A 922,746-nucleotide genomic window follows, 5' to 3' on the forward strand; every position below is an offset into this window, starting at 1 on the left:
CTTGCAGACTTCGTCAGTGCCGGCCTGACCGGCCCGGTCCCTCCACAGCAGACTCGGCCTGAGCAGGTTCGGGGAAAACGCGCAGCGCAGGGGATCCGCGGCTGAGATGATCGCGCACACTGGTTGGGGCCATTTTGTGGACACCTGAGCTCCAAAATGATTGCAGTTGGGAATCACTCTGGGCTAGGGTTCAAGCGTTTCCAGAATTCAACGACCCAGGGAGTTGCCATGGCCCGGACGCGGGTACACAGCCTGTTCGTTTCGTCGGATGGGTATGCGGCTGGTGATGACGTAACGCTCGAAAAGCCGATCGGTGAAGCAGGGGCGCTCTTCGGCAAGTTCGACGGACGCGTCATCCATGGCATTCAAGGCATGAACGACCCGGTGACCGTGGATCGGGCCATGTTCAGCATGTGGGGCCAGGGTATCGGGGCGGAGATTATGGGCCGCCGTAAGTTCGGTCCGCAGTCGGGAGATTGGCCCGACGACGGCTGGGAAGGATGGTGGGGAGACGCGCCGCCCTTCCTCACTCCGGTGTTCATCCTGACTCACTATCCTCGTGAGACACTCGAATTCGCCAACGGCACCAGCTTCCACTTCGTAGATGCGTCGCCGGAGAAAGCGCTTCGTCTGGCGCAGGAAGCGGCCGGTGGGATGGACGTTCGGATCGGCGGCGGGCCGTCGACAGTGAGCGAATTCCTGCAGGCTGATCTCATCGACTTTCTGCATGTGGTGATCGTTCCGATCGTGCTCGGCACCGGTGTCCGGATCTGGGATCATCTTATTGGCTTGGAAGACCGATTCAGCGTCGAATCCATCAGCACGGCCAGCGGACTGACGCATCAGCTGTGGAACAGGAAAGACCGCGCCTGAAGTGGTCACGTCGTCGAGAGGTTGCTGTTCATGACGGCCAGTTGAAAGTACTGCCTTCGCCGTAGGAATCCCGGCGGGCGGTGTACGCCAGGGCAGCATGGTCACGTGCGTCGTCGCCGATCAGCACCCGAAGCGGGCGGCCAGGGTCTGACAGGTGGGCGACCAGCAGCTCCGCCGCCAGCGACGGATCGGCATCTGTCGACGGCGCATCGGGATCGACCGCGGGCCATGGGATCTCCGCGGTGCCAAACACGGCTGTACGAAGTTCGTCATACGCCGATTTCGGGGCTGCGAACTGCATGCTCGAACCGGCCCAATCGGTCGCGAATCCGCCGAGCTGGGCGATAGTCACGTGGATCCCGAACTGGGCGACCTCGGTGGAAAGGGCCTCGCTGAATCCTTCGAGTGCCCATTTGCCCGCGTTGTACAGGCCGAACGTTGGCATCGAGCCGATGGCGCCGACTGTCGAAATCTGCACGATATCGCCACCATCACGGGCCCGCAGGTGTGGGATTGCGGCCTGACAGACCCACATTGCGCCGAACAGATTCAGGTCTAGATGATCACGGGCCTGCTGCTCACTGACCTCTTCGATGGCTCCGACGAAACCGGAGCCCGCGTTATTGACGACAACGTCGAGGCCGCCGAAGAAACTCGCCGCATGATCCACGGCGGCGGCGACTGCGGCTGCATCACGGACGTCGAGGAGGACTTCCCTTGCCGAGTCCGGGTGGTCGGCCAGCAGATTCGACATGGCTCCGGCATAACGGACAGTTCCTATGACGCGGTCTCCTTGTTCCAGGGCGGCCTGCGCAAACGCCCGGCCGAGACCGCGGCCCGCACCGGTGATGAGCCAGGTGCGAGAAGTGCGTGATGAGTCAGTCATGGAATGGTTCCCTCCAACGAAACGGTCCGTCTCGTCAGGCTAGCAAGGGCATAAGTGGGGTTTCAAGACGTATCGGCTCCTCTCGGGCGGACTCGTTGTCGCGTGGGCGGGACTCACCGAGTTGGAGCAGGCCATCAATGCACAGGCTGCACACCATCTCCACGGCGCAAGTCGGCAGATCAGCGCAGCTGGAGCTCGATGAGCGGGTGATCCGCGAAGATCTCGAGTATGAGCTCGAAGTACGTCGTCCCGAGTCCGTTCCGCAGCTCGTCGAGATCCGACTGGATGCGTTGCTGGTTGAAGGAATTCGGCTGTGACAATTTGGTGTGCAGCCACCGCTGGGTCTCATCGAATCCGAGCGCGTCACGGCTGTGGGCATGGTCGATCCAGACGAACGTAGCAGGATCACCCTCGCGGATCTCACCGTCAACCCGGTAGAGGATGTCGTTGAACCCGTCCAGGCTCTGCCCGAGGCGCCAGTCTTCGTCGGCCATCAGCTCTCGATTGAACTGCTCGTACAGGTCTGAGATGCCGTGCACCTCGGCACCGTCGATTCGGTACTGCTTCATTGCTTGGCGTCCTTCCACTTGTCTGTTCATGACAATAAACCACGATGCGTAATTGCCGCTTTTGCCTCATGTGAATCCAGCCACCGCATTGCAGGGCGCTGTATCCTGAGCAAAATGCTCGCGTGCGCGGCCGAGAGGAACCCCCTTGTCCATACGTGTTCCCGAATCCCTGATTCCGGTGTTCCTTAAAGTGGCCCGCGCCAACCGGCCTTTTGTCAGCGAGGCGGGCGCACACCAGCGTATTCGCGAGCGCACCTTGCGCCCCGAACCCTTTGGTCCGCCGACGCGACTGTATGGTGTGCGGGTTGACCGCCGGTTGCCGGATCCACTTGGATGGCCCGTGTATGACGTGGAGCCGGCGGACAAAGCCCAGCCCGAAGAGGGGCAGGCATCCGTGGTCGTGTATGTCCATGGCGGCGGATGGGTCAATGAGATCCGGCTCCAGCACTGGCAGCTGACCGCTCGCGTGGCGCGGGAATCACGGCAACGCGTCGTGGTGCCCATCTATCCGCTCGTGCCCTTTGGGACGGCGCGCGAGGCGAGGGACGGCGTCGTCGAACTTGTCAGGGCAGAACTCGACGCCGGCAACGAGGTGCGGCTGGCAGGTGACTCGGCCGGTGGCCAGATTGCGCTCTCGGTGGCCCTGGAGCTTCGCGACCAAGGGATTGTGCTTCCCTCCACCACGCTGCTTTCGCCTGCCTTGGACCTCAGCTGGAAGAACCCGCGGATCGACGTCGTGCAGCCCAGCGACCCGTGGCTGGGGCGCCCCGGAGGGAGTGTGCTGGCGGAGGCTTGGCGCGGTGCCGACCCCATCGGAGACCCCGTGGTCAGCCCGTTGTTCGGGGACATGTCCGGGCTTGGGCCGCTGACAGTCCTCACCGGAACGCGCGACATCCTCAACCCCGACGCGCACCTCTTGCGGGCCAAGGTGCAAGCGGCCGGAGGCCAGATGGCGTGGCACGAGGCCGAAGGGCAATTGCATGTGTATGCGCTCCTTCCCACCGGGGCCGGGGAACAGGGCATGCGAACCATCGTGGAAAGCATGCAGCCCACGGACGGCATGTTCGGCGCCTGCATATGAGGCATCACCCTCAAGGATGATGCCCTAGCGCGCCGGAGCCCAACCTAGGGCAGGGCCCAGCTTGGTAGCAATATCGGTGAGGATCTGGACATAGTCTTCATGGTCAAAGCTGAAGGGCAGCGCGAAAGCAACCTCATCGACCTCCTGGAAGCCTGCGTGTGCATATAGCTGCTCGGCAATCTGAGCGCTGGAGCCAATGAGATCCGCGGCGAACAACATCCGCCGTGGCCCTTGGGGTGTGAGCGTTCGGGGCGTGCGTTCTTCGACGTACCGCTGGTATTTAGCCTGCTGGGTAGGTGTCGCCGAATCGGTAGGGATCACCACCAAGCCTTGGGAAACCCGGGCGCCGCTAATGGCCTGAGTTGAGTGTGCTGCGGCTTCACGGAAAGCACGGATCTGAGATTGTTGGATGCTGGCGAACTCCGGAACCTGATTGGCTCCAGGGAAGATCACGCTGCTGGAGAGCAGATTGAACCCATTGGTCCCGGCCCAGATGGCCGATTTTGCGCTGGCCGCCCCGTACCAAAGTCGCTGCCGCAGGCCGGCCGAGTGCGGCTCCACGCGGTTGGAAAACTCCTCAACGACGCCCTGCCTACCCGAAAATTCCCGAACAGGTTCTCCCGCAATCAAACGGGCCAAGCGGTCCACTCGTGCGTAGCTGAAGTCTTCCTGCCCGGCAGAATCAGGGTACAACTGATGCTTCACGGTGTCGAAGTTCATTGGTTCACCAACACTCAGGCCCGGGTTGATTCGCCCACCAGCCAGCAGATCCACTGTGGCCAGATCCTCGGCCAAGCGCAACGGGTTTTCCCAGCCCACGGGGGTCACCGCGGTGCCCAGCTCGATCCGGGAGGTGCGCTGGCTCGCCGCAGCCATGATCGCAATGGGGGAGGAGATACCGAACTGCAGATGCCGGTGGCGCAGCCAGGCGCTGTCGAAGCCAAGCTGCTCGCCCAGTTCGATGACCCGCAAAGTTGACTCGTGCCCCGCTGCGGGATCTGCCGGGTCAAACAGGCCAATGGTGAGGAATCCGAGCTTGCGCAAAGGCTGCGAGGAGAGTGGCATGAACTACTTTCATGGAGAGGGACGGCATTTGTTTCTCATAATATGTGCGTCGTCCCACGGGGCGGCCGGAAAGGAGCGGGAAGTTACTTTTCAAGTCCTCGACGGACCGAAACCAGGCCTCAGGCGTAGCGGTGAGTCCAGCAGAAATGCGCTCAGGCTTCGGTGGCACAGTCTAGGATGTTTTTGCGCGGCTTTTCGCTGGGGTGTCCGAGAATCAGGGCATAGCCGGTCTGAGGCGCCTCAACCACACCGACCGCAAGACCCAAGGAGCGCACCATGTCTGTTGGCTTGCTCGCCATCGTTGATGACATTCTGACCGCCGCATTGAAGGCGTCGGCCAAATCGGCAGGCGTGGTAATTGATGATGCCGCCGTCACCCCGCAATACGTTGCAGGCCTGACTCCCGCCCGCGAACTCCCGGTGGTGGCCAAGATCGCCCGCGGTTCGCTCATCAACAAATTCGCCATCATCATTCCCCTGGCCCTGCTGCTGACAGCATTTGCGCCGTGGGTGCTGCCGTACCTGCTGATTGTCGGCGGCATCTACCTGTGCTTCGAGGGTGCCGAGAAGGTGACCGAATGGTTTGGCCACGTTCACGCCAGCAAGGACGACGGGGCACGCGATGAGAAGGCGCTCGTTGCTGGTGCCGTACGAACAGACCTGATTCTTTCCACCGAGATCATGCTCATCTCACTGTCCAATCTTGACCCGGAGATGGGCTTCTGGATGCGGCTCGGTGCCCTCGTGATCATCGCCCTGGTGATGACGGCGCTGGTCTACGGTGCGGTTGCGCTGCTGGTGAAGCTCGACGACGTCGGCATCAAGATGGAGGGCAGCGACAAAAGCGGCACGCGCAGGATCGGCACGGGGATTGTCCGTTCCATGCCGACCGTATTCCGCGTCATCAGCATCATCGGCACAATAGCCATGCTCTGGGTCGGCGGCCACCTGGCCATCCTCAACCTGGGCGAGGTGGGCTGGCACTGGCCCGCAGACCTGCTCCACACTGTTGGACACGCTCTGGAGCCCCTGGGCGCCGTCATCACCTGGTTCGGTGACACCCTGGTATCTGCGATCGGCGGACTGTTGATCGGCCTGGCCGCCGTCGGCGTCATGCTCATCGTCCAGAAGGTACGGCCAGGCCACGAGCACGCGGAAGCGTAAGACCACCCAGGTCATTTGAACCAAGCTCGACGGCGGCACCCGGCCAGGCGCGACGCCGCTCCTCGAGCAATGGCGTCCAAGCCGCGGCCTTCCCGGCGGAAAGCCCGGGGTTCAGCCGACAGGCGTGGCCGGACCGCCTTCCGCGGTAGCCCGGTTCCGGAGGACGCAGAATTCGTTGCCCTCGGGGTCTGCCATCACCACCCACGTCACGTCTGCGCCCTGCCCGATATCAATCCGGGTGGCACCCAGGGCCTCCAAACGCGCAACCTCGGCCGCCTGGTCATCCGGCCGCAGGTCCAGGTGCAGCCGGTTTTTCACCGCCTTCTCCTCGGGCACCCGCAAAAACAAGATGTCCGGGACGACCCCGGCTTCGGCGCTGCCGGGCAGTGGCTCCAGCGCCACCTCATCGTCATCGTCCTCCTCGATGACCCGCCAGCCCAGCGCCTCCGCCCAGAACTGCGCCATTTCGGCAGGCATGATGGAGTCAATGGAGAGGTTTTCGATGCGCAAGACCATCCAGCCATTCTTCCCCCAACTGTGCCGATTTGAACAGGGCCCGGCCGGAATAGCCGTTCGAAATCAAGCCACAGCCGGGCAAGGTGTGGAACTGTTGAGCCCATGAACCCTGCCGAACAACGCACGCCCGAACTTGCCGACAACCGCACGGGTCCGCCGTTCATGGCGGGGGAGCGGGAGTCACTTGAAGCGTGGTTGGAGTTTTACCGCGAAACCCTGCCCCTGAAGGTCGGCGGACTGACGGCGGGGCAGCTGTGCCATGCCGCCGTGCCGCCCTCCACCATGACGATCGCGGGGATCGTCCGGCACCTGACCGACGTCGAACGCTATTGGTTTTCCAATGTTGTGGCGGGGACCGGTGAAGCTGCCCGGTACCGCTCGGAGCACCCCGATGCTGACTTCACCGACTACGACGAGACCACGGCCCTTGCCGACGTTGCTGCCTATGCCCATGAACTCGAACGCGTCCGCACGCACGCGGCCGGTGTGGGCGACCTCGACGCGCCGCTGCCGGGTCTCCGGCACGGCCGGCAGTTGAACCTGCGCTGGGTTTACACGCACATGCTGGAAGAGTACGCGCGGCATCTGGGGCATGCGGACCTGCTGCGCGAATGCATCGACGGCAGCACCGGCTATTAGGTGCCCGACCGGCCGTGAGGGAAAGCTCACGTTCCCGGTGCAGGCATGGCACCGGTACGGGGCCCGTCCGGATGGCTGCGGTACTGTAGCAGGCAGAGCCATTCCCGGGACTGTGCGACGCCATTGACGTCCCGGATGACATGTTGAAGCGACAAACCTGGAGGTGGAATGCGGCCCGGACGCATTTCCAAAGTACTGGCTGCGGCCGCAGCACTGGCACTGGCCCTGACGGCCTGCACCGACACGACACCGTCCCCCGACGTGTCGGCGACATCCACCGCTGCTGCAGCCGGCGGCAACGTCACTGTCCTCGAGGGTGCGCCGTTTACCTCGTTCAACGCGATGAGCGTCACCGGCGACACGCAGACAAACGCGCGGATCGAATCCGCCACGCACTCAGGCTTCAACACCGTTGGCAGTGACTTGAAGATCGTGAAGAACGAGAAATTTGGCAAGTACGAAAAGGTCAAAGACAAGCCGCTGACAATCAAATACACCATCAACAGCGGTGTGCAATGGTCCGATGGTGCGCCGGTGACTGCGGATGACCTGTTCCTGGAATGGGCCGCGACGTCGGGCTATTTCAACGATTCAACGCTGGACAAGGACTTCGCCGTCACCACTGGGACGGCATATTTTCATGCGGCAGGGGACCACACCGGCCTGGCCCAGACTGAACTTCCTGTCATCAGTGACGACAGGACCTCCCTGACTCTGACCTACACAACCCCGTTTTCCGACTGGGAGACCGCGCTTGGATCCACCGTCGGCATTCCTGCCCACATCGTGGCGGTGCGATCGGGACTTGCGGACGCCGCTGCGTTGACGTCGATGTTGCAGGACGTGCCAAAGGGGGACCCTGAAAAGCCCGTGCCCGCCGACCCAACGCTGCGCAAGGTGTCGAATTTTTGGAACACCGGCTTTGACACCACGCGCATGCCCGACCCGTCCCTGGCCTTGTCCAACGGGCCCTACCTGGTCAAGGGAGTCACTGCTGAAAAGGAGCTGGTCCTGACCCGCAACGCGGATTATGCGTGGGGGCCGGTTCCCAAGCTTGACACCCTGACAGTGCATTATGAGAAGGATCCGGACAAGCAGGTGGCTGCCCTTGAGGCGGGAACGGCCGACGTCATCTCGCCGGCCGTGACGCCTGAACGGCGCAGCACCCTGGCGGGTCTGGAGCCCGAGGGTGTCCAGATCCAGCAGGGCCAGGGGCTGGGTTTCGACCAGGTGGTCTTGAACTTCAAGGGTGTCCTGTCGCCCTTGGATTTCCGTGAGGCATTTCTGCACACAGTTCCCCGGCAGGCCGTCGTTGATCAGGTGGCCAAGCCCCTTGACCCGGATGCGGAGCTGCTGAACTCGTTCATGTTCCGTCCGGCGCAGGTTCCGTACAAGGAATCTGCTGGCAGCAACGGCATCACCGAATTTTCCGCAGCGACGCCGGAGACGCCCGCAACGGAGAATCCCGGCATGGAAAAAGCCAAGGAACTGCTCGACGGCGCCCGGCCCACCGTGCGGATCCTGTACAACAAGGATGATCCAGACCGGGTGCTGGAGTATTCCTTGATTGCGGACTCGGCCACCGCCGCCGGCTTCACAGTCTCCGATGCAGGCCGGACAGCAGACGAATGGCTTGCCGCGTTGAAGGACGGCGCCTACGACGTGGCCCTGTATGGCTGGACGGGCAACCCCACGGGGTCGGTCCAGGTGCCGCAGGTCTTTAAGACCGGGGCGGCCTCCAACCTCAACAACTTCTCCAACACAGTCGTGGACCAGCTCACCGAACAACTGGCGGTGGAGCCGGACGACGCCAAGCAAAATGCCTTGAAGATGCAGATCGACAAGCTTGTCATTGAGGCCGGTTACGGGCTGCCGCTGTTCCAGCGCACAGCCCTCAGCGCCACCGGCAAGCACGCCGCAGGGGTGGAATATTCTCCGCTGGACATTGGCCCGTGGCACAGCGTTGCCCAGTGGTCGCACGTCAAATAGCCGCCCTGTCCCGGCGCGCACGAACAATCAACGTGAGGAATCCGAGAACCGTGAGCCCCGAAGCAATCCCCGAAAGCGCACTGCGCATCACCAGCCATGAAATCCTGGCGCTGCTCTCCTTCAACCCCGGCCCGGGCGCGGAGCTGAGCCGCAGCGTGCTGGCACTGTCCGATTTGCCGCAGGACAGCGACCTCGTGCGCGCAGGGGTGACCACACTGCACATTCGGGACATGGCTGAGGCGGACGGCGAGAGCATCAACCTGCTTGACGGTGCGCTCGTGCTGTCAGTCATCGTCTCGACGGCCACCCAGTGGCTTGAAGTCACCCGGTTTGGTGCCAGTTCCTCCCAGCCCGTCTATGTGGTTGATTCCCCGCACGGAAAGGCAGCCATCTTTGCGCGGCCGCTGAGCCAGTATTTGTGCGTGCCGCTGCGTCCTGACATTGACGTCCTTGATTTCATGGCGCAATCAGTCAACAGCGCGGTCGAGGACGCCGAAGGCATGGCCGGCGGGCTGGTCATTGTCCGCCAGCACCGCCCGGGTGCCGAGATCACAGCAGTGAACGTCAAGGTCAACGCCGACGGCACTCGGGAATTGGCGGCTCCGCCCGTGCAAAAGGACGGCCAGCTCACGGTCACCGAGATCCCGGCCGGCGAACAGCCCGGACGCCTGGTCAGGGGACAATTCGCAGTTTCCGGGTAGGCCGGACAGCCGCGAAAAGCGCGCAAAGCACGACGGCGGCAGGTGAGTTTCGTCACGAAACTCAACTTCCGCCGTCGTACTTTAAGCGCGAAAAACCGCCGGTGCAGGCACCAGTGCAGCAAAGTGGGGGCCCCGGATGGCAAAAAATGTGCCAATCATGGGATAAAGTGACTAGGCCGTATTTGTCGATACGACTAGAATGGTGTTATCTGCCGATTCTTCACGGCCAAACATCAATGTGACTTTCTGCTTTGCCCTTCCGGGCCTGCAGCCGGGCCCAACTGAAACGAGTCTTCACGCATGAGCGATCTTTCTCTCAACACTGCCTCGCGCAATGACCTGCGCAACGTCGCCATCGTGGCGCACGTTGACCATGGCAAGACCACCCTGGTCGACGCCATGCTCAAGCAAACGCACTCATTTGCCTCACACGGCGACGTTGCTGAGCGCGTCATGGACTCCGGCGACCTGGAGCGCGAAAAGGGCATCACCATTTTGGCCAAGAACACCACGGTGGCTTACGACGGCCCCTCCGCCAACGGCACCGTCATGACGATCAACGTCATCGACACCCCCGGCCACGCCGACTTCGGCGGCGAAGTTGAGCGCGGACTTTCCATGGTCGACGGCGTCGTGCTCCTCGTTGATGCTTCCGAGGGCCCGCTGCCGCAGACCCGTTTCGTGCTGCGCAAGGCGCTTGCCGCAAAGCTCCCCGTAATCCTGTTGGTCAACAAGACCGACCGCCCCGATGCCCGCATCGAAGAAGTCGTGGCCGAGTCCATGGACCTGCTCCTGGGCCTCGCCTCCGACATGGCCGATGAAGTTCCGGACCTGGACCTCGACGCCGTTTTGAACGTTCCGGTTGTTTACGCTTCCGGCAAGTTGGGCCGCGCCTCCCTGACGCAGCCCGGCAACGGTGAAGCACCGGACAACGAGGACCTTGAGCCGTTGTTCCAGACCATCCTCGAGCACATCCCGGCCCCCACCTACAACCCTGAAGGTGTCCTGCAGGCGCACGTCACCAACCTTGACGCGTCCCCGTTCCTGGGCCGCCTTGCCCTGCTGCGCATCTTCAACGGCACCCTGCACAAGGGCCAGACCGTTGCCTGGTGCCGCCAGGACGGCACCGTCAAGCCCGTCAAGATCACCGAACTGCTGGCCACCAAGGCACTGACCCGCGTGCCGGCTGATTCGGCAGGCCCCGGCGAAATCGTTGCTGTTGCCGGCATCGAGGACATCACCATTGGTGAAACCCTCACCGACATTGACAACCCGCAGCCGTTGCCGCTGATCACGGTTGACCCGCCGGCCATCTCCATGACCATCGGTATCAACACCTCGCCGATCGCCGGCCGTGTCAAGGGCCACAAGGTCACTGCGCGCCAGGTCAAGGACCGCCTCGACAAGGAGCTCGTCGGTAACGTTTCCTTGAACGTTCTTCCCACCGAGCGTCCCGACGCCTGGGAAGTTCAGGGCCGTGGCGAATTGGCACTGTCGATCCTCGTGGAGCAGATGCGCCGTGAAGGCTTCGAACTGACAGTGGGCAAGCCCCAGGTTGTCACCAAGCAGGTCGACGGCAAGACGCACGAGCCGATGGAGCACATGACCATCGACGTACCCGAGGAATACCTCGGTGGCGTCACCCAGCTGCTGGCAGCCCGCAAGGGCCGCATGACCAACATGGCCAACCACGGCACCGGCTGGTGCCGCATGGAATTCATCGTTCCGGCCCGTGGCTTGATCGGTTTCCGCACGCGTTTCATGACCGACACCCGCGGTGCCGGCATCGCTGCCTCGCTGGCCGAAGGCTACGAGCCGTGGGCCGGCCCCATCGAATACCGCACCAACGGTTCGATCGTGGCTGACCGCTCTGGCGTCGTCACCCCGTTTGCGATGATCAAGCTCCAGGAGCGCATGAACTTCTTCGTGCAGCCCACCTCCGAGGTGTACGAGGGCATGATCGTTGGCGAGAACTCCCGTGCCGACGACATGGACGTGAACATCACGAAGGAAAAGCAACTCACCAACATGCGTGCAGCTTCCTCGGACACCTTCGAGAACATGACCCCGCCGCGCAACCTGACCTTGGAGGAATCCTTGGAATTCGCTCGTGAAGACGAGTGCGTCGAGGTCACCCCGGAGGCAATCCGAATCCGCAAGCTGATCCTGAACGCAGGCGACCGCGCCAAGGCTTTCCGCAGCCGCGCCAAGGCCTAGTCCCCACGCGTGGGCCCATCCGCGCACTTAGTTTCATAGCTTGTCCACAGCAGCCCGTCCCGGTTTTCACCGGGGCGGGCTGCTGTGTCTAAAGTCTCATCTCGGTAAAGATCTGCCCAGAAGGGCGCTTGTTTACTTCCTAGTAACATTTGGTGGCTAGGATTGTGGGGTATGAGTTGGAACACCTTCGGATTCAAAGATGAACCCGAATACCTTGCAACATTGGTGATTTCGCTCCAAACCAATAAAACATCAAGGAGGCGGAATGCGTTTCACACGCACTTCCAAGGCACTGGGAATCATGGCCGTGCTGGCCATGTCCCTCACCGCATGTGGTGGCGGCTCGGGTGACGGCGGCAACGCTGCCGGCGACACCACCAAGGTCATCACGGCCAACGGCACCGAACCCGAGAACGGCTTGCTGCCTGCCGACACGAATGAGGTTGGTGGCGGTCGCGTCATGGACCTGCTGTTCACCGGCCTGGTGAGCTATGACGTCAAGGGCGCCCTCGTAAACGAGCTGGCCGAGTCCATCGAGACCACGGATTCCCAGAACTACAACATCAAGCTGAAGGCAGGCCAGTCGTTCAGCGACGGCACGCCCATCACTGCGAAGAGCTTCGTGGACGCATGGAACTTCGGTGCCGCGGCGAAGAACAAGCAGAAGAACAGCTACTTCTTCGAGTCCATCAAGGGCTATGACGTGGTTTCCGCCGAAGGCGCCACCGAGGACAAGATGGAGGGCCTGAAGGTTGTTGACGACACCACCTTCACAGTCGAACTGGCCCAGCCCGAGTCCGACTTCCAGCTGCGCCTGGGCTACACGGCGTTCTACCCGTTGCCCGAGTCTGCTTTCGCAGACCCGAAGGCCTACGGACAGAACCCCGTTGGCAACGGTCCGTACAAGTTGGTCGATGGTGGCTGGAAGCATGACGTGTCCATCGAGCTCGTGCCCAACGACAAGTACAAAGGGCCGCGCGCAGCTAAAAATGGCGGCGTGACCTTCAAGATTTTCAACAACTTCGACGCCGCCTACACGGACGTCAAGTCGGACAACCTGGACATCTTGGACCAGGTCCCGCCGAGCGGTCTGCAGAACTATGAGGCTGACTTCGAAGGCCGCTTTGTCAACCAGGCTTATGCCGGCAACGCGACCATGACAATCCCTTCATACATGCCGGAATTCCAGGGCGAGGCCGGCCAGCTGCGCCGCCAGGCCATCTCCATGGCAATCGACCGCCAGCAGATCATCGACAAGATCTTCTACGGCACCAAGAAGGCCGCCACCGAATTCACCTCACCCGTGATCGATGGTTATTCCGCAGACCTGCCCGGCAGTGAAGTGCTGAAGTTCGATGCAGCCAAGGCCAAGGACCTTTGGGCCAAGGCCGACGCAATCGAACCGTGGCCGGCAGACAAGGTCTTCACCATCTCCTCCAACATCGATGGTGCCGGCAACAAGGAATACATCACTGCCATGGCTAACCAGATTTCCACCAATCTGGGCATCAAGGCCGAGCTGAGCCCGATCGCAACATTCAAGGAAATGCGCGCCCTGGTCAACTCCAAGAAGCTCACCGGCGCGTCGCGTGCCGGTTGGCAGGCCGACTACCCGTCGCTGTACAACTTCCTCGGTCCGCTGTATGGCACCGGTGCAGGTTCCAACGATGGCGACTACTCCAACCCTGCCTTCGATGACAAGCTGAAGGAAGGCTTGGCAGCCACCGACGTTGAAGCCGGCAACAAGCTCTTCAACGAAGCCCAGGAAATCCTGTTGAAGGACCTGCCGGTTGTGCCCCTGTGGTACCAGGCAGTCCAGGGCGTGTGGAGCAACAACGTCGACACTGTTCAATTTGGCTGGAACGGCGTGCCGCTGTACTACGCAGTCACCGCCAAGTAGAAGTTTTCACTGCCGTGGCATGAAAAGGGGAACCCGGCCTCACCGCCGGGTTCCCTTTTTGTGTCACCTTGCACCCAGTCTGGCTTCGCAGTTGTGCCCATTTATGTGCAAGCTGGCCGACCAGACCCGGTGCCCTGTACCAACAACTATTGAACAGGTAATTTCATGAACGATTTGTGCCTACGGGCCCTGGGCGTGGTGACACTGTTATGGTGATGTTCACGTTCCGCCGCTTTCTGCAGCTGATTCCCGTTTTCTTTGGGGCGACGCTGCTTGTCTATTTCCTCGTCTTTGCCACACCAGGCGATCCCATCGCAGCGCTTTCCGGCGGCAAGCCCATGGCTCCCGCCGTCGAGGCAGCCCTGCGGGCCCAGTACAACTTGGACCAGCCCTTCTGGGTCCAGTACGGGCTTTACCTGAAAAACCTTGTGACCTTGAATTTGGGTCAAACCTTCTCCGGGCAGGAAGTTGCAGCCGTCATCGGCCGCGCCTACCCGGTGACTGCGCGCCTGGCCGTCATGGCGCTGGCGTTTGAAGCAGTCTTCGGCGTCTTTTTCGGCGTTATCGCAGGTCTGCGCAAGGGCAAGCTGTTTGACAGCACCGTCCTGGTTGCATCCCTGGTCGTTATTGCCGTTCCCACCTTCGTTCTGGGCTTCGTGCTTCAGCTCGTGGTCGGTGTGCAGCTCGGCTGGGCAAAGCCCACCGTCAGCGGCAGTGCCCCGTGGAACGAACTGGTGCTTCCCGCCATGGTCCTGGGGCTCGTGTCCCTCGCCTATGTCATCCGGCTTACCCGGGCGTCCATCAGCGAGAACATGAGCGCCGACTATGTTCGCACGGCAACGGCCAAGGGCCTGAGTCGACGGCGGGTCGTTATTGTCCATATCCTGCGCAACTCGCTGATCCCCGTGGTGACGTTTTTGGGTGCGGACTTGGGCGCCCTTATGGGCGGCGCCATCGTCACCGAGGGCATCTTCAACGTCCCCGGCGTGGGCAACCTGCTCTACCAAGCCATTCTGAAGGGCGAGAGCGCCACGGTTGTTGCCGTGGTGGGCATCCTGGTCATTGTGTTTGTGGTGGCCAACCTCGTTGTGGACCTTTTGTACGCACTGCTCGATCCGAGGATTCGCTATGTCTGAAAATTTGACGCCTGAAACTGAACCGAGGAAATCAGGGACTTCGGCCCCGCGCCTCGGCAAGACCTCCACCCGCGTGATTGCACATTACGTTGCGCCGTTGGAGGAAACGCCCCTGGCGGCCGTTGACAAGGTTGAAGAAGGCGGAGCGCCGCTGAGCCTGTGGGCAGAGGCCTGGCGCAACCTGCGCAAGCAGCCGCTGTTCATCATCTCGGCATTGCTGATCCTGCTGGTGGTGGTGGTGGCCATCTTCCCGCAGTGGTTTGCCACCGTGGACCCCACGAGCTGCACCTTGGAGGACTCCGCAGAGGGCGCCCGTTCCGGCCACCCTCTGGGATTCACCCTCCAGGGCTGCGATGTGTACTCACGCATGATTCACGGCACCCGGGCATCACTGACGGTTGGCATCTTCACCACCATTGGCGTGCTCATCATTGGTGGCATCATGGGCGCACTCGCCGGCTACTACGGCGGCTGGCTCGACGCCATCCTTGCCCGTCTTGGTGATATTTTCTTCGCCCTGCCGTTGATCCTTGGTGCCATCATCATCAACCAGCTGCCCGCCTTCCGCGACAACAAGAGCGTGTGGACGGTCGTTGTTGCGCTGGTGATCTTTGGCTGGCCGCAAATTGCGCGCATCACCCGTGGCGCGGTCCTGGAAAACCGCAATGCTGACTTTGTCACGGCGTCCAAGGCGCTGGGGCTTTCCCACTTCAGCGCATTGGTGAGGCACGTGTTGCCGAACTCGCTGGCGCCCATCATCGTGGTGGCGAGCATTTCCTTGGGCACGTTCATCGTGGCCGAGGCGACACTGTCATTCCTGGGCTTGGGGCTTCCCCAGTCCGTCATGTCGTGGGGCAACGACATCTCGGATGCCCAACCGCAGGTGCGCAACAACCCGGGCGTGCTTCTTTGGCCCGCTGCTGCACTGTCAATCACCGTTCTGAGTTTTATCATGCTCGGGGACGCACTGCGCGACGCCCTCGATCCCAAAGCAAGGAAGAGGTGATTCCTGATGTCAACCATTGAATTCGGGAAGTCTGACGCTCGGAAACCAGCCAGCGCGGACGATGCACCGCTGTTGGAAATCAAGGACCTGGCCATCACCTTTGACACGCAGAGCGGCCCGGTCAACGCGGTGCGCAATGCGCACCTGACCATCATGCCCGGTGAAACCGTTGCCATTGTGGGGGAGTCCGGTTCGGGCAAGTCCACCACGGCGCTGGCCGCCATTGGCCTGTTGCCCAGCAACGGCCGCGTCAGCGGCGGGCAGATCATCTTTGACGGCGAGGACATCACCAAAGCCAGCTCAAAGCGGATCGTCGAACTCCGCGGGAACTCCATCGGCATGGTTCCGCAGGACCCCATGTCGAACCTGAACCCGGTATGGAAGATTGGTTTCCAGGTCAAGGAAACGCTCAAGGCCAACGGCCTGGCCGGGACGGATTCCAAGGCACGCGTGGCGGAGGTGCTGGCGGAAGCCGGCCTGCCCGATGCCGAGGCGAGGGCCAAGCAGTACCCGCACGAGTTCTCCGGCGGCATGCGCCAGCGTGCGCTGATCGCCATCGGACTGGCCTGCCGCCCCCGCCTGCTCATTGCCGACGAACCGACGTCGGCCCTGGATGTTACTGTGCAGGGCCAGATCCTTGACCACCTAGACCGGATGACAACGGAGCTGGGCACCGCCGTGCTGTTGATCACCCACGACCTCGGCCTTGCAGCCGAACGTGCGGAGAAACTTGTGGTCATGTACAAGGGGCAGGTGGTTGAATCGGGTCCCGCACTGGAGATCCTGCGCAACCCGCAGCACCCGTACACGCAGCGCCTGGTGAACTCCGCCCCCTCGCTGGCGTCCAAGCGGTTGCAGTCGGACAAGGCAAAGGAAGCCCTGGCGGCCGCAGCTGCGGCCGCCACGGTGGAAATCATGGAACCAGCAGACGTCCGCAAGGCAGCCCTGGCTGCCGAAACGGCCGGCGGCATCCACCTGCACAAGCCGGCCGGCCGTGGCGACACGATCCTGGAGATCAAGAACCTCACCAAGGTCTTCAAGCTCCGTGGCTCCTTGGGCAAGTCCAGCGACTTCAAGGCGGTGGATGATGTCTCGTTCAGCGTGAAACGTGGATCCACCATGGCGATCGTTGGCGAATCCGGATCCGGCAAGTCAACTGTGGCCCAGATGACGTTGAGCCTGCTGCCGCCCACCGAGGGCAACATCGAGTTTGACGGCGTGGAAGTGAACACGCTCAAGGGCAAGGCGCTTTTTAACTTCCGCCGCCGTGTGCAGCCGATCTTCCAGGACCCCTACGGTTCGCTGGACCCGATGTTCAACATCTATCGGACCATCGAGGAACCGTTGAAGATCCACAAGATTGGCAACGCCAAATCGCGGGAGAAGAAGGTGCGCGAATTGTTGGACCAGGTTTCCATGCCTGCCTCAACCATGCAGCGATTCCCCAACGAACTCTCCGGCGGCCAGCGCCAGCGCATCGCCATCGCACGGGCCCTTGCCTTGAACCCGGACGTCATCATCTGCGACGAGGCTGTCTCGGCGCTGGATGTTCTGGTGCAGGCGCAGGTGCTGAATTTGCTCAACGAGCTGCAGGAAGACCTGGGGCTGACCTATTTGTTCATCACCCACGACCTCGCTGTGGTCCGCCAGATCGCCGACGACGTGTGCGTCATGCAAAAGGGCCGTCTCGTGGAGCAGGCAACCACCGACGAGGTATTCAGCAACCCGCAGCAGCGTTACACGCAGGACCTGCTCAACGCCATCCCGGGAGCCTCGCTTCTGGTTTAGCGCAACCTGTCCAAAACGCAGTTATGGCACGGCGAAGGCCGGCACACCACGGAAACCCTTCCGGTCGTGCCGGCCTTTGCCGTGCATCCTTGACCCGCGCCGTTGAGCTGCCGTGCGGAACAGCCCATTGCGGAGGCGCGTGCGGGGGCGGGTAGATTGGACACCATGGACACACCTTCTTTGCTGCCTGGGACCGGGCCGGACACCACACTCCTGTTTGTGCACGCGCACCCTGATGACGAGACAATTGTCACCGGCGCAACCATGTCCGCAGCCGCGGCCGCCGGAGCCAGGGTCGTTTTGCTCACCTGCACTCGTGGTGAGCTTGGCGAGGTCATTCCGCCCGAGCTGGCCCACCTGGAGGTCAAGCAGGACGAGCTTGCCGCCGGAGAGCCGGCTGCGGAAGATGCGGGCGCAGGGCTGGCGTTGGTACGGGAGCACGAGTTGGCCGCAGCGCTGGCTGCGCTGGGCGTGCACGAGCACATGTGGCTGGGCCAGGGACTTACAGCCCCCGCCAGCGGCGCAGTGGTCTTCCGGGACTCGGGCATGCGGTGGGATTCCCACGGTCGCGCGACAGCCGCCGCCACGGTCCTGCCAGGATCGTTTTCGCTGGCCCCCCTGATGGCGACGGCGGAACTGCTCGCGGCAGCCATCCGGGAGCTGCGCCCGGACTCGGTGATCACTTATGCCGCTGACGGCGGCTACGGGCACCCTGACCACGTGCGGGCGCATGAGCTCACCATGGCCGCGTTGCGTCTCGCCGCAGCAGCGGGACCGGCAGGCCCTGCGGGCGCCGCGGCGGTGGTGACCGGCTGGAAAGTCCCGGCCGTCTATGCGATAGTCAGTGACCGTCCCGAGCGCCCCCATGAGCCCGGCGTGACGCGGCTTTCCGTCGAGGGCGACCTTGCCGCCAAGACCGCAGCCATGAAGGCCCACCGCACCCAAATTACTGTTGCGGGGCAGCGTTATGCGCTCTCCGACGACGTCTGGAAGGACATCTCCGCCGTGGAGGAATTCACCGTCCTTGATCCGGCACGGATTTACACTACTCCGGCCGATGGGGTCGCGACCCCATGACTGAACCGGCCCAGCCGCCGGTGGCGCACAAGCCCCGTTTCTCGTTCCCGACGCCCCGGCGCTGGGCAGTTCTTGCTGCCGCGGTCGGTGCCGGCGTGGGTGCCGGGCTGTTGGGGACGTCGCTGCATGGCCATGCCTGGTTCCTCAACGGAGCAGAAGGCATTGTTCCCTATGGCGCGGTGCTGGCCCTGGTCCTGCTGGCGGCCTTGGGCATGTTCGTGGGGCTGTGGAGCAGGAACTCCTGGATAGTCGTCTGGTGCGGTGCCGCCGCTTATGCCACGGCGGGGCTGCTGTCCATGCAGCTGGGCACCTTCGGCATGATCTTCGACAACATGCAGGGGAGGGTCTGGCTGTACGGGATCGCCCTCGTGACCCCGCTGACTGCCTGGCTGACCTGGGCCATCCTGCGCTCCCAGCGTAAATAACCCCAGGGCAAATACCCCCGCCGCAACTGAAACTGGCTAGGCGGGGCTTCGCCGGTTGCGCCGTGGCGGAGGCGGGGGCACAGCCTTGGCGAGCTGGACGTCGTCGTACTTTATGGTCACCGCGCCGGTCCGGGTGCTGATGGTGCAGCCATGGTCATCGCGGGCGGTGAGGTCGCCGAGCGCGTCGCTGAGGCCGCCGTCAATCCTGTGGCGGACCACCATGCGGGTGCCCAAGGGAAGTTGCGCGAGTCGGTCCAGTGCAGTGTTCACCACTTCATACTAAGTCTCGTCGATGTGCGGGTGCGGCGGCCGTGGGGGATAATGGTTGTACCGGCCCGATCTGTGCCGGAAGAATTTGTGAGGAAGGTTGGGGTTCGTGACGTACGTAATTGCGCAGCCATGCGTGGATGTCAAGGACAAGGCATGTGTTGAGGAGTGCCCTGTTGACTGTATCTACGAGGGTGAACGCTCGCTCTACATCCACCCCGACGAGTGTGTTGACTGTGGTGCCTGCGAACCGGTGTGCCCGGTGGAGGCCATCTACTACGAGGACGACACTCCGGATGAGTGGGCCGAATACTACAAGGCAAATGTTGAGTTCTTTGACGTGCTGGGGTCCCCGGGCGGTGCTGCCAAGGTCGGCAACACGCACACCGACCACCCCATCATTGCCGCGCTGCCGCCACAGACCCAGGACTGATCCGCACCCCATGACACCGGCTCCGCAGCACGCCTCCGGCAGGCCCTTCGGCCTGCAGCTTCCCGACTACCCGTGGGATGCGCTGGCACCCTATCTGGCCACCGCCGCCAAGCACCCGGACGGGCTGGTGAACCTGTCCATCGGCACGCCCGTGGATCCCACGCCGGCACTGGTCCAGGACGCCCTGAAGGCTGCTGCGGATGCGCCGGGATACCCCACAACCCACGGCACCTTGGCCCTGCGCCAGGCAGTTGTCGACTGGTTTGCACGGCGCCGCAACGTCCCGGACCTGTCGCCCGTTGACGTGATGCCGACCGTGGGCTCCAAGGAGCTCGTGGCCTGGTTGCCGCTGCTGCTGGGGCTGGGCGCCGGTGACGTGGTGGTGCGCCCTTCCGTTGCCTACCCCACCTACGACATGGGCGCCGTGTTTGCCGGTGCCACCTCCGTTGCCGCGGATTCCTTGGCCGAGGTCGACGCCGAGACGCTCGCCAGGGTGCGCCTGGTGTGGGTCAACTCGCCGGGCAACCCGACGGGGATTGTGCGCGGTGTTTCCGAACTCCGGGAGCTGGTGCGGGCGGCGCGGGAGATCGGCGCCGTCGTGGCATCGGACGAATGCTATGGCGAGCTTGGCTGGGGCCAGTGGGACCCCGAAAATGGGGGCGAAGCCGTACCCAGCGTGCTTGACCCCCGTGTCAACGACGGCTCAAACGAGGGCCTGCTGGCCATTTACTCCTTGAGCAAGCAATCAAACCTGGCCGGCTACCGGGCCGCCTTTGTCGCCGGCGACTCGGCCATCGTGGCGAACCTCGTCAACAGCCGCAAGCACGCAGGCATGATCGTGCCACTCCCCGTCCAGGAAGCCATGCGGGTGGCACTGGGCGACGACGCCCATGTCAGCGTCCAAAAGGGCCTGTACCGGGCGCGCAGGGAGCAGTTGGTCGGTGCGCTGGAGGCATTTGGGCTCACCATCCACCATTCAGAGGCCGGCCTGTACCTGTGGTGCACCGCCGGCGAGGACACGTGGACCACCATTGGCCGGTTGGCTGAACTGGGCATTGTGGCGGGTCCGGGCACTTTTTACGGTGCGGCCGGCAACGGTTACATCCGTGTCGCATTGACCGGCAGTGACGAGCGCATTGCCGCCGCGGCCAGCCGGCTCAACGCAAAATAGCAGCATTTTGGCGGAATCTGCGCTTTATGCGGGTTCAGGATTAGTGTTGAAGGGCTACTAAGCGGTAGTTTCGTAGGTAGCCGTCTAGGCCACCGGACGCTTAATGTGCTGAGTTTTTCTCGGGTATCACCTCAACGTGAGCGGGTGCCCGCGGACGGAAACCAGCACTGAACTAACGAAAGCCTTTCGCAGGCTACCTCATGAAGGGGACTCCATGACTGATTCCACGAGCGCATCGCTGCGCTACGACGGCGGAGAACTTGAACTCCCGCGGCTTGAAGCCGTGGAAGGCAACGCCGGCTATGACGTGTCCAAGTTGTTGAAGACGACCGGTGCCGTCACGTACGACCCCGGCTTCGTCAACACGGCTGCCACGTCGTCCGCCATCACCTACATCGACGGTGACGAGGGCATCCTGCGCTACCGCGGGTACCCCATCGAGGAACTGGCGGAGCACTCCAGCTTCCTGGAAGTTTCCTACCTGCTGATCTACGGGAACCTGCCCACCGCGGCCGAGCTGGACAAGTTTGACCAGCGCATCCGCCGCCACACCATGCTGCACGAAGACCTCAAGGGCTTCTTTGGCGGCTTCCCGCGCGACGCGCACCCCATGCCGGTGCTGTCCTCCGCTGTTTCGGCGCTGTCCACGTTCTACCAGGACTCACTGGATCCGTTCGACGACGAGCAGGTCGAGATGGCCACCATCCGCCTGATGGCCAAGCTGCCCGTGCTGGCCGCCTACGCCCACAAGAAGTCCATCGGCCAGCCCATGCTGTACCCGGACAACTCCATGGGCCTGGTCGAGAACTTCCTGCGCCTGAGCTTTGGTCTGCCGGCCGAGCCCTACGAGATGGACCCGGTAGTGGTCAAGGCCCTGGACCTGCTGCTGATCCTGCACGCGGACCACGAGCAGAACTGCTCCACCTCCACCGTCCGCCTGGTGGGTTCGGCCAACGCCAACATGTTCGCCTCGGTCTCTGCCGGCATCAACGCACTCTTCGGCCCGCTCCACGGCGGCGCCAACGAGGCCGTGCTGAACATGCTCCGCCAGATTCAGGCCAGCGGCGAGCCCGTTGAGAAGTTCGTTGAGCGCGTCAAGAACAAGGAAGACGGCGTGAAGCTCATGGGCTTCGGGCACCGCGTCTACAAGAACTACGACCCGCGCGCCAAGATCGTCAAGGCCACGGCCCACGAGATCCTGGAGAAGCTCGGCGGCAACGACGAACTCCTCGACATCGCCATGCGCCTGGAAGAAGTGGCGCTGACGGATGAGTACTTCATCTCCCGCAAGCTCTACCCAAACGTGGACTTCTACACGGGCCTGATCTACAAGGCCATGGGTTTCCCCGAAAAGATGTTCACCGTCTTGTTCGCCATCGGCCGCCTGCCGGGCTGGATTGCCCAGTGGCGCGAAATGATGAAGGACCCGGAGACCAAGATCGGCCGTCCCCGCCAGCTGTACATCGGCGAGCCGGAGCGCATGTACCCTTCGCGGTAGAAGCTTTTTAGGCACGACGGCGGCGGGAGGCTTTCCCTTGGGGGAGCCGCCCGCCGCTTTTCTATTGCAAAACCCGGGACGAAAGTAAAAATATGAAAATGTCGACATTGCTGCTGCACACCTTTTCCATGGCCTTCCCCATTGTGGTGGTGGTGCTGGGCATCCTGCTGCTGGTCGGCAAAACAGTGTTCCTGCCGTTCTTCATCGGCTCGCTGGTGATCATGTTCGTGCTGCTGGTGCTGCTGTACCTGGACAAAAAGAAGAATGCTGCAGGCGGCAACTAGCGTTGCCTGCCGCTCCCGGCCTGCGGGGCTGTCGTGGCGCCGCCGGTCCGGGCGAGTCTCCGGGCAAGGGGGCTGTTGCGGTCATTCGCCCCCGGCCGGCCGTGAGCGAATGACCGCAACAGCCCCCGCAGCACTCAAAACGGTCCGCAGCGGCAGCGGATGACCACAGTCGTGGCGCGGCCGGGCCGGTGTGCCAGCAATTGAGCATTTGTGAAACATCTGTGCTAAAAAAGATGTGTGCCCAAAATTGTAGATGTCGACGATCGCCGTGAGCTCGTCGCAGACGCCGTATTTGAAGTCATTGCAGAACGCAGCCTGACACAGGCGTCGCTGCGCAACGTGGCTCAGGCGGCAGGCCTGGCACTCGGATCTGTGCGGCACTATTTCGACAACCAGGCCGAGCTGATGGTTTTTGCCTTCCGGGTGAACTCCGAACGGATCCATGTGCGCGCACTGGACACATTGGAAACGCTGGAGGACGACCCGCTTCCCACGGACGCCAACGGGCTGATTGAAAAATGTGCCCAGGTCCTGGAACAACTGCTTCCCCTTGACGAGGCCCGCCGCGCCGATGCCGTGGTCCACATGGAATTCATGCTCGACGCCCGGACCAACACAGGCCTCTCGGAGGCGGCACAGGACGACTACAGGGCAACAGGGGCGGTTGTCGGCCGTGTGGTGCTGCAGCTGATGGGAAGCCCCCTGGCCGCTGAATCACTGGTTCCCGTGGATGAGGCCGAGCGGCTGATCGGGCTGCTGGACGGATTGAGCCTGCGCATGGTGCTGCAGCCGGACTGGTCTGCACCCGAACAAGGCAGGGCAACGCTGCGCCGCCACCTGCATTCCCTTCTGGCACCTTAGCCACTCTCCTTAACCCAGCCCGTCACACCAACGCTCCTGCAGCTATGGCTGCTTTTTCACCAACGCTCCTGCAGCAATGGACGGGGTGTTGGGATTTCCCGTGCTCAGTTCCCCGCTTCAGAGTAATCTTGGAAGTGGATTGCCGTACCAATTCTGCGGCGGCTGGAGGCGAAAGCAATGCATCACACCGGTGGCCCAGGGTGGCGAATCACCATGGATACGTGCGGGCCCATGCTTATGGCGCTTTATCTTCGTGACGTGTCGGGTCTTGTGGGGGCGGGCAGCCCCGCACTGTCACATGTGGCGCCCGCTGTTACGGCGGCGGACCACACAATGTTGACTTCAGAGGTGGGCGGCACCGGAGCGCTGCGGGACCAGTGGGAGGTTTGGTGGGCCAGGCTGCTGCGCGTGTTTCCCGAGAACCAGGAAAACCTCAGCCCTCCCGATTTTCCTGAGCTGGCCGGCATGCCTGCCCTGCAGCGGGTTGCCCACGCCCATTACGGGGCGGCCCTGACCTGGTCCAGGGAACAGTCGCAGCTGTATGCAATGATGGCCGCGCAGCGGGAAACCTTGGGCGGGCACAAGATTCTGGCCGATTTGGTGCAAAATCGGGAAATGGAATTGGGCCGCAGTGCCAGGGACTTCACCTTGACCATTGTGGAGGTTCCCTTGGCTGAGCAACGGGCGTGGTTCATTGAACCCAACCGCTTGATCATGAGTTCGCATTTGCTCGATGACCAGGAGATTTTTTGCAGTTATGTGCAGCCGGTGGTGGACCTGCTGGTCTAGGAGACGGCGGTGTTCGTCATTCGCCCGCAGGGGCAGCCGCCAACACGATTGCTATCTGTCCCCCAACTGTGGAGTCGACTGGCTGCCAGCCCACGTTGTGGCCGTCGGCATTGGCGTTCCGGTCCCATTTATGGCCTGCGTAGCTGACCTCAACGATGCCGTGCTGGTTGGCGTGGGCCAGGGCCCAATGGGCCAGCATCCAGCCATTGGCGTCGGAGACGTCAATGTGAAGGCTGGTGCCGGCTTCCCCTGCGGTGGTCGTGACGTCCAACTGGGCCAGCGGGCCCATCGCCGCTTGGGCGGCTGCGCCGACCACATCGGCCGGGCTGCTGGCCGTGGCTTCTGGCAGGGTGCAGTTCAAACCTTGCGGTGTCTGTCCGGTCAGAGCGGAAGCGAACGCGCGCGACAGCGGCTCATGCTGGGCGTAGGCATGCGGAAATCCCGAGCGCTGGACAATTTGCGCCGCGTCATTGATGGGCAGGTCCGCATAGTTGGGCACGGCTGCGAGGGCGTCGTAAAAGGCGTTCGCCGAGTACACCGGATCCATGATTTGCTCCACACTGCCCCAGTCCTGTGACGGTCGCTGCTGGAACAAGCCCACCGAGTCCAGGTCGCCGTAGCTGATGTTGCGCAGCTTGGACTCCTGCAGCGCTGTGGCGAGTGCAATGGAAGCGGCACGGGCAGGCATGCCCCGTTGCATGGCAAGGGTGGAGATCAGGGCAGCATTTTCCGTTTGGTCCAGCGCCAGGCTGTAGCTGTTCTCGCCAACGGTGGCGCTGCAGCCCAGCGAAAGGCCGGGCGCAAAAACGTCTTTGAAGGTGTTGGACAGCCACACCCCGCCGCCGATGAGGATTCCGGCGGTGACTGCCACAACTGTGATCCAGCCGATCGTTGCCCGGCTCCTCACGGTGTGCCGCCAAGTGGTTCCGCGCCCTGGTGCAGCACCTGCGCCGTGGAGCCCCGGGACACCGGACTAGTTGGCATGCAGGCTGTCATTGAGTTCGACGGTGGTGCCCTTGCGCGGCAGCACCTCGACGCCGCCCGAGGTGGAGTTGCGGCGGAACAGCAGGTTTGGCACGCCGGAGAGCTCGCTGGCCTTCACGATCTCCGCGGTGTCCTCACCGTCGGCGTTCTTGGGGCCCAAGACGCGCACCCGGGTGCCGGCCGTGACATAAAGGCCTGCCTCAACCACCGAGTCGTCGCCGATGCTGATGCCCACGCCGGAGTTTGCGCCCAGCAGCACCCGTTCCCCCAGTGCGATGCGGGTCGTGCCGCCACCGGAGAGGGTGCCCATGATGGACGCGCCGCCGCCAACGTCAGTGCCGTTGCCCACCACAACGCCGGCGGAGATGCGGCCCTCAACCATTGAGGTGCCCAGTGTGCCTGCGTTGAAGTTCACGAACCCTTCATGCATGACGGTGGTCCCCTCGGCCAGATGGGCGCCGAGCCGGACCCTGTCGGCGTCGGCAACGCGCACGCCGGCGGGCACCACGTAGTCGACCATGCGCGGGAACTTGTCCACTGAATAGACAGTCACCGGCCCGCGAAGGCGCAGTTTGGCCCGGGTCAGTTCAAAGCCGTCAACCGAAGCCGGGCCAAAGTTTGTCCACACCACATTGCTGAGCTTCCCAAAGATCCCCTCGAGGTTGATGCTGTTGGGGGTCACCAGCCGGTGTGAGAGCAGGTGCAGTCGGAGGTAGGCGTCGACGGCGTCGGCCGGTTCGGCGTCGAGGTTGATTTGGGCAAACACCACGCTTTGGTGCACGTCGCGGTCGGTGTCCGTGCCGGCCTCGGCCAGTGCGGTGAGTTCGGCGCTGGCGTCCGGGGCGCTGCCCAGTGCAGTAGCGGCGATACCCAGTTCGGGGGCGGGGAACCACACGTCCAACACATCGCCGGAGCCGGCGATGGTGGCAAGGCCGAAGCCGTGGGCGGAACGGTTGCTCGGGGCTGCTGTGTCAGTCATGGATCCAGTTTATCGGCAAGGCCGGCCGGAGTTGTGCCAAGCAACCGTGCCCGGCCGCCGTGCCCGGGCGCCGTGCCCGGCCACCGTGCCAAAAAAACTGTGCCGAGCCGCGTGCCGGTCCGCTAAGCCACGGTGAAGGTGATGGAATGCCAGCCGGAGGAGCCGTCGGGGGCTGGCGGGGCCTCGTTTTCGGTTTGCATCCTGCCCGCCGCGTCATAGGCGCGCACCCGCACCCGGTGGTTTCCCGAAGTTGCCCCGTCCCAGTGGAACGACCACTGGCGCCAGGTGTCCACAGACGCTTCCGCAGCCAGCTCGGCAAGCTGCCAGCCGCCGTCGTCCAGCTGGACCTCCACCTTGGAAATGCCCTTCGTTTGGGCCCAGGCGCTGCCGCCGATGGCCACCGTCCCGGCCGGCACCCGGGCCAGGGCCCGCGGCACCTCAACCCTTGAGGCCGTCTTGACCGGCCCGTGCGAGGACCACCCGCGGGACGTCCAGTACCCGGCTTTCTCGGCAAAGGTCGTCACTTCCAGGTCAACGACCCATTTGGTGGCCGAGACGTATCCGTACAGCCCGGGCACCACCATGCGGACCGGGAAACCATGTTCCAGCGGCAGCGGCTCGCCGTTCATGCCCACGGCCAGGATGGCGTCGCGGGCGTCCTGCAGGATGGGCAGGGGGGTGGACGCGCTGAAGCCGTCACTGCTGGTGGACAGGACCATGTCGGCACCCGCCGTGGGCTTGGCCCGGGCCAGGACCTCGCGCAGCGGGTAGCCGAGCCATTTGGCATTGCCGACCAGGTCTCCGCCCACAACATTGGAAACGCAGGTCAACGTCACATATGACTCAATGAGATCTTTCGCCAGCAGCTCGTCAAAGCCAAGCGTGAACTCCTCCTCGACCATGCCGTGCACGCGCAGCTGCCACGTCGACGGGTCAATCACGGGCACGTGCAGGGCCGTGTCGATCCGGTAGAAATCGGTGTTGGGGGTGACAAAGGGCGTGACACCTTCCACCGGGGCCTGCACGCCGGCGGGGAGCGGGGCGGCCTTGGTCCTGGCGGGCGGGAGCTTCAGCGCCTGGCGGACGGCAATCGCGGTGTTGCGTGCCGTGGAGAGCATCGTCCCGCCAAAGCCAAGCACGACGGCGACCCCAGCCACAGCTGCCGACCTCACCAAAAACGTGCGGCGGCTGGACACGTCGGCTGCCGTCGCCGTCGGACTTCCAGCTGTTTCCGGCGTAGGCCGCATTGCCGCTGCCGCCAGACTGGTGTCCGGGCTGAGGAAATGCAGGGCCCACAAACCGGCTGCGGTGCCTAGAAGAAGGGGGATCAGGTCAGGTACTCCGGCGCCCGCGCGGGTGATGATGCACACCCCCATGACCAAGGAGTAGCCCAGAACCATGGCGGCGCCGGCCCTGAAATTTCTTCGGGCAACAACGCCCGCAACGGCCGCCAACACCGCTGCGGCAACGACCAAGGAGATGAGCAGCACCAATTTGTCGTTGGTGCCGAAGGTGGCGATGGCGAAATCCTTGAGCCAGGCCGGGGTGAAGTCGATGAACGTGGAACCCACCGATGTCAGCGGGGACGCCGCGGGACCAAAGAAAGCCGAGGCAAGTTCCGCCACCGCAAAGAGGGCGCCTGCCGAGACGATGCCCGCGAGTGCGCCCCGCCCGGGGGACGGCCGGTTGAGGTGTTGTTTAGCCGTTCTTCGCATGTCCATGTCAGGCTCCTTGCAACGCTTGCTTGGCCTCCGCAGGTGGGTGCCGGGGGAAGTGCTTTGTTGTACTTCCGAGCCAAGCGCCCACCGGATTGCCCCGGCGGGAAGATTGTTTGCTGCGGGCAGCTTCTTTCCAAAGACTAGACCGGTTGGGGCCCCCGCACCACTGATCGCGTTAGAGCGCCTGCACCACGATCGGGGTGGAGGTGGGGGCGGCCGAACCGCCGGCGGGCTCCACCGTGATGCCCACATGCGTTGCCCCGCCCATCGGGCCCTTGAGCATCTGCAGGCCGGGCGTGGCAGGGTCGGAATCGCCCATGAGCCCTGCGGACACGGCGCCAGCCGGTGAAATGAACCACAGCTCGTACGTCTTGCCGGATGGCAGGGCAGGCAGCCCGTGAGTCATCACTGCGGCACTGTCGGCCTTGCCGGATGAGGCTACTGTTACGGACCCCCCGTCGGAAAGTTCCGTTGTGGCAATCTTGGCATCGGGGGCGCCCACAATGCCCAGCATGGCTGCTTGTTGCTCTTGTGCCGCCCGTTGCGAGGCCTGCATGGCAACAATGGTTTGCTCCATGTCCTGCCGCGTTGAGTTTTGTCCGATCGCCCATCCGCCGACCCCGACCCCGGTAAAGATCGCCAGGGCGGCCGCGGCGCTCAGGACCGGAACCCAGCGGCCTCCCCGCCTCCCCGGCTGGTGGGGCTTTGCCGTGGAAATGTCGCGCACAACTGCGGAGGCCGGAAGCTGCCGGGTGTTGCGAATGGCGGCCATGACGTTGGCCTTCAGCTCGGCCGGAGGTGTCTCGGCAGGTGTGCTGTAGGCAAGCAGCGCGGCTGTCTCGCTGAGGCTGCGCACCTCTTCCAAAGTCTGGGGGTCGGTGAGGGCGTGGCGTTCAAAGTCGTTGCGTTCCTGGTTGCCCAGGGCATTCAAGGCATAGGAGCCGGTGAGCAAATGCAATTGTTGTTCCATCATGCAACTCCCAACTTGTCCCTCAGCCTGATCATGCCGTCACGAATCCTGGTCTTAACAGTACCGACTGGAATTTTGAGCAGCTCGGCCACTTCCTGGTGTGTGTACCCTCCGTAGTATGCGAGGCGGATGGCCTCCTGTTGCGCTTGTGTCAGCGACTCGAGGGCCTTGTGTACGCGTTCAGCCTCCAGCTGCGTTTCAACGGTGTCCGCGACGTCGTCGTAACTGTCCCGGTATTCCTTGATTCCTTGGCGCAGGTCCCTGTTGGTGCTGGCCTGGCTGGCGCGCACCTTGTCGACAGCCTTTCGGTGCGCAATGACTAAAATCCAGGACATTGCCTTGCCCCTGTCGGCGTCAAAGCGGGACGCCTGTGCCCAAATGTCGATGAAAACTTCCTGGGTCACCTCCTGGCTTTGCGCCGGGTCTCGAACAACGCGGCGCACCAGGCCAAAAACCCGGGGTGCAACTGCGTCGTACAGTGCCTCGAAGGCCGCCTCGTCGCCGAGGGCGACGAGGCGGATGAGATCCTCATGGGTGGGTGGGGTTGCGGGCTCCACCGCCCGCAACCAAGGCAGACGCATGGTACTCAGTTTGGCACCCTCAGTGCCCATGGACCCGATCCCTTCGCAGTGTGTTGTACTCACGGCTCCGCCAAATGGTGGTGCCGCTTGTTTATTGCTGGTTGTTGCCTTCTGAGCTGTGCCTCGGCCGGTCTATTTCTTGCCCGGCCTATTTCTTGGCTGGAGGCATCAGGACGGTGTCGATCAGGTACACCGTGGCGTTGGCCGTCTTGACGCCGCCGCAGATGACCTTGGCTCCATTGACCATCAGGTCATCGCCGCTTCCGGTGACTTCCAGCTTGCTGCCCTCGGCAGTTGCGTGCTCCCCGGCGATCTTGCTGGGAGCAAGCTGGCCTGGGACCACGTGGTACGTCAAGATGGAGGTCAACGTGGCGGAGTCCGTCTTCAGCCCGTCAATGGTGTCTGCCGGGATCTTGGCAAAGGCGTCGTCGACCGGGGCGAAAACGGTGAATTCACCGGAGTTCAGCGTGTCGACGAGGTTCACGTCCTTGTTCAACTGGCCTGAAACTGCGGCCGTCAAGGTCTTCAGTAGCGGGTTGTTGGACGCTGCCGTGGCAACAGGATCCGCTGCCATGCCGGCAACCGAGCCTGCGCCGGAAGGAACGGCGGCTGCGTAGGCGGCGCAACCGGAGCCGACCAGGCCTCCGGACATTGTCTCGGCGCTGGGACCGGCACTGGCGGAAGTGGCCATCGGGGATTCGGCCGTGGCGGATGGAGTGTCGCTGGTGGTGCCGGAGCTGCAGGAGGTCATGGCCAGGGCGGCAATAGCCAGGAGACCCAGACCCATGCTGAGGCTCTTGCGGTTGGCAAACTTCAAGGTGCTGTTCATGATGATTCTCCATGGTGTGAAGCGGAAAAATTCCGTTGTCCCCCCTTGCCTAAACCTGACTGCAGGGCTTCGGTGCGGGCTGTCAATGAGTACTTCGGAGCCGGGTCGGGGCCGGATTGGAAGCGAACAGGAAATATTTCCGGGTGGCCCGGCGCCGGTAAACTAAGGAAATGACGAACCTTCCCGGCCACGCCGCCGTCCCTTCCCCCGCACACACCTCCGCCTTGGAGGTTCCGCCCACGGCCGGGTCGACCGTGCCCGAGATGGTTGCGGCGCCCGCACCGGGCACCCAAGGGGAGGAAACCGCCGTCGTGCTTGATGTGAAAGCCGACGTTGCCGCGCTGACGGCCTCACTGATGGACATTGAAAGCGTGTCGGGCAATGAAACCGCGCTAGCCGACGCCGTGGAGCTGGCCCTTGCCGGGATGCCGCACCTGCAGGTGACGCGCAACGGCGATGCGATTGTGGCCAGGACGTCGCTGGGCCGGGCCGAACGGGTGATTTTGGCGGGCCATTTGGACACCGTTCCGCTGCCCACCACGCCGGGGTCGCGCGGCACTGTGCCCAGTTCCTGGGACGGTGAGGTGCTGTACGGCAGGGGCGCCACGGACATGAAGGGCGGCGTGGCCGTGCAACTGGCGCTCGCGGCCACGCTGCTTGAACCCACCCGGGACCTGACATTTGTTTTTTACGACCACGAGGAAGTGGCCGCAGCGAAGAGCGGGCTGGGTCGTTTGGTGCGGGAGAACCGGGAGCTGCTGGATGCTGACTTTGGCATCCTGCTTGAACCCACGAACGGGACGGTGGAGGGCGGCTGCAACGGCACGATTCGTTTCGAGGCCACCACGCGCGGGCTTGCCGCCCACTCGGCCAGGGCGTGGATGGGGGAGAACGCAATCCACGCTGCCGCCCCGATTTTGGCCCGCCTTGCCGAACATGCGCCGGCCACCGTCTCAGTTGAGGGGCTGGACTACAGGGAGTCGTTGAACGCTGTGCGGATTCACGGCGGCACCGCCGGCAACGTGATCCCCGACCAGTGCGTGGTCGAGATCAACTACAGGTTCGCACCCGACAAGTCCCCGGCCCAGGCTGAAGCGTACGTTCGGGAATTGCTGGCTGGCTTTGACCTGGTGTGCACGGATTCCTCAGCTGGTGCCAGGCCGGGACTGAACGCGCCGGCGGCGGCCACGTTCGTGGCGGCCGTGGGCCGTGCGCCGCTGCCGAAATACGGGTGGACGGACGTTGCCAGGCTCAGTGAAATGGGGATTCCTGCGGTCAACTTCGGCCCGGGCGACGCCTTGCTGGCCCACAGCGACAACGAACACGTCCGCGCGGAAGACATTCGCGAATGCCTGGCGGCGCTGACCCGCTGGCTGGCGTAGCCCACGAGCATAGAATGTGGTGAAAATTTGATGGACGCTGAGACTGAACTAATCATAGCCACGGGGAGTGTCACGAGGTCTTCGTCAAAGGGCCGGCGACCTTACTCTGGAATTTTTCGAGTCGTTGATTTTTGGGCAGCGGAAGGTGGCTGACGACGCGTTGCTGTCCATTCGTGGCTATTAGGGCTAGGTGCCATTCGTTGTCGGCGCATCGTAGAACGTCCCGTCGCGGAGCATGGAGAAGACAACATCGCAGCGTCTGCGTGCGGGGGCTATCAGGGCCTGGTTGTGGCGTTTTCCCTCGGCTCGTTTCTTGTCGTAGCAAGCACGTGAAAGCGGGTCCTTCAGTGCCGCGAACGCGGAGAGGAAGAACGCTCGCTTGAGGGACTTGTTGCCCTTTTTGGAGGGGTGGTCGCCGCGGATCGAGGTCCCGGAGCGCCAGGTCACCGGGGCCAGCCAGGCGTAGGAGGCGAGGTGGCCTGCGCTGTGGAATTCTTTGCCGATGACTTCGGTGATGATGCGGGGTTCGGTCCTGACCCCGACCGCTGGTATAGAGGTCCAGGGCGGCTGCAAAGTATTTCTTGAGGGCTCGGTTTCATAAGCTTTTGGACGAACTAGGCAGTCGTTTATAGTAGACCGATAACTTGCATCAAAATCCTGTCCATTTGGATAGTTCGCTATTTCAAAATCCTGTCCAAATGGATAACATTCGAGGTTTTGGATTCGATTTGCATGTCCGTCTGCTTTAGGTCAAGGATGATACCATCCCGTGGCCCGGAACTTGGCAGCTTTTCAGGCAAATAAATGATTTTGCAGACGCCCTGGTTGTCGGATATGGTCTAGTGGAGATGCTCAATGTATATTTTACCTTTGGCGTTTATGCTCCATCGTATTATTGTGGTCTTCCTCTATGTTTGAATGGAATAGTAATGTTGAAAAAAATAATTGGAACTTTATCAGTTGCGATTTTAATGTCTACGCTCTCTATTAGTTCAGCATCTGCTGGACAGGATCAACTAACGGGCAATACGCAGGATTTGATTGCCCAAATTAGCTCGTCTGACGATCCCTTTGCGACACTGGACGATTTCCCCCAGAACGCACAGGAATTGGTCCTTCCAGAGTTGGATAAAATGACCGACAACGAGGCCAAAGAGTTGTTCAAATATGAAGACTCCGCTCCACCCGCTACAGCTAGAGCTGCTGCCTACTATACGGATATTGCTTGGTCGACACTGGAAAAGGCTGCATGTGTTGTTCACGTGGATCTTTGGTCATGTAATCAGGCCGCATCGGACTCCACCCTTGCATCAAGTTCTGCAGCGAACATGTTTGCGGCGGCAACGCTTCACAATGGGCAGGGGGACGCCTTCAGGCATTGCTTCTGGAATGCGCTCATGACCAAGAGTATTGGTGCCAACGGTGCTATGAAGATTGCGTCCAACCATGAGAACATCAGGAACGGTCCAGCAAATGAAAAATCAATGGATCTGGCCAACAACTTGTCTGGACGAAATGTGGGCTTGAGTAGTGGGGGGCAATCTCAATCACATTCTATTTGCAACACAAAGGCAAAGACCGGACAACTGGTAACTCTCTTCTAAGGAGGCCTAATGTGAAGTATTCTTCAAGAATAATATCCCTGCTCGCCGTTAGTTCAATATTCGCCGCCGCCCTTACTGGCTGTTCAAATAAGACTGAATACCAAACCTCTCTCATAGAATCAATCGAAGGTGGCAACGCCAGTTTCATGCTTCCGAGAGGGGAAGGGGCGGGGGCTCCTATGTCATCATGGGATCATGTCCTCATTGTTTGCCCCTACAGTGATACGAGCAATGTTCCTGAACCTTTTATAAAAAAGGTCTCGGAAATTGACACAAATTCAACGGATTCAATTCAATGGCTGTTCTTCGCCAGTGAAGACAATGTTGAACGAGTTTCCATCGACAGGAACTTGGTCGATTTCTGTGGTTCCCTCGGTAGCGTGCCTGATTATAAATCAGACCACATGTGGTCCGCAAGTAGGTTAGGCGATACATGGATTCTAAAGCCTTCGCAAGGTTAGAAAAAGGTGCTGACACCAAGAATTTGTCAGAGTCTCCCCGAGCGTTTTGGTGTCTTCTGACTCACTGATCCTGCAATCGCGGGCTACCGTGTGCTACTCCGGAAGTTCTGTGTTTGCCACGACTAAGATCAGCGAAGCGCTCAGGTCGATTCTCTTTATTGAAGTTGTCAACCGGTCTCCAATTCGGGTGGCCACTTCTCCATTTATGAGGGCTCTCCGTGGTTCGTGGTGAATTCTGGTTTCGTGTCCTTGACCAAAGGTGGCTCGTAGTCCTGTTGTGATGGATGTTCTGACGTATTCATCGATGACAGGACTACGAGCCCAGAGCGAGATTACTTTGGTGCACCCTGATGTTGCCACCACCATCTTCAATCTTCACGATTACCGCGTCCTGGGAGCCGAGACATGGAGTTTCGGACAGAGAAGAATTCATATTGAAAGCACCATTGAATCCGGGTGCCCTGGCTGCGGTGTCATCGGCACCCGTCGCCACTCTGGCCGTCAGCAACGAGTCAAGGACATACCCGTGGCTGGTTCTGCGGAAGTTGTGTGGTCTAAGCGGCGATTGTTCTGCGACGAGTCATCATGTCCCCGCAAGACCTTCTTTGAAACCACGCTCGAGGTCCCAGCTAAGGCACGAACAACGACCCGGCTCCGTGGTGCAGTGGTGCGGGCTGTCATTGAATCTGGCCGCGCTGCAACGGAAACCGCCACCACGCACGGGGTGTCTTGATGGTTGGTGCAAAAAGCCCTGACCGCGGCTGCAACGAAACTGCCCAACGTTGATCTCCTGCGGCCGCGGATGCTCGGGATCGATGAACACAGCTTCCGCTCCGTCCGCTTCTTCAAAAACACCCAGACCAATGCTTGGCAACGGGACGCTCCGAGGTTCGTGGTGAATTTTGGTTTCGTGTCTTTGAACAAAGTTGGCTCGTAGCCTTGTTTCGATGGATGTTCTGACGCATTCAACTCTGACAGGACTACGAGCCTTGAACATGCTTACTTTGGTGCACCCAGATGACGCCACAACGATCTTCAATCCTGACGATGACCGGGAGTTAGCAACCCACACATTGAGTTTCGGGCCACGCAGAACTCATATTGAGAGTGGGCTTGTCAAGATTACTGTGTGGGTAGTTCCGGGTTATATTAGTTCGGGTGGTGGTCGGCGAACCGGTCAGGGTAGGTCATGGCTAGCGGGTTCAGAGCGGTTTTCCGCCCAAGGTCGGCTGTACCTTCAATGAGGTGGTTACCGGTGGAGGCGCGGTCAGTCTTGTGTTCCTTGGTGCGGTTCCGGGCACGTTTGTTCTCGATATCGTGGACGGCTAGCCAGAGCGGTACACGACGACATAGTTAGGGAGATGCCCGTGATTCCTGATGATCTTGGGCAGCCGGCAGTTCAGCGATTTGACCGCGTTCGTCGTGTAAATGAATCGCCGTATCGGTTGAATCAGGCAGGCCTGTACCGATGCCTGCGGCCACGTCGAGGCCGAAGAAGAAATTTTCCGTGACCGCTGACAATTCTCCGCGGCGTTGTTTATCCAGCACGGGACAGGGAGGCCGCAGCGTCCGCTTGCATCGCCGTACGCGAGCAGATTGCCTCGTCCGTCAAGCGATACCTGAGCCTTCCTGTGAAACTTACCTGGGACAGCATCTGAACGGTGGATCCGACGAATGGCAGGAGCTCACAGGGCAATTCTTTGCCTTACCGCCGGTGCTCTCGACACAGCATTTTGGAGTCCATAGGCATCTGGGATATCGCTGATCAGTTGGAGGCTTCCTTCTGTCCGGGGTGATGAAAATACAGCACTCAGCTGGGGCGCGTGGCGGTTCCAAGGTCCTAACAATGATTCGGCGGCGGCCATCGGGCTTCACGGTCATTGAGATGACGTGCTGTTCGGACCGACTACAGAAGTGGGGCAGCGTTGACAGCGACAACGCCGGTTTCGTGATCCTATTAGGGTTGAATGCTTAGACAGTTCTCATCCCAACAGGGCCGCTAGCCTCTTACAGCCAAATCAACCGCCCAGGAAAATCGTCAATCAAGAAATGCCTGGCGGCGCTGACCCGCTGGCTCAGCTGATTGAACCGCCATTAAGCAACTGGCCCGCAGTTGTGGTCGTAAAATCGCGTTTTGAGGCGATTTAACGACCACAACTGCGGGCCAGTTTGTGTGGGTATTTGGTTGGGTGGTGCGCGGGTGGGTGGTGCGGACTAGCCGAGCTGGCCCACCTTGGTCTTCACGACCTTCACGCGGGAGGACATCTTGGACTCCACCAGCTTGGCGATGCCTGACAGGATCAAGCAGAGGCCCACGTAGATGACAGCCGTCACCATGAGCGCAGGGACCACCGGGGAACCGTACAGGCCCTGGCCACCGAGGAAGTTGGCGTAGTACAGGACCTCGTTGTAGGTGATGAGGAAGCCAAGCGCGGTATCCTTCAAGATCACCACGAGCTGGGAAATGATCACCGGCAGCATGGAGCGAACGGCCTGTGGCAACAGGATGATGCGCAGCACCTGGCCCTTGGACATGCCGATCGCATACCCGGCTTCGCGCTGCCCCTTGGGCAGCGATTCGATGCCGGCGCGGAAAATTTCAGCCAGCACCGAGCCGTTGTACAGAATCAAGCCCACCACGACGGCGACGAAGGGCGTGATTCCCTTGAAGCCGGCCGACGGCAGCCCGTAGTACATGATCATCATCAAGATCAGCAGCGGTATGGCACGGAACAGCTCGGTGAACCAATAGCACGGAATCCGGAGCCACTTGGCATCCGAGAGGCGTCCAAAGGCGAGCACGATGCCCAGGACAAGACTGCCGACGGCGGCCACGCCGAAGGCGCTCAGGGTTGCCCCAATGGCCGCGACGAACTTTTCCTGGACCAGCGGGAAGGTAAAGATCTCCCACTTTTTCGCAGTGAACTGGCCGGATTCGTAAAATCTGAACAAGATGAAGGCAATGATGCCGACAACCACAATGGCTGTGACGATGTTCAGATAAACGTTGCGTGTGCGGGCCTTGGGGCCGGGCACGTCAAAAAGGACTGAGCTCATCGCGCCACCCTCCACTTCTTCTCAAGGTAGCGTTGCAGCGGTGTCAAGATGCCCAACACCATCACCACAAAGATCAAGGCGACCCACAGCAAACCGGGCAACAGCGGCTCGCCGCGTTCGCTGAGGTAGGCGCGGATGGCGCCGGACTCAAATACGGAGAAGCCGGCAGCGACAGTGGTGTTCTTTAACAGGGCGATGAACACGCTGAACAGGGGCGGCACTACCGAACGGAAAGCCTGCGGCAGCACGACCAACGTCAAAGTCTGCAGGAAAGGCAAGCCGATGGCACGGGCAGCCTCGGACTGACCGACGGAAACGGTGTTGATGCCGGAGCGGATGGCCTCGGAAACATACGTTGCCGTGTAAAGCGAGAGACCGATGATGGCCGCATTCATGAAATTAATCGGCGCCAGTCCCAGTTGGGGGTAACCCAAAGCGAAGAACGCCAAAATCAATGTCAGCGGGGTGTTGCGCACGGCATTGACGTAAAAGGTGCCGGCCGCGCGCATTGCCGGGGCCGGGGAGACACGCATGCCGGCAACGATGGTGCCCAGGATCAAGGCGAAGAACGCGGAAATGACAAACAAGATTCCGGTGTTCTTGAACCCCGTGAGGAACAGATCGCTGTTGTCAATAAGTACATTCACAGTGCTGTGTCGCTTTCAGTGAATTCGAGAGGACGACGCGGTGGTGTTGTCCCGGCCAGGACCTGGACAACACCACAGCTGAAAGGACTGTTAGTACTGGTCAACCTTAGGCTGTTCGACCTTGGTGCCGGACTTGCCCAAGGTGGAGTCGTAAATCTTGGTCCACGTTGCGCCGCCATCGGTGAGCGTCGTGTTCAGGAAGGTGCGCAGTGCGGTGTCGCCCTTGGGCAGGCCGATTCCGTACTTCTCAACGGTGAACGGCTCGCCAACAACCTTGAGGCCTTCCTGTGAAGAAGCAAAGCCCAGCAGGATGGCCTGGTCGGTGGTCACAACATCCACGGTGCCATTCTTGAGGCCCTCTACGCACTTGGAATAGAGGTCGAACTCAATGGGATTGGCTTCCGGGAAGTTCTCCCGAATGTTCTGGATGGGCGTTGAGCCGGTGGCGGAGCAAACGTTCTTGCCAGCCAGGTCCTTCTCGGTCTTGATGTCCGTGTTGTCCTTGGCCACCAGCAGGCCCTGGCCCGTGATGAAGTACGGTCCGGCAAAGTCAACGATTGCCTTGCGCTTGTCCGTGATGGAGTAGGTGCCCACGTAGAGGTCAACGTCACCGTTGGCGAGTGCCGTCTCACGGTTGGCCGACGGGATGGCCTTGAACTCGATCTTGTCCTTGGCCACGCCGAGCGATGCAGCCATCCAAGTGGCAATCTCAATGTCGAAGCCGCTGCGCTCGCCCGTGGCGGCGTCAAGGAAGCCCAGGCCGGGCTGGTCTTCCTTCACACCGATGCGGATGGCACCGGAGGACTTGATCTTGTCAAAGGTGGGGCTGCCGGTCAGAGCCACATCCTTTGCCACTTCAAAGGCCGGGGCGTCGCCGGCTGCGGATTCGCCGCCGGCAGTGTCGCCGCCGCCACAGCCTGTCATGGCGAGGGCAGCTGCTGTGAGGACAGCCGCTACTCCGAGGCTTTTCCTGCTAAAGAACTTTTTCAAGGGGGATTCCTTTCATAAACGGCCATGTTGGCCGGTGCAATGATGGCCGGTGCAGCCGGAAGATTTGGAAGTGGTTTGTTATCCGTTGGTGAGGATCTTGGACAGGAAGTCCTTGGCCCGCGGTGTCTGCGGATTGGTGAAGAATTCATCGGGTGTGGCTTCTTCAACAATCTGTCCGTCAGCCATGAAGATGACCCTGTCCGCAGCCTTGCGGGCAAAGCCCATCTCGTGGGTGACAACCACCATGGTCATGCCGTCCTTGGCCAGTTCAACCATGACGTCCAGGACCTCATTGATCATTTCCGGGTCAAGGGCGCTGGTGGGCTCATCGAAAAGCATGACCTTTGGCTTCATTGCCAAGGCCCGTGCAATCGCGACGCGCTGCTGCTGTCCGCCGGAAAGCTGGGCCGGCAGCTTGGCCGCCTGATGCCCCACCCCAACACGTTCCAACAAGCTCAAGGCGAGCTTGTCGGCGTCGGACTTGGACATGCCCTTGACCTTGATGGGGCCCAGGGTGACGTTTTCCAGAATGGTTTTGTGTGCAAACAAATTAAAGGACTGGAACACCATGCCCACGTCGGCACGCAGATTTGCCAGCTGCTTGCCTTCCTTGGGCAGTTCCTTGCCGTCAATGGTGATGGACCCGGTGTCGATGGTTTCCAGCCTGTTGATGGTGCGGCACAGGGTTGATTTGCCCGAGCCCGAAGGACCGATGACCACCAGCACCTCGCCCTTGGCCACTTGCAGATTGATTTCCTGCAGTACATGGAGTGGGCCGTAGTGTTTATTGACGGCCTTAAGCTCCACGAGCGCAGGGGCGTGTGCGGAATTTGTCATGCACTGAATCTACCGACTTTTCCACGGGACGGTAAAGGTTTGGGCCATGTCGTCCGGGATCGTAACGCGAACGAGATAATGTGAGTCAGGCCACCGGGGCTTTCACGTAGCCTTAGGGACATGAGTGCACCTACAGGATCCAGCCGACCAATTCGCCCGCAACTTCGACGGTTCGGCATCTGGCGAAAAAACGGTGCAGGCAACGACACCGCCGATGCCAATCTTTTGGCAACCCCGCCCAGCAGCGACTTCACCCACACGGATCCGTGGCGGGTGATGCGGATTCAAAGTGAATTCGTGCAGGGCTTTGACGCGCTGGCAGAAATCGGCCCGGCCATCAGCGTGTTTGGTTCGGCCCGGACCAAGCGGGATTCCCCCTACTACGCCGCCGGCATCGACGTGGGCAGGCTTCTGGTGGAAGCCGGCGTCGCGGTCATCACCGGCGGCGGACCCGGTTCCATGGAGGCGGCAAATCGCGGCGCCGCCGAAGCCGGAGGGCTGTCAATCGGCCTGGGCATTGAACTGCCCTTTGAGCAGGGCATGAACGAATGGGTTGGCCTCGGCGTCGACTTCCGCTACTTCTTTGCCCGCAAGACGATGTTTGTGAAATACGCCCAGGGCTTTGTGGTGCTGCCCGGCGGGCTCGGCACCCTGGACGAACTCTTTGAGGCCATGGTCCTGGTGCAGACAAGCAAGGTCAGCCAGTTCCCGATCGTGCTGGTCGACAGCACCTTCTGGGGCCCGCTGCTCGACTGGATCAAGGACGTCATGGTGGTCCAGGGCCTCGTCTCGCCCGGCGACCTGGACATCATCTCGCTTGTGGACACGGCGGAAGAGGCCGTCGCGCTGGTCATGGCAGGCAAGGCCGGTGCCAGGGTTGCCGCCGGTGAGGGCTGAACCGGCAACGGCTGAGGTCATCCGGGGCCATTTCCGCCGCGCATCTGGCACGATGGTCTAGTGACTTATTTCCTGATCTTCCTTGCGGTCGTGGTGGCTGCCGCGGCGGCCCTGTACGTCGTGGGGCTGAACAAGCCCCAGACGGATGCGCCCGTGTATGAGGACGCCCTGGCACGGCCCGTGGCGAACCTGCCGCCGGTGCTGCTGCCTGACACCCCGGCACCGGCCGACGTCGACAGACTGCGGTTCTCCCTTGGCCTGCGCGGCTACCGCATGGACCAGGTCGACGAGGTCCTAGACCGCCTGCGTGACGAGCTGGCCGCCAAGGACCTGCGCATTGCCGGGCTGGAGGCCGGCATCGGGAAGCACGACGCCGGGCACCAGCCTGGCGCTGCCCCGCAGGCTGCCGCTGCGGAGACCGGGGCCGTGGGGACCGGCACTGTCGCGACCATGGCGGCGGACACGGAGCCCCGTGGGCAGTGACGGCAAAACCCGCTGCGACTGGCCCGGGATTGAACGCGATGAACAGTACCAGCGCTACCACGACACCGAATGGGGCCGACCCGTTGCGGGGGAAAGCGAACTGTTCGAGCGGCTGAGCCTTGAGGCCTTCCAGTCAGGCCTGAGCTGGATCACCATCCTGCGAAAGCGTGAGTCATTCAGGGAAGCGTTCAGCAATTTTGACCCGGCAATCGTGGCCACGTTTGGCGACAGTGACTTTGACCGGCTGATGGGCGACGCCTCCATAGTGCGCAACCGGCTCAAGATCAATGCCACCATTGGCAATGCCCGGGCCCTGCTGGCCCTGCCGTCCGGCACCACTCTCGCCTCGTTGCTTGCTGACCATGCGCCGTCCGTCGCCCGCCTGCCCGGGGAAGCTGTGCCCGCCAAGACAGCGGAATCCCAGCAACTCGCGAAGACCCTGAAGAAGCACGGCTTTTCCTTTGTCGGACCCACCACGGCCTACGCCATGATGCAGGCCGTCGGCATCGTCAACGACCACCAGCCGGGCTGCTGGCTGGCCGCAGGCACGGACCCGGCCGGGCCGGAATAGTTCCGCCATGAAAGATTGGGCCACAAAGGCTCCGGCCAGGCAAGACACGACAACCATCAACGACGCCATCTACGCCGGGGTGCGCCGATTCCTGGCGCCTTTGCGGCGCGCCCCCTGGTGGCTGAAAGTCACCCTGCTTTATGTGGCCGCCCGGCTGGTTTCCACGGCGATCCTGCTGGGGGCGGCCTGGCATGCAGAGGAGTCCCCGTGGGGCGGACGCCAGCCCGACTACCTGACGTTCATCGACAGGTGGGATGCGGGCTGGTACGAAAGGATTTTTGACGGCGGCTACCCCACAACAATTCCGCGCAATGAAGACGGCACCGCCCAACCCAACCAATGGGCCTTTTATCCGTTGTTCCCGTTGCTGGCGCGCGGGCTCAACGCGGTGACGGGGCTTGGCTGGCAGGCCGCCGGCGCCACCGTGGCCACGGCCGCGGGGCTCGCGGCGGCATTGATGATCTACAAACTGTTCAGGAACTTTGCCACACCCGGGACGGCCCTCTGGGGTGTGGCCTTCTTCGCCATGTTCCCCGTGTCGGCCGTCCTGCAGGTGCCGTATGCGGAATCGGTGGGGATCTTCCTGCTCGCCGCGGCCCTGCACCTGCTGATCAAGGGCAACTACTGGGCCGCGTCGCCGACGGTGCTGCTGCTGTGCCTCTCGCGTCCGGCAGGGGTGCCGTTCGCCGCCGTCGTACTTGTTCATCTACTGCTGCGCTGGAAGCACCGCAAACGCGAACCCTTCCCGGCACGCGAGCTGGCCGGCGGCGCCGTGCTGCTGCTTGTCAGCGTGGTGTCGGCGTTCGCCTGGATGCTCATTGCCTGGTGGCTGACGGGGGAGCGAACCGCCTATACGGACACCGAAACAGCGTGGCGGGGCACCGCCCTGACGTTGTTCAAGCCCTGGTTTGACGCGGGGGTGGGGCTGGCCGGTCCGTTGTGGGGCCCCGTCCTGCCGGTGCTGTTTGTGGCGCTGGCGGCGCTGTACCTCAACTCCAGGGCGGTGCGCCGGCTCGGGCCTGAACTGCGGATCTGGTGCGCCATGTATCTGCTGTACCTGATGGCGGTGCTGCATCCGCAGTCGAGCACGTTCAGGATGCTGCTGCCGCTGTTTCCCCTGGCGCTGGCGGCCGCCTTCATATCGGCCTCCCGCGCCTACCGCTGGAGCGTGCTGGTGATGTTCACCCTGCTGCAGATTGTGTGGGTCGTGTGGCTGTGGCAGTTCGCCGCGATCAGCACGGGACTGGCGTGGCCGCCGTAATGAACCGCGCGGCAGTTGTCAATGGGCGGTGCGCCGATTAGCACCCGGGCGCTGAAATACGGAATAATGGTTTGTGAGCAATACAACATCAACCGCCTTGCTGGGGAAATCCCCAGGCGGGGCGGGTATGCACTACGAAAAGGGGAACTCCTGATGGCGGCCATGAAACCTAGAACCGGTGACGGTCCAATGGAAGTGACTAAAGAAGGTCGGAGCTTGATTCTGCGGCTGCCGCTGGAAGGTGGCGGACGGCTCGTCGTGGAGATGAACGCCGATGAGGCAGTCAGCCTCAAGGAATGCCTCGTAGGCGCGACCGAATAAGGCCAAAAGTTTCACAAGGGACCGGGCCATGGCTGGCTGGTTCACAAAGAATTGGCGGGGCAGCACATGCTGCCCCGCCAATTCATTTATTTTCAGCCTTCAGTGTTTCGGGTGTTTACACTCGTGGTGCCGTCAGCGCTTGACTGCCAGCAGGAGGCCGTCGCCAGTGGACAGCATGGCGCTGACAAGGGAGTCGTGTTCGCGGACCAGCTTGCCAACCCGGCGCAACACCACCGTGCTGCTTTCGCGGATGGCGGGGTCTGAGACCCGGTCCTTGTCCAGGGCGTCATTGATGATCAGGAGCCCACCAATCTTCAGCAGCCTGATTGCCTGGTCCACGTATTCCGGGAAGCTGGGCTTGTCGGCGTCAATGAACACGAGGTCGTACGCGGCGTCGGTCAGGCGCGGCAGGACGTCCTGGCCACGCCCGGAGATGGTGCGGGTGCGGTTGGCGGGGGAGCCCGACTCGGTGAACGCCTCCCGGGCTGCCTTCAAGTGGTCAACGTCGGGATCGATAGTTGTCAGCACGGCGCGCGGGCCCAGGCCGCGCAGCAATGCCACACCGGAGACGCCGGCGCCGGTGCCGACTTCCACGGCAGTTTGCGCCTTGGAGGTTGCGGCCAGGACTGTCAGCGTTGCCGCGACTGCCGGGCTCACGGGGAACAAGCCCAGCTCGTGCGAGCGTTCGCGGGCGCGTCGCAGGACAAGATCTTCCACGGGGAGGCCCTCTGCATAGGACCAGCTGGTGGATTTATCGGCGCTCATGGGTCGTTTTTCCTAAACTGTTGCGGTGACTAGCTCTAGCCTACTGCCTGCACCGGAGCCCACTGCCTGCCCGCCGGGTCAAGTGGCCGCTGCCGTTCAGCAAAATGTCAGCTTCGTTTGGCACACTGTTGCTCTAAAGGGAACGATTACCCCGGTCGGATTCCCCACGTTTTCCCCTTCGTTGGGGAGAGAAGAAACCACTGAAGCGAGGTGCAGCTATGAAGCCAGCCGTCACCCCTGCGATTCGTACTGCAGGAGCAGCCCCAGACCAAGCCCCGGTTTCCGCCGAGTGGGTGACGCCGTCGTGGGAAGAAGTTGTCACGAACCATTCAGCCAAGGTTTTTCGGCTTGCCTACCGCCTGACAGGGAACAAGTACGACGCCGAGGACCTCACCCAGGAGGTTTTTGTGCGCGTGTTCAAGTCGCTGGCGAACTTCAAGCCCGGCACCCTTGACGGCTGGCTGCACCGCATCACCACCAACCTGTTCCTCGACCAGGCCCGGCGCAGGCAGCGGATCCGCTTCGACGCACTGTCGGAGGATGCTGCCGCCCGCCTGCCCGGCAACGACCCGGGCCCCGAGCGCACCTTTGAATTCAACAACCTTGACAAGGACGTGGCCGCCGCCCTGGAGGCCCTGCCGCCCGACTTTCGGGCCGCCGTCGTGCTGTGTGATCTGGAAGGCCTCTCCTACGACGAGGTGGCCCACGCACTGAACGTCAAGCTCGGGACCGTGCGCTCGCGCATCCACCGGGGCCGGGCCATGCTGCGTGAATCCCTGGCCGACAGGGCGCCGGGCCGCGGCCGCGAGGTGCGCCCTGCGCGGAAACCGCTGCTGTCACTGCCGCGGATTGCAGGGGCACGCTAGACTCTGTGCTGGCTTGGCGAAGCTGCGACGCAGGTCACATGCTGTATTTTTCGTACGTTACCGCCAGGAATCGTTGCTTTGTGAGTTGAGAGGGTAATCTACCTAACGTGTTTGGTATCAATACCCCCGAGCTGGTCCTGATTGTCATTGTGGCGGTCTTGGTGATTGGCCCTTCCCGGCTTCCCGGTTACGTGGAGAAGCTGAAGAACCTCATCCGTGAGGTGCGCAAGATGGCTTCCGGCGCGCGCGAAACCATCAAGGAAGAAGCCGGCGTTGATATCGACGACATTGACTGGAAGAAACTCGATCCCCGCCAGTACGATCCCCGCCGCATAATCCGTGAAGCCTTGCTCGACGACGAGGACATGGACAACCTCAACTCGCTGAAGACGGCCCCGGGCGCTGCGATTGCTTCCATGATGGGCAAGGACAGCGACAAGAGTTCGGTGCAGACGGCCGTCGACAGCGTTCCGGCCGGACCCGAGATTGAGCGCCTGGCAGAAGGACAGCTCGCCCCCTTCGACGTCGAAGCCACCTAACAACTCCTCCCGCACCACCGCCCTCCCGACCCGGTATCAGTTGTGGCCGGTTTTTCGCGGACGCGCCCTCACTTTTGGTTGGTGCCGACCTCGTGTGTAGTGGCGCCTTCCCGCTGCCCTGGCCTGGGTGAGCGCCCGCCGTCGTACTCCAGGGCAGACGCCCACGGCAAAGTCCCATTTCACCGCGAAACTGAACTCCCTTGCCGCGAATCAGCGTCTGACCCGTGAGCCAGCTGTTGGCCAACAGCTGGCTCACGGGTCAGACGCTGATTGGTGGTGCCGCCCGGGCAGAAGTAGGGCCAGGGAGCGGGGAAGGCGCTGATTTGTGGTGCCGCGACTCTCAGCGGGGCGAGACGCCCAGCTTCAGCCCGGCCAGGCCGCGCGGACGCACCGCAAGCCTTTCCGCAATGGCCAGCAGTGCCGAAGCAGCCGGTGATTCGGGGTGCGAGAGCACGATGGGCAGCCCGGCGTCGCCGCCCTCGCGCAGCGCCACGTCAATCGGTATCTGGCCCAGCAGCTCCACCGGTGCGTTGACAGTCTGGCTCAGCCGCTTCGAGAGAATTTCCCCGCCGCCGGCCCCGAACAGCTCCATGGTGCTGCCATCCGGCAGGGTCAAAAATGACATGTTTTCGATGACGCCGGCAACCTTCTGGCCCGTCTGCACCGCAATGGCACCGGCCCGCTCGGCTACGTCCGCCGCTGCTGCCTGCGGCGTCGTTACGACCAGGATCTCCGCCTTGGGCAGCAGCTGCGCCACCGAAATTGCCACGTCACCGGTGCCTGGTGGCAGATCCAGCAGCAAAATGTCGAGGTCGCCAAAGTACACGTCGCCCAGGAACTGTTCGAGCGCCCGGTGCAGCATGGGCCCGCGCCACGCAACCGGCTGGTTGCCTGCCACAAACATGCCAATGGAAATGACCTTCACATCATGGGCAACGGGAGGCAGGATCATCTCGTCCACCCGGGTCGGGGTCTGGGTGATCCCCATCAGGCCCGGCACCGAGAAGCCGTAAATGTCGGCGTCCACAATGCCGACGCGCAACCCCCTGGCTGCCAGGGCGCAGGCAAGGTTGACGGTGATGGAGGACTTGCCGACACCGCCCTTGCCGCTGGCCACGGCATAGACACGTGTCAGTGAATTCTCGTCGTTGAAGGGGATGCCCCGCTCGGCGGTGCTGCCCTTGAGCCGGTCCTTGAGTTCTGCCCGCTGCTCCGGCGTCATGACGGTGAGGTCCACGCCCACGTCGGTGACGCCGTCGAGCTTCACCAAGGCATTGGTGACGTCCCTGGTGATGGTTTCGCGCAGGGGGCAGCCGGCGATGGTGAGCCGGATGACGGCGTGGACCCGGCCGCCGTCGAACGCCTCGACCGATTCAACCATGCCCAGTTCCGTGATGGGGCGGCGCAACTCCGGGTCGATGACCGTGGCGAGGGCGGCAAGCAGGGCGGGGTGGGACGGGGCGTTCATGGGGTGGGGCCTTAGGGGTTGATGGGGTGTCCGGGGTTGGCCGACTTCGCGGAGTTGGATTTCGGGCCGGATGTTCTTTGGGCGACGGTCTTGATGCTGCTGGTGGCCGGGTTGCGCCTGGCAGTGCGTGGTTCCTTCAGGGTATCGCCATCGTCTGGGAGAGTGCCGTCAGGTCCGGCCGCATCCTGGATCTCAATGAGGTCCTCCAGAAGGCTGCGCAGCTCGGAGCGGATGAAGTCGCGCGTGGCCACTTCACGCAGCGAGATGCGCAGGGCGGCAACTTCACGGGTCAGGTACTCGGTGTCGGCCAAGTTGCGTTCATTGCGTGAACGGTCCTGCTCGATTTGGACCCTGTCCCGGTCGTCCTGGCGGTTCTGGGCCAGGAGGATCAAGGGTGCCGCGTAGGAGGCCTGGGTGGAGAAAAACAGGTTGAGCAGGATGAACGGGTACGGGTCCCAGCGCAGGGTGAACAGGCCAACGACGTTGATGGCGATCCACACAATGACAAAAACCGTCATGTAGAGCAGGAAGTTGGCAGTGCCCATGTAGCGGGCAAAACGTTCGGCGAAGCGGCCAAAGAGGTCGGGATCGCTGGTCAGGCTGGGCAGGAGCCGGGATTTGAGCTCCATGGGCGTGTCAAGGCCGCCGCCCTTTGCATGGTGCCGCTCAGCCAATGCGTCCTCCTAATTTCCTGAACGGGGCGCCGTCCTCATGGGTGCGCCAGTCATCAGGCAGCAGGTGGTCCAACAAGTCATCAACCGTGACGGCGCCAACCAGGCGGCCCTCCTTGTTGACAACCGGGAGTGAATTCAAGTTATAGGAGGCCATGATGTGGCTGACGGTGCTGATGTCGTCCTGGTCCGAGGCGGGTTCCAGCTTCTTGTCCACCAGGGTGCCCAATTGCTCGGGAGGTGCGCTGCGGAGCAATTGTTGGATGTGGACCACACCAAGGAAGCGCCCGGTGGGGGTTTCCAGCGGCGGCCTGCAGATGAAGATTGCCGACGCCAGGGCCGGGGAGAGGTCCTCGCTGCGGACATGCGCCAGGGCCTCGGCCACTGTGGCCTCGGGAGGCAGAATCACTGGCACGGGGGTCATGAGCGCTCCCGCCGTTCCTTCCTCATACTGCAGCAGCCGGCGCACGTCCTTCGCCTCATCCGGTTCCATGAGCAGCAGCAGCTCCTCCGCCTTGGCCTGGGGGAGGTCGGCGAGGAGGTCCGCGGCGTCGTCGGGGTCCATTTCCTCAAGCACGTCGGCCGCACGTTCGTTGTCCAGGGCCGAGAGGAGGGTCACCTGGTCGTCTTCGGGCATCTCGGACATGATGTCGGCGAGGCGCTCATCCTGAAGCTCCCCGGCCACTTCAATCCGGCGCTTGGCGCTCATGTCCTGCAGCGCGTCGGCAAAGTCGGCCGCCTTGAGGCCCTCATGGGTTGCGACAAAGAAGGTGGCGCTTTGAGGTGCCGCGGCGTCGTCGGCGCGGGCTTCGGCCCAGTCGATGAGCATCGTGTGACCGCGGCGGATTCCCCGCAGGCGTGAGGTGGAGGAGCCCCTGCGGACAAAGAATTTGGTGATGAGCCAGTCGCCGTTGCGCTGCTGGTCCATGGCGATGTCCTCGATCACGGCAAAGCCGGTGCCGTCAACCAGTGTCACCTTGCGGTCAAAGATGCCGCCGACCACCAGCTGCTCGGCACCGCGCTGTTCAAAGCGCCGCAAGTTGACCAGACCAGTGCAGATGATTTGCGACTGGTCCATCGAGGTCAGGCGGGTCATGGGCACGAAGACGCGTTTCTTGCCCGGAACTTCCACGACGATGCCGACGGCGTGCGGGGCGGTGTTGGGGCCGCGGCCAAGCACGACGACGTCCCGCAGCTTCCCGAGCCTGTCACCCAGCGGGTCAAAGACGTCGAGGCCCAGAAGCCGGGCGACAAAAATGCGTGTAGGTTGTGTGCTCACAGATACAGGCTACTTCCCCCATCCTGCAATGACCCAAACATCCCGGTGTCGGTGCGTGGGGCGCCGCGGCCGCTCCGGTTGCAGGCCCGGCATCGGGGCTGTCATGAACTTTTCGTTTCACTGCCAGCGATACTCCAGCCAACGCGCAGGAACATGGTGAACAATGGGGGTATGGCAAACCTCTTTGGACGCACCAGACCCTTGGACGAGGCCCGTATTGTCCCTACGGGGGAAACAATCGGTTCCTACATTTCCTATTTGGATGCGCAGAAGGCGGTAGATTACCTGGCGGATGAAAAATTCCCCGTCAGGCATGTTTCCATCGTGGGCAACGACCTGAAGATTGTTGAACGTGTCACGGGCAAGCTCAGCTACCCCCGAGTGGCTCTCTCCGGTGCCATGACGGGCGCATGGTTTGGTTTGTTCATTGGTGTGATGCTCTCCTTCTTTGATTCCGCCAGCAACGCCGGTGCGCCGTACCTGAACGTGTTCACGGCCGTGCTCCTGGGTGCTGCCCTGTGGATGTTGTTTGCGATCATCGGCTACGCCGCTCAGCGCGGCAAGCGCGACTTCACCTCGACCAACCAGGTTTTGGCCTCCAGCTACGACGTCATTGTCACAGCTGATGTGGCAGGGGACGCCCGCCGGCTGCTGGCACAGCTGCCCATGAACTCCAACGCACCGCGTCCCGTCCAGAACCAGGGCCAGGGCCAGGGATACCGCCCGCCGGTGCAGCCTCCCGCTGCTTCGGGCACCGGGCCTGCCCGCCCCGAAGGCTGGCACGACCCCTATGCCCCGACGGACCCGGCAGCCGCTGATGCCGCCGGCACCTCTGCCGGCGCTCCCGCAGGTGAGAGCGGAGGCAGCCACGACCGGCCCGGCCAGGCGCCCCTCGACGGCCCGAGCCGCGGCCAGTTCCCCGACCTGCCGGATGGCCGCCCGCAGTATGGCATCCGCGTTGACACCCCGCGCCAGCCCGAGCCTGCGGACCCCAACGTCCCTGCGGATCCACATGCTGCGGAGAACCCGGAAAAGTAGCCCCAGCTTTTTGAGCCGATGAAGCACGACGGCGGACGCCTTGCCCTGCTGGAATCCAGGGCCCTGGCAGGTCCGCAATAAATGCCGCCGCTCCCGCATAATGCCGCCGCAGTACTGGCAGCAATTTGCGGGAGCGGCGGCATTTTTCGTTGTTGCTTCGTGTCAGGGGTCCGGCCACGAATCAGCCCGGGGAACAGGCAAGGCGGCTTGCGAGGAGCACGTCGCGGCACTCAAGGCGCTCATCGCAGGCGGGTAATCACCCAAGGCAAGTGCCGCCGTCGGATATTAAAGCGCTCCACCAAAAAAACGAGTTTGCACTTGTTGGACGAAAAGCCGCGAAAATACGGCGAATCGGCCCAGCAAGTGCAAACTCGATCTGGAGAGAGTGCAGGCCGGCGGGTCAGGCGGAGAGGCCGGCCATCCAGGCTTCGACGTCCTCCGGCTTGCGGGGGAGTGCGGCGCTGAGGTTGACGGGGCCGTTGGCGGTGATGAGGATGTCGTCCTCGATGCGCACGCCGTTGCCGCGGTACTCGGCCGGGATGGCCAGATCCTCGTCCTTGAAGTACAGGCCGGGCTCGATGGTAAACACCATGCCCTCGGTGATGATGCCGTCGAGGTAGAGCTCGGCGCGGGCCTGGGCGCAGTCGTGCACGTCCAAGCCGAGGTGGTGGCTGGTGCCGTGCGGCATCCAGCGGCGGTGCTGCTGGCCCTCGGGGGACAGTGCAACCTCGGCTGTCACCGGCAGCAGGCCCCACGCGGCCAGGCGGTCGACGAGCACCTCCATGGCGGCCGTGTGCACCTCGCGGAACTTGCGCCCCGGAACGGCGACGGCGAACGCTGCGTCGGCGGCGTCCAGCACTGCCTGGTAGATCTTGCGCTGGATGTCCGAGTACGTGCCATTGACCGGCAGCGTGCGGGTGATGTCGGCGGTGTAGAGGGAATCAGCCTCGACGCCGGCGTCAACCAGGAGCATTTGGCCCTCGTTGACGGTGCCGCTGTTGCGGTTCCAGTGCAGCACCGTGGCGTTGTTTCCGCCGGCGGCGATGGTGTCGTAGCCGAGTTCGTTGCCGTCCTCCCTGGCGCGGGCAAAGAATGCGCCTTCAACGACGCGTTCGCCGCGCTGGTGGGACACCGCACGCGGCAGGGCCTTCACGATGTCCTCAAAGCCGCTGATGGTTGCGGCGACGGCAACCTTCATCTGCTTGACTTCCCAGTCGTCCTTGAGCAGGCGCAGCTCGGAGGCCGCCTCGGCCAGCTTGCCGTCAAGGTCGTCCAGGGCGCCAAAGTCAATGGCGTCGGGGTTCTTGGCCGTGTTGTAGCGGGCCGTGTCCACGAGCGCGTCGATGTTCTCGTCAACCTTGCGCAGCAAACGGATGGAAACACCGCCCACGGAGGTCTCGCCAACGTTCTTGGTGATGGCGACCTCAAGGTCGGTGACGTCGGCGGTGGGCAGGCCCAGCTGGGCCTGGAATTCGGCCAGCGTGGGGCGGCGGCCGATCCAAAATTCGCCGCTGCGGGCATCAGCGTAAAACGCCTTCGTGTCCCGGCCCGCCATGGGACGGAAGTAAAGGGTGGCGCGGTGATGGCCGCCGTCGTCCCCTTCACCCTCGGCCACCGGATCCAGCACCAGCACGGCGTCGGGCTCGTGGTCAACGCCCAGGCCCGTCAGGTGGGCGAAGGCCGAATGCGGGCGGAAGCGGTAGTCGCAGTCATTGGAACGGACCTTTAGCGGGCCTGCCGGGATCACCAGGCGCTCGGTCTTGAACTGCTCGGAAATCGCACGACGGCGGCGGGCGGCATGGTCTGCCACCTCGGCCCGGGCGGGAAGTTCAGCGGACGACGGCTCCCAATTGGCTGCCATGAAGGTCCGGAAAGCGTCAGAGTCGGGGCGTTGGGAACGGTTGTTCACACGCTCCTCGAGGGGCTGCTCACTTGAAGGGTCGGGGTGCACGGAGGATTGCTCAGTCTGGTTCACCCCTCAAGTCTCCCACCGCTCGCGCCAAGGGACAAAGGGCGGGCGGAGAACCCGGTCCCCGCGCTGCGTGCGGCGCAGCGGCCATTGGGCTGGAAGCGACGTAGGCTGGGAGCGTGAGGATTGATTTGCACGCGCATTCAAATGTTTCCGACGGCACCCAGGCACCTGCCGTGCTTGTGGCGGCCGCCGCGCAGGCCCGCCTTGATGTCGTGGCGCTGACCGACCACGACTCCACCGACGGCTGGGCCGAGGCGCTGGCCGCCGCCCGGGAGCTCGGTGTGGGGCTCATTCCGGGCATGGAAATCTCCTGCAAAACTTCCCAGGGCGTCAGCGTGCACCTGCTGTGCTACCTCCACGACCCCGGCAACGCGAAGCTGCTCGAGGAGATCACCAAGGCCAAGGATGCCCGCCTGACCCGCGCCGAACGCATGGTTGAACGCCTCGCCGAAGACTACCCGCTGAACTGGGGCGACGTCAGCGCCCACGTGGCCCCCGGCGCCACGATTGGCCGCCCGCACATTGCCGACGCCATGGTTGCCGCGGGCATCGTGGCCGACAGGAGCGAGGCCTTCGCCAACATCCTCACCTCGCATTCACGCTATTTCGTCAGCCACTATGCACCCGACCCGGTGCTCGCCGTGGAACTCGTCCGAGCCGCCGGCGGTGTGCCTGTCTTTGCGCACCCGATGGCCTCGGGCAGGGGCAGGGTGGCACCGCCGGATGTCTTTCATGACATGATCGACGCCGGCCTCCTGGGTGTGGAGGTCGACCACCGGGACAATCCCTCCGAAGGGCGGGAGTGGTTGCGCAAGCTGGCCCGGGACCGCGGCCTGCTCATGACCGGCTCCTCCGACTACCACGGGACCGGGAAACCCAATCTGCTCGGTGAGAATCTCACCGAACCCGCAGCCTTGGAACGCATCGTGGAGCAGGCGTCCGGAACCACCGCGTACCTGCCGTAGGGGCTGGCGACGGGCGCTCGCCATGCACGGTGCCGTGGTGATCATCATTCCGGTGGTGTTCTTTGCCGCCGGCGGCCCCGACATGTTTGTCACGGGCGCAGCCAAGCTGACCCCGCAACAGTCCAACTTCTTCTCCTCCGACGCAGTCCTGAACCAGGGTGCCCCGTACATTGCTGCGGCTCTGGCCTGCGCCATTGGCAACCAGGCCATCGCACAGCGGCTGTTTGCCGTGCGCGAGGACCTGGTCAAGAAGACGTTCGTCACCGCCACGGTTGGTTACGGCGCCACGATCATTGGCATCGGCATGTTGGGTGTCATGGCGCTGTACGCGGGTGTGGCCCCGATGGACGACGACACCAACAACTTGATCCCGCAGATGGCAGCAACTTATTTGAGCCCCGTGCTGCTGGGCATCTTCCTGATCATGATTGTGGGCGCACTGTCCTCCACCGCGGACTCGGCCCCCTCCGCCATGTCCTCCATCATGATGGCCGGCGCCTATGGCCGGAACATTGCCAAAGGAGGGCAAGGCAAACCCGAAGACAATGCTGTTCATTGGCCGCATCGCCATGGTTGTGGCCACCGGCGCAGGGCTGTACTTTGCCAGCGGCAAGTTGAACATCCTTGAGCTGCTGGTCTTTGTCGGCGCCCTCTGGGGTGCCCTCGTGTTCCCCGTCATCGCGAGCTTCTACTGGCAAAAGGCCACCAACAAGGCCTTCACCGGCATTGTGGTCGACGCTGTTTCCGTGATTGGCATTGGCATTGTGCTGGGCCTGATGGCATTTGGTTTCTTCGGCCTGAAGACTGCCAAGATCGTTGCCGCCGCGGTCAGCACCCTCGTGTGCTGCTCATGTGCTTTCGCAACAACGCAACCGTTGATTTCGACACCATCAAGGAGCGCATCGGCGACTTCGACAACCGGGAGGAGGCCAATCACGGCGCTCCCGAAGCACTCCTCGGGAAGAAGGCATAGGCAGGATTCATAAGCGTATTTTTGCTAGCCCTTTATGTTCTGGTCTTGCCGGCCTTTAACCCAGCTGACCCGCAGAAGTGGCTGCTAAATCAACGTAAATTAGTTGTTTCAGCGACCACTTCTGCGGGCCAGTTGTTTAAGGCGGTGGGTTACGAGTCGCTCGCGGGGTTGGCAACCACTTCACCGTTGCGGCGGCGGGTGCGGGTGCGGCGCGGTGACTTGGCCTCGGTGGCCCCGGAGTCAACCGGTGCGGCGCTGTCGGATGAGGTCCGACGGCGGTTCCGGCCGCCGTCCTGCTTCTCACCGGCGCTGGTCTCACCCGTGCTGCTTCGGCCCGCGTTGCTGTCATTGCGGCTTTCGTTGCGGCGCTTTTCACCGTGGTGGGCGCCCGAACGGCTGCCGCCCCGGTTTCCGCCCCTGTCACTGTCGCGACCGCCGTCACGGCCGCCGGACTTGGGGGCGTTGCGCTTGCCCGTCTCGCCCAAATCCTCCAAGACTTCGGCGTCGATGCCTTCGTGGGTGCGCTTGTTGCGCGGCAGGCGGCCCTTGGTGCCCTCGGGGATGTCAAGGTCGGTGTACAGGTGCGGGGAGGACGAGTACGTCTCGACGGGCTCGGGAACGCTCAGCCCCAGGGCCTTGTTGATCAGCGCCCAGCGCGGCATGTCGTCCCAGTCGACGAACGTGACGGCCGTGCCCTTGTTGCCGGCGCGGCCGGTGCGGCCAACGCGGTGCAGGTAGATCTTTTCGTCTTCAACGCACTGGTAGTTGACCACGTGGGTGACGTCGTCGACGTCGATGCCGCGGGCTGCCACATCGGTGGCGACGAGGACGTCCACCTTGTTGTTGCGGAAGGCACGCAGTGCCTGCTCGCGGGCGCCCTGGCCCAGGTCGCCGTGGATCGCGGCTGCGGCAAATCCGCGGTCAACGAGTTCCTCCGCCACCTTGGCTGCGGTGCGCTTGGTCTTGGTGAAGATGATGGAGCGGCCGCGGCCCCTGGCCTGCAGGATCCGTGCGAGCACCTCAATCTTGTCGAGGTTGTGGGCGCGGTAGATCAGCTGGCGGATGTCGCGCTTGGTCAGGCCCTCGTCATCGGGGTCGGCGGCGCGGATGTGCGTCGGCTGGGTCATGTAGCGGCGTGCCATGGCGACAACCGGGCCGGGCATGGTGGCCGAGAACAGCATTGTCTGGCGCACGGCCGGAGTGCCTGAAATCAAGGTTTCAACGTCGGGCAGGAAGCCCAGGTCAAGCATTTCGTCGGCCTCGTCAAGGATCACGATGCGCACGTGCTTGACGTTCAGGTGGCGCTGCTTGAGCAGGTCAATCAAACGGCCGGGGGTGCCGACGATCAGTTCCACACCCTTTTGCAGGGCGTCGATCTGGGGTTCGTAGGCGCGGCCGCCGTAAATGGTGGCGACGCGGATGCCGCGGTGTTTGGACGCTGTGGTGAGGTCCCCGGCAACCTGGACTGCCAGTTCGCGTGTGGGCACGATGATCATGGCCTGCGGGGCGCCCGGGGCTGCCAGCTTCTCAAAGCCGGCGTCCTTCGGGGCCACGATGCGGTTCAGGGCGGGGATGCCGAAGCCGAGCGTCTTGCCCGTTCCGGTCTTGGCCTGGCCGATGATGTCGTGGCCTGTCAGGGCGATCGGCAGCGTCATGGCCTGGATGGGGAAGGGGTGCAGGATGCCGGCTTCCGTCAGCGAGGAAACGATCTCGTGGTGCACGCCAAAGCTGGCGAACGTTTCCTTTTCTTCCTGGCGGGGCGGCTCATTGCTGCTCAGGGTGCCGTCAATTTCAACGTTTTCGTTGCTGTCTTCTGCCTGCAGGAGGGAGTCTGTTTCGATGCTCAAATGCTTACCGTTCAATTCGTCTATACAAGGTGTCGTCTGCCGGGCTCAACGCGGGCACTGCCAAGAGGCCTCACGGAACCGCAGGACGGCGGCACAATCTTAGGGAAGCCGATCGCGGGCTAACAAAAACGTGCCCTCCCGCCGTCAGAACGACGGCTGCGGGAGGAACTGATAAGACGCGCGCAGGGGCGGGTTTGTTGAATTAAAAACTATCAATCAACGACCGGGCATCCATGTCTACATCATTAGTCTAGCTGCACGCCCCCACAATCCTGCTGCGCGGGGGCATTTTCCGGTGGAGTGGTGCGGTGTTGGCCGTCAACGGCGTCATCCAACGGTGTCATCAAGGGCCGCTGGTGCGGGTGAACCGGCGGCTGCGGGGGAGATGGGCACAAACGTCACGGTGCGTTTGGCGATGTCGGCAGCCGTCAGCTTCACACGCACCACGGTGCCCGGTTCAAGGTCGCCGTCGCAATACGCCGTCACCGCAGGAACCATGATTTGAATGAAGCTGCGGGCGGCGGCGGCCTTGGAATTGTGTCCGTTCTTCTTCGGTCCGGCAAGCACGACGGCGTCAAACTCGCCTCCCAGCTGATGGCTCAACAGCGCGGCCTCGACAGTGTCGATGGCTGCCCTGTCCACCTTGTTGGCCAGCTGGTTGGAGGCCGCCATGATGTCGGGCAGCTCCTCCAGCGCCGCAATGGCCCAGGCGGGAACTTCCTCCTTGGCGCACAGGGCCGCACAGATGGCAAGGACGAACCTGTCAACCAGCCGGCGCAGGGGAGCCGTCGTATGGGCATAAGGTGCCGCCACGGCGGCCTGGGTCACCTGTTCGGGGACAAAGCCGTTGAACGGGGTGTAGCCGGCGCCCCTGAACAAGGTGGTGGCCGCGTGCATCAAGGCCAAGTGTTTCGGGTCGGCCGTGTCAAGGGTGCGCAGGTACTCGCCGTAGGCCATGTCGGTGGTCCACGGCCGGCCCAGCGCGACGGTCTGCAGGCGGTAGGCGGCCACCGCTTCCTCATCGGGCGCCGGCATGGTGCGCAAAATGCCGACCTTGCCGTCGAGCATGAGCTGGGCGGCGGCCATCCCCGTGAGCAGCGAGATTTGGGCATTCCATTCCTCGATGGGCAGGTTCGGCCGGAAATCCAGCACGTAGCGGCCGTCCACGAATTCGACTTCCTGTGCCGGCACGTTCAGGCTGGCGCCGCCGCGGGCGCGTTCCAGCTCGATGCGCTTCGTCCCAATCTCAGCCAACAGCGCCAAGGTGCCGGCAAAGGCGGCGGGCGCGTTCCCGGCGTCGTACATCCCCTGGGCCTCTTCATAGCCAAGCTTGGCGATGCTTTGCACAGTGGCGCGGCGGACGGTGCAGCTGACCTGGGAACCGTCGGCGGCCAGGTGGATTTCCCAGACGTAGGCGGAACGGGGGTCGTCGGCGAAGAGGCTCGCGGCGCCCTCGCTCAGCGGCACCGGGTGCAGGGGGATGCGCTGGCCGGGGGTGTAGATCGTCTGGCCGCGGCGGCGCGTCTCGGCATCAAGGGGACCGCCGGCCGGGACAAAGGATGGCACATCGGCGATGGCGTAATGGACCACATAGCCGTCGCCATTGCGCTCGAGGTGCATCGCCTGGTCAAGGTCCTGCGAGGTGGGCGGGTCGATGGTGATGAACGGCAGCGCTGTCAGGTCCGGGGCGGGAAGCTCGTGGCTGGCAATGACGGCATCAACCTCTGCCAGGACGTCGGGGGCGAAATCGTCGGGCAGCTTGAACTCATCGCTCAGGGCGGCCAGGGCTTGGGCAAGGGACTGTTGGGCGGCGCTTCGTCTGACGCCAATGTGAGAGTAGGGCACGGTTTCAGCGTAAACGATTCCCCGGCGGGAACAAGGGCGGCGCGGCACACACTACGCTGGTGCGTATGAGTATTTCAGCTTCCGGCGCCGATGATTCCGTTTCCGCAGGAGAACTAAGCGCCCGCTACGACAACTTTGTCGTGGACCTGCTGGGGAGCATCGCCTACGGGGAACTCTCCGCGTTCGAGCGCCTGGCCAGCGACGCACGGCACTCACCCTCGCTTGGTGACAGGGCGGTGCTGGGGAAGATGGCCGTGGCGGAGTTTGGCCATTACGAGGCAATGTGCGCCCGGCTCAATGCCATGGGCATGGACCCGGAACTGGCGATGGCGCCGTACCAGCGCATGGTCGACGCCTTCCACGAACGCACCCGGCCGGCCGACTGGCACGAGTCGTTGATGAAGGCGTACGTGGTGGAGGCGATCACTGAGGAGTTTTACGCCGCCATTGCCGAACGCCTGGACGGGCCCACCCGTGAGGCGATTGCCCGGGTGCGCACAAGCGATGAGCAGACCGCCACGCTGGTGGCGCTGCTGAAGACCATGCTGGCGGAGGATCCGCGGCTCTCCTCGAGGCTCGCCCTGTGGGGGCGGCGGATGGTGGGTGAGGCGCTGACCCAGGTGCAGCGCATTGGCGCCCGGCACAGCTTCCTGGTCGGATTGCGGCCGGACGCCACTCAGGAGCAAGCCGCTGCCGAGGTTTCGGCCATTCTCAGCGCGCTGACACGCAACCATTCCAAGCGGATGAGCAAGCTGGGGCTGACGGCCTAGCCGGATCCCGGGCCGCCGGCGGGCACAGGAGGCTTGAGGAGCGGGCTGGGACGTCGAGATGGGGCCATATCGACGTCCCAAGCCTCCCCCAATTGCCGAGAATGGGTCCACCCCGCGAAAACGGTGCATCTTTGACGGCGTTTGGCGAGTTGGACCCATATTCGTGAAAACACGCTCCCCAGATTGCGGCTTGGACCTACTTTCGCTGGAAATAAACCGTGTGGTGGGCGTACGGCAGCCGGCCCAATCAACGCCAGCGCACATCCCTGACAATGCGCGCGACTGTCGCCTCGACGTCCTCGGATGCCGTGATCCGCTGCTCCTCGATTCCGTGCAGCGGATCCCAGCCGTGGTACCAGCCGCGCATCTGTTTTTCGCCGAAGTCTCCCTGCTTTTGGGTGCGGGTTCCGTGGCGGCGCAGGGTCTCTTCCAGGGTTAGGTCATAGGCGTAAAAGTGGCTGGCACCGGCATGTCCGGCCCGCAGCCGCTGGAACGATTCGCTGTAGCTGCCGGCATTGAACATGCCGTCCGCAATGACTGTCCTGCCGTGCAGCAGGGCCAGGGCTGCCGATTGTTCAATCAGTTCAATCGTCAGCTGCGAATAATTTCCGGTCTCACCCAGAACTGTCCGGCGGAAGTAGTCCTGCTCGATCCACACCCCGGCGAATTCCTGTTGCAGGGCGCGCGCCACGGTGCTCTTGCCGGAGCCGGAATTGCCGCGCACCACGATGAGCCGGGACATGTTTCCATCCAAGCACGTTGCGAGGCGCTTGCCACCTGCCCCGATGCGGGTGTGGGGCACGGACGCCGGTTGGCCGCCGACCAGCCGCCGCTCGCCGCCGGTTACACGAGCGGTAAGACGCGCGAATTTCGGATGTGTTCGTACACGACAGATGTTCGCACGTCGGCCACCTCGGGGCGCTGGGTGAGCTTGTCAATGACGAAGGCGTAGAGGCTGTTGTTGTCGGGGACAGCAACGTGGATGATGAAATCTTCGTTGCCGGTGGTGACAAACACCCCGAGGGTTTCCGGCAGGGATGTTGCCCAATCCCGAAATGCCTCGGTGACTTTTCGGGACAGCACACGTTCGTGGCCGACATGCCAGCGACGGCCCAGCAGACCCCCGTCCATGACGAATACCGTGCGTCGGTGGCGCTGTCCCGCGCAACCGGGTGGACAGGATGATTGGGCAGCTCCCCCTGCTGTCCTGAACGAGGTCTCCTGATCCGGGGTCCGGTGCCGCAGTGGTTTCAGTGATTGGACGCACTGTGTCACACAGTGCCGACGTGGCTGCCGCCTGCCGGCCTCCCAAGCCTCGCTTCGCCCGCGCCGGCCCCCTCGGCCGTTAGGCTTGGGCGGTGAGAAGCAGAAGTACGACGACGACCCGCAGCAGTTCCTTCAGCCGCACCTTGGCGCTTTTGGTCGCCGGGACGTATTTCATGGAGATCCTGGACGGCACCATCATTGCCACGGCCGCGCCTGCCATTGCCGCCGATCTGCACGTCCGCCCGGTGGACATCAACCTTGCCATGACCTCGTACCTGATCACGCTGGCCGTTGGCATCCCCATCAGCGGCTGGCTGGCTGAACGCTATGGTGCCCGACGGGTCTTTACTATGGCCATTGCGGTCTTCACCATCGCCTCGTTGTTGTGCGCGCTCAGTCCCAACCTGGCCGTCCTGTGTGGCGCCCGCATGCTGCAGGGGCTCGGCGGGGCCATGATGGTCCCCGTTGGCAGGCTGGTGGTCCTGCGTGATGCGGATCGGAAAGAGTTCCTGGAAGCCATTGCATACCTGACGTGGCCGGCCTTGATTGCCCCAGTTCTCGCCCCCGTCGTGGGCGGGCTGTTGGTTACCTACGCCAGCTGGCACTGGATCTTCCTGATCAATGTCCCATTGGGCATCATCGCCTTTGTGGTGGCGCTCAAGGTTGTCCCTGACATCCGCGCCCGCAGGGTGCCACCGCCGGATTGGGTGGGTTTCATCCTGTGCGGCGTGGCCCTGGCCGCTCTGGTGATTGGCATGGAAACTGTCGGCTCGGCGCCCACGCCGTGGGCCGTCGTCGTACTGTGGCTGCTGCTTGCCGCGGCGAGCACGGCCGGGGCGTTGTGGTGGTTCAAACGTTCACGGCACCCCTTGCTGGACCTGCGCGCCCTGCGCATCCAAACCTTCCGGGTGGGCAACGCCGGTGGCGGCATGTACCGGCTGATCATCAACGCCGTGCCGTTCCTGCTGCCCTTGATGTTCATGGTGGGATTTGGTTGGAGCGCGTTTCAGGCAGGGTTGATGACCATGGCGGTTTTTGCCGGCAACGTGCTCATCAAACCGGCCACCTCACCGCTCATCCGGAGCATGGGATTCAGGAACGTGCTGCTGTTGAGCAACATCGGCGGTGCCGTGGTGCTGGGGGCTTGCGCCTTCCTCAGCCCGCAGACGCCGTTGGTGGTGATCGCCGTAGTGCTCTTCGTCAGCGGCGTGCTGCGTTCCATCGGATTCAGCGCCTACAACACGTTGCAGTTTGCGGACGTGCCGAAGGCCCGGATGGCCGGTGCCAACACCCTGTCATCGACGATCGCCCAGATTGCCACCGGGTTGGGTGTTGCCGTCGGGGCGTTGATTTTGCGGGCCGCTCAGGGGTTGCTGGAAGGAGCGGCGGTAACGGACCCCGTGGCCAGTTACCAGTGGACGTTTGCCGTGCTGGGAGTCATCATGCTCCATCCCGTCGTTGAGGCGCTGCTGATGCACCGAAGCGGCGGGGATCAGGTGCGAACCCGCTAGCCTGCCGCTCAATGGCCTTGCGCCCCGGAAGCAGGGCCACGGCCGCAACTGCCGCAAGAACTGCCAACACCGTCAGCACCCCGGCCATGGCCGTCCAGCCAAATTGTTGGAACACCAGGCCCGAGCCCCAACCAACCACGCTGGAGCCGGCGTAGTAGCTGAGGTTGTACAGCGAGGAAGCCTGGGCCCGCCCCGTGGTGGCCAGGGCGCCCGTCCATCCGGACGCGATGCTGTGCGCTCCGAAGAACCCCGCAGTGAACAGCACCAGGCCCACCAGGATCAACGCCACGGCGCTGCCCAGCGTCATGGCCAATCCGGCCACCATGGTTCCCGTGGATGCCAACAGGACCGCCCGGCGGCCCCAGCGACCGGCAAGGCCGGCCACAGCCTTTGAGGAAACCGTGCCCGCCAGGTAGGCCAGGAACAGCAGTGCCACGGCCGACGCCGGGAAAAGGTACGGTGGGGCCTCCAGCCTGAAGCCGAGGTAGTTGTAGACGCTGACGAACGCTCCCATCAACAGAAAGGCCTGCGCATACAAGGCGAGCAGGGAACCGTTGCGCAGCTGGGGGAGCAGCTTGCCCAGGACCGCGCCAAAGCCTTCCGTTCGCGCCGGCACAAAGCCCCGTGGCCGGGGCGCCAGGAGGAGGAAGCCTGCTGCCGCGGCGGCAGCGCACAGGGACACGGCAAGCGTGCCCACGCGCCAGCCGGCCACGTCCGCCACGGGGCCGGCCAGCAGCCGGCCGAAGAGCCCGCCCAGTGTGGTGCCGGCGACGTACGCGCCGGCTGCGGCGGCCGCGTTGCGGGCGCTGACCTCCTCGGTCAGATAGGCAATGGCAAGGGCAGGGATTCCACCCAGGGCGGCACCCTCCAAGACCCGCAAAACGAGCAGGGCCTCAAACGTGGGAGACAGCGGAACGAGGAGCCCGAAGATTGTTGCCAGGATGACGGCCAGCCCCATGGTCCGCACGCGGCCCCAGCGGTCGGCGACAAATGACCAGGGCAGGACAGCGACGGCAAGTCCCACAGTGGCTGCCGAAATGCTGAGGGAGGCTTGCGCGGCCGTCACATTGAGGTCTCGGGAGATCAGGGGCAGGATGCCCTGGAGTGAATACAGCTGCGCAAACGTTGCCACCCCGGCACAGGCCAGTGCGGCCAGCACCCTGCGGTAACCGGGGCTGCCGTGGAGATGCCCGGCCCACGGCTTGCCCGGGCTTGGCGGTGGTACGGCGGTGCGATACATCTTAAACTTTGCCCACTTCGATCTCAGATTGACGTCACGAGCGGATTGGCTCGATCACATGTTCAACCGTAGAACTCATGGATCAATGCGTCTAATGCATTGAAAATGACTTTTTTATCCATATTTGGATGATTTACTGGCCGTTCCCGTGGTTCCATGAAGCATGGACAATGACAACCGTGACTTGGCAAAGCTGTTGCCGGCCCTGCCCATGCTCGTGGAGCTCGGGGCCAGCCGCCACGTAACCGCCACGGCCGAAGCCCTGGGGATTCCGCAGTCAACCGTGAGCCGGGCGCTGGCCAGGGCTGCGGAGGTGGTGGGCACACCGCTGGTGCTGCGCAAGGGCAGGGGCGTGGAGCTGACGCCGGCAGCGCTCGCCCTGATCCCGAGGGCTGCCGGGGCCATGGAGCAGATTCGCGAGGGCGTGGCCCTGGCACGGCAGGAATCAGGGAGACAATTTGGCCGCATCCAAGTGGCTTTCCAGCATACTTTTGGCGAGGTGGCACTGCCGATTCTCATTAGGGCATTCATGCAGGAGCATCCGGGGGTCACCTTTGACCTGCAGCAGGGGAGCCGCGCCTTTTGCCTGGACCTGCTGACCACCGGATCTGCCGATCTCGCCCTGGTGGCCCCGCCTCCCGCGCCGAGCAGAACCATCGGGGCGGAGGTGCTGTATTCGGAGCCGTTGAAGTTGGTGGTGCCCGCCGGCCACGCGCTGGCCGGCTCGGGCGGGATCAAGCTCGACGCCGTCCGGGACGAGCCATTTGTCATGCTCGAACCCGGATACGGCATGCATTCCATTGTGCAAGCACTGTGCAAGCGCGCCGGGTTCCGCCCCCGGGTGGCGTTTCAGGGCCAGGACCTGCACACCGTCCGGGGACTGGTCTCAGCGGGACTGGGCCTTGCCGTCGCGCCTCCGGAGAGATTTGAAACCCAAACGTTGGGCACGGGCGGCCTGGGCTGGTGTGAGGTGGACATTGTTTGGCCCAGTGCCCGGCGGGACGTGGGCCTGGTCTGGCGGAACCGTTCGGATGGTTCCGCCCAGGCCGTCCGGTTCAGGGACATGGTGCTGGCCGAGGGGCGGGATCTGTTGGCGGCAGCACAGCCATGATGCCCCGGGCTGTGCCCCCAATCCAACGCTGGATAGGGGCACGGCACGGCTGGCGCAGGAGTAGCTAGCGCAGGACCACAGTCCGGTTCCCGGACAGGATGATTCTGCCTTCGGCATGCCAACGCACGGCATTGGTGAGTGCCTTGCATTCGGCATCCCGACCCGCCGCGACGAGGGCCTCCGGGCTGTAGCTGTGGTCGACCTCGATGACCTGCTGGGCGATGATGGGCCCCTCGTCAAGCTCGGAATTGACGTAGTGGGCCGTGGCTCCCACCGTCTTGACCCCGCGTTCGTACGCCTGGTGGTACGGTTTGGCTCCCTTGAAGCTGGGCAGGAACGAGTGGTGGATGTTGATGGCCCGGCCGGAGAGCACTGATGTGAGACTGTCGCTGAGAACCTGCATGTAGCGTGCCAGAACAACCAGCTCCACCTTGTACCCATCGACCAGCGTCAGCAACTCGGCTTCGGCGGCCGGCTTCGTTTCAGGCGTCACGGGGATGTGGTGGAACGGGATTCCGTACCAGTCAACAAGGTCCCTGTGGGTCTCGTGGTTTGATGCGACGGCGACAATGTCCACCGGCAGTTCACCGTTGCGGGCGCGAAAGAGCAGGTCGTTCAGGCAATGGCCGAACTTGGAGACCATGACCAAAATGCGTTCCTTTCGGGCGCGGGGTTCCAGCCGCCAGCTCATGCCCCATTGCGCGGCCACCGGTGCGAAGTCGGCCCGGAGCTCTTCGCCGCCTGGCCCGCCGCTGCCGGCAATGAAGTGCACGCGCATGAAGAAGTGCTTGACCATTTGGTCGCCGAATTGCTTAATGTCCACGATGTAGCAGCCGTGTTTGAGCAGAAATTCCGCGACGGCGTGCACCAGCCCGGGGGATTCGGCGCAGTCCAGGGTCAGAATGAATCCCTCGCCGTCGGTCTCCCCGGAGTTTTTGAGCGAGATGTTCGACGGCGGCAGCTGGGCCGCGCTCATTGGCCGGCCTCTGCTTCGTTGTCGAGGCGGGGCCGCGGGGTGGCCTGTTCCGCGGCGAGGTCTTCCTTGAACTTCGCGTAGCGGGCCCGATGGCTGGGGGTCTTGCCAACGAGGTACCAGACCACACCAAGGACAATGAACCACACGGGGGTCACCAGCAGGGCAATCAGTGTATCGACCTGGGTGGTCAGGGCCCACAGGACAAAGGCGAAGAAGCCGAAGACAACATAGACCATCGGAATGCCGCCAGGCATCTTGAACTTCGAGGCTTTATGAAGTTCAGGGCGGCGCCGGCGGAAGGCGAGGTAGCTGGCCAGAATGATGGACCAGACAAAGACGAAGCAGACAGCGGCCACGGTGGTGACCATTTCAAAGGCCTTGCTGATGTCATCGCCGACGTACAGCAACACGATGCTGGAAAGGAGCAAAACGCAGGAGAGGAACAACGCGTTGTTGGGGACCTTGCGCTTGGACAGCTTGGCAAACCTGTAAGGGGCGTCGCCCTCCTGCGCCAGGCCATAAACCATGCGCGAGGTGGAGTAGATGCCGGAGTTGGCTGAGGACATCGCGGACGTGAGCACCACGAGATTGATGATGGTGGCGGCCGCTCCGAGCCCGGCCAGGGAGAACATGGCGATAAAGGGGCTTTCGCCTGCTGCGAACTGCGTCCAGGGGATGACCGACATCAGGATGACCAGGGCGCCTACGTAGAACAGCAGGATTCGGATCGGGATGGAGTTGATCGCCTTGGGCAGGTTCTTTTCCGGATCCTTGGCCTCGGCGGCGGTGGTGCCCACAAGTTCAATGCCCACGAAGGCAAAGACGGCGATCTGGAATCCGGCGACAAAGCCCATGAATTCATGGGGGAACAGTCCCCCATGGCTCCACAGGTTTGTGAAGCTTGCCGTTCCGGAATCGGATTCGAAACGGCTGAAGATCATGTACAGGCCCACAACGATCAAGGCGACAATGGCGACGATCTTGATGAGGGAGAACCAGAATTCCGTTTCGCCAAAGGCCCTCACGGTGGTCAAGTTCAGCACCAGCAGAATTCCGATGGTGACGACCCCGGGGATCCACAGGTCGATCCCCGGCAGGAGCACCTCCGAGTAGGCCGCGATGGCGATGACGTCGGCAATGCCCGTGATGACCCAGCAGAACCAGTACGTCCAGCCGGTGAAGAAGCCGGCCCAGGGGCCCAGCAGGTCTGCGGCGAAGTCGCTGAATGATTTGTAATGGAGGTTGCTCAGCAGCAGTTCCCCCATGGCCCGCATGACAAAGAACAGCATGAAGCCGATGATCATGTATACGAAGATGACGGACGGTCCGGCGGCGGAGATGGTCTTGCCGGAGCCCATGAACAGGCCGGTTCCGATTGCCCCGCCGATGGCGATGAGCTGAATGTGGCGGTTGCTCAGTTGTCGTTCAAGCTGGGGTGGAGCGTCGGAGTCTGGGGTGGATTGGAGTTTCGTCAAGGGAGGTCCTTCGTTCAGGTGGCGGAGTGCACCACGAAGATTTCTTCCTCCCCGCTCTGTCTGGGACCTGAGAGTTTCCGCGTGACTTGAAACAAGTCAACGCTTGCACCGTCGGTGAGTCCGGTGGCCCGGACTGCTTTCCAGAGTTGCCTCGCCACGGCGGTACATTTGCCTGAGAGATTCCCGGGGAGGGTTTGCTCCTTCGGCGCCTGCTGCATGTACCGGCAGGACTCTCCCGCCGCGGATCATAGGCACTTCAAATTACTGGTGACGCGAATCACAGGTTAGCGCGTGGATTGCGTGAGTGCAACATGGGGTGGTGCCAGACCCGGCGTGGCGCGGCATGCGCCACCCGCCTTCCCGGTCACCCAGGGTTTGGCGTGGCGCCAACTGTCGTGTAGTGTGTGCTGCGAATCACCCACATTTTAATATGCCTTCTGAACCGTGGCGGGAGAGTCCTCCCAGCAATGTGGCGGCGCCGTAGGAGCAAATCCTCCCCAGGAATCTCTCAGGCCCCCGTACCGCCATGGCGAGGCAACTCTGGAAAGCAGTCCGGGCAACCGGGCTCACCGACGGTGCAAAGCGGATGAACCATCCGCGGAATCTCTCAGGTCCAAGACAGAGCGGGGAGGAACCCACCCCATGCCGAGTCCCCGGACCGGCCGTAGCTTGGAGTTCCCCATGACGATTCAATCCATTCCGACAGTGTTTGCCGACCGGCACATTGGTGCCCGCCAGCAGTCCCACATCGAGACCATGCTCAAGGCCGTCGGCTACGACAGTGTCGATTCCCTCGTGGACACGGCCGTTCCCGATTCCATCCGCCAGGCCAAGCCCCTGGCGCTCCGTGCGGCACTGAGCGAGGTCGAGGTGCTTGCTGAACTCCGCGCCCTCGCCGCGAAAAACACCATGGCAGTGCAGATGATCGGCCAGGGCTACTACGACACCGTGACCCCTCCGGTGATCATGCGCAACATCCTTGAAGCCCCCGCCTGGTACACCGCGTACACGCCCTACCAGCCCGAAATCTCCCAGGGCCGCCTCGAAGCACTGCTGAATTTCCAGACCATGGTCAGCGACCTGACAGGCCTGCCCATCGCCAACGCGTCGCTGCTTGATGAAGCAACCGCCGTGGCCGAGGCCGTGCTGCTCATGCGCCGCGCCAACAAGACCAAGCCGGCCGCCAACGGCAAGACAGTCCTCGACGCAGACCTGCTCCCGCAGACCATCGCCATCGTCAAGGGCCGCGCTGAAGCACTGGGCTTCGATGTGGAAGTTGCCGATCTGGCCCAGGGCCTGCCCGACGGCGACATCAACGGCGTCGTCCTCCAGCAGCCCGGCGTCTCCGGACGCGTGTTCAACCACGCCCCCGTGATTGCCGCAGCCAAGGAACGCGGTGCGCTTGTCACAGTGGCGGCCGACCTGCTGGCCCTGACCCTGATCACCCCTCCCGGTGAGCAGGGTGCCGACATCGCCGTCGGCACCGCCCAGCGCTTCGGCGTCCCGCTGTTCTTCGGCGGACCGCACGCTGCCTACATGGCTGTGCGCGCGGGGCTGGAACGCTCACTGCCCGGCCGCATCGTGGGTGTCTCCACGGACAACACCGGGCTGCCTGCCTACCGCCTGGCCCTGCAAACCCGCGAGCAGCACATCCGCCGCGAGAAGGCCACCTCCAACATCTGCACGGCCCAGGCCCTGCTGGCCATCGTCGCCTCAATGTACGCCGTCTATCACGGCCCGTCCGGGCTGAAGGCCATCGCCGAAACCGTCCACGGCCACGCCCGCACCCTGGCCTCGGCCCTGCAGGCATCCGGGGTCGAACTGGCACACACTTCCTTCTTCGACACCCTGACAGTGCGTGTTCCCGGCCGGGCCGGCGCCATCATCGCGCTGGCGGAGCGGGACGGAATCAACCTGCGTCCCATCGATGCCGACCACGTGGGCATCTCCGTTGATGAAACCACGACGGCGGACCTTGTGGCCCGCGTCGCCGTCGTGTTTAGTGCCGCACCGGCAGGAGACGGCGCTGACATTGGGGGCAGCGCCGACTTCGCCCTTTCGGCCGACACCGTGCGCAGCTCGGACTTCCTGACCCACCCCGTGTTCAACACGCACCGCTCCGAAACGCAGATGCTGCGCTACATCCGCCGCCTCAGCGACCGCGACCTGGCGCTTGACCGCACCATGATCCCCTTGGGCTCATGCACCATGAAGCTCAACGCCACGGCCGAAATGGAAGCCATGTCCTGGCCCGGATTCGCCTCCATCCACCCGTTCGCACCTGACTCCCAGACACAGGGCTGGCGCGAGCTGATCGGCGGCCTGGAAGCTGACCTGTGCGAAATCACCGGCTACGACCAGGTGTCCATCCAGCCCAACGCCGGATCCCAGGGCGAGCTCGCCGGCCTGCTGGCCATCCGCGGCTACCACCTCTCCCGCGGCGACGAGCAGCGCACCGTCTGCCTCATCCCGCAATCAGCCCACGGCACCAACGCCGCCTCGGCCGTGCTGGCCGGCATGAAGGTTGTTGTGGTTGCCACGGCAACGGACGGCACCATCGACCATGCCGACCTGACGGCCAAGATTGAAACCCACAAGGACCAGCTCTCGGCCATCATGGTCACCTACCCGTCCACGCACGGGGTGTTCGACGCCGATGTGCGCGAGGTTTGCGACGCGGTCCACGCGGCCGGCGGCCAGGTGTACGTTGACGGTGCCAACCTGAATGCCCTGGTCGGCCTGGCGCAGCCCGGCAAGTTCGGCGGCGATGTCAGCCACCTGAACCTGCACAAGACCTTCTGCATCCCGCACGGCGGTGGCGGCCCCGGCGTGGGCCCCGTTGCCGCGAAGGCCCACCTGGCACCCTTCATGCCCGGCGATGCCAACGCTGTGTCGCAGGGCAGTGCCGGCGTCCCGATCTCGGCCACCCGCTTCGGATCGGCCGGCGTGCTGCCCATCTCCTACGCCTACGTGAAGCTCATGGGCGGCAAGGGACTCACCGACGCCACGAAGTCCGCGCTGCTGGCGGCGAACTACATCGCTTCCCAGCTCAACGAGCACTTCCCGGTGCTGTACACGGGTGCCGGGGACCTCGTGGCCCACGAATGCATCCTTGACCTGCGCGAACTGACAGCCAAGACCGGGGTCACCGCCGAGGACGTGGCCAAGCGTTTGATCGACTACGGCTTCCACGCCCCCACCCTTTCCTTCCCGGTGGCCGGCACACTCATGGTGGAGCCGACCGAATCCGAGGATTTGGGCGAAATCAACCGCTTCATCACCGCCATGATCAGCATCCGCGCCGAAATCGACCAGGTTGCCGATGGCACCTTCACGTTGCTGGACAGCCCGTTGCGCAACGCTCCGCACACGGCCGCCGCTGTTGTCGACTCGGCCTGGGACCGCGGCTACTCGCGCGAACAAGCGGTGTTCCCCTTGGACAGGCTGCGCCAGGACAAGTACTTCCCGCCCGTGGGTCGCATTGACGGTGCCGCCGGAGACCGCAACCTGGTCTGCTCCTGCCCGCCAATCGAAGCCTTCGAGGACAGCGCCGAAGATTTCGAAGACAACTAACAGCCCCCACCGCAAAGGAATTCCCATGACTGAGAACCACACAGCCCTTTACGGCGAGCACGAGAAGGCCGGTGCGTCATTCACCGACTTTGGTGGCTGGCAGATGCCGTTGAAGTATTCCTCCGAGCTGGCCGAGCACCACGCCGTCCGCAAGGCCGCAGGCCTCTTTGACCTCTCCCACATGGGCGAAGTCTGGGTGAGCGGTCCGGACGCGGCAGCGTTCCTTGACTACGCGCTGGCCGGCAAGTTGTCAGCCGTTGCCTTGGGCAGGGCCAAGTATTCGCTGATCTGCAATGCCGACGGCGGGATCATCGACGACCTCATCTCCTACCGCCTCGGGGATGAGAAGTTCCTCGTGGTCCCCAACGCCGGCAACGCCACCACCGTGGCGGCGCTCCTTGCCGAACGGGCGGCAGCTTTCGACGTCGTCGTCGAGGATGTCTCCGGCGAGACCTCGCTGATCGCCGTGCAGGGACCCAACGCCGAAGCAATCCTGCTGGGCCTTGTGCCCGAGGAGCAACACCCGCTCGTCACCGGCATGAAATACTACGCCGCCGCCGAGGTGCCCATCGCGGTCAACGGCACCGCCCGGGAGCTGTTGCTGGCACGCACCGGCTACACCGGCGAGGACGGCTTTGAAATTTACCTTCCGAATGCTGACGCCGCAGCCCTGTGGCAGGTGCTGCTGGCCAACGGCCAGGACCAGGGGCTCATCCCGGCCGGACTGGCTTCCCGTGACTCCCTGCGCCTGGAGGCAGGCATGCCGTTGTACGGCAACGAGCTCTCCGTCTCGGGCCACGCCTACTCGGCAGGCCTGGGCCCCGTGGTGTCGCTGGCCAAGGAAAGCGACTTCGTCGGCAAGGCTGCGCTGGCGGCCATCAAGGAATCGGGCGACGGCGTCACCTCCGGCCGCAAGCTTGTCGGCTTGAAGGGTCTGGGACGCCGGGCGGCCCGCGGCCACTACCCGGTCCTGAAGGACGGTGCCACCATTGGCGAGGTAACCTCCGGCCAGCCCAGCCCCAGCCTGGGCTACCCGGTCGCCCTGGCCTACATCGACGTCGAACATGCCGAGGTGGGCACCCTGCTGGACGTGGACCTCCGCGGCAAGGCCGAGCCCTTTGAAGTTGTTGCACTGCCGTTTTACAAGCGCCAGAAGTAATCCCCACCCGCTCCCAAAGCCCGCAAGTCCCCAACAGCTCCCACAGCTCGCAAGCTCGCTGCGGGGCCCCCGCAGTTGTGGCCCCCCGCTTTGGGGCCCTCGCGGGCGTGGGCCCAATCCCCGGCCCACCCTCTACTTACATTTCTTAGACAAGGATCAAAATGAGCAAGGTAGCAGCAGAACTGCAGTATTCCGTCGAACATGAGTGGATCGCCCGCGACGGCGCGGGCCCGGTCACCATCGGCGTCTCCGCCGTCGCCGCCGACGCACTTGGCGACATTGTGTACGTGGACCTGCCCGAGGTCGGGGCCGCCATCACCGCCGGCGAGCCGTGTGGGGAGATTGAGTCAACGAAGTCGGTTTCCGACCTGTTTTCCCCTGTCACCGGCGAGGTCACCGAAGTGAACACGGCCGTCGTCGATGACCCGGCCCTCGTCAACTCGGACCCGTACGGTGCCGGCTGGCTGTTCAAGGTGGCCGTGGACTCCGAAGGTCCCCTCCTCAGCGCCGAAGAGTACGCGGCAGCCAACGGCGGCGAACTGTGAGCGCCGTCGGCGTGGACTACGTCCAGGTTGTCTCCGCCAGCCTGGATGCGCCGCTGTCTGAGCTGGACCCGGACATTGCCGTTGCGATCGACGCCGAGCTGGCCCGCCAGCGCGGCGGGCTGGAAATGATCGCCTCCGAAAACCACACCGCGGCGGCCGTCATGGCCGCCCAGGGCTCCGTGCTGACGAACAAGTACGCCGAAGGCTACCCGGGACGCCGCTACTACGGCGGCTGCGAGCACGTGGACGTCATTGAGCAGCTGGCCATCGACAGGGTCAAGGACTTGTTCGGGGCAGGCTTCGCCAACGTCCAGCCGCACTCCGGCGCCCAGGCCAACGCCTCCGTCATGCACGCGCTGATCAAGCCCGGCGACACCATCATGGGGTTGAACCTGGCCCACGGCGGGCACCTGACGCACGGCATGAAGATCAACTTTTCCGGCCGCCTGTACAACGTCGTCCCCTACCAGGTCCGTGAAGACACGCACCAGGTGGACATGGCCGAGGTTGAGCGCCTGGCCCTCGAACACAAACCGGCGTTGATTGTTGCCGGCTGGTCGGCATATGCCCGCCAGCTCGACTTCGCCGAATTCCGCCGCATCGCCGACCTGGTGGGCGCCTACCTCATGGTCGACATGGCGCATTTTGCCGGCCTGGTGGCCGCGGGCCTGCACCCCTCACCGGTGCCGCACGCCCACGTCACCACATCCACCACGCACAAGACCCTGGCCGGACCGCGCGGCGGCATCATCTTGAGCAACGACGCCGACATCGCCAAGAAGATCAACTCGGCCGTGTTCCCGGGCCAGCAGGGCGGCCCGTTGGAGCACGTCATTGCGGGCAAGGCCGTGGCGTTCAAGATCGCCGCCTCCGAGGAATTCAAGGAGCGCCAGGAGCGGGTGTTGGCCGGTGCCCGGATTCTGGCCGAGCGCCTGGTCCAGCCCGACGTCACAGCCAAGGGCATCTCCGTAATTTCCGGTGGCACGGATGTGCATCTGGTGCTGGTGGACCTGCGCAACTGCGGGCTCAACGGCCAGGAAGCCGAAGACCGGCTGGCCGCGATTGACATCACCGTCAACCGCAACGCCGTGCCGTTTGACCCGCGTCCGCCAATGGTCACCTCCGGCCTGCGCATTGGCACGCCGGCCCTGGCAACCCGCGGATTCGGCAAGGAGGCCTTTGCCGAGGTCGCCGACATCATTGCCGAGGCGCTCATTGCCGACGCAGATGCCGACCTTTCCGGACTGCACGGCCGCGTCGCAGCATTGGCCGCGGCGCACCCGCTGTACCCGTCGGTGGCAGACTTGTCATAACGGAAAGTTGAACCCTTGCGGCGGCGTCCTCGGACGGTCGCCGCCGCAAGGGGGACCGGTTGGGCCTGCACCGCCACGGTGCGCCCAATCCTCCGGCGGGATGCACGCCGGAGCGATACACAGCCTGAGTGAGGTAATCACATGTCTGTTGGTGTTTTTGATTTATTCTCCGTCGGCATTGGTCCGTCCAGTTCCCATACGGTTGGCCCCATGCGGGCCGCCGCCGCGTTCGCACGGGAACTGGCCGGCCAACACGTCCTGGACCGCACGGCCACCGTGCGCGTGGACCTGTACGGCTCCCTGGCAGCCACCGGACGCGGCCACGGCACCATGACGGCCGTGCTGCTGGGGTTGGAAGGCCGCGAACCGGAACTGATCCTGCCGGCCGAAGTGGAATCCAGGCTGGCCGCCTTCGACGCCGGGGAGCCGCTGCTGCTGGCAGGCACCGTTGAATTGGCCTACGGCGCCGGGGACATCATCCTGCATCCGTTGACGATCCTGCCCCGGCACACCAACGGTGTGAAGTTCAGTGTCGCCGATGCGGCCGGGACCGTGCTGCACGAGGCCACCTACTTCTCCGTGGGCGGCGGCTTCATCATTCGCGAAGGCGCCGTGGAAGAGGCCGTGGCCGAGCTGGAATCATCCAAGGCCCGGCTGCCCTACCCCTTCCGCACCGCGGCGGAACTGCTGGAACATTGTGCCACCGCCGGCGGCAACTTCAGCGACGTCATGCTCGCCAACGAACTCGTGCAGCGCAGCGAGGACGAGGTCCGCAGCGGCCTGCTGCACATCCGCGACGTCATGGAACAGTGCAAGGACGCCTCCCTGGACCGTGAAGGCCTGCTGCCCGGCGGGCTGAAGGTCCGCCGCAGGGCGCCCGCCTGGCACCGGCGCCTGCGGGCTGAGGACCCGGACCGGGACCCGAAATTCTGGCAGGAATGGGTGAACCTGGTGGCACTGGCAGTCAACGAGGAAAACGCCTCCGGCGGCCGCGTGGTCACAGCCCCCACCAACGGCGCCGCCGGCATCATCCCGGCCGTCATGTTTTACGCCACCCACTACACCGAAGGCATGCGGAACGCACCGAAAGCGGCGATTGACGCCGTCGTCGTTAAATTCCTGCTCGCCGCCGGTGCCGTTGGCGTGCTGTACAAGGAGCAGGCCTCCATCTCCGGCGCCGAGGTGGGCTGCCAGGGCGAGGTGGGTTCGGCGTCGTCCATGGCAGCTGCCGGACTGGCCGAGGTCATGGGAGGCACTCCCGAGCAGGTTGAAAATGCCGCCGAGATCGCCATGGAACACAACCTCGGGCTGACCTGCGACCCCATCGGCGGGCTCGTGCAAATTCCCTGCATCGAACGCAACGCCATCGCCGCTGCCAAGGCCATCAACGCCGCGAAAATGGCGCTCTGGGGCGACGGGCAGCACCGTGTCTCCCTGGACGAGGTCATCGTCACCATGCGTGAAACAGGACGCGACATGTCCTCCAAATACAAGGAAACTGCGATGGGCGGACTGGCCGTCAACGTGGTCGAATGCTAAGGCAAACATCAACCGCCGGTGCCGTGGAAACGGGCCGGTCAGAAGGAGCATTGCTGTGACGTTGGCACCTGAAGGACGCAAGTTGTTGCGGATCGAGCAGCGCAATGCGGCTGTTCCGGTTGAGCGCAAGCCGGAGTGGATGAAGGCCAAGGTCGAGATGGGCCCGGAGTTCATTGCGATGAAGAACCTGGTCAAGAGCGAGGGCCTGCACACGGTGTGTGAAGAGGCCGGCTGCCCGAATATTTTTGAGTGCTGGGAAGACCGTGAGGCGACGTTCCTCATTGGCGGGTCCGAGTGCACCCGCCGTTGTGACTTCTGCCAGATTGACACGGGCAAGCCGTCCCCGATCGACATGTTCGAGCCCACGAAGGTGGCCCGTTCGGTGGTGAAGATGAACCTGCGCTATGCCACTGTCACCGGGGTGGCCCGTGACGACCTCGCCGATGAGGGTGTCTGGCTGTATGCCGAGACGGTCCGCAAAATCCATGAGTTGAACCCGAACACCGGTGTTGAGTTGTTGATCCCGGATTTCTCCGGCCGGCCCGAGCACATCACGGCGATCTGTGAGTCCAGGCCGGAGGTGTTCGCGCACAATGTGGAGACGGTGCCGCGGATCTTCAAGCGCATCCGCCCGGCGTTCCGTTATGAACGGTCCCTGGATGTGCTGACCCAGGGCCGGGACCAGGGCATGGTCACGAAGTCGAACCTGATCCTGGGCATGGGCGAGACCCGTGAGGAAATCTCGGTCGCGCTGCAGGATTTGCATGACGCCGGGACCGACCTGATCACGATCACCCAGTACCTGCGCCCCTCCGAACGCCACCTGCCCGTGGACCGCTGGGTCAAGCCGCAGGAATTCCTTGAACTCAACCAGGAAGCCGAGGAAATCGGTTTCCTGGGTGTCATGTCCGGGCCGTTGGTGCGTTCCTCCTACCGGGCCGGGCGGCTCTGGGCCACTGCCATGCGCAAAAAGGGCCGCGACATCCCCGCACACCTCGCCCACATCGCCGACGGCATCGAGGATTCCGGCCACACCCGCCAGGAAGCGGCCTCCCTCATCGCCGCCCACTAAAGCAACACAGCGGTAGGACCCGCCCGTCGGCGGCGTGGCTGCTGACACGGGCGCGCCCGCAGATACCGGCGCGCCCGTGCTGCTTGGATCCCGCAGCGTGTGAAGTGTGCAGGCCAGCCGGCCCACACGCTCCACAGTTGCCAACCGGAAGCTACGGCAGCATCCAGCCCAGGATGGGGGTGGACTGGAGGTAGGAGAGCGTGCAAAGCACCAGCAGCAGGGCCACGCTCCACCCAACCACCTTGCGCAGGATGACCGATTCCTTGCCTTCCAAGCCCACCGCCGTGGCGGCGATGGCGAGGTTTTGCGGGCTGATCAGCTTCCCGACGACGCCGCCGGAGGTGTTTGCTGCCACGAGAAGGTTCGGGTCGATCCCGGCCTGCAGGCCGGCGGTCTGCTGCAATTTGGCGAACAGCGCGTTGGCGGATGTGTCGGATCCGGTGACGGCGGTGCCGATCCAGCCGAGGACCGGTGAAAGGAACGCAAAGAACGTCCCGGTGCCGGCCAGCCAGGTGCCGATTGAGATTGTCTGCCCGGAAAAGTTCATGACATACGCCAGCGCGAGGACGGTAATGATGGTTGTTCCGGCCCAACGCATCCGGTAGATGGTGCGCCCGATTTCCAGCACAGTGTTGCTGACGGTGATTTGGTAGCGGCCGCCCTCGGTGTACTTCGAGTACACGAAGGCGACGATCAAGCCCGTGATCAGCAGCAGTGTGCCTGGTGTGGAGAGCCACTGGAAGGAGTAGATGGTCGAGGACAGCGGCTGGCCTGCTGCATCCACCAGTGAATCGTGCAGGACCGGCCAGGGAATTTTGATGTCGGTGGAGGCAAGGAATGCGGGCACGTCCACGCCCAGTTTCCACAGCTTCGCGATGCCGAAGACGACGATCACGAGGAAGTAGGGGAACAGGGCGAACCAGGTGCGCGCCGGGGTCAAGCGGTCCGCTGCCGCATCGGCGGTGACAACCACGGTTGTCGTGTTGGAGCCGCCGCCTGCGGAGGTTGTCTTCTCCGCAACTGCGCCGGCGGCCACGCTGAGCCGTTCGCGTGCGGCGACACTGCCCTTGGGTGTCCAGAACCGGAAAAAGACCACGGCCGCACCAAGTCCGGCGAGTGAGGCAACGATGTCGGTGAGCTCGTAGGAGAAGTAGTTGGAGCACAGGAACTGTGTGATTGCGAAGGCAAAGCCGATGACGAGCGCGGCCGGCCAGCAGTCCTTGAGGCCCTTGCGGCCATCGAGGATGAACAGCAGAATCAGCGGCACGAAGGTGGCCAGCAGCGGAGCTTGGCGCCCAACGATTGAGGCAATGTCCGTTGCCTGCAGCCCGGTGAGGCCGGCGGCGGTGGTGATCGGGATGGCCATGGCGCCGAAGGCGACCGGAGCAGTATTGGCAACCAGCACGGCGGCCGCGGCACGCAGCGGGGGCAGTCCGAGTGCGAGGAGCATGGTTGCGGTGATCGCCACTGGCGCCCCGAACCCTGCGAGGGCTTCCAGCAGTCCGCCGAAGCAGAAGGCGACCAGAACCGCTTGCAGACGCACGTCGCCCTTGCCAATCACGTCGAAGACGCGGCGAAGGTCCTCAAAGCGTCCGCTGAGGACTGTGACCTGGTAAAGCCAGACTGCCATGATGACGATCCACAGCACGGGGAAGGCGCCAAAGACCCCGCCCTGGGTTGCGGACAGCAGGGCCAGGCCGGCGGGCATTTTAAAGGCGACGATGCCGACGACGAGAGCCACCAGCAGTGCAAAGCCGCCGGCAACGTGGGCCCGGGTTTTGACGACCGCGAGCAGTATGAAAAAGGTCAGCAACGGCAGCAGGGCGACAATGGCCGACCAGGCGACGCTGTTGAGCACCGGATCGGTGCTGGGGGTGAATAGATCCACGGAGTTCCTCCACGGTGAGGGGTGACTGAGATTTGTGGTCAGACCTCTATGGTCGGACCACCAAAGTGTAGCGCATATTCTCCAGGGAATGTGAGCCCCTTCACGTCGAAGCCCTGCTTGCCGGTGGCGCGGCAGGTTGAGTTGCTGCGACTGGCGCAGGCCGAGGCGGGCGAAGGCACTTGACGCCTCTGTTCGGGTAGGCTTCGAGCCATGTTCCGTCAGTTGATTGAAATGGGCGGAGGGGCATGATCTAATATGGTCAGACCACACGGTCGGGTTCAACGGAAGACTGCCATGACAATTGTTTTGTTCCCCGCCTGCCCGACCAGGAGCGACGTGTTGGAGAATGCCTTATGAGCCATGACGAACTTCGACCGGTCTATTTCCTGTCGGACAGCACCGGCATCACCGCGGAAACCCTGGGCAATACGTTGCTGACACAGTTTCCGTCGCACAATTTTGACCGTCACACGATTCCATTCATCACCACAGTGGAGCAGGCGCAGTCTGTCGTGAACATCATCGACGGACGCGCTGCAAGCGGTGTGCAGCCGCTCGTCTTTTCGACGGCGGTCAGCAGCGATGTCCGCCAAACACTGGCAATGTGCCGGGGGATCGTCGTGGACCTGATCGGCGCGCATGTCGGGCAGTTGGAGCAGGCCCTCGGCACGCACGCGAGCGGGGAGCCCGGGCAGGCGCACGGTTTGGGCAACGCCGCCCGGTACCAGTCCCGGATGACCGCCGTCGAATATGCCATGGAGCACGACGACGGTGCGAGCCTGCGCGCACTTGAAAAGGCCCAGGTCATCCTGGTGGCCCCGTCCCGTTGCGGTAAAACACCCACCACCATGTATTTGGCACTGCAGCACGGCATCTTTGCGGCCAACTTTCCGTTGGTGGATGAAGACTTCGAACGCGAGGGACTCCCCAAGTCGCTGCAGCCCTTTGTGTCCAAGTGTTTCGGCCTGACCACCAATGCGCTGCGCCTGAGCCAGATCCGCACGGAACGCCGCCGCGGTTCGCCGTACGCGTCGCTGCGGCAGTGCGGCTTCGAGCTGCGCAGCGCGGAGCGGCTGTACGAGTCGTACAGGATTCCCTACATCAATTCGGCTGCCGTTTCCGTCGAGGAAATGGCGGCGACCATATTGCAAAAAATGGACCTCAAACGTTAGAGGGAAAGTTTCACAAACCCGTTCGGTGCATGCCATGTGCACCGAAATTTGCGGGCCCGCCACTGAATGCGGGGCTGCACCGATCAATCGACTTTAGCCGCTTGCGGGGCGTTGCCCCGCAAGCCACCCACTACAAAGGAGTAGTAGAAATGACGACAGACATCCTGTGGTTCGCAGAAATTGAACTCAAGGACCTGGACCAGGTGGGAGGAAAGAACGCCTCCCTCGGGGAGATGGTGCAAAAGCTGACTTCTGCCGGCGTCCAGGTGCCGGACGGCTTCGCCACCACGGCGGACGCGTACCGGAAATTTTTGGCCGCTTCGGGCCTGGACCGGCGGATCGTCGACAGGCTGACAGACCTGGACACCGATGACGTCACGGCACTGGCTGCCGCAGGCCAGGAGATTCGGCGCCTGATCCGCGAAACGCCGTTCCTGCCGGACTTTGAAGATCAGGTCCGGGATTTCTTCCGGCAGCTGGTGGAAAAGCACACAGGCTCAGAGGAACTTTCCTGGGCCGTGCGGTCCAGCGCGACCGCGGAAGACCTCCCGGACGCCTCATTCGCCGGACAGCAGGAAACGTTCCTGAACGTCCGCGGGATCGAGAACATCCTGATTGCCATCAAGGACGTGTTTGCGTCCCTCTATAACGACCGTGCCATCGCCTACCGGGTCCACCACAATTTTGAGCACGCCGAGGTGGCGCTCTCGGCCGGCATCCAGCGCATGGTCCGCTCCGACGTCGGTGCCTCCGGTGTCATGTTCACCATGGATACCGAGTCGGGCTTCCAGGACGCCGTGTTCGTCACCTCCTCCTACGGCCTCGGCGAGGCCGTAGTCCAGGGCGCCGTCAACCCGGACGAGTTCTACGTCTACAAACCCGCACTCGAGGCAGGCCGCCCCGCCATCCTCAAACGCGGACTGGGCGAGAAAGCCCTCCAAATGACCTACACTGCCAGCCGTGAAATCGGCCGGACCATCGACTTCGTCCCGGTGGAACAGTCATTGCGTGACCGCTTCAGTCTCAGCGACAACGACGTCGAGCAACTCGCCCGGCACGCCGTCGCCATTGAGAAGCACTACGGCCGGCCCATGGATATCGAATGGGGCAAGGACGGGACCGACGGCGGCTTGTACATCCTGCAGGCCCGCCCGGAAACTGTCCAGTCCCGCCGGGCCCCCGGCACGCAGACCCGTTTCCGACTCAAAGGGTCGGGGCCGGTGCTGGCCGAAGGACGAGCCATCGGCCAGCGCATCGGGGCCGGAAGTGTCCGCATCCTCACCGCCATCGACCAGATGGCCGTCTTTCAAACCGGTGATGTCCTTGTCGCTGACATGACTGATCCGGACTGGGAGCCAATCATGAAGCGCGCCTCAGCCATCGTCACCAACCGGGGTGGACGGACCTGCCATGCGGCGATCATCGCGCGGGAACTGGGGATCCCCGCCGTCGTTGGCACGGGTGATGCCACCGTGACCCTGTCCGACGGCGTCGACGTCACGGTCTCCTGCGCCGAGGGCGAGACCGGCGTCATCTACGCGGGATTGCTGGACTTCCACGTCAAGGAAACCTCGATCGACGAGCTGCCCGAGGCTCCGGTTCGAATCATGATGAATGTCGGCACCCCGGAACAGGCGTTTACCTTCGCCCAGCTGCCGAACCACGGCGTGGGCCTTGCCAGGCTGGAGTTCATCATCAACCGCCAGATCGGCATCCACCCCAAGGCCCTGTTGAACCTGGACAGCCAGCCAGCGGATGTGGCTGCGGAAATCCAGAAGCGCATTGCCGCCTACGACAGCCCCCGGGACTACTACATAAAGCGCCTGGCCGAGGGTGTGTCCACGCTTGCCGCCGCATTCGCGCCGGAGCCGGTGATTGTGCGCATGTCCGACTTCAAGTCCAACGAGTACGCCAACTTGATCGGCGGCCCAGCCTACGAACCGCATGAAGAGAACCCGATGCTCGGCTTCCGCGGCGCCTCACGCTACCTGGAACCAACGTTCCGCGACTGTTTCGACCTCGAATGCGAGGCCTTGTCCTTTGTTCGGAACGAGATGGGCTTGAGCAACGTCAAGCTCATGATTCCGTTTGTCCGGACCCTGGACGAGGCTCGTGGCGTCATAGAGCTGCTGGCGGAAAACGGCCTGCGCCGGGGCGAGAACGGCCTCGAGGTCATCATGATGTGCGAGATCCCCTCCAACGCGCTGCTTGCCAACGAATTCCTTGACTACTTCGATGGATTCTCCATCGGTTCCAACGACATGACCCAGCTGGCCCTGGGCCTGGACCGGGACTCTGCCATTGTCGCGGGCGGTTTCGATGAGCGTGACGATGCCGTCAAGAAGCTCCTGAGCATGGCGATCAAGGCCTGCAAGGAACGCGGAAAATACGTTGGAATCTGCGGCCAGGGGCCCAGCGACCACCCCGACTTCGCGGAGTGGCTGGTCCGGGAAGGCATAGATTCCCTGTCCCTGAACCCCGACACCGTGGTGGACACCTGGCTCCGGCTGGCCGGCACCACTGCGGGCTAAACCCGTACCGGGCCAAGCAGCATGGGACCGCGTGTTCGATTCACAGAGTGGACGACGGGGGCTTCCAACGCTTTCCGCGGCCGATGCCTCCCACGGCCGTCCGTGGGAGGCATCGGGCTTGGTGGGGGCAGTCAGCTGCCCGTTTCGGCGAAGAACCATTCGATGTGCTGTCGCAGCAGCCGCCCGGCCAGCTCGCCGTCTCGGGCCGTGACAGCGTCGAGGATGTCGTGGTGCTGTGCCCGCAGTGTTTTCACAACGGGACGCCACTGCTCGTCCGTGGTGACGGAGTTGCGCACGTAGTCCATGATGGAGAGCCGCAGCGACTCCATCATGGCGGATACGACGGCATTGCCGCCCATGGTGCTGAGCAGGACATGAAACTGCGAGTCAAGGTCGTGGAACGACTCGCGGTCAAGGGCAGGGTCGTCCATCAGGGACAGCAGCTCCTTGGCCCGAGCCAGGGATGTTTCGTCGATCGGCAACTCGGTCGCGGCCTTGGACGCGGCCCAGGTCTCCATGAGGATGCGGGCCTCCACAATGTCGACGACGGGCAGGTGGCGGCTCGCCACGTGCAGGCGCAACGTCGAGGACAGCCCTGCCGCCGGGTTGGAGATCAGCACCGCCCCGGAGGTAGGCCCCGATCCGGTCGCTGTGCGCACGAGTCCCATGACCTCCAGGACACGGATGGCGTCCCGCACCGAGGCTCGTGAAATTCCATGTTGCTCGGAGAGCATACGTTCCCCAGGGAGGCGGTCACCGATGTTCAGCCGCCCGGACCGCAGTTCGGTCTCGATGCTCGCCAAGACCGCCTCATAGGCGCGCGGGCCCGCAGCCTTTCTCGTTTTATCAATCACGGTCCCATCCTGCCATGGGCCCACGTCCTTCTTGGCATCACGCCCAGGTGCCGATGACCACGACCTGACCGAACCCGATGTGGCCGGAGGGGTTCATGGCGCGGGTCGGCGTGAGCAGGATGGTCGCCCCTGTCCATCGAATGCTCCAGACGGTGTGGACCATGGGGACGGCGGCTTGTGAGGAGAAACGGAAGCCTGCCCACCATGATCCGAGAAGGGAGGTTTATCCTGAATTTCAAAATTTGCGTGGCCCATCTCACTGTTTGTGAACTTTTTACTGGACTTTGAATCTGGGGACGGGTATGGTCAGACCACATCGTTGAGTTTATTGTCGAAGGATAGTCCCATGAAAATTGCGCTTTTCGCCACTTGCATTGTTGATGCCATGTATCCGCGGACGGCGCGTGCGACTGTGGCGCTTTTGGAGCGGTTGGGGCACGAGGTTGTGTTCCCGCCTGGTCAGGCGTGCTGTGGCCAGATGCATGTGAATTCGGGTTATTTCAAGGAGGCCCGCACGGTGGTGGCGAACCATGTGGAGGCTTTCGACACTGATGATTACGATGTCGCGGTGGCGCCGTCCGGGTCCTGTGTTGCCAGCGTGAAGCACCAGCATGAGTTGGTGGCCCGCCGGTGTGGGGATGCGGTGCTGGAGGCCCGGGCCGCGGTGGTTGGTGCAAAGACGTATGAGCTGTCGCAGCTGCTGACGGACGTCCTTGGCGTCACAGACGCTGGCGAGCAGCTTGGTTCGTATTTCCCGCACAAGGTCACGTATCACCCGAGCTGTCATGGCATGCGGCTGCTGCGCCTGGAGGACCGGCAGCTGAACCTGCTTAAAAGTGTGGGTGGCATCGAGGTGGTGGAGCTGCCGGAAGCGGACCAGTGCTGCGGTTTCGGCGGCACGTTTTCGATGAAGAACGCTGATGTCTCCAGCGCCATGAACGCGGACAAGGCGGCCAACATTTGCGGCACCGGCGCCGAGCTGTGTTCCGGTGGTGATGCGAGCTGCCTCCTGCACATTGGCGGCGGGCTGTCCCGGCAGGGCAGCGATGTGGGCACCCTCCACTTCGCCGAGATCCTGGCCAGCACGCTGGAAAACCCCGTCACCGTCACCGGCGGGATCACCTTGGCGGGGAGCAGGCGATGAGCAGCAACACTTTCCTGGGCATGCCTTCGCTGCCTGTCTTTGGCCACGGCAACCTCAATGCCACAGAGCCGTTCCCGCAGGCCGCGCACCGCGAGCTCGGCAATGCGCAGCTGCGCGCCAACCTCGGCCACGCCACCCACACGATCCGGGACAAGCGGCTGAAGGTTGTGGCGGAGTTGCCGGATTGGGAAGACATGCGCGACGCCGGGGCTGCGATCAAGAACGCCACCATGGCGAAGCTGCCCGCCCTGCTGGAAACGTTCGAGGCGAACTTTACCGCCCGCGGCGGCATCATCCACTGGGCCCGCGACGCCCAGGAAGCCAATGAGATTGTCACGGCGCTGATCCGGGAAACCGGGGAGACCGAGGTCGTCAAGGTCAAGTCCATGGCCACCCAGGAGATCGGCCTCAACGAGTATCTGGAAGAGCAGGGCATCGCCGCCTTTGAGACTGACCTGGCCGAGCTGATCGTCCAGCTGGACCATGACAAGCCCAGCCACATCCTGGTCCCGGCCATCCATAAGAACCGCAGCCAGGTCCGCGAGATCTTCCTGCGCGAAATGCCCGTCGTGGACCCGAACCTCACGGACGAGCCAGCCCGCCTGGCCGAGGCCGCCCGCACGCACCTGCGCAAGAAATTCCTGACCGCCAAGGTTGCCGTCTCCGGCGCCAACTTCGGCCTGGCCGACACCGGCACGCTCACAGTGGTGGAATCCGAGGGTAACGGGCGCATGTGCCTGACCCTGCCGGAAACCCTCATCACCGTCATGGGCATCGAAAAGCTGCTGCCCAGCTGGAGCGACCTGGAAGTGTTCATGCAGCTGCTGCCGCGTTCCTCCACGGGGGAGCGGATGAACCCGTACACCTCGCTGTGGACCGGGGTCACCCCCGGAGACGGCCCGCAGAACGTGCACCTGGTCATGCTGGACAACGGCCGCACCGCCGCCCTCGCGGATGAGATGGGCCGCACGGCGCTGAACTGCATCCGCTGCTCGGCGTGCATGAACGTGTGCCCCGTCTACGAACGCACCGGCGGACACGCCTACGGTTCCACCTACCCGGGCCCCATCGGCGCCATCCTCTCCCCGCTCATGACAGGTATCAAGAGCGAGGAAAACAACTCCCTGCCCTACGCCTCCTCACTGTGCGGCGCGTGCTTTGACGCCTGTCCGGTGAAGATCAACATTCCCGAGATCCTGGTGCACTTGCGCGGGGAGGACGTTGATTCCAAACGCGCCAAGGTCAAGGTCCCCTCGCAGATGGACCTGATGATGAAGGGCGCCGAGTGGGCGTTCGCCAGCGGTGCGCACCTGAGCCTGCTGGAAAAGGGACTGCCCCTGGGCAAGCTGGCCGCCGGGCGCGAGAAGGTCATCAAAAAGCTTCCGGGCATCGCCGGCGGCTGGACCCAAAGCAGGGACATCCCCGCACCGCCCACGCAGTCGTTCCGCCACTGGTGGGCCAAGGAACACCAGCCAGGTGCCGCCGTCGTGCCCGGCAGTGCGGAAAACCGCAGCACCGGAAACAGCAGCGAAGGGGAACAGGCATGAGCGCGCGCGAGGACATCATGAACCGGATCAAGGCGGCCCTGCGGGATGCGCCGGAGGCCCCCGTGGTGCCCCGCGAGTACCGCCGCAGCTCGGACATGAGCGAGGAACAGCGGCTCGAGCAGCTCGTGGACCGGCTCGTGGACTACAAGGCGAACGTGTTCGTCACGCCCGCCGACGAGGCCCCCGCCAAGCTGGCCGAACTGCTGGCCGGTGCCGCCTCGATTGTGGTCCCGCACGGCCTGCCGGAGTCCTGGCTTTCCGCCCTTCCGTCCGCCGGGAAGGACGACGCCGGGACTGGCGCAGGAGCGAACAACGCCGGGGTGCTGGCTGTGCATGTTGACGGGCCCGGGCACCGTCTCAGTATCGCCGAACTCGACGCGGTTGACGCCGTTGTGACGGCTGCCGCGGTGGCTGTCTCGGAAACCGGGACGATCATGCTCGATGGCAGCGACGACCAGGGCCGGCGCATCATTTCTCTCGTCCCCGACAGGCACATCTGCTTCCTGAGCACCGACCAAATTGTGGAGCTGCTGCCCGAAGCCATCGCCCGGCTGGAGGCAACCAGGCCCCAAACCTGGATCAGCGGCCCCAGCGCCACAAGCGACATCGAACTCGAACGTGTCGAGGGCGTCCACGGCCCACGCACCCTCGACGTCATCATCCTGACGTAACGGCCGGCGGGGGTTCCCAAACCTGCGGTTGCGGAAAACTGCATCGCATCGCCTCGTTCGGCGCCCCTCCGTCCTGCGCCGGCAGGGCTCGACTGGGTAGCGCCTGAGCAGGCGGCGCCGGGCGGTGCGCCGTTCCGCAGTGCTATGCTGGGTGTTCGAATCTTTGTACTAGGCGGTGGTGACGTGTTTGGTGTGGATCCGGCAGCCCGCAAGCAGCCCAACGAGCCGACCGGGTTCGCCTCGCCCGCACGCGACTACTTCGACGGTGGGATCGACCTCAACCGCCACCTGATCCGCGACCGCACCAGTACCTTCGTCATGCGCGTGTCCGGCGATTCCATGGCCGGTGCGGGCATTGCCGACGGCGACGAAATCATCGTCGACCGGGCGCTTGCTCCGCGTGACGGCTCCGTGGTGGTCGCCGTCGTCGAAGGTGAACTGCTGATCCGCCGCCTCTTGAAGATCGACGGCGTGAGCTCACTCACAACCCAACCAGCCAATGCCCCGTCCCCGGTTTCGGCCGAGGTGGTTGCCTTGAGCGGTGAGGTCTCGGTGTGGGGCGTCGTCACCCGCTGCCTGCACCACGTTTAACTGCATTGTCCCTGCGCCCAAGGGTCTCGTTGCGGGGGTTCACAGCGCCGGGCGTGCATCTAGACTTGCCCAATGCCCTCCACCACAGAATCATTCAGGCCTCGGTCGATGGTTGAAAAACGCTTCGACGCAACCGCCCGGGGGTGTCTGCTGTTGTCTGGCGTGGCCGCCGTGGGTGGAATGTTCGGCTTCTTGTTGGTGTGGGGAGGGATGGTTGCGCCGGGCTGGGTTGTCAGCTCCATTTTTCTCTCAGCCGCGCTGGTGATTGCTGTCATCCGGGCATCCGTGCGCCGGCGGCTGGATCGTGCCGCGGGGGCGAGCCCGCCTCGGAAGCGTTCGGGCTGGTGGGGCGCGCTTGTCGTGGTGACTGTTGTTTGTACGGGTTTTCTTGGATTGGGCGATATAGCCTTTGAGGCACGCTACACAGTTTTGCAGCCCTCCGGGCCAGGCTTCTGCGAAGCTGTCGTGCGGGAAGATTCATTCCTTTTTGCCGGCGGCGGTGAATTGTATGCAGTCGGGTTTGGCGGTATCGGACGCTCAGTCAGTTCTTGGACGGCCGATGACGGCTACCGTCCGATTGACTCCGGTACATATGAATTCAAGTGGACTGCCGAGGGTGCGCTCCTGATGGTGCGCGGCAACGGTCACGACCCTGTCTGGCCTGTATTCCATGACTTTGACTGCCGTTAGATGAGGCTCTGGGCAGACGACTGAATCGGCGTAGCTAAGGTTTGTGGAAGGTATAAGTAACTGTAGAGGAACGCCTGTGACGAACTCTTTCACCGCCATCCGTTACGTCGTCTTCCGCCGTGGTGGCTCGGTGTTGTTGCCGATGCGTCCGCAGCTGCCGTCAACATGAGCTCAGCAGTGTCTGCAGAAGTGATTCCGGCTTTGCCGGCCCGGGCCTGTCTGGTGGTTAAACAGCCATGCTCGTTCGGCGCCTGACTGCCGCACGGCCGCGCGAGGCCCCGTCAGTAGAATGTCAACATGATTCTGCCGAAGGTCCGTGACCCGCGCTTTGTGACGATCCGGCGGGGTGGCAGCCTGACCGATGAGGATCACCAGCTTCTGGCGCTGTGGGCGGCATCGTGCGCGGAGCACGTTCTCACCTTATTTGAGGTGGCTCAACCGAAAGACCCCCGGCCCCGTCAGGCGATCGAGCATGCCCGTGCTTGGGTGCGTGGTGAGGTCAAGATGATGGAGGCTCGCGCGGCGGGCGGACATGCAATGGGCGCGGCCAGGGACCTGCGGGGAGCTGCCCGGTTTGCCGCCTACGCTGCGGGCCAGGCCGGGGCCGTCGCGCACGTCGCAGCCCACGAACTGGGTGCTGCCGCCTATGCAATCAAAGCCGTGCGAGCAGCAGCCCCTGATGCCCGGGCTGACGACGCAGGACGAGCCGAGTGCGAGTGGCAGCGTGACCAGCTTTCGCAAGCGATTCGTGAGCTCGTAATTGACGACCAGCGGTTGCGCAACGACATTTGCTGGTCGGTATTTGACAACTGAACGCAGGCCGAGCGCCAACGCACCTTGCCTGGAGCCTACGCTGCGGGCAGGCGGCGGATTCCACCGGAAGGGGACTACGCGATGGGAGTCTAGGCGAATATTTCCTGTTCAATCCTTGCAAGTGCAGCGGGTTCAGCAGCGATTTCAACGGTTCCGCCAGGCAAAATGAACGTCTGGATCAGCAGGCTGGACGGCAGTGGGTTGGACTTGTCGTTAGTGGCTTGCCGGGGATCCTCGGTTGCAGCGACGACGTCGAATTTTGTGGGGTTGCCCAGCGCGACATCGGTCCCGGACATGGCTTCTTGGAAGACGAGCTGTCCTATGTGACAGCTTGCAGTCCCGCCGGCCCACAAGTCACCCAATGTCCCCGGCCGCGAGCCAGGGTGGCGGATGTACGCGAAGATGCCCTGTTTCTCCAGGGACATCCTTTGCTTTCGGTCGTTTCTCACCACGAGGTACAGGAGGCCGGCACCAAACAAGGCGTTGACGAGCGTTCGGGCCGTTGCGTCGGGCCAAGAGGTTCCGATGGCCAGGAGAACCCAAAATTGGGCCACTGCCAAAAGGGCAAGGCCAGACAGAAACACTCCCACCCGGTGCTGCCGGAGCCAGTCCTTCATTCCAGGGCCTTCCTTGTCTTACGAGGTCGCCAACGGTTTCGCCGGGCCGTTCACCCATTAGGGTCTGGACCAAAATCAAGGACCGTTCCATTCAGCCCACTTCAAGCCCACCCGACGGGTGCGTCCCGTGGCACCTTCCTGACCGCGCCCCCGTCGCCGGAGAAGGGAGGCGCAGCAATACTTGTCATTTGTCATGACCAGAGCGAATCAATGCGCCAGTCATTCCCTTCGCGGAGGTAGCGGAGGGGTTGGTGGTTGCGGCCTGCGTCGCCCTGCCAGAATTCAATCGCCACGGGCACCACTGTCCATACAGACCAGTGTGGCGACACGAGGTGTGCATTGGATTCCAGGGCGGCGACAGCCTCTGCAAGCAGTGCCGCATGGGCGGCTTCGCTCTCGAGAATGGAGCTTTGCCGGCCAGCGGACCCCAATAAAAAGTGAGGGCGCACTGTGGATTGCCGCGCAGTTGGTTTCCCTTGGCTGACTCGTCGCCGGTGGCGATCAAGAAACCACATTCGTCGGTCACGTCCTTGACGATCAGCACCCGTGCATCCGGCATCCCGCCGGCATCGACGGTTGAAAGCGTGGCTGCGTGGGGTTCTGGCACCTGAGCGTCAATTGCGTACCGCAGCCAGTCCAGAAACAGCCCGCGCGGATTCGCCGGAGCCGATTGCACGTCGAAGTCCGGGGCCCGCCCGACAATCGAGGGAAGTGAACGAAGCTCGTCCCGCAGGGCCAGGCCGTCCCCGTTTCGAGCACAAGAACCGGGGGAAACGGTGGCGGGGCCCGGAAGGCCCTCATCAGGGACCGCCATGTTCATCCAACCGCCTGCCGGGCGGCAAGGAGATCCACGTAGGCTCCGTCGACCAGGGCAGGAGTTCCGACGCCCAACTCGGTCATCAGCCTGTTCGCTTCCAGGACCGCGTCTTCTTTCGTCAGGCCGTCACCGATCGGGAGCTCCAACTCCAGGAAATCGCCGAGGCCGTCAACACGGTCAAGATGGATGCGTGCATGACCCAGGCGGAGGACGGTGCGATGTTTGCGCACCCGACCGGTTTCACCATAGGCCAGTGCCAAGACAGACCTAAGTGTGTCCGGGGACGGCGTGCTTGAATACTCGTAGTGTGAAGGCTTGGGGCCCAGTTCATCCGCCCTGCGGTAGTGGATCAATACACCGCGGCCGCCGTCCACGACCCGAAGCTTCAGCCGTCCGTTGTCGCAGGCAAAGAACGTGTCGTCCTGCAGCTCGATATCGGGGCCCTCGTCCGCCAACCTTGCAATGACCGGCAGCAGTGCCTCGAGATTGTCCAAACGCGCCTTGATCTCCATGTTTTCTGGCATGACACAACTCAACCATGGAACGATTCCGAGTGCGCAGCTTTCTTCGGTCCTGAAATCGCATTGGTGCCGTAAAAGTGGCAGGGTTGGGTTCCTGCCAAAATGTCGAACAAATGTTCGGATCGTGAAAGAATGAAGCCATGAGCAACAACCGCATTGCCCTGGTGGACGTGAACAATTTTTATGTCTCCTGCGAGCGGGTCTTTGACCCCAAGCTGGAAGGCCGACCCGTCGTCGTGCTTTCCAATAATGACGGCTGTGTGGTGGCGCGTTCGGCGGAGGCGAAGGAACTTGGCATCGCCACCGGGACGCCATGGTTCCAGCTCCAATCGCAGGCCAGGGACTGGGGGCTGGTGGCGCGCTCCAGCAACTATGAACTGTACGGGGACTTGAGTGCCCGGGTCATGGAAGTGGTGGGCCGCTTTGGTACGTGGCAGGAGGTGTACTCCATCGATGAATCGTTCGTGGGGCTCGTGGGGGACCCCGCACAGCTGCAGGCAGCCGCGCGCGACATCCGGGCTGCCGTAATGCGCCACGTGGGCGTGCCCGTCTGCGTTGGTGTGGCCGCGACGAAGACGCAGGCCAAATTTGCCAACAGGATCGCCAAGCAGAACCCGGCGCTGGGCGGGGTGTGTGCGCTGGACGCCATGCCGGCAGGGCATGTTGCGGGAATCCAGTCACGCGTTCCGGCCTCCGGCCTGTGGGGAGTGGGCGGCAAGACGGCTGCCCGGTTGAAGCTGATGGGCATTGAAACCATCGCCGACCTCAAGGCCGCGGACCCGGCGGTGATTCGCAAGAAATTCTCGGTCGTGCTGCAGCGCACCGTGATGGAGCTTAATGGGACCGAGTGCATTCCGCACGCGGAAGAGCACGTGGACAAACAGCAGATCATGTTCTCCCGCAGCTTTTCCGAGCCCGTCACTACGGTGGCCGGCATGGAGGAGGTCATGGCCGTGTATGCCCAGCGCGGCGCCGCCAGGCTCAATGCGGAAGGGCTGCGGGCTGCAATCATGACGGTCACGGCCGGAACCAGCCGCTTCGCCGCCGGGGAAGGCAGCTTCCCCGCAGCCACCATCCGCTTTGCGACGCCAACCCAGGATCCCATTGTGCTGGTCCGGGCCGCCGTGGCCGCCATCAGGCAAAGCGCCGTTGCCGGGGCCTCCTACCTGCGGGCCGGGGTCATGTTCAACGGACTTGAGCCGGCGTCGGGAGCAGGCATGCTTGACGTGTTCGGCGCCGACTCGCAGCCGCCGGACGTAGGCGGAGTGCTGGGGGAAGTCCGCAGCAGGTTCGGCGCAATGGCCATCGGCATCGGCATTGGCGGGCTGGCCGAGGCGCCGCAGTGGTCGATGAAGCGCGAACACTCCTCGCCGCGGTACACCACGGAATGGCGCGAACTGCCGGTGGTGCGGGCTTGAGCGAGTTCCGTCCCGTCCGCCACTTGCAGCCGGACGCTATGTGTGACGAGAGCTGATGGCGATGAACCGCCATTAGACTCAAGCCCATGAATCAAGTGAAAACCGCCAAACCCCGGCGCTTCTGGCTGTTCCTCGCAGCCGGAGATGCGGTCATCCTCGGCCTGGTGCTCCATTTCTTCGTGCCCGGGGGCTTCGCCAACCTCATCACCGACGCGCTCTACACCGTGCTGGTTTACCTGGTGCTCGCATTCATCATGCCTGCGGCCAGGCGGCACTGGCTGGCGCTCGCAGCCTTCGCGCTCAGCTCCCTCGTTGAACTCGCACAACTGACTGGCATCCCCGAACAGCTCGCGATGAGTTTTCCGCCTTCGCGCCTGGTCTTTGGCACCACATTCTCCGCACTGGATCTCGTGGCGTACGCCGTGGGGGCCGCGGCCGTCTGCTTCGCCGACATGGCCATTTCCCGGCGCGGCAGCCAGTGGGGTGCACCACAGCCGGAATAGTGCCGCCAGCCGGCCGGTTCCCCACTATAGGAGGCACAATGCTGGACGTAGTGGTTATTGGTGCAGGTCAGGCCGGACTGTCGGCTGCGTATTACCTGGCGCGTCAGGGGCTCCGGCCGGAGCTCGACTTCGTGGTGCTGGACGCCAACCCCGGACCCGGCGGCGCCTGGCTGCACCGCTGGCCATCGCTGACCCTGGGCGGCGCGCACGGCATCCACGACCTGCCCGGCATGAAACTTCCGCCGGCCAATCCCGTCGAGCCGGCGTCCGCGGTGGTCTCTCGGTACTATGGCAGCTACGAGAAAACCTTTGAGTTGCCGGTGCACAGGCCCGTGAAGGTGCTTGCCGTGCGCCCGCTCATTGCGGATTCAGCCATGCTCTTTCTTGAGGACGACGCCGGTGTCCCCGCCGACATTGCCGGCCCGCCACTGGTGGTGGAAACGGACCGGGGAGCCTTCGAAACCCGCCTTGTCATCAACGCCACGGGGACCTGGGACAAGCCGTACTGGCCGCACTACCCCGGCGTGGAGAGCTTTGCCGGCCGCCAGCTGCACACCCACGGTTTCCGCTCCGTACAGGAGTTTGCGGGCCAGCGCGTGCTGGTGGTTGGCGGCGGCACCTCGGCCGTGCAGTTCCTGCTGCAGCTTGCCGAGGCCGGCGTGCAGACCGCGTGGTCCACACGGCGCCCGCCAGAGTTCACGAGCCGCGAATTCAACCCCGACTGGGGGCGTGATGTTGAGCGCCGCGTCAATGAGCGCACGGCCGCAGGCCTCCCGCCACTGAGTGTCGTGGGCGTCACCGGGCTGCCACTTACGGAGCAGTACCAAAACGGCATTGCCGCCGGAACCCTCGTGTCGCGAGGACCGCTGCAGCGGCTGACCCCGGAGGGTGGACTCTTTGTTGACGGCAGCACCTTTGCGGCGGACGCCATCTTGTGGGCCACTGGCTTCCGTGCGTCCATGGACCACCTGGCGCCGCTGAAACTGCGTGAACCCGGCGGCGGCATCGTCATGGACGGCGTGAAGGTCGCCCGCGAGCCGCGGTTGTTGCTGGTGGGCTACGGGGCCTCGGCCTCAACACTGGGCGCCAACCGGGCGGGCCGGGCAGCAGCGGCGGCCGCCCTTGACCGGCTCAGCGTTCCGGCCTAATCCGGGAGTGCCTGTCCGGTCCCGGGGCCGGGGCCTGTGGCACGGGAGCGGCCCCAGGCTCTGGTGCGGGTTCGCCGTCCGGACCCACGCCGGAGGCTCGGAGGACCACCTTCGTGGGGACGCCGTCGTCGTCCATTTCAAAAATGACGCCGTTGGGAAGGTCGCCGGGGGAGGGGATGGGCGCGCGCTGTCGGGACTGCTCTTCACGCTCCAGCCTGGCTGTGGCGGCGTGCGGATTGAAGACCTCGTCCAGGCCACCCAAGGCGCCGCTGAACGCGCCCAAGTTTTCGCGTGCTCCGGGCCTGGCCATGCCGCGCTGGAACCAGGAGATGACAGCAATGGCGGCCGCAACCATGCCCAGCATGACAAGAACCGTCCAGAACCATTCCATGTGACGAGTCTAAAGCGCCCGGTTGGAAATATCCCGGGGGACCTTGGGGTTGGCCCAAGGGAGACCACTTTGAAAGGCAGCACCCATGACACTTCCCATTTCGATCCTTGACCTCGCCCATGTCGGCGACGACGGCATTGCCGAGAGCTTCCGCTCATCGGTGGAGCTGGCCCAGAAGGCTGAAGGGTGGGGGTACAAGCGGATTTGGTTTGCCGAGCACCACAACATGCCCTCGATCGCGTCGTCTGCCACGAGCATCTTGATTGCGCACGTGGCCGCCCACACGAAGTCGATCCGCCTCGGTGCCGGCGGCATCATGCTGCCCAACCATTCGCCGCTGCAGATCGCCGAGCAGTTCGGCACACTGGAGACGCTGCACCCGGGACGCATCGACCTGGGTCTGGGCCGCGCGCCGGGCAGTGACCAAAACACCATGCGTGCGCTGCGCCGTGACCCCTCCGCGGCTGACACCTTCCCCTCCGACGTGCAGGAACTGCAGGCCTACTTTGACGGCCAGACACGCATCTCCGGTGTCAACGCCTACCCGGGCAAGGACACCAACGTGCCGTTGTACATCCTGGGCTCGTCGCTGTTCGGTGCGCACCTGGCTGCGGCACTGGGACTGCCGTACTCCTTTGCCTCGCACTTTGCCCCGCAGGCGCTGGAAGACGCCGTGCGCATTTACCGCCGCGAGTTCAAGCCCTCCGCTGCGCTGGCCGAGCCGTACGTGATTGCCGGCGTCAACGCCATCGTGGCCGACACCCAGGAAGAGGCGGACCGGCTGGCCCTGGACGCGAGGCGCCGCCGGGTGGTTTCCCTCGTGGGCCGCGGACAGACGTTCACCGAGGCCGAAATGGACCTGCTGCTCGACTCCCCGGCGGGCCAGCAGGTCAACACCATGTTCCGTTATGCAGCCATCGGAACGCCGTCGGTGGCCCGCGCCTACCTGGAAGAATTCGCCACAACGGCCGACGCCGACGAACTCATCGTGGCCACACAGGTCACTGACCGCCCCGCCTGGATCCGCAGCTTTGAACTGCTGGCGGGGGTTATGGAATTGGCGCCGTCGGTGTAGCGTTCAGGCATGGCAATTGCACGGTACCCGGGAGTGGTCATCGACTGCCCCGACGCAGCCCTGTTGGCATCGTTCTATGCTGCACTGCTGGGTTGGGAAACCACGGCAGAGGACGGCTGGGTGGAGATTCGGCCCGCGGACCGCAGCAACTCCATTTCCTTCCAGCAGGTCGACAACTATCAGGCACCCGTGTGGCCGGGCCGGGAACACCCCCAGCAAATGCATCTGGACGTGGTGGTGGACGACCTTGATGCGGGCGAGGCGGAGGTCTTGCGCACCGGGGCGCTCAAGGCTGAATTTCAGCCCGGCACCACGTTCCGCGTATTCCTGGACCCGGCCGGGCATCCGTTCTGCCTCTGCCAGTCCTGACCCTTAGGAATCTTTTGGCAGGTGGTGGCGGTCTGCCCTGGAAATGCTCAGGGCGGCCACGAGGGTGCCGATCACCACGCCAATAAGCGTGTCCGCCACGCGGCTGAACGCGGCTTCCGGACCCAGATGTGAGCCGAGGCCGGTCATGATCAAAGCCATGGGCGTGACGGCGATCGTGGTCAAGGTGTAGTTCTTGAGCACCAGCAGTTCCGCCAGGATCTGGAACGCCACCACGAAGGCCACCGACGGCCAAAACCCCAGCGACATCGACAGCAGCACCACGGCCACGGCCGCGCCCACCACATTGCCCACCAGGCGCTGAATGCTGCGCTGGACGGTGACGGCATAATTCATCCCCTGCAATGCGGCGACGGCGCCCATGGTTGCCCAGAGCGGATGGTCAAAACCCAGCCCGACGGCGGCCCAGCCAGCGAGCACCGCGGCCGCGGCCATGCGCAGGGCCTGGTGGATGCTGGCCCTCGAGCGCAGCTCCGCGCGGGCGCCCGCCAGGAACCCCAGGGGTGCCGCCAACGTGCCTGGTGCTGCCGCTTTGGATCCTGTCGGGTCGGTTGCTGCCAGATCCGGCCGGGCACCGGCAGGAATGCCGCGCATCTTGCGCAGCTCCGATTCATGCTGAGCCAGGCGGGCCAGTGCCGCCGCGTGTGATTGACCTGGGGGTGCATCGAAGCGGGCCAGCACGGCCTCGGCCTCGTCCAGCAGCAGCTGCAGCCGGTCTGCATCCCGGTGCAGGCGCAGCGAGCGTGGGCTGTGGCCGCGCAGGGTGCCGGCGCTCAGGGTCACCGAGTCCCGGGCCGAGCGCAAGGCCGCCGTGGCAGCGGCTCGGTGCGTGCCGGCGTCGTCCGTGTCCAAGCGAATGACGGCGGCGATGGCGCGGGCAACGGCGAGGCGGGAGGGGGCCATTGGGACCAGCAACACCGGGGACATGGCGGCCAGCCAGCCGACCACCACACCGATGGCCATGGCGATCAAGGGCGCGGGCAGGGTCGCGAGGTCGTGGGTGTAGCTGGCACCCGCTCCGGCCGCGAAGACCAGAATGACGGCACCCGGACCGGAAATGCGGAAGGCGGAGAAAATGTGGGCAGCCACACCCGCAAGGGCTGAGAGGATGACGATTTGGAGCACCATCGGCATGCCTGCGGCGCCAAGGAGCGTGCCGATGGCCGTGGCGACGAGCATCCCCAGACCCACGACGACCATCATGCGGGCCAGCCGCCAGTACGGCTGGTAACGACCAAAAGCGCTGGTCAGTGCGCCTAGTGCGGCGATCCCGGCCAACTGCTGCTGCCCCAGCAGGCCGCCGGCCACCAGCACCAGCGACGCTGCGACTCCCACCTTGATGGCCGTGGTGAAAATGGCATCCGCCGGGCGCACGGCAAAAGCGCTCCGCCAGGTGGCGGGCGACAGTGTATGGGTCAGGGCGGCGCCTGTGTGGCGCAAACGGGTGGGAGTGCTCATGTTTCCAGTCTACTAAGTATTTTACTAGTAAAATAGATGCTGGGTATGTGAGTGTTGTCTCTAGACTGGTTCCATGAAAGCAGAGGCAGTGGACTTCGTTGACAGGGCGCGCCAGGGCTGGGCGCGGTCGCGGCCGGAGCTGGACGTGGCCAGCATTGAGATCATGGGGCGGATCGGGCGGATTGGCGCCCTGGCGTCCCAGCGGGCGGGCCGGGAGCTGCTGCCTGCGGAGGTGACGCGGGCTGAATTCGACGTCCTGTGCACCCTGGCCCGCGGTGACGGCCCCATGCGCGCCAGCGAAGTCACCGCCGCCACGATGCTCAGCGGCGCCTCCACCACCAAGAACGCCGAACGCCTGGTCAAGCGCGGACTCGTGGAACGCCTGCCCTGGGAACGGGACGGCCGGGTGGTCCTCATGCAGCTGACAGCAGCGGGCGAAGCCCTGGTCGACAGCGAGTTTCCGCGCCTGCTGGAGAGCGACCGGGACATGTTGTCCGGGCTGACTGCCAAGGAGCGGGTGCAGCTGGCCGCCCTGCTGCGGAAGGTTGCGCTCGCGGTGGAGGCGGGCCACTAGGCCTGCTTCCGCCACCATTCCACGGTTTCCCCTGCGGCCCTTTCCCAAGACGTGGGGGAGCGGCCCAGCAGGTCCTGGCTGGCCGAGGAATCCATGATGAACGGTTCTTCAAACTGGTACAGCATCTCCGCCATCTCACGCATATTGGCGGAGAGCAGCCCCGCCACCCTCAGGACCCGGCCCGGTATTGCACTGACCTTGGGCGCCGCCACCCCCGCCGCGGCAGCAAAGGCCCCGGCCAGTGCCCGCTGCGGCAGGGCCTCGTTGCTTGGCGCGTGCAGCACCGAATTCCAGAGTGCCGGCCGGGCGGCCGCCTGGATCATGGCAGCCGCAAGATCCGGGACATAGGTGAATGAGTGGAGCTTTTCCGTGCTGCCCACAACCTGCACGCGCCTGCCCGCCAGGATCAGCGGCACCATGCGGTCGCCGGCGTGGGCGTTGCGCACGTGCGGGCCAAAGAAGTCGGATGCCACCACGCTGACTGTCGGGGTGTCCGATGCGGCCCGGGCGGCCAGCAGTCCGGTGCGGATGCCGCGCTTCCCGCCGCTTGCCAGGCGCGGGCTGTCTTCCGTCATGACCTGTTCCGGGACGCTGTAGGAATAGAGGCTTTCCGGGAAAATCACGACGGCGCCCGCCCCGCCTGCCGCGGCCAGCACGGCACGTTCCGCGCGGGGAAGTTCCCTTTGCCAGGCATCCGCGCTGTATTTTGAGCCGTGGATGCAGTGGAAGACGGCGTCCGCACCCGTCATCGCGGCCTGCAGCTGCGCCGGCTCGGCCACGTCAACGCGGCGCCGTTCGATCAGCGGGTGCACCGGACCGGAACCCGAACGGGTCAAAACGCGCACGCGGTGTCCGGCGTTTGCCAGTTGGTTGGCGACTGTCCAGCCGACGGGGCCCGCGCCCGTGACAATTTTGATGGCATCCATGGCGTGCTCAATTCATGTAGATGGTGGAAGTGCATTAACTCGAGAGCAGTGCTCTCTCATTAATTGTCGACCGCTTGCCGTGGAGAAGTCAAGAGCACTGCTCACTTAAGTTGACGGTGGTCTCGATTACGCCAAAACTGGAGCCATGACACAAACACCGCGGGAACGGGCACGGCAGCAAACCATGGCCGACATCGTCAGCATTGGACGCCGCCACCTGGAGGTGCACGGCGCAGCAGGGCTGTCATTGCGCGCTGTGGCCCGCGATCTGGGCGTGGTCTCGTCGGCCGTCTACAGGTACGTCAAGAACCGGGACGAACTGCTGACACTGCTTGTGGTGGACGGCTACAACGCCCTCGGCGATGCCGTGGACCAGGCGCTGGCCAAGGTCCCTGCAGGCGATCATGCGGCCCAGTTCCGGGCCTTGGGCCGAGCGGTCAGGAACTGGGCGCTGTTGGAACCGGCACGATACGGACTGCTGTTTGGCTCGCCTGTGCCGGGCTACGAGGCCCCTGCCGAGCAGACAACCGGTCCCGGCACGCGGGTTGTCGTCCAGCTGGTGCGCATTTTGGATAGCGCGCACCAGGCTGGGTGCCTGGCCGGGGAGGCACAGCGGCGGCTGCCGGACCCGCGGCTCGTTGCAGACTTCGCGGCGATCCGCGCGGCGATGGGCCTGACCGTTCCCGACCACGTTCTGGCTTCGGGCGTCCTGGCCTGGGCCGCCCTCTTTGGCACAGTCAACTTTGAGGTTTTTGGCCAGTACGGCAAGGCAACGTTTGCTGACCCGGCAGCACTTTTTGAGGCCCATCTGGACCTGCTTCAGGGCATTGTGGGCCTGTCGCAGTCGTAAGGCAATGGATGGCGCGCCGCGCCGTGATGGGGCAGAGTGGGCAGCATGAGTGAAAAAGCCGTGCTCCTTGGATACCTGCGCGTCCGGCGGGCAGACCTGCTCGCGAAACTTGACGGCCTCAGCGACTACGACGTCCGCCGTCCCATGACCCCCACGGGCACGAACCTGCTTGGCCTGGTCAAGCACGTGGCCAGTGTCCAGGTGGGGTACTTCGGCGAGGTCTTCGACCGTCCTGCGAGCAGGGAACTGCCATGGTTCGCTGACGACGCACCCCTGGATGCCGACCTGTGGGCCGGGCCGGGCGAGAGCCGGGCGGACATCCTCGAACTGCACGACTATTCCGCCCGGCACAGCGACGAAACCATTGAATTGCTGCCTCTGGACACCGTGGGCACGGTGTCCTGGTGGGCACCGGAACGCCGCCAGGTGACTCTCCACCAGATCCTCGTGCACATGTGTGTCGAAACGGCCAGGCACGCCGGCCATGCCGACATTATTCGCGAGCTGATAGACGGCGCCACAGGCAATGGACCGAACGACCTGAACGTCTCGCACCGCACGCCGGAGGAATGGGCCGGGTACGTGGCAGGGCTTGAAGCGGTGGCCCGCCAGCAGTAGGCTCCCGCCGGCAGCCGCTGGCAAGTAGCGGACTGCATGCCGGCAGGGGCCCGAGTCCCTGCCGGCGGGGCTCAGGCCTTGGCGAGAGCTTCCTGCAGGGCACCAAGGACCAGCACCACGGAGGCGGGGTTTGCGTTGGGGCCCATCATGCCAATCCGCCACACCGTGGACGCGAACGCTCCGGCGCCGCCGCCGATCTCCAGGCTGAAGTTGTTGAGCAGGTAGCTGCGCACGGAGGCGGAGTCCACGCCCTCGGGAACGCGCACGGTGGTGAGGCTCGGCAGGCGGGAACCTTCGGCCGCGAACAGTTCCAGGCCCATTTCCTGCAGACCGTTTTGGAGCGCCAGGCCTGCTGCCGTGTGACGTGCCTGCACGGCGTCGAGCCCTTCAGCCAGGACCCGGTCCAATCCGGCCGCCAGGCTGGCGATCATGGCCACCGGCGCGGTGTGGTGGTAGGTGCGGGTGCTTCCGCTGGCTGCGCCGGCGTACCCGCCCAACAGTCCCAGGTCCAGGTACCACGACTGCGGGTCCTTGATGCGGCGCTCAAAAGCGGCATCCGAGATGGTGAAGGGGGACAGGCCCGGGGCCACGCCCAGGCACTTTTGCGTCCCGGCGTAGCCAACGTCGATGCCCCAGTCGTCCGCGAGCAGTTCCAGGCCGCCGATGGAGGTGACGGCGTCGGTCACCAGCAGCGCGTCACCCTTGAGCCTGCCGAGCGCGGCAATGTCGGAGAGCACTCCCGTGGACGTTTCGGCATGCACTGCGGCAATGACCTTGGGGTGCGGATGGGCAGAGGCCACCCGTTCCGGGTCAATGGGCCGGCCCCACTCATGGTCGACCCGGACCACCTCGGCACCTGTGCGGCGGGCCACCTCACACATGCGCTCGCCGAACAAGCCGTTGACTGCCACGACAGCCACGTCGCCGGCCCCGACGGTGTTGACAAAGGCCGCCTCCATGCCCGCCGAACCCGTCCCGCTCAACGGCAGTGTCCTGGCATTGGTGGTGCCCCATGCCTGCCGCAAGCTGTCGCAGGTGTTGTCCATGATGTCGATGAACAAGGGATCAAGGTGGCCAAGAATTGGATGCCCCAAAGCCGCGATGGCTTCCGGATAACAATTGCTGGGGCCGGGGCCAAAAAGATGGCGGTGGGTAAGTGTGGTGGTCACGTTTGCTCCTTGTTCCTGAGGACGGTTCCCTCCCAGCATAAGCACGGGGCTCATGAAGCCCGGGCACGGCGCGCATGAAGGATTCCGCCACCAACCTTGGTACGTTGAACAGGCAAGTCCCACTTTTGGCGCGTACTCACTGCGAAGTTGCGCACTCCCTGCGGGTGCCGGCGATGATCCGATGAAGTGTCACAGAACGCTAAGGAATACTAAATCTCAGACCATATTTTTCAATTGCTCGCCATCGGCGTCTACCTGGCGGGCATGCTCGCCATCGGCTACTTCGCCTTCAAGAAAACGGACGATCTGGACGACTACATGTTGGCCGGGCGCGATCTCAAGCCAGGCGTTGCCGCACTCTCGGCCGGCGCTTCAGACATGTCGGGCTGGCTCATCATGGGCCTCCCCGGGGCCATCTACCTGTCGGGGCTGGTCGAAGCCTGGATTGCCATTGGGCTGACCATTGGGGCCTGGCTGAATTGGAAGTTCGTGGCGCCAAGGCTGCGTTCCTACACGATGATTTCGCAAAATGCGATCACCGTCCCCAGCTTTTTTGAAAAGCGGCTCAAGGACAATTCGCACCTGCTCCGCATCACCGCCTCCGCCGTCATCCTGGTGTTCTTTACGTTCTACGTGTCCTCGGGCATGGTGGCCGCCGGCAAGTTCTTTGAGGGTTCCTTCGGCTGGTCATACTTGTTGGGCATGGGTGTCGTCACCGTTGTCACCTTGGCCTACACGCTCTTTGGCGGATTCATTGGGGCAACACTGACCGACGTGGCCCAGGGGCTGCTCATGTTTGCCGCCCTCATCGTGGTCCCGGTGATTGCCGTCATTCAAACCGGCGGCGTCGGGGCAACCGTGACCCGGCTGCAAAGCATCGACCCCGATACGTTGAACCTGTTCAAGGGCTTTGGCGAGGGGAACAGCCTGGTGTGGATGATCGGAATCTTTTCCACTGCCGCATGGGGTTTGGGCTACTTTGGCCAGCCGCACATCATTGTCCGCTTCATGGCGCTGCGTTCACCGCAGGACGCCAAGGCCGGCCGGCGCATCGGCATTGGCTGGATGATCCTGACCGCGGCCGGGGCCGTTGCCACGGCGTTGATCGGCATCGGCTACTTTGCCGACAACCCCAACATGACGTTGGGCGACCCGGAAACGGTGTTCCTGAAATTGAGCCAGGTGTTCTTCCACCCGTTCGTGGCAGGCCTGGTCCTGGCAGCCGTGCTGGCCGCCATCATGTCCACCATTTCCTCCCAGCTCATTGTGTGCTCCTCGGCGCTCGTCGAAGACCTGTACAACATGACGGGACGGCAGTCCACGGCCAGGAAGCAGGTGATTCTTGGCCGCCTGGGCGTGTTGGTGATCGCCGTCATTGCGGCCATCATCGCCCTGGACAAGAACGCAAGCATCCTGGAACTGGTGTCATTTGCCTGGGCCGGCTTCGGTGCCGCGTTCGGCCCGATCGTGCTGCTGAGCCTCTACTGGCGCAAACTCACGGCCAAGGGCGCCCTCATCGGCATGATTGCGGCGACGGTGACGGTGTTTGTGTGGGGCAAGACGCCGGTGCTGCACGACGCGATGTATGAAATCGTGCCCGCATTCATCGTGAACCTCATCATCGCCGTGGTCGTTTCCAAGCTCACGCACAAGGAAAACGCCGTGATCGAGTCGGAGTTCACGGCCATGCTGGAAGATTCGGACGCCAAGAAGGTGCCCGTCGCGGCTGTGAACTAGGCCGGCGCCTGTGAACCAGCCCGGCTGCGAACCGGGCGACGGCGGCGCTGCCACCGCCGTCGCCAGGCAGCCGGTCGCCAGGCTACCCCAGCGCAGGCAGGCGGGAGAGCAGTTCCTGTGCGGCCGACGTCGGATCTTCAGCGTTGGTTACGGCCCTGACCACCACAATGCGTGACGCCCCTGCCGCCACGACCTGGTCCACATTGGAGAGGTCCACTCCGCCGATGGCAAACCATGGCTTGGTGGTGTGCAGGGAGGTCGCATGCTCAACCAGGGAAAGTCCGACGGCGGCCCGGCCCGGCTTGGTCGGAGTGGCCCACAGCGGCCCCACACAGAAATAGTCGGCGTCCGGGCTGGCCGCGGCGGCCGAGACCTGCACGGCGTCGTGGCTGGAGAGGCCCAGGGAAACGGACGGCCCCACCAGTGCACGTGCCGCAGGCAGTGGGAGGTCCTTTTGGCCCACATGGAACACCGGGGCGCCGCTGAGGGTGGCGATGTCGGCCCTGTCATTCACGGCCCACAACTTGCCGAATTCCTCCGCCACGGAACGTAACACGGCCAGCAGTTCAAGCTCCTCGGCAGCTTCAATTGACTTGTCGCGCAGCTGGATGATGTCCACCCCGCCCGCATAGGCGGCGCGCAGGAACTGCTCGAAATCACCTTGTTTTGTCCGCGCGTCGGTGCACAAATACAGTCGGGCGCGCTCAAGGGTAGGCGTGGAAATCGGGGTGGCGGCGTCATGGATGGTCGAAGTTGAGCTCATGTCTCATAGACTAGTGCAGTACCGCGGGAGCCAGTGAAGCTGGCTGAGAGGGCGCCGACATGCGCCGACCGACATGCGCCCCACGCGGGCGTGGAACCTGATCCGGATCATGCCGGCGTAGGGAAGGAGAACGTCGTGGCACCATTTTCGCCCGAGACACTGACCACCGGGGTTGCTGTCATTGGCGGCGGCATCGTCGGCCTTGGCATTGCCTGGGAAGCCCAGCGCGCCGGGCACACCGTCACAGTCATCGACCCGGCGCCGGCCACAGGGGCAACCTTTGCCGCCGCCGGCATGCTGGCACCCGTGAGCGAGCTGCACTACCAGGAGGAGGAACTCCTGGCGCTGACGCTCGCCTCGGCGGCCCGCTGGCCGGGATTTGTGGCGTCCCTGCCTGCGGGGTCCGCGACCGGATTCAAGACCACCCCGACCCTCGTTCTTGGAGCGGATCCGGCGGACCGCTTGGCCCTGGCTGACCTGCGGGAGGTCCAAACCCGCCATGGCCTGGACGTCGCACAGCTGACGATTCGTGCGGCGCGCGCCCTTGAACCCATGGTCGGCCCGCACATTTCCTGTGCCTGGGTGGTGGGGCAGGACCACCAGGTCGACCCCCGCGAGCTGGCCGAAACGCTGCGGACGGAGCTGTCGCAGGTGGCGGCAGGACGTGCCGCCGGCGGGCAGTCGGATGGAGGGCCCTCACGCAGCGGACCATCACTCAACGGGCCGGCATTCATCGACCGGCAGGCCGTGGGGCTGCTGCACCAGGACCCGCATGACAGCCGCTCCGCCGTGACGGGCGTGCTGCTGGCCGACGGCAGCGAAGTCCATGCCGGTGAGGTCGTGGTGGCCAATGCCCAGGGCGCCCCAAAACTCCGGGGCCTGCCCGAGGGCCTCAAGCTGCCCATCCGCCCGGTGTACGGGGACATCCTGCGCCTGCGGGTTCCCGAACACCTGCGCCCCCTGGCGACAGCCACCATCCGCGGCATGGTGCGGGGACTGCCCGTGTACATTGTGCCGCGCTCGGACGGCACAGTGGTGATTGGTGCCAGCAGCCGTGAAGACGGCAATGCCGGTGTCAGCGCCGGGGGAGTCCACCAGCTTCTGCGCGACGCCCAGGTGCTGGTCCCCGCTGTGGCGGAACTGGAACTGATTGAGTCCACGGCCCGGGCCCGCCCGGGGACACCCGACAATGCACCGCTGCTGGGCAGGGTTGCCGGCGCCGAGGGGAGAGACATCCCGGGACTGATCATCGCGACCGGGTTCTTCCGCCATGGCGTCCTGTTGACACCGATCGCAGCGCACATCACCCGGCAACTGCTGGGCAACATCACGGACCTGGCCTGGGAACGCTTCCGGCCGGACCGCTTTTCGCCAACACTTCAGCCCGCCGGAAAAACCGGCCCAACAGCTAGGGAGACAGCATGAGCACCATTCAACTCAACGGCAGTGCGCAGCCATTCACGGCCGGCACCACGGTTTCAGACCTCGTCACGGCCACGACCGGCCGGGAGCTGTTGCCCTCCGGGCAGGCGGCCGACGGCGGACGGCTGGGTGTCGCGGTTGCCCGCAACTCGGCTGTGGTGCCGCGCAGCCAGTGGGCCGCGACCTCGCTGGAACACCAAGATGACCTTGAAATTGTCACTGCTGTACAGGGCGGCTGAGGTGCCCTCCTTGTCTGCTTTTCCCTCCCCCGCCTCCCATGTCCCGCCCCGCCCCGAAGACCGAAAGTGAATGCCATGACCGAAACCCTGACCCGCAACGACGCCCTGGTGATCGACGGGGTGGCGCTGAACTCCCGACTCATCATGGGCACCGGTGGTGCCCCGAGCCTGTCCGGCCTGGGTGCCGCGCTGATCGCCTCCGGCACCGAACTGACCACCGTGGCCATGCGCCGTTATTCGGTGGATGAGGCGGCCGGCGGCGGAACGAACCTGTTCAAGCTGCTGCTGGAAAACAACATCCGCATCCTGCCCAACACGGCCGGCTGCTTCACCGCCCGCGAGGCTGTCATGACGGCGGAGCTGGCCCGTGAAGCGCTCGAAACGGACTGGGTGAAACTGGAAGTCATCGCCGACGAACACACGCTGCTGCCTGACGGACTCGAGCTGGCGGAGGCCACGGAGCAGCTCGTCAACAGCGGTTTCAAGGTGTTCGCGTACACCAATGACGATCCGGTCCTGGCGTTGCGGCTGGAGGAGCTGGGCGCGGCCGCCGTCATGCCATTGGGCGCCCCGATCGGAACCGGGCTGGGCATCCTGAACCCGCACAACATTGAGCTGATCGTCTCCCGCGCCGCCGTTCCCGTGGTGCTGGATGCCGGAATTGGCACCGCATCGGACGCCGCCCTGGCCATGGAACTGGGCTGCGACGCCGTGCTGCTGGCCACCGCCGTCACCCGGGCACAAAACCCGCTGGTCATGGCTGAGGCCTTCAAACACGCCGTGATCGGTGGCAGACTGGCAGCACAGGGCGGCCGGATCCCGAAGCGTGCCCACGCCTTGGCATCCTCGGCAATGGACGGCCGCCCCGACCTGTAAAGACAAGACCGCAAGGGAGCCCGCCATGGCCGCGAACGATGTTTTGACCCGTGCCCAGATCGACGCCGAACTGGCCACGCTGCCGGACTGGAGATTGCGCTTGGGCGGGCTGGCAACGGTACTGAAATGTCCGACGTCGGCCCTGGCCCTGGACTTGTTCGCCGCCATCGGGGCGCTCGCCCAGGAGGCCAACCACCACCCCGATGTGGACTGGCGCTATGACACTTTGTTCGTGGTGCTGACCTCGCACGACGCCGGTTCCAAGGTCACGGCGCGGGATGCCGCCCTGGCACAGGCCATTTCTGCTGCCGCCGCCGACACTGGTGCCGAGGCGAGGCCAGAACTGCTGCGGGCTGTTGAGATTGCCATGGACTCGGACGATTTCACGGCGGTTGCTCCCGTATGGGCTGCCGCACTGGGATTCAAGGCAGGGGAGCCGGACGAGCTGCGAGACCCGGCCGGCAGGCTGCCGACGATGTGGTTTCAGCAAACCCAGACACCCAACGCGAACCGCTTCCACCTTGACATCCATGTGCCCGCCAGCGAGGCGCAGCGCGTGCTGGCGGAGGTGGAGGCAGCAGGTGCCACCTTGAACCGCTCCAATGCCCCGCAGTTCGTCATCGCCACCGACGCGCAGGGGAACCGGTTGTGCATCTGCACCGAAGAGGGCCGTGACGCCTGAAACGGGGCAGCTGGCACGGAAAAGCGACACCCCCAAAATACTTCAGCCGCCATGCCCGGGTGGGGATGGCGGCTGAGGCAACGCAAGTCAATGCAACGCAAGGCAGTGCACAGGCGGGGCGGACGTGGTGGTGGCGTCCCGCCGTCGTGCGTTTAGTGCATCTGCAAAATCGCGTTGGTTTTTTCCACCTGGCTGTGATGGCGCGTGCGGCCCACAAAACCGGCCGTTGCCCACGCCACGGCAGCGCCAACCGCCATGGACAGGATCCACGGGATCCAGGCGGTGGCGGGATCGCCGTCCAGGCCGACGGCCATGGTGATGATCCAAACGAGCAGAGCGGCGGTCACGGCGGCTCCTGCGGGGAGTACCGCCCCGAAGGTGTGGCGGTACTTGTCAACGGCCCAGGCAATGGCGCCGAATGCGCCCGCAGTCAGCGCAATAATGACCAATGCAACCATGGAGTTTGTTCCGTCTCTATTCGTTTGGCTCAGTTACTTGCAGGGATTTACAGGGCGCCGAATCCCACGCTGCGGGCCTTTTCGCCGCCCAGTTCAACGTATGCCAGGGCGTTGCCGGGAACGATGATAAGGCGTCCCTTTTCATCTGTGAGACGCAGCTCGGTGCTCTTGGCCAGGGCTTCGGAGACCAGGGCGGCGACGTCGTCGGCTGTTTGGTCTGATTCCAGGACGATTTCGCGGCTGACGTTTTGGATGCCGATCTTGATTTCCACAGGTGTCTCCTCAGTGCAAACTGCTAATAGAAGTATGTATCAACCACTCTAGGGGGCAGGCGGTCAGGATTCCTTGGGGAAGCGGCTGATTCCGCGCCAAGCTAAACGGTAGACCAGGTCGCTGGCCACCTCGATGTCCAGGTCGCCGTTGGCTTCGAGCCAGTAGCGGGCGCTGACCTGGGCCATTCCGGCCAGGGCCCGGCCCAAAAGTGTCGCCTCGACGGGGGCAAGTTTGGTGTCCTCGGCGATCACCTTGCCGATGGCGTCGGCGTAGCCGGCGTTGAACTTTTCCAGCCTGGCGGCCACTTCGACGTCGTTGACAAGGTCCGATTCAAAGACCAGCCGGTGCGCCTGGTCGTCGTTGGCCATGAAGTGGAAATACGCCTTCATGGTGGCCTGGACCCGCAATTTGTTGTCAGTGGTGGAATTCAACGCCGCCACCAGCATTTTCGTCAACGCCTCCAAATGGCTGTCAAGCAGCGCCAAATACAGCTCGCGCTTGCTCGGGAAGTGCTGGTAGAGCACTGGCTTGCTGACCTTGGCTGTCTCGGCAATCTCATCCATGGCGGCGCCGTGGTAGCCGTGGTTGACGAACACCTCAAGGGCTGAGGCCAGCAGTTGGGCGCGACGTTCGTCGCGGGGGAGGCGGGCCGGGTGCGTACGTGGTGCGGGGCGTCCCTTGGCTGAGGAATCCAAACTCATTGCGGCAGCCTTTCTCTCCGTTGACCCATGCAAAATGCAGAATCGGTTTGTGTCATTGTACCCGTCGGTAATGCGGCAAGTTGCCCGAACCGGACTAGATTATTAGGTATGGTTTCCTTGATTCAGCCCCTGACAGCAGCCATGGCGCAGCCGCCGGCATCCCTGCCAGCCCTGGTCGAGCCCGGTCCGCCGCTGGCACCGGAGGAGCTGGAACGTTATTCCCGCCACGCGTTGATCCCCGAGATCGGCCTGGACGGGCAGCGGCGGCTGCGCAATGCCAGGGTCTTGGTCATCGGCGCCGGCGGCCTGGGCTCCCCGGCACTGCTGTACCTGGCCGCAGCCGGTGTAGGCACGCTGGGCATCATCGACGACGACTCGGTTGAGTTGAGTAATCTGCAACGCCAGGTGATTCACGGCGTATCCGACATTGGCCGCACGAAGTTGGAGTCCGCCCGCGATTCCGTGCTGGAGCTCAACCCCGGCACCAACGTGGTCCTGCACCCCGTCCGGCTGGACTCGACCAACGCCCTGGACATCTTTGCCGGCTACGACATCATCCTGGACGGCGCCGATAATTTCGCCACCCGCTACCTTGTCAACGACGCCGCAGCACTCCTGGGCAAGCCCTATGTGTGGGGTTCCATACTCCGCTTCGACGGCCAGGTCAGCGTATTTTGGGACAAATTCGGCCCCAACTACCGCGACCTCTACCCCGAACCGCCGGCCCCCGGCACCGTGCCCTCCTGCGCCGAAGGCGGCGTCTTTGGCATGCTGTGCGCCTCCATTGGCGCCATGATGGTCACCGAGGCCGTCAAGCTCATCACCGGCATCGGCCAAACACTGCTGGGCCGGCTCCTGATTTTCGACGCACTCACCTCCCGCTGGCGTGAAATCCGGATCGCCAAGGACCCCGCCGCACCGCCCATCACCGAACTTGTCGACTACGAGGTGTTCTGCGGGCTGTTCCCGCCTTCTTCCGAGAACGACGACGAGCTCATCTCCGCGGACGAGCTCGCCACCCGCCTGGCCCGCCGTTCGCAGGGCGCCGAGGACTTTGTGCTGGTGGACGTGCGTGAGCCGGTGGAATTCGAGATCTCCCGGATCCCCGGATCGGTGCTGGTTCCGCTGGGCGGCATCCGCGACGGATCCGCGCTGGAAGGCCTGCCGCACGGGGTTCCGCTGATACTGCATTGCAAGGCGGGCACCCGCTCGGCCCAAGCCCTGGCGAGCCTGCGCGCGGCCGGTTTTGACGACGTCGTGCATCTTGAGGGGGGCATTGACGCCTGGGCCACTCGAGACAAACGGGGTGCGCAGGAGTAGATTGCGCTCAAGGCATCCCTTGCGACGATGAGGGACCGGCACTCAAAGAAGAGGCGCATCATGAGTCGAGTGGACATTCAGCCAACCCCGCAAGAGCCCATTGCTTCCGGGTTTAGCCACGACAGTACTGCCGCGGCGGTGCTTGAAGGCATGGACCTTTCCGCGTGTGCGGCCATCGTCACCGGCGGCTATTCGGGGCTGGGGCTGGAGACCGTGCGCGCCCTGGCCGGAGCCGGCGTCAGCGTCATGGTGCCGGCGCGGCGGGCAGACCATGCGCGCGGGGTGCTGGCGGCGGCAGACCTCGGCGGGGTGGCCGTGCTTGAAATGGATTTGGGCGACCAGGGGAGCGTGAAAAAGTTCGCCGCGGGCTACCTCGATTCGGGGCGGCGGCTGGACATCCTGATCAACAATGCCGCCATCATGGCCTGCCCGGAGACACGGGTGGGGCCCGGCTGGGAGGCACAGTTCGCCACAAACCACCTGGGCCATTTCACCCTCACCAACGAACTGTGGCCGTTGCTGTCCGGCGGCGGGGCACGCGTGGTTTCGCTCTCATCCACGGGTCACAAACGCTCCGGCATCCAATTTGACGACCCCCAGTTTCTGGTCGGGTACGACAAATGGGATGCGTACGGGCAGGCGAAAACCGCCAACAGCCTCTTTGCCGTGGAGCTGGACAAACGCGGGGCCGAGCACGGTGTGCGTGCCTTCGCCGTGAACCCGGGTGGCATCATGACCGGGCTGCAGCGCCATCTCACGCAGGCAGAAATGACGGCAGCGGGGTGGATGGACAAGAAAGGCAGGTTGCGCGACGGTTTCAAGAGCACGGAGCAGGGCGCGGCAACATCTGTGTGGGCCGCCACCTCGCCGCGTCTTGACGGCAGGGGCGGCGTGTACTGCGAGGACTGCGACATTGCCCGGCCCACGGATCCGAAATCTGAGCTGGCCCGCTATGCCGGAGTCGACGCCCATGCCATCGACCCGGAAGACGCCGCCCGGCTGTGGGAGCTCTCGGCGGAGCTGACGGGCGTCAACGCGTTTCGCTGAGGCCCGCCGGACCAGTTTCCGGCAGGGGTTGAAGCGTTCGGCGCAGAGTTCGGGGCCAACTTGGCGCCCGGTGTCATTCGGCGCCAAGTTGGCCCCGAACTCTGCGCCGGCTGTTTACGCGGCTGTCAGCCTGCGGTTTCGCCCTCGACCCGGCCGGCCAGGGCCGAGCCAATGACGTCGGGGGAGACCTTCAACCCATACAGGACGTCCAGGGCGGCCAGGTAGCTTTCGGCGTCGCCGGCCGCTGCGATCTCCTTGGCGCGGACGGTTGGCACATGCAGCAGCTGCTTGACCATGCGGCGCATGGCCAATTCAACCTCTGCCGTGGCGGCGGAGCAGCCGTGCTGCTTGCGAACCTTGGCGAGCTCGTCGTCAAGGACGCCCATGGTGTGCCGGCGCAGTGCGACGATGGCGTGGTCCAGCGAGCGGGAGTTTTGGGACTGCTCGAAGCTGCGGGTGGCGTCGGCAACCATGGCCGAGGCGTCCGCCAGTGTAGCCGCTTGTTCGGCAGGGGCCGCCTGGCGCACGGTTTCAAGTGTCAGCAGGTCCACACCGGGAAGTTCTGCAATGTCGGGGGCGAAGTCGTGGGTCAGGGCCAGGTCGATGGCGGTGAGCTGCTGCAGACTTTGGTGGCGCATCCGTGCCAAATCGTCCCGGGAGAGCTGGTGGTCCGAGCCGCTGCAGCCAACAAGCAGCGATGCCTGCGCCACGGCGAGTGGCAGGGAACCGTCGTTGAGTGCCGTGCCGCCGCGGGAGGCGACAAATGTTTCGGCCCGGCCGGAGGCGGAATAAACCGAAATGTCCGTGCAGCCGCGCTGGCGCAACTGGGCCATGGCTGCGCCGGCATAGGCGCCGGTGCCAAACAGCACCGCTGACATCCCCGCCAGGGGCCCGGCTGCGGAAGAGCCGTTGGATCCTGATGCTGTCTTCAGCGCCGAATCCGCCGTCAGGTCCTGGAGTTCGACTGCCAGGTCCAGGGCCACGGAGACAATCGACATGCCCCTGCGTCCCAGTGCGGTTTGGGCGCCCACGTCCTTGGCCGTCTTGGCGGCGGCCTGAAAAAGCCGGACCAGCGGTGCGGTGGTGACGCCCTGGTCCTGGGCGGTGCTCAAGGCACGGCGCACCTGGCCGGCAATCTCACGCTCGCCCACCACTGCTGATTCCAGACCGGTGCTGACGGCAAAAAGATGTCGGGGAACGGCGTCGGACTGCAGGGTGGACAGCGCCTGCGACACCTGGGCTTCAGCCAGGCCGGAGTGCCTGCTGACGGATTCAATGACCGACCTGCGAGCCGACTCAACCTCGCCGGCGCTGCGGGCATGGACGTACAGCTCGTAGCGGTTGCAAGTTGCCAGGGTCACCAGTCCGGCGACGGGGTTGTCCTCCTCCACCACCTCAGCACTGACAGCCGCGGCCCCGGCGCTAAGGCGGGCAACGGTTTCCAAGTCAATGGCGGTGTGCGAGGCAACGAGAGAAAAGAGAACCACAATTTCAACATGGTAGTCCCCCAAGCTGAAGGTTTATGCACAGGCAACCCTAATCCGTCACCAAGAAACTGTGATTCTGCTTACCGCGCCGGCAAGGCGGTGCCCTACTACGGTGACAGTTTGTGCACAAGACGGTCCCAGATTCGCTCTGTAGGGTGGTGCCATGACACTGAGCCCAAGCCACCCCCTGATGGATGGCCGCACCGCCAATTCCCCCCTGATCACGGCTTACAAAGGCGGCACACCCAGCCGCCGCCCCATCTGGTTCATGCGCCAGGCCGGCCGATCACTGCCTGAGTACCGTGAACTGCGGGTGGGCACCACCATGCTGGAGTCCTGCCTGAAGCCGGCCATGGCCGCCGAAATCACGCTCCAGCCGGTCCGCCGCCATGACGTGGACGCCGCCATCTTCTTTTCCGACATTGTCATTCCGCTGAAGCTTGCCGGCGTCGGCGTGGACATTGTTCCCGGCGTGGGCCCCGTCCTGGACAAGCCCATCCGTACGGCCGAGGACATCGCGAACCTGCCCGAACTGACGGACGAATCCCTGGACCCGATCCGCGAGGCAGTGGCCCTGACGGTGGCCGAACTGGGCAGCACCCCGCTCATCGGCTTCGCCGGTGCACCCTTCACGGTGGCCGCCTACATGGTCGAAGGCAAGCCCTCCCGCGACCACCTCGGCCCGCGCACCATGATGCATGCCCGGCCCGAACTTTGGGCAGAACTGATGAACTGGGCCGCCGACGCCTCCGGGAAATTCCTGCGCGCCCAGATTGAAGCCGGCGCCAGTGCCGGCCAGCTGTTCGACTCCTGGGCCGGGTCGCTGGGACTTGCCGACTACACCCAACACGTGGCCCCGGCGTCGTCCCGGGCCCTGGACCATGTCCGCGGCCTGGGTGTTCCCCTGGTCCACTTCGGCACCGGGACAAGTGAACTTCTGGGTGCCATGCACGACGTCGGCGTGGATGTCATGGGAGTCGACTACCGCCTGCCGCTGGACGAAGCCAACCGCCGGCTGGGCGGCAACGTGCCGTTGCAGGGCAATATTGACCCGGCGCTGCTCAGCGCACCGTGGGAGGTGCTTGAGGCGCACGTCCGCGAGGTCGTGGCGGCCGGCTCCGCGGCGCCGTCACATGTGGTGAACTTGGGCCATGGCGTGCCGCCGGACACCGACCCGGCCGTCCTGACCCGCCTGGTGGAGCTCGTTCACTCCATCTAGCGCCATTCCGCACCAGCCGCACCAGCCGTAAGGGGACACCATGGAAAACCGCAAACTTGCCGCCAAGGCCCACAAGCCGCAGAGCCACCCTGCGCCGCACCAGGCGGTTGTGGTTGGTGGTGGCATCTCCGGACTGCTGGCCGCCAGGGACCTGCAGGTGGCGGGCTTCCAGGTCAGCGTTTACGACGCCGCTGCCTCCTGGGGCGGGTGCGTGGCCCACCACGAGGTGGCCGGGGTGGTGTTGGATGCGGGTGCGGAATCGTTCGCCACCCGCAATACCGCCGTGGCCGACCTTGCCGCCGAGCTCGGCCTCGCGGACAAGATCACCACGCCCAATCCAGCCGGTGCGTGGGTGTGGCTGCCCGACGGGCCCGTGCCCCTGCCGCGCACAGGCGTGCTGGGCATCCCCGCGGACCTCACCGCCCCCGAGGTCCGCACAGCCCTCGGCGCCTCGGGCGTGCTGCGGGCCGCCCTGGACGCCAAAATGCCGGCGACCATCGGCACCACCGAGGCCGTCTCCAGCGTCGCCGAACTGGTCCGGACCCGCATGGGCAAACGCGTGCTTGAACGCCTTGTCGCCCCCGTGGTGGCCGGCGTGCATTCGGCCGATCCCGAGCTGCTCGACGTCGACATGGTGGCACCGGGACTGCGTGCGGGCATCCGCGAGCACGGTTCCCTGGCGGCTGCCGTCGCGGCGCAGCGGACCGGCGGCAGCAAGCCCGGATCCGCTGTTGGCGGGCTGGTCGGCGGCATGCACACGCTCGTGACGGCGCTGGTGGAGGAGCTCCGCGGAAACGGCGCGGCCCTGCACGCCGGGCACCGGATCAAGGCGGTCTACCGCGGCGACACCGACACCGAAACCCCGGAGGCTCCCGCAGGGACGGCTGCAGCGGGCGCTGTGCCCGCCAGAACTGCGCCTGCCAAGACTGCGCGCACCGCCACGTACGACGGCGGAGGCCCCTCGCGCTGGATTGTTGACTGGGAGCATGGCACTGAGCGCGGTTTTGAGGCTGCGGAGCTGCTGGTCGTTGCCACTGACGGCCCGACAGCCGTGAAACTTCTCGGCGCAGAGCTGCCGCAATTGCTGCCCTTTGCCCCGGCTCCCGGACCCGACATCCGCCTTGTCACGCTCGTGGTCGACGTGCCCGAACTTGATTCGATGCCGCGCGGCACGGGTGTGCTTGTGGCCCCCGGCGTGGCAGGGATCCAGGCCAAGGCGCTCACCCATGCGACCGCCAAATGGGGGTGGCTGGCCGATTCCACCGGTCCGGGCACCCACGTCCTGCGGCTCTCCTACGGCCGGGCCGGGGTCAAGGCGGCAGACGCCGTGCGCCTGACGCCCGGCACAGCCAGGGAAGAGGATTTGATTCCCACGGCGCTGGCCGACGCCTCCACCCTGCTGGGCGTCGAGCTGACCGAGTCCGACGTCCTGGGTGCCGACATTGTGCGGTGGAAGGGCGCCCTGCCGTTTGCCGCCGTCGGGCATCAGGCGAAGATGGCCCAGGTCCATGCGCTGGCCAATGAAGTGCCCGGCCTGGTGCTGACCGGCGGATGGATGAGCGGCAATGGCCTGGCCGCCGTGGTCAGCAGCACCCGCCGGCAAATCCGGGCTGTCGTTGACAGCTCGGGCAGGGTGTAATCTTCCTCACTTTCTACGCAATGTAGAGAACTCGGTTTTTGCTTTGGCCGACATTGGGTGCATGCTTGAACACATGAGCCACACAAGCGCACAATCTGTCACTAAAACTCCTGCCGAGACACCGTTCACACTGTGGACCGTGTTCAAGCGGACCGGATCCTTCGCCGGCGGGGCAGGGGAGGTGGCCGAATTTGAGGCGCTGACCGCGACCCTGGCCGCAGAAAGCATCACGGTGCGCGGCAGCTACGACGTTTCCGCCATGCGCAACGACGCGGACATCATGGTCTGGCTTGTCGGCGCCGACGCCGAGGGCCTCCAGCGTGCCGTACGCAGCATCCGCCGCCTGGGCTTGTTTGCGGCCACCGAAATTACCTGGTCGGCCATGGGCGTGCACCGCGAGGCCGAGTTCGCCAAGTCCCACGCCCCGTCCTACATGGGCCCGAAGGAACCAAAGGGCTGGGTGTGCGTCTACCCGTTTGTGCGCTCCTACGACTGGTACATCCTGCCCGCCGAGGACCGCGGGCGCATGCTGCGCGACCACGGCATCCTGGGCCGGGAATTCCCCGGCGTCCTGGCCAACACCGTCTCGGCCTTTGCACTGGGCGACTGGGAATGGCTGCTCGGCCTGGAGGCCGACGAGCTCACCGACCTTGTGGACATGATGCGCCACCTGCGCGGCACCGACGCCCGCCTGCACGTGCGCGAGGAAATCCCCTTCTACACGGGCCGCCGCATTGACGCCGCCGAGGTCGCCGAGGTCCTTCGATGAGCACCGGGCCCAACGCCGGCCTGCTGCAGGCCGCCCCCGCCGACTATGACGCCATCCTGCTGGCCTCCTTTGGCGGGCCCGAAGGCCAGGACGACGTCATTCCGTTCCTGCGCAACGTGACCCGCGGCCGCGGCATCCCCGACGAACGCCTCGAAGAGGTCAGCCACCACTACCGCGCCAACGGCGGCATCAGCCCCATCAACGCCCAGAACCGTGCGCTGAAGGCGGCACTTGAGGCCGAACTGGCCAGCCGGAACATCGCACTGCCAGTGCTCTGGGGCAACCGCAACTGGGATCCGTACATTCCGGAGGTTTTGCAGGAAGCGTACGACGGCGGCCACCGCCGGCTCCTGATGGTCACCACGAGCGCCTACTCCTCATACTCGAGCTGCCGCCAGTACCGTGAGGACATTGGCATCGCCCTCACCGCGCTGGAACTTGACGGGAAGCTGGCCGTGGACAAGGTGCGCCAGTACTTTGACCACCCGGGTTTTGTGGAACCCTTCATCGAGGGGACAGCCGCGTCCCTGGCCAAGGTCCGCGCCCAGCTGGCCGCTGCCGGAACACCAGCAGCACCCGTCCACGTCATGTTCGCCACCCACTCCATCCCCACCAGGGATGCAGAAGCCTCGGGGAGCTCCGAGCTGGAACTGCGCGAATTTACCCAAAATTCGGCCTACGTGGCGCAGCACCTTGCGGCAGCGGAGGCCATCATGGCCGCCGTCGATCCCGGACAGGAATGGTCGCTGGTGTACCAGTCCCGCTCGGGTGCACCGCACGTGCCATGGCTGGAGCCCGACATCAACGACGCACTGGCGGAGCAGGCCGCGGCCGGCACCAGGGGTGTTGTTGTGGTGCCGTTGGGCTTTGTCAGCGACCACATGGAAGTGCGCTGGGACCTTGACACCGAAGCGGCCGAAACGTGCGCCGAACTGGGTCTTGCCTTTGACCGTTCGCCGACTCCGGGAACGCACCAAAAGTTTGTCAGCGGCCTCGTCGACCTGATCTGCGAACGCACCATCGAGAACCACCTTGAAGAACGCCCGGCCATGACGAAGTTGGGCCCTTGGTTCGATGTTTGCAACCCGGGCTGCTGCGCCAATTTCCGTGGCGAAAAGCCCGTCGTCGCCGAGGTCGGCAGCACCGTCGGGCTCCTGGCTGAACCTGCACAAGGTGGCTCTTAACCTCCATGGCTGAAACAATGGCAAATGTGAAAATCGGAACCCGCGGAAGCAAACTGGCGCTGAACCAGACCCAACAAATTACCGACCGGCTGAGCGCCGTCGGCGGCTTTGACAGCGAAATCATCGCCATCAAGACCGACGGCGACATCCTCACCGGGCCGCTGTCCCAAATGGGCGGCACCGGCGTGTTTGCCGCGGCACTGCGCGCCGCCGTCCTGGACGGACGCGTTGACGTTGCCGTGCACTCGCTCAAGGACCTGCCCACGGCGGCGGTCCCCGGACTGACACTTGCGGCTGTGCCGCTGCGGGCCGATTCCCGGGATGCGCTGTGCTCCCGCGACGGACTGAAACTGGCGGAGCTGCCGCAGGGGGCAACTGTCGGCACCGGCTCCCCGCGCCGGGCAGCCCAGCTGTTGGCCACCCGCAACGACCTCACCATCGTCGACATCCGCGGCAACGTTGACACCCGGCTGGCACGGGTGCCCGGCCTGCCCGGAAATCCAGACGTCGAAACCGTACCGGGCAAGGTGGGCGACCTCGACGCCGTCGTCCTTGCCGCTGCCGGCCTAGGCAGGATTGGCCGGCTGGACACAGTCACCGAATTCCTTGACACCGACGTGATGCTGCCGGCACCCGGCCAGGGGGCCCTGGCCCTTGAATGCCGTTCGGCCGACGCCGGCCTGGACGGCATTTTGGGCCAGTCGCTGGCAGCGGTTGATGACCACGACACACGCCTGGCCGTCACCGCCGAGCGGGCCCTGCTGGCGCGCCTGGAGGCCGGCTGCAGCGCCCCCGTCGGCGCCCTCGCGCACCGCAAGGGCTCCATGCTGTACCTGGAAACCGTTGTGGTTTCGCTCGACGGGACCCGCTCGCTGCGTCTGAAGAAGGCCACCGACGGGCTCACATCCGTCGGGGCCACCCTTCTGGGCATCGAACTTGCCGAAGAGCTGCTTGCCGGCGGTGCCGCGTACCTGGCAGACCTGGCCGGCCCCGCGCAGTGACGCCAAGCCAGGGGCCGCTTGCCGGGCTGCGCGTTGCCGTGACCCGCAGTGCCGACCGCGCCGGGGCGTTGGTTGACGCCCTGGCGGCGGCCGGTGCCGAGCCGGTCCTGGTGCCCGTCATCGACTTCGAGGTGTCGGATCCTGGCGCCTTGGGTGCGGCGCTCCGGCGGCTGGCCGCGGGGGAATACCCGTGGCTGGTGATCAGCTCCATTACCACTGTGCGTGCACTGAAGCAGTGGTGTGAGGGGGCTGGGACTTCGCTGACCGAACTCATTCCGTCCGCAACGTCCGTGGCCACGATCGGTCCCACCTCGGTTGCCGTCCTGGCAGCCGAGGGAGTCGGCGCCGTGCTCGCACCGGTGGACGTCCAGTCCGCCGCGGGCCTGGTGAAACTGTGGCCGGCTTTTGATTCGGCCGACGGCGCCCCCGGCAACAAGGTCCTGCTCCCGCAGTCAAACCTGGCCGAACCCACCCTGGTGGAAGGCCTGCGCGCCAAGGGCTGGGCACCGGAAATCGTCACCGCCTACAAGACTGTTGATTACCCGGCGCGCGATGGACTGCGCCTGACTTCTACGCTGGCGTCCCGGTCCCCGGAGCCGGAGGCAAAGGTTCCGGAGCGGGGATGGATTTCAAAGGTCGCCCAGCGACCGCAGAAATCTTACTGCCCGCGAGGAGCCGTTGGCTCCGGCTCCGAGCGGCCCGTCCTTACCCCGGCCCAAGCGGCAGGGGAGATCCAGGCGGGGGCGATGGGCGCCGTCGTGCTTGCCTCGGGAAGCGCGGCCCGCCGGGTTGCCGCAACCATGGCGCCGCTGCCCGGAGGCTGCCTTGTCGTCGCGATTGGCCAGCCAACGCGGGACGAGGCGCAGCGGCTGGGGATGCGGGTGGCAGCCACCGCCGAGCACCCCACTCCCGAGGGCATCGTGGCCGCACTTGTCAGTGCCCGCACAAATTTTCACAACCAGTAATTTACGGAGTCCCATGAGTTTTCCCCAGCACCGTCCCCGCCGCCTGCGCTCAACCACGGCAATGCGCCGGCTTGTCAGCGAATACTCGGTGGCGCCGTCGGACTTGATTTTGCCGGTGTTCATCCGTGAAGACCTCGCCGAGCCCAAGCCGATCACGTCCATGCCAGGGGTGGTCCAGCACACGGAGGCGTCGCTGGTCGCGGCCGCGCGCGAGGCCGTGGCGCTGGGGTTGGGCGGCATCATGCTGTTCGGGATTCCGGCTGTGCGCGACGCTGTCGGATCGGCCGGCCTGGATCCGTTCGGGGTGCTGAACAAGGCCATCCGGGATGTGCGCGCGGCTGTGGGCGACGACCTCGTCATCATGAGCGACCTGTGCCTGGACGAGTTCACCGACCACGGGCACTGCGGCGTGCTCGATGCCGCCGGGGGTGTCGACAACGACGCCACCTTGGAAATTTACGCCAAGATGGCCGTCGCCCAGGCCACCGCAGGGGCGCACGTGGTGGCTCCGTCGGGCATGATGGACGGCCAGGTTGCCGTGATCCGCGAAGCCCTGGACGCGGCAGGGTATGAGACAGTGTCCGTGCTGGCCTACGCGGCAAAGTACGCCTCCGCGTTTTACGGCCCGTTCCGCGAGGCGGTGGATTCCCAGCTCGACGGCGACCGCCGCACCTACCAAATGGACCCGGGCAACCGCCGCGAGGCACTTGTTGAGGTGGACCTTGACCTGGCCGAAGGCGCCGACATCATCATGGTCAAGCCCGCCATGAGCTACCTGGACATCCTTGCCGACGTGGCAGCCATGAGCCCCGTTCCCGTTGCCGCCTACCAAATATCGGGTGAGTACGCCATGATAGAGGCCGCCGCTGCCAACGGCTGGATCAACCGACGCGCCGCCATCGAGGAATCGGTGCTGAGCATCAAGCGGGCCGGCGCCAACATGATTTTGACGTACTGGGCGGCCGAACTCGCCGGCTGGCTCCGCGACAACTGACACCCTCCGCATCCCTTCAGACCCCGGACTTCACTCAAGGATTCTTCATGACAAGCTCGCAGGAACTTTTTGACCGCGCCAAGACCCTCATGCCCGGCGGGGTGAACTCGCCCGTGCGCGCCTTCGGCTCGGTGGGCGGCACCCCGCGCTTCATGGTCAACGCCAAGGGCGCCTACCTGACCGACGCCGATGGCCGCGACTACGTTGACCTCGTCTGCTCCTGGGGCCCGGCACTGCTGGGCCACGCGCACCCCGACGTGCTCGCCGCCGTGCACACGGCAGTTGACCACGGCCTGAGCTTCGGTGCCTCAACCCCGGCCGAAAGCGAACTGGCAGCCCTCGTGCAGGGGCGGGTGTCAGGCGTCGAACGCCTGCGCATGGTTTCCACCGGCACCGAGGCAACCATGACGGCCGTGCGCCTGGCCCGCGGCTACACCGGCCGGGACCTGATCATCAAGTTTGCCGGCTGCTACCACGGCCACCTCGACTCGCTGCTGGCCGCGGCCGGATCCGGCCTGGCCACCCTGGCGCTTCCCGGTTCCGCCGGCGTCACTGCCGCAACGGCCGCCGAAACCCTGGTGCTGCCGTACAACGACCTTGCAGCTGTCGAGGCCGCCTTCGCCGCCCACGGTGAGCGGATCGCGGCCGTCATCACCGAGGCGGCACCCGCCAACATGGGTGTTGTCACCCCCGGCGACGGCTTCAACGCGGGACTTTCCCGCATCACCTCCGCCCACGGCGCACTGCTGATCATGGACGAAGTCCTGACCGGATTCCGGGTTGGGGCGGCCGGTTACTGGGGCCTCACGGGCGCTGCTGAGGGCTGGACGCCCGATCTGTTCACCTTCGGCAAGGTCATTGGCGGGGGACTTCCGACGGCGGCACTTGGCGGCCGCGCGGACGTCATGGACCATCTCGCCCCCCTGGGCCCCGTCTACCAGGCCGGCACGCTGTCGGGGAACCCGGTGGCCATGGCCGCCGGTGTCGCCACGCTGACGGCAGCCACGGCGTCAGTCTATGCAACCGTGGACGCCCGGTCGCTGGAACTGTCGGCTGCGCTGTCGTCCGCCCTGTCTGCCGAGGGCGTTGACCACTCCATCCAGCGTGCCGGGAGCTTGTTCTCCGTGGCCTTCGGCACCTCGGCTGCCGGCGTGCACAACTACGCCGACGCCCAAGCCCAGGAAGTGTTCCGCTACGCACCGTTCTTCCACTCCATGCTCGATTCCGGTGTCTACCTGCCGCCGAGCGTGTTTGAGGCGTGGTTCCTCTCCGCGGCGCACGACGATGCCGCCATGAACCGCATCTTTGCGGCACTGCCGGCCGCAGCGAAGGCAGCAGCCGCAGCGACCGCCTGAGCGTTTCACCCGGCGCAGAGTTGGGGCTGAACTTGGCGCCGGGTGACATTCGGCGCCAAGTTCACCACGAACTCTGCGAATATCCGCAGCGCGCCGCGGATGTATAAACTGTCCCTGTGAACCCAAATGCGCAGGTCTCCGCCGTCCACCTCGATACCGGGCACAGTTTCAGCAAGCGCAGCGTCTCCGACATTGAGCTGTTGGAGGGACTTGGCGTGGCCGGGGACGCGCACCTTGGCGTCACCGTCCAGCACCGCTCCCGGGTTCGGGTGGACCCCAGCCAGCCCAACCTGCGCCAAGTCCACCTGATGCACCAGGAACTCTTCGACTGGCTCGCAGGGCGCGGTTTCACGGTGCTGCCCGGAGACCTGGGCGAGAATGTGACCACTTCCGGAGTGGACCTGCTGGGCCTCCCGCTCGGCGCCTTGCTGCATCTTGGCGACGATGCGGTGGTTGAGGTGACGGGCCTGCGCAACCCGTGCTCCCAGATCGACAACTTTCAGCCGGGACTGCTCAAGGAGCTGGTCGGATATGACGACGGCGGAAAACTGGTCCGCCGGGCCGGCATCATGGGCGTCGTCCGCCGGGGCGGGACGGTGAAAGCGGGGGAGCGCATCGCAGTGGTTCTCCCCGACGGGCCGCATACGGCCTTGGAACGCGTCTGAACCCACGGCAACCACCGCCGGTGCCCATCGACGGCAGGCGCCTTGGATTGCTACGCCGGCACCGTCACCCTCGTGATGAAGGATTCCAGACGCCGGTAGACCTCCTGGGATTCGGGGTAGCGGAAGTTCTGCTGCCAGGTGTGCTCGGTGTTGGCGCTGTCCCAGCCATAAATCAGGGAATCGACTGTGACGCCGTGCTCGCCAAGCAACCTGATGAAGTTCATGTTGGAGTGATAGAAAAAATCCCGTTCGGACGTGCTGACGAAAACCGGCGGGCAGCGGGAATCCAGCCATTCAATCGGCGACATGAAATGGGCGGCCTCGCGCAGCCTGTGGTGCCGGTCCCGGCCGGCGGCGTGTTTCCCCGGCCGGCTGCCGGTGGTCCCGTCCCCACGCGGGAGCAGCATGCGGATGAAGTTCAGGCTCATGACAAATCCCTTGTCAAAGAACACGGAGAAATCCACGATGCTGCAATGCTGCACCAGGCCGCGCAGCTGACCTTCCTGCAGGGCAGGTTCCAACGCGTAGTGCCGGGCCAGTTCGGGGCGGATCGTGGCAGCGGCCATGAGTGCGGAGATCTGCCCGCCGGCTGAATCGCCGCCCAGAACAATGCGCCGGCTGTCACCGCTGAATTCACCGATGTGCACCGCAACCCAGCCCAGCGCCGCGTTCGCGTCCTCCAGAACGTGCCCCAGATGGAAATGCGGGGCCATCCGGTAATTGACGTTGACCACGACCACGCCGCCGGCCGCCTGCCCGGCACAATATTTCGTCAGTGACGCCTTGTCTCCGGACGTCCAGCCGCCGCCGTGGAAATACACATACACGGGCAGGGGCTTTCGGGCCGCAGCCCCGCTGTTGCCGGCCGGAGCCATGACGTCCAGGCGGTGCGAGTGGACGTGGTCGCCCACAAAATCAATGTCGTGCCAATACCTGACACCTGTGATGGGTTCGGCGTTCAGCTGCCGCAATTCGCCCTTGCTGATGGCATGCATGAACAGCCGCCACACCCACACCGGCACACGGGCCAAGGCGCCCCTGACACGGAGGGTGGGGAGAAGGGCTCCCCGGTTCGGATCCTGATGAACCATGCTTCCAGAATACTCCGGGGGCACCTGAACGGTACCGTGAATTTTTCACGCTTGCATCGAAAAATGGTCCCGGCGGGCGACGTTGCCGCCCCTCGCCGGAATTCTTCGGCGCACGGTTGAGCCGGAACTTGGCGCCGGGTGTCACCAGGCGCCAAGTTCACCGTGAACCCTGCGCGGGGTTTTTCGTTGACCAACGACGACGGCACCTTTCCTGGCGCTTGAAGCGAAAGGAAAGGTGCCGCCGTCGTACATGAACGAGGTGACTGCGTTACAGCACGTCGGAGAGGAAGCCCTTCAGCCGGTCAGTCTTCGGTTCGGTGAAGAGCTGGTCCGGTGAGCCGGTTTCCACCACGACGCCGCCGTCCATGAACGTCACGGTGTCGGAAACATTGCGGGAGAAGCCCATCTCGTGCGTGACAACAACCATTGTCATGCCGCCCTTGGACAGGTCGGTCATGAGCGCCAAAACACCCTTGACCAGCTCCGGATCCAGCGCCGAGGTTGCCTCGTCAAAGAACATGACCTCCGGCTCCATCGCCAGCGCGCGGGCAATCGCCACACGCTGCTGCTGGCCGCCGGACAAATTGCCGGGGCGTGAATCGGCCTTGTGCTTCAGGCCCACCAGCTCCAGCTGCTCCAGGGCGCGGGCGCGGGCCTGGTCCTTGGGCATCTTGCGCAGCTTGATCAGTGCAAGGGAAACATTCTCCAGCACCGTCTTGTGCGGGAACAGGTTGAACTGCTGGAACACCATGCCAATGCGGCGGCGGAGTCCGTCCGGGTTGTCCCGCAGAACAGACTTGCCGTCCAGGAGGATGTCGCCCTGGTCCGGCTCGATCAGCCGGTTCATGACGCGCAGCAGCGTTGACTTGCCGGAACCTGAAGGGCCGATCACGGATGCCGTGGTGCCCTCGGGGACGTGCAGGTCAATGCCGCGCAAGACCTTGTTGGTGCCGAACGCCAAATGGATGTTTGTTGCTGTCAGGGAACCTGACTTGAATTCACTCATGCGCTAGACGCCCTTTCCAATGACTGCTGCAGCCTCGTCGGGTTCGACCTTCTGGGGCTTGCCCTCGCGCATCCGCTTGTCCATGAAATTCACCAGGTGGGTGAGGGGAACTGTCAGGCACAGGTACAACAGGCCGGCCGCCACCAGCGGGGACAGGTTGCCGGTGTTGGCAGCGGAATCGTTGCCGATCCGGAAGATCTCGCGCTGGCTGGCCAGCAAACCCAGCATGTAGATCAAGGACGAGTCCTTGATCAGCGAGATCAGCTGGTTGACCAATGCGGGCAGGACCCGGCGGATGCCCTGGGGAATCACAATAAGGATCATTGCTGATCCGTAGCTGAACCCCAGGGCACGGGATGCCTCGAGCTGACCCTTTTCAACGCTTTGGATGCCGGACCGGAAGATCTCGCCGATGTAGGCCGCAGCCATCAACGTCAGCGCAGCAATGCCCAGTGGGAAAGGATTGGTGCTGCCGCTGATGATGCGCACGACCGGACCGAAGCCCAGCCCAATCAGCAGAATGGTCAAGATGGCGGGCAGGCCGCGGAAAATATCCGTGTAGACCCTGGCGATCCAGCGGGGGATCGGGTTCCGTGAAATGCCCATCATCGCCAGAAGCATGCCGAGGAGGCAACCCAGGACCCCGGAGGAAACCGCCAGGATCAAGGTGTTGGGCAAACCGACCATGAGCATTTCGGGGACGACTGCCCCCATCGCTTCCCAATCGAAAAACGTCTTTGCAAGCTGCTCGAGAACATCCATAGATTAGGCCTTCGGAACCGTTACAGCCTTGGAGCCCGGGGTCCAGTCTTCGGGCATGGGGCGCTCGGGATACCACTGCTTGGTCAGCTTGGACCAGGTGCCGTCGGCGATGACCGCATCGAGGGCTGAGTTCAAGGCGTCAGTCAGCGCCTTGTTCTCGGAGTTCACGGCGTAGGCGGTGAAGTTCTGCGTGTTCACAACTTCTTCGGCGATGACTGTGCCGTCGCCGTCCTTGACCTGGCCCTTAGCCTGCTGGGACGGAGCGACCCAGGCGTCAACCTGGCCGTTCTTCAGGTTGGCATAGGCCGTGTTGTAGTCGGCGAAGCGCACGGGCTCGTACTTGAGCGTGTTGGTGACGTAGTCGTCCTGGACGGTGCCGGTGATGACGGCGATGCGGGTCTTGTCCGTCAGGTTGGCAAAGCCCTTGATGTCCGAATCGGTCTTGGCAACGACTGCCATGTAGCCAAAGTCGTAGCCGTTGGTGAAGCCGACGTTCTTGCGGCGGGCGTCCGTGGTGGAGATGGAGGAGGAACCGGCGTCGAACTGCTTGTTCTCAACCTGGGCCAGCAGGGCGGAGAAATCGGTGGACTTGAATTCAACCTTCAGGCCCAACTTCTCGGCCATGGCGCGCAGCAGCTCGTTGTCGTAGCCGGTGAACACGCCGTCCTTGAGGAAGATGTTCGGCGGGGCGTCCGAGAGGGTGCCTACGGAGAGGATGCCGGGGGTGACCAGGCCGAGCTCGTCCTTCTTCACGCTGTCCAACGGTGTGACGTCAGCGGTGGTGTATTTGTCCAGCGACGTCTGGTCGCTGCCGGCCAGGGCATCCGTGGGTCCGGCCGAGCCGGTGTCGGTGCCAGTGCCGCCGCAAGCAGCCAAGGTGAAGGCCAAGGCAACAGCAATCGGGGCGGTTGTGAGCCACTTCAGGGCTGATTTCTTCATGAATCGTTCACTTTCATCGCAGGTGCCCTTCCCGAAGGGACAGCTCGGGTGGGGAAGTTGACGCTGTGTCGGAGCGGAGAGGGAACCGTCAGCAGTTCCTTAGCAGAGCACAACCAGCAAAACTAAATTATGTCACCCGGGACAAAATTGTGGCGGATATGAACTTATGCGAAACAAACCACGTCATGAGCAAGGGAAAATGCGAACAATGGCACGGCGGGGCTAGTCGCGGACCGTGATGACCGCCCAGCCCCGCACGACTGACGTGCCCGAAAATGCGCACAGGCGAAGAAATGAACCTGTGATTTAGATCATGTGAATCAGGGTGTTTTAGCTCAGGCGTTCCCGCTGGCTCAGGGTAGGACCGGCCAGTCGCCCTCGATGACGGCGGCAGGGTCCTTCACGCGGCGCAGGTAGCCCTGGAAATCGGCGGCCTGTTCCCGGGCCCACACGACCTGTGCCTGGTGCAGTTCCATGACGTCAACGCGCAGGGCGCTGTACTTGGCGGCCAGCGCATCCGCCAGCCGCAGCGTGGCTTCCGCGTCCGCGGCCGAGGTGTGGGCGTCGTCGAGCTTAATGCCGTACTCCTCGCACAAGGCCACGAGGGTGCGGCTGCCCTTGCGGAACTTGTCCACGTTCTTGTTGCAGATGAACGGGTCGATGACAGGTGCTGCCGTGATTTGGGCCAGGCCGTGCCGGCGTGCCTCGTTGGCCAGGACGGTGAAGTCGTAGCTGGCGTTGAACGCGATCACGGGGATGTTGTTGGCAAAGAGGGTGGTCAGCACGGCACCCACTTCCGCCGCCACCACGTCCGACGCGCGTCCGTGCTCCCGGGCGTGCGCGGTGCTGATGCCGTGGATGGCGGCCGCTTCCTCGGGAATTTCCACGCCGGGATCTGCCAGCCACTCGTGGGTGTCGGCCACGGCGCCGGATTCATCAACCACCACAATGGACGCTGTCACGATCCTGGCGGTGCGGGGGTCCTTGCCCGTGGTTTCCAGGTCAAACGCGGCACGGGGGTGCATGCTCCAGCTAGTCATGCCACTTACGCTACCCGCTGCCATGGACATTGACGCATCTGGAGCCTGTGGCGAACTACGCTTGGTGCATGCGTGAGCAGTATGTTGAAGCGGTTTTGGCGGTGGCGGAGCTGATTCCGGCCGCCCGGGTCCTCTCCTATGGGGACATTGCGGCCCTGCTGGAGAGCGGCGGGCCGCGGCAGGTGGGTGCCGTCATGTCCGCCCATGGCAGTGCCGTGCCCTGGTGGCGGGTCATCCGGGCCAACGGCTCGGCGCCTGTGTGCCATGAGCACCGGGCGCTGTCGCACTACCTGGAGGAAACGACAGCGCTGCGCGGGTACACCGCCCCCGAGTCGCAGGCCGCCAGGCAGGCTGCGGGGCACGGTGCGGGCCGGGCGCCGTCGTGGCACGTTGACATGAAGGCCGCCCGGTGGAGTCCCGCCGAGCCGGAATTCGACCGCATTGACGCCATTGCCGCCCGGCTGCGTGACGCGGACGGCGTCGGCATGCCAGGCAGCGATGCAAGCGGCAGCGCCGGCGGTGGCCGGGCCTCGGACGACGACGCTGCCGCAGCAGGAATGTCAGTGCCCCGTGATGGACTGGAGGCATGAGTACGCAAGCGCAGCAGCCGCAGGACACCCAGCAGGAAAAGCACGCACGGCAGAGGCAGCCCGGCCAGTTTGAGCTGCCCAAACTGACGCTCGTGGCGCCCGCCGAAAGTGTCAGGACCACCCCCCGGCCCAGCGCCGACCAGCAGGCAGTCATCGACCTCAGGCCCGGCTCAGGTCCCGTGCTGCTGTGGGGTGCGCCCGGCACCGGCAAGTCCACGGTGCTCATTGAAGCCTCGGTCAAGCGCATGGAGCACGACGGCGTCGACCCGGCAGGTGCCCTGCTGTTGGCCCCGTCCCGGTTGGCTGCCGCCCGGCTGCGCGACGGCTTCAGTGCCCGGCTCACCAGGAGCCTGAGCACGTCCCCGGCCAGAACCTGGTCCTCCTACGCCTTTGACCTGTTGCGCAGGGCCAAGGTTGAGGGGCGCATGCCTCACCTTGAAGGCCCGCCGCGGCTCATGAGCGGTCCCGAGCAGGACCTGATCATCCGGGACCTGCTGGCCGGGCACAAGCTGGGGCTCGGCACGGCTCCGGACTGGCCGGCGGAGCTTGCCGAAGCCCAGGAAACCCGCGGCTTCCGGCAGGAGATCCGGCAACTTTTCGACAGGGTCATTGAATATGGGCTGGTTCCCGAGGAACTTGCGGAGCTGGGGGCGGCCAACCATCGTCGGGACTGGGTGGCTGCGGCGGCGTTGTACCGGGAATACCGGGACGTGGTGGATTGGGGCAAGTCGGGGTCCTTTGACCCGGCAGGCATCATTACTGCGGCCACCACGCTTTTGCGGATCGACCCCGATTTCCTGGCCCAGGAACGCAACCGGCTGGAGCTGATTGTCGTTGACGACATTCAGGAGGCCAACAAGGCCGTGCACGAACTGCTGCATCTGGTGGGCCGTGGCAAGGACGTCCTCGTGGCAGCCTCGCCGGACACGGTGGTGCAGGGATTCCGCGGCGCCCGGCCCGACCTTGTCGCCGCCCTGGCCGAGTCGTTGTCGACGCCGGCGCATCCGTTGCAGCAGTTTGCCCTGTCCACATCGCACCGCATGACCAGGCCGCTGGCAGCAGCCTGGTCCGGGGTCGCCGACCGCATCTTCCAGATCCGCGGCGGCCACAAGGCCCGCGAACTGGCCTGGCCTGCGACGGAAGCCGGGCCTGCAGCGGGTGCCGGAGCCCCGGCGTCGGAGTCCAGCGAAGAGTCCTATGTGAGCGCCCATGTTGTGGCGTCCGAGGTGCACGAGCTGCGCCTGGTGGCCGAACGGATCCTGCACCTGCAGCACCTGGGCGGGCACAGCCTGAGCGAGATGGCGGTGATTGTGCGGACAGGTTCGGCCCTCGCTGCGCTGCAGAGGTACCTGAGCGCGCAGGGCATTGCCGTGAAGGTGCCCGTGGCCGAAAATCCTGTCCGCGATGAGCCGGCTGTGCGCCCCCTGCTTGAGGCGTTTGGGATGGCGCTGGCCCCGGAAACAGTCGACGCCGAAGCCTGCGTTGCGCTGCTGACCTCGCGGTTGGGGCGTTCAACTGCGCTGCACCTGCGCCGGCTCAGGCAGGCGCTGCGGCAGCAGGAACTGCACGACGGCGGCGGCCGGGCCAGCGATGAGCTGCTGGTTGAGGCATTGCTGAACCCTGTGAAACTGGCCCCCTTGGGCTGGGAGGCGGCCAACGCCCGCAGGATCGCGGCCATGCTCGCGGCGGGTCGGGAGGCCGTGGCGGAGCCCGGCGCCAACGCCGAAACAGTGTTGTGGGCGCTATGGGACGCCTGCGACAGCTCAGGGACGTGGGAAACGCAGGCGCTGCGCGGCGGCCCCACCGGCATCCGCGCCGACAGGGACCTCGACGCCGTCATGGCCTTGTTCCAAACGGCCGAACGCTACGTTGACCAGCTGCCAGGTTCCAGCCCCCAGCAGTTCCTGGACTACCTGATGAGCCAGGAACTGCCCATGGACACCCTTGCGGCGCGTGCCCAGCGCACCGACGCCGTCGAGATCGTCACCCCTGCAAGCGCCGCCGGGAGGGAATGGCCCATTGTCATTGTGGCCGGGCTTCAGGAGGGGGTGTGGCCCAACACCCGTCTGCGCGGCGAGCTGCTGGGCAGCCAGCTGCTGGTTGACGTGCTTGAAAACGGCGCCCAGGCGGCACGGCAGATCGAACCTGCGGCCAGGCTTCGCGACATCCGGTACGACGAACTGCGCAGCTTTGCCGCGGCGATTTCACGTGCCGGCCGGATTCTCATCCTGACCGCGGCTGCGGGGCATGACCTGCAGCCGTCCCAGTTCCTGGACCTGGCCGCGCCGTACATCCCGGTCACGGATTCCGGCGGCGAATCCCAATATCCTGTGCGGCCCGTTGAACAGGTGCCGCGGCCCATGACCCTGCGGTCGCTGGTGGCCGAGCTGCGGCAGGAATCCGAGATGCATGCAGACCCGGAAGCCGCCAGGATGCTCGCCGTGCTGGCCGAACAAAATGTGCCCGGTGCTGCACCGGAGCAGTGGTGGGGGCTGCTGCCGCTGAGCTCCGACGCGCCCATCGTGGCCCCGGGCGAGCCCGTCAACGTCTCGCCCTCAAAGGTCGAGGAAGTGCTGAAGTCCCCGCTGAACTGGTTCATCCGGGCGGCCGGGGGTGAAGCCACCACCGATTTTGCCCGCAGTCTTGGCACACTTATCCACGGCATCGCCCAGGACATCCCTAACGGCGCCGGTCACGAATACCTCGAGGAACTGGACAAACGCTGGCCTTCCCTGGGGCTGCCCGAATCGTGGGAAACGGACACCGACTACAAACGCGCCCAGGAGATGTTGGGCAAACTGGCCCAATACGTCATCGCCGCCCGCCAACAGGGGCGCACGCTCCTGGGCGTGGAGGAAAACTTCACTGTTGAGGTGGGCGAGCTGCCTGGCTCCGAGCTGCCGGCCACCGAACTGCCCGGCTCCGGCCTCACCGACGGCGAACTCCCTGACGGTGGGCAGCCCGGCCGGATGGTGCGCCTGCGCGGCCAGGTCGACAGGCTTGAAGCCGATGCGAACGGCAACCTCATCATTGTCGACATCAAGACGGGCCGTACGAAGCCCACCAAGGACCAGGTCGCCGAGCATCCACAACTTGGCGCCTACCAGGTGGCAGTGTCGGCAGGAGGTTTCGCCGCACAGGCCGAAGCTGCAGGGCTGACCGGCGCCGTCTCAGGTGGCGCCGCGCTGTTGCCGCTGGGCGACGGGACCAAGAACGTGAAAACGCAGGACCAGGCGGCCATGGTGGCAGGCAGCGAGAACGATCCAACCAGCAAGGTCATGGAGGCGGCACTCCTGATGGCACAGGCCGCCTTCCCCGCCCGCCACGGGGCCGACTGGACCGAACGCAACGGCTGCCCCCTGCCCACCATTTGTCCGCTGTGCCCGGAAGGGAAACAAATCACCGAATGAGCGAGCCAATCAACACCGCATCAGCCGTGCCCTCCACGAGTGCCCCGGACACCAGCGCCCCGGACATCGGTGCCTTGGAGTTGCAGGAGCCCGCCGCGCCCACGGCCGCGCCCACGGCCGCGCCCACGGCAGAGCCTACGCCTACGGCCGCCACGGCTGCCCCCGCCGCACCTGCCCCCGACGCACCTGAGCGTCCCCGGCTAAGCCCCTACGAACTGGCGGAGCTCCTGGAGCAGCGACCGCCCACGCAGGAGCAGGCCGCCATCATCTCTTCGCCCCTTGAGCCGCTGCTTGTCATTGCCGGGGCGGGGTCTGGAAAGACGACCACCATGGCCGACCGTGTCGTGTGGCTGGTTGCCAATGGTTTGGTCCTGCCCGAGGAAATCCTCGGCGTCACGTTCACCCGCAAGGCAGCCGGGGAACTGGCGTCGCGCATTCGCGGGCAGCTGGCCAAATTGGGCACGCTGGCCCGCTCCGGTGAGCTGGAACTGGCTCCCGCGGCGGCTGCCAGGGATGCGCTGGAACCCAAAGTTTCCACCTACCACTCCTACGCCAGCGGCATCGTCACCGACTACGGTCTGCGTCTGGGCATTGAGCGTGACGCCGTCGTGCTGGGCGCCGCGGAGGCATGGCAGTTGGCCAGTGACGTTGTCGAGGCACACGACGGCGCCCATGAGCACTTCACGGCCGCCAAGTCCACGCTGATCCAGTCGGTCATGGACCTGGCCGGCGAATGTGCCGAGCACCTGCAGGACCCCGACCAGGTCGTGGCAACCATCGACACCTACCTGGCCGGTTTTGAGGCGCTGCCCTACATCGCCGAGAGCGCCAAGCCCCGCACCGCCGCAGTGAACAAGCAGCTCGACGTCCTGCGGACCCGTGCGTCGGTGGCTGCGCTGGTGCAAAAGTATGCCGAGGCCAAGCGTCGCCGCAACGTCCTTGACTACGGCGACCTTGTGGCCCTGGCCGCCCGGATTGCCCACGAGGTTCCGCATGCCGGCGTCATGGAGCGCCAGCGTTACAAGGTGGTGCTGCTGGACGAATTCCAGGACACCTCGCACGCCCAACTGCAGCTCTTCGCCGAGCTCTATGGCGGCGGCCACCCGGTCACGGCCGTCGGCGACCCGCACCAGTCAATCTATGGTTTCCGCGGCGCCTCGGCCGGCCAGCTCTTCCGGTTCCCGGAGATTTTCCTCAAGCACGACGGCGGGTACGCACCAACAGCGGAACTCACCATTGCGTGGCGCAACTCTTCGCACATTTTGGCGGCCGCCAATGTGATGTCGGCCGAGCTGACACAGGCGCAAACCCGCAAGGCCAACGCCAGGCTGGCTGCCGGACTAACGGATCAGGAGCGTGCCGCGGCCGGGCCAAGGGTGGTTGTCTCGCCGCTGCGGGAAAAGCCGCAGGCTCCCGACGGCGAGGTGCTGTTGGCCCGCTACGACACCGAGCTTGCCGAGGCCGAGGCCGTCGCCGAACAAATTCTGGACCGCAAGGGGGATTTCACCCACCGCAGCGGCGCCCAAGGTGCCATGACAGTGGCGGTGCTGTGTCGCCGTCGTGCGCAATTTTCCCGCTTGCAGTCGGTGTTTGAGGCCCGCGGCATCCCCTACGAAATTGTGGGGTTGAGCGGGTTGCTGGGCACCCCGGAAATTGTGGACCTTGTGGCGACGCTGCGGGTCATTGCCGACCCGGGCCGCTCGGATGCGCTCATGCGGCTGCTGACGGGGGCGCGGTGGCGGATCGGGCCCGCCGACTTGGTGGCCTTTGCCGACTGGGCACGGTACTTGGCGCGGCGCAGGGAATGGGCTGCGAAGCACCGGGTGGATTTTGACGCGGCCGCGCTGCGCGAAGACGGCGGACAGGAAAGTGCTTCCGGGGTGCCGGAACCAGCTGAACAGGCAGTGGTTACCGCCGATCTGGTGGATGCCTCATCGCTGGTCGAGGCGCTGGATTATTTGAGCCCAGACTACTGGCCTGAAGCTGCCCGGCCGCTGAGCGAGGTGGCCCGGACCCGGTTGTTGGCATTGCGGGACGAGCTGCGGGTGCTGCGCACCTTTGTGGGCGAAGACTTGGGCAACCTGCTTGGCGTGGTCGAGAAGACGATGCTCCTTGACATTGAGCTGGCCGCCAAGCCCGGCTCCAGCATCCACCACGCCCGCCGCCACCTGGACGCCTTTGCGGACGCTGCTGCGCAGTTCATGCAGGCGGCGCAACGGGTTGACCTGGACGCCTTCCTCGGGTGGTTGGAAACAGCCGAATCCGAGGAGGGCGGGCTGGAAATGACGCCGGTGGAGAGCAACCCCGACGCCGTCGCCCTGCTGACGGTGCATGCCTCGAAGGGACTGGAATGGGATGTGGTGTTTGTGCCGGGCATGAACGCCGGCGCGTTCCCCAGTTCCCGCGCGGACCGCTGGAGCACGGGGGCCAAATCGCTGCCGTGGCCGCTGCGCGGAGACAGGGACGACCTTCCTGAATGGGACACCAACGTACCGGACCTGAAAACGCTGATGGAGAACGAGAAGCTCTTTGCCGACGACGTCATGCTCCACGCCGAAGAGGAGGAACGGCGCCTGGCCTACGTGGCTTTCACCCGGGCCCGGGACTTCCTGATGTGTTCAACCACCGTGTGGGGCAGCGGGAAGAAGCCGCTGTCGCCGTCGCCCTTCCTTGCAGAATTGCTGCCACTGTCCGAAGGTGCCAAACAAAGCGCAGCCCTCGGCCAGTGGGCTGAAGACCCTGACGAGGACGCCGCCAACCCGGTCAGCGCTGGTGCCGAAAGCGCCCAATGGCCCTACGATCCGCTCAACGGGCCCGTCATCATGGGCAGGGCTGGGGTGGCTGCACGAGTGGGACGCCGGGACAACGTCGAGCGTTCGGCCGCCGCCGTCGCGACGGAACGCGTCAGTATTGGCGACAATAAAGCCTCCACCGGACCGGGAACGGAGGAGTTCCTGGCCAGGAATCCCCACTGGGGCAGGGAAGCAAGCGTGCTGCTGGCACAGGAACATCTGGAGTCGGACCAGTTGCGCGTGGAACTGCCCCCGCACATTTCAGCCTCGCGCCTCGTGGCCTTGGGGGAGGACCCGGAGAAAGTCACCCGTGCCATGCGCCGTCCCGTGCCGACCAAACCGGGCATGGCGGCGCGCAAGGGCACAGCCTTCCACACCTGGATTGAGGACTTCTTCGCCACCACCGGTCAGTTTGACTTTGACGAGGAACCGGGCGCCGACGCCTACGTGGATGAGGCGTACGGCCTTGCCGACATGCAGGAGACGTTCAAGAATTCAGAATGGGCCAACAGGATCCCTGCAGACCTTGAGGTGCCGATTGAAACGCGGGTGGCTGACGTGGTTGTGCGTGGCCGCATCGATGCTGTCTTCCGCGACACCGACGGAAAGTGGGACCTGATCGACTGGAAGACAGGAAAGGTGCCCTCCAAGGCACAGCTGGCGGTGCGCGGGGTGCAACTGGCCGTTTACAGGCTTGCCTGGTCACGACTGAAGGAAGTGCCGCTGGAACAAGTCAAGGCGGCGTTTTACTACGTGGGACAGGACAAGCTCATTCGTCCCGTCGATCTTGCAGGACAGGATGAGCTCGAGGCCATCGTGCTCAACGCCTACTCAGCCTGAGCCCGAGTGACCGGTGTACAACGGATTCGTCGAGCCAGCCAAGGTCAAGGATAGGACTGGCTTTTCAGGCTGGACTATCCGGGATCCACCGAAAAAGTTTTAGAAGATTCTTTCGGGGTTCTATTGCGTGGTGGTAACGGTGGTTGTATTCTTGGGGTATGAGTATTCCGGTGATTGTCCCCGGGGACCGGGGTGGTGAGGCCACACAGGATGTGGTTTCACTTCTTGCCGCGGTTGGTGCTCTTCCTTTTATTGAACCCTTTGGGTCTGACAATCCTGTTTTGGTGGGGTTGCCGTTGTTGGCGGGTTTTCCGGTGCCGGATCCGGAGCCGGTGTCCCAGCACGGTGTTGCTTGTGGTGTGCATGATGGTGCTGTTGCGGCGTTGGCGGTCGTGAAGCTGTTGGAGGATGCGACGGCGGCGTGCAAGGCGTCGTTGTTGGGGCAGTTGATGGGGGCTGTGGGGGTTGAGCGGGTTGCTGTGGATTTGGATCCGTGGCAGGCGAAGCTGGCTGAGTCCAGTGCCGTGGTTGAGGCGGCCCAGTCGTTGGGTATTGCTGAACGGACGGCGGTGGCGTTGACGCATCATGCGTTGGAGGTGTTGGCGCATCCGGGGACGTTTGCGGCGTTGGGGGCGGGGGTGTTGTCCTGGCGTCATGCGTGCACGATTGTTCAAGAGATCGCCACGTTGGAGGACACCGGCTCTGTCACGGCCACTGATGTGGGGGTGTTTGAGGGGCGGTTGTTGGTGTTGGCGCCGGGGACCACTGCTGTCAGGTTTGCGGGGAAGGCGCGGCGGGAGCGGGAGAAGATGTTCCCTGAGTCGATGGAGACGCGCACGAAGGAGGCGTTCAAGAATCGGCGGTTGAGCAATGATCCGGGCAGGGATGGGATGTCGTGGGTGACGTTGCATATTCCGACGTTGGCGGCGAACGCGATCATGGTTCATTGCCATCGGCTCGCGGAGGCGATCAAGAATGATGCCACGGCACGCCAGCGTGCTGCTGACGCGGTGGGTGCGGGGGAGGATTGCCGTGAGTGCCGGACGCGTGAGCAGATCCGTGCTGATGTTGCCGCGATTCTGCTCATGGGCCAGGAACTCCCGGCCAACAGCTACACCAACCCCACCACCACCAACCCAAACACCACCAGCCCGCACAGCAGAGGCGCCAACCGTACAGGCAGCGGCGGCCAAGGGGCCGGCAGCCGCAGCAGCAACAGCGCCGGTGGCTATGACAGCCAGGGTGCTGGCAGCGGATTCACCGGTCGTGGCGGCCAGGATGCCGACACAGGCCGGAACGGTTCTTCTTTCGGCAATACACCCACTCATGGCAGCAGGAGTGGTGGTTTCACCGGCCAGGGTGCCGGCAGCGGCAGCGGCAGTGGTAGTGGTAGTGGCGGTGTTGGTGGTTGTGGCGGTGGCATGGGTTTTGGTGGGGATGGTGGTGGTGTTGTTTTTGGGGAGAAGTCGGCGTTTGGGGTGAGTTTGGTTGAGGCGCCGGGGTGGGAGTGCGAAGAGGCGAATCCGCCCCGCACCCCGGGCCCTGCCCCGGGTCCTGGCATCATTACCGAGGACTTCGTCGCCGACGGCTCCGGGACCGCCAATACCTGGAATCCGGTGATTGGTTCCGGGGCGGGGACAGCTCTGCCTGACGAGGGTCAACCTCTCAGGGGCACCGTCGTGCCTGGTGGGGCGGGGCCGGAACCTCCTCTCAGTGGCACCAGCATGCCGAAAGGCCAGGATAACCCGGGGCCGGGGCCGGGGTTGGTGGATGTGGCGGGGGATGTGCCGGTGTCGGGGTCGTTGGTTGGTGATGGTTCTGGTTATGTGGATGGGTTGGTTGACGGGATTGTCGAGGACCGTCAGCAGGAGTATTTGGATCAGTTGGAGGCTATGCGTCAGGGGAAGGTGATGGTGGATCCGCCGTTGCCGAGGGCGCAGATTTTGCTCAAGGTCCCGTTTTTGGGGTTGGTGGGTGTCACTGATGAACCGGCTGAGTTGGTCGGTGAGGGGGCTGGGCCGGTGCCGTTGGGGATTGCCAGGAAGCTCATGGCGGGTGCGAAGACGTTCTTGCGGGTGTTGACTGATCCGGTGACGGGTGAGGCGTTGCCGTTGAGTCCGGAGCGGTACACGCTGCGGGATGCGGAGAAAGCGGTGTTGCAGGCCCTGGCCGGGGGCTGTTATTTCCAGAATTGCATGAATCCGGTGGTGCTCACGGAGATGGATCATCTGAGGTCGTGGGAGCACGGGGGCAAGTCCACGCTCGAGAACGTTCGCCCGGCGTGTGCTGTTCATCATCGCTTGCGGCATTTTAAGGATGATAAGGATCGTCATGGCATGTATCGGCGGTATCGGGATTCGTATCGGCATCAGATTCGTTTGCGGGGCTGGACACCGCAGCTCACTGCTGATGGCCGGGTGGGGTGGATTACCCCGGGTGGGAAGTATCGGGCGCCCTTGTATGAAACACCTCAATGCACGCAGTACCCGAAGTGGTTGAAGCGACGCCTCGCCAAGGCCCTCAACCCACCACCGACCACAGCCGCCAACACAGCCGCCAGCAACGCAGGCAGCAGCGGCATGGACAGCAACCCCGGGACAGGCCCAACAACCCCCAGGCCATGAACAACACCCGGAGCAAGAAGCGCCCCTGACGGAGTGAACAACCCCGAGGGCCAGTCCGGCTCTAGAGCAGGAAGCGCCCCGGCGCAGCGAACAGCTCAGCCGGAGCCAGCGTACCGGCCGCCAACCATCAGACACGCAGCCCGCTACTTCTTCAGCGGAATGACCTTCATGGTGGTCGTGTCGACGTCTTCAGCTGGTGTTTGGTCGGAGTCTGCGGCAGGTCCATCCGATGTATCCGGTATCGCGGTGACAGCAGACGCCCCGGCTGGAACTGTGTCTGAATCCTTGGGGGACTCTGGCACAGGAGTGGCAGTCACCGCATTGCTGCTCGTCGCGGCGTTGACCGGGACCGCTTTGTGGGAAGCAGTGTCCGAATCCTTGGAGGCGTCGGGGAACGACGGCTCCGTCGCGTCACCACCAACGGCCGTGACGGGAATGTCGTCACCAGTTTTCGTTGGCGCAGGCTCGGCGGCTACAACTTTCTCCGGCAGCTCCGTTGGTGAAGCAGCTTTGGCAGGCGATGCCTCGGCGGAGTTGTCAACCGGCACAACAGTGGCAACCGCCGGCTCGACGCTGATTGGCTGACCGCCGTGCAGGGCAATGTCGGCTTCCAGAGTCTTCAACATCGACTCCGCGTCTTCCACCATGCGTGCGCTATCAGCCCCATAGCCCTTCACGAGCCACTGGGCCAACGCAAATTCGGCGCTGAGTGCCGCACGGCGCAGCAAATGCGGGTCGGGTGTTTCGTTGCGGGCGGCTGCATAGGCCTGCATGACGGTGTCAACAAATTCGGGGTCGTTCACTGCCACGAGCCAGGCGAAGTCATCGGCCGGGTCACCGATCCTGAGATCGGTCCAGCCGATGACTGCCGTGACCTGGTCGCCGTCGAGGAGGATGTTGTCTTCGTGCAGGTCGCCATGGACAACGCAGGCATTGAAGCGCCACAGCGCCACGTCCTCCATGGCATGCTCCCAGCGGCGAAGAAGCGATGGTGGGATCTTGCCGGTGGTTGCCGACTGGTCAAGTTCGTTGAGTTTGCGCTGGCGGAACTCGTTTGCCGTGTAGCTGGGCAGGTCAAAGGTGGTGACGAGCTCCTGCGGCAGATCGTGGATGGCGGCAATGGCGGCGCCGATTTCCAGGGCCAGGGCAGCGCTTCCGGTGGCAAGGTGCTCCACCGATTCGGACTTGCCGGGGATGTGTGAGTACACAAAAGTGATCAGTTCCCCCTGCCTCACTGTCCCGGCCACGGTGGGGAGCAGGAAGGGCAGCTCCGCGCGGATGGCGGGGGAGAAGGCGCGCAAAACCTGGCGCTCGGTTTCCAGACGCGTGCTGGCCTCCGGGTGCCGCGGGGAGCGCACGCGCCAACGCCGTTTTTCCGAGTCAACCAACAGGGCTGAACAGAAATCGGCTGTATCGTCGGGCTCCGGGCCAAACGCTGTGACGTTGAGTCCGGGCACGGCGGCGCTGGCGATCGCGGCCAATTCGATTGCTGTCATTCTTCTCACCCCTCCACCGTAGAACGCCAAGGCCCCAACCCGGTGCCGTTGGGGCGGCGAGTCGCAAGAACTCCTTGCCGAGCGCACCATCAAGCCTCGTCCTGGTGGGCCGGGCCACAGGCCTTCTTGTCCACAGATGCCCTGGGCGGAATACAAAAATCTGCACCGGATGCGTACGGTGGAAACATGATCATTCCCAACCCATCCCCTGAAACTGCGCTCGATCGGCAATGTGAGCAACGCAGCGAACCTGGGTACCTGGCCACGGTGCTGGGAAAGGCATCCCACCGGGTGGTAATTTTCCACCGCGGCAAGGCCCTGATGGACGGCGCGGCACTGGGCTACTTCGACCCTGCCACTCTCCCTAAAACGCCGCCCGCAGGCACCAACCAGGTCTATTTGGGCAAGGTTCTCGCCGGGCAGGACCACCAGCTGTCTGAGGGCACCGACATTGTGCTCCAGGTTCTCCCGTACGACGCCGATGAGCTCACCTGGAGGCCGCAGGAGGCCGCGTTTTCCGTGTATCGGGACGTCGCCATGGGCCTGCATGCCCTTGATTCGGAAGTTTTTGTGCAGGCCCAGGCCGTTGCCAACTGGCATGGCACCCATACACACTGCCCGCGGTGCGGGGCCCCCACGGAATCCATGTGGTCAGGGTGGATGCGCCGTTGCGGACAAGACGGGTCGGAACATTTTCCGCGCACCGACCCCGCCGTCATCGTGGCCATTGTGGGCGCCGACGACAGGATCCTGCTGGCCAACAACTTCCAATGGGAAGAAAACCGGTATTCCACCGTGGCCGGTTTTGTTGAGGCAGGGGAGAGCGCCGAGCAAGCGGCCGTGCGTGAGATCTCCGAAGAAGTCGGTGTCCAGCTGCACTCAATGAGCTATGTTTCGTCCCAATCCTGGCCGTTCCCGAGATCATTGATGTTGGGCTTCATGGGCTACACGAACGACACCGTGCCAACACCGGACAATGTTGAAGTCAGGGCTGCCCGCTGGTTCAGCAGGGAAGAACTGCAGGCGGCCGTGTTCAGTGGTGAAGCAGTGGTGTCGCACAGGCTCTCCATCGCCCGTGACCTAATAGAGCAGTGGTATGGCGGCCGCGTCCTGGAACCTGGTGAAGAGTCATGAGTTTTGACCCGCAGCAATCCGGGCTGCCCGTGATGGATGAACGGACAGCCGAGGAACGCATTCTTGCCGGGCTGGACGACGAGCAGCGCACGGTTGCCACCACCCTGAGCGGGCCACTGTGTGTCCTGGCCGGCGCGGGCACCGGAAAGACCCGGGCCATCACCCACCGCATCGCCTATGGCGTGCACACAGGTGTTTACAATCCGAACAGGCTGCTGGCCGTGACCTTCACTGCCAGGGCGGCAGCTGAGATGCGCACCCGGCTGCGCGACCTGGACGTGGGAACCGTCCAGGCCCGCACCTTCCACGCCGCAGCGTTGCGACAGCTGCAGTATTTCTGGCCGCACGCCGTCGGAGGCCAACTGCCGGGCCTGCTGGAACACAAGGCACAGATCATCGCCGAGGCGGCACGGCGCCTGCGCCTGCCCACCGACAGGGCGGCCATCCGTGACCTGGCCGCTGAAATTGAGTGGGCCAAGGTCTCGATGCTGACGCCCGAAACGTACCTGCTCAAGGCCGAGGACCGCGGTGAGCCCGGCGGTCTCGACAAGGTCGCCGTGGGGCGCCTCTTCCAGGCCTATGAGGATGTGAAGGCGGACCGGAACCTCATTGACTTTGAGGACGTCCTGTTGATCACCGTCGGCATTTTGCAGGAGGACCCGCGCGTGGCCGCGACAGTGCGCGACCAGTACAGGCATTTTGTTGTTGATGAATACCAGGATGTGTCCCCGCTCCAGCAGCGCATGCTTGATTTGTGGCTGGGCGGGCGCGAGGAACTGTGCGTCGTCGGCGATGCCAGCCAGACCATTTACTCCTTTACCGGGGCAACCCCACGGCACCTCCTTGACTTTCCCAAGCGTTTTCCCGCCTCGAACGTGGTGAAACTTGTGCGCGACTACAGGTCAACCCCGCAAGTGGTCGGACTGGCCAACACCTTGCTCAGCAGCCGCCGCAGCGGCGGTCTCAGCGCCGATGCCCTGTGGTCCAAACCCTTGGAGCTGGTGGCCCAGCGGCCAGGCGGACCGGCACCTGAGTTTCTTGAATGCAGCGACGATGAAGCCGAGTCGGCAGCGGTTGCCGCCAGGATCAAGGCTTTGATTGCCAACGGCACCCAGGCCAGTGAAATCGCCGTGCTGTTCAGGACCAACGGACAATCTGAAGCTTATGAGCAGGCACTGACGGCCGTCGGCGTCGGCTATCAGCTGCGCGGCGGTGAGCGCTTCTTTGCCCGCAAGGAAGTCCGCGACGCCATGCTGCAATTGCGGGCGGGCTCCCGGGCCGCCGAGGACGAAAAATTGGGCCAGCTGGTGCGTGACATCCTCGGCAACCTGGGCTGGCAGCCTGAAGCACCCAAGACCGGCGGCGCCGTACGGGAACGCTGGGAGTCATTGTCGGCCATTGTTGCCCTGGCCGACGAGCTGGCAGTGTCGCGCAGCACCCCGGAGCACACGTTCACGTTAATTGACTTTGTGGCAGAACTGCAGGACCGGGCCTCTGCCCAGCACGCACCCACCGTGCAGGGCGTTACCCTCGCCTCGCTGCACTCGGCGAAGGGCCTCGAATGGGACGCCGTATTCCTGGTTGGGCTCAGCGAGGGGCTCATGCCGATTTCCTTTGCCGACACCCCTGAAACAGTCGATGAAGAGCGCAGGCTGTTGTACGTGGGGATCACCAGGGCCCGGGAATTCCTGAATTTCTCGTGGTCGACGGCGCGCACGCCCGGAGGCCGGGCCAACCGCAAACCCTCCAGGTTCCTTGACGGGCTCCGGCCCAGCTCAGTGGGTGGGGCGCCGACAGGCCCGCGCCAGGCGACGGCCCGCAAGTCCCGGAAGGTGGCAGGGCCCTCGGTGTGCAGGGTGTGCGGGAAGATCCTCAACACCGGTGCTGAACGCAAGGTCGGTCGCTGCCCCGACTGCCCGCCGGGCTACGACGAGGCCGTCTTCGACCAACTGCGGGAATGGCGGCTTGCCGAATCCACGACCGCTGCCGTGCCCGCCTTTGTCGTCTTCACGGATGCCACATTGATGGCCATCGCAGAGGCATCACCACAGGACTTGGACGCGCTTGCGGCCCTGCCCGGTGTGGGGCCCGCCAAACTGGAGCGTTACGGCGAGGCAGTGTTGGAGATTGTGGCCAAGGACTGATTCTGCCATTGGCAGCCGCAGTCGGGATGGGTGGCGAATTGCTGCTGTGTCCACCTGCCGTTGTCAGGATGAAACGTCAGTACCGATGACCATGAGCTTGGTTGGTTGACGGCGTCCAGAAACAGCAGGACGTGCGTGCCGGCGGTGCCGGCCAGTGTTGCAGCCAGGGCCGTACCCTCCATCAGTTCGGCCCGGGGCCGCCGGTCCTGCGAAGGCGCCGCACCGGCGGCCAGCTGGCTGCACACATCAAGCCATTGCGGGTCGTTGAGGCTGCGGTGCCGTTCAACGCACTCGGCGCAGGCCGTTTCCCCTGGCAGGACCAAGGGCCCCACCGTGCCGTCCTGTTCCCGCACCAGCACAAACAGGTGTGGCCGTTCCGCGGCAAGAAACCGTGCGGCAGTGTGGGCGGGTACGACGTCGTGGCCCACCACAACGGCAAGGTCAAGGTACCGCAGGTTGAGACCTCCGGCCCCGCCGTCGTGCACGACGTGCGCGTTGCAGCTGGGGTCGATCCGGAGCAGGTGCCGGCGGACGGCCACCGAACGCGCCAGCCCAATGTCGCTGAGCCTGAACGAGCCGGGGCTGACGTCGGTTGCGGCCACCGGGCAGTCATCTTCCAGCAGGAGCGTGCCCACCCCGGCGCCCACCAGGATGGCGGCCAGCGCTGCGCCGGTGCGTCCCAAACCAACAAGGTGCACGACGGCGTGTTCGCGCCTGGCCATGAAATCTCGGCATGGCTGTTGGTACAAACCCAGAAGCGCCGATTGTTCAGGCAACAGCCGCTCTGCCCGGTACCCCTGCGTATGGAGGTCCTCATCGCTGAAGAGCAGGCCCGCCAATTTGACGCAGATCTCCTGTGCCCGAAGGGCATCCACGCCGAGGGAAACGGCCTGTTCAAGCACCAGTTCATCGGCGATGCCGCGATGGAGCGCCTCAACAAACGTCAGCTCGGCATCCTGCAGGCCGGCCAGGATCAACCCGCCGGCACCCAGGCCGATCTGCACGCTGTGGGCCCCGCGACGCACGAGGCGGAGCCCCGGGTTGATGGTGGTCATGGCGGCCTCCCGCAGCATTTCCGGTAGTTCAGTGGACGTGATTGCACTTTTGATCATTGCACTTTGGCGGTGGGCGCGTGCGAAGTTTTCCACAGGCCGGCGTTATCCACATTCCGTGACATAACTTTTAGATTGGCGGCAGTTTCGTTGTAGCGTCGAAGCATGCCCGCACCATCAGCACAGCGTCCAATGCCCCGCCGCAAGCCCGGGGCCGTACCCGGACGCCAACCCATCGGCACCGGAACACCAGGCCCGTTGGGAGACTCGTATTCGGCCCACAAACGCAGCAACGGTGACCCCGTGGTCGTCCGGCGGACCGCCAGGCGCAAAACCGGACTTGCCGCTTTCTGGGAGGCCGGGCAGGCGGTGATTGCCGTGCCTGCACGGTTGAGCCTTGAGGATGAAAAGTACTGGGTGCCCCGCATGGTTGCCCGGCTGGAGCAGGGCACGCAGGCGCAGGCGGGACGGCGCGGGGTGCCCGCCAGCGATGAAGCCCTCCTGCAACGCAGCATGATGCTGTCAAGGAAGTATCTGGGCTCTGGTGCCGTGCCGGTGTCCGTGCGGTGGGTGACGAACCAAAATGACCGCTGGGGTTCTGCAACGCCGGCCCGCAAGACCATCAGGATTTCGCACCACGTGCAGGGCATGCCCGAATGGGTGCTCGACTATGTGTTGCTGCACGAGCTTGCGCACCTGATTCACGCCAACCACAGCCCCGCATTTTGGGCTGAACTTGCCGGCTATCCGCAACTTGAGACGGCGAAGGCGTTTCTGGCAGGGGCGTCATTTTCCGCAGCACGAAATATCAGCGGCATGGAAAATGGCCTTGATGACGGGGACGACATCGCAGGCGGCAGCGGCGACGCGGATTGATTCGGCGTCGGGGGCGGTGCAGCGGAGCATGGGGCAGTGCGAATTGAAAAGGCTCCGGGGCTGCAGCCGTCATTCGCGGTGGTGGACCACCATCGGATGACTCTTGCAGCCCCGGAGCCTGACAAGCGGCTGCTACTTGTCCGTTTCGGTGCCCTGCGGGCCCTTGCCGTCGCCGGACCCTGAATCGGGTCCTGTCTCTGAATCGGTGGCCGTTCCTGAATCGGAGTTGGTGCCCGAGTCGGTGGACGGTTCGGAGCGGTTGGGCTCGGTGGCCGTTCCCGAGTCGGAGTCGGTGCCAATGCTTTCGAAGCCGCCGTCCAAGAGCTTGGCCAGTGCGGCGTCGACGTCGGATTCGGAGGCGTCGGCGGCGCTGCGACGGGCGCTGAAACCGGCGGCGTCGTCCAGGTCTGCGGAGGTGGGCAGCAGGTCGGGGTGCGCCCAGATGGCGTCACGGCCGACGATGCCGCGCTGTTCCTTCAACGATGCCCACAAGGCGGCGGCTTCCCTGAGCCTGCGCGGACGCAGTTCCAAGCCAACCAGTGAGCCAAACGCGTGCTCGGCCGGGCCGCCGGTTGCACGGCGGCGGCGGATCGTTTCCCGGATGGCAGCAGCGGACGGCAGATTGGCGGCCGCCTCAAAAGTCAGCTCGTCCACCCAGCCTTCAACGAGGGCAAGCGCCGTCTCCAATTTCTCCAGGGCGGCGTCCTGCTCCGGCGTGCGGGCGGGCATGAAGACGCCCTCGGACAGTGCGGCCTGCATGGCCTCGGGGTTGGCCGGATCAAGGTTGTGGGCCAGGTCCTCAATCCTCGACATGTCGATGTGGATGCCGCGGGCGTACGATTCGATGGCTCCGAGCAGGTGCCCGCGCAACCACGGAACCTGCACGAACAGGCGGGCGTGGGCGGCCTCGCGGAGGGCGAGGAACAAACGGACCTCCTGTTCGGGCACTTCAAGGCCTTCACCAAACGCCTTGACGTTGGCCGGCAGGAGGGCCATTTGCAGGTCCGCCAGCGGGATGCCGATGTCGGTGGAGCCCACCACTTCCTTGGCCAGTGCGCCAACAGCCTGGCCAAGTTGCAGGCCGAACAAGGCACCGCCCATGTTTTGCATCATGGAAGCGGCGTCTCCCATCATCGACTTCATTTCTTCGGGAAGCTGTTCATTCATGGCCGTGGAGATGGCAAAGGCGATGCTGTTGGCCACCGGCTCCGTCAGCCGCTGCCACGTGCCCAGCGTTTCCTCAACCCATTCTGCACGCGACCACGCACGGCCAATGATGGCTGTGGCGGCAAGATCGGTGAACGGGTCGAGCCACATCTCGGCCAGGCGCAGGGCCTCATCCACCTCATGCTGCTGCGCGGGCGTGACGGAAGGATCGTCCCCGGCCGCCGCTTTCCTTGCTGCATCGCGGGCAAGGTCCCAGTTGACGGGCGTGTCTGAGGATCCGCTCATCATGTTCTGAACCTGGGTGAACATCTGCGCCAGCACGTTGGGGTCGGATGGCAATCCGGCGGCCTTGGCCAGCTCTGCAGGATCAAAGCCTTCCATGCCCTGTTCGCCCAAAAGCTTGGCGAGCATTTCCTGAAGCGGATCCTTCGGGGTTTCGTCGTCGTTGTTGGCTGGTGTGGAAGACATGATGGCCCGTTCGTTGGCGTGGACGCTGAATATCTTCACGTTACCGCCGTCGTCGTGTGTTGTCGCCCCATGGTGGGCTGCTGTTCGCTCTAGGCAAAGGGCTCCGCACCTGTCCAGCTGAAGTGCACACATTCACTGTCCAGTCCCAGCACGCTCACAAGCACAACACAACTGAACACAGTAGGCTGGGTGGTCGGCACCCGTTTTGGTGGGGATGTCGGTGAGACCCAGGAGAAGTTGGAAAGGTCACAGGTTTGAGCCAGGAGATTTTAGAAGCGGCGAAGCCGGCAAGCCCCATCCGCGACCGCAGATTCTCGCTGATGGTGGTTTCAGGTGTCCTGTCGGTCGTGCTCGCCGTGGCCGCCATGACAATCCCCGTCCCGTACGTGATTGAGTCCCCGGGCCCGGCCATCAACACCATCGGTGAGATCAACGGCCATCCCGTCATCACCGTCACCGGACATGAAAGCTTCCCCGCAAGCAGCGGCAGCCTCGACCTCACCACCGTGCAAATGGCCGGCGGGCTTCCCGACAGCCACATCAACTTCTTCGACGCGCTGCGTTCCTGGCTCACGCCGTCGCACACCATCTACCCGGCCGAGCTCATCTACGCACCCGGCATCAGCCAGGAAGCCGTCAACAGCGAGAACTCTGCAGCCATGACCGGCTCGCAGGAAAACGCCACGGCAGCGGCACTGAGCACGCTGGGCATCGACTTTGAGTCAAACCTAGCCGTTGCCTCCATCCCCGAGGGCGGTGCCTCGTCCGGAATTCTGAAGCCCGACGACGTCGTGCTCACCATTGGCGGTCAGAAGGCAACCGACCTGAAGGTCATCCAGACCGTCCTGGCCGAGGGGAAAGGGGCCCCCGTGGACATCGGAGTCCGCCGCGACGGTGTGGAAAAGACGCTTGCCGTAACACCCAAATTGGGCGACGAGGGAAAGTACCTGCTTGGGATTGCCCTGCAGAACACCTTCAAGTTCCCGTTCGATGTGAAGATCTCGCTGGAGAACATTGGCGGTCCGAGCGCAGGCATGATCTTCGCACTGGGGATCATGGACAACCTGACTCCCGGGGAGCTCACCGGCGGCAAACCATTTGCCGGCACCGGAACTATTGACCCGCAGGGCAATGTCGGAGCCATTGGCGGCATCGCACAGAAGATGGTCGGTGCCCGCAACAGCGGCGCCGATTTCTTCCTGGCCCCGGGAGCGAACTGTGCAGACGTCGTGGGCCACGTCCCCAAGGGGCTGCAGGTCATCAAGGTCACTACACTCAAAGAAGCCTACGACGCAGTTTCGCTCATCGGCTCCGGCAAGGACGGTTCAACACTGCCCACCTGCAGCTAGCCCACCCGGCGCCATGGTGGGAGTCTTTCAAGTAACGATTGCGCATCACACGGAACTTAGGCCACGGACCATTCGTGGCAGAACTATAGAAGCAACCGGCATTAAATTCATGTACATCAGTTGAGTAAGAGGTAGAGAGTGACATCCCGACCATCCCCGTCGCCAAGCAGGACAGGCAGGCCCAAACGCCGCAGCGCTCTGATGCCCACCATTATCGTGGTGGCCGTATTGGTGGTTGCCGTGCTGATTTTCTCCGGGGCCTATACCGACCTGCTGTGGTTCAACCAGATCGGCTTCTCCGAAGTGTTCTGGACAGAACGCATCGCAAAACTGCTGATTTTCCTTGCAGGGTTCCTGATCATGGCCGTTGGTGTGTACTTCTCCATCCGTGCCGCGTACAAGGCCCGCCCCGTGTATGCCCCCGACAATGCCCGTGAGGACAACCTGGGGCGCTACCAGGCGCAGTTGGAACCAATCCGTCGCGTTGTCATGATTGGTGTCCCGGTGGTCTTTGGACTGTTCGCAGGAACTGCAGCCATGGCCCAGTGGGAAAAGGTGATGTTGTTCCTTTACCGCGTCCCCTTCGGTTCCAAGGACCCCGAATTTGGCTTGGACATCAGTTTCTACACCAACACACTGCCCTTCCTTGGCTTCCTTGCCGGAATGCTGATCAGCGTCACAGTGATTGCGTTCATCGCCGGATTGCTCACACACTACCTTTACGGCGCCATCCGCCTGACGGAACGCGGGATCTTCACCTCCCGTGCGGCCCAAATCCACATTGCCATTCTGGCCGGCGTCTTCCTGCTCCTGCTCGCCGCCAACTTCTGGCTTGGCCGCTACGGGACACTTCAGGACAACGGCGGCTACCGTTCCGGCGCCTTGTTCACTGATGTCAACGCGGTAATTCCCACCAAGGCCATTCTCGCCGCAGCGGCCGTCATTGTCGCCATCTTGTTCATCGTTGCCGCGTTCATGGGCAAGTGGAAGCTGCCCTTGATCGGAACCGGCATGCTGGTCGTCACGGCGATCGTCGCCGGCGGCATTTACCCGTGGGCTGTCCAGGAATGGCAGGTGAAGCCCTCACAGGGATCCAAGGAAGCGCCGTTCATTGACCGCAACATTGAGATGACCCGCGACGCCTACGGGCTGACGGGCATGGAAGTCACCCCGTACAACGCCAAGGTTGACGCGGAAGCCGGTGCGCTGCGCCAGGATGCCGACACCGCGGCCAACATCCGACTCCTGGACCCCAACCTGCTCTCGGCCACGTTCCGGGAACTGGAGCAGTACCGCCCGTACTACGAGTTCCCCAAGACGCTCAACGTTGACAGGTACACCATCGACGGAAAGGTCCAGGACGCAGTCCTGGCCGTGCGTGAACTCAACCCCCAGGGCCTGAACCCCGCGCAGCAGAACTGGTACAACCAGCACCTGGTGTACACCCACGGCTACGGCATGGTTGCGGCCTACGGAAACACCGTGACGGCGGACGGCAAACCGGAATTCATGCAGAAGGGTGTGCCGTCCGAGGGCAAGCTGGGCACCGACAGCAGCTACCAGCCGCGCATCTACTTCGGCCAGTCCATGACCGATTATTCCCTCGTGGGCGCGCCGGAAGGCACCACCCCCATTGAGCTGGACCGCCCGCAGGGCACCACCACCGGCGACGGCGCGGACAGCAAGGACACCGGCTCCGAGTCGCTGACCACCTTCACCGGCAACGGCGGCCCGAATGTGGGCAACTGGTTCAACCGCATCATGTACGCACTGAAGTTCCAGTCGACTGACCTGCTGCTGACAAACGGGGTCAACGACAGTTCGCAGATCCTCTACGACCGCACCCCGGCCGAGCGTGTGGCCAAGGTGGCCCCATACCTGACCCTGGACGGCAACCCCTACCCGGCGATAGTTGACGGCAAGGTCAAATGGATTGTTGACGGCTACACCACCAGCTCCAACTACCCGTACTCCCAGCAGCAGCAGCTGCAGGAAGCCACCACGGATTCCCTGACAGCAGCCGGCGGCCCGGCGGCACTTCCAAACGCATCCGTGAACTACATCCGCAACTCGGTCAAGGCCACCGTGGATGCCTACGACGGCTCCGTGGACCTGTTTGCCTGGGACACCAAGGATCCCATCCTGCAGGCGTGGCAGAAGGTGTTCCCCACCAGCGTCAAGCCATTGACAGAAATGTCGGCCGACGTCATGTCGCACGTGCGCTACCCGGAGGACCTGTTCAAGGTTCAGCGTGAACTGTTGGGCCAGTACCACGTCACGGATCCAGACAAGTTCTTCGCAAACACCGAAGCCTGGTCCGTCCCGGACGATCCCACGACGAAGGCCGTTGACAAACAGCCGCCGTATTACCTGTCGCTGAAGATGCCGGGCGCTGACAAGACCGCATTCTCGCTGACAACCTCATTCATTCCGCAGGAGGTTGCCGGGACGGACTCGCGCAACGTGTTGTACGGCTTCATGGCCGCCAACGGCGACGCCGGACACGTCAAGGGAGTCAAGAGCCCCGACTACGGGAAGCTGCAGCTGCTGGAGCTGCCTGTGGACACGCAGGTGCCCGGACCGGGGCAGGTGCAAAACACGTTCCAGACCGACCCCACGGTCTCGAACGAGCTGAACGTGCTGACCCTGGGCCAGTCCGAGGTCAAGAACGGCAACCTGCTCACCCTGCCTGTGGGTGGCGGCCTGTTGTACGTCCAGCCTGTCTACCTGCAGTCCACAGGTTCGACGTCGTACCCCACACTGCAGCGTGTGCTTGTGGCGTTCGGCAACCAAATAGGTTTCGCGGCCACCTTGGATGAGGCACTGGACCAGCTGTTCAAGGGTGACTCCGGTGCTGCCGCCGGGGATGCCGGTGTTGCCAAGGTTCCAGATGCTGCCGGCGGCGATTCGGGAGGATCGACACCGCCGGCAGCCGGTGACAATGCGGCACTTAGCAAGGCACTCACCGATGCCAATGCGGCCATCAAGGACGGCCAGGCGGCCCTGGCCAAGGGTGACTTCACCACCTACGGCGAGGCCCAGAAGCGCCTTGAAACCGCCATCACTGCGGCCATTGCAGCTGAAGGTGCGGCGGCGGCGACGCCTGCCGCACCCTAGCTCCACCGTCGTGCAATGACGGCAAAGGGTCCGGCAGCCTCACGGCGGCCGGGCCCTTTGCCGTCCTGGAGTGCAGTGGCCGGTCCCGGCGGACCGGTCCGGGAGTGCTGGCGGACGGGCCCCGCGGACGGGCCCGAAAGGCAGGGAGATGAACGTCACGTGCCCACAGTTTTGCCTGTGGGTGAATGGACGGTAAAGTAATAAACACATCGCGGGGTGGAGCAGTTCGGTAGCTCGCCGGGCTCATAACCCGGAGGTCACAGGTTCAAATCCTGTCCCCGCAACTCCACATGGAAAGTCCCCAGTCTTCGGATTGGGGACTTTCCTGTTTCCCGGACCCTCAGCGCCAACTCCACGGCCCGCTCCGGTTGAGCGAATTCTTCAAGACTTGTGCCACTCCGCAGCTGTTCCCCGGACCGGGCAACGATAGGATCAGTGAATGCAGCAGTTCCCCAGCGGGGCCGCCGCTCCGTGAACACTGGACAGAGAGCGGACACAAGACCTTGGTGATTCACCCGGAAGTCGTGGCCTGGCTGCTCCTGGCAGTGCATGTGATCCTCGGTGCCATCGCCGTCGCCTACATTTCCGCCCGGCGCCGCCCCGCCACGGCGATCGCCTGGATGCTGACCATCATTTTTATCCCCTATGTGGGACTTGTCGCGTTCATGCTGGTGGGCTTTTCGCGCCTTCCCAAGTCCCGGCGGGACAAGCAAAAGTTTGTCAACGAGCTCATCCTGGAACGCACGGAAGGACTCGACCAGCTCAGCCACAGGGAAGACTGGCCCCAGGGCCTTGGCGGGCTCGTCACCCTCAACAGCAACCTGGGCGCCCTGCCCATGGTGGGAGGCAACGACGTCGACCTTCTCCCTGACTACCACGGCTCCATTGCGGCGATGGCGGCGGAGATTGACCGGGCCGGGAGCTACGTGCACGTGGAGTTTTACATCCTGGTGCACGACGACGCCACGCGGCCCTTCTTCGATGCGCTGGCCCGGGCGGTGGCCAGGGGAGTGACGGTGCGGGTGCTCTCGGACCACCTGGCCTCGCTGATGAATCCGGGGCGCAAGGAAACCCTGGCCCGGCTGGCGGAGATGGGCGCGGAATACCATGCCATGCTGCCGCTGCGTCCGTGGCGGGGGCACTGGCAGCGCATCGACCTGCGCAACCACCGCAAGCTGCTGGTGGTCGACGGGCAGGTGGGCTTCACGGGCTCGCAAAACCTGGTGCACGAAAGCTACAACAAGAAGAAGAACATTGCCCGCGGGCTGCGGTGGCACGAACTGATGCTGCGCGTCCACGGGCCGGCCGTCAGGGAGCTCGACGCCGTTTTCGCCACCGACTGGTTCAGCGAGACCGACGAACTGCTGGTGCTTGACACCTCGCCCGTGGTCCTGGATCCGGCCCAGCATCTGGTCGATGCGCAGGTGGTGCCCAGCGGCCCCAGCTTTGAAAATGACAACAACCTCAAGCTCTTCGTCGCCATGATCCACCAGGCGACGGAGCGGGTCAGCATCACCAGCCCGTACTTTGTGCCCGAGGATTCCATCCTGCTGGCCATCATCACTGCGGCCGGGCGCGGGCTGTCGGTCGAGCTGTTTGTGTCGGAGATTGGCGACCAGGCCATGGTCTACCACGCCCAGCGCTCCTATTACCAGGCCCTGCTGCGGGCCGGCGTGAAGATCTACCTGTACAAGGCACCCGAGGTGCTGCACTCCAAGCACTTCAGCATTGATTCCGACGTTGCCGTGATCGGCTCCTCCAACATGGACGTGCGGTCGTTCTCGCTGAACATGGAGATCTCGGTGCTGATCCACAGCGAATCGTTCGTGCAGGATCTGCGGGGGATCGAAGACGGTTACCGGGCCAACAGCCGCGAGCTGGAACTGGCCGACTGGGTCAAGCGGCCCGTCATGGAGAAGTTCTGGGACAGCGCGGCCAGGCTGACCTCCAACCTCCAATAGCCGCCCCGCCCCCACACCCAACGCTCCTGCAGATATGGGGGTGTTTTGGCGGACGCTCCTTCAGATATGGGGCCTTTTCAGGCAACCCCCGCTCCCTGCAAGGGGCACCGCCGTTGGCAGGCACCGCCGTTGGCGGCCGCCCGCGGCGGGACTCACAGGCCGGGGCTCCCAGGGCCGCCCGCGTAGGGTGCCGTCCCGCCGTCGTGCCTGGAATTGCTGTGCCTGGCGAAACCGGCGCCGGTGTCAGGCCTTCGACCGCTTGGCGGCCTTGGCTTGTGCCCGCTGGGCCGCCAGCATCGCCTTGGATTCGCCGACGTCGCCAATGAACGGACGCAGCCAGGCCGATTGCGGGTGGGAGTCCACGAGCAGGGCACGGGCAAAGAGCGAAAGCGGCACGGCCATCAGCGCACCCAACGGACCCAACAGCGCCGACCAGAAGATTACCGAGAGGAACGTCAGGGTCATGTTCAGGTTGACCGAGCCGGAGACAAATTTGGGCTGGATGACGGACTGGATCAAGGAGTTGATGACGCCGTAGAAGGCCACAACGGCGATGAACGACGGCAGGCCGCCGGCCAGCAGGGCCATGATGGCGGCCGGAACAAGGCTGATCCAAAAGCCGATGAACGGGATAAAACCGCAGACAAACGCCAACAGCGCCCACAGCCCGGCGCCGGGAACACCCAGCGCCAGCAGCAGGATCAGGTTGAGCACAGCAACGATGGCCCCGAAGATTGTGGTCATGACCATGAATGAACGCGACAGCCGGGCGAAGTTCGAGAGTGCGGCGACCACCGGCGCACGCTTTTCCTGCACCACGGCAAGGATGGTGGGGTAGTAGGTGGCGTCGATGCCCATGAACATGACAAGCAGCAGCAAAAAGATGGTGCCCGAGCCGACATTCATGGCGCTGCCCAGCAGGTTGTAGGCCGTGTCAAACAAGACCCTGAGGTCAATGGAATTGACGATCGAGCGCACCTGGTCGTCCCCGATGCCCAGGGTGTCGTGGAGGAATGCCCGCAGGCTGTCGCGGAGCTCGGTGATTTGGGGCCCGAATTGCGGCAGCAGCTGGGTGAGCTGCACGGCCGAGATCCACAGTGAGGCAATCAAGGCCCCGATCATGGCGTAGACGGCCAATATGGTGGCAATGCCGGCCAGCACGGCCGGGACGCCGCGGGCGATGAGCCGCTGCTTGAGCGGATACACGCAAATGGTCAGGATGAGCGCCAGAAACACCGGGCCCACGATCGAGGAAATCCGGCTCAGGCCAAAGAGCACAATGACCGCCGCCGCCAAGCTGATCAAAACCTTGGTGCCGGAGGAGCCTTCGCCGGGCCCGGGTCCCGTGGTGCCGTTTGCTGCGCTCATGTGCCGTCCATTCAATGCTGCCGCCCCCAATGCCCCACTGGCATTGACACGATCCTATCGGGCGCCGGCGCGCAGGTGCTGACTCCGCGGCGGCATTAGATGGCGGGGACGGCTTTTTCCACGATGACAGTCAGGGTGCTGGCCAGCAGCGCATGCACCTGCGGACGGGTCAGCGTCTTGCGCAGCAGCCATTCGCGCGCACCGCTGCGGACCAGTTGCGCGTAGACGCGGAACATCGCCTTGATCTGTTCCCTGTCAGCGGTTCGTCCGGACAGCCCGCACGCCTCAATGAGCAGCTCAATGGAGTCGTTCTCGGCCGCAATCAAGATCTTTTCGAGGTCCGGATCGCGACCCATGCCCCCGCCGCCAAAGCTCAGCCAGGAGCTGCCGGACTGCTCCAGGGTGTCCAAAAACCAGGCCACCGCCAGGTCGATCCGCTCCTCGGCCGATCCGTCCGGCAGCGCAGCAACCGCCACCTCGGACATTGTGGAACTGACCTTGATGACCTCCAGGTACAGCTCGCGCTTGTTGCCAAAATAGTGGTTGATGAGGCCGCGCGCCACACCGGCGGACGCTGCAATGTCGGTGGCTGAAACCTCCTCATAGGCCCGCTCGTTGAATAACTTCTGCGCGCACACAAAAATCTGCTGGCGCCGCTCGTCCGGGTTCAGCCGCCTTCTGCGCGGCTCGGTTGACGGGGCACCTGCTGCGGCGGAAAGTTCGACGCCGGGCACCTCCTCCGGCGCGGACCCGGCGGACGGCAGCGGGGTTGGGTTGGGTCCGGTCATGGTGTAGCCCCGGGTTCCAGCCAAGGCAGCCAGGGCGGCAGGCCGCCCGGCACGCTCAAGGGGAAGTGCGGTGGCCGCTTTTCCAGGAATGAACTCACGCCTTCCGTGGCGTCGCTGTGTGAGTCAAGCCCGGCAATCAGCCGCGAGTCCAGGGCATGGACGGGAACGGGGGAGTCAAGGCCGCTGAGCCTGTTCAGCATCTGCTTGATCACGGCTGTGGAGACCTCGGAGGTGTTGACAATGATGTCCCGGGCCAGGGCGTAGGCGGCGTCCAGCACTTCTTCGGGGTCATGCAGGGAGGTGACGAGTCCGGCGTCGAGCGCCTCCTCGGCGCCAAAGAGCCTGCCCGTCAGCATCCAGTCGGTGGCCTTGGAGACACCGACCAAGCGGGGCAGGTACCAGGTGGAGCCGCCCTCCGGGAAGATGCCGCGGCGGCTGAAGGGGAACGAGAAGCGGGAATCGTGCGAGGCCAGGCGGAAGTCGCAGGAGAGTGTGATGGTCACGCCGCCGCCCACTGAAACCCCGCGAAGGGCCGCAATGACGGGCTTGTTCATGCCAAAGATGGTTTTTGAACAACGCCCGGCCGGTTCCTGCCAATCACTGCCGGCGTCGGCGGTGGTGACGTCAAAGCCGCCGCCGCTCAAGTCTGCGCCAACTGAGAAGTCCTTGCCGACGCAGGTGAAGACCACGACCTGGACGTCGGGATCAGCGTCGGCAGCCATGAAGGCATGCTCCAGCTCGTGCGCCATCGTGAGCGTGTAGCCGTTGCGGGCCTCCGGGCGGTTCAGGGCGACCGTCGCGATGCGGTCCGCAACGCCGTACGTGATGGCCGAGTAGGGACCGGAAATCTCAGCTGTCATTGCCATCGCTTTCAAGGCGGAAAGTAGACACGTGCATCAACTATTGACACGGTGTCAATAGTCCTGCACTATTGGCGGTATGTCAACAACTTCGTTTTCGTCCGCGTGGATCGATGAAGATCTGCGCGATGTCTCGTCCCTGCTCAAGGACTTCTTCACCAGGGAGGTTGCCCCGCTCGAGGAGAAATTCCGTGACCAGGGATTCCCTGACAAGGACTTGTGCGCGCGGGCCGGGGAGCTGGGATTGTGCGGCATGTCCATCCCCGAGGAATATGGCGGAGGCGGAGGCACGTTCGCCAACTTGGCCCTGCTTTTGCCGTCAGCGAGGGGATCGTGGCCCACTATCTGCTCGCCTACGCGAGCGAGGAACAAAAACGGGCCTGGCTGCCGAAGCTGTGCAGCGGTGGCTGGGTCGGGTCCATCGCCATGACTGAACCCGGCGCGGGTTCAGACCTGCAGGCCATCACCACCCGTGCCGTGCGCGACGGCGACGACTACCTGGTCACAGGATCAAAAATCTTTATTTCCAACGGCCAGCTTTGCGACCTGGCAGTCATTGCCGTCAAGACCGACACCGCACAGGGCGCCAAGGGCATCTCATTGCTGGTGGCCGAGCTTGGCCCGGACACTGCCGGCTTCACCCGCGGCCGAAACCTGGACAAGATCGGGCTCAAGGGCCAGGACACCTCGGAACTGTTCTTTGACAACATGCGCGTCCCGGCCGCCAACCTCCTGGGCGCGAACGAGGGCCAGGGCTTCTACCAGCTCATGAACCAGCTGCCGCAGGAACGGCTCATCACAGCCATCATGGCCCAGGCCATGAGCGAGGCAGCGGTCGAAGCGGCCCTGGATTACACGAAGACCCGCGAAGCCTTCGGCAAACCCCTGTTTGACCTGCAGAACACCCGCTTTGAACTGGCCGAATGCGCCACCATCGCCCGGGTCAACCGCGTCTTCCTCGATGACTGCATCACCCGACACGTCGGCGGCGAACTCGATGCGGCCACCGCGTCCATGGCCAAATACTGGATCACCGACAGGACTGCCGACGTTATCGACAGGTGCCAGCAGCTCTTTGGCGGCTACGGCTACTGCCTGGAATACCCCATTGCCGGCATGTATGCGGACAATCGGGTCTTGCGGGTGCTGGCCGGTGCCAACGAGGTCATGAAGGAACTCATCGCCCGCTCGCTGTAGCCGGCAAGCAAGCAACCACCAGTTCTGCCAACCGTCCCGCCCGCACCTGCGCGGCAGGGATGACAATGGAAGGAAAGCTCACGTGAGCGAACAAGCTGTACCGCAAGCATTTGTCTACGACGCCATCCGCACCCCGCGCGGCCGCGGCAAAAAGGGATCCCTGCACGGCACCAAGCCCATCGACCTGGTGGTGGGGCTTATCAACGCGTTGCGCGAACGGAACCCGGGCCTCGATGAAACGCTCATCGACGACCTGATTCTCGGCGTCGTTTCACCTGTGGGTGACCAGGGTGCCGTCATCGCCCGCACGGCCGTCATCGCTGCGGGCCTGCCGGACACGGTGGGCGGCGTGCAGCTTAACCGATTTTGCGCATCGGGCCTTGAAGCCGTCAACACGGCAGCCCAAAAGGTGCGCTCGGGCTGGGACCATTTGATCATCGCCGGCGGCGTGGAGTCCATGTCCCGCGTCCCCATTGGATCGGACGGTGGCGCCTGGGCCATGGACCCGGCCACCAACTACGACTCCTACTTTGTCCCGCAGGGCATTGGAGCCGACCTGATCGCCACAATGGAGGGCTTCAGCCGGGTCGACGTCGACGCCTACGCCGTGCGCTCGCAGCAGCTTGCCGCCAAGGCCTGGAAGGAGGGGCGCTTCGCCAAGTCCGTCATCCCCGTCAAGGACCAGAACGGCCTGGTGGTCCTGGACCATGACGAACACATGCGCCCCCAATCAACGCCCGAATCGCAGGCCGGCTTGCGCCCCGCCTTCGCCGTCATGGGCGAGGCAGGCGGTTTTGACGCCGTCGCACTGCAGAAGTTCCACGCCGTGGAAAAGATTGACCACGTCCACACCGCCGCCAACTCCTCGGGAATTGTCGACGGCGCCGCCCTGGTTTTGGTGGGCAGCGCCGAGGTCGGTGCGCGGATGGGCCTGAAACCGCGGGCCAGGATAGTGGCCACCGCCACCTCGGGTGCCGACCCGACCATCATGCTGACGGGGCCCACCCCGGCCACCGAAAAACTGCTGAAAACCGCGGGTCTGGGCGTTGACGACATTGACCTGTTTGAAATCAATGAGGCCTTCGCCTCCGTGGTGTTGAAGTACCAAAAGGACCTGGGCATTCCGGACGAAAAGCTCAACGTCAACGGCGGGGCCATCGCCATGGGCCACCCCTTGGGGGCCACCGGCGCCATGATCCTGGGCACCGTGCTGGACGAACTGGAACGCACCGGCAAACACAGGGCTGTCATCACCTTGTGCATCGGCGGCGGCATGGGCGTGGCAACTTTGATTGAGAGGGTCTAGTAATGATGAGTGAGGCAACAGTGCAGGCAAGCAACAACACCATCCGCTGGGAACAGGACGCTGACGGCGTCGTCATCCTGACCATGGACGACCCCAACCAGTCGGCCAACACCATGAACGGCGACTACATTGTCTCCATGCAATCCGCCGTGGACCGTCTCACGGCGGACAAGGAGACCATCACCGGCGTCATCCTGACCTCAGCCAAGAAGACGTTCTTTGCCGGCGGCGACCTGAAGGACCTCATCACCTCCACCCCGGCCGATGCAGAAAAGATCTTTGCGCTGGGCCAGCAGATCAAGGCCCAGCTGCGCACGCTGGAAACCCTCGGCAAGCCGGTGGTCGCGGCCATCAATGGCGCCGCCCTGGGCGGCGGGCTGGAAATCGCCCTTGCCGCCCACCGCAGGATCGCCGCGGACACCCGCGGCTCGGTCGTCGGCCTGCCCGAGGTCACGCTGGGCCTGCTGCCCGGCGGCGGCGGAATTGTCCGCACCGTGCGCCTGATGGGCATCGCCGACGCCACCATGAAGGTGCTGTTGCAGGGGCAAAAGTACAAGCCCCGCAAAGCCCTTGAAATAGGCCTTGTACACGAGGTCGTGGACACCGTGGAGGAACTCATTCCCGCGGCCAAGGCCTGGATCGCGGCGAACCCTGAGGCGGTGCAGCCCTGGGATGTGCCCAAGTACCGGATCCCCGGCGGCACCCCCACGACCCCCGCTTTTGCCGCCAACCTGCCGGCGTTCCCCGCCAATCTGCGCAAGCAGCTCAAGGGCGCCAACTACCCGGCACCGCGCGCCATCCTGGCCGCCGCCGTCGAAAGCACCCAGGTGGATTTTGACACGGCGCTGGAGCTGGAATCACGCTACTTCGTTGAAGTGGTGACCGGGCAGGTGTCAACGAACATGATCAAGGCGTTCTTCTTCGACATGGGCCACATCAGCGCCGGCGGCAGCCGACCGGCCGGTTTCGAGAAGTACACCGCCAAGAAGGTGGCCGTACTCGGCGCCGGCATGATGGGTGCGGGCATCGCCTATGTCTGTGTCCGCGGCGGCATGGACGTTGTCCTCAAGGACGTCTCCCTCGAGGCCGCCGAACGCGGCAAGGACTACTCCAAGACACTCACCGACAAGGCGGTGGCGCGCGGGCAGCAAACCCAGGAACAAGCCGACGCCCTGCTGGCCAAGATCACGCCCACCGCCGAGGCTGCGGATGTGGCCGGCGCCGACCTGGTCATCGAGGCCGTCTTTGAAAACGTGGAGGTGAAGCACAAGGCGTTCGCCGAAATCCAACACATCGTGGGCGCGCAGGCCGTGCTCGGTTCCAACACCTCAACACTGCCCATCACCGCGCTCGCAGAAGGCGTGGAGAGCCAAGAGAACTTCATCGGCCTGCACTTCTTCTCCCCGGTGGACAAGATGCCGCTGCTGGAAATCATCGCCGGCAAGAACACCTCCGACGCCACCCTGGCCAAGGCCTTCGACATCGCCCAGCAGATCCGCAAGACCCCGATTGTGGTGAACGATTCCCGCGGCTTCTTCACCTCCCGCGTCATCGGCACGTTCATGAACGAGGCCATCGCCATGCTCGGCGAGGGCATCGCCGCCCCGTCCATCGAACAGGCCGGGCTGCAGGCCGGCTACCCCGCGGCCCCGCTGCAGCTGTCCGACGAGCTGAGCCTGACCCTGATGTCCAAGATCCAGAAGGAGACGAAGGCAGGCCTCGAAGCCGAGAATGGCGTGCAAAAGTACCAGCACCACGCCGCCTACGCCATCATCGAGCGGATGATCGGGGAGTTCTCCCGCCAGGGCAAACTCGCAGGCGCCGGCTTCTACAACTACGCCGACGGCCACCGCACCGGACTGTGGGAGGGCCTGGCGGAAAATTACGACGGCACCACCACCATCCCCTTTGCCGACATGAAGGAGCGCATGCTCTTTGCCGAGTCGCTCGAGACCGTCAAGTGCCTGGATGAGGGCGTGCTGCGCAGCGTGGAGGATGCCAACATCGGCTCCATCCTGGGCATCGGCTTCCCGGCCTGGACCGGCGGTGTGCTCCAGTACATGAACGGGTACGACGGCGGCCTGGCAGGTTTCGTGGCCCGGGCCCGTGAGCTTGCGGCCAAGTACGGCGAGCACTTCCTGCCGCCGGCCTCGCTGGTGGCCAAGGCCGGGAAGCGGGAGACGTACTGATGGCGGACCACGCCACCCAGCCGAACGCCGCCCCCGCACCCGCAGCCGGAGCGGGAACCGCCTTCACCCACCTCTGGACAGCCTTCACGGTGACGCAGACGCCCACGCCGGGGGTCGCCGTCGTGCATCTGGTTGGCCCGGGGCGCGGGAACATGATGGGGACGGCCTTCTGGGCCGAACTGCCCCGGATTTTTGCCGCCCTGGATGCCGATCCGGATGTCCGGGCCGTGGTGCTCGCCGGTGCCGGCAGCCATTTCAGCACCGGCCTGGATGTGCAGGAGGTGTTGGGGTCCTGGCTGAAACGGCTGGGTCCCGGCGCCCCCGCGCAGGCGGCCCAGCGCACCGAACTGCTGGGGATCATCCGCAGCCTGCAGGACGCCATCAGTGCCGTGGCGGCGTGCCGGAAACCCGTCATTGCCGCCGTCCACGGCTGGTGCATCGGCGGCGGCGTGGACCTGATCAGCGCCGCCGATGTCCGCCTGGCATCGGCAGACGCGCAGTTCAGCATCCGGGAGGCCCGGCTGGCGATCGTGGCCGACGTCGGAAGTTTGCAGCGGCTGCGCGGCATCATCGGGGAAGGGCACCTGCGCGAGCTGGCGTTGACGGCCAAGGATGTGCCGGCGGCGCGGGCGGAGCGGATCGGCCTCGTCAACGACGTCTACGCGGACCAGGATTCACTCATGGCCGCGGCTCTTGGGATGGCGGCGGAGATTGCCGCCAATTCGACGCTGGCTGTGGCCGGGACGAAGGCCGTACTGAACGAGGACCGCGAGGAAACCATTGCGCGCGGGCTCCGGCACGTGGCGCTGTGGAACACCTCGTTCCTGCACAGCGAGGATTTGTTGGAAGCCGTCGCGGCCATGGGGGAGCGGCGCCCGGCCGTGTTTACGGGCAAGTAGGGGCAAAAACGAGAGAAACAGGAGTCAAGCATGGGCGGCCCTTTGCAGGGAATCAAGGTGGTGGAATTGTCCGCCATGGGACCGGCCCCGCATGCGGCCATGATGCTGGCCGACATGGGGGCGCAGGTGGTGCGGGTGGTTGGCCCGGCGCCCCCGGTCGGCGGGTACGACGTCGACACCCACCTGCAGCGCGGCCGCTCCACTGTGCGGGCAAACCTGAAGGACCCCAAGGACTTGGCGGGGGTGCTTGAGCTGGTGGCCTCGGCCGATGTTTTCCTTGAGGGCTTCCGCCCGGGGACCACGGAACGGCTGGGCCTGGGGCCCGGGGAGTGCCTGGCGCTGAACCCCCGGCTGGTGTACGGGCGCATGACCGGCTGGGGGCAGCAGGGCCCGATGGCCCGGCAGGCCGGCCACGACATCAACTACATCGCCCTGACCGGCGTCCTGCACGCCATGGGCCCGGCGGCCCAGCCAATGCCCCCGCTGAACCTTGTGGGCGATTTTGGCGGCGGCTCCATGTTTGTGCTCACAGGCATCCTTGCGGCCCTGCTTGAACGGGGAAGTTCGGGGCGGGGCCAGGTGGTGGATGCGGCAATGGTTGACGGTGTCAGCGTGCTGTCGCAGATCATCCTGGAACTGCGCTCGGTGGGCATGTGGGCCGACACCCGCCACAGCAACCTCCTGGACGGGGCGGCACCGTTTTACCGCTGCTACGCCTGTGCCGGCGGCGGGCACATGGCCGTGGGCGCCGTCGAACCTCAGTTTTATGCCCGGCTGCTTGACGGTCTCGGGCTGGCTGCCGCCGACATCCCGGACAGGGACGATCCCGCCCGGTGGCCGGCACTCGGGGAAGCACTCGGTGCGGCTTTTGCCACCCGGACCAGGGACGAGTGGGCGGAGGTGTTCGACGACGTCGACGCCTGCGTGACGCCCGTGCTCAGCTATGCGGAGGCTGCACAAAATACGCACCTTGGCGCCCGCGGCACCTTCTCGGGCAGCGGCAGGAACATTGCCGCGGCCCCGGCCCCGAGATTCTCCCGCACCCCGTCCGAGGCGAAAGCGCCGCTGGGCGAAACAGATGTCGCAACCATTTTCAGCTCGTGGAGGGCACCTTGATCAGCATTTCAGGACAGCGGCAGTTCCAGGCCTGGCAGGACAAGGAGCTTCCGCCCGTGGAAGAGGTCCGCCCCGGGGTGTGGTCAATTCCCGTCCCGTTCATCAACAACCCGATGCGATACACGCTGTGTTACCTGCTGGTGGGTGACGGGGAGACAGCGCTGGTGGACCCAGGCTGGGATTCGGACGAGGGCTGGGAAGTCCTCAAGGCCGGGCTGGCTGTGGCAGGGCTGGGGCCGGCGGATGTCACGGGGATCGTGGTCACCCACCTGCACCCCGACCACCTGGGCATGGCCGCGCGGATGCGGGCGGCATCCGGGGCGTGGGTGGCGTTGGGTGCGGACGAGCCGCTGCCGGCCCACTGGCGCAGCGAGCCGGATCGTTTTCTGGCCGAGGACAGGACGCAATTCGCGCAATGGGGCGTGCCGCAGGAGTTTCTCGACGAGGTCACCTTTCACAGCGACGCGTGGCAGCAGATGACAAGCCTTGCCGTGCCCGAGCTCCGCTTGGCAGCTGGTGCCTTGCTGCCCGTCGCAGGGCTTGCGGTGCGGGTGCTGGCCACGCCCGGGCACACGCCCGGGCACATCTGCCTGGTGGACGAAGCCAATGGCCTGATCCTCACGGGCGACCATGTGCTGCCGCGCATCACGCCCCACGTCTCGCTTGAGGCGCAAACCCAGGCAGACCCCTTGGCCGATTACCTGAACTCCCTGGAGATCATGGGGGCGGGGGCGGACATGGAGGTGCTGCCGGCGCACGAATACCGTTTCCGCGGCCTGCCGGACCGCGTGGCCGAGCTGAGGGAGCACACCCTTGACCGCTCCCGCGAAGTCACTGAAGTGTTGGACGCCGGGACCGCGGGAACCGTGTGGGATGTGTCAAAGGAGCTGACATGGTCGCGCGGCTTTGACTCCCTGCGCGGTTTTACGCTGCGCCTGGCGCTCGCAGAAACGGCCAGCCACCTCGTGTACCTGGCCGGTCAGGGCCGGGCGGTGGACATCGAAGTGTCAAGAGGAACTCCCGCCGCCCCCTAACCTCCCGGACGCTGTCGCAGCAATGGCGGGTTTTGCCCAGACGCTGTCGCAGCAATGGCGGGTTTTGCCCGGACGCTGTCGCAGTCGAAGGGCAGTGCCCGGGCGAGTCCGGTTGTCGCTGAGATAGCGATGAGATATTTGCAGCCATTGCTGCGAGAGGGTTGCCAAAAAACCGGCCATTGCTGCGAGAGGGTTTAGAGGGGGGCGGGGTAGTCCACCGGATCTGTGAAGTCTCCGGATTCCTGGCGGAAGCGGGCCAGGATCGCCGTCATCGTCCGCAGGTCCCCGGCCGGAATGCCGGGTTTGGAGAACACGTCCGCATTCAACACTGCGGTGGCCTCCTCCACCAGCTTCCTGCCGGCGCCGGTCAGCACCACGAGCGTGGCGCGCCCGTCGGTGGGATGCGCCTCGCGCCGCACCAGGCCATCCTTTTCCAGCCGGTCAACAACGCTGGTGACGGAAGTGGGATGCACCTGCAGGCGGGCGCTGGCACTTGCCATCGGCAGGGCGCCGTCGCGCGTGAAGGAGAGCAGCCGCAGCAATTCCAGGCGGGCGTAGGACAGCCCCAGCGGTTTCAAGACGGCGTCGACCCTGCTGTACATGAGCTGGTGGGTGCGCATGACGGAGGAATAGGCGGCCATGGCATCGGCGGCGTCGGCCCAACCGTGGGCGATCCACTGGCGCCTGGCCTCGGCAATCGGGTCCATGGGCAGCGGGGCGGGGGATGCCATGGGGTGTCCTTTCGTGCGATTTTCGGGGGTGCGCGGGTACTTGTACAACAATTTACTTGGGATCCCTAGTAAATACTAGTGGTACCTAGTATTCTGCAGTGAGACGGACATGACAGAGGCTGAAAGGGCAATCAATGAAGATCGCAGTTTTGATAAAACAGGTGCCTGACACGGCGGAGGAGCGCACGCTCGTTGCGGCGACCGGCTGGCTGGACCGTGATGGCGCGGACAACCTCGTCGACGAGATCAACGAGCGGGCCCTCGAGGTGGCGCTGCGGGTGAAGGATGCCGACAAGTCCACAGAAATCGTGGTGCTCTCCATGGGCCCCGACGAAGTCACCAAGGGCATTCGCAAGGCCCTGTCCATGGGCGCCGATTCCGGTATTCACGTGCTCGACGGCGGCTTGGCCGGCTCCGATGCGGCCCGCACCGCCGCGGTGCTCGCCGCGGCGCTGCGCAGCACCAATGCCGATGTGATTGTGGCAGGCAATGAATCAACGGATGGCCGCGGCGGAGTGGTTCCGGCCATGATTGCCGAACACCTGGGCCTGCCGCTGCTAGGCGGGCTCAACGCCGTCGAACTGGGCAACGGCACTGTCAGCGGCGAGCGCTCGGGGGACAGTGGATCGCTGCAGGTCACTGCCGCGCTGCCCGCCGTGGTCACCGTGACCGAACGGACAGCCGAGGCCCGCTTTCCCAACTTCAAGGGCATCCTGACGGCGAAGCGCAAGCCCGTCACCACCCTCACCCTCGCGGATCTTGACGTGGCAGCGACACCGGCCCGCGCCGTCGTGCTCTCCCATAATGAGCGCCCTGCCCGCGAGGCCGGCCGCAAGATGGAAGACGACGGCACAGCCGGTGCGCAGCTGGCCAGTTACCTCATCGAAAACCGCTTGGTATAGGAAGGCACAACACCATGGCCAATATTCTGACTCTCATTGAATTGACCCACGCCGGTGCGGTCGCCGCCTCCGCCAAAGGCCTGCTGGCCGCCGCGGCCTCCCTCGGGACGCCCGTGGCCGTCGTCGCCAGCGACAAGGAGCTGAGCCCCGAAACGACAGTGCAGCTGGGCCAGTCCGGAGCCGCCGTAATCCACCTCGGGCTGGGTGCACAGGCCGCATCGGTGCTGACCGGCCCGGCAGTGGAGGCCTTGGAGGCCGCAGTTGCCGCCTACGAACCGGCCGCCGTCCTGGTTGCCAACTCGGTGGACGGGCGCGAAGTTGCCGCCCGGCTTTCCGTCCGCGTGGGCGGTGCCATGCTCAACGACGTCGTCTCCGTGCGGTTGGGCGGCGGGCGCATCGTGGCCGGGCACTCCATTTTTGGTGGCGCCTATGACGTGGAATCCTCAGTGGAGGGCGGCCTGCCCATCATCACTGTCCGCCAGGGAGCCATCGACGGTGCACCCGTCGAAGGCGGCGGCGCCGTTGAAGTCGTCACATCCGCACTGCCCGGCACGGTTCCCGGCGCACAGGTCACGGCCGTCAACGATGCTCCGGCCACCCACAGCCGCCCGGAACTGCGCACCGCCAAGACAGTGGTTTCCGGCGGAAGGGGGCTGGGTTCCAAGGAGAACTTCGTCCTGGTGGAGCAGCTGGCGGACGCACTTGGCGCAGCCGTCGGGGCCTCCCGTGCCGCAGTCGATGCCGGTTACGTTGACCAGCACGCGCAGGTGGGCCAAACAGGTGTCAGCGTCTCCCCGCAGCTGTACATTGCACTGGGCATCTCCGGGGCCATCCAGCACCGGGCAGGCATGCAGACAGCTAAAACCATCGTGGCCATCAACAAGGACGGTGATTCGCCCATCTTTGAGGTGGCGGACTTTGGCATTGTGGGCGACGTGTTCACGGTGGTGCCGCAGCTCATCGAAGCCCTCGCCGCCCGCGCCGAATAACCCGTCAGGGAGCCGCCTGGTGCAGGAGTGCCGCGGCGGCGACCCGCACGGCGCCCGGTGCGTGGCCCCTCCATGACGGACAATGGATGGAAACGCATCCAAGGCTGCTACAAATAGAGACTGTTGAAAGCGGTGCCATGCCGCCAGGCTGCATCCGCGAGGAAGCACGTGAAAGAGGTTTTAGACCATGTCAACCCCCAAGACCAAGCAGGCCGCCGGCATCGCCGAGCGCTGGAACGGCCTCGGCCTGTGGACCAAAATCGGCGTGTCCGCGGCCGGACTGGTCGTGCTCCTGGCCGTTGCGGTCCTTGCCGCCCGCTGGCTGACGGGCCTTGACGGCGTCAAGGACTTCCTGACCACCTATCCCGGCGATTCCGAACTGCCCGACGGCGCGCCGGTGGGGCTGCCCGCCTGGCTGGGCTGGCAGCACTTCTTGAACATGTTCTTCATTTTGCTGATTATCCGCTCGGGCTGGCAGGTGCGCACCACCAAACGCCCCGCAGCCCACTGGATCCGCAACAACAAGGGCCTGGTCAAGACGAAGGGCAGCCCGACCAAGATCAGCCTTGACCTCTGGTTCCACCTGACCCTCGACGCGCTCTGGGTCCTCAACGGCGCCATCTTCATAGTCGTTTTGTTCGCCACCGGCCAATGGATGCGCATTGTGCCCACCAGCTGGGACGTGTTCCCCAACGCCATCTCCGCAGGGCTGCAGTACCTCTCGCTCGATTGGCCCACCGACAACGGCTGGGTCAACTACAACGGACTGCAGCTGTTGACGTACTTCATCACGGTCTTCATCGCCGCCCCGCTCGCCATCGCCACCGGCCTGCGCATGTCCGGGGCATGGCCCAAAAACGCCACCACGCTGAACAAGATCTACCCGATCACGGCCGCCCGCGCCATCCACTTCCCCGTCATGATCTACTTCGTGGCCTTCATCGTCGTGCACGTCACCCTGGTCCTGGCCACCGGCGCGCTGCGCAACCTGAACCACATGTACACCTCCTCCGACGCCGTGAACTGGTGGGGCTTCGGCATCTTCGCCGGTTCCCTCGTGGTCATGGCTGCCGCCTGGTTCCTGGCCCAGCCCTTGTTCCTGCGCCCCATCGCATCCCTGATGGGCAAGGTCACCAAATAGCACGACGGCGGACCCGTCACCTTGGCGGGTCCGCCACCCCGGGCGGCCCACAACGCCGCCACACACCTACGCCGCAACGATGCGGCACCAGGAGGCTACCCGTGAATGACCTGACAGCCGATCAGCAGGCAGTGGTGGAGATGGTGCGCGATTTTGCCACCAACGCACTGGCCCCGCACACCGCCCAGTGGGATGAGGACAAGCACTTCCCCGTGGACGTCCTGGCGGAGGCCGGAAGCCTCGGCATGGGCGGGATCTACGTGGGGGAGGAGCATGGCGGATCGGGCCTGAACCGCACCGACGCGGTCCTGATCTTTGAAGAGCTCGCTGCCGTTGACCCCAGCATCGCGGCCTACATCTCCATCCACAACATGGTGGCCTGGATGATCGATGCCTTTGGCAGCGAGGAGCAGCGCGCGGCCTGGCTGCCGGGCATCACCGCCATGACCGAGCTGACAAGCTACTGCCTCTCCGAACCCGGCGTCGGCTCGGACGCCGCAGCCATCACCACCAGGGCGGTGCTCGACGGCGACGATTACGTCATCAACGGAACCAAGCAGTTCATCTCCGGGGCGGGAACGTCGACCTGGTATCTGGTGATGGTCCGCACAGCCGAGCTGGGCGCGAAGGGGATCACCGCCGTCGTTGTTCCGGCCGATGCGAAGGGGCTGAGCTTCGGCGCCAACGAAAAGAAGATGGGCTGGCGGGCGCAACCCACACGCCAGGTGGTCTTTGACAACGTGCGCATCCCCGCCGCGAACCGGCTCGGCGAAGAGGGCGACGGTTTCGGCATCGCCATGAAGGGCCTCAACGGCGGTCGGGTCAACATTGGTGCCTGCTCGCTCGGCGGCGGCCGGGCGGCGCTGGAAAAGTCAATAGCCTATTTGAAGGAGCGGCAGGCGTTTGGCGGCCCGCTGATTGAAAAGCAGCACCTGCTCTTTGAAATCGCGCGGATGGACACCGACCTTGAAATTTCCCGGACCATGCTCAGGCGTGCGGCCAACGCCCTGGACAACGGCGCGCCGGACACCGTGAAACTGTGCGCCATGGCCAAGCTCGTGGCCACTGACGCCGGCTTCCAGGTCGCCAACCAGGCGCTGCAGCTGCACGGCGGGTACGGCTACCTGAGCGAGTACGGGTTGGAAAAGCTGGTCCGCGACCTGCGGGTGCACCAGATCCTTGAAGGCAGCAACGAAATCATGCGCTTGATCATTGGCCGTCTGGCCGTGGAGCGCTAACAAGTGGAGGATGGACACATGGAGCACAACGACGTACTCGTGGAGCGCACGGGCCTGCTGGGACATTTGGTCCTGAACCGGCCCAAGGCCATGAATGCGCTCAACCACGCCATGGTCAAGGCCGTGGCACAGGCGCTGGATGACTGGGAAATGGACGACGGCGTGGCGACAGTGCTCATCTCCGGCGCCGGTGAGCGGGGGTTGTGTGCCGGCGGGGACATCGTCTCCATCTACAATGACGCCCGCACCGGTGGGGAATCCAGCGAGCAGTTCTGGCGCGACGAGTACCACCTCAACGCCCGCATCAAGCGTTACCCGAAACCCATTGTGGCGCTCATGGACGGCGTCGTCCTGGGCGGCGGGGTGGGGATTTCCGCACACGCCTCGCACCGGATTGTCACCGAGCGTTCCCGGATTGGGATGCCGGAGACCGGGATCGGCTTTGTCCCGGATGTCGGCGGCACCTACCTGCTCTCCCGCGCCCCGGGCGAATTGGGCACCCACGCCGCACTCACCGGGGCCATGGTCAGCGGCGCCGACGCGATTTTCCTGGGCCTGGCCAGCCATTACGTCGATTCCGCCCAGCTGCCCACGCTGGTGGCCGAGCTGGCCGAGCGCAACGCCAGCTCCGTCGTCGGCCGATATGGGCAGGCCGCCCCGGAATCCGCACTGGCCAAGGCGCGCTCGTGGATTGATGAGGCGTATGCCCCGGACGACGCCGGGACCATCCTTGCGCGGTTGGCCCGCGTGGGGGACCCCGCGGCCACGGCAGCGGCGGAGACCATCGCGGCAAAGTCGCCAACGTCGGTGACGGTGACCCTCGCTGCGCTGCGGCGGGCGCGGGCGCTGGGTTCGCTGGAAGCGGTGTTGAACCAGGAATTGCGGGTGTCGCTGCGTGCGCTGCGCTGGCCCGATTTTGCGGAGGGCATCCGGGCGCAGCTTGTGGACAAGGACAGGAACCCGCAGTGGTCGCCGGACTCGTTGGCGCAGGTGCCCCCGGACGTGGTGGAGGCGGTGTTTGCGGATTTGGGTGCCCGGGAGCTTGGACTGGCCGCACCAGTTGAGGAAACGGTTTAAAAGCAGTTTTTGTTCGATGTGAAGGGAAGATGGCCATGAGCAACGAAACGTCTGAACGCACCGAAGAGAAGGCGGCCAAAACAGTGCCTGCCGATTCAGCGCCCGCCGAAACAAAAGTGGCCTTCATCGGGCTCGGACACATGGGCGGGCCGATGGCGGCGAACCTGGTCGCCGCGGGGTATCCCGTCACGGGTTTCGACGTGGTGCCGGCGGCACTGGAGGCGGCTGCTGCGGCCGGCGTGGTGGTGGCGGAATCGTCAGCTGCCGCGGCCACCGGGGCCGATGTCATCATCACCATGCTGCCGGCCGGAAGGCACGTCTTTGCCGCCTTTGAAGGTGAAGGGTCAGGCGGGGGACTGTTGGCGGCAGCCAAGCCGGGCGCGTTGTTCCTTGAGTGCTCCACGATCGCAGTGGAGGACGCCCGCACAGCCCACGAAATGGTCGTGGCCAGCGGGCACAGGGGGCTCGACGCGCCTGTTTCCGGCGGAGTCATGGGTGCCGAGGCCGGAACCCTGACGTTCATGGTGGGCGGTTCCGAGGACGACTTTGCCGCAGCCGGCCCCCTCTTCGAGGTCATGGGCAGGCGCATTGTTTTGTGTGGCGGGCCGGGCGCGGGGCAGGCTGCCAAGGTGTGCAACAACATGATCCTGGGTGTGTCCATGATCGCCGTCAGTGAGGCGTTTGTGCTCGGTGAAAAGCTCGGCCTGACCCACCAGGCGCTCTACGACGTGGCGGCCAACGCCTCCGGGCAATGCTGGGCCCTGACCACCAACTGTCCCGTGCCGGGACCGGTCCCCACCAGCCCCGCGAACCGCGACTACCAGCCAGGATTTGCCGGGGCGCTCATGGCCAAGGACCTCGGTCTGGCCGTCGAGGCACTGAACGCCACCGGAGTCGACGCCGTGCTGGGCCGCTCCGCTGAAGAAATCTACCGCGAATTTGCTCTGGACGGCGGGGCCGGGACCGACTTTTCAGGCATCATCAACTCCATCCGGACGGCCTCGGACCGTGCCGGGGCGGACTGACCCCGGCTGTCATTCGATCCGCCGGCCGCTCGCTTCCGGCTCGAGCCAACCTTTCCTGACCACCTTGAACTGAACGGAACTTTTCCATGACCCAGCATTCCCTGATCCTGACCGAACAACGCGGCAGGGTAGGCCTGATCACGCTCAACCGTCCCGAAGCCCTGAACGCCCTGAGCGATGCCATGGGCCGTGAGATCCTTGCCGCCGCACAGGCCTTTGACGCCGATCTGGGCATCGGGGCCATCGTCATCACCGGCTCCTCCCGGGCGTTTGCCGCGGGGGCCGACATCAAGGAGATGGCGGACAAGTCGTCGGTGGACGTGTACCTCTCGAACTGGTTCTCGGCCTGGGACGAACTGGCACGGGTTCGCACACCCATGATCGCTGCGGTGGCAGGCCACGCCCTGGGTGGCGGCTGCGAACTGGCCATGATCGCCGACTTCATCATCGCTGCAGACAATGCCAAGTTCGGGCAGCCGGAAATCAAGCTTGGCGTCATACCCGGCATGGGCGGATCCCAGCGCCTGACCCGCGCCATCGGCAAGGCGAAGGCCATGGAAATGGTGCTGACCGGACGGGTCATGGGTGCCGCGGAGGCGGAACAGGCAGGGCTGGTCGCCCGCGTGGTGCCCGTAGATTCGCTGCTCGACGATGCCCTGGCCACGGCCGAGACCATTGCCTCCATGTCGAAGCCCGTGGCCATGATCGCCAAGGAAGCGGTCAATGCCGCCTTCGAGACCACCTTGGCCGAGGGCGTCCGCATGGAACGCCGTTCTATCTTTGCGTGCTTCGCCACCGAGGACCAAAAGGAAGGCATGGCCGCCTTCAGCGACAAGCGCCCGGCGGAATTCAAACACCGCTAAAACAGCTGCCCCGCCCCAGCACCTCACCCCCATGCCCCCTCCGAGTTGGTGATTCGGACAATCGCATGTACTGTTGAGGACGCAACGCGGGGTGGAGCAGTTCGGTAGCTCGCCGGGCTCATAACCCGGAGGTCACAGGTTCAAATCCTGTCCCCGCAACCAGATGAGGAAAACCCTCGGCCACACAGGCCGGGGGTTTTTCGTTTCCCGACCCGAATTCGGGGGTCAGGCTGGGTAGAGCACCACCTCCGCGGCCTTGACCACGAAGCACATCTCAGCGCCCGGGACCACGCCCAAGTCAGCCACCGCGGCTGGGGACACGTCGGCTGCCAGGGCGCCGGCCCGGATCCTGATGTGGCCGCCCTGCGGTTCCAGCTCGTCCACCCGCACCATGAAACAGTTTCGCGGGCTTCCCGCAGGCGGCGCCAAGAACACGGACACGGCCGACGGCGGGAATGCAGCGATACCTTCCGGACCAGCCGCGGGGCCGTCCACCTCAGCAACAGGGCCGGAGGCGCCAATGGGGCTGCCGGCGACGTGGACGCCGTCGGGCATTATGAGGGTGGAGCCGGACAGGATCCCGGAGAGGACGTTTAACCCGGCCAGGGACGCGGCGAAGGAACTGCGGGGGCGGGCCAGCACGGCGGCCGTGGGGCCGGATTCCACCAATTGCCCGCCCTCCATGACCAGGATCCTGTCGGCGAGCATGAGGGCGTCCAAAACACTGTGGGTGACGATGATGGCGCGGCGGCCGGCCAGCACGCGCTTGAGCAGGCTGCGCAGGAACGGGGCGCTGTTGACGTCCAGGGCGGCCATGGGCTCATCGAGCAGCAGGAGCTCCGGGGCTGTGGCGAGGGCACGGGCCAGGGCTGCGCGCTGGGCCTGCCCGCCGGAAAGTTGCGCCGGGAGCCGCCCAGCCAACCCGACGGCGTCGACCTCGCGCAGCCAGTGCCGGGCGGCGTCGCGGCTGGCCGCCTTTCCCAGTCCCTGGCTGCGCGGGCCAAAGGCCACGTTGTCCAGCACACTCAAATGCGGAAACAGCAGGGGTTCCTGGGCCAGGACCCCGACGCCGCGCTGATGCGGAGGGAGCCATGTTGTACCGGGGGAGAGGCTGAACAACGTCCGTCCGCCCAAGGTGGCCTCGCCGGCATCGGGCTTGAGCAGGCCCGCCAGCATTTGGATGACTGATGACTTTCCCGCACCGTTGGGCCCCATGATGGCGATGGTTTCCCCGGGCCGCACCGTCAGGGCGATGTCGACATTGCGGGCGGCCAATGACGCGCTCAGTTGCAGTGTCACGGGGCATCTACCGTCCCGGCCGGGGCGGTCCCGCGGTGGACGGGCGCCTGCAGGCGGGCCCTGGGTGCGCGGTACGTCACGGCCACAACGATGACTGCCACGGCGAGGAGCAGGAAGGACAGGGCAACGGCGGCCTCGGGGTCAGTCTCACGCTGCAGGTAAATCTCCAACGGCAGCGTGCGGGTGACGCCCTGCAGGCTGCCGGCAAACGTCAGGGTTGCCCCAAATTCACCCAGGCTGCGGGCAAACGACAGGACGGCGCCGGAGACGAGGCCCGGCAGCACGAGCGGCAGGGTGATGCGCCGCAGCACCGTCGACGGCCGGGCACCGAGGGTGGCAGCCACGGCCTCGAACTTTTGCCCGGCCGTGCGCAGCGTCCCTTCCAGGCTGAGCACCAGGAACGGCAGGGCCACAAACGTCTGAGCCATGATGACAGCGGTGGTGGAAAAGGCAATCTCGATGCCCAGGACCTGCAGGGGCTTCCCCAGCAGGCCCGCACGGCCAAAGGTGTACAGCAGCGCCAGCCCGCCCACCACCGGTGGCACCACCAGCGGAAGCAGGATCAAGGCGCGCAAAATCCGCTGGCCAAAGAACTGTGCCCGCGCCAGCAACATGGCCAGCGGCACCCCAAAAACAATGCACAGGACGGTGCTGGCGGTCGCTGTTTTCAGGCTCAACAGAAGTGCGGCCACTGACGATTCCGAGCTGATCAGGGCCGGAAACTGCCCCCAATTGACCTGTGCCACCATGCCCGTCAGCGGCAGCAGAATAAATACTGCACCCACGGCTGCCAGCACATAAATCCAGCGCGGGACGGCCGTGTATTCCCAGGCAGCTGCGGCGCGGGGGGATGCCTTAGGGTGTGCCAAAGCCCGCGTCCCTCAGTACTTTTTGCCCCTCAGCACCCGTTGCCAGTGAGATGAAGGCCTGTGCCAGTTCAGCATTCTTGGCAGATTCGACGGCGGCAATCGGATAGTGGTTGACGGTGGGCTTGGGCAAGTCCAAGGGGATGTCCAAAACCTTGTCGCCGGCTGTCTTGGCGTCGGTGGCGTAGACCAGTCCTGCATCGGCCTCGCCGGAGGTGACCTTGCCCAGGACGCTTGTCACGGAGAGTTCCTCGCTGACAGGATGCAGGGCCAGCCCGGCGCTGGCGGCGTCGGACTGGCTTGCCGCGCCGCAGGGGACCTGGGGTGCGCAAATGACAAGTTTCACACCATCCTTGGCAGCATCGGCAAAGCTGGTGATGTTGGCCGGGTTGCCAGGCGGCACGACCAGCGTGATCACATTGGAGGCGAAATCAACGGGGGAACCCGCAGTCAGGCCGGCGTCGCTGAGCTTGGTCATGTTGGCGGAGTCTGCCGAGGCGAAGACGTCGGCCGGTGCGCCCTGGATGATCTGCGTGACCAAGGTGGATGAGCCGTCAAAGCTCAGGGAGATCTTGGCTTCGGGATGCGCCGCCTCGAACTGAGACGCCAACTCCGTAAACGTCGTCTTCAACGACGCCGCCGCAAAAACGCTGAGCGTTCCGGACAGTTCCGCCGGCGCCTTTGCCGACGCGGCAGCGTCCGTGCCGGGGGCAGTGTCCGCAGCGGGCGCGCAACCCGCCAGGCCCAGGGCCAGCACGGTGGCAAGCGTTGCAACGGCACCCCAATGGAGGCGGCGCGAGCGGGCACAGGTTTTGGCGAACAATGTCATGAGAGACTCCCCGCGGCAGGCACTTCAATGATGACTGTCGTTGACTTCACCACGGCGGTGGCGATGGCGCCGGGCTCAAGCTTTAGTTCCCTGACGGCTTCGCTGCTCATCAGCGAGACCACGCGGAACGGCCCGCATTGCAGCTCCACCTGGGCCATGACCTTGTCCATGGCAACGTTTGTCACGAGCCCCACAAAGCGGTTCCGTGCCGAACTGCCCACACCGGTGGGGTCGTCGGGCAGCTGTGACTGCTTCTTGGCGAGCGCCGCAAGCTGCACGCCGTCGACAACCATGCGGCCCTGTTTGTCCTTGCTGCCCTGCAGCGTGCCGTTGTCCAGCCAGCGGCGCACGGTGTCGTCACTGACGCCCAGGAAGCGGGCTGCTTCGGAAACGCGAATAAGTGCCATACCCCGAGACTATATCCTCAAATGCGTGGAATACAGGGTTTAATCAACGCAAATGCTGAAGCAATCCTGGCCATGGCCGGGCAGGACTTCAGCTGTGCAGGCCCGGCGCACCGAAACCCCGCCAGCGGTCCTGTCACCAGGCATAATCCTCCGGCGCAGTTTTGGGTCCGGGGAAGATTTCATCGAGTCTGGCCAGGGCGGCCGCGTCGAGGGACACGTCCAGGGCGCGCAGCCCGGCCTCCAGTTGCGAAGAGTTGCGTGGTCCGATGATCGGTGCCGTGACGGCCGATTGGTGCAGAAGCCAGGCCAGCGCCACGTCGCCGGGGGCATGGCCCAGCTCCGCGGCGAATGCCTCAAAGGCGGCAATGGCGTCATGGTGCCGGGACAGCGCGTCGGCGGCGCGGCCCTCGAGCCGGCGTACGCCGTCGTTCTGCTTCTGCAGCACCCCGCCGAGCAGGCCGCCGTGCAGCGGGGACCAGGGAAGCAGCCCGAGCCCGTAGTATTCGGCAGCCGGAATTACTTCCCGCTCCACGCTGCGCTGCATCAGGCTGTAGATGGACTGCTCACTGACCAGGCCGGTGACTGGTCGACGAGCAGCAGCCTCCTGGGCGGCGGCGATGTGCCAACCCGCAAAATTGGAGCTGCCTGCGTACAGGATTTTGCCCTGTTGGATGGCCACGTCCACGGCCTGCCAAATCTCATCCCACGGCGTATCCCTGTCCACATGGTGGAATTGGTACAGGTCGATGTGGTCGGTTTGCAGCCGCTTCAGGCTCGCATCAAGGGAGCGGCGGATGTTCAGCGCAGACAGCTTTGAATCGTTGGGCCAGTCGGTCATGTTGGCGTAGACCTTGGTGGCCAGCACCGTCCGCCCGCGCCGGCCGCCGCCCTGGGCAATCCAGCGGCCAATGATCTCCTCGGTCCAGCCGCGGCGGTCAGTGCCGCCGTAGCCGTTGGCCGTGTCAAAGAAGTTCAGCCCGGCCTCGTGGGCCTGGTCCATGATCTTGTGTGCGTCCGCCTCGTCGGTGTGCGGCCCAAAGTTCATGGTGCCCAGGCACAGCTTGGAAACGGACAGGCCGCTGCGGCCCAATTGTGTGTACAACATTGTCAGTTGATTCCTTTGGATGAGGGGACGACATGATGATTGTCCGGTGCGGGGCTGCCGGCCCACGATGACAGCAGCTTCAAGGCGTCCTGCGACGGCGAACCATTCTTGGCCGTGTAAATGCGCAGGCTTTGTTCGGGGTCGTCAGGGAGGATGAGATGTTCAAAGTCCACTTCCACCTCGCCCACCACGCTGTGGTGCAGGGACAAGGTGCCGGAGGACCGCCGGGCCACTGTGTGCCGTGCCCACCACTGCCGGAATTCCTCGCTGTTGACTGCCAGCTCGCCCACCAGGGCCGTGGCCGCAGGGTCGCCGGGATGCCGGCCGATGTCGGCGCGCAGGGCAGCCACAGCATCGGCCGCGGCGCCGTGCCAGTCCCGGAACAGCACGCGTGCGGCCGGATCGAGCATGATCCAGCGTGTGTAGTTGCGCTGCTCGCGCGCCATGGCCGGGAAATCGGCCAGCAGCAGGCGGGCCATGCGATTGCTGGCCAGGACGTCAGTCCTTCTGCCAAGCACGACGGCCGGCACGTCACCCACGGCGTCCAGCAGCTGCCGCATGGACGCGCGCACGCGCTGTGCCGTCGGCGGATTGGTGGCTTGCCCGCCACAGTTTTCCAGCAGGTCGAGCATGTGGGCGGACTCGGCGTCGTTCAGTTGCAGGGCGCGCGCCACTGACGCCAGCACGGAGCGGGAGGGGTGGATGTTGCGGCCCTGCTCGAGCCGTGTGTAGTAGTCGGTGGAAACGTCCGCCAGCCGGGCCACTTCCTCGCGGCGCAGCCCCGGCACGCGCCGGGTGGTCAGTGTGGTGCCCGGATCCGGCTGCAGCCGTGAGCGCATGGCTGAAAGAAACCGGCCGAATTCAATACTTTGTCCCATGTTCCCATTCTGCCCCGGAGCAGGGGCGTCACCTAGTGCCAGGGTGGGTCTGTTAAACCTAGGATCTTTTTGCCCACGTTCAGCGTCGTTTCGCGGGGACTCTCAGCCTAGGCTGGTGGGAAGCGCCTTAACGGCGGAGGCAAGGAGAGGAATGAGTTTTCATGACTGAGTCGAAAACCGCTGCAGCGGCTGTTCCGGAACTGACATTGAACAATGGGGTCGCCATCCCGCAACTGGGCTTCGGTGTCTTCCAGATCCCGCCGGAGGAAACCCGGGTGGCCGTCACGGAAGCCCTGGCTGCCGGCTACCGCCACATCGACACGGCTGCCGCATACCGCAACGAGTCCGGCGTCGGGACGGCAATCGCGGAATCGGGGCTGGCCCGCGAGGACATTTTTGTCACCACCAAGCTGCGCAACGGGGAGCATGACAGCCCCCGCGCCGCCTTCGAGGCCAGCCGCAAGGCGCTGGGGGTGGACTGGGTCGACCTGTACCTGATTCACTGGCCGGTGCCTTCGCAGGGGCTGTACACGCAGGCGTGGAAGGAGCTCGAATCCCTTTATGCAGAGGGTCTGATCCGTGCGATAGGCGTTTCCAACTTCCTGCCTGCCCACCTGGATGAGCTGCTGGCCAATTCCACGGTGGTTCCTGCGGTGAACCAGATAGAGGCGCACCCAAGCTTCCACCAGGGCCAGCTGGCGGACAAGAGCCGAAGCCACGGCATTGCCGTGGAGGCGTACAGTCCGCTGGGCCAGGGCAGGGACCTGGACAACGAGGTGGTTGCCGAACTGGCGGCCCAATACGGTGCCACCCCGGCACAGGTGGTGCTTGCCTGGCATCTGGGACTGGGCAACATCGTCATTCCGAAGACGGTGACGCCCGATCGCATGCGCGAAAACCTGGCAGCAGCCCGGATCAAGCTCAGCACGGATGACTTGAACCGCATCTCGGCACTGGAATCGGGTGGACGCATCGGCGCCGATCCCGCAGTGGCGGCGTTTACCCAGATGTAAAGGGATTGGTGCCGCGCCAACCACGCCGCGCCAAACAAAAGGAACGGGTGCACCACCGCGCAAGCGGAGGGGCACCCGTTCCTTTGCCTGTTCGGCTGGTTACAGGTTGTCGAACTCGGCTTCGTCCACCGAGGCCGGAGCCTTGATCGCTGCCGGGGCCGGGGCGCCGCCGGCCTTCAGGGCCGCCAGCCGGGCCTCAACCTCTGTCTGCTCGCCCAGGTCCTCAAGGGAGTTGAACTGTGCATCCAGGCTCGAGGCGGCGAGTTCGTTCTGCCCACGGACCTTGGCCTCTTCGCGGCGGATTTTCTCCTCGAAGCGGCTCACCTCGCTGGTGGGGTCCATGATGTCGATGCTCTTGAGCGCGTCGTGGACCTGCGTCTGCGCGGCGGCTGTCTTGGAACGGGCGATCAGCTCGTTGCGCTTGTTGCCCAGCTCGGTCAGCTTGCCGTTCATCTGCTGCAGACCGGTCTTGAGCTTTTCAACAACGTCGTTCTGCGCGGCGATGTTCGGTTCTGCGGACCGCGCCTCGCCCTCGGCGGTGATCTGGCGCTGCAGCGCGACCTTGGCGAGGTTGTCGAACTTCTGCGCATCGGCGGCATTGCCGGCAGTGCGGAATTCATCGGCCTTGCGGCTGGCAGCGAGTGCCTTCGAACCCCAGTCCTGCGACGCCTTCACATCCTCGTTGTAGTCATCCTCGAGCATGCGCAGGTTGCCGATCGTCTGGGCGACGGCCGATTCAGCCTCGGTGATGTTCGCCTTGTAATCGCGCACCATTTGGTCAAGCATCTTCTGCGGGTCCTCGGCCTGGTCCAACAGCGCATTGATATTGGCCTTGGCCAGCTGCGCGATCCGGCCGAAAATTGACTGCTTTGCCATTCTGTACCCCTTATTATTTGCTGGTTGCATCAAATGAAATCTCAATAACTGCTGCCCGAGGCGTCCGATAGTGGTTTGAGTCTAAAGGAACTCCCCAATTCTTGCCGCAGGAGCCCAGGTAGTGCAATGCCCCGGTGCCGCAATACAGCACTGCTTCAGGCACGACGCCGGGCCCCGCCCAGGTGCCGGCCACCGCGTGGCGCTGTGGCCGGGCGGGCGACGGGCTAGAAGTTGCCGCCGCTGCCACCGAAGCCGCCACCCCCGCCGCCGCCTCCACCGCCGAAGCCTCCTCCGCCACCTCCGCCGAATCCTCCGCCCCCGCCTCCTGAGAGCAGTCCGCCGATGATGCCGCCCAGGATGGCCCCGCCCATGCCGCCACCCATGGAACCGCCGCCGCCACCGTAGCCGCCGCGTCCTCCGCCGCCAAAGCTGTCGACGTCATTCTGGGCGTATTGAATGGCCTGCTGGGCCAACTGCTGCGCCTGCTGCGCGTACGCCAGGGCATTGGTGGGGTCGGACTCGGCAATGGAAACTGCGTAGTCAAAATTGCGCTCTGCTTCAGAGATTCGAGTGCGGGCCTCGGAGCCCACGCCGCCGCGGCGGGCTGCGATGAAGTCCTTGGCCGTGGCGATGGTTGCCTGTGCACCGGCAAGGGCCTGCTGCAGTGCTGCCTGGGACCGCAGCGCCTGCTGTTGCTGGTCGCGGATGCCTGTCAACAGTTCGTCAAGCTGCCCGTGGGCTTGTTGCACCGCCGACAGTTGGGCCACGGGATCGGGCTTGCCTGCGGCAGCATTCTTGCGCACGTCGTTGAGCTGCGCTTCCGCTGCCTGGACCGTCGGGGTGTAGCGGGAGAACTGCGCGGAGGCCACCATCGACTTTGCCTGTTCCAGGTCGGCGAACGCCGAGGGGAGCGCCGTTGCCAAGGTGGCTGCGGCGTCGTGAATGGCCGTCTCCGTCTTGCCGATCGCGTCGAGCAGCACGGTGCACTGCAGCAGGCTTTCCTCGGCGGCCTTGACCGAAACGGCTGCGCCGGCCGTGTCCGAGGCCGCCAGTTTGGTGTCGGCATCGGCAGCCGCGGTGTCCACAAAATCAAGGCGCTCCTTTGCCTGGGCCACATTGTCACGCACGGGCGCCAACGCCGCATCCGAGTATTGGGACGTCAGCTCGGCCAGCTTTTGCTCCGTGTCGGCCACAGACGTGCGTGCCCCGGCAGCCTGCGTGCGAATCGTGCCCAGCACCTGCGGGGCCGTGCGTTCCAGTTCGCGCAACTCGTCGAAGGCAGCTTTTTCGGCCTCCAGCGCCGCGTTGGCGTCCTCGCTGCGCTTGATGATTTCCCCAAGCCAGGTCCGTTGCTCCTCGATGGTGTCGGGAATTTCGTCGTCCAGCTGTTGTTGGAGCTTGAAGGACTCCGAGAGGTGCGTTTTAGCGCTTTCGAGGGCCGCCTGGAACGGCTTGATGGCCTCGAGGCCGTACGACGCCTGCGCAAAACCAATCTCATGCCCGCTCGTGTTGATGGCGTCGTCAGCAGCGATCAACAGCGAACCTGCCTTGGCGCGCAGCTCCGGGATGGTCATGCCGGCGTTGGGGTCGAGGGCCTTGCCGTCCGGACCGTAACCCTTGGCCGTGGCGTCCGCCGCCGACTTTTTGCGCTTGTTCCGCAGGTAGAGGGCCGTGCCTGCGCCACCTACGACGACGACGCCGCCGACTCCCAGCGCCACGAACCCGCCCGTGGGGTTGGGCACGTTGCCCTTCCCGCCGCCTGCCGCATCGCCCAGGGCCGCGGCTGCATCAATGGCCGCCTGGGCCCAGTTGTCGGCGGACAGCTGCGGCTTGATGACGTTGGTCTGGATGTTTTGGTTCTTTTCTTCGGGGACCATGGCCGTGTCGGCAAACAGCGCATACTTGCCGTCGTTGACGGCGACGACCAAGAGGGCGTCACCGGTGCCGAGCTGTTTCTTGTCGGCCACCTGCTGCCCCCACTGCGTTCCCGTTTCGCCGTCGAAGGAGTCGACATAGACCACAAAGAACGTCATCCCGTGGTCCTGGCTGAGCTTGTCAATGGCTGCCTGCACTTCGGTTTCCTGGCCGCCCAGGACATTGGCATTGTCAACGATGTGCGTGCCGCCGGGAATGGTCACCGGTGGTTCGGCCTGCGCAAGGCCGGCCGGACCCAGCATGAGGGCGAGCAGGCCCAGGACTGCCAGAAATGGGGAAAATACCTTCAACCGTGCAAACATTGCTCACCTTTTGATATGCGACCATGGCGAAATTCGGTCTTAATACTCCAAACGATACTATGGTGCCGTTTTGATTGGTGGCAGGAAGTTTCGCTCAGCGGATAACCCCGCGGCCGGGGGCAGACTGCGACATAATGGAACGTGATGAACCTTCACAGCTGCCTTCCAGCGAACGTACGTCATGGCTCCAGCCGCGGACGACATGATGAATTTCAAGCAAGGATTCATCACATGAGATTTCAATGAAGGGAAAGCTGATGTCAGAGCACAACGGGGAACACACAACCCACAACGACGAACAGCCCGAAACTGCACCCAAAGCCCCTGACACGGCGGCAACGACAGAGGCTCCCCAGGCATCCAGCCCCCAGGCAATCACACCTGCACAAGGTGCACAGGCGCAAGGCACCGGCATGCACAACATGTCGGCCCCCAGTGCACCGCCGCAGCCGCCGGCCGAGGACCAGCCCGCAGGCGCGCCGGCACCAGGCTACGGCGCTCCGCCGTATGGAGCCCACGCATATGGTGCCCCAAACCCCAACCCCAACCCGAACGCGTCAGCCGGCGCCAGCAACCCCACCGGCCAGAACCCCACCGAGCCCATCCCGAACAACTTTGCCGGGCAGGGCCGGCAGCACAACGGCCAGCCGGGAGCGGTGACAGGGCACGCCGGACCGGGGTATCCGGCGTCGAACGCCTACCCGCACACACTGGCCCCGGCCGTCACGGCCAAGCCCAGGGAACGCAAGAAGGTGGGCATGGGCATGTTTGCCGGCGGTGTCTTGGCAGCAGCCCTTGTTGGCGGGCTCGTCGGTGGCGGATCACTGTTCCTCCTGGACCAGCAGCAGGGCGGCAACACCGCGGCCGGGTCGAGCCAGCAAAGCGCGCCGTTGGTGGTCAACAACCCCAAATCGGTCAATGAAGTGTCCGCAGCGGCGGCCAAGGCGATGCCGTCCGTGGTGACGATTTCGGCCACGAGCGGGAGTTCAGGCGGCACGGGCTCGGGCATCATCCTGGACAAGGAAGGCCACATCCTGACCAACACGCACGTTGTGACGCTCGACGGCGCCGCCGCCCATGCCACCATCGAGGTTCAGACCAGCGACAACAAGGTGTATCAGGCCACCATTGTGGGCACCGATCCGCAGTCCGACCTCGCCGTGGTGAAGATCGACGCCCCTGACCTGGTGCCGGCCGCCCTGGGCGAGTCAAGCAAAATCAACGTCGGCGACACTGTGATCGCCATCGGCTCCCCGCTGGGCCTGAACGGCACCGTCACCGACGGCATCGTCTCCACACTCAACCGCACCATCCAGGTGGCCTCCTCGGCCGTCCCGGAAACGCCAAGCGACAGCTCCCAGGACCCGTCCGACGGCGGCAACGGCTTCCGCTTCTCGCCCCCCGGCGGTTCCGAGGAGCCCACGGCGGCCCAGGGCACGGTCAACCTCAACGTGATCCAGACGGACGCCGCCATCAACCCCGGCAACTCCGGTGGCGCGTTGGTCAACGCACAGGGTGAAATCATCGGCGTCAACGTTGCCATCGCCTCAACCGGCGGCACCTCAGGCTCCAGCAGCCAGAGCGGAAACATCGGAGTGGGCTTCTCCATCCCGATCGACCACGCAAAGCGCGTGGCGCAGGACATCATCAAGACGGGCAAGGCCAGCCACGGCCAGTTGGGCGTCTCCGTCAGCGGGACATCCGCCAACAGCTCCGGCAGCGCCTTCTCCACCGGCGCCACGGTTGCCGACGTAACTGCGGACAGTGCAGCGGCAAAGGCCGGACTGAAGAAGGGCGACGTGATCACGCAGCTGGGCAACCGGACCATCAGCGACCCGGCGGAGCTGACCGCAGCCGTTCGCGAGCAGGCCGGAGGAGCCACCGTGAAGTTGGACTTCACCCGGTCGGGCAAGTCCCAGTCGGTCGACGTCACACTTGACACCATGCCCGTCAGCTAACGAATGCACGAAGCCATGCGCACCACTCGATTCGGGTGGTGCGCATGGTCGTTTCCATGGAAAAGAGCCCTGCTATGCGTCCCTGAGGACCTTGTTCAGCACGGGAGCGGAGGCGGCCAGCCCCACCCACACCAGGCCGATGCCTGCGGCCAGCACTCCTGCGATGATCAGCAGGGACAGCGGGGCAAAGATGGCGGCCAGCCCGGTCAGGGGGAACAAGAGCACCGCGGCCAGCACCGCCGAACCAACCGTCACAATCCGGACCGGGGAGAGCACCGCCCGTTTGCGGGCCGCATCCATGACGGTGCGCGGCATGCCGAGACGGTCAAGGCTCACGTAGAGTTCACGCCTGTCCAGGATGGCAGCAGCCTGGTTCACCCCGGCACTGCAGGCCACTAGCAGGAACGACGCCACCACCGTAATTAACACACCTGTACGCATGTCGTTGGTGAGGTGCATCTCGGCGGTGTTGCCGCCCTCGCCGGCGGAGTCCATGAGCGCCAGGCCCGTCCCGGCCACCACGGCGATGAAGCTTGTCATCGACAGGGAACTCACCTGCCGCCAAGCGGCCTTGGGCGATTCCAGAATCGTCCGGGCGGCCAGCAGCTTCGCAGGGGTGTCGGCCCGGCGCAGCCCGCCGCCGGCCAGCCACTTGAGCACAATCGGACCCATCAGGTTCAACAGCGCCAGTCCACCGGCGAAACTGCCGCAGATGATCACTATCACGACGGCTGCCGAACCGCTCGCCGTGATATTTGCCATTGCTGCATAAAGCACGACGGCGGCTCCCGCACCGAGCGCGAACCTGACCCAGTGCACTGTGGGCGCCTTCTGCCGGGTGCGCACCCCCAGGGGAGAAAGCACCACCTGGCGCAGGCCGACAGCGGCACTGATGGCTGCCAGCACCACGAGGGCCGCCGCCGTGGCCAGCACCAGCAGGGGATTGAGCCACAGCTGTGCCAAACCCAAGGCTTTTCCCTGGAAGGGGATGAGGGCAACGGCCGGCAGGGCCGCGGCGTGGAGGACGATGCCGGCGCCGATGCCCACGGCGGCAATGGCAGTGGATTCCACGATGGCCATGGCACCCACGAGTGCGGGGGTGCCGCCCAGCAGCCGCAGTGTCGACAGCCGTTCATCGCGGCGGCGGGCCGACAGGCGTGCCGCCGCGCCGCCCAGGGTCAGCAACGGCAGGACCAACAGCGCCAGGGCCACCATGGCCAGCATCTGGTAGGTTCCGGCCAGATCGGGGTTTTCATTGATGACAGGACTGGTGAAAAAGCTCATGGCCCCGGCCAGCACGATCAGCGACAACGCCGTGACAAGGGCGAAGGCCACTGCGGGCAGCGCCACCACAGCCTTGTTGCCGGGGACAGGGCGGGACATCATCCACAGGATGGAGAACGTTGAATTCAGGCTCTTCACGGCTGGCCCACCCAGGTCTGCCCGGCCGGCGCGTGGGACGACGGCGCAAGGGACAGGACGCCGTCGTGCATAAACAAGGTGCGGCTGCAGCGTGCGGCAACCGTGGCATCGTGGGTGACGAGGACCAGGGTGTGTCCGCGGCCGGCCGTGGCGCCCAGGAGCGCTGACATGACGTCGGCCGAGGTGTGGGAATCGAGGGCGCCGGTGGGCTCGTCCGCGAAGACGATGCGGGCGCCGGTGACCTGGGCCCGGGCGATGGCGACGCGCTGGGCCTGGCCGCCCGAGAGCTCGCCGATGCGCCGCCCCTCCATGCCCGCCAGGCCGAGATGGGCCAGCCAGCCGGCCGACTGCGCCTCGGCATCGCGGCGCGGGACGCCGTTGAGCATGAGTGCCAGGGCCACATTTTCAATGGCCGTCAGCTCCGGGATGAGCAGCCCGGACTGGAACACAAAGCCAAACGACTCGCGGCGCAGCTTGGAACGCTGGGTTTCATTCAGGGCCGTGACGTCGGTGCCCGCGTAGTTGACGGTGCCGGCGTCGGGGGAGGTGATGCCGGCCAGGGTGTGCAGCAGCGTCGTCTTGCCGGAGCCGGAGGCACCCATGATGGCCACGGATTCGCCGGCACGGATGTCGAGGTCGACATTGTTCAAGGCGATGCCGGCGCCATACCTCTTGGACAGCGAGCGTGCGCTCAGGATTGTTGTATTCATGCTTCAATCCTGCTCCGGGGCGCGGCGGCAGGCATCGGGCCACAGGGGGAACCTTTTGCAGCCGCGTCCACCCGGGGGCGGAGAAGTGCCGGCACGCGGGCAGACGCCCCGCCCGTGGACGGCCGCGGTGTTCGCTTGAAGTAAAGAACCGAACCGGCGAATTCCGGCTGCGGGCCGGTTCGAACTAAGCTGTTGGGGTAGGCCAAGGGCGAACCCGCTGCTTCCGCCCCAGCATGGGGAAGGGTGCAGCGACACCATTCGCCCATGACACAAAGGACAGCAGTGGAAAATTCAGCACTGAACATTGTCGTACTGGTCAAATATGTGCCAGACGCACAATTCGACCGGCATCTCACAGGTGATGCCCACGGCATCGACCGTGGTGAAAGCATTCTTTCGGAAATAGACGAATACGCACTTGAAGCGGCGTTGGCCTTGACCGACGCCCGCGGCGGCGCCAAGGGCGGCAACACCGTCACGGCACTGACGCTGGGTCCGGCCTCCGCCGCGGTGGCCGTGAAAAAGTCGTTGCAGATCGGCGCCACGCAGGGCCTGCACGTCACCGACGACGCCCTCGAGGGCTCCGACGCCTCGGCCACCTCGCTGGTCCTCGCCGCAGCCATCAACTCGCTGGGGCCGGTGGACCTCGTTATTACGGGCATGGCTTCCACCGACGGCGAAACATCGATTGTTCCGGCGCAGCTGGCTGCGCGCCTGGGCCTGGCCCAGATCACCTTCGCCTCGGCACTGGACGTTGACGGCACCACCGTCACGGCCCGCCGCGACGGCGATGACTTCTCCGAGGAAATCCAGGCCACGCTGCCTGCCCTCGTCTCGGTGACGGACCAGGCCAATGAGCCGCGCTACCCGAACTTCAAGGGCATCATTGCCGCGAAGAAAAAGAAGGTGACAACTGTGTCCCTGGCGGACCTCGGGTTGTCGCCGGACGCCGTCGGGCATGCCGGGTCGCTGACCAAGGTCACCGCGGCAGCCGAGCGCCCCGCCCGCACAGCCGGCACCGTCATCACCGATTCAGGCGATGCCGGCATCCAATTGGTTGACTTCCTGGCCGCGCAGAAACTGATCTGAGGAACCCTTCATGACTGCAATTGTTGTTTACATTGATCAGCTCGACGCCCCCGGCACGCTTTCGGCGACTGTGCAGCAGCTGCTGACGCTGGCCCGCAGCGCCGGCGAACCGGTGGCCGTTGTGGCCGGTCCCGTCAGCGCCGAGGTGCTGGCCGAACTGGGCGCATACGGCGTGCAGCGGGTGCTGCACTCCGAACAAGACGAACTGGGCCAGTTCCTGGTGGCGCCCCAGGCCGACCTCGTCGCCCAGGCCGCCGCCGCCGTTTCCGCCAGCGCCGTGCTGGTTGACAACAGCGCCGCCGGGAAGGAAATCGCGGCCCGTGCAGGCGTGACCCTGAACGCCGGCGTGATCACCGACGCTGTTTCCGTCACGCACGACGGCGGGAGCCTCGTTGCGCACAAATCGGTCCTTGCGGGGTCCTGGACTGTGGAGGCGCGGGCCACGTCGGCTGTCGCCGTCATCAGTGTCAAGGCCCACGCAGTGGACGCGAGCCCGGCCGTTGAGGCCACAGCGCCCGCCGTCGAGGTTGTGGATGTTGCGTTTGCCCCGGCAAGCCTGGCCGCCCGCGTCACGTCCCGGACGCCGCGTGCGGCTTCCGGACGTCCGGATCTTGAGGACGCCCGCATTGTTGTGGCCGGCGGCCGCGGCGTTGACGGCGACTTCACTCCGGTTGAAGAGCTGGCGGATGTCCTTGGAGCAGCGGTGGGCGCCTCCCGCGCAGCCACCGACGCCGGCTGGATCTCGCACGCATCCCAGGTGGGCCAGACGGGCAAGAAGGTCTCCCCGCAGCTGTACATTTCCGTGGGCATTTCCGGCGCCATTCAGCAAAAAGCCGGCATGCAGACGTCCAAGCTCATCGTCGCTGTGAACAAGGACGCGGACTCGCCCATCTTTGAGATTGCCGACTTTGGCATTGTTGGCGACCTGTTCCAGGTACTGCCGCAGGCTGTCGAAGAAATCAAGAAACGCCGGGGCTGACGCCCCCGTTTGTGACTAATGCCGCCGCTTGGCGGTGCTGCCATGGTTTGATCCATGGCAGCACCGCCAAGCGGCGGCATTTTTGGTCAACTGTAGGATTCCAAGCTGCCTGTCACCAACGAAATTCCCTGACCTGCTGTGATACTCAGTCCCAGATCACCGGAATTCCCAGTTTCATGTCACTTTCCCAGGATGCGCACGCTGCCTCAAACGATATGTGGCCCGCCACGTGTTCCGAGGCCTGGCGGCCGCAGTTTCGAGCAAAACTACTGAGAATGCGGCTTGACAGACATAGAAGAGTCAGTTTGTCCATGGCTATGTGGGACACCCCTTGCGGGATTACTCGCTGGTTCCTACGACTAAACGTTTACACCCTGAGGAGTCCGGTCGGGTCTGATTCTGCTCCAAGCCCGGGAGCGTCTGGGCGCGGACCGGCTACCTCGGTATCGGTCTCAGCGAGCTGGCCAAATGGCCATCGCAAAGGTTCCGGCGCCCATCAGCGCTTCCCTGGTGATGTTGGCCGAGCCCATGGCAGCGGCAGGGTCGCTATGGGGCACTGGCGCGCTCAGCCTCATCGCCCTGCGGAACCGCCGGGCCCCCCACGTGGCCTTCTTCTCCAGAGTTGATGGGTGGAATTCTTGTCCTCATGGCTACGCTCCTCACTGGTGACGGGCCATAGAGAGATTCCGCAAGACCCACTCACCAGGTAGACGGCACAGACCAAGATTGTGTGAGGTCCTATCCCGCCCCGACGATTTGTCGCGGCAAATTTGCGGTGCTTGCTCTAGGCAGTCGCGGGGTGGTGGGGATGCGCAGCAGCGGGACTTCGCGTTCGGCCCTCCCCAACCAGACGCCCTGGTGTCAGAATGAGGTCATGGACATAGAGAACTGGTGGCCCCTTCTGGACTCATCGACCCAGCAATGGTTGATCAACAACAACGGAGACGTTGTGCCGTCATCCATCCTTGGTCAGATCACGGCTCTGGCAGGCCACCCTACGGCAGCTACATCTTGGGTTGGATCCAACGTTCCAGAGGAATTTTACCTCTCGGATGAAGCAACCGACTGGATAGAAGAAATAGCGAACGACGAGCACTCTGAGAAGGAGTAGCCGATCCAAATTCGGGTTGCCAGTCGCCTGACATCAACGAGGCACGCAGTCCCGAAGTGCGTTCCGTTTACGGTCGCACCAAGGTTGTGTGGACGAGTATTGAAAATGACTGTGTTTCATTGGCGGGGAAGTCCCACCAGAGGAGCGTCCCAGTTCTCTGGCGTGGGCCACCTGGAATAGGCGACCGTCTCTCAGTTGGAAGTTGAACCGGGTCTGATGATCTTACCGGTATCGTCACGGACGATCGAGGCCCACGGTTTCTTTGGTTGTGGATTTATCGCGCCGGGAGGAAGAGACGAGGACGAGAATAATCTCTGCGAGGCCCGCAACGCTCCATAGCAAACAACATCGGCAAGAATCCATCCCCTATTAATATTGAAGGGTCAGGTTCCTCGGCAGCCATTGACGAGCGGAAAAGGTGATTGCCATGACGGGGAGGCCCGCCAGCAGTAGCCAAGCGGTGTACTTTGCCATCTTGTGGCCGAGAAGGCGCAAGCAGGCATGCAGCAACCAGAAAATGCCGACACAAAGGGGCAGCAGGTAAATAGGGTTCAAACTGCCAGCCTTTCAGTTGGTGAAGGATAGAGCGCCTTGCCCAGGGATGATTCGGCAGGGGAATGTTCCGTTTCCTTGGAACTTGGAACTTGGAACCCGTGCCCGACTTCGTACCCTCATCGGGGACCCCTATGTAACGGACAAACGTTAAGTAAACTGAGGCCAACGCTTCCGGTTTCGAGAGTCTGAGTGTCACAACATGGGATCGTTACGTCGCCGTAGGTGGCTACGCACACCAGCTTGTCAGCATCGGTTGTCATTGCTGTTCGGCAAAGGTTCCCACTAGCTCCGGATCTCACATCAACTGGTGGCAGAACCCGACAAAAACCGGGCAGCACGCGCAGCGGCAGCTGGACTGCTCAGTTGCTGCCTGCGCGGGGCAGCGACGCCGTGGCGATCATGGCGTCGGAGTTCATTTCAATGCGCGGACCCACTGATTGGATGAAGTCGCGGCGGACCCTGGCGATGGCCTCGGGATCACGGGGAAGGAAGGTGCGCCACCCGCTGCCCATGACCAGGTTCCAGGCCATGGCGTCGTCGACCGTCAGGGTCAGCGGATGCGTCGAGACGGAAACCTGCTCAAATCCCCGCTCGCGGAGCCAGCTGGTCAGCGATGCAACGGAGGCGACGCGTGCCATGTTTTTGTTTGCCAGGGGAACGACGTCTGCCAGTCGCGGGCGTTCCTTGATGGCGGCCTCAAAGATTCGCGCGGCAAAGGGTTCCAGTGCGCCTTCAAGCCAGGTGCTCGTGACCAGCCGGCCGCCTGGCCGGAGCATGGATGCCAGGTGCTCGACACCTGCCTCCATGTCGGCAAAGAAAAACATGCTGTAGGAACACAGCACGGCGTCGAAGGTGCGGTGTCCGCGCCATTCCGTGACGTCTGCCTCTGTCAGGGTGGTGTTGAGGATTCCTTGTTCGGCCAGGTTTGCGGCGGCAATGCGCAGCAGTCCTGTGGAAAGGTCCACGCCGTCGACAGTGCCGCCGGGACCTACTGCCAGTGCGGCGGGAATGGTGGCGGCGCCAGTTCCGCAGCAGGCGTCAAGCACCTTTTCGCCGGGCTGCAGCATGGCTTCAGCAACCACGTCGCGGCCCATCGGATCCCAGAGTTTCTCCGACCACGCCTCAAATTGCAGCGCTCCGTCGGTGAACGCCAGGCCAGGATCGCGAGCGGACATGCATGCCTCCAGTTGATGAAATGGGTCTTGGCTGAACCTGTGTGCAGGCCGGCCTGTGAGTTTTAAGCCTGGATTTGTGCCCCGGCAAAATTGTTTTGGCGCCACGCTTCAAACACGGCAATTGAGGCGGCGTTGGCCAGGTTCAGGGAACGCAGCGCCGGGAGCATGGGCAGGCGCACCCTGGCGGTGAGGTGCGGGTCCTTCTTGACGTCTTCGGGCAGGCCTTCGGACTCGCGGCCGAACATCAGCACGTCCCCGGGCTGGTAGGCAATGTCTGTGTAGCTCGTTTCGCCGTCCGAGGTGAAGGCAAAGACGCGGTCAGGAGCCAGGGCCTCCCACGCTGCTTCGAGGTTCTTGTGGACTGTCACCACTGCAAGGTCGTGGTAATCCAGCCCGGCCCGGCGCAATTTGGCGTCCGAGAAGTCGAAACCGAGGGGTTCGACAAGGTGCAGCTCGGCGCCGGTGATGGCGGCCAGGCGGATGGCGTTGCCGGTGTTGCCGGGGATCTCTGGGGTCAGGAATAGGATGCGAAACACTGTTTTATCCTACCGTCAGGCGCGGGCGGGGTTGGACCAGGGCAGGCGTTGGTCCCTGGCAGGCGGTTGTCCCGGGAGACGGGGCAGGCAGCCGTGGGTGCCTGGTGGGCCGGGCCTCCCGGCCCACCACGGGGGCCAAACTAGTACATGCCGCCGAGGAGCCTGTCCAAGACGTGCAGGTCAACCACGTTGGGGGACGGGCCCGACGCCAGGAACTGCTTGACCTCGCGCACGAATCGGGCGGCGTTGGCCACGGTGACGGTGTTGGAACCGTCGGGCTCGGTGCCCCTGGCGTAGTCGATGACCGGTTCGAAAAGGTTGCCTGTGCTGCTGTGCACGCAGACCCAGGCAGTGACATTGCATTCGGGGAAAAGTTCCTGCAATGCGCGGGCGGCAGGGATCAGCTGCGGCGGTGCTGCAACTTTGCTGCCGTGCACCAGCATGCTGCCGTCCCAGCGAAAGGTGCCGTTGGGCACCAGCATGGAACCGACGACGGCGATCCGGTACCCGGAAACAATGACGTGGTCCAAATAGCCGTTGCTCAGTGGGGCTGTGAGGCCGTTGATGAGCCGGGCGGCTGGAATGCCCGGCAACACCTGCTGCATGATCAACTGGGCAGTTCGGGCCTCACGGGCCAGCCGCGAGGCTGCGCCAAAGACACCACGCTTCCGCGGCGCCCCGTGGACGGGTTGCGCCGCCGCCGGGCGGGGCAGCAGGGGAGCTTCCCCGGGGGCCAGGTCTTCGTAGGCAGGGACATATCTGGCAGGGTCGCCTGCCGTGCTTCTGTCTGCGGGGGCACGGCGGGTATTAAAACGGCCAAAGCCGGCCCCGGCGTCGCCACGGCCCGGAGCACCGGCGGAACCGTAAGAGCCGCCGCGTGCGTTGGAACCCGACGCCGGCGACGCACCTGGGGCGCGCCGCGCCGAACCGTATGACCTGTCATAGGCCTGTCGGCGCGCCGGCTCGGAGAGCACCTCGTACGCCTCGGTGATTTGGCGAAACACTGCAGGGTCCCCGCCCCTGTCGGGGTGGGCGATCCTGGCGGCTTTGCGGTAGGCGATCTTGACGTCGCGTTCGGTGGCCGTGCGGGCAAGCCCCAGGACTTGGTAATGCGTAAGAAACTTCTCGCCCACTGGTGGCCTTTCGCTAGCCCGGCTGTGCCAAGAGTTCAGTCTATCGGCCGAACCAGGGCGTCACATCTTAATCTGCAGCGTCCACGCTGGCATACTTGCCTTTGCCATGAACACATTCCATTACACCGAGACTTGCCGCGACAGCGGTGCTTGCCGCAGTACGGCCGTGCCGGCATGAACGGGCCGGCGGATCCTGCAGTGCTCCGGATAGCGGTGGCCATCAACCCGCGCGCTGCCTTCGGCGGGAAACGGAAGCGCCCGGCCGGGCACACCGGTGACTTGGTGGTGCGGGCCCTGAGGGCAGCCGGACACCGCGTCACGGTTCTGCGCCGCCGAGACTATGCAGCCCTTCGTGCAGCCGTCGAAGCAGCACTCGACGCGGGTGCGCAGGCCCTGGTTGTTGTGGGCGGGGACGGCATGGTCCACCTTGGCGTCAATGCGCTGGCCGGCACGTCCATCCCGCTGGGCATCATCCCGACGGGGACAGGCAACGATGCCGCCCGCGGACTGGGCCTTGACCCCGGGGACCCCGGCGCCGCAGTCGAACATTTCCTGAAATGCTGCCAGGGCGAGCCGCGCAGCATTGACCTGGGCCGCCTCGAACGCGCAGGAGAAGCGCCCGTCTGGTTCATGTGCGCGCTCTCAGCCGGTTTTGACGCCCTTGTCAACGAACGCGCCAACGGCTGGCGGTGGCCGCGCGGACCCCTGCGCTACCAGCTGGCAATACTGCGCGAACTGGCCGCGCTGAAATCGCTGCAATACTCTCTGGTGGTTGACGGGCAGGTGCGCAGGCAGCGCGGGGTGCTGATTTCCATCTCCAACGGCGTCTGCGTCGGCGGCGGCATGAAGATCACCCCGGATGCCAGATACGACGACGGCAGGCTGGACTTGTTTTTCCTCTCGCCGGTGACTCGGCTGGGGTTCCTGCGCATTTACCCACTGGTTTTTTCCGGCCGGCACACGGGGCGCCCCGAGGTGCGGATTGAGCAGGTGGAGGAGGTTTTCATCGACTCGCCCGGGGTGGTTGCGTATGCAGACGGGGAGCGGATTGGGCCGTTGCCGGTGACTGTGAAGGTTGATCCGGCGGCCCTGAAGCTGTGGGCGTAGCTCCGGGCAGCTCCGGAGAAGGCCGCGGGATCTGTACAGTGGAGCGTGTGAATCTACGACGTGGCGGAATGAAGCAGGCGATTGCCGCTGCGGGAGTGACGGTTGTGGCGCTCGCAGCCTTGAGCGGATGCAGTATTTCCATTCCCGCACCGGCCCAGCCCACAGCCGGCCAGTCAGTTGCCCCGCCCACCTACGCCCCGCCAACCATAGTCGCCGGGCACGACGACGCCGCGGTGGCGGCAGCGCCCATGACGTTTGAAGCCGGCAGCACGCTTTTGCCAGGCGTGCCGCTTGCTTTCAGTGACATCCTTGGCCAGCCGCCGCAGGACTATTCCCAAACGCCTGGCCCGCCGGAGTGGAAACTGGTCAAGAAGAACGTGGCCGGCCAGACACAGTACAGCAATGTTGCCGGCTGCCAACTGGCCTATTGGGTGACCGCCAACCAAGGGCCGTTGGCCACCGGGGGCGACGACAAGGCATCGACGCTGGCTCTCATGAAGTACTTGATCCCTTCGGCCATGGATGGATCGCTGGCCGAGGCAAAGCTGCCGTGGGTTGCCGAAGCCGGCACAGCTGGACAGCAGATTTCCTTCCTCAGCTTCAACACCAAGGCTGCCAAGGACGTCATGGCAAGCACAGTGTGGGGACGCATGCTGGGAACCGCCGACACCGGCCTCGTAGTGAGCCTGGCCTGTCCCACGGATGAATTGCTTGCCGCCACCACACCGAAGATGATGGAGAAATTGTCTGTCGCTCCGCCGTCGAGCTAAGAAGTTCAGCAGCGTCCAGCACCGGCGCGATGTGGTGTCAGGTGGCGGGGCGGACGTAGCGCAGGAACAGCATTGAATCGGCCTTGAGGATTCTGGTCAGCGTCATGCCCGAGGGCACTGCCGCGGGGGATCCGGCGCCGTGGGCGATGCGTCCGGCTGAACCGCCCACCAACAAGGGGGACACGGTCAAGGAGAGCTCATCGACCTTGCCGGCCGCGGCGAAAGTGCCCAGCAGCGTTGGTCCGCCCTCGGAATGGATCTTGTTCAATCCGCGTGCTGCAAGTTCGGCGATGACCAGCCCCACGTCAAGTGATTCCCCGCCCACCATGACAACGTCGGCCACGCGCGACAGGGCGTCCTTGCGTTCCTGCGGGGCGGATTCAAGTGTCAGGACCAGCGGCCGGACGGGTGCTTGCGTAAACACCTCAAGTTCGGGGTCCAGATTCAGCGACCCGGAGACAATGGCAAGCGGCGGGTGCCCTGACAGCCAGTTGTCCGCACGCCACTTTTGTGCGGCCTTGCTCAGCAGTTCCCCGCCGTAGCCCTCGGCCCTGACGGTTTGTGCGCCCACCAGGATGACGTCGGCGGTTTGGCGCATGAGTGAAAAAACGCGCAGGTCCCACGCGTTGCCAAGTTTTCCCGACAGTCCGTCCACTGTGGCGGCGCCATCAATGCTGGAGATGAAGTTGAAGCTCACCCACGCCCTGCCGGTGCGGCCGGCTTCCGGCGGCGGCGCCAGCAGCTCGTGCTCCAATGCAGCTCCGGAGAGCAGCGACGCGTCCGGAAAGATCCGCTCGATCATGGTTGGCTCCTCGTTAAGCTGGCGGCGGCAGGGGTGACGCCCGTGCGCAAGAGCCTACACATCTGCCGGCTGCGCGGGGTGGGCGGGCGCGTTGATCCGGCCCATGTTGTGTCGCAGGTACGCAGGCTCCCGCCAACCCAGGACAGCCTCGGTCATGCGGATGGCCGAGCTGGCCGCCTCCACATTGTGCATGCGCAACACCCGGGCCCCGCCCAGAATGCAGATCACCCCGGAGGCAATGGAACCTTCCAGGCGCTCATCCTTGGACTGGTCCAGGGTTTCACCGATGAAGTCCTTGTTCGACACCGCGGCAAGGGCGGGAAAGCCCAAGGCGGCAATCTCGTTGAAGCGGCGCGTAATCTCCAAGGTGTGCAGCGTGTTCTTGTTCAGGTCATGGCCGGGGTCGATGATGATCTTGTCGGCCGGGACGCCCAATGACATCGCCAGCTCAACCCGGGAGGACAGGAAGGCAGCCACCTCGGTGACGACGTCGTCGTACTGCGGCCGGGGGTATGCGGTGCGGGGCGCGGCCAACGAGTGGGTGATGACCAGGTGCGCACCGGCTTCCGCCACGACCGAGGCAATGTCCGGATTGGACAGCCCGGTGGTGTCGTTGATGACGTTGGCGCCGGCGGCAATGCTGCGGGCGGCCACCTCCGGCAAAAAAGTGTCAACCGAAATGATCACGTCGCTGGCCGCGGCCACGGCGGAGATGACAGGCACCACCCGCTCGCTTTCCTCGTCCGCGCTCAGGGCCGGCCCCGGTGCAAAGGGGACACCGCCAATGTCCACCCAGTCGGCGCCGTCGTTCACGGCAGCCAGTGAAGCGGCCACCGCAGCATCCAGCGCAAAGGTGGCTCCGCCGTCGTAAAAGGAATCGGGGGTGCGGTTGATGATGGCCATGAGGGCCACCTGCCGGCTGAAGTCGATGGTGCGCGGGCCAAAGTGGTGAACCGGGTGGAGCAGCGTCGGCGTGTAGAACGGGGCTGCAGAAGCGGGGGTGGTCATACCCTCCATCAAATCCCCTCGAGCGGGGTTTGCGGGTCAGCCAGCTTCACCGTGTCGACAATGCGGCGGGAGGAGATGAGCGCCTTGATGGCGTCCTGGACGTCCCAAATGTTCACGTTCATGCCTGCCACGACGCGGCCCTCCAGCACCCAGAACGCAATGAATTCGCGCTTGGCGAGGTCGCCGCGGACCACGAGTTCGGCATCCTTCGCCAGTGCGCCGAAGCCGGAGTACTCCATGCCGAGGTCGAATTGGTCGGTGTAGAAGTAGGGGATGTCATCGAGTGCGGCATCCTGGCCCAGCATGGATTTCGCCGCCACCTTGCCGCTGGCGATCGCGTTGGCCCAGTGCTCGGAGCGTGCAAACGCCCCGGTCACCGGATGCATGGCGTTGGCCACGTCGCCGGCCGCGTACACGTCCCCGGCGGAGGTTTGCAGTGCCGCCGAGACCTCGATGCCGTTGTTGATGGTGAGCCCGGCGTCCTTGGCAAGGCCAATGTTGGGCACTACGCCGACGGCCACAATGACAATGTCGGCCGGCAGTGTGACGCCGGTGGTGGTCAGCACGGACGTGACAACACCGTCGGTGCCCCGGATTTCCGCGGCACTGGCCGGCAGCTCAAAATGCACGCCGGCTTCCTTGTGTCGGTTGGTGAAAACCGTGCCCAGCTCCGCTCCGATCGCGGCGGACAGCGGCACGTCCTCCAGCCCCATGAGCGCCACCTTGTTGCCCAGCTCGGTGGCCGTGGCCGCAATTTCCATGCCGATCCAGCCCGAGCCGATCAGCACCACGTTCTTGCCGCCACCTTCCAAAAGCGCCTTCAGGGCAACGCTGTCGGCCTTGGTCCGGAAGGTGTAAACGCCCTGAAGTTCGACGCCGGGGAAAGGGATCCGGCGCGGGGCGGCACCTGTCGCCAACAGCACCTTGGCATACGGGAGCGCTGTCCCGTCAGCCAGCGTGACGGTGTGGGCACCAGGGTCAAGGGCCGTGGCCGCCGTGCCTGTCAGGACGGTGACGTTGTTCTCGGGATACCAGGTCGCGGGCAGGGGGAGGAGGTCGTCTTCGCCTTCCTTGCCGGCCAGGAACCCCTTGGACAGGGGCGGGCGCTGGTAGGGGATTTCCGGTTCGTCGGCCACGATGGTGACGGAGCCCTCATACCCTTCCTTGCGCAGTGTTTCAGCGGCAGTGGCAGCAGTGAGGCCGCCGCCGATGATCACCATGCCGGGTGCTTCGCCGGATGGGGTGTTGGCATCTGCCGTGTCGGGGGCGGGGGTGGTGGGTGACTGGCTCATGATCGAAACTCTTTCCGCTGGAAAATGGCTGTTTCTGGTATGAAGCTTTGTTCGCCTGGGCGCCTCTCAGGCGGGGGAGGGTGTCAGTGCGGGAACTGCTCGCGGAGGGGTCCGGCGTCGGACAATAAACCGGTGAAGACCGAGGTCCGGGTCAGGGTGCCGGTGGTCTGGACGCCGCGCAGGGACATGCACATGTGTTCGGCCTCCATGACAATGCCAACACCGCGGGGCGCCAGGGTGTCCTCCAGCCAGTCGGCGATCTGCTGGGTGAGGCGTTCCTGGACCTGCAGGTCGCGGGAGAACAGCTCCACGCCGCGGGCCAGCTTGGACAGGCCGAAGAGGCGGTCGCCGGGCAGGTAGCCGACATGGGCCACGCCGCGGAACGGCAGCAGGTGGTGCTGGCACAGTGAATGGAAGGGGATGTCCTTGACCAGCACGAGGCCCTGATAGCCGTCTTCATTGGGGAACGTTGTCCATGACGTCTCGCGCGGGGTCAGCATTTCGGCATAAGCGGCGGCCACTCGGCGGGGCGTGTCCAACAGGTGCGGGTCGGTTTCGTCGCGGCCCAGGGCGCGCAGGAACTCGGCAATGGCCGCCTGGGCGCGGGGCAGGTCGATTTCCGGCGCCGCCAGGGTTTCGGGATCGTCAAAAGCAAGGAGGTCCGGCAGGGACGCGCTGGTGATGGACATATCCAACCCTTTCTAAAGCTTGTATTATTGACTTTAGAAGCGCAGACTCAAAGCGTCAAGTAGGCGCGAAATAAACCGCAAACTGCCCAACAGCGGCAAGAGAGCACAAGGCCCGTGGTCATGATTCAACCGGTGCAGCACCCGTCCACACCCCCGTCAACGAAGGAATCCGCAACAATTACCATCAGGGAGCAGACTGCCATGGCAACGGTGCTGCCCGCCGGGCTGAATTCCGGGCTGAATTCCAGTCTCGACGACAGCCAGCGCCTCAGCGCCGTGGCGGCCCTGGGCGATCCGGTGCGCAAGGACCTCTTTGACCTGGTGCGCGGCGCCGGGCAGGCACTCAGCCGGGACGAATGTGCGCAGGCGCTGGGGCTGCCCAAGAGCACCGTGCGGGTCCACTTGGACAAGCTGGTGGAGGAACAACTGCTGCAGGTGGAGTACCGCAAGCTGGGTGCGAAGACCGGGCCCGGGTCCGGCCGGCCCAGCAAGCTGTACGCCGTGGCCCAGGCCGAGATCAGCGTCTCTGTTCCGCCGCGCCACTACGACCTTGCCGCCGCACTGCTGGCCGCCGCCGTGCAACGTTCCATCGACATCGGAGAAAACGTGGAGCAGTCCCTGGCAACGGTCGCCCATGGCGAAGGCCTCCGCCTGGGCGCCGAGGCCGGGAGCATCCACCAACTGCTGCGCACCACCGGCTACAGCCCCGAGCCGGACGGCGAGGGCGGGACCATCATGGCCAACTGCCCGTTCCACCGCCTCTCCCAGGACCACACGGGCGTGGTCTGCTCGCTCAACGGCTCGCTGCTGGGTGGCGCCCTTGAGGGGTGTGCGGATTCGGTCCACGACCTGGCACCCGACGCCGAAATCTCCCACTGCTGTGCCCGCCTCGTGCCGAAGGAACCTTAAACTATTCCGGCGGCCACCGGGCAAGGTGGCCGCCGGAACTGTGCAAGCTGAATTTTTAGCTGACAGCCTGCAGGGCGTCGACAATGCCTTCGCCGTAGTAGCTGTTGTTGCCCAGGCCGCCGATGCACTCGGAGCCGGTCGGTGTTGCCGAAGGCGTGCACTCATGGTCCTCGGCCTGCTTGCGCAGCTGGGAAATCATCTGCTTGGGCTTCAATCCCGGGTGCTCGGACTTCATCAGGGCCAGCACGCCGGCAACCTGCGGTGAGGCCATCGACGTGCCGCTGAGCAGGCCGTATTTGTTGTCCGGCAACGTGGACAGGATGCGCGAGCCGGGTGCCGCCACGTCAATGACGTTCAGGCCACGGTTGGAGAAGGACGAGAGCTTGGCGGCCTGATCCGTGGAGGCCACTGTCACCACGCCCTCCAGCTCGGTGGGGATGTCCTTGCAGCTGTTGTTGATTTCACGCTCAATCCCGGCGACGTCGTTCGGGCTGACGTCGTCGGTGGTCTTGTTGGCCAGGTCGTAGGAGGCATTTCCCGCAGCCGCGGCATGGACCACGCCTTGTTTCGTTGACCATTTCACGGCGCGCTCAACGGCATCGAGCACGGCCTTCTGGTCGGGCTGGTCGCCACACCAGAACTGCACGGGGTCCACGTAGTAGCTGTTGTTCGTGACATCCATGCCCTTCATGCCAGCCCACATGAAACCGCAGATGGCGTATTCCGGGTAGATCGAACCGGCGTCGTTGACGACCTTGACAGAGGCCATGCGCACGTTCGGTGCCACGCCGACGATGCCAACGCCGTTGCGGGCTGCGCCGATGATGCCGGCCACGTGGGTGCCATGGGATGACGTCGTGGGGAACCAGCCTGTGGGCGAGGTGTCCGGACGCCCGGCATTGGTGCAGTTGACCGAGTTGGCCACATCGATGTTGGCCGCGAGGTCCGGGTGCTGTGGATCGATGCCACTGTCCAAAACCCCGACCAACACATCACGGGAACCATCGGTGACCTGGTGGGCCTGGTCCGCCTTGACCTGAGCCTGGCTCCACTGTTCGCCTTCGCGCGGATCTGCTGCAACGCCGTCGAACGCGGCATCACCGTACAGCACATCGGTGTTGGCCATCTGTTTGCTGCGCTGCGCAGGCGCCTCCTGCCATGGGGTGGAAATACCCTCCGGGGTGCCCTCGGCAACCGTGATGGTGCGGGTTGCGCCCACCGATTCCACGGCTGATTTTCCGAGTCTGAGAACCTCGGTGCGGAAGTTGGCTCGATCGGACTGGACAATGACCACGCCGATCTCGGGCCACTGCTGGACCGCGACACCGCCGGCTGCCTCAATGGCCTGGACAGCAGTTTCTGTCTTGTTGGCGTTGGCAGCCTTGGCGTTGACCACGTAGCTCATGAGTTGGCCGTCGACTGCGGGAAAATCAATGGGTGTGGACTGGGCTGCTGGCGGCGCAGCGGTGGCGCTGCCGCCAATCATTGTGGTGGCAGCCATGGCGACTGCGCACAAGGCGGCAGCCGTCGTTCGGCGGAAGAATGCTTTCTGCATGGATTTAATCCCCCCGGGATCATTGTGTGATGTGGGACACCCCGATCCTGCCATTGGGGGGAAGTTGTTGACAAATTCATGGCCGTGGAATTGGCCGCGCATCCGGATCACGCGGCGACCAGGCCAATTTCGGCCCCGCCCCTCGCGGCGTGTTCCCAGCCGCTGGTTGCCCGGCTGGCGCGTTGGTCCCCACCCTGCGCGTTTCTTGCCCTGGGGAATGGGATGAATTTCCGGTGTTATTGACAGGAAATGCGTTGTGGGCAAAAACGGTTGGGAACCCTCTAAAGTAGCTGGACTATTGCACTACCTTTGATAAAGTGCGAAAATAGCTACATTAGAGGAGGTGGCATGCTGGAAGCCAGACGGCTCGGAGCCAACCTGAAAGCCCGTCGAATCATTCTGGGACTGTCTCAGGAGCTTGTTGCCGAAAGGGCCAACATCTCCAGGGCCACATTGATGCGTCTTGAATCGGGGGACGGAGGGAAGGTGGAGAATCTGTTGATCGTTGCGGCCGTGCTGGGAGTCGCTGAAGATCTCATCGATGCCGTCGACCCCCTGAACAGTGATCTGGGCCGGGCCCGTGCACATCTCTTGAACCGCCAGCGCGCCCCGAGGAGGGCCTGATGGCCCCCAGGAACACGCGAACTGTTGAGGTTTTGGTCAACGAGACCTTGGCAGGGCACCTGGGGATCGAGGCAGACGTATTTTCCTCAATGGAGCATGTGTCGTTTTCATACGCAGACACCTGGCTCTCTGACGCCCAGGCCTTTGAACTCTCTCCCGAGTTGCCGCTGGTGCGCGGACCTCAACACCCCACCCTGGGCAGGCAGCTGTTCGGGTCATTTCAGGATGCCGCACCCGACGCTTGGGGACGGAAGCTGCTCTTTGAGGAGGTCCGTCAACAGGCAAGGTCCAAAGGTGTGCGGATACCGGACGCGGGTGAGGCAGGCTACTTGCTGCTGGTCAATGACGAGACACGGCAGGGAGCATTGCGATTCCGGGAACACGGTGAAATCTTGTCGTCGTGGGGGAAGCGAGCTGGTGTGCGGGATCTCCGGGCTCTCGCCGAAGAAGCGCGCGTCTTTGCTGAGACCGGATATGTCGATGAAGAGAACTCCATGCTCATCGGTGCAGGCTCGTCTCCCGGAGGCGCCCAGCCGAAGGCGTGGGTGCGTGACAATGACGGCTCGATGCTGTTGGCCAAGTTCCCAAAAACCTCCGACAGCGGCAATCCCCAAGCCTGGGAGATGGTGGCCATCATGCTGCAGCAAAGGGCAGGAATCCGGGTTCAGGAGTCCAGGCTCTTGCCGCTGACCGAATACTCACACATTTTCCTGACGCGCCGGTTCGACCGCAACGGCACTGCACGCATCCCTTATATGAGTGTTCGGTCAGCGCTGCAGCTGGATAGCTACGTGCATCCTGATTATGTGAAGATCACTGCCGAAATCGCACGCATCTCAGGCGCACCAGTCCAGGATGCCAATGAAATGTTCAGCCGCGCCGCCTTCATCGCCATGGTCAACAACATCGACGACCACATGCGCAACCATGGACTGCTGCGCAGCGCCAGTGGATGGAGGCTGTCGCCGTCGTTCGATGTGAACCCCGTGCCATCCGGTGCGTCGGACACCCCACTTGTTCCCGGCGGGAGCCTGTACGACAGGGACGTTCGCGACCTGCTCGAGTACGCCGACGTGTTCAGGCTGACAAGGGACCAGGCCATCAGGCGGCTGCAGCTCGTTGCCGAGGCAGTTTCCCACTGGCGGGACGACGCGCTCAGCCTCGGACTCGAACCCGAACTGCTGGCGCACATGGGCCGTGCCTTTGAGGGAGGGAACGCGCAACGGGTGAAGTCACTGCCGCCGGCACCTCTCATGATTGACCTGGCCGGCACTGCGGCGGCAATGGCCCCAGTGCCAGCCCCGGCCGGGGAAATCTGGATCCCTGAACATTTGCGCGGCGGCAAGACCGTGCGCGGACACTATCGGGCCCACCGCGAATAGCGCCCCGCCCGTATTGCACTGCCGGGTCGAAATTCGATGCGGTAGGTTTCGGACATGGACGATGCAAGCGGTGCCGAAGGCCAGTGGATTGCAGGCGCGCTGGAACGCTACCTGAACAAGGAGCGCTGGGACCAGTGGATAGGCACGGTGGCCGCCACCGTCCCAGACTCCTACGAGGCCCATGTCCGCATCTTCCACAGAATGGATCGTGGCAACGAGCCGGAACGGCGCTGGGCAGACGTCGCCAAGTCCAAGGGAACCCGCATGCACCCGGAAGCCCAGTTCCACCGGCTGGCGAATACCGGGCTCTACCAGGACGCGCACATGGATGGCACCAATGGCGTCGAGTATTGGCGGCCTTCCACGGGCAAACTCGACGAAGGGCAGCTGGTTGCGCTCGCCGGACTTCTTGACGCCCACACGGCCGAACCGCAGGAGATCTTCCAAGCCGTCTGGGTTGGGTGGGGCGGCTTTGATCCCGGCACCGGCAGCATTCCAACAGGTCCCGGAGAGCCCCTAAGCGTGGCCGGGGGCCTGCGCGAATACCGGGTTTTTCGCGGCACCATCGCAGAGCTCGCCCGCCCGCCGTGGTTCGACGACGGACTCGGCCACAACACCCAAAGCCCCAACCTGGCCTGGCCCGCGGACCGCAGCTGGTGCCTGGCCACCGAGATCGACTTTGACTCCACCCTGGTGGGCGGAAGCGCGGAACTGATTGCCGCCGTCGTGCATTCACGGGATCTGGAGGCGCTTGAGGTGACCCCGGCCACCAACCTCAGCTCCGAAGGTGACAAGCTCAACGGCCCGGCGCGCTGATCAGATCCGCCCCGGGCCGATCCGTGCCGTAGAATTGGGTGGTGCCCGTGTATCTAGATCACGCGGCGACCACGCCAATTTCGGCCCCGGCCCTCGCCGCACTCACCTCCGTTATCGCCCGTAGCGGCAATCCGTCCTCCCTCCACGGATCGGGCCGCCGCGCCCGCGCCACTGTCGAGCAGGCCCGCGAAACCCTTGCCAGGGCCGCCAGCGCCCACCCCACCGAGGTCATTTTCACCTCCGGCGGCACCGAGGCCGACAACCTCGCCGTCAAGGGCCTCTACTGGGCCCGCAACGGCGCAGAGCCCGGGCGCACCCGCATTCTCGTTTCAAGCGTTGAGCACGCTGCGGTGCAGGACACCGTAGAATGGCTCGAGAAGCACGAGGGCGCCCAAGCTGTCTGGCTGCCCGTCGATGCTGCCGGTGTCCTGGACCTGGCCGCCCTTGAAAAGGAACTGGCCGACGGCGGAGCCTCCTCCGTGGCGCTGCTCAGCTGCATGTGGGCCAACAACGAGGTCGGCACGGTTCAGCCGATCGCCGAGCTTGTGGCGCTCGCAGACAAATACGGCATCCCTGTCCACTCCGACGCCGTCCAGGCCTTCGGCTCCGTTTCCGTGAATTTCCGGGACTCCGGCCTGGCCGCCATGTCCATCAGCGCCCACAAGATCGGCGGGACCGTGGGCGTCGGCGCGCTGCTGCTGGGCCGCGCCGTCACGCTGACCCCCGTGCTGCACGGTGGGGGACAGGAACGATCGGTGCGCTCCGGCACGCTCGACACCGCCGGCATCGCAGCCTTCGCCGCGGCCGCCGCGGACGTTACCGAAAACCTTGCCGGGGAAAGCGCCCGGATCGCCGCGCTCCGGGACGAAATCATCTCCGCCGTCCGACAGGCGGTCCCGGAGGCCGTGCTGCGCGGTGTCGACCCGGCGGAAAATCCGTCCGGCCGCCTGCCCGGCAACGCGCACTTCACGTTCCCCGGCTGCGAGGGCGACTCCCTGCTGTTCCTGCTGGACATGGCGGGAATCGAATCCTCCACCGGCTCCGCCTGCACCGCCGGGGTGCCCCGGCCCTCACATGTGTTGCTGGCCATGGGGCTGGACGAGGACACCGCACGTGGTGCACAACGCTTCAGCCTCGGGCATACATCCGGCCAGGATGACGTTGACACCTTTGTGGCCGCGCTGCCGCAGGCACACGCACGCGCAAAACAGGCCGGCATGGCGGGGCACCAGTCGTCCATCCAAACCGCAAGCACCCGGGCCGCCGGGTGAGCGTGGTGAAACCGGGCACACAAAACTTAAGCAATGAATTGAAAGGCAAGTAATGCGAGTATTGGCCGCCATGAGCGGCGGAGTTGACTCCGCCGTAGCCGCAGCACGGGCAGTGGATGCCGGGCACGACGTCGTCGGCGTCCACCTGGCACTCTCCCGCATGCCCGGAACCCTGCGCACCGGCAGCCGCGGCTGTTGCACCGTGGAGGACTCCAACGACGCGTGGCGTGCCTGCGACCTGCTGGGCATCCCGTACTACGTCTGGGACTTCTCCGAACGGTTCAAGGAGGACGTGGTCCAGGACTTCATCGACGAATACGCCGCCGGCCGCACACCCAACCCGTGCATGCGCTGCAACGAGCGGATCAAGTTCGCCGCGCTGCTGGAGAAGGCCATCGCGCTGGGCTTCGATGCCGTCTGCACAGGCCACTACGCCAAGGTCATCACCGACGCCAACGGCAACCCCGAACTGCACCGCGCCGCCGACTGGGCCAAGGACCAGAGCTACGTGCTCGGCGTACTGACCCACGAGCAGCTCAAGCACTCCATGTTCCCCCTCGCCGACACCCCGTCCAAGGCCGAGGTTCGCGCCGAGGCCGAGGCCCGCGGCCTGTCCGTGGCCAAGAAACCCGACAGCCACGACATCTGCTTCATCCCCGACGGTGACACCGCCGGCTGGCTGGCCGAGAAGATCGAGATGACTGACGGTGACATCATTGACGAAACCGGCGCAACGGTTGGCGGCCACACCGGCTCCAACCAGTTCACCGTCGGCCAGCGCCGCGGACTGAAGCTCGGCACCCCCGCCGCCGACGGCAAGCCCCGCTTTGTCCTGGAAATCCGGCCCAAGGAAAACAAGGTCATCGTCGGCCCGCACGCGCTGCTGGCCATCGACTCCATCCAAGGCATCAAGGTTTCCTGGGCCGGGCTGCCCATTGCAGAGATCGCCACCGGCGAAGAGTTTGACTGCTACGCCCAGGTTCGCGCCCACGGGGACCCCGTCCCGGCCCGCGCCTTCGTCACGGAAGAGACTGACGACGACGGCACCCGCCAACAGCTCAATGTCACCCTGGTCGAGCCGTTGCGCGGCGTGGCACCGGGGCAGACAGTGGTTTTGTATCAGGGCAGCCGCGTGCTGGGGCAGGCGACCATCGACACGGCGCGCTCCCTGGCCCGCCCCGACCTCCCGTAGCCCCTGGCCCCACAGCCCCCAGCCCCCAGCCCCACAAACGCTCCATCAGCCATGGTCGGAAATGGGGCAACGCTCCTGCACCCGGTTCAGTGCGGGAGCGTTGGCTAAAATGCCGCCATGGCTGCAGGAGGGTTTGGGGCGGGCCCGGCCACAGGGTTTGGAGCGGGCCCGGCCACCCCTTGCGCTGCTGGCGTAAACTTTCCAATAAGGTGACTTGACTCACGGAAGGTTTACACAATGCCCCCGCATGCAATTCCCAACCCACTGCAATTTCTGGACGGCGCACTGAACCAGTGCGCGGAAGTCATTGGCTCCATCTCCTCCAATCAGGCGGAATGGCCCACCCCATGCACGGACTGGAATGTCCAGGAACTCCTGCACCACCTGGTGGTGCAGGACCTGCACAAATACACCATCATGGCCCGCGGGAACAATGTTGACCCGCTCGCGTCGGTTGCGACAGTCGGCGCCGACTGGTCGACGCGGTTCAGTGACGGTGCCGCACTTCTGATGCGGGCATGGTCAACCGCGGACCTCAGTGCCCAGGTCGCCCTGCCCGGCGGCGGCGAAGCCCCCCTGCGCAGCCGCATCGGCCTGCAAATCACCGAATTCACCGTCCACGGCTGGGACCTGGCGAAAGCCACAGGCGTCCCTGTCATCCTTGACCCGGCCCTCGCCGACCAGTCCCTGGCGTGGGCCCAGCGGATGCTGAAGCCGGAGTATCGGGGCATTGAGAGGGGCATCGGGCCCGAAGTCCGGGTGCCCATAGCCTCGGATTCCTATACGAAACTGGCCGGCTGGTTCGGCCGCAGCCCGTATTTCGTTGCCGGGCCCCGGGCGGAGTCCCTTAGGTAACCTTCTGGTTGCAACTTTGGCTTTGGTGCAGTGTGGTGCGGCAAAGTCTGGTAAATGTTGACTATCAATCAAGTGGGTCAGGTCACACAATGTCGTGTGGCCTGTTCCATGTCAGCCACAAGAGAAAGTTTGCTGATGGCAAAAAGTAGGATTGCCTTAAAGTCGGTTATAGCCCTTGCGGGAGTTTCCGTCCTGACCATGACGGCCTGCACCGGCCCCGCGGGCGGCGGCAGCACCGAAGAAGGCGGGGCCGCGGGCGGCCCGGTTGTTGTTGGCACGACCGACAAGGTCACGTTCCTGGACCCGGCAGGGTCCTATGACAACGGTTCGTTTGTCGTGATGAACCAAATCTATCCGTTTGTGTTGAACTCCGAGCCCGGAAGTGCCGAGCCGAAGCCGGACGTGGCCGAATCGGCGTCGTTCACCACCCCGACCGAATACACGGTGAAGCTCAAATCCGGGATGAAATGGGCCAACGGCACCGAGCTGGACTCCAAGGATGTGAAGTTCTCCTTCGACCGCCAGCTGAAGATCAACGATGCCAAGGGCCCTGCCTCGCTGCTGGGCAACCTGGAAAGCGTTACGGCCCCCGACGCCACCACTGTGGTGTTCAAGCTCAAGGTCGGCAACGACCAGACGTTCCCGCAGGTGCTGACAAGCCCCGCCGGCCCGATCGTCGATGACAGCGTCTTTAGTCCGGACGCCGTCACCACCGATGAAGACATCATTGCCGGGAAGTCCTTCGCCGGACAGTTCACCATCGAAACGTACAAGAAGAACGAGCTCATCGCCTTCAAGAAGTACGCCGGCTACAAGGGCCTGCTGGGCCCGGCCAAGTCGGACTCGGTGACCATGAAGTACTTCGCCGACTCCAACAACATGAAGCTGGAGGTCCAGAAGGGCAGCATTGATGTTGCCTGGCGCGTCCTCACTGCCACCGACATCGACAGCCTGAAGTCGGACAAGAACGTCAAGGTCGACATTGGGCCCGGTGGCGAAATCCGCTACATCGTGTTCAACATCGATACGATGCCGTTCGGTGTCAAGACGGCGACGCCGGACGCCGCCAAGTCGCTGGCTGTCCGCCAGGCCATGGCCGACTCGATTGACCGCCAGGCCATCGCCGACGAGGTTTACAAGGGCACATTCCTCCCGCTGTACTCACCCGTGCCTGCCGGCTTCACCGGCGCCATTGAGCCGCTCAAGGCCATGTATGGCGACGGCAACGGGGCACCTGACGTTGACAAGGCCAAAAAGGCGCTGTCCGACGCAGGGGTGGAAACGCCCGTGACGCTCGACCTGCAGTACAACCCCGACCACTACGGCAAGTCCTCGGGCGATGAATATGCCGCCATCAAGGCCCAGCTGGAAAAGACAGAGCTGTTCAAGGTGAACCTGCAGTCAACCGAGTGGGTCTCTTATTCCGACCAGCGCGTCAAGGACGCCTACCCGATGTACCAGCTGGGTTGGTTCCCCGACTACTCGGATGCGGACAACTACCTGACACCGTTCTTCAGCAAGAACAACTTCCTGAGCAACCATTACGACAACCCTGAAGTTCAGAAGATGATCACCGAACAGGTCACCACCAACGACCAGGCCAAGCGCACCAAGCTGATCGAGGATATCCAGACGGCGGAGGCCAAGGACCTGTCCACGCTGCCGCTGCTGCAGGGTGCCCAGGTTGCTGTGTCCAACGTCAAGGTCAACGGCACCAAGGACACCTTGGACGCATCGTTCAAGTTCCGTTTGGGCGTTTTGTCCAAGTAATGCCTGTCCGGCAACCACTGAAGTGACGAGCAACTGGCAAAAGGCGGGGCTTTCTGCAAAGGATGTCCCGCCTTTTGCACGGGTTGTTCGTGTTTTTGCACGGCCCGATCGGGCGCGATGCAGAACCGCACGAACGCCCAGGGCACAGGCCCGCGAATCCCTGACCCCAAACAAACTTGAAGCAAAAGAAATAGGCGCACATGACCGCAATGATTGACCTGCCGGTGGAAGAACCCGCCGCGCAGGTGCCCAAGAGCAAGGGGAAGTCGGGTGGCAGCCTGGGTAAATACCTGGCCATCCGATTTGTCTTGATTTTCCCCACCATTTTCATCCTCGTCACCATGGTGTTCTTCCTGATGCGCCTGACCGGCGATCCCATCTCGGCGGCCCTTGGCGACAGGCTGCCTCCCGAGCAGCTGGCCATCCGCGTCCACGAGGCCGGCTACGACAGGCCCCTGTTCATCCAGTACTTCGAGTACCTGGGGCAAATTGCCACAGGAAACTTCGGCCGCACCATCTCGGACAACCTGCTGATCTCCGACATGCTGGCAACCTACGGCGCAGCCACCCTTGAACTGGCCTTCAACTCCTTGATTGTGGCCCTTGCCATCGGCATTCCCTTTGGCATGCTGGCCGCCTACCACCGCGACAAGTGGCAGGACGCCATCTCACGCGTGCTGGCCATCGCCTTCTACGCAACCCCGGTCTTCTTCGCCGGTCTCCTGTTGAAGCTGGTGTTTGCCGTCTGGCTGGACTGGCTGCCTGTGGCCGGCCGCGGCACCACAACCACCGAAATTTCCATGGCCCAGTTGGAGGCGCCGACTGGCATTTACTGGCTCGACGCGCTCCGCAGCGGCAACATGACGGCGTTTTGGGACGTCACCCAGCACGCAATACTGCCCGCCATTGCGCTGGGCCTGCTCACGGCAGGGATCTTCCTGCGACTGGTGCGCACCAACGTGATCGGCACCTTGAGCAAGGACTATGTCGAGGCCGGCCGCTCCCGCGGCGTCAGCGAATTCCGGCTGCTCACCAAGCACGCCTACAAGCCGGCGCTGATCCCCATCATCACCGTGATGGGGCTGCAGATCGCACTCCTGCTTGGCGGTGCGGTCCTGACCGAAACCACCTTTGAGTGGAAGGGGCTCGGCTTCCAGCTGGCCCACTACCTCACAGCGCGCGACTTCGTCGCTGTCCAGGGAATTGTGGCCCTGCTGGCAGTGATCGTGGCTGTCACGAACTTCATTGTCGACGTCATCGCCGCGCTGATCGACCCGAGGGTGAGGTACTAGGCCATGGAGACCAAAAAATCGCTCTTGAGCCGCCTGCCCATCATTGCGCAACTGAAAAAAAGTGTGGGACTCCAGCGGGGCATGCTCATTGCTGGCATCGTCATGACGCTCATCTTCCTGCTGACCGCGGCACTGGCGCCGTTGCTTGCCCCGTACAGCGCCAGCGAACGCTTCAACGAAACCCAGGCGCCGCCGTCGTCCGTGCATCTTTGGGGCACGACGGCGGGAGGTTACGATGTCCTTTCCCGCACCATCTGGGGGGCCCAGACGGCATTCCTGGTGATTGTGGTGGCGGTTGCGCTGTCAATCTTCCTTGGCGTGATCCTGGGTTTGCTGTCCGGATACATTGGCGGCTGGCTTGACCGGATCCTCGTGGTTGTCGCCGACGCCATTTACGCCTTTCCCACGCTGCTGCTGGCCATGGTCATGTCCATTGCCATCAGCCAGGGCCGCTCCGACATGTGGTCGGGCATCTTCTCCGCAGCCATTTCCATCACCGTGGTGTTCATCCCGCAGTACTTCCGGGTCATCCGCGCCGAAACGATCCGCCTGAAGGCCGAACCGTTTGTGGAGTCGGCCATTGTGGTGGGGGCCTCCAGCGTGCGCATCATGGCCCGGCACATTTACAAAAACGCCACCCGGACACTGCCGCTGATCTTCACCCTCAATGCCTCGGAGGCCATCCTGACCCTGGCCGGACTGGGCTTTTTGGGCTTCGGCATTGAGCCGTCGGCCGCGGCGGAATGGGGCTACGACCTGAACCACGCACAGTCGGATGCCACCTCCGGCATCTGGTGGACGGGAGTGTTCCCGGGTGCCGCCATCGTGCTGACCGTGCTGGGGCTGACCCTGCTGGGTGAGTCCATGAACGACCTCAACGACCCGCGCCTGCGCGGGCGCAAGCGGGCAGCGAAGAAGTCCCGCGGCAACAAAAAACAAGAGGAGTTGGTGGAGGCATGAGCCGCTCCACAGATAAAGCCGCAGCCGGCAGTTCGCCCGGCAAGTCAGCCGGCAGTTCGCCCGGCAAGTCGGCCGGGAGTTCCGGCCGGCGCGGTCCGGCGCCCGCCGGCGAAGCCGCACCGCGCCAGGTGCTGGACATTGCGGACTTGAAGGTCACTTTTGCCACCGACCAGGGCGATGTGAAAGCCGTCAAGGACGTCTCGTTCAGCGTCGCCCCGGGGGAGATCGTGGCGATTGTGGGCGAGTCGGGCTCCGGCAAGACCGTCACGGCCAAGGCCATCCTGGGCCTGCTCCCCGAGACCGCCCAGAGCAGCGGGGCCGTGGTCATCAGCGGCAACGACATCATCACCGTCAGCGCCCACCAGCTGCGCCAGATCCGTGGACGCGATGTGGCCATGGTGTTTCAGGAACCCTCCACGGCACTGAACCCCGTGTACACGGTGGGGTGGCAGATCGCCGAAGGCCTGCGCGCACACCGGCCGGAGGGCAAACGGGTCGGCAGGAAGGAAGCGCGCAAGCTGGCCATCGAAGCACTGGGCAAGGTCGGCATCCCCGAACCCGACAAACGTGTCGATTACTACCCGCACCAGTTCTCCGGCGGGCAGAAGCAGCGGGTTGTCATTGCCGCGGCACTTGCGCTGAACCCCGGCCTGATAGTGGCGGATGAACCCACCACCGCCCTCGACGTGACTGTCCAGGCCGAAATTCTTGAACTGCTGCGGGACCTGCGCGATCGGTACGGCACCTCGATTGTGCTGATCACCCACAACATGGGCGTCGTCGCTGACCTGGCCGACCGCGTGGTTGTCATGTTCCAGGGCGACGTCGTGGAAGAAGCCTCCGCGGAGGAGTTGTTTGCGGCGCCGAAGGAGGCCTACACGCAGAAGCTGCTGGCCGCCGTGCCGCACCTGGGCCGCAACTCCGCCTCGGCGGGCTTCACCGAGCGGGCGTTCCAGGACAAGGAGGTGCTCGTCCGTGCCACCGATCTGGAGATTGAATACCCGGGACGGCTGGGCAGTCCGGCCTTCAGGGCGGTGGACAAGGTCTCGTTCACCATCAGTGCCGGGGAAGTCTTTGGCCTGGTGGGGGAGTCCGGTTCGGGCAAGACCACCATCGGCCGGGCCATCGCCGGGCTGAACCGCACCACCGGCGGCTCGCTGAACGTGCTCGGCTACGAGATGCTCAACTACAAGGAGCGCACCTTCCGGCCCCTCCGGAAGGACATTGGCTTTGTGTTCCAGGATCCCGCGGCATCGTTCAACCCACACCTGACAATTGGCGAGTGTGTGGCCGAGCCGCTGATCATCCACACCGAGCTGTCGGGGCCGGCCGTCACCAAAAAGGTCCAGGAGCTGCTCGACTCGGTGCAGCTGCCCGGCGCCTACGCCAAACGGTATCCGCACGAGCTCTCCGGCGGCCAGCGCCAACGGGCCTCGCTTGCCCGCGGGCTGGCGCTCAAGCCCAGACTGCTCATCGCCGACGAACCCACCTCGGCACTGGACGTTTCGGTGCAGGCCAAGGTGCTTGAACTGTTTCGGGAGATCCAAACGGAGCTGGGCTTCGCTGCATTGTTCATCAGCCACGATCTGGCCGTGGTCGACATCCTGGCCGAGTGGGTCGGGGTGCTTTACAAGGGCAAGCTGGTGGAACAGGGGATCGGCAACCAGATCATGGGCAACCCGCAGGACGCCTACACCAAGCGCCTGATCGCCTCGCTGCCGGTGCCCAACCCGGCCGAGCAGGCGCAGCGCCGGGCAGCCCACCAGGCATTGCTGGCGGCAACGTAGCGTTCCGCGCGACATTTTCTGCGCGGCAGCAACGGTGCCGGCAGGAACGCCGGCACTTGCGGACTATTTGGGCGGTGCCCGGCGTGGACAGGAGTTTTGTCCGCCCGGTGCACCGCCTAAACTGTCCCTATGACCGAACCGAGCCACACGCAGCACCTGTCCGTGGAAGATTTTGATCCGGCCGCCAGTTCCCTGACAGGCGCCGTGGACCCTGCCGTCATGGCCGAGCTGCTGTCCATCCGCTCCAGCATTGACAACTTTGACGCAACCCTGGTGTATTTGCTGGCCGAGCGGTTCAAGGCGACCCAGCGCGTGGGCATCCTCAAGGCCAGGCACCAGCTGCCCCCGGCCGACCCCAACCGCGAGAAGGCTCAGATCCAACGGCTGCGCGCCCTGGCCGAGTCCGCGAACCTCGACCCCGCCTTTGCCGAAAAGTTCCTGAACTTCATCATCAGCGAGGTCATTCACCACCACCAGGCCATTTCTGAGAGCCACTCGGCCGTCGCAGCAACCGGCGTCGTTCCCGTGGTGAGTCTTGACGGCCAGGGCTTTGTGGCCGATCCCGCCGCCACGTCCGCCGCAGATGCCGCCACGGCAACCACGGACGACGGCGGCACGCAGCTTCCGTGAGCCCCGCACCGAGCCAGTCCCCGGGTCCCGCGCACGACAACGCTTTGCCCGGGGCCACCGTCTTCCCCGAGGTTGCCACGGCCACCTCGCTGGGCCAGTGGCCGGGCACCGACCCGGTCGAGGCCGCCAAGGTCTCATTGGGCCTGTTCACCGCCCCGCACCTGCCGTCACTTGTTGACCTGCCGGCCCGGGGTGTCGGCTCCGACGCCGTCGGCCGCACGGCGGCACTGCTGGTGGAGCTTCCCGTTGACGTGCAGCCGTATGGCTGGCGCTTTGTTGACAGGCCCGGCCACGACCACCGCCGGGCAGTGTCGGCGCTGTCCACCGACGTCAACGTGCTGGCCGACGTTGCCGGTGCAGGCGGGACAATGCCGCCGGAACTCAAAGTGCACGTGACAGGTCCGGTGTCACTGGCCGCCGCCATCCACCTGCACTACGGTGAGCGGGCCCTGCGCGATTACGGCGCCAGACGGGACATCGCCCAGTCGCTGGCCGCGGGGCTGGCGCTGCACGCGCAGAAGGTGCGAGCCGCGGTACCGGGCACAGCGCTGACCCTGCAGATTGACGAACCGGAAGTGGCGCCCGCCCTGGCCGGGGCCATCCCCACTGCCTCGGGCTACAGGACGCTGCGCGCAATCCCTGTGTCCGAGCTGCGCCAGCTCTGGAGTTCCCTGGTTGGCGAAGCCCGCAAGGCAGGCTTCGCCAAAGTTGCCATCAACCTGGCACCAGGGCAGGTCGTGCCGGGCGGGGCCACCAAGACCGAAACCGGCTCCTGGCGCACTGCACTCGAAGCGGCGCTGGAATGCGGCACCGACGCCGTGGCCGTTCCCCTGTCGGTCCTCGACACCGGGCACTGGGAGCAGCTGGCCGGCGCCATCGAATCAGGCATGGGGGTGTGGGCTGGGACCGTCCCTGCCGCGGCAGGCCAGGCCCCGCCGTCGTACGCTGTCCTGGTGGAACGGATCATGCGGCCCTGGCGCGGGCTGGGGCTGGCGGAATCGTCGTTGAACCAGCTGCGCATCACCCCGGAAACCGGGCTGGCGGCCCTGACGCCGCAGGAAGCCAGGTCCGTGTTGAACCGGGCGCTGGAAGTCGCTGAGGAATTGAGCGGAATTCGTTACCAATAGGACCCTAAAAGTTAATTTCCATTGACTAGGATTGCCTTTCTACAGCACTGTTTGGAAGGTTCGGTTCATGGTTAACGGCAGCTTGGCACGCGCCTCGGCAGTCCTTGTGACGCTCGTTCTGGCCGTCGCCCTGGTTGGACCCAGCTCGGTCCTCCAGGGCGTGTCCGGCTGGGAAGTGGCGGCCGCGAACGCTGGCGGGGCGGAGGCGGGGCCGCCGCCGCAGGGAACACAGGCACCCACCCCCGGCCCGGTGCAGCCCGGGCACAATCCCGTCCCCGACGGCGGCCGGGCCACCGCACCCGAGCCCAAGGACGAGGCGGTGACGGTGTGGGACCTGCCTGCCGGTGCGCGCGTCGTGAATCCGGTCTCGGGCCGCACCGAAGTCATTGATCCCGCCGTTGCCCGGTCGGCGGTGCTTTTCGGGGATTCCCAGTCGGCCGGCGCCAAGGGTGTCAGCGCTGCCGACACGTGGGTGGTCAGCGGGCTCGCGGCCCGCGGCTACCAGGTCTGCTTCGTGGGGGCCCCGGGGATTGGTTTTGCAGCCAGGACGTCGTTGTCTGCCAATTATGTTGATTCCCTGGAGAGCGGAGCGGTGGTGCTTCCCTATGGGAATCCGGCCCTCGTGGTGGTTCAGGGTGGCGGCAACGATGCTGCGCAAGGGGTTTCCGATGCCGAGATTTTGGCACAGGCGGCCCGCCTGCTGGACGACTTGAAAGCCAGCTATCCGACGTCCAAATACTTGTTCGTCGGCACCTTGGCCAGAGGCACTCCGGGAGAGCGGCGTACACAGGTTGATGCCCTGCTGGCAGGCTTTGCCAAACGCAACGGTGCGATGTTTGTCAGTGCCGCTGACTGGCTGACCCGTTACGGGGTGACCAACCAGATGGCCGACAACGTGCACCTGACAGCAGGCGGGCACCAGGTGCTGGCCAAGGTCCTTGCCGGCAAGCTCGCGGCGCTGCAGCTCGAGGCCCCCAGCACGAAGTAAGCGTCGTCCCACGTCCCGAGGCCCTGCGCAGCGGGGCCCGCCACCGAAATATGTGCTTGGCCGCTGTTGGGAGGGCCGAGGGACGACAGATTTCAACGCGCGACAGTTCGACTGTTGAGAGCGGGGGTCTTCGTGGTCATAGGCGGCCGGTAAGGACAAATCGACGAGCCCGGGGGGCTGTTGTGGTGATTCGCCCGTGGCCGGCCGGCAGCGAATGACCGCAGCTGCCCCCGGGTTGAAAAGGGTGGCCGGCAGGGACGGAAGCTCGACTTTCATCCGCTGACCCTGCGGCAACGGTGCGCACCGCTGCACCGGCAACGCGGGAGACAGGTCCTACAGGCGCCCGGCGGCCTTGAGCCTGATGTACATGTCCGCCAGCTGCGGCGGGAGTTCCTGGGGAGGGGCGTCAACAACTTCCACACCGGACTGCTTCAGGACGGCAGTGATCGCGGCGCGACGGTTCAGCGCATGTTCGGCGGCAGCGGCACGATAGGTCGAGGTGGTTGTGGAACGGTCCAGCCGGGCCTCATCCACCGCAGGATCGCGGACGGCGGCAACCACAACAACGTGCTTTTGTGCGAGTGTTGACGCCAGCGGGATGAGCCCCTCCTCCGCAGCGCCCGCATCCAGCGAGGTCACCAGCACGACAAGGGCCCGGTGCGCCGTCACGTCGCGGACCTGCCCGGCAATGGCCGAGGCGTTCAACTCAATCAGCTCAGGCTCAAGCGGCGCAAGACCCTGCACCATGGCATTGAGCATGTTGCCCTTGCCCGTGGAGGAAACCTTGGCCCGCACCCGGCGGTCGTACGCGACCAGGCTGACCCTGTCCCCGCCGCGCTCGGCCAAAACGGCCAGCAGCAGGGATGCTTCGATGCCCGTGTCCAGAGCAGTCTCGTCGTCAATCCTGGCCGCCGAGGTGCGGGAAGTGTCCAAAACAATGACGACACGGCGGTCCCGCTCGGGCCGCCACGTGCGGACCACCACGTCCTGTCGCCTGGCCGTTGCCCGCCAGTCGATGGAGCGCACATCATCCCCGCGGACATAATCTCTTAGTGAATCGAACTCCGTGCCGGCGCCGCGGATCTGCACTGCCGCCCTGCCGTCCAGTTCGCGCAGCTTGCGCAACTTCGAGGGCAGATGACGCTTGGAATGAAACGGCGGCAGGACCCGCAGCAGGCCGGGAGCGGGAATGCTCCGTTGCCGTGCGGCCATGCCCAACGGGCCAAAGGACCGGATGGTGACATGGTGGGTGAGCAGGTCCCCACGCCGGGACGGCTGCAGGGCCACGCTCAGTGCGGCCCGTTCGCCCGGCCGAACCGTGACCCTCTGCAGGGCGTTGGTGGCCCCCGCCGACGGCTGCCAGCCGTCCTTGACCTGGGCTCGCAAGGTCCTGGCAGATTCGTTGGCGAGCCGCAAAACCGCAGTGCTTTGCTCGCCCAAACGCACACCGGAAGGCAGCGTGCGACGCACGGCAACCTGGCGTGGCGAAGCGGCGAGAATGACGTCAAGCAGCAGGATGAGTGCCAGCACCGCCAGTGCCAGCAGCCAGGTGATTGCTCCCGGCAGGGCAATGATGGGCACCAGGGCGGCCAGTGCCAAGTAGAAGAACCTGCCAGAAATGGCCATCAGATTCTCGTGCCGCCGTCAGCGCGGCACTGGCACGGTGGCCAGAATTGAGAGCAGGATGTCGTCCACGGCGACGCCGTCCATCTCGGCTTCGGGACGCAGTGCGACCCTGTGCCGCAGGGTGGGAAGCGCCAATGCCTTGATGTCATCGGGGGTGACGAAGCCCCGCCCGGAAAGCCAGGCGTAGGCGCGGGCCGACTTGAGGATCGCCGTTGCACCACGCGGGGAGACACCCAGCTGGAAGGACGGGGCCGTGCGGGTGGCCCTGACCAGGTCAACCACATAAGCCAGAATTTCCCCGGCAACACCGACCTGCGCCACCTCGTTGCGGGCCTGGGCCAGCTCGGCCGCCCCTGCAACTGCACGCACGCCGGCGCCAGGCAGGTCCTGCGGGTTAAAGCCCATGCTGTGCCTGCGGATCACTTCAATTTCATCGTCGCGCCCGGGCAACTCCATGGTGAGCTTGAGCAGGAAGCGGTCCAACTGGGCCTCGGGCAGCGGATAGGTGCCCTCATATTCAACCGGGTTCTGGGTGGCAGCCACCATGAACGGCGACGGCAGCTTGCGCGAAACGCCGTCGACCGAGACCTGGTGCTCCTCCATGGCTTCCAGGAGCGAGGCCTGGGTTTTGGGCGGTGTCCGGTTGATCTCGTCGGCGAGCAGAATGTTGGTGAACACGGGCCCCTCACGGAAGGTGAAGTCCGAGGTGCTGGCATCGTAAATCAATGACCCGGTCACATCGCCGGGCATTAGGTCAGGGGTGAACTGGACCCGTTTGGTGTCAAGGCTCAACGCCGCGGACAAGGCCCGGACCAGCAATGTCTTGGCCACGCCCGGGACACCCTCCAGCAACACGTGCCCGTCGGCCAGCAGCGCAATCAGCAGCCCCGTCACGGTGGCATCCTGGCCGACGACGGCCTTGGCCACTTCTCTGCGGACAGCCAGCAGGGACTGCGCCGACGGGCTCAGGGCGGGCGGACGCTGCGGCGCCTGCCGCTGGGGAGCTTGTGACGGTGGTGATTGCACGTATTGATCCTGCACGTATTGATCCTGCGGTTGGGTGTGGGCCTGGGCCGGCGGTGTCTGCGCAGGGCCCTGCGGCTCGTGCCCGGGCGGCATGTTTTGTGCGCCCGGATCATGCTGTTGCGGCCACCCTTGGGCAGGCGGCATGGGGGCGGGAGGCGCTGATTCCGGGTGGGGCAGGCTCATTGCTTGGCCACTTCTTCCTCTAGGGCCGTCAGCTCAACGGCCATGGACAACATGTCTTTTTCGGTTTCTGGTGCTGCACCCAGCAGCAGGGCACGCACTTCGTGGTGCTTGCGCCCGCTAATGGCGGTCACGGCTTCCACCACCGCGGCAGGATCGGCTGAAATTCCCAGCCGCAACTTCCGCGCCAAGCGGGTCAGGGTGGCGTGCTGCAGGCTGCGTGCGGCAGTGTCGACGGCCCTGGCATCCTGGTACAGGCGTGCCCGGCCGGAAAGTGTTTCCGACGCTTTCACGATGACAGGCAGCGGCTCTGTCACGAGCGGACCGTTCCGGCGCCCGCGCCAGAACATGCCCAGCAGGGCAACAATCAGCAGCCAGGCCGACGCGGGGAAGACCCATTCCGGCGTGAAATCGGACAGCGGCGGCTGCTGCGCGGCCACCGGAATATCCTTCACCGACACCGTGTACCAAAGCAGGTTTGGGGTGCTGCCCAACAGGCCGAAGGTCAGGGCGGCATTGCCGCGGTTGGCCAGGTTTTCATTGCTGACGACGCCGGGATTGCCCACCACCGCAATGTCGCCTGAGCTGTTGCCGGCCAGATAGCCTCCGGCCGTTGCCTTTCCGGACGGGGAGAAACAAGTTTCCGCACCTTTGTACAGGCGCAGGGGAACAGTGGCGGCCGGGGCGCCAAGGGCGGGGACGCCGCCGTCGATGGTCTCGGCAGCCAGCGCTGCGGGAATGTTGCAGCGGGCGCCGGCTGAGGCTGTGCCGGCGGTTGTGCCCGTGCTGGCGAGCTCTGCACTGAATTTCTTGACCGTCAGCGGGCCGGGGGTCATGGCAACGAGTTTCCCGCCCGAGTCCTGCACAGCTGCCGATAGCGCCGCAGCATTGTCCGGGGTGAGGAGGTTGTTGGGATCGTAAAAGAGCACTGTGGAGTTGCCGGGTCCATTGGCAGTCAGGGCACGTGTGGTGTCGGCGAGGGAATCCGTCGCCGTGACGATCACGCCCTCGTTGCGCAGCACCGAAGCTGCCGCTTGGGCTCCTGCCGGGGCCGGGTTGGTAATTGACAGTGTGCCCGAGGATCGTTCCCCTCCGCTGCCCAGAATGATGCCAAGCAGGGAAATGAGAACGAATATGGCGGCGCAGACAAGCCAGAACTTATGCTTCCGCCACCACCGCCCGGCCCGCTGGGGCGGGCTGAGGTTCTCCGCACGAAAGACTGTTGTGTCGTTGCCGGACTGCCCGGTGCCCGCGGGCACGGTGTGCCCGGATTCGGCGGGGGTTCCCGCCAGTGGCGCTTGTTCGGTGGCCGTCACGGCTGCGCCTCCTGGAACTGTCCGGCGTAGACAGGCGTTGTTTCGGACATGGCCAGGTCCGTCGCTGCCAGGTCTTCGTACATGCCCGCTGTGGGCGGTAAATGCCCGTAGCGCACGGCATTGAACAGTTCTGCGCCATGGTGCAGGGCAGCGCTGTGGGAGGGGAACGCCAGTTCCAGCTCCGCCGCGATTTCCAGGGCCGTGCGGCCGGGCGCCGGAACACTGACATCGCGTTCTTCCGCGCCGCGGACAATAGCCCGAAACTGCTCGCTGACCGCGGTGTGGAAGTCCCCGGCCTGGGCCGCAGTGCGGGCCAGCTTGCGGTGCTGGTCGGCAGTCAGCAGCTGTACGCCTGCAAACACATCCTGGCCGGAAGCCTTCCGGCGGTTGAGCCGCGGCCTGACAATGAAAATGATGGCAATGACGGCCACCAGTGCAAGGCCGGCAACAATGGCCAGGCCTGCGTGGCCGTTGGCAACACCGACGTTGTTCAGGAGTTCCTCCAAGGCACGTCTGATCAGCGCCGCGAGCTGCTCCGCCCACCCGGGCTTGGCATCCTGGTACACCTTTTGGGCAAGCTCTTCCTGCGCCCACCGCCGGGCCTCGTCGGCCCCGGGGGCAACAGGAACTTCGGTCAGGCGCAGGACTGGACCAATCAATGGCAAAGGCATGTGGGCGGCTGTCTACTGTCCGTAATGTCCGGGCTGCTGCGGGCCCGGGTTGTAGGGCTCCTGGTCGTGGGCGTTCGTTGCCTGGCCGCCGGGCACCAGTTCCCCGGGAACGGGGGAACCCGGGATCCCGCCGTCGTCCTTGCCTAGTTCGGATTCCTTCAGCAAGGCAATGTCAAAGCCGTCGCGGCGCATTCGCAGGTCCACGTAGATCAACGCCATGACGCCGGTTTGGAAGGCCAGGGTCACCGCGCCAACGATCGCACCAACAACGCTGGCGATCGCCTGGGCGACAAGCATTGCGGTGACGGATTGGTCGGCCGTGGGCTCACCGCCCATCATCACGGGTACCAGGAAACTGACCAGCAGGCTCACCGGGGTGGTGATGACGCTGCCAATGACGGCGGCAATGATGGCCGCCAGGATCGAGGTGCCAAAGGTCCGCCACCAATTTCTCCGGGTCAGCTGCCAGGACCGTTTGATGCCGGCGATGGCGCCCACATTCTCAACGACAATGGCTGCCGGGGCCAGCAGAACCTTCGTGCCAAGCCACACTGCGGCCGCCACGAAGGGCAGGCTCAACAGGAGCGAAAGGCCGATCACGCCAAGGACTGCCGTGGACGAATTCGATGCGTCCATGGCGAAAATCAAGCCGATGACGATCGCCGTGAACAACACAATCGCGAGCAGGGAGGCGGCGGCGTACAGCACGGCCAGGAGGATCAAGCTGCCCACGCGCGGTTTGGTCAGGCGCCACATCTGCCCAAACGTGGTTTTTCGGTTCAGCACGGCGCGCAGGACGGGCACCACCAAGGCGCCCTGGAGGACCATTTGGATGAGCACGGCAAAGAACGCCGTCAACAGCATGGACAGCGAAAATGTGACCATCCCGCCGCCGAAGGCTTCCATTGCCGCTGCGTCGTTGCTGTCAAGTCCGTCCACGCTGAAAAGGTCTGTCATGAACTGGCCAAAGATGAGGAACATGACAGCCAGGGTCACGGCAGTCGTGGCGAGCTGGAAAATCAGGGCTGAACCGAACATGGCCTTGCCATTGCGGCGTGCAGCCTGGAACGCGCCGTCCAGGATCTCGCCCAGGCCCAGGGGGCGCAAGGGGATGACGCCGGGTTTGGGCGGGGCGACGTAATTGTTGAATCCGGGCTGCATTCCGGGCTGGCCCGGGTACTGGGGCTGGCCAGGCTGGCTGTATTGGCCCCACTGGGGTTGCTGGGGCTGGCCCGGCTGGCTGTATTGGCCCCACTGGGGTTGCTGGGGCTGGCCCGGCTGGCTGTATTGGCCCCACTGCGGTTGCTGCGGTTGCTGGGGTTGGCCCGGCTGGCCGTATTGGCCCCACTGCGGTTGCTGCGGTTGCTGGGGCTGGCCCGGCTGGCTGTATTGGCCCCACTGCGGTTGTTGTGGCTGACCCGGTTGGGGTTGCTGCGGCTGGGCCTGCGATGGCAGTGGAGGTGGCGGCTGCGGTTGGCCTTGTTGGGATTGACCCCATTGCGGCTGCTGTGATTGTCCGGGTTGGCCCTCGGGCTCAATCGGTGGTTGTCCTGGTTCCTGCGTCATCGTGTTCCCCTTAAAGAATCCCCCGGCAAAACATTGGCGGCTCGAACAACTGCGGGTCGCGTGCGTCTGTCCATGCAGCCGCCGACCCGGGACCTGTTGCCCGGTTCCATCCACCATCAAACCCTATCCGGAAGATCCGAATATATTCTGTGAATGCCTGGACATTGCGGAAAGATTTGCCGTTTGTGGCCACAAACGGCCTGACACAGAGGGATGCCGGCACTTTCAACATTGGAACCCGCCCTTGCACGGTCCAAAAATGCCCGCTCCAGAAATCGTCAAGGCAACTCTTATGGCTGTCATGTGGATGTGGCGGAGGCTCCGACGCCGCGCGTGGGCTCCCCGTGGGCTCCCGGCGACTCCAGAAATCGACCATTTCCGGCGGGTAGCGACGGCAAAACTCGACAAATGGCACACCAGTTGTCGGTCGTGTGGAGCGTCGATGGGGACAATGTGGTGGTAATAGGCAAATATAGAGGTATGAAGGCACGCATTTTAGTTGTTGACGATGACGAGGCACTGTCCGAGATGATCGGCATAGTGCTCCGCAATGACGGTTTTGATCCCGTATTTTGCGCTGACGGAGCCAAGGCACTTGAGGTTTTCCTGGCCAGCAAGCCGGACCTGGTCCTGCTCGATTTGATGCTGCCCGGAATGGACGGCATTGAAGTTTGTCGGCTCATCCGTGCCGAATCCGACGTCCCGATCGTGATGCTGACGGCCAAATCCGACACCTCCGATGTTGTCCGCGGACTTGAGTCGGGTGCCGACGACTACGTCGCCAAGCCGTTCAAGCCCGCCGAGCTCGTTGCGCGTGTCCGGGCACGGCTGCGTCCCGGCGACGTCAAGCCTCCGGAAACGCTCGTCATCGGCGAGATCACCATCGACGTGGCAGGTCATTCAATCCGTCGCGCAGGTGAAAAGATTTCCCTCACGCCGCTCGAATTTGACCTTCTGGTTGCCCTGGCCCGCAAGCCCTGGCAGGTGTTCTCCCGCGAGCTCCTCCTGGAGCAGGTTTGGGGTTACCGCCACGCAGCAGACACCCGGCTCGTCAACGTCCATGTGCAGCGCCTGCGCTCCAAGATCGAGCGTGATCCGGAAGCCCCCGAGGTTGTCCTCACCGTCCGTGGTGTCGGCTACAAGGCCGGGAACTAAGCGCTGATTGCCATGCGGCTGCGGTGAATAAGCCATGAGCCAGGACCAGGCCAAGAACGACGCCGTCACGCACCGCGCCGATCAACGCCCACCCTCCATCGGGGCTGGGCAGGAGACGGCCGGCAGCGCGGCGCCCAAAACCATGCCCGCCGAACCTGCCGACAGCGAACACGTGCCCACAGATCCTGCCGACAGGAATAGCTCCGAAATCCCCGCCGAAGGGCACGATCGAACATCGGCCGTCACTGCGGTCCGGACCGTGCTGGTCAAAACCGGCCACGGGCTGCGCACCGCAGGTGCAACTATTTGGCGCCTGGCCGTGGGGTTTCGGCGGGCGTGGTCCACGCGATGGCGGACATCGCTGCAGTTCCGCACCGTTCTCACGACCCTGTTGATTGCCTCGGTGGCCGTGGTCGGAGTTGGCGGCTACCTGGCCGGGCAGATTTCCAATGGACTGTTCAAGGAACGGCTGATCCAAGCGCAGCAGGAATCGGCGCGGGGTGCCATCCAGATCCAGGAAAATTTTTCCAATGCGAGCCTGAGCGATCAGCCGGGCGTGTCGAAATATGTGAAAGACACCCTGAAACTGCTCGAAGTGGGTGGCGCGGACGACAATCGTAAATATCTCATGGTCAAGATCCCGGGCCAAAACAGCAAACTTGCCGTGAGTTCCGCGGATTCCGGCGGCTTGACGACCACCATCATCCCCGACGAGTTGCGCAAGTCGGTCCAAGGGGATCCCAAGGGCCAGTTTTGGCAGTCAATCGCGCTGCCGACGGGCAGCTCCGGCGTGCATGCGGCAGTGGTTGTGGGCAGCCAGGTCGAGCTGCTGAAGACCAACTACGAGCTGTACATGATCTATGACCTGAACAGCGCACAAATGACGCTGGACTACATCCAGTCAGTGCTGTGGCTTGCCGGCGGCATCCTCCTGGTGCTTATCGGCGTGATCATTTGGTACGTGACCCGGACGGTGGTGAACCCTGTCAGCCAGGCAGCGGCCGTCTCCGAGAAGCTTGCCGCCGGCGAATTGGAGGAACGGCTGGTGGTGAAGGGCGAGGACGAAATGGCCAGACTGGCGACGTCGTTCAACAAGATGGCCACGTCCCTGCAAGACCAGATCACCGCCCTGGGCACGCTTTCGGAGATGCAGCAGCGCTTTGTCTCGGATGTTTCCCACGAACTGCGCACCCCGTTGACAACCGTGCGCATGGCCGCGGAGGTCCTCTTCGACGCCCGCGAAGAATTTGACCCGATCTACAAGCGTTCCTCAGAACTACTTTTCCACCAGGTCGAGCGCTTTGAGCTGCTCCTTGCCGACCTGCTGGAAATATCCCGCTTCGACGCCGGCGTGGCCGATCTGGACGTCGAGTCGCTGGACATTTTCTCGGTGGTGCATTCCGTGATCGACGGCGCGGCCCCGGTTGCCGAGGCCAACTCAACTGAGCTTTCGGTCGTGACCCGCCTGCGCAGCCACAAGTGCATTGTTGAAATGGACTCCCGCCGCATCGACAGAATTTTGCGCAACCTGGTGCTTAACGCCGTCGAACACAGTGAAGGCAAGCCGGTGAAGATCTTTGTATCGGCGGATGACGCCGCCGTTGCGATTGCCGTGCGGGACTACGGCATCGGCATGTCTCCGTCCTCGCTTGAGCATGTCTTTTTCAGGTTCTGGCGTGCCGACGCCGCCCGTGCCCGCACCACAGGCGGCAGCGGACTGGGCCTTTCGATCGCCATGGAGGACGCCAAGCTGCATGACGGCTGGCTCGACGCGTGGGGCATCCCCGGCGAGGGCTCCTGCTTCCGGCTGACACTTCCCCGGCGCCGCGGTGAGGTCCTTGACCATTCCCCGGTCCCGCTGCCTCCCGACGGCGGACAGGCGGGCTATTCCACGTCATTGACCACCGGGCCGCTGCTGACAAACACCGGTGCGATGCGTGTGGTGGGGGCCTTGGGAAGCCTGGAGGGCTCCACAGGGCATGCGTCCGCCAGCAGCTCGGAGAAGCAGCACGCCGAGAAGAGCAGCACCGATAGGAAGAGCCCCGGGAGCAGCAACCCGGGGACGGAGGAACAGCGATGATCCCCACGACGAAAACCACTGCGCGGCCTCCCCGGCGGAATGCGCGCCGTTCCCGGGCCGGCGCAGGGCGGCACTGGGCGTCCACAATTTGGGTGATGGCCGTCGTCGTACTTCTGGCTGTGGCAGGCTGCGCGACAATCCCAACCAACGGCCCCGTGGGCAAGAGCGATCCCCTGGCGCCGCGCAGCAATACCGTCAACATCAACTTTGAGCAGTTTGCTCCTGTGGAGGATGCCTCGCAGGAGAGCATCGTGCGTGGATTCATTGAGTCGGGCACAGGCCTCAGCGACGACTTTCAGGTGGCGCGGGAGTACTTGTCGTCGGGACTTGCGCAGTCCTGGGTGCCGGACAAGCAAACGCTCGTGTACAAGGACACCTTCTCGGTGGCTCCGGGGAAGGAAAAAGACTCCTTTGTACTGAAATTTGATGTGGTTTCCACTGTGGACTCCACAGGAGTGCTGACCCCGGCCAAGGACGGTGCCACCGAGAGCCTGAACATGAAGCTGGTCCAGGTGGACGGCCAATGGCGCATCTCCGAGGCGCCCAACGGCGTGATGCTGACCGAGGCAACCTTTGAAACACTCTTCAGCCCCTTGTCCCTGTATTTCTACGACCCCACGTTCACCTACGGCATCCCGGACGTCCGCTGGCTTGTCAGCCGCTCCTCAAGGACAACAACCGCCATTGTCAAGGCGATGCTGAACGGTCCGGCACCGTATCTGCAGGGCGCTGTCGTCAGCGCCTTCCCCAACGGAATCACGCTCGAGCGTGATTCCGTGCCCGTCAGCGACAACGGCGTGGCGAAGGTCGGGTTGACGGCACCGCAGCTGCTGGACACCAGCGTCAAGACGCGCCAGCAAATGCACGACCAGCTGCTGGTGACACTGCAAAAGAGCCTCAATACGGTCACCGAGGTGCAATTCCTGGCCGACGACAGGCAAATCGACATGGGTGGGGCAGCCGACGACAGCACAAACATGATCATTGACAACTCTGTGATCACAACCCAGGTTGCGCTGTCGAAAAATGAGCTTGTCACCTTCGACGGGACCAAGGTCGCACCCATTCCCGCCATGGCATCGGTGGCGGCTTTGGAGCCGTCGGTGCCGGCAATTTCATACTCGGGCAAGGAGTTTGCCTTCCGCTCGGGTGCCGGCAACCAGGTCTATTCGGTACGGCCCGGGCAGCAACCCCAGCTTGCCATTGCCGGGATCGCACTGACGGCGCCATCGTTCGCCCCCAACGGCTGGCTGTGGGCTGCCTCCGGGGACGGCTCCGGGGATGTCGTTGCCATCAACCCGAACGACGGCGGCAAAATGGGCGCCCCTGTCGTCCTGAAGGTTCCATGGCTGGTGGGGCAGGAGGTGACAACCCTGCGAGTTTCGCGCGATGGAACCAGGGCCCTGGTCATTTCCGAGGCCAACGGCGTGAGCAGGGTCAGTGTCACGGGCATCTTCAAATCCGGGGATGTGCCCAAGGAGCTCACGGCGCCGCTCAGCCTTCTCCACAAAGGCACGCCAACTCTGGGTGTGTGGGTGGGGGAGTCCAGCGTTGCCGTCATGGCGCCGTCGGTCGCCGACCCCGTCACTATCGAGATTCTGGACCTGGCACGCGGCCCGCAGGAGATGGACAAGCTGCCGGGCATTGAATGGCTCAGTGCCGGCTCGGGGGTGCGCAACGTCCATGCGCAGACCGCCACCGAGTACTTCGCGAATGTTGGCAGCAGCTGGGAAGTGGTGGCGAAGGAGCTGCGGCAGGCTTCATTCGCTGGATAGCTGGATAGCTGCAGGACCGCCCCGCCCCGGCTGAGGCTGCCCATGGGCACCATCCGGGGTTGGTCAACGTCCCAGGAGACCGTGGGCGTTCATTCCTCCACAGCCGGGCTGCCCGCCGAGCAGTCCACAATGTCGGGGGATGTGGTCCTTCCCGGGCGGTAACGGGCACATGCTGGACTCATGGACAGTGACAGTGACCGCAGTGGAGGAGAAACGCCGGGCTGTGCGCCGCTGCCGGTGACGCACAGGGGGCGTGCCAACTCGCCCTGGCTGCGCTTTTGGCTGTGGTGCCAGGGTGCATGGCACGATTTTGTTTATCTGGTCCTGCCGGCCGAGTGCGTCGTCTGCGGTCGTGAAGACCAGTCCTTGTGCCCGGCATGTTCTGCCGTGTTGCGACGACAGACGGGGGCTCCGTTCAGGGCAGAAGGTGCAGCCGATGCGCTCGTGGGTGTGTTGGGTGATTCCCATCTTCCGGTGGTTGCTGCCGGAGAATACCGGGACGCCTTGGCAGCGACCATCCTGGCCTTTAAAAACCACGGCCGCACGGAGCTTTGCGCCCCCCTGGGCCGCTGCCTCGCCCACGGACTTTCCCACGCTTTGGAACAGCTGTCCCAGCTTCAGACACGAGATGCGGCGGCTGGTCCGCAGCACCCTCCGCACCAGATCTGGCTGGTTCCGATCCCCAGCACCGGCAGGGGCTGGCGCCGTCGCGGTTATGACCCGGTCGCCATGATTCTGCATTCGATGGTGAGGGAGGGGCGGCTGCCACCGGGAGTGGTCATCGCCCCGGTTTTGCGGATCAAGGCGGGGCTTCCATGGCGCCGCCACCACCAGAAAGGCCTGGGCCGGGCGGCACGGCGCAGCAACGTTCACAACACCATGAAAATAGCCCGCTGGCGGCGCCGCAACTTTTGGTTCGCAGGGAAGCCGAACAACCAAAGGGCCGTCATCATCGACGATGTGCTGACCACGGGCTCAACCATGCGGGAAGCCGCTAAAACACTGGGCCAGGCAGGTCTGGAAGTGAGCGCTGCAGTGGTGCTGGCAGCGGCGCGGACACCGGATCGGAGCCCCGAAATATCTGCCGTAAAGGGACTCGCCGAAAATTCTTTCACGCAAAAGATGAATAATCCGATCCGGTGAACTAACGTGGGTAAACGGGTACCTCTAGCAAGGGGAAACCGCCCGTCGGCGGTCAGTATTGCAGCGTCAAGTGCTAGCCGGCCGCCGTGTCACCGAAGATATTTGGAGGGCACCATGGAGTTCATGATCACCGGTCGCAACTTGAGTGTTTCGGACCGATTCCGCGAATATGCTGGCGAGAAGCTCACGAAGATCGAACAGCTGGCCAACAAGGTCCAGCGCGTCGATGTGAAGGTTTCCAAGGAGAGCAAGGCCCGCACCGCAGAGACTCCACTCACTGTTGAGCTGACCGTTTTGGGTCGGGGTCCGGTCATCCGCGCGGAAGCTGCCGCCTCGGACAAGTTCGCTGCTTTTGATCTGGCCTACGGAAAGTTGCTGGAGCGACTCCGCAGGGCCAAGGACAAGAAGAAAGTCCACCACGGCAGGCACGCACCCGTGGCCGTCAACGCGGCCACCGGCTCACTGGCCCCCGTCAGCAGTTCCGAGCCAATCTACGCTCAGACTCCTGCCGAAGAAGCCGCAGTCACATCGCCTTACGACATCGAGAACGACATTCCCGCCGGTGACTCACCCGTGCTGATCCGGCGCAAGGTCTTCCCGGCCACCGCATTGTCCCTTGACGACGCCGTGGACAACATGGAGATGGTCGGACACGACTTCTACTTGTTCGTCGATTCCGCAACGGGCATCCCCTCCGTGGTCTACCGCCGCAAGGGCTGGACCTACGGTGTCATTTCCCTCGATGACAATGCAGAGGTTCCCGAAGAAATCTCCGCCTACCGTTCAGCGGATGAGCCGGCCAAGGTCTGATCCCGGGCTCGGACACACGCAACAATGCCAGCAACGTCCATAGCCAAGGGACATAAGGGATGAACGCACGGCTGAGCCTGTCACAGGCCCGCCGCGTTGCACTCCATTCCCAGGGACTGGCAAGAGTCAGGCCCACGGAACCCGCCACACCACGGGCCGTGGGCCGGACTTTTGCCCAACTCCAGCTGGTGCAGATCGACTCGGTGAACATCATTTCGCGCAGCCACTTTCTGCCGTTCTTCTCAAGGCTGGGAAATTATGACCGCACCATCCTCGGCTCGATGGCGGGGAAGTCACCGCGAAAGATGATGGAGTATTGGGCCCACGAGGCCAGCTTTATCCGGCCGGTCCACTTCCACGACCTGCGTGTCTGGCAAAACCGCCGCTGGGTGGGATCGGACAGCCTCGAACCAGCACTGCGGGAGACCCTGGAAGCCCAAATCCTGGAACTGCTGGCAGGAAGCCGGGCGCTGACAGCCCGCGAAGTCACGGCCCGCATCGGCCACGAGGAACAAAACAACAAAGACGAATGGGGCTGGAACTGGAGCGCCGTCAAAAGGACCCTCGAGGGCCTCTTTGAACGGGGAGTCGTTGGTGCAGCGTCCCGCAACGAGCAGTTTGAACGCAAATACTCGCTGGTGAAAAAGGTCCTGCCGGCAGCAATTCAGGCCGCAGGAAATGACAACCCGGACAGATACGAGGCAATGGAACGGCTCATTGCCGCAGCGGCCCAGGCCCACGGCATTGGCACGGTCCGTTGTTTTGCCGACTATTTTCGCCTGCCCGTGAGAGACAGTGCAGAAGCCGTGGCCGGGCTCGTGCGCAAGGGGGAACTGAAGCCGGTCGCGGTGCAGGGGTGGAATGCCGAGCTGTTTGCCCACACCAAGGCAAGCGTCCCACGCACTGCGGAGGCGCGAGCGCTCCTCAGCCCCTTTGACTCCCTCGTGTTTGAACGCCGCCGTCTCGAGCAGCTGTTTGGCTTCCATTACCGCCTGGAGATTTACACCCCGGCCGGGCAGCGCAGATACGGATACTACGTGCTGCCATTTCTGCTGGGCGAGAACATTGTGGCGCGCGTGGACCTCAAGGCCGACCGGCAGCAGGGCAGGCTCATGGTTCGCGGCGTGTTCGGGGAGCCGGACGCGCCGGCACACACCGCCGTCGAACTTGCCGGGGAACTGGTGCTGATGGCAGAGTGGCTGGGACTTGGCGACGTCGTCGTACTTCCCCACGGTGACTTGGCACCGGCGCTGGCTGCAGCACTTGGATGATTCGCAGGTGCCTGCTGATGCACGTCTCCAGGATTTGGCCAGAAACTGGCGGGAAACTGGACTTCTTCTCACGTAGACTGAACACGCCACTTTTAGGCAGCAATAGATTGGGAGCAATTTCGTGCCATCACTTCTTGAGCGGGTCCTTCGCACAGGCGATCGCAAGACACTAAAACGACTCAACGTCCTTGCCGACGCCATTGATTCGCTGGAGGACTCTTTTCAGACCTTCACCGACGCTGAACTGCGCGAGGAAACGGACAAGCTCAAGGCCCGCCACACAGATGGCGAGTCGTTGGATGACCTGCTCCCGGAGGCGTTCGCTGCCGTGCGCGAAGCATCGTCCCGCACGTTGGGCCTGCGCCACTTCCGCGTCCAGCTCATGGGTGGTGCCGCCCTGCACCTTGGCAACATTGCCGAAATGAAGACGGGTGAAGGCAAGACCCTGGTCGCGACAGCCCCGGCGTATCTCAACGCGCTCACCGGCAACGGCGTCCACGTGGTCACGGTCAACGACTACCTGGCCCAGTACCAGTCGGACCTGATGGGGCGTGTGTTCAGGTTCCTTGGCCAGAGCACCGGCTGCATTGTGTCAAACCAGGACCCGGCACACCGCCGCGCCCAGTACGCTGCCGACATCACCTACGGCACCAACAACGAATTTGGTTTCGATTACCTGCGCGACAACATGGCCTGGAGCCAGGACGAACTGGTCCAGCGCGGCCACAACTTTGCGATTGTCGATGAAGTTGACTCGATCCTCATCGACGAGGCCCGCACGCCGCTGATCATTTCCGGCCCGGCCTCCGGAGACGCCAACCGCTGGTACGGCGAATTTGCCAAGGTTGTGCTGCGCCTGAACATCGACGAGGACTACGAAGTCGATGAGAAGAAGCGCACCGTGGGTGTGCTGGAGGACGGCATTGAAAAAGTCGAGGACTACCTCGGCATCACCAACCTGTACGAATCAGCAAACACCCCGCTGATCGGTTTCCTGAACAACGCCATCAAGGCCAAGGAACTGTTCAAGCGCGACAAGGACTACGTCATCATGGACGGCGAAGTCCTGATCGTTGACGAGCACACCGGCCGCATCCTGGCCGGGCGCCGCTACAACGAGGGCATGCACCAGGCCATCGAAGCCAAGGAAGGCGTGGAGATCAAGGCTGAGAACCAGACCTTGGCCACCGTGACCTTGCAGAACTACTTCCGCCTGTACGGCAAGCTCTCCGGCATGACGGGCACCGCCGAGACTGAGGCGTCCGAATTCATGGGCACCTATTCGCTGGGTGTTGTCCCCATCCCCACGAACAAGCCCATGCAGCGCGCGGACCAGTCGGATCTTGTCTACAAGAACGAAGTCGTGAAGTTCGACGCCGTTGTGGCTGACATTGCCGAACGCCACGAAACCGGGCAGCCGGTCCTGGTGGGCACAACCAGCGTTGAGAAGAGCGAATACCTCTCCAAGAAGCTGGCTGAGGCAGGCGTCAAGCATGAGGTCCTCAACGCCAAGAACCACGCACGTGAGGCTGCCATCGTGGCCCAGGCGGGCCGCCGCGGCGCCGTCACGGTTGCCACCAACATGGCCGGCCGAGGCACCGACATCATGCTCGGCGGCAATGCTGAGTTCAACGCCGTCGCCGAGCTCGCCGCCCGCGGACTGGACCCGGAGGAAAACGCGGAAGAGTACGAGGCGGCCTGGGACGAGGCGTTCGAGGAAGCCAAGCTGGCGGTCAAGGACGAGCACGAAGCCGTTGTTGAAGCCGGCGGACTCTATGTGCTGGGCACCGAGCGGCACGAATCCCGCCGCATCGACAACCAGCTCCGCGGCCGCTCCGGACGTCAAGGCGACCCGGGCGAGTCCCGGTTCTACCTCTCACTGACCGACGACCTGATGCGCCTGTTCAACTCCGGTGCTGCCGAGCGACTCATGTCCCGCTCCTCCATGCCCGATGATGTGGCCCTTGAATCCAAGCTTGTCTCCAAGGCCATCGCCTCGGCTCAGGGCCAGGTTGAGGGTCGCAACGCCGAACAACGCAAGAACGTTCTCAAGTACGACGACGTCCTGAACCGCCAGCGCGAAGCCATCTACGGCGACCGTCGCCGCATCCTCGAAGGCGGAGACCTGCACGAAAAGGTCCAGCACTTCCTGGAAGACACCGTCAACGAGATCATTGACGCCTCGCTGAGCTCAGGACACGCAGGCGAATACGATTTCACCACCCTGTGGGGCAACCTGCGCACCATCTACCCTGTGACAGTGACAGTGGAAGAAATCGCGGAAGAGGCGGGCGGCGAAGGCCGGATCACCGCCGAACAGCTCAAGACGGAGCTGCTCTCGGACGCCAAGGTGGCCTACCAGGAACGCGAAGCGGCCCTGGGCTCGTCCACCATGCGCGAACTGGAACGCCGTGTTGTGCTGTCAGTGGTGGGACGCAAGTGGCAGGAACACCTGTACGAGATGGATTACCTCAAGGAAGGCATCGGGCTGCGGGCCATGGCCCAGCGTGATCCGCTCGTTGAGTACCAGCGCGAAGGCTACGAGATGTTCCTGTCCATGATGGCCGGCATCCGGGAAGAGAGCGTCGGCTTCCTGTTCAACCTGGAAGTACAGGTTGAAAACTCGCCTGACGCCGGCGTAGGTGTCGTTGCAGACGCGCCGTCGGCCCTGATGGGCCGTGTGGACGGGGCCGCCGGGGACCATGATCATGACCATGATGCCCCCCACATCTCCGCTCCGGGGCTTGAGCCACCGGCCAAGCCGGCACAGCTTCAGTTCAGCGCCCCGGATGCCCAGGGTGAAGCCGAAACGCATGTTGAGCGCCGCAGCGGCGGGCTGCCGCCGTCGGCCAAGCGCCCGGCAAACAAGAACAACAAGAAGAAGAAAAAGCGCTAACACCGGGTTCTCGCACTTCTGCAGGAAATGCCGCCGGTTGACGGAAATGCCATGGAACTACCGTGGCGCTTCGGTCAAGCGGCGGCATTCTTCATGTCCGGGGCCGGCCCGGAAAGCCCGCGAAGCAGGAACTACCCAATTTGCAGGGCAGTGACTTTCCAAAGACCGCCGTCGAGTTCAAAGCGCATGGCGATGGCGCGAAAACGGGTTCTGTCGGCAATCACCACCGCGGACTCAAAGATCCCTGGTGCGACAGCGCTGCAATGAACTGAATGGACCTGGGGCTGATGGTGCAGGGTGCGCACATTTTCGGCGCCGGGATCGTGGCTGCGACGGCGGAATTCGGCCTTGTAGGCCTCGGCATGCAGACGCGCGCGTGTGGACAGGGCGCTCAGGCACATGGTGTCCAGCCATCTGGCCAGCTGCTGCACCGAGCGCGCCCCGTTGAGCACTTCAAGGACGGCCTGGGCCACCTTGCACGACATCGACCTCACCACCGCCCGCTCAGCAGCCTCCGGATCCAGTACGCGTACCGCGCCGGAGGTGGCATTGCTGCGGCCCGGCCGCTGGCGCCTCAAGCGTTCTTCCCGGCTGGGCAGCCGCACAACGTCCCCACCCGCGGAGGCTTCAGATCCGGGGACGGCGGCTTGGACGGGCTTGACCACCAACAGGGCGGGGGTGCCTGCTCCGGAAATGGCTGGGGTGCTCATGGGGTGCTCCTTTGTGATCGTAAAATGTTCGTGCCGGTAGGAAAGCAGGATCGCTCCTTCTCCCCGGCCCGGAACCATTCAGCTATGGGCCCGCCGGTGGGTGGAGGATCTGGCCTGGAAGAATGACGTTGGGATTTGCGCCGATCGTGTCCCGATTCGCTTCGTACCAGCCCGGCCAGGCCAGCGCGACCTCGACATCGCTCGAGTACGGGCCCAAGGCAGCGGCCACAATGCTCCACAAGCTGTCACCGTTTTTCACAACCACCTCCATGGTGCCGCTGCCGTCGGGTGAAGATTCCCCGGGGAGGTCCGACGCCGAATCACCACTGCCGCCGCCGGCTGCGGTTGGGGACGGACCGGGCCGTGTGGAAGGCCGGACCACAAGGTCGGGATTGGTTTCAGGGGCGTGCGGAATCCACTGCGGTTCCACCGGTACGGACGGGGCGGCCGGAAGGACGTCCTGAACGGTGCCGCCGGTGCCGGTCGGCAGGCTCGGGGTGCCGCCTGATTCGTTGGGTGCAACCGCCGCCGGGGCCGTGGCCACGGTTTCGGCGTGCCACCGGGGGTCAACGCCGGGACCTTCAGCTGCGCCGGCCAACGGAGCAGCCAGCAGATTCAGCCCCATCACGGCCGTGACCAGCCGCCGCATGAAAGCCGGCGACCAGGCCTCGGTGAATGCGGCAAGCCTGACGGCGCCCAAGGATTGGGCTGCGCCCGAGATGCAGGCGCAGACCAAGGCCAGCAACCACCAGATGAGCAGTCCGATGCCCGCACCAGCAGCAGCCACACCCAGCAATTCAGGCAGATTGAGCGCCGTCGATGCACCGGCGCCGCTCCAACGCAGGCGCAGTACGGAAGAGCCGCTGAAGACCAAGGAAGCGCCAAGGAAAAGGATCGCAGCCGTCATGGCCACGTCTGCACGAGTTTGCCGTTTCATCTGCATCACCTTTGAGCAATTTAGAGACCGTTTGACATCGTTTGAATCTATATAACCTATTTTGAACCCGTTTCCTCGATCCTGTCCATAGGGACGAGAAAGATTGTGGATAGCTCATGGCAATGGCCCCATGCACACGGCGCTTGACTGGGCGGCCGGCCGCGCCTACCGTGACGCCATGCGATGGGAACTGCTCTTTGGCGACTTGGAAGCCCAGATGGACGCCGCCACGCAGCAGGATCTGGAACGGCAGATCAACGAGCTGGCCAGGGTCGAAGCCTCTCAGCTGACCCTGGCCCAGGCATTGCGTGGCGCTGTGGGTGGGCAGCTTTCAGTTGTCATGTGCAATGGCACGGCGTTTCATGGCGAGGTTCGCAGGGTGGAACCGCAGTGGGCGCTGGTGCATGAAAGCAACCGTTCTGTCCTGCTGCCCCTGGCCAGGATCCTGCGCGTGCAGGGATTGGGCGCCCAACGGGCCACGGCTGTGTCGAAAGTCCCCTACACGCTCGCGGCAGCACTGCGAATTCTCGCCCGCAACAGGTCGATGGTTGTCCTCGATTTGGACAGCACACGCCCCGCCACCTTGCGCGGAGTGCTTGATCAGGTGGGTGCCGATTATGTTCAGCTGATGCAATTGGCCGACGGCGTCAGCCGGGACCGCGGGAACCGGCAGGGCAGCGTCGTGGTTCCCATGGCACAGCTGGTATCAGTGGCATCGTCGACGGACAACGAGTTCTGAGCGCGGCTGGAACAACGCCAGCCCGGAAACAAACCCACGCCGGCACCAATGCGCAGGGCACGATGGATTACCTGTTTGGAGTCGGGCTTTCGGCCGCCAACATTGCCCTGGCTGCTGCGTGGCGGTCGTCAATAAACTGCTCAAACTTTGCTTCATCCACGCGCCACTGGCCGCGGCCGCCGATTTGGAAGGCGGGCAGCTCACCGCTGTGCACGAGGGCGTAGCATGCTGCGGCCGAAATTTGCAGCTGTTCGGCAACGTCGGCCAATGTCAGGAATCGGGGCATGCAACCATTATCTCCCTTTTGAACTCATTTGACGAGGTTTGTCGTGGATATCCACAGGCTGCCGGACCGGGGCCGGTGCTCCCGCTTTGCAAGGGCACGACGTGGGGAGTTGAAACGGTGGGCATCTTCACCTCCCTGTCGGCAGAAACCACCACGCCGCAGAGCTGAACGCCATGGTCCGCGAGCATTTGACCATTGGAAATCGGCTTCACTGCGACGCGACGGTCACCGAGGACAAGTCCATGGCCAGGCCCCGCAACGCATCGGCCCTGGCCATGTGGCTGTCCCAGCCGGCGAATGGTTATCGGGGAAGGCGGGTGGCAGGTGTTTGCAGAGCTTACTGCACCTGCTCTCGAACGCTGGCGCATGCATGTCCATCCGAAAGGTCAGGGCTTTTCCCGCGAAGAGCACGGAGCTGCATGCTAGACATGAAGTTAGTGTCCATGAACGTACTTTGAAGTGCAGATAGGCCGTACACATGGGAATGGCTTCGCATTATGGAAATGGGTATTGCATGTTTCGAAAGATCACAACAGTTGGAACGGTTTTGTCGCTCGGGCTTGGCGCCTTTTTGCTGGCCGCGCCGGCAGCCGGCGCGATGGAATCATTGGCTGGACCAGAGGTGGTTTCGCCGTTGGTGTGCGACAGCCCGGGAACGGTTCAGGGCATTGTCAGCAAGACACCGGTTTTCATCCCCGGAACAGGTGAACCTACGCACACCCTGGAGCCCGGGTCCTCCGTCTCGTACACAACTGAGACCAGCGGAACGATTACGGCAACACTGACGGCGGGAGCGTCACTCGAAGTTGGCACTGTCGTAGCCAAGGCAAAGGCCGAAGTCAGTGGGAGCCTTGCTCAAAGCGTGACATGGAACAAGGGACTCACCCTGACGGCGACCAACACTACGTCATCAGCCAAGACCGTTGCCCTGGGCGCATACGGGTACCAGGTGACGATGAGGACTTCCTCTTACATCTCGCCGTGCACGCTGGTCTCCCATGACACAACAGTGAACATTCCGGCCAATGATTTCTCGTGGGGCCATGTCTAAGATCAACTTGCACCGAAACCTAGCCTTAACCGTTGGTTTGCTGGCGGCCCTTCTGGCAACAAGCTGCACGGGAGCAGGGGCACCGGCCGAAACCAGCCGGACCCCAACCCAAAATGAATCCGGAATGGCGAGCCTCAAAGAAGCTGTGCAGACGGTTCTGGATTCACCAACAAACCAAGGGCTTGCAGCGGTTGGAAACAACCGCAAGGACGGGTTTTCCAACACCCCCTTGCTCAGTGGGGCCCCTGACGAAGTACGGCTCGTGGTTGCCTGCAGCGGCGGGGGAGAATCAGAAGTCCAGATCGGTTTAGGGAACGTGTCGATTGATTGTGACTCCGCTGCCCACATCATCGAAAAAGTGCAGTCGAAGTCCCTGACCATCTCCGCTCCAGAAGCTCCATCAACCCCAGGGAGCATTTACGTCCTCGTAGCCAAGCCGTAAGTCCTGCTGGCTCGAGTCCACCCAGGTTCACACTGCACTGCTGCTGTCATCATGAACTGACGAACACCGGCCCGCGGCCGTACGTGTCAGGCCGCGAGTCTCGCCCGCGGCCTGACGCAGGCGCAGCTGGCTGCAACGCCGTATTTGTCCACAGATTCGGCTCATTTCGGTCCAAGGCCTTTCAACCCGGGCCGATCAGCGGTAGAACTGGAAGACCGCAGCCACGGCAAGTGGCTGCCCACACTGAATGCGGGAATGGCCGCCTCGAACGATGCCGCCCGGCACCACGTGGCGGCGGGGTTCCCAAAGTGGAGGAACTATGGCTATGGATGCGCAGGGGCCCGCCCCACGATTGAGCAAGCCGACGTGGAAGGACCCGCGCCTCTTGATCGGCATCCTGCTTGTCCTTGCCGCCGTCGCGGGGGTGGTGGCGTTGGTGGGAAGCGCAGGGAAGACCATGCCCGCATATGTGGCCAAGGATGCCTTGGTTGTCGGCCAAAAGATCACCGCCGACTCGTTGACTGTGATCCAAGTCCAGCTGGGGGACGTGGATGGCAAATATCTCGACCCCAACGACCCCCTTGACAACACGGCCGTGGCCATCCGCATGGTGCCCAAGGGGGAGCTTGTAGCACGCTCCAGCGTAGGAAAAGCCGACGCCCTCGACCGCAAACCCGCATCGGTCAGCATCGACGAACCCCTGCCCAAGGAAGTTGTTGTTGGTTCCCATGTCGACGTGTGGGTCGCCCTGCCGGACGAGCGAAACGGCTATCAGGTTCCGATCCTCATGCTGCCCGGCGCGGAGGTTGCCGCGCTCAACGTTGCCGCCTCTTCGCTGGGATCGGGCCAGAACATGCAGCTGATGGTGCTGGTCACCGACACGCAAATGCCCAAATTTATTGGTGCCGTCGCCAACAAGGCCAAAGTCTCGGTGGTGTGGAACCCCGGAGCTGCACCGTGAACCAAATAACAGTTGTTTCGGTGGGGGACACGGCAACTGGCGTCATTGCTGGGCTCGTGCAGCAGCAGGGAGAGTTGCGGATCGTGCGGCGGTGCCCGGCACTGGCGGACCTCCTTGCCGCCTGTCAAAGCGGGCTTGCGCAAGTTGCTGTCGTGGCCGACTGCGCCGGGGACCTGACGGCAACACTTGTCGACAGGCTTACAGCTGTAGGCGTCAGCGTTGTGGCCGTCGCGGATTCCCCTGCGGAGACGCAGAGGCTGCGCGGCATCGGGGCCTCCACCGTCACCGGGTCCGTCACGGCTGAGGCGCTGGGCGTGGCGGTCCGCGCTGCAGTCGAAGGGCGCCGGCACCCGCGGCAGGCCGGTTTTTCCGTCCCGTCCCCGGGGGCCGGCTCCGGGCAACAGGATCCCTTCCTGATGTTCGACGCCGGACCCGGGAGTCCAGCGGCAACGGTTGCGGACCCCTCGAAGCAGGTGTCCTTGAAACGCGTACCAAGGAACGGGAAGGCCGAGCCTGCAACGGGGTCTGCTGCTGCCCTTGTTGCCGGGAACACTGCTGCCGGGCCATTTGATGCGGGCGGCCGGGGCGTGGAGAACGACGTTGCGGCTGGGGATGCGGCTGCCTCCGGCCAGGACCGGGACACCCCAGGCGAGGGAAGCCCGCATCGAAGGCTGCGCCACCGTCCGGGCGCCACGGGTGGGACAGCGGCAGCATCACCCGAGCAGCAGCTGCTTCCGGGGATGCCGGTGGGACTTCGGGCCAGGATCGCAAGCAGCCTGCATCCGCGGCGCGGGACAGCCGCTGCACGCGGCCGTGTCAATCGGCCCCCATCCAAGAACGCCGCCACTGCCAATGGGCGCCAGATGACCGACGGAGACATCCCCGGGGAACGTGGCGGGCCCGGCACCCTTGTGGCTGTGTGGGGGCCCATCGGCTCACCAGGACGGACCACTTTGGCCATCAACCTTGCGGCGGAACAGGCGGCCGCGGGTCGAAGGGTCATGCTGATTGACGCGGACAGCTACGGCGCGAGCGTTGCGGCGGCCCTGGGCCTGCTTGACGAAGCTGCGTCATTCGCCCAAGCCTGCCGGGCAGCCGACCAAGGAGCCCTCACCGGTGCACATTTGGCGCAGACGGCAACGCAAGTGGTGTTTGACGGGGGTACCTTCTCCCTTTTGACAGGATTGACAAGGGCGGACAGATGGCCGGAATTGCGGGCCGCCGCCGTCGAGCGAGTCCTTGGCCTGGCCCGGGAGCTGGCTGGACTGGTCATTGTGGATTGCGGCTTCGCCCTGGAAAACGACGAAGAGCTCAGCTACGACACGGTGGCGCCGCGGCGCAACGCGGCCACGCTGACGGTCCTGGCGCAGGCAGACATCGTGTATGCGGTGGGCAACAGCGATCCCATCGGAATCCCGCGGCTGATCCGCGGGCTGGGCGAACTGCAGCAGGCAGTTCCGGCGGCCTCGGTCCGCGTGGTTGTCAACAAGGTGCGGCGCAAGGCTGTGGGCGGAGCTCCCGAGAAGTCGCTGGCGCAGGCGTGGGAGCGCTTTGGGCCGGCCCGGGGCATCAGCCATTTTCTGCCCTGGGACCCGGATCTCACCGACAAGGCCTTGCTGGAGGGACGGCTTTTGCTGGAGATTGCCGCCGATGCCCCGCTGCGCCGCGCCATCCGCGACATGGATTGTGCAAGTGACCAACGAACTCAAAAACCGCTGTAGCAAACGCCACAGCAAGGGTTGAGCTTCAAGGCTAGGCTCAATTGAAGGATCGCAAAGAGGCGGTCGGAAGTCTTTCACGGAGGCGTTAATTCATGTCCTTGCACTCACCCAGCCACCAGCCTGTCCGGGATCAGACCCGGTATGGCGGCCAGTCGTTCCTGAATGACTACTTTGTGCAACTGTCCGAGGAGGACGCCGCCCGCTACGATCCGGAGCTGTTGAACGCCCGGGCGTATGCGCACCAGGAGTTGGCGGGCAACCGCACCCCCGGCCAGGCCAATGTGGAAGTTCGCGACGAGCGCGACGCCAGCGTGGTCTTCATCATCACCGACGACATGCCATTTTTGGTTGACTCCGTCAGTGCCGAGCTGGTGCGGCAGAAGCTTCCCATCCACCTGGTCACGCACCCCGTTTTCGTGGTCTCCCGCGACAAGGAAAGCAACGACCTGACCTCCGTGACAAAGGTCCCCTCCCATGCCGGCGTCGCCAGCGGTGACACCTCCGCGATGCCAAACATTGCCCACCTCCTCGGCGACGGTGACAACAGCTCCTTCCTGGAGTCCTGGATCGCCATTGAAATCCCGAAGACCGGCGAGGATGCCAAGGAAAAGCTGCTGGCCGGATTGGCCAAGGTCCTGGCAAACGTCCGGGCCGCCGTTGAAGACTGGCCGGCCATGCGGGAAAAAGCCCTGAGCCGGGCAGAAATCTTGGCAACAGTTCTGGCAGGGGAGTCCCTGGTTGACCTCCGCGAAGCCGAAGATCTCCTGCACTGGATGGAAGCAGACAACTTCACGTTCCTTGGCTACCGTGAATACGACCTGCACAAGCGCGACGGCGAAGACGTCCTGGTCAACCGCGAAGGCAGCGGCCTGGGCCTGCTGCGCGACGGCTCGAGCCACCCCACTGTGCAGCACCTGACAACGACGGGCCGCCGCAAGGCTCGCGAGAAGCGCGTCCTCGTCATCACCAAGGCCAACTCCCGCTCCACAGTGCACCGCGGCGCCTACCTTGACTACATTGGCATCAAGTCCTTTGATTCCCAGGGCAATGTCAATGGTGAGCAGCGCTTTATCGGTTTGTTCTCCTCGGGTGTTTACACCGGCTCGGTCCGCAACATCCCCGTGGTGCGTGAAAAGGTTGACGCCGTCCTGCGCCATTTCGGCTACCCGCCCAACTCCCACTCGGGCAAGGACCTGTTCGCAGTCCTTGAGACCTACCCCCGCGACGAGTTGTTCCAGATCGAGGTCGCCGACCTGATCGAGATTGCCAATGGCATCCTGCGCTTGGCCGAACGCCGTCGTACGAGGTTGTTCCTGCGCCCCGACATATACGGCAGGTTCATGTCGGCGCTGATCTACATCCCCCGCGACCGGTACACCACGGCCGTGCGCCACCGCATTGAGGAAGAGCTCACCCGCACCTTCAACGCCAGCTCCATCGACTTTGAAGCCCGCATGAGCGAATCGGCACTGGCGCGCTTGTTCTTCCGCATCCGCCTGTCCAAGGACTTCAAGGTACCCGCCGACCTGCAGGTGGCCGAACTGGAACAGCGGCTGGTTCGTGCAGCACGCTCATGGCCCGAGGGCATTGCCCAGGTGCTGCGCGACTCCCACCCGCTGGACACGGCCGACCGCCTGGTGGCCAAATGGTCCGACGCCTTCCCGCCAAGCTACCGGGTTGATTTTGAGGTGGAGGACGCACTGGCCGACATCACCCGCTTTGAGGACTTTGACGCCCAGTACAAAACCGCGATTGCGTCGGGGCTGACACCGGACAGGTGCGCTCCCGGCATGCAGGTCTACCTGCCGGCCGGCACGGAGCTGGATGAAGATGCGCGCGTGAAGCTGTACATGGCCCACCCGCAGAGCCTCAGCAAGATCCTGCCGTTCTTCCACAACCTCGGCATTGAAGTTCTCGATGAGCGCCCCTTTGAGGTTGAAACCGCCGACAAGCGTGATTTCTTCCTTTATGACCTGGGCCTGAAGTACCCGGCAGGTGTTGACCCGATGGCCACCGCAGGATTGCTCACCGACGCCTTTTCCGCAGCCATCACGGGGCTGAGCGAATCGGACAACTTTGACCGCCTGGTGCTGACGGAAGGCATGCAGTGGCGCCAGATCGTGATTCTCCGCGCCTACGCCAAATACCTGCGCCAAATGGGCAACACCAATTCCTTCGGGTTCATCGCGGACACGCTCCTGCACAACGTGGCAGTGACCCGCGGTCTCGTCGAGCTGTTTGAGGCCCGTTTCAACCCGGCTGTTGACGACGGCGACCGTGCAGCGCTGCAGGATGAGGTTCATGCCCGGCTCAACGAAGCGCTCGAAGGTGTGCCCACCCTTGACGCCGACAGGGTGCTGCGCACCTTTGCCAACCTTGTCGATTCGACGCTGCGGACCAACCATTACCGCGGCCGCGAGTACCTGAGCCTCAAGCTGGACCCGTCAACCATCGACGGGCTGCCGGAACCGAAGCCCATGTTTGAGATTTGGGTGTATTCCCCCCGCGTTGAAGGCACACACCTGCGCTTTGGCAAGGTGGCACGCGGCGGGTTGCGCTGGTCTGACCGCCGTGAAGATTTCCGCACCGAGGTGCTGGGCCTGGTCAAGGCACAAACCGTCAAAAACGCCGTCATCGTTCCCACCGGCGCCAAGGGCGGATTCTTTGCCAAGCAGCTGCCCAACCCGGCCGTTGACCGCGGCGCCTGGATCGAGGAAGGCCGCGAGAGCTACAAAACGTTCATCCGCGGCCTGCTCGACCTCACCGACAACCTCGTTGCCTCCGCGGACGGTGAAGTGGTTGTGCCGCCGGAAAACGTGGTGCGCCATGACTCTGAGGACACCTACCTGGTGGTGGCTGCGGACAAGGGCACGGCCTCGTTCTCGGACACGGCCAATGCCATCTCCGCTGACTACAACTTCTGGCTCGGCGACGCGTTCGCGTCCGGCGGCTCTGTCGGCTACGACCACAAGTCCATGGGCATCACCGCCCGGGGTGCATGGGAGTCGGTGAAGCGCCACTTCAGCGAGTTCGACGTCGACACCCAGACCCAGGAGTTCACGGCAGTTGGTGTGGGGGACATGTCAGGCGACGTGTTTGGCAACGGCCTGCTCCGGACCCGCCACGTGCGCCTGGTTGCGGCCTTTGACCACAGGGACATTTTTCTTGATCCCACACCCGAAGCAGGCGCTGCCTTTGACGAGCGCCAGCGCCTGTACGACCTGCCCCGTTCGTCCTGGCAGGACTACAACAAGGAGCTCATCAGCGCAGGCGGCGGCGTGTATTCGCGGGCGTTGAAATCAATCCCGATTTCAGCACAGGTGCGCACGGCCCTTGGCCTGCCCGAGGGAACGGTGAAACTCAGTCCGCCGGAACTGCTCCGTGCAGTGCTGCTGGCACCCACCGACCTGCTGTACAACGGTGGCATCGGCACCTACATCAAGGCCAGCACCGAAAGCAATGCCTCGGTCGGGGACAAAACCAATGACTCCATCCGTGTTGACGGCGCCGATCTGCGCGTGAAGATCATCGGTGAGGGCGGAAACCTTGGCATGACCCAGCGGGGCCGCGTGGAGGCTGCACTGCACGGGGTCATCCTGAACACCGACGCCATCGACAACTCGGCCGGCGTCGACTGCTCCGACCATGAAGTGAACATCAAGATCTTCGTTGACCGCATGGTTGCGGCAGGCAAGCTTGACCCGGAGGAACGCACGGCATTCCTGATGTCGATGACGGATGAAATCGGGCAGCTGGTGCTGGAAGACAACATTGAGCAGAACATCATGCTGCTCAACGACCGCCAGCGGGTAGTCGAGTGGAGCCCCAGCTACGAGCGCTTCATGGACTGGCTCGAAGAGCGTGCGGGCCTGAACCGCGAGCTTGAGGCCCTGCCCAGCAATGCCGAGCTGCGTGAGCGCCTGGCCGCCGGCCAGGGACTCACCTCGCCCGAGCTGGCCGTCCTGCTCGCCTACGCCAAGATGGAACTGGCCACGTCGCTGAGCAACAGTGACCTGGCCACGGACCCCTGGTTCAAGACAACGCTGCGCCGCTACTTCCCGGCGCAGGTTGCCGAACGATTTGATGCAGAGTTGGACACCCACCCGCTGCGCAAGGAGATCATTGCGACGGTGGTGGCCAACGACATGGTCAACCTGGGCGGCATCACCTTTGCCTTCCGCGCCATGGAGGAATCCTCAGCCGGCGAGGTCGTGGTCGCCAAGGCCTTCGTCGCCCTGCATGAGATCTTTGACTTTGCCTCCATGACTGCGGCACTGCGGGAGCTGCCGCCGTCGTTCCCGACAGAGCAGTGGTGCACCGTCCACCTGGACATCCGCCGCCTCTTGGACCGTGCGGTGCGGTGGCTGGTCAATGAAGGCATTGGGCAGCAGCGCATTGAAGAGCTCGTCAACCGGTTCAAGCCGGTTGTTGGCGGGCTGGGCACGCACATGGGCGACTTCTTCCAGGGCGTCGACGTGGCACGCGTGGAGACGTGGTCCAGCCGGGCCGCATCCTTTGACATGCCGCCGTCGTTGGGCAGCCGTTGGGCTGAACTCTTCGAGACGTTCCCGCTCCTTGACGTGGCCAAGGTCAGCGAGTCGCTGGACGAACCGCAGGAGGCAGTCGCCAGCGTCTACTACGCGCTGTACAACCGCTACGGTGTGGATGGCTTGCTCGAGCGCATTACGGCGCTGCCGCGCAATGACAGGTGGCAGGCGCTCGCCCGCGCGGCGCTGCGTGACGATCTCTATGCGACAACGTCTGACATGACACGCAACGTCATGGACAGCACCGCTGACGGCACCCCCACGATGGAGCGGATTCAGGCGTGGGAGACTGCGAACGAGGAACAGCTGGCCCGTGCCGTGCGCATGTTTGCCGAGGTCAACGAGCTTGAGGAAGACGACATGGCGTCGTTGTCTGTAGCATTGAGGCTCTTGCGTTCAATCGTGCGGCGCTAAATTCGCCGCCGTTTTCTGCGGTTGCAGCTGCACGGTTGCAACAGTTAGTGCGGTGCCCGTTGGCTTCAACGGGCACCGCCACCCACTTTTAAGGAGCCCGCATGGCAGTCTTTGCCGACATGATCAGGGAAAGTTCGGGTCTTGGCCCGGGCGACGCCGAATGGCTGCACTTGCTGGTCGGTGACTGGCAGATGATCGCCGATTTGTCCTTCGCGGACCTGGTGCTGTGGTTCCCGTCCAATGACGAGGAAAGCCATGTGGCACTGGCCCATGTGCGGCCGTCAACGTCCCACACCATGTTCCATACAGATTTTGTGGGGGAGCGGATCCAGCCGCTCCTTGAACCGTTGGTGCAGACGGCATGGAAGAGCCAGAACATTGAGCGCTCGCATGAAACGAAGGTGTGGAATTCGGATCTGGCAATGCGGGTTGAGGCCATCCCCATGGTCCGCAACGGCCGCACCCTGGCCGTCATCACCACACACATGGATCTCTCCAGTTCGCGCATGCCGTCCAGGCTCGAGCTGACCTACCGCCAATGTGCCTACGACCTGTTGAAGATGGGCACCTTGGGCCTGTGGCCCGACTTTGCCTCACCGACAGGTTCCCGGCGCGGCGCCCCCAGGGTGGGGGACGGGCTGCTGCGCCTGGACGTGGACGGCATTGTCCAATACGCCAGCCCCAACGGGGTCTCGGCGTTCCGCCGGCTTGGCGACGGCGAATCCCTTGAGGGGCGCTCCCTGGCCGAGGTCACCACTGGGCTGCTCAAGGACAGGCGCATGGTGGACGAGACGCTGCCGCTGGTTGTCACAGGCCGGATGCCGTGGCGGACCGAAATTGAATCCCGCGGGGTGAGCTTGTCCCTGCGCGCCATTCCCCTGCGTGATGCCACCGAGCGCTTTGGTGCCTTGGTGCTGTGCCGCGACGTGTCCGAATTGCGCCGCAGGGAACAGGAACTGGTGACGAAGGACGCCACCATCCGAGAAATTCACCACAGGGTGAAAAACAACCTTCAAACGGTGGCGGCCCTGCTCCGCATGCAGTCCCGCCGCATGCACAGTGAGGAAGGCAAGCAGGGGCTCGAACAGGCCATGCGCCGGGTGGCAACCATTGCCCTCGTGCATGAGACCCTGTCCCAGGGCCTGGCCCAAAACGTTGACTTTGACGAGCTCATCGACAGGCAGTTCAGGATGTCGGCCGAGGTGGCGTCACCGTCACAGCGGGTGCACACCGAGCGTGAGGGTGCCTTTGAGGAACTGCCCAGCGACTTTGCCACCCCGCTGGCACTGGTGATCAACGAGCTGGTGGCCAACGCCGTCGAGCACGGATTGCAGGACCGCGAAGGGACCGTGTGGCTCACGGCGCACAGGTACAAAAACGAGTCGGACGATGATGCACTGACGGTGACGATAGCGGACGACGGCGTGGGGTTGCCGGAAGGGAACATCACCGAGGGGCTGGGGCTGCAGATTGTGCGGACACTTGTCACCAGCGAATTGGGCGGCACCATCGAATGGTCCCCGCGAGAGGGCGGTGGCACGGTGGTCGAGTTGCAGATGGCACTGATCAGCCGGCACTAAACCCCGCAGCCTCCGCTGCCCCCAGGCTCGCAGCGGGGCCCGCGGGCATGTGGGTCCGGTCGGGGATGGTTGCTTTAAAAAGAAGCGGCCCTGCAACAATCATTGATTGTTGCAGGGCCGCTGAAGAGTTGCAGTTAGCTGGCGCGACGGGCGCGAGCTGCGCGACGCTTCATGGCGCGGCGCTCGTCTTCGCTCAAGCCACCCCAAACTCCCGCGTCTTGTCCGGATTCAATGGCCCACTTCAAGCAGGTGTCGATTACGGGACAGCGACGGCATACGCTCTTTGCTTCCTCGATTTGCAGCAAGGCCGGTCCCGTGTTTCCCACCGGGAAAAACAATTCCGGGTCCTTGTCGAGGCAGGCTGCGCGACTACGCCAGTCCATGCTGATCACTCACTCCTTATTAAAAACTGTAGGCATCTTGCAGGCTTCTTGTGAAAAAATTCACTTTAGGCCACATAAGAAAAGGCCCGTCATGGGCCCCTTTAGGTCATTGAGTTAAGCGTGTCATGTTAACTCTGCGTAAACAAGGGGTAAGGATGGAAATATTAGCGTATAACCGTGAGCGATACATCACAACGTCGAATTGTTTCTTGTTTGCCACCGGACAAAATTCACGGCTGCCTCCCGGCAATCTCCGATAGGGTGCTGTTGTGCCAAACGATCCCCACACTCCCGCCGAAATGCCTCCCTCCGAAGACGCCGACGCGCTGGAAACGAACCTCCCCGCCGGAGATTTGCCCCGCCCGGCAGGTGTTTATGTCGTGGCTGGGGTTGTCGGCCTTGAAGCCCTGGCCATGGGTGCCATTGGGGTGTGGTCGATCTTCTCCGCTTTTCTCCAGCCGCCGCACTCCATCGCCAGCGTCGTGTTCCTGACGGTGTTGCTGTTGGCACTGGCAGCGGGTCTGGGCGCTGTCGCTGTCAATGCATTCAGGGGATTCAGGTGGACCCGATCGGCGGCATTCGTATGGCAGCTGTTGATGGTCGCCATCGCCGTGCCAGCCCTGATGGAAGGCCGTGTAGCAGTCGGGCTGTTGTTGTTGCTGCCGCCGCTGGCTGCGGCGTTTTTCCTGTTCACGCCAAGAGTCGTGGCCTTCTCGTTGCGCTCCGGGGGCGAAAACAAGGTCTTGTAATGCCGTTCCCCGGCCAAGCTTGGTGATTTCCCGTGGGGCCAGGTCAGGAGTGCTGCAGGCCCAGGCTCGGGGTTGGCTGCGCAGGCGGCCGGCATGCCGGGACGACTGACGCGCCGAAGTGTCAGAGCCGGTCTCAATGCCTCCTCGCTTTCACGCTCGCATCCTGTCCCGACTGCTGTGCAGCCGGCTCTGTCACATCCGGAAACTGGAACCAGGAAAGCCGGCCGCGGTCAATCAGCACCCCGCGCCCTTGCGGCTCGGCACCCGCTGTATCCAACCGGACACCGAACAGGTCGGCGTCGCTTGGCCGCTGCGGCCTGAGCACTACGCCCTGCTGGGGTGACCGGAGTCCCCACTCCAGCGGCAGCATCGACAGCGCCGGACCGGGGTAGGGGAATGCCGCAACAATTGCCGCCCCGGATGCCAGCCTCCGGGTTGCTTGCTGCAACGCCTCGGGTTTCATGGAGGCCGCGTCATCCAGCCACAGGATCTTGCCTGCAACGGCCCCTTCCTCCGAGTCCGGCGGGAATTCGCCAACGAAACCGCCGTTGAGAAGCACCATGGCACGGATAAAGCTTGATTTTCCTGTCCCCGGTCCGCCGACCACCGGCAGCACAGTTCCCGGTGCCAGACTGGTCTCCAGCACCTGCAGGCCGTCCCCGCCCACGCCCACAATCACTGTTCGCCTTGCTGCTCCCGTGGCACCACCAGGGGATTGACGGCCGGCAACCACATGGCACATCTGCGCCATGGAGAGCGTCCGCGGCAGGGGAGCGACGTGCAACGTGCCAGCCGCACGGCCTCGGACAGCCGTGGCCGCGAAAACATCGTTCGGTGCGGGATCAGTCGGTGCGGGATCGTTCGGTGTGGGGCTGCCGAGCTGGGCAATGTGCATCGTTTCGGCATCCCATTGCGCGGCTTGGGCATTGATGGGCCCGGCAATGGCGGCCCGGCCGGGCGTTGGCATGAATCTGGGCAGCCTCGGCCACAGCATGGTGGCTTCCGTGCTGCTTCCGCAGGTGAGAAAGATCCTGTTGGGAATGGCGGCCTGGAACGTGGCGGTCAGGAGCTCGCGGCCGCCGCCAACTGCCACCACCAGGTTCGGCGGGCTGAAGCGGATCAGCTCGGAAATGATGTCCTCGGCGTCGTGCCATGGGCTGGACCGGAACGCTGTCACCCAGCGGCCCCAGTCGGTAATGCAGAGAATCAACGTTTCGGTGCTGCTTCGCGCCGTCTCGGCCAGCCGGTGCATCAGGTGCGCGGCAGTCCGCAGGTGTTCCGGCGTCAGGCAACTGCCCACCCACGGGCTGCCGGCGAACGAATCGAGCGAGCCGTCGCCGTCGAGCAGGTACAGCAGGCGCGGGGTGGACCTTGGTGAGCCAAACTCATTTGCATTGGCCGCCAAGAGCTGGCGCACGATCAGGGCGATGGCAACCGCCGTCTCCGCTGCTGTGCCAAAGCAGGCCAGGTGGGAGTGCAGCTCCGGATGCCATTGCAACGGTTCAAGGGACTGGTTTTGGGGCACGTCGGCGAGTCCCAGCAGGACGGCGCCTCCGGCAGTGCCCACGTGGCTGAGGGCCACGTCGGCAGGCAGTTCGGGGGCCACGACTGCCGGGGCGGCGCAAGGCATCGCGCCGGAGGCAATGGCCTGGTGCCAGGCCGCGGCCATGAGGTCGGCAACGGCGCCTCCATCGCTTGCGGAAATCCGCGGGTCTCCTGGCGGGACGGAACCGGCGGCGAGTCGTTCTGCGGCAAGTTCCACGTGCGGCAAACCGCCGCCCACCACCACGGGGAGGCGGAGGGTGGCGCTTTGGAACTCTTCCGGAGGTGATGCTGCCCGGCTGATGTAGGCGCGGCCGGGTGTGGCCACGCTGATGGTGGCGGCCACGCCGGTGCCAATGACATCCGTGGAGTCGAAGGCTGATTGGACGCGCAGACAGATCGAGCTGGTGACGTTGGCCCGGATGTCGGCGTTCAAGGCGCCTTGGGGGCGTTGTGTCGCCATCACCAGGTGAATGCCGAGCGACCTTCCGACGGCGGCAAGGCGCATCAACTCGGCCAAGGCATCAGGGAATTGGTCAACCAGAACCCTGAACTCATCAACGACGACCACAAGGTGGGCCATTGCATGCCCGCCAGGGACGGCCCCGCCTTGACGGGCACGGAAGCGGTAGGCGTCGCTGTCGGAGGCCTCCATGGCTGCCAGCGCGGCTTCACGGCTGTGCAGCTCCGTGCGCAGGGACGCCAGTGTCCTGTCCATTCCGTGGCCGCCCAAATCGGTAATGAGTGAGCTGGTGTGGGGGAGTTTTCCCAAGACACCCAAACCGGCGCCACCCTTGAAATCGATGAAGACAAACTGCAGGTCGGCCGGGGAATGGCAAGTCGCCAGGCTGCCAACCAGGGTCCGCAGAAACTCTGACTTTCCAGACCCCGTTGTCCCGCCCACCAGCAGGTGCGGGCCGTCGTGGCGGAAGTCAAACAAGGTGGGGCCGGATCCCGACTGGCCCAAGGGGATGGGGCGCAGTGGACCCCCGGCAGAGAGCCTCCACTGGTGCATCAAGGCGTCGGCCGTGCCCTGCTCCGGCAGGGGCAGTGAGTTGGCTGCCAGGGAAGCCGGCCCGGATGGTCCGGGGGCCGCATCCGTGCCGGCTCGTCGTCGGGCGTAGCTGTCGAAGACCGCGGCGGGCACGCCGTCAGGGACAAAGGTCCGGCCGTCAAATGTTCCCTCCACCCGATTTCCTGCAGCCCGGATCATGACCCGGGAGGGCAGGCCATTCCCTGTGGCCGGCGACGCTGCGGGGGCTGAAACAGCGCTCGCAGGCAGGGAAAAGCGGGTTTGGGAGCCTGCTGCCGGCCCGGCAGAGCCTGGCGTCGGGACCTGGGCATCCAGGGCGGTTGGGGGCAACTCCGGACTGAGCATGGCAAAGTGCAGGATGCTCAGTCCGGGCGCTGAGAAGACGAGTGGGTCGGTGGGTTCATTGAGGATGACCAGGACACCCGGCGGGCTGCCGGCGTCCGCGGCTGTGCCCAGACGCAGCGCGGCGAGTTCCCGGGCTGCGCCGTGAGCAGTGGCCGCAAGCACCGTTCGGGGCAGGAATCTCGCAGCCAGCGGGAGGATGTCGCCGGGCCCAAGGAGCACCACCTGCAGACCGGCTGCGTCCAACTGCATCAAGGCGTAGCGGACAAGTCCCAGCACAGACGAGGGTGGTCCGCTGACGGTGACAGGCATGGAACCCAACGGCACGCTGAAGGGAACGCCAGGCAGCAGTGGTGTCGAAAAGGCCGGATTGTCGGGTGCCAGGACAACGGCGGCCGGCTGGGGCGCCGTGCCGATGCGCAGCTCGGCCGACATTTGGGCCGGTCGTGACCGGGGGTGCGCCATGCCGGTACGTGCGGCCATTGCCAACGTTCCTGCGTCTGGAAATGTGTGGGAGCGTCGGTCGGCATCCTGGCGGGCTGCACAGTGCACGGCGGCCAAAAGGCCCTTGCGGCGTTTGGAACCACCAAAGAGCGGGACCAAGACTGTCATCGCACCCATGGCAGAAAATGCAAGGAACATCCACGAACCCGTCAGCAGTGCCAACACCACACCCAACACCAGGGGCAGGCAGCCGGCAATCACCATGGATCCCCGGTTTCGGGCCGCACCCATGGGGTTGGGCACAACAAGCGGCTCAAGTGCGGCCGGGTTCAAGGGCCACATGACGGATCCGGCGTGAACCGGGCCAACCGCACCGACTCCGGCTGCCGCACCGACGCCGCCAACTCCAGCTTCCGTGCCGACAACAGTGGCGCCGCCAACCCCAGCTGCCCCGCCAGTGCGGCCTGCTCCACCGAAACCCGTGGAGGCGGCAGGGGTTGGAAGGTCCGGTCCCGGGGGAGAGACCGTGGCGGCCGGGCCCGACATCGGCGTGCAGCGGGAAGGAGCGGGACCTGAAGCGGCCTCCGGGAAGCCCGGATCGCGGAATCTGAGCTCCAGGGTGCTGCTGCCGCAGGCAATCGACTGGCCTGCCTCAAGAACAACTGTCCTCTTGACTGGTACAGCGCTCGCGGTCGGGGAACCGGAAAGACTGCGAAGCGTAAAGCCGCTTGAACCGCGCGCGGCAGCAAGCGTGATGCTGTGGGCGCCCACAACCAGCGTGCCATGATGCCTTGACAGCCCCGGGTCGGCTATTGAGATGCGGCATTGCCCGCGGCCCACCGTGTAGGAGCCGCGGTGCAAGGCAAAGACAGCCCCGGCGCCTGGTCCGGAGCACACTGCCAGAACAGCGCCAGTTCCTTCCTCAACCGCCGGCACGGACCCCGGAACCGCCCCGCCACCAGCACCTGCCGGAACGACACCAGACACGGCCGCGCCTGCCCGGCCGCCGCCGGCAGACTGTTCCGCCCAGGCCACCACGACGGCACCGTTCACCAACGGGGCCGTGCCGGCGAGCAGCGTCTCAAGCGGCACGCTGCCGACGGTGAAGGAACAGCCCGGCCAGTGTTTCGCCAAGGCACGTTGGAGGGACAACCCTGAACAGTCTGCTCGCTGCACGGCCGCAGGCCACGAGATGCTCAGCTCAGTGGGCTGAAATGTCTCTCCGGCCGCGGGCACCCCGGCCACCACCGTGACCTCAAGCAACATCGCACACTCCTTCCCGCAGCCCGGTCTCCAGGCCACAGTCCCAGCCCGTTCGCTCGACCCGGCAGCCCAGCCCAAGCCGGCCCCGTCAGCCCTCTGTTTTCGAGCCTAGGCGCGATGAAAGTGTTGGCGGTGTCCGGCGTCGTGCATTGTCAACAAGCTGGCGGCCAGCATGCCCTGTGGAGGAATCAACCAGCGGGTCCGTGATCCCGTAGTTGTGAGGAGGGCCACCCGGGCGAAAGCAATGGATAACGTTCGGGTAACCTAGGAAGATAGTCCGTGGCATCGCTGTGCCCGGAAATCGCAACCAAGCAACACGGGAGAGTTTGTGAACGCTGACCTGGTCGTCGTCGGTTCTGGCTTCTTTGGCCTGACCATCGCGGAACGAGCCGCCACCGAGTTGGGGTTGAAAGTGGCTGTCCTTGACCGCCGCCACCACATCGGCGGCAATGCCTACAGCGAGAACGAGGCCCAGACGGGCATCGAGGTGCACCGCTACGGGGCACACCTTTTCCACACCTCAAATGAACGCGTGTGGGAGTACGTGAACCGCTTTACGGCGTTCACCAATTACCAGCACAAGGTGTACACCTCCCACAACGGCGAGGTGTACCAGATGCCCATCAACCTGGGCACCATCAACCAATTCTTCCGTTCGTCCATGGGTCCGGGGGAGGCGCGTGCGCTGATCCAGGAGCAGGCCGGCGAGCTGGCGGGCACTGATCCCACGAACCTGAACGACAAGGGCATCCAGCTGATTGGCCGCCCGCTGTATGAGGCGTTCATCAAGCACTACACGGGCAAGCAGTGGCAGACGGACCCCAAGGATCTGCCGGCCGAGATTATTTCCCGCCTGCCCGTGCGCTACAACTACGACAACCGCTACTTCTCCGACACCCACGAGGGCCTGCCGGTAGACGGTTACACCGCGTGGATCGAGCGCATGGCGGACCACCCGAACATTGAGGTCGTGCTGAACACCGACTTCTTTGACGACGGCGAGTACTCCCGCAAGGCTGTCACCGGCCAGGTCCCCGTCATCTACACCGGCCCGGTTGACCGCTACTTTGACTACGCGGAGGGCGACCTCTCCTGGCGCACCATCGACCTGGAGCAGGAAGTGCTGCCCATCGAGGACTTTCAGGGCTGCGCCGTCATGAACTACCCGGATGAAGCGCAGAAGTACACGCGGATCCACGAGTTCCGCCACTTCCACCCGGAACGCAGCTACACGAAAGACGCCACTGTCATCATGCGTGAGTTCAGCCGTTTCGCCGAGAAGGGCGACGAGCCGTACTACCCGGTGAACACCAGCGATGACCGCAGCAAGCTGCTGGCCTACCGCGACCTTGCCCGCGGCGAGCAGGACGTGCTGTTCGGTGGCCGCCTGGGCACCTACAAATATTTGGACATGCACATGGCCATCGGTTCGGCCCTGAACATGTTCGACAACAAGATCAAGCCGCACTTCACCGGCGGTTCGAAGCTGCAAAGCGGAGGAGTTGACGCGTGAGCGTAGTCGAAGCGGAAAACAAACTGGCAGTGCTTCAAAGAGTTATCCTGCCCACCGAGTCCCAGGTGGACACGCTGCCGCTGTATGTTGATGCCGGCTCCGCCAGCGGCATCCGGTTGCGTGAAGACGATGAACTGGCCCGCACCCCGAAACTGCCCGAAGACAAACTGCAGCTCTTCAGCTCCGGCGGGCCCGGGGTTCACTTTGACGACATCCTCTCGCGGCGGTCCATGAATGTGCGCCCCGGCGAACTGGTCTCCTTTGGCACCTATTTCAACGCCTTTCCGGCAAGCTACTGGCGGCGCTGGACAGACGTTCGCACCGTCAGGCTCGAAGTTTCCACCCAAGGCGGCGGAACAGTCACTGTCAGCAAGTCCAACGCCCGGGGATCGATCCAGCATGTGGAAAGTGTCAGCGTAACCGGCGCTGAGACCTCAATTTTTGATCTGACCCTGATGCCTTTTGGCGACGGCGGCTGGTACTGGTTTGACCTGGCCGCCGGCCATGACGGACTGACACTTGAAGGCGCGCAGTGGACCTTGTTGGAGGCCCCGCGGGAAAATGGCCAGGTGACCCTGGAAATCACCACCATGAACAAGCCGGATTACTGCTTGAACAACGCCCGGCTCCTGGCGGCCAACCCGGACGCGCTGGAAAACGTCAAGGAAATTTTGATCGTCGACCAGGGCACCAAGAAGGTGCGCGACGAACCAGGCTTTGCCGAGGTCAGCGCCGCATTGGGCGGCAAGCTGCGCATCATCGACCAGGGCAACCTGGGCGGATCAGGCGGATTTGCCCGCGGCATGTACGAAGCCGTGGAGAACGGCAGCGACTATGCGCTGCTGTTGGATGACGACGTCGTCGTGGAACCCGAGAGCATCTTGCGGATGCTGGCGTTCTCCGACCGCTGCAAAAAGCCCACCATCGTGGGTGGACACATGTTTGACCTCCACAACCGCAGCGTGCTGCACACCTTTGGTGAGGTCGTGGACCCGCACCGCATTGTGCCGGCCATCCCGCACGCCGACATGGACATGCGCCATGACTTCAGCGTCGCCAACCTGCGCCAAACGTCATGGCTGCACCGCCGGGTCGACGTGGACTACAACGGCTGGTGGATGTGCATGATCCCCACCGCTGTCATCCGTGAAATCGGTCTCTCCCTTCCGCTGTTCATTAAATGGGACGACGCCGAGTACGGCCTGCGTGCGCGTGCGGCCGGCTTCGCCACTGTGTCACTGCCGGGGGCGGCAGTGTGGCATGTTTCCTGGCTGGACAAGGACGACATGGTGGGCTGGCAGTCCTACTTCCACGAACGCAACCGCCTGATCACCACCTTGATCTACAGCCCCTACCCCAAGGGCGGCCGCTTTCTGCGCGAATCGGTGCAGGCCGATGTCAAGCACCTGGTGTCAATGCAGTACTTCACCGAGCACGGCCGGTTGGAGGCGCTCAAGGACATTTTCAAGGGTCCTGAGCAGCTGCACGCCGTGTTGGCAACGAAGCTGCCCGAGATCAATGCCCTGCGCACGCAGTACGCCGACGCCCAATTGCAGGAAAACGTTGACGACTTCCCCTCGCCACGGCTGGGCCGGGGACCGATGGGCGGCGCGCCGATTGGCCTGCCCAACAAGAAAGACCTTGTTTCCTGGGGCATCAAGACGGTTGCCAGGCAGCTCGTGAAGAGCCCCGCCCCCGAATCGGCTGTGCGACCGCAGGGCGTGCTCGCACACAGGGACAGCCGCTGGTTCCGTCTGGCCCACTACGACTCCGTTGTGGTGACAAACGCTGAAGGCACCGGCATGTCCTGGTACAGGCGCGATCCCAAACTGCTGCGCTCCATGCTGGCCGAGTCTGCCCGCCTCCACGTCCGCCTCGTGAAGGAATGGGACGAGTTGGCCGGGCGCTACCGCGACGCGGTGGCAGAAATAACGTCCATGGCCGCCTGGAAGAAGACCTTTGACGAGCATTCAGTGGATGGCCGGTAGATGGCTGAAGTTGCCAATGAGCTGACCACGCCCGGAAGCGGGCGCGGCCTGCTTGGCGTCTACCCAAACAGGTTTTTGCTGAAACTGCTGGTCCGCAAGGAAATCAAGGTCCGCTACCGCGGATCGGTGCTTGGACTGCTGTGGTCATATGTGAAGCCGTTGATGCAGTTTTTGATCTACTTCGTGGCCCTGGGCATTTTTCTCAACCTGCAAAAAGCCACACCCAATTACGCCGTCTACCTGTTTTCCGGGATTGTGCTGGTCAACTTCTTCACCGAGACACTGGGCAATGCCACCCGCTCGATCGTGGACAACCGGGACCTGATCCGCAAGATTTACCTGCCCCGGGAACTCTTCCCGGTTGCAACGGTTTGGGTCTCGGCGGCACACTTCCTGCCCCAGGTCGTGATCTTGGTGGGCGCCGCGCTGCTGGTGGGCTGGACGCCGTCGTTCTTCCAACTCCTGGCAGCGGTCGCGGCCTTCATCGTGGTGGCCATCCTGGCCATGGGGCTGGGCCTGCTCTTTGGTGCAGTCAACGTGTATTTCCGCGACTCGGAAAACATTGTGGACATGATCCTCATGGTCGTCACCTGGGCCTCGCCGGTCCTGTACCTGTGGACCATGGCCAGAGACGCGCTGGGACAGTGGTTCTTCCTGTACCAGCTGAACCCCATGACTGTCGCCGTGGAAATCTTCCACTGGGCCTTCTGGCATCCCACGCTCAGCGCCGAACAGACAACCATGGTGGAATTGCCGCCGGACCTGCTCACCCTGTGGCTGCCGGTCTCGCTGCTGATCTCCCTGGTGGTGTTGTTCTTTGGCCAGCTCGTGTTCCGCAGGCTTGCCGTCCACTTTGCCCAGGAGCTCTAAGATGACCGTTGAGACCGTCGCCGACAACATTGCCATCACCTGCCGCAACCTTCGCAAGGTGTTTGTGCTGCGCAACACCCGCTCGATGAAGGAATCCATTGTCTGGCTCGTGAAGGGGCGCAAGGGCGACCTGTCCAAGCGTTTTGACGCCTTGCAGGACATCTCCCTGGATGTTGCGCAAGGGGAAACCGTCGCGCTGCTGGGGTTGAACGGTTCGGGCAAGTCGACGCTGTTGAAGCTGATCTCAGGGGTATTGCAGCCCGACGGCGGAACGGTCCAGACCCGCGGGCGGGTGGCAGGGCTCATCGAGGTGGGTGCCGGATTCCACCACGACCTGAGCGGACGGGACAACGTCTACCTCAACGGGGCCATTCTGGGCATGACCGAGCAACAGATCGACACGATGTTCGACTCGATCGTGGAGTTCTCCGAAATTGGGGAGTTCATTGATACGGAAGTGAAGTTCTATTCCTCCGGCATGTACCTGAAACTCGCGTTCTCCATTGCTGTCCACACCGACCCCGAAGTTTTCTTGATCGATGAAATCCTGGCTGTGGGCGATGAACCATTCCAGCGCAAGTGCATCAAGAAGATCAAGGAGTTGGCCGCTGCGGGCAAGACGCTCTTTGTGGTGAGCCACGACCTTGACCTGGTGTCCACCGTTTGCGAACGCGGCGTGCTGTTGGAGCACGGCAGGGTTGTCATGGATGACGAGGTCGGCGTCGTCGTGAAGGAACTGCGCCGGCGGTCGGAGGCGGCGCAGCCGCCCGGACCCGCGTTGACATGACCTGTGTTGACTTGGCTTTGTGTTGAATTGAATTAGTAAGCCGTCCGGACATGCAGTCCGGCAGGATTTAGATTTGTTAGGAAGCGGTGCTGGAGTGACTTGGTGGGAAGCTGTACCTTTGGTTTTGTTGGCGGGTGCAATCCTTGTTGTGCCCGGCCTGGTATTCTCCCTTGCCGTCCGGATCCGCGGGTTGGCCAGCCTGCTGCTCGCCCCTGTCTTCAGTGTCGCCATGGCCAGCGTCCTTTCCCTGGTGCTTCCGATCCTTCACGTTGCATGGAATCCCGCGAGCTTTGGCGTCGGCGCGCTGGCGCTCTCCGCGATCGCGTTCGGCGTCAAGGCAGCCCTGTCACGCAAGTGGCCGGATCCGGTCTGGCAGCCCGACCGCAGGCCGGTTTTGATCGCCTCTGCGGTTGGCCTGGTGGTTGCGGCCGCGCTGATCGCCCTGCAAATGGGTACAGCGTTCCAAACGCCGGAGAACATCTCACAAACCTTTGACAACGTATTCCACCTCAACGCCGTGCGGTGGGCCATCGATTCCGGCAATGCTTCACCCCTGAATCTTGGGGCCTTCACCGGTATCAGTGCCTACCCGTCAGCGTGGCACGCGATGACAAGCCTTGTTGCCATCGCCTCGGGTGCAAGCATCCCGGTGGCCGTGAACGTCACAAACATTGCCATCGGGGCCATCGTATGGCCGCTCGGCTGCCTGTATCTGGTGCAACGCATTGCGGGGCAACGGGTGGTTTCCACTGTCATGGCACTGATCTTCGTCCCAGCCTTCACAGGATTCCCCCTGCTGATGGTTGACTGGGGCGTTCTGTACCCCAACCTGTTGTCCATCGCGCTGCTGCCCGCAGCCATGGGACTTGTGTTCAGCGCCTTGGGCGTTGCCAAGGGACACCGCCCCAGCACGCCCATTGCCTGGCTGTTGGTCCTCGTGTCGGTGCCGGCCGTGGCCGTTTCACACCCCAGCACGTTGATGGCGCTGGTCGTCTTCGTTTTGCCGGCGGTGTTGTTCCTTGGCTACGGCAGGGTCGTCCAATTGCTGCCCGCCAACACGCCGCAACGACGCCGGAGCCTGTGGACCCTTGTGGTGCTTGCTGTCGCGGCTGCCGTGGTGCTTGCGATCGTGTGGCGCAAATTCAGGCCCCCTGCAGGAGCAGCTTCCTGGGGTGCCGTGGAGAGCGCCCCGCAGGCCATCGGGGAAATCCTGCTCGGCGGGGCCATGGGACGACCTGCAGCCGCAATCATCGCTCTCTGCATGATCGTCGGAATCTACAGGCTGCTGGCAACTCGCAAGCAACTCTGGGTTCTGGGCACATTCATTATTGCGGGCGTACTCTTCTTCTATGCCGCAGGGCTGGACTTCAGTCCGCGGTGGTTCCTGACAGGTGTCTGGTACTACGACAGCTACCGCCTGGCGGCGCTGCTGCCCGTGGCGATGATTGGGCCTGCCGTCATTGGTGCGAGCTACCTGTGGGACGCGGCCCACAGGCGGATCGCTGCCTTGCGTGTGAAGGCTTCGGGACAGGTGCCGGCTGCGGCCCGGCCCGGACGGCGGGTGGCAGCCTACACTGCAGGAATTCTGGTCCTCGTCCTGGCAACTCAAATGGGCGTCATGACCTGGGCCGTGGAGCGGGCGCATTGGGCCTATGCCACCACTCCCACGTCAGGGCTCCTCACACCCGACGAAACAGCGTTGCTAAACCGGTTGGCGGATCATGCGGAGCCCGGGGCCGTCATTGCGGGCCTGCCCAGCAGCGGCGCCGCCTTGGCGTACGCATACTCCGGCCGGGAAGCCCTCCAGCCTCATATTCTCACGACACACGGTGCCGATATCGACATCGTCAATGCCGGGTTGAAGAGTGCCAAGGAATTCCCCTGGGTGTGTGACTCGGTGCGCAAGCTCAACGTCAAGTACCTGCTGGATTTCGGCACCCAGACCGTAACAGGAACCATGCCGGGATACGGCGGGCTGCTGGACGTGTCATCATCCCCGGCACTTGAACTCATTGACCATGAGGGTGACGCCGCCAAACTCTACAAGGTGACCGCCTGCTGGTAGCAGTGCCCGCCCGCCCGCTCGCCTGCGGGCCCTCGGTGGCTCCCAGCCGCCAAACACAAAAACCCCGGTCCATGGACCGGGGTTTTTGTGCATCTGGAAGTGTTGGCGTCAGGCTTCCAACAGCGACAACAGATAGGCGCCATAGCCGCTCTTCAGGAGCGGCTCGGCCCTGCGACGCAGGTCGTCATCCGTCAGGAACCCCTGCCGCCACGCGATCTCCTCAGGTGCGCCGATTTTCAGCCCCTGCCTGCTCTCAACTGTCCGGACAAAGTTTGAGGCGTTGTTGAGGTCCTCGAAGGTGCCCGTGTCCAACCATGCGGTGCCACGCGGGAGAATCTCCACATGCAGTTTGCCCCGTTCCAGGTAGGTCCGGTTGACGTCGGTGATTTCCAGTTCGCCACGGGGAGACGGTTTGAGCGCCTTGGAGATCTCCACGACGTCGTTGTCATAAAAGTACAGTCCAGGAACGGCGTAGTGGCTCTTGGGAACCTCTGGCTTTTCCTCCAGGGAGATGGCGGTGCCTTCGTCGTCAAATTCCACGACGCCATAGGACTTTGCATCCTTCACCCAATAGCCAAAAACAGCACCGCCGTCGATGTCGGCATGCCTGCGAAGCTGCGTCCCCATGCCGGGGCCATAGAAGATATTGTCACCGAGCACCAGTGCCACAGTGTCATTGCCGATGTGGTCCTCGCCGAGAATGAAGGCCTGGGCGAGTCCGTCGGGTGATTCCTGCTTGACGTAGCTAATTGAAACTCCAAATTGTGATCCGTCGCCCAGCAACCGCCTGAACTGCTCGGCATCGTGTGGTGTTGTGACCACCAAAATATCCCTGATACCGGCGAGAATCAGCGTCGACAGGGGGTAATAGATCATGGGTTTGTCATAGACCGGCACCAGTTGCTTGCTGATACCATGAGTAATTGGATGCAATCTCGAGCCAGTTCCGCCCGCAAGGATAATTCCGCGCATACGGTAATCATCGCCGTATAAGTCGGCAGATGGCAAACGGAGGCCCCCAGTTGCACGAGACAGAGACGCGAGCGGAATAACGTCAACGACGATAGTTCTCCTGCAGGTCATGAGTTGAAAGTTTAGATATTAATTGAGCAGTAGAAACCTGCAAGGCAACGAAGCGCGCACGACGTGGTTTGGAACGTTGCTTGACCCCCGCAATAACAGCTTGAACCTCATCAGGTTGGTTCTGGCTTTTGCCGTCCTTGTCCACCACTGCTGGCCATTGGCCGGAAGGCACGGTGAACCGGTGTTCGCCGGGGACTCCCTGGGCGGTTGGGCGGTGGCCGGATTCTTCGGGATTAGCGGCTATTTAATTACTTCCAGCCGCTGGTCCAATGCGCTCGGACCCTACCTGGTAAACCGCATCGCCAGAATAATGCCGGCCTTCTGGGTCTGCCTGCTGATGATGGTATTGGTTTTTGCCCCCATCGGGTACGTGGCGAACAAGGGGACTCTCGAGGGTTACTTCACCACTTCACATTCGCCGCTAAACTTCCTCGTCTCCAACTTTTTCTTGCAAATGCCATTTCATGACATCGCAGGTACCCCGTTGAATGTTCCCTACGAGGGCGCTTGGAACGGGTCCCTGTGGAGCCTGTACTACGAGTTCCTGTGCTACTTGATCATCGCCGCGCTGGGAACCTTCGCCTTCATCAGGCGCTCACCTTGGCCCCTCAGCCTGGCGTTTGTCCTGTCGGTTGTTGCACAGGCCAACGTGGAATCAATCAGCCGAATCACAAACGATAATTTTGATGTTGTCCTGATGCTCGGACTCCTTCCGTTCTTTTTCGGTGGGTCTGTTGTGTTCATGTGGAAGGACAAGATTGGCTTCCACTGGATCCCGGGCGTGCTTTCACTGGTGTTGGCCTACATTATTGCCTCGACGGTGCCCGGCTGGGGTGTGCAGGCATCTGCCTTGTTTGTCACCTATGGGATCATCTGGCTCTCGACTGTCATCAAGCAGCCGAAGCTGATCGCCAAAAACGATATTTCCTACGGCATCTACATTTATGCCTTTGCTGTCCAGCAGCTTCTTGCAGTATTCGGTGTGCATGAATGGGGCCTGCTGTGGTTTGGCCTCGCCGCAGCCGTCCTGACAGTCCCGCTTGCAGCGGGAAGCTGGCTCTTCGTGGAACGTCCCATCATGCGCCGGGTTCGCGGGGCCAGGGTGAAACGAAACACGGCCGTGCCGGCCCTCGACGCTGTCGGCACCGTGGGGCCGGGCAGCCCGCCGCATCCGGGGCAGACCCGGGATGTACGTTGATTCAAGGCAGCCAGGGCGGTCAATGCAGCTTTGGCCGGCCGCGGCGGGCCCGCCGCATCCGGTGTGAGATTCAACCCAATAGGTGAACGTTTGGTAACGGATTGATAAACTCCGTTGGGGGATCCGTGCCGCAGCTGCGGCAACGACATCATCTAGAGGTAAAAATCCATGACGCAAGGCACCACCACGAGACTGCGGCCAACCGGGCGCAGAGCAGCTGTGAAGCAGCCTGCAGCTTCACAAGTTGCGGTACGCAAATTCCTGCCTGAGGTACAGGGCCTGAGAGCCCTGGCTGTCCTCATGGTGGTCGCCTACCATGTCTGGTTTGGCAGAATTTCCGGTGGCGTGGACATCTTCCTGCTCATCTCAGCGTTTCTGCTGACCGGCCAGTTCACCCGAAAGCTGGAGTCCGGGCGGCCTCTTGAACTGCTGAAGTACTGGGTCCATTTGTTCAAGCGGCTGTTGCCGCTCATTGCAGTCACCCTTTTGGCCATCTTGGGGGCAACCCGGCTTTTCCTGCCCGAGGAGCGGTGGGCCGGCATTTTCGGCGAAACCTGGGCGTCCTTGTTTTACTTCCAGAACTGGTTCCTGGCGTCTGAATCCGTGGACTACTATGCGGCTGAGCACAGTGTCGCCAGCCCGCTGCAGCATTTCTGGTCGTTGTCCATCCAAGGGCAGATATTCATCCTCTGGCCACTGATCTTTGCGTTGGCGGCCGTTGTGGCCCGGCGGTGGCGGCTGCGCATCAGGCCACTGTTGATTTTGATGTTTGGCACCGTCTTCGCCGTTTCCCTGGTCTTCTCAATCATCACCACTGCCAACAACCAGGCCTTCGCCTACTTTGACACGCGTACGCGGCTGTGGGAATTCGCGCTTGGTTCACTGCTGGCCTTGTTCCTGCCCTATCTTAAGTTCCGCCGTCCAACCCGCATCGTCCTCGGCTGGCTGGGCATCGTCGCCATGCTTTCCTGCGGCATCATTTTGCAGGTTGGCCAGCAGTTCCCGGGCTACATGGCCTTGTGGCCGACCCTGGCAGCTGCTTGCGTGATTGTGGCCGGTGCCACCGACAGCAACGTCGGTGCTGACCGTTTCCTCAGCTGGAAGCCGCTGGTGAAGCTGGGTGACAGCTCCTATGCGCTGTATTTGTTCCACTGGCCCCTGCTGGTGACGTATCTGGTCGTGTCGGGGCATTCCCACGCCGGCCCCATTGCGGGTCTTGGAATAATCCTGACATCCATTGCAGCCGCGTCGTTGGCGACGAAGTTCATCGACACGCCGCTGCGGCGCAACAAGTTGATTGCACAAAAACGGCGCAGGGCGCTGGCCGTCATTCTCGTATGCGTGACACTGGTGGGTGTTCCCTTGGCCGGCTGGCAACTGCAAGGCCACCTCCAGAACCAGGCCCTGCTGGCCCAGGCCGCAAAAAACAATCCCGGGGCAGCATCCCTGTCTCCCGACTTTGTGGACCGCGCCGACCCCGGGGCGCAATTGCTGCCCACCAAAACGGCAATGCCCGACGATTGGCCCAAATTCGAAGGCGGGAGCTGCAAGGCAAATGGAAAAGAGCTGTTGAACCTGTGCAACAACGGCATTGACGACGGCAAGAAATCCATCGTGGTGATGGGCAGTTCGCACGCGCATGTCCTCAATACCCCGCTGCTGGAAATGGCCAAGAAGAATGACTGGAGCATCACCTCGCTGACCAAGGGATATTGCCCCCTGGGTGAGGACACCTCGACAGGAATCACCGACAGCTGCGTTGAATTCAACAAGGACACGATGGCCAAGGTGCTGGCAATGAAACCGGATCTCGTGGTCACGACCAGCACCCGCACCAACGTGCTCTGGGGAGTTCCGGAAGAGCTCGACAATTCCTGGGTCGACGCAGTGAAGACACTGAATACTGCAGGCATCGAGGTGGTGGCCGTGCGGGATACGCCGCGAATTCCCCAAAACGTGCCCGAGTGCCTTGAGGAATCGCCCGCTGACGACGTCGGATGTGGCGCCAAAAAGGTGGACGTCTTCAACGATGTTTCGCCCACGGAGGCCGTCGCCGCAAGCCTGCCGGACACCAAGTTCCTGGACTTCACCGACTATCTGTGCAACGACACGAACTGCCCTGCCATCATTGGCAATGTGATTGTTTACAAGGACGACAACCACATCACCCGGACGTACATGGAAACCCTCACGCCCGTCTTTAAACGTGAGTTCGAGGCCGCCACGGGCTGGAACGTGAAATAGCCGCCGCAGACGGCTGGTACAAACGTTGAAGGCCCCGACCCCGGACAGGGGGCGGGGCCTTCAACGGCACAGGGGGTGAATTATGCGGGCTTCACATCCGGCTGGACATCGATCCAGTCGGCCAGCCGTGCGATGCCCTGCTGCAAGTTGTAACGCGGTTCCCAGCCCAGGACGCGCTTGGCATCGGTGATGTCGGCCCAGGCGTGCCGGACGTCGCCCTGGCGGTACTGGCCGGTCACGTGGGGGGCCGGGGCGCCGTAGCGTGTGGCAATCGTCGCGGCGGCCGTGCCAATGGTCTGGAATTCCCCGGAGCCGATGTCCAAGGGTGTGGGGTGGGTCTGTGCGGAGGTGGCGCCGGCCACCACTGCCGAGGCGATGTCATCAATCAAGATGAAGTCGCGACGGACCTCGCCGTCCTCGTACAAGGGGATGGAGCGCGAGCCCATGGCCATGCGGCAGAAGAGGCTCATGATGCCCGTGTAGGGGTTGATCAGGGACTGTCCGGGCCCGTACACGTTCTGGAGGCGCAGGATGGCCGTCTCCACGCCATAGGACTTGGCCCAGGCTTGCAGGATGTTTTCCTGTGCCAGCTTCGTGCCGCCGTACACGCTCACGGGTGCAGGGAAGACCTCGGCGGCCTTCATGGCTGTGGGCTCGGCACCCGGGAAATCCCACTCGGATTTGTCCAGGGTCTCGCTGGTCCGCTGCCCGGGGTAGAACAGAGCCCCGTCAGCCTTGCGCCAGGCGCCCTCGCCGTACACGGCGCGGCTGGAAGTCAACACGATGCGGCGGGGGAGCGCCTTGTTCCGGAGCAGGCCGTCCAGGAGCTGTGAGGTGCCGACAACGTTGACGAGGGTGTGGCGGGTCGACTCTTCAAGCGACTGCGCGGTCCCGGTCTCAGCCGCCAGGTGGATGACGACATCAGGTTTAACGTCGGGCAGGACCCGGTCCCACATTGCTGCGTCGGTAATGTCCCCGACGATCAATTCAACTCCGTCGGCCAGTTCGTCCGGGCGTTTGCCGGATTCGTGGATTTGGGGGTGCAGGTTGTCCACCACGACCACCCGGTTGAAGGCCTGGAGCAGGGATGCGGAAATGGCGCATCCAATGAATCCCGCGCCACCGGTGACGAGGACGGTTTCCGTCCGTTGTTCAGGGGAATTGTTCATTGTAGGTTTCTTTCTCGAAATGATGATGGAGCCCTAAAGCAGTGAAGTCTGTTTACGAGCCGAAGGCGTGGCGTGCCAATGTCCCGGCGGCCTTGGTGTCCCGGGCCAGCAGGGCTTTGGGGACGAGGGCAAGGGCGTGCGCCCTGGAGGTCAGGCGCAACTTGGCGGCCCGCTCGGCCTTTGTCCATCCGATGTCGCCTGCCTGGCCGGCGGCAACGGCAAAATAGTCCCGTTCACCGACAAACCGTGAGCCGTCGATCAATTTCGACGACGAGGCGCTGTTTGAGTGGCGCCGGTAGGAGAAGCACACGGTGGGTTCGATCAGCAGCTGGTCACCGGCATAAATCATGTCCATGATCAAGGCAAGGTCTTGAATGATGGGGAAGCCGTCGCGGAAATCAACGGCACGCATCCTGTCGGTGCGGAAAGCCAGGGACGGCCAGTAAAGCCAGTCGCCGTGCATCAAGTTGGCGGCGATGGATTCGCCCGAGACAAGCTGCGGACCATTGCCATGCGGACGGACAAGCCGCTGCTTGATCGTGTCAACGATGGTTTTGACCACCACGCTGTTTTCGTCGATGACCTGCACGCCGGGCTGGATGATCGCGGCGTTGGGGAATCTCTCATGCGCTGCTGAGATTGTTTCCACATAGTTCGGGAGCAGGACATCATCACAGCCAAGAATGACCATGACCTCTTCCGTGGCAAGCTCCACACAGGTGCGGTAGTTCGCCGTGATGCCGCCGTTTTGCTCCTTGCGGATGTACTTGATGCGGTCATCCTTGAGGCCTGTGACGAATTCCTGAATTTCAAGATTCGGATAGGCGTCATCCACCACCGTCAACAGCCAGTTGTCACTGGTCTGGGCCAGGACGCTGTTGACTGTTTCTTTCATGTAACCGGGATCTCCCCAGTACGGAATGAAGATGTCCAAAGGCATTGTGGGTACGTCTCTTTCTCCCCGGAAACAGGGGCAAAGCCTGGTGGGCTTATTCTTCGTGTTGCGGCGAAACGTCAGGCATCGACGAATTCCCCTGGCTGGGCGGGCTGGTCTGGCTGGTCAAGACATTAATTCTTTGCTCGAGTTTGTCCAGTTGGGCCCGCAGAATTGCAGCTTCCTCGGCCAAGACCCGGGTTTCATCTTCAACCACCGAGATTTCCCAGGAAAGATGGAGGCAGACGCCAAGGGCCAACACGATGCTCATTGCAAAGAGCAGGTTCGACGGGACCTGCACGTTGAGAATGTCAGCAACGAACTCGAGCAGCCGGGGAAACGCTGCGAGGACAAGCATGGACAGGCCCACGACAAGCCACAGGGCAGCGTACTTTTCCCGGATTTTCTTTCGTCGCAGCATGTCAAAAACAAGCAGGACGATGAGCAGCGAAAGTATAAAAGCGGCGATAACCGACATTGCCTAATTCACCTTGACTTCAGCTTCGGCATGGACAATGGTGGAGGGTTTCCTCGTCAGCGCAAACAGGAAGGCAAAAATGCTCCGGCCCAGGTACATGGCCGCCTTGGCAGGGTTGTGACTGGGGGTGCCAGCCTGGCGTGCCCGCATTTCAACAGGAACCTGGGTGACTTTGCAGCCTGATCGAATCGCCACCACCAGGGAGTCAATGGTGTCTCCCAGATACTCTGCCGGGTAGTGGTCCAAATATTGGGCGATGCCCCGGGCGTTGGCGGCACGAAAACCTGAGGTGACATCCGTCAGCCGGGTGCCGGCGAGGGCGGAGATGGTCCGGGCAAGAAAAATCATGGCCCACTTTCGCGGACCGGTGACTGTATAAGTTCCCTTGTCAGCGAATCGGGCGCCGATGGAGATGTCTGCGTTGTCGAGCCCCTGGAGCACAACGGCAATGTCCTTCGGGTCATGCTGGCCGTCTGCATCGACCTGGATGACGACGTCGTAATGGTTTCGGCTGGCATATTTAAAGCCTGCGCGCATGGCACCGCCGACGCCGAGGTTGAAGGGCAGGTGGAGCACAGTGGCTCCGGCCGCGGCCGCAACCTGGGAGGTGTTATCCGTCGAACCGTCGTCGACGACGAGGATGTCGTATTTTTCCGGGCGTGCCAACACTTCGCGGACGGTGTCGCCGACAGCCAGACCCTCGTTCCAAGCCGGCATGATGACGAGGACTCGTTGTAGGAATGGTTGGGTCATGGTTTCCAATCTATACCAATCGTGTGCAGGGGAATGGGTTCAGGGGCCCGGTCCGGCCCGTGCTGGCTTGCCGTGGCTAGTCCAAACCGTAGCTGTTCGCCGAATGCCGCAGATAGATCTTCGCGAATGTGTTTGGGGCCACTTTCAACAGGAGGGCTGCGGCGGCAAATTGGGGCTTGACGGTTGCCGCTGAAATGATCCATGACACCGGGAGTGTGCGTCGGCAGTCGTCGATGGTCGCGCGGGCCTCGGGCTGGTGGGCAAGTTTCATGATGGCGCTTTGGGCGATGATCATGGTGATGAGCAGCCTCATGGTTGCATACGGTTTGGCGAAACGCCCCTTGCGCAATTCCTCGGGAAGGTGGGCGTGGAGGTCGGCCAGGGCCAGGTCCGAGTCGCTTCTGGCCGGAATTTTGCCCCAGGTCAAGGACTCGGAGGAGATGTAGTAGCGGTTCAACGGCACCGCGGCACTGGTGACTGTGCGCGCCCGGGAGTCGAGCAGGATGTTGATCGTCATGTCTTCGAACCTGGTCGAGCCTTCAGGGAAGCGGACGTCGTCGAAAAGTGTACGCCGGTAGACCTTGTCCCAGGCGAACGGAAGGATGTTGTCCAGCATGGCGGCGCGCATGGCCTCCAGCCCGGTGCCTTGTCCAAGGAACTGGCTGTGTCGCGGTGTTTCGCTTCCGTCGGGCCGGACCACGAAATGGCCCGCAATGGAAATGTCCACCCCTTCGCCCAACGCTGCCACGTGGTGCTCAAGAAACGCGGGGAGGAATTCGTCGTCGGAATCCAGGAAGGCCACGAAGGTTCCGGAGGCGGCACGCAAGGCTTCGTTGCGCACACCCGATGGCCCGATGTTCTGTTGCATGTCGATCAGGCGCACGCGGGATTCGGCGGTGGCGGAAATCACCGCCTTGACGACATCAACCGTATTGTCGGTGGAGGCGTCGTTGACGACTATCAGCTCAAAGTCGGTGAAGGTTTGGCCCAGGACACTGCTGATGGCCCGTTCCACTGTGGCGGCGGCGTTGAAGCACGGCATGATGATTGAGACTCGGGGGCTGTTAGCCATCGATGGAATCCTTGGGGATTGACGGGACCAGGGGCGTCGTGGTCCCGGTGCGGAGCACGCCGGCGGCGTGGACCAGGGCACCGAGAATGGGGCCGGCGAAAAGGCTGGCCACAACTGTTTGTTCCAGCGGAGCAGGCACGAAGAGTATCGCCACCGACACAACCGTTGCGAGGACCCAGCCGGCAAGGTAGAGGCGGTGCCGGCCCAAGGCCATTGCTGCAGTGCCGGTGAGTGTGAGGATTGCCATGAATGCGGCGGCGAATGTCAATGCCCCCAGCAGCCACCCGTCAACGGAGTAGTCGGGACCGAAGATGAGCATGATGTAGGGGCCGACGATGGCTGCCAGCACACCGCCGACCAGGCCCAGGGCGAGGATGGCGGCAAACGGTTTGGCCAGCACGTGGTGGGCCGGGCGCTGCGAATGGATCAAGGCGGTCATGACGACGCCCTGAAATGACTGCAGCGGGATCATGATGGGCGCCCGGGTCAGGGAGATGGCGAGCAGGAGGGGGGCTGCCAGGGCGAAATCGGCTGGGTCGGCGGCAATTTTAATCACTGCAGGCAGTCCGGTGACAAGGATGGCGGTGGCGGCTGCGGTGGCCATCGCAAGTCCGCAGCGAACAACGTAGGGGAGCACCCCCACATCGGCTCGTGCGCGCAGGCCGGCGCGGCCGCCTTTGCTCATGAGGGCGAAGTAGAGCCAAACAAGGGTGCCGCTCAAGGCACCAAATTCAAGTCCGGCCAGGCTTCCGCCGAGGAAGGCGGCCAGGGCCATGACCAGCAGCCTGAAGACGGCTTCGGTGGCTGCCAGTGAAGAGTAGGTTCCCCAACGCTCAAAACCGGCTGTTGCACCTGCCAGCCCAATGTGGCCGGCGTACAGCAGGACGGCAAGTGCGATGCCCAGCCATAGCAGGGGCGGGGCATTCGGGATCAAGGCAGGCATCCACCAGGGGCTGCACAGGGCGACGAGGAGGGCTGCGGCGGCGCCGATCATGAGTGAAACAGGCAGGACGGGGGCGCCGGGTGTGTTGTCGTTGTGCTGGCGCATGGAGCGGGACTTCACCGCCCGGGTGGCTTCCGCCATCAACCCGGTGAGCACCCCGAACATGCCCAGCAGCACACCCCAGAATGCGAGGAAGTTGGCGTTTTCAGCGGGGGTCAGGCTGCGTGAGGCGACGATGAGCACCAGGTAGCCGCTGGCCGCGGCGACAAGGGATGACAGCCCCACTGAGGACAGGCTTTTGCCCTTGCCGGCTGCCGACGGCGACACGTCTAGCCAAGTCCAATGAGAGGTGTCAGGCTGTCCCAGACTTTGGCGTTGCACAGATTGTCCCGCAAATACGAAACACGAACGTGCTTGCCCTGTGATTCACCAAAGACATCAGCCACCACCTGGTTTCCCGTGCCGGTGCATTTCTTGTCGTCTGTCGGCTTGGGCTCAACGTCAAACAGGTCCGCAGAGGTTTCCACCACCGTACACGCAGCGTCGGCGTCGGGAAGGTTTGTGGGGCTGACGGCTGTTGAGCCGGCGCAAAACAGCTGATGGGTGTTGATGCCCAAGCCGTTGCCGTCCAGGACTGTCACCACAAGCCGGGTGTCCACGTCCGCGGTGGCTTCGGGATAGACCGGGGCTGCCGGTTCGGTGGTGGCGCTGTCCACGGCGAGGGGAACGGGAGCTTCCTTGTCCACGATCGTGCAGCCGGAAACCGCTGCGACCAAGGCTGTTGCCAGGGCGATGCTCGCCCAGAATTTCTTCAAAATGCTCCTCCGTATGTTGCGTAGTCAGCTTACCCCACGGCGCCACGCCGACAGCCCTGCGCAATTGGCATGAAATGCCTGTCCGCCATGGGGTGCGCCGCAGCCCGCAGCACGTCCGTTTGTGCCTGGTCCCGCTGTTTCCCGCCCACCCGCCAAGCCGCGGGGGACTGCGGGAGATGAGCGCCGTCGTCGTTCCCGGGTGATTGTGTCCACCAACATCCAGGCAGCCGGTGCTGCCCGGACCATGGCACGGTGATCCGTTGGGCTGCACGCTGCAGCCCGCCTAAAGCCTATCCGCTCCGGCTGGGACGGGGTGCGTTCCCGTATGCTGGATCCATGCGAAAACTCCTTGTGACCGGTGGTGCCGGGTTCATTGGCTCCAACTTTGTCCATTACGTCCTTGAAAATACCGGCATGCATGTGACGGTGTTGGACAAGCTGACCTATGCCGGTAATTTGGTCTCCCTGGAGGGCCTGGCTGCTGATCGTTTTGCGTTTGTGCAGGGTGATATTTGTGATGCGGAACTCGTTGACGGGTTGGTCGCTGCTGCCGACGCGGTGGTGCATTATGCGGCGGAGTCGCACAATGACAATTCGCTGCATGATCCGCGCCCGTTCCTGGACACGAACATCATTGGCACGTACACGCTCATTGAGGCGGCCCGCAAGCACGGCACGCGTTTCCATCACATCTCCACCGATGAGGTGTATGGCGATCTGGCCCTGGATGAGCCGCAGCGGTTCACGGAGGAGACGGCGTATGCCCCCTCGAGCCCGTATTCGTCCACGAAGGCCGGCTCGGACCTGCTGGTGCGTGCCTGGGTGCGTTCCTTCGGCCTGGCGGCCACGATCAGCAACTGCTCCAACAACTACGGCCCGTTCCAGCACGTGGAGAAGTTCATCCCGCGCCAAATCACCAATGTCATCGACGGGATCCGTCCCAAGCTCTATGGCAAGGGCGAGAATGTGCGGGACTGGATCCATGCCGACGATCATTCCTCGGCTGTGCTGGCGATCCTGGAAAAGGGCCGCATTGGCGAGACGTACCTGATTGGTGCCGATGGTGAGAAGAACAACAAGGACGTCATTGAACTGATCCTGACCCACATGGGCCTGGCGGCCGACGCCTATGACCATGTGGTCGATCGGCCCGGCCATGACCTGCGCTACGCCATCGAGTCCGGCAAGCTGCGCACCGAGCTGGGCTGGGCGCCGTCGTTTGCGAACTTTGATGCCGGGATCGAGGACACCATCAAGTGGTACCGGGACAACGAGGCCTGGTGGCGTCCGCAGAAGGCTGCGACCGAGGCGAAGTACAAGGAACAGGGGCAGTAGCGATGACGTTGGAATTCGCCAAGAAACTCACGGCCACCGAAACCCCGATTCCCGGTGTCGTCCTGTATGACCTGCCGGTGCATGGTGACAACAGGGGCTGGTTCAAGGAAAACTGGCAGCGGGCGAAGATGATGGCGTTGGGGCTGCCGGACTTCACCCCGGTGCAAAACAATATTTCCTTCAATGAAAAGGCCGGCACCACCCGCGGCATCCATGCCGAGCCGTGGGACAAGTTCATTTCCGTGGCGACAGGGAAGATCTTCGGTGCCTGGGTGGACCTGCGTGCGGGCGAGTCCTTTGGTGCCGTGTTCACGACCGAAATGGACCCCTCCCAGGCCATCTTCATCCCGCGCGGTGTCGGCAACGCCTTCCAAACCCTGGAAGACAACACGGCCTACACCTACCTGGTCAACGACCACTGGTCAGCGGACGCCCAGGGCCGGTACACCTTCTTGAACCTGGCGGACGAGAGTGCCGCGATCCCCTGGCCGATCCCGCTGGCAACGGCCGAGCTCTCGGAGAAGGACAAGGGGCACCCGCGCCTGGCCGAGGTCGCCCCGATGGCGGGCAGGAAGACCCTGGTGCTCGGTGCCGACGGGCAGCTTGGCAAGGCGTTGCGGGCCGCGTACGACGGCGATGCCAGCGTTGAGTTTGCCGCCCGTGCCGACTTTGACCTCACCGCGGATGCCTCCTACACCGGTAGGAACTGGAAGAACTACGCCACCATCATCAACGCCGCCGCGTACACCGCCGTGGACACTGCCGAGACGCCCGAGGGGCGCCGGGCCGCGTGGGCCATCAATGCCACGGCCGTGGCGAAGCTGGCCGCGACTGCGACAGCCCACGGGATCACCCTGGTCCATGTCTCCAGCGACTACGTTTTTGACGGCACCGCCGAAAGCCATGGCGAAGACGAGGCCTTCACCCCGCTGGGCGTGTACGGGCAGTCCAAGGCCGCCGGTGACGCTGTTGCGGCGACCGTTCCCCGCCACTACATTGTGCGCACCAGCTGGGTCATCGGCGAGGGCGGCAACTTTGTGCGGACCATGGCGTCACTGGCCGGGCGGGGCATCGCACCGAGCGTGGTCAACGACCAGATCGGCCGGCTCAGCTTCACCGGGGACATCGCCGCAGGCATCCTGCACCTGCTCGGCTCCGGAGCGGAGTACGGTGTGTACAACCTCAGCAACGACGGCGACCCCCAGTCCTGGGCCGACGTCGCCGCCGACGTCTACGAACTCACCGGCCACAACCGCGACGCCGTCACGGGTGTCAGCACCGAAGAGTACTTCAAGGGCAAGGAAGCAGCACCCAGGCCGCTAAACAGCGTCCTTGACCTGGCCCGCATCAAATCCACAGGCTTCACACCGGCATCCGCGCAAGCGCGCCTGGCCGAATACCTGGAGAAATAGAAATGGAATCCATGAAAGTTTTGGTCACAGGTGGTGCCGGCTACATCGGTTCGCACATGGTTCTGAGCCTGCTCGAAGCCGGGCACGACGTCGTCGTCCTTGACAACCTGGCGAACTCCTCGGCGGAGTCCCTGCGGCGGGTTGGGGAACTGACGGGGCGGCACCCGGAGTTTGCCGAGCTGGACCTGCTCGACGCCGCAGGAGTGGATGCGCTGTTTGCCTCCGCAGGCTTTGACTCGGTGATCCACTTCGCCGGCCTGAAGGCTGTGGGGGAGTCGGTGGCCGAGCCGCTGCGCTACTACCAAAACAACATTGTGGGGACCCTGAACCTGCTGGCCTCCATGGACAGGCACGGCGTCCGCTCGCTCGTGTTCAGCTCCTCCGCGACGGTGTACGGTGCCAGCGAGGAAGTGCCGCTCATCGAGAAGATGCCGTTGGATGCGACGAACCCCTACGGGCGCACCAAGGAACAGGTCGAGGACATTCTCACCGATCTGGGCGCCGCGGATCCCACCTGGCGGGTGGCCCTGCTGCGCTACTTTAACCCGGTGGGCGCCCACGAGTCCGGCCGCATTGGCGAAGACCCCACAGGCATTCCCAACAACCTGCTGCCGTTCGTCGCCCAGGTTGCCGTCGGCCGCCGCGAAAAGGTCATGGTGTTCGGCAACGACTACCCGACCCCTGACGGCACCGGCGTGCGGGACTACATCCACGTCATGGACCTCGCCGCCGGCCACCTGGCCGCACTGGACTACCTGACCAGCCACGAAGGCGTGTTCACCTGGAACCTTGGCACCGGAAACGGCTCCTCGGTGCTGGAAGTCATCCAGGCCTTCGGCGACGCCGCAGGCAAGCCCATTCCCTTTGAATTTGCCGCCCGCCGCCCCGGCGACGCCGCCGTCAGCTATGCCGACCCGTCGGCTGCACTGGCCGACCTGGGCTGGTCGGCACACCGCAACCTGGCCCAAATGTGCGCCGACCACTGGCGCTGGCAGGCGGAGAACCCGAATGGCTACGCACAGCAGCCATAGCCCCGGCGGCCTGCGGAATACGGTACATTCATGAGCTGGTTTGAGACGGTGCCGACCATTGTGGTCGCCGCATTGGTCATCTTCGTGCCCGGCGCCATCCTGGGCCGGGCGATGGGTGCCCGCGGCCTGGCCTGGCTGGCCGCCGCGGCGCCCCTGACAGTCAGCCTCGTGGCTGTCGGAACCATTGCCGCCGGCGCCGTCGGCCTGCCGTGGAACCCGGTGGTGCTGGCCGTGCTGGCCCTTGGCACAGCAGCCGCCGCCTGGGGTGTGCGCAGGCTCGTCGCCGCCCGCCTCGCCGTCGTTCGCGGGCAGGTGGGGGGCAGAAGGACACGCACGACGCCGGCCGCCGGCTCCCAGCCCCGCACCACTCCCGCCGTGGTCCTGGCCGGGATTGGCGGGCTCGCCTTTGGTGTGGCCGCGATCTGGGCCAATCTGACCCGGACGTTCATCGCGCCGGAGAACATCTCGCAAACGTACGACAACGTCCACCACCTCAGCGCCATCCGCGCGATCGTGGAATCCGGGAACGGCTCCGCATTGTCGGTGGGCGCCATGATCCACAACGGGCCCTCCGGCGTGTACCCCTTCGCCTGGCACAACCTCGTGGCGCTGACGCTGGAAGTCATGAACGTGCCGCTGCCCGTGGCCGTGAACAGCGTCAACATTGTCATCGGCGCACTGGTGTGGACCCTTGCCTGCATGTTCCTGGCCACCCGCGTGGCGGGCAACCGGCCGGCTGTGCTGCTCGTCGCCGGTGCCATGGCAGGCAGCTTCGGAGCGTTCCCGTTCCTCGCCCTTGGCTGGGGTGTGCTGTATCCAAACTTCCTGGCGATCGCGCTTCTCCCGGTGTTCATCGCCCTGGTGGCCGATGTCCTCAAACTCTCCGTAAAACCCAGGACCGGCCCGCTTCCCGGCACGGCCCTGCTCGTCGTGGGCGCCCCCGGGCTGGCTTTGGCACATCCGAACATCGTCATGGCGCTGGCCGCCTTCACGATCCCGCTGCTGCTTTTTTGGCTGGTCCGGCTCTTTGGTGCCCGCAGGTTCCCGGTGGCTGCCCTGGCCACCGCAACGGTGGCCGTGGTGCTGTACCTGATCGTGTTTGCGGTGGCCTGGGACCGGGTTCGGCCCAGCGCGGCAGGTTCCCACTGGCCGCCAACGCTCACCCTCCCGGTGGCCGTGGGTGAAGCGCTGGCCACCTCGCCGCTGCAGGTTCTCTTTTCCTGGCCGGTGTTCCTGCTGACGCTGCTGGGAATTGTGGCGGCCTGCGTCCAGCGGCGCAGCCTCTGGGTGCTGGGCCCCTTCCTCGTGGCGCTCATGTTCTTCGTGGTGGTGTCCAGCTTCCCCGCCGAGGCGCTGCGGCACGCCATCACGGGCGTTTTCTTCAACGACAGCAACAGACTGGCGGCGCTGCTGCCCGTCACGGCGCTGCCGGTCATGGTCGTGGGCGCCGTCCGGGCCTTCGACCTGGCAGTGGAACGGATCCCCACCGGCCCGCTGGCAGCCACGCCCCGGGCCGCAGCATTTGCCGCCGTGGGGGTTGTGGCAGCCCTGCTCCTGGGCCTGTCGGCACAAAACAACGCGGTGGAAACCACTGTGGCGGAAACCAGCGACTACTACGCCTCAACGCCCGATTCGTGGCTGCTGTCAAATGACGAAGCGGCCCTGATCAAGCGGGCGCCCGAGCACATTGCGGCAGGCGCCACCGTCATCGGGCATCCGGCCAACGGAGGCTCGCTCATTTACGCCCTTGACGGCTACCCGACGATCATGCCGTCCCTTGCCTCGGTGAAAAGTCCGGAGATCAAAACCATCTTTGCCCACCTGCCGGATCTCAATGAGAACCCGGCCGTCTGTGCGGCCATCCAACACTTGGATGCCCGCTACGTCCTGGACTTTGGCAGCGGCCGCCAGGTCAGCGACATGCGCATGGCCATCCCCAGTTCCGAGGACCTGGCACACACGCCGGGACTGACCCTCCTGGACGAGCAGGGCGCGGCACGGCTCTACCGAATCGACGCGTGCCAGTAGGTCAAAACTGTGGCTTGGCTCTCAGCTGACACCGCAGGGACGCAAAGCTCTATATTCTAATAGTCAAGGCAACGGCTTGGCCTGGTTCGCCGGCGGTCAAGAAATTTCGAGAGATTAGGTTACAAACAACGTGAAGATTGCAGTTATTGCACTCGGCAAGATCGGCCTTCCGCTGGCTGTCCAGTTCGCCTCCAAGGGCCACGAGGTTGTTGGCGTGGACGTCAACCAGGCCGTCGTCGACCTGGTGAATGACGCCAAGGAGCCGTTCCCCGGTGAAGCCCAGCTGCAGGAGAAGCTCTCCGAACTGGTCCCCGCCGGAAAACTGCGGGCGACGACGAACTATGCCGAGGCTGTCCCGGGAGCCGACGCCGTGGTCCTGGTTGTGCCGTTGTTTGTTGACTCCGAGGCCAACCCCGACTTTGGCTGGATGGACGCCGCCACCGCCGAACTGGGCAAGCACCTGACCCCGGGCACGCTGGTCTCCTATGAGACGACGCTGCCCGTCGGCACCACCCGCACCCGCTGGAAGCCTGCCCTGGAGGCCGCATCAGGCCTGGCCGAGGGCACCGACTTCCATCTGGTGTTTTCCCCCGAGCGTGTCCTGACGGGGCGTGTCTTCGCCGACCTGCGCAAATACCCCAAGCTGGTGGGAGGCCTGTCCGACGCCGGCGCCGCCAAGGCCATTGAATTCTACGAGGCCGTGCTTGACTTCAACGAGCGCCCCGACCTTGACCGCGCCAACGGCGTGTGGGACCTTGGCTCCGCCGAGGCGTCCGAACTGGCCAAACTGGCCGAGACAACCTACCGGGACGTCAACATCGGCCTGGCCAACCAGTTTGCCCGCTTCGCCGCCAAGACCGGCATCGACATCTACCAGGTCATCGCCGCCTCAAACTCACAACCGTTCAGCCACATCCACCAGCCCGGCATCGCCGTTGGCGGACACTGCATCCCTGTCTACCCCCGCCTGTACCTGTGGAACGACCCCGAAGCAACGGTCGTCCGGGCAGCACGGGCCGCCAACGCGGCCATGCCTGACTACACCATCGGCCTTCTGGAAGGTGCCTACGGGGACCTGACAGGTGCACGCGTCGTCGTGCTGGGGGCTGCCTACCGTGGCGGCGTGAAGGAAACCGCGTTCTCCGGCGTGTTTGACGCGGTGGAGGCCATCGCCCGGCGCGGCGGCACCGCCCTGGTCCACGACCCCATGTACACGGATGCGGAGCTGGCCAAGATCGGCTTCGCCGCCTACCACCTGGGCGAGCCCGTGGACGCCGCCGTGGTGCAGGCTGACCACGCCGAATACAAGGAGCTGTCCCCGGCGGACCTCCCCGGCGTGAAAGCATTCATTGACGGGCGCCGGGTAAGCTCGGCTGAGAAGTGGCCCGGCATCACTTACCGCGTCATTGGCAAGGCATAAGGGGTTTTCCCGGCCGCATCCGATCTCGATCAGGAGGATCAGCATGACTTACATTGCCCCCAGCGCCGACGTTGCTGACGAGGCTGTCCTTGGCGAAGGCACGAAAATCTGGCATCTGGCCCAGGTGCGCGAGGACGCCGTCCTTGGCGAGAACTGCATTGTGGGCCGCGGGGCCTACGTTGGCAACGGCGTGCACATCGGCGCCAACTCCAAGATCCAGAACTACGCCCTGGTGTATGAGCCGGCGGTGCTGGGCCATGGGGTCTTCATCGGCCCCGCCGTCGTGCTGACCAACGACACCTACCCGCGCGCCGTGAGCCCCGACGGCTCCCTTAAGAGCGCGCACGACTGGACGCCCGTCGGCGTCACGATTGAGGACGGCGCCTCCATTGGTGCCCGTGCCGTGTGCATTGCGCCACTGAGAATTGGCCGTTGGGCCACCATCGCGGCAGGGTCCGTGGTGACGAAGGACGTGCCCCCGTTTGCCCTCATGGCAGGGGTTCCCGCCCGCCGCCTGGGCTGGGTCGGCAAGGCCGGCTTCCCCCTCGCCGAGGACGGCGGTTTCTGGGTGTGCCCGGAGACCGGGGCACAATACATTGAAGATGGAGACCTCCTGAAGGAGTACTCCCCGAATGCCGTAGAGGACAACGCATGAGCCACGACTTCATTCCCGCAGCAAAACCAATTATCGGTGCCGAAGAACGGGCAGCTGTCGACGCCGTCATGGCGACAGGCATGTTGGCGCAGGGCAGGGAGGTGGCCGCCTTTGAGACGGAATTCTCCGACGTCCTGCTCGACGGCCGGGCCGGCGTCGCCGTGAACTCCGGCACCTCGGGACTGCACCTGGGCCTGCTGGCCTCCGGCGTCGTCCCGGGCGATGAGGTCATCGTCCCGTCCTTCACTTTTGCGGCAACCGGCAACTCGGTGGCCCTGACGGGTGCAACGCCCGTCTTTGCCGACATTGAGCTTGACTACTACGCCCTTGACGTGGCCCACGTGGAATCCCTCATCACCGAGAACACCAAGGGCATCATGCCCGTGCACCTGTACGGGCACCCCTTTGCGGCAGAGGCCTTTGCCGCCCTTGCCGACAAGCACGGCATCGACCTGTACGAGGACGCCGCCCAGGCCCACGGTGCTGCGCTCAACGGGAAGAAGGTGGGCACCTTTGGCAAGTTCGGCATGTTCAGCCTGTACCCCACCAAGAACATGACCTCCGGCGAGGGCGGCATGGTCTCCACCTCGGACGCCACTGTCGAGCGAAACCTGCGTTTGCTGCGCAACCAGGGCATGGAAACCCAGTATGAAAACGAACTCGTGGGCTTCAACAACCGCATGACCGACCTGCACGCGGCCATTGGCCGGGTCCAGCTGACGAAGATCACGGGCTGGACGAAGCAGCGCCAGGACAACGCGGCCTTCCTCACGGCAAACCTCGAGGGCGTGGGAACACCCAAGGTGGCCTACGGCGCCGAGCACGTGTACCACCAGTACACGATCCGCGTGCCCGAGGGACGCGATGAACTGCACGAGCGCCTGCGCTCCGAGTTCAACATCGGCTCCGGCGTGTACTACCCGGTGCCAAACCACCGGCTGCCGTCCTTCAACCGTGTTGAGGACCTGCCAAACACGGAGATTGCGGCCAAGGAGGTCCTGTCGCTGCCGGTCCATCCGTCGCTGACCCAGGATGACCTGGAACGCATCGTCACGGCTGTCAACACCATCGTGAAGGCTGGTGCCTGAGCATGGCGAACCTTCGCGTAGGACTCATCGGCCTCGGCATGATGGGCCGCCACCATGCCCGGGTCATCCGGGAAGTTGAGGGTGTTGAGCTGGTCGCCGTTGCCGATGCCTACGGCGACCCGCATGGCGTGGCCAAGGAACTGCCTGTCCTGAACAGTGTTGAGGAACTGATTGCCGCCGGCATCGACATGGCCGTTGCAGCCGTGCCCACGGGCATGCACGAGGAGGTCGGGCTCGCCCTGGCCGAGGCCGGGGTCCACACCCTGGTGGAAAAGCCCATCGCGGCCAGCACCGCCGCGGGCAGGCGCCTCCTGGACGCCTTCACCGCCAAGGGGCTCGTCGGCGCCGTCGGGCATATTGAGCGGTTCAACCCGGCCCTGCAGTCACTGCGCAAGCGCATTGCCGATGGTGAGCTTGGTGCGGTTTACCAGATCGCCACCCGCCGGCAGGGGCCGTTCCCGTCCAGGATTGCCGACGTCGGCGTGGTCAAGGACCTGGGCACGCACGACATCGACCTGACGGCGTGGCTGGCCCAGAGCCACTACGAGTCAATCTTTGCCCAGACCACCACGCGCAGCGGCCGCCCGCACGAGGACATGGTCTCGGCCACCGGCAAGCTGGAAAACGGCATCATCACCAACCACCTCGTGAATTGGCTCTCCCCGATGAAGGAGCGCCTGACGATCGTCACCGGCGAAAAGGGCGCCTTCGTGGCCGACACCGTCACGGCGGACCTGACGTTTTACGAAAACGGCACCGTGGCCACCGAGTGGGACTCCATCGGCGCCTTCCGGGGCGTGTCCGAGGGCAACGTCACCCGGCTGGCGATCGCCAAACCGGAACCCCTGCGCACCGAGCACGAGGCGTTCCGGGATGCCGTCCTGGGGCTGCGCAGCGACGTAGTCAGCATGGCAGAGGGCCTTGAAACGTTGGTAGTTGCAGAAGCCGTGCTGGAATCCTGCCGGACCGGCCAAAGCGTGAGGATCACGATTTAGTGGCTGTGCAAGAACCCTTGAAAGTCGTCGTTGCCACCAGGCTCTATGCGCCTGAAGTGGGGGCGGCGGCTTTCCGCTTGAAAGCCCTGGTTGACGGGCTTGTGGAGCAGGGCGCCGAGGTGGCGGTGCTGACCACCAAGCTGCCCTCCGGCAGCGCCGTGTTCAAGCCAAGCTACAAGCTCAAGCGCTGGCCCGTGCTGCGCGACGCCGGCGGGTACGTGCGCGGCTACGTGCAATACCTCAGTTTCGACATCCCCGCATTCTTCCGGCTGCTGGCGACGCCGGCCGATGTGGTGGTGTCCGAGCCGCCGCCCACAACAGGCGTCGTTGTGGCACTCTCCTCACTGATCCGCCGTCGTCCGTATGTTTACTACGCTGCCGACATCTGGAGCGAGGCACTCTCGGCCATGGACGTCTCACCCGTCGTGAAAAAGGTGCTGGGTGCGGTTGAAGGGTTTGTGCTGCGCCGTGCTGCCAAAGTCATCGCTGTGTCCGAACCGGTGGCAGAGCAAGTCGCCAGGTTCAAGGTCCCGGCCGAGCGCATTGTGGTGGTGGGCAATGGTGTGGACACCAGCATTTTCACGCCCCACGGCACAGCAGCCTCCACCGACCGCCCTTATTTCATTTATACGGGGACGATGAGTGAATGGCAGGGCGCCGACATTTTTGTCCGGGCACTGCCGCTGGTCCGTGAACAGTTTCCGGATGCCGAGATCCGCTTCTTTGGCCAGGGCACGGATGAACCGCACCTGCAGGAAATCGCCGGGCAGCTCGTTCCCGGCGGCGTCCACTTTGGCGGCGTGGTGCCGCCGGCCGAGGTGGCGCAATGGATCCGCGGCGCTGCCGGGGCGCTGGTCAGCATCAAGCCCGGCCAGGGCTATGACTTTGCCAAGCCCACGAAGATTTACGCCGCAGCAGGATGCGGTGCCCCTGTCATCTTTGCCGGGCAGGGAGACGGGGCAGCGATAGTCGAGGAGGGCCGGCTGGGCGTCGCCGCCCCGTATGACGCGCACAGCGTTGCCGCCGCCATGGTTGCGGTCCTGGCCGAGGCGGCTGGGGGAACACCTTCCGCCGGGGCTTCCGCCACTGGCTCCTCCTCCGCAGATGCGGCATCCGAACAGCTTCGCGCAGCACGGGTCGGCTGGGTGGTGGAGAACGCCTCCCTGGCCGCCTCCGGCAAGATCGCGGCACAGGCCGTCATGGGGCGCTTGTAAGTCTCAGCCGGGGTAAGCCTCAGTCGGGCCCGGCAGGCAGCGGTTCGCCGTGACCTGACGGGCGGGCAGGGGCGGCCAATGCGGGTTCCGGATGATCGTCCGGAACCCGCCGTCGCCATTTTCGGCTACGTGGCGAAGGTGTCCAGCAGCGCATCCACCGTGCGCACCGCTGCATGTCCGTCGCCGTACGGCGCAGCATCCGTTGCCGCAGGGGCCGGACGCTCAACGGCACCCGCAAGCTGGCCCAGATCGTCATTGACAAGTACGTTCCAGCCCAGCTGCACGGTTTCCACCCATTCAGTTTCCGGGCGGATGGTCGTGCAGGGCACGCGCAGCAGGAACGCTTCCTTCTGCAGCCCGCCGGAGTCGGTCACGACGCCGGCACTGTTGGCCACGGCATTGACCAGCTGCGGATAGGCCAGCGGCTCGCTGAGCACCAGCGATCCTGCCGCCAGGTCGATCCCGTGGCTGTCCGCCAGGGCCTTCAACCGCGGATGTGCCAGCAGCAGCACCGGCTTGCTGAGCGCGGCGAGCGAGTCCACAATGGCCTTCAGCCTGGCGGGGTCGTCCGTGTTGTCCGGGCGGTGGACGGTGCACACGTAGTATTCGCCGGCGTCGAGGCCGGCAGGGATTGGCTCATTGCCGGCCGACAGCTGTTCGCGGACACGGAACAGGACATCTGTCATGACGTCGCCCACCATGACCGCGCGTTCCGCCAGGCCCTCATTGGCCAGATGGTCCATGCCCACCTGTGTGGGGGAGAGCAGCAGGTCCGCGGCATGGTCGGTCAGGACCCGGTTGTGTTCTTCCGGCATGCGCCGGTTGAAGGAGCGCAGCCCGGCTTCCAGGTGCGCCACCGGAATGTGCATTTTCACGGCAGCCAGGGCCGCGGCCAGAGTCGAGTTCGTGTCGCCATAGACGAGCACAACATCGGGCTTGGCCTCCTCGAAGACCTTTTCCAGACCGGCCATCATGGCTCCGGTCTGCTCGCCGTGCCTGCCGGAGCCCACACCCAGGTTGTAGTCGGGCGCGGGAATGCCAAGGTCCTGAAAGAACACGTCCGACATCAGTTCGTCGTAGTGCTGGCCCGTGTGCACAATGAGGTGCTCGGCCCGCCCCTCCATGGCCCGGGCTATCGGGGCAAGCTTTACAAACTGGGGGCGTGCGCCCACAACACTCAAAATCCGCATGCTTCAAGCCTAACGGAGGGAGAAGACCCCAGTTTTCGCCCGCAGCGCCTCGTTCACATAGTGGCGCAGCACCGAATCACGGGTCAAGAGTGCCAGGGGATTGTCGGTGACGAGTTCGCCTGTCCGCCCGGCCTGTGAATGACGCACGACGGCGGCCCGCAGCTCCGCCTCGCTGCCCGCCTTTGCCGCCTCCCGGGACAGCTGCGCATCCTTGCGGCTCAGGGCGGGAAGGTCCCCGCCGGCCATGTCCTGCAGCTTGCGGCTGATGGTCGCCCAGGAGGCCTGTTCCGCAGGGGACCACACGGCACTTGCGCCGGTGCCCGGCAGCCGGCCGCGGCGCAGCAGCGCCCCGATGCCGTGGATCCGCATGAGCTTCAGCGCAATGGTGCGCCGTTCCCGCAGCGGCGCCTGGCGCAGCCACTGGGCCTGGACCATCGCGTCCAGCCACTGGAACTCCTCGGCGAGCGGGCGCAGCGTGCTGGTCACCCGCGCCGGACCCGAATCGTCCGTTTGGCAGTAGGCCGGCGCCCCATACGGGTACACGATGCTGCCGCCCCTGAACCACAACTTCACAGTGGTCTCAAGGTCCTCACCGATCGGGACGCCCTCGGCGTAGCCAAATCCGCACTCCAGCAGGGCCGCACGCCGCAGCAGGCCAAAGGGCAGGCTGCGGTAGGCCAGCCCGTCACGCACAGGATCCAGCACGGCGGGCTTGCCGGGGCGGATCCGCGGGGTGCGCAGGATCGTGCCGTCCGGTGTTCGCAACGGTGCAATGACGGCGGCGGCCTGATGTTCCTGGGCTGCCAACCACCAGGCACCCAGCGAACCGGCTTCCAGGTAATCGTCGGAGTCCAGGAAGCACAGGAACGTTGCGGCACTGGCCGCAAGCGCTGCGTTGCGCGGGCCGGCCGGAGACTTGCTGCCGTCATGGCAGGGAAGCCAGGTGACGGCGTCGTCCGCTGCTTGTTCGGGGGAGACGGAAGCCTTGATCTCCCCGACGGAGATGTTGTGGCACACCACTGTGACGCGAAGTTCGACGCCGAGCCTGGCAAGTTCCGGCTGCTGCCCCAGCACCGAGTCCAGGGAGCGGGTCAGGGGGCGGGCGGGGTCGTGCACGGGGATGGCGACTTCGATGCTCTGGCGCATGGCGGCTCCTGCCTGGGGCGGTTCCGGGGTATCGGGGTGGTTCCGGGGTTCCGCGATAACCTTACTGGGTGGAGAACGTAAATATGGATTCAGTGCTTGTGGATGTGGTCATTGCGGTGCACACGCCCGACCGGCCCATCGAGCGCACGGTGGCGTCCCTCATGGCGTCGGGCCTGCCCACCGAGGCAGCCTTGGCGGGCCGGCTGCGGGTCACGGTGGTGTGCCACAACACTGCGGCCGGGCCCATCCGCGACCGGGTGGCGCCGGAGCACCGGGAGCGGGTTCGCTTTGTGGAGTACGCCGACGGCATCAAGAGCCCCGCCGGTCCGTTCAACCAGGGTATTTCCCTGGCCACGGGCACCTGGGTGTCGATCATGGGCAGCGACGATTCGCTGGAACCCGGCGCCCTGGCACAGTGGGTGCAGCGGGCCGAAGGTGATTCTGCCGATGTGCTGATCGCACCCATGGCCCACGCGGGCGGTGGGGCGATCCGCACACCCGTGGTGCGCCGTAACCGGTCAGCCGGCCTGGATCCGGTGGCCGACAGGCTCACGTACCGCACGGCCCCGCTGGGCATCATGCGGCTGTCACTGGTCCGCGCCCTTGACCTTGTTTTGCCCACCCGGTATGCCACGGGGGAGGACCAGTCGTTCTCCGCCGCGCTGTGGTTCTCCGGCGCCCGGATCAGCTACGGACGTGGCCTGCCGCGGTATTTGGTGCACGACGACGCCGTCGTCCGGGTGACGGCGACGTCCCGCTCCGTGACCGAAGACCTGGCATTTGCTGCCGACCTCGTGGACAGCGACTGGTTTGCCGGCCTTGCCGTCCGGGACAGGACGGCGATTGTCACGAAGCTGCTGCGCGTGCACGTTTTTGGGCACGTCATGCTGCGGGCCGAGGCCGGCAGCTGGTGTGCGCAGGACGCCGCGGAGATGGCCGTGGTGGCGCGGCGGCTGCTGTTTGCCGCGCCGCGGGCTGCCCGGCCGCTGTCGCTGGCCGACCGTATGCTGCTTGACGCGGTGGCCCGCCAGGAGCCGGATCCTTCGGTCATGAAGTCGCTGGCCACGCTGCGGCGGACGTTCAGCAATCCGCGGACGTGGCTGCCACGGGATGTGTCCGCCCTGCTGCATCCCGAGGCGCCGCTGCGTTTCATGAGCGCCTCGGCGCTGCTGTCCTAGCCTGTCCGTGTTTTCCCCCATCTACCCAGACGCCGTCAAGGAACCCATGAAGATTTTGGTCATCGCCACCTGGTACCCCCACGAGGAGCGCCCTGCTGAGGCGCCGTTCAATGCCGAACATGTGGAGGCCATCCGGGGCCAGGGGCACGAGGTGCGTGTGGTGCACGTCCGTCTCGGAACGTCGCTGGCCCTGCCGGCCGACACCAACGGCAGATGGGAAGGTGTCCCCGTCCGCCGCGTCGCCGCAGACCCCAAACACCCCCTGACCCTGCTGGCCTGCCAGCGGCTGCTTGTGCGGGAACTGGCCTGGGCCGACGTGGTGCACACAATGGCGTTCTCCTCGATCCTGTTGGCACTGCCGGCCTGGGCTTCGCGGACGGCCGTCGGCCGGGGCAAGCCATGGGTGCACACTGAACACTGGAACGGCGTGGTGAACCCCGCCAGCGTCTCGCCGCTGTGGGAAAAGCTCTCGGGCCTGCGCCGCGTGCTGCGGTTCCCGCATGTGGTCACGGGTGTGACCGGCCAGCTGGCCGCAGAGATGCAGCGCTTTGCCCGGCCCAACGCGGCCAGGGTGGTGCCCTGCGTTGTGAAGGGCCGCGGTCCCGTCCTGCCCAGCCGATTCGGCAACCCGCTGCAACTTGTTGCCGTGGGCGGGCTGATCCCGCGGAAACGTCCGCTGACAACCATCAAGACTGTTGCCTGGCTGCGGGAGCAGGGCATTGCCGCGCACCTGACGTGGGTGGGGGACGGACCCCAGCGCGCCGAGTGCGAGGCACTGGTGGACGAGTTGGGCCTGGCCGGTTCCGTCACCCTGGCCGGGTCAGTCCGGCCCGCCGAAGTTGCTTCCTACCTGTCTGCCGCGGACCTCTTTTTCCTTCCGACGGAACAGGAGAACTTCTTCACTTCCGCGGCAGAGGCGCTGGCTGCCGGGCGTGCCGTGGTGGCCACCCGGGTGGGCGGCTTCAGCGACTATGCCGACGACTCCAACAGCAGGCTCGTTGATGACCCGCGCCCCGAGGTGCTGGGGGCCGCCGTCGTCGATGCTGTGGACGCCTTCAAGTCGGTTTCCGCCGAATCCATTGCCGCACCAATCAGGGAACGCTTTTCACCCGAGACTGTCGGTGCACTTTTTGATGAAGCGTACCTGGCCGCGGTTGCCCGGTCCTGACCCCTTCGACAATTTCCAAGGAAGCCTCGTGGCCGTTCGCCGACTAGTCCTGCTTGCCAACCAATACCCTTTTCCCAGCGGGGACCACGTGTTCGTGGGTGCCGAGATGCCTGCCCTGGCGGCACACTTCGATGAAGTGGTGGTGTTCAACCATGCCCCGGGCACGCCCGATGCCATGGCGCAGATGCCGGGCAATGTCCGCTTCGGCGGAAGCCTGTACGGGACACCCCGGGCTCAAAAGGTCAAGGCCCTGCTCTCGCCGCGAAGCCTCGGCACATTCGTCAAGGTGACGTTGGCCGAGCTGAGGACGGGCCGGCTGCCAGGTCATGTGGGCACCTATTTGCTGGGTGCCATGGCCGGCATGGGGCTGGCGAACGACCCCCGGTTAAAGGCAGCGATGTATGAGGACGGTGTCGAGACCACCGTCTACAGCTTCTGGGGCATGGGCATCGGTGTGCTGGTGCCGTGGATCCGGGCCCGGGTGGCTTCCGTGAACCTGCGCCTGCACCGCTACGACCTGTATGAGGAAGAGTCCGGCTACCTGCCGTTCCGGCCGTCGATGTTTCGGCGCAGCGACCGGATCCTGGCCATTTCGGGGCAGGCGCGCAGCTACCTGATGGAGACGTATCCGCAGGAAAGGCTGGACGGAAAAATCATTGTGCGCCGATTGGGCAGCGCCGCACCGCTGCAGGCGGATGTGCCGTTGCTGGCGGTTGTGCCGCCGGTTCCCGGGGCAGGCGTGAAGGAAACCGGCCAAACCATTGTCAGCTGTTCCAACGTCATTCCCGTGAAACGGGTGGCCCGAATTCTTGATGCCCTGGAACGGCTGCCGCTGGCGGCCCCCCTGACCTGGATCCATTTCGGCGGCGGAGCCTTGGAGGAGGAACTGCGGAACAAGGCAGCCAAGCTGGAACGTGCCGGCCTGTACATCGAGATCCGCGGGGCAACACCGCACCAGGACATTATGGAGTTCTACCGGAGCCGCCGGATTGCTGCGCTCGTCAATGTCAGCGCCTCGGAAGGTGTGCCTGTCAGCATCATGGAAGCCATTTCCCACGACATCCCCGTCATCGCAACGGATGTGGGCGGCACCGCGGAAATCGTTGGCAAGGAACTCAAGACAGGTGAACTCATCCCGGCAGATTTCAGCGACGAGGACCTGGTCGCAGCCCTGCAACAGGTGCTGAACGTGGAACCGGGCGTATACTCGCCGAAGGAATTGTGGGCGGAGCGCTACAACGCAGCAGTGAATGCCGAGGCCACGGCCGGGCTTATCGCCACCCGGCCGTAGCCACCTGCCCTGAGCGCCTGCCCTGGCCGCCGGCCGTAGACACCTGCCGTAGACACCTGCCGGGGGCGCTTGCCGTGGGCGTGCAGCCCGCGACTGCCTTAGGAGAGCTGCCCGGGAACCGACTCTTGTTGCGTCAGCCCGGCCAGGGCAGCCTGCTGGGCAAAGGCCGGGTTGGCTGCCACGACCTCGTCAAAGGTTCCCCGCGTCTCGATGGTTCCTTCGCTCATGAAGAAAACCTGGTCACAGTTGCGGATCGTGGAGAGACGGTGGGCCACCGAAATCACCGTGACATCGCCCTGGAGCTCGCTGATCGCCGTCGCAACGGCGGCCTCCGTGGCCGTGTCCAGGGCGCTGGTTGCTTCATCCATCACCAGCACCAGGGGATCCATGTAGAGGGCGCGGGCAATGCCCAGACGTTGGCGCTGGCCGCCCGAGAGTGACCCGCCGCGTTCGCCCACACGCCCGTGGATGCCCTCAGGCCGGGCATCGACAGTCTCCAGCAACTGGGCACGGGCCAGTGAGGTGCGCACTCGCTCCTCGTCCACTTCGCTGCCCCAGGACAAGGCAACGTTTTGGGCGACGGTGCCGTCAAAGATGGCGACTTCCTGTGGGACGTAGCCCACCCGCTTGCGCCAGTCGGCCAGCACGTCTTCCAGCGGCACGCCGTCGAGCGTCATGGAACCGCTGGAAGGCACCAGCAGGCCGAGGAAGATGTCGATCAAGGTGGACTTGCCGGCGCCGGACTGTCCCACCACCCCGACAGAAGAGCCCAGCGGAAGGGAGAGGTCGATATTGGTGATGGCGGGCGTGTCCACCCCGGGGTAGGTGAATTCGACGTCGTGCAGTTCGAGCAGTTTAGGGTCGCCGGTGATGGGTGTCTTGCCCAGCTTTTCGGCGTTGTCACGGAAGTCTGCGGCCTCACGGATGTCCGCCATGACAAGTTCGGTGTAGGGCAGGGTGGACTGGACCAGCGTGACCTGCCCCTGGATGGTGGTCAGTGCTGGCACCATCTTGAACCCGGCAAGGGCGAAGATGGCCACCGAGGACATCGCCGTGCCGATGCCGCCGGTGAAGAAACCAACTGTGCCAATGAGCACGAATCCGCCAATGAGGGCCATGTCGATCACAAATTTTGGCACCGTGGCCAGGAAGCGGATGTTGGACCGGGACCGGGCGGCCTTTTCCCGGCTGATGTAGACGACGTCGCCGACTTCGTTGGCCTTGTCGCGGAGCGTGATCTCCTTCAGGGCAGCCAGCATTTCTGCAACGAGTGTTGACATGCGCATCGCGGCATCCCGGTTGACCCGGCCCGCCTCGTAGGACTTCCTGGACAGGTAAAGGTAAAGGAACGCCGCAATGATGCCAAGGTAGACCACAGTGATGAGCGCTGTCTGCCAGGACGCGGCCACGAGGATGACAAACACCGACACGAAGGTCAGGGCCTGTGCCGGGAGCACAACGGCCGGGAAAAGCACGCCCGAGATCGTGTTGGCGATGCCCACATCGATCATGCGCACCAACTCGCTCGTGGACCTGTTTTGGCGTGATATCCAGGGTGCCCGGATGTAGCTTTGAAAAAGTACTGTGCCAATTTCAAGTTCGTAGTCGGCAAACTTTCGGGTGGAGATCCACTGCAGCCAGATGTTCAGGAATGATTTCAGGATCATGACCCCGGCAGAGGCAATCAAGATGACCAGTCCTGTGTTTTGCGAGATTTCACCCAGGAGGGGCAATTTCATGGTCCCGCCCGCCGACTGGCTCTGCATGATCTGGTTCAACACCAGGGCAAACACGCCAAGTGCGGCAGCGTCAAGGATGACAAGGACGGAGGACAGGGAAGCGAAGAGGAGCAGGAACTTTCTCGCGTTGGAGGGAAGCAACGGCAACAGCTGGCCAAGCGTTCGGCGCAGATTTTTCAAGTTTTACTCCAGTACTGCAGTGGAAGAATTCATTTCATTCTACGGGCTGGCCCACCCCAGGCAGCCAAAAGCCGGGACTCTGCCTGTGGGTGTGGACACAAGCCTTCGGGATGGCCCGGGTGCTGTGCGGGAAGTTTTCCCCGTGATGCGACAATGGATGGCATGAGCAAGGAACTACGGGTTACGCAACTCTTTGACTGTGCCGACGTCGGCAAAAACTTTTTCCGAGAAGCCCGGCGGCAGGGGCTGCCGTGGAAGATGGTCGAGGGACCCTGGACCCGTGGCGGATCAAAAATCGCCTACTACCGCTTCCTCATGGACATGGCCGCCGCCTATCCCCGTACCCAGGTGTGGCACGTCAACATGGGCGGAAGGGCGAAATGGGCCCGCGGGCGTTTTGCCCGCCCCTATGCACTGACGTTGCACGGAACAGACATCCGGGAGAACTACTGGCAAGAGCAGCACCATGCCGCGATAAAGACCGACGTGGATGGTGCAGGACAGGTCTGGTACGCCACGCCGGACAACCGTGAGAAGGCCGAGCATGCCCGGGCCGATGCAGAGTACATGCCAATCCCCGTTGACATTTCCGAGCTGCCGCAATGGGCTCCCGCAGCCAAGCCGAGAGTGTTCTTCCCGTCCCGCTGGGATGCTTCAAAGGGCGGTGACGCGTGGGTGCAGACCGCGGCCGACGTCGTCGCGGCCTTGAAGGGAATGGACGTGGACATTGTCGGGCTGGACTGGGGGGACCGGGCACCCGAGGTTGCCGCGATGGGTGTGCAACTGCTCCCGCACATGTCCAAGCCCGAGTACCTGCGTGAGATGTCGCGTGCCCACGTCGCCGTGGGCCAGATTGCGGGCATTCTGGCAACCAGCGAACTGGAGGCCATGGGCATGGGCATTCCCACCATCTTTGCGGACCAGGATCCGGGCTATCCGGCGGACGTCGCCACCGTTTCCGTGGCGCGGGCGGCTGTAGGGGACGCCGTGCGCGAGTCGCTGGCAGATCCTGTCGCGCTGTCGGGAAAACTGGGCGGTGTCGACTACATCCGCCGGACACACTCCCCGGAGGTCCTGCTTCCACGCCTGGTCTCAGGGTACGAAAAGGTCTTGGGGGCCCACGCGTGACCCGGCCCCACCTGCTGTACATTGCCTTCGCATTTCCACCCAGCTCGGCATCATCCGTCTATCGCTGCACAGCCGTGGCAAATAGTTTTGTTGAAGCCGGCTGGGATGTCACGGTGCTGACAGTGGAAGCGGAGATTTGGGCCGAGCTCACTGGAATGGACAACCAGCTGCTGGAGGCCGTCGATCCCCGCATCAACGTGGTGCACGTTTCCGATGGCGGTTCCGAGGAGCCGGGCCGTCGTGACATTCGCCGCTATTCCCGGTTCCGCATCCATGCCCCCTATGTATGGAAGGAAATGTTCCGACGCCGAAGCCGCAAGGGATTCCCTGAAGACTTCCATGCCTTGTGGCACAAGCCTGCCAGCCAAGCCGCACAGGACATTCACCGCAGCAAGCCTGTGGACCTGGTCATGGCATCAGCCAGCCCCTATGTTTCCTTCAAGGTTGCCGGCGAATTGCCAAACGTTCCGTATGTGCTGGATTACCGGGATGCCTGGGCCTTCAACACCTTCACGGGTGCCGAGGTTTTCAGTGTCTCATCCGAGCGTGGACGGCTGGAACATGGATACCTGCAGGGCGCACTGCAAAGCTGGTTTGTCAATGATCCAATTCATGACGAATATGCCCGCCGCTATCCCGACGTCAGTGCCGACATGCGGGTTGTGCCCAATGGTTTTGATCCTCAGCCTGGCCATGGCAGACCGGCTGCGAGGGCAACCACTGAACCCCGCTTCGGATATTTGGGAACCCTGCAGTACACGGCCGTTCCACTGGCCGAATTCCTCGCCGGCTGGGACAACGCATTTGGCCATGAAGCCGCACCGCAGGCCCACGCCGTCTTCAAGGGAAAACTGAGCCCCACCGGCCTCGTACCGGGCAATGTCCTGGAGATATTCAATTCAGGGCGGCACCGGGGGCTGGCCTATGAGGGCCCGATCTCCAAGCGTGAAGTCGCCAGCTTCTATCAAAGCGTCGACGCGTTGCTGCTCATCCTTCCGCCCGGAAAATATGTCACCGGCGGCAAGACCGCCGAGTATTTGGCCACCGGGCTGCCCATCGTTTCCATCCACGCAGCCGACAGTGCAGCCTCAACAATACTGAAGGATTACCCACTGTGGTTTGAGGCCAAGGACCTGTCCCAGGAAAGCATTGCGGACGCGCTGAAGGCCTGTGCTGCAGAATTGGCGTCCCCGGATCCACAACGCTGGGCTGCGGCGTGGGAGTACGGGCAGGGCTTTGAACGTTCTGCCACGCTCCGCCCGGCCATTGCTGAACTGCGCACGTTGATTGATGGCGAGCCCTCAACCGATCCGCAGACTGCCGATAGGAACAACTCGTGAGCAAGGCAATCCATCTGGCAATCTTGGTGGCCGGCATGGACCGTGCGGACCTGGCCATCGAGGATTTTTGGCGGACCGCGCAAGCAGCTGTCCCTGCACATGTCCAACTGAGCTGCACGGCAGTGCAGGCAACACTCTCCGGAGGTGGCACAGTGGCGGGCAAGCCTGCGCTTGACGTCATGCCGTTGGAAGTGTCGGAGCCCGGCCCGGCATCCCGTGCCATGGCTTCGCTGGCAAGGAAGCAAGGACCGCTCGGCGTCCTAGGCCGTTTGGGCGACCACAACATTTCCTCACACCGCATCGCCCGGGCGCTGGCCAGGAACGACGCACTCACGCAGGCACTGTGCACCGCAGACATCGTCGTTTCCGCGGATCCCCAGGCCGACTGGGCTGTCTGGAAGCTGCGCAACAAGACTGGCGCACCGCTCATTCACGGCCCCTTTGCCATGGCCAACGCCTTATCGCAGATGGCCCGGGAATGAGCAGCCTGCGTGTGATGGCTGACCCGGCTCGAACCTGCTTGTGTGGGATACTGTCTTAGTGAGTCGAACTTGGATAGTTATCCCAATGTATAACGAGGCGTCGGTTGTTGGCACCGTTATTTCGGGGCTGCGAGAGGTATTTCCCTTCGTGGTGTGCGTCGACGACGGCAGCACCGACGGCTCCCAACAAGCAGCACGTGAAGCCGGAGCCGTCGTCATTCAACACCCAGTCAATCTGGGACAGGGCGCCTCACTCCAGACAGGCTTTGAATACGCCTTGAGCGATCCCGAGCTGGACTGCATAGTCACCTTTGACGCGGACGGACAGCACCGGGTCGTTGACGCGCTGGCAATGGCCGAGCGCATCAAGTCCGGTGAAGCGGAAGTTGTGCTTGGATCACGTTTCCTGGACAAACGCACAAAGCTCTCCTGGGCCAAGCGGGTTGTTCTGCGGACTGCCGCCGTGCAATCACGAATGGCCACCGGCATGGCACTGACGGACGCCCACAATGGACTTCGTGCCTTCAGCCCCCAGGTGGCCCGCAGGATTCACCTGACCCAGAACAGGATGGCACATGCCTCCGAGCTGGTCCACCAACTGGCTGACATGAAGCCGGTATGGGTTGAACAACCTGTTGAGATCATCTACACCGATTATTCCAAGGCCAAAGGTCAGTCCCTGCTGAACTCAGTCAACATCCTCGCAGACCTCTTGTTTAGGTGACATAGTGCAAATAGTCGTCCAAATCGCCCTTGTCCTTGCCGTCATTGTGGTTTCCCTTGCCTTGATGCGGGGAGGATCCAACGCCAGGCACTTGGCCATTCGCCGGATCCTCCTCATCCTCTTTGCCTGCATCGCCGCACTGTCAATCTTCTTCCCCGGCCTATTGAGCCATGTTGCCCGCTTCTTTGGCATCGGACGCGGAACAGACCTTGTGCTCTACGGATTGATCGTGAGTTTCCTCGTGTTCATGGCCACGACGTATCAGCGCTTCCGCACCATGGAGACAACCCTGACGAAGCTCTCCCGCCGCATCGCCATAGACGAGGTCAGCAGGACACAGTCACCGGCAGCCGTGGCACGTGCCTACGCCCACCGGGCCGGCGATGCCCAGCCGGCGGAAACTGCGTTGGACGGCCCCAACCCCGAATGAGCAAGGTTCCTGCGAACACCGGGACCTTGACGAGGGGACCGCAGAAGGTGCGCAATCACGGCCTTGACCTGTTGCGCATTGCCAGCATTTGCGGTGTCGTTGCCATTCATGTTTTCGGATTGCGGGTGGGGGCAGCTCCAAAATCGGGGACATCCTGGTGGATCGCGACAACCATTGACATCGGGTTCATCTGGGTCGTTCCCGTTTTCATCATGATCTCCGGCGCCTTGCTGCTCGGCTCACCCCAACTGCACGAAGCACCGGCAAAGTTCTACAAGAAACGTGCCCTCAGAATTCTGCCCGCGCTTGTCGCCTGGAACCTGATATATCTTGTGGGCGTAAGAATCTGGATGCGCGATGAAGTGTTGTCGGCCGGCAGGATTATTCAGCTGCTGTATGACAGTTCCGTGTTCACCCAGCTGTACTTCCTGTGGATTGTTGTTGGGCTCTACGCAGTTGCACCCCTCATTGCTTCGCACTTGCGGTTGGGAGGGCCCAAACGCGCTGTGGTTACAGCGGCTGTGCTCGTTTCGGCGTCGACAGCCGCATACATGCTGCCCGGCATCTTGGCACACTTTAATGTTTCACGCCCGATAAGCCTGAATTTCCTGACAATGTGGATTCCCTATGTCGGTTACTTTGTGGCCGGATATGCACTTCGCAATGTCCGGTTGAAGGGTGCCGGACTGGTCGGGGCGGGGACACTTGTTGCAGGAATGCTGGCTTTTACTGTGTGGCACTACGGCAACAGTGGAGTCCTGCCGTGGGCGGACTTGTTCATCAATGAATCGTATTTTGGCCTGCTCGTTGCCACGATCTCCCTGGGAATTTTTGTTGTGGCCCTCTCAGCGTCGCAGGGGCTGAAGCTGCCACCCCGCTTGGGAACCGCGGTCACGGCGCTGTCCAACGCCTCCTTTGGGGTTTTCCTTGTTCACTTTGTGATCTTCGAAGCCATCCGGCTCAATGTGACTGCTGTATCGACCCAACACTCACTATGGGCACTGTCCGTGACGTACCTCGTTACTCTCACCTGCAGTTTTGTTGTTTCACTCATCGCGCTTCGCATCCCCGTGATCCGCCGTATTTTCTGACATTCGCCGCGTCGAGGATAATGGAGTCCATGTCTTCCCTTCCCTCACTGCTCATCCTTACGTTTTCGCCGATCCGTTCAGACCCCAGGGTGCTCAAACAGGTTGAGTTGTTCAAGGGCAAGTACAAAATCAGTACCTGCGCCTACGGTGATGCCCCTGATGGCGTCGAGAAGCATTACCCGCTGCCGGCCGATGCCCGGGGATGGTCGTCGGACAAGCTTGGACTCATCGCCCGGCAATACGAGCGGGTGTACGGCGGAATGACGGCGGTTCAGGAAGCCCGGAGAATTCTTCCGCGCGGCCAGTTCGACATCATCTTGGCCAATGACTTGAACACGCTGCCACTTGCCCTGGAGCTGCAGCCACGGTTGGGAGTCCATGCCGACCTGCACGAGTACGCGCCCAGTGAAAAGGAATCAGACCCGAAGTGGCGTGTCTTCGTGGCGCCGTTCATGCGGTGGATGTGCCGGAAGTACCTGCCGTTGGCAGCTTCCGTGACAACCGTTTCCCAGGGCATCGCCGACGAGTACCGCGACAGGTTCGGTGTGCAGGTTGGTGTTGTGACAAACGCCGCCCCATTCCTTGATGCGGAGCCCACGCAGACCGCGGGGCCGCTGAAAGTCATCTACAGCGGTGCAGGGCAGCGGTACCGAAAAATTGAATTGATCATTGACGCCATGAAGGGTGTCGGCGAAAACGTCCAACTCGACTTGGTTGTCATGCCAAATGAGCCCGACTACGTCGATGAATTGAAGCGATCGGCAGTGGATCTGCCCAACGTCCGCTTCATTGACCCGGTACCGTATGAAGAACTGGTCTCGCTCATTCGCAACTATGACGTGGCAATGTGTTTCCTGCCGAACTCAACTTTCAACCTCCAGAATGCACTGCCGAATAAATTTTTTGAGGCGGTGCAGGCCCGCATCGGTGTGATCACCGGCCCATCACCGGCGATGGTCTCATTGGTCAATCAATTCGGGCTTGGCGCCATCACGGAGGATTTCTCTGCCGAAGCGCTGCGCGCGGCACTGAATGGCCTGACTGAAAATGAAACTGCACAATGGAAATCGGCGGCGAACGATGCCGCATGGACGCTGTCCGCCGAGTCCCAGGTGGTGCTGTGGGATTCAGCGGTTGCAGCAATAGCCACGGCCCGTTGAGCCTTCGATCAAAATCGTCACTGGCGGACCAGGCGTTCCCGGCCAGTCACCGGCCGGCGTGCCAATGATCTGGGCTGCGCCGCGCCCCTTCTGATCCAGGACCAGTGTGGCGGGTACAGCTGCAGGCGGCACAACCATGGCCATCACCAACCGACCACCGGCGTTATCCGCGACACCGGGACAGACGACGTTGAAGGCAGACCCGGCATGGCGGCGGCCGTTTCACCTGGACTTATTGCGCGTAGACCTGCAGCTCACGCAGTACTGCGTTACTGACGGTTCCGGTGCCGCCAAGGATGACGATGCGTTGCGGTTTGATGCGCTTGAGTTCTGCACGGATGGAGTTCGGCAGGACATTGGGGGCAGTCAGCAGGACCGGGCTGCCCCTGCGGGCCGCCGCTGCGGAGCCTGAAAGCGCATCGGTGTACACCGCCCCGCTGGCGATGTAGACGGTCTGTGTGCCCACCCAGTAGCCACCCCTTGATACGGAGGCCGAGACCTCGTACCTGTCGGCGCCGCTAATCCGGCTGACAGACGGGCTGTACCGCTTCAACAGATTCATGACACTGTCGCTGACACTGCCGGAGCCGCCAAGAACCACAATCCGTTGGGGCTTCAGCCGGGTCAGCTCTGTGCGGATGGCATCGGGAAGGATGTTCTTTGCGGTCAGCAGCACGGGGCCGCCCTGATGCCCAGCCAAGGCCGACCCCGTGAGCGCATCCGTATAAATGGCTCCGCTGGCAATATAGGCAATGCTTGTCCCTGCCTTGAACGTCGATCTTGAAACACCCGCCGAGACGACATAGCGGTCCTTTCCGCTGATGCGGCTCACGGACGGGCTGAACCTTTTCAACAGCGTCATGACGCTGTTGCTGACGGTTCCGGTGCCGCCAAGGATGACGATGCGTTGGGGCTTGAGCCGGGTGAGCTCAGCCCGGATGACATCGGGCAGCACGCCCGTGCCTGTCAGCAATACCGGGCTGTCGGTGTGCCCTGCCGCCGCCGAACCTGAAAGTGCGTCGGTGTAGACCGCGCCGCTGGCGATGTACGCGGTTTTGGTGCCGACAGGGAACGTGGACTTGGACACAGCCGCCGAGACTTCATAGCGGTTCTTGCCACTGATTCTTGACACGGTGGTTCCCGCGGCAAACCTTTTCAGGCTGGTGGTCGTTCCATTCCAAACATTGGAGTCACCGGCAAAGGGACCGGAGGAACTGAACTGCCACATGCTGTAAACGCCCCAACCAGCCGGCATCAAGGGTTCTGAGCCACCGGTGTACGCGGCGATGTGCAGAGGCTGATTCGTGAATGCCTTGGAATTGCCGGTGCACGATGTCCACCAACCCAGATTCGTGTAGATCATGGGCAGCCGCTGGGTCGTCGCCAGCACCCTGTTGGAGAAGGCCTTGATCCAGCTGACCATGGCGCTTTGGCTCAGGCCATAGCAATTCGCGCCATAGGGATTGTTTTCAATGTCTAGCAGGGGTGGAAGTGTTTTTCCGTCAGCCTTCCATGTGCCGCCATTCTTGACGAAATAGTCTGCCTGCGAAATGGCCGAGGACTGGTTGGGCCGTGCAAAGTGGTAAGCACCGTGGAGCATGCCCACGTTGGTGGCGCCTGCGAGGTGTGAGGTCCGGGAGGCGTCCGTGAAGTTGTTGCCCTCGGTGGCCTTGGTGTACACAAAGCGGGCGCCCTGGGACCATTCGCCGGCCCAGTTGACTGTGCTTCGTGTATGGCCTGAATCGGCCTGCCAACCGCTGACATCCATGCCGAGAACTCCGCCGGAAGGTGCCCACAAGGGCGCGGCCGCCGGCTTCGCTGCCAACTTGGCGGTGAGGGCCTTCGCGGAGATGGGGGCGTCGGGAGCGATGCCCACCTCTTCCTTCGCGAGTCCCTGGCCCATGAAAGCGCCGGGATCCGGCAGGTTTTCGTCGGCTTCGGCCGTCGGCGACGTTTTGGCCGTCGGCGAGGCTACTGCGGTCGGTGACGCGTCGGCAGTGGCAGAAGGGGTGGGGGCCGGCGGCGTGGTCGCTTCCGGAGATGCCTCCGGTCCGGGGGTGGGCTCGGGCGCCTCCGCGGGCGGTACGGCAGGGTCAGCCGTCTCCGTTGGGCTTGCGGTCTCCGCAGGTTCCGCCGACGCCGAGGGCTCTGCGGCAGGCTCGGGTGCGGGCGGGGTCTCAGGTGATTCCGCCGTCATGCCTGGTGTTGCTTCGTCCAGGGACGCCGACGGTGCGACGGGTTCCGCGGATTCCGCCTGTGCGGGCAGTGTTGCCGCGTGGGCCGGGACAGTTCCCAGCGAGAACAGCAGGGAAAATGTGAGCAACCCCGCAGCCGTGAATGTACCGGTTCGGCGAACCGAAGCCTTGCTCGGGGTGGTCAACAATCTGGAGAGTGTGGAAGACAATTGAAAGCTCCGGAACATTGCAGGGGATCATGGCCTTTCACTGCAGGGGCTGCAATGGGCGGCTTCAAGACGTGAGGTCAATGCTGCCAGCCTACTATCGAGTTGCAGGCATTCGCAGATTTGGCAGTTTATCGTCCGTGGAATATTGCTGTTGTTGGGGAGGGCGCTTAATACCTCGACACCCAGGTTCGTCCGTTCGACCAGTAGATGATGCCGTCTTCAAAGCGTTGGGCCCGCGTCGTGGCATTGGCGGCGTATTCGTCGGTGACAGGGCGGCCCATGTAGAAGTAGCCGCCGTTGTATTCGTACTCCGCGCGGATGGCGCCCTGCAGGAGCCGAGTGCCGTATTGGGGCGTGAAGTAGAAGGTGCCGCCTTGGAACGTCTGGACGGCGCCGCCGGGATACCAGGAGTTTTCGTCAGTCACCGGGTAGCCTGCCACACCTGTCTGGCCGCCCTTGTTCCACCAGGCCTGTCGAATGCCGGCACCGATGTAGTGCAATCCGATGCGGGGCGTGTAATACATGGTTCCGTTGGTGAAGTGCTGCGCGACGGCGCCGCCACCGAGCGGTTCCTCGTCGCGGATGGGCCAGCCGGCGTCATGGCCGGGGTACCACTTTGCGTTGATGGCGCCCCACAGGGGGTGTGCCCCGCCCACCCGCGACCAGAAAATGATGCCGTATTGAAAGTCCTGTTGGGCGCCTCCCGGCATGTTGTATTCCTCCCACAGGGGGCTTCCGAGCTGTGACGACGGGCCGCCCATGGAATTGTATTTCGCCCCAATTGCGCCCTTCAACGCGGGTGTGTAGGCCGAGGCGGCCAACCCGGCGCCTGACAACAGCAACGATCCGGCAACAGTAAACGCAATGAGGCCGGCACGCAATTTTTTCATGGTTCCCCCGCAATGTCTGTTGTCCGCGTTTGCTTGGCGGCCGTGTGCAACGCCGATGCTTCAGTATGGGCTGCCCGGGATCCGTTGGGAACATATCCACAGAACATATTTTCGCTCTGGCGCGCCTCCCTCACCGGGTCTAAGCTCCTGAACAGACAGTGGACAAGCACCGCAAAGGGGCGGACGTGGTCTGATTGGATGCATTTGCATTGCTGGAGGATGAAGTCAGGGAACTCATCCGCAGAAAGGGACTAGATCCGCTCAGGCAGGGTCCGGAAGTGCTTGCCCTGATTGATGCAGCGTTCAACGACTACGGCGAAAGGGCGCTTCTCGGTGCAGTCCCGGCCCTGGGCCAAGGGGACGACGTCAAGCGGCACGTGTTCAACGCCGTCGCCGGTTTCGGTGCCTTGCAGCCGTTCCTTGACGACCCCGAGATCGAGGAAATCTGGCTCAACGCACCTGACAGGGTGTTTGTGGCCAGGCAGGGCGAGTCGGAGCTGACGGGCCTGATCTTCACGGCCCAGCAGGTGCGCGACCTCGTGGAACGGATGCTGAAGAGCTCCGGCAGGCGCCTGGATCTCAGCTCGCCATTTGTGGACGCCGCGCTCCCGGACGGCAGCCGCCTGCATGTGGTGATTCCGGACATCACCCAAAACCATTGGGCCGTGAACATCCGCAAATTCACCGCCCGGGCCAGCCGGCTTGACCACCTTGTGGAACTGGGGTCACTGACCCCGCAGGCGGCCCGTTTCCTGGGTGCCGCCGTCAGCAGCGGCCTGAACATCCTGGTGTCGGGAGCCACCCAGGCAGGGAAAACCACGCTGCTCAACTGCCTTGCTGCCGGCATCGGCTCACGCGAGCGGGTCGTGACGGTGGAGGAGATCTTTGAACTGAAGGTGCCGCTGCGTGATGTTGTGGGCCTGCAATGCCGCCAGCCCAACCTTGAAGGCGCAGGGGAAATTCCGCTGCGGCGCCTGGTCAAGGAGGCCCTGCGCATGCGGCCCGACAGGCTCATCGTCGGTGAAGTCCGCGAGGCCGAGAGCCTAGACATGCTCATTGCCCTGAATTCGGGCCTTCCCGGGATGGCATCGGTCCATGCGAATTCGGCCCACGATGCAGTCGTCAAAATTTGCACGCTGCCGCTTTTGGCCGGCGAAAATATCACCGCAGCCTTCGTTGTACCCACTGTGGCGGCCTGCATCGACCTGGTGGTGCACTGCGTCAGGGCGCCCAGCGGCAAACGCAGCGTCGGCCAAATCCTTGCCCTGGGACGACGCGTTGAGAACGGCATCATCGAGTCCGGCCTGGTGTTCAGCACTGTCAACGGCATCCTGACGGCCTCCGAAACAGCCATGCCGCCGGCTGAAAAGTTTGCCGCGGCCGGCTACAACGTGGCCACGCTCATGGGGGACTCCTGATGTCGGCCGTCGTCGGGTTGCTCGCAGGCATGGGGCTCTTCCTGATATGGAACGCCTGCTGGAGCGAGCCGGCCCGCCAACCGAAGCCTGGGCGGCGCAACAGGCTGGAACAACTGCTGCAACAGGCTGGCGTCCCGCAGGTGACTCCGATCTCCCTGGTGGTCAGCGCCGCCGGGCTGGCAACGGTGATGGCGCTGCTGGTTTTTGTGCTCAGCGGAGTCCCCGCCATAGCCCTGTATTTTGGCCTGTTCAGCGGCTATGTTCCGTTTGCGCTCCTGAATATGAGGGCACGACGTCGGGCCGCCGTCATGCGTGACCTGTGGCCCGACGTCGTGGACCACTTGCGCTCGGCCATCCGGGCGGGGCTGTCCCTGCCGGAGGCGCTGGTCCAGCTGGGCAGCAAGGGCCCGGTCCAGCTGCGCGCGGAGTTCAAGGCATTTGGAGCGGACTACAGGGCGGGCGGCCACTTTGAAGGGGCCCTGGAAAAGCTCAAGTCCACGCTGGCCGATCCGGTCTCGGACCGAATCATTGAGGCGCTGCGGCTGACCCGGGATGTTGGCGGCTCGGACCTGGGCAAGCTGCTGGGGACACTCTCTGAATTCCTGCGCGACCACGCCCGCACCCGCAGCGAACTTGAGGCCCGGCAGTCCTGGACCGTCAACGCCGCCCGCCTGGCAGTGGCCGCGCCCTGGATTGTTTTGATGTTGATGGCCACCAGGCCTGAAGCAGTGGGAGCGTACAACTCCCCGGCCGGCTGGGCCGTCCTCGGTGGCGGGCTGCTGGTATCGGTGATCTGCTACCGGCTGATGCTGCGCATTGGCGCGTTGCCTGAAGAGCAGCGGGTGCTGCAATGAACACGCATGCGGTGCTGGTGCTCGGCGTCGGGGTTGTCCTGGGCGTGGGGTTGTGGCTGAGTTTCACCCGGCTCCCTGCCATGCGCAAACCAAGTTTTGCCCAACGCGTGGAACCCCAACTGCGCTCAGTGGCCATCCGTTCCAAACTCCTGGACGGCGACGAATCCGCGACGCTGTTTGGGCCCCTTGAACGAATCTTTCGGCTGGTCCTTTCGGACACGGTGCAGCGGCTGGGAAAATTCAATGTCAGTGTCCACGGACTCAGCGGACGGCTGGAACAGGCAGGACGCAGCGAGACGGCCCTGGAATTCAGGGCCGTGCAGTTGCTGTGCGCCGGTGCGGGGCTGATGGCCGGGGCGCTGGTCTCGCTGTTTCTGCTGTGGCAGGGAAGCATCAACCTCATGGGGGCTGTGGCGTTGACCCTGGCACCCATGCTGGGCGGGTACCTGCTCTACGACTACCTGCTGGGCGCGCAGATCAAACGCAGGCAGGCACTCATGCTCGTCGAGTTCCCTGCGCTCGCAGAACTCATGGCCCTGGCGGTCGGTGCGGGAGAGAGCGCGGCAAGCGCCCTCGACAGGGTGGCGCGGTCGTCCAACGGCGTCCTGTCAGCTGAATTTGGGAAGGTCCTTGCGCAGACCCGCACCGGCATGCCGCTGGTGGAGGCCTTGAACGAGTTTTCCGCCCGGGTGGACGTTGCCGCCCTGTCCCGTTTTGTTGACGGCATCAGCGTTGCCGTCAACAGGGGCACACCCCTTGCGGAGGTGCTCCGGGCCCAGGCCCAGGACGTGCGGGATGTGGCAAAACGGGAGTTGATGGAATCAGCGGGCCGAAAAGAAATTGCCATGATGGTTCCGCTCATCTTCGGGGTCCTTCCACTCACCGTCGTCTTCGCCGTGTTCCCCGGCCTTGCCCTGCTGCAGTTTGGCTTTTAAATGGCGGCGGCACATGGCATCAGAAGGCATTCATCAGAAGTAACCACGCGTCACCACTTGGAAGGAAAAGACCATGCAGGAAAAGAACAAGATCATCGGGATGGGGATGACTTTGCTGATCGCCGCGGAGCAATGGCTGGGGCGGGTCAGGGGAGGCCTGGCCACGCTTTTTCCGGCGCTGGCGCTGCGCCCGGACACGGAAAGGTCGCGTGGGGATGTGCCGGGTTGGGTTTTGATCACCTTGATGAGCGCCGTCCTGGTGGCGGGATTGCTGGCCATTGCCGGACCCGCCCTGGAACGGTTGTTCAACCAGGCGATGGAACAAGTCCAGCCATAGTGGCCGGGGACGGCCGGAATCACGGGCGCCCCGGCGGGCGCCGGCCCAGGGGAACCGCCAGCATGCGGGAGGCGGGAGCCGCCGTGGTGGACTTCGTCCTGGTCGGCGCGTTGGTGACAGTGATCTTTGTGGCCTTGATCCAATTGGCCCTGGTGCTGCACGTGCGCAACACTGTCGCGGATGCGGCATCGTCGGCCGCCCGCTACGGGGCCCTTGGTGACAGAACTGCAGCGGACGCCCAGGCGCGGGCAACGCTGCTTGTGGGCACCGCGCTGGGATCCGACTATGTCCAGGACGTCTCCGTTTCGGTGCAGGCGGGCGATGGGATGGACATTCTCGTTGTCACCATCACTGCACCCCTGCCGGTGGTGGGCTTGTTTGGGCCGTCGCGCACCTTGGAGATGACAGGCCATGCAGTCATTATCAGGTAGGCCGCACCGTACTGGCCCAGTCCGGCCCCCGCACACGGAAGCAGGGTCCGCCATTGTGGAGTTCATCTTCCTTGCCGTTCTGCTCATGGTGCCCGTGGCGTATCTGATCCTCACTGTGGGCCAGGTCCAGGGCGGTGCCTACGCGGTCGTGGGGGCGGCCGACCAGGCAGCAAAGGTTTTTGTTTTGTACAAGGACCTGCCCGCAGCCCACCTCGCCGCGGAGCAGGCAGTCCAACTGGCCATTGCGGACATGGGCTTTGACCCGGCAAATGCCGAACTGACCATCAGCTGCGACGGCGGCTGCCTCACAGCTGGATCAACCATCAGCGCCCACGTGCAGCTGCGCGTTGAACTGCCGGTGGTTGGCTCACTGCCGGGTGTCAACGCCACAGCCGCCACGGTTGACTCAACCGCCACCCAGAAAGTGGGCCGGTTCAGGTGACCCGGACCGGCCGGCAAAAGTGCGCGACCGCCAGCAGCGTGGTGGGCAGCAGCGGCGGTCTGGCCAGCAGCGGCGTGACCACGGCCGGCTTGGCAAGTAGCACCGGCGTGGCTCGGCCAGGGTCGAACGAAGGCGCCGACACGGGGCATGTCATGGTACTGCTGATCGGCTACGTGCTCCTGGCCCTGCTGCTTATTACTGTCGTCGCCGCAGCGGGCAGCCTCTACCTCGGCCACAAGAAGCTGCTGTCCATGGCCGACGGTGCCGCGCTCGCAGCCGCCGACACCTTCGAACTCAGCGGTGGCAACGCCGACAGCGTCCCCGGCACCCTGCTCACCGACCAGGGAGTCCTTGCCGCGGCCCAGAGCTACCTGTCCGGCGTCGAAACTCCTGCGGGACTGGGCGGCATTGCCCTTGGCCCGTCCACCGGATCCGGGGACGGGCGGACAGCGCAAGTGGGCATGACCGCCGTCGTCCATCCCTTGTTCATCAACTTTCTGGTGCCGGAGGGCATCACCATCAGTGTGACGAGCACGGCCCGCGCGAACCTGGTGCTGTAGCCCCGGCGCGGCACTCCGCCCCAACCACCGCCGTGCATGCCGTAGGCTTGAATATCATGGCAGAGATCGACTTTCCCGCAGAACTCCGGGCGCTACGCGCCACCTACACTTCGATTGAGCAAGTCTCCGAGGTGGAGAAGCTCATGGAAGACATCGAGGATTTGTCCGACCAGGCCGGCTCTCCCAACCTGTGGGACGACCCCGCCGCCGCGCAAAAGGTCACCTCCAAGCTCAGCCACGCACAGTCGAAGCTGGAAAAGCTGCGCAAACTCCAGGCCCGGATCGATGACCTGGAAGTTCTGGTCGAGCTGGCACAGGAAGAGGGCGACGCCGATTCGCTCGCCGAAGCTGCCAAGGACCTCCCGGCGTTGCAGAAGTCGCTGCAGGACCTGGAAATCGTGACACTTTTGGCCGGTGAATACGATGAGCGCGAAGCCGTCATCACCATCCGCTCGGGCGCCGGCGGGGTGGATGCTGCCGACTTCGCCGAGATGCTGCTGCGCATGTACCTGCGCTGGGCCGAACGCCATGGCTACCCGACCGCCGTGTTGGACACCTCATATGCGGAAGAAGCCGGGCTGAAGTCGGCCACCTTCGAGGTCAAGGCACCATACGCCTTTGGCACCCTGAGCGTTGAGGCCGGCACACACCGCCTGGTGCGCATCAGCCCCTTCGACAACCAGGGCCGGCGCCAGACGTCTTTCGCCGCCGTCGAGGTCATCCCGCTCATCGAGTCCACCGACAGCATCGAGATCCCGGAAAACGAAATCCGCGTTGACGTGTTCCGTTCCTCGGGCCCCGGCGGCCAGTCCGTGAACACCACCGACTCTGCCGTGCGCATGACCCACATTCCCACCGGCACAGTGGTGTCAATGCAGAATGAGAAGTCGCAGATCCAGAACCGTGCGGCGGCCCTGCGCGTGCTCCAGTCACGCCTGTTGCTGCTGAAAAAGGCCGAGGAAAACGCCACGAAGAAGGCCATGGCCGGCGACGTGAAAGCATCCTGGGGGGACCAGATGCGCTCCTACGTGCTGAACCCTTACCAAATGGTCAAGGACCTGCGTACCGAACATGAAGTGGGCAATGCCGCATCCGTGTTGGACGGCGAGATCGACGACTTCATCGACGCCGGCATCCGCTGGCGCGCCGACAACCGGAACGCGGACAAGGACTAAACGCCTTCGGCGCGACGTAGTGTCGGCACGCCAGGAGCGACTGCACCGTGGCTGGAGGAGGGAGGCTGGTTGCCGCGAAACCGACCGCAGACCAGACCCTCCAAAGCCGCAAACCCCGCGGATTCACAGGAATGATCGAGTCTCGACACACCGGCACGGAACCAGCAATCGCAGTGTCCGGCGCCTATAGTCATTATGCTGGCGGTTTCTTCCCCCAATCCACTGCCCGGCCGTCAGCATGCCAGCAATTATCGCTGGACGGGCAATGAAAAAGTCATGATTCGTTTTGAAAATGTGAGCATTGCTTACGATCGCAAGTCCAAGCCTGCGCTCGATGACGTTTCCCTGGATGTGCAGCGCGGCGAGTTCGTGTTCCTGGTGGGTTCGTCAGGTTCCGGCAAGTCCACGCTGCTGCGTCTGGTGCTGCGTGAACACAAGACCCCGCACGGGCAGATCTACGTTGCCGGCCAGAATGTGGCCAACGTGCCCAGCTGGCGCGTGCCCAAGTTCCGCCGCGGCATCGGTGTGGTGTTCCAGGACTTCCGCCTCATCCAAACCAAGACTGTTTTTGCCAACGTCGCCTACGCCATGCAGGTGCTGGGCAAGTCCCGCGCCGCCATCCGCTCCGAGGTCCCGCGCGTGCTCGAGCTCGTTGGCCTGGAAGACAAGGGCCACCGCAAGCCCACTGAACTTTCCGGCGGTGAGCAGCAGCGTGTGGCCATTGCCCGCGCCATCGTGAACCAGCCCGGCATTCTTCTGGCCGATGAGCCCACGGGAAACCTTGACCCCACCACCAGCGCCGGCATCATGGAGATTCTGGACAAGATCAACCAGAACGGCACCACAGTGGTCATGGCCACGCACGACGACGACATTGTCAACTCAATGCGCAAGCGAGTCATCGAACTCCGCGGCGGCAAGGTTGTTCGCGATGAAGCCAAGGCCCAGTACACGTCCATGATTCCGATCGTGCCGGCGGCTGGTGGGGGATCCGCCGTCGGGCCGTCAGTGAAGGACGACGCCGAACCCCAGACCCGCCGCCAGCGTGCAGTAAGTGCCGCGGCCGAAAGCAACAGCCCGGTCGCCGAATCCATGCCGCCGCGGCTTGAACGCCGGCGCGGACTCCCGCTGGACGACGAACCGAAACCAGCTGGCGAAAAAGCCCGCGGCGGACAGGCCGGCACCAAGAATTCAATGAATGAGGACCAACTGTGAGACTTGCTTTCATTATGAGCGAGTTGGGGAGCGGCCTGCGCCGCAACCTGACGATGGTCATTTCCGTCATCCTGGTGACGTTTGTGTCCCTGACCTTTGTGGGCGCGGCCGGGCTGCTGCAGATGCAGATTGGCCAGCTGAAGGGCTTTTGGTACGACAAGGTCCAGGTCACCATTTACCTGTGCACCGATGTGCCGGCGAACAGCAACTGTGTGGCCGGACCCGTCAACGATGAGCAGAAGACGACCATTGAAGGCCTGCTGGAATCCGAGGCCGTCAAGCCCTACATCGAGAACTGGACGTTTGAAACCCAGGACGAGGCGCTGTCGCACTTCCAGGAGCAATTCGCGAACTCTCCCATGGTTGATTCGGTTGAGGCGGCAAACCTGCCCTCTTCCTTCCGCATCAAGCTGACGGATCCGGAAAAGTACCAGATCATCAATGAAACGTTCTCGGCGACCCCTGGCGTGGATTCGGTGGTCGACCAGCGCAAGGTGCTCGAGAAGTTGTTCTCGTGGATGAACATCGCCACCTATGTCGCCATTGGTGTGGCGGGCTTGATGACTGTCTGCGCGGCCCTGCTGATCGCCACAACCATCAGGCTTTCCGCGCAATCGCGCACCCGGGAGATTGAAATCATGCGTCTGGTGGGCGCATCCAGAACGGTGATCCAACTGCCATTTGTGCTCGAGGGGGTCATTGCGGCAACCATCGGGGCGGTGCTGGCGTCGGGGGCGGTGTGGTCCATTGTGCACTTCTTCATGGGTGGCTATCTGGCCGCATCCAACTCCGGGACGCCATTTATTTCAACCGCCGACGCGTTTGCGATCTACCCTGTCCTGATCCTGTTGGGCGTGGTGCTGGCAGGGGTTTCTTCGGCAGTTTCCTTGCGAAAAAACCTAAAAGTGTAAGGTTAGTGGGGGCGCTGTTACTCACGGTGCTCATGTGACTGGTGTTATCAGGCTGTTTCGGCAGCGATTCTCGAAGGAGCCACAAGGCATGAATTTGAAATCAAGCGAGGGAATTGGATCCGTGAAATCCCCCCGGCTTGGGCGCAACATGCCCAGTTCCCGCCATTCCCGCCCTGTGGCGCGCCGCCTTGGTGCAGCGGTCACGGCGCTTCTTGCGATCGCGCTGCTCGGACTGATCCCGCCGGCGCAGGCCGACGATGCTAGCGACAAGGCGGCCGCGCTTGAACAGCAGGCCGCACTGGAACAGCAGGCCCACGACGTGCAGTCGTCACTGGAGTTTGTGGATGCCGGCATTGCCAAGTCCGCTGCCGACCTCGTCACCTACCAGGGCCAGCTGCCCGGTGCGCAGGCAGCACTGTCCGAGGCACAGACCCGCGTCAGCGCCGCTACGGGTGCTGTCAACTCGCTTGCGGCCCGGATCGACCTGGCACAGCAAAGCAAAGACAAGATCACCGCACAGATTGCCGCCGACGCCGAGAAGGCCACCGAAACAAAAGCCATGATTGGGCAGATTGCCGCGCAGTCGTACAAGGCTGGCGGACTGCCTGCCAACCTGACCCTGATCCTGGGCGCCGGCTCCAACACCGACCTGGCCAACTCCATTGACCTGGCCGAACAAGCACTGCGAAGCCAAACCGCCGCCCTTGAACAGTTGACGGCGCAAAAGGCCACGAACAAGAACGCCCAGGTGCGCCTCGTCGCCGTCGAAGAGGAAATCAAGGACCTGAAGCTGCAGGCTGAAGCGGCACTGGCCGCCGAGCAGACAGCCAGGGACCAGGCTGCTGCGCAGAAGGCCACCGTGGACAAGCTGATCAGTGATTCAGCTGCGTTGAACTCCAAGCTTGAAGCCGAGAAGCCTCGCATCCAGTCCAAGCTGAAGAAGGTTCAGGTAGAAAAGGACGCAGTTGGCGCCCAGATCGCGGAGATTCAGCGCAAGGAGCGTGAGGCAGCCGAGGCTGCCGCCAGGGCCGAGGCCGAACGAATTGCCCGGGAACAAGCCGAGGCCGCAGCTGCAGCAGCCGCGGCAGCCGCAGCTGACGCCGGCAACAATAACTACGTCCCGCCTGTCTTCGTTCCCCCGCCCTACGTCCCGCCGGCACCCGGCAACGTCTCGGCATTCGGCCTGCAGCACCCCTTCGCAGGAAACATCCCGATCACCTCCCCGTTTGTGCGCAACCGCCCGGTTCCCGCCGGAACGGCCGACTTCAACGGAACCGGCTACTACGACCACACGGGCATCGACTTTGGTGCCCAGTGCGGCACCCCCGTTTATGCTCCCGCCGACGGCGTGGTGCAAATTGCCGGCCAGACCAATGTGGTTTATGGCGGCGGCAACGTGCTGTACATCAGCCACGGCGTCGTTCAGGGCAACGCCTTGATGACGGTTTTCTACCACAACTCCTCGGTCGTCGTCTCGGCCGGACAGTCCGTCACGCAAGGCCAGCTGGTGGCGTACTCGGGAAGCACCGGAAACTCCACAGGCTGCCACGCGCACTTTGAGACCTGGGTCAACGGAACACCTGTCGACCCGATGGGCCTGCTGTAGGCGTTCGCCCCGCCAGGCTTGCTAAACTAAGGGTTCGCGCCGCGATGCTTTGCTGCATCCCGGCGCGGACCCGCCGTTTTTTCAAATCCGCATCATTTCAAATTTGTACCAATCCAAACAAAAGGGAGTCAGCTGTGCCTAAGGAAAGTGGCCTGAAGGTGGTGGCCACCAATCGCAAGGCCCGGCATGATTACCTCATCATGGACACCTTTGAGGCCGGACTGGTCTTGATGGGGACCGAAGTGAAGTCCCTGCGTGAGGGCCGGGCCTCCCTCGTTGACGGCTTCGCCACGTTCTACAACGACGAGCTGTGGCTTGAGGGCGTCTACATCCCTGAATACCTCAACGGCAGTTGGACCAACCACACGGCCCGCCGCCGCCGCAAGCTGTTGCTGCACCGTGAAGAGCTGGAGAAGATCGAGCGCAAGACCCGCGAATCCGGTTTCACCATTGTGCCGCTGCAGCTGTACTTCAAGGACAGCCGGGCCAAGGTTGAAATCGCCATCGGCCGCGGCAAGAAGGACTACGACAAGCGCCACGCCCTGCGTGAGCAGCAGGACAACCGCGAGGCTCAGCGGGCCATGCGTGCGAAGAACCGCGGCGGCAGCGGCGAGTAGCTGTCCCCGCAGCCGGTCCGCATCGTGCGCCCACCGGCCGATTGACCTACGCTGGCAGGGAGGCAGATATTACTGAAAGGCCGATAGTGGTTGCGCTTGGAAACAAACGCTGGTGGATCATCGGCGCGTCCATTGTGGGCGTGGCCCTGGTGGTCACATTGCTGGTGCTGTTTTTCAACGACAGGCCCTCGGCGCCCGTGTCTTCCGCCAGTGGCAGTTCCGCCACGTCCCCGGTGCCCACCACGGCGGCACCTTCGCCAACCAGCGCAAGCCAGGGTCCGACGTCGGACACTCCAGCCGGGGGAGTGGCGGCGGCCAAGCTTGCTGCCATGAGCCTGGAGCAAAAGGTGGGGCAGGTGCTCATGGTGTCCTCGCCCGTCAGCGGGGCCGACGCCAACTCACTGTATGCGGTGGACACCTTGTATGTGGGCAACGTGTTCATGAAGGGGCGCAGCGAAACCGGGCAGGCAGGGATCGGTGCCGAGGTGTCGGCCATTGCCGGGCAGATTTCGGGTGCACGGACAGAAGGAGTGAAGCCTTTTGTGGCCACCGACCAAGAAGGCGGGTTTGTGCAGATCATGCGGGGGCCCGGCTTTGCCGAGATGCCGCAGGCCGTTGAACAGGGGCAGCTGCCGGCGCCGGAACTGCTCGCCGACGCCACGGCGTGGGGGCAGCAACTGGCCGGGGTGGGCGTGAATGTGAACCTTGCGCCGGTGCTGGACACCGTGCCGGGTGCGGCATTTGCCCCGCAGAACGCCCCAATTGGCGCGTTTGGACGCGAGTTTGGCTACACGCCTGCCGCGGTGTCCAGTGCGGGCCTGGCCTTTGCGCAGGGCATGATGGCGGCCGGCGTTGACCCGACAGTCAAGCATTTCCCCGGGCTGGGGCGCGTCACGCTCAACACGGATGTTTCAGCCGGCGTGGTGGACGACGTCACCGTTCGCCACGACCCCTATGTCGAGCCCTTTCGGGACGCGGTGGACGCAGGGGTGCCGTGGTTGATGATCTCCAACGCGTCCTACCCGAAGATTGACCCGAATGACATGGCCCCGTTCTCGCCGGTGATTGTGCACGACATGGTGCGCGGCGACCTTGGATTCGACGGAATAATTGTCAGTGACGACATTTGCGACGCCGTGCAGGTCGCGGCGGTACCAGTCGCCGAGCGCGGCGTCCTGTTCCTGAAGGCCGGAGGAACCATGGCGCTGTGCACCAACCAGGCACTGCTGCCGCAGATGTACCAGGGCATGGTGGACGCCGCGCAGGGCGATCCCGCTCTCGCGGCCCAGGTTGATGCCGCCGCGCTGCTGGTACTGGAGGCCAAGGCTGACAAGGGACTGATCGATTAGCGGTGCCCGCACCCTGCCGGCGGCCCGGGGCGTGTCTGACGGGAATAAATTCCCGGCAGGATGCGCTAGCATGGATAGTCCACGAACAGTTCCCTCCAAGGCGCTGGGCGTGGGTTTGAAAAAACAATAGGGGATGATCGGTTTCGACGGTGTTAGTCGAGACAGGTGAAGCGGGTCGAGGATACAGGGTTATCTCGTTAACGATCTCTGTAAAACACAAGTGCTGACTCAAATCGCACTGACTTCGCTCTTGCTGCCTAAGCAGTAAGACAGTCCGTCAGCCCGGGAATGCTCTCGTCCCGGATACTGGCGTCATCTAGAGGGCCACTGCTCTAAGTTCTTGTTGTAGGCGCTTAGGGGACTCTTATACAACTGGGCCTGGCAGCTACTTGTTTGCGAGATAGCTGGGGCCGAGAAAAACCGCTGCAAACTGCGCCCGGAGAAGCCCTGACAAAGCAACATCGGACGGGAGTTCAATTCTCCCCATCTCCACATCCCTATTGGGACCTGTTCCCCGCCATTGTGGCGGGGGACGGGTCCTTTTTCTTTGCCCGGCCGCTCCCGGCGCTTCCGGCCCGGCGGCAACCGGGGGTGAAATGCGGGGTCAAATAGGGCGGAATTTGCCGATTTGCCCTGGCTCCCCTGCCAAAATCTGATTGAACAACCTTGTGCTTCGCGGAAACGGCCCAACGATCCGGGCCCGCGCACCACGGTTTAAATCACGCCATTTTGATCAGCAAGTCGATACAGAGGAACACAATGCACGAAAGACTACCAGAGGCAGTGACGCATTCTCCTGGGGGGATTGGCGCCACCAAGCTTGCCAGGGGGTGGCTGGCTGCACTGGCAGGTGCAATTGCTGTGGCCATGGCATTTGCAGCCCTCATTGGTGTTGGCAACGGCGTGGCCGCCGCGGCAACACCCGGCATCACCACGACTGTCACGGTCGGGGGTGAAACGTACGATGGCACTCCCGTGGTCAGCGAGGGCCAGGTGATCACCATGAACATGCAATACGGTCAGGATGTAGAGCCTGGTTCCACGGTGACCATCAACCTCGGGGCCAACGTCACCCTGGGCGAGGTGCCGGCCGGGAATGCACAGATCGAGTCGATCGAGAAGGACCCCGACGATCCAAACAAGGTTCTGGTGAAATTCAGGGATCCGCTGCCCGGCACCGTGCAGGGCCTGGTCTCCTTCAACTTCACCGTGAATGAGGTTGAGGGGAGCTCCAAGGAGCCGATCAAATGGACCGTCGACGGCGAAGAGAGCTCGCTAGACGTCATCATCAAGAACGGCGGCGATGAGTTCGCCAACGTCAATGACGGACAGTCGAAAGGGGTTGCCAACAACGGCAACCTGGGCAAATTCGTCAGCTACGACGCCGACACCGGCAAGGTTACGCTCGCTGCCGGTGTGATTGGTGCTCCGATCAAATACACCTTGAATGTGGACACCAAGGCTGCCCGGGCCGGGTACACCATTGCCGATGTGCTTCCTGCCGGCATGACGTATGAGGCGGGATCGTTCTCGGCGGCCCAAACCACGTGGGATGGGAACGGTCTGAACAAGGCCACCGGTGTCGTTGCGTTCGCACCGACAATTGCGGACAACACCTTCTCCGGTTCCCTGGACCTGCCGGCTTCGTCGAAGACGACCATCAACTACACGGCCCACGTTGCCGATGAGGCAGCACGCGCGGCTCTCGAGGCACAGCTGCAGGCCGCCGCTGACAAGGTGACAGGACCCACCGGCGGCAACTACAGCGTCAACCTGAAAAACACGGCCACTTTTGGGGATGCAGGCACGAGGGAAGCGACAGTTTCCATCGGCGGCAAGGTTCCCGGCATGGAAGGTCCAGGTCTAGGCCAGGCCTTTGCGAAGACTGCCGACTGGTCGAATAAGAACGTCGGTCCCCAGGAAGACGGCTCCCTGGTTCCTCCCGTGGACATCACCTATACGCTGAAAACAGATCTGACCCCATGGGACGGCAGCAACGTCCTGAAAACACTGACATCCAATGTTGTCATTTCCGACAAGCTGCCGGAACAGGCCAGATGGAATACCGGGGACCCTGCGTTCCTCACCGCCACGGGCATCGACCTGGTCGGGATCGATCCCATGGATGCGGCCTCGTTTGCCGGCGCCGAGTACGTTGGAAAGTATTTCGTGGACGGTCAGTCGCTGTACATCAACGTGGGCATGGACAACACACTGATCTCTGCCATCGCGGTGAAGGCCCACATCATTTCACTGGCCGGGCTGCAGAACGAATGGACCAATGTTCCGGGTGAAACGAAGCAAAAACTCACCAATAGGGCCGAGTGGAGCTACACGGATCACCAAAAGCAGAAGACAGGGTTCAACCGGAACATCACTCTCACCTCGCAGGAGGAGAACGAAAACGGATTCAACGCTCCCGACTACTTCAAGAAGGAAGCAGTCACCAAGGAGGTGGCCGTCAAGCCAGGCGAATCCACCAAGGTTGACTACAAGTTCACGGTGGGAGCCGGCAAGAATATTGACCTGACGAAGAGCTCCATTGTTGATTACGTTGATACGAACGTCTTTGACATTTCAGATCTCGACAGCGTCAAGGCAGGCATTGCCGCCAAGTATGACTGGTACATCGAGATGGGTCCGGAGTCTTTCGACGTGCTGCTCAACGATGACGGAAACCTTGTCATCTTGCTCAGCACTGCGGGCCTGAAGCTCGTCAACAAGCAGGGCATCGACAAGCAGTTTGAACTGACGCTGACGCTGGACAGCAAGCCGATCGTGGGCAAGCAGACTCTGCAGATCAAGAACAGGGCGACGCTCTTCGGCGAAGACGACAAGGCCCTGTACTGGTCCGAGGTGCAGACGGATGCCACCACCTACGGTGATGAAGCCGAAATTCGCAAGACCGTGCGCGACACTCCCAATGCGGAGTGGACGCAGAACCTGCGCGCCGAAGTGGATGCCCAAGGCAACTTGATCAGTGACCTGTTTGTTTACAATGTGGCCCTGGTGCCACATGGCAAGTACACAGGTGTCCCGATCTTTGATGTTGTGGATGTGCTCCCCGAAGGTCTCGAGTTCGTGGGCTTCGTTGCCGCCGAGCACGTTGATGATGGTGCCAACCCGGTCCGCAACGTGCAGGATCTGGTCGGCAACGTCCAGGCCCGGTTCGAGGACCCCACCGGTGACGCTCCCTCAGGAAAGGTAGTGCTTTTCCAAAAGGAAGGCACCACCTTGGACGCCAGCCAGGGCGTTCCCGCAGCGAACATTTTGGTCCGCATCAAGGACTTTTCCATTGACGAAGCGATCGTCAACAGCATTGGTTCAACCCAGGCAACGATCACGCCGTCGGACGGCTACCCGCTGTCAATCTCCAAGATTGATGCCGAGGATGCTGAAGCGGTCATCAGCGATGCTGATGCGATCTTCCAGATCCTGGATGCCGACCTCAATGTTGTTGTTGACAACGTCTTCGTTGAAGATGGCGCCCTGCGTGTCACCGATAATGAGGGAAATACCAAGAACGTGAAGGTGGCTGAACCCGGCACCTACACGGTCAAGGAGGTCAAGGCACCGGTTGGTTACGAACTCGCGGACGAGACCATTCAGGTTGTCGTGGGCGGCGACGGAGCCTCTGACGCCGTGACATTCCTCAATACGCCGACCGATGACCCGACGACGCCTGCGCCGACCGATGACCCGACGACGCCTGCGCCGACGGTTGATCCGACGACGCCTGCTCCGACGGTTGATCCGACGACGCCTGCTCCGAATGTTGAGCCGACTGTTGAGCCGACGACGCCTGCGCCGGCAGCTGAGCCGACGACGCCTGCGCCGGCAGCTGAGCCGACGACGCCTGCGCCGGCCCTTGACCCGACGGACGCACAGACGGCGGGACCTGCCGATGGAGATTTGGCCAATACCGGTTTCAGCAGCGTTGCGCTGATGGGCTTTGGTCTGCTCTTGGCACTGTTGGGAGCTGGCGCCGTGGCGCTGACCGCCCGACGCCGCCGAGACTCAGCACGTCACTAGTCTGAGAACCAGCTAAAAGAGCTGCGGCCCTGTTCCAAAAGGAACAGGGCCGCAGCTCTTTTGCGCTGAACGGCACGCAGACGAAGAGAAAGGCGAACACGCTCCGCTGCTGCCGTGTTTCAGTCTGTGAGGAGGTGCTCCCGGTGTGCCACCACGAGGGCGTCCTCGCGGGTGCCAACACCCAGTTTCTTGTAGAGAGTGCGCAGTTGGGACTTGATGGTGTTCAAGCTGACAAAATGGATGCGTGCCATCTCGGCCCTGTCCGGGGTGGTCGCCAGGGTGGCCAGAATGGAAGCCTCACGCGGCGTCAGGGAAATCTTGGACAGTGACGCCGGTATGCGGGCATCGGAGGGGGTCGGGGCCGCAGGGGCAGGCACGCCGAGCGCCCGCCATGCCGACGTGAGAAGCCCCATTTCCGCTTCCGGAAGCAGGGCCAGGGGCCATTGGTTTCCGAGCGCAGTGACGGCTCCGGAGATCTTCTCAATGTCGGCCCGCAGTGTTTCTGCGTCCTGCAAATGGAGGCGGGCCACCGTCAGCAGGACCAAGGCGTCCAGTGCCTGCACTGCCGTCACATGGCGGGGCATGACGCTGAGAAGCTCCACAACTTCGGCAGGGCGGCCCAGGGAGAGGCTCAGTCGTGCCAGTGCGATTCTGGCTGGTGCGTTCTTCGGCGCCGACCTGCCAAGAATGGCAGCGGCGCCAGCCGCGTTGCCGCGGGCCAGCAGCAGGGCCGACTGGATCACAGGCAAGGCTGCCGCGTCCACGGGGTTCAGTGCCGGCAGTTCCTTTTTTTGGGCCAGGGCGACATCCAAGCGGCCGGTGGCCATGCCGGAGTGGCCGCAGAGCAGGTCGATCTGCGCCTCGATGATCCGCAAGCGGCCCCAGAATTCGCTCGTGGCGGCCTCGGAAATGACCTTGTCCAGATGCGCTGAAGCAGCGTGCGGCCGCAACCTGCCCAGCTCGACCATGGCCAGCGTCATGAAGAAGGGTGTCTGCTCATACAGCCCAAGGGCAGGCGCATCCGGCATGCGCTCCAGCGCGGACTCGGCGAGGTCCGCGGCGGCGACCAGGTCGCCGTCGAGCGCATAGCGGTATGCCAACAGGGAAGTGGCGAAAAAGATCGTCTGGGGTTCTTCCGCAACATGAGCTGTGGACACGGCCGAGTGCAGGGCCGCGGTGGCGGTGGTGAAGTCGCCGGTGAAAATGAGCGAAAGCCCCCACTGTGCCAGGGCAACGGACTCGAAGGCGGCGATCTGATCGCGGTCGGCCAAGGGGAGCTCGCTGCGATCCCTGAGGCTGGTGCGCGAAGACGAAGCTGCCAGCTTGAATTGGCCGGTCATTCGCAGGACAACCGCCTGGGCCATGTTCATGGCCAGCCGTTCCTCAGGCGGCAGGGCTCGACCGAGGAGCTTCGATGACGTCAGAGAGAGGGCCAGGTACTCAGCACCCTTCAACCGGGTGTGCTTGTCGGCGTTGTAGACCAAGCCAAGTGCCAGTGACAAGAGCGGGTATTTGACGATTTCGGTGTGGGGGACGGTTTTCAGCGCGGCGGCAAACCCGGCGGGGGCCTCGAACAGCAATTTTAGCCCTGATCGGAGCAGCATGCTGGAGCTGCGCTGGTAATCACCATTTGCCACGGCGTAGGCGAAAGCCGGCAAATACTCTCCGCGGGCAAATTCCGCCGCGGCTGCGCTGTCCAGCGTGAAGTCGCGGCGTTCAGCAATCTCCTCGGCCAGGAGAGCCTTGAGTGCGTTCGCCACGATCCCCGGGTAGCTGTAGCTGAGTGTTCCGTTGATCGTGGTTGCCCACAGCGTGCCGGCTTCGACCAGCTCCCGGAGCAGGGACTCTGGATCAGGGCATCCCGGGGCCACTGCGCGCGCCAAGTCCAGATCGAAGTGCACCAACGGCAGTGTCGCCGCCATGAAGCTCGCCAGGGGGCCGCCGCTTGGGATCTCTTGACTGGCCGCCAGCTGTCGGTGCAGGGACGTGGTGACCTTGTCGACAATGTCGTCGATGAGCTCAATGGTCCTGCGCCGAGGTTGAAGCGCTGCGTAACGAGCGGACTTGTGCAACACCGGGGAGCCGTACAGCCGTTCATTGAGCCTGCCGCTGACGGGTTCCAAGTCCGTCCGTGCGTGAAATTCCCTGGCCTCAGCTTCGTTGAATCGCAGGCTCTCGGGGCCAATGACGTGAAAGTCCGTGGTGATGGCGGCGTAGCTGACTTCAATGTCGAGGGCGAAGCGGGTTGCCACAATGATGTTGAGTTCCGGGGCGTGCGCCAGGAGGTCCAGGAGACCATCCTGCACAGTGGAATCCTGGATCCGGTGGAAGTCTTCCACCACCAAGGTGAACGGGCTGGTCCCGCCCAGTCGCGCCGCGAGTTGACGTGCCGCGTGGCCGGCCCACGTTGTCCCTCGGGACGTCTCAGGCTGGCCGGTTCCCGGCTCGCCGAACGAGCCTGACGGCGACTTTGCCCTCGGGAGCAACTTGGGGCCCAGCGCCGCATGGAGCTGCTGCCAAAACAGCGTGGGAGCGCCGGAGGCTTCCGTCAAGTGGAGCCAGACCACCTCGCGCCGGGTGCCGGCTGCCCATTGGCCCAGCGCCACTGATTTGCCCAAGTCGCGTGGTCCGCGCAGAATGCACAATGCTGCGGCAGCTCCGGCATCGATCAGGGCCGTGACGCGGGGGCGGGGAATCGTTGAGAGGGGGTTCGGCTGCCTTGGCGGGCGGCTGACCAGTGCGGCCACGTCGCCGTCTTCAGCAAAATACATGGGACTTGGGGTACCTTCCCGGGACACCACGAGAACACAACAGATTCGATTCTACTGCAGCTGGTGCCCTGCCTGCCTGTACGTCTACGGCTGCCTTGGCGGGTGGCTTAAACAATTGAGTGGTGGACCGGTTGAACACCAGGCCACCACTCACCCCCAAAGGTTCGTGTGCCGCATTGACCCGCGCCGTTCACACATTCATTATTATGCCAGTACTAATGGAAAAGTGCACATTTTGTTTTCTGCACCCCGAAACTGCTTCCTTTAGCGGGCGGCCTTGCTGCGCAGGGGGCTGCGAATAAAGGAGAACCACACCAAGGCCATACCCGCTGCCACGAACAAAATCGCGCTGAATGACATGGCGCCAAGGACGGCGTAGTTGGTGTTCGGGAGAAGCTGCATCGGCACTGTGGCCACGACCAGGATGAAACCGACGCACAGGAGCAGGGCGGACACTCGATACAGGACGGGGCGCCGAGAAAAGGCTGCCCTGGCGGTTGGGGCCACGAGACAGGCGGCCGCATAGGCCATATAAGCCATGCCAAACCACATGTATGCGGTCAGCGCCGGCTCGTTCGCCAGCTCTGACATGCCAGTGCTTGACGGGGCCTTGTCAGAGAGGATGAAGCTTATCGCGATGCCCACGGAACAAGCCAGCACAACCACTATGCCCACGGGGCCGCGGACCAGCTGCCTGGCGAGCGGTGAGTTGTAAGCGGCGGCGACCTTCGCGGCCAACAGGAAAAACACCGCGAACAGGCTCAGCCGCAACGCCACGTTGGCCACGTTAATGCCACCCAACAGTGCGTCAACGGGCAGGTAGATTGCCGGGATGCTCAGCCCGACGGCGAGAGTGGCCATCGCAAATATCCAAAACAAGCCGCGGTTTCGGCGCTGGAGCATGGCCGGAATGCGCCAGACGGTGCACGCCAGGCAGGCTGCAAGTGCCGCCCATTGCAGAATCGATGTCATCCCAGGTTCTCCCATATGCTCCGCGCTGCGGCGGTGTCGTCTTCAGAACGGCGCAATGACCGGCCCAATACCTCAAGCCGGTGTGATGCCAGGAGGGCCAGCGCACTGTCGGAGGCTCCCCGCAGGGCGAGTTCCCTGGCGTCGGCCGTCCAGCCGGCTTCAGCCGGAGAGAGGAAACCAGTGGCAACAAGTCCGTTGGTCAAACCAACTCCGGCTATCCGGGCGCTCTCAATGGCCAGCTCCGCGGTCAGCCGGTTGGCTGTAATTTGTGCTGAAAGGTTTTGTGGCGCAATCGAAGCCTGCCGTGCAACTCTCTGCCGCAGTTCCGTCGTGTCCACGGCGTCAAGCCAGGCACGCACGGAAGAACTGTGATGGGGAGGTGCCAGCGTCACCGGAAGCGGCACCGACAAGGATTCCGCTGCAGTGCGGCGGTTCAGGATTTCCCGGAGCAGATCGGCATCGGCGATTTGGCTCAACGCCTCCGCCTGGGTTGGTGCACGCATGCCCGTGGCGAGATCATTAAACGGGGCGAACTCCGCCAGGGAGGCAACAACAGGCAGTCCGAGTGAACGGCTCACGGCGGCAACCGTGGCCACCGATACCCGACCGCGCACCAGCTGTTGGGCCAGCGTTGAACGCTTGATGCCGGCGGCGCGGCACACGGCCGCATGGCTGGTGGAACCAGCCACCGAAGTTAGCCAGTGCTGGAAATATTTTGCCGAAACTGTCACGGCGTGAATCCTACTCGACATGCCGCAGGCAGCATAAAACCGCCCGGGCGCGCAGCACCCAGCCTAGGCATCCTGGGAGTCGACGATACCGCGGAAGCGGCTGCCGACGCCGTCGTACTCGCTGCGCCGCCAGCCGGCGCTGGGGGCGGGAAGCTCGTCGTTGTCGTGGAAGTCGCAAATCACGTAGGTGAATTCCGGCCACCACTTCTTGGGCCGGGCCACCTCAAGGAAATCGCAGAGGTAGCAGCGCAAATCGACCCAGACAGGGCGCTTGCCGGTGGAATTCGTGCGTGACTGTGCCAGCCAGGCCGGTGGATTGGCGTCGATGGCAGCCACTTCAGCGGCACTCATGCGCGAGGGGATGCCGTTTCGGGCGGCCATTTCCGGCGGAATGTTCAGGGCCTGGGCCACTTGCCGGCGATTGAGCGAAGAGCGGGGGGAGTCGTTGTTTGCCATGTTCCTTCAAGGATAGGGCGAAGCGTGGCCGGTGGCGATTCAGGGTGGCCGGATCCATCCCAGCAAACCGCTCAATGGCGTCGATGGGTGGGTGATAATGGCCACATTCGCTGCCGTCGGAAAGCAATATTTGCAAAAATTCGGCGAGAATACACCGAATATTCAGACCATCCCCTATGCTGTGGGAAAACAACAGAGAATTAAGGGCGCATTTCCAGCTTTCAGGGGCTAGTATGAGGCGCTGAAACACCCAGCCAATACCACGAGCACCTCAGGAGTTTGAAAACCGCATGGCAACGGATTACGACGCACCCCGCAACAAAGACGAAGACCACGAGACAGAGTCGCTTCAGGCACTCCAGGTACAGCGTGGCGGTGCTCAGACGGCGCACATCGACGTCGAAGATTCAGACACGGCCGAAGGCACGGACCTGCCCGGTGCAGACCTCTCCAACGAGGAACTGATCATCCAGGTCATCCCGGCACAGGACGACGAGTTCACTTGTTCCTCCTGCTTCCTGGTCCGCCACCGCAGTCAGGTGGCGCGCGAGAAGAACGGCCTGTTCTTCTGCAAGGACTGCGAAGGCTAAACTGCGTTTAATCACGCAGCGTGCCTTGTGCACCGCCGCGTCTTAGGGCAGCCAACAAGGCAGGGGAGCGGATCATGACTGTACGTGTGCAGGAGCTGTTGGACACCTTCGCGGCGCCCGGGGCCAATGCGGCCGAGCTTTTGTGCGACAGGCATCCCGCAGGCGACACCGCTTTCACCGTCATCACCGCCGACCTGGGCTCCGTCGACATCAGCTACGGCGAACTGCGCGAGAAATCCACGCAGTTCGCCGCTGCTTTAACGTCTCTGGGAGTCAAACGCGGCCATCACGTTGCGACGCTCATGGCCAAGTCAGCCGAACTCGTCATTGCTCTCCTGGGCATCTGGCGCCTTGGCGCGGTGGATGTCCCACTCTTTACCGCCTTCGCCCATGACGCCATCGACTTCCGGCTTCAGGCCAGCGGTGCCCGACTGGTGATTTGCGACGCCGACCAGCGCAAGAAGCTGCTCCCGGCCGGGGAAGTCCCCACCGACGCCTCACTGCCGGTGATTGTGGCCCGCGGCGAGGCTTTCGGCTACGACCACGCGTTTGCTGAGATGGTGGCCGGCACGGGCGCCTTCACGACGGGGTCGGGCAAGCCCGGCGATGTCAGGCCCGGGGCTGGCGAGCAGGCGGATGACAGGCACGACGGCGGCTCCGTTGCGGTTGGCGGTGACGGCCCGCTTGTGCAGCTGTTCACCTCGGGCACCACCGGGTCGCCCAAGGGAGTTTCGATCCCGCTGAATGCGGTGGCCTCCTTCGTGGGGTATCACCGCTTTGGCCTGGATGTCCGCGACGACGACGTTTTTTGGAACATGGCAGACCCCGGTTGGGCCTACGGGTTGTACTTTGCGCTCTTGGCGCCCATGGCGGCGGGCAACCGCTCCCTGCTCCTCTCGGCCGGTTTCAGCCCGGAACTGACATGGGCCGTCATGGAAAAATTCGATGTGACAAACTTTGCCGCAGCCCCCACCGTCTACCGCTCGCTGCGGGCAGGCTCCGCCCCCGGGCAGGGCCACGTTCTGCGCAGGGCCTCGAGTGCCGGCGAACCTCTGACACCTGACGTCATCGACTGGGGCCGCGACGCCTTTGGGCTGGAGGTCAGGGACCACTACGGCCAAACGGAACTCGGCATGGTTGCAGGCAATGCGTGGGCAGATGGCCTGCAGGAGGCGCTGCGTCCGGGGTCAATGGGTGAGCCGCTGCCAGGGTGGAGCGTTGACGTGCTTGCCGATGACAGTGACGAACCTGCCGCCGATGGTGAATCGGGGCGGATCGCCCTCAACGTCAGGAACAGTCCGTTCATGTGGTTCACCGGCTATGTGGACGCACCCGGGAAAACCGCCGAGCGGTACAGCCCCGACGGCACGTGGTACATCACCGGCGACGCCGGACGCAGGGACAAAGACGGCTACATCTACTTTTCCGCACGTGACGACGACGTTGTCATCATGGCCGGCTACCGCATCGGACCTTTTGATGTCGAGTCGGTGCTGGTGACCCATCCAGCCGTTTCGGAGGCAGCCGTCATCGGCACGCCGGATGAAATTCGGGGCGAGGTGCTGGAAGCTTTTGTGGTGCTGCGCGAGCCCGAAGCTGCATCGGCCGCACTTGTCACTGAGCTGCAGCAACTGGTCAAGACCCGTTTTGCCGCCCATGCCTACCCGCGGCGGATCCACTTTGTTGCCGAACTTCCGAAGACACCCAGCGGCAAGGTCCAGCGCTTTGTCTTGCGCCGGGAGCGTGCCGCAATGACAGATATCGACTAGGGACGATGGGGAAATAGTGGGACGTCGCAGAGTTGCGGACGTAAAAGCCGCGCGCATTGACCTGGCAACACTCACCCCTGTGGTGGACGTTGCCAGCAAGGTTCTGGGTTTTGCCCTTGAAGTTGCCATGGTGGCGGCGTTCTTGTTTTGGGGCTTTAAACAGGACAGCCCGTGGAACTTGATTCTGGGGCTGGGGATTCCGGCCGTTGTGGTGGTGTTCTGGGGCGTCTACCTGGCTCCCCGCAGTGAGCGCCGTTTGAATGCAAACCTTGTCAGCTGGCTGTCATTGGGGTTGTTCCTGGCCGCCGCCGCGGCACTGCTGGGCGTCGGCTCATATGCGCTCGGCACCATCATGGCTGTTCTGGCCGTGGCGCAATTCGCCGCGACACGGTTCCTGGAACGGCCGGTCCGCCGCCGCTCTTAGCGGGGTGCAGTGTGGCGGCTCATCAGCGAGCCGCCTGTCAGTTCCTGCACGGCACAGTCGGCGTGGGTTCCCACCGAAGTCAGCCACAGCGAGGCCGCCACCTCGTCCCCCAAAGTCAAGGGTCCGGCGTCGTGCGCGGCATCAAGGCGCACCCGAAAGCCGGCGACAAAGGGGAGCCGGCCCAGGACGGCGAGTTGCGTGTCGAGGCCGATGCCGAGTTTTTCCAGGTGGCGCAAAAGGTCGGGGTCGTGGTCGCTGATGCGGCTGACCCGGCCGGTGTGACCGGCGTCGAGCTCGTCGAGGCGGTGCGAGGGGGCCATGGTGATGCGGCCCTGTGCGTCGGGGATGGGGTCGCCGTGGGGGTCGCGGACGGGATGGCCAAGCTTGGTGCTCATGCGTTCGATGAAGTGCTCGGAAACGGCGTGCTCGAGCATTTCAGCCTCGTCATGGACCTCGTCCCAGGTGTAGCCCAGCTCGCGGACCAGATAGGTTTCCAGCAGCCTGTGGCGGCGCACCATCGACAATGCCAGCGACAGGCCCTGCCCGGTCAGATGGATGGGGCTGTAGGGCTGGTGGTCGACGAGGCCCTGGTCCTTGAGTTTGCGCACCATCTCCGACACCGATGAATTCGCGACGCCGAGGCGGGTGGCCAGGGCGGAGGAGGTGATGGGCTTGTCCTGCCATTCCGTGTAGGCATAGATGACCTTGACATAGTCTTCGATGCTGGAGGAGGTGGCGGTTTGTTTCACCCTCCAAGCCTACCCGTTAGCCCTGCCCGGTGAAGGTCAGCCACAGCAGCACGGCATTCAAGGCGACGATGAGCGCCACGCTGACGAGGGCAGCCAGCCGCAGTGCCAGGCCGTCGCGGTGCTCACCCATGAGCTTCCTGCTTGCCGTCAGGCGCAAAAGCGGGATGAGGGCGAACGGGATGCCGAAGCTGAGCACGATTTGGCTCACGATCAACGCCCAGGTCGGGTCAATGCCCACTGACAGCAGGATGATTGCCGGTATGAGGCTGACCAGGCGCCGGGCCTGCAGCGGGATCCGCACCTTGAGCAGGCCGTTCATGATGGTGGCCCCGGCATAGGCACCCACCGAGGTGGAAGCGAGCCCCGAGGCCAGCAAGCCAATGGCGAAGACGACGCCGATCACCGGCCCCAGGCTGTTGACGATGGCCGTGTGGGCGCCCTCGATGCTGTCGGTTCCTGAGATCCCGCCCAGGGTTGAGGCGGCCAGCAGGAGCATGCCAATGTTGACGGCGCCGGCCAGGATGAGGGCCAGCACCACGTCAACGCGGGTGGCCTTGATGATCCTGCGCAGCCCTGCCGGGGTGCTGCGGGCGTCGGGGTGCCTGTCCTTGGCCAGTTGGGAGTGCAGGTAGATGGCGTGTGGCATCACTGTTGCGCCCAGCATCCCGGCCGCGAGCATGACACTGCCTGAGCCGTCGAAACGGGGGATGAGCCCGGAGGCCACGCCCGCGGGGTCGGGCGGGCTGAGCACCAGCCCGGCAAGGAAACCGATCGTGATGATGACGAGCAGGAAGACGATGATGCGCTCGAAGTGCCGTTGGCCGTGACGGTTTTGGACTGTGAGCAGGGCCATGGAGACCAGGCCCACGATCAGGCCGCCCACCGGAAGCGGCAGCTGAAACAGCAAATGGAGCGCGATGGCCCCGCCGACCACCTCGGCCAGGTCCGTCGCCATGGCGACGAGTTCCGCCTGTACCCAGTAGAGGCGCCGGCTGCGTGTCTTGAATCGTTCGCCCAAAATTTCAGGGAGCGACTTGCCCGTCACCACGCCCAGCTTGGCTGACTGGTACTGAACGAGCATGGCCATGACGTTGGCCGCCACCAGGACCCACACCAGAAGGTAGCCGTAGCTGGCGCCCGAGGTGAGGTTGGCTGCAACATTGCCGGGGTCGACATAGGCAATGGCGGCCACGAAGGCTGGGCCCAGCAGAAACAGCAGGCCGCCGCGCGGTTGGCGCAGCGGCTTTTTCCCGGTCGTGGCAGTCTCGAGCACAATGCAACCCTTCGATGTACCTAAATGAAATATTTAGGTATGCCGAAATCATAAGCTGTTTGGGGTGTGGTTGTCGAGGAGCGGGTTCTCGAGGTGCCGTTGTCCAGGTGCCGGGCGCCTAGGTGCCGGGCGGCCTCCGTCGGGGCGCCCTACAGCTTCCGGGTGCGCCAGGTCTGGGTCACATAGGGAAGTTGAAGTTCCGTGCCGGGGACGTGGCCCAAATGCTCGAACAGGTACCACCGCAGATTGGCCATGACCTTGGCGCGGACCTGCTCCGAGGCCTTGAGGTAGTAGCTGCGTGACTTGGCGAGCTCCATGACCTCCTCGGGCGTCAGCGTTTGGTCCCATCGGGTGTTGTGGGGCTCGGCGGGGGCGAATTCCGGGCCGAGGGTGGGGCGGAAGTCCGGCTTGTGGACATCTCCGGCGTGCATGATCCGGGCCAGCCTGTGCACCCAGGGGAGTCCGACGTCGAGCTGGTTCCAGACCAGCCCGAGCGTGCCTTCGGGGCGGAGCACGCGCGCAATCTCGGTGCTGGCCGTGAGGGGATCGCACCAGTGCCAGGCCTGGGCCACGACGGCAAGGTCCATGCAGGAATCGGCCAGTTCGAGGTTTTCGGCCGTGCCCACCACCGGGGTGGCATGCGGGACGGCGTGGGCAAGCTGTCCCAGCATGTCGGCTGAGGGGTCGACGGCGGTGATGGTCCAGCCGCGCCCGGCCAGCAATTGGGTGTACTTGCCCGTTCCGGCGCCCACGTCGAGGACGTCATGGAGGGGGTGCGCGGCGGTTTCGGTCAGCCAGTCAAGGGATTCACGCGGGTAGCCGGGGCGGACCTTGTGGTAGTGGCCGCCGCCCTCCAGGAAGGCTGCGGCCATGTGTTGGCGCCGTTCCGCGTCGAAGACCGGTCCGCCGGTGCCAGCCATGTTCGCTCCTGAGGTGTTGTCCGGTGGTGCCGTCCAACTTTACCCTCTACCGACGCTCGCGCAGATATGGTCAACTTTCCAAGGACCCTCGCGCAGATACGGGGGCATATTTCCCAACGCTCGCTCGGTGCCTGGCCTCAGCGGGCTGATCAGAGAGCGAGCGTTTACTGAAACCGCCCCAGATGTGAGCGAGCGTCTACCGGTCTGTGGTGCAGGGGGCTGCACCGGCAGTGCCCGGGGTGTTTGGTGCCCAGTCGGGGTAGGCGCGGTTGTCGTCGGCGGGGACCCAGCGGCCGGCGTCGACCACGTAGTCCCAGCCCAGCCCGTTCCGGAGCAGTGTGCTGATGCCCTCAAGCAGGCGCTGGGCGTCCTCGAGGCGGGAACCGACCCCAAAGCTGGCACGCAGCGAACCCGCCGGCAGCCCCAAGCGGTTCAGCAGCGGATGGGCGCAGAACTTGCCGTCGCGGACGCCCACGCCGTGTTCGGCCGACAGGTATGCGGCGACAAGTCCGGCGTCGTACCCGGTGACGGAGAAGTTCACGACGCCGATGCTCCCGCAGCCAGGGTGGCTGTCGGCGTCGCTGAACAGCGTGTGGACGGTTGCGCCGTCGAGCTCGGACAGCCCGGCAACCAGGTGCCGGCGCAGGAGTTGTTCGTGGGTGTGCCAGTCGTTGGCGTCGAGGGCGGCCAAGGCTGTGGCGGCCTTGGCCAGTGTGGCCGCGCCGAGCACGTTGGGGGAGCCTGCCTCGTGGCGGGCCGGGCCCTCGGCCCAGCGGGTCGACTCGAGCCTGACGTCCTTGACGGCGCCGCCGCCGGCCAAGTGGGGCGTGCCGGCGTCGAGCCAGTCGGGGCGGCCCACGAGGACCCCTGCGCCGAAGGGGGCGTAGAGCTTGTGGCCCGAAAAGGCCAGGTAGTCGATGCCGCTGGCGGAGAGGTCGATCCGGCGGTGCGGTGCCAGCTGGGCCGCATCCACGACGATGCGCGCGCCGTAGCGGTGTGCCAGGGCGGCCAGCTCGTGCACGGGAAGCACCTCGCCCGTGACATTTGAGGCGCCCGTGACGGCCAGGAGCAGCACATTGCCGGCGCGCAGCTGGGTTTCGACCCGTGCCAGGGTGGCCGCGATGGAGTCGGCTGCGACCACCGATCGGTGCGGCAGGGCCTGCCACGGCAGCAGGTTCGCGTGGTGCTCGATGTCCAGGTAGAGCACCTCGCCGTGGACGTTGGCGCGGCCCTCAACATAGCCCTGCTGCTTCAGGATGCTCCCCACGCACCCGGCCAAGAGGTTGAGTGAATCTGTCGTGTTGCGGGTGAAAATGACAGTGTCGTCGGGGCGGGCGCCTACAAACTCCGCCACAATCCGCCGCGCGTTTTCATACACCGACGTGCTGACCTGGGAGGCGAAGCCGGCGCCGCGGTGCACGCTGGCGTAGTACGGCAGCACCTCGTTCAGGTGTGCCGCCACTTCTTCAATGGCGGGGGCCGACGCTGCATAGTCAAGATTGGCGTACCTCACGTGCCCACCCTGGATCAGCGGGGCGGGCAGGTCCTGGCCCACAACCGGAAGCAAGGGGCGGCTGGCGAGGGAGTTTTCCTCCAGCTGTGTGGTCTCAAGCAGGGCGTTGCTCATGAGTGTTTCCTTCGACGGAAGGACGCTTGGGGGTGCCAAGGAGTCCGCGCTTGCCATGACCGTTCCGGCCTGGCCAGGTCGTCACCCGGGGCACCCCGCCGCGAAAGGAGGGTTGCCGGCCAGCAAACCGGGGTTTAGCACTGGCACTCGTGACCTATGCCCAAAAGAGTAGCCCAAGAATACCGGCGGCGCATTTGTTACGTTGCATAACGGGCGTCCGTGTTCCGCCCGAAGCAGTCCCGCGCCAGGCGGGCAAAAAGAACGACGGCGGGAGGCCGCCGTCGTTCTTAACTCACCTGTACTTCTTGGTTGGGGTCAGCCCAGCAGGTCATCCCAGTTGGGGTTCAGGCGGTGCAGCACCTCTGTGTGCAGGATGGAGTTGGTGGCCAGGGCGTTGCCGCCGAAGGGGCCGTCGGCGCCCTCGAGCGAGGTGAAGCGGCCGCCGGCCTCGGTGACGATCGGGACGAGCGCTGCCATGTCGTACAGGTTCAGTTCGGGCTCGCAGGCAATGTCAACGCTGCCCTCGGCGACCATGCAGTAGGACCAGAAGTCCCCGTAGGCCCGGGTGCGCCAGACGTCGTCGGTGAGGGCGATGAACTCGTCCCGGTTGCCCCGATCGGCCCAGCCGCTCAGCGATGAATAGGACATGGAGGCGTCCTTGAGTTCGGCGACGTTTGAGACGCGGATGCGGGTGGCTGCCGCGAGCGACTTGCCCATGTAGGCGCCGGTTCCCTGGGCAGCCCACCAGCGCTTGCCCAGTGCCGGCGCGCTGACCAGGCCCACGACAGGGACGCCTTCATCGACGAGGGCGATCAGTGTGGCCCAGACGGGGACGCCGCGGACAAAGTTTTTGGTGCCGTCGATCGGGTCGATGATCCAGCGGCGTGAACCGTGTCCGCTGCTGCCGAACTCCTCACCCAGCACGGCGTCGCGCGGGCGGACCCGGGCCAGCTGGCTGCGGATGGACTCCTCGGCGGACTTGTCGGCGTCCGTCACGGGGGTCAGGTCGGGCTTGGTTTCAACTCCCAGGTCAAGGGCTTTGAAGCGGGACATGGTCAGTGAGTCGACACTGTCGGCCAGGACATGGGCCAGGCGGAGATCATCGTTGTACGTCTGGGGTTCGATCGTCATACGCTTCACGCTATCGCGATTTAGTGCAAACACCTGTCAGCGCCACTTTCGTGGACTCATACGCACAACTCGGGCGCAGTGGCGTGTATGCGTTCACGCGCCAAAACCTATACGCACAACTCGCCGTGAGCCGTGCGTATAAGCGCTTATGCGCACAACTCGCCGTGAACCGTGCGTATAAGTTCACGGTGCCGCGGGCAGGCGGCCAATTGTCCCAATCTGCGCAAAACTCATGGCTCGCGTGCCGCATAACACTGTTGTGCGGCACGCTGGAGGGCTGGCTTTGCGCAGATTGGGACAGCTGCGGGCAGATGGGTGTGCGGGTGGGTGGGCGAGCGCGGTGGATGGGCCCACGCCGGCAGGGTTCCCTGGCCGAGGAACGAGGTGAGGGGGCCGGTGGGGACTACTCGATGATGCCCAGTTCCTTCGCTTCGGCGCGGCCTTCGGTTCTGTCGCTGGTGCCCAGCAGGCGGCGCAGCGACGCAAGGCGGGCCGGTCCGGCGTCGCCCGCATGCCCGGCCGCCACATAGGGGTCCAGCCCACAATTCACGGCCACGCTGTCGTGCTTGCAGCCGCGTTCGCAGTCGTCGGTTCCCGGCTGCAGGTCGGGGAAGGCCTGGAGTATCCTGTCGGCGTTCACATGGGCCAGGCCAAACGACCGGATGCCGGGGGTGTCAATGATCCACGACCCGGGCAGGCCGTCCTGCAACTGCAGGGCCAGTGCGGACGAAGAGGTGTGGCGCCCGCGGCCCGTCACGGCGTTGACGCCGCCCGTGGCTCGCTGTGAACCCGTCAGGGCATTGACCATGGTCGACTTGCCCACACCCGAATGCCCCACCATGACACTGACCTTGCCATCAAGGTAGCCGTGCAGCTGCTCCACCGCACCTCCGGCCAGCAGGGCGGAGTCGCCGTCGTCACTGCGGGCGTCGATGCCGGAAGCGCCGTCAGTGGCCGTGCGGCTGATGATGACTGTCATGTCGAGGTGCTCATAGTTGGCAAGGAGTTCGGCTGGATCCTTGATGTCGGTCTTGGTGATCAGCAGCAGGGGAGCGATGCCGGAGTCGTAGGCGGCGACCAGTGCCCTGTCGATGAACCCGGTGCGGGGTTCGGGGTTGGCTGCTGCGACGACGATGACCAATTGATCGGCGTTGGCCACCACCACCCGTTCCACGGGGTCGGTGTCATCGGCGCTGCGGCGCAGCAGCGTGCGGCGCTCTTCAACCCGGACCAGGCGGGCCAAGGTGTCGGGCTTGCCCGTCACATCGCCCACGAGTGCCACAAAGTCGCCGGCCACCACGGGATTGCGCCGCAATTCCCTGGCACGGGCGGCAATCAAGGTGCGTTCGGTGGGCAGGTTCTCGTCCACGATGGCCGTGTACCGGCCGCGGTCCACCGTGATGATCCTGCCGATGACGGCGTCCTCATAGGCGGGCCGGTCCTTGGTGCGCGGCCGGCTGCCCTTCTTGTTGGCCCTGACGCGGACGTCTGATTCGTCCCAGTTGCTGTAGTCCCGTGCCATCCCCTAAGCCTCGGCTTCAACCGCCGCTGTGGCAGCGGCCGCTGTGCCAACAGCGGTCTGCGACACCATGGCCGCCCACATGGCTGGGAAGTCGGGCATGGTCTTGGCGGTGGTGGCGATGTTTTCAACCTCGACGCCGGGCACCGCAAGCCCGATGATGGCTCCGGCCGTGGCCATGCGGTGGTCATGGTAACTGTGGAAAACGCCTCCATGCAGGGGGGCGGGGTTGATGATCAGCCCGTCCTCGGTTTCCTCGGCGTTGCCGCCAAGGGCATTGATTTCAGCAACCAGGGCGGCCAGCCGGTCGGTCTCATGGCCGCGCAGGTGCGAGATGCCGCGCAGGCGTGACGGGGTTGAGGCCAGGGCGCAGATGGCCGCCGTTGACGGGGCCAGCTCGCTGGTGTCGGAGATGTCGACGCCGAGGATCTCGGGGCCGCCGGTGACGGTCAGGACACCGTCGGCAAGCACCACTGTGGCACCAAACTGCGGCAGGATCTCCCGCCATTTGTCGCCCACCTGTGTGGTGTTTGACGGCCAATTCGGGATCCGCACGGTGCCGCCGGTGGCAAGGGCGGCGGCCAGGAAGGGGCCCGCGTTTGAGAGGTCCTGCTCGAGCGAGACGTCAAAGCCGGGGATGGGTCCGGGCTGCACAATCCAGTGCTTGGGGGTGGAGGAGTCAACGACAACCCCCATGGACCGCAGGATCTCCACAGTCATTGAAATGTGGTCAACGCTGGGCACCGAATCGCCGATGTGTTCAAGGTGCAGGCCATTGCTGAAGCGCGGCGCAACCAGCAAAATGGCTGAAATGAACTGGGAGGAACCTCCGGCGTCAACCTGCACGTGGCCGCCATCTACAGTGCCCGTGCCGTGGACGGTGAACGGCAGGAAGCCGTCCTCCCCGTCCTCAACCCGCACGCCGAGCCCTTCCAACGCAGCCACAATCGGGGCCATCGGGCGCACCAAAGCCGCCGGGTCGCCGTCGAACTTCACAGGACCGGCAACGAGCGCGGCAAGCGGCGGGACGAAGCGCATCACGGTCCCGGCAAGGCCGCAGTCGACGTCGATGGTGCCGTGGGTTGTGGCGCCGGCCGGGATGGGCGTGACCACGAGGTCGGGGACGCGGCTGCTGCCGGGAACTTCGGTGATGACAGCGCCCAGGGCCCGCAATGCGCCGATCATGAGGTCGGAGTCGCGGGACTGGAGCGGTGCGCGCAGGCGGGATTCACCGTCGGCGATGGCTGCGAGCACGAGATACCTGTTGGTCAGCGATTTGGAGGCCGGAATGGTGACTGTGGCATCCAGGGGTGTTGCGGAAAAAGGTGCGGGCCAATGGGCGCTGGTCATCGGGAATTACTGTCCTGTCACGTCGTGGGCTAGCGCGCGGACTGACTTGTCCGCCTTCTTGAACTTGGTTTGGGCGTTCTTTTTGCCGCTCTCAAGGAGCTTCTCGGTGCGCCAGGCCAGCCCGGGGCGGCCGGCGGTGTCGACGCTTGCCAGCAGTGCGCCGCCGATCAGGCCAATGTTCTTGGTCAGCTGGTTGCGGCGGTGGGTGCGGTTTTCCTTGGTGGTGGTGTCCGCGGTGCGGTATTCAACCACTGCGCCCAGTCCGGCAGTCAGGGCCAGCACGACGGCGGCGGGGCGGGAGAATTTCCCGATGGCCAGCAAAAAGCCTGCCCCAACCTGGGTGCCGGCAAGGGCGAGGGCCAGGGTTTTCTCGCTGGCGTCCACCGGCAGGGCAGCGCTCAGCGGGCGCAGCACGGGAGCCAATTGGGCCGCCGTCTGGTCTGCGTGGCGCAGCCGGTCAAGGCCGGAAAGGATGAAAGATGACGCCAACATGGGGCGGGCGAGTACGCGAACAATGGACAAGGAGGCCTCCTTAGTGATTCGGTCAGCCTCCCAAAACACGGCCGGGGCCGCCTCGCGGGAGGCTCATGCTGTGTCTAAGTCTCCCACGACTCTTTCGCTGTTGCTGTGTTTGCGGAATATCCGACGGCGTTGGCAGGTTTACATCATTAGCGGCGGCTTGGGCAGGGAACTGGCCGGGCAACACGAACTGCGACACCCAAAGCGACGGAAAGGCGGCAATGCAGACACTGGTCCAAGCGGCACCCCTGAAACTGAGTCTGAGCATAGACTCAGTAGTGATGAACACTTCCGAGCCTGAGCAAACCACCAACTCCGAGCCCGCACCCGCCAGCCGCAGCGCTGTGGTGAACACGGACGTGGCAGAAGTTGATGTTGCCAACGAGACAGCCGATGCCAGACGTGCGCGTTTTGAACGCGATGCCATGGTCTATGTGGACCAATTGTATTCGGCGGCCATGCGCATGGCCCGAAACCCCAGCGACGCCGAGGACCTGGTCCAGGAGGCCTACACCAAGGCGTTTTCCGCCTTCCACCAGTACAAGCCGGGCACGAACCTGAAGGCGTGGCTGTACCGGATCCTGACCAACACCTACATCAACCTGTACCGCAAGCGGCAGCGTGAGCCGCTGCAGTCCAACGCCGACACCATCGAGGACTGGCAGCTGGCCAGGGCGGAATCGCACACCTCGCGCGGGCTGCGTTCGGCCGAGGCTGACGCCCTTGACCACCTGCCCGACTCAGACGTCAAGAAGGCCCTGCAAGCCATCCCGGAGGAATTCCGGCTGGCAGTTTACTTTGCCGACGTCGAAGGATTTGCCTACAAGGAAATCTCGGAAATCATGAACACCCCCATCGGGACAGTAATGTCGCGGCTGCACCGGGGACGAAAACTTTTGCGTGAAATGTTGGCCGACTACGCCGTTGAACGCGGCTACGTCAAAGAGACCAACCTAATGACTGAAACGGAGAAATGACCATGGGCGACTGCCAAAGCCTGGGCGATTGCAGCGATGAACGCATCGTGCGGATATATGAATACCTTGACGGGGCGCTGTCCCGCGACGACCTGGGAGAGATCAAGGAGCACCTCGACGGCTGCTCCGACTGCTCCCAGGAGTACGACCTTGAGTGTGTCATCCGCTCGGTCGTGAAGCGATCCTGCAAGGAAGCTGCCCCGGAAACCCTCAAGGCAGCCATCCTTGCCCGCCTGCACGAGGGCAAGCCGGCCGCGGTTTAAGGTTCCGGCGCGTCAGATATCTGAACGTCAGGGGCCTGCGGCTTTTCCGGCTGCGGCCCCGCTGCCTGCGGCGGACGCGTTGAGATGGTGCTGTATTGGCTGGCCGGCCTGCCCGTCACCCGCCGATGCAGCGAACCACCAATCAGGTGGGCCTGGACCTTGGCCAGCTCGGCTTTTTCGCCGGCAAAAAGATCATCCACGGTGTTGGTCCACAACTGCAGCCACCGGTTGAAGTGTTCAAGTGTCAGTGGTTCCTTGGCATGAATGTCAAAGTGGATGGCCAGCGCATTCCGGTTGTACAGGCCGGCCTTGAACAGCACCGTCTGCCAGAAGTCGGCCATGATGGGCATGTGCCGGGCAAGATCCATGTGCACCACGTCAGTGAAAATGTGCCCGATCAGCCCGTCCGTGAAGGCCCGCGTGTAAAAGGTCTCCACCAGGTTCAAGACGTCGGCCCGGTCGGCGATGTCCCCGCGGGGTCCGCCGTCCCCGCCCGGTTCTTGCGGTTGGGCCGCCGTCGGTTCATAGGCTTTAAGGTTCGACGTCGTTCTGCCGGAGTTCAGTGGAGGGGTCGCCATGGTTGCCTACGCCGCCACAGCCACGACAATGAGGACGCCGGCCACCGGCAGGGCAACAGCCTTCACCAGTTCCGAGCCAATGTAGGCCACGTGCGTGAGCGTGCCAACCTTGGCTTTTACGGCAGTGGTTCCACTGTGGGCCAGCGCAGTCTCGGCCAGTGCCTTGGTGCGGTTGGCCATGGCCGGGCGCAGCACCAGGGTTTGCAAAGCCAGTGCCAGCATTGGCACGGACAAGAAGATGCCGATGGGCAAAGTCACCAGGTCCTGGCGCTGTGTCCACGCAGCCAGCAGAACAACCGCCATCGCCGCCTCAGCCAGGTTCAACACCTTGAACAGGAGCCTGCCAATGCCCACACCCAATGCGTGGGTCATGCCCGGTGCACGAAACTTCAAGGGGGTTTCGATGAAGGAAATGGCTGCGATCATGCCAAACCAGACAAACGGCAGCATGGTGAGTAGGACGAGGGCGTACATTATCGGCTTTCTTCAACTCGGGACGCAGGCAACAATTCCACTTTAGCTTTAAGACAGTATTTTCCGTGTTTAATGCAATGGCTGTTTCGTCACATCACGAACAACTTTGCCTCCAAGGTCCGCAATTGCTGGCCGCGGGGCCCGTGCGGGCAAGCAAAAGCCCGCCCTGCCAGGTGGCGGGGCGGGCTCTTGAATTTGTTGCGTCAAGAATTAAGCGTTGGGGCGCTTACCGTGGTTTGCCCCGCTGCCCTTACGATCCCGACGCTTACGTGAACGCTTCGACATAGCTGCCTCCAATCATCTAGAAGATCTTCAAAACCGATCCTCATCTATTTTCGCATGGCTGGCACATCCCCGCCTAACCGGCGGCCCGGACAGTGGCGCCAGCGCAAGTGGTGCGGCCCCTGCCAGGGGTTCGTGGCTCCCTGTGATGGGGCTGGCCGTGCTATTTCCTCAGCGTTGCCTTGATTGCCGTCGCCGCCTGTTCCAGAACCGTCCTGGTCGTCGCCAGCGTCAGCTCGTCCAGGCCATTCGTGGTGGCGTGGAGGCGCAGGTCGATGCGCAGGTCGTCGTGGAACCGCTGGAGCAGGAACTCGGCCTCCTTGAGCTGTTTGCCCGCACCGGCAGGCTCGCTCCGCGGTGCCTTGGGCACCTGTCGGGCCTTCGTTCTGGCGGATTCAGCGCTGGCTGCCAACTCTGCCCGGAGGCTGCGCATGTTCTCCTGGACGTCGACTCGAATATCGTCGGCAAGGCGGCGCACTGAGGCGGCAATATTGGCCTGAACTTCGGTAAGTTCGTGGCGCCGGTCGTCAAGCTCGGCCCGGCCTGCCGGTGTCAGGGCGTAGACGGTGCGCCTTCCGTCCAATGTCGTTTCCAGCAGCCCCTCTTCCTGAAGTTTCGCCAGCCGGGGATAGACCGTGCCGGCGCTGGGGGAGTAGGTGCCGCCAAAGCGGCTGGTCAATGCGCGAATGATTTCATAGCCGTGTTGGGGCCCCTCTTCGAGTGCGGCGAGGAGGTACAGCCGCAGGGCCCCATGGGCAAAGACGGGAGGCATTAGGAATCCTCCTTGGCAAGGGAGGGGTTTGCTGCCTGTTCGGCCGGGGCGTACACGATCGAGACTGTGCCGGAGACCGTTGAGGTGTGGCTGGTCATGCGGGGTGATTCCGGCCCGGCTGATGCCTGGGTGTTTTGGCCGAGGTTGCTGAATCGTTCGGTATCCAGCAACAGCGTGCCCGAGGCGCTGGTCGCGGTGGCGTTGACGCCCATGTTGCGGGGCAGGCGGACCATGATGTCCCCGGACACCGACTTGACGTTCAAGGTGTTGGGCCTGCCGTGGAGGTCAAAGCTGACGTTGCCTGAGACGGTGCTTGCCCTCACATCCGCAAGTTCCCCGGAGGCCATCACGTCGCCTGAAACGCTCTTGGCAACCAAGGGGCCGCGGTGGTCACGGGCAATTATTTCACCGCTGACGGTGTCCAGGGTGAGCAGGCCCTCGGTGGCATCCGCCATGAGCGATCCCGTCACTGTGCGCAGCGTGGTTTTGGCGCTGCCGCTGACCATGCCGTCGGCGTTGACGGTGCTTGCCGTGACGAAGGCCCCGGCAGGGGCGGCGATGCTGATGACAGCGCTTGCCGCCTGTTGGAAGTTGATCAGGCGCTGCAACCAATTGGAAGAGTTGAAATGCTCAACTTTCAAGGTCCCGTTGCTGAACCGGACCTCCAGTGGCAGCCCCTCAACCTCGGAGATCTCCAAGGTGGTCTCACTCCCTTCGGTGACGACAATGTCGAAGCGGCCCTTGACCAGCGCCAACTTGATCTCCGACACCCCGCTGAGTTCGATCGTTTGTGGTTCGGTGACGGACCACGATTCCTCGTTCATTGCAGCTCCTCTGTTTGCGTTATATCGCGTCTGTGTAAACACGATATAGCGCGTTGGGCTGCAAATCAAGATATATCTCGAAATTGATTCGGGTCTGCGCCCTTAACCACAAGATCCATGCGCCAGCAGCTGGACCGAAGCCGCGAAATCGGGGCTGTCGGTCCAACGTCTGCGACATGGATCTTCAGTGGGGGCTGATGCCCGGGTTAATTCGGTTAGCCGGCCTCGGGGAGGTCGAGCCACTGGTACCAGCCGCGGTGCAGCACGAGCCACGCCATGAGCCCGTACCCGGCCTGGCCGGGGGAGCCCGCATTCGCTGCCACGTCATTGCGCCACTGTTCGTGGTTTTGCAGCGGGGCGAACGTGTCAACGTAGTGGTGCTTGCGGCGGGTGGTGACATCGGCGAATGCCGTGTTCAGTTCGGCCAGCTTGCGGTTCAGCGCAGGATCGAGCGACGGCGGGGGGCCCACCACAAACACGGGGATGTTCAGCTGGGTGGCACCGTCAAGGATGTTGGCCAGGTTCAGCCGGCTCCTTGCCGTGGACAGGCCGTACTCAATGTCGCGGCCGGACAGGCCAACCACGAGACGGTTTTCATGGAAGTCGTCAAAGCGGCGGCCAGCCTCATGCAGCCAGCGGCCCGCCAGGGCCTCGGTTCCCTCGCGGGGGGCTGCCAGCACGAATGACTCAATCGCGACAGAGTCGCCGGGGGTCCTGGCCAGCACGCGTCCCAGCCAGCCGAGGGCGCGCGGATCGCCAACACCGGCAACCAGTTCATCCCCTACAGCTACTATTCGCAGTTCCCGCTTGTCCACGGCGCCCCTCTTCTTGGTGCATAAAATTGAAGTTCAAATAAAAGATGCCCGGCCTGATAATGCAGACCGGGCATCAGTGGTGCTTTAGCTGCGCTCGAACGCCTGCTTGACCAGCAAGGTCTGCTCGACAGCGTGGTTCTTGGCCGAACCCGTTGCCGTGGCAGCCGACGCCGGGCGTGAAACACGGCTCAGCTTCTGGTCCAGCTCGGGAGCCAGGTTCAAGCCCATGAACGGCCACGGGCCCTGGTTCGCTGGTTCGTCCTGTGCCCACACGATTTCGGCGTTGGGGTACTTGGCAAGCTCAGCCTTGATCTCCGCCAGCGGCAGCGGGTACAGCTGCTCCACACGGAGGATGGCAACCTTGCTGTCCCCGGCCTTGTCGCGTGCGGCGAGCAGGTCGTAGTACAGCCGGCCGGAGACCAAAATGACGCGGTCGACGGCGTTGTTGTCCAACGCTGCATGCTCACCAATCACGGGGCGGAAGCCGCCCTGTGTGAAGTCCTCAACCGATGAGGCTGCAGCCTTCAGGCGCAACAGCTGCTTCGGAGTGAAGATGATCAGCGGCTTGCGCGGGCGGCGGTAGGCCTGGCGGCGCAGCAGGTGGAAGTGCGACGCCGGCGTGGTCGGGTTGGCAACGATCATGTTGTCCTCGGCACACATCTGCATGAAGCGCTCGATGCGGGCTGAGGAGTGGTCCGGTCCCTGGCCTTCGTAGCCGTGCGGGAGCATCAGCACCAGGGAAGAACGCTGGCCCCACTTCTGTTCTGCCGAGGAAACGAATTCGTCAATGACTGTTTGCGCGCCGTTGACGAAGTCACCGAACTGCGCTTCCCAAACCACGAGGGCGTCGGGACGCTCGACGGAGTAGCCGTACTCGAACGCCATGGCAGCGTATTCGCTGAGCAGGGAGTCGTAGATCCACAGTTTTGCCTGGTCCTCGCTGAGGTCCCGCAGCGGGGTCCAGACGTTGCCGTTGGCGCGGTCGTGGAACACTGCGTGGCGGGACACGAAGGTGCCGCGGCGGGAGTCCTGGCCGGCCATGCGGACGGGCACGCCCTCCATGAGGAGCGAACCGAACGCGGCCAGTTCGCCAAAGCCCCAGTCGATGCTGCCGTTGCGGGACATGGCCTCGCGCTTTTCCAACAGCTGCTTGAGCTTGTTGTGGATCTCGAAGCCTTCTGGAACGGCCAGGTGGACTGCACCGATGCGGCCCAGGGTGTCGGCGCTGATGGCGGTGACCTGGGGATCGTTCACGCCGGAATCCGCCTGCTGCGCCATGGGGCGCTCGAGGTCGGAAATGGCCTGCGAATCCTTGGTGATGATCGGGATCGGCGAGGTTTGTGCGGCATGCGTTTCGGCGAAGACGCGTTCGAGGCGTTCCTGGTAGTCGCGCAGCAGCTGCGTGGCTTCCTCTTCGGTGATGTCGCCGCGGCCGATCAGGGCCTCGGTGTACAGCCGGCGGACAGAGCGCTTGGCCTCGATGAGGTTGTACATCAGCGGCTGCGTCATCGAGGGATCGTCACCCTCGTTGTGGCCGCGGCGGCGGTAGCAGACCAGATCAATGACAACGTCCTTGCGGAAGCGCTGCTGGAACTGGTACGCCAGCTGGGATGCGCGCACAACGGCTTCGGGATCGTCGCCGTTGACGTGGAACACGGGAGCCTGGATCATCTTGGCCACGTCGGTGGAGTACACCGAGGAACGCGATGATGACGGTGCCGTGGTGAAGCCAACCTGGTTGTTGACCACAACGTGGATGGTGCCACCGGTGCGGTAGCCGCGCAGCTGGGAAAGGTTGAGCGTCTCGGCAACAACGCCCTGGCCTGCGAAGGCGGCGTCGCCGTGGACCATGATGGGCAGGACGGGGAAGTTCTCGCCCTGGTCCAGACGGTCCTGCTTGGCACGGACGATGCCCTCCAGGACGCCGTCAACGGCTTCCAGGTGCGAGGGGTTGGCGGCGAGGTAAACCTTGGTCTCATTGCCGGCGTCGGAGGTGAAGGTGCCTTCCGTGCCCAAGTGGTACTTGACGTCGCCGGAGCCCTGGACGCTGCGTGAATCCTGGGTGCCCTCAAACTCGCGGAAGACCTGTGCATAGGTTTTGCCGGCGATGTTGGTGAGCACGTTCAGGCGGCCGCGGTGGGCCATGCCAATGGCGACCTCGTCCAGTCCGTCGTCGGCCGCATCGGAAATGATGGAGTCAAGCAGCGGAATCAGGGACTCTCCGCCCTCGAGGGAGAATCGCTTCTGACCAACAAACTTGGTCTGCAGGAACGTCTCAAACGCCTCTGCCGAGTTCAGCTTGGACACGATGCGCAGCTGCTCTTCGCGGCTCGGCTTGGAGTAAGGGTGCTCCAGCTCGTTCTGGAACCATTCGCGCTGCTCGGGTTCCTGGATGTGCATGTATTCGACGCCGGTGGTGCGGCAGTAAGCGTCGCGGAGCACGCCGAGGATGTCGCGCAGCAACAGCTTCTGTGCACCGCCAAAGCCGCCGGTGGGCCATTCGCGGTCCAGGTCCCACAGGGTCAGGCCGTAGGTGAGCACGTCCAGGTCGGGGTGCTTGCGCTGGACGAATTCCAACGGGTCGGTGTCAGCCATCAGATGGCCGCGCACACGGTAGGAGTGGATCATCTGCTGGATGCGGGCGACCTTGTTGATCTCGTCCGCGGGATCAACCTGCAGGTCAACGCTCCACCGGACAGGCTCGTACGGGATGCGCAGCGATTCGAAGATTTCGTCATAGAAGTTTTCGGCACCGAGCAGGAGCTGGTGCACCTTCTTCAGGAACTCGCCGGAGCCGGCACCCTGGATGACGCGGTGGTCATAGGTGGAGGTCAGGGTCAGGATCTTGGAGACGGCGTTCTGGGCGATGATCTTGGCGCTGGCACCCTGGTACTCGGCCGGGTAGTCAAGGGAGCCGACGCCGATGATGGCGGCCTGGCCCTTGGACAGGCGCGGCACCGAGTGGACGGTGCCAATGCCGCCGGGGTTTGTCAGCGAAAAAGTGGTGCCTGAGTGGTCGTCGGCTGTCAGCTTGCCTGCGCGGGCCCGCTTGATCAGGTCCTCGTACGTGTGCCAGAAACCGGCAAAGCTGAGTGTCTCGGCCTTCTTGATGTTCGGCACAATGAGCAGGCGCGAGCCATCAGGCTTGGGCATGTCAATGGCAATGCCGAAGTTCACGTGTGGCGGCTGGATGGCCACCGGCTTGCCGTCGATCTCGTCGTAGTGGACGTTCATGGACGGGAACTGGCCCAGGGCCTTGATGATGGCATAGCCGATCAAGTGGGTGAAGGAGACCTTGCCGCCGCGGGCGCGGGCCAGGTTTGAGTTGATGACAAGGCGGTTGTCGATCAGCAGCTTCGCCGGAATGGCACGCACACTGGTGGCCGTGGGCACTTCCAGGCTGCTGACCATGTTGGCCGCGATGGCCTTGGCCGGGCCGCGCAGAACAGTCTTCACTGACTCTTCCGGAACGGACTTGTCCTTGGCAGTCTTGGGCAGCTGCGCCGGGATGGGCGTGCTTCCGGTCCGTGCGGCGTCCTTGGCGGGTGCCGGCGGGCGCGGGGCAGCCGGCGCCTTGGTGGCCGCAGCGGGAGCTGCCGGAACAGCTGTGGCGGGTGCCGACGTCGTGCCTGCAGCAGCCGGGGCGGCGGAAGCCGGAGCGGCCGGGGGCGCGGGGACCACGGGGATCTGGGCTGTTATGGGTGCGGAATTGTTCGCGGTGTGGCGGCCGTTGCCATCTGCGTCATCCGCGGCGAAACCTTCAAACAGTGGCCACCACTTCGTGTCCACTGAATTCTTGTCGCCCTTGTAGCGCTCATACAGTTCGTCGACGAGCCACTCGTTGCCGCCAAATTCTTCGGGTAGACGGTGGATGGATTGCTCTGGCACGTGTATTACGCCTCTTCCATGAGTTCTTGTTGCCCGCTGTACAAGGTTACGCAAGGAGTCGGCACCTGAATCGGGCGGGTGCTGCCGGCGCAAACCTGCGTAGCCTATTCGAAATGTGGAAGAGGTCCAACTAACCCCTTCCCCCAACAAGTCTAGTAAGACTGGTGGCCTGTAGGCCAATCTACGCCGCGGCGCGCCCCGCCTTTGGGAAAAAGATGCATTTTTTTGCGGTGAATGGCGTCACATTGTGGCTAGACTCTTACCCGGGCGGCGCTGTGGCGCCCCCATCCGGCCGCTGACGGCCCACTGCAGCGGCCCTTTTCCATCAAGGAGTGCAATGCGTTTTCTCAACCAACCGGCCACCGACCTGACGTATTCCGACGTGTTCCTGATCCCGTCGCGTTCCACCGTCACCTCGCGTTTGGATGTTGATCTTTCCAGCGGGGACGGCACCGGCACCACCATTCCGCTGGTGGTGGCCAACATGACGGCGGTCTCGGGCAAGCGGATGGCCGAAACTGTGGCCCGGCGCGGCGGCATGGCCGTCCTGCCCCAGGACATTCCCCTGGACGTGCTCAAATCCGTCAGCGACTGGGTTAAACAACGCGATTCGCTCTATGAGACGCCGCTGCTGATGACTGCGGGGGACATCGTCATTGACGCCGTGCACCTGATGAGCAAGCGCTCCCACAATGCCGTGGTGGTGGTTGACGGCAGCGATTTTGTCGGTGTGGTGCGCGGCGTCGACTGCGAGGGCGTGGACAGGTTCTCCTCCCTTGCCTCGGTGATGCGCTCCAACGTGCTGACCCTGGATGCCGTGCCGTTTGACGAAATCCGTGCGCAGGCGGATGCCGGCGCCCTGGACTTCACCCAGGCCAAGGCGCTCACCGACGAGGCGCTCCGGGAGGCATTTGCAGTACTGGATGCCGCCGGAACCGATTACGCCCCGGTGCTGCGTGCCGGTGAAGTCGTTGGCGTACTGACCAGGACCGGCGCCCTGCGCTCCACCATCTACCAGCCTGCCCTTGACAGTTCGGGCCGGCTGCGGCTCGGCGTGGCCGTGGGGATCAACGGCGACGTTGCTGCCAAGTCCGCCGCGCTGCTTGAGTACGGCGTCGATGCGCTGGTTGTGGACACCGCCCACGGGCACCAGGAAAAGATGATGGAGGCCGTGCGCGCCGTGCGGTCGCTCTCCCCGGCTGTTCCCGTGGCTGCCGGCAACGTGGTCAGCGAAGCAGGGGTGCGGGACCTGGTCGAGGCCGGGGCCGACATCATCAAGGTCGGCGTCGGACCCGGTGCCATGTGCACCACGCGCATGATGACGGCGGTTGGCCGGCCACAGTTTTCGGCCGTTTTGGAATGTTCGACGGCGGCTGCCGAGTTGGGTGCCCACGTGTGGGCCGATGGCGGGGTGCGGTACCCGCGGGACGTGGCGCTGGCCTTGGCGGCCGGGGCCAGCCAGGTGATGATCGGGTCCTGGTTTGCCGGCACCTATGAGAGCCCGGGCGACCTGCAGGTGGATGCCGGCGGCCGCCAGTACAAGGAAAGCTTTGGCATGGCGTCCGCGCGGGCCGTGCAAAACCGCACCTCCCGTGAGGGTGCGTTTGAGCGGGCCCGCAAGGGTTTGTTTGAGGAGGGCATCTCAACGTCGAAGATGTATCTGGACCCTGCCCGGCCCGGCGTCGAGGACCTGCTGGACATGATCACCGCGGGCCTGCGCAGCTCCTTCACTTATGCGGGCGCCGCGTCGTTGGCTGAATTCCGGGAACGCGCGATCGTTGGCGTGCAGTCTGCCGCTGGTTATGAGGAAGGCCGGCCGCTGCCGCAGAGCTGGTAACAGACCCAGACAAGGGGGCCAAGCAAAAGAATGGTTTGGCTGTGCGAAGTGCTGCACGGCCAAACCATTCCTTTTTGAATCTGTCCGGGGTAGTCCGGTCCGGCCTACTTCACGCTTCCGGCAGTGAGGCCGCCTACGAGGTAGCGCTGGAAAACCAGGTACAGCAGCACCACTGGAACAGCACAGACCAAGGCGGCGGCCATCATTTGGCTGTAGACTGGGATGGCCCCGCCTTCCTGGCCGGCGCTGAAAGTCTGCAAAACGATGGCTGCAGTTGCCGTGTCGGGTTTGGTAAAAATGGACGCAAACAGCACGTCATTCCAACCGAGCAGGAACGCAAAGATTCCTGAAACAACGATCCCGGGCCAACTCAAGGGAACGATGATTCTGAACAAAATTCCCAGGTTTGAAGCACCATCAATTCTGGCGGCTTCTTCTAGTTCGCGGGGAAGGCCTCGGAGATAAGTCACCATGACCCAGGTTGAGAAGGGCAATGCGAATGTCAGGTAGGCGATGAACAGCCCCCAAAGAGTGCCAATAATCGTGATGCCGATCCAGGAACCGATCGAGGCGAAGAGAACGAATACGGGCAGCAACATCAGCGTTCCCGGGATGCTCTGGAGTCCCAAGAGTCCCCGAAGCATCGTCAACCTGCCAAAGAAGGAGAACCTGACCAGCACATACGCTGTGCCAATGGCGATCACAGCCGAAACCACGGCCACAGACCCGGAGACCACAAGGCTGTTGACCAGTCCCTTGCCCAATCCAACGCTGCTCCAGATCTTGGTGTAGCTTTCCAAGGAAAATTGGCTTGGCCAAAACTCACCGGTGGCGACGCCGGTGTCGGTATTCAGCGATGCCAGGAAAATATAGCTGATTGGCAGCAGCACGAAAATGCACAGGACTGCTGTCAATATGGCAATCAGCCAGGTCGGCATCAGCCGGGTGACCTCGGAGCTTCTGGACTTGCTGCGCGGTTTACTTTGCGGGCGCATACGAGCTTGGGTGCTCATTTCTTGGCTCCGTCCTCAGACACGTCAAGTCTGACCGCGCGCAGGTAGATGAACAGTGGAATGGCAATGAGAACCAGTGAAACGACCGCCATGGCGGCGCTAAGGCCGAAGCGGAAGCTCTGGAAACTTGTCACGTACACCAGGATCGGCAATACATTTACGTCCGCCGGGGCGGGTGCCCCAAACAGGACGTATGGCAGCGTGAAGTTGTTGATGTGGTTCAAGATGCCAAGCAGAAAAGCCAGCGCAACGGGGCCCTTGAGATAGGGGAAGATGACTTCCCGCAACTTGCGCCACCATAGGGCGCCGTCGATCGCGGCCGCCTCATGCACTTCATGGTCCACGGACTGCAGACCGGCCAATGCCAGCAGATATATGAACGGCCAGGCAGCCCAAATCTCCACGAAAACCAAAGTCCAGTATGACATCGGGCCGTTGAGCCAAAGCGCCGGGTCGATGCCGACGTTGCTCGCCACGCTGTTGACGATGCCGTCCGGCTGGAGCATGGTGCGCCACACGGTGGCGACCACGAATGAAGGCAGAATATAGGGGATGAGGAAGACTGCACGCACGACCGCCCGGCCACGGTAGGCATTTTGGGTCACCACCGCGGCGGCCACACCCAAAGGCACCGTCACAACGGTGGAGATGACGGCGAACGAGACGCTAATCCAGATGGAGCGCAGCAGGTCCGATTTTGTCAGGGCTTCAACATAGTTCTCGATGCCAACAAATGGTGTCGACAACCATTTTCGCAGCGTGTACTGATCGAGGTCGATGACAGAGATGTAAAGGGCCAAGACGAGCGGGATAAGAATAATGACAGTGATCAGAAAGCCGCCCGGGGCCAGCAACCACAGCGGGCGGTCACGCTCGGTGACCCCCTTTCGTTTCTTGTTCTTAATGGCGGCGGCCCTGCGTGCGGAACGAGTTTCCCCGTCCCGCACGCTGTCCTCATCGGTGTGAGTAGACATGTGAATGTTCTTTCGGTGGCGTGCTACTTGGCCCGGTCCAGGGCGGCTTGCGCAGTGGACTGTGCTTCCTTGATCCTGGATGTCAAATCCGCCTCGCTGACGGAACCGGCGTTCAGGTCGGGGATGGTCTGGACTGCAACATTGGTCAGTGCCAGCTGCACGTCGCCCCATGCCCCGCTAAATGGTGTGGCCACGGATTTAGATGCCGCATCGAGTGCGGGGGCGACCAGCGGATCCGACTCAAGTGCCTTGGCTGCTTCGACATTTGTGGGGATCTCGCCAAACGTCTTGAAATAGTGGGCCTGGGCGTCTGCGCCAGTGATCATGTTGATGAATGCAAAAGCAAGATCCTTTTCTTTTGAATAATCGGCAACGACCAGGTTGTCTCCCGAAAGAATACTGGCGGCTTCGATGCCTCCGCTCGGACGGCTGGTGGCGCCCGGAGGAATCATGGGCAACAACGCGTATTCATATTTGCCCTTCACGACCGAAGCGTCGAGAGTGGGAATGCTCAGCGGGGAGGTCATGGGAAAGTAGCCTGCCTTGCCGCCGGCAAATGCTGCCAGAGCCTGGGCGTTGGCCCAACCCACTGACGCAGGATCGACGGCTTTGTCCTTTGTCAGCCAGCCAAAGTACGTTTCGTAGGCTTTCACGACGGTTGGGTCGTCGAGGCGGACCTTGTCCCCGTCTATGAGCGGGTTGCCCCCCTGGATGGACATGCCCCAGATGAACTTCCAGGGATCAAAATTGTCCTTGTAGGCAATGGCAATGCCATATTCATCCCCGGACGTCATCTTCCGGGCATGCTCAGAAAATTCATCCCAGGTGGTGGCTGGCTTTTCAATGCCTGCTTTTTTGAGCAGTTCGGTGTTGTAAGCCATGACAAATGGACGGCTGACGAAGGGAATGCCAATCTGATTGCCATCGTCCGGGCCGGAAATGCCCAACGTTGCCGGGATGAACCTGTCCTTGCCTCCGATCTTTGACCACTCATCGTCTCCCAGCTTGACGAATGCGCCGGTGGAATAGGCGGTGGGTGTGAACGTTGTTCCCAGTCCGTAGACATCAGGACCGATTCCTGCAACGACAGAGGTTTGAATACGGGTCATTTCATCGTTGGCAGTGGCGAAGGTTTCCCATTGGATGGTGGCACCGGTCAGGGTCTTGAAGTCAGTGGCCGTCTTGGCAAACCACTCCTTTTGCTCGTTCGGGTATTGGGGCTTGGTATTGAAAAGAACTGTCAGGGTCTTTCCGGCACCGTCAACCTTTCCCCCGGTCGCCGGATTAGACGTCTCAGGTTTCCCGCCACATGCCGCCAATGCCAGTGATAGTGCACCGAGTCCTCCGACACCTACGAGAAAATTCTTGCGTGAAATTTCCATCTTGTTCCTCCTTGAACAATAGAAAACCGCTGTGAGGTAAGTCATAGCACAATCGCTAGTGACACAGACTCTATCCACACTGGTAATGATTGCGCAATCAGTTGCCAGATAGTTGCCATAACTAATTCTGGATTGACTAAATGTCCATGATGTGGACACCTGTTTTTCGTTTGAGCCGATGGGTGCGGAGCTCACTCGACTCGGGTTGACTGGCCAGTGTGGCTCGACGGTGAAGCGACGGGCTGCATCCCTGCGGAATGGGGAACGCCGACCCATGGGAGTGTGCCTGGGGTGCAGCGGCATCTAACAGGTACTGCTCGGCTCGTTGGTGACGAGGGGCTCCATAATCTGAAGTTGTGCAGGACCGGTCGGGAATACATGTTTCACACGATGCCATCGGATTCTGGTGCGGCGGGACCGGCTTATGTTGGAGCGGAATCAGAGGCGGCGCGCCTCGATGCCATTCACGTCGTCATGGGCAATCAGGCCGATCTGAGCGGGGCCGCCCATCCCACTCGGTCCAGGTGCGCCACGTGTGCATGGGAGCCTGCTGCATCCGCGAAGCAGAGGCCAGTACCGGAGGCAACGCGGTCGGGTGGGTGGAGCCCATGCACGGGTTGTGGCAGGACATGACCCTGGCCGTCAGTCAAATTGAAGGCGCACGCAACGTGAAGTCATGATGGTTGGCAGTCGGTTGTCATCAACGCTGACTGCCACTATGTTTCGAACATGGACTCCAACGATTTATGACGGGGCGGCAGCATCAGACGTGGGGGCCTGGGCTGTGTAGCGCGCATTCTCACGACGGTAGGGGCAGTTCCGAGACGGCGGCCCGCATTCATCGCCTTGTTGACGAGCTGGACAGCCGGTGGACAGGAGTCCCGCGGTCTGGCCGGCAAGAGGCGGCAAGTGTCATGGCACTTCGTGCCGCAGGCGTAACAAGCTCGTTTTCGGTGAAATTGTGATCGGCGAATAGTCAGCAGCTGCGCGGCACGGGCAGCTGCTCCCTATCCTCTATACGCAAGAGTCTGCTGATGTGGGACGGGCCGCGCACGAACGGTTGCCTCCGCTCGTCGACGGGGTGGTCTTGGCGATTTCGAGAAGGTCAGTGGAATGCGCGCTGCCATGCGTCATTTGGCTGAGTTGGGTCCTGCAAGTGTCAGCCACGCAGCCGGGCCTGAGCGGTCGCGGGCCGACGACGTCAAATGGGCGGCCGCACGCCGGGCGGCGGACGAGAACGACGTCAAGGTCCGGCTTATTGGACCTTTTGCCGACGTTGGCAGGCGGTCGCAGCTGCTGAAGCCTTGCATCGACGGCTGGGCAGCGCCATTGTTCGGTACCAGGACCTCATTTCCCTGCGCATGCCCAAGGGCCTCAACCAGCGGGGTCTCAGCGTTCCACGTGATGTTGGCGTGATCGGCTTGACAACATTCTGGAAGCCGCCGATTCGGCGCCTGGCCTGACGACAGTTGCCGCTCCGCTGGAGATGCTGGCGCGCACGGATGTTGAACTGGTGCTCTCACGGAAACTCAAAAAGTGGCCCCGTCAGGGTTCGGCCGCAGTTGCACGCCCCGCCACGATTCCTGCCCGCTTGATCGTTCGCGGGCCTGCGCAGTTCCTTCACCTATGCGGGCGCCGCGTCATTGGCTGAACTCAGGGAACGCGCCATCGTGGCGTGCAGTCGGCCGCGGGCTATTCTGCCGCTGGTTATGAGGAAGGCCGGCCGCTGCCGCAGAGCTGGTAACAAGCTCGGAGCCAGCCGGCGCATGGTTGAGCCTGAACATGGCGCGGGGTGACACCCCGCGCCCCGTTCAGGTCCAACCTTGCGCATAAACTCAGCCCGGCATCAGGGCCTCCGTGCCCGAACCGGTGCGGGCCCGGTGGAGCTGCGGATGGTCAGGTGCGTGGGCAGGATGCTTTGGTTTCGCGGCGGCGCACCCACAGCTGAGTTGATCTTGCCCAACAACATGGTCACCGCCACGCGCCCGGCCTGCTCCACAGGTGCCGTGACAGTGGTTAATGGCGGGCTGCAAAAGTCAGCCCCAAAGATGTCGTCGCAGCCCACAATGCTCATGTCCTCCGGCACCCTGACGCCGCGTTCCCGGAGCCGTTGCAGCATGCCGATGGCGATCAGGTCGTTGAAGGCGATCCCGGCCGTCGCTCCCGAGTGCACCAGTGCGTCGGCGGCGGCCGCCCCCGAGTACGTGCGCGGTGCAAACGGTCCCAGGCGCACGACTGTTACCTGGCGCTCCTCGGCCGCGGCGGACAACGCCGCCCACCGGCGGTGGTTTGAACTGGAGCTCTCGGGGCCGGCCAGGTAGGCAATGTGTGTGTGCCCCAGCGAGATCAGGTGGTCAAGAGCCTGGTTGGTGGCTGTGGGGGTGTCCAGGATGACCGAACCGACACCGGGAACACTGCGGTTGATCGCCACCGTGGGAAGTTTTGCCGCCATCTGTGTCAACGATTCATCGCTGAGCCGGGACGCGGTAAGAATGATCCCGTCGGCAGTGTTGCGCAGCTGCTCGATGGTGCTGGACTCAACCTCGTCCGACTCTTCCGTGTCAACCAGAAGCTGGGTGTAGCCGGCGGCCTTGAGCTGCAGCTGGGTTCCCCTGATGATGTCAAAGAAGAAGGGGTTCGTAATGTCGGCAACCAGTACGGCAACGGCCTTGCTCTGGCCGGAGCTCAGCGCCTTGGCCTGGGCATTGGGCACATAGTTCAACTGGGCAGCAGCCGCTTCAATGCGCGCCCGGGTGCGGAAGTTGACGCGATCCGGGTTGGACAGGGCCCTGGACACCGTTGAAGCGGCCACGCCGGAAAGAGCTGCAACATCATGGATCGTGGCAGGTTTCCCGGGGGTGAGGCCGGGGGTTGCAGTCATTTTCGGAACACATCCTTGTGTATTTGCAAGCGCAGGATTCTTGAATCCTGCGCTTGGACGGGCGGCCGGATGCAAGATCGGGCCATCCTGTGACATGTGACACTTTAATATTCTCAGAGTACGTCTTGAGGCAAGAAATGGCAATCGGTTGTCAATCTCGGTCTTCGGCGCTAGGCTTTTACTCATAACAGCTCGTGTGAAGTGAGTCACCGCCAGCCGCCTGCCCGTGAGGGCTGCCGCCCGGCGGCCGGCCGAGACCCCCTCGAAATTGGAGACTTTTATGAACCCCGCCACGAACCCCACATGGACCCTTTCCGGCTTTGGCGACGAAGTTGATCCCGACCCCAAGGTGCAGGCCGCGGTTCTTCTGGCCCTTGGTGCATCCCACATCGAGGTGCGCAGCGCGTGGGGCACCAATGTTGTGGAACTCTCCGATCAGCAGGTTGCCGAGCTCAAGGCAATCCTGGATGAATCGGGACTGAAGGTCTCCGCCGTCGCAAGCCCCATTGGCAAGGTGGACATCTCCCTCCCCGCCGAACATGAGGCCGGGCGCCTGCGCCGCATCATCGAGGTCGCCAAGGCGCTCGACACCAAGTACATCCGCATGTTCTCCTTCTTCCGCGCCGAGGACCAGAGTCCCGAAGACATCCGCGAAGCGGTCATGGAACGCATGGCGGTGCTGGCGCGCGTGGCCGAAGAGTCCGACGTCGTGCTCATTCATGAAAACGAGAAGGACATCTACGGCGACACCCCGGAGCGTGTCCTGGACCTCATGGAAACCGTGAATTCCCCGGCCCTGCGCGCCGCCTGGGACAACGCCAACTTTGTCCAGGTCGGCGTGAAGCCCTACACCGACGCCTACGCCATGCTGCGCCCCCACCTTGAATACCTGCAGGTCAAGGACGCCATTGCCGGCACCGGCGAAGTTGTGCCCACCGGCAAGGGCGACGGCCAGCTCGTGGAGACACTGACCGCGCTGAGCCGGGACGGCTACACCGGTTTCGCCTCACTCGAACCGCACCTGGCAGCACAGCACGAATTGGGCGGATTCTCCGGCCCCGCAGCATTCGGCGAGGCAGCCCGCGCCTTCCGATCGGCAACCGACGCCATCGGCGTCACCCTCGCCTGAGACGCGACAGCACCCGCCTGCACCGGGGCAACCGCACCACCTGATCTTCCCCACCAGACAAAGGAGTCACCATGCCCAGAGTTGCCATCATTGGTTGCGGGGACGTCGCCACCGTCCACTTCGAAGCCGTTGCGGCCATTGAGGGGGCGGAGCTGGTCGCTGTCTGCGACACGGATCCTGTCCGCCTGGCGGCTGCTTCCGAGGCCCGCGGCGTGCCCGGCTACAGCGAAATCGGGGCACTCCTCGACGAGGTGCGCCCCGACGTCGTGCATGTCTGCACTCCCCACAACCAGCACGCCGACCCCGCCATCGCGGCGCTGGAGCGCGGCATCAATGTCATCAGCGAGAAGCCGCTTGCCAGCACCATGGCCGACGGCGAACGGCTGGCTGCCGCTGCGTCCGCCAGTTCGGCGCGGATCGGCATTTGCTTCCAAAACCGCTACAACGTGGCGGTCAAGGCCATGGCGGAGCGGCTCGCCTCGGGCGAGTTTGGGGCGGTTCTTGGCGGCTCGGGCACTGTCATGTGGAGCCGGACCGCTGAGTACTACGAAAACCGGCCGTGGCGCGGCTCCTGGGCAGGCGGCGGCGGGGGCTTGCTGATGAACCAGGCCATCCACACCCTGGACCTGCTGCAGTGGATGATGGGGGAGGTCACCTCGGTCGCGGGCCATGCGGCAACGCACGCCCTGGGCGGCACGATCGACGTGGAGGACACGGCCGAGCTGGTCCTGACCCATGCCAACGGTGTCCGCAGCGTCTTCTATGCCACGCTTGCCAACTCCGTCAATGCGCCGGTGACAGTGGACGTGGTGGCAGAAAAGGCAACCCTGCACCTGCGGGGGGACTTGACCATTACGCACGCCGACGGCCGGGTCGAAGTCGTGGAGGAACGCCGGGCGGCTTCGGGCGGGCGCGACTACTGGGGCGTGTCGCATCAGTTGTACATCGCCGACTTCTATGCGCAGCTGGACCAGGACGGTCCGTTCTGGATCAACCCCGACGAGGCGCTCAAGACGCTGCGCGTCATCAAGGACGTGTACGCCCAGAGCTATCCGGACAGGTTGGTGGAAGTTTCCTAGCCAACGGGCTGAATGTTTGCCATAGCAATGCCCGGTCGGGTTCCGGCCGGGCATTGTCATGTGATGAATTCGGGCAGGTGCAACAGCCGGTTGTCACGATTATTGCCTCGTGTGTGGATTGAATTTCCGGGGAATCTTGGGGCTTATATAACGGTTTACGGCATCTTTTGACAATCGGTTGCCAAAGTTGCGCAACCCAAGTAATGTGTTTTATGCAACAGCGAATGTGGCGCAAGCCACACTCGCCCAAGCCTTTCAGCCCGTTAGTTTTTCATTCCGTTAATGCGACCCCTTAGAACAAGGAGCCAACAATGAAGTTTGGTCCAAAATCCACAGTCGTGGCAGTGCTTACTGCCGCGGCGCTTGCCCTGACCGCCTGTGGCGGCGGTGCCAATTCAGGCGGGGGCGGCGCCGCCGCCACGACCCTCAGCCTCGGCAGCGTGAACGACATGAAGACCTTTGATCCCACCGATGCGCACATCGGGCACACGATGCCGTTTTACCAGGCAGTCTATGATTCCTTGATTCGACGGGCACCGGGTGGCGAACTTGAGCCGATGCTGGCCACCGAGTGGACGTACAACGGAGACCACACAGTACTGACGCTCAAGCTGCGCACCGATGTCACCTTCGAAGACGGCACCAAATTTGACGCGGTGGCGGCCAAGGCAAACCTGGACCGCTTCAAGGAAGCCAAGGGCCAGGACGCCTACCAGGCAGCCGCGCTCAAGAGCGTTGACGTAGTGGATGCTGCCACGATCGCCATCACACTCAACGCACCGGATCCGGCGTTCACTTACTACCTGACACAGGCGCTGGGCTTCGTCGCAAGCCCGAAGGCCGTCGGCACTGAGGGCATCAAGACCGATCCGCAGGGTTCCGGGCCGTACGTCTATGACGCAAAAAGTTCCGTCAAGGGATCCCAGTATGTTTTTACCAAGCGTGAGGGCTATTGGGACAAGGACCTGCAGAAGTTTGACAAGATCACCATCAAGTACCTGGTGGACCTGACGGCCCGCACCAATGCCCTGGTTTCCGGCCAGGTTGATGCGGCCCTGCTGGACCCCAAGGCCGGCAAGCAGGCTGAAGGTGCCGGCATGGTCGCCCACAAGAGCCAGGTGGACTGGCACGGGATCCTGTTGTTTGACCGCGACGGTGCGATCACCCCGGCCCTGGGCGATGTCAAGGTTCGCCAGGCCATCAATTACGCCTTTGACCGCAAGACGATCCTGGAGCAGCAGTTCCTCAACGAAGGCACAGTCACCGACCAGGTGTTTGGCCCCGAAAGCGGCGCCTACGTCCCGGAGCTGGACAACAGCTACCCGTACGACCCTGCCAAGGCCAAAGCGCTGCTGGCCGAGGCCGGCTACCCCGACGGATTTACACTGAAGATCCCGACAGTTGCAGCCTTCGACGGAGTCAACGCCGTCTACAAACAGCAGCTGGCAGACGTAGGCATCAAGCTCGAAACGGAGACCATCCCGCCGGCCAACCTCGTCTCCGATATGGCCGCAGGCAAGTACTCGGCAGCCACTTTCCAGCTCTACCAGGGCGAACCGTGGGTTGCCATCAACCAGATGGCGTCCAACACCGCGTTGTACAACCCGTTCAAGAATGAGACGCCGGAACTGACAGCCTTGATTCAAGCCGTTCAGAACGGTGGGGACAAGAGTGCTGATGAAGCGAAAAAGGTCAATGAGTACCTCACGAAGAATGCCTGGTTCCTGCCGCTGTTCCGCCTGAACCAGATGTACTTCAGCAATAAGAAGATCGACGTTCAGCCACAGTTGCAGCAGGCCGTCCCGTCCATCTACAACTACGCGCCGGCAAAGTAGCAGCGCACTGCCGGGGGCGGTTACCGCCCCCGGCACCTCTTCCCATCCTTGATCCCTCCACTTGGAGCACCCATGGTTTCCTTTATTCTTAAAAGAATCGTTTCCGGCATCTCGGTGCTCGTTGCGATCTCGTTCTTTACTTACTGCCTCCTGTACTTCTCCAGTGCAAATATTGCCCGCAACATCCTCGGTGAGTTCGCCAGCCAGGAACAAGTTGCGGCCAAGGAAGTTGAACTTGGTCTTGACCGGCCACTGCTGGTCCGATTCTTTGAGTGGGCAGGGCAGGCCGTCCAAGGTAATTTCGGCTCGTCCTGGTTCAACTCCGAGCCCGTGATCGGCGCCATCACCACCCGCCTGCCCATCACACTGACCCTCGTGATCATTTCGATGATCTGCATCACCATCGTGGCCACGCTCCTTGGCATGGCCGCCGCCGTCAAGCGCGGCTGGATCGACAAACTAGTCCAGGGCGCTGCCGTCCTCGGAGATGCCATTCCTGACTTTGTCCTGGGCATCATCCTGGTTGCTGTCTTCGCCATCAACCTCCAGCTCTTCCCGGCCACCAGCAGCATCTCCCCGGATGCGGGCTCCGCGGCCTGGGTGGCCTCGATGACCCTCCCCGTCATCGCCTTGCTCATCAACGGTGTTGCCAGTGTCGCCCAGCAAGTCCGCAGCGCCGTCATCAAGCAGCTGGAAAAGGATTACGTGCGCACGCTCCGCAGCCGTGGCATCCCCGAGTGGGAGATCCTGTTCAAGCACGTCCTGCGCAGCGCCGCGCCGGCCGGAATGACAGTCTTGAGTCTCAAATTCGTGGGCATGCTCGGTGGCGTTGTCATTATTGAGCAGATCTTCGCGCTGCCCGGCATGGGCGCGCTGGCAGTACAGTCCACGAGCATGGGTGACATCCCACTCGTGATGGGCGTTGTCCTGTACACGGTTATCATCGTTATTATCGTCAACTTGTTGGTGGATCTCATCAACGGTTGGCTGAACCCCAAGGTGCGTGTCTCATGAGCATGATTCAGCCAGAAGAGCTTGTCGGCCAGACGGGGACTGTGGTCCGTTCCCACCCCGTCAAAAAGATTTTGAAGAACCCCATGGGCCTGGCGTCCGTGGTCGTGCTCCTGTTCATGGTTGCACTGGCGGTGCTGGCCAACGTGCTGGCGCCCTTTGACCCCAACTTCGCTGATATCGGCAAAACCCTGTCCTCTGGAGACGCCGTCAACCTCCTGGGGACCGACAGCGTGGGTCGGGACGTCTGGAGCAGGCTCGTCTTTGGAGCCCGCACCACCTTGCTTTCAGCACTGCTTTGCGCTGGCGTTGCCATCGTCATCGGGCTTCCGACCGGCTTGATCGCCGGGTACTACGGCGGCAAGTTCGACGGCGTATCCAACTGGGTGGTCAACGTCCTGATGAGCCTGCCAGGAATCATCGTGCTGTTGACAGTCCGTGCCGCCGTTGGACCCTCCGTGTGGATCTCGATGGTTGCCTTTGGAATTCTCATGGCACCGGGCTATTTCCGGCTGACTCGGACGGCAGTCCAATCAGTGCGTAACGAGTTGTACGTCGATGCCGCACGTGTAGCCGGCCTCAGCGATGCCACGATCCTGTCCCGTCACATCTTTTCCGTGGTGCGAGCACCCATCATCATCCAAACAGCCGTCATATGCGGCGTAGCCATCGCCATCCAGTCAGGACTCGAGTTCCTCGGCCTGGGTGATCCATCCGTGGCCACGTGGGGTGTCATGCTCAATGAGGGCTTCAAAAACATTTACCTCAGCCCCGTGCTGCTGGTCTGGCCAGTGGTGGCAATCGGCCTGACCATCGGCGCCCTGGTGCTGTTGGGCAACGCCATCCGGGATGCGCTCGAGGACGCAGAGAAGATCAAGGCGCCCAAGCGTGGAAGCAATACCGCCCAGGCAGAGCTCGCGGCAACCCGCCACCGTCCCGAACGCACCAGCGCCGCCAGCGTCGAGTCCGGCACCGAACACCACCTGGTCAAGGTTTCGCACCTTGGCGTGGGCTACCCCCAGGCTGACGGTTCAATCAAAAAAGTTGTCGATGATGTGTCGTTCCATGTTGACCGCGGCGAGGTGCTCGGTATTGTTGGCGAGTCGGGTTCCGGGAAGTCCCAGACGGCCTTCTCCATCCTTGGCCTGTTGCCTGAAAATGCCCGTATCGTGGCCGGCAGCATCCAATTCGACGGAAAGTTCACGGTAGGACCCACTGACGACCGCGTCAGCCAGGTCCGACTAAGTGAATTCCGGGGCAAGCGGATTTCATACATTCCCCAGGAACCCATGAGCAACCTGGACCCCGCATTCACCATCGGCTACCAGCTGGTCACGCCCATGATGCGTGTGCTGAAGATTTCCAAAACCGAGGCACGCAAACGTGCCCTCAAACTGCTGGACGATGTTGGCATCCGGTTCCCGCAAAAGACCTTCGACGCATACCCGCACGAGGTGTCCGGTGGCATGGCCCAGCGTGTGCTGATTGCCGGGGCGATCAGCTGCGAACCCGACCTCATCATTGCCGACGAACCGACGACGGCCCTCGACGTCACAGTCCAGGCAGACGTTCTGGATCTGATCAGGGACCTGCAAAAACGACTGGACGTCGGTGTGATTCTCGTGACCCACAACTTCGGCGTTGTCGCCGACCTGTGTGACCGTGTTGTCGTCATGAAGAACGGGCGCCTCGTTGAGGAAGGCGATGTCCGCGACATCCTGCGCAACCCGAAGGACCCCTACACACAGAAGCTTCTCGGCTCCATGCTTGAAGGCAAGGAACCCATGACCATGCTGGTCTCTGCAGGCATGACGGCTGCCGAAGCCGCCGGACATGATGATGAGAGCAACGAAAAGGAGTTGGCCCAATGATTGCCCCCGACAAACTGGTCAAGGCCGCGAGCCCGGACCTCCTTACCGTGGCGGGCCTGGACGTCGAATACCCGCTGAAAGGGTTCCGCCGCAAGCCGTTCCGTGCGCTGACAGACATCAATATCTCCATCAAGCCCGGGGAGACCCTTGGCCTGGTCGGCGAATCAGGTTCCGGCAAGACCACACTGGGCCGGGCCGTCCTTGGTCTTGCCCCCGTCACACGTGGCACGATCACTTTTGAAGGCAACGACATCAGTCACGCCTCACGGGCCGAACGCCGCAGCCTGGGCAAGGACCTGCAGGTAGTTTTCCAGGATCCCTACACCTCGCTGAACCCCTCGCTGCAAATCGGTGACATCCTCTCTGAACCGTTGAAGGTGCAAGGCCAGGAACCGGCTGCAGCGCGCAAAAGGGTGCGCGAGCTGCTGGACCAGGTGGGCCTGCCCTCCGACGCCGTCGAACGGCTTCCGCGCGAGTTCAGCGGCGGCCAGCGCCAGCGCGTGGCCATCGCCAGGGCCCTTGCCCTCGCACCGAAGCTCATTGTCTGCGACGAACCTGTCAGTGCCCTTGATCTTTCGACGCAGGCTGTCGTACTGGACTTGTTTCTGCAGATCCAGCGCGACACCGGCGTCTCCTACCTGTTCGTGTCCCACGACCTCGACGTTGTGCGCCACATCAGCCACCGCGTGGCCGTCATGTACCACGGTGAAATCGTGGAGCAGGGCCCGGCGGCCGTCGTTACCCGGACGCCGGAGCACCCCTACACCCAGCGTCTTTTGCTGGCCTCCCCGGTCCCGGATCCGGACCGCCAGGCGAAGCGGCGCAATGAACGACACGAGCTCCTGGCCGCGCAGCGGCTTGAAGAGGCGAGCGGGATCCCCGCATAGCCTGTGACAGAAGTTTGACCAGCAGTAACAACCACCGGGAAAGTCCCACAGGACTCCGGAACTAGAAAGGAACATCGTGGCAAAAATCGGTGTACAGGCAATGATGCTCAAGGACAGCTTTGCGGAAGTGGGCGCATTTGAGACGCTCCGCAAGGTCAGCGAACTGGGCTACAACGCCGTCGAGATTTCCCAGGTCCCCATGGACGAGAAGAACGTCTCCGAACTGGAGCGCGCCCAGACTGAACTGGGCATGGATGTGGCCTCACTGTCGGTCATGATGGAAAAGCCCGTTGGCCGTCCCGGCGAATCCCTCAAGGACGACTTTGACAAGATCGTCAACGACGCCAAGCGCCTCGACACCAAGCTGCTGCGCATCGGCATGCTGCCCTTCGGCGCCATGACCTCCATTGACGCCGTCATCGACTTCGCGAAGGAGACCAACGGCTACGCCGAACGCCTCCAGCAGGAAGGTCTCAGCCTTTACTATCACAACCACCACATCGAGTTTGCCAAGTTCGACGGCAAGTACATGCTGGACATCATCAACGAGAACTCGCCCTCGATGGGCCTGGAAATCGACGTGCACTGGGTACAGCGCGGCGGACTTGACCCGGTGCGCACCCTGGAAAAGTACGCCGGCAACACGGCCATGGTGCACCTGAAGGACTACCGGATCGGCATGCTTCCAGAGTCCGCACTGGGCTACCTGGAAACCGGCGACTTCGCCAACTTCATGACCGAGTTCAAGAACGTCGTCCAGTTTGCCGAGGTGGGCGAGGGCAACCTTGACTTCCCGTCCATCATTCCTGCGGCGCAGGCCGCCGGTGCACAATACCTGCTGGTGGAGCAGGACGAACTGTACGGCCGCACCGTGTGGGAAGTCCTTGAAACCTCACACCGCAACCTCACCGCCATGGGCTTCAGCGACCTCTTCTGACGCATCAGACCCGACAAAAACTTCAGCCCGAGTTACCGCAACGAAACGGAGCAACACCAGTGAGCAAGAAAGTACGCCTCGGCATCATCGGCCTCGGCCAGCAGGGCGGCGCCTACGCCAAGTTCATCACCGACGGCATGGTCCCCAACATGGAGATCGGCGCCATCACCGACACCGATCCGGCCAAGCGCGAGCTCGCCGCGGAGACCTACCCCGGCGTCAAGGTTTACGACGACTACGTGGCCATGCTCGACAGCGGTGACATTGACGCCGTCGTCACCTGCGTGCCGCACTACCTGCACCCGGAAATGGGCATTGCCACGCTCAAGCGCGGCATCCACGCCCTGGTGGAAAAGCCGGCCGGCGTCTACACCAAACAGGTTGCCGAACTCAACGCCTATGCCGCCAGCAAGCCCGAGCTGTCCTTTGCCATCATGTTCAACCAGCGCAACAACCCGCTGTACCAGCGCCTGAAGGAGATCGTCGACAACGGCGAAATCGGCAACATTCTGCGCACCAACTGGATCATCACCACCTGGTGGCGTCCACAGGGCTACTACAACTCCAGCGAATGGCGAGCAACCTGGGGCGGCGAGGGCGGCGGCGTCCTGGTCAACCAGGCCCCCCACCAGCTTGACCTGTGGCAGTGGATCTGCGGCGTGCCGAAGTCGGTCTTCGCCAAGGTCTCCTACGGCTACCGCCGGGACATTGCCGTCGAAGATGAGGTCACAGCCCTGGTTGATTATGGCAACGGCGCCACCGGCACCTTTGTCACGGCCACCCATGACATGGTCGGCACCGACCGCTTCGAGATCCTGGGCGACCAGGGCAAGATCGTGGTGGAAGGCAGCAAGACTGCCACGGTGACCCGCATGAAGAAGAAGGAACGCGAAATCAGCGACAGCATGGGCATGGACGACGTGCGCAAACTCTTCATGGGCCAGCTGAACATGGAAGATTACCTGACCACCGAGACCGTCGAATTCGATTCGGTCTGGGGCAGCCAGCACGCAGGCGTCCTGGAAAACTTCGCCGCCAACATCCTTGACGGTACGCCGCTGCTGGCGCCGGGCTCCGACGGCATCAACGGCGTCCGTCTGGCCAACGCCATTCACCTTTCCAGCTGGAAGGGCGAGGAAGTCGGTCTCGACTTCGACGAGGACGAGTTCCTCGGACTCCTCAACGACCGCATCCGGGACGAAGGAAAATACGCCGAACGCGCGTAATCTCAGGATCCAAGGCTGGCCCCGGCATCCCGCGGGGCCAGCTTTGTTGTCCCACCCGGCTTGCTCCGCGCAACCCCCGCACGCCCCACCACGGACACGCCGGCAACGCCGTTGCCGGAGCCGTCAAGCCGGCGGCCACGCACAGTACTGTGGACAAAACCGCTCCGCCTCGAAAGGTCAACCATGGCTAGTGCACAATCACGGCAACGTCCCCGGGTGGCCTTCGCCATGGAATCCAACGAACTGCGGGAGCGGCTCATTGACACGGCAGCAATGCAGCGGCTGACGGCGGTGGCGGACATTGTGCAGTTGGATGTGCTGGCGGACTTTGACTCCTGCCAGTCCACGGCGATTCTGGCCCAAACGACGGCGCTGATCACCGGCTGGGGCTCACCCTTGATTGATGCCGGCACGCTCGATGCCGCCCCGGACCTGCAATTGATCGCCCACGCCGCCGGCACTGTCAAAGCCCACGTTTCGGCCGAGTGTTGGGCCAGGGGCATGACGGTGACGACGGCGGCACAGGCCAACAGTGTTCCAGTTGCCGAATACACCCTGGCGTTCATTCTTTTGGCCGGCAAGAACGCTGCCGTGGAACAGCACAAACTGCGCACGGCACAGTCCAGACACCGCGCCGAGCTGCTCACCGCCGGGCTGGGGAATGCCGGCGGCGCAGTGGGCATCATCGGGGCCTCGCGCATTGGACGGCTGGTGATTGAGCTGCTGAAGCCGTTTTCATTCGACATCTTGCTGTCCGATCCAACAATTACTCAGGCTGAGGCGGCCGGGCTCGGTGCGGAGCTTGTCTCCTTGGACGAGCTCATGGCCCGCAGCCGGGTGGTCTCCCTGCACGCACCGATCCTGCCGTCCACTGTCGGCATGGTCGGGGCCGCCCAGCTCGCCCTGCTGCAGGACGGCGCCACGTTCATCAACACCGCCCGTGGAATCCTGGTGGACCACGAGGCACTGCGGGCTGAACTCGGAGGAGGCCGCATCAACGCCGTCCTCGATGTGACCTCACCGGAACCGCTTCCTGACGGGGACCCGCTCTACAACCTCCCGAACGTGACACTGACCCCGCACATTGCCGGCTCCATGGGCAATGAACTGGCAAGAATGGGCGACCTTGCAGTCGGGGAGGTGGAGCGGCTGGCCGCCGGCTCCGCACCGCAGTACCCCGTGTCGAAGGAAGCTTTGTCCGACATGGCCTGATGAACAGGCCACCACCGCCCGTTGCGTGAGCCGTGCAGTTTGGGCCAAGCCGTACAGTTGTGGGTTAAGATGGCCAATGGCAACCAATTGCGGAGGATCCCCTTGACTGACACGACCCAGGCCGGCGAAACGACCGAGCTGCCCGCCAACCGGCGCCGGGCAGGCAAGTCCTCGCCGACGATTTATGACATCGCCGAGCTTGCCGGTGTCAACCCGTCGACTGTCTCCCGGGCCCTCAGCAAGCCCGGCCGGGTCAGCGCCAAAACGGCCGAAAAGATCGAACGGGCCGCGGAACAGCTCAACTATCAGGTGAATGTTTTCGCCCGGGCACTGCCAACGGGGCGCACCCAAACCATCGGCCTGATCGTCTCCGACATCACCAACCCCGCCTTCTTCGACGTCATTCGCGGAGCTGAGTCGGCGGCATCAGCCCGTGACTATACGCTGATGCTGGCCGAGTCCACCGAGTCCGCGGAACTGGAACTCACCGCCGCCAAGCGCATGCTGACCACTGTGGACGGGCTCATCCTTGCCAGCCCCCGCCTGTCGGATGAGGAAATTGGCTCGCTTGCGGCCAAGAAACCCGTGGTGGTGATCAACCGCAGTGTTGCCGGTGTGCCTTCCGTTGTCGCGGACACCGACGCCGGCGTCACCGAGGCCGTCAGGCACCTGGCTGACATGGGCCACACTGAGATCTCCTATGTGGCAGGTCCGGAGCGGTCCTGGATGTCTCGGCGCCGTTGGGAGAGCATCAAGGCCAGATGCGATTGGCACGGCATGGCGGCCACAGTGGTTGCCTCCAGCCAGCCAACTGTCGACGGCGGCCGCCATTCCGCCGCGGCGGTCCGCGCCGGATCTGCAACTGCCGTCTTTTGCTACAACGACTTGATGGCGATTGGACTGATGCGCGAGTTGCAGGCTGCCGGGATGGTCATCCCCGCGGAATTGAGCATCCTTGGCTTTGACAATATCTTTGGTTCCGATTTCACCACTCCGCCGCTGTCGACCATCAAGTCCCCGTTGCGGGATCTGGGCGCCGCGGCGCTGCAGGGGGTCCTTGACGCTTTGGACAAGGTTGAGGCATCTCAGGGGTCGGCGGCCCTGCCGACGGAGCTGGTGATTCGGGGCTCCACGGGACGCTCCGGCCGTGTCTGACAAGCCAGCGGACCCGGTTGGCAAACTTTTGGCAACCGGTTGACAAAGTGGGTGGACTGCAGGGACGATTGAGCTATGTCACATTTGCGCTCACCCAATTCCCCGGAGACCTTGTCCGCCGCCGACGCTGCTGTTGGCGATGCGGGCCAAGCTCTCTCATCCGCCCAGCGCTCACCCGCCGCCAATCCGGACCGCCTGCTGCCGGCCGACCCCGGCACCCGGGCCATTGCCCGGGATTTGCTGGCCCGGGTTGAAGACCTCCCGATTATTTCCCCGCACGGACACGTCGAAGCGTCCATGCTGGAACTTGACACCCCGTTCCCTGACCCCGCAACGTTGCTTGTCAGCCCGGACCACTACGTCACCCGACTGATCCACGCCAGCGGCGTCCCTTTGGAGCGCCTGCGCATGGGCGGCACCACCGCCGTGGAGCCCCGGGAAACGTGGCGTGAATTCGCCAAGGCCTGGCCGCTCTTTGACGGCACGGCCTCCGGCTACTGGATGCGCGATTCCTTCGAGCATGTCTTTGGCCTGTCCAAGGAGGTCAACGCCGACAACGCGGACTTCCTCTTTGATGAGCTTGACGCCAAGCTCAAGAGCCCCGCATTCCAGCCACGCCAGCTGTTCAAGGACTTCAACATCGAGGTCCTTGCCACCACTGACGACCCGCTGGACGATCTCGCCGCCCATGCTGCCATCGCCAACGACCCCACGTTCACCGGCCGCGTGCTGCCCACATTCCGTCCCGACGCGTACATCAAGTTCGCCGCTGCCGGCTGGGCTGAGCGGGTGGAGAAGCTGATCAGCGTTGCCGGTGACGGACTCAGTAGCTACGCCGGCTACATCCGGGCCCTGGAAAACCGCCGCCAGTACTTTGTCGAGCACGGCGCAGTCTCGGCCGACCACGGCGTCCGCACGGCGCAGACACTGCGCATGGACGCAGCCCAGGCCGAGGCGCTGTTTGAGAAGGCGCGCCGCGGCGAGGCCACGCCGGCGGATGCCGACGCCTTTGAAGCACACATGAGCTACCAGATGGCCCGCATGTCAGTCGAGGACGGGCTGGTCATGACCATCCACCCCGGCGTGTTCCGCAACCACCACACGGAATCGTTCAAGAAGTTCGGCGCCGACACAGGCCACGACATCCCGTTCGCCGTCAGCTACACCGAGGCCCTGCGCCCCATGCTTGAGGACTTTGGCACGGCACCGGGCTTCCACTTCATCCCCTTCACCATTGACGAAACGGTGTTCTCGCGGGAAATTGCGCCGCTGGCCGGCTTCTACCCGTCGGTGTTCATCGGGGCGCCCTGGTGGTTCCTGGACGCACCGGATGCCATGCTGCGCTTCCGCTCCGCCGTCACCGAGACCGCCGGCTTCTCACGCTCCTCCGGCTTCATCGACGACACCCGGGCATTCTGCTCCATCCCGGCCCGCCACAACACCTCCCGCCGCATCGAGGCGAGCTTCCTGGCCCGCCTCGTGGCCGAGCACCGCGTCAGCGAGGCCCGCGCCCACGAAATCATCGTCGACATTGTTGACGCCGCACCCCGAAGGGCCTTCAAGCTGTGATCACCAATGAAACGCCAGTGCCGGTCCTGGGCCGAAGCACCGCAAATGCCGCCCCGGCAGCGCCCGTGCGCATTGTCCACCTGGGCCTTGGCGCCTTCCACCGCGCCCACCAGGCGTGGTACACCCAACACGCCAGCGACGGTGCGCAGTGGGGGATCGCAGCCTTTACCGGCCGCCGGCCCGACGCTGCCCTGGCACTTGCCGCCCAGGACGGCCTCTACACCTTGATAGAGCGCGGCGAGGCAGGCGACAGCTTCGAGCTGATGACCAGCATCGTCGAAGCCCACGACGGCGCCGACGTGGCAGCCCTGTCCCGGCTCGTGGCTGCTCCGACCACGGCCCTGGTCACCCTGACCATCACCGAGGCCGCCTACAATTTGGCAGCCGACGGCACCCTGGACATCGCCAACCCGGCCGTCCAGGCCGACATTGATGTTCTGCGCGCCGTCACCGCCTCGAATCCCGTCGCCGGGGCTGGGGCGGACGACGTCGGCCACCCGCCCGCCGCCGTCACGGCAGCAGGGCGCCTGGTCCAGGCCCTGTCGGCCCGGCGCAGTGCCGGAGTCGGTGCTATCGCCGTCGTTTCCTGCGACAATCTTGCCAACAACGCCACCGCGGCCCGTGCCGCGATTGGCGGCCTGGCCGACGTCGTGGATCCCGGCCTGGGCGCCTGGGTCGCGGAGAATGTCAGCTTTGTGGGCACCTCCATCGACAGGATCACCCCGCGCACCACCGAAGCGGAAATCGCTTTGGTGGAGGCTGAGTGCGGCTATGCCGACTCATCTCCCGTTGTCACCGAGCCGTTCAGCGACTGGGTGCTGAGCGGGGAATTCCCCGCCGGCCGGCCGGACTGGGCCAGTGCCGGGGCAGTCTTCGTGGACGAGATCGAGCACTTTGAGAACCGCAAGCTGTGGCTGCTCAACGGCGCCCACTCGCTCATGGCCTACGCCGGGCAGCTGCGGGGGCACAAAACTGTCGCGGAGGCCTTGGCCGATCCTGCCTGCGCGGGCTGGATCACCGAATTTTGGGATGAGGCGGAACGCAACCTCCCCGCCGCCGGGCTGGGCATTCCCGCGTACCGGGCTGCCCTGTTGGAGCGCTTCAGCAACGCCCGCATTGCACACCACCTGGCGCAGATTGCCATGGACGGCTCCAACAAGCTGCGCATGCGTGCCGTGCAGGTGCTGACGGCCGAGCTGGCCGCCGGACGAACCGGTGCGGGGGCAGCCAGAATGATCGCCTCCTGGGTCGCCTTCCTGCGCCTGGCCCACGCCACGGGTGCCGACATTGCTGATTCTTCCCTGGCGGAACTGCAGGCGGCCCTGGAACTCCCGCGCGGAGACGGCCGGGGCGAGGACCTGCGGGCACTACTGGCTGTCCTGGACACGCGCCTGGCCGGTGACGACGCAGCCGTTGCGGCTGTGGCCGGGCTGATGGACGGGATTGCCGTTCCGGCCTGACGCTGACGCTTGCACCCTCGGCTGCGGGCAACCCGACCGATGCGGCATCACCGCGCGGCCACTGTGGCGCTTCCCTGCGAGGGGGAGCGCCACAGTGCTGTGGCCAGGTGCCGTGTTCCCAGTGCTGCACGGCGGTGCCGCGGTCACCGGGCGGCGTTCACTTTTGGGCTTCGCCGCCCCAGGCAGCCGCCCAGGCATCCGGTCCACCGTGAAGGGAAAATGTCCCGATGGGAACTGAAAATAAACAAAATGTTGGCAAGCGGTTGCCAAATGTTGTCGAAGCTGGTTAAATAGATCGTAATACAGCTCACTTGGTAATACGGCTCACATGGGTGTTCGCAATGAATGCCCTTCGCTGAGGATCACGGGTTTGGCTCATCGCAGAGTCCCCGGATCCGGTCTGATGAGCATCTTGGCGCTATTGAACAGCGGCAGGAAAAGGGTAAAGGAGCCCGCTGATGACAATGACAGAAAAGCACGCAAGCCAGTCGGCCCCGGGACGGCTGCCAAAGATCAGTGTTCTGGGTTACGGTGCCGGAGACGCGGCCAACAACCTGGCGTTCACAACCGCCACCATGTTTCTTTTGGTCTACTACACGGACGTAGCAGGCATCAGTGCCGCAGCGGCGGGCACGCTTCTGCTGGTGGTCAGGATCTTCGACGCCTTCGCGGATATCTTCGCTGGCCGCATGGTTGACAGGACCTACCACAAGAAGCTCGGCAAGTTCCGTCCTTACATCATGTTCGGTTCGGTTCCGCTGTTGCTGCTGAGCGTTGCCACCTTCTCGATCCCGCAGATCGGCGAATCGGGCATGCTGCTGTGGGCGTACGTCAGCTACGCCTTGCTGGGGCTGGCCTACAGCTTCGTGAACATTCCCTATGGCTCCCTTGCCGGGGCCATGACGCAAAACGCCGGCGAGCGGGCCAAGCTGGCCAGCGCCCGCACCATCGGCGCGATTGCCGTCGGATCCTTCCTTGGCATCTTTATTGCGCCGATGATGACGGGCGGGAAAGAACTCCAGCCGCTGTTCACCACCATGACAGTCATCTTCGCCGTGGTTGGCACCGGCCTGTACATGTTCACCGTGTTCACCACGAAGGAACGTGTGGTGCGTGAAGTTTCCAAGGTGTCCATGAAGCAGAGCTTCGAAACGCTCAAGGGCAACAAGCCGCTGCTGCTGCTGTGCATCAGTTCCTTCCTGTTTCTCACGGGCCAGCTGGCCATCGGCACCGTGCAGATCTACTACTTCCGCGACGTCCTGAACTCATTGTCGCTGTACGCCATCATGTCCATCCTCAATATCGTCTTGACATTTGGCATGGCTGCCGTCCTTCCCGTGCTCGTGCGGAAACTGGGCAAGAAGAACATCTTCATCGGCGGCGCGGCGCTTATGGCGCTCGGTGGCCTCATCGTCTTCCTGGCCCCCGCACCCATGGTCTGGCTTGCCTTTGCCGGCGTCATGGTGACCCAGGTTGGTCTCCTGCTGACCAGCATGCTGGTCTGGGCCCTCGAGGCAGACACTGTGGAATACGGTGAGTGGAAGACTGGCATCCGCACCGAAGGCATCACCTACGCACTGTTTTCCTTCACCCGCAAGACCGGCCAGGCCGTCGGCGGCGCGCTGGCAGCCTTTGCCCTCGCCTGGGGCGGCTACACCGCGGGTGCGGCGCAGCAGACGGACCAGGCCCTGTTGGGCATCCGCGCCGGCGCAGGACTGCTGCCCATGGTCTTCTCAATTCTGGCTCTGCTCGTCATGCTCGCTTACCCGCTGACAGACGCCAAGCACAAGGAAATTGTCGCCGAAATCAGCGCCCGCCGCGAAGCCCGGCTTGAGGCCGCACTTGAAACACGGGACATTGAAGAGGACAAGTAGTTGAAAAGCCACTGCTGTTCCCAACTATTCAGCTTCTGACACACGTACATCAAAACCTGGCCATAAGTAGCCAAAACCTGGAAGGAACTCCTCGTGAAAATTATTTCCGCAGAAGTATTTGTCACCAGCCCGAGCCGCAACTTTGTGACCTTGAAGGTCACCACCGATGAGGGCGTTGTGGGCATCGGCGACGCAACGCTGAACGGCCGCGAGCTGGCGGTTGCCGCGTACCTCAAGGAGCATGTGGCCCAGCTGCTCATCGGCCGCGACCCCAACCGCATCGAGGACACCTGGCAGTTCATCTACCGCAGCTCCTACTGGCGCCGCGGCCCGGTCACCATGGCCGCCATCGCAGCCGTCGACATGGCCCTGTGGGACATCAAGGGCAAGCTGGCCGGCATGCCTGTCTACCAGCTGCTCGGCGGCGCCTCACGCAACGGCCTGCGCGCCTATGGCCACGCCTCCGGTTCTGACCTGCCCCAGCTGTTCGATTCCGTCCGCGAGCACCTGGAATTGGGCTACAAGTCCATCCGCATCCAGACCGCGGTGCCCGGCATCAAGGCTGTTTACGGTGTTGCCGCCCAGGCCCAGGCCTCGGGCGAACGCTACGACTACGAGCCCGCAGGCCGCGGCACGTACCCGCAGGAGGAGGACTGGGACACCCGCGCATACCTGCGCCACCTGCCCACCGTCTTTGAGGCAGTGCGCAACGAGTTCGGCCCGGAAATCCCGCTGCTGCATGACGGCCACCACCGCATGACGCCGATCCAGGCCGCCAAGCTGGGCAAGTCGCTGGAACCGTATGACCTGTTCTGGCTCGAAGACTGCACCCCGGCGGAAAACCAGGAAGCACTGCGCTTGGTCCGTTCACACACCACCACGCCGCTGGCCATTGGTGAAATCTTCAACACGGTCTACGACTTCCAGACGTTGATCAAGGAACAGCTCATTGACTACGTCCGTGCAGCCTCCACCCACTTCGGCGGCATCTCCCCGCTGAAGAAGGTCATGGACTACGCCGCGCAGTACCAGATCAAGTCCGGCTTCCACGGCCCCACCGACATTTCCCCCATCGGCTTCGCCGCGCAGTTGCACGTTGGCCTGGCCATCCACAACTACGGCATCCAGGAATACATGCAGCACTCGGACGCGACGAACGAGGTGTTCCAGCAGTCCATGACGTTCAAGGACGGCTACCTGCACCCCGGCGATGCCCCCGGCATCGGCGTCGAGTTCAACGAGGAAGCAGCTGCGGCATACCCGTACCAGCAGGCCTACCTGCCGTACAACCGCCTCGTAGACGGAACGGTCCACGACTGGTGACAGACGCTTCACACGCTGTAAAACCGCAGCACATTGTGGTCATGGGAGTCTCCGGCTGCGGCAAGACGACGATCGGCGCCCTCGTGGCGCACGATCTCGGCCTGCCGTTCACGGACGGAGACTCCCTGCACCCGGTGGAGAACATTGCCAAGATGGCGGCCGGCACGCCCTTGAACGACGTCGACCGCGCACCCTGGCTGGAAATCGTCGGCCAGGAGCTGGCCGGCTCCGCCAACGGACTCGTCGTGGCCTGCTCGGCGTTAAAGCGGAACTACCGGGACGCGATCCGGGCGCAGGCTCCCGGCGTGGTGTTCCTGCACCTTGACGGCACCCGCGAAGTGTTGGGCTCCCGCCTCGAGGGACGTTCCGGGCACTTCATGCCCACAACGCTGCTTGACTCGCAGCTGGCCACGCTGGAACCGCTCGGCCCGGACGAACGTGCCGTAGTGATTGACATTTCGGCACCGGTCCCCGCACTGGTGAGTGACGCCGTCGCACGTCTTCAGCAAACTGTTTAAAGACCAAGCAAGACTTCAGGAGAAGCAATGACGTACGCAGTGGATTTGCGCGCCGCACCGTTCAATTTGGATGACGCCGGCGTGGCCTGGGTGGAGTCGACGATTGGGTCGATGACGCTGGAGGAGAAGATCGGCCAGCTGTTCATCAACCACAACAACAGCTACGCCCCTGAATACCTTGACGAGGTGCTGGAAAAGTTCCATGTGGGCGGCATGCGCTACCGTCCGGGCCCCTCCGCTGCCGTGCAGGAACACATCCGCCACGCGCAGTCGAAGACGAAAATCCCGCTGCTCATTGCCTCCAACCCGGAAATGGGCGGGGCCGGCAGCTGCGATGACGGCACGTTCGTCTCCACGCACCTGCAGGCCGGCTCGCATCCGGATGCATCCATTGCCCGCCAAATGGGCCAGGTGGCCGGTGTTGAAACCGCCGCACTGGGCTGCAACTGGGCGTTCGCGCCGATCGTGGACATCCACTACAACTGGCGCAACACCGTCATCTCGACCCGCTCCTTCGGCAATACGCCCGGGGTAGTGGTGGAGCGGGCCAAGGAATACTTCGACGGCATCAGCGAATCACCCACCGCCTGCGCCATGAAGCACTTCCCGGGCGACGGCATCGACGAGCGCGACCAGCACGTCGTGACCTCGTACAACACCCTCGATTACGAGGAATGGAACAAGACGTACGGGCATGTGTACCGCGAAATGATCGGCCACGGCGTGCAGTCGATCATGGCCGGCCACATCGGCGCCCCTGCGCTGTCCCGCCGCTTTTTGCCTGAACTGTCCGACGGCGAACTGCTGCCGGCCACGCTGGCTCCGGAACTGCTCGGGGACCTGCTGCGAGGCGAGCTGGGCTTCAACGGGCTGATCCTGACCGACGCCTCACAGATGATCGGCATGACCCAGGCCATGAAGCGCCGCGACCTGGTGCCTGCCGCGATCGCCGCAGGCTGCGACATGTTCCTGTTCTTCCGCACCCCGGCCGACGATTTTGGCTTCATGATGGACGGCTACCGCAACGGCATCATCACGGAAGAGCGTCTGCAGGATGCCCTGCGCCGCATTCTGGCGCTCAAGGCTTCCCTGGGACTCCACACCAAGGACCGCTCCGAACTGGTGCCGGCCGCGGAGGCCCTGGCCGTGATCGGTTCGGCCGAGCACCGGGCCATTGCCGCTGAGGTTGCCGACAAGACCGTCACGCTGGTCAAGGACACGCAGGGCAATCTGCCGATGACACCTGCCACGCACAAGCGGATCCGCCTCTACGGCTTTTCCGGTGGTTCGGACTTCACCATGCAGGACCCCCTGGGTTATCTGGACGTGGTGGCCGAAGAGCTTGAGCGGGTTGGCTTCGAGGTCCACACCTTCAAGACCGCCGATCAGCGCAAGGCTGCAGGGGAGGAGGGCGTGAACTTCATGTCCGTCATCGCCGAAGAGGGCTCAGGCGACTACTCCGAGAAGTACGACGCCGCACTGGTCGTTGCCAATGTGAAGGGCTTTGCCCAGGAAGCGGCCATCCGCGTCAAGTGGTCCTCCCCGATGGCTGCGGAGATCCCGTGGTACGTCACCGAGGTGCCCACGGTGTTTGTCTCGCTCAACCAGCCCAACCACCTGATCGACGTGCCCATGGTCAAGACCGCCATCCACACGCACGCCGACACCCGCGAGGCCATCCGGGCCACGGTGGAGAAAATCCAGGGGCTCTCCGAGTTCCAAGGCACGTTCAACGAGAACGTGTTCTGCGATTCCTTCGACACCAGGCTGTAATTCCTGGTAATCCATGCACGACGGCGGTGACCCCGCCGTCGGTGCGTGCACGCAAAAGGCCGCCGGCCATCCTCCACAAGGATGGCCGGCGGCCTTTTGCCGTGGGCTTACTCAGTCGTGGATTCACCAGTCGTGGACGGTTCCGTCGAGGAGGCGGTTCACCGGCAGGTAGGCGGTGGTGTATTCGTAGCTGTTGGCGAGTTCGTCGTTGTAGTCGACGCCGAGGCCCGGGTTGTTGCCCGGGTGGAGCAGGCCGTTTTCAAAGGTGTAGCTGGTTTGGAACACGTCAAGGGTTTCGGCGGAGTGCTTCATGTACTCCTGGATGCCGAAGTTGTGGATCGCCAGGCCGAGGTGGAGCTGGGCGGCCTGGCCGACCGGGGAGATGTCAGTGGGGCCGTGGAAGCCCGACTTGATTTGGTAGATGGCCGCGAAGTCCATGAGCTTCTTCAGTGCGGTGATGCCGCCTGTGTGCGTCACTGCCGAGCGGACGTAGTCGATGAGCTGTTCGGTGATCAGGGTTTGGTAGTCAAAGACTGAGTTGAACACTTCGCCGATGGCCAGCGGTGTGGTGGTCTGGGACCGAACCCGGCGCAGCCCCTCCTGGTTCTCCCCGGGTGTGGCGTCCTCGAGCCAGAACAGCTCGTACGGTTCAAGGGACTTGCCCAGGGATGCTGCCTGGTTGGGGGTCATGCGGTGGTGGCCGTCGTGGAGCAGGATCAATTCCGGACCGAATTCCTCCCGCACGGCGGCGAACACCGTGGGAATGTGGCGCAGGTAGGCACGGGTGTCCCACGTTTCCTCCGCGGGCAGGGGCAGGCGCTTGGCCGGTTCATAGTCGTAGCGTTCCCCGGGGCGCTGGTCGGTGGCGACGCCGTAAATCTGGCCCAGGCCGGGGACGCCGGTTTGGACGCGAATGGCCTTGAAGCCCTGGTCCAGGTGGTTGCGGATGGAGTTGAAGAGGGATTCATTGTCGGAGCCGGAGGCGTGACCATAGGCCAGGGCGCCAACCCGGGAGGCGCCGCCGAGCAGCTGGTACAGGGGAAGGTTGGCGATTTTGGCCTTGATGTCCCACAACGCGATGTCGACGGCGGCGATGGCGGCCATGGTGATGGGGCCGCGACGCCAGTAGGCGCTGCGGTAGAGGAACTGCCACATGTCCTCGATGTTGTGCTCGTCCTTGCCAATCAGCAGCGGCACCACGTGTTCCTTGAGGTAGGCCACTGTGGCGAGTTCGCGCCCGTTGACGGTGGCGTCACCCAGTCCGGTCACGCCGTCGTCGGTGGTGATGCGAAGTGTGACAAAGTTGCGTCCCGGGCTGGTGACCAGCACCTCGGCATTGCGAATGGTCAAGACAAACTCCTGGGGTTGGCTGCAAACGATTTGTGTGGATGCAAGGAGGGGCCGGCTGTTGCGGCAGGCCCCTCGCGGATGTGTTGGGCTCAGCCCTTGAATGCGCCTTCCGCAGCGCCCTGGACAACCCAGCGCTGGGAAATGTAGTAGACGATCAGGACGGGGATGGCTGAGAGAACGGCACCTGCCATGATGGGCCCGTACTGCTGGACGTCGCCGGTGCTCATGTGCTGCAGTGCCACCGGCGCCGTCATGACACCCTGTCCCTTGACGAAGGTCAGGGCCAGGAACAGCTCGCCCCACGCCATCATGAAGGCGAGGGAGGCCGCCGTCGCAAGTGCCGGTGCGGAGACCGGAAGCAGAACGCTGAGCAGTGTGCGCATCTTTGACGCCCCGTCCAGTGAGGCGGCTTCCTCAAGGTCCGCCGGAAACTCCCGGAAGTGGCCAAGGATCAGCCATGTGCACAGCGGCACGGCGAACGTCAGGTAGACCAGGATCAGGCCCGGCAGGGTGTCGGCCAGCCCCAGGTTTCCGACCACGACGCTCAGCGGGATGAAGAGCAGCACCATGGGCGTCAGATAGCTCATGAGGATGAGCTGGCTGGCCACGTTGCGGCCGGGGAACTTGAACCGGGCGATGGCGTAAGCCGCCAAGACACCCAGGATCATGGCGAGCAGGGTCGTCATCAGGGCGACGATGAGGCTGTTGCCGATGTTCACCATGAACTTGTCGTTGAACAGGACCTTGACGTAGTTGTCCAGGCTGGATCGTTCCGGCAGCCATGACGGTGTCCGGTAGATCGCCGAGCGGGGCTTCAGCGAGGCAATGACCATGTAGTAGACAGGCGGCACCACGAGGAGGGCGAGAAATGCCATGCCCAGGATGGTGGTCAGGCGGCCACGTTTCTGCATCAGATCTCCTTCTTTCGCCGGCTCAGCAGCATGATGAACAGCGCCATGACGGGCAGGATGACCACCGCATAGGCGGCGGCTTGGCCCAGCTGGCGGCTTTGCAGGCTCAGGAACGACAGGACGGGGAAGGTCATGGTTGTTGTTGACGGCCCGCCCTGGGTCATGAGCCAAATGTTCTCGAAACCGTTGGCGGTCCAGATCGCCGAGATGACGGCAACCACTGCCACGGTGGAGCGGATCTGCGGCACCGTGATGTTCACGAACTGCTGCCACGCCGATGCGCCGTCCATGCGGGCTGCCTCGTACAGTTCCTTCGGGATGGTCTGCAGTGCGGCCAGGATGGAGATGGCCCAGAACGGGAAACCACGCCAGACCGTCGCCAAGACCACCGAAATGCGCGCCCAGGAAGGGTCGCTTAGGAACGGGACCGGGCTCGTGAACGTTTCCAGGGCAACGTTGATCGCGCCGTAGGGTGATTCAAACATCAGCCGCAGGCCCATGAAGGCAACAAAGCCGGGCATGGCCCACGGCAGCATGACCAGAAGGCGCCACAGGTTCCGTCCGGGCATGGGCCGGTTGAGGATGACGGCAACAAGGGTGCCGAGGATCAGCTTGAGCAGCAGCGACACTCCCACAATGAGAATGAGGTTGGCGGCAGCCGAAAGGAATCCGGAGTCGGTTGCGAGCCGGGTGTAGTTGTCGAGGCCGATGAAATGGCCGGGGGAGCCGACCATCCTGTCCGTGAAGCTGTACCAAATGGAGGAGATGGTGGGGTATCCGATAAGGATGACGATGACCGCAACTGCAGGCAGGACCAGCAGCAAACCCAACCGGGCTTCCTTGCCTGCCGCGGGCCCCCTGACCCTTTTACGGCGAGGCGGGCCGGCGAGCCCTGCCGGAGCGGTTGCTCCGGCAGGGGGCGCGGCAGTTTCTGATCTAACCCGCATGTTGGTCGTAGATTGCCTGGCAGGAAGCCTGGGCCTCGGCCATGGCGTCCTCGATGGGGATCTTGTCCACCAGCACGCGCTGGACCATGCGGGGAGTTGAGAACGCGTTTTGATAATCGGAGTAGGCGGCGTTGGCGGTGTCCGGGAAAGCCGGGGCGGTGCCCTTTTCTGCCTGTTCAAGCAAACCTGCGTGCACCGGGCTGTCGGTGAAGACAGGGTACGCCAGCTGGGAATTCAGTACGGGACCATAGGTTGCGTTTTCCATGAATCCGGCCATGTAGCTGTCATCGGCCAGGGCCTTGAAGAGATCCTCGGCAAGGACCTTGCCTGCCTCGGAGGTGCTGGCAGGAACCACGCGGTAGCGTGGATCAACCGGCGCAACCTGACCGGACGGGCCGGCCGGCAGGGCTGAATACGCGCTGGATTCGGCCAGGTCCGGGTCATCTGTTTTCATCGACTGGTACACGCTGCCGGTGTTGACAATGAAAACAGACTGGCCCGAGGTATAGGAATTGTTGTCCCCGGCACCGTCCCAGGTGACCGACGACGGCGGGAACTGGCCGTCGTCGAAAGCGCCCTTGATCCAGGTGAGGAAGTCGGCCGTTTCCGGGCCGGTGATGGTGCACTTCTGGCCGGCGTCATCGGCGACCCGGCCGCCGAAGGACTGCATCATGGACGTGGTCAGGTTGCCGTCGAGGACGTTGGAGAGCGCGAAGCCCATTCCGTAGGTCTCAGGCGGATCCTGGGTTGCCATGGACTGGGCAAGCAGCTCATCCCAAGTCTTTGGCGGGCTGTCGAACCCCTTTTCCTTCAGCAGGTCCGCGCGGCTGAACAACACGTTGCCGAAGAAACCGAAAGGGACGCCGTAGATTTTGTCGCCAAAACTCTTGGCTTTGGTGGCTGCATCGATCGAGTCCAGCCAGCCCTTGTGGGCTTCGCCGACGGCGGCGTAGGCATCCGGCACTGGTGAGAGCTGGCTTCCGGTGGCCATGGTTGACATCAAGTCATAGGGGACAGTCATGGCGGAGGGCAGGGATTTGGCTTCGATGGCCCCGGAGGCTTGCTGGACCACTTCGTTTTGGTTGACCTTGACAACCTCCGTCTTGATGCCGAGATTGTCGCCCCAGGCCTTGATGCGGGCTGCTTCAAGGTCGTTGCTGGACTCAGGGAAGGTGAGCCCGATCCAGTAACTGAAGGTGCCCTCGAAGTCCTTGGCGGCCTGCGCCACCTCGGTACTGGGGGTGCCGAGGCCTTCGGCGGCAACGGCCTCGGTGTCGGCTGTTTCGGCCGAACAGCCCGTGGCCAACAGGGCGAGGGCTGCGAGGACGCCGAGGCCCTTGATTTTCCTAGAGTGACGCATCGTTGTGTCCTTTTGCTAGTTGTGGTCTACAGAGGATTTTGATCGGTGAACTGGATGTGAACCTTGAGTGGCGGCTCACCGGGGGAGGGTGGGTTAAAGGCCTCGAGGATTCTGCTGAATGGAACTGTTTGTTCCACCAGCCACGAGATGTCCAGCTTGCTGTGGGTGAGAAAGTCCAGGGCGGGTTCCAGCCCGCCCGAAAAACGCAGCGTGGAGGTAACCCAGGATTCTGCACGGGAGATGTGCTTGACGGGAAGTCCGGACCCGGCGGGCAGATTCCCCACCAGCACCACGCGTCCGGTGCCAGGCCGGGCAGCACGCAGGGCAAGCTCCACGCCGGCAGGGTGGCCGGATGCGTCAAAGACGACGTCGAAATAGCTGCCTTGGGCGATGCCTGCCATCAGTTCATCGCTGGTGGGTGCCCGGTCTGCGCCATGCTCGACGGCGGCAGCTGCCCGGCGCCCGCTCACGTCGGTGACGGTAAGCGATGCAGCTCCCAGGAACCGTGCGGCCAGGGCTGTGAGCTGGCCAATGGCGCCTCCGCCAACGACCAGAACCGACTTTTTTGCAACGGAGGTCTTTTGCACTGCGTGCAGGGCCACTGCCATGGGTTCCAGCAGTGCACCGGCTGCGAGGCTGAACCCGGCCGGCAGGGGCAGCACATGGGTGGCGGGGAGAACGAGGTATTCCTGCAGCGCCCCGTCCCGGTGCGGATTGACTGCTGCGGAACCAAGATAGCGGGTGTGCGGGCACAGATTGTCGAATCCGCCGAGGCACTGTTCGCATTTCCCGCAGGAGAGGCTGGGTATCAGGGCCACTGCCGTCCCCAGGTCCAACCCGCTGACGCCGTCGCCCACCCCGGCAATCGTGCCGCTGGCCTCGTGCCCCATGACGAAGGGTGTGTTGATCGCGTACGCGGCGGTTCCGCGATAGTAGGCGATGTCGGATCCGCAAATGCCAACGCTGTGGAGCTTCACCAGAACTTCACCCATTGCAGGAATTGGGCGGGGGCGGCTCTGAAGCTGCAAGTCTCCCGCACCGGCGAGCACTGCCGCGGTTTGGGTTGGGACTGAAGGGGTAAGTGGCATGAATCACAAGTTACTTCATACCTATTTGGCTGTCAACCTATATGACAGCTCATATTTGAATGGCTATGATTTAGTTATGGAATCAGTCCATGCTCAATCGGCACCGCCGCCACAGGCTGCCACTTCAAGGGGGATGCGTGCAGACGCCATTGACTCGCACCAAGCTCAGCCTGCAGATCTTCGACGCCATGATTGCGCACATCGTTGAGAACGATCTGCAGCCCGGCAGCGTCCTGCCGTCCACGGCGGCCCTGTGCGAACGGTTTGCCACGAGCCGGCCGGTGGTGCGCGAAGCCCTGAGTGCCTTGGAGGCAGTGGGCCTGGTTGTTGTGCAGAACGGCCGCAATGCAGTGGTCAAGGAGCTCGACGGGCACTTGATCAAGCTGTTCCTGTCAAGGGTGCTGCACAACAACAAGCGTCCCCTGACCGACATGATGGATGTGCGCGTGCCACTGGAAATTCAGGCGGCACGGCTGGCGGCGGAGCGCGCCTCCAGCGAGGACTGCACAATCCTCGATGACCTGCTGCTGCAGATGGATGAAGCGCTGCCGGACACCGAGGGGTATCCGATTTTGGATATCGCCTTTCACATGGCAATCGCCAGGGCAACCGGCAACGGTGCGCTGGAATGGTTCAGCGACGCCCTGCGGAACGAGTTGACGACAGTGATGGTTGAGGTGCGCCGCTACCGCGAGGTCAACGACCTGGTGGGACATGAGCAGCACCAGCACCGCAAAATTGCTGCCGCGATCCGCGCCGGAGATGCCGGCGCCGCGGAACAGGCGATGCGGGAACACATGGCCTCCTCCGAAGGGTACGTTCGAATGATCGAACAGTCACTGCGCGAGGTCGGGGAAGGTACGCTGCGGGAGATTCTGGCGAAGCGGGCCATTGACGTGACAGGTCAATAGGCGCCCGCTCCCTGCCACTCCCGCAAGCCGGCCCCGACCGCCTCGTCGAGGGAATTTCCCGCGCCCAGCGCAAACGCAACAGCCAGTCTCTCCCGGCCCGCGCCGTCGAACACTCGGCCGCAGCTGCGCAAACGGGCATAATGTCAACCGGTCGCCAGAAGGATGTCGGCCCACAACGCCCAATAACGTGATCTGTGTCAACCTTTGATATACAAGTAAGTATGGAAAACTCGCAGTCTGCCGCTGAATTTGTTGCCCCGGCCCCCCAGGTCATTGTCATGGGAGTGTCCGGCTCGGGCAAAAGTACGATTGGCGCCCTGGTTGCCGACGCCATGGACATCCCCTTCCTGGACGGTGATTCCCTGCACCCCCTGGCCAACATCCGCAAGATGGCAGACGGCGTGGCGCTGACAGATGAGGACAGGTGGCCGTGGCTGGAGATCGTCGGCGACGAATTGGCCGGTGCGTCCGCCAAGGGCATGGTGATTGCGTGTTCGGCCCTGAAGCGCCGCTACCGCGACGTGATCCGCGCCAAGGCGCCCGCCACAATCTTCCTGCACCTGGACGGCTCCCTGGAAGTTCTTGGCTCACGTCTGGAGGGCCGCTCGGGCCACTTCATGCCGCCGGCCCTGCTGGCCTCCCAGCTGGCTGCCCTGGAACCTCTCGAAGCCGACGAACAAGCAGTTGTCATTGACATTGCCGCCAGCATCACCTCAATCCTGGTGGAGGCGCAGGCAGGCATCAAGCATGTCCTCGAGCGGTGAGCACCCGGTCCCTGGGGAAATGACGCACGACGCCGGGCACCCACCCCCTGCGCGCGGACGAGGAGTTGAGCGTCGGCCAGGTCGCGCAGCGCGGCGGAGTCAGCGTTTCGGCCCTGCATTTCTATGAACGGCAGGGGCTGATCTTCAGCACCCGCACGGCCGGCAACCAGCGCCGCTTCCAGCGGTCTGTGCTGCGCCGGGTGGCAGTGGTCAGGGCCGCCCAGCAGGCAGGCATCCCCTTGTCCCTGGTTGCCACTGTGTTCCAGCAACTGCCGGACCATGGGGTGCCGACGCAGACCGATTGGCAGCGCCTCTCGGAACATTGGCACAGCGAGCTGACGGCCCGCATCGCAGCCCTGGAACAACTGCGGGGAAGCTTGGGTGGCTGCATCGGCTGCGGCTGCCTGTCCCTGGCCGAATGTGGTTTCGTCAATCCCGATGACCAGGTTGCCGGGAAGGGCCCCGGCGCCCGCGCCTTCGACGGATCGGTGTAGCGCCCGCCGCGCCTTGGCTGGCGGCAGCGGCAAGGGAGACCCGAACCGAAACCCGGGCACGGCCCGGATGTGAGTGGTGTCATGGCCGCCCAACTTGACCTGAACTATAGTTGAGGTTCTAGAGTCACAGGGAGATCTTGCCGTTGGGGCCGGACCTGCCGAGAGGAATTAGTGGTCATGACAGTGAAGCTCCACACAGCCAGCCTGACGAGCACAGCCAGCCTGTCAAGTGATTTCAAGGCGGCCTTTGGCGGGCATCCGGCCGGAGTCTCAATCATCACCGCCGAGTCAGCAACCGGCCCCGTGGGCATCACGGCCTCCTCCGTGGCATCGGTGTCGGCCGACCCGCCACTGCTGGCCTTCTCGCTCGCTGCCTCGAGCGGTTCCGCGGCCGCGATCGCGGTTGCCGACTCGGTGGTGGTGCACCTGCTGACCATGGGTGACCTGGAGCTGGCAAGGACCTTCGCCACGTCAGCCACCGAACGGTTCACCGGCTCCATGGTGTGGACCCGGCTGGAAACCGGCGAACCGCTGCTCATGCACGGGGGCTATGCCCTGCGCTGCAAGATCCTGAGCCGCACCCCCGCCGGCGGGTCGTTGCTGCTGGCTGCCGAAGTCGAGGAAATTATCGTCCCGGACACGGCAGGGGAGCCCATGGTTTACCACAGCCGGGCGTTCCATTGGCTGGGCGACCACAGCGTCCTGCCCGGTTAGCCAGGCGATGCCCGGTGCCCCGGGCTGGGTGCGCTGGCACTCAGGTACGTCCCAGCAAGTTCCCAGCAACTGTTCATGCGTGCTTCACCACGGACTTCATGGAGGCAGGGGCGTGCTGGGGTAGACTTGAAATCCTATGGAAATTAAATCTAGGAGCCGGCGCAACGGCTTGCAGGACACACAAGTGACCTCCTGCAATCGCGTTGACAATGCCGGCAAACCTCGCACCAGCGCCCACAGTTCCGCAACCCCTGCCGCGATGCCGGCTGCAACACCGGAAGCGGCCGGCCCCGGCGCCGACCACCCTCCGCCGGCGGCCTACCCCCGCACCAGCGCCGCCACATGCCGCGCAGCTGGCAGGGGGGAGCTGTAAATGGAGTGGATACTCTTGGCAGCAGGCCTGCTGCTCATCCTAGGCACAGGATTCTTTGTTGCCGTTGAATTTTCCCTTGTCGCACTTGACCAATCCACTGTCCAGCGCGCCGTGAATGACGGGGACAAGGCTGCCCAGCCACTGCTGCGCTGCCTGAAGTCCCTGTCCACGCAGCTTTCGAGCTGCCAGCTGGGCATCACCTTGACCACGCTGCTGACAGGTTTCCTGATGGAACCGTCCCTGGGCGTGCTGCTGGCTGCACCGCTGGGTGCCGTCGGAGTCCCGGCGCTCGCAGTCTCCGGCGTTGCACTTGCCCTGGCCATGCTGATCGCCACCCTCCTGTCCATGCTGATTGGCGAGTTGGTGCCGAAGAACATGGCCATCGCCAAGTCCTTTGAAATTGGCAAGGCAGTGGCCAGGCCGCAGCTGGTCTTCACCGCCGTGTTCAAGCCCGCCATCGTGGTCCTGAATGGTTTCTCCAACAAGGTCCTGAACCTTTTCGGCATGGAGGCGAAGGAGGAAATCTCCGGAGCACGATCCCCGGCCGAGCTGGCCTCGCTGGTCCGCCGCTCGGCAGCCATGGGCACGCTGGATGTTGCCACCGCCACCTTCGTGGCACGCACCCTGAGCTTTTCCCAGCGCACGGCCGCAGATGTCATGACCCCGCGCATGCGGGTTGAAACCATTGAAAGCACCAAATCCGTCGATGAGATCATCGACGTGGCCAGGCGCACCGGCTATTCCAGGTTCCCTGTCATCGGTGAATCGGCCGACCAGATCCTTGGTGTTGTGCACCTGAAAAAGGCCGTCTCCATTCCGTTTCACAAACGCTCGGACATCGAAGTGGGCGCCATCATGACCGACGTGTTGCGCGTCCCTGAAACCCTCCACCTCGATGCCTTGATTCTTGAACTGCGTGAAGGAAACCTCCAGATGGCCGTTGTCCAGGACGAATACGGCGGCACTGCCGGAGTAACGACGCTTGAAGACCTCGTCGAGGAAATCGTAGGCGAAGTCTCCGACGAGCACGACAGGGTCAAACCCGGCATCCTCCTGGCAGCCGACGGCACCTGGTACTTCCCGGGCCTCATGCGCCCTGACGAAGTCTCCGAACGCATTGGCCCGCTCGATGTCCCCGATGAGGCCGGCTACGAAACTGTTGGCGGCTTCATGATGGCCGAACTGGGCCGCATTGCCGTGGCTGGCGACACTGTCGCCGTGAAAGGCGGCCTGCTGGTTGTTGACAGGGTCGAACGACGCCGGATAGACAGGATCCACTTTATTGCGGCGCCTTCCCCCGGGCCCAGTGAAACGGATGGGGCTGCCGCGGCAGGTGGTTCGCTGTGAGCCCCTGGGCCGGAATTGCCTGGCTGGTCGTGCTTTTGTTCGGCAACGCCTTCTTTGTCGCCGCAGAGTTTGCCGTCATGACTGCGCGGCGCAGCCAGATTGAACCGTTGGCGGACGCCGGCTCAAAACGGGCCAAGATCACCCTTGGTGCCATGGAGAACGTGTCCTTGATGCTGGCCTGCTCGCAGTTGGGCATCACTGTGTGTTCGCTGCTGATCCTGAATGTCTCCGAGCCTGCCATCCACCACCTGCTGGCCGCGCCGCTGCATGCCGTCGGCGTACAGGACAATGTTGCGGCGCCCGTTGCCTTTGTGGTCACGTTGGCCCTGGTGACGTTCCTGCACGTGACCTTTGGCGAAATGGTGCCGAAGAACATGAGTGTGTCGGCAGCGGACAAGGCTGCGCTCCTGCTGGCCCCGCCGCTCGTGCTCGTCGGCAAGGTGGTGCGCCCCGTCATCGTGGCGTTGAACTGGACGGCGAACCACATTGTGCGCCTGTTTGGCATTGTCCCGCAGGACGAGGTGTCCTCCAGCTTCACCTTGGAAGAGGTGCAGTCGATTGTGGAGGAATCCACGCGCAGCGGACTGGTGGACGACCAGACCGGGCTGATCACGGGAGCGTTGGAGTTCTCCTCCCAAACGGCCCGGGGCATCATGGTGCCGCTGGCTGATCTGGTGACCCTGTCTGCCGACGCCACACCCGTTGACTTTGAGCACAAGGTGGGCAAGACCGGGTTCTCACGGTTCGTCTTCACCGATGCCGAAGGGGCCCTTCTGGGCTACCTGCACCTGAAGGACGTGCTGCGAATCCCCGTTGAGCGCTACCAACTGCCGATCGGCGAGAGCCGTGTCCGCTCCATGGTGAACCTGCAGGCCAATGAGGAGATTGAGGATGTGCTGGCCACCATGCAGCGCACAGGATCCCACATGGCACGCGTCATCGACGGGAACGAACAAACCATGGGTGTGCTGTTCCTTGAGGACGTGATCGAGCAGCTGGTCGGTGAGATCCGTGACGCCACACAGACCCACGTCCAGGAGCGCAGGAAGGCTTGATGCGAACGATTCCCAATATGGGTTATGCTTGTTGTTATTAGTAACAGTTCTCATTAGCATCGCCTGAAGGAATCACATGTCTCAAACCCGCCGCTCACTGCTTCTGCTGGGTGCAACCCTGGCCGCCTCACTCTCATTGGGGGCCTGCACTGGCGGCGGGGGAGGGGCAGGCACCAGCCCGGCGGAGGATGGCACGGTGTCTGTCGTGGCCACCACGAATGTCTACGCAGACATTGCCCAGGCAGTGGGCGGGGACCACGTCAGCGTGCACGCCATCATCTCCAACGCCAATGCCGACCCCCATGGCTACGAAGCCAATGCCCAGGACAAGTTGGCCGTGTCGAAGGCCCGGATCGGCATTGCCAACGGCGGCGGCTACGACGACTTCTTCACCCAACTGGCCAAGGGCCAGCTGGAAAGCGCCGAGATCGTCAATGTCAGCGAGCTCTCCGGCCTGGACACGGGTGCGGACTTCAACGAGCACGTCTGGTATTCACTTCCCACCATGTCCAAGCTCGCCGACGACCTGGCCGCCCGATTCACCGCAGCCCTGCCGGCAGAGGCGGCCGGCTTCACCACCCAGGCCGACGCATTCAAGGCAAAGTTGCAGGACCTTGAAACCCGTCTGGCTGAGCTAAAAAAGTCCCATGACGGCGCCGCCGTGGCCGTCACCGAGCCTGTCCCGATGTACCTGCTCGAGGAGGCCGGACTGGACAACAAGACACCGGCCAAATTCACCGAAGCCGTTGAAAACGGCGCGGACGTTCCTGCCGCGACGGTGGCTGCAACGCTCGCACTCGTGGCATCCGGAGACCTTGCACTGGTGGCGTACAACCAGCAGACCGAGGGGCCGCAAACCAAGGAAATCAAGGCAGCCGCCGAGAGCGCGGGCGTGCCGGTCGTGAATTTCGAGGAGACCCTGCCGGCCGACACCAGCTACCTGGACTGGATGCTTGGTAATGTTGCTAACTTGGAACAAGGACTAAACACTGTGACAGGCAAATGACCGGGCCGGCTCCGGCCGTCATCACGCTCAAGCGCGCCACCTTGAAATACGGGACGCGAACACTTTGGCAGGACCTCAACCTGGAGGTGCGCCGGGGCGAATTTCTTGCCGTCCTGGGTGCAAACGGCAGCGGAAAGACCAGCTTCCTGAAGATCCTGCTGGGCCTGGCACCGCTGAGTTCCGGACAGCTGGCGGTCGACGGCGCACCCGCCAAGCGCGGCAACCGCACCATCGGCTACGTCCCCCAGCAAAAGAATTTTGCCGCCGACACCGCACTGCGCGCCCGCGACCTGGTGGGGCTTGGCATTGACGGTGACAAATGGGGCTTCCGCATCCGCAGCGGGGCGTACCGCAAGCGGGTGGATGAACTGTTGGAAATGGTCGGGGCCACAAGCTACGGGCGCATCCCCGTGGGAATGCTCTCCGGCGGTGAGCAGCAAAGGCTGCGGATCGCGCAGGCCATGGCCGCCAACCCCAAGGTGCTGCTGTGCGACGAACCTCTGCTCTCCCTCGACATGCACCACCAAAAGGCCGTGAGCGCCCTGGTGGGCCAACAAGCCAAGGCGAACGGGACCGCCGTCGTCTTCGTTACGCATGAAATCAACCCGATCCTGGAGCACGTGGACAGGGTGCTCTATCTGGCCGGGGGGCGGTTCACGCTGGGCACGCCCGAGGAGGTCATGCGCTCGGAAGTGTTGTCCAAGCTGTACGGGAGCCGGGTTGAGGTGCTCAATATCGACGGCCGGCTGGTCGTGGTGGGGCGCCCGGATTCGGTGGTTGACGGGCATGAACACGCCGAAGCCAGCCACGCAGCGCACGCATACACGGCAGACGGGCTGCCCGGCCATGACCGGGAGGCCGCACCCATTATTGGCGGCACACACAGACAGGAAGTCTCATGAACTGGCCGGACATCAGCGGCGCAGTCCTCAATTTTTCCAACTACGGTGAGCTGCTGCCACTGTTCCGGGACACCTTGCTGGCAGGTGCCATCCTGGGTGTCGTTGGCGGGCTGATTGGCACGTTTGTCATGATGCGCGACCTTGCCTTTGCGGTGCACGGCATTGCCGAGCTCTCCTTTGCCGGGGCGGCCTTTGCGCTGCTGATCGGCGCCGACGTCATCTTCGGGTCCCTGGTTGGGTCAATCTTCGCCGCGCTGCTGCTGGGCGTAATGGGGGTGCGGGCCCGGGAGAAAAATTCCGTCATTGGGGTCATCATGCCCTTTGGCCTGGGCCTGGGCATCTTGTTCCTGTCCCTGTACGAGGGCCGCTCAGCCAACAAGTTCGGCCTGCTGACGGGCCAGATTGTCTCGGTTGATTCAACCCAGCTCTCAGTTCTGGCAGGCACCGCACTCGTGGTTGTGGCCGGGCTGGCGTTGATTTGGCGGCCGCTGACATTTGCCAGCGCCGACCCCGACATTGCCACGGCGCGCGGGGTGCCCGTACGGACGCTGTCGCTGGCCTTCATGTTCCTGTTGGGCATCGCCGTTGCCTTGTCCATCCAGGTGGTCGGGGCGCTGCTGGTGCTGGCACTGTTGATCACCCCGGCCGCCGCCGCCCTGCAGGTGACGGCGGCTCCGCGCGTGGTCGTGCTGCTCAGCGTGGCCTTTGCGATGGTCTCAACCGTCGGCGGCATCATGCTGGCACTCGGTGGCAGCATCCCGATCAGCCCCTATGTGACAACCTTGTCATTCGTGATTTACCTGATCTGCCGTGTGGCCGGGTCATGGCGCAGACGCCGCGGCTGGTCCGCGCGGCCGGCCGTGGCTGCCGCAGCTTAACGGCCCAATCAGCCGGCGCACCGTTGCGGCTGAAAATTGCGCAGCTTTAAAAGCAGCCTTGCGCAGAGGGCTGCGCCAAATCCGGTGTTGGCGGTGCGCGCAGGCAAGGGTCTAGCGTTGATGCATGGACTGGTTCAGCGGCGGCTGGTTGGGCACCGACTGGTGGGGTACGACTTGGCTGGGCACCGCCGACTACGACGTTGCGCGCTTTGTGCTGCAGCGGGGCATCGCCGCCGTCTACGTGCTTGCGTTCGTTTCCAGCGCGCTGCAATTCCCCGCGCTGCTGGGGGAGCGCGGACTGCTTCCCGTGCCGCGGTATCTTGGCCGCATCCCGCGCACGCCCGGCCCCACCTTGTTCCGCCGGCACTATTCGGACGCGCTGCTGCGCACTGTCGCCTGGACGGGGGCGGCACTGGGAGCGGCAGTGGTTCTCGGACTGCCCCAACGCGGTCCGGCCTGGCTGCCGATGCTCGCGTTCCTGGCCATGTGGCTGCTGTACATGTCGATAGTGAATGTTGGGCAGGTCTTTTACGGCTTTGGCTGGGAAATCCTGCTGCTTGAGGCAGGATTCCTAGCCGCCTTCCTCGGCTCAGATCAAACCACGACGCCGGTCATCACGCTCTGGCTGTTCCGCTGGCTGGTGTTTCGGCTTGAGTTTGGCGCCGGCATGATCAAGATGCGTGGCGACAGGGTGTGGCGCGACCTCACGGCGCTGTACTACCACCACGAGACCCAGCCGATGCCGAACCCGCTCAGCTGGTGGTTCCACCACCTGCCCAAACCGCTGCACAGGGTGGAGGTGCTGGGAAACCACTTTGCCCAGCTGGTGGTGCCGTTCCTGCTTTTTGCCCCGCAACCCGTCGCTGCCTGGGCGGCGGCGGTCGTGGTCGTGACGCAGTTGTGGCTTGTGCTTTCGGGCAACTTTGCCTGGCTCAACGCCCTCACGCTGGTGCTGGCTTTCTCCGCCGTGGGGGACAAAGCGGTGGATGTGGTTGTGCCGGGCAACGCAGTGGCGGCACTTTTTGGAAACCCCGCGGCAGCCGCCACCTTGCCGGGAGGGACCTGGGTGCCCGGCTCCCCGGACTGGTTCACCGCCGTCGTGCTGGGATTGGGCGTGCTGATGCTGGTGCTGAGCTGGCGGCCGCTGAGGAACTTGTTCTCTCCGAACCAGGCCATGAATGCCAGCTTCAACCGCTGGCGGCTGGGCAACGCCTATGGCGCCTTTGGTTCCATCACCCGGGAGCGGCTGGAGGTTGTCGTTGAGGGCTGGGACGGGACCGGCTGGCGCGAATATGGGTTCCGCGGGAAACCGGGCGACCCCGGCCGGATGCCACGGCAATTTGCGCCGTACCACCTGCGGCTTGACTGGATGATGTGGTTTCTGGCGCTGGGGCAGCCGGGCATGAACTGGTTCATGCCGTTTCTGCGGCAATTGCTGGCAGCGGACCCGGCGACGCTGAAGCTGCTGCGCCATGACCCCTTTAACGGGAGTCCGCCGCAACAGGTCCGGGCGCGTGTCTTCGCCTACCGGTATACGAGCTGGCGGGAATGGCGGGAGACCGGAAACTGGTGGGTGCGGGAGGCGCTGGGGGATTTGGTGCCGCCGATGGACTGACCCGCGGTGCTATTTCGCGGCTGAGCACTCCGGGCACAGGCCATAGATCTCCACCGTGTGCTGGACCTGGGTAAAACCGTTCTCCGCCGCGATGCGGGCTGCCCAGCTCTCCACGGCAGGCGCTTCCACCTCCACCGTTTTCCCGCAGTTGCGGCACAGCAGGTGGTGGTGGTGGCTCGTGGCGTTGCAGCGGCGGTAGACGGCTTCGCCCTCACCGTTGCGCAGCGTGTCCAGCAGGCCTTCCTCGGCCATGGAGGCCAGGATCCTGTACGTGGTGGCCAGGGAAACCCGGGTGCCTTGCTCGTGCAGCTTGCGGTGCAGTTCCTGCGTGCTGACAAAGTCATCCAGGGTGTCCATGGCGGCGCTGATTGCAACGCGCTGCTTGGTGACGCGCTGCTCCTTCACCGGGACATCTGACATCGTGCCAACTCATTTCCTCGTTGCTGGATTCAATCAACCAGCCTATCGCACCTGTGCGTGATCACCCGTGTTGGCACCCCATGGCCGGGCCCGGGATACAGGCATATGCTGGCAGCATGTTGCTCACAAAGTACACCCACGCCTGTGTCCGCCTCGAACAGGACGGGCGCGTGCTGGTTCTTGACCCGGGCGTGTTCTCGGAGTCGGCCACGGCCCTCGAGGGCGCCGGCGCCGTGCTGATCACGCATGAACACGCAGACCATTACGACGGCGATGCACTCACCACAGCCCTGGCGCAGTCGCCGGAGCTGGTCGTATACGCCCCGGCCGGCGTGGCCCGCGACTTGCGCGTGCGGGCGCCCGGGCACGACGGGCAGATTCTTGACGCCGCACCCGGGGACAGTTTCACGGCGGCAGGCTTCGCCGTGCAGTGCTTTGGCGGCCAGCACGCCGTCATCCACCCGACAATGCCCATTGTGGCCAATGTCGGATACCTGATTGACGACGACGTTTACCACCCGGGTGACGCGCTGACAGTCCCCGACGGGGTGAGCGTGGGCACGCTTTTGGTGCCGGTCCATGCGCCCTGGTCCAAGGTCTCCGAGGTGGTGGACTTTGTAGTGTCCGTCAGGGCCCCGCAGGCGTTCCAGATCCACGACGGGCTGCTCAATGAGCAGGGCCTGGCGTTCACGGAGTCCCACATCGCCAGGATCGGCGGGCGCCACGGCGTGACGTTCCGGCACCTGCACACGGGACAGTCGGTGGAAATCTAGCAGGCAAGCCGGCCTGGCGGCAGGGCCTACTGTTGTTCCCCGCGCAGGCGGTGGACCAGCAGCGCCACATGCAGTGAGGTGCGGGATTCAGCGTCGTCCAGCCGGGCGTTGAGCAGCTCTTCCAATTGGGCCAATCGGGCATACAGGGTTGGCCGGCTGAGATAGCCGCTGCGGGCCAGCGCGGCCTTGTTGCCGCCCGATTCAAGATACCTGCCCAGCAGGTCCAGGAGTCCTGAGCGGCCCTGTGCCTCGGCATCGAGGATGCCGGCAAGCTCTGATTCGGCGAACTGCTGAACGCGGGGATCAGTGCGCAGCAGGGCCAGCAGGCCCCTGAGCCTGACATCACCCGCCCGGTAAAAAGGATGGTTCGGCTCACGGAGGGTGGCAGCAGTCTCGGCCACATGCGCGGCCTCGGCCATGCCACCGGCGGCCGCCAGCAGCGTGTCCCGGAAGCGTCCGACGCCGATGGTCCACCGGGTGGCCCCCTCGACGGTGTGGGCGGCCAAGGCCTGGGCCAGCCGTTCCAGGGTGGCTTCCTCAAGCTGGCTGGCCGGCAACGCCAGAATCATGCCTACCGTGCCGGACTGGATGCTGGCCGTCAGGGCGCTGCCTGACATGGATTTGAGGATTTGGGACAGCAGCTCAAGCAGTTCACGCTCGGCCTGCTGGAGTGCCAACGGATCACCGTGGGCGGGCGCTTTCAGGGAGGGTGTGGTGGTGTCCGCTGTTGTGGTGACTGGTGTCGCACGAAAGGCAACGGGGACATAGAACGGCGAGCGTTTCAGCCCCAGCGACGCTGCGCGGGCGAGGGCTTCGCCCTCGCTGAGCCCGCGGGGGTTTCGCAGAATGTTGAACAGGCCTGCCTGTGCCTGCTGGGAGAGCTCACGCCTGTCGCGCTCGGCCAGACGGTTGATGGCCAGGGTCTGTGCGGCGCGTTCGAGCACCAAGGACGCTGCCAGGTCATCGGGCGTTGGCACCGGCACCACAAGGCGCCCCCACAATTGGTTCTGGACGCCGACGGGAACCAGCAACCATTCTTCAGCGCCGGCGCGGCCCGTTTTGGCGGGCGAAGGCGTTGTGCGTGAGCGCCGCTCCCAATCGTCGAGCAACTCGGAGATGTCCGCGTCCTGTGCTGCGTAAGCCAGCGCGAGGTGGTGGAGATCTTCCAGGACCACGGGTGCGCCAATCATTGTGGCGGCCTGTTCCACCACCTGTTGGGTTCCGGCGCTTTCCAGGCTCAGCTGGGTGAACGCCTCATGCACGTCGCGGGAGCGCTCAACCGTTTCCAACTGTTGTGCCACGATCATGCGGTGCACTGTCTCCGTGATCGCCACGAAGCGCACCGTGCGCTCGAGCACGATGACGGGAAACGGTGAATCATGGGCGGCTGCACGCAGGGTTTCCAGGCTGCGTCCGCGGTTGCCTGCGAGTTCCACGACAAGTCCGGCAGCCCCGGCATTGGCCAAAGAACCCAGATAACGCCTGGTCAGTCGGGGATCCTTTTCGAGCTCCAACCCGGTGGTTAGAACCAGTTCGCCTCCCGAGAGCAGATCTGTCACGTCCAAAAGTTCGCTGACGTGCACCCACCGCACAGGGGCGTCCAAGGCGGCCGTGCCACCAAGAACGGAGGGGCCGGCGTTTTGAACAATGCCGAGTTCAAGGATGGTGCGGACAGTGGGGAGCATTTACATAGTGTAAATCAGGGTGCCCATCTTATTACAGTGTGCTAATTATGCCCTGCCGTGAAGCGGGGAAGACTGGGAGCAACGGCACCACCTATCCGGCACCACCCATCAAAGGGGAAGCATTGAAGACGATCAAGCATTGGATCAACGGCGGCTACACATCGGCAGGGGAGCGCACCGCGCCGGTTACCAACCCGGCAACAGGCAAGGTCACTGCCGAGGTGGCCCTGGCCAGTGTGGAAGACGGCCACGCCGCAGTAGCCGCGGCCAAGGCAGCGTTCCCGGCATGGCGGGACACCTCGCTGACACGCCGCACCCAGATCCTGTTCTCCTTCCGCGAGTTGCTCAACGCCCGCAAGGGTGAGCTGGCCGCCATCATCACGGCCGAACACGGCAAGGTCTTTGACGATGCCTTGGGAGAAGTCAGCCGCGGATTGGAAGTGGTCGAGTTTGCCTGCGGCATGCCACACCTGATCAAGGGCAGCTACACGGAGAACGCCTCAACCCAGGTCGATATTCATTCCGTGCGGCAAGCGCTGGGCCCCGTGGCCATCATCAGCCCCTTCAATTTTCCGGCCATGGTCCCCATGTGGTTCTTCCCGCTGGCGATTGCCGCAGGCAATGCCGTGATCCTCAAGCCCAGCGAGAAAGTTCCGACGGCGGCCGGCTGGATGGCGGAGTTGTGGAAGGAAGCCGGGCTGCCGGACGGCGTGTTCAATGTCCTCCAGGGCGACAAGGTTGCCGTGGACACGTTGCTGACCCACCCCGACATCAAGGCGGTCTCCTTTGTTGGGTCAACGCCGATCGCGAAATATGTTTACGAAACAGCCACGGCCAATGGCAAGCGCGTCCAGGCTCTCGGCGGTGCGAAAAACCACATGGTCGTCCTGCCGGATGCCGATCTTGACCTTGCCGCCGACGCCGCCATCAACGCCGGATTCGGTTCGGCCGGTGAACGGTGCATGGCCATCTCGGCCCTCCTCGCCGTGGGCGGCATCGCCGATGAACTCGTCGCCAAGATCGCCCAACGCGCCAACGCCCTGCGCACCGGCGACGGGCTGCGCGGCTGTGACATGGGCCCGCTCGTCACCTCGACCCACCGGGACAAGGTGGCCGGTTACGTTGATGCCGGCGAAGAGGCCGGAGCCACGCTGGTGGTTGACGGGCGGACAGTCACCCCCGATGCTGAAGGCGACGGCTACTTTGTCGGCCCCACCCTGTTCGACAACGTCACCACCGACATGTCCATCTACCAGGATGAAATCTTTGGCCCGGTCTTGTCAGTCCTTCGGGTTGAGAGCTTCGATGCGGCACTGGCGATGATCAACGCAAACCCCTACGGCAATGGCACCGCTGTCTTCACGAACGACGGCGGGGCGGCCCGCCGCTTCCAGAACGAGGTTGAGGTTGGCATGGTTGGCATCAACGTCCCCGTCCCCGTGCCCATGGCCTACTACTCCTTTGGCGGCTGGAAGAATTCCCTGTTCGGGGACACGCATGCACATGGCAGCGAAGGGGTCAGCTTCTTTACCCGCGGCAAGGCAGTCACCACGCGTTGGGCAGACCCAAGCCACGGCGGCATCAACCTCGGCTTCCCCCAAAACGCCTGAACCACACCCCTTTCGTTAGAACATTGGAGACCGACATGACTTACACCCTGGCCAATGACGGCACACCCGCCGGCGTGCTCGAGGCCCCTGCAGTGGACGCGGCTGCCGCACGCAGGGCTTATGAGCTGGACCGCAAGCATGTTTTCCATTCCTGGTCGGCCCAGGATCTGCTGGACCCCATGGTCATTGCGGCCGCCCAGGGATCGTGGGTCTGGGACGGGGCTGGCAAGAAGTACCTGGACTTTTCCTCGCAGCTTGTCAACACCAATATCGGCCACCAGCACCCGGTCGTCGTGGCGGCGATCACCGCGCAGGCTGCCAAGCTGTGCACCGTCGCCCCCAGCCACGTTAATGAGGCCCGCTCCGAAGCCGCCCGGCTCATCACCGAACGCACCCCGGGGGAGCTGAACAAGATCTTCTTCACCAACGGTGGCGCCGACGCCAACGAACACGCCGCGCGCATGGCTCGATTGCACACCGGACGGCCCAAGGTGCTCTCGGCCTACCGTTCCTACCATGGCGGCACCGAGCTGGCGGTGAACATGACAGGTGACCCCAGGCGGTGGGCCAACGATTCCGCCAGCACCGGAACGGTGCATTTCTTCCCGCCCTACCTGTACCGGAGCAGCTTTCATGCAACAACGGAAGAGGAAGAGAGCCAGCGCGCCCTTGAACACCTCGAACAACTGATTGGGTTTGAAGGACCGGGAACCATTGCGGCCTTGATCCTGGAATCCATTCCCGGATCGGCGGGGATCTTCGTCCCGCCGGCCGGCTATATGCAGGGGGTGCGGGAGCTGTGCACCAAATACGGCATCATGTTCATTGCCGACGAGGTCATGACAGGATTCGGGCGCACCGGCAAGTGGTTTGCCGTTGACCACTTCGAGGTGGTCCCTGACTTGTTGACCTTCGCCAAGGGCGTCAACTCCGGCTATGTGCCTCTGGGCGGCGTAGCCATCAGCCCGGAAATCGCGGCCACGTTCGGCCAACGTGTCTATCCGGGCGGGCTGACTTATTCCGGCCACCCGCTGGCCACGGCCGCCGCCGTGGCCACCATCAATGTCATGGAATCCGAGGGCATGGTGGACCATGCAGCCGCCTTGGGTGCCGAGGTCATTGCCCCGGCACTGGCCGGCTTCGCCGAGCGTCACGCCTCTGTTGGTGAAGTCCGCGGGACGGGCGTCTTTTGGGCCATCGAACTCGTCAAGGACCGCGAAACCCGCGAGCCCCTAGCCCCGTACGGTGCATCCAGCCCGGAAATGAACCAGCTCATCGCGGCCTGCAAGGAACGCGGATTGCTGCCCTTCGCCAACTTCAACCGCATCCACGTGGTCCCGCCGTGCAACACCAGCAGGGAGGATGCCGCTGCGGGCCTGGCGATCCTCGATGAGGTGCTGGACATCGCTGACCGGCTGGTCTCCTAGCCTGGCGACAAACGCCTGCCCCGGGCGTCACCAACAGAGTTGGTGATGCCCGGGGCATTTTTCGTTGGCTGTTGGGTGATTCCTAGGCCGGTGCCGCGGCCTTGATTCCATCCATGACGGACATTCCCGCCAGCAGCGGTTCCCGTCCGGCAGCTATGTCGTTGAGGGCATCGGCTACATGCTGGCCGATCTCCTGCGTGTTTCCACCCATGTCCGGACCGCTTAACCCCTCCATGGTTCCCAGGACGGCGACTGTGGCGGACTCGATCGCGAGGGCGGCTTGATCTTCGCCAAGGTGGGCCAGGCACATGGCCAGTGACAGTATGGCGCCCGCGGGGTTGGCGTAGCCCTTGCCGGCAATATCGGGTGCAGATCCATGGATGGCCTCGAACATGCTCGGGGCACTGTGGTCAAGATTGAGATTGGCGCTCGAGGCAACGCCCAGGCCGCCCTGAATCACGGCACCAAGATCCGTGATGATGTCGCCAAAGAGATTGTCGGTGACAACGACATCGAAGCGTTCCGGGGCGATCGGCAGGTGGAAGCACATGGCGTCCACATGGACGTAGTCAGTTTCAACGTCAGGGTATCTGGCGGCCAGGTCATTCACTGTGTCCTGCCACAGCTTGCCAGCCTCGACAAGAATGTTCGTCTTGTGGCAAAGCGTCAGCTTCTTGCGGCGGGAGGAGGCCAGCCTGAACGCATAGTCCACAACCCGCTCAACGCCGGCACGGGTGTTCACCGATTCCTGAACGGCCACTGCGTTGGGTGTGCCGGCGTGGACGGTTGAGCCACGGCCAACGTAGGCGCCCTCGGTGTTCTCCCGCACGATCACCAGATCGCAGCGGTCCGGCGTCAGCTCGGCGATCGGCGTCTTGACACCGGGGTAGAGGCGAACCGGGCGGAGATTGACGGCTTGTGCAAAGACCTGGCGCATGGTCAGGATGAAACCGCGCTCCAATATTCCGGGGGACACCGAGGGGTCGCCCATGGAACCAAACAAGATTGCATCATTGGCCCGCAGCCTTTTCTCGATGGCGGGACTGAACAGCTCTCCGGTGGCCACATAGTGCTTCGCGCCGGCGGCAATGTGCTCACGTTCGGTGGTGAATCCAAAGGCCGCCTCGGCCGCGTCCAGCACGGTGAGTGCGCATTGGGTGACCTCCGGACCAATCCCATCGCCTGGCACGACAGCCAGGCGATAGTGCCGCCGGTTGTGCGCCAAATTCGTTTTGCCCGTCATATCCATTGCCTCCGCCATGTTTCGCTAGTAGTCTGCTTATGTTACTGGTAAGACCACTCGATGGCTAGGGTGTTTCCCGGCCTGCACCAACCCCTCGGCACCACTGCGGCGCTGGAAAGGACCTGCGATGACCATCGCCAACCCGTCTCTTGAACTTCTTGGTCAAAGCCTGCCCATCGGCGAGTTTGGCGTGCGGGCCACGGCGCAAACGGAGATTCGCTTTCCCTTCGACGGGTCCACCATTGGCAAGGCGCCCGTGGCAGACGCAGCCAGTGCCGCCCTGGCCATGTCCGAGGCCGCTGCCGCACTTCCCGCCATGGCGGCGGCAGGCACGGGCAAGCGACGTGCCCTCCTGATGGACATTCAAGAAAAATTGGCCGCACGGTCCGAGGAAATTGCGCGCATCCTGGTCTTGGAGACGGGCAAGCCAAGCGTCGACTGTGCCGTGGAGATGGCACGCTCGCTCACCACCTGGACGGCCGCTGCCGAGGAAGTGTCCCGGACAACGGGCGAGACCGTTCCCCTGGACCTGCAGCCACTGGGCGAAGGCATGCTGGGCTATTACACCCGCCGGCCGGCCGGCGTCGTGGTGGGAATAGCCGGCTTCAACTATCCGGTCCTGCTGGCCACCCACAAGATTGCCCCGGCACTGGCCGCCGGCTGCCCCATCGTTATCAAGCCCTCACCCGATACGCCGCTGGCGACGCTGCTGCTCGTGGATCTCATCCGTGACGTGCTGGCCGCCCATGACCTGCCCCGCGCCGCCGTGCAAATGGTCAATGGCGGAGTGGACGTGGGTGAGGTGCTCGTGGGTGACTCACGGGCCGCCGTCGTGTCCTTCACCGGCTCCGCGGCCGTGGGGCACCAGATCGCCCGTGCGGCCGCACCCCGAAAAACAGTTCTGGAACTGGGCTCCAACACGGGCCTGATCGTTGACAACGACGCTGACGTGGACGCCGCTGTCGACGCTGTGATCCGGGGTGGGTTCTATGCCAACGGGCAGGCGTGCATCTCCGTCCAGCGCGTAGTCCTGCTGGCCGGGATCGCAGAAGAATTCACAAACAAGCTTGCCGCCAGGATTCCGGAAGTTGTGGTGGGTGATCCCCGCGACCCGGCCACGCGCGTTGCCCCCGTCATCAACTCGGCAGCAGCGGCGCGGATTACGTCCTGGGTGGCCGAGGCGTTGGCCGGCGGAGCACGGATCGTAGCCTCGAACTCACCGGTGGGCAGCGGCCGGGACGCTTCAGCGGCAGAGTCGGAATCGCTGGTTTACCCGACGGTGCTCGCCAATGTGCCCCACTCCTCGCCGCTGTGGTGCGAGGAAATCTTTGGTCCCGTTGTGGCCCTGGAGACGGTCGACAGCATGGAGGAGGCGATCGAGCTGGTCAATGACTCCCGGTATGGGCTTCAGGCCTCCGTGTTCACCCGGTCCCTGAAATCCGCTTTTGCGGCCATCAACGGCTTGGACGTGGGCGGTGTGGTGGTCAACGAAATCCCCGGGTTCCGTTCCGACATCATGCCCTATGGAGGTGTGAAGGACTCGGGAGTCGGCCGGGAGGGCCCGCGCTGGGCCATCGAGGAATTCACGACCACCCGCATGGCCATGATCCGCCCGGCCTGATCCTTCAATTTCCGATCCGCACCGACCCGAGGAATGAATGTGAACCCAACGACCGACTACACCCAACTGTTCCGCCTGGATGGACGCCTTGCCATGGTCATCGGGGCCGGCAGCGGCATCGGCCGCGAAGCGAGCCTCGCCCTGGCGGCCCAGGGAGCCACCGTCATATGCGCCGACCGCAATGTTGCAGCTGCACAGGAAACGGCCGCACTAGCCGGCGGCGGTGCCACTGCCATTGACCTGGACGTCACCGACGTGGACGCCGTCACCGCAGCAGCCGCGGCGCACCCCGAGCTGGACGCCCTGGTATTCACGGCGGCCACGAATGTCCGCAAGCGCATAGCTGACTACTCGATGGAGGAATTTGACCGGGTCGTCAACCTCAACCTTCGGGCGTCCTTTGCCCTGATCCGGGCCTTCGCACCCCAGATGGCTGCCCGCGGCGGCGGCTCCATTACCGGCTTCTCCTCGATTCGGGCCTCCGTGGTTGAGCCCGGTCAGGGCGCCTATGCCGCCACGAAGGCGGGCCTGGTTCAGTTGATCCGCACGGCGGCTGCCGAGTTCGGCGAACAGGGCGTGCGGGTCAACGCCATCGCCCCGGGCGTCGTCGAGACTCCGCTGACGGCCCAGATCAAGGCGAACCCGGAGTGGTACAACGCCTACGCAAACAAGAGTGCATTGGGACGATGGTCCCGCCCGGAGGAGCTGGCCGGTGCCGTGGTCTACCTGGCCTCGGATGCGGCGAGTTTCGTGACCGGCTCGGTGTTGACCGTCGATGGCGGCTGGACCGCCATCGACGGACGGTTTACCCCGCCGGCTTAAGTTCCCGGTGCGAGGAGGCATGGGCCCAATCCGGGACCGCGTCTCCCCGCACCGTTTCAAACCACGCGGCCGCAGCCAAGACCTTGTCATCGGCACCCACCGGACCGGCCAGCTGCAGCCCGATCGTCCGGCCGTCGGCCATGAAGCCGCAGTTGACTGTCGCTGCAGGCTGTCCGGACATGTTGTAGGGCATGGCGAAGGAAATATGTGCCATGGGCAGATCGGGATCATCCACAGGCATGGGCTGCTCGGCGGCAAAGGCGGCCATCGGCGCCACGGGGGAGAGAACCAAGTCAAAGCCGGCCGTGGCGGCGATCGTCGCCTGCTGCACCTGGGCGAAGCGATGGTAGTGCTCCATGGTGGCGACGCCGTCGTAATCCTTGCCGCCTGAACACCAGCGGGCAATATAGGGCAGGACCTTCCCGCGCTGTTCCTCATCGAGTGCGCTGTAATCCGCCCAGGACCGCGTCCGCCAGAATGCGTCGATCCCGGCAAGCTGGGCCGGAGTCATGAACGGTGACAGCTCGACGACGCGGGCACCGGCCGCGGCAAAAAGTTCCGCCGCGTGTTGCACGGCTTCGGCGACCCCGGGATCGACGGCGGCGCCGGAACCGGCGTCCAGCTGCAACGCAACCCGCAGGCCGGCAGGGTTGGCAGGACCGGTGAACCAGTTCATCGCCGGGTAGGGGCGGGCGGAGTAATCGCGAATGTCGGGCCGTGCAATGAGGCTCATGAGGGTGGCGGCGTCCGCCGCCGTGCGGGCCAGGGGACCTGCTGCCCGGCCAAGATAGGGCACGTTGAGCGGGACCAGCCCGGCGCTGGGTTTTAACGTGGCCAGCCCTGACCAGGTCCCCGGCAACCGGATGGAGCCGCCAATGTCGGTGCCAACATGCAAGGGACCGTACCCGGCGGCGGCAGCGGCGCCGGCACCGGCGCTCGAGCCACCTGTTGTCAACAACGGGTCCAGCGCATTGCGGCTGATCCCGTGCAGGGACGAAACGCCCGAGGACAACATTCCCCAGTCGGGCATGGTGGTGGAACCAAGAATGACGATTCCAGCCTCCAACAACCTGTCGGTGACAGGTGCGTTCTCCGTCGCGACAGGTGGCTGTGGGATGGCCGTTCCTGACGGGACCGGCACGCCGATTCGGGTGATGTTCTCCTTGACTGTCGCCGGAACGCCGTCGAACGGAGAAAGCTGGGTGCCGGCCGCCCACCGCTTGGCCGAGGCCTCGGCATCACGGCGAACCTGGTCGGGTTCGTGGACGTAGAAGGCGTTGAGGACCGGTTCAAGGTCCGCGATGCGTGCCAGCAGCGATTCGGCAACCTCCTGCGGATCCAATCCCGAGGCATAAGCGGTGGAGAGTTCAAGCGCCGTGAAATCGTTTTCAGGCTGGTTCATGACGGTCCTTTTCTGTGGTGCTTGTTAGTCGTTCTGAAGCGCCAGGGACTCCCGGGCGAGCACCTCGGTGCGCAGATTCATGGAACTTGCCACGAGCTTTTGAGTGTAGGGGTGCTGCGGATTTTGGTAGACGCTTTCGGTGTCGCCGGCTTCGACAATCTCACCCTTGCGCATAACAACCACCCGATCACACAGGTGCCGCACCACAGCCAGGTCGTGGGAGACGAAGACGAGTGTCAGCTGGTACTGGTCCACCAGGTCCGCCAGCAGGTTGAGCACCTGAGCCCGGACGGAGACGTCCAAGGCGGACACGGGCTCGTCAGCCACCAGCACCCGGGGCCGGCAGATCAGTGCGCGGGCAATGGAGATGCGTTGGCGCTGACCGCCGGAGAACTGGTGCGGGTACCGCTCGAGGGTCTCCGGGCCAAGGCCCACTGCCTCAAGCATTGAGACAGCCATGTCACGCCTTTGCGCGGCCGTCTCCGTGCGGCCGGGGACCAATAATGGCTCGGTGATGATGTCAAGCACCCGCATACGGGGATTGAGGGAACCCATGGGGTCCTGGAACACAATCTGCAATTGCTGGCGCAACTGCACCAGACTCCGCTCGGCGGCGCCGGCCACCTCGTTCCCGGCCACAACGGCAGATCCGCTTGTTGGTTGGTCAAGCCCCGCCAGAATGCGCAGGAGGGTGGACTTTCCAGATCCGGACTCCCCGACAACGCCCAAGCGTTCGCCCGGCCGCACCACGAAGTTCACGTCCTTGAGTGCGTGCACCTCGGCGGCCTTGCCAAACAAGGACGTTCGATCGCGCCGGTAGGTGCGTGTCAGGTCCGTCGCGGCGATGACAGGAAGCACACCGTCCGTCTTCTGCTCCGGGGAGGGCCCGGCGTCGCCCTTTACGGTCTTGGCTGTCGCAGCCTTCGCAGCTGTCGCCGCCTTGGCTCGCTTCAGGGACTCTTCCGGGCTTGGCGGCACATACGCCGCGGCCGAGGTGACGGTGAACAGGCGCCCGTCATTGTCCTTGGCTTCCATGTCGCTGGCAGCGAGCAACCCCCGGGTATAGCTGTGCTGCGGCCGGGTGAAGATGTCCTCCGTGCGCCCTTCCTCGACCACGCTGCCATCATTCATGACCAAGACCCGCGTGCACATGTTGGCAACGACGGCGAGGTCGTGGGTGATGAACAGCAGGCCCGTGCCACGTTTCTGCACGGATTCCAAGACCAAGTCCAGGACTTGGCGCTGCACCGTGACATCCAGTGCCGTGGTGGGCTCATCGCACAGCAGCAGTGCAGGATCGTTGGCAAGGGCCATGGCCAGCATGACGCGTTGGCGCTGGCCGCCGGACAGTTGATGCGGGTAGGCGTGTGACGCCTCGGCGGGATCGGGCAGCTTGACGGCGGCCAGCATCTCGATGGCCTTGGCCTGTGCCTCCCGGCGGGATCCGGCGGTGTGGTGCACCGTCATGATCTCGGCAACCTGGGCGCCCACCCGCATGAGCGGATTCAGCGCGGTCAGGGGTTCCTGGAACACCATTGTCATGTCGCGGCCGCGGATTTTACGCATCGAGGCGTCAGTGGCACCGACAAAGTTGTGGCCGTGTCCGTCCAGATGCACGGCTCCGCTGGCCTGCAAACCTTCGGGCAACAAGCCCATGAGTGCCGTTGTGGTCAGTGACTTCCCGGAACCGGACTCGCCAATCAAGCCGATGCGTTCTCCACGGTCCATGGCAAACGAAACATCCCTGACCAGGCTGAAGGCGCCATAATTTACTGACAGATTTTCAACCGTGAGCAGCTTTGGTGCTGTGGTTGTCATGGGCGGTCTCCGTTCAGTTTGGGATCGAAGCGATCCCGCAGTCCATCACCCAACATATTGAAACCCATCACTGCCACCGCGATGGCCAAACCCGGCCAAACGGCCAGGAGGGGCAGGGTGCCAAAGAACTGTTGCGACTCCTGGAGCATGCGGCCCCAGCTTGGTACCGGCGGCGGTGTGCCCAGCCCAAGGAAGGACAATGCCGCCTCGGCCAGGACGGCCAGGGCAAATGTAACCGAACACTGCACCACCACCATGCCAACGATGTTGGGGAGAACATGCCGGCGCGCAATTCGAAGGGCCGGCTGGCTGGAGGCCCTGGCCGCCTGGACGTATTCGGTGCTCATGACCTGCAGCGTGCCGGACCGTGCCACACGGGCGAAGCCGGGAACGGAGCCAAGACCAATGGCGACCATGGCGGTTACAGTGCTGGCACCGAAGATGGCAGAAAACATGATGGCCAGCAGAAGCGCCGGGAAAGCCAACAAGATATCAGCGAAACGCATGGTGATTTCCTCGGTGGCACCGCGTTTCATGCCGGCCAGAATTCCCAGCGGGGTGCCCAAAAGTAGTGCGATTCCCACCGAAACCATGCCCACCAGGAGGGTGATGCGGGCACCGTAGAGGATGCTGGAGAAGACGTCCCGCCCATACCTGTCCGTGCCCATCAGGTGTGTAAGGCTCGGTCCCTGCAACCGGTCCAGCGGATAGGCCTGAACCGGGTCGAAGGGGGTCCATATATAAGAGAGCAAGGCGGAGGCAATCACCAGGCCCACCAATATTGCCCCCACGAGCATGGAGCCCCGCCACGGGCGGCGCCGCTTCACAGTGCTTGTAATCTTGACTTTCGTAGCCATGCAGATTCCCCTAAGCCGATTTCCGAATGCGCGGATCAAGGACCGTGTAGAACACGTCCACCAGCAAATTGATGACCAAGGTGATCCCCACCAACACCATGACCACGGATTGGACGGTGAGCAGGTCCCGGTTGCCAACGGCATCCAGCAACATGGAGCCCAGCCCGGGGATCACGAAGACCTTTTCGATGACGACGGCGCCAATGATCAAGGCGGCCAATTGGACCGAGGTGACTGTCAGGACAGGTATGGCGGCGTTCCGCAATCCATGCTTGAGCAGCGCGGCAAGGGGAGACAACCCCTTGGCCCGGGCGGTCCGCAAATAATCTTCGCTCATGACCTCCAGCACGGCCGAACGCACATATCGAGTCAGAATGGCGGCCTGGACCGAAGCCAGCGCCAGGACAGGCAGTGCCACCCGGGAGAGGAATTCGCCAAAGTCCTGCCCTGGCGGGGTCCAGCCGTTGGCAGGGAACCAACCCAAGTTAAGGGAAAACACGACCACGAGCAGGATGCCTGCGAGGAAGCCGGGAATGGCAATGGCAAGTTGGCTGACGGCACTGATGAGCGCGCCTGAGGCATTGCGGTGCTTGACAGCAGCCAATGTTCCCATCGGAATGGCAATGATCAAGGCCACCAGCATCGCCAGGATCACCAAAATCAGCGACACCTGCACACGGTCCGCAACCATCGGGCTGATGTTCTGGTGGGTGACATAGGAGGTGCCGAATTCACCAAATGGCAGGCCGCGAACCCACTCCAAATACTGCACTACCAGCGGACGATCCGTGCCGAATTCTGCACGGGTCTGTGCAAGGAGCTCCGGGCTGGCATTGACCCCCAGGGCAATCTGCGCAGGATCCCCCGGCACAGTACGCATAACAAAGAACACCAGCACCGTGGCCGCCACGAAGGTGGCCACGAACCTGGCCAGGTTGGTCACGATGCGCATCACCATGCCGGGCCTCCATCCAGTCGATCCAATGATTCATCCCCAAAGTCGGGCGCCGGGGCCCATCCAGTGGACAGGGCCCCGGCATTGCTGATCCCGTTCTGCTATTTCCAAGCCATGGAGCTGAGATCAAGACCGGGTGACACTGCATTGGCCGGAATCCCGGTGACAGAGGAGTTCGCCACCACAATATTGGGAAAGAGGAACAAGACATCGGCGCCGGCGTCGTCGACGATGCTCCTGACCACCTTTTTCATGCCAGTGACATAGCCGGCCTCATCGGCCATGTCGGCGGCTGCAGCGTCTTCCTTGATCTTTGAATTGTCAAAACCAAGGTAGTAATTCGGGTCGTTGAACATGGTCAGGACATCGCGGGATTCAACGGCCAAAATGACTGACATCTGGTAATCGTGCTTGGTAAAAACCTGATCCAGCCAAACGGCAGGGAACTCGCTGGAGGCGATCTTGGCGTTGATGCCAACGTCCCTGAGCTGTGAGACCACGATTTCTGATACCGCAGTTGCATACGGGCGGGTGGGGACGTCGAAGGTGATGTCCAGCTTCTCCACACCAGCTTCCTTCAACAATGCCCGCGCCTTGTCCGGGTTGAAGGGATACACATCATTGAGATCTTCGTAGTAGGGGTCGGACGGAGGCACCGGTCCGCCGATCAGCGTCCCCATTCCATTCCATGCTGTGTCCATGACGGCCTTGCGGTCCACGGCATACATGACAGCCTGACGAACCCTCACATCGTTGAAGGGCGCCGCCTTGTTGTTCATGGACAGGATGATCTTGCCTGTGGAGCTGCCTTCCAGGACCTGGAAGTCAGTGTTGTCCTTGAAAGTGGAGAGCAGTTCCGGCGACTGCATGTTGTAAACCACGTCGACGTCGCCTGACTGAAGGGCGTTGGTGGTGGCTGTTGCATCCGCGAAGTAGCGCAGCGTTGCGGTCTTCAATGAAGGAGCCGTACCCCAGTAGTCCGTGCGGGCGGCCAATTCGAGGGCTTCGCCCGGCTTCCATGCGCTGACGGTAAATGGCCCGGTGCCGATGGGAGTCGTGGCCAGATTGGACACACCGTTCGTGTCGAACATGGCGCCGATGGGGGAGCCCATGTCGTACAGCCAAGCGTTGCTTGGCTGGTTGAGCTCGACCTTGACCTCGGTGTCACCAACCACTGTGACTGCCTTGACGACGTTCATCTTGTCTTTCAGGCTGGACTTCCAGGCATCGGACTTGACGCGTTCAATGCTGAACTTGACGTCGTCGGCAGTGAACGCTTCACCTGAAGAGAACATGACGTCGGGATGCAGTTTGAACGTGTAGGTCTTGCGGTCCCCGCTCAGTTCCCAGGATTCGGCCAGCAGCGGCTGCAATTTGCCATCCTGATCTATTTGGACCAGGCCTTGGTAAATGTTGGCCATGAGTGCCTGGGGAATGGCGGCGCCTGCGGTGGTGGTGAAGTCGAGGTTTACCGGGGCGCCGGTAAGGGCCACAGTGAGCGACGTTTTGGACCCGGCGTCCTTGGTGCCTGCCGATGAACCGGCGTTGCAGGCGGTCAGTGACAGCGTTGCCGCGAGAAGCAGCACCATCGAACGGCTTACTTTGTTTAAGCGAAGCATGTGTACTCCATCGGTTGGAAGCAAAGGTTCAAGCGACTCAATGTGACCTGTCCAACACCATTGAAGTGCATTGGCGAAATTATTTCAATGGTCTGACCAGTTACATTGTGTGTATACGTTGCGGAAAGTCCCGGGTTGCGTGTTCAAGGGTTGGATTCGCGCCCAAGATGACACGGGTTCGCGCAATGTTACACGGGGTCCACACGCTGCGAGGTGGGTGACCCGGTTGCGTTTGACCATGATCCACTGCAGGGTGGGGGACTGACTCAGGACAGCAATCGTTGTATATTGCTAATAAGTTGGCTGGTCCTACCATTTAGCACCTTCCTCTCCCGCAGGCTTCCCTTGACCTAAGGCACCGATGAAAACAGTTACCTTCACGCCGGCCGTCGCGACACTCACCTATGAACGCGTGGTCGAACAGATCGAGACGGCCATCACCTCCGGGGCGATCGCGGCCGGCGAGCATCTGCCGTCCGAACGCGAATTGATGGTCCAGTTCTCCGTCAGCAGGCCGACCGTGCGGGAGGCGCTGCGTGTCTTGCAGTCGATGGGACTGGTTGAATCCAAACCCGGAGGCCGCGGCGGGCCCAAGGTCCTGGAGCCCTCGCCGGAGTCGATGACCCGCTCCTTCGTCACCATGGCGCGCATGGACTCGTTGTCCATGAACGAGCTTGTTCAATTTCGCTTGGTCCTTGAATCCTCTGCATGCCGCCTGGCCGCTGCGCTGCACAACGAGGAGCAATTGGCGGCCATGAGCTCGGCGATTGAACGCATGGAGGAGTCCGTCGGCAAGGATGCCGGGGAGTTTGCCCGGGCTGATGTGGACTTTCATTTGGCCGTTTGGGAAGCAAGTGGCAACGCGCTGTTGACCATGTGTGGCCGTGCAGTGGCTGAAGCCATCGTTGCCTTGATCACCCAGCAGCTGTCGGACTCGGATGCCACCGAGAGAACCGAGGCGGCCTCGGCGGCATTGGACCGGGAGATCTTCGAAGCCATTGCGGCCCGGCAAGGTGTTGAGGCAGGGCGACGGGCGCGCCAGGCCATCCATGACCGCTATGCCCCCTTGCTTCCGGAGGGGTCGGCCATCGGATTGGACGCCTTGCTGGCCTAGGGCGACACCCAGGAGCCGGCTGCACCGGTGGCATCCAAGCATCCAGACATCCGCGATCAGTGGTCAGCCGTGCCACACCCCGCTGGCGAAAAAGTTCTCGATGGCCTGCAGGCGGGGTGCCGGGTCGAGCCCCTTCCCTGCCAGCCACGCAGGGTTGTTGTAGCTGCCCGCATAGCGTTCACCGCCGTCGCACATGAGCGTGACGATGCTGCCGGATTCACCCGTGGCAACCATGCCGGCCACCAGCTGCCACACGCCCCACAGGTTGGTTCCGGTGGACGGGCCCGCATGCAGCCCTGTCAGCTGTTCGAAGTGCTGCATGGCTGCGACGGAGGCGGCGTCGGGGATTTCGATCATGGCGTCAATCACGCCGGGGACAAAGCTGGGCTCCACGCGCGGGCGGCCGATGCCCTCGATGCGTGAGGAATTGCCCGTGACAACCGACATGTCACCGCTCTTCCATGCCGGGAAGAACGCCGAGCCCTCGGGGTCAACCACCGCCAGCTGCGAGGAATGGCCGTGATAGCGGATGTAGCGCCCGATAGTCGCCGAGGTGCCGCCGGTTCCCGCGCCGACCACCACCCAGGCCGGTTCGGGGAAGCGTTCATGCTCCAGCTGGCTGAAAATGGATTCGGCAATGTTGTTGTTGCCGCGCCAGTCGGTGGCCCGCTCGGCGTAGGTGAACTGGTCCATGTAGTGCCCGTTGCTTTCGGCGGCAATGACAGCAGCTGCCGAATACACCTCGTCGGCGTGGTCAACAAAGTGGCAGCGGCCGCCAAACTGCTCGATGAGGGCAATCTTTTCCGGGCTCGTTGAGCTGGTCATGACTGCCACAAAGTCCAAGCCAAGCAGCTGCGCAAAGTACGCCTCGGAGACGGCGGTGCTGCCCGAACTGGCCTCCACAATGGTGGTCCCCTCATTGATCCAGCCGTTGACCAGCCCAAAGAGGAACAAGGAGCGGGCCAGCCGGTGTTTCAGGCTGCCGGTCCGGTGGCAGGACTCGTCCTTGACATAGAGGTCCACGCCCCACTGGGTGGGCAGCTCAATCTTGTACAGGTGGGTGTCGGCTGAACGGTTGTTTTCTGCCTGGACCTTGCCGATGGCGCTGCGGGTCCACGACCAGTCGGCTTGCGCAGCGGGCGTGGGAGCGGGAGGTGCGGCAGCGGGGTTCATGAAACCAAGTCTATGCACTGGCGTACATTTGTTTGTGGAGCCCAGCCAACCACGTCCAAGGAGCCGAAAATGTCAGTTTTGATGAGTGTTGCAAACCTTAGCGACCGGCTGGCCGCCGGACAGCGCACAGTGATCCTGGACGTGCGCTGGGTGCTGGGGGACCCCCACGGCCATGAGCATTACCTCGCCGGTCACATTCCCGGGGCCGTCTTCGTCGACATGAATTCCCAGCTGGCCTCCCACGGCCGCCCCGAAGACGGCCGCCACCCCTTGCCCGCCGAGGCAGACTTCGCCGAAACCGTGCGCGCCTGGGGCATCAATGCCGGAGACACGGTGGTGGTCTGCGACGACGCCGGTGCTGCCGCGGCCGCCCGGGCCTGGTGGCTTTTGCGCCACGCCGGCCTGGAGAACATTTACCTGCTCGACGGCGGACTGGCAGCATGGCGTTCGGCCCGGCTGCCGCTCGCCGAAGGGGAGGTGCACGCGGAGCCGGGTGACGCCGTCGTGCATTTTGGGACGTTGGCAACCATTGACGGTGACGGTGCCGCACACTGGGACGGGATCCTGCTCGATGCCCGGGCGGGGGAGCGGTACAGGGGCGAGGTGGAGCCCATGGATCCGCAGGCCGGGCACATTCCGGGGGCCTTGAGCGCGCCGACCAGCGAAAATCTGGCGGCGGACAAGACATTTCTGCCGGCGGATGAGCTGCGGGCAAGGTTCTCGGCCCTGGGTGTTGCGCCGGGGGGCGCCGTGGCCGTGTATTGCGGATCCGGGGTGACGGCGGCACACCAGATTGCCGCGCTTGAAATTGCCGGGTTCACGGCGGCGCTGTATCCGGGGTCGTGGTCAGCCTGGTCAAATCAGCCGGGGCGTCCGGTTGCGATCGGCGCTGGTGGGACAGGTACAAGGGAGGCGGGCGCTGGTGGGAGCGGCGCTGCGGAGGCGGGAACTGTCGGGACCGGCGCCAACGGCGATAGTGTTGAGTTATGACCAAAGTAAAAGCTTATGCAGCCGCTTCAGCCACGTCCGGGCTCCGGCCCAGCACCATCGAACGCCGCGAACCCGGCGCCCATGATGTTGAAATCGCCATCGAATTTTGCGGTTTGTGCCACTCGGATGTGCACACCATCCGCTCCGAATGGGGACAGGCCAAGTACCCGCTGGTGCCCGGCCACGAAATCGTTGGGATTGTCAGCCGCGTCGGCGACTCCGTTGAAGGCTTCACCATTGGCCAGCGCGTCGGCGTCGGCTGCATGGTGGATTCCTGCCGCGAATGCGACTCCTGCCTTGAAGGCTTTGAGCAGTACTGCGAGGTGGGCAACGTTGGCACCTACGGTTCGGCAGACCGCCGGAACGGCGGCACCGTCACCCAGGGCGGCTACGCACAGGGCATTGTTGTGGACGAAGGCTTTGTGTTGCACATTCCCGAGGGCATGGACCCGGCAGCCGCCGCACCCCTGCTGTGTGCCGGCGTCACCACCTACTCGCCGCTGCGCTACCTGGACGTTCAGGACGGCGACAAGGTCGGCGTGATCGGCCTGGGCGGGCTTGGCCACATGGGTGTGAAGATTGCTAAGGCGCTTGGCGCAACCGTGACAGTGTTTACAACGTCCCCGGCCAAGGTTGACGCCGCACTTGCCCTCGGGGCCGACGCCGTCGTGGTGTCCACCGACGAGGCGGCCATGGCCGCGGCCAAGCAGTCCCTGAACGCCATCCTGGACACCGTGGCAGCCGTTCACGACCTCAACCCGTACCTGCGCACGCTCGCCCGCGACGGCGCCTTGATCCAGCTGGGGCTGCCGTCCGAGGCGATGCCGGCGGTGGAGCCGGGGCTGTTGATCCGCAAGCGCCTGGCCTACGGCGGCTCGCTCATCGGCGGCATTGCGGAGACCCAGGAAATGCTTGATTTCTGTGCCGAGCACGGTGTTGTCTCCGACATTGAACTGGTCTCCGCCACAGAGCTGGACGAGGCGTACGACCGCATGGTTGCCGGCGACGTCAAGTACCGTTTCGTGCTCGACGCGGCCACGCTTTAATCCGCCAGTCCAGCTGGTTCCGAACACCTTGTTAAGGAGCAATTCTTGAGCACCTTGTTTAGCAAAATCATCAATGGCGACATCCCGGGCCGGTTCGTTTGGCAGGATGAGGACTGTGTGTCGTTCCTGACCATCGGACCCCTGACCGACGGGCATGTGCTGGTTGTCCCGCGCCTGGAGGTGGACAAGTGGACGGATGCTGCCCCGGAGCTGGTCACGAAGCTGATGTCCGTGGCCCAGACGATCGGCCAGGCCCAGGTTGCTGCCTTTGGTGCACCCCGCGCCGGCCTGACCATCGCCGGATTTGAGGTGGAGCACCTGCATGTGCACGTGTTCCCGGCCTACGGGCTGGAGAACTTCGACTTCGGCACCGTTGACAACAATCCGGACCCCGCAGCCATGGACGCCAACGCCGAGAAGCTGCGCGTGGCCCTGCGCACGGCCGGCCACGGCGCGTTCGTCCCCGACGCCTAGACGCTCCTTCACTTAATGGGGTGTTTTGACCGACGCTCCCTCACTTAATGTGGGGGAGCGCTTGTCATGGGCGCTGGCTTCCGGGGCAAGGCACGACGTCGGGCCCCGGCCTGCGCCGCCGTGTCACGTCCCGCGTCAGGCGCCACCAGCATCCGGCCCGGCCTGCGGGACGAACGCCGCACGGAAGATGGCGCGCGCCCGTGCGGCGGCCTCCGCCCGCTCAGCTGACGGCGTCCTGGAGAGCACCATCGCCAGCATCGAAATGGCCAGCATGACATCCGCCGGCTCGACATGGGCGGCTATGCGCCCCTGCGCCTGGTCGCGGGCCAGCAGCGCCGTGGCAGCAGCCGTCATACGGGTGGCCAGGTGTTCGGCGCGCTCATCGCGCTCGGAAAGAATCATGTCGATCAATGCCGTTGAGGCGATGACCTGTTGCGCCACGCTGTCAAAAAGGTCCGCAAGCGTTGAGTTCTTCCGCGCACCCAGTTCCTCAAGGGCTGTGATGTTGTCATCAAAGACAGCCACAGCCAGGGCGATCCTGTCGGGAAAATGCCTGTAGAGGCTGCCCTGGCCCACTCCTGCAAGTCGCGCCACGGAACTCAACGGCGCCATGAAACCGGATTCCGCAAAGACCGTGCGGGCAGCCGTTATCAAGGCTGCCCTGTTTGCCGGGCCGGCACTGGGCCCAAGATTGGCTTTCTGTTTCGTCGACACAGGCATAGTCTATAACCGGACAGTGCTGTCCGGTAGGACCTCGGGAAGGCGCGGGCATCGACACCAGATCTGACAGCCACGTTGACCTTCGGCTTCCTCGCTGCGCGCCCCGCGGGCGCACACTCAATCTTGTCCACCACCAAACAAAGCAGCACCACCTCGACCCATGAAACGGAGACTTTGCTTCCATGAGCAACAACCCCAATAACCTCAGCGGCGATTCAATTGTCGGAACTTGGCTGGCTGACCCTGCCGGCGGACCCGTGCTCCGCGCGATGTTGGCGCAAGGCGGGCAGGACGGCGAGTCGCTGCGGCCCGTGAGCAAATTGGCCCTGAACCGCCTGGTGCAGGTCAGCCAGGGTGCGTTCACCGAAGAGATGGTGGAAGACCTGGTGCAGCGTGTCGAGGCGGGGGACATTCCCGCCGAAGCAGCATCGACATCCGCCGGGCAGGCACAGGCGGCACCTGCCGTTGAAACACCCGCCTGGGTGGAGCAAGTCACCGCGGGCCGATTCTCCGGCAAGACTGTCATCATCACAGGCGCCGGGTCCGGGATTGGCCGGGCCACTGCCTCGCGGGTTGCCCGCGAAGGCGGCCGCGTCATCGCCGTCGACATTTCCACAGAGCGGCTGGCCGACTTTGCCGCGGCACTGCCCGACGGCAACATTGTCACAGTCGCCGGGGACATCACCGACGACGCCGCCGTGGCCGCCATTGTTGAGGCGGCCGGCGAACGCATTGATGGACTGGCGAACATCGCCGGGATCATGGACAACATGACGCCGGTGCACGAGGTGTCCGACGAGGTGTGGAACCGGGTGTTCAACATCAACGTCAACGGCACCATGAAGCTCATGCGCGCAGTGGTCCCGGCAATGCTGGCACAGGCCCAGGGCTCGATCGTCAATGTTGCCTCCGAGGCGGCGCTGCGCGGGTCCGCCGCAGGTGCCGCCTACACGGCGTCCAAACACGCCGTCGCCGGTCTGACCAAGAGCAGCGCGTTCATGTACGGGCCCAGCGGCATCCGCGTCAACGCCGTGGCGCCGGGGCCCGTCATCACCAACATCGAGGCCAAGTTTGATTCCCCGCTCGGGGCCGCCCGCGTCCGCCGGGCCATGGCGGTCCTGCCCGACGCTGTTGAGGGGGATGCGCTCGCCGCCTCCATCACGTTCCTGCTCAGCGACGACGGCGTGAACGTCAATGGCGTGATCCTGCCCTCCGACGGCGGCTGGTCCGCAGCCTGACACCGGATCCCGGGGAGCTGTGTGGCAGTTGCGTCCAGCAACTGCCACACGGAAACCTTGTGGGGCTAGGCCATGGCCTTCGCCAATGCCACCCGAATCCTCTTTTCCGAGACCGAATAGGCCGTGCCCAGCTCCACGGCAAACAAGCTGACCCGCAGCTCCTCGATCATCCAGCGCACATGGTCGAGCCCCGCCGTTGACCGCTGCCCGGGCAGCAGGGCTGCGAGGGCGTCGTCGTACTCGTCTTCCAGGCGCTGCACCGCAGCCATCGATTGTCCGTCGCGGGCCACATTGGACGGCAGTTTTTCCAGCCGGCGTTCAATGGCCGTCAGGTAGCGCGGCAGCTGGCTGAGCTGGGCAAAGCCTGTCTGCGCCACGAATCCCGGGTACACCAGCAGTTCCAGCTGCTGCTTGACGTCGTTCAGTGCACTGATCAGCGGCAGGCTCGTGGTGGTCCGGAGGGCCTTTTGAATGCGCAGATTGGACGCCAGGACACGTTCGACGATGGCCGTCACCGAAAACACCGTGTCAATGAGTTCCGCCCGCACCATTTCATACAGGTTGTTGAATTCCTGCTCGGCCCATGGCAATGCGGCAGGAGTGAGCTTGTCGATGGTTGCCAGCGTGCAGTCGGCAATCAACTCGGTGACACTGCCGTGCGGGTTTTGGCTGAACGTGAGCTTTTCGGTGTTGCTCAGGTGGTCCAAAACGTACCTGTCGGGCGATGGCACGCGCAGGGCCAGCAGCCGGATGACACCGCCACGCATGGCTGAATCCTGTGTGTCCTGGCGCTGGAACACACGGATTCCGGCCGCCTCGCCCTCATCGATGAGCGCCGGGTAGCCGGTCACCGTGTGGCCGCTGACCAGGCGCTTGACCTCGCGCGGCAGCGCACCCATGTCCCAAGTGGTGATCCCGGAACGTTCCTGGATGCCATCAGTGTTGGAACGTGCCTGGATCCCCGTGGTGGTTGAGCTGGGGCCCACGGCCCCGGGGGCACCTGCAGGGGCTTGCGAGATCTGGGAGGGGATGGGGAGCTGCCCGCCCTTGCCGTTGCGTGTATTTTTCCCCGTGGCGGGGGCCGCCAGCGGGGTCCGGCCGGCCTGCGTGGTCTTGGGCGTTGCGCCCAGGGATTCGGCAATGGCCCGCCGGGTGGCACCGGCAAGTTGGGACTGCAGGGCGGTAAGGTCCTGGCCCTCCTCCAGGATCCTGCCGTTCTTGTCCACGACCGAAAACGTCATGCGCAGGTGGCTGGGCACGGCGTCCCAGTTCCAGGAGCCGGGCGGGATGACGTGGCCCTTGATCCGGCGCAGGGCCAGTTCAAGCGACGGTTCGAGCACGTCCACGCCAGGGTCAAAGTCGGCGGCCAGCGCTGCAGCGCCCTGACGGGCGACATCCGGGGCCGGAATGAAGTTTTTCCGGACCGCCTTGGGCAGCGACTTGATCAACGCCGTCACCAGCTCGGCCCGCAGCCCGGGGATCTGCCACCTGAAAGGAGCCTCGGGCAACTGGTTCAGGAACAACAGCGGCACCTGCACCGTCACGCCGTCGGACGGGTTGGGAACTGAGCCCGGCGCCGTGGGATGGAACTCGTAGGACAGTGGCAGCTCAAACTCGCCCTGGGTCCAGATCTTGGGGAACGCCGTCTCGTCGAGCTCCGGCTCCTCGGCCATGACCACATGGGCGTCAAAGTCCAGCAGGGCGGCGTCCTTGTGGCGGGCGTCCTTCCACCACTTGTCGAAGTGCCGCTCGGACACCACCTCGCCGCCCACACGCTCGTCGTAAAACTCAAAGAGCGTCTCGTCGTCCACGCGCAGGTCGCGGCGGCGCATGCGGGTTTCCATTTCCTCCACCTCGGCCAACAGGGCCTGGTTGCGGTGGAAGAACTTGTGGTTCGTGTGCCAGTCGCCCTCGACCAGGGCATGGCGGATGAACATCTCCCGGCTCAGTTCCGGATCGATCTTCCCGTAGTGGATGCGGCGGTCGGGCACGATGGGGACGCCGTAGAGGGTGACCTTTTCGTGGGCCATGACGGAGCCCATTTTCTTGGACCAGTGTGGTTCGCTGTACGTGCGCTTGACCAGGTCAGGGGCCACCTGTTCGGCCCACAACGGGTCAAACTTGGCGGCCACGCGGGCCCACAGCCGGGAGGTTTCCACAAGTTCGGCGGCCATGACCCAATCGGGTGACTTTTTGAACAGGGCGGAGCCCGGAAACACCATGAACTTGGTGCCGCGCGCGCCGGCGTATTCGCGCTTGCGCTGGTCGTAGAGACCGATATGGCTCAGCAGCCCGGTCAGCAGGGACATGTGGATGGCGTCGTGGTTGGCCACCGGATCAATGTCGTTGCCGGAGACCTTGATGTCCAGCGGCTTCGCCATTTGCTTGAGCTGCGTGAACAGATCCTGCCACTCGCGCACGCGCAAATAATTAATGAATTCGGCCTTGCACAGGCGGCGGAACGCGCTGGAGGACAGTTCCTTCTGTTTGTCCTTGATGTACCGCCACAGGTTCAGGAAGCCGGTGAAATCGGAGTTTTCGTCCTGGAAACGCTTGTGTTTCTCGGTGGCAAGCTGCTGCTTGTCGGTGGGCCGTTCTCGCGGGTCCTGGATGGTGAGCGCCGCGGCGAGCACCATGACCTCCGCGGCAACGCCGCGCTTGGCGGCCTCCACAATCATCCGGCCCAGCCGCGGATCCACCGGCAGCTGGGAGAGTTGGCGGCCGACGCCGGTGATCCCGCCTTGGGTGTTTACGGCGCCCAGCTCACGCAGCAGTGTCACCCCGTCGGTGATGGCCCGTGAGTCCGGCGGCTGGACAAACGGGAACTTCTCCACGTCCTTGGGGCCCTTGGCCACGCCCATGGCCGTCATTTGCAGGATGACGGCGGCAAGGTTGGTGCGCAGGATCTCCGGGTCCGTGAACTCGCTGCGGGCGTTGTAGTCCTCCTCGGAATACAGCCGGATGCAGATGCCGTCCGAGACACGCCCGCAACGGCCCGAGCGCTGGTTCGCCGAAGCCTGTGAAACGCGCTCAATGGGCAGGCGCTGGACCTTGGTGCGGTGCGAATACCGGGAGATGCGGGCGGTGCCGGTGTCGATGACGTACTTGATGCCGGGCACCGTCAGCGACGTTTCGGCGACGTTGGTGGCGAGCACAATGCGCTTGCGGCTGCCGGGCGTGAACACGGCGTGCTGCTCGGCGAGCGACAGCCGTGCGAACAGTGGCAGGATCTCGGCGTTGCGCAGCCGCGGATTTGTCTTAACACGGCCATGCAGTGCGTCGGCGGCGTCCCGGATTTCACGCTCGCCGGAGAAAAAGATCAAGATGTCCCCGGGCGCTTCCTTGGACAGTTCGTCCACGGCGTCGCAGACCGCATCCAGCGGATCCCGGTCCTCCTCGCTGTTGCCGCCGTCAGCCCTGTCTCCCACGAACTTCTCTCCCGGGGACTGGCGACGGTTCGCGCCCGGGCCGGCCTCGTCGTCGTCCATGCCATCGGTGTCCTCACCCGTGGCCGGGCCGCTCAGGGGGCGGTAGCGGATGTCCACGGGGAAGGTGCGTCCGGAGACCTCGATGATGGGCGCCGGGCCTTCGGGGGCGGCGAAATGCGTGGCGAAGCGTTCGGGGTCGATGGTGGCCGAGGTGATGATGATTTTCAAATCCGGGCGCTGGGGCAGGATTTGGCGCAGGTAGCCGAGGATGAAGTCGATGTTCAGCGAGCGTTCGTGGGCTTCGTCGATGATGATGGCGGAGTATTTGCGCAGCAGGCGGTCGCGCTGGATTTCCGCCAGCAGGATGCCGTCGGTCATGAGCTTGATCTTGGTTTTCGGGCCCACATGGCCGGTGAAGCGGACCTGGAAGCCCACCTCTTCGCCGATGTCGACACCCATTTCGCTGGCAATGCGTTCGGCCACGGTCCGGGCGGCGAGGCGGCGCGGCTGCGTGTGGCCGATCAGGCCCTTCTCGGCCAATCCCAGTTCCACGCACATTTTTGGGATCTGGGTGGTCTTTCCGGATCCTGTTTCGCCGGCGATGATGGTGACCTGGTTGGCGGCGATGGCAGCCATGATGTCCTCGCGGCGCTCCGAGACGGGCAGCGCGGCGGGGTAGGAGATAGTGAAAGTCATGGTGCCGTCCAGTTTATGCGGTTATGGGCGCCGGGGCCTCTTCGCGGGCCCGCGTGCGGATCGTGAGGGCGCCTTTGGCGGCCAGTGCGAGAAGCGCGACGCCGGCCAGGGCCGCTGCCGCCCCTCCGACGGCGCAGGCGGTGGCCCAGTTTGGTGACGCTGGTGCTGCGGCGTTTGCCGGCACGGCGTTCAGGGCCAGGGCTGCCAGGAGGGACGCCGTGCCCAGCCCGGCCAGCATTGCGCCGCTGGCAAAGTTCAGCACGTTCCGGGCCGAGATTTTACGCCACCGGAGGTCCAGTGCGGCCATGCGGGGATCCGCGAGCATGGCTGTGGTGGCCAGGCGGTGCAGGACAAGAAGGGTGGCACCGGCGAAGGCCACGGCCACAAGGAGGAGGGGCACGCCGTCGGTCTTCACTGCGGTGAAGGCGGGGGCCAGCTCAGTGGCAATGACAAAGACGGTGAAGACTGCAAGGGTTGCGGCCGGGAGGATGAACGCACGCCGTGGCAGCAGCGGGGACTTGGCTGCCGGGTCGGGCTTGGCGAGTTTGGCGGCGGGCAGGGCCGTGAACAGGAGCAGGCCGCCGCTGGCAGAGAGGCCGGTCGTCATGGCGATCGACAGACCCGCCTGCCCGGACAGGCCGATCGAGATCCTGAACAAGGCAGCGAACATGATGGCTGCAAACACGAACGCCGCCACTGTGCGCCATTGGGCCCTCAGCATGGACTTGTCGTGCTCGGCCGGCGTGGCATGGATTGAGGCCTTGCCTGCGGCGAGCGCCAGCGGCGCCTTCTTTTTGGCAATCCATGAGGCTGCGGCCGTGACGGCCCAGGCCAGGGCCGCAAGAATGGCAAGCGCAGCAATCAATTTGGTCATGGGTGAGAGTCTTTCACGGATCCATTTGCTGCCAGCCCGCGCGGAGGAGTCCACTGGCTCCGCCCCGTCCGGTCCTGTGCGGTTATGCGGCGAAAGATTAAAGTGCCGCGTCTGCAAGTTTTTGCAGGAGGACGGCCAGCCGGGCCTGCTCCGACGCGGTCAGTACGCCGGTGATGGCATGTTCGGTGGCCAGGTGGTCCGGCAGCACTGCCTCGACCAGCTTCCTGCCTGCAGGGGTCAGGCCGACCAGGGTGCCGCGGCCGTCGTCGGGGTTTGCGGTTCTGGTAACCAGGCCGCGGCTTTCGAGCTTGTTCAGGCGTTGAGCCACGGCACTGGTGGAAATCATGGCATCGCGTGCCAGTGCGGCCGGGGTGAGCGTGTAGGGAGGCCCGCTGCGCAGGAGGGTGGCCAGTGCGTCAAAGGTGGATGCGTCCAGTCCGTGTTTTGCGAAGTTGGCCGCGAGCCGGGTGTCGACCGCCGAGGAAGCACGGCTGAGGCGTCCGATGACGGCCATGGGCGAAACATCCAGGTGCGGCTTTTCGGTGTGCCACTGGGCGAGTATGCGTTCTAGTTGGTCGGGCATGGAACCACTCTAGCAATTCGCTAAGCACTGAGTTATATTGGCTAAGTGCTTAGTAAAAATTTGATGTTGATCCTCGTGACGGCCCTTGCCCCCATTCTCTGGGGATCCACCTATCTGACCACGACGCTGTTTCTGCCGGAGGGACGTCCCCTCCTGGCGGCGGTGCTGCGTGCGCTGCCGGCCGGGCTGTTGCTGCTGGCGCTCTCCCGACGGCTGCCGCAGGGGTCCTGGTGGTGGAAGTCATGGGTGCTCGGCATGCTGAACATTGGTGCCTTCTTTGCCCTGTTGTTCGTGGCGGCCTACCGGCTGCCCGGGGGAGTGGCGGCCATTGTTGGCGGTGTTCAGCCCCTGTTGGTGGCCTTGCTGGCGAGCCGGGTGCTGCAGGAGAAATTGACGCCGACCCGGTTGCTCTCCGGCATGGCCGGAGTGCTTGGTGTGGCCTTGATCGTGCTGCAGTCCCAGGCCCGGCTCGATGCTGTGGGGCTTGCGGCGGCGACCGGCGGCACACTGTCCATGGCGGCCGGGACCGTGCTGGCCAAGAAATGGGGCCAGCCGCCGTCTCGTTCGGGCGGGCCGGAGTCTCCGCTGGCCACCACCGCCTGGCAGTTGGTGGCAGGCGGGATCTCACTGGCAGTCCTGCTGTTCTTGTTGGAAGGCCTGCCTGCCGTTCCGTTGACTGCACCGAACATTCTTGGCTACCTGTACTTGTCTCTCCTGGGCACGGCCTTGGCCTACTTTTGCTGGTTCCGGGGGCTGTCCCGGCTGCCGGCGGGTGCGGCGGCTTTCCTGGGCCTGCTCAGCCCGGTCGTTGCGATTGTCCTGGGGTGGGTGGTGGCCGGCCAATCCCTGGGGATGTGGCAGCTGGTGGGTATTGTCGTGGTGTTGGCTTCCATCATTGCCGGCATGAACCTGAAGGGATCCAGAATTGTCACTGACAAGTTTCGCGCTCGCAGGCCAGAGCTTCCGGCTGCGCAAGGCCATTGAGTCCGACGTCGGCCCCATCGTGGAGCTGATTGCCCGGGACCAGCTCCGGGCCTCCGTTGAATCCGCCGCACCGGAGCGGCGGGTGCCGTATCTTGCGGCCTTTCGCGCCATCGATGCAGACCCGGCGCATTTGCTGTGTGTCGTTGAGGATGGCGCCGAAGCGGTGGTGGCGACCATGCAGCTGACGTTCCTGCCGGGACTGGCGCGCAGTGGGGCAACCCGGCTGCAGATCGAGGCGGTCCGGGTGGATGCGGGGCTGCGGGGACTGGGGCTGGGCGGTGCCATGATTTCGTGGGCTGTTGCCGAGGGGCGCCGCCGGGACGCCGCATTGGTGCAATTGACGAGCGACAACACCCGTGGGGACGCCCACCGCTTTTATGAGCGGTTGGGGTTCACGCAGTCCCACGCCGGGTTCAAGATGCAGCTGTCCTGACGGTCCGGGGCTTGCGGGTACTCATGTGATGTGGGCGTTTTCAGCCTTTTTGGCGTGGTTCATTCCGCCACAGGCACACCTGGGCCGGACGCGGTCCACAGATTTGCCAGCATGAGGCCATTCTCCTTCCAGAATGTCGGTGGCACTGAACAGAATTGAAGTAGCAGAGAACCCAACGGGACCCGAAGAAATATTCCTCGAGGGTTGCACAGGCTGAAACCTTATTTTCAGGCAGGTGAATGGGATGGCAACACCGGATTGGCTTCACAGCAACAGTGATGATGCTGCGGGACCTCTGGCAGGGGTTGTTGGCCAGCGGCCGGCAGGCGCCGGCTTCGTTGTGGGAGGCCCGGCCCGCGACGTCAATCAGCCAACCACTTCGGTCCCGGCAGTGGGTGGCCGCGCGAGCTCGCCGGCGGAGACGTGCGAAGCCCTGCTTGGCTTGGGGGCGGCCGTTCTGGAAGGCTGCGGACGGTTCTTTGAGCCTGCTCTTTTGGCCCAGCTGGATGCCGCGCTTGCCCACGAGTTTGCCCTTCAGGCGAGGACCAAAGCCGACAATGCCGCCAGCGCGGTGGAACAGGCCATCCGTGAGGGGCGCAATGCACAAGCGCTGGCGTATTTGACCGGCCAGGTGGCCACGGCAAAGTCAGCAGCAACAAAGGCGGACTCCCGGGCGGCATTGGCCACGGACGTCATCACGAAGCTCGGGGGTACGGCCGCGGGCAACGGATTTGATGCCGCGGCGGTGGACCAGCTCTCAGGTGCAGTGTTGATTGACGTTCTCGCATCCCTGGAGGAAGCCAAGAACGCCATCTCCGCCACCCAGGCCCATGCCCAAACCCTGTTTATTGCCCAGCAGCGGCTCGGCCAGGCACGGGCCGGGGTCCCACGGGAAAAGCTTGGTGCCGGGCTCGCCCAACAAGTGGCCCTGGCCCGGCGGGAATCCCCGCATCGCGGACGGCAGCTGAGCGAACTGGCCGAAGTGCTGGTGCGGGAAATGCCCCACACCATGAAGGCCTTCACCCTGGGACAAATCAGTGAATACCGGGCAGGCTTGGTGGCCAAGGAGACTGTCTTTCTTTCGCTCGAGGACCGCGCCCGCGTGGACAAACTCATCTGTGGCGACCCGTCCGCCGTCGGACTTTTGGGCATCAGGGAGCTGGCGGCGGCTGCCCGGAAGGAAGCTTACAGATTGGATCCTGAGGCGTTCGTCAAACGGCATGAAAAGGCTGTTGGCGACCGCTATGTCTCGCTGCGACCCGCCGCGGACGGCATGACATTCCTGACCGCACTGATCCCCCTCAAGCAGGGAGTGCGCATCCTGGCCACGCTCACGAAGGTCGCCGACAGCGCACAAGCGGCCGGCGACGAACGCAGCAAGGGCCAGGTGATGGCCGACGCACTGATGCACCGGCTGATCCGGCACGCCCCGTGCGACGACGGGGCCGGCACCATCAGCGACCACAGGGGCATGCCCGCCGGAAACCTGGCGCAAACCGGGGCCGGAGCAGGCCCCGAAATGGGCGCTGGAACGTCCTGGACACAGGCGGCCGGCGGCACCCGCGAACCGTGGTGCACCGCGAACGATGAATCCGATATTGCCTTGGAACTGGTCATGACCGACAGATCGCTTTTTGGCAGCGCCAATGATCCGGCAGTTCTGGTCGGTTACGATCCGATTCCGGCACCCATCGCCCGGGCAATGGTTCTGGGTGACGCTGGCGGTGGTGGATCTTCTCCCCGGGTGTGGCTCAAACGGCTCTTCACCCATCCGGAAAGCAATGCACTGCTGGCCATGGATTCCCGGTCGAGGCTCTTCCCTGAGGGCATGAAGGAATTCCTGCGGCTGCAGGACCAACGCTGCCAGACACCGTACTGCGACGCACCCATCAGGGAGTATGACCACATCAAGGCGTATGCGGCCGGCGGCCTCACCACAATTGAGAACGGGCAGGGCCTTTGTGCTTCTTGCAACCAGGCCAAGGAAGCCCCCGGCTGGTCCTTTGAACGAACAACGGGGCCCGAAGGCGACCCGCCCGGCACCGAAATCAGCACGCCGACCGGCCACCGGTACGTTTCGACAGCCCCGCCGCTGCCAGGGGGCTCCTCCGGAAGCCATCCCAGCCGCAGGGCTCATCGGAGATGCTGAGACATCGGTTTTTTACTAGCCCAGCCGCACGGCCCGAACCACCTCGTCGTTGATGGTGATGGATTCGCCGCCGTTTTCATTCGACGTCCTCGGACGGGACTCGGCAACCTCCACCGTCCACAGCTCCGGCCCCAACATGGCGGCCACGTCATTGGCCGTGAAAAACAATCCCGGTGCGTCGGGTCTGCGGGCTCCGGCAGCACCATCCGACGCCGAGTGCCCCACGATTAGCAGCGACCCCCCTGTGGCAACCGCGGCAGCAAGACGGGCGTACAGCGGATCACGGTCCTTCTGCGGCAGGTGCATGAACTGTGCTGTAACAAGGCCAAAGGTGGAGGCCGGGGGAGTCCATGCCAGCAAGTCGTGGTGTTCCCATGCGATGGATCCCGCCAGTTCCTGGGCTGCCGCGTGATCCTCGGCCCGTTGCAGGGCAACGCGTGAAAAATCCACGGCAGTCACCCGCCAGCCGCGCCGGGCCAGCCACACTGAGTCGGCACCTTCACCACAGCCAACGTCGAGCGCAGTCCTGGGAACGGACGCGTCAGCTGATGCCAGCCAAGGTGCTTCGGCAACCAGTTGCGGATTCGGTCTGCCGCTCCACACTGTCCCGCCGGTGCCGTAACGTTCGTCCCAAAAATTCTCGTCAAAAACGGTTGCCATGGGTACAGGCTATACCCGCCCTCCCTGGCTGGGCGGTTGCTTGTTGATGACGTGCCTTACCGTGCGCTCCTACCTTTCTGGCAGCGATTCTTTGAGCCGCCGGTGGGTTGAGTAGGGAATGCTTGGCGCTTGGCCCAGAATGTCCGGGGCTGGCCTGAAGTTGCCCTTAGAACCACCGGGGAGGGATTGCCCAGGCAGCAATGTCGGGTCGTTCGACCTCGAATGGCCCGGACTGTATAGTCGCATGGGTGTTGGCAACCGATTGCCAATATTCTGCAATGACGCATAAGTAAGGATTTTTCATATGGATGATCTCGGTTTCTGGCATGTGGTTATCGTCGCCGGAGGCATCGGCTTGATGCTGCTCCTCAGTATGAAGTTCAAGCTCAATGGGCTCATTTCCCTGCTTGTGGCAGCCATAGCTGTCGGGCTTTTGGAAGGGATGAGCCTTCCCGATCTGCTGAAAACCGTGGAGACAGGATTCGGCGGCACGCTCGGCCACCTGGCGCTGGTGGTGATCTTCGGTGCAGTCATCGGCAGGCTCCTCGTGGATTCCGGCGCCGCGCACCAGATAGCAAACACTGTGCTGCGCAAGTTTGGTATCAAGTATGTGAAGCTGGCGGTCATTCTCATCGGTGCCATTCTCGGTATCGCAGTGTTCTACGAAGTTGCGTTCATTGTCTTGGCTCCTCTGGTGATTACCATCGCCGTCGAGGCGAAAGTTCCGTTCCTGAAGCTTGCAATCCCCGCCGTTGCGGCGGCCACCACCACGCACAGTCTGTTTCCGCCGCAGGCGGGTCCGGTAGCCCTGGTAGCGGCCTACGGGGCCGACATGGGTATGGTCTACTTCTTCGCTGTGATTGTTGCAATTCCGACGATCCTTGTGACGGGGCTGCTTCTGCCCCGCTTCCTGGGTAACTTGGAACGGCCGGTTCCTGCTTTGGTCAAGCAATTCAAGCCCGTGCCAGACGACGAGATGCCCAGCTTTGGCATCTCGCTGTTGGTTCCACTGCTGCCAGCCATCATCATAACCGGCGTCACGGTAGTCAACGTGTGGCTGCCCGAGGGCAACCTCACCTCCGAGATCGTGAACTTTGTAGGTGCTGCGCCGGTTGCCATGTTCATCGCCATGATGGTGGGATTCTGGCTTCTGGGGATCCGCCGAGGCCAGTCCATGACGAGTGTCATGGATACTTTTGAAAAGGCGCTGAAGGCCATCGCGATGGTCGTGATGATCATTGGCGCCGGCGGTGCCTTCAAGCAGGTCATCCTTGACTCGGGTGTGGGCGACTACATTGCCCAGTCGATGGCGGGAAGTTCAATTTCGCCGCTCATCCTCGCTTGGGGCATCACAGTCGCGATCCGCCTCGCCACGGGGCAGGGTGTGGTTTCAGCCATCACCGCGGCCGGCATTGTTGGTCCAATGATTGGTGAGTTCGGTGTCAACCCGGCGCTCATGGTGATGGCCACGGCTGTTGGTTCCAACACCATCACGCACGTCAACGACGCCTCGTTCTGGTTGTTCAAGGGATACTTCGACCTCTCGATCAAGGACACCTTTAAAACGTGGGGGCTGCTACAGCTGACGAACTCGCTGGTTGGTTTGGGTGTTGTTATGTTGCTGAGCCTGTTCTTCTAACGAGTAGTCCGGCCGTGGTTCAGCCACCCTTGCACGGCGGACACTGGTGGCCTTGCAGCGGGCTGCAAAGTTGAAGTTCAAGACATCGTCACCGTGGATGGACACAGTGGAAAGAACATGCGCCATGTCACCGCTTGCTGGGCAAGATTGCCTGTCAAAAGGATAGGTGCAGCCGTTTATTTGGAAGGCGCGGATCGTAACCAATGTCAGCAAGCCCTCGCCCAAGGTGTCCGAGTGGCTGTCCTTGTCCAGAGCCCGCATGACTTGAAAGCTTGGGATCGATCGCATGGATGTTCCGGCTCTCAGCGGTCATGATAGACGCTTCTACTTTGTGAATTCCTTCCTAAGGAACAATCTCAGCCTTCCTCCGATGACTGCCTGGCCCAAGGACTGCAGAGGTACGCCCTATGCCAAGCCCATGCAGTGCCGGATCAGCTCCTGGTACCAGTAATAAGAGTCCTTGGGTGTGCGTTTCTGGGTGTCGTAGTCAATGTGGACAAGGCCAAAACGCTGGGAGAAGCCCGCCGCCCATTCAAAGTTGTCCATGAGCGACCAGTGGAAGTAGCCGCGGACATCGACCCCTGCCTCCATGGCTGCCTGCAAAGCGTGGAGGTGGGCATTCGTGTAGTCGATCCTGCGCACATCCGGCACCCGGCCGTCGTCGTCCGGTCCAATGTTGATGGCTGCACCGTTCTCGGTGATGTAAAGGGGCGGCAGTTTCTCGCCGTACCGCTCCTTGAAGGTGATCAGCAGCTCGGTGAACGCCTCCGGCACAACCGGCCAGTCGAAGTCTGTGCGCGGGTAGCCTTCAAGTTCCCGCAGTGAGAACGGCAAGGAGGCATCGAGTTCATGCCCGTCAACCAAGGCGGCCTTCCCGGCCGTGGGGGCGCCAACCAGCGTGGGGTTGTAGCTGTTGATGCCGTACCAATCGATGGGTGTCGAGATGGTGGCCAAGTCGCCGTCGGGGATGGGTGGCAGGAACGGTGCAAGGCCCTCGGGGTAGGCGCCGGTGAGTATGGGGTCGGCGAAGAGCCAGTTGGCGATGGTGTCATAGAACCCGGCGGCCCGCAGGTCCTCTTCTTCGCCGCTGGCGGGCCACGTGGCCGCGTGGTTGTTGGCGATGCCGATGTTGCCGGCGCCGGCAGAGCGCAGCGCCTGCACACCCAGGCCGTGGGCCAGCAGGAGGTGGTGTGCGGCCGGCAGCGCGTCAAAGCCAAGTGACAGTCCCGGCGCCTGGATGCCTGCGCCGTAGCCAAGCATGGTCAGGGCCACCGGTTCGTTGATCGTGATCCAGCGCGGAATCCTGTCGGCAAAGTGTCCGCCCACAAACGCGGCATAGTCGGCAAAACGTTCGGCCGTGTCCCGGTTGAGCCAGCCGCCTGACTGCTCCAATTCCAGTGGCGTGTCCCAGTGGAACAAGGTGGGGCTCGGGACGATGCCCGCCTCGAGCAGGCCATCAACCAGTTTGTCGTAAAAGCCCAAGCCGGCGGGGTTCACCGGTCCGGTGCCGCCTGGCTGGATGCGCGACCACGAGAAGCTGAATCTATACGCGTCAACACCCAGCTCCTGCATGAGCCGGATGTCTTCCAGGTAACGGTGGTAATGGTCGCAGGCAACGTCTCCGGAGTCCCCGTTCGCGACCCGGCCGGGTTGGCCCGTGAACGCGTCCCAGCTCGAGGGCCCGCGGCCGTCTTCGTTGGCGGCGCCCTCAATTTGATAGGCGGCGGTGGAAACGCCCCACACAAAGTCGGGCGGGAACGTGGGAAATCCGGGCTTGTCCATGGCTTCCCTTCAACGGAGGTGCGGCATTGGGGTACTTGGCCATGAGCTTTATGGACGCGGGACCGGAAGTCAAGGGTCCAAGGCAATGCCCGACGTCGGAGCCTCCTGACAGCGTCGCTTACGGTCCTGCTTCCGGGGAGTGGGAAAGCAATCCGTGCCGGGCGTGTGCCATGGGGAGCATTGCCCATGGCGCATGCCACCCCGGCCTACCTGGAGTCGGGGTGACATTGAACAGGCTCCGAAGAAGGTGGCAAGCATGCACGCACCAGCAACGAAATCATTGGCCCTGCCCCATTCCGTGGAGGAGGTTTTTGCTGCCGTCGTGAAGACTGTCGAAACTGGAAAGTTCACCATGATTGCCGTTGATCCGGGCAATTCCAAGGCGGCATTCGGCAGTGGCGTGACAGGATTTTCCTGGGGCAATGAATACCTCGCAACCGTCACGCTGGAACCCAAGGGCGCCTTGCTGGAGGTGGTGTGCGGAGGGATCGACGGAGCTCCCAAGGCCCTGATGGACAAATGGAAAAACACCAAAAAAGCCGACAAGGCCCTGGCTGCGATCCAGGCGAACCTGGGCTGAGCGGGGGCGGCTGGAAATCGGAGGGGGAGGCGCCTCACGCCCGCCTGACCCGCAGGGCAACGCAAGTCTTGGCATATTCCCGAGGCGCGCATGTGGTGGGGGCATGTCCTCCGCATCCCCCATGCTTGCGGGGACGCGTGGCTCCTTGGGGACGCCCTGACGGGTCTCCCGCCGAGAGTATGTTAGCGGCCAAGATGTGTGTAGGAAAAGTGGCTTTTGGCCCGTCAGCATATGGGATACGGGGCCCGGTGCATGCTTTGAAAGCATGTATGGTGACTGTTCCCAGCCGCCCATGAAGGAGATTCCGGCAGGCAAAAAAATAGTTCGAAGTTCCGGTTGCCAAACAACTGTTTGGCAACCGGAACTTCGAACGAATTGTGCCCTCGATAGGATTCGAACCTACGACCTTCCGCTCCGGAGGCGGACGCTCTATCCCCTGAGCTACGAAGGCGCGGCAACCGTGGCTGCCAAAGGGAACGAGAAAGAGCTTAGCAGGTGCAGGGCGAGGTATGTAAAACGAGCGGGCCGGGGACTGCAGACCCGTGGCGGAATTCTGCCACGCCACCACCGATTCCTGTCTCACAGCCCCTGCAGTTGCAGGTAGCGTTGGGCCAATGGTGAACACATGGGCCTGACGACGCGGCACAAGGCGTGGCTTTTCGCGGCGGCCATCATCCTGACGGCCTTGACCCTGCGCACGGCCGTGACAGTGGTACCGCCGTTGATTTCCACCATCAACGACGAACTTCCGCTCAGTGCCGCGACCATCGGCATCCTGGGCATGCTCCCCACCGCCGCGTTCGGACTGTTCGGCTTCCTGACACCGTATGTGATCCGCTGGGCGTCCCTTGAAAAGCTGATCATCTTCTCAATTCTTGTGGGCATAATCGGTCAGATCGCCCGCGTCATGGCCCCCAACACGGCCCTTTTCCTGGTCTTTTCGGTCGTGGCGCTCGCCGGCCTCGGCGCCGGCAACGTCCTGTTGCCGCCGTTGGTGAAAAAGCATTTCCCCACCAAGGTCGGCCTCATGACGGCCCTGTACGTCACGGCCCTCTCCGTCGGCACGGCCCTGCCCGCACAGCTGTCGGTCCCCGTCGCCGACGCCGCGAACTGGCAGATCTCCCTCGCGTCCTGGGCCGGTATCAGCACGATTGCACTGATTCCCTGGCTCGTTGCCGTCTTCTCCCAACGTTCGACGGCGGCACGCAGCGCCCCGGCAGGCCAGCCATCCGCCGGGGCCGGGCAGGCAGCCCAGGACCCGGCGGCGGGTTCGCTTCCGGCGGACGCCTGTCCGGACCTGGCCGTGCATTCAACATCATCAAGCTCCACTCCTCCCGGGGCGGCAGCGCCGCTGAAGATGAACCTGTGGCGGTCGCCGACGGCCTGGGGCCTGACGTTCATGTTTGGCTGCACGTCGCTGAACACGTACGCCTTGTTCGCGTGGCTGCCCGAGATCCTCACCCAAGCCGGACTCGACAGGGGACAGGCCGGCTCCATGCTGGCCCTTTTTGCCGCGCTCGGCCTGCCGCTGAGCCTGTGCATTCCGCTCATTGCAGCCAGGATGCGCAACCCCTTCCCGGCTGTCCTTGTCATGCTGGGCTGCTTCATCGCCGGATATCTGGGACTGCTGCTGTCACCGGCCAACGGCACCTGGCTGTGGGTTGCCTTTGCCGGACTCGGACCGGGCACCTTCCCGCTGTCGCTGCTGCTGATCAACCACCGCACCCGCACCCAGCTCGGGGCGGGGGCACTGTCGGGCTTCAGCCAGGGCATGGGCTACACGCTGGCCTGCATCGGCCCGTTGTTCTTTGGCCTGTTGCGCCAGTGGACAGGCTCGTGGACGGCGCCGTTTGTGTTCTTGTTCGTTTCATTGGTGTTGTTGGGAGCAGGTGCCTGGATCATCTGCCGCCCCAGGATGCTCGAAGACGACTTCGCACCCAGTCCGGTTGCGTCCTAGCCACACCTTCCGAACCGTTTTTCGTCCAATAAGTGCAAACTCGATCCGGGCGGGGCACGGAATTGGGTCACGGCGGAGACGCGGATTGGGGGACGGTGCGGCCTAAACCGTACACTTGGGGGTGTGACTCCTGAAGAACTTTCTGCCGCCATTACCTCCTGCCTAAAAGATGCCGTCGACGCCGGTGATATCAGCGTTCCCGCCGAGGCGCTGCCCACGGAAGTGAAGGTGGACCGGCCCAAGAGCCGCGAGCACGGCGACTGGGCGACCAACATTGCCCTGCAGCTGGCCAAGCCCGCCGGTGTGCCGCCGCGCAAAATCGCCGAGATCCTGCAGACCCGCCTGAGCGAAATCCCCGGCGTTTCCAAGGTCGACATTGCCGGCCCCGGCTTCCTCAACATCACTGTTGACGCCGCCGCCGCGGGTGAATTGGCCAAGGCAATTGTTGAATCCGGTGCAGCCTTCGGCACCAACACCGCCATGGCCGGCACCAAGATCAACCTGGAGTTCGTCTCCGCCAACCCCACCGGCCCCATCCACCTCGGTGGCACGCGGTGGGCCGCCGTTGGTGATTCCCTGGCCCGCATCTTCCAGTCACAGGGCGCCGATGTCACCCGCGAGTACTACTTCAACGACCACGGGAACCAGATCGACAAGTTTGCCCGCTCCCTCCTGGCCAGCGCCAAGGGCGAGCCCGCCCCGGAAGACGGCTACGGCGGAGCCTACATTGTAGACATCGCCACCGAAGTCATGGCAAACAACCCGGACATCCTGAACAAGGAAGATCCGCAGGAAGAGTTCCGTGCCCAGGGCGTGGAACTCATGTTCGCCGCCATCCGCGCCTCCCTGCACGAGTTCGGCGTCGATTTTGACGTCTACTTCCACGAGAACTCACTCTTTGAAGACGGTGCCGTGGAAAAGCTGCTCGAGCAGCTGAAACAGTCCGGCAACATGTACGCCAAGGACGGCGCCTGGTGGCTGAACTCCACCGACTACGGCGACGACAAGGACCGGGTCGTCATCAAGAGCGACGGCAACGCCGCCTACATCGCCGGCGACATCGCCTACTTCAAGAACAAGCGTGACCGCGGCTTTGACCTCTGCATCTACATGCTGGGCGCCGACCACCACGGCTATGTTGCCCGCCTGAAGGCGGCCGCTGCCGCCATGGGTGACGACGCGAACCGCGTTGAGGTCCTCATCGGCCAGATGGTGAACCTGGTCCAGGACGGCAAGCCCGTGCGCATGTCCAAGCGGGCCGGCACCGTTGTCACCATGGAAGACCTCGTTGAGGTTGTGGGCACCGACGCGGCGCGCTACTCCCTGGCCCGCTTCTCCAGCGACTCGAACATTGACGTCGACCTGGACGTGCTGACCAAGAAGTCCAACGAAAACCCCGTGTTCTATGTCCAGTACGCCCACGCCCGCACCCGCGCAGTGGGCCGCAACGCCGCCGCCGCAGGAGTGGAGCGCAGCAGCTTCGACGCAGCAGCCCTGAACCACGCCACCGAGTCCGAGCTGCTGGCGGTCCTGGGGCAGTACCCGGGCGTGGTCAGCCATGCGGCCACATTCCGCGAACCCCACCGCGTCGCCCGCCACCTGGAAGTCATCGCCGGCGCCTACCATCGCTGGTACGACGCCTGCCGCGTGACACCCATGGGCGAGGAAGCCATCACCGATGTCAACCGCACCCGCCTCTGGCTCAACGACGCCGTGGGTCAGGTGCTCGCCAATGGGCTGTCCCTGCTCGGCGTCTCAGCCCCGGAACGGATGTAGCAATGAACGAAACTGAAATTGCCGGCGCGGAGCTGGCTCCCGAGTGGCTGCCCGCTGCCGGAGATGTCAATGAGCTTGTGCCCGCCATGTGGGCGCACGACGTCGAACGCGGACAACGCGGGGAAGTCACCATCAGCGGCATCCCCGTCAGCGAGCTCAAGGCGCAGTTCGGCACGCCGCTGTTTGTCATGAGTGAGGACGACTTCCGCCTGCGGGCACGCACGTTCAAGGATGCCTTTGACGCCGCGTTCAACGACATTTGCGGCGGCGTGGATGTCTACTATGCGGGCAAGGCGTTCCTGTCCATCGAAATTGCCCGCTGGGTGGATTCCGAGGGGCTCCGCCTTGACGCCTGTTCCGGCGGCGAACTGGCCGTGGCCAAACGCGCCGGACTGAAAGGTGAAAACCTGGGCCTGCACGGCAACAACAAGTCCAGCGCGGAAATCAACCGCGCCCTGGACATGAACCTGGGCCGCATTGTGGTGGACAGCCTGCACGAACTCAGGCGCGTCGCCGAGATCGCGGCAGCCCGCGGGGAAACGGCCAACGTCATGCTGCGCCTGACCCCCGGCGTGCATGCCCACACCCACGAATCCATTGCCACGGCGCATGAGGACCAGAAATTCGGGCTGAGCTTCATTGCCGAGGACCCCGAGGCTCCCGGCATGAGCGCCGCCGAGGCCGCCTCGAAGCTGGCTGTGGAATCGGCAAGCATCAAATTTCTTGGCTTCCACGCCCACATCGGCTCGCAGATCTTCGAGGCCGAAGGCTTTGAAATCGCCGCCCGCAAGCTGTTGAACTTCACCCACACCATCCAGGAGAAGTACGGCATCACGCTGCCCGAACTTGACCTGGGCGGCGGCTACGGCATCGCCTACACCGCTGTGGACACCCCCCGCCCGGCTGCCGAAGTCGCACAGGCGATGGCCGCCGTCGTCCGCGAAACATGCGCCGAGCTGAACATGGCCGCCCCGCGGATCTCCATCGAACCGGGCCGCGCCATCGTGGGCAGCACCACGTTCACCCTGTACGAGACAGGCACACTCAAAACGGTGCAGGTCGAGGTTGGCGGCCAGGCGGACGTGACGGCCCCGCGCCGTTATGTGTCGGTGGACGGCGGCATGAGCGACAACGCCCGTCCGGTGCTCTACGAGGCGGATTATTCGGCAGTTCTTGCCGGCCGCACCTCCGGTGAAGCTCCCGCACTGTCCCGAGTGGTGGGCAGACATTGCGAGAGCGGGGACATTGTTGTTAGAGATGTATATCTGCCCAATGACGTGGCGGCCGGGGATCTGCTTGCGGTTCCAGGCACGGGCGCGTACTGCTGGGCACTTGCCAGCAACTACAACTACGTGCCCCGGCCTCCAGTGGTGGCAGTATCGAATGGCGCCGCACGCTTGATTGTGCGCGGCGAGACCGAGGACGACTTACTGGCACGCGATTTAGGGGCCTAGAACCTTTGACAGAGCGCAACACCGTGGACACTGCCGTGTCCGCCAATACCAAAACCTTGAAAGTGGCGCTGCTTGGCGCCGGGAATGTGGGCTCGCAGGTCGCCCGCATTTTAATTGACGACGCCGAGACGCTGGCTGCGCGGACGGGTGCCCGGCTGGAGCTGGTTGGCATTGCCGTGCGCAACGTCGACGCCCCCCGCGATTACGCGGCCCCCCGGGGGCTGTACACAACCGACGCCTCGGCGCTGGTGCGCGGTGCCGACATTGTCATCGAGCTCATGGGCGGACTGGAACCGGCGCGGACGTTGATTCTGGAAGCGATCGAGCACGGTGCAGCGGTGGTCACGGGCAACAAGGCGCTGCTGGCAGTTGACGGCCCCACCCTCTACGAGAAGGCCGACGCCGCCGGCGTCCAGCTTTCCTACGAGGCGGCCGTGGCCGGCGCCATCCCGATCCTGCGCCCCATCACCGACAGCCTGGCCGGCGACAAGATCACCCGCGTCATGGGCATTGTCAACGGCACCACGAACTTCATCCTCGACGCCATGGATTCCACCGGCGCCGAGTTCTCCGACGCGCTGGCCGAGGCGACCCGCCTGGGCTACGCCGAGGCCGATCCCACCGCGGACATCGAGGGCCATGACGCAGCGGCCAAGGGAGCCATCCTCGCCTCGCTCGCCTTCCACACGCGCTTTGCGCTGGAGGACGTGCACTGCGAGGGCATCACCGGCGTCACTGCCTCGGACATTGCGGCCGCCAAGGATGCCGGATACGTCATCAAGCTGCTCGCGATTGCCGAGAAGATTGAGGCGCCCGCCACTGCCGGGAAGAACGACGGCGGCCTGCCCGCCTCGGGCGTCAGCGTCCGCGTTCATCCCACGCTGCTGCCCCGCGAACATCCCCTCGGGGCCGTCCGCGGCGCGTTCAACGCCGTGTTCGTGGAAGCCGAGTCCGCCGGGGAGCTGATGTTCTACGGCGCCGGCGCCGGTGGTTCACCAACCGCGTCGGCCATCATGGGCGATGTTGTTTCAGCGGCCCGCCGACTCGTGCTGGGCGGCCCCGGGCGCACCGATTCCACGATTGAGGTGCTGCCGGTGCTGCCGATTGAGGCAGTGTCCACGCGGTACTACATCGATCTGGACGCGGCTGACCAGCCCGGCGTCCTGTCCAAAATTTCAGCACTCTTTGCCGAGAACGGTGTCTCGATTGAGTCGATGCGGCAGACAGTGCACCGCGAACCGGGCGAGAATGAGGGGCCCGGCACTGCCGAGCTGCGCATTGTCACCCACCGTGCGGGCGAAGCTGCCCTGGCAGCAACCGTTGCGGCCATTAACGGCCTCGACGTCATAAATTCAGTTACTAGTGTCTTGAGGGTGGAGGGAGTCTAATGGCTCACCAGTGGCGCGGGGTTGTCCGCGAATATGCAGAGCGTTTGCCGGTAACGGCTGAAACCAAGATCATCACCCTGGGTGAGGGCGGGACACCGTTGGTGCATGCCCGGCACCTCTCCGAGCTGACGGGTTGCACCGTCTACCTGAAGGTGGAGGGCATGAACCCCACCGGGTCCTTCAAGGACCGCGGCATGACGATGGCCATGACGGCTGCCGTTGCCGCCGGTGCCAAGGCTGTTGTGTGCGCCTCAACCGGGAACACCTCGGCGTCGGCGGCCGCCTACGCCAAGGCTGCCGGCCTGACTTGTGCGGTGCTGGTGCCCGAAGGCAAGATCTCCATGGGCAAGATGAGCCAGGCCGTTGCGCACGGTGCCACCATCCTGCAGGTGGCGGGCAACTTTGACAACTGCCTGGACGTGGCCCGCAAGCTTGCCGACTCCTACCCGGTGTTCCTGGTGAACTCGGTGAACCCGGCACGCATCGAGGGCCAGAAGACAGGCGCCTTCGAAGTGGTTGACGCCTTGGGCGACGCCCCCGACTACCACGTGCTGCCGGTTGGCAACGCGGGCAACATCAGCGCGTACTGGAGGGGCTACAAGGAATACTGCGCCCCGTACGAATCGGCTGAGAACGGCATCCTGCCCGCAGTCTCCACGCACACCCCCGTCATGTGGGGCTTCCAGGCAGCCGGCTCGGCCCCCTTCGTTGCGGGCCACCCCATCACCGAGCCCGACACGATTGCCACGGCAATCCGCATCGGCAACCCGGCATCCTGGGACCTGGCCATTGCTGCGCGCGACGAGTCCGGCGGACTCATCGAAGCCGTCACCGACGAGGAAATCCTGGCAGCACACCGCTGGCTTTCAGCCAAGGAAGGCGTCTTCGTTGAGCCGGGTTCGGCAGCAGGCGTTGCGGGACTGATCAAGAAGCAGGCGGCCGGCGAGGTGCCCACCGGAAAAACCATTGTCATCACTGTCACCGGCCACGGCTTGAAGGACCCGGACTGGGCCTTGAAGAATGCAGACGGCAGCTCGGTGCAGCCGAAGTCTGTTGCCTTCGACGTCGTGACTGTTGCCAACGCACTGGGCCTGACGGACTAACAGCACACCATCATGACAGGGTCCCCCATGACATCCCCGCCACTGGCAACTCCGCCCTCGCACAATCCGCCCTTGAAAACACCGGCACCCGGGACCACTGCCACTGTGCGGGTTCCCGGCACCAGCGCCAACCTGGGCCCGGGCTTTGATTCGCTGGGCCTGGCAGTTTCGCTCTACGACACACTGAGCGTCACGGTGCTGGCCGGGCCCGGGCTGGAGTTTGAATTGAGCGGGGAAGGGGTGGATGAGCTTCCCCGGGATGCCAGCCACCTGGTGGTGCAGACCATGGATACTGCCTGGGCGCGCCTTGGCTACAGCCGTGGGGGATTGCGGATTGCGGCAAGCAATGTACTTCCGCACGGCCGTGGCCTGGGCTCCTCGGCGTCGGCCATCGTGGCCGCCATCATGGCGGCCAACGCACTGGTGGCACCCGAGGACAGCAGGGACAAAGCGTGGGTCCTGCAGTTGGCCTCGGAACTTGAGGGCCACCCGGACAATGTTGCCCCGGCCATTTTTGGTGCCGTGGCCGTGTCCTGGCGGGAAGCCGCGGGATGGGCCAGCGCCAAGGTCACGCCGTCGAGCGTGGTTGTTCCCGTCGTTGCCATTCCCGACATTGAACTGAAAACGGCACAAGCCCGCGGCATGCTGCCGGCCACTGTTGCCCACGCCGATGCGGCAGCCAATGCCGGCAGGGCGGCGCTGCTGATGCATGCCTTGACGGCGGATCCGGCGCTGCTGCTTGCCGGCACGCGTGACTATCTGCATCAGGACTACCGCGCCGCAGCCATGCCGGCAAGCGCCAACCTCGTCGCCCAGCTGCGGTCGCAGGGCCATGCGGCGTTTATCTCAGGCGCCGGACCCACCGTCATGGTGCTGGCAAACGGCGGTGCCGAGGCCGACGCGATTGTGCACCACATCACCACCATGGGCGCCAATTCACAAGATCCATCCGAACACGGCGTGTCTTGGCGGGTTTTGCGGCTTCAGATTGACCATGAAGGTGCTAAAGTGGAAGTACATCCGTAGCCCATAAACACCTTTCCCTCAATGGCTGCCATCTGGCCAGTGTGGAAATGAACAATGTTTATAGGACACTTGATGCCACTCTTACGGTCGGCGCTATCTTGCGCGGTGACCGCTGGAGCAGCGAATGGCAGCCGCCGCGTTGGTCCTAGAATCGCTCCCATTTGAGATTTGATTCAAAGAGTGAACTACACCATTCCCTGCACCCGCCGTATTCAGGGACAGGAATGGAACCTCAGATTTTTCCCATTGCCAGCCAGTGCGGCAGCAACTGGGAGGTCTGACACTAATCATCGCGGCCCCAAGAACTGGGCCCGCCATCGAGGGGGAAGGATCCTTCGTGACCGAAACCGTAACTTCAGCCGCTGCTCCAAAGGCTGCTGATTTGGACACCACCGCTACGTCAGCACCTGCCAAGTCCACGGGCTTGGCTGGACTGAAGCTGGCCCAGCTGCAAATTCTGGCAGGCCAACTGGGAATCACCGGTGGCTCCAGGATGCGCAAGGGCGATCTTGTTGACGCAATTTCAGCGCATCAGCGCGGCTCCTCAGTAGCTGACCGCCCGGCGCGCTCGAACGCCAAGACTGCAGAGCAGGCGCCCGCGGCTTCCGCTCCTGCCACATCGTCGAGGCGCGGCTCCGCAGCCAAGAAGACTGCTGACACAACTGCCGCCCCGGCCGAGACCGCCACAAGCAACACCACCGAAGCTGCCACGGGCGATTCCAGCACTGCTGCTGAGCGCCCGGCCCGCGGCCGTGGTCGCAGCCGCCGTGCAGGCAGCAGTGACGGCATCATCACCACCGGAACCGGAACCGGCGCAACAAGCGGCGCGGCTTCACAGCCTGCCGCACAGGAAGCCGGCACTTCGGCAGCAGCCCCCGCACAGGAGACTGCCGCCGTCGAGCCTGCCACTGCCGATTCAGGCAGCCAGTCTGCCGCTGCAGGCGAACATGACGGCGAAAACCGCCGCCAGCCGCGCACCCGCAACCGTCGGTCCCAGGGTGGTGGACGCCAGCACGATTCCGCGTCCGAGACTGCAACCGACAATGGCTCCGTTGCTGCCGAGCCTGCCGAAACAGCAGTTGCCGACAGGGGCGCCCAGGCTTCCCAGAGCGACTCGGACCAGGGCGAAAACGGTGAAAACTCCGGCCGCAACCAACGTGGCAACCAGCGGAACCAGCGCAACGGTGCCGACCGCCCGGCAGCCGAGCGTTCAAGCAACAACAGCAACAACAACAACGACGACGATGACGGCTCACGCAACAACCGCAACCGCCGCAACCGTCGTGACCGGAACTCAAACGATTCCAACGACCGCAACGACCGCAGTGGCAACAACAGCCGCAACGACCGCAACGATCGCAATGACCGGTTCCGTGACAGGAATGAACGCCGCCGCGGCCGCAACCAGGGCCCGGACTTTGACGACACCGAGGTGACCGAGGACGACGTGCTGCTGCCCGTGGCCGGCATCCTGGACATCCTGGAAAACTACGCGTTTGTGCGCACTTCCGGCTACCTGCCCGGTTCCAACGATGTCTACGTGTCCCTGAACCAGGTCAAGAAGTACAACCTGCGCAAGGGCGACGCGGTGGTTGGTGCCATCCGTGCACCGCGCGAAGGCGAAGACCGCAGCCAGGCGCAGAGCGCCCGTCAGAAGTTCAACGCCCTTGTCCGGGTCACGAGTGTAAACGGCAAGAACCCGGACGAGCTCAAGGACCGTGTCGAGTTCTCCAAGCTCGTTCCGCTGTACCCGTCCGAGCGCCTGCGCCTGGAAACCGACCCCAAGAAGGTTGGGCCCCGTGTTATTGACCTGGTGGCCCCCATCGGCAAGGGCCAGCGCGGCTTGATCGTGTCCCCGCCCAAGGCCGGCAAGACCTTGATCCTGCAGTCGATTGCCAATGCGATCACGATCAACAACCCTGAGGTCCACCTCATGATGGTTTTGGTTGACGAACGCCCTGAAGAAGTCACCGACATGCAGCGCACTGTCAAGGGTGAGGTCATTGCCTCCACCTTTGACCGCCCCGCCGATGATCATACGCAGGTTGCCGAGCTCTCCATCGAGCGCGCCAAGCGCCTGGTGGAAATGGGCATGGACGTTGTGGTTCTGTTGGACTCCATGACCCGTTTGGGCCGTGCCTACAACAACTCTGCACCGTCCTCGGGACGCATCCTCTCCGGTGGTGTTGACTCGGCAGCGCTGTACCCGCCGAAGCGCTTCTTCGGTGCAGCCCGCAACATTGAAAACGGCGGCTCGCTGACCATCCTGGCCACGGCACTGGTGGAAACTGGTTCCAAGGCTGACGAGGTCATCTTCGAAGAGTTCAAGGGCACCGGCAACATGGAGCTCCGCCTCTCACGCCAGCTGGCCGACAAGCGCATCTTCCCCGCCGTTGACGTCAACGGCTCGGGCACACGGCGTGAAGAGAACCTGCTGTCCCCGGACGAAGTCAAGATCATGTGGCGTTTGCGCCGCGTGCTCTCCGGCCTGGAAATGCAGCAGTCGCTTGAACTGCTCACTTCCAAGATCCGTGAAACCCAGTCAAACGTTGAGTTCCTCATGCAGATCCAGAAGACAACCCTGGGCTCCAAGGCCGAACAAGACAAATAGCTGAAGTAACGAAACCGCCTCTGTTGTGAAGGGGCCCCGCCCGCTTCGCGGGCGCCCGGTGCCGCTCCCGGGGCCCCTTCACAACGACGGCGGTTTTGTGCGTTAAGCACAGCGTGTTCCGATCCATTTGAGTAATTAGACTTGACTGACGTCGAGAGAGGTTTTTGAAATGTTTGAATCCATCCATGGGCTGCTTGATGAGCACGCCGAGCTGCAGATGCGCCTGAGTGAGCCTGAAGTGCATGCCGACCAGCGGCTGGCACGCAAGCTGGGCCGCCGGTATGCGGAACTGAGCAACGTGGTTGAGGGGTACCACCAGGTTGAATCCATTGGTGATGACCTTGAGGCGGCCAAGGAAATGGCCGCCGAAGACGCAGAGTTTGCCGCTGAAGTTCCTGTTTTGGAGGGCCAGTTGGCGGCAGCGCAGGAGAAGCTGCGCCGGCTGTTGATTCCGCGTGATCCCGATGACGCCCGGGATGTAATTCTTGAAGTAAAGGCCGGTGAAGGCGGCGACGAGGCTGCGCTCTTTGCGGCGGATCTGGTGCGCATGTACACCCGGTACGCCGATTCGCGCGGATGGAAGACCGAAATCATCTCGGCCACGGAGTCGGACCTTGGCGGTTACAAGGACATTTCCATCGCTGTCAAGGGACGCTCCAACGATCCTGCGGAGGGTGTCTTTGCACGGCTGAAATTTGAAGGCGGCGTGCACCGTGTCCAGCGCGTGCCGGCAACCGAGTCCCAGGGACGCATCCACACCTCCGCCGCGGGTGTCTTGGTGCTGCCTGAAGTTGATGAACCCGAGGAAGTGGACATCAGCCAAAACGATCTCAAGATTGACGTGTACCGTTCCTCCGGTCCCGGCGGACAGTCCGTGAACACGACCGACTCCGCCGTGCGCATCACACACCTTCCCACGGGCATCGTCGTCGCCATGCAAAACGAGAAATCGCAGCTGCAAAACCGTGAGGCCGGCATGCGGGTGCTCCGTGCCCGCATCCTTGCCCATCAGCAGGCCATCATCGACGCTGAGAACTCGGCCACCCGCAAGTCACAGATCCGCACCATGGACCGTTCCGAGCGCATCCGCACATACAACTATCCGGAAAACCGGATCGCCGACCACCGCACGGGATACAAGGCGTACAACCTTGATGCCGTCATGAACGGCGATTTGGAGCCCGTGGTGCAGTCGGCCATCCAGTTGGATGAGCAGTCACGATTGGACGCCTTGGGTGACTAGTCACCAGTCGCCGGATGGCGTGCTGCTGGCGGACGCCGTGAAAAGCGCGACGACACTCCTTGCGGCAGCGGGCGTGCCTTCACCGTCGGTGGATGCTCAACTGTTGGCGGCGCACTTGTTGCATGTCAGCCGTGGCGAACTCGCCGTCATGTTATTTGGCACAGCTGTGTCTCCTGATGGGTACGGCGACCTCATTACACGACGGGCGGCTCGTGAACCGCTGCAACACATCACCGGAGTGGCGTATTTCAGGCATCTGGAGCTGGCAGTGGGCAAGGGAGTTTTTGTGCCCAGGCCCGAAACTGAGTCCGTGGTGCAACTGGCGATTGACGTATTAACACGACTGCGCCAGGAACGTGGGGATGGTGTTGAACTCCTTGCCGTTGACCTTGGCACAGGTTCCGGTGCCATCGCCGCTGCGCTGGCCACAGAGCTTTCGGGTGTCCGGGTCCATGCCGTGGAACTCAGCGACGAGGCATTTCCGTGGGCCGAGAGAAATTTGGCCGGAACCGGGGCAACTCTTGTCCACGGCGACATGCGGGACGCCCTGGGCGAACTCGACGGTACGGTTGACGTGGTTGTTTCAAATCCGCCGTATATTCCAGCCGACGCAATTCCACGGGACATTGAAGTTCGCCTGCACGATCCCCACATGGCCCTTTACGGTGGGGGAGCCGACGGCATGGAAATGCCCACGGCGGCAGCAGCCACCGCAGCACGCCTGCTGCGGCGCGGCGGCTACTTCGTCATGGAGCACGCCGAAGTGCAGGCCGAACGGATGACGGAACTGCTGAACCAGAGCGGGAACTGGGACGATGTGCGCACCCACCTGGATTTGACCGGACGTGACAGGGCAACCAGCGGCTGCCGCCGCTAGCGTGCAGCAGGTGAACTTCGTGATTGGCCAGCCGCGTTCAACCCCATGGGCGCGATGATGAAAGAATGAGTCTGTGAGTACTTCTTCCTATAACTGCACCAATGAAGCCCAACGCGCTGAAGGCCTGGCCCATGCCCAGAAAGCCATTGCAGCGAAGCAGGTCATCGTCATGCCCACCGACACCGTCTACGGCATTGCTGCAGACGCATTCTCCCCGCAGGCAGTGGCGACGCTGCTGGCGGCCAAGGGGCGCGGCCGCAACATGCCCCCGCCCGTGCTGATCCCACGGATTGGCACAATGGAGGGGCTCGCCGTCGAAATTTCCGACGACGCCCGCAAGCTGGCTGAAAAGTACTGGCCCGGCCCGCTCACCTTGATCTTCCACTCCCAGCCGACACTGACGTGGGATCTGGGGGACACGGTTGGGACTGTGGCGCTGCGGGTCCCTGACGACCAGCTGGCACTGGACCTGCTCACCATCACCGGCCCGCTTGCCGTTTCAAGCGCCAACAGGACCGGCCAATCCGCCGCCCAGACGGCCTCGGAGGCCCGCACCCAGCTGGCCGAGTCTGTGGAGGTGTACCTGGAGGGCGGCTTCCGTCCGCTGGAAGGCACCGATGGCACGCCATCAACCATCGTCGACGCGACAGGCCTGCGCCTGCGCGTGGTCCGTGAGGGCGCCATCTCCCTGGAAGAAATTCAGCGGATGATCCCCAGCGCCCTCGGGGCGGATGTGGAGCCGGAAATCTGGTCCCCGGTGAACTTGACGAAAAACGTCCCCGCGGAAACGGCCGAAACTCCGGAAACTGCCGAAGATGCGGCTCCCGGACTCGATCTTGGGAAGAAGGACGACGCCGGGAGTGCGGCTGAACCTGCCCGGGAGCCTGTTCCTGCCATTGACCTGGCGAAGAAGGATGCAGCCGGAGCCGGCGACGCCAAGGACCCGGCCGACGCGAAGTCCTAGCCCTACAGCGCAGCTGTGGCCCCTAAATTCAGAGCCGCAGGTACCTGTCATTTCGGTCCGGGCGGTGCGCCCGGGGCCGGCATCCGGTGACCTTCAGATGTCCGGCAAAGGCAGGATGCCGGTGTCGCTAGTGTCCCTTTTGGGCGGTCCTGGCTGATTGGGCCCGTTCAAGCACTGCACGCACGGCTGGAGCCGGGCTGATCCCTGCCGATTCCGCCCAGCCAGGAGACTGCGCCTGGCCAAACCACATCAGTTCCACCCTGCGGATGGGTCCGTGAAGACGCTCGCCCAGCAGCCTGGACACGAAATATCCGCCGGCCAGGACGGCGTTGCACATCCACTGCGGCAGGCGCAGGGGAGTGCGGCCGCCTGCAGCGGCCAGAACGTCACTGACCGAAAGTCCTTCCCAGGGTTGAAGGACCAAGGCAGGAACAATTCCCTGGTGCCGGCCGGTTTCCGCCACAAACCAGGCCAAGGCGTTGATTGAGCTCACGGGTGTGGGGGCGGTGCCCGGAGCCGCGACGGATGCCAGCGGCGATGCGGCCACCCTGGCAAGGGACAGCGTCGTGGGCCGGTTCGGTCCTTGAACCGATGTTGCCCGGACGGTGACCCAGTCGGTCGCGGCGGAAGCGGATGACTCCCGGGCCAGCAGTTCCAGAACTTCCTCGCCCAGTGCCTTGGACCGTGAGTACGCTGAAAACGGGGCGCGGTCGGAGCTCTCGTCAATGACCCGGCGGTGTCCCTGGACCGACGCGCTGCTCAGGTGGACCAGGCGGCGCACTCCCGCGGCCCGTGCAGCCAGGGCGATGACTGCCGGCAGCAGCGCATTGGCACCAGTCAAGGCAGGCGATTCGCCGTCGCCGGGAGTTGCCAGGCCTGCGGCATTGACGACGACGTCGACGCCGGCAAACGCCTGGCGCAGCGAAACAAACGCGGCCGCAGCTCCGTCGCCCGAACCCGCAGCGGTTGCGGCGGCATGCGCCTCCTCGGCAAGTTCCCCCGCCGATTCAGCGACGGCAAGGAGCCTGGGCGCGGACAGGGTGTCGACAGTGAAACCGCGGCCGCGCAGTTCAGCGACCATGGCAGTGCCGACGAAACCCGTGGAACCGAGGACGAGCCAGCGCAAGCCTGAAGAATTGTCAGTCATGTTGGACATTGCTTTCCAGTGGGGGCATGGTCTCAAAATCGGTGGCCGCCAGGATCCTGCGCGATTCGCGCCAGCCGGCAAGCAGCCGGCCGGTGCCGCGCAATGTCTTCTCAACCCCCACGAGCCGCAGCAGCTCCTTGGCGGCCGTCAGTGCGGTGCCCAGGCCAAACCCGAAGCGGTTGAACTTGCCGTGGGCGCGCAGGTACTGGGCAACCAGGCCGCGGTTGCGCATTACGTAGTAGCGGCTCAGGTCGGAAGAATCGTTGAGGTGCCTGATGCGCAGGTCGATGCTGCGTTGGGCCCTGGCCTTGTGCAGCACAAATTCGTTGACGTACATGACGGGGCGCTGGAGGGAGATCTGCCAGCCGTAGATGGTGTCGTCCCAGGTCAGGAAGAAGCGCGGATCCGGCAGCCCGACGCCCCTGACGGCGTCTGAATGCAGCAGCATGCCTTCAAAGCAACCGACGTTGGTGGCAAATTCGTTTGACTCCTCAAAGGCGTCCCCGCGCACCGGCAGGGGGAATCCCAGGAAGGTGTTGAAATTGTTTTGCCAGTAAAACGGCTTCCCGGCGGCGTCGTAGCGGCGGCCCACGAGGGCGTCGTATTTATCCATCCACGGGCCAAAGGCGCCGATGGCCCCGGGAACGCACGTGACGTCGTCGTCCATCAGCCACATCCACTGGGCACCCTCGGCCAGGGCGCGGTCCACGCCCGCCGAGAATCCGCCGGCACCGCCAACATTCTCCGCGAGGCGGTGGTGCACCACCGAAATTGGCCGCGGCAGGGCGGCAAACTGTCCGCGCACTGTCTCAACGAGCGAGTCGGTGGAGTCGGTGCTGGCGTTGTTGACGATGATGATGCCGTCGGGGGCTGGGGTCAGCGCGGCGACGGAGGCCAGCAGGTCGGTCAGGTAACCCACACGGTTGAACGTGGTGATGACAATGAAGAAGCGCTCGCGCCGGTCCAGACTCAAAACTTTTGGTCCTTCATGGGGCCGAATTTTGCGCCCCGCAGTCCGGCCCCGTAGGTGCGGACCCATTTGGCCAGGCCCTTGAGGTCGCCCTTTTTGAGGAAGAAGAGCGGATATCCGACGGCGTCAGCCACGAAGGAGCGCACGCGGAGGTGCTTGCGGGTGAGGTAGCCGCGGTTGCGGTAGTAGTAAAAGCTCTTGAACGGGGTTTCCGGGACCAGCACGTGCAGGCGGTCGCCGAGCACTTCCTGCACCTCACCCCAGCCGGCAGGATGGGTCAGGGCCACCGAGGTGACGGTGCCAAATTTCACCTTGGCCTGGCGGAGGCGGAGCATGAAGTCGGTTTCGTCGCCGCGGATGAACAGGCGCAGGTCGGGCAGGCCCACCTTGAAGAACACGTCGGTGCGGATGAGTGCCCCGTTGAAGAATTGGCCCACATTCTCAATGAAGCCCAGCGGTTCAACCACTGAACGTTCATGGGTCAGGTGGCCGTCAATGCGGAACGGGAAGGACAGCTTGGTGGGTTCCCCGGGTGCCACAATGAGCGGCACAACAACATCAAGTTCGCGGGCCTTGGCAGCCGCCAGCAGCGTGGCCAGGCAGGCGGGGTCTTCCGGGTGGGCGTCGTCGTCCATGATCCAGACCCACTCGGCACCGGAGGCGATGGCGTTCAGGATGGCCAGGGAGAAACCGCCGGCACCGCCAAGATTGGCCAGCGAACGGACGTAGCTGACCTCGGCAGGAGCCTCGGCGGCGATGTCCTCAACGGATTGCGTGCCCGAATCAACCAGGGCAATGGCGTGCGGCGTGTGGCTTTGCTGTGAAAGGGCTCCCAACAATGTGCGTACGTCGTCGGGCCTGTCAAAGGTCACGGCGGCAACGGCAACGGAATCGGTCAAGGAGGGTCCTCTCGGGTGGTGCCTGCGGTGTTCCGCGGCATCCGGCACGGCTAAGCAGTGAGTAGTCATCGGAAGGGATTACTATTCTTGTGTAGCCTCCACTTTAGTACAGCCTCAGTCCCGTGGACTGTTGCGCCGTGGACAACAGTGCCTTTGCGGGCAACACCTTGGCAGAATACGGAAATACGAATCACGTTGAATACCTCAAGCACGCAGCCATACGGAAAAGCAGGGCTCACTTCCACTGACGCCGAAAGCAAGCCGCGGTTATGGCTTTGGTCACAAGGAATTCTTGACTCGCTGTGCTGGGTGATTGCCCTGATGCTTGCCGTGTTGCTGCGTTATGAGCTCGATGTGAAGCTGATCAACTTCCCCGGCCTGGCGGTTCTGATGGCCATCGCCGTTGCCACCCAGCTTATCGCCGGCTGGTACATGGCACTGTACCGGGGACGCTACATCTTCGGCAGCATTCAAGAGGCCCGTGTGCTGATTGCAGTGACATCGATAGTGGGTGTTGTCACAAGTATTCTTCTGTCGGTATTCATCAATGAGCTGCACATCGCCCGTTCCGTGGCAGTTATTGCGTTCCCCTTTGCAGCACTTTCCATGGCGGCAGTGCGGTATGCCAAGCGGCTCTATGTTGAGGGCAAGCCGATTTTTGGTGAGGAAGCCCAAAAGACCTTGATTTACGGTGCCGGTTTTCTCGGCAATTCACTCGTGACCCGCATGGTCCAGGACCCGGAATCGCCCTACGTTCCCGTGGGGCTCATCGATGATGACTCGGCGAAAAAGCACCTGCGCCTCAGCTCGGTCGGCGTTCTGGGCGGGGGCCATGAGCTCCCTGAAATCATCAAGCGCACCAGGTCAACGGTGATCGTGCTGGCCATGACCCACCTCAACGCCAAGCGGATCCGCGAAATCTCCGACAGCGTCTCGGGCCTTGGCGTGAAGGTGCTGGTGCTCCCGCCGCTGCAGGAGATGCTCAGCCCCGACACCAACCGGGACAACAAGGGCGGACTGACCGATTTCCGTGAAATCGACGTCGCCGACCTCATTGGCCGCACACCCGTGGAAACCCAGGTGGAACAAATTGCCGGCTACGTCAGGGGCAAGCGGGTGCTTGTCACAGGGGCCGGCGGTTCGATCGGATCCGAGCTGTGCCGCCAGCTGAACAGCTTCGACCCTGCGGAACTCATCATGCTCGACCGTGACGAATCCGGGCTGCAGCACACGCAGCTTTCCATCGAGGGCCACGGCCTGCTCGACGATGCGAACATTGTGCTGGCTGACATCAGGGACGCCGAATCCCTGAACGACATTTTTGCCAAGCGCCGCCCGGAGGTTGTCTTTCATGCTGCCGCGCTCAAACACGCACCGCTGCTTCAGATGTACCCCAAAGAAGGCTGGCAGACCAACGTCATTGGTTCCCTGAACGTGCTCCAGGCGGCCCGCAGCGTCGATGTTGAGACGTACGTGAACGTCTCGACCGACAAGGCGGCAAGCCCCACCACCGCACTGGGCCACTCCAAGCGCGCGGCTGAAAAGCTTACGTCCTGGATGGCGGGGGAGACAGGCAAACGCTACGTGTCGGTCCGCTTCGGCAACGTCATCGGCAGCCGCGGTTCGATGCTCCCGCTGTTCACCGACCAGATCAACAACGGCGGCCCCGTCACAGTCACCCACCCCGATGTGACGCGGTTCTTCATGACCATCCCGGAAGCCTGCCAGCTCGTCATCCAGGCCGGCGCCATCGGCCACGGCGGCGACGTGCTGATCCTGGACATGGGCGAGCCCGTGCGCATCATGGACGTGGCAGAACGCATGATCGCCATGTCCGGACGTGACATCAAGATCAAGATCACCGGCCTGCGGCCCTCGGAAAAGCTGCACGAACAGCTCACCGGCGACGACGAGGTCAATGACCCGGACGGCCACGCCAAAATTTCGCACACCCACGCCCGGCCACTGAACCCGGCGGAACTGGACCTGGCGCTGTGGCTGCAGCGCTGCCGCGACGAGGCAGGCCCCGACGCCCCCAGCATTGACGAGTCCGACGGCGACGTCGCGGCAGGCGCATGATGGAAACCTGGGCACAGATCACCGTTGGCGCCGTCGCACTTGTCTTGGCACTCCTTCTCCCGCTGGGTGTGCGTCCGCTGTTGGCGAGGGCAGGGGTCCTTGACGTACCCAACGCCCGCTCGTCCCACACGGAGCCCACCATCCGCGGGATGGGAATTACGACGGCGGCCGCCTTGTCCGCCGCGATCCTCGTGGCGGTTTTCCTCCCGCAGAGCGGGGATGCGCAGCGGGCGTCGTTGACGCTTGTGGTGATCCTCGCCGTCGTGCTTGCCGCAGCAGCCATTGGCTGGATTGAGGACATTCGCGGACTGTCGGTGAAGGTCAGGGCCGGACTGCAGCTGGCCGTGGGCGGACTCGCCACGGCCGCAGTGGCGATCATCGACCCCGGCCAGCAGCAGCTCTGGCTGATTCCGGCCGGTGCCATTGCCGTGGCCGCGTATGTCAACGTCACGAACTTCATGGACGGCATCAACGGAATTTCCGGCACCCACGGACTGCTCGTGGGCGGATTTTACGCCTATGCCGGGTTTGTGGCGGGCCACGGCTGGCTGGTCTACGTGGGCATCGCGATCGCCATGGCGTTCACCGGCTTCCTGCCCTGGAACTTGAGCCGCAACAAGGTTTTCCTTGGCGATGTTGGCAGTTACCTCCTTGGTGCGTCGATTGCCGTGACGGCCATGTGCGCGTTTTTGGTGGGCGTGCCTGTTGAATACATTTTCTCGCCGGTGCTGATTTACCTGACCGACACCTTTGTGACATTCCTGCGCAGGCTCCTGGCCGGTGAGCGCTGGTATGCAGCCCACCGCCAGCACGTGTACCAGCGGCTGACAATCGTTGGCCTGAGCCATGTCCAGGCCACGGCGGTTGTCTGCACGGCGACGATTCTTGTCAGCATTCTGGGAATACTGGCAGCCCAGGGCGGAGAAGTGGCCCAGATTGTGGCCACGGCCGCCGGTTTTGTGGTTGTGTTGCTTTATCTGCGCACACCCACCCTCTTCCAGAAGGCCCTGAAGGGGCGTGCCGGGCGTCTCGACGGAGCCGGGTAGAACCCGCAGGGCCGAACCGAAACCACGGGCCGGGGCGAGTCCGCGGCCCCGGTTGAAACACCGGAGCTGAAGCGGGAACAACGGCGCAGTTGGGAGCCCGCGTCGAATTCAAGTTCTATCTCGTGTAGAATTTCCAGTGGTGACATTCACCCGTCTTTCTCCGCCTTGCCTCGAATCTCTCGATGTCGCTGGACTGCGGGGCCGGGCGATCCTCCCTGATGATGGAGTTCCCATGAAGGACAAAAGTGCCCCCGGCGGTGCTGTTCGCGGCACCTTGGCGGCTTCTGGTCCTTCCGCGAGCCCCAGCTGGAACATCCTGAAAAAATGTGTTCTGGTTGACGGCATTGCCGTCGTCCTCATGGTGGTTCTGGCGTTTATCTTCACCGACCAGGACGGCGTGCTCAGCGTTTTGTTTGGCTCGCTTTTGGTGATGGCTTTTTTCGGCCTCAGCCTGCTTGTGGGCCACATCTTCGGCAAGAGAATGCCGGAAGCGGTGATGGGCATCTTTGTGATGACCTATTTCGTCAAAGTGGTTGGATTCGCGGCCGTGTTGTTTGCACTTGGCACACCCACCTGGCTCAACAAGCCGTGGTTTGCCGCGGCGGCAGTGGTTTGTGTCTTACTGTGGCAAGCCACTGAGGTGGTCATTTTCAGCAGGCAGCGCTTCCTGATCTTTGACGAACCGGCGGCGAAAAGTCCGCCGGAGGACGATGCTGCAAGCGGGGATTCACCGGCCGGCGGCGACACAAAGGATCCTGCCCATGACACATAAGAAACCTGACGACAATGAACGCCAGCACGTGGTGGTTCCGCCGAAGAACAATGCAGGGAAGCTGGACTACACCTACATTATTGGCGGAATCCTGCTCTGGGGTTTGATAGGGTGGGGACTGGACTTTTTGTTGCAAACGGCATGGATTGTGTTCGCGGCCATACCCATTGGGGTTGTCTGCGGGTATTATCTGGCCCGGCATCATCAACAGCATGGTCGCCGAGATGATGGCAAATAGCAATGAATCCCACCATCAGACTTTTTCACGGTGCTGATCATCTTTTGATGGACCACCACACTTGCCCTATGACCGAAACTGCAGAGAGGACAGCGCGTTGACCGCGTTTGCGCTTCCGATGGCCTCGAATGACGGTGGCTTCATCCCACCGACGATTAGCGACACCCACCTCCCCGACATCCTTCCCTGGATGGCCGAATATGGCTCCGGGCTCGGCAAGCAGATGATCATGGTCGTCTTGTCGGTGGTTTTGATCGCCGTGTTCTTTAAGCTCGCGATCCGAAACCCGAAACTGGTTCCGGGCCGAGTTCAATTCTTCGCCGAAGGCTTTTACAGCTTCGCGCGCAACACAGTTGGCCGCGACATCATGGGTGAGAAGAATTTCCGCCCCTGGGTGCCGCTGCTGTTCTCAGTGTTCCTGTTTGTGCTGCTGAACAATATTTTTGGCGCCATTCCGTTCCTGCAGTTGCCTTCCTTCTCCCACGCCGGCAGCGCTTATGCGATTGCTGCAATCATCTACTTCACGTGGATTGCTGTTGGCGTGAAAAAGAACGGCATCCGCTTCTTCAAGCTGGCAGTCGTTCCCACAGGTGTACCTGGCTGGATCCTGCCGCTGTTGGTGCCGTTGGAAATCATCTCCAACTTCATTGTTCGCCCGATGACGCACTCGCTGCGTTTGATGGCAACAATGCTTGCCGGTCACATGATTGTGATCCTGGCAGGCAGCGGCGCGCAGTACCTGATCATGGAACAAGACAACATCCTGCTCAACGCCACCGGCGTTGCAGTGATCGCCGGTTCCGTGGCCATGTATTTCCTGGAACTCTTGATCATGGTGCTGCAGGCATTTGTCTTCACGCTGCTGACCGCAATCTACATCCAGGGCAGCCTGGACGCGGATTCACACTAATTCTTTCCCCGCACCACCCTTAGTTTTCTCGAATATAGAATCACCTCACAACCTGCCGGCACAACGCCGGTATCTTGAAAGGAACGAAATGGAACTCCACGGCTCGCTCAACATGATTGGCTACGGCCTGGCCGCAATTGGCTCGGCTATTGGTGTTGGCATGATCTTCGCTGCTTACATCAACGGTGTAGCACGCCAGCCGGAAGCACAGCGCATCCTGCAGCCCATCGCACTGCTTGGCTTCGCCCTTGCAGAAGCACTGGCCATCCTTGGCCTGGTCTTCGCCTTCGTCGTTGGCGTCTAGTCCAAAGACGTTTTTGTCCTGTCTTTTCGGGGCTGAAATTTTCATGGACGAATATCAGATAAGGATAAGTGAGAAATGATTACCGCAGAAGTAATCCTCGCTGCTAGTGAGGGTGCAAACCCGCTCCTGCCGAACTGGTGGGAAGTTCTAGTCACGGCTGTAGCTTTCGCTGTCCTGCTCTTTGTGGTGAAGAAATACATCGCACCCATCTTCGAGAAGTCATACACGGACCGTGTAGAGGCCATCGAGGGTGGAATTGAGAAGGCGGAAGAGGCCCAGGCCGAAGCTAACGCCCTCTTGGAGCAGTACAAGGCCCAGCTGATGGACGCTCGCACGGAAGCCAATGGCATCCGTGAGACCGCCCGTGCAGAAGGAGCCCAGATTCTGGCGGACCTGAAGGCGAAGGCTGCAGAGGAATCTGCACGCATCACCGCCCAGGCCCAGGTCCAGATCGAGTCCGAGCGCGTTGCCGCAGTGACCTCCCTCCGCAACGAGGTTGGCACGTTGGCTACATCGCTTGCCGGCAAAATCGTCGGTGAAGCCCTTAACGATGATGCGCGTTCCAACCGCGTGGTTGAGCGCTTCCTGGCCGATCTGGAAAACCAGTCGAACGCGGGTGCATCGAAGTAATGGCAGGTGTATCGAGCAAGTCATTGGCAGCGGCTCTGGAGTCGTTGGAACCCAAGCTCGCCATTGCGTCGATCGCATTGGCCCAGGACCTTTTTGCAATCTTGGAGCTCCTGGACAGCAACGCCGGCCTGCGCCGTGCCTTGACCGATCCCACTCGTGAGAGTGCGGACAAGGCGGCCCTGGCCACCACGCTCATTGCAGGCAAGGTCAGCGCCGATGCACAGTCAGTGTTTCTGGAACTGATCGCCTCACGCTGGAGCTCGGCACGTGACCTGGGCGATGCACTGGAAGTCTTGGCAGCAACGTCGGCGATCGCGGTTGCCGAAGGTCAAGGTGGCGGTTCTGCCAACCTGGACAGGCTTGAAGAGGAACTCTTCACGTTTATCCGAGTTGTTGGGTCCAGTCATGAACTGCAACGCGCATTTGACGATGCACAGGCTGCCGGTTCGGCCAAGGGCGCCCTGGCGCTGAAGGTTGTGCCCCAGTCCGGCGACGTCTCCGCGTTGTTGATCCGCCAGGCCGTAACTTCCCCCCGGGGGCTCAAGCCCACGGCCCTGGTGCAACGTTTCGTGGAATTGGTTGCCAAACGCCAGCAGCGCTGGATTGCCTACGTCAGTGTCACCCGTGACCTGAGCGAAGCGCAGTTGAACCGTTTGCAGGCCGGCTTGAACAATCTCTACGGTCGCGAATTGAAGATCAATGTCAATATCGACCCGGCATTGGTCGGCGGAATCAAGGTTGTTGTGGGGGATGAGGTTGTTGACGCAACCGCAGCCACACGACTGGCTGATCTTCGCCGCCGGTTGGCAGTCTAAGAAACTTTTGTTTCTTGGCAGCCAGTCCACAACAGACTGAATCAAACATTTAGGCCACCGCAGCCACTATTGGGCGGCGGTAGCCACAACTTAGGAGAGCAGGGACTGCAGATGGCCGACTTGACCATCAATGCCGACGATGTCCGCAATGCCTTGAATGAGTTCGCAGCGTCCTATGAACCGGGCAACGCGGAACGCGTCGAGGTTGGCCGGGTCACCACGGCAAGTGACGGCATTGCCAAGGTGGAGGGTCTTCCCTCCGTCATGGCCAACGAGCTGCTTCGTTTCGAAGACGGCACACTGGGCCTGGCCCAGAACCTGGACACTCGCGAGATCGGTGTTGTAGTCCTTGGCGACTTCACCGGCATCGCCGAAGGCCAGCAAGTCCACCGCACGGGGGAGATCCTCTCCGTGCCGGTTGGCGACAACTTCCTCGGCCGCGTCGTTGACCCCTTGGGTCACCCGATTGACGACCTGGGCGAAATCGAATCCGAAGGCCGCCGTGCCCTGGAACTTCAGGCACCCGGCGTTACCGAGCGCAAGTCGGTTCACGAACCGCTGCAGACCGGTATGAAGGCCATTGACGCCATGATCCCGATCGGCCGTGGCCAGCGCCAGCTGATCATTGGTGACCGGCAGACAGGCAAGACGGCCCTCGCCGTTGACGCCATCATCAACCAGAAGGCCAACTGGGCTTCCGGAGATGTCAAGAAGCAGGTTCGCTGCGTTTACGTGGCAATCGGCCAGAAGGCATCGACGATTGCTGCCGTCCGCCAGACCTTGGCTGATCACGGCGCCTTGGAATACACCACCATTGTGGCCTCCCCGGCATCTGACCCGGCCGGTTTCAAGTACTTGGCTCCATACGCCGGTTCGGCCATTGGCCAGCACTGGATGTACGCAGGCAAGCACGTCTTGATCGTGTTTGATGACCTGTCGAAGCAGGCTGAAGCCTACCGCGCCGTGTCACTGTTGCTGCGCCGCCCGCCGGGCCGCGAAGCATACCCCGGCGACGTGTTCTACCTGCACTCCCGTCTTCTGGAACGTTGTGCCAAGCTCTCTGACGAGCTCGGCGCGGGATCGATGACCGGCCTGCCGATCATCGAGACCAAGGCGAACGACGTGTCGGCTTACATCCCGACCAACGTCATCTCCATTACAGATGGTCAGATCTTCTTGCAGTCGGACCTCTTCAACGCCAACCAGCGTCCCGCTGTCGATGTGGGTGTCTCTGTCTCCCGCGTCGGTGGTGCAGCGCAGGTCAAGGCCATGAAGAAGGTTGCCGGTACTTTGAAGCTTGATCTGGCCCAGTACCGTGACATGCAGGCCTTTGCCATGTTCGCCTCCGATTTGGATGCCGCAACAAAGCAGCAGCTGACACGCGGCGCGCGTTTGATGGAACTGCTCAAGCAGGGCCAGTACGCTCCGTTCCCGGTTGAGAACCAGGTTGTTTCGATCTGGATGGGCACCAACGGCTACCTGGACAGCGTCCCGGTGGAGGATGTCCTGCGCTTCGAGACAGAATTCCTCGAGCACCTGCGCCACAACACGTCGGTCCTGACCACGTTGGCTGAAACCAACTTGCTGGAGCCTTCGACTGTAGACGCGCTCAAGTCCAATATTGACTCCTTCAAGAAGGGCTTTTTCGCGGAGGGCGACGACCAACTGGTTGGCGCCGGCCATGAAGAGTTCGGTGCTCTTGCCTCCGAGGACGTTGACCAGGAAAAGATCGTCAAGCAGAAACGCTGACACCATCCCTGAGAAGGTTGCCGGCCCCACGGGGCCGGCAACCTGAACAAGGGTAAGGAAAGGACAAACATGGGAGCCCAGATACGGGTTTACCGCCAGAAGATCGCGTCGACCACGTCGATGCAAAAGATCTTCAAGGCGATGGAACTTATCGCTGCGTCCCGCATTGGAAAGGCACGTGTACGTGTCACGGCGTCATTGCCGTACTCCAATGCGATTACCCGTGCCGTTTCTGCCGTTGCGTCCCAGTCCGAGGTCGACCACCCGCTGACCACCGAGCCCGAACAGATCCGCCGGGCTGCGGTATTGGTGATGACTTCAGACCGTGGTCTTGCCGGTTCCTACTCCGCCAGCGTACTGAAGCAGGCAGAGCACCTTATTGAATTGCTGCACGGGGAAGGCAAGGACGTCTCGACCTATTTGGTCGGCCGCAAGGCTCAGGCGTACTTTGACTTCCGGGGCCGCGATTACACCAAGGTGTGGACCGGTGGAACTGACGCCCCGGAATTTGAAACTGCACGTGAACTGCGCGTGGCCCTGCTAGAGGACTTCGCAACAGACTTTGAAGAGGGTGGCGTCGATGAGATTCATGTCGTTTTCACCCAGTTCAAGTCGATGGTTGTTCAGGAGCCGACGGTAATTCGTCTGCTGCCGCTGGAAGTGGTGGAGGAAGAAGTTGAGTCTTCATCCGAGCTGCTGCCGCTGTACGAATTCGAACCGCAGCCGGAAGACGTCCTGGACGCCTTGCTGCCGCGGTACATTGAGTCACGCATCTTCGCGGCACTTTTGCAGGCAGCAGCTTCCGAGCTTGCGGCACGCCAGCGCGCCATGAAGTCTGCCGGTGACAACGCCAGCGACCTGATCAAGAAGTACACGCGTCTTCGTAACAACGCCCGGCAGGCGGAAATTACGCAGGAGCTCTCCGAGATTGTTGCCGGCGCTGACGCGCTCAACGCCTCGTAGCAGCCCGATTCATACTTATTCAATGCCATCCACACAAGTGAAGTGAGAGAGATGACTGCCCAACTTAACGAGCAGGGAACCGCTGCGAAGGCCGGTGCCACAGGCCGCATCGCGCGCGTCATCGGCCCGGTTGTCGACGTCGAATTCCCGGCAGACGGCATTCCCGCCATTTACAATGCACTCACCACCGAGATCACTCTCAACGGTGAGACCAAGACCATCACCTTCGAGACCAGCCAGCACCTTGGCGACGGCCTCATTCGCGCCATTTCCCTGCAGGCCACCGACGGACTTGTCCGCGGCACCAGCGTGCAGGACCTTGGCGCCCCGATCACCGTGCCGGTGGGCGACGGCGTCAAGGGCCACATCTTCAACGTTTTGGGCGAACCCCTTGACGTTCAGGAATCGGAACTCAACATCTCCGAGCGCTGGCCCATCCACCGCAAGCCCCCGGCATTTGCCAGCCTCGAAGGCTCCACGGAGATGCTCGAGACCGGTATCAAGTCGATTGACTTGCTCACCCCGTACATCAAGGGTGGAAAGATCGGACTGTTCGGTGGTGCCGGTGTCGGCAAGACCGTTTTGATCCAGGAAATGATCACCCGTGTGGCCCGCAACTTCGGTGGTACTTCGGTATTCGCCGGTGTTGGCGAGCGTACGCGTGAGGGCAACGACCTTTGGGTTGAAATGGAAGAAGCCGGCGTCCTCAAGGACACCGCGCTGGTCTTCGGCCAGATGGATGAGCCGCCGGGAACGCGTCTGCGCGTTGCCTTGTCGGCACTGACGATGGCTGAGTACTTCCGCGACGTGCAGAACCAGGATGTGTTGCTCTTCATCGACAACATCTTCCGCTTCACGCAGGCCGGTTCGGAAGTTTCCACACTGCTGGGGCGCATGCCTTCCGCTGTGGGTTACCAGCCCAACCTCGCCGACGAGATGGGTCTCCTGCAGGAGCGCATCACCTCGACCAAGGGTCACTCCATCACGTCCATGCAGGCCGTTTACGTGCCTGCTGATGACTACACGGACCCGGCCCCGGCCGCGACCTTCGCCCACTTGGATGCGACCACGGAACTTTCCCGTGAAATCGCTTCCCGTGGACTGTACCCGGCCATCGATCCGCTGACGTCCACGTCACGAATCCTTGACCCGCAGTACGTGGGCCAGGCTCACTATGACACGGCTGTCCGTGTCAAGCAGATCCTGCAGAAGAACAAGGAACTCCAGGACATCATCGCGATCCTCGGTATCGATGAGCTCGGTGAAGAGGACAAGATCGTTGTATCGCGTGCTCGCCGCATCCAGCAGTTCCTGTCGCAGAACACCTACACGGCCAAGCAGTTCACGGGCGAAGAAGGCTCCACGGTTTCCATTGCGGACACCATTGAAGGCTTCACTGCCATCTGCGACGGCGACGTTGACCACATTGCCGAGCAGGCGTTCTTCAACATCGGTGGCATGGATGATGTCGAGCGTCAGTGGGCTAAAATCCAGGAATCGACCAAGTAATCATGGCTAACCTCGAAGTTGAAATCGTAGCGGCCGACCACGGTGTGTGGTCGGGTGCAGCTACCCTGGTCAAGGGGTTTACCAGCGAGGGCGAGATCGGCATTCTTCCCGGTCACACCCCTTTGCTCGCGGTTTTGGCGCCGGGCTTGCTGGAAATCGCCCCTGTTGATGGATCCCGCTTCTATGTTGAGGTGGACGGCGGCTTCTTCTCGGTTGATGACAACCGGGTTGTAATCGTTGCTGACAATGCGCAGTTGAAAGACGGCGCAACGTCTGGCTCAGGTATCCGCTAGCACGCGATTGATGAACGAACTCGGTATGCCGTTCATCGCACTGGCCGGAGCATTCCTGCTGGTTGTTGTAGTACTGTGCCTCTTCGGGGTGCGCCGCATGACATTGCGACGCACCCTGGGCACAGTTGACGCCTCCATTTGCACGGCGAACAATCGCTGGGCAATGGGGGTTTGTCGTTATCAGGAGTCGGTCCTTGAATGGGTCCGGCTCCTTTCGTTAAGCCCCCTCCCGGCGCGGAGGATGGAGCGCAGCAAGATTGTGCTGGTGGGCCGCCGCGAGCCCACTGAACTTGAACTGACCCGGGTGCCGCCCGACGTTGTCATCGTAATGTTGTCCTACGAAGGCAGCGAGGTGCTGCTGGCCATGAAGTTTGGCGCCTACGCCGGCTTGTCGTCGTGGCTGGAGGCAGGCCCGCACATCGGCGTGGGCACCTGGCGCTGATGTGCGGCAAGTTCCCAGTCTCTGCCGTTAACATAACGTAGCTTCCACTTTTTTGAGTGGGTGACCCTCAAAGAGACTGGCTGCCGAGTGAACTGGATCCATGAGCTGAGCCTGATCAGCGGCCCCCTTCCCGTCGTTTTCCAGCTTCTGGGTGCGGCCGCCGTCGCTTTCCTCCTGGTCCGGCGCTCACTGCGCTGGTGGTTGTTTGCCGCGGCAACTGCGGCCGCCTCCTGCCTGGTCTCCATGGCCGCCTGCTGGGCCGTCATACATGCGTTTTACTGGTGGCCCGAAGACCTTCCCGCAGCTGTCGTTGCCATCGTTGCACTGGTGCTCTGGGTCCTGGTTTTGGGAAGCACGACGGCGTTGGCAGGCTTGCGCCGCCGTCGTTCCTCCCGTTCGTCCCGGCCGGGCAGGACTGCCGGAGACTCTGCGTCCCGCCGCGGACTGGCCGTGGTCTCCACCCTCGTTGTTCTCTTGCTTGCCGGGGTCCAGTTCAACGCTGTCTTTGGCCAGTACCCCACAGTTGGCAGCCTGCTGAATTCGCAGCTGGCGATCTCCACGGCAGCCCCGCCGGCGCCGCAGCACCGTGCTGCCTCACGGTACATGTCGGCACCGGTGAGCGTCCGGTGGACTGCACCTGCCGGGCTGCCCACCTCGGGAGCAATTCTTTCGGCGGCAATTCCTGGCACTGTCTCTGGATTCAAGGCCCGCAATGCCGTGGTGTATCTGCCCCCGGCCTATTTTGCCCCCGCGCGGCCGGTGCTGCCAGTTCTGGTCCTGGTCAGCGGGCAGCCCGGGTCACCGGAGTCGTGGCTGCGCTCCTCGACGCTGGTCGAGGAGCTTGATTCCTACGCCGCAGCCCATGGGGGCGTGGCGCCGCTGGTGGTCATGCCGGATCCCAACGGCAGCGAAGAGGTCAACACCATGTGCATGGATTCCGATCTGTCCCGGGCCGGGACATACATGTCCCGGGATGTGCCCGCGTGGATCAAGGCAAACCTTGACGCCGACACCAACCCAGCCCATTGGGCGGTGGGCGGCTTCTCGTATGGCGGCACCTGTGCGATGCAGATGGTCACCCGGCATCCCGGCATTTTTCAAACTTTCATGTCAATTTCGCCCGAAAGGGAACCGGCCCTCGCCGTCAACCGGGCCGTGACGATTGGGCGCGCCTTCCACGGCGACGCCGCTGCTTTTGATGCGCTGCTGCCGTTGACCTTGATGGCCCACAATAAATTTCCTGAAATTCACGGGTGGTTTGCCTCGGGACGGCAGGATGCCGCGTATTCTGCCAATGTGAGAGTGCTTGAATCTGCCGGCCGCAAGTCCGGCATGACAATTGAAAGTGCCATGTTCGACGGGGGGCACTCCTGGCAGGTGGTCAATGCCGCACTGCCGCATGGGCTGGGCTTTGTGTCTTCCCGCATTGGCCTGGAATGAGCACGCCGGGAACAACCCCACCGGATTCTTCGGGGAGGGTGCGCCGTGAAGGCCCGTTGCCCGCCGGCACAGGGCTGGCGGGCCCGGACTCCATGCGCAGGGCCCCTTTCGCGTCTGTGGTTGCCCGGGCTGCGAGGAGCTGGGTGCGGCGGGCTCCCCTGAGTACTTTCCTTGCGGGCGCCACGATCGTTGTCCACGTGGTGACCGGGGCATTCCTTGACCGCTTGCCGGGAACGGTTGCCGGGGTCTGGGGGTACCAGTCCACAGACTTGCTCAGCACACATTGGTGGAATATTTTCACCACCCTGTTCCTCAGCTCCAGCAGCGCCGCCGCCCTTCTTGGCGTTGCAGTGCTGGGGGCAGTGCTGGGCCTTGCCGAATCCACACTTGGCACCCTGCGCGCGGCTGGGCTTTTCATCGCTGTCCAGGTTGCCGCCGTCGTGCTGTATTCAGCGGCCCTTGGCCTGGGCAGCATTGCCGAGGTCGACTTGCCGGCCGGGATGGACCAGGCGACGCTGTTCGGGCCATTTGCGGCGTCGGCCGGTGCCTTGATGGCGGCCAGCCAGGGCATCAGCCTCCTGTGGCGGCGGCGGGTGCGGGTCCTGGTTCTGGCGGCGTCGTTGATGCTCAGCGTGTATGTGGGCCACGCCCAGCATATTTTTATCCTGCTTGGCTCGTTGGCGGGGCTGGGCCTGGGATTGCTTTTCCTCAAACCGGCCGGACACGGTGCCGCGGGACGGTCCACGAGCCGCGAAGTCCGGACGATCCTGGCCATGGTGGTGGCGGTTTTTGCGGTTGGCCCGCTGGCCGCCGCCGTGGCGCATGTGGCTGTAGGCCCGCTGGCAGTGATGCGCACCTGGATCACGAACCAGGACCCCACGCTGTCCCAGTGGCAGGGCAGCTGCCGCATTGCCAGTGCGGCGTGCCACGGGATGGAGCACAATCTGGGCTTTATGGGCTCGGGCGGGCATTTGCTGGCATTGATGCCCATGGTGCTGCTGCTTGTTTGCGCCGAAGGGCTGCGGCGCGGCAACCGGCTGGCCCTGTGGGCCGCCGTTTACCTGCATATTCTTATTGGCATTGTCTCGGCAGTTTATTTTCAGGTCTTTGCAGGACTTGGGCTGCCCCTGCGCCGGGGACGCCGCACCCTGAGCATCAGCGAATCCGTGTGGGAGCTGCTCCCCGTGGTGCTTGTGCCGGTGCTCATAGCGGTTCTGTTGGTGGTCCTCCGCCGGTATTTCCGGGTGGACCCCGATCCTGCCCTGCGGAGGCGTTCGCTGGTGTTCCTGCCGCTGACTTTGCTTGTTCTGGTGGGCATCTACACGGTTGCGTGGCTGGTGGAAGGCAACCTGGGCAATCCGCTCGGCCTGGCCGCCCTGGTGGCGAGCATTCCGCGGATTGTGCTGCCGTATCCCTTTCCCTTTAATTACTCGGCGAACGTTTATCCGCACGGCTTCTTCTCCGAACTACTCTTTAGCTTTGGCGGGCCGGTGCTGTGGGTGCTCAGCTTGGTGAGCATCCTGGCGGTGTTCCTCAGCAGGCGCCTGCGCAGCGGTGAGGCCGACGGCGGGAGGGCACAGGCGCTGGTGCGGCGCGGAGGCGACTCGCTGTCGTGGATGACCTTGTGGCCGAACAACCAGTACTGGTTCAACGCCGCGGGAACGGTAGGGGTGGCGTATCAGCCGCACAGCGGGGTTGCCGTCACCGTGGGCGGGCCGATAGGCGAGCCGGCAGGGTACGCAGGTGCTGTGGATGAATTTCTGGACTTTTGCTCCGAAGAATCGCTCACGGCATGTTTTTATTCGGTGACGGATGCCGCGGCCCAGTTGCTCGAGCAACGTGGTTTTCGGCGGATACAGGTTGCCGCGGAAACACTCTTGGACATTCAAACAATGGACTTCAAGGGCAGGGACTGGCAAAATGTCCGCACTGCATTGAACCGGGCGGCGAAACTTGGCGTCACTGCCCAGTGGTGCCGCTACAGCGACTTGTCACCGGGCCAGCGCACCCAGGTTCACGAGATCTCCGAGGACTGGGTTTCCGGCCAGGCACTGCCCGAACTCGGGTTCACCCTCGGCGGTCTTGAGGAGCTCAAGAGTGATCAGGTCCAGCTCTGTCTGGCGGTTGACACGTCCGGGAAGATTCACGCGGTGACGAGCTGGCTTCCGGTGTTTGCCCAGGGTGAGGTCGTGAGCTGGACGCTTGATTTCATGCGCCGCAACGCAGGATCCTTCAACGGGGTGATGGAATACCTCATTGCCCAGGCGGTCCACCACTTCGCTGCGACCGTGGAATACATTTCGCTGTCGGGCTCGCCCCTGGCCAGCAGCTCCGCCAACGCCGACGCGGAAGACGGCAACCTGGGCCGGATCCTGGCATTGCTTGCCCGCACCCTGGAACCGGTCTACGGTTTTGCCTCCCTCGCCAACTTCAAACAGCGCTTCAAGCCCCGCCATGAGCCCTTGTACTTGATGTACCAGGATCCGTTGTCGCTCCCGGGCGTCGGCCGGGCGGTGGGCGAGGCCTACATGCCCAACATGTCTGTGCGGTCGCTGGCCAGGCTGTTGCGAAAGCCCTGACCCCGCCTGCAGTCTGGCCTGTCCGGCCTCCCTCAGGTCCGCGGCCCTCCATTTGCACTGAAACATGCCAAGAGTCAACACAGCATTGCGCCGGGGCACAAAACGGCCCCCGGTGTTGGAACCGGGGGCTGTTTTGTAAAACTGTTGGGTGGTTGCCGCCGGTTTAAAGCGTTGTTACGCCGGTGGCCTGGGGGCCCTTGGTGCCTTGGCCAATCTCAAACTCGACGCGTGCGTTTTCTTCCAAGCTCTTGAATCCGCCGCTTTGGATCTCCGAGTAGTGGACAAAGACATCGCCGTCGGCGTTGTCGGGGGTGATGAAGCCGAAGCCCTTTTCAGCGTTGAACCACTTGACGGTGCCCTGTGCCATACTTTTCTCCTTGTAATGAAAACCAATACTGTACTGCTCTGTGTATTGCCCAGCCGTGGCATGGTTGCCGATGACCGGGCGAATTCAGCATGACATGAGTCACAAGTAAGGTCAACGACGTGACCTGCGGATTGGCCAGTGTTACCTACTTCAGCCACTGCCCGGCGCGCATGACGCGCTGCAGTGCCAGACCGGCGTCAACAATCAACACGTCGGCACGCAGTCCCCGGCGCAGGGCACCAACCTCATCCGTCAGGCCCAGCACGGCGGCCGGAACGGCTGTGGCGGACTGCAGCGCATCCGTGAACTCCACGCCTGCCTCGGTGGTGCGCCGGACTACGTCAAGCAAGGTGGCGGTGCCGCCGGCGATGGATCCCGTCGCATCAAGTGTGGCGACGCCGTTTGACACTGTCACAGGGGACGGGCCAAGCATGTACTGGCCGTCTGCCAGCCCGGCAGCCGCCATCGAGTCTGTGACCAGCAGAATATTGGCAGATCCCACAATGTCAAAGACTGTCTTGACCGTTTCAGGGTCCAGGTGGGTGTTGTCGGCAACAAGTTCGACGACGGCGTTTCCGGCACTTGCGGCGCGCAGGCAGGCGGCGACGGGGCCGGGGGAGCGGTGGTGCATGGGAGGCATGCCGTTGAAAAGGTGAGTGACTGTGGGGCGTCCGGAGACGCCGTCGAACCCGGTGGAATCCAGCCCTTCCCGGGCCTGCTCCAGGGACTCGGCGGCCGTCGGTGTGTCGCAGTTGGTGTGGCCCACCGAGGGGGTGATGCCATGGCGGGTGAGCAGGTCCACCAGGTCGGCCGCCCCTGGGAGCTCGGGTGCGTAGGTCATGGTGACGATTGAGTCCCGGCCGGCCTCGATCAGCGCAGACATGAGCTCCAGATCAGGATCCAGCAGGAATGCCGGGTTCTGGGCGCCGCACCGAGCATGGGAGAGGAACGGGCCCTCAAGGTGGATGCCGGCCAGCAGGCCTTCAGCAGTCATGCCGGCGTAGACGCCGATCCCCTTCAAGAGGTCTTCGGGGGAGGCCGTCACCATGCTGGCAAGCAGTGTTGTGGTCCCTGCCCGGTGCAGGAAGTCCACGGCAAGCCTGGCCGAGGCTTCGTCGCCGCTGGGGAAGTCCCCGCCGTTGCCGCCGTGGTTGTGGACGTCGATCAGTCCGGGCAGGATCCGCTGGTCGGCAGGCAGTGTGATGATGTTCGCGGCATCCATCGCGGCTGGCTCATACCCGGGCTCATCGAAGTGGTCGGCACGTCCGGCATACACAATCCTGTCGCCTTCGACGGCCAGCAGACCGCCTTCAACAATGCCGTCGTCGGTGGCGATGGCACCGTGGATCAAGTATTTGGTGGATGCGGGCGCAGGAATCGGAGCAGTCATGCCCCAAGTCTAATCAGGCGGGGCGCCGCTATCGCTAGAACAGCCGGGTGGAGCTGTCATCCACGCCGCGCATGGCGTCGTAATCGAGGGTTTTGCACTCAATGCCGCGGTCGGTGGCAAGAGTTTTTGCCTGCGGCTTGATCTGCTGGGCGGCGAAGATGCCGCGGACTGGTGCAAGCAGCGGGTCGCGGTTGAGCAGTTCCAGGTAGCGGGTGAGCTGCTCGACGCCGTCGATGTCGCCGCGACGCTTGAGCTCGATGGCCACGGTGGCCCCGGTGGAGTCCCTGGCCAGGATGTCGACCGGGCCGATGGCAGTGAAGTATTCACGCCTGATTAGGGTGAATCCGGTGCCCAGAAGCTCGATTTGTTCAGCCAGCAGGCGCTGCAGGTCGGCTTCGACGCCGTCCTTGATCAGCCCGGGGTCTATGCCCAGATCGTGGCTCGAGTCACTGATGTGTTCATAAATGTTAATGATGAGGCGGTCGTCGGCCTTGCTCGACTGGACGATCCACTGGTCGATGACGCCTTCCTCAAGATCGACGTCGTCGGGACTGACACTGCGCAGGGTCGCAGGCGGGCTCATCCAGTTCAACGGCTTGTAGGAGCCGCCGTCCGAATGCACCAAAACAGAACCGTCGGCCTTGACCAGCAGCAGCCGTACGGCGAGGGGAAGATGGGCTTTGAGGCGTCCGACGTAATCGACGGAGCACTTGGCAATCACTAAACGCACGCCCTCCACTCTAGCCGTTGGGAGCGGAGCTGTGGCGCGATGGCCGGGCGGGGCCGTCGGATCGCAGCACTGGGGCGGTACCGGTAGACGCACGGCGGTCGCGTCGCGAAGCCTCCCGCCGTGCGGGACAATGGAATCATGCCCCGTTCGAACCAGCCCCGCCGCCACCGCACATCTTCTTCACGGAGCACCAAGCCGGCACGGAGCGCCAACGACGACGATGAACCTGACCTGAACCGGATCAGAATGGGCATTCCGGCCACCGAATCCGCACCCGACGGCGTGTGGGCCGTCCGCGCGATCAGCGTCGGAAACGCACAAAAGGTGTACACCTGCCCCGGCTGCCACCACAGCGTCCTGCCGGGTGTCGCACATTTGGTGGTGTGGCAGGAGGACGCCATGTTTGGTGCCGAGGCCGGCCTGCGGGACCGCCGGCATTGGCATACAAACTGCTGGCGCGGACGAAGCTATCGCTACAGATAGCCCCGCCAGCCCTGCGGGATCTCCGGAGGCACCCTGATCGTCCGGTTGCGCACGGAGGTGTGGCCCGGCGGCCGATGGCCGGTCCGGGCATGGTGCCCGGTAGGGTGGAAGTCATGGTTTTTGATCCAGCATCCCTTGACTATGTTGACGCCGGCACCCCCGTTGCAGTCCGCGCCTCCACCATCCTGCCCGCCGTGCGCGAGAACATTGAGTTGCAGACCGCCGACGGGCTCACGCTCGTGGGCGAACTGGCCAGGCCGGCCGACGGCGTCGTGAAAGCCACGCTGATCACCCTCCACCCGCTGCCCACGCACGGCGGATTCATGGACTCCCATGTTTATAAGAAAGCGTCCTACCGGCTGCCCGCGCTGGCCGGCATTGCCGTGCTGCGCTTCAACACCCGTGGCACCGCCTCGCCCCGAGGAACCAGCGAGGGTTCTTTTGAAGACGGCATTGGGGAGCGCCTGGATGTCGAGGCCGCCGTGCAATTTGCCGTCGATCGCGGCTTGCCCAACCGTTGGCTGCTCGGCTGGTCGTTTGGGACCGAGCTTGTGCTTAAATATGGTGCGGTGCCGCCGGTTGCAGACCTTGTTGAGGGCGCCGTGCTGCTCTCACCCCCGCTGCACCGGGCGGGCGACGCCGACCTCCAGGCGTGGGCTTCGCAAGGCAAGCCATTGACTGTCCTGGTGCCGGAATTCGACGATTATCTCCAGCCTCCAGCCGCCACCGAACGCTTCGCCCAGGTCCCGCAGGCCCGCCTTGTTGCGGTCGACGGCGCAAAGCACCTGTGGGTGGGGGAGAAATACGCGGCCAGGGCTTTGAATGAGATTGCCGCAACAGTCCTCGGAACCCCGGTTGAGTTGCCGGTTGAATGGCGCGGGCCGGTGGCGGCACTGCCGGCTTAGCACCGGACTGCCTGTCAGGACCGTCCCGCCGCCTGGGGTCCGTCCTGCTGCTTAGATCTTGTCCTGTCTGGCAATGAATACTTCCTTGACCAGCAGCATGACGGCGGCGGCAGTGGGGATGGCGATCAAGGCACCAAGCACGCCCAGCAAGCTGCCGCCGGCGATCACTGAAATCACTGCCACTGCACCGGGCACAGCCACAGCCTTTTGCATGATGCGCGGTGAAACGAAGTAAGCCTCAAACTGCAGGTAGGCCAGGTAGCAGATCGCGTAGATCAGCGCCGTCTGCCAGCCGGCCGTCAGGCTGACGGCGATGACAACAACCGCAGCAATCATGCCGCCGACCAGCGGGATGAACGCCAGCAACGCCACCAGGAACGCCAACAGGACGCTGAACGGGACATCCAGGATGCTCATGATCACGAAGGCAACCGTGGCATTGAGGACGGCAACGCAGACCTGGCCAATCACGTAGTTGCCGACCCCGCGGGTGATTTCCTCGCTCAGTTCCTCAACGCGTGCACGTCGTGAACGGGGGGCCAGGCGGTAGCCCCACTTCTTGATGGCGGGCAGTGACGCCAGGAAGTACAGGCTCAGCACCAGCACAATCAGGGTGCCAAAGAGGCCGTTGGCAATGGTTGTTCCAACGCCCACGACGCCACCAAAGATGCCGCCGACTGCCTGTGCGTCCTGAAAGAACTTCGCAACCTGGTCGTTGATGGTGTCAAGCACGTGGTACTGGTCGTCAAGCTGCTTGAACAAGTCGGAGGCCAGGAAGTCGCTGATCCAGGTCGGTGCCTTGTTGACGATCTGGGTGGTCTGCTCGATGATCGTCGGGATCAAGGTGGCGAAGAACAACGCCACCACGCCCAGCAGGGCCCCAAGCACAATCACAATCCCCAGCGGCCGGGGCACTTTCCGTTTCTCCAGCCAGCGAACCACCGGGTCCAGCCCCAACGCGATGAACAAGGCTGTCACGATCCACAACAGCAACGATTCGGTGTTGGTGAGCATGTAGCTCAGGAACAAGGCGATCCCAACGCCCACGGTGCCCATGAAACCAAAATAAATCGGGTGCCGGAACATGCCGTTTGCCGGCGCCGCCGCGACAGCCGTGGCAGCCGCCGTAGCATCGAGCTGCCCGGCGGGATCAACGGGAAGGTCAAAGCGGACGCGTGGCTGGGCGCCCGGCAGTGGCTTGAGCACCCTCTTCAGCACCCAGGCCCGCCAGCCGCGTGGTTGCGGTGCGTGGGCACCTCGCTCGGAGGCCATTGCAGCAGCCACGGGGGCGGCGATGTTCAGGGGTTCGTCAGGCTGCCCGAAGGCGTCCCCGGCAACAGCGGCAGGCGAGGCGTTGCCGCCGTCGTCCCCGGCCTTGGCTGTATGGTCGCGCCGGTGGGCGGCCGGATTGTCGTCCGGAAGGGGGTCCGTTGCGCTGGGATCAGGGGTGGAACTCACTGTTGTTGCCTTCGGATCAGGGGCGGCGGCGGCAGTAGCCTCCGATTCTCAATTGTCAGTAGAGTACCAGCGCGCAGCGGCTGGCGCGGCGAGCCACGGGCTGGGGGACGTGAGAAATCTCAAAGGAGCATGACCTATGTATAACGGTTCGGTTACCCTTGAAATAACGACCACAGCAGTGTTCCGTCGATGTTAGGTAATTTCTTGCGTTTAAAAATTGCGATCGTCCTGGCTGTTCTGGGCCTTCTGGTGTTGGGCACCGGCATTGGCCAGCGCACCATTTGGCTCCCGCCCGCCACGCTCACGGCAAGTGCGCCGGCCGGAGTCACTCCCTCGCCGTTGACTGTCGTCGGGCCCGAGCTCCTCAACACCCGTGACGGCAAGTTCACGATGACAGTCAGGAGTGAAGGCCCCATCCAGCTGGCCGTGGCGCGCGAGCGCGACATCAACGGCTGGATCGGCGACGCCGCCTACACAATGGTCGGCGGCGCCAACGACGACTTCACAGCCCTGTCCAGCGAAAGCAAGACCGGTGCTGAAAAAGTGCCCAACCCGGCGGGTTCGGACATGTGGGTCAGTGAGGAAAAGGGCACCGGTGAGCTCACCTACACCTGGCAGTCACCCGGTCACGGCGACTGGGCCCTGCTCCTGTCCTCGGACGGCACGGCCCCCGCGCCGACAGACATTTCAATCACTGTTGACAACGAAACCGGTACGCCCTGGGCGGTGCCGCTGATGATCATCGGCTCGGCCCTGTTGGCTTTGGCTGCGCTGTTGTTCCTGCTTGCCCCGCGCAAGCCCAAGGCCGACGAGGCTGCCCCCGGCCGGCGTGCCGCGGGCCGTGCCCCTTCCGACCCCGCCACCGGCGCCCTGGAAGCTGACAAGGTCGCTGCTGCGAGCGGAGCCGCTGCTGCCGCTGGCGCTGCGGTGAACAAGTCCACTGACAAATCCACTGACACGTCCGACGGCGCAACCGTCGCCGGAAGTGCCGCTGCCGCGACTACGCCGGCTGCCGCCGGGGACGCCACCGCGACGCTGCCCGTCTCCCTGCGGGGCGACACGGTGAAGTCCCACCCAGTGAAGTCCGACTCAACGAAAACTGACTCGGCGAAAACTGAGCCCTCGTTGAGTAGGGAGCCGGGTGCCAAGCCTGCTGCTGAATCCGGTGCAGCGCCTGCTGCCGGACTTGGTGGAGTAAAACAAGGCGTGGACAGTGCCGCGAAAGCGAGTCCCGAAGCTGCTGCGACCCCGGAAGCCACGGTGACGGGCAAGCCCGTCGCGGAAACGTCCGCCGGGGCCAAGGGTGACCCGACGTCGGACAAGGATGCACCTTCCGCTGCCGACGGCACGACCGCTGGGTCCAACGCTTCAGCCAAGACCGGCACTGCCGGTGCGGCTGCGCAAACTTCCGGAGGCAACACCGCCGAAAAGGACGGCTCCTTCATGAAGAATGTCTTCAAGAGGGCCGGTGCCAAGAAGTCTGCCGAGAAGGACCCCAAATCAGGTCCCGACAACGATTCAGATTCAAAGGGAGATTCCGGCTCCGATTCGGGCACGGGCACGGGCACAGGCGGTGGCAGCTCTGCTCCGACGCCGATGCCCGGCACGAAGGGCCTGCCTGCTGATGACGCCGGGCAACACGACGGCACGAAGAAGCAGGACGGCAAATCTGAATTCAGTGTTTCCCGCTCATTCGGACTGCCGGCAGCCGCTGCGCCGAATTCAACTGTCAAGAAGGGCCTCCAAATGAAAGCACGTTGGGGTGCCGCGCTGGCAGTCGTCTTGGTCGCGGGTGGAGTTGGTCCCGCCGTCGCTGACGACGCCAGCACACCGGCGCCGGCGCCCAGCGCCACTGCTGAGGCACCCGCAACCCCCGGTGCGTCATCGACCCCAAAGGCCGCGGCCACGGAGGGCTCTGACACGCCGGGATTCCCCAACCTGCTTGACAGCCAGGTGCAGCGGATTACGGAATCCGTCGCCACTGTGGTTGCTTCGGGCGACAACGGGAAGGATGCCAAGGTGCTGGAAGCGCGTGTTGCCGGGACGGCGCTGCAGGTGCGCACCGCCAACTACAAAATTCGGGCCGCTGTTGACAAGCAGGCAGCCGCTGAACCTGTCAATGCGACCAAGCTCCTGGCCAAGGTTGTCACCACCACCGAGACCTGGCCCAGGTCGGCCATGTTTGTGACGCAGGGCGAGAACAACGACCTGCCGCAGCTGCTGACCTTGGTACAGGCCAGCCCGCGGGAAAACTACAAGCTGACCTCGGCAACCCCGTTGCTGCCCGGCCAGACGTTCCCCACCGTGGACAAGGAAGGCACCAAGGAAGTGGCGCTCGACTCTGCCGACGGTCTGAAGATGAGCCCCGAGGCGGCAATTTCCGCCCTGAGCGACCGCTTGACCAAGGAAGACAGCAAGTTCAAGGAATCCTTCAGCGACAGCGTCTACATCACCAGCGTCTTTGACCTGCAGAAAAAGGTTGCCGCCGACGCCAAGGATGCCGACATGGTGTTCAGCCACAAGGGCAACAAGGACACTGCGGTATCCATGCGCACCGCTGACGGCGGCGCCATGGTCGTGGTTGGCAACACCTTTGGCATCGACGCAACGAGCAAGGCCGACGCCACACTGACAGTTGGCGAAGACGCTGCCGTATTCACCGGAGGCAAGGAAACGACCAAGGGCTTCAACTTGAACTACGCCGAGCCTGTTGTCATGTACATCCCGCCGGCATCGGGGGATGGCAAGATCACGCTCGTGTCAGCGACCCGCTCCCTCGTCGGTGCATCGTTCAAGTAGTCTTCGGCAGCCACTGCCAAGCGAAGCAAATGTCCCACAGTTTCACCCGCGGCGAGAATTCGAAACGCCGCGGGCCGGCACAGTTAGAGTGAGTTCATGAGTCAAAACAGCCCCATGCCGCCCAACGCCGCGCCAGGGATCAACCTTCGCGGCGCCGTCGACCTTTCAGCCCTCAAGAACCGGGCCACGGCAGCCACGCCGGGCGCCCCCGCCGGCGGCTCGCCGTACGCGGTGGATGTCAACGAGCAAAGCTTCCAGGAATTTGTCCAGCTGTCCCAGAAGGTACCGGTGGTTGTGTCGCTGGGATCGGGGCGCTCCCACCAGTCCGCCCAGGTCAACGCGGTGCTTGAACCGCTCGTGACAGAGCAGGGCGGCAAGCTCGCACTGGGCCGGGTCGATGTGGATACCAGCCCGCAGATCGCCCAGGCGTTTGGCATCACAGCCGTGCCCACCGTCATTGCCTTGATCAACGGCCAGCCCGTCCCCATGTTTGAGGGCGAGCTTCCCGAGGAACAAATTCGGGAGTTCTTCACCGAACTGCTCAAGGTTGCGGCCAGCAACGGTGTCACAGGCACCCTGGGCGGCACTCCGGACCCGGAAGCCGAGCCGCAGGAACCGCCGCTTCCCCCGTTGCACCAGGCAGCCCGCGACGCCATCGACGCCGGCGACCTCGCCTTGGCGGAGTCGAGCTACGAGAAGGCGCTGGCTGAAAAGCCCAATGACACCGCAGCCAAGATCGGGCTGGCCCAGGTGCACCTGATGCGCCGCACCGCCGAAATCAACGTTGTGCAGGCAGAGGAACTTCGGGCCCGTGCAGCAGGTGACCCGGACGACGTCGATGCCGCCTTGGCAGTGGCTGACCTGGATGTCACGGGCGGGCATGTTGAGGACGCGTTGGCACGCCTGGTCAAGTTCATCGGCACGAACTTTGGGCCGGAGCGCGAGACCGCCAGGGTGCGACTTCTTGCACTGTACGACGTGGTGGGCGTGAGCGATCCGCGCGTTTCGGCGTCGCGCCAGGCCCTGGCCCGCGCCCTGTTCTAAGCACTGGTCCCAACACGGGCACTGTTCTGGGAACAGGCGTCGCGCAGCACGTGATAAGGCGGCTTCCCCCGGGAGGCCGCCTTTTCACGTGCCCGGACCAACCCGATCGGGCCCGGCAATCTCATCCTTTTGGAGCAGTCGCAGGACCCGCCCGGATTGTTAGGGTTTGAAGATGAACACTTCTTCTGCACAGTCTCCAGGCGAGGGGCGCCCTCCGGCCCTTTCCATCCGTGGATTAACCAAGCGGTTTGGGCCCAAGATCGCGGTGGACAACATCGATCTCGATGTTCCGGCGGGTTCCTTTTACGGACTGGTGGGACCCAACGGTGCAGGAAAAACCACCTCACTGTCGATGGCCACGGGCTTGCTGCGTCCGGATGCCGGACAGGTGTGGGTCCATGGGGTGGATGTTTGGCAGCAGCCGTTGGAGTCCAAGCGGCTTATGGGCCTGCTTCCCGATGGCGTGCGCCTCTTTGACCGGCTCAGCGGCGAGCAGCTCGTCAGCTACGCCGGCCTCCTGCGTGGCATGGACAAGGACACCGTGGCATCCCGTGTCAAGGATCTGCTGGCTGCCCTGGACCTGAGCAAGGATGCAGGGACCCTGGTGGTTGACTACTCAGCCGGCATGACGAAGAAGATTGCCCTGGCAGCCGCCTTGATCCACGCCCCGCGGCTCCTGGTGCTTGACGAACCATTTGAATCGGTGGACCCGGTCTCCGCCGCAAACATCCGGGACATTCTGCACGACTACGTCAACTCCGGCGGAACGGTGATCGTCTCCAGCCACGTCATGGACCTGGTGCAGCGCATGTGCGACCACGTTGCCGTGATCGCCGGCGGACACGTCCTGGCCGCCGGCACGGTGGACGCGGTGCGTGGCGAACAAAGCCTTGAAGAGAAATTTGTGGAGCTCGTTGGCGGCCGCAATGAGAGTGCAGGGCTGCCATGGTTGCGCACCTCGTAAGGCTGAAACTGACCCTGCTGCGCAACTCGCTCAAGCGCAGCCCCTGGCAACTGGTGGGACTGATCCTGGGCGGACTGTACGGTCTGGGCGTGCTCGTCATGATCCTCGTGGGGCTGGCAGGCCTGGGCATGGCGGAGCCGGACCTCATCGGCACCGTCATTGTGCTTGCCGGTGCGGCAGTGACACTTGGCTGGCTTGTCATCCCGGTTGTGGCCGCCGGCCTGGACATGACACTTGACCCGGCCAGGTTCACGACGTACTCGATCCCGATGAAGTCGATGCTTGCGGGTTTGCTGGTGGGCAGCTTTATTGGCATCCCGGGCGCTGTCACCTTGATTGCCTCGGTGGGCACCGCAGTGTCCTGGTGGCGCCACCCGCTTGCGGCCCTCGTTGCCGTGGTCTGTGGCCTGCTTGGCGCCGTCACCTGCATCGTTGCCTCACGGGCCATCACGGCAGCAAGCGCAAGCCTTGCCTCCTCACGCCGCTTCAAGGATGTCAGCGGCATCGTGCTGTTGCTCCCGCTCATGTTCCTTGGCCCCATCATCAGCGGGGTTTCCGCCGGTGTGAGCAACTTCCGCGAGTACCTCCCTGCGTTGGCAAACACCGTCTCCTGGACGCCGCTGGGAGCAATTTGGTCGGTGCCTGCCGCCATTGCCCAGGGATTCTACGGTACGGCCGCCCTGAAGTTCCTGATCGCACTGGCCACCATAGCCGCCCTGGCCTGGGCATGGAAGGCGTGCCTGTCCCGCGCCCTCGTCACCCCCGCCTTCGCCGGAGGTGCCCGCCGCGGCGGCGGCAAGCTGGGCTTCTTCAACTGGTTCCCGGCAACTGCCACGGGAGCCGTCGCGGCACGCTGCCTGACGTACTGGTTCCGCGACCCCCGCTACAGCGCCGGGCTGCTCATCGCCCCGCTGCTGCCGCTGATCTTTGTCTTCGCGGGTTCACAGGCAGGGGGCGGCAGCGCCATCGGCCTGGCCCTGGGCTTCGGCGGCGCCCTGGCCGCGTTCCTTGTGGTCTGGTCCATCAGCGCTGACATCTCCTACGACAACACGGCCTTCGCGCTGCACATCGCCACGGGCGTCAACGGACTTGCCGACAGGACCGGACGCGCCGTTGCCGCCGGGGTGCTGGCGCTGCCGCTGGGAGTGCTGTACGCCGTCGTCGGTGCGATCTTTGCCGGGGACATTGGCCAGCTGCCGGCAACGCTGGGCGTGGTCATCGGTGTTGTGGGCTCCGGGCTCGGACTGTCAAGCGTCTTCTCGTCGCGCTTCACCACCAATGTGCCGCTGCCCGGGGAAAGCCCGATGAAGACACGGCCGGGCAACGGCTTGTCCGCGGCGCTGATCCAGCTGTCCGGGTTTGCCGGACTGGGCGTGCTGGTGATCCCCGAGCTGGTGCTCGCCATTGTGGGCATCGCAACCGGACAGGTGCTGTTCTCGTGGCTGGCGCTGGTGGTCGGGATCGTGCTCGGCGCCGTCTTCCTCGTTGTGGGCATCCGGAAGGGCGCCGGCATCTACAACAGGCGCGCCCCCGAGCTGCTGCTGGCTGTGTCCGCTGACCGTTAGTTGAAGGCTCCGGGCAAAGCTAAGATTGAACCAGCAAAACAGCGATATTTGAGAATTCCACGGCACGGGTGTGCCGCGAAAGGAAGCGTGTTTCATGGAGGTAATCATCCTCCCCAGCAGCAAGGAAATTGGTGCCCTGGCCGCCGACGCCATCGAGGCCCTGGTGCGCAACAAGCCCAACGCCGTCATTGGGCTGGCCACCGGTTCATCCCCGCTGCCGATTTATGACGAACTGGCACGCCGCTACGAAGAGGAAGGCCTGAACTTCTCCGAGGTCAGGGGCTTTGCCCTTGACGAGTACGTGGGGCTGCCGGCCGGCCACTATGAGTCCTACCGCGAGGTCATCCGCCGTGAGTTCACGAACCGCGTGGATGTTGTACCGGAGAATGTGCACGGCCCGGACGGGACCAGCGACGACCTCTTGGCTGCGTGCCGGCAGTACGAGGACGCGATTGCGGTGTCCGGGGGCATCGACCTGCAGATCCTGGGGGTTGGCTCCAACGGCCACATCGGCTTCAACGAACCCGGTTCGTCCCTTGCCTCGCGCACCCGCATCAAGACCCTGGTGGAGCAGACACGCCAGGACAACGCACGGTTCTTTGACAGCATCGACCAGGTCCCGCACCACGTCGTGACCCAGGGCCTTCGCACCATCATGGATGCCCGCCACCTGGTCCTCGTGGCCTATGGCGAGGCCAAGGCAGACGCCGTGCGCGACTTCGTCGAAGGCCCCGTGTCCGCGTCCTGTCCGGCATCGATCCTGCAGTTCCACCCGCGCGCAACAGTCATCATTGACGAAGCCGCAGCGTCCAAGCTGGCGGGTGCGGCAAGCTACCGCAACTCTTACGCCAACAAGCCGTCCTGGCAGGGCGTCTAGGGGAGAACTTCCTGGGGAGAACGACGGCGGCAGGGCAGCCGGTCTCTTAACCCGCCTGCCCGTGCCTGCCGCCTGTATGCCTGTATGCCCGCCTGCATGCGAGCCCGACCGCCCGCCGCGCCCCTGCCCATGAACCGGGGAGTGGGCGGGTTGGCGATTGGAAATGGGCCGGGTGAGAGTCGCCCCGGTGAGTCGCGGACGTGATGACGCTAGAATGGTTTCATGAGTTTGCCTCCAGACCCCTTCGAAAACCAGCCCATGGGAAACCCCGAGCGCAGCGGCGGGTCAACAGCCGTCATTGAGCGCGAGGAATTGCGCCAACAAGTTGAACCGGGCGACAACGAACGGTTCTCGCACTATGTTCGCAAGGAAAAGATCATGGAATCGGCCATGACCGGCGATCCCGTTGTGGCGCTGTGCGGCAAGGTCTGGACGCCTGGGCGCGATCCCAAGAAGTTCCCCGTGTGCCCGGATTGCAAGGCCATCTATGATGGCCTGATGCCTGAAGGCGGCAAGGGCAAGGGCCCCAAGAAGCCATAGAAGTAGTTTGGGGCGGTAATTATTGTTTGGAACGGCGCAATGCCGTTGATTGACCGTGCCCGGAATTGGGTGCGGGGGTTTGGAAGAAGTGATTGGATGGCGGAAATTTCGTGACGGAGACTTTGTTTGGTGGCCCGTCGCTGCCTCCGGCCTACCCCGAGCGTGCAGCGTGGGGAACCGCCCAGAAGCTTAGGGCATGGCAGTCAGAGGCCATGGAAAAGTATTTTCTGGAAAGTCCCAAGGACTTTCTGGCGGTGGCGACCCCGGGTGCAGGAAAGACCACGTTTGCCCTGCACATCGCGACGCAGCTGATCGCCCGCGGCAGCATCAACCGGGTCACGATCGTGACCCCCACCGACCACCTGAAGCGCCAGTGGGCCGATGCCGCCGCGAAGGTCGGCATCGCCATCGACCCCAACTTCAAGAACGCTGACGGCCGCCACGGCAAGGGATTTGTCGGCGTTGCCGTGACGTATGCGCAGGTGGCCAGTAAGCCGCTGCTGCACCGGGCCAAGACCGAGGTCGCGAAAACCCTTGTCATCCTGGACGAAATCCACCATGGCGGTGACGCCCTTTCCTGGGGTGACGGCATCCGCGAGGCGTTTGATCCCGCAGTGCGGCGCCTGGCCTTGACAGGAACTCCGTTCCGCTCCGACACGGCCGCCATTCCCTTTGTGGAATACGCCGAGGACAAGGACGGGATCCGCCGTTCCAAGGCCGACTACACCTACGGCTACGGCGAAGCATTGAAAGACCATGTGGTCCGCCCCGTCATGTTCATGGCCTATTCGGGCCAGATGCGCTGGCGCACAAGCGCCGGCGAAGAGATGGCGGCCAGCCTTGGCGACGCAGTCACCAAAGACGTCACTGCCCACGCCTGGCGAACGGCCCTGAACCCGGCAGGGGAGTGGATTCCCGCCGTGTTGGCCGCGGCCGACAAACGCCTGACCGAGGTGCGCCGCGCCGTGCCCGACGCCGGAGCCATGGTGATCGCCACCGACCATGAGGATGCCCGCGCCTATGCAGCCCAGCTGAAGAAGATCACGGGTGAATCGCCCACAGTGATTTTGTCCGATGATGCCAAGGCTTCCGACAAGATTGACGAATTTTCTGACGGCGACAAGCGCTGGATGGTGGCTGTGCGCATGGTGTCCGAAGGCGTTGACGTGCCCCGCTTGGCTGTGGGCGTGTATGCCACGTCCACGGCGACGCCGCTGTTCTTCGCCCAGGCCGTGGGCCGCTTTGTGCGCGCACGGAAGAGGGGGGAGACGGCGTCGATCTTCCTGCCATCTGTGCCGAACCTGATGAACCTGGCCAACCAGCTGGAACTCGAGCGTGACCACGCCCTTGACCGTCCCGACAAGGACCCCGACGGCTTTATCGAGGAAGACGACGAGATGGAGGAGGCCAACCGTGAGGAAAAGGCCTCCGACACCCTGGAAAAGTTCAAGTTCGAGGCCCTGGAATCACAGGCGTCCTTTGACCGCGTGTTGTTCGACGGCGGCGAATTCGGCACCGGCGGAGCCATCGGCAGCGAAGATGAAATGGACTTCCTGGGCATCCCCGGACTGCTCGACGCCGAACAGATGGGCGTCCTGCTGCGCCAGCACCAGGCAGACCAGCAAACCCGCCGGCGCAAGAAGGCCCCGGCCGCCGAGCCGGAGGCGCCGCCGCTGATCGACCACCGCATGCTCATGGACCTGCGTGGTGAGCTGGCCAAGAACGTTTCGGCCTGGAGCGCCCGGTCCGGGATGCCCCACGGCATGGTGCACAGCGAGCTGCGGCGCATCTGCGGCGGACCGGCCGTGGCCCAGGCCAACGAGTCCCAGCTGCAGACCCGGCTGAAGAAGCTCCAAGACTGGTTCATCGGCCGCAAATAAATCTACCCCGCAGATGTGGTTGCTGAATCAACCGTAAACGGTTGATTCAGCAACCACATCTGCGGGGTAGTTGTTAAAGCCGGACTATTTGACCTCGACGCCGGCGTCTTCGAGTTCCTCGAGGGCCTCCTCGACTGCGTCCTCGTCGATGCCCGCGATGTAGTCGCGCAGCACTGTGGTGTTGTAGCCGGCGTTGACGGCGTCCAAGGCTGTGGCGCGGATGCAGTGCTCGGTGGCGATGCCAACGATGACGACGTCGTCGACCTCGTTTTCGCGCAGCCAGTCGTCCAGGCTCACGGGAGCCTCGGTGTCCTCGCCGGCTGCTTCGTGGGCTTCGCGTTCGCCCACCGCGACCTCGTCTTCAGGGGCCAGCAGGCCGTCAAAGCCCGAGTAGGCGGCGTCAAACTTGCCCTTGCGGAAGTAGGCGTCGATGTCTTCGGTGTCCAGGTTGCGGTGCAGGGCGGCGCCCTTGGAGCCGGCAACGCAGTGCACAGGCCAGCTCGTGCGGAAGTCGGGGGTGTCGGAGAAATGCGCTCCGGGGTCGACATGCCAGTCCTGGGTGGCAACAACAAAGTCCAGGTCCTGGGAATTTTCCAGCAGTTCACTGATCTCGGTGGCAAGGTCGGCGCCGCCGGCAACGGCAAGGGAGCCGCCTTCGCAAAAATCGTTTTGCAGGTCGACGATGATGAGGGCCTTGGGCATGGGGTTGCTCCTTTTAGTTCGCTGCAGACTGGTTCGCTGCAGGTATTGCTTGTTCATATTCGGTGGGAATCACGGGCTCCCCGCGCTGGAGCCGCCGCGCGGCACCGGGCAGTTCAGCCATGGACGCCGCATGGCGAGCGGTGGCGCGCACCACGCCTTCGGCGCCGGTCCAGCCCGGCGCCAGCACGCCGTCGTGCATGAATTCTTCCAGCAGCACCCTGTCATCGCTGTCACAGGCAGGACTGTGCCCGATGCCGACAACCTCGCTGGTGGCAATGCCGGCGTCATTGAGGCGGCGCGTGGCGTACTTCCTTCCGCCGACGCTGGCCTTGTTCTTGGCAGCCTTCGCCACCGAAATAAATTCGCCGTCGTCGCCTTCACGGGACACCAATTTATACACCATGGAGGCCGTGGGCGCACCCGACCCCGTCACCAGGGAGGTCCCGACGCCGTAGGAGTCAACCGGTGCGGCGGCCAGGGCGGCGATGGCGTACTCGTCCAGGTCGCTGGTGACGGTGATGCGCGTGTTGGTGTTTCCCAGCGAGTCCAGCAGGGCCCGTACGTCCCGCGCCTGGGCGAGCAGGTCCCCGGAATCCAGGCGCACGCCGCCCAGGGACGGGCCCGCGATCTCGACGGCCTTGCGGACGGCTGCTTCGACGTCGTACGTGTCAACCAGCAGCACGGTGCCAACGCCCATGGAATCGATTTGTGCGCGGAAGGCCTCCTCCTCGGAATCGTGCAGGAGGGTGAAGGAATGCGCGGCGGTGCCCTGGGTGAGGACGCCGTAGCGCCGGCCGGCCTCAAGGTTGGAGGTGCTGTGGAAACCGGCGATCACGGCGGCGCGGGAGGCGGCCACGGCGGATTCCTCGTGTGTGCGCCGGGAACCCATCTCGATGCACGGGCGGGAACCGGCGGCACCGATCATGCGGGACGCGGCGGAGGCGATCGCGGAATCGTGGTTGAGGATGGACAACACGTACGTTTCCAGGATGCAGGCCTCGGCAAACGTGGATTCAATGGTCAAAATGGGTGAATTGGGGAAGTAAAGTTCGCCCTCTGCATAACCGAGGACGTTGCCGGAGAACTTGAAGTCGGCCAGCCACGCCAGGGTTTCGTCGTTGACGACCTTGTTTTGGGCGAGGAAATCAAGCTCGTCCGGGCCGAAACGGAACTGCTCCAGGCCCTCCAGAATGCGACCCGTACCGCCCACAACACCGTAGCGGCGGCCCTCAGGCAGGCGCCGGGCGAACGCCTCAAACACGCTGCGGCGGTGCGCCGCCCCGGAGTGCAGGGCAGCCTGGAGCATGGTCAGCTCGTAGTGATCCGTAAACAGTGATGTGCGGGGGTGGCCCCAGCTTGATGGCATAGTCACGGAATTTACTTTAGTGCGGCGACACTAGAATGGACACATGAGTGTCAGCACAGCCCCGGAAACAGACCGGGAAGTCTCAACCAGCGAACTCATCTCCCCGGACATTCCGTGGGAATTAATCGTGTGGAACGACCCGGTTAATTTGATGAGTTACGTCAGTTACGTCTTCCAAAGTTATTTTGGCTATTCAGAGGCGAAGGCGGCGAAATTAATGCTTGAGGTTCACACGGAGGGCAAGTCCGCCGTGGCGCACGGAGCAAAGGAAAAAATGGAAGCGCATGCCGTCGCCATGCACGGCTTCGGGCTGTGGGCAACAGTCCAGAAGGGCGGCCCCCGTGGCTAAAGCCTTCTCCGCCGGCCGCCGCGGCATCACCGGCCTCCTGGAACCCGCCGAGCGCGACCTCCTGCGCAAGCTTTTCGCCGACATCATCACCATGCTCGAACCTGAAACGCCCGCCCACGAGGATCCGCTGGCCGCGCTGATCGGCCTGGACATGGACGTCTCCATCCCCGCGGATCCGGCCCTGTTGCGGCTGCTGCCCAACGCGGTGAAGGACGACGACGACGCAGCACTTGAGTTCCGCCAGCTCACCGAACGCTCGCTGCGGGAAACGAAGATCGGCGCGCTGCGTGCTGCCGCGCTGGGACTGGAATCGGACAAGCTGGTCCTTGACGCGGAAGCCGCCAAGCTGTGGGCCATGGCCTTGAATGACGTTCGGCTGGTCCTGGCGGAACGGCTGGAGATCAGGGACGAAGAGGACGCCGAAAAGGTGCACGAGGTCCAGGACTGGGGTGAGGCCGACGACGTCGACAGTTACCTGAGCCTGGTCTACAACTTTGTTTCCTGGCTTCAGGAGAGCCTTGTCCAGGCCATGCTGTCGGCATTGCAGCGCAGCAAGTGAGGAAACAGGGGGAAAAGTGTGTTCTTGGGCGCAAATGACACCCCTGCAGAAGGTAACAAACTATTGTTGAAACGACCATGAGCACAACACGAACAAGCCCAGCCGCGACAATTCCGGCCCCGTCCGCTGCCGTCGACGCCGGTGGACAGCAGGGCCCCGCCGCTGACAGGCCCATCGGGATTTTTGATTCCGGGGTCGGCGGATTGACTGTTGCCCGGGCTGTCATCGACCAGCTGCCCAACGAATCGATCCTCTATGTCGGCGACACGGCGAACGGACCGTACGGCCCGCTGCCCATTGCCGAGGTCCGCGCCAATGCCCTGGGCGTCATGGATGAGCTCGTTGACTCGGGGGTGAAGCTGCTCGTCATCGCCTGCAACTCGGCCTCGGCTGCCGTGCTGCGCGACGCCCGCGAACGGTACACGGCCCGCTACGGGATCCCCGTCATTGAGGTGATCCAACCGGCCGTCCGGCGTGCCGTCGCCGCCACTCGGGAGGGCCGGGTCGGTGTCATCGGCACCGTCGCAACCGTGGGATCCCGCGCCTACGAGGACACATTCGCCGCCGCCCCGAACCTGCAGATCACCTCCGTCGCGTGCCCGGACTTTGTGCGGTTTGTCGAGTCCGGCATCACGGCCGGGCCGGAACTGCTGTCCACGGCCGAGGCGTACCTGGCCCCGCTGAAGGCGGCCTCCGTTGACACACTGGTGCTGGGCTGCACGCACTACCCGTTGCTGACGGGCGTCATTTCCTACGTCATGGGGGATTCGGTCACGCTGGTCTCAAGTGCCGAAGAAACTGCCAAGGACGTCTTCCGGGCCCTTGTCAGCCACGACCTTGAACGAATTTCAGAGGCAGCCCCCACGCACCAGTTCCTGTGCACCGGCGACGCCGCCAACTTCGGCGTGCTGGCCAGGCGCTTCCTGGGACCCGAGGTCCACGGCGTCGAACAGGTCAGCCATGTCTCGGCACATTATCCGACCGGATCGCTTGCCCTGGTCACGGAGGACATGCTGGCGGCAGCCCGGCAACACGGCGCCGAAACGGCGGCAGGCCGGGTCTCCAATTTTGTTTTGGCCGATTCGGTGGGCAGACTGGCTGTTCCGGGAGACGGCACGGGGGAACGAACATGAAATTGACGATTGTTGGATGCAGCGGGTCCTTTCCCGGTCCGGCGTCGCCCGCGTCCTGCTACTTGTTGCAGGCGCACGACGGGGTGCGTCCCTGGCGGGTGCTCATTGACTTGGGCAGCGGTGCCTTGGGCGCCGTGCAAAAATACATGGATCTTGAGGACATCGACGCGATCTTCCTCAGCCACCTGCACCCCGACCACTGCATGGACCTTTGCGGCCTGCACGTGGCGGTGCGCTGGAATCCCGATGGCTGGAACCGCGGCCGGATTCCGGTGTGGGGGCCGGCCGAAACGGCCGACCGGCTGGCCACCGCCTACGGCCTGGACCTTGACCCCGGCATGCATGATGAGTTCGACTTCATCAATTGGAAGGAACGCGAGCCCGTCACCGTGGGCCCGTTCAAGGTGACCCCGTTTGCTGTCAACCACCCTGTCCCCGAGGCTTATGCGCTGCGGGTGGAAGTCACCGAATACGACGGCACGGGTCTTGACCGAACAGCCGTGCTGACTTATTCCGGCGACACCGACAGCTGCCAGGGTCTGGAAGATGCTGCACAGGACGCCAACTTGTTCCTTTGCGAAGCCGCCTTCGAAGAGGTCCGTGACGACCACATCAAGGATGTCCACCTCACAGGAAAGCGGGCCGGCGAGGCCGCAGCCCGGGCCAACGTCAAGCGGATGCTGTTGACCCACATCCCCGTCTGGACCGACACCAACAAGGTCGTGGGGGAAGCCCGCGAGGTGTTTGGCGGCGACGTGGCTGCTGCCGTGGCGGGCGTGCACTACACGATCTAACTGGCTTCTGGCTTCTGTGACTCTTCCGTGGGTCATTCAGCCGGATATCGACCATCCTGGCCGTCAGGTTTTAGGCCGCATTGGCCAGGGATGTCGTCGGCTGGGACGCAGTGTGCGCCGTTCTGGCCCTACTGATGTTGATTGAAATACACGTCATTGGATCCAAGCGGCTCCGTCGGGCTGGAGATTGAAATGCACGCCGAGAATGGGCCAAACCCGCCTAGTTCCGAAGCTGCTTCGTCGAAAATGGTTCAAGCTCGCGAGAACGGCGCATCTTTGACGCATTCTCGCGACTCCGGGCCATTTTCGGCGAAACGGGAAGCCACCCGATACGGCACAGGGCCATTCTCGGCGCATCAGCCTCCCCCCGACACGAGTTTCCCGTACCCCCGCGAAAGGAAACGGGGGCGGTGGCCAGTGTCTGACGGTTCACCAAAACAGCCAGCCATCCGAGCGAGGATCTGAAGGCGTGACGGTGAACCCACCCACGGAAGAGTCACCTGAGGCCCTGTTGCTGGAAATATCCTCCGAAAGGATTATCCCCTTATCCGTTCGCGGCAGCTAGGCTCGGTGGCAGGAAAGGGCGGCAACCGCCGTCGAATGACTTCTGCAAAGGACGCCAGTCATGAGCGAGATGCCACGCTACAACCCCGAACCAGCCGAGTTTTCCCAGGGACAGGGACAGGGACAGTTTCAGGGACAAGGGCAGATTGAGGCGCCCGTTGCTCCGCCCATCATGAACACCGTTTTCTTCATGCTCATCGGTGCCGCCGTGCTGCACATCATTGCCACCATTTTTGGTGTGCTGAACATCCAGTCCGATGCGTACCGCACGCAGCTGGTGGATGTGTTGCAGTCCCAAGGTGTGCAAAACGTCGACGCCGATTTCATTGACATGTCCATCTTGGTCTCCACCGGCACGCTGATTGTCATGGCCGTGGTGTCCGTGATTCTCTACGTTTTGATAGGCCTGTTCCTGAAGAAGGGCATGGGCTGGGCCCGCATTGTTGGCGCAGTACTGGCGGTTGTCTCGCTCTATCAGCTGATCAGCCTGACCATGCCCGGCGGGATCGCTTCGATCCTGCAGATCCTGCTCGGCATCGGTGCCATGGTGTTGTGCTTCACGGGCGCTGGCGCCGTCTACTTCAAGGAGAAGAAGAACTTCAAGCTGGCCACGAAGGGCCGCTAGTCCCAGACGCGATTGCGGATATGATCCCGATCCCCTGTCCGGCACCAGAATCCCGGTGTTGGACAGGGCATCGGGATCATTTTTGCTTGGTGGGCGAATCCGTGGTCCCTCGCGGTAGCGCCCACCGCCCTCCCACCGCTCGCAAGCTCGCGCCGGGCCCCTCGGCCGGTAGGCTTGTACCCATGACTTCCACTGAAACACTCCGCGCCGACGGGCGCACCAACGACCAGCTCCGCGACATCACCATCACCCGCGGCTGGTCCAAGCAGGCCGAAGGCTCGGCCCTGATCGAGTTCGGCAACACCCGCGTGCTGTGCACCGCCTCCCTGACCCCCGGCGTCCCGCGCTGGCTCAAGGGTGAAGGCACCGGCTGGGTCACGGCCGAATACGCGATGCTTCCGCGCGCCACGAACACCCGCAACTCCCGCGAGTCCGTCAAGGGCAAGATCGGCGGCCGCACACACGAAATCTCCCGCCTGATCGGCCGCTCACTGCGGTCCATCATCGACACCAAGGCACTGGGCGAGAACACGATCGTCCTTGACTGTGACGTCCTCCAGGCCGACGGCGGCACACGCACCGCAGCGATCACCGGCGCCTATGTGGCCCTGGCCGACGCGATCGCCTACGCCAAGGAGAACAAGCTGATCGCCAAGAACGCGCAGCCGCTCATGGACACCGTCTCCGCCATCTCCGTCGGCATCATCGACGGCGTGCCCATGCTGGACCTGCCCTACGTTGAAGACGTCCGTGCCGAGACCGACATGAACGTCGTCGTCACCGGCTCCGGCAAGTTCGTCGAGGTCCAGGGCACCGCCGAAGGCGCACCGTTCGACCGCGACGAGCTCAACCAGCTTCTGGACCTGGCCCTGATCGGCACCACCGAACTGGCCCAGATCCAGCGCGCAACCCTGGCCGGCTGATGACAGCGCCCAAGCTGGTTCTGGCCACGCACAACCAGGGCAAGCTGCGGGAGCTGCGCGAGTTGCTGCGCGGCCAGGTCCCGGGTCTGGACGTGGACACTGACGTGGTCGACGCCGGAGCTATCAATGCGCCCGACGTCGCCGAAACAGGTGTCACCTTCGCGGAAAACGCGCGGCTGAAGGCCCACGCAGCGGCGCAGTTCAGCGGTGTCCTGGCCATCGCCGACGATTCCGGACTGGCCGTTGATGTGCTTGGGGGAGCACCCGGCATCTTCTCGGCCCGCTGGGCCGGGACGCACGGCGACGACAGCGCCAACCTGCAACTGCTGCTGGCTCAGCTCTCCGACATCACTGTGGAACACCGGGGTGCACGCTTTGTGTGCGCCGCGGCCCTGGCCAGCGCCGACGGAACGCTGGACGTGGTGGAGGAGGGGACCCTTGAGGGGACCCTGTTGCCGGAACCCCGCGGCGACGGCGGTTTCGGCTACGACCCCATCCTGCAACCCGCAGGCCTGGACCGTTCATGCGCCGAGCTGACAAGCGCGGAGAAGAACGCCATCAGCCACCGCGGCAACGCGTTCCGCGCCCTGCTGCCGCACATCGTGAAGGCCCTCGCCGGCTAGGCAGCGCAGACCAGTTCGAGTTTGGACTTGTTCGACCGGAATGCTCTTCGCGGAGCTGAATCCGTCCAACAGCTGGAAACTCGAAACCTGGGTGGGTGAGGGGAAACAAAAGGCGACCCCCGGCACTATGCCGGGGGTCGCCGTCGTACTGTAAGAATTGGGCCTGCCGAGTTCCGGTCTAAGCCTGCTCGGACTTCGTTTCGGCCTGCGCGGCCTTCTTCCTGCGGCTGGAGACAATGGCCTTGAGGAACTCGATGCCGATCGGGATGACCGAGACGGCCACGATGGCGATGAAGATGATGTCGAGGTTGTCGCGCACCCACGGCACCTTGTTGCCCAGGATGTAGCCCAGCAGCGTGACGCCGCCGGCCCACAGGATCGCGCCGATGGCGTTGAAGAGCACGAACCTGCGCATGTCCATCTTGGCCACGCCCACAATGACGGGGACAAAGGTGCGCACAATCGGCACGAAGCGGGCCATGATCAAGGCCTTGCCGCCGTGCTTTTCAAAGAAGGCGTGGGCGGAATCGACGTGCTGCTTCTTGAAGAGCTTTGATTCGGGCTTGTTGAAGATGGCGGGTCCGGCCTTGTAGCCGATGAAATAACCCAACTGGTTTCCGATGAAGCCGGAGACGATCAGCAGGGCCATCAGAACCCAGATGTTCACGGGCATGGCGCCGGTGCTCACCAGCAGTCCTGCCGTGAAGAGCAGGGAGTCGCCCGGGAGGAAGAATCCCACCAGCAGGCCGGTCTCGGCGAAGATGATGGCGCAGGCGATGACGACGACCCACGCGCCGATGGCCTCGTTGCCGAGGATCGTCATGGGGTCCAGCCAGTCAGGCAGGATGGCGAGGGATGGAACGGCTCCGTGTCCCACGAGCGCGGGCAGGGCAGAGTCAGTCAAGGCAGTAATGATCACGGTTCAAGATTACGTTACTTCCCTGACAGCGACCTCCACCCCAAGGAGGACATTGAGGGTTGACCACAACCGGGGAGGTGGCTGTTGGTGATTGATGACAGTCGGCCGGCTCCTGGGGCAGGTGTTGATTGGTCCTGCTGCTGGCCCGTGCCTCACCCCCATCCTCCCAGCGGGTCGGAAAGTGGGCTGGCTAAACTTTTCGCGTTCGGCTGTAGTGGATGTTTGAGGTGTGTTTAACAGGTGGGGCATTGCCACGGTCTCCGGTACTGCCAACACCCAAAAAAGGGGGCTTTAGGCCCTGTTGTGTCCGGGCAAATGACCGTAGCTTGAAGATTACGTCCCCCATATTCTTGGGAGTGGGGCAGGATACGCGGACGACGCCACAGAATTTCCTTCAACCCGTTTTTGGGACAAGGTGCTGACTTCGTTATCTTATGCCCCCTGGGCCAGGTCTCAAACCTAATGGGGTATATCGTGGCGCAACAAGAATTACAGGGGAAGTTCTTTCATAAGCTCAGTAGGAAGGCCACAGTTTGGTTGACCTGCGCCTTGCTGGTCATCGGCGGTGGAGCAGCGTTCGCGTACTGGTCGACCACTGGCGCAGGAACGGGATCCGCTCCCAACGCGCCATCCAATGGGAGCATTACCTTGATTGCAAAGTTCGCCTCCGGGCTTACTCCCGGAGCCAGCGAAACTGTGACCTACACGGCCAATAACCCCGGCACGTCAAGCCTGCAGGTCGGAACCATCAGCAACGTCGTGAGCACGAGCGACCCGCTGTGCCTCCCGGCCGACTTCACGATCGGAAATGTGGTCTCGAACACGACCGTGCCGGCGGCCAGCACCAACTTTGCCCTCGCAGGAACCGGAACGTTGTCCTTCGCGGACACGGGCATCAACCAGGATCTATGTAAGAGTGCGACAGTCACTTTGACGCTGACGTCCAACTAGCAGGAGTGGCAGCGGGTTGGCCTCCGTTTGGGGCCTGTCCGCTGCCAGTGTTGGCAGGTTTGGGGTACTGGCAGTTGGTGGAGGGGTGAAATGCTTTTTCTTGTCAATGCTCGTTCGGTGGGAAGCGTTAACCGCATGCAGCACGCCGCAGTGGTCATAGTTCTTGTCCTGGCCACGCTGATGGCGCCGGGTTCAGGGGCAGCCTGGGCCTACTCCACAGGGTTAGGAGCCGGCACAGGTTCCAGCAGTCTGGGCACTCTTCAACCTCCAACGAATCTGATCGTGCCGGCAACGAGTACCGGAACGGTGCATGTCAGCTGGGCCGCGGCTGCGGGAACACCCCGACCTACCGGCTACTACGTCACCCGCACACTGAAAAGCAATGGCTCCACTGCGGCTGCCTGCGGAACCAGCAAAACGGCCACCCAAACCGGCCTCACCTGCGATGACCTTACTGTGCCCGCCGGGACCTACCAGTACACCGTCACCTCGGTGTACCGGACCTGGACCGCGTCCACCGCCCTGAGCGCCAACGTGGAAGTCGACCGGCCGGGCGCGGCATCAAAGCTTGTGTTTATCACCCAGCCGGCCAATTCGACTACCGGGGTCGCGATACCGATCCAGCCCGTGGTCGCTGTCACGGATGCCAATGGCAGCATCGTCACCACCGCGACGCTCGAAACGGTTGTGACCCTCACGGTTTCGGGCGGCGTGCTGACCGGCTGCCTGCTGGCGACCACCGTAAACGGGGTGGCGACGTTCACCGGCTGCACCGTCACGGGCGCCGGCAGCTACACCCTGACCGCAGTCGCGGTACCGCTGGCCAGCGCCACAAGCACTACATTCACAGTCGCCGGGCCGGCCACCAAGATTGCCTTCACCTCATCACCGTCGAACGCCAATGCAGCCGCAGTCTTCAACACCCAGCCAAGTGTGGCCGTTCAGGACAGCTCTGGACGGACCGTGACCACCAGCACCAGCCCTGTCACCCTGAGCATCACCGGATCCCCGGCCGGCGCGGTCCTGAGCTGCACCACGAACCCCCTCGCGGCCACCGCAGGCGGCGCGACCTTCACAGGGTGCAGCGTCAACAAGTCCGGAAGCTACACACTGACCGCCACCGGGGCCGGGTTCACCACGGCCAGCATCAGCTTTACCATCACCACCGGTCCGGCCACCAATCTAGGCTTCACGACCCAGCCCTCCAGTTCCACCGGCTCTGTGCCCTTTGCCACCCAACCCGCCATCAGCATCCAGGACGCCGGCGGGAACATCGTCACCACATCCAACGCCACCGTGACCCTGGCACTCACCGGCAACTCGGGGGCCCGCCTGAACTGCGCCACTCCCACCGTTCCTGCTGTCAACGGTGTCGCGGCCTTTGCAAGTTGCAGCATCGACAAGGCCGGAAGCTACACCCTCTCTGCCACCTCGGCCGGACTCATCTACACACTTAGCAGGACCACCACGATCGCCGCCGGAGCACCCACCAAACTAGGCTTCACCACCCAACCCGCCGGCTCCACTGCCGGCATCGTGTTCACCACCCAGCCAGTGGTTGCCATCCAGGACGCCGGCGGCAACACCACCGCCAGTACCGCCCCGGTCACGCTGAGCATCACGGGATCCCCGGCCGGTGCGGCCCTGAGCTGCACCACGAACCCCGTCACAGCCTCAGCCGGCACCGCGGCCTTCTCCGGGTGCAGCGTCAACAAGGCAGGAACGTACAGCCTGACCGCCACAGGGTCGGGGTTCAGCACTGCCACCCTGAACTTCACCGTCTCCCTGGGACCGGCTGCGAAACTGGGATTCACGACCAACCCGACAAACTCCACCGGAGGCATCCTCTTCAACTCCCAGCCGGTGGTGGCCATCCAGGACGCCGGCGGAAACACCGTCAGCACCAGCACCGCCCCCGTGACCCTCACCCTCACCACACCCGCCGGAGCAACCCTTGCCTGCGCCACGAACCCTGTCACAGCGGCCTCTGGCGTGGCCGCCTTTTCGGGCTGCAGCATCAACAAAGCCGGAACCTACACCTTGACAGCGGCCTCCGGATCACTCGCCACAGCCGTCAGCACCACTGTCACGATCGCCGTCGGCCCAGCCGCCAAACTCGGATTCACCACCTCGCCGACAGACACCCCGGCCAATACTGCCTTCATCACCCAGCCGGTGGCGGCCATCCAGGACGCCGGAGGCAATACCATCACCTCCAGCACCGCAGCAGTGACCCTGAAAATCACTTCAGCCAGCGGCGGAGCCACGCTCAGCTGCACCACCAACCCCAAAAACGCAGTAGCCGGCCTGGCCACGTTTGCCGGCTGCAAGATCAGCAAAACAGGAAACCGGACCCTGACAGCCACCTCCGGCATCCTCACCCCCGGCACCAGCGCAAGTTTTATCATCACGGGCGGTGCAGCCACCAAACTCGTCTTCACAACCAGCCCTGCCGGCTCCACTGGCGGGATCCCCTTCACCACCGAGCCGGTCGTGACCATCCAGGACGTCAACGGCGACACCTCCGCCAGCACCGCGGCCGTCACCCTGAGCATCACCACCCCCGCCGGTGCAGTGCTGAGCTGCACGGCAAATCCCAAATCCGCGGTATCAGGCGTGGCCGTCTTTGCCGGATGCAGCATCAACAAACACGGAACCTATACCCTGACGGCAACCTCCGGATCGCTCACCACAGCCGTCAGCACGAGCTTCACCATCAGCAATGGCCCCGCCGCGAAACTCGGATTCACCACCAATCCGCCCAACACTGTGTACAACACTGCTTTTGCCAGCCAGCCCGTGGTGGCGGTTCAGGACGCCGGTGGAAACACCTCCGCCACCAGTACCGCACCTGTCACCCTCACAATCAGCACGCCAGCAGGGGCAACCTTGAGCTGCAGCACAAACCCCGTCACCGCCGTCGCCGGCGTGGCCGGCTTTGCCGGCTGCCAGATCGATAAAACAGGCACCTATACACTCACAGCAACTTCCAGCGGACTCGGCGCCGGACTAAGCACTACCTTCACCATCTCCGCCGGACCGGCCGCAAAACTCGCGTTCACCACCTTCCCATCAGGCTCTACCGGCGGGATCGCCTTCACAACCCAGCCCGTTGTGGCAGTACAAGACGCGGGAGGCAACACCACCACCAGCACGGCATCCGTGACGCTGACCATTACCACCCCGGCCGGCGCGGTCCTAAACTGCACGGCGAACCCCAAGTCCGCCGCCGCTGGTTTGGCCGCGTTCTCCGGATGCGCCATCGACAAGGCCGGAACCTATACCCTGACCGCAACTTCAGGATCACTCACTACAGCCATCAGCCCCAGTTTCACCATCACCGTCGGTCCGGCCGCCAAACTCACGTTCACCACACAACCCTCCGGCGCCGCAGCCAACACAGTTTTCGCCACCCAACCGGTCGTGGCCATCCAAGATGCCGGCGGCAACACAGTCACGACCAGCACTGCCAGCATCACCCTGGCCATCACACCGCCCACAGCCGCCGCAAACCTGAGCTGCACCACCAACCCCAAACCCGCCACCGCAGGCGTGACCCCCTTTGCCGGCTGCAAAATAGACAAAAAGCGAACAAATGACACCCTCACAGCAACATCCGGCGCCCTCACCGCAGCGGTCAGCGCGTTCTTCAACATCACCTAGACCTCCCAACAGGACCGGTACTCCTGAACAGTCGTGAACCACCAAATTCGGTCATACCCCAAATGGTGACATGTTGGGCACGCGGTGTGATTCCCAAAACGGCATCAACCCGGCCCGCGATGAAGGCCATTTTTTGCACTGCACAGGCGACCACGCCAATTGCGGCCCGCGACAGCACAATTGCCAGCACCTGAACTGCGAACGGAGACTGGATGTTCCCAATAGGGGCCAGGTTCAGGGCACAGCCATCTTTGACGGGGTGGCCCCGATGCATTGATGCACGAAAAGGAACAGTTGCGGCATCGTCCCGCCGTCCCAACAGCGTCCCGCTGAGCGTTCCCCTACGGGAAAACAATCCCAGGCCGGCAAGTTCGAGTCTTGCAGCCAACAACAATCAGGCCGTCGACTGGTGGCACTCTGAAGACGCGAATTTCGGATTAGTGGGACGCAGCACCGGGTTCTACTGTGACGCCGGGCTCGCGATGTGCCCTGTGTCAGCGCCCGGGGGTAGCCTAGAAGCGTGGCCTTGGACTTTACTGCAATCGATTTTGAAACCGCCAACGGATTTAGGGGATCGCCCTGTTCCGTCGGTTTGACGAAGGTTCGTGGCGGGGTGGTCGTCGATGAGGGGTATTGGCTCATGCGCCCGCCCGAGGGGCACGACCACTTTGATTCGCGCAACATCACCATCCACGGCATCACGCCCGACGACGTCGCCGCCTCGCCGCGCTTTGCGCAGGTGTTTCCCGAGGTGCACGCGTTCATCGGTGCCGACGCCCTCGTGGCGCACAATGCGGCCTTCGACATTGGCGTGATCCGCTCCGCCTCCGAAGTGTCGGGCCTGCCCGCCCCCGCCTTTGACTACGCCTGCACAGTGGTGTTGTCGCGGAAGAACTATTCGCTGCCGTCGTACTCACTGCCGTTTGTGGCCGAGGCCGCCGGCGTGCCGCTGCTCAACCACCACGACGCCACCGAGGACGCCCGCGCCTGCGCCGGGATCATGGTCGACATTGCCGCCAAGCACGGTGCCGCTTCCGTGCGGGACGTCTTCGCCGCCATGAAGCTGGCCATGCCGCACATCGACGCCTACGACCCTGCCATCGACGACATGTCAAAGGCCACCCGCTCGGCGCTTGAAAAGATGGCTGAAATGAAGGCCGGGCTGGCCAACGGCACGGCCCGGGCCGGACGTTCCAGCTGGTCGACCGAAGGTCCCAACCCCGTACCCAACCCGCAGGCCGACATGACCCACCCGTTGTACGGGCAGACGCTGGTGTTCACCGGGGACATCGGCCTGGGCCGGCCCGAGGCGAAAGTCAGGGCCGCCGGCTACGGGGCCCAGTGTGCCAGCAGTGTGACACTGAAAACAACTGTGCTCGTGGTGGGCAGCGGCTTCACCGCAACGGACCTGCGCAGCGGCAGGCTCACCTCCAAGGCTGCGCGGGTGCTCGAACTGCAGCGCCGCGGGCAGGGCATTGAGGTGCTCTCCGAAGGTGAGTTCATGCAGATGATCGGCTAACAAGCAGAATCGCAGCATCCTCCGGCGGGGGCTGGCGCCGGCCGTCTGCCTCGCCCGATTGCGGGGGCTGGCGGTGCTCGCGGGGCGTGCCTAGGATACTGGCATGGCCCATCCGAAAATGTATTCCGACGATGATCCGCTGCTGCTCCGGCTGCGGCAGTTGTGCCTGGCCTTTCCCGAAGCCACCGAGAAGGAAACGTTTGGCCGGCCAACCTTCCGATGCGGCAAGATCTTCGCCTATTACGGCCAGGGCCAATCCGGGCTGCCCAGGCCGGCCTCCGTCCAAGTGCTTCCCGAGGCCGATGAGCGTGCAGCCTTGCTGGCAGAACCACGTTTCTACATCCCGTCCTACCTTGGCCCTTACGGCTGGGTGGGGCTTGACCTGGCCAAGGCAGCGCCCGACTGGCAGGAAATTGCGGAGCTTCTGGACAGTTCCTACCGCAGGGTTGCACCGTCGCGCTGCGTTGCCATATTGGACCGGGATGGTTCGCCCGCAGACCGCCACGGCTGACCCGCTCCCGCTCCCGTTCCGCTCCGCTCGGAGCGAGCCGGCGAGCCGTCCCGTTTTGTCATGCTGCGCAACAATCCTAGGGAAGAGGCGCCCCGGAGTCCTAGTGTGGGCCCATGACCCAACTTTCCAGCAGCCGCCCCGTCGCCGAATTCATCAAGGCGCCGCAGGCAAGCCGGCTGAGTCGGTTCTTCGCCTTCCCCAACCCTGTCAACGACCACGCCGCCCGGTTCACAGCGGGCATTGTTGTGCTGTTGGCGCTGGTCGCCATCGTGGCCCAACAACAGTGGCTGGTGGGCGTCATCGCGGCCGGTTTTGTGCTGCGCCTGGCGTTTGGACCGCGCATATCACCGGCCGCGCTGCTGTCGGTGAAGGTCCTGGCTCCGCTCGCGGGCGAACCCAAGCTCGTCCCTGGCCCGCCCAAGCGCTTCGCCCAGGGCATCGGTGCCGTACTGTCCATTGCCGCGTTTGTCCTGCTCCTGGCCGGGGCGTCATTGGCAGGCTGGACACTGGTGTTGGTCCTGGTCCTGGCGGCCTCGTTGGAAGCCTTTATCGGCTTGTGCCTTGGCTGCGCGATCTTTGGATTTCTGATGCGCCGCGGCATCATCCCCGCGGACATCTGCCAGGAATGTGCAAACTTCAGCGTCCCCAAACACTAAGCGCACCAGAACGGCGCGCCGGACCGTGCCGAGGCAATGGCGCGCCGTCAGCGGCTATTCGCCCGTGGTGAGCTTGATGAATTCCGCGCCCAGGTGGCGGATCAGCTGTGGTGCCTCGCATAGCGTGAGCCACGACGACGGCAGGGCGGCCTCGCCGTAAAGTGCGCCCAGGATGTTCCCGGCAATCGCGGCGGTTGAGTCGCTGTCGCCGCTGTGGTTGGTGGCCAGCCGGATGGCTGTCAGGAAGTGGTCGACGGCGGAATTTGCCTCACCGGATGTGGCCAGCACGCAGTAGAGGGCAACGCCCAACGCCTCTTCGGCAACCCAGCCCAGCCCCAGCGCATCGGTGAGTGCATCGCCTGACAGGGGTTCGCCGTCGTGCGTGGCCAGCGGGGGCATCGACAGTGTGAGCGCCGACTCCAGCCGGGCCAGCAGCTCGGCATCGGCTGCGGGTTGGGCGGCGGCGCGGTCCCTGGCGGATTCGGCGGCGTCACGCAACGGCAGCCCGCCCAGGACAAGCTGGTGGATGAGCCAGCTAAAGGCGGCAGCCGATTGGCGTGCCGACGGGTGGCCGTGGGTCAGGGATGCGGCGTCGGAGCTTATCTTGTAGACGGTTTCGGCCTCGACGTTGGGCAGCAGGCCGTAGGGGGCCGAACGCATCACGGTCCCGCAGCCCTTTGACTCCGGGTTGACCGGGCGGGCGATGGTGCCCATCTCGCCCGTGGCCAGTCCCGTGACGCAGGCATTCCCCGGGTGGCGCTGGTGGTGGAGGACGCTCTGGCCGTCAATCCAGCGCGGGGACTGCTCCGGGGCGTGCTCGGCGGTGGGAATGCCCTGGGTTTTCAGCCAGCGCAGGTAGGCAAGCCACTGGCAGGCGTTGATGTCGGCGCCAACGCCGTTGTTGGCCCACTCCAAAACGTCCAGCAGGCCGTCAAGGGTGTACAGCGTCATCTGGGTGTCGTCGGAAAAGTGTGGCGGGGCGGCTGCCTGCGACAGGTCCACCAGCAGCGACGGACCGTATTTGGCGGCAATGTCGGCGAGCGAATCAAACTCCACCAGATAGCCGAACGCGTCACCGAGGGCGCCGCCCATAAGTGTCCCCTGGACGCGGGTGGCAAAGTCGGCCGGGGGAGCGTTGACGGGCCCTGGTGCAATAGTCATGTAGTCCAATTTACCGCCAAAGCCGGAACCCGGGGTGACCGCGGTGCCCAGTAGACTCGAAGCTGGACAACCACCCCTGATTGATGAGGAGACCCATGCGGGAACCAGCTTGGCGACGGACGGGAAACACTCCCGACTACAGGTTTTCGCTGGCCAACGAGCGCACATTTTTGGCCTGGGTCCGCACCGCGCTGGCGTTGTTGGCGGGCGCCGTGGCCATCGACCAGCTCGCGCCGGAGATCGCGCCTCCGCTGGTCCGCATCATCCTGTGCATGATCTTGGCCATGATCGGTGCCGTGCTGGCGATCGTCAGCTACCGGCGGTGGGCCCATCAGGAGCAAGCGATGCGCAACGACCAGGAGCTGCCGCACTCCTGGCTCATGCTGGGCATGACAGTTGTTGTTTCGCTGGCCGCCATGGTCTTTGCCGTGTTGATTTTGGTCCGGCCGTAACGTGAATGCCGCACTGCCTGCTCGTCCGAAGCGTTCAGATCCGGCGGGGTCCGACGACGGGGGGAAGGGTTCAGCCCCCAGGCATCCCGCTGCCGACCCCGGCCTGCAGCCCGAACGCACGGCCCTGTCCTGGCGCCGGACCATCATGAGCGCCGTCATTGCCAGCATTTTCATCTGGCGCGGCTGGTTGGAGGCGTTGGCGGGAGCCAGCGAGGGAGCCAATGAGGGCTCCGGCGAGGCCGCCGTCTCGGGTCTTTTTGCCGCAAACCATTCGGCCCAGGTTGTGGGGCTGGGCGTGTGCACCATGGTTGCGTGCCTCACGACGATCGTCCTCGCCCTGTGCGCCGTGAGCCGGATCCGCATGCTTCACGCCGGGGTGGGCGTGCTGGAAAGCAGCCATCACATAGCTGTTCCGGCTCTTATGTTACGCACAGCCTCGGCCGCTATAGTTGCTCTGGCTGCGGCCACGGTGACTGCGTTGGCGTTGGGGATCTAGCCCGAACCGCGCTCGCCGGCAGCAGCCAAGGTTTTGTTCTTGTCTCCAACCGAAGGATTTTCCCACCATGACTACATCCGGAACGGCCACGGCCCCGGTGCATGCCTACCCACTCAGCACCCGGACAGCCATTGAGGGGCTGGGCAGCTTTTTCATCGTGTTTGCCGGGCTGGGCACGGCGCTCTTCAGCTCCGGAGGCACGGGAACCACTGTGGGGTTCGCATACGGTCTGGCCATGGTGGCAGCGATCATTTCCTTCGGCCACATCTCCAACGGCTACTTCAACCCGGCGTTTTCGCTGGGCATGGCCGTGGCCGGTCGGCTGAAGTTCCCGGCCATGGGCCTCTACATGGTGGCCCAGACGGTCGGTGCCCTGCTGGCATCGGCGATTTGGCTGGCGCTGATGAAGGTCATGCCCGCTGGTGCCGCCCCGGAAACCCCCGCACTTTTTGGTGCCCTGGCCAACGGCTTTGACTCCCATTCCCCCTCGCAGGTCCCCATGATCGGGGTGCTGATTGTGGAAATTGTTGCTGTCGGCTTGCTGACGGCCATGGTCCTGGGTGTCACCTCCGCCCGGAACAAGACGGCCCTGGGCCCGGTCGCGATTGGCCTGGCCTTTGCAGTGGCGGTTGGCATCACGATGCCGCTGACCAACGGTTCCCTGAACCCGGCCCGCGCCACGTCCGTGGTTTTCCTGGCCGAAGGCTGGGCGCTTGGCCAGCTGTGGCTGTTCTGGCTGGCCCCGCTGTTTGGTGCAGCCCTGGCCGCCGCCATCTACCGCTCCTTCGCACCGTCCAAGCCCCTGGCAGCTGAGTCCCTCACAGCTGAGTCCGTGACGGACGACGACGAGGCCTCCCACGTGGCCACCGCCACCTCCGTTGCCTCCGCGGCTTCGGTGACGGATGACGCTTCGGTGACGGACGACGACCGGGAGGCCGATGAGGCACCCGCCGTGGCGGTTCCGTCGTCGGCCAAGGACGGCGTCACTGTCGATGGCAAGGACGGCGTCACTGACAGCGGAAGTACAGGCAAGCGGTCAGCTGCCAACGTTGACGACGCCCAGGCGTTCTTCGACACACCGAAGAAGTAACCAAGCCCGCATCCGAGCTGCGCAACAGCTCGTCGACTGGTCCGCGGGAAACGGCGGGAATCACAAGAAATTGTTGATTCCCGCCGTTTTTGCGTTCCCACGTCGTGGTCGTCCTGGCGTGCGCACTGCTGGTGATGGCCGTCATTGACGGGGCAAGGCCCGCCAACGCCGCTGCCGTTGAGGCGCCGGCAAATGAAAAACAACGACGCTGGGCCGGTACGGGCTTGGCAGCGGCGGGGATGAAGGACGGCAATGTCAGTGGCCTCCGCTAGCGTGGAGGCATGAAGTTACTTCACACCTCAGACTGGCATTTGGGCAGGTCGTTCCACGGCATCGGCACGCTGGCCGCCCAGCGGCGCTTCGCCGACCAACTTCTTGACACCGTCACGGCGGAACACGTTGACGTGGTGCTGGTTGCCGGGGACGTGTATGACCGCGCACTGCCCAGTGTCGATGTGGTGAACCTTTTTGATGACATTCTGGCCCGACTCAATGCTGCCGGGGTCCAGGTGGTGGTCACCAGCGGCAATCACGATTCCGCCACCAGGCTTGGATTTGGCGGCCGGCTTCTTGAACGTGCAGGGGTGCACCTGCGCACCCGCCTGGCGGACCTGGCAACTCCCGTCCTGCTGCCGCTCATGAAACCAAACGCCGACACCGGCGCGGAGGCCAGCGACGGAGTCGGCCCGGCAACATACGACGGCGGTCAGGTGGCCATCTACGGGATTCCGTTCCTGGAACCCCGCCTGGTCGCCGAGGAACTGGGCGTGGAGAACGGGACGCACTTCAGCGTCACCGAAGCAGCCGTCAAGCTGATTTCCGCCGACCTTGCCACACGCGCGCCCGGCACCGCGTCGGTGGTGCTGGCCCACACTTTTGCCAGCGGCGGCATCACCTCCGCCAGCGAACGGGAACTGTCGGTCGGGGGAGTGGGCGCCGTCCCGCTGGATCTCTTCGACTCCTTCACCTACACGGCCCTGGGCCACCTGCACGGACCGCAGCGGCTGAGCGAAACCGTGCGCTATTCCGGCTCCCCGCTCCCGTATTCCTTCTCGGAGGCCCGGCACAACAAGGGCGCATGGCTGCTGGAGATCACCCCTGACGGTCTGGGCACGGTCACAAAGGTGGACTGGGCGCCGGAACGGGCCCTGAGCATCCTGAGCGGAAATCTCGACGACCTCCTGACGGACGGAGAATGGTCTTCTGCCGAGGATGACTACTGCCAAATCACCCTCACGGACAATGACCGTCCGGAACTGGCCATGGACAGGTTGCGCACCCGGTTCCCACACACCCTGGTGCTGATGTTTGAGCCGGAAACGGCCCGCACGGCAGACAAGCAAAGCTATGGTGACCGCATTGCCAAGGCCGCCGACGAGCTGGAGCTGTGCTGCGGCTTCCTTGACCACGTGCGCCACCGCGGCGCCAGCGACGACGAACAACAGGTATTGCGTTCAGCCCTGGCAGGCGTGCGGGAACAGGAGGCGGCACTGTGAGGATCCACCGTTTGGAAATCCAGGCGTTCGGCCCCTTTGCCGGACGGGAAACCGTTGACTTTGACGCGTTGGGCGCCCAAGGGCTGTTCCTTCTCAACGGTTCAACCGGAGCAGGCAAGACCAGCGTCCTTGACGCCATCGCCTATGCGCTCTACGGACGCGTCCCAGGTGCCCGGCAGGGCGCCCAGAACCAACTGCGCAGCCATCATGCGGCCGAAGGCGTCGGCCCCGAGGTGTTGTGCGAGTTCAGTGCCGGCGGGCGGCGCCTCGAGGTGCGGCGCAGCCCCGAGTGGATGCGCCCGGTCAAGCGCGGCACGGGCACAACGCGCGAGCAGGCCAGCACCCAGTTGCGTGAAATGACAGCAGAGGGCTGGGAAGTGAAGTCAACCCGCAATGACGAGGCGGCCGCCGAGATTCAGGATCTTTTGGGCATGAGCATGGCCCAATTCACCAAGGTTGTGCTGTTGGCCCAGGGCGATTTTGCGGCGTTCCTGCGGGCCAGCGCCGAGGAACGGCAGGTGCTCCTGCAGAAACTATTTGGCACCGACATTTACAAGGACCTGGAAATCCGGCTGGCCACCGACTCAAGGGTCGCCCAGGCCGCCGTCGCCGCCGGGATCGGGGAGCTGGCGGCTGCCGAGCAGCTTGCCCGCAGCCAGGCGGCAGCTGTTCTGGCCGCCGACGCAAAACTGCAGGCGGAAGCCCGGCTGCAGGCCGGGGAGGCAGCCGGTGTTGTGCCGGAGCCTGCCGTCGAAACGCCGGAGCCTGCCGTCGAAGCGGCGGAGCCGGCAGACAAACTGCCGGAAACCGACGGCCCGGCCGGCCTCAGCGAGTTGCAGGGCACGGAACTTTTTGGCGCACTCAATGAGGGACTGGCCCGCGCCGTCGAACGCGCCACGCAGCGGGACGGGCAATTCCAGGCGCGGTCCGATGCACTGGCCGACGCCGTGAAGGAAGCGGACAGCCGCAGCAGCCGCCACAAGGCGCTTGCCTCGGCGGCAGCGGAACGGGAAAGGCTGGCCGGACTGGCGGAACAGGCACAGCAGTGGCGCCACCGGCAGGAACAACATCACGAAGCGCAGGTGCTGGCAGCCGTGGTGGCGGCAGCCGTCAAGGCCAACAAGGACAGTGAGCAGGCCAAGGCCAGGGCGGCGGCGGCTGCGGCGGCCTTCGACGCCAACGACATCGCTGCCGCGCTGCTGGGAAAGCCTGCAGCAGACGCCGATGCCGCGGACCTGGAAAGGCTCGACCGTGAGCTGACAACCCGGCTCGCAGCCGTTGACGGGGCACTGCCGGACGAAGCCCGGCTCGGCCAAAAAACGGCTGCCCTGGCACAAAACGAGAAGTCACTGGCGCTCGCACTCAAGCAGCAGGAACAACAATCCGCCGCTGTTGCCGCGGACCAGACGCGACTGGCCGAGGTGCAGAAGCTGCAGGAGACGCTCCGCCAGGGCGCCCAAAACGTCGAACACACGGCCAAGGCTGCCGAACAGGCGGCACTGCTGGTCACGGCCATCGAGGAGCACCAGGGGCAGAGCCGCCAGGTGGACGACCTCGCCGCGGCCGAGTCAAGCGCCCGGGAGCACGCCCTGGACGCCAAGGAAGGTTGGCTGGAGGCCTTCAACCGCAGGCTCAGCGAGGCGGCCGGGGAACTGGCCGCCAACCTCGTCGACGGCGAGCCCTGCCAGGTCTGCGGCAGCACAGAACATCCTGCACCCTCGCCCCTGGCCGGCTCCGGAGCCGACCTGGTGCGGGCCGAGAAGGCTGCCAAAAAAGCCTTCGACAGCGCCGACGCGCTTGCCAACACGGCGCGCACGCAACACTCTGACGCCAAGAACATTCTCGCGGTCCTGGCCGGACGCGGAGGCGGAGGCGGGCTGCAGGAGGCGAGGGACGACGTCGGGCTTAAGAAGCTTGCACACAGCCACGCCGTCGAGGCGGCCGCCCAACTCGCAGCCCTGAACACCGAGGCAGCGGCACTCCAGACCAGCATGGGCCAGGCGCAAGCGCAGGTGCTGGCGGCCACCGGGCAGGCGGCGTCGCTGGAAGCCGGCAACGCCGCCATGGTGCAGGAGATTGCACTTCTGGGCGAGCATCTCAGCGTTGCCCGCGACGGCTTTGAGTCGCTGGCTGCGCGGCGCACGGCACTGGCCGGGGCCCAGCTGCCGGGGGAGGAGCTCCTGCACGCCGTGCGGCGGCGCGCCACCGCGGCTGCGGCCCGGGACGACGCCGGGACTGCGCTGGAGCGGGCGCTTGCGGACTCGGTGTTTGCCGACGTCGAACACGTGCAGGCGGCGCTGTTGGCCCCCGCCGCCGCAGCCGCCCTGGACAAGGACCTCAAGGACCATGCCAGGGCAGTGGCAGTCAATGCCGACAGGCTGGCTGCACCCGAAGTCCTCGCCGCCCAAGCCGAAGTGGATGCCAATATTGGCGCCCCCACCGCGGAGATTTTGGCGTCGCTGGCGCAGGATGCAAGGCAGGCATTGGCGCAGACCCGCGAAGGAGCGCTGGCGTTGGGGCTGGCGCGGTCGGCTGCGGCACAGCTAGGCACAACCGGGACGGCTTTCGCGGCCCTGGACAAGAGCGTTGCCCCCCTGCGGGACAAGGCGCGGCTGTTGGCCGGACTGGCGGAGGCTGTGCGCGGCGGCGGCGACAACAAGTACAAGATGACGCTGACAAGCTATGTTCTGGCTGCGCGCCTGGAACAGGTGGCCGAGGCGGCCTCGGTGCGCCTGGCGACCATGAGCGATGCCCGCTACACGCTGCGCCACAGCGATGCGAAGTCCGGGAACAAGAAATCCGGGCTCGGTTTGGAGGTCGTGGACCAGTGGACAGGCATCAGCAGGGACACGGCAACCCTGTCCGGAGGGGAGTCGTTCATGGCGTCGCTGTCACTGGCGCTGGGTCTTTCAGATGTTGTGCAATACGAATCCGGCGGCCTGGACATTGAAACGCTCTTCGTCGACGAGGGCTTTGGCAGTCTCGACGAACAGTCCCTGGAACAAGTCATGGACGCACTGGAGGGACTGCGCGACGGCGGACGGATGGTCGGGCTGGTCAGCCACGTCGCCGAGATGAAGCAGCGCATACCCCTGCACCTGCACGTGCACAAGGGCCGCAACGGTTCCACCCTGGAGCTGAGGATGGCGGGTTCCGCGGCGCCATAGACGGGTAGACTTGGCGGGTCTGTGAGTCAGGTGAGCCGGTGTTTGAAACCGGTACGGTCCACGGCAAAAGATGTGAAAGTAGTTGAGCTCCACGACCTCCCCCGAAGCCCCCGCAACAGCCGCCCCTGCCGTCAAGGGCGGCCGTTATTCCCTCCTGCCCAGACTTGCCGGACGAAGCTACATTCCCCTCGGGCTCTTTGCCCGTGTGCCGTTGGCGATGCTGACCATCGGAGTGCTGACAATGGTCACCCAGGTCAGCAACTCGTACGCCATCGGCGGGTTCGCGGCCGGCAGCATTGGCCTGGGTGCGGCCGTGGGCGCCCCGGTGGTGGGTTACTTGGCCGACCGGCTGGGCCAGCGGCGGGTGCTGCTCGTCGCCGCCGTCGTGAATTTCATCCTCGTCATGACGGTGGTTTTCCTGGCCTATGTGCTGCTGCCGGACAACGGTGCCCAGCTCACCGACGGGGCCACGCTGGTCGTGCTGCTGACAGCCCTGGTGGCAGGGGGCACCTCACCCCAGGTCGGCCCGCTGTCCCGCGTGCGCTGGATGGCGATGAGCAAGCAGCTTCCCGTGAAGCAGCGGGCGCCCATGGTTGACACGGCCCTGTCCCTTGAAGGCACCGCCGATGAAGTGACTTTTGTGCTGGGACCTGCCCTTGTCGGCCTGCTGGCGTCGCTGGTCGCGCCGTGGCTGCCGCTGGTGCTTGCAGCTGTCCTGACAGTGACGCTCGTGACGTTGTTTGCCCTGCACCCGACGGCGGAGCTGGTCAGTGCCAGCCCCACACCCAACAGTGTTGTCGGCAATGCCGGCTATGTGACAGCGGAGAAGCCGAATTGGTTCCTCGTGGCCGTGCCTGTGGCTGCGATGCTGTGCATGGGCACCTTCTTTGGTTCGGCGCAAACGTCACTGACGGCGTTTACAGGCGTACACGGTTCGGTCGACCAGGCCGGGCTCATGTACGCGATCATGGGTGCCAGCTCGGCCTTGACTGCCTTGTCGGTTGCCTACTGGCCGGTGAAGTTCAGCTACGCGTGGCGCTGGGTGTTGGCCTCGGGCCTCATGGCAGCAGGGACCATGGCGTTCCTGGTGCCTGCCTCGTTGGGCCAGATGGCATGGGTGCTGCTGCTGGTGGGGCTCCCCGTGGGACCGACCATGGTGACAATCTTCAGCGTTGGCAGCGTCGTGGCCCCGCCACAGTGGATGGGCACCGTCATGACGGCCCTGGCCAGCGGCATTGTGGCCGGCACGGCGCTGGGCTCGGCGCTGTCGGGGTCGCTGGCCCAAAGTGAGGGCTACGGTGCGGCGTTCCTGGTGCCAATTGCGGCCGCCACAACGTTGTTCCTGCTCGGTCTCGTGGCCGCCGTGGTGCTGCGCCGGCGGCTCACGCCAGGAAACTGATGGCCGCTTCCTTGAACTCGCGTGAGGTCACCGTGTTGTTGTGGGTGCGTCCGGCGATGACAAGCTGCTGCGCGTCCGGGCTCAGTGCGGCAAGCCGGCTCATGCTGCGGGCCCGCTCGTCCAGGCCTCCGGCGACAAGCAGGATCGGCATGCGTGGCACAGCATCCGTGGGATCAAAGGGCTCCATCTTCACGGCCTGAACAAGTGCCAGCAGCGCGAAAATGTCGTTCGACGGAATCACCTGGGCCATGTTCAGCAGCCAGGCTGTCGATTCGTCGGCGATCGGCGTGCCGTCGTTGAGGAAGTCCTGGGCGGCCTTGAGGTCAAAATCCGCCAGCGGGTCTTCCGGATTGGGACCGCCCAACACCATTTTGCGCACCAGCTCGTGCTGCGTGGCACCAAATTCCCAGGCCAGGCGCGCGCCGAGCGAATACCCGATGAGGTCGACACCGCTGGCAGGATCATCCTCGATGAGCGGCTGGACCCCCTGGTCGAAGAGGATCTGCAACAGGTCGGCCCGAATCTTCCCTGGCGTGTAGGAATCAAGGTCGTAGGGTGCCAGGCTGTGCCCGTGCCCGGGCAGGTCAACACTGATGACACGGCGCCCGGCCCGGTTCAGGGCCGTGACCCAGCCTGTCTTGACCCAGTTCAATTCCACCGAGGAAGCAAAACCGTGGATCAAAAAGACAGGGGGGAGTGGAGCAGGGCTCGCAGGCTCAAAGACCACAACATGAAGTCCTGCGGAGGCGCCTTCAGTGTTGTGGGGAGCCAGCGCTGCCGTGTGCTTGCCGGGGGAAACCATGGCCAACCTTTCCCGCGGAGGCCAGTGCCGCCGTCGTGCTTCAACCATAGCGAATCCGGGCCCGTGCGAAAACTGCGCCCGTTAGTTGAGAGCCCTGGCGCGCCGTTGGGCCTGCCATTGCCCGGCCTTGCTGAGAAGGGCGATGCCGGCGACCAGGCCAAAGGTGCTCAGGAGCTGGCTGCGGCTGACAGGGTCGGAGAAGCCGATCACGAAAATGGCTGTGAGGAGCGCCAAACCGGCAAGCGTCAGCACGGGGAAGCCGCGCATGCGCAGGGGCAGCGCCGTCCCGTCCCTGTCGGCGCGGCGGCGCAGGATGAATTGTGAAAGCAGCGCCGAACCCCAGACGACCAGGCAGGTGGAGCCCACCAGATTCAGCAGGGCATTCAGGACGACTCCCGGATACAGGAAATCCAGGAGCACTGTGATGAAACCAAACGCCACCGAAACGGTGACGGCGGCAACCGGGACGAAGCGCTGGTTGGTGCGGGCAAAAACGTGTGGCGCTTCGCTGCGTTCGGCCAGTGAGTGGATCATGCGGGAGGCGCCGTACAAGTTGGCATTCAAGGCCGACAGCAGCGCGGCAACAGCAACCAGGGTGATGACGGTGCCCGCCCACGGCAGCCCGGCGACGTTCAAAACACCGGCAAAGGGGGAGGAAAGCGCCTCCGAGGTCCACGGCAGGACGGCCGCGATGACGAAGATGGACCCCACGTAAAACACCAGGATGCGCCACACCACAGTGCGCACCGCCACCGCCACACTGCGTGCAGGGGTGGACGTTTCGGCGGCGGCCACAGCCACAATTTCGGTGCCGCCAAAGGCGAAGATCACCACGAACAACGCCGTGGTGATGCCGGCCATGCCCGCCGGGGCAAAGCCGCCGTGATCGGTGAAATTGCTCAAGCCGGGAGAGGCGGCGCCGGGAATCCAGCCCAACAGCAGGGCCGCCCCAAAGGCCAGGAAAAGCACGATGGCCGCGACCTTCAGCAGCGCAAACCAGAACTCAAACTCGCCATAGTTCTTCACCGAGGTGAGGTTGATGGTCGTGAACACCACCATGAATATCAAGGTCAGCAGCCAGGAAGGCAGCACCGGCCAAATGGTGACAAGGAGCTGTGAGGCCCCCAGCGCCTCGGCGGCAATCACCACGACCAGCTGCAGCCACCACAACCAGCCCACCGTGGATCCGGCGACCTTGCCCATGGCCCTTTCCGCGTAGACCGAGAAGGCGCCCGAGTTGGGGTTGGCCGCGGCCATCTCGCCCAGCGCCCACATGACCAGGATGATCAAGGTGCCGGCGACCAGGTAGGAGATCAACACAGCCGGGCCGGCCTGCTTGATCCCTTCGCCCGAACCGAGAAAGAGCCCGGCACCGATGGCACTGCCAAGGCCCATCATGGTCAGCTGGCGCTGCTTGAGCGAGTTGCCCAAACCGGTCGTGGCAGGGGCGGGCGCGGACGTCTGGGGGAGCATGTGGTGGAGGGCCTTCTTTAGCGTTGCGGGCCGGGTAGGCCGAGGGGACGAGCGGTTGGCCCCTGCCAAGAATTATCCACCACTACCCGCGGTGGCCCAAAGCGGGCGCGGGACAGGACGCCGGCTACCGCGCAGCCGTGCCGAGGGGAATGACCAGCGGGCTTCCCGTCACGGGGTCGTCGATGACAATATTCGGCAGGTCAAAGACCCGCTCGACCAGTTCTGCCGTGATGATCTCCCGAGGGCTCCCCTCAGCCATGACCTGGCCGTCCTTCATGGCGATGATGTGGGTTGCGTACCTGGCTGCGTGGTTGAGATCGTGCAACACCGCCACTAAGGTTCGTCCGTCCCGGTTGAGGGTGCGAAAGAGTTCCAGCAATTCGATTTGGTGGGCGATGTCGAGGAAGGTGGTGGGTTCGTCCAAGAGCAAGATCGATGTCTGCTGGGCCAGTGCCATGGCCACCCAAACGCGCTGACGCTGACCGCCCGAGAGCTCCTCGACCAGACGCGCGGACAGGCTGGTGGTGTTGGTCGCCGCCAGGGCCTGTGCCACAGCTGTCGAATCCGCCGTGGACCATTGGCGGACCAGGTTTTGATAGGGGTACCGGCCGCGGGCGACGAGGTCCGCAACAGTGATGCCACTGGGTGCGACCGAGGATTGGGGCAGCAGTCCCAGCTCTCGGGCAAGCTGTTTGGAGGGGTAGCCGGCAATCTTCTTGCCGTCCAACAGGATCTGGCCCCCAGAGGGTTTGAGGAGATTGGATAAACCGCGCAGAAGGGTGGACTTTCCGCAAGCATTCGGGCCAACTATGACCGTAAACGAGCCGTCAGGGATGCGTACAGTGAGGTTGTCGGATATTCTCCGCTGCGCGTAGCCAAGGGTGACTGCTTCGGCCTCCAACCGGGCGGTGGACAGCGGTCCTGTGGTGGGGTTGGCTTCATCGATCATGACGTTTCCTTTGTGCTTCATGGGATGCTCATGCCTGCTTGCGAATCTCGCCAATGATGGCCCAGACCAGGTAGGCGCCGCCGACGACGACGGTGACAACACCGACGGGCAGCGGGTGTGGCAGAACGTGTTGGGCAATGAAGTCCGAGCCCAGCAGGATGACGCCTCCCACCAAGGCCGACAAGGCCAACGGCAGGTGGGGTGTGCGGGCTGCGCGTTGCGCTATTTGTGGAGCGGCGAGGGCAACGAAGGCTACGGGGCCTGCGACGGCGGTTGCCACGCACACGAGCCCGACCCCGATGATGATGGCAAGCAGGCGGACCCTTCCCACCCGAATACCCAGGGCCGCGGCGGCGTCGTCCCCCAGATCGAGCTGCCGCAGCGCCGGGGCAAGGGTGCCGATGGCCAAAAAGAGAACGAGGATTGCCAATGCCGCACCGTTCACTTGCTCCGGTGTTACGGCGTTGAGGGTGCCTGCTCCCCACGCCGAGGCAAACATGGCCGTTTCGAGTTCCACCTGCAGCAAGATCCAGGTGTTGACCGAGGCCAACATGGCCGAAATGGCAATGCCGACGATGATGAAGCGGAACCCCTGGATCCCGCCCCGGTAGGAAATTGTGTAGATCGCCAATGCCGCGAGCACCCCGCCCACCACGGCTCCGGTGGCCATAAGCGACCAGGTTGCGCCAAAAGCCAAGACCGTGAGCAGCATTCCGGTAAATGCGCCATGGGAGAGGCCCACGATGTCGGGGCTGGCGAGGGGATTGCGGGTCAGGGTTTGGAAGATGGCACCGGAGACTGCAAGGGCTGCACCCAGCATGATCGCGGCGAGGATTCGGGGTAGCCGCCATTCAAGAACCACCGTGCGGGCGAGGCTCTCCTCGGATCCGTCGAGGGCTCCGACTACCTGGGAAAGGGTCAGCTCGTAGTCGCCGTTCATGAGCGCGGCCACGGCCAGGACCACGATCAATGCACTGAAGGCCAGCGCCACCAACACCGTCCGCAGGTGCAGCACCACATGGAAACTGTCGCTGCCGACGCTCACGCGCCGGTAGCCGAATTCGACGTCGGGCGGCGTTGAAGTGGCCGTCGTGGGATGGGTGGGCGTCACAGGCTGCTGGCCTTTCTCCGCCGCACGAGGACGATTAACACGGGGGCCCCGAGGAATGCTGTCACGATCCCGACGGGCATTTCTCCGGGTCGTATCAGCAGGCGGCCCAGAATGTCCGAGAGCAGCAGCAGGGTCGGTGCCAGAATGATCGAGGCAGTCATGATGACGCGCTGGTCCGGACCGAACATCCAACGGACCACGTGCGGAATCATCAAGCCAACAAAAGAAATGGGCCCGGCGATGGCCGTTGCGGATCCAGCCAGCAGCGTTCCGGCAACGATGACCACGATCCGTACGCGTGTGACGTTCACCCCTTGGGCCCGGGCCACGTCCTCGCCCAAAGCAATCGAGTTCAGGCCAGGCGCGATGGTGATGGCCAACAGGAGACCGACGGCAATGAAGGGCAAGACCGGCACCAGGACGTCAAAGCCGCGGCCAAGAAGCGTCCCGGCATTCCAATTCCGCATTTGATCAAAGGCTTCCGGATTGCTCAACGTCATGCCGGTGGTGATGCCCGACAGCACCGCCGCGATGGCAACCCCTGCCAACGTCAGCCGGATCGGGTCGGCAGCGCCACGTCCGGAAGAGCCGATGACATAAACGGCAACGGTGACGAGCAGGGCGCCGGCAAAAGCCAACCAGACGTAGCCCGAGCTCGACGTTATCCCGAGGAAGGCAACGCCCAGCGCCACGAAGAACGCGGCACCGGCATTGACACCAAGGATGCCCGGATCGGCCAGCGGATTGCGGGTGAATGCCTGAATCAGTGCGCCCGATACCCCGAGTGCAGCCCCGACGAGCAATCCAGCAACGGTCCGGGGGACTCGCAGGTCCCACACGACATAGCGGGACTCGGCATCGCCGCCACCTGCGAGCGTGTCAAGAATGCGGGGCAGGCCCAAGGTGTTGGCACCCAAGGCCAGGGACAGCACCATGGAGAGCACCAGCAAGCCCACCAGAACTGGCATCACGAGGATGCGCGTCCGGGCGGGATGCGGGGCGCTTGGGCCTGCTGTGACAGTGGGTGCTTCCATGGTTGAGTTACTTGGTGTCCTGGAGGATGCGTTCAATGTCGTCGAGGACGGCGCTGCCACCCAGCGGTCCGACACCGGAGACCCAGTAGGACGTGTCAACAAGTTTGACGTTGGGGAAGGATGCGGCGTTGCTGCTGATCGAGGCCGGGATTGTTCCAGTATCCGCCACATCAGTTGTGGTCACGAAGACGTAGTCTGCCTTGGCTTCCAAGATTCGTTCCGGAGAGATGTCCACCGAGATGGATCCTTCCCAGTCGCGGGCAGGAATTTTCAACCCGGTGCACTCCAATGCACTGCCGGCAAACGAGGTGGGTCCGTAGAGGCTCAGCACGCTCTCGTCACGAGGACGAACCAGCTGGGCCGTGACGCCGTCGATCTTGAACTTCGCGGCGATATCGGCACAGCGGTCCTGATAGCTGCCCAACAGTTCCTGAGCCTTGGCGCCTTGGTTCAGGGCGTTGCCCACCAGGGCGACGTTATCCTGCCAGGGGTCGGCCTGGGAGGCCATAAAAACAGTCGGGGCGATGTCGCTGAGCTGCTTGAACAACGCCGAATGGCGTGACTCCGTGCCCAAGATGAGGTCCGGATGCAAGGCCGCGATCTTCTCCAGGCTGGGCTCCGGCACGGTCCCCACGGATTCGATGGCGCCGGCTGCCTCCCCCAGGTACGCCGGGATGCCCTTGACGTTGCTGGCCACGGCCGCGCCGACGGGGGTGATGCCCAGCGCCACGGCAGTGTCCAGCTGGACCGGTTCCAGGACCACTACACGCTTGGGCGTTGTGGGCACGGCCGCCGTTCCCCGTGCGTGCTCCACGTCGTGAGTCGCCGATGCCGCAGCGGACGACGACGGCTCGGTGTCGCCCGCGCTGCAGGAGGCCAGGGCGAGGGCCGCGAGGGCTGTTACGGCGAGCACCCGTAGGCGGGACGCAGCGCGTAACGAGGCAATGCTGTTGGGCATGGAGGATCCTTCGAAAATGGTGGGACGGTGATTGCGCGTCGCGGGCGGCCACTGTTGCCCCAGCCGCAATGACGGCGCCGCTAATAAGGTAAGACTATCCTAAGCTAATTTACGGGACACTATTGCGTCCTCCGGGGTCCCATGTTCCAATAACCTTGAAAATGGACCTGTGAGGAGGCGATTCCGTACTCCCGAACCAAGAGGTGCCGAAGCTCGGCCGCCAACCCGGCCTCTGCGGCAATCCAGGCAAAAAAGCCCTCGCCCTGACTGGCGGCCGCACTCCCGCGCCTCGTGGCCCATGACGCTGCCAGTGTGCGCAATTGGTGGCCGTAGGGGGTGCCCGTTCGGGCTTGCACCGACACCGTCGATGGCGTGTGCGGCGCCTGCCATGCGAGGGCATCCGCCAGTTTGCCCACCTCGAGCAGGGCTTGCAACTGAGTGCCGGGCCCTTGCGCCGTCACGATGTTTTGCATTGCCGGGAGTGCTGTCTCATCCCCGATCAGCAAGAGATGGTGCGCTTTGCCGGGCTGCCACTGGATGCCCTGGAGCATGTTCCCGGCGCGGATGTCCGGTCCGGAAAGTACCAGTTCGTCACCGGCCGCGGCGTTCAGTGCCCAGGAACTTGCCGGCCCTGGATTTTCGTGAAGGACAAAGTCCACATCCACCTGACCGGCGTCCGGGCGGATGGCGCTGGGTGTGTAGGTGCGCATCAGGTTGCGCTCTGCCTCGGGCAGGGCATTGCGAAGTTGTTGCCAGGCTCGGGTTGATGGAGAGGTTTCCCGCACCCGCCAGAAATCCGCATAGTGGCCCCGAGCATCCGGTAGCACGAGTTTGATTCGCTGGTCCAAGCCGTACGGGGCAAAGTGCCTCAGCTGGTCTGCTTCAAGCGTCACGCGAATAAAGCCAGGGGAAATCTGCTCCGTTGTCCGGACCTTCGTGTGAAACAGGCGATACGGTTCCGTGGGCAAGTGGGCGGTGCTTGTGCTCGTTTCCATCGATAGCCAGCCTAACGGGTGGCCGGCACGCGCTGGGCTGGCTGGCTTTCCTCGTTCCAGCCGGTGGTCACTGTTGCGAGATATTTGTTCAGACGGGGAAGTGGCCGTAGAATCAGTTGTAGTCAATCTGACTCTAACTAGGGAAGCGGGGTGCGGGCATGGAACAAAAACGGTTCGTCAGCGCGGCAAACATCAGCGAACGCCTGGCCCAGCCGCCGGCCCTGGCCATCTCCACAGTCATCTTCGCCCTTCGTCCCAGTGCGGACAGCGGCCGCCCCACTCTGTGGCTGCCGCTGGTGCGCCGCATTCGCGAACCGTTCCAGGAGCTGTGGGCGCTGCCGGGCGGACCGTTGACCCAGGCGGATTCCCTGTTGGATGCGGCGGGCCGAAACCTTCAGGACACCACAGGTCTGGCGCCAAGCTACCTGGAGCAGCTGTACGCATTTGGCGGGCTGCACCGTTCACCCAGCCAGCGGGTGGTCTCGATCGTGTACTGGGCGATGGTCCAGTCAACCGAGGCGGAAATGACCCGGGAATCGGAAAACGTGAAGTGGTTCCGTGCGGACGGGCTGCAAACGCTGGCCTTTGACCACAACGAGATCGTTGACTACGCCCTGTGGCGGCTGCGCAACAAGATGGCCTACGGTTCCATCGCCCACCACCTGCTGGGTGAAAAGTTCACTCTGGCCCAGATGCGCGAGGTGTACGAGGCGGTCCTGAACCGCAGCGTGGATCCTGCCAACTTCCGCCGCCAGCTCAAGCAAACGGCCCACATTGAACCGACCGATGAGTTCCTGCAGGGTGGCAAGCACCGTCCGCCGCGCTTGTACCGCTACTCCGGGAACCCCGACGCGGAACACGAGGGCGGCCAGCCTAACCCGAAGCCAGCCCCACAACCAACCCCGTAACCCTGCCGCCTCGTCTGGCCGAACCCCTTCGCGGCCGAAGCGCCACAACCTCCCACTGCCTCACACCTTGGAGCACACCATGTCATCCGTGAACACCACCATCCAGCTGATCACCCGCGAGCAGGCAGAGGCAGCCCGGCCTGCCGGCTTGCCCGGCCGGGCGCAGGAGAGCTGCGACGACGACCTGGCCAAGGGTCCCTGGGAATTTGACCTTGCCGAGGCGCTCGCAGGCACCCCCGGGTACGGGCCGGGGGCCTCGGACGCGGACGTTGCCCCCGCCGCCACGCCCGCTCAGGGCCAACTGCCGCAGGAGTACAAGGACGCCTCCGACGCCGAACTTGAGTCCCGTATTCTCGCCGCCAAGGCGGAACTCGGGGAACGCGTCGTCGTGCTGGGGCATTTCTACCAGCGCGACGAGGTGGTCCGGTTTGCCGACTTTGTGGGGGATTCCTTCCAGCTGGCCAATGCCGCCAGAACCCGCGACAAGGCCGAGGCCATCGTCTTTTGCGGCGTGCATTTCATGGCGGAAACGGCGGACATGCTCTCCGGCGCCCAGCAATCGGTGATCCTGCCCAACCTTGCCGCCGGCTGCTCCATGGCCGACATGGCCGACCTTCCCTCGGTGGAGGCGTGCTGGGCCGAGCTTGAGCAGCTGTACGGCACCGAGCCCGACGCCGACGGCCGGGTTCCCGTCATTCCCGTCACCTACATGAATTCCTCGGCCGCGCTGAAGGCGTTTTGCGGCGAGCATGGCGGCATCGTGTGCACCTCCTCCAATGCCTCGACGGTGCTGGCATGGGCGTATGAGCGTGGCCGGCGGGTGCTGTTCTTCCCCGACCAGCACCTGGGCCGGAACACTGCCAAGGCCATGGGGGTTGCGCTGGAGCAGATGCCGCTGTGGAATCCGCGCATGCCCCTGGGCGGCAACAGCGAACAGGTCATGCAGGACGCCAAGGTGGTGCTGTGGCAGGGATTCTGCTCGGTGCACAAGCGCTTCACAGTCGCCCAGATCGAACAGGCCCGGGTGGACTTCCCCGGCGTGCGGGTGATCGTGCACCCGGAATGCCCCATGGAGGTGGTGGATGCGGCTGACGAGGCAGGTTCCACCGACTACATCCTCAAGGCCATCCAGGCCGCCCCGGACGGCACCACCTTTGCCATTGGCACCGAGATCAACATGGTGAACCGGCTCGCCGCACAGTACCCGCAGCACACCATCTTCTGCCTTGACCCCGTCATCTGCCCATGTTCAACCATGTACAGGATCCACCCGGGGTACCTCGCCTGGGTGTTGGAGGGACTCGTCGCTGGGCAGGTCCACAACCAAATCACCGTCCCGGAAGCCACAGCCGTCAACGCACGCATCGCCCTGGAACGGATGCTCGCGGCCAAGCCGGCACCCAAACCGGCGCAATCCAAGACGGCACCCAAGCCGGCGCAGCCGCCAATCGGCAAGCCACTGAGCGCCGCACGCGCATGAGCAATTCGCACCTGGTGGTTGTGGGCAGCGGCATCGCCGGGTTGTACGGTGCGCTGCTTGCCGCCGAGGCCGGGGTTCGGGTCACGCTTCTGACCAAGGGCACGCTCGCGCAGAGCAACACGCACCAGGCACAGGGCGGGATTTGCGCCGTGCTGGCTGAGGGTGAGTCGGCGCCGGGCGACTCGGTCGAGGCGCACATTGCAGACACGCTCAAGGCCGGTGCCGGCCAGTGCGACCCCGACGCCGTGCGCATCCTCTGCTCCGAGGCCGCCTCCGACATCGCTGCCCTGGAGCGCTTCGGTGTGCGCTTTGACCGCGACGACACCGGCAGGAGGGCCCTGGGCCTGGAGGGCGCCCACTCGGCCGCGCGGATCCTGCACGCCGGCGGGGATGCCACCGGCGCGGCCATCGCCAACGGGCTCATCGCTGCTGTCCGCGACGCCGCCACGATGGGCCTGATCACGCTGCTGGAGGGCTGCTTCGCCACGGAGCTGCTGGCCCGCACGCAGCCGCACCCCGCGCGTGCTGCCGGGGATGCCGCTGGAGCGCACGACGCCGGGACCCCGCCCCGCGCTGCCATCGCCGGCATTGCGTACCTGGACCCGCGGGAGGAACGCCAGGTTCTGGACGCCGATGCCGTGCTGCTCGCAACAGGCGGCGCCGGGCAGCTTTTCGAATTCACCACCAACCCGCAGGTGGCCACGGGCGACGGCGTGGCCCTCGCGTGGCGTGCAGGTGCCGTGCTGGCGGACCTTGAGTACTTCCAGTTCCACCCCACGGCGCTCGCAGTGGGCCGGAACTTCCTGATCTCCGAGGCGGTCCGCGGAGCCGGGGCAGTGCTGCGCGACGCCAACGGCGAGGCGTTCATGTCCCGCTACCACCCGGAGGGCGACCTTGCACCGCGCGACGTCGTCTCCCGCAGCATCGCGGCCCACTTGGCCGCCCTTGCGGGAAAAACAACCGGCGACGCCGCTGTCAGGGAGAACAATCCCGCCGGCCGGGCAGCAAGCCCCCAGCACGTCTTCCTGGACGCCACCGGCATCGAGGCGGCCAGCGGTCCCGGCTACCTCGCACGGCGCTTCCCCACGATCGACGCAACCACCACGGCCCTGGGCTTCGACTGGCGCCGCGACTGGCTCCCCGTGGCACCCGCCGCGCACTACTGGATGGGCGGAATTGCCACCGACCTCCTCGGCCGCACCTCCGTCCCCGGCCTCTATGCCGCCGGTGAGGCAGCCTGCACCGGCGTCCACGGCGCCAACCGGCTCGCCTCCAACTCGCTGCTCGAGGGCCTCGTCTTCAGCCGCCGCGCCGTCACGGCCTTCACGGCTGCCGCCACCGGGGAGCACACCTGGCCGGTGACGCACGACGGCGCCACCCGGCTTCCCCTCATTCCGGCACCCCTGGAGGGGGAAGGGAAAGAGACGGAGGCCGCCACACTGTCCCGCATCGAGCTGCGCCGCCTGATGGCTTCGCACGCAGGGGTCGTCCGGGATGCCGGCGGACTGAAGCTGGCGGCGGATGCGCTCGGCGCCTTGCGCCAGCCTGCCGGCAGTCCGGCAGGCTGGCACCCCGATGCCGCCATTACCTCGGACACCGAGCTCCGCCGGGAGCACGAAGACAGCAATCTGCACCTTGTGGCGCAGCTGCTGGTGCACGCAGCCCTGGCCCGGGAAAACTCCGTCGGTGCGCACTTCCGCGCCGACTTCCCACAGGGGCCGGAAGGCGCCCAAGGCACCACCCGGGCATCGAACCTCTGGCTCAACCCCGTCCCGGCCTTGACCACAGCCGAACCCCAGCGTGAAAGCGAAACAGTATGAACGCCGTCGTACCTGTCTTGAAGGAAACTGCCGTGAACACCAGAACACTGCCGCAACTGCCGCGCACCGCCATCGCGGACATCCTGCAGCGGGCCTTTGCCGAGGATGCGCCGTACGGGGACATTACCTCGGCCACGCTGCTGCCGGCCGACGCCCGGGCCACGGCCTGGCTGGTGGCGCGCGAACCCGGCATCTTCTCCGGCGGGGACGTGTTCCGGGCCGCCATGGTGATGCAGGACCCGGACGCGCGGGTGGAGCAGCTGGTGGCCGACGGTGTGCGGTTTGAAAAGGGGGTGCGGCTCATGTCCGTGACCGGCCTGGCGCGCGGCGTGTTGACGGGGGAGCGGATCGCGCTGAACCTGACGCAGCGCATGAGTGCGATCGCCACCCAGACGGCCGGGTACGCCGCGCTCATCGCCGGCACGAAGGCCCGTGTCACCGACACGCGCAAGACGACGCCGGGCCTGCGCATCCTCGAGCGGTATGCGGTGCGCTGCGGTGGCGGGCACAACCACAGGTTTTCGCTCTCGGACGCGGTGCTGGCCAAGGACAACCACCTGGCCGTGCTCACCGGCGGAGACCACGGCAAGCTGACGGCCGCCCTCGCAGGCGTCCGCGCCCAGCTGCCGCACACCGTGCACTTTGAGGTTGAGGTGGACACGCTGGCGCAGATTGAGCCCGTGCTGGCGGCCGGCGTGGACACCATCATGCTCGACAACTTCAGCAACGAGGAACTCGTGCAGGGTGTGGCGCTCGTCAACGGCCGGGCACTGGTGGAGGCCAGCGGCAACGTGAACCTGTCCACGATCGCCGGCATCGCTCGCACAGGTGTTGACATCATTTCCGTCGGGGCCCTGACCCACAGCGTGCGTGCCCTGGATTTGGGCCTGGACATCGCCGTGGAGCTGAATGGGGCCGTGGAACTGCCGTGATCTTCCTTGATGCGGCCGCCACCACGCCCGTCCGGCGGGAGGTCATCGAGGCCATGTTCCCGTACCTGACCAACCAGTTCGGCAACCCCTCCAGCCACCATGAGCTGGGGGAGCTGGCCGCAACCGCCCTGGCCGGGGCCCGGGACAAATGTGCGACGGCGTTGGGTGCCCGTCCGGAGGAGCTCACCTTCACCTCCGGCGGCACCGAGGCCGACAACCTGGCGTTGAAGGGCATTGCCCTGGCCCGCCGGGCGGCAGATCCCCGGCCGAACCGGGTGCTGGTCAGTGCGGTGGAGCATCCGGCGATCATGGAATCGGCCGACTATCTGCGCCGCGTCCACGGCTTCGAGGTTGAGCTGGTTCCGGTTGATGCCTGTGGCGTGGTGGACGCGGAGGTGTTCGCCGGCCTGCTGGCTGGTTCTGCCGGCGGGGCGGCCGGCAGCGATGTTGCCGTTGCCTCCATCATGTACGCCAACAACGAGGTGGGGACCGTCCAGGACCTGCCCGCGCTGTCCGCCGTGGCAACAGCCGCGGGGGTGCCGCTGCACAGCGACGCGGTCCAGGCCGCGGGCTGGCTGCCGTTGAATGTCCGTGAACTGGGCGTCACGGCGCTGAGCATTTCGGGGCACAAGATTGGTGCACCCAAGGGCGTCGGGCTGCTGTACGTCAAGGGCGGCACCCTGTACGAGCCGCTGATCCACGGCGGCGGGCAGGAGCGCGGCAACCGCTCCGGGACCGAAAATGTGGCGTTTGCCGTCGCCCTGGCCACAGCGTTGGGGATGGCTGAGGCGTCACGGCCGGCCGCCGTCGAACGCGTCACGGAATTGCGGGACGATTTTATTGGGCGGATTCTCCGGGAGCTTCCCGCGGCCGTGCCCACGGGGCACAGGACGCGGCGGCTGCCGAACGTGGCCTCATTCTGCTTCCCGGGCACCAGCGGCGAATCGGTGCTGCTGGAGCTGGAGCGGCGCGGGATAGTGTGCTCTTCCGGCTCGGCGTGTGCTGCGGGTTCGGATGAACCGTCGGCCGTGCTGAGCGCCCTGGGGATCGACCGGGCGGTGGCCCAGACGGCGTTGCGCTTCAGCTTCGGCTCCGACGTCACAGCCGGGGCGCTGGAAACGGCGGCCACCGAGCTGGTGGCAGCCGTCGAACGGATACTGGGGCTGGGCCGCTAGGGCGTGACTCCCGACAGGGCGGCCCAGGTGAGGCAGGCGTGGAGGACGGCGTCGGCCAAGGCTGCGCAGCCAGGGACCTCGATGATTCCCTGCGGAGCCGTTGGGGTGGACGACGGCGAAGGGATGGTCGGGCTCTGAAGTGGAGACGAGCAGGCCCGTGGCCACCATTGTTCCGCCCACAGCCAGTGCCATGAATGTGATGGGGATGAACCGTGGGATGTGCGTGGTTCGTTCTCTTCGCACAAGCTTGCCAAGCAGATGAGACCTGAATGGGAATTCATTCATTTATCCCATGAACGTGCGGAAATAGCGCACAAAATTGGCACTAATTGGTTCGCCGCTTTTGGGCGTACGGTGGAGGAAATCAGGCCGCCCGGGCCGGATTTCGCAGCAAGGAGAGCATCATGACTGTCACCGTTCCCGTCACCGATTGCACCGTGTCGAATTGCTCGTTCAATGACCACACCCATTGCGGTGCCGCCGGCATCACGATTGGCGGCAACTCGGATCACGCACAGTGTGCCACTTTCATCGACACCGGCGTGCACGGGGGGCTGCCGAAGGTCTTGGCTTCGGTGGGGGCCTGCCAGCGCACCGAATGCGTCCACAACGACCACCTGATGTGCGGGGCCGACTCCGTCCGTGTTGGCCCCGGCGCAGACAACGCCGACTGCCTGACCTACGAGCACACCAGCTAGCGTTCGCTCGGACTGCCAGGTTTTTTCAGCTGGCATGGATCCGTCATGATCGACCGCCACCATGGCTGCTTGCGGATTACCAGGCATTCGTCCTGGTTAGAAGTCCCTGTCGAGTGTGCCGGATTCGGTTATGGGTGCGATGGAGCACGCAACGCCGGACATGCTGGTGACCGACGACAACGGCGTCCACACCATCGCGACAGCAGTGCTGGCGGTGGTGAGGTTCCCGGCCCCGCTGGTGGGGGCCGCCAGCGTCACTGTGACAACGGTCCTCGGGACGCCGCCGGTGGTTACTGTTGCGGCCGTCATGGTGGCATTGAACGTGATGGTTTTTTTGTTCTTGGCGAAGTTCCCCTTCGTGTTGATTGAGCCCAGGTTCACGGTGCTTCCCGGCCGCTGGATGTCCACCACGTCAGCGTTGTTGCCCGTGCCCACGCCTTGGACGTTGCCGTCGCGCAGCCGGACCGTGACGGGCAGGGCAGCGCCGGCCCAACCCGGCGTGACGGACGCCGGATTGACTTGTTGGCTGTAAGTGAAGCTGAGGATGTCGCCGGCGTCGAACTTGCCCCCGGCGCCTATCCCGTTGGTGGCTTGAACGTCTGCTGCGCGCAGGGGGCTGTTGTCCACGCGGCGGGAGGCGACGAGGGCAGACGTTGTTTCCTTGCCTGCACCGTCGGTGAGGACGGCCCGGAAATCATAGAGTCCGTCGGCCGTGGTCCGTGTGTCCCACATGCACGAGTACGGTGTTGCGGCCAGGGTGCAGCGAGTGGTCCACGTGTTCGTCCCGGCGGGCGACGACTGGATCCGGACGCTGGCCACTCCCGCCGTCGAGTTCGCCACGGCGGCAAGGTGCGTGGTGCCCGACAGGTAGGCGCCGGGATCCTCCATGGACACCGAGGACACGGTGTTGTCCACCATACGGTTGGCGATAGGGGCCGAGGTGGTGCTGTTGCCCGCAGCATCCGTGGCTATGGCCCTGAAGCTGTAGGAGGCGGAGGCCATAGCCGCGGTGTTGAACCGGCACGAATAGGGCGCATCGGTGGCCGTGCAGAGTGTTACCCAGGTGCTGGTGCCCGTGCCGGCATACTGGATCTGCACCGTCTCGACGCCCGAGTGGGCGTCCGCGGCCACTGCCGCGAAGGTCCTGACTCCAGCCAGGGGTGTGCCGGGATCGCTCATGGTCACCGTGGGTGCCAGGTTGTCCACCAGCACATCGGTGATGGGCTCCGAGTAGGTGGAAGTGGACCCGGAGACGGCCACGGCACGGAGGTCGTAGAAGTCGTTGGCAAAGGCGCCGGTAGTCGCGCCGGTGGCCCAGGTGCATTCGTAAGGGGCGGCCAGTTTCAAGCACAGCGTGTTCCACTTGTTGGCCCCGGCCAGGGAATATTCCAGTCGGACGCTGTATTGGGCGTTTCCAGGGCTGTGAAGCGTGGCGGCGACATTCACGTTGCCGCGAACTATTTCGCCGGGGTCGGTGAGAACGACGGCGAAGGAGTTGGCCACAGTGGTTTGGGCTGGGGCTGAGATGGTGGTGAGGCCGGTGTTGTCCGTGGCGACGGCCCTGAGGCTGTAGGAACCATCCGGGCCAGCCTGGGTGTTCCACGTGCAGGAATGGGGTTCGGCTGTACGGGTGCACAGCGTGGTCCACGCGCCGCTGGGTGGCAGGTACTGTATGGCCACGCTGCGTAGGCCTGTCCCCGCATCGCTGGCAACTGCCGTCAGTGCAACGCTTCCCCGGACTGTGGTCCCGGGGCTGGCCAGGGTGACCGACGGCGGCTCCCAGTCCGCGGCCGTGCCGAAGGTGCTGCCGGCGTTCGCCGTGGTGGCCGTGAATGCCGCTGATGAGAACGCCGTGGAGGTGGCCAGCACCAGCACAGCCAGGACTGCAACGAGGCCGACGGCGGCGCGGGCCTTCCAGCGCTTGGAACGGGCGCCGGAGGAAGTCGATGCAGCATCGGGGGAGCCCCCCTCGTCGTTTTCTTCTTCGCCCGTGTCTGCGTTTGCCGGGCCTTTGGCGGTGCGGGCGCCGTACACGGCCAAGGCGACGGCGAGCAGCGTCAGTAGGCTCCACCACGCCAGCGCCGGGAAGTTTCCGAGGCCCAGCCAGAGTCCAGGCAGCCCCAGTAAAGGAACAAGAATCCTTGCCTGTCCGGTGATCTGACCGCGCTTGAGCGGGGTGCTGTCCACCTCAGCGTTGGCGTCGCCGGCAGTGACAAACGTTCCGTCCGGGTTTTCAGCAACGATTCTGTGCAGGCGGGTCTTCTCCACCCCGCTGGGTTCGGCCTCCGCGGGGCTGGTGAACTGCACGACACCGCCCACCGGGACCTTCAAGGTGGAGTCGAAGCCGGCAGCGATTACAACGTCGCCGGCGCTGATGTGCGGTTCCATGGACCCGCTCTGCACTACCGTGCCGTGCCAGCCCAACAGGGCGGGAGCAAATGCTATCAGGGCAAGGCACAACAGCACGCCCAGATAAAGTCGCGATGCAAGGGACGCCAGCAAGACCGCCCAGCCATCTGCGGACAACAGCGGGTCCCGCCGGGAGGGTTCCCGGGCGGACCCGGGATCCTCCCGGTTCACAGGTTAAAGCTGCCGTGGCCTGCCGGCTACGGCAGTGTGGGAGCGGCGTCGGACTGGAGCTCCCACACCAGGTCGATGCCAACACGCGCACCCTGCAAGGCGTTGATCTCGTCCTGGCCCATGCCGGCGGTGTCGAACCGCCACGTCCCGCGGTAGCTCTGGGTTTCGCCGGGTGTTCCAGCAGTGTCCCAAGAGGCACCGCCGGTGGCGAAGTCGCGGTTGACCGAAGCCAGGGTGGAGATGGGCAGCTCGGGGACGTCGTTGGCGGTGGGCGTGAAGCCGGCGCAGTCATTGAACGAACCGCCCGTGCCCTGCTCCAGATCGAAGAAGATATGGGCTTCCAGACCCTTCGCGGTGATCAGGTTCTGCGTGTATGCCCGAACCTCGCCCGGGACGTTGGACTGCGATGTGACCACGATGCACTTCTGTCCGGTCTGGCCGGGGACAATGTTTTCCACAGTGAACGCGGCCGCACCCAGGTCATCATCGGTGAGAACGACGTTGCCGGTGCTCCAGGAGCTGCCGGCATTGCGGGTGGATGCCGTGAAGGCGGCCTGGGAACCCTGCCAAACCATTCCCCCGGCAATCAACACCGCAAGCGGGGCGGCAGCGAACATGGCGATCTTGCGGGTGCGCGAAGAGGGGGTATTCATGACTGAGACCTGTCTTGGAACCAAAGTAGTTGAATTACTTGCCTGGTTCAACAGGCGGACCCTCCCAGGTATCCGCAAGCCCCCAAGATCTTATACTGCCAACTATACGGCAGTGTCAAATTGTCTCTTGACACTAACTGTCACGTCCGTGGAAAACTACCCAGCCTGGCGGTCCCTAGCCGAAGGGACAGCCCAAAACCATAAGGCAGGTCCGAACGGACAATGAAACGGTGCGACCTCCTCGCCACAACACCAGGACTCCGGATATGGCGAATCAGGCTGTGTCGTGCTGGGGCAGCGGGTTAGGCGGTGGTGTTACCGGCGGCCATGCGGATGCCGGTAATCACGAGCTCCGTCCCGGCACCTAGGGGACGGATTGGACGCTGGTCTCATGCGGCTGCTTGGCTCCACCATGGCGCACGCGCCGGAAGATCCAGTACCGCAACAGCAGGAAGCGGGTGACGGCTGAGGCTACGTTGCCCAGCACGATGACCGACAGCTCGGTGACGATTGACGCCCCGGGGGCGGCCTCGTGCAGCACCCACAGGCTGCCGCTGGTCATGGCGAGGGCGAGGAGCATGACCCACAACCCGCGCCGCTGGTCGCGCCACCATAAGTGGCGGCTGCGAATGCCAAAGCTCATCCTGCGGTTGAGTTCGGTGTTGAGCACCGAACAGAGGACCAGCGAGATGGCATTGGCCCACTGTGTCCCGAACTGGGGGCGCAGGCTGGCAAAAATTGCCATTGAAATCACGGTGCATATAATGGCAACGACGGCGAATCCGCGCAACTGTGAAGCCAATACCGGGTTGCGGCGCACCCATGCCGCGGGTGCAGCAAAGATCCCGCTGTCCCTTGCGCTGGGAGTGGGATCCGCGGGGATCGGTTCCGGGGATGCTGCTGTTGCCATAGGTAGCCAATCTTGCCAGCTGCGTGTGTTAACACCCAAATAGTGCCAAGTACGTTGCCTGTGAACCCCCACTACCCAGACGCTCCTGCAGTAAAGGGGGTGTTTTCCTCGACGCTCGCTCAGTTCCCGGCGATGACAGGGTTGCGCAGCTCGCCAATGCCGCCCACGCGGCAGATGACCTCGTCGCCCGGGGTGAGCTGGCGGCATTCCGCCGGGAAACCCGTGAGGATGACGTCGCCGGGCTGCAGGGTCATGAAGCTGCTCAGGTACACCAGGATCTCGTCGACGCCCCAGCCCAGGTCGTTGCTTGTGGCCGGGGCAAGTTCGGTGCCGTTGTGCACAATGCTGATGGCCACGCCGTCGTCCGCCAGGCCAACAACAATCCACGGGCCCAGGGGTGTGAACGTGTCCGGGCTCTTCGCGCTGATCCACAGTTCGTCGCTTTTTTGTGCGTCGCGGGCCGAGACGTCGTTGCCGATGGTGAAGCCCAAAATGGCGCCGCGTGCGTTCGCCAGGGTCAGGTTCCGGGCAGGGCGGCCAATGACGATTGTCAGCTCGGCCTCGGGGTCGACGTAACCCACTGTCGGGCTCAGTTCGATGGCGTCGCCGGGGCCCACGATCGAGCTGGCGGCCTTGTGGAACGCCTGCGGGGGGAGTGCGCGGCCGGGGGCGCCGGTGTTGTGGGCCATCCCGAACACGTTGACGGGCGCGCAGGGTGCCAGGAACGTGAACTGGTCTTCCGTGACGGTTGCGTCAAGGGTCCAGCCGCCGCGGGAGTCACTGTTTTGGTTGCCGCGGGACGCCGGGAACGGGGTTTGAACAAGCGTCCAGATACGACCCTCGGGACTGTTGAAATCCGCGGCATCGTTGCGCACAAAGAACTGTTCGGGCAACGGCGGCTGGACGGCGTCTGCTGCGTCGGCGCCCGCCTGTTCAGCTTGCAGGGGGCGGACTCGGGCTAGGCGGTAGGTCGCATTGGTCATGAGGACATCCTACCTCCTCGTAAGTTCTCGTTTTGGAGAGGCTTTACCGGACGGTACGACGGCCACTTAAGAAGTGGCGAACGAATGAATTACGGGACGAATCCTTAAAACTGCTGGTGCTGCCGGAATTCAGCACCTTTAACTGCTTTGACGTAGACCTTGCTGGGCGTCTTGAAGGTGGTGTTCGACTTCGTGGAGGACGAAGGAGGCAAACGATTCCACTGTGAATATTTTACCGTCGCCGCGGAGCCCTGAACGATTCCAGCTGCCAGCCGGAACTGCCTCAAAGGTACGTGCAGCGAATTCCAGCTGACGATCAAGATCCGTGGCGACGGCAAGTCTGTCAGAGTTTAAGTAGTCGTTGATAACAGCTTGTTCGTCCTGATCCCAGTTTGAAAAGGTGGGCGCGGTTTCCGTCAGCATGAGGTCGACTCGCTCGCATGCAAGCCTGCACATATCGCGAGCGTGAGCCGCATATTCGAGCGGCGACCAGACCTGAGGCGCAGGTCTCTGCGGGGCACTGGGATCACCGAGCGTTTCGCGCCAAGCCAGGGCAGTATGCCTAAGATGGTTCCCAGTATCCTGACCAGGATGAGGTGTGTAGCCGCATTCGGCGCAGCCTTCTTCGGTCACGATTGACCAGTCTTTTGTCTCATCGGGAATCGCATTCAGATCGGTCATGGGCTGAGGTTAGCACGGTCTTGCGCCGAGGAAATGTGCATGGCTGACGCTGTCAAGACCCGGGTCTTTGAGAATTGTGCGGCATCGGATTTGAATTGAAGGGGACGCGGCCACCAGTCGTTATTTGCCCATGAGTGCCCGACATCCGTCCCTAAAAGGGGTGCGTCACATCGACTTCGGAACGGTCTCCCGCAAACCGAACGGTAACCGGACACTCTTGAACGACGTGGGGTGAACGCCGTTTGTCCTTGCGGGATGAGATTCTCCTTCACGGGCAGGAGTGGAAAGGTCCTGCCGATGGATTGGTCTCGTTCAACCGCTGGGACAGTCTTCGCCAATACCAGACAACCCCAGATGCTGTAGTCGTCTCATCTGGAACAGACCGCCGTCATCTTCATTAACGGCAAACAGTCTGCAGGAAAGTGACACGAAACAGGGAACCTGAGTGATCGTGGGCAGAAGATCGTCGCAGTTTAGGGCGATCCATTCGTGATATCCACCGAGCGATCCCACACTCCTGGCCGAGAGTGCTATTCGTCCAGATTTCCGCTGATGATCTCCAAAGCCAGTGCTTTGGCGGCCACCGCCTTCGCGCCTAGCTCCTCCGTCAGGGCCGCAATGAGACCTTCCATGAGAATGGTTTGCGGGATTCTGCTGGTGACTGTGACTTCTTCGCGAAAGCTCAGGTCCCCCATTCCCACAACCAGGGAGAAGTCCGCCATGGCGGCCAAGGGGGAACGTGCAAACGCCGTGATGACCACGAGAGTGGCGCGGGCGTCAGCGGCCGCCTTCGCCACACGCAGGGTCGAGCTGTTGGCGCCGCTGCCGCTCATGATCAACAGCACGTCCGAGGGCGCAAGCAACCGTGCGGCGATCTGCTGGCCAATCACATCCAAGGGCGACTCGGCCGGCCGGCCGATGGCGCTCAGCCGGGCAGCCATGTCCGCCGCCAACGGGGCCGAAAGCCCGTTGCCCACCACCAGCATGCGTCCGGCAGCGGCGATGGCCTGCACGGCGCCCGTTACCGCCGTCGGGTCAAGGAGGGCAGCCATGGAGGTCACAGCGTTGCCCACCTGTACAAAAGCGTCAGCCACCATGCCGGCCGCGCCCACCACCTTGGGGCGCTGGTCCGTGCTGGCATACCCGGCGTCGCGGGCGAGCAGCACCCGCAGCTGCTGGTAGCCGGTGTATCCCAGACTTTGGCAGGTGCGCACCACGGTGGCCCTGGATGCTCCTGCCAGCTCGGCCACCTGCTGCGACGACAACTCCACTATTTGTTGGGAGTGCGCCAAAAACACTGACGCCACGGCTTGTTCGGCAGGCAGCAGGGACGGGCGGGACGGACGGATGTGGGCCACAATTTGGCCGGGGGCGTGCTCAAGCACCGGTTGCTCCTTCACTGTCTGGTTCTTCAATCATGAGGGACGGGAGCATGCCGATCTGGGACTGGTTGGCGCCGATGGCCTCGACGGCTGCCTGGTAGTCGGCGGTAATGACGCCGGTGACGGGAATGCCCAACCGGCTGCTCAGCGCCTCTTCGAGCGGCTTGACGGTGTCAACCAGCTTCTTGGCATCACCGGACGGGACCAGTGCAAGGGTCAGCTGGTGGGTGCGGCGGCTGCGGCGTCGCTGCTGCCGGTGCAGGTCGCGGCCTGGTCCGCCCCGCCTGCGGCGGAGTCTGCCGCGTCCTGGCTGACGCCGCAGGAGGTAAGTGCAAGGGTGCCGGCCAGTGCCAATGCACTCAGGGCTGCGAGTTTGAAACGGAGCTTGTTCACAGCGGTGCCTTTTCTGAAGGGGGAGTGGACGTGCTGGGATGGGTGGAGACAAGGGCAGCTGGATTGCGGGCCCAGCTGGATATTGCGTCATACAGCAGTTCAAACCGCGGGGAGCTCAGTGTGGACGCTCCGCTGCGGTGCTCGAACCGGTCAATGAAGGCTGTCGCACAGCCATGGCGTGCCGGCAGCTCAATGTCGTTGCTCCACACGTCGCCCACGCTGAGCAACTCATGCGGGGCCTTGTTTGCCAGCAGGATGGGCAGGAGTTCGGCGAAGCCGGCCGGTTTGCCGGCTTCGGGGATGACCAGGTCAATGGAACCTGCCAGGCCCAGGGCGGCCAGAGACTCCGGTACGCCGACCATTGGGGCGTTCGTCAGCAAAACCCGGAAGACGACACCGGCGAGGCTGTCCAGGAAGTCCGCCAATCCGTCCGGTGCACTGATTTCAACTGTGCCGGCGGCGAGCCGCTGGCGGCTCTGTGCGTAGGCGTGGCTGAGTCCGTCGGCATCAACAAGTCCTTCGGCAAGGGCCGCCACGGCCGCGTAGCCGTCCTTGTAGGCGGGTGCGTTGGGGTCTTCGGCCAGGAATTCGGCCAGTCCGTCCCGGAGCGCCTGTCGCCCGGGTTCGCTGATCTGTTCAGCGGCAGCGTCGGCGTAGGCCAGCACCGGGCCGTCACCAAGGCAGACGGTGCCGTCAAAATCAAGAATCAGCAGGGGGAGGGATTGTTCTGCAGCCAGTTTGGTCAACGTCGTTTTGCTCGCAAAAAGACAGCATACGTGATCGTGAACACTGTGTCCATGAAAATCTGATTCATGGAACAACTGTTCATGCCGTGTTTACTTTCGGCGCCGCCGGGCACCACGCCGAGCCAAACACAAGGGTGGTGGCATAGAATCCGGTTCATGGGTAGAGGATTGGGCAAACCGATTAATCGGGCCGTGGCAGCAGCCTTGACTGTGGGTGCCGCCGGGGCCGCGGCGGTCATGGGGGCGCGGGCCTTCCGGGCGGGACCGGTGGCGGGTGCAAGCAGCGCGGTGCCCGACAAGGGCACCGCCGGCCTCGGCGCCGACCATGCACAGCCGGCCGCCGACCGGCTTAGCGAGCTGATTGCCTTCCGCACGGTGTTTTCCAGCGCCCGGGACCAGATAGAGCTTGAGCAGTTCACCGGCTTCATCGAGGCGCTGGAACGGTTGTACCCGGGTGTGCATGCTGTGTTGGGCCGCGAGTTCGTCAACGGCCACGCGATGTTGTTCAAGTGGGCCGGCGCGGGGTTGAACCCTGCGGCCCGGCCGACGGTGCTGATGGCGCACTACGACGTCGTCCCCGTTGACAGGCGTGACAATTGGACGCACCCCGGCTTTTCCGGCCACCAGGAAGGTGGCTACGTCTGGGGCCGGGGTGCACTGGATGACAAGGGCGCCCTTGTGGCCATCATGAGCGCCATTGAGTCGTTGCTGCAGGAGGGGTTTGCCCCGGAGCACGACCTGTATCTCTCCTTTGGCAACAACGAGGAGACGGCCGGCGACAGTGCTGCCGCCGCGGTCGCGCTGCTGGCCGGCCGGGGTGTGAGGCCGTGGCTGGTGCTCGACGAGGGTGGCGCCGTTGCCCTGGACGCGTTCCCGGGCCTCAAAGTGCCGGCAGCTGTCATCGGCGTGGCCGAAAAAGGCAGCCTGGACCTGGAACTGCTCACCCGCGGTGCCGGCGGGCACGCTTCGACGCCGCCGCGCATGGGTGCCACGGCTCGGCTGGCCCAGGCCATAGTTGCGCTGGAGGAGACACCGTTTCCGGCGTCGATGCCCGGGCCCGTGGCGGAGATGATGCGCCGGATCGGCGTGAACAGCGGCTTTGCCGTGCGGCTCGTGACAGAGAACATGTGGGCGTTCAAGGCACTGCTGGCGCAGGTTTTTGGCCTCGTCGGCGATGAAACACGCGCACTGACCCGCACCACCGTGGCTGTCACGTTGTTGGAGGGCAGCAAGGCTTCGAATGTGCTGGCGTCCACAGCACGCGCCAACGCCAACGTTCGCATCGCGGTGGGGGAGAGCGTGGACTCGGTGGTGGAACATGTGCGCAGCATCATCGACGACCCCGCCGTGGAACTGACGGTGCGGTCGGGCCACAACCCCTCGCCCGTTTCCGCCTTCGACAACGAACAGTTTGCCTTGCTGGCCCGTGCCGTGGCGCAGTCCTACCCGGACGCCGTGGTGACACCATACATTCAGACAGGGGCGACCGACGCACGACATTTCACGAAGATTTGCCCCGCCGTCTACCGCTTCTCGCCGCTGCTGATGGATGCCGGCGACCGGGCCAGCCTGCACGCCGTCAATGAGCGCGTGCGCATCAGCTCACTTGGCACCGGCGTCGTCTTTTACCGCGAACTGCTGCAGGGCCTGAACTGATTCTCTGATTGCCACACGCCATGGCGTGTCCCCAGCCCGGCGGCGCTGTACCAGCTGCGGCCGGGGTTAGCATGGCAACTACAAGTATCAGGCACTAGTGGAGCCAGCTGGTACGGCGGTTCGGAGGGCAGGGGCATGAAGACGCACGCGCAGCGGCGCCCAGCCAACATGGTGGGGCGCTTTGCCACCGCGGGGATCCTGGCAGCGTCGCTGGCACTGGCCGGCTGCGGCATCTCCCTCGGCGTGCCGGACGCGTCCCCGGAACCAGCAGCCCCGTCAAGCAGCGCAACCACCCCGGAACAGGGCGCAACCTCCACGGCTGCGCCGTCGCCGTCGGACGCCGGCACCGGCGGCCCCAGTGCCAGCCCCATGGCCGAAGCCGTTGCCAAGCAGTGGAAGATCTACACGGACCCGGGCAAAACCGTGAGTTTCGAACTGCCGCAGGAGTGGACTGTTCAGGTGCTTGGGCCGCCCAGCGCCGGTGCGCTGCGCCTCGAGGTGCGGGACCCGCAGGCGAGGGTCATGGCCACGCTCAACACCCACATCACGGGCCTGGGCGGCGCCTGCCAACCGGATTCCAGCCGGCCCTACACGGTGCTGGCCAGCATTCCCATGACCATCCCCTCGAACAATGACGCCCCGACAGCCGTGGAACCGCGCTATGTTTACCGCGTCATCAAGGGCGCCACCCACCACTTTGCCTCGTATGGAATCACCGACCATTCGGCCGGGCCCGACGGCAAGGCCTGCCTCGTGTACAACACAGTGACCTCGGAAAAGCTCGGCATTTACATGTTTGGTGACGTGCTCCAATTCACCAGCGCCGCCGACGGGTCACCCGGGCTGCGCGCCTTCGCCACCATCGCTGACGCGCAGGCCTACATGCTCTCCAGCGAGTACCAAAACATCCAAAAAATGGTCACCTCGCTGCAGGCGCTCGGCTAGCGGGCCGCCACCGAGGCGCGCAGCTTGCCGGTCAGCTCCAGCAGTGTGTGCATCTCATCGTCGGACAGGGCAACTTCCATGAGTTCCATGATGTGCTGGACATGCGCCCGGCCAACCTTTTTTTGCAGGGCAGCGCCGGCCTCGGTCAAACCAATCAGCACCCCGCGCCTGTCGTCGTCCGGGGTCCGGCGCTGGATCAGCCCGCGGGCCTCCAGCCTGTCCACCATGCGCGAGATGCTCGGTTGGGTCAGCAGGACATAGTCGTTGAGCTCGTTCAGGCGCAGCCAGCCGGTGGGACAGCTCGACAAGCTGAACAGGACGTCATACTCGCGGCCGCCCAGTGCCTTGAAAAGGGGTTCCTTTTGAAGTTCACGCATCATGGTCACCTGGGAACGCAGCAGCGATTCCCACGAATCGGTGGCCAGCCTGCGGTGTTCTGCGGCTGACATGTCAGTTCACCCCTGCCGTGGCGCCGGTCGTGCCGGCGGTTGCCTGTTCGACGGCGGCAGCGGCCTGGGCTGCGGCACGGCGGGCTTCGAAGGTGGGCCCCTCGGGGACGGAGGCAGGGCGGTTCTTGGCAAACTCCTCGCGGAGTGTGGGCAGGACGTCCGAACCGAACAGGTCCAGCTGCTCCAGCACTGTCTTCAGCGGCAGGCCTGCGTGGTCAACGAGGAACAGCTGGCGCTGGTAGTCGCCGAAGTAGTCGCGGAAGGCCAGCGTCTTTTCGATCATTTCCGCCGGGCTGCCCACTGTCAGCGGGGTCTGCGAGGTGAAGTCCTCCATGGAAGGGCCGTGGCCGTACACGGGGGCGTTGTCGAAGTACGGCCGGAATTCATTGACGGCGTCCTGTGAGTTCTTGCGGATGAAGAACTGGCCGCCCAGGCCCACGATTGCCTGCTCCGGGGTGCCGTGGCCGTAGTGTGCGTAGCGCTCGCGGTAGAGGTTGATCAGCTGGATGTAATGTTCCTTGGGCCAGAAGATGTTGTTGGCGAAGAAGCCGTCGCCGTAGTAGGCGGCAATCTCGGCAACCTGGGGGGTGCGGATGGCGCCGTGCCAGACAAAGGGGGCAACGCCGTCGAGCGGGCGGGGTGTGGAGGTGAAGCCGCGCAGTGGCGTGCGGAACTTGCCTTCCCAGTTCACCACTTCCTCATCCCACAGGCGGCGCAGGAGGGCGTAGTTTTCCACCGTCAGCTCTACGGAGTCCTGGTTGTTCTTGCCGAACCAGGGGTAGACGGCGCCCATGTTGCCGCGGCCAAGGACGATGTCCGAGCGGCCGTCAGCCAGGTGCTGGAGGGTGGCGAAGTCCTCGGCGATCTTGACCGGGTCGTTCGTGGTGATCAGCGTGGTGGACGTGGAGAGGATGATCTTCTCAGTCTGCGCCGCGATGTAGGCCAGGATCGTTGAGGGGGAGCTGGGGTAGAACGGCGGGTTGTGGTGCTCGCCCGTGGCAAACACATCCATGCCAATGTCCTCGGCGTGCTTGGCGATGGTGGTGATGGCCTTGATCCGCTCGTGTTCGGTGGGGGTGCGGCCGGTGGTGGGGTCCATGGTGATGTCGCCAACACTGAAAATTCCGAACTGCATTTTTTGCTCCTCAGCCCACGGAAACACCGTGAGATATATGCGTTTGTATCTATTATATGGCTCAACCCGGAGGAGCGCCAAAATGTTCCCGGGCGAGGGGCAGGCGGGCCGGCATGGGCAAATCCCCGGCCGTGTTGCCTGCGGGCACTGGGATGCTCTTCAAGTCTTTGTTACGCATCTCACATCGACTGTCACGGTAAATGCCGTCTCGGCATCTGACCTCACAACGACTGCCGTCACAGCAACTCGTCCAATAAGTGCCAACTCGAATGGGGCGGGTCAGTCGGTGGCGGCGCGGCGGCCGCGGACCTTCGGGATCGCGCCTGTGGTCCAGTCCTCAAAATCAGCTGCCGGCTTCGCGGGCGTGGAGGTCGTGGACTCGTCGGGCGAATCTGCTGTCCCGGCTGCTGTGCCGCTGCGGGAAGCTGAGCCGCCTGTTTTCGCACCGCCTGATCCGGGGGAGTGGACGACCTTGAGCGCCTTGATGAGGTCGTGGCGTTCCTTGCGGCCTTCGACCAGGCGGTAGAGGACGGGAACGAGGATCAAGGTCAGCGCGGTCGAGGACACCAGGCCGCCCACCACCACGATGGCCAGAGGCTGGGAGATGAACCCGCCGCCACCCGTGAGCCCCAGGGCCATGGGTGTCAGCGCAAAAATGGTGGCAAGCGCCGTCATCAGGATGGGGCGGAGACGCTGGCGTGCCCCGTGCTCGATGGCGTCGGCGACGTTCATGGCGGGCCTGTCTCCTGAGGGCTGCCGGTATTGATTGATCAGGTCAATGAGCACGATGGCATTGGTGACCACGATGCCCACCAGCATCAACATGCCGATCAGGGAGGGCAAACCGAGCGGGATGCCCGTGATGAGCAGCAGGCCAATGGCGCCCGTGGCGGCGAAGGGGATGGACACCAGCAGGATCAACGGCTGGATCAGCGACTTGAAGGTGGCCACCATGATCACATAAACGATGGCAATGGCCGCCAGCATGGCCAGTCCAAGCTGCTGGAACGACTCCGCCTGCTGGGTGGCCGCCCCGCCAATCGTGGCGATGGTGCCGGCGGGCAGGGTGGTGGAATCCAGGCGCTTTTGCACCTCGGCACTCAGGGACCCGAGGGCGTCGCCTTCGGGCGTCACCGAGACGGTCGCCGTGCGTTGTCCGTTGGAGGAGGTGATCGTCAGCGGCGTCTGGACTTCCTCCACGCTCGCCACCTGTGACAGCGGCACCGGCCCGGCCGCCGTGGGAATCCTGGCTGCGGCCAGGGCTGCAACGGAATCAAACTTGGTGCCAAGGCCGATCTGGACCTTGTAGTCCGTGGTGTCGATGCGCACCGTCCCGCCGGGGACGGGACTGACAGTGGCGGCCAACAAGCCCGTGATTTGTTCTTCGTCGAGGCCCGCGGCCACGGCCTTGGCCCTGTCAACGCTCACCTGGACCACCGGCTGGGCGCCGCTGAGGTTGCTTTCCGCCGACTGTGCGCCGGGGACGTCCGCCATGGCCTTCACCAGGTCGTCGCTTGCCTGCTGCAGTTCTTCGCCGGTGGCCGCCTTGACGGTGATGTCCACGGTGTTTGAGGTGCCGAAGCCGCCGCCCTGGGAGCCGAGGCTGATCTCGCCTGCATCCTTGAGGCCGTCAACGGCCGTGCGGACAGTGTCCTGCAGCTTCACCTGGTCGGCTTCCGGATCGGTGATGACCTGGAACTGGGCGCTGGATGCACCCGAGGACAGCAAGGCTGAGAAACCTCCGGAGCCGTTGCCAACAGTGACCTGGACGTCCGTGACACCATCAATGCCGGTCAGTGCGGATTCAACTTTTTTTGCGGCCTCGTTGGTCACCTCGAGGCTGGTGCCGGCCGGCATGTCCTGCTGGATGCTCAGGCTGTTCTGGCCGGTGTCGCCCAGCAGGTTGGTGGGCAGCAGCGGGGTCATGGCCAGCGTTGCCGCCAGCACGATGCCGCCGGCAAGCAACGTCACCACGGGGTGTTTTTGCGTTTTGGCGAGGATTGGCAGGTAGCCGCGCTGCAGCCAGGAAGCGCGCTCCTTCTCTTCCACGGCGCTCAGCAGCGCCTTCCCGCGCAGGCCGGTGCCGCCGTCGTCCGCCGCAGTGTTCGCACTGAAGGCCCCACCTGCGCCGACTGCGCGCGCAGAACCCTCCGAACCAGCAGCACCGGCAGCCGTCGACTTCAGGAACCAGTACGCCAGCACCGGCACGATCGTCAGCGACACGAGCAGTGAGGCCAGCAGCGCGAACGTCACGGTGAGCGCGAAGGGGCGGAACAGCTCCCCGGCCAGGCTGCCCACAAAGGCGATCGGCAGGAACACGGCCACCGTGGTCAGCGTCGAGGCCGTGATGGCCGCCGCCACCTCGCGAATGGCGGCGAGGATGGCTGTCTTCTTGTCCTCGCCGTAGCTGAGGTGCCGCTTGATGTTCTCGATCACCACAATGGAGTCGTCCACCACGCGCCCAATGGCAATGGTGAGCGCGCCCAACGTGAGGATGTTCAGCGAATATCCTGTGGCCCACAGCCCGATGAACGTCACCAGCAGGGACAGCGGGATCGAGATGGCAGTGACGAGCGTTGAGCGCACCGACATCAGGAACAGCAGGATGACGACGACGGCGAACCCCAGTCCCAGCAGGCCCTCCACCGTGAGGTCGTGGATCGACTTTTCAATGAAGGGGGCCTGGTCCAGGACAGTGGTGAACTTGGTGTTGTGGCCCAGGGACGCCGTGATTTCCGGCAGGACGTCGGCGACCTGCTGCGAGAGCGAGACGGTGTCGGCGGCCGGCTTCTTGGTGATGGACAGCGCCAGCGTGGCCTTGCCGTTGGTGCGCGTGATCGAGGTGGTGGGGTCATCGGCCAGGGAGACGGCGGCAACAGAGGCAATCGTGGGAGCAACTGCGCCGGACGAGGCTGCCAGCGGCAGCGCCTCGACGGCGTCAAGGGAGTCAACCGGGCTGCCTGCTTGGATGGACAAGGTGGTGCCGTCGGTGCTCAGCGAACCCACGGGAACGAGGGCGCCGTTGTTGGCGAGGGCCTTGGCGATGTCGCCGGGATTCACCCCGGCGGCAGCCATCTTGGCCGGGTCCGGTAGGATCTCGATGTGCTGGGAGTTGGCGCCTGTCACATCGGCGCTGCGGACGCCGTCGATCTTCAGGAGCTTGGGAACTGCGATGCGCGCCAGGTCCGTGTTCAGCGCGGCAAGGTCCTGGTCGGAGGACACGGCCAGGAACACGATGGGGAAGTCCGCGATGCTGCCGGCAATGGGCTGCGGCTGAACCCCGTCGGGCAGGCGCTGGCTGACATTGGAGATGGCCCGGTCAATTTGGTTGCGGGCACGGTCCAAATTGGTGCCGTAGGTGAAGGCCAGATTGATGGTGGAGACGCCGCTGCGCGAGGTGGAGGTGCTGGATTCCAGCCCCTCCACCGCGTTCAGCGCAGCCTCAAGCGGTTCACTGACCTGTTTGTCGACGACGGCCGGGGAGGCGCCCGGCATGGCCGAGACCACCGTGATCTGCGGGAACTCGATGCTGGGGATGAGCTCCTGCTTGAGCGAGCCGAGCGTGATGACTCCGAAGACCATCGCAAAGATGGTGATCAAGGCGATCAGTGCCCGGTTGCCCAGCGACATTTTGGCCAAATTGAACATCAAAGAACTCCCACTGCCTTACGCCGGTCCCCATCCAGCCATGCGTGGGAACTTTAGGCTATGTCCGACTTCAACTGCAAAGAAGCTGCCGTGGCGGCCAGGCTCTTTTCAAAAAGTTCCGCATCGTCGTTCAGCTTCGTGCCATACGTTGGCATCATGCCGCGCAGCGAATCCTGCCACTCGAGCTTGAACTTGCGTGGGAAGCAACGCTGCAACAGCTCCAGCATAATCGGCACGGCCGTGGACGCTCCGGGGGAGGCGCCCAGCAGTGCGGAGATGGTGCCGTCGGCTGCCGTGATGACCTCGGTGCCGAACTGCAGCACGCCGCCCTTCTTGGCATCCTTCTTGATGATCTGCACACGCTGGCCTGCCGTGATGAGCTCCCAGTCGCCGCCGTCGGCTTCGGGGAAGTACTCGTGGAGGGCCTCCACCTTGCCGGCGCGGGACTTGGTGACCTCGCTGACAAGGTACTTCACCAGGTCGAGGTTGTCCTTGCCCACAGCGAGCATGGGGATGATGTTGCCCGGGCGGATGGAACCGGGCAGGTCCATGTAGCTTCCAGTCTTGAGGTACTTGGTGGAGAAGCCGCCGTACGGGCCGAACAGCAGCGAGCGCTTGCCGCCAACGTAGCGGGTGTCAAGGTGCGGGACAGACATGGGCGGGGCGCCGACGGAGGCCTGGCCGTAGACCTTGGCGCTGTGCTTGGAGGCGATCGTTTCATCGGTGCAGCGGAAGAACTGGCCGGAGACGGGGAACCCGCCGAAGCCCTTGCCCTCGGGAATGCCCGACTTTTGGAGCAGGTGCAGGGCACCGCCGCCGCTGCCGATGAACACGAACTTGGACTTGATCCGTCCTCGCTCGCCCGACGTCGGGTGCTTGAGCGAAACATCCCAGCCGCCGTCGGAGGTGCGGGCAAGGTCGGTGACTGTCGTGCCATAGTTCACTTCGACGCCGTTATTGCCCATGTAGCCGATCAGTTCACGGGTCAGGGAGCCGAAGTCGACGTCGGTGCCCTCGGCGGCGCGCGTGGCGGAAACCTTCTCCTGCGGGTCGCGGCCCTTCATGACCAGCGGGGCCCACTTGGCGATGGTCGCCGGGTCTTCGCTGTACTCCATGGAGGCAAAGACGGGGTTTGCCTTCAGCGCCTCGTGCCGGGCCTTCAGGAACGTCCGGTGCGCCTCGCCGATGACAAAGCTCATGTGCGGGACGGTGTTGATGAAGCCCTTGGGGGAGCCGATCAGCGATTCATCCACCAGGTGTGCCCAGAACTGGCGTGAGAGCTGGAACTGCTCGTTGATGTGGATGGCCTTCGCCGGGTTGACGGTGCCGTCCTTGCCCATGGGCGAGTAGTTCAGCTCGCAGAGCGCGGAGTGGCCGGTGCCGGCATTGTTCCACGGGCTGGAGGATTCCAATCCTGGCGTGTCGAGCTGTTCAAACAGCACGATCTTCCAGTTTGGTTCGAGTTGCTTGAGCATGGTGCCCAGCGTGGCGCTCATGATGCCGCCTCCGATGAGGACAACGTCAGCGTCTTTGGTGTTCGAAATGAAGGTCACAGTCAACTCCGGTAGAGGCTCTTCCTAGCGCTAGAAGCGTATCGCGGCAGGCGCTGGAAGCGTAAATCAAGGGCTCGTGCGGAGCCCCGCAATTCCCCGGACGACGCCGGATTTGCTCCGGACTGTGCCCTGCCGGACTCCCGCCGGGGCCTGGTTCCGGCACGGCGGGGTCCCGTTCCCGACGTCAAAGCGGCGACCGCTCGCTGCCAGGGCGCGCCAGCGGCGGGACTCCTGTCGGTGCGTCGGGCCACCTAGCCGGTTGCCGGGACCAGCTTTACATGGTTGAAAACCTCGTTGAGTACGGGGCTGAGCGGGTAGGAGGCGACCTTGTCCGAGAGTGCGATGGCCGAGATGGGGAAGGCGATCGGCACTGCCGGGACCGTGGCGGCCAGCTGCTTGCTGATGGCTTCGTAGGCGGCTGTCCGCTCCGGCCCGTTGGGCAGGCCGCGTGCCCGTGTGATCTTGGAGACCAATTGCGGATCGTCCATGCCCAGTTCGTCAGTCTGTGAGCCGAAGAGCGGTCCCACGAAGTTGTCGGGGTCGGCGTAACTGCCGTTCCAGCCGAGCAGGCTCAGCGCATGGTCGGTGTCGTTGGTGACGGCGTCGAGGTAGCCGTCGTTCCACGGGACGGGCACGGGCTTGATGTTGAAGCCGGCCGCCGTGAGCTCGGTGGCAATCTGGGCGTAGACCTTTTCCGGTGACGGCAGATAGGTCCTGGAGGTGTTGGTGGGGTAGTAGAACTTCAGTTCTTCGCCCTTGTAATTGGAGGCGGCCAGCAGGTCCTTGGCCTTTTGCGGGTCGTAGGGAATCCCTTCAACGGCGTTGTTGAAGCCGCTGAGCTTGGGTGGGATGAACTGGGCGGTGGTTGCCGTGCCGGCAATGAAGTAGCTGCTGGCCAGGGTGGCCTTGTCGATGGCCGCTGCGATGGATTGGCGCACTTTTTGGTCGGCCAGGACCGGGACCTTTTGGTTGATGCCCAGGTACATGACGGAGAAGGGGTCGCGCTGCAGGACCTGCTTGCCGCCCTTGATGAGTTTGTCAAAGTTGCTGGGCGTGACCGGGTCGAAGCCGTCAATGGAGCCGTCTTCCAGCGCCGCCAACCGGGTTTCCGGCTGTTCGAAGGTCTTGAAGTTCAAGGTGGCGATCTCGCCCTTGTCGCCCCAGTACTGTGGATTTGCCGTCATGGTGACAGCGCCGGGGGTGGCCGAGGCAAAGACGAAGGGTCCGGTTCCCACCGGGTGCAGCCCATAGCTGGAAACCTTGCTGGCGGAGAATGTCTTGTCCAGGATGTCGGCTGTGCCGGACTTTAGCGCCGTAGGGGAGGAGATGGCGAAGGCGGGCAGCGTGAGCGCCTGCAGGAATCCGGTGAGTCGCATTTTCAGGCCCAGCGTAACCTCCAGCGGTCCGTCAACCGTGCAGCTTTCGTACAGCGAGTTGTCCGCATCGTCGGAGAAGGCACGGAACACCTGCTTGAACATCGACGAGGTGCCGTCTCCCCGGGTGGCGGGCGTCAACGCGTACCAACGGTCAAAGTTGGCGCACACGGCTTCGGCGTCAAAGGCCGTGCCGTCATGGAACTTCACATCCGGGCGCAGCGTGAAGCTGTAGTCGAGGCCGCCGTTGAGCTCTTTCCAGCTGGTGGCCAGGCTGGGCGCCGGGGCACCCGTCACGGGGTCGATCGTCACCAGCCCCTGGAGCACCTGCCGGGTCACCCTGTACGACTCCGTGTCCGAGACCAGCGCCGGGTCAAAGCCCAGCGGGTCGGCGCCGGTGCCGAAGTTGAAGGTGGCGGAGGGGGCCTGCACCGTGGCCGGGGCGCTGGTGCCCGGGCCGGGGGCAGGGGGCGCTGTGCACGCAGTTGCTGCAAGAAGGACGACGGCGGTCAGGGCCACCGCGCGCCGGAGCGCCTTTCGCAGCGGGCCGGCAGGGCGTGGCACGTTTTAGTTCTCCTTGCAGCACGGACATTGCATCAGCCACTCATCATAGTGGGAGATTCTGTGGGCTCCCCCTGTACCGCGGCCCGGGTGGTCGCAAGCACCCGGGCAAGCCGGTAGTATTATTCATGCTTCAATGCACCGGCGCGAGTGGTGGAATTGGTAGACACGCAGGTTTTAGGTACCTGTGCCTTCGGGCGTAGGGGTTCAAGTCCCCTCTTGCGCACACAATAACAGGCCCCGCCAACGAGAGTTGGCGGGGCCTGTCTTGCCCGGGAGCGTTGGCGGTTTCAGGGCCGGGGTGCGAACGCGCCTGCGTGACTTCGCCCCGGGAGGGCACATCATTATCGGCCGGGGGCTGTTGCGGTCATTCGAGGGTGGCCGGCCATGATCGAATCACCGCAACAGCCCCCGCGGCTGGCCAATGTGTCCGTACTGTCGGCGAATGACCATTGCCGCCCCGCGACTGCCCGCCAGGCCCCTGCGGCGGGGCCGTCCGCTAGGCGGCGTCGACCTTCAGGTCGCGGCGCAGCTTGGCGACGTGGCCGGTGGCGCGCACGTTGTATTGGGCCAGCTCAACGTTGCCGTCGGCGCCAACGACGATCGTGGACCGGATCAAGCCCTCGTAGGTTTTGCCGTAGTTCTTCTTTTCGCCCCACGCCGCGTACGCCAGGGCCACAGCATGGTCCGCGTCGCTAAGCAACGGGTAGGTCAGCGCGTCGCGGGCCACAAACTTCTCCAGCTTGGCCACGGGGTCGGGTGAAATTCCGAGCACCTGATAGCCGGCCGACTCCAGCGAGGCCAGGCTGTCACGGAAGTCGCAGGCCTGTTTGGTACAGCCGGGGGTCATGGCCGCCGGGTAGAAAAACAAGATCAGCTGTCGGCCGGCATAGTCGGCAAGTGATGTTGTGCCGCCGGCGCTGTTGGTCAGTGTGAAGGCGGGGGCGGCATCGCCGGGGACAAGACGTTCGCTCATGAAAGACTCCTGTGGTCACCCCGCCAACGCCCGCAGGCGTGCCCGGGGTGGTCGTTTTGGGCACTCGCCCCAGCCTAATGGTTCGCCGCCGGGAGTGCTCATTTGCTCAGGCTCACTGCACCAGCACCTGCACCAGAAGCACGACGCCGGGCACCCCCGTGGGTGACCGGCGGCGCCGTCGTGCGTGGTTGTGCGGGCTGCGCATCAGCCGGACGTCCCGGCAAACAGCTCCGCCCGGGTGCTGGGATAGACAGGACTGATGGCCGGGCCGTTGTTGCGCCCGGAATTCTCCGGGTCAACAGGTGCCTGCCAGGAGACAGCAACCGAACCCGTGCCGGGATTCAGCCGCTGGTGGAGATCGTCGGCCAGGTGGGCGCGACCGGTTCGGCGCAGGTGCTCCATGTAGAGGACCGGGTCGTTGTACAGGGCTGGCCCGTTTTGCAGCGTTGTCTGCATGGGATCGGGCAGGGATCCGGGCATCCCGGCGTAGGTGTTCCACCAAACGGCCAGCTTCGAGCGCATCCGGTCCACGAGCTCCGGCTCCTCATCCAGCAGGTTGCGGGTCAGATACGGATCCTCCGTGACATTGAACAGGGATTCCCATTCCGCCCGGAACGCGCCCGGGTGGTAGGTGCGGATGTAGAGGTGGTCGCGGGTGCGCACGGCCCGCTGGTAGGTGTGGGCGCCATGGCCCAGGACAAGGTAGTCGCGGGAGGCAATCGGCAGTCCCCGGACGGCGTCGGCAAAGGATTCGCCCTGCCATTTTTCGGGGATGGGCAGGTCCAACAGATCGCAGATCGTCGGTGCGTAGTCAATGTTGTACAGCAGCGCGTCGCAGCCGGGCCCGGAGCCGGCACCTTCCGTGAGTCCCGGCCATTTGACCAGCAGTGGCAGGTGGTGGGTTGGCTCGCTGGCCAGCCCGTGCTCAGCGTAGGAGCCCTGCTCGCCAAAGGCCTCGCCATGGTCTGCACTGACCACAATGGCGACGTCGTCGGTCATGCCCATGGCCTGGAGGCCGTCGAGCAGGCGGCCAAATTCGCTGTCCCAGAAGTGGATGGCACCGTCATAGCCGTTGATGAGCTGCTCATAATCGGCGCGGGTGCGGATCTGTTGTGGGAAGTTGTGCGGCACCCGCCGTTCAAACAGGCCGTCGGAATACATGAAATCCAGGGCGGAACGGGGCCCGTAGATCTCCGCATGGCTGTCGATGGCAGCCTGGTCGGGCCATGCCGGTGCCGGCCCGGAGGCGGCGGCCTTGTCGGTCCATTCCTTGGTCTGGAGGTAGTCCATGTGTGGATCCCAGTACGTCAGGTGCAGGTACCAGTCGTCGGTGTCCTGGTGGCGCCCGATCCATTCCAGTGCCGTGTCTGTGACAATGTCTGCCGGCTCGTCGCCAACATCGGGGGTGGCGCGGATGCTTTCCCTGAAGTTGCCCAGGAAGTACCAGGCCCGGTGGCGTTCGGCAAAGGACGAGACGGCTGCCGTCAGGTATCCGTGGGCTCCCAGGTGCTGCCCGAGGAGGGGACGGCCCGTGACCAGGCCGTGTCCGGCGTCGGCCCTGAAGCGGGCGGCCTCGCCGTGGTGGCCGATCACGCCGTTGGTGATGCCAAACTGGCCGCTTGTCAGGGCGGTGCGGGAGGGCATGCAGGGGGAGTCGGAAGCGTAATAGCTCTCGAACCGGGCGGCGTCCCGGGCAAAGGCGTCGAGGTTGGGGGTGATGGGGCGTTGGTAGCCGTAGGGTCCGGTGTGGTCTGGGCGCAGGGTGTCCACGTCCACGTAGATGATCTTCACGCGCTCGTCACGTCCTGGTCCTGGGCATTTGCGTCCTGCACGTCTTGATCCTGCCCGTCGACGGCTGTCCCGGAACCCTGAAATTCGCCGAGTTGTTCGGTGAGTCGGGAGTGCGTCATTTCCAGCCACGTCAGGTAGGTGGTGCCCAGCAGGTAGGAACGCTCGCGGCCCAGCCGCACCAGCTCGCGGTGCCACAACGGGTCAATCGCAAACGCGGTGCTCGCCGGATCGATGTCGTCACTGTAGGCCTTCTCCCGCTGCTGCTTGCGGCGGTAGGCCAGTTCCGTGGTAAGCAGCCGCAGCGCCACATCGGGGCCCAGCACGCCCGTGAGCAGGAAGCGCATCTGGAAGTCAGAGTCCAGGGGCCGCACAGTGGGCTCATAGGGTGACAGCGCCCAATCGCGGAAGGTGGCAATCCCGGCCGGTGTCAGGCGGTAGACCTTGGCGTCGGGGCCGGAGCGGTGCTGGTCGATGATCAAGTCCACCCACCCCTTCTCCAGACACTTTGTCAGTTGCCGGTAGATCTGGGACGGCTGTGGGCTGTAGCCAAAGAAGGGACCTTCCTGCTGCAGCCACTTGTGCAGGTCGTAACCGGCCATGGGCGTGCGCACCAGATGGCCCAAGATAATGCATTCAAGTTTGTTTAGCACTGCTTGCCTCTCCTCCGACTATATGATTAGAATCATAGCCAACTTGTATACTCACCGCAAAGAGATGCAGTGAATGCGGGAAAAGTATTGATCAAAATACATAGTCGACAGATTGACGACAGCAATCGTCACCAAGCGTGGATCCAAAACAAGGGAGTTTTCGTGAAGGCACCAAAACGGATGTACCGGGCCCTGGCACTCGCCGCCACCGCCGCCATTTTTCTGTCCGGCTGTGGCGGTGCCAACACTGCCGGGGAGGACGGCGGCGGCAAGACGGTCACCACCTTGACCCTGGCCTCTGGCGTTGAGCCGCAGTCCATGGATCCGGCCATGTCCCGTGAAGCCCAGTTTGTGCAGTACTTCCAGCCGGTGTTCGACACCTTGATCCGCCGCAACAGCGACGGTGAGCCGGTGCCCATGCTTGCCACCAAGTGGGAGACGGCCGAGGACGGCAAATCCCTGACGCTGACACTCCGTGAAGGTGTCACCTTCACGGACGGGGCGAAGGTCACCGCGGAAGCAGTCAAGGGGAACCTGGACCGCTTCAAGACCACCGGCGGACCCCTGGCCGGTGCGCTCGCCGCCGTCGAAAGTGTTGACGCCGTTGACGCCGTCACGGTGAAACTGAACCTCTCCCAGCCGGACCCGGCACTGGTTTACGCCCTGGGTGGGCCCAGCGGCTACATTCAGTCACCGGCCAATTTCGACAGCCCCACCGTGGACACCCAGCCCGTCGGCTCCGGCCCCTACGAGCTTGACCGTGCGGCCACCACCCCGGGGTCGCAGTACACCTTTGTGCAGAACAAGGATTACTGGGACAAGGACCTGCAGAAGTTTGAAAAGATCGTCATCAAACCCATCAAGGATGAAAACGCCCGCTTCAACGCCGTCCGCTCGGGACAGGCCGATGGCATGATTGCCACGGCCAAGACCGTCAAGGCGGCCGAATCCGCTGGCGTTGAGGTCAAGATGGTATCTGGCGACTGGCAGGGCCTGAGCTTGTTTGACCGTGCTGGCACGCTGACGCCGGAACTCGCCAAGGTGGAGGTCCGTCAGGCCATCAACTACGCCATTGACAAGGAAGCCATCCTGAAGAATGTGGCCCAGGGCCTTGGCAAGGTCACCAGCCAGGTCTTCGGCACGGCGTCGGACGCCTACGTTGCGGAGCTGGACAACGCCTATGACTACGACGTCGACAAGGCCAAGTCGCTGCTGAAGGAGGCCGGCCTGGAAGGCGGCTTCACATTGAAGATGCCCACCTCCTCGGACATGGACCCGGCCCTGGCGCCAGCCATCAAGGACCAGCTGGCCAAGGTCGGCATCACGGTTGACTGGGTCGATATTCCCACGGCGCAGTACCAGGCCGAACAGCAGTCCGGGACCTACTCTGCGGCATTCACGGCCTTTGGCCAGCCTGTTGTGGCCTGGTCCGCCATCAGCGGCATGGTGACGGAGTCGGCTCCGTGGAACGTGTTCAAGTCCAGCACCCCGGAAACCACGACGTTGTTGGACGGCATCCTGGCCAGCAACGGCGAGGAGTCCACCGCCAAGCAGCAGGAGCTGAACAAGTACCTGGTGGACAACGCCTGGTTCTCGCCCTGGTACCGGATCGACCAGCCGTACTTCATCTCCAAGAACGTGACGGTGACGGTGCAGAACGGTCAGCCGGTGCCTTCGATCTACAACTTCGAACCGGCCAAGTAAACCGTATTAGCCACCTCCCGGCGTGGGGCGGACATTCCGCCCCACGCCCCGTTCCCAAGGATTCAGCAGTGATTTCCTATATCAGCCGCAGGATCGGCGCAGGGCTTGTGCTCGTTGCCTGTGCCTCGTTCATCGTTTTTGCGCTCATGCTCGCCAACAGCGGCCATGTGGCCCGCAACATCCTCGGTGACCAGGCGTCCCTGGAGCAGCTCGCCGCCAAGCAGGCCGAGCTTGGCCTGGACACCCCGCTCGTCGTCCAATACCTGCAGTGGCTCGGCCGTGCCGTCCAGGGCGACCTGGGCCAGTCCTGGTTCAACGCCGAATCCGTGGGCTACCTGCTGGCCAGCCGCGTCCCGGTCACCTTGTCCATCGCCGTGGGCACGGTGGTCGTCTCCACCCTGATCTCGCTGGTGATGGGTGTGGCCGCCGCCGTGTACCGCGGCTGGCTTGACCGCGTCCTGCAGCTGGTCTCGATCGCCGGGCTGGTCTTTCCCGGCTTTTGGCTGGCGCTGGTCATGGTTGTCAAGGTCTCCATTGAATGGGGGCTCGTTCCCGCCACCGGCTACATCACCTTTGGCGAATCACCCTTGGGCTGGATGCAAAGCCTGCTGCTGCCGGTCTTCTCGCTGGCCATCGGGGCCGTCGCAGGGCTCTCCCAACAGGTCCGCAGCGCCACCATCGCGGTCCTGGAAATGGACTATGTGCGCACCCTGCGCAGCCGCGGCCTGTCCGAATCCAGCATCCTGTTCCGCCACGTCATCCGCAACGCAGCCCCGCCCACATTGACGGTCCTGTCACTGAACTTCATTGCGCTCATGTCAGGGGCGGTCATGATTGAACGCGTCTTCGCCCTACCAGGCCTTGGCAGCATCGCCGTGGACGCCACCGGCGTCGGTGACATCCCCATCGTCGTTGGTGCCGTCGTGATCTCCGTTGTCATCGTTGTCATCGTCAACCTTGTCATTGACCTGGTCAATGGCTGGCTCAACCCGAAAGTGCGGTTGTCATGAGCCCCGACTCCAAACAAGCACCAGCAACAGCAGTGCCGCAGCCGGACAAGAGTGATGCGGCACGCCGCCAGAGCCTGTGGCGGCGCATCGCCGGTTCGCCCATGGCGGCCATCTCCCTGGGCGTCTTGGTGTTGGTGGTCCTGGCCGTCATCCTGGCTCCGCTGCTGACGCCTTTTGATCCCAACGCCGGCGACATCAGCATGGCCCTGCTGCCGCCTGGCGCCGAACATTGGCTGGGCACCGACAGTGCCGGCCGCGACGTCTTTGCCCGCATCGTCTACGGCGGCCGCATCACGCTCGGCGGCGCGGCCCTGGCCCTCGTCATCGCAGCAGCCATCGGCGTCACCACAGGCCTGTTCGCCGGCTACTTCGGCGGCAAGCTCGACTCCAGCGTGGACTGGGTCAGCAACTTGATCATTGCCCTGCCCAACATCATGATTCTGCTGGCCGTGCGCGCGGCCTGGGGCAGCAATGTGTGGCTGAGCATGAGCGTGTTCGGCATCCTCATGGCGCCGGGGTTCCACCGCCTCGTCCGTGCCATTGTCAGCGGCATCCGCAACGAACTCTACGTTGACGCCGCCCGCGTGTCGGGGCTGACCCTGACCCGCATCCTGGGCCGCCACGTCCTGGTCGCGATCCGCGCACCCATCATCATTTACGCCGCACTGGCCGGCGTCGTGGTCATTGGTGTGCAGGCGGGCCTGGACTTCCTGGGCCTGGGTGACGTCACGGTGCCCACCTGGGGGACCATGCTCAACGAAGCACTGGTCAACCTCTACATCGCACCCGGGCTCATGCTCTGGCCCGGCATCGCCCTGGGTGTGGTCAACGCCGCACTGATCCTGTTCGGCAACAGCCTCCGCGACGCACTCGAAGACCGTCCGGGTGTCAAGGCCCGAAAGCGCCGCCGTGCCTCCGCCCGCTCCCTGTCCAAGCACGACGTCGCACCCTCCCTGGGCGCAGACGGCGAGTTGGGCGGGGTCCCCGGCAATGAGACGATCCCGGCAGACAGTGTGCTGCTGGTGCGCAATTTGCAGGTGGGCTACCCCTCCGAGGACGGCTACAACACCGTGGTGAAGGGGATCTCCTTTGGTGTCCGCAAGGGTGAGGTCCTTGGCCTCGTCGGGGAGTCCGGCTCGGGCAAAACCCAAACCGCGTGGTCCATCCTGGGGCTGCTGCCCACGGGCGGGCGCATCCTGGGCGGCACGGTGGAAATTGCCGGGCAGGATGTGGCAGCCCTGTCGAAGAAAGCGCGGCGTGCCCTGCTCGGGAAGTCTGTGGCCTACATTCCGCAGGAGCCCATGTCCAACCTGGACCCGACGTTCCGCATTGGCTTCCAGCTGGTTGAGCCGATCCGCCGGCAGCTGGGGCTGGGCAAGGCCGAGGCCACGGAAAAGGCGTTGGCCATGCTGGCGCGTGTGGGCATCCCGGACCCGCAGCGCACCTTCGATTCCTATCCGCACCAGATATCCGGCGGCATGGCGCAGCGTGTGCTCATCGCCGGGGCCGTGGCCTGTGACCCGGATGTCTTGATTGCCGACGAACCCACCACCGCCCTGGACGTGACGGTGCAGGCCGAGGTGCTGGACCTGCTCCGCGAGTTGCAGCAGGAAAAGGGCATGGCGGTCGTGCTGGTCACCCACAACTTTGGTGTCGTCGCCGACCTGTGCGACAGGGTGGCCGTCATGAAGCTGGGCCGGATCGTGGAACAAAACGGTGTGGAGGAACTCTTTGCCGCACCCAAGGACCCGTACACGCGCATGCTGCTGGGCTCCGGACTGGAAAACAAGACACCCCGTACCCGGCTGCTTCCCGACGAAGCGGCAACCCTTGAGGAGGCGGCACTGTGAGCGCACCGTTGTTGGACGTCCAGAACCTGGTGACAGAGTTCCCCCGCCGCGGCTGGCGCAAGCCCCCGATCCGGGTCCTCAACAGCGTCAACCTTGACGTCAAGGAAGGGGAAACTGTGGGCCTGGTGGGGGAGTCCGGTTCCGGCAAGACCACCATCGGGCGCGCCGTCCTGGGCCTGGCCCCGGTGACAGGCGGAAAGATTGTCTTCGATGGGCAGGACATCTCCCATTTGAAGCCTGCGGCCCGCAGGGCCGTCAGCAAGGACATCCAGGTGGTGTTCCAGGATCCCTACACGTCGCTGAACCCGGCCATGACCATTGCCGACATCCTCTCGGAGCCACTGGTCGTCCAGGGCATGACGGGTGCCAAGGCCCGGGCCCGGGTTGCCGGGCTGTTGGACCGGGTGCAGCTGCCGGCCGACGCCGCAACCCGGTTGCCGCGTGAGTTCTCCGGTGGCCAGCGGCAGCGGGTGGCCATCGCCCGGGCCCTGGCCATGGAACCGAAGCTGATTGTGTGCGATGAGCCCGTTTCGGCCCTGGACTTGAGTACCCAGGCCCGCGTGCTGGACTTGTTCCTGGAAATTCAGGAGCAAACCGGCGTGGCTTACCTCTTCATCTCCCACGACCTGGCGGTGGTGCGCCATCTGAGCCACCGTGTCTGCGTGCTTTACCACGGCGACGTGGTGGAATTTGGCGACGCCGGGCAGGTCACTGACGACCCAGGCCATCCGTACACCCGCCGGCTGCTGATGGCATCGCCCGTGGCGGACCCGGCGCGGCAGCGGCAGCGGCGGGCGGACAGGCATGCCCTGGCGGCCGCTGCCGGAAAGTAGGCTTCCTGTGCGTACGCTGGAAGCCGTGACGCCGGCACCATTCAAAAAACAGCACCGACCCAGGACGGACTGAAACCCTTGAACAGCACAGAACCACGCAACACCGGAACCCTCCCTTCGGCCGTCACCGGCACCGTAACCGTCACCGGAACTGCCTCCGGCACGCGAACCGGTGCCGCCCATGGTGCCCCGGCGGTGGTTCCGGCCCTGCAGCAGTGGACCCCGCACGGAGGCGCCACCAGCCTGGGTGCGGGATTCGTCGTCGACCATGCACCGGAACTGGCAGGGATTGCCGCCACGTTCCTGACGGACCTGTCCGAGCTGACAGGCGTTGCGGGCACCACCGCCGGCAGCGGGACAGGGACCGGCCGCGGGGAGGGTGCCGGGACAGTTGTGTTGGCTGTGGATCCCGAGCTGGAATTCGGCACCGAGAACGCCACGGCGGCTGTCGAAGGCTATGTGCTGGAGATCGACGGCGGCGTGAAGATCACGGCGCGCACGGCCACAGGCGTGTATTGGGGCACGCGCAGCCTGCTGCAGATGCTGGTGGCGTCCCTGACACTGCCGGGCGGCACAGCGGTTGACTGGCCGAATTATCCGGTGCGCGGCTTCATGCTCGACGTGGGCCGCCGCTTTGCCCGCCCCGAAGCCGTGCGCGACTACATCCGCATGATGAGCTGGTTCAAGCTGAACACCTTCATGGTGCACCTGAACGACAATGAGATCACCAAGGACACCAAACGCAGTTGGAACGAGGCACAGCAGGGTTTCCGGCTGGCGTCGGACTCGGCGTGGATTGCGGGGCTGGCATCGGAGGACGGGGCCTACAGCCGCACCGACTGGGATTCCTTCGAGGATCTTGCCGAACACCGGCATGTGCAGCTGGTTCCGGAATTGGATGTCCCGGCGCATTCGCGTGCCATCGTCCGATGGCGTCCCGAGACAGGGCTGGCGGGCGGGGATTCGGACATGCTCGATTTGGCCAAACCCGAAACCACCGAGTTGGTGAAGTCCCTCTTTGATGAGTTCGTGCCGTGGTTCCGTGGTCCGGCGGTGCACTTTGGCGCCGATGAGTACGACCAGGACCACGGCGGGGACTACCGTGCGTTCTTCAACAGCATCAGCGCGCACCTGCGCTCGCTGGGCAAGGATCCCGTGGCGTGGGGGAGCCTGAGCACCATGTCCGGGGGAGCCGGTGCCCCCGGCCCCGACGGCTACAACCGGGACGTGGTCATGTGCGCATGGAACAACGACTGGTACAGCGGCCAGGCCGCCGTGGCTGACGGCTATAAGGTCATCAACACCAACGACGATTTGTTGTACATCGTGCCCTTTGCCGATTACTACCACGGCGGGGCGTTGGATGCGCAGGCCTTGTTTGAGTCGTGGGAGCCGCACGTCTTTGGTGCTGCCGGCAGGAACCTCTACCCGGGACACCCCCAGCTGCTGGGTGCGGCGTCGGCCGTGTGGAACGACCTGGTCCTGAAGGACTACGACGAGCAGGCCGTGTACGGCATGGTGCAGCCGGCATTTGGCGTATTGGCGCACAAGATGTGGGCAGGTGCCGTTGCGGGCCTCAGCTACGGGGACTTCACCGAACGGAGTGCTGTGGTGGCGCGGTGGCCCGGAAACGTTCTGCTCAAATAGCCCCTGCTGAGGTTCCAGGCACTGACGGTTGGGCAACACGAAGGGCACGATGAGCATGGTTGAGTTGGAGATTGCGGTGCAGGACGCCGCAGGGGCACTGGCTGCCGCTGCCGGGGGCGCGACACGCGTTGAACTGTGCACAGCATTGCGCCTGGGCGGGCTGACGCCGTCGCAGGGAATGGTGGAGCAGGTGCTGGAAGCCACTGCGGGCCGTGGCTCGTTTGTCCATGTGCTGGTGCGTTCCCGGGGCGGCGGCTTCGTCTACGACGAATCCGAGGTGGCCACCATGGAACGCGAGATCCGCGCGTTGCGGCGGGCGGGTGTCCACGGGATCGTGGTTGGCGCCCTTGACCCCAGCGGCGGGATCGACACCGGGGCACTGGCCCGCTGGGTGGACGCCGCGGAGGGACTTGCCGTGACCTTCCACCGCGCCATCGACGCCTGCTCCGACCCGGCCGCACAACTTGGAACATTGGCCGCTGCCGGGATACGCCGGGTGTTGAGTTCCGGCGGTGCCGGGCGCAGCATTGACGGATTGGAGGTCCTGGCCCGGATGGCTGCCTGTGCGCCCGCCGGCTTCGAGGTGATGGCCGGCGGCGGAGTCCGGATCCAGGACTTGCCAGTCCTGAAGCAGGCCGGTGTCGACGCGGTCCACCTCTCAGCGCGCGTCGCGATGACAGCCGCCGGCCCCAGCGGGCCCGGCGGCGGCAACACCGACTGGGATGCCACCAGCCTGGAGCTGGTGGAACAGGCCCGTGCCGCCTTGTCCTGACGCCGTCGCCGGCTGCATGCGGAGGGCAATAATCGTGCCGGCAACCGGCATTCCGGTGCGGTGCGCCGGAATTTGCTGTCCCGGGGGCCGTTGCGGTCATTCGATGGTGGCCGGCCACCATCGAATGACCACAACGGCCCCCGGGACCTTGCAATTGGTCCGTACCCGGGGCGAATGACCACAACGGTGCCGCGCCCGGCGGCTCAGGCCGGCGGCCGGTGCGACACGCCGGGAGGTGTCTCTTGAACGTGGACGCCGAGTAGGCGTGAGAGCCGTGGACGGACCGCCGTCGCCGGGCCCGTCCCGGGCAACAAAAAAACGCCCCAACACCGGTTGTTACCAGTGTTGGAGCGGTTTTTACCCTGTGCACCCCTCCGGACTTGAACCGGAAACCCATTGATTAAGAGTCAATTGCTCTGCCAATTGAGCTAGGGGTGCGTCTTATTCATTTCATTCACAGTAAAAAACCGCACCAACACCGGTTGTTACCAGTGTTGGAGCGGCTTTACCCGTGCACCCCTCCGGACTTGAACCGGAAACCCATTGATTAAGAGTCAATTGCTCTGCCAATTGAGCTAGGGGTGCATCTTTTCACTGCTGAAGCGCACTTCGGTTTGTAACCGTCGTGTTCCTCGCAACGACATGAAACTATACGGGGTTTTTGGGTGAGTGCGAAATCGAAAAGTCGGGTTTGGCGTGTTTTGAGGCGCGGATCACAGCAAGTTCGGCGGGAAACCGCGGAATAACGGGGTTTTCGGCCAAAAGAATTTCAGGGCTGGGGCAGGCAATTAACGCCAAGTAGTGGCCCGGCCCGCTACTTCAGCCCTAGACTGGCGCTCATGAGCGAGGACATCAAATCAGTAGACGACGTCGTCCGTACCGCCGACGGCAAGCCCGACATCAAACCCCGCAGCAGGGTTGTCACCGACGGCATACACGCCGCCCCCGCACGTGGCATGTTCCGTGCTGTTGGCATGGGGGATGACGACTTCAGGAAACCGCAAATTGGTGTGGCCAGCTCCTGGAACGAAATCACCCCCTGCAACCTCTCCCTGAACCGGCTGGCCCAAGGCGCCAAGGAAGGCGTCTTCGCGGCCGACGGATTCCCCATGCAGTTCGGCACCATTTCGGTCTCGGACGGCATCTCCATGGGCCACGAAGGCATGCACTTCTCCCTCGTCTCGCGCGAAGTCATTGCCGATTCCGTGGAAACCGTCATGATGGCCGAGCGCCTGGACGGCTCCGTGCTGCTTGCCGGTTGTGACAAATCCCTGCCGGGCATGCTCATGGCCGCCGCCCGGCTGAACCTCGCCAGCGTGTTCCTCTACGCGGGCTCCATCATGCCCGGTTTCGCCAAGCTCGAGGACGGCACGGAAAAGGAAGTCACGCTCATCGACGCCTTCGAAGCCGTCGGTGCCTGCGCGGCCGGCACCATGAGCATGAAGGACCTCGACTCCATCGAGCGCGCCATCTGCCCCGGCGAAGGCGCCTGCGGCGGTATGTACACGGCCAACACCATGGCCTGCATCGGCGAGGCGCTCGGCATGTCCCTGCCAGGCTCCGCCGCCCCGCCCAGCGCTGACCGCCGCCGTGACATGTACGCCCGCAAGTCCGGCGAAGCCGTCGTGCACCTCCTTGAAAAGGGCATCCGCGCCCGCGACATCATGACCAAAAAGGCGTTCGAAAACGCCATCGCCGTCACCATGGCCTTCGGCGGCTCCACCAACGCGGTGCTGCACCTGCTGGCCATCGCCCGCGAAGCCCAGGTCGACCTGACGCTGGCCGACTTCAACCGCATCGGCGACAAAATCCCGCACCTGGGAGACCTCAAGCCCTTCGGCCGCTACGTCATGTTCGACGTCGACAAGATCGGTGGCGTGCCCGTCATCATGAAGGCACTGCTCGACGCCGGGCTCCTCCACGGCGACGCACTCACCGTCACAGGCAGGACAGTCGCCGAGAACCTGGCTGAAATCAACCCACCGGACCCCGACGGCAAGGTCTTGCGCGCCCTTGACAACCCGATCCACAAGACCGGCGGCATCACCATCCTGCACGGGACAATGGCCCCCGAAGGCGCCGTCGTCAAGAGCGCGGGCTTCGACCTGGATGTCTTTGAAGGCACGGCCCGCGTGTTTGAACGCGAGCAAGGCGCCCTCGAGGCTCTGGACCGCGGCGAAATCCACGCCGGCGACGTCGTCGTGATCCGCTACGAGGGCCCCAAGGGTGGCCCTGGGATGCGCGAAATGCTCGCCATTACCGGCGCCATCAAGGGTGCCGGCCTGGGCAAGGACGTCCTCCTGCTCACTGACGGGCGCTTCTCGGGCGGCACCACCGGCTTGTGCATCGGCCACGTTGCCCCGGAAGCGGTCGACGGCGGTCCCATCGCCTTTGTGCGCGACGGCGACAAGATTCGCGTCGACATTGCGGCCCGCTCGTTTGACCTCTTGGTGGACGACGCCGAACTAGAGTCCCGCAAGATCGGCTGGGTGCCGCTGCCGGGCAAGTTCACCACTGGCGTCCTGGCCAAGTACGCCAAGCTCGTCAACAGCGCATCCACGGGCGCCTACTGCGGCTAACGCGCGGTGTTACGGCCCGCAGATGCTTCCGGTCGCTATGCTCTAGCTAATGAAAAACGTATCCAGGGGACAAGCTGTGGGGGCAAAACCGGCGCGCTGGCGGCGTCATTTGAGATGGCTGGTCCCGCTTGTTGCGGCGCCGGTCTTCTACCTGGCGGCCGCGCTTGGGATTGCGTGGATCGAAGCAGGCTTGGAGAGCGAAAGCCTTCAGGCGTGGTGGCTTTGGCTGAGCGTGTTGCTGATGTTCCTGGCCTTTGCCGGTTCCATCACGGCACTTGTCTATGCAGCCATCGGCGGGTACAAGACGTTTCGCCACTGGCGGCGGTCCAATGGTCACCACACCAAAAACGAGGCTGCCGTTGCGCAGAGGGGAACCAACTCGGCCCGGGCCTGGGAGCAAGCCAGGGCTCTGCAACAAACCTTGGTCAGGCGGGACGTGCCGGAGACCATTAATATTTGGGATGTTGTCGCCAACGCCAATGAGGTCTTCTTCCTTGATGTTCCCGCCGACTACGCGCGGCACTACGGCATGAATGTGACTTACTCACAAAGTTCATCGTTCTACTTTGGCCGGCCGGCCTTTGTTCTCGCTGGTTTAGGGAGCGGCGCCATCTCAAACGCTGCCCGGCGAAACGCAGCAGCCACCCAGGCGGCAGCCCAATGGCGCGAGCGTCAGCCCTGCCGCCTGGTCGTTGGCAACCAGCGCATTATGTGCCAAGTGGGAGGCCGGTGGATGAGCTTTTACTTCTCGGCGATGACAGCTGTCTACCCCGAAGTTGGCGAGTGGTCCCTTGTTACGCAATACGATTCGACCTCGCCCCTGCTGTTGAGTGGCGTGCACGTGCCGGCTGCAGCATTGCTCACGGTCCTGGCTACGCACGGAGCCGAGGCTCTCAGGGCCCACCCGAGCCTGCAGGTGTTGGGCGATGGAAATGTCCACAGGCCTGTCTGATGGCCTGGCGCCATGGCTGCGAATTCGTAGGGAAAGTGCCCCAAAACTGGACACGATGACCAAAGGGTGGACCGTGCGTCCACATGGTGAGATGACGGTGTGGCCTGTTTGACACTTAACAGCTCAAAACGGGAGACTTACAGACATGCAACGAAATCTTGTAGTCGTCATTAGCTAGCGCGTGACGCGAAGTGGCCGCACCCATGGCCACAGGTCCCGTGACACTCGCATGAGAGTATGTCACACCACGTGCATACCCCTCGCTGACTGCCTTATGGGCTGAGGGGTTTTTTTGTTTCCACCACCAGCGGCAACTCGTACCATTGCGTGAACCACCCGGAATTAAGCGCAACTACATTAGAAACACCCAGAGCATGAGTTTCCCAAAGGAAGAACCGATGAGTAAAGGAACGCCCGCCAGCCCAGCGCTGATGGCAACCAAGTCCTCCGGACACGGTGCCCAAGGTGGCACCACTTCTGGTGCCGTGAGCACCTCAAAGCCAGCCTCCGACGTCGTAGGTCCCAACAATGTTGTGGCGCCGGTGCAGATGAGCGGTTCCGAGGCGCTTGTGCGTTCGCTTGAGGAGCTCGGTGTCAAGGATATTTTCGGTTTGCCCGGTGGAGCGATCCTGCCCACGTACGACCCCCTCATGGCGTCGTCGCTGAACCACGTTTTGGTGCGCCACGAGCAGGGTGCCGGCCATGCCGCCCAGGGCTACGCCATGGTCACCGGCGAGGTGGGCGTTTGCATCGCCACCTCCGGCCCCGGTGCGACGAACCTTGTCACGGCCATCATGGATGCGCACATGGACTCGGTTCCGCTGGTTGCCATCACCGGCCAGGTGTCCAGCTCGGTGATTGGCACTGACGCCTTTCAGGAAGCCGACATTGTGGGCATCACGATGCCGATCACGAAGCACTCCTACCTGGTGACGGACCCGAATGAACTTCCCCGGGTTCTGGCTGAGGCATTCCACCTCGCCTCGACAGGACGTCCGGGCCCCGTGTTGGTTGACGTGTCCAAGGACGCCCAGGTCGGCCCGATGACGTTCTCCTGGCCGCCCGTCATCGACCTGCCCGGCTACCGTCCCGTGTTCCGCGGCCATTCCAAGCAGCTGCGTGAAGCGGCCCGGTTGATTGGCGCGGCCAAGAAGCCCGTGTTGTACGTCGGCGGCGGTGTCGTCAAGGCCAACGCGGACAAAGAACTGATGGTCCTGGCGGAACTGACAGGCGCACCCGTCGTCACCACACTGATGGCACGCGGCGTCTTCCCGGACTCGCACCACCTGCACGTCGGCATGCCCGGCATGCACGGCTCCGTTTCGGCCGTGACGGCGCTGCAGCAGTCGGACCTGCTCATCACCCTTGGTGCCCGGTTTGATGACCGTGTCACTGGCGTGCTCAGCAGTTTTGCACCGCACGCGAAAGTCATTCACGCCGACATCGATCCGGCGGAAATTTCCAAGAACCGCACGGCCGACGTGCCGATCGTGGGTTCCGTCAAGGAAATCATCCCCGACCTGACGGCTGCGTTGAAGGCTGAATTTGAAGCCAACGGCACCCCGGACCTGGGCGACTGGTGGGCGTTCCTGGGCAACCTGCGCGACACCTACCCGCTGGGCTGGACCGAGCCGGAAGACGGGCTCATGTCCCCCCAGCGCGTCATCTCCCGCATCGGCGCCCTGACCGGCCCCGAAGCCGTCTATGTTGCAGGTGTCGGGCAGCACCAGATGTGGGCTGCCCAGTTCATCAAGTACGAACGCACCCGCTCATGGCTCAACTCCGGCGGCGCGGGAACCATGGGATACTCGGTTCCGGCAGCAATGGGCGCAAAGGTCGGCGATCCCGACCGCGTTGTGTGGGCCATTGACGGTGACGGCTGCTTCCAGATGACAAACCAGGAACTGGCCACCTGCCGCATCAACAACATTCCCATCAAGGTTGCCATCATCAACAACTCATCGTTGGGGATGGTCCGGCAGTGGCAGACGCTGTTTTACAACAGCCGCTACTCCAACACCGACCTGAACACCGGCCACGACACCATCCGGGTTCCGGACTTTGTGAAAATGGCTGACGCCTACGACTGTGTCGGCCTGCGCTGTGAACGAGTTGAGGACATCGACGCCACCATTGAGGCCGCACTGGCCATCAATGACCGCCCCGTCGTCATTGACTTCGTTGTCAGCCCGGATTCCATGGTGTGGCCGATGGTGCCCTCGGGCGTCAGCAATGATCAAATTCAAGTTGCCAGGAACATGACCCCGGTGTGGGACGAGGAGGACTAATCATGACTCGACATACTCTTTCCGTACTGGTTGAAGACAAGCCCGGTGTTTTGACCCGCGTCGCAAGCATGTTTGCCCGCCGCGCCTTCAACATCAACTCCCTCGCGGTCGGCCCCACGGAGAATGTGGGAATCTCCCGCATGACAGTTGTGGTCGACGCCGACGGTGACTTGATTGAACAAGTCACCAAACAGCTGAATAAACTGGTCAATGTCATCAAGATTGTTGAACTTGTTTCAGAGAATTCCGTACAACGGGACCACATCCTGGTCAAGGTACGTGCGGATGCCGCCACGAGACTGCAGGTAACCCAGGCTGCAGACCTCTTCAGGGCCTCAGTGGTTGATGTGTCCACAGACTCATTGACCATCGAGGCCACCGGCTACGCGGACAAGCTTGCAGCGTTGCTGAACGTCCTGGAACCCTTTGGGATCCGGGAAATCGTGCAATCAGGCACCTTGGCCATCGGGCGGGGATCCCGTTCGATGAGCGACAGGGCCCTTCGCGCTTCCTAGCGCCCCGGCCCCTGCCACCGGCCCCTGGGCCACCATGAAATACTTTTCCCCAACAGCTACACACACCATTCATTCAAGGAGTTCCACAGTGACTGACATGTACTACGACGACGATGCAGACCTCTCCATCATCCAGGGTCGCAAGGTCGCCGTCATTGGTTACGGCAGCCAAGGCCACGCACACGCACTGAGCCTGCGCGATTCCGGTGTTGACGTCCGCGTCGGCCTGAAGGCGGGCTCCAAGTCCATCGCCAAGGCTGAGGCCGAGGGCCTGCGCGTCCTCAGCGTTGCAGATGCAACGAAGGAAGCCGACCTGATCATGATCCTCACACCGGATCAGGTTCAGCGTTTCGTATACGCCGAAGACATTGCACCGAACCTGAAGGCCGGCGACGCCATCTTCTTCGGCCACGGCTTCAACATCCGCTTCGGCTACATCACGCCCCCGGCCGATGTTGACGTTGCCCTCGTTGCCCCGAAGGCTCCGGGTCACACCGTGCGCCGCGAATTCGAAGCCGGCCGCGGCATCCCCGACCTGATCGCCGTCGAGCAGGACTTCACCGGCGGCGCCAAGGCCCTGGCCCTGTCCTACGCGAAGGGCATCGGCGGAACCCGCGCCGGCGTCATCGAGACCACCTTCACCGAGGAGACCGAAACCGACCTGTTCGGCGAGCAGGCAGTTCTCTGCGGCGGCACCTCACAGCTCGTCCAGTACGGCTTTGAAGTCCTGACCGAAGCCGGCTACAAGCCGGAAATCGCCTACTTCGAGGTGCTGCACGAGCTCAAGCTCATCGTTGACCTCATGTGGGAAGGCGGCATTGCCAAGCAGCGCTGGAGCGTTTCCGACACTGCAGAGTACGGCGACTACGTCTCCGGCCCCCGCGTCATCACCCCCGACGTGAAGGAAAACATGAAGGCTGTCCTCGCGGACATCCAGAGTGGTGCCTTCGCCAAGCGCTTCATCGAGGACCAGGACAACGGCGGTGTTGAGTTCATGGCACTGCGCAAGAAGGGCGAAGAGCACCCGATCGAGGCCACCGGCCGCGAATTGCGCGGACTGTTCTCCTGGGTCAGCAACAGCGACGACTACACCGAAGGCTCCGTAGCCCGCTAGTCCCCACGCCCTCCCAAGTCGCGGCTCGCTGAGCGAGCCGCGACTTGGGTCCCTCGGGCGCGGGGCCCCACCCAGCCCAGCTCCACCCGGGGCTTCAAGGCTTTGCGCGGCGGTGTGATCTGCGTCGCTTGCGTCGTTGATCCTGCTGAATGTTACGGCAAGGAAGCCGGACTCCCATAAGCTGGAGTCCGGCTTTTGTCGTTGAGAACTCAACGCAAGAACCATCACCAAAATCCCCACAAGAACACTATCAACAAGCTAAAGAGGTCACCGGTGACAGCCACCAAGCCCGTAGTACTCCTCGCTGAGGAACTTTCGCCCGCCACAATTGAGGCCCTGGGTCCCGATTTTGAAATCCGCCAGGCCGACGGCGCCGACCGTTCCGCGTTGCTGTCCGCCATTGTTGACGTTGACGCGATTCTCGTTCGCTCCGCAACACAGGTCGATGCCGAGGCCATTGCCGCAGCGAAGAACTTGAAGGTCATTGCACGTGCCGGTGTGGGGCTGGACAACGTTGACATCAAGGCTGCGACCCAGGCCGGTGTCATGGTGGTCAACGCCCCGACGTCGAACATCGTCTCCGCCGCCGAACTGACCATCGGCCACATCCTCTCCCTGGCCCGCCACATCCCGGCCGCCAGCACCGCCCTGAAAAACGGCGAGTGGAAGCGCTCCAAGTACACCGGCACCGAACTGCTGGAAAAGAAGCTCGGCATCATCGGCCTGGGCCGCATCGGCGCCCTGATCACCGAACGCGCCAAGGCCTTCGGCATGGAAATTGTTGCGTACGACCCCTACGTCACCTCAGCCCGTGCCGCCAGCCTCGGCGTCCAGCTGCTGTCCCTGGACGAACTGCTGGAACAGTCGGACTTCATCACCATCCACATGCCGCGCACCCCGGAGACCCTGGGCATGATCGGCACCGAAGCTTTCAAGAAGATGAAGAAGTCCGCCTACGTCATCAACGTGGCCCGCGGCGGCTTGATCGACGAAGCAGCCCTGAACACAGCCCTGCGCGACGGCGAAATTGCCGGTGCCGGCATTGACGTGTTCGTCAAGGAGCCCGCCACAGACGTTGACTTCCTCGGACTGGACAACGTCATCGCCACCCCGCACCTGGGTGCCTCCACCGACGAGGCCCAGGAAAAGGCCGGCGTCTCCGTCGCCAAGTCGGTTCGGCTGGCCCTCGCCGGCGAGCTCGTCCCCGACGCCGTCAACGTTGCCGGTGGCGTCATCGCCTCCGACGTCCGCCCCGGCATCCCGCTGATTGAAAAATTGGGCCGCATCTTTACCGCACTGTGCCACGCCTCCGTGACCCAGATCGATGTTGAAGTTGCCGGTGAAATTGCCGCCCACGACGTCAAGGCACTTGAACTCTCGGCCCTGAAGGGCGTCTTCAAGGACGTCGTGTCCGAGCAGGTTTCCTACGTCAACGCACCGGTCCTGGCCGAGCAGCGCGGCATCAAGACGAACCTGATCACCACCCTTGAATCAGCCGACTACCGCAACGTGCTGACCATCCGCGGCGCCCTCTCCGACGATTCACAGATCGCCGTGTCAGGCACCCTGACGGGCCCGAAGCAGATCCAGAAGATCGTTGGCGTCAACGGCTACGAGCTCGAAATCCCCATGAGCGACCACCTCCTGGTGATCTCCTATGTGGACCGTCCCGGCGTCGTCGGCGCATTGGGCCGCCTCCTCGGCGAGAACGACGTCAACATCGCCGGCATGCAGGTCGCCCGCCACACCGAGGGCGGCCAGGCGCTGGCGCTGATCACGGTTGACAGTTCCGTGCCGCAGAGCGTACTCGAAGCCATCAAGACCGAAATCGGTGCCACCGTCGCCCGCGAGGTCGACCTGGAAGACTGACCCTTCCGCACCACCAACGACGGCGGCACCCAGGTGAGTTTTCCAACTCACCTGAGTGCCGCCGTCGTGCTTTGAGACACGAATCGATGTTTCGCCCGCCTTCACGGTAAATTTGTGGGGTGACATCTACTGACTCGGCCAAGACGCCTTACTACCTCACCACCGCCATCACCTACCCGAACGGTGTTCCGCACATCGGGCATGCCTACGAATACATCGCCACCGACGCCATGGCACGCTTCAAGCGCCTGGACGGCTTCGACGTCATGTTCGTGACGGGCACTGATGAGCACGGCATGAAGATCGCGCAGGCGGCCGAGAGCGAAGGCGTCACGCCCAAGGAACTCGTGGACCGCAATGCCGCCATTTACAAGGAAGCCCACGCGGCCCTCGGCATCAGCTACGACCGGTTCATCCGCACCACCGACGCCGACCATTACGCCGCCTCGCAGGCCATCTGGCAGAAGATGGAAGCGGCCGGGGACATCTACCTCGGCAAATACGAGGGCTGGTACTCGGTCCGCGACGAGGCCTACTACGGCGAGGACGAGACCGAACTGCGCGAGGACGGCAAGCGCTATTCCAAGGTCACCGACACCGAGCTGACCTGGACCGAGGAGGAAAGCTACTTCTTCCGCCTCTCCAACTACCAGGACAAGCTGCTGGCGCTGTACGAGTCCGAGCCGGAATTCGGCGCGCCCCGCACCCGCTTCAACGAGGTCATCAGCTTCGTCAAAGGTGGACTTGAGGACCTCTCCGTCAGCCGCACCACCTTCGACTGGGGCGTTCCCGTGCCGGGCAACGACAAGCACGTCATGTACGTGTGGGTCGACGCACTCACCAACTACCTGACAGCCGTCGGCTACCCCGACGTGGACTCGGAGTCGTTCGGAAAGTATTGGCCGGCCGACGTGCACATCATCGGCAAGGACATCTCCCGCTTCCACGCCGTGTACTGGCCCGCGTTCCTCATGTCCGCCGGGCTGGAACTGCCCAAGCGCGTCATGATCCACGGCTTCCTGCACAACAACGGCGTGAAGATGTCCAAGTCCCTGGGCAACGTCGTGGCCCCGGCCGACTGGGTCGCCCAGTACGGCCTGGACCAGGTCCGCTTCTTCCTGCTGCGCGAGGTCCCCTTCGGCGCTGACGGGTCGTACAACCACGACGCCGTGGTGGGCCGGATGAACGCTGATTTGGCCAACAACCTCGGCAACCTGGCCCAGCGTTCGCTGTCCATGGTGGCCAAGAACTGCGAGGGCGTTGTTCCGACGCCGGGCGCGTTCACTGAAGCCGACGAGACGATTCTTGCCGCTGCCCGCGAACTGCTGGAACACTCCCGCCACGCCTACCAGTCCCAGGACTTCCACGGCTCGCTCGAGAAGATCTGGCACGTCCTGGGCGACACCAACGCCTACTTTGCCGACCAGGCCCCCTGGGTGCTGCGCAAGACGGACGTGCCCCGGATGGAAACCGTCCTGTACGTGACACTGGAGGTCCTGCGCATCGTGTCGATTTTGGTGCAGCCGGTCATGCCGGATGCTGCGGCGAAGCTGCTCTCCGTGCTGGGCCAGGGCACCTCCGCCGACGATGCGGCCCGCGAGTTCGCGGCCATCGCCACGCCGCTGGCCGCGGGAACCGTTCTGCCCGCCCCGGCGCCGATCTTCCCGAGGTACGAGGAACCCGCTGCCGCTGAGGCGTAAAACTTCGGTACGGTTTTCGGGGGTTTGCCACCTTCCGTCACCGGAAATGCCGCCGCTCCCGCATGCTACCGCAGGTCCACCTGCGGCAGCATGCGGGAGCGGCGGCATTTCTCATCCGGACACGTCATTTTCGTGGCAGCCCGGCTTCGAGTAGAAGGCCAATGAAGCGCTCCCGGGATTTCATCTCGTCCCAGACCCAGCGCACGAAGCCCACACCGTGTGCTCGGATCTGGTCTTCGCGCCGTTTTTCCTTCATGACTCGCTCCTGAATCGACAAGCCCCCGCCCCAGTCACTGCGGAGGTACTTCCCGTAGCCGTCGAACTCGCCGGCCACGTTTTGCTCCGGGAACCAGAAGTCCACGAATGCGTTGCTGCCGTCGCGCAATAGGAACTTCTTCTGCAAAATTGGTGCCGGAAAGCCGAACAGATGCATTTTTGCGCGACTGAGGGATTCCCCTGCAGAACCGGACAGGGGAGATGCAAAATTGATGACAGCAAGAGTCCGTTCACGTGCGGCCCTGCTGTTCAGGAGGCCGGCTGCCGTCCGGAGATCGTCGGCCGCCAGCGCCGGTCCCTGCGGACCATCCGTGAACCAGGACGGTTCGTGGAGTCCGTAGTCGGAACCCACGGGCTGGAACCGGTTGCGGGCCAGCCGCGCCTCCGGGGTCCGCAGCGCGGAGTCGCAGACAGCCACGGCATAGGGGAAGGAAAATTCCTTGATCAGCGCCATGGTGGTGGCCAGCTTGTCGGTGAGCAGGTATGGTCCGCACTGGGCGGTATGATCCGTCAACGAGCCAACGTGGCGGATCACTCCGTTGTTGCTCCGGCCGCTGGTGGAGACTTCCGTCAGAACATGGAGTTTGGTGGGTACCCCGACGATCCACAGTCCCCACAACAGTGCGGCGGTTGCATGGCACAACACCGGCTGCAGGGGCGCCAGGGCCTGAAACGCGGCGGCCTGCAGCCCGTACCGCTCAAACCGGTTCAACACATTCCAATCATTGGACTTCGTGTAGACGCCACGGCGGATGCGCACCAGTTCGCCCTTGTTGTGGAGCTGGGCGAGCCTCCTCGTATCCTGTCCCGCGCGTCTCAACTCCGAAGGAAGGATCAGTCGGTGATCGTTCATGCTTCCAAGCGTTTCACCATGTCGAGTTCCATGTAAGTGCCAAATTCGTTTCTGTGGATAACTCTCCGGGCCACCCTGGACAACACAATTGGGTCCATGTAAGCGAAAATGCCGCCGCTCCCGCATTGTGCCGCAGGTCCACCTGCGGCACAATGCGGGAGCGGCGGCATTTCCTACCTGACCGGCGGCAATTGGCCCCAGTCAAGCGCGGACCGGGGTCAGTCCATCGCGAGGCCCTCAACGGGGGAGAGCTTGGCCGCACGTCGGGCGGGCACCACGGAGGCGAGCAGGCCGGCCACGGCGGCAACAGCCACCACGGCGAGGATCTGGCCCCACGGGATCACGGCCGTGACCTCGGCAAAGGTGCCGAGGGCCGATTGTGCGCCGGCCCAGCCGTACACCGCGCCCAGCACCGAGCCGATGATGGCGGCCACCCCGGCGATCAGCACCGCTTCCAGTGCCAGCATGCCGCGCAGCTGGCCCCGGGTCAGCCCCAGTGCCCGCAGCAGCGAGTTTTCCCGGGTCCGCTCCAGCACCGACAGCGACAGCGTGTTGGCCACGCCGATCAGGGCAATGAACACGGCCACGGCCAGCAACCCGGTCACCACCAGCAGCAGCATGTCGATGACCTGGTTGAACATGGCCTTCTCCATCACGGACCCGCCGATGGCGTTCTCGTCGACACCCAGCGCGGTGGCCAGTGAGGTGCGCAGGTCCATCAGCTCGGTGGTGTCCAGGGAATCGTCCACGGAGATCCACAGCGGCGCCGTGGACTGCTGCCGCAGCGGGTCGTCGGCCGCCAGCGGCGGGAACGCATCCAGGGACACCAGGGCAGTCATGCCGTTGTTCGTGGCGGCGGTGGCCGTGAGGTTGGTGGTCTGTGGGCCCGCTGCCAGGCTGGCAGTCGTGGCTTTCACGCTCTTGGGCAGAACGGCGGAGGTGCGGGTGGGCCGGTTGGCCGGGTTCGCCAGGAGCGCGGCGGCATCGGCGTCGGAAATTCCATAGGCATCAAGTGTGTTGCCTCCGGCGGTCACCTGGCCCACCAGTTCGAGCCGGGCAACGTGATCGACGCCGGGCAGGGCGGCGGCCGCGTCCACCGACGCGTCGGTGATGGGCGCATCGACGGCGTACGTCTGGGCCGTGATGTCAACGGGGTAGCTGCCGTCGAGCTCGGAATCGAAGGCGTGCCGGGCTGTCGCCGCACCCGTCATCATCATGGTCACGAGCGTGACGCCGATGAGCAGCGCGGACGCCGTCGAGGTGGTCCGGCGCGGATTGCGCACGGCGTTTGCCGCGGCCATCTTGCCGGGGACACCGGCCGGGCGGGCCAGGGTTCCGGCGAGCGAGACCAGCTTCGGCACGAACAGCGTGGCCGCCATGAGGAAGCCGACGAAGGATGCGGCGCCAGCAGGCAGGGCGATCAGCAGGTTCGCGGAAATTCCGCCGTACACCAGTCCCGCGCCGCCGGCCAGGAGCAGCAGCACACCAATGGTCAGGCGCAGCCGCCCGCCGCTGTTGTGCATGGAGACGTCGTCGGCCGGTCGCAGCGCCGCCAGCGGTGCCACGGCAGTTGCCGCACGTGCCGGGACGAGTGCGGCAAGGACCGTCAGCAGGGTGCCCACCAGAATGCCGGCAATAATGGCCGACGGCGGCACGGCCAAAGTGGCGAAGGCAAAGTCCGGGTTTTGGCTGAGCAGATTCAACACCAGGGCCATGGTTCCGGCGGCCGCCAAGACGCCCAGGACGGAGGCGACGAACCCAACAATGAGGGCCTCGACCATGACGGAATTGCGGACCTGGGACCGGCTGGCGCCAACACAGCGCAGCAGGGCAAGCTCACGGGTTCGCTGGGCCACCAGCACCGAGAAGGTGTTGGATACCACCAGGGCGGCAACCAGCAGGGCCACTCCGGCAAAGGCCAGCAGGACAATGGTCAGCTGATCCTGGCCGCCGGTGAAGCTGGCGACCAGCTCGGTGGTCTTCTCATCAGCTGTCAGGATATTTTCAACGGGCTGGTTCACGGCGGTTGCCAGGGCCGCCTTGGCATCGGCAAGCGAGACGCCATCCTTGAGGTTGACGGAGATGGTGTTGATGCCTGTGTCCGGCGAACTGAGCTTGTCGACGGCTGCGGACGTGCCCACAAATTGGGCCAGCCCCGAGGTGATGGGGTCAGCCGATGTGGCCGTGATGCCTGAGACCGTGGCAGTCAGGCTGGATCCGGGGGCGGTCCCTGAGTCGGTGGTCGCAGGCTGGGCGGTCAGGGTGACCTTGCTGCCAACCGTCAGGGAATTGCGTTCTGCCGTAGTCGTGTCGATCACGACTTCCTGGTCACCTGCCGGCCACGCACCCGAGGTCAAGGCAACAGGTTCCAGCGAAGGGTTGGCCGGCATGTTGCGGAACGTGGCGCCAACCGTGGCAGTGCCCAGCCCTGCCTGAAGGTACGGGGTCCGCTGGGCATAGGACTCCGCGACGACAGGTGAGTCGGCCACGGAGGCCGCGTCCGCCGTCGTCAGCGGAAAATCGAAGGTGGGGGAGATGACAAGCTCGGACGAGGAGTATGACTGGCCGAGGGAGGCCTTCAGCGACGCCGCGGTGGAGGCGTTGACCATCAGCGTGGCCGAGAGGAACGCGACCGCCAGCAGCACGGCGAGCGTGATGGCGATGAAGCGCCGGGAATGGGTCTTGAGTTGGCTCAGGGCTACCTGCAGCATGGCCTACGCCCCCAGCTGGGCCAGCGAGGCCAGCACCGATTCGGCGGTGGGATTTTCCAGCTCGCCCACGAGTTCGCCGTCGTTCATCAGGACCACGCGGTCGGCATAGGAGGCGGCGACGGGATCGTGCGTGACCATGATGATGCTCTGGCCCATTTCGCGGGAGGAGCGGCGCAGCATGCCCAGGACCTCGGCACCGGAGCGCGAATCGAGGTTGCCGGTGGGCTCGTCGCCGAAGATGACGTCGGGGCGGGTCAGCAGCGCCCGGGCCACGGCGACGCGCTGCTGCTGGCCGCCGGACAGCTCGTGCGGCTTGTGCGCCAGCCGGTCGGTCAAGCCCAGGGTGGAGGTGATAAACGTGAACCATTCCTTGTCAACGGTGCCGCCGGCCAGTGCCACCGGCAGCGTGATGTTGGCTTCGGCGGTGAGGGTCGGCACGAGGTTGAACGCCTGGAAAACGAAGCCGATCCGGTCGCGGCGCAACTGTGTTAAGGCCTTGTCGTTGAGTGAGGTCAGCTCGGTGTCGCCCAGGTGGATGGTGCCGCCGGTGACGGAATCAAGGCCCGCCAGGCAGTGCATGAGCGTTGACTTGCCGGAGCCCGACGGGCCCATGATGGCCGTAAATTGTCCGGCCGGGAACTCCAGGTCGACGCCCTTGAGCGCCGTCACCTCGGTCTCGCCCTTGCCGTACGTCTTGCGCAGTCCGCGGGCCTGAACCGCCAGTGTGCGTTGATTGTGTGCTGTTGTGATGGTCATGGTCCCAGCCTATTTCCGGCTTCCGCGCAGGGGATCGGCTCGTGGGTGGATATGCCGGGAGGGTTCGACGCCGGTGCCTCCTACCGTGGTCGGAGTCCGGCACCCGCCGTGGCTGGGCCGGTGATCACCTTGGGGCAAAGGTCCGCTTGTCCGGAACATTCGGGGGGAGAAGAATTGTCGGCATGGTCCAGGCGATGGATGACGGCGTTGGCGCATATTCGGACAGGGTGGTCGCTGCCGTGCTGGGCTACGCGGAGCTGGCAAGCATCGTCCTGGGTGACGGGCTTGGCTGGTACACCGCGCTGGCCGAAGCCGGCGGCGCAGGGCTGACGCCGGCCGAGTTGGCAGCTGGCACAGGCACGCAGGAACGCTACGCGCGGGAATGGCTGCAACAGCAAAGCGTGGCGGGCTTCGTTGGAGTTGTGCAGGACGCTGCGGGCGAGGACGCCGGACCCGACCACCACGCCGGACCCCGCTTCAGGTTGCCGCCCGGCGCCGCCCAGGTGCTGCTGCAACCAGACTCCCTCTCGTCGCTCATGCCCATGGTGCGCATGCTCCGGGCAGGGGTGGTCCAACTGCCGGAACTGTTGCAGGCGTACAGACATGGCGGCGGCGTTGGCTGGGCGCAGATCGGCAGCGGGGCCCGCGAATCGCAGGCGGCCGGCAACAAGCCGTGGTTTGACCAGCGGCTGGGTCCCGCACTGGCTTCCGTCCCGGAAATCCACGAGGTGCTCTCCCGGCAGGGGGCGCACATCACCGATCTGGGCGCTGGCTGCGGCTGGTCCACACTGGCGCTGGCGAATGCATACCCCGGGGCCGCCGTCGTCGGCATTGACATTGACGGGCCCTCGATCGAGCAGGCACGGGAGAATGCCCGCCGCAGCGGACTGGAGCGCCGGGCAACGTTTCGCATCGCCGACGCCGCCAGCACCACCGAGGACGCCTCCCCGGATGCCGTCTTCATCTTCGAGGCGCTGCATGACATGCCGTTTCCCGTGCAGGTGTTGGCCTCCGTCCGTGCCATGGTGAAGCCCGACGGCGTAGTGGTGGTCATGGACGAGGCCGTCGCCGATGCTTTTGGTCCGGACGGGGACGAACTGGAGCGGCTCATGTATGGCTACAGCCTGTTCATCTGCCTGCCGGACAGCCTGTCGACCCCGGGATCGGCGGGCACGGGGACGGTGATGCGGCAGTCGGTGCTGGAGCTGTACGCGGCCGGGGCCGGCTATTCCGCAGTGGAGCGCCTGCCCATCGAGGGCTTCTCCGCCTTCCGTTTTTACCGCCTGCACCTGTAGGGGCCCGCTGCGCCGGGGATTATGCCTCGGGCACTCCGGGCGGGTCCACCTGCGGAGCCGGCCTGAACTTCCTCAGCCAAAACTCACTTTGGGCAATGTGGCCGGCGGTGGCGGTGGCGGCCGAGGCCGGGTCGCGGTTGCGGATCGCTTCAAGAATGTCGCGGTGGCCCTTGTTGCTGACTTCGCGCACCGTTGCGCCCTCGGCACTGTCAAAGATGTTGAAGTGCCGCCCGCGGGAGCGGAAGAGACTCATCAGGCCGGTGAGCGTGGAATTTCCGCCAGCCTCACAAATGGCCTCGTGGAAGCGGGCATCCAAATCTGAGATGTCGGCCGAATTGTCCGTTGACTCCATCTTGGCCGCCAGCTCGTCCAATTCGGCAATCAGTTCCGGCGTGCACTTTGCCGCGGCCCCTGCGGCGGCATGGGACTCCAAGGCGCGCCGGATCTCAAAGAGTTCAAGGACACTGTCGAACGGGAAGATGTCCACCAGCAGTGCGAAGCCCTTGAGGATTTCCGCCGGTTCCAGGGAAGAAACATAGGTTCCGGACCCGTGCCGCGCCTCCATGACGCCCAGGGCCGACATGGCCCGGATGGCCTCGCGCAGGGAGCTTCTGGAAACGCCCAGCTGGGTGGCGAGCTCCCCTTCGGGCGGGCATTTTTGGCCGGGGGCCAGCTCTCCGGAGGCAATCTTGGCACGCAGGCCCTGCATGGCGGTCTCCACTGCACTCATCAGCGGTCTCCTCGGTAACTGTTGCCGGTTCACGTCCTCATGGACATATTCATCATACGTGTTATTCAAGTCATCCTATCTCTTGTTGACATTTGCCCGTAATCACCCGGAAACATCGAGCTGTTTTACTAAGTCATCAGACAATTTCCTGGAGTTATCTATTGTCTTCGCCCAAAATGTGAGATAGCTTACTGAGCAATCACTACCTGCTACCAACAGAAAGAACTCCGTGGCCTCCACGCTCATCACCGCCCCGAACGCCCTGCTGGCCCCCGACGGGCAGCCCGCAATGTCCGATTGGTCCTTGACTGCCGACAAGGTCCACCTCAATCACGGCTCCTACGGCGCCGTGCCCCGAGTTGCCCAGGAACATCAATTTCTGTTGAAGGCCAAGATGGATGCGAATCCCTGCACCTGGTTCATGGGGCAGGCGGCAGCCTTGGCCGGCACCCGTGCCGAGGTCGCGGCCTTCCTGCAGGTGGACGCCAATGATCTGGCGCTGGTTCCCAATGCCAGCGCCGGCGTCAGCGTGGTCTACAACTCGCTGACCTTCGCCAAGGGTGCCGACATCGTCACTACCGACCACGCCTATGGGGCCGTTTTGGAAGGTGCGCGCCGCGTGGCCCGCGAATGCCAGGGGGAGGTGCGCGTCGCCGTCGTGCCTCTTGATGCAGACGCCGCCCTGAGCTGTGAGCTGGTCATGGCGCAGGTAACCGGGCGCACCGCGTTGATTGTGATTGACCAGATCACCTCGGCCACGGCCCGCAGCCTGCCGGTCCTGGAGATTGCCAGGGCCGCTGCGAAGCTGGGCATTCCGGTGCTGGTTGACGGCGCCCACGCACCCGGTGCCGAGGCTGCCCCCGTGCCCGATTTTGAGGGATTTTGGGTGGGCAATCTGCACAAGTTCGCGTGCGCCCCGCGTGGCACGGCGGCCGTCGTGGCCCGGGGCCCGCTGCGCCGGCTGCTGCGCCCGTTGATCGATTCCTGGGGTTTCCCGCATGAGTTCCCCGAGAGCTTTGACCATGTGGGCACCCAGGACATCACCTCCTGGATGACCGCCAAAACCTCCTTTGACACCATCGAAACCCGCTATGGCTGGGACGAGGTCCGGCGCTACTCCAGCGCACTGGCGGATTATGGTGCAGCGGTTGTTCAGGACGCCTTTTCGGCGGCGTCGGGGGAGGATGCCGCGGTCGACGTCGGAATGCCGGTGGGGCAGTTGCGCCTGGTCCGGCTGCCCCGGGGTTTGGCAACGACGCATGAGGATTCCCATGCGGTGCGGGCCTGGATTTCAGACATCCTGGATTTTGAAACGGCCGTCACCACTTTTGGCGGGGCGGGCTATCTGCGCCTGTCCACCCATGCCTACAACACGGCCCGGGAATTTGAGGCATTCGCCGAACGGGCTGTCCCGGAGCTGCTCCGGCTGTCCCGGCAGCGTTAGAAAATGACCGCTTCCACACACTATGAAAGGCCTTCCATGAAAAAGAAGATAACAGCCATCACCGCCTTGGGCGTTGCCGCAGTTCTGGCCCTGTCTGGCTGTGGCGGCGGCGGGGGCAACACCTCCGCCGACGGCACCGTCACCCTCAAAATGGTGGAGAGCCTGACCAACCCAACCCGCACCAACACCTTGAAGGCTCTGCTGGAGGGATTCGAAAAGGAGAACCCCACCATCAAGGTGGACTTGATTTCCCCGCCCACGGACTCGGCCGACCAGAAGATCCAGCAGATGCTGCAGTCGGGCAAGGGGGTCGACGTGGTTGAAGCCCGTGACATCACCGTCGGATCGTTCGGGGCCAACAAGTGGCTCTACGACATGAGCGCCGACCTGAAAGGCTGGGACGGCTGGGGCGACATGACCGAAAACGCCGTCAACTACTCCAAGCAGGACGGCAAGACCTACTACATCCCGTACGGTTTCTACGGACTGTCGCTGTTCTACCGCACTGACCTGGTCAAGGACGCCGGCTTTGACGGTCCGCCGAAGAGCTGGCAGGACCTGCTCGAACAGTCCGAGAAGCTCAATGACCCTGATGCCAACAAGTTTGGCTACGCGTTCCGCGGCGGCCCCAATGCCAACTCCAACGCCGTCGCCGTGATCGAGGCTTACACGGCCGATCAGGTGGACAAGGAAAACGCGTTCCTGCTGACCAGCGGCAAGACCATCTTCTCCGCCCCCGAGGCGCAGACCGCCATGGACGACTACCTTGAGCTGTTCAAGAAGGGCTCGCCGCCGTCGTCGGTTGCCTGGGGCTACCCGGAAATGGTGCAGGGCTTCAGCAATGGTTCCACCGCATTCCTGCTGCAGGACCCTGAAGTGATCGCAACGATCAAGGAATCCACGTCCATCAAGGAAGACCAGTGGAACGTTGCGCCGCTGTTGGTGGGACCCACCGGCAAGGCCATCCAGCCAGTTGCTTCCGCAGGCTGGGGCATCGCCGAGTCCAGCACCGCCAAGCCCGAGGCCGTCAAGCTGATCAAGTACCTGGCACAGGGCGAGCCGGCCACACAGTTCAGCAAGGACAACTCACTGGTGCCGATCCTGAAGTCGGCAGCCAAGGACCCGTTCTACAGCGAAGGCCCCTGGGCCGCCTACGTCACCATGACCGAAAACCCGGACACCTACATTTCTGCCGTCCAGCCCCGCGGAGTCTCGTGGTGGACCGAATGGATCAAGAAGTCCGACGGCGAACTGCAGCGCGTGCTCACCGGCAAGATGACGACCAAGGAACTCCTGGCCAGCTGGGACTCGTACTGGGTCGAAAAGATGGCGGGATAGTCCACCGTGACACTAGATTCACAGCGGAAGGAGGCGCGCCGTCCGGCAGCGGAAGGCGCGCAGGCGCCAACATTCGTCCCACGCAAGAAGAAATTTAGTTCCCGCACAGGCTGGACCATGCTGGCGTTCATGGCGCCGGCAGCCGTCTTCGTGGCGATCTTTACGTACTACCCCATGATTTCCGGCTCGCAGATGGCATTCCGCAATTGGAACCTCAACGACCTTTCCGACACCTCGTGGATTGGTTGGGGCAACTTCCGGACACTGTTTGAGAACCCGGAGTTTGGCACCATTGTCCGCAACACAGTTGTGTGGGTTGTTGGCTCGCTGGTTCCGCAGGTTGTCATCGGCTTTGCGTTGGCGTTGTTCCTGAAGCGCAGGTTCAAGTTCCGCAGCGGCTACCAGGCGTTGATCTTTTTTCCTTGGGCCGTTTCCGGCTTCCTCATCGGCATGTTGTTCCGGTGGATGTTCAATGCTGAATTTGGTGTGGTCAATGACCTGCTCATGAAGGCCGGCATCATTGACGGGCCCATCCCGTGGCTGGCTGAACCTGGCTTCGCCATGACAGCTATCATCATCGCCAATATTTGGTATGGCGTGACCTTCTTCGCCATCATGATCCTGGCTGCACTTCAATCGGTGTCCGAGGACATGTACGAGGCTGCTGCGCTCGACGGGGCAGGCAAGGTGCGGACATTGTTCAGCATCACCCTGCCGGCCATTGCCGTGACGCTGGGCCTGACCATCCTGTTGCGCGTGATCTGGATTTTCAACTTCCCGGACATCATCTGGGCCATGACGGGCGGCGGACCAGCCGACCAGACCCACATCATTACCACCTACATGATCAAAATTACGCAGGAAGGCGATTACGGCCAGGCCTCCGCCCTTGGTTTGATAGTGATTTTCACCTTGATGCTGTTCGCAGTCTTCTACCTGATGGCCATGCGCCCCCGAAAGGCCAATCGATGATCGACAAGCAAAGCATCGTCGGGCGGGTCGGAAAGATCGTTTTCCTTGCCGTGTGCCTGATCGTGACAATCTTCCCGCTGTACTGGATCGTCGTCACGTCCCTGAAGGCCCCCGGGTCCATTTATTCACTGCCGCTGGACTATTGGCCCAGTGAGATCTCGTTCGAGAACTACATTGGCCTGTTCACCAAGTCCGACTTTGGCCAATACATGGTCAACAGCCTGGTCGTCGCCACGGTGGCCTCCACTGTTGCCACGCTGATATCCCTGCTCTCCGCCTACGTGCTGGCCCGCTTCCAGTTCGCCGGCCGCGGGGCGGTCATGGCGGCGTTTCTGCTGACCCAGATGATTCCCGGCTTCATTGCCCTGGGGCCGCTGTACATGATGATGACGAAATTCGATCTCGTGGATTCAAAGACCGGCCTGATCCTGGTCTACATCGCCATCTGCATCCCGTTTTGCACCATCATGCTGCGCGGCTTCTTTGAAAATGTGCCGGACGCCCTGGAGGAGGCCGCCATGATCGACGGCTGCTCCCGGCTCTCCGCGCTGTTCCGGGTGCTCGTGCCTGTCATGATGCCGGGCATCGCCGCCAGCTTCATCTTCAACTTCGTCAACTGCTGGAATGAGCTGTTCCTGTCGGTGACCTTGATGAACAGCGACGAAAACAAGACCATCCCCACAGCACTGGCCGGATTCATTTCCAGCTTCAACATTGACTGGGGTTCCATGTCGGCGGCCGCCGTGCTGACAGTGGTGCCGACCCTGGTGATCTTCGCCTTCGCCAGCAAGTTCATCGTGCAGGGCCTCACCGCAGGAGCAGTAAAGGGCTAGCACATTTCCTTCCCGGCATCGTTGTCCACTACGAACGCTCTCGCAGCAATGGTTGGATTTTTCCAATCGCTCTCGCAAAGGGTGCGATAGCGATCGTCAAAAATGCACCATTACTGCGAGAGGGTTCGGGAAAATCTCGGACAGGAGCAGGCTACCGCGGGGAGACGATGCCCGTCTCGTAGGCGATGACAACCACCTGGACACGGTCGCGGGCGTTGAGCTTGGCCAGGATGTGCCCCACATGGGTCTTCACGGTGGCCTCGGAAACAAACAGCTGTGCGGCGATCTCGGGGTTCGACAGCCCGTTGGCAATCAACACAAACACCTCGTGCTCCCGTGCTGTCAGGCTGGCGACGGAAACGGCGTTGGCGTCATTGGCGGGGCTGGGTGCGGACAGCATGGGCGCCACATGGTCCAGCAGCCGGCGCGTGGTCGACGGGGCGATCACGGCGTCGCCGGCGAAGACCGTCCTGATCGCGCCGAGCAGTTCCTCGGGCGGGGCGTCCTTGAGGAGGAAGCCGCTGGCCCCGGCCTGGATGGCGGCCAGCGCATACTCATCCAGGTCAAACGTCGTCAGCACCACGATCTTCAGCTCCGCCAGCCACGACCCCGCCGGGGCGGCCTTGGTGCGCTCCATCAGCTTCCGCGTGGTTTCAAGCCCGTCCATGCCGGGCATCCGCACGTCCATGAGGATCACGTCGGCCGCCGTCACCGAGAGCCCCCGCAACGCCTCAATCCCATTGCCCGCCTGCAGCACAACGTTGAGATCCGGCTGGGAATTGATCAGCATGCCCAGCCCGGAGCGGACCAGCTGTTGATCGTCCACGAGGGCGACCCGAATGGGGGAGGAAGGTGTCATGTGTTTAGTTTTCCGTGTAGGGGATGAAGGCCGTGACGCCGAAGCCGCCGCCGACCAGGGGGCCGGCCGCCAGGGTGCCGTCGTACAGCTTGACGCGTTCTGCCATGCCGCGCAATCCGTTGCCGCCGGCGAACGGCGCGGCGGCAGCATCCGCGGTCTTCCCCCGGAGGGAAGAGGCAACGGTGTGCCGGTTGCCGGGGGAGGGGACGACGTCGATCCTTCCGCCAGTGCCCCGGGATGCTGTGCTTGGGGTGCTTGGGCTTGGACCGGGTGGGTTGGGAGGACCGGGCGGGCCGGGGGCGGCCAGGCCAGGGGTGCCCGCGCCGACGGGCAGGGGTGCCCGCGCCGGAGGGAATGAAGTGGTGGGAAGAGCCGCCGTCGAAGGGGAGGGGGATCCGATGGTGATGGGCCCGGTGGACAGGGCCGCTGTGGCGCCGCGGCCGTCGTCGAGCACTGCGACTTCCAGGCCCCGGGCATTCCAGGTGAGGTTGACGGCGGCTTGGACGTTGGGCCCGGCATGCTTCATGACGTTCGTCAGGCCTTCCTGGACGGCCCGGTACGCAGTGAGTTCGGCGCCGGGCGGCAGCTTGCGCCTGGCCTCGCCCGTGACGGCGAAGGCCACTGGCAGGCCGGCGGCCCGGATGCCGAGCAGCAGTTCGTCCAAATCGCCCAGGCCGGGCAGGGGGCGGGTGGACGCCTCGCCGTCGCCGCGCAGCACACCCAAGAGCCGGCGCATCTCCTGCAGGGACGACCGGCCGGTGGCGGCGATTGTGGCCAGGGTTTCGGGTGCGATCCCGGGGTTGGCCACCGCGGCGTACCGGGCGCCGTCGGCCTGGGTGATGATGACGGACAGGGAGTGGGCCACGATGTCGTGCATTTCGCGGGCAATGTGGGCGCGTTCGTCGCTGGCGGCGAGGTCGCGCTCGTGCTGGGCCTCGATTTCCAGGCGGTGGGCCCGGTCCTCGAGGGCCTGGCCCCGCAGCCGCTTGGTGCGGGTGAGGTCGCCCGCTGTCCAACTGAACAAGATGAGCACCCACACCATGAGCACAATGGAAATGCCCTGGGGGATGTCGCCGAGCGAGAGGGACGTGAAGTCGTAAAAGTAGCGGGTGACCATCATGATGGCGCCCAGCAGTGCCAGGGCCAGCCCGCCCAGGCTCGCCCAGCGGGGTCCGAAGGCGGCCAGGGCATAGACGATCAGCGGAACGGCAATCTCGGCCGGCATGGGCAGTACGTTCAGCGCCCATTGCAGGATGGCCACCGCGGCGATGATGAAACCTGCCGTGACGGTGCGGGTGCGGCGCCATGCAAGGGGGACCACCAGTGCGGTGCTGAAGAGCAGTGCGACAACGGTTGCGGCAGTGCTGTCCAGTCCCGGGGTCATCGTGGACAGGCTGAACGGCACAACCGTGAGCCACAGCACCGCCATGAGGACAAAGTCCACGGCGAAACGGTGCCGGCGGAACCAGTCGTAGATGGAATGCATGATCACACCCCCAACTCTAGGCGCCGCCGCGCTCGCAGGCATCCTGCCCTGGGTGGAGATCCCGGCGTGCCGGGCGGGGACGGGGCCGGCCGGATCGGACTTGCAGGATCGGACATGCCCGGTGTCACAAAAGCGGCCGCACCACAACCCATTGTCTCATTATGCGAGATACGTTGATCATCATGTGGATGGTTTCGTTAGGCTGAATCCATGAGCGCATCGAATGAAACTGCCGTCTTGGACATTGCTGTAATCGCCGGCGACGGGATCGGCCCCGAGGTGACGGCGGAAGCCGTCAAGGTCCTGAAGGCCGTCACCTCCGCCGAGAGCCTGGAGCTCAAGCTCACCGATTACAAGCTCGGCGCCGAACACTGGCTGGCCACCGGCGAAACCCTCCCGGACACCACCATCGAGGCCCTGCGAGCCCACGACGCCATCCTGTTCGGCGCGGTCGGCGCGGCCCCCGGCGACACATCCATCCCGTCCGGGCTGATCGAGCGCGAGATGCTCCTGAAACTGCGCTTCAGCCTCGACCACTACGTCAACCTGCGCCCCTCCTTCCTGTACGACGGCGTGTCCTCACCCCTGGCCAACCCCGGCACCATCGACTTCGTCGTGGTCCGCGAAGGCACCGAGGGCCCCTATGTTGGCAATGGCGGCGTGCTGCGCAAGGGCACCCCGCACGAGGTTGCCACCGAAGTTTCGGTCAACACGGCCTTTGGTGTGGAGCGTGTTGTCCGCGACGGCTTCCGCCGCGCCAATGAGCGCCCCCGCAAGAAGCTCACCTACGTTCACAAGCACAATGTGCTGGTGTACGCAGGCCACCTGTGGAAGTGCACAGTCGAGGCCGTGGCGAAGGAATTCCCCGAGGTCGCCGTGGATTACCTGCACGTTGACGCGGCCATGATCTTCCTGGTCACCGACCCGGCCCGCTTTGACGTCATCGTCACCGACAACCTGTTTGGCGACATCGTCACGGACCTGGCCGCGGCCGTCACCGGCGGCATCGGACTGGCCGCCTCGGGCAACATCAACATGGACCGCACGGCCCCGTCGATGTTTGAACCGGTCCACGGCTCGGCCCCCGACATTGCCGGCCAACAGAAGGCGGATCCGACGGCGGCCATCCTGTCGGCGGCCCTGTTGCTGCACCACTTGGGCCACCATGGCGCCGCGGCCAAGGTCGAGGCTGCCGTTACGGCAGACATCGCCACCCGCAACGCCGCGTCACCCAGGGCGACCAGCGCCATTGGCGACGCCATCGCGGCGGCACTTTAACGCCGTCGTCCATGGCCGTGCGGACCCGTGCCGCAGCGACCGGCAGCCCCAACGTTCCCGGAGTACGCTTGGGGTATTGACAGCGAGTGCGCACCGGGGCGGATCAAAAACGCGCCAGCCACTCACCAGGGCATAAAAATGTGGAGGAAGCATGACCCAGATCGCCAATGAGCTGAGCTTTTCGCAGCAGCTCAATGAGAATCCCAAGAGCAGCGCCGAGCGTGACGCCATTTTGGCCAACCCCGGGTTTGGCGACCACTTCACGGACCACACAGCAGTGGTCGACTTCAAGGTTGACGCCAACGGTGAGGGCGGCTGGTCGAACGCGCGCATTGAGCCGTACGGGCCCATCATGATGGATCCGGCGGCCGCCGTGCTGCACTATGGGCAGGAAATTTTTGAGGGCATGAAGGCCTACCGCCACGCGGACGGTTCCATCTGGACGTTCCGGGCCGATGCCAACGCCGCCCGCCTGAACGCCTCGGCACGCCGCTTGGCTCTGCCGGAACTGCCCGTCGAGACGTTCCTGGAATCACTGCGCCAGCTCGTGGCGGTTGACCAGGACTGGGTCCCCACCAACGACGGCGACGCCCTGTACCTGCGCCCCTTCATGATCGCCACCGAGGCATTCCTGGGCGTGCGCCCGGCCCGCGAGGTCTCCTACCGGGTCATTGCTTCCCCGGCAGGAAACTACTTCGGCGGCGAGCTCAAGCCCGTGTCGATCTGGCTCACCACCACCTACGCCCGCGCCGGCGAGGGTGGCACGGGCGAGGCCAAATGCGGCGGCAACTACGCCGCATCGCTGGCCGCCCAGCTGGAGGCCGAGGCGCAGGGCTGCAAGCAGGTCTTGTTCCTTGACCCGCACAACGACAACGCCGTGGAAGAACTCGGCGGCATGAACGTCTTCTTCGTGTTCAAGGACGGCACGCTGGTCACCCCCGAGCTCAACGGCCACATCCTGCACGGCATCACGCGTTCCTCGGTCATGCAGCTGGCGGCCGATCGTGGCCTGAAGGTCCAGGAACGCAAGATCACGATTGACGAATGGCGTGCGGGCGTTGCCGCCGGTGACATCACCGAGGTCTTCGCCTGTGGCACCGCCGCGGTCATCACCCCGATCGGCGAGCTGAAGACGGCCGAGGGCACCATCGCCTCGCCCGCCACCGGCATCGGCGAAGTCACCGCCGCCATCCGCGAACAGCTCGTCGGCATCCAAACCGGTACCATCGAGGACCTCCACGGCTGGATGACCCGCCTGGCGTAGTCCACACACCAACGGCCCGCAACAAGCGGCGAAAGTCCACGGTCCCTGCGTGGTTTTCGCCGCTTATTGCGGGCCATTTTTATGGGGGTCCGCCGTTGTTCAAGCACGACGGCGGGACGCCGCCCTTGCGGCAAGGGCACCTCCCTGCCCCGTAAAGACAGGCCATCCAGGGGGGGGCAAATGAACGAATTCATGATCTACTAACTACCATTGGCGATTTTCACAATCCGAGTCAGGCTTACCGCCAGGCTCTCACTTTGAGCAACTCACCGAACCCGCCGTGGCGGTTCTGTCTTGACATTGATGGGGGAATTGAAGCGACATGAAACAGCGCGACTTAGCGGGCGGTATCAACACGGCCAGGCGCCAAAGACCGGTCCGGCGCCGGCTTTTGATGGCAGGTGGAACCCTGGCCGCAGCCGTCGTCGTCACGGCCATCGTCGCCGCGAGCTCCCCGTGGCCATCAGTGACTGTCATCCGCGCGGTATTCGAGAAGGGTGCCGCGTCCGCCGTCGCCGAGATGGAACCACACGTTCCCGACACCAAGCTCACCGAGTACCGGGACGTCGCTTACGCGCCACCCACCGGCTCACTCCCACAGTCGGATACAACCCTCGACGTCTTTACCCCAGCTGGCGGCACCAAAAAGTTGACTACCATCGTTTGGATACACGGTGGTGCATGGATTTCAGGCCAGAAGGAAAACATTGAGCCCTACATGCGGATCCTCGCGGGGCACGGCTACACGACCATCGCGCTGAACTACACAACAGCACCGGAAGCGGCCTACCCAACCGCAGTGACGCAACTCAACACCGCGCTGGCTTACATTGGCGAACACGCATCCGACTGGAACGGTGATCCAAACCGGATCGTGCTGGCAGGCGACTCCGCAGGCAGCCAGCTGGCGAGCCAGCTCGCCATCCTCACCACCAACCCCCGCTACGCGCAACTTTCGGGGATGACACCAGGGCTCAAGAAAGAGCAGCTCATTGGGGCCATCCTCAACTGCGGCGTCTTCGACATGCCCGCCATGTCAGCACTCAACGGCATCGAAGCGTGGGGACTGCAGGTGTCGCTGTGGGCCTACGCCGGAACAAAAGACTGGTCGTCCAGGTCATCCGGCGCCCTGATGTCCACGATCGACTTCGTCAACGCTGACTTTCCGCCGACGTTCATTAGCGGAGGCAACGGTGACGCACTCACCTGGTCACAATCAATCCCCTTCGCCCAGGCACTCGAGGACTCCGGTGTGTCAGTGACACGGCTCTTCTGGCCTGCAAACCACGAACCAAAACTTCCTCACGAGTACCAGTTCCACCTTGACCTCAAGGAGGCGAACGTGGCACTTGCTGACACGCTTAAATACCTGCAGGCGCTCGATTCAGAGCCAGCCCAGGGCAGCACGAAGCCTTCTTGACGTGCACTCCTGAGCCACGCTGTTCCTGACAGTTTGGTGCTCAGGCGGGGTGGTTCTCAGCCGGTATTGCCCCCGCCGCGGGGGCTATGCGCCGCAGGGCACGCATCTGCTGTCGTTTCATGGCCCAGGGGCAACTGTCGGGGGTGGAAGTTCCCATTCGCCACTGGTACGGACACTTTCCAGGGGTGCGGGGGCAGTTATTACCTTTCGCCCCCGGCCCACCGGCGGCGAAAGGTAATAACTGCCCCCGCACCCATCTTGGGCCGCTGACATGCCCGGCACAGACACACTTTTTGTCCCACAAGTCCAACTCCGCGGCCTGGCCCTGACATTTTTCTGCCCGGGAATGTAACGTGGGCCACTTATCCGGAAACTACCTGTGTATGGCGGCCTTTTGGCCGTGCGAAGGTTCCAAACTACGCAGCAGGAGGAAAAACCATGTGGAAGCGAATAACAGCAGCGGCAGCAGCGGCACTCTTGGCAGCCGGGGGCTTGGGTTTGGCCATGCCGGCCATGGCCAATGCGGCTTCAACCACGGGTCCGTTCGATTCGAACTTTCCCTATGAGGGCACCGACCCCATCGAGACCGGATGCAACATCGGCGCGTATGTGGTGAAGCCGTGGGACATGCACAACGCCGTCTACAACGAGGTCCAGGGCTTGGCACAGCTGGTCTATTCGCCGGCGTGCGGCACCAACTGGGTCAATGTCTATGGTTTCACGCCGGGCAACACCTACAGGGTCGTCATCTTCGGCAACGCAGAGGGCGGCGGGACCTTTGAAACCAGGGTTGGCGCCGGCGGCAGCGGCGCGACCTTGCAGAAATACGCGCCCGGCAACACCTGCGTGAACGTGATGTGGCAGATTTCAAATGCCACCAGCATGATCCGCGAAGGCTGGAGCACCAGCACGATCTGCTAAACAAGGGGCACTCGCGCTTTTGAACCAGGGCTACGGATGGAGGGATCCGGTGACACAGACGCGGCAGGACAGCTTTTTGGCAATGTACGAGGCGTTCAATCCGCGCGTGCTCGGCTACGTCAGGCGCCGGATCTCTTCCGATCGGTCGGCCGAGGAGATCACGGCCGATGTCTTCCGCATCGCCTGGCAAAAGGCGGACAGTGAGCCGGATCCGTGCATCGGCTGGCTGCTGAACGTGGCCCGGAACCTGATCGGCAACGAGTACAGGAGCCGGGAACGGGAGGCCCAACTGCAGGAAAGGCTCCGGGCCAGTGTGCGGCTTGCGTCCCAGGGCAGCGGCGACGACGGAACCCGGGCAGCCATCGCCGCAGCGTTGGAGCGGGTGCGGGACAAAGACCGGGAAATCCTGCTCCTGACGTACTGGGAAGAGCTGACGCTGGCGGAAATTGCCCAGGTGCTTTCCTGCAAGGAGCCCGCAGCAAGAGTCCGGCTGCACCGGGCCCGAAAATCGTTTGAAAAGGCGCTGCCCCAGCGGCTGCGTCCCACAGGGAGGGAATGAGATGGACCCCATCGAATCGATGCTTCGCAGCATCAACCCCGTCCCCGACGAGGCCGCACAAAAGTCTCCGGCCCCGCTGCCGGCAATGCCGGACCTCGCCACGCAGCCACGCGGCGGCGCGGGACGCATCCATCCGGGGCGCCGCACCCTGATGTTCACGGTGGTCCGGGCCACGGCAATCGCCGTTGCGGCGGCAGTGGTCATCGTCGCCGCGGGCTTCCTCGGGCTGCTGACCGAGGGCCTGCTGAAACCGGAACCTGCCGCCCCAACACCACTGCCCTCGACAAGTTCGACGGCGGAACCCACCCCGAGTCCGACCCCGTCACCTTCCACGCCGTCTCCCAGCGCGACGGCGGGACCGCCTCCCAGCGACCCGGCAACCGGAGCGGCCTGCCTGTTCCGCAACGTCTTAACCCACGGGGTGGCCGGTCAGATGCCGCGCAACATGGAAACGTACCCGGGCGACTTCAACGTGCTCGGCTGCATTGACGGCCTTCTGGCGTTTGAATTGACGGACGCCGGCTACCAGCGGCTCCTCGCTCAGGGGGCGGGCGAGGGTGCCTTCGGGGCTTATTACATAGCTCGGTTCAACGTCAATGGCTACGTCTACGACCCCGAGGTTGCCCTAAGCGGCTGGGACACCGTCGAACCCGTCGACGGCACATTGGCGGAGAAGGCAGTGGAAATGGACAGAGTGCTGCAGGACGAACTGAATATCCTGCCGATCCATCGCCCGATACTGGTGGGTGGGCCGCCGGCCAGCCCCGACGCAGCCCTCCCAGGCCCCGATCGCGGGGCGGATAACCCGAACAGCAGCCCGGCGTGCAGCATCGGCCAGATGGCAACCGTGGGCGGCTCCGAGGACTGGGTCGTGAAGGATCTCGCCGCCCACAAGGAGAATTACCAGGTGGTGCACTGTTCAGGAGGCTGGCTGGGTTTCGAGCTCAGCGACGCCGGCCGCCAAAGCTGGCTCGACGACACCCAGACCAGCGGTCAGGTGCATGAAGGCAGCGATTCGTTCTACTTTGCGAAGTTCAACGTCACGGCGTACGAGTTCACGCCAGGGACGTCCGTGCCGGGTTGGGCGTCCCGCACGGGAGCCGGTGCCAGCCCGGAGTCGATGATCGAATCAATGGTGCAGGACATGGAGGCGCTCGGAATTCCCGCCAACCTCCGGATCCAGCTGGTGGGCGAGCCGCCGGAAGACTGACGCCCGGACGCCCGGACGGCTGCGGCTAGACCAGCTCGGCGTGCGCGGCTCCCGAATTGCCCGGCTGGGGTGTTCGGCCCTCGTGGTTGGGCAGCATTTCCCAGCGCTGGCGCGGCAGCGCCGACGACTGGCTCTGCTGGATTAAACCCACCATCGATTCCCGGACCAGGCAGCGCAAGTCCCACAAGTCGCCGCTGTCCCTGGCGCTGACAACAATCCTGATCCGGACAAAGTTGCCGACAGCGTCTGTCACGTCGAGTTTTCCGGAGCGCCCGTCCCAGAGCCGGGTGGAAGCCAACAGGCTGGCAAGGTGGGCGCGCAGCTCGGACACCGGTGTGTTCCAGTCCAGGTCGAGCTCCACGCTGCCCATGATCTTGGGGCTGTTGCGGGTCCAGTTCTCAAAGGGGGTGGTGGTGAAATGTGTCGACGGCAGGATCAGCATCCGCTCGTCCCAGACCCGCACCACCACGTACGTCAGGGTGATCTCCTCCACCCGTCCCCACAAGCCTTCAACGACCACTACATCGTCAATCCTGAGGGCGTCGGTGAAGGCCAGCTGCACACCGGCGAAGACATTGGCCAGCGAGCTCTGGACGGCAAGGCCGGCGACGATGGAGATGAGTCCGGCGGACGCCAAAATCCCGGTCCCGAGTGTCCTGACCTCGGGAATGGTCAGCAGCAGTCCGGCCACGGCCAGGGTGATGACCAGGGCGCCGACGATGCGCCGTCCCAAGGTCACCTGCGTGGTGAGCCTGCGACGGCGGCGGCTGTCGGTGACGCGTCCGGTGAATTGGCGCAGGACAAGGCGTTCGGCCACCATGAGTGCGGCCAGGAACAACCAGCACAGGGCCGCAATGAAGCCTGCCACAAGAATAAAGTCAGTCGCAGCAAACCACTGTTGGCTGGACATGGTCGAGGCCAGCGCAATGCGCAGCCCGGCACACAGCAGGACCACAAAGACCGGTGCCTTAGCCGGTGCGGAGCGGCGCTTGAAGTCCGGGATCTTGCGGAAGGCGTGGTTCGTGGCCAGCCGGAGCAGGATGGTAATCAGCAGTGCAGCGGCGACCGCGGCGAGAACCGCCAGGATGGGTTTGATCGCTAGTTCGAGTTCTTCCATCCGTCAATGGTGACAGGGAACCCTGAGCGTTTGTCCAGTTGGACGCTGCGCCGGGGCCACCATGGCGGCATAACCCGCGGCGGCACAGGACCTGGCCTGTGTTGCTTCTCACGGCCCTGCGCCTGGTGCGCGCCAAGGTGCTCGTCAAAAGGAACGGGAAAGAGGCTGGCGCCGATGGCAGGCCTGCCGGGTAACGGCCTTGCGGCCAACTTTCCCGCTAGACTCGGTGCCATGCGTATAGCCCGATTTGTAGTAGACAATGACCCCATGTACGGCATTGTGGAAGGCTCACCCGGCAGTGAAATTGTCACCGTCATCAAGGGCGACCCGTTCTTCAATGGCGTGGAACCCACAGCCATCAAGTACCCGCTGGACGATGTCCGCCTGGTCGCCCCGATCATCCCGCGCAGCAAGGTCATTGGGGTGGGCCGGAACTTCACCGAGCACGCCCGCGAACTCGGCAACGAGGTCCCGGAGAATCCGCTGCTGTTCCTGAAGCCCAACACATCGGTGATCGGCCCGAACGAGCCGATCGTGCTGCCGGAATTCTCCGAGGAAATCTCCTACGAGGCCGAACTGTGCGTCGTCATCGGCCGCATCTGCAAGGACGTCCCGGAGTCGCGCGTGGACGAGGTCATCTTCGGCTACACCTGCGGCAACGACCTCACTGCCCGCGACGTGCAAAAGAGCGACGGCCAGTGGGCCCGGGCCAAGGGCTTTGACACCTCCGCCCCGCTCGGCCCGTGGATCGAAACCGAGCTGGACCCCGACGACCTCAGCATCAAGGGCTGGCTCAACGGCGAACTCCGCCAGGACGGCAACAGCAACCAGATGGTTCGCAGCGTCCGCGAAATCGTCTCGATCGTCTCCCACGCGTTCACCCTCCTCCCGGGCGACGTCATCATGACGGGCACCCCGGCCGGCGTGGATTTGCTCACCGAAGGCGACCGCTACGACGTCGAAATTGAGGGCATCGGCCGCCTCTCCAACCCGGTGGTCCGCCGCTAGAGTGAGCTTTCGCTGCCCAGTATTCAACGCACGACGCCGGGACCTGGCGTGAGGGGGCAGGGCGCCTTTGGGCGCGGCCTCACCCAGGCGATGAACGAGGCCGCACAACGACGCCTGAAAAACCCGCCGTCCAAGCCATACGCCGGATGGACGTTTGCGGCCGCGGCGGTGTTTGGTGTGGTGGCCCGTGTCATTTTCCTGACCGACGGGCCGCTGCCCCTGGCCCAGGTTCTCATGGTGATCGCCGTGGCTCTGGCGGCCGTCAGTTTCTGGTTGCGGCTGCGGCGGTGGTGGAAGTCCCGGGGCCGGGACAACGCCGGCAAATAGCCGCTGACACCCGTTTCACCCGGCTGCTCCGGAGCTGAATGCCGGGTGCCGCAGAAGACAACTTTAGTTGGATGTGGCGGCACTGCACTGAAAATTAGGCTCGAAGCATGAAGATAAAAATGTTGCCCATTGGAAGCCCCTGGCGGACTGTTGGCCTGGTTATTGCCCTCGCTGCGGCCGATTTCCTGCTGTCACTGATGAACCTCGGGATGGGTCTGGACACCGGAATAGTGCCGGAGGAGCCGGATGCTGTCGCGTTCGTGCGCTATGCCGGACTGCCCGTGCTTGCCCCGCTCGGTGCTGTGGCTTTGATCTGGCGCCGGCGCTTTCCCCGGACAGTGGCGGTGGCCGCGGCCGTTATTGGTGCACTGTCGTTCAGCGGCATCGCGTTCATCGTGGCGATCTACCTCCTGGCGAAACGGCGGCTGGACTGGTGGGTGGCCGCCATCATCGTCCTTGCCATCGGTGCTGAAGAATTCCTGGGGATCGAACCCCTTGGCTGGGAAGGGATGGCCCTGGGACTGGTCGTGCTTGCAGCGATTGCGGTGTGGGGTGCCTACCGCGGCCAGCGGGCCCGACTTCGCGAAACCCAGATGGCATCGCTGAAGGAACGTGCCGAGCAGGCCGAAGCCAGGCACACAGCCGATGTTGAACACAGCCGGCTCGCCGAACGCCACCGGATAGCCCGCGAAATGCACGACACTCTCGCCCACAGGATGTCGCTCGTGGCAGTCCAGGCCGCGGCCCTGCAGGTGGACGCCCCGGATGCCGAAACCGCCGGCTCGGCCCGGCTGATCCGCGAAACCGCCCACGCCGCCCTTGGCGAACTTCGCGACGTTTTGGGCGTGTTGCACGAAGACGGAACAGCCGGCACTGCCCGGTGGCAGGCTGTTGATCCGGGCACGGGAACGGGTGCGCCATCAGCGGGATCCACGGAGGCGGCGTCAAACCGCACGGCGCCGTCCGGGGTCGAACAAATTGCGGGTCTGCTGGAGGAATGGAGGCTGGCCGGGATCGCCGTGGACTATGCGCCGAACCCTGACATCGACGGCATTCTGCCCGACGCGGTCAGCCGGGCCGCGTTCCGGGTGGTCCAGGAGGGCATCACGAATGTGGCCCGCCATGCCCCGGGTGCGGCGTCGGCCGTGAGACTTGAACTTCACCCATCAGGACCGCAGGAGCTTCAGGTCACGGTGTCGAACGGTCCGGGAACAGAAGGCGAACCGGCTCTTGGCGCAGGCGTTGGGCTGGTCGGCCTGGCCGAACGAATCCAGCTCCTCGGCGGCACCCTGGAGCACGGACCCACGGGAAACGGCTTTCAGCTCACGGCCCGCATCCCGTTCAACAAGCAGCCCCAAGACCAGCGGGACCTCCAGGAAGGAACGGCACCGTGACGGAAACGATCCGTGTCATTGTGGCCGACGACGAGGCCCTCGTCCGGGCGGCGCTGGTGAAGATGGTGACGTCCCGCACCGACATGACAGTGGTGGGCGAGGCTGCCAGCGGACCGCAGGCGGTGAGGTGCGCGCAGACGCAACGGTCCGACGTCGTGCTTATGGATGTGCGCATGCCCGGCGGCGACGGCATCACGGCGACGGCACAGTTGCGCGGGCTCGAAACACCGCCGCAGGTGCTGGTGCTGACGACCTTCGACCTGGACGACTACGTTTTTGCCGCGCTGGAGGCCGGTGCCGCCGGGTTCCTGCTCAAGGACACCGACCCGGACCGGCTGTTCCACGCCATCCGGGCGGTCGCGGCGGGGGAGGGGATGCTGGCGCCGACGGTGACCAGGCGGCTGATCGAGCGGACCCGGGAGCGCGCCGCGGCGACGAAATCGAACGCCGCCGTGGCCAGGCTGGAGCTGCTGACAGCCCGCGAGGCCGAGGTGCTGGACGCGATCGCACAGGGGATGAGCAATGACGGGATCGCGCGGGCGCTGTTCCTGAGCGAGGCGACGGTGAAGACCCATGTGTCGCGCATCCTGGCCAAGCTGGAGTTGGAAAACCGGGTGCAGGCGGCCCTCCTGTTCAGGGATTCGCGGCACTGAAGCGCACCTCGCCGGGGACGTCTATCTGCCGGGGACGGCCATGGTTGCTGCGTGTGCTGCCCAGTGGTCGGAGGACGGCAGGCGACGCAGGCCGCCGTTTGCCCAGGCCAGTATCGTGGTCAGGGCGCAGACTCCGGCGCACACCAGCAGTATCCCGGTCCAGCCCAGAAGGGCGTAGCCGATGCCTGCCACCAGTGGCGACAGCGGCATGGCACCCATGGCCATCAGGTCCAGGGCACTGGTCGCCCTGCCCAGCAGCTCGGTGGGAACGGCTGCCATGAAGTACCCCAACAATGCGGCGTTGATTGCCGGTGCGCTGAAAATGGCTATCGACTGAACCGCCATGACCGCCTGCAGCGCGGTGACAAACGGCAGGACCAACAGCGCAGCGGTCATGACGACCAGTCCCGTGATGACGATGGTCCCGGCGCCCACGCGCTTGACCAAGGGAGCCGCAACGAAGGAACCCAACAGCATGCCGACTCCGATGCCCGCCGACACCACACCAATTGCTGTCGGGGATTCGCCCCTTTGCTGCAGGCCGAAAATCACGGCGGTAAGAGCCGCATTGATCCCCAAATTGAGTATGGTCGACAGGATCATGATCCCGCGAAGCTCTGTGCGGCCCATCAGCCACCTCATGCCCTGAACGGCCTCGTCGACAAAGCTGCCCACAGCCCCCTTGCCGGCAGCCGATTTACCCGCCGGCCCCTCGCCGGCAGCCGCCGCGGTGGAATCGGCTTGCCCGTCCGGGCTGTCAGAGGGCCTCAGGTCGACGTGAATCATGAGCGCCGCGACGATGCCAATGGCGTGTGAGACAGCTGTTGCTGCGAAGGGAACGGCCCGCCCCACGCTCATCAGGACTCCGCCCACTGGTCCGCCGGAGAGGGCGATCACGGCATCGCGCCCCTGGTTCGCAGCCATCGCGGGTCCCACCTGACGGGCGCTGACCACTTGCTTCAAGGCGGCATTGGACACCGCACCGAAGATGCCGCCGCGCATGCTCATCAGCAAGTTCAGGGCTGTCAGCAGCCAAAATCCCAGAAGGCCTGCGAGCTGAAAGGCCGTCAATGCACTGCCGATCACCAGCCCCGCGACGCCACCAATCACCATGAGGGTGCGGCGGTTGTAACGGTCGGCCATGACTCCGCCGGGAATGGTCGTCAGCACCCGCCCGAGCTGCCCGATACCCGCAATGAGTCCTGCCTGGGCGGGGCTGCCCGTGACGTAGAGCGCCAGCAGCGGGACGGAAAAGCTGTGGAGCGCTGTGCCGAACGCCGTGGAGGAATCCGTGGCCAACCACCACAGGTAATTGCGGTCCGTGAAGAGCCGGGGCGTGGCCGCGGCGTCGTCAGTCGAGGTGTTCGTTGTCATGGACATGTAGCCAGCATAGATGCGCAAGTTTAGTTGCGCAATATAAATTGCTCAACTAAATTTGCGTTTTGTACACTGGACGCATGGCAAAGAGTGCGCGGGACGCTGGTAGCAAGTCGGTGCAGGGCCGGACCATGACCTCGCCCATGCTCAAGGCCATGACGCACCCGCTCCGGCGGCGCATCATGTCCGTCCTGGCCGGGCAGGATTACGCCCGGGCCGCCGACCTGGCCGAGCAGCTGGGCGTGGCTGCCAACAAACTCAGCTACCACCTGCGTATTTTGGCTGATGCGGACATGATCCGTGAAGCGCCCCAATTTGCCCGCGACAAGCGGGACCGCGTCTGGCAGTCGGTTGATGGGTCGCTGCAGATTGGCTCGCCGGAAGAGCCATTGACGGACGACGACGAGTTGGCCTTGGGTGCCTATCTCTCGCAGATGGAACTTGAGCAGCACAATGCGCTGTCGCGGGTGCTGGCCTGGGCCCCGGACTACGCCACGGGCAGGGATGAGAATGCCAAGGCCGAGTTGGCGGTTGGCACCGTGCGGCTGACTCCGCCGGAGGCGCTGGAACTATTCAATGCTGTTGTGCGGCTGGTCAAGGACGCCGGGGAATTGCATCGCGATCCCGGAGACCACGACGTGCAGACGTGGGAGTACACGTTCATGGCACTGCGCGAGGACCTCTAAACTCCGTCGGGAGTAGAATTGTCGAGTCCTTTGTTCCCCTGGCAATGCTGTGACCTTGTGAAAGCGACAGATTGCGGGGTGTTGAGCATGTTGGGACGAATTGGCGACTAAAGGATTCTACTTGTCACACGACCTCACAGACATTGACTCACAGGCGCCCGAAACCGACAACATTTCGGCTGAGGGCTACCAAAAGACGCTGTCGCGACGGCACGTGACGATGATCGCCATGGGTGGGGCCATCGGCGTCGGACTTTTCATGGGGGCCGGCGGACGGCTTGCCAGCACCGGACCGGCACTCATTTTTTCCTACGTCCTGGCAGGCGTCATCGCCTACCTGCTGATGCGGGCCCTCGGTGAGCTCATCATGTACAGGCAAACGTCAGGGTCTTTCGTGTCGTACGCGGGCGAGCTCTTTGGCAAGCAGGGCGCCTACCTGTCCGGCTGGATGTACTTCATCAACTGGGCCATGACAGGCATTGCCGAGCTCATCGCCATCGGCCTGTACTTCCAATACTTCTTCCCCGGGGTGCCGGTGGAGATCAGCGCACTGTGTGCCCTGGCGCTGCTGGTGGCAGTGAATCTTCTCAGCGTCAAGGCATTTGGTGAATTCGAGTTTTGGGCGGCCTGCCTGAAGGTTGGCGCCATCGTGATTTTCCTGGTCGTTGGCACGGCCATGGTCGTCATGAACACCCAGGTGGGTGAATCGCACGCCACGGTCAACAATCTTTTCCACGCTGAGGGCGGCATGTTCCCCAAGGGCGGGCTGGTCATGATCCTGGCGCTGAACGCGGTGATCTTTGCCTACAACGCCATCGAACTGGTGGGCATCACGGCCGGTGAGATGAAGAATCCGGAACGGGAGGTGCCCAAGGCGATTCACGCCGTCGTGCTTCGCATTGTGGTGTTCTACGTGGGCTCGGTGACGCTGCTGGCCATGATCATGCCTTCGGACCAATACAAGTCGGGGGAGAGCCCGTTTGTGACGGTGTTTGCCACGATGGGCCTTGACTGGGTGGGTTCGGTGATGAACTTTGTGGTCATCACCGCGGCCCTGTCGTCCTGCAATTCGGGGCTGTACTCGATTGGCCGAATTTTCCGCACCATGGCCAACAACGGGCACGCACCGGCCTGGCTGACCCGGATGTCCTCGCGCCATGTGCCGTACGCGGCGATTCTGAGCATTGCCGGCGTATACGTTGTCGGCGTGCTGGCCAACATTTGGCTGGGCGGCTCGTACGCCTTCGACCTGGCCCTGAACACCGCCTCCATTGGCGTGATCTTCACCTGGGCGTCCATTTTTGCCTGCCAGATCATGCTCCGGCGCAAGAAGGGAAAGGTGTCCGGGCTGCCCATGCCCGGATCGCCGTGGACAAGCTGGATCGGCCTCGTTGCGCTCCTGGCGATCACGGTGCTCATCGGCTTTGACACCCTGACGAAGCCCGACGGCAGCCAGTACCTGCTGGGACTGTGGACCTTGTGTGCCGTCCCCGTGATCGCACTGGTGCTCTGGTTCGGGTGGCAGTTCGTGAAGAAGAACGAGCCGAAGAACGCACTGTTCAGCTGACGCATCCCTGAGCGGAAGCTGGGCGTTGCGGTAGCTTCCGGAGCTACGTGTCACCAATCCGGAATTCCTGTCGTCAGTCGACGGCCTGATTGTTGTTGGCAGCAAGACTCGAACCTGCCGGCTTGGGATTGTTTTTGCGTCCATTAATAGGGAAACGTCACCAATGCATCACCAGACAACGCGACGCGCAACACTTAGCGGCTTGCAATCATCGGCGCTTGTCGCAGGTGCTGGTTGGAGCCGACGCATTCGAGCATCTCTGCGCAAGCGTGGCCTCCGTCTTCTTGCCGGATTGGTGTTCCATGGTCCACGGCGGTGCGGACCGCCGCCATCCGCGGCCCACATCAGCATGTAGAGCATAATTTGTCCACTCATTCGAGGGTCGTGGCGGAACCCGATTCCTTCTCTGTCGCGAAGTGTGTGGCCACGGGAATCTTCCCGCGCAAGGCACCGCCACAGGCTGTGAAAATGACACCCACTGCAGCGCGAATACTCCCCTCTACACCGCCGATTGTGGCTGGAACGATAGCCAAGAGGGTAGAGTCGAACAGGTCGCGTGACGTCTCACGCAATCGAATCGAACAGATTCATTCGGCAAAGTCCCTCCCAATCCGGAGATGTAAACGCCGAACTCGAAGAATTTTCCCGTGGCAATCACCCGGTAGATTCGCATCGGCCCGTTGCCGCGTGCGCACATCACTGGGCGAACAGCGATCACCTAAGCGTCATCGTTGAGTCCGGTTTTAGCTTAAGAAGAAAGGCAGTTGTGACGGATTTCGTCTCCGAAAGACTCGGCCAGATCTTCTTTGCCGCGTGGCAGCATTTCAGCCTCGTCGTGCAGTGTCTCGTCCTTGCCACTTTGGTATCACTCGTGGTCGGCTCCTTGGTGTACCGAAGAAAGCCATTAGTATCAGCAGCCAACTCCGTCTCGGCCGTCGGACTGACCTTGCCGTCATTCGCGCTCATTGGCCTCCTCGTCGTGCCCTTCGGCTTCGGTGTCACCCAAGCCGTGATCGTTACGACCTTCTATGCGGCACTGCCGATCCTGCGCAACACCGTAGTCGGGCTTTCCGGCATTAAACCGACTGTCGTGGAATCAGCGCGCGGCATCGGCATGACCCGGCTGGGAACCCTGCTCCGGGTCGAGCTTCCACTGGCCTGGCCTGTCATTTTGGCTGGCGTCCGAGTCTCCGCACAGATGGTCATGGGTATCGCCGCAATCACCGCGTACGCACTCGGCCCTGGACTTGGTGGCTTCATCTTCTCCGGTCTGTCCCGGCTGGGCGGTGCGAATTCGTTCGAATCCGTCATGACCGGCGTCGTCGGCATTATTCTTCTCGCCCTCCTGCTCGATCTCCTCCTTGTAGGAGTCGGCCGGCTGACAATCCCTCGAGGTATCCGTGTCTGAAGCAACTAAAAATTCCCTAACACCCAACGCAAACGGCATCACCGGAGCGTCCATCCTTCTCGATCAGGTCACCAAGCGGTACCCGGGACAGAAAAAACCCGCCGTGGACGGCCTGACCTTGGAGATCCCCGCCGGCAAGATGGTGATGTTCGTCGGCCCGTCTGGCTGCGGCAAAACCACAACGCTAAAGATGATCAACAGGCTCATTGAGCCCACTGATGGCCGAATTGTCATCAATGGCGCGGACGTCACAAACATGAATGGCGATCGTCTCCGCCGCCAGATCGGCTACGTCATCCAGGCGGGCGGGCTCTTCCCGCACAAGACCGTCGCCGCGAACATCGGCATGGTGCCCAAAATGCTCGGCTGGGACGCCAAACGTATCGCCGCCCGTGTCGATGAGCTGCTGGAACTGGTCTCCCTCGACCCTGGCGTGTACCGCAATCGGTTCCCGAAGGAGCTCTCCGGCGGGCAACAGCAGCGCGTCGGAGTCGCCCGCGCCCTCGCCGCCGACCCGCCCGTTCTCCTCATGGACGAACCCTTCGGCGCCGTCGACCCGATCACCCGGCAACGTCTCCAGGATGAACTGCTCCACATTCAGGCCGAAGTGCAAAAGACCATTGTCTGCGTCACCCACGACTTCGACGAGGCCGTGAAACTCGGCGACTGGATCGCCATTTTCAATGAGGGTGCCCAACTCGTGCAGTACGACACCCCCGAACGGATTCTCGCGAACCCTGCCAACGAGTTCGTTGAGAACTTCATTGGCGCTGGCGCCGGTCTGAAACAGCTCACGCTGACCCGTGTCGGCGATGTTCCCCTCACCGCCGCCACCGTCGCGCACCCCGGCGACGACGCGGCAGCCGTTCTCGCCCGCATCACCGAAGCCGGCCATGGACATGCCGTCATCGTCGATGATCGCCAGCGTCCGATCCAGCGACTCTCCCGTCGACAGCTCGGACGCCTAACTTCGGTGACCGCGACGCCGGACCCGAAACTGCCGATTGTCAGCAGCAGGGCCACGCTCAACGATGCGCTCGATACGATGCTCGTCTCCAGCGCCGGTGCTGCGCTGGTCACGGGCAGGCGTGAGGTATTCGAGGGTGTCATCGATGTGAAGACCATCATGGAGGCCATCACAACGGCACACGAATCGGCAGCAGGCGAGTCGACCAACGCGCCCATCGGCATCAACACCAGCTCCATCGACATTCAAGCACCAGGCACCACAGCAGCCTCAGAGGCCGGCGATGAGGTGGCACCATGACGCCACCGGACCGCGAAACGCTGGGCGTCGACGCTCTAGACACAGAGGAGCTTGAAGCCGGGGGCATCGGTGATGTCGAGGGAAACATCGAAGCCTCTTCGGGATGGCGCTCGTGGCGTGCGCTCGTCATCCAACTTGTCGCGATCCTCGTTGTGCTGGCCGTTCTGGTCATCTGGCTCCAGCTGGCACCACTCTCAGAGGCCGAACTCACCACGCTCGCCCCTGCAGCGCTCTGGGGTTACACCCTCGAACACCTCCAACTGACCCTGCTCGCCGCGGTGGTCGTGCTCGCCATCGCCGTTCCGCTCGGCATCTTGCTGACCCGCCACCGATTTCGCTTTCTCAGCGGCCCGGTGCTCGCCCTCGCCAACATCGGCCAGGCCGCACCGTCCATTGGGCTGCTCGTACTCCTTGCGTTCTGGCTCGGTTTCGGTTTCTGGTCGGCCGTCATCGCACTCGTCCTCTACGGGGTCTTGCCAGTTCTGCGGAACACCATGGTCGGCTTGCAACACGTCGACCAGAGGCTGGTTGAGGCCGGCCGCGGAATGGGTATGACCGCTGCCGCCGTGCTTTTCAAGGTCGAACTGCCCATGGCCGTTCCGATCATGCTCGCCGGCATCCGAACCGCCCTCGTGCTTCTCGTTGGCACGGCAACTCTCGCCGCATTCGTGAACGGAGGCGGCCTCGGGATCCTCATCACGACGGGGGTCCAGCTGAACCTCACCACCGTTCTCGTTACCGGCTCGCTTCTCGTCGCACTGCTCGCACTCCTCATCGACTGGGCCGGCAGGGTCGTCGAGCACCTGTGCCGACCGAAAGGACTCTAGATGAGCGTCACCGCTCGCACGCCTGGATCACGATTTGCCCACATAACGGCCGCCCTCACCGCAGTTCTGGCTTCTGTCACCCTGCTTTCCGGCTGCGGGCTTGCCCCGGCCACCTCCTACATTCCGGCCGCTGGGCCGGGAACCATTGAAGTGATCCCTGGTTCCCAGGGCGCCGAGGTGACTGTCACCGGCCGCAATAATACTGAGGGGCTGATCCTCGGCAAGATGGCTGTACTGGCGGCCGATGCCGCTGGATTCAAGGTCAACGATCTCACCAACGTTCCTGGCAGTCAGCCCACCCGTTCGCTCATGCTCGCTGGTAAGGCCGACATCATCTGGGAATACACCGGAACGGCTTGGCTGAGCTTTATGGGCCACACCGAGGGGATCCCGGACCAAACTGCCCAATGGCAGGCGGTCCACGATGAAGATCTCACCAATGGACTGACCTGGGGAACCAAGGCACCGCTCAACAACACCTATGCGATTGCGGTCACTGACGAGACAGCGGCCGAGTTCGGGCTCAGCACCTTGTCGGACATTCAGAAGGTGCCTGTCGCTGACAGGACATTCTGTGTCGAACCCGAGTTCAATTCCCGCCCGGACGGCTTCGCGCCGATGCTGGCGCACTATGGCATCGGGAGAGGTACGGCCAATGGAGTTCCTGAAAAGAACATAGGTCTCTACGATGTCGGTGCCGTGTACAGCGCTACAGACTCCGGTGACTGCACCTTCGGTGAGGTTTTTGCCACCGACGGCAGGATTGACGCACTCGGTCTGACAGTGCTGGCCGATGACAAGCAGTTTTTCCCCGCGTACAACGTTGCCCCGGTATTCAATTCAGAGATGCTCGCGAAGTTCCCGGCGCTCGAGGGAATCTTCGAGCAGATTTCACCCCTGCTCACCGACGACGTCATGCGTGCCCTGAACTTGAAGGTCGACGTCGATGGCCGAGACCCAGCCGACGTCGCCTTTGAATGGATGGTTGAGAAGGGTTTCATCACCGCTGGGGCAGCCTTGTAGCTGGAAGCCAACGAGCAACAGGCCGTAATCCTGTCAACCGGACCGACATGAACCGCTCACCCGCAGGGGTTCATCCAGGACGACGGCGGGTGCCCTTGCCAGTGTTGTGGTGAGGGCGCCCGAGCTGCAAACCACCGTCCGAGACCCCTGTCGGGAGGGGCTCGCCGGGCGCCGGCACCACTGGCCACCACCACAGGCGAACTCTGCACGCAGTACACAGAGTCACCCTTTGCCTTGCTGGCGGGGGAAAGCATGGGCCTGGGCCATCCGACGTCGGGCATCACAAGCTGTTGCCATGTGCCCGGTATGGCGGTCCCGCACCGGCGCAAGCGCTACCAAAATTCCCCTGCCTGTAAATCCGTGTAAATCCACCGCCTCAGTATTCCCATATGCCCGCCCGCATAAAATGCCCGGCCTTATGCGGGACAGAAAATCAGGCTCCAGCCGAGCCCATTCCTCTGATTCCGGCAAGCGTTGGCTGGATGCTCGCAAATACCGGCCGATGCCAGGCAATTTCGTAATCAGGTTGAACAGGACGGCCTCAACGATGATGCGCATCGTAGGAGAACGAAACGAATGTGAGAATTCCGAGGATGCAGCTGAATGAAAACGCCGCCGCTCCTGCCCGCCGTCCCGCAGTTGCGGAGCCGGTGGGCAGGAGCGGCGGCGTTTTCACTGCCGTGCGTTGCTTGTCATTCCTTGCGTGTTGCACCCCGGCGCCGGATCATGACCGTCAGTACGATCGCGACCAGGATGACGCCGAGGATTGCCAGGATGGGTGTCGGATCCGCGGCGGCACCGGCGGGCGTGACGGCTGAAACGCCTTCGTACAGTTCCGAGGTTCCGTCGGCCACCTGGGTGTTGCCCGCTGCCAGTGATTTGGCTCCGTCTGCCATGAGGCTGGCCCCGTCGGCAAGTTCGGAGGATCCGGCGGCGAGCTTGGAGTTTCCGTCCGCCAGCGCCGAGTTGCCTGCGGCGAGTTTCTCGGCTCCTTCGGCCAGCGTCTTGCTGCCGGCCAACAAGCCTGATCCGGCGTTGTCCGGGGTTCCCGCCACACCCTCACTGAGCGCCTGCGTACCGACGGCGAGCTTCTGCGAACCTGTCTGCAGATTGTCAGCGGCATAAAGCAGGCCGGGCTTCTCGGGATTTCCGGGGGTTCCGTCCATGCCATAGACCAGCTGCTGGGTGCCGGCTGAGAGCTTTTGCGTGCCGGCGGACAATGTCGAACTTCCTGTGGCAAGCGCGGCAGTGCCGTCGATGAGCCCGGGCTTGTCCGGCGTGCCCGTCAGGCCCGCCGAGATTTGTCCGGTGCCGTCGGACAGCTTGCCCGTGCCGACTGACAGGGCGGTTGAACCGGCAGCCAGGGACTGCACAGCGTTGAGCAGTCCGGGCTGGGCGGGGTCGTCCGGCTTGCCATTGACGCCCACCATCAGTTGCTGGGTCCCTGCATGCAATGCCGTGGAGCCTTCCGCCAACTGCTGGCTTCCATTTGAAAGCTCCAGCGCGCCATCGGCGATCTGCTGGTTGCCGGCGACAAGTCCCGGCTGGGCTGGATCGTCGGCGACGCCGTTGAGCCCCGCTGACAGTTGTGCCGTGCCGCCGGCGAGCTGTTGGGCCCCCGTTGACATTTGCTGGGCGCCGGCGACAAGGCCGGGGCTGGCGGGATCCGTGCTGTTGATCTTTTGGTCCAGCACGCCAAAGCCGCCCTGAAGCTGTTGGGCTCCGGCGGCGAGGGCCGCACTGCCCTCGGCAGCCTGCTGGCCGCCCGCTTCCAGCTGCTTCAGTTGGTCCAGAATCAGTCCCAAAGGTATGACCGGCGTGGTCTCGGCGGTTTCACGCAGCTTTGTCAGTCCTTCCTGCAGTGCTGCGAGGCCCTCGGCGTCCACGCCGTCAGCGGAACCATGACCAGCCAACTGTGTAGCTCCAGCCGCCAGTTGGTTCGCGCCGTCGGCCAGATTTTCCGGTTCGGTGCCGCTGGCTGAGGCGGTGAGCGCTGCGGAGAGCTGCGCGGCCCCGGCTTCCAGGCCCTGTGCGCCGGTGCTCAACTGCTGGGCGCCGGCATCGACCTGCGCCGCACCGGTGCCGAGAGCCGCTGCGCCGGTTGCTGCGGTTGCGGCGCCGGTGCTCAGCTGTTGCGCACCGGTGTTGAGCTTGCCGGCGCCGGCTGACAGCTCGCCCGCACCCTTGTCCACGGCCCCGATGCCGGGGGCCAGCCGGGTTTTGACACCATCGGCCAGGGTGGCAGCCCCGGTCTCGAGTTCCTTGGAACCGGCGTACAGTTCCTGGGCGCCGGAGTTGGCCGCGAAGACACCCGGGGCGAGCTGATTCTTGACGCCGTCGGCAATCGTTGCCGCACCGGCGTGTAGTTCTGTTCCGCCGGCTGCCAGCTGATCGGCGCCGTCAGCCACCGAATAGACGCCGGGGGCAAGTTTGTTGTGGACGTCGGCGGCCGTTTTGGCTGCCCCGTCGGACAGTGCGAGGGCGCCGTCGTTGGCGCTCACGAGTCCGGGGGCCAGCTTGTCTCCGATTCCATCGCTGAGCGTCGTTGCTCCGCCGGAGAGTTTGGTGGCTCCTTCGCTGGCAGCCGTGGCGCCCTTTGCTGCGGTGGCTGCGCCCTTGGACAGCGCCGTTGCGCCCTCGTCGAGGTCAGTGGCTCCTTCGTGGAGTTTGTTGGCCCCGGCGGCTGTGAGCTTGGTGCCATCGTTGAGCTGTGAGGCGCCGGTGGCAATTTTGGTTGTGGTCAGGGCGAAGAACACGATTAGCCCCAGGACCAGCAGGCCAAGAATGGCGTGGGCAATGTAGTGGTTTCTGGCGGACCTGTGCAATGGCGGGCCTGTAGTGCTGCGGGGCATAAGCAGTTCCTCACTGAAGTTGGCAAGTGTGATGCAGCTAACAAGTTAAGCTACTGACGAGTAACTTACATGAGTGTGTGGGGCTTAAGTCAAGCGTTGTGCAATTGTGACCAAAAGTTGGACTGTGCACCCTTGCCATTTTGCGGCCATTGGCAGTCGCTGGATGCGTGATGATTTCCCGTGCCGGGAGGGCGAGCGTGGGCGCTTGCCCGCAGCCTTCACTGTTCCGTCCTGCCCATGAAAAGTCGCCGCCGTTCCCGCATTTTGCCGCAGTTATACCTGCGGCAAAATGCGGGAACGGCGGCGACTATGGTCAGGGTCAGTGGAGCCGGTCGGCGGCGACTATGGTCAGGGTCAGTGGAGCCGGTCGGCGGCCGTGAAGTGGCCGGGCCGCCGAAGCGGGTCAAGCCCTGCCGGTGTCAAGTAAATTCGACTTCTACCCGGCCAGGATGGCGTCGATTTGGCCCATTGCCTCGCGCATGCCTTCTTCCATGCCCATGGCCACCATCTTTGCCATCTGCTCCTCAGACTCAAACTTCGTTTCCACACTCATCCGGGTGCGGCCGCCGAGGTCCTCCAGTGTGACTGTCATCGTCGCGGCGCCAATGTCAGTCACGCGAGCCCCATTCTCATCGGCAAAACCGTCCTCCACTACCAAGCGGTTTGGGGCTGAGATGGCCGTAAACTCCCACCAGCCACGCCCCTTCGATCCGTCCGGTCCGGTCATGAAATAGCTGGCCTCGCCGCCGGGTTCAAAGTCGTACCGCTCAAAGGTGGCCGGCCAGGTGGGCGGACCCCACCAGCGTTCGAGCTGGCGCGGGTCCTCCCAAATCTGCCAGACACGGTCGACGGCGGCGTCGAACTCGGACACGATGGTGAGGCTGAGTGCCTCGGGGGCTTTGACGGAACTGGTAACGGTCATGATGGTTCCTTCTCGGGTTCTTCGGACAGGATGTCGGCGATCCGCACGGCACGCTGCCGCCAAATGGCCTCATATTCATCGAGCAGGCGGCGGGCCCTTCGCAGGCCTTCATGGTTTGCCCCCACCAGCTGCTCCCTTCCGCGCTTCTCCTTGGTGATCAGAGAGGCGCGTTCCAATACAGCCACATGTTTCTGGACTGCTGCGAAACTCATGGCGTAGTGGGCAGCGAGTGCCGACACCGAATATTGCGCCCCGGTGACCTTGCGGACAATGTCACGCCGCGTGGAATCGGAGAACGCCTGGAACAAGCGGTCAATGTCGGCTTCACTTACTTCATCTACAACCATTTGGTTGTAGATTACTCCCGTGTCGATGCTGCCGTCAATGGATCTGGGAGCACAATTTGCGGCAGTTTCCACACCGCCCCGTTGCGCGTGCAAAGGCAACCCGCAGTGCGCACAACGCCAGCCCGCAGCCACACCGCCAACCCGCAGCGCCGGCTGCCCCGACGCCAAGCTGCCGGAACTGTCAGGGGCAGCGAGAAAGAGGCACTAAAGCAGTGCGTCATCCAGCCTGCGTGCGCGGGCAGCAAAGGCGGCCACCTGCGGATCCGCGCCCACCAGCACCTCCAGGGCGGCGACTGCGTCCGTGTCCGCGGCGCCCATGTCGGACGCCAGCCACTGGGAGAGTGCCGCACTGGAGGAATCAGTGAGCAGCGCTGTCCGGACAGCGGCGTTGAGTTCTTCCCGCAACAGCCCAACGGCCTCCGCCGTCGAGCGGCTCAGCAGTGGGGCGCGGTAGCGGGCCAGCGCTTCGCCCGCATTTCCGGAGCGGAGCGCCGCGAGCACCTGGTTCGCGTCCACAACAGCCCGCACCGGGCCGGCCAGCTGGTACGGGTTGGAGGAAATGACAGGTCCCAGCACAGCCCGGAGCCGGTGCATTTCAATGCGCACGGTTGCTGCCGTCCCGGCCTCCCCATACAGCTCGTACGCGAGTTCGTCGGCACTGAAACCCTGCTGGCGGGAACACAGCAGCACCAGAATCTCCGCCCGCCGCAACGTTAGCGGCGCCCGCCGACCGTCCGAATGCACGACGGCCGGACGCTCGCCGAGCAGTTCAATCCCTGTGATTACTCCCGCAGCCCCATGTCCGACGCCGGACCCGTCACCCAGTGCGTCGTGCCCGCCCGACGGGGCCGCCATGCGCCCTGGGCCGGGTGCCGTGTTGCCCAGGATTTCCTCCGCGGCCCGGACCGCACACCGGACCATGCGCAGCGAGTCCGGCGTCAGGGTTTTCAGTGGTCCGGAAACGTCCAGGACGCCGAGGAGCTCACCGGTGCGGGGGTGCCGTATTGGGGCGGCTGTGCATGCCCAGTCGTGGTGTGTGCGCACCAGGTGCTCGGCGGAAAACAGCTGTCCGGCGGTGCCTGTGCGCAGAACCTCGCTGATGGCGTTGGTGCCGATGCCGGATTCGGACCAGTCGGCACCTTCGGTGAATTCCAGGGAGTCGGCCTGGGCCAGGGCGTTGCGGCCACCGACACGCCACAACACCTCACCGGCGGCGTCGGTGATGATCAGCAGCTGCCGCCCACTGTCTGAATCATCGCCCAGCAATTCGGCCAGCGCCGGGATTGCGGGGGACAGGGGGTGCTCCCGGCGCAGGGCGCGGGCCTCGGCCGGTTCGCGCACATGGTTGGGGCTGTGCTGGTCGGGACTGATGCCCAGGGCGAGGGAGCGGCGCCAGGATTCCTGGATTCCGGAGGAGATTTCGACCCTGTTCCCGCCGCCAATGACGTCCTCATGGGCGTGGCGGAGCATGCGCGCATATCGATCCGGGTCGCTGAAGCGAAGCTCTGCGGTGGCGCTCGTGCCACCGGTGCCGGAGAACACCTCGGACATGCATTACTCCCTTCAGGTGACCATGGCTGGTCATGAAAGCCACGTGCCGTGATTGCAACGCCGTGATTGCAACGCAGTGAATGCAACGCTGCGGCCGCAACGTTCTCGACGCGTGTAACGCCCGTGCAACCCCCAACGGGCTGTACTTGTGAGATCAATCACGTCAAACCAGCTTACGCTCTCCACCTTGGGGAGCGGAGCAGCGGACAAGGGAGTCGGCATGTCACCCACATCGAGCGGTACACCCAGCAGCATCGTCACATCCGGCGGTACAGCCACACCCAGCAGCATCGTCACGGAATGGCTCGAGGCGCTTGGTGCGGCCCTTGAATCCCGGGACGCAGCAGCGGCGACGGCGCTGTTCGCCGACGACTGCTATTGGCGCGATTTTGTCGCGTTCACCTGGAACCTGAAAACGTTTGAAGGCAAGGCGCAGATCGGGCAAATGCTCACCGACAGGCTGGACCATGTGGCCCCGACCGGATGGGCGCTCGCGGAGGACGCCACCGGCGATGACGCCAACACGGAGGCCTGGATCACCTTTGAAACGGGGGCTGCCAACGGCTACGGGCACCTGCGCCTGAAGGACGGCAAGTGCTGGACGCTGCTGACCACCATGCAGGAGCTGAAGGGATTTGAGGAAAAGAAGGGCCGCAACCGCGACAGGGGTGTGGACCATGAGATCACCCGCGGCCGCAAATCCTGGCTCGAACGCAAGGAGGAAGACGAGGCTCGGCTGGGCTACGACGAGCAGCCGAACACCCTGATCATCGGTGGCGGGCAGGGCGGGATCGGGCTGGCCGCACGCCTGCGCCGCCAGGGCGTCCCGACCATCGTGGTGGAAAAGAACGCCCGGGCCGGGGATTCCTGGCGCAAGCGCTACAAGTCCCTGCACCTGCACGACCCTGTCTGGTATGACCACCTGCCGTACCTGAAGTTCCCCGACGACTGGCCCGTGTTTGCCTCCAAGGACAAGGTTGGCGACTGGCTGGAGCACTACACGGCCATCATGGAGCTCAACTACTGGTCCAGCACGGAAGCCGTCAAGGCCGCCTATGACGAGGCTGCCGGCGAGTGGGTGGTGGAGGTGAAGCGCGACGGCGTGCCCGTCACCTTGCGCCCCAAGCAGCTCGTGTTTGCCCTCGGCGTGTCCGGCTACCCCAACGTCCCGCACTTCGACGGCGCGGAGACCTTCCTGGGGGAGCAGTACCACTCGTCCCAACACGCCGGCGGTGGCGACTGGACGGGCAAGAAGGCGGTTGTCATTGGTTCCAACAACTCCGCCCACGACATCTGCGCGGACCTGTGGGAGCACGGGGCAGAGGTCACCATGGTCCAGCGGTCCTCCACGCACATCTCCCGCAGCGAGTCGCTCATGGACCTGGGCCTGGGCGGGCTGTATTCGGAGGAGGCGCTGGCCAACGGTGTCACGACGGAAAAAGCCGATCTGCTCTTTGCTTCGCTGCCGTACCGCATCCTGCCGGATGCCCAGAAGCCCATCTACACGGAAATGGCGGAGCGGGACAGCAAGTTCTACAGCGACCTTGAGGCGGCAGGTTTTGACCTCGACTTTGGCGAGGACGGCTCCGGCCTGTTCGTGAAGTACCTGCGGCGCGGCTCCGGCTACTACATCGATGTGGGCGCCTCCCAACTGGTGATTGACGGGCGGGTCAAGCTCGCCACCGGCCAGGTGGAAAAGTTGACGGGCAACGCCGTGGTCATGAACGACGGCACCGAGCTGGAAGCGGACCTGATCGTCTACGCCACCGGCTACGGGTCAATGAACGGCTGGCTGTCGGACCTGGTCTCGCCGGAGGTGGCCGATGCTGTCGGCAAATGCTGGGGCTACGGCTCGGACACCAAGCGCGACCCCGGCCCCTGGGAGGGCGAGCTGCGCAACATGTGGAAGCCCACCAATGTCGACAACCTCTGGATCCACGGAGGCAACCTGCACCAGAGCCGGCACTACTCCAACTACCTGGCACTCCAGTTGAAGGCCCGGATGGAAGGACTGGACACGCCTGTCTACCAGCGGCAGGAGTCACACCACACCCACTGACCTCCCGCCCCGCAAGCGGCACACCCTTCCAGTTGCCCGCAGCAGTGGTTCAAAAATCCCGAAACCCCGGAATTTTTGCACCACGGCTGCGGGCAGTTTTGTGCACTGCGAAAAGGAGATGGCGGCGGGCGGCGGCCGGGCACGGCACCCGGGTGACGGTGTCCGGCGTCGTCCGCGATGCCGGCAACTTGGCCATGGCGGCTAAACTAGGAAACATCATGACTAAAGCTGCCTTAATCCCCACTGTCACCGCCGAAACTCCTGTCCGGGTGCGGTTTTGCCCGTCGCCCACGGGCACCCCGCACGTCGGACTGATCCGCACCGCCCTGTTCAACTGGGCCTACGCGCGGCACACCGGCGGGAAAATGATTTTCCGCATCGAGGACACCGACGCCAAGCGTGACAGCGAGGAAAGCTACCTCCAGCTCCTCGACGGCCTGAAGTGGCTGGGCATCACCTGGGACGAGGGTGTTGAGGTGGGCGGCCCGCACGAGCCGTACCGCCAGTCGCAGCGCGGGGACATTTACACCGGTGTCATCGAGAAGCTGGTCGCGGGCGGGCACGCATATGAGTCGTATTCCACACCCGAGGAAGTCGAAGTTCGTCACAAGGCGGCCGGCCGGGACGTTAAGCTTGGATACGACAACTTTGACCGTGACCTCACCCCCGAGCAGATTGCTGCCTTCAAGGCCGAGGGTCGCCAACCGGCGCTGCGCCTGCGCATGCCGGATGCCGACATCACGTTCACCGACTTGGTCCGGGGCGAGATCACCTTTAAGGCAGGATCAGTCCCGGACTACGCAATTGTCCGCCCCAACGGTGCGCCGTTGTACACGCTGGTCAACCCCGTGGATGATGCCCTCATGGGCGTCACCCACGTGTTGCGCGGCGAGGACCTGCTGTCCTCCACGCCCCGCCAAGTCGCCCTGTACCAGGCGTTGTACGCCATTGGTGTTGCCGAGTACATGCCGTTGTTCGGCCACCTGCCCTACGTCATGGGCGCCGGGAACAAGAAGCTCTCCAAGCGCGATCCCGAGGCAAGCCTGTTCCTGCACCGCGACAACGGCTTCATCCCCGAGGGCCTGCTGAACTACCTGTCCCTGCTGGGCTGGTCGCTCTCCGCCGACGAGGACATCTTCACCGTTGCGCAGCTGGTGGAAAACTTTGACGTCAAGGACGTCGTGGCCAACCCGGCCCGCTTCGACATCAAGAAGGCCGAGGCCATCAACGGCACGCACGTGCGCCTGCTCGAGGCCGGCGACTTCCGCAACCGCCTCGTCCCGTACCTGCAGGCCGCAGGCCTGGTAGGCGATGTTTTGACGCCGCGCGAGGACGAGATCCTCACCGAGGCCGCCCCTCTGGTCCAGGAACGCATCACGCTGCTGGGCGAGGCGCCCGAGATGATTTCCTTCCTGTTCAAGACGGACGACGGCGTTGACGTCGCCGCGGATGCGCTGAAGGGCATGCCGGAAAACCTGGCCGAGGTCCTGGATGCTGCGCTGGCAGCCCTGGAGCCGCTTTCAGCGTGGGATGCCGGGTCGATCCAGACCGCGCTGAAGTCCGCGCTTGTTGAAGGACTGGGCATCAAGCCGCGCTTCGCGTTTGGCCCTGTCCGCACGGCCATGTCGGGCCGCAAGGTGTCGCCGCCGCTGTTTGAGTCCATGGTGATCCTGGGCAAGGACTCCTCACTGGCCCGCCTGCGCGCGTTCCGAGGCTAAGCACCTTGACGCTCAACGCTTCGCAAAACGCCCTTGCATCCGCCCCGTTCGCCGGGCGGGTCAAGGGCGTTTTGTTTGACATCGATGAAACCATTGTCGACCTGTACCGGGCCATGGCGGATGCCATGATCGCCGCGTCCGCCGAACTGCTGCCGGACTTTGCTGCGGCCGACTGGGATAATTTCGCGGCCCTCTACATGGCCGATGTGCACGACTACTACGACCGTTATGTGGCCGGCGAGTTCACGTTCAGTGAGCAGCGGGGCCTGCGGGCCCGGGCCGTGTTTGAGCAGTTGGGCTTCGGTGGCTTCGACGCCGCCACCGAGCAGCGCTGGATTGCCGACTTTGAGACCGCGCAGCCGCTGTCCATCCGCGCCTTCGACGACGTGGTGCCGCTGCTGGACGCCCTGGATGCAGCAGGCATTCCCTACGGCGCTGTCAGCAACAACGTCCACGACTACCAGCGCGCCAAGCTGGACCAGGCCGGGCTGCAGCGGATCTCCGTTCTCGTGGGGATCGACACCGTCAACGTTTCCAAGCCTTCGCCGAAGATTTTCCTGGAGGGGTGCCGGCTTCTGGGCACCGGGCCGGGGGAGACCTTGTATGTGGGGGACAACTTCATGGTCGACGGCGTCGGCTCGGTCAACGCCGGCCTGCACGGGGTGTGGTTGAACAGGGAAGACAAGGCCGTTCCCGAGGTGCTGGAAAGCGAAGCAGCCGCGGCGTCCGGGGTGGCTGCCATTGCCGATTTGCGCCGGCTGCACGCGTTGATGGGACTGGAGAGCGGCGCCGACCGGCTGTGACGCACGGCTCAGCAGAAAACGGCATTCCCGTTTTGGTGTTCAGCAATCTCTCGGGTATAGTTTTATCCCGGCGCGAGGGCCGCAGAAACCCCGGGGAAACCCGAGGATTTCAGGGCCGCGCGCAGCCATTGGGATATGGTGTAATTGGCAACACATCGGTTTCTGGTACCGACATTCTAGGTTCGAGTCCTGGTATCCCAGCGCTTGCAAAAGCCGCCTTTCATTTGGCGAGCAAGGCAAACTTCAGGTAGCATTCTTGAGGTTGGTTGAGCAAAAAATGAATGTACTAGGGCCCCATCGTATAGCGGCCTAGTACGCTGCCCTCTCACGGCGGTAACACGGGTTCGAATCCCGTTGGGGTCACAAGCAAGGCCGGAAACCTACGGGTTTCCGGTCTTTTTTGCTTTGCCCAAAGCGATTGCGATTGGGTGCAGGCCCGCGCAAGCGCAGGGCCAGGTGGCGTCGACGGACGCTCACGCAGATGCACACGAGACACCACTGAACCTATTGTTATTCGATATACATTGATCGATAATCAATCCATGAACGAATCAGTCTTGATCACACTTCGGGTCTTCCTTGTCATGATCTTCCTGGGCGCCCTGCTGGGACAAATAGTGGTTGTCCCTGCTGTTGCGAGCGACTACGCGGCAATATTTCCGGAGGTCGCGGTCCTGGCCACGCCCTATGCGCTGGTGGCCATAGTCGCGATCGCTTGCCTTCAAGTGGGGCTCGTCGCAATCTGGAGACTACTGGCGAGAGTTCAAAACAATTCGATTTTCTCGGACGGGGCTTTCGGATGGGTCAACGTGATCATCTGGTCAGCCACCGCCGCCACGATATTGGTGCTGCTTCTTGGCCTGCACCTGCTTGGCGTCATGAATCTCGGCGGACCCGGCGTGCTGCTCACCGTAGGCGGGGCCACCGTCTGTGGAACAGCCGTCGTCCTCCTCATGGTCGTCATGCGGACACTGCTGCGCAACGCCACCACGATGGAGAAGGAGCTTGAAGCGGCGCTCCAGTGACGCCCATCGTCAACACCGGCGCTCGGCTTACAGCCCAGCATGCAATCCGCCGCATCTTGGATTGCCAGCACGGGAACGCCCTTCGTCGGGCAAACGCTCATATGGAATGGCTTGCTAACGAGCTGGTGCTTGACGGGCCCGGTCGCTAACAAGTGACATTTGGGCTCAGGGGGTCGTTGTTGCCTTTCGATCCCGGTGCACCGGGGGCGAATCACCACAACGACCCCCGCAACTTTCAAATCTGCCTTTTGCGGGGGCGAATCACCACAACGACCCCCGCACCGGTGTCGGCGCCCCGCATATTCGCGCCAGTTCCACTGAGTTCACAAATAGTGCCCAGCAATGGGCGGAACTTTTGCCGCGAACTGGCATGATGAAGCTGTGAACACCTCCGAATCGAGCCAACCAGGCGACAACGACGCCGCTGCCTTGGTACAACGAGCCACAGAACAGCTGGCCAAAGAACAGCCGGGCACTGCGCATCTCGCCGCCGAGCAACAGGCAGCCGTCGACCTGCTTGAAAGCGTGCGCACCGAGCTGGGCCAGATGTACCTTCCGCTTGAACTGCCGGGCGTCGAAGCAGCCCGCGACACGGCGTCCTCCGCGCTGGGCCAACTTGACGACTACATCCTGCCCAGATGGCGGAGCCTTGATGCGCCGCTGTTGGCCGTAGTGGGCGGCTCCACAGGCGCCGGCAAGTCAACGCTCGTCAATGCCCTGGTGGGCCATCCGGTGACCCGGTCGGGCGCCATCCGGCCCACCACGCGCCAACCCATACTGCTCCACCACCCCGATGACGCCGCGTGGTTCACCTCCTCGCGCGTGCTGCCAACGCTGCACCGTGTCCAGGGCAGCCCCGTCAAGGACAAAACCCCCGCCTCCCGTGCCGGGGCGGCCCCGGATGCCGGCGCCATGACCTCACTGGTGCTGGTGGCCGATCCCGCGGTGCCTGCCGGCGTGGCGCTCCTTGACGCCCCCGACGTGGATTCCATCTCCGATGACAACCGCCAGCTCGCCGGCCAGCTGCTGGCGGCCGCGGACCTGTGGCTGTTCGTCACCACGGCCAACAGGTACGCCGACGCGGTGCCGTGGAAACTGCTGCTCAACGCCGCCTCCCGCGACATCACCGTCGCCGTCATCCTGGACCGGGTCCCGCCCGGCGCCGAGCAGGAGATCGCCGCGGACCTGCAGGAAATGCTGACCCGCGAAGGCCTGCCCGGAGCGCAGCTGTTCGTGGTCCCCGAAACCACCCTCGACGAGCTGGGCATGCTCCCGGCCGCAGCAGTGGCACCGATCAACGGCTGGCTTGCGGACATCGGCAACGACGCAGCGGGCCGCGCCGACATCGTGCGGCGCACGCTCAACGGCACCGTCCGTTCCCTCGGCGGGCGCCTGACGGAGCTGTCGCTTGCCGTCCAGGCCCAGCACGACGCCGGACGGCAGCTCGAAGCCGACGTCCAGGCCGCGTTCGCAGACGCCGCGGCGCGCATCAACAAGGCAACCAGCGACGGCACGCTGCTGCGCGGCGAGGTCCTGGCCCGATGGCAGGACTTTGTCGGCACGGGCGAATTCTTCCGGGCGCTGGAAAGCGGCATCGGCCGGGTGCGGGACAGGATCGGGGCATTCTTCAAGGGCCAGCCGCCGCCGGCTGTCAAGGTTGAGGTGGCCATTGAAACAGGCCTGCAGGCAGTCATTGTTGACCAGGGTGCCCGGGCAGCCGAGGACGCCGACCAGCGGTGGCGGGCAGATCCGGCCGGACGCCAACTTCTGGGCATGGACGACCTCTCCGGCGTCAGCACGGAGTTCCCGGCCGAGGTGGCCGCCGAAATCCGGGCCTGGCAGGGCGAAGTCATGGCGTTGATCCGGGCCGAGGGCGCAGCGAAACGTTCCCAGGCCCGATGGCTGTCGTTTGGCGTCAACGGCATGGGCGTCATCTTGATGGTCGTCGTGTTCTCCTTCACCGGGGGACTGACGGGAGCTGAAGTGGGAATCGCAGGAGGCACCGCCGTCGTGGGTCAGAAGCTTTTGGAAGCCATCTTTGGCGAGGATGCCGTGCGGCGTCTGGCCAAGGAAGCCAAACAGTCGCTGGATTCACGCTGCGCCAGCCTGCTCGAACGCCAGCAGCAGCGCTTCCTCAGCAGGCTGGGGCCGGTGGAAGATGCCGCAGAACCGCTCGTGCAGCGCCTCGAGGGTCTGGCCGTCCACCTTGCAGAACTTGGCGGGCAGACTGGTCGGAGCAGCCCCAGCGGCAGGCGAAGCCAGACCGGGACGGGGGAGGACGCATGAGCCGGCACCGCGAGAAACGGTCCGAGTCAACGCTCGACAGGCAGCTCATTGCGCTCAATGAGGCCCGCGAACTGGCAGAGGGACGGCTGGACGAGGCCGCCCTGGCCGATGTTTACGGCGTGCTCGAGCGGGCCACAGCCAGGCGTTCACTCAGCGCCGAGCACACAGTCGTCGGGTTTTTTGGCGCGACCGGCAGCGGCAAGTCATCGCTGTTCAATGCCGTTGCCGGCACGGACGCGGCGGGGGTTGCCGTGCGCCGGCCCACCACCAGCGACCCGCTGGCCATGGTGTGGGGGATGGAGGGCAGCGCGCCCCTGCTGGACTGGCTGGAGGTCGCCGACCGCCGTGAAGGCGACACCGTTCCGGGCCTGACGGACGACGGCGGGGGACTCGTTTTGCTTGACCTGCCGGATTTCGATTCGGTCCAGTTGAGCAACCGCCGCACGGTGGAGCGCCTGGCCGGGCAGGTTGATGTGCTGGTGTGGGTCGTCGACCCGCAAAAGTACGCCGACGCCGCCATTCACAACGATTTCATCAGGCCCTTTTCAACCCACGCCTCGGTGACCCTCGTGGTCCTCAACCAGGTGGACAGGCTGGCAATCGCCGAGGTGAAGCCGGTGTTGGAGTCGCTGGAAGCCATCCTGGACCGTGACGGTTTGGGCCAGGTGGCGGTATCGGGCGTCTCGGCCGTGACGCTCGAGGGCGTGCCTGAATTGCGCCGCCGAATTTCCTCCGTGGTCAAGGCCAAGGCGGCCAAGTCGGCACGGCTGGCGGCGGATGCTGCAGTCGCGGCTGAGCGCCTGTCCGAGGCATCAGGCGGCGGCGATGCGGCAGGTGTGCACCAACAGGACAGGAAGTCGCTGGCGGCGGGACTGGCTCGCGCCGTGCATGTTGAAACTGTCGTCTCCGCAGTGCAGACCTCCTACCAACTCGAAGCCACGAAACGGACGGGCTGGCCGGTCACACGCTGGCTGGTCCGGTTCCGCAAGGATCCGCTGCGCCGGTTGAGCCTGCGGCGGGAAGGGGCGTCCGAGGTAAACAGGACGTCGCTGCCGCCCGCCGGGTCTGCCCAGATGGCGCAGCTGGATTCCTCCGTCCGCGACTTTGCCGACGCCACGAGTTCAGGCTCGCCCGGGCCGTGGCGGGCGTCCATCCGGTCCGCCGCGCGCAGCAACCGGGAGGAGCTGCCGGACGCCCTCGACCAGGCCGTGGCCGGCACCGACCTCAAAGCCAACACGCGTGCGTGGTGGTGGCCGGTGTTCGCCGTCATCCAGTGGCTTGCGCTCCTGGTGGCAGTGGGCGGACTCGTCTGGCTGGGTGTGCTGGCCGGGCTGGGGTACTTCCAGATGCCCGTCCCGGAGGTGCCGAAGTTCGAGGGCTGGCCGCTGCCCACGCTGATGGTGATTGCCGGCGTCGTGCTGGGCATCTTCCTTGCCGTGACCAGCAAGTTCCTGGCCCTGGGCGGCGCCAAGGCCCGGGCAGCCCAGGCCCGACGGCGGCTGCGCGAGAGTGTCGCCGGGGTGTCCGGGGACCTCGTGGTTGCCCCGACCGAGACCGAGATTGCCCGGTACCGCGACTTCCAGGACGCACTGGCCGCCGCCCGCTGAGCGCGTCTGTGCCGTAAATCAGGAAGCCAGGGTGTCGCGGCACTTGAGGAGCGTGCGCAGATTCCGGGTCGTCGTCGTGCTTTTGTAGCGGGGCCGGGCCGAAAGCTTGCTGAACGGGCTGTCCAGGGTGCTTCCCGCAGCCACCGGCCAGGCGAGGGCGTGGGGGCTGAGCCTGGCAAGTTCGACGCCGGGCAGCTCGCCCCCGTGCCTGGCGAGCTCGTCCAAGACGGCCGGATCCGAGGAGAGTGTCACGTAGCTGTGGCGGGCGGGATCGTCGGCCGGCCAGGGGGACGCTGCGATGGCGGCCTCCAGCTGCGGCAGGTCCAGGACCACGACCCAGGCGTCATAACCGAACTTTTCACGCAGCAAGTCCTCCACCATGGATTTGAGTTCCGGTGCGGCGACCTCGGCCGCGCACACAACATTGCCCGAGGCCAACAGGGTTTTCACCCGGGTCAGGGGGAGTGTGGCGAGGGCCGCGCGCAGCTCGGCCATCTTGACGTTGATGCCGCCGACGTTGATCCCCCGAAGGAACACCGCGTATTTGGTCATGCGCAAACCTTACCCCGCCACAGTTCTGTGGTGCAGTCGTTGGACGTTCATCAATCGATTTGCCTTGACTAACGTCCAGCCCGTATCGGTGCTCCAGACCGAGTACTCCCTCTTCGAGAGCGAAGCACAGGTGGTGTTCCCCGTCCTGAACGAACTCGGAATCGGCTTCGTCCCTGCTCGCCGGCACCCGCAGTGCCGAGCGCGTCGCGGAGAACGTCGGAGCCGCCCACCTCACCCTCACCGGTGCCGATCTTGCCCTGATCTCTGAGATTCGCTCCGCGGGAGGATTCGGCTCCCGCTCTCCCGAAGGGATGAGCCCAGACGGGAAGTAGGAAGCAAAAGAAACACAACGGCGAGGGACCTTCTAAGTCGCCACCCGCGTCTTTGGCCGGTGCCATGAATAGAGCGGGAGCGGCGGAGGAAAGGGAGAGTCCGCGCTGTTGGCATGAGTTCGATCCGGCCGAGTACGGTGTCAGGCGCGGCGGCCCGCATTCAGCGGTTCGTGCACTGTGGTGGCCATTGAGACCAGGGCCCGATAGGCGTCGCTCACGGTGTTCGTGTCGAGCGGGTGATCCTCGTGGAGGCTGCGGTAGCTCCACCAGCCCCACATGAGTGCGTCGACGGCACGGGCGGCGCCGTCCGCGATGGAGCGGCGAAAGATCATCAGGGACGCCTCCTGGAAGTCACGGAGGAGGTCCGCTACCTGTGGGCTGCATGCACCGTCGCGGTGCATCTCCTCGTACAAGCGGATGTCGTCGGGTGTCGGTGCCGTTGCTCCGCACATGGCAGCCACGAGCGCGTCAACGATCTCACCGTCAGTTCGCGCGTCCTTCAATGGGGCCGCGTATCGCGGTTCCAGCTCCTCGCGCAGTGTCTCGAACGCGCTGACGATCAATGTTTCCAGGTCGGAGAAGTAGTACGTCGTCGATCCCAGGGGCACGCCGGCCTGTGCAGCGATGCGTCGGTACGATGCCGCGGGTACACCTTCTGTCGCGATGACCTCCAATGCTGCATGGAGGATCCGGGGTCGGCGTCCCGGATCGTTCGGCTTGCCCTTTCGCACATGCACCACTTTCAACATTAACTCAAGCATTTACCCTCGTACGCATATTCTAGTAGCCTTGATCATGGCAGCGATCTCAGGAGGAATACCATGGACGGCGACACGCTGCAGCAACACGCCCGCGGCCGCGTTGAAGAGCTTCCAGGGGCTGGCATGGAGCATCCTTTTGGGCCCGACTGGGAGGTATTCAAAGTCCGCGGGAAAGTCTTCATGCTCATCACCGACGTCACCGGTGAGTCGATCGTGATTCTCAAGGCGGATCCGGCGGACAGCGAATCGCTCCGTCAGGAGTATGAGAGCATCACGCCCGGCTACCACATGAACAAGCGGCACTGGATCACACTGCATGACGGCGGGGAACTGGAGAAAGGGCTTGTCGATGACCTCGTCACCGAGTCGTACCTGCTCGTGGTCGAGAAGCTGCCGCGCGCGACGCGCCCTGTCGACCCCAAAACGTTCGGCCGGAGGGACCAGTGAAACTCTCCGGCGAGCAACTGCAACAACACGCCCGTGTCATCGCGGCATCACTCGAGGACGTCACCCATGGGCGCCCGTTCACGGCGCACCTTGATGTGTGGAAGGTGCGCGAGAAGGTGTTCCTCATCGTCACGGACGATGATCCGGACCTACAGATCGTTACCCTGAAGGCAGACCCGCACCGAGGGGATGCGCTGCGCCGCGACTTTGAGACGATCACGATCGGGCGCTATCTTAACAAGCAGCACTGGATCACTGTCGGGACCGGCACCGGGATCACGACACAACTTATCGGCGACTTGGTGCAGGATTCCTACGACCTTGCCAACGACCTCCACCGAAAGCAGCAGCCGTGAGTGAGACTCCGTCACTATTCGACATCGATGACACTTCGCGGCCTCTGGCTGACCGGCTCCGACCGCGCACCCTCCAGGACGTCGTCGGGCAGGACCATCTGCTCGCCGCGGACGCGCCGAGCGGGCGGATGATCAATACACAGCAGTTGGTGTCGATGGTGTTGTGGGGGCCGCCCGGATGCGGGAAGACCACAATCGCCCGGCTCCTCGCCAAACAGACGAACCTCGCGTTCGAGCCGCTCTCCGCCACCTTCTCCGGCGTCGCCGACCTCCGGAAAGTGTTCAGCGCTGCCCAGCTCCGGCGCGAGGTCGGTCAGGGGACGATGCTGTTCGTCGACGAGATCCACCGCTTCAACCGCGCCCAGCAGGACTCGTTCCTGCCCTATGTCGAAGACGGCACCATCGTGCTCGTCGGCGCGACCACGGAGAACCCCAGCTTTGAACTCAACGGCGCTCTGTTGTCCCGCAGTCAGGTCTTCGTCTTGAAGCGCCTCGACGACGCCGCGCTCACCACCCTCATCACCCGCGCCGAAGCGCTCCTTGGCCAGCCACTGCCACTGACCGGCCAGGCCCGGCAGGCGCTGGTAGCGATGGCCGACGGTGACGGCAGGTACCTGCTGAACATGATCGAACAGGTACATGCCCTGCCCGCCCCCGTGAACCCGGCCACCCTCGCCGCCGCCGTGCAGAAACGGGCACCGCTCTACGACAAATCGCAGGAAGGCCACTACAACCTCATCTCCGCCCTCCACAAATCGATGCGCGGCTCCGACCCGGACGCAGCCTTGTATTGATTGGCACGGATGCTCGACGGCGGTGAAGACCCCCTGTTCATCGCCCGCCGCATCACCCGATTCGCCACCGAAGACATCGGCATGGCCGACCCGAACGCCGTCCAGCAGGCCCTCGCGGCCTGGGACGTCTACGAACGCCTGGGCTCACCCGAAGGAGAACTGGCCATCGCCCAAGCCGTCACCTACCTGGCGACCGCACCCAAGTCGATCGGCGTGTACCGAGCGTTCAACAAGGCGCGCGCCGCGGCGAAACGCACCGGATCGCTGATGCCGCCGGCGAACATCCTCAACGCCCCGACCCGCCTCATGAAAGACCTCGGTTACGGCGACGGATACCAGTACGATCCCGACACCGAGACAGGGTTCTCCGGCGCGAACTACTTCCCCGAAGGCATGCCCCGGGAGATCTTCTACGAACCCACCAACGGCGGTTACGAGCGAGCCATCACCGAACGGCTGCGCCACTGGGCGCAACTCCGGAACGGCGAGACCCACTAGCCCACCCTCGATTCCGACACACACTGACCCATCTCTGACAGGCCCCATCACATGACTGGGACAACCGAGCCTCGCACCGTACGCTCCTGGCTCAGGATCCCGACGATCGGAGGCCCAAATGGTGGGGTCCGTCGGCAGATGGCCAGCGTTGGAGCATAGTGACTGTTTTGGCAGTCTTTAGCAGGTATTGGAAGGCTGAAATCGGATATGCCTAAGCTTCGGCTTTCACGTGACTGAAGCTGGCAAGGAATTCCATCTCGCTTGGTTGATCAATTCCCATGGACCAACGAGCACCGTATTCTCCGAGTGCTGGGGAAGTCTTGAAGCCCTTGCCTGAGAATCCGGCCATGACTAGGACGCTGTCCATTGTTGGATGCGGCTGGACATACTCGACACGGCTGTGGGTATAGGCCTCGAAGTATGGATTCACACGGAAGGGGTAGCCATCCAGACCGGGGAGGAAGGATCCCACGAGAGCCCTTATTGCTTGGAGGTCCTCTTCGGTCACTCGCATGTCGGCCAGATCGGGCGAATCAATCGGGAGATGGTGGGAGAAGCCCATTCCAAGTTTCATCGCGGTTCCGTCGGCCGTGGGCAATCCGTATGAGAAGTTCGGTTCGAGGCGGATGAATGGAAGCATGCCCTGCATGCCTGTCGGGGCCTTCGGATGGAACCATGTTGAGAGCAGTCGTCGGGGTGCTAGATATGGCTTCATGTCGGGGAGAAGGGTGGATGTCCACGCTCCTGCCGCGACGACGATCCGGTCAAACTCGTCCGTGCGGCCATCTGCGGTGACGAGCACACTGTCGCCTTGTTGTTCGATGTTTGTGACGCGAGTATGGGTGCGAACCGTCGCCCCGTTGTTGCGTGCCGCGGCGGTTGCTGCGCTGACGGATCGTTCGGGATAAATGGTTCCGGCATCCAGATCGAGGATCGCCAATTCATCGTCGTCCAGCGTGTACTGCGGGTATTCGCGGGCCATTTCCTCTTTGGTCAGCACTTGGGCGCGGCTGCCTATCAGCTCGGCCGATTTCAGGGCCACCCCAGTGCCCGGCGCGGAGCCCGAGCAAATGGCCAGTGCCCCGCCCAAGTTGCGCAACCGCTGTCCGGTCTCCGCTTCGAGTTTGCGCCATAGGTGGTCGGCGCGTTCAATGATGGGTTGGTGCTGCAGGTTTTCGATTTCAATGTGTCTGAAAAGGCGCGACTCGCCTCCTGCTGCGCCGCGCGAATGACCGGGATTGTAGAGTTCGTATCCCGTAACTTGGCAGTCCAACTTTGATAGCTGCCAAAGTGTCTGGGAGCCGATGCTACCGGTTCCGACGACTGCGATGCGTGGTCCCTGCATGGTACTCATTTCTCGTTCGGTGGTGGCTGGAAGCTTAGATTAGTTGAGTCCGGCGTAGAGGCCACGGTGGATGGCCTTTCGCGATAGTAGAAGAATGATGCCCGAGACGATGGAGGTGGTGCCTACCGCCATGAAGTAGGTGTCGTTGGAAACGACCGTAAAGAACTGGCCGAGCAAGCCGGACAATGATGAGCCGAGGGCAAGTGTGAGGAAGTTCAGCGCCACCATTTGGGCCTTGAATTGCTTGGGACCGATTTGAGTGGAGAGGGCGAGACCGATGGGGCCGACGAAAATCTCCGAGCTGCCCACGATGAACATGAACAGGATGATGAAGGCGAACGGGATCATCTGGCCCGAATACATGGTTGAGATTCCGAAAATCACAAAGAAGGAGATGCCTATTTGTATCAGCCCGATGGAGAACTTGGTTCCGGCCTTTGGCTGCCTGGTCCTGAGCTTTTTCCATACCGACGCCGCTAGGGGGAGTGTGAGTACGCCGGAAAGCGATGAAATCATGGTGATCCAGCCAACTGGGAAGGTCCAGCTGCCGAAGGTAAGGTCGACACGATCGGCAATTAGCAGAGACGTTGCGGTGAACTTCTGGAACAGGAAGCCAAAGTACAGTCCCGACGCGAAGAACAGTGGGATGAACGCTGACACGCGCTTCTTCTCGAATGCCGTGACCTCCTTTGAACGTAGGATCACCATGAAGTAGGCGGCCGCGGCGAGAAGTGTCAGAACCGTGACGATTGAAGCCAAGCGTTCGCCGCGCAGCAAGCCGGTCACGGAAGCAATAACGATGATAAGGATGGCGGCCAGTGCCACAATTCCTACTCGCGCGAACTGGTTTTTTGGCAGCGGTTTGGTGATCTGGCTGGCACGTTCCGGAAGGTGTTTGGAGGAAGATACATATTGCACCAGTGCCAGGATCATGCCGACTGCCGCAAGTCCGAAGCCGAAATGGAATCCCCATTGGTTTTGGGCGAAACCTGTGGTTAGGGGTCCGAGCACTGCCCCGGAATTGATGGCCATGTAGAAGTAGGAGAAGCCGGCGTCTCGTCGTGATTCGGTTTCCTCTTCGAGGAGGAACCCGACGATGGATGTGATATTGGTTTTCAGCGCTCCGGTGCCGAAAATGATCATCACCAGACCTAAGCCCAGGCCGGTCATCCCAGGCATGAATGCCAGGATGATGTGGCCCAGGGCGATGACGATCCCTCCATACAAGACCAAGTTCCTGGGACTGATCAGTCGTTCACCCAGCCAGGCACCGAGAAGCTGCGCGAGGTAGACAGCACCGCCGTAGGCGCCGACAATCCCTGCCGCCGTGGCCGGGTTCATGGCGAGGCCTCCCTTGTCCAGGGAATACAGCAGGTAGAACGTGAGGATGCTCTGCAAACCGTAGAACGAGAAGCGTTCCCAAAGTTCCGTGAAGGCCATTCCGCCAACGCCGCGGGTCTCGGGCTTCGGTGGTCGTGTTATGGGGGGAGCGTCAGAAGTCATGTTGGATCCTTTGTTGCTGGAGAATTCAAGGCAAATGGCGAGCTCTGCGCAAGTGTCTAATATGTTGGCGGGGCCATGGTCCACAGCACTCTGGCCGGGTGCTCATTGGTGATTTCGACGATCTTGTGGGGCTGGCTGCTGTTGTAGCTCACGGAGTCCAGATGGCCCAGTCGATGGGTATGGTCTTCGATGGTGACTTCAACCTCTCCTTCAAGAACTAGGAGCACTTCTTCGGATGCGCCGTGGGTATACGCGGTCGCGCCGGTTGTTCCTCCTGGCTCGAGGACCCCGAGCAGCATTTCCAGGTGGTCAAAGTGTGATGGGGTCAGCTTTACCTTCGAAGCCTTTTCGCCAAAGTGAATCCGGTTGGCGTCGCTGTGACGCAAGACCGGACTCGACTGGACCCTCGAGTCCTGAAAAAGGTCGCCGACATTCAGACGAATAACGGCGCAAATGCGCTGCAACGTCCCGACGCTTCCGCTCGCGATTCCCCTCTCGAGTTGAGACAGGTATCCGGTGGTTATCCCGGCCTCCGACGCCACCTTATCGAGGGTCATCTGCAGGGCCTGCCGACGCTTGCGGATTCGATCGCCTACGGACGGCGTGTGTAGTGACTCAGATCTCATATTTGTGAACGGTACAGGAGATTGTAGGTGGAGTAAAGAATATTGAGTTCTGATTACAGTCGATTGAGCTGAACCGGAGTTCCTTTGAACTGCCCAGGGGTTGCCGCCCTCGAGGCGCGGCCGTAACCATGGTGACGCTGATCGCTGTGCGGACGCGGCTGAACACGAGACCTCGCCGCCAGAACGGTCCTCGACGATTCTTCTCCGCCGGGCGGGTCGAACGAGAACGCGACCGACTGCTACACCAGCGCGTACCGCCAGGGACCGGCATGTCCCCGTCTCCGTAAGCCGAGCCAGCTCGCGGAGATCAGGGCAATCTACCCTTCCGAGTGTTGAACTGCCTTGCAGCAATCAGTGAAGAAATCGGGACGCTGGATGGAATCGAGAAGATCATTAGGGGCAGGGGGCACGTTGCGTCTGCGGAAGGGTTCGTTGACCAGCCAGCCGTCGTGCTTCAGCCTTTCGCGTAGTTCAGGGCGCAGGTTTGGTCCGGCCTGCCAGGCTGCCAGTTGCCATGACGAATCATGCAACTCACCCAGAAATGTCCGAAACGTGCCCTCCTTTAGCTGTATCAAATGTTACAAGAAATAAAAAAGCTTCCATTCTTGTAATTTTTCCTATATCTTAGTAACCAAGGCCGCAAAAGTGAGACAGCTCACCAACAACACTTTTGGACAGGCAGACTGGGACCCGCCACCGGGCACCCGCCTTTCGACCCAGCAAATTGAGGACAACAAATGCGCGTTATTGACATCCCGGCAGGCGACAACAGTTACGCTCTGGTGCTGCACGGTGGGGTCGGCGGACGAGTCAAGGAATTCTCCACCGACGAGCAGCAGGCATACTCCGCCGGGCTTTCAGCTGCGTTCGATGCCGGCCAGCGAGTGCTCGAGACTGGCGGAACCGCCCTCGACGCCGTATGCCTCACTGTGGAGCAGTTGGAGAACAACCCCGTTTTCAACGCCGGATGCGGCGCGGCGCTGACCGCAAAGGGCGAGGCTGAACTTGACGCCTCCGTTATGACCGGCAGCGGCAGCGCCGGGGCAGTGGCGGTTTCACGGTATGCAAAGAACCCCATATTCCTAGCTAGAAAAGTGCTTGAGGAGAGCGAGCACGTCTTGCTCGTTTCGCCCAGCGAAGCACTAGTTGCCTCTTGGGGCCTGGAAGTCGTTGAACCCTCCTACTTCGTCACCGATGCCCGGCAGAGGCAACTTGCAGCAGTGCAATCAAAACAACTCGCTGGCTCACGCCACGGCACGGTTGGGGCGGTGGCCCTGGACTCGCATGGCAATGTAGCCGCAGCGACCTCAACCGGCGGTATGGTCAACCAGCATGAAGGCCGGGTTGGCGACACGCCCATCATCGGCGCAGGCACTTACGCCCGTGACGGCGTCGTCGCAGTTTCCTGCACCGGCACGGGGGAGGCGTTCCTTGAAGGTGTGGTGGCCCATGAGATCTACGCCCGCATGCGCTATGCCGGAACCACGCTGCCGGATGCCGTCTCAGCCACCATCACGGCGGAACTTGACACCCGTGACGCCGACGGCGGCATCATTGCCGTGGGTGTCGACGGCCGGATTGTCGTCGCGCACAATTCACCGGACATGTTTGCCGCGTACTGCGACGCCGGCAACCTCGTCACCCTGACCTAAGGGCACTGCAATGACACCCATTAAGACTGACGTCCACAACCGCATGGACAGCATGACACCTGCCGAACGGAAAGTAGCCCGGACTTTACTGGCGGATTACCCTGGCGCAGGACTGGTCAGTGCGTCCAGCCTGGCCAAGAGTGCCGGAACAAGCACTCCAACGGTCCTTCGCTTGGTGAGTCGCCTAGGCATGGCGGGATACCCGGAGTTTCAGGCCCGCTTGCGGGAGGAGATCACGCTGGAACTGCGGTCCCCTGTCCACCGAGCCCAGCAACGATCGTCGGAAACCAAAGGCGAGCTTGGACTCGCGGCCTACGTAATGCCACGCCGAGATCTTCTTGACAGGTTGATCTCAACGGTCCCGCCCTCCGAGTTCGACAAGCTGGTCAAGGTCCTGGGCAGCAAGCCGCGATCAGTGCTGATCTCGGGCGGTTACTACTCGGTGAACCTTGCCGAAATTCTGGCCCTCCAGCTCGACCAGATCGTTTCCAACGTCAGCCTGACCAAGGAACCCTTCGGCCGCGACAGCGGCAAGTACCTGGACTTGCGCAAGAACTCGGTTGTCATCATCTTCGACTTCCGCCGATATGAGCTGGCCAGCAAGAAAGTCGCTGAAATCGCCAAACAACGGGGCGCAACCGTCGTCGTTATCACCGATCAGGAACTCTCACCCAGCGCCGAAAATGCTGACATTGTGCTGCCCGTGGCCGTCGAAGGAGTTCCCTTTGACTCGTTTGCCGGGCTCATGGTTCTCGTTGAAGCAATTGTGGAGGCGACGTTCAGACTCAGCCGAGAGTCTGGTCTGGAGCGCATGAAGAACTGGGAAGAAAACATCCACGTGTACCGCGCATTCTCTGCAAATCCACAGCCCGAAGAGGAATCATGAGCTCATCAACGCCCAACTCGGCAGTCACAGCTTCTTCCCTAGGGGATCCTGAGCGAAACGCCATCACCGAGCCCATGGTCAGCCTGGCAAGTGTCGAGAAACACTTTGGGATGCTTCACGTCCTGAGAAACATCAACCTGACCATCAAACCGAGGGAAGTTGTCGTTGTTATCGGCCCGTCCGGCTCGGGGAAATCCACGCTCTGCCGCACCATCAACCGACTGGAAACCATCGGTTCCGGGGAGATCAAGATCGACGGCCGGAAACTTCCCGCCGAGGGTGCCCCCCTCGCCAAACTCCGCGCCGACGTCGGCATGGTCTTCCAGTCCTTCAACTTGTTTGCCCACAAGTCAATCCTGGAAAACATCATGCTGGCACCAACAAAGGTTCGCCGGATCTCCCGCAAGCAGGCCGAGATCGAGGCCATGGCACTCCTTGAACGGGTGGGTATCGAGGCGCAGGCCCACAAGTTTCCCGCCGAGCTATCCGGCGGCCAGCAGCAGCGCGCCGCGATCGCCAGGGCCTTGGCCATGCACCCCAAGGTGATGCTGTTTGACGAACCCACCTCCGCGCTCGATCCCGAAATGGTCAACGAGGTCCTCAACGTGATGACTGACCTTGCCAGCGAGGGAATGACCATGCTGGTAGTCACCCACGAGATGGGCTTCGCCCGAAAAGCCGCCGACCGCGTGATCTTCATGGACCAGGGCCAGATTGTCGAGCAAAATACGCCCGCCGCCTTCTTCGACTCTCCCCAGACTGAACGCGCCAAGTCCTTCCTCTCTTCCGTCCTCACCCACTAGCCACACCCATCGACCGGGTTTCACCGGCCATTTCCATGAACGCCCTAGGAGCCTCCATGTCCAAATTAGTTGGCCGACGCCCATTTCTCGGCGCCGTCGTCGTTTCAGCCGCACTTGCCTTGACGAGTTGTTCCGGGGGAACCGGCCTGCCAGGAGACCTTGCCGGCTCCGGGGCCAGTCCCGCGTCGGAAGCCATTTTCAAGAGTGCGCCCGTGGCAGCCGCGGACTTGATCATCCCTGGATCCACCATGGAGGCCATCAAGAAGCGTGGCAAGCTCATCGTCGCCACCGCCCTTGACGCTCCGCTTGTTTCCCAACAGGACCCGCTGAACCCGGAAAATGTTACCGGCATGGACGCTGACTTTGCGAAGCTGTTGGCCATTTACATCCTTGGCAAGCCCGAGGTCCAGTGGGTCCCCTCTGCGGCTGAAACCCGTGAGGCGATGCTGGCCAACGGCACTGTGGACGTCGTCATGTCGACCTACACGATTACGTCTAAGCGGGCACAGCAGATCTCATTCGCCGGTCCGTACTTCATGTCGGGCCTGGCCGTTGCCGTGAAGAGCGAAAACACGGCGATCCAGGGCATTGACGACTTGGCCAATAAGAATGTCATCGTACAAACCGGCTCCCCAGGCATAACCCAAATGCCGGAGCAGCAGCCATCTGCCACGTTGATCCCGTTCGCGACCACACCGCAGGGAATCCAGGCCCTGGTCCAAGGGCGCGGTGACGCCTATGTCCAGGACTATGTGCTGTTGTCCAGCCAAGCCTCTTCAAACAAGGACATCAAGATTGTGGGCCAGCCGTTCACTCAGGAACCGTACGGCATCGGCCTCAAACACGATGACACCACGTTCAAGGACTTCGTCAACAAGTTCCTGGTCACCATTCAGGACGGCGGGCAGTGGACACAAGTGTGGAAAACAACCCTCGGAACAGTCGCCGACGCGGACGCCCCGAAGCCCCCGGCCATCGGCTCCGTTCCCGGTTCCTGATCCGGCACTTGCCAAGAGAATCAGGAAAATTACAGTGAGTGAACACCGATGATCATTTCCCCGGAGAACCTGCAGCTCCTGCTCCAAGGACTCGGAACCACCATCTTGATTGCCATCATTGCCGGGATTGGGGCAATCCTTGTGGGAACCATAGTCACCACCGCCCGTGTCAGTCCCATTCCCATCCTGCGCGGGGCTGCGTTCGCCTACGTGCAGTTCTTCATCAACGTCCCGCTCTTGGCATTGCTGATCCTCGCCGTCTTTGCACTTCCGGCGGCCGGACTCATCCTCCCCTTGGTCCCCACGGTAATCATTGTCCTGACCGTCTATGAGGCTGCCTATGTCGCCGAAGCCCTGCGCAGCGGCGTAAACACGGTGGCGAAGGGCGAGATCGAGGCCGCCCGGGCTCTGGGCCTGTCCCTGGTGCAGTCGTTGCGCTACGTGATAGTGCCGCAGTCGTTTCGGGCCGTGGTGCAGCCGATTGGCAATGTCATGATCGCACTGGCCATGAATACAGCGCTTGCCGCCGTCGTCGGCGTCCTCGAACTGACATCCCGAGTCAACAGCGTAAATCTGGTTTACGCCCAGCCCATCTTCTTTTACACCAGTGCGGGACTTGTCTACATGGCAATCGCCCTGGCTATTGGAACCAGTACGGGTTGGGTCGAACGAAAGGTGGCGATAGTCCGATGAGTTTCATTTACGACGAGCCCGGCCCCCGGGGCAGGCGCAACATCATGATCACATCCGTGCTGAGCGTGCTGGTATTGGCCGGACTCATAGCCCTCGGGCTGTGGCAGTTTGCCTCTCACGGCCAGCTGGATCCCAAGATTTGGGCCCCCTTCACCCAGTGGCCCATCTGGCAGTACCTTTTTGTCGGACTGTTGGGGACCTTGCAGGTAGCCGGGATCGTGGCCGTGCTGGGGTCCATCGTGGGTGTACTTCTTGCCCTGGGGCGGCTCGGCCGATTTAGGCCAGTACGCTGGTTTTGCACCATATACATCGAAATTGCCAGGACCGTTCCCGTCCTGCTACTGATCTACCTGATGCTGTTCGGTCTACCTCAGTTGGGAATCAACGTTCCCGTACTCTGGAAGCTAGCCATTCCCCTCGTCTTTTCAAACTCGGCCGTCTTTGCCGAAATTGTCCGCGCTGGCATCAAAAGCCTGCCCCGTGGCCAGTCGGAAGCCGCACTAAGCCTCGGCCTAAGCGGCGCGCAGACAACGATCTTCGTCGTGTTGCCGCAAGCGTTGCGTAACATCGCGCCGTCGCTGCTCAGCCAGTTTGTCAGCCTACTCAAGGACACCACCCTTGGCTACATCGTGGCCTTCACTGAATTGCTTTACCGGGGCCAGTTGCTCACCTCGTACCTCCACCAGCTGATTCCGACCTACATAGTTATTACCGCCATCTACCTGGTCGTCAGCGGGAGTCTGACGGCCATCGCCTCCCGGCTGCAAAAAAGACCTCGGCGCAAGGCCGCAGCACCAACCGATACGACCTTGGTCCCAACTCTGGGCCACTCGGCGGCAGCCATCCGCTAGATTGGGCTGGCTGCCCAGAACTGACATGCGCCACAGCTCCACCCAAGGGGGCTTCCATTGCAGGAAGCCCCCTTGCCGGCGCCCGGATCAATAGTCGAGGCAAATGATCCTTAAAGTTGAGCTACGCAAGCAGCACTCATGGCTAGGGACCATTCCGGGGGCGACGCCCATCGCACCTCGTTCAGTAATTTCAATCTGGCCGTCACCCCGGCGATGTGGTGGACGTCGCCGGCGCCAATGGGCCGGTACGCCCACCCTCTTGCGACTGCTGGCCGGCGCCGATCAGACCCAAACTGCCAGCGTCAGCACGGACTGCAGCAAGGCTACCAAAGCGTTGGAGTCCTCGGCCGAGGCGCTGGGCTCGGGCAATGCCGAGGACGACGACCGATATGCCATCCCCTCTTGGGAACAAGCGGGGGAGGCTGACAGGATGGAAAGAATCCGTGATCAAATGGGGATGTCGCCGCTGTTAATTTACAGTATGTTTGTGGAATTACGTGAGATGAAGATTCGAGGCGGTTACGCCGGATTGCCTGTCGTCTTGGGCGGTAAGGTTCTTGCTCCTCGAAATGATTTCGCCCCGTGATTACGGCGATCGGAGGGCCAATATTTAGGAGCCGCCGGCGGAAGTAAGTTTCGCCTGGAATATCCGCGGAATCCCGATGATTTTTGTCCGCCGGTTTAAAAGCTAGGTGAAAAATTGAGCCCATTTCCGCCAAAATATGCGAAAAACGTGACCAACTCTTCGTTCAATAACGTGAATAGAACGTGATCTGGCACCTCGGCGCACCCGATCAAAATAGCGAAACCGCAGGTCAGAGGCCATTTTGTGCCCCGGACTGGAATCGAACCGGCGGCCAAGAGTTACTCAGGACTCTCATGCCAACAGCCTCCGTTGACGGTCAAAAACTGCTAGTTTCCGGGGGAGTCCGAGACGACGAGGCCCCTTTGACATGACAACAATTGCCACAGGTTTTCATTGAAAAACGTGAGTAAAACGTGACGTGGACCTGCAGCGTAGCGTCGGAGCTGCTGTTTGATGGCCGTTTGCAGGTTCATCGGCATGATGGACGGCATATCACCGGTTGTCGAGAGTGGGCCGTCGTGCGTCAACGACATGTGTTGTTCCCGGCGCCGTTTTAGTCCGGTCGGTCAGGCGGCCAGTTGCGCCCGCGAAAGATGCAATTTGGTGACTTTTTGTTGGGGGAGTGGATCATGAACTTCCTAAATCTGGCGTCATTTTTACCCCTCAGTTGCGGTCTTGGCCGGCCATAATCTGGATCAATTTCGTGAGTCAAACTGCGAACCTGAATTGACGGGCGGAGACGACAAAGTGCGAGCATTCCGATTGTCGCGGGTCCAACAATTGGAGGACCTAGAATCCTTGTTACACCTCCTAGAGCTGTATGACCTGGATGCTGTATTCTTCCGATGAAGTGAAACTTCGAGGCGGGGGCAGACAGGGCTTGGGCGTGGGGCTGAGAAAGACCACTAGAGACCTGTCTGGCTCACGCCGTACTCTGCCTGCTCCGGAGTGAAACCCTCGTAGGCCAGCTGGTCAATGAGCCCGTCGCGTGAGAAGGCAGAGTAATCGAGGTAATCTTTGGCAGCCTTGGCAGCCTTGGCAGCCTGCTTGTTCCAGTCGACGATCACACGGTCCACGGCCCAAGTTGCATCCGCGGTCGAGTATTTCTCGTACTCCAATTGCGAGATCAGACTGGTGCGCGAGAAAGCAGAGTAATCAAGGTAGTCTCTGGCGGCTCGAAGTGCGTTTTGTTGACTGAGCGTTCCGGCCGCAGCCTCAGCCTCAGCTTTGGCCGCCGCTTCCGCCTTGGCGCTGGCCGCGGCTTCTACTTTGGCGCTGGCTTCCGCCTCAGATTTGGCCATAGCGCTGGCTGTCGCTTCAGCTTCAACTTCGCCTTTGGCGCTGGCCTCAGCGTCGGCTGTGGCCTTGGCTTCTGCAGCGGCGGACGCCTTTAATAGGGGTTCACAGGTAGCTACGATCTCATGGGCCGCGGACTTAAACGGTCCCGCTACGAGGCTGAACGTCTTGCGTTCCTTGTGGGCGAATGCTAGTTCGTGGAACGGTTCCTGCATTACGGTCAGTGGCACACGAAGCTGCTCCGATGACGTATCAGCGACTTTCTTAAGCGCACCGGCTTGGGCCGCCGCCTCGGCGACTGTCTCGTCGCTTAGCTCGGACAGATCAGTTAGAAACTGAGCGGACGCCGATACTAGCCCACCGTCAGTGCCGAAAAGGGATTGACAGGTTTCAGTGTCAGACACTTCAATTGCAGTTGGAGATGATGGGGACGCTGAAGCGGTAGCTGTGGTTTGATGTGCGCTTATATTCGTGGTGTCGGGGGGAGGCGCCGAGCATCCAACGACTAGCAGCGCACAGGAAATTAGGGCAATCTTCTTCATTAACAGTCCCCGTGTGGTTAGAAGTAAGTCACTCGACACCTTCGGTGGCGCCGGGATCAAACGCAAATTCAGTTTATATAAAAGTGTGATTACTTCTAAAGGTATCCTGTTTCGGGACTTTCATAACACTGCTTACACTCATTTTACACATTGACTGCGGTGCACCACGATAAGTGTTGAGGCGGTGCTTCTGAGGCGGCTGAGTTCACCCAGCCTGACACGTAGGAGTCCTGAGCTCTGCATGCTACAGCAGAAGCTATGTGGCAGTGTGCTGCCGGTGACATGAATCTAAGTATGGTGAAAGTCAGCTTGAGAACCTGGTGACATGTTCAGTTCCGTGAGATAGGTCAAACTATCTGGGAACCTACGCTCGCCTCTGGCAAAGGATTCGGAACGCGCAGGATTTTCCGGTCCTTTTCCTTCAAAACCCGGCCTTCACTCAAGCCAACCAAGGCTTGGGTTGTATACCGCCCATACTGAAGCTTATGCAGGGATTGCGTGAGTCGTTCGATGTGCATTCTAAGGAAGTCCAGAATGCGCCAGGCCTCCAGCGGCGTCAGGGACAGCGAGCTACCGAATGCAAGTTGCCTTCCATAATCGTAATGAGGAAGTCCAAGCTCCTTCTCACTTTCTTTAGGGTCTCCACCGATACCTAGTGACTGAATCTTCTCCTCGAACTCCGCTTTGCCAGCCGGGGTACGTAGGGAGTCCCGAAGGTGCGAGAGCTTATTGCGAATCCACCGGATAGCATCGACGTCCTCGTGCTTGATGTCGACGTCGAGGTAGGCCTTGTAAAAGCTTTCGCACTCGTTGGCACGCCACGAATCTTCAGTTGCCAGTTTCAGGAGTCCCGAGCCATACCGGCGCAGCGTCTCGTGAGCGGACTCCTCCAGGAACACCTCATACAACGTGAATGATTCCTTGATCACGGCTGCCGCGAGCTGGTACCAATACTGCTCCCAGAAAATACCTACGCGATCCATGAAGAGGTTGTAGCCCTCGTCTCCGTGTGATGTCTGAGGATCAAATGTGCCTTGAGAATCGTTTCTGGCGGCTTCCTCTTGTCCTTCGAACCAGGAGGTCATCCCCTCGGCACTGGAGAGAAGGAAACTTCGCAATTCCAACTCTTCTCTATGCCAAGTGACATATCTGCCTGTGTTTATTTGGTGGTTAAGCCCTTTTATGCGATCTTCTAGATTCATGTCCGAAGACTACAAGAGAGGCATCTCCGATTTCACGAACTCCACTGGTGTCACGAAATTGGGGCAGGTGTCAAACAACTTGGGATCCTACAGAACCTATGTAGCATCCCGCGTTGGGTGTCACCACCAGATCGCTCTGACTTGTGACGATGCACGGCACTCGAATGCTGAAATTCTCAATTGCGTGACACTTTCCTAGGCCACTAGCTCCAATCGAACGGTCAATCTAAAATGCCGTCTATGGTCAGTTTAAAGTTGCAGCTAACAACCGACGCGGGAAGACTTGGATTACTGGCTGGATACGTATCGTATGGAGCCCCCTGAGGCACCCAACCAAGTGCAGTGGATGTACGCATCCGAACTTGCCCAGAAAGCTATATCGGCGGAACTTCGCGAACCCGCTTACCTGGCGGGTATAGGTGTCATAGTCGGAACGTTCGGGAGCTTGCTCTCACTGACCCTGTGAAACGGACAAAGCGGTTCAGAGATAAGTGATTCCGCTTACGGCCGACTTAGCGCAGTGCGTTGGACTCTGGACAGCCAGTGGAGTCGACTTCGGAAAATGAAACCGGCAGAGTTTGAACGTGAGCTCATCTCCGAACACACCAAAGCAGGATTGGCCTCGGCCCGAGCCCTGGATATATTAGCGGCCGGCGATATAAGATGACCTCTGCCAAGGTCCGGAGGTCGATGGCTCCATGGGCCACAAGGAAACGAAGATCGCCGCGTTGTGCGCAGAACTCGGCATCACCCATTAGACCTCCTGCCGCCACGCCTCCCCAACAGGCTGGCGCCGACTCGAAGGTCAGAAGCTCTTGAACTCGAAATATCGACGTCAACTTGGTCGTCATTAGGCAGAAGTATTTCGGCCGGCGCATTCGTTGGCCCGGTCGGTGGGTGGGAGGTGTGTGCCGTGCTTCTTCTTTTCATGAATAATGGGGAGATGTACTCCTTTCCTGATGCCGCACACTCCGGCTCCGACCTTGGCCGTTCTCTTGTAGATCCTTTTGCCGAGTTTTGGAGTAATGGTGACGGGCCCGCTCATTCAGTAATTGACCGCAAAATAGCAGCTGCTGGGTTACCCAAAACGGAAGGTAGCAAGCAACAAAAGATTATTGATGCTTTTTTGAGCGCCGACGAGGCACAGGCGTATGCACTCATGAAGGGGCTTCTAGACGCATTGAGGAAACATGCGAATTCGTTTTGGTCCAAGGGCTCGGACCAAGAAGAAGAGGCCAAAGCTCATCTTCGTCAGGTGATCCAGAATGCAGGATATTCGCTCGAAGAAGACTTCAAGCTCTCAGCAGAGCAACGTGAACCGGCTCCCAAATCAGTCCTCCTGGCCGTGGAGGAGCGCTCTGGAAAGGTGCAGCCGTCAGCAGTGATAACGGCAAAAGAGAAAGATTCAATCCACCAGGCTGAGACCGATGCGTCTCCGCCTAAGGAAATATTCATGGTACATGGCCATGATGATGGGCTGCGACGTGAGGTGTCTGAGTGGGTGCATGAATCACTAGGAGTGACACCCATAGTTCTCAGCAAGCAGATGAATGGGGGTAAGACTCTCATTGAGAAGTTCGAATCGTACTCAGCTGATGCAGCCTGTGCCATTGTCATCATGACACCGGACGACGAAGCAAGGGCAAAGAAAAAACCCGAAGCGATAGAGGAAAGAGCACGCCAGAATGTCGTATTTGAGCTCGGTTACTTCTACGGGAAGCTCAGGCGCGAGAATGTAATCGTCTTGAATTTTGGAGTTGAACTGCCTGGGGATATCGTCGGCATGGTGGACGTTCGTGGTCAGGACTGGAAAATCGAACTTCTTAAGGAACTTGCCGGGCTCGGGTATAAGCCAAATTTCTAGGCTCTTGGGACTTATCCGTGAGCGGTAAGGCGCGCGAATCACGCGCACGAAAAAGTCACAAGAGCCCTTTTTTACGACATACCGCGACGGACCTTATGCAATGCCGCTCAGATCGGCAATGATGAGGCGTATGGACCTACTAGACCCGTACCGAAGCCAGATGGCGACACTGGAGCCAGAGAAGAGCGTTCTCTGATGGTCTGGAACTTCTTTCGCGGGCTCGCTGACGCCATTAAGAGCTCCGACAGTGCCGACAGTGGTCGACCCGGTGACGACGACAACCCCTATTACGCCAAGTCCGGAATCTATTGGCACTGGCGGTGTGAGTGCGGCGGCCACTCCCGAGGCGGGGACGAGTTCAAGGCAGATGCAGATCAGAACGCGCAGCGGCATCAGTGGAGTAAGGGCGTTGGTCATCCTATACCCGATGTGTACTCGACCAATTCTGTCTGACCGCCATACTGTTCCGCTGCCGAAGCCCATCACGCGTCCCGCGTTTACCGGTGGAAGTTGCAAGATCGTAGATTATCGGATTAGCAATTGCTGTTCCCGGTCACTACCGGTCATTGTCGGATAACCCCTAGATCACGGGGTAGAGCGGCGCATCTGGGGAATCCATATACCGGACATTCATGGTCGATCTCGGTGGTTTCCGGTGGGTAAACGGTGGGCGCTACAAAGGCGCGGCAGTTAGGAATGCCCCGAAGCTGGACGAAGGTTCACAGCCGACCAACTGCCTGTCGGCTTCCTGCCCGTTCTGGCTCAGGAGCTGTAAACTGCTCATGTTTCTGTTTTCCTTTCGGGAATGACAGAGGCCAGTCACCTTGCGCGATGGCTGGTCTAACTTTCATGTGGGGGTATGTAGTGGACTGGTGGATACTTGCGTTCTCGATCATCGCCGCCATCGGTGGGGCATGGGGAGCGTTCCTTATGTGGTGGCGACAAGAAATATCCGAAGTCCATATCTCGACTCGGCAAAACGCTGAGCGTATTCTCGTGAACTTTGCCGCGGTCGGGTCACGGCCCCTACACTCACCGCAAGCCGAGATCATCAAAAACGGCAAGTCCATTGTCATCTCAGACATGCCGCCAGTGCTCAACAATGCAGATCAGCCAATCGAAATTGCCATCCCAATCGGAACACTACCCGCCGAGCTAACAGCCGCTATACAGTGGACGGAATACGGGACCCGATCACCTCGACTTCGCGGCCGAAAGTTTGGCAGCGATGACCAGATGTGGGAATGGAACACTCGTAAGGGTTGGGTGCCATGGAGTGCCCGAGAGATTAAGAAGCACCGTGCACGATACTCACAGCTATAAGCCGCGCACACCTCCGCGTTTCAAGCGCGAGAGTTCGATTCTAGGCTGCCGCTTTCTTGAGCTGTGCCTTGGCCGCGGCTCGTTCCTTTTCTGCTTCGCGCTTGGCCACCATGGCTTGATGTACCGCATGAACCTGCTTGAGCTGGTACGTTTTGGTGCCGTCGTCAGCGATTCCGGCGATGAGCTTTCGACGCGAGGCCCAGTTCTCGGCATCCTTGGGCGTGACATATACCTGCAGAGCATGAAGGGCTCGTACGATCTGTGGGAGTGGCGCGGTGACGTGCCAGGCTTCGCTGATCATCCACTGTTTCTGCTCGGCAGTTTCGAATCGTTCCCGGCATTCGGTGCATGTTGCCCAGCGTGCGCCGGCAACGGCTTTCAGGTTCCCTCCGCACCCGTTAGGGCAGGGGCCGAGGTCGACCCTCTCCTGTGAATGATCCGCGGCCCTGGCGAGTGGGTGGAGCGCGTCGGCCAGCTCGAGCGCCAAATCGTAGGCCCATGTTTGCCGGCGTATGAGCGCAATGGTTTCCGGGCGCAGCATCCATGCGGCGATGTGGTGCGGTTCCCTCGACGCTGGGCGCGCCGTCGGGATCTGTGCCGCCCAACCGGTGAGGACGGACTGCAACGTCACGACGTCATCGAGGACCGACAGGTTCACCGGCTCCACCGAGAATGCTTTACCGCCGTTGCTGCCAAGTGATTTGGTGCCGACGTCGCGGCGCTGCAGTGTGGCCTGCACATTGCCGTACACGTCGAAGACGCGGCGTAGCTGAAACTCAAGGTCAAGGGTGTCCTCATGGCAAAGGAACCAGCCGGCGGCTAGGACGCTGCTGATTAATTTGGGTGGTTAAGGCGCGCCTCCGTGGTTTTTGGTGGGAGTCGTTAAGACTTGATACATGCAGGGTATTGAGGTCGCGCAGCGCGGATTTTTGGATGTGGAGGCATTGGCTGGGGAGTTGTTGGCCCCGGGCAGTGCCTTCGCGTTTTTGGCGGAGCATCGGGGCCGGTTGTTTCCGGTTTCAATGATGGAGGACTTGTTTCCCTCCCGCCGCGGACGGCCCTCGGTGCCGGCGTCGTTGATTGGTTCGGTGTTGGTGCTGCAGGCGTTGGAAGGCCTTTCGGACCGGGGCACGGCCGAGGCATTGACGTACGATCTGCGGTGGAAGGCAGCCTGTGGGTACGGGTTGAACGAGACCGCGTTCCACCACACCACGTTGACGTATTGGCGCAAACGCCTGGCGACAAGTGAGCGTCCGCACCGGATCACCGAGGCCGTTTTCGAGATCATTCAGGAAACTGGTGTGTTGGCTGGTAAACGCCGCCGCGCCCTGGATTCCACCGTGTTGGATGATGCGGTGGCCAGGCAAGACACCATCACGCAGTTGATAGCCGGCATCCGCCGCTTCGGCCGTGACGTCCCTGATGGGGCCACGTTGCTGGCAACCCATGCCACCGGCTATGACTACACCCGTGCGGGAAAGCCGGATATCGCCTGGGATGACCGGGACGCGAAAGACGCTTTGGTTTCGGCCCTGGTCACCGACGCCCTGGCGCTACTCGGCGCGGTTGATCCGGAAGCCTTGGAGGGCAAGGCCCATGAGAGCTATGCGTTATTGGCCTTGATCGCTGGCCAGGATGTGGAACCGGGCGAGGGCTCCGATGGTACAGACGGGCGGTGGCGGATTGCCCGGCGCGTGGCTAAGGACCGGATCATTTCCATTGTTGACCCCGAAGCCAGGCACGCCCACAAGTCCCGGGCGGCCTTGCGGGACGGGTACAAGGCCCACATCGTGGCAGAGCCTGAAACGGGCTTCACTAACGCTGCCATCACCAAGGCCAGCGGGGCTGGCTCTGGTGACGCCGAGGCCGGCATCACCCTGCTCGCTACAGATCCTTCCCTTCCCGCCACCGCTGATGACAACACCACTGGTGGCGACCAACCCCGTGCTGTTGGGGATGGTGGGGGTGAGGATATTCAAGTTCTCGGGGATTCTGCCTACGGTTCCGGAGACATGCTTGAAGCCCTGGAAACTGCCGGGCACCAAGCCGTGGTGAAGCCCAAGCCGTTGCGCCCGGCCGTGCCCGGGGGCTACCTCCTGGATGACTTCGCCTACGACCCGGAGAACGGGACGCTGACCTGCCCGAACAAGGTCGTACGGAGGATCAGCCCGAAGGGAAACGTGAACTTTGGGGCAGCCTGCAAGGAGTGTCCTTTGCGGGATATCTGCACGAAAGCGAAGAAGGGCCGCAAGGTTGTCATTACCGAACATCACGGACGCCAACGTGCCCACCGGGCCGCCGCGAAGGACCCGGACTTCCAGCATGACTACCGGAAATACCGGCCCATGATCGAGCGCGGCGTCGCCTGGCTCGTCGCGGGAAACAACCGGCGCCTGCGCTACATCGGCGTTGTGAAGAACCATGCCTGGATCCAGGCCCGCATTGCCGGATTGAACCTGAAACGACTCCTGAACTTGGGCCTGACCGCCAATAATGAGGGCTGGTCCCTGGCCCAATAAGGAGTCAGGGGAGCCAGCCCCGGACACCGCCTGCAGTGGCGATCAGATCCCGCCTCAGCGGCCATGAAGGCACCACGAAACCAAGAAACCTGTCCCGAGAAAACCCGCCACCAACGCAGAAATGGCCGGCCCGGATGCCAAAACATCCGAACCAGCCACCCAAATAGCGCTTAGTTCAGCAAAGTCCTAGGGCAGCGCCGCACCCGCTGCAGGGCGTGCCGCTCATGCCCTGCTCGTTGCGTCGAATGCTGCCATGGCCGCTTCCCGTGCTTCCCGGGCTGCTTGCTTCTTGAGTGTGGCCAGTGGGGTGTTGGTCATGGAGTCTCGCCATTGCCCGTTGGTTGTCCTGGTGGTGAGGTCGCCCCATTGGATCTTGTCCGCGTTGAGGAGTTCGAGGCGACCCTTGCCCATGATGGCGAGCTGTGACGGCTCGTCGAGGTTGTCGAACCATATCCGGGCGTCGGGGAACGTGTCTGCCGGCTCCTCAATATCGAACCCAAGCTCTTTCCACGTCTTGGTGACGGGCACGAGGGCGCAGCGGCCTTGGTGGTGGTCGATGGGCCCGGGCTCCTCTGGCGGGTGCATGGTGCCGTGGTTAGCGAGGCAGGACGGGCACGTGCGGCCACTCAACGACGCTGACCACCGCCAGCCCTCAAGGATGTGCTTGTTTGCTGTGTCGGCCAGCAGCGCCCCGGCACCGTGCATGTCTAGGGTCTCGTTACGGGCAATCATCACGGCCCGGGTGAGGCCACCGTTGAACCTGCCCTCAGCGCGCTTGATGATGCGCTGACCCGTCTTGCGCGGGTTGTTGCCGAGGGAGATGCCGCGCACGAGTTCTGACTTCATCATGCGCACGACGTCGGCGGCCAGCGGCCGGGTGTCTTTGTGGATCTGCGTCAACGTGCGGGCAACCATGGCGTCAATGGGCGCGGCCGTGAACTTGTCCATGACGATGTTGACCTGGGCGGCCGGCAGCTGCGAACCAATCATGGCCGTCTGCGCTGCGCGGCCGTCAACAGCCACCGCGGGCAGGTCGGGCCCCAACTGTCACACCAACACTGTCAGCGAGCTCCTGCAGGCGCGTGCTGGCCAACTGCAGGGTCTTTGCCAGTCGAACGTTGCGGGCGACGGCGGACCGTGGCACCTTCCCGTCCTTGGCACTCAGGAACACGTTCGCCATTGCTGCCTCAAGCCCCGGCGCGAGGTCGTCCCATGCGGCTACCCAGGCTGTCACAAGGGCCAGATAATGGGCGTCGGTGATGGCGAGGAGTTTTTTCTCGCCTCGGCGGACAGTTTCAGGGTTTCCGGGGTGATGGCCATTGGCCAAGTCTTGCGGCCGCGGCGGGGCCGGTACTTCCGTGCTTCCGCGGGTCGGAAACACCAGTCCAGCTACTGCTTGGTGGCGAGAGCTACCGATATGCGTTTCAGATAGCCGATGACAACCAGGAGAAGCCCGCCAATCGTCAGCGACAGGACCAGTGCCAGGCCGCCGGCGTTCCCGGCCGTCAGAAACGCCATGACGAGGCCGAGTGCGGCGATCACTGGCCCGAAGCCAATGAGTGCATCGCCGGGGAGTTTGTTCGATTTGGTCTTGGTGGTTGTCATGCGATGAGTCAACCACGCGGGCCGGACATTGCCTGAAACTAGGTCGTCACATTGCGACCGATAAGACAACAATCGCAGGTCCAAGGGGCTGCGCGATGGCTAGAACAAAGGGAAAGGAGGGTGTGCGAACTCTGCACGCCCTCCCAACCCCACCGCTTACCCACCGTTTTAGCTCGTCTCGTCGCCCTTGATCAAGGCGGCCAAGCTACTATCCGACAAGTCCGGATGTGTTTTGTCCGAGGCGTCGTCGACTATCGCGAACGGAATGCCGGGGCCCACTAGCAAGGACACATTGGCGTTGTTTGCGACATATTCGAACCAGTTGTATTTTCCTTCGGAGACAGCCTTGAGGATTCCAGCTTTGATCACGCTGACATCTCGTAGATTCGGGGCGTCGATTGTTGTTGGGCCGTACAAGATTTTGACCATTGTGGGGCTCCTCATTCATTGATTGATCTGGTTCAGGTGACAGTACATCCACCCTCTGACATTGGGGCAGATGCCCTAGGTCTTGTAGTAGAGGACCCCAGTAGCCGGATTTATGTACACGTTCGCCGCCTGGCTAGTAGGTTGCAGCCCCTTGAATACCACCGCGTTCGTTACTTCGAGTGTGCCGGTCAGCTTGAGGCTAGCGGCGACGAGTCGGGATGCTTCCGCGTAGATGTTTTGGTTGTTCGGGAAGCGGACCGATCCGCCGTTCGCGGTTGGGTCGATGGTCATCTGACCCACAGTGATCTTCCCTCCGCTGACTACGCGCAGGTCGTTCTTGAGTGTGGTTACACCTTCGACCGAGAGTGTCCCCTTGGTGGCCATCGCACCGGTAACATCGAGTGTTCCCGAGACGGTGGTGTCGCCCTGCAGCTTCGTCAACCCGGTCACGGTGAACGCCCCGCCAACGTCCGTTTTGCCGTTGAGCTTGGTGTCGCCAGTGACCGTGAACGCGCCGCCAACATCAGTGACGCCGTTTAGCTTGGTCGCCCCGGTCACCGTGAATGGCCCGGTGACAGACGTTGACCCTTGGATCGTGAGCGTCCCCGTGATCCCGGTGGGCCCAGCAATGGTGGTGGAGCCGGAAAGGATGCTGGTGCCCGACTGGCTGAATGAGCCTTGCCAGCTGAACGTGCCAGCACCAATGATGTTGCCGCTCGACACGTTGATCGTGCCGCCCGCATACACCTCAAACCCGGATCGCCCCACAGCCCCGTTGTTCATCGGAGCGGCGTTCTCCAACGCGGAGAGGCGGCGGATGATCTCCGAGAATTGCGGCTGTGACAGGTTATTGATTATGCCCACGGGCTACCCGCCCTGGACAGTCAGCCCGGCAGCAATAGCGGCAGCCACAGAATCCGGCGTGCTGATGTGGCCCGGAGGGAAGCTTGTCCCGAGCTCGCGGTTGAGTTCGGCCGTTTCGTTTCCGGCCCGCCCTGTCTTGATGAAGTAGCGTATGCCTGCTGCGTTGAACCGGTGTGCGTCAGCTTCCCACCGGAGTTCGTCCGACTTGGTGCTGGCAACCTCTCGGCTGGCGCCGGCCGTCAACGGTACTTCTGGGGCCTCGATGTACTTGATACCTGCGAATTCCTCGAGCTTGTCGAGGAGATCCTTCACCGCGGCTTCATGCTTCTCGGAACGCTTCAGCGCGGCTGCTTCGGCCTTGTCTGATTCGTCAGCTTCCGCGGTAAGGACTGCAATTCGTGCGGCGTGCAGGTGTTTGCCAGCCTCGTTGGCTGCCTGGTCGTATGCGCTGGCTTTGCGTTCGAGGGTCTGAACCTGCAGGGTGATGCGTTCGGCGGCGGACTCGTCGGCGAGGATCGCCGCGCTGGCGGTTGCATCCAGCTCGGCAGCTTCGGCCCGGGCTGTTGCTGCCTTGGTCTGCCACCCGGAAACGGTGGCCGCGGCCTTGGCGATGTTGTTCTGTGCGCGTTCCGCGCCGGTGGGGATGATAGCCATGGTGTGGTGTTCCTAAGTCAGTCGGTAAGTTTTTTGGTGATGCTTCGAAGCTCTGCGTCGTCAGCCTCGGCGCGGGTCACCCATGCGTCGAGGATGGGCCGCGCCTTGGGGACAACAACCGTTAGCGCCAGCAGGCGGGCCCACTGTGCGGCGCGGTCCTGCAGGCGGGCATACATGCGGGCAGGCATCCAGCGGGGCCTGGTTACGCCTTCCATGATGCTGTTCAGCGCGTATGCCTGGTACTCGCTCACACCGTCAATGCCTCGGGTATCGAATGCCCGGTGCAACAGCAGCTCATGGGCGAGGCAAACAAAGGTGGTGCGGCCGTGACTGTCTCGGATCTGCGTGTCAGCAGTGCCTAGGGCGGTCCCGATGCACATACCGCAAAGGTCCCCGGCACGTGTGGAGTACGGCCGGGCGGTGAAGATCGGACCCATGAGCGGGTGAATCTTTTCACCTAGGCCTAGCGCAGCCGCCTTGATGCTCACAGCTTCTGTACTTTCCCGCCGGCGCGCACAAAGGTTGTTGCTGAGGGTGCGCCTTGCTCGATGATGGTTCGCTTGAGGGCGGCTTCGAATACCGCTTCCTGTCGCTCATCCTCGAAGGTTGTCTTCTTGGCCGCGTTCTCGTAGGCCTCATCGGCCATTGCTCGGGCTTCGTTCTCCGCGTCGTAGATGCCCTTGGTTTTATCGGCACGCATGATCGCTTCGGTGAGCGCCTTCACTGCTGCGTCTGCCTTGCCCTTGGCCGCCCATGTCTTGGTTGCTTCGAATCCGTCGCCGCGTTCCTGCACTGGCATTTCACCTCGGGCGGGTGTGCGTGTCGCTGGCCGGCCGTCGAGCGCTTCAACAAGGCGGTTGTTCTGTGCAGTCTTCACACGGGAGGGTTCGCCGTTGAGCGCCCGCACGATGTCGTCGTCAGTGGTCATGTTCTGTGCCTCCCCGGTGGGGTTGGTGTCTGTTGTTCCGGAAGTTCCCGGCGCCACATTGACGTGCGGCGCCGGGAACCCGCCCCGGCCGGGGCCCCATGAGGGGGCCGCCATGTTCAGTCTCTCGGGAACACCAAAGGCGGTACTTCCGCGCTTCCGTTCGGCGGCAATTTCCGGGGATTGTGGTGGGTAAGCGGTGGAAACGTCGAAGGGGGTCGCTTGTGGCGACCCCCTTTTGCCTTTGATTCATTTAGTTATTGCCTGTCATAACCTGCTAACGGTCACTTCTCGGGCCGTCAAGAAACGTCTTCCGCCAGCCGTAGCGCCTGCACGCTCTCCGGATCCAATCGCCACTGCCTGCCCAGCTTGCGCCCTGCCAGCGTCCCGGCGTCCGCCAGCTGCCTAACGCGGCGCTCACTAACCCCGAGGGCATCCGCGGCTTGTGATGTCGTTAGGAGCGATTCCAGCGGGTGCGCGGGTTCTTTCCCGGAGGCGGGAAGGTTTATCGACGCCCCGGTCTTCTTTGCGGCCCTGGGACCAGACAGTGGCAGCACCTCGGATGTCGTCCAGGGTCTGCAGCGTAGCGGCCCTCAGCTCCGGTGGTAGATCTCTAAGTTTCGCGGAAGCATTTGCACGCTCGAGGATGCTGGCCAGCACGAAGGCCGGGCCGCCAGCAACGTGCGCACCAAGGCCACTTGTCCGCGCCGGCCGGTACCCGCTCACTCTGCCGCCCTACGAGACCGCTTGCTGGTAGCTCTCAGCCCGTTGTTGAGGAGGTGCACGCGCACGGTCTCAACGGTGGCGCCCGTCGCCTCGCTAATTTGCGTCACTGTGAGCCCACGCCTGCAGTAGTCCGCGAGATGTCCCGGGTCGATCCGGGGCGGTGCGCTGTTGGTTCGGATGGTGCCGCCGTTGTTGACGATGAGGCGGCGAATGGTGGATATGTGAGCGTCATGCTGATTCGCCAGCGCTCGCATGGAGATGCCGTCCGCGTAGGCTGCCGTGATCTCGGCCGCGGGCAGGCGGTCATGAACGCGATCAACCGGCAGCCCGAGCGTGGCCATGCGCTTGTGGACTCTGCTGATGTGCGCGCCCGTATGGTCAGCTATGCGCCGCGCCGTCCATCCGTACCTGTGCCATGCCCTCAACTGGGGATCACTGAACTTGGCAGGGCTGGCGTCATGCCGTAGCTGTCCGCCGTCCGCGACTATCGTCCTGCGAATGGTGGTCTTGGCGTAACCGAACGTCAGGTGAATTGCCTTGATACTCAAGCCAGCCGCGTAGCCGTCGATGATGCCCTGGCGCTCCTCCGGTGTCAGCGGTTTACCCAAGGGTCGGGAGGGTTTGGCCATGGCGATTCTTCCTTGGGGTAGAGGTTCGGTTGGTTCGTTCGCCCCCGTAGGGGGAGGGTTGATTTTCATGAGCTCAGGGACCCTTTCTGGGGACGACGCTGGAACGCAGTTCTTGGAGCTTATTTTTGTATGTGGCGGCTCGGTGTTGGTGGTAGAACAGTTGTTCTTTGAGGTCTTCGATGTTGGGGGTGGGTTCGGGGTTGAGGCCGGCGCTTTTGGCTGCTGCGAGGATGACGTCGCGGATTGGCAGGTTGAGGGTGGCGGCGATGCCTTCGATGTGGCTGGGGACAGGTAGTTTTCGTGTCGTCGGGTGGGTGGCCAGCGAATGGAACACCTTCATGTCGATGCGGCCGCCAGTGTTCTCGGCCAGTTCGCGGTAGGACCGGGCGCCTTTGTGTTCTGCTATGAGCTCTTGGAGGTTGTTCATGGGTTAGTCCTTCCTGGCGGGCTGGGAGTTGTTGATGATGTTGAGGAGTGTTTGGTTGGTGATGTTGCCGTCGTCGTCGCTGTGTTCGTGCATGAGGATGAGCCAGTGGATTGTGTCTGGGTCGATGCCCTGGTTAGCTTCGAGGGTTTCGTGGAGTTGGATCTGTTTGTGCAGGGGTAGTTTCTCGGCCCGGATGGCCATGGATCGGATGGCTTGGGTGACGTCGTTGTCGTTCATGATGCGTCCCTCAGTTCTGGGTGCTTCCATCCGGTGGCCTGGGCCGCGTTCAGGACTCTTTCTGCGATGGGTGCCATGGGGCTCCTCTTGCGGCTTTGCTCCATGGCTACCTGACCGTGGTCTGGAAGGTTCTGGAGGTTCTGGAGGTGCTGTGATGCTGCAGCGTAGGTTTGTTCCCATTCGGGGTCTCCTCCAATTTTGGAAATGGGTTTTTCATCAGAGGTTTTTTCGTGCGCGTCACTTAAGGTGACGGAACCGCTTTGATGACTTGGATCATGGGGAGGTGTTTTATGGAGAGGTAATGAGGAGGTAGGCGGTACTGGGGTACCGGTGTTCTGTGCACCCAGTACCGGTGTTCCTGCATGGAGTACCGGTGTTCTTTTCAGTGGCTTTTGAACTATCTCCGGTACTGGGGTACTGGTGATCCCGGATGACTTGTATGTCCCACTGGTCAGTTTCATCCCACGTTTCAGCGTTCCGTTCAGCCTCGTACTGCTCCGCGAGTATCTCCGGTGCTGTCAACTGGTATTCCGACGCAGCACCTTTGCCACCACGCCCATAGTTGGATCCGCTGGCCACCAGGAACATGAACCCAGCGCTCTCCAAAGCCTTGAGGTTCCGGCGCACCATGCTGTCACCAAGACCGGTCACAGCGATCAGTCGAGCAATGCCAGGGCGCACGTTGGCGCCAGTTACCGTGTCCGCGTACGTGGCGGCACTCAGGGCGACAAGCTTGATGCTGCTTGGCTGGAACGTGGAACGCATGATCACCTTCTCCCATTCGAATCTGCCCACTCGGCGGAGCGGCCCCAAGGCATGGTTTTGGCCAACGAGGGGAAGAATCTGCCGGTCGTACGGCTTTCTATTGCCCGCCATTAGGCGACTCCAATCAGATGTTTCAGGGACTATTCAGCCGCGGTGGTGAGCGGGATGTTGAGGCGTACCTCGAGGACGTTCAGGGCGGTGTCGAGGTCATCAGCATTGACAAGGCCGCTGCGCAGCTCATCAATGAGGGTCCTCAGTGCTTGGGTGGGGCCGCCGTCGGCAAGGTTGAGGCGGCGGACTCCCTTCTCGAACTGGTGCTCAACAACAACCTCGGCGGCCAGTTCCTCGAAGCATTCAGGGAGAGACCTAGCGAGGCGGGTGAGGTCAACATCCCGCCCGTAGCTGGCAACAGTGCTAGCCGGGGCCGGTGGCAGTGCGGGTGCAGGGGTGTAATTGAAAGCGTCCGCGAAGTTAGTCAGGTCGGGGTCGGTCGTTGCAGCCCATGCCGCGTTGGTGATCTGCTCCCGATCCATGGTGCCGCGGACGCGGGCCAGGGCCGCCATGATTGTTGTGGGCCGCCAGTCGGGCCGAAAGGTGACGAGTTCACTGGTGAGTGCTGCTGCTTCGTCCTGGGTCATGCGGGCAGGGGTATTCTGGTACATGTCTGTACTGCTTTCTAGCGGTTGGATGTGGCGGTCTGGGTGATGTCTTGGCGGATGACACCCAGGCCGTTTTTTGTGTTCTTGTTGCCTACCCATACGCGGCAGGCTCCCCCGGAACGTCCGGGACGTTGAGAATCGTGGTAGCCGACGGCCCGGATGATGCCGCGGCGTGATGCCGTGTTGAAGACTGCGCCCCACTGGTTAGGGTTGTCGGGATCTCGGAGGCCCTGCCGCTGCTGCATCTGGTAAGCATCAAACGTGGCACCGGTGGCCGCCTCGGCTTCGAGCGCGTCCATGGCATCGTCACCCCAAGCCAGGTCCTCAAGGACAGCTGGCCGGCTCATCGGTGCGCGTCCGCGGTCGTCGCCAGCCATGCGTTGATGTCGGCGCGGGAGTAGCGGACGTGGGCGCCGATCTTGTGGCCTCGTGGCCCCTGCCGGCGGGTGCGCCAAACGTAGATAGTCTGCAATGGGATCTGCAGCTCTTCGGCCAGCTGAACCGGCGACAGCCATTCCGTACTGGATGCCTCTGTAGTTTTGACTTGAGTAGTCATTGGGGATTCCTTCCGCGATCAGGAGATTGTGCGGCAAGGGGACAAATTTCGAACTCATTGTCCCGCCATGACCAACACTAGTGGCAACTGTTGCAAAAGCACAAGTGGGCACTTATAGTTACTCACCATGGGACAAAACAATAAAAGTAACTGGCCGAAAGACTGGTCCGCACAAATCGGCCGGACATTGCGAGAGCTTCGGGGCATCGCTGGTCTGTCTGCCCAGGCCGTCAGCGATCGCTGTAGCGAACTGGGGTACCCGATACCCAGAAGCACAATCGCCAACGTCGAGTCCGGGCGCAAAGAGGCCCTGCCCGTGCATGAAGTTGCCGTACTCGCCAAAGCGATTGGGGTCCCCCCGATGGCGCTTCTATTTCCGCTGGGCAGCGGCGATCTAGCCCATCCGCTTCCGGGCGAAAGCGCACACCCTTGGACGGCATGGCGCTGGTTCAGTGGCGATGATGTGGCCAACGGTCAAGTGCAGCCTCTCAACGAGGCGGCGCTGCGTGTCAATGGGCCGCTCGTGGGCTACACAAGAATTACTGATGGTGTCGTCAGGTGGGAAAGCGCCCAGAGCCTGAAATCCGTGTCGGAGAAAATGGTGGGACCAGAGGACATTGAGAGTATTAGCCCGCACATAGATGAAATGTCGGCCAAAATTATTAAGGAAATTGCCGATTATGCCGACTTCTTAGTCGACAACGGCGTTGAGTTGCCGCCGATGCCAGAGAAACTTAGGTCAAGCCTGCAGTTAGAGCTCGAAAAACGACGCAAGAAGTCGGAATTATTGGGCGTTGAACCAAAGGGCTTTCCAAATGCCTAGGCCGCCGTTGCAGGTTGGGACGTGGGGGAAGATCAGCCGGGACCAGGCGCAGCCCGGTGTGTGGCGTGCCATGGCCCGGTTCCGTGACTTCGATGGGATCACGCGAAAGGTTGAGGCCCGGGCCGCCACTGGCGCCAAAGCTGAGCGGCAGCTAGTGCTGGCCATGACGGACCGGGCGATGCCGGCGGGGGAGGACATTACCGCTGACACTCGCATCAGTGCCTTGGCTGCTGTGTGGTGGGCGGAGTTCTTGGATCTTGACCGGGCCATCAACACGCGCCGGCGCTACGAGGAAATCAAAGAAGGGTATGTGCTGCCCGGTGTCGGAGGGCTCCGGATACGAGAGGCCACGGTTTCGACTCTCGACCGCTTCCTCAAGACCATGCGCATCAAGCACGGCGACGCCACGGCGAAGCTGTGCAAGACAGTCCTGTCCGGAATGTTGGGCCTCGCTGCCCGCCACGGCGCCCTGGAAGCCAACCCGCTTCGCGACGTCGCCACGATCCCGACCGGCAAGAAGGAAGTTCGGGCCCTGACATTGCCCGAGGTGGTTGCGCTGCGCGCCGGCCTGCTCCAGTGGGAGGGAAAGAAAGCCACCGCGGGCCGCTACCCGACGGCTGACATGCTCGACGTCGTGGACGTTATGTTGGCCACAGGTTGCCGCATAGGGGAGGCCCTGGGTATCCGTTGGCCGGATGTTGACCTCAAAGCCGTGAAGCCCACGCTGACCGTGAACGGGACCATCGTGACGGAAAAGGGCAAGGGGCTCATCATTCAGGAGCATCCTAAGAGCACCAACTCCCGGCAACGATACTTCCTACCACCCTTCGCCGTGGAGATGCTTCTGCGCCGTCAGGTGAGCCAGCTGAAAGGCAACCCGCACGACGTGGTGTTCCCGTCCGCCACCGGCACGCTGAGGGACCCGGGCAACTTCCGTAAACAGCTCGGAACGGCTCGGGCAAGTATCGGCTTCGACTGGGTCACCCCGCATACCTTCCGCAAGACGGTGGGCACGCTTCTGGCAGGATCGGAAGGCATGGCCGTGGCGTCGGCACAGCTCGGACACTCGAGCGAGGCCGTGACCAGCAAGCACTACGTCCAGAAGACACACCAGGCGCCGGATATGACCGTTGCGCTGCAGGCGTTTGCAAACGATTAGGACACACATTGACAACACCATTCGGCGCTGCCGCTTACGACGCTCAGTTAGGGAAGTTCATGCTTGCTGCGTCTCAGAAAGTAATAGCCATGACCACCTTCGATTTTGACCCATTGATTCGCATGCAAAACATAATGCGACCGATTGCCCAAATGCAGAGTGCCATTGTGTCGAACGAAGTGCAGGCGCAGTACATGAAGAACCTCACGATGGGTGTGACAGGCCTTAGTATTTCGCTGGAGAAGGCTCTTCGCCCGAATCGTGTGCTAGTGAACTCCTTCGCTGGTGGAATCCAGACACAAGCGATTGATTCACTGATCAAATCAATTGCTCCGCTGCAAAATTCACTTGCAGCGATGAATTTACCCGCGCAGAGCGCAGTATCGACGGCCATACTCGGAATGTTCGGCTCGCAATTGAAGGTGAACCTCGGTGTTGCGGGCACGATGGCACGATTCGGCAGGCTCGCAGTCGCGGAAGGCGCTTTCAGCGAGACAGCCTTGGGGATTCGTTCTTCACTCGCCGACGTGGACGGCATGCACGAAGTCGTGGAGCAGTTGACCACAGACGCGTCCAGGCGGATGCGCGGCAGCACGGTTAGTTGGGCGCAGCTCGAAAATGGTGCTTACATTCTCATATTCATGATGATCATGATTTGCACCGTCTACGCAACTGGTTCCCCCGAAGCCAACGTGCTCCTCACTTGGACCGGATTTAACAACGCCGCTGGGGCGCACATCATTGCATATGCCGGCAAGAAGGGCGTTCGTCGAATGGCGATAAAAAAGGGTGATCCGAGGCGGCGATGAAAGCTGGCCGGATCCAAAGCGGTGGGTAAGCGGTGGATTGGCTGCTCGGGTGCGGAAATGTCAAGGGCCCTTGATCTGCGTTTGTGCAGGTCAGAGGCCATTTTGTGCCCCGGACTGGAATCGAACCAGCGACCAAGAGATTAGGGGGTGCTCTTGCGCAGGGCCTCGGTCAGGATGCGGGAGGCGTTGCACACAATCTCGGCGTGCAGGCGGCCGGGCTGGCGGGTGAGGCGCTCGATCGGCCCGGAAATGGACACCGCAGCGATCACACGGCCGGACGGGCCGCGCACCGGCGCCGACACCGAGGCGACCCCGGGTTCGCGTTCGCCGAGCGACTGGCCCCATCCGCGACGGCGGACGCCGGCGAGGACTGTGGGAGTGAAGCGGGCGTTGTGCAGGCCCTCGAGCAGCCGCTCGTGGTCCTCCCAGGCCAGCAGAACCTGTGCCGCCGAGCCGGCCTTCATGGTGAGCTGTGTGCCCACGGGGATGGTGTCGCGCAGGCCGATCGGGCGCTCGGCCGAAGCCACGCAGACCCGGAAGTCGCCCTGGCGGCGGAAAATCTGGGCGCTCTCTCCGGTGGAGTCGCGCAATTGCAGCAAAACGGGCCCGGCGGCGGCGATGAGCCTGTCCTCGCCGGCGGCTGAAGCGAGCTCGACGAGGCGGCTGCCCAGCACAAACCTGCCCTGCATGTCCCGGCTGACGAGCCTGTGATGTACCAGGGCTAGTGCCAACCTGTGCACGGTGGGCCGGGCCAAACCGGTGGCTGCAACGAGCTGCGCCAAGGTGGTAGGGCCGGCTTCCAATGCATCAAGCACAAGGGCCGCTTTGTCTATGACGCCAACACCACTAGAATTGTCCATGTAATGATATTGACGTCTCAGCATGTGAGATGCAAATCGAAGAATTGGCTTCCGCGCTGAAGTGGCTGGAACAGTGGAGCCATACAAACGAACGACTCCGCCTGCGGACCCCTTCAAATTCTACGTGAATGCGGGCCCGGAAGAGCGGAAGCAACCGCGGAAACAACGATGGAAGGGAGCTGCTGTGAGCGAGTCAACCACTCCCCACGCAGTGGAGAAAACAGCAGTGGAGACAGCAGGCCAGGCTGCAGTGCCCACGGTGGCGCCGCGCAAGGCACCGCGCAGGGCCGCCAAGACGTTGGCTGAAAAGGTATGGCGTGACCACGTCGTCAGCCAGGGCGAAGGTGAGGGCGACGCCGCCCAGCCCGACCTCCTCTACATCGACCTCCACCTGATCCACGAAGTCACCTCCCCGCAGGCCTTTGAAGGACTCCGCCTGGCCGGCCGCCCGCTGCGCCGCCCCGACCTGACCATCGCCACGGAGGACCACAACACTCCGACGCTGGCCATCGACAAGCCGATCGCCGATCTCACCAGCCGCACCCAGATCCAGACGCTGCGCAACAACTGCGCCGAATTTGGTGTCCGCCTGCACTCCCTGGGCGACGCCGAACAAGGCATCGTGCACGTGGTGGGCCCGCAGCTGGGCCTGACCCAGCCGGGCATGACAGTTGTTTGCGGCGACTCACACACCTCAACCCACGGAGCCGTCGGCGCCCTCGCGTTTGGCATCGGCACCTCCGAGGTCGAGCACGTCATGGCCACGCAGACACTGCCGCTGAAGCCGTTCAAGACCATGGCCATCAACGTCGAGGGCACCCTGCGCCCCGGCGTGACCTCCAAGGACATCATCCTGGCCGTCATCGCCAAGATCGGCACCGGCGGCGGTCAGGGCTACGTGCTCGAATACCGCGGCTCCGCCATCCGTGCCCTGTCCATGGACGCCCGCATGACAGTGTGCAACATGTCCATCGAGGCCGGCGCCCGAGCCGGCATGATTGCCCCCGACGAGATCACCTTCGAGTACCTCAAGGGCCGCGCCCACGCCCCGGAAGGTGCAGACTGGGACACCGCCGTCGAGTACTGGAAGTCCCTGACAACAGAGGACGACGCCGAATTCGACGCCGAGGTCTTCCTCGACGCCAACACCCTGGATCCCTTTGTCACCTGGGGAACCAACCCCGGCCAGGGCGTGTCCCTGAGCGACACCGTCCCGTTCCCCGAAGACTTTGGCGACGAGAACGCCAAGGCTGCCGCAGAACGCGCACTGGCCTATATGGATCTGGAAGCCGGCACCCCCATGAAGGACATCCGTGTTGACACGGTGTTCCTGGGCTCGTGCACGAACTCCCGGATCGAGGACCTCCGGGCAGCCGCGGACATCATCCGCGGCCGCGAAAAGGACCCGAACATCCGCATGCTGGTGGTCCCCGGTTCCGCCCGCGTCCGCCTGGAAGCCGAGGCGGAGGGCCTGGACAAGGTGTTCCTGGACTTCGGTGCAGAGTGGCGCTTTGCCGGCTGCTCCATGTGCCTGGGCATGAACCCGGACCAGCTGGAACCGGGCGAACGCTGCGCATCCACATCCAACCGCAACTTTGAGGGCCGCCAGGGCAAGGGTGGCCGCACCCACCTCGTCTCTCCTGTTGTGGCAGCCGCCACCGCCGTCCGCGGAACCCTCAGTTCGCCGTCGGACCTCGAAACAGCCGCCGTCCCCGCCAACAACGTAGCGTAAGGAGCTCACCATGGAAAAGTTCTCCACCCACACCGGCATTGGTGTCCCGCTGCGCCAAAGCAACGTTGACACGGACCAGATCATCCCGGCCGTGTACCTCAAGCGGATCACGCGCACTGGTTTTGAGGACGCCCTGTTCTCGAGCTGGCGCAAGGATCCGGAATTCATCCTGAACCGCGAGCCGTACACCACAGGGTCGGTTCTGGTTGCCGGCGCCGACTTCGGCACGGGGTCCTCACGCGAGCACGCCGTCTGGGCGCTGAAGGACTACGGCTTCAAGGCCGTGCTGTCGTCCCGCTTCGCCGATATTTTCCGCGGCAACTCGGGCAAGCAGGGTCTCGTCGCCGCCGAGCTCGTCCAGGATGACATCGAGCTGATCTGGAAGGTCCTGGAACACGCTCCGGGCACCGAAGTCACGGTTGACCTTGTTGCCAAGATGGTCACCGCCGGCACCGTTGTTGCCCCGTTCCAGGTCGACGACTACACCCGCTGGCGCCTGCTCGAGGGCCTCGACGATATTGGCCTGACGCTGCGCGACGAACCCGCCATCACGGCGTTTGAGGCCACCCGCCCGGCCATCAAGCCCACCACGCTGCCGGTAAAAGTCTAGTTCTTAGCTGGCATACGGGATGCCGGTCCACCCTTCGGGGCGGGCCGGCTTCCTTTTTATGTGCGACTTTAAGTACGACGGCGGTGCCCCGGCTTGTGAGGCCGGGACACCGCCGGTTGTGGTTAGCCGCGCAGCCAGACCGTCGTGGCGCTTGGCAGCAGCCCGCCCTCGAGCGGGGCGCTGGCGATGAGGACCTCCCCGGCGGGCAGTTCCGCCGGTTCCGCACCGAAGTTCGTCACGCTGGTCCAGCCATTGGGACGGCGAAACGCCAGAATGTCGACGCGGCCGCGGTCAATCCATTCGAGGTCCTCACCCGACTGAAGGCTTGCCCGCAAGGCCAGGGCCTCCCGGTACAGTTCCAACGTTGAGCCGGCCACGCCGTCCTCCGCTTCCACGGAGCTGTCGGCAAACCATTCCGGCTGCGGCAGGTGCGAGCCGCCTGTGCCAAAACCCTGCGAGGATCCGCCGCGGCTCCACGGCAGCGGCACGCGGCATCCGTCCCGGCCAATGTCGACGCCGGGGTTGCGGAAGAACGCCGGATCCTGGCGCTGCTCCGCTGGGATCGCGGCCACCTCGTGGAGGCCGAGCTCTTCGCCCTGGTACAGGTAGGCGGAGCCCGGCAGCGCAAGTTCCAGCAGGGTGGCCGCGCGGGCCCGGCGGAGGCCGAGTTCAGCGTCCAGCGCCGGGGTGGTTCCACCGCTGAGCAGCCAGTCGGCACCTTGTTTGGTCTCGCTGCCATTGCGGGCAGGGAGGCCGTACCGGGTGGCATGGCGCACCACGTCATGGTTGGAAAACACCCAGGTCGTTGAGGATCCGGACTCCGTGGCCAGGGCCAGATTGAACGTGATGATGTCCTTGAACTGGCCGGCGTCAAAGTCAGCTTCGAGCAGGTCGAAGTTGAAGGCCTGGCCGAGTCCTTGGGCACTGGCGTACTTGGCGCGCCGGCTGGCGGCGACCCAGGCCTCGGCCACGGCCGTGCGGGCGGGGGTGTAGGAGTTGAAGACCGTGCGCCATTCCGCATAGATCTCGTGCACCTCGTCACGGTCCCACAGCGGGTGGCGGCCGTCATCCTTGGCCAGGGTCTCCAGCTCGGCCAGGCTGGGCAGCGTTTCACCCAGGTCCTTCGCGAGTCCGTGGGCCACGTCGATCCGGAATCCGTCCACGCCGCGGTCGGACCAGAAACGCAAGGTTTCCAGGAAGTCTGCGCGGACCTCCGGGTTGTGCCAGTTCAGGTCCGGCTGCTCGGAGGCAAAGGAGTGGAGGTACCACTGGCCGTCGGCGGTCCGTGTCCAGGCGGGGCCGCCGAAGATGGATTCCCAGTCCGCCGGGGCCACTGTGCCGTCGGGGCCGGTGCCATCCCGGAAAATGTAGCGGTCGCGGGCGGCCGAGCCCTTGGGGGAAGCCAGCGCTTCCTTGAACCATACGTGCCGGTTCGAGGTGTGGTTGGGGACGACGTCGACGATCAGGCGCAGGCCTGCTGCATGCAGCGCCGCGGTCATCTCGGCAAAGTCGTCCAGCGTGCCCAGCCGGGGATCCACATCGCGGTAGTCATCGACGTCGTATCCGCCGTCAGCCAGCGCCGAGGGATAGAAGGGGCTGAGCCACACGGCATCCACGCCCAGCTGTTTGAGGTAGGGGATGCGGGATGTGATGCCGGGCAGGTCGCCCATGCCGTCACCGTTGGAATCGGCGAAGGAGCGCGGGTAAATCTGGTAGACGGCGGCCTGCCGCCACCAGGTCTCGTCGGCGGTGGGAACTGCGGGGACGGTTTCAAGAACATCGGTCATGATGGTGTGGATCTCCTGTACTCGGGGTGGTTGGAATTATTTGATGGCGCCCTGGGTCAACCCGGACATCACCCAGCGCTGCGAGAGCAGGTAGACGATGATGGCCGGCGCCATGGCCATGAGGTAGGAAGCGAACGAGACGTTGTAGTTGTTGCTGAACTGCGTTTGGAACATGTTTTGCAGCACCGGCAGGGTCTGCAGCGCAGGGTCGGCCGTGATCAGCACCGGCATCATGTAGTCATTCCACGACGCCAGGAACGCGAAGATGCCCACCGTGGCGCTCATCGGGGCGAGCAGCGGAAACACCAGCCGCCAAAACACCTGCCACGTACCGGCCCCGTCAATCCGGGCACTTTCCTCCAACTCACTGGGGATGGAACGCAGGAACGCCGTGAACAGCATGACGCTGAACGACAGCTGGAACATGATGTGCAGGATGGCCACGCCCAGCGGGTTGTCCAGGTGCACCATGGCGGAGAGCTTCACCTGGGACAGTGCCACCACCGGGAACGGCAGGAACATGGCGGCCAGCAGGTAAAAGAACGACCAGCGGAACACCTTGTTCTCCCAGTTGTGGGAAATGGCGTAGGCCGCAAACGAACCCAGCACGATCGTGCCGATGACGGTGATGGCGGCGATGAGCACGGAAATCGTGAAGCTGCGCGGGAAGTTGGTCAGCGTCCAGGCCTGGACAAAGCCGTCAACGCTGAAGGGGGCAGGGAGCGAGAAGGCGTTGCCGTCCACCGCCTGGCCCGTAGTCTTAAACGCCATGGCCAAGGTGACGTAGAGCGGTATGAACACCGAGAGCGAACAGACCGCCAGGATAATGGTGACGGGCCAGTTCCCTCCGTGCAGGCGACGGCGCCGGGGCTTTCGTTCGCCTGTCTCGGAGACCGGGGCGGGGGCTGGTTTGAGCATGACCTGGGTTGCCATCTAAAGTGTTGCCTTTCCGCGGGTGGTGCGCAGCTGCAGGAGTGCGATGACGATCGCGATGAGGAAGAAGATGGTTGCATTGGCCATCTGGTAGGAGTAGTCGCCGTTGGTGAATCCCTTGAAGATGGACATGGCGACGCTGGTGGTCGCTGTTCCCGGACCGCCGTCGGTGAGGCCGACGATCACGTCGTAGGCGTTCATGAAGTTCTTGAAGCTGATGATGACGTTGATGAGGATGTAGCCGGCTGTCAGTGGCACGGTGATGGTGAAGAGCTGGCGCGCGGCCGATGCGCCGTCGAGCGCGGCAGCCTCGTACACGTCCGAGGGTATGGAGAGAACTCCGGCAATGTAGATCAGCAGCGTCGCGGGAATGGACTGCCATGCAGTGACCGCCACGACGGCCAGCCAGGCGAGGTCGGGGTTGGCCAGCACGCTTTCCTGCAACGGCCCGAAGCCGACTGCCGACGCCGCGGCGGGCAGTGAATTGGAGAACAAGTAGTTGAAGACATAAGCGATGACAAGGCTGGAAATCACCATGGGCAGGACGAAGACGGCGCGCAGCCCCACCTTCGCCCGGATCTTGGCCGTCAAGGCCATGGCGAGCAGGAACGCGATGGCGTTGACGACAACCACCGCCACGACCGCGAATCCGAGTGTGAACAGGTACGCCTGCAGGATCTCCGGGTCAGAGAAGATTGCCACATAGTTGGTCAGCCCGATGAACTCAAACTCACCGAATCCCACTGAATTGGTGAAGCTGAGCGTGATGCCCATGACCGCCGGCAGCGTGATGGCCAGGGTGAACAGCAGCACAGTTGGCAGGAGCATGGCATAGAAGACCGGTTCGACGCGGCGCCGGGTCCGTACCCGGACCTTGGTGGAAGTGGCCATGGTGGTTACTCGATTCCTTGGGTTGGTCGCTTGTTGCGAACGGCCAGCCGGGACCAGCCGGCATCCAGGGTCTGCAACTGTGATTTGGGGGTGGAGCCGTAGGCGATGGCCTGTGCGTAGTTCGCTATTGGTATGGCCCTGGGCACCAGCTGGGACGGGCCCAGGTAAAAGGCGGCGTCGTCGTAGTACTGCTGCATGCCTACCAGTACGGGGTTGGTCGCCGGCGGTGCGTCGACAGTAACGCCAAACCCGTTGTTGTCGGCGTTGTACTTGTTGATGATGTCCGGTTTCATCAAAAATGCCAGGAATTCGCGGGCTGCGTCCTTCTTTTTGGACGCTTCCGGGATCCACAGGGCCAGGTCAACATTGACGCGGACCTTCAGGTCGTCGGGGTCGTTGGTGACAGGCAGCGGGAACGTGGCCAGGTTCATCGTGGGGTTCGTTTTTGCGATTTCATTCAGGACCCAGGGACCTTGCAGGTACATGGCGCCCTGGCCCTGGCTGAACGCAAGGTTCCCGTCACCGTAGCCGCGGCTTGCTGCGTTTTTGTTTGAATAGTTGCGCAGCTGAACCATGCGTTCCATGGGAAGTGCAAAATCCTTCTGGAAGGACGTGGGGGAGTCCGCCGAAACGGAGGTCCCTTCACGCTGGAGCTCGCTGAAAAACTGGGGGACATCGATCATGCCGCCCACGCTGTAGTCAAACATGCCCTGGGCGATGGTCCAGTTGTCCTTGATGGTGGTGAAGAACGGCGCGATTCCAGAGTTTTCCAGGGTCTCGCAAATGGCAACCAGTTCATCCCACGTGGTCGGCACCGCAAGGCCGTGCTCGTCGAAGATGTCCTTGTTATAAATGACAGATGCTGCCATGACGGAGTAGGGAATGGCGCTTGTGCGGCCCGGATATTCCGCGGTTTGTTCCATCAACGGCCACAGCTTGGGGTCGATGGACTTGGCGGCGTCGGTGTCGGAGAGGTCGCTCAGGGCACCGTGCTCCACGAAGGCGGCGATCTCCAGGTTGTAGTTCAAGCAGCCAATGTCCGGCGGTTGGTTGCGTACAAAGTCCGCCGAAAGATTGGACGTGGAGTCGCGGATGACCCGCACCGTGTTCTGGCTCTTGTGGAACTGTTCAATGATTCCGTCAAAATATCCGATCACTTCCGGTTTTGACAGGTAGAACGAAATAGTCGTTGCGGCCCCTGATGAGCCCTGGTCCTGGCCGCACCCCGCAAGGGCCAGACCTGCGCCCACAACGCCTGCGCCCAGCAAAAATGATCGCCTGCTCAGGCCTTGTTGTGTCGTCGTTGGAACTGCATGCACGTCATTGTCTCCTCGTCCCACGCTGCATCACAGTAGGCCGATGCGTTAGGCCTGTAAGTAAATATAGATACTAAATCTAGTACGTATAGAAATATCGCACGGGCGTGGCTATAAGGTCAAGGGGTGAAGAAAAATAGTGGGGCAACTTCGACCCAATTGCTGCGCCGGATGAATTCGGCAGCCGTGTTGGGGTATGCCTTGGAGTCGGAGACTTTCAACGCCACCGAGGTAATGGAAGCAACAGGTCTGACCAGGGCGACGGTTCTCGGACTGTGTGACGAGCTCGCCGAGCTGCGCTGGATTGACGAACTTGGTGACGCCAGGACGGCGGGTCAGTACAGCATGGGCAGGCCCGCCCGCAGGTATCGACTGCGTGAAACGGCCGGGTACATACTCGGCATCGACGCCGGGCAGCACACAGCCACCGTCATGGTGGCGGACCTGCGCGGAAAGACCTTGGCACGCACAGCTGCTGTCATGACCACTGAGGAACCAGCTGCCCGTGTGGCGACTGTTCGCAAAATTGCGGAGGCGGCAATGGCTGCTGCCGGCGTGCAGCCGGATCACATCTTTATCGTGGTGGTCGGTGTCCCCGCGCCGGTGGATGAACACGGCCGTTCACCGGTGGGGGACAAGTTTTGGAACAAGATGAATCCAGGCTTTCCGGACAGTTTTGCCGATTCTGCCCACGCAATAGTGGAGAACGACGCAAATCTGGCGGCGCTGGCTGAACGCGCCCGCGGATCAGGCCGGGGCATCAGGTCATTTGCAACACTGCTTTCCGGAGAGCGGCTGGGATCCGGGCTGGTTGTTGACGATGTCTTGATCAGGGGCAGCCATGGCGGAGCCGGGGAGATGCGGTTCCTGGACTTGGTCGAGGGAGTCGGGTCCGCGGACGGGCTTGGCTATCTTGCCCGCGAATGGGCGCTGGCCGCCCGGGACGACGGTTCCCTGCCCGCTGGCTCGGTGCTGGCAGGCGTCCCGCGATCGGAAGTTTCCGCCGAGGCGGTCTTTTCCGCAGCCGTGGCGGGCGATGCTGCAGGCGAACGGATCGTGGACCGCCTTGCCCACCGCCTGGCCAGGGTGTCCATCGTGCTGTCCAGTCTCCTGGATGTGGAAAAGGTGGTGGTGGGCGGTGCGATCGCGCTCGGGGTGCAGCCGGTCATTGAGAAAGCGGCCGCCATCCTGAAGAAAGACTTCGCGGCCCCGGTGCCGGAGCTTGCGGCCTCCGAGCTGGGCGCCGAAAGCGTGGTGCTTGGTGCTTTGACGTGCGGGCTCTCGCTCCTGCGGGAAGCACCACTGAAATTCACGCCGCGGAACTGACTGCGGGGGCTGTTGCGGTCATTCGATCCCGGCCGGCCAGGGGCGAATGACCGCAACAGCCCCCGCATACCTGGAATTAGTCCAGAACGGCGGCGAATGACAGCATTGGCCCCCTCTGATGAGCTATTTTGAAGGCAACCCGGCGTCATGGAGCATTTCGACGAGTCTGCCTGGGACCTTCAAATCATCCCAAATCCATCGAACGACGTTATAGCCCAGGGCTCGAAGCCGGTTTTCCCGGTTCTTCTCCGCGACCACAACCTCGGAGGGCGTCCTGCCCTTGAGATACCGCTGCGCGGAATACTTGTCGTAACCATCAAATTCGCCCAATGTCTTGTACTCTTCCCAATCAAAGTCGGGCATGCCGATTCTGCCCCGTTTGTCCGCAAACGGTACCTGGAGGGCAGGTACGGGAAACCCGTGCTGGATCATAATTGCCCTGCTGAATGACTCTCCGGGAGACTGAGACAGGCCGTTGGCGACGTCGAGAACCCGTTGCAGCCGGTGGCGCTGAGTCTCGTTGGGAAGAAGGGCCGCGGAATTCCGGACATCCTCGGCCGTAAACACCAGATTCACATTTGGTGGTGCGCCGGGCAGCAACTTTCGCTGAAGCAGTCGGTCCATGGCAGGCAATGAAGCGGTGAGTGGAAGCCGGACTGCCATGTCCCTGGCCGTCTGTACCGGCGGGGTCACCAACAGGCCAAACATCTGCCACGGTTCCGGGTCACCCGCGACCCCATTCACGCGGCGGACGCCATTGCTGCTCTGCCCGCCGCTTCTGCCAGCTGCCAATATAGTCTGGACCTCCTTCGGCAGCTGTATGAGCGGGAGTCCCATGATTTGGGCAGCGGACTCCCTGGCGAAAACAGGTTCGCAGGATGCGAGTTCGTGGACTGCCTGGATCTTCATTCGGTACTGTTCCCAAGGCTTCAATGAGTGCCAGGTGTCGGCGGGGAGGTACAGACTCCGACGGACGCGAACCAGGCGGCCAGACATTGCAAGCCGCGAGAGCCTGCGGGCTGAATATTCGTCGACGAATTTGTTCTCCGCAGTGATAAATGGCAGTACCTCGAAAGCGTTCATGGCTACAGCCTGCCCCCGGTCTGAGTCAGAATGCAGGCTGTTGCCCCATATTGTGGACAACCTCGGCTTGGTGCAGGGCTGTGGGGGAACCAGATGGCAGATGCAGTGACGGATCAGCAATATTATGCAGCTTTTCGGAGCTCCGCTGGTTCAGAAAGATGCTCCCTGGAGATGCGGGGGCAGTCGTGGTCATTCGATCCCGGCCGGCCAGGGGCGAATGACCACGACTGCCCCCGCACGGCTGGAATTAGTCCAGAACGGCGGCGAATGACCGCTACAGCCCCCGTGCCGAACCGCCCGGATGCTGGAGCGGAGGGATGGTGCATGACCGGGTCAAAGACTGTCGGCAGTGAGGCCGCTGCGGCACTGGGTGGCAGCGCGTTGCGCGCCAATGGGGACACTGGCCGGCAGCCGGGGTGGCAGCCAGGGGTGTCGGGCGGGAGGGAGCGCGCGCCAAACCCGCAGAACTCACCGCCCGCCGAAGGGACACCCGCTACAACGGTCGCCGCCAGCCACATGCCCATTTCAGCATCTGCAGCGGGAGAAACTATGCTTGACTGAAGCCCCGGTAGATACCGGGAGAGCTTGGGCCGGCCCCGGGAGAACCCCGACAGGCGCCCGAAGCACAGGTGTAACAAAGGATTAGGTGACAATGAGCAGGATTCTGACAGTTCGAGGCGGAGTTCCACTCAAGGGACGCATCCAGGTGCGCGGCGCCAAAAATCTTGTCCCCAAGGCAATGGTGGCGGCCCTGCTCGGTAGTACGCCCTCCATTTTGCACAATGTCCCGGAAATCAAGGACGTCGAGGTTGTAACGTCGCTGTTGCAGCTGCACGGCATCACGGTGGTGAAGGACCCTGTCACGGGTGACCTCACCATGGACCCGGCCAACGCGAAGAAGGCCAACACCGCGGAGATCAACACCCATGCCGGTGACTCCCGCATCCCGATTCTGCTGTGCGGGCCATTGATCCACTCCATTGGCCATGCCTTCATCCCCGACCTGGGCGGCTGCAAAATCGGCGACCGCCCCATCGACTACCACCTGGACGTGCTGCGCAAGTTCGGTGCCGTCGTGGACAAGACCGGCGACGGGATCTCCATTACAGCCCCCACCGGCTTGAAGGGCACCAAGATCAGCCTGCCGTACCCCAGCGTCGGGGCCACCGAGCAGGTCCTGCTGTCGGCAACCCGCGCGGAGGGCATCACCGAGCTGAGCGGTGCCGCCACCGAGCCGGAAATCATTGACTTGATCGCAATCCTGCAAAAGATGGGCGCCATTATCTCGGTGCAGACCGACAGGACCATCCGCATTGAAGGCGTCCGCGAACTCTCGGGCTATGACCACACCGCCCTGCCCGACCGCAACGAATCCGCGTCCTGGGCATCGGCTGCCCTGGTCACCGGCGGCGACATTTATGTCGAAGGCGCCAGTCAGCGCGACATGATGACGTTCGTGAACACGTTCCGCAAGATCGGCGGCGGCATGGACATCCACGACGACGGCATCCGTTTCTACCACAAGGGCGGCGCCCTGAAGCCGCTGGTGCTCGAAACAGACGTCCACCCGGGCTTCATGACGGATTGGCAGCAGCCCCTCGTCGTGGCACTGACCCAGGCCGAAGGCGTCTCGATCGTGCACGAAACTGTGTACGAAAACCGCTTTGGCTTCACCCAGGCACTGGCCCGGATGGGTGCCAACATCCAGCTTCACCGCGAGTGCCTGGGCAGCATCCCCTGCCGCTTTGGCCAGCGGAACTTTATCCACTCGGCCGTCATCTCGGGAGCCACCCCGCTCAAGGGCGCCAACATCAACGTCCCCGACCTGCGCGGCGGTTTCAGCCACATGATCGCAGCCCTGGCCGCACAGGGAACCTCCACTGTGACAGGCATTGACGTGATCAGCCGCGGCTACGAGCACTTCACCGCCAAGCTCGACGGACTGGGCGCAGACTTTGACGTGCACGAAACCACCATGGCCGCACGGAACGCAGGCTAGGAAACCGTGAGCACTGACATGCCCCAGCCGGGCAAGGCCACGCACAAGCGCCCCTACAAGCCCAAGGGCATGAAGCTCAGGACCCGGGTGTTTTTCGGGATCCTGGCCGGCGTGGCCCGGCCGCTCATGAACGTGCTCATCGGCAAGGAATGGTACGGCCTGGACCGACTGCCCCAGGATGAGGGGTTCATCGTGGTGCCCAACCACTACACGGAAATCGATCCGATCGTGGTGGGCCACATGCTGTACAACCAAAACATCATGCCGCACTTCCTGGCCAAGGACGGCTTGTTCAGGACCCCGGTCCTCGGCGCCGTCCTGCGCGGCGCCAACCAGATCCCGGTCGAGCGCAGCGGCGCCGGAGCGGGCAAGTCGCTAGTCGGTGCCCGAGAGGTGCTGGATGGCGGCGGCGCCGTCGTCATCTACCCCGAGGGAACACTCACCCGCGACCCCGAGCTCTGGCCCATGAAGGGGCGCACCGGTGCCGCCAGGCTCGCCTTGGGCACAGGCGCCAAGGTCATCCCCGTGGTCCACTGGGGCGCCCAGGAAGTGTTTCCCCGCTACGCCAAAAGATTCAAGATCCTCCCCCGCAAAAAGGTGAAGGTCGTCGTCGGCCGGCCCGTGGACCTCAGCGCCTTTGCCGGCATGCAGGGCGACAAGGCCACCCTCGAAGCCATGACCGAGGTCATCATGAAGGACATCACCGCAATGGTCGAGGACCTCCGTGGTGCGCAGGCGCCGGCGCAGCGCTGGGACCCGACCGCCCACCAGCAGTCCTCCCACGGCCGGTTTGTGGAGCGCGGATCCACCGGTGGCGGCAGTGCGAAGAAGACGAAGAACGACGCCGAAACAACAGAAACAGGGGACCTCCAGTGAGTTACGTGGATGGCAATGCGCCGGCCAAGACGGCAGTTTTGGGTGCCGGCAGCTGGGGGACCACCTTCGCGAAGATCCTCGGTGACGCCGCAACGGGCACCGACCGAAAGATCGTCCTTTGGGGCCGGCGCCAGGAAGTTGTTGACCAGATCAACGACCACCACCGCAACCCGCGCTACCTCTCCACCACGGAGCTGCCCACCAACATCAGTGCCTCCACCGACGTCGCGGAAGTCCTTCAGGGCGCCGAACTGGTGATCCTTGCCGTGCCTGCCCAAACCCTGCGCGAGCAGCTCCGGGGGTGGGCCGGGCTCCTGGGCAAGGACGCCGTCGTCGTCAGTTTGATGAAGGGGCTGGAACTGGGCACGGACCAGCGCATGTCCCAGGTCATCGAGCAGGAACTGGGCATCTCCGCCGACCGCGTGGTGGTTGTGTCCGGGCCGAACCTGGCCATGGAAATTGCGCGCCAGGAACCGACCGCCTCGGTGGTTGCCTGTGCGGACGAGAGCACGGCCAAATGGGTGGCGAACGTGTGCAAGCCGCCGTATTTCCGCCCCTACACCATCGATGATGTGGTGGGTGTGGAGATTGGCGGGATCGTGAAGAACGTCATTGCCCTGTGCGTGGGCATTTGCGAGGGCAAGAAGGTCGGGGACAACACGAAGGCCTCCGTCATCACCCGCGGCCTGGCCGAGACCACGCGGCTGGCGCTGGCCCTGGGCGGCAAGGCCGAGACCATGTCAGGGCTCGCCGGGCTGGGCGACCTCGTGGCCACCTGCTCGTCCTCGCTGAGCCGCAACCACACCGCCGGGCGCATGCTGGGCGAGGGGCTCACGCTCGACGAGGTCAACAACCGCATGACGCAAACCGCCGAGGGCATCAAGTCAGGCCGCGCCGTCTCGGACCTGGCCGCCAAGATGGGCGTTGACATGCCCATCACCAACGCGGTCGTCGGCGTCCTCGAGGGTAAACTGACTGTCGACGATCTGGGCCCGCTGCTGCTGGCCCGCGAACTGAAATCCGAAGGCGACTGACGCGTGACTACCGATTCCCCCACCACAGCTGTGCCCATCCGCGTCGCCATTCTCTTTGGCGGGCGCTCCAGCGAGCATGCCGTCAGCTGTGTCACGGCCGCCGGGGTGCTGGGTGCCATTGACAGGACCAAGTACGACGTCGTCCCGATCGGCATTGCGAAGAACGGCCAGTGGGTTTTGGCCGGCGAAGACATCGCAGCCTGGTCCCTGAAGGAAGGTGCCCTGCCGGAGGTCGCTGCGGGGGACGCCACCGTTTCACTGTCGCACCTGGGCGGCGGCCACCAGCTGGTGGTGTCCGAGGCGGCCAAGGTGCCCGAGGAACTCGGTGCCGTGGATGTCGTGTTCCCGCTGCTGCACGGTCCGTGGGGCGAGGACGGCACCATCCAGGGCCTGCTCGAGCTCAGCGACACCCGCTACGTGGGTGCGGGTGTGCTGGCGTCGGCCATCGGCATGGACAAGCACTTCATGAAGGTGGTGTTTGAGTCTGCCGGGCTGGCCGTTGGGCCGTACGTAGCCGTGACGGACCGCGAGTGGACGCTGGATCCTGCCAAGGTGCGCGCACGCGTGGCGGCGCTGGGCTTCCCCGTGTTCGTCAAGCCGGCCCGCGCCGGCTCCTCCATGGGCATCTCCAAGGTTGACTCGCTCGACACGCTCGATGCGGCCATTGCCGACGCCCGCAGGCATGACCTCAAGCTCGTCATCGAGGCCGGGATCGTGGGCCGCGAGATTGAGATTGCCGTCCTTGAAGGCCGGGGGAGCGACGCCCCCCGCGTGTCACTGCCGGGCGAAATCGCCATGGTCGACGGTGCGCACCACGCCTTTTACGACTTCGAGGCCAAGTATGTTCAGGGCAATGCCGTGAACCTCAGCTGCCCGGCGGACATGCCCGAAGCCGATGTCGCACGCATCCAGGAGCAGGCCGCCCTGGCGTTTGATGCTGTGGGGGCCGAGGGCCTTTCCAGGGTCGACTTCTTCTACACGGCCGCCGGCGAGCTGATCATCAACGAGATCAACACGATGCCCGGCTTCACGCCGAGCTCCATGTACCCGCAGATGTGGGAGGCCTCGGGCCTGCCGTACGCGGACTTGATCGACGAACTTATTCAGCTGGCCCTGCAAAGAAAAGTCGGCCTCCGCTAGCCCCAACTATCAACCCCAACGCTCTCGCAGCTCTGGTGGTTTTTTCGGCAACGCTCGCGCAGTAATGGTTGCAGTAGTGGCGAAGGTCCGCTGCAGCTCGGTGCGTTGCGAGCAGACTTGCGGACCAGCTCAATAGTCCCCCTGTTGCCTCAAGCAAACGTGCGCAGCCGTGGTGGCAGGTTCACGGGGCCAGCTCAGCAAGTCTGAATTCGAGGAGGCCTCGGGCCGCAGGGGTGCGTTGCGGCCGCATTCGAAGCCTGAGAAATGCGGGCAGCCGGCCACGCTTGCTAAACGGGCTACGGCGTTTGGCTCAAGCCATTCACTTGAGTGACCGGAAAGTCAGCTGCGGAAATGCTACCTGAGGGGTCCCGGAGCAGTGATGAAGGGGTTGTCTCGCCGTTTCCGTTAGTGCTGGCAAAGAGAACCCACGTGGAACCGGCGAAAATGGGCACATTCACGCTGTGCTGGAATCCTTCCGTCTTGGCAGGAGCGAGTACGTCTTGCTCACCTGTTCTAGCATCGATCACGTCGGGGCCATCCGGAGTCCAAATCCATAGGCGCCCGTCGACAGCTCCAAGTAGGTTTAGGCTTCCGAACTTTCGCACTGTGCCGGCATCGATAGAATAGACGGTTTCCCCCGTCTTGAGATCCTGTACTGACACCACTTCCTTCGTGTCCGGCCAGTCGCTCTCGTAAAGTTCGCCCTGTGCAAATTGGTAGACGGCAAGGCCCGCAATGGGATCCAATAGCGAGCCTTCGCCCCACGTCGCTGATCCATTTTCGAGGTCGATCATTCCTTGGGCGTTTCCGCCCCAGCCCGAAACCAGTGCACGAGTTCCGAACGGTGCGCCCAGCTGCCTATCGAGCCCTCCGTCGCCGATCGTCAATGAAACCGGCTCGGGCCCCCCTGACGTCTGCCACTTCTCTTCACCGTCGATGATTGAGATGCCGAAAGTAACGTCACCGCACCGGTATGCCACGACCGACGTTTCTCCAGAGATGATCCCGTCGCTCGTATCCTCGTCTTCTCCGCAAGTCCTCTTCCAGGTTTGCTGACCAGAATCGAGACTGACGCCAACAATCACGCCCTGCCCACCGAACTCTCCGAAAACCGCTGCCGAATTCTGCCAAACGGATATACCCTGGACTCTGTCGTAATCCCCGGGCTCGCTGCTGACTAGATCAGGCAGTGCAATCACTTGCAGCTCTGCTCCGTCGTAACCGAATGAATGAAGCTCAACGGTGTTGCTGGCGGGGTTTAGGCCGCTGCTCTTGGTACGGATGTGGTTGCCAAAAACCCCTGCGATGTCAGATTCTGGGTCTTGTTGAATTCCGGCGGTCGAGTTGAGCAACTCCGCGTCCGAGGCTGCCTCGAAAATGATCGGCACGGGGCCTACATCGCGATTCGAGAACAGCTGCCATTCAAATTGACCCCGGTTGTTCCCCCAGGAGGCTTCAACTACCCGCTTGTTAACGAGTACCGACGTCGTGCTTGCGGTGAACTCCTCGTCTCCCGAGCTTAAGGCTCCGGCATCGGTTAGTGTCAGTTCGTCCAGTCTTGACGGGAAGGCAGGAGGAACCCCGGTCGGTTCCGGGCTCTCCGTTGCCAAGGGCGCTGCCGAGACTTCTGATTCCACCGGAACGGCTACCTCTGGGACAGACTGAGGTGTACCGCTGGCGCACCCCGTCAACACCAATCCCATGACAGCCACCAGTGAAAGCAATGCCTGTGGGTCACGGCGAGGCCCCGTCGGAGCCTTATAGGCAGTAGTTTTCATTTTTCTCCCCAGGAAGTTTCGACAAGGTTCCCGCGGCGCAGGTTCTGTGTCCGTCGTCGTACCGATGGTAGCCAGCACCGGAGCTACTATCGGGGGAAAAGGGTGTCCAGACTATGGCTGTCACCCAAAGAGGGGACAGTCATAGCAGCACATCACGTGATTCCGCGCTCTGCGCAACGCTCCCCGACGAACGGTCTGGTCACCGGATTCGGTTCCCTGGGCGATGCGGTGACCCAGGCGGAGCGGGCGCCGGGATGTTCATCGTTGGGTTGCTCTTGGTCGAGCTCAAGGATGAACTACATGATGCCTTAGCTGCCGGCTCGCCTTTACTCGTATACCAACAACTTCTCCCTGTGAATCTAGTTGGGTCAGCCACGGCGCGCCCAACTAACTTCGTTCCCCGAGGAAACGGATATGGGATTCACTCCGACCAGGGAGGCGAATGCCGCCTCGTTGCGGACCCAGACCTCGTGCAACCTTGCGGCGAGGCACTCGTTGAAGTGCCCTGAAAGGAAAATACTGAAGAGGGTAAGTTCCGGTGGGTTCAGCCGGTGTCGACGGCTGAACCCGCGACAGCTCCCGTAACCTTTGCGCGAACAGCAGCATCAAATCCACAAGAACCCACCCCCACCCTTATGCTGTGCATTACACAGCATAAGGGAGTCCGGTATGGCACAAAGAGTCATTCGCGTGGGTATTGTCGATGACAACGAAGTGGTGCGCATTGGGTTCGCTGCCGGCGCCGCACTGGATGCCAAAATATCCAGAGAGCCAGTCATGGTTATCGGCGAGGCAGCAACCGTCAAACAGCTCCTGCAAAACGGCCGTCCCAACATGTTCGACGTCGTGGTCCTGGACCTCTCGCTCTCCGACGGATCGGGGTCCGGAGACAATGTCAGGGCCGTCCTCGCCGCCGGTTATCCTGTCCTGGTTTTCAGCCTTGGCGACAATTCGGGCGCCATCCGAGAAGCACTCGCCGCGGGAGCATCCGGGATCTCCCGCAAGGCCGAGGAAATCCGCCACACGCTGGAACTCGTCAGGCGAGTTGCTGCGGGGCAAACCATTGACAACCAGGAATTGGCGGTCGCAATCTCTTCGGACCCCGGTTTTATCGCCGCAGAACTCAGCGAACGCGAACGTGAAACGTTGAAGTTCTACGCGACCGGTTTCACCCGGGGCCAGATCGCCGCCAGGATGAACATCTCCGCTAACACCGTCGGCACCAACATCAAACGCATCCGGGAAAAGTACGCTGCAGCCGGCCGCTACGCGCCCACCAAACTGGAGCTCTACCACCGCGCCATGGAAGACGGCGTCATTTCCGCAGGCGAACTTCTGTAGACCACATGACCATCACCCGCCACCAGATCGCCAAGACAACGACAGCAACGACCAAACCCAACACCGTCGAACTCACGGAAATAGTCCTGGCCCGCAGCATCGGCGCATTCGCCCTGGTGCTGGTCGCCCTGGCCCTGCCCGACCTCCTTCAAACCGGCGGCCGCCGGATGGGACTCGGTTACGCACTTTTCGTCTGCCTGATCCCAACCCTTACGCTCGCGACCATGATCCCCACCAAACGCGGAGAACTAAGAAGGACATTCGCCGGCATCGTCGCGTGGATGATCCTCCTCGGCTTCCTGCTGTGGCATCTGGGCCTGATCGGCAACGGACTGAGCCCCGACGCCCGCCCCTGGTCGTGGGGCATCGCTGGCGCCGGGGTGGGCCTCGCCGCCGTCGCCCGCAACATCAAGGCCGCCACCCTCTACGGCCTGCTGTTCTCCGTGCTAGTCCTCATCATCCCGCTCCTGCCGGCCGGATCCACGCGACTGTGGGCAGATTCCTGGCAGGATGCGCTGCTCACCATAGCCATGACGTCGGTGATCGTCGCCCCAATCTGGGCCCTGCGCCGCGCCGTCCGCCAGCAGGACCAGGCCGCTGAAGACGCCGTGGCAAAGTTCGCCGATGCCGCCCGCTCCGAGGCCGAGTCAATGGAACGCATGCGCCTCGACGCGCTCACCCACGACATCATTCTCAGCACGCTCATCGTCGCCGCCCAAGCCCGCACCCGCGAGGTTGAGGATGCCGCCGGCCGTGCGGCCACTGAGGCACTTGCCCAGCTTGAGGTGGTGAAGCACGACGCTGAGACCTCCGACGACGGTTTCCTCACCATCGGCGAGTGGCTGAGCAGGATGCAGGCCGCCGTGGTCGGCCATGGTGTTGAGCTGGAGCTGGGGAGGGCAGCCGAGGGGGAGGAGTCTCCGGAGCAGATTCCGATCCTGGTGGCAGGCGCGTTGCATCAGGCAGCCACCGAGGCCGTACGCAATGCCGCCGAGCATGCCACCGGCTCCGTCGTTCGAGTCAAGATCACAGTGACGGAGCGAGAGGTCCAAGTGATAGTTACAGACACCGGTCCTGGCTTCGACCTCACGGAAATCCCCATGGAACGTATGGGGGTTCGGATTTCGATTCTGGAGCGCATGCGCGCCGCCGGCGGGCATGCCGACATTGACGGCATCGATGGCACAACAGTCACGCTGACGTGGAACGGAGGGGCACATGGACCGCACAATTAACGGGTGGCTCGTCCTGGCCTTCGCCATCCCGATGCCCGTGGCTCACGTCGTCATGGGGCTGGCAAACCTGCACAAGGTCACGGCAACAGGGCCCGCAGTGGCAGCGATGGCCATCTGCCTGGCACTCGTGGCAGTAATCTGCTGGCAAACAGAGCAACATACGCTTCCGTTGCCAGCAGCGTGGGGTGTGGTGGCCGGCGTCGTGCTTATGGACGTGATGGTGACCGGCGTTCTGCCTGAGGGCATTCATCCGGGCTATGCGGCGTGGCAGGCAGGGGCAATCCAGATGCTGCTGGTGGCCATGACGTTCAGGAACCGGTTGCGGCTGGCGTGGCTGGGCATGGGACTGTTCGCGGTGCTGGACTTTACGGCGTCGAGGGCGCATGGGCTGTCGTTGGTGGATGCGCTGGCGCTGGTGCTGACGCCGGTCATGTGGATGGTGATCGCCACAGCCGTGCAGGTCATGCTGGGGCGCAGCCGCGCCAACATCGAGGCGTTCACCGCCCAGAGCAACGAATCGGCCAGGCGGCTGGCGCGCGAACACGCCCGCAATCTCTACCGCGACCAGTGGATGCGCGAGCTGGAGGAACGGGCACGACCCGCGCTGGAGACCATCGCGCAGGGCAATCTGAGCGAGGAGCAGCGCAAGGACCTGGTGCTGCTTGAGGCAGAGCTGCGGGACCAGATCCGCGGCCGGGGGCTGGCCACGGAGGAGGTCCTGCAGGCCGGGCGGGCAGCGCGGCAGCGTGGAGTGAAGGTGGACCTGCTCGATGACAGGAAGTCGCCCCTGCCGCAGCCCATCCTGGACCGTGCGCATAAGCAGCTCGTGGAGATCCTAAACCAGGCTACATCGGGGGCCGTCCGTGCCCGCGCCCTGCCTGTGGGCGAGCAGCCACAGGTGACCATTCTCGCCTTTGATGAAACCGCGCCACAGGATGAGATTTACGTGGAGCTGTCATAGGTAGCTAATCCAAGAATGGCGGGGTATTCGACCCGTATAATCCAGATCTCGGCTTGCGCAAAATCACCAACTATGTTGCCCAATCTCTACTGGAATCCTGTGGGCTTGAGCTGGTTGTCACCCATTTGGGGGACAGATTGCTGGATCTGCCTAGGAGGCAGCAAAGAGCTAGCGTGCCGAGTGTTAGCGTCTTGGAAAGCTCTCGCAGCCGCAGCGTTGATCACCAAACCGTCCGGTGCTACCCCTTCAGGAACCCATGAAGCTTTCGACTAGACGACTTCGCACCCTGACCGCCACTAAAAATTCGAGGTAGAGATGTCCGACTTGCTAACGGAAGAAGTCAAGCTTTCATCCGTTCCCCGTGTGCCGATGTCAACAATTGACCAGGGAATCTTTGCTGGTGTTGCGCTTGCAATTATCGTCGTTTCTACGATGTTTGGCTTCTTGACAGGCAACGGGTATTTTGCCATGGCAAGCTTGGGGGTCTCCCTTGCCGGGTTCCTATGGCTTGCTGCCTTCATGCCTCCTGAGCCGCCGACCAAACCGAAAGTCGGCCCAGAGGCAGCCAACCAGAAGAACGTTTTGTCGATCATTGCCCTCTGCGCCGCCTGCGTATCGGGGCTGGCCGTTCCCGCGGTAGTTATGGGACACATTGCACGGAGCCAAATTTCGCAAACTGGGGGTGGCGGGGACAAGTTAGCGCTGGCCGCGATGACAATCGGCTACGCTCAGGTTCTTGTTTCAACGCTAGTTATCATCTGGTTTCTCACCCTATTTGTGCGCTAGAAACCGAGGTAGAGCCCAAGCTCAGTGCAGGCTGACGGCAAGATGGTTGGAGGCAGTGATGCCGTGGCTGCGCAGGTCACCGATCTTGTGTTCGCTGAGGGAGCCTGGATGACCGTCTTTCCGGCCTCCGCTAGCCCCAATACCAACGCTCGCGCAGATATGGGTGCTTTTTCGGCAACGCTCCTGCAGTAAAGGGGAGGGCTCATTGCAGGTCGGCGCCTGCGAGCTCCAGACGCAGTCACTGTTCGCTGGAGTCTGGTGTTCGCCAATTACGGCTGTTGATTCAGACTGCAGCTTGGTTCACGGTTGGGAATGGCGGTTGAGGCGGAGTCCTGTTGATCACGGCTCCCAACAGCCACTCCGTCCTTGCATGATGGCCGTTCCGTGGATTGACTATTGATCAGTCAGGTTTCCCGTAGCTGTGTGGGCGTTCGAGGGTTGCGTCATCGGCCGGCGCCGGCAGGTGTCCAGTTGCCGTGGAACCCTGCGGGCACTCGACCCGGAAGGTGCACCCGGGCGACGTCGTCGAGGGTCTGTGCGTCAAGCAGCACAAGGTCGCTCCGGTCGCTTGCCCGGTCGAGGACATAGCCCATCAGTACGCCCTCGTCCTCCGCGGAGGCGTCGGACAGTGGCACAAAACAAAACTCACCGGCCTCCTGGCCCGTACCGAGTCGGCGGACCTTGGAAGTGCCGGCGACGAGGTCGTGCTTGATCACGCCGTCGCCTCCGAGGGCGCGCTCGAAGCCGACCGCGTAACCATAGCGGTGACGGGATCCAGTCACCCGCTGGTCGATCCGCGGGAACTCCTGCGACTGCTGGTCGAACTGCTCCTCGCGCACCTTGCCGGCCAGAAGGTCGATCGTGAATCGGGTCAGTGTCGAGGGCCCCTCGTTTGGACCGTGCAGGTCGGTGGCGAACATCCTGTCGTGCCGGATGACGTCAATGGTCACGCTGAGTGGAGCATCGGGTGGCCCCTCCTCGTAGGCGTTGAGGGTGTGGAAGACAAAGCAGGGCTCGATCTCGAACCAGCGCACGTCCTCACTCCCGCCGTCACGCGGCAGCAGCCCGATCCGGGCGGGGTATTTCGGGTCCCAGGAGTAGGGCAGCACGCTCGGGGCTTGTTCGCCGCCGGTGGCCGCTCCGCGTGCAATCCCGTCAATCACCTTGTCCGGCAGCGGGTTCTTCCCGATCAGCCGGCTCATCATGAGACGCGCAGGCAGCCGCATCAGTCGTGGCATCGTGCGTGTGACTATCGACGTGTCGAAGACAACCGGCAGGTCGTAGAGCACCACATAGTGCTCGGTCAGTGCGAAGTCGTGCATCATCGGGCTGCCACCGACCTGGACGTCGACCGAGCGCCGGATCAGGCCGTCGGTGCCGAGGACCGAGTAGTTGACCCGGTTGCCTCGGAGCCAGTTGTAAGACACCGCATGCAGTTCCCCGGTCGATGGATCCTCGTGCGGGTGGGCTGTGTAGCCGCCGCGCTGCATTGGGCCGGTTAGGGTGCCGCCGAAGTCACACGGCCCGACGGTGTCCAACTCCCCAGTGAGTTCATAGGGCGGGGAACCGGACTCAACCAATGCCAGTGTGCGTCCGGCGTGCTCGAGCACATTGGTATTCGCCGCGAAGTCACCGGGCTTGCCGCTGCCGGGCGTCCGGGGCTCACCGAGCGCGTCGGTGACGTGGGCGGACCGGACATAGCGGTTGCGGTACCACTTGGCCTGGCCCTCGGCAATGCGGACGCCGTGAACCATGCCGTCGCCGAGGAACCAGTGATAGCTGTCTCCTGGATCGAGCACCGGGTTTGGCCCTATCCGCAAGTAACGACCGTCGAGATTGGCAGGTATTTCTCCGGTCACGGGCAAGTCTGTCGCGGTGTGCTCCTCGCTGACGGGAGCAAGGCTTCCTTGAAGATAGCGATTCGTCATGTCAACATCCTCCAATAACAGTGTTATAGGTTCAGGTATAACGCTGTTATGCAATACTGTCAACCATGAACTCTCCATCAGAATCCTCTGCGCCCACTTCCGGTTTGGCCTCCGGAGTCCGCTGGAAGTTGCTGGAAGTGGCCGCCCGGCTGCTCAGCGAGGAGGGCCCCACAGCCCTCTCGGCACGGCGGCTGGCCACGGAGGCGTCCACGTCGACGATGGCGGTCTACACTCAATTCGGCGGGATGCCCGCCCTGGTCCGGGAGCTGGTGGCCGAAGGCTTCGCGAGACTTCGGGAGCGACTGGCCGCCGTCGAGCACACCGACGACGAGCTCGACGACCTTGTCCGGTTGTGTCGGGCATACCGGGAGAATGCGCTGGAGTTCCCGCATCTCTACACTGTGATGTTCGGCGGCGCCTCTCTAGGGGGATACCGGCTGTCCCGCGCAGAAATGGACGTCGGCAGAGACACGTTCACGGCCCTCGCCGAGGCCCTCGACCGGGTGATGGGCGCTGGACTGATCCGGCGCGAGAATTCCCGGCACTTGGCCGGCCAAGTTTGGAGCGCCTTGCACGGCTACGTGATGTTGGAGATAGCCGGCATCTACCGGGCCGAGGACGGGACCACCGAACTGGTGCTGGATCCACTCCTGTCCCGACTGCTGGCTGTGCCGGTAGCGATGGGACATTGAGCCTCTTTTCACCGCCGAGTTGGAGTTGGCCACGGCGCACCGACGTCTGGAATTCCGGCACGGTGGGTTTTTCGGCAACGCTCGCGCACTTCTACACAGCGATTGCGGCAGGCATGTTCTGCAGCAGTTGCAGCCGGCTCAGCATTCTGAAGGCATCGGGGCGGTGCTTGGCACCTTCCCTGAATTCGTTTGCTGACGCAGAAGAAACAACCGTCGTTTGTGTATTTGATTCGCAAAGAATGTCAATGACGTTGATGAGTCGCTGTTGGGCCTCTGGGTCAGCTTTGTCGAAAGTCAGCAAGTCCAGCACCACCCAGTGCCCGCTTCACCCCACAGATAGAGGCTTCTGACCCGCCACCGGCGTAGGCGAGGAGCAAATAAATCTTCGCCCAGGTCCAAGAGTCGGCTTCGTACGGCAATTTGGGAAGCGTCGAGGCTGAAGCCTGAGTCAACCGCCGATGCATCAATGGCAGCAGTCAGCCATTTTCGCAGGTCCCGGTTTTTTCATCACTCGGCCAGTATTTCACTGACTCTTTTCGAGTTGTTGACCCCTGCCACCGCCTGAACCATTCAGTTCGAGACAGCCAAACGGAAACCTGCTGATCAACACACAGCGGTGGGTGACGAGACTGTGAGTGCTGCCATCCACATGACCGGCAGTGATTCTTTCTCCCGTCAGATGGATGGCAACACGATCGAGACAGCCTGCCCCGCGGCCCGCTCACGCCGGAGGCTGGCACCTGACAATCGACAATTGTCCGGTCAATTCCACGGGCCCGTCGCTGTGGGCCACCAACACGGTGTCACCTTCGGTGAGTTGCAGCGTAGAAGCATCCGTCAAGGTCAGGGTGCCCTGACCGCTCGTAACGATCAAGACACTGAACCCCGGTGCCAGGATCAGGTGTTCAGCCACATCGTGGCTTTCAGCGCGGAAATATTCTTCACTTCCGGGCGCGAGTGTGGACCCTTCCTTGCCTTGCCTGACGATGAGCTCGTTGATTTTGCTGGGGGAATGCCCGCTCCGGTCCGTCGCCTGCAGGGCTGTTTCGAAACCAAGGCCCAGGTGACCCTGGCCCGGACCATCGATGGCGAAGTCCTTCCACTCCAAAAGAATCGAAAGGTCTTCGGGTTCCTGGACCTCGACCAGGAAGACGCCGGCCCCGATTGCATGGGGGAGCCCTGGCGGAACGTAGACGCTGTCGCCTCGCGACACCGAAACTGCGTGCATGGCCGCAAGCATGGCGTCAACGTTCTGTCCCGCGACCCAATCGGCCAGTTCGGTCGCGGTGACATCGCGGTTAAAGCCAAGATGCACGGTGCCGGCGTCAAGTATGAACCAGGCTTCGGCCTTTCCGTGGTCCCGTTGCAGGTGGTGGGCGGCGAAGGAGTGGTCCGGGTGGATATGGACAGGCAACCGCTGTCCGGCGTCGAGCAATTTGACTAGAAGCTTCGTGTCGGCACCGTATTTGGCTACATGATCCGCTCCGAGCCAGTGCAGGGGGTCGGCTTCGATTACTTCCTTGAGGACTCTTCCGTCGGGGAGCGTTGTCAGGCCCGTGGGGCTTTCGTTGAAGATTGTGGTGGTGGACCCGACCCAGTCCTCGGGAACTCGATCTCCCGGAGCTGCCACCCCGCTGGCGGGGCGGAAAGAGCGAATCTTTGATCCACCTTGGTAAAAGCGGGCAGAGGGTTGGTTGCTGCGTAAATGCAAGGGCGTCATTGTTTTCCTAGGTGATGGTTTCGGTGGCCGTCAGCGCTGATCCCACGCTCAACAATCTGCGTTGGGACGACGACGGTTTCGGGGGGGAAGGTTTCGCCGGCGATTCTTCTGAAGAGCAGTTCGGCGGCAGAGGTTCCCAGCAAATGTGTGTCGTATTTAATGATGGTGATCGGGCGCGGCATGAGGCCGGACAGTCGGAAATCGTCAAAACACACCAAAGCGGCGTTGCTTTGCTGCTCCCACAGGGTGGCCAACGCACCAATGGCCGACCTGCTGTTGCCACAGAAGAAGGCTGTTGGGGCATCGGGCAGTCCAAGCATCGAACGGGTAAACGCTGCACCTTCGTCGGGGCCGTGGACGTCATGGCCAACCAACAATTCGTCGGGTTCCATGCCACCGTCCGCAAGCGCCGCGCGAAAGCCGTCCAAGCGGAGCCGCATGGTGTCCATGTTGAGTGTGTCCACGAGAACGCTGATGCGGACATGCCCCGACTCGATCAGCTGCCGGGTGGCGGCGTAAGCGCCTGCATAATCATCCAGAACCACCGTATCCGCGGCGAGATTGTTTGGCCTGCGGTCGATGAAGACCATGGGAATGCCCAAATCAATTTCTGTTTGGAGGGAACTGTGGTCCCCGTTGGTCGGCACGATGATGAGCCCGTCCACCCGGCGCCGGCAAAGATCATTGATGGCATCCATCTCTTCGGCAGGATCCTCGCCGGAAACCGTAGTAATCACTTGGGTTCCGTGCGCTTTCGCGACAGCAGTGACGGCAGCGGCGATGGTTCCGTAGTACTCGTTGCTGAGGTCCTTGATCAACAGGCCGATAGTGCGTGTGCTCGTTCCGGATCGCAGGCTGGAAGCAGCAAAGTTGGCACGAAAACCCAATTCCTTTGCGGCCGCTCTCACTCGCGTCGCCATTTGTTCATCGACTGTCTCGACCCCGTTTATGACGCGCGAAACGGTTTTAAGACTGACGCCGGCGGACGCTGCGACATCAGTCATGGTCGGCCGTCGTGGGGGCAGGGCTGGTTTGGTCAAGGTTCTCCTTTTCGAAAAGCTGAGTTGAGAAATGTGACTTGGACAACGTTGTCTTCACTCTATAGTATGTTCAGACAACGTTGTCTCGGGATCTCATCGACGCCGGATCTCCGCCCTTCGAATTCGAAACGGGCGGCGGCGTCAGCAGCAACGGGTTGGAATTTTCGCTGGCTTATTTTTACAAAGGAGTATTGAAAGCAATGAAACTACGTGTAAGTACAGCCGTCGTCGGCATCCTGGCGATTGGTGCCATGTCCCTGACAGCCTGCACCGATCAAATCGATACGGGCGGCTCAGGTGCGAAAAGCACCGAAGTGAAGTCAGTGGGACTGATGGTGCAGGATTTGGGGAATCCCTTCTTTGCTTCAATGAACAACGGTGTCAAGGCAGCAGCAGAAAAATTGGGCGCCACCTACACTGCGCAGGACGGCCGCCAGGACCTGGCCGCACAGAATGACCAGGTCGACGCGTTCATCCAGCAAGGGGTTGACGTCCTGTTGATCAACGCAGTTGATTCCGAGGGCGTCGGACCGGCAGTCAAGCGGGCCCGGGACGCAGGCATCACAGTCGTCGCAGTTGACGTTGGGGCGAAGAACTCCGAGGCCACCGTCACGACTGACAACGTACAGGCCGGACGAATTGCCTGCGACAGCTTGATCGAGCAAATCGGCGGCAAGGGCGAGATCCTGATCGTTGATGGAACCCCCACCACCTCCATCCAGGACAGGGTTAAGGGTTGCGAAGAATCACTGGCGAAAAACCCTGATGTCAAGGTTGTCGGTCAGCAGAATGGTGACAATGGCCGGGAGAAGGCACTGACCCTGACCACCGACATGATCACTGCAAATCCGAACATCGTCGGCATCTTCGGAGTCAACGATCCAACAGCCCTCGGTGCCAACCTGGCGGCACAGCAGGCCGGAAAGACAGACCTCATCATTACGGGCGTGGACGGCTCACCCGAGGCTGTGGCGGAAATGTCAAAGAGCAGCTCCATGTTCAAGGGCACAGCGGCCCAGGACCCCAACCTTCTGGGATCAACCGCCTTGGAAATGGCTGTCAAGCTGCGCAAGGGAGAAACGCTTGACAGCGAGCTGGTCCTCGTGCCCAGCAACATTGTCGACAGCGCCAAGCTGGCAGATTACAAGGGCTGGAAGTAGCGGCCTGGTGGTGGGGTGCAGCTTGCACCCCATCACCTAAATCCCGAATTCATTGATGTGAGGCAGTAGGACAATGACACGACCACCGATACTGAGCATGACCGGTGTAAGTAAGAGGTTTGGCGGAGCCAAGGCACTGGACAACGTCCATCTCGAACTCCATGCCGGAGAAGTGCACGCCCTGATGGGCGAAAACGGGGCGGGTAAATCTACGCTCATGAAGATTCTCTCCGGTGTGTATACGCCGGACGACGGAACTATTGAGCTCAATGGTGAGACTGTTACTTTCCAGGGGCCCCGGGATGCACTCCAAAAGGGCATCGCAATCATCCACCAGGAGCTCAACACGGTCCCGCACATGACCGTTGCGGAGAATTTGGCGCTGGGGCAGGAACCGACCAAGGGCGGGATCCTCGACCGGGGGCAAATGCGGCGTTCAGCCCGCGAGAAACTCGACCGGATTGGCGCCAACATCCACGTTGACCAGCCGATTGGCGGCCTAAGCGTCGGCATGCAGCAAATGGTGGAAATTGCCCGGGCGGTGGCTGAGAATGCCAAGATTCTGGTGCTCGATGAACCGACGGCGTCCCTGTCACAGTCGGAAGCGGACAGGCTTTTCGAGCTGGTTGACGAGATGCGGTCCCAGGGCATGGCCCTTGCCTACATCAGCCACCGGATGGAGGAGGTGTGGAAGCTCTCCGACCGAATCACCGTCCTTCGAGATGGCCAATGGGTGAGCACCACCAATCGGGGAGAAGTGACGCCTGAGCAAATCGTCAACCGCATGGTCGGCCGGGACGTCGAGAATCTCTATGTTCATGAGAACCGTGCCTCAGGCGAAATTGTCCTTTCCATAAAGGGATTGACGGACGGCAAGAAGATTGGCCCCGTTGACTTTGACGTCAGGGCCGGAGAAGTAGTCGGTCTCGTCGGCCTGGTGGGAGCCGGAAGAACCGAGATGGCCAGGATGATCTTCGGTGCCGACCCAAAATCCGGAGGAACTGTCAGCCTCCACGGAAAAGTGACGGCGATCAACTCACCGGCAGATGCCATTGCCAACAGGATTGGCCTACTTCCGGAAAGCCGGAAAGAGCAGGCGCTGTTCCTCGACATGTCCATCCGCGACAACGCGGTAATGAGCACCCTGGACCGTTTCAGCACCTTCGGATGGCTCCTGCGAAACAAGATTCGCACAGCGGTGAGCCAGGAAGTTGATTCCCTTCGGGTACGGAGCACCTCGATCAACCAGCTGGTTTCAGGGCTTTCCGGAGGCAACCAGCAGAAGGTCGTTTTGTCCCGTTGGCTGATTGTCCAACCCCAGGTGCTCATTTTGGATGAGCCGACACGGGGGGTGGACATTGGTGCCAAGCAAGAGATTTACCGCATCATCAACGATTTGGTGATCCAGGGGGTTGCCGTCCTGATGATTTCTTCAGACCTGCCGGAAGCGTTGGGAATTAGCGATCGGATCCTTGCGGTTCACGATGGCCGGATTGCCAAGGAATTCAGCCGCGAGGAAGCAACAGAGCAGTCCGTAATGATGTATGCCACCGGCGTAGTAGCTGACGGGCGTTCCGAGACCCAACTCATGGGGGAAAATTGATATGACAACCACTCAAATAAACAAAGTGTCAGTGCCGGTCCGGCAGGGGCGGGACATCGCCCACCTCTGGGATCGATTTGGAATTCTGGGCGTCCTGGTCCTCCTCGTGGTCTTCATGGGTGTAATGGCACCCAACTTCGTCAGCCTGGACAACGCTGTCAACGTGGCGCGTGCAGTGTCCATCAACGCCATCCTTGCAGGCGGCATGACGTTGGTCATCCTGACGGGAGGCATCGACCTTTCCGTCGGTTCGGTAGTTGCGTTGACAGGCGTCAGCTCAGTTTTGCTGTGGACCGCAGGAGCGCCGGCCATCGTCGCCGTCCTGGGCGGAATCATCGTGGGGGCGGCCACCGGGCTGATCAATGGAACGCTCATTGCGTACCTGGGGCTCCCTGCCTTCATCATCACCCTGGGTGCGTTGACCTACATTCGTGGTTTCTCGTACTCCCTCACTGATGCCCAGCCCCTGATCGCCAGTGATTTGGGCTTCCGCGGGCTCGGGAACGGTGCCATCGCCGGAATACCCACCCCGGTAGTTCTCATGGCGGTCGTATACATAATCCTGTGGTTTATTCTGGAACGCACTAAATTCGGCCGGCACGTGTACGCCATTGGTGGCAATAAAGAGGCCGCCAGGCTCGCAGGTATCAAGGTCAAATGGACGCTCGTGCGGGTTTACCTCATCATGGGCGCCTGTGCCGGTTTGGCCGGAATCATCTTCGCTGCCCGTGTTGAAAGCGGACAGCCCAAGGCCGGCGAAGGCTATGAACTCGACGCGATTGCTGCCGTGGTTCTTGGTGGTACCGCGCTCGCGGGCGGCCGCGGCCGCATCGTGGGGACCCTCATCGGGGCGCTGATCATTGGCGTGCTGAGCAACGGACTGGTGCTCATGAATGTGCCGTTCTTCTATCAGCTCGTTGTCAAGGGGCTGGTCATCGTTCTGGCAGTCGGCATCGATGGACTGAAGAACTTGAAGCGGACCTAAACGCAGACAGCCGGTCCGGGAAACTCCCCCCGCCACCGTGTCGCCCCTCGCACGCCGCTTTTCGCACTCCGGCCTTCCTGCAGCACGCAGAGGGAAGGCAGGCGAAAAGCGGCGTGCGCCGTTTAATCCCCGCCGCCGGCCCACCTTTTCCAGGTACGACGGCGGGGACGTCGCCTAGGCGTTCGGCCGCTACCGGCAGGGTCGGACGCAGCGTGGGAGGATGCTCGGCGTGTAGCTGGTCCCGCGGGAACCAGGCCCCATGCTTGTTCTTACGACGTTGGCCTGGTTTGCTGTGCCACGGTGCGGGGCCGGTCCCGCCATGCCCCGGTGGACCACAGCACAGCCGCAATCAGCGCCGGCTGGAAGAACAGCCGGACGAATCGTTTGGAATCGGTGTCGAGTCCAAAACCGTCGCGTGCATGCAGCCACTGGGCCAGGTTGCCCGGAAACACCGCCACAAAGAACAGCGCCACGATCCAGCCGACCGGGACGCGCCGTCGGGCCAGGAAGATCAGGGCCGCCCCAAGGGTCATTTCGGCAATGCCTGAAGCGACCACCACAAAGTCTGGATCGAGCGGCACGAACTTTGGAACCTGGGCCTGGAATTCCTGGCGGGCAACCGTCACATGGCTGATGCCCGCGTAGGCGAGGAAGGCACCCAACACCACACGCAGAGCGGTCCGAGGCTTGGAGGTTGCCAATTTCCCCTCCGTGAGCCGGGCGAGGAATCCCCTGCGGGCCTCAGTCATCGGAGACTGTCACAGCGACGTCGATGTTGCCGCGGGTGGCATTGGAATAGGGGCACACGAGGTGGGCGGCGTCGGCGAGTTCCTGGGCCAGCGCGTGCTCCAACTCGGGAATGACGACCTCCAGCTCGACTGCCAGCTTGAACCCGCCCTCGTCATTGTGCCCGATCTGCACCCGGCCGCCCACCGTTGAGTTCTCCACCTTGATCTTCCGCCCGCGCGCCACTGCGTGCAGAGCCGAGTGAAAACATGCGGCGAATCCTGCGGCAAAAAGCTGTTCGGGGTTGGTCCCGGCACCGGAACCGCCAAGTTCCTTGGGCGGAGTCATGGACACATCAAATGACCCGTCCGAGGTGGCGACGCGTCCCTCCCGTCCCTGGCCGGTGGACAGTGCTTCTGCGGTGTAGAGAGCGTTCATGATGGGTGCCTTTCGACGTTTTTCGGTGGAGCCAAACAGCATCGCTGTCCGGAGATTGGGGTGGAGCTGACTTTGATCAGGCTCAGTTGTTGCTTGCGGTGATGCCGCGCATGGCGACGGTGAGTCGCTGGAGGGTGCCAATGAGCTCGCGGGCCGCCGCAATGTCCGGCAACCCGGTGGCGTGTGCAATGGCGGACGGGATGTGGGACAGCTCCCCGCGGAGTTCTGCCGCCTTGGCACTCGGGGAAATCGTGACTATCCGGTTGTCGTCGTGGATGCGCTTTCGCTCGATCAAGAGCTTCGTCTCCATGCGGCGCAAGAGGGGGGAGAGTGTGCCGGAGTCGAGCTGCAGCATCTCGCCGAGCTCATGGACTGATTTGTCCCCTTCTGCCCAGAGCACCACCAGCACCAGGTACTGGGTGTAGGTCAGGCCCCAGGGTTCCAGCAGCTCCGTATAGGCCCGCGTGGTTGCCCGGGTCGCGGAGTAGAGGGAAAAGCACACCATTTCATCGACAATTGCCATAAGAAGATCATTGCACACAACTTAGTTGTTCACAATATACATTTGCCGAAGGCCCGGGGACCAAGGGATGCGGGCCGAGGAAGGGGAGAGCCCCAAGCGGGCCCACCCAAAAGAAACCGTCCCGCAGGCGCTAAACTGGGGCCTTACGTATTCTGCCGCGCGACCGGGCATTTCCCGGCCGCCGGCATTCCCCCGAGGAGCCCCTTCGCCCATGAGCACTGTGCCATTGCAGCCAGCCCCCACCCTGAGCTGGACGCAGGGTGATGCTGAGCATTCGGCCCGCTGGTTTTCCGCCAGTGGTGCCAACCCGCCCAAGACCGTGCAGGCGGTGGATGACTCCCTGACCGCCGACGACGCCTACCGCCTCGCTGCCCAGGGCACGGCCATGTTGTGGCAGGGCGACTACCACAATGCCCGCCAGCTGCTCTCGGCCATAGCCCGCCGCCTGCCCACCTTTTCCAGGCACGACGGCGAGGACGTCGCCAAGGCGTTCTACCGCTACCGCCAGGGCCGGACACAGCGGGCAAGGATGCTCGGCTTGTTGCTGGTTCCGCTGGAACCGGGTCCCGCCGTGGCGCTGCGCCGGGCCCCGGATGTCGCTGAGGCATGGTTGGCCGCGGCCGGGGACGTCGCCGAGGCAACTGTCACCCCGCTGCAGGACGTGCTCGGGGCCGTTGGTGCGTTTGAGTGGCGCCGCAACGGCGTCTTTGTGCAGGAACTCGACGCTCTTATCTATCCGCATTACGGGACGTTTGCGCCCATCCGCAGCGAGTACCTCGCACTGGTGGACCAGGCTGAGCTGCCGTCCAAGGAGCTGGCGTTCGACGTCGGCACCGGCACCGGCGTGCTGGCGGCCATTCTCGCCAAGCGCGGCGTGCGGCGCGTCATCGCCACGGACACCGAGCCCAGGGCCATCGCCTGCGCGCAGGAAAACCTGGCGAACCTCGGCCTGGACACGATTGTGGAGCCGACGCTTGTCAGCATGTTCCCGGCCGGGAAGGCGCCGCTCGTTGTGTGCAATCCGCCGTGGCTGCCTGGTACCGCCAACACCTTGCTGGACAACGCCGTCTATGACCCCAAGAGCCGCATGCTCAAGGCTTTCATTGCGGGCCTGGCCGGGCATTTGGAGCCTGGGGGAGAGGGCTGGCTGATCATCTCGGACCTGGCCGAACACCTGGGACTGCGCTCACGCGAAGAACTTCTCCAATGGATCGATAAGGCCGGGCTCGAAATTAAGGACAGGCTGGATACCGAGCCCCGCCACCCGCGCTCCATGGACCGTGCCGATCCCTTCTTTGCCGCACGCTCACGCGAAGTCACCTCATTGTGGAAGCTGGTCGCGAAAGCCTGACAGCATTGGTGTGCGGAGGCGTCTCGTTGTTCGAAGCGGGAATTGTGGCCGGCGAGAACAATCTTGCCTCGAGTTCACATCCAGCGCAGCAGCAGGTGGTTGCCGTAGCGGGGAATGTACGCACGCAGTCGTTCAAATGGTGCTCCCTGGCCTGTGCAGGCGCGGCAGCACGTGGTAGGTTGCTTTCAACTGACGAAAGCGAGCCCCAGGTGAGAATTCGCCGTGTGCCCATCCTTTTTGTTTCGCTCATAGTTGCAATCGCACTTGTTGCGACCGGGTGCACGTCGGACAATAAAGCCGATTCGCCGCCCGCCACGACGGCGTCACCGCCGGACAGTTCCGTTGCCGACGTGACCGTTCCGGATGCGTTCACCGCGATCACGCTCAACACGATCGGAAAGCCTCCTCTTCCGTTCCGCGGCACAGACGGAAAATACCACGTTGCCTATGATCTGCAGTTGACCAACGCCACGAAGGTGCCAGCCACCTTGGACAAGATCGACGTCGTCGACGGCACGGATCCGAAGAAAATTCTTGCCACCTTCTCCGGTACGGCGCTAACCGATCCGACGTGCACTTTCGGAAACTGCAATCGACTACGCAACTTGCCTGCGGGCTACATCGACAGTGTAGAGATTCCGCCGCAGGAGAGCCGGGTCCTGTTCATCGACTTCACCCTCGATTCGCTTGACCAGGCACCGAAAGTTCTGCTCCACCACCTCTCCGGAACCGGCGGTGCCTCACCGGCATTCGGCACGCCGGGACCGATCGACTATCTGAGCACCCCGCTCGCCCTCTCAACCCGGACGCTGCCGGTCATCTCGCCACCGCTGAAAGGTGACAACTGGATTGCACTCAACGGTTGCTGCGAACCTGGTTTCCCGCATCGCAGCTCGGTGATGTCGGTCAACGGAAAACTCAACAACAGTCAGCGCTTCGCGATCGATTGGAAGCGCACCAATGACAAGGGCGAGTTCTACGCCGGCGACAAAACCAGCAACGAGAGCTACGTCGACTACGGGTCGGACATCCTCGCCGTCGCCGACGCGACGGTGGTCTCGATCCTCGACGGTATGGAGGCGAATGCTCCTGGCGTTCTGCCCGCCAGCAACCCGGCGTTGGCAGCGAAATTGACTGTCAAGAATGTCGATGGAAATCACGTTGTGCTCGATCTGGGCGGCGGTGTGTTTGCAATGTACGCCCACATGATCTCGGGATCGGTCGCGGTTAAGACTGGCGACAAGGTGACCGAAGGTCAGGTGATCGGGAAACTCGGAAACACCGGTAATGCCAATGCTTCACATCTGCATTTTCAGCTGATGGATGGACCGAGCCTGCTCGAGGCGGATTCGTTGCCTTACGCATTCAAGGGCTTTGACTACGACGGACAGGTTGCCCCGCAGCAGATCGCCGATGCGGACGACTACCTGGGCGGCATGTTCCTGCAGAGCAAGCTGCCGAGCCCGGAATCACGGACCAATGAACTGCCGCTCAACCTGGCAATTGTGGATTTCCCCTAGGTCTGGCAGTACCGAGCCGTGGTCGGAGCATGCGTGGCGGGAATGGCTCCTACTTCAGTCACCGCGAGGCGGCCGGCAGTCAGTCAGACGCGGTGGGGGTTGCGGTCTGAAGGAAGCGGCGGACCGCATCGCGGTTGCGGGTCAGGGCATCGATGCGGGCGCCCATCTGATCGACCTCGCGTGCCAGATTCTCCGCAAGCTCCTTGTCCACCTGAGGACGCAGCTGCGGCCCGGAACCGTCAAAACAAGGCACCACCACGCGGATGACACGTGTGGACAGGCCTGCCGCCAGAAGATCGCGCACCTGCTCCACCTGAATGACGGCGGACTCGGGATAGGAACGGTACCCGTTGTTCTCCCGCTCCGGGTGCAACAACTCCTGCTTCTCGTAGTACCGCAGGGCCCGGGGCGTCACACCGGTGCGGAACGCCAATTCACCAATTTTCAAACCCAGATCCGCCACCCGATAGAGAACAACATTGACGTTCGCATCAAAGTTTACCGAAGGCCGGCTACCGGAGGCGAATGGCGTGGGGGCGTTCACGGGTGTCAGGCAGGAGACCAGGCTTTTGACATTAACGTCAACGTGAACGTTTATCCTTTGAAGACCCGGCTGGACACCCGCATGGCCAGGACAACAACCCGTACACCAGACAAGCGGGTGGACAAGCAAGGAGACCTTCGATGAATGCATCAATTGGCACCCAGGGAGCAGCGCTGGTCGTCGGCGGGACAGGAATCTCAGGCAGTGCGCTCGCCAGGGAACTCGTTGCTCAGGGGTGGCGGACCATCAGCCTGTCCCGGCGTGAGGTTTCTCCCCAGGATGGCATCGAGTCGGTGCGGGCGGACTTGACCGACCCGCAGTCCGTGCGGGCCGCACTGGCAGGGCTCAATCCCACGCACGTGTACTTCACGGCCTGGAGCCGGATGCCCACCGAGGCCGAAAACATCTCGGTCAATGCCGGCATGGTCCGCAATGTCCTTGACGCCATCGGTCCGTCCGGGAAGCTGGAGCATGTGGCCCTGGTGACGGGACTCAAGCACTATCTCGGCCCATTCGAGGCGTACGGCACGGGTGCCACACGGGACACCCCGTTCCACGAGGACGAGCCCCGGTTGGATGCACCGAATTTCTACTATGCCCAGGAAGACGAGCTGTGGCGGGCCGCCGATCTCTACGATTTCGGTTGGAGCGTCCACCGTTCGCACACCATGATCGGACATGCCATCGGCAACGCCATGAATCTTGGCCAGACCCTGGCCGCCCAGGCAGCCCTGTGCCGCGCGGAGGGCACGCCCTTTGTCTTCCCCGGTAATGAGGTGCAGTGGAATGGCGTCACGGATGTGACAGACAGTGGGCTGCTTGCACGCCAGATGGTCTGGGCGGCAACCACCCCTGGCTTGCCGAGCCAGGCGTACAACACGGCGAACGGCGATGTTTTCCGCTGGCGCTGGATGTGGCCTCGGGTTGCGGAGCTTCTTGGCGTGGAACCCGAGGGCTTCAGTGAACGGCCCCGTCCCTTGGAAGAGCAGATGGCCGGCAAGGTCGATGCATGGCGTCAGTTGGTGGAACGCGAAGGCCTCGCCGAACCTGACCTATCCCGAGTGGCGTCCTGGTGGCACACAGACAGCGACCTCAACCGCCCCGTTGAATGCTTCACCAACATGAGCCGCAGCCGCAATGCCGGGTTCACCGGCCACGCCGACACACTCGCCTCGTTCGCAGCCTTATTCGACACACTTCGCGCGGAACGGGTCATTCCTGCCTGACCGGCCTCAGGTGTCGCCCGGCGCCTTGGCTAAAGGCAACCGCCGGTCGCCGGGATCTTGGCCACGGCGGCGGAAATTTCAGTCAAAACCGTGTCTGAGGGAATCTTGTTCGTTTCCAGCACCAGTTCGGTGGCGGGCGTGCGGCCATAGGTGGTGATGGTCCAGGATGACTCGCCCTCCTTGAGGACCCAGTCCACACCATTGACGGTGACGCATTTGTCGGTGGTGGGGCCGGGCACCTGCACGCCGCACCGCAGGACCACAAGGGAGGGATCGCCCCAGGCAGCGGTGGCCTGGCTGGTGGTGGTTCTGCGCTGGGAGCCTGCAAGGGAATCCGGCAGGGCCACCATCATCGGTGCACAGGCTGGATTGTTGGCGTCGTCGGCCACGGTTATGGTCACCGATGGCGCGCAGGCGGTCAGAAGTAACACGGCAGCGGCAGCAAAGGGCACAGCGATCCGCCAGGAACGAGAAATCAGAGGCATGTCCACAGCTTATCGGCTCAAACTGGGAAGGACCCGTTGGGTGGGCAGGGCCAGTGATCTCCATCACCGACACACGCAAAAAGCCGCGCAAACTACCGCCGGTCCCGCAATCATCCAGAATCGCATGCAAGGATAACGTCCATGATTCATGAACTCGATCCTGACCGGCCTGCCGTCCCGCCCGCCGGAACCCGGCGAAAGCGCAAGACCACGCGCAATGTTTTGCTGGTGTTCCTGGGCCTCGTCGTGGTCGCCGCCATTGTCGGCACCGTCTTTGTGGCCAATCTTGCCCACAGCTACGACAGCAAGACGGAAAAGATCGCCGACGCGTTCCCCGACGACGCATCCCGCCCGGCCAAGTCGGCCTCGGGAGCCATGAATATCCTGCTGTTGGGAAGCGACAGCCGCGCAGACTCCGTGGACATGGCCGGCGAAGGCCAGGCATCAGACCAGCGCTCGGACACCATGATGTGGGTGCACATCCCCGGGGACCGCAAGAACATCGTCATGATGTCGATCATGCGTGACACCTGGGTGGACATCCCCGGCGTTGGCGAGGCCAAGATCAACGCGGCCATGTCCAACGGAGGCGTCCCGCTGGTGGTGGAAACCCTTGAAGGACTCTTCAACAACCGCCTCGACCACGTCGCCATCGTGGACTTTGAGGGATTCAAGGCAATTACCGATTCGCTTGGCGGCGTGAACGTCGACGTTCCTGTGGCGTTCACCACGGCCGACGACAAGTTCAACTTTGCTGCCGGCCCCCAAATGTTGGACGGCGATCAGGCCCTTGGCTTTGTGCGTGAGCGCTACGCCTTCGCCGACGGCGACTACCAGCGCGTGCGCAATCAGCAGATCTTCCTGAAGTCAGTCATGAGCACCGCACTCACTCCCGCCACGCTGGCGAATCCCGTCAAGATTAATGATCTTGTTAGCCAGGTTCCCCCGTATCTTACGGTCGATGAGGATCTGGACGCCGGCACACTCGGAGGCCTGGCTCTCAGCTTGCGGGACGTCCGCGGTTCGGATGTAAAGTCCTTCACCCTGCCCAATCTCGGCTCCGGCACCAGCGTCGACGGCCAGTCCATCGTGGTGAAGGACGACGCCGCCATCTCGGCTATTTCCGAGGCGCTCACCAACGATTCCCTGGCGTCATACCTGGCGGCCCACGAGCCCGGCTGATAGGCACTCCGGCCGGGGGCGCGCCGGAATATGAGATAATAACGTGCTTGGACTATTCGGTTTGCGTCTCGCCGGAATCCAGCGGTCATACATTCGCACTTCTCGCGGCTCTTTCACGGCCGGGATGGTTGTACTTAAGGGGAAATATTGGGCCATTCGCTCACCCGCCGATGGATTGCGGCGGCCATTGCCGCTGTCATGATGGCTGCCCTGTGGAGCCTTCTCATGGGCGGTGCTGTCCACGCGCAGCCCTCCCAAGGCACCGGCGACACGGCCGTGGTGCAGACCACGCCAATAGCCGAAACCTACGTGGCACTGGAACGCACAGCCGTGACCACGCCCGTAATCAAGACGGCCGCGACGAAGGTCGTTGCCAACGACAAGGTGCCGAAAGGCAGCCCCTTGGGCGTGCAGCTGGCCACCATCGTGGTGTTGGTGATTCTGGGCGTCGGATATTTCCGGCTCATGAGCCACTCCGGCCGACGGTCACCAGCAACCAAGGCTGCCGAGGAACCCGCGGTAATTCCCGCCGCAGAGAACGGGAAGCAGCCAGACGGTGCTTGAAAAGCTTCAGTCACTCAAGAGCAGCCTGACGGGACCGAGGGCGCCCGATCACGGCGGCAGCTCCGGCAAGCCGTTGCGCATCATGCTCATGATCCACTCCTACTGGCCGGAGAACAGCCCGCCACAGCGCCGCTGGACAACACTCATCCGTGAATTCCGGAAATCCGGCTGGGACGTGGATGTTGTCACCCCCGTCGCGCACTTCCCGGAAGGCCGGCGCAGCCTTCCCGCCAGCGTGGCAGGCAGGCCGTTCCGCGGCCAAAAAGGTCCGCTGGGGGAGCGCATCAAGCGCGTCCCCTACATCCCGCACAGCGGCCACTCCCATGCAGCCCGACTCCTGGACCAGCTGATCTCTGCCGCCATGTCGATCCCGGCCGGCCTGATGTGGCGCAAGGCCGACGTCGTCATCGTCACCGCACCCAGCCTGCCCATCATGGTGGCCGGCTACATCGTGGCAAAACTGCGGCGCGTGCCGCTCATCGTGGAAATGCGCGACGCCTGGCCGGATCTGGCCCGCGACGCCCGCATTGTCAAGGGCAGCGTCAAAAGCATTGTGGAACGTGTCGTGGAGGCCATCCAGATGCGCGCCGACCTGGTCGTTTCCGTCACTGAGGGCTTTGCGGAAACCCTGCGGGCCCGCGGCGTGAAGAACGTGGTCACCGTCAGCAATGGTCTGGACCTGGATTCGGTTCCCGTTTTTGACCCGCCCGCCGTGGACTCCGACACCTTCAAGGCCCTGTACCTGGGCAACCACGGCGAAAGTCAGCGCCTGGACGTTGTTATCCGTGCCAGCGCCCTGGTGGGGGATTCCATGCACCTGCACATGGTGGGCCACGGCAGCCAGCGCCCCGGCCTGATGGAACTGGCGCAGGAACTCAACGCCCCCGTCACCTTTCACCCGTCCCTGCAGGGCGCGGACGTGCTTGACCGCTACAAGCAGGCAGACACGTGCATCGTCTCCCTGCGCGATGACTGGAAATCCTTTGAGGCCACCGTGCCGTCGAAAACCTATGAGGTCATGTCGATCGGCCGCCACGTGACGGCTATTGTCCGCGGCGAGGCCGCTCGCATCGTCAAGGACGCCGAATGCGGCGACGTCGTGGCATGCACCCCCGAAGCCGTGGCCGCGCTGTGGCGCGAGCTGGCCGCCGACAGGGCACGCCTGCACACCGGCACAACGGGCCGTGACTGGGTTTGCGAACACGCCAACTACCCGATGCTGGCACAAAAATACATGAACACCATTGCCGCCTTGGTCCGGGAAAAGAGTGCTGTTTAGTGCGGCTGTTGAAAAACGTCGTGCTGGCTGCATCCACGGCAGCCCGGCACATCTCAGATGATCCCGTGGTGCTCGTTCTCCAGCTTTCCCGGCGCCTGCCCGCCCGCTTCGTCCAGACGACAGCCAAGGCTGTGTGCCGGGTCCTACCCACATCGGCCGCCCCGGCAGCCCTGATCGCCTCCTTCGTTGCCGGCGACACCACCGGCCTGGAACGGCGCTTTGACAAGGCCCGGACCGACGGAGTGACCGGCAACCGGGCACGGCTCGCCGCCGACGTCGCACTGGCCGCCGGGCAGCCGGAGCGGGCCGACGCGTTCCTGCCCGCCGCTGCCGGAAGCGCGCGCCTGCCCGCCACCTTGGCCCGGCGGAAGTGGTACGACGGCGACATGTCGGCTGCCGTTGCCGCCCTCGCCTCCCAGCAGGGCGCCCTGGGCAGACACCACGACCGGCTGGCAGGGGAACTGCGGACGTTCAGCGGCTGGACCCCGGAGCTGCCTCCAACACGCATGGCCCCGGTCCCCGGCCGCGTGCTGCACTTTCTGACGAATTCCCTGCCGCACACCAGCAGCGGCTACGCCCAGCGGAGCCACTCCATCCTCACGGCGCAGCGGGACGCCGGCTGGGACGTGCTTGCCGTGACACGGCTCGGCTACCCGGTCCAGGTGGGCAAGGTCCTTGCCGCCGGGCAGGACGTTGTTGACGGAATCACCTATGAGCGGCTGCTGCCGTCCCGCATGGGGGCCACGGCCGATGCGAGAATGCAGCAGGAAGCTGAGGAATTGCTGCGCGTGGCGCTGGAATTCCGGCCCCAGGTGCTGCACACCACCACCCACTTTGCCAACGGACTGGTCGTTGGCGCAGTGGCGCAGGCGCTCGGCATCCCCTGGGTTTACGAGGTCCGCGGCCAGCTGGCCGATACGTGGGCATCCACTCGTGGCGCGGTGGCCAAGCAAAGCCAGCGCTACCTTGAATTCCAGGCACGCGAGGCAGCGGTCATGCACTCCGCCGACCAGGTCTTCACGCTGGGCGAGACCATGAAGGACAGCATCGTGGCAGCCGGGATCCCTGCCGAAAAGGTGCTGCTCGCGCCGAACGCCGTGGGCGGAGAGTTTCTAGACGCTCCCAAGACCCATGATGGTGCCAGGACCGCACTTGGCTTGGACCCGAAACTCAACTACATCGGCACCGTCAGCTCCTTGGTGGACTATGAAGGCATGGACCACCTGGTGGATGCCTTTGCCATCTTGGCGCCGGACTTTCCCAAGTTGCGTCTCTTGATTGTGGGAAACGGCACATCGCTGCCAGCCCTGCAGGAGCAGGCGAAGCGGTTGGGGCTGGCCGGGAAGGTCATTTTTACCGGCCGGGTTCCCCGCGAGTCCACCCCGCTTTACCATGCAGCACTTGATATTTTTGTGGTACCCCGGAAGGATTTGGCCGTCACCCGGGCCGTCACACCGCTCAAACCGGTGGAAGCCTTGGCCAGTGCGCGGCCTGTTGTGGCGAGCAACCTGCCCGCGCTCCGTGAGATCATTGAAGAAAATGTTAACGGGAGGCTAAGTGCGGCGGACAATCCGGCGGACTTGGCCAAGGTTTTGTCTGGGCTGTTGTTGGACCAAGAGTTAAGGGACCAACTGGGCCTGGCCGGCCGCCACCGTGTTTTGGAAACGCGCACCTGGGCGGCCAATGCTGCCGCTTACAGCGCGGCATACAAGAAAGTTGTCGAATTGTCGTTGGATAGCCAGAGTGGCACGCATGACTGAAGTAGTTGCGGAGCTGCCCAAGCCTGCCGCCGTTCATGATGTGCCAGTTGATCTCAGCAAGCTCAAAAGGGTGGGGGCACGCCCGTCGTTCCTGGACTACCTTGTCCAGCTGTGGGACTTTCGCCAGTTCATCTACTACGACGCCCGCGCCAGGGTGCAGAGCGGCACACGCCGCGACAAGCTCGGCAGTGCATGGCTCATCCTGAACCCCGTGTTCAATGGACTGACGTACTTCCTGGTGTTTGGCCTGCTGCTCAGCACCAGCAAGGGCATCCCCAACTTCATCGGCTACCTGGTCATCGGTGTTTTCATGTACCAGGTCACCTCTGGCGCCATCATGAACGGTGCCCGCTCCATGCAGCAAAACCAGTCCCTTGTGCAAGGCTTCAGTTTTCCGAGGGCAGCCCTTCCCATTGGCGTGAATCTGCGCGAATTGCTCGCGAACATTCCCATGATCGTCGCCATGCTGCTGATCGTTTTGGTGGTGCCGCCCGTTGAGCCCATCTCCTGGCGTTGGCTGCTGTTGGTGCCGGTCCTTGTTCTGCAGTTTGCATTCAACCTAGGTGTGGGGCTGATTTTGGCACGAATTATCTCCAAAGTTAACGATGTCACGCACCTGCTGCCGTTCGTGCTCCGGCTGGTCATGTACTTGTCAGCTGTTTTCTATTCACTTGACCGGTTCAAGGACCACCCGGTAATTCTGAAGGTCATGGAACTCAACCCCATGTTCATCATTATTGACATCACCCGTGATTCGGTGCTTTACGGGGTGACCCCCTCGTGGGAGTCATGGGCCACGCTCACGGCCTGGGCCTCCATCGCGCTTGTTGTTGGCATGCTCTTCTTCTGGCGAGCGGAGGAGTCATATGTCCGGGGATAAGTTTCTCGAAAAACTATTGGCCGACCCCTGTGTCGTTGCCGACAATGTGGCCATGAAGTACCGCGTCATTTCCACCGAGGAACGGGCCAAGACGCCCAGCCTCGGGTGGAAATTCCTGCGGCGGATCACACCCAACCCCAACACCGTCACCGTCAACGCCCTCAACGAGCTGTCACTGGTGGTCCGCCGCGGCGAGTCCGTCGGCGTCATCGGCCGCAACGGATCGGGCAAGAGCACCTTGATGAAGCTGGTCAGTGGTCAGGTGCGCCCCACCAGCGGGGCCATCCATGCTTCAAGCACCCCCATCATGTTGGGCGTCAACGCCGCACTGGTGCCTGAACTCTCAGGGGACCAAAACATTGTTCTGGGCTGCCTTGCCATGGGACTGAACCGGGATGAGATCGACGAACGCTTCGATGAAATCGTGGAAGTATCGGGCCTTGAAAAGTCCATCCACCTGCCCATGAAGTCATATTCATCAGGCATGGGATCCCGCCTCAGGTTTGCCATTGCCGCCTGCGGCAACCCTGAGATCCTGCTCGTGGATGAGGCTTTGAACACCGGTGATGCCCAATTCGCCGCACGCAGCAAGCGTCGCATGGACGAGTTGCGGGACAAGGCGGGCTGTGTGCTGCTGGTCAGTCACAGCCTGACCACCATCAAGGACATGACCGGGCGCGTGGTTTGGCTGGACAAGGGGGACCTCATCATGGATGGAGACCCCAAGGAAGTCACAAAGAAGTACATGGAGTTCACCAGGTTGCTCGCCAAGGGTAACAACATCTCGGCTCATGAACTCCTGTCAGACGTGCGGACGTCCCTGGAGATGTCCAACATCGTCAAATCCGGAACTCCCGACCTCCGGGACACGGTGGTGTCCTGATGTATTCAGTCGACGAGGCCAAGACCGCCCTGTGGCATCTGCGCTCCGGAGGACCGGAACAGCTGAAAGAATGGCAGAACCGCCGCCGCGTGGACCTGGGTTTTGCCGCACCCACCAGTGTCCAGGGAGTCGAAGCCGGCTGGGTCGGCAGGGGCAGGAAACGCCACCTCTCCTTCACTCCTGCCAATCTTCCCCACGGTGAAGCACGCCGAAGCGACCTCAAAGTCGGCGTCATTCTCGACGATTTTTCAGCCATGGCCTTCCGGTTTGAATGGAACGCAGTGGCACTGGACCCGGAGTCCTGGGCCCAGCAACTGGACGGCCTGGACCTGGTATTCATTGAATCTGCATGGGCGGGCAATGACAGGCTCTGGCGCGGCAAGATTGGCGGCGATGGCGGCCCCGCGCAACAGTTCATCGACATGCTTGCAGCCTGCAAGGCCAAGGGCATCCCCTCTGTTTTTTGGAACAAGGAAGACCCGCCGCACTACGACGACTTCCTGCCGGCCGCCCGGCTTTTCGATGTCGTGTTCACCTCCGATGAGGGACGGATTGAAAGCTACCGCGCCGATCTTGGCCACGACCGCATCGACGTGCTGCCCTTTGCGGCCCAACCCGCCGTCCACAATCCCGTCCGCCCGGCCAAAGGCTGGCACAAGCGGGACGTGGCTTTTGGTGGCATGTACTTTGCACACAAATACCCCGAGCGCCGCGAACAAATGGACCTCCTGCTCAACGGCGTCATGGATGCCTCCAGCAAGATGGACACAGGGCTGGAGATTTTCTCGCGGCAGCTGGGCGGCAACCCGGACTACCAATTTCCTGCGCCGCTGGACACCCGAGTTGTCGGGTCACTGACCTATCCCCAGATGCTCTCCGCATATAAGGCCTACAAGGTCTTCCTGAATGTGAACTCAGTCGTGGACTCCGCCAGCATGTGTGCCCGGCGCATCTTCGAGATCTCAGCAGCAGGGACCCCCGTCATCAGCGCGCCCAGTGCGGCCATCAGGAACTTCTTCACCGACAAGGAAGTCCCAGTTGCCGACAGCCGCACTGCCGCGGCCAACCTAAGCCGGGCACTGGTGAAGAATGCCGAACTCAACGACAGGACGGCCCACCTGGCGCAGCGCCGGATCTGGGCGGAACACACCTACGCCCACCGCGTTGAATCCGTAATTGAACAGGCACTGCCCGGCAGGACATCAGGAATGCGAAGGCCGACGGCATCTGCGCTCGTCCCCACCATCCGTCCGCAGCAAGTGGAAAACGTGTTTCGCACAGTCGCTGCACAAAACGGGATTTCCACCCAGCTTGTGCTGCTGACGCACGGCTTTGAATTGGCTTCGGACGAGCTGCACCGCTTGCAGGAGTGCTACGGACTGGCTGAAGTGGCCTTGTTGACTGCCGGCAGGGATGTATCGCTGGGGGAGTGCCTGAACCGCTGCGTGGCCGCCGCTGACGGCGACGTCCTGGCCAAGATGGACGACGACGACCATTACGGTAGTGACTACCTCTCGGACCAGCTCTTTGCCATGGACTATTCACGGGCTGAAGTTGTTGGCAAGCAGGCGCATTACATGCACCTTGCAGCGTCCAAAGCCACGATCCTTCGTTTCGGTCACAAGGAACACAGGTACACGGACTTTGTCATGGGACCCACCATTATGGCCCGCAAGGAAGTATTCGTTGCCAATCCCTTCCCGGCTCTCGGACTGGGGGAGGACACGGGATTTTTGCGCAATGCAGGAACATCCGGCATGCAGATCTATTCTGCCGATCGGTTCAATTTTTACCAGGTACGCGCCGGCGACGGCCACACCTGGCAAGTGGAAGACGCCGAGTTGCTGGCATCCGGCGACCTAAAATTCTATGGGGATCCCAATGAACACACCGACATATAAATCAGCAGCTGCTGTTGGCATTGAAACCGTTGCCGTCATTGGCTTGGGCTACATCGGTCTGCCTACCGCCGCCATTTTGGCACGCAACGGCGTCAAGGTCATTGGCGTTGACGTTTCGGCAACAACCGTGGAAGCGGTCAACAGAGGGGAAGTGCCGTTCGTTGAGCCCGATCTCGGCGCCAACGTCGCCGGCGCGGTGGCGCAGGGCTTCCTGCACGCACAAAAGGAAACACCACGGGCTGACGCGTACATTGTTGCCGTGCCCACACCTTTCCTCGCGGACAAGTCTGCCGATCTGAGTTACATCGAGGATGCTGCCCGCGCCATCGCGCCGCAGCTGCTGGGTGGCGAGCTAGTCATCCTCGAATCCACTTCCCCGCCGCAAACCACGGCACGCATGGCAGAGGTCATCCTCGACGCCCGTCCCGATCTCAGCCTGGATGGTTCGGAAGGACGTCCCGCGGTCTTGTTTGCCCACTGCCCCGAGCGTGTACTGCCGGGCCGGGTCATGATCGAACTAGTGACAAATGATCGCATTGTTGGTGGATTGAACCCAGGTGCGGCCGCAGCAGCCACGGCACTGTACAAGGTCTTTTGCTTGGGTGAAATCCTGGAAACAGACGCCACCACGGCCGAGTTGTCCAAGCTGGTGGAAAACGCCTACCGTGACGTCAACATCGCTTTCGCCAACGAACTCTCCATTGTCAGCAAGAATGTTGGCGTGGACGTCTGGGAGCTGATCGAGTTGGCCAACCACCACCCGAGGGTCAACATCCTTCAGCCGGGCCCGGGCGTCGGCGGCCACTGCATCGCCGTGGATCCGTGGTTCATCGTCGCTGCCGATCCTGAGAATGCCCGCCTGATTCGCACGGCGCGAGAAGTCAATGATTCCAAGCCGCAATATGTCGTGGACGAGGTTCTTGCTCCCATAACGGATCAGGAATCACCAACCATTGCTGCACTCGGGCTGGCGTTCAAGCCAAACATTGATGACATGCGTGAATCTCCTGCTGTGGAGATTGTTCACAAGCTCGCTACTCAGCGTCCGGACGCTAGGATCCTGGTCGTGACGCCTCATTCAAAGGTGCTGCCCAAGAAGCTCGAAGGATTCTCGAACGTCACGTCAGCGACAGCGGACGACGCCATCGCTGCAGCCGACGTGGTCGCCCTGCTGGTGGACCACGACAAGTTCCGTAAAATTGATACTGTGTCACTGGTAGGCAAGCACGTCGTGGACACCCGCGGTTTCTGGAAACTGGACGATTAATGCTCGGCGACGGATCCGTAGCCCCAGAGGACCAAAACTCTGGTTTCGCTAAGGTAGACATTCATGGGCCATGGGTCCCGCAATCGCACACAACGATTCTATTGTTGTGCCAAGGTGTTACTCAGAATGCTGTCAGACATACACTCATGTCGCTGTTTGAGTCGTCGGTCCAGAACTTTGAGGCTATCTGCATCGATGTCGCCTCGGACGGACTGGCCGCACTGACATCGTGGACCGAAAACGATCCCCGCATCAGCTTTGCAACAGGGTTGCCCGCGGCTCTTCCGCACGTCGGCGCCATACTTGTACTACCGGCGGGATGGATTCTTACTCCTTTCAGCTTGTCGGCCATGTGGGGGTCCCTTGCCCTGCCCGGAGTCGAAGTATTGCGCAGTGTCGCTGATGGAGCTCCTGGAACACTGGAATTCTGGAATGCGGAATGGCTGGCTGGCCAAGGCGAACGGGCCGACGCCGAATCCACGGCACGGAAAGTTGGTGTGGAACGTTGGATTTCAGCGGAGGGACTGGGTATCCACGCGTGGGACTTGCCAGCACCACGAGTATTCTTCAGGCGTGGAGCCGCTGACAAATATGTTGTGGACGTTGTGGCCTATGACGCCGCTGACAAGAAGGTTTTGGACCGCAAGGACAACGAAATTAACGGCTTGAAGAAAGAAATTCGAGAGCTCAACGGACTCTTGGCTTCTCATGGCAGTGGTCAATCTACGGTACTTAATATGATTTTCATGAAAGCCCGTCGTCGTTTTGGTAGATTTCGCTGATGGGACCTTCGCTATGACCTCATCTGGAGCGTCAGTGGTCAAGCCGCTGAGAACAATTAGTGGCGTTGGCTCTGTCGATGCTCCACAAATCTTGGCGGCACTTGAAATACCCTATGTACCCAGTAGATGGGCGTTGCGTGATCTGGCGTCAGCTGGTCTGCCTTCTGAATCCAGTCCTGGCCCCTGGCATGACGACTATGTTTTGACTTTCGATTCCGTGGCACAAGCTCGTGAAGCACTTCCGCTGTTGACCAGTGAGGGGGTTGCCAAGAATCTGGCACTAGTTCTAGCCCTGCCGGACAGTGCCACAGATACATCTGGACTGGGGATCCCGGAGCTAGGTAGCGGCCAAAATCTCAACGTGAGGACAACTGGTGCGGTCGACCGCCACCATGTAACTCAGATCAGCGGTTCGTCATGGACCAGTATTCACTCGTTCCTGTTAGCAGTTGTGGGCTATCCTCCCAACGATCTGCGCCAATTGCCGTACCAGGGGCTGCGACTCGGGGTGAGTAGCCTAGCTTCATCGATTTGGACGGTAGGCGATTCGCTGGCGAGGAGGATCGATGCAGCAGAGGACCAAACTCAGGTACCGGTGGTAGATGGAATAGATGTCATTGCGCAGGATATGCGCCGGCCTCAGTGGCTCGCGGAAGCTACGACTTGTGTCTCATCATCTACACGAGCCGAAGTCGAGCTACCGCCGATTGATCCGATGATTTTCTCGCCCCGCGGTTTTGACCCTTACCCCGGTAAGGGCCTCGCCGAGATCATCTCCGATGGTGCCGCATGGACCATCTCATCGGAGGGGAACGCAGTTGGGAAACCATTCCGAACGCTCAATGAACATGTCGTGACAGCGCTCCGCTCCTTCCAGCTGGTTGATGTTTCTGGACTCGGGTCAGGCTGCTCATGGCCCATAGCTCGGATGCTGTCGCAGCTCGCATCAGCTGGTGTCCCGCTGAAGACGGTTCGTCTTGATGCCCACGTCTCCGAACTTTTGGGGGCTGGATTGACTTCCCAATTAGAGGGTGAAGGTCCGGTGAATGGCACCGCTTCTGAACGGGAATCTCGATCCATTGATCTCCGTAGAGTGGCACTGAAGCGATTCTTACCTGGTCCTTTGCTTGAGGGATTGGAGTTTGCAGGCCAATCTAAACGGTTCGCCTGGCCGTCGGTTTCAGTCGTGCTCTCTACACGGCGGCCGAGTCTAATCCCTCAGATATTGCATCAGCTCTCTAAGCAGTCTTACGCAAACTTGGAGACCGTTTTGGCGGTTCACGGGGCCATGGAGCTTCCGGCGGTCGCGAGGTCAGCGATTGCAGCATTTCCTGGAACCATACGAGTTATCTCATTCGAGCAGACAGTCCCTTTTGGCGAGGTGTTGAACCAAGCCTGTGCTGCCGCTGGGGGCCAACTAGTTACAAAAATGGATGACGACGATTGGTACAGCGCGTTCCATGTTGAGGATCTGGTACTGGCCCAAGCTTATTCGGGGGCACAGCTGGTAGGTGCACCCGTTGAATTCTCCTACTTGGAGGGCATAGACGTAACAACACGGCGGAGTCATCGAGGCGAGTGCTATACCGATCACGTGGCAGGTGGAACCATGCTGATCTCAAAGGAAGACTTACGAGCTGTAGGAGGGTGGCGCAAAGTCTCTAATGCTGTAGACCGCGGACTCATCGACGCGGTATTGGCAGCTGGCGGCAACGCTTACCGAACACACGGGCAAAACTACGTTATGCATCGCAGGGCTCCAAGTGAATTCGGGATGCAACATACATGGGCTGCAGACCACTCAGTGTTCTTAAGAGATGTCCGAGAACAGTGGAGTGGACTTGTCTTGCCGCCGCAGTTTTCTGATGCAGAGTGGCCTGCGCCAGGAGGGTCGCGAGCAAAGCAATATCGCAGTATATTTAGCGGAAATTAATTCATTCAACATTTGCGGAAACTTGGCAGTATTTTAATCTAAAACACAGGAACACTATTAAACTTAGATATGTTGGCCAAGTCAAAGGCTATGTTTGTTACATGTCAACTGCAACGCTGAATAATATTTGAGTCAAATAGAATAAAAGGTGGTGTACTGTCATGAGAAAGCATATTAGCGCAACTCGAATTATAATAAATCGAAAATTGCATTTCATTACGGATGCTCTCAAAGATATTTTTCTTTTGGCGCACACGAAGTCGTTTTCGAGAGAATACTATGAGTCTCAGCTGAAGCACATATTCAGATCAAGGTTATATGCGATTTTTCACTATGTGGTCCGTGGTGCGAAGGCCGGCACTATGCCCAATCCGCTTTACTCTGGGCTGTGGTTGTCGGAACAGGGATTAGAATTCCGCAACTTGGCTGAGTATCTTAGGCGAGCAGATGAGCTGGGTAACCCATCGCCGCATCCACTTTTCAGTCCGATGATTTTTCAGGAACGAAATCCTGCCGTCAGCTCACGTAGGGGGCTCTTTGAAGCGTTCATGGCAAACGTCACGGCTTCGACCCAGCTTTCATTTACTACTGAAGCGCTGGCGGGTGGGGGCAGTCTGACTTTCGGCGAGTTGATGACCGCTAAGGGGGTCCGGAACTTTTCGGTTGCTACGAGAAGTGACCCGATAAGTATAATTGTGGATGATGTTAGCTCCTTGACTCGAGCTGTAGAATTCATAAATTCAGTTTCTGGGGGTATTTCGGGGCCGCCCTACGAGCTGATTTTGATACCCTCAACAGCACGCATTGATCTCTTGCATTTGTTGGAATGGCTACAATTTTCCTATCCGGCACTCAAGGTATATCGCCGATCACCAGCTGAGTCCCGTGGACAAGCACTCAATGAGGCGACTCATCTGGCTAGTGGCGAGCGACTAATCTTCGCACACGCGGGTCATAGGATTTCGGCGCCTGGAATTGAGAAGATGTCCCGTCTCCTGCAGTCGCCCGAGGTAAAGGTTGTGCAGCCTTTAGTCGTGGACAGGACCGGGCTAATTTCTAGCGCCGGAATTGCCTTTCCGTCCTTAAATCCTGTTCCCTGGTTGCGGGGTATCTCGCCGGAAACTGCTGAAATGACTGAACGGTTTTACATTCCGGCTGCACAATTCCCCTATATGGTGCGCAAATCGGACCTCCCTCTTGGACAGATTTTCAATGAGGAGTCCAATGCCAGATGGCTGGACGTTGACTTGGCACTTCGCATAGCTGCGGGACGAGACTGCGCCATTGTATTGGAGAGGGGTGTTACTGTCGTGCGTGTCATGAAATCGCCATATGAACCATTACCAGTTGAGAATTCGATTGGATCAAACTATCGATTCACGTGGCCAGGCTTGCTACCGGTGATCCGTATCCCTGCGTCTTCAACGGCTTTGCACATTCCTACGGCTCTTCTGCCAGAGCTAGGTGTTGGCGTGTCAGTCATTCAGATGCTTAAGCCGAAGGAAATCAAGATTTCAGACTCTGGCATTCCACAACTGCGGTGGTCCATTAAAACGTCGGCGCCGGCGGTCTTAGACAGTAATGACCCTTATCGATGGGGGGACTCGTACTTCGCCAATTCCTTGCGGGACGCACTGGTTCGGCTTGGTCAGGTGGTCAGTGTGGACTGTTTGGAAAACAAGAATAAGTCCACTGGATACTTGGATGACGTAGTTCTCAACATACAGGGATATGAAGGCATAGTTCCTGTTGACAATGCAATCAATATTACTTGGGTTATAAGTCACCCGGAGCTTGTCACTCGCGAGGACGTGCAAGATTGCCATCTTGTATATGCCGCAAGTCATCATTGGTCTGAGACTAAGTCGAAGGAATGGAACGTTGAGATAGGGCTGCTCCTGCAATGCACGGACCAGTTTCTGTTCAACAACTCAGCCGTTCAGGTCGTCGAGTCTACGGACATTGCGTTCGTTGGTAATGCACTAAGTCGGGAGAGACTCCTCGTTGAAGACGCCGTAACTATGGGTCTAAAACTGGCTATTTACGGCAAGGGTTGGCACGGCCGCGTTCCAGAGGAGATGATTCGTGCGGAGCACATTGACAATGAGGATCTCTGCGAACTCTACCAATCGGCAAGAGCGGTACTCAACGATCATTGGCCCGATATGAGAGAGCAAGGGTTCCTGTCTAACAGGGCTTTCGACGTCGTTGCATCCGGCGGGAAAGTAATAAGTGATGCCGTGAAGGGAGTTCCAGAGGAGCTCCTGGCTGATATGGAGATAGGTTTTGACTTGAGTATTCTCCTCCCACAAGAGCGTTCTTCCAACACTTCAAGAGTTGGGGAAACAGTACGTAGGTCCTCTCCCTCCGAATTCGTACTTGAAAATCATACGTTTGATGTCAGAGCGAAGAGACTTCTCGAGGACGTGAGAAAAATTGTGGAGCGTTGACCCAGGTCGAAATCAAGACATATTCAAAGATTGTATTACGGCATTAGCGCCGCATTATTAAAATCACAGATAATTGGAGGATGACTCCTTATAATGGAAAAATCGTCAGCGCTTGAAGAATTAGAGCTTCGTGTTAGGAATTTGACAGCCGAGCGTGATGCTCTTGCTGTCTTAGCTGAATCATACAAGGGCAGCATCGCCGTTTTGTCGCACGCTTATGCAACTGCAAACGTCCAGCTGACGCAAGCGTTGGAGTTGTCAGAGGCTTTGACATCACAATACCGAGATATAGCCCGCGACAGAGCCGAAAGTATTACCCATCTATTGCACGGTAGTCGAACAATTGTTGGCAATACCTTGAAGAGGCAAAATGGGTCTGCTGACCTTAGCGCTAGCGAAAAGCTTGAGGCGGTGATCGCTAAGCGGGAACAGAAACTGATTAGGGGTGTGCGCAATCCGTCATTTAGTGCCGCACGGCTCTTGACTGGTTTTTCCGATGGAAAGTTTTCTCGGCTGCATTCAACTCATGAACAAAATGCTAATTATGAGGGAAGGCTTGAATATTTAGCCCAGCTCGACAAGGAAATTAGTAGGCTCATGTCCAGCCAAGCCTATCTTTTGCGGGCTAAATTGGCTGCAAAGGCTGCAAAGGCTGGGAAGTCAATGAAGTCACACCTGGGACAGAGTAAGTGACGTCATCAACGGGCTTGCCCGTGATGAATCTTTATGGGTTGCCACTGGACTTGAACACCTCGCTCAGGCTACAACCAGCTCCGGGTATGCTACTGCGCAGGCTAGAAAAGGCTCCCACTGTCACCGTTGTGGTTCCTGTCTTCAACGGAGGTGGGGCAGTTAGGCGATGTCTCGACTCCCTTGTGGAACATGGCAGTGGCCTGAAAATTATTGTGATTGACGATGCCAGCAGTGAACCAGAAACAGTCGCCCTCCTGGATCAGAGGTCCGCACGTGAAGATTTCACGTTAGTGCGGCATTCGGAAAACTGGGGATACACACGCACCGTAAACCAAGGAATATTACTTGCTCAGTCGGATGACGTCATACTACTGAACAGCGATACGGTTGTTGGCCCGCTGTGGGCCAAGCGCCTGAGATGGGTTGCATACTCTCGATATGATGTTGCAACGGCCACGGCGGTATCTGATAATGCGGGTGCAGTCTCGGTTCCAATACCTGGGAAATATAACCACTGGCAGGCACATCTCTCGTGGACAGAAGTGGCTCGGGCCGTAGCACAGTCGCCAGTGGGCTGGGAAACTGAGATCCCCACTGGACATGGATTCTGCATGTATATCCGAAGAGCGGCTATTGAACGTATCGGTGACTTTGATGTGGTGGCTTTTCCTTCCGGCTACGGGGAGGAAAACGACTTTTGCCAGAGGGCGATTGCGTCTGGCATGACTAACCTCCTTGCCCCACACGTGATAGTTCAACATGAACGCAGCCAATCATTTGGAGAGTCGCGTCGAGATTCGCTCATTGCGGAGGGGGCTGCTGTTCTAGCCAAGCGCTATCCAGCGTATGGAACGGATGTTTCAAGGTGGCTCAATTCGCCGGTTTTCAAGCAGCAATTGGCTGGACTCGGTCTGGTGCGCAGCAAGATTCAAGAGTGCGTTCGAGTGTTACCACGGCGTCTCTACGTTATACACAGGAGTGTTGGTGGCACGGTAGAGACCAACGCAGATCTCATGAAAGCGCTGGTCCATGATCAAGAATCACTAATTTTTGATAGTACTGGCAAAGGTGAATTGGGATTACATGTCTGGCGAGGAAACAGCGCCGTTTTGCTCCAAACATGGAAGCTCAAGCAAGGCTTCGGTGAAACGGATGAATGGCGAGCCGACTACGCCGAGATCTTGGTCCAGGTCCTGATTGGATTGTCGATTGAATTGGTGCATGTCAGGCACCTTTTTCAGCACCCAATGGCTACGGCCGCCAAAGTCCTAGACCTGCTTGACGTCCCTAGCGTAATCTCTACACATGATTTTTTCTACATTTCACCCTCGATTACATTGTTGGACGATCGCGCGGGAGTGAAGCCGGGGATCGCCATACCGGGGGTCGGAAACCACCTAATCGCTCATACTAGGACGGGCGACTCTGTGCCAATGACGGCTGAATGGTTGTCGGACTGGCAAGACCTCTCAAAGAGGGTTCTCAACTCATTTTCAGCGATGGTGGCAACCACTGACTCGGCTGCCAATATATACAGAGAAGCATATGGTGATGGCCTTCCTCCACTATCAATTATCCAGCATGGGCGTGATCTTGGCCCAAGGTGGGCTGCCTTAAGAGAAAATGGGCGCAGGCCTGGGCCATTGAGGATAGCCGCCGCTGCCAACTGGGATCCGTCCAAAGGCATCGAATATGTCAAGGAGATGGCCAAAGTCCTCGGCCCACTTGTAGAAATTCATGTACTCGGTAGGGGCTCAGAGCAGCTCGGAGAAGACATCATTTCTCACGGTCCGTATAATCGTGATTCATTGCGCCCAATATTAGCGGAAATTGATCCCGACATCATGGGAATGTTCTCTGTGTGGCCAGAAACTTACTCCCATACTTTGACTGAGTCGTGGGCATTTGGTGTTCCGGTGATCTCTACCGACATTGGCGCGGTAGCAGAGCGAATTCGACATCACGGTGGCGGATGGCTAGTGCCTGTGGACGACGCCGGCGGAGCTGCTTCACTAGTTAGAGAGCTAGTTTGTGACCCGGAACGCGTCTCCGGAATGCGGCGCAAAGTTCCTCGCAATGAAATTCGAGGAACGACTACAATGTCGCGGGACTACCTTGACCTCTATGAAAAGGTCTCACGCGGGATCAGAGGCCGGCCGCGGGTTGGATTCATAATTAGGGAGGGCCAGCCGGCCTCGGCTCACATACGCTTGCTCAGATGGTTTGCAAATCACACAGCCGACGAGAAAGTCGATTTCCGGCAGGCATCTGTGCAGGACTTAGTTTTTGGCACGGACACTACCCACTACGATGCGCTAATCGTCCAACGTGATGCAGTGCCATCGGAATATTCAGACCAATTGCTTTCTTGGGTACGAGCAACCCAGACGAAAATCATTTTGGAGCTTGACGATGATCTGGTTTCTGAACAGGGAGTGCACTCACTGAAACATGACCCGTATTACTCACAGGAACGGCTTCTGGGCATTCGTAAGTTAGCGGAAGCCGCAAGTTTGATTACTGTGTCGACTCCTGCATTGGAGGCATCCATAGGACATGAGTATTCGAGGGTCGAGATAGTAAAAAATGTCTTGGATACCCGGCTTTGGCAGAGCGAAAGACCTCAGATAAGCCCACCTAATGACGGAGTGACTCGCATACTCTACATGGGTACCAAAACCCACAAACAGGATTTTCAAATACTAATCCCCGTCATGGAAGAGTTGTCGGCCTCAGGCGCGAACATAGTTTTGGAAGTTATCGGTGTAGGTGACGAACTGCCTGAGCACCCGTGGTTGCGGATTATTTCTGTCCCGCATGGAGCCAGTAGCTACCCTATTTTTGTTTCATGGCTGCGCAGCATCCAGCAGAGATGGAGCTTGGGACTTGCCCCACTTGTCCAGTCGCCAATAAATGCGACAAAGAGTGAGCTGAAATTGCTTGAGTATGCAATGCTTGATTTGCCGGTCGTAGCGAGCAATGTAGGACCTTACGCGATTGCGAACGAGAACCTGGCAGTAAAAACGGCGAATACACCTGATGCATGGGTAGAGGCGATTATGACGCTCGTAAATAATAAGGAACTCTCCCGCGAGACTTCAATACGTTCGAAGAAACATGTGACAACAAACCTAATGATGGATGGACCCAACGTCGACACATGGGTCAATTTGATATTCAGCACAGCTATTGACGAAGAATCTGTTCTGTGACCACCTCTGATCAATCGGGAATGACTGTGCATATGAAAACTCAAAACATCGTCGGCATCGTGGGTCGTGGCGATAAATTTGGGTTTCGCCGGTCATGGATCCATGAGCTTGTTACGAGCGCTTCTAATTCCGGCTCATCAATATTTGTTGAAGTCGATCAGACCACGAATGAACTGCCATACTCTTTGGTCTTTTGCCAGCTCACCTCGACTACCTACCAGGAACACAAGCCCTTCCTAGCGGCAATGATTGAGCGAAACGTTCCGATTGTTCTCGATATTGTTGATCAAGAAATCGTTGTGTCAGCAAATATTGAAATTATGAGTTCTGCAATATTGGCTTTGACGGAATTTGACTCTGTAGCCAGGATTATTCGGCATGTCTGTCCACGAGTTATGGTCTGGGGTGAAAATGCAACGACTGTTAGGTCGCAAGATGCAGTCCCTAGTGGACACGCAGGCGAGCCAAAGAATTGGTTGTGGATAATTGACCAAGCAGTATCCGAAGAGGCTTATAAAGCAAAGCTGTCCTGCTTTGAAGACGCAATGCGATTGGGGGTCAATGACAGACTTACAATCGTCGGTGCTAGATCCGGTTTCGTCCTTCCTGATTGGATTGAAGTGCTCACGGTCCCAGGAAGTATTTCCAGGCTAGGAGGATCCGCGTTCAGTGTATGGCTCGAGCATGTCAACGAAGGGTGGGACTCAACCCATTGGGACGCAGATGAAGGGTGGTATCTCTCGTGGCTATATCAGGATTTAGGGCTACAGATTTTCACTGGGCCTTCGATTGGCACTTTAACTAAAGTTTCGTGGCCGAATAGCCAAATTCTGTCTGATGAGGACAGGATTCGTCGAATGCAACAAACCGTTTTGGCAATGCTTGAACCAGACAAGGATAGGGACAGCAAAGAAATAGGCGTCGTAGTGAGTGACTATAACCAGAAGGAAGTACTAAAGCGACAACATTTAGCTTTCTCGGATGCGGAAACTGCACTGACACGAGCGATCTCTTCAAATGTTCCTCTTGTAAGTATTCTCATTCCGGCCTATAACCGACCGGAGTATTTGATTCATGCTTTGGAAAGTGCACTGTTTCAGACGTACGGAAATATTGAAATTATTATAGGCGATGACAGTACGACCGATGACGTCGAGAAACTCATTAGATCAGTATATTTGCCAAAATATTCCAATATTAGATATTGGCGTAATGGACAAAATAAAGGTCAATATCAAAACGATCTAGATCTTTTGGCGTTTTCTGATGGCGAATATGTAAATGTTCTTATGGATGATGACCTTTTGCATCTTGATAAAATCAGATCACAAATGGAATATTTTCTTGGAGAAGGTGGCGATCAAATCGGTCTCGTCACTTCGCATCGGGCAGTGGTTGACGCCGAAGGGGTATTTAAGAGTATTTTTTCAACTACAAAGAATTTGTTCAAGGAAACAGTTCGATTAAGTGGACGGGAGGCCATCGATAAATCTTTGCTTGCAAATAGTAACTTCTTTGGAGAACCCACAACTGTGCTGTTCCGCAAGTCAATGCTTGAAGAAGACTTTGGGTCATTGTTCGGACGCAAATATGTGTGCAATGTCGACCACTCCTCATGGCTTCAAATATTGCAAAGAGGTGACGCTATCTTCATGAACGGTACCCTTAGCGCATACCGTTTTCATGAAGGGCAGCAGTCTTGGACTGCGCGTGCAGCCCTAGGTGGTGCGGTCGACTTCGCTCATGCAACTTTGGAGCTGCATTTCCGGGGGTACCTGAAACAGGGCGACGAATTCAAAATAGCGGCCAGAAAATGTCTAGATCGAATAGAAACAGAACAGGCAAAAATTATCGATCCAAACGCTCTGGACGAGGAAAGTGCCCAGCTCTATGTGGAAGCGTCGGAGTACGTTGTGAGAATCCAAGGGATTTTGGTTGGGAGCTGATTGTTGAATATTGGCTTCTGTGGGCTCCGCCTGTGGTGCGGGTAAGCGCCATCGCTCGGCAGTGCGGCCGGTGTGGTTGAACACCACCATTGGTGTGGTTGAGCACCACCTGCAAGGCTCCTTCCACCATGTGATGGCCACGTGGTGGAAGGAGTACTGGTAATGGTACGGAAGATCAAAGCGAAGCTGGTGTTGCAGCTACGTAATCAAAACCTGTCGCGTAGAGCGATTGAGTCCGCTCACAAGATATCCCGGCACAGCATTCAGGCTGTCCTGGATGCGGCGCAGCTGGCAGGACTTGGTTGGGATGACGTCGCCGAGCTGTCGGAGGCCGAGGTATACACGGCGTTGTTTCCCGGCCGCGGGGTCCGGGAAAGCGTGTTCGCGCAGCCAGACTGGGCTCGGGTACACACCGAGCTGGCGCGGGTTGGGGTGACGTTGAAGCTTTTGCATCAGGAGTATGTCGACGAGACTTCTCGCGCGGGGCAAGCGGTCATGAGCTACGACAGGTTCTGTCGGCTTTATGGTGAGCACGCGGCCGTGACTGGAGCATCGTCCCGGGTTGGTCACAAGGCTGCCCGCAGCATCGAGGTGGACTGGTCCGGACCCACGATGCAACTGCTGGATCCGAGCACCGGTGAGCTCTCGAAAGTGTATTTGTTCGTCGCTTGCCTGCCGTTCAGCCGGTACGCGTTCGTGGAAGCGAGCCTGGATATGCGCCAGGGGTCCTGGCTGCGTGCACATGCATCGATGTTCGCCTTCTTCGGTGGCAGCGTTCCACGCCTGGTTCCCGACAATCTGAAGACCGGGGTGATCTCCCACCCCCGTGAGGGCGAGGTCGTTCTCAACGACGCCTACCGAGAAATGGCGGCGCACTATTCGGCCGCGGTACTGCCGGGCAGAGTTCGGGCACCAAAAGATAAGGCGAGCGTCGAAAACACGGTTTCACATGTTGCGACCTGGGTTATCGCGGGGCTTAGGCACGAGCAGTTCACGTCGTTGGCGCAGTTGCGCACCCGGATCCGGGAGAAGATCGATGCCTATAATCGGCAGCCGTTCCAGAAACGCCCCGGGTCCCGGCTCAGTGTGTTCACCACCGAGGAGCTGCCGCTGATGCAACCGCTACCGGCAGCTCCGTTCGAGATCAGCACGTGGATCTATAAGCGCAAGGTGAACAACAACGCTCACGTGGTCTGGGCGAAGAACTTCTACTCCGTGCCCTTTGGCCATATCGGCGCCCATGTTGACCTTCGCGTGACGGACACGATGCTGGAGGTTTATCGCAGTGATGAGCGTCTGACAAGCCACCTGCTGCTGCCGGCAAGCACGGTCAATCAGTATCAGAGCAACGACGCGGACTTGCCTGAGGGGCGCAGTTGGCAGGCTTGGGACCGGGACCGGATCGATGACTGGGCAGCCCGGATGGGCCCGGCTACGGTGACGGTGATCGGCAAGATCTTCGAAGCGGCCTCGATCGAGGAGGCTGGCTTTGACCCGGCGTTGGCGGTGCTACGCCTCTCTCGCCGGTTCTCCCCGGCCCGGGTCGAAGCGGCCTGTGTGCTGGCGTTGCGCGGGCCAATCCGCTCTCCTCGTTACGCACACCTGCGGCCAATCCTTGACACCGGGCAAGATAAAACGGGGCACGTCCCCGATGAGTCTGAGGCTGAGGACGGCGGATACGTCCGCGGCAGCGCCTACTACGCTGGCGGCACCCGATGAGCCGGCTGGACGGGGAGACCAAACGCAAGCTGCGTGAAATGAACGCCGGTGAACTCTTGGCCGCGATTGACAGTCAGGACGAGACGCTCAGCATCGGCATACCGTTCGAAGAGCGGGTGCGGTTAGTCGTCGATGACGCCTATTCCACCTTTACTCACTCCAAGGTCGAGGGTCTGATCCGGCGGGCGGGGCTGCGTTACCCAAACGCTGACCTGCGCCGCATTGATCTGCTCCAGGAGCGCAGCCTCAACCGAGAACTCCTGACCCAGCTCGGCACATGTTCCTTCGTGGCCCGACAGCAGAACGTTGTCTTCCAAGGATTCACCGGCTCGGGGAAATCGTATCTGGGATGCGCTCTGGCCAAACGCGCCTGCGAACACCGCATCAGAGCCCACTACGTCCGCATGCCCGACCTGGAGGAGGCCTGGGTCGCCGCGCAAGACAGCCCCGGCGGGTCCGGGAAGTTCCTGCGCAAGTACGCCGCGTTCACGTTGCTCGTCGTTGATGAGTGGTTGCTGGATCGGCCGACGGAATCGATGCGCGGCATGTTGCTGGAGCTGATGGAGCGCCGCTACGGCGAAACGTCAACCGTGTTCTGCACCCAGTATTCGCAGAAAGACTGGCACCAGCGCCTCGGCTCCGGTGTTCACGCGGACGCCATCATGGACAGGATCATCCACAACACGATCTGGGTCGAGACCGGCACCTACAACATGAGGGAGCACACCGCACAGGCCGACTCGTAATCCATGACGGAGGGCGTCAGTGGTTCCCAGCCACACCACCACTGGCGCTCTCTCACACGAACTGTGGTGCTGAACCGCACGATCAGGTGGTGCTCAAAGCCTCAAATACTCAGATTGTTGAATCGCGGCATGTGAAATCGCCAGATAAATGCGTCAGAGCATCGATCACAACAGAGCTACGAGCCGCCTACGTTCACGGGCAAGAAACCCGAATTCACTACGTACCACGGAGAATCATCATACGACGTGAACTCCTTAGGTCTTACAAAAAGTCTACTGGCTTTTCATGTTCAAAATAACATTCAGATTTTCCAATCATTTCACCAGTCTTATGGCTTCTTCTACAGAACTTCGATCAACAGTCCAATCCATTTGGGATTTTTGGAGGCCGAAATCAACTTTTGAACCGAGCACTATTTCCACATTTATGTTCTTAGCTCGACTAATAAGAATATCGTCCTTTAAGAAGAAATTACGGGGTGCCAAAATGATATTGTGAGACTTTTCCTTTTGGAAGCAAGATAAATACATCTGGCTACCTACGCAGCCAGCGAGCGAATACGACTCCCGGGCTAAGCGAACCTGCTCGGGAACACTGAGTTCCTCAGGTGTTACGATTTCGTAGCCAAATTCTGCGAAGCACTCCTCGATGGCCAATTCATTCTTGAGTCGCCGGGCTTGCGTTTTTCGGCGGGATAAGTAGATCTTTCGGGTTGGTGATGGAGTGTCAAACTTTGCACCTATCGTTTCCCAGGCGCTAGTCTGCAGCTTGGTGATTGAACGGTGAGTACGCATCGCAGTATCTGGAACAATTAGACGTTCGATTACATCATGTCGGGATGCATGTACGATTCTTTCCTTGGGTACTCCGGCCAAGTTCAATAAATCTTGTGTATGACGCCGCAAATAACTCTCATAGACGATGAACTGTACGTCTTCCTGCAAATCTGGATGTAGAAATTTAGTACCCCAAAGCCGAGTAAGTCCTTCCAAAATGGCATGCCCGAAGTGATTGTTTGCAGCCCCTATGAAGAAGTAGGTACCTTTTCGGTAGGTTGTAGGAGGTACCTCCCTTAGATGGAGCGATCCATCTTTCTCTTCCAGACGGTCGATGGATAGCTCCTTGTTTCCATCCATAACCGCATAGGATGCAGGAATCATTGATCCGTCGTTGGCTAGGATTAGCTGCCCGCCAAGTTGGCCATTGGAGTTTCTGCCTGTTATCACTCCACCCATAACATGAGCATTCTCGAGTAGCCATATTGACGGTGCTTCCACAGGTTCTGAATTCAGAATCCATGAATCCGGTAGCATGATATCTGCTGCCCGCATTGTATTTCCGAGCGGCACTGAGAGGCCGCGGATAAGGCTCGCCGGGGGAGAGGGATCGACCGTTTCCTGGCTCATATCAATGACGTAACGCCGGATGTCTTCTTTGCCGTTCCATGCGCTCTCACCAATTGAATTAGTTGTGGCTAATCCCGCTGCGGGCGTGTTTTCGGGAGTGCGATTGCCAAGATACATGCCCTCCGTAAGTTCGACAGAAGAGTCCGCCGATGCCTCGACGTCGAGGTTTGCCTCCAAAGAGTTTTCCGCCGGCTGTAACGCCTCGACGCTGTAAGAGGTGATCAAGCTCTGCATAAGGACAGGGGTCATTGGTGACACGAGGGTGCGTGTGGATGAATGAATTTCAACGACAAATCTTTGAGTCAAAATATCGCGCAGGGTGACCGTCTTTGAGAGTTGGACCGTGTACAGCAGATTATCAGCTACGGAGACTCGTGCGGTTAAATCTGGCCGCGTACCGCGGAGTTGAGCGGTACCTACAATCACGCCATTGAGTTTACATGTAACATTCGTGGTTGTTTGGTTTTCCGGATCCCAGGCCCAGCCAGTGATGACTAATTTTTCTAGGTCGACCTGTTCAATGTATCCGAGCATAGTCAATCCTTTTATTTATTTGAGTTTTACGGTTTGCGGAACTATTGGATATAATTCTAATTATCGAAGCGAGCTGGGGCAGTAGTCCGGTTGCGTTGCAGAACAGTGTCTGGACGATGTCCAAGTGCTTCAACTCGCCATCCAGCTTTACTCCACTGTTTATGGTGGAGTACATTCCGGCCATCGATAATTACTTTATTGGCAACCTGTGAATCAATGTCTTGAGGTGTCATGGTCTTGAACTCGTCCCATTCAGTGAGTAGCAGGACGACATCTGCGTCTTTGGTTACCTCAGACAAGGAGTTGCAGTACTTCAGCCTGGGGAACCGTTTGGCCGCATTGTTGTTGGCTTGCGGGTCGTAGACGTTAACCTCAGCGCCGGCATTGAAGAGCCTGGCGGCAATATCCAGTGCGGGGGAGTCCCTCACATCGTCACTGTTGGGCTTGAACGCCGTTCCCAAAATAGCAACATTCTTACCCGCAACGTCTCCCAATACTTCGGTAGCTAGGAAGACGACCCTTTCACGGCGCCGGAGATTTATCTCATCAACTTCGTTGAGGAATCTCATCGTGCGATCAAGTCCGAGTTCCGATATTCTGGCCTGCAGAGCGCGGATATCCTTGGGGAGGCAGCCACCGCCAAAACCTGCGCCAGCATTGAGGAATCTTCTACCGATTCTTTTGTCGTGACCGATGGCATCAGCCAAGGTCTTTATATCTCCGCCAACAGTTTCTATGACTTCTGCGAAGGCATTAATGAAGGAGATCTTGGTAGCCAGGAAGGCATTGGCAGCAACTTTTACCAGTTCGGCCGTTTCAAAATCCGTTGTAATGTATGGTGTCTCTCTTTGAAGCGCAGCTGCATAGACCTCGCGGAGAAGAAGATCTGCGGATTGCGAGTCGGTACCGACCACTAGGCGATCCGGGCGCAGAGTGTCCTTGACCGCAAATCCCTCGCGAAGAAATTCGGGGTTCCAGGCGAAGTCAATGTTTGAATCCGGGTGTGCCACTTCAGTTATCAAAGCCTTGAGCCGGCGGGAAGTGCCGACAGGAACAGTTGATTTACCAACAATCAATGCATTTCCTGTGATAGCGCTTGCGAGGGAGGTAACGGCATCATCAACGTATTGCATGTCGGCTGCTCCCTCGCCCGGTCGTTGAGGCGTTCCTACGGCGATGAAGTGGATATCACCGAAGTTTGCTGCTTCTTCAATCGAGGTGGTGAATCGCAAACGCCCAGAAGCTGTGTGCTTTTTCAGCAGCTCGGGAAGTTGCGGCTCGTGAAAAGGGAGTTTCCCTAAACTGAGCTCGTCAATCTTTTTTTTGTCGGTATCGACACCGAGAACTTCGAATCCAAGTTCCGCCATGCAAGCTGCGTGTGTCGCACCCAGATATCCCGTGCCGATTACTGTGAGGCGAGGAGCCATGATTCCCCCATCGGGTTCTTATCTAGTCGTTGCTAATGAAGTTTTTAGTGGTTGTCGAGAAGACCCAGCAGATATTTCCCGTATCCACTTTTAATCACGGGCAGGGCCCGTTCACGCAGCTCTTCATCGGAGAGAAATCCTTGGCGCCAAGCAACTTCCTCCGGTGAGCCAACTTTCAGGCCCTGGCGGCTTTCTACTGTTCGCACAAAGTTTGATGCGTCGTTGAGATCATCGAAGGTACCCGTATCCAGCCAAGCTGTGCCCCGCGGGAGAATCTCGACCTGAAGTTTGCCACGGGACAGATACTCACGGTTCACGTCAGTAATTTCCAGTTCGCCTCGGGGCGACGGCTTCAGGTTCCGAGCGATCTCTACGACATCGTTGTCATAGAAATACAGGCCAGGAACGGCATAGCTGCTGCGTGGCTTTTCTGGTTTTTCTTCCAGAGAGATTGCCAAACCGTTTGCATCGAACTCAACGACGCCATAAGATTTAGGATCTTTGACCCAGTACCCAAAGACGGCGCCACCGTCGATATTTTTGTGCTTTTGAAGTTGTGTACCCATACCAGGGCCGTAGAATATATTGTCTCCCAGAACCAAGGCTACGGATTCGTTGCCGATATGATCGGCGCCAAGGGTGAAGGCTTGAGCTAGGCCATCCGGCGAGTGCTGCTGAACGTAGGTGAGGTTGATGCCGAACCGGGAGCCATCTCCCAGTAGGCGTTGGAACTGATCCGCATCATGCGGGGTCGTAATGACGAGAATGTCACGGATGCCCGCCAAAATCAGCGTTGACAGGGGGTAGTAAATCATGGGTTTGTCGTATACAGGCATCAGCTGCTTACTGATTCCGTGTGTGATTGGATGAAGACGAGAACCGGTTCCCCCGGCCAATATGATTCCGCGCATTTGTTGATTATCCTGTGAATTTGGCCGGAAGCCAAATAGCCGTAAGAATCTCGTTCCTCAGACTGTAAATGACGGCACAGTGGCAGGGTTGATGCAAAGTCGACCGTAGGGCGGTGTCTTAAAATGTGGGATACCACCGGCCCGGCTGTGAATCGTGTGATCTCTCAGGACATCGGTATCACTTTGCCTGCCTGTTTTTATCTGCGGATGGGGGCACGGGGCTTCGTCTTGGGCTCCACCCGGGCCACACCCCGCTCCCGAAAGATCCGTGCAAGCGACGCCTAGGACGGGGCCTCCATCCCCAGGCCACCATTTTTTCGTGCACGCTGATCGGGCCGTGGTCCAGTCCCGAGGATTCCAGGGCGGCGCGCACCTTTACCGCTTCGTCTTTGCGGTCCTTAGAGACCTTCGAGGGGGAGCTCTTCGGCCGGCGTGAGCGTGGCTCCAAGGCAGCAGTCTGGCCTCCATCACGGGCCCTGCCTAGATCTTATAGAACGTCTTGCGGTGATCTCGTGCTCAGCGCAGAACGTGGTGACGGTACCGCGGGGGGGGGGGGGGGGGGGGGGGGGGGCATCAGGCCACTGGGCGATTGCGAGCGGACACGGGGATCGACAGGCTCATTCTTATTCACTGATCATTCTTTGCCACCGGCACCGGACGGCCAAACACCTGTAACACCGGCGGGAAGTGCCACCACCAAGAACCGCCGTTGTGTCACCGATGTGTTGAGGCAGAACTGTCACCGATGTCCTGCGAGATAACAGATTGTTCAGACCAATCATGTTTAGCCGGAGTTCCCGCACGCCATCTTCCACTATCGAGACCCTGTCACGCCAACTGGAGGACGTCCCTGCGCAGACCGAGGCCTCGTTGACGCCAAGGACGATGCGGGACCTGCTTGATTTAATCCCGGGTCCCAGAAAGCGGCGCGGCATCCGGCACGGGCTGACCGTGATCTCAGACTTGGCAGTCTGTGCGGTGCTTTCCGGGGCGAAGTCGTTCGCCGAGATAGCTGAGTGGGCCGCTGATACAGGGCGTGGCCCCTTGGCGAAGGTCGGAATCAAGCTACCGCACGTGACCACGATCCAGAGGGTCCTGGCCAGAGTTGACGGGGAGGTCTTCGACACCGTGTTCGGTGCGTGGGGCATTGCCCAGGTCAAGACCAAGGTCATCGCCAGAGATGGGAAGGAAGTGCGCGGGGCCAAGAACGGCGGTGGGGACGGCGTGCATTTGATGGCTGCTGTGGACCACGCCACCGGCACCAATCTGGGGCAGGTCAGCATCGGTATCAAGACCAACGAGATAACCCGTTTCGAGGACCTGCTGGGCACCATCAAGAACCTCGCCGGCATGATTGTCACAGCCTATGCCATGCATACCCAACGTTCCCACGCGGAGTACCTGATCAAACGCGGCGCCCACTACGAGTTGACAGTGAAAGGGGACCAGCGCAACCTGTGCAACGCCCGCTCAAGGAACTGCCTTGGAAGGGCGTCCCTGTGGCTAAGAAGCAGTCGTACAAAAGCCACGGACGCAAGGGCTCCCGTTTCATCAAGGTCGTCACCGTCGATGCCGGCATCTTGGTCCCGCACGCAGCTCAGGCCGCTCAGTTCACCTGCTCCCGCAAGATCAATGGTACGAAGTGGAGCGTGGAAACGGTTTACATCATCACTTCCCTGCCGGCAGAAACGGCCTGCGCGGCAGAGCTGAACGCAATGGTCCGCGGCCACTCGACCATAGAAAATGGCATCCATTGGATTCGGGGCGTGGTCGTTCTCGACGACAAGTCGATGATCAGAACCGGCAACGCACCCCGCCTCATGGCCTCCCTGAGGAACCTGGCGATCAGCCTCTACTCCATCGTAAGAATACCCAACATTGCCAACGCCACCAGACAAACCGCCAGAAGCGCCCACCGCGCCCTTAAACTCGCCAGAATCAGACCCCAACCTGCGACTTTGCATTAGCGCTGGCAAAGTGGCAGTAGTTGATAGGGCATGAACACGATTCTATCGGTCGGCCGAATGGATTCGAATAAGTTCAGTACCTTTTTGCTGGTTCGAACCAGCGTGCGGTCAAGATTCGCTGGCTGGGTTGGTAGGGGGAACCCTGCCATTTGCTGGAGCACCCAAGGTCCGGAGTGATCTTGGCTGCTGCAGCAACCAGATGTGTTGAGAATCCGTGTTTCGAATCGAAGTCGCTGGTGCGGGTTCCAACGCTCAACAGTTCGGCGATGGCAGCAACCGTGCGTACTACCGCCTTACCGTCACCGTAGGAAATCACCACAGGAGCCATGGCCTCAAAGTGGGCCGGATCATGAAGCAGCTGCTGCTTTACTTCGGCGACGATTCACTCCTCGTCTGTGCCAATTAGCTTGACGGTGCCGACAACCAAGGCCACGGGGCGTTCGCTGTTGCTACGAACGACCAAAACGGGTTTACCCAAACTTGGTGCTACTTCCTGAACTCCACCGGAATCGGTGAGAACCACATGGGCCCGAGACAGCATGTGCGTGAACTCGCCATAGGCCAACGGCTCGGAACCATAACTTTTGGCAAACCCTCGATGGCCGGCAGGACTGTTTCGTGGACCACTGGGTTCTTGTGGACCGGCAAAACGGTAGTCAGATTCGGCTCGGCCTGGGCAATACGGGCCAGAGCACGGCCGACCTAGCGCATCGCATCGTCTTGGGTTTCACGGCGGTGCGTGGTAACCAGCAGGATCTTGCGGCGGCTGAAGGCTAGTTCTTCCAAAGCGGTGTCAGTGAACTGGACCTTCTTACCCACCGCGGTCAGTAGCGCGGCAATAACCGTGTTTCCGGTGACCACGATGTCGGTCTCCGTGACGCCCTCGGCGAGCAAGTTGGTCTTGCTGGTGCTTGTCGGGGCCAGATGCAAACTGGCCACCTGTGTGGTGATGTTGCGGTTGGCTTCCTCCGGGAATGGGAAGAGCAGGTTGTGGCTGCGCAAGCCGGCTTCAGCTTGAATAACGGCGATGCCACGGTAGAACGCTGCGATCGCACCAGCTGTGGAGGTGGTGGTGTCGCCCTGAACGACCACAGCGTCAGACTTGGACTCTGCGAACAGCTTGTCCAGTCCGTTGATGGTGCGGGTGAAAATGTCAGAGGGACTGGCCCTGCTGCAGGATATCCAGATCATGGTCCGGGGTAATTCCGAACAGCTCGTTGACCTGATCAAGCATTTCGCGATGCTGACCCATCACTGTCACCACAAAGTTAAAAAGGTCTGATTGCATCAAAGCAGCAACAATGGGAGTCATCTTGATGGCTTCCGGGCGAGTGCCATAAATTGGCATGATGACGGGCTATTTTTCTCGCCCAGACAAACGAATGTGGTGATGCATCGAGCTTATCCGAGATCACGAAGAGGGCTAAATGGCGGGCGCTTCGCACTGCGGATTGAGTCGGAGATCGATCAGTCCGCCGGTCTCAATGACAAATCTACGAAAGCCGCGTACTTTTCAAAGGACCACGGTTGATCACGCAGTGTCCGGTACGTATAGAGGCACTGGCGCCCACCCGTTGGGCTCGTTGCCCGAGCTGAGTCCTACCAGCCGGTCACCGAAGATCTTGTGGGCATACTTGGCAAAATCGGCCGTCCGGGCAGCATCGACGTGGCCGAGATTGGCGGTCAGCAGGATTCTGGCGTTGCCAGCGACCAACAGTCGGTTGACGTTTTCCAGCACGGCCAGAGTGATCTTAATGATCTGGCGGACGGCTCCCGTGTAAGTCGGTACAACGCCCCAGACCGGAATGGGCTCATCCGTGGACGTCCGGAAGAAGCGGCGGTCTGCCGCCTGTCCACCGAAGCGGATCACCGGGTTGCCTGACATTTTCAGGATCCCAGCGAAGTTGGAATCATCCGGGTTCATCTGCACATCAACCATGTGGTCGGTGTCCATGGACAGCCCGACCAAGTTCTCGGCCAAGACCTTACCCGTCGTCTCAGAACCGACAGTGATGGTGGTGGTCTCGACGGCTTCGGTGGCCGTGGCAGCGACCTCAGGCTGGACGTAGTCCACCTTTTCAAACGTTGGAAAGGTGGACGGCGTTGCCGACGTTCTGACGAGCGACGGCGACATCGAGGTGGGTGATTTTCCGCCACGGGCTGTTGTTCCGGACCGGTTCGGCCGTGAACAGTTAGTTGAGGGCCTCGGACATGGCATTCGCGTGGCAATCGCCCGTGGAGCCCACGGACGCGACGGCTTCTTCGGCTTCGAGACGCCCAGCCTACCTGATCGACTGATACTGCACCCCGCGGTCGCTGTTAGGCCGAATTGGACATAATTGAGCCCGCAGATCGCAGTACGTGTCGATCGCCTGCACCAAGCATCTACCCCTAGCTGGCATTAGGTCTTCCAATAAACCCGGGGCGAATCATGCGTTAGAATAAGCGCGATAATGAATACGATTTTGCGGGGGAATACGTGGTAATTGCTGATGGGGACGTGTGCGTCGAATTCGCCATGGCCGAGGGTAAGTCCGATACCTGTGCCGCGGGGCGCGGAGATGGCAACCGGAGGCTCGCCGGATGACATCGATCTGTTTTGTCTCCGAAACTGGTCGGATCGAGAGGCCCATCATCGACCCATCAGTACGGTACAGGTGCTATCACCCTGCAGAGGTGTTGACTCGCGAAGGCAACTTCGCTTCCGTGTACTCTGCCGTGCAATTCTACAAAGACCCGAATTTCGATTACGACGTCTACGTCTTCCACCGGCCCAACGCGGCCCGCGACAACTTCTTGCCGGTCCTCGGGAATTTGCGGAAGGCCGGCAAGACGCTGATCGCGGACTACGATGACCTCATCTTCGGCGACGAGGAGATCGCGCTCCAGTCCTCGGCGGCAAAGAACGGGACGCTGACACTCGAGAGAGCCATCTCGGCCTTCGAGAGCAACCTCTCGGGCCTGAGGGAGTTCGACAAGGTGAGCGTCTCGACGGCGCCGCTCGCGCAGCGGGTGAAGGACTTTAACCCGGGCGCCGACGTCCACGTCGTGCCGAACATCATCCCACCGTCGGTACTGTCCATCCATGGGGAGCTAGAGACGTACCTCGCGCCGCGCCCGCACACGGCGATCGGCTACTTCGCGGGAACCAAGAGCCACGATCGTGACTTCCCGGTCGTCGCCGATGCGCTGTACCGCGTGCTCATGGAGAATCCCGACTTCACTCTGATGATCGTCGGGCCGGTCGCGGTCCCGCCTGCACTCGCTGCGCTGCCAAACGTCAGCACGACGCCCGTGGTGAACTTCTTGAACCTACCGGGGCTGATGGCCCTGTGCAGCACGGTGATCGCCCCATTGGAAATGAGCGACTTCAACGCGTGCAAGTCGCGCGTGAAGTTCCTCGAAGCCACCCTAGCGGGCTGCCGCCTGCTCGCCAGCCCGATCCCGGACATGCAAGCCAGCGGCTCTTGGCGCCCGGAAATCATGGAGTCCCTCGACGACTGGTACGAGGCCTTATCTGCGCCCGTAAAGTCTGTCGACTACAAGCAGCTGGCGACGGAGAACTTCGAGTTCCTATGTAGCACGTCCCACGCGGACGGCCTTACAACATTCTGGAGTGAAGCATGAGGGTCCTGATCTACGTCGAGCCGCACCCGATCCGGAACAGCCCGACAATGTTCAACGACGTCGCTCGAAAATTCCTTCCGCTGCTCGCGGGGTCCACACCGGACTTCGACGTTCGCATGTATGGGACGCAGGCGCTGTTTGGCGCACTCGAAGGCGAGGTCCAGGCCGGGGTGAAGAACCGCCTCATCCAGGCGATCCCTGCAGAGGAGGCCCTGTTCGCCGGGCATCTCAGCGACTGGGAGACCGAGGGTATCCCGGCGTGGTTGAGCCTCATGTCCGGTGGCGATGTAGCCGACGACTACGTTGGGGTGCTGCGCCGCGTTTGGAATATCTTCCCATACGACATCATCGTCCACTGGGGTGAGAACGGTGCCGTGACCCGCTTCGTCGAGGAGCGGCCCGTGACGCGCATCGCGATGGAGCTCGGTTGCACCCGCGCGCCGTTTCTTCGGACTGCCATTATGGACCCGTTCGGCACCAACGGTAGCGCGATTGTCCCCCGGCTGACGGTGGACGACCTGCGCGAGATCGTCGGCAACAACCCGATGACGGCCGCCGAGGCGCTCTACGGCTACTCGGCGAGCCTCGAGGCCCTGCCCTACGAACAGCAGTTCCTCCCCCTCGACGGTGGGGACTGGTCGACACGGATCCTTGGCACCACCAAGAAAATCGCGTTCCTCGCGCTCCAGCTCCACGACGACGCCAACCTCTTGCGCTTCTCCAAGTACAAGACTGTCGAAGACGTGGTTCTCGACGTCGTGCCGAAGCTCTCGGCCGCCGGCTACTTGACGGTCATCAAGACGCATCCGGATGCCAAGAGCCGGTCTCATTCTCAGGCTGCCTTCTCCTTCGCCCGGGCCTCGTTGCAGCCGTGGGCAGAAGACGTCTTGTGGCTGGATGCCACTAGGGCGGTGTACAACAATGCCCAGCTGGCCGCGCTGGCCGATCTCGTGGTGACTGTCAACAGCTCCGTGGGGTTCGAGTCGCTGTACTACGACAAAGTTGTTTCGGTGCTTGGCGACGCTGTCTACAAGCCGACGGGTCTGTTCCCCGACCTCGACGAGGCGATCTCCGATGACTTCGACCTCCCGACCTACCAGCACGGGATCGGCCTGCTGCGCCGCTTCATGCTTGGCGGATACATGGTCAGTGACGCCGTTCGCGGCGATTTCCCCGCGTTCCAGGGCATCGCTGTCACCATCGACGCGGCGCGCCGAGGCCACGACGGCGACGCCGTCGCCATCGCGAAGCGCATGTATCAGGCGTTCAGCATGGCACGGGAGCACCAGACCCGCGCGCGGATGGTGAGGGGCGGCTCAGTCCCCGTCGGGACGGCGGCGAACCCCCTCGCGATCGATCCGACGTCGGCCGACATCTCCCGCACCGGGCTCATTGGCCCGGCCCACAGACTCATCGCCCTCAGCGGTGCAGTCGACGGCGGCAGCTTCCGCAACGCGCTGCGGACGGCGTTCGCCGATCCGCAGACCGCGGAGAAGTACGTTCGAGCCGCGGGAATCGTCGACGGGACGTTTTATCTCACCACGCATGGCGATGTCGCCAGAGCGGGGATGGAGCCAATCGGTCACTGGGCGCGCCACGGTCTCAGCGAAGGACGCATTCCTCGGCCTGGTTTGAACGTCGGCTCCGTCGACGAGCTGGTCGAGGAGCTGGTCACCATCGCTGAGCAGCTGTTCGACGGCATCCCCGACTTGCCCTTGGAACGCGGTGCCGAAGCTCGCCGTCAGGCCATCCTCGCCGCGATCCGGGGTGGCCTCGGCTGGCGGGGCCGCAAGCTGGCCGTCAAAGCGAAGCGCATGTACAAGGCATTCAGCATAGACCGGGACCACCAGACCCGCGTGCGAATGGTGAGGGGCGGCTCCGCTACTGGATCGAACGAGTTCGGCGTCCCCGTCGTGCAGGCGGCGCAGCCCCTCGCAATAGATCCGACGTCGGCCGAAAATTCGACCATCGAGCTCATTGGCCCGGCCGCCGGGCTAATTGACTTGATCGGTGCAGTCGACGGCATGCCCGACTCCACCGACTTCCCCTTGGACCACGACGCCGAAGCTCGCCGTCAGGCCAGCCTCGCCGCTATCCGGGATGGCCTCGGCACAGGAGGCCACAGGCTGGCCGTCGTCGCGCATTTGTATTATCGCGACCTCGTGCCGGAGATCCTCGAGCGCCTGGGGAACATCCCCGAAGGGTTCGACCTCGTGGTGACAATGCCCGACTGGGGCAACCGCCAGATCGCGGAGATGGTGCGCGCGGTCTACCCGGACGCACTGCTCTACCCGGCGGTCAACCGGGGCCGCGACATCGGACCGTTCCTCGACGTGTTACCCGCAGTTCTCGAGCACGATTACGATGCGATCTTGCACCTGCAGACCAAGGCCGGCTACTTCCGTTCCGGCCGCCTGCGCCGCGACCTCGGTGATGTGTGGCGCAGAGAGGCGCTGGATGCTCTACTCGGCGGACCCGAGCGTGTGGCGGCGATCCTCGACGCCTTCCGCAAGGACCCCGCTGTCCACGAGGTCGGACCGCAACCGCACTACCTCTCTCTCGAAAAGTACCCATACCACGACGGGGGAGAACTAGGCGAGTGGTTCCTCCGGGCCACCCCCGCGGAGGGATTCTTCGCCGGGACGATGTTCTGGGCCAGGCCAGACGTCTTTCGTCCGCTTGTCGAGCAGGGTGCACTCACCCTAACGAGCTTCGCCGAGGAGACCGGCGCGAACGACGGTGCGTTGGCCCACCTTGTGGAGCGGCTGTTTGGCCACGCTGCGCTGACCGACGGCGGAGTGATCCTCGGGGCGCCCGTGGACCCAGCAGAACCCCTCATCAACGACCTCCAGCCCCTCGCAGTCACGATCCATGAGCATATGGAAGCCGCCCTCGCGGCGAAGCAGGAGGGGCGCAAAGCACGCGATCGTGGGGCGCTAGCATGGTAGAAGTCTCGCCGAACGTCACGCTGGTCGCCGGACCGTCGCATGTTTTCCGGTGGAGCCAGCAGGTGCGCGATGGGGTTGTCGATTCGCCATTGGCGTGGGACCGCTTCATCGGGCAAGGGGGAGCGCCCATGTGGCAGGCGTCTCTGCTGAAGCAGGCAGTTGACGCGGAAGGTGCTGAAGGAAGCGTCGCCGTTATCGTCGGCGACTTCCGATTCGGTAACGGCATCCTTCTAGAGGATCCGGTGCCTTCCGCCACTCTGTTAGACGGGTTCCTCGCATTCGCAGCAGGAGCGATGAGTCCTGAGAAGGACCGGGAGATGCTGCAGCGTGGCCTGGCAGGGATGCACGCTTGGCATGACGCTTTCGGAACTCGCGCGCGCTATGTCCTTTGGGATGTCTTCTGTCAGCAGGTTCAGGATCGCCTTGCGGGACGACATATCGCAGATGGCCCCTATCGGCACCCGGTGTTCAATTACGACGAAATTGTCGCTGCGCTCCCCGGGCTCGACATCATTGACTTGGCCCCACTTCTGCACCTGCCGATGCACGAAGTGCAACGTCTGTTCATCGACGCTAGCAACCACCCGTCGTATGTCGGCTACCTGCTGCTCAATGGACTGATCTTCGGAGATCTGGGTGCACTGGAGGCGTATAACCGGGCAGTGGCGACCGCCGAGGCCGAGCTGCTACATCTCGCGCGTGGGCTCTCGCGGAATGCGGGGCGGAAGGTATTGCTCACGGGCCGTTCGGTGTGGTTGGACACGTTCTCTCGATACATGGGCGCCACAGGTACTCAGCGGCTTGCCGACGCCGGCCTCATCCTGGCGCCGTTGGATAGGGTGCCCGGTCAGCTACCGCCGGCGGAATTGACGAAGGATCTAGACCTCACGCAATGCTCACTGGCCGTAGTCTCTGCGGGTGGGGCCGACTTGTCGGAGCAACTGGCGACTGCATTCGGAACCGGATCGTCGCGCTGGGCGGACGTTCCGGCCAACGACTGGGAGAAGGCGACTGAATCAGCGATCCGGAGCCGACGTGAAACGCCCGCATTCAGTCGGATCGACGCGAGCCTTTCCGTGCGGGCCGATGCCCTCACTCCGACTCTTGACTCTTCACAGGTTGAACTCGCCAACGCCGGTATCCCCACCTGGACAGGCATCACGGGGCTGCTGCAACATCTATCAGATGCCGAAGGGGCGAGGTCCTTGCCGAAAAGCCAGGACGCTGCGAAAGCAACACATATTGACCCCACCGCAGCGTGTGGGGGCACTGTCGAACACCCTGTCCGGCTTCAGCCGCGATCCGAACTACACGCGGGCTCATCACTCGGTCGCTTCGGGTTTCTCAATGTCGGGACAATCGTGTACGGCGGAGTGGAAATCGGTCGTTACTTCAGTTGCGGGCGGGGGAGTGAAATTGGTGTTGCTCCTCATCCGTTGACTGGGCTTTCGACTCACGGGTTCACCGTAAACCGGGCATGGTTTTCTGGTTTGGAAGGATACGGCCAGGCAGGCAGTGACGCTCCGCCGATTCCTGCGAAGCAAGTGACGCGTATCGGCCACGATGTTTGGATCGGAGCCCAGGTAATTGTCATGCCGGGCGTCACGATCCAAACCGGCGCGGTGGTCGCTGCAAACGCTGTGGTGACCAAAGATGTCGAACCGTACGAGATCGTGGGAGGTGTGCCTGCCAAGCACATCGGATATCGCTTCGACGAAGACATTCGCCAGCGATTGCTCGCCTCCGAATGGTGGAATCTCCAGCATGATGTGATCCAACAGCTTCCGTATCGAGATGCGGTGCAAGCGGTGGCGGCGTTGGAGAAATTGAGTGGTCATTCTCTACCGGAGATTGAAGCTGTCAAGGCGGAGAATCAGCCGGCCTCCGTGCAGCTTGGATCGAGCAACGGATCGCGGGCGCGAGCGTGTTTCGACGCGGCACCGTTCTTGAGCCTGAAGCACACTACCTACTTCTCCGCCTACGACCAATTGTTCTCTCGCTTCGCCGGCAAGGCCCCGGTGATCGTCGAGGTGGGCGTCCTTAACGGTGGCTCGCTCTACATGTGGAGGGAGTTCTTCGGGCCGGATACAAGGATTATCGGCATCGACCTCAACCCGGAGGCCGTCTGGCTCCGCGAGGACGGTTTCGAGATCCACATCGGCGACCAAGCTGACCCGCAGTTCTGGCAGGATTTCTTCCGCGAGGTAGGAGATGTCGACATCTTGCTCGACGACGGTGGCCACACCTATGCTCAGCAGATCGTCACAGCATCGTCGGCTCTCGACCACATCCGAGACGGAGGGCTCTTGGTAGTCGAGGACACGCACACGTCATATATGACGGAATTTGGTGGGCCGAGTGACACCTCCTTCGTGAGTTGGGCTGTCAACCTGGCGCACGGTATTAACCACCGCTTCTCCGCCTTCGTCGAGGACCACGACCCGGAACGTCGAGTCTTGTCAGTCCAGTTCTACGAGTCGATCGTCGCCTTCCACGTCGATCGCCCCCTCGCGACCGTCGTGTCACAGGCCATCACGAACGACGGTGTGGGCCGCGACGCGAAAGACTTCCGTTACCACTCCGAGAACACCATGACCGACGACGACCTGAGGGCCTACTTCAAGCATTGATCACGGACTGAACGGGTACCCGAATGTTGGACACGGGAAGTAAGAGTCTATGCCCAAGTGCCTGAGTTCAATGCTCCATTGGGCTCAGGCGCTTGAGCGTTAACGAGATGCGGTAGGTGGAGAACACCTCCGTGTCGGTGAATTTTTGGCGGTCGAAGAACGTGGAATGAGCCAACCTAGCTGCCTGTAGTAATAGGGGCAAGAACTGGGATGTCTTGAGGCATGAAAAACTCCCCGAAAGTAGGGAACCGAATTATTCGGTCCAACTTTCGGGGAGCAATTCAGAGGAATCCGACCAAACGAACGCGACGAGTCAGCCGCGCGGAGCAGGTTGGCTGGTCAGCACTCCGAGCACCTTGTTGCCCTCGGCGACGAGTATCGACGAGATATGCCGGTTGTCCATCAGCGCAAGAGCGTCTGCCATGCGGGTGGTGGGCGCGACCGATGTGGGGTGAAGGGTCATGATGTCTGCGGCTACGAGGGAGAACACGTCGCGGTCGTGAGCTTGCACGGCGCGGCGAATGTCGCCATCGGTGATGATCGCCGTGCCATCGGGTGCGCTCACGAGTGCAATGCCTAGCTGGCTCTTTGTGATCTGGCGGATGACCTCGAGGATTCCGTCGGCCGGCGTGACCCACGGTAGGTCCTCGGTGATCATCATGTCGCTCACACGTTCGAGGAGACGTCGCCCGAGTGACCCACCGGGGTGCAGCCGGGCAAAGTTCTCAGGCGCGAAGCCGCGCGCTTCCATGAGTGCAATCGCAAGCGCATCGCCCATCGCGAGCGTGGCCGTCGTGGACGATGTCGGCGCAAGGTTGAGCGAGCATGCCTCCTCGGCCACGGAGACATCGAGATGGAATGTCGCGTTGCGTGCGAACGTCGATGCGGCGTTTCCAGTCATCGCGAGGATGTGGTTGCCGTTGTCGATGAGGAACGGCAGGAGTGAAGTGAGCTCGTGCGTCTCGCCGGAGTTGCTGATCCCGAGGAAGTAGTCGTCTGGCGCTGCCATCCCGAGGTCGCCGTGGAGCGCTTCGCCCGGATGCATGAAAAAACTCGGTGTGCCCGTGCTCGCCAGGGTCGCCGCGATCTTGCGGCCGACAAGGCCTGACTTGCCCATCCCGCACACGATCACGCGGCCAGTGGAGGCGAGGATGTCCTCGACGGCTGCCTCGAAATCAGCGCCCACGCGCTCTATGAGGTCGGTGACGCTCCGCGCCTCTGCGACAAGTACCCTGCGGCCGGCTTCCGCGTGGCTCCGAGGTGCGCTGTTCGTGGTGTCACTGAACGACATGGCTGCTCGTCATCGTTTCTAGTAGGGGTTTGTACATGGCTTCGAGGCTCAGCCCGCGTACTGCGAGTACGTGCTCGGCCGCCTCGCGGGCGACGCCACGCCCGCCTGGGCGATTGAGCACGACGTTGGCGGCGGCCAGCACGAGGGGATGGGCATCGCTGGGGGCATAGAACTGTCCTACGATTCCCGCGAGCGGCAGGTCTACGACGTCGTCGCCAACATACGCAACCTCGTCAGCAGAGACCCCCAGATCCGAGGTAATGCTGACGAGGGCCTCTGCCTTACCCAGGGTGCCGGTTACCGCCACATCGAAACCGAGCTGCTTGATCCGTGCGTCGAGCGGTGCGCTCGACTTACCCGACAGCACCCCGCTGCGGATGCCGTGTGCATGTAGGAGCGAGACGGCAAGCCCGTCCTGCACGTGAAAACCTTTGAATGCCTCGCCGGAGCTGTCCATCCAGATGGTGCCGTCGGTGAGCACGCCGTCGACATCGAACAGGACGAGCTCAATCACGCGATCTCTAGCGAGGGGAACGACTTTACGAGGTCGTCGATCGCCTTGACCTGCTCGAGGAACGCTTCGAGCGCGTTTAGTGGCAGCGCGCTCGGGCCATCGCACCGTGCGTTGTCGGGATCCTCATGGGCCTCAACGAACAGTCCGGCGATGCCGAGGGCCATGCCCGCGCGAGCAAGTTCGGCGACCTGGCGTCGTCGTCCACCGGAAGCGGCGTCACCGGCCTCGCGGCGCTGCAGACTGTGCGTGACGTCGAAGATCGCAGGTGCACCGTCGCACGCCTCGACCATCTCACGGAAGCCCAGCATGTCCACCACCAGATTGTCGTAACCGAACTGCGAGCCACGTTCGCACAGGATCAATTGGTCGTTGCCCGCCTCGACCAGCTTGTGCTGGATGTTGGCCATCTGGCGCGGGCTCAGGAACTGCGGTTTCTTGACATTGATGGGCCGGCCCGTCTTTGCGAGCGCCACGACGAGGTCAGTCTGGCGGGCGAGGAACGCCGGAAGCTGCAGGACATCCGCCACCTCGGCGACGGGAGCGGCCTGAGCAGCCTCGTGAACGTCGGTGATCACTGGGACGCCAAACTCCGCCTTGACGGCGGCGAAGATAGTTAGACCCTCGTCAAGCCCGACGCCGCGGTATGAGTCGACCGAAGACCGGTTCGCTTTGTCGAACGATGCCTTGAATACCAGCGGCATACCGAGCTTGGTGGTCACTTCTACATATCGTGACGCCGCTCGGAGTGTCGAATCGAGGTCTTCGAGGACGTTGATCCCTCCGAAGATCACGCAGGGTAGGTCATTGGAAACGGCGACATTTGGCCCGATGGCCACGGTTTTAGACATGCGCCTATGATACTAGACTTGCTGTATCTCTCGTTCCCAATTACTAAAGGATGTCCATTCATGCGAGCCCTCGCCGTGATTCCCTCCCGATACCTGAGCACTCGGCTCGAGGGCAAACCCCTGCTCAAATTGGGCGAGCGCACCGTCGTACAGCGGGTGTGGGATGCGACGATCGCCAGTGGCGAGTTCGACGACGTTGTCGTCGCGACGGACGACAAGCGGATTTTTGATGCCGTGGTGGGGTTCGGCGGCGTTGCAGTTATGACGTCACCGTCGCTGGAAAACGGGACCGAGCGGGTCGCCGCAGCAGCCGACTTGATGCCGAGCGAGTACGACGTCGTGGCGAACGTTCAAGGGGACCAGCCGTTCGTGTCCCATGCCGCGCTCAGCGCGTTGCTTGCCCCGTTCCGTGAGGGTGAGGCTGCAGATATGACGACGGTGTCGATGCCGCTCCAGCCTGAGCTCGCCGACGACCCCAACACGGTCAAGATTGTCACCGACGCGAGTGGCCGGGCACTGTACTTCTCCCGCTCCCTCATCCCGGCGAACCCGCGCGGACTCGATCACCCGTATCTTCAGCACCTCGGGCTGTACGCCTTCCGGCGCGATGTGCTGCGCCGATTCCCGACGCTGACGCCCACGCCGTTGGAGAGGGCAGAGAATCTCGAGCAACTCCGCGCGCTCGAACACGGCCTCGTCATCGTCGCCCGCGTCGCCGTGAGCAGCAGCATCGAGATCAACACCCCTGAGGATTACGAGCGCGCCCAGGCTTGGGTGAGCGAGCACGAAGGTGCGCAGTCGTGACTGAACGTAAGGCCGAATCAACCGCTGGGCTGTAAATTCCAGCAGCTGATGTGGCGCAAGCAACTGGCTTGCTTGCCGACGCCACCGGGGTCGGGTTGTGGTCCACCGGACTCGACCCCGTAGCCAACGGCCTTCACCATTAGGGGCTTGTGCCGGCGCTATTTGAGTCCGGAACGACGGCCAGCATTCCGGAGAAGATCCATCCCCAGCTGCGCGCCAGGTGCGTGCGGCTCGTGCGTGAACACCAGCAGGAGTAACCAATCCAGAGGGTGGCGGTGAGCGAGGTCGCGCCCCAGGAAGGCGGCTCCCGCGAGTCGGTGCGGCGCTGACTCTCGGGAGCCGAGATGGATGACGGAGCTCGCACCGGCGTGACCGGCGAGTAGCCTGCCGAGCTCAAGTGTCTCAAGGCCGAGAACCGGCGACTGCGGTAAGATGACGAGATTCTGCGCCGGGCGTCAGTTTTCTTCGCGGGGGAGCTATACCGGCGAAACCGCTGATCCTTGAATCGGATAGGGGAGAACCGAGGGTTGTGCAGCCGAGTCGATACTTCGCGTCCTGCGTCAGCAGTGGCTAAAAACCCCGACACTAACCTATCTGGCCTGATGCCAAGCCGACCAGAAAATCGCCGACAGGGATGTGACCGACACCCTGTTGGACGACAAGATTCGCGAGCCCGTCCGGCATGCCAACGAAGGTCACTGGACGGCACCAGATGACGCCCGAATGCCTGTACGGGCGCCGGAAGATGCTTGCCCTCATCCTTTGGTCAGGACTGCCTCGCTGGTGCATTCCGCGGTGCTCTGGGCCGTTTGATGCGCACGTTCGGTCTCCGGCGCGTTGTCCGGGCGGAGTAGCCGCCCAACGATCAGCCCCGCCCAGTTGGCACGTTCGGTTGCCATCGCCCCGAAGGGGCACGTAATCGGGAGCTGGATCCAATAGTCGTCACGGGCCCCTGTGCATAACACGTACGGCTACGCGCGGTAGGGAATTTTCAAGCTGAATGGTACGAAGGGGAACTAGGCGACTGACTGTTCCGTGGCTTCCTTGGGTGGGTTGATCCATGCAGGCGCTGGGAGTGAGGTGTGTCAAGGAAGCAGCAATGAAAACCCAAGAAAATCAACGAACACCCAAACTCTTCACTCGACCGGAGTCCTGGTGCCGTGGGGGCGTTCTGGTTGACGACCATGACGCTCATGGTGCTGTCAGTGTGTTTGGCGAGGTAGGTGGAGATGTTTTCGTTGCCGGGCATTGAAGAGCGAATGAAGTCGCCTGATTCGAGGTTGTTGATCACCATGATGCCGTAAGTCAGGGCGCAGGGTCATGTCGCCGGTGGGCTGGACGACTGTGCCGGTGTCACACAGGGGAGACATAGGGGCCGCTCTGGCAGGCCTCCAATGCCACGGCTCTTGATTATTGGCGCTGTGCAATGCTTTGCAATAACGTGCGGATGGAATCTGATTCATGGACGTACTTCGATGCCCAGACATGCCTGGGCGACGTTGGACAGCCTCTATCGGGGAACGTAAGGACATGCCATTCCTGGAGGTTGTCTGTTTGGCATATCCCTTGAATTGTTACTTGCTGAGGCCCTGTGCCTTTGAAAATGATGAGGTAAACGGACCTCGTTTAGCAGGACCTATTATGGGCGCTGGTTCTATTTTTTGTTGGGTGGATGCTGCCATTTCCTTTGGGTTAGCCAAATGAAATGGCTCAAAGAGACGAAGATTACGGGTGTCTTGGCCATATATATGCGCCCAAGTCATCTCCGCCCGGTAGATTTGGGTAAATGAAGACTCTATTGGTGACCGGTGGTGCCGGGTTCATTGGCTCCAACTTTGTCCATTACGTCCTTGAAAATACCGGCATGCATGTGACGGTGTTGGACAAGCTGACCTATGCCGGTAATTTGGTCTCCCTGGAGGGCTTGGCTGCTGATCGTTTTGCGTTTGTGCAGGGTGATATTTGTGATGCGGAACTCGTTGACGGGCTGGTCGCTGCTGCCGACGCGGTGGTGCATTATGCGGCGGAGTCGCACAATGACAATTCGCTGCATGATCCGCGCCCGTTCCTGGACACGAACATCATTGGCACGTACACGCTCATTGAGGCGGCCCGCAAGCACGGCACGCGTTTCCATCACATCTCCACCGATGAGGTGTATGGCGATCTGGCCCTGGATGAGCCGCAGCGGTTCACGGAGGAGACGGCGTATGCCCCCTCGAGCCCGTATTCGTCCACGAAGGCCGGCTCGGACCTGCTGGTGCGTGCCTGGGTGCGTTCCTTCGGCCTGGCGGCCACGATCAGCAACTGCTCCAACAACTACGGTCCGTTCCAGCACGTGGAGAAGTTCATCCCGCGCCAAATCACCAATGTCATCGACGGGATCCGTCCCAAGCTCTATGGCAAGGGCGAGAATGTGCGGGACTGGATCCATGCCGACGATCATTCCTCGGCTGTGCTGGCGATCCTGGAAAAGGGCCGCATTGGCGAGACGTACCTGATTGGTGCCGATGGTGAGAAGAACAACAAGGACGTCATTGAACTGATCCTGACCCACATGGGCCTGGCGGCCGACGCCTATGACCATGTGGTCGATCGGCCCGGCCATGACCTGCGCTACGCCATCGAGTCCGGCAAGTTGCGCACCGAGCTGGGCTGGGCGCCGTCGTTTGCGAACTTTGATGCCGGGATCGAGGACACCATCAAGTGGTACCGGGACAACGAGGCCTGGTGGCGTCCGCAGAAGGCCGCGACCGAGGCGAAGTACAAGGAACAGGGGCAGTAGCGATGACGTTGGAATTCGCCAAGAAGCTCACGGCCACCGAAACCCCGATTCCCGGTGTCGTCCTGTATGACCTGCCGGTGCATGGTGACAACAGGGGCTGGTTCAAGGAAAACTGGCAGCGGGAGAAGATGATGGCGTTGGGGCTGCCGGACTTCACCCCGGTGCAAAACAATATTTCCTTCAATGAAAAGGCCGGCACCACCCGCGGCATCCATGCCGAGCCGTGGGACAAGTTCATTTCCGTGGCGACAGGGAAGATCTTCGGTGCCTGGGTGGACCTGCGTGCGGGCGAGTCCTTTGGTGCCGTGTTCACGACCGAAATGGACCCCTCCCAGGCCATCTTCATCCCGCGCGGTGTCGGCAACGCCTTCCAAACCCTGGAAGACAACACGGCCTACACCTATCTGGTCAACGACCACTGGTCAGCGGACGCCCAGGGCCGGTACACGTTCTTGAACCTGGCGGACGAGAGTGCCGCGATCCCCTGGCCGATCCCGCTGGCAACGGCCGAGCTCTCGGAGAAAGACAAGGGGCACCCGCGCCTGGCCGAGGTCGCCCCGATGGCGGGCAGGAAGACCCTGGTCCTTGGTGCCGACGGGCAGCTTGGCAAGGCGTTGCGGGCCGCGTACGACGGCGATGCCAGCGTTGAGTTTGCCGCCCGTGCCGACTTTGACCTCACCGCGGATGCCTCTTACACCGGTAGGAACTGGAAGAACTACGCCACCATCATCAACGCCGCCGCGTACACCGCCGTGGACACTGCCGAGACGCCCGAGGGGCGCCGGGCCGCGTGGGCCATCAATGCCACGGCCGTGGCGAAGCTGGCCGCGACTGCGACAGCCCACGGGATCACCCTGGTCCATGTCTCCAGCGACTACGTTTTTGACGGCACCGCCGAAAGCCATGGCGAAGACGAGGCCTTCACCCCGCTGGGCGTGTACGGGCAGTCCAAGGCCGCCGGTGACGCTGTTGCGGCGACCGTTCCCCGCCACTACATTGTGCGCACCAGCTGGGTCATCGGTGAAGGCGGCAACTTTGTGCGGACCATGGCGTCACTGGCCGGGAGGGGCATCGCACCCAGCGTGGTCAACGACCAGATCGGCCGGCTCAGCTTCACCGAGGACATCGCCGCAGGCATCCTGCACCTGCTCGGCTCCGGCGCCCGGTACGGTGTGTACAACCTCAGCAACGACGGCGACCCCCAGTCCTGGGCCGACGTCGCCGCCGACGTCTACGAACTCACCGGCCACAACCGCGACGCCGTCACGGGTGTCAGCACCGAAGAGTACTTCAAGGGCAAGGAAGCAGCACCCAGGCCGCTAAACAGCGTCCTTGACCTGGCCCGCATCAAATCCACAGGCTTCACCCCGGCATCCGCGCAGGAGCGCCTGGCCGAATACATTGACCAATAATTTGCCAAATTAGGCATTTATGTCCGGGCCATGTCAAAGACGGCTGCCGGTATCGCTGTGACGAGGTGGATGGTCAGGCTGCAATGAATGGAGCCTGCCTACTTAAGTTAGCAGACGTCGATCCTTTGAGACCGCGGTGCTCGGCACTGACGATCACCGTCTCCGTTCCGTACTTCAACGCCCCGAACACCATGGCGTGGCACCGCTTCGAGGGCGAGGCGATTGAAGCACGACGGTTTCAGTCCAAGCCCCACTTTGGGCCGTGGAGAACAGTAGGGTTTCCCGCTTCACAGCGACGGACACCAGCTAACAACCTGACATATAAATTCTCACACTACCCGCGATTTGCATCGATCATTTAACGGCGAAGGGTGCAGTGCTCGCAATCCTTGTGGCTATTCAGCGTCGCTACATCCGGAGTCCTCGTGTGGATGAAACCTAATTGGCCAAGCGTCGGAACTCCGTATGGTCAGCGAGCGGGCCATATGACCGATCAAAAGCCGCGACACCGCAAGATCTAATACCAACCCATGTCCCCGGACGAATTGCCAACAAGTTGGGTGAAAAGGTGCTCCGAGCTTAGGAAAATAGTGATGTCAAGTCTAATATTTTCTTGCTGCAAGGAGCACCCCTTCGACCTCAATCTTACCTAATCTTTTCTAGCGTTCCTATCACCCGCAGTGTGCGTTGGCCAGATTATAGATTCACCTGAGAACTGAGTAGCAGCGGTAACGATGAGGCAAAAGGATGGCTCATCGACGACATGCGCGCTGAGGATTTCGAGTCATGACCCGAAATCATCCATGCGACGGCCGTCGCCGAGGAGCTGGGCAATTGCAGCGACTGTTCGTGCCGCTGCCTGCCCGTCACCGTAGGGGTTAACTGCTGTGGCCATGGCTTCAAAGCGTGCGGGGTCATGAAGCAGCGAGTTGACCTCGGAGACGATCTTTTCTTCATCCGTGCCAATCAGTTTAACTGTGCCGGCCACCAACGCCTCCGGGCGCTCTGTATTGTCGCGCATGACCAAGACAGGTTTGCCCAGGCTCGGAGCTTCCTCTTGGACGCCGCCGGAATCGGTCAAGACCACGTGCGCCAGGGACAGCAGGCGGGTGAACTCGCCGTAAGCCAACGGCTCGGTGACCATGACGTTGGGCAGCCCCTTGATTGCCGGCAGCACAGCTTCCCGAACCACGGGGTTCTTGTGTGCTGGCAGGACGATCATCAACTCGGGTTCTGCAAGTGCGATGCGGGCCAATGCCCGGCCGACTCCGCGCATGGCGTCTCCCTGGTTTTCGCGGCGGTGAGTTGTCACCAGAAGGATTTTGCGGCCGCTGGCAGCAAGCTCCTCCAAGGCCGGATCTGTAAAGGGAATCCTCTTGTCCACTGTGCTCAGGAGCGCGTCGATCACCGTATTGCCGGTGACCGCGATGTCCACCTCCTTGACTCCCTCGGCCAGCAGATTGGCCTTGCTGGTGCTGGTGGGGGCAAGGTGCAGGCTTGCCACCTGGGTCGTGATTTTGCGGTTTGCTTCCTCAGGGAAGGGGGAGAACAGGTTGTGGCTGCGCAGCCCGGCCTCGGCGTGGATGACGGGGATGCCGCGGTAGAACGCAGCGATGGCCCCGGCCGTGGAGGTGGTGGTGTCGCCTTGGACAACCACGGCGTCGGGCTTGGAAACGGCGAAGAGCTTGTCCAGGCCATTAATGGTGCGGGTGAGGATGTCCGAGAGCGACTGTCCCGGCTGCAGGATGTTCAGGTCGTGGTCCGGGGTGATGCCGAACAGCTCATTGACCTGGTCAAGCATTTCACGGTGCTGGCCCGTAACCGTTACGACGCATTCGAAGTCACTTGATGCATTCAACGCTGCAACAATCGGGGCCATCTTGATGGCTTCCGGACGCGTGCCGTAGATCGGCATAATGACGGGCATACTGACTCCAATGAAAAAGGGCATGAACAACCTCTAGTCTAATCCAGTGTGTGGAGGCGAAAGCCGCTTGGCTGGGTCACCGCGGGGTACGGCGTCAGTTACGTGCCTGAATCCTCCGGCGTAGATGCCATGCCTTGACACGCAGTGTTCGGAGCCTTGAGGATGCCCACCCTTTCGTTGCCGCCGTTGTGGTTGTTTTCTTTGTGGGGTTCACGAGGTCATTGTCGTCTGTTAACGACCAGTAGTCGGACTTTTCGATTGAGTCAGCGTCGGGCTTGTAGAACGGCTCTCGCAAGGACAGGTGCGGCCTTTCCCATGCGATGTCTCGGCGGACCACTCTTGCGGGGGCTCCGACCGCGATGCAGTTGTTGGGGATTTTCCCCTTGAGGATGCTGCCAAAGCCCAGGATAGAACCATCTGCGATGGACGACCCGCCAAGCACGGTGGAGCGTCGCGCCAACCACACGTGGTTCCCGATATGTATGGATCGTGAGGGGTTGGTCCGCTTACCTGTGCGGACATCAAAAATGGGGTGGGCGTCGTCCGTACGGATTTCGATTTGGGAAGCCAGCATGCAGTCATTTCCGATGTCAACGTGAGTGCCTTCGACTGCGCTAATGCCCACGATTGAAGTGCACGAGACATTCTCGCCGATTTTTACCGAGGAGTCCTGGCCCGCACGGATGGACATTTTAAGTGGCGCAACGGCATTACTATTGGCAATTTCAATGGTGCCGTTATTGCAGTCAAACTGTGCATTCAGTTGACCAATTTTCACTTTGTCATGCAGCCTGAGCGTGTTGTTGGAACCCCGAAAGTTCACCGTGATGTTCTTGTCAAGAACTCCGGTGTAGATGATGCGATTTCCGCGATCATCATGGTAGTTTTCAGCTTTATTCAAAATGACCATTCGTACGTCCTAATCTGTTTCGTTGGGGATGAGCGATTCACACTGCGGGTTCATGTTCACATCGATGAGTCCGCCTGTCTCAATGACGAACCTGCGGAACCACTGCCATGGCGTGAATTGGGGTGAAGTTGACATCATGGTGACGTCCGCATTGACGCACTGTCGCATTAGTGTCCCGGCACGTTCAATGTGGTAGCTCGAGGTAAAAACAGTGATGTTCTTCCACTGGTATTCGGCAGCGAGACTGGCCAAGGCTACAGCCTCGCCCCGGGTGTCCATGGGGTCGGGGGAGAAGCAGACTACGTCTGCGTAGACGGCCTTGTTGCTGTGTGTGTCACAGTAGTCGTCAGCGCTGGCATTGCCTGGGGTGTGCGTGTTGGAGATCACCAGGTACGGGGCATCCAGTTCGAAGCGAAGCATCATGGCATCCAGCAAGCGTTCCTTGCTGGCGCCGCCCAGCATCACCACCGCGTCAGCCTGCTTGGGTGCCGATGTGTGGACGTTATAGAAGAGCTGGAAGGCGGCGATCAGCCAGCCCAAGAAGAGCGCCAGCAGGACCGCGCCCGCAATGACGACGGTTTTCTTGCGTGGTTTTCTCAGGGCAGGCATTGGCTCATTCTAACGGCGGAAGTTTGGTGGTCGCTCCGCCCGTGGACAGGCGCAGAGGTGACACGACGGCGGCACTGGGTGCCGCCGTCGTGGGTTGATCGTTTCCCTGGGGGAAATTAGAACGTGAAGTTCAGGATGGTTGCCGTTCCTGAGTTCAGGGCGATGGTGAATTTCTGGTCGCCGGCGGTGAAAGTGGGGATCTTGCCCTGGGTTTCGAGGGGTTCGCCGTTGGATTCCAGGCCGTCGATGCGGGTGGTGTCCTCGGAGTCGAAGCTGGCGCCGGCCATCTGGGTCATGGTGCCCGTTGCGGCCTGGGTGGGCAGTGTCAGCGTGACCTCGGCGGGTGCCTGTGTCGTGGGGTCGTTCTGGTTGACGACCATGACGCTCATGGTGCCGTCGGCGTGCTTGACGGGGTAGGCATAGATGTTTTCATTGCCTGTCATCGAGGAACGCATAAAGTCGCCTGCGCCGAGTTTGTTGGTCATCATGATGCCGTAGAAGCCGGGGCGCATGGTCATGTCGCCGGTGGGCTTGCCGACGCTGCCTGTATCGCACAGGGGAGACATGGGTGCGCCACCCGAGCAGGCTTCCAGTCCTCCGTGGAAGTTGAGCATGCTGACTCCGGCTTCGGCCTGGGTCAGGGCGTAGTTCAGGGTCCAGAGGCCGGTGGCGTGGTTCTTGGTGGTGGGGCTGGTGCCGCCGCAGGAGGATGCATTGGTCTCGGTGTTCCATGTCATCAAGCCGGCGGGCTCGGCAACCGCTACGGCGGCTTCAGCGTATTCGCGTGAGCCGTCGTTGCTTTGGCGGGACATCATGTTGGCGATGGTGCGTTCCTGCGGGTTGCCTGCTTCGGCGGGGGTGCAGACGGACAACGGGTAATTGTGGAAGGCCAGGGCCTCGAGGTTGGGAACCTCTGCGGCTACGTATTGTTTCCACCAACCTTCCGTGTAAACGTCGGGACCAACGATTTTGACCTCGGGTACGGTGTCTTTCACGGCCTGGGCCACCGGCAGTGCCTCGGCAATGTACTTTTCAAACGACCAGGGCTGCGCACGCAGGGTCCTGTAGACATTGGCGCTGGCGCCCCAGCCGTTCGGTTCGTTGCCCAGGCTCATGCCGACGAGGCGTTCACCGAAGATCTCGTGGGCATACTTGGCGAAGTCGGCTGTACGCGCGGCATCCAGGTGGCCCATGTCAGCGGTAATCAGGATGCGGGCATCGCCCTCTTCCAGAAGTCGGTTGACGTTCTTCAGCACGTCCGGGGTGACCTTAACGATTTTGCGCTTGTCGTTGGGGTACGCCGGTATGACCTTCCAGTTTGGGATGGCCTCGTCCGTTGATGTCCAGAAGAAGCGTCGGTCAGCGCCTTGGCCCCCGAAGCGGATCACGGGGCTGCCAGCCATCTTCAGGCGCTCAGCAAGGTTTGACTGGTCGGGGTTCATCTGGACGTCAATCATGTGGTCGGTGTCCATGGAGAGGCCAGACAGGCCTTGGGCCATTTTCTCTCCCGTCGGGTCCGAGCCGACGGTGATGGTCGACGGCTCGATCTGACCCGTCGCGCTTGCAGGAACCTCCGGCTGAACGTAATCCTGGCGCTCAAACGTGGGGAACGTCTCAGGGGTTGCCGGCGTGGTGACGACGACGGGGGGCTGAGTAGGGGTTTCCTCAGGACCGCCGGCAAAGTTGTCCAGCAGCGGCATGCCGGCAAACACAAGCGAGACGGCGGCCACGGCAACGACTACGGTGGCAACACCGCCGGCGATCAGGCGCCTGGTGTGAAACAGTCCCTGGGGTGCCCGCTTCAGTCGCCGGGCCTGCCCCTGTCCAGTCGGCTTGTTGCGCCGGGTGGGCGTGGGCTGGCCGGCGGGAGTGGGCTCTTCGGGTGACGCGGGGGTGCTGCGGGGCGGTGTCATTAGGCTCCAGAAATGCAGGGGACAGGGTTGGACCACCCATGCTTGGGTCGGCCTTCAGTCTACCGGGGCCGGAAAATTACCACGAACTGGCGGGCGGCGCGGCGTTAGAATCCCGTGCGCTCGGGGCCTTCCATCCAGTCCGTGATCAGGTCGTTGTGCTGGCCCAGGGTCGGGGCGGGGGAGGGTGCCACGGAGCCGGTCAGGCGCAGCGGTGAGGCCAGGGTTTTGAAGCCGTCGGACTCCGTTGCCACTGTGCCTCGGTGTTCGGAGTGCTCGCTGTTGAGGGCTTCGTTGACGGTGTGCACCTTGGATACCGGCACATGGTGGGCTGTGAGCAGCTCGATTGCCTCATCATCGGTGAAGGGGCTCAGCGCCTCCTCCAGGGCGGCCCGGAATTCGACAGGGAATTCGTTGCGGCGGGTTTGTTCCTTGAACCGCTCATCCTCAAGCCACTCTGAACGGTTTAGGGCTTCGGTGAGGCGGGGGAACAGGCGGTCCCCGGCAATGGCGATCGCGATGGAGCCGCGCCCGGTCAAGTAGGTGCTGAACGGAGTGGACATGGCGTGGTCGTTGCCGCAGGCCACGGGCTCCTCGCCGTGGAGGGCTCGCATGCCCACAGATTCCAGCACGGAGACGAGGCTGTCCAACATGGCGACGTCGATGTGTTGGCCCCTGCCCGTGTGGTGGCGTTCATTGATGGCAGCCAATGCGGCAATGGCGCCGTACAGGCCGGGGATGACATCGCCTATGCTGATGCCCACCCGGGTAGCCTGCCCGTCCGGCCAGCCCGTGATGGACATCAGCCCGCTCATGGCCTGCGCGATCAAGTCGTAGGCCGGGGCCTTTTGCAGCGGGCCGTTCTGGCCGAAGCCGGAGATGCTCACGATGACGAGCCGCGGGTTCGCTTGCAGGAGGCTCTCAGCCGACAGGCCCAGCCGGTCCATGACGCCGGGGCGGAAATTCTCAATGACGACGTCGGAGCGGCGGACCATGGCCAGCAGCTGCTCACGCACTTCGACATCCTTCAGGTCCATGGTGACGCCATACTTGCTGCGGTTAAACAGCCGGTAGTAGGCGGATTCCCCGTTGTACCAGGGCCCGAAGTGGCGGGAGTCGTCGCCGTCGGGGCTTTCAATTTTAATGACCTCCGCACCCAGGTCCGCCAGGATCATGGCACAGAACGGGCCCGCCAGCACCCGCGACAGGTCAAGGACCCGCAGCCCCTCCAAGGATCCCGGGCGGTTCAGGTCGGCAGATTCAGTTGCGGCAGCGGGGAGGGGTGCGGAGGTCATGGCAGATGCGTTCCTTCGAAAGTGGCGGCCCGGCAGTCCCGGGAGGCGTTATGTCCATCACAGCATCGAATGCAGCCACCCCACGAACAAAGATCGTCCAATTCGTCTGTGATCACAGACGCGATGCGGCTATCATGGAACCATGGTCTCGCAGAATTTGCCGCAGGTTCCGGCCGCCAAGAATGTGCTGTCAGTGCTCCGCTACGTCGCCTCGCAGGCGGGGCCGGTGGGCGCTGCCGCCATTGCCCGGGACGTGGACCTGCCCCGCTCCACCACGTATCACCTGCTGGCGGCGCTGGTCGATGACGGATTTGTCGTGCACCTGCCCGAAGAGCGAAAGTATGCCCTCGGGGTCACGGCCCATGAGCTGGGCACGGGCTACAGCCGCCAGGCGCCGCTGCACCGGCTCGCCCGGTTCCCCATTGCGCAGTTGGTTGAGCGCACCAAGCGCACGGCGCACCTTGCCGTCATGCACGGGCGTGAAGTTATTTACATCATTGAGGAACGAGCCAGGCGGCAAAGCGCGCTTGTCACCAATCCCGGTGTCAGGCTGCCGGCCCACCTGACGGCCAGCGGCCGTGCCATGCTGGCCTCCATGACGCCGGAGCAGCTCGCCGCCCTGTACCCGGGCCCGGAAGCGTTCCCCACGAGGTACGAGACGGGCGTGCATTCGGTGCCCGCGCTCAATGAGCTGCTGGAAAGCATCCGGGAGCGGGGCTTCTCCTGGGAACAGGATGAGGTGACCGACGGCTTTTCCAGCCTGGCCGTGCCCGTGCTGGACCGGAGCGGGCTGGCCGTGGCCAGCGTGACGCTCACAGTGGCCAACCGGCCGGCGCTGAGCCCGGCCGCTGCGGCCCGCAATGCCGCCGAGGGCGTGGTCCAGGAACGCACCGTCCACCTGGAAGAGCTGGCCACCCAGTGGCTGCCCGAGGTGTCCCGGTGCGCGACCGAGATTTCCCGCCGGCTGCGCCCCAGCGGCTGATGCTGCGGCGCATCGGCAGCCAGTGGCGCCCGGTCAAAGTGTCTCGTATCTGAGAATCCACGCCCCGTCGGGGCGATGGCCGGACAAGTTCGCTCCCGGTGCGTATCGTGGCGGTAAAGCCGCGGCACTGCGCTGCAGCGCCGCCCGCGCCACTCGAAGGAAGCCCGACATGACAGTCCTCCCGGCCAACCCCGTCCCCGCAGTTCTTGAGGCCCTGGTGGCCGCGCTCGGGGCCAAGGTGTCCACCGACGACGTCGTCCGCTCAGCCAGGGCGCACGACAGGTCGCACCTGCCCTGGGAGCCACCCCTCGCCGTCGTTCATTGCGACAGCACCGATGACGTGTCCGCCGCCCTGGCCATCTGCTCGCACCACGGGGTGCCGGCCGTGCCGATCGCCGCAGGCACCGGGCTGGAGGGCGGGGCCAACAGCACGGCCGACTCCATCTGCCTGGACCTGTCCGGCCTGGACAAGATCCTGCGCATTGGTGCCGGTGACCTTGACGCCACGGTTCAGGCAGGCGTGATGAAGAGCTCCCTCAATGCGGCGCTGGCCGGGCACGGGCTCAGGTTCCCCGTGGGGCCGGGCGTGGATGCCAGCGTTGGTGGCATGGCGTCCACGGGTGCCAGCGGCACGACAGCCGCCCGGTTCGGGACGATGAAGGAAAACGTTCTGGGCCTGACGGTGGTCCTCGCGGACGGATCCGTCATCAAGACCGGGGGGCGCGCGCGGAAGTCGGCGGCCGGCTACGATCTGACGCACTTGTTTGTGGGCGCCGAGGGGACTCTCGGCATCCTGACGGAGGTCACTCTGCGCGTTTACGGCATTCCCGAGGCGGCCGGCGTGGCCATTTGTTCCTTTCCCGCACTGGGGAACTGCACGGCCGTGGTGTTGGCGGCGCTTCAGTCCGGGGTGCCCATTTCCCGTGTTGAACTGCTCGACGACGTCACTGTCGACGCCGTCAACCGCTACAGCGGGCTGGCGCTTCCCGTCCTGCCAACGCTGATCTTTGAGTTTGAGGGTTCCGCGGCGAACATCGCCGACCAGGCCGCCACGGTGCGCAGGCTCGTGGAACATCACGGCGGAGTCGGTTGGGACTATGCCGACGAGCCCGAACATATGGACCGGATCTGGCGGGCCCGGCATGACGTGCTGCCGTCGTACGCGGCCCTGGTGCCCGATTCCAGCACCTGGTCCACCGATGTTTGTGTGCCGATTTCCAGGCTGGCCGAATGCATCACCCTGACGAAGGCCGATACCGACAGCCACGGGGTGCTGGCGCCGATAGTGGGGCATGTTGGGGACGGCAACTTCCACCTGGCCTTTGTGCTCCCGCCTGGGGATGCCGGTGCGATGGCTGCGGCCGGGGAAATCAACGACAGGCTTGTGGTGCGGGCCTTGTCGATGGGCGGGACGTCAACGGGGGAGCACGGCATCGGCCTGGGCAAGACGGCGTCGCTGGTGAAGGAGCACGCCTCCGCCATTCCCGTCATGGCCGCCGTCAAGAATGCCCTGGATCCCCTTGGCGTCCTGAATCCGGGCAAGGTGCTGGCGGGGTAGGGGGCCGGGCGGGTCGCTGGCGCATCCGTTGTCGGGGAATGCCTGGGATGTACGAGGATGCCTTTGGCAGCATTTCGGCAGGATATTGCCGAAATGAGGATTGTGAAGCACTTTTGAGTCAGCGGTTTAGTGAATCGGCAGCATGCTGCCTGTTGGAGGACCGGATCCCCGCTGCGGAGTGCCCAACGGGAGCTTCGATTCAGCGGCCGGCCAGCCACGCATCCACGGCCCGCAGCACCGCAGCCTCCGCATCGCGTGAACCGACCGTGACGCGCACACCCTCGCCGGCGAAGCTGCGGACGCTGACCTCCTGTGCCTGGCAGGCCGCCTCAAGCGAGGCAGCGGAATCGCCCACGGGCAGCCACAGGAAGTTCCCGCCACTGGCTGGAAGGTCGAATCCGCGGGCGGCCAGGGCGGCGTGCAGGGACGTGCGGCCCTCGCGCACAGAAGCCACATTTGCTGCCAGAGCCTGTACATCGGCAAGGGCTGCCACTGCGGCCGCTTCGGCAACCGCGTTCAGGCCAAAGGGCGGCGACACCGCCCGGACATGGGCGGCCAGCTCCGGGTGCGCCACCAGGTACCCGGCCCGCAGGCCCGCCAGGCTGTACGCCTTGGAAAAGGTGCGCAGCAGCACGAGGTTGGGGTGGGCGGCCAGCAAGGCGAGGCTGTGCCGGGAGGAGGCATCGGCGTCGTCAGTGAATTCCAGGTAGGCCTGGTCAAGGACCACCACCACATGGGAGGGGATGCGCGCCAGGATGTCCTCGAGCTCGGCAGCCCCCAAGACCGTCCCGGTGGGGTTGTTGGGGCTGCACAGGATTACGGCGGCCGTGGCGTCGTTGACGGCGTCGGCCATGGCGGGCAGGTCGTGGCCGTGGCCGGCGGTCAACGGAACCTGGACGTCGCACGCCCCCGTGAGCCGGACCATGATGGGGTACGCCTCATAGCTGCGCCAGGCAAAAACCACCTCCATGCCCGGCCCGGCAAACGCCGTCAGCAACTGCTGGAGCACCGCAAGGGACCCGGCGCCGGCAACGAGCTGCTCCGCGCCGACGCCCAAGCTGCCGCTGAGTGCCGCAACGAGCGGGTCACCTTGCAGCGTGGGGTACCGCTGGCAGTGCGCAGCCGCCCCGGTGATGGCGGCCAGCACCGCCGGCGACGGCGGGAGGAAGGATTCGTTCGACGACGCACGCCAGGTGGGCGGGACGGTTCCGCCGGCCTTGGAATACACGGGCAGCGAGGCCACCAGGTCCCGGGGCTGGGGCAGGACGGCGGGCTGTTCCGCCACGGCCAGGTGCGTGGTCATGAATGGTTCCTCTTTCGTCAGACGGTGGCGGCAGTTGCGGGTTCGGCGGTGGCGTCGTCGTCGGCCGGGTAGATCATCTCGGCCGGCGGATGGTTGAACCGCTTGGCCACCGGGTAGTAGACGAGCGCTGTGACGACCAGGCCCACGAGCCAGGAAATGTCGGCTCCGCCCAGCAGGGGAGTGATGGGGCCGGTGTACATGTGCTGGGCCAGGAACGGGATCTGGATGAGGACGCCGAACACGTAGGTGAGCAGGGCCGGGACGTTCCAGGCGCCGTAGCGGCCCTTGGGGTCGTAGAGTGCCGGGACGTCGACCTTTTCCTTTGAGGAGAAGTAGAAGTCAACCAGGTTGATGGAGCTCCACGGGATGAACACCATCAGCAGCAGGAGCACGAAGTTCTTGAAGTTGGAGATGAAGTCGTCGGAGGCCACGATCGCGATCAGGACCGAGACGGTGATGAAGCCGATCACGTAGGCGAAGCGGACCCACGGGGCGAAGCGCAGCTGGCGGGTGAACGCGCTGACGGAGGTCAGGATGGTCATGTAGCCGCCATAGGCGTTCAGCGTGTTCACTGTCAGCTTGCCGACAACGATCACGATGTACATCAGCACGGCGATCGCGCCGCCGCCGGCCAGGTTGCCCACGAAGCCGACCTGCTCGTCAATGAACTCGTGGCCGGCCGCCATGGGGACGGCGGCAAACAACGCACCAAGGGTCATGGACCACTGGGAGCCCAGGACCGAGCCGGAGAAGCAGGAGATGAACGTGCGGCGGGCCGGAGTGTTGGCCGGCAGGTAGCGGGAGTAGTCGGCCACATACGGGCCGTAGGTCAGCTGCCAGCCGGCGCTGAGCGAGATGGAGAGCAGGAACGTGGGGAAGGCGAAGGTGCCCGCACCCATGACGGCGCCGACGTCGTGCATCAGGAAAAGCCGGATGGCCAGGTAGGTGAAGCCGATGATGCCCACGATCGTGGAGATCCGGCCCAGGGCGTGGATGTACTTGTAGCCGAGGGTGGCCACGAGCACCGTGAGGGCGCCGAAGAGAATGACGCCGACGGCGGGGTGGCCGGTGGGAATGATCTGCTCCACTGCCTGGCCGGCCAGCACGGCGCCGGTGGCTGCGAAGCCCAGGTACATGACGATCACCAGCACCAGGGGGATGACGGCGCCGAACACGCCAAACTGGGCGCGGCTGGAGATCATCTGCGGCATGCCCAGCTTGGGGCCCTGGGCCGCGTGCAGGGCCATGACGGTCCCGCCGAGCAGGTTGCCGATGAACAGGCCGATGATCGCCCAGAACGCGTCGGAGCCGAAGATCACCGCGAGGGCGCCGGTGACGATGGCCGTGATCTGCATGTTCGCCCCGAACCACAGGGTGAACTGGCCAAAGGGCTTGCCGTGGCGCTCGCGTTGCGGCACGAAGTCGATCGACCGGCGTTCAATGGCCGGCCCGCTCTTTCGCACCGTTTGAATTCTTGACATGTCATTCCTCCATTGGAGTTTGGGTGTCCCCCTGTTGCTTTTCTTCAGTCCATCTGAGCACGAATGGCCGGGGGAGAGGTCGCCCCGTTCACCAATCTCGTCTGTGATTCGAGACGAGAGGGTGCTTTGTGTGATCTGGCGCATAAACCTTTCCGGGTTCGGGCTATGTTCGAAGCAGGCCGTAATTCGACGGCGGCGCCCGCCGGTGCGTTGGCATCTCGCCCTCGCAGCCTGAAGTCCGACGGCGGCGCTTGCCGACTGTGCTCCGGCCGCCTGCCTTGGCCAATCGCCATCCCGACCATCACCTTGGAGGAGATTTCCCATGACCGCCACACCCACTGCCGCCACCACACCCACCACTGCCGCTGCCGCAGCTGCTGCTGATCCCGCCCCCGCAGCCACCCAGCTGCCGTACCCCGACGCCGACTTCTTCTTCTTTGAAAGCCTGCTGCCCGCCGACGAGCTGGCCCGGCTCAATGAGATCCGCGACTGGATGGAGGCCAACGTCCGCCCCATTTCCCGCGACTTTTGGAACCGCAGCGAATTCCCCGTGCACCTGATCCCCAAGGTCGCCGAACTGGACATGATCAGCCCCGTGCGCCGCCAGGGCCGCTCGCACCTGTTCGCCGGCATGGTCACGGCCGCCATCCACCGGGTCGACGCCTCCTTCGGCACCTTCTTCAGCGGCCACGACGGCTTGTTCACCGGCTCCATTGAATTGCTGGGCTCCGAGGAACAGAAGGCTGCCTGGCTGCCCGACATTTATGCACTCAAGAAGACAGGAGTTTTTGCCATCACCGAGCCGCAGGCAGGATCCGACGTTGCCGGCGGCACCCGGACAACCGCCGTCCGGGACGGGGATTCCTGGATTCTGAACGGGGAGAAGCGCTGGATCGGCAACTCCACGTTCTCCGACTATGTGATTGTGTGGGCCAAGGACGTGGCCGACGACCAGGTCAAGGGCTTCCTCGTGGACACCGCCACGGCAGGTTTCACGGCGACCTTGATTGAAAATCGCATTGCCCTGCGCGCGGTCCAGAATGCCGACATTGTCCTGCAGGACGTCGTCGTGCCTGCCTTCAACAAGCTGGCGAACGCCAACAGCTTCCGCGACACGAACAAGGTCCTCAAGACCACGCGCGCCACGGTGGGCTGGCAGGCGGTGGGCATCCAGCTGGCCGCCTTCGACGTTGCCCGCAAATATGCGGTGGAGCGGCACCAGTTCGGCAAGCCGATCGCCAGCTTCCAGCTGATCCAGGAACAGCTTGTCACGATGCTCTCCAACGCGCAGGCGTCCATGGGCATGATGGTGAGGCTGGCGCAGATGGAGGACGAGGGGACCACGCGCAACGAGCATTCCGCCATGGCCAAGGCGTTCGTGACCAAGTGCATGCGCGAGACCGTGGCGCTGGGCCGGGGCATCCTGGGCGGCAACGGCATCTCGGTGGACTACGAGATGGCCAAGATCTTCTGCGACGCCGAGGCCATCTACACCTACGAAGGCACCTACGAGATCAACACACTCGTGGCCGGCCGGGCCATCACGGGCATTGCCGCGTTCGTGTAAGGGACTCTGAGGTGCCCCACTATGGGTGGGCGGCGCCGGGCCGCTTGTCCGGGCAGTACGGAAGCGGCTTCTGCCTGGATGGTGGGAGCCGCCTCCGTGTACGTTTATATCCTGCCGCGCAGGCCATGTTTCCCTTCATTCGCCGTGACAGTTCACGCTGGGCTCGGACGGGTCCGCGGCGGGGCCCGCAGCTGTCGTAGCAGGGTGAGGGTTGACGACGAAGGAAGCATAGTGGCGGCCATTGGCCTCACGGATCTATGTCACCGAGGTCGGTGCCGCCGGCAGGACCCGGGAATAGGCCAGATGCAGTTCGCCGATCTTGGGCAGCATGAGTAATGCATTGCCGGTGTTGACCTGCCACAGTTGGAACTTGGCGTTAGTGGTGATTAGTGGTGAAGCGGGCGGACCCCGATGAGCACTTCTTCCGGAACTTGGGCGGGGCAACCCTTTTCCCCTTGCGCTTCCCCGCCACGCAAAAGAAGAAGTTCGTGTAAGCGGTCTCAAGGTCCCGGAGAGCCTGCTGCAGCGGGACACTTGAGACCTCGTTCAACCATTCACTCTCGGGCGTCCGCTTGGACGCCGTCAAAGCCGCGCTGAGAATCTTGTTGGACAGGTGCATGCCAGTTGCCGCGTAATGATCTTTCCGAAGGGCCAGGGCATCGTTAAAAGCCACCCGCACACGACCAAAAAGACGGGCGATAGCCGCCTGTTGGTCTGTGGTCGGGTACATAAATGACCTGCAGATGATCCGATGTTTGCGGTATTCTGGCCTTTCGGATCGGTGCGGGGCAGCGGTCGTTAGTCACTTCCTTTTACTGGGGGACGATCTAGGCTGACATCGGATCCGCGGCGACAACGCTGTCGAAGATTTCAGGAGTTGAAAATGGAACTTTTGTGGGGGGACCGATTTTTGTCCGGACAGCGGGTGTTGGTCATCGCCCCGCACGCTGACGACGAAACTTACGGCTGCGCGGGTACGATCGCCAGAATAAAATCCCTCGGGGGTGAGGCATACGTGTTGCTGGGGTCCTTGGGCGGCATCGACCACTACGGACCATCCAGCAACGGGGAAATGATGCACCGGGTCACCGCCGAAACACGTCGGCAAGAGTTCAACACGGTGATGGAAATGTTGAAAGTCGACGACTGGGATGTAATGTTCGCCCAGGAGTCGATGCATCTGGCCCTCGATACAGTGCCCCGCAGGGACCTTGTCAGAATGATTGAACGCGATGCACGACTTTCCGTGGAGCACGTTCAGCCGACTATGCTGCTCATTCCCTCGATGAGCTATAACCAAGATCATGAGGCCTTATTCCGTGCCAGTATGACCGCGACTCGGCCTGGATTGCGCGCGGAACGCCATTTCATCCCGTTAGTACTCGGCTATGACAACACCAGCTTGTTCTGGGCGCCGGAGCACGAACACTTCCACCCGAACCTGTACATTGACATAAGTGATTTCCTGACTGTTAAACTGGACGCACTGCGGGCCCACGCCTCTCAAATCAGGTCGTCACCGTTCCATGGAAGTCCGGAGGGCTTGGAACTGCAGACGAAGCTGCGGGGACGGGAAATCTCCGCCGAAGCGGCCGAGGGCTTCGTCGCCCACCGGGTCGTGTTCTGATGGTGGTGGTTTCGGTACACCAGCCGAACTTCATGCCTTGGCTCAAACTCATGGCCAAAGTCCTGGACTCCGACGTGTTCGTTGCGTACGACAGCGTCCAGTTCACGCGGCATGAATTCCACGCCCGTCAGCTCTTCCGGACGCGGACGGGAGAGCCCCGATGGCTGACGGTGCCGGTGGTTAGCACAGGCACCCGCCAGATGCTGAACAACGTCAAGCTTGTCCAGGAATCAGACTGGCGTAGCGACCACCTGGATTTCATCAAGAACCACTATTCCAAGGCGCCCTATTTCGAAGAAGTCTTTCCCCGGATTCAAGCAGTCTATGAGTGTCGGCACGAGCTACTCGTGGACCACAATTTGGACTTGCTCGAACAGCTCTGTCGGTATCTTGGATCCAACGTCAGGATCGTCCGGGCGACCTGCCTTCCCCACATCGGATCACGGGAAGAACGGCTGTTGGATCTTGTCCGAAATGCAGGCGGCGACGCCCACCTCACGAGCACCACGGCCACCCACGTGATTGACTGGACCGGATTCGACGCAGCCCACATTCCCGTCTATGTCCAGAACTTTGACCACCCCGTCTACGCACAGGGTAACCTGCCCTTCCTACCCAACCTTGCCGCCGCCGACTTGCTCTTCCACACCGGAACGGCTGCGGCGGGGATCCTCGCGTCTTGTAGTCGGGCCGAGCTGCTGACCCCACAACCACCGCCTCACACTGACCATCCTTCGAACCCGCCCGCACACAACGCTGGGACGACGGCCACACAGCCCCTGGAGACCTAGGTATCGTCAGCATAGCGGCCCGGCAGTGCCAGTCTGTCAGCTACGGCGCCGCCTACGCGCTATCAGACGTCACCGGGATTTAAGCCGCCATGCTCGATGCGACTTGCCTTGAACGCCGATCCGGTTTGGCGAACCACTGAGTCCGGCTTTTTGTTGATTTGGTGGTTTGGGGCAGGGTTGTGGCCGGTTTCGCTGCCAGTGGTGTTCCACGCTTTGGTCCAAGATCCCTGGGGTGCGGGTGAGATTGGAGGGTATGACCGCGGCGACCTGCCATGTCGAATTGGCGCAACGGTGCCGGAACTTACTTCTATTTATTCGTGGAACCGGTGCCCACCACCTTCCGGACGGCGCCCGGCGATGACCTTCCCAATACTGTTCATGCTGAGACGATGTTAGATCCCTTTTTAACTGAATTTGTTACCTTCCCAGACCTGGTGCCCACGGGGATCCTGGCAATGTGATGGAGCCCGGTTCCGTGGTTTTCCCTGCCGCCAAGGTCCATGCTGATGTTACGCTGCGACATGCTTGGGTGAGCTGGGCACGGAAGGTGGCGTCCCGCCGTCGTGCTTCCCCCATCAACAGTCGATTGTCTTGGATCACAGACACGCGGTGATGAGGGCCCCTAGGATTGCGGGTCGTGCCGGGGTTGGATAAGAGCATAAGAACTTTCGCCGGAGCATTCCGGCCAACAGCTCAGAACCAAAAGCTAAGGAAAACATCATGGCAACGATGCATGACCCCTCCCGCACCATCCGTGCAGCACGCGGCACCGAGCTCTCTGCGAAGTCATGGCAGACCGAGGCGCCCCTGCGCATGCTCATGAACAACCTTGACCCCGAGGTTGCCGAGCGCCCCGAGGACCTGGTGGTCTACGGCGGAACCGGCCGCGCGGCCCGCTCCTGGGAGGCCTATGACGCCATTGTTGCCACGCTGAAGACCCTGGACGACGACGAGACCCTCCTCGTGCAGTCCGGCAAGCCTGTCGGTGTTTTCCGCACCAACGTGTGGGCCCCGCGGGTGCTGCTGGCGAACTCGAACCTGGTGGGGGACTGGGCCACGTGGCCCGAGTTCCGCAAGCTCGAGGCCGAGGGCCTGATGATGTACGGGCAGATGACTGCCGGCTCCTGGATCTACATCGGCACCCAGGGCATTCTGCAGGGCACCTTTGAGACCTTCGCGGCCATTGGCGAGAAGCGATTCGGCGGCACGCTGGCCGGCACGCTGACGCTGACCGGCGGCTGCGGCGGCATGGGCGGCGCGCAGCCGCTGGCCGTCACCCTCAACGGCGGCGTCTGCCTGATCGTTGACGTTTCCGAGGAGCGCCTCTTGCGACGTGTTGGCAAGCGCTACCTCGATGAGCTGGCACCTTCCCTTGACGCCGCACTTGAGCGTGTGCTGTCGGCCAAGGCCGCAAAGACGCCGCTGTCCGTGGGTGTTGTGGGCAACGCTGCAGAGGTCTTCCCCGAGATCCTGCGCCGCCACCAGGCCGGCGAATTCGTTGTTGACATCGTCACCGACCAGACAAGCGCCCACGACCCGCTGTCGTACCTGCCCACCGAATACTCGGTTGCCGAATGGGCTGCCGAGTCCGAGGCCGATCCCGAGGGCTTCACGAAGAAGTCGCAGAATGCGATGGCCCGCCACGTGCAGGCCATGGTTGAATTCCAGGACGCCGGCTCCGAGGTCTTCGACTACGGCAATTCCATTCGCGACGAGGCACGCAAGGGCGGCTATTCGCGGGCGTTCGAATTCCCGGGCTTCGTTCCGGCCTACATCCGTCCGTTGTTCTGCGAGGGCATGGGCCCGTTCCGCTGGGTGGCGCTCTCCGGAGACCCCGAGGACATCCGCGTCACCGACGAGGCGCTGAAGGAGCTGTTCCCCGAGAACACGCACCTGCACCGCTGGCTCGACGCCGCGGCCGAGCATGTTGAATTCGAGGGACTGCCGGCTCGCATCTGCTGGCTTGGCTACGGCGAACGCGCCAAGGCCGGTGTGCTGTTCAACGAGCTCGTTGCCTCAGGCAAGGTGTCTGCACCCATTGTCATTGGCCGCGACCACCTTGACTCCGGCTCGGTCGCCTCACCGTACCGCGAAACCGAGTCCATGAAGGACGGTTCGGACGCCATTGCCGACTGGCCGCTGCTGAACGCCATGCTCAACACGGCTTCCGGAGCCACCTGGGTGTCCATCCACCACGGCGGCGGAGTCGGCATCGGCCGCTCCATCCACGCCGGCCAGGTCTCCGTTGCCGACGGTACCCCGCTGGCCGCCGAAAAACTGGCCCGCTTGCTGACGAACGACCCCGGCATGGGCGTCATCCGCCACGCCGACGCCGGCTACGACCGAGCGCTGGAGGTTGCCGCCGAGCGTGGGGTTCGAATCCCCATGCAGGAGCAGTAGGGCTCTTTCGCGGTTGTGACGCCGATCCGATCATGCGCCGCTGGAAGTACCCAGCGGCGAGTGAGCGGATCGGCGTCATTTCCTATTTTGGCGCCCCATGCCACCATCTGTGACCGAAAAGCCAGCAGCGCTGGTTGCGTCGACCGGGCGCCGTATTTAGCCTTGACCCCTGTCAGGATCCGGAGCCATAATCGGGCAAGACGCAATGCGGTGCCGCAGCGAAGAGCCGGCGACGGGTGCCGCCGGAGCAGAGGAGACCACTAATGACCAAGTACCTGATCTCGTTCCCCGCTGAAGCCATGGTGGTCCCGGAGGATGAATTCGAGGCGGTGGTCGAAACCTCACATGCAGTCATCGAGGAGGCCAAGGCGGCGGGCGTGTACGTCTTCGGCGGCGGTATCGATGAGGGCGTGGACCCGGTGCTCGTGGCCGCTGACGGCACCGTCACCGAGGGAACGTACCCAGGCCACAAGGTGCCCAACGGCGGCTACACCGTACTCGAGCTGCCCTCGCGGGAGGCGGCACTCGAGTGGGCCGCCAAGATTGCCGTCGCCTGTCGCTGCTCGCAAGAGGTCCGGCAGTTCGGATACGACCCGGCCAGCTGACGGCCAAGCGCGGGAGGGGACGGCCCGCCGTCGTGCTTCAACGTTTCCAGTGCAGCAGGCTGTGAAATGCGGGGGGACACTGGAGCCCTTGTCGGAGTCCGAGCAACTACAGGTCACCGAGCCTCTAATCCAACGCGAAGTGTTGATGGCCACTGGCCACAACCAAGTTCGCACGCTCACAGCTGCCCTGGCAACAACTGGCAATTGCTGTTCCCAACGTCCATTTGGAACGCATCAAGTGTGAGAGCGTGGTCAAGATTCCAACTCACACTCAGTCCAGATCACGTCGGCTGCACCTACCAAAGCATCGAGCAGGCTCGGTGGCACACAGGAGAGGCTCAAGAAAAGCATGTAACGTGGTGTTCTTGCCATAATGCAATGTTTCACATGTCGATATTGTGTCGGCGGAGCACCGGCGAACCCTTGGTTTTGTGCCGTTACCTGGTCGCTTCGCGCCACGCCAAAGGAAGTTAATGCCCAGTTCGATTCCATTACTCACGATTGTCATCGAGGCGAATGGGTCCCCTGACCTTGAGTCAGAACTGTACCGAAGGCTCGCTGGGGCACGTCTGGAGGCGGAGGACTTGTTTGAACTTCTGCACGTTGACGAGCCTCTGACAACAAAAAGCATCTCCGAGCACTGCCGAGCGATCGACAGCAAATATGTCGTCTTCATGCGTGCGTCGCACGACGTCTCGGACGACTATGTGCCAGCGTTGTTGCAGGGGCTGAGAGAAGCCACGGTCTATCTCGCCGAGCCTGTGGTTTACACAGGGAACATTCCCTCGGATGTGCGTGCAACAGGGCTAGGGAGTGCTTACCACTACGCCAGAGATACGGACGTCTTTGGCGTCGCGTTCAACACCAGACGCCTGGTGGACGTACTTGATGCAATAGACGATATCGACCGCTCGGCACTCTATATTGCCTATCGTATGTACTGGTCCATTGGTACTGTGCAGCCGTTGGATACGGGGTTTTCCATGGCATCCGACTTGAAGGCTGCAACCGGCATTATTATTGACAGCGAGATCAGCCGCTTATTGCCGTTGTATTCAACGAGCTCGGTTGAGCTGCGGCTCTATCTCCTACGCTATTTGGCTTTGTTCCTTCGAGGACTACGGACTAAAAAGGTCACCCGAGTGTCCTTGGCACATCTTCGAGATGTCGTTGCCACTCACAACCTGCTTGAGTTCATCGACCGGACCGATGCACAACAGGCTTTTGAAGGCACATGGATCAGGTGGCTGGCGAACTCGGGGTCTTCAGAATTCCTGTTCAAGCAACTGACAGGAACTGACTCCTATCTCGTGTACCAGCAGAGTGCACAAACAATCGACGCTGATTTGGAACTCTATCGAATCGAGTTCGACACCGAGCAGCTCATGATCGGCAAACGGTATCGACCCACAGCCCTCAGGCCTGGATTCAACGATGCGTCCAATTACGATTTTTACCGTCGTCCAGTGACCCCTGAATCAACCATTATTTTCTTTGATCGGCCGCTACAGGCAGACGACAACGCAGAATATCTGTACGACTACTTCGTCAACGCTCATCCCGATTTCCCCGAAGTGTATTTCGCGCTGAGCCCCCGGTCGCCGGATTGGGAGAGGCTTGAGCGCCGCGGCTTCAAGCTAATCCCCATTTTTACCACGGAGTTCTATGAGAAGTTCCTGATATCTGATGTGGTGGTTTCGTCGCAGATATACAATATCCAATACAAGGGGAAGTCGTTTGCTAATTCTCGGTTCGTTTACTTACAGCATGGTGTTCAGCTCAATGACATGAAAGATTGGATCCTTTCAAAGCCTTTTGATATATTTGTGGCAACCGGCAGGATTGAAAGCGACTACCTTAGCGCGCTGGCGCCGGTGGAGACACTAAACTCCGGACTTCCACGTTATGAAACGCTGTCTCGACTAGATTCGTCCGATGGTCACATACTTTTCATGCCTACCTGGCGATTCAACCTGCACCAGCTGTCGACCGAACAGTTTATGCAATCGTCATACTATCTATCGATAGAGGCCATATTGAAAGATCGGCGTCTTGCCGAATACCTGAAAAGCAACGATAAGACAATGGAAGTGAAACTCCATCCAAACGTGGACAAACGGGCTTCCCTGTTTCACTTCTCTGAACGCATTGTCAAATCAGACTTGAGCTACCGTGCGGCAATTGAGGCGGCTGAATTTGTATTTACGGATTACAGTTCTGCGGTTCTGGATGCCGCATTCATTGAGACACCTATTTCGTACTACCAATGGGATGAAGTTGAGTTTTTTCAGGATCAGCCCTACGAAAGCAGATTGGACTACCGGTTGGACGGCCTAGGGCCAGTCTTCAACGCACATTCGGACATCATTGATTTTATCGTGAAGGAGCAATACTCGGTACCCAGTGTGGAATATTCACAGCGACGGGAACGGTTCTTTGAAGGCGTCGACCCCCAAAGAATTAATGCAAAGATCATCGAAAGGATGCTGAGTCTCTGATGGCGTTGCAATCAAATCTCAAGAAGCTCATTAAGGACCATGGTAAAACCGCTGCCTTTTCACCGGCAGGCAAGGCGGTTGCGCGTGGTGTCATGGCGGCCCCGGAGGGCCTTGCCCTGCGTAAGCTGCTGAGGCGCGGGGGTATTGAAGATCAAGTTCGGCGCATCGCTTCGGAGACTCTTCCGCAAGGTATGTACTATGCGAAGTTGACGATTCGCCAATGGAAGACCTACGAGGGTAAACAGTTCCGCCTGCTAATGGGCGACGAGGTTGTCTATGGCAATGAAGTGGAAGCGCCAGCTGGTGGGCACCCACTTGAGTATCGCAACTTTGTGGTTAGCTCGAGCAAGGCGGCCGATTTTCATCTCGACATCGATGTCCCCTACAAGTTGGCCATCAGCCGAGGATCGTTCACTACACCGCAACAGGCTGAATATGACCTAAAGTACAATGTCATCCAGCACGATGACGTTTTTTATTCAATGCGTGGAAACAAGGTGAACCCCAAAAAGCTTCTCCTCACGTTTCCCGGTTTCGGCTCCTCAACTGCACGAGTGTCGTATGCAGTAAGTAACCTGAAGGACATCAGTGAAAACGACTTGAGCGATACGCTCATGATCGCCTTTCAAGATCGATATCTGGCCGCCGGCTCGTATATGATGGTTGACAATTCCGGTCGCCCTCTCTTTGATCGTGTGCATAGCACGATTGAGGGACTGCGCAGAAAGTACGATATTGACCAGGCGGAGATATTGCTCTTCGGGGCCTCTAAGGGTGGCAGTATTGCCCTGCATTACGCACAAGGATTCCCTGAAGCGCGTTTATTGCTTGCCGTCCCCCAGATGGATTTGCCGTACTATTTCAACAAACCATTTTTTAAGGACAATCTCTTTACGAATCCCGTCCTCAGGTCTGTGGAACAGCCTAAGGACCTGCTTCAGAAATATTTTGAACAAGGTCGACGCATCGACTACTTCTACACCAACGACGATGAGTTGAGCAACCAATCCATCATTGAGTTTGCGAAAGACATTCCCAACCTGACGAAATATCGTGTTGCAGGCCCACACGGGGCGGTCGCTCGGGCGGCGCTGCCGGCCATGCTCGGGATTATGCGCGAGTTCTTGGCAGGTCCTGAACATGGCACTTTTTCGTGTGAAGAAGTACGGACATTCAAACACGGCCAGGAACAAGAAGTTCAGGTTCGAGTCGATCAAGCCGCATCCGAGATTTCTGAAGCCAACTGGTTTCTTGAAGGACGGTTGGGGCGTACTCGATTCATGCAGATATTGTCAGGTCACGAATATGATTTTTTGAAATTCACTTCGTCTGAGCAGCAGATTTTTGCAGATCATGATTTGTTGGAGGACGTTTCTGGAGTTACTGCCATCGAAGCAAATGGTGTTCGGTGGCGGTGCGAGCTGGAGACACCGCTCAACCGGGGTGGGAGCCCAGACGGTCTGCCGCGTGTTGAGTCCGAACCCATGGACCTGAGCTCTGCTGGGGTGCAGGACTACGCGATCCTCGACGGGGACGATTGCGGCAGATTCCGCTATTCCAGTCGAGTTGTTTCAGCCACGGGAAGTGCTGTTGAGGTGCACTTTGTTCCTGATCTGGACAGCGACAATTCTTTAGTGGTCAGGCGCGATGACCGTACGTCGCACGTCGTCAGTGTCGAGTCTTTGGACGGCGGCTTGTTGGCTCACCTTATGGCGCTCAGGGTCGTCATTGATGCTCGGGCTGAAAAGCTGATCGTCGTCGTCAATGAAGGCGCCGTGAACATGAAGGAATGCGAGGAGTTGGTCACCGGTGACTGGGCAGATATGACAGTGATTTTCGTTGGTTCTGAGCCGTCATTTCGTGATGGCGCCTCGTCATTACGTGCGTGGAACACGCCCGAACGTATTGTGGTTGCAGAGGTTGGCGCTCTAGCCTAGCCACCGTTTCAGTTCTGGGCCGAAGTCGCCGCGATGTTTGCATTGTGTTCATCGGAACATCTCCTTACGTTAAAGTTCAGCTGCCAAGCTGGTGACTCGACGAGGTAAGGATGCATAATGAGCGCAGTTGCAGAAGAGTTGTTGACTCTTGACACGTTCGATGACCAACAGTGTCCGCATTGCCTGGACCGGCATTCTATTTCCATCGACGGACCGTACCCTGTGGAGCATTGTTCCCTTGACGCGTAGTTGTGCGGCACACGCACGGTCGCGGTCAGGAGCGGAGGGGCAGTTCGGTCCACGTGACTTCGGCAGTGTCAAGGGGTTCGAGGAAGCTGTCGTGGAACCCGTCAACGGCGTAGTCGAGCGAATCGGCTACGTCCTGGCCGCCCGAGGAAAAGACTATGTCTTTGCTGCACTGGCCGCGTGACTGAACCTCGACGATGAAGCCGCCATCGTAATAGCTATCGCTTTCTTCGTCATGGATGAGTTCTTCGACCTACTGTCCAGCAGTTTATTGAGCTGCGCCGGATCTGCCCCTCGGAGTTCCAGCGCGACGCTGGCCTTTTTATCCAACTTCATATTGCTTGGCCCCCACACCCAGCCGAAGTTCATGGCGTAGCGCCGAGATGGGTTGGTCATTGGATCTCCTTTGCGCTGCTTAGCGTTTCCAGTTGTAAGGGGTGGTGGTGGAGACCTTGACCAGGCCGGAGCGTTCCAGGATGGGGCGGGAATCCTCCGTGGAGTCGCTGTGCACCAGCTTCTTGCCGGCGGCCAGTGCAGACTTGGCGCGGGCGGCCGTCAACGCCCGGTAGATGCCACGGTGGCGGTACGGCTCGAGTGTGGCGCCGCCCCAAATCCCCACGAAATCCGTGCCGCGAACAGGTTCGAGCCGGCCTGCACTGACCATCCGACCGTCGATTTCAGCCACCCAAAGTTCCATGCCGTCTTTGCGGTCCAGCCGGGCGAGCAGGGAGTCGGCGGCCCGGGTGTCAACGGACTCGCCGAAGGCTTCGTCGGCCAAGGCGCTCATGGCCCTCACATCGGCGTCGGACGTCACCTTCCGCAGCGTCACGCCGTCGGGCATGGGCATGTCCCGGGCCAAGGCCTCGAGCGGGCCGATCATGATGGATTCGGGTTCGTCGGCTTCGAAGCCGTGAGCCAGCAGTGCCTCGTGCAGTCCCGGAGCGTTGTCGTGGCCGCGCGACTTCCATTCCACGTTGGTGATTTCGGGGTTCGCCTTGAAATGCGTCAGCGCCCTGGCGACGAGCGCTGGCATCTCCTGCCCGTCCACGCCTGAAAGGTTCTGGTAGGTGATGAACCCCCGGCCGCCCGCGAACGTAATGAGCCGTAGCGGACCTTCGATGCGCACTTTGACGGCGCTGGGAGTTTCAGCCTCGGTGCGGAGTTGTGCGTCGTAGGCGTGGAGGTAGCGCTCTTGATTGTTCATTGCTTACATTCTGTCAGGGCTCTGCAGCAATTGGTGCGACCATCCTCGCGCGAGTGAACATCCAATCGGCGAACGTTCCTTGACGGAGTTCGGACCGCTCCGTAGCGTTCACAGCCTAAGCTGGGGCACAGTCCCCATATTCGGCATGAAAACAAAGAGGTTTCCATGAACGCAAAAACAGAACTCCTACCGTCTGCAGCGCTTCTTGAGGCCAGTGTGCATGCGTCCACTGAGCTCGACGAGCGTGTGCGGGTGAGCACCGACCGCTCGGGGTACGTCCCGCCGAGCCTGCCTGACGGAGTGGTTTATGCGACGACCACGGACGACGTCGTCAACACCATGAAACTTGCCTCCAGGTACAAGGTCCCGGTGGTTCCCCGCGGTGCCGGAACGGGGCTTGCCGCTGGCTCCTCCGCCCGGGCCGGGGAAGTTGTGCTCGATTTGTCGAGGATGAACAAGATCCTCCACATTGACCCCGTGGAGCAGTTGGCTGTGGTTGAGCCCGGCGTTCTCAATGCTGAGGTGAACGCGGCCGCTGCCGCCCATGGCTTGTTTTATGCTCCGGACCCGGCCAGTACGGCGATCTGCTCCATCGGCGGCAATGTGGCCACCAACGCGGGCGGGATGTGGTGTGCCAAGTACGGTGTGACACGGGAATCTGTTCTCTCGCTGCGGGTGGTCCTGCCCGACGGCAGGACAGTGGTGACGGGCCGGAGAACCATCAAGGGCGTCACCGGCTACGACCTGAACGCCTTGATGATCGGTTCCGAGGGAACCCTTGGCATTGTTGTCGAGGCCACGCTGCGGCTTCGCCCGGCGCCCGTCCAAACGGCCACCGTTGCCGCCTATTTCGCTGACGTTGCGGCCGCCGCACTGGCTGCATCTGCGATTGTCGCGGCCCGGCTGCAGCCCTCCGTGCTTGAGCTCATGGACGGGCCCACGCTGGAAGCAGTTGACGCCGCCAAGGGGACCAATCACCGCTCGAAAGGCGGAGCGTTCCTTCTGGCACAGACCGACGGGTACGGCGCATTCCTGGAACAGGACGTCCTCATTCAGGCGATTGAGCCGTTCGCCACCCACATCGAGAAGGCGGCCGATGCTGAAACGGCGGCCGCACTCATCTCCGCCCGCCGAGACGCGATCCCTTCGCTTGAGCGGCTCGGCCGCGTGTCCATCGGCGACATCGGCGTGCCCAGGAACCGGCTCGCCGACGTCTTCGCGGGTCTGGAGGACATCGCCCGGCGAACAGGAACCAGAATCTTCAGCGTTGCCCACGCCGCGGACGGCAACCTCCACCCCATGATCGTCGTGGAGCCGGAGGAATCCATCACCGAGGGCCCAGCCAAGGTGGCCCTCGGCGAGATGTTCCACCTGGCACAGCGTCTGGGTGGGACGCTCACGGGAGAGCATGGCGTTGGCCTGCTCAAGCGCGACTGGCTCCAGGAAGAACTGGGCGACGTCTCGCTCGAACTCCAGCACGCCATCCGCAAGGTGTTTGATCCTCAGGGGATACTGAATCCGGGCAAGGCCATCTGACGACGGCGGTGCGCGGGGGCCGTCGTGGTCCTCGGGGACTGACGTGGTCATTCGCCCCCGGCCGGCCATGGGCGAATGACCACAGCAGCCCCCGCAGTGCCGTGATGACGTGCACAGTGGGTTCGAAGTGCGCCTCACCCCGGGCGAATGACCACAACGGCCCCCGCCTCACCCGCATGGACGGTGTGCGCAGGGGACCCGCGGCACGTGTTGGGTCAGCGGGTCTTGCCTCAGCGCAGCGGCAGTTCGGTCCACGTGACGGTGCCGGGCATCAGGGGATCCAGCTCGAGTGGTTCAAGCACCTGTGCATGAAAGGAGTCGGCGACGTCCTGCCCGCCTGAACTGAGGCCAAGCTCGGCGGACCCGCCCTGGTGGGAGACGACGTCGACCGCCCAGCCGCCCCTGAACCAGCCGCCGCCGGCATCCCGGGTGAGGGTGTCCAGCCACCGTTGCAGGAGTTCCCCGAGTGGTGCAGGGCTGGCACCGTGGATCTGCACGCAGAGCCTCGCCGCTTTCTCCAGCCGCGGGTTGTCAGGTCCCCACACCCAGTCGTGGTTCATTGTGTAGCGGCGCGTTGAACTGGTCATTCCCGGACAGTAGCACCGGGGCCGACGCCGGCACCGCAATGTCACACCCACCAGCTACGGTTAAACCATGATCCTCACCGTCGCCCAACTCTCCGAGTCCGAGCTCCTGGCCCGGATCTTCCCGCGCCTACACGCGGGCACCTCCATGCTGCTGGGCCCGGGCGACGACGCCGCCATCATCGCCGTCCCGGACGGGCGCACCGTCATCTCCATCGACACCCAGGTCCAGGACAAGGATTTCCGCCTGCGCTGGCCCAACGGCAGTTCCTCCACCGGTTTCGACGTCGGCTGGAAGGCCGCCGCGCAAAACCTCAGCGACATCAACGCCATGGGTGCCGTTGCCACCTCGATGGTAGTCAGCCTCACCCTGCCGGGGACGACGCCGGTCAGCTGGGTTGAGCAGTTCGCCGACGGTTTGAGCGCGGCGATCGTTGCACTTGGTGCGCCCCAGTGTTCCGTCGCCGGGGGAGACCTCTCCGGCGGCAGCGAACTTGTGGTGACGGTGGCAGTCACGGGTTCCCTCGAGGGCCGGGAAGCGGTGCTCCGCAGCGGCGCCGGTGTGGGGGACCAGATCGCGCTGTGCGGCAATGTGGGCTTCTCCGCCGCCGGCTGGGCACTGCACGAGAGTTCAATTCTCCCGTCAGGGCACACTCCCGCACTGGCAGCGGCGGCGAATCTGTTTGACCGTCCGGAGCCTCCTTTGGCGGCCGGGCCGCTTGCGGCGCGTTCGGGCGCCACCTCGATGATGGACATCTCCGACGGTCTGCTGCGGGACGCCACCAGGATCGCCAAGGCCAGCGGCGCCAGGCTGGATTTGGACGGTGCAGTGTTGCGGGGGCTGGCCCGCGGACTGGAGGAATGCGCCGTCGTGCTTGGTGCGGATCCGCTGAATTGGGTGCTCACGGGAGGGGAAGACCACGGACTGTTATCCACATTCCCGGCGGGCGTGACTCTCCCCGAAGGCTTCATTAGGATAGGCTCGGTATTGTCCTTGGACGCGGCCGGACCGGCGGTAACCATTGACGGACAGAATTTTAAAAGCGCCGATTCCGGCGCTCTCGGATGGGACCATTTTGCAGTCTAAGATCACCGCAACGGCGCCCGTAGTTCGCCGTTGGTTGGCCATGGCGGAACAAACTTTGGCCAACCACAGTGACCGCCTCAACGCGATAAACATTTACCCGGTGGCCGACGCTGACACCGGCACCAACCTGTACATGACTGTCCGGGCGGCGGCACAGGCCCTGGCCGATCTGGAACCCTCGGACGTGGGTGTCACCATGGCAGTTGCCGGGCGGGCGGCCATGGAACAGGCCAGGGGAAACTCAGGCACACTCTTGGCCGTCGCACTCGCCGCCATGGCCGAACCGCTCGCCGGCGCCCAGCGCCTGAGCGGGCCCCTGCTCGCGGGCGCGCTGCACCGGGCCCAGTTGCGTGCCTGGAGCGCATTGAGCGAACCAATGCCCGGCACGCTCCTGTCTGTCTTGGAGGCCGCGGCCAACGGTGCGACCTCAGTTGAATCCACCTTGAACGGAGACGAATCCAACCAGGTACTGGCGGAAACAATTGACGGGGCCGTGTCGGCCGCCCGCGACGCGGTTGTGCTCACCGAATCCCAGCTGGGCGTGCTCCGGGACGCCCGCGTCGTTGACGCCGGCGGCGTTGGCCTGCTGCTGATCCTCGACTGCCTGCGCTCGGTAATACTCGGGGAACCCCTGCAGGAGGACCTGCTCGACGGATTGTCGGGCTACAAGGTCCAGGACCCCAATATTGCCCTGTCAATGCCCGAGCAGGAAGGTGTTGAAGTCATGTGCACCATCGTCTTGTCGCCGCTGGCCGCCGCCGGGCTGCGCATGCAATTGGGCGATCTCGGCGACTCCGTCATCATGAGCGCCGTCTCGGAGGAAGCCGACGCCATGGGCGCCTACCCGTGGCGGTTGCATGTCCACGTTCCCTCGGCCAGCGTGGCGCTTGACGCCATCACGGCTGTGGGTGATCCAAGCAATGTGAGCATCTCGACGTTAACGGCCAATGCCCCAGAAGATGTCCATGACTTCCTCTAGCCCCGGCGGCTCAAGCCCGGTCGTGCCTTATTCGGATCTGGCTCTTGAGCTGTCCCGGCTGGTGGGTGTGCCCACAGCCAAACAGGTTGCCAAGGGCCTGGACATCGACAAGGTGGGGGAGATGCTCCACTATTTTCCGCGCCGCTATATTGCCCGCGGGGACCTGACCGACCTTGATCAGCTGGTGGTTGATGAAGACGTCACCATCGTTGCCCGCGTTGTTGATTCAAAGACCCGGTACATGCAGACCCGCAAGGGAACCATCACGGATGTCATCATTACCGACAACTCGGGGCGGCCGTCGGAGCTGGTGATCAGTTTTTTCAACGGCTACACGGCAAAAAAGGAACTCCAACCGGGCGTCCTTGCCATGTTCTCCGGAAAAGTCTCGTACTACAACTACAACAAGGTGCTGACCAACCCCGGGTATGTCCTTCTGCCGGATGACGAACTGGCCGACCACGAGGTGGAGTTTCACGCCGGCAGACCGGTGCCGGTGTACCCGGCCACGGCAAAATTCCCGAGCTGGAAATCCCAAAAGGTCATCGAGTCGCTGCTGCCCGTGTTGGACCTGGAAAAGGTCCCGGACCCCGTGCCGAAGCACATCGCCGCACGGGAAAGACTCATGCCGCTGGCCGACGCGTACCGGGAGGTCCACATGCCTTCGAGCATGGACGCCTGGCCCCGGGCCCGCACACGGTTCCGCTTTCAGGAGGCCCTGGCGCTGCAGACCACGCTGGCGCAAAAGCGCTTCGAGGCCGCGAGCCAGAACGCGACCAGCCGTGCCCTTGTCGAGGGCGCCCTGCTGGACGCCTTCGACGGGCAGCTGCCTTACACACTGACGGGCGGCCAGCGTGACATTGGCCAGCTCATTGCTTCGGAGGTTGCTGCCGGGCATCCCATGCACCGGCTGCTGCAGGGGGAGGTCGGTTCTGGAAAGACTGTCATTGCCCTGCGTGCCATGCTGCAAGTGGTCGACGCCGGAGGGCAGGCCGCGTTCCTGGCCCCCACCGAAGTTCTCGCCGCCCAGCACCTGCACTCGATTTCGGCATTGCTGGGTTCCCTCGGTGCCGGCTCGCTGCTCGGCGGCCCGCACGCCACACAGGTGACGCTGCTGACCGGTTCCATGCCTGCCGCCGCCAAGAAGAAGGCCCTGCTCGCGGCTGCCTCCGGGGAAGCCGGCATCGTGATTGGCACCCACGCCCTGCTCTCCGACAACGTGCAGTTCGCCGATCTCGGCTTGATCGTGGTGGATGAGCAGCACCGCTTCGGCGTCGAGCAGCGTGACGCTCTCCGGGCGAAAGCGCTCCAGCCCCCGCACGTGCTGGTCATGACGGCCACACCCATCCCGCGCACGGTGGCCATGACGGTGTTTGGCGACCTTGAGGTCTCCGAGCTGACCGAACTGCCCGCCGGCCGGGCGCCCATAGTTACCCATGTCTCGCCCCTTGCGGAGCATCCCGGCTGGGAGCCGCGGGTGTGGGCCCGCACGCGGGAAGAGATCGACAAGGGCCACCAGGTTTACGTGGTGTGTCCCAAGATCGGCGACGCCCCCGACGCCGAGGACGTTCCGCCCACAGAGGGTGACTCCCGCCCCATGGCCGGGGTACTCGACGTCGTACTGTATTTGCGTGAGGTCCCGGCGCTGGCCGGTTTGCGCATCGAGGTCCTGCACGGGCGCATGGATTCAGCAGACAAACAAGGCACCATGGCGGCGTTTGCGCGAGGCGAGATAGACGTGCTCGTTGCCACCACGGTGATTGAGGTGGGTGTTGACGTGCACAATGCCACGCTCATGGTGATTCTGGACGCCGACAGGTTTGGCATGTCGCAGCTGCACCAGCTGCGCGGCCGGGTGGGGCGCGGCGGGCTGGACGGCACGTGCCTGCTGGTGACCAACCTGGAGAAGGACCACCCAAGCCGCAAGCGCCTCGACGCCGTGGCCGCAACGAACGATGGATTTGTGCTGGCGAAACAGGATTTGGAAATGCGCCGCGAAGGCGACATCCTGGGTGCCAAACAATCGGGCGGAAACAGCGGACTGCGCCTGCTCAGCGTGCTGCGGGACGAGGAATTGATTGAACGGGCCCGCAAGGATGCCACCGAGATTGTGGACAAGGACCCCGGGCTGGAATTTCATCCGGCACTGAAGCTGGAAATCGACATGTACCTGAACGAGAAGAATGAGGCATTCCTTGAACGTGGCTAGGACTATGGGAGCCCGCGCATGAGTCGGATCGTTGCCGGCGTGGCCGGCGGAAGTCCGCTGGTCTCCGTGCCGGGGGATGGCACCCGCCCCACGACCGACAGGGTCAAGGAAGCATTGTTTTCCCGGCTCGAATCCATGAACATGCTCGCCGGGACGCGGGTCCTTGACCTGTACGCGGGCTCGGGCTCACTGGGGGTTGAAAGTGCCAGCCGCGGCGCCAAGTCGGTTGAACTGGTTGAGTTCAACGACAAGGCTGCCGGGGTGTGCCAGCGCAACGCCGAACTCGTCAACAAGGTGATTGGCGGCAAGACTGTGACCGTCCAGCGCTCCAAGGTCGAATCGTTCTTGGAACGGACGGCCGACGCCGGCGTGGACCAGTGGGACCTGGTCTTCATGGATCCGCCCTACCCGTTGACGGAAACAGAACTGTCGCTGGTGCTCGGGCTGCTGGGCCCACGGTTAAGCGCCTTTGCCGTGGTCGTCGTGGAACGCTCGGCCCGGACGCCAGAACCAAGCTGGCCGACGTCCCTGGACCGCTTCGCCGAGAAGAAGTACGGCGAGACAAGGCTCTGGTTCGCCGAACCCGCGGCTGAGTAAACGCCACGGGTGGAGCTATGAGGGCTCCGTACAATAGACGGTTCGCCTATGCCCGCGTTCCCTGGATTGGCCCCATTGCTGCGAGAGGGTTCCCTGGATTCGCACCATTGCTGCGAGAGGGTCCGCCGAAAACGCCCCGGATGTGATGGAGCGTTTGTAGTGGGGGCTATCCGGTCAGCTCGTCCAGCTCGACGCCGGTCATGACGGTCCCCGGGTGCGGGCCTGCCGCGACCAGCGACTGCGACCAGCCGTCGGGCCAGGAGCTGTTCTTGCCCAACAGGATGATGTTCCCGGGGTAGCGTCGGCTGAACAGCATGGTTGTGCCATACGCCGCCACACTGGTCATGGCCTCCTGGAGAGCCTTGGTTTGGCTCGTCACCAGTGTAAAGCCGGGTTCGTCGCCGACGTTGACCGCCAGGATCCCCTCCGGGGTGAGCAACGCAGCAGCCTCCTGGTAAAACTCCTTGCAGGCAAGGTGGGCCGGCGCATCGGGACCGCTGAAGATGTCCAGAATGACGACGTCGAACTTCAGGTCCGCGGGCAGGTCGGCCAGCTCTTCGCGGGCGTCGCCCACATGCGTTGTCAGGTCTGTCCCGGCTGGCAGGGGCAGCTGGTCAAGGACAAAGTCCAGCAGCTCGCGTTCCAATTCCACCGCATGCTGGCGCGATCCGGGCCGCGTGGCCTGGATGTAACGGGCCAGGGTCAAGGCGCCGGCACCCAGGTGCAGCGCCGTGACGAGTTCGCCGGCCGGCTTGACCAGGTCGATGGCGTTGGCGATCCGGCGCAGGTACTCGTAGAAAACCTCGTGCGGCTCGGCCAGATTTACGTGCGACTGTTCGGCGTTGTCAATGCTCAGCACAAAGGCGTTGGCATGCCACGGGTCGGGCTCGATCACGGCATGGACGCCGCTGGTGCGCAGGAAGCGGCTGGTGTTCGCCACTAGAGCCTGTCCTTCAAGGTGGCGAGGCGGCCGGCTGCCTGTTCCAGCAGTTCTTCCTTCTTGCAGAAGGCAAAGCGCAGCAGTGAGCGGGTGCGGTAGGCGCCTTCGGGATGGCAAAAAACCGGGACGGGGATGGCTGCCACTCCGATCAGTTCCGGCAGCCTGCGGGCCAGGGCTGTGGCGTCGGTGATGCCCAGCGTCGAGGTGTCCGCGTTCACGAAGTAGGTGCCCTGGGAGGGCAGGACGTCCAGACCCGCCGCCCGCAGGCCCTCGCTGAGGATGTCGCGCTTGCGCTGCAGCGTGGCCGCCACACCGGTGAAGAAGGAATCCTCCATGCGCAGGCCAGCGGCGATGGCGCTTTGAAACGGTGTGCCGGAGGAATAGCTCAGGAATTGCTTGACCGTGCGCGCCGCGGCGACAAGTTCCGCGGGGCCGGACAGCCAGCCGATCTTCCACCCCGTGAAGGAGAAGGTCTTGCCGGCTGAGGAGATGGTGAGCGTGCGTCCGGCGGCACCCGGCAATGTCGCCACGGGTATGTGCCGGGGACCAAACGTCAGGTGCTCATACACCTCATCGGTGAGGATGACGGCGTCGTACTTGATGGCAAGGCGCACAACTTCGGCGAGCACGGCCTCCGGGAACATGGCGCCCGTGGGGTTGTGCGGGTTGTTGAGGATGACCATCTTGGTGCGCGGGCTGAAACTGTTTTCAAGCGTGGCCAGGTCGGGCATGAAGTCCGGGGCGAGCAGGGCGGCGGTCGTGTGCGTGGCGCCGCTGAGCCCGATCATGGCGCCGTAGGAGTCGTAGAAGGGCTCAAAGGTGAGGACCTCGTCGCCGGGACCGGTCAGGGCCAGGACTGCTGACGCGATGGCCTCCGTGGCGCCGGTGCTGATGATGACTTCAGTTTCAGGGTCAAGGGTGATGCCGTAAAAGCGGTCCTGGTGTTCGGCAACCGCGCGGCGCAGATCCAAAATGCCCTTGCCGGGCGCGTACTGGTTGTTGCCGTTCGCGATGGCTTCCTGGGCGAGGCGGCTGAGTTCGGCGGGGCCGTCTTCATCGGGGAAGCCCTGGCCAAGGTTGATGGCCTTGTGCCTGTTGGCAAGGGTGGTGATCTCTTCAAAGATGGTCACGCCAAGTGAGCCGTCCGGGCCCAACAAATTGGCGCCTTGCGCCGTGCGGTGCCAGGGCGTGCTCATGGGTGCTCCTCCAATGGTTCGTTGCTGCTGTTGCTGCCGGTGGGTCCGGCCGTTGCCTGCCTTCAATACGTTACCGGCCGCGCAGTCGCAGCCATAGCGAAGGGGGTGCCGCGCATGTCGGGGCGCCCGGCCAGCCGGTCGAGGATGCTGCCGTTGGGCAGTAGTCGAGGAAGCTGCGGGACATGGACCGAAACAATGGCGCCTGTGAGCGGAAGTCGGCTAGATTCGTCTGTATGCGACGTGCAGTGTGCCCCGGATCCTTTGACCCCATTCACAAGGGTCACATTGAAGTGATCGCGCGAGCCTCCGGACTTTTTGACGAGGTCATCGTGGCCATCTCCACCAACTACGCCAAAAAGTACCGGTTTACGCTCAATGAACGGCTCGAGATGGCCAAGAACACCTTCTCTGCGCTGTCGGGGATTATCGTGGAGCCGATGGGGGAGGGGCTGCTGTCCGAGTACTGCCACTCCCGCGGGGTCTCCGCCATTGTGAAGGGGCTGCGCTCCTCGTCGGACTTTGACTACGAGCTGCCCATGGCCACCATGAACCGCCAACTTTCCGGCGTGGAGACAGTGTTCCTGCCCGGAGACAGCCGCTACCTGCATTTGTCTTCGACGCTGATCAAGGAAGTCCACACCCTGGGCGGAGATGTGTCCGACTATGTCCCGCGCGCCGTGCTGCGCCGTCTCCAGGGCGACGTCGGCCTCGACACCAGGCCCGTGACAGTGGTTCCGCCGAGGCGGTAGCTGCTTCCGGCATTGTCTTCATGGCCCCGGGTGGCACTGGACCGTGGCTCGCCGCTCGCCTCGCAATTCTCCTCACTCATGCGCACAAGTGGAGTCGAGTAATGCGTATGAGTTCACCAATTTCTGGCCCCCTGAATTTTTACGCTGAAGTCATGCCAAGTGTGGGATCCCGCGGTGGATGTCACAAGTGGAGCGCCCTGCCCTGCGACGAGCTTCTACCCTCGATAACTCACATTCTCAGTCCCGTGTCACTTTCCTACTGGCTGTTTTCCGTTGATGAAGATGGCGGCAGTCTGTTCCAGCTGCGACGACCATATCTCTAGATTTGTCAGGTATTGGCGAGGATCGCACCAGCACTTGTCGGAGGCAGACGATGGGCGGTGTGGACGGAAATCCGGCGACCGCGGAAGCACCCTACTTATCCTCCCGGGATATTGCGGGCGTGGCCGGGCAGGGCGTGGACCCGTCTTCCGACGTCACTCTGCTTGTTGGTCTCATGCCATACTTCGTTTCATGGATACGCTTCCTTCGCTGCATCGTGCAACTCGCTCATCAGCCAGTAGCATCGTTGCACTGCGCGACTCTAGCCCGCTGGCAACAGAAACAAGCTATTCAGCAATGGTCACCAGGGGAACTCTCGATCGTCCAAGTTACAGGGCAAATAGATCTCTCGGAATGGTGGATCAGCGCAGAGGGGAATAAGATCCTGGCTGCCATACGCCTGACAGATTCCGACGAGTTTATCTGGCCTGACCGCAATCCGGCTGCAGCATACATCCACGGCCTCATGGTTGATCGTTCACTGTCCGGCCAAAAATTTGGCCAGAAGATCTTGAAATGGGCGGAAGGAATGGTCCACGCTAAGGGCTGCTCTGTTGTCCGGCTCGACTGCGTCGCTAAAAATGAGAATCTGCGTAATTACTATGAAAAGCTCGGGTACCGCGACTGTGGAGCAGTTGACTTCGGCCCTCATTCGGCATGGCATCCGGTACTCAAACTCGAGAAAGACATCACATCAGTCATGGGCGAGCATTAGAATTCCCGTCTGTTCAAGACGCCCGAAAAGGGCTCCCTCTGCGGGCGAGTGTGGTCAGTTCGCTAGTATGAGTCGATGATCGTTTGGCTCAACGGAACTCATGGCGTCGGCAAGACGACCACAGCTGGCCTCGTTCAGCAACTGATCCCTGATTCTCGTGTGCTCGACGCCGAGAAGGTCGGCGAGACCTTGATGGATGTCAGCCCAGGGCTCCCCGAAACGGACAACTTCCAGAACTGGCCACCGTGGCGGTCGCTTGTCGTCGAGACGGCTCACCGCATCCTCAACTACACCGGGGGAACCCTTGTCATGCCGATGACAGTTCTGGTTGAGTCATACTGGCGGGAGATCAGCCACGGCTTGGCCGCCTACGGAATCCCGGTGCGCCATTTCGTGCTTCACGCCGATGAGCACACCCTCAGGCGGCGAATCCAGGATGACTCCGTGATGGGCCCCTCTGCCTTTCGATTCAGCTACCTCACCCCCTACGCCGAAGCATTCCAGGGGTGGCTGGGAGGTGAAGCACACATCATCGATACCAGCGCGCTCACTCCTGCACAGGCGGCATCGGAAATCGTAGCTGCCGTCAACGCCTCGTAGCTAGCCGTTGTTCTTTGCGGCCCACGCGACTACATGACCATCCGCTCAGTGTTTGACTTTCGGTCTGCCTCAGAAATCCCGCAAGAGGTTCGATAAACGGGTCTGCTGGAATCCATTAATCGGCGCTTCGATGCCAATTGTGTGTCAGGATCTTGCCATGTCCAAAGAATCAGGAATCTGGCTGAACACCACTCACGACTGGGCAATGGAGGTCGATGTCGACCACCTTGAGCTCATTCGATCCAACCCGCCTGCCGATTCACGAATGCGTGCTTTGCACCTGCTGCTTGAGGTTCTTGCCTATCCAGCGGACGAAGCCTCGGACCAGGGCGGCGGCTCCGCACTTGTTACGTTGCATCCTGACGGTTCGATTTCCGTCGCTGACAACGGGCGGGGAACTGACACCCGGACGGATGCTCACGGACGAACCATCAGAAAGCTGGTTATGGCCACGAAGGATCTCAGATTCTTCGACTCCGCTGACGCGCCGATGCTCCCAGACGGGCATGCGCGCCGGGGCATGTCCGTAGTTGCGGCGTTGAGCACCTGGCTGGTCCACACCAATCGGCGCACTCACGGTTCATGGACCCAACGGTACGAACACGGCGTTCCCGTGACGGACCTGACATCGATTCCGGACGACGGGACGACCGGAACAACGGTGCACTTCCTACCCGACCAATCCATCGCACAAGGAGTCAAGATATCGAAATCCGAGCTCGAAACTCTAAGCCGGGATCTTGCCCCGGTTCTCTCCGTTGAAGTTCAAGATCTCCGATCCTGACAACACAAACGTCAACGCCTGCGCCGGAGTCTCAGGCAGGCCAAACCCATTCCGTAAGAGGTTCCGTCAGTAGGTAAGGAGATCCGCATGGCCTTTCTGTCAATGAATCTGTTTCATGTACATTTCGAGATATGGGATGTACAATGTGACTATGTCCATTGTCAGCGTCGCAGACGCACGCAACCACTTTTCAGACGTCATCGATCGCGCGAAGACCGAAGCGGTGTTCATCGAGCGCCGCGGCCAGCGCGCCGCCGTGGTTGTCAGTCCTGAGCACTACGAGCGGATGCTGGAAGCTCTGGAAGAGGCCGAAGATGTCGCCGCATTCGACGAGGCGATGGCAGAAGAGGGCCCCAATATCCCTTGGGCTCAGGTGAAGGTTGATCTGGGCTGGGTATGACCTACCAAGTCGAGTTGCGACCTGCCGCAGTTCGCGCGTTGAAACGAATTGATCATCAGGATCGCGACCGCATTCGTGGAGCGATCGCGCTCCTCGGCGAGGACCCACGACCGCCTGGTGCCAAAGCCCTCCAAGGGCGGGCCGGCCTCAGAGTACGCATAGGGGACTACCGCGTCATCTACGCGGTTGACGACAACATCCTCGTCGTCGCAGTGATCACACTCGGTCATCGCGGCAACGTCTACGAACACTGACTGCCCACCGACGAATCCGCCTTTCGGCCGCGTCAAGAGTTCCCCCTGAAGCTTCCCATTGCGGGCTACTTGTGAATCGACCGTAGACCTTGGTCATCACATGCTGGGTTCCCGCCAGGAATCATATTTGTCGCTACGGTGTCGGTTCGGTGGCTGCGTTGGTGTAGCGGTCGGCGAGTTCACGCAAGATGGTCCGAAGTTCTGGTGGATCAAGCACTGTGAATGGGACGTTGAGGCTCGTGATGTAGCGAACGAGATAGTGCAGGGAGTCGCTGCCTGTTTCCAGAAGGCAGTTGTGTTCGTCGATTGGGTGCAATAGTCCGGCTTCCGGCGGAAGAGTGTCAGCGATGGCGTCAACGGAATCGTGAAGCTGGACGCGGGCCTGATGCTTCCATGCCCGTGAGCCGACCCCGCGCAGGACATGGTTGGCGGCATCCTCGGGTGGCTCACGCGGGGTGAACCACGGTCCGGTTGGCGAGGGCTCGCTAATGCGGTCGGCTCGGAAGGTTCGCCAGTCTTCACGGTCACGGTCCCATGCGAGGAGGTACCAGCGGCGGCCGGTGTAGACGAGTCGATGAGGCTCAACACGTCGTTTGCTCGCTGCGCCGTCGCGGCTCAGGTAGTCAAAGCCCAATTGCTGGTGGTCGCGGCAGGCTCTGGCGATGAGCGTGAGTATCGCCGCATCAACCGTTGGCCCACGGCCGGTTGCTGAGACGGTAGCCAGCCGGAGCGCGTCCACCCGGTTCCGCAGCCGTGTAGGAAGAGTTTGTTCAAGCTTGGCCATCGCGCGCAGGGAAGTTTCTTCGATTCCGGTCACCGAACCGGAAGCTGCTGCGGCGAGTCCGACCGCTACGGCGACCGCTTCGTCGTCGTCAAGGAGCAGCGGTGGCAGCGTCGAACCGGGAGCGAGACGATACCCTCCGGTGATTCCGGTGCTGGAATGCACCTCGTAGCCAAGGATGCGCAGCCGTTCAATGTCGTTGCGTACGGTCCTGGTCGTGACCTCCAGCCTGCTGGCGAGGTCAACGCCGGACCAGTCGCGCCGTATTTGCAGGAGCGAGAGCAGGCGAAGTAAGCGAACCGATGTGTCCAACATGTTCTGAAGTCTTTCAGCTATTGAGGAACCGTAGGTTCCGCAATGGAGAATACGCTGATATCAAGAAGCTACAAACCTATGACGAGGGATAAATCATGAGCTTGCGGGGATTTAGCACAATCAACTTCTGGGCCGAGGATGTTGCGGCGGCCGCTGACTGGTATGCCCAGTTCATGGGCTTTGACCCTTATTTCGAGCGGTCCGGCCCGGAGGGGAAACTCGCATACGCCGAGTTCCGCATAGGCGACTACCAGCACGAGCTTGGCATCATCGACAGCCGGTACAGCCCTGTTTCTGCCACAACTGATCGGGTGTTCGAACCCGGTGGTGCCGTCATGCACTGGCACGTCGACGATCTCGACGCCACCGTGGAGCGGCTTCTGTCGATGGGGGCCACTGAATACGAACCCATAACGGCACGAGGTGACGGCTTCATTACGGCCTCAGTGATTGATCCGTTCGGCAACGTGCTGGGTGTCATGACCAGTCCCCACTATCTTGAGGTGCTCGCGTCATCGATCGGGGCCTGACCATGGACCTACTTGAATTCTCAGAAGCATCCGACTGGGAGTTCTGGCTGACAGTCCAGCACGACAAGCAGGCCGATGCATGGTTGCGTATCGGCAAGCGACATTCGAGCGTCCCTCTCGTCACGATTGCCGAAGCGGGCGAATTGGCGCTTTGCTTCGGGTGGATCGACAGTCAACGCAAGACCTGCGACGAGGTGTCATTTCTCCAACGATATTCGCCCGCAGGCCAAGGGCCCCGTGGTCGAAGATCAACGTGGACAGGGCCGAATCACTCATCAAGGCAGGGCGCATGCGTCCGCCCGGATTTAAGGAGATCGATGAAGCCAGGGTCGACGGACGGTGGGAAGCCGCATACGCAGCGCAACGCACCGCCAATGTGCCCGCAGAGCTGACGGCGGCGCTGGCAAGGAGCCCCCTGGCGTCTGCCGCTTTCGATCGCCTTAGCCGCTCTGACCGATATCTCCTCATCCTGCCGCTGCTGAAGGCCTACACACCCGATACTCGCGCAGGCGCTCTCACCCGCGTCGTTACACGGCTGGCTACACAACCGTAGGCCCGAGAGCAAACACGTCCCGCAGAGCGCCCTCCCAATGCCGGACGCACGGAACATCGACCAACCCGGGATACTTACTCTTGCTGACGGCTACACCCAGGCCACGTCGATGTGTCTGCGACCCCGCCGCGGTTGCGGGAGGGAGCGCAGGCGAACCTTGCGCCTAAGCTGGATCGTCCTCCGTACGCCTTCTGGCCCTCACAGCGCCGACAATGAAGACGACCGCCCCAACCCCGATGATTGCTGTCGATACAATCCAGGACCCGCTAAAAAGGGACACGCACCCCACCACGATGATGATAATGCCGATATCAATGCCAGTGACGCGGCGGCGTAATTCGGTGGGCTGCTTAGTAATTCCAAGGAACTCGAGGATGGCCATCTCTCTAGACTCCCACCCCGTAGCGGGCGAGTACATTTTTGACGATGCTCCCTGCCGCCCCGGCAATGAAGCCAATGGCTGCTCCGACGAGGCAGGCTCGGAATCCTCCCCAGAAGCTGGCGCCGTCCCACATGGCGTTCATCGCACCGGTTACGCACCCTCCGGCAATAGTTCCCACCGTAGCCCCAACCCCAGGAATTCCCGCTACGATTGCGACTCCTGCCGCAGTTCCGGCAGCCGCTGATGTGGCCGTTTGCCACCATTCAGGGTCGGCGATGATGGGGAAGGCTGTGGTGGAGTCAAATTCCACAGTTTGAACCAATGTATTGCCCTGCAGAGCAAAAGACGTCTCGACTTTGTCACCGTTGGCATCCACTGCCCATGGTTCGAGGTATTTTCCGGCTACAACACCCGCTGGGTCCCGAACAGAAACCGATCCATCCGTTTCCAGACTGGCAGTGACTTCGTCGGGTAGCGATAGTGAGAAGCGGTAATCCGCTGAGGCGGAGGCAGAGTCGATGCTGATAAGAGTCTGTGTACCGGTTTCAGTTTTGAAACTCGTAACTGATGCCTCAGCCAAGACTGTACTCGCGACGGGGGAACCCTTGCCCGAGAATAGATCGGCGGGAACGTTGCTGACGTCAACCTGTTTCGGCGTCACGGACTCGCCTGGCAACGTGATGCTTGAAGCTTTATCTCCGTTGCTCGTGACGACCTTGTTTCCTTCGAGCGCGGCGACCGACAAGGAACTTTGAGCGAGGCTGACGCCGGTAGAGCTCAAATTTTCATTTGGCGTTTCGGTGGCTTGAGCGATCCCGCCCGTCGCCAGGACCAGGCTGCCCGCAATAAAGCCTGTCGCAATAAGCAGCGAGAAACGGTTTTTATCTTGTGGTCTCAAACGACACACTCTTTTCGTTAGTAGCCTCGTGCGTCTGCAGGGCTTCAACAAACCTGTCACACAACCGGCCTTGCAACCTCGCCCCAGTAAAAACTCTGTCCGATGGGACAGGACACTGCCCTTTGAGACAGGTACGTTAATTCCATCGTCGGTGATCTACACGCGAGAACACCTCGCCCTGCCTTCGTGTGCAGTGGTGTTGGCCAAAAATACCGCTCGCGGCCAGAAAGCACCGATGTACTTGCAGCCCCACCTGGACCCGGCCAGGCTACAGCGCGGCCACCGACGAGTACTTGTCCCAAACGCGTGATGGACCGAGCAGCGCAAGCCGGCTGCCCGGCGTCGTGCATCCCAGCCATCCGTCAACCGGGAAGCCCCGCCACGGCGCCCCGGGCAGGGATAAAGAGCGGTTGAGAGTTACATCACGCGCCGCGCAGGGAAATGGGTTCGCCGTGAGGGCGGTGTCTGTCGTAGACTGAACAAGGCCAATTTGGTCTGGTACCGCTCATTTTGATGCCCGGCAGCTTTCGGGCTAGGATGGTGCGTCGGTCATATGTTTTTTCAGGAGTTCTCATTAGCGAAACCACGTTGGGCAATAAGTCCAACCATGGCACGCCCCTCAACGTCAGTGTGAGGGAGCTTGGGCGCAGCCCTGGCAGCATGTGGAAGTTCGAAGAACGTATACCTGTGCCGGAAGATTTTGGCACTCCGCTCATTGGCGCGACGCCTGGATCCATTTTGGATCTGGAACTCCGTTTTGAGGCCGTCCATGAAGGAATTCTGGTGTCGGGAAACGTACTTGTCGATGTGACAGGTGAGTGTTCCCGCTGCTTGGAGACGTTCGAGGATGACCTTGAAGTCGATGTGCAAGAACTTTTCTTCTACGAGGAGCCGTCCGCGGAATTCCTTGAACAGGAAGAAGATCAGCAACGTTGGGTCGAGCACGATTCTATCGATCTTGAACCGGTGTTGCGGGACGCAGTGGTAACCGCCCTGCCGTTCCAGCCGGTGTGCCGGGAAGACTGCGAGGGTCTGTGTTCCGAATGCGGAATACACCTTGTGGAAGAGCCGGGGCACCATCACGAGATCCTGGATTCTCGGTGGGCTGCCCTACAGGGCTTAACCGGCGAAGAAAACTAGCAAATAAGTTTTTACTTGTGGGCACATGCCTGTGAGTTATCGAGAGAAAAGAGTTTGCCGTGGCTGTTCCGAAGCGGAAGATGTCCCGTGCCAATACGCGCGCACGCCGTTCCCAGTGGAAGGCCACCGCGCCTGCTCTGGTGAAGACCATCGAAAACGGAGAGGTTGTTTACAGCCTCCCGCACCAGGCCCGGGTCGTCACCGACTCAGCCGGCACCGCCCTGTTCCTTGAATACAAGGGCCGCAAGGTTGCCGACGTCTAAGACGTCCGTGCGGCCATCCGGTCGTTCGATTTATTAATACTTAGCAGGAGCGTCATGTCCGCAGATCTTCCATCACCGGAACTCACGGACGGACACAAACTGCTGTTGAAGCGTCTCGGTGTCGATATTGATGCCGGGACGCTTCGTCTTGCCCTGACACACAGGTCTTACGCCTATGAAAACGGCGGGCTGCCCACCAACGAGCGCCTCGAGTTCCTTGGCGACTCCATCCTGGGCTTCTCCGTCACCGACGCCCTGTACCGCGACAACCCGTTGTTGCCCGAGGGCGATCTGGCCAAGCGCCGCTCCGCCGTCGTCTCCACCCGCGCCCTCGCCTCCATTGGCCGCTCACTGGGCGTCGGTGAATTCATCTACCTGGGCCAGGGCGAACGCCTCACCAAGGGCCGCAATAAGTCCTCCATCCTGGCCGACACCATGGAAGCCCTCATCGGCGCAACCTACCTCACGCACGGGATCGAAATTGCCCGCCAGCTCGTCATGCGCCTCGTGGGACCGCTGCTGGCCGACGCCGCCGTTCTCGGTGCCGGCACCGACTGGAAAACCAATATCCAGGAAATTTCCGCCGCCAAGCACCTCGGCGCCATCACCTATGACATCACCGGCGTCGGCCCCGACCACGACCGTTCCTTCACAGCCCGCCTGATCATCGGCGGCCAGCATTACGGCACCGGCGCCGGCCCCTCCAAGAAGGAAGCCGAGCGCACCGCCGCAGCCGAGGGGTGGATTGAGCTGCAGAAGAAGTTTGGCCAGCCTGACGCTGAGGATGCTTTGGATTCATCCGCTTCATCCGCCGCCGGTTCGGCTCCCGCCGGCAAATAATGCCTGAGCTTCCCGAGGTTGAAGTTGTTCGCCGCGGACTTGACCAGTGGATCGCCGGACGCCGCATCACCGGGGTCTCCGTCCCCGATCCCCGCTCCATCCGACGCCACGGACTGGGCGTCGAGGACTTCCGCGGCAACTTGATCGGCACCACGGTCCTGGATGTTGTGCGCCGCGGCAAATTCCTGTGGCTGCCATTGTCCGACGAGCCGTCGTCGTCGTCCGCCCCGCACACAGCCCTGGTGGCGCATCTTGGCATGAGCGGACAACTGCTGGTGGAGTCGCCCGGGCAGCCCCACGAGAAGCACCTCAAGGTCCGGCTCACCTTTTCTCCGCGGGACGACGCACCGGAGGAACTGCGCTTCGTTGACCAGCGCATCTTTGGCGGACTGTTCGTCACATCTTTGGTGCCAACTGCGGACGGGATGGCCGGAGGCATGGGCTCAGGCTGGCCGCTGATACCTGCAGAGGCCGCACACATTGGCAGGGACCCGCTGGACCAGTTTTTCAACATCGAGGCGCTGCATCAAAAGCTCCGGGCCCGAAAAACCGGCCTGAAACGGGCGCTACTGGATCAAGGTTTTGTCTCCGGCATCGGCAACATCTACGCCGACGAGGCACTGTGGGCAGCAAGGATGCACTATGCCCGCCCCACCGACACGCTGCGGCGCCCAGACACCGAACGCATCATCCATGCGGCTCGTGACGTCATGGCCAGGGCGTTGGAGGCCGGCGGGACCAGCTTTGACTCCCTGTACGTCAACGTCAACGGCGCGTCAGGATACTTCGCCCGCTCCCTGAACGCATACGGACGCGAAGGTGAACCCTGCTACCGCTGTGCCGGGCTGGGCCTGTCAACCAGAATCCGCCGCGACACTTTCATGAACCGTTCTTCCTACAGTTGTCCGGTCTGCCAGCCGAAGCCGCGCAACGCCCGAATGTAGCCTCGGCGTGCAGGCACCGGCACGCTTCGCCTGTGCACGGCTCTTCACTGGTCAACTGGCTCTGACGTGCGCCAGCATAAAGTCGCATAAAGCAGCAGACACGGCGGCCGGGGCATCCTGCGTGACGACGTGCCCTGCATGCGGGATGACCACTTCGTCAACCTTCTCCACTGCCGCCCACCGGGGCATCGCTGTGGCGATGTTTCCCGTACGATCCAGCCCTCCGCGAAGCAGCAACAGTGGGATCGGCGTGCGGTAGCACTGATCGGGCGTGATGAACTGTGTTGTTGCCTGCCAGACGGCCAGAAATTCAGGCTTGCTCTGCTGGGAAAAAGCGCGCACAAGATCTTTCCGCGCCCAGTCCGTTGTGGCCGAAGCGACTGCCATGAGCTGCGCCAGCCTGCGGCGGGGGATGAGGCGCAGGACAGGACTGGCAATGTTCAAGCCGAGTTGCTCGAGCCGTGTCAGCGGCCCGGTGTTCCACGTTGAGTCGAGCACGGCCAGTGCGGAGTATTTTCCGGGGTCGCGCCGGACCAGGCGTTGCGCCAAATTTCCGCCGAGAGAGTGCCCAATCAGTCCGGGCCGGGTTAAACCCAGATGGGCGATGAGTGCTTCCACGTCCTCGATGAGGAGATCAGCGCCCATGGTCGACGTGTTTGGCCGAGACGCACCATGACCTCGAAGGTCCACGAGCACGGTGCGAAATCCTGCCTCCGACAGTGCTTCTGCCTGGGAATCGAACATCACGTGATCGGCGCCGGCGCCGTGGAGAAAGAGAACTGACGGTGCACTCCCGCCGGAGATATCGTGGTCGTGATAGCGGAGGACGCAGCCATCAAGGGCCAGGGCGCCGTCGAGAAGTCGCATACAGCGAATCTAGCAGCACCCAGTATCAGGCGCCTTGCTTGCTATTTGGGCCGGTCGATTCGGCCGGGCAGCTATGATCCGTTGCAGGCGTTCAAGGACGGGCTGCCTGGCCCGACGAAACGCGCTGATCATGCGACGCCCACGCTGTCTGGTTCCGTCAGCTATTTGCGGGCGGGGTATGCGGGAACGGGCGATCAGTGGATTAACGAAGAATCCCAGCCGGGAAAATCGTGGTTGTGCTTGCGCCCCTGACAGACCGGCTGGCGAGTCCATAGACTTACGTGCATGACTGACTCCCAAGTTCAACAGGCCTACACCTCGCGAGCATCCGAATACACAGCCATGCTTGGGGCAATCGAGGACATGCATGAGCTTGATCGGAACCGCATGGAACAGTGGTCTGAGCAGATTGCCGGCCGCATCATCGACGCCGGATGCGGACCGGGACATTGGACGGACTTTCTTCACAAACGGGGTGCCGACATCCAAGGCATCGACCTCGTGCCCGAATTCATTGAGAGCGCCAGTCTCCGCTTCCCCGATGTACCATTCCAGGTCTCGTCGCTCCGCGCCCTCGACGAATCCGATGGAAGCCTGGATGGCGTGCTCGCCTGGTATTCACTGATTCACCTGACACCAGCCGAACTACCGTCAGCTCTCTCCGAGCTTGCGCGCGTTCTTTCACCTCAAGGGCACCTGCTCGTCGGCTTTTTCGATGGCGAACCCGCAGAACCGTTCGACCATGCGGTGACCACGGCTTACTACTGGTCCGTCGATCAGATGAGCACACTACTGCGTGACGCCGGGTTCGAAGTGCTCGACGTCGAAACGCGCCAGGATCCCGGCAACCGGCCACACGCAGCAATTTGTGCGATGGTTCGGTAAAGGTTTCCTCCATGGCCAGGACGTTGGGCTAAGCAGATCCTGCGCCAAATGATCGACGGTAGCGGTCAGACAGTCTGCTCGTTTGCAGGCGGATGTTCGGCCACGCAAAACAAGTTGCCTTCCAGGTCGGCCAGGGTGGTCCACTGTACGTGAGGGACCTCGTCCAGGACGTCCCATTGATGGGTGGCCCCGAGGTCGAGGAGTCGGTCGACCTCGGCCTGTCGTGCACCCCACGGGACGGTCAGGTCTACGTGGAACGTTTGGCGTTCGGGGCGGGGCTCGGTCATGGGCTGGAAGAACATGGCGAAGCCCTCGGGACCTGCCGGCGGCAGGTAAACACTGTCTCCACCGGGTGAGGGAGAAGCACCAGTCACGGACGCCCAAAATTCTGCAAGCTTGGCCGGGTTCCGGGCCTCCAGATTGATGGCACCCAGGGTGATTTTATGCGTCGTCATGGTTGCAACGCTATCAGTGCCTCGGACTGTCCCGTTCGTTTGTTCGTGTGGTCGCGGCTGCAGCCTTAAGCTCGGATGAGTGAAGCACACGTCAATTCTCTCATCAGCCCAGGTTGGAGTCACGGGGTGCACTCATGTGTCATTGCCCAGCAATGCGCGCGCGGAAGCTGTCACAGCGCTGGAGAAGATCACGCACAGTCCGCCTTCTGGCCGGTGATGAACAACGGGTCAGACCGGCGTTGAGGCACCGGCTACGCTTGGGCGCGGTAATACTCCGCCAAGAGCTCCAGGCCCTTATCCAAGGTAACCGCGGGTACCCAGTCGAGCACGGCCTGCGTGTGCCGCTGGTCAAACCAGTGGGCGGTGGAGAGCTGTTCGGCCAGGAACCGGGTCATGGGCGGTTCGTCGTGCACCCAGCCGCGGGATCCGGCCGCCGTCCAGGCCTTCTCAATGACTGACCCGGCGCCGCGGGCAAGCCAGCCCGGCACCGAGTAGCCGGGCGAACGCACACCTGCGGCGGAGCAGATGCCGGCAATCAGTTCGCCAACAGGACGCGGCTCGCCATTGGTGACGACCAATGCCTGTCCATGGGCGTAGTCCATCCGTTCCAGGCCGCGCACGATCGCCTCGGCCGCATTGTCCACGTACGTGGTGTCGATGAGCGCGCGGCCGCCATCAAGCAGCGGCAGCCGGCCGGCCCGGGCACGCTCCACCACGCGCTCGACCAACTGGGTGTCGCCGGGGCCCCAAACAACGTGCGGGCGGATGGCGGTGACACGAAATGCGGGGGAGTCCTCGGCCAGGGCAATTTCTTCGGCAGCGGCCTTGGACCGGGCGTAGTGTCCGCGGGCCAGGTCCGCATTGGCAGTGCCCGCGGCGGCGCCCACAATGGAGGAACCAAAATGGGCCACGGACGGTGAGGACACAAACACAAAGTCGCGCACACCTTCGTGCCGGGACGCTGAAATCAGCTGGCGGGTGCCAACGATGTTCGTGGAAACAAACTCACTCCAGTCACCGGTGAAGGAGACCTTCGCAGCCAAATGCACGACGGCGTCCACGCCAGCCACCGCGCGGGCCGCCACATCAGGATCAACAACGGATCCCTGCAGCGATTCCCACGGGGCCTCAACCGCGCGGCGCTGCAACGTTCGCACCAAAAAGCCGCGGTCATGAAGCAACTGGGCCACGGCCCGTCCGAGCAAACCGCTCGTGCCTGTCACCAGGACACGGCGCCGGCCGGCACCCTGGTTGGCAGCAGCCTCGGAAGCAGCAGCAGTGCCGGAAGCCCCGGTGTTGCCGCCGGAATCGCCGGCAGCACCCGTGCTCACGGTTTGCCCGGCTTCTCGCCGGCCAGCATCCGGGCAGCCCAGCGGGACAGCTTGGCACGGTCGATCTTGGAATTGTGCCGCACATCGGTGGGCATGGAGCCAATGACGAGCACGGCGGCCAGGGGCACCTCAACCGACAACGCCGCGGCCCGGACCGCAGCGGCCAGCGCGGCCGAAGCCAAGCCTGCCCGCTTCACGGCCGGCACCGTCTCAACAATGGCCACAGCTGACTGCGTGCCTGCCGGACCAACACCAACAATGGCAGCCCGGAAGACGTCGGGCACCAGTTCTGCCGCCTGTTCGGCGGCGATCGGAGTCTTCACGCCGGCGGCAGTGGTCAGGATGTGCTCCATCCGGCCCTCCACCCAAAGGCGGCCTGCGGCATCCAGATGCCCCACATCGCCGCTGCGGTGCCAGCCGGGGATCGAGGTGCTGAGCTCCTGGGTAATCCACAAACGGTCGTAGCGGGCCTTGACATGCGGGGCGCGAACCAAAATCTCACCCGTCACGCCGGCCTCGGTGCTCGGCTCGGGGACCACGGAACCATCGGCGGAAACAGGCGCAATCGCCACCGACGCACCGCTGACAGCCGTGCCCACGCACACCCCATTGCCCACACCGGCGGCACGAATGCCCGGCAGGTCAATGTCGGTGACGGGCAGCGCCTCGGTCATGCCGTACGGGGTGTGCAGGGCCGCTTTGGGCGCCAGCTGCTGGACCTTCTCGAGCAGCTGCTGGGCCAGGGGAGCGCCCGCTGACAGGACTAGTCCGACGTCGGCCAGCGCCTTTTGCTGCGCGGGCAGGAGGGCCGCCGCGGTCGCCACGACGTTCACGAGGGCGGCCGGTGAGGCGAAGACAACGGTGGCGTCGATGGCGGCTGCCGCATTGGCCAGGGCCTGGGCCGTGAGGGTGCGCGGCGCCGTGACGTCCATGTCGGGGGTGACAGTGGTGGCGCCCAGTGCCGGGCCCAGCAGGGCGAAGGGTGCGAACCCGGCCACCAGGGCGGTGCCGGCTTCGAGGCGGTATGTTGCCTTGAGCGTGTCGCGCATGGCTGCCAGCCGCCGGTTTGTGTACACGACGCCCTTAGCCGGGCCGGTGGAGCCGGAGGTGAACAGCACGGCAGCGTCGGCGTCAGCTGCGACGGGGGCAAACGGCTTCGGATGTCCGGCGAGCCGCACCACCCGGCCATTGGCCATGAGCTGCGGCACCGTGGCTGCAAAACCAAACAACGACTTCTTGGCCCCGGCGGTTGCGGGCGTGAAGTCCTCGGCCGCGATCTTGATGCCGGGCCAGTTGTACAGCCGTGCGCCAGCCAGCGCCCGCTCAATGCCAATCAAGTAGTCGGGGCCCGCGCCCTTGATGGCGCGGCTCATGCCCTTGGTGCCCAGACCCGCGTCGGCCACCACGATGACGGCGCCCAGGCGCAGGCACGCGTAGATCAAGGTTGTCAGGTTGATGCCCGGCGGGACGAGCAGGCTGACCCTGTCCCCGGCCTTCACACCGAGCTCGCGGAGGCCGGCGGCCAGGTCGTCCACGTCCCGGGCCAGCTGTGCCCACGTGAGTTGGCGGGTGCCCCCGAGCTCGCCACGGGCCACATCCACCCGCGGGCCCCTCTGGGCTGAAGGCGTTTCCTGGGCGGCAGCACCGGCCGGGAGCATGTCAACAATGGCAGTGGTGTTGTCCGAGCGGCGCGCGTCCACTTCGGCCAGCATCGGCACGTACGGGTTCTCAGCGCCAGTCCCAGCGCCAGTCCCGATGCCGGCCCCGGCGTCCAGGACGTTCTTGGCCAGCCACGCAAAGGTTGGTGTGGCGATGTCGCGGTCTTCCTGGACCAGGTGGCTTGCGCCTTCAAAGCGGTGCACGTCGGCCTGCGGCAGGCGGGTCAGCAGATCGCGCAGGTAACGGTCGGAGAACACCGGGTCCTTGGGGCCCCACATCATGAAGGCGGGCACGCCAAGGGTGCGGATGTCGGTGGACACGCTGTCCAGCACGGCCCGCGAGGGGTGGTCCTCGGCGGCCGGAATGTCAGCCACGAAGTTGCCCACCCCGGCCCTGCGGGAAACAGTCTGGTACGGGGCCATGAACGCTGCCCGGACGTCGTCGGCCAGGGCGGGTTGCGCCAAACCGTGCGTCACCCGCAGGAAGGCGGACGACGTCGTCGTGCCCCATTTGTGGACGGCGGGGTGCAGGGCAAGTTTCAGGGCGGGGGGCAGGGAGAAGCCGGCCGGGTGCACTGCGGTGTTTGTCAGGACGACGGCGGCCAGCTGTTCGCGGTGGCGGGTGGCCCAGCCCAGGGATATGATGCCGCCCCAGTCGTGGCCGACACTGACGACCGGCCCGGTGAGGCCGATGGCGGCGGTGAGGTCGCCCAGGTCGTTGATGCGGTCCTCGAGGCGGCGGAAGGTGCCGGTGCGTTCGGAGAAGCCCATGTCGAGCTGGTCCACGGCGATGACACGCCACGGGCCGCCGGCGGCGAGGGTGGCGGGGGAGGTGGCCCCGGCCAGCAGGGTCCGCCACAGATAGGACCAGGTGGGGTTGCCGTGCACGCACAGCAAGGTTCCGACGGGTTCGACGCCGGTGGCCAGCACATCGGCCTCATTGTCCAGGTAATGCCACTGCCGGGACGTGCCAGCCGGATCTACGGCGGAGGTGGACGGCACCGACAGGTTCCGCCGCCAGCTGCCCTTTACGCCCGGCCACGGCTCGGAAATGCCGCCCGCAGGAGAGTCAACGTCCAGCGAAGCCACTGCTACCACGCAATTTCCATCATGGCGGTGTTCAGCCCGGAGCCGACGCCCATGCACAGCACGCGGTCGCCGGGGTTGAGGCTCTGGGATTCCTGGGCCAATGTCATGGGCAGCGAGGCCGGACCCACATTGCCCCACTTGGGGAACGTGATCGGGACCTTGCCCCTGACCAGGTCCACTGCCTTGATGATGGCATTGGTGTACGAGTTGGAGACCTGGTGGGTGACGTACCTGTCCATCGAGCGCCAGTTCCAGCCGTCGGTGTGGGCTTCATGCCACGCGTCGGTGACGAGCTCCAGGCCGTTGTCGAGCAAACCCTTGGTGTCCGTGAACATGCCGTCGGGCCCGCCAACGCACAGCTCGTGGTGCTGGGTGCCGGCCCGTGAAACGCCGCCCATAATGCGGTGGCCGCCGGGGTGCAGGTCCGCCCGGCCGATCACGGCTGCTGCCGCTCCGGAGCCCAATGTCAGGGTGGCAAATTCCTTCAGGTAGTCCTCACGGGTGGAGGTCTCGGCGTTGAGCCGCCGGAACGTAGTTTCTTGGGTTGCCTGGGCGTCTTCGCCGGCAACAATCAAGGCGTACTGGATCTGGCCCGAATCAATCATGTTGGCGGCCAGGGTCATGCCGTTGACAAAGCCCAGGCAGGCGTTGGCCACGTCAAAGTTCATGGCGGAGGACGGCAGTCCCAGGCCGTGGTGGATTTTTACGGCCACTGACGGCTCAAGGTTGCGCCGGGTGACGGAGGTGTTGATCAACAGCCCGATCTGTCCGGCTTCAATCCCGGCCTCGGCCAGGGCCTTGGCGCCTGCCTCGATGGCGGCGTCGTCAAAGTCAGTTCCGGGGGCCCACCAGCGGCGCTCCTCGACACCTGCCACACGTTCCAAAAGTCGTTTGGAGAGCCTCAGCCGCTTCAGGCTCGGGGCCAGCCGGTCGTCAAAGTCGCTGGACTTGACGACGACCGGAGCCTCAATGCTTGAAACAGCGAGCAAGGCGGTGTTGTGGTGACGAAACGTTGCGTTGCCGATCAAAATCCAGCCTTTTTCTTGTGGTGTTCGGTGTCAGATGGCACCGGAAATCCAGTGACTGTGCTTAAAAATCGTCCGGGGGTGCCGTGACTGGCCCCCGTACAGATAATGACGCACCCTTAACTATGCACCTTGAAGGGGTGTTCATGCACATGCGCCACTTTGCATACACGCGTGCCGCTCCCGGGTGGGCCAAGGAAATCCACGGTAGATTGGCAGGTGAGAAACAGCCCGGCGCAGGAGAAGAATACAGTTTGCATCTAAAAAGTCTTTCCGTGCGCGGATTCAAGTCCTTCGCCTCGGCCACCACCTTTGACTTTGAGCCCGGTGTCACTGCTGTCGTCGGGCCCAACGGTTCGGGCAAGTCCAACGTGGTTGACGCCCTGGCCTGGGTCATGGGCGAACAAGGCGCCAAGACGCTGCGCGGCGGCAAAATGGAGGACGTCATCTTCGCGGGCACCTCGGGACGCCCTCCGCTGGGCAGGGCCCATGTTGCCCTGACAATTGACAATTCCGACGGCGCCCTGCCGATCGATTACGCCGAAGTCACCATTTCCCGCACACTTTTCAGGGCCGGCGGATCCGAGTACGCCATCAACGGGACAGCCTGCCGGCTTTTGGACATTCAAGAGCTCCTGTCAGATTCCGGCCTTGGGAGGGAGATGCATGTCATAGTCGGTCAGGGCCAGCTCGACAAGGTCCTGCACGCCACGGCCGAGGACCGCCGCGGCTTCATCGAGGAAGCCGCCGGGATTCTCAAGCACCGCCGCCGCAAGGAAAAGACGCTGCGCAAGTTGGACGCCATGTCGGCCAACCTGGCCCGGCTGACGGACCTGACGGGCGAGATCCGCCGCCAGCTCACCCCGCTGGGCAAACAGGCCGCCGTGGCCAGACGCGCCCAGAGCGTGCAATTTGACGTCCGCGACGCCAGGGCCCGCCTGCTGGCCGATGACATTGTGACCTTGAGCACCGCCGTCGAACGTGATGAAGCCGCCGAACTGGCGCTGAAAAACCGGCGCGAACTGGTGGAGAAGCAGTTGCAGGGCGGCAGGGAGCAGCAGGCCGGGCTCGAACAGGCAGCCGCCGCGGCCACGCCCGTGCTGAACGCTGCCCGTGACGATTGGTACCAGCTGTGCGCAACGCGTGACCAGCTCAAGGCGCTGGGCGCACTGGCCGCCGAACGCCAGCGCCACCTGGGCGCCGCCGACGCCGCTCCCGACCCCAGCCGCGATCCCGACAAGCTCGCCGGGCAGGCTGCCCGCCTGCGTGCCGAAGAGGCCGAACTGGACATGGCGTTGGAGGAGCGGCGTTACGGCCTGGAGACGGCCATGGAGATCAAGGAAGACGCCGAGTCCGCCGTCCGGGCCGAGGAGCAGCGGGTCCGGGCGCAGCTGCGCGCCACCGCCGACCGTCGCGAGGGGCTGGCCAAGCTGGCCGGCAAGGTTGCCTCCGCCCGCTCCCGGGTCGAGTCGGCCGAGGCTGAAATCGGCCGCCTGCACCAAAGCAAGGCCGCCGGCGCCGACAGGCACAGTGCAGCGGCCGAGGAGTTTGCCGCGCTGGAGTCGCAGGTTGCCGGTGTGGAATCCGGCGAGGAGCGCCTCGACGCCGACTATGAGGTTGCCGCCGGGGCCCTGGCCGGGCTTGACGGGCAGATCCAGGCCGTCACTGAGGGCCAGCTCGCCGCCGAACGCGAACGCGATTCCCTCACCGCCCGCCGCGACGCCCTCGCCGTGGGCCTGCTGCGCAAGGACGCCAGCGCACACCTGCTCGAGGCCCGACCGCCCGGCGTCCTGGCCTCCATGGCACAGCTGATCCGGGTGGTTCCCAGCCATGAAACAGCCATCGCGGCGGCCCTGGATGCCGCTGCCGAGGGCGTGGCCGTCAGCGATGTTGCGGCCGCGCTGGATGCCCTTGACCTGATCAAGACGCACGACGGCGGACGCGTCACCCTGGTTGTTGCGGGTGCCGGTGCGGGTGCGGCGGACCAGACCGGCGCCCAACCCGGGCACGACGAGGAGCTGGCCGCGAAGCTGGCTGCAGCGGCAGCCGCGGCCGACGCGGTGGCGGGTGCCGCCGTCGGACGTGCACAGGTCAGCGGCCCGGCCGGGCTTGAGCCGGCGCTGGATGCGTTGCTGGCTGCCGTGGTGCTCGTGCCAGATCTGGCTGCCGCCCGGCAGGTCCTTGCCCACAATGCCGGGTTGACGGCCGTGACTGCCCAGGGGGACGTCGTGACGGCGTTTTACCTCAAGGGTGGATCCGCCACGGCGCCGTCACTGCTGGAGCTGCAGGCCGCCGTCGACGAGACCGAGACGGCGCTGCATGCGGCGACGGCGCGCGGGGAACAGGCACGGTTTGCGCTGGCCGGACTGCAGTCCCAGCGTGCCGGACTGGCCGAGGAAGAAGCAGGTGCGCTGGCGGCCCTGCACGAGTCCGATGCGCGGCTGGCCGCGGTTGCCGAGCGGCTCGGGTCGCTGGGGGCCACCTTGCGGTCGGCGGCGGGGGAGTCGGAGCGGCATGCCCTGTCGTTGAACGCGGCCGCGACAAATCTTGCCACCGAACAGCAGTCGCTCGAGGAGATTGCCGCCCGTCTGGCCCGGGCGCAGGAGGCCCCGGCCGACGTCGAACCTTCCATGGAGGAACGCGACAGCCTGGCCGCCGCAGCCGTTGCCGCGCGCGCTGTGGAGATGGAGACCCGGCTTTCGCTGCGCAGCACCGAGGAGGCGCTGAACACGGCGCGCAACCGGGCCGCAGCACTGGAACGGGCGGCGGCAACCGAGCGGACGGCCAGGGAGCAGGCGGCGCAGCGTGCCAACCGCCGGCTGTTCCAGGCGAAGAAGGCTGCCGCCGTGGCCAAGGCGACAGAGCACATTTTGGTGTTCGTGGATGAGTCGATCGCGCTGGCCGAGCGTGTCCGGGACGAGGCCGAGGAGCAGCGGGCCGCCCGCGAGGTTGAGCTGATGGCCGTCCGCGCCGCCACCGTGGAGGCGGAGAAGGAACTGGCGAAGCTCACGGACACCGTGCACAAGGACGAAATGGCCCGGGCGGCACAGCGCCTGCGCATTGAGACGCTGGAGAACAAGTCAATCGAGGAGTTGGGCCTGAGCGTCGACCACCTGCTGCGCGAGTACGGGCCCGAGACGCTGGTGCCGCTGGGTCCCGGCGAGGTCACCGACAAGTGGGCGGCGCTGCGCGTAGAAGTGGACGATTCCGGCGACGAAATCCGCGAGGGCACCCCCTTTGTGCGCGAGGAGCAGGAAAAGCGGCTCAAACGGGCCGAACGCGACCTGGCGGCCCTGGGCAAGGTGAATCCGCTGGCGCTGGAGGAATTTGCGGCGCTGGAGGAACGCCACCAGTTCCTGTCCTCGCAGCTGGAGGACCTCAAAGCCAGCCGCAGGGACCTGATGGACATCATCAAGGAAGTGGACCAGCGTGTCGAGGAGGTCTTCACGGCCGCCTACGCCGACACGGCAGTGCAATTTGAACAGGTCTTTGGCCGGCTGTTCCCCGGCGGCGAGGGCCGGCTGGTCCTGACCGACCCCACCGACATGCTGACCACCGGCATCGAGGTGGAGGCCCGGCCCGCCGGCAAGCGGATCAAGCGGCTGTCACTGCTGTCGGGCGGGGAACGCTCGCTGACGGCGGTGGCCCTGCTGGTGGCAATTTTCAAGGCCCGCCCGTCCCCGTTCTATGTGATGGACGAGGTCGAGGCCGCCCTGGACGACACAAACCTCGGCCGCCTCATCACGCTCTTTGAGGAGCTGCGCGAATCCAGCCAGCTCATCATCATCACGCACCAGAAACGCACCATGGACGTCGCCGACGCCCTGTACGGGGTGTCCATGCGGGGCGACGGCGTCTCCACAGTCATCAGCCAGCGCATGGACCGCGCAGAATCGCCAGCCTGACCCCGCCCCGGGCGTGCTACGGCTTCGTGGTCAGATCCTTGCTGAACGCCAGGAACGGCAGGGACTCGGGGGCTGCCTTGACGTCGAAGTGGGGTTCGTAGTTGGTCTTCAGGTACAGGCCCCTTGCTTCCGGCTGGCGCGGTCCCGTGGTCAGGTACACGCTGGTGTAACCGAGTTCCACGGCCTTGGCCTCCAGCTCGGCCAGTACGCGGCGTGCGAGCCCGCGGCGGCGCTGCCGTGAATGCGTCCAGATGCGCTTGAATTCAGCAGTGTCCTGGGAATGGCGGCGGAATGCACCGCCGGCCACCGACACCCCATGCTCCTGCAGGATCACGACGGCTCCATCGGGTGCGGCGAATTCCCCGGCGGGGTATTTGTTCAGCTCAGCGGCAGCATTGCCTGTGCCGAACAGATCGGCGTAGCGGGTCTCATATTCCACGGCCAGCTCTTCGAGGAGCGGGCGCACCCGGGGGTCATCCATGGGCAGGCTCAGCACCGAGATCGCGCCGGCGCCGGGCTGTCCCACTGGGGTCATGCGGTTTTGCGGCACCGGACCGGTGCCCGCGTGTGCCAGCCCTGGCTGTGCTGTGTGTGCAGTCATGGCTGGGTCCTTTCAAAAAGCGCCGGGAGGGGTTGGGCTGTGCCGGCGTGGTCCGCCAACGCGTGAAGCACCGCGCGGGCCAAGGCGTCGTTTTCCCGAAAGGGGGCGGCATTGCTGCGGGGGCGTGCGAAGGCGCCGGAGGCCCAGGCAGAGGTGCCCGGCCCCACAGCGAAGAGCCTGTCAGTTCGTTCGCCGCGCGCGCCCACCATCTGGTGGGAGCCGGTGACAAGCAAACGCCCGGTGGACACTGTACCGTCTGCAGAGAGCAGCTGCTGTTCTGAACCGATACCGCTGGCGTGGAGCTGGGCCAGCACCGGATTGGCTGAATGCACCACCGTCGGGGCGGGGAGCCTGGCCTCGATGAACGCTGCAGCCCGCACCCGGGAATCGTGGCCGCCGGTGGCACCGGATCCGGATGTGGCGACGAACAGCCCGGTTGCTTCCTCGGTTGCCACCTTGAGTCCCGGGCCCAGGAACTCCAACAGGCCGGCCTTGTGGATGGCCAAGATTTGGCGCAGCCGGTGGGGCGGCGGACCCGAAGCAACAAAGCTGAAGAAGCCATGCCACCAGCCCTGCACTGCCGCCTGTGATGCGGCCGTCAGCCGTTCGGCGGGCACGACCGAAGCAAAGTCCATGTACGCCCGCAGCAACCCCAGGAACAGGGCCAGCGTCTCGGGGTGACCGCCGCCGTCCCGCAATTTCAGGTCTTCGGCAATGTGGGCTGCCACAGCCTCGGAAACGGAGCCGTGAGCCGTGAGTCCGGTCCCGGACAATGGCTGGTCAAGACGTTCAAAGTCCAGCCACAAGGAACGCTCGGGCACGGCCGAGGCCACGAGCGCCGCCCGTTCCGGACTGTACCAATCCAGGCGCCGGTACGCTGCGGAGAAAATGGCCCAATCCATGCCCATCCGTTTCGGGTTGCCGGTGAAAAGCTCTTGGTAGTAGGCGTGGGCGGCGTCCTTGGCGATGAGCGGCCAAAGCTGCGTGCGAAAATCAAGCTCCCCATGCGTCGCCAGCAGCTTCGACACGGCGTGCCCGGTGAACGACTGGGCGGGGCCGGGGGCGTCCCCGCGCAAGCTTGCGGAAATCTTCGAATGGTAAGGAACACCGCGGCGCGAGCCCGCCCACAGCCGCGGTTCGGCACCGGATGGCACATAGGCAAGCTCGCCGTCGTCGTGCTCCACGAAGCGGCCGCCACGCCCCTCCATCAACAGCACCACCAGGTCGACGAAGGCCAGGCCCATGCCCGAGACTATGACGTCCTGCCCCGGAGCCAGTGCGGAGTAGTCAACGTCCGTGGTGTAGGCGGGGGCGGCGTGAAAGCCGCCGTGGCGGGTGGCGAAGGCGGCAAAATCCGCTGATCTGCCATGAATCTGGGCATCCGTATGACCCACGGCGAGTACGACGACGTCGGCGCCCACCTGCGTGCCGCGGGCAAGCCTGACCAGGCGGCGCTCACCTGCGGCGGCCGGGGCGATCTCGAGGGCGGTGTCGCGGTGGATGGTGACGGTGGCGTACGGGGCCAGGGCGGAGACGGCGCGGCGGAAGAACCATTCGAGGTAGAAGCTGTGAAGTTGGCGGGTGGGGAACGATGAGCGCGTCAGCCCGGCGGCCTGTGCCAACAGCTGCGGCGTCAGTTCCGGCGCATCCGGCAATTTCCCCGAGGCTACGGCAGCGGCCCATTGCGCGAGGTCCGGGCCGTCCGTCGTGGGGCCGGTGCAGTGTACGGAGGCGTCCGTAAACATGGTCACATCCCCGGCCATGGAATTGAGCATGAGTCCGGGGTCTTGATTAAAGCGCCAGATCCGCCCGGAGCCGGGCTGGAATGGCTCCACGATGTGGATGTTCAGGGGCGCCGCGAACAATTCCGGCATGTTCGCCCCCAGGCGTTCCAAGAGTCCGGCCGTGCGCGGGCCGCCGCCGATGAAGACGACGCTCGGATCGTGCGGGGGCATGGGGGCTCCTGGCTCTGCCGGCTTGTTCGTGGGCCGGCCTGCTGTGCATCTGCTGCGGGACGGTGCGTAGGCACCCACGCTACGGCCGTTCGAGTGCGTCAATGAAGGCCGCGGTCATGCCGGTTCATGGCAGGTCACGGAGGGTTAATTCCGGTCACGAACTGACATGTGACGGCTTGCGTCCGAACATGACCCAGTACAACAACAGCCTTGGAGAGTGCTTCCGACGCCGCCTAGATTTGCAGCCATCAAGCAGTAAAAATCCAGTGATCCAAGGGAAGAATCGAGGTGGCGCGTGAGCACCGCACCAACAGACGTGGCGCAAGCAGCCACCCAAACGAGTCCGGACGTTGCCGGCAGTTCCACAACGGCACCCGGCACAAGCCCAGCTGCAGGGTCCGCCGTCGGCCCAGCCCGTGCCGCCGCAGCCGGCAACAATCCGCCGCCTGCCGGCCCGGTCCCTCCTCGTGTGGTGGCCGACTACTCCGGGTACAAAGTGGTCGCCGCCAAAAACCCGTGGCGGTGGGTTGGCACGGCAGTGGTCGCCTTGGGCGTGGCGGCGATCCTGTGGTCGCTGGCCACCAACCCCCGCTGGGAGTGGGACGTGGTGGCGCAGTGGTTTACCGCGGAGTCCGTGATTCGCGGGCTGGGGGAAACGTTGAAGCTGACGGTCATCGCCGGAGCCCTTGGCTTTGTGCTCGGGTTCATCCTGGCGCTGATGCGGCTGTCGGCGTCCCCGCTGCTGGTTTCGGTGTCCTGGACGTTTTCCTGGATCTTCCGCTCCACCCCGCTGCTGGTGCAAATGCTGCTCTGGTACAACCTGGGCTATCTCTACGAGAAGATCAGCCTCGGAATCCCCTTCACCAGCGTGACGTTTTTCGAGGTCCAGACCACCACACTGATCAGCCAGTTTGCCGCGGCAATCCTGGGCCTGACCCTGAACCAGGCGGCGTATTCGGCCGAGATCATCCGCGGCGGCATTCTCTCCGTTGACCAGGGCCAGTTGGAGGCAGCCTCGGCACTGGGCATCCCTGCCTGGCGCCGGTCCACCCGGATCGTCCTGCCGCAGGCGATGCGCTCCATCCTGCCGACAGCCTTCAACGAGATCATCGGGCTGGTCAAGGGCACCTCCATCGTGTACGTCCTGGCGTACTCGGAACTGTTCTACACCGTGCAGGTCATATACAACCGCACGCAACAAGTCCTGCCGCTGCTGCTCGTAGCAACCCTCTGGTACATCGTGATCACCTCCGTGCTGAGTGTTTTCCAGTACTACATCGAACGGCACTACGCCAAGGGTGCCGTGCGCACGCTGCCGCTGACGCCGCTGCAAAAGGTCAAGAAATTTTTCACCATCCGCACCACCGCTAAGGACCTGCGATGACCATCACCGACACCCAAGCACCCGCACTTGCCCCGACGAGGGGCCTGGTGGAAATCACCGACGTGCACAAAAGCTTCGGCGCCTTGCACGTGCTCAAGGGCGTGTCCCTGGTTGTGGAGCCCGGAGCCGTTACTGCCATCCTGGGCCCCTCTGGATCAGGAAAGTCAACGTTGTTGCGCACCATCAACCACCTGGAGAATGTGGATTCCGGTTACGTCGCAATTGACGGTTCGCTCGTGGGATATCGGAAACGGGGGCGCAATCTGCACGAACTCCGTGAAAAGGACATTCTCAAGCAGCGCACAGAGATCGGCATGGTGTTCCAAAACTTCAACCTCTTTGGTCATCTCACGGCACTGGAAAACGTGACGGAAGCGCCCGTCGTGGCGCAGGGCAAGACCAAGGCCGAGGCCCGCCGCCGGGGGTTGGAATTGCTGGCACGGGTCGGTCTGGAGGACAAGGCCGAGGCCTATCCCCGCCAGCTTTCCGGCGGGCAGCAGCAGCGCGTGGCCATCGCCAGGACGCTGGCCCTTGACCCCAAGATCCTGCTCTTCGACGAGCCGACCAGCGCCCTGGACCCGGAACTTGTCAACGAAGTCCTGGACGTCATCCGCGAGCTTGCCACCTCCGGCACCACCCTCATCATCGTCACGCACGAGATGGGTTTTGCCCGCGACGTGGCGGACACGGTGGTCTTCATGGACCAGGGCCAGATCGTGGAAAGCGGCCCGCCTGCGGAGATTTTCGCCAACCCCCAGCAGGAGCGCACCAAGAATTTCTTCTCCAAAATCATCGAACCAGCCTTCAACATCTAAGGAACACCCCATGTCACAGCCTTCCCCGCGCCTTCGCACCCTCGCCGTGCTCCCCGCCGTCGTCCTTGCCGGCATGGCAGTGCTGACCGGCTGCTCCGACCCCGGGGCCCAGGCCTCGAGCGGAGATTCGACGACGGCCGTCAACGGTGTGGTGTACAACAGTTCCCGGGAGCAAAACCGGATCCGCGCCGAGAAAGACCCGGCCCTGGTGGCCGAGGTGCCGGCGTCGATCTCCGCGGACGGCAAACTGACGGTGGGCACCTCTGCCGGTTCGGTCCCGCTGTCGTACCACGCAACCGACAACAAGACACCCATCGGCTCCGAGATCGACCTGGCCCAGCTCGTGGCCGACAAGCTGGGCCTGGAACTGGATGTCCAGGTCACGGCCTGGGAGAACTGGCCGCTGAAGACCCAGTCAGGTGACTTTGAAGCGGTGTTCTCCAATGTCGGCATCAACGCCGAGCGGGTGAAGCTTTTTGACTTCGCCAGTTACCGGGCCGCATTCATGGGTTTCGAGGCGAAAACCAGCTCCAACTATGACATCAAGGGCTCCGACGACATCTCCGGGCTCAGGATCTCCGTGGGCTCGGGCACCAACCAGGAAAAGATCCTGCTGGCTTGGAACAAGGAGCTTGAGGCCAAGGGCAAGGCGCCGGCTGAACTGCAGTACTACTCCTCCGACGCCGACACCATCCTGGCCCTCAGCTCGGGACGCACCGACTTGAACATCACCCCTTACCCGTCAGCCGTGTACCGGGCCAACACCCGCGACGACCTGAAGATTGTGGGCAAGGTCAACGCGGGCTGGCCCAATGAAACGCTCGTGGCCGCGACAACGCTCAAGGGCAACGGCCTGGCACCGGCCATCACCGACGCCCTGAACGCCGTGATCAAGGACGGCAGCTATGCGGAGGTGCTGACGCGCTGGGGACTGTCGGAGGAAGCACTCCCGGCCGCCGAAACCGTTACCGAGTCCAACTACAAGGCAGGTGCCAAATGAAATTCCAGGTCCTGGACATCATCCCCCACCTGAAGAACCCTCTCACCGGAGCCATCGTCTCCACGGCAGACCGGCTCAACCAGGTGGTGCAGACCGCACAGCTGGCCGAGGAACTCGGATATGACAGCTTCTCCGTGGGGGAACGGCACGCGGGGGAGTTCATCTCCTCATCGCCCACCACGGTGCTCGCCGCCATCGCCGCGGTGACCTCAACCATTCGCCTGCAAAGCGGTGTCACGGTGCTCTCGGTCCTTGACCCTGTCAGGGTGGCCGAGGACTATGCCACGATTGACCAGCTCAGCAGGGGGCGGCTGGAACTGGTCATCGGCAAGGGCAACGAGGCGCTCCAATATCCGCTCTTTGGCTTGTCCCTGGACAACCAATGGGACCTGCTCGAGGAGAAGTACTCCCTGCTGCACCGGCTGTGGCGCGAGGAAGACGTCACCTGGTACGGACAATTCCGGACACCGCTCAGCGAACCAACGACCACCACGCCACGCCCCTTCGCCGGTGCGCCGCGCGTGTGGCACGGCTCAGCCACGTCGCTGGCCTCCGCCGCGCTCGCCGCTCAGTGGGGAGACCCCCTGTTTACGGCGAACGCCATCCAGCCACGCGAAAACTACAAGGTGCTCATTGATCACTACCGTGAGGAATATGCGCGGCACGGCCATGACCCCCGGCATCAATACCTGGGTTCTGGCAGTGGTGCCGGGGGAGTGTTCATCGCGGACACCACCCAGGAGGCCAAACGCCAGTATGGCCCCGTGTATGAGGCGCTGACCGTGGGCCGGAACGTACCGGGGAACAACTCCCCCTACAGGGACATAGACCACGCCGTAGCAGAAGGTCCCCCGCTGGTCGGCAGCCCGGAACAGGTCATCGACAAGATCCTGGGCTACCACGAGCTGTACGGCCATGACCTGCAATCCATCTCCCTGCCAACCACCCTGCCCTTCGAGCAGCAGCTGGAGCTGCTGGCACGCTTCGCCGCGGTGGTCATTCCCGCGGTCAGGGAAGCGGCGCCCACCACGCTCTGGGAAACCGGCGATCCCTATGCCGGACGCCCGGCCTTCGCCGGCGCCCACGTCGGCGATGCCGCCGCCATCATCTCCGCAGACCACCTCACCCACAGGAGCAACCATGTCCACAGCCACTGAAACCAGCAAAGCAGATACCCGCAAGGCGGCCTTCCGCACCGAGTGGCAGCACTGGCACGACGCCCACGAAGAACTTCGCAGCGATCCCCACGGCTTCCTGGCCGTCACCGAGCTGCACTGGCTCACCGCTGACGCCACAGCGCTCGCCGGGGCGCCGGGGACATGGCGGGTTGAGGACGACGCCGTTCATCTCACCTTGGCGGCTGGCATCAGCCTGCTCCGCGACGGCGCCGAACTAAACACCCCTGATGGAGTGACTGCGAACGGGGAACTCGTGTTCGGGCCCATCGCCGAACGCGACGGCATCAACCTCAGCCATGGTGACACCGTGCTGGAGCTGGCCAAACGAGGCGGCGAGTACGTGCTCCGGCCGCGAAACCCCGGCAATGCGTTGCTTCGCAATTACCACGGCACGCCCACCTATGAGCCGACCCGGTCGTTTGCGCTCGCAGCACAGTACGTCCCGTTCCGCCGGCCCCGCGAAACGACAGTTGGCGCCGCCGTCGAAGGCATCCAGCACGTCTACCAGGCACCAGGAGTGGTGAAATTCAAGATCGCCGGCCGGGAGCTGGAACTGACGGCCTTCAATGGATCGGCGCCGGGCACATTCCAGGTGCTGTTCACGGATGAGACCTCGGGGGACACCACCTATTCCGCCAACCGGTCCCTGACATTTTCCGCGCCACCAGCAGGGGGCGCGACAACCCTTGATTTCAACCGGGCCCTGAACCTGCCCTGCGCCTACACGGATCTGGCCACCTGCCCGCTCCCGCCGGCCGAAAACCATTTGCCCGTGGCCATTGCTGCCGGCGAGAAGACACCCTTTGAACGAGAGGCCGCCCAATGAGCGCCGCAGATCAGCATCGACCCGGTTTCCTGGCCCTTGAGCTCGATGGCGACGGGGCGCACCCGGCCGCGTGGCGGGCCGCCAGACACACACCGGCAGAACTCCTGAGCGGTGAACGAATCCGTTCCACCGTGCTGGCCGCCGAATCAGCCGGATTTCACATTGCAACGTTTTCCGACGGGCCGTTGGGTGGCGGAGCCGACATTGGGGGCCGGCTCGATGCCGTCCAGCGGGCAGCTTTTGCCGGGCCAATAACCCACAGCATCATCCTGGTTCCCGAGGTGGACACCGTCTACACGGAGCCATTTCATGTGGCGACCCAGCTGGCCAGCCTTGACTATGTTTCCGGCGGCCGGGCCGGCTGGCTCGTCGCCGCCGAAGGCACGGAGCGCGAGGGTGCCGTCGTGGGACGGGGAGCAGTGGAGGGTGAAGCGCGTGCTTTGGAGGCCGCCGCTTCCGTGGAAGTTGGCCGCCGGCTGTGGGACAGCTGGGAGGACGACGCCGTGATCCGCGACGTTGACTCCGGCCGGTACCTCGATGTCGACAAACTCCACTATGCGGATTTTGAAACCGGCGCCGATTTTCCCGGCCAGGGATATTCGGTCAAGGGTCCGTCCATCATTCCGCGTCCCCTGCAGGGGCAGCTGCCCGTGCTGGCTCCGGCCGGGTTGGTGGCAGACGGGCTGTCCCTGGGAGGCCCCGAGTCCGGCATCGATGCCGTGCTGGTGACGGCATCCGCCGCGGAGGATTTGGCAGGGGAGGCCCGCCACGTCCGCAATCAATCCCAGGGCGCCGTGGCCGTCATCGCCGAGCTGGACGTGGTGCTCGATGCCCGCGGCCAAAGCGCCGCGGAGCGCGTTGCCCACCTCGATGCCCACACGCCGTGGATCAGCAGCCGTGCCCGGTATGCCGGCGGGGCCGACGGCCTGGTGGGACTGCTCACGGAGATTCTGGCTGAGGCCGACGGCGTCCGGCTGCACCCGGCCGTGCTGGACGTGGACCTTGATGAACTGTCCCGGCTGGTGCTCCCGGTTCTGCGCCGCAATGGCGCGCTGGCCCCGGTTCAAGCCGACGCCAGCTTCCGGGACCTGCTGGGGCTTGGCCGCGCGGTCAACCGCTACGCAACCGTTGGAAACTAAGGAGAGACCATGAGTGAAAACAGCGAGATCGGCAACGGATTCATCCCCACCGGACAGTTGCAGTTCGGAGTCTTCGTTCAAGGCGTCAATTCCGGCACCATTTGGAAAGCCGGGGAATCCGGATCGCAAACGGATTTTGATTCGTTCCGGCATTTGGCGCAGACGGCAGAGCGCGGGCTTTTTGCGGCGTTCTTCCTCGGCGAAGGGCTGCGGCTAAGGGAGCATCTGGGCCATCCCCACGCGCTCGACGTGGCCGGGCGTCCCGATGCCCAGACCATGCTGGCTGCCTTGGCTGGCGTGACCAACAAGATTGGGCTCGTGGCCACCCAAAACACCACCTATAACGATCCCGCACACCTGGCACACCGGCTCTCCTCCCTGGACCTGCTGTCGGGCGGCCGGGCAGCGTGGAACGTCGTCACGACCGACAACGCCTGGACGGGTGCGAATTTCCGCCGGGGCGGGTATCTGGACCATGCTGACAGGTACCGTCATGCCGAAGCGTTCGTGGAGACGGCAAAGCGGATCTGGGACAGTTGGGAAACCGGTGCCTTCGCCGGATCCGAAACTGCAACCGCCTGGTCAGCGCCGGGCTCCGTGCGGCAGGTCCGGCACGAGGGCCAGCACTACTCGGTCGACTATGCGCCGCGCCTGCCCCGCAGCAGCCAGTACCGGCCGGTGCTGTTCCAGGCCGGCGACTCGCCGGAGGGGCGTGACTTTGCGGCCCGCCAGGCCGATGTCATCTTCTCCGCCCACCCGGCTTACGAGGCTGCCCTTGAGTTCCGTCGTGACATCGTTGCCCGGACCGTCGCCGCAGGCCGCAGGCCGAACGACGTCCAGATCATGCCGGCAAGCGAGTTCATCCTTGCCGCCACGGCGCAGGAAGCCCGCGACAAGAAGGAGTGGGTCCGCGGCCTGCAGATCGGTCCGCAACAGGCCATTGCCTACCTGGAACAGTTCTGGGGACGGGAACTCTCAGAATACGATCCCGACGGGCCGCTGCCGGAGATCGATCCCGTGGTTGCCGAAACCTCCGAGACCCGGGGCAGTGGTTTTCATGGCGCCAAGGCCCGCCAACTCGCGGACCAGTGGCGGGCCGAGAGCAAGGACAAGGGGCTGTCCATCCGGCAGTTCGTGTCCGGCAAGACCAGCCGGATCGATGCCACCTTCACCGGCTCCTACACGGACGTTGCGGACACTCTTGCCCGCTATGCCGCAACGGGTGCGGTCGACGGCTTCAACATTTCACCGTGGCTGGTTCCCACCGGGCTCGATGACATCGTCAACCACCTGGTCCCCGAGCTGCAGGCCCGCGGCGTCTATCCCACGGAGTATGCCGGAACCACGCTGCGTGAGCATTTGGGCCTGCCCGTGCCGAAACGCCCGGAGGCTGAACACGACAATGACGGAGATCATTCCAGCGAGATCAAGCTGGAACTGGCCGCCCGCGAGCTCCACCTCTAGCACTATCAACGCTCGACGGCGGGTGGTTCCCTTGGCATCAATGGGAACCTCCCGCCGTCGTAATTTTGGGGCGAACTTAGCTTGCCGGCAGCCCGGGCGGGTTCAGTTCGGACTTCCTGACGGCCTCGCTGGAGAGCCCCCATTTGTCCAGGATCTTGGCGTAACTGCCATCGGCGATCAGGTGGTTCAGGCCGGCCTGGGCGGCGACGGCGAAGCCATTGCCCTTCTCGGTGGTGACGGCGATCTTGGCATTGAGCGGCCACCCGCCGTCGACGGTTCCCACCAGCTTGGACTTGCCGTCCGTGGCGGCCTTGTACGCGCCCGTCGGGTTGGGCCCGAACGTCAGGTCCGCACGGCCCGACTGCAGCGCCAGGGTGGAGGCGGAATCGTCGTCGTAATACTGGAATTGGACAGGTGCAAGCCCCTTCGCCACGTTTTCCTTGTCCCACGCCAGGAGGATGGCCTCCTGATTGGTGCCTGATCCGACAACCACCCTCTTGCCGGCAACATCCGCAGCCGATTCCACAGTCGTTATGGGGCTGTCTTTGGTGGCATAAAAACCGAGTTTATCTTCCCGGTATGTGGCGAAATCGAACTTGAGCTTGCGTTCCTCGGTGACTGTCACGTTCGTGATGGCCGCCTCGTACTTGCCGGAGGCCACGCCCAGGGGCCAGTCGGCCCACGCCGTCGGCACGATTTCGGCCTCCAGGCCCAGCGACTGGGCCAGTGCGACGGCGATGTCCACCTCGTTGCCGATCGGAGTTTTGTTGTCGGTGGCGAACACGCCGAGAGGTGCGGCGCCCAGCGAGACGGCAACCGTGAGCCTGCCATCCTTTTTGATCCCTGCGGGAACCAATGCGGCAGCTGCGGCGTCTGCGGTCACGGACACCCGGTCCTGCTTGGGGGAGAGATTGAAGGACTTTGTTCCGGAGACTTCGGCTGGGGCAGCACTGGCGCCCGGGTCTGAGCAGGCAGCCAGGCCCAGGGCCGCGGAGGCCGCCACGGCAATGGAGAGCGCTGATCTGGTGATGATGCTGGTCATGGTTTCCTCTGCGAATGCGTCGTGGTTGCGGGTGGTGTCAGCAACTATCCGGCAGCGGAGGGCGGCCGCCAAGGCAAGCGACACCCGAGGAAATCGAAGGTCACGGTGCGTGCGAATGCGTCGTGCCAAGTCATGCAGGAGGCCCCTGAAAGCGGTGGAGACCCGCGGACTGCACCCGCGGATACTGCTCCACATTACGGATTGCAACGGAGGCTGCGGAGCACTGTGAAACGCTCTAACCACTAAGTCACCAGCCACGCCCAGCAGCGCCCCGGTCCGGAAATTTCCCAGTCCAAGCAGAAATGACATCATGCCAAATTCCCATGAAACCCGATCCGGGTTCACCCCCACAGGCCGGCTGCACTTTGGCGTCAATCTGGTGGGACCGGCCTCCGAGCTGAGTTTTGAGCAGCTCCGCACCCAGGCCCAGACAGCCGAGCGGGGGCTATTTACGCTGGTGACACTGGATGAACGGTATTGGCTGCCTGAGGACCCCGGTGCCGCATCCACCACGGACCCGGCCGGCAGCAACGACGTGGCAACCCTGCTGGCCGCGCTGGCGGCCGTGACCAGCAATATTGGCGTCGCGGTGGCAGCAGCGCCCGATTATGACGACCCCACGAACCTCGCCCACACAATCGCCTCCCTTGACAAGCTGTCGGGCGGCCGGGCCGCCTGGCAGCTGTTGGCCGACGGCGCCAGATACGGCCGCGATGCCGCGGAATCCGATGCTGAGGAACTCTATGATGACGAGTCCGACGTCGAGGGAGTCGCCTCCGCGGACGGGCGCCACGGCTTCGTCGATTCCGTTCAGCGCACCTGGGATGCCTGGGAGAAACCCGCGTCAGGCGAGGCCGGACCGGTTGAAACGCTCGGCGCGTTTGAACGCGGGGGCCAGCTCTACAGTGTGGGGCTGGGCGCAGCACTGCACCAACCAGATCGGCGCCGCCCGGTCCTCATCCATGCCGGCGACACCGCCCAGGAACGGGCCTTCGCCGTCGAGCATGCCGACATCGTCACGTCCGCCCCCGCGACCATTGGCGACGCCCTGGCCCTGCGACGGGACATGGTGGCCCGCAGCCTCGACAGCGGACGCGGCTCCAGCGACGTGAAAATCCTCCAGTCCGCCACCTTCATCCTGGCGCCGACACAAGCCCAGGCGTTGGCGAAGGCTGACTGGATCCGCGCACAATTGCCCGACTCCGTTTGGGACCGGCAGGCGTTCATCGGATCCTATTCCGGTGTTGCCGACCTCTTGCAGGACTTTGCCCGTTCCGGGGCGGTGGACGGATTCACCCTCATGCCCTGGTTGTTCCCGGACGAGCTCGCAGACATTGTCAACCATCTCATCCCGGAGCTGCAGGCCCGCGGAATCTATCCCACCGACTACGTCGCCGGCACCCTGCGGGAGAATCTGGGCCTGCCGGAAGGCAGCAGCAAGCGGAACGGGACCAGCCATGCCTTACCGGTCATGGAGGTGGGCGATCTTGGCGATGTCCGACTGGACCTGGATCTGCGGATGGAATTGATAGTGCAGAAACTGCAGGCCTGAAGCAATGGCTTGGAACGGCGAGTGTTACGCCGCATCACGGCATGTTGACCGGTGTTGAGCCGTGTTGCAGCGCGTTGCAGATCGCTTGAACGTACGCCCTCCGGGGTGATTTTGTAGCAGTACTGCCACGAAAGGAACCACCATGACAACCCAACCGCCCGTCACACCGAATCAGCTGCGCAATGTCCTGGGCCACTTCGCCACCGGACTGACCATCATCACCGCAGCCACCCCGGACGGCCCCGTTGGCTTCACCTGCCAGTCGTTTGCCTCCCTGTCCCTGGAACCGGCGCTTGTCACCTTCAGCCCGGCCCGGACGTCATCCACCTGGCCGCTGCTGCGGGCCGCGGGACGCTTCACCATCAACATTCTGCCCGCCGAACACCAACACCTGTCGGCACAGTTTGCCCGCTCCGGCACTGACAAGTTCGCCGGCGTTGGCTACACCGGCTCGCCCTCTGGAAATCCCGTGCTGGACGACGCATTGGCCTGGGTGGATTGCGAGCTGCACCAGGAGTACGACGGCGGCGACCACACCATTGTGGTGGGTTCGGTGCGGTCATTGGATGCCCGGGCTGAGGCTGAGCCGCTGCTGTTCTACAAGGGCGCGTATGCCCGGGTGCAGCCCGCACCTGCGCTTGTGGGGGAGGCCGCGTGATCATTGTGGGCATTGACGGCAGCCCTTACGGACCTGGCAAAACGGCAGCGGCAGTCTCTGCGATTCTTGCCGGCGCAGCCGGCCGGGGAGCGGAAACGGAGCTGATCCGCCATGACCACCCCGACGTTGTGGCCCGCATCGGTGCGGCCGACGCCGTCGTGCTTGGCAGTCCCACCTACCGTGCCACGCACACCGCAGCGCTGCGCACGCTGCTGGAGAAGATCGATCGCAAAGCCGGCGCGGAGCAGCTTGCCGGGACACCCGTCGCCGTGGTCATGACGGGCGCCTCGGGGGAACACTTTCTGGGCACCCGGGATCTTTCCGCAACACTGGCCGGCTTCTTCGGTACACAGGTGCTGGCCCCCGACCTGTATTTTCACGGCACGGATTTCAATGCCGAAGGGCTGCCGGCAGGAAAGGCGGCGGATCTTGCCGTGCTTCACGGTGAGGCCCTGGTTGACCTTGCTGTTGCCGTCAAGGGATCGGCGGCGCTCAAGGCACTGCGCCCTGTCGTGTGAGACGGCCTCACGGGTGCCCTATTTAGGGGTGGGGTCCTTGGCGGGCAGCCAGAACAGGAAACTGACGAGGGCGACGGCCGTGGCCATGAGGAAGGCCACGCCGTAGGAGAACTGGTCCACCAGGAAGCCGGCGGCGATGGGGCCGATGATGGCACCCAGGTCCGAGCTCATCTGGAAGGTGGCCAGCACCTTGCCGCCCGAGCGGTCGTTGCCGATGACGTCGGCAACTGTCGCCTGCTGGGCCGGGCCCATGAGCCCGCTGCCCAGGCCGGCGATTGCGGAGACGAGGAAGAACCAGAATTCGTTTCCGGTGAAGCCCAGCACGCCCATGGCAATGCCGTTCACGGCCAGGCCGGACAGGATCATGGGTTTGCGGCCCCAGGTGTCGGCCAGCTTGCCCGAGAACGTCAGGGCCGCTCCGGTGCCAATGGCGAACACCGCCAGGGAGATGCCGGCCACTTCGGGCCCGGCGCCCAGGGCTGCCGTGGCAAAGAGCGGAACCAGGGCCATCCGGATGCCGAACGCGGACCAGCCGTTGGCGAAGCCCGACGTCAGCACCGCCCGGTAAGCGGGCAGGCCCAGCGCCTCGCGCAGCGGCAGGATATTCTTCTTCAGTGAGGCTTGGGCACGCTCGTGGACAGGGATGGGGAGCGCGGCCGGCAGGAACGTGGCCACAAGAATCGCCACCAGCAGCAGTGCCGCGGCGTAAACAAGGAACGGCAGCTGCATGCCCAGGCCTGCGAGCAGCCCGCCCACGGCGGGGCCGGCGATGTTGCCCAGCAGGAACGAGCCGGAGTACAGGCTGGAGACGCGGCCGCGGGCCTTCGGCGGAGCCATGCGGATGAGCAGCCCCATCGCAGCGACGGTGAACATGGTGGAGCCGATGCCGCCCAGGCCCCTGAACAGCAGCAGCTGCCAATAGTTGCCGGCAAAAGCGCAGGCGGCCGAGGAAGCGCCAACGATAAGAATTCCCAGTATGTAGGTGCGCCGTTCACCCATGCGCTCCACGAGCCAGCCGCTCAACGGGGCGAAGACCAGCCGGGTGAACGCGAAGGCGCTGACCACCACGGCGGCCGCTGCCACACTCACGTCGAAACTCTGGGCGAATTGCGGCAGGACCGGGGCCACAATGCCAAAACCGATGGCGATCAGAAACGCCGCGGCGACCAGGACCTTGATCTCGCGGGGAAGCTTCACAGCATCCGGCTCGGAAACTTTACGGGACTGGGGACTGGTCATTGGCATCAGCTAAGAGTTTGCCACACGCGCGAGGAAGGCAGTCGCCGGCAGCCCCCGTGAGAGACTGGGGGAGTGAACGATACTCTCCTCATCATTGTGTCCATTGTCGTAGGTCTCGCCATCATCGGCGGTCTCATTCCCGTCTTCCTGAAGGCCGGGCGCAACAAGCAAAACTACGTTGGTCCGCGCGACGCCAATGACCCGGCCCCGCTGGATGCCACCGATGCCCAAGGCGGCGGCACCCTGGTGGAGGATCGCCCGGAAACCCCGGTCCCGCCGTCGGACGTGGAAACCGCCGAAGTTGCACCGGAAGCTCCCTCGGCCCCGACACTCGAGAAGCCGCTGCCCGTTGAAGGCCGGCTGGTGCGCCTGCGCGCGCGCCTGGCGAAGTCCAACAACGCCCTGGGCAAGGGGTTGCTGGCGCTGCTGTCCCGCGACACCATCGATGAAGATGTGTGGGAAGAGGTTGAGGAGACGCTGCTGCTGGCCGACATTGGCACCGATTCCACCATGGAATTGGTGGACACGCTGCGCGAGCGCGTGAAGGTTTTGGGCGTGCGCAGTCCGGAGCATGTCCAGGCGATGCTGCGCGAAGAGCTGGTCAAGCTGGTCGATCCCACCATGGACCGCAGCCTGAACATTGAACGCCACGACGGCCGCCCGGCGATTCTGATGGTTGTCGGCGTCAACGGTGTTGGCAAGACCACCACGGTTGGCAAGCTGGCGCGCGTGTTCGTCGCCGAGGACAAGGACGTGCTCCTTGGCGCGGCCGACACCTTCCGTGCCGCGGCCGCCGAGCAGCTGGCAACCTGGGGTGCGCGTGTGGGTGTTCCCACGGTGAAGTCCGACGTCGACGGGGCAGACCCGGCGTCCGTCGCCTTCGAGGCGGTGAAGGCAGGCATCGAACAGGAAGTTGATGTGGTCATGATTGACACTGCCGGCCGCCTGCAAAACAAGGTCGGCCTGATGGACGAGCTGGGCAAGGTCAAGCGTGTCATTGAAAAGCAGGCAACTGTTGATGAGGTCCTGCTGGTCCTGGATGCGACCACCGGCCAGAACGGACTCACCCAGGCGAAGGTCTTTGCCGAGGTCGTGAATATTTCCGGCATCGTGCTGACAAAGCTTGACGGCACCGCAAAGGGCGGCATCGTGGTGGCCATCCAGAAGACGCTCGGTGTGCCCGTGAAGCTCATTGGCCTGGGCGAAGGGGCGGACGACCTTGCCCCCTTTGACGCTGAAAGCTTTGTGGATGCCCTGCTGACTTAAATCAGTAATTTCACGTGGGTTTCCCTAACTATTTGGGTCCCCATGTGACAGAAATACGTAAAGTGCCCGCCTCGGCGGGCACTTTAGTTTAACTTTGTCGTAACGATTAAGGGGCATGGCCCGTTTGGCGATGATGTTCTGGCCACTGAATCTTAGGCAACTATCCAATGGGTGGCCAGGTGGCCAATCCGCGGGAATGGTTGCGACTCCCAACGAACCCGCCAAATAGAAAAGCAAATGCACGGCCTTGCCGCTGCAATAAAAGGCGCCTTGTCCATACGGCTAATCCGGACTAGTCGAACGCCTAACTCGTTCCACCCCGCTGGCTAGGCCGCTGCCCCCTATTGGCATTCCGGATATCGCCATTCGACTTTGTAGCCTCACTTGCGGGGGCGTTCATGCGCGTCTACTTTTCGAAAAGTGCGTTGAAAGGAACAAAGTGATAGACGAGATAAGGAGCCGTGCAAGCGGTCGGGGTGCCCGATCTCTCCGCACGGGCTCAAAATGGTTGGCGGGCGGTGTCGCGGCCAGCATGGTGTTAATGTCCATGGGCGGAGCGAGCGCAGCGCCCATCACCCCTGACGATCATTCAGAGGCCTTGGGTCAGGTCATCAACATTGAGTTGTTAAGAGCTCAGCTACTCGAAGCCGCCTCAAGCCATGGCAGCAGCCCCAGTGACATCGACGAGAACCATAATCCCATCGATCTAGAACTTCTTGGTGCGCTGGGTCTCAATCTCGGCAGTCTCCCACTGCCGCTGATTAAGGATGCAGGCGCGCCTAATGGTTTGTTGGAATTGGGACAGGCCGGACTGCTTCACAGCTACGCACACGCTCCCAATGCGACGACTGCAACAGCAGCCGCCGGTGTAATCACAGAAGACGGCGCAATTGCGGTAGATACGTCAGGTAACGGCGGAACTACCGACGGGGCGCGCGTAAATCTAACTGACCTTTTGGATCAGTTGGCGCTCACTCCTGCCACTGCGGGCATTGTCGACCAACTGGCTCTTGAAATCGGCGCGCTGGCGTCCAAGGCAGAAAAGACAGGTGGACTTGTTGACAGTGACTATAAAGTTGCTGGCACACAAGTTGTGCTCCACAGTGACACGGTCACTGGAGTCTCCGCCGCATTGGGTACCCTCCTTGACGGCGTCGGAGGCACCCTCGAAACAGCACTGGGTGAGACCGGTCCGTTAACAACGGCGCTCGACCTTGTCCCGGATATCAACATACCGTTGCTTTTGAACGTCGGCCTGGGGAGTTCTACAGTTACAGTCACCGGCCTTGACCAGGCACTTGCAGGCATTAAGTCGGGTCTTTTGCAGAGCACGCTGACGGACACGTCCGGCATCGTATCGTTGAACCTCGCTGATGGCACAGTGAAGATTGACCTTGCGCAGGCTGTTGCTGGCCCGGATGGTGGCCTCAATGGTCTTGGCGCAAATACTGAATTGATCAATGACGCCACACTTGCGAAGATCACTGAAGGGCTGACAGAGATCGTTGGCCCGAACGACGCCCAAGGCAACCTGGCGGAAAACTCACTGGTCAACCAGCTCAACGTAGCGCTAACGGATGCGCTTAATGCAACACAGCTGACGGTGGAAGTTCAGCTTGCTGCATCAGCTTTGACTTTGGTTGAGGTCAGTGGCGACACATTGACACTGGTAGGAAGCGTGGGTGGCTTCCTCGGTTTGGAAGGGGCTACAGCTCCCACAGTCAGTACTGATCTAATTGTGTCAGTCTGCGTGCCGATTACGGGGCCATGCGTACCGATTCCCGCTGGCCAACTGTTGAATGAGATTGTCACGCCCTTGGGCGCCACGGTTTTGCCTTTGGTCGGGGAAGTTCTGCAGGAGGATGTAATCGACAGCGTGCTCGGAAGCATCACGCCTGCGGTTGCGCCGATTCTTACTACGTTGTCCCCAGCAATCAATGACGTACTCGCCAACGTTGTTCAGATCACGGTTAACGCTCAACCAACTCCGGGCGAGCTGGGAGCCGGATCATTCAGTGTTAGCGCCTTGTCCTTGGACGTTCTTCCTGGTGCAAATGTAGTAGCCATCGATCTGGCTACTTCATCGGTTCGGGCTTTGGACGCGTTGCTAACTGCCACCATTGCAGTTGATCCCGCAACCGTAGAAGCCGGCGAGACAACTGCGGTTTCCGGTACTGGCTGGCTCACGGGCGAAACTGTGACTATCCAGCTCAAGGATGGTCTCGGCGCTGATGTTGGCACGCCGGTTGTCGTCACCCCTGACGCCCTTGGAGCCATCACGGCAACCTTGCCGGTGCCGAGCGGCACGCCCGCTGGCACTACATACCAGGTGTCCGGCTCAAATGTGAGCGGCCAGACTGCTTCGGCTCCGTTGGTTGTGACTGCGGCTCCGGCTGCAGCTGCGACTGTTGTTGTTACTCCTGGCACAGTTGAGGCTGGTAACGCGACGCAGGTATCCGGTGAGAATTGGACTGCCGGTGAGCTTGTTTCGGTTCAGTTGATTGATTCTGGTGGCGTTGACGTTGGTACACCGGTGACGGTGACTGCTGGTGTTGATGGAACGATTAGTGTTCCGTTGCCGGTTGGTGTTGGTACTGCTGCTGGTAATTACACGGTGGAGGCTTCTAACTCGACTCAGACTGCTTCGGCTCCGTTGGTTGTGACTGCTCCGGTGGTTGTTCCTGATGTGACTGTTGTGGTTGCTCCGACCACTGTTGAGGCTGGTACTTCGACGACGGTGACTGGTGAGAACTGGACTCCGAATGAGGAAGTTACTGTTCAGCTCGTTGACGGTGACGGTAATCCCATTGGTGATCCTGTGACGATGACTCCTGGTGATGATGGTTTGCTCACCGTTGATCTTCCGGTGGGTGTTGAGACTCCTGCTGGTGATTACACGGTGGAGGCTTCCAACTCCACTCAGAATGGTGAAGCCGCTTTGGCTGTTACGGCTCCGGTGGTTGTTCCTGATGTGACTGTTGTGGTTGCTCCGACCACTGTTGAGGCTGGTACTTCGACGACGGTGACTGGTGAGAACTGGACTCCGAATGAGGAAGTTACTGTTCAGCTCGTTGACGGTGACGGTAATCCCATTGGTGATCCTGTGACGATGACTCCTGGTGATGATGGTTTGCTCACCGTTGATCTTCCGGTGGGTGTTGAGACTCCTGCTGGTGATTACACGGTGGAGGCTTCCAACTCCACTCAGAATGGTGAAGCCGCTTTGGCTGTGACTGCTCCGGTGGTTGTTCCTGATGTGACTGTTGTGGTTGCTCCGACCACTGTTGAGGCTGGTACTTCGACGACGGTGACTGGTGAGAACTGGACTCCGAATGAGGAAGTTACTGTTCAGCTCGTTGACGGTGACGGTAATCCCATTGGTGATCCTGTGACGATGACTCCTGGTGATGATGGTTTGCTCACCGTTGATCTTCCGGTGGGTGTTGAGACTCCTGCTGGTGATTACACGGTGGAGGCTTCCAACTCCACTCAGAATGGTGAAGCCGCTTTGGCTGTTACGGCTCCGGTGGTTGTTCCTGATGTGACTGTTGTGGTTGCTCCGACCACTGTTGAGGCTGGTACTTCGACGACGGTGACTGGTGAGAACTGGACTCCGAATGAGGAAGTTACTGTTCAGCTCGTTGACGGTGACGGTAATCCCATTGGTGATCCTGTGACGATGACTCCTGGTGATGATGGTTTGCTCACCGTTGATCTTCCGGTGGGTGTTGAGACTCCTGCTGGTGATTACACGGTGGAGGCTTCCAACTCCACTCAGAATGGTGAAGCAGACCTGGCTGTTACCGATAATGAGAACCCGGGCGAAAATGCGGGTGATCCGGACTTCGAACTGGTGCCGAACGTCGTCACTGTCGGACAGGAATCACTCGTCTTGGGCGAGGGCTACACTGCTGATGAAACAGCCACTGTCAAGATTCGGGATGATGAAACAGGCGTGGAAACCACGCTGACTTCTGATCTGGTGATCTCCGCTACCGGTGAAATCAGCTACACCATCAATACCGATTCCCTGGCTGTTGGTCCTCATCGCGTAACAGTTGTCGACAACGCGTCAGCTGTGTCGACCTGGCACTACTTGGTCGTCAACGCTGCCAACCCGGAACTCCAGCCTGTCAAGGTGGATGTTACGCCGAAGACAGTTGAAAAGGGCAGCACAACATTGCTGACCGGTGCAGGCTTTACAGCTGAAGGTACGGCCAACGTCTACATCAGCCCGGCTGTCCAGCCTGCGGCAACCATCAATACATTTGCCGTTGTTGGTGAAACCCTCTTGGCCGGTGACCTGCCGATCAACACGGACGGGAAATTCTCCCTTCGCATTGACTCCACAGATCTGGACCTCGGTGACTACGAACTTCTTGTCGCTGACAACAGCACCGAACGTTGGGACATGGCGACGTTTACTGTGGTGGCCGTAGACGACAACACAGCCAACAACACGGCCAACAACACGGCTGCAAATACGGCCACGAACGAAGCCGCGAACACGGCTGCGAACACTGATGTGAACGCGGCTAACAACACGGCTGCGAACACTGATGTGAACGCGGCTAACAACACGGCTGCGAACACTGATGTGAACGCGGCCAACAACACTGCTGCGAACACGGGCGTCAACACGGCGGCTAACACTGATGTGAACGCGGCTAACAACACGGCTGCGAACACGAGCGTCAACACGGCGGCTAACACCGACGTGAACACGGCGGCTAATACCGACGTGAACACGGCGGCTAACACTGATGTGAACGCGGCCAATAACACGGCTGCGAACACGGACGTCAACACGGCGGCTAATACCGACGTGAACACGGCTGTGAACACTGCAACCAACACGGCGGCTAACACTGACGTGAACGCGGCTAATAACACGGCTGCCAACACGGACGTCAACACGGCGGCTAATACCAACGTGAACACGGCTGTGAACACTGCAATCAACACGGCGGCTAACGCCAACGTGAACACGGCAGCCAACACGGCTGCAAACGGCAAGTCTCAGGGGAACGGCGGGTTGGCAAGGACCGGCGCGTCCACGACCCTGCTGCTGGCAGGCGGCGCACTAGTGCTGCTTCTGGGAGCGGGAATGATTGCGTTTACTCGTAAGCGTAAGAACTCCTAACCAGTAACATGGGTGGGGCCGGGAGCATGAATCATGCCCCCGGCCCCACCTTCCTTTTCAGTCAAGGACCGTCAGGGTCATGACACGGCACCCACAGAAGGCATTTCGTGAAGATCAGGCGCATCGGACGACTCTCAACAATCGTCTTGATAGTTGGCGGAATCATGGCAGGCGGCCACCTGGCCGCCACGTTGGCATTCACCGGCCCTCAAACTCCGTTAAAGGCTTCACTGCAGCCTGAACTTAATAAATATTTCCTGGGCCCGTTGGACCAGGGCTGGAGCCTCTTCGCTCCGGGCCCCTATTCCCAGGACGAATATTTCCTTATGCGTGCCTGTGTGAGTTCCCACGACGTCTGTGCCAAGGGTTCCGCGGCCGGTGCCAAATTTACCGCGTGGGAAAACATTACCGAACAAGAAATGGAATCGACTCGGCTGAACATCTTTGCCAACCGGGAGTCCAGCCAGTCCCAGGTGGTCCACAGCAGGTTTTGGTCTGAGTCTGCCAAGCTCTCGTCCGACCAATCCAAAATGGCCGAAGCAAACCACATTGCGGGGCAGCCGGTTTTCGGCGTGGATCTGAACTCCGCGGCAGCCCCCAAGAAGTACTCGACGGACGAACTAATCACGCTCAAGAACTACCAGCGTCTCGAAGACGTCGCTGTCGGGTTTGCTTCACTCAAAGCCCACGAGCTGTGGGGTGAAAAAGTCACCTTGGTTGAGGTGCGGATGCGCCGCGATGCTCTGGTTCCATTCGACCAGAGAGACGACAAAGACGCGAAGCCAACGTCCACCTACGTAAAAATTGGCTGGCGCGATGCAATGAAGTTCGACGACGACTCGATGGCGGCCTGGAAATGACGCGCAACACCACCGGAACCACTTCAGTCACTGCAGCCGGAAACGAAGCACAGTCCATTCGAGGGTGGGTACACAGGCACAGGGATGTTCCGGTGAAGTTCCTCAACGGAATCCTTGACTGGTTCACCAGCAATCGCCACGCCGACTACGGCCTGGCCGTGATGCGCATCGCCTCCGGCACGTTCATCCTCGGCTGGCTCGTCCTCAACATTCCAATTGCCACCCGTATCTGGGGCCCCGGTTCGGCCTACTGGGACGGCTACCGTGAAATTCTCGGCTACCAATGGCCGCTGAACCTCCTGCGCGACGCCGGCACCGGCCCGTTCTGGCTTTGGTATGTCGCAGCAATTCTGTTGAGCATCGCGTTCCTGTTGGGCTGGCGCACGCGCATCATTACGCCACTGCTGTTTGTCTTTTACGCCGGCATCGTCGCCCAGAACACGCCGATCGCCGACGGCGGCAACTACTTCATCCGCATCATGCTCATCTATCTGGTGTTCGCCGACGTCTCCCGTCGCTGGTCGCTGGATTCCCGCCGTCGTGCCCGGAAAAACCTCCAGGAGCACGAAGCCGCCACCGTTCTGCACAACCTGGCCCTGTGCCTGGTCATTGGGCAGTTGTGCCTTGTCTACCTCGAAGCCGGCCTGTACAAGGTCCAGGGCACGCTGTGGCAAAACGGCACGGCCATGTACTACCCGTTGCAGTCCGAGGCATACGGCGTATTCCCCTGGATCTCGGACCTGGCCACCCACTTCACCTGGGCCGTGGTGCTGGTGACCTACTTCAGCGTCCTGGTCCAGATCGCCTTCACCTTCATGCTGTTCAACAAAATAACGCGCCGCCTCGCCCTTCTCGGCATCCTCGCCATGCATCTTGGCATCGCCGTGCTCATGGGCCTGCCGTTCTTCTCCGGCATCATGGCCTCGGCCGACGCCGTGCTGGTGTCCGGGGCAACCTGGGTGTTGATTGTTGGCTGGCTGGGCCGCACCGGCCGCTCTGTTTGGGGCCGCCTGCCGTTCCCGTCCAAGACAAGTACGACGGCGGACCGCCCACCTGCCGCCGGAACCGGAGCTGACGCGTTGGACCCGGCGGGTCCCGGGACCGCACCTGCATTGGACAAGGTTTCATAGTTCTGCCCGCCCCGACTTTCAAGGCAATTCCGGCAAAGTAGTCTGCGAAAAATTCAGGCTTCTTTGCCGGAATTATTTAAGGCTGCCCGGGCCAGCTAAAGCTACTGATCGGTAACCATTCGGCCGCCGTCATTTAGTGGGACGGCTAAGACACTTAGCCAATTGGTCAAATATTGTGAGCTATGATGGTAAAGGCAAATCTGGGTGAATTGCAGGGTTAACAACGTTGGTTTGTTTGACCTGGCGCGCAAGCGGCAACCACCTAGGAATTTGCTATTTCAGGAGCCAGTGGGGACTGGTTCTGTGACATTTTCTTTGACATCAACAAAGGAAATTTCTTTTTTTGGGGGCGTAACACGATGAATCTTGGTCTTGCAGAAAAAACCGCTACGTTGCGGATGGCCGTGCTGGGGTGCGACTATGTCACCGGCCTGGGCCTGGCCCAGCTGCTGCACCGTGCGGATTTTATCGACATGGTGAAAAGCGCTGCCGACTCCGCTGAATTGTTGGCGGTGATGGAGGATGCACCCGTTGACCTGGTCCTGGTGGATGCGGGCATACGGGCAGAATCACTGGCCCATGCGTGCAGGGCCTTGAGCCACAGGGTCGATTCCCCCACCATTGTCGTCATGGGGGATGTGCCCTATGAAATGGCCGAGTCGCTCGTTTTTGAGGGTGTCAGCGCCATTTTGAATCACGGACTGTTGGCAGAGGATCTCCCTGTCGCCCTGCGCATGATCCACCGTGGCGGGGCGCTCCTGTTGAGCGACAACGCGCGTGAGGCCATCATGGCCCGCAGTAGCACCTTCAATCCCAACCACCGCATCCGCTACGACAGCCTCAACACCCGGGAACGCGTTGTCGCCCAGGGGGTCGCCGAGGGCATGACCAACGGTGAACTGGCCGCCTCGATGCACATGAGCGAAGCAACGGTGAAACTGCTGGTCTCCAATGTCATGAACAAGCTGGGAGCCTCCAACAGGGTGCAGGTCGCCGTGGTCGTCACCAAGGCACACGTGGCCTGAGCTGCCTGCAATCGGGCACCGCGTAAATTCGGGCTGCCTGTCCGGCCGGGAAACATTCCGGAAACATGCCCGTCTCGCCAACTTAACCAGGTGGCGGCAAATGTAACGCCGTGGAAATATTTTCCGCGCCACCACGAAACACGCAGGTCCCAACATTGTAAGAGTCCACATTGCACAGCCCCGAAGAAGCGGCGCGCAGCATCTCTTGCAACGAAAGGCCAGCCCAATGAATACTGGCGATACAGCTTGGGTCTTAGCATCCGCATCTTTGGTGCTGTTGATGACCCCAGGATTAGCATTTTTTTACGGTGGCATGACCCGGGCAAAGGGCGTGCTGAACATGATGATGATGAGCTTCGGTGCCATCGCCGTGGTCGGCGTACTCTGGGTCCTGTTTGGCTACTCGGCAGCATTCGGCACTGACGTCGGCGGGGGATTGTTGGGGAATCCGTTCGAGAAATTGGGTCTCCAGGGTGTCCTTGACACTTCAGACAGCATGCCGCTGGTAGGCACCATCCCTGAGATCGCCTTCGTAGGCTTCCAGGCCGTGTTTGCCATCATTACCGTCGCACTTATTACTGGTGCAATCGCAGACAGGGCCAAGTTCGGTGCCTGGTTGCTTTTCGCGGCCATCTGGGTCACCGTTGTCTACTTCCCGGTAGCTCACTGGGTCTTCTCCTTTACCGAAGACGCTGACGGCAACCCCACAGGCGGTTGGATCGGCCAGGGTTTGGGCGTCATCGACTTTGCCGGTGGTACCGCCGTTCACATCAATGCCGGCGCAGCTGCACTGGCGCTGGCCCTGATCTTGGGCAAGCGGAAGGGCTTCGGCAAGGATCCGAGTCACCGCCCGCACAACCTTCCCTTCGTTATGCTCGGCGCTGGCCTGCTGTGGTTCGGCTGGTTCGGATTCAATGCCGGTTCCGCTCTGGGTGCCAACGGTCTTGCAGCTTACGCTTGGATTAACACGCTTGCCGCACCGGCTGCTGCAATCTTGGGTTGGCTCTTGGTTGAAAAGCTTCGCGACGGTCACGCCACCTCGCTTGGCGCCGCCTCGGGTGCCGTTGCCGGCCTTGTTGCCATCACCCCCGCCTGCTCGACGCTGACCCCCATGTGGTCAATGGTGCTTGGGCTGCTGGCCGGGGCGGTCTGCGCCTTGGCGGTTGGCCTGAAGTACCGCTTGGGCATCGATGACTCGCTCGACGTCGTCGGCGTTCACCTTGTCGGCGGCATCGTTGGAACCTTGTTCATCGGCCTCGCCGCAGATCCCAACTCGCCGGCAGCCGGCCAGGGGCTGTTCTACGGCGGCGGGCTTGAGCTGCTCGGCAAGCAATGCATCGGCGCCTTCGCCGTCATGCTCTACTCCTTCATCATCGCCTTTGTGATCGGCTGGATCATCAACAAAACTATCGGCTTCCGCATCTCCAACGAACACGAGGCGGCAGGCATCGACGTTTCGGTCCATGCAGAGTCAGCCTACGATCTTGGCGGCCGCAACTCCGGCAGTTTCCACCCCCTGCTGGAGAAACTCCACCAGACCGCCACCGAATCCCACACGAGCGAAACAAAGGTTGACGCATGAAACTCATCACGGCAATCATCCGGCCCGAACAGCTCGACGACGTCCGCGGCGCCCTTGAAAGCTACGGCGTCCAGGGACTGACCGTCAGCGGCGCCCACGGCTACGGGCGCCAGCGCGGCCACACCGAAATCTACCGCGGCGCTGAATACACGGTTGACCTGCACGCGAAAATCCGCATTGAGGTCCTCGCCACGGATGAGCAGGCCTACGACCTGATGGACATCATCGTTGCCAGCTCCAACACCGGCAATGCCGGGGACGGCAAGGTGTGGCTTGTCGAGGTGTATGAGGCCGTCCGCGTCAGGACGGGCGAGCGGGGCGTCGCAGCCATCTAGATCATCACCATGAAAACGACTGGGCCCACGCACCCTGGGTTCCCTGGCCGGGCTTGCGAGGTTAGGGAGGGTGTGGGGGAGGCACCCGGGTTGGCAGGACAGCTAACCCGGGTGCCGCCGTCGTCGGCGTTGTACGGAGTCAGTCGTTGCTCGTGGTCCAGTCGGCCGGGCCGTTGGTGCCGGCCGCGTATTCCTCCATGGGAACGTCGCCGGACTTCCAAGCGGCAAAGGCGGGTTCAACAATGCGCCAGCACTCCTCGGCCGTGTCGCCGCGCACCGACAGCAGCGGATCGGCGCTGAGGACGCCGTCGAGCACTTCACCGTAGGGCAGCAGCGGGTCGCTGGCCAGGGCCGCCTCGAGGTGGACGCGGTCAAGGGTGAACATGTCACCGGGGCCGTTGACATCCAGGTCAAGGGTCAGGGTTTCCGGGCCAAAGCCAATGTGCAGGCGGGTGGGGCTGTCAGTGCCCTTGAAGCCAACCGGCAGGTGGGGCACCGGCTTGAAGGTCACCACGGCTTCCTTGCGTGAGCGTCCCAGCGCCTTTCCCGAGCGCAGGATGAACGGAACCCCGGCCCAGCGCCAGTTGTTCACGTACACCTCAACCTCGGCGAGGGTTTCGGTGTTGTTGGCCGGATCCACGCCTTCTTCGTCGACGTAGTTGGGCACCTTGCGGTCCCCGACGGTGCCCTTGGTGTAGCGGGCCCTGCGGGTGTGGGTGGCGAGGTCGCCTGCACCGTCGGGGCCGACAGTGCTCGCCCGCAGCACCGCGGCCAGGTTGGACCTGACATCGTTTTCACCCAGGGTTGCGGGCGGTTCCATGGCGATGATGGCCATGATTTGCAGCAGGTGGCTTTGGATCATGTCGCGGCCGGCGCCGGCGTGGTCGTAGTACCTGGCCCTGTTCTCCAGCGTCAGTGGCTCGTCAAAAATGATCTCCACCTTTTCAACATGCGCACCGTTCCAGGAATGCTCCAGGAGCCGGTTGGCAAAGCGCAGCCCCATGATGTTCAGGACGGTTGACTTGCCCAGGAAGTGGTCAATCCTGTGAATGTGGTCTTCGGGAACCAGCTTCGCCAGGGTGGCGTTGAGAACCTCGGCCGACTCGGTGCTTGAACCAAACGGCTTTTCCATGACCAGGCGGGTGCCCGGCGGCAGATCCTTCTTTGCCAGCATCTCGCACGCCTTCTGGCTCACCGCCGGCGGCAGCGCAAAGTACAGCGCCACGGGCCCCTCGACCTCCTTGAGGAGTGCGCCCAGTTCGCCCTTGGCGGTGACATCAAGCTGGTGGTAGCTGCTTTTGCCCTGGACACGCTTGAGGTCCTTGATCCCAGCGGGTGTGGAAACGCCGCCGGGGGAGAGTGCGTCGGAGAAGCTGTCATCGAGCCGCTCCTGCCACTGTTTGGGCGACCAGTCGTCGCTGCCGGCGCCAACCAACGCCAGCCCCGGAGCCCGGCCCGAGGAAATCAGCCGGGCCACGCCCGGCAGCAACAGCCTGCCGGTGAGGTCGCCCGAGGCGCCCAAAATGACGAGAGTCTTGATCCGCGCGCCGGAGCCGTCCACCTCAGCCGGTGTCCCGGCGTCGTGCTTGGCTTTCGAGGCTGTCCGAGTGGCGGCAGTCGGGGTGGCGGAGGACGGGATGGTGGCTGCAGTGGTTTTGGTCACGTCTTCAGCATGCCACCATCCGGGAGTTTTTTCTCCTCCCCGGGCCCGGCCCCCGGCATGTTTCGGCTCCGGGCTTTCTCCCGTGGGGCAATCGACAAAGTTGGGCGCCGTGTGCAGCGAAGGGCCCCGGCAGTTGGTACCCTTGATAGTTGAGTCCCTCAGGAAAGGGAGTGGGAGGGGGCCAAGCGCCCCGTTCCGCCGGTCTCATCCTGACTAACGTAAATTGCCGCGCCTGCATGCGCGGCCAGGTCTTCGGGCCCGGTCGCGCGGGCGTTGGTTAATCCCTGACGAAAGAAGTACGCGGCGCGTGTTCAACTCACTGTCTGATCGGTTGACAACAACCTTCAAGAACCTGCGTGGCAAGGGCCGGCTGAGCGAGGCCGACGTCGATGCCACAGTCCGCGAGATCCGTCGCGCCCTTTTGGATGCCGACGTTGCCGTGCCGGTGGTGCGTGAATTCACCGCCAAAGTGCGCGAACGTGCGCTCGGTTCCGAGGTCAACGAGGCCCTGAATCCGGCGCAGCAGATCGTCAAGATCGTCAACGAGGAACTCGTTGCCATTCTTGGTGGGGAGACCCGCCGCATCAACCTGGCCAAGAACCCGCCGACCGTCATCATGCTGGCCGGTCTCCAGGGTGCGGGCAAGACGACCCTTGCCGGAAAACTCTCCAAGTGGCTCAAGGGCCAGGGGCACAGCCCGTTGCTGGTTGCCGCCGACCTCCAGCGCCCCAACGCCGTCAAGCAGCTGCAGGTCAACGGTGAGCGCGCAGGCGTTCCGGTGTTCGCCCCGCACCCGGGCGTGTCCAGCGAATTTGAATCAGCCACCGGCGATCCCGTAGCCGTTGCCATGGCCGGTTTGGCCGAGGCCAAGTCCAAGCTGTACGACGTCGTCATTGTTGACACCGCCGGCCGCCTGGGCATCGACGCAGAACTGATGAAGCAGGCCGCGGACATCCGCGCCGCCATCAACCCCGACGAGGTCCTCTTCGTCATTGACGCCATGATCGGCCAGGACGCCGTCAACACGGCCCAGGCGTTCAACGAAGGCGTCAACTTCACCGGCGTCGTGCTGACCAAGCTCGACGGCGACGCCCGCGGCGGTGCGGCGCTCTCCGTCGCTTCCATCACCGGCAAGCCCGTCATGTTCGCCTCCACCGGCGAGTCCCTGGACGACTTTGAGCTGTTCCACCCGGACCGCATGGCCAGCCGCATCCTGGACATGGGCGACGTCCTCACGCTCATCGAGCAGGCCGAGAAGAACTGGGACAAGGGCGAAGCCGAGCGGATGGCGCAGAAGTTCGCCGACCAGGAAGACTTCACCCTGGACGACTTCCTCGCCCAGATGCAGCAGATCCGCAAAATGGGCTCCATGAAGAAAATGCTCATGATGATGCCCGGCGCCGCCAACATGCGCCAGCAGCTGGAAAACTTCGACGAGCGCGAGATTGACCGCGTCGAGGCGATCGTCCGCTCCATGACACCTCACGAGCGCGTCGCACCGAAGATCATGAACGGCTCCCGCCGCGCCCGCATCGCCAAGGGTTCCGGTGTCCACGTTTCCGAGGTCAACGGCCTGCTGGAGCGTTTTGGCCAGGCCCAGAAGATGATGAAGAAGATGGCGCAGGGCGGCGGCATTCCCGGCATGCCAGGTGTTGCCGGCCCCGGCGGTTTCAACAGTGCCCGCAAGGGCAAGCAGAGCCCCAAGAAGAAGGCACGTTCCGGCAACCCGGCCAAGGCTGCCGCCGAATTGAAGGCCGCACAGGAAAAGGCCAACGCGCCCAAGTCCCTGCCCACCGGTGCATCATTCGGTGCCGGCGCCGAGGACTTCGACCCGGCGAACCTGAACCTGCCCAAGGGTTTCGACAAGTTCCTGGGCAAGTAGCCCTTAGTTCCTTTGAGTGTCCGGAAGGCCCTGTTCTTCGTCAAATTGCGACGGCGGACAGGGCCTTTCGCTGTTTACGGGGGCTTCGCGGCGTCTGCCGCCGCCTTCGCCCGCGCCCGACGCCAGCTTCGCCCGCCTTCGCCTTCGCCTGCCTGTGCATCTGAGCAAATTGCGTAATTATTGCCTCGAATGTGCGCCCCGAATCGGGTTCTTGGTGCCGCGGGGGTCGTTGTGGTGATTCGATCCCGGCCGGCCGGGATCGAATCACCACAACGACCCCCGGGGCTGTGAACAGTGTCTGAAACGGTGGCGAATGTCCGCAACGACCCCGTCATCCATCACCCGCGGGCGGCCGGGGAACCCCGCACCATCCATGCGACTCTTGTCAGGGGCGTCCGGTAACCTGCTTGAATGAGTAAAACCCGGATTGTGTTTGTACACGGCATGGACGGCTATGGCGTTGCAGCCTGGCCGGCCCAACACCGCCTGGCCGGGAAATACGATTGTCTCTTTCTCAAGCGGACAGGTTTCGACGCCGTCGAACCTCCCAAGCCCAGCAACTTTGCCGCCGACGCCCGCATTATTATTGAGGCCCTGGACTCGGGCGGATACGTCGTTGCACATGCCCAAGGCGCCATCGCTGCCATGATGGCTGCCGTGGAGCGTCCCGACTTGGTGAAGTCACTGGTTCTGGTGGAACCGGCGCTGCTGTCGCTCACGGCCGAACTTCCAGCAACCAGGGCTTACCGCGAAAACGTTGAGCCGCTGTTTGCCCGCAGTGCGGAGCTGACGGACGCGGCCTTCTCGGCGGAGTTCCGACGGGTGACGGCTTCCATGACCGGGCCAGGCCGGACCGGATACAACCCGGGCGCCGCAGGTGTGGTGCGGCCGCGCCCGGCCGAGTCTTCGGCCAGAATCGCGGCACGCATCCACCTGCAGGCGCCTCAGTGGGAGGCTCCACTGCACATTGTTCCCGGGGTTCCGACGCTGGTGCTGACAGGTGGCTGGGAGCCCCTGTATGAGGAGATCGCCGATTACCTCACTACAACCGGGGCCGTGCACAGGATGTCCCCCGGCGGCCACCGCCCCCACGACAGCCCCGAGGGTGCGGAGCTGATCGCTGAATTCATCGATGCCCAAGGGGACGCTGCCGGCGCCTAACCCGGCGCACTTATTTGCGGAGGACCGCCAATTCGGGCAGGTACACCTTGGCTCCGGCGGCCAGGAATTCCGCACTCTTGGTCGCCATACCGCCGGCAATCTCCTCTTGTTGCGCCGCCGTTCCAAAGGTGTCCCTGATGTCTTGGCTGATCTTCATGGAGCAAAATTTCGGACCGCACATGGAACAAAAATGCGCGGTCTTGGCTGTTTCTGCCGGGAGCGTCTCGTCGTGGAAGGCCTCGGCTGTGGCTGGATCAAGGGACAGTGAGAATTGGTCACGCCAGCGGAATTCAAACCGTGCCTTGGACAATGCGTCATCACGGTCCCGGGCGCCGGGATGCCCCTTGGCCATGTCGGCCGCGTGGGCGGCGATCTTATAGGTGATGACGCCCGTCTTGACATCATCTTTGTTTGGCAGGCCCAGATGTTCTTTGGGCGTGACGTAGCACAGCATGGCCGTACCGTACCGGGCGATTTCGGTGGCGCCGATTGCGGACGTGATGTGGTCGTACCCCGGGGCAATGTCTGTGACCAGCGGCCCCAAGGTGTAGAACGGCGCCCCGTCGCACAGCTCTTGTTGTCGCTCAACGTTCTCGCGCACCAGATGGAACGGGATGTGGCCCGGCCCCTCCACCATGACCTGAACATCGTAGCTCCAGGCCCGCCTGGTCAGTTCGGCCAGGGTGTCCAGCTCGGCAAACTGGGCAGCGTCGTTGGCATCGGCCGTGGAGCCTGGACGCAGGCCGTCGCCCAAGGAAAATGCAACGTCATACCGGGCAAAGATTTCGCACAGCTCATCAAAATGCGTGTACAGGAAATTCTCCTGGTGGTGGGCGAGGCACCAGCCGGCCATGATTGAGCCGCCGCGGGAGACGATTCCCGTGACGCGGTTGGCCGTGAGCGGGACGTAGCGCAGCAGCACGCCGGCGTGGATGGTCATGTAGTCCACGCCTTGTTCGCACTGTTCTATGACGGTGTCGCGGAAAATGTCCCACGTGAGGTTGTGGGCTTCACCGTTGACCTTTTCCAATGCCTGATAGATGGGCACGGTGCCAATGGGGACCGGGGAATTGCGGATGATCCATTCACGCGTCGTGTGAATGTCGTTGCCGGTTGAAAGGTCCATGACGGTGTCCGCACCCCACAGCGTGGCCCACTGCATCTTGTCCACCTCTTCGGCGATGGAGCTCGTAACGGCCGAATTGCCGATGTTCGCATTGATCTTCACCAAGAACGCCTTGCCAATGATCATGGGTTCGGATTCGGGGTGGTTGATGTTGCTGGGGATGATGGCCCGGCCCGCCGCCAACTCGCTGCGAACGAGTTCGACCGGGCAATCTTCACGCAGCGCCACGAACCTCATTTCGGCAGTGACGACGCCGGCCCTTGCGTAGTGCATCTGGGTCACCGTGCGCCCGGCCAGGGATCGCAGGGGAGTGCGTTGCGTGCCTTGCCATTCCGCGGACGCTGCGCCGCGCCGCTGGGCTGAGCGGCCGTCGTCGAGCAGTTCACGCCTGCGCCCCTGGTAATTCTCGGTGTCCTCCCGAGCCGTGATCCAGGGATCCCGCAAGAGTGGCAGTCCGCGGACAGGGTCGCTGCCCGGCCCCGCGGTGCGGTACACCTGAAAGGGTGGATTGGGGCGGCCGGGACCGGATTCATCCAGTGAAATGGAGGTTACGGGAACGCTTAGCCCGTGCTGTTCGTCCTTGAGGTGGGAAAGCGTGTGGGCAAGGCTTTGTTCAGTGACACTCATGGGTGAAACTCACTTCCTTCGCCGGCATTACCCGGACAGGTTCAACGGTCCAGGGCAGCTTCAGCCCATGTCTCAGCCCCTGCTTCGGGGCTCCCGTGTGGTCAAGAACGAAGCTACACGATCAACGGGGGCCGGTGTCAAGCCGTAGGATCGGTGCATGCTTGAAATACGTCCGGCCGCATTGAGTGAGTTTGCGCTTCTGCCGTCCATCGAGGCCGACGCAGACGCGGCGTTTGAAACGTTGGATCCACCCATGGACATTTCCGAGTTCCCGCCGGCAGGGACGGCCGACGATTACGCCTCTGCCTTCCATATCATGGTTGCCGGCAGGCCTCCGATGGCCTTCGTTCGCCTGGAAATCGTCGACGGCCAGGCCCACTTGGAACAACTCGCCGTCAGCCCCGACTATGCGCGCCAAGGCATCGGGCGCGCACTTGTCACCGCCGCAAAGGCGTGGGCCCGGGAAGCCGGATTCAGCACGATGACGCTGTGCACCTTCGCCGAGATTCCCTTCAACGGCCCGTTTTATGCCAGCTGCGGGTTTGCCGAAGTTCCGCGGCGGCACTTGACGCCCGGGCTGATTGCCCTGCGGGCGGAGGAAATGGGGCGGGGAATGGATGACCTGGCCCGGCGCATTGTCATGGAAGCCAAACTGCCACCCAAGGAATAACTTGAAGCTTCAAGTAGTTGACGCTAGTATGAGTGCAACGAACCTTGGAGAGAAAATGACCACGCAACAAGACCTGCTGTCCGCCGACCTCACCATGGGCACCGTGATGCTCAGGGTCGGCGACATGACACTGATGAGCAACTACTACCAAAAGGCGCTTGGCCTGGACGTTGTTGCCGAAGCCGACGGCGGCCAGTACCTGGGCCGCGGCAGCACCCCGCTGGTGCATCTGCAGCCCGCCGGCGGCCTTCACGTTCCGGGGCGCGGGGAAGCCGGCCTGTTCCACACGGCGCTGCTCTTTGACGATCAGGCGTCCCTTGCCGCCACCGTCGCCACGGCCGCCCAGTACAGCCCGCAGGCATTTGCCGGCAGCGCCGACCACCTGGTGTCCGAAGCCTTCTACTTCACCGATCCGGAGGGCAACGGCATTGAGCTCTACTGGGACCGCCCCCGCGACGCCTGGACCTGGAAGAACGGCGAAGTCGAGATGGCTTCCCTTGCGCTCTCTCCGCAGCAGTACCTCGAGCAGCACCTGACCGAGGAATCCGTTGTCGGCCAGCGCCAGTCCGGGGCCGACATCGGGCACGTCCACCTGCAGGTTGGCGACGTGAAGACCGCGGAGCAGTTCTATGTTGACACGCTCGGTTTTGAAAAGACCTCCGGCTTCCACGGCCAGGCCTTGTTCGTCTCGGCCGGCGGCTACCACCACCACATGGCCATGAACGTGTGGAACAGCCGCGGCGCCGGCCCCCGCAAGGACACCCTGGGCCTCGGTGAGGTGCTGATCCAGCTGCCCAAGACGGACGACGTCGGGGCCCTCCATGCGCGGTTGACCCACCATGGCATTTCCGTCGCCAACACGGGCGCCGAGATTGTCTTTGACGATCCGTGGAAGAACCGGATTCGGGTTAGTGTTGGTTCCGGACACCCAGCCGTGTAAAGCGGCTGGCGCCCCGGAAGCCAAACGGCCCGGAACCTCAACTTGAAAGGCTTATGCGTGGCCAATTACTCAGAGTTCTTCATCGCCGACCACCACCAGGCCGTCGCCCGGGCGAAAGCCAGGATGACAGGAAAAACACCCTCCATCGATGTGCCGGTCCTGCCGACACCCGGCCTGAGCGATTTTGAGATTGAAGTGCTGGGCGAGTTTGCCGTCAAGAAGGTCCATGCAACCGGCGTCGCCGCCGAGCTGAGCCTTGTCGACATCGAACTCGACACGCTGTTTGCTGTTCCGGATGCGCTCCTTGAGGTCTTCGCCGAGCTGAACGACCCCGAGGATCCGGAGGACGTTGTGGACCTGGCTGCCGAATGGGCCGCCGCCGAGGAAATGGAATCCACCCCCGAGGTGACCGAGCCGCTGTTACGCGCCCTGACAGCAATGTCGGCTGCAACCCTTTCGGCCGCCGAGGAAAACGCAAAAATGAGCCTGTTCTTCTACTCCGCAGAGTAGCCGCCGGGCTCCTTCGTGGCGGAGCGCCGTCGGAGCCGGGCTCCATCCCGGCGGTGCTCCATCCCGTTGGTGCTCCACCACGGCTGAGTGCCGTCGGGGCCCGGTTGGCCAGAACATGATCCCGATCCCTCCACGTGATTCCGGAATTCCGGCATCGTTTGGCGGGATCGGGATCATTTTTTGCGTTCCCGAACACCTCTGGCCAGCCGATTGCGCCGAAAATGCCCGCAACCCGCGGCTGTGGCGCGCCCGTTCGGTGAACATGACCCCAACTCGCGAAATAGGTGCATGTTGTGGGTCGTTTCGCGAGTTCGGCTCATCTTCGGCGAACTCCGCAATTGAGACTGCAGATGGGGCGGGACGCCCAGCGGAAAGTGCAGGAGCGTCGGGGTAGACACCCCCTGAGCTGCAGGAGCGTCCGGGCGGAGCTGTGCGCCGTCGGGCATCCGCGTTATGGGGCAGGTGGGGCACCTCATGACCGGATGTGCACGCAACACGTCGCACAGCTCGAAGTTTTTCTGGCATAATGAACAGGTACTCGATCCGCGTGGCCCCTCTCTCCGCGTGTAGGTCTTGTCCTTAGAAATCCGTCGAACGGCCCGCCCCACGGGAGCGTGACACGGAATTCGCCCCTTTTTCGAACCAGGAGTAACCACAAAAGTGGCCGTAAAGATTCGCCTTAAGCGCTTTGGTAAGATGCGCGCACCGTACTACCGCATCGTCGTCATGGACTCACGCGCCAAGCGTGATGGCCGTGCCATCGAAGAGATCGGCAAGTACCACCCGACGGAACAGCCTTCATTCATTGAGGTCAAGTCCGATCGTGCCCAGTACTGGCTCGGAGTCGGCGCACAGCCGTCCGAGCAGGTCTTCAAGCTTTTGAAGATCACCGGTGACTGGCAGAAGTTCAAGGGCATCAAGGGCGCCGAAGGCACCTTGAGGACCAAGGCCCCGAAGGAAGCATTCGTTGCTCCCGAGGCCAAGAACGTCGTTGTCAAGGAAGCCATCACCAAGAAGGCCAAGAAGGCCGACGAGGATGAGACTGCCGAAAGCACCGAGGCCGAGTAACTTGTTGGCTGAAGCGCTGGAGCACCTGGTCAAAGGGATAGTTGACTCTCCCGAAGACGTACAGGTGAGCGTCAAGAACAACCGCCGCGGGGAATCCCTCGAGGTGCGCGTTCATCAGGACGACCTGGGCCGGGTTATTGGCCGACAGGGCCGCACCGCCCGTGCCTTGCGCACAGTGGTAGCCGCTCTGGCCGACGGTGAACCGGTGCGTGTCGACGTCGTCGACACAGACCGCCGCCGCTAACCTGCCGCCCGGAGGCTCGTGACCCGCTTGCGGAGCACGTAGTTTTCAGCAGTAAAGCCAAATGTTTGGCCCCGGCACCATAATGGTGACGGGGCCAAATTTTTTCCCCATTATTTTAGAAAGTACTTAGGAGTACTCATGCAGGTTCAGGTTGCCCGAATTGGCAAGCCCCACGGTATCAAGGGCGAAGTGACGGCCCTGGTCCTCACCGACGCCCCCGATTCCCGGTTCGCGGTCGGCGCCGAGTTCGTTGTGGAGCCGGCAGCGCTTGGCACCCTGACGGTCAAGAGCTCGCGCTGGAACAAGGACATCCTGCTGCTCGGCTTCGAAGGCACCACCACCCGCAACGAAGCGGAGCTGTTGCGCGGCGCCACGTTGTACTTCGAATCCGAAGATGACGAGGACGACGACGCCTGGTACGAACACGAGCTGCTGAACCTTGAGGTTCGGGTCGGCAAGGCGAAGGTTGGCAAGGTCACCGGCCTGCGCACCCTGGCCGTCCAGGACCTGCTCATCGTCGAGGACAATGACGGCGATGAAGTGTTGGTTCCCTTCGTCGACGAGATCGTCCCGGAAGTGAACATTGAGGACGGCTATGTGCTGCTGACCCCTCCCGCCGGCCTTTTTACCGTGAACAAGGAAGCATCCGAAAACGATGAATCCGGCGAGGCGGCAGACCTGACAGGCACGGAAGGAACGCCCGAATAATGCGTTTTGACGTAGTCAGCATTTTCCCGGAGTACCTGGCACCCCTGGAGCTGAGCCTCATCGGCAAGGCCCGCACCGAGGGGATCCTGGAACTTGTTGTGCATGACCTGCGCAGCTACACCGCCGACAGGCACCGCACCGTCGACGACACCCCCTACGGCGGCGGGGCCGGCATGGTCATGAAGCCGGAACCCTGGGCACAGTCCCTGACTGACATCGCCGCAGCCTCCTCCATGTCCGACGGCGGGAAGCCCACCTTGATCGTGCCGTCACCTGCCGGGGAAGTGTTCAACCAGCAACTTGCCTACGAACTGGCAGCGGAAGAACACCTGGTCTTTGCCTGCGGCCGCTACGAAGGCATTGATGAACGCGTCCTGGAATGGGCAGCCGATGACTACATCGTCCGCCCCGTCAGTCTGGGGGACTACGTCCTCAATGGCGGCGAGGTGGCAGTGTTGGCCATGGTGGAGGCCATCGGCCGGCTGATCCCCGGCGTCGTCGGCAATCCCGAATCCCTCGTCGAGGAATCCCATGCTGACGGCCTACTGGAATACCCCGTCTACACCAAGCCCTCCAGCTGGCGCGAGCGTGACGTTCCCGAGGTGCTGCTCAGCGGCAACCACGGCAAGATTGCCAAGTTCCGCAAGGAATTGCAGCTGCGCCGGACGGCCGACCGACGGCCGGACCTGATCGACGCCCTGGACGTCTCCAAGTTCAGCAAAACGGACCGGAACGTGCTCTGGGACCTGGGCTACGCCGTCGTCGATGGCAGGGCAGTTCGCCGCGACAGCGAATGAGCCGCGCAGTCGGATGGGCCGTGACGGAGTCAGCGCCGTCGCGATGCCGGCTGAATTAGTTGTTGGGCCGCGAACTGTGGCAAAATAAGGTCATGTGCCTACTGGGCGCGTTCCTGCCACAGGGGGAGCGTTAGTCAACAGCGAGGCACACCGGTCATCCATCCGAGGTATCCGGTCCAATTTTTCGATTTCCATGACTGGCACTATGCCGTCCATGAAAGTCGTGACACAAAGTAAATGACCTGTGGCGTTTACCTGGAGTGAGAAAATGCATCTTCTCGATTCTGTTGACGCAGCCAGCCTGCGCAGCGACATCCCCCCCTTCCGTGCCGGCGACACCCTCAATGTTCACGTGAACATTATTGAAGGTTCCCGCTCGCGTGTCCAGGTGTTCAAGGGCTTTGTCCTTGGCCGCCACGGCGATGGCCTCCGCGAGACCTTCACGGTCCGCAAGATCTCCTTCGGCGTCGGCGTCGAGCGTACTTTCCCGGTGCACTCCCCGGTTCTGGACAAGATCGAAGTCGTCACCAAGGGTGATGTTCGTCGCGCCAAGCTGTACTACATGCGCAATCTGCGAGGCAAGGCAGCAAAGATCAAGGAAAAGCGCGACAACGTTCCCGCCAAGTAACAAAGGGAATCGCACTTTGACTCAAGCGAAACGCCAGTCCAGGAAACTGGGCTGGCGTTTTGTTGTTGTGGCAGTGGCCATCATCTTCGTGTTCCTGGCGCTGGTGCGCAACGCCCTGGTGGACGTGTATTACATCCCCTCGGGCTCGATGGAACCGCTTCTTCTGACCGGCGACCGGGTTTTGGTCTCCCGTTTGGCATTTGCCAATCATCCCATTGAGCGCGGCGACGTCGTGGTGTTTGACGGCAGGGGTTCCTTCACGCCGCTGAAATCGGGTGCGGGCCCTGTTGCTGACGGGGTTGTTGCCGCGGGGCAGTGGCTCGGGTTGGTGCCCAACGACCACATTTACGTCAAGCGTGTGCTGGGTGTTGCCGGCGACACCGTCAAGTGCTGCTCGGCCGACGGGCTCCTGGAGGTCAACGGTGTTCCCGTGACTGAGAGTTACCTGCATCCTGGTGATGAGCCCAGCGAGTTGAAGTTCGAGGTGACGGTCCCACAGGGTAAATTGTGGCTTATGGGTGATCACCGGAGTGTCTCGCTGGATTCACGCTCACTCCTGGGTGCCCCCGGCGGCGGTTTGATTTCCACGTCAAAGGTCATTGGTTCGCCTCTTGCAACTGTGTGGCCGTTGGGGCGGCTGCACCTGATTGACAGCGATGGAGCTGCCCTGCCGTAGCCGCGGTGGTGCAGGTGCCGGCGGCCTTCGCGCCGGCAGCGGTGTGTCCGAGAATTCTTTGACCTGATTTTGCTAAGGAAATATACGTTGATGCAAGAAAGTGAGCCGGGTCAACCCGGCGGCGCCGAACCCCACAATGATGGCGCCCAGGAATCCCCCGAAGAACGGGTGCAGCAAGACCTGCGGGCCCGCCATTCGAACGCGGGCCGCCACAACGCCAAGGCCGGCGTGAACAGCAACGACGACACCAATACCAACGACGGCGGTCAGCCCGGCAGCACGGATGACGCCAACGCTGCCTCCGATGCGGTCGCCGCCGACGGCACCCCCGCCCCCGAGCCGGCCACCCGCGCCGGCTCCGGCACCGCCAGCTCTGGCACTGCCACCGAGCGCCTGGGCCGACAGGTCTGGTCGTGGGTCAAGGAGCTGCTGATCATCATCGTCATTGCAGTTGTCCTCTCATTCTTGATCAAGACGTTCTTGTTCCGGGCCTTTTTCATCCCCTCCGGGTCGATGGAAAACACGCTGCAAATCCAGGACAGGATTTTTGTGAACCTGCTGGTGCCCGAACCAATGGGCCTCAAACGCGGCGACGTCGTCGTGTTCAAGGACTCCCAGGGCTGGCTGAATTCCGAGCCTGCCAGCGACGGCCCCATTGGCTGGGTCGGCGACGTTGCGACCTTCATTGGGCTGGCGCCCGACAACTCCCAGCAGCACCTCGTCAAGCGCGTCATCGGACTGCCGGGGGACCACGTCATGTGCTGCAGCGCCGATGGAAAGCTGAGCGTCAACGGCGTGGCAATAACCGAACCCTATCTGTTCCCGGGGGCGGCGCCGTCGGATACCACCTTTGATGTCATCGTTCCCGAAGGGCACCTGTGGGTCATGGGGGACCACCGCAACAACTCCCAGGACTCCCGCTTCCACAACAGCTCCAACCACACCGGGTTCGTGCCCGTAGCAGATGTTGAGGGCAGGGCCGTGGTCGTGGCCTGGCCGGTGACCCACTGGGGCATCCTGGGCAACTACCCCGACGTTTTCAACGATGTCCCCGACTCCGCCAGCTCCAGCGTCGGCTCGCAGCAGCACGTCCCGGCAGGCGAGTAATGGCTGCAGCCGCACCCACCCTTGACTGGGAACGCGAACTCGTTTCGCAGGGCTATCAATTTGTTGCCGGCTGTGATGAGGTGGGCCGCGGATCGCTGGCAGGCCCCGTCAGTGTTGGCGTGGTCATCATCCATGCAGCCACGGCCACGGAACTTCCCGGCGTGAAGGACAGCAAACTGCTGCGCATTCCGGTGCGCCAGGCACTGGTTCCCGACATCATCGACTGGGCCGAAGCAAGCGCAGTGGGGCACGCCGAAGCGCACGAAATTGATTCCGTGGGCCTGGTGGGCGCCCTTCGCCTCGCCGGCCAACGAGCCATGGCCCAGGCCGCCCAGGTGCTGATCCCCGACTTTGTCATTTTGGACGGCAACCAGGACTGGCTGTCCGAACCGGTACAGGGAGACCTTGACCTGTTTGCGGCGGCACTGCCACCAGCCCCCGTCGCACCGTGGCGGATTCAGACGCGCATCAAGGCCGACCTGACCTGCCAGTCGGTTGCCGCCGCCAGTGTGCTGGCCAAGGTGGAGCGTGACGGCATCATGAGCGGCCTGGCTAAACAGTTTCCCGCCTTCGGCTGGGAATCCAACATGGGCTACGGCACTGTGGCGCACCGGTCCGCGATTGCCGAACTCGGCCCCACCGACCACCACCGCAAGACCTGGCGGCTCGTCTAGTTTCAGCCACCGCCATTTCAGTGCTTTCGCGTCCGTTGGGTAAGTGGGCCCCTCGTGATGGATGATGGAAGCATGAGCGCTGAGGATCTGGAAAACTACGAAACCGATATGGAGCTGCAGCTCTACCGTGAATACCGCGACGTGGTGAACCTGTTCAGCTATGTGGTTGAAACTGAACGACGGTTTTATTTGGCCAACCACGTTGATTTGCAGGCCCGTTCAGCCGACGGCGAGGTGTACTTTGACCTGACCCTGCAGGATGCGTGGGTCTGGGATGTGTACCGGACGGCCCGTTTCGTGAAAAACGTCCGGGTCATCACCTTCAAGGACGTCAACGTTGAGGAACTGATCAAGACCGACGACCTGCAGGTCCCCAAAGACAGCCAGCTCGGCCCGCTGGGCTGAGCCATCCGCCGGCCCGCTGAGCCGTCCACCGGCCGGCCGGGCTGCGCCACCCGCGGCTTGGAGCGGGGTCAGCTTTTTCGTGCCTGCTCCGGATGTCCGGCGTCGTACAGCACGCGGGCGTTGAGAATGTCGGGCATGTGGCCCTTGGCCCACTCTTCCAAGGCAAGTATGGGCCGGGCCAGGCTGATGCCCGAGTCCGTCAATTGGTAGTCCACGCGCGGTGGAATTTGGGCGTAAACCGTGCGGGTGGCAAGGCCGTCGCGTTCCAGGCCGCGCAGGGTCTGTGTGAGCATCTTTTGCGAGACACCGTCGACAGCGGCCGCAAGCTCGGAAAACCGCAGCGGGCCCCGGGTCAACGCGCCAACAACCAAGACAGTCCAGCGGTCGCCGATTCTGTCCAGCACCTGCCGCGAGGGGCAGTTGCGGTCGTAGGGATTCCATTCGGGCTGGTTCATGATGCTCTTTTCCAAGTTGGGCCTTCCAGGCCAGTCTATCAAGTTTTCACTCTCTATCAGCGCGTTACTCTCTATTGGAAAGTCTGTTAGTCTCTAAAGGTAAGTATTCGAAAAAGTGGCTGGTCCACAGGCGAGGAGTGTCTAAAATGGCAAGAGTCAAGGTAATCGGCGGAACCGGATATGCGGGCAGCAACATTGTTCGTGAAGCCGTCACGCGCGGCCACGAAGTGACGTCCTACAGCCGCAACCTGCCGGAGAACCCCGTTGATGGCGCCAGTTATGTCACAGGTTCCGTGCTTGATCATGCGTTTCTTGGCCAGGCTGTTTCCGACGCCGACATCGTGATTGAGACGGTGTCCCCGCGCGGCGAGATGGTGGGCAAGGTCGAAGGTGTCCTGGGGCAGCTCATCGAGCTCACCCGGGAAGCTGGTGTGCGGCTGGGCGTAGTTGGCGGCGCAGCATCCCTGCTGGTTGCTCCAGGCGGTCCCAAGTTGATGGACGCAGGCAGCTTTCCGGCAGAAATCCTGCCTGAGGCCAAAACGGGCGAGGCACTTTTGACGGCGCTGCGCGCCAGCGATGGTGAGCTTGACTGGTTCTATGTCAGCCCCGCCGGCGGATTTGGCGCCTGGGTCCCCGGGGAGGCCACCGGCAAGTTCAGGATCGGCGGGGACATCCTGCTTGTCGACGACGCGGGAGAGTCCAATATTTCAGGCGCAGACCTCGCAACTGCGGTTGTTGACGAAATTGAGTCACCGGCCCACAGCCGCCAGCGTTTCACGGTGGCCTACTAGGCCCCAGCGCCTCCTGAAAGCGGGCCGCAAGTGAGCCGCTGCCCGGGTGGGCAAAACTTATGGATGGACGACGGCGGAAGGCAGGTTCCGCCGTCGTCCATTGCCTTGCGGGGCAACAGTTTTGGACGGATCTGCGTGGTCCCGCCGGCCGGCACGGATGCAGCTTTGGATGTGACTTCCCTCCTACTTACCGGCCCGTAACATGTTCCGGGCAGCCAATTTACTGGTTGCGGCTTGTTACCATGCAGTCATGAGTCGAAACAAAAGTATCGAATCCATGCCCAAAACCAGAGGCGGACCGCCGGCCGGAACCAGCGACGAGGCCGGTGGGCGAAACCCCATCAATAAAGTGGTCTTTTTCGGTGCAGCCGGCGGCGTGTTGGCCATCGCACTTTGGGCCATCATCGACCAGGAAGGCGCGGACCTTGTCATCAGCTCGGTCGTGGGCTGGGTTGGCACCACATTTGGCTGGTATTACTCGCTCGTGGTCGTCCTGGTGCTGGCGTTCGTCATTGCCGTGGCCTTCAACAAGGTAGGCAAAACGCGGCTGGGACCTGACCACTCGCGACCCACCTTCAACCTCTTTACCTGGACGGCAATGCTGTTTGCCGCCGGCATCGGCATCGACCTGATGTTCTTCTCGGTCTCCGAGCCGGTCGCCCAATACCTGGCCCCGCCTGCGGGCGACGGCAGCAACGTTGAGGCTGCGCGCCAAGCCATGGCCTGGACCCTGTTCCACTACGGCATCCTCGGCTGGGGACTTTACGCGCTCGTTGGCCTGGCCCTGGCCTACTTCGCCTACCGCCACAACCTGCCCCTGAGCATCCGCTCGGCGCTGTACCCGATCCTGGGCAAGCGCATTCACGGCGGGCTCGGAGATGCGGTGGACATTGCCGCGGTGCTGGGCACAATTTTCGGCATCGCCACGTCCCTGGGCATCGGTGTTGCCCAGCTGAACTTTGGCTTGAACTTCATGTTTGGCATCCCCGAAAACACGTCGGTGCAAATTGCGCTGATCGCCGTTGCCGTCATCATGGCAACCGTCTCCGTGCTCACCGGCGTGGAAAAGGGAATCCGGCGCCTGTCGGAACTCAACGTCATCCTGTGCATTGCGTTGATGCTGTTCGTGCTCTTCGCCGGCAAGACCCGCTACCTGTTGGACGGGATCATCCTGAACATCGGCGACACGATCTCCCGGTTCCCGGGCATGGCACTGGACACCTTTGCCTATGACCGGCCGGACGCCTGGCTTAACAGCTGGACCTTGTTCTTCTGGGCCTGGTGGATCGCCTGGGCCCCCTTCGTCGGCTTGTTCCTGGCCCGCATCTCCCGCGGCCGGACCATCCGCCAGTTTGTCGGCGGCGTGCTCGTGGTGCCTTTTGCGTTCATCCTGCTGTGGATCTCGATCTTCGGCAACAGCGCCCTGGACCTGGTGCGCAGCGGCAACGCTGCCTTTGGCGAAATGGCCATGAACACCCCCGAACGCGGCTTTTACCTGATGCTCGACCAATACCCCGGAGCCACGTTTACGGCAGCCGTCGCAACGTTCACCGGCCTGCTGTTTTATGTCACCAGCGCCGACTCCGGTGCACTCGTCATGGCCAACTTCACCTCACGGTTGAAGGACCCCGGCGCCGACGGTGCCCAATGGGTCCGTGTCTTTTGGTCAGTCGCGACCGGGTTGCTGACGCTGTCCATGCTGCTGGTCGGGGGAGTGGCCACATTGCAAAATGCCACAGTCATCATGGGTCTGCCTTTCTCGGTGGTGTTGTTGTTCATCATGCTGGGCCTGTACAAGGCGCTTCGGGTGGAGAACGCGCTGGCCGGAAGCTACCGGGCCGGACTCCACAGCGTGCTGTCCTCGCGGGCCGAAGGCACCGGCCATGACAGCCGGCGCGGTTGGAAACAACGGCTGGCCAGCGCTGTCAACTATCCGGGCAAGCGGCAGGCCCAAAAGTTCATGACCGAGGTTGCCCGCCCCGCCTTGGAAGAAGTGCGCGACGAATTCGCCGCCCAGGGCATTGTGGCCGAGCTGGACTTCGGCACCGTGGAACCGCCAGGCATTGGCACGGCCGACCTGCTGATCCAGCATGGGGACGAGCGGGCCTTCAAGTACCAGTTGTATCCTGTCCAGCGTGAAGTGCCGACCTACGCCAGAGCTTCCGTAAAAACCGAACACTACTACCGGATGGAAGTGTTCTCACTGGAAGGCAGCCACGGCTACGACCTCTTTGGCTGCGGCCGGGAACAGGTCATTGCCGACGTGCTGGACCACTACGAAATACATGTGGCCTTCCTCCACGAAAACGGCGGAACCGCCGGAGTCAGCAAGATCGCTGAAACCAGCGAAGCCACGACCGACTGGGAGGGCGACTTCGACACTGTCGACGACGCACCCATGGCCGACGCCACCACACCACCGAACGACGCAATTGATCAGGAGAAATCATGACCGAACAACACTCTGCCGGACCGGTTGCCATCAGGGCCGGAAGCATGTTCATCGACGGCGCGTGGGCGCCCGCTGCGGCCGGAGGCACCCGCGAGATTTCCTGCCCCGCCGATGGCCAGCTCGTGGCCACGGTCTCGGAAGGGACCGCGGAAGACTCCGAACGGGCCATTGCCGCAGCCCGCGCCTCCTTTGATTCGGGCGTGTGGTCCTCCGTCCCCGCCCCGCAACGCGGAGACTTCCTGCTCAAGGTGGCCGCCCGGCTCCGGGAGCGAAAGGAAGAATTTGCCCGCGCCGAATCCGCGGACACCGGCAAACGGATCCTCGAGAGCCGGATAGACATGGACGACATCGCCGCCTGCTTTGACTACTTTGGCCGCCTGTCGGGCCAACAGGCCGGACGGATCGTTGATGCCTCGGACAACAATGTGCTCTCACGCATTGTGTACGAGCCGGTCGGTGTTTGTTCCATGATCACACCCTGGAACTACCCGCTTCTGCAGGCCTCCTGGAAGATCGCCCCGGCGCTGGCAGCCGGCTGCTCCTTCGTGCTCAAGCCCGCCGAACTGACCCCGTCCACAGCCATCTTGATGCTGGACGTGCTCGATGAGCTGGGGCTGCCCGCCGGTGTCGCCAACCTCGTCACGGGGGCCGGCGCCGCCGTCGGACCTCCCCTGTCCAGCCACCCGGACGTGGACATGGTCTCCTTCACCGGCGGACTGGTCACCGGACGCGGCATTGCCGCTTCCGCCGCCGGAACTGTCAAGAAGGTTGCCCTGGAACTCGGGGGCAAGAACCCCAACGTGATCTTCGCGGACGCAGACTTTGACGCGGCCCTGGACAACGCCCTCAACGGCGCCTTTGTGCACTCCGGCCAGGTGTGCTCCGCGGGGGCACGGCTGATTGTGGAGGAATCAATCGCCGAAGACTTCGTCAGCGAGCTGGTGCGCCGTGCGGACGGCATCCGCCTGGGCGGGCCCTATGACGAGCAGGCCGAGACCGGCCCGCTGATCTCCGCGGCCCACCTGGAAAAGGTTGATGCCTACGTCCGCAAGGGCCGGGACGAAGGTGCACGGATCCGCTGTGGCGGACGTCCTGCCTCCGCTGCTGAGGTCGGTGCCGCCAGGGGATCGGCAACAAGCAACGGAGGCGGACCGCACGCCGAGGGCCCGAGGGCGGAGGGGCACTATTACCTGCCCACTGTCATCGACCAGGTTGCTCCCGGCATGTCTGTGCTTGTCGATGAGGCGTTCGGCCCCACCGTCACTGTCGAAACGTTCCGCACCGAGGACGAAGCCGTGGCCCTGGGCAATGACACCATTTACGGTCTCGCCGGGGCAGTCTGGACCCAGGATGCCGGCAAAGCCCAGCGCGTGGCCGGCCGGCTGCGCGCCGGCACCGTCTGGATCAACGACTTCCACCCCTACCTGCCGCAGGCCGAATGGGGCGGCTATGGACAATCCGGCGTGGGCCGCGAACTGGGCCCCACCGGCCTGGGGGAGTACCAGGAAGCCAAGCACGTGTACCAAAACCTCGACCCGCAGGTCACCGGTTGGTTTGCCGACCACGACGCCCGCCCCACCCAGGAGGAGAAGTAACACATGACGACCATTGAAGAAGCAGCCAACCGCAACTTTGACTACATCATCATTGGTGGAGGTTCGGCAGGTGCTGCCGCGGCAGCCCGGCTCAGCGAAGACCCCACCGTCGAGGTGGCACTCGTGGAGGCCGGACCGGACGACCACGGGCTGCCGGAAATCCTCCAGCTTGACCGCTGGATGGAGCTGCTGGAGTCCGGACTCGACTGGGACTACCCCATCGAGGAGCAGGAAAACGGCAACTCGTTCATGCGCCACGCCCGGGCACGGGTCATGGGTGGTTGTTCCAGCCACAACTCGTGCATTGCTTTTTGGGCGCCGCGCGAAGACCTGGATGACTGGGAATCGGTGCACGGGGCCACCGGCTGGAATGCGGAGATGGGCTACCGGCTCTTCAAGCAGCTCGAAACGAATGATGACGCCGGCGCCGGGGCACCGCACCACGGCGACAGCGGACCGGTCAAGCTCATGAACGTGCCGCCGTCGGACCCTTGCGGTGTGGCCCTCCTGGACGCCTGCGAACAAGCCGGCATCCCACGGGCGAAGTTCAACGACAACACCACGGTTGTCAACGGCGCGAATTTCTTTCAGATCAATCGCCAGCCCGACGGCACCCGCGCGTCGAGCTCCGTGTCCTACATCCACCCGATCATGGACCGGAAGAACTTCACCTTGTTGACGGATTTGCGGGCCCGCGAGCTGACCTTTGACGAAGCCAACAAGTGCACGGGCGTCAACGTGGTGGACTCGGCTTTCGGCCGCACGCACACGCTGAAGGCCAGCCGCGAGGTGATCGTGTCCGCCGGGGCCATTGACACCCCGAAATTGCTGATGCTTTCGGGCATTGGCCCGGCGGAGCACCTGCGCGGGCACGGCATCACCGTACGGGTGGATTCGCCCGGCGTCGGCGAGAACCTGCAGGACCACCCCGAAGGCGTCATCCAGTGGGATGCGAAGCAGCCAATGGTGGCGGAATCCACGCAGTGGTGGGAGATCGGCATCTTCTCACCGACCCGCAGCGGCTTGGACCGCCCGGACCTGATGATGCATTACGGGTCCGTGCCGTTCGACATGCACACGCTGCGCCAGGGCTACCCGACGACGGAAAACGGCTTTTGCCTGACCCCGAATGTCACGCATGCAAAGTCGCGCGGCACCGTCAGGCTGCGCAGCCGGGACTTCCGTGACAAGCCGAAGGTGGACCCGCGCTACTTTACCGACGCCGAGGGCCACGACATGACGGTGATGATCGCCGGCATCCGCCGGGCCCGGGAAATTGTTGCCCAGCCGGCCATGGCCGAGTGGGCCGGCACGGAACTGTACCCCGGGCAGGATGTGCAAAGCGACGAAGAGATCGCCGACTACATCCGCCGCACGCACAACACCGTCTACCACCCGGCCGGCAGCGTCCGGATGGGTGCCGACGACGATGCGATGGCGCCAGTGGATCCGCAGCTGCGGGTCAAGGGCGTCACCGGATTGCGTGTGGCCGACGGCTCTGTCATGCCGGAACTCGTGACGGTGAACCCCAACATCACCACCATGATGATCGGCGAACGCTGCGCGGAACTGGTCCGTGAGGCCGCCGGCAGCTGACCTGGCAAGACCCTGCACGTTAGGCAAATAACCCTGCCAAGGCACGACGTCGGCGACCCGCCCCACCCGGGCAGGTCGCCGACGTCGTCCGTTAACCGCAGAGCAGGGCGATGGATGTTGCTCCGCCCCGGTGATGGCGGCTTTGTTCCCCCACAGGCGGTGCTGGCAGCCGGGCTGTCCACAATCGGCGCCAGGGAGCTGTTGCTGCACCTCAAAGCCAGCAAAGCTGGAAGTGGAGGCAGTCATGAGAGCAAAAGACGCACTGGGCCAAAGCGGTGAACGGGTGGCGGCGGACTATCTGGAGGACCGCGGGATCCGGGTCATCGACAGCAACTGGCGGTGTGCAAGCGGTGAAATTGACCTGGTGGCCCTTGACGGCAACGAACTTGTCATCGTTGAGGTGAAGACGCGCAGGTCCCGGCGGTACGGGGATCCGCTGGAGGCGCTGACCCGGGCGAAACTGTTGCGGTTGCGGACCCTGGCGGTGCTGTGGGCACGCGAACACCATCATGTCATCGGGGCCCTGCGCATCGACGCGGTCGGCATCATCATGGACCACTCGGCTCCGCCCAGCATCGACCACCTCAAGGGCGTGGCCTGATGGGAATGGGCAGGGCCCTTGCCGTGGCGCTCGTGGGCCTGAACGGCCACGTGATCGAGGTGGAGGCCGACATTGGCCAGACACTGCCAAACTTCATCTTGCTCGGGCTCCCCGATGCGTCCTTGCAGGAGGCCCGGGACAGGATTCGTTCGGCGGCTCAAAACTCCGGGATTCCCTTGAGCCGGCGCAAGATCACTGTGAATCTGGTGCCCGCGTCCCTGCCTAAAAAGGGGTCTGGATTCGATTTGGCCATCGTCATGGCTGCGCTCAATGCCGCCGGCGACGTCCGGGGCACGGGCGGAACCGTGTTCATCTCCGAGCTGGGACTTGACGGGCGGCTGCGGCCAGTCCGCGGCGTGCTGCCGGCCGTGCTTGCGGCGCTCTTGGCCGGGCACAAGGAATTCGTCGTGTCCACCGCCAACCTGGCCGAGGCCCGGCTGGTCAAAGGGGCGAAGGTCCGCGGCTACGACTGCCTGGCGCAGGTCGCCATCGACTTTGGCGCCAATCCCAAGAACCTGGCAGGCCTCGACGGCACCTGGGGTCCCGGCGCCGATGCGGCTGAGGCGGCACCGGAATCGGCCGTGGGCCGGCAAAGTGTTGACTTGTCAGAGGTGTCAGGCCAACCGGTGGCACGGCTTGCCCTGGAGATCGCGGCCGCAGGAGGCCACCACCTGATGATGGTCGGCCCGCCCGGCTCAGGCAAAACCATGCTGGCCGAACGGCTGCCGGGACTCCTGCCGGATCTCAGCGATGTCGAGGCCATGGAGGTCACCGCCATCCACTCCCTCGAGCATAGGGGATCCGGCCTGGTGGAGCTGATGCGCCGCCCGCCGTATGAACGGCCACACCATTCAGCCAGCACTGCGGCCATCATCGGTGGCGGCAGCGGCATACCGCGTCCGGGCGCCGCCTCCCGGGCCCACAGGGGCGTATTGTTCCTTGACGAGGCACCAGAATTCGACAAGCGGGTCCTAGACGCCCTGCGCCAGCCGCTGGAAAGTGGGGAGCTTGTGCTGCACCGCTCTGCCGGCACGGCAGCGTATCCTGCCCGCTTCCAATTGGTCATGGCCGCCAACCCTTGCCCCTGCGGAAAGGCCACGGGCAAGGGCATCAGCTGTGAGTGCACGCCCATGGCACGTCGGCGCTACTTTGGCCGACTTTCGGGGCCGCTGCTTGACCGGGTCGACATCCAGTTGCAGGTCAACAAGGTGCAGCTGTCCCAGCTCGCTGACGCCGGGAAACGTGAATCCAGCGCCCAGGTGGCCGCCCGGGTGCAGCTGGCGCGCAATTTGGCCGGCGAACGGCTCAAACAATGGGGGCTTGCCCACAACGCGGACCTGACAGGGCGGATCTTGCGCGGACCCCTGCGGCTGGGCGGGCACGACACCGCATTGTTGGACAGGGCCATGGGCACGGGCGTGCTCAGTGCCCGCGGCTACGACCGGGTGCTGCGGCTGGCCTGGACCGTGGCAGACCTTCAAGGACGGGAGCGCCCGGGCAGCGATGACGTTGGGCTGGCGCTGACATTGCGGCAACGAGGAGAAGGACTATGAGCAACGCAGAAACCAATGCTTCGGGCACGGGGCTGCGTGTTGCCAGGGCCGCCCTGACCCGGCTGATGGAACCTTCGGATTTGCCGGGACTGGCCTTGATCCAGGTTTTGGGGCCGGAAGAAGCGCTTGCCCTGATTGGCAGCGGGGATTCCTCCAACGCCCGGATCGAACGCCAGGTCACCGACGTCCTGAACGCTGCAGGCACCGAACGGTGGACAGGGCTGGCGGAGGCTTTGGGGCGATGGCGGCCGCGGCTGGTCGATGTTGCCCCCGAACGCGACCTGGCCACAATGGAAAGAATGGGAGGAGGGCTGCTGATTCCGGAGGACGACCACTGGCCCGAAGCGTTTGACGACTTGGAACTGGGTGCCCCCATAGCCCTCTGGTGCAGGGGAAGCCGACGGGAAATTCCGGCACAGTCGAGGTGCATCGCCGTGGTTGGATCCCGCGACAACACCAGCTACGGGGCCAACGTCACGGCGGAGATTGCCAGTTCGCTGGTGCAGCGTGAATTCACTGTTGTCAGCGGTGGCGCCTACGGCATTGACGCGGAAGCCCACCGCGGGGCGCTCAGCGCCTTCAGCGCCGGCAGTCCGTTCAGCGCCGGCGGCGCGTTGCCCATGCCGCCCTTGCCCACGGTGCCGGAGGGCGTCCGGCCGCCGACCATCGCCGTGATGGCCGGGGGAGTGGACAGGTTTTATCCCTCCGGGAATGAGGACCTGCTGCGGACCATTGCAGAACGGGGGCTGGTGGTGGCCGAGGTGCCGCCCGGAACCAACCCGACCCGGTACAGATTCCTGCAGCGCAACCGCCTGATCGCCGCACTGTGTTCGGTCACGGTGGTGGTGGAAGCCAGATGGCGTTCCGGGGCGCTCAACACCGCCCATCATGCGGAAGGTCTCAGCCGGGTGGTCGGGGCAGTGCCGGGCTCCGTGTACTCCGCCAATTCGGCCGGGTGCCACCGGCTGCTCAAGGAAGGCTCCGCTGTCTGCGTCACCGACGCCGCCGACATCGCCGAGCTTGCCGGCGCCATGGGCGAGCACCTTGTTGTCGAACCACAGGTGCAGGCGGCCCTGTATGACGGTTTGGGTACACAGGACCTGTTGCTCCTGGATGCCCTCCCGCTGCGCATGGCCTCAACCGTTGAAAAGTTGTGCCTTGTTGCGGGCCTCAGTGCAGCCACAGTCCTGTCCGGGCTGGGCCGGCTTGAAGCATTGGGGCTGGCAGAGCGGCTGGCCGGCGGCTGGAAGCGCCGCGCCCAATAGCGTCGTCGGGCCCGTGGGCATGGCCGGGTGGTGCAAGGTGCCTTACTTGAGGTAGTTGCCCAAAGCCTCGAGCAGGCCCCGGGTGCCTTCCTCACGGCCCGGCCCGTCGGCCCAGAACTGGTCGAAGAAGACGCCGTGCTCGACGTGCGTGAAACGGGTGCCCTCGTTGATTGGCTCAAATTCCAAGGATGCCACGGACGTCGACATGTGGACCCCGTCGAGCCACATGTCGTACGTCGTGACGATGCGGACATGCTCGATGATGTCGGTATACGTGGCCTCGTACCTCGATACCGGACCGTTGTGAAATGTCCCCTCGTCGACGTCGCGTCCGCCGACGCGGAAGTCGAATACCCACTCGCCGGGCTCAGCGGCGTCACCGGCGCCCCACCAGCTCAGCTTCTGGTCCGCGTCGGCGAATGCGTCCCAGACGCGCTCGATGGGAACGGGGTAGTCGCGGGCCAGGGTGAACCCGGCGTGGGCGAGTCGGCGTTCGGTTGTCATGTGTGCGTCCTATCGCGTGAAGGTGACGTGGATTGTGCCGCTCTCGGCGATTTCAGTCGTCACCTTGTGGGTGAGGTCGAGACCGGCCAGGTCGTCCCACAGCCGGGTTCCGCGGCCCAGGACGATCGGAGCGATCAGGAGGTGCAACTCGTCGACCAGGCCGGCGCGCAGGAATTCGCGGGCGGTGCCGACTCCGCCGCCAATGCGCACGTCCAGGCCGCCCGCGGCTTCTGTCGCTTCAGCCAGGACGTCCTTGATTCGGGTGTTGCGGAAGTGGAATGTCGTTCCGCCCTGCATCGGGATCGACGGACGAGGTGCGCGGTGGGTGAGGATGTACACCGGGGTGCCAAACGGTGGCTGGTCACCCCACCAGCCCTTCCAATCCGGGTCATCGGGGAACGCGTGCAGGCCGAACATGGCCGCGCCCATGATCTCGGCACCGACGCCCTTGAAGAACGCAGCGGCGTGGGAGTCGTCGATGCCGGTGGTGCCTGTGCCGCTGGTGTCGCCGAAGACCTGCTCGTGGAATGTGCGGGTGGCAGAGTAGGCCGCCGTGAGGCGGCCCCAGTCCTCACCCATCGGATTTTCGGGTGATCGGGCAGTTGTTGAGGTGTAGCCGTCCAGCGAGACGAACAGGTCCATGCGAATGCGGGTCATATCAGGTCTCCTTCGTGGTGGTGCGGGTCACGTGGATGCCGAGACGGTCGGCTTGGTGTTCTGCGGGAGTTCGTTGCTCTCCGAGCCACAGGTGCAGGACGTCGAGGGCACCCGGTCGCAGGCTCACGGTGCGGACACGTCCGTGTTTTTGTGACGTGACCAGGCCCGAGTTCTCAAGGAGGCGCAGGTGCTGCATGAGCGACGGCAACGCCATGGAGAACGGTGCCGCGAGTTCGGAGACGACGGCGGGGGACTTCGCCAACCGTTCCACGACTGCCCGTCGCGTCGGATCCGCGAGAGCACGGAGTACAGCGTCAAGCTCGTTGTAATACTTAGGCATATACCTAATTGTTGTTTAAGGGGCGGGAATCGTCAACAGGACGACGCCAGAAACATTGCTTCAATAACAGCCATGCGTCGTAACCCGTCACGCCGAAATCAAGGCAAAAGGCAGGCACCTGCTGGAGAGGAAGAACGAGCGTGCATATCGAATCACCTTGAAATAAGTGTTGCTTCGATCGCTGGAATCTCGCCCCCGCGGGCAGTTAAGTGGCCGCCTGTTGGAAATTTTTCATGGCACTAACACCCAGATGAGGAACTGAAACTTTGTGGGCCACCCCCGTTCGTGCGGCTGAAGACCATCCTCCAAGGTGTCGTCCGCGGAGAGTCGCGACCAGGGTGCTCTTCCCGAGGCCTTTCCGTTTGTCGCATCGATGCGTTGCTGTGGCTGGTTGCACCCGATCGTTAGATGTTTCGACTGCTGTCGACAGCGTTTCTGACCAGGAGTCTCGTGAACTGGAGACGTTCGGCGTCGGGCCAGGGCGAGGTAATCTGCTCGAAGGTCTCGCGCTGGAGGCGGCGAAATTGATCTCGAAGCTCAACACGTGCTGGTGTCAACACCTGCACGTGCGGCGTAATAGTGCAGTCACCACCCGATAGTCAACGGCCCCCCTGCATTGGCGAAAATGTAGGCGGTGAGCGGAATCTTTGACAGTCGCGGTGGGCGCGCGTCCGCAGCCCGGCGGGACGATTGCCCGCCGGGCTGCCGTTGCCGTCCGGTGTTATTTGTTGACGAAGGAAAGCAAGGCCTCGTTGACTTCTTCGGCGTGCGTCCAGAGCAGCCCGTGGGGTGCACCTTCCAGTTCAACGTAGTCCGCCTCCGGGAGCGACTGGTGGAAGCGGCGTGCGGTGGCGTCGATCGGGAGGATGTTGTCGGCGGTGCCGTGCAGGATAAGTGCCGGCTTTCCGCTGACGCGGACCGCCTCCACATCTCCGCGGAAGTCCTCGATCCATGCAGGAACTACAGCGTATGCGGCAACCGGCGCGCTGGAGGTGGCGGTGTTCCAGCTTGCTGTCACAGCTTCCTGGCTGATCCGTGAACCAAGGGTGTCGCTGAGGTTGTAGAAGTCGGAGAAGAAGTTCGTGAACCACGCGAAACGATCTGCCTTGGCCGCGGTGGCAATGCCGTCGAACACTTCTTGCGGAACGCCGTCGGGATTGTCTTCACGGGCAACCAGGAAAGGTTCGAGTGATGCCAGGAAGGCGAGTTTTGCAACACGTGCATGGCCAAACGTTGAGACGTAGCGTGCGAGCTCCCCGGTGCCCATTGAGAACCCGACCAGGATCACGTCCTGCAGGTCGAGGGTCTCGAGGACCGTGTTCAGGTCGGCGGCAAAGGTGTCATAGTCGTAGCCTGTACCGGTTTTGCTTGACTGGCCGAAGCCCCGGCGATCGTACGTGATGACGCGGTAGCCTTCGGCCAGGAGTGCCCGGGTCTGGCGCTCCCAGCTGTGTCCGTCAAGGGGATAGCCGTGGATCAGGACGACGGGTTGGCCTGCACCCTGGTCTTCGTAGTAGATGTCGATCGAGGTACTGTTTTCGCTTCCAACGGTGATGTAAGCCATGATGGTTCCCTCTTCCAGTTGAGCAGAGAATGATCGTTCTCGTGCTGTGTTCATAACTTTAGGGAACGATCGTTCTCATGTCAAGTAGACTGTAAGAATGACGAGCAACGAAGCGCGGGAGAGCATACTTTCCGCAGCAGAGGACCTGTATTACGCCAAGGGCTACGCCGCCGTCGGGATGGACGAACTGCGCACCGCGTCCGGTGTATCCCTGCGCCGCCTATACTCAGTGTTCCCATCGAAGGATGACATCGTTGTGGCCGTGCTCAATCGCAAGCACGAGGAATGGGAAGCCGGGCTCACCCAACGGGTCGATGCTGCGGGAACCATCCCTCGCGACAAGCTGCTCGCGGTCTACGACTACCTCCAGGACTGGTTCGGCACGGAATCCTTCCGCGGCTGCGCGTTCATCAACGCCTTTGGCGAACTAGGGGGGACGCATCCAGAAGTCGCTCAGCTCGTGCGTGAGCATAAGGAGTCGTTCCAGGTCTACATGGCCGGTCTTGTACGCGAACTGGGCGCCCCCGGCCCGCTGGGTGCGCAGCTTTCCATCCTCGCCGAAGGCGCACAGAGCACAGCGGCGATCTCCTCGGACCCGGCCGTTGCCGCCCATGCGAAGACGGCCGCTGTGGTTCTTATCGATGCTGCGCTGGGCGGTCTGCAGCAGGGCTGATTTCGTCATTCAGCAGGCTGAATTTCCCGAGCACGATTTGCTCTCCGCTGTCGACGACGTATTCGACTGCGACGCATTCCTATAGCCTCTTCCTGAGGCGCACTCTGTGCTTCCCCTTGCGGGACGCGCGGCATATCCACCAACCCGGGATTCTTGGTCCTGCTGGGGCCTCCACCCAGGCCAACGATTGGTGACACGAAACTGAGAAAAGTGACATCCCAACGGAACACTTGCACCGGCGTTGGCGTCCTTGTCGCTCGGGACGCTCCGTCACCGATCCGCCAGCTGGCGCAGCCCAGCATCCTGGGCCAGCTGGCGGATTGGTGGTTCGAGGTTTAGCCGGCCCGGGTAAACACGCCGAGTCCGTTCGGCTCCTGCCCGTGTTCCGGGAATATGTTGAAGTACGTCAGGGTGACCCCGGTGATCTGCCCGTCGTTGCGGACGAAGACCGCCGAGGAGAGTGAACCGGGGAGCGCATTCTCACCGGTCGGCACGAAGGACATCGTGTCGCCGTTCCACGGATCGATCTTGAACGTGTAGCCACCCTCGGGGCCGAGCGCGCCGGTGAGGGTGCCGTTCTCCTCGGTCACCACGAATTTGCCGAAGTAGGGGCTCGTATACGTGCCGACGTAGTCGCCGGCCGGACCCGCTGCCGCGGCATCTGCGGGCGGCTCCTGGTCGACGAGGTCGCCCGCCGGGTCGGAGAAATCCTCAAAGAAGGTGGACATCATGTCCAACCAGGGGCGCGTCTCCGCGCCGAACTGTACGAGGTCGACGAACTCCGAAACGATCGCCTCCGGAACCCCCGACGGCGCGCCGTTCGTGAGCACGACGATACCGAGGTTCAGATCGGGGATCATGGTGGCGTTGGTGGCGGTACCCCACCCGAATGCGCCGGAGTGGCTGATGTTGACGCGGCCGGTCACGGTGGCACTGACGTTCGTACCGAAGCCGTAGTGCGAGGTGCGCGATGTCAGGTTCTTGGCATCGCCACCGGTGATCGAGTGGGCGGAATAGGTCTTTGCGAGCACGAGCGGGTCGATGAATTCAGCGCCGTCGACCTCTCCGTTGGCCAGCACCATATTCATCCACTTCGCAATGTCGCCGGCAGTGGTGGCGACACCGCCGGCAGGAGCCTCGGCATCAGCGTCACGGTCGAACAGCTGCTCGTACTTTCCTTCTCCGGTGCGGGCGTGCATTGCTGCGCGATCATCTGAGGCGAGGTATTCGTCGTGGACGGTCGTCGTGGAAGTCATGCCGAGCGGCTCGAACAGCAGTTCGTGCGCGGTCTGCGCCCACGTCTGCCCGCGCGACGCCGCGACCGCCTCGCCGCCCACCGTCAGTCCGAAGTTGGAGTACTGGTAGGTGTCGCGGAACGACGCCAGCGGAATCTGGTTCATGTGGGCCATGATGTAGTCGACATCGAAGCCGATGTCCTCGAGTTTATCGCCGGCACCGGTCGGAATGCCGGTGCGGTGCGAGAAGAAGTCGGCGATCTTTCCATGCTCGGTCACATACGGATCCTTCAGCGCGAAGTCGGGGAGGTATTTGACGACCGGATCCTCCCAGGACAGATCGGCGTCTTCGGTGATCGCTTTGGCCACAACGCTTGACGAGAGGGGCTTGGACAAAGACGCGATCTGAAACACGGTTTTGACGTCTACAGGTTCCTTCGTCGTCACGTCCCGCACACCGTATCCCTCTTCGAATACGACCTTGCCGTTCGAGACGACAGCGACTCCCGCGCCGGGCACTCCTGTCTGCTTGAGCGCCTTCTCGATGTACTTCGGAAGCGCATCGACGGCCGCGGCCACTGCCGTGTCACGATCCGTGTAGAGGTTGACGACGTCCTGGCTGGGTGCTTTGCCGATTGTGACGGGGGGCCCGCTCGAGGGTGGTGGTTCCCCCGCGGTACCCGCGGTGCACGCCGTCATTGCCAGCGTGAGTGCTGCCACCGTCGAGACGGCGACTACGTGGAAGATGCCCTTGTTCGTGCTGCTCATGCTGTTCATGCCGCTGCCTCCCGTTGACTATCTTTTAAGGGACCAGTGGCTTCCCGGGCGCGCATACGAAGCCCTGGATTCCTGTCCCCTTAGGGATAATTGTGCATGGACGGAAGCGGACAAAACAACCACCGCTTCCGGACATGGCCTCTAGAGGACGTCCGGATCCGGTCACAAGCGCCATAATGGTGTCTACACGCGCTCCGGAGGTGGACATGGAAGATGGCAAACTGCTCGAACTGATCTACAGCAGCCGCCCGAAGTCGGTGGCGGAGCTCGCCGCCACCGCGCACGCTGACGAGGGCGAGGCCGCCGACGCCGTTGCGCGTCTCGCGCGGGCAGGTGCGATCTCGGTTCGCGACGGCACGATCGCGTATGCGACGCCGGCGATGTGGACGGCCGACGTCGTCAAACGCGAAGTGCGTGCGATGCGGCAGACAGCTGACGAGTCCGTCTCACGGATCGAGGCGCTCGTGGCAGACCTGCCGGCTCTGCTGCGTCACTGGGCTGTGGGCGAGGCATCCGGTGATGTCGTTCCCGTTTTCGTGCGGCATGGGCCGCAGGCGGCGGAAGACCTCTGGTACGACATCGCGCAGGAGGACAGTGACACCGCCTGGTCTGTGCTTCCCGATCTCGGACGCTACTTGCAGACCGATCCCGCGCGAGCCAGTCGTTTCGCGGAAATGTTCGCCGGCAAGCGATCGGTGCGGGCCCTGCTCCCGCGTTCGATGGCAGGGGACGCCCGGCTCGTGGCGATCGCCGAGCGCTACGCGGCCGTCGGGGTGGAGTTCCGCCTTCTCGACGACCTTCCGAGTTGGTTTTGGATCGACGGCGAGGTGCTCGCATTGCCGATCGAATGGGGAGAGGGGTGGCCGTCCAGCGTGGTCGGTATCCGCAACGCGGCCCTCGCTGAGCTGGGCCGAAGCCTGTTCCGCGAGCTCTGGCGTCGCGGCGAGCCGATCGGTGGTGTGCAGCAGCCGTGGACGCCGCTTCTTGCGCTGATGAAGCAGGGCGTCACTCTCGACGCGGCATCTCGCCGGCTCGGGATCAACCCGCGAACAGGTCGGCGCCGCATTGCGGCCGCGATGGAGCAGTACGGCGTGTCGACATTGTTCGCCTTGGGTGTGGCGTGGGCCGCGGACGGGAAGCCCGCCGCACGCTGAGCGGCGGTGTCCTCGAGAGCAGTCGTGTCAGGACCGATCGTGGAGTGGCCTCACCATGACTGGGCCCGCAACGACCACTCCCTCGTCTGCGCCGACGGTCATCGCGCTGGCGCCTGCCGCGCACCTGCGCAGTGCGCACATTCGGCGGCCAGATGACAGTGCACGCTGCCGAGCTTCTCAAGGTGACATGTGTTCAAGGCCATCACCGAGGCCCTGGGAGACCCGGCATTGGGATTCGTCCGTGAACGGCATGCCTTCATCGACGGTGGCTGCCAACGTGTCAAGGACCAGCAAGACTTTCTCAAGGCTGTTCTGAACACAGTTCTTGCCCCGGCCACCTTGACCAGTTCGATCAAGGTGACCGGGCTCGTTGACAAGGTGGCACCCTGCATCAGTGGTGGTTCGGGCCTGGATGCGGGGGTGGTTGCAAACCTCGCACCAAGCCTGGAAAGTGTCCGTGGCGGTGATGTCAGCTCCTTCACCCAGCCGGCTTTGGGCACCGGCACCAGTGTCGGCGGCCAGTCAATAGTGCTGAGGGTCGACGACGCCATCGCGGCCATCGCCCAAGCACTCACTGGTGATTCGCCAGGGTCGTACGTCATAGGTGCCGGTCTGGGCTGGTTGAAAACGAGGTGTTGCGGCGGGGCAGCTTGCCACGGCCGGTCCGACAGCGCACAGTGGTTGTGTGGATCCAGAAGAACGTTCAGCCCTGCCGCCCGCTTTGGCCCAGGCGGCCGATGCATTCGAGCGCTACCTGCGCGCGGAACGTGGCCGTTCGGAACACACCATCCGGGCGTACCGCGGGGACATTGATGCCCTGTTGATTCACGCCGTCACGGAAGGCAACACCTCCCTGGCCGAGCTGGACCTGGGGTCCCTGCGACGCTGGATGGGAGAGCAGAACGCCGCGGGTCTGGCCCGCTCGACACTTGCCAGGCGCGCAGCCACGGCGCGCAGCTTTACCTCCTGGGCCCTGCGGGAAGAGATCATTGCAGTGGATCCGGCGTTGCGGTTGAAAGCGCCGCAGCGTGAAAAGAACCTGCCCGCCGTCTTGCAGCAACAGCAGGTGCGGCGGCTGTTTGAAGAGCTGGCCGCCGCCGCAGAAACCGGCGACCCGATTCCACTGCGTGACCTGGCCATGGTTGAACTGCTGTACGCGACCGGAATCCGCGTGGGTGAAATGGCTGCCTTGGACCTCGTTGATGTGAACCGGGAACGACGCACAGTCAGTGTGGTGGGCAAAGGCAACAAGGAACGCACAGTGCCCTTCGGGCTGCCCGCCGACACTGCCCTGGGCCGCTGGGCGGACGTGGGGCGAAACAAACTGCACAAGCCAAAAAGCGGCACCGCCCTATTCCTCGGACAACGGGGCGGGCGCGTCGACCAGCGCACTGTGCGCTCAGTGGTTGACAAGCACCTTGCTTCACTGGGGGACACCTCCGCCACCGGACCGCACACCCTGCGCCATTCCGCAGCCACGCACCTTTTGGATGGCGGCGCGGACCTGCGCGCCGTGCAGGAAATTCTCGGCCACAGTTCCCTGGCCACCACACAGCTGTACACCCATGTCTCGGTGGAGCGGCTCAGGGACAGCTACCGAACAGCCCACCCGAGGGCCTAAAGAGAAAAATTGGCCCATGGCCGTCATGGAAAGTCCCTACGGTGGCGTAATCAGCTCAGCTACGGCACAATGAAAGGGAGCAAACGCTCAATAACGAAAGGCCCGGCCTCACAGCCGGACAATCAGGGTCAGTTCACATCGGATCCACGCAACACCAGTTCCATCCTAAGAAGGTCGTTGGGGAAGACGCACCTACTGCAATGGAGGATGGAATGAAGGTCGGAAACACGCGTGGTGTTTTGTTTGTGCACTCAGCCCCGGCTGTCATGTGCCCGCATATTGAATCATCCATTGCCGCGGTGATGGACCAGCGCACGGACCTACAGTGGACTGCACAGCCCGCGGCGCCCAATGTGCTGCGCACCGAATTTTCCTGGCACGGACCCGCCGGAACAGGCGCCCGCCTTGCCTCGGCGCTGCGCGGCTGGGCAAATTTGCGCTACGAAGTCACGGAAGATCCAAGTGCCGGCGTCGACGGATCGCGCTGGTCCCACACCCCTGAGCTCGGCATCTTCCACGCTGTTGCCGACGTTCACGGAAACATCATGGTGTCCGAGGACCGCATCCGATACGCCTATGAAGCAGGCAAGGGCGACCCTTCCCTCGTCTACCAGGAGCTGTCGCTTGCCCTGGGTGAGGCGTGGGACGAGGAACTGGAACCATTCCGCCATGCCGCCGCCGGGGCGCCCGTGCGCTGGCTGCACCACGTAGGCTGATCTGCCTTCCTTCCCTTAAGAACCTTAAAAACCTTAAAAACCTTAAAAATCTAACCCGCAGTTGTGGTCGCTAAATCAACGTAAAAAAGTTGTTTTAACGACCATAACTGCGGGTTAGTTGGTGGCGGAGGTGGGGAGGGGGTGTTAGTCCATCTCAACCTTGGGGCCCGTGCTGCGGATGGCCACGACGGCGTTGTGCCCGCCGAAGCCGAAGGAGTTGTTCAAGGCCATGATCTCGCCATCGGGCAGTTCACGCGGGGTGCCCGTGACAACGTCGAGCGGGATTTCCGGGTCCTGGTTTTCCAGGTTGATGGTGACGGGGGCCAGGCGGTGGTAGACGGCCAGCACCGTCAGCACCGACTCGACGGCACCCGAGGCGCCCAGCAGGTGCCCCATCTGCGACTTGGTGGCCGAGACGCACACGTTGTTGACGTGCTCGCCCAGGGCGGCTTTCAGGGCCGAGTACTCGGGACGGTCGCCCACGGGAGTGGACGTTGCGTGGGCGTTGACGTGGACAACGTCCTCGGGCAGTGCCCGGGCGTCGAACAAGGCCGCCTTCAGGGCGCGGGTTGCGCCCAGGCCTTCCGGGTCCGGAGCCGTGATGTGGTAAGCGTCGGCCGTAACCGAGGTGCCGGCCAGTTCGCCGTAGATGCGGGCGCCGCGGGCGATCGCGTGCTCTTCGGCTTCAAGCACGAGGGCGCCGGCGCCTTCACCCATGACAAAGCCGTCACGGCTGACGTCGTAGGGCCGCGAGGCGGTTTCGGGGGAGTCGTTGCGCTTGGACAGCGCCTGCATGGCGGAGAACGAGGCCATGGGGAGCGGGTGGATGGCGGCTTCGGCGCCACCGGCCACGACGACGTCGGCCTTGCCTGAGCGGATCAGCTCAAGGCCGATGTGCATGGCCTCGGTGCCTGAAGCGCAGGCGGAAACGGGGGTGTGGGCTCCGGCGCGGGCGCCGAGGTCCAGGCTGACGGCAGCGGCCGGGCCGTTGGGCATCAGCATGGGAACTGTCATGGGCAGGACGCGGCGCGGGCCCTTTTCACGCAGGGTGTCCCACGCGTCGAGAAGAGTCCAGACGCCGCCGATGCCTGTGGCAAACGCGACGGCGAGGCGGTCGTGGTCGACATCTTCGAGGCCGGAATTCTTCCAGGCCTCACGGGCGGCAACAACAGCGAACTGCGTTGAGGGGTCCATGCGCTTGGCCTCCACACGGCTGAGCACCTCTGTGGCAGGAGTTGATGCCTTGGCGGCGAAATGTACTGGAAGATCGTACTTTTCCACCCAGTCGTCCGTGAGGGTGTGGACGCCGGAGACACCTTTGAGGGCGTTCTTCCACATGGTCGGGACGTCGCCGCCAATGGGCGTGGTGGCACCCAATCCGGTGATGACTACTTTGCGGGCCATGGTTCAACTCTCTACAAAATTTATGGGGCAGGACTCGGGGATGTTGATGTGGTTGGCCGGCGTCCTGCTTTCCGGCCAACCACCATGCCCTGTGCCGCTTGCGCAGACAGGGAGCAAAACTCGGGGCTTACTTGCCCTGTGCGGCTTCGATGAAGCTGACGGCGTCGCCAACGGTCTTGAGGTTCTTGACTTCCTCGTCCGGGATCTTCACGTCGAACTTCTCTTCGGCGTTGACAACAATCGTCATCATCGAGATGGAGTCGATGTCCAGGTCATCCGTGAAGGACTTGTCCAGCTCAACTGCCTCCGGGGCGAGACCTGTCTCTTCGTTGACGATTTCGGCCAAACCAGCCAGGATTTCTTCGTTGCTAGCCATTGACGGCTCCTTTTCATTATGTGCTGTGATCAAGGACTTGATCTTTTCAGGCATGATGATCAAACCACGGATGTGGTCAGATACGTTTGTTAGGGCAGGCGCACCACTTGGGCGCCAAACACCAGTCCGGCACCAAAGCCGATCTGAAGCGAAAGTTTACCGGAGAGCTCGGGGTTCTCCGCGAGCAGGCGGTGTGTTGCCAGCGGAATCGAGGCGGCCGAAGTGTTGCCGGCGTCGGCAATGTCGCGGCCAATGATGACGTGCTCAGGCAATTTCAGCTGCTTGGCCAGCTCATCGATGATGCGCATGTTGGCCTGGTGTGGCACAAACGCGCCGAGATCGGCTGCCGTGATGCCCGCGTCTGCAAGCGCCTTCTTGGCCATCTTAGCCATTTCCCACACGGCCCAGCGGAACACGGTCTGGCCGTCCTGGCGCAGCGTCGGCCACAGCGTGGAATGCGCCTCGTCGGCGGCGGCGAGGGCGACGCCGTCGCCCTTCATGGCCTGCTCGCTGAAGTCGCGGATGTCCAGCTGGGAGTGCGTCATGCCGATGGTGTCCCACTTGCTGCCGTCGGAACCCCACACGGTGGGGCTGATGCCCGGCTCGTCCGAGGGGCCGATGACGACGGCGCCGGCGCCGTCGCCGAGCAGGAAGGAGATGGTGCGCTCGTGGTTGTCGATGACATCCGAGAGCTTTTCGACGCCGATGACCAGCACGTATTCGGCTGTGCCGGAGCGCACCAGGGCGTCACCCTGGGCCACGCCGTAGCAGTAACCGGCACAGGCAGCTGAAATGTCAAAGGCCGGGGCCGGTGCAGCTCCGAGCCGTTCGGCGATCAATGCGGCAGCCGACGGCGTCGCGTAGGGGTGCGTGACAGTCGAGACGAGGACGGCACCGATCTGGGACGCCTCAATGCCGGCGTGCTTGATGGCCTCGGCGCCTGCGCCCACGGCCATGTCCACGACGGAGACGTCCTTGGGTGCCCGGTGGCGGGTGATGATGCCGGTGCGCTGCTGGATCCACTCGTCGGAGGAGTCGATCCACTGGCACACATCCGCGTTCGTGACGATCTCGGACGGGCGGTAGGCGCCTATGCCCAGGATGGTGGATCCGGCGCGCAGGGTGTGTTGTTTCAGTGTCGGGGTGCTCACAGTGTTCCTTCTTGGGGCGCGGAGTGTGCTGCCAGCAGGTCCTGGGCAGCTTGAAGATCATCGGGCGTTTTCACGGCAACCGTGGCAATGCCGGGGATGCCGCGCTTGGCCAGGCCGGTCAGTGTTCCGGCCGGGGACAGTTCAATCAGCCCCGTCACGCCCATGGCGGCCATGGTTTCCATGCACAAGTCCCAGCGGACCGGCCGCGACACCTGGGCGATGAGGGACTGCAGTGCCGCGTCCCCGGAAGGCACGACGGCGCCGTCGTAGTTCGACAGCAGCGGCACCGTGGGTGCGTGGGTGGCAAGCGACGGGGCAAGGGCCTCCAAGGCCGAAACCGCGGGTGCCATGTGGTGGGTGTGGAAGGCGCCGGCAACCTGCAGCGGGATGACCCGGGCCTTGGCCGGCGGGGCAGCCACCAGTGCGGCGATCTGCTCCAGCGTGCCGGCGGCAACCGTCTGGCCGTTGGAGTTCATGTTCGCGGGCGTCAAGCCGGCCGCGGCAATGGCGGCGGCGACCTCGTCGGCATCCCCGCCGACAACTGCCGCCATCCCTGTGGGAGTTGCCGCTGCGGCGTCGGCCATGCGGTTGGCACGCTCGCGCACAAACGCCATGGCATCGGCGCTGGAGAGGGTTCCCGTCAGGGCGGCAGCGGTAATTTCACCCACCGAGTGCCCGGCGACAACCACCGGTCGGGAGGCAAGGGCTGCGGGGGTGTCGTCGCCCAGAAGGGCCCGGGCCGTGATGAGACCTGCTGCCACGATCAAGGGCTGCGCGACGGCGGTGTCCTTGATGGTCTCGGCGTCCGAGGTGGTGCCGTGGGCCAGCAGGTCAATCCCCGCAGCGTCGCTCAGGGCGGCCAATTGTTCCTGCACACCCGGGCGTTCAAGCCATGGGGAAAGGAAGCCGGGGGATTGGGAGCCCTGTCCAGGGCAGACTATTGCAAGCACATTTACCAGCTTTCCAAACTTAACGGCATTTTCACGGTGTTTTCATGCACCAAGCTCTTCTGCACAATTTGTAGGAAGTCTACAATATCGGTGTCCGCAGGGCGCCATCGGTGACTTTTTTTGGGCGAAAAAGGACTAACTGCTCAGCTTTTGCCCTTGCCGCGGGCAGTCGCTGTCCGGCTGCCAGACACGGTGTGTGCCGGGGCCGTGGCGGGTGTTTGTTTGGCCGGTGTGGCCAGCCGGCCCACGATGAGGGCTGTCTGCAGGACAAACGCCTCCCGGGGGATCAGCGGGTCCCAGCCCGTGACGTCACAGACGCGGCGCAGCCGGTAGCGGACGGTGTTGGAGTGCACAAATAGCTCACGGGCGGCGGCTTCCAGGGAATGACCGCCCTGGAGGTAGCTGCTGAGGGTTTCGATCAGGCCGTTGGAGGCGGCAACCAGGGGCCGGTGGATGCCGAGCAGCAGTGCCCGCCGGGCTGATTCGTCGCCGCCGATCACACGTTCAGGCAACAGGTCGTCGGCGGAAACGGGGCGGGGCGCCGAGGACCAGCCCCTGACCACTGAAATGCCGGCAAACGCCGCCTGGGCTGAGGCCGTGGAGTCTGCCAGAGTTGCCGCAAGCGGTCCGTAAACAACCGGCCCCGGGGCGAAGAGTTCGCTGAGCCGGACGTAGGCAGACTCCGGAGTGGTGACATTGCCGAGCACGAGGATCAGCTTGTCGCCTTGAATGCCCACCATGACGTCTTCGGCGTAGCGTCCGGCGGCGCGGCGCAAGGTTGCCAGGAACAAGGGATTGGGTTCCGACGGGGCCGGCCCCACCATGATGGTGAAGCGCCCCTGGGAGGTCCAGCCCAGGGCTGACATGCGTGATTGCAGGGCGTCGGCGTTTTCCCCGCGCAGGATGCCGTCAACAGCCAGGGCCTCCAGCCGGGTGTCCCAGGCACCGCGATTTTCCGCAGCACGGGCATAGACGTCGGCTGCGGCAAAGGCCACCTCCCGCGAATAGCGCAAGACAGCTTCCCGCAGGTCAACCTGCTCCTCCGGTGCCGCCAGTTCCGGGACCCTGTCTTCGACGACCTGGACCACCGTGCGGATCAGCTGCAAGGCGCGCTGCAGGCTGATGGAGCGGGTCAACTCGGTCGGGGCTGTGCCAAACACGTCCGACAGGACCCAGCTGGGCGACGACGGGTGTTCGTACCAGGACACAAACGCGGTGATGCCATTTTGTGCCACCATGCCCAGTGCCGAGCGTTCGTCGGCGCTGAGCCGGCTGTACCAGGGGAGTGTCCTTTCAAGCTCCTTGTGCATCATCGTGGAGAGCGTGCCAACGCTTGCCCTCAGCCGCTGCAAGGTCTCGGACGTGCCCGTGATTCCGCTGCGCCGGTGCTGTGCCTGATTGCCGGCGGAGTCTTTTTCCGGTGGCGGTGCCGCCGGCGTGTTCTGTGCTGCCATGTCTTGAGGATATGTCCTTATTGCCCGCAGGCGTTATTTGTGTGAACCCCACAAGTTTGGCGGCGGATGCTGGAGCGCAATTGCCGCGGACATGCGACTTAACGAAGAACGGGTGGTTGGTGTTGCTGTGGATGTTCCACAGCAACACCAACCACCCGTCAGTCGGACGCCGTCAGTCGGCCGTTAGTGTCAGCTGTCGCCTCCGGCGTTGCCGGTGGTGCCTGCGTTGACGTTGAGCAGGTCGTATTTGGCGGCTGCCTGGCGCGGTGCGTCGGCATCCACTTCGCCGCGTTGGGCCAGCATCTGCAGGGTTCGGACGACTACTGAGTGGGAGTCGATCTTGAAGAAGCGCCGGGCCGCTGCCCGGGTGTCGGAGAAGCCGAAGCCGTCCGCGCCCAGGGTCGCGAAGTCATTGGGCAGGAACTGGCGGATCTGGTCCGGCACTGCCTTCATGTAGTCGGTAACAGCGACCACGGGTCCGTGTGCGTCAGCCATTTTGGCGGTGACGTACGGGACACGCGGTTCGTTCTCTGGGTGCAGGAAGGAATCTTCCTCGGCCGCGAGGCCGTCGCGACGCAGCTCGGTCCAGGACGTCACCGACCAGACATCGGCGGCAACACCCCATTCCTGGGCCAGGATCTGTTGTGCTTCCAGCGCCCACGGAACGGACACACCGGAGGCCAGCAGTTGGGTGCGTGGTCCTTCGGTCTCGGCCTTCTTGAGCAGGTAGATGCCCTTGGTGATGCCTTCAACGTCCATGTTCTCCGGCGCCTTGGGCTGGATGATGGGTTCGTTGTACACGGTGAGGTAATACATGACGTTGGGATCGGTTGAATCCTTGCCGTACATGCGTTCAAGGCCGGCGTGCATGATGACACCGATCTCGTAACCGTAGGCCGGGTCGTAGCTGACCACTGCCGGGTTCGTGGCGGCCAAGATCGGGGAGTGCCCGTCAGCGTGCTGGAGCCCTTCACCGGTCAAGGTCGTACGTCCCGCGGTGGCACCGATGATGAAGCCGCGGGTCATTTGGTCCCCGGCTGCCCAGAAGGAATCACCGGTGCGTTGGAAGCCGAACATGGAGTAGAACACGTAGATCGGGATCAACGGTTCGCCGTGGGTGGCGTACGCGGTGCCGGCGGCGGTGAACGCTGCCACGGAACCGGCTTCGTTGATGCCTGCGTGCACGATCTGGCCCGAGATTGATTCCTTGTAGGCCAGGACGAGATCGCGGTCCACGGAGAGGTAGTTTTGTCCGTTGGGGTTGTAGATCTTCGCGGTCGGGAAGAACGCGTCGATGCCAAAGGTGCGTGCCTCATCCGGGATGATCGGCACAATGCGCTGGCCGATGCCTTTGTCGCGCATGAGGTCCTTGAGCAGGCGCACGAAGGCCATGGTCGTGGCCGCGTGTTGCTTGCCGGAGCCACGGTTGGCAACCTCGTAGGTTTTATCTCCAGGGAGCTCGAGTTCGGTGTGGGTGTTGCGGCGTTCGGGGACGAATCCGCCGAGTGCTTGGCGGCGTTCCATCATGTACTGGATTTCCGGGGTTTCCATGCCGGGGTGGTAGTACGGGGGACGGTACGGATCCGCTTCGAGTACCTCATCGGTGATGGGCAGGCGCAGGTGGGTGCGGAAGTCCTTGAGGTCCTGGAGGGTGAGTTTCTTCATTTGGTGCGTGGAGTTGCGCGCCTCGAAGTGGGTGCCCAGGCCGTAGCCCTTCACGGTGTGGGCCAAGATGACTGTGGGCTTGCCCTTGAACTCGGTTGCTGCCTTGTAGGCGGCGTAGACCTTGTGGTAATCGTGGCCGCCGCGCTTGAGGTTCCAGACCTCGTCATCGGAGAGGTGTGCGGCGAGTTCCTTGGTTTGCGGAGTCTGGCCGAAGAAGTGCTCGCGCACGAATCCGCCGGACTCTGCCTTGTACGTTTGGTAGTCGCCATCGACAGTGGTGTTCATGACGTCCACGAGGGAACCGTCACTGTCACGGTCCAGGAGGTCGTCCCATTCCCGGCCCCAGAGGACCTTGATGACGTTCCAGCCGGCACCGCGGAAGAACGCTTCGAGTTCCTGGACGATCTTGCCATTGCCACGGACCGGGCCATCGAGGCGCTGGAGGTTGCAGTTAATGACGAAGGTCAGGTTGTCGAGCTTGTCGTTCGCGGCGAGTTGGAGCAGGCCGCGTGATTCGGGCTCGTCCATTTCGCCGTCGCCCAGGAAAGCCCAGACGTGCTGGTCGGTGGTGTCCTTGATGCCGCGGTTGTTCAGGTACCTGTTGGACTGTGCCTGGTAGATCGCGTTCATCGGACCGATGCCCATGGACACGGTGGGGAATTCCCAGAACTCCGGCATCAGGCGCGGGTGCGGGTACGAGGAGAGTGCGTGGCCCTCGTGGGACTTTTCCTGGCGGAAACCATCGAGGTCTTCCTCGGTGAGGCGTCCTTCCAGGAACGCGCGGGCGTACATGCCGGGGGAGGCGTGGCCCTGGAAGAATACCTGGTCACCACCGCCTGCATGGTTTTTGCCGCGGAAGAAGTGGTTGAAGCCAACCTCGTACAGGGTCGCGGCCCCGGCGTAGGTGGAGATGTGTCCGCCAACACCGATGTCGGGGCGCTGGGCCCGGTGGACCAGCACGGCGGCGTTCCACCGCAACCAGGTACGGTACTTGCGCTCGATTTCTTCGTTGCCGGGGAACACGGGTTCCTGGTCGGCAGGGATCGTGTTCACATAGTCAGTGGTCGTGACCATGGGCACGCCAACGCTTTGAGCGCCGGCCCGCTGCAGCAGGCTACGCATAATGAACTGGGCACGCTCGGTGCCACGTTCCTGAATCAACGAATCCAAGGACTCAAGCCATTCGGCAGTCTCTTCCGGATCGCGATCAGGCAGCTGGTTAGTCAACCCGCTAAGGATATGGGAGTTCTGGTCTCCTGCAGCCACGTCCAACCTCTCTTAAAAGCAGTGTGGGGCGCCCAATGCTGTGGCCTTGGGCGTGTACAAACACTCTAGACCGCAGTTACCCGTTGTGCGTAGCTGCGCCGGCCGCATGACCGCGTGCCGGACCCCGGCGGCCGTCCACTGCAAGGAACTCACAGCCGGCTTCGTAATATAAATCACAATGCGACGGGGTTCCTTGCGGGAAGTTTGTGGCTATCCGCTATTAAGTAGGGGCAACACGGGCACAGCCCCTAGACTGGGGTTACTGACCAACAACCAGCGCGCAAGCGTTGACCGCAGGAGGAAATAACGTGAGTGAGGCCGACGCCGGCACTGTTGCCAAGGTGGCAGGCAAATTGGGGTTCAAGGACGAGGATCTTGTCCAGGAACTCGGATACGACGACGACGTTGATTTTGGGCTGCGCGACAGCATTGAGGACCTAATCGGGTCCGAAATGTTCGACGAGGATGATCATGACGTTGTGGACGCCGTCATCTTCTGGTGGCGTGCAGACGACGGCGACTTGGTGGATTCCCTGGTGGATTCACTGATAACACTGGATGAGGGCGGGGTGGTATGGATCCTGACACCCAAGTCGGGCCGGGAAGGTTACGTCCCGCCGTCGGACATTCAGGAAGCGGCGCCCACTGCCGGGCTGCACGTCACCACCACCGCCGGCGTTTCCACGGATTGGGCGGCAACCCGCCTGGTTCCGCGCAAGCGCCAATAGGACTGGTTTGCCCGTGAAGCACGACGGCGGCGCGCACCCAGGCTTGGCTGTGGGGGACATTGCTCCCGACTTTTGCCTGCCAAACCAGTTTGGTGAGCCAATTTCGCTGGCCGGACTGCGTGGCACCGCCGTCGCCATCGTGTTTTATCCCTTTGCGTTTTCAGGGATTTGCACGGGTGAGTTGTGCGAACTGCGCGACAACTTTGCCGATTTCGCTGACGCCGGCGTGCGGTTGCTGGCCATTTCCGTGGACAGCAAATATACGCTGCGTGCCTATGCGGAGAGTGAAGATTACGCCTTCGACCTGCTGGCCGACTTTTGGCCCCACGGCGAAGCCGCCAAATCCTACGGGGTGTTTGACGAGACCCGCGGCATCGCCGGGCGCAGCACCTTCTTGCTCACTGCCGACGGGGTCATCGCTGACATGTTCAGCACCCCCGCCGGGCAGGCCCGTCCGCTCGGACGGTACCGGCAGGCGCTGGAGCAGCTGTAGCCATGGACAACGTGCGTCCGGGCATCGGCGAGACGGCCTTCGTGCAGCGCAATTCCGGGACGGGGGGTCCAGCGCTGCAGGCGCCCGGTGCGATTGGCACCGGTTTGGCCGACGCCGACATGGCGGCACTTGACGGTGTTGCCACACTGCTGCGCCGGCACCCTGCAGCCCTGCTGACGGGGGCGGGGCTGAGCACCGATTCGGGAATACCCGACTACCGCGGCCCCAATTCCCCTCCGCGACAACCCCTGACCTACCAGGAATTCATGGCTGATCCCCTGCTGCGCCAGCGGTATTGGGCAAGGAATCATGTCGGATGGGCGCACATGCACCACGCCGTGCCGAATGCCGGGCACCTTGCAGCAGCCGCGCTGCGTGCGAGCGGGCACCTGACAGGCATCATTACGCAAAATGTTGACGGCCTGCACGGGGATGCCGACACCCCCGCCGTCGTGGATTTGCACGGCCGGTTCGACCGGGTCGTGTGCATGGGCTGCAACAACACGTACTCGCGGACATTTATTGCGGTCATTCTCACCGAACTCAATCCCGGCTTCCTAGCGGCAGTCTCCGGGGCCGGCGGGGTGTCGGCGGCGCCCGACGCGGATGCGGACCTTGAAAGTGAGAAGCTCATTGCCGAATTCAACGTGGCCAAGTGTCCCTTGTGCGGCGGGCTGCTGAAACCGGATTTTGTGTTCTTTGGTGAAAACGTGCCCAAGGACAGGGTTGCGCGGTCCTTCGAGCTGGTTGACGCGGCCGGATTCCTGATGGTGGCAGGCTCGTCGCTGGCCGTCATGAGCGGGCTGAGGTTTGTAAAAAAGGCCAATAAGGACGGCAAGCCCGTGGTGATCATCAACCGGGGTGCAACACGCGGGGACCCGCTCGCCGACGTGAGGTTGGAGGCGGGTGTGGGGGAGAGCCTGGGCTACCTCGCTGATGCGCTGGGACTCGATTGGCGCAATCGCTGAATCATCATGTACAGTAGTTTCTCGTTGGTCAGGCCGACAAGCACAAAGCTTGGAAGTCTGAAGCAATGAATGGGTCTTTAGCTCAGCTGGTAGAGCGCCACGTTTACACCGTGGATGTCATCGGTTCGATCCCGGTAGGACCCACCACTGAAGAACCCGCGGCATCAAGGCAGCAGCCTTGATACCGCGGGTTTTTTGTTTCCGGCAGACCGTCCGGGCAGGGATGCGCAGCGGTGCGCAGCAACAGGGGGAAAGCATGCAGGGGATTTCTTTTACAGCCATCGACTTCGAGACGGCCAATAACTTCCGTGCCTCGGCATGCGCCGTGGGCCTGACAAAGGTTCGGGCCGGAGTCGTCGTTGAGCAGGCAGCATGGCTGATGAATCCGCTGCCTGGTTATCGCGATTTCCACCCCGTCAACGTGGGCATCCACGGCATCACCGCCAGCCAGGTGCGCAACATGCCCGACTGGACCGGCATTCACGGTCCCATGATGGACTTCATAGATGGCGACGCCCTGGTGGGCCACAATGTCAGCTTTGAGAAGTCGGTCATTTCCAAGGCCAACGAGGTGTGCGGGCTCCCTGCGCCCGCCCTGGACTTTCACTGCACACTTGCCCTGGCCCGGAAGCATCTGGAATTGGCCCACTACACGCTCTCTGATGTCGTCGGCGCCCTGGAACTCCCCGCATTCAACCACCACGATGCCGGTGACGATGCGCGTGCCAGTGCTCTTATCGCCATTGAACTGGCCCGGCGCAACGGTGCCGCCAGCCTGGACGCACTGTGGCCGGCCGGCACCAAGGCTGCTGCCAAGATGCCCAGCTACTACGCGCCCGGCTATGCGCGGAAACTGGCGGACCTGCCGCAGGCAAATCCAGCGGCCAATCCCCATGGGCCGCTTTTTGGGCAGACAATTGTTTTCAGCGGAGACTTGGCCGCCCTGCCGCGAACTGAAGCGCAAGACGCTGCGGCAGCAAAGGGTGCCACGATTGCCAACAGCACCACAAAGAAGGTCACCATGGTGGTCAGCGCGGAATTGGAACGTGGCGGCCCACCCAGTGGCAAGGTCAAGCGCGCCCTTGAACTTGGCGCGGCCGGGCAGGATATTCAGGTCATCAGCGAATTGCAGTTCCTGCGCCTGATGGCGTTCAAGTAGCAGAGCCGGCGCTCAACGCCGGGCCCGGAGGGGAACCGCCTGCGCTGCCACCTCCCCGGGCCTGATGGTGTCAAGGCGCTGCACGGGAGCCATCCCGGGCACCGGAATGTCAGACCCTGCCCGTAGCGTACGGGGCATGAAGACAGTCGTGGAAGAAATACTGGTAAGAACCGACCCTGCCGGGGTGCCGACGGCTGTGCACCGCAATGGCCGGGTGTGGATCGTGGGGGCTGAGCCTGTGCGCTGGTATGAGCGGATCGAGTGGTGGAAACACGCGCAGCGGATGCCCAAGGGCCAGGGACGCGTGGATGTCCAAGTGTGGCGCCTGCAGGCCCGACTGGGCCAAAACCTGCGCAGCGAGCTCGTGACCATGGACCTGGAGCGCGACTTTGACGGCGGGACCTGGCGAATGCGCGGCCCCCTGCAAATGACCGGATGAAGCATTGGCCGCGGCGGTTCGGCCCAAGTGAACGGGGTTCAGGTGACAACACCAACCACGGAAGACCACAGTGCCGCTTAAAGTGAAAGGTTCCCCGCCACAGCTATTGGGGGACGCTGTGGTGGGGAACCAGTACTAAAAATATAACAACTGAAATTGCAAGATGCAAACTGACACGCTCAATTGCCAGATTGCTCCCAGCTCGGTTCCAGACAGCGGTCATGAACGAATACAGGCACGGGCCCGGGGAAATTTCGTGGCGGTCGGGCCTCCCGGGGAGCGCCTGCAGGGCCTTCGGGGGAGCAACGGGGGAGCGCCGGGGCTGCTGGCTGACCAGCTGACGGGGTCGCAGTCCCGCCGTGGGGAGCGGGCGTTGGAGTCGCCGCAGTCTTGCTTGCGGTTGCCTGCTGTCGGTTGCCCTGGCGGGCCCGCGGGAACGCGCCCTGAACGTGGGTACTTCGCCGCCAACTCGCGCGTGGCAAGGTGGGAGTTTAGAAATACGGGCTTTCGTGGCCCTTCCCTGGGCGATTCAGGAGTTCAGCCGCCACCATGGCTGTCAGTTTTCAAGCCACTTTCGCCCGGGATGTCGTCGGCAGGGACTCAGGGCGTTCCGTCGTGGTCCTACTGACGTCTTTTGGGCTGCCGGATCATTCGATCCAGACGGATCAGCCGGGTGGAGATGGAAATACGCGCCGAGAATGGGTCGAACCCTCGTAGTTCTGCAGCAATTTCATCGAGAATGGTTCAAGCCCGCGAGAAGGCGCATCTTCGACGCATTCTCGCGACTCAGGGGCATTCTCGGCGCAGCACACACCCTCCGGCACGAGTTTCCCGTACCGCTGCGAAAGGAGGCTCGGACCGTGGCCCGTATCTGCGCGAGGGTTCGCCAAAACAGCCCTTTATCTGCGCGAGGATCGGAAGGTGCCACGATGAACTCACCCATGGAAGCGGGGGGGCGCTTGGCCGTGTTCAGAAGCGCCGGCACTTAAATTGGAGGACCTTCCACTGTGGCTATTGGGGGACGCCACAGTGGAAGGTCTGCACACGAATATACCGCTCGCGGGGCCAAAAGACAATACCGGACGTTCTACCTCCGGCTATGGACAGTATGATGGAAATTGTTCACTGCAATGAACTGCGGTCTTGCAGTTGAACGCCTGGCCCGGGGGATTCCCGGGCCGCAGCCTTCAGCGTCGAGGAAGCCACGTGAGCGAAATTCAGGTCAAGTCCCAGAAGAGCAGTGACATTCGGGCCAATGCAACCCCGGCGCCTGCCGTAACCCGGGCGGCGGCCGTGCTTGACGCGTTGGCGGCGTCAACGGTGGGACGGTTGACCCTCAGTGACCTGGCCCGCGAATTGGGCATCCCCAAATCCTCGACCTCCAACCTGTTGCAGGCCTTGGAGGACACACAGCTGATCACGCGGCTCGGCTCCGACTACGCCCTTGGTGTGAAGTTGGTGGAACTTGGCGCCGCGTACCTCAGCCGCCGGGACGAAGTGCGGGAGTTCTACCGCTTCTGCGAGCAGGCTCCTGTGCTTAAGGGGGAAACGGTGCGCATCGCGATGCTCGACGGCGACAATGTCATCTACCTGGCCCGACATGAGGGGCACCCTGCCGTCAGGCTGACCTCAAACATTGGCGACAAGATGCCAGTGACGCTGTGCGCAGTGGGCAAGGTGCTGGTTTCCAGGCTGCACGACCATGACCTTGAGCAGCTTTTCCCGGACGACGCTGCGTTGCCCGTCATGACACCGAAGTCCCTGCGGACCGGCCGTGAGCTCAAGGCTGAGATTGCTCAAATTCGGGCCCAGGGCTATGCGCTTGAGGACGAGGAATCCACCCTGGGTGTTGTGAGCCTCGGTGTGGCCGTGCCAACGCGGGGATCCCATGGTCCAAGCCTGGCCGTTTCCGTGACCGCCCTGAAGGCGACCTTCTCGGAGGAGCAGCGTGCGGCCATGGTGCGAGAGTTGACGGAGCTGACCAAAATGCTCGGAAATCCGATGGGCTAGCAATAAATAAACATTTCCCTTGGCGATGTGTTCACAGTAATGTACGCTGTTCAACATAGTGATCGACCTCATAGGTCGTTGTCGCCTGCCTGAACCAATGGTGGTTTGGGGAGATTCAAGGGAGAACCAGTGACTACACAGCCTTTACAGCCCACCCGCCCCTCCGCGGACCTTGCGGATGACAAGGTGGATCCGGAGCAGCTGCGGCGGGCCACCTTGGCCAGCTCGGTTGGCTCGGCGCTTGAGTATTACGACTTTTACATCTTCGGGCTGGCGACCGCGTTGATCTTCGGCCCGCTCTTCTTTGCCCCGCTGGGTGCAACAGGGGCCCTGCTCGCAGCCTTCGGCACCTACGGTGTTGGGTTCGCGGCCCGCCCGTTCGGTGGCTTGATCTTCGGCTACATCGGCGACCGCTTCGGCCGCAAGCAGGTTCTGCTGCTCACCGTCGGGCTCATGGGCGGGGCATCCTTCGCGATTGGGCTGCTGCCGACGTATTCGCAGGCCGGCATGCTGGGTGCCATCCTGCTGGTGATCCTGCGGATCGTCCAGGGACTTGGAGCCGGGGCCGAGCAGGCCGGGGCAACCACCCTCATCTCCGAAGTTGCCCCGCGCAAACGCCGCGGCTTCTTCGCGGCCCTGCCGTTCGTGGGCATCCAAATCGGCACCCTGCTGGGCGCGGGCACCTTCGCGCTGCTGGGCATGGCCCGTCCCGAGGTGCTGGAAGGCTGGCTCTGGCGCGTGCCGTTCCTGGCCAGCGTCCTGCTGATCGCCGTCGCCATCTACATCCGCCTCAAGCTCAAGGAAACACCCGTCTTCCAGGAGCTGGAGAAGCGCAAGAACGTCACGAAGAACCCGCTGGGCGTGCTGTGGCGCAGCTCCAAAAAGAACGTGCTGATCGGGATCGGGCTGCGCATGGGTGAGAACGGCAACTCCACCATCTACTCCACCCTGCTTGTCGGCTACATGGCGGCCCAGGGCGGGATCTTCGAAGGCGACAAGTTCATCGGCCCCGTCGGCCTGCTCATCGCCGCCGGATTCTCCGCGGTCATGGTGATCACCTTCGGCGCCTTGTCCGACCGCGTGGGCCGCATCAAGGTGTACCGCTACGGTGCCCTGTTCCAGCTGGTGTTCGCCTTCCCGGCCTTCTACCTGATCTCCCTGGGCAACGTCACGCTGGTCTGGATTGTCATGAGCGTCGGCATTGCGCTTGGCGTGCAGTCAATGCTTGGCCCGCAGTGCGCCATGCTGCCCGAGCTGTTCGGGGCCACGCACCGCTTCACCGGCGTTGCCATGAGCCGGGAAATCTCGGCGGTGTTCGCCGGCGGGATCGCCCCGTTCGTGGGCGGGGTGCTCCTGGCCGTCACCAACCAGTCGTGGATGGTGCTGGCCGGCTACTCGCTGGTCCTGGCGGCGATCTCCTTCGCCACCACCTTTGTCGCCCCGGAAACCGTGGGCCGCGACCTCAACCTTGTCGAGGACGCCACTTAACCCGGGGCTCCGCACCTCACCACCGCGTACACGGCGCCTGCCTTGGCAGGTGCCGTGTGGCATTTAATGGGCCCCTCGCTCGTCCAGGCACGACGCCGGACCCGCACCCGCCGCGGGACCCTCACCTTGCGCTGGGGCCGGCCCGCCGCCGGCTGGCAGTGAAAGGGAAGATCGCCCGCTGGCTGCCGCGCGAGGACGGGCCATCCGCCGTCGATCTTCATGCGGGCACACAAAAGGGGAGCCTCCTGCACTGGAGGCTCCCCTTTGGGGTTGGGCTTAGTAGAAGTGGACGGGATCCACGGCGTGCAGCAGCGTCCCGCCGGCTTGGAAGCGCTTGAGGTTCTCAATGAAGCGCTCGGCAATCAGGCGGTTCTCCGCGGCACTCAACGCCGAGGTGTGGGGCGAAACCATGACGCGCGGGTGCTCCCACAGGGGGCTCGCGGCCGGCAGGGGCTCCACGGCAAACACGTCGAGGCAGGCGTAGGAGACCTGGCCGTTGTCCAGGGCTGCCAGGAGTGCATCCTCGTCAATGACGGTGCCGCGGCCAACGTTGACAAGCACGGTGCCGGGCTTCATGGCGTCGAAGATTTCGGAGTTGATCATCTTCTCCGTGTAGGGCGTTCCCGGGAGGGTGTTGATGAGGACGTCGGCCGTGGCCACGAGCCCGGGCAGTCCCGCCGTGTCCGTGACCTTGTCGATGCCGGCGATGGCTTCGATGCTGCGCTTGGTGCCGCTGACGTTCATGCCCAGGGCACGGGCCAGGCGTGCCGTTTCCAGGCCGATCTCGCCAAGGCCCGTAATGACCACATTGGAGCCGCTGGCCAAACGGGTGGGCGTGCGCAGCTCGGGCCAGTGTTTCGCTGTCTGGTCTGCGGCAAGCTCGGCGGTGCGCTTGATGCCGTTCAACGCTCCCATCATGGCGAATTCGGCCAACGGCAGGGCGTGGACGCCGGCGGAACTGGTGACGGTGATGCGGGCCAGGTCGTCGGCGGACAGCTTGGCTGCCTTGACGGCGCCGCCGGCCCCTGCTGCCATGGCTTGGATCCACTGCAGCTTGGTGCTCGATGCGATGGCGGCCAGGCCCGCCGCATTATCATTGGGAAGGCCGTAGAGCACATCGGCGCTGTTCAGCAGCTCCCAGTAGCGGGTTTCCTGCTCTGCCGAGCGCTGGAAGGCAGGGTCGCCGGCATGGTCGGCCGGGAACCGCTCCGGCGGCAGCAGCTCTGGTTCGTAGAAGACGGTGACTGCTGGATGGGCGGACCTGATGGCCTCCACGAGCTCGGCTTCGAGCGGGACGGCAATCGCGACGGTGAGATTATTAAGGGTCATGGTGTTCATCATACTGAATTGTGGATAGAATGCTGAACAAATGCGACGAACAATCTCGTCAGAAGCCCAAACCACAAAGTTGTGAGGACTGGTACCCAATGACCCGAGCCCCTTCATCCCCACCGGGCGACATCCCAGTGCCGGACGGCCAGGATGCACGGGGCAGGCAGCTCGGATTTGTCGGCCTGGGCCACATGGGCGCCCCGATGGCCGCCAACCTGCTGCGGGCGGGCTGGCCGCTTGCCGTCTGGAACCGTTCGGCGGCCGCCGTTGACGCCCTCGCCGCGCAGGGCGCCCACGCCGCCGCCACAGTTGCAGAGTTGCGCGACAGCCGCATCATCATTTTCATGCTGCCCGACCTGAGCTACATCGCCGACGCCGCCGCACCGCTGCTGGCCGCCTGGGGCGCGCTGCCCCCTGAGCCGGGAACCGTCGTCGTGGTTATGAGCAGCGTCTCGCCGCAGGCTGTGAAGACCTTTGGTGTCGAGGTGGCCCGGGTCAGCGCGGGCAACGCAGCTGTCATCGACGCTCCCGTCAGCGGCGGCACCGTCGGGGCGGAAAACGGCACACTGGCCATCATGGCCGGCGGTGCCGAGGAAGACTTTGCGCGGGCCCGCCCCGCGCTGGAAGCCATGGGAACCACTGTGCGCCTGCTGGGCGGCCTTGGTTCCGGATCGTTGGCGAAGGCCTGCAACCAGCTGTTGGTGGGAACCGCGACGGCGGCGCTTGCGGAGGCAGCCGAGCTTGCCGAACGCTCGGGCATGGATGTCACGGCGCTCTTTGAGGTCCTGGCCGGCGGACTGGCCGGCAGCCAGGTGATGAAGATTGTCGGCCCGCGCATTGCCGCCAAGGAGTATGCGCCGACAGGCCCGGCCAAGTTCATGCACAAGGACCTGGGCTTTGTGCTGGAAAGTGCACAGGCTGCGGAGTCCGCCGTGCCCATGACCGCTGCCGGGCACGCCCTCTACGGCACGTTGATACAACAGGGGCTGGGCGACCAGGATCTGGCAGTGGTCCGCGAAAGCATCGCCCGCCTCAGCGGCAAGGCATAACTCTCGCCTCAACCGGGGCGGGGGTGCAACAACTAAAAACTACTTCAGCAGCTAAGGAACCAAAGCATGAGTGGATTGTTTGACTTGACCGGACGCGCAGCCCTGGTGACGGGCTCCAGCCGCGGCATAGGCAATGCCTTGGCGCGCGGGCTTGCCGACGCCGGAGCGACAGTCGTCCTGCACGGCTTGGACCCGGAACGGCTGGCCGCCGCAGAAGCGGCGATGGCGGGCGATTTTCCGGCCGGCCGGATCCGATCCGTCGCTTTTGATGTCACCGATGACCAGGCAGCCGCCGAAGGCATCGCCTGGATCGAAGCCAATGTCGGGCCGCTGGAGATCCTCGTCAACAATGCCGGCATCCAGCACCGCGTCCCGCTCCTTGACCTGGATGTGAAGGACTGGAACAGGGTCATCAACACCGACCTGACGAGCGCCTTCCTCGTAGGTCGCGAAGCCGCCCGCGGCATGTTGGCCCGCGGCCGTGGAAAGATCATCAACATCTGCTCGGTCCAGACAGACCTGGCCCGGCCCACCATAGCCGCCTATACGGCAGCGAAGGGCGGGCTGCGGAACCTGACCCGCGCCATGACCGCCGAGTGGGCCGCCGGTGGACTGCAGATCAACGGCATTGCTCCCGGATACATCCACACGGAAATGACCCAAAACCTGGTCGACGACGAGAAATTCAATTCCTGGATCCTGGGCCGGACTCCGGCCAACCGGTGGGGCACTGTCGCCGACCTGGCGGGGCCCGCCGTGTGGCTGGCTTCCGATGCCTCCAATTTTGTAAACGGCCAGACCATCTTCATTGATGGCGGCATGACGGTAGTGGTTTAGAAAGATGGCACCTGTGACTGAGCACCCAACACTGCCCGCAACCGCGCCGGCCGTGGTGGCCCACGGCAAGGACGACCTGCGCATCGAGGAGGTGGCCCTGACCCCGCCACGGCCCGACCAGGCGGTCATTGACATTGCCTACGGTGGCATTTGCGGCTCGGACCTGCATTACTGGCTGCATGGCGCCGCGGGCGAGTCCATCATGAAGGACCCCATGGTTCTTGGGCACGAGGTTGTGGGCACCGTCATCCGCGCCGCTGCCGACGGGACCGGGCCCGCTGCCGGAACACCCGTGGCGGTGCACCCGGCCACGCCTGCCCCCGGTGCTGCCAAGTATCCGCTGGACCGGCCCAACCTGTCCCCGGGCTGCACCTACCTGGGCAGCGCGGCCCGGCACCCGCACACGGATGGCGCCTTCCTGCGTTACGCCAACCTGCCGGCACGCATGCTCCGGCCGCTCCCGGAGGCACTGCCGTTGCGCCAGGCCGCACTCGTGGAGCCGGCCAGCGTGGCCTGGCATGCAGTATCGCGGGCCGGTGACGTGTCCGGAAAGACGGCGCTGGTGGTGGGTTGCGGCCCCATCGGGGCACTGGCAGTCGCAGTGCTCAAGCGTGCCGGGGCCGCCCACATCACGGCGGTCGACATGCATGCGAAGCCGCTGGAGATCGCCGCTGCCGTGGGTGCCGACGTGACGCTGCAAGCCCCTGATGCAGCAACGATTGCTGCCGTGGAGGCCGACGTCGTCATTGAATCCTCAGGAAACCATTTCGGTCTCGCTTCGGCCATCAACGGTGCCGTGCGCGGCGGCCGGGTTGTCATGGTGGGCTTGCTCCCATCCGGTGAGCAACCGATTGCCATATCGTTGGCGATCACCCGTGAACTGGAGTTGGTGGGCTCGTTCCGCTTCAATGGCGAAATTGACGAGGTGATTGAGGCGCTGGCAGACGGCTCGTTGCGGGTCGACCCGGTTGTTACGCATGAATACGCGCTCAACGACGGACTCGAGGCCTTTGAAACGGCTCGAAATTCAGCCGAGTCCGGAAAGGTGCTCCTGAACTTCAGGGCCTAAGGCTGCGGTTTGGCATCCGGTTGCCATATTAAGGGACTTTATGCTGTTTGGGGCTCCGCGTGGCATCTTTGCGGCACGGCATCCGGATCGTGAAACAAACTGGGGAACGGGCGCCGTCCCGGATATGATTGGGGAAACTGTTCAAAATACTCTGGAGGTAGCATGTCTGCACAAATCGGCACCGCACAGATCGGTGTCACGGGTCTGGCTGTCATGGGCGCCAACCTGGCACGCAACTTGGCACGCAACGGATACACCGTTGCCCTGCACAACCGCTCGGTTGAAAAGACCGACGCACTGCTGGACGCCCACGGCACCGAGGGCGAGTTTGTTCGCACCGAAACCCTGGCCGAGCTCGTGGAGTCCCTGGAAAAGCCGCGCCGCGTGCTCATCATGGTCAAGGCCGGCGGTCCGGTTGACTCCGTGATCGATCAGCTCGTGCCGCTCATGGAGGCCGGTGACATCATCATTGATGGTGGCAACTCCAACTTCCAGGACACCCGGCGCCGCGAAGCTGCGCTGGCTGAGAAGGATCTGCACTTTGTGGGTGTTGGTGTTTCCGGTGGTGAAGAGGGTGCCCTGCTGGGCCCGTCCATCATGCCCGGTGGTTCCAAGGAGTCCTACGACGCGCTTGGCCCGCTGTTGGAAAAGATTTCCGCCAAGGTCGACGGCCAGCCCTGCTGTGCGTGGATTGGCACCGACGGTGCCGGCCACTTCGTGAAGATGGTTCACAACGGCATCGAATATGCCGACATGCAGGTCATCGGTGAAGCGTACGACCTGCTCCGCAGCGCTGCCGGCATTGAGCCGGCAGCGCAGGCAGAGATCTTCGGCAAGTGGAACGAAGGCCAGCTGGCCTCCTTCCTGATCGAGATCACCGCTGAAGTGCTGGGCCACGTTGATGCCAAGACCGGCAAGCCGCTGGTAGATGTCATCGTTGACTCCGCAGGGCAGAAGGGCACGGGCCGCTGGACGGTTCAGTCCGGCCTGGACCTGGGTTCGCCCATCTCCGCGATCGCCGAGTCCGTGTTCGCCCGCGGCCTCTCCAGCCAGCGCGACCAGCGCGCCATTGGCCAGGAAGTTCTGGCCGGGCACGAGGTTGCCGTGGAACTGGGGACCGACTTCGTTGAAGACGTCCGCCAGGCACTCTACGCATCCAAGCTGATCAGCTACGCGCAGGGCATCGACATGCTCAACAGCGCAGCCAAGGAATACAACTGGGACCTGAAGCTGGACGAGATCGCCTCGCTGTGGCGCGGCGGCTGCATCATCCGCGCCGAGCTGCTCAAGGACATCACCAAGGCCTACGCCGCTGACGAGAAGCCGGCCAACCTGCTGTTCGCCCCGGCCTTTGCCGCCGAAATCGCCGAGGTCCTCCCGGCCTGGCGCCGCGTGGTTTCCACCGCCGTCCAGCTCGGCATCCCGGTACCGGTGTTCTCCTCCTCGCTGGCGTACTACGACGGCCTGCGCCGCAAGCGCCTGCCCGCCGCCCTGACCCAGGGCCTGCGCGACCTCTTCGGCGCCCACACGTACAACCGTGTCGACGTGGAAGGCACGTTCCACACCCAGTGGAGCGGCGACAAGTCCGAAATCAGCGCAGTCGACACCCACTAGTCACCACTGGCGCGGCGAAGCCGCCCACCATCTGGCCCGCAGTCGTGGTCGTAAAACAGCCTTAAATCGGTGTTTTTACGACCACAACCGCGGGCCAGTTTTTAATATCGGTTTTAGTATCCGGGGTGCGGCGGGGCAGCAACGCAGGGTATGAAGCAGTACGGCGGCCGGTGACCTTCCCAGGGGAAGGCCACCGGCCGCCGTCGTCCCCAGGAAAAACTAGATCCACATCGCGGGGTCGATGTACTCCGCCGGGTCCACGGCCGGGGCCATCTCCCGCTTGGCATCGCGGTGCCGCCACGTGGCCGGGACACCTGTGAGGATGGAATTGGTCGGGGCGTCCTTGACGACGACGGCGTTGGCCCCGATCGCGGAATCGTCGCCGATGGTGATGGGTCCCAGGACCTTCGCACCGGCACCGATCGTGACCCGGTTGCCGATGGTGGGGTGCCGCTTGACCTTGGCCAGTGAGCGGCCGCCGAGCGTGACACCGTGGTAGATCATGACGTCGTCGCCAATCTCGCTGGTCTCGCCAATGACAACACCCATGCCGTGGTCGATGAAAAAGCGCCGGCCGATCGTGGCCCCCGGGTGGATTTCGATGCCGGTGGCAAAACGCGCCAGCTGGGACAGCGCCCGGGCGGGGAAACGCAGCCCGGGGTTGGCCCACATCTTGTGCGTCAGGCGGTGCACCCAGATGGCATGCAGGCCCGAGTAGACGAAAAAGTTCTCGGCGGAACCGCGGGCGGCCGGGTCATGCGATCGGGCCGACTCGAGGTCTTCACGTATTCTGCTGAAAAATCCCACAGACTTCTTTCAGTTGACGCCACAGAAGATTCCTGGCGTGGATTGTCGTACATGCGCGGGGAGACGCCCACGATGTGCCGCACCTGCAGCAACGCGCAGCCAAGGCTACCGATTGCTGCCGCAGGGCCGCAGACCAGAAGACCCGCACCACTGACAGCAACAGCGTCAATGATGCGGGAATTATTCCGGCAACGCGGAAGAGGCGATCAGCCCCTGATGTCGTCGTAGAGCACGGTGGAAATGTAGCGTTCGCCGAAGTCGGGGACCACTGCAACAATCAGCTTGCCGGCGTTCTCCGGGCGCTTGGCCAGTTCCAGGGCGCCCCACACGGCTGCGCCGGCGGAAATGCCGCCCAGGATGCCTTCCTGGTTGCCGAGTGCGCGGGCCACGGACACCGAATCCTCAAGGGTGGCGTCAAGGACCTCGTCGTAGATGTCCCGGTCAAGAATTTCAGGGATGAAGTTTGCGCCTAGGCCCTGGATCTTGTGGGGGCCTGGTGCCCCGCCGTTGAGGATGGCCGAATCGATGGGTTCCACAGCCACAACCTGCACACCGGGCTTGCGCTGCTTCAGGAGCTGGCCGGCACCGGTGATGGTCCCGCCGGTGCCGATGCCGGCAACCAGGATGTCGACGGCGCCGTCGGTGTCCTCCCAGATTTCCACACCCGTGGTGGCGCGGTGGATGTCGGAGTTGGCCGGGTTGGCGAACTGCTGGGCCCAAATGGCGTTTTCGGTGGTGGCCACAATTTCCTTGGCCTTGTCCACTGCCCCGCGCATGCCTTCCGAACCCGGTGTCAGGACAATCTCGGCACCGTAGGCGCGGAGCATGACGCGGCGCTCGGTGGACATGGTCTCGGGCATGGTCAGGATGACCTTGTAGCCGCGTGCGGCGCCCACCATGGCCAGGGCGATGCCGGTGTTGCCGGAGGTGCCTTCCACGATGGTGCCACCGGGCTTGAGTTCGCCAGCGGCCTCGGCTGCGTCCACAATGGCGACGCCGATCCTGTCCTTGACGCTGTTGGCCGGGTTGTAGAATTCCAGCTTCACGGCCACGGTCGCGGCCAGTCCCTCTGTCAGGCGGTTCAGGCGCACCAGCGGGGTGCGGCCAACCAACTGGGTGACATTGTCATAAATAGGTGCCATGAAGGATCCTTAAGTTTTCGTGAAACGGTGGGCTGCGGACAATTGCGATTGCTGCGAAGGGTGAGACGGGTGTGGAAAACCGCGAAGGCATGGCAGGGTCCGCACGCTGTGCATACCCGCCAGCGTAGCGAGTCGCCATTGGGGGTTCTAGGCGGTCAGCCACTTCGCGTAATGTTTTCTTACTTTGGCGATTTTTGGGTTGATAATGACCTGGCAGTACCCAACTTCCGGCCGTTGGGCGTAAAAGTCCTGGTGGTAGTGCTCGGCCGGGTAGATAACCTCCGCCGGCGACACTTCCGTGACAATCGGGTCGGCCCACAGCGGCTGGTTCCGTGCAATCGCCGCCTGGAACAGTGACTCTTCCTCCGCATCGCGGTAGTACATGGCCGAGCGGTACTGGGTGCCGACGTCGTACCCCTGGCGGTTCAAGGTGGTTGGATCGTGCTGGACAAAGAACATGTCCAAGATGGTGTCCGCGGGAATGACTGTTTCATCGAAGGTCACCGACACCACCTCCGCATGGCCCGTCATCCCGGTGCAGATTTGTTCGTAGGTGGGATTGGGCAGTGCACCGGCTGTGTAGCCTGAAACCACCGATTCCACGCCCCTGGTCATTTGGTAGACGGCATCGAGGCACCAAAAGCAGCCGCCGCCCAATACAAAAGTCTTCATATTCATTTATAAGTCATTTGGGGCCCACAAGATTCCCGGCGGGCATTCCAGTCCGCCGCAGGGCCCTGCCGCCAGTAAGGTAGGAACATGAGCAAGGAACCATTTCTTCCCACGCCCGACGCCGGAACTGACGCAGCTGCCGAGGGCACCGACGCCCCCGCGGCCCAGGCAGCAACCCCCGGCGCCTCGGAAGGCGGGTCCGCCACCCCAGGAACTGACGCGTCGGCCGGCACCGCGGAGGGCGTGTCCGCTGATCCTGACGCTGACGCTGACGCTGACGCTGGGGCTGGCACGGAACACGATGTCCGGTACGCTGCGGAGCCGGCCGGCACTGCGGGCCCCGTGCTGGGACTTGTCCCGGCGCACCAAGGCAGCGACGAAGACGGCACCGATGACGACGGCAGCGACGGCGTGTGGGGCGGCGACAACGAGCAGGACGGCGGGCCGGACCCGGACACCGGCCTGGTCAACGGAGAGTTGCACGATGCCGGGCTGGAGCCGCTGGAAACACCCGTGCTGTCGGACATTCTTGTTGCAGTTGAAGAGCTGTGGCCGGAATCCCTGGCTGAGGATTGGGACCGTGTAGGCCTTGTGGTCGGACGGCCCGAGGCCGAGGTGGACAGGATCATGTTCGCCGTGGACCCCACCATCGAGGTCATCGACGAGGCACTCGAATGGGGGGCGCAACTTCTCATCACCCACCATCCCTTGTTGTTGAAGGGCGTGAATTCGGTGGCCGCCACCTCGGGCAAGGGGCGGGCCGTGCACAGGCTGATCGAGGGCGGGTGCGCGCTGCTGACAGTGCACACCAACGGTGACAGTGCCGTGGGCGGTGTTTCCGATGTGCTCGCCGACGTTCTGGGCCTGACAGACGCGCAGCCGCTCATGCCCGCGGCGCACGGGCTTGTTGAAGAGGGAATTGGCCGTGTCGGCCTGCTGCCGGGGGTTGAGAAGCTCGGCGAGCTGGCCGCGAGGATCTTCCTGACCCTGCCTGCGGTGGCCGGAGGTGTCCGGGTCGCCGGTGACAAGGACGCACTCGTGCACAAGGTGGCGGTGTGCGGCGGCGCAGGGGACAGTTTGTTTGAGGCCGTCCGGGCCAGCGACGCCGACGTGTACGTCACGGCCGACCTGCGCCACCATCCGGCGTCGGAAGCCCGTGAAGCGCGGGCGGACGGCAAGCCTTTCCTCATCGACCTCTCGCACTTTGCCAGCGAATGGCTGTGGCTCCCCGCTGCGGCCACGGCGCTGGGCAATGTCCTCGCCGACCAGGGATTTGCAGCTGAACTGGTCGTGAGCCAGACAAACACGGACCCGTGGGATTTTATACTCACGCCCGGGAACTAGGCTTGCCCTAGGAATAACCACCACTTGATGTAGCAGGAGGACTTACATGGCTAAGGCAGCACCGGGCGAGCAGATGCGCTTGTTGGATGTTCAGGTACTGGACGGCAAACTACGGGGGCTCGATGTCCAGGCCAAGGCACTGAAGGATGATCCCCGGCTTCCGGATCTCCACGCCGGGGTGACGGTGGCCAAGAGCGACCTCGTGGTCCTCGACACCGCCGTCAGCGACGCCCAGCGCACCCTGACCAAGTCTGAGGACGACGTGGCCGCGGTAGTGGCACGCATCGAGCGCGACGAGGCGAAGCTCAACAGCGGCACCGGCCTGTCAAAGGACTTGATGGCGCTGCAAAGTGAGATCGAGTCGCTGGCCAAGCGCCGCGCCGATCTTGAAGACACCGAGCTGGAGGCCATGGAGGCGTTCGAGGAGGCAACAACCAAGGCGCAGGCCGAACGAGATCTCGTGGCACAGATGCAGTCGGTTCTTGACGAAGTTCTTGACGAGGTGCGCAGCAAATTGGGTGCCTTGAAAATGGAACGCGACGCCACCTTGGCCGAACGGGCCGAACTCGCTGCCACTTTTGCGCCGGAACTGATGGCGATCTACGACCGGTCACTGGCGAAATACGGTGTGGGCGCAGCCCGCCTGTTCCACGGAAAATCGGAAGGCTCCGGCATGCAGCTCAGCGCCGGTGACCTCGTCGACATCAAAAAGGCCAGCCCGGACACGATTGTCTTCTGCCCGGATTCCGGTGCCATCCTGGTCCGCTCGGAGGACTGGGGATAAGAGCGCACGCGGGGCCCGGCCGTCTGCATCACCTGGAAATTTGGGTGGCGGAGTACGGCCGGGCCAAACGCAGCCTGGGCTGGCTCCTGGAGCAGCTGGGCTACACGCCGGCTTCCGAATGGGGTCATGGCGGCAGCTGGCAGGGCGCCGGTGAGTACATCGTCCTGGAGGCCGGACCCGATGTAACAGGTCCGCATGAGCGGCGCCGGGCGGGACTGAACCATCTCGCCTTTGCCGCCGGTCCGGCGTCGAACGTCAATGCCCTTGCCGACGCAGCAGCGGGCCACGGGTGGACGCTCATGTTCCCGGACAAGCACCCGTACGCGGGAGGGCCCGGACACTACGCGGCCTACCTGGAAAACGCCGACGGCTTCGAAGTCGAGCTGGTGGCAGGCGAAGACTAGGAGGCCCCCGCCCCGCGCCGCCCACGTTATGGGTGCGCCGTCACGGATTCCGGGGGAGGGGCGGGTCAGTCCGCCAGGATGATGTTCAGGGCGTGCGCCTTGCGGGCCGTGCCGGCCACGAGTTCCACCGTCCACTTCTCCGCGGCTGCCTTGGCCAGCTGGGCCGGGGTCTCGGGCGCCTTGCCGCGGCGGGTCAGCAGGTGCCTGGCCAGTTCGCCGCGGGTGTGCTTGGCGAAGTGCGAGACCACCTTGCGGGTGCCGTCGCGCTCGGTGAAGACGTTGACGGCCACGGTGCGTTCGGCATCCGGCACCCACGCGGCCGCATACGTGCTGGAGCGGCAATCCACGAGCAGCTGCCCCTCGGCGGGCCCGGCCAACGCCGCCGCCAGCCGGGGCTTCCAGTAGCTCGCCAGCTTGCCCAGCCCGGGCAGCCCCACTGCCATGGACAGGCGGTAGGCCGGGATCCTGTCCGCAAAACCAACGGCGCCCCACAAGCCTGAGACAACCACGACGGCGGAATCGGCCTTGCGCTTTTGGGCCGCCGTCAGGCTTTGGTAGCCCAGGGCGTCAAAGAGCACTCCGGTGTAGATGCTGTGCGCCGGTGCTGCCGGTTCGTGGGCCAGTCGGGTGTTCCGGCCGACTTCATGGAGCAGGGAGGCACCCACGCCCAGCCGGCTCAAGGCGTCGTCCTCGCCTGACACGGCGGCCAGGGCCACGGCAACTTCCTGCCGGGCCGGCGTCAGCTCGGGAAAGCTCAGTTCGGCGAGGTCGGCGGGGGCACCGGCGTCGGCAGGGGTCTTGCCTTCAGAGGGGGGAAGTAAAATCAGCACCGTTCGAGCTTAGCCGTTCGCCCGATGCCCTCAACTCATGCAGGATCGACGCCATTGCGAGAGCGTTTCGGAATACCGCCCCATTGCTGAGCGAGCGTTTGTGAAAAGTCGACCATTGCTGAGCGAGCGTTTGGGCGGGGGAGAGAAGCGGGGGAGAGGCGGCGCGCGGAGCGGTGGACCGGTCTAGTGAACCGCATCACTGAACTCGCCGGTAACATGCGTGCGCTGTCACACTTGAGGGGCTTGAACCAAGGGTGTTTTGAGCTGGAAGAGGATAATTACGTGGTGCAAGAACTCGTGGCAAACAACAGTGACGCCGTCCTGGATTCCTGGATCGGACGCGAAACCATGGCGGAAGCGATGATTCCGCTCATTGGCAGGCTGTACCGGGAAAATAATGTCCTGACCAACATTCACGGCCGGTCGCTGATCAACCAATCGGTCATCAGCCTGCTCAAGGCCCACCGCTTTGCCCGCCAGATCGACGAGGTGGAGCTGCCGGTGGAAGAAACCCTGCCGTTGCTGCAGGCCCTCGTCACCTTGGAACTGGGTGCCGCTTCGCTTGACCTGGCCCGGCTCAATGCGCGTTTCAAGGACTCGGGCGAGACCAGCCTTGAGACCTTCCTCCGCACTGAACTGGCCGACGTCGTCGACCGTTTCGGTGCCGACGAACGCAGCAGCACCGACGTGGTCCTGTACGGTTTTGGCCGCATCGGCCGCCTGCTCGCCCGCATCCTCATTGAACACTCCGGCGGCGGCCACGGCCTGCGCCTGCGCGCCATCGTGGTGCGCAAGGGCGGCGACATGGACCTGACCAAGCGTGCCAGCCTGCTGCGCCGCGACTCCGTCCACGGCCCCTTCAACGGCACCATCACGGTGGACCAGGAACGCAACATCATCCAGGCCAACGGCACCGCCATCCAGGTCATCTACTCGGACAGCCCGGCCACCATTGACTACACCGGCTTCGGCATCCACAACGCCCTGGTGGTCGACAACACCGGCCGCTGGCGTGACGAGGAAGGCCTCTCCCAGCACCTGCAGAGCACAGGCGTGTCCCGCGTGCTGCTGACGGCCCCGGGCAAGGGTGCGCTGAAGAACATTGTGCACGGCATCAACCACGCCACCATCGCGCCGGAGGACAAGATCGTCACGGCGGCCTCCTGCACCACCAACGCCATCACCCCGGTGCTGAAGGTCCTCAACGACAAGTACGGCATTGTCCACGGCCATGTTGAGACTGTCCACTCCTTCACGAACGACCAGAACTTGACGGACAACTTCCACAAGGGTGACCGGCGCGGCCGCTCGGCAGCCCTGAACATGGTCCTGACCGAGACCGGCGCGGCGAAGGCGGTGGCCAAGGCGCTGCCCGAGCTCGAAGGGAAGCTGTCCGGCAACTCCATCCGCGTCCCCACCCCCAACGTGTCGATGGCGATCTTGAACCTGACGCTTGAAAACGGCACCACCAAGGATGAGGTCAACGCCTACCTGCGCGACATTTCGCTGCACTCCGGCCTGCGCAAGCAGATCGACTTCATCGATTCCCCCGAGGTCGTCTCCAGCGACTTCGTGGGCTCCCGGCGCGCCGGAATTGTTGACGGCCTGGCCACGATCAGCACCGACAAGCACCTGGTGCTCTACGTTTGGTACGACAACGAATTTGGCTACAGCTGCCAGGTTGTCCGGGTCATGGAGGAAATGGCCGGGGTTCACCCGCGCGCCTTCCCGGACCTGGAGGCCGCTGCCGAGCCGGCCACAGCGCTGGTGTAGCCCGGGCATAAGGGGTGCGGTCCGACGTCGTGCATTGATGCTCGACGGCGGACCGCACCTTTTGCGCTCCGGCCCCCTGTGTTCCGGCTGCTGATGTGCGCGGCACTGGCGGACAGGCACTAGGCGGCGAGGAACGCGACCAGGGCGTCGAAGGCGATCTGCCAGCCGGCTGTGGTGCCCTCGTACTGCTCGGGTGTCAGGTGGCCGCCGGTCTGGCTGAAACGCATCTCGGTGCCGCCGGCGACGGCGGTCAGGATCACCGTGAGAAGTTCGCGTTCGCTGCCGGCTTCGTCGGTCATGGTCATGACGAGCTTGTTCGGGCGGTCGACTTCGAGGTACTCGCCGCGCCAATGAAAGTCGGGCATGCCGTTGCCAAGGATCATGGTGGCGTGCCAGAGCCCGCCTTCGCGAACATCCATGGACAGGGACTCCAGCGGGATCTTGATGTCGGGTCCGCCCCACCAGGTGGCGAATGATGCCGGCGTCACCCAGGCGTCGAAGACGGACTCTGGCGGCACGGCGAACATGCGGGTGACGGTGGAGCCTGTTGTTTCACTCATTGTTCTTGCCTTTCGATTCCTGTGTGAGGTGTTGCTCCAAAGCATCGAAGCTTTGGTCCCAGAATCGGCGGTAGTCGTCGATCCAGTCGGCCGCAGGGGCGAGCGCGGCGGCATTCAACCGCGCAGGGCGCCACTGGGCGTTGCGCCCGCGGGAAATCAGCTCCGCCTTTTCAAGCACCTGGAGGTGTTTGGAGACGGCGGGCAGGCTCATGGCGAACGGTGCCGCAATGTCCTTTACTGTGGCTTCGCCACGCGAAAGCATCGCGAGGATCGCACGCCGGGTCGGATCAGCGAGTGCCGAAAAAGTCCTGCTGAGTTCGTCGGTTTCCATGAACCGATAGTAAACCTGTTGGCTAATTAACCGCTAGACTAAATGGCGATTTTCTGTGACTTCTTCCGTGGGTGGGTCCACCTGCACGCCCTCAGACACGCACTTTCCGATCCTCGCTCAGATAAAGGGCTGTTTTGGCGAACCCTCGCGCAGATACGGGGCGCCGTCTCCGTTTCCTTTCGCAGTGGTACGGGAAACTCGTGTCGGAGGGTGTGATCTGCGTCGAGAATGGCCCTGGGTCGCGGCGTCCCTCTTCCCGTTCCGCCGAGAATGACCCTGGGCCGCGAGAATGCGTCGAAGATGCGCCTTCTCGCGGGCTTGAACCATTCTCGACGAGACGGCCTCAGAACTACGAGGGTTCGACCCATTCTCGGCGTGTATTTCCACTTCCACCCCGGCCGAGCCGTTTGGATCCAATTGTGGGGCCTCTCGAATAGCGACAGTCAGACCTGGAGGGCGGGTGCTCGACGGATTTACCCACGGAAGAGTCGCCAGAGCCTATTTTCCCGGACTTCCTGCAAGCCCGGCTTTCAGCCGCTACGGCAGAATCTCGACAACTTGCTGCCAGCGTCACCAGCGCCCCAGGGGCCGCCTCGCCCGAGAGGGTCCCGTCGTCGAACATTGTCTGGCCAGACGGTAGACTTGTTCACTGGATAGGGCAGCTAGGCAACCGCGAGTCACGCAAGTGGCTCGAGGAACGTCCGGGCTCCACAGGACAGGGTGGTGGGTAACACCCACTCGGGGCAACCCGCAGGAAAGTGCCACAGAAAGTAGACCGCCCGCACGGCTGAAAGGCTGGAGCGGGTAAGGGTGAAACGGTGGTGTAAGAGACCACCAGTTCCCCAGGTGACTGGGGAAGCTCGGTAAACCCCGCCCGGAGCAAGGCCAGACAGGGCATGTTTGAGGGCTGTTCGCCTGAGTGCCTGGGTAGGCTGCTAGAGGGCGTCGGCAACGGCGTTCGTAGATGGATGGTTGCCTCTCCGCCGTGGGTAACTGCGACGGATGACAAAACCCGGCGTATCGGCTGCCCTATCCAACAAACAGGCAAAATATTCCCGGTGATCCAGCGGGAAAGCCTCGGTTCGCGGTCCGGTTTCCGCGCTCATTGGCCGGTGATTGCTTCCGCATATTTCTGCGCCCCACTTCACTTTTCGGTAACCTCTCAACACATGAACTTCACCCCGCCCAACCCGGCCACGCCTGGTTGAGCACTTCCCTGCACGCGGGGCGGGGGATGGCGCAGCAGTGTTCCCTGCGCTGTGTGGTGGCATCGAACCGCAGTAAAGCCGTGAATGTCAGACCCTGTTCATAGACTGCTTTTTCATCCACAAATATCAATTTATGGGGTTCAAATGAAAAAGTTGACATCACTTGCGTTTATTGCCGTAATGGCATTTGGTCTGGCTGCGTGCTCCGATCTGGACGTGGCGAGCGGAGGCACCGAAGCCTCTTCGCCGGTCGTATCTGAGGCAGCAGCTCCGGTTGCCGAGCCAGTTGCCGAGCCAGTTGCCGAAGCAGCAGCGGCTCCGGTTGAGGCGGCACCAAAGGTCGAAGATGTACCGAGCGAATACAAGTCGGCCTTGAAAAGTGCTCAGAATTATTCCCAGATTATGCACATGAGCAAAGCCGGCCTCTTTGACCAGTTGACGAGTGAGTACGGTGACAAGTTCTCTGCGGAGGCAGCCCAGTATGCTGTGGACACCATAGACGCTGACTGGAATGCGAACGCCCTGGCCACGGCTAAGAACTACCAGGAGACAATGGCCATGTCCCCAGAAGGCATTCGCGATCAGCTCACCAGTGAGTATGGTGAGAAATTCACCGCCGAAGAGGCTGACTTCGCGGTCGCAAATCTCGGCTAGAGCGCAACCCGCGAGCCCCGTCCACGCAAGTGGGCGGGGCTTCGTGCTGCCACGTTGCCACCCTCCCCGGAGCATGCGTGCCACAGTGTCCTTGCCATGGAGACTGTGGAAGAGGCCACAGCCCACGCGGGGAACATTCGTGGATCGGCGATGGGTGGCATCAACTGCACCATCCCGCGCCTCCTCTCACCGCGGCGGCGACGTAGCGGTGACGGATGGTCCGGTGACTTAGCTGGACCGTGACACTCCCGGGCATCTCCCTGCCGCAATGGTTGCGCGGAGCAGGGAAATGCCACAGACCCACCCTTACCTGTGGATAACCGGGAGTGCGCCGGGGTGCCGCGTTTTAGACTTAAACCATCACGATCCATGCGCCACAGCGTTCGCGGGCCCTCATCCTGTCTGCGCTTTGCTGCTCCGGGCGAGGCAGGGGTGGGCACGTTAGATGGCACGGCATGCGCAAGATTACCGGCCCCGCCGCACCGTATATCCGCCGCGGCGGCACGCACTTGCCCGCGAGCCGGCACCATTAGACGTTTCCGACGTACCACGAGCAGCTCCCGTGCGCAGCGCTGTTGCACTGGCTTTGATTGTCCTGATCGTCCTGACCGGCTGGCTGCACAGCTCGGGCCGGTGGCCGTTTGAGCCCGGGGCCGGCCCGCCGCCGGTGCTCAGCACACTGGCGCCGGCGCTGGGCAAGCCTGTGGTTGCTGTCGGACCCGGAACGGCACTGGCCCTGTTGGAAACGCTGCAGGTCAAGGGCAAGGCTCCGGGCACCGAGTATCAGCGCAGCGCCTTTGGCGAAGCCTGGCTGGACGCCGACGCCAACGGCTGCGACACCCGCAATGACGTGCTGCGCAGGGACCTCCAGGATGCCAACTTCACCAGCGGATCCCTGTGCACAGTAGCCTCCGGAGTGCTCGAAGAACCCTACACCGGACAGGAAATCCACTTCCAACGGGGCAAGGACAGCAGCGCGGCCGTACAAATTGACCACGTCGTGGCACTGGGCAACGCCTGGAAAACGGGGGCCGCCGCGCTGACTCCGATCCAACGCGAGAGCCTGGCCAACGATCCCTTGAACCTGTTGGCGGCGGACGGTCCGGCCAACCAGGAGAAGTCCGACGGCGACGCCGCCACCTGGCTGCCCCCCTCCAAGAAGTTCCGCTGCCACTATGTTGCCCGCCAAATCTCGGTCAAGGCCGCCTACCACCTGTGGGTCACCCCGGCGGAGAAGGCCGCCATGAAACGGGTGCTTGGCCCGTGTCCGGCACAACAAAGCCTGCCCTCCGGCTACCTCCCCTGATGGAAAGCACACTGATGGAACGCACACTGAGGGAAGGCAGCCGGAGGGCAGGAGGATTGGAGCCGGAAAGTTTACTTCTGCATTGAGGTGCCGATTTCGGCCAACGGGAGGTCCGGGTGGTTCTTTTCCACCCGGCGCATGGCCCAAATGTCGTTGAACAATGCCAGGAACTCGCCGTCGCTGCGCTCAAGCACCTCAGCGCCATGGAGGTTTGCCAGCGTTTCGGTTGCCTCCGGCGTCGTCAATCTGGCAAGGGAGTACGGCAGCCGTTCCAGGCGCATGGGGGCATTGAAGTCGTGGTGCATGCGGTCCTCGACAACCTCGAACTGCATGGGGCCGACGGCGGCAAGCACCGGTGCCTGATCGCCGCGCAGGTCCGAGCGCAGCACCTGGATGACACCCTCGTGTTCAAGCTGTTCGATGCCGCGGCGGAACTGCTTGTACTTGCTGGGGTCCTTGGAGCGGGCCACCTGGAAATGTTCCGGGGCGAACAGCGGGATGGCCGGGTACTCCACGGGTTCCTCGACGAAGAGACTGTCGCCCACACGGAGGGTGGAGGCGTTGACGAGTCCGACGACGTCGCCAGGGAAGGCGGTGTCGATGACTTCGCGGTCACGGCCGAAGACCTGCTGGGCGTACTTGGTGGCGAAGGACTTCCCGGTGCGCGTCTGGGTGACGACCATGCCGCGCTCAAACATGCCCGAGCAGACACGGACGAAGGCCACGTGGTCGCGGTGGGCCTGGTTCATGCCGGCCTGGACCTTGAACACGAAACCCGAGAACGGGGCTTCGACGGCGCGGGCGGTGCCTGTGACGTCGGCGCGCGGGGACGCCGGCGGGGCGAAGTCGACCAGGGTGTCAAGAATCTGCTTGACGCCAAAGTTCAGGGCGGCGGAGGAGAACAACAGGGGAGTGGCCTTGCCCGCGTAAAAAGCGTCCAGGTCCAGCGGGTTTGCTTCGTCCACCACGAGGCTGGCCTCGTCGGTGGAATCCGTCCACGCATCACCTTCGGCCGCGGCGGCCTGCTCGGGCGTGAGGTATTCGGTAAGGGCGATCTGGGCGCCTGAGCTGTTACGGGCAAACTTGGCAAACTCGTTGCGGCGCACGTCCCACACACCGCGAAAGTCGCCGGCAATGCCGATGGCCCACGTCAGCGGCATCGGCGTCAGCCCGGTGCGCTCGGTGATCTCGTCCATCAATTCCAGCGGATCCAGGCCCGGGCGGTCCCACTTGTTGATGACGGTGATGATGGGCAGATTGCGCTGGCGGCACACCTCGAACAGCTTCATGGTCTGGGTTTCCAGGCCCTTGCCCGCGTCGATGAGCATGACGGCGCAGTCGACGGCGGCCAGCACGCGGTAGGTGTCCTCGGAGAAGTCGGCGTGGCCCGGGGTGTCAAGCAGGTTGATCACGGTGTCGCGGTAGGAGAACTGCAACGCCGCCGAGCTGATCGAGATGCCGCGGTCCTTCTCCATCTGCTGCCAGTCGGAGACCGTGTCCCTGCGGTTGGACTTGCCGTTGGTCGCACCCGCCGTGCCAATCACCTTGGCATGCAGCGCCAGCGCTTCGGTCAGCGTTGACTTGCCGGCATCCGGGTGGGAGATGACGGCGAAAGTTCTGCGACGCTCCGCCTGGCCGGTAATTTCGGTGGCGCGGGCGGGGGACTGGGCCGGAGAGGACACAAGACTACTTTCTAGCGGTAAAGAATTTTTCAGGCAGGACACCAACTATTCAGTTTACCGCAGCCCGGGACTGTCTTGTTGGCAAGCACGACGGCGGCACCCGCCCCAGCTGCACCCGGCACCGGGGTGGGGCCGGAGCAGGCAACGGCTGCCGCATGGTTGCCGGCCTACCGGGGCAAAGCCAGCGAGCCGAAGCCCAGCTGCCAAGCACCTCCGGCAGCGATGCGGTCCAGGACAATCTGTTGCAGCGTCGTCGTGCGTGGCAGGGCGTCCAGATTGTCCATGCTGCGGGTGCGGAACGTGAAGTACACGGCATCGGTTGGTTCGTTGCGGGGTTCGCCGTAGGGCGTGAATCGGGCGGCGAACTTGGCAATGTTTGCGCGCGGGTCAAGGTGGGCGGCAAGGTAGGGATCCAGCAGCCAGGACTCGCAATTGGCCGTCCTGGCAGGCTGTGCCGGGAAGTGTTCGGCAAAGAATGCGCCGGCCAGGGCAAGGCTTTCGTCCACGGTCGCGGCTGCCAGGCTGCCGTCCTCCGGGATGTGGATGCCGAGAATCCATTCCCCGGATGCCACGCCCGGGATGGCCGCCGATGGCTGGTGGATCAGGTACTGGAGCCGGCCCAGCTGGAAAAGGCGGCCGGAAAATAGCTGGTTGAGCCACTTGAACGTGTCCATGCCGAAGCAGTGGTGGACCCGGCGGTTGATGTCCATGTTGCGGCCAAAGTCGGCCAGGGTGGCCCGCGAAATGGTGTCCGGAATACGTCGTTCCTGGTGCCAGTGCAGGATGTCAGGGACGAACCGCACCATGGCGCTGAGCCAGTCACGTTCGGTGACGGGGAGATCCGGGGTGCCAAGGTCGGGCACGGAGTCATCGGCGCTGCCCAGCCTGGACGACAGATGCGCCAGGACCCTTTCGGCTGCCGGAGTGGCCCCGCCGTCGAACAGGGCCAGGCATTCGGTGCGGTCGGCGGCTGCAATGTTCAGGTAATCGAGGATCAGCTCAGTGCTGAGGGTGGTGCGAGGGGTCATCTGGCCAGTTTAGCGATCCTGGCGCGTGTTCCTGTACACGCCCGGTTCAGCGGGCGCAGAGTTCGAGCTGAACTTGGCGCCTGGTGTCACCCGGCGCCAAGTTCAGCTCGAACTCTGCGCCGGGTGAACACGGGGAGTCAGTTCTTCGGGGCCTTGGCGGCCTTGGGCTTCTTGACGAACAGTGTTTCCGCCTGCTCCAGGGACATGCCGTTGGTTTCGGGGATCTTGAACATCACAAAGAAGAACGAGGCCACTGCGAACAGGGCGTACATGCCGTATGTCAACGGCAGCGATGCCGAGGCCATGGACGGGAACGTCAGCGTGATGATGAAGTTGGCAATCCACTGTGCGGCGGCGGCCAACCCGAGGGCGCGGGCACGGATGCGGGAGGGGAAGATCTCGCCCAGCAGCACCCAGACGAGCGGGCCCCACGATGCGCCAAAGCTGACAACGAAGATGTTGGCTGCCACGAGGGCGATGGGGCCCCATGCGCCGGGCAGGCTGATCTCGGCGCCGGAACCGGTGGCTGCGGAGAAGGCAAGCGCCATGGTCCCCAGCGAGACCGCCATGCCGATGGAGCCTGTCAGCAGGATGGGGCGTCGTCCGATCCTGTCCACAAGGGCAATGGCCACGAGTGTCACAAGAATGTTCACGATCGCCGTCACCACGGAAATGGTCAGCGAATCCTTCTCCTGGAAGCCGACCGCCTGCCACAGTGTTGTGGAGTAATAGAAAATGACATTGATGCCCACGAATTGCTGGAGCATCGAGAGGATGATGCCGATCCAGACCACCGGCATCAGGCCAAAGCGCTTTCCGCGCAGCGAGCCCTTCTTGGCAGACAGCGAGTCTTCCTTGACTGCCTCCTTGATTTCACGGATGCTGCGTTCGGTGTCCTCATCCGGGGCAATGGTCTTGAAGACCCGCGCGGCTTCTTCATCCTTGCCCTGCAGGACAAGGAAGCGCGGCGATTCCGGCAGCACCAGGGCGATCAGGAAATACACGATCGCCGGGATGGCCGCAGCAAGGAACATCCAGCGCCATGCAGGCAGGCCAAACCAGAACGCCTGGGCTGCACCCCCGGCGAAATTGGCGAACAACGCGTCGGAAAGCAGGGCGGCAAAGATGCCTGTGGTGATGGCCAGCTGCTGCAGGGAGGCCAGCCGTCCGCGGTGCTTCCGCGGGGAAATTTCAGAGATGTACGCCGGGGCAATGACGGATGCCAGGCCAATGCCGAGACCGCCCACAAGCCGCCAGAAGATCAGGTCGTAAACGCTGAAGGCAAAGCCAGTGCCGAGGGCGCTGACAAAGAACAATATGCCGCCCAGCTTCATGGCCGGGATGCGGCCCTTGGCATCGGCGATCTTGCCTGCCATGTAGGCGCCGACCGCGCAACCCAACAGTGCGACGGCGACGGCGAACCCGGTGAGGGCATCCCCCAGGACGAACTCGCCCTGGATGGCGTCGACTGCACCGTTGACCACTGAGGAGTCGAAACCGAAAAGGAAGCCGCCCACCGCACCGGCCACGGCAAGGCCGACAACTTTGCGAGGGACCCCTTGGGGTGCTGGTTTGGGCGTGGATGTGCCTGACATGGTTCCCCTTTACGGCCGCCTCTTGAAGAAGAATCGGTCGTTGTAAAAAAAGTTGTAAAAAGATTGCAGACTGCTGTATGGCCAAACTACTCCATGCAGGGGCGCCCTGCCGCAATATTGCGACGGCAATGCGGAGTGAGAAATCACTCACATGCGTTGGGCGGGCGTTAGTGCCCGAAAGGGTCCGGATCCACGCCGGGCATCCAGGTCAGACCGGGCACGCCCCAGCCGTTGTTCTTGGCCGAGCGCCTGGCCTTCTTGGAATAACGGGCGTTGAGGCGGTCAACGTAGAGTTTGCCGTCCAAATGGTCATATTCATGCTGCATGCAGCGGGCAAACCAGCCGGTCGCCTCAAAGTCCAGCGCGTTGCCGTCAACATCGAATCCGCGCACACGCACCCATTCGGCGCGCTTGAGTGGAAAGTCGATGCCGGGCACCGACAGGCAGCCCTCCACCTCGTCGTCAGGGTCCGGGGTGTTGCCCGAAATCTTGCCAACCGTGAGCGTGGGGTTCACCAGAACACCCCGGGCGGGGACGCCGTCGTCGTTGTCCATCTTGTAGGTGAAGATCCGCAGGCCCACACCTACCTGCGGTGCCGCCAAGCCCACGCCGTTGGCGGCTTCCATGGTTTCGTACATGTCGGCCACGAGGGTCTTGAGGTCTTCATCGAAGTCCTTGACCTCGTCAGCGCGGCGGTGGAGCACGGGCTCACCCAAGATGGTCACGGGCAGGATGGTCATGACGGCTTCCTTTTCAGGCTGGAAATCATTTTCTAGGTTGGGCACATGCGGGTGAAACGGCGGGCAAAAACCCGCGGGGCAATGAAAAACACCCCGATCAAATGACCGGGGTGTTTCGTGATTCGCAAGAACCACACTCGGGGTGAGTTACGGGGGTTGAACCCGCGACCTCCTGGACCACAACCAGGCGCTCTGCCAACTGAGCTAAACCCACCATGTCCGCCGCAGTGCAAAAAACCATCTTGACGATGTCCTCCGCGCTTGTGGCAACGACGACTAGTCTACCCGAACAAAAAGGTGGACTGAACCAAAAGCGGACCTTTTCCCCCCAACTGTGAGCCAGATCGCATTGCTGCGGGGGGAATTCCGCGGGGGAACCGCGAAATTGGCTGTCAGTACTTGGCTGAAATTGTCTTGGCCGTGGAGGTGTCGGGACCCGGAGCCGGCACAAAGACGGCCTCGCGGTAGTACTTGAGCTCCTGGATGCTGTCCTTGATGTCACCCAGCGCGCGGTGGTTGCCGGTCTTGGCCGGGGACTGGAAGTAGGCGCGCGGGTACCAGCGGCGGGAGAGTTCCTTGATGGTTGAGACATCGATGACCCGGTAGTGCAGGTGTTCCACGAGCTCGGGCATGTCACGGGCCAGAAACACCTTGTCGGTGCCGATCGAGTTGCCGGCCAGGGGCGCCTTGTTGGCCACGGGCACATGCTGGCGAATGTACGCCAGCACCTGCGCCTGCGCGTCCTCCATGGTGGTGCCGCCGGCCAGTTCGTCGAGCAGTTTGGACGTGGTGTGCATGTTGCGCACGAAGTCGCCCATCTGCGCCAGGGCCTCGTCGCTGGGCTTGATGACCACGTCAACACCCTCGCCCAAAATGTTCAGCTCGGAGTCGGTCACGAGCGCCGCCACCTCGATCAAGGCGTCGTTGACGGCATCGAGGCCGGTCATTTCACAGTCAATCCACACAATGCGTTCATTAGTAATAGCCACCCGACCAATGTACCGTGAACCGCGCCCGCGCCCGCGCTGCTAAAATCGGCCTTGGCGGAGCCTGCACTGCCGCCATCTTGCTGTAGGAAACATACGACGACGGCCGGAGACTTGAGATGACAGCCTCACCTCAGGCGCCGCAACACCGGCCGGCCGCCGTCCCCGGGTCGTGGATATCACTGCTCCAGGGATTCGTTGGCTCGGTCATGATCCTGGCCGGCTCCGTGGGGGTGGGCTGGATTGCCTACGGCTCGCCCATGATCCGCAACCCCCTCGTGATTGCCATGCGCACGGAGGGTGCGGGGGTCATCACCTCCACGATTTTGCTGACACTTGGCACCATGGTGCTGCTGCGGTCCTGGCTGCGGCTTGGGCAGCGGCTCAGTGGTTGGGGGACTGGTTCCCTGCGTGCCGTGGTGGCTGCCGTGGTTGTCTGGGGGGCGCCGTTGCTGGTCGCCGTCCCCATCTTTTCCCGCGATGTGTACGCGTACACAGGCCAGGGCCGGCTCATGGCGCAGGGCCTGGACCCCTACACCACGGGGATCTCAGCGCTTAACAACTGGTTCATGCAGGGCACGGATCCGTCGTGGGCTGAAAACCGCACGCCCTACGGGCCGCTGTTCCTGTGGCTGAGCCGCGGCGTGGTGGCCTTAACAGGGGCGCAGCCTGACATTTCGGTGCTGTTGTTTCGCGGGGTTGCCTGCATTGGTGTGGCCCTGTGCGTGATCTATGTGCCAAAACTGGCACGGCTGCACGGCATTGACGGTGCCAGGGCGCTGTGGCTCTCGGTGGCAAATCCGTTGTTCCTGCTCTCGTTCATTGCCAGCGCGCACAACGACGCGCTGATGCTTGGCCTGGCCGTTGCCGGCACGTATTATGCCGCCACGAAGCGCGGCGTGCTGGGGGTTGTGCTGGTCACGGCCTCGATCGCCGTCAAGCCCATCACCATTGTCCTGCTGCCGTTCATCGGTTTGTTGTGGGCCGGGCGCGCTGCCGGATGGGGCCGGCGGTTCCTGTTCTGGGCCGCCACCGGATCGCTGAGCCTGGCACTGTTGTGGCTCATGGGTATTCCCGGCAATCTGGGGCTTGGCTGGACCTGGGCGCTGACCGACACCAACCCGGGCTACACCGGTTATTCGCCGTCAGGTTTTGGCGGGCAGATGGTTGAAATTGCAGCCAATGCGCTGGGCCTGGACGGATTGCTCGTTGCCCGCGGATTCCGTACCGTGCTGACCCTGGCCAGCATCGCTGTCGCCGCCTGCCTTGCGGTCCTTGGCGACCCGAAGAATGCGGTGCGCCGGATGGGGTTGGCGTTTGCCGCCGTCGTGCTTCTGGCTCCCATCATCCAGCCCTGGTACATCCTCTGGTTCCTGCCCTTCCTGGCCGTGACAGGGGTCCGCAACAACTGGCAGACGAAGCTTTGCTATGTGGTGATTGCGTTTTTCGTGGTGTTCGGCGCACAGGACCAGCTTTTTGTGTGGGGCTTTGTGCAGTTGCCGGTGGCGACGGAGGTGCTGTCGATGGCCGTGGCGTGGGCCGGAGTCATCTACCTGCTGGTCGTTGACGTGCACACCCGCAGGCTGCTGTTCAGCCGCGAAGCCGTGCCGGTGGCCTGAACGGCCGGTTGCCGTCGGGCGTGGCCGGAACAAACGTGCTGCACCGGGGTGGCGGGCTGCGGTCCGATGCCGGGCGCGTTTCGGCTGTGCCGTGAGGCGCTCGCGGCGACAATGGGTCCAACCCGCGAAACACCACCGGAGAAACACCTTTCTCGCGGGCTAGACCGATCTTCGCGGAGACGGACAGGCGTTCACGCTGCTTGGGGCCATTCTCGGCGCACGCAGCCGACTGCGGCTACGCGGAAGCAGCACGGGCGTCCCGGCTACGCGCTCGCGGTGGCTGCGGGCACGGCGTTGCGGCCCAGCTCCACTGTGCGCCGCACGGCCCAGACCAGCAGTGTCACGAGCAGCACGTTGCGGCTTGTCAGCACCGCCGCCATGACGGGGTTTGCATGGATCAGCGGCGTGTAGAACAAAGGATAAATGATGAACGTGGTGAAGGCGATGCCCATCAGCAAAGTGGCGGGGACCTTCCACCTGTCCCAGTCGTGCACCAAGCCGGCAACCACGACGGGCAGCAGCCAGATGATGAACTGCGGCGAACCCACCTTGTTGAAGACGATGAACGCGGTGACCATCAGCAGCGAGCCCTCAAGGAGCAGTTCCTCACGCTGGGCGCCGCGGCGCAGGGCCCACACCATGAGGGCGGCGCCAATCAGGGCGGCAGCGATGAGCAGCGGCTGCATCAGCCAGGCGGCCACCTCGGCGCCGGGTCCGTACACCTCGGTGGAGTTGATGGCCACGTTGTCGGCGATTTTCGACCCGCCCACACGGAACACGCTGAGCCACACCCACGGGGTCGAGAACGTGGCCTCCAGCTGCATGCCGCGGTCGCCCTGGTTGATGGCAAAATCAAGCAAATGCGTGCCGGCCCCCGTCACCACCGCCACGGCGGCCACGGCGGCGCTGACAGCCACACCGGCCAGGAACACCTGGACCCGCTTCGCGCTGGCGATGAGCAGCGGGGCGATGACAGCTGCGGGCCAAACCTTGATCCAGGTTGCCACCGACAGCAGGACTGCCGCGACCACCGGCCGCTCCGCCGCGTAAAGCAGGGCAATCAGCACCAGGGACGTCGTGATGCCCTCCACCCGGGCAAAGCTGAGGAAACCCATGAACAAGGTGAAAAACAGCCAAAACCAGGCCGGGGCAATGCCGCTGCGGGCGCGTTTCCCGCGGGTCAGGAACGCCAGTCCCACGCCGTTGAAGACGATGATGATCAGCGTCCAGCCCAGCAGGTACAGCGACGGGCCAAACATGTTCGCAGCAAAAATGGGCAGCTGCGCCAGCAGCGGATACACCCAGGGACTGATCGCCCCGCCCAGGTCCGACGGGTTGTAGCCCAGCAGCGCCCACTGGCGGTATTGCTGGGTGTCGCTGAACGTGTCGCCGTGGACGATGAAGCTCATCATCCAGGCCAGGAAGAAGACGTGGACGACGGCGAAGCCCCACCACACGCTGGCGGGCGTGCGGAACCAGGCAATCACCGTGGGGGAGAGGAACTTTCCGCGGATGCGCACGGCCCGGTCGAGAACCCGGTCAAACAACGGAGCTGAAATCTCAAGGCTCCTTGGTCAGGGACGCATCGGCGGCCACGGCGGGGGCCGGTTTGCCGGCGGCGGAGGGGCCGGCGTCGTGCCTGGGAATCCGGGAAGGGTTGCGCCCCATCAGGAACAGCTGCCGCACACTCCAGACAAACAACACCACGAGCAGCAGGTTTCGCAGTGTCAGGACGGCGGCCATGGCCGGGTTGTTGTGGGACAGGGCGTCGTAAAAGAGCGGGTAGACCAGGAATGTCAGGATGGCCACGCCGATCAGCATGGTGGCCGGAACGCGCCAGGCCTTCCACTGGTAGGACAGGCCGACGGCGACGGCCGGGGCCAGCCACACCATGAACTGCGGGGAGCCGACCTTGTTGAACACGACGAAGGCCGTGACCAGGGCGAGGGATCCAAAGAGCAGCAGGGCGGTGCGGTCGGCCCCGCCGTTGCGCTTGCCGGTGTGCAGGGCCCAGAAAATCAGGGCGGCAACCAGCAGCGCGGCGGCGATCAGCAGCGGCTGCATGAGGAAGCTCATGACCTCGGAGCCGGGGCCGTCGACCTGCATGGAGTTGATGTCCTGGTTCATGTACATGCGCGCCCCGCCCAGGCCCAGCACGCTCATCCACAGCCAGGGCGTGGTGAAGGTGGCCTCAAGCTGCATGCCGCGGTCGCCTTGCTCAAGCAGGAAATTCAACAGCTTGGGCAGCGCATTCATGGCCAGCGCCACGGCCACAACCACGGCCGTGACGAGCACGCCGGCCAGCACCACCTGCACACGCTGCTTGACCACAGTGAAAAGCGCAAGCACGACGGCGGCCGGCCAGACTTTCGTCCACGTCGCGACGCTGAGGATGACCGAGGTCAGGAACGGGCTCGCGACACCGATGGACAAGGCGATCAAGACGACCGGGGCCGTGAGACCGTCCACGCGGGCAAAGCCCAGCCAGGCCAACAAGGCGGTGAAGGCGATCCACCACAGGCCCGCCGGAATGGTTTCGCGTTTTTTGCCCCAGCCGGTGAGCCTGCCCACGGCCAGGGTGTTCAGTGCTGCGATCATCAGCACCCAGATAAACAGGAACGGGCTCGGACCAAAGAGATCCGCGATGGCCATGGGGATCAGCGCAAGGATCGGGTACACCCAGGGGCTGGGGCCCACGACGAGGGTCTCGTTGAAGTCCACGGACGCCCAGATGCGGTAGATGAAAGTGTCGCTAAAGGCCTCGCCGCGCAGCGACAGGATGCCCGCCAGCAGCAGGAACACCAGATGGATGGCAGCAAAGACGGTCCACATGCCACGCGGGGTGTGCAGCCAGTTTTGGGTCCGGGTGGGCAGCAGCGCATTCCGGCATCGGGCGAGGGCGGCAAAAAACGTGTCCGTGGAGATGGTCCGGTCCTTCGTGAAGTGGTGTGGCGTGCAGTGGTGCGGCGGGCTGGGCCAGAGGCAGTCCCGGTCGGCGCGATGCGCCTTTTCCAGTGAACTGCCCGGTTGAAGTGGGTAGACTGCCAAGAACGGTATCCTTGGCTGTTTACATATTAGCGCAGCACGTAGTCGCTGCCCGGGCCAGCCCGCCCATGTGAACGCCAACCAGTCCTGCCTTGAAGGCGTCAAAATTTCAGGAGTTAGTTGTTGACCAGCACGCGCGCAGCCCTGCCGGAGATGAAGAAGAAGTTGTTGAACAAGCTGCCTTTTCGCACCGGCACAGCCACATCGGCCATCTGGCAGGGGTTTGCCGGGTCCATGCTGCTGCTGTTTGGCTCCCTGGGTGTCGGTTGGCTGGCCAGCAGTTCGGTGTTGATCAGGAATCCGTTGTTCATCCTGGCCAGGACAACTCCTGTGGCTGTTGTCACCACCACCGTCATGCTCTGCGTGGGTGCGGCATTGATGCTGCGGGCCTGGTTGCGGCTGCGCCAGCACCTGGCCGGCTGGGACGACGACTCCGCACCCGTGCTGAAAAAAGCCCTCATCCTGTGGGTTGCCCCGATGATGGTGGCCCTGCCCTTGTTCAGCCGCGACTCCTATGCCTACATTGGCCAGGGCCGGCTCATGCAGCAGGGCCTGGATCCGTACACCAACGGCATTTCCGCGCTCAACAACTATTTTTCCCTGGGTCCGGACACGCTGTGGACCGAGGCGCCCACACCCTATGGGCCGCTGTGGCTGTGGCTTGAGCACTTTGCCGTGCTGCTGCCGGACGCCAGCCCAGAAATAGCGTTGATCCCGTTCCGGCTGGCCAGTTTGGCAGGAGTGGTGCTGCTGGCCGTCTATGTGCCAAAACTTGCCGCCCGCCACGGCTTCAACCCCCACCGCGCACTGTGGCTGGCGGTTCTAAACCCGGTGGTGCTGATCAACTTCGTGGCCAGCGTGCACAACGATTCACTCATGCTGGGCCTGGTCGTGGCCGGCATCTACCACGCCTCGGCCAAACGCCCCGTGGTGGGCATCTTGTTTGTCACTGCCTCCATTGCCATCAAGCCCATCACCTTGATTGCGCTGCCCTTCGTCGGGCTGCTGTGGGCGGGCTCGCAGGCCGGCTGGGTGCGAAAATTTGGCTTGTGGGCGGCCACCCTGGGCATTTCAGCGGGCATTATGGCGGCCATGGGGGCTGTCAACGGGCTTGGTTTCGGTTGGCTTGCCGCACTGCAGACCCCGGGCACGGTGTGGATTTGGTACGCCCCCGTGGGACTGCTTTCCAACACAGTTGGCTTTGTGGTGATGTTGCTCGGCGGTGCAGGGGCGGCCGTCACCGATGTCATCCAGACCATCGGCCAGGGTGTCTCCATCTTGATCGTGATGGCCCTGGCGTTCCTGAAGATCACGTTGCCACCGGCCAGGCCGGACCCGTCGGGAACAGGTGGCGGCCTGGGCGGCGGGATCCTTGGCAGCCCGGCAACCCTGGATGACTCGCGGCGCTACAGCCAAGCGGTCCTGTACCGCATGGCGTGGGCCTTCGCCGCCGTCGTGCTCATGGCGTCCATGATTCAGCCATGGTACATGCTGTGGCTGTTGGTGTTCTTCGCCGTCACCGGCATCAGGGAGGGCTGGCAGATGCGCACAGTGCTGTATTTGACGGCGTTCTTCACCTTGATCGCCCTGACCGACCAGTTGAGCGTTTTTCCGTGGATCCCGGTGGTGCTGGTCCGGGCCGTGGCCATTGGCGTCGGCCTGGTCGGCGTGCTGTATGTGATGTTCCTGGACAAGAAAACGCGCGGCGAGTTCGTCCCGCGGAGCAAGCCCGAAATTGCCGCCGGCCACAGCGCCGTGTAACGAACCGCCTCAGAGGTGCTTGAGCGCTTCGCGGCGGGACAGCGGGCTGAGCAGGTCCTCATGGTCGGCTACATAGCTGCGCACCCAGTCCGGATCCGTCCGGGCATGCTGGCGCAGTGCCCAGCCGATCGCCTTGCGGATGAAGAATTCCTTGTGCGCCAGATTTGGGCGGATCACATCGGCCAGCAGCACCGTGTCGGTGGCCTCCCCGGCCGCCAGCTGCGCGATGATCGAGGCCCGGCGGAACCAGAAATTGGGGTGCACACTCCACTGGCGCAGCTGCGGCTTCATGGTTCCGCTGTCCCTGTTGTCCTCCTTGAGCAGGAGTTCGCAGAGGCGCGGGGCAACGGAATCAACGTAATCCCACCATTGCCCGCTCTCAATGACGACGGCGTAAAACGGCAGGAGCCCGAGGTCACCCCGGCCGAGGGGTGAATCCGTCAGCATGATGGCTGCATACCGTTCCTCGCGGTGTCCGGCGTTGCGCCACAACTCCATCGCCGTGGCATGAAGCTCGTCAACACCGGCAAAGGGATGCTGTTTGGCCAGCGCACGCACAACCTTTCGCACTTCGGGCGAGCGCACACCCATGTACGGCATCGACGATTTCATGTACCTTGCCATGCCGTCCGCCCTCGCCGGTTCCGCAGCCAGCGTCAAGGCAGGGCCGAGGGCGTTCAGGAAGGCCGTGTTGGTCGGCGTGATCTCTGGGGACGTGTTGCTTCGTGAGGTGCTGGTCGTGGTCATGGCACCAGCGTAGCCGTACGGGAGGCCGGGGCGTCAACTCCCTCAGTGAGCATCGTCGGGGCCCGGCAGCGCGGGGATGACGAGACTCAATGGCCGCACTGAACTACTATGTGGTTGCAATGAGGCATACTTCCCAGCAGCCGGACGAGACGCTGGTTGCCGCCCTGCGTTCAGCCGGGTGCGTCTATGCCGAAGAAGAGGCAGCCATCCTGCTGGCTGCCGCCGGCTCCGCCACCGATCTTGCACGCCTGCTTGACCTCAGGGTCCAGGGCTATCCGCTGGAACACATTGTGGGCTGGGCACAATTTTGCGGGCTCCGCATTGCCGTCGCCCCGGGCGTGTTTGTGCCCCGCCGACGCAGCGAATTCCTGGTCGCCCAAACACTTGCCGGGCTGGCCGGAGCGGAAGAACATGCAGTAACGCCCAGGCCGCAGCGCCTGCCCGGCCCCCAATGCCACGCCGAACCCGGCACCCAACCGCTGAGGATACTGGACCTGTGCTGTGGCAGTGGTGCTGTCGGCACGGCCCTGGCCCATTTTCTGCCCGGATGTGAACTGCACGCAAGCGACATAGACCAGGCCGCCGTCGACTGTGCCGCCGGAAACATTGCAGCCTTCAACGGACGGGCGCATTGCGGGGACTTGTTTGCTGCTGTCCCGAAAGAGCTGCGCGGCAGTTTTGATGCCATTGCGGCCAACGCCCCCTATGTGCCGTCCGCTGCCATCATGTTCATGCCACAGGAGGCCCGGGTCCACGAGCCGGGGATAGCCCTTGACGGCGGCGCCGACGGACTCGAGCTGCACCGCCGCATTGCGGGGCAGGCTCCGTTGTGGCTCCGTCCCGGCGGCCTGTTGCTCCTTGAAGGCAGCGCCGGCCAGGCTCCCGCAAGTGCCGCGATCCTGGCCTCCCATGGATTCACCGCCAGCATTTCCAGCAGCGCGGATTTTGACGGCACCGTGGTGACGGGCAGGGTGGGACCCCGCCGGCTGGAATAGTGGGGGCACCCACGGGCCCCGGGCCCGGATCTCTCCGGGTCTTCTTATCGGCGGCGGAACTGGCTAGCCTCGGTGTATCGGCACCAGCCAAATCCAACGGGGGAGCATTCCATGAGTTTGCACAGACACCACGCCAGCCGCGACGAAATCATGGCGGAGAGCGCCTTTGATTCGGGGTTGGGTGCGATTCCCAAGCACGCACTTCCGAAGGGCAGCCAGGATGCCGATGCCGTGATGCGGTTCATCCAGGACGAGCTCATGCTCGACGGCAATGCACGGCAAAACCTGGCAACCTTCGTCACCACCTGGATGGAGCCGCAGGCAGCCGCGCTGATTCAGGCGTCGCTGGAAAAGAACATCATCGACAAGGACGAGTACCCGCAGTCGGCCGAGATCGAGCGGCGCTGCGTGAACATCCTGGCGAATTTGTGGCATGCGCCGGAGCCAACAGGGGGAGCCGATGCCGTGGGTTGTTCCACAACCGGCTCCTCGGAAGCCGCCATGCTCGCCGGGATGGCGTTGAAGTGGCGGTGGCGGGCCCGCAGGGAGGCGGCCGGGCTCGATGCGGCCAAGCCGAACCTGGTGATGGGCGCGAACGTCCAGGTGTGCTGGGAAAAGTTTGCCAGGTACTGGGACGTGGAGGCCCGGCTGATCCCGCTCGACGGCGCAACCCACCTGACCGCCGCCCAGGCCGCCGCCGCGTGCGATGAAAACACCATTGGCGTGGTGGCCGTGCTGGGCTCAACCTTTGACGGTTCCTATGAACCCGTCGCGGAGATCGCCGCCGCATTGGATGCGCTCGCAGCCTCCACAGGCCTGGATGTGCCGCTGCACGTTGATGCCGCCTCAGGGGGATTCATCGCCCCCTTCCTTGACGAGGGGCTGCTGTGGGACTTCAAGCTGGGCCGCGTGAAGTCGATCAACTCCTCGGGCCACAAATACGGCCTGGTCTACCCCGGCGTCGGTTGGGTGGTGTGGCGAAGTGCCGAGGACTTGCCGGCAGACTTGATTTTCAGCGTCGACTATCTGGGCGGCTCGATGCCCACCTTCGCCTTGAACTTTTCCCGGCCGGCAGCCCAGGTGATTGCCCAGTATTACACCCTCGTCCGCTACGGTTTTGAGGGATACCGCGGCATCCAGCAGCGTTCCCGGGACATAGCCGGTGTGATTGCCGAGGGCGTGGAGGCGCTGGGCCCATTTAGCCTGCTCAGCCGCGGTGACGAGCTGCCGGTGCTTGCCTTCAAGCTGACGACGCCGGATGCCTGGTCCGTGTATGACCTCTCGCACGAACTGCGCAGCTTTGGTTGGATAGTGCCTGCGTACCCCATGCCCGAGGGCATGGCCGATGTGGATGTGCTGCGCGTGGTGGTGCGCAATGGATTCACCTTTGACCTGGCCGGGATGTTTCTGGCCGACCTGGCGAAATCGGTTGAGCGGCTCTCAGGCAGGCAGCCGGCGCGGGTGGCGTTCCACCACTGATGCCACCGCTTGGCCGGAATACCTGACCTTCCACATTGGCGGAAAGCGCTGTTGTTCCCACCGTCGCGGTCAGCCGCTGAGGTCCGGCGGCGGTGGTTATGTGTTTGTGAACATTGACGGGGCAAGACTATGTGAGTTCTTAACATAGATTGTTGACGGGCCGGCCGGTAATGTGACGTACATCAACCCGCTATGGGACGTGCGTCACAAAGGAAATATCACCATGCCAGCAAGTCACACAGCCACACTGCCCGGCACCACTTTTCAGGGAATGTGGAACACTACTGTGGCAAACTGCCCGGACAACGAATTTCTGGCCTTCCGGGAAATAACGGGCGGCACGGTGTCGTGGACCTACGCTGAGTTCGACGCGCTGGTCTCGCGCACCGCAGGCATGATGGCCGCACACGGTGTGGGCCGCGGAGACGCCGTGCATGTGGCCTTGCGCAACTCACCGGCCTTTGTGCTTATTTGGTTGGCCGCGGCACGGCTGGGCGCCTGGATGGTGTCGGTGGATCCGGCGTCGGTTGAAAGCGACATAGCACTGCAGCTGCGGCGCACGGCCCCCAAGATGGGATTCTGCGCAGCCAGCCGCGAGGGAACGTACAGGGCTGGTGCAGAGGGAAGCACCTGCATCGTGGTCCCCCTGACCGAAACGACGGAGGACACACTTCCTCCGTCACTGCTTCTTGGTGTGCCGGTCGTCGCCGCTGAAGTGGATGCCCTTGACCGCTTGGCTGTCATGTTCACTTCCGGCACCACCTCGGCACCTAAGGGTGTCGTGCTGACCCAGGCCAATTATGCCTACATCGCCACCACCATGTCTTCCACCATCGGTCTCGGGAGCGACGACAAATGGTTCGTTTCACTGCCCCTGTTTCATGCAAACGCCCAGTTCTACTGTTTCAACTCCGCCATCGCCGTCGGCGCTTCCGTTGCCCTCACTGCCGCGTTTTCTGCGTCCGGGTGGTTCGCGCAGGCTGCCGAAATGGGGGTGACGCATGCCAGCCTCTTTGCTGCTCCCATCCGAATGATCCTGGCCCGCCGTCCCCATCATGCACCCAGGCTGGCACTGAAGCACCTGTGGTTTGCGCAAAGCCTGGGGCAGGCGCACTACCAGGAAATGCATGAGCTCACGGGGTGCGCGCCCCGTCAGTTGTACGGCATGACGGAGACCACTGCCATTGCCACCGGTGATTTCAGCGCCTCTCCCCGCCCGGACGTAATCGGAACGCCGGCCCTGTCCCGGAGCATTCGCCTGATCAGCCCGGCCACTGGCGGGGACGCATTGGAAGGGGAACCCGGCGTCATCACCATCGCCGGTTCCCGGGGTGTCGACTTGTTCGACAGCTATCTGGACGATCCTGTCCAGACAGGCGCCTGCTTCAGCGAAATTGACGGGACCACATGGTTTAGCACCGGCGATCTGGCGACTGTGGATCGGGCCGGGGTGTACCGCTTCGTCGGCCGTATCGACGATGTCATCAAGGTTGCCGGGGAAAACGTCAGCTTGACCGAAGTGGAAGCAGCCCTGGCACAGGCCCCCGGCATCCTCGAAGTCGCCGTGTTGGCCAAGCCGGATCCCATCCGCGACCAGGTTCCCATTGCCTTTGTGGTGCCGAGCGATCCGTTGAACCCTCCAGCCATCGATGAACTGGAGCAGTGGGCCGCGGTAAACCTCACACCGCAAAGCCGTCCACGTGAGTGGACCCTCATTGCCGAGCTTCCCCGAACCAGCGTGGGCAAACTGCGCCGTTTCAAGTTGGCCGCTCCCACGGAAGTTCTTGTCCAGTCGTGACCACACCACGTGACGCCGCCGCCACGGAAGGCGCCGTGCTGACGGCGCTGGCCAACGGCACGCCCATGGCGGAGCTGCGCAAGATGCTTGGCAGTGTGGCGCCGCAGTTTGCCAACGACGCGGTGTTGGTGCGCCAGCAACTGGATGATCACGCCGAGCGTGAGCGGAACCTGGTCCAGCTGGTCGAATCAAGTCGCGAACTGGGAGGTCTCGATGCCGTGGACAGTGTGCTCACAGCCATCGTGGCCCGGAGCCGGCGTCTGCTGATGGCCGATGTTGCCTACTTCCTGACGTTTGAACAGGAGAGCGGGCTGTCGCGCATGATCACGTCGGAAGGGATTCTCAGCGACGACTTCGCCCGCCTGGTTGTTCCACGCAACGAAGGCATTTCCGGCTTTATCGCCGCATCCCGCAAGCCCAGCTGGACCCCGGACTACCTCAACGACGTCCGATACAGCCACAACAACACCATCGACACTGCCACTGTCGATGAGGGACTGCGGGCAATCCTTGGTGTGCCGGTGCTTCGCAACGGCCGGGTTGTCGGCTTGCTCCTGGCTGCCGACAGGCGTGTGCATGACTACCGCCCACAGGACGTGGAACTGTTGTTTTCACTGGCTCAATACGCCGGCGTCGCCATTGAAAATGCCACGGTGCATGAGGCCGGCCGGCAGACGGTGGAACATCTTCAGGGCGCATTGGACAGCCTGGAGTCCAGTGAAATCGCCACCCACAGCATCATGGATTTTCAGGACCGGCTTCTGGGAATCCTGATGACCAATGGATCTCTGGGCGACCTCGCGGAGCTTGTCCAGGCCTCGATCGGAGGCGCCGTCGTGGTGGAGGACGACGGCGGACGCCTCCTCGCGCGCTCCGGCCCGGACCCGCGGGTGGGCCCCACTGGGACAACTACCGCTGACGCATTGTGGAACGCTGAACCACTTGGACACCCGGGCCCTCCTGTGGGGACGTTGAAACACCTGCCGTCCGACGACGCAACCCTGGAAGGACCACCTCCCAGCGCTGAACAACGACAAATTTTGGGACGGGCCGCCACTGTCGCTGCCCTGCTCATCACGAAACTTCAGTCGGACCTGACCACAGCAAGGGCAAGGAGCGCAGCCACGGTCAAGGAATGGCTGGACGACCCTGGCAGTGCCCTCGAAAGGAATCCGACAGCGGCAGCGGAATTGGGGCACTTGAACACCGTCCTCGTGTTGCAGGTTGAAGAGTCTTCCGTGCCGACCCTGCTGCGGCTTGCGCAGCAGAAGGCCGAACGAACCGGAGGCATGGCCTGCGACTACAGGGGATCGGTCTTGCTGTGGATGACGGCCGCCGAGCCGGGAACATTGGCTGGGCAATATGCCATATCCATGACGGGATCCATCGGCAAACCGGTAACTGCAGGTGCCGCCGTGGTGGCTGGACCGCAAGCATTGGCTGCAGCAGCAACGACGGCGCACAACACCGTCCGCGCCCTCGTGGCACTTGGACGCGCCGGGACGGGCAGCCTCAGCGATGCCGTGGCGCCATTTCCCAGCATCTTGGCCAACAGCAGCCCCGCTGAACTGACCGAATTTGTCCACAGCGTGTTGGGGACGCTTTTGGATTATGACGGTAGGCACGGTTCCGAATTGGTGGCAACACTCAGGACCGTTTATGCCAACTCCTCCAACGCCAGCAGCGCTGCAGAATCGCTGTTGGTCCATGCCAACACTGTGCAACAGCGGCTGGCACGCATCGACCAAATAAGCTCCGAGAGCTGGCGTGACAGTGACGTCACCATGCGCAGGCAACTGGCACTGAAGGTCCTCGACCTGATGGGTCCGGGTGCCGCGGCAGCCTCCACTTCCAAAGGAAAAGCATCATGACAAACAGTTCCACGACAACTGCCGCCCGGCGGCGCCGTGCCTTCATTGGCGCCACAACGGGACATCTCATCGAATGGTATGACTACGGCATTTACGGCTTCCTGGCTGTGTACATCGGCCAGGCCTTCTTTGACGCCTCCAATCCGACAGTCAGCTTGATCAGCGCCTTTGCCGTCTTCGCACTGAGTTTCTTCATCCGGCCGCTCGGCGGCATTTTCTTCGGGCCCCTGGGCGACAAGATTGGCCGCAAGAAAACACTGCTCATGGTCTTGATTCTGATGGCCGGGTCAACATTTGCCATTGGCTTGCTGCCGACCCAGGCGATGGTGGGAGCCGCAGCACCAATCCTGCTCATTCTGGTGCGATGCATCCAGGGCTTCTCAGCGGGTGGAGAAATTGGAACCATAACCAGCTTCATCGCCGAATACGCAGGACCGGGGCGCCGCGGATTTTCCACAAGCTGGCTGATGGTCACGGCCGTGCTGGGTTTGGTTCTTGGCGGCGTGGTGGCGAACGGGCTCATAGTCCTCATGGGCACCGACGCCATCGCTGCAGGTGGCTGGCGCATACCATTTCTCGTCGCCGGCCCGCTGGGCATGATCGCGTTGTACATCCGAATGAAGCTGGAGGACAGCCCTGAATTTCAGGCCCTGCAGGCGGCCGGGAACACATCCAAGGCGCCACTGCGGGAAGTGTTCAGCTGGAAACGGCCCATGGCCCTGGTGTTCTTCGTCATTACCCTGCACTCATCCATCTTCTATCTGGTGCTGACATTCGTCTCCACCTTCATGGCGAAAACCCTGTCCTTTGATTCAGGAACCACCCTGCTGTACGTATTCCTTGCCAGCGTTTCAGCTGCGATCGTCATGCCATTTGGTGGAATGTTCACCGACAAATACGGCCGCAAGAACTTCCTGCTGGTAATCGGCATCGCCGCCACCGCAGCCATGTACTGGCTCTTTGCAGTGGCTCCGGGAGCAACCCCGGAAACATTCCTGCCGCCCCTGATGGCCGTAGCCGTCTTGTTCGGGCTGTACGCGTCCTCGACCTACGCGGTGATGACCGAACTGCTGCCCACACGCATACGCTCAACTGGCATTGCCATCGCCTACAACATCCCCGTGGCCCTATTCGGTGGAAGTGCACCCATGATCGCCACCTGGCTCATTGCCACAACAGGGGACATCAGCTCGCCCTGGATCTTCTTCGTTGGAACCGGGGTTGCCTCCATAGTCGCGCTGCTGATTCTCAAGCCCAGCGACTTCGCCCGCGCAGCCAGCGCCTCCATTGCCCATGCTCCACAGGCTGAGCCGAAATTGGCAAACTCCCGGTCGTAACTCCGGGCCCGCCGAAGTGCAAGATCCACGAAACTCGATCGACAGAAGAGGTATCAACCATGACCATTGCCCACGAATTTGGCAAGGACGTGCTGCTGACAGGGTGGGGGCATTCCCGGTTCGGAAAGCTCCCTGACGAAACCCTGGAATCACTGATTGTAAAGGTCGCAACGGAGGCCATCGCCAACAGTGGACTCGACGCCGGCAGCATTGATGAAATTGTGCTCGGCCAATTCAACTCAGGAATGATGCCGCTGTCCTTCACCTCGTCCCTGGCTCTGCAGGCCGATCCGGCACTCGCCAACGTCCCTGCCACCCGAGTGGAAAATGCCTGCGCCTCAGGCTCGGCAGCCGTCCAGCAAGGTGTGAAGTCCCTTTTGGCCGGGACAGCGCGCAATGTGCTGGTGATCGGGGCGGAAAAGATGACCCAGGCCCCGCCAACGGTGGTGGGTGCGGCCTTGCTGGGTGCCGACTACGACACAGCCGGCAAGGAATCCACGACCGGGTTCACCGGTCTCTTTGCCGCCGTCGCCAAGGACTATGAATCCAGATATGGCAAGGTCGGCGATGTGCTGGGATCCATTGCTGCCAAGAACCACCGCAACGGCGTGGACAACCCCTACGCACAACTGCGCAAGGACCTGGGTGAGGAATTTTGCCGCACAATATCGGAGAAGAACCCGATGGTCGCTGATCCCTTGCGCCGCACCGACTGCTCCCCGGTTTCCGACGGAGCGGCAGCGGTGGTGCTCTCCACGGCCCGCACTGCGGGAGCTGCGGCCGGACCCGTCAGGTTGACCGGCTTTGGCCATGCCAATGATTTTCTGCCGGCGGCACGGCGGGACTCCACAGCCTTCGCAGCCACCAGAATGTCCTTTGAAAGGGCATTCGCCATGGCCGGAACCCGCCTTGACGAGCTGGATTTTCTGGAAGTGCATGACTGCTTTACAATCGCCGGGCTGCTGATGTACGAGGCCATGGGCTTGACGGAAGCCGGCCAGGGATCCCGTGCCGTCACCGAGGGATGGGTTCATCGGGAAGGGCGGCTGCCCGTCAACGTTTCCGGCGGACTCAAGGCGAAGGGCCACCCGGTGGGAGCCACCGGGGTGTCCCAGCACGTCATTGCGGCCATGCAACTCAGCGGCACCGCCGGCGCCATGCAGCTGCCGCATGCGAGGCGCGCAGCAGTTCAGAACATGGGCGGTTTGGGCATTGCCAACTACGTCAGCGTGCTTGAAGCAGTGTAAGCAATCTGTAAGCCGCCCCGGGAGCTGGGCGGAATACCTGTCCTTTCACATTGGTGGAAAGTGCGCGAAAATTGGGGGACAACCCGCGTGCCAGGGGCGGGCCCAAGGGAACGGGGACACCGTGAAACCTCGATTTGGCCAAGGTGCAGTGGTGGTGGGCCTGCTGCCGGAGCAAGACCCGGCAGTGCTGGAATATGCGGCGTCGCTCGCGGCAGCATCCGGAGCTGAACTGGTGGGGGCCTATGTTGATCCCGGCAGCTACCTCATCGAGTGGGACCCCAGCGGCAATGTCATGGGCCAGTCCCTGGACAGGGCGCTGGACCCCGAGGATGAGGCGGCTTCGGCCGTTCGTGAGCTTGGCCCGTTGTTCGATGAAGTCGCCGGGGCCCATCAGCTGCGCTGCAGCTTCCGGATTTTGGGCGGCGACCCGGCCATGGCCCTGGGCAGGCTGGCCGAGGCGATGTCGGCGGCCGTCATCGTGGTCGGGGCCCGCAGGCCGGGGATGCTTGCCGGGGTCAACGAGGTCCTGGCGGGATCCGTTGTCCGCAAGCTGCTGGCGACGCAGCGCCTGCCTGTGCTGGCCATACCCCGCGTCGACGCCCACGCTCCGCTGCACGGCTGATCCCGCGGCTGCCGAACAATTCCCAAAAACCCTTGACCCAAGGAAGCGGTAGTTCTACGCTGGGATCATCAACCAAATGGTTGATAAAGGTAATGGTTGATTATTGGAGAGTGTGCGTGCAGAAATCACTTCCTGAAGAGGAGCGGCTGGACAAGGCATTTCTCGCCCTGGCCGATCCGGTCCGACGCAGGCTGATCGCGAGGCTGTCCTTGAGTTCGGCAACGGTCAATGAACTGGCGGCACCGTTCGAGCTCAGCAAGCAGGCCATCTCCAAGCACATCCAAGTGCTGGAGCGGTCGGGCTTGATCACCCGCAGTCGCGACGGGCAACGCCGACCGTGCCATCTGGCACCGGCTGCGTTGGAAGAGCTTACTGCGTGGATTGACGGATATCGGTTGGCAGCCGAAGCCCGTTTTCGAAGGCTGGACGCACTCCTTGCCCCGACGGGCACGGCAAATGTGAACGCGGCACTTGTGAATACGACAGGGGAGCCCGCCCAGAGAGCCGGCAATCACCACGGCGAAACAAACAGATGAACTAGAGGTACGGAAATGACCACCAAAAATGCCCTTGTTGTCACTGCCGAACCCGGCCTGCCCTTTGTGGGCATGGTGCGGGAATTGGATGCTCCAGTGGCAGATGTCTACCGCGCTTACATTGACCCCGCACTGGTGCGCCAGTGGCTGGGACCGCGGGATCTTGCCATGGAAATTCATTCCTGGGATGCGCGGGTTGGCGGGAGTTGGGCCTACTCGCACGTTGATCCGGCCGGCAGCCGCTACGGATTCCGCGGTGTTTTCCACGACGTGGTTGAGAACGCCAGCATCGTCCAGACCTTTGAATACGATGGTTTCCCGGGACACGTCAGCCTGGAAAGCGTGCGTTTCGAAGATTTGGGTGGACGCACCCGCATCGTCAACCACACGGTTTTTCAGTCACTGGCGGACCGTGACGGCATGGTTGCCTCGGGCATGGAACAAGGTGTCCGTGAAGGCTACGAACGCCTGGAGGAACTGCTTGGCGTCGTGGCGCGCTAGGACAGGATGCCTAGCAGTGAGGTGTGGATCCAGTCGCGGTAGCGGGACAGGCTCCAGCCGAGATTTGCCACCTGCCAGCACTGGCGGACGGTGGGCCGGTTGACGGCAGGGGCCGGCCGGTCACGAACGGGGTCTGCGCAGGAAGTGGGCCCGGCCTGAAGGCTGCGCCGGGCCGGCGGCGGGTCTGCGCTGGGCCTGCGGCGTCAGCTTTTCCCAGCGACGGCCACAGCGAGTTGCGCCAGGCCCTTTTCAAAGTCGCCGCCCACCAACTTGTCCATGTTCATGAAGAGCATGAACACCCGGCTCAAGCCCTTGTTTTCCCCTGTCATGGTCCAGGTGACACGGGTGCCGTTGCCTTCGGGCGCAAAGGTGAACGTTGTGGGGTTGAGAGCCTTCATGGGCTTGCTGAATTCCAGGCGGAGGTGAATCCGTGAAGGCTCCGCGGCCTCCAGAATTTCCATGGTGCCGGCGCCGGCCTTGCCGTTGCCCTTCCACGCATATTTGGCGCCTACGCCTTCGACGGGGCCGGAATAGGTGCGCTGCATGGATGGATCGATGCCTTCCCATGGCGACCAATGGAGCCACTCCCGGAAACTGGAGACGAACGGAAAGATGGCTTCCGGGGGAGCGGGGACGAAGGCGCTGCGTGAAACGCTGAAAGTGGACATGGCGCTAGCATATGCCGATGCGGCCGGCCTGTCTGCAACCAAGTTTTCAACGAGCCGCCGGATTTAAACAGGTGCCGACAACTTGTTCAACTCGGCGGCAATGCCGCCCGCGCGGGCAGCGTAACGCGGATCGACTGTGACGGTCGCAACTGCAGCGGCACGCTGCCCAATGGAAGGCGTTCCCGTGCGCAGGTCGATGCCCGCTCCCGAGTAGGCCACCCTCGCCGCAATTTCAATCTTGTCAATGTCCCCGCCCGCCATCACGAGCGGAATTCCGTGTGAGAGGGCCGCCAACACCCTGCCCCAGTCGCCGTTGGTGATCATGAGCTTCACGTGCGGCAGCAGCTGCTCATAGGGGAACAGATCAGCTACACGGGCATTGGCCGGCAGCGGAACACCCAGCCCGTAACGGCCCCGCCGGCCGGTGACGGCAATGGCCTCCAGTTGAAGCGGTGCCACAGCCGCCAGGGCAGGGATGAGCAAATCCGCAGGGTCCACATTTTGCGTGCCCTGGGTGGTGTGGACGAGGGGGCGGGCGTCGGCCAGCACCGACTCCCACCAGGGTGGTGGCTCCGGGTCATCCACCGGGGCCCTGGACACCACGCCGACATAGTGGACATGGGCGGGCGGGTCGGGACGGGGGCAGTCCAGTTCGCGGGTGCCGAAGACACAGACCAGCGTGGGGGAGAACCACGCCGTGTCGAGCCGCTGCGTTGAAGGCGGCAGGCCGGCGGCGTGCCTTGTCTGGTTGTAGGCACGGTGCAGCGGACGGGTCAGCAGGGCAAAAAAGCCGCGCAACAGTGAGTCCCGGATCCGTCCGGCCGGCCCGCGGCCCGCGGCCCGGGCGCAGCGCCAATCCCTGCGGAGGCAGGCCCCTGCTTGGCAACGCCAAGGGGGTGACAGACACTGAGGCCCAGGGACACCCGCTGGTTTCCGCCGTCAGGACGGCGCCTGTGCTCAATGTGTCGGCCACCAGCACGTCCCACGGCTGGTCCTGCCACGCATCGGCAAGGTGCCCGGCAAACGGTACGACTGCCACCATGATGCGCATTGGAGTCTTCCAGAGCCGGCGGGGTTATCAGGCGGGGTCGGGTCCTTCGGCGGGCTCCTGTGAATGCATGCGGAGTTCGGGCATTTCCCGGCCGTCGCTGCCTTCTGCGGCAATTTCGCTGTGCTCGCGGGCTGTTGTGGGGCTGCCGGCCGGACTGGTTGGAACCGCTGTGGTGGGTGCTTGTGGGTTGGCCATGATCTTGCCTTTTCTTGTGCCGCCCGGCACCTGACGACCAGGCGGCTTCACCTTCATTGTGGTCCCTTCGCAGGGGTTTGTCATCGGCCTGCAACGTTCGACGGCGGGTGCCCGGCTGCCGCTGCCGCTCACGCACGGCGGGCCAGCGGATCAAGGTCCCAGTCGTCGTCGCGCATTTTCAGGACGGCGGCGGAAACCATCACGGCACAGAGGGTGGTGAGGCCCCAGCCCAGGCTCAGATCCAGCAGGCGGCTGGGAAGGACGACGGCGGAAATGAAGTGCACCGGCTGGGAGGCGATGAGCGCGATCCAGACCCAAGGCTTCACGACTTTTGCCTTGCCCAGGGCCACCGCCAGGATGATCATGCCGGCGAGGTGGCCGAACAGCCAGAAGATCCCGGCCACTGCGTTGACGGGATCGTCGACGATCAGTGCGTTGAGGTGGACAATTTGGGCTGCGTCAAAGCCGTTGTTGCCCAGCAGATTGATGAGGTAGTCGGTGTTTGCGGTGCTGGTGGTGTCAACCCAGGACACAAACAACAGGCCGGCCCCCAGCGTTGCCAGGACGGGGGCGCCGCGGCGGGCCGTGAATCCCATGGCCAGGGCGCCCAGCAGCAGGGCCGGCATCAAGAACAGCCCCATCCAGTTCAGCACGGTGATGGAGCCGGGGTTGGCCAAAACGTTGGCCACGATGGTCTCAGGGTCCTGATCCGTCCAGTAGGGCATGATGCCCCTGCCGATCGTGACGCCCAGGGGGCCCAGTGGGATCAGCACGGCGGCGCCAATGCGCCAAAATCGGCGCAGGTCGCGGGCTGGTGGGTGGAGTGCACCTGGTGTGCGCAATGCTGTGGTGCGGCTCATGGCCGGCTCCTTGTCTGGTTGTTTCACGGGCATGGTGTCCGGTGGAACAAGTGTGTGCGTCCGGCCTGTCCCGCGGCAGGTGGCGGGCACCGAACCTGGGCTCCGTGGCAGCCCGGAGGACTGGCGGACAGGGGCGGGAATACACTGTGAACATGCGGTGGTTGCAGGCTGCACCGGTTGGCATTGTGGCGATTTCCCTTGGGGTTGCGGCCATGGGCTTTTTGGTGCCGGCGGTGGCATCAGGGATGGCGCCGCCGGTGTGGCTGGTCCTCCCCGCTGTGGCAGGCCTGCCCGCCCTGGTCTTGGGCGTGTTCCTGCTTTGGCTGCGGCCGCGCAACCAGGTGGGATTGCTCCTGGCGCTTGCTGGTTTTGTGGCCGTCCTGCTGGCCGGGGCTGACAACTACCTGCAGACGGCCCAGTACCTGCAGGAAGCCGGACACGTGCATGGATCCGGACCAGTCGGCCTGCCTGTCAGTGGTGCCGCAGTGGCGCTGACCCAGGGCAGCTGGATGCTGTATTACCTGCCTTGGGCCTGGTTGCTGCTGGTCTTTCCCGGGGGACGCCTCAGGAGCCGCCCTGACCGGGTGCTGGCTGCCGCCCTGCCCTCAATCGTGGTTCTGTTCAATTTACTGGCGGCATTGGGGCCTGTGGACTCGCCGCTGCCCCAGGTGGACAGGGACGTGGCGCTGGTGCCCGGGGCGGACGTGGCGGCGGTACTTTTGCTGCCGTTGTTTTTGACCGCCCTGCTGGCCAGTGCAGTCCGCTTCTGCCTGAAGTTCAGGCGCGCACCGGCAGTTGACAGGGTGCAGATGCGGTGGCTGGCCGCCGCCGCAATGCTGGTTCCAGCCACTTTGCTGCTGTGTTGGGCCGGCTACCTGCTGGGCGGATCCTCGGATGTTGTCGTGGTGGGGTTGTGGCTGATCTACCTGGTCCTGCCCATCTTGGTGGCCGTGGCCGTGCTGCGTGCAGAACTTTTTGATGTGGACAGGGTGCTGGCTGCCGGGCTGGTGGTGACGGGCCTTGGCGCCGTTGCGCTGGGCGTCCTGGCGGTGGTCGCAGGTGTGGCAGGTGCCGCCATTGGGCACGAATCGGCTGCCGTCACGGCCGCAGCCACTGCCGTCCTGGTGCTCCTGCTGGTGCCGGCCCACAGGCGGCTGGTCCGATGGGTGGACCGGCGGATGTTCCCGCAGCGGTGGCGGGTGTTGCAGGCGGTGGAGACGCTTGAACAGGATGTTTACGCCGGCCGGGCCCGCCCGGAAGACCTGGAAGCGAGGCTGCAGGCCGCCCTGGGTGAGCTGCGCCTGCGGGTCGGTTACGTGCTGCCCGGGACGGGGACAGTGGTCAGCGGCAAGGGTGCGGACATGGTCCCGGGCCCGTCGGCCGTTCCCATTGAAGTTGCAGGGAACGCCGTGGGAGTCTTGGAGCACGCCCCGGCCCTGGCGAACAGGCGCACCCCGGACAGGGACGTCATGGCCGCCCTCGCCAGGCCCATGGAACTGGTGCGGCTGCGTTTGGAACTGGCCGCAGCCCTTCAGGAAGTCGAAGCCAGCAGGACCAGGATCCTTGCCGCCGGATATGTGGAACGCCAGCGGCTGGAACGCGATCTGCACGACGGCGCCCAGCAGAGGCTGATCACACTGGGCATGTCGCTGCGCCTGGCCCAACGCCACCTGGGCGCCGGACAGGGCCAACTCCACGGCGTCATGGACGGGGCCGTTGCCGAACTGGGCACCGTCGTGGCGGAGATTCGCCAGCTGGCACACGGGGTCCGCCCGAGCAGCCTGGACGCCGGCCTGCCCGCAGCCTTGGAACAGTTGTGCCACACGGCACCCTTCCCCATCGACCTGGAGTTGCCCCACACAGGGCACAACCCGGCAACCATTCCCGAGATGGTGGGCACCACCGCGTACTTTGTTGCCAGCGAAGCCGTCGCCAACGCGGCAAAATATGCCCAGGCCAGCAGGGTCGCCGTCTGCCTCGAACACGCCGGAAGCACGATCCGCATTGGGGTCAGCGACAATGGGGCCGGCGGCGCCGTTGTCCGCAGCGGCGGGGGCCTGGCAGGGTTGGTGGACAGGGTGGCGGCACAGGGCGGCACCCTGCAGGTTGTCAGCACGGCTGGCCACGGCACCCTGGTGGAGGCGCGACTGCCATGCGCCTGGTGATCGGTGAAGATTCGGCGTTGTTCCGCGACGGCTTGGCCCGGCTCCTGGCGGATGCCGGGCATGAGATTGCCGCAACCGCAGCCGACGCCGTCACCGCGCTGACCGCCATTCGCGACTGCCAGCCCGACGTGGCCATCCTGGACATCAGGATGCCGCCGGACTTCTCCGACGACGGCGCCCGGGTCGCCGAGGCGGCCCGGGGCGAATACCCGCACATGGGCCTGGTGCTTTTGTCCCAGCACGTGCAGACACGGTTGTCCCCTGAACTGGTGGGAGCGGGCAGCTTCGCATACCTGCTCAAGGACAGGGTGCTGGACATTGACGAGTTCCTCGCCGTCTTGGAACGCGTGCGGCACGGCGGCACCGCCCTGGACCCTGAGGTTGTTGCCCGGCTGCTGGGGGCCCGCCGGGCCGATACCAGACTTGCCCAGCTCACTCCCCGGGAACACCAGGTCATTGCATTAATGGCCGAAGGACTCACCAACACGGGCATAGGGCACAGGCTGTGGCTGACACCGCGGACTGTAGAGACTCATGTCGGCAACATCCTGTCCAAGCTTGAGCTCCCGCTGGGGGCCGACGACCACCGCCGCGTCCTGGCGGTCATCGCCTACCTTGACTCCCAGGGGTCCGATCCCACCACGACACTGCCTTAGGGCCCGGGCGGGAAGGGTGCACGCTGGAGCCGCAGCGGCAGGCACGTGCCGCCGTCGTGCATCTGCAGCGCGAAAGCGACAGACTGGGGACATGGAAAACCTCGTGGCACGCTGGCGCAGGGAGCTGCGCGGCACGTTCAGCAACAACTCGCCCACGGTTCCGCAGTGGGAGCTTGACCTGGAAAAGGGCGACGACGGCGGGTACTTTGGTCCCGGCTCGGCGGCCTGGGCTGTGCACGGGTCCATGACGACGCTCGTGGCCGGGATCCAGTCGCTGCTGATCCAGGCCCTGCACCCGGGCGCGCTCGCAGGCGTCCATGACCATTCCAACTACCGCGCCGACCCGCTGGGCAGGCTGGCCGGGACCATCCGTTGGATCTTCACCGTCAGCTACGGCGACACGGCGGCGGCACAGGCGGCGTCGGACTGGGTGCTGGGCATCCACGGGCACATCCGGGGGAGTTACACCGCAACCAGCGGGGAGGTCCGGCCCTACACGGCCAACGACCCCGAGCTGTTGCGCTGGGTGCACCTGGCCTTCACCCAGGCGTTCCTTGCCACCCACGAAGCGTACGGCAGCCCCATTCCGGGAGGTGCTGACGCGTATGTGGCCGACTGGGCCGTGGCCGGGGCCCTCATGCACGTGGCCAATCCGCCCACCACCCGGGCGGAACTGGACGCCCAGCTGGCCGCCTTCACGCCCGAGCTGCGGCACGACCAACACGTGGCCGAAACCGTCGCGTTCATCAAGGACCCGCCGCTGCCGCGCTCGCAGCAGGCAGGCTACAAGGTCCTCTTTGCCGCGGCCGTGGCCTCCCTGCCGCAGCCCTACCGGGAGCTGCTGCAATTGCGCGCCCCGCGGCTTGGCCCGGTCCCGCTTCCGGTAACCCTGCCCGCGAAAGCCGTGCTCGCCGTCGTGCGCTGGAGTTTGGGATCTCCGGGACCCAGCGAAGCCTCCGCCCGTGCCCGCAGGAAGCGGCTGGGTGTGGAGGACGCTCCCAGCAAGGCCCGATAAGCTGGGCGTGGCGTTTTTTGCCGACTATCTGTCACCAACTAACCAAGGACTGCACCCAGCCCATGACACCCCGCACTTTTTACCGCACCCTGTCCATCGCCGAGGCCGTCACCTGGACGCTGCTGATTGCCGGAATGATCATGAAGTACGCGCTGAAGGTGGGGGACTGGCCCGTCACGGTGGGCGGTTTTGCGCACGGTCTCGTGTTCATCGCCTACGTGACCACGGCCGTTTTGGTGGGGCTGAACCAGCGCTGGCGCCCGCGGATGATTGTGGGTGCGGCCCTGACCGCTTTCGTGCCGTACCTGACCATCCCCTTCGACAGGCGGCTTGAAAGGCAGGGCAGGCTCGACGGCGGATGGCGCACCTCTGCCACGACCCACCCGGGCGACGGGCACTGGGTGCAGGTGGTGCTGCGCTGGATGCTGAACCGCCCGGTGCTGCTGAGCGTGGTGTTTGTGGTGTTCGTTGGCGGGATCATGGCCACGATGATGTTTGTGGGCCCGCCCGGCGGCCGCGCCTAGGCGCTTTCGCTATTCGTTGGCGGCGTACGGGTTGACTGTGCGTTCAAGGAACGGCGTGAACCACGACGACACATCGAGGTTGGCCATGCCGAGCTGCCCGGCAAGGGGGCTGCTGCCAATCCCGTCAAAGGCGGGGTCGTAGAGCAGCTCATGGTCAAGGTCTTCAAACAAGGTGTCCTCGGCGCGGCCCCGCCAGTCTTCGGTTAATTCCAGGGCCGGGAGCATGTCCTGCAAAATTTCCACGCAGTCAAGGAGCAGCCTGAGGGCGAGCTCCTGCGCGACGCACGTGGGTGAGCTGTACGAGGTGGCCAGCGAGGTGCCCAAATCCAGTGTCACGGCCAAGAATCTCTGCGCAAACAAAGGCCCGTAGTGGGCCCGCTGCAGCGGCGGAAGGTCACCGAGCTGCATGGTTTCAGCAACGGCTTCCGGTTCGGTGCGCAGCGTCGAGACGTCGTCAAATAATTGATCGACCAGAAATTCGTAGGCCCAGTGCATGGCGCCACGCAGGTTGGTGGCCCGGAGCAGGGACTGGCTCCGGAGATCCGGGTTGGGTTCCTCCTGGTCGTAACCGAGCAGGTCCAGGTCCAGCCCGGGCAGCTTGTCTGCGGACTGGAAGATGGTCCGCAGCCAGTCCTCCTCGCTTTCCGGATCCCCGGTCTCCGGCTCCTCTGTCTCCATCTCACCGAGCTCGAGTTCTTCGACGTCGAATTCGTCGTCGCCGCCGGCTTCTGCCCCGGCCGGCCACGGGGCGGCAGCCTCGGAGGATCCGTCGATCCAGAGGCTGGCGCCAAGTGCCGTGACGCCCGGGACTTGTGCCACGACGTCGTCGGGCTCCACCAGCAGCATCAAGGCTGACTCCGGCCCCTCGGCCGCCTGCGACAGCAATTCGGCCACGTCCGTGGCACCACCGTCGGACTGCTCGCGCGCCCAGGCGCCGGCGCGCAGCTGGACGGCTGCCGGATCGTCGAACATCAAGTCAATTTCAAGGTGCAGCTTGGCTGTGCGCGGAGTGTCCATGCCCGGTAGCTTACCGTTTCAGTGGCGCGGTCACCGGCTGCCCGGGCGTCGGGCCTGTGGCGGCGCCGGCCAACAGCAGCCCCAGGCCGAAGTTAAAGGCGGCTTCCTCATCGGAATGATCCAGGCCGGTCTCGAGCACGCCGGCCTCGGCCAGGCCCCTGCGGGTCTGCTCATCAGTGACCGTTCCCAGAATGTAGTGCACGAGTGCCCGGGCGGCCCAATCGGCTTCTTGGCGGGGCAGGCCGGCGGCGGCAAATTCATGGGCGGGCTGGCGCAGGGCGCGGAGTGATCCGGGGTCAAGGGAGTGGGTCAGTGCCACCACTTCGGCGCCATCCCGCACTTTCAGGAGCGCCTGGCGGATGGCCCGGGCCTGCAGGCGCAGGGCCGCAAAGTCATTTGTCTCCCGGACCTCGTCCGCGGGACCCGGCGTTGCCGGTGCCAGGATCATGACTGACAAGACGCCGAGCAGCTCCTGCTTGTTTTTCACGTGCCAGTAAAGTGCTCCGGGCTGCACGCCCAGATCCCGTGCCAGCCGCCGCATGGACAGGTCGGCCAGCCCAAAATCGCGCAGGATTCCAAACGCGGTGTCGATGACCTGGTCACGGGTGAGGGGCATGGGCAGCCATCTTTCGTCGGTTTTGTGCTGGCAGGCCAACGGGCCAAACTCCATTTTGCCCCATGGCGGCTGCTTTTTCCCCGTGGCTGTCCCCGGAGCTGTCATGACGTCGCGGCAGCGGGACCCAATCACGGGCATGGGTGGCGGCTGACGCAAGCGTCTATGGGTGGTGGCTGACTCGACGGTGCCGCTGCAGCAACAAGCGTGCCCCTGCAGCAACGTCACGCGAAATCCCTGCACTTGACAGAATGGCCTCCAATTTTGATACTTGAACGGTGTTCAATAAATTTCAGGCCCTTGCCGACCGTCAGCTGTCCGGCGCCACCTTGACCCGTCAGGACGCCCTTGCCGTCCTGACTTGCCCCGACGACCAGCTGCTCGATGTGGTGGCCGCCGCGGCCCGCCTGCGACGCACATACTTCGCCAACACGGTGAAGGTGAACTATCTGGTCAACCTCAAGTCCGGGCTGTGCCCCGAGGACTGCACCTACTGCTCCCAGCGGCTGGGCTCGGCCGCGCAAATCCTGAAGTACACGTGGATCAAACCGGAGGAAACACTGAAACAAGCAGCGACAGGCGTCGCCGCCGGTGCCTCCCGCGTGTGCCTGGTGGCCAGCGGCAAGGGCCCCACCGATCGTGACGTGGAACGCGTCGCCGGCATGGTCGAAGGGCTCAAGGAGCAGCACCCGGGTGTGGAGGTCTGCGCCTGCCTGGGCATTTTGAAGGATGGCCAGGCCGAACGTCTCAAGGCCTGCGGTGTGGACGCGTACAACCACAACCTGAACACCAGCGAGGAAATGTACAAGGACATCTGCTCCACCCACGAATTCTCCGACCGCGTCCGCACCGTCGAGCACGCCAAAAGCGCCGGGCTCTCACCGTGCTCCGGCCTCATCGTGGGCATGGGTGAAAGCAATGCCGACCTCATCGATGCCATCTTCGCCCTGCGCGAGCTCGGCAGCGACTCCATTCCCGTCAACTTCCTCATGCCCTTCGACGGCACCCCGCTGGAAGGAACCTGGCTGCTGACGCCCGCCCAGTGCGTGCGCATCCTCGCCGCCGTCCGATTCGCCTGCCCGGACGTTGAAATCCGCATGGCCGGCGGACGCGAAATGCACCTGCGCACCCTCCAACCCCTTGCCCTGAACATTGCCAACTCGCTGTTCCTGGGTGACTACCTCACCAGCGAAGGCCAGCCCGGACAGGCCGACCTCGAAATGATCGCCGACGCCGGCTTCACCGTCCTTCCCCTGCACGACGGCGGGACCCGGCCAACCGGCAATGTCGCCCCCGGTGCCCAGCCGGCCATCCGGCGCCGGGGAGCCGGAACGGAGCTTGCCCCCAATGCTTAGCCGGTCCGACGTCGAACCCGGCCCCCACCGCGGGGCAGCCGGGGCAGCCCCGGCCATGGAAAACCGCTCCCTGGTGGAGCGCGACCGCGGACTGCTGTGGCATCCCTATGCCCCGCTGGACGGCCCGGCACCCTATGCCGTGGTCGGGGCGGCCGGGACGCGGCTGGCGCTGCAGGCAGCGGATGGGAAGAACTTTGAGGTGGTCGACGCCATGAGTTCATGGTGGTCGGCAGTGCACGGCTACCGGAATCCGGCGCTCGACGCCGCGTTGCTGGAGCAGGCCGGCAGCTTCTCCCATGTCATGTTCGGCGGCTTGACGCATGCCCCCGCCGTGGAATTGGCCGAGCGGCTGGTGGAGCTGGCGCCCGAGGGGCTGGAGCACGTGTTCCTGGCCGACTCGGGGTCCGTCTCGGTTGAGGTGGCCTTGAAATTGGCGGTGCAGTACCAGCGGGCTGCCGGATTCCCGGGGAGAAGCCGCTTTCTGGCACTCACCGGCGGCTACCACGGCGACACCTTTGCCGCCATGAGCGTGTGCGATCCGGTGGACGGCATGCACGCCGAGTTTCCGGGGCTGGTGGCCCGGCAGTTGTTTTTGCCCCGGCCGCCGGCAGCCAGGCTGGTCGGCGGCGAACTTGTCTCCGATCCGCTGGAGGTGCAGGGGTGGGTTGATGTTCTTGAGGAAACCGTCCGCAGCCACCGGGGCGAGCTGGCCGCCGTCGTGCTTGAACCTGTGTTGCAGGGTGCCGGCGGAATGCACATCTATGCACCGGAGTGCGTGCGGGCCGCCCGGCGTGTAGCCAGTGAGCATGGCTTGTTGTTGGTCCTGGACGAAATTGCCACTGGTTTTGGCCGCACGGGAAAACTCTTTGCTGCCGAATGGGCCGCTGTGGCCCCCGACATCATGTGCGTGGGCAAGGCCCTGACCGGCGGATACCTGACGCTGGCAGCGATGCTGTGTTCGCGCGAGGTGGCGGCCGTCATCACGGCGTCGCCGCTGCGGGCGCTGTTGCACGGGCCCACGTTCATGGCGAACCCGTTGGCATGCGCCGTGGCTGTGGCGTCGTTAAAACTGTTGGACGAGGTGCCGTGGCGTGGGCAGGTGGCCTCCCTGGAGGCGGGCCTCGCTGCAGCCCTGGCACCGGCGGCCGGGCTGGCGCAGGTCCGGGACGTCAGGGTGCTCGGAGGTGTGGGCGTCATCCAGTTGCACAATGCCGTCGATGTCCCGGCACTCACCCGGGCGGCCGTGGAGCACGGTGTGTGGGTGCGACCGTTCAGGGACCTCGTCTACACCATGCCTCCCTATGTAAGTACAGCCGGGGACGTCGCCCTCATCGGGGCCGGCCTCTGTGCGGCCGTGGAGCAGGTGCACGGTTGATGGGGGCAGCAGCGTACGGTGCAGGTGATGCCGGGTCCGGGTCCGTGACAGGCCCCGGATCCGGGGCCATGGAAGCTTGGCTGCTTGGTCGTGCGGCAGTCCGCGAGCGCCGCGGCCTTGTTCGTGCCGCAACACCGGTCCCCGTGTTAGCGGTGCCAACACCCCCACGTTCCGGCGGCGCCGTGCCGGCCGGATCCGAAGTGGTGCTGGATCTGGCCTCCAACGACTACCTGGGCCTGTCCCGGGACCATAGGCTCACGGATGTCGCCATCGAAGCCGTCCGGCAATACGGTTCAGGTGCCCGGGCGTCCCGCGTGGTGAACGGGACGCTGCCCGTCCATGCCCATCTCGAAGAACAGCTGTGCCGCCTGACGGGTGCGCAGTCTGCCCTGGCGTTCTCTTCCGGCTACCTGGCGAACCTCGGTGCGCTGACGGCACTGGGCGGCCCTGGAACACTCCTGGTCCTGGACGCCCACGTGCATGCCTCGCTGCTGGACGCCGCCCGGCTGTCACGTTCCCCGGTGGCCTCGGTTGCCCACGGAGACCTGGCGGCAGTGGAAGCGGCGCTGAAGTCACGCACCCAGCCCAGGGCCGTCGTCGTGGTTGAGTCGCTGTACTCGGTGCTGGGGGATGCAGCGGACCTTGGCGCCCTGGCCCAACTGTGTGCACGCCACGATGCCTGGCTGCTGGTTGACGAGGCGCACGGGATCGGAGTGGCCGGCCAGGGGCGCGGTGCCGTGCATGCTGCCGGTCTCTCCGGTGCCGGGCACATTGTCCTGACTGTGACCTTGTCCAAGGCGCTCGGATCACAGGGCGGGGCCGTGGCGGGGCCGGCTGCCCTGTGCGAGCACCTGGTCAACACCGCACGGCCCTTCATTTTCGACACGGCGTTGGCCCCCGCGGCTGCAGCAGCCGCGGCCAGGGCGGCGCAGATCATCCTGGCCGAGCCGCAACTGGCCGGGCGGCTGCAAGCCAACGCGGCCACCTTGGCCCAACTCTGCGGCATCACGCGCTCGCCGGGCGCCGTCCAGAGCATTGCGCTGCCATCAGCCCAGGCGGCCGTGTCCGCGGCCGCCGGCTTGCGGGCCTCCGGTGTGCTGGTTGGCTGCTTCCGGCCGCCAAGCGTGCCCGACGGCATATCCCGCCTGCGCCTGACCGCCCGGGCCGACCTCGTGCCCAGCGAGATGGAACGCGTGGCCGGGCTGCTTCGGCAGGTGGTGCCGGCGCTGCCCGCCGGAGTTTCCGCCGGAGGTCCCGTCGGGGACGGCCCACACCGGGAAAGGACACGAGTATGAACTACCACGTTGTGGGCGAGCCGTCCGCCGTCAGGGAAGTCATGCGGCGCACCGGCGACTTTGTGCCCACCAACGCCTTGACCTCGGTGGTGCCACTGGTGCCGGCCGCACTGCGGATCCTCAGCAAGGCCCGCTTTGCCCTGCCGCCGGTGCTGGCATCTGCCACGGGGGAGCGGCACCGTGCCGTGCGGAAGGTTGTGGCCGGGTTCTTTACTCCGGCGAAGGTGGCCGCCGTGACGCCGCGGGTGCGGGAGCTGGCCCGGCACCACATTTCAGCGACGGCCGACGTCTTGGATGCGGCTGCGGTGGCTGGTGCACCCGTTGACCTGTCCCTGTCCCTGGCGCGCCACGTTCCGCCAGTCATCATGGCAGAGCTCACCGGACAGGGGAACCCGCCCCTGGACGAGCTGAAGTCATGGAGCAGGGATTCATTGGAGCTGTTCTGGGGCTGGCCGGATGCCGAACGGCAGCTCGAGCTGGCCACCAGTGCTGCGTCGTTCTACGGGTGGCTGCGCGGCGAGGTGTCCGCCAGCCGCGGAAAGGATTCACTGTATGGCGTGTTGCTGGCAGCCGGGCTTTCCACCGCCGAAGTCTGCTCCCTGGGCTACTTCCTAGTCATAGCCGGGCAGGAGACCACCTCCCAGCTGATCAATACGGCGTTGTACCGGGGTGTCGGCCTCGGGACCGCCGGCTGGCAGGAGCTCGCCGGTGCCGAGGGGGCCGGCCGACATGTACGGGCGGTATTGGCTGCGGAATCGTCGGTGCACACCTGGCGCCGCTCCACCCTTCACGAAACGGAACTGAACGGCGTGCAGTTGCCTGCCGGAGCCGAGATCCTGTTGGAACTTTCGGGCCGCCATGGCCCCGATGCGCAGCCCTCGGCCTACTCCCTGGCCTTTGGGCATGGGCTGCACCGCTGTCTTGGGGCCAAGCTGGCCGAGCTGGAAACCCGGGTCGTGCTGCAGGAAACGGCCGCAGCCCTGCCGGACCTGGAACTGGCGGGACCGGAACCCGGGTGGTTGCGGCTGCTGTCATTCCAAACCCCGAGGTCCGTCATGGTCGCAAGGAGCCAGCGGTGAGCGGCACCCGGGTGGTGTTTCCCGCCGTCGTGGTTGTCACCGGCACTGACACGGACGTCGGCAAGACACTGACGACGGCGGCCCTTGCCGCGGCGCTGCAGGCTGACGGCGCCGCCGTGGCCGTGTACAAACCCGTCCAGACAGGGGTGACTGCCGGGGAAGCCGGCGATGTGGGGGAAGTGCGACGGCTGGCCGGGACTGCTGCCTGCAGGGAGGGGGCGCGGTTGGCGCTGCCCATGGCTCCCGTTGCCGCGGCTCGGCGCGAGGGGGCGGCACTGCCGGCGCTCATCGACCATGTCACTGCCATCCGGGGACTGGCCGCCCGGCACCGCCACGTCCTGGTGGAAGGATCCGGCGGATTGTTGGTTGAGCTGGACGGGCAGGGGAACACCATTGCCGATCTGGCTGCCAATTTCCCGGACTCGGCGGTGGTCGTTGTGTGCCGCAGCGGCTTGGGTACGCTCAACCACACCCTGCTGACGCTGGAGGCGCTCGCAGTCCGTGGGATTGCTGCCGCCGGGCTGGTGGTGGGTTCGTGGCCTCGGGAACCAAGCCTTGTGGAACTGGACAACGCGGATTTCCTGGCGCAGCTGACGGTGCCCGTGCTGGGCAGGCTGCCCGCAGGTGCCTCGAGGCTGAACGGGGAACAATTCCGTGCGGCGGCACCCGGATGGTTGGGCATCCGCAGCGGTCTGCCGGGGTCTTAGCTCAGGCGCTGCTGCAGGTGCACGCTGACCTTCTCGCCGGCGTCGGACTTCCTAATTGCCTTGCAGAGGGCGGCCCTCAACGGCAGCCAGTGCGGTCCGGTTCCTGAGGGCATCAGCGTGGCCTGAAACGGTGTTTTGCCATCCAGGGTGCCCGACACCTTGATGGCCCGGCGCGTGCCCAGGAGCTCATCGGAGCCCTCCACCACTAGATACGTGGCGAAGGCGCCGTCCTTGCAGATGGGCGCAGTGAACGTGAAATCCAGGGGCTGCGGTTCCTTGGGGGCTGCCATGGGCGGTCCTTTGCTCGACGTGGATCGGTCACTTCAGGATAGACGCCGCAGCACAGGCGGTGCGCTGGCGGCGGACGGGGATGGGTGGTTGGCATGGGCCGGCCGACTTGAAAGTTCCGGAATAATCCGCCACAAAGAAATATTTGAAAATACTGTGAAATAGGCTGGATAAATGCACGGCTCGTGCTGTAGATTAATTATCAGTCCCGAGAAACCTCCGGGACGTCCGCGTGCAAATGAAGGGAGGCCATGATGTTTACAATTATCAAGTCCGGAGTTATCGGATCTCGTCATGCCTTGCCCGGCACGCCTGTCAATCGCCGTCACAGCTAACACTGTCACCGCGTAGGGCCGCCGCTGCAAGGCTGCCCGAACCAGGCTGTGCTTCAGCAGCCGCATTCCGACCGACTCGTTCTGGTCTTTCTCCACATTCTCTGTAGGCACAACCCTGCCATCACCGCCCTCGGCGGGATTGACAGGTTCTTGCCTGCCCGTGGGGAACGCCTTTGCCTGCCGGACGGATAATACGCACAAAACAACTCGCGCTCTTTTGTGCTCTGATAACGCCGTTTTGCATTCTTATCTCAATGAAAAAAGAGGCTTTATTTGTCGCGCCACAATATGTCCAGCAATTCACTGCCAGCATCGAAAGGGGGTGCCACCATGAATCCCAAGCCCACAAAGTCGTCCATCAAACGGATCTTCTTCTCGCCTGTTGACTACCAGAAATTCACCGAGCTTCGCGACCGCCAGTACCGCGAGATCGTCCGTGTTGACCTGTTCAACATCCGCTAAGCCTTTCTGCCAACGATGGCGTGCCAGCGACGGCACACCGCTGAAAGGAGGGGCGAGATGGCCATTACACATTTCGTGCACCCCATTCCCACAGCAGGCACGGTGTGCATTGCACCTGCCGGACACCGTGAACAGCCCGTGCTGACCAGCACGGGCTGTTTCATTTAATCGTCCGGTGCTACAAGCGCCTTGAATCCCAGGAACAGCCTTTCCGCTGCAGGGGCTCTCGCACAGCCTGCATTGAGGGAATACGCTGGACCCAGCCACCGAACAGCAAGGATGAGACCATGGGCGTGCTTGAATTCTGTGACGGTGGCGAATGGGAGACCTGGCTGGAAAAGTTCCATGACCAGCAGGAAGAGGCGTGGCTGCGGATCGGCAAGCTTCACTCGACGCAAGCACTCATCAAGATTGACGCGTCAGGTGGCGTGGCCCTGTGCTTCGCGTGGATTGACGGCCAGCGCAAGACCTTCGACGAGGGGTCCTTTCTGCAGCGATATTCGCGCCGCAGGGCGGGCAGCCCCTGGTCCAGGGTCAACGTGGATCGTGCCGAGGTCCTGCTCCTGGCCGGGCGCATGCATCCGGCCGGCGTCAAGGAGATCGAAGCTGCCAAGGCCGACGGGCGCTGGGCCGGTGCCTACGAACCGCAACGCACCGCCGGTGTGCCGGCAGAACTGACGACGGCGCTGGCAGCGAACCCGTCCGCCCGTGCCGCCTTCGAGAACCTTCGGAGATCCGAGCAATACCTCCTGATGCTGCCACTGCTCAGAGCCTACACACCCCGTGGCCGGGAAGCTGCCCTCGCCCGCATAGTCGTCCGGCTGGGTCGCTAGGGCCGTGCGTGCCCGGGCAGAGTTCGGCTACTGGCCCACCCTGCCGTCAACGCACTCGCGCAACAAATCGGCGTGCCCGCTGTGCCGGGCGTACTCTTCGATCCTGTGCACCTGCAGTTCGCGAACCGAAATCCGGTCCTTTCCGAGGCGCTCACCAAGATCCGGGTGCCCGGCCAAGGCATCATCGGTGGCCGACTGCTCGCGCGCCAACGTGGCGAGGGCAAGGTCCACCTCGCCCTTCTCAACAACGAGGTCATCGAAGTCTGCATCTCGTGGACCATAAATTTTCGGCAGCGGGTCGCCGTCGCTGATCCAATTGCGCCAGTCCCGTTCATCCTCGGCCAGGTGGCGCAGGAGGCCAAGCAGTGACATGGTCGACGGCGGCACGGACCGGATGGCCAGTTGTGCCGGGTCAAGGCCCTCACATTTCATCAGGATGGTCATGCGGTAGCTCGACAAGTAATCCTGCAGTGTCGCAGATTCACCCTCGGGGCTTGCACCTTCGCGGGGGACGTCATCGGGGTCGGCCCACATGTCGGGATAAATGGTTGACTTTGTCCATCGGGCGCGTTGTTCGCTCATGCGTTCCATCCTCATTCGAAACGACCAGGGTTCGCAAGGGCCCACGTGCGAAATTGCTTCATGTCATTGACGACGGCGCCCAAGCGATCGCTGGGCTGTGCCCCCAGTCGTACGACGCGTCCCTGACAGTGTTTCTTGCCTACGGCTATGTAGGCACCAGCACAGGCCAAATCGCGGCCGCAGCGTCAGTGTCGAAGCAAACGATCTACACGTACTTCGTTGACAAAAACGGACTCTTCACGGCACTCAACACGGATGTTTGCGACCACATCCACAACCCGTTCCACGAGCTGGGCCGTGAGATGCGCTCCGCTCCGGATGCGAAGACGGCCGTCGCCATTCTTGCCGGACAGTTCACACGGTCCATCATGAATCCACGCGTGCAGGAGATCCGGCGCCTGGTCCTGGCCGAGGCAGCACGTTTCCCCGAGTTGGGCCGGCTGTACTGGCAGCGGGGCTTCGAACGGGTGCTAGACTCCGTCGCGAACTGTCTGGAGGTGCTGGCCGGACGGGGGCTGCTGGCAGTTCCCGAGCCCACGGTGGCTGCCCTACACTTCTCCGGGATGCTGCTGTGGATCTCCAGCAACCTGGTCATGTTCGAAGGTCCGCAGCGGCGCTACACCGAGGAGGAATTGAGGAACTTCATCGATCTCGGTGTGCAGGCCTTTATTTCTGCCTGCCGCCACGACGACAAGGAGTAACACCATGCTTACCAGGGTGAAGGGAACCGAGCTGGTGATTGGCGCCGGCCGCACAATCAAGTTTGAGAATGCAGGATACGGCTACGGCGTCTCGTTTTACCTCGTGGACAACGACCCGGGGCAGGGGCGCGGCCTGCCCCGCCATCCCTACAGTGAGACCTGGATTGTTTTGGCAGGCGAAGCCGTAGTCATGGCCGACGGCGAGGCCTTCCCCGCGCTGGCCGGTGACATTCTGGTGGTCGAAGCGGGCACCCCGCACAGCTTCCTTGCCACGGGCGACAGCGCCTTGCGCATAATGTGCATCCACGCATCACCGACGTTTCTGCAGGAGAACCTGGACCCTTGAACCATGGAAAAGGCTGCTCCATGGTGTGGCCGGGTGGCCCCGGCCGACTATTAGGGGCGCACCCAAACGCGGCTGCAGGCATCAAACGGTGGCGGCTGCGCCTTCCCAGCGGGTGAGCAGGTCGGCGGCAACGCCGATGGCGATGCTTGCCGGATCCTTGCCGGAAATGGCCGGGGCACCAATGGGGCAGGTGATCCTGTCGATCTCCGTGTCGTCATGCCCCTCGTCGTGGAGCCGCTTGCGAAAGCGCGCCCATTTGCTGCGTGAACCGATGAGCCCGATATAAGCGGGCTTGGCCCGCAGCGCAGCCTCGCAAAGCATGAGGTCCTCGGCGTGGTCATGCGTGAGCACGAGCACCGTGGCCCCGTCGGGAAGGTCGCGCAGCACCACCTCAGGCGCCGGCTCGTGGTGGACGGATATTGTGGCCTGTCCCTGCATCAGCGGCTCGAGCCGGGCGGGGGAAACCGCATCCTCGCGTGAATCGACAAGCAGCAGGTTCAATGGCTGCCGGGCAAGAATATGGGCGATTTCATAGCCAACGTGGCCGAGCCCAAATATCGCCACCGTCCGCCTCGGGTTCAGGACCTCAAGCATGACACTGACCTCACCGCCGCAACACTGCACACCGTGGGTGGTGGCAACCTTGTCATTGAGGGCAAACGTCATGAGCTCGGGTGTGCCGTTGCCCAGGGTGATGAGCTCCCGAGCCCTGTCGATGACACTGGCCTCAAAATTTCCGCCACCTATCGTGCCCCACAGCTCTTCCGCAGAGACCACCAGCTTCGCCCCGGGATTGCGGGGCGAATGGCCGCGCACCTGCGCGAGCGTGGCGACAACCGCCGTCTCGTTTCGCTCGCGCAGCTGCACAACCGCTGCCAACCAATCCACGACGACCTCCTAGAGACCTGCGGTTGCCGGCTGGACAGCTGCAACGTTGAGATCCAGCTCGTCGAACGAGGTGCCTGCTGCCGCACAGGACTCCTGAATCGCCCAGAAGACGGCCTCCGGTGTGGCAGGAGATGCAAGAACGACACTGTAATCGGCCGGACCGAAGGCCCTGACGGCGTCACGAATCGCCTCGCGGGCGCTGAATGCCAGCATGAACGGGGGCTCGCCCACCGCCTTTGAACCGTAGACAACACCCTCCTCTTCGGCATGTTCCATCAGCTGTACGTTGAACACCTCGGGCATCTCGGAAAAGCTCGGCAGCTTGTAGGTGCTGGCCGATTGGGTGAGCAGCCGGCCCCGATGCGGGCCGTCGCTTTCGTCCCACCGCAGATCCTCCAGGGTCAACCAGCCGACGCCCTGAACATAGCCGCCCTCGATTTGCCCCACATCGATCATGGGCGAAAGTGAATCACCGGCGTCGTGGACTATGTCGACCCGGCGGGTCGTGTAGGCGCCGGTGAAGCCGTCAATCTCGATTTCGGTGACCGAGGCACCGCCGGCAAAGTACTTGAAGGGTTCCCCCTGCATGAGCTCGGGATTCCAATGCAGGCCCTCGGTCCGGTAGTAGCCGGCGGCCCACAATTGCACCCGCTGCATGTAGGACTTCATGACGACTTCGGCGAACGTGAAGCTGCGGTCCCGGACACCCAGGGCCGTCACCATTCCGTTGGAGAAACGGACATCGCTGCCGGAGACGCCGAGCATGCCACCGGCAACGGCCGAGATTCGCTCGATGATCTGCTCGCACGCGTTCTTGACGGCACCACCGTTGAGATCTGTTCCCGAACTGGCTGCGGTGGCCGAGGTGTTCGGCACCTTGTCGGTGCGGGTGGGAGCGAGCCGGACACCCGAGAGTGGGATGCCCAGGGCGGTGGCGGCAACCTGCAGCATTTTCGTGTGCAGGCCCTGGCCCATCTCCGTGCCGCCGTGGCTGATCAGCACGGAACCGTCCTTGTAGACGTGCACAAGTGCACCCGCCTGGTTGAACGCCACGAGGTTGAAGGAGATGCCAAACTTGACGGGTGTGACGGCCAGGCCGCGCTTGCGGTGCGGGTGGGCTGCGTTGAAGGCATCAATTTCGCGGCGGCGTTCGCTGAAGCCGCTGCCCTCAAGGACCTGTTCCCACAGCGTCGTCACACGGTCCGCATGCCTGACGGGCATCCCGTACGGGGTGCTGTCGCCCTCGCGGTAGAAATTCTTGCGCCGCAAGTCCTCCGGTGCCAAACCGAGCAGGGGTGCGCTGCGCCCCAGGATGTCCTCAATGACCAGCATGCCCTGGGGGCCGCCGAAGCCGCGGAAAGCCGTCTGGGAGGTCTTGTTTGACTTGGCCACCCGGCCGTCGACGTGCACATTGGGGATGAAATAGTTGTTGTCGACGTGGCACAGGGCCCTGGCCAGCACCGCCTCCGACATGTCCAGGCACCAACCGCCGTCGGCCGTGAGCATTGCCTTGAGGGCCACCAATTTTCCGTCCGAGGTAAAACCTGCCTCCCAGGAGGTGTGGAATCCGTGCCGTTTCCCCGTCATGGTCATGTCGAGCGTGCGGTTGAGGCGGACCCGGACAGGCCTGCCCGTGAGTAGCGTGCCGATGGCGGCAATGGCGGCAAACCCGTGGGACTGCATTTCCTTGCCGCCGAAGCCGCCGCCCATGCGCAGGCTCTGGACTGTGATCTCATGGTTGGCCCGGCCCAACACATGGGCAAGGATTTCCTGCGTCTCGGAAGGGTGCTGGGTGCTGCTTTGCACAAAGATCTGCCCGCCTTCATCGACGGTGGCCAGCGAAGCCTGGGTTTCCAGGTAGAAATGCTCCTGGCCGGCAAATTCCGTGACACCGGAAATGACCCTGTCGGCGGTGGCAAGCGCCGCGTCGGCATCGCCGCGGCTGACAGTCCGGGGCATGCCCTGAAACGAGCCGGCTTCGATGGCATCGGCGACGGAGACGAGCGAGGGCAGGGGCTCGTAGTCGACGCTGACGGCGGCAGCGCCGGCGCGGGCCGCATCCTGGTCTTCCCCCAGAACCCAGGCCACCGCGTGGCCGTAAAACATGGCTTCCGAAGGGAAAAGGGGCTCGTCATGCTTGATTCCGCAGTCGTTGACCCCGGGAACATCCGCTGCCGTGAGGACCCGGACGACACCGGGCACCGCCAGCGCCGCCGAGGTGTCCATGGACCGGATGAGTGCATGGGCGTGGGGGGATTGCACGGGCCAGGCGGTCAGCGCATCCGATGTGCGCTGGGCAAGGTCGTCGGTGTAGAGCGCCTGCCCCGTCACGTGCAGGCGGGAACTCTCGTGGGGCACCGATTCGCCGACGACGGGTGCGCTGGGGCGGCGTGACAGCTGGCTCATGAGGTGGCCTCCAGGATCATGGTGTTCTGCGTGTACAGCTTGATGAGGGCGCTCGAGAGCATGATCGAACGGTAGCTGGCGCTGGCGCGGTGGTCGCTCATGGGCGTGCCCTCGCCGCTCAGGATTGCGGCGGCACGCTTCACCGTGTCGCGGGTCCAGGGCTGTCCCGTCAAGGCTTCCTCCGTGGCGTAGGCACGCAGCGGGGTGGCCGCGACGCCGCCGAGACCGATCCGGGCCCTGGTGATCACGCCGTCGTCAATTTGCAGGCTGAAGGCGACGGCGACACTTGAGATGTCGTCGAAGCGGCGTTTGGCAATCTTGTGGAACGCCGTCAGGTTCGACAGCGGCAGGGGGATGCGCACGGTTTTGATGAGTTCCCCGGGTTCCTTGAGCGTGGCCCGGTATCCGGTGAAGTAGTCCGCCAGGGGCAGCACCCGCTCCCCGCCGGCTGAGGCCAGGACGATTTGCGCGTCGAGGGCCAGCAGCGCGGGCGGGCTGTCACCGATGGGCGAGCCCGTTCCGAGGTTGCCGCCGATGCTTGCCCGGTTTCGGATGAGCCGGGAAGCAAACTGGGGGATGAGCTGTGCGAGCAGCGGAACCTTGCCGGCCAGCACCCGTTCAATCTCGGAGAGCGGGGCGACGGCACCAATCTCGACCGTCTCGTCCCGGACCTCAATCGAGTCCAGCTCGGGGATGCGGTCGATGGCGATGACCAACGGGGCGCGGCGTGCGCGAAGGTTGACCTCAACTCCCCAGTCAGTGCTTCCCGCGACAAGGATGGCTGTCGGATTTTCGGCGAGCAGCGTGGTGGCCTGGGCCAATGTGGTGGCCCGGATGAACCGGCCGTCGGAGCGTGTGAACGAGGTCTTTGGGTAGGCCGGGGCTGGCTCGTCCCGGCGCCGGGCAAACGCCTCGTCGGTGGTTTCCCCCAAGGAATATGCGGCATCCCGGATGGGGCGGTAGCCCGTGCACCGGCAGAGATTTCCGCTGAGCGAATGCAGGTCGAATCCGTTGGGGCCGTGCTCGCCGTGGCTGCACTCCGAGAATTGTTCGGGGGCGGGCCCGCGGTCCTTGCGGTAAAACTCCGACGCCATGCTGCAGACAAAGCCCGGGGTGCAGTAGCCGCATTGGGAGCCGCCGGAGGAAGCCATGGCTTCCTGGACCGGATGCATTTGCTCCGGGGTCCCCAGGCCCTCCGCGGTTAGCAGCTCCTGCCCGTCCATTGCCGCCATTGGCACCAGACACGAGTTGACAGCCGTCCAGCTGGTCCCGCCGTCCCTGTCCGTCTGGGCCACCAGAATTGCGCAGGCCCCGCATTCACCTTCGGCGCACCCTTCCTTGGCGCCTGTGAGGCGGTTTTCGCGCAGCCAGTCAAGGGCGGTGGTGTGTGCGGCCGACCGGCCGAAGGCGCGCTCGGCACCGTTGATGGTGAAGCGTGGTTCTGAGCCCGGGGTGGGTTCGGAAGTGTTCATTGTCGTGCTCCGGCTTCTTTGTCGTCGCAGTGGTGCTGTCAGGATTCCAATGGACCGGGCGTGGCCGGTCCTGGTGCTGTCGGTTTGGCCGGCTGCAGGGGATTGCGCCACTCCCAACTTTTCCGCAACTTGAAATTCATATATTGGATTATGAAAGTTTACGTCCGATGCCGAGTGTGGTCAAGGACACGTGGCCGCGTCGGGGCGGCCGCCGATGCCTCGGCGGATCTGAACAAACTTTCACGATGTAGAAAAATAATTCCATAATCATTGCCACGCTGTTCATGTGTTGTTAGTCTCATCTGTGCAACAGCAATTGCCTCCAGTTTACGGGCGGCGCCTCAACCTCAGGCAACAGATGATGCCGGATCGACGAGGATCCGGTTCCCCAGACCACAAGGACGTGTCTCCATGGATAAATCACTACAGCCCGCGCATTACTTGGCGAAGGCGGTGGAATTGGCCACCGAAAACGTGCGGAACAACGGCGGACCATTCGGCGCCATCGTCGTCACGGCCGACGGGCGTGAGTTCGAAGGGCTCAACCGGGTAACGGCAAACCTTGACCCCACAGCACATGCCGAGGTCACTGCCATCCGCAACGCCTGCCAGGGGGTGGGTGACTTTGACCTGTCAGGCGCCACCCTCTATACAAGCTGCGAACCCTGCCCGATGTGCCTGGCCTCCTCACTGTGGGCCCGCATCGGGCAGGTGTACTTCGCCGCTGACAGGCACGACGCCGCCGACGCAGGCTTCGACGATGCAGTCTTTTATGAGTATTTTGAGGCCGACAGCGACAGGCTCCTCATGCCGGTCGCCAAGGTGGCTCCAGAGACGGGACGTGCCGTGGACCCCTTCGACCAATGGCGCAGCAACCTCAACAAGATCACGTATTAGGAGGCTTGCGATGTCAACGAGCACCTCCAGAGAGAAAGTTGCAGCGCCGAACAACGCCGTCCCGGTGACAAAACTGGATAAATTCTTCGAGATCACCAAACGCGGTTCAACGATCGCCCGGGAAGTTCGCGGTGGCATCGTCACCTTCATCACGATGGCGTACATCGTCATCCTCAACCCGCTCATCCTGGGCGGCCAGGGCGCCACCGATGTGTCGGGAGGATTCCTGGACCCGGCCCAGGTCGGCGCCGCCACCGGATTGACAGCGGGCCTGATGACAATACTGTTTGGCGTGTTTGCCCGGCTGCCCTTCGCGATCGCCGCCGGGTTGGGCATCAACTCATTCCTCGCCGTGGCCGTCATTGGCCAGGTCACCTGGCCCGAAGCCATGGGGCTTGTCATCATCAACGGCTTGATCATCGTGCTGCTCGGTGCGACGGGCGCCCGCACAGCCATCTTCAGGGCGGTGCCGCATGCCTTGAAGGCAGCCATCACCGTCGGCATCGGCCTCTTCATTGCCTTCATCGGCTTCGTTGATTCCGGGTTTGTCAGCCGCACCGAAGGCGGCCCGCCGGTCCAGCTGGGCACCGACGGCTCAATCGCCTCCGTGCCGACCTTGATCTTCCTTGTGGGACTGCTCCTGATTGGAATTCTGGTGGCACGCAAGGTGCCCGGCGGGATCTTGATTGGCATCGTGGTGACCACGGTCCTGGCCATTGTCGCCCAGTCATTCCTGAAGCTGGGTCCGAGCTTCGAGGATCCGGGCGGCTGGCACATGACGGTGCCGGCCCTTCCCACCCAGCTGGTCACCATCCCCGACTTTGGCCTCGTGGGGCAATTCGACCTGCTCGGCTCCTTCGGCCGTGTCGGCGCGCTGTCGGCAACCATGCTGGTTTTCACCCTGGTGTTCACGAATTTCTTCGACGCCATGGGCACCATGACCGGGCTGGCAAAAAATGCCGGGGTTGCCCACAAGGACGGCACCTTTCCGAGGCTGCGCGCGGCCTTCATCGTTGAAGGCGCCGGCGCCGTAATCGGCGGTGGCACCTCAACCTCCTCGGCCACCGTGTATGTCGACAGTGCCGCGGGCATCGGCGAGGGCGCCCGCACCGGCCTGGCCTCGGTGGTCACCGGCGCACTGTTCCTGATCTCCATGTTCTTCACGCCGCTGACACTTGTGGTGCCCATCGAAGTGGGTTCGGCAGCCCTGGTCGTCGTGGGTGCCATGATGATGTCCCAGATCCGCGAGATCAAGTTCGACAAGTTCTCCGTGGCACTGCCGGCATTCCTGACCATCGTCACGATGCCGCTGACCTACTCGATCGCGAACGGCATTGGCGTGGGCTTCATCAGCTGGTCGCTCATCAATGTGGCCTCCGGTCGGGCCAGGAAAGTCCATTGGCTGTTGTGGGTGGTCTCGTTTGGTTTCATGCTCTACTTCGTCCGCGGACCGATTGAGCAGTTCATCAGCGGTTCCTGACCGCCCTGACCAGCCGCTGTGAACCGGCCTGCCGCAAGTCAGCAGGGACGAAGAGTAAGGAAGGCCTCCGATACCGGGGGCCTTCCTTACTGTGGCCAACCTTTCCGACCGCAGCAGCAGCCGCGGCATGCCGTTCGGCCCGGGCGGCCGCAGTGTGGAGGGATGCCCGGCAGGACGGCGCGATATCGACCTCGTCCCGCCGCAGGCGGTGGTTGGCTGACTGTCGCCGGCAAACCATGAACTCATACGCACCACTTATACCCAGTTCTGCGCATGGACACTCATGCGTTGAACTCGTCATGAGTGCTGCGCATGGGTGCGGCACGGAGCCGGGCAGGCAGCCAAAAGGCAGGCCCCCGGGGAACCCGGGGCCTGCCTTTTGCAAATTGCGCCGTCAGCCTCCAGGGCCGTGAGCCTCGCGCGCGGAAGCCTTTTGGGCTGGAAGTCTAGGCGGCGGGGCTGGCTGCGTGGGCGGCATGGCGCAGCAGCTTGCCGGTGGGGGTCACGCCGTCGATCTCGGAACCGGCCAGGAACGTGCGCCGGACAACCCCGGTGAGGGTGGCGCCGTCGTACGGGGTGATGGCGTTCTTGTGGTTGAGGCGGGACACATCCACCACCTGGGATTCCTCGGCGGCGAAGATGGAGAAGTCGGCGTCGGCGCCCACGGCCAGGCGGCCCTTGCCGGGAAGCCCGACGAGATCGGCCGGGGCCGACGACATCCAGCCCACCACTTTCTCCAGCGGGATGCCGCGCTTGCGGGCCTCGGTCCAGATCAGCGGCAGGCCCAGCTGCAGCGAGGACACCCCGCCCCAGGCCACGGCAAAGTCGCCGTTTTCCAGGTCCTTCAGGTCCAGGGTGCTGGGGGAGTGGTCCGAGACGATGCAGTCGATGGTGCCGTCCTCGAGCCCCTGCCACAGCAGCTCACGGTTGCCGGCCTCACGGATGGGCGGGCAGCACTTGTAGGCGGTGGCGCCGTCGGGCACGTCCTCGGCCTGCAGGGTGAGGTAGTGCGGGCACGTCTCCACCGTGATGCGCACGCCGTCGGCCTTGGCGGCGGCAATCAGCGGCAGTGCCTCGGCGGAGGACAGGTGCAGGATGTGGGCGCGGGCGCCGGTGCGCCGGGCGGCCTCAATGACCCGGGCGATGGCCGTGTTTTCGGCCGCACGCGGACGCGAGGCCAGGAAATCGGCGTAGCGCCGGCCGGGGACGGCCACCGTTTCGTCAATGGTCCGGGAATCCTCGGCGTGCACAATGAGCAGCGACGCGAAGGAGCCAATCTCCGCCAGGTCGTGCTCCATCTCCGCGGCTTCCAGGTGCGGAAATTCATCCACGCCGGAGTGGATCAGGAAGCATTTGAAGCCAAAGACACCCTCCTCGTGCAGCGGCCGCAGCTCCGCGGTGTTGCCGGGGATCGCTCCTCCCCAAAAGCCGACGTTGACAAACGCCTGACCGGCGGCGACCTCGCGCTTGAGCTCAAGGTGGGGGACCGTCGTCGTTGGCGGAATGCTGTTCAGCGGCATGTCAACGACGGTGGTGACGCCACCGGCGGCAGCGGCCCGGGTGGCGGAGGCGAACCCCTCCCAATCGGTGCGGCCGGGCTCGTTGATGTGCACGTGGCTGTCGACCAGGCCCGGCAGCAGGGTTTCATCCGCCGCCAGCTCGATCGTCTCGCGTCCGGAAAGGCCGGTGCCGAGAGGCACGACGGCGGCAATCACGCCGGCCTTGACGCCCACCTCGTGCGCGGCGGGGCCGGCAGGGGTGAGGATGCTGGTGCCGCGGATGACCAGGTCAAAGGTGTTCGTGTCAGACAAGGGAGGTCTCCTCTTGGTGGGCAGGGGCTGGTTCTGTTGCCAGTTCTGTTCCAATGGTTGCACCGATCCGCTCCAACAGCTCCGCTGCATGGCTCATGCAGCGGGACGTGTCCGGCTCCAGCTCGGTCAGGGCAAACGTCCGGGTAAACCCGGCGTCGCGAAGTTTTTCAGGATTGAGCGTGGTGCGCCCGCAAACAGCCAGCACCCGCACGCCCGCCTGCCGTGCCGCGGCGGCAACACCAACGGGCGCCTTGCCGCGCAGGCTTTGGTGGTCAAGGCTGCCTTCACCTGTGATGACAATGTCGGCTGCGCGCAGGCGCTGCGCCAGGTTCGTCAGCTCCATGACTACCTCGATGCCCGGGCGCCGGACAGCGTTCAGGACGGCAAGTGCCGCGAAGCCGACACCGCCGGCAGCACCGGATCCGGGGTGGTCGCTGGCGGCGACGGCCTGCATGCCAAGTTCGTTGGACAACACCCGGAAATACCGTTCCAGGGCGTTCTCCAGCTCCTGAACCTGGTCGCCGGTGGCACCCTTTTGCGGGCCGAAGACGGCTGCCGTGCCGTCAGGTCCCAGCAGCGGGTTGTCCACGTCGCTGGCCAGCGTGAACCGTGTGCCGGCCAGGCGGGGATCCATGGTCTCCAACGCGATCTGCACCACCGACGCCAACGCGGCCCCGCCCGGGGCTATGGGCCGGCCCCGGGCATCCAGCAACTTCGCCCCGAGCGCTGCCAGCATGCCGGCGCCGCCGTCGGTGCAGGCGCTGCCGCCCACACCGAGGACGATGTCGGTGCAGCCCTTGTCCAGGGCGGCGTTGATGAGCTGGCCCGTGCCGAAGCTGGACGCCGTGAGCGGAACCAGGGCTCCGCCGTCGAGCACGTGCAGGCCCGAGGCCGCAGCCATCTCAATGACGGCGCGCGGTCCGAGAACGGCGAAGTCGGCCGCAACCGGGCCGCCGGTGGGTCCCTCGACAGTGGCGGTGACCCGGGTGAACCCGGCGGCGACGGCGGCATCCACTGTGCCCTCGCCGCCGTCGCCGAGCGGAAGCTGCTCCACCTCGAGCCCCGGGTTCGCCGAGCGGAGCCCTGCGGCCAGGTGCCTGGCAACGTCGGGGGCGGAGAGTGAGCCCTTGAATTTGTCCGGGGCTACGATGACGCGCATGGGACGGCCCTAGTCCTGCAGGGCCAGGATGGCGGTGGGGGCGTCGGCGGCGTACTCGGCAATGTCCTCAATCTCGGTGACGTTGTCCAGCTCGGTGCCCATGGAGATGTTAGTGACCCGCTCCAGGATGGCTTCAACCACCACGGGGACGTTGAATTCCGCCATGAGCTTTTTGGCTTCGGCGAAGGCGGCCGGCATGTCCTCGGGGCGTTCAACGCGGATGGCCTTGCAGCCCAGTCCCTCAGCGACCTTGATGTGGTCGACGCCGTAGCCGTTGGTTTCGGGGGAGTTGATGTTCTCGAAGGCCAGCGAGACGTGGTAGTCCATCCTGAAGCCGCGCTGCGACTGGCGGATCAAGCCCAGGTAGGAGTTGTTCACAACCACGTGGATGTACGGCAGGCCGAACTGTGCGCCAACAGCCAGTTCCTCAATCATGAACTGGAAGTCGTAGTCGCCGGAGAGCGCCACAACCGTCTCGCCGGGCTTGCCCCGGACGACGCCCAGGGCCGCCGGCCCGGTCCAACCCAGCGGGCCTGCCTGGCCGGCGTTGATCCAGCGGCGCGGGCCAAAGACGTGCAGCATCTGGGCGCCGGCAATCTGCGACAGGCCGATGGTGGAGACGTAGGTGGTGTCCTGGCCGAATGCGAGGTTCATTTCCTCGTACACGCGCTGCGGCTTCATGGGCACGTTCTCGAAGTGGGTCTTGCGGTGCAGGCTGCCCTTGCGGGCGGCGCAGGCGTTGGCCCATTCGCTGTAGTCGGGGACGGTGCCGGCGGCCTTGCGGTCGCGGGCGGCTTCGAGCAGCACGTCCAGGGCGGCGCCGGCGTCGGAGACGATGCCCAGGTCCGGGGAGAAGACGCGCCCAATCTGTGTCGGTTCGATGTCAACGTGCACGAACTTGCGTCCGGCAGTGTAGGTGGCCAGGCCGCCGGTGTGGCGGTTGGCCCAGCGGTTGCCGATGCCAATGACGACGTCGGATTCCAGGAACGTGGCGTTGCCGTAGCGGTGCGAGGTCTGCAGGCCCACCATGCCGGCCATCAAGGGGTGGTCATCGGGGATTGAGCCCCAGCCCATGAGTGTGGGGATGACGGGGATCGACAGCAGCTCGGCCAGCTCCACCAGCCGGGCGGAGGCCCCGGCGTTGATGATGCCGCCACCGGCAACAATCAAGGGGTGGCCGCCGGCCAGCAGGATGTCGAGTGCCTTCTCGGCCTGCTTGCGCGTGGCGGCAGGCTTGTTTGGCGTGAGTGGCTCGTAGGCGTCGATGTCGAATTCAATCTCGGCCATCTGGACGTCGATGGGCAGGTCCAGCAGCACCGGGCCGGGCCGCCCCGAGCGCATCAGGTAAAACGCCTTCTGGAAGGCGCCCGGGATCTGTCCGGGCTCCTTGATGGTCATGGCCAGTTTCGTCACGGGGGCCGCGATGGTTTCGATGTCCACGGCCTGGAAGTCTTCCTTGTGCAGCTTGGCCACAGGTGCCTGCCCGGTGATGCACAGGATCGGCACCGAATCGGCCCAGGCGGCGTACAGTCCGGTGATCATGTCGGTGCCTGCCGGGCCGGAGGTGCCGGTGCAGACACCGATGTTCCCGTCGGCGGCGCGGGAGTAGCCGTCGGCCATGTGGGAGGCGCCTTCAACGTGGCGGGCCAGGGTGTGGCGGATGCCGCCGTGGTCGCGCATGGCGGCGTAGAAGGGGTTGATGGCAGCCCCGGGCAGTCCGAAGACCTCGGTGGCGCCTTCCTTTTCCAGGATCAGGATGGCAGCGTCAACGGTGCGCATTTTAGTCATGGTGTGCTCCTTGCAAGTCGTGTGGGAAAGTCTGGGTGGGGTGTTTTTGGGTGTGCTGCAGGCACCGGCGCCGCGGTGGGATGTTCGACGCCGGATCCTGCGTTGGGTGCCTGCCCTGTGGTTGGCGGGGCGGCTAGTTGGCGGTGCTGCGGGCGGCTGGTGCGTGCCAGCCCAGTCCCGTCAGTTGCGGCCGGAGAGTGCCGCTGCCTGCTTGAAGAGGCCGGAGTGGTCCAGACCGCCGTCGCCCTGGGCCACCATGGCGGTGACAAGCTGCGCCACGGCGCCGCCGAGCGGGACGGTGATGCCGGCTTCGCGGGCGGCCGCGGTGACGATGCCGAGGTCCTTGTTGTGAAGGGCCAGGCGGAAGCCGGGATCGAAGTTGCGTGCCAGCATCTTTTGGCCCTTTTGCTCCAGCACCTTGGAGCCGGCGAGTCCGCCGCCGAGCACCTTGAGTGCGGCCTCGGTGTCCACGTTGTAGGCCTCGAGGAAGACGATGGCCTCGGCCAGTGCCTGGATGTTGACGGCGACGATGAGCTGGTTGGCGGCCTTGACTGTCTGGCCGGAACCCGAGGGACCCACGTGGACGATGGTTTTGCCCACGGCGCCAAGGATGTCGGCGGCGTCGGCGAAGTCCTCGGCCGTGCCACCCACCATGATGGACAGGACGGCGTCGATGGCGCCCTGCTCACCGCCGGAAACGGGTGCGTCAAGGGGGCGGATGCCGGCGGCCGCGGCGTCGTCGGACAGGCGCTTGGCCACATCGGGGCGGATGCTGCTGGCGTCGATCCAGAGGGTGCCCTTGCGGGCATTGGCGAAGACGCCGTCCGCGCCGCTGACAACATCCTCGACGTCGGGGGAGTCGGGCACCATGGTGATGACGGCGTCGGCATTCTTGACGGCGTCGGCAATGCTGCTGGCGCCCCGGCCGCCGGCGGCTGCGAGCTTGTCAGTGGCGGCCTGGCTGCGGTTGTAGCCGGACACCGAGTAGCCGGCGTTGACCAGGTTGACTGCCATGGGCAGGCCCATGATGCCGAGACCGATGACTGCGATGTTCTTCATGAGATGTCCTTAAGCGTAAAAGTGTCGAAAGTGCGGGGTGGTCGGGGTGGTGGAGGTGCAGCATGCGGGCCGGGGTGTCGGATCCGTGGGACGCCGCACTGGGGTTACACGGCTGGTTCGCGGATGGCCCAGGCGAAGGCGCTTTCGGCTGCCGCCTTGTATTCGAGTCCGATGTGGCCGGTGTAGCCCAGTTCCCGGCTGCGGGTGATCCATTCGCCGAGTGGGAGGGTGCCGGTGCCGGGTGCGCCGCGGCCCGGGTTGTCGGCGATCTGGATGTGGCCGAAATCCTTGGCGTGCTTTTCAATCACGGCCGGCACGTCGTCACCGTTGACGGCCAGGTGGTAGAAGTCGGCGAGGAGTTTGACGTTGTCGACGCCGGCAGCCCGGGTCTTGGCGATGACGTCCAGCGCGTCCTGGGCGCTCTTCAGCGGGTATGCGGGGGTGCCGGAAACCGGTTCCAACAAGATGGTGCCGCCGATTGCTGCAATGCCCTGTGCCGCGGCCACGAGGTTCGCCACGGCCAGCTCGTCCTGCTCCTGGGGGGTGCTGGCCTCCTGGCGGTTGCCGTAGAGGGCGTTGAATCCCCTGCAGCCCAGCTGGCCGCCGATGCCGGCGACGACGTCGATGTTGTCGCGGAATTCCGTGCTGCGGGCCGGCCACGAGACCAGGCCGCGTTCGCCTGCAGGCATGTCGCCGGCGTTGAAGTTCAGTCCCGTGAGCTGGACGCCGGCGTCGGTGACGGCACGTTCAAAGGCTGTGACTTCTGCATCGGACGGGACGGAGGGGGTGAACGGCCACCAGAATTCAACGGCGTCAAAGCCGGCAGCCTTGGCAGCGGCGGGGCGCTGCAGCAGGGGCAACTCGGTGAGGAGGATGGAGCAATTCACTGTGTACGTCATCTTGGGGTCCTTCCCGGGGAACGGCGGTGTTCCGAATGTGTGTCATTCCATAATTTCACTTGATGGAATTTAGTTTCTGCTTTATGAAAAGTCTAGGGAAAGTGGCGGTGGTAGTCAAGGGCGGCGCAGACACAATCCCGGACGGGGTGGAATCCAGTCCGGTTCTCGTGCGCCGGCACCCCTCTCCGCCGCTTCCCACCCGTCACCGGCGGCCGGGGGCAGCGCACGATGGTCCGCCAGCCACCACGCAAAAATGCCGCCGCTCCCGCATATTGCCGCGGGTGGACAGGCGGCAATATGCGGGAGCGGCGGCATTGGCCGCGCAGGCAGCGTCAGGTCAGGCGGATCTGCCGGTTCATGTCCTTGTACAACAGGTAGCGGAACTGGCCGGGCCCGCCGGCGTAGCAGGCCTGGGGGCAGAAGGCGCGCAGCCACATGAAGTCGCCTGCCTCCACTTCAACCCAGTCGTTGTTGAGCAGGTACATGGCCTTGCCCTCCAACACGTACAGGCCGTGTTCCATGACGTGGGTCTCCGGGAACGGAATGACCCCGCCGGGCTGGAACGTCACAATGTTCACCTGCATGTCGTGGGCCAGGTCGGCGGAATCCGTGAAGCGGGTCGTCTTCCAGGCGCCGTCGGTGTCAGGCATGGCCGTGGGCTCGACCTCAGCGTCACTCGTGACGAAGGACGTGGCCTCGTAACCTTCAAGGCGCTCGTAGGCCTTGCGGATCCACTGGAAGGAGACCACATCATCGGAGATGTTCTCCAGGCCCCAGGTGGAACCGGCGGCCAGGTAGGCGTAGCCGCCTTCCGCCAGTGCGTGCAGTTCGCCGTCGAGGGTCAGGTTGACCCTGCCCTGGGTGACAAAGACGACGCCTTCGACGCCGGGCTCAAATTCAGCCTTCGGTGCGCCGCCGCCCGCGCCAATCTCAACGATCAGCTGGGAGAAGGTGGTGGAGAAACCGGAGATGGGACGGGCTATGATCCAGGCCCGGGTGTTGGTGAAACCCGGGAGGTTGCTGGTCACAATGTCGGTCATGACGCCCTTGGGGATGACCGTGTAGGCCTCCTTGACAATGGCCCGTTCCGTGGTGAGGTGGGTTTGCGGCGGCAGGCCGCCCTGGGGGGAGTAATACTTGCCAGTCATCGTTGATTCCTTACTTGGAAGTTAATGGGGCCAGCCGCGGGTGCGCCAACGCGGTCAACTGGGGAATGTCGATGTCTGTCAGCGCGGCAACTTCGCCGGCGCCCACGGCCCCGCACTCCACGCCGCGCAGCACAAAGTTGGCCAGTGCGCGCGCGGTCGCCGGCTCGTCCATGACGGCGCCTTCGGTGTGTGAGACATAGTTCGCGAGCCGGGCCGCCGCGGCCGGCAGCCCCTGGCGGAAGAACGCGTACGTGGCGCTGAAGCGGCTGGGCAGTTGTGCCGGGTGCATGTCCCAGCCCTGGTAATAGCCGCGTTCAAGCGACCGCCGGACCAGCCGGCCGTGCAGCCGCCACGCGTCTTCCATGCCGTCGCCCATGGGGATGACGTTGCTGGAGCCGTCGGAGAGGCGGATGCCCGTGCCGGCGACGGCCAGCTGCATGACTTCCTTGGCGAAGTCGGCCACGGGGTGCTCCATGGATTGGTACTGCGCGGCGATCTCCAGTGATGCGCTGTAGTCGTAGGTGCCGTAGTGCAGGGCGCTGATCCGGCCCGGAATGTCATGGGCCAGCCGGGCGACCGGCGAGGTGCCGTCGGCGCCGAGGATCAATTGCGGGGTTTCCACCTGGACCTCAAAGCGGAGCCTGCCGGCGGGAAGTGAATGGACCTCCTCAAGCCGGCCGACGGCGAAGTCCATCGCCTTGACCTGGTCGACGGTTGTGACCTTGGGCAGTGTCAGGACCAGTCCCTGCGGCAGTTCGCCGGCGGCGGCAAGGGTCGAGACGAAGAGGTCAAGGGTGCGCAGGCCCCGGGCCCGGGTGGCCGCCTCAAAGCACTTGAAGCGGATGCCGATGTACGGTGGCGCCGTGCCCGCCGCGACGGCTGCGGCGACGGCCTTCCCGGCTGCGACGGCGTCGGCGTCCTCGGTTTCGTCTCCGCGGTTGCCGTAGCCGTCCTCAAAATCCAGGCGCAGGTCTTCGATCGGTTCCGAGGCCAGCTTTGCACGAACGCGCGGGGCCACCTCTGCTGCCAGCCCGCCGTCCTGGCCCAAAAGGGTGCCGAGGCGTTCCAGCCCGCCGTGGGCCTCGGCGGCGGCCAGGGCCTCGCCGCCCCACGTGGCGGCGAAATCCGGGGTGAACCTGTCGGCCGGGACATAAACGGTGTGCACCGGTTGCCGGGATCCGTCGTCGCCCGGATAGTTGCGTTCCAGCAACTGGTCGGTGGCCTGCAGGGACGCGTCGATCCGTGCCAGGTCGGCGGCGGACAGTGAGGGTGCCGGGCTCATGCCCGCGCTGCCAGTTCGTAGGCAGGTGTCGTAAGGAAGTCCGCGTAGTCCTCCGACAGGCAGATTTCTTCGATGAGGTCGCTGGCGGGCTTGTAGTACTTGGCGAATGCCGCGTCGCCAACCTCGCCGTGCAGCTTGGCGGTTTCCTCGTCGAGGATTGTCTTCACCAGTTCCCGGGTGACGGTGTTGCCGGTGTCGGCGAGCGTCACGGCGTTGTGGATGTGCTGCCACACCTGGGAGCGGGAGATTTCAGCTGTCGCGGCATCCTCCATGAGGTTGTGGATGGCGACGGCGCCGCTGCCGGAGAGCCAGACGGCGGTGTAGGCGACAGCCACGTACAGGTTCAGGCGCAGGCCCGCCTCTGTGACTGTGCCCTTCGCCGAGGCGATGTCCAGCAGTTCGGCGGCGGTGACGTGCACCTCGGGGCGCTGCTTGTCCAGCTGGTTGGGGCGCTCGCCCAGGACGGCGTCGAACACCTCCGCGCAGACGGGCACAAGATCGGGGTGGGCCACCCAGGAGCCGTCAAAGCCGTCGTCGGCCTCACGGGTTTTGTCGGCCTTGACCTTGGCGAAGGCCGCGGCCGTGACTTCCGGTTCGCGCCGGTTCGGGATGACGGCGGCCATGCCGCCCATGGCGAACGCGCCGCGGTGGTGGCAGGTTTTCACCAGCAGTTCGGTGTAGGCGCGCATGAACGGTGCCGTCATGGTGATCTGGGCGCGGTCCGGCAGGACAAAGGCGGCACCGGCGTCGCGGAAGTACTTGATGATGCTGAAAAGGTAGTCCCACCGGCCGGCGTTCAAGCCAGAGGCGTGCTCGCGCAGTTCGTACAGGATCTCGTCCATTTCAAAGGCGGCCGGGATCGTTTCAATGAGCACGGTGGCACGGATGGAGCCCTGCGGGACGCCGAGGTAGTCCTGGGCGAAGACAAAAACGTCGTTCCAGAGGCGTGCCTCGAGGTGGCTTTCCATCTTCGGGAGGTAGTAGTACGGGCCCTGCCCATTGGCCAGCAACAACTTGGCCGTGTGGAAGAAGAGCAGGCCAAAGTCAACCAGCGCGCCCGAGGCGGGTTCGCCGTCGACCAGGATGTGGCTTTCCTCCAGGTGCCAGCCGCGGGGGCGGGCGACGACGACTGACAGCGGCGCGTCAGTGCGCAGCCGGTATTCCTTGCCTTCGGGTGAGGTGTAGGCAAGGGTGCCCAGGGCCGCGTCGCGCAGGTTGAGGACGGCGTCGACGACGTTGGACCACAGCGGTGTGCTGGCGTCTTCAAGGTCGGCCAGCCAGACCTTGGCGCCGGAGTTCAGGGCGTTGATGGCCATCTTGGCCGGGGATGCCGGGCCTGTCATTTCCACGCGGCGGTCGGTCAGGGCTGCCGGTGCCGGCGCCACCGTCCAGTCGCCGGCGCGGATGGCGGCGGTCCCGGGAAGGAAGTCCAAGCCGCCGGTGGCAGCCACCTGGGCGCGCTTTGCCGTGCGTTCGGCCAACCGTTCGATGCGCGCAGGATTGAAGCGGCGGTTCAATTCGGCCAGGAAATCAAGGGCTTCCGGCGTCAGGATTTCCGCGGCCCTCGGGATCGGGGTGGGGTGGGTGACAGTAAGTGTGAGGGCGGGGCTGGTCATGAGTTCGTCCTTTCAAGGGGTGAACCTGCTGCGTTGGCGACGGCGGAGGCAACGTCAGCGGCCACGTGCGGGTCGAAGACGCTGGGGATGATGAAGCTGG

General features: G+C 63.3%; 799 protein-coding genes, 10 tRNA genes, 2 other RNA genes, 8 pseudogenes and 4 riboswitches (1 of these 823 only partly in view). Of the genes and pseudogenes, 503 read left to right on the forward strand and 316 right to left on the reverse strand.

Annotated elements, in window-relative coordinates; all coding sequences use genetic code 11:
• Positions 1-228 precede the first annotated feature (228 nt).
• The gene (locus AC1L6K_RS06180; RefSeq protein ID WP_480951836.1) at positions 229-873 is read left to right on the forward strand and encodes a dihydrofolate reductase family protein; all 645 of its coding nucleotides are present in this window, start codon (positions 229-231) and stop codon (positions 871-873) included.
• Between the two features lie 28 nt (positions 874-901).
• Here AC1L6K_RS06180 and AC1L6K_RS06185 read toward each other — a convergent pair whose 3' ends face one another.
• Together AC1L6K_RS06185 and AC1L6K_RS06190 are read right to left on the reverse strand one after the other, a co-directional pair.
• The gene (locus AC1L6K_RS06185) at positions 902-1,759 is read right to left on the reverse strand and encodes an SDR family NAD(P)-dependent oxidoreductase (RefSeq protein ID WP_480951837.1); all 858 of its coding nucleotides are present in this window, start codon (positions 1,757-1,759) and stop codon (positions 902-904) included.
• Positions 1,760-1,938: 179 nt separating this feature from the next.
• Entirely contained in the window at positions 1,939-2,328 is a 390-nt protein-coding gene (locus AC1L6K_RS06190) for a barstar family protein (RefSeq protein ID WP_480951838.1), read from the reverse strand.
• 145 nt (positions 2,329-2,473) lie between these two features.
• Here AC1L6K_RS06190 and AC1L6K_RS06195 point away from each other — a divergent pair, with 145 nt between their 5' ends.
• Complete coding sequence (locus AC1L6K_RS06195; protein ID WP_480951839.1) at positions 2,474-3,409, forward strand: alpha/beta hydrolase fold domain-containing protein; 936 nt, start codon at positions 2,474-2,476, stop codon at positions 3,407-3,409.
• A gap of 24 nt (positions 3,410-3,433) precedes the next feature.
• On the opposite strand, the gene AC1L6K_RS06200 is transcribed toward AC1L6K_RS06195, so the two are convergent.
• Entirely contained in the window at positions 3,434-4,474 is a 1,041-nt protein-coding gene (locus AC1L6K_RS06200; RefSeq protein WP_480951840.1) for an LLM class flavin-dependent oxidoreductase, read from the reverse strand.
• A 276-nt stretch (positions 4,475-4,750) separates the two neighbouring features.
• Between AC1L6K_RS06200 and AC1L6K_RS06205 the strand changes: the two genes are divergently transcribed.
• The gene (locus tag AC1L6K_RS06205) at positions 4,751-5,638 is read left to right on the forward strand and encodes a DUF808 domain-containing protein (protein WP_480951841.1); all 888 of its coding nucleotides are present in this window, start codon (positions 4,751-4,753) and stop codon (positions 5,636-5,638) included.
• 111 nt (positions 5,639-5,749) lie between these two features.
• Here the strand turns inward: AC1L6K_RS06205 and AC1L6K_RS06210 are convergent, their stop codons facing one another.
• Positions 5,750-6,154, reverse strand: coding sequence for a VOC family protein (locus AC1L6K_RS06210; protein ID WP_480951842.1), 405 nt, complete (start codon positions 6,152-6,154; stop codon positions 5,750-5,752).
• A gap of 102 nt (positions 6,155-6,256) precedes the next feature.
• On the opposite strand from AC1L6K_RS06210, the gene AC1L6K_RS06215 reads away from it, so the two are divergent.
• From AC1L6K_RS06215 to AC1L6K_RS06260, 10 genes are all read left to right on the forward strand, one after another.
• The gene (locus AC1L6K_RS06215) at positions 6,257-6,793 is read left to right on the forward strand and encodes a DinB family protein (RefSeq protein WP_480951843.1); all 537 of its coding nucleotides are present in this window, start codon (positions 6,257-6,259) and stop codon (positions 6,791-6,793) included.
• 168 nt (positions 6,794-6,961) lie between these two features.
• Positions 6,962-8,782, forward strand: a complete 1,821-nt coding sequence (locus AC1L6K_RS06220) for an ABC transporter substrate-binding protein (RefSeq protein ID WP_480951844.1) — start codon at positions 6,962-6,964, stop codon at positions 8,780-8,782.
• Between the two features lie 50 nt (positions 8,783-8,832).
• Complete coding sequence (locus AC1L6K_RS06225) at positions 8,833-9,483, forward strand: hypothetical protein (protein ID WP_480951845.1); 651 nt, start codon at positions 8,833-8,835, stop codon at positions 9,481-9,483.
• A 300-nt stretch (positions 9,484-9,783) separates the two neighbouring features.
• Positions 9,784-11,700, forward strand: coding sequence for a translational GTPase TypA (gene typA / locus AC1L6K_RS06230; RefSeq protein ID WP_480951846.1), 1,917 nt, complete (start codon positions 9,784-9,786; stop codon positions 11,698-11,700).
• A 265-nt stretch (positions 11,701-11,965) separates the two neighbouring features.
• Positions 11,966-13,600 carry a peptide ABC transporter substrate-binding protein gene (locus tag AC1L6K_RS06235; protein WP_480951847.1) on the forward strand — a complete coding sequence of 545 codons (1,635 nt, stop codon included), beginning with the start codon at positions 11,966-11,968 and terminating at the stop codon, positions 13,598-13,600.
• Positions 13,601-13,809: 209 nt separating this feature from the next.
• Positions 13,810-14,736, forward strand: a complete 927-nt coding sequence (locus tag AC1L6K_RS06240; RefSeq protein ID WP_480951848.1) for an ABC transporter permease — start codon at positions 13,810-13,812, stop codon at positions 14,734-14,736.
• Positions 14,729-15,742: an ABC transporter permease gene (locus AC1L6K_RS06245; protein WP_480951849.1), complete on the forward strand. Its 1,014-nt coding sequence runs from the start codon at positions 14,729-14,731 to the stop codon at positions 15,740-15,742. The genes AC1L6K_RS06240 and AC1L6K_RS06245 overlap by 8 nt, the downstream gene beginning before the upstream one ends.
• A 6-nt stretch (positions 15,743-15,748) precedes the next feature.
• Positions 15,749-17,530, forward strand: coding sequence for a dipeptide ABC transporter ATP-binding protein (locus AC1L6K_RS06250; protein WP_480951850.1), 1,782 nt, complete (start codon positions 15,749-15,751; stop codon positions 17,528-17,530).
• A gap of 165 nt (positions 17,531-17,695) precedes the next feature.
• A complete protein-coding gene (locus AC1L6K_RS06255; protein WP_480951851.1) occupies positions 17,696-18,607 on the forward strand; it encodes a PIG-L family deacetylase in 912 nt (303 codons plus the stop codon).
• Positions 18,604-19,032, forward strand: coding sequence for a hypothetical protein (locus AC1L6K_RS06260; protein ID WP_480951852.1), 429 nt, complete (start codon positions 18,604-18,606; stop codon positions 19,030-19,032). The genes AC1L6K_RS06255 and AC1L6K_RS06260 overlap by 4 nt, the downstream gene beginning before the upstream one ends.
• A gap of 36 nt (positions 19,033-19,068) precedes the next feature.
• On the opposite strand, the gene AC1L6K_RS06265 is transcribed toward AC1L6K_RS06260, so the two are convergent.
• Positions 19,069-19,302, reverse strand: coding sequence for a putative acetyltransferase (locus AC1L6K_RS06265; protein ID WP_480951853.1), 234 nt, complete (start codon positions 19,300-19,302; stop codon positions 19,069-19,071).
• 106 nt (positions 19,303-19,408) lie between these two features.
• Here AC1L6K_RS06265 and fdxA point away from each other — a divergent pair, with 106 nt between their 5' ends.
• From fdxA to AC1L6K_RS06295, 6 genes are all read left to right on the forward strand, one after another.
• Entirely contained in the window at positions 19,409-19,732 is a 324-nt protein-coding gene (gene fdxA / locus AC1L6K_RS06270; RefSeq protein WP_480951854.1) for a ferredoxin, read from the forward strand.
• Positions 19,733-19,742: 10 nt separating this feature from the next.
• Positions 19,743-20,903, forward strand: a complete 1,161-nt coding sequence (gene dapC, locus AC1L6K_RS06275; protein ID WP_480951855.1) for a succinyldiaminopimelate transaminase — start codon at positions 19,743-19,745, stop codon at positions 20,901-20,903.
• 214 nt (positions 20,904-21,117) lie between these two features.
• A complete protein-coding gene (locus tag AC1L6K_RS06280) occupies positions 21,118-22,401 on the forward strand; it encodes a citrate synthase (RefSeq protein ID WP_480951856.1) in 1,284 nt (427 codons plus the stop codon).
• A 98-nt stretch (positions 22,402-22,499) separates the two neighbouring features.
• On the forward strand, positions 22,500-22,685 hold the full coding sequence (locus AC1L6K_RS06285) for a hypothetical protein (RefSeq protein ID WP_480951857.1): 186 nt from the start codon (positions 22,500-22,502) through the stop codon (positions 22,683-22,685).
• A 237-nt stretch (positions 22,686-22,922) separates the two neighbouring features.
• The gene (locus AC1L6K_RS06290; RefSeq protein WP_480951858.1) at positions 22,923-23,546 is read left to right on the forward strand and encodes a TetR/AcrR family transcriptional regulator; all 624 of its coding nucleotides are present in this window, start codon (positions 22,923-22,925) and stop codon (positions 23,544-23,546) included.
• A gap of 333 nt (positions 23,547-23,879) precedes the next feature.
• A complete protein-coding gene (locus AC1L6K_RS06295; RefSeq protein ID WP_480951859.1) occupies positions 23,880-24,335 on the forward strand; it encodes a hypothetical protein in 456 nt (151 codons plus the stop codon).
• 16 nt (positions 24,336-24,351) lie between these two features.
• Here AC1L6K_RS06295 and AC1L6K_RS06300 read toward each other — a convergent pair whose 3' ends face one another.
• The 6 genes from AC1L6K_RS06300 to AC1L6K_RS06325 form a co-directional block, all read right to left on the reverse strand.
• On the reverse strand, positions 24,352-25,242 hold the full coding sequence (locus AC1L6K_RS06300) for a hypothetical protein (RefSeq protein WP_480951860.1): 891 nt from the start codon (positions 25,240-25,242) through the stop codon (positions 24,352-24,354).
• Between the two features lie 66 nt (positions 25,243-25,308).
• On the reverse strand, positions 25,309-26,298 hold the full coding sequence (gene dapD, locus AC1L6K_RS06305) for a 2,3,4,5-tetrahydropyridine-2,6-dicarboxylate N-succinyltransferase (protein ID WP_480951861.1): 990 nt from the start codon (positions 26,296-26,298) through the stop codon (positions 25,309-25,311).
• A gap of 122 nt (positions 26,299-26,420) precedes the next feature.
• The gene (locus AC1L6K_RS06310) at positions 26,421-28,019 is read right to left on the reverse strand and encodes a molybdopterin-dependent oxidoreductase (RefSeq protein ID WP_480951862.1); all 1,599 of its coding nucleotides are present in this window, start codon (positions 28,017-28,019) and stop codon (positions 26,421-26,423) included.
• A 172-nt stretch (positions 28,020-28,191) separates the two neighbouring features.
• Positions 28,192-28,989, reverse strand: coding sequence for an anti-sigma factor (locus AC1L6K_RS06315; RefSeq protein ID WP_480951863.1), 798 nt, complete (start codon positions 28,987-28,989; stop codon positions 28,192-28,194).
• Complete coding sequence (gene sigK / locus AC1L6K_RS06320) at positions 28,986-29,567, reverse strand: ECF RNA polymerase sigma factor SigK (RefSeq protein WP_480951864.1); 582 nt, start codon at positions 29,565-29,567, stop codon at positions 28,986-28,988. Before sigK ends, AC1L6K_RS06315 begins: the two co-directional genes overlap by 4 nt.
• Before the next feature lie 148 nt (positions 29,568-29,715).
• A complete protein-coding gene (locus AC1L6K_RS06325) occupies positions 29,716-30,396 on the reverse strand; it encodes a fasciclin domain-containing protein (RefSeq protein WP_480951865.1) in 681 nt (226 codons plus the stop codon).
• Between the two features lie 263 nt (positions 30,397-30,659).
• On the opposite strand from AC1L6K_RS06325, the gene dapE reads away from it, so the two are divergent.
• A complete protein-coding gene (gene dapE, locus AC1L6K_RS06330) occupies positions 30,660-31,778 on the forward strand; it encodes a succinyl-diaminopimelate desuccinylase (RefSeq protein WP_480952702.1) in 1,119 nt (372 codons plus the stop codon).
• A gap of 186 nt (positions 31,779-31,964) precedes the next feature.
• Here dapE and AC1L6K_RS06335 read toward each other — a convergent pair.
• Positions 31,965-32,351 (reverse strand): annotated as a pseudogene (locus AC1L6K_RS06335) (transposase); the annotation flags it as partial.
• Positions 32,352-32,707: 356 nt separating this feature from the next.
• Between AC1L6K_RS06335 and AC1L6K_RS06340 the strand changes: the two are divergent.
• The 3 genes from AC1L6K_RS06340 (at position 32,708) to AC1L6K_RS06350 (ending at position 34,576) form a co-directional block, all read left to right on the forward strand.
• Complete coding sequence (locus AC1L6K_RS06340; protein ID WP_480951866.1) at positions 32,708-33,382, forward strand: DUF6973 domain-containing protein; 675 nt, start codon at positions 32,708-32,710, stop codon at positions 33,380-33,382.
• 11 nt (positions 33,383-33,393) lie between these two features.
• Positions 33,394-33,843 (forward strand): hypothetical protein, encoded by a 450-nt coding sequence (locus AC1L6K_RS06345; RefSeq protein ID WP_480951867.1) that lies wholly within the window; start codon positions 33,394-33,396, stop codon positions 33,841-33,843.
• A gap of 304 nt (positions 33,844-34,147) precedes the next feature.
• The gene (locus AC1L6K_RS06350; protein WP_480952703.1) at positions 34,148-34,576 is read left to right on the forward strand and encodes a transposase family protein; all 429 of its coding nucleotides are present in this window, start codon (positions 34,148-34,150) and stop codon (positions 34,574-34,576) included.
• A gap of 416 nt (positions 34,577-34,992) precedes the next feature.
• Here the strand turns inward: AC1L6K_RS06350 and AC1L6K_RS06355 are convergent.
• The 6 genes and pseudogenes from AC1L6K_RS06355 to AC1L6K_RS06380 all read right to left on the reverse strand — a co-directional run.
• A pseudogene (locus AC1L6K_RS06355) lies at positions 34,993-35,282 on the reverse strand (IS256 family transposase); the annotation flags it as partial.
• Positions 35,197-35,391: a hypothetical protein gene (locus tag AC1L6K_RS06360; RefSeq protein ID WP_480951868.1), complete on the reverse strand. Its 195-nt coding sequence runs from the start codon at positions 35,389-35,391 to the stop codon at positions 35,197-35,199. The pseudogene AC1L6K_RS06355 and the gene AC1L6K_RS06360, both read right to left, overlap by 86 nt.
• A gap of 666 nt (positions 35,392-36,057) precedes the next feature.
• The gene (locus AC1L6K_RS06365; RefSeq protein WP_480951869.1) at positions 36,058-36,900 is read right to left on the reverse strand and encodes an amino acid ABC transporter permease; all 843 of its coding nucleotides are present in this window, start codon (positions 36,898-36,900) and stop codon (positions 36,058-36,060) included.
• The gene (locus AC1L6K_RS06370; protein ID WP_480951870.1) at positions 36,897-37,547 is read right to left on the reverse strand and encodes an amino acid ABC transporter permease; all 651 of its coding nucleotides are present in this window, start codon (positions 37,545-37,547) and stop codon (positions 36,897-36,899) included. The genes AC1L6K_RS06365 and AC1L6K_RS06370 overlap by 4 nt, the downstream gene beginning before the upstream one ends.
• Positions 37,548-37,637: 90 nt before the next feature.
• Entirely contained in the window at positions 37,638-38,471 is an 834-nt protein-coding gene (locus AC1L6K_RS06375) for a glutamate ABC transporter substrate-binding protein (protein ID WP_480952704.1), read from the reverse strand.
• 144 nt (positions 38,472-38,615) lie between these two features.
• A complete protein-coding gene (locus AC1L6K_RS06380; RefSeq protein WP_444531029.1) occupies positions 38,616-39,374 on the reverse strand; it encodes an amino acid ABC transporter ATP-binding protein in 759 nt (252 codons plus the stop codon).
• Between the two features lie 120 nt (positions 39,375-39,494).
• On the opposite strand from AC1L6K_RS06380, the gene AC1L6K_RS06385 reads away from it, so the two are divergent.
• The 5 genes from AC1L6K_RS06385 to AC1L6K_RS06405 all read left to right on the forward strand — a co-directional run bounded on the left by AC1L6K_RS06385 (position 39,495) and on the right by AC1L6K_RS06405 (position 42,907).
• Positions 39,495-40,271 (forward strand): LOG family protein, encoded by a 777-nt coding sequence (locus AC1L6K_RS06385; protein WP_480951871.1) that lies wholly within the window; start codon positions 39,495-39,497, stop codon positions 40,269-40,271.
• 60 nt (positions 40,272-40,331) lie between these two features.
• Positions 40,332-40,754, forward strand: coding sequence for a DivIVA domain-containing protein (locus tag AC1L6K_RS06390; protein WP_480951872.1), 423 nt, complete (start codon positions 40,332-40,334; stop codon positions 40,752-40,754).
• A complete protein-coding gene (locus tag AC1L6K_RS06395) occupies positions 40,744-41,325 on the forward strand; it encodes a DNA-3-methyladenine glycosylase I (protein WP_480951873.1) in 582 nt (193 codons plus the stop codon). Before AC1L6K_RS06390 ends, AC1L6K_RS06395 begins: the two co-directional genes overlap by 11 nt.
• Before the next feature lie 7 nt (positions 41,326-41,332).
• The gene (locus tag AC1L6K_RS06400) at positions 41,333-42,586 is read left to right on the forward strand and encodes a hypothetical protein (RefSeq protein WP_480951874.1); all 1,254 of its coding nucleotides are present in this window, start codon (positions 41,333-41,335) and stop codon (positions 42,584-42,586) included.
• Positions 42,587-42,739: 153 nt separating this feature from the next.
• Complete coding sequence (locus AC1L6K_RS06405; protein ID WP_444531023.1) at positions 42,740-42,907, forward strand: DUF3117 domain-containing protein; 168 nt, start codon at positions 42,740-42,742, stop codon at positions 42,905-42,907.
• 132 nt (positions 42,908-43,039) lie between these two features.
• Here the strand turns inward: AC1L6K_RS06405 and AC1L6K_RS06410 are convergent, their stop codons facing one another.
• The gene (locus AC1L6K_RS06410) at positions 43,040-43,672 is read right to left on the reverse strand and encodes an O-methyltransferase (protein WP_480951875.1); all 633 of its coding nucleotides are present in this window, start codon (positions 43,670-43,672) and stop codon (positions 43,040-43,042) included.
• 218 nt (positions 43,673-43,890) lie between these two features.
• Between AC1L6K_RS06410 and sigE the strand changes: the two genes are divergently transcribed.
• Together sigE and AC1L6K_RS06420 are read left to right on the forward strand one after the other, a co-directional pair.
• Positions 43,891-44,538: an RNA polymerase sigma factor SigE gene (sigE, locus tag AC1L6K_RS06415; RefSeq protein WP_480951876.1), complete on the forward strand. Its 648-nt coding sequence runs from the start codon at positions 43,891-43,893 to the stop codon at positions 44,536-44,538.
• A gap of 107 nt (positions 44,539-44,645) precedes the next feature.
• Positions 44,646-45,077 (forward strand): twin-arginine translocase TatA/TatE family subunit, encoded by a 432-nt coding sequence (locus AC1L6K_RS06420; protein WP_480951877.1) that lies wholly within the window; start codon positions 44,646-44,648, stop codon positions 45,075-45,077.
• A gap of 340 nt (positions 45,078-45,417) precedes the next feature.
• Here the strand turns inward: AC1L6K_RS06420 and AC1L6K_RS06425 are convergent, their stop codons facing one another.
• The 3 genes from AC1L6K_RS06425 to AC1L6K_RS06435 are packed head-to-tail and all read right to left on the reverse strand — an operon-like array spanning position 45,418 to position 48,495.
• Positions 45,418-46,545, reverse strand: coding sequence for an Mrp/NBP35 family ATP-binding protein (locus AC1L6K_RS06425; RefSeq protein ID WP_480951878.1), 1,128 nt, complete (start codon positions 46,543-46,545; stop codon positions 45,418-45,420).
• Positions 46,546-46,556: 11 nt separating this feature from the next.
• A complete protein-coding gene (locus AC1L6K_RS06430) occupies positions 46,557-47,219 on the reverse strand; it encodes a DUF1003 domain-containing protein (protein ID WP_480951879.1) in 663 nt (220 codons plus the stop codon).
• Positions 47,212-48,495: a magnesium transporter MgtE N-terminal domain-containing protein gene (locus tag AC1L6K_RS06435; RefSeq protein WP_480951880.1), complete on the reverse strand. Its 1,284-nt coding sequence runs from the start codon at positions 48,493-48,495 to the stop codon at positions 47,212-47,214. The genes AC1L6K_RS06430 and AC1L6K_RS06435 overlap by 8 nt, the downstream gene beginning before the upstream one ends.
• Before the next feature lie 171 nt (positions 48,496-48,666).
• On the opposite strand from AC1L6K_RS06435, the gene AC1L6K_RS06440 reads away from it, so the two are divergent.
• The gene (locus AC1L6K_RS06440) at positions 48,667-49,533 is read left to right on the forward strand and encodes a YflT domain-containing protein (protein ID WP_480951881.1); all 867 of its coding nucleotides are present in this window, start codon (positions 48,667-48,669) and stop codon (positions 49,531-49,533) included.
• 400 nt (positions 49,534-49,933) lie between these two features.
• Here AC1L6K_RS06440 and AC1L6K_RS06445 read toward each other — a convergent pair whose 3' ends face one another.
• Positions 49,934-51,508 carry an aminopeptidase P family protein gene (locus AC1L6K_RS06445; RefSeq protein WP_480951882.1) on the reverse strand — a complete coding sequence of 525 codons (1,575 nt, stop codon included), beginning with the start codon at positions 51,506-51,508 and terminating at the stop codon, positions 49,934-49,936.
• Positions 51,509-51,621: 113 nt separating this feature from the next.
• On the opposite strand from AC1L6K_RS06445, the gene AC1L6K_RS06450 reads away from it, so the two are divergent.
• From AC1L6K_RS06450 to AC1L6K_RS06460, 3 genes are read left to right on the forward strand one after another with little or no spacing between them, the layout of a single operon-like run.
• Entirely contained in the window at positions 51,622-52,470 is an 849-nt protein-coding gene (locus AC1L6K_RS06450; protein ID WP_480951883.1) for a PHP domain-containing protein, read from the forward strand.
• Positions 52,471-52,492: 22 nt separating this feature from the next.
• Complete coding sequence (locus tag AC1L6K_RS06455; protein ID WP_480951884.1) at positions 52,493-53,098, forward strand: sodium:solute symporter family transporter; 606 nt, start codon at positions 52,493-52,495, stop codon at positions 53,096-53,098.
• Positions 53,016-53,456 carry a hypothetical protein gene (locus AC1L6K_RS06460; RefSeq protein WP_480951885.1) on the forward strand — a complete coding sequence of 147 codons (441 nt, stop codon included), beginning with the start codon at positions 53,016-53,018 and terminating at the stop codon, positions 53,454-53,456. The genes AC1L6K_RS06455 and AC1L6K_RS06460 overlap by 83 nt, the downstream gene beginning before the upstream one ends.
• Positions 53,457-53,592: 136 nt before the next feature.
• Here the strand turns inward: AC1L6K_RS06460 and AC1L6K_RS06465 are convergent, their stop codons facing one another.
• Positions 53,593-55,284, reverse strand: a complete 1,692-nt coding sequence (locus AC1L6K_RS06465; protein WP_480952705.1) for a DEAD/DEAH box helicase — start codon at positions 55,282-55,284, stop codon at positions 53,593-53,595.
• Between the two features lie 333 nt (positions 55,285-55,617).
• Complete coding sequence (locus tag AC1L6K_RS06470; RefSeq protein WP_480951886.1) at positions 55,618-57,135, reverse strand: RNB domain-containing ribonuclease; 1,518 nt, start codon at positions 57,133-57,135, stop codon at positions 55,618-55,620.
• 65 nt (positions 57,136-57,200) lie between these two features.
• On the opposite strand from AC1L6K_RS06470, the gene AC1L6K_RS06475 reads away from it, so the two are divergent.
• On the forward strand, positions 57,201-57,905 hold the full coding sequence (locus tag AC1L6K_RS06475) for a ferritin-like fold-containing protein (protein WP_480951887.1): 705 nt from the start codon (positions 57,201-57,203) through the stop codon (positions 57,903-57,905).
• A 247-nt stretch (positions 57,906-58,152) separates the two neighbouring features.
• Here AC1L6K_RS06475 and AC1L6K_RS06480 read toward each other — a convergent pair whose 3' ends face one another.
• A complete protein-coding gene (locus AC1L6K_RS06480; RefSeq protein WP_480951888.1) occupies positions 58,153-58,647 on the reverse strand; it encodes an AAA family ATPase in 495 nt (164 codons plus the stop codon).
• 101 nt (positions 58,648-58,748) lie between these two features.
• Complete coding sequence (locus AC1L6K_RS06485) at positions 58,749-59,036, reverse strand: Lrp/AsnC ligand binding domain-containing protein (RefSeq protein WP_480951889.1); 288 nt, start codon at positions 59,034-59,036, stop codon at positions 58,749-58,751.
• Positions 59,037-59,263: 227 nt separating this feature from the next.
• Between AC1L6K_RS06485 and AC1L6K_RS06490 the strand changes: the two genes are divergently transcribed.
• Complete coding sequence (locus AC1L6K_RS06490) at positions 59,264-60,682, forward strand: MFS transporter (protein ID WP_480951890.1); 1,419 nt, start codon at positions 59,264-59,266, stop codon at positions 60,680-60,682.
• On the opposite strand, the gene AC1L6K_RS06495 is transcribed toward AC1L6K_RS06490, so the two are convergent.
• Positions 60,612-61,922 carry an MFS transporter gene (locus AC1L6K_RS06495; protein ID WP_480951891.1) on the reverse strand — a complete coding sequence of 437 codons (1,311 nt, stop codon included), beginning with the start codon at positions 61,920-61,922 and terminating at the stop codon, positions 60,612-60,614. The genes AC1L6K_RS06490 and AC1L6K_RS06495 overlap by 71 nt on opposite strands.
• Positions 61,923-62,085: 163 nt before the next feature.
• Between AC1L6K_RS06495 and AC1L6K_RS06500 the strand changes: the two genes are divergently transcribed.
• A complete protein-coding gene (locus AC1L6K_RS06500; protein ID WP_480951892.1) occupies positions 62,086-63,033 on the forward strand; it encodes a LysR family transcriptional regulator in 948 nt (315 codons plus the stop codon).
• Between the two features lie 64 nt (positions 63,034-63,097).
• Here the strand turns inward: AC1L6K_RS06500 and purU are convergent, their stop codons facing one another.
• Both purU and cycA read right to left on the reverse strand, forming a co-directional pair.
• Positions 63,098-64,009: a formyltetrahydrofolate deformylase gene (gene purU, locus AC1L6K_RS06505; protein ID WP_480951893.1), complete on the reverse strand. Its 912-nt coding sequence runs from the start codon at positions 64,007-64,009 to the stop codon at positions 63,098-63,100.
• Positions 64,006-65,484 (reverse strand): D-serine/D-alanine/glycine transporter, encoded by a 1,479-nt coding sequence (cycA, locus tag AC1L6K_RS06510; RefSeq protein ID WP_480951894.1) that lies wholly within the window; start codon positions 65,482-65,484, stop codon positions 64,006-64,008. Before cycA ends, purU begins: the two co-directional genes overlap by 4 nt.
• 150 nt (positions 65,485-65,634) lie before the next feature.
• Positions 65,635-65,732, reverse strand: a riboswitch (glycine riboswitch).
• A 190-nt stretch (positions 65,733-65,922) separates the two neighbouring features.
• Positions 65,923-66,018, forward strand: a riboswitch (glycine riboswitch).
• Between the two features lie 147 nt (positions 66,019-66,165).
• Between cycA and gcvP the strand changes: the two genes are divergently transcribed.
• The 6 genes from gcvP (at position 66,166) to lipA (ending at position 74,685) form a co-directional block, all read left to right on the forward strand.
• Positions 66,166-69,057 (forward strand): aminomethyl-transferring glycine dehydrogenase, encoded by a 2,892-nt coding sequence (gene gcvP, locus AC1L6K_RS06515; protein ID WP_480951895.1) that lies wholly within the window; start codon positions 66,166-66,168, stop codon positions 69,055-69,057.
• Positions 69,058-69,082: 25 nt separating this feature from the next.
• Entirely contained in the window at positions 69,083-70,216 is a 1,134-nt protein-coding gene (gcvT, locus tag AC1L6K_RS06520) for a glycine cleavage system aminomethyltransferase GcvT (protein WP_480951896.1), read from the forward strand.
• A 161-nt stretch (positions 70,217-70,377) separates the two neighbouring features.
• The gene (gene gcvH / locus AC1L6K_RS06525; protein WP_480951897.1) at positions 70,378-70,761 is read left to right on the forward strand and encodes a glycine cleavage system protein GcvH; all 384 of its coding nucleotides are present in this window, start codon (positions 70,378-70,380) and stop codon (positions 70,759-70,761) included.
• The gene (glyA, locus tag AC1L6K_RS06530; RefSeq protein WP_480951898.1) at positions 70,758-72,074 is read left to right on the forward strand and encodes a serine hydroxymethyltransferase; all 1,317 of its coding nucleotides are present in this window, start codon (positions 70,758-70,760) and stop codon (positions 72,072-72,074) included. Before gcvH ends, glyA begins: the two co-directional genes overlap by 4 nt.
• Before the next feature lie 141 nt (positions 72,075-72,215).
• Positions 72,216-73,613, forward strand: coding sequence for an L-serine ammonia-lyase (locus tag AC1L6K_RS06535; RefSeq protein ID WP_480951899.1), 1,398 nt, complete (start codon positions 72,216-72,218; stop codon positions 73,611-73,613).
• A 55-nt stretch (positions 73,614-73,668) separates the two neighbouring features.
• A complete protein-coding gene (lipA, locus tag AC1L6K_RS06540) occupies positions 73,669-74,685 on the forward strand; it encodes a lipoyl synthase (RefSeq protein ID WP_480949645.1) in 1,017 nt (338 codons plus the stop codon).
• 151 nt (positions 74,686-74,836) lie between these two features.
• Here lipA and AC1L6K_RS06545 read toward each other — a convergent pair whose 3' ends face one another.
• Entirely contained in the window at positions 74,837-76,573 is a 1,737-nt protein-coding gene (locus tag AC1L6K_RS06545) for an L-lactate permease (protein ID WP_480951900.1), read from the reverse strand.
• Between the two features lie 353 nt (positions 76,574-76,926).
• Between AC1L6K_RS06545 and AC1L6K_RS06550 the strand changes: the two genes are divergently transcribed.
• Both AC1L6K_RS06550 and ppsA read left to right on the forward strand, forming a co-directional pair.
• Positions 76,927-77,745 (forward strand): pyruvate, water dikinase regulatory protein, encoded by an 819-nt coding sequence (locus tag AC1L6K_RS06550; protein WP_480951901.1) that lies wholly within the window; start codon positions 76,927-76,929, stop codon positions 77,743-77,745.
• Between the two features lie 149 nt (positions 77,746-77,894).
• The gene (gene ppsA / locus AC1L6K_RS06555; protein WP_480951902.1) at positions 77,895-80,276 is read left to right on the forward strand and encodes a phosphoenolpyruvate synthase; all 2,382 of its coding nucleotides are present in this window, start codon (positions 77,895-77,897) and stop codon (positions 80,274-80,276) included.
• A gap of 131 nt (positions 80,277-80,407) precedes the next feature.
• Here the strand turns inward: ppsA and AC1L6K_RS06560 are convergent, their stop codons facing one another.
• On the reverse strand, positions 80,408-81,130 hold the full coding sequence (locus AC1L6K_RS06560; protein ID WP_480951903.1) for a FadR/GntR family transcriptional regulator: 723 nt from the start codon (positions 81,128-81,130) through the stop codon (positions 80,408-80,410).
• Between the two features lie 37 nt (positions 81,131-81,167).
• Positions 81,168-81,293, reverse strand: coding sequence for a hypothetical protein (locus AC1L6K_RS06565; RefSeq protein WP_480951904.1), 126 nt, complete (start codon positions 81,291-81,293; stop codon positions 81,168-81,170).
• 183 nt (positions 81,294-81,476) lie between these two features.
• Between AC1L6K_RS06565 and AC1L6K_RS06570 the strand changes: the two genes are divergently transcribed.
• The 6 genes from AC1L6K_RS06570 to AC1L6K_RS06595 all read left to right on the forward strand — a co-directional run bounded on the left by AC1L6K_RS06570 (position 81,477) and on the right by AC1L6K_RS06595 (position 86,586).
• A complete protein-coding gene (locus AC1L6K_RS06570; RefSeq protein WP_480951905.1) occupies positions 81,477-82,274 on the forward strand; it encodes a (Fe-S)-binding protein in 798 nt (265 codons plus the stop codon).
• Entirely contained in the window at positions 82,271-83,821 is a 1,551-nt protein-coding gene (locus AC1L6K_RS06575) for a LutB/LldF family L-lactate oxidation iron-sulfur protein (RefSeq protein WP_480951906.1), read from the forward strand. The genes AC1L6K_RS06570 and AC1L6K_RS06575 overlap by 4 nt, the downstream gene beginning before the upstream one ends.
• Positions 83,818-84,492: a LutC/YkgG family protein gene (locus tag AC1L6K_RS06580; RefSeq protein WP_480951907.1), complete on the forward strand. Its 675-nt coding sequence runs from the start codon at positions 83,818-83,820 to the stop codon at positions 84,490-84,492. Before AC1L6K_RS06575 ends, AC1L6K_RS06580 begins: the two co-directional genes overlap by 4 nt.
• 183 nt (positions 84,493-84,675) lie before the next feature.
• Positions 84,676-85,083, forward strand: a complete 408-nt coding sequence (locus tag AC1L6K_RS06585) for a LexA family protein (RefSeq protein WP_480951908.1) — start codon at positions 84,676-84,678, stop codon at positions 85,081-85,083.
• Between the two features lie 72 nt (positions 85,084-85,155).
• A complete protein-coding gene (locus AC1L6K_RS06590; RefSeq protein ID WP_480951909.1) occupies positions 85,156-85,773 on the forward strand; it encodes a hypothetical protein in 618 nt (205 codons plus the stop codon).
• A gap of 297 nt (positions 85,774-86,070) precedes the next feature.
• Positions 86,071-86,586 (forward strand): putative immunity protein, encoded by a 516-nt coding sequence (locus AC1L6K_RS06595; RefSeq protein ID WP_480951910.1) that lies wholly within the window; start codon positions 86,071-86,073, stop codon positions 86,584-86,586.
• Positions 86,587-86,675: 89 nt separating this feature from the next.
• Here the strand turns inward: AC1L6K_RS06595 and AC1L6K_RS06600 are convergent, their stop codons facing one another.
• The 3 genes from AC1L6K_RS06600 to AC1L6K_RS06610 all read right to left on the reverse strand — a co-directional run bounded on the left by AC1L6K_RS06600 (position 86,676) and on the right by AC1L6K_RS06610 (position 88,544).
• The gene (locus AC1L6K_RS06600) at positions 86,676-87,203 is read right to left on the reverse strand and encodes a hypothetical protein (protein WP_480951911.1); all 528 of its coding nucleotides are present in this window, start codon (positions 87,201-87,203) and stop codon (positions 86,676-86,678) included.
• A 184-nt stretch (positions 87,204-87,387) separates the two neighbouring features.
• Complete coding sequence (locus AC1L6K_RS06605) at positions 87,388-88,023, reverse strand: pyridoxamine 5'-phosphate oxidase family protein (protein ID WP_480951912.1); 636 nt, start codon at positions 88,021-88,023, stop codon at positions 87,388-87,390.
• On the reverse strand, positions 88,020-88,544 hold the full coding sequence (locus AC1L6K_RS06610) for a class IV adenylate cyclase (protein WP_480951913.1): 525 nt from the start codon (positions 88,542-88,544) through the stop codon (positions 88,020-88,022). Before AC1L6K_RS06610 ends, AC1L6K_RS06605 begins: the two co-directional genes overlap by 4 nt.
• A gap of 137 nt (positions 88,545-88,681) precedes the next feature.
• Between AC1L6K_RS06610 and AC1L6K_RS06615 the strand changes: the two genes are divergently transcribed.
• The 3 genes from AC1L6K_RS06615 (at position 88,682) to AC1L6K_RS06625 (ending at position 91,610) form a co-directional block, all read left to right on the forward strand.
• Positions 88,682-89,959, forward strand: coding sequence for a Y-family DNA polymerase (locus AC1L6K_RS06615; RefSeq protein ID WP_480951914.1), 1,278 nt, complete (start codon positions 88,682-88,684; stop codon positions 89,957-89,959).
• 86 nt (positions 89,960-90,045) lie between these two features.
• Positions 90,046-90,462: a ribosomal maturation YjgA family protein gene (locus AC1L6K_RS06620; RefSeq protein ID WP_480951915.1), complete on the forward strand. Its 417-nt coding sequence runs from the start codon at positions 90,046-90,048 to the stop codon at positions 90,460-90,462.
• A gap of 38 nt (positions 90,463-90,500) precedes the next feature.
• Positions 90,501-91,610 (forward strand): FAD-dependent oxidoreductase, encoded by a 1,110-nt coding sequence (locus tag AC1L6K_RS06625; RefSeq protein WP_480951916.1) that lies wholly within the window; start codon positions 90,501-90,503, stop codon positions 91,608-91,610.
• On the opposite strand, the gene AC1L6K_RS06630 is transcribed toward AC1L6K_RS06625, so the two are convergent.
• On the reverse strand, positions 91,594-92,001 hold the full coding sequence (locus tag AC1L6K_RS06630; RefSeq protein WP_480951917.1) for a hypothetical protein: 408 nt from the start codon (positions 91,999-92,001) through the stop codon (positions 91,594-91,596). The genes AC1L6K_RS06625 and AC1L6K_RS06630 overlap by 17 nt on opposite strands.
• An 85-nt stretch (positions 92,002-92,086) precedes the next feature.
• On the opposite strand from AC1L6K_RS06630, the gene AC1L6K_RS06635 reads away from it, so the two are divergent.
• Both AC1L6K_RS06635 and AC1L6K_RS06640 read left to right on the forward strand, forming a co-directional pair.
• Positions 92,087-93,076 carry an LLM class flavin-dependent oxidoreductase gene (locus tag AC1L6K_RS06635; RefSeq protein ID WP_480951918.1) on the forward strand — a complete coding sequence of 330 codons (990 nt, stop codon included), beginning with the start codon at positions 92,087-92,089 and terminating at the stop codon, positions 93,074-93,076.
• A gap of 9 nt (positions 93,077-93,085) precedes the next feature.
• Positions 93,086-93,445 (forward strand): VOC family protein, encoded by a 360-nt coding sequence (locus AC1L6K_RS06640; RefSeq protein WP_480951919.1) that lies wholly within the window; start codon positions 93,086-93,088, stop codon positions 93,443-93,445.
• A 3-nt stretch (positions 93,446-93,448) separates the two neighbouring features.
• On the opposite strand, the gene AC1L6K_RS06645 is transcribed toward AC1L6K_RS06640, so the two are convergent.
• Complete coding sequence (locus AC1L6K_RS06645) at positions 93,449-94,921, reverse strand: FUSC family protein (RefSeq protein WP_480951920.1); 1,473 nt, start codon at positions 94,919-94,921, stop codon at positions 93,449-93,451.
• A gap of 73 nt (positions 94,922-94,994) precedes the next feature.
• On the opposite strand from AC1L6K_RS06645, the gene AC1L6K_RS06650 reads away from it, so the two are divergent.
• Complete coding sequence (locus AC1L6K_RS06650; protein ID WP_480951921.1) at positions 94,995-95,495, forward strand: MarR family winged helix-turn-helix transcriptional regulator; 501 nt, start codon at positions 94,995-94,997, stop codon at positions 95,493-95,495.
• Here the strand turns inward: AC1L6K_RS06650 and AC1L6K_RS06655 are convergent.
• On the reverse strand, positions 95,492-96,421 hold the full coding sequence (locus AC1L6K_RS06655) for an NAD-dependent epimerase/dehydratase family protein (protein ID WP_480951922.1): 930 nt from the start codon (positions 96,419-96,421) through the stop codon (positions 95,492-95,494). The genes AC1L6K_RS06650 and AC1L6K_RS06655 overlap by 4 nt on opposite strands.
• A gap of 145 nt (positions 96,422-96,566) precedes the next feature.
• On the opposite strand from AC1L6K_RS06655, the gene AC1L6K_RS06660 reads away from it, so the two are divergent.
• Entirely contained in the window at positions 96,567-97,271 is a 705-nt protein-coding gene (locus AC1L6K_RS06660; RefSeq protein ID WP_480951923.1) for a TetR/AcrR family transcriptional regulator, read from the forward strand.
• Positions 97,272-97,316: 45 nt separating this feature from the next.
• Positions 97,317-97,889, forward strand: a complete 573-nt coding sequence (locus AC1L6K_RS06665; RefSeq protein WP_480951924.1) for a DinB family protein — start codon at positions 97,317-97,319, stop codon at positions 97,887-97,889.
• 71 nt (positions 97,890-97,960) lie between these two features.
• Here the strand turns inward: AC1L6K_RS06665 and AC1L6K_RS06670 are convergent, their stop codons facing one another.
• Positions 97,961-99,058, reverse strand: coding sequence for a pyridoxal-phosphate-dependent aminotransferase family protein (locus AC1L6K_RS06670; protein ID WP_480951925.1), 1,098 nt, complete (start codon positions 99,056-99,058; stop codon positions 97,961-97,963).
• A gap of 213 nt (positions 99,059-99,271) precedes the next feature.
• Here AC1L6K_RS06670 and putP point away from each other — a divergent pair, with 213 nt between their 5' ends.
• Positions 99,272-100,795: a sodium/proline symporter PutP gene (gene putP, locus AC1L6K_RS06675; protein WP_480952706.1), complete on the forward strand. Its 1,524-nt coding sequence runs from the start codon at positions 99,272-99,274 to the stop codon at positions 100,793-100,795.
• Positions 100,796-100,877: 82 nt separating this feature from the next.
• On the opposite strand, the gene thiE is transcribed toward putP, so the two are convergent.
• Positions 100,878-101,558: a thiamine phosphate synthase gene (gene thiE / locus AC1L6K_RS06680; RefSeq protein ID WP_480951926.1), complete on the reverse strand. Its 681-nt coding sequence runs from the start codon at positions 101,556-101,558 to the stop codon at positions 100,878-100,880.
• Between the two features lie 135 nt (positions 101,559-101,693).
• On the opposite strand from thiE, the gene AC1L6K_RS06685 reads away from it, so the two are divergent.
• The 4 genes from AC1L6K_RS06685 (at position 101,694) to AC1L6K_RS06700 (ending at position 104,777) form a co-directional block, all read left to right on the forward strand.
• Positions 101,694-102,983, forward strand: coding sequence for an FAD-dependent oxidoreductase (locus AC1L6K_RS06685; RefSeq protein ID WP_480951927.1), 1,290 nt, complete (start codon positions 101,694-101,696; stop codon positions 102,981-102,983).
• On the forward strand, positions 102,980-103,219 hold the full coding sequence (thiS, locus tag AC1L6K_RS06690; RefSeq protein WP_480951928.1) for a sulfur carrier protein ThiS: 240 nt from the start codon (positions 102,980-102,982) through the stop codon (positions 103,217-103,219). The genes AC1L6K_RS06685 and thiS overlap by 4 nt, the downstream gene beginning before the upstream one ends.
• A gap of 75 nt (positions 103,220-103,294) precedes the next feature.
• On the forward strand, positions 103,295-104,095 hold the full coding sequence (locus AC1L6K_RS06695; protein WP_480951929.1) for a thiazole synthase: 801 nt from the start codon (positions 103,295-103,297) through the stop codon (positions 104,093-104,095).
• A gap of 25 nt (positions 104,096-104,120) precedes the next feature.
• Positions 104,121-104,777, forward strand: a complete 657-nt coding sequence (locus AC1L6K_RS06700; RefSeq protein WP_480951930.1) for a 4a-hydroxytetrahydrobiopterin dehydratase — start codon at positions 104,121-104,123, stop codon at positions 104,775-104,777.
• A 152-nt stretch (positions 104,778-104,929) separates the two neighbouring features.
• Here AC1L6K_RS06700 and AC1L6K_RS06705 read toward each other — a convergent pair whose 3' ends face one another.
• The 3 genes from AC1L6K_RS06705 to AC1L6K_RS06715 all read right to left on the reverse strand — a co-directional run bounded on the left by AC1L6K_RS06705 (position 104,930) and on the right by AC1L6K_RS06715 (position 106,209).
• Entirely contained in the window at positions 104,930-105,235 is a 306-nt protein-coding gene (locus AC1L6K_RS06705) for a hypothetical protein (protein ID WP_480951931.1), read from the reverse strand.
• A gap of 47 nt (positions 105,236-105,282) precedes the next feature.
• Positions 105,283-105,507 (reverse strand): DUF3107 domain-containing protein, encoded by a 225-nt coding sequence (locus AC1L6K_RS06710; RefSeq protein ID WP_480951932.1) that lies wholly within the window; start codon positions 105,505-105,507, stop codon positions 105,283-105,285.
• A gap of 63 nt (positions 105,508-105,570) precedes the next feature.
• The gene (locus AC1L6K_RS06715) at positions 105,571-106,209 is read right to left on the reverse strand and encodes a TetR/AcrR family transcriptional regulator (RefSeq protein WP_480951933.1); all 639 of its coding nucleotides are present in this window, start codon (positions 106,207-106,209) and stop codon (positions 105,571-105,573) included.
• A gap of 141 nt (positions 106,210-106,350) precedes the next feature.
• On the opposite strand from AC1L6K_RS06715, the gene moeB reads away from it, so the two are divergent.
• Together moeB and AC1L6K_RS06725 are read left to right on the forward strand one after the other, a co-directional pair.
• A complete protein-coding gene (gene moeB / locus AC1L6K_RS06720) occupies positions 106,351-107,529 on the forward strand; it encodes a molybdopterin-synthase adenylyltransferase MoeB (protein ID WP_480952707.1) in 1,179 nt (392 codons plus the stop codon).
• Positions 107,530-107,589: 60 nt separating this feature from the next.
• The gene (locus tag AC1L6K_RS06725) at positions 107,590-108,576 is read left to right on the forward strand and encodes an SDR family NAD(P)-dependent oxidoreductase (protein ID WP_480951934.1); all 987 of its coding nucleotides are present in this window, start codon (positions 107,590-107,592) and stop codon (positions 108,574-108,576) included.
• A gap of 125 nt (positions 108,577-108,701) precedes the next feature.
• Here the strand turns inward: AC1L6K_RS06725 and AC1L6K_RS06730 are convergent, their stop codons facing one another.
• Positions 108,702-110,063, reverse strand: a complete 1,362-nt coding sequence (locus AC1L6K_RS06730) for a glutamyl-tRNA reductase (protein ID WP_480951935.1) — start codon at positions 110,061-110,063, stop codon at positions 108,702-108,704.
• A gap of 163 nt (positions 110,064-110,226) precedes the next feature.
• On the opposite strand from AC1L6K_RS06730, the gene hemE reads away from it, so the two are divergent.
• The 9 genes from hemE (at position 110,227) to AC1L6K_RS06775 (ending at position 119,854) form a co-directional block, all read left to right on the forward strand.
• On the forward strand, positions 110,227-111,282 hold the full coding sequence (gene hemE / locus AC1L6K_RS06735; RefSeq protein WP_480951936.1) for a uroporphyrinogen decarboxylase: 1,056 nt from the start codon (positions 110,227-110,229) through the stop codon (positions 111,280-111,282).
• A 40-nt stretch (positions 111,283-111,322) separates the two neighbouring features.
• Positions 111,323-112,921, forward strand: a complete 1,599-nt coding sequence (locus AC1L6K_RS06740; protein WP_480951937.1) for a protoporphyrinogen/coproporphyrinogen oxidase — start codon at positions 111,323-111,325, stop codon at positions 112,919-112,921.
• Positions 112,922-112,994: 73 nt separating this feature from the next.
• Positions 112,995-113,690, forward strand: a complete 696-nt coding sequence (gene hemQ / locus AC1L6K_RS06745) for a hydrogen peroxide-dependent heme synthase (protein ID WP_480951938.1) — start codon at positions 112,995-112,997, stop codon at positions 113,688-113,690.
• Positions 113,687-114,874 (forward strand): ferrochelatase, encoded by a 1,188-nt coding sequence (locus tag AC1L6K_RS06750; RefSeq protein ID WP_480951939.1) that lies wholly within the window; start codon positions 113,687-113,689, stop codon positions 114,872-114,874. Before hemQ ends, AC1L6K_RS06750 begins: the two co-directional genes overlap by 4 nt.
• Positions 114,875-114,879: 5 nt before the next feature.
• Positions 114,880-115,875, forward strand: a complete 996-nt coding sequence (gene hemC / locus AC1L6K_RS06755; protein ID WP_480951940.1) for a hydroxymethylbilane synthase — start codon at positions 114,880-114,882, stop codon at positions 115,873-115,875.
• Entirely contained in the window at positions 115,872-116,840 is a 969-nt protein-coding gene (locus AC1L6K_RS06760) for a uroporphyrinogen-III synthase (protein ID WP_480951941.1), read from the forward strand. Before hemC ends, AC1L6K_RS06760 begins: the two co-directional genes overlap by 4 nt.
• A gap of 13 nt (positions 116,841-116,853) precedes the next feature.
• On the forward strand, positions 116,854-117,834 hold the full coding sequence (gene hemB / locus AC1L6K_RS06765) for a porphobilinogen synthase (protein WP_480951942.1): 981 nt from the start codon (positions 116,854-116,856) through the stop codon (positions 117,832-117,834).
• 47 nt (positions 117,835-117,881) lie between these two features.
• Positions 117,882-119,189, forward strand: a complete 1,308-nt coding sequence (hemL, locus tag AC1L6K_RS06770) for a glutamate-1-semialdehyde 2,1-aminomutase (RefSeq protein WP_480951943.1) — start codon at positions 117,882-117,884, stop codon at positions 119,187-119,189.
• A gap of 116 nt (positions 119,190-119,305) precedes the next feature.
• Positions 119,306-119,854 (forward strand): MOSC domain-containing protein, encoded by a 549-nt coding sequence (locus AC1L6K_RS06775; protein WP_480951944.1) that lies wholly within the window; start codon positions 119,306-119,308, stop codon positions 119,852-119,854.
• 50 nt (positions 119,855-119,904) lie between these two features.
• On the opposite strand, the gene AC1L6K_RS06780 is transcribed toward AC1L6K_RS06775, so the two are convergent.
• The 5 genes from AC1L6K_RS06780 to AC1L6K_RS06800 form a co-directional block, all read right to left on the reverse strand.
• Positions 119,905-120,945, reverse strand: coding sequence for an alpha/beta hydrolase (locus AC1L6K_RS06780; RefSeq protein ID WP_480951945.1), 1,041 nt, complete (start codon positions 120,943-120,945; stop codon positions 119,905-119,907).
• Positions 120,946-121,213: 268 nt separating this feature from the next.
• Positions 121,214-121,951: an amino acid ABC transporter ATP-binding protein gene (locus AC1L6K_RS06785; protein ID WP_480951946.1), complete on the reverse strand. Its 738-nt coding sequence runs from the start codon at positions 121,949-121,951 to the stop codon at positions 121,214-121,216.
• 3 nt (positions 121,952-121,954) lie between these two features.
• On the reverse strand, positions 121,955-122,713 hold the full coding sequence (locus AC1L6K_RS06790) for an amino acid ABC transporter permease (RefSeq protein ID WP_480951947.1): 759 nt from the start codon (positions 122,711-122,713) through the stop codon (positions 121,955-121,957).
• A gap of 3 nt (positions 122,714-122,716) precedes the next feature.
• The gene (locus AC1L6K_RS06795; protein WP_480951948.1) at positions 122,717-123,652 is read right to left on the reverse strand and encodes an ABC transporter substrate-binding protein; all 936 of its coding nucleotides are present in this window, start codon (positions 123,650-123,652) and stop codon (positions 122,717-122,719) included.
• A 353-nt stretch (positions 123,653-124,005) separates the two neighbouring features.
• Complete coding sequence (locus AC1L6K_RS06800) at positions 124,006-124,692, reverse strand: exonuclease domain-containing protein (RefSeq protein WP_480951949.1); 687 nt, start codon at positions 124,690-124,692, stop codon at positions 124,006-124,008.
• Between the two features lie 68 nt (positions 124,693-124,760).
• On the opposite strand from AC1L6K_RS06800, the gene AC1L6K_RS06805 reads away from it, so the two are divergent.
• The 4 genes from AC1L6K_RS06805 to AC1L6K_RS06820 all read left to right on the forward strand — a co-directional run bounded on the left by AC1L6K_RS06805 (position 124,761) and on the right by AC1L6K_RS06820 (position 134,948).
• Positions 124,761-125,282 carry an MGMT family protein gene (locus tag AC1L6K_RS06805; protein ID WP_480951950.1) on the forward strand — a complete coding sequence of 174 codons (522 nt, stop codon included), beginning with the start codon at positions 124,761-124,763 and terminating at the stop codon, positions 125,280-125,282.
• Complete coding sequence (locus AC1L6K_RS06810; protein WP_480951951.1) at positions 125,279-128,692, forward strand: ATP-dependent helicase; 3,414 nt, start codon at positions 125,279-125,281, stop codon at positions 128,690-128,692. The genes AC1L6K_RS06805 and AC1L6K_RS06810 overlap by 4 nt, the downstream gene beginning before the upstream one ends.
• Positions 128,689-132,324, forward strand: coding sequence for an ATP-dependent helicase (locus AC1L6K_RS06815; protein WP_480951952.1), 3,636 nt, complete (start codon positions 128,689-128,691; stop codon positions 132,322-132,324). Before AC1L6K_RS06810 ends, AC1L6K_RS06815 begins: the two co-directional genes overlap by 4 nt.
• 158 nt (positions 132,325-132,482) lie before the next feature.
• Entirely contained in the window at positions 132,483-134,948 is a 2,466-nt protein-coding gene (locus tag AC1L6K_RS06820) for an HNH endonuclease signature motif containing protein (protein ID WP_480951953.1), read from the forward strand.
• Positions 134,949-135,091: 143 nt separating this feature from the next.
• Here AC1L6K_RS06820 and AC1L6K_RS06825 read toward each other — a convergent pair whose 3' ends face one another.
• Positions 135,092-136,444 (reverse strand): macrolide 2'-phosphotransferase, encoded by a 1,353-nt coding sequence (locus AC1L6K_RS06825; RefSeq protein ID WP_480951954.1) that lies wholly within the window; start codon positions 136,442-136,444, stop codon positions 135,092-135,094.
• 186 nt (positions 136,445-136,630) lie between these two features.
• Between AC1L6K_RS06825 and nudC the strand changes: the two genes are divergently transcribed.
• Together nudC and AC1L6K_RS06835 are read left to right on the forward strand one after the other, a co-directional pair.
• Positions 136,631-137,578: an NAD(+) diphosphatase gene (nudC, locus tag AC1L6K_RS06830; RefSeq protein WP_480951955.1), complete on the forward strand. Its 948-nt coding sequence runs from the start codon at positions 136,631-136,633 to the stop codon at positions 137,576-137,578.
• On the forward strand, positions 137,575-139,722 hold the full coding sequence (locus tag AC1L6K_RS06835; protein WP_480951956.1) for an ATP-dependent DNA helicase UvrD2: 2,148 nt from the start codon (positions 137,575-137,577) through the stop codon (positions 139,720-139,722). The genes nudC and AC1L6K_RS06835 overlap by 4 nt, the downstream gene beginning before the upstream one ends.
• Here AC1L6K_RS06835 and AC1L6K_RS06840 read toward each other — a convergent pair.
• Complete coding sequence (locus tag AC1L6K_RS06840) at positions 139,683-140,834, reverse strand: ThiF family adenylyltransferase (RefSeq protein WP_480951957.1); 1,152 nt, start codon at positions 140,832-140,834, stop codon at positions 139,683-139,685. The genes AC1L6K_RS06835 and AC1L6K_RS06840 overlap by 40 nt on opposite strands.
• Positions 140,835-140,939: 105 nt before the next feature.
• Between AC1L6K_RS06840 and AC1L6K_RS06845 the strand changes: the two genes are divergently transcribed.
• Positions 140,940-141,650 (forward strand): YgjP-like metallopeptidase domain-containing protein, encoded by a 711-nt coding sequence (locus AC1L6K_RS06845; protein WP_480951958.1) that lies wholly within the window; start codon positions 140,940-140,942, stop codon positions 141,648-141,650.
• A 132-nt stretch (positions 141,651-141,782) separates the two neighbouring features.
• On the opposite strand, the gene AC1L6K_RS06850 is transcribed toward AC1L6K_RS06845, so the two are convergent.
• Complete coding sequence (locus AC1L6K_RS06850; protein WP_480952708.1) at positions 141,783-143,285, reverse strand: zinc-dependent metalloprotease; 1,503 nt, start codon at positions 143,283-143,285, stop codon at positions 141,783-141,785.
• A gap of 254 nt (positions 143,286-143,539) precedes the next feature.
• Between AC1L6K_RS06850 and AC1L6K_RS06855 the strand changes: the two genes are divergently transcribed.
• From AC1L6K_RS06855 to cls, 4 genes are all read left to right on the forward strand, one after another.
• The gene (locus tag AC1L6K_RS06855; RefSeq protein WP_480951959.1) at positions 143,540-144,634 is read left to right on the forward strand and encodes a YlbL family protein; all 1,095 of its coding nucleotides are present in this window, start codon (positions 143,540-143,542) and stop codon (positions 144,632-144,634) included.
• A gap of 201 nt (positions 144,635-144,835) precedes the next feature.
• A complete protein-coding gene (locus AC1L6K_RS06860; protein WP_480951960.1) occupies positions 144,836-147,751 on the forward strand; it encodes a UPF0182 family membrane protein in 2,916 nt (971 codons plus the stop codon).
• Between the two features lie 210 nt (positions 147,752-147,961).
• A tRNA-Met gene (locus AC1L6K_RS06865) sits at positions 147,962-148,035 on the forward strand.
• 222 nt (positions 148,036-148,257) lie between these two features.
• Positions 148,258-149,712, forward strand: coding sequence for a cardiolipin synthase (cls, locus tag AC1L6K_RS06870; protein ID WP_480951961.1), 1,455 nt, complete (start codon positions 148,258-148,260; stop codon positions 149,710-149,712).
• 243 nt (positions 149,713-149,955) lie between these two features.
• Here cls and AC1L6K_RS06875 read toward each other — a convergent pair whose 3' ends face one another.
• From AC1L6K_RS06875 to AC1L6K_RS06885, 3 genes are all read right to left on the reverse strand, one after another.
• Positions 149,956-151,080, reverse strand: coding sequence for an AI-2E family transporter (locus AC1L6K_RS06875; RefSeq protein ID WP_480951962.1), 1,125 nt, complete (start codon positions 151,078-151,080; stop codon positions 149,956-149,958).
• A 95-nt stretch (positions 151,081-151,175) separates the two neighbouring features.
• Complete coding sequence (locus AC1L6K_RS06880; RefSeq protein ID WP_480951963.1) at positions 151,176-151,868, reverse strand: TetR/AcrR family transcriptional regulator; 693 nt, start codon at positions 151,866-151,868, stop codon at positions 151,176-151,178.
• The gene (locus AC1L6K_RS06885; RefSeq protein WP_480951964.1) at positions 151,865-152,728 is read right to left on the reverse strand and encodes an enoyl-CoA hydratase-related protein; all 864 of its coding nucleotides are present in this window, start codon (positions 152,726-152,728) and stop codon (positions 151,865-151,867) included. The genes AC1L6K_RS06880 and AC1L6K_RS06885 overlap by 4 nt, the downstream gene beginning before the upstream one ends.
• A gap of 79 nt (positions 152,729-152,807) precedes the next feature.
• Here AC1L6K_RS06885 and AC1L6K_RS06890 point away from each other — a divergent pair.
• The 7 genes and pseudogenes from AC1L6K_RS06890 to AC1L6K_RS06920 form a co-directional block, all read left to right on the forward strand.
• Positions 152,808-153,073 (forward strand): annotated as a pseudogene (locus AC1L6K_RS06890) (acyl-CoA dehydrogenase family protein); the annotation flags it as partial.
• Between the two features lie 81 nt (positions 153,074-153,154).
• Entirely contained in the window at positions 153,155-153,925 is a 771-nt protein-coding gene (locus AC1L6K_RS06895) for an acyl-CoA dehydrogenase family protein (RefSeq protein WP_480952709.1), read from the forward strand.
• An 82-nt stretch (positions 153,926-154,007) separates the two neighbouring features.
• Entirely contained in the window at positions 154,008-155,231 is a 1,224-nt protein-coding gene (locus AC1L6K_RS06900; protein WP_480951965.1) for an acetyl-CoA C-acetyltransferase, read from the forward strand.
• Positions 155,232-155,236: 5 nt separating this feature from the next.
• Positions 155,237-157,420 (forward strand): 3-hydroxyacyl-CoA dehydrogenase NAD-binding domain-containing protein, encoded by a 2,184-nt coding sequence (locus tag AC1L6K_RS06905; protein ID WP_480951966.1) that lies wholly within the window; start codon positions 155,237-155,239, stop codon positions 157,418-157,420.
• Positions 157,420-158,319 (forward strand): crotonase/enoyl-CoA hydratase family protein, encoded by a 900-nt coding sequence (locus AC1L6K_RS06910; protein WP_480951967.1) that lies wholly within the window; start codon positions 157,420-157,422, stop codon positions 158,317-158,319. Before AC1L6K_RS06905 ends, AC1L6K_RS06910 begins: the two co-directional genes overlap by 1 nt.
• A gap of 30 nt (positions 158,320-158,349) precedes the next feature.
• Positions 158,350-159,435, forward strand: a complete 1,086-nt coding sequence (locus AC1L6K_RS06915) for a CaiB/BaiF CoA transferase family protein (RefSeq protein WP_480951968.1) — start codon at positions 158,350-158,352, stop codon at positions 159,433-159,435.
• Positions 159,432-160,469: an MBL fold metallo-hydrolase gene (locus AC1L6K_RS06920; RefSeq protein ID WP_480951969.1), complete on the forward strand. Its 1,038-nt coding sequence runs from the start codon at positions 159,432-159,434 to the stop codon at positions 160,467-160,469. Before AC1L6K_RS06915 ends, AC1L6K_RS06920 begins: the two co-directional genes overlap by 4 nt.
• 194 nt (positions 160,470-160,663) lie before the next feature.
• Here the strand turns inward: AC1L6K_RS06920 and AC1L6K_RS06925 are convergent, their stop codons facing one another.
• Positions 160,664-161,200, reverse strand: coding sequence for a MarR family winged helix-turn-helix transcriptional regulator (locus AC1L6K_RS06925; protein ID WP_480951970.1), 537 nt, complete (start codon positions 161,198-161,200; stop codon positions 160,664-160,666).
• A gap of 134 nt (positions 161,201-161,334) precedes the next feature.
• Between AC1L6K_RS06925 and AC1L6K_RS06930 the strand changes: the two genes are divergently transcribed.
• The 8 genes from AC1L6K_RS06930 (at position 161,335) to AC1L6K_RS06965 (ending at position 168,597) form a co-directional block, all read left to right on the forward strand.
• Entirely contained in the window at positions 161,335-162,102 is a 768-nt protein-coding gene (locus AC1L6K_RS06930) for an electron transfer flavoprotein subunit beta/FixA family protein (RefSeq protein ID WP_480951971.1), read from the forward strand.
• A 14-nt stretch (positions 162,103-162,116) separates the two neighbouring features.
• Positions 162,117-163,091, forward strand: coding sequence for an electron transfer flavoprotein subunit alpha/FixB family protein (locus AC1L6K_RS06935; RefSeq protein ID WP_480951972.1), 975 nt, complete (start codon positions 162,117-162,119; stop codon positions 163,089-163,091).
• 187 nt (positions 163,092-163,278) lie between these two features.
• Complete coding sequence (locus AC1L6K_RS06940; protein ID WP_480951973.1) at positions 163,279-164,232, forward strand: cytochrome b/b6 domain-containing protein; 954 nt, start codon at positions 163,279-163,281, stop codon at positions 164,230-164,232.
• Between the two features lie 101 nt (positions 164,233-164,333).
• On the forward strand, positions 164,334-165,470 hold the full coding sequence (locus tag AC1L6K_RS06945; protein WP_480951974.1) for an acyl-CoA dehydrogenase family protein: 1,137 nt from the start codon (positions 164,334-164,336) through the stop codon (positions 165,468-165,470).
• An 18-nt stretch (positions 165,471-165,488) separates the two neighbouring features.
• Positions 165,489-166,547, forward strand: coding sequence for an enoyl-CoA hydratase/isomerase family protein (locus tag AC1L6K_RS06950; protein ID WP_480951975.1), 1,059 nt, complete (start codon positions 165,489-165,491; stop codon positions 166,545-166,547).
• A 35-nt stretch (positions 166,548-166,582) separates the two neighbouring features.
• Positions 166,583-167,572 (forward strand): 3-hydroxyisobutyrate dehydrogenase, encoded by a 990-nt coding sequence (gene mmsB / locus AC1L6K_RS06955; RefSeq protein ID WP_480951976.1) that lies wholly within the window; start codon positions 166,583-166,585, stop codon positions 167,570-167,572.
• An 86-nt stretch (positions 167,573-167,658) separates the two neighbouring features.
• On the forward strand, positions 167,659-168,435 hold the full coding sequence (locus tag AC1L6K_RS06960) for an enoyl-CoA hydratase (RefSeq protein WP_480951977.1): 777 nt from the start codon (positions 167,659-167,661) through the stop codon (positions 168,433-168,435).
• A gap of 85 nt (positions 168,436-168,520) precedes the next feature.
• Positions 168,521-168,597: transfer RNA gene (locus AC1L6K_RS06965), tRNA-Met, on the forward strand.
• A 63-nt stretch (positions 168,598-168,660) separates the two neighbouring features.
• Here the strand turns inward: AC1L6K_RS06965 and AC1L6K_RS06970 are convergent.
• From AC1L6K_RS06970 to AC1L6K_RS06995, 6 genes are all read right to left on the reverse strand, one after another.
• Positions 168,661-169,734: a sulfate/molybdate ABC transporter ATP-binding protein gene (locus AC1L6K_RS06970; RefSeq protein WP_480951978.1), complete on the reverse strand. Its 1,074-nt coding sequence runs from the start codon at positions 169,732-169,734 to the stop codon at positions 168,661-168,663.
• Entirely contained in the window at positions 169,731-170,603 is an 873-nt protein-coding gene (locus tag AC1L6K_RS06975; protein ID WP_480951979.1) for an ABC transporter permease, read from the reverse strand. Before AC1L6K_RS06975 ends, AC1L6K_RS06970 begins: the two co-directional genes overlap by 4 nt.
• Positions 170,590-171,429, reverse strand: coding sequence for a molybdate ABC transporter substrate-binding protein (modA, locus tag AC1L6K_RS06980; RefSeq protein ID WP_480951980.1), 840 nt, complete (start codon positions 171,427-171,429; stop codon positions 170,590-170,592). Before modA ends, AC1L6K_RS06975 begins: the two co-directional genes overlap by 14 nt.
• A complete protein-coding gene (locus AC1L6K_RS06985) occupies positions 171,426-171,836 on the reverse strand; it encodes a TOBE domain-containing protein (protein WP_480951981.1) in 411 nt (136 codons plus the stop codon). Before AC1L6K_RS06985 ends, modA begins: the two co-directional genes overlap by 4 nt.
• 133 nt (positions 171,837-171,969) lie before the next feature.
• Complete coding sequence (locus AC1L6K_RS06990; RefSeq protein WP_480951982.1) at positions 171,970-172,941, reverse strand: aldo/keto reductase; 972 nt, start codon at positions 172,939-172,941, stop codon at positions 171,970-171,972.
• Positions 172,942-172,943: 2 nt separating this feature from the next.
• The gene (locus AC1L6K_RS06995; protein ID WP_480951983.1) at positions 172,944-173,819 is read right to left on the reverse strand and encodes a helix-turn-helix transcriptional regulator; all 876 of its coding nucleotides are present in this window, start codon (positions 173,817-173,819) and stop codon (positions 172,944-172,946) included.
• Between the two features lie 161 nt (positions 173,820-173,980).
• Here AC1L6K_RS06995 and AC1L6K_RS07000 point away from each other — a divergent pair, with 161 nt between their 5' ends.
• Positions 173,981-174,832: an aldo/keto reductase gene (locus tag AC1L6K_RS07000; RefSeq protein WP_480951984.1), complete on the forward strand. Its 852-nt coding sequence runs from the start codon at positions 173,981-173,983 to the stop codon at positions 174,830-174,832.
• 99 nt (positions 174,833-174,931) lie between these two features.
• Here AC1L6K_RS07000 and AC1L6K_RS07005 read toward each other — a convergent pair whose 3' ends face one another.
• Positions 174,932-175,708: a PspA/IM30 family protein gene (locus AC1L6K_RS07005; RefSeq protein ID WP_480951985.1), complete on the reverse strand. Its 777-nt coding sequence runs from the start codon at positions 175,706-175,708 to the stop codon at positions 174,932-174,934.
• Positions 175,709-175,932: 224 nt separating this feature from the next.
• Positions 175,933-177,945 (reverse strand): TPM domain-containing protein, encoded by a 2,013-nt coding sequence (locus tag AC1L6K_RS07010; protein WP_480951986.1) that lies wholly within the window; start codon positions 177,943-177,945, stop codon positions 175,933-175,935.
• 257 nt (positions 177,946-178,202) lie between these two features.
• Between AC1L6K_RS07010 and AC1L6K_RS07015 the strand changes: the two genes are divergently transcribed.
• The gene (locus AC1L6K_RS07015) at positions 178,203-179,903 is read left to right on the forward strand and encodes a S1C family serine protease (RefSeq protein ID WP_480951987.1); all 1,701 of its coding nucleotides are present in this window, start codon (positions 178,203-178,205) and stop codon (positions 179,901-179,903) included.
• Between the two features lie 72 nt (positions 179,904-179,975).
• On the opposite strand, the gene AC1L6K_RS07020 is transcribed toward AC1L6K_RS07015, so the two are convergent.
• Both AC1L6K_RS07020 and AC1L6K_RS07025 read right to left on the reverse strand, forming a co-directional pair.
• On the reverse strand, positions 179,976-181,325 hold the full coding sequence (locus AC1L6K_RS07020; protein ID WP_480951988.1) for a permease: 1,350 nt from the start codon (positions 181,323-181,325) through the stop codon (positions 179,976-179,978).
• Positions 181,322-182,035 carry an ABC transporter ATP-binding protein gene (locus AC1L6K_RS07025; protein ID WP_480951989.1) on the reverse strand — a complete coding sequence of 238 codons (714 nt, stop codon included), beginning with the start codon at positions 182,033-182,035 and terminating at the stop codon, positions 181,322-181,324. Before AC1L6K_RS07025 ends, AC1L6K_RS07020 begins: the two co-directional genes overlap by 4 nt.
• A 264-nt stretch (positions 182,036-182,299) precedes the next feature.
• Here AC1L6K_RS07025 and AC1L6K_RS07030 point away from each other — a divergent pair, with 264 nt between their 5' ends.
• The 3 genes from AC1L6K_RS07030 (at position 182,300) to AC1L6K_RS07040 (ending at position 185,214) form a co-directional block, all read left to right on the forward strand.
• Positions 182,300-183,124, forward strand: a complete 825-nt coding sequence (locus tag AC1L6K_RS07030) for an electron transfer flavoprotein subunit beta/FixA family protein (RefSeq protein ID WP_480951990.1) — start codon at positions 182,300-182,302, stop codon at positions 183,122-183,124.
• Between the two features lie 10 nt (positions 183,125-183,134).
• Positions 183,135-184,103, forward strand: coding sequence for an electron transfer flavoprotein subunit alpha/FixB family protein (locus AC1L6K_RS07035; RefSeq protein WP_480951991.1), 969 nt, complete (start codon positions 183,135-183,137; stop codon positions 184,101-184,103).
• 874 nt (positions 184,104-184,977) lie between these two features.
• The gene (locus AC1L6K_RS07040; protein WP_480951992.1) at positions 184,978-185,214 is read left to right on the forward strand and encodes a hypothetical protein; all 237 of its coding nucleotides are present in this window, start codon (positions 184,978-184,980) and stop codon (positions 185,212-185,214) included.
• 369 nt (positions 185,215-185,583) lie between these two features.
• Here the strand turns inward: AC1L6K_RS07040 and AC1L6K_RS07045 are convergent, their stop codons facing one another.
• The 4 genes from AC1L6K_RS07045 to AC1L6K_RS07060 form a co-directional block, all read right to left on the reverse strand.
• Positions 185,584-185,769, reverse strand: a complete 186-nt coding sequence (locus AC1L6K_RS07045; protein WP_480951993.1) for a hypothetical protein — start codon at positions 185,767-185,769, stop codon at positions 185,584-185,586.
• Between the two features lie 359 nt (positions 185,770-186,128).
• Positions 186,129-186,944, reverse strand: coding sequence for a class I SAM-dependent methyltransferase (locus AC1L6K_RS07050; protein ID WP_480951994.1), 816 nt, complete (start codon positions 186,942-186,944; stop codon positions 186,129-186,131).
• Between the two features lie 62 nt (positions 186,945-187,006).
• Entirely contained in the window at positions 187,007-187,480 is a 474-nt protein-coding gene (locus tag AC1L6K_RS07055; RefSeq protein WP_480951995.1) for a tRNA (cytidine(34)-2'-O)-methyltransferase, read from the reverse strand.
• A gap of 140 nt (positions 187,481-187,620) precedes the next feature.
• Positions 187,621-188,613, reverse strand: coding sequence for a J domain-containing protein (locus AC1L6K_RS07060; RefSeq protein WP_480951996.1), 993 nt, complete (start codon positions 188,611-188,613; stop codon positions 187,621-187,623).
• A 198-nt stretch (positions 188,614-188,811) separates the two neighbouring features.
• Here AC1L6K_RS07060 and AC1L6K_RS07065 point away from each other — a divergent pair, with 198 nt between their 5' ends.
• The gene (locus tag AC1L6K_RS07065) at positions 188,812-189,720 is read left to right on the forward strand and encodes a diacylglycerol/lipid kinase family protein (RefSeq protein ID WP_480951997.1); all 909 of its coding nucleotides are present in this window, start codon (positions 188,812-188,814) and stop codon (positions 189,718-189,720) included.
• Between the two features lie 47 nt (positions 189,721-189,767).
• Positions 189,768-190,490 carry a hypothetical protein gene (locus AC1L6K_RS07070; protein WP_480951998.1) on the forward strand — a complete coding sequence of 241 codons (723 nt, stop codon included), beginning with the start codon at positions 189,768-189,770 and terminating at the stop codon, positions 190,488-190,490.
• A 37-nt stretch (positions 190,491-190,527) separates the two neighbouring features.
• Here AC1L6K_RS07070 and AC1L6K_RS07075 read toward each other — a convergent pair whose 3' ends face one another.
• The 4 genes from AC1L6K_RS07075 to folE all read right to left on the reverse strand — a co-directional run bounded on the left by AC1L6K_RS07075 (position 190,528) and on the right by folE (position 194,281).
• Positions 190,528-191,292, reverse strand: coding sequence for a pyrimidine reductase family protein (locus AC1L6K_RS07075; RefSeq protein ID WP_480951999.1), 765 nt, complete (start codon positions 191,290-191,292; stop codon positions 190,528-190,530).
• A gap of 54 nt (positions 191,293-191,346) precedes the next feature.
• Complete coding sequence (gene folP / locus AC1L6K_RS07080) at positions 191,347-192,300, reverse strand: dihydropteroate synthase (RefSeq protein WP_480952000.1); 954 nt, start codon at positions 192,298-192,300, stop codon at positions 191,347-191,349.
• 8 nt (positions 192,301-192,308) lie between these two features.
• Positions 192,309-193,592 (reverse strand): NAD(P)/FAD-dependent oxidoreductase, encoded by a 1,284-nt coding sequence (locus AC1L6K_RS07085; protein WP_480952001.1) that lies wholly within the window; start codon positions 193,590-193,592, stop codon positions 192,309-192,311.
• Positions 193,593-193,675: 83 nt separating this feature from the next.
• Positions 193,676-194,281, reverse strand: coding sequence for a GTP cyclohydrolase I (gene folE / locus AC1L6K_RS07090; protein WP_480952002.1), 606 nt, complete (start codon positions 194,279-194,281; stop codon positions 193,676-193,678).
• Between the two features lie 120 nt (positions 194,282-194,401).
• Between folE and AC1L6K_RS07095 the strand changes: the two genes are divergently transcribed.
• A complete protein-coding gene (locus tag AC1L6K_RS07095) occupies positions 194,402-195,190 on the forward strand; it encodes a helix-turn-helix transcriptional regulator (protein WP_480952003.1) in 789 nt (262 codons plus the stop codon).
• Positions 195,191-195,245: 55 nt separating this feature from the next.
• Here the strand turns inward: AC1L6K_RS07095 and AC1L6K_RS07100 are convergent, their stop codons facing one another.
• Positions 195,246-196,745 (reverse strand): S8 family serine peptidase, encoded by a 1,500-nt coding sequence (locus tag AC1L6K_RS07100; RefSeq protein ID WP_480952004.1) that lies wholly within the window; start codon positions 196,743-196,745, stop codon positions 195,246-195,248.
• A gap of 348 nt (positions 196,746-197,093) precedes the next feature.
• On the opposite strand from AC1L6K_RS07100, the gene AC1L6K_RS07105 reads away from it, so the two are divergent.
• The 13 genes from AC1L6K_RS07105 (at position 197,094) to AC1L6K_RS07165 (ending at position 211,439) form a co-directional block, all read left to right on the forward strand.
• Positions 197,094-197,369, forward strand: coding sequence for a helix-turn-helix transcriptional regulator (locus tag AC1L6K_RS07105; protein WP_480952005.1), 276 nt, complete (start codon positions 197,094-197,096; stop codon positions 197,367-197,369).
• Positions 197,369-198,751 (forward strand): type II toxin-antitoxin system HipA family toxin, encoded by a 1,383-nt coding sequence (locus tag AC1L6K_RS07110; RefSeq protein WP_480952006.1) that lies wholly within the window; start codon positions 197,369-197,371, stop codon positions 198,749-198,751. Before AC1L6K_RS07105 ends, AC1L6K_RS07110 begins: the two co-directional genes overlap by 1 nt.
• Before the next feature lie 54 nt (positions 198,752-198,805).
• Positions 198,806-199,567, forward strand: coding sequence for a hypothetical protein (locus AC1L6K_RS07115; RefSeq protein WP_480952007.1), 762 nt, complete (start codon positions 198,806-198,808; stop codon positions 199,565-199,567).
• A gap of 41 nt (positions 199,568-199,608) precedes the next feature.
• Entirely contained in the window at positions 199,609-200,838 is a 1,230-nt protein-coding gene (locus AC1L6K_RS07120; RefSeq protein WP_480952008.1) for a cysteine desulfurase family protein, read from the forward strand.
• Between the two features lie 52 nt (positions 200,839-200,890).
• Positions 200,891-202,030 carry a tRNA 2-thiouridine(34) synthase MnmA gene (gene mnmA, locus AC1L6K_RS07125; protein ID WP_480952009.1) on the forward strand — a complete coding sequence of 380 codons (1,140 nt, stop codon included), beginning with the start codon at positions 200,891-200,893 and terminating at the stop codon, positions 202,028-202,030.
• 237 nt (positions 202,031-202,267) lie between these two features.
• Positions 202,268-202,885, forward strand: coding sequence for a TIGR03086 family metal-binding protein (locus AC1L6K_RS07130; protein WP_480952010.1), 618 nt, complete (start codon positions 202,268-202,270; stop codon positions 202,883-202,885).
• A 135-nt stretch (positions 202,886-203,020) separates the two neighbouring features.
• A complete protein-coding gene (locus AC1L6K_RS07135; RefSeq protein ID WP_480952011.1) occupies positions 203,021-204,655 on the forward strand; it encodes an ABC transporter substrate-binding protein in 1,635 nt (544 codons plus the stop codon).
• Between the two features lie 200 nt (positions 204,656-204,855).
• Positions 204,856-205,947, forward strand: coding sequence for an ABC transporter permease (locus AC1L6K_RS07140; RefSeq protein ID WP_480952012.1), 1,092 nt, complete (start codon positions 204,856-204,858; stop codon positions 205,945-205,947).
• Between the two features lie 3 nt (positions 205,948-205,950).
• Positions 205,951-206,907 carry an ABC transporter permease gene (locus AC1L6K_RS07145; protein ID WP_480952013.1) on the forward strand — a complete coding sequence of 319 codons (957 nt, stop codon included), beginning with the start codon at positions 205,951-205,953 and terminating at the stop codon, positions 206,905-206,907.
• Positions 206,904-208,694 carry a dipeptide ABC transporter ATP-binding protein gene (locus AC1L6K_RS07150; protein WP_480952014.1) on the forward strand — a complete coding sequence of 597 codons (1,791 nt, stop codon included), beginning with the start codon at positions 206,904-206,906 and terminating at the stop codon, positions 208,692-208,694. The genes AC1L6K_RS07145 and AC1L6K_RS07150 overlap by 4 nt, the downstream gene beginning before the upstream one ends.
• Positions 208,695-208,823: 129 nt before the next feature.
• The gene (locus AC1L6K_RS07155) at positions 208,824-209,324 is read left to right on the forward strand and encodes a chorismate mutase (protein ID WP_480952015.1); all 501 of its coding nucleotides are present in this window, start codon (positions 208,824-208,826) and stop codon (positions 209,322-209,324) included.
• Positions 209,321-210,451, forward strand: coding sequence for a uroporphyrinogen decarboxylase/cobalamine-independent methonine synthase family protein (locus AC1L6K_RS07160; RefSeq protein ID WP_480952016.1), 1,131 nt, complete (start codon positions 209,321-209,323; stop codon positions 210,449-210,451). Before AC1L6K_RS07155 ends, AC1L6K_RS07160 begins: the two co-directional genes overlap by 4 nt.
• 67 nt (positions 210,452-210,518) lie before the next feature.
• Positions 210,519-211,439, forward strand: coding sequence for an SGNH/GDSL hydrolase family protein (locus AC1L6K_RS07165; protein WP_480952017.1), 921 nt, complete (start codon positions 210,519-210,521; stop codon positions 211,437-211,439).
• Between the two features lie 333 nt (positions 211,440-211,772).
• Here the strand turns inward: AC1L6K_RS07165 and AC1L6K_RS07170 are convergent, their stop codons facing one another.
• The 5 genes from AC1L6K_RS07170 to AC1L6K_RS07190 all read right to left on the reverse strand — a co-directional run bounded on the left by AC1L6K_RS07170 (position 211,773) and on the right by AC1L6K_RS07190 (position 217,419).
• Positions 211,773-213,065, reverse strand: a complete 1,293-nt coding sequence (locus AC1L6K_RS07170) for a DUF58 domain-containing protein (protein WP_480952018.1) — start codon at positions 213,063-213,065, stop codon at positions 211,773-211,775.
• A gap of 18 nt (positions 213,066-213,083) precedes the next feature.
• Complete coding sequence (locus AC1L6K_RS07175) at positions 213,084-214,091, reverse strand: AAA family ATPase (protein ID WP_480952019.1); 1,008 nt, start codon at positions 214,089-214,091, stop codon at positions 213,084-213,086.
• Positions 214,092-214,270: 179 nt separating this feature from the next.
• Positions 214,271-215,587: a DUF4350 domain-containing protein gene (locus AC1L6K_RS07180; RefSeq protein ID WP_480952020.1), complete on the reverse strand. Its 1,317-nt coding sequence runs from the start codon at positions 215,585-215,587 to the stop codon at positions 214,271-214,273.
• A complete protein-coding gene (locus AC1L6K_RS07185) occupies positions 215,584-216,258 on the reverse strand; it encodes a DUF4129 domain-containing protein (protein WP_480952021.1) in 675 nt (224 codons plus the stop codon). Before AC1L6K_RS07185 ends, AC1L6K_RS07180 begins: the two co-directional genes overlap by 4 nt.
• A 12-nt stretch (positions 216,259-216,270) precedes the next feature.
• Entirely contained in the window at positions 216,271-217,419 is a 1,149-nt protein-coding gene (locus AC1L6K_RS07190) for a DUF7847 domain-containing protein (RefSeq protein WP_480952022.1), read from the reverse strand.
• A gap of 42 nt (positions 217,420-217,461) precedes the next feature.
• Between AC1L6K_RS07190 and AC1L6K_RS07195 the strand changes: the two genes are divergently transcribed.
• From AC1L6K_RS07195 to secA, 8 genes are all read left to right on the forward strand, one after another.
• Complete coding sequence (locus AC1L6K_RS07195; RefSeq protein WP_480952023.1) at positions 217,462-217,770, forward strand: hypothetical protein; 309 nt, start codon at positions 217,462-217,464, stop codon at positions 217,768-217,770.
• Positions 217,771-218,304: 534 nt separating this feature from the next.
• Positions 218,305-218,979: an MtrAB system response regulator MtrA gene (gene mtrA, locus AC1L6K_RS07200; RefSeq protein ID WP_480952024.1), complete on the forward strand. Its 675-nt coding sequence runs from the start codon at positions 218,305-218,307 to the stop codon at positions 218,977-218,979.
• Between the two features lie 34 nt (positions 218,980-219,013).
• The gene (gene mtrB / locus AC1L6K_RS07205) at positions 219,014-221,059 is read left to right on the forward strand and encodes an MtrAB system histidine kinase MtrB (protein WP_480952025.1); all 2,046 of its coding nucleotides are present in this window, start codon (positions 219,014-219,016) and stop codon (positions 221,057-221,059) included.
• Between the two features lie 95 nt (positions 221,060-221,154).
• Positions 221,155-222,834 carry an LpqB family beta-propeller domain-containing protein gene (locus AC1L6K_RS07210; RefSeq protein WP_480952026.1) on the forward strand — a complete coding sequence of 560 codons (1,680 nt, stop codon included), beginning with the start codon at positions 221,155-221,157 and terminating at the stop codon, positions 222,832-222,834.
• A 180-nt stretch (positions 222,835-223,014) separates the two neighbouring features.
• Positions 223,015-223,977 (forward strand): ComF family protein, encoded by a 963-nt coding sequence (locus AC1L6K_RS07215; protein ID WP_480952027.1) that lies wholly within the window; start codon positions 223,015-223,017, stop codon positions 223,975-223,977.
• 114 nt (positions 223,978-224,091) lie between these two features.
• The gene (gene hpf, locus AC1L6K_RS07220; protein ID WP_480952028.1) at positions 224,092-224,787 is read left to right on the forward strand and encodes a ribosome hibernation-promoting factor, HPF/YfiA family; all 696 of its coding nucleotides are present in this window, start codon (positions 224,092-224,094) and stop codon (positions 224,785-224,787) included.
• 59 nt (positions 224,788-224,846) lie between these two features.
• The gene (locus AC1L6K_RS07225; protein ID WP_480952029.1) at positions 224,847-226,058 is read left to right on the forward strand and encodes a winged helix-turn-helix domain-containing protein; all 1,212 of its coding nucleotides are present in this window, start codon (positions 224,847-224,849) and stop codon (positions 226,056-226,058) included.
• A 121-nt stretch (positions 226,059-226,179) separates the two neighbouring features.
• Positions 226,180-228,954, forward strand: a complete 2,775-nt coding sequence (gene secA, locus AC1L6K_RS07230; protein ID WP_480952030.1) for a preprotein translocase subunit SecA — start codon at positions 226,180-226,182, stop codon at positions 228,952-228,954.
• Between the two features lie 131 nt (positions 228,955-229,085).
• Here the strand turns inward: secA and AC1L6K_RS07235 are convergent, their stop codons facing one another.
• Both AC1L6K_RS07235 and AC1L6K_RS07240 read right to left on the reverse strand, forming a co-directional pair.
• Positions 229,086-229,664: an Rv3235 family protein gene (locus AC1L6K_RS07235; RefSeq protein ID WP_480952031.1), complete on the reverse strand. Its 579-nt coding sequence runs from the start codon at positions 229,662-229,664 to the stop codon at positions 229,086-229,088.
• Between the two features lie 82 nt (positions 229,665-229,746).
• Positions 229,747-230,601 (reverse strand): LysM peptidoglycan-binding domain-containing protein, encoded by an 855-nt coding sequence (locus tag AC1L6K_RS07240; protein WP_480952032.1) that lies wholly within the window; start codon positions 230,599-230,601, stop codon positions 229,747-229,749.
• A gap of 130 nt (positions 230,602-230,731) precedes the next feature.
• Between AC1L6K_RS07240 and AC1L6K_RS07245 the strand changes: the two genes are divergently transcribed.
• Positions 230,732-231,340, forward strand: a complete 609-nt coding sequence (locus AC1L6K_RS07245; protein WP_480952033.1) for a hypothetical protein — start codon at positions 230,732-230,734, stop codon at positions 231,338-231,340.
• A gap of 67 nt (positions 231,341-231,407) precedes the next feature.
• Here the strand turns inward: AC1L6K_RS07245 and AC1L6K_RS07250 are convergent, their stop codons facing one another.
• Positions 231,408-231,626, reverse strand: coding sequence for a helix-turn-helix domain-containing protein (locus tag AC1L6K_RS07250; RefSeq protein ID WP_480952034.1), 219 nt, complete (start codon positions 231,624-231,626; stop codon positions 231,408-231,410).
• A 514-nt stretch (positions 231,627-232,140) separates the two neighbouring features.
• Between AC1L6K_RS07250 and AC1L6K_RS07255 the strand changes: the two genes are divergently transcribed.
• The 6 genes from AC1L6K_RS07255 (at position 232,141) to AC1L6K_RS07280 (ending at position 242,342) form a co-directional block, all read left to right on the forward strand.
• Entirely contained in the window at positions 232,141-232,677 is a 537-nt protein-coding gene (locus tag AC1L6K_RS07255) for a hypothetical protein (protein ID WP_480952035.1), read from the forward strand.
• Between the two features lie 124 nt (positions 232,678-232,801).
• Complete coding sequence (locus tag AC1L6K_RS07260; protein ID WP_480952036.1) at positions 232,802-233,119, forward strand: hypothetical protein; 318 nt, start codon at positions 232,802-232,804, stop codon at positions 233,117-233,119.
• A 319-nt stretch (positions 233,120-233,438) separates the two neighbouring features.
• Positions 233,439-234,080: a hypothetical protein gene (locus AC1L6K_RS07265; protein WP_480952037.1), complete on the forward strand. Its 642-nt coding sequence runs from the start codon at positions 233,439-233,441 to the stop codon at positions 234,078-234,080.
• Entirely contained in the window at positions 234,077-235,801 is a 1,725-nt protein-coding gene (locus AC1L6K_RS07270) for a CpaE/TadZ family protein (protein ID WP_480952038.1), read from the forward strand. The genes AC1L6K_RS07265 and AC1L6K_RS07270 overlap by 4 nt, the downstream gene beginning before the upstream one ends.
• A 92-nt stretch (positions 235,802-235,893) precedes the next feature.
• Positions 235,894-240,762, forward strand: a complete 4,869-nt coding sequence (locus tag AC1L6K_RS07275; protein WP_480952039.1) for an NAD-glutamate dehydrogenase — start codon at positions 235,894-235,896, stop codon at positions 240,760-240,762.
• 101 nt (positions 240,763-240,863) lie between these two features.
• Positions 240,864-242,342: a sensor histidine kinase gene (locus AC1L6K_RS07280; protein WP_480952040.1), complete on the forward strand. Its 1,479-nt coding sequence runs from the start codon at positions 240,864-240,866 to the stop codon at positions 242,340-242,342.
• A 134-nt stretch (positions 242,343-242,476) separates the two neighbouring features.
• Here the strand turns inward: AC1L6K_RS07280 and AC1L6K_RS07285 are convergent, their stop codons facing one another.
• The gene (locus AC1L6K_RS07285) at positions 242,477-242,725 is read right to left on the reverse strand and encodes a WhiB family transcriptional regulator (RefSeq protein ID WP_038469266.1); all 249 of its coding nucleotides are present in this window, start codon (positions 242,723-242,725) and stop codon (positions 242,477-242,479) included.
• A gap of 299 nt (positions 242,726-243,024) precedes the next feature.
• Here AC1L6K_RS07285 and AC1L6K_RS07290 point away from each other — a divergent pair, with 299 nt between their 5' ends.
• Positions 243,025-243,474, forward strand: a complete 450-nt coding sequence (locus tag AC1L6K_RS07290; protein WP_480952041.1) for a hypothetical protein — start codon at positions 243,025-243,027, stop codon at positions 243,472-243,474.
• A 133-nt stretch (positions 243,475-243,607) separates the two neighbouring features.
• Here AC1L6K_RS07290 and AC1L6K_RS07295 read toward each other — a convergent pair whose 3' ends face one another.
• Positions 243,608-248,101, reverse strand: a complete 4,494-nt coding sequence (locus AC1L6K_RS07295) for an FtsK/SpoIIIE domain-containing protein (RefSeq protein ID WP_480952042.1) — start codon at positions 248,099-248,101, stop codon at positions 243,608-243,610.
• A 325-nt stretch (positions 248,102-248,426) separates the two neighbouring features.
• Between AC1L6K_RS07295 and glf the strand changes: the two genes are divergently transcribed.
• The 5 genes from glf (at position 248,427) to AC1L6K_RS07320 (ending at position 255,321) form a co-directional block, all read left to right on the forward strand.
• Positions 248,427-249,611 (forward strand): UDP-galactopyranose mutase, encoded by a 1,185-nt coding sequence (gene glf / locus AC1L6K_RS07300; RefSeq protein WP_480952043.1) that lies wholly within the window; start codon positions 248,427-248,429, stop codon positions 249,609-249,611.
• Positions 249,608-251,599 (forward strand): glycosyltransferase, encoded by a 1,992-nt coding sequence (locus tag AC1L6K_RS07305; RefSeq protein ID WP_480952044.1) that lies wholly within the window; start codon positions 249,608-249,610, stop codon positions 251,597-251,599. Before glf ends, AC1L6K_RS07305 begins: the two co-directional genes overlap by 4 nt.
• A complete protein-coding gene (locus tag AC1L6K_RS07310) occupies positions 251,600-252,469 on the forward strand; it encodes an ABC transporter permease (protein WP_480952045.1) in 870 nt (289 codons plus the stop codon).
• 1 nt (position 252,470) lies between these two features.
• Positions 252,471-253,256 carry an ABC transporter ATP-binding protein gene (locus AC1L6K_RS07315; RefSeq protein WP_480952046.1) on the forward strand — a complete coding sequence of 262 codons (786 nt, stop codon included), beginning with the start codon at positions 252,471-252,473 and terminating at the stop codon, positions 253,254-253,256.
• A 118-nt stretch (positions 253,257-253,374) separates the two neighbouring features.
• Positions 253,375-255,321, forward strand: a complete 1,947-nt coding sequence (locus AC1L6K_RS07320; protein ID WP_480952047.1) for a DUF6541 family protein — start codon at positions 253,375-253,377, stop codon at positions 255,319-255,321.
• Between the two features lie 108 nt (positions 255,322-255,429).
• Here the strand turns inward: AC1L6K_RS07320 and rfbA (AC1L6K_RS07325) are convergent, their stop codons facing one another.
• Positions 255,430-256,293: a glucose-1-phosphate thymidylyltransferase RfbA gene (rfbA, locus tag AC1L6K_RS07325; protein WP_480952048.1), complete on the reverse strand. Its 864-nt coding sequence runs from the start codon at positions 256,291-256,293 to the stop codon at positions 255,430-255,432.
• A 133-nt stretch (positions 256,294-256,426) separates the two neighbouring features.
• Here rfbA (AC1L6K_RS07325) and AC1L6K_RS07330 point away from each other — a divergent pair, with 133 nt between their 5' ends.
• Complete coding sequence (locus tag AC1L6K_RS07330) at positions 256,427-257,602, forward strand: acyltransferase family protein (RefSeq protein WP_480952049.1); 1,176 nt, start codon at positions 256,427-256,429, stop codon at positions 257,600-257,602.
• 168 nt (positions 257,603-257,770) lie between these two features.
• Positions 257,771-259,846 (forward strand): acyltransferase family protein, encoded by a 2,076-nt coding sequence (locus AC1L6K_RS07335; protein ID WP_480952050.1) that lies wholly within the window; start codon positions 257,771-257,773, stop codon positions 259,844-259,846.
• Between the two features lie 80 nt (positions 259,847-259,926).
• Here AC1L6K_RS07335 and AC1L6K_RS07340 read toward each other — a convergent pair whose 3' ends face one another.
• From AC1L6K_RS07340 to AC1L6K_RS07370, 7 genes are all read right to left on the reverse strand, one after another.
• On the reverse strand, positions 259,927-261,015 hold the full coding sequence (locus tag AC1L6K_RS07340; protein WP_480952051.1) for an NAD-dependent epimerase/dehydratase family protein: 1,089 nt from the start codon (positions 261,013-261,015) through the stop codon (positions 259,927-259,929).
• 52 nt (positions 261,016-261,067) lie between these two features.
• Positions 261,068-261,955, reverse strand: coding sequence for a glycosyltransferase family 2 protein (locus AC1L6K_RS07345; RefSeq protein WP_480952052.1), 888 nt, complete (start codon positions 261,953-261,955; stop codon positions 261,068-261,070).
• 49 nt (positions 261,956-262,004) lie between these two features.
• Positions 262,005-262,427 carry a DUF2304 domain-containing protein gene (locus tag AC1L6K_RS07350; RefSeq protein ID WP_480952053.1) on the reverse strand — a complete coding sequence of 141 codons (423 nt, stop codon included), beginning with the start codon at positions 262,425-262,427 and terminating at the stop codon, positions 262,005-262,007.
• A 3-nt stretch (positions 262,428-262,430) separates the two neighbouring features.
• Complete coding sequence (locus tag AC1L6K_RS07355) at positions 262,431-263,180, reverse strand: glycosyltransferase family 2 protein (protein ID WP_480952054.1); 750 nt, start codon at positions 263,178-263,180, stop codon at positions 262,431-262,433.
• Between the two features lie 76 nt (positions 263,181-263,256).
• Complete coding sequence (locus tag AC1L6K_RS07360) at positions 263,257-264,252, reverse strand: glycosyltransferase family 2 protein (protein WP_480952055.1); 996 nt, start codon at positions 264,250-264,252, stop codon at positions 263,257-263,259.
• Positions 264,245-265,522 carry a hypothetical protein gene (locus AC1L6K_RS07365; RefSeq protein ID WP_480952056.1) on the reverse strand — a complete coding sequence of 426 codons (1,278 nt, stop codon included), beginning with the start codon at positions 265,520-265,522 and terminating at the stop codon, positions 264,245-264,247. Before AC1L6K_RS07365 ends, AC1L6K_RS07360 begins: the two co-directional genes overlap by 8 nt.
• A gap of 2 nt (positions 265,523-265,524) precedes the next feature.
• Positions 265,525-266,010, reverse strand: a complete 486-nt coding sequence (locus AC1L6K_RS07370; RefSeq protein ID WP_480952057.1) for a subtilase-type protease inhibitor — start codon at positions 266,008-266,010, stop codon at positions 265,525-265,527.
• Between the two features lie 336 nt (positions 266,011-266,346).
• Here AC1L6K_RS07370 and rfbB (AC1L6K_RS07375) point away from each other — a divergent pair, with 336 nt between their 5' ends.
• From rfbB (AC1L6K_RS07375) to AC1L6K_RS07415, 9 genes are all read left to right on the forward strand, one after another.
• Positions 266,347-267,345 (forward strand): dTDP-glucose 4,6-dehydratase, encoded by a 999-nt coding sequence (gene rfbB, locus AC1L6K_RS07375; RefSeq protein WP_480952058.1) that lies wholly within the window; start codon positions 266,347-266,349, stop codon positions 267,343-267,345.
• Positions 267,346-267,347: 2 nt separating this feature from the next.
• Positions 267,348-268,757, forward strand: coding sequence for a sugar nucleotide-binding protein (locus AC1L6K_RS07380; RefSeq protein ID WP_480952059.1), 1,410 nt, complete (start codon positions 267,348-267,350; stop codon positions 268,755-268,757).
• A gap of 11 nt (positions 268,758-268,768) precedes the next feature.
• Positions 268,769-269,788: a UDP-glucose 4-epimerase GalE gene (gene galE / locus AC1L6K_RS07385; RefSeq protein WP_480952060.1), complete on the forward strand. Its 1,020-nt coding sequence runs from the start codon at positions 268,769-268,771 to the stop codon at positions 269,786-269,788.
• 30 nt (positions 269,789-269,818) lie between these two features.
• Entirely contained in the window at positions 269,819-271,816 is a 1,998-nt protein-coding gene (locus AC1L6K_RS07390) for a DUF6541 family protein (RefSeq protein WP_480952061.1), read from the forward strand.
• A gap of 130 nt (positions 271,817-271,946) precedes the next feature.
• Positions 271,947-273,236, forward strand: coding sequence for a nucleotide sugar dehydrogenase (locus tag AC1L6K_RS07395; protein WP_480952062.1), 1,290 nt, complete (start codon positions 271,947-271,949; stop codon positions 273,234-273,236).
• A 43-nt stretch (positions 273,237-273,279) separates the two neighbouring features.
• Complete coding sequence (locus AC1L6K_RS07400) at positions 273,280-273,891, forward strand: acyltransferase (RefSeq protein ID WP_480952063.1); 612 nt, start codon at positions 273,280-273,282, stop codon at positions 273,889-273,891.
• Positions 273,888-274,979 carry a DegT/DnrJ/EryC1/StrS family aminotransferase gene (locus AC1L6K_RS07405; RefSeq protein ID WP_480952064.1) on the forward strand — a complete coding sequence of 364 codons (1,092 nt, stop codon included), beginning with the start codon at positions 273,888-273,890 and terminating at the stop codon, positions 274,977-274,979. The genes AC1L6K_RS07400 and AC1L6K_RS07405 overlap by 4 nt, the downstream gene beginning before the upstream one ends.
• A gap of 2 nt (positions 274,980-274,981) precedes the next feature.
• Complete coding sequence (locus AC1L6K_RS07410) at positions 274,982-275,974, forward strand: Gfo/Idh/MocA family oxidoreductase (protein ID WP_480952065.1); 993 nt, start codon at positions 274,982-274,984, stop codon at positions 275,972-275,974.
• Complete coding sequence (locus AC1L6K_RS07415; protein ID WP_480952066.1) at positions 275,974-277,188, forward strand: glycosyltransferase family 4 protein; 1,215 nt, start codon at positions 275,974-275,976, stop codon at positions 277,186-277,188. Before AC1L6K_RS07410 ends, AC1L6K_RS07415 begins: the two co-directional genes overlap by 1 nt.
• Positions 277,189-277,313: 125 nt before the next feature.
• Here AC1L6K_RS07415 and wecB (AC1L6K_RS07420) read toward each other — a convergent pair whose 3' ends face one another.
• Both wecB (AC1L6K_RS07420) and AC1L6K_RS07425 read right to left on the reverse strand, forming a co-directional pair.
• Positions 277,314-278,378: a non-hydrolyzing UDP-N-acetylglucosamine 2-epimerase gene (gene wecB / locus AC1L6K_RS07420; protein ID WP_480952067.1), complete on the reverse strand. Its 1,065-nt coding sequence runs from the start codon at positions 278,376-278,378 to the stop codon at positions 277,314-277,316.
• Between the two features lie 9 nt (positions 278,379-278,387).
• On the reverse strand, positions 278,388-279,524 hold the full coding sequence (locus AC1L6K_RS07425) for a glycosyltransferase family 2 protein (protein ID WP_480952068.1): 1,137 nt from the start codon (positions 279,522-279,524) through the stop codon (positions 278,388-278,390).
• A 68-nt stretch (positions 279,525-279,592) separates the two neighbouring features.
• Here AC1L6K_RS07425 and AC1L6K_RS07430 point away from each other — a divergent pair, with 68 nt between their 5' ends.
• From AC1L6K_RS07430 to AC1L6K_RS07440, 3 genes are read left to right on the forward strand one after another with little or no spacing between them, the layout of a single operon-like run.
• Complete coding sequence (locus tag AC1L6K_RS07430; RefSeq protein WP_480952069.1) at positions 279,593-280,702, forward strand: glycosyltransferase family A protein; 1,110 nt, start codon at positions 279,593-279,595, stop codon at positions 280,700-280,702.
• Positions 280,703-280,748: 46 nt separating this feature from the next.
• On the forward strand, positions 280,749-281,870 hold the full coding sequence (locus tag AC1L6K_RS07435) for a glycosyltransferase (RefSeq protein ID WP_480952070.1): 1,122 nt from the start codon (positions 280,749-280,751) through the stop codon (positions 281,868-281,870).
• Positions 281,871-281,898: 28 nt separating this feature from the next.
• Entirely contained in the window at positions 281,899-283,161 is a 1,263-nt protein-coding gene (locus tag AC1L6K_RS07440) for a glycosyltransferase (protein ID WP_480952071.1), read from the forward strand.
• A gap of 98 nt (positions 283,162-283,259) precedes the next feature.
• Here the strand turns inward: AC1L6K_RS07440 and AC1L6K_RS07445 are convergent, their stop codons facing one another.
• Entirely contained in the window at positions 283,260-285,080 is a 1,821-nt protein-coding gene (locus AC1L6K_RS07445; protein ID WP_480952072.1) for an ABC transporter ATP-binding protein, read from the reverse strand.
• 162 nt (positions 285,081-285,242) lie between these two features.
• Between AC1L6K_RS07445 and AC1L6K_RS07450 the strand changes: the two genes are divergently transcribed.
• From AC1L6K_RS07450 to AC1L6K_RS07480, 7 genes are all read left to right on the forward strand, one after another.
• Positions 285,243-286,208 (forward strand): glycosyltransferase family protein, encoded by a 966-nt coding sequence (locus AC1L6K_RS07450; protein WP_480952073.1) that lies wholly within the window; start codon positions 285,243-285,245, stop codon positions 286,206-286,208.
• A gap of 74 nt (positions 286,209-286,282) precedes the next feature.
• On the forward strand, positions 286,283-287,548 hold the full coding sequence (locus AC1L6K_RS07455; RefSeq protein ID WP_480952074.1) for a glycosyltransferase family protein: 1,266 nt from the start codon (positions 286,283-286,285) through the stop codon (positions 287,546-287,548).
• Positions 287,545-288,030 carry a hypothetical protein gene (locus tag AC1L6K_RS07460; protein ID WP_480952075.1) on the forward strand — a complete coding sequence of 162 codons (486 nt, stop codon included), beginning with the start codon at positions 287,545-287,547 and terminating at the stop codon, positions 288,028-288,030. Before AC1L6K_RS07455 ends, AC1L6K_RS07460 begins: the two co-directional genes overlap by 4 nt.
• Before the next feature lie 85 nt (positions 288,031-288,115).
• Complete coding sequence (locus AC1L6K_RS07465; RefSeq protein ID WP_480952076.1) at positions 288,116-288,754, forward strand: glycosyltransferase family 2 protein; 639 nt, start codon at positions 288,116-288,118, stop codon at positions 288,752-288,754.
• A 4-nt stretch (positions 288,755-288,758) separates the two neighbouring features.
• On the forward strand, positions 288,759-289,184 hold the full coding sequence (locus AC1L6K_RS07470) for a DUF2304 family protein (RefSeq protein ID WP_480952077.1): 426 nt from the start codon (positions 288,759-288,761) through the stop codon (positions 289,182-289,184).
• Positions 289,181-290,275, forward strand: a complete 1,095-nt coding sequence (locus AC1L6K_RS07475; RefSeq protein WP_480952078.1) for an acyltransferase — start codon at positions 289,181-289,183, stop codon at positions 290,273-290,275. The genes AC1L6K_RS07470 and AC1L6K_RS07475 overlap by 4 nt, the downstream gene beginning before the upstream one ends.
• A gap of 29 nt (positions 290,276-290,304) precedes the next feature.
• On the forward strand, positions 290,305-291,435 hold the full coding sequence (locus AC1L6K_RS07480) for a glycosyltransferase (RefSeq protein WP_480952079.1): 1,131 nt from the start codon (positions 290,305-290,307) through the stop codon (positions 291,433-291,435).
• A gap of 232 nt (positions 291,436-291,667) precedes the next feature.
• Here AC1L6K_RS07480 and AC1L6K_RS07485 read toward each other — a convergent pair whose 3' ends face one another.
• Positions 291,668-293,818, reverse strand: coding sequence for a cell wall-binding repeat-containing protein (locus AC1L6K_RS07485; RefSeq protein ID WP_480952080.1), 2,151 nt, complete (start codon positions 293,816-293,818; stop codon positions 291,668-291,670).
• A 188-nt stretch (positions 293,819-294,006) separates the two neighbouring features.
• Positions 294,007-294,729 (reverse strand): LGFP repeat-containing protein, encoded by a 723-nt coding sequence (locus AC1L6K_RS07490; RefSeq protein ID WP_480952081.1) that lies wholly within the window; start codon positions 294,727-294,729, stop codon positions 294,007-294,009.
• A gap of 194 nt (positions 294,730-294,923) precedes the next feature.
• Here AC1L6K_RS07490 and AC1L6K_RS07495 point away from each other — a divergent pair, with 194 nt between their 5' ends.
• The 12 genes and pseudogenes from AC1L6K_RS07495 to smpB all read left to right on the forward strand — a co-directional run bounded on the left by AC1L6K_RS07495 (position 294,924) and on the right by smpB (position 305,230).
• A complete protein-coding gene (locus AC1L6K_RS07495; RefSeq protein ID WP_480952082.1) occupies positions 294,924-296,147 on the forward strand; it encodes a TadA family conjugal transfer-associated ATPase in 1,224 nt (407 codons plus the stop codon).
• Positions 296,147-297,001 carry a type II secretion system F family protein gene (locus tag AC1L6K_RS07500; protein ID WP_480952083.1) on the forward strand — a complete coding sequence of 285 codons (855 nt, stop codon included), beginning with the start codon at positions 296,147-296,149 and terminating at the stop codon, positions 296,999-297,001. The genes AC1L6K_RS07495 and AC1L6K_RS07500 overlap by 1 nt, the downstream gene beginning before the upstream one ends.
• A complete protein-coding gene (locus AC1L6K_RS07505; protein WP_480952084.1) occupies positions 296,998-297,936 on the forward strand; it encodes a type II secretion system F family protein in 939 nt (312 codons plus the stop codon). Before AC1L6K_RS07500 ends, AC1L6K_RS07505 begins: the two co-directional genes overlap by 4 nt.
• A gap of 73 nt (positions 297,937-298,009) precedes the next feature.
• Positions 298,010-298,273, forward strand: a complete 264-nt coding sequence (locus AC1L6K_RS07510) for a hypothetical protein (RefSeq protein ID WP_480952085.1) — start codon at positions 298,010-298,012, stop codon at positions 298,271-298,273.
• Positions 298,274-298,335: 62 nt separating this feature from the next.
• Complete coding sequence (locus AC1L6K_RS07515; protein ID WP_480952086.1) at positions 298,336-298,704, forward strand: TadE/TadG family type IV pilus assembly protein; 369 nt, start codon at positions 298,336-298,338, stop codon at positions 298,702-298,704.
• Between the two features lie 55 nt (positions 298,705-298,759).
• Complete coding sequence (locus AC1L6K_RS07520; protein ID WP_480952087.1) at positions 298,760-299,146, forward strand: hypothetical protein; 387 nt, start codon at positions 298,760-298,762, stop codon at positions 299,144-299,146.
• A 152-nt stretch (positions 299,147-299,298) separates the two neighbouring features.
• Positions 299,299-299,706 carry a hypothetical protein gene (locus AC1L6K_RS07525; protein ID WP_480952088.1) on the forward strand — a complete coding sequence of 136 codons (408 nt, stop codon included), beginning with the start codon at positions 299,299-299,301 and terminating at the stop codon, positions 299,704-299,706.
• Between the two features lie 56 nt (positions 299,707-299,762).
• Positions 299,763-300,881 (forward strand): peptide chain release factor 2, encoded by a 1,119-nt coding sequence (gene prfB / locus AC1L6K_RS07530; protein WP_480952089.1) that lies wholly within the window; start codon positions 299,763-299,765, stop codon positions 300,879-300,881.
• Between the two features lie 276 nt (positions 300,882-301,157).
• Positions 301,158-301,853, forward strand: a pseudogene (gene ftsE, locus AC1L6K_RS07535) (cell division ATP-binding protein FtsE); the annotation flags it as partial.
• Positions 301,854-302,092: 239 nt separating this feature from the next.
• On the forward strand, positions 302,093-303,007 hold the full coding sequence (gene ftsX / locus AC1L6K_RS07540; RefSeq protein WP_480952090.1) for a permease-like cell division protein FtsX: 915 nt from the start codon (positions 302,093-302,095) through the stop codon (positions 303,005-303,007).
• 148 nt (positions 303,008-303,155) lie between these two features.
• Entirely contained in the window at positions 303,156-304,613 is a 1,458-nt protein-coding gene (locus AC1L6K_RS07545; RefSeq protein ID WP_480952710.1) for a peptidoglycan DD-metalloendopeptidase family protein, read from the forward strand.
• A 134-nt stretch (positions 304,614-304,747) separates the two neighbouring features.
• Positions 304,748-305,230, forward strand: coding sequence for an SsrA-binding protein SmpB (gene smpB / locus AC1L6K_RS07550; RefSeq protein ID WP_480952091.1), 483 nt, complete (start codon positions 304,748-304,750; stop codon positions 305,228-305,230).
• Positions 305,231-305,276: 46 nt separating this feature from the next.
• On the opposite strand, the gene AC1L6K_RS07555 is transcribed toward smpB, so the two are convergent.
• On the reverse strand, positions 305,277-305,561 hold the full coding sequence (locus AC1L6K_RS07555) for a hypothetical protein (RefSeq protein WP_480952092.1): 285 nt from the start codon (positions 305,559-305,561) through the stop codon (positions 305,277-305,279).
• Here AC1L6K_RS07555 and AC1L6K_RS07560 point away from each other — a divergent pair.
• The 3 genes from AC1L6K_RS07560 to AC1L6K_RS07570 all read left to right on the forward strand — a co-directional run bounded on the left by AC1L6K_RS07560 (position 305,560) and on the right by AC1L6K_RS07570 (position 310,611).
• Positions 305,560-306,579: a glycoside hydrolase family 3 N-terminal domain-containing protein gene (locus AC1L6K_RS07560; RefSeq protein ID WP_480952093.1), complete on the forward strand. Its 1,020-nt coding sequence runs from the start codon at positions 305,560-305,562 to the stop codon at positions 306,577-306,579. The two genes, AC1L6K_RS07555 and AC1L6K_RS07560, sit on opposite strands and share 2 nt — an antisense overlap.
• A gap of 129 nt (positions 306,580-306,708) precedes the next feature.
• Positions 306,709-307,074, forward strand: a transfer-messenger RNA (tmRNA) gene (ssrA, locus tag AC1L6K_RS07565).
• A gap of 288 nt (positions 307,075-307,362) precedes the next feature.
• Positions 307,363-310,611: a prealbumin-like fold domain-containing protein gene (locus tag AC1L6K_RS07570; protein ID WP_480952094.1), complete on the forward strand. Its 3,249-nt coding sequence runs from the start codon at positions 307,363-307,365 to the stop codon at positions 310,609-310,611.
• 119 nt (positions 310,612-310,730) lie between these two features.
• On the opposite strand, the gene AC1L6K_RS07575 is transcribed toward AC1L6K_RS07570, so the two are convergent.
• From AC1L6K_RS07575 to AC1L6K_RS07590, 4 genes are all read right to left on the reverse strand, one after another.
• Positions 310,731-313,382, reverse strand: coding sequence for a LuxR C-terminal-related transcriptional regulator (locus tag AC1L6K_RS07575; protein WP_480952095.1), 2,652 nt, complete (start codon positions 313,380-313,382; stop codon positions 310,731-310,733).
• Between the two features lie 264 nt (positions 313,383-313,646).
• Positions 313,647-314,354, reverse strand: a complete 708-nt coding sequence (locus AC1L6K_RS07580) for a hypothetical protein (RefSeq protein ID WP_480952096.1) — start codon at positions 314,352-314,354, stop codon at positions 313,647-313,649.
• On the reverse strand, positions 314,351-315,085 hold the full coding sequence (locus AC1L6K_RS07585; RefSeq protein WP_480952097.1) for a hypothetical protein: 735 nt from the start codon (positions 315,083-315,085) through the stop codon (positions 314,351-314,353). The genes AC1L6K_RS07580 and AC1L6K_RS07585 overlap by 4 nt, the downstream gene beginning before the upstream one ends.
• Positions 315,086-315,148: 63 nt before the next feature.
• Positions 315,149-315,541, reverse strand: coding sequence for a hypothetical protein (locus AC1L6K_RS07590; protein ID WP_480952098.1), 393 nt, complete (start codon positions 315,539-315,541; stop codon positions 315,149-315,151).
• A gap of 290 nt (positions 315,542-315,831) precedes the next feature.
• Here AC1L6K_RS07590 and AC1L6K_RS07595 point away from each other — a divergent pair, with 290 nt between their 5' ends.
• The 3 genes from AC1L6K_RS07595 (at position 315,832) to AC1L6K_RS07605 (ending at position 318,324) form a co-directional block, all read left to right on the forward strand.
• Positions 315,832-316,131, forward strand: a complete 300-nt coding sequence (locus tag AC1L6K_RS07595; protein WP_444531431.1) for a DUF4193 domain-containing protein — start codon at positions 315,832-315,834, stop codon at positions 316,129-316,131.
• A 74-nt stretch (positions 316,132-316,205) separates the two neighbouring features.
• Positions 316,206-317,900 (forward strand): AMP-binding protein, encoded by a 1,695-nt coding sequence (locus AC1L6K_RS07600; RefSeq protein WP_480952099.1) that lies wholly within the window; start codon positions 316,206-316,208, stop codon positions 317,898-317,900.
• 16 nt (positions 317,901-317,916) lie between these two features.
• A complete protein-coding gene (locus tag AC1L6K_RS07605; RefSeq protein WP_480952100.1) occupies positions 317,917-318,324 on the forward strand; it encodes a YrdB family protein in 408 nt (135 codons plus the stop codon).
• Here AC1L6K_RS07605 and AC1L6K_RS07610 read toward each other — a convergent pair.
• From AC1L6K_RS07610 to AC1L6K_RS07645, 8 genes are all read right to left on the reverse strand, one after another.
• Positions 318,321-319,073, reverse strand: a complete 753-nt coding sequence (locus AC1L6K_RS07610) for a metal-dependent transcriptional regulator (RefSeq protein ID WP_480952101.1) — start codon at positions 319,071-319,073, stop codon at positions 318,321-318,323. The genes AC1L6K_RS07605 and AC1L6K_RS07610 overlap by 4 nt on opposite strands.
• A 16-nt stretch (positions 319,074-319,089) precedes the next feature.
• Complete coding sequence (locus tag AC1L6K_RS07615) at positions 319,090-320,346, reverse strand: Nramp family divalent metal transporter (protein ID WP_480952102.1); 1,257 nt, start codon at positions 320,344-320,346, stop codon at positions 319,090-319,092.
• A 149-nt stretch (positions 320,347-320,495) separates the two neighbouring features.
• Positions 320,496-321,266, reverse strand: coding sequence for a class I SAM-dependent methyltransferase (locus tag AC1L6K_RS07620; RefSeq protein ID WP_480952103.1), 771 nt, complete (start codon positions 321,264-321,266; stop codon positions 320,496-320,498).
• Between the two features lie 196 nt (positions 321,267-321,462).
• Positions 321,463-322,893 (reverse strand): aminotransferase class V-fold PLP-dependent enzyme, encoded by a 1,431-nt coding sequence (locus AC1L6K_RS07625; RefSeq protein WP_480952104.1) that lies wholly within the window; start codon positions 322,891-322,893, stop codon positions 321,463-321,465.
• A gap of 41 nt (positions 322,894-322,934) precedes the next feature.
• A riboswitch (SAM riboswitch) is annotated at positions 322,935-323,048 on the reverse strand.
• Between the two features lie 160 nt (positions 323,049-323,208).
• Entirely contained in the window at positions 323,209-324,024 is an 816-nt protein-coding gene (gene hisN, locus AC1L6K_RS07630) for a histidinol-phosphatase (protein WP_480952105.1), read from the reverse strand.
• A gap of 403 nt (positions 324,025-324,427) precedes the next feature.
• Positions 324,428-325,546: a ribosome small subunit-dependent GTPase A gene (gene rsgA / locus AC1L6K_RS07635; protein WP_480952106.1), complete on the reverse strand. Its 1,119-nt coding sequence runs from the start codon at positions 325,544-325,546 to the stop codon at positions 324,428-324,430.
• Between the two features lie 3 nt (positions 325,547-325,549).
• Positions 325,550-326,893: a 3-phosphoshikimate 1-carboxyvinyltransferase gene (aroA, locus tag AC1L6K_RS07640; RefSeq protein WP_480952107.1), complete on the reverse strand. Its 1,344-nt coding sequence runs from the start codon at positions 326,891-326,893 to the stop codon at positions 325,550-325,552.
• Between the two features lie 6 nt (positions 326,894-326,899).
• Positions 326,900-327,415 carry a DoxX family protein gene (locus AC1L6K_RS07645; protein ID WP_480952108.1) on the reverse strand — a complete coding sequence of 172 codons (516 nt, stop codon included), beginning with the start codon at positions 327,413-327,415 and terminating at the stop codon, positions 326,900-326,902.
• Positions 327,416-327,693: 278 nt separating this feature from the next.
• Between AC1L6K_RS07645 and AC1L6K_RS07650 the strand changes: the two genes are divergently transcribed.
• The gene (locus AC1L6K_RS07650) at positions 327,694-328,389 is read left to right on the forward strand and encodes a sigma-70 family RNA polymerase sigma factor (RefSeq protein ID WP_480952109.1); all 696 of its coding nucleotides are present in this window, start codon (positions 327,694-327,696) and stop codon (positions 328,387-328,389) included.
• A gap of 2 nt (positions 328,390-328,391) precedes the next feature.
• Positions 328,392-328,652 (forward strand): mycothiol system anti-sigma-R factor, encoded by a 261-nt coding sequence (gene rsrA / locus AC1L6K_RS07655; RefSeq protein ID WP_480952711.1) that lies wholly within the window; start codon positions 328,392-328,394, stop codon positions 328,650-328,652.
• Here the strand turns inward: rsrA and AC1L6K_RS07660 are convergent.
• From AC1L6K_RS07660 to AC1L6K_RS07690, 7 genes are all read right to left on the reverse strand, one after another.
• Positions 328,649-329,230 (reverse strand): group III truncated hemoglobin, encoded by a 582-nt coding sequence (locus AC1L6K_RS07660; RefSeq protein WP_480952110.1) that lies wholly within the window; start codon positions 329,228-329,230, stop codon positions 328,649-328,651. The two genes, rsrA and AC1L6K_RS07660, sit on opposite strands and share 4 nt — an antisense overlap.
• A gap of 6 nt (positions 329,231-329,236) precedes the next feature.
• Positions 329,237-329,704: a hypothetical protein gene (locus AC1L6K_RS07665; protein WP_480952111.1), complete on the reverse strand. Its 468-nt coding sequence runs from the start codon at positions 329,702-329,704 to the stop codon at positions 329,237-329,239.
• A gap of 210 nt (positions 329,705-329,914) precedes the next feature.
• A complete protein-coding gene (locus tag AC1L6K_RS07670; RefSeq protein WP_154606549.1) occupies positions 329,915-329,989 on the reverse strand; it encodes a 50S ribosomal protein bL37 in 75 nt (24 codons plus the stop codon).
• A gap of 160 nt (positions 329,990-330,149) precedes the next feature.
• Positions 330,150-330,758, reverse strand: a complete 609-nt coding sequence (locus AC1L6K_RS07675) for a PadR family transcriptional regulator (protein WP_480952112.1) — start codon at positions 330,756-330,758, stop codon at positions 330,150-330,152.
• The gene (locus AC1L6K_RS07680; protein WP_480952113.1) at positions 330,758-331,582 is read right to left on the reverse strand and encodes a DUF4097 family beta strand repeat-containing protein; all 825 of its coding nucleotides are present in this window, start codon (positions 331,580-331,582) and stop codon (positions 330,758-330,760) included. Before AC1L6K_RS07680 ends, AC1L6K_RS07675 begins: the two co-directional genes overlap by 1 nt.
• A gap of 215 nt (positions 331,583-331,797) precedes the next feature.
• A complete protein-coding gene (locus tag AC1L6K_RS07685) occupies positions 331,798-332,397 on the reverse strand; it encodes a GDSL-type esterase/lipase family protein (protein ID WP_480952114.1) in 600 nt (199 codons plus the stop codon).
• A gap of 84 nt (positions 332,398-332,481) precedes the next feature.
• Complete coding sequence (locus AC1L6K_RS07690; protein ID WP_480952115.1) at positions 332,482-336,285, reverse strand: multifunctional oxoglutarate decarboxylase/oxoglutarate dehydrogenase thiamine pyrophosphate-binding subunit/dihydrolipoyllysine-residue succinyltransferase subunit; 3,804 nt, start codon at positions 336,283-336,285, stop codon at positions 332,482-332,484.
• A 337-nt stretch (positions 336,286-336,622) separates the two neighbouring features.
• Here AC1L6K_RS07690 and guaB1 point away from each other — a divergent pair, with 337 nt between their 5' ends.
• Positions 336,623-338,122 (forward strand): GMP reductase, encoded by a 1,500-nt coding sequence (gene guaB1, locus AC1L6K_RS07695; RefSeq protein WP_480952116.1) that lies wholly within the window; start codon positions 336,623-336,625, stop codon positions 338,120-338,122.
• 104 nt (positions 338,123-338,226) lie between these two features.
• On the opposite strand, the gene AC1L6K_RS07700 is transcribed toward guaB1, so the two are convergent.
• The 4 genes from AC1L6K_RS07700 to AC1L6K_RS07715 form a co-directional block, all read right to left on the reverse strand.
• Positions 338,227-339,135, reverse strand: coding sequence for a carbohydrate ABC transporter permease (locus AC1L6K_RS07700; RefSeq protein ID WP_480952117.1), 909 nt, complete (start codon positions 339,133-339,135; stop codon positions 338,227-338,229).
• The gene (locus AC1L6K_RS07705) at positions 339,132-340,109 is read right to left on the reverse strand and encodes a carbohydrate ABC transporter permease (RefSeq protein WP_480952118.1); all 978 of its coding nucleotides are present in this window, start codon (positions 340,107-340,109) and stop codon (positions 339,132-339,134) included. The genes AC1L6K_RS07700 and AC1L6K_RS07705 overlap by 4 nt, the downstream gene beginning before the upstream one ends.
• Before the next feature lie 23 nt (positions 340,110-340,132).
• Positions 340,133-341,491, reverse strand: a complete 1,359-nt coding sequence (locus AC1L6K_RS07710) for an ABC transporter substrate-binding protein (protein WP_480952119.1) — start codon at positions 341,489-341,491, stop codon at positions 340,133-340,135.
• A 1,846-nt stretch (positions 341,492-343,337) separates the two neighbouring features.
• Positions 343,338-344,372, reverse strand: a complete 1,035-nt coding sequence (locus AC1L6K_RS07715) for a LacI family DNA-binding transcriptional regulator (RefSeq protein ID WP_480952120.1) — start codon at positions 344,370-344,372, stop codon at positions 343,338-343,340.
• A 280-nt stretch (positions 344,373-344,652) separates the two neighbouring features.
• On the opposite strand from AC1L6K_RS07715, the gene AC1L6K_RS07720 reads away from it, so the two are divergent.
• The 15 genes and pseudogenes from AC1L6K_RS07720 to AC1L6K_RS07790 all read left to right on the forward strand — a co-directional run bounded on the left by AC1L6K_RS07720 (position 344,653) and on the right by AC1L6K_RS07790 (position 365,231).
• A complete protein-coding gene (locus AC1L6K_RS07720; protein WP_480952121.1) occupies positions 344,653-345,501 on the forward strand; it encodes a sugar phosphate isomerase/epimerase family protein in 849 nt (282 codons plus the stop codon).
• A 71-nt stretch (positions 345,502-345,572) separates the two neighbouring features.
• Positions 345,573-346,580, forward strand: a complete 1,008-nt coding sequence (locus AC1L6K_RS07725; protein ID WP_480952122.1) for a Gfo/Idh/MocA family protein — start codon at positions 345,573-345,575, stop codon at positions 346,578-346,580.
• A 311-nt stretch (positions 346,581-346,891) separates the two neighbouring features.
• A complete protein-coding gene (locus AC1L6K_RS07730; protein WP_480952123.1) occupies positions 346,892-348,415 on the forward strand; it encodes an ABC transporter substrate-binding protein in 1,524 nt (507 codons plus the stop codon).
• Between the two features lie 72 nt (positions 348,416-348,487).
• Positions 348,488-349,429: an ABC transporter permease gene (locus AC1L6K_RS07735; RefSeq protein ID WP_480952124.1), complete on the forward strand. Its 942-nt coding sequence runs from the start codon at positions 348,488-348,490 to the stop codon at positions 349,427-349,429.
• On the forward strand, positions 349,426-351,297 hold the full coding sequence (locus tag AC1L6K_RS07740) for a dipeptide/oligopeptide/nickel ABC transporter permease/ATP-binding protein (RefSeq protein ID WP_480952125.1): 1,872 nt from the start codon (positions 349,426-349,428) through the stop codon (positions 351,295-351,297). The genes AC1L6K_RS07735 and AC1L6K_RS07740 overlap by 4 nt, the downstream gene beginning before the upstream one ends.
• A complete protein-coding gene (locus AC1L6K_RS07745) occupies positions 351,294-352,184 on the forward strand; it encodes an ATP-binding cassette domain-containing protein (protein WP_480952126.1) in 891 nt (296 codons plus the stop codon). Before AC1L6K_RS07740 ends, AC1L6K_RS07745 begins: the two co-directional genes overlap by 4 nt.
• A gap of 76 nt (positions 352,185-352,260) precedes the next feature.
• Positions 352,261-353,121, forward strand: coding sequence for a sugar phosphate isomerase/epimerase family protein (locus tag AC1L6K_RS07750; RefSeq protein WP_480952127.1), 861 nt, complete (start codon positions 352,261-352,263; stop codon positions 353,119-353,121).
• Between the two features lie 59 nt (positions 353,122-353,180).
• Positions 353,181-354,347 carry a Gfo/Idh/MocA family protein gene (locus AC1L6K_RS07755; protein ID WP_480952128.1) on the forward strand — a complete coding sequence of 389 codons (1,167 nt, stop codon included), beginning with the start codon at positions 353,181-353,183 and terminating at the stop codon, positions 354,345-354,347.
• Between the two features lie 183 nt (positions 354,348-354,530).
• Positions 354,531-355,559, forward strand: coding sequence for a hydroxyacid dehydrogenase (locus AC1L6K_RS07760; protein WP_480952129.1), 1,029 nt, complete (start codon positions 354,531-354,533; stop codon positions 355,557-355,559).
• 102 nt (positions 355,560-355,661) lie between these two features.
• Positions 355,662-356,714 carry a LacI family DNA-binding transcriptional regulator gene (locus AC1L6K_RS07765; RefSeq protein WP_480952130.1) on the forward strand — a complete coding sequence of 351 codons (1,053 nt, stop codon included), beginning with the start codon at positions 355,662-355,664 and terminating at the stop codon, positions 356,712-356,714.
• 75 nt (positions 356,715-356,789) lie between these two features.
• Complete coding sequence (gene uxaC / locus AC1L6K_RS07770) at positions 356,790-358,283, forward strand: glucuronate isomerase (RefSeq protein ID WP_480952131.1); 1,494 nt, start codon at positions 356,790-356,792, stop codon at positions 358,281-358,283.
• Entirely contained in the window at positions 358,283-359,743 is a 1,461-nt protein-coding gene (locus AC1L6K_RS07775) for a mannitol dehydrogenase family protein (RefSeq protein WP_480952712.1), read from the forward strand. Before uxaC ends, AC1L6K_RS07775 begins: the two co-directional genes overlap by 1 nt.
• A 458-nt stretch (positions 359,744-360,201) precedes the next feature.
• Positions 360,202-361,617: a glucuronide transporter gene (gene uidB, locus AC1L6K_RS07780; RefSeq protein ID WP_480952132.1), complete on the forward strand. Its 1,416-nt coding sequence runs from the start codon at positions 360,202-360,204 to the stop codon at positions 361,615-361,617.
• 93 nt (positions 361,618-361,710) lie between these two features.
• Positions 361,711-362,940, forward strand: coding sequence for a D-mannonate dehydratase ManD (gene manD / locus AC1L6K_RS07785; protein WP_480952133.1), 1,230 nt, complete (start codon positions 361,711-361,713; stop codon positions 362,938-362,940).
• Between the two features lie 41 nt (positions 362,941-362,981).
• Positions 362,982-365,231, forward strand: a pseudogene (locus AC1L6K_RS07790) (gluconokinase, GntK/IdnK-type).
• 123 nt (positions 365,232-365,354) lie between these two features.
• Here the strand turns inward: AC1L6K_RS07790 and manD (AC1L6K_RS07795) are convergent.
• The 5 genes from manD (AC1L6K_RS07795) to AC1L6K_RS07815 all read right to left on the reverse strand — a co-directional run bounded on the left by manD (AC1L6K_RS07795) (position 365,355) and on the right by AC1L6K_RS07815 (position 370,791).
• Positions 365,355-366,581, reverse strand: coding sequence for a D-mannonate dehydratase ManD (gene manD, locus AC1L6K_RS07795; RefSeq protein WP_480952134.1), 1,227 nt, complete (start codon positions 366,579-366,581; stop codon positions 365,355-365,357).
• Between the two features lie 89 nt (positions 366,582-366,670).
• A complete protein-coding gene (locus tag AC1L6K_RS07800; RefSeq protein ID WP_480952135.1) occupies positions 366,671-367,492 on the reverse strand; it encodes a carbohydrate ABC transporter permease in 822 nt (273 codons plus the stop codon).
• Complete coding sequence (locus AC1L6K_RS07805; protein ID WP_480952136.1) at positions 367,492-368,322, reverse strand: carbohydrate ABC transporter permease; 831 nt, start codon at positions 368,320-368,322, stop codon at positions 367,492-367,494. The genes AC1L6K_RS07800 and AC1L6K_RS07805 overlap by 1 nt, the downstream gene beginning before the upstream one ends.
• Before the next feature lie 106 nt (positions 368,323-368,428).
• A complete protein-coding gene (locus AC1L6K_RS07810; RefSeq protein WP_480952137.1) occupies positions 368,429-369,799 on the reverse strand; it encodes an ABC transporter substrate-binding protein in 1,371 nt (456 codons plus the stop codon).
• Between the two features lie 26 nt (positions 369,800-369,825).
• Entirely contained in the window at positions 369,826-370,791 is a 966-nt protein-coding gene (locus AC1L6K_RS07815; protein WP_480952138.1) for a zinc-dependent alcohol dehydrogenase, read from the reverse strand.
• Between the two features lie 233 nt (positions 370,792-371,024).
• Between AC1L6K_RS07815 and AC1L6K_RS07820 the strand changes: the two genes are divergently transcribed.
• From AC1L6K_RS07820 to AC1L6K_RS07865, 10 genes are all read left to right on the forward strand, one after another.
• On the forward strand, positions 371,025-371,798 hold the full coding sequence (locus AC1L6K_RS07820; protein WP_480952139.1) for a FadR/GntR family transcriptional regulator: 774 nt from the start codon (positions 371,025-371,027) through the stop codon (positions 371,796-371,798).
• Positions 371,799-372,019: 221 nt separating this feature from the next.
• On the forward strand, positions 372,020-372,562 hold the full coding sequence (locus tag AC1L6K_RS07825) for a gluconokinase (RefSeq protein WP_480952140.1): 543 nt from the start codon (positions 372,020-372,022) through the stop codon (positions 372,560-372,562).
• A gap of 65 nt (positions 372,563-372,627) precedes the next feature.
• Positions 372,628-373,056 carry a redox-sensitive transcriptional activator SoxR gene (soxR, locus tag AC1L6K_RS07830; RefSeq protein WP_480952141.1) on the forward strand — a complete coding sequence of 143 codons (429 nt, stop codon included), beginning with the start codon at positions 372,628-372,630 and terminating at the stop codon, positions 373,054-373,056.
• A 177-nt stretch (positions 373,057-373,233) separates the two neighbouring features.
• The gene (locus AC1L6K_RS07835) at positions 373,234-373,770 is read left to right on the forward strand and encodes a flavin reductase family protein (protein WP_480952142.1); all 537 of its coding nucleotides are present in this window, start codon (positions 373,234-373,236) and stop codon (positions 373,768-373,770) included.
• A gap of 373 nt (positions 373,771-374,143) precedes the next feature.
• Positions 374,144-375,490, forward strand: a complete 1,347-nt coding sequence (locus tag AC1L6K_RS07840) for a hemolysin family protein (RefSeq protein WP_480952143.1) — start codon at positions 374,144-374,146, stop codon at positions 375,488-375,490.
• Entirely contained in the window at positions 375,487-376,545 is a 1,059-nt protein-coding gene (locus tag AC1L6K_RS07845; RefSeq protein ID WP_480952144.1) for a hemolysin family protein, read from the forward strand. Before AC1L6K_RS07840 ends, AC1L6K_RS07845 begins: the two co-directional genes overlap by 4 nt.
• Before the next feature lie 76 nt (positions 376,546-376,621).
• Entirely contained in the window at positions 376,622-377,551 is a 930-nt protein-coding gene (locus AC1L6K_RS07850) for a metal ABC transporter solute-binding protein, Zn/Mn family (protein WP_480952145.1), read from the forward strand.
• The gene (locus AC1L6K_RS07855) at positions 377,548-378,453 is read left to right on the forward strand and encodes a metal ABC transporter ATP-binding protein (RefSeq protein ID WP_480952146.1); all 906 of its coding nucleotides are present in this window, start codon (positions 377,548-377,550) and stop codon (positions 378,451-378,453) included. Before AC1L6K_RS07850 ends, AC1L6K_RS07855 begins: the two co-directional genes overlap by 4 nt.
• Positions 378,450-379,331, forward strand: a complete 882-nt coding sequence (locus tag AC1L6K_RS07860; RefSeq protein ID WP_480952147.1) for a metal ABC transporter permease — start codon at positions 378,450-378,452, stop codon at positions 379,329-379,331. The genes AC1L6K_RS07855 and AC1L6K_RS07860 overlap by 4 nt, the downstream gene beginning before the upstream one ends.
• 124 nt (positions 379,332-379,455) lie before the next feature.
• On the forward strand, positions 379,456-380,946 hold the full coding sequence (locus AC1L6K_RS07865; RefSeq protein ID WP_480952148.1) for a lipase maturation factor family protein: 1,491 nt from the start codon (positions 379,456-379,458) through the stop codon (positions 380,944-380,946).
• A gap of 9 nt (positions 380,947-380,955) precedes the next feature.
• Here the strand turns inward: AC1L6K_RS07865 and AC1L6K_RS07870 are convergent, their stop codons facing one another.
• Complete coding sequence (locus AC1L6K_RS07870) at positions 380,956-381,366, reverse strand: Fur family transcriptional regulator (RefSeq protein ID WP_480952149.1); 411 nt, start codon at positions 381,364-381,366, stop codon at positions 380,956-380,958.
• Positions 381,367-381,482: 116 nt separating this feature from the next.
• Between AC1L6K_RS07870 and AC1L6K_RS07875 the strand changes: the two genes are divergently transcribed.
• Complete coding sequence (locus tag AC1L6K_RS07875; RefSeq protein WP_480952150.1) at positions 381,483-382,139, forward strand: MBL fold metallo-hydrolase; 657 nt, start codon at positions 381,483-381,485, stop codon at positions 382,137-382,139.
• A 26-nt stretch (positions 382,140-382,165) separates the two neighbouring features.
• On the opposite strand, the gene AC1L6K_RS07880 is transcribed toward AC1L6K_RS07875, so the two are convergent.
• Positions 382,166-383,824 (reverse strand): PucR family transcriptional regulator, encoded by a 1,659-nt coding sequence (locus AC1L6K_RS07880; protein ID WP_480952151.1) that lies wholly within the window; start codon positions 383,822-383,824, stop codon positions 382,166-382,168.
• Positions 383,825-383,946: 122 nt separating this feature from the next.
• Here AC1L6K_RS07880 and AC1L6K_RS07885 point away from each other — a divergent pair, with 122 nt between their 5' ends.
• Positions 383,947-385,434 (forward strand): CoA-acylating methylmalonate-semialdehyde dehydrogenase, encoded by a 1,488-nt coding sequence (locus tag AC1L6K_RS07885; RefSeq protein ID WP_480952152.1) that lies wholly within the window; start codon positions 383,947-383,949, stop codon positions 385,432-385,434.
• A gap of 35 nt (positions 385,435-385,469) precedes the next feature.
• Positions 385,470-386,861: an aminotransferase class III-fold pyridoxal phosphate-dependent enzyme gene (locus tag AC1L6K_RS07890; RefSeq protein ID WP_480952153.1), complete on the forward strand. Its 1,392-nt coding sequence runs from the start codon at positions 385,470-385,472 to the stop codon at positions 386,859-386,861.
• An 82-nt stretch (positions 386,862-386,943) separates the two neighbouring features.
• Here the strand turns inward: AC1L6K_RS07890 and AC1L6K_RS07895 are convergent, their stop codons facing one another.
• Positions 386,944-388,104, reverse strand: coding sequence for a 3-isopropylmalate dehydrogenase (locus AC1L6K_RS07895; RefSeq protein ID WP_480952154.1), 1,161 nt, complete (start codon positions 388,102-388,104; stop codon positions 386,944-386,946).
• Positions 388,105-388,231: 127 nt separating this feature from the next.
• Between AC1L6K_RS07895 and AC1L6K_RS07900 the strand changes: the two genes are divergently transcribed.
• Together AC1L6K_RS07900 and AC1L6K_RS07905 are read left to right on the forward strand one after the other, a co-directional pair.
• Entirely contained in the window at positions 388,232-389,725 is a 1,494-nt protein-coding gene (locus tag AC1L6K_RS07900; protein WP_480952155.1) for an aldehyde dehydrogenase family protein, read from the forward strand.
• Between the two features lie 33 nt (positions 389,726-389,758).
• Positions 389,759-390,547 carry an SDR family NAD(P)-dependent oxidoreductase gene (locus AC1L6K_RS07905; RefSeq protein WP_480952156.1) on the forward strand — a complete coding sequence of 263 codons (789 nt, stop codon included), beginning with the start codon at positions 389,759-389,761 and terminating at the stop codon, positions 390,545-390,547.
• Here AC1L6K_RS07905 and AC1L6K_RS07910 read toward each other — a convergent pair.
• The 5 genes from AC1L6K_RS07910 to AC1L6K_RS07930 form a co-directional block, all read right to left on the reverse strand.
• Positions 390,531-391,949 carry an amidase gene (locus AC1L6K_RS07910; protein ID WP_480952157.1) on the reverse strand — a complete coding sequence of 473 codons (1,419 nt, stop codon included), beginning with the start codon at positions 391,947-391,949 and terminating at the stop codon, positions 390,531-390,533. The genes AC1L6K_RS07905 and AC1L6K_RS07910 overlap by 17 nt on opposite strands.
• A gap of 24 nt (positions 391,950-391,973) precedes the next feature.
• A complete protein-coding gene (locus tag AC1L6K_RS07915) occupies positions 391,974-393,767 on the reverse strand; it encodes a dipeptide ABC transporter ATP-binding protein (RefSeq protein ID WP_480952158.1) in 1,794 nt (597 codons plus the stop codon).
• Positions 393,764-394,624 (reverse strand): ABC transporter permease, encoded by an 861-nt coding sequence (locus AC1L6K_RS07920; RefSeq protein ID WP_480952159.1) that lies wholly within the window; start codon positions 394,622-394,624, stop codon positions 393,764-393,766. The genes AC1L6K_RS07915 and AC1L6K_RS07920 overlap by 4 nt, the downstream gene beginning before the upstream one ends.
• Before the next feature lie 10 nt (positions 394,625-394,634).
• A complete protein-coding gene (locus tag AC1L6K_RS07925; RefSeq protein WP_480952160.1) occupies positions 394,635-395,582 on the reverse strand; it encodes an ABC transporter permease in 948 nt (315 codons plus the stop codon).
• A 98-nt stretch (positions 395,583-395,680) separates the two neighbouring features.
• A complete protein-coding gene (locus AC1L6K_RS07930; protein ID WP_480952161.1) occupies positions 395,681-397,198 on the reverse strand; it encodes an ABC transporter substrate-binding protein in 1,518 nt (505 codons plus the stop codon).
• A gap of 361 nt (positions 397,199-397,559) precedes the next feature.
• Between AC1L6K_RS07930 and AC1L6K_RS07935 the strand changes: the two genes are divergently transcribed.
• Complete coding sequence (locus AC1L6K_RS07935; protein ID WP_480952162.1) at positions 397,560-398,312, forward strand: FadR/GntR family transcriptional regulator; 753 nt, start codon at positions 397,560-397,562, stop codon at positions 398,310-398,312.
• Between the two features lie 63 nt (positions 398,313-398,375).
• On the opposite strand, the gene AC1L6K_RS07940 is transcribed toward AC1L6K_RS07935, so the two are convergent.
• A complete protein-coding gene (locus AC1L6K_RS07940) occupies positions 398,376-399,485 on the reverse strand; it encodes a PLP-dependent cysteine synthase family protein (RefSeq protein WP_480952163.1) in 1,110 nt (369 codons plus the stop codon).
• A 69-nt stretch (positions 399,486-399,554) separates the two neighbouring features.
• Between AC1L6K_RS07940 and AC1L6K_RS07945 the strand changes: the two genes are divergently transcribed.
• The 3 genes from AC1L6K_RS07945 to AC1L6K_RS07955 are packed head-to-tail and all read left to right on the forward strand — an operon-like array spanning position 399,555 to position 401,995.
• On the forward strand, positions 399,555-400,475 hold the full coding sequence (locus AC1L6K_RS07945; protein ID WP_480952164.1) for a sulfurtransferase: 921 nt from the start codon (positions 399,555-399,557) through the stop codon (positions 400,473-400,475).
• Positions 400,472-401,521, forward strand: a complete 1,050-nt coding sequence (locus AC1L6K_RS07950; RefSeq protein WP_480952165.1) for an NAD(P)-dependent alcohol dehydrogenase — start codon at positions 400,472-400,474, stop codon at positions 401,519-401,521. Before AC1L6K_RS07945 ends, AC1L6K_RS07950 begins: the two co-directional genes overlap by 4 nt.
• Before the next feature lie 45 nt (positions 401,522-401,566).
• Positions 401,567-401,995, forward strand: a complete 429-nt coding sequence (locus AC1L6K_RS07955; RefSeq protein ID WP_480952166.1) for an HIT family protein — start codon at positions 401,567-401,569, stop codon at positions 401,993-401,995.
• Positions 401,996-402,130: 135 nt separating this feature from the next.
• Here AC1L6K_RS07955 and AC1L6K_RS07960 read toward each other — a convergent pair whose 3' ends face one another.
• Complete coding sequence (locus tag AC1L6K_RS07960; RefSeq protein ID WP_480952167.1) at positions 402,131-402,715, reverse strand: TetR/AcrR family transcriptional regulator; 585 nt, start codon at positions 402,713-402,715, stop codon at positions 402,131-402,133.
• Positions 402,716-402,897: 182 nt separating this feature from the next.
• Between AC1L6K_RS07960 and AC1L6K_RS07965 the strand changes: the two genes are divergently transcribed.
• Complete coding sequence (locus AC1L6K_RS07965) at positions 402,898-403,953, forward strand: SDR family NAD(P)-dependent oxidoreductase (protein ID WP_480952168.1); 1,056 nt, start codon at positions 402,898-402,900, stop codon at positions 403,951-403,953.
• A gap of 65 nt (positions 403,954-404,018) precedes the next feature.
• Here the strand turns inward: AC1L6K_RS07965 and hrpA are convergent, their stop codons facing one another.
• The 3 genes from hrpA to AC1L6K_RS07980 all read right to left on the reverse strand — a co-directional run bounded on the left by hrpA (position 404,019) and on the right by AC1L6K_RS07980 (position 409,534).
• A complete protein-coding gene (gene hrpA / locus AC1L6K_RS07970; RefSeq protein WP_480952169.1) occupies positions 404,019-408,077 on the reverse strand; it encodes an ATP-dependent RNA helicase HrpA in 4,059 nt (1,352 codons plus the stop codon).
• Between the two features lie 13 nt (positions 408,078-408,090).
• Positions 408,091-408,951 carry a hypothetical protein gene (locus AC1L6K_RS07975; RefSeq protein ID WP_480952170.1) on the reverse strand — a complete coding sequence of 287 codons (861 nt, stop codon included), beginning with the start codon at positions 408,949-408,951 and terminating at the stop codon, positions 408,091-408,093.
• Between the two features lie 97 nt (positions 408,952-409,048).
• A complete protein-coding gene (locus AC1L6K_RS07980; RefSeq protein WP_480952171.1) occupies positions 409,049-409,534 on the reverse strand; it encodes a MarR family winged helix-turn-helix transcriptional regulator in 486 nt (161 codons plus the stop codon).
• 45 nt (positions 409,535-409,579) lie between these two features.
• On the opposite strand from AC1L6K_RS07980, the gene AC1L6K_RS07985 reads away from it, so the two are divergent.
• The 3 genes from AC1L6K_RS07985 (at position 409,580) to AC1L6K_RS07995 (ending at position 413,100) form a co-directional block, all read left to right on the forward strand.
• A complete protein-coding gene (locus AC1L6K_RS07985) occupies positions 409,580-410,518 on the forward strand; it encodes an EamA family transporter (protein ID WP_480952172.1) in 939 nt (312 codons plus the stop codon).
• Positions 410,460-410,951, forward strand: coding sequence for a GNAT family N-acetyltransferase (locus AC1L6K_RS07990; RefSeq protein ID WP_480952173.1), 492 nt, complete (start codon positions 410,460-410,462; stop codon positions 410,949-410,951). Before AC1L6K_RS07985 ends, AC1L6K_RS07990 begins: the two co-directional genes overlap by 59 nt.
• A 244-nt stretch (positions 410,952-411,195) precedes the next feature.
• A complete protein-coding gene (locus AC1L6K_RS07995; RefSeq protein WP_480952174.1) occupies positions 411,196-413,100 on the forward strand; it encodes an HNH endonuclease in 1,905 nt (634 codons plus the stop codon).
• 15 nt (positions 413,101-413,115) lie between these two features.
• On the opposite strand, the gene AC1L6K_RS08000 is transcribed toward AC1L6K_RS07995, so the two are convergent.
• Positions 413,116-413,760, reverse strand: a complete 645-nt coding sequence (locus tag AC1L6K_RS08000) for a class I SAM-dependent methyltransferase (protein ID WP_480952175.1) — start codon at positions 413,758-413,760, stop codon at positions 413,116-413,118.
• 304 nt (positions 413,761-414,064) lie between these two features.
• On the opposite strand from AC1L6K_RS08000, the gene gntP reads away from it, so the two are divergent.
• Entirely contained in the window at positions 414,065-415,399 is a 1,335-nt protein-coding gene (gntP, locus tag AC1L6K_RS08005; RefSeq protein WP_480952176.1) for a gluconate permease GntP, read from the forward strand.
• A gap of 405 nt (positions 415,400-415,804) precedes the next feature.
• Here the strand turns inward: gntP and AC1L6K_RS08010 are convergent, their stop codons facing one another.
• Positions 415,805-417,181 carry a GH1 family beta-glucosidase gene (locus tag AC1L6K_RS08010; RefSeq protein WP_480952177.1) on the reverse strand — a complete coding sequence of 459 codons (1,377 nt, stop codon included), beginning with the start codon at positions 417,179-417,181 and terminating at the stop codon, positions 415,805-415,807.
• 256 nt (positions 417,182-417,437) lie between these two features.
• Here AC1L6K_RS08010 and AC1L6K_RS08015 point away from each other — a divergent pair, with 256 nt between their 5' ends.
• A complete protein-coding gene (locus AC1L6K_RS08015; RefSeq protein ID WP_480952178.1) occupies positions 417,438-417,761 on the forward strand; it encodes a hypothetical protein in 324 nt (107 codons plus the stop codon).
• Positions 417,762-418,139: 378 nt separating this feature from the next.
• Here AC1L6K_RS08015 and AC1L6K_RS08020 read toward each other — a convergent pair.
• Positions 418,140-418,212: transfer RNA gene (locus tag AC1L6K_RS08020), tRNA-Arg, on the reverse strand.
• 174 nt (positions 418,213-418,386) lie between these two features.
• Here AC1L6K_RS08020 and AC1L6K_RS08025 point away from each other — a divergent pair.
• The 10 genes from AC1L6K_RS08025 (at position 418,387) to AC1L6K_RS08070 (ending at position 432,160) form a co-directional block, all read left to right on the forward strand.
• Complete coding sequence (locus AC1L6K_RS08025; RefSeq protein ID WP_480952179.1) at positions 418,387-419,718, forward strand: MFS transporter; 1,332 nt, start codon at positions 418,387-418,389, stop codon at positions 419,716-419,718.
• Positions 419,719-419,841: 123 nt separating this feature from the next.
• A complete protein-coding gene (argS, locus tag AC1L6K_RS08030; protein ID WP_480952180.1) occupies positions 419,842-421,494 on the forward strand; it encodes an arginine--tRNA ligase in 1,653 nt (550 codons plus the stop codon).
• A 2-nt stretch (positions 421,495-421,496) separates the two neighbouring features.
• Positions 421,497-422,948 (forward strand): diaminopimelate decarboxylase, encoded by a 1,452-nt coding sequence (lysA, locus tag AC1L6K_RS08035; protein ID WP_480952181.1) that lies wholly within the window; start codon positions 421,497-421,499, stop codon positions 422,946-422,948.
• A 5-nt stretch (positions 422,949-422,953) separates the two neighbouring features.
• A complete protein-coding gene (locus AC1L6K_RS08040) occupies positions 422,954-424,336 on the forward strand; it encodes a homoserine dehydrogenase (RefSeq protein ID WP_480952182.1) in 1,383 nt (460 codons plus the stop codon).
• Positions 424,336-425,439 (forward strand): threonine synthase, encoded by a 1,104-nt coding sequence (gene thrC / locus AC1L6K_RS08045; RefSeq protein WP_480952183.1) that lies wholly within the window; start codon positions 424,336-424,338, stop codon positions 425,437-425,439. The genes AC1L6K_RS08040 and thrC overlap by 1 nt, the downstream gene beginning before the upstream one ends.
• Before the next feature lie 27 nt (positions 425,440-425,466).
• Positions 425,467-426,465 carry a homoserine kinase gene (gene thrB / locus AC1L6K_RS08050; protein ID WP_480952184.1) on the forward strand — a complete coding sequence of 333 codons (999 nt, stop codon included), beginning with the start codon at positions 425,467-425,469 and terminating at the stop codon, positions 426,463-426,465.
• A gap of 337 nt (positions 426,466-426,802) precedes the next feature.
• The gene (rho, locus tag AC1L6K_RS08055; protein ID WP_480952185.1) at positions 426,803-429,076 is read left to right on the forward strand and encodes a transcription termination factor Rho; all 2,274 of its coding nucleotides are present in this window, start codon (positions 426,803-426,805) and stop codon (positions 429,074-429,076) included.
• A 169-nt stretch (positions 429,077-429,245) separates the two neighbouring features.
• Positions 429,246-430,319: a peptide chain release factor 1 gene (prfA, locus tag AC1L6K_RS08060; RefSeq protein WP_480952186.1), complete on the forward strand. Its 1,074-nt coding sequence runs from the start codon at positions 429,246-429,248 to the stop codon at positions 430,317-430,319.
• Positions 430,285-431,196, forward strand: coding sequence for a peptide chain release factor N(5)-glutamine methyltransferase (gene prmC, locus AC1L6K_RS08065; protein ID WP_480952187.1), 912 nt, complete (start codon positions 430,285-430,287; stop codon positions 431,194-431,196). The genes prfA and prmC overlap by 35 nt, the downstream gene beginning before the upstream one ends.
• A gap of 73 nt (positions 431,197-431,269) precedes the next feature.
• Positions 431,270-432,160, forward strand: coding sequence for an L-threonylcarbamoyladenylate synthase (locus tag AC1L6K_RS08070; protein ID WP_480952188.1), 891 nt, complete (start codon positions 431,270-431,272; stop codon positions 432,158-432,160).
• A gap of 127 nt (positions 432,161-432,287) precedes the next feature.
• Here the strand turns inward: AC1L6K_RS08070 and AC1L6K_RS08075 are convergent, their stop codons facing one another.
• Genes AC1L6K_RS08075 through AC1L6K_RS08085 form a run of 3 tightly spaced genes read right to left on the reverse strand, consistent with a single transcriptional unit; the run spans position 432,288 to position 435,176 of the window.
• Positions 432,288-433,307: an NAD-dependent epimerase/dehydratase family protein gene (locus AC1L6K_RS08075; RefSeq protein ID WP_480952189.1), complete on the reverse strand. Its 1,020-nt coding sequence runs from the start codon at positions 433,305-433,307 to the stop codon at positions 432,288-432,290.
• The gene (locus AC1L6K_RS08080) at positions 433,300-434,280 is read right to left on the reverse strand and encodes a glycosyltransferase (RefSeq protein ID WP_480952190.1); all 981 of its coding nucleotides are present in this window, start codon (positions 434,278-434,280) and stop codon (positions 433,300-433,302) included. The genes AC1L6K_RS08075 and AC1L6K_RS08080 overlap by 8 nt, the downstream gene beginning before the upstream one ends.
• Positions 434,277-435,176, reverse strand: a complete 900-nt coding sequence (locus AC1L6K_RS08085; RefSeq protein ID WP_480952191.1) for a glycosyltransferase family 2 protein — start codon at positions 435,174-435,176, stop codon at positions 434,277-434,279. The genes AC1L6K_RS08080 and AC1L6K_RS08085 overlap by 4 nt, the downstream gene beginning before the upstream one ends.
• Positions 435,177-435,485: 309 nt before the next feature.
• Between AC1L6K_RS08085 and AC1L6K_RS08090 the strand changes: the two genes are divergently transcribed.
• The 15 genes from AC1L6K_RS08090 (at position 435,486) to AC1L6K_RS08160 (ending at position 450,945) form a co-directional block, all read left to right on the forward strand.
• Complete coding sequence (locus AC1L6K_RS08090) at positions 435,486-437,255, forward strand: polysaccharide biosynthesis protein (RefSeq protein WP_480952192.1); 1,770 nt, start codon at positions 435,486-435,488, stop codon at positions 437,253-437,255.
• The gene (locus tag AC1L6K_RS08095) at positions 437,252-438,301 is read left to right on the forward strand and encodes an MraY family glycosyltransferase (RefSeq protein WP_480952193.1); all 1,050 of its coding nucleotides are present in this window, start codon (positions 437,252-437,254) and stop codon (positions 438,299-438,301) included. Before AC1L6K_RS08090 ends, AC1L6K_RS08095 begins: the two co-directional genes overlap by 4 nt.
• 136 nt (positions 438,302-438,437) lie before the next feature.
• Positions 438,438-439,073 (forward strand): Cg1360 family ATP-synthase-associated protein, encoded by a 636-nt coding sequence (locus AC1L6K_RS08100; RefSeq protein ID WP_480952194.1) that lies wholly within the window; start codon positions 438,438-438,440, stop codon positions 439,071-439,073.
• The gene (locus AC1L6K_RS08105) at positions 439,063-439,311 is read left to right on the forward strand and encodes a hypothetical protein (protein ID WP_480952195.1); all 249 of its coding nucleotides are present in this window, start codon (positions 439,063-439,065) and stop codon (positions 439,309-439,311) included. The genes AC1L6K_RS08100 and AC1L6K_RS08105 overlap by 11 nt, the downstream gene beginning before the upstream one ends.
• Before the next feature lie 97 nt (positions 439,312-439,408).
• Positions 439,409-440,221 (forward strand): F0F1 ATP synthase subunit A, encoded by an 813-nt coding sequence (gene atpB / locus AC1L6K_RS08110; protein ID WP_480952196.1) that lies wholly within the window; start codon positions 439,409-439,411, stop codon positions 440,219-440,221.
• An 88-nt stretch (positions 440,222-440,309) separates the two neighbouring features.
• Positions 440,310-440,525: an ATP synthase F0 subunit C gene (locus tag AC1L6K_RS08115; RefSeq protein ID WP_038463392.1), complete on the forward strand. Its 216-nt coding sequence runs from the start codon at positions 440,310-440,312 to the stop codon at positions 440,523-440,525.
• Positions 440,526-440,600: 75 nt separating this feature from the next.
• Positions 440,601-441,155: a F0F1 ATP synthase subunit B gene (locus AC1L6K_RS08120; protein ID WP_480952197.1), complete on the forward strand. Its 555-nt coding sequence runs from the start codon at positions 440,601-440,603 to the stop codon at positions 441,153-441,155.
• Complete coding sequence (locus AC1L6K_RS08125) at positions 441,155-441,970, forward strand: F0F1 ATP synthase subunit delta (protein ID WP_480952198.1); 816 nt, start codon at positions 441,155-441,157, stop codon at positions 441,968-441,970. Before AC1L6K_RS08120 ends, AC1L6K_RS08125 begins: the two co-directional genes overlap by 1 nt.
• A gap of 111 nt (positions 441,971-442,081) precedes the next feature.
• On the forward strand, positions 442,082-443,719 hold the full coding sequence (gene atpA / locus AC1L6K_RS08130; protein ID WP_480952199.1) for a F0F1 ATP synthase subunit alpha: 1,638 nt from the start codon (positions 442,082-442,084) through the stop codon (positions 443,717-443,719).
• Positions 443,720-443,788: 69 nt separating this feature from the next.
• Positions 443,789-444,682 (forward strand): F0F1 ATP synthase subunit gamma, encoded by an 894-nt coding sequence (locus AC1L6K_RS08135; protein ID WP_480952200.1) that lies wholly within the window; start codon positions 443,789-443,791, stop codon positions 444,680-444,682.
• Between the two features lie 51 nt (positions 444,683-444,733).
• Positions 444,734-446,191, forward strand: coding sequence for a F0F1 ATP synthase subunit beta (gene atpD, locus AC1L6K_RS08140; protein ID WP_480952201.1), 1,458 nt, complete (start codon positions 444,734-444,736; stop codon positions 446,189-446,191).
• 2 nt (positions 446,192-446,193) lie between these two features.
• Positions 446,194-446,484 (forward strand): F0F1 ATP synthase subunit epsilon, encoded by a 291-nt coding sequence (locus AC1L6K_RS08145; protein WP_480952202.1) that lies wholly within the window; start codon positions 446,194-446,196, stop codon positions 446,482-446,484.
• A gap of 10 nt (positions 446,485-446,494) precedes the next feature.
• Positions 446,495-446,926 carry a DUF2550 domain-containing protein gene (locus AC1L6K_RS08150; protein WP_480952203.1) on the forward strand — a complete coding sequence of 144 codons (432 nt, stop codon included), beginning with the start codon at positions 446,495-446,497 and terminating at the stop codon, positions 446,924-446,926.
• An 87-nt stretch (positions 446,927-447,013) separates the two neighbouring features.
• Positions 447,014-448,366, forward strand: a complete 1,353-nt coding sequence (locus AC1L6K_RS08155; protein WP_480952204.1) for an alpha/beta hydrolase — start codon at positions 447,014-447,016, stop codon at positions 448,364-448,366.
• A 143-nt stretch (positions 448,367-448,509) separates the two neighbouring features.
• Entirely contained in the window at positions 448,510-450,945 is a 2,436-nt protein-coding gene (locus AC1L6K_RS08160) for a bifunctional lysylphosphatidylglycerol flippase/synthetase MprF (RefSeq protein WP_480952205.1), read from the forward strand.
• A gap of 163 nt (positions 450,946-451,108) precedes the next feature.
• On the opposite strand, the gene AC1L6K_RS08165 is transcribed toward AC1L6K_RS08160, so the two are convergent.
• From AC1L6K_RS08165 to nucS, 3 genes are all read right to left on the reverse strand, one after another.
• Complete coding sequence (locus tag AC1L6K_RS08165; RefSeq protein WP_480952206.1) at positions 451,109-451,312, reverse strand: cold-shock protein; 204 nt, start codon at positions 451,310-451,312, stop codon at positions 451,109-451,111.
• 145 nt (positions 451,313-451,457) lie between these two features.
• Entirely contained in the window at positions 451,458-452,702 is a 1,245-nt protein-coding gene (locus tag AC1L6K_RS08170; protein WP_480952207.1) for an N-acetylglucosamine-6-phosphate deacetylase, read from the reverse strand.
• Between the two features lie 34 nt (positions 452,703-452,736).
• On the reverse strand, positions 452,737-453,432 hold the full coding sequence (gene nucS, locus AC1L6K_RS08175) for an endonuclease NucS (RefSeq protein WP_480952208.1): 696 nt from the start codon (positions 453,430-453,432) through the stop codon (positions 452,737-452,739).
• 138 nt (positions 453,433-453,570) lie between these two features.
• Between nucS and AC1L6K_RS08180 the strand changes: the two genes are divergently transcribed.
• Positions 453,571-453,915, forward strand: coding sequence for an ATP/GTP-binding protein (locus tag AC1L6K_RS08180; RefSeq protein WP_480952209.1), 345 nt, complete (start codon positions 453,571-453,573; stop codon positions 453,913-453,915).
• A gap of 113 nt (positions 453,916-454,028) precedes the next feature.
• Complete coding sequence (locus tag AC1L6K_RS08185) at positions 454,029-454,820, forward strand: alpha/beta hydrolase (protein WP_480952210.1); 792 nt, start codon at positions 454,029-454,031, stop codon at positions 454,818-454,820.
• 51 nt (positions 454,821-454,871) lie between these two features.
• Here the strand turns inward: AC1L6K_RS08185 and AC1L6K_RS08190 are convergent, their stop codons facing one another.
• Complete coding sequence (locus AC1L6K_RS08190) at positions 454,872-456,092, reverse strand: AI-2E family transporter (RefSeq protein WP_480952713.1); 1,221 nt, start codon at positions 456,090-456,092, stop codon at positions 454,872-454,874.
• Positions 456,093-456,482: 390 nt separating this feature from the next.
• On the opposite strand from AC1L6K_RS08190, the gene AC1L6K_RS08195 reads away from it, so the two are divergent.
• The 7 genes from AC1L6K_RS08195 (at position 456,483) to AC1L6K_RS08225 (ending at position 465,947) form a co-directional block, all read left to right on the forward strand.
• Positions 456,483-459,077 carry a hypothetical protein gene (locus tag AC1L6K_RS08195; RefSeq protein WP_480952211.1) on the forward strand — a complete coding sequence of 865 codons (2,595 nt, stop codon included), beginning with the start codon at positions 456,483-456,485 and terminating at the stop codon, positions 459,075-459,077.
• Between the two features lie 96 nt (positions 459,078-459,173).
• A complete protein-coding gene (locus tag AC1L6K_RS08200; protein WP_480952212.1) occupies positions 459,174-460,121 on the forward strand; it encodes a tetratricopeptide repeat protein in 948 nt (315 codons plus the stop codon).
• A gap of 172 nt (positions 460,122-460,293) precedes the next feature.
• Positions 460,294-461,085: an ABC transporter ATP-binding protein gene (locus AC1L6K_RS08205; RefSeq protein ID WP_480952213.1), complete on the forward strand. Its 792-nt coding sequence runs from the start codon at positions 460,294-460,296 to the stop codon at positions 461,083-461,085.
• A complete protein-coding gene (locus AC1L6K_RS08210; RefSeq protein ID WP_480952214.1) occupies positions 461,067-462,650 on the forward strand; it encodes a transporter in 1,584 nt (527 codons plus the stop codon). Before AC1L6K_RS08205 ends, AC1L6K_RS08210 begins: the two co-directional genes overlap by 19 nt.
• A 94-nt stretch (positions 462,651-462,744) precedes the next feature.
• Entirely contained in the window at positions 462,745-463,527 is a 783-nt protein-coding gene (nagB, locus tag AC1L6K_RS08215) for a glucosamine-6-phosphate deaminase (RefSeq protein ID WP_480952215.1), read from the forward strand.
• 222 nt (positions 463,528-463,749) lie between these two features.
• Positions 463,750-464,067 carry a DUF3039 domain-containing protein gene (locus AC1L6K_RS08220; RefSeq protein WP_480952216.1) on the forward strand — a complete coding sequence of 106 codons (318 nt, stop codon included), beginning with the start codon at positions 463,750-463,752 and terminating at the stop codon, positions 464,065-464,067.
• Positions 464,068-464,177: 110 nt separating this feature from the next.
• Positions 464,178-465,947: a DEAD/DEAH box helicase gene (locus AC1L6K_RS08225; protein ID WP_480952217.1), complete on the forward strand. Its 1,770-nt coding sequence runs from the start codon at positions 464,178-464,180 to the stop codon at positions 465,945-465,947.
• An 84-nt stretch (positions 465,948-466,031) separates the two neighbouring features.
• Here AC1L6K_RS08225 and AC1L6K_RS08230 read toward each other — a convergent pair whose 3' ends face one another.
• Entirely contained in the window at positions 466,032-466,649 is a 618-nt protein-coding gene (locus tag AC1L6K_RS08230) for an isochorismatase family protein (protein WP_480952218.1), read from the reverse strand.
• Between the two features lie 13 nt (positions 466,650-466,662).
• Positions 466,663-468,015, reverse strand: coding sequence for a nicotinate phosphoribosyltransferase (locus AC1L6K_RS08235; RefSeq protein WP_480952714.1), 1,353 nt, complete (start codon positions 468,013-468,015; stop codon positions 466,663-466,665).
• Positions 468,016-468,058: 43 nt separating this feature from the next.
• Here AC1L6K_RS08235 and clpS point away from each other — a divergent pair, with 43 nt between their 5' ends.
• The 7 genes from clpS (at position 468,059) to rdgB (ending at position 473,585) form a co-directional block, all read left to right on the forward strand.
• Positions 468,059-468,364, forward strand: coding sequence for an ATP-dependent Clp protease adapter ClpS (gene clpS, locus AC1L6K_RS08240; protein ID WP_444530679.1), 306 nt, complete (start codon positions 468,059-468,061; stop codon positions 468,362-468,364).
• Entirely contained in the window at positions 468,357-468,923 is a 567-nt protein-coding gene (locus tag AC1L6K_RS08245; RefSeq protein WP_480952219.1) for a DUF2017 domain-containing protein, read from the forward strand. Before clpS ends, AC1L6K_RS08245 begins: the two co-directional genes overlap by 8 nt.
• Positions 468,924-469,000: 77 nt before the next feature.
• Positions 469,001-470,056: a glutamate racemase gene (gene murI, locus AC1L6K_RS08250; protein WP_480952220.1), complete on the forward strand. Its 1,056-nt coding sequence runs from the start codon at positions 469,001-469,003 to the stop codon at positions 470,054-470,056.
• The gene (locus AC1L6K_RS08255) at positions 470,053-470,850 is read left to right on the forward strand and encodes an MBL fold metallo-hydrolase (protein ID WP_480952221.1); all 798 of its coding nucleotides are present in this window, start codon (positions 470,053-470,055) and stop codon (positions 470,848-470,850) included. Before murI ends, AC1L6K_RS08255 begins: the two co-directional genes overlap by 4 nt.
• Positions 470,851-471,475: 625 nt before the next feature.
• The gene (locus tag AC1L6K_RS08260; RefSeq protein WP_480952222.1) at positions 471,476-472,039 is read left to right on the forward strand and encodes a hypothetical protein; all 564 of its coding nucleotides are present in this window, start codon (positions 471,476-471,478) and stop codon (positions 472,037-472,039) included.
• 182 nt (positions 472,040-472,221) lie between these two features.
• A complete protein-coding gene (gene rph, locus AC1L6K_RS08265) occupies positions 472,222-472,962 on the forward strand; it encodes a ribonuclease PH (RefSeq protein WP_480952223.1) in 741 nt (246 codons plus the stop codon).
• Complete coding sequence (rdgB, locus tag AC1L6K_RS08270) at positions 472,962-473,585, forward strand: RdgB/HAM1 family non-canonical purine NTP pyrophosphatase (RefSeq protein WP_480952224.1); 624 nt, start codon at positions 472,962-472,964, stop codon at positions 473,583-473,585. The genes rph and rdgB overlap by 1 nt, the downstream gene beginning before the upstream one ends.
• A 178-nt stretch (positions 473,586-473,763) precedes the next feature.
• Here rdgB and AC1L6K_RS08275 read toward each other — a convergent pair whose 3' ends face one another.
• Positions 473,764-474,489 (reverse strand): DedA family protein, encoded by a 726-nt coding sequence (locus AC1L6K_RS08275; protein ID WP_480952715.1) that lies wholly within the window; start codon positions 474,487-474,489, stop codon positions 473,764-473,766.
• Positions 474,490-475,152: 663 nt separating this feature from the next.
• Between AC1L6K_RS08275 and AC1L6K_RS08280 the strand changes: the two genes are divergently transcribed.
• The 5 genes from AC1L6K_RS08280 (at position 475,153) to AC1L6K_RS08300 (ending at position 481,804) form a co-directional block, all read left to right on the forward strand.
• Positions 475,153-475,455, forward strand: a complete 303-nt coding sequence (locus AC1L6K_RS08280) for a hypothetical protein (protein ID WP_480952225.1) — start codon at positions 475,153-475,155, stop codon at positions 475,453-475,455.
• A 135-nt stretch (positions 475,456-475,590) separates the two neighbouring features.
• A complete protein-coding gene (locus AC1L6K_RS08285; RefSeq protein ID WP_480952226.1) occupies positions 475,591-479,118 on the forward strand; it encodes a beta strand repeat-containing protein in 3,528 nt (1,175 codons plus the stop codon).
• A gap of 520 nt (positions 479,119-479,638) precedes the next feature.
• Entirely contained in the window at positions 479,639-480,637 is a 999-nt protein-coding gene (locus tag AC1L6K_RS08290; protein ID WP_480952227.1) for a 3'-5' exonuclease, read from the forward strand.
• Between the two features lie 103 nt (positions 480,638-480,740).
• The gene (locus tag AC1L6K_RS08295; protein ID WP_480952228.1) at positions 480,741-481,148 is read left to right on the forward strand and encodes an MmcQ/YjbR family DNA-binding protein; all 408 of its coding nucleotides are present in this window, start codon (positions 480,741-480,743) and stop codon (positions 481,146-481,148) included.
• Positions 481,149-481,261: 113 nt separating this feature from the next.
• A complete protein-coding gene (locus AC1L6K_RS08300; RefSeq protein WP_480952229.1) occupies positions 481,262-481,804 on the forward strand; it encodes a DUF4395 domain-containing protein in 543 nt (180 codons plus the stop codon).
• Between the two features lie 54 nt (positions 481,805-481,858).
• On the opposite strand, the gene AC1L6K_RS08305 is transcribed toward AC1L6K_RS08300, so the two are convergent.
• Positions 481,859-482,965, reverse strand: a complete 1,107-nt coding sequence (locus AC1L6K_RS08305; protein WP_480952230.1) for an ADP-ribosylglycohydrolase family protein — start codon at positions 482,963-482,965, stop codon at positions 481,859-481,861.
• 95 nt (positions 482,966-483,060) lie between these two features.
• Here AC1L6K_RS08305 and AC1L6K_RS08310 point away from each other — a divergent pair, with 95 nt between their 5' ends.
• The 7 genes from AC1L6K_RS08310 to AC1L6K_RS08340 all read left to right on the forward strand — a co-directional run bounded on the left by AC1L6K_RS08310 (position 483,061) and on the right by AC1L6K_RS08340 (position 491,065).
• The gene (locus AC1L6K_RS08310; RefSeq protein ID WP_480952231.1) at positions 483,061-483,417 is read left to right on the forward strand and encodes a YidH family protein; all 357 of its coding nucleotides are present in this window, start codon (positions 483,061-483,063) and stop codon (positions 483,415-483,417) included.
• A gap of 1 nt (position 483,418) precedes the next feature.
• Positions 483,419-483,913, forward strand: a complete 495-nt coding sequence (locus tag AC1L6K_RS08315; protein ID WP_480952232.1) for a DUF202 domain-containing protein — start codon at positions 483,419-483,421, stop codon at positions 483,911-483,913.
• 67 nt (positions 483,914-483,980) lie between these two features.
• Complete coding sequence (locus AC1L6K_RS08320) at positions 483,981-485,003, forward strand: aquaporin (RefSeq protein WP_480952233.1); 1,023 nt, start codon at positions 483,981-483,983, stop codon at positions 485,001-485,003.
• An 89-nt stretch (positions 485,004-485,092) separates the two neighbouring features.
• Positions 485,093-485,275, forward strand: coding sequence for a hypothetical protein (locus AC1L6K_RS08325; RefSeq protein WP_480952234.1), 183 nt, complete (start codon positions 485,093-485,095; stop codon positions 485,273-485,275).
• A 9-nt stretch (positions 485,276-485,284) separates the two neighbouring features.
• The gene (locus AC1L6K_RS08330) at positions 485,285-486,499 is read left to right on the forward strand and encodes an exonuclease SbcCD subunit D (RefSeq protein WP_480952235.1); all 1,215 of its coding nucleotides are present in this window, start codon (positions 485,285-485,287) and stop codon (positions 486,497-486,499) included.
• Positions 486,496-489,666: an AAA family ATPase gene (locus tag AC1L6K_RS08335; RefSeq protein WP_480952236.1), complete on the forward strand. Its 3,171-nt coding sequence runs from the start codon at positions 486,496-486,498 to the stop codon at positions 489,664-489,666. The genes AC1L6K_RS08330 and AC1L6K_RS08335 overlap by 4 nt, the downstream gene beginning before the upstream one ends.
• Before the next feature lie 82 nt (positions 489,667-489,748).
• Positions 489,749-491,065: an MFS transporter gene (locus tag AC1L6K_RS08340; protein WP_480952237.1), complete on the forward strand. Its 1,317-nt coding sequence runs from the start codon at positions 489,749-489,751 to the stop codon at positions 491,063-491,065.
• Here the strand turns inward: AC1L6K_RS08340 and AC1L6K_RS08345 are convergent.
• From AC1L6K_RS08345 to AC1L6K_RS08375, 7 genes are all read right to left on the reverse strand, one after another.
• On the reverse strand, positions 491,049-491,867 hold the full coding sequence (locus tag AC1L6K_RS08345) for an alpha/beta fold hydrolase (protein WP_480952238.1): 819 nt from the start codon (positions 491,865-491,867) through the stop codon (positions 491,049-491,051). The genes AC1L6K_RS08340 and AC1L6K_RS08345 overlap by 17 nt on opposite strands.
• A gap of 81 nt (positions 491,868-491,948) precedes the next feature.
• Positions 491,949-493,340: an amino acid permease gene (locus AC1L6K_RS08350; RefSeq protein ID WP_480952239.1), complete on the reverse strand. Its 1,392-nt coding sequence runs from the start codon at positions 493,338-493,340 to the stop codon at positions 491,949-491,951.
• A gap of 124 nt (positions 493,341-493,464) precedes the next feature.
• A complete protein-coding gene (locus tag AC1L6K_RS08355; RefSeq protein WP_480952716.1) occupies positions 493,465-494,289 on the reverse strand; it encodes an ABC transporter ATP-binding protein in 825 nt (274 codons plus the stop codon).
• Positions 494,290-494,317: 28 nt separating this feature from the next.
• Positions 494,318-495,400, reverse strand: coding sequence for a FecCD family ABC transporter permease (locus AC1L6K_RS08360; protein ID WP_480952240.1), 1,083 nt, complete (start codon positions 495,398-495,400; stop codon positions 494,318-494,320).
• Entirely contained in the window at positions 495,397-496,434 is a 1,038-nt protein-coding gene (locus AC1L6K_RS08365; RefSeq protein ID WP_480952241.1) for a FecCD family ABC transporter permease, read from the reverse strand. The genes AC1L6K_RS08360 and AC1L6K_RS08365 overlap by 4 nt, the downstream gene beginning before the upstream one ends.
• 7 nt (positions 496,435-496,441) lie before the next feature.
• Positions 496,442-497,392 (reverse strand): ABC transporter substrate-binding protein, encoded by a 951-nt coding sequence (locus AC1L6K_RS08370; RefSeq protein WP_480952242.1) that lies wholly within the window; start codon positions 497,390-497,392, stop codon positions 496,442-496,444.
• A gap of 119 nt (positions 497,393-497,511) precedes the next feature.
• Positions 497,512-498,387, reverse strand: a complete 876-nt coding sequence (locus tag AC1L6K_RS08375; protein ID WP_480952243.1) for a siderophore-interacting protein — start codon at positions 498,385-498,387, stop codon at positions 497,512-497,514.
• 158 nt (positions 498,388-498,545) lie between these two features.
• Between AC1L6K_RS08375 and AC1L6K_RS08380 the strand changes: the two genes are divergently transcribed.
• From AC1L6K_RS08380 to AC1L6K_RS08405, 6 genes are all read left to right on the forward strand, one after another.
• On the forward strand, positions 498,546-499,295 hold the full coding sequence (locus AC1L6K_RS08380; protein ID WP_480952244.1) for an NUDIX hydrolase: 750 nt from the start codon (positions 498,546-498,548) through the stop codon (positions 499,293-499,295).
• A gap of 79 nt (positions 499,296-499,374) precedes the next feature.
• The gene (gene nadA, locus AC1L6K_RS08385; protein WP_480952245.1) at positions 499,375-500,775 is read left to right on the forward strand and encodes a quinolinate synthase NadA; all 1,401 of its coding nucleotides are present in this window, start codon (positions 499,375-499,377) and stop codon (positions 500,773-500,775) included.
• A complete protein-coding gene (nadB, locus tag AC1L6K_RS08390; RefSeq protein WP_480952246.1) occupies positions 500,772-502,595 on the forward strand; it encodes an L-aspartate oxidase in 1,824 nt (607 codons plus the stop codon). The genes nadA and nadB overlap by 4 nt, the downstream gene beginning before the upstream one ends.
• The gene (gene nadC / locus AC1L6K_RS08395) at positions 502,592-503,527 is read left to right on the forward strand and encodes a carboxylating nicotinate-nucleotide diphosphorylase (protein WP_480952247.1); all 936 of its coding nucleotides are present in this window, start codon (positions 502,592-502,594) and stop codon (positions 503,525-503,527) included. Before nadB ends, nadC begins: the two co-directional genes overlap by 4 nt.
• Positions 503,524-504,702 (forward strand): cysteine desulfurase family protein, encoded by a 1,179-nt coding sequence (locus AC1L6K_RS08400; protein ID WP_480952248.1) that lies wholly within the window; start codon positions 503,524-503,526, stop codon positions 504,700-504,702. Before nadC ends, AC1L6K_RS08400 begins: the two co-directional genes overlap by 4 nt.
• 404 nt (positions 504,703-505,106) lie before the next feature.
• Positions 505,107-505,400: a DUF1540 domain-containing protein gene (locus tag AC1L6K_RS08405; protein WP_480952249.1), complete on the forward strand. Its 294-nt coding sequence runs from the start codon at positions 505,107-505,109 to the stop codon at positions 505,398-505,400.
• A 96-nt stretch (positions 505,401-505,496) separates the two neighbouring features.
• Here the strand turns inward: AC1L6K_RS08405 and AC1L6K_RS08410 are convergent, their stop codons facing one another.
• From AC1L6K_RS08410 to AC1L6K_RS08450, 9 genes are all read right to left on the reverse strand, one after another.
• The gene (locus AC1L6K_RS08410) at positions 505,497-507,980 is read right to left on the reverse strand and encodes an Ig-like domain-containing protein (RefSeq protein ID WP_480952250.1); all 2,484 of its coding nucleotides are present in this window, start codon (positions 507,978-507,980) and stop codon (positions 505,497-505,499) included.
• A 26-nt stretch (positions 507,981-508,006) separates the two neighbouring features.
• On the reverse strand, positions 508,007-508,633 hold the full coding sequence (locus tag AC1L6K_RS08415) for a hypothetical protein (protein WP_480952251.1): 627 nt from the start codon (positions 508,631-508,633) through the stop codon (positions 508,007-508,009).
• A gap of 364 nt (positions 508,634-508,997) precedes the next feature.
• Positions 508,998-509,543, reverse strand: a complete 546-nt coding sequence (locus AC1L6K_RS08420) for a GtrA family protein (protein ID WP_480952252.1) — start codon at positions 509,541-509,543, stop codon at positions 508,998-509,000.
• A gap of 119 nt (positions 509,544-509,662) precedes the next feature.
• Complete coding sequence (locus tag AC1L6K_RS08425; protein WP_480952253.1) at positions 509,663-510,526, reverse strand: fumarylacetoacetate hydrolase family protein; 864 nt, start codon at positions 510,524-510,526, stop codon at positions 509,663-509,665.
• A gap of 138 nt (positions 510,527-510,664) precedes the next feature.
• Positions 510,665-511,207, reverse strand: coding sequence for a DinB family protein (locus AC1L6K_RS08430; RefSeq protein WP_480952254.1), 543 nt, complete (start codon positions 511,205-511,207; stop codon positions 510,665-510,667).
• Positions 511,208-511,737: 530 nt separating this feature from the next.
• Positions 511,738-512,592 (reverse strand): MurR/RpiR family transcriptional regulator, encoded by an 855-nt coding sequence (locus tag AC1L6K_RS08435; protein ID WP_480952255.1) that lies wholly within the window; start codon positions 512,590-512,592, stop codon positions 511,738-511,740.
• Positions 512,585-512,851, reverse strand: a complete 267-nt coding sequence (locus AC1L6K_RS08440; protein WP_480952717.1) for a PhnD/SsuA/transferrin family substrate-binding protein — start codon at positions 512,849-512,851, stop codon at positions 512,585-512,587. The genes AC1L6K_RS08435 and AC1L6K_RS08440 overlap by 8 nt, the downstream gene beginning before the upstream one ends.
• Positions 512,806-512,982, reverse strand: a complete 177-nt coding sequence (locus AC1L6K_RS08445) for a hypothetical protein (RefSeq protein WP_480952836.1) — start codon at positions 512,980-512,982, stop codon at positions 512,806-512,808. Before AC1L6K_RS08445 ends, AC1L6K_RS08440 begins: the two co-directional genes overlap by 46 nt.
• On the reverse strand, positions 512,979-513,728 hold the full coding sequence (locus AC1L6K_RS08450) for an HAD family hydrolase (protein WP_480952256.1): 750 nt from the start codon (positions 513,726-513,728) through the stop codon (positions 512,979-512,981). The genes AC1L6K_RS08445 and AC1L6K_RS08450 overlap by 4 nt, the downstream gene beginning before the upstream one ends.
• A 156-nt stretch (positions 513,729-513,884) precedes the next feature.
• Between AC1L6K_RS08450 and AC1L6K_RS08455 the strand changes: the two genes are divergently transcribed.
• Together AC1L6K_RS08455 and AC1L6K_RS08460 are read left to right on the forward strand one after the other, a co-directional pair.
• Positions 513,885-515,384 (forward strand): M20/M25/M40 family metallo-hydrolase, encoded by a 1,500-nt coding sequence (locus AC1L6K_RS08455; protein WP_480952257.1) that lies wholly within the window; start codon positions 513,885-513,887, stop codon positions 515,382-515,384.
• A gap of 135 nt (positions 515,385-515,519) precedes the next feature.
• Positions 515,520-516,329, forward strand: a complete 810-nt coding sequence (locus tag AC1L6K_RS08460; protein ID WP_480952258.1) for a hypothetical protein — start codon at positions 515,520-515,522, stop codon at positions 516,327-516,329.
• On the opposite strand, the gene AC1L6K_RS08465 is transcribed toward AC1L6K_RS08460, so the two are convergent.
• The 5 genes from AC1L6K_RS08465 to AC1L6K_RS08485 all read right to left on the reverse strand — a co-directional run bounded on the left by AC1L6K_RS08465 (position 516,326) and on the right by AC1L6K_RS08485 (position 525,051).
• The gene (locus tag AC1L6K_RS08465) at positions 516,326-516,778 is read right to left on the reverse strand and encodes a MarR family winged helix-turn-helix transcriptional regulator (RefSeq protein WP_480952259.1); all 453 of its coding nucleotides are present in this window, start codon (positions 516,776-516,778) and stop codon (positions 516,326-516,328) included. The genes AC1L6K_RS08460 and AC1L6K_RS08465 overlap by 4 nt on opposite strands.
• A gap of 1 nt (position 516,779) precedes the next feature.
• Positions 516,780-517,913, reverse strand: coding sequence for a CE1758 family FMN-dependent luciferase-like monooxygenase (locus AC1L6K_RS08470; RefSeq protein WP_480952260.1), 1,134 nt, complete (start codon positions 517,911-517,913; stop codon positions 516,780-516,782).
• Between the two features lie 279 nt (positions 517,914-518,192).
• Positions 518,193-521,561 (reverse strand): efflux RND transporter permease subunit, encoded by a 3,369-nt coding sequence (locus AC1L6K_RS08475; RefSeq protein WP_480952261.1) that lies wholly within the window; start codon positions 521,559-521,561, stop codon positions 518,193-518,195.
• A gap of 53 nt (positions 521,562-521,614) precedes the next feature.
• Complete coding sequence (locus AC1L6K_RS08480; protein ID WP_480952262.1) at positions 521,615-523,114, reverse strand: malate:quinone oxidoreductase; 1,500 nt, start codon at positions 523,112-523,114, stop codon at positions 521,615-521,617.
• A gap of 251 nt (positions 523,115-523,365) precedes the next feature.
• A complete protein-coding gene (locus AC1L6K_RS08485) occupies positions 523,366-525,051 on the reverse strand; it encodes an ABC transporter substrate-binding protein (protein ID WP_480952263.1) in 1,686 nt (561 codons plus the stop codon).
• Between the two features lie 141 nt (positions 525,052-525,192).
• Between AC1L6K_RS08485 and AC1L6K_RS08490 the strand changes: the two genes are divergently transcribed.
• Positions 525,193-525,274 (forward strand) — tRNA-Leu (locus AC1L6K_RS08490).
• A gap of 273 nt (positions 525,275-525,547) precedes the next feature.
• Here the strand turns inward: AC1L6K_RS08490 and bcp are convergent.
• The 3 genes from bcp to AC1L6K_RS08505 all read right to left on the reverse strand — a co-directional run bounded on the left by bcp (position 525,548) and on the right by AC1L6K_RS08505 (position 528,465).
• Positions 525,548-526,024, reverse strand: coding sequence for a thioredoxin-dependent thiol peroxidase (bcp, locus tag AC1L6K_RS08495; RefSeq protein ID WP_480952264.1), 477 nt, complete (start codon positions 526,022-526,024; stop codon positions 525,548-525,550).
• 204 nt (positions 526,025-526,228) lie between these two features.
• Positions 526,229-527,815, reverse strand: coding sequence for a sulfatase family protein (locus tag AC1L6K_RS08500; RefSeq protein ID WP_480952265.1), 1,587 nt, complete (start codon positions 527,813-527,815; stop codon positions 526,229-526,231).
• The gene (locus AC1L6K_RS08505; protein ID WP_480952266.1) at positions 527,812-528,465 is read right to left on the reverse strand and encodes a PadR family transcriptional regulator; all 654 of its coding nucleotides are present in this window, start codon (positions 528,463-528,465) and stop codon (positions 527,812-527,814) included. The genes AC1L6K_RS08500 and AC1L6K_RS08505 overlap by 4 nt, the downstream gene beginning before the upstream one ends.
• A gap of 162 nt (positions 528,466-528,627) precedes the next feature.
• Here AC1L6K_RS08505 and AC1L6K_RS08510 point away from each other — a divergent pair, with 162 nt between their 5' ends.
• The 6 genes from AC1L6K_RS08510 to AC1L6K_RS08535 all read left to right on the forward strand — a co-directional run bounded on the left by AC1L6K_RS08510 (position 528,628) and on the right by AC1L6K_RS08535 (position 536,281).
• Positions 528,628-530,169 (forward strand): ABC transporter substrate-binding protein, encoded by a 1,542-nt coding sequence (locus AC1L6K_RS08510; RefSeq protein WP_480952267.1) that lies wholly within the window; start codon positions 528,628-528,630, stop codon positions 530,167-530,169.
• A 68-nt stretch (positions 530,170-530,237) separates the two neighbouring features.
• A complete protein-coding gene (locus AC1L6K_RS08515; protein ID WP_480952268.1) occupies positions 530,238-531,179 on the forward strand; it encodes an ABC transporter permease in 942 nt (313 codons plus the stop codon).
• A complete protein-coding gene (locus AC1L6K_RS08520; protein ID WP_480952269.1) occupies positions 531,176-533,029 on the forward strand; it encodes a dipeptide/oligopeptide/nickel ABC transporter permease/ATP-binding protein in 1,854 nt (617 codons plus the stop codon). Before AC1L6K_RS08515 ends, AC1L6K_RS08520 begins: the two co-directional genes overlap by 4 nt.
• Positions 533,026-533,862, forward strand: coding sequence for an ATP-binding cassette domain-containing protein (locus tag AC1L6K_RS08525; RefSeq protein ID WP_480952270.1), 837 nt, complete (start codon positions 533,026-533,028; stop codon positions 533,860-533,862). The genes AC1L6K_RS08520 and AC1L6K_RS08525 overlap by 4 nt, the downstream gene beginning before the upstream one ends.
• A gap of 78 nt (positions 533,863-533,940) precedes the next feature.
• Positions 533,941-535,509: a beta-N-acetylhexosaminidase gene (locus AC1L6K_RS08530; RefSeq protein ID WP_480952271.1), complete on the forward strand. Its 1,569-nt coding sequence runs from the start codon at positions 533,941-533,943 to the stop codon at positions 535,507-535,509.
• Between the two features lie 49 nt (positions 535,510-535,558).
• Complete coding sequence (locus AC1L6K_RS08535) at positions 535,559-536,281, forward strand: copper homeostasis protein CutC (RefSeq protein ID WP_480952272.1); 723 nt, start codon at positions 535,559-535,561, stop codon at positions 536,279-536,281.
• A gap of 365 nt (positions 536,282-536,646) precedes the next feature.
• Here AC1L6K_RS08535 and AC1L6K_RS08540 read toward each other — a convergent pair.
• Both AC1L6K_RS08540 and AC1L6K_RS08545 read right to left on the reverse strand, forming a co-directional pair.
• A tRNA-Lys gene (locus AC1L6K_RS08540) sits at positions 536,647-536,719 on the reverse strand.
• 74 nt (positions 536,720-536,793) lie between these two features.
• Positions 536,794-536,866: transfer RNA gene (locus AC1L6K_RS08545), tRNA-Lys, on the reverse strand.
• 254 nt (positions 536,867-537,120) lie between these two features.
• Between AC1L6K_RS08545 and ilvD the strand changes: the two genes are divergently transcribed.
• From ilvD to metG, 7 genes are all read left to right on the forward strand, one after another.
• Positions 537,121-538,860, forward strand: a complete 1,740-nt coding sequence (gene ilvD / locus AC1L6K_RS08550; RefSeq protein ID WP_480952273.1) for a dihydroxy-acid dehydratase — start codon at positions 537,121-537,123, stop codon at positions 538,858-538,860.
• A gap of 49 nt (positions 538,861-538,909) precedes the next feature.
• Positions 538,910-539,812 carry a hypothetical protein gene (locus AC1L6K_RS08555; RefSeq protein ID WP_480952274.1) on the forward strand — a complete coding sequence of 301 codons (903 nt, stop codon included), beginning with the start codon at positions 538,910-538,912 and terminating at the stop codon, positions 539,810-539,812.
• A 398-nt stretch (positions 539,813-540,210) separates the two neighbouring features.
• A complete protein-coding gene (locus tag AC1L6K_RS08560) occupies positions 540,211-542,100 on the forward strand; it encodes an acetolactate synthase large subunit (protein ID WP_480952275.1) in 1,890 nt (629 codons plus the stop codon).
• Positions 542,101-542,102: 2 nt separating this feature from the next.
• Complete coding sequence (gene ilvN / locus AC1L6K_RS08565) at positions 542,103-542,615, forward strand: acetolactate synthase small subunit (RefSeq protein WP_444532324.1); 513 nt, start codon at positions 542,103-542,105, stop codon at positions 542,613-542,615.
• Positions 542,616-542,703: 88 nt separating this feature from the next.
• Positions 542,704-543,729, forward strand: coding sequence for a ketol-acid reductoisomerase (gene ilvC, locus AC1L6K_RS08570; RefSeq protein WP_480952276.1), 1,026 nt, complete (start codon positions 542,704-542,706; stop codon positions 543,727-543,729).
• 273 nt (positions 543,730-544,002) lie between these two features.
• A complete protein-coding gene (gene serA, locus AC1L6K_RS08575) occupies positions 544,003-545,598 on the forward strand; it encodes a phosphoglycerate dehydrogenase (protein ID WP_480952277.1) in 1,596 nt (531 codons plus the stop codon).
• A 119-nt stretch (positions 545,599-545,717) separates the two neighbouring features.
• Complete coding sequence (metG, locus tag AC1L6K_RS08580) at positions 545,718-547,298, forward strand: methionine--tRNA ligase (protein ID WP_480952278.1); 1,581 nt, start codon at positions 545,718-545,720, stop codon at positions 547,296-547,298.
• Positions 547,299-547,422: 124 nt separating this feature from the next.
• Here the strand turns inward: metG and AC1L6K_RS08585 are convergent, their stop codons facing one another.
• From AC1L6K_RS08585 to AC1L6K_RS08595, 3 genes are all read right to left on the reverse strand, one after another.
• Positions 547,423-548,427: a type IV toxin-antitoxin system AbiEi family antitoxin domain-containing protein gene (locus AC1L6K_RS08585; protein ID WP_480952279.1), complete on the reverse strand. Its 1,005-nt coding sequence runs from the start codon at positions 548,425-548,427 to the stop codon at positions 547,423-547,425.
• Positions 548,428-548,645: 218 nt separating this feature from the next.
• A complete protein-coding gene (locus tag AC1L6K_RS08590) occupies positions 548,646-551,138 on the reverse strand; it encodes an ABC transporter permease (protein ID WP_480952280.1) in 2,493 nt (830 codons plus the stop codon).
• Positions 551,139-551,141: 3 nt separating this feature from the next.
• Positions 551,142-551,894, reverse strand: a complete 753-nt coding sequence (locus tag AC1L6K_RS08595) for an ABC transporter ATP-binding protein (RefSeq protein ID WP_480952281.1) — start codon at positions 551,892-551,894, stop codon at positions 551,142-551,144.
• A gap of 182 nt (positions 551,895-552,076) precedes the next feature.
• On the opposite strand from AC1L6K_RS08595, the gene AC1L6K_RS08600 reads away from it, so the two are divergent.
• The gene (locus tag AC1L6K_RS08600) at positions 552,077-553,189 is read left to right on the forward strand and encodes a class I SAM-dependent methyltransferase (protein ID WP_480952282.1); all 1,113 of its coding nucleotides are present in this window, start codon (positions 552,077-552,079) and stop codon (positions 553,187-553,189) included.
• Between the two features lie 19 nt (positions 553,190-553,208).
• Here AC1L6K_RS08600 and AC1L6K_RS08605 read toward each other — a convergent pair whose 3' ends face one another.
• Positions 553,209-553,919, reverse strand: a complete 711-nt coding sequence (locus tag AC1L6K_RS08605) for a FadR/GntR family transcriptional regulator (protein ID WP_480952283.1) — start codon at positions 553,917-553,919, stop codon at positions 553,209-553,211.
• 229 nt (positions 553,920-554,148) lie between these two features.
• Here AC1L6K_RS08605 and AC1L6K_RS08610 point away from each other — a divergent pair, with 229 nt between their 5' ends.
• From AC1L6K_RS08610 to AC1L6K_RS08625, 4 genes are read left to right on the forward strand one after another with little or no spacing between them, the layout of a single operon-like run.
• Positions 554,149-555,363, forward strand: a complete 1,215-nt coding sequence (locus AC1L6K_RS08610; RefSeq protein WP_480952284.1) for an aminotransferase class V-fold PLP-dependent enzyme — start codon at positions 554,149-554,151, stop codon at positions 555,361-555,363.
• Between the two features lie 36 nt (positions 555,364-555,399).
• A complete protein-coding gene (locus AC1L6K_RS08615; RefSeq protein ID WP_480952285.1) occupies positions 555,400-556,701 on the forward strand; it encodes an ABC transporter substrate-binding protein in 1,302 nt (433 codons plus the stop codon).
• Between the two features lie 6 nt (positions 556,702-556,707).
• Positions 556,708-557,673 (forward strand): carbohydrate ABC transporter permease, encoded by a 966-nt coding sequence (locus AC1L6K_RS08620; RefSeq protein WP_480952286.1) that lies wholly within the window; start codon positions 556,708-556,710, stop codon positions 557,671-557,673.
• The gene (locus AC1L6K_RS08625) at positions 557,670-558,506 is read left to right on the forward strand and encodes a carbohydrate ABC transporter permease (protein WP_480952287.1); all 837 of its coding nucleotides are present in this window, start codon (positions 557,670-557,672) and stop codon (positions 558,504-558,506) included. Before AC1L6K_RS08620 ends, AC1L6K_RS08625 begins: the two co-directional genes overlap by 4 nt.
• A gap of 151 nt (positions 558,507-558,657) precedes the next feature.
• Here AC1L6K_RS08625 and AC1L6K_RS08630 read toward each other — a convergent pair whose 3' ends face one another.
• Positions 558,658-559,365: a response regulator gene (locus AC1L6K_RS08630; protein ID WP_480952288.1), complete on the reverse strand. Its 708-nt coding sequence runs from the start codon at positions 559,363-559,365 to the stop codon at positions 558,658-558,660.
• 4 nt (positions 559,366-559,369) lie between these two features.
• Positions 559,370-560,857: a sensor histidine kinase gene (locus AC1L6K_RS08635; protein ID WP_480952289.1), complete on the reverse strand. Its 1,488-nt coding sequence runs from the start codon at positions 560,855-560,857 to the stop codon at positions 559,370-559,372.
• Positions 560,858-561,061: 204 nt separating this feature from the next.
• Here AC1L6K_RS08635 and AC1L6K_RS08640 point away from each other — a divergent pair, with 204 nt between their 5' ends.
• From AC1L6K_RS08640 to AC1L6K_RS08665, 6 genes are all read left to right on the forward strand, one after another.
• A complete protein-coding gene (locus tag AC1L6K_RS08640; protein WP_480952290.1) occupies positions 561,062-562,129 on the forward strand; it encodes a 3-isopropylmalate dehydrogenase in 1,068 nt (355 codons plus the stop codon).
• 151 nt (positions 562,130-562,280) lie between these two features.
• Positions 562,281-563,393: a branched-chain amino acid aminotransferase gene (locus tag AC1L6K_RS08645; protein WP_480952291.1), complete on the forward strand. Its 1,113-nt coding sequence runs from the start codon at positions 562,281-562,283 to the stop codon at positions 563,391-563,393.
• Between the two features lie 394 nt (positions 563,394-563,787).
• Positions 563,788-564,813, forward strand: coding sequence for an alpha/beta hydrolase (locus AC1L6K_RS08650; protein WP_480952292.1), 1,026 nt, complete (start codon positions 563,788-563,790; stop codon positions 564,811-564,813).
• A 438-nt stretch (positions 564,814-565,251) separates the two neighbouring features.
• Positions 565,252-565,734, forward strand: coding sequence for a DUF2690 domain-containing protein (locus AC1L6K_RS08655; RefSeq protein WP_480952293.1), 483 nt, complete (start codon positions 565,252-565,254; stop codon positions 565,732-565,734).
• Between the two features lie 49 nt (positions 565,735-565,783).
• Positions 565,784-566,293 carry an RNA polymerase sigma factor gene (locus AC1L6K_RS08660; RefSeq protein WP_480952294.1) on the forward strand — a complete coding sequence of 170 codons (510 nt, stop codon included), beginning with the start codon at positions 565,784-565,786 and terminating at the stop codon, positions 566,291-566,293.
• Between the two features lies 1 nt (position 566,294).
• Complete coding sequence (locus tag AC1L6K_RS08665) at positions 566,295-567,503, forward strand: hypothetical protein (RefSeq protein WP_480952295.1); 1,209 nt, start codon at positions 566,295-566,297, stop codon at positions 567,501-567,503.
• A gap of 25 nt (positions 567,504-567,528) precedes the next feature.
• On the opposite strand, the gene AC1L6K_RS08670 is transcribed toward AC1L6K_RS08665, so the two are convergent.
• Complete coding sequence (locus AC1L6K_RS08670) at positions 567,529-568,620, reverse strand: mechanosensitive ion channel family protein (protein WP_480952296.1); 1,092 nt, start codon at positions 568,618-568,620, stop codon at positions 567,529-567,531.
• Between the two features lie 231 nt (positions 568,621-568,851).
• On the opposite strand from AC1L6K_RS08670, the gene AC1L6K_RS08675 reads away from it, so the two are divergent.
• The 4 genes from AC1L6K_RS08675 to AC1L6K_RS08690 all read left to right on the forward strand — a co-directional run bounded on the left by AC1L6K_RS08675 (position 568,852) and on the right by AC1L6K_RS08690 (position 572,002).
• On the forward strand, positions 568,852-569,628 hold the full coding sequence (locus AC1L6K_RS08675; RefSeq protein ID WP_480952297.1) for a fumarylacetoacetate hydrolase family protein: 777 nt from the start codon (positions 568,852-568,854) through the stop codon (positions 569,626-569,628).
• Between the two features lie 48 nt (positions 569,629-569,676).
• Positions 569,677-569,955 (forward strand): hypothetical protein, encoded by a 279-nt coding sequence (locus tag AC1L6K_RS08680; RefSeq protein ID WP_480952298.1) that lies wholly within the window; start codon positions 569,677-569,679, stop codon positions 569,953-569,955.
• A 107-nt stretch (positions 569,956-570,062) separates the two neighbouring features.
• Positions 570,063-571,349, forward strand: a complete 1,287-nt coding sequence (locus AC1L6K_RS08685; protein ID WP_480952299.1) for a sensor histidine kinase — start codon at positions 570,063-570,065, stop codon at positions 571,347-571,349.
• Positions 571,346-572,002 carry a response regulator gene (locus tag AC1L6K_RS08690; RefSeq protein ID WP_480952300.1) on the forward strand — a complete coding sequence of 219 codons (657 nt, stop codon included), beginning with the start codon at positions 571,346-571,348 and terminating at the stop codon, positions 572,000-572,002. The genes AC1L6K_RS08685 and AC1L6K_RS08690 overlap by 4 nt, the downstream gene beginning before the upstream one ends.
• 21 nt (positions 572,003-572,023) lie before the next feature.
• On the opposite strand, the gene AC1L6K_RS08695 is transcribed toward AC1L6K_RS08690, so the two are convergent.
• Entirely contained in the window at positions 572,024-573,382 is a 1,359-nt protein-coding gene (locus tag AC1L6K_RS08695; protein WP_480952301.1) for an MFS transporter, read from the reverse strand.
• A gap of 77 nt (positions 573,383-573,459) precedes the next feature.
• Here AC1L6K_RS08695 and AC1L6K_RS08700 point away from each other — a divergent pair, with 77 nt between their 5' ends.
• From AC1L6K_RS08700 to AC1L6K_RS08725, 6 genes are all read left to right on the forward strand, one after another.
• Positions 573,460-574,065 carry a helix-turn-helix domain-containing protein gene (locus AC1L6K_RS08700; protein WP_480952302.1) on the forward strand — a complete coding sequence of 202 codons (606 nt, stop codon included), beginning with the start codon at positions 573,460-573,462 and terminating at the stop codon, positions 574,063-574,065.
• Between the two features lie 121 nt (positions 574,066-574,186).
• Positions 574,187-575,632, forward strand: coding sequence for an amino acid permease (locus AC1L6K_RS08705; RefSeq protein ID WP_480952303.1), 1,446 nt, complete (start codon positions 574,187-574,189; stop codon positions 575,630-575,632).
• A 766-nt stretch (positions 575,633-576,398) separates the two neighbouring features.
• Positions 576,399-577,040, forward strand: coding sequence for an ABC transporter permease (locus AC1L6K_RS08710; RefSeq protein WP_480952304.1), 642 nt, complete (start codon positions 576,399-576,401; stop codon positions 577,038-577,040).
• Positions 577,033-578,307, forward strand: coding sequence for an ATP-binding cassette domain-containing protein (locus AC1L6K_RS08715; protein ID WP_480952305.1), 1,275 nt, complete (start codon positions 577,033-577,035; stop codon positions 578,305-578,307). Before AC1L6K_RS08710 ends, AC1L6K_RS08715 begins: the two co-directional genes overlap by 8 nt.
• On the forward strand, positions 578,304-579,134 hold the full coding sequence (locus AC1L6K_RS08720) for an ABC transporter permease (protein ID WP_480952306.1): 831 nt from the start codon (positions 578,304-578,306) through the stop codon (positions 579,132-579,134). The genes AC1L6K_RS08715 and AC1L6K_RS08720 overlap by 4 nt, the downstream gene beginning before the upstream one ends.
• Positions 579,135-580,157, forward strand: a complete 1,023-nt coding sequence (locus tag AC1L6K_RS08725) for a glycine betaine ABC transporter substrate-binding protein (RefSeq protein ID WP_480952307.1) — start codon at positions 579,135-579,137, stop codon at positions 580,155-580,157.
• Positions 580,158-580,849: 692 nt separating this feature from the next.
• On the opposite strand, the gene AC1L6K_RS08730 is transcribed toward AC1L6K_RS08725, so the two are convergent.
• From AC1L6K_RS08730 to AC1L6K_RS08745, 4 genes are all read right to left on the reverse strand, one after another.
• Positions 580,850-583,009: a hypothetical protein gene (locus AC1L6K_RS08730; RefSeq protein WP_480952308.1), complete on the reverse strand. Its 2,160-nt coding sequence runs from the start codon at positions 583,007-583,009 to the stop codon at positions 580,850-580,852.
• Positions 583,010-583,445: 436 nt separating this feature from the next.
• The gene (locus AC1L6K_RS08735; RefSeq protein WP_480952309.1) at positions 583,446-583,931 is read right to left on the reverse strand and encodes an SRPBCC family protein; all 486 of its coding nucleotides are present in this window, start codon (positions 583,929-583,931) and stop codon (positions 583,446-583,448) included.
• The gene (locus AC1L6K_RS08740; protein WP_480952310.1) at positions 583,928-584,278 is read right to left on the reverse strand and encodes an ArsR/SmtB family transcription factor; all 351 of its coding nucleotides are present in this window, start codon (positions 584,276-584,278) and stop codon (positions 583,928-583,930) included. The genes AC1L6K_RS08735 and AC1L6K_RS08740 overlap by 4 nt, the downstream gene beginning before the upstream one ends.
• Before the next feature lie 204 nt (positions 584,279-584,482).
• A complete protein-coding gene (locus AC1L6K_RS08745; RefSeq protein ID WP_480952311.1) occupies positions 584,483-585,829 on the reverse strand; it encodes an AfsR/SARP family transcriptional regulator in 1,347 nt (448 codons plus the stop codon).
• Between the two features lie 220 nt (positions 585,830-586,049).
• Between AC1L6K_RS08745 and AC1L6K_RS08750 the strand changes: the two genes are divergently transcribed.
• The 8 genes from AC1L6K_RS08750 to AC1L6K_RS08785 all read left to right on the forward strand — a co-directional run bounded on the left by AC1L6K_RS08750 (position 586,050) and on the right by AC1L6K_RS08785 (position 595,327).
• Positions 586,050-587,888: a flavin-containing monooxygenase gene (locus AC1L6K_RS08750; protein ID WP_480952312.1), complete on the forward strand. Its 1,839-nt coding sequence runs from the start codon at positions 586,050-586,052 to the stop codon at positions 587,886-587,888.
• 218 nt (positions 587,889-588,106) lie between these two features.
• Complete coding sequence (gene gltX / locus AC1L6K_RS08755; RefSeq protein WP_480952313.1) at positions 588,107-589,606, forward strand: glutamate--tRNA ligase; 1,500 nt, start codon at positions 588,107-588,109, stop codon at positions 589,604-589,606.
• Between the two features lie 5 nt (positions 589,607-589,611).
• Positions 589,612-590,409 (forward strand): HAD family hydrolase, encoded by a 798-nt coding sequence (locus AC1L6K_RS08760; protein ID WP_480952314.1) that lies wholly within the window; start codon positions 589,612-589,614, stop codon positions 590,407-590,409.
• Positions 590,410-590,538: 129 nt separating this feature from the next.
• Positions 590,539-590,610 (forward strand) — tRNA-Gln (locus AC1L6K_RS08765).
• Positions 590,611-590,699: 89 nt separating this feature from the next.
• Positions 590,700-590,772, forward strand: a tRNA-Glu gene (locus AC1L6K_RS08770).
• Between the two features lie 179 nt (positions 590,773-590,951).
• Complete coding sequence (locus tag AC1L6K_RS08775; protein WP_480952315.1) at positions 590,952-591,434, forward strand: DUF2975 domain-containing protein; 483 nt, start codon at positions 590,952-590,954, stop codon at positions 591,432-591,434.
• Between the two features lie 546 nt (positions 591,435-591,980).
• Positions 591,981-593,720, forward strand: a complete 1,740-nt coding sequence (locus AC1L6K_RS08780; RefSeq protein WP_480952718.1) for a dynamin family protein — start codon at positions 591,981-591,983, stop codon at positions 593,718-593,720.
• Complete coding sequence (locus AC1L6K_RS08785; RefSeq protein WP_480952316.1) at positions 593,717-595,327, forward strand: GTPase; 1,611 nt, start codon at positions 593,717-593,719, stop codon at positions 595,325-595,327. Before AC1L6K_RS08780 ends, AC1L6K_RS08785 begins: the two co-directional genes overlap by 4 nt.
• 18 nt (positions 595,328-595,345) lie before the next feature.
• Here the strand turns inward: AC1L6K_RS08785 and AC1L6K_RS08790 are convergent, their stop codons facing one another.
• On the reverse strand, positions 595,346-595,879 hold the full coding sequence (locus AC1L6K_RS08790) for a DUF1697 domain-containing protein (protein ID WP_480952317.1): 534 nt from the start codon (positions 595,877-595,879) through the stop codon (positions 595,346-595,348).
• Between the two features lie 472 nt (positions 595,880-596,351).
• Positions 596,352-596,972 (reverse strand): TetR/AcrR family transcriptional regulator, encoded by a 621-nt coding sequence (locus AC1L6K_RS08795; RefSeq protein ID WP_480952318.1) that lies wholly within the window; start codon positions 596,970-596,972, stop codon positions 596,352-596,354.
• A 60-nt stretch (positions 596,973-597,032) separates the two neighbouring features.
• Between AC1L6K_RS08795 and AC1L6K_RS08800 the strand changes: the two genes are divergently transcribed.
• The 4 genes from AC1L6K_RS08800 to AC1L6K_RS08815 are packed head-to-tail and all read left to right on the forward strand — an operon-like array spanning position 597,033 to position 599,067.
• Positions 597,033-597,419: an MmcQ/YjbR family DNA-binding protein gene (locus tag AC1L6K_RS08800; RefSeq protein WP_480952319.1), complete on the forward strand. Its 387-nt coding sequence runs from the start codon at positions 597,033-597,035 to the stop codon at positions 597,417-597,419.
• Positions 597,416-597,775, forward strand: a complete 360-nt coding sequence (locus tag AC1L6K_RS08805; protein ID WP_480952320.1) for an MmcQ/YjbR family DNA-binding protein — start codon at positions 597,416-597,418, stop codon at positions 597,773-597,775. The genes AC1L6K_RS08800 and AC1L6K_RS08805 overlap by 4 nt, the downstream gene beginning before the upstream one ends.
• Positions 597,772-598,569 carry an AAA family ATPase gene (locus AC1L6K_RS08810; protein WP_480952321.1) on the forward strand — a complete coding sequence of 266 codons (798 nt, stop codon included), beginning with the start codon at positions 597,772-597,774 and terminating at the stop codon, positions 598,567-598,569. The genes AC1L6K_RS08805 and AC1L6K_RS08810 overlap by 4 nt, the downstream gene beginning before the upstream one ends.
• A gap of 9 nt (positions 598,570-598,578) precedes the next feature.
• Complete coding sequence (locus AC1L6K_RS08815; RefSeq protein WP_480952719.1) at positions 598,579-599,067, forward strand: AAA family ATPase; 489 nt, start codon at positions 598,579-598,581, stop codon at positions 599,065-599,067.
• A gap of 211 nt (positions 599,068-599,278) precedes the next feature.
• Here AC1L6K_RS08815 and AC1L6K_RS08820 read toward each other — a convergent pair whose 3' ends face one another.
• From AC1L6K_RS08820 to AC1L6K_RS08830, 3 genes are read right to left on the reverse strand one after another with little or no spacing between them, the layout of a single operon-like run.
• A complete protein-coding gene (locus AC1L6K_RS08820) occupies positions 599,279-600,421 on the reverse strand; it encodes an FAD-dependent oxidoreductase (protein WP_480952322.1) in 1,143 nt (380 codons plus the stop codon).
• Positions 600,422-600,451: 30 nt separating this feature from the next.
• Positions 600,452-601,915, reverse strand: coding sequence for a peptide MFS transporter (locus AC1L6K_RS08825; RefSeq protein ID WP_480952323.1), 1,464 nt, complete (start codon positions 601,913-601,915; stop codon positions 600,452-600,454).
• Positions 601,916-601,971: 56 nt separating this feature from the next.
• Entirely contained in the window at positions 601,972-602,541 is a 570-nt protein-coding gene (locus AC1L6K_RS08830) for a cupin domain-containing protein (RefSeq protein WP_480952324.1), read from the reverse strand.
• 737 nt (positions 602,542-603,278) lie between these two features.
• Between AC1L6K_RS08830 and AC1L6K_RS08835 the strand changes: the two genes are divergently transcribed.
• From AC1L6K_RS08835 to AC1L6K_RS08865, 7 genes are all read left to right on the forward strand, one after another.
• Complete coding sequence (locus AC1L6K_RS08835) at positions 603,279-604,193, forward strand: isoaspartyl peptidase/L-asparaginase family protein (protein WP_480952325.1); 915 nt, start codon at positions 603,279-603,281, stop codon at positions 604,191-604,193.
• Positions 604,194-604,203: 10 nt separating this feature from the next.
• Entirely contained in the window at positions 604,204-605,079 is an 876-nt protein-coding gene (locus AC1L6K_RS08840; RefSeq protein WP_480952326.1) for a MurR/RpiR family transcriptional regulator, read from the forward strand.
• Between the two features lie 74 nt (positions 605,080-605,153).
• Positions 605,154-605,882 carry an amino acid ABC transporter ATP-binding protein gene (locus tag AC1L6K_RS08845; RefSeq protein WP_480952720.1) on the forward strand — a complete coding sequence of 243 codons (729 nt, stop codon included), beginning with the start codon at positions 605,154-605,156 and terminating at the stop codon, positions 605,880-605,882.
• Between the two features lie 56 nt (positions 605,883-605,938).
• Positions 605,939-606,880, forward strand: coding sequence for a glutamate ABC transporter substrate-binding protein (locus AC1L6K_RS08850; protein ID WP_480952327.1), 942 nt, complete (start codon positions 605,939-605,941; stop codon positions 606,878-606,880).
• 48 nt (positions 606,881-606,928) lie between these two features.
• Positions 606,929-607,573: an amino acid ABC transporter permease gene (locus AC1L6K_RS08855; RefSeq protein ID WP_480952328.1), complete on the forward strand. Its 645-nt coding sequence runs from the start codon at positions 606,929-606,931 to the stop codon at positions 607,571-607,573.
• A 44-nt stretch (positions 607,574-607,617) separates the two neighbouring features.
• On the forward strand, positions 607,618-608,424 hold the full coding sequence (locus AC1L6K_RS08860) for an amino acid ABC transporter permease (RefSeq protein ID WP_480952329.1): 807 nt from the start codon (positions 607,618-607,620) through the stop codon (positions 608,422-608,424).
• 259 nt (positions 608,425-608,683) lie between these two features.
• On the forward strand, positions 608,684-609,010 hold the full coding sequence (locus AC1L6K_RS08865; protein ID WP_480952330.1) for a hypothetical protein: 327 nt from the start codon (positions 608,684-608,686) through the stop codon (positions 609,008-609,010).
• A gap of 905 nt (positions 609,011-609,915) precedes the next feature.
• Here AC1L6K_RS08865 and AC1L6K_RS08870 read toward each other — a convergent pair.
• Both AC1L6K_RS08870 and AC1L6K_RS08875 read right to left on the reverse strand, forming a co-directional pair.
• Positions 609,916-610,710: an Ltp family lipoprotein gene (locus AC1L6K_RS08870; protein ID WP_480952331.1), complete on the reverse strand. Its 795-nt coding sequence runs from the start codon at positions 610,708-610,710 to the stop codon at positions 609,916-609,918.
• A gap of 485 nt (positions 610,711-611,195) precedes the next feature.
• Complete coding sequence (locus AC1L6K_RS08875) at positions 611,196-612,050, reverse strand: hypothetical protein (RefSeq protein WP_480952332.1); 855 nt, start codon at positions 612,048-612,050, stop codon at positions 611,196-611,198.
• 913 nt (positions 612,051-612,963) lie between these two features.
• On the opposite strand from AC1L6K_RS08875, the gene AC1L6K_RS08880 reads away from it, so the two are divergent.
• Complete coding sequence (locus tag AC1L6K_RS08880; RefSeq protein WP_480952333.1) at positions 612,964-613,914, forward strand: TIR domain-containing protein; 951 nt, start codon at positions 612,964-612,966, stop codon at positions 613,912-613,914.
• 1,363 nt (positions 613,915-615,277) lie between these two features.
• Here AC1L6K_RS08880 and AC1L6K_RS08885 read toward each other — a convergent pair.
• Entirely contained in the window at positions 615,278-615,988 is a 711-nt protein-coding gene (locus AC1L6K_RS08885) for a hypothetical protein (protein WP_480952334.1), read from the reverse strand.
• A 145-nt stretch (positions 615,989-616,133) separates the two neighbouring features.
• Here AC1L6K_RS08885 and AC1L6K_RS08890 point away from each other — a divergent pair, with 145 nt between their 5' ends.
• Positions 616,134-617,756 (forward strand): IS1182 family transposase, encoded by a 1,623-nt coding sequence (locus AC1L6K_RS08890; RefSeq protein WP_480952335.1) that lies wholly within the window; start codon positions 616,134-616,136, stop codon positions 617,754-617,756.
• A gap of 222 nt (positions 617,757-617,978) precedes the next feature.
• Here the strand turns inward: AC1L6K_RS08890 and AC1L6K_RS08895 are convergent, their stop codons facing one another.
• The 16 genes from AC1L6K_RS08895 to AC1L6K_RS08970 form a co-directional block, all read right to left on the reverse strand.
• Positions 617,979-618,800, reverse strand: coding sequence for a phage minor head protein (locus tag AC1L6K_RS08895; protein WP_480952336.1), 822 nt, complete (start codon positions 618,798-618,800; stop codon positions 617,979-617,981).
• On the reverse strand, positions 618,769-619,083 hold the full coding sequence (locus AC1L6K_RS08900) for a hypothetical protein (protein ID WP_480952337.1): 315 nt from the start codon (positions 619,081-619,083) through the stop codon (positions 618,769-618,771). The genes AC1L6K_RS08895 and AC1L6K_RS08900 overlap by 32 nt, the downstream gene beginning before the upstream one ends.
• Positions 619,084-619,145: 62 nt before the next feature.
• The gene (locus tag AC1L6K_RS08905) at positions 619,146-619,361 is read right to left on the reverse strand and encodes a hypothetical protein (protein WP_480952338.1); all 216 of its coding nucleotides are present in this window, start codon (positions 619,359-619,361) and stop codon (positions 619,146-619,148) included.
• Between the two features lie 168 nt (positions 619,362-619,529).
• Positions 619,530-619,790: a hypothetical protein gene (locus AC1L6K_RS08910; RefSeq protein WP_480952339.1), complete on the reverse strand. Its 261-nt coding sequence runs from the start codon at positions 619,788-619,790 to the stop codon at positions 619,530-619,532.
• A gap of 75 nt (positions 619,791-619,865) precedes the next feature.
• Positions 619,866-620,654, reverse strand: coding sequence for a hypothetical protein (locus AC1L6K_RS08915; protein WP_480952340.1), 789 nt, complete (start codon positions 620,652-620,654; stop codon positions 619,866-619,868).
• Between the two features lie 3 nt (positions 620,655-620,657).
• Entirely contained in the window at positions 620,658-621,308 is a 651-nt protein-coding gene (locus tag AC1L6K_RS08920) for a hypothetical protein (RefSeq protein WP_480952341.1), read from the reverse strand.
• Positions 621,309-621,325: 17 nt separating this feature from the next.
• Positions 621,326-621,796, reverse strand: a complete 471-nt coding sequence (locus AC1L6K_RS08925; protein ID WP_480952342.1) for a hypothetical protein — start codon at positions 621,794-621,796, stop codon at positions 621,326-621,328.
• Positions 621,793-622,350: a hypothetical protein gene (locus AC1L6K_RS08930; RefSeq protein WP_480952343.1), complete on the reverse strand. Its 558-nt coding sequence runs from the start codon at positions 622,348-622,350 to the stop codon at positions 621,793-621,795. The genes AC1L6K_RS08925 and AC1L6K_RS08930 overlap by 4 nt, the downstream gene beginning before the upstream one ends.
• A 182-nt stretch (positions 622,351-622,532) precedes the next feature.
• The gene (locus AC1L6K_RS08935) at positions 622,533-622,790 is read right to left on the reverse strand and encodes a helix-turn-helix domain-containing protein (RefSeq protein ID WP_480952344.1); all 258 of its coding nucleotides are present in this window, start codon (positions 622,788-622,790) and stop codon (positions 622,533-622,535) included.
• Positions 622,791-622,955: 165 nt separating this feature from the next.
• Complete coding sequence (locus tag AC1L6K_RS08940; protein ID WP_480952345.1) at positions 622,956-623,588, reverse strand: helix-turn-helix domain-containing protein; 633 nt, start codon at positions 623,586-623,588, stop codon at positions 622,956-622,958.
• A gap of 73 nt (positions 623,589-623,661) precedes the next feature.
• Positions 623,662-624,015: a hypothetical protein gene (locus AC1L6K_RS08945; protein WP_480952346.1), complete on the reverse strand. Its 354-nt coding sequence runs from the start codon at positions 624,013-624,015 to the stop codon at positions 623,662-623,664.
• A 3-nt stretch (positions 624,016-624,018) separates the two neighbouring features.
• Positions 624,019-624,252 carry a hypothetical protein gene (locus tag AC1L6K_RS08950; protein ID WP_480952347.1) on the reverse strand — a complete coding sequence of 78 codons (234 nt, stop codon included), beginning with the start codon at positions 624,250-624,252 and terminating at the stop codon, positions 624,019-624,021.
• 288 nt (positions 624,253-624,540) lie between these two features.
• On the reverse strand, positions 624,541-625,128 hold the full coding sequence (locus AC1L6K_RS08955) for a hypothetical protein (protein ID WP_480952348.1): 588 nt from the start codon (positions 625,126-625,128) through the stop codon (positions 624,541-624,543).
• Between the two features lie 29 nt (positions 625,129-625,157).
• On the reverse strand, positions 625,158-625,679 hold the full coding sequence (locus AC1L6K_RS08960) for a hypothetical protein (protein WP_480952349.1): 522 nt from the start codon (positions 625,677-625,679) through the stop codon (positions 625,158-625,160).
• 14 nt (positions 625,680-625,693) lie between these two features.
• The gene (locus tag AC1L6K_RS08965; RefSeq protein WP_480952350.1) at positions 625,694-626,023 is read right to left on the reverse strand and encodes a hypothetical protein; all 330 of its coding nucleotides are present in this window, start codon (positions 626,021-626,023) and stop codon (positions 625,694-625,696) included.
• Complete coding sequence (locus AC1L6K_RS08970; RefSeq protein WP_480952351.1) at positions 626,020-626,232, reverse strand: helix-turn-helix domain-containing protein; 213 nt, start codon at positions 626,230-626,232, stop codon at positions 626,020-626,022. The genes AC1L6K_RS08965 and AC1L6K_RS08970 overlap by 4 nt, the downstream gene beginning before the upstream one ends.
• A 127-nt stretch (positions 626,233-626,359) precedes the next feature.
• Here AC1L6K_RS08970 and AC1L6K_RS08975 point away from each other — a divergent pair, with 127 nt between their 5' ends.
• The 3 genes from AC1L6K_RS08975 (at position 626,360) to AC1L6K_RS08985 (ending at position 629,023) form a co-directional block, all read left to right on the forward strand.
• Positions 626,360-627,055, forward strand: a complete 696-nt coding sequence (locus AC1L6K_RS08975; protein WP_480952352.1) for a helix-turn-helix domain-containing protein — start codon at positions 626,360-626,362, stop codon at positions 627,053-627,055.
• Complete coding sequence (locus AC1L6K_RS08980) at positions 627,048-628,214, forward strand: tyrosine-type recombinase/integrase (protein WP_480952353.1); 1,167 nt, start codon at positions 627,048-627,050, stop codon at positions 628,212-628,214. The genes AC1L6K_RS08975 and AC1L6K_RS08980 overlap by 8 nt, the downstream gene beginning before the upstream one ends.
• An 89-nt stretch (positions 628,215-628,303) precedes the next feature.
• Positions 628,304-629,023, forward strand: a complete 720-nt coding sequence (locus AC1L6K_RS08985) for a hypothetical protein (protein ID WP_480952354.1) — start codon at positions 628,304-628,306, stop codon at positions 629,021-629,023.
• A gap of 140 nt (positions 629,024-629,163) precedes the next feature.
• Here AC1L6K_RS08985 and AC1L6K_RS08990 read toward each other — a convergent pair whose 3' ends face one another.
• Positions 629,164-629,883 (reverse strand): IclR family transcriptional regulator, encoded by a 720-nt coding sequence (locus tag AC1L6K_RS08990; protein WP_444532164.1) that lies wholly within the window; start codon positions 629,881-629,883, stop codon positions 629,164-629,166.
• Between the two features lie 259 nt (positions 629,884-630,142).
• Between AC1L6K_RS08990 and leuC the strand changes: the two genes are divergently transcribed.
• Together leuC and leuD are read left to right on the forward strand one after the other, a co-directional pair.
• Complete coding sequence (gene leuC / locus AC1L6K_RS08995) at positions 630,143-631,615, forward strand: 3-isopropylmalate dehydratase large subunit (RefSeq protein ID WP_480952721.1); 1,473 nt, start codon at positions 630,143-630,145, stop codon at positions 631,613-631,615.
• Positions 631,616-631,625: 10 nt separating this feature from the next.
• Positions 631,626-632,225 carry a 3-isopropylmalate dehydratase small subunit gene (gene leuD, locus AC1L6K_RS09000; RefSeq protein WP_480952355.1) on the forward strand — a complete coding sequence of 200 codons (600 nt, stop codon included), beginning with the start codon at positions 631,626-631,628 and terminating at the stop codon, positions 632,223-632,225.
• A 122-nt stretch (positions 632,226-632,347) separates the two neighbouring features.
• Here leuD and AC1L6K_RS09005 read toward each other — a convergent pair whose 3' ends face one another.
• From AC1L6K_RS09005 to AC1L6K_RS09020, 4 genes are read right to left on the reverse strand one after another with little or no spacing between them, the layout of a single operon-like run.
• The gene (locus AC1L6K_RS09005) at positions 632,348-634,012 is read right to left on the reverse strand and encodes a glycoside hydrolase family 13 protein (RefSeq protein WP_480952356.1); all 1,665 of its coding nucleotides are present in this window, start codon (positions 634,010-634,012) and stop codon (positions 632,348-632,350) included.
• A gap of 36 nt (positions 634,013-634,048) precedes the next feature.
• Positions 634,049-634,945, reverse strand: a complete 897-nt coding sequence (locus tag AC1L6K_RS09010; RefSeq protein WP_480952357.1) for a carbohydrate ABC transporter permease — start codon at positions 634,943-634,945, stop codon at positions 634,049-634,051.
• Positions 634,946-635,836 carry a carbohydrate ABC transporter permease gene (locus AC1L6K_RS09015; protein WP_480952358.1) on the reverse strand — a complete coding sequence of 297 codons (891 nt, stop codon included), beginning with the start codon at positions 635,834-635,836 and terminating at the stop codon, positions 634,946-634,948.
• A gap of 5 nt (positions 635,837-635,841) precedes the next feature.
• The gene (locus AC1L6K_RS09020) at positions 635,842-637,155 is read right to left on the reverse strand and encodes an ABC transporter substrate-binding protein (RefSeq protein ID WP_480952359.1); all 1,314 of its coding nucleotides are present in this window, start codon (positions 637,153-637,155) and stop codon (positions 635,842-635,844) included.
• A gap of 123 nt (positions 637,156-637,278) precedes the next feature.
• Between AC1L6K_RS09020 and AC1L6K_RS09025 the strand changes: the two genes are divergently transcribed.
• Complete coding sequence (locus AC1L6K_RS09025; RefSeq protein ID WP_480952360.1) at positions 637,279-638,478, forward strand: ROK family protein; 1,200 nt, start codon at positions 637,279-637,281, stop codon at positions 638,476-638,478.
• A gap of 123 nt (positions 638,479-638,601) precedes the next feature.
• Here the strand turns inward: AC1L6K_RS09025 and AC1L6K_RS09030 are convergent, their stop codons facing one another.
• A complete protein-coding gene (locus AC1L6K_RS09030; RefSeq protein ID WP_480952361.1) occupies positions 638,602-639,141 on the reverse strand; it encodes a hypothetical protein in 540 nt (179 codons plus the stop codon).
• Between the two features lie 1,072 nt (positions 639,142-640,213).
• Between AC1L6K_RS09030 and murA the strand changes: the two genes are divergently transcribed.
• From murA to AC1L6K_RS09050, 4 genes are all read left to right on the forward strand, one after another.
• Entirely contained in the window at positions 640,214-641,560 is a 1,347-nt protein-coding gene (gene murA / locus AC1L6K_RS09035) for a UDP-N-acetylglucosamine 1-carboxyvinyltransferase (protein ID WP_480952362.1), read from the forward strand.
• A gap of 69 nt (positions 641,561-641,629) precedes the next feature.
• Positions 641,630-642,436 (forward strand): lysophospholipid acyltransferase family protein, encoded by an 807-nt coding sequence (locus AC1L6K_RS09040; RefSeq protein WP_480952722.1) that lies wholly within the window; start codon positions 641,630-641,632, stop codon positions 642,434-642,436.
• Positions 642,433-643,470: an NAD(P)H-dependent glycerol-3-phosphate dehydrogenase gene (locus tag AC1L6K_RS09045; RefSeq protein ID WP_480952363.1), complete on the forward strand. Its 1,038-nt coding sequence runs from the start codon at positions 642,433-642,435 to the stop codon at positions 643,468-643,470. Before AC1L6K_RS09040 ends, AC1L6K_RS09045 begins: the two co-directional genes overlap by 4 nt.
• 3 nt (positions 643,471-643,473) lie before the next feature.
• Positions 643,474-644,610 (forward strand): D-alanine--D-alanine ligase family protein, encoded by a 1,137-nt coding sequence (locus AC1L6K_RS09050; RefSeq protein ID WP_480952364.1) that lies wholly within the window; start codon positions 643,474-643,476, stop codon positions 644,608-644,610.
• A 296-nt stretch (positions 644,611-644,906) separates the two neighbouring features.
• Here AC1L6K_RS09050 and AC1L6K_RS09055 read toward each other — a convergent pair whose 3' ends face one another.
• Complete coding sequence (locus AC1L6K_RS09055) at positions 644,907-646,388, reverse strand: hypothetical protein (RefSeq protein ID WP_480952365.1); 1,482 nt, start codon at positions 646,386-646,388, stop codon at positions 644,907-644,909.
• Positions 646,389-647,057: 669 nt separating this feature from the next.
• On the opposite strand from AC1L6K_RS09055, the gene AC1L6K_RS09060 reads away from it, so the two are divergent.
• From AC1L6K_RS09060 to AC1L6K_RS09075, 4 genes are all read left to right on the forward strand, one after another.
• Positions 647,058-647,729 carry a response regulator transcription factor gene (locus tag AC1L6K_RS09060; protein WP_480952366.1) on the forward strand — a complete coding sequence of 224 codons (672 nt, stop codon included), beginning with the start codon at positions 647,058-647,060 and terminating at the stop codon, positions 647,727-647,729.
• A 5-nt stretch (positions 647,730-647,734) separates the two neighbouring features.
• The gene (locus tag AC1L6K_RS09065; protein WP_480952367.1) at positions 647,735-648,964 is read left to right on the forward strand and encodes a sensor histidine kinase; all 1,230 of its coding nucleotides are present in this window, start codon (positions 647,735-647,737) and stop codon (positions 648,962-648,964) included.
• Positions 648,948-649,925 carry a hypothetical protein gene (locus tag AC1L6K_RS09070; protein ID WP_480952368.1) on the forward strand — a complete coding sequence of 326 codons (978 nt, stop codon included), beginning with the start codon at positions 648,948-648,950 and terminating at the stop codon, positions 649,923-649,925. The genes AC1L6K_RS09065 and AC1L6K_RS09070 overlap by 17 nt, the downstream gene beginning before the upstream one ends.
• Before the next feature lie 315 nt (positions 649,926-650,240).
• Positions 650,241-650,711: a DUF4190 domain-containing protein gene (locus tag AC1L6K_RS09075; protein ID WP_480952369.1), complete on the forward strand. Its 471-nt coding sequence runs from the start codon at positions 650,241-650,243 to the stop codon at positions 650,709-650,711.
• A 443-nt stretch (positions 650,712-651,154) separates the two neighbouring features.
• Here the strand turns inward: AC1L6K_RS09075 and AC1L6K_RS09080 are convergent, their stop codons facing one another.
• Positions 651,155-652,639: a carotenoid oxygenase family protein gene (locus AC1L6K_RS09080; RefSeq protein WP_480952370.1), complete on the reverse strand. Its 1,485-nt coding sequence runs from the start codon at positions 652,637-652,639 to the stop codon at positions 651,155-651,157.
• A 65-nt stretch (positions 652,640-652,704) separates the two neighbouring features.
• Between AC1L6K_RS09080 and AC1L6K_RS09085 the strand changes: the two genes are divergently transcribed.
• Entirely contained in the window at positions 652,705-653,331 is a 627-nt protein-coding gene (locus AC1L6K_RS09085; protein WP_480952371.1) for a TetR/AcrR family transcriptional regulator, read from the forward strand.
• Positions 653,332-653,422: 91 nt separating this feature from the next.
• On the opposite strand, the gene AC1L6K_RS09090 is transcribed toward AC1L6K_RS09085, so the two are convergent.
• The 3 genes from AC1L6K_RS09090 to AC1L6K_RS09100 all read right to left on the reverse strand — a co-directional run bounded on the left by AC1L6K_RS09090 (position 653,423) and on the right by AC1L6K_RS09100 (position 656,091).
• Entirely contained in the window at positions 653,423-653,632 is a 210-nt protein-coding gene (locus AC1L6K_RS09090) for a hypothetical protein (protein ID WP_480952372.1), read from the reverse strand.
• A gap of 420 nt (positions 653,633-654,052) precedes the next feature.
• Positions 654,053-655,051, reverse strand: coding sequence for a class I mannose-6-phosphate isomerase (locus AC1L6K_RS09095; RefSeq protein ID WP_480952373.1), 999 nt, complete (start codon positions 655,049-655,051; stop codon positions 654,053-654,055).
• Positions 655,048-656,091, reverse strand: coding sequence for a LacI family DNA-binding transcriptional regulator (locus tag AC1L6K_RS09100; RefSeq protein WP_480952374.1), 1,044 nt, complete (start codon positions 656,089-656,091; stop codon positions 655,048-655,050). The genes AC1L6K_RS09095 and AC1L6K_RS09100 overlap by 4 nt, the downstream gene beginning before the upstream one ends.
• A gap of 200 nt (positions 656,092-656,291) precedes the next feature.
• Between AC1L6K_RS09100 and AC1L6K_RS09105 the strand changes: the two genes are divergently transcribed.
• The 3 genes from AC1L6K_RS09105 (at position 656,292) to AC1L6K_RS09115 (ending at position 659,839) form a co-directional block, all read left to right on the forward strand.
• Positions 656,292-657,251 carry an ABC transporter substrate-binding protein gene (locus tag AC1L6K_RS09105; protein ID WP_480952375.1) on the forward strand — a complete coding sequence of 320 codons (960 nt, stop codon included), beginning with the start codon at positions 656,292-656,294 and terminating at the stop codon, positions 657,249-657,251.
• Positions 657,252-657,348: 97 nt separating this feature from the next.
• Positions 657,349-658,854, forward strand: a complete 1,506-nt coding sequence (locus tag AC1L6K_RS09110) for a sugar ABC transporter ATP-binding protein (protein WP_480952376.1) — start codon at positions 657,349-657,351, stop codon at positions 658,852-658,854.
• 1 nt (position 658,855) lies between these two features.
• Positions 658,856-659,839, forward strand: coding sequence for an ABC transporter permease subunit (locus tag AC1L6K_RS09115; protein WP_480952377.1), 984 nt, complete (start codon positions 658,856-658,858; stop codon positions 659,837-659,839).
• 269 nt (positions 659,840-660,108) lie between these two features.
• Here AC1L6K_RS09115 and AC1L6K_RS09120 read toward each other — a convergent pair whose 3' ends face one another.
• The 3 genes from AC1L6K_RS09120 to AC1L6K_RS09130 form a co-directional block, all read right to left on the reverse strand.
• Complete coding sequence (locus AC1L6K_RS09120) at positions 660,109-660,588, reverse strand: DoxX family protein (protein WP_480952378.1); 480 nt, start codon at positions 660,586-660,588, stop codon at positions 660,109-660,111.
• Positions 660,581-661,003, reverse strand: coding sequence for an organic hydroperoxide resistance protein (locus AC1L6K_RS09125; protein ID WP_480952379.1), 423 nt, complete (start codon positions 661,001-661,003; stop codon positions 660,581-660,583). Before AC1L6K_RS09125 ends, AC1L6K_RS09120 begins: the two co-directional genes overlap by 8 nt.
• Before the next feature lie 82 nt (positions 661,004-661,085).
• Positions 661,086-661,526, reverse strand: a complete 441-nt coding sequence (locus AC1L6K_RS09130; RefSeq protein ID WP_480952380.1) for a MarR family winged helix-turn-helix transcriptional regulator — start codon at positions 661,524-661,526, stop codon at positions 661,086-661,088.
• Between the two features lie 211 nt (positions 661,527-661,737).
• Here AC1L6K_RS09130 and AC1L6K_RS09135 point away from each other — a divergent pair, with 211 nt between their 5' ends.
• Both AC1L6K_RS09135 and AC1L6K_RS09140 read left to right on the forward strand, forming a co-directional pair.
• Positions 661,738-662,877 (forward strand): methyltransferase, encoded by a 1,140-nt coding sequence (locus AC1L6K_RS09135; protein ID WP_480952381.1) that lies wholly within the window; start codon positions 661,738-661,740, stop codon positions 662,875-662,877.
• A gap of 224 nt (positions 662,878-663,101) precedes the next feature.
• Positions 663,102-664,397, forward strand: coding sequence for a M23 family metallopeptidase (locus AC1L6K_RS09140; protein ID WP_480952382.1), 1,296 nt, complete (start codon positions 663,102-663,104; stop codon positions 664,395-664,397).
• Positions 664,398-664,476: 79 nt separating this feature from the next.
• Here AC1L6K_RS09140 and AC1L6K_RS09145 read toward each other — a convergent pair whose 3' ends face one another.
• Positions 664,477-664,941 carry a MerR family transcriptional regulator gene (locus AC1L6K_RS09145; RefSeq protein ID WP_480952383.1) on the reverse strand — a complete coding sequence of 155 codons (465 nt, stop codon included), beginning with the start codon at positions 664,939-664,941 and terminating at the stop codon, positions 664,477-664,479.
• Positions 664,942-665,081: 140 nt separating this feature from the next.
• Between AC1L6K_RS09145 and AC1L6K_RS09150 the strand changes: the two genes are divergently transcribed.
• On the forward strand, positions 665,082-666,167 hold the full coding sequence (locus AC1L6K_RS09150; protein WP_480952384.1) for an SDR family oxidoreductase: 1,086 nt from the start codon (positions 665,082-665,084) through the stop codon (positions 666,165-666,167).
• A 29-nt stretch (positions 666,168-666,196) separates the two neighbouring features.
• Here AC1L6K_RS09150 and AC1L6K_RS09155 read toward each other — a convergent pair whose 3' ends face one another.
• A complete protein-coding gene (locus tag AC1L6K_RS09155) occupies positions 666,197-666,652 on the reverse strand; it encodes a DUF3515 domain-containing protein (RefSeq protein WP_480952385.1) in 456 nt (151 codons plus the stop codon).
• Between the two features lie 141 nt (positions 666,653-666,793).
• Between AC1L6K_RS09155 and AC1L6K_RS09160 the strand changes: the two genes are divergently transcribed.
• The 16 genes from AC1L6K_RS09160 to AC1L6K_RS09235 all read left to right on the forward strand — a co-directional run bounded on the left by AC1L6K_RS09160 (position 666,794) and on the right by AC1L6K_RS09235 (position 689,849).
• Positions 666,794-667,834, forward strand: coding sequence for an LCP family protein (locus tag AC1L6K_RS09160; protein ID WP_480952386.1), 1,041 nt, complete (start codon positions 666,794-666,796; stop codon positions 667,832-667,834).
• 147 nt (positions 667,835-667,981) lie between these two features.
• A complete protein-coding gene (locus tag AC1L6K_RS09165; RefSeq protein WP_480952387.1) occupies positions 667,982-668,398 on the forward strand; it encodes a hypothetical protein in 417 nt (138 codons plus the stop codon).
• Positions 668,391-669,677: a glycosyltransferase family 4 protein gene (locus AC1L6K_RS09170; protein ID WP_480952388.1), complete on the forward strand. Its 1,287-nt coding sequence runs from the start codon at positions 668,391-668,393 to the stop codon at positions 669,675-669,677. The genes AC1L6K_RS09165 and AC1L6K_RS09170 overlap by 8 nt, the downstream gene beginning before the upstream one ends.
• Complete coding sequence (locus AC1L6K_RS09175; protein WP_480952389.1) at positions 669,677-671,437, forward strand: glycosyltransferase family 4 protein; 1,761 nt, start codon at positions 669,677-669,679, stop codon at positions 671,435-671,437. Before AC1L6K_RS09170 ends, AC1L6K_RS09175 begins: the two co-directional genes overlap by 1 nt.
• Positions 671,430-672,317, forward strand: coding sequence for an ABC transporter permease (locus AC1L6K_RS09180; protein WP_480952390.1), 888 nt, complete (start codon positions 671,430-671,432; stop codon positions 672,315-672,317). Before AC1L6K_RS09175 ends, AC1L6K_RS09180 begins: the two co-directional genes overlap by 8 nt.
• A complete protein-coding gene (locus tag AC1L6K_RS09185; protein ID WP_480952391.1) occupies positions 672,304-673,200 on the forward strand; it encodes an ABC transporter ATP-binding protein in 897 nt (298 codons plus the stop codon). The genes AC1L6K_RS09180 and AC1L6K_RS09185 overlap by 14 nt, the downstream gene beginning before the upstream one ends.
• On the forward strand, positions 673,200-675,101 hold the full coding sequence (locus AC1L6K_RS09190; RefSeq protein WP_480952392.1) for a glycosyltransferase family protein: 1,902 nt from the start codon (positions 673,200-673,202) through the stop codon (positions 675,099-675,101). Before AC1L6K_RS09185 ends, AC1L6K_RS09190 begins: the two co-directional genes overlap by 1 nt.
• Positions 675,082-676,368 carry a UDP-N-acetyl-D-mannosamine dehydrogenase gene (wecC, locus tag AC1L6K_RS09195; RefSeq protein WP_480952393.1) on the forward strand — a complete coding sequence of 429 codons (1,287 nt, stop codon included), beginning with the start codon at positions 675,082-675,084 and terminating at the stop codon, positions 676,366-676,368. The genes AC1L6K_RS09190 and wecC overlap by 20 nt, the downstream gene beginning before the upstream one ends.
• Before the next feature lie 146 nt (positions 676,369-676,514).
• Positions 676,515-677,150: a hypothetical protein gene (locus AC1L6K_RS09200; protein WP_480952394.1), complete on the forward strand. Its 636-nt coding sequence runs from the start codon at positions 676,515-676,517 to the stop codon at positions 677,148-677,150.
• A gap of 928 nt (positions 677,151-678,078) precedes the next feature.
• A complete protein-coding gene (locus tag AC1L6K_RS09205) occupies positions 678,079-679,083 on the forward strand; it encodes a glycosyltransferase family 2 protein (protein WP_480952723.1) in 1,005 nt (334 codons plus the stop codon).
• Positions 679,084-679,244: 161 nt separating this feature from the next.
• Positions 679,245-681,533, forward strand: coding sequence for a glycosyltransferase family protein (locus AC1L6K_RS09210; protein ID WP_480952395.1), 2,289 nt, complete (start codon positions 679,245-679,247; stop codon positions 681,531-681,533).
• 93 nt (positions 681,534-681,626) lie between these two features.
• Positions 681,627-682,226, forward strand: a complete 600-nt coding sequence (locus AC1L6K_RS09215) for a hypothetical protein (protein WP_480952396.1) — start codon at positions 681,627-681,629, stop codon at positions 682,224-682,226.
• A gap of 86 nt (positions 682,227-682,312) precedes the next feature.
• Positions 682,313-685,438 (forward strand): glycosyltransferase, encoded by a 3,126-nt coding sequence (locus AC1L6K_RS09220; RefSeq protein WP_480952724.1) that lies wholly within the window; start codon positions 682,313-682,315, stop codon positions 685,436-685,438.
• Positions 685,435-687,384, forward strand: coding sequence for a glycosyltransferase family 2 protein (locus AC1L6K_RS09225; protein WP_480952397.1), 1,950 nt, complete (start codon positions 685,435-685,437; stop codon positions 687,382-687,384). The genes AC1L6K_RS09220 and AC1L6K_RS09225 overlap by 4 nt, the downstream gene beginning before the upstream one ends.
• Positions 687,385-687,546: 162 nt before the next feature.
• A complete protein-coding gene (istA, locus tag AC1L6K_RS09230) occupies positions 687,547-689,103 on the forward strand; it encodes an IS21 family transposase (RefSeq protein WP_480948876.1) in 1,557 nt (518 codons plus the stop codon).
• A complete protein-coding gene (locus AC1L6K_RS09235) occupies positions 689,100-689,849 on the forward strand; it encodes an ATP-binding protein (protein ID WP_480948877.1) in 750 nt (249 codons plus the stop codon). The genes istA and AC1L6K_RS09235 overlap by 4 nt, the downstream gene beginning before the upstream one ends.
• Before the next feature lie 315 nt (positions 689,850-690,164).
• Here the strand turns inward: AC1L6K_RS09235 and AC1L6K_RS09240 are convergent, their stop codons facing one another.
• The 4 genes and pseudogenes from AC1L6K_RS09240 to AC1L6K_RS09255 form a co-directional block, all read right to left on the reverse strand.
• A complete protein-coding gene (locus AC1L6K_RS09240; protein ID WP_480952398.1) occupies positions 690,165-691,790 on the reverse strand; it encodes a glycosyltransferase family 61 protein in 1,626 nt (541 codons plus the stop codon).
• Between the two features lie 56 nt (positions 691,791-691,846).
• Complete coding sequence (locus AC1L6K_RS09245) at positions 691,847-693,217, reverse strand: UDP-glucose dehydrogenase family protein (protein ID WP_480952399.1); 1,371 nt, start codon at positions 693,215-693,217, stop codon at positions 691,847-691,849.
• Positions 693,218-693,261: 44 nt separating this feature from the next.
• A complete protein-coding gene (gene rfbA, locus AC1L6K_RS09250; RefSeq protein WP_480952400.1) occupies positions 693,262-694,128 on the reverse strand; it encodes a glucose-1-phosphate thymidylyltransferase RfbA in 867 nt (288 codons plus the stop codon).
• A gap of 200 nt (positions 694,129-694,328) precedes the next feature.
• Positions 694,329-694,759: pseudogene (locus tag AC1L6K_RS09255) on the reverse strand (transposase family protein); the annotation flags it as partial.
• Between the two features lie 254 nt (positions 694,760-695,013).
• Here AC1L6K_RS09255 and AC1L6K_RS09260 point away from each other — a divergent pair.
• On the forward strand, positions 695,014-695,838 hold the full coding sequence (locus AC1L6K_RS09260; RefSeq protein WP_480952401.1) for an ISAs1 family transposase: 825 nt from the start codon (positions 695,014-695,016) through the stop codon (positions 695,836-695,838).
• A 480-nt stretch (positions 695,839-696,318) separates the two neighbouring features.
• Here AC1L6K_RS09260 and wecB (AC1L6K_RS09265) read toward each other — a convergent pair.
• Positions 696,319-697,443, reverse strand: a pseudogene (gene wecB / locus AC1L6K_RS09265) (non-hydrolyzing UDP-N-acetylglucosamine 2-epimerase); the annotation flags it as partial.
• A 183-nt stretch (positions 697,444-697,626) separates the two neighbouring features.
• Positions 697,627-698,229, reverse strand: a complete 603-nt coding sequence (locus tag AC1L6K_RS09270; protein WP_480952402.1) for a hypothetical protein — start codon at positions 698,227-698,229, stop codon at positions 697,627-697,629.
• A 542-nt stretch (positions 698,230-698,771) separates the two neighbouring features.
• Here AC1L6K_RS09270 and AC1L6K_RS09275 point away from each other — a divergent pair.
• The 4 genes and pseudogenes from AC1L6K_RS09275 to AC1L6K_RS09290 all read left to right on the forward strand — a co-directional run bounded on the left by AC1L6K_RS09275 (position 698,772) and on the right by AC1L6K_RS09290 (position 705,300).
• Positions 698,772-699,722 (forward strand): glycosyltransferase family protein, encoded by a 951-nt coding sequence (locus tag AC1L6K_RS09275; protein ID WP_480952403.1) that lies wholly within the window; start codon positions 698,772-698,774, stop codon positions 699,720-699,722.
• Entirely contained in the window at positions 699,719-702,670 is a 2,952-nt protein-coding gene (locus AC1L6K_RS09280) for a rhamnan synthesis F family protein (protein WP_480952404.1), read from the forward strand. Before AC1L6K_RS09275 ends, AC1L6K_RS09280 begins: the two co-directional genes overlap by 4 nt.
• A gap of 1,553 nt (positions 702,671-704,223) precedes the next feature.
• A pseudogene (locus AC1L6K_RS09285) lies at positions 704,224-704,362 on the forward strand (DapH/DapD/GlmU-related protein); the annotation flags it as partial.
• 116 nt (positions 704,363-704,478) lie between these two features.
• Positions 704,479-705,300: a class I SAM-dependent methyltransferase gene (locus AC1L6K_RS09290; protein ID WP_480952725.1), complete on the forward strand. Its 822-nt coding sequence runs from the start codon at positions 704,479-704,481 to the stop codon at positions 705,298-705,300.
• A 313-nt stretch (positions 705,301-705,613) separates the two neighbouring features.
• Here the strand turns inward: AC1L6K_RS09290 and AC1L6K_RS09295 are convergent, their stop codons facing one another.
• The 3 genes from AC1L6K_RS09295 to kdsA are packed head-to-tail and all read right to left on the reverse strand — an operon-like array spanning position 705,614 to position 707,953.
• A complete protein-coding gene (locus tag AC1L6K_RS09295) occupies positions 705,614-706,591 on the reverse strand; it encodes a KpsF/GutQ family sugar-phosphate isomerase (protein ID WP_480952405.1) in 978 nt (325 codons plus the stop codon).
• A complete protein-coding gene (locus AC1L6K_RS09300) occupies positions 706,578-707,105 on the reverse strand; it encodes a KdsC family phosphatase (RefSeq protein ID WP_480952406.1) in 528 nt (175 codons plus the stop codon). Before AC1L6K_RS09300 ends, AC1L6K_RS09295 begins: the two co-directional genes overlap by 14 nt.
• Complete coding sequence (kdsA, locus tag AC1L6K_RS09305; protein WP_480952407.1) at positions 707,102-707,953, reverse strand: 3-deoxy-8-phosphooctulonate synthase; 852 nt, start codon at positions 707,951-707,953, stop codon at positions 707,102-707,104. The genes AC1L6K_RS09300 and kdsA overlap by 4 nt, the downstream gene beginning before the upstream one ends.
• 60 nt (positions 707,954-708,013) lie before the next feature.
• Here kdsA and kdsB point away from each other — a divergent pair, with 60 nt between their 5' ends.
• From kdsB to AC1L6K_RS09320, 3 genes are all read left to right on the forward strand, one after another.
• Entirely contained in the window at positions 708,014-708,757 is a 744-nt protein-coding gene (kdsB, locus tag AC1L6K_RS09310; protein ID WP_480952408.1) for a 3-deoxy-manno-octulosonate cytidylyltransferase, read from the forward strand.
• A gap of 1,786 nt (positions 708,758-710,543) precedes the next feature.
• Positions 710,544-711,542 carry a dTDP-glucose 4,6-dehydratase gene (gene rfbB / locus AC1L6K_RS09315; RefSeq protein ID WP_480952409.1) on the forward strand — a complete coding sequence of 333 codons (999 nt, stop codon included), beginning with the start codon at positions 710,544-710,546 and terminating at the stop codon, positions 711,540-711,542.
• A 2-nt stretch (positions 711,543-711,544) separates the two neighbouring features.
• Entirely contained in the window at positions 711,545-712,954 is a 1,410-nt protein-coding gene (locus AC1L6K_RS09320; RefSeq protein ID WP_480952410.1) for a sugar nucleotide-binding protein, read from the forward strand.
• Between the two features lie 784 nt (positions 712,955-713,738).
• Here AC1L6K_RS09320 and wecB (AC1L6K_RS09325) read toward each other — a convergent pair.
• The 5 genes from wecB (AC1L6K_RS09325) to AC1L6K_RS09345 form a co-directional block, all read right to left on the reverse strand.
• Positions 713,739-714,881: a non-hydrolyzing UDP-N-acetylglucosamine 2-epimerase gene (gene wecB / locus AC1L6K_RS09325; protein WP_480952411.1), complete on the reverse strand. Its 1,143-nt coding sequence runs from the start codon at positions 714,879-714,881 to the stop codon at positions 713,739-713,741.
• 94 nt (positions 714,882-714,975) lie between these two features.
• A complete protein-coding gene (locus AC1L6K_RS09330) occupies positions 714,976-715,791 on the reverse strand; it encodes an acyltransferase (RefSeq protein WP_480952412.1) in 816 nt (271 codons plus the stop codon).
• 9 nt (positions 715,792-715,800) lie between these two features.
• Positions 715,801-716,400 (reverse strand): YdcF family protein, encoded by a 600-nt coding sequence (locus AC1L6K_RS09335; RefSeq protein ID WP_480952413.1) that lies wholly within the window; start codon positions 716,398-716,400, stop codon positions 715,801-715,803.
• Positions 716,401-716,516: 116 nt separating this feature from the next.
• The gene (locus AC1L6K_RS09340) at positions 716,517-718,313 is read right to left on the reverse strand and encodes a hypothetical protein (RefSeq protein ID WP_480952414.1); all 1,797 of its coding nucleotides are present in this window, start codon (positions 718,311-718,313) and stop codon (positions 716,517-716,519) included.
• 104 nt (positions 718,314-718,417) lie between these two features.
• Positions 718,418-719,605 (reverse strand): CaiB/BaiF CoA transferase family protein, encoded by a 1,188-nt coding sequence (locus tag AC1L6K_RS09345; protein ID WP_480952415.1) that lies wholly within the window; start codon positions 719,603-719,605, stop codon positions 718,418-718,420.
• A 142-nt stretch (positions 719,606-719,747) separates the two neighbouring features.
• Between AC1L6K_RS09345 and AC1L6K_RS09350 the strand changes: the two genes are divergently transcribed.
• Together AC1L6K_RS09350 and AC1L6K_RS09355 are read left to right on the forward strand one after the other, a co-directional pair.
• Positions 719,748-720,587, forward strand: a complete 840-nt coding sequence (locus AC1L6K_RS09350) for an IclR family transcriptional regulator (RefSeq protein WP_480952416.1) — start codon at positions 719,748-719,750, stop codon at positions 720,585-720,587.
• A 169-nt stretch (positions 720,588-720,756) separates the two neighbouring features.
• Complete coding sequence (locus AC1L6K_RS09355) at positions 720,757-722,145, forward strand: FAD-binding oxidoreductase (protein ID WP_480952417.1); 1,389 nt, start codon at positions 720,757-720,759, stop codon at positions 722,143-722,145.
• Positions 722,146-722,344: 199 nt separating this feature from the next.
• On the opposite strand, the gene AC1L6K_RS09360 is transcribed toward AC1L6K_RS09355, so the two are convergent.
• Both AC1L6K_RS09360 and AC1L6K_RS09365 read right to left on the reverse strand, forming a co-directional pair.
• Positions 722,345-723,448 (reverse strand): histidinol-phosphate transaminase, encoded by a 1,104-nt coding sequence (locus tag AC1L6K_RS09360; protein ID WP_480952418.1) that lies wholly within the window; start codon positions 723,446-723,448, stop codon positions 722,345-722,347.
• 17 nt (positions 723,449-723,465) lie between these two features.
• Positions 723,466-724,929, reverse strand: coding sequence for a purine-cytosine permease family protein (locus AC1L6K_RS09365; protein ID WP_480952419.1), 1,464 nt, complete (start codon positions 724,927-724,929; stop codon positions 723,466-723,468).
• Between the two features lie 322 nt (positions 724,930-725,251).
• Here AC1L6K_RS09365 and AC1L6K_RS09370 point away from each other — a divergent pair, with 322 nt between their 5' ends.
• Entirely contained in the window at positions 725,252-726,496 is a 1,245-nt protein-coding gene (locus AC1L6K_RS09370) for an acyl-CoA dehydrogenase family protein (protein ID WP_480952420.1), read from the forward strand.
• A 376-nt stretch (positions 726,497-726,872) separates the two neighbouring features.
• Here the strand turns inward: AC1L6K_RS09370 and AC1L6K_RS09375 are convergent, their stop codons facing one another.
• Positions 726,873-727,226: a helix-turn-helix domain-containing protein gene (locus tag AC1L6K_RS09375; RefSeq protein WP_480952421.1), complete on the reverse strand. Its 354-nt coding sequence runs from the start codon at positions 727,224-727,226 to the stop codon at positions 726,873-726,875.
• Between the two features lie 153 nt (positions 727,227-727,379).
• Between AC1L6K_RS09375 and AC1L6K_RS09380 the strand changes: the two genes are divergently transcribed.
• The 6 genes from AC1L6K_RS09380 to AC1L6K_RS09405 all read left to right on the forward strand — a co-directional run bounded on the left by AC1L6K_RS09380 (position 727,380) and on the right by AC1L6K_RS09405 (position 736,354).
• The gene (locus AC1L6K_RS09380; protein WP_480952422.1) at positions 727,380-728,123 is read left to right on the forward strand and encodes a PIG-L deacetylase family protein; all 744 of its coding nucleotides are present in this window, start codon (positions 727,380-727,382) and stop codon (positions 728,121-728,123) included.
• A 32-nt stretch (positions 728,124-728,155) separates the two neighbouring features.
• Positions 728,156-728,914: a WbqC family protein gene (locus AC1L6K_RS09385; protein ID WP_480952423.1), complete on the forward strand. Its 759-nt coding sequence runs from the start codon at positions 728,156-728,158 to the stop codon at positions 728,912-728,914.
• Positions 728,915-729,634: 720 nt separating this feature from the next.
• Positions 729,635-731,314, forward strand: coding sequence for a urocanate hydratase (gene hutU, locus AC1L6K_RS09390; protein ID WP_480952424.1), 1,680 nt, complete (start codon positions 729,635-729,637; stop codon positions 731,312-731,314).
• Positions 731,315-731,577: 263 nt separating this feature from the next.
• Entirely contained in the window at positions 731,578-731,919 is a 342-nt protein-coding gene (locus AC1L6K_RS09395) for a YciI family protein (protein WP_480952425.1), read from the forward strand.
• Between the two features lie 473 nt (positions 731,920-732,392).
• Complete coding sequence (locus tag AC1L6K_RS09400) at positions 732,393-734,417, forward strand: CDP-glycerol glycerophosphotransferase family protein (RefSeq protein WP_480952426.1); 2,025 nt, start codon at positions 732,393-732,395, stop codon at positions 734,415-734,417.
• On the forward strand, positions 734,417-736,354 hold the full coding sequence (locus AC1L6K_RS09405; protein ID WP_480952427.1) for a hypothetical protein: 1,938 nt from the start codon (positions 734,417-734,419) through the stop codon (positions 736,352-736,354). Before AC1L6K_RS09400 ends, AC1L6K_RS09405 begins: the two co-directional genes overlap by 1 nt.
• Positions 736,355-736,756: 402 nt before the next feature.
• Here the strand turns inward: AC1L6K_RS09405 and AC1L6K_RS09410 are convergent, their stop codons facing one another.
• Both AC1L6K_RS09410 and AC1L6K_RS09415 read right to left on the reverse strand, forming a co-directional pair.
• A complete protein-coding gene (locus AC1L6K_RS09410; RefSeq protein ID WP_480952428.1) occupies positions 736,757-736,996 on the reverse strand; it encodes a hypothetical protein in 240 nt (79 codons plus the stop codon).
• Between the two features lie 19 nt (positions 736,997-737,015).
• Positions 737,016-737,804, reverse strand: coding sequence for a GNAT family N-acetyltransferase (locus AC1L6K_RS09415; protein ID WP_480952429.1), 789 nt, complete (start codon positions 737,802-737,804; stop codon positions 737,016-737,018).
• Positions 737,805-737,969: 165 nt separating this feature from the next.
• Between AC1L6K_RS09415 and AC1L6K_RS09420 the strand changes: the two genes are divergently transcribed.
• A complete protein-coding gene (locus AC1L6K_RS09420) occupies positions 737,970-739,340 on the forward strand; it encodes an FAD-binding oxidoreductase (protein WP_480952430.1) in 1,371 nt (456 codons plus the stop codon).
• 230 nt (positions 739,341-739,570) lie between these two features.
• Here AC1L6K_RS09420 and AC1L6K_RS09425 read toward each other — a convergent pair whose 3' ends face one another.
• Positions 739,571-739,927 carry a hypothetical protein gene (locus tag AC1L6K_RS09425; protein ID WP_480952431.1) on the reverse strand — a complete coding sequence of 119 codons (357 nt, stop codon included), beginning with the start codon at positions 739,925-739,927 and terminating at the stop codon, positions 739,571-739,573.
• Positions 739,928-739,994: 67 nt separating this feature from the next.
• Here AC1L6K_RS09425 and thiL point away from each other — a divergent pair, with 67 nt between their 5' ends.
• The 4 genes from thiL to rsmD are packed head-to-tail and all read left to right on the forward strand — an operon-like array spanning position 739,995 to position 744,796.
• Positions 739,995-741,011 (forward strand): thiamine-phosphate kinase, encoded by a 1,017-nt coding sequence (gene thiL, locus AC1L6K_RS09430; protein ID WP_480952432.1) that lies wholly within the window; start codon positions 739,995-739,997, stop codon positions 741,009-741,011.
• Between the two features lie 40 nt (positions 741,012-741,051).
• Positions 741,052-741,990 carry a DAK2 domain-containing protein gene (locus AC1L6K_RS09435; RefSeq protein WP_480952433.1) on the forward strand — a complete coding sequence of 313 codons (939 nt, stop codon included), beginning with the start codon at positions 741,052-741,054 and terminating at the stop codon, positions 741,988-741,990.
• The gene (locus AC1L6K_RS09440) at positions 741,977-744,199 is read left to right on the forward strand and encodes an ATP-dependent DNA helicase RecG (protein ID WP_480952434.1); all 2,223 of its coding nucleotides are present in this window, start codon (positions 741,977-741,979) and stop codon (positions 744,197-744,199) included. Before AC1L6K_RS09435 ends, AC1L6K_RS09440 begins: the two co-directional genes overlap by 14 nt.
• An 18-nt stretch (positions 744,200-744,217) precedes the next feature.
• Complete coding sequence (gene rsmD, locus AC1L6K_RS09445) at positions 744,218-744,796, forward strand: 16S rRNA (guanine(966)-N(2))-methyltransferase RsmD (RefSeq protein ID WP_480952435.1); 579 nt, start codon at positions 744,218-744,220, stop codon at positions 744,794-744,796.
• A 166-nt stretch (positions 744,797-744,962) separates the two neighbouring features.
• Here rsmD and AC1L6K_RS09450 read toward each other — a convergent pair whose 3' ends face one another.
• A complete protein-coding gene (locus tag AC1L6K_RS09450) occupies positions 744,963-745,736 on the reverse strand; it encodes a spermidine synthase (RefSeq protein ID WP_480952436.1) in 774 nt (257 codons plus the stop codon).
• A complete protein-coding gene (locus AC1L6K_RS09455) occupies positions 745,736-746,932 on the reverse strand; it encodes an aminotransferase class I/II-fold pyridoxal phosphate-dependent enzyme (protein WP_480952437.1) in 1,197 nt (398 codons plus the stop codon). Before AC1L6K_RS09455 ends, AC1L6K_RS09450 begins: the two co-directional genes overlap by 1 nt.
• 233 nt (positions 746,933-747,165) lie before the next feature.
• Between AC1L6K_RS09455 and coaD the strand changes: the two genes are divergently transcribed.
• The 6 genes from coaD to AC1L6K_RS09485 all read left to right on the forward strand — a co-directional run bounded on the left by coaD (position 747,166) and on the right by AC1L6K_RS09485 (position 750,755).
• Positions 747,166-747,681 carry a pantetheine-phosphate adenylyltransferase gene (gene coaD, locus AC1L6K_RS09460; RefSeq protein ID WP_480952438.1) on the forward strand — a complete coding sequence of 172 codons (516 nt, stop codon included), beginning with the start codon at positions 747,166-747,168 and terminating at the stop codon, positions 747,679-747,681.
• A gap of 373 nt (positions 747,682-748,054) precedes the next feature.
• A complete protein-coding gene (locus AC1L6K_RS09465; protein WP_480952439.1) occupies positions 748,055-748,717 on the forward strand; it encodes a GNAT family N-acetyltransferase in 663 nt (220 codons plus the stop codon).
• Positions 748,718-748,792: 75 nt separating this feature from the next.
• Positions 748,793-749,317 (forward strand): AAA family ATPase, encoded by a 525-nt coding sequence (locus tag AC1L6K_RS09470; protein ID WP_480952440.1) that lies wholly within the window; start codon positions 748,793-748,795, stop codon positions 749,315-749,317.
• 157 nt (positions 749,318-749,474) lie between these two features.
• Positions 749,475-750,101: an ATP-binding protein gene (locus AC1L6K_RS09475; protein WP_480952441.1), complete on the forward strand. Its 627-nt coding sequence runs from the start codon at positions 749,475-749,477 to the stop codon at positions 750,099-750,101.
• Between the two features lie 151 nt (positions 750,102-750,252).
• The gene (locus AC1L6K_RS09480) at positions 750,253-750,501 is read left to right on the forward strand and encodes a type II toxin-antitoxin system Phd/YefM family antitoxin (protein WP_480952442.1); all 249 of its coding nucleotides are present in this window, start codon (positions 750,253-750,255) and stop codon (positions 750,499-750,501) included.
• A complete protein-coding gene (locus tag AC1L6K_RS09485) occupies positions 750,498-750,755 on the forward strand; it encodes a type II toxin-antitoxin system RelE family toxin (RefSeq protein ID WP_480952443.1) in 258 nt (85 codons plus the stop codon). Before AC1L6K_RS09480 ends, AC1L6K_RS09485 begins: the two co-directional genes overlap by 4 nt.
• Positions 750,756-750,888: 133 nt before the next feature.
• On the opposite strand, the gene AC1L6K_RS09490 is transcribed toward AC1L6K_RS09485, so the two are convergent.
• Positions 750,889-751,851, reverse strand: coding sequence for a helix-turn-helix transcriptional regulator (locus AC1L6K_RS09490; protein WP_480952444.1), 963 nt, complete (start codon positions 751,849-751,851; stop codon positions 750,889-750,891).
• Between the two features lie 95 nt (positions 751,852-751,946).
• On the opposite strand from AC1L6K_RS09490, the gene AC1L6K_RS09495 reads away from it, so the two are divergent.
• A complete protein-coding gene (locus AC1L6K_RS09495) occupies positions 751,947-752,381 on the forward strand; it encodes a VOC family protein (RefSeq protein WP_480952445.1) in 435 nt (144 codons plus the stop codon).
• 289 nt (positions 752,382-752,670) lie between these two features.
• Positions 752,671-752,934: a YdeI/OmpD-associated family protein gene (locus tag AC1L6K_RS09500; RefSeq protein WP_480952446.1), complete on the forward strand. Its 264-nt coding sequence runs from the start codon at positions 752,671-752,673 to the stop codon at positions 752,932-752,934.
• A 386-nt stretch (positions 752,935-753,320) separates the two neighbouring features.
• On the opposite strand, the gene AC1L6K_RS09505 is transcribed toward AC1L6K_RS09500, so the two are convergent.
• Positions 753,321-754,214: a hypothetical protein gene (locus AC1L6K_RS09505; RefSeq protein WP_480952447.1), complete on the reverse strand. Its 894-nt coding sequence runs from the start codon at positions 754,212-754,214 to the stop codon at positions 753,321-753,323.
• A gap of 660 nt (positions 754,215-754,874) precedes the next feature.
• On the opposite strand from AC1L6K_RS09505, the gene AC1L6K_RS09510 reads away from it, so the two are divergent.
• The 4 genes from AC1L6K_RS09510 to mutM are packed head-to-tail and all read left to right on the forward strand — an operon-like array spanning position 754,875 to position 757,401.
• Positions 754,875-755,354 (forward strand): YceD family protein, encoded by a 480-nt coding sequence (locus AC1L6K_RS09510; protein WP_444531956.1) that lies wholly within the window; start codon positions 754,875-754,877, stop codon positions 755,352-755,354.
• Positions 755,355-755,413: 59 nt separating this feature from the next.
• The gene (gene rpmF / locus AC1L6K_RS09515; protein WP_062007003.1) at positions 755,414-755,617 is read left to right on the forward strand and encodes a 50S ribosomal protein L32; all 204 of its coding nucleotides are present in this window, start codon (positions 755,414-755,416) and stop codon (positions 755,615-755,617) included.
• 54 nt (positions 755,618-755,671) lie between these two features.
• Positions 755,672-756,457: a ribonuclease III gene (rnc, locus tag AC1L6K_RS09520; RefSeq protein WP_480952448.1), complete on the forward strand. Its 786-nt coding sequence runs from the start codon at positions 755,672-755,674 to the stop codon at positions 756,455-756,457.
• Positions 756,457-757,401, forward strand: a complete 945-nt coding sequence (mutM, locus tag AC1L6K_RS09525) for a bifunctional DNA-formamidopyrimidine glycosylase/DNA-(apurinic or apyrimidinic site) lyase (RefSeq protein WP_480952449.1) — start codon at positions 756,457-756,459, stop codon at positions 757,399-757,401. The genes rnc and mutM overlap by 1 nt, the downstream gene beginning before the upstream one ends.
• Positions 757,402-757,452: 51 nt before the next feature.
• Here mutM and AC1L6K_RS09530 read toward each other — a convergent pair whose 3' ends face one another.
• The gene (locus AC1L6K_RS09530; RefSeq protein ID WP_480952450.1) at positions 757,453-758,268 is read right to left on the reverse strand and encodes an alpha/beta fold hydrolase; all 816 of its coding nucleotides are present in this window, start codon (positions 758,266-758,268) and stop codon (positions 757,453-757,455) included.
• 285 nt (positions 758,269-758,553) lie between these two features.
• Here AC1L6K_RS09530 and AC1L6K_RS09535 point away from each other — a divergent pair, with 285 nt between their 5' ends.
• Positions 758,554-759,153, forward strand: coding sequence for a class I SAM-dependent methyltransferase (locus AC1L6K_RS09535; protein ID WP_480952451.1), 600 nt, complete (start codon positions 758,554-758,556; stop codon positions 759,151-759,153).
• A 65-nt stretch (positions 759,154-759,218) separates the two neighbouring features.
• On the opposite strand, the gene AC1L6K_RS09540 is transcribed toward AC1L6K_RS09535, so the two are convergent.
• The 4 genes from AC1L6K_RS09540 to AC1L6K_RS09555 form a co-directional block, all read right to left on the reverse strand.
• A complete protein-coding gene (locus tag AC1L6K_RS09540) occupies positions 759,219-759,608 on the reverse strand; it encodes a VOC family protein (RefSeq protein WP_480952452.1) in 390 nt (129 codons plus the stop codon).
• Between the two features lie 251 nt (positions 759,609-759,859).
• On the reverse strand, positions 759,860-760,834 hold the full coding sequence (locus AC1L6K_RS09545; protein ID WP_480952726.1) for an NAD-dependent epimerase/dehydratase family protein: 975 nt from the start codon (positions 760,832-760,834) through the stop codon (positions 759,860-759,862).
• A gap of 101 nt (positions 760,835-760,935) precedes the next feature.
• Positions 760,936-763,695, reverse strand: coding sequence for an alpha/beta fold hydrolase (locus tag AC1L6K_RS09550; protein WP_480952453.1), 2,760 nt, complete (start codon positions 763,693-763,695; stop codon positions 760,936-760,938).
• Complete coding sequence (locus AC1L6K_RS09555) at positions 763,689-764,714, reverse strand: 3-oxoacyl-ACP synthase III (protein ID WP_480952454.1); 1,026 nt, start codon at positions 764,712-764,714, stop codon at positions 763,689-763,691. The genes AC1L6K_RS09550 and AC1L6K_RS09555 overlap by 7 nt, the downstream gene beginning before the upstream one ends.
• Positions 764,715-764,965: 251 nt before the next feature.
• Between AC1L6K_RS09555 and smc the strand changes: the two genes are divergently transcribed.
• The gene (gene smc / locus AC1L6K_RS09560) at positions 764,966-768,616 is read left to right on the forward strand and encodes a chromosome segregation protein SMC (RefSeq protein ID WP_480952455.1); all 3,651 of its coding nucleotides are present in this window, start codon (positions 764,966-764,968) and stop codon (positions 768,614-768,616) included.
• Between the two features lie 16 nt (positions 768,617-768,632).
• On the opposite strand, the gene AC1L6K_RS09565 is transcribed toward smc, so the two are convergent.
• Together AC1L6K_RS09565 and AC1L6K_RS09570 are read right to left on the reverse strand one after the other, a co-directional pair.
• Positions 768,633-769,151, reverse strand: a complete 519-nt coding sequence (locus AC1L6K_RS09565) for a GNAT family N-acetyltransferase (protein WP_480952727.1) — start codon at positions 769,149-769,151, stop codon at positions 768,633-768,635.
• Positions 769,152-769,213: 62 nt separating this feature from the next.
• Complete coding sequence (locus tag AC1L6K_RS09570) at positions 769,214-771,172, reverse strand: FAD/NAD(P)-binding protein (RefSeq protein ID WP_480952456.1); 1,959 nt, start codon at positions 771,170-771,172, stop codon at positions 769,214-769,216.
• A 469-nt stretch (positions 771,173-771,641) separates the two neighbouring features.
• Here AC1L6K_RS09570 and AC1L6K_RS09575 point away from each other — a divergent pair, with 469 nt between their 5' ends.
• Genes AC1L6K_RS09575 through AC1L6K_RS09605 form a run of 7 tightly spaced genes read left to right on the forward strand, consistent with a single transcriptional unit; the run spans position 771,642 to position 778,978 of the window.
• Positions 771,642-772,556 carry an amino acid ABC transporter permease gene (locus tag AC1L6K_RS09575; RefSeq protein ID WP_480952728.1) on the forward strand — a complete coding sequence of 305 codons (915 nt, stop codon included), beginning with the start codon at positions 771,642-771,644 and terminating at the stop codon, positions 772,554-772,556.
• On the forward strand, positions 772,553-773,371 hold the full coding sequence (locus AC1L6K_RS09580; RefSeq protein WP_480952457.1) for an amino acid ABC transporter ATP-binding protein: 819 nt from the start codon (positions 772,553-772,555) through the stop codon (positions 773,369-773,371). The genes AC1L6K_RS09575 and AC1L6K_RS09580 overlap by 4 nt, the downstream gene beginning before the upstream one ends.
• A 10-nt stretch (positions 773,372-773,381) precedes the next feature.
• Positions 773,382-774,371 (forward strand): ABC transporter substrate-binding protein, encoded by a 990-nt coding sequence (locus AC1L6K_RS09585; protein WP_480952458.1) that lies wholly within the window; start codon positions 773,382-773,384, stop codon positions 774,369-774,371.
• Entirely contained in the window at positions 774,368-775,528 is a 1,161-nt protein-coding gene (locus tag AC1L6K_RS09590; RefSeq protein WP_480952459.1) for an LLM class flavin-dependent oxidoreductase, read from the forward strand. The genes AC1L6K_RS09585 and AC1L6K_RS09590 overlap by 4 nt, the downstream gene beginning before the upstream one ends.
• Positions 775,512-776,375, forward strand: coding sequence for a DUF1684 domain-containing protein (locus AC1L6K_RS09595; protein ID WP_480952460.1), 864 nt, complete (start codon positions 775,512-775,514; stop codon positions 776,373-776,375). Before AC1L6K_RS09590 ends, AC1L6K_RS09595 begins: the two co-directional genes overlap by 17 nt.
• Positions 776,372-777,514 (forward strand): LLM class flavin-dependent oxidoreductase, encoded by a 1,143-nt coding sequence (locus AC1L6K_RS09600; protein WP_480952461.1) that lies wholly within the window; start codon positions 776,372-776,374, stop codon positions 777,512-777,514. The genes AC1L6K_RS09595 and AC1L6K_RS09600 overlap by 4 nt, the downstream gene beginning before the upstream one ends.
• 9 nt (positions 777,515-777,523) lie before the next feature.
• Positions 777,524-778,978, forward strand: a complete 1,455-nt coding sequence (locus tag AC1L6K_RS09605; RefSeq protein WP_480952462.1) for an NtaA/DmoA family FMN-dependent monooxygenase — start codon at positions 777,524-777,526, stop codon at positions 778,976-778,978.
• A gap of 76 nt (positions 778,979-779,054) precedes the next feature.
• On the opposite strand, the gene AC1L6K_RS09610 is transcribed toward AC1L6K_RS09605, so the two are convergent.
• On the reverse strand, positions 779,055-780,020 hold the full coding sequence (locus tag AC1L6K_RS09610) for an ABC transporter substrate-binding protein (RefSeq protein WP_480952729.1): 966 nt from the start codon (positions 780,018-780,020) through the stop codon (positions 779,055-779,057).
• Positions 780,021-780,330: 310 nt separating this feature from the next.
• Here AC1L6K_RS09610 and AC1L6K_RS09615 point away from each other — a divergent pair, with 310 nt between their 5' ends.
• From AC1L6K_RS09615 to AC1L6K_RS09625, 3 genes are all read left to right on the forward strand, one after another.
• Positions 780,331-781,572, forward strand: coding sequence for an LLM class flavin-dependent oxidoreductase (locus tag AC1L6K_RS09615; protein ID WP_480952463.1), 1,242 nt, complete (start codon positions 780,331-780,333; stop codon positions 781,570-781,572).
• Positions 781,573-781,714: 142 nt separating this feature from the next.
• Positions 781,715-782,230 (forward strand): flavin reductase family protein, encoded by a 516-nt coding sequence (locus AC1L6K_RS09620; protein ID WP_480952464.1) that lies wholly within the window; start codon positions 781,715-781,717, stop codon positions 782,228-782,230.
• Positions 782,227-782,748 carry an NAD(P)H-dependent oxidoreductase gene (locus AC1L6K_RS09625; RefSeq protein WP_480952465.1) on the forward strand — a complete coding sequence of 174 codons (522 nt, stop codon included), beginning with the start codon at positions 782,227-782,229 and terminating at the stop codon, positions 782,746-782,748. Before AC1L6K_RS09620 ends, AC1L6K_RS09625 begins: the two co-directional genes overlap by 4 nt.
• An 18-nt stretch (positions 782,749-782,766) precedes the next feature.
• On the opposite strand, the gene AC1L6K_RS09630 is transcribed toward AC1L6K_RS09625, so the two are convergent.
• Positions 782,767-783,987: an MFS transporter gene (locus AC1L6K_RS09630; protein ID WP_480952466.1), complete on the reverse strand. Its 1,221-nt coding sequence runs from the start codon at positions 783,985-783,987 to the stop codon at positions 782,767-782,769.
• Positions 783,988-784,059: 72 nt separating this feature from the next.
• Between AC1L6K_RS09630 and ftsY the strand changes: the two genes are divergently transcribed.
• The 7 genes from ftsY to AC1L6K_RS09665 all read left to right on the forward strand — a co-directional run bounded on the left by ftsY (position 784,060) and on the right by AC1L6K_RS09665 (position 795,328).
• Positions 784,060-785,253: a signal recognition particle-docking protein FtsY gene (gene ftsY / locus AC1L6K_RS09635; RefSeq protein ID WP_480952467.1), complete on the forward strand. Its 1,194-nt coding sequence runs from the start codon at positions 784,060-784,062 to the stop codon at positions 785,251-785,253.
• A gap of 541 nt (positions 785,254-785,794) precedes the next feature.
• Positions 785,795-790,396: a choice-of-anchor G family protein gene (locus tag AC1L6K_RS09640; protein WP_480952468.1), complete on the forward strand. Its 4,602-nt coding sequence runs from the start codon at positions 785,795-785,797 to the stop codon at positions 790,394-790,396.
• 107 nt (positions 790,397-790,503) lie between these two features.
• Positions 790,504-791,256 (forward strand): DUF5819 family protein, encoded by a 753-nt coding sequence (locus AC1L6K_RS09645; RefSeq protein WP_480952469.1) that lies wholly within the window; start codon positions 790,504-790,506, stop codon positions 791,254-791,256.
• Complete coding sequence (locus AC1L6K_RS09650) at positions 791,253-792,386, forward strand: HTTM domain-containing protein (protein ID WP_480952470.1); 1,134 nt, start codon at positions 791,253-791,255, stop codon at positions 792,384-792,386. The genes AC1L6K_RS09645 and AC1L6K_RS09650 overlap by 4 nt, the downstream gene beginning before the upstream one ends.
• A 359-nt stretch (positions 792,387-792,745) precedes the next feature.
• A complete protein-coding gene (locus tag AC1L6K_RS09655; RefSeq protein ID WP_480952471.1) occupies positions 792,746-793,411 on the forward strand; it encodes a response regulator transcription factor in 666 nt (221 codons plus the stop codon).
• Between the two features lie 226 nt (positions 793,412-793,637).
• Complete coding sequence (locus tag AC1L6K_RS09660) at positions 793,638-794,993, forward strand: ammonium transporter (protein WP_480952472.1); 1,356 nt, start codon at positions 793,638-793,640, stop codon at positions 794,991-794,993.
• Complete coding sequence (locus AC1L6K_RS09665; protein WP_444531654.1) at positions 794,990-795,328, forward strand: P-II family nitrogen regulator; 339 nt, start codon at positions 794,990-794,992, stop codon at positions 795,326-795,328. Before AC1L6K_RS09660 ends, AC1L6K_RS09665 begins: the two co-directional genes overlap by 4 nt.
• A gap of 139 nt (positions 795,329-795,467) precedes the next feature.
• Here the strand turns inward: AC1L6K_RS09665 and AC1L6K_RS09670 are convergent, their stop codons facing one another.
• On the reverse strand, positions 795,468-796,889 hold the full coding sequence (locus tag AC1L6K_RS09670) for a glucose-6-phosphate dehydrogenase (RefSeq protein ID WP_480952730.1): 1,422 nt from the start codon (positions 796,887-796,889) through the stop codon (positions 795,468-795,470).
• A gap of 409 nt (positions 796,890-797,298) precedes the next feature.
• On the opposite strand from AC1L6K_RS09670, the gene ffh reads away from it, so the two are divergent.
• Positions 797,299-798,873 carry a signal recognition particle protein gene (gene ffh / locus AC1L6K_RS09675; protein ID WP_480952473.1) on the forward strand — a complete coding sequence of 525 codons (1,575 nt, stop codon included), beginning with the start codon at positions 797,299-797,301 and terminating at the stop codon, positions 798,871-798,873.
• A gap of 411 nt (positions 798,874-799,284) precedes the next feature.
• The gene (locus AC1L6K_RS09680; protein WP_480952474.1) at positions 799,285-800,034 is read left to right on the forward strand and encodes an alpha/beta fold hydrolase; all 750 of its coding nucleotides are present in this window, start codon (positions 799,285-799,287) and stop codon (positions 800,032-800,034) included.
• Between the two features lie 10 nt (positions 800,035-800,044).
• Here the strand turns inward: AC1L6K_RS09680 and thiC are convergent, their stop codons facing one another.
• On the reverse strand, positions 800,045-801,787 hold the full coding sequence (thiC, locus tag AC1L6K_RS09685; RefSeq protein ID WP_480952475.1) for a phosphomethylpyrimidine synthase ThiC: 1,743 nt from the start codon (positions 801,785-801,787) through the stop codon (positions 800,045-800,047).
• Positions 801,784-801,894: riboswitch (TPP riboswitch) on the reverse strand. Its footprint overlaps the gene before it by 4 nt.
• 50 nt (positions 801,895-801,944) lie before the next feature.
• Between thiC and AC1L6K_RS09690 the strand changes: the two genes are divergently transcribed.
• From AC1L6K_RS09690 to AC1L6K_RS09745, 12 genes are all read left to right on the forward strand, one after another.
• Positions 801,945-802,457: a GNAT family N-acetyltransferase gene (locus AC1L6K_RS09690; RefSeq protein WP_480952476.1), complete on the forward strand. Its 513-nt coding sequence runs from the start codon at positions 801,945-801,947 to the stop codon at positions 802,455-802,457.
• 55 nt (positions 802,458-802,512) lie between these two features.
• Positions 802,513-803,397, forward strand: a complete 885-nt coding sequence (locus tag AC1L6K_RS09695) for a VOC family protein (RefSeq protein WP_480952477.1) — start codon at positions 802,513-802,515, stop codon at positions 803,395-803,397.
• A 57-nt stretch (positions 803,398-803,454) separates the two neighbouring features.
• Entirely contained in the window at positions 803,455-803,907 is a 453-nt protein-coding gene (locus AC1L6K_RS09700; RefSeq protein WP_480952478.1) for a hypothetical protein, read from the forward strand.
• Between the two features lie 660 nt (positions 803,908-804,567).
• Complete coding sequence (gene rpsP, locus AC1L6K_RS09705; RefSeq protein ID WP_480952479.1) at positions 804,568-804,975, forward strand: 30S ribosomal protein S16; 408 nt, start codon at positions 804,568-804,570, stop codon at positions 804,973-804,975.
• Position 804,976: 1 nt separating this feature from the next.
• Positions 804,977-805,219 (forward strand): RNA-binding protein, encoded by a 243-nt coding sequence (locus AC1L6K_RS09710; protein WP_480952480.1) that lies wholly within the window; start codon positions 804,977-804,979, stop codon positions 805,217-805,219.
• A 138-nt stretch (positions 805,220-805,357) separates the two neighbouring features.
• Positions 805,358-805,927 (forward strand): ribosome maturation factor RimM, encoded by a 570-nt coding sequence (gene rimM, locus AC1L6K_RS09715; protein ID WP_480952481.1) that lies wholly within the window; start codon positions 805,358-805,360, stop codon positions 805,925-805,927.
• Complete coding sequence (gene trmD / locus AC1L6K_RS09720; RefSeq protein ID WP_480952482.1) at positions 805,927-806,724, forward strand: tRNA (guanosine(37)-N1)-methyltransferase TrmD; 798 nt, start codon at positions 805,927-805,929, stop codon at positions 806,722-806,724. Before rimM ends, trmD begins: the two co-directional genes overlap by 1 nt.
• Before the next feature lie 268 nt (positions 806,725-806,992).
• Positions 806,993-807,352 (forward strand): 50S ribosomal protein L19, encoded by a 360-nt coding sequence (rplS, locus tag AC1L6K_RS09725; RefSeq protein ID WP_480952483.1) that lies wholly within the window; start codon positions 806,993-806,995, stop codon positions 807,350-807,352.
• Between the two features lie 16 nt (positions 807,353-807,368).
• Entirely contained in the window at positions 807,369-808,028 is a 660-nt protein-coding gene (gene lepB / locus AC1L6K_RS09730; RefSeq protein WP_480952484.1) for a signal peptidase I, read from the forward strand.
• Between the two features lie 90 nt (positions 808,029-808,118).
• Positions 808,119-809,135: a signal peptidase I gene (gene lepB / locus AC1L6K_RS09735; protein ID WP_480952485.1), complete on the forward strand. Its 1,017-nt coding sequence runs from the start codon at positions 808,119-808,121 to the stop codon at positions 809,133-809,135.
• Complete coding sequence (locus AC1L6K_RS09740) at positions 809,135-809,809, forward strand: ribonuclease HII (protein WP_480952486.1); 675 nt, start codon at positions 809,135-809,137, stop codon at positions 809,807-809,809. The genes lepB (AC1L6K_RS09735) and AC1L6K_RS09740 overlap by 1 nt, the downstream gene beginning before the upstream one ends.
• 72 nt (positions 809,810-809,881) lie before the next feature.
• Positions 809,882-810,214: a DUF2469 domain-containing protein gene (locus AC1L6K_RS09745; protein ID WP_444531669.1), complete on the forward strand. Its 333-nt coding sequence runs from the start codon at positions 809,882-809,884 to the stop codon at positions 810,212-810,214.
• Between the two features lie 68 nt (positions 810,215-810,282).
• Here the strand turns inward: AC1L6K_RS09745 and AC1L6K_RS09750 are convergent, their stop codons facing one another.
• Positions 810,283-810,669, reverse strand: coding sequence for a winged helix-turn-helix transcriptional regulator (locus tag AC1L6K_RS09750; protein WP_480952487.1), 387 nt, complete (start codon positions 810,667-810,669; stop codon positions 810,283-810,285).
• A gap of 146 nt (positions 810,670-810,815) precedes the next feature.
• On the opposite strand from AC1L6K_RS09750, the gene AC1L6K_RS09755 reads away from it, so the two are divergent.
• The 7 genes from AC1L6K_RS09755 (at position 810,816) to AC1L6K_RS09785 (ending at position 820,522) form a co-directional block, all read left to right on the forward strand.
• A complete protein-coding gene (locus AC1L6K_RS09755; RefSeq protein WP_480952488.1) occupies positions 810,816-811,460 on the forward strand; it encodes an NAD(P)-dependent oxidoreductase in 645 nt (214 codons plus the stop codon).
• Positions 811,461-811,737: 277 nt separating this feature from the next.
• The gene (betT, locus tag AC1L6K_RS09760; protein WP_480952489.1) at positions 811,738-813,912 is read left to right on the forward strand and encodes a choline BCCT transporter BetT; all 2,175 of its coding nucleotides are present in this window, start codon (positions 811,738-811,740) and stop codon (positions 813,910-813,912) included.
• Entirely contained in the window at positions 813,909-815,507 is a 1,599-nt protein-coding gene (locus AC1L6K_RS09765; RefSeq protein ID WP_480952490.1) for an aldehyde dehydrogenase family protein, read from the forward strand. The genes betT and AC1L6K_RS09765 overlap by 4 nt, the downstream gene beginning before the upstream one ends.
• A gap of 3 nt (positions 815,508-815,510) precedes the next feature.
• On the forward strand, positions 815,511-817,103 hold the full coding sequence (locus AC1L6K_RS09770) for a GMC family oxidoreductase (protein ID WP_480952491.1): 1,593 nt from the start codon (positions 815,511-815,513) through the stop codon (positions 817,101-817,103).
• Positions 817,104-817,347: 244 nt separating this feature from the next.
• Complete coding sequence (locus AC1L6K_RS09775) at positions 817,348-817,704, forward strand: YraN family protein (RefSeq protein ID WP_480952492.1); 357 nt, start codon at positions 817,348-817,350, stop codon at positions 817,702-817,704.
• Positions 817,704-819,257: a YifB family Mg chelatase-like AAA ATPase gene (locus tag AC1L6K_RS09780; RefSeq protein WP_480952493.1), complete on the forward strand. Its 1,554-nt coding sequence runs from the start codon at positions 817,704-817,706 to the stop codon at positions 819,255-819,257. The genes AC1L6K_RS09775 and AC1L6K_RS09780 overlap by 1 nt, the downstream gene beginning before the upstream one ends.
• Entirely contained in the window at positions 819,254-820,522 is a 1,269-nt protein-coding gene (locus tag AC1L6K_RS09785; protein WP_480952494.1) for a DNA-processing protein DprA, read from the forward strand. Before AC1L6K_RS09780 ends, AC1L6K_RS09785 begins: the two co-directional genes overlap by 4 nt.
• Positions 820,523-820,564: 42 nt before the next feature.
• Here the strand turns inward: AC1L6K_RS09785 and AC1L6K_RS09790 are convergent, their stop codons facing one another.
• The 4 genes from AC1L6K_RS09790 to AC1L6K_RS09805 all read right to left on the reverse strand — a co-directional run bounded on the left by AC1L6K_RS09790 (position 820,565) and on the right by AC1L6K_RS09805 (position 823,587).
• A complete protein-coding gene (locus AC1L6K_RS09790) occupies positions 820,565-821,026 on the reverse strand; it encodes an SRPBCC domain-containing protein (protein ID WP_480952495.1) in 462 nt (153 codons plus the stop codon).
• Positions 821,027-821,035: 9 nt separating this feature from the next.
• Positions 821,036-821,683, reverse strand: coding sequence for a dihydrofolate reductase family protein (locus AC1L6K_RS09795; RefSeq protein WP_480952496.1), 648 nt, complete (start codon positions 821,681-821,683; stop codon positions 821,036-821,038).
• 1 nt (position 821,684) lies between these two features.
• On the reverse strand, positions 821,685-822,023 hold the full coding sequence (locus AC1L6K_RS09800; protein ID WP_480952497.1) for an ArsR/SmtB family transcription factor: 339 nt from the start codon (positions 822,021-822,023) through the stop codon (positions 821,685-821,687).
• A gap of 721 nt (positions 822,024-822,744) precedes the next feature.
• A complete protein-coding gene (locus AC1L6K_RS09805; protein WP_480952498.1) occupies positions 822,745-823,587 on the reverse strand; it encodes an alpha/beta fold hydrolase in 843 nt (280 codons plus the stop codon).
• Positions 823,588-823,684: 97 nt separating this feature from the next.
• On the opposite strand from AC1L6K_RS09805, the gene AC1L6K_RS09810 reads away from it, so the two are divergent.
• Positions 823,685-824,260, forward strand: a complete 576-nt coding sequence (locus AC1L6K_RS09810; protein ID WP_480952499.1) for a TetR/AcrR family transcriptional regulator — start codon at positions 823,685-823,687, stop codon at positions 824,258-824,260.
• Positions 824,261-824,470: 210 nt separating this feature from the next.
• Positions 824,471-824,599, forward strand: a complete 129-nt coding sequence (locus tag AC1L6K_RS09815; protein ID WP_480952500.1) for a hypothetical protein — start codon at positions 824,471-824,473, stop codon at positions 824,597-824,599.
• Here AC1L6K_RS09815 and AC1L6K_RS09820 read toward each other — a convergent pair.
• Positions 824,596-826,272 carry a serine hydrolase gene (locus AC1L6K_RS09820; RefSeq protein ID WP_480952501.1) on the reverse strand — a complete coding sequence of 559 codons (1,677 nt, stop codon included), beginning with the start codon at positions 826,270-826,272 and terminating at the stop codon, positions 824,596-824,598. The two genes, AC1L6K_RS09815 and AC1L6K_RS09820, sit on opposite strands and share 4 nt — an antisense overlap.
• A 206-nt stretch (positions 826,273-826,478) precedes the next feature.
• Here AC1L6K_RS09820 and AC1L6K_RS09825 point away from each other — a divergent pair, with 206 nt between their 5' ends.
• The 3 genes from AC1L6K_RS09825 (at position 826,479) to AC1L6K_RS09835 (ending at position 829,763) form a co-directional block, all read left to right on the forward strand.
• Complete coding sequence (locus AC1L6K_RS09825; protein ID WP_480952502.1) at positions 826,479-827,426, forward strand: hypothetical protein; 948 nt, start codon at positions 826,479-826,481, stop codon at positions 827,424-827,426.
• Between the two features lie 685 nt (positions 827,427-828,111).
• Positions 828,112-829,047: a tyrosine recombinase XerC gene (locus AC1L6K_RS09830; protein WP_480952503.1), complete on the forward strand. Its 936-nt coding sequence runs from the start codon at positions 828,112-828,114 to the stop codon at positions 829,045-829,047.
• 212 nt (positions 829,048-829,259) lie between these two features.
• Positions 829,260-829,763, forward strand: a complete 504-nt coding sequence (locus tag AC1L6K_RS09835) for a DUF3145 domain-containing protein (RefSeq protein WP_480952504.1) — start codon at positions 829,260-829,262, stop codon at positions 829,761-829,763.
• A gap of 144 nt (positions 829,764-829,907) precedes the next feature.
• Here AC1L6K_RS09835 and fabF read toward each other — a convergent pair whose 3' ends face one another.
• The 6 genes from fabF to aceE form a co-directional block, all read right to left on the reverse strand.
• Positions 829,908-831,167: a beta-ketoacyl-ACP synthase II gene (fabF, locus tag AC1L6K_RS09840; RefSeq protein WP_480952505.1), complete on the reverse strand. Its 1,260-nt coding sequence runs from the start codon at positions 831,165-831,167 to the stop codon at positions 829,908-829,910.
• A 127-nt stretch (positions 831,168-831,294) separates the two neighbouring features.
• Positions 831,295-831,543, reverse strand: coding sequence for an acyl carrier protein (locus tag AC1L6K_RS09845; RefSeq protein ID WP_444531684.1), 249 nt, complete (start codon positions 831,541-831,543; stop codon positions 831,295-831,297).
• Between the two features lie 89 nt (positions 831,544-831,632).
• On the reverse strand, positions 831,633-832,694 hold the full coding sequence (locus AC1L6K_RS09850) for a beta-ketoacyl-ACP synthase III (protein ID WP_480952506.1): 1,062 nt from the start codon (positions 832,692-832,694) through the stop codon (positions 831,633-831,635).
• Positions 832,691-833,644 carry an ACP S-malonyltransferase gene (locus AC1L6K_RS09855; protein WP_480952507.1) on the reverse strand — a complete coding sequence of 318 codons (954 nt, stop codon included), beginning with the start codon at positions 833,642-833,644 and terminating at the stop codon, positions 832,691-832,693. The genes AC1L6K_RS09850 and AC1L6K_RS09855 overlap by 4 nt, the downstream gene beginning before the upstream one ends.
• A 143-nt stretch (positions 833,645-833,787) precedes the next feature.
• Positions 833,788-835,098, reverse strand: a complete 1,311-nt coding sequence (locus AC1L6K_RS09860) for a PucR family transcriptional regulator (protein ID WP_480952508.1) — start codon at positions 835,096-835,098, stop codon at positions 833,788-833,790.
• 189 nt (positions 835,099-835,287) lie between these two features.
• On the reverse strand, positions 835,288-838,029 hold the full coding sequence (gene aceE / locus AC1L6K_RS09865; RefSeq protein WP_480952509.1) for a pyruvate dehydrogenase (acetyl-transferring), homodimeric type: 2,742 nt from the start codon (positions 838,027-838,029) through the stop codon (positions 835,288-835,290).
• A gap of 308 nt (positions 838,030-838,337) precedes the next feature.
• Between aceE and AC1L6K_RS09870 the strand changes: the two genes are divergently transcribed.
• From AC1L6K_RS09870 to AC1L6K_RS09905, 8 genes are all read left to right on the forward strand, one after another.
• On the forward strand, positions 838,338-838,757 hold the full coding sequence (locus AC1L6K_RS09870) for a DUF3052 domain-containing protein (protein ID WP_480952510.1): 420 nt from the start codon (positions 838,338-838,340) through the stop codon (positions 838,755-838,757).
• Between the two features lie 13 nt (positions 838,758-838,770).
• Entirely contained in the window at positions 838,771-839,250 is a 480-nt protein-coding gene (locus AC1L6K_RS09875) for a peroxiredoxin (protein ID WP_480952511.1), read from the forward strand.
• Positions 839,251-839,252: 2 nt separating this feature from the next.
• Positions 839,253-840,218 (forward strand): Sir2 family NAD-dependent protein deacetylase, encoded by a 966-nt coding sequence (locus AC1L6K_RS09880; protein ID WP_480952512.1) that lies wholly within the window; start codon positions 839,253-839,255, stop codon positions 840,216-840,218.
• Positions 840,219-840,289: 71 nt separating this feature from the next.
• A tRNA-Val gene (locus AC1L6K_RS09885) sits at positions 840,290-840,365 on the forward strand.
• Positions 840,366-840,474: 109 nt separating this feature from the next.
• Positions 840,475-841,377, forward strand: a complete 903-nt coding sequence (locus AC1L6K_RS09890) for an exonuclease domain-containing protein (protein ID WP_480952513.1) — start codon at positions 840,475-840,477, stop codon at positions 841,375-841,377.
• A gap of 136 nt (positions 841,378-841,513) precedes the next feature.
• Complete coding sequence (locus tag AC1L6K_RS09895) at positions 841,514-841,816, forward strand: hypothetical protein (RefSeq protein ID WP_480952514.1); 303 nt, start codon at positions 841,514-841,516, stop codon at positions 841,814-841,816.
• A gap of 1,215 nt (positions 841,817-843,031) precedes the next feature.
• Positions 843,032-843,826 (forward strand): IclR family transcriptional regulator, encoded by a 795-nt coding sequence (locus tag AC1L6K_RS09900; protein WP_480952731.1) that lies wholly within the window; start codon positions 843,032-843,034, stop codon positions 843,824-843,826.
• 129 nt (positions 843,827-843,955) lie between these two features.
• Positions 843,956-845,314 carry an MFS transporter gene (locus AC1L6K_RS09905; protein ID WP_480952515.1) on the forward strand — a complete coding sequence of 453 codons (1,359 nt, stop codon included), beginning with the start codon at positions 843,956-843,958 and terminating at the stop codon, positions 845,312-845,314.
• Positions 845,315-845,590: 276 nt separating this feature from the next.
• Here the strand turns inward: AC1L6K_RS09905 and AC1L6K_RS09910 are convergent, their stop codons facing one another.
• On the reverse strand, positions 845,591-846,655 hold the full coding sequence (locus AC1L6K_RS09910; RefSeq protein ID WP_480952516.1) for a D-2-hydroxyacid dehydrogenase: 1,065 nt from the start codon (positions 846,653-846,655) through the stop codon (positions 845,591-845,593).
• 86 nt (positions 846,656-846,741) lie between these two features.
• Here AC1L6K_RS09910 and AC1L6K_RS09915 point away from each other — a divergent pair, with 86 nt between their 5' ends.
• The 4 genes from AC1L6K_RS09915 to gndA all read left to right on the forward strand — a co-directional run bounded on the left by AC1L6K_RS09915 (position 846,742) and on the right by gndA (position 851,215).
• A complete protein-coding gene (locus AC1L6K_RS09915; protein ID WP_480952517.1) occupies positions 846,742-847,695 on the forward strand; it encodes an NAD(P)-dependent oxidoreductase in 954 nt (317 codons plus the stop codon).
• Positions 847,696-847,761: 66 nt separating this feature from the next.
• Positions 847,762-848,532, forward strand: coding sequence for an SDR family oxidoreductase (locus AC1L6K_RS09920; protein ID WP_480952518.1), 771 nt, complete (start codon positions 847,762-847,764; stop codon positions 848,530-848,532).
• Between the two features lie 4 nt (positions 848,533-848,536).
• Positions 848,537-849,601, forward strand: a complete 1,065-nt coding sequence (locus tag AC1L6K_RS09925; RefSeq protein WP_480952519.1) for an L-idonate 5-dehydrogenase — start codon at positions 848,537-848,539, stop codon at positions 849,599-849,601.
• A 162-nt stretch (positions 849,602-849,763) separates the two neighbouring features.
• Positions 849,764-851,215 (forward strand): NADP-dependent phosphogluconate dehydrogenase, encoded by a 1,452-nt coding sequence (gene gndA / locus AC1L6K_RS09930; protein ID WP_480952520.1) that lies wholly within the window; start codon positions 849,764-849,766, stop codon positions 851,213-851,215.
• A 219-nt stretch (positions 851,216-851,434) separates the two neighbouring features.
• On the opposite strand, the gene epsC is transcribed toward gndA, so the two are convergent.
• The 3 genes from epsC to msrA all read right to left on the reverse strand — a co-directional run bounded on the left by epsC (position 851,435) and on the right by msrA (position 853,836).
• Complete coding sequence (epsC, locus tag AC1L6K_RS09935) at positions 851,435-852,022, reverse strand: serine O-acetyltransferase EpsC (RefSeq protein WP_480952521.1); 588 nt, start codon at positions 852,020-852,022, stop codon at positions 851,435-851,437.
• 206 nt (positions 852,023-852,228) lie between these two features.
• A complete protein-coding gene (gene cysK / locus AC1L6K_RS09940; protein WP_480952522.1) occupies positions 852,229-853,164 on the reverse strand; it encodes a cysteine synthase A in 936 nt (311 codons plus the stop codon).
• Positions 853,165-853,311: 147 nt separating this feature from the next.
• On the reverse strand, positions 853,312-853,836 hold the full coding sequence (msrA, locus tag AC1L6K_RS09945) for a peptide-methionine (S)-S-oxide reductase MsrA (protein ID WP_480952732.1): 525 nt from the start codon (positions 853,834-853,836) through the stop codon (positions 853,312-853,314).
• Between the two features lie 477 nt (positions 853,837-854,313).
• Here msrA and AC1L6K_RS09950 point away from each other — a divergent pair, with 477 nt between their 5' ends.
• From AC1L6K_RS09950 to AC1L6K_RS09960, 3 genes are read left to right on the forward strand one after another with little or no spacing between them, the layout of a single operon-like run.
• Positions 854,314-855,180 carry a Nif3-like dinuclear metal center hexameric protein gene (locus AC1L6K_RS09950; protein ID WP_480952733.1) on the forward strand — a complete coding sequence of 289 codons (867 nt, stop codon included), beginning with the start codon at positions 854,314-854,316 and terminating at the stop codon, positions 855,178-855,180.
• 46 nt (positions 855,181-855,226) lie between these two features.
• A complete protein-coding gene (locus tag AC1L6K_RS09955) occupies positions 855,227-855,964 on the forward strand; it encodes a zinc ribbon domain-containing protein (RefSeq protein ID WP_480952523.1) in 738 nt (245 codons plus the stop codon).
• A 32-nt stretch (positions 855,965-855,996) separates the two neighbouring features.
• Positions 855,997-856,368 carry a VOC family protein gene (locus AC1L6K_RS09960; RefSeq protein WP_480952734.1) on the forward strand — a complete coding sequence of 124 codons (372 nt, stop codon included), beginning with the start codon at positions 855,997-855,999 and terminating at the stop codon, positions 856,366-856,368.
• A gap of 65 nt (positions 856,369-856,433) precedes the next feature.
• On the opposite strand, the gene AC1L6K_RS09965 is transcribed toward AC1L6K_RS09960, so the two are convergent.
• Positions 856,434-857,198, reverse strand: coding sequence for a YaaA family protein (locus tag AC1L6K_RS09965; protein ID WP_480952524.1), 765 nt, complete (start codon positions 857,196-857,198; stop codon positions 856,434-856,436).
• 282 nt (positions 857,199-857,480) lie between these two features.
• Here AC1L6K_RS09965 and AC1L6K_RS09970 point away from each other — a divergent pair, with 282 nt between their 5' ends.
• A complete protein-coding gene (locus tag AC1L6K_RS09970; RefSeq protein ID WP_480952525.1) occupies positions 857,481-858,971 on the forward strand; it encodes a glyceraldehyde-3-phosphate dehydrogenase in 1,491 nt (496 codons plus the stop codon).
• A gap of 119 nt (positions 858,972-859,090) precedes the next feature.
• Here the strand turns inward: AC1L6K_RS09970 and AC1L6K_RS09975 are convergent, their stop codons facing one another.
• Complete coding sequence (locus AC1L6K_RS09975) at positions 859,091-859,531, reverse strand: SRPBCC family protein (RefSeq protein ID WP_480952526.1); 441 nt, start codon at positions 859,529-859,531, stop codon at positions 859,091-859,093.
• Entirely contained in the window at positions 859,524-859,862 is a 339-nt protein-coding gene (locus tag AC1L6K_RS09980; protein WP_480952527.1) for an ArsR/SmtB family transcription factor, read from the reverse strand. Before AC1L6K_RS09980 ends, AC1L6K_RS09975 begins: the two co-directional genes overlap by 8 nt.
• A 654-nt stretch (positions 859,863-860,516) precedes the next feature.
• On the opposite strand from AC1L6K_RS09980, the gene rnpB reads away from it, so the two are divergent.
• The 3 genes from rnpB (at position 860,517) to AC1L6K_RS09995 (ending at position 863,030) form a co-directional block, all read left to right on the forward strand.
• Positions 860,517-860,898, forward strand: an RNA gene (gene rnpB, locus AC1L6K_RS09985) — RNase P RNA component class A.
• Between the two features lie 316 nt (positions 860,899-861,214).
• Complete coding sequence (locus AC1L6K_RS09990; RefSeq protein WP_480952528.1) at positions 861,215-861,724, forward strand: Ltp family lipoprotein; 510 nt, start codon at positions 861,215-861,217, stop codon at positions 861,722-861,724.
• Between the two features lie 562 nt (positions 861,725-862,286).
• Complete coding sequence (locus tag AC1L6K_RS09995; protein WP_480952529.1) at positions 862,287-863,030, forward strand: HNH endonuclease family protein; 744 nt, start codon at positions 862,287-862,289, stop codon at positions 863,028-863,030.
• 71 nt (positions 863,031-863,101) lie between these two features.
• Here AC1L6K_RS09995 and AC1L6K_RS10000 read toward each other — a convergent pair whose 3' ends face one another.
• From AC1L6K_RS10000 to orn, 6 genes are all read right to left on the reverse strand, one after another.
• Positions 863,102-864,712, reverse strand: coding sequence for a peptide chain release factor 3 (locus AC1L6K_RS10000; RefSeq protein ID WP_480952530.1), 1,611 nt, complete (start codon positions 864,710-864,712; stop codon positions 863,102-863,104).
• Between the two features lie 167 nt (positions 864,713-864,879).
• Entirely contained in the window at positions 864,880-865,740 is an 861-nt protein-coding gene (locus AC1L6K_RS10005) for an acyltransferase domain-containing protein (protein WP_480952531.1), read from the reverse strand.
• A gap of 137 nt (positions 865,741-865,877) precedes the next feature.
• Positions 865,878-867,335, reverse strand: a complete 1,458-nt coding sequence (locus AC1L6K_RS10010; RefSeq protein ID WP_480952532.1) for a sugar porter family MFS transporter — start codon at positions 867,333-867,335, stop codon at positions 865,878-865,880.
• Between the two features lie 167 nt (positions 867,336-867,502).
• On the reverse strand, positions 867,503-868,075 hold the full coding sequence (def, locus tag AC1L6K_RS10015) for a peptide deformylase (RefSeq protein WP_480952533.1): 573 nt from the start codon (positions 868,073-868,075) through the stop codon (positions 867,503-867,505).
• A gap of 141 nt (positions 868,076-868,216) precedes the next feature.
• Positions 868,217-868,289: transfer RNA gene (locus AC1L6K_RS10020), tRNA-His, on the reverse strand.
• A 178-nt stretch (positions 868,290-868,467) separates the two neighbouring features.
• A complete protein-coding gene (gene orn, locus AC1L6K_RS10025; RefSeq protein ID WP_480952534.1) occupies positions 868,468-869,064 on the reverse strand; it encodes an oligoribonuclease in 597 nt (198 codons plus the stop codon).
• Positions 869,065-869,180: 116 nt separating this feature from the next.
• Between orn and mptB (AC1L6K_RS10030) the strand changes: the two genes are divergently transcribed.
• Positions 869,181-870,680, forward strand: a complete 1,500-nt coding sequence (mptB, locus tag AC1L6K_RS10030) for a polyprenol phosphomannose-dependent alpha 1,6 mannosyltransferase MptB (RefSeq protein WP_480952535.1) — start codon at positions 869,181-869,183, stop codon at positions 870,678-870,680.
• 263 nt (positions 870,681-870,943) lie between these two features.
• Here the strand turns inward: mptB (AC1L6K_RS10030) and AC1L6K_RS10035 are convergent, their stop codons facing one another.
• Positions 870,944-872,200, reverse strand: a complete 1,257-nt coding sequence (locus AC1L6K_RS10035; RefSeq protein ID WP_480952735.1) for a hypothetical protein — start codon at positions 872,198-872,200, stop codon at positions 870,944-870,946.
• Positions 872,201-872,240: 40 nt separating this feature from the next.
• Positions 872,241-873,728 carry a glycosyltransferase 87 family protein gene (locus tag AC1L6K_RS10040; RefSeq protein ID WP_480952536.1) on the reverse strand — a complete coding sequence of 496 codons (1,488 nt, stop codon included), beginning with the start codon at positions 873,726-873,728 and terminating at the stop codon, positions 872,241-872,243.
• 120 nt (positions 873,729-873,848) lie between these two features.
• Between AC1L6K_RS10040 and mptB (AC1L6K_RS10045) the strand changes: the two genes are divergently transcribed.
• Positions 873,849-875,486 (forward strand): polyprenol phosphomannose-dependent alpha 1,6 mannosyltransferase MptB, encoded by a 1,638-nt coding sequence (gene mptB / locus AC1L6K_RS10045; RefSeq protein ID WP_480952537.1) that lies wholly within the window; start codon positions 873,849-873,851, stop codon positions 875,484-875,486.
• 9 nt (positions 875,487-875,495) lie between these two features.
• On the opposite strand, the gene AC1L6K_RS10050 is transcribed toward mptB (AC1L6K_RS10045), so the two are convergent.
• The gene (locus AC1L6K_RS10050) at positions 875,496-876,233 is read right to left on the reverse strand and encodes a DNA alkylation repair protein (protein ID WP_480952538.1); all 738 of its coding nucleotides are present in this window, start codon (positions 876,231-876,233) and stop codon (positions 875,496-875,498) included.
• A gap of 119 nt (positions 876,234-876,352) precedes the next feature.
• Here AC1L6K_RS10050 and AC1L6K_RS10055 point away from each other — a divergent pair, with 119 nt between their 5' ends.
• The 9 genes from AC1L6K_RS10055 (at position 876,353) to AC1L6K_RS10095 (ending at position 886,619) form a co-directional block, all read left to right on the forward strand.
• A complete protein-coding gene (locus tag AC1L6K_RS10055) occupies positions 876,353-877,228 on the forward strand; it encodes a HemK family protein methyltransferase (protein WP_480952539.1) in 876 nt (291 codons plus the stop codon).
• A gap of 111 nt (positions 877,229-877,339) precedes the next feature.
• Positions 877,340-878,707, forward strand: a complete 1,368-nt coding sequence (gad, locus tag AC1L6K_RS10060) for a glutamate decarboxylase (RefSeq protein WP_480952540.1) — start codon at positions 877,340-877,342, stop codon at positions 878,705-878,707.
• 223 nt (positions 878,708-878,930) lie between these two features.
• Positions 878,931-880,505, forward strand: a complete 1,575-nt coding sequence (locus tag AC1L6K_RS10065; RefSeq protein WP_480952541.1) for a class I adenylate-forming enzyme family protein — start codon at positions 878,931-878,933, stop codon at positions 880,503-880,505.
• Positions 880,502-882,376: a helix-turn-helix domain-containing protein gene (locus AC1L6K_RS10070; protein WP_480952542.1), complete on the forward strand. Its 1,875-nt coding sequence runs from the start codon at positions 880,502-880,504 to the stop codon at positions 882,374-882,376. Before AC1L6K_RS10065 ends, AC1L6K_RS10070 begins: the two co-directional genes overlap by 4 nt.
• Positions 882,373-883,713, forward strand: coding sequence for an MFS transporter (locus tag AC1L6K_RS10075; protein ID WP_480952543.1), 1,341 nt, complete (start codon positions 882,373-882,375; stop codon positions 883,711-883,713). Before AC1L6K_RS10070 ends, AC1L6K_RS10075 begins: the two co-directional genes overlap by 4 nt.
• Positions 883,714-883,772: 59 nt before the next feature.
• Positions 883,773-884,960, forward strand: a complete 1,188-nt coding sequence (locus tag AC1L6K_RS10080; protein WP_480952544.1) for an acetyl-CoA acetyltransferase — start codon at positions 883,773-883,775, stop codon at positions 884,958-884,960.
• Positions 884,961-885,081: 121 nt separating this feature from the next.
• Positions 885,082-885,582, forward strand: coding sequence for a universal stress protein (locus AC1L6K_RS10085; RefSeq protein ID WP_480952545.1), 501 nt, complete (start codon positions 885,082-885,084; stop codon positions 885,580-885,582).
• A gap of 92 nt (positions 885,583-885,674) precedes the next feature.
• Positions 885,675-886,118: an ArsR/SmtB family transcription factor gene (locus tag AC1L6K_RS10090; protein ID WP_480952736.1), complete on the forward strand. Its 444-nt coding sequence runs from the start codon at positions 885,675-885,677 to the stop codon at positions 886,116-886,118.
• A 15-nt stretch (positions 886,119-886,133) separates the two neighbouring features.
• Positions 886,134-886,619 carry an SRPBCC family protein gene (locus AC1L6K_RS10095; RefSeq protein WP_480952546.1) on the forward strand — a complete coding sequence of 162 codons (486 nt, stop codon included), beginning with the start codon at positions 886,134-886,136 and terminating at the stop codon, positions 886,617-886,619.
• A 203-nt stretch (positions 886,620-886,822) separates the two neighbouring features.
• Here AC1L6K_RS10095 and AC1L6K_RS10100 read toward each other — a convergent pair whose 3' ends face one another.
• The 4 genes from AC1L6K_RS10100 to AC1L6K_RS10115 form a co-directional block, all read right to left on the reverse strand.
• Positions 886,823-887,287: an SRPBCC family protein gene (locus AC1L6K_RS10100; RefSeq protein WP_480952547.1), complete on the reverse strand. Its 465-nt coding sequence runs from the start codon at positions 887,285-887,287 to the stop codon at positions 886,823-886,825.
• Positions 887,288-887,350: 63 nt separating this feature from the next.
• Positions 887,351-888,085, reverse strand: a complete 735-nt coding sequence (locus tag AC1L6K_RS10105; protein ID WP_480952548.1) for a glycosyltransferase — start codon at positions 888,083-888,085, stop codon at positions 887,351-887,353.
• A 280-nt stretch (positions 888,086-888,365) separates the two neighbouring features.
• Complete coding sequence (locus AC1L6K_RS10110; protein WP_480952549.1) at positions 888,366-888,533, reverse strand: hypothetical protein; 168 nt, start codon at positions 888,531-888,533, stop codon at positions 888,366-888,368.
• A gap of 128 nt (positions 888,534-888,661) precedes the next feature.
• Complete coding sequence (locus AC1L6K_RS10115) at positions 888,662-889,393, reverse strand: hypothetical protein (RefSeq protein ID WP_480952550.1); 732 nt, start codon at positions 889,391-889,393, stop codon at positions 888,662-888,664.
• A gap of 152 nt (positions 889,394-889,545) precedes the next feature.
• On the opposite strand from AC1L6K_RS10115, the gene AC1L6K_RS10120 reads away from it, so the two are divergent.
• The 4 genes from AC1L6K_RS10120 to AC1L6K_RS10135 all read left to right on the forward strand — a co-directional run bounded on the left by AC1L6K_RS10120 (position 889,546) and on the right by AC1L6K_RS10135 (position 893,753).
• Entirely contained in the window at positions 889,546-891,558 is a 2,013-nt protein-coding gene (locus tag AC1L6K_RS10120) for a sensor histidine kinase (protein WP_480952551.1), read from the forward strand.
• Positions 891,546-892,214: a LuxR C-terminal-related transcriptional regulator gene (locus tag AC1L6K_RS10125; protein ID WP_480952552.1), complete on the forward strand. Its 669-nt coding sequence runs from the start codon at positions 891,546-891,548 to the stop codon at positions 892,212-892,214. The genes AC1L6K_RS10120 and AC1L6K_RS10125 overlap by 13 nt, the downstream gene beginning before the upstream one ends.
• 91 nt (positions 892,215-892,305) lie before the next feature.
• Positions 892,306-893,229, forward strand: coding sequence for an oxygenase MpaB family protein (locus tag AC1L6K_RS10130; protein WP_480952553.1), 924 nt, complete (start codon positions 892,306-892,308; stop codon positions 893,227-893,229).
• 62 nt (positions 893,230-893,291) lie between these two features.
• Entirely contained in the window at positions 893,292-893,753 is a 462-nt protein-coding gene (locus AC1L6K_RS10135) for a DUF3817 domain-containing protein (RefSeq protein WP_480952554.1), read from the forward strand.
• Positions 893,754-893,762: 9 nt separating this feature from the next.
• On the opposite strand, the gene AC1L6K_RS10140 is transcribed toward AC1L6K_RS10135, so the two are convergent.
• Complete coding sequence (locus AC1L6K_RS10140) at positions 893,763-894,770, reverse strand: hypothetical protein (protein WP_480952555.1); 1,008 nt, start codon at positions 894,768-894,770, stop codon at positions 893,763-893,765.
• A gap of 10 nt (positions 894,771-894,780) precedes the next feature.
• Positions 894,781-895,386: a TetR/AcrR family transcriptional regulator C-terminal domain-containing protein gene (locus AC1L6K_RS10145; RefSeq protein WP_480952556.1), complete on the reverse strand. Its 606-nt coding sequence runs from the start codon at positions 895,384-895,386 to the stop codon at positions 894,781-894,783.
• 275 nt (positions 895,387-895,661) lie between these two features.
• Between AC1L6K_RS10145 and bioB the strand changes: the two genes are divergently transcribed.
• The 5 genes from bioB to bioD all read left to right on the forward strand — a co-directional run bounded on the left by bioB (position 895,662) and on the right by bioD (position 901,194).
• On the forward strand, positions 895,662-896,738 hold the full coding sequence (bioB, locus tag AC1L6K_RS10150) for a biotin synthase BioB (protein ID WP_480952557.1): 1,077 nt from the start codon (positions 895,662-895,664) through the stop codon (positions 896,736-896,738).
• On the forward strand, positions 896,731-898,113 hold the full coding sequence (locus AC1L6K_RS10155; protein WP_480952558.1) for an adenosylmethionine--8-amino-7-oxononanoate transaminase: 1,383 nt from the start codon (positions 896,731-896,733) through the stop codon (positions 898,111-898,113). The genes bioB and AC1L6K_RS10155 overlap by 8 nt, the downstream gene beginning before the upstream one ends.
• 152 nt (positions 898,114-898,265) lie before the next feature.
• Positions 898,266-899,408, forward strand: coding sequence for an 8-amino-7-oxononanoate synthase (locus tag AC1L6K_RS10160; protein ID WP_480952559.1), 1,143 nt, complete (start codon positions 898,266-898,268; stop codon positions 899,406-899,408).
• Positions 899,405-900,487: a cytochrome P450 gene (locus AC1L6K_RS10165; RefSeq protein ID WP_480952560.1), complete on the forward strand. Its 1,083-nt coding sequence runs from the start codon at positions 899,405-899,407 to the stop codon at positions 900,485-900,487. The genes AC1L6K_RS10160 and AC1L6K_RS10165 overlap by 4 nt, the downstream gene beginning before the upstream one ends.
• Positions 900,484-901,194, forward strand: coding sequence for a dethiobiotin synthase (gene bioD / locus AC1L6K_RS10170; protein WP_480952561.1), 711 nt, complete (start codon positions 900,484-900,486; stop codon positions 901,192-901,194). The genes AC1L6K_RS10165 and bioD overlap by 4 nt, the downstream gene beginning before the upstream one ends.
• Here bioD and AC1L6K_RS10175 read toward each other — a convergent pair.
• Positions 901,191-901,484 carry a DUF1905 domain-containing protein gene (locus tag AC1L6K_RS10175; RefSeq protein WP_480952562.1) on the reverse strand — a complete coding sequence of 98 codons (294 nt, stop codon included), beginning with the start codon at positions 901,482-901,484 and terminating at the stop codon, positions 901,191-901,193. The genes bioD and AC1L6K_RS10175 overlap by 4 nt on opposite strands.
• 663 nt (positions 901,485-902,147) lie before the next feature.
• On the opposite strand from AC1L6K_RS10175, the gene AC1L6K_RS10180 reads away from it, so the two are divergent.
• Together AC1L6K_RS10180 and AC1L6K_RS10185 are read left to right on the forward strand one after the other, a co-directional pair.
• Complete coding sequence (locus tag AC1L6K_RS10180; RefSeq protein ID WP_480952563.1) at positions 902,148-902,279, forward strand: hypothetical protein; 132 nt, start codon at positions 902,148-902,150, stop codon at positions 902,277-902,279.
• A gap of 287 nt (positions 902,280-902,566) precedes the next feature.
• A complete protein-coding gene (locus tag AC1L6K_RS10185; protein WP_480952564.1) occupies positions 902,567-903,112 on the forward strand; it encodes a YdeI/OmpD-associated family protein in 546 nt (181 codons plus the stop codon).
• A 27-nt stretch (positions 903,113-903,139) separates the two neighbouring features.
• On the opposite strand, the gene AC1L6K_RS10190 is transcribed toward AC1L6K_RS10185, so the two are convergent.
• Positions 903,140-903,694: a mycothiol transferase gene (locus tag AC1L6K_RS10190; protein ID WP_480952565.1), complete on the reverse strand. Its 555-nt coding sequence runs from the start codon at positions 903,692-903,694 to the stop codon at positions 903,140-903,142.
• 53 nt (positions 903,695-903,747) lie between these two features.
• Between AC1L6K_RS10190 and AC1L6K_RS10195 the strand changes: the two genes are divergently transcribed.
• Entirely contained in the window at positions 903,748-904,395 is a 648-nt protein-coding gene (locus AC1L6K_RS10195) for a TetR/AcrR family transcriptional regulator (protein WP_480952566.1), read from the forward strand.
• A gap of 4 nt (positions 904,396-904,399) precedes the next feature.
• A complete protein-coding gene (locus AC1L6K_RS10200) occupies positions 904,400-904,741 on the forward strand; it encodes a cupin domain-containing protein (RefSeq protein WP_480952567.1) in 342 nt (113 codons plus the stop codon).
• Between the two features lie 81 nt (positions 904,742-904,822).
• Here AC1L6K_RS10200 and xdhC read toward each other — a convergent pair whose 3' ends face one another.
• Genes xdhC through AC1L6K_RS10215 form a run of 3 tightly spaced genes read right to left on the reverse strand, consistent with a single transcriptional unit; the run spans position 904,823 to position 909,507 of the window.
• The gene (xdhC, locus tag AC1L6K_RS10205) at positions 904,823-905,629 is read right to left on the reverse strand and encodes a xanthine dehydrogenase accessory protein XdhC (protein WP_480952568.1); all 807 of its coding nucleotides are present in this window, start codon (positions 905,627-905,629) and stop codon (positions 904,823-904,825) included.
• 9 nt (positions 905,630-905,638) lie between these two features.
• Positions 905,639-908,035: a xanthine dehydrogenase molybdopterin binding subunit gene (gene xdhB, locus AC1L6K_RS10210; protein ID WP_480952569.1), complete on the reverse strand. Its 2,397-nt coding sequence runs from the start codon at positions 908,033-908,035 to the stop codon at positions 905,639-905,641.
• A complete protein-coding gene (locus AC1L6K_RS10215; RefSeq protein WP_480952570.1) occupies positions 908,032-909,507 on the reverse strand; it encodes a xanthine dehydrogenase small subunit in 1,476 nt (491 codons plus the stop codon). The genes xdhB and AC1L6K_RS10215 overlap by 4 nt, the downstream gene beginning before the upstream one ends.
• Before the next feature lie 411 nt (positions 909,508-909,918).
• Between AC1L6K_RS10215 and AC1L6K_RS10220 the strand changes: the two genes are divergently transcribed.
• Together AC1L6K_RS10220 and AC1L6K_RS10225 are read left to right on the forward strand one after the other, a co-directional pair.
• Positions 909,919-910,404 (forward strand): nucleoside deaminase, encoded by a 486-nt coding sequence (locus AC1L6K_RS10220; RefSeq protein ID WP_480952571.1) that lies wholly within the window; start codon positions 909,919-909,921, stop codon positions 910,402-910,404.
• A gap of 10 nt (positions 910,405-910,414) precedes the next feature.
• Positions 910,415-911,884, forward strand: a complete 1,470-nt coding sequence (locus AC1L6K_RS10225) for an NCS2 family permease (RefSeq protein WP_480952572.1) — start codon at positions 910,415-910,417, stop codon at positions 911,882-911,884.
• Between the two features lie 446 nt (positions 911,885-912,330).
• Here AC1L6K_RS10225 and allB read toward each other — a convergent pair whose 3' ends face one another.
• The 9 genes from allB to AC1L6K_RS10270 all read right to left on the reverse strand — a co-directional run.
• On the reverse strand, positions 912,331-913,785 hold the full coding sequence (gene allB / locus AC1L6K_RS10230) for an allantoinase AllB (RefSeq protein WP_480952573.1): 1,455 nt from the start codon (positions 913,783-913,785) through the stop codon (positions 912,331-912,333).
• Positions 913,688-914,854, reverse strand: a complete 1,167-nt coding sequence (locus tag AC1L6K_RS10235; RefSeq protein ID WP_480952574.1) for a glycerate kinase — start codon at positions 914,852-914,854, stop codon at positions 913,688-913,690. The genes allB and AC1L6K_RS10235 overlap by 98 nt, the downstream gene beginning before the upstream one ends.
• A gap of 9 nt (positions 914,855-914,863) precedes the next feature.
• Complete coding sequence (gcl, locus tag AC1L6K_RS10240; RefSeq protein WP_480952575.1) at positions 914,864-916,642, reverse strand: glyoxylate carboligase; 1,779 nt, start codon at positions 916,640-916,642, stop codon at positions 914,864-914,866.
• Between the two features lie 180 nt (positions 916,643-916,822).
• The gene (locus AC1L6K_RS10245; protein WP_480952576.1) at positions 916,823-917,701 is read right to left on the reverse strand and encodes a 2-hydroxy-3-oxopropionate reductase; all 879 of its coding nucleotides are present in this window, start codon (positions 917,699-917,701) and stop codon (positions 916,823-916,825) included.
• A 104-nt stretch (positions 917,702-917,805) separates the two neighbouring features.
• On the reverse strand, positions 917,806-918,600 hold the full coding sequence (locus tag AC1L6K_RS10250; RefSeq protein WP_480952577.1) for a hydroxypyruvate isomerase family protein: 795 nt from the start codon (positions 918,598-918,600) through the stop codon (positions 917,806-917,808).
• Positions 918,601-918,932: 332 nt separating this feature from the next.
• The gene (locus AC1L6K_RS10255; RefSeq protein WP_480952578.1) at positions 918,933-919,748 is read right to left on the reverse strand and encodes a bifunctional allantoicase/(S)-ureidoglycine aminohydrolase; all 816 of its coding nucleotides are present in this window, start codon (positions 919,746-919,748) and stop codon (positions 918,933-918,935) included.
• Between the two features lie 10 nt (positions 919,749-919,758).
• Positions 919,759-921,030, reverse strand: coding sequence for a DUF6986 family protein (locus AC1L6K_RS10260; RefSeq protein WP_480952579.1), 1,272 nt, complete (start codon positions 921,028-921,030; stop codon positions 919,759-919,761).
• Complete coding sequence (gene aceB, locus AC1L6K_RS10265; protein WP_480952580.1) at positions 921,027-922,646, reverse strand: malate synthase A; 1,620 nt, start codon at positions 922,644-922,646, stop codon at positions 921,027-921,029. Before aceB ends, AC1L6K_RS10260 begins: the two co-directional genes overlap by 4 nt.
• Positions 922,643-922,746, reverse strand: partial view of an NAD-dependent malic enzyme gene (locus tag AC1L6K_RS10270; RefSeq protein ID WP_480952581.1) — the final stretch only. Its footprint extends 1,300 nt past the window's final position; 104 of the gene's 1,404 nt are visible here — the last part of the coding sequence; its start codon lies off the right edge, out of view; its stop codon occupies positions 922,643-922,645. The genes aceB and AC1L6K_RS10270 overlap by 4 nt, the downstream gene beginning before the upstream one ends.

The organism is Specibacter sp. BI4 (genome assembly GCF_056680095.1).

Bases quoted from the DNA above. Each gene is read 5' to 3' on its own strand.
- AC1L6K_RS06180 (WP_480951836.1), top strand. From the start codon at position 229: ATGGCCCGGACGCGGGTACACAGCCTGTTCGTTTCGTCGGATGGGTAT.
- AC1L6K_RS06185 (WP_480951837.1), bottom strand. From the start codon at position 1,759: ATGACTGACTCATCACGCACTTCTCGCACCTGGCTCATCACCGGTGCG.
- AC1L6K_RS06190 (WP_480951838.1), bottom strand. From the start codon at position 2,328: ATGAAGCAGTACCGAATCGACGGTGCCGAGGTGCACGGCATCTCAGAC.
- AC1L6K_RS06200 (WP_480951840.1), bottom strand. From the start codon at position 4,474: ATGCCACTCTCCTCGCAGCCTTTGCGCAAGCTCGGATTCCTCACCATT.
- AC1L6K_RS06205 (WP_480951841.1), top strand. From the start codon at position 4,751: ATGTCTGTTGGCTTGCTCGCCATCGTTGATGACATTCTGACCGCCGCA.
- AC1L6K_RS06210 (WP_480951842.1), bottom strand. From the start codon at position 6,154: ATGGTCTTGCGCATCGAAAACCTCTCCATTGACTCCATCATGCCTGCC.
- AC1L6K_RS06215 (WP_480951843.1), top strand. From the start codon at position 6,257: ATGAACCCTGCCGAACAACGCACGCCCGAACTTGCCGACAACCGCACG.
- AC1L6K_RS06220 (WP_480951844.1), top strand. From the start codon at position 6,962: ATGCGGCCCGGACGCATTTCCAAAGTACTGGCTGCGGCCGCAGCACTG.
- typA (WP_480951846.1), top strand. From the start codon at position 9,784: ATGAGCGATCTTTCTCTCAACACTGCCTCGCGCAATGACCTGCGCAAC.
- AC1L6K_RS06235 (WP_480951847.1), top strand. From the start codon at position 11,966: ATGCGTTTCACACGCACTTCCAAGGCACTGGGAATCATGGCCGTGCTG.
- AC1L6K_RS06240 (WP_480951848.1), top strand. From the start codon at position 13,810: ATGGTGATGTTCACGTTCCGCCGCTTTCTGCAGCTGATTCCCGTTTTC.
- AC1L6K_RS06245 (WP_480951849.1), top strand. From the start codon at position 14,729: ATGTCTGAAAATTTGACGCCTGAAACTGAACCGAGGAAATCAGGGACT.
- AC1L6K_RS06250 (WP_480951850.1), top strand. From the start codon at position 15,749: ATGTCAACCATTGAATTCGGGAAGTCTGACGCTCGGAAACCAGCCAGC.
- AC1L6K_RS06255 (WP_480951851.1), top strand. From the start codon at position 17,696: ATGGACACACCTTCTTTGCTGCCTGGGACCGGGCCGGACACCACACTC.
- AC1L6K_RS06260 (WP_480951852.1), top strand. From the start codon at position 18,604: ATGACTGAACCGGCCCAGCCGCCGGTGGCGCACAAGCCCCGTTTCTCG.
- dapC (WP_480951855.1), top strand. From the start codon at position 19,743: ATGACACCGGCTCCGCAGCACGCCTCCGGCAGGCCCTTCGGCCTGCAG.
- AC1L6K_RS06280 (WP_480951856.1), top strand. From the start codon at position 21,118: ATGACTGATTCCACGAGCGCATCGCTGCGCTACGACGGCGGAGAACTT.
- AC1L6K_RS06285 (WP_480951857.1), top strand. From the start codon at position 22,500: ATGTCGACATTGCTGCTGCACACCTTTTCCATGGCCTTCCCCATTGTG.
- AC1L6K_RS06295 (WP_480951859.1), top strand. From the start codon at position 23,880: ATGTTGACTTCAGAGGTGGGCGGCACCGGAGCGCTGCGGGACCAGTGG.
- dapD (WP_480951861.1), bottom strand. From the start codon at position 26,298: ATGACTGACACAGCAGCCCCGAGCAACCGTTCCGCCCACGGCTTCGGC.
- AC1L6K_RS06310 (WP_480951862.1), bottom strand. From the start codon at position 28,019: ATGGACATGCGAAGAACGGCTAAACAACACCTCAACCGGCCGTCCCCC.
- AC1L6K_RS06315 (WP_480951863.1), bottom strand. From the start codon at position 28,989: ATGATGGAACAACAATTGCATTTGCTCACCGGCTCCTATGCCTTGAAT.
- sigK (WP_480951864.1), bottom strand. From the start codon at position 29,567: ATGCGTCTGCCTTGGTTGCGGGCGGTGGAGCCCGCAACCCCACCCACC.
- AC1L6K_RS06325 (WP_480951865.1), bottom strand. From the start codon at position 30,396: ATGAACAGCACCTTGAAGTTTGCCAACCGCAAGAGCCTCAGCATGGGT.
- dapE (WP_480952702.1), top strand. From the start codon at position 30,660: ATGGTTGCGGCGCCCGCACCGGGCACCCAAGGGGAGGAAACCGCCGTC.
- AC1L6K_RS06340 (WP_480951866.1), top strand. From the start codon at position 32,708: ATGTTGAAAAAAATAATTGGAACTTTATCAGTTGCGATTTTAATGTCT.
- AC1L6K_RS06350 (WP_480952703.1), top strand. From the start codon at position 34,148: ATGACAGGACTACGAGCCCAGAGCGAGATTACTTTGGTGCACCCTGAT.
- AC1L6K_RS06365 (WP_480951869.1), bottom strand. From the start codon at position 36,900: ATGAGCTCAGTCCTTTTTGACGTGCCCGGCCCCAAGGCCCGCACACGC.
- AC1L6K_RS06375 (WP_480952704.1), bottom strand. From the start codon at position 38,471: ATGACAGGCTGTGGCGGCGGCGACACTGCCGGCGGCGAATCCGCAGCC.
- AC1L6K_RS06380 (WP_444531029.1), bottom strand. From the start codon at position 39,374: ATGACAAATTCCGCACACGCCCCTGCGCTCGTGGAGCTTAAGGCCGTC.
- AC1L6K_RS06385 (WP_480951871.1), top strand. From the start codon at position 39,495: ATGAGTGCACCTACAGGATCCAGCCGACCAATTCGCCCGCAACTTCGA.
- AC1L6K_RS06400 (WP_480951874.1), top strand. From the start codon at position 41,333: ATGAAAGATTGGGCCACAAAGGCTCCGGCCAGGCAAGACACGACAACC.
- AC1L6K_RS06405 (WP_444531023.1), top strand. From the start codon at position 42,740: ATGGCGGCCATGAAACCTAGAACCGGTGACGGTCCAATGGAAGTGACT.
- AC1L6K_RS06410 (WP_480951875.1), bottom strand. From the start codon at position 43,672: ATGAGCGCCGATAAATCCACCAGCTGGTCCTATGCAGAGGGCCTCCCC.
- sigE (WP_480951876.1), top strand. From the start codon at position 43,891: ATGAAGCCAGCCGTCACCCCTGCGATTCGTACTGCAGGAGCAGCCCCA.
- AC1L6K_RS06425 (WP_480951878.1), bottom strand. From the start codon at position 46,545: ATGAACGCCCCGTCCCACCCCGCCCTGCTTGCCGCCCTCGCCACGGTC.
- AC1L6K_RS06440 (WP_480951881.1), top strand. From the start codon at position 48,667: ATGGCAAACCTCTTTGGACGCACCAGACCCTTGGACGAGGCCCGTATT.
- AC1L6K_RS06455 (WP_480951884.1), top strand. From the start codon at position 52,493: ATGCACGGTGCCGTGGTGATCATCATTCCGGTGGTGTTCTTTGCCGCC.
- AC1L6K_RS06460 (WP_480951885.1), top strand. From the start codon at position 53,016: ATGCTGTTCATTGGCCGCATCGCCATGGTTGTGGCCACCGGCGCAGGG.
- AC1L6K_RS06475 (WP_480951887.1), top strand. From the start codon at position 57,201: ATGAGTATTTCAGCTTCCGGCGCCGATGATTCCGTTTCCGCAGGAGAA.
- AC1L6K_RS06480 (WP_480951888.1), bottom strand. From the start codon at position 58,647: ATGTCCCGGCTCATCGTGGTGCGCGGCAATTCCGGCTCCGGCAAGAGC.
- AC1L6K_RS06485 (WP_480951889.1), bottom strand. From the start codon at position 59,036: ATGGACGGGGGTCTGCTGGGCCGTCGCTGGCATGTCGGCCACGAACGT.
- AC1L6K_RS06495 (WP_480951891.1), bottom strand. From the start codon at position 61,922: ATGTATCGCACCGCCGTACCACCGCCAAGCCCGGGCAAGCCGTGGGCC.
- AC1L6K_RS06500 (WP_480951892.1), top strand. From the start codon at position 62,086: ATGGACAATGACAACCGTGACTTGGCAAAGCTGTTGCCGGCCCTGCCC.
- purU (WP_480951893.1), bottom strand. From the start codon at position 64,009: ATGAGCGCGGCCCAGCTGCCGCCGTCGAACATCTCGCTCAAAAACTCC.
- gcvP (WP_480951895.1), top strand. From the start codon at position 66,166: ATGACGATTCAATCCATTCCGACAGTGTTTGCCGACCGGCACATTGGT.
- gcvT (WP_480951896.1), top strand. From the start codon at position 69,083: ATGACTGAGAACCACACAGCCCTTTACGGCGAGCACGAGAAGGCCGGT.
- gcvH (WP_480951897.1), top strand. From the start codon at position 70,378: ATGAGCAAGGTAGCAGCAGAACTGCAGTATTCCGTCGAACATGAGTGG.
- AC1L6K_RS06535 (WP_480951899.1), top strand. From the start codon at position 72,216: ATGTCTGTTGGTGTTTTTGATTTATTCTCCGTCGGCATTGGTCCGTCC.
- AC1L6K_RS06550 (WP_480951901.1), top strand. From the start codon at position 76,927: ATGAGCCATGACGAACTTCGACCGGTCTATTTCCTGTCGGACAGCACC.
- ppsA (WP_480951902.1), top strand. From the start codon at position 77,895: ATGACGACAGACATCCTGTGGTTCGCAGAAATTGAACTCAAGGACCTG.
- AC1L6K_RS06565 (WP_480951904.1), bottom strand. From the start codon at position 81,293: ATGGTCCACACCGTCTGGAGCATTCGATGGACAGGGGCGACCATCCTG.
- AC1L6K_RS06570 (WP_480951905.1), top strand. From the start codon at position 81,477: ATGAAAATTGCGCTTTTCGCCACTTGCATTGTTGATGCCATGTATCCG.
- AC1L6K_RS06575 (WP_480951906.1), top strand. From the start codon at position 82,271: ATGAGCAGCAACACTTTCCTGGGCATGCCTTCGCTGCCTGTCTTTGGC.
- AC1L6K_RS06580 (WP_480951907.1), top strand. From the start codon at position 83,818: ATGAGCGCGCGCGAGGACATCATGAACCGGATCAAGGCGGCCCTGCGG.
- AC1L6K_RS06590 (WP_480951909.1), top strand. From the start codon at position 85,156: ATGCCCTCCACCACAGAATCATTCAGGCCTCGGTCGATGGTTGAAAAA.
- AC1L6K_RS06595 (WP_480951910.1), top strand. From the start codon at position 86,071: ATGATTCTGCCGAAGGTCCGTGACCCGCGCTTTGTGACGATCCGGCGG.
- AC1L6K_RS06600 (WP_480951911.1), bottom strand. From the start codon at position 87,203: ATGAAGGACTGGCTCCGGCAGCACCGGGTGGGAGTGTTTCTGTCTGGC.
- AC1L6K_RS06605 (WP_480951912.1), bottom strand. From the start codon at position 88,023: ATGAACATGGCGGTCCCTGATGAGGGCCTTCCGGGCCCCGCCACCGTT.
- AC1L6K_RS06610 (WP_480951913.1), bottom strand. From the start codon at position 88,544: ATGCCAGAAAACATGGAGATCAAGGCGCGTTTGGACAATCTCGAGGCA.
- AC1L6K_RS06615 (WP_480951914.1), top strand. From the start codon at position 88,682: ATGAGCAACAACCGCATTGCCCTGGTGGACGTGAACAATTTTTATGTC.
- AC1L6K_RS06620 (WP_480951915.1), top strand. From the start codon at position 90,046: ATGAATCAAGTGAAAACCGCCAAACCCCGGCGCTTCTGGCTGTTCCTC.
- AC1L6K_RS06625 (WP_480951916.1), top strand. From the start codon at position 90,501: ATGCTGGACGTAGTGGTTATTGGTGCAGGTCAGGCCGGACTGTCGGCT.
- AC1L6K_RS06630 (WP_480951917.1), bottom strand. From the start codon at position 92,001: ATGGAATGGTTCTGGACGGTTCTTGTCATGCTGGGCATGGTTGCGGCC.
- AC1L6K_RS06635 (WP_480951918.1), top strand. From the start codon at position 92,087: ATGACACTTCCCATTTCGATCCTTGACCTCGCCCATGTCGGCGACGAC.
- AC1L6K_RS06640 (WP_480951919.1), top strand. From the start codon at position 93,086: ATGGCAATTGCACGGTACCCGGGAGTGGTCATCGACTGCCCCGACGCA.
- AC1L6K_RS06645 (WP_480951920.1), bottom strand. From the start codon at position 94,921: ATGAGCACTCCCACCCGTTTGCGCCACACAGGCGCCGCCCTGACCCAT.
- AC1L6K_RS06650 (WP_480951921.1), top strand. From the start codon at position 94,995: ATGAAAGCAGAGGCAGTGGACTTCGTTGACAGGGCGCGCCAGGGCTGG.
- AC1L6K_RS06655 (WP_480951922.1), bottom strand. From the start codon at position 96,421: ATGGATGCCATCAAAATTGTCACGGGCGCGGGCCCCGTCGGCTGGACA.
- AC1L6K_RS06660 (WP_480951923.1), top strand. From the start codon at position 96,567: ATGACACAAACACCGCGGGAACGGGCACGGCAGCAAACCATGGCCGAC.
- AC1L6K_RS06665 (WP_480951924.1), top strand. From the start codon at position 97,317: ATGAGTGAAAAAGCCGTGCTCCTTGGATACCTGCGCGTCCGGCGGGCA.
- thiE (WP_480951926.1), bottom strand. From the start codon at position 101,558: ATGAGCTCAACTTCGACCATCCATGACGCCGCCACCCCGATTTCCACG.
- thiS (WP_480951928.1), top strand. From the start codon at position 102,980: ATGAGCACCATTCAACTCAACGGCAGTGCGCAGCCATTCACGGCCGGC.
- AC1L6K_RS06695 (WP_480951929.1), top strand. From the start codon at position 103,295: ATGACCGAAACCCTGACCCGCAACGACGCCCTGGTGATCGACGGGGTG.
- AC1L6K_RS06700 (WP_480951930.1), top strand. From the start codon at position 104,121: ATGGCCGCGAACGATGTTTTGACCCGTGCCCAGATCGACGCCGAACTG.
- AC1L6K_RS06705 (WP_480951931.1), bottom strand. From the start codon at position 105,235: ATGGTTGCATTGGTCATTATTGCGCTGACTGCGGGCGCATTCGGCGCC.
- AC1L6K_RS06715 (WP_480951933.1), bottom strand. From the start codon at position 106,209: ATGAGTTTGGATTCCTCAGCCAAGGGACGCCCCGCACCACGTACGCAC.
- moeB (WP_480952707.1), top strand. From the start codon at position 106,351: ATGGCGCAGCCGCCGGCATCCCTGCCAGCCCTGGTCGAGCCCGGTCCG.
- AC1L6K_RS06725 (WP_480951934.1), top strand. From the start codon at position 107,590: ATGAGTCGAGTGGACATTCAGCCAACCCCGCAAGAGCCCATTGCTTCC.
- hemE (WP_480951936.1), top strand. From the start codon at position 110,227: ATGACACTGAGCCCAAGCCACCCCCTGATGGATGGCCGCACCGCCAAT.
- AC1L6K_RS06740 (WP_480951937.1), top strand. From the start codon at position 111,323: ATGGAAAACCGCAAACTTGCCGCCAAGGCCCACAAGCCGCAGAGCCAC.
- hemQ (WP_480951938.1), top strand. From the start codon at position 112,995: ATGAGCCACACAAGCGCACAATCTGTCACTAAAACTCCTGCCGAGACA.
- AC1L6K_RS06750 (WP_480951939.1), top strand. From the start codon at position 113,687: ATGAGCACCGGGCCCAACGCCGGCCTGCTGCAGGCCGCCCCCGCCGAC.
- hemC (WP_480951940.1), top strand. From the start codon at position 114,880: ATGGCTGAAACAATGGCAAATGTGAAAATCGGAACCCGCGGAAGCAAA.
- hemB (WP_480951942.1), top strand. From the start codon at position 116,854: ATGAGTTTTCCCCAGCACCGTCCCCGCCGCCTGCGCTCAACCACGGCA.
- hemL (WP_480951943.1), top strand. From the start codon at position 117,882: ATGACAAGCTCGCAGGAACTTTTTGACCGCGCCAAGACCCTCATGCCC.
- AC1L6K_RS06780 (WP_480951945.1), bottom strand. From the start codon at position 120,945: ATGGTTCATCAGGATCCGAACCGGGGAGCCCTTCTCCCCACCCTCCGT.
- AC1L6K_RS06785 (WP_480951946.1), bottom strand. From the start codon at position 121,951: ATGAGTGAATTCAAGTCAGGTTCCCTGACAGCAACAAACATCCATTTG.
- AC1L6K_RS06790 (WP_480951947.1), bottom strand. From the start codon at position 122,713: ATGGATGTTCTCGAGCAGCTTGCAAAGACGTTTTTCGATTGGGAAGCG.
- AC1L6K_RS06795 (WP_480951948.1), bottom strand. From the start codon at position 123,652: ATGAAGAAATCAGCCCTGAAGTGGCTCACAACCGCCCCGATTGCTGTT.
- AC1L6K_RS06800 (WP_480951949.1), bottom strand. From the start codon at position 124,692: ATGACTAGCTGGAGCATGCACCCCCGTGCCGCGTTTGACCTGGAAACC.
- AC1L6K_RS06805 (WP_480951950.1), top strand. From the start codon at position 124,761: ATGCGTGAGCAGTATGTTGAAGCGGTTTTGGCGGTGGCGGAGCTGATT.
- AC1L6K_RS06810 (WP_480951951.1), top strand. From the start codon at position 125,279: ATGAGTACGCAAGCGCAGCAGCCGCAGGACACCCAGCAGGAAAAGCAC.
- AC1L6K_RS06815 (WP_480951952.1), top strand. From the start codon at position 128,689: ATGAGCGAGCCAATCAACACCGCATCAGCCGTGCCCTCCACGAGTGCC.
- AC1L6K_RS06820 (WP_480951953.1), top strand. From the start codon at position 132,483: ATGAGTATTCCGGTGATTGTCCCCGGGGACCGGGGTGGTGAGGCCACA.
- AC1L6K_RS06825 (WP_480951954.1), bottom strand. From the start codon at position 136,444: ATGACAGCAATCGAATTGGCCGCGATCGCCAGCGCCGCCGTGCCCGGA.
- nudC (WP_480951955.1), top strand. From the start codon at position 136,631: ATGATCATTCCCAACCCATCCCCTGAAACTGCGCTCGATCGGCAATGT.
- AC1L6K_RS06835 (WP_480951956.1), top strand. From the start codon at position 137,575: ATGAGTTTTGACCCGCAGCAATCCGGGCTGCCCGTGATGGATGAACGG.
- AC1L6K_RS06840 (WP_480951957.1), bottom strand. From the start codon at position 140,834: ATGATCAAAAGTGCAATCACGTCCACTGAACTACCGGAAATGCTGCGG.
- AC1L6K_RS06845 (WP_480951958.1), top strand. From the start codon at position 140,940: ATGCCCGCACCATCAGCACAGCGTCCAATGCCCCGCCGCAAGCCCGGG.
- AC1L6K_RS06850 (WP_480952708.1), bottom strand. From the start codon at position 143,285: ATGTCTTCCACACCAGCCAACAACGACGACGAAACCCCGAAGGATCCG.
- AC1L6K_RS06860 (WP_480951960.1), top strand. From the start codon at position 144,836: ATGCCCACCATTATCGTGGTGGCCGTATTGGTGGTTGCCGTGCTGATT.
- AC1L6K_RS06875 (WP_480951962.1), bottom strand. From the start codon at position 151,080: ATGAGCGCAGCAAACGGCACCACGGGACCCGGGCCCGGCGAAGGCTCC.
- AC1L6K_RS06880 (WP_480951963.1), bottom strand. From the start codon at position 151,868: ATGACCGGACCCAACCCAACCCCGCTGCCGTCCGCCGGGTCCGCGCCG.
- AC1L6K_RS06885 (WP_480951964.1), bottom strand. From the start codon at position 152,728: ATGACAGCTGAGATTTCCGGTCCCTACTCGGCCATCACGTACGGCGTT.
- AC1L6K_RS06895 (WP_480952709.1), top strand. From the start codon at position 153,155: ATGACTGAACCCGGCGCGGGTTCAGACCTGCAGGCCATCACCACCCGT.
- AC1L6K_RS06905 (WP_480951966.1), top strand. From the start codon at position 155,237: ATGAGTGAGGCAACAGTGCAGGCAAGCAACAACACCATCCGCTGGGAA.
- AC1L6K_RS06910 (WP_480951967.1), top strand. From the start codon at position 157,420: ATGGCGGACCACGCCACCCAGCCGAACGCCGCCCCCGCACCCGCAGCC.
- AC1L6K_RS06915 (WP_480951968.1), top strand. From the start codon at position 158,350: ATGGGCGGCCCTTTGCAGGGAATCAAGGTGGTGGAATTGTCCGCCATG.
- AC1L6K_RS06925 (WP_480951970.1), bottom strand. From the start codon at position 161,200: ATGGCATCCCCCGCCCCGCTGCCCATGGACCCGATTGCCGAGGCCAGG.
- AC1L6K_RS06930 (WP_480951971.1), top strand. From the start codon at position 161,335: ATGAAGATCGCAGTTTTGATAAAACAGGTGCCTGACACGGCGGAGGAG.
- AC1L6K_RS06935 (WP_480951972.1), top strand. From the start codon at position 162,117: ATGGCCAATATTCTGACTCTCATTGAATTGACCCACGCCGGTGCGGTC.
- AC1L6K_RS06940 (WP_480951973.1), top strand. From the start codon at position 163,279: ATGTCAACCCCCAAGACCAAGCAGGCCGCCGGCATCGCCGAGCGCTGG.
- AC1L6K_RS06950 (WP_480951975.1), top strand. From the start codon at position 165,489: ATGGAGCACAACGACGTACTCGTGGAGCGCACGGGCCTGCTGGGACAT.
- mmsB (WP_480951976.1), top strand. From the start codon at position 166,583: ATGAGCAACGAAACGTCTGAACGCACCGAAGAGAAGGCGGCCAAAACA.
- AC1L6K_RS06960 (WP_480951977.1), top strand. From the start codon at position 167,659: ATGACCCAGCATTCCCTGATCCTGACCGAACAACGCGGCAGGGTAGGC.
- modA (WP_480951980.1), bottom strand. From the start codon at position 171,429: ATGACATTGTTCGCCAAAACCTGTGCCCGCTCGCGCCGCCTCCATTGG.
- AC1L6K_RS06985 (WP_480951981.1), bottom strand. From the start codon at position 171,836: ATGGCACTTATTCGCGTTTCCGAAGCAGCCCGCTTCCTGGGCGTCAGT.
- AC1L6K_RS06990 (WP_480951982.1), bottom strand. From the start codon at position 172,941: ATGTTGTACACACAATTGGGCCGCAGCGGCCTGTCCGTTTCCAAGCTG.
- AC1L6K_RS06995 (WP_480951983.1), bottom strand. From the start codon at position 173,819: ATGGGACAAAGTATTGAATTCGGCCGGTTTCTTTCAGCCATGCGCTCA.
- AC1L6K_RS07000 (WP_480951984.1), top strand. From the start codon at position 173,981: ATGACTGAGTCGAAAACCGCTGCAGCGGCTGTTCCGGAACTGACATTG.
- AC1L6K_RS07005 (WP_480951985.1), bottom strand. From the start codon at position 175,708: ATGGCAAAGCAGTCAATTTTCGGCCGGATCGCGCAGCTGGCCAAGGCC.
- AC1L6K_RS07010 (WP_480951986.1), bottom strand. From the start codon at position 177,945: ATGTTTGCACGGTTGAAGGTATTTTCCCCATTTCTGGCAGTCCTGGGC.
- AC1L6K_RS07015 (WP_480951987.1), top strand. From the start codon at position 178,203: ATGTCAGAGCACAACGGGGAACACACAACCCACAACGACGAACAGCCC.
- AC1L6K_RS07025 (WP_480951989.1), bottom strand. From the start codon at position 182,035: ATGAATACAACAATCCTGAGCGCACGCTCGCTGTCCAAGAGGTATGGC.
- AC1L6K_RS07030 (WP_480951990.1), top strand. From the start codon at position 182,300: ATGACACAAAGGACAGCAGTGGAAAATTCAGCACTGAACATTGTCGTA.
- AC1L6K_RS07035 (WP_480951991.1), top strand. From the start codon at position 183,135: ATGACTGCAATTGTTGTTTACATTGATCAGCTCGACGCCCCCGGCACG.
- AC1L6K_RS07040 (WP_480951992.1), top strand. From the start codon at position 184,978: ATGGACATAGAGAACTGGTGGCCCCTTCTGGACTCATCGACCCAGCAA.
- AC1L6K_RS07050 (WP_480951994.1), bottom strand. From the start codon at position 186,944: ATGTCCGCTCGCGATCCTGGCCTGGCGTTCACCGACGGAGCGCTGCAA.
- AC1L6K_RS07075 (WP_480951999.1), bottom strand. From the start codon at position 191,292: ATGATCGAGCGGATCTTTCCGGACGCGTCGCTGCTCTCCGGAGCTGCA.
- folP (WP_480952000.1), bottom strand. From the start codon at position 192,300: ATGACCACCCCCGCTTCTGCAGCCCCGTTCTACACGCCGACGCTGCTC.
- AC1L6K_RS07085 (WP_480952001.1), bottom strand. From the start codon at position 193,592: ATGAGCCAGTCACCCACCACCCCCGCCCCCGACACGGCAGATGCCAAC.
- folE (WP_480952002.1), bottom strand. From the start codon at position 194,281: ATGTCCATCACCAGCGCGTCCCTGCCGGACCTCCTTGCTTTTGACGAT.
- AC1L6K_RS07095 (WP_480952003.1), top strand. From the start codon at position 194,402: ATGATTCAACCGGTGCAGCACCCGTCCACACCCCCGTCAACGAAGGAA.
- AC1L6K_RS07100 (WP_480952004.1), bottom strand. From the start codon at position 196,745: ATGCAGAAAGCATTCTTCCGCCGAACGACGGCTGCCGCCTTGTGCGCA.
- AC1L6K_RS07105 (WP_480952005.1), top strand. From the start codon at position 197,094: ATGCTGGAAGCCAGACGGCTCGGAGCCAACCTGAAAGCCCGTCGAATC.
- AC1L6K_RS07110 (WP_480952006.1), top strand. From the start codon at position 197,369: ATGGCCCCCAGGAACACGCGAACTGTTGAGGTTTTGGTCAACGAGACC.
- AC1L6K_RS07115 (WP_480952007.1), top strand. From the start codon at position 198,806: ATGGACGATGCAAGCGGTGCCGAAGGCCAGTGGATTGCAGGCGCGCTG.
- mnmA (WP_480952009.1), top strand. From the start codon at position 200,891: ATGCGAGTATTGGCCGCCATGAGCGGCGGAGTTGACTCCGCCGTAGCC.
- AC1L6K_RS07130 (WP_480952010.1), top strand. From the start codon at position 202,268: ATGCCCCCGCATGCAATTCCCAACCCACTGCAATTTCTGGACGGCGCA.
- AC1L6K_RS07135 (WP_480952011.1), top strand. From the start codon at position 203,021: ATGGCAAAAAGTAGGATTGCCTTAAAGTCGGTTATAGCCCTTGCGGGA.
- AC1L6K_RS07140 (WP_480952012.1), top strand. From the start codon at position 204,856: ATGACCGCAATGATTGACCTGCCGGTGGAAGAACCCGCCGCGCAGGTG.
- AC1L6K_RS07145 (WP_480952013.1), top strand. From the start codon at position 205,951: ATGGAGACCAAAAAATCGCTCTTGAGCCGCCTGCCCATCATTGCGCAA.
- AC1L6K_RS07150 (WP_480952014.1), top strand. From the start codon at position 206,904: ATGAGCCGCTCCACAGATAAAGCCGCAGCCGGCAGTTCGCCCGGCAAG.
- AC1L6K_RS07155 (WP_480952015.1), top strand. From the start codon at position 208,824: ATGACCGAACCGAGCCACACGCAGCACCTGTCCGTGGAAGATTTTGAT.
- AC1L6K_RS07165 (WP_480952017.1), top strand. From the start codon at position 210,519: ATGGTTAACGGCAGCTTGGCACGCGCCTCGGCAGTCCTTGTGACGCTC.
- AC1L6K_RS07170 (WP_480952018.1), bottom strand. From the start codon at position 213,065: ATGGCCATTTCTGGCAGGTTCTTCTACTTGGCACTGGCCGCCCTGGTG.
- AC1L6K_RS07185 (WP_480952021.1), bottom strand. From the start codon at position 216,258: ATGCCTTTGCCATTGATTGGTCCAGTCCTGCGCCTGACCGAAGTTCCT.
- AC1L6K_RS07190 (WP_480952022.1), bottom strand. From the start codon at position 217,419: ATGCAGCCCGGATTCAACAATTACGTCGCCCCGCCCAAACCCGGCGTC.
- mtrA (WP_480952024.1), top strand. From the start codon at position 218,305: ATGAAGGCACGCATTTTAGTTGTTGACGATGACGAGGCACTGTCCGAG.
- mtrB (WP_480952025.1), top strand. From the start codon at position 219,014: ATGAGCCAGGACCAGGCCAAGAACGACGCCGTCACGCACCGCGCCGAT.
- AC1L6K_RS07210 (WP_480952026.1), top strand. From the start codon at position 221,155: ATGGCCGTCGTCGTACTTCTGGCTGTGGCAGGCTGCGCGACAATCCCA.
- AC1L6K_RS07215 (WP_480952027.1), top strand. From the start codon at position 223,015: ATGGACAGTGACAGTGACCGCAGTGGAGGAGAAACGCCGGGCTGTGCG.
- hpf (WP_480952028.1), top strand. From the start codon at position 224,092: ATGGAGTTCATGATCACCGGTCGCAACTTGAGTGTTTCGGACCGATTC.
- AC1L6K_RS07225 (WP_480952029.1), top strand. From the start codon at position 224,847: ATGAACGCACGGCTGAGCCTGTCACAGGCCCGCCGCGTTGCACTCCAT.
- AC1L6K_RS07235 (WP_480952031.1), bottom strand. From the start codon at position 229,664: ATGAGCACCCCAGCCATTTCCGGAGCAGGCACCCCCGCCCTGTTGGTG.
- AC1L6K_RS07240 (WP_480952032.1), bottom strand. From the start codon at position 230,601: ATGAAACGGCAAACTCGTGCAGACGTGGCCATGACGGCTGCGATCCTT.
- AC1L6K_RS07245 (WP_480952033.1), top strand. From the start codon at position 230,732: ATGCACACGGCGCTTGACTGGGCGGCCGGCCGCGCCTACCGTGACGCC.
- AC1L6K_RS07250 (WP_480952034.1), bottom strand. From the start codon at position 231,626: ATGCCCCGATTCCTGACATTGGCCGACGTTGCCGAACAGCTGCAAATT.
- AC1L6K_RS07255 (WP_480952035.1), top strand. From the start codon at position 232,141: ATGTTTCGAAAGATCACAACAGTTGGAACGGTTTTGTCGCTCGGGCTT.
- AC1L6K_RS07260 (WP_480952036.1), top strand. From the start codon at position 232,802: ATGGCGAGCCTCAAAGAAGCTGTGCAGACGGTTCTGGATTCACCAACA.
- AC1L6K_RS07265 (WP_480952037.1), top strand. From the start codon at position 233,439: ATGGCTATGGATGCGCAGGGGCCCGCCCCACGATTGAGCAAGCCGACG.
- AC1L6K_RS07275 (WP_480952039.1), top strand. From the start codon at position 235,894: ATGTCCTTGCACTCACCCAGCCACCAGCCTGTCCGGGATCAGACCCGG.
- AC1L6K_RS07280 (WP_480952040.1), top strand. From the start codon at position 240,864: ATGGCAGTCTTTGCCGACATGATCAGGGAAAGTTCGGGTCTTGGCCCG.
- AC1L6K_RS07285 (WP_038469266.1), bottom strand. From the start codon at position 242,725: ATGGACTGGCGTAGTCGCGCAGCCTGCCTCGACAAGGACCCGGAATTG.
- AC1L6K_RS07290 (WP_480952041.1), top strand. From the start codon at position 243,025: ATGCCTCCCTCCGAAGACGCCGACGCGCTGGAAACGAACCTCCCCGCC.
- AC1L6K_RS07295 (WP_480952042.1), bottom strand. From the start codon at position 248,101: ATGTTGCTTGAGGTCACGGTGGTGGCCGGGGTGCCCGCGGCCGGAGAG.
- AC1L6K_RS07310 (WP_480952045.1), top strand. From the start codon at position 251,600: ATGGCTGAAGTTGCCAATGAGCTGACCACGCCCGGAAGCGGGCGCGGC.
- AC1L6K_RS07315 (WP_480952046.1), top strand. From the start codon at position 252,471: ATGACCGTTGAGACCGTCGCCGACAACATTGCCATCACCTGCCGCAAC.
- rfbA (WP_480952048.1), bottom strand. From the start codon at position 256,293: ATGCGCGGAATTATCCTTGCGGGCGGAACTGGCTCGAGATTGCATCCA.
- AC1L6K_RS07335 (WP_480952050.1), top strand. From the start codon at position 257,771: ATGACGCAAGGCACCACCACGAGACTGCGGCCAACCGGGCGCAGAGCA.
- AC1L6K_RS07340 (WP_480952051.1), bottom strand. From the start codon at position 261,015: ATGAACAATTCCCCTGAACAACGGACGGAAACCGTCCTCGTCACCGGT.
- AC1L6K_RS07345 (WP_480952052.1), bottom strand. From the start codon at position 261,955: ATGCCTTTGGACATCTTCATTCCGTACTGGGGAGATCCCGGTTACATG.
- AC1L6K_RS07350 (WP_480952053.1), bottom strand. From the start codon at position 262,427: ATGTCGGTTATCGCCGCTTTTATACTTTCGCTGCTCATCGTCCTGCTT.
- AC1L6K_RS07355 (WP_480952054.1), bottom strand. From the start codon at position 263,180: ATGACCCAACCATTCCTACAACGAGTCCTCGTCATCATGCCGGCTTGG.
- AC1L6K_RS07360 (WP_480952055.1), bottom strand. From the start codon at position 264,252: ATGGCTAACAGCCCCCGAGTCTCAATCATCATGCCGTGCTTCAACGCC.
- rfbB (WP_480952058.1), top strand. From the start codon at position 266,347: ATGCGAAAACTCCTTGTGACCGGTGGTGCCGGGTTCATTGGCTCCAAC.
- AC1L6K_RS07380 (WP_480952059.1), top strand. From the start codon at position 267,348: ATGACGTTGGAATTCGCCAAGAAACTCACGGCCACCGAAACCCCGATT.
- galE (WP_480952060.1), top strand. From the start codon at position 268,769: ATGAAAGTTTTGGTCACAGGTGGTGCCGGCTACATCGGTTCGCACATG.
- AC1L6K_RS07390 (WP_480952061.1), top strand. From the start codon at position 269,819: ATGAGCTGGTTTGAGACGGTGCCGACCATTGTGGTCGCCGCATTGGTC.
- AC1L6K_RS07400 (WP_480952063.1), top strand. From the start codon at position 273,280: ATGACTTACATTGCCCCCAGCGCCGACGTTGCTGACGAGGCTGTCCTT.
- AC1L6K_RS07405 (WP_480952064.1), top strand. From the start codon at position 273,888: ATGAGCCACGACTTCATTCCCGCAGCAAAACCAATTATCGGTGCCGAA.
- AC1L6K_RS07410 (WP_480952065.1), top strand. From the start codon at position 274,982: ATGGCGAACCTTCGCGTAGGACTCATCGGCCTCGGCATGATGGGCCGC.
- wecB (WP_480952067.1), bottom strand. From the start codon at position 278,378: ATGCGGATTTTGAGTGTTGTGGGCGCACGCCCCCAGTTTGTAAAGCTT.
- AC1L6K_RS07425 (WP_480952068.1), bottom strand. From the start codon at position 279,524: ATGCGCCAGAGCATCGAAGTCGCCATCCCCGTGCACGACCCCGCCCGC.
- AC1L6K_RS07435 (WP_480952070.1), top strand. From the start codon at position 280,749: ATGAAGATTTTGGTCATCGCCACCTGGTACCCCCACGAGGAGCGCCCT.
- AC1L6K_RS07450 (WP_480952073.1), top strand. From the start codon at position 285,243: ATGAGCAAGGAACTACGGGTTACGCAACTCTTTGACTGTGCCGACGTC.
- AC1L6K_RS07465 (WP_480952076.1), top strand. From the start codon at position 288,116: ATGTATAACGAGGCGTCGGTTGTTGGCACCGTTATTTCGGGGCTGCGA.
- AC1L6K_RS07475 (WP_480952078.1), top strand. From the start codon at position 289,181: ATGAGCAAGGTTCCTGCGAACACCGGGACCTTGACGAGGGGACCGCAG.
- AC1L6K_RS07480 (WP_480952079.1), top strand. From the start codon at position 290,305: ATGTCTTCCCTTCCCTCACTGCTCATCCTTACGTTTTCGCCGATCCGT.
- AC1L6K_RS07490 (WP_480952081.1), bottom strand. From the start codon at position 294,729: ATGAAAAAATTGCGTGCCGGCCTCATTGCGTTTACTGTTGCCGGATCG.
- AC1L6K_RS07500 (WP_480952083.1), top strand. From the start codon at position 296,147: ATGTCGGCCGTCGTCGGGTTGCTCGCAGGCATGGGGCTCTTCCTGATA.
- AC1L6K_RS07505 (WP_480952084.1), top strand. From the start codon at position 296,998: ATGAACACGCATGCGGTGCTGGTGCTCGGCGTCGGGGTTGTCCTGGGC.
- AC1L6K_RS07510 (WP_480952085.1), top strand. From the start codon at position 298,010: ATGCAGGAAAAGAACAAGATCATCGGGATGGGGATGACTTTGCTGATC.
- AC1L6K_RS07515 (WP_480952086.1), top strand. From the start codon at position 298,336: ATGCGGGAGGCGGGAGCCGCCGTGGTGGACTTCGTCCTGGTCGGCGCG.
- AC1L6K_RS07525 (WP_480952088.1), top strand. From the start codon at position 299,299: ATGGTACTGCTGATCGGCTACGTGCTCCTGGCCCTGCTGCTTATTACT.
- prfB (WP_480952089.1), top strand. From the start codon at position 299,763: ATGGCAGAGATCGACTTTCCCGCAGAACTCCGGGCGCTACGCGCCACC.
- AC1L6K_RS07545 (WP_480952710.1), top strand. From the start codon at position 303,156: ATGCCCAGTTCCCGCCATTCCCGCCCTGTGGCGCGCCGCCTTGGTGCA.
- AC1L6K_RS07560 (WP_480952093.1), top strand. From the start codon at position 305,560: ATGAGCCTGGAGCAAAAGGTGGGGCAGGTGCTCATGGTGTCCTCGCCC.
- AC1L6K_RS07555 (WP_480952092.1), bottom strand. From the start codon at position 305,561: ATGGCAGCAAGCTTGGCCGCCGCCACTCCCCCGGCTGGAGTGTCCGAC.
- AC1L6K_RS07575 (WP_480952095.1), bottom strand. From the start codon at position 313,382: ATGTATTTTGCTGAAGACGGCGACGTGGCCGCACTGGTCAGCCGCCCG.
- AC1L6K_RS07580 (WP_480952096.1), bottom strand. From the start codon at position 314,354: ATGACATCGATTCTGCAATGGGCGGCACTTGCAGCCTGCCTGGCGTGC.
- AC1L6K_RS07590 (WP_480952098.1), bottom strand. From the start codon at position 315,541: ATGGCAAACAACGACTCCCCCCGCTCTTCGCTCAATCGCCGGCAAGTG.
- AC1L6K_RS07595 (WP_444531431.1), top strand. From the start codon at position 315,832: ATGGCAACGGATTACGACGCACCCCGCAACAAAGACGAAGACCACGAG.
- AC1L6K_RS07600 (WP_480952099.1), top strand. From the start codon at position 316,206: ATGACTGTACGTGTGCAGGAGCTGTTGGACACCTTCGCGGCGCCCGGG.
- AC1L6K_RS07620 (WP_480952103.1), bottom strand. From the start codon at position 321,266: ATGGCTGGCACCGGCGGACCGGTCTTCGACGCGGAACGGCGCCAACAC.
- AC1L6K_RS07625 (WP_480952104.1), bottom strand. From the start codon at position 322,893: ATGAGCAACGCCCTGCTTGAGACCACACAGCTGGAGGAAAACTCCCTC.
- hisN (WP_480952105.1), bottom strand. From the start codon at position 324,024: ATGACGATCGAACCCCAGACGTACAACGATGATCTCCGCCTGGCCCAT.
- rsgA (WP_480952106.1), bottom strand. From the start codon at position 325,546: ATGGCACGGGACTACAGCAACTGGGACGAATCAGACGTCCGCGTCAGG.
- aroA (WP_480952107.1), bottom strand. From the start codon at position 326,893: ATGACCAGCGCCCATTGGCCCGCACCTTTTTCCGCAACACCCCTGGAT.
- AC1L6K_RS07650 (WP_480952109.1), top strand. From the start codon at position 327,694: ATGAACACTTCCGAGCCTGAGCAAACCACCAACTCCGAGCCCGCACCC.
- rsrA (WP_480952711.1), top strand. From the start codon at position 328,392: ATGGGCGACTGCCAAAGCCTGGGCGATTGCAGCGATGAACGCATCGTG.
- AC1L6K_RS07660 (WP_480952110.1), bottom strand. From the start codon at position 329,230: ATGGCGACCCCTCCACTGAACTCCGGCAGAACGACGTCGAACCTTAAA.
- AC1L6K_RS07665 (WP_480952111.1), bottom strand. From the start codon at position 329,704: ATGTACGCCCTCGTCCTACTCACCATGCTGCCGTTTGTCTGGTTTGGC.
- AC1L6K_RS07675 (WP_480952112.1), bottom strand. From the start codon at position 330,758: ATGCCTCCCGTCTTTGCCCATGGGGCCCTGCGGCTGTACCTCCTCGCC.
- AC1L6K_RS07680 (WP_480952113.1), bottom strand. From the start codon at position 331,582: ATGAACGAGGAATCGTGGTCCGTCACCGAACCACAAACGATCGAACTC.
- guaB1 (WP_480952116.1), top strand. From the start codon at position 336,623: ATGCGTTTTCTCAACCAACCGGCCACCGACCTGACGTATTCCGACGTG.
- AC1L6K_RS07700 (WP_480952117.1), bottom strand. From the start codon at position 339,135: ATGAGCACCCAAGCTCGTATGCGCCCGCAAAGTAAACCGCGCAGCAAG.
- AC1L6K_RS07705 (WP_480952118.1), bottom strand. From the start codon at position 340,109: ATGTCTACTCACACCGATGAGGACAGCGTGCGGGACGGGGAAACTCGT.
- AC1L6K_RS07710 (WP_480952119.1), bottom strand. From the start codon at position 341,491: ATGGAAATTTCACGCAAGAATTTTCTCGTAGGTGTCGGAGGACTCGGT.
- AC1L6K_RS07715 (WP_480952120.1), bottom strand. From the start codon at position 344,372: ATGACTGCAACCCCCGGCCTCACCCCCGGGAAACCTGCCACGATCCAT.
- AC1L6K_RS07720 (WP_480952121.1), top strand. From the start codon at position 344,653: ATGAACCCCGCCACGAACCCCACATGGACCCTTTCCGGCTTTGGCGAC.
- AC1L6K_RS07725 (WP_480952122.1), top strand. From the start codon at position 345,573: ATGCCCAGAGTTGCCATCATTGGTTGCGGGGACGTCGCCACCGTCCAC.
- AC1L6K_RS07730 (WP_480952123.1), top strand. From the start codon at position 346,892: ATGAAGTTTGGTCCAAAATCCACAGTCGTGGCAGTGCTTACTGCCGCG.
- AC1L6K_RS07735 (WP_480952124.1), top strand. From the start codon at position 348,488: ATGGTTTCCTTTATTCTTAAAAGAATCGTTTCCGGCATCTCGGTGCTC.
- AC1L6K_RS07740 (WP_480952125.1), top strand. From the start codon at position 349,426: ATGAGCATGATTCAGCCAGAAGAGCTTGTCGGCCAGACGGGGACTGTG.
- AC1L6K_RS07745 (WP_480952126.1), top strand. From the start codon at position 351,294: ATGATTGCCCCCGACAAACTGGTCAAGGCCGCGAGCCCGGACCTCCTT.
- AC1L6K_RS07760 (WP_480952129.1), top strand. From the start codon at position 354,531: ATGGCTAGTGCACAATCACGGCAACGTCCCCGGGTGGCCTTCGCCATG.
- uxaC (WP_480952131.1), top strand. From the start codon at position 356,790: ATGTCACATTTGCGCTCACCCAATTCCCCGGAGACCTTGTCCGCCGCC.
- uidB (WP_480952132.1), top strand. From the start codon at position 360,202: ATGACAATGACAGAAAAGCACGCAAGCCAGTCGGCCCCGGGACGGCTG.
- AC1L6K_RS07800 (WP_480952135.1), bottom strand. From the start codon at position 367,492: ATGCAGAAACGTGGCCGCCTGACCACCATCCTGGGCATGGCATTTCTC.
- AC1L6K_RS07810 (WP_480952137.1), bottom strand. From the start codon at position 369,799: ATGCGTCACTCTAGGAAAATCAAGGGCCTCGGCGTCCTCGCAGCCCTC.
- AC1L6K_RS07815 (WP_480952138.1), bottom strand. From the start codon at position 370,791: ATGGGTGAAGTTCTGGTGAAGCTCCACAGCGTTGGCATTTGCGGATCC.
- AC1L6K_RS07825 (WP_480952140.1), top strand. From the start codon at position 372,020: ATGGAAAACTCGCAGTCTGCCGCTGAATTTGTTGCCCCGGCCCCCCAG.
- AC1L6K_RS07835 (WP_480952142.1), top strand. From the start codon at position 373,234: ATGACAGTGAAGCTCCACACAGCCAGCCTGACGAGCACAGCCAGCCTG.
- AC1L6K_RS07840 (WP_480952143.1), top strand. From the start codon at position 374,144: ATGGAGTGGATACTCTTGGCAGCAGGCCTGCTGCTCATCCTAGGCACA.
- AC1L6K_RS07850 (WP_480952145.1), top strand. From the start codon at position 376,622: ATGTCTCAAACCCGCCGCTCACTGCTTCTGCTGGGTGCAACCCTGGCC.
- AC1L6K_RS07855 (WP_480952146.1), top strand. From the start codon at position 377,548: ATGACCGGGCCGGCTCCGGCCGTCATCACGCTCAAGCGCGCCACCTTG.
- AC1L6K_RS07860 (WP_480952147.1), top strand. From the start codon at position 378,450: ATGAACTGGCCGGACATCAGCGGCGCAGTCCTCAATTTTTCCAACTAC.
- AC1L6K_RS07865 (WP_480952148.1), top strand. From the start codon at position 379,456: ATGGACTGGTTCAGCGGCGGCTGGTTGGGCACCGACTGGTGGGGTACG.
- AC1L6K_RS07870 (WP_480952149.1), bottom strand. From the start codon at position 381,366: ATGTCAGATGTCCCGGTGAAGGAGCAGCGCGTCACCAAGCAGCGCGTT.
- AC1L6K_RS07875 (WP_480952150.1), top strand. From the start codon at position 381,483: ATGTTGCTCACAAAGTACACCCACGCCTGTGTCCGCCTCGAACAGGAC.
- AC1L6K_RS07880 (WP_480952151.1), bottom strand. From the start codon at position 383,824: ATGCTCCCCACTGTCCGCACCATCCTTGAACTCGGCATTGTTCAAAAC.
- AC1L6K_RS07890 (WP_480952153.1), top strand. From the start codon at position 385,470: ATGACTTACACCCTGGCCAATGACGGCACACCCGCCGGCGTGCTCGAG.
- AC1L6K_RS07895 (WP_480952154.1), bottom strand. From the start codon at position 388,104: ATGACGGGCAAAACGAATTTGGCGCACAACCGGCGGCACTATCGCCTG.
- AC1L6K_RS07900 (WP_480952155.1), top strand. From the start codon at position 388,232: ATGACCATCGCCAACCCGTCTCTTGAACTTCTTGGTCAAAGCCTGCCC.
- AC1L6K_RS07905 (WP_480952156.1), top strand. From the start codon at position 389,759: ATGAATGTGAACCCAACGACCGACTACACCCAACTGTTCCGCCTGGAT.
- AC1L6K_RS07910 (WP_480952157.1), bottom strand. From the start codon at position 391,949: ATGAACCAGCCTGAAAACGATTTCACGGCGCTTGAACTCTCCACCGCT.
- AC1L6K_RS07915 (WP_480952158.1), bottom strand. From the start codon at position 393,767: ATGACAACCACAGCACCAAAGCTGCTCACGGTTGAAAATCTGTCAGTA.
- AC1L6K_RS07920 (WP_480952159.1), bottom strand. From the start codon at position 394,624: ATGGCTACGAAAGTCAAGATTACAAGCACTGTGAAGCGGCGCCGCCCG.
- AC1L6K_RS07925 (WP_480952160.1), bottom strand. From the start codon at position 395,582: ATGGTGATGCGCATCGTGACCAACCTGGCCAGGTTCGTGGCCACCTTC.
- AC1L6K_RS07930 (WP_480952161.1), bottom strand. From the start codon at position 397,198: ATGCTTCGCTTAAACAAAGTAAGCCGTTCGATGGTGCTGCTTCTCGCG.
- AC1L6K_RS07935 (WP_480952162.1), top strand. From the start codon at position 397,560: ATGAAAACAGTTACCTTCACGCCGGCCGTCGCGACACTCACCTATGAA.
- AC1L6K_RS07940 (WP_480952163.1), bottom strand. From the start codon at position 399,485: ATGAACCCCGCTGCCGCACCTCCCGCTCCCACGCCCGCTGCGCAAGCC.
- AC1L6K_RS07945 (WP_480952164.1), top strand. From the start codon at position 399,555: ATGTCAGTTTTGATGAGTGTTGCAAACCTTAGCGACCGGCTGGCCGCC.
- AC1L6K_RS07950 (WP_480952165.1), top strand. From the start codon at position 400,472: ATGACCAAAGTAAAAGCTTATGCAGCCGCTTCAGCCACGTCCGGGCTC.
- AC1L6K_RS07960 (WP_480952167.1), bottom strand. From the start codon at position 402,715: ATGCCTGTGTCGACGAAACAGAAAGCCAATCTTGGGCCCAGTGCCGGC.
- AC1L6K_RS07965 (WP_480952168.1), top strand. From the start codon at position 402,898: ATGAGCAACAACCCCAATAACCTCAGCGGCGATTCAATTGTCGGAACT.
- hrpA (WP_480952169.1), bottom strand. From the start codon at position 408,077: ATGACTTTCACTATCTCCTACCCCGCCGCGCTGCCCGTCTCGGAGCGC.
- AC1L6K_RS07975 (WP_480952170.1), bottom strand. From the start codon at position 408,951: ATGACCAAATTGATTGCTGCGCTTGCCATTCTTGCGGCCCTGGCCTGG.
- AC1L6K_RS07980 (WP_480952171.1), bottom strand. From the start codon at position 409,534: ATGCCCGACCAACTAGAACGCATACTCGCCCAGTGGCACACCGAAAAG.
- AC1L6K_RS07995 (WP_480952174.1), top strand. From the start codon at position 411,196: ATGGCAACACCGGATTGGCTTCACAGCAACAGTGATGATGCTGCGGGA.
- AC1L6K_RS08000 (WP_480952175.1), bottom strand. From the start codon at position 413,760: ATGGCAACCGTTTTTGACGAGAATTTTTGGGACGAACGTTACGGCACC.
- gntP (WP_480952176.1), top strand. From the start codon at position 414,065: ATGGATGATCTCGGTTTCTGGCATGTGGTTATCGTCGCCGGAGGCATC.
- AC1L6K_RS08010 (WP_480952177.1), bottom strand. From the start codon at position 417,181: ATGGACAAGCCCGGATTTCCCACGTTCCCGCCCGACTTTGTGTGGGGC.
- AC1L6K_RS08015 (WP_480952178.1), top strand. From the start codon at position 417,438: ATGCACGCACCAGCAACGAAATCATTGGCCCTGCCCCATTCCGTGGAG.
- AC1L6K_RS08025 (WP_480952179.1), top strand. From the start codon at position 418,387: ATGGGCCTGACGACGCGGCACAAGGCGTGGCTTTTCGCGGCGGCCATC.
- lysA (WP_480952181.1), top strand. From the start codon at position 421,497: ATGAACGAAACTGAAATTGCCGGCGCGGAGCTGGCTCCCGAGTGGCTG.
- thrC (WP_480952183.1), top strand. From the start codon at position 424,336: ATGGCTCACCAGTGGCGCGGGGTTGTCCGCGAATATGCAGAGCGTTTG.
- thrB (WP_480952184.1), top strand. From the start codon at position 425,467: ATGACATCCCCGCCACTGGCAACTCCGCCCTCGCACAATCCGCCCTTG.
- prfA (WP_480952186.1), top strand. From the start codon at position 429,246: ATGTTTGAATCCATCCATGGGCTGCTTGATGAGCACGCCGAGCTGCAG.
- prmC (WP_480952187.1), top strand. From the start codon at position 430,285: ATGAGCAGTCACGATTGGACGCCTTGGGTGACTAGTCACCAGTCGCCG.
- AC1L6K_RS08075 (WP_480952189.1), bottom strand. From the start codon at position 433,307: ATGACTGACAATTCTTCAGGCTTGCGCTGGCTCGTCCTCGGTTCCACG.
- AC1L6K_RS08095 (WP_480952193.1), top strand. From the start codon at position 437,252: ATGATGGAAACCTGGGCACAGATCACCGTTGGCGCCGTCGCACTTGTC.
- AC1L6K_RS08105 (WP_480952195.1), top strand. From the start codon at position 439,063: ATGACACATAAGAAACCTGACGACAATGAACGCCAGCACGTGGTGGTT.
- AC1L6K_RS08115 (WP_038463392.1), top strand. From the start codon at position 440,310: ATGGAACTCCACGGCTCGCTCAACATGATTGGCTACGGCCTGGCCGCA.
- AC1L6K_RS08120 (WP_480952197.1), top strand. From the start codon at position 440,601: ATGATTACCGCAGAAGTAATCCTCGCTGCTAGTGAGGGTGCAAACCCG.
- AC1L6K_RS08125 (WP_480952198.1), top strand. From the start codon at position 441,155: ATGGCAGGTGTATCGAGCAAGTCATTGGCAGCGGCTCTGGAGTCGTTG.
- atpA (WP_480952199.1), top strand. From the start codon at position 442,082: ATGGCCGACTTGACCATCAATGCCGACGATGTCCGCAATGCCTTGAAT.
- AC1L6K_RS08135 (WP_480952200.1), top strand. From the start codon at position 443,789: ATGGGAGCCCAGATACGGGTTTACCGCCAGAAGATCGCGTCGACCACG.
- atpD (WP_480952201.1), top strand. From the start codon at position 444,734: ATGACTGCCCAACTTAACGAGCAGGGAACCGCTGCGAAGGCCGGTGCC.
- AC1L6K_RS08145 (WP_480952202.1), top strand. From the start codon at position 446,194: ATGGCTAACCTCGAAGTTGAAATCGTAGCGGCCGACCACGGTGTGTGG.
- AC1L6K_RS08150 (WP_480952203.1), top strand. From the start codon at position 446,495: ATGAACGAACTCGGTATGCCGTTCATCGCACTGGCCGGAGCATTCCTG.
- AC1L6K_RS08165 (WP_480952206.1), bottom strand. From the start codon at position 451,312: ATGGCACAGGGCACCGTCAAGTGGTTCAACGCTGAAAAGGGCTTCGGC.
- AC1L6K_RS08170 (WP_480952207.1), bottom strand. From the start codon at position 452,702: ATGACTGCTCCGATTCCTGCGCCCGCATCCACCAAATACTTGATCCAC.
- AC1L6K_RS08180 (WP_480952209.1), top strand. From the start codon at position 453,571: ATGCCCCGTTCGAACCAGCCCCGCCGCCACCGCACATCTTCTTCACGG.
- AC1L6K_RS08185 (WP_480952210.1), top strand. From the start codon at position 454,029: ATGGTTTTTGATCCAGCATCCCTTGACTATGTTGACGCCGGCACCCCC.
- AC1L6K_RS08190 (WP_480952713.1), bottom strand. From the start codon at position 456,092: ATGGCCTCCGAGCGAGGTGCCCACGCACCGCAACCACGCGGCTGGCGG.
- AC1L6K_RS08200 (WP_480952212.1), top strand. From the start codon at position 459,174: ATGAGTCAAAACAGCCCCATGCCGCCCAACGCCGCGCCAGGGATCAAC.
- AC1L6K_RS08205 (WP_480952213.1), top strand. From the start codon at position 460,294: ATGAACACTTCTTCTGCACAGTCTCCAGGCGAGGGGCGCCCTCCGGCC.
- AC1L6K_RS08210 (WP_480952214.1), top strand. From the start codon at position 461,067: ATGGTTGCGCACCTCGTAAGGCTGAAACTGACCCTGCTGCGCAACTCG.
- nagB (WP_480952215.1), top strand. From the start codon at position 462,745: ATGGAGGTAATCATCCTCCCCAGCAGCAAGGAAATTGGTGCCCTGGCC.
- AC1L6K_RS08220 (WP_480952216.1), top strand. From the start codon at position 463,750: ATGAGTTTGCCTCCAGACCCCTTCGAAAACCAGCCCATGGGAAACCCC.
- AC1L6K_RS08230 (WP_480952218.1), bottom strand. From the start codon at position 466,649: ATGCCCAAGGCCCTCATCATCGTCGACCTGCAAAACGATTTTTGCGAA.
- AC1L6K_RS08235 (WP_480952714.1), bottom strand. From the start codon at position 468,015: ATGCCATCAAGCTGGGGCCACCCCCGCACATCACTGTTTACGGATCAC.
- clpS (WP_444530679.1), top strand. From the start codon at position 468,059: ATGAGTGTCAGCACAGCCCCGGAAACAGACCGGGAAGTCTCAACCAGC.
- murI (WP_480952220.1), top strand. From the start codon at position 469,001: ATGAGCACAACACGAACAAGCCCAGCCGCGACAATTCCGGCCCCGTCC.
- AC1L6K_RS08255 (WP_480952221.1), top strand. From the start codon at position 470,053: ATGAAATTGACGATTGTTGGATGCAGCGGGTCCTTTCCCGGTCCGGCG.
- AC1L6K_RS08260 (WP_480952222.1), top strand. From the start codon at position 471,476: ATGAGCGAGATGCCACGCTACAACCCCGAACCAGCCGAGTTTTCCCAG.
- rph (WP_480952223.1), top strand. From the start codon at position 472,222: ATGACTTCCACTGAAACACTCCGCGCCGACGGGCGCACCAACGACCAG.
- rdgB (WP_480952224.1), top strand. From the start codon at position 472,962: ATGACAGCGCCCAAGCTGGTTCTGGCCACGCACAACCAGGGCAAGCTG.
- AC1L6K_RS08285 (WP_480952226.1), top strand. From the start codon at position 475,591: ATGCAGCACGCCGCAGTGGTCATAGTTCTTGTCCTGGCCACGCTGATG.
- AC1L6K_RS08295 (WP_480952228.1), top strand. From the start codon at position 480,741: ATGGCCCATCCGAAAATGTATTCCGACGATGATCCGCTGCTGCTCCGG.
- AC1L6K_RS08300 (WP_480952229.1), top strand. From the start codon at position 481,262: ATGACCCAACTTTCCAGCAGCCGCCCCGTCGCCGAATTCATCAAGGCG.
- AC1L6K_RS08305 (WP_480952230.1), bottom strand. From the start codon at position 482,965: ATGACTATTGCACCAGGGCCCGTCAACGCTCCCCCGGCCGACTTTGCC.
- AC1L6K_RS08310 (WP_480952231.1), top strand. From the start codon at position 483,061: ATGCGGGAACCAGCTTGGCGACGGACGGGAAACACTCCCGACTACAGG.
- AC1L6K_RS08320 (WP_480952233.1), top strand. From the start codon at position 483,981: ATGACTACATCCGGAACGGCCACGGCCCCGGTGCATGCCTACCCACTC.
- AC1L6K_RS08330 (WP_480952235.1), top strand. From the start codon at position 485,285: ATGAAGTTACTTCACACCTCAGACTGGCATTTGGGCAGGTCGTTCCAC.
- AC1L6K_RS08345 (WP_480952238.1), bottom strand. From the start codon at position 491,867: ATGGTTTCCCCCGGCAAGCACACGGCAGCGCTGGCTCCCCACAACACT.
- AC1L6K_RS08350 (WP_480952239.1), bottom strand. From the start codon at position 493,340: ATGCTCCCCCAGACGTCCGCGCCCGCCCCTGCCACGACCGGTTTGGGC.
- AC1L6K_RS08355 (WP_480952716.1), bottom strand. From the start codon at position 494,289: ATGATCGATGAAGCCAACCCCACCACAGGACCGCTGTCCACCGCCCGG.
- AC1L6K_RS08365 (WP_480952241.1), bottom strand. From the start codon at position 496,434: ATGGAAGCACCCACTGTCACAGCAGGCCCAAGCGCCCCGCATCCCGCC.
- AC1L6K_RS08370 (WP_480952242.1), bottom strand. From the start codon at position 497,392: ATGCCCAACAGCATTGCCTCGTTACGCGCTGCGTCCCGCCTACGGGTG.
- AC1L6K_RS08375 (WP_480952243.1), bottom strand. From the start codon at position 498,387: ATGGAAACGAGCACAAGCACCGCCCACTTGCCCACGGAACCGTATCGC.
- AC1L6K_RS08380 (WP_480952244.1), top strand. From the start codon at position 498,546: ATGGAACAAAAACGGTTCGTCAGCGCGGCAAACATCAGCGAACGCCTG.
- nadA (WP_480952245.1), top strand. From the start codon at position 499,375: ATGTCATCCGTGAACACCACCATCCAGCTGATCACCCGCGAGCAGGCA.
- nadB (WP_480952246.1), top strand. From the start codon at position 500,772: ATGAGCAATTCGCACCTGGTGGTTGTGGGCAGCGGCATCGCCGGGTTG.
- nadC (WP_480952247.1), top strand. From the start codon at position 502,592: ATGAACGCCGTCGTACCTGTCTTGAAGGAAACTGCCGTGAACACCAGA.
- AC1L6K_RS08405 (WP_480952249.1), top strand. From the start codon at position 505,107: ATGACTGTCACCGTTCCCGTCACCGATTGCACCGTGTCGAATTGCTCG.
- AC1L6K_RS08415 (WP_480952251.1), bottom strand. From the start codon at position 508,633: ATGAATACCCCCTCTTCGCGCACCCGCAAGATCGCCATGTTCGCTGCC.
- AC1L6K_RS08420 (WP_480952252.1), bottom strand. From the start codon at position 509,543: ATGGCAACAGCAGCATCCCCGGAACCGATCCCCGCGGATCCCACTCCC.
- AC1L6K_RS08425 (WP_480952253.1), bottom strand. From the start codon at position 510,526: ATGACCAATGCGACCTACCGCCTAGCCCGAGTCCGCCCCCTGCAAGCT.
- AC1L6K_RS08430 (WP_480952254.1), bottom strand. From the start codon at position 511,207: ATGACCGATCTGAATGCGATTCCCGATGAGACAAAAGACTGGTCAATC.
- AC1L6K_RS08455 (WP_480952257.1), top strand. From the start codon at position 513,885: ATGGGTAGAGGATTGGGCAAACCGATTAATCGGGCCGTGGCAGCAGCC.
- AC1L6K_RS08460 (WP_480952258.1), top strand. From the start codon at position 515,520: ATGAAGACGCACGCGCAGCGGCGCCCAGCCAACATGGTGGGGCGCTTT.
- AC1L6K_RS08465 (WP_480952259.1), bottom strand. From the start codon at position 516,778: ATGTCAGCCGCAGAACACCGCAGGCTGGCCACCGATTCGTGGGAATCG.
- AC1L6K_RS08470 (WP_480952260.1), bottom strand. From the start codon at position 517,913: ATGCAGTTCGGAATTTTCAGTGTTGGCGACATCACCATGGACCCCACC.
- AC1L6K_RS08475 (WP_480952261.1), bottom strand. From the start codon at position 521,561: ATGTTCAATTTGGCCAAAATGTCGCTGGGCAACCGGGCACTGATCGCC.
- bcp (WP_480952264.1), bottom strand. From the start codon at position 526,024: ATGAGCGAACGTCTTGTCCCCGGCGATGCCGCCCCCGCCTTCACACTG.
- AC1L6K_RS08520 (WP_480952269.1), top strand. From the start codon at position 531,176: ATGAGCCCCGACTCCAAACAAGCACCAGCAACAGCAGTGCCGCAGCCG.
- AC1L6K_RS08535 (WP_480952272.1), top strand. From the start codon at position 535,559: ATGAGCATGGTTGAGTTGGAGATTGCGGTGCAGGACGCCGCAGGGGCA.
- ilvD (WP_480952273.1), top strand. From the start codon at position 537,121: ATGAGCGAGGACATCAAATCAGTAGACGACGTCGTCCGTACCGCCGAC.
- AC1L6K_RS08555 (WP_480952274.1), top strand. From the start codon at position 538,910: ATGAAAAACGTATCCAGGGGACAAGCTGTGGGGGCAAAACCGGCGCGC.
- AC1L6K_RS08560 (WP_480952275.1), top strand. From the start codon at position 540,211: ATGAGTAAAGGAACGCCCGCCAGCCCAGCGCTGATGGCAACCAAGTCC.
- ilvN (WP_444532324.1), top strand. From the start codon at position 542,103: ATGACTCGACATACTCTTTCCGTACTGGTTGAAGACAAGCCCGGTGTT.
- AC1L6K_RS08585 (WP_480952279.1), bottom strand. From the start codon at position 548,427: ATGAACGATCACCGACTGATCCTTCCTTCGGAGTTGAGACGCGCGGGA.
- AC1L6K_RS08590 (WP_480952280.1), bottom strand. From the start codon at position 551,138: ATGCTGCAGGTAGCCCTGAGCCAACTCAAGACCCATTCCCGGCGCTTC.
- AC1L6K_RS08595 (WP_480952281.1), bottom strand. From the start codon at position 551,894: ATGACCATCACAACAGCACACAATCAACGCACACTGGCGGTTCAGGCC.
- AC1L6K_RS08600 (WP_480952282.1), top strand. From the start codon at position 552,077: ATGGTCCAGGCGATGGATGACGGCGTTGGCGCATATTCGGACAGGGTG.
- AC1L6K_RS08605 (WP_480952283.1), bottom strand. From the start codon at position 553,919: ATGAGTGCAGTGGAGACCGCCATGCAGGGCCTGCGTGCCAAGATTGCC.
- AC1L6K_RS08615 (WP_480952285.1), top strand. From the start codon at position 555,400: ATGAAAAAGAAGATAACAGCCATCACCGCCTTGGGCGTTGCCGCAGTT.
- AC1L6K_RS08625 (WP_480952287.1), top strand. From the start codon at position 557,670: ATGATCGACAAGCAAAGCATCGTCGGGCGGGTCGGAAAGATCGTTTTC.
- AC1L6K_RS08630 (WP_480952288.1), bottom strand. From the start codon at position 559,365: ATGACACCTTCCTCCCCCATTCGGGTCGCCCTCGTGGACGATCAACAG.
- AC1L6K_RS08640 (WP_480952290.1), top strand. From the start codon at position 561,062: ATGAGCGCATCGAATGAAACTGCCGTCTTGGACATTGCTGTAATCGCC.
- AC1L6K_RS08645 (WP_480952291.1), top strand. From the start codon at position 562,281: ATGACCCAGATCGCCAATGAGCTGAGCTTTTCGCAGCAGCTCAATGAG.
- AC1L6K_RS08650 (WP_480952292.1), top strand. From the start codon at position 563,788: ATGGCAGGTGGAACCCTGGCCGCAGCCGTCGTCGTCACGGCCATCGTC.
- AC1L6K_RS08655 (WP_480952293.1), top strand. From the start codon at position 565,252: ATGTGGAAGCGAATAACAGCAGCGGCAGCAGCGGCACTCTTGGCAGCC.
- AC1L6K_RS08665 (WP_480952295.1), top strand. From the start codon at position 566,295: ATGGACCCCATCGAATCGATGCTTCGCAGCATCAACCCCGTCCCCGAC.
- AC1L6K_RS08670 (WP_480952296.1), bottom strand. From the start codon at position 568,620: ATGGAAGAACTCGAACTAGCGATCAAACCCATCCTGGCGGTTCTCGCC.
- AC1L6K_RS08675 (WP_480952297.1), top strand. From the start codon at position 568,852: ATGCGTATAGCCCGATTTGTAGTAGACAATGACCCCATGTACGGCATT.
- AC1L6K_RS08685 (WP_480952299.1), top strand. From the start codon at position 570,063: ATGAAGATAAAAATGTTGCCCATTGGAAGCCCCTGGCGGACTGTTGGC.
- AC1L6K_RS08695 (WP_480952301.1), bottom strand. From the start codon at position 573,382: ATGTCCATGACAACGAACACCTCGACTGACGACGCCGCGGCCACGCCC.
- AC1L6K_RS08700 (WP_480952302.1), top strand. From the start codon at position 573,460: ATGGCAAAGAGTGCGCGGGACGCTGGTAGCAAGTCGGTGCAGGGCCGG.
- AC1L6K_RS08720 (WP_480952306.1), top strand. From the start codon at position 578,304: ATGACGCCACCGGACCGCGAAACGCTGGGCGTCGACGCTCTAGACACA.
- AC1L6K_RS08725 (WP_480952307.1), top strand. From the start codon at position 579,135: ATGAGCGTCACCGCTCGCACGCCTGGATCACGATTTGCCCACATAACG.
- AC1L6K_RS08730 (WP_480952308.1), bottom strand. From the start codon at position 583,009: ATGCCCCGCAGCACTACAGGCCCGCCATTGCACAGGTCCGCCAGAAAC.
- AC1L6K_RS08735 (WP_480952309.1), bottom strand. From the start codon at position 583,931: ATGACCGTTACCAGTTCCGTCAAAGCCCCCGAGGCACTCAGCCTCACC.
- AC1L6K_RS08740 (WP_480952310.1), bottom strand. From the start codon at position 584,278: ATGGTTGTAGATGAAGTAAGTGAAGCCGACATTGACCGCTTGTTCCAG.
- AC1L6K_RS08745 (WP_480952311.1), bottom strand. From the start codon at position 585,829: ATGTCCGAGGTGTTCTCCGGCACCGGTGGCACGAGCGCCACCGCAGAG.
- AC1L6K_RS08750 (WP_480952312.1), top strand. From the start codon at position 586,050: ATGTCACCCACATCGAGCGGTACACCCAGCAGCATCGTCACATCCGGC.
- gltX (WP_480952313.1), top strand. From the start codon at position 588,107: ATGACTAAAGCTGCCTTAATCCCCACTGTCACCGCCGAAACTCCTGTC.
- AC1L6K_RS08775 (WP_480952315.1), top strand. From the start codon at position 590,952: ATGAACGAATCAGTCTTGATCACACTTCGGGTCTTCCTTGTCATGATC.
- AC1L6K_RS08780 (WP_480952718.1), top strand. From the start codon at position 591,981: ATGTACCTTCCGCTTGAACTGCCGGGCGTCGAAGCAGCCCGCGACACG.
- AC1L6K_RS08785 (WP_480952316.1), top strand. From the start codon at position 593,717: ATGAGCCGGCACCGCGAGAAACGGTCCGAGTCAACGCTCGACAGGCAG.
- AC1L6K_RS08790 (WP_480952317.1), bottom strand. From the start codon at position 595,879: ATGACCAAATACGCGGTGTTCCTTCGGGGGATCAACGTCGGCGGCATC.
- AC1L6K_RS08795 (WP_480952318.1), bottom strand. From the start codon at position 596,972: ATGCTTGAGTTAATGTTGAAAGTGGTGCATGTGCGAAAGGGCAAGCCG.
- AC1L6K_RS08800 (WP_480952319.1), top strand. From the start codon at position 597,033: ATGGACGGCGACACGCTGCAGCAACACGCCCGCGGCCGCGTTGAAGAG.
- AC1L6K_RS08815 (WP_480952719.1), top strand. From the start codon at position 598,579: ATGCTCGACGGCGGTGAAGACCCCCTGTTCATCGCCCGCCGCATCACC.
- AC1L6K_RS08820 (WP_480952322.1), bottom strand. From the start codon at position 600,421: ATGAGTACCATGCAGGGACCACGCATCGCAGTCGTCGGAACCGGTAGC.
- AC1L6K_RS08825 (WP_480952323.1), bottom strand. From the start codon at position 601,915: ATGACTTCTGACGCTCCCCCCATAACACGACCACCGAAGCCCGAGACC.
- AC1L6K_RS08830 (WP_480952324.1), bottom strand. From the start codon at position 602,541: ATGAGATCTGAGTCACTACACACGCCGTCCGTAGGCGATCGAATCCGC.
- AC1L6K_RS08835 (WP_480952325.1), top strand. From the start codon at position 603,279: ATGCGCGTTATTGACATCCCGGCAGGCGACAACAGTTACGCTCTGGTG.
- AC1L6K_RS08840 (WP_480952326.1), top strand. From the start codon at position 604,204: ATGACACCCATTAAGACTGACGTCCACAACCGCATGGACAGCATGACA.
- AC1L6K_RS08845 (WP_480952720.1), top strand. From the start codon at position 605,154: ATGGTCAGCCTGGCAAGTGTCGAGAAACACTTTGGGATGCTTCACGTC.
- AC1L6K_RS08850 (WP_480952327.1), top strand. From the start codon at position 605,939: ATGTCCAAATTAGTTGGCCGACGCCCATTTCTCGGCGCCGTCGTCGTT.
- AC1L6K_RS08855 (WP_480952328.1), top strand. From the start codon at position 606,929: ATGATCATTTCCCCGGAGAACCTGCAGCTCCTGCTCCAAGGACTCGGA.
- AC1L6K_RS08860 (WP_480952329.1), top strand. From the start codon at position 607,618: ATGATCACATCCGTGCTGAGCGTGCTGGTATTGGCCGGACTCATAGCC.
- AC1L6K_RS08875 (WP_480952332.1), bottom strand. From the start codon at position 612,050: ATGAATCTAGAAGATCGCATAAAAGGGCTTAACCACCAAATAAACACA.
- AC1L6K_RS08890 (WP_480952335.1), top strand. From the start codon at position 616,134: ATGCAGGGTATTGAGGTCGCGCAGCGCGGATTTTTGGATGTGGAGGCA.
- AC1L6K_RS08905 (WP_480952338.1), bottom strand. From the start codon at position 619,361: ATGACAACCACCAAGACCAAATCGAACAAACTCCCCGGCGATGCACTC.
- AC1L6K_RS08910 (WP_480952339.1), bottom strand. From the start codon at position 619,790: ATGGTCAAAATCTTGTACGGCCCAACAACAATCGACGCCCCGAATCTA.
- AC1L6K_RS08920 (WP_480952341.1), bottom strand. From the start codon at position 621,308: ATGGCTATCATCCCCACCGGCGCGGAACGCGCACAGAACAACATCGCC.
- AC1L6K_RS08930 (WP_480952343.1), bottom strand. From the start codon at position 622,350: ATGGCGGCCCCCTCATGGGGCCCCGGCCGGGGCGGGTTCCCGGCGCCG.
- AC1L6K_RS08940 (WP_480952345.1), bottom strand. From the start codon at position 623,588: ATGGCCAAACCCTCCCGACCCTTGGGTAAACCGCTGACACCGGAGGAG.
- AC1L6K_RS08945 (WP_480952346.1), bottom strand. From the start codon at position 624,015: ATGAACAACCTCCAAGAGCTCATAGCAGAACACAAAGGCGCCCGGTCC.
- AC1L6K_RS08950 (WP_480952347.1), bottom strand. From the start codon at position 624,252: ATGAACGACAACGACGTCACCCAAGCCATCCGATCCATGGCCATCCGG.
- AC1L6K_RS08955 (WP_480952348.1), bottom strand. From the start codon at position 625,128: ATGGCGGGCAATAGAAAGCCGTACGACCGGCAGATTCTTCCCCTCGTT.
- AC1L6K_RS08960 (WP_480952349.1), bottom strand. From the start codon at position 625,679: ATGTACCAGAATACCCCTGCCCGCATGACCCAGGACGAAGCAGCAGCA.
- AC1L6K_RS08965 (WP_480952350.1), bottom strand. From the start codon at position 626,023: ATGAGCCGGCCAGCTGTCCTTGAGGACCTGGCTTGGGGTGACGATGCC.
- AC1L6K_RS08970 (WP_480952351.1), bottom strand. From the start codon at position 626,232: ATGACTACTCAAGTCAAAACTACAGAGGCATCCAGTACGGAATGGCTG.
- AC1L6K_RS08975 (WP_480952352.1), top strand. From the start codon at position 626,360: ATGGGACAAAACAATAAAAGTAACTGGCCGAAAGACTGGTCCGCACAA.
- AC1L6K_RS08980 (WP_480952353.1), top strand. From the start codon at position 627,048: ATGCCTAGGCCGCCGTTGCAGGTTGGGACGTGGGGGAAGATCAGCCGG.
- AC1L6K_RS08985 (WP_480952354.1), top strand. From the start codon at position 628,304: ATGACCACCTTCGATTTTGACCCATTGATTCGCATGCAAAACATAATG.
- AC1L6K_RS08990 (WP_444532164.1), bottom strand. From the start codon at position 629,883: ATGGACAATTCTAGTGGTGTTGGCGTCATAGACAAAGCGGCCCTTGTG.
- leuD (WP_480952355.1), top strand. From the start codon at position 631,626: ATGGAAAAGTTCTCCACCCACACCGGCATTGGTGTCCCGCTGCGCCAA.
- AC1L6K_RS09005 (WP_480952356.1), bottom strand. From the start codon at position 634,012: ATGACCGATGTTCTTGAAACCGTCCCCGCAGTTCCCACCGCCGACGAG.
- AC1L6K_RS09010 (WP_480952357.1), bottom strand. From the start codon at position 634,945: ATGGCAACCCAGGTCATGCTCAAACCAGCCCCCGCCCCGGTCTCCGAG.
- AC1L6K_RS09015 (WP_480952358.1), bottom strand. From the start codon at position 635,836: ATGGCCACTTCCACCAAGGTCCGGGTACGGACCCGGCGCCGCGTCGAA.
- AC1L6K_RS09030 (WP_480952361.1), bottom strand. From the start codon at position 639,141: ATGGCAGTCCGGCTTCCACTCACCGCTTCATTGCCTGCCATGGACCGA.
- murA (WP_480952362.1), top strand. From the start codon at position 640,214: ATGAGCAGGATTCTGACAGTTCGAGGCGGAGTTCCACTCAAGGGACGC.
- AC1L6K_RS09040 (WP_480952722.1), top strand. From the start codon at position 641,630: ATGAAGCTCAGGACCCGGGTGTTTTTCGGGATCCTGGCCGGCGTGGCC.
- AC1L6K_RS09055 (WP_480952365.1), bottom strand. From the start codon at position 646,388: ATGAAAACTACTGCCTATAAGGCTCCGACGGGGCCTCGCCGTGACCCA.
- AC1L6K_RS09060 (WP_480952366.1), top strand. From the start codon at position 647,058: ATGGCACAAAGAGTCATTCGCGTGGGTATTGTCGATGACAACGAAGTG.
- AC1L6K_RS09065 (WP_480952367.1), top strand. From the start codon at position 647,735: ATGACCATCACCCGCCACCAGATCGCCAAGACAACGACAGCAACGACC.
- AC1L6K_RS09070 (WP_480952368.1), top strand. From the start codon at position 648,948: ATGGACCGCACAATTAACGGGTGGCTCGTCCTGGCCTTCGCCATCCCG.
- AC1L6K_RS09075 (WP_480952369.1), top strand. From the start codon at position 650,241: ATGTCCGACTTGCTAACGGAAGAAGTCAAGCTTTCATCCGTTCCCCGT.
- AC1L6K_RS09080 (WP_480952370.1), bottom strand. From the start codon at position 652,639: ATGACGAATCGCTATCTTCAAGGAAGCCTTGCTCCCGTCAGCGAGGAG.
- AC1L6K_RS09085 (WP_480952371.1), top strand. From the start codon at position 652,705: ATGAACTCTCCATCAGAATCCTCTGCGCCCACTTCCGGTTTGGCCTCC.
- AC1L6K_RS09095 (WP_480952373.1), bottom strand. From the start codon at position 655,051: ATGACGCCCTTGCATTTACGCAGCAACCAACCCTCTGCCCGCTTTTAC.
- AC1L6K_RS09105 (WP_480952375.1), top strand. From the start codon at position 656,292: ATGAAACTACGTGTAAGTACAGCCGTCGTCGGCATCCTGGCGATTGGT.
- AC1L6K_RS09110 (WP_480952376.1), top strand. From the start codon at position 657,349: ATGACCGGTGTAAGTAAGAGGTTTGGCGGAGCCAAGGCACTGGACAAC.
- AC1L6K_RS09115 (WP_480952377.1), top strand. From the start codon at position 658,856: ATGACAACCACTCAAATAAACAAAGTGTCAGTGCCGGTCCGGCAGGGG.
- AC1L6K_RS09120 (WP_480952378.1), bottom strand. From the start codon at position 660,588: ATGACTGAGGCCCGCAGGGGATTCCTCGCCCGGCTCACGGAGGGGAAA.
- AC1L6K_RS09125 (WP_480952379.1), bottom strand. From the start codon at position 661,003: ATGAACGCTCTCTACACCGCAGAAGCACTGTCCACCGGCCAGGGACGG.
- AC1L6K_RS09130 (WP_480952380.1), bottom strand. From the start codon at position 661,526: ATGGCAATTGTCGATGAAATGGTGTGCTTTTCCCTCTACTCCGCGACC.
- AC1L6K_RS09135 (WP_480952381.1), top strand. From the start codon at position 661,738: ATGAGCACTGTGCCATTGCAGCCAGCCCCCACCCTGAGCTGGACGCAG.
- AC1L6K_RS09150 (WP_480952384.1), top strand. From the start codon at position 665,082: ATGAATGCATCAATTGGCACCCAGGGAGCAGCGCTGGTCGTCGGCGGG.
- AC1L6K_RS09155 (WP_480952385.1), bottom strand. From the start codon at position 666,652: ATGCCTCTGATTTCTCGTTCCTGGCGGATCGCTGTGCCCTTTGCTGCC.
- AC1L6K_RS09160 (WP_480952386.1), top strand. From the start codon at position 666,794: ATGATTCATGAACTCGATCCTGACCGGCCTGCCGTCCCGCCCGCCGGA.
- AC1L6K_RS09180 (WP_480952390.1), top strand. From the start codon at position 671,430: ATGACTGAAGTAGTTGCGGAGCTGCCCAAGCCTGCCGCCGTTCATGAT.
- AC1L6K_RS09185 (WP_480952391.1), top strand. From the start codon at position 672,304: ATGTCCGGGGATAAGTTTCTCGAAAAACTATTGGCCGACCCCTGTGTC.
- AC1L6K_RS09190 (WP_480952392.1), top strand. From the start codon at position 673,200: ATGTATTCAGTCGACGAGGCCAAGACCGCCCTGTGGCATCTGCGCTCC.
- wecC (WP_480952393.1), top strand. From the start codon at position 675,082: ATGAACACACCGACATATAAATCAGCAGCTGCTGTTGGCATTGAAACC.
- AC1L6K_RS09200 (WP_480952394.1), top strand. From the start codon at position 676,515: ATGTCGCTGTTTGAGTCGTCGGTCCAGAACTTTGAGGCTATCTGCATC.
- AC1L6K_RS09205 (WP_480952723.1), top strand. From the start codon at position 678,079: ATGCTGTCGCAGCTCGCATCAGCTGGTGTCCCGCTGAAGACGGTTCGT.
- AC1L6K_RS09210 (WP_480952395.1), top strand. From the start codon at position 679,245: ATGAGAAAGCATATTAGCGCAACTCGAATTATAATAAATCGAAAATTG.
- AC1L6K_RS09215 (WP_480952396.1), top strand. From the start codon at position 681,627: ATGGAAAAATCGTCAGCGCTTGAAGAATTAGAGCTTCGTGTTAGGAAT.
- AC1L6K_RS09220 (WP_480952724.1), top strand. From the start codon at position 682,313: ATGCTACTGCGCAGGCTAGAAAAGGCTCCCACTGTCACCGTTGTGGTT.
- istA (WP_480948876.1), top strand. From the start codon at position 687,547: ATGGTACGGAAGATCAAAGCGAAGCTGGTGTTGCAGCTACGTAATCAA.
- AC1L6K_RS09235 (WP_480948877.1), top strand. From the start codon at position 689,100: ATGAGCCGGCTGGACGGGGAGACCAAACGCAAGCTGCGTGAAATGAAC.
- AC1L6K_RS09240 (WP_480952398.1), bottom strand. From the start codon at position 691,790: ATGCTCGGATACATTGAACAGGTCGACCTAGAAAAATTAGTCATCACT.
- AC1L6K_RS09245 (WP_480952399.1), bottom strand. From the start codon at position 693,217: ATGGCTCCTCGCCTCACAGTAATCGGCACGGGATATCTGGGTGCGACA.
- rfbA (WP_480952400.1), bottom strand. From the start codon at position 694,128: ATGCGCGGAATCATATTGGCCGGGGGAACCGGTTCTCGTCTTCATCCA.
- AC1L6K_RS09260 (WP_480952401.1), top strand. From the start codon at position 695,014: ATGCGGGACCTGCTTGATTTAATCCCGGGTCCCAGAAAGCGGCGCGGC.
- AC1L6K_RS09270 (WP_480952402.1), bottom strand. From the start codon at position 698,229: ATGTCGCCGTCGCTCGTCAGAACGTCGGCAACGCCGTCCACCTTTCCA.
- AC1L6K_RS09280 (WP_480952404.1), top strand. From the start codon at position 699,719: ATGAGGGTCCTGATCTACGTCGAGCCGCACCCGATCCGGAACAGCCCG.
- AC1L6K_RS09295 (WP_480952405.1), bottom strand. From the start codon at position 706,591: ATGTCGTTCAGTGACACCACGAACAGCGCACCTCGGAGCCACGCGGAA.
- kdsA (WP_480952407.1), bottom strand. From the start codon at position 707,953: ATGTCTAAAACCGTGGCCATCGGGCCAAATGTCGCCGTTTCCAATGAC.
- kdsB (WP_480952408.1), top strand. From the start codon at position 708,014: ATGCGAGCCCTCGCCGTGATTCCCTCCCGATACCTGAGCACTCGGCTC.
- rfbB (WP_480952409.1), top strand. From the start codon at position 710,544: ATGAAGACTCTATTGGTGACCGGTGGTGCCGGGTTCATTGGCTCCAAC.
- AC1L6K_RS09320 (WP_480952410.1), top strand. From the start codon at position 711,545: ATGACGTTGGAATTCGCCAAGAAGCTCACGGCCACCGAAACCCCGATT.
- wecB (WP_480952411.1), bottom strand. From the start codon at position 714,881: ATGCCCGTCATTATGCCGATCTACGGCACGCGTCCGGAAGCCATCAAG.
- AC1L6K_RS09330 (WP_480952412.1), bottom strand. From the start codon at position 715,791: ATGGTCATTTTGAATAAAGCTGAAAACTACCATGATGATCGCGGAAAT.
- AC1L6K_RS09335 (WP_480952413.1), bottom strand. From the start codon at position 716,400: ATGCCTGCCCTGAGAAAACCACGCAAGAAAACCGTCGTCATTGCGGGC.
- AC1L6K_RS09340 (WP_480952414.1), bottom strand. From the start codon at position 718,313: ATGACACCGCCCCGCAGCACCCCCGCGTCACCCGAAGAGCCCACTCCC.
- AC1L6K_RS09345 (WP_480952415.1), bottom strand. From the start codon at position 719,605: ATGACCTCCGCACCCCTCCCCGCTGCCGCAACTGAATCTGCCGACCTG.
- AC1L6K_RS09350 (WP_480952416.1), top strand. From the start codon at position 719,748: ATGGTCTCGCAGAATTTGCCGCAGGTTCCGGCCGCCAAGAATGTGCTG.
- AC1L6K_RS09355 (WP_480952417.1), top strand. From the start codon at position 720,757: ATGACAGTCCTCCCGGCCAACCCCGTCCCCGCAGTTCTTGAGGCCCTG.
- AC1L6K_RS09360 (WP_480952418.1), bottom strand. From the start codon at position 723,448: ATGACCACGCACCTGGCCGTGGCGGAACAGCCCGCCGTCCTGCCCCAG.
- AC1L6K_RS09365 (WP_480952419.1), bottom strand. From the start codon at position 724,929: ATGTCAAGAATTCAAACGGTGCGAAAGAGCGGGCCGGCCATTGAACGC.
- AC1L6K_RS09370 (WP_480952420.1), top strand. From the start codon at position 725,252: ATGACCGCCACACCCACTGCCGCCACCACACCCACCACTGCCGCTGCC.
- AC1L6K_RS09375 (WP_480952421.1), bottom strand. From the start codon at position 727,226: ATGTACCCGACCACAGACCAACAGGCGGCTATCGCCCGTCTTTTTGGT.
- AC1L6K_RS09380 (WP_480952422.1), top strand. From the start codon at position 727,380: ATGGAACTTTTGTGGGGGGACCGATTTTTGTCCGGACAGCGGGTGTTG.
- AC1L6K_RS09385 (WP_480952423.1), top strand. From the start codon at position 728,156: ATGCCTTGGCTCAAACTCATGGCCAAAGTCCTGGACTCCGACGTGTTC.
- hutU (WP_480952424.1), top strand. From the start codon at position 729,635: ATGGCAACGATGCATGACCCCTCCCGCACCATCCGTGCAGCACGCGGC.
- AC1L6K_RS09395 (WP_480952425.1), top strand. From the start codon at position 731,578: ATGACCAAGTACCTGATCTCGTTCCCCGCTGAAGCCATGGTGGTCCCG.
- AC1L6K_RS09400 (WP_480952426.1), top strand. From the start codon at position 732,393: ATGCCCAGTTCGATTCCATTACTCACGATTGTCATCGAGGCGAATGGG.
- AC1L6K_RS09405 (WP_480952427.1), top strand. From the start codon at position 734,417: ATGGCGTTGCAATCAAATCTCAAGAAGCTCATTAAGGACCATGGTAAA.
- AC1L6K_RS09410 (WP_480952428.1), bottom strand. From the start codon at position 736,996: ATGACCAACCCATCTCGGCGCTACGCCATGAACTTCGGCTGGGTGTGG.
- AC1L6K_RS09415 (WP_480952429.1), bottom strand. From the start codon at position 737,804: ATGAACAATCAAGAGCGCTACCTCCACGCCTACGACGCACAACTCCGC.
- AC1L6K_RS09420 (WP_480952430.1), top strand. From the start codon at position 737,970: ATGAACGCAAAAACAGAACTCCTACCGTCTGCAGCGCTTCTTGAGGCC.
- AC1L6K_RS09425 (WP_480952431.1), bottom strand. From the start codon at position 739,927: ATGACCAGTTCAACGCGCCGCTACACAATGAACCACGACTGGGTGTGG.
- thiL (WP_480952432.1), top strand. From the start codon at position 739,995: ATGATCCTCACCGTCGCCCAACTCTCCGAGTCCGAGCTCCTGGCCCGG.
- AC1L6K_RS09435 (WP_480952433.1), top strand. From the start codon at position 741,052: ATGGCGGAACAAACTTTGGCCAACCACAGTGACCGCCTCAACGCGATA.
- AC1L6K_RS09440 (WP_480952434.1), top strand. From the start codon at position 741,977: ATGACTTCCTCTAGCCCCGGCGGCTCAAGCCCGGTCGTGCCTTATTCG.
- rsmD (WP_480952435.1), top strand. From the start codon at position 744,218: ATGAGTCGGATCGTTGCCGGCGTGGCCGGCGGAAGTCCGCTGGTCTCC.
- AC1L6K_RS09455 (WP_480952437.1), bottom strand. From the start codon at position 746,932: ATGAGCACGCCCTGGCACCGCACGGCGCAAGGCGCCAATTTGTTGGGC.
- coaD (WP_480952438.1), top strand. From the start codon at position 747,166: ATGCGACGTGCAGTGTGCCCCGGATCCTTTGACCCCATTCACAAGGGT.
- AC1L6K_RS09465 (WP_480952439.1), top strand. From the start codon at position 748,055: ATGGGCGGTGTGGACGGAAATCCGGCGACCGCGGAAGCACCCTACTTA.
- AC1L6K_RS09470 (WP_480952440.1), top strand. From the start codon at position 748,793: ATGATCGTTTGGCTCAACGGAACTCATGGCGTCGGCAAGACGACCACA.
- AC1L6K_RS09475 (WP_480952441.1), top strand. From the start codon at position 749,475: ATGTCCAAAGAATCAGGAATCTGGCTGAACACCACTCACGACTGGGCA.
- AC1L6K_RS09480 (WP_480952442.1), top strand. From the start codon at position 750,253: ATGTCCATTGTCAGCGTCGCAGACGCACGCAACCACTTTTCAGACGTC.
- AC1L6K_RS09485 (WP_480952443.1), top strand. From the start codon at position 750,498: ATGACCTACCAAGTCGAGTTGCGACCTGCCGCAGTTCGCGCGTTGAAA.
- AC1L6K_RS09490 (WP_480952444.1), bottom strand. From the start codon at position 751,851: ATGTTGGACACATCGGTTCGCTTACTTCGCCTGCTCTCGCTCCTGCAA.
- AC1L6K_RS09495 (WP_480952445.1), top strand. From the start codon at position 751,947: ATGAGCTTGCGGGGATTTAGCACAATCAACTTCTGGGCCGAGGATGTT.
- AC1L6K_RS09500 (WP_480952446.1), top strand. From the start codon at position 752,671: ATGCGTCCGCCCGGATTTAAGGAGATCGATGAAGCCAGGGTCGACGGA.
- AC1L6K_RS09510 (WP_444531956.1), top strand. From the start codon at position 754,875: ATGTGGAAGTTCGAAGAACGTATACCTGTGCCGGAAGATTTTGGCACT.
- rnc (WP_480952448.1), top strand. From the start codon at position 755,672: ATGTCCGCAGATCTTCCATCACCGGAACTCACGGACGGACACAAACTG.
- mutM (WP_480952449.1), top strand. From the start codon at position 756,457: ATGCCTGAGCTTCCCGAGGTTGAAGTTGTTCGCCGCGGACTTGACCAG.
- AC1L6K_RS09530 (WP_480952450.1), bottom strand. From the start codon at position 758,268: ATGCGACTTCTCGACGGCGCCCTGGCCCTTGATGGCTGCGTCCTCCGC.
- AC1L6K_RS09535 (WP_480952451.1), top strand. From the start codon at position 758,554: ATGACTGACTCCCAAGTTCAACAGGCCTACACCTCGCGAGCATCCGAA.
- AC1L6K_RS09540 (WP_480952452.1), bottom strand. From the start codon at position 759,608: ATGACGACGCATAAAATCACCCTGGGTGCCATCAATCTGGAGGCCCGG.
- AC1L6K_RS09565 (WP_480952727.1), bottom strand. From the start codon at position 769,151: ATGACCCCAGTGGGACAGCCCGGCGCCGGCGCGATCTCGGTGCTGAGC.
- AC1L6K_RS09570 (WP_480952456.1), bottom strand. From the start codon at position 771,172: ATGCCCCCGCACGATCCGAGCGTCGTCTTCATCGGCGGCGGCCCGCGC.
- AC1L6K_RS09580 (WP_480952457.1), top strand. From the start codon at position 772,553: ATGACCATCACCGACACCCAAGCACCCGCACTTGCCCCGACGAGGGGC.
- AC1L6K_RS09585 (WP_480952458.1), top strand. From the start codon at position 773,382: ATGTCACAGCCTTCCCCGCGCCTTCGCACCCTCGCCGTGCTCCCCGCC.
- AC1L6K_RS09590 (WP_480952459.1), top strand. From the start codon at position 774,368: ATGAAATTCCAGGTCCTGGACATCATCCCCCACCTGAAGAACCCTCTC.
- AC1L6K_RS09595 (WP_480952460.1), top strand. From the start codon at position 775,512: ATGTCCACAGCCACTGAAACCAGCAAAGCAGATACCCGCAAGGCGGCC.
- AC1L6K_RS09600 (WP_480952461.1), top strand. From the start codon at position 776,372: ATGAGCGCCGCAGATCAGCATCGACCCGGTTTCCTGGCCCTTGAGCTC.
- AC1L6K_RS09605 (WP_480952462.1), top strand. From the start codon at position 777,524: ATGAGTGAAAACAGCGAGATCGGCAACGGATTCATCCCCACCGGACAG.
- AC1L6K_RS09610 (WP_480952729.1), bottom strand. From the start codon at position 780,020: ATGACCAGCATCATCACCAGATCAGCGCTCTCCATTGCCGTGGCGGCC.
- AC1L6K_RS09615 (WP_480952463.1), top strand. From the start codon at position 780,331: ATGCCAAATTCCCATGAAACCCGATCCGGGTTCACCCCCACAGGCCGG.
- AC1L6K_RS09620 (WP_480952464.1), top strand. From the start codon at position 781,715: ATGACAACCCAACCGCCCGTCACACCGAATCAGCTGCGCAATGTCCTG.
- AC1L6K_RS09630 (WP_480952466.1), bottom strand. From the start codon at position 783,987: ATGACCAGTCCCCAGTCCCGTAAAGTTTCCGAGCCGGATGCTGTGAAG.
- AC1L6K_RS09640 (WP_480952468.1), top strand. From the start codon at position 785,795: ATGTCCATGGGCGGAGCGAGCGCAGCGCCCATCACCCCTGACGATCAT.
- AC1L6K_RS09650 (WP_480952470.1), top strand. From the start codon at position 791,253: ATGACGCGCAACACCACCGGAACCACTTCAGTCACTGCAGCCGGAAAC.
- AC1L6K_RS09655 (WP_480952471.1), top strand. From the start codon at position 792,746: ATGAATCTTGGTCTTGCAGAAAAAACCGCTACGTTGCGGATGGCCGTG.
- AC1L6K_RS09660 (WP_480952472.1), top strand. From the start codon at position 793,638: ATGAATACTGGCGATACAGCTTGGGTCTTAGCATCCGCATCTTTGGTG.
- AC1L6K_RS09665 (WP_444531654.1), top strand. From the start codon at position 794,990: ATGAAACTCATCACGGCAATCATCCGGCCCGAACAGCTCGACGACGTC.
- AC1L6K_RS09680 (WP_480952474.1), top strand. From the start codon at position 799,285: ATGAGTAAAACCCGGATTGTGTTTGTACACGGCATGGACGGCTATGGC.
- thiC (WP_480952475.1), bottom strand. From the start codon at position 801,787: ATGAGTGTCACTGAACAAAGCCTTGCCCACACGCTTTCCCACCTCAAG.
- AC1L6K_RS09690 (WP_480952476.1), top strand. From the start codon at position 801,945: ATGCTTGAAATACGTCCGGCCGCATTGAGTGAGTTTGCGCTTCTGCCG.
- AC1L6K_RS09695 (WP_480952477.1), top strand. From the start codon at position 802,513: ATGACCACGCAACAAGACCTGCTGTCCGCCGACCTCACCATGGGCACC.
- rimM (WP_480952481.1), top strand. From the start codon at position 805,358: ATGCAGGTTCAGGTTGCCCGAATTGGCAAGCCCCACGGTATCAAGGGC.
- trmD (WP_480952482.1), top strand. From the start codon at position 805,927: ATGCGTTTTGACGTAGTCAGCATTTTCCCGGAGTACCTGGCACCCCTG.
- rplS (WP_480952483.1), top strand. From the start codon at position 806,993: ATGCATCTTCTCGATTCTGTTGACGCAGCCAGCCTGCGCAGCGACATC.
- lepB (WP_480952485.1), top strand. From the start codon at position 808,119: ATGCAAGAAAGTGAGCCGGGTCAACCCGGCGGCGCCGAACCCCACAAT.
- AC1L6K_RS09740 (WP_480952486.1), top strand. From the start codon at position 809,135: ATGGCTGCAGCCGCACCCACCCTTGACTGGGAACGCGAACTCGTTTCG.
- AC1L6K_RS09745 (WP_444531669.1), top strand. From the start codon at position 809,882: ATGAGCGCTGAGGATCTGGAAAACTACGAAACCGATATGGAGCTGCAG.
- AC1L6K_RS09750 (WP_480952487.1), bottom strand. From the start codon at position 810,669: ATGAACCAGCCCGAATGGAATCCCTACGACCGCAACTGCCCCTCGCGG.
- AC1L6K_RS09755 (WP_480952488.1), top strand. From the start codon at position 810,816: ATGGCAAGAGTCAAGGTAATCGGCGGAACCGGATATGCGGGCAGCAAC.
- betT (WP_480952489.1), top strand. From the start codon at position 811,738: ATGCCCAAAACCAGAGGCGGACCGCCGGCCGGAACCAGCGACGAGGCC.
- AC1L6K_RS09765 (WP_480952490.1), top strand. From the start codon at position 813,909: ATGACCGAACAACACTCTGCCGGACCGGTTGCCATCAGGGCCGGAAGC.
- AC1L6K_RS09770 (WP_480952491.1), top strand. From the start codon at position 815,511: ATGACGACCATTGAAGAAGCAGCCAACCGCAACTTTGACTACATCATC.
- AC1L6K_RS09775 (WP_480952492.1), top strand. From the start codon at position 817,348: ATGAGAGCAAAAGACGCACTGGGCCAAAGCGGTGAACGGGTGGCGGCG.
- AC1L6K_RS09780 (WP_480952493.1), top strand. From the start codon at position 817,704: ATGGGAATGGGCAGGGCCCTTGCCGTGGCGCTCGTGGGCCTGAACGGC.
- AC1L6K_RS09785 (WP_480952494.1), top strand. From the start codon at position 819,254: ATGAGCAACGCAGAAACCAATGCTTCGGGCACGGGGCTGCGTGTTGCC.
- AC1L6K_RS09790 (WP_480952495.1), bottom strand. From the start codon at position 821,026: ATGACAACCGAACGCCGACTCGCCCACGCCGGGTTCACCCTGGCCCGC.
- AC1L6K_RS09795 (WP_480952496.1), bottom strand. From the start codon at position 821,683: ATGACCCGCATTCGCATGGACCTGTTCGTCTCGCTGGACGGCTACACC.
- AC1L6K_RS09800 (WP_480952497.1), bottom strand. From the start codon at position 822,023: ATGCCTAAGTATTACAACGAGCTTGACGCTGTACTCCGTGCTCTCGCG.
- AC1L6K_RS09805 (WP_480952498.1), bottom strand. From the start codon at position 823,587: ATGGCTTACATCACCGTTGGAAGCGAAAACAGTACCTCGATCGACATC.
- AC1L6K_RS09810 (WP_480952499.1), top strand. From the start codon at position 823,685: ATGACGAGCAACGAAGCGCGGGAGAGCATACTTTCCGCAGCAGAGGAC.
- AC1L6K_RS09820 (WP_480952501.1), bottom strand. From the start codon at position 826,272: ATGAACAGCATGAGCAGCACGAACAAGGGCATCTTCCACGTAGTCGCC.
- AC1L6K_RS09825 (WP_480952502.1), top strand. From the start codon at position 826,479: ATGGAAGATGGCAAACTGCTCGAACTGATCTACAGCAGCCGCCCGAAG.
- AC1L6K_RS09835 (WP_480952504.1), top strand. From the start codon at position 829,260: ATGAAGGTCGGAAACACGCGTGGTGTTTTGTTTGTGCACTCAGCCCCG.
- fabF (WP_480952505.1), bottom strand. From the start codon at position 831,167: ATGGCCCGCAAAGTAGTCATCACCGGATTGGGTGCCACCACGCCCATT.
- AC1L6K_RS09845 (WP_444531684.1), bottom strand. From the start codon at position 831,543: ATGGCTAGCAACGAAGAAATCCTGGCTGGTTTGGCCGAAATCGTCAAC.
- AC1L6K_RS09860 (WP_480952508.1), bottom strand. From the start codon at position 835,098: ATGGCAGCACAGAACACGCCGGCGGCACCGCCACCGGAAAAAGACTCC.
- AC1L6K_RS09880 (WP_480952512.1), top strand. From the start codon at position 839,253: ATGGACAACGTGCGTCCGGGCATCGGCGAGACGGCCTTCGTGCAGCGC.
- AC1L6K_RS09890 (WP_480952513.1), top strand. From the start codon at position 840,475: ATGCAGGGGATTTCTTTTACAGCCATCGACTTCGAGACGGCCAATAAC.
- AC1L6K_RS09895 (WP_480952514.1), top strand. From the start codon at position 841,514: ATGAAGACAGTCGTGGAAGAAATACTGGTAAGAACCGACCCTGCCGGG.
- AC1L6K_RS09910 (WP_480952516.1), bottom strand. From the start codon at position 846,655: ATGATGAACACCATGACCCTTAATAATCTCACCGTCGCGATTGCCGTC.
- AC1L6K_RS09915 (WP_480952517.1), top strand. From the start codon at position 846,742: ATGACCCGAGCCCCTTCATCCCCACCGGGCGACATCCCAGTGCCGGAC.
- AC1L6K_RS09920 (WP_480952518.1), top strand. From the start codon at position 847,762: ATGAGTGGATTGTTTGACTTGACCGGACGCGCAGCCCTGGTGACGGGC.
- AC1L6K_RS09925 (WP_480952519.1), top strand. From the start codon at position 848,537: ATGGCACCTGTGACTGAGCACCCAACACTGCCCGCAACCGCGCCGGCC.
- gndA (WP_480952520.1), top strand. From the start codon at position 849,764: ATGTCTGCACAAATCGGCACCGCACAGATCGGTGTCACGGGTCTGGCT.
- cysK (WP_480952522.1), bottom strand. From the start codon at position 853,164: ATGGCACCTATTTATGACAATGTCACCCAGTTGGTTGGCCGCACCCCG.
- msrA (WP_480952732.1), bottom strand. From the start codon at position 853,836: ATGAAGACTTTTGTATTGGGCGGCGGCTGCTTTTGGTGCCTCGATGCC.
- AC1L6K_RS09955 (WP_480952523.1), top strand. From the start codon at position 855,227: ATGGCTAAGGCAGCACCGGGCGAGCAGATGCGCTTGTTGGATGTTCAG.
- AC1L6K_RS09975 (WP_480952526.1), bottom strand. From the start codon at position 859,531: ATGAGTGAAACAACAGGCTCCACCGTCACCCGCATGTTCGCCGTGCCG.
- AC1L6K_RS09980 (WP_480952527.1), bottom strand. From the start codon at position 859,862: ATGGAAACCGACGAACTCAGCAGGACTTTTTCGGCACTCGCTGATCCG.
- AC1L6K_RS09990 (WP_480952528.1), top strand. From the start codon at position 861,215: ATGAAAAAGTTGACATCACTTGCGTTTATTGCCGTAATGGCATTTGGT.
- AC1L6K_RS10005 (WP_480952531.1), bottom strand. From the start codon at position 865,740: ATGACCCCTCGCACCACCCTCAGCACTGAGCTGATCCTCGATTACCTG.
- AC1L6K_RS10010 (WP_480952532.1), bottom strand. From the start codon at position 867,335: ATGTCAGGCACATCCACGCCCAAACCAGCACCCCAAGGGGTCCCTCGC.
- def (WP_480952533.1), bottom strand. From the start codon at position 868,075: ATGACCATCCTGCCCGTGACCATCTTGGGTGAGCCCGTGCTCCACCGC.
- mptB (WP_480952535.1), top strand. From the start codon at position 869,181: ATGACAGCCTCACCTCAGGCGCCGCAACACCGGCCGGCCGCCGTCCCC.
- AC1L6K_RS10050 (WP_480952538.1), bottom strand. From the start codon at position 876,233: ATGACCACGACCAGCACCTCACGAAGCAACACGTCCCCAGAGATCACG.
- AC1L6K_RS10055 (WP_480952539.1), top strand. From the start codon at position 876,353: ATGAGGCATACTTCCCAGCAGCCGGACGAGACGCTGGTTGCCGCCCTG.
- gad (WP_480952540.1), top strand. From the start codon at position 877,340: ATGAGTTTGCACAGACACCACGCCAGCCGCGACGAAATCATGGCGGAG.
- AC1L6K_RS10065 (WP_480952541.1), top strand. From the start codon at position 878,931: ATGCCAGCAAGTCACACAGCCACACTGCCCGGCACCACTTTTCAGGGA.
- AC1L6K_RS10075 (WP_480952543.1), top strand. From the start codon at position 882,373: ATGACAAACAGTTCCACGACAACTGCCGCCCGGCGGCGCCGTGCCTTC.
- AC1L6K_RS10080 (WP_480952544.1), top strand. From the start codon at position 883,773: ATGACCATTGCCCACGAATTTGGCAAGGACGTGCTGCTGACAGGGTGG.
- AC1L6K_RS10090 (WP_480952736.1), top strand. From the start codon at position 885,675: ATGGTTGATTATTGGAGAGTGTGCGTGCAGAAATCACTTCCTGAAGAG.
- AC1L6K_RS10095 (WP_480952546.1), top strand. From the start codon at position 886,134: ATGACCACCAAAAATGCCCTTGTTGTCACTGCCGAACCCGGCCTGCCC.
- AC1L6K_RS10100 (WP_480952547.1), bottom strand. From the start codon at position 887,287: ATGTCCACTTTCAGCGTTTCACGCAGCGCCTTCGTCCCCGCTCCCCCG.
- AC1L6K_RS10110 (WP_480952549.1), bottom strand. From the start codon at position 888,533: ATGGCCAACCCACAAGCACCCACCACAGCGGTTCCAACCAGTCCGGCC.
- AC1L6K_RS10115 (WP_480952550.1), bottom strand. From the start codon at position 889,393: ATGAGCCGCACCACAGCATTGCGCACACCAGGTGCACTCCACCCACCA.
- AC1L6K_RS10120 (WP_480952551.1), top strand. From the start codon at position 889,546: ATGCGGTGGTTGCAGGCTGCACCGGTTGGCATTGTGGCGATTTCCCTT.
- AC1L6K_RS10125 (WP_480952552.1), top strand. From the start codon at position 891,546: ATGCGCCTGGTGATCGGTGAAGATTCGGCGTTGTTCCGCGACGGCTTG.
- AC1L6K_RS10130 (WP_480952553.1), top strand. From the start codon at position 892,306: ATGGAAAACCTCGTGGCACGCTGGCGCAGGGAGCTGCGCGGCACGTTC.
- AC1L6K_RS10135 (WP_480952554.1), top strand. From the start codon at position 893,292: ATGACACCCCGCACTTTTTACCGCACCCTGTCCATCGCCGAGGCCGTC.
- AC1L6K_RS10140 (WP_480952555.1), bottom strand. From the start codon at position 894,770: ATGGACACTCCGCGCACAGCCAAGCTGCACCTTGAAATTGACTTGATG.
- AC1L6K_RS10145 (WP_480952556.1), bottom strand. From the start codon at position 895,386: ATGCCCCTCACCCGTGACCAGGTCATCGACACCGCGTTTGGAATCCTG.
- AC1L6K_RS10155 (WP_480952558.1), top strand. From the start codon at position 896,731: ATGCTTAGCCGGTCCGACGTCGAACCCGGCCCCCACCGCGGGGCAGCC.
- AC1L6K_RS10165 (WP_480952560.1), top strand. From the start codon at position 899,405: ATGAACTACCACGTTGTGGGCGAGCCGTCCGCCGTCAGGGAAGTCATG.
- AC1L6K_RS10175 (WP_480952562.1), bottom strand. From the start codon at position 901,484: ATGGCAGCCCCCAAGGAACCGCAGCCCCTGGATTTCACGTTCACTGCG.
- AC1L6K_RS10180 (WP_480952563.1), top strand. From the start codon at position 902,148: ATGAATCCCAAGCCCACAAAGTCGTCCATCAAACGGATCTTCTTCTCG.
- AC1L6K_RS10185 (WP_480952564.1), top strand. From the start codon at position 902,567: ATGGGCGTGCTTGAATTCTGTGACGGTGGCGAATGGGAGACCTGGCTG.
- AC1L6K_RS10190 (WP_480952565.1), bottom strand. From the start codon at position 903,694: ATGAGCGAACAACGCGCCCGATGGACAAAGTCAACCATTTATCCCGAC.
- AC1L6K_RS10200 (WP_480952567.1), top strand. From the start codon at position 904,400: ATGCTTACCAGGGTGAAGGGAACCGAGCTGGTGATTGGCGCCGGCCGC.
- xdhB (WP_480952569.1), bottom strand. From the start codon at position 908,035: ATGAGCCAGCTGTCACGCCGCCCCAGCGCACCCGTCGTCGGCGAATCG.
- AC1L6K_RS10215 (WP_480952570.1), bottom strand. From the start codon at position 909,507: ATGAACACTTCCGAACCCACCCCGGGCTCAGAACCACGCTTCACCATC.
- AC1L6K_RS10220 (WP_480952571.1), top strand. From the start codon at position 909,919: ATGGATAAATCACTACAGCCCGCGCATTACTTGGCGAAGGCGGTGGAA.
- AC1L6K_RS10225 (WP_480952572.1), top strand. From the start codon at position 910,415: ATGTCAACGAGCACCTCCAGAGAGAAAGTTGCAGCGCCGAACAACGCC.
- allB (WP_480952573.1), bottom strand. From the start codon at position 913,785: ATGCAGCGGAGCTGTTGGAGCGGATCGGTGCAACCATTGGAACAGAAC.
- AC1L6K_RS10235 (WP_480952574.1), bottom strand. From the start codon at position 914,854: ATGCGCGTCATCGTAGCCCCGGACAAATTCAAGGGCTCACTCTCCGCC.
- gcl (WP_480952575.1), bottom strand. From the start codon at position 916,642: ATGACTAAAATGCGCACCGTTGACGCTGCCATCCTGATCCTGGAAAAG.
- AC1L6K_RS10245 (WP_480952576.1), bottom strand. From the start codon at position 917,701: ATGAAGAACATCGCAGTCATCGGTCTCGGCATCATGGGCCTGCCCATG.
- AC1L6K_RS10250 (WP_480952577.1), bottom strand. From the start codon at position 918,600: ATGACGTACACAGTGAATTGCTCCATCCTCCTCACCGAGTTGCCCCTG.
- AC1L6K_RS10255 (WP_480952578.1), bottom strand. From the start codon at position 919,748: ATGACTGGCAAGTATTACTCCCCCCAGGGCGGCCTGCCGCCGCAAACC.
- AC1L6K_RS10260 (WP_480952579.1), bottom strand. From the start codon at position 921,030: ATGAGCCCGGCACCCTCACTGTCCGCCGCCGACCTGGCACGGATCGAC.
- aceB (WP_480952580.1), bottom strand. From the start codon at position 922,646: ATGACCAGCCCCGCCCTCACACTTACTGTCACCCACCCCACCCCGATC.